The organism is Sodalis sp. RH20, assembly GCF_047324205.1.
Lineage (GTDB): Bacteria > Pseudomonadota > Gammaproteobacteria > Enterobacterales > Enterobacteriaceae > Acerihabitans.
Genome location: NZ_CP178733.1, coordinates 4,493,311 through 5,416,056 on the forward strand (window position 1 = coordinate 4,493,311; position 922,746 = coordinate 5,416,056).

The 922,746-nt window shown below is 57.9% G+C and carries 815 protein-coding genes, 16 tRNA genes, 9 rRNA genes, 1 other RNA gene, 5 pseudogenes and 2 riboswitches (2 of these 848 cut by a window edge); of the genes and pseudogenes, 471 read left to right on the forward strand and 375 right to left on the reverse strand.

Annotated elements, in window-relative coordinates; translation table 11 throughout:
* Together purH and purD are read left to right on the forward strand one after the other, a co-directional pair.
* A protein-coding gene (gene purH, locus ACL2XM_RS20485) for a bifunctional phosphoribosylaminoimidazolecarboxamide formyltransferase/IMP cyclohydrolase (RefSeq protein WP_413731523.1) crosses the window boundary here: on the forward strand, positions 1-55 show its final stretch. It extends 1,532 nt beyond the left edge of the window; only the last 55 of its 1,587 coding nucleotides appear in the window; its start codon lies off the left edge, out of view; the stop codon is at positions 53-55.
* Between the two features lie 15 nt (positions 56-70).
* Complete coding sequence (purD, locus tag ACL2XM_RS20490; protein WP_413731524.1) at positions 71-1,354, forward strand: phosphoribosylamine--glycine ligase; 1,284 nt, start codon at positions 71-73, stop codon at positions 1,352-1,354.
* A gap of 81 nt (positions 1,355-1,435) precedes the next feature.
* Here purD and ACL2XM_RS20495 read toward each other — a convergent pair whose 3' ends face one another.
* The 6 genes from ACL2XM_RS20495 to nudC form a co-directional block, all read right to left on the reverse strand.
* Positions 1,436-2,107: a DUF1481 domain-containing protein gene (locus ACL2XM_RS20495; RefSeq protein ID WP_410012655.1), complete on the reverse strand. Its 672-nt coding sequence runs from the start codon at positions 2,105-2,107 to the stop codon at positions 1,436-1,438.
* Positions 2,108-2,147: 40 nt separating this feature from the next.
* The gene (gene hupA, locus ACL2XM_RS20500) at positions 2,148-2,420 is read right to left on the reverse strand and encodes a nucleoid-associated protein HU-alpha (RefSeq protein WP_162368642.1); all 273 of its coding nucleotides are present in this window, start codon (positions 2,418-2,420) and stop codon (positions 2,148-2,150) included.
* Between the two features lie 190 nt (positions 2,421-2,610).
* The gene (locus ACL2XM_RS20505; RefSeq protein ID WP_413727390.1) at positions 2,611-3,201 is read right to left on the reverse strand and encodes a YjaG family protein; all 591 of its coding nucleotides are present in this window, start codon (positions 3,199-3,201) and stop codon (positions 2,611-2,613) included.
* A gap of 58 nt (positions 3,202-3,259) precedes the next feature.
* Entirely contained in the window at positions 3,260-3,955 is a 696-nt protein-coding gene (nfi, locus tag ACL2XM_RS20510; protein ID WP_410012657.1) for a deoxyribonuclease V, read from the reverse strand.
* Between the two features lie 26 nt (positions 3,956-3,981).
* A complete protein-coding gene (gene hemE, locus ACL2XM_RS20515; protein ID WP_410012658.1) occupies positions 3,982-5,046 on the reverse strand; it encodes a uroporphyrinogen decarboxylase in 1,065 nt (354 codons plus the stop codon).
* Between the two features lie 17 nt (positions 5,047-5,063).
* Entirely contained in the window at positions 5,064-5,867 is an 804-nt protein-coding gene (nudC, locus tag ACL2XM_RS20520; protein WP_410012659.1) for an NAD(+) diphosphatase, read from the reverse strand.
* A 92-nt stretch (positions 5,868-5,959) separates the two neighbouring features.
* On the opposite strand from nudC, the gene rsd reads away from it, so the two are divergent.
* The 7 genes from rsd (at position 5,960) to thiH (ending at position 12,189) form a co-directional block, all read left to right on the forward strand.
* Entirely contained in the window at positions 5,960-6,481 is a 522-nt protein-coding gene (rsd, locus tag ACL2XM_RS20525; protein WP_410012660.1) for a sigma D regulator, read from the forward strand.
* Positions 6,482-6,525: 44 nt separating this feature from the next.
* Positions 6,526-6,639: riboswitch (TPP riboswitch) on the forward strand.
* Positions 6,640-6,738: 99 nt separating this feature from the next.
* Positions 6,739-8,661, forward strand: coding sequence for a phosphomethylpyrimidine synthase ThiC (gene thiC / locus ACL2XM_RS20530; RefSeq protein ID WP_410012661.1), 1,923 nt, complete (start codon positions 6,739-6,741; stop codon positions 8,659-8,661).
* Positions 8,658-9,308, forward strand: coding sequence for a thiamine phosphate synthase (gene thiE / locus ACL2XM_RS20535; RefSeq protein WP_413721821.1), 651 nt, complete (start codon positions 8,658-8,660; stop codon positions 9,306-9,308). The genes thiC and thiE overlap by 4 nt, the downstream gene beginning before the upstream one ends.
* Positions 9,301-10,068, forward strand: coding sequence for a HesA/MoeB/ThiF family protein (locus tag ACL2XM_RS20540; protein WP_413727391.1), 768 nt, complete (start codon positions 9,301-9,303; stop codon positions 10,066-10,068). The genes thiE and ACL2XM_RS20540 overlap by 8 nt, the downstream gene beginning before the upstream one ends.
* Positions 10,065-10,265 (forward strand): sulfur carrier protein ThiS, encoded by a 201-nt coding sequence (thiS, locus tag ACL2XM_RS20545; protein WP_410012664.1) that lies wholly within the window; start codon positions 10,065-10,067, stop codon positions 10,263-10,265. Before ACL2XM_RS20540 ends, thiS begins: the two co-directional genes overlap by 4 nt.
* A gap of 2 nt (positions 10,266-10,267) precedes the next feature.
* Positions 10,268-11,053 (forward strand): thiazole synthase, encoded by a 786-nt coding sequence (locus ACL2XM_RS20550; protein WP_410012665.1) that lies wholly within the window; start codon positions 10,268-10,270, stop codon positions 11,051-11,053.
* Positions 11,053-12,189 (forward strand): 2-iminoacetate synthase ThiH, encoded by a 1,137-nt coding sequence (gene thiH / locus ACL2XM_RS20555; RefSeq protein ID WP_410012666.1) that lies wholly within the window; start codon positions 11,053-11,055, stop codon positions 12,187-12,189. The genes ACL2XM_RS20550 and thiH overlap by 1 nt, the downstream gene beginning before the upstream one ends.
* A gap of 118 nt (positions 12,190-12,307) precedes the next feature.
* Here the strand turns inward: thiH and ACL2XM_RS20560 are convergent, their stop codons facing one another.
* The 15 genes from ACL2XM_RS20560 to ACL2XM_RS20630 all read right to left on the reverse strand — a co-directional run bounded on the left by ACL2XM_RS20560 (position 12,308) and on the right by ACL2XM_RS20630 (position 30,850).
* Positions 12,308-15,760 (reverse strand): inverse autotransporter beta domain-containing protein, encoded by a 3,453-nt coding sequence (locus tag ACL2XM_RS20560; protein WP_413731527.1) that lies wholly within the window; start codon positions 15,758-15,760, stop codon positions 12,308-12,310.
* Positions 15,761-16,352: 592 nt separating this feature from the next.
* On the reverse strand, positions 16,353-20,576 hold the full coding sequence (rpoC, locus tag ACL2XM_RS20565) for a DNA-directed RNA polymerase subunit beta' (protein ID WP_410012668.1): 4,224 nt from the start codon (positions 20,574-20,576) through the stop codon (positions 16,353-16,355).
* 140 nt (positions 20,577-20,716) lie between these two features.
* Entirely contained in the window at positions 20,717-24,745 is a 4,029-nt protein-coding gene (gene rpoB, locus ACL2XM_RS20570; RefSeq protein WP_410012669.1) for a DNA-directed RNA polymerase subunit beta, read from the reverse strand.
* A 323-nt stretch (positions 24,746-25,068) separates the two neighbouring features.
* Positions 25,069-25,434, reverse strand: coding sequence for a 50S ribosomal protein L7/L12 (rplL, locus tag ACL2XM_RS20575; RefSeq protein WP_410012670.1), 366 nt, complete (start codon positions 25,432-25,434; stop codon positions 25,069-25,071).
* Between the two features lie 66 nt (positions 25,435-25,500).
* Positions 25,501-25,998 (reverse strand): 50S ribosomal protein L10, encoded by a 498-nt coding sequence (rplJ, locus tag ACL2XM_RS20580; RefSeq protein ID WP_162368656.1) that lies wholly within the window; start codon positions 25,996-25,998, stop codon positions 25,501-25,503.
* A gap of 429 nt (positions 25,999-26,427) precedes the next feature.
* Positions 26,428-27,132 carry a 50S ribosomal protein L1 gene (gene rplA, locus ACL2XM_RS20585; protein WP_162368657.1) on the reverse strand — a complete coding sequence of 235 codons (705 nt, stop codon included), beginning with the start codon at positions 27,130-27,132 and terminating at the stop codon, positions 26,428-26,430.
* Positions 27,133-27,135: 3 nt separating this feature from the next.
* Positions 27,136-27,564 (reverse strand): 50S ribosomal protein L11, encoded by a 429-nt coding sequence (gene rplK, locus ACL2XM_RS20590; RefSeq protein WP_162368658.1) that lies wholly within the window; start codon positions 27,562-27,564, stop codon positions 27,136-27,138.
* 154 nt (positions 27,565-27,718) lie between these two features.
* Positions 27,719-28,264 carry a transcription termination/antitermination protein NusG gene (gene nusG / locus ACL2XM_RS20595; protein WP_410012671.1) on the reverse strand — a complete coding sequence of 182 codons (546 nt, stop codon included), beginning with the start codon at positions 28,262-28,264 and terminating at the stop codon, positions 27,719-27,721.
* A 1-nt stretch (position 28,265) separates the two neighbouring features.
* Positions 28,266-28,649 (reverse strand): preprotein translocase subunit SecE, encoded by a 384-nt coding sequence (secE, locus tag ACL2XM_RS20600; RefSeq protein WP_410012672.1) that lies wholly within the window; start codon positions 28,647-28,649, stop codon positions 28,266-28,268.
* Between the two features lie 267 nt (positions 28,650-28,916).
* Positions 28,917-30,101, reverse strand: a complete 1,185-nt coding sequence (tuf, locus tag ACL2XM_RS20605) for an elongation factor Tu (protein WP_410012673.1) — start codon at positions 30,099-30,101, stop codon at positions 28,917-28,919.
* Positions 30,102-30,211: 110 nt separating this feature from the next.
* Positions 30,212-30,287 (reverse strand) — tRNA-Thr (locus tag ACL2XM_RS20610).
* 5 nt (positions 30,288-30,292) lie between these two features.
* Positions 30,293-30,367 (reverse strand) — tRNA-Gly (locus tag ACL2XM_RS20615).
* Positions 30,368-30,509: 142 nt separating this feature from the next.
* Positions 30,510-30,637, reverse strand: a non-coding RNA gene (locus ACL2XM_RS20620) — RtT sRNA.
* A gap of 42 nt (positions 30,638-30,679) precedes the next feature.
* Positions 30,680-30,764, reverse strand: a tRNA-Tyr gene (locus tag ACL2XM_RS20625).
* Between the two features lie 10 nt (positions 30,765-30,774).
* A tRNA-Thr gene (locus tag ACL2XM_RS20630) sits at positions 30,775-30,850 on the reverse strand.
* A gap of 312 nt (positions 30,851-31,162) precedes the next feature.
* Here ACL2XM_RS20630 and ACL2XM_RS20635 point away from each other — a divergent pair.
* Complete coding sequence (locus ACL2XM_RS20635; RefSeq protein WP_413731529.1) at positions 31,163-31,711, forward strand: GNAT family N-acetyltransferase; 549 nt, start codon at positions 31,163-31,165, stop codon at positions 31,709-31,711.
* A 204-nt stretch (positions 31,712-31,915) separates the two neighbouring features.
* Positions 31,916-32,866, forward strand: coding sequence for a type I pantothenate kinase (gene coaA / locus ACL2XM_RS20640; protein WP_410012675.1), 951 nt, complete (start codon positions 31,916-31,918; stop codon positions 32,864-32,866).
* A gap of 123 nt (positions 32,867-32,989) precedes the next feature.
* Here the strand turns inward: coaA and birA are convergent, their stop codons facing one another.
* The 10 genes from birA to btuB form a co-directional block, all read right to left on the reverse strand.
* On the reverse strand, positions 32,990-33,949 hold the full coding sequence (gene birA, locus ACL2XM_RS20645) for a bifunctional biotin--[acetyl-CoA-carboxylase] ligase/biotin operon repressor BirA (RefSeq protein ID WP_413721817.1): 960 nt from the start codon (positions 33,947-33,949) through the stop codon (positions 32,990-32,992).
* Entirely contained in the window at positions 33,946-34,983 is a 1,038-nt protein-coding gene (gene murB, locus ACL2XM_RS20650; RefSeq protein ID WP_410012677.1) for a UDP-N-acetylmuramate dehydrogenase, read from the reverse strand. The genes birA and murB overlap by 4 nt, the downstream gene beginning before the upstream one ends.
* Positions 34,984-35,200: 217 nt before the next feature.
* Positions 35,201-36,124: a hypothetical protein gene (locus ACL2XM_RS20655; protein ID WP_413731531.1), complete on the reverse strand. Its 924-nt coding sequence runs from the start codon at positions 36,122-36,124 to the stop codon at positions 35,201-35,203.
* Positions 36,125-36,513: 389 nt separating this feature from the next.
* Positions 36,514-36,629: ribosomal RNA gene (gene rrf, locus ACL2XM_RS20660) — 5S ribosomal RNA — on the reverse strand.
* Between the two features lie 125 nt (positions 36,630-36,754).
* Positions 36,755-39,668: ribosomal RNA gene (locus ACL2XM_RS20665) — 23S ribosomal RNA — on the reverse strand.
* Positions 39,669-40,057: 389 nt separating this feature from the next.
* A tRNA-Ala gene (locus tag ACL2XM_RS20670) sits at positions 40,058-40,133 on the reverse strand.
* A 207-nt stretch (positions 40,134-40,340) separates the two neighbouring features.
* Positions 40,341-40,417 (reverse strand) — tRNA-Ile (locus ACL2XM_RS20675).
* A 74-nt stretch (positions 40,418-40,491) separates the two neighbouring features.
* Positions 40,492-42,034: ribosomal RNA gene (locus ACL2XM_RS20680) — 16S ribosomal RNA — on the reverse strand.
* A gap of 351 nt (positions 42,035-42,385) precedes the next feature.
* Positions 42,386-43,264 carry a glutamate racemase gene (gene murI / locus ACL2XM_RS20685; protein WP_410012679.1) on the reverse strand — a complete coding sequence of 293 codons (879 nt, stop codon included), beginning with the start codon at positions 43,262-43,264 and terminating at the stop codon, positions 42,386-42,388.
* Positions 43,209-45,086 carry a TonB-dependent vitamin B12 receptor BtuB gene (gene btuB / locus ACL2XM_RS20690; protein WP_410012680.1) on the reverse strand — a complete coding sequence of 626 codons (1,878 nt, stop codon included), beginning with the start codon at positions 45,084-45,086 and terminating at the stop codon, positions 43,209-43,211. The genes murI and btuB overlap by 56 nt, the downstream gene beginning before the upstream one ends.
* Positions 45,087-45,155: 69 nt before the next feature.
* Positions 45,156-45,345, reverse strand: a riboswitch (cobalamin riboswitch).
* Positions 45,346-45,477: 132 nt separating this feature from the next.
* On the opposite strand from btuB, the gene trmA reads away from it, so the two are divergent.
* On the forward strand, positions 45,478-46,587 hold the full coding sequence (trmA, locus tag ACL2XM_RS20695; protein ID WP_410012681.1) for a tRNA (uridine(54)-C5)-methyltransferase TrmA: 1,110 nt from the start codon (positions 45,478-45,480) through the stop codon (positions 46,585-46,587).
* Between the two features lie 159 nt (positions 46,588-46,746).
* Here the strand turns inward: trmA and ACL2XM_RS20700 are convergent, their stop codons facing one another.
* From ACL2XM_RS20700 to fabR, 5 genes are all read right to left on the reverse strand, one after another.
* Complete coding sequence (locus ACL2XM_RS20700; RefSeq protein ID WP_410012682.1) at positions 46,747-47,376, reverse strand: hypothetical protein; 630 nt, start codon at positions 47,374-47,376, stop codon at positions 46,747-46,749.
* A 204-nt stretch (positions 47,377-47,580) separates the two neighbouring features.
* Positions 47,581-48,096: a hypothetical protein gene (locus tag ACL2XM_RS20705; protein ID WP_410012683.1), complete on the reverse strand. Its 516-nt coding sequence runs from the start codon at positions 48,094-48,096 to the stop codon at positions 47,581-47,583.
* A gap of 119 nt (positions 48,097-48,215) precedes the next feature.
* Positions 48,216-48,734, reverse strand: a complete 519-nt coding sequence (locus ACL2XM_RS20710) for a hypothetical protein (protein WP_413731532.1) — start codon at positions 48,732-48,734, stop codon at positions 48,216-48,218.
* 300 nt (positions 48,735-49,034) lie between these two features.
* Complete coding sequence (locus ACL2XM_RS20715) at positions 49,035-49,400, reverse strand: YijD family membrane protein (protein WP_413729104.1); 366 nt, start codon at positions 49,398-49,400, stop codon at positions 49,035-49,037.
* Positions 49,401-49,405: 5 nt separating this feature from the next.
* Positions 49,406-50,050: an HTH-type transcriptional repressor FabR gene (fabR, locus tag ACL2XM_RS20720; RefSeq protein ID WP_410012686.1), complete on the reverse strand. Its 645-nt coding sequence runs from the start codon at positions 50,048-50,050 to the stop codon at positions 49,406-49,408.
* Positions 50,051-50,260: 210 nt separating this feature from the next.
* Here fabR and sthA point away from each other — a divergent pair, with 210 nt between their 5' ends.
* The gene (sthA, locus tag ACL2XM_RS20725) at positions 50,261-51,661 is read left to right on the forward strand and encodes a Si-specific NAD(P)(+) transhydrogenase (RefSeq protein ID WP_410012687.1); all 1,401 of its coding nucleotides are present in this window, start codon (positions 50,261-50,263) and stop codon (positions 51,659-51,661) included.
* Here sthA and oxyR read toward each other — a convergent pair.
* Positions 51,644-52,561 carry a DNA-binding transcriptional regulator OxyR gene (gene oxyR / locus ACL2XM_RS20730; protein WP_162367587.1) on the reverse strand — a complete coding sequence of 306 codons (918 nt, stop codon included), beginning with the start codon at positions 52,559-52,561 and terminating at the stop codon, positions 51,644-51,646. The genes sthA and oxyR overlap by 18 nt on opposite strands.
* Before the next feature lie 149 nt (positions 52,562-52,710).
* Here oxyR and ACL2XM_RS20735 point away from each other — a divergent pair, with 149 nt between their 5' ends.
* A complete protein-coding gene (locus ACL2XM_RS20735) occupies positions 52,711-53,448 on the forward strand; it encodes a glutathione peroxidase (RefSeq protein ID WP_410012688.1) in 738 nt (245 codons plus the stop codon).
* Positions 53,449-53,451: 3 nt separating this feature from the next.
* On the opposite strand, the gene argH (ACL2XM_RS20740) is transcribed toward ACL2XM_RS20735, so the two are convergent.
* From argH (ACL2XM_RS20740) to argC, 3 genes are all read right to left on the reverse strand, one after another.
* Positions 53,452-54,825, reverse strand: a complete 1,374-nt coding sequence (gene argH, locus ACL2XM_RS20740) for an argininosuccinate lyase (RefSeq protein WP_413721813.1) — start codon at positions 54,823-54,825, stop codon at positions 53,452-53,454.
* A gap of 177 nt (positions 54,826-55,002) precedes the next feature.
* Positions 55,003-55,779: an acetylglutamate kinase gene (gene argB / locus ACL2XM_RS20745; RefSeq protein WP_413723526.1), complete on the reverse strand. Its 777-nt coding sequence runs from the start codon at positions 55,777-55,779 to the stop codon at positions 55,003-55,005.
* A gap of 23 nt (positions 55,780-55,802) precedes the next feature.
* Positions 55,803-56,807 (reverse strand): N-acetyl-gamma-glutamyl-phosphate reductase, encoded by a 1,005-nt coding sequence (gene argC, locus ACL2XM_RS20750; protein ID WP_413721812.1) that lies wholly within the window; start codon positions 56,805-56,807, stop codon positions 55,803-55,805.
* 220 nt (positions 56,808-57,027) lie between these two features.
* On the opposite strand from argC, the gene argE reads away from it, so the two are divergent.
* Both argE and ppc read left to right on the forward strand, forming a co-directional pair.
* Positions 57,028-58,179, forward strand: coding sequence for an acetylornithine deacetylase (gene argE / locus ACL2XM_RS20755; RefSeq protein ID WP_410012692.1), 1,152 nt, complete (start codon positions 57,028-57,030; stop codon positions 58,177-58,179).
* A 256-nt stretch (positions 58,180-58,435) separates the two neighbouring features.
* Positions 58,436-61,075, forward strand: a complete 2,640-nt coding sequence (ppc, locus tag ACL2XM_RS20760) for a phosphoenolpyruvate carboxylase (RefSeq protein ID WP_410012693.1) — start codon at positions 58,436-58,438, stop codon at positions 61,073-61,075.
* Between the two features lie 80 nt (positions 61,076-61,155).
* On the opposite strand, the gene metF is transcribed toward ppc, so the two are convergent.
* The 4 genes from metF to metB all read right to left on the reverse strand — a co-directional run bounded on the left by metF (position 61,156) and on the right by metB (position 67,271).
* A complete protein-coding gene (gene metF, locus ACL2XM_RS20765) occupies positions 61,156-62,067 on the reverse strand; it encodes a methylenetetrahydrofolate reductase (RefSeq protein WP_413731534.1) in 912 nt (303 codons plus the stop codon).
* Positions 62,068-62,257: 190 nt separating this feature from the next.
* Entirely contained in the window at positions 62,258-63,445 is a 1,188-nt protein-coding gene (locus ACL2XM_RS20770) for an ankyrin repeat domain-containing protein (protein ID WP_413731535.1), read from the reverse strand.
* 227 nt (positions 63,446-63,672) lie between these two features.
* The gene (locus tag ACL2XM_RS20775) at positions 63,673-66,108 is read right to left on the reverse strand and encodes a bifunctional aspartate kinase/homoserine dehydrogenase II (RefSeq protein WP_410012696.1); all 2,436 of its coding nucleotides are present in this window, start codon (positions 66,106-66,108) and stop codon (positions 63,673-63,675) included.
* 2 nt (positions 66,109-66,110) lie between these two features.
* Positions 66,111-67,271: a cystathionine gamma-synthase gene (metB, locus tag ACL2XM_RS20780; RefSeq protein ID WP_410012697.1), complete on the reverse strand. Its 1,161-nt coding sequence runs from the start codon at positions 67,269-67,271 to the stop codon at positions 66,111-66,113.
* A 324-nt stretch (positions 67,272-67,595) separates the two neighbouring features.
* On the opposite strand from metB, the gene metJ reads away from it, so the two are divergent.
* Positions 67,596-67,913, forward strand: coding sequence for a met regulon transcriptional regulator MetJ (gene metJ / locus ACL2XM_RS20785; RefSeq protein ID WP_410012698.1), 318 nt, complete (start codon positions 67,596-67,598; stop codon positions 67,911-67,913).
* Positions 67,914-68,571: 658 nt separating this feature from the next.
* Positions 68,572-69,729: an ankyrin repeat domain-containing protein gene (locus ACL2XM_RS20790; protein WP_413731537.1), complete on the forward strand. Its 1,158-nt coding sequence runs from the start codon at positions 68,572-68,574 to the stop codon at positions 69,727-69,729.
* A gap of 171 nt (positions 69,730-69,900) precedes the next feature.
* On the opposite strand, the gene rpmE is transcribed toward ACL2XM_RS20790, so the two are convergent.
* The gene (gene rpmE / locus ACL2XM_RS20795) at positions 69,901-70,116 is read right to left on the reverse strand and encodes a 50S ribosomal protein L31 (RefSeq protein WP_162367573.1); all 216 of its coding nucleotides are present in this window, start codon (positions 70,114-70,116) and stop codon (positions 69,901-69,903) included.
* A gap of 202 nt (positions 70,117-70,318) precedes the next feature.
* On the opposite strand from rpmE, the gene priA reads away from it, so the two are divergent.
* The 7 genes from priA to rraA all read left to right on the forward strand — a co-directional run bounded on the left by priA (position 70,319) and on the right by rraA (position 78,582).
* Complete coding sequence (priA, locus tag ACL2XM_RS20800) at positions 70,319-72,514, forward strand: primosomal protein N' (RefSeq protein WP_413731538.1); 2,196 nt, start codon at positions 70,319-70,321, stop codon at positions 72,512-72,514.
* Between the two features lie 252 nt (positions 72,515-72,766).
* Complete coding sequence (cytR, locus tag ACL2XM_RS20805; protein ID WP_413729111.1) at positions 72,767-73,810, forward strand: DNA-binding transcriptional regulator CytR; 1,044 nt, start codon at positions 72,767-72,769, stop codon at positions 73,808-73,810.
* Between the two features lie 79 nt (positions 73,811-73,889).
* Positions 73,890-75,026: a cell division protein FtsN gene (gene ftsN / locus ACL2XM_RS20810; RefSeq protein WP_413729112.1), complete on the forward strand. Its 1,137-nt coding sequence runs from the start codon at positions 73,890-73,892 to the stop codon at positions 75,024-75,026.
* Positions 75,027-75,114: 88 nt separating this feature from the next.
* A complete protein-coding gene (hslV, locus tag ACL2XM_RS20815; RefSeq protein ID WP_410012703.1) occupies positions 75,115-75,663 on the forward strand; it encodes an ATP-dependent protease subunit HslV in 549 nt (182 codons plus the stop codon).
* Positions 75,656-76,987: an HslU--HslV peptidase ATPase subunit gene (gene hslU / locus ACL2XM_RS20820; RefSeq protein ID WP_413727403.1), complete on the forward strand. Its 1,332-nt coding sequence runs from the start codon at positions 75,656-75,658 to the stop codon at positions 76,985-76,987. The genes hslV and hslU overlap by 8 nt, the downstream gene beginning before the upstream one ends.
* A gap of 91 nt (positions 76,988-77,078) precedes the next feature.
* Positions 77,079-77,996, forward strand: coding sequence for a 1,4-dihydroxy-2-naphthoate polyprenyltransferase (locus tag ACL2XM_RS20825; RefSeq protein WP_410012705.1), 918 nt, complete (start codon positions 77,079-77,081; stop codon positions 77,994-77,996).
* Between the two features lie 100 nt (positions 77,997-78,096).
* A complete protein-coding gene (rraA, locus tag ACL2XM_RS20830) occupies positions 78,097-78,582 on the forward strand; it encodes a ribonuclease E activity regulator RraA (RefSeq protein ID WP_162367566.1) in 486 nt (161 codons plus the stop codon).
* A 61-nt stretch (positions 78,583-78,643) separates the two neighbouring features.
* Here rraA and zapB read toward each other — a convergent pair whose 3' ends face one another.
* Positions 78,644-78,883 (reverse strand): cell division protein ZapB, encoded by a 240-nt coding sequence (zapB, locus tag ACL2XM_RS20835; protein WP_410012706.1) that lies wholly within the window; start codon positions 78,881-78,883, stop codon positions 78,644-78,646.
* A gap of 504 nt (positions 78,884-79,387) precedes the next feature.
* Between zapB and ACL2XM_RS20840 the strand changes: the two genes are divergently transcribed.
* The 6 genes from ACL2XM_RS20840 to tpiA all read left to right on the forward strand — a co-directional run bounded on the left by ACL2XM_RS20840 (position 79,388) and on the right by tpiA (position 85,454).
* Entirely contained in the window at positions 79,388-80,245 is an 858-nt protein-coding gene (locus tag ACL2XM_RS20840; protein ID WP_410012707.1) for an MIP/aquaporin family protein, read from the forward strand.
* A gap of 39 nt (positions 80,246-80,284) precedes the next feature.
* Entirely contained in the window at positions 80,285-81,799 is a 1,515-nt protein-coding gene (gene glpK / locus ACL2XM_RS20845; protein ID WP_410012708.1) for a glycerol kinase GlpK, read from the forward strand.
* Between the two features lie 124 nt (positions 81,800-81,923).
* Positions 81,924-82,934 carry a class II fructose-bisphosphatase gene (glpX, locus tag ACL2XM_RS20850; protein ID WP_410012709.1) on the forward strand — a complete coding sequence of 337 codons (1,011 nt, stop codon included), beginning with the start codon at positions 81,924-81,926 and terminating at the stop codon, positions 82,932-82,934.
* A gap of 240 nt (positions 82,935-83,174) precedes the next feature.
* Positions 83,175-83,921, forward strand: a complete 747-nt coding sequence (fpr, locus tag ACL2XM_RS20855) for a ferredoxin--NADP(+) reductase (RefSeq protein WP_410012710.1) — start codon at positions 83,175-83,177, stop codon at positions 83,919-83,921.
* Between the two features lie 46 nt (positions 83,922-83,967).
* Positions 83,968-84,561: a DUF1454 family protein gene (locus tag ACL2XM_RS20860; protein WP_410012711.1), complete on the forward strand. Its 594-nt coding sequence runs from the start codon at positions 83,968-83,970 to the stop codon at positions 84,559-84,561.
* Between the two features lie 125 nt (positions 84,562-84,686).
* The gene (gene tpiA, locus ACL2XM_RS20865) at positions 84,687-85,454 is read left to right on the forward strand and encodes a triose-phosphate isomerase (protein WP_410012712.1); all 768 of its coding nucleotides are present in this window, start codon (positions 84,687-84,689) and stop codon (positions 85,452-85,454) included.
* A gap of 133 nt (positions 85,455-85,587) precedes the next feature.
* Here tpiA and rbsR read toward each other — a convergent pair whose 3' ends face one another.
* The 10 genes from rbsR to cpxP form a co-directional block, all read right to left on the reverse strand.
* Positions 85,588-86,589 (reverse strand): ribose operon transcriptional repressor RbsR, encoded by a 1,002-nt coding sequence (rbsR, locus tag ACL2XM_RS20870; protein WP_413721808.1) that lies wholly within the window; start codon positions 86,587-86,589, stop codon positions 85,588-85,590.
* An 8-nt stretch (positions 86,590-86,597) separates the two neighbouring features.
* Positions 86,598-87,518: a ribokinase gene (rbsK, locus tag ACL2XM_RS20875; RefSeq protein WP_413721807.1), complete on the reverse strand. Its 921-nt coding sequence runs from the start codon at positions 87,516-87,518 to the stop codon at positions 86,598-86,600.
* A gap of 77 nt (positions 87,519-87,595) precedes the next feature.
* Positions 87,596-88,483 (reverse strand): ribose ABC transporter substrate-binding protein RbsB, encoded by an 888-nt coding sequence (gene rbsB / locus ACL2XM_RS20880; protein WP_410012715.1) that lies wholly within the window; start codon positions 88,481-88,483, stop codon positions 87,596-87,598.
* A 23-nt stretch (positions 88,484-88,506) separates the two neighbouring features.
* Positions 88,507-89,475, reverse strand: a complete 969-nt coding sequence (gene rbsC, locus ACL2XM_RS20885; RefSeq protein ID WP_410012716.1) for a ribose ABC transporter permease — start codon at positions 89,473-89,475, stop codon at positions 88,507-88,509.
* Positions 89,475-90,986 (reverse strand): ribose ABC transporter ATP-binding protein RbsA, encoded by a 1,512-nt coding sequence (rbsA, locus tag ACL2XM_RS20890; protein WP_413729116.1) that lies wholly within the window; start codon positions 90,984-90,986, stop codon positions 89,475-89,477. Before rbsA ends, rbsC begins: the two co-directional genes overlap by 1 nt.
* A gap of 7 nt (positions 90,987-90,993) precedes the next feature.
* On the reverse strand, positions 90,994-91,413 hold the full coding sequence (gene rbsD / locus ACL2XM_RS20895) for a D-ribose pyranase (protein ID WP_413721806.1): 420 nt from the start codon (positions 91,411-91,413) through the stop codon (positions 90,994-90,996).
* Between the two features lie 197 nt (positions 91,414-91,610).
* Entirely contained in the window at positions 91,611-94,388 is a 2,778-nt protein-coding gene (locus tag ACL2XM_RS20900; protein ID WP_413731540.1) for a hypothetical protein, read from the reverse strand.
* A gap of 334 nt (positions 94,389-94,722) precedes the next feature.
* The gene (locus ACL2XM_RS20905; protein WP_410012720.1) at positions 94,723-95,712 is read right to left on the reverse strand and encodes a sulfate ABC transporter substrate-binding protein; all 990 of its coding nucleotides are present in this window, start codon (positions 95,710-95,712) and stop codon (positions 94,723-94,725) included.
* A gap of 338 nt (positions 95,713-96,050) precedes the next feature.
* Complete coding sequence (gene pfkA / locus ACL2XM_RS20910; RefSeq protein ID WP_410012721.1) at positions 96,051-97,013, reverse strand: 6-phosphofructokinase; 963 nt, start codon at positions 97,011-97,013, stop codon at positions 96,051-96,053.
* Between the two features lie 523 nt (positions 97,014-97,536).
* Entirely contained in the window at positions 97,537-98,028 is a 492-nt protein-coding gene (gene cpxP / locus ACL2XM_RS20915; protein WP_410012722.1) for a cell-envelope stress modulator CpxP, read from the reverse strand.
* Between the two features lie 148 nt (positions 98,029-98,176).
* On the opposite strand from cpxP, the gene cpxR reads away from it, so the two are divergent.
* From cpxR to trmL, 3 genes are all read left to right on the forward strand, one after another.
* Positions 98,177-98,875 carry an envelope stress response regulator transcription factor CpxR gene (cpxR, locus tag ACL2XM_RS20920; RefSeq protein WP_413729119.1) on the forward strand — a complete coding sequence of 233 codons (699 nt, stop codon included), beginning with the start codon at positions 98,177-98,179 and terminating at the stop codon, positions 98,873-98,875.
* A complete protein-coding gene (cpxA, locus tag ACL2XM_RS20925; RefSeq protein ID WP_410012724.1) occupies positions 98,872-100,281 on the forward strand; it encodes an envelope stress sensor histidine kinase CpxA in 1,410 nt (469 codons plus the stop codon). Before cpxR ends, cpxA begins: the two co-directional genes overlap by 4 nt.
* Positions 100,282-100,356: 75 nt before the next feature.
* Positions 100,357-100,824: a tRNA (uridine(34)/cytosine(34)/5-carboxymethylaminomethyluridine(34)-2'-O)-methyltransferase TrmL gene (gene trmL, locus ACL2XM_RS20930; protein WP_410012725.1), complete on the forward strand. Its 468-nt coding sequence runs from the start codon at positions 100,357-100,359 to the stop codon at positions 100,822-100,824.
* Between the two features lie 13 nt (positions 100,825-100,837).
* On the opposite strand, the gene cysE is transcribed toward trmL, so the two are convergent.
* The 5 genes from cysE to ACL2XM_RS20955 are packed head-to-tail and all read right to left on the reverse strand — an operon-like array spanning position 100,838 to position 103,950.
* Entirely contained in the window at positions 100,838-101,653 is an 816-nt protein-coding gene (gene cysE / locus ACL2XM_RS20935) for a serine O-acetyltransferase (RefSeq protein ID WP_410012726.1), read from the reverse strand.
* Between the two features lie 43 nt (positions 101,654-101,696).
* On the reverse strand, positions 101,697-102,713 hold the full coding sequence (gene gpsA, locus ACL2XM_RS20940) for an NAD(P)H-dependent glycerol-3-phosphate dehydrogenase (RefSeq protein WP_410012727.1): 1,017 nt from the start codon (positions 102,711-102,713) through the stop codon (positions 101,697-101,699).
* Positions 102,714-102,715: 2 nt separating this feature from the next.
* A complete protein-coding gene (gene secB / locus ACL2XM_RS20945) occupies positions 102,716-103,186 on the reverse strand; it encodes a protein-export chaperone SecB (protein WP_410012728.1) in 471 nt (156 codons plus the stop codon).
* 57 nt (positions 103,187-103,243) lie between these two features.
* Positions 103,244-103,495 carry a glutaredoxin 3 gene (gene grxC / locus ACL2XM_RS20950; RefSeq protein ID WP_331122111.1) on the reverse strand — a complete coding sequence of 84 codons (252 nt, stop codon included), beginning with the start codon at positions 103,493-103,495 and terminating at the stop codon, positions 103,244-103,246.
* 23 nt (positions 103,496-103,518) lie between these two features.
* Positions 103,519-103,950 carry a rhodanese-like domain-containing protein gene (locus ACL2XM_RS20955; RefSeq protein WP_410012729.1) on the reverse strand — a complete coding sequence of 144 codons (432 nt, stop codon included), beginning with the start codon at positions 103,948-103,950 and terminating at the stop codon, positions 103,519-103,521.
* A 240-nt stretch (positions 103,951-104,190) separates the two neighbouring features.
* Here ACL2XM_RS20955 and envC point away from each other — a divergent pair, with 240 nt between their 5' ends.
* The 16 genes from envC (at position 104,191) to coaD (ending at position 121,231) form a co-directional block, all read left to right on the forward strand.
* On the forward strand, positions 104,191-105,489 hold the full coding sequence (gene envC / locus ACL2XM_RS20960; protein WP_410012730.1) for a murein hydrolase activator EnvC: 1,299 nt from the start codon (positions 104,191-104,193) through the stop codon (positions 105,487-105,489).
* 1 nt (position 105,490) lies between these two features.
* Positions 105,491-106,423: a divergent polysaccharide deacetylase family protein gene (locus tag ACL2XM_RS20965; RefSeq protein WP_410012731.1), complete on the forward strand. Its 933-nt coding sequence runs from the start codon at positions 105,491-105,493 to the stop codon at positions 106,421-106,423.
* Positions 106,424-106,518: 95 nt separating this feature from the next.
* Entirely contained in the window at positions 106,519-107,736 is a 1,218-nt protein-coding gene (locus ACL2XM_RS20970) for a glycosyltransferase (protein ID WP_410016661.1), read from the forward strand.
* 7 nt (positions 107,737-107,743) lie between these two features.
* On the forward strand, positions 107,744-108,661 hold the full coding sequence (locus ACL2XM_RS20975) for a hypothetical protein (protein WP_413727406.1): 918 nt from the start codon (positions 107,744-107,746) through the stop codon (positions 108,659-108,661).
* Between the two features lie 142 nt (positions 108,662-108,803).
* The gene (gene rfaD, locus ACL2XM_RS20980) at positions 108,804-109,736 is read left to right on the forward strand and encodes an ADP-glyceromanno-heptose 6-epimerase (RefSeq protein WP_410012733.1); all 933 of its coding nucleotides are present in this window, start codon (positions 108,804-108,806) and stop codon (positions 109,734-109,736) included.
* 27 nt (positions 109,737-109,763) lie between these two features.
* Positions 109,764-110,813, forward strand: a complete 1,050-nt coding sequence (gene rfaF, locus ACL2XM_RS20985) for an ADP-heptose--LPS heptosyltransferase RfaF (RefSeq protein WP_413721804.1) — start codon at positions 109,764-109,766, stop codon at positions 110,811-110,813.
* The gene (gene rfaC / locus ACL2XM_RS20990) at positions 110,813-111,808 is read left to right on the forward strand and encodes a lipopolysaccharide heptosyltransferase RfaC (protein ID WP_410012735.1); all 996 of its coding nucleotides are present in this window, start codon (positions 110,813-110,815) and stop codon (positions 111,806-111,808) included. Before rfaF ends, rfaC begins: the two co-directional genes overlap by 1 nt.
* Positions 111,808-112,899: a glycosyltransferase family 9 protein gene (locus tag ACL2XM_RS20995; protein ID WP_413721803.1), complete on the forward strand. Its 1,092-nt coding sequence runs from the start codon at positions 111,808-111,810 to the stop codon at positions 112,897-112,899. The genes rfaC and ACL2XM_RS20995 overlap by 1 nt, the downstream gene beginning before the upstream one ends.
* Positions 112,892-113,899, forward strand: coding sequence for a glycosyltransferase family 8 protein (locus tag ACL2XM_RS21000; protein ID WP_410012737.1), 1,008 nt, complete (start codon positions 112,892-112,894; stop codon positions 113,897-113,899). Before ACL2XM_RS20995 ends, ACL2XM_RS21000 begins: the two co-directional genes overlap by 8 nt.
* Positions 113,896-115,218, forward strand: coding sequence for an O-antigen ligase family protein (locus ACL2XM_RS21005; protein ID WP_413721802.1), 1,323 nt, complete (start codon positions 113,896-113,898; stop codon positions 115,216-115,218). Before ACL2XM_RS21000 ends, ACL2XM_RS21005 begins: the two co-directional genes overlap by 4 nt.
* A gap of 66 nt (positions 115,219-115,284) precedes the next feature.
* Positions 115,285-116,289, forward strand: a complete 1,005-nt coding sequence (locus ACL2XM_RS21010) for a glycosyltransferase (protein WP_410012739.1) — start codon at positions 115,285-115,287, stop codon at positions 116,287-116,289.
* 56 nt (positions 116,290-116,345) lie between these two features.
* On the forward strand, positions 116,346-117,431 hold the full coding sequence (rfaQ, locus tag ACL2XM_RS21015; protein ID WP_410012740.1) for a putative lipopolysaccharide heptosyltransferase III: 1,086 nt from the start codon (positions 116,346-116,348) through the stop codon (positions 117,429-117,431).
* Positions 117,432-117,441: 10 nt separating this feature from the next.
* Positions 117,442-118,572, forward strand: coding sequence for a glycosyltransferase family 4 protein (locus ACL2XM_RS21020; RefSeq protein WP_413723525.1), 1,131 nt, complete (start codon positions 117,442-117,444; stop codon positions 118,570-118,572).
* Positions 118,573-118,700: 128 nt separating this feature from the next.
* Positions 118,701-119,969: a lipid IV(A) 3-deoxy-D-manno-octulosonic acid transferase gene (gene waaA, locus ACL2XM_RS21025; RefSeq protein ID WP_413721801.1), complete on the forward strand. Its 1,269-nt coding sequence runs from the start codon at positions 118,701-118,703 to the stop codon at positions 119,967-119,969.
* Positions 119,970-120,749 (forward strand): glycosyltransferase family 2 protein, encoded by a 780-nt coding sequence (locus ACL2XM_RS21030; RefSeq protein WP_413721800.1) that lies wholly within the window; start codon positions 119,970-119,972, stop codon positions 120,747-120,749.
* Entirely contained in the window at positions 120,749-121,231 is a 483-nt protein-coding gene (gene coaD, locus ACL2XM_RS21035; protein ID WP_410012743.1) for a pantetheine-phosphate adenylyltransferase, read from the forward strand. The genes ACL2XM_RS21030 and coaD overlap by 1 nt, the downstream gene beginning before the upstream one ends.
* Position 121,232: 1 nt before the next feature.
* Here the strand turns inward: coaD and mutM are convergent, their stop codons facing one another.
* The 4 genes from mutM to radC (ACL2XM_RS21055) form a co-directional block, all read right to left on the reverse strand.
* Complete coding sequence (gene mutM, locus ACL2XM_RS21040) at positions 121,233-122,042, reverse strand: bifunctional DNA-formamidopyrimidine glycosylase/DNA-(apurinic or apyrimidinic site) lyase (protein WP_410012744.1); 810 nt, start codon at positions 122,040-122,042, stop codon at positions 121,233-121,235.
* A 163-nt stretch (positions 122,043-122,205) separates the two neighbouring features.
* Positions 122,206-122,373: a 50S ribosomal protein L33 gene (gene rpmG, locus ACL2XM_RS21045; protein WP_012882902.1), complete on the reverse strand. Its 168-nt coding sequence runs from the start codon at positions 122,371-122,373 to the stop codon at positions 122,206-122,208.
* 11 nt (positions 122,374-122,384) lie between these two features.
* Positions 122,385-122,621 carry a 50S ribosomal protein L28 gene (rpmB, locus tag ACL2XM_RS21050; protein WP_132924257.1) on the reverse strand — a complete coding sequence of 79 codons (237 nt, stop codon included), beginning with the start codon at positions 122,619-122,621 and terminating at the stop codon, positions 122,385-122,387.
* Between the two features lie 240 nt (positions 122,622-122,861).
* Positions 122,862-123,548, reverse strand: coding sequence for a RadC family protein (gene radC / locus ACL2XM_RS21055; RefSeq protein WP_410012745.1), 687 nt, complete (start codon positions 123,546-123,548; stop codon positions 122,862-122,864).
* A 186-nt stretch (positions 123,549-123,734) separates the two neighbouring features.
* On the opposite strand from radC (ACL2XM_RS21055), the gene coaBC reads away from it, so the two are divergent.
* From coaBC to slmA, 3 genes are all read left to right on the forward strand, one after another.
* Positions 123,735-124,949, forward strand: coding sequence for a bifunctional phosphopantothenoylcysteine decarboxylase/phosphopantothenate--cysteine ligase CoaBC (coaBC, locus tag ACL2XM_RS21060; protein WP_413721799.1), 1,215 nt, complete (start codon positions 123,735-123,737; stop codon positions 124,947-124,949).
* Positions 124,927-125,385, forward strand: a complete 459-nt coding sequence (gene dut / locus ACL2XM_RS21065; RefSeq protein ID WP_410012747.1) for a dUTP diphosphatase — start codon at positions 124,927-124,929, stop codon at positions 125,383-125,385. The genes coaBC and dut overlap by 23 nt, the downstream gene beginning before the upstream one ends.
* Positions 125,386-125,512: 127 nt before the next feature.
* Positions 125,513-126,109: a nucleoid occlusion factor SlmA gene (gene slmA, locus ACL2XM_RS21070; protein ID WP_410012748.1), complete on the forward strand. Its 597-nt coding sequence runs from the start codon at positions 125,513-125,515 to the stop codon at positions 126,107-126,109.
* Positions 126,110-126,202: 93 nt separating this feature from the next.
* Here the strand turns inward: slmA and pyrE are convergent, their stop codons facing one another.
* Positions 126,203-126,844 (reverse strand): orotate phosphoribosyltransferase, encoded by a 642-nt coding sequence (gene pyrE / locus ACL2XM_RS21075; protein WP_413731541.1) that lies wholly within the window; start codon positions 126,842-126,844, stop codon positions 126,203-126,205.
* A 52-nt stretch (positions 126,845-126,896) separates the two neighbouring features.
* On the reverse strand, positions 126,897-127,613 hold the full coding sequence (rph, locus tag ACL2XM_RS21080; protein WP_413731542.1) for a ribonuclease PH: 717 nt from the start codon (positions 127,611-127,613) through the stop codon (positions 126,897-126,899).
* 127 nt (positions 127,614-127,740) lie between these two features.
* Between rph and ACL2XM_RS21085 the strand changes: the two genes are divergently transcribed.
* The 4 genes from ACL2XM_RS21085 to ACL2XM_RS21100 all read left to right on the forward strand — a co-directional run bounded on the left by ACL2XM_RS21085 (position 127,741) and on the right by ACL2XM_RS21100 (position 135,623).
* On the forward strand, positions 127,741-128,604 hold the full coding sequence (locus tag ACL2XM_RS21085) for a YicC/YloC family endoribonuclease (protein WP_413721797.1): 864 nt from the start codon (positions 127,741-127,743) through the stop codon (positions 128,602-128,604).
* A 437-nt stretch (positions 128,605-129,041) separates the two neighbouring features.
* Positions 129,042-131,555: an NACHT domain-containing protein gene (locus tag ACL2XM_RS21090; protein WP_413731543.1), complete on the forward strand. Its 2,514-nt coding sequence runs from the start codon at positions 129,042-129,044 to the stop codon at positions 131,553-131,555.
* A protein-coding gene (locus tag ACL2XM_RS21095; protein WP_413730138.1) for an IS3 family transposase occupies positions 131,512-133,076 on the forward strand; the annotation gives its coding sequence in 2 pieces (ribosomal slippage) (positions 131,512-131,968 and positions 131,968-133,076; 1,566 coding nt in all). The genes ACL2XM_RS21090 and ACL2XM_RS21095 overlap by 44 nt, the downstream gene beginning before the upstream one ends.
* A gap of 81 nt (positions 133,077-133,157) precedes the next feature.
* Complete coding sequence (locus ACL2XM_RS21100; RefSeq protein WP_413731545.1) at positions 133,158-135,623, forward strand: hypothetical protein; 2,466 nt, start codon at positions 133,158-133,160, stop codon at positions 135,621-135,623.
* A 245-nt stretch (positions 135,624-135,868) separates the two neighbouring features.
* Here ACL2XM_RS21100 and ACL2XM_RS21105 read toward each other — a convergent pair whose 3' ends face one another.
* Positions 135,869-136,213 carry a hypothetical protein gene (locus tag ACL2XM_RS21105; protein WP_413731547.1) on the reverse strand — a complete coding sequence of 115 codons (345 nt, stop codon included), beginning with the start codon at positions 136,211-136,213 and terminating at the stop codon, positions 135,869-135,871.
* 106 nt (positions 136,214-136,319) lie between these two features.
* Positions 136,320-136,499: a hypothetical protein gene (locus ACL2XM_RS21110; RefSeq protein ID WP_413731548.1), complete on the reverse strand. Its 180-nt coding sequence runs from the start codon at positions 136,497-136,499 to the stop codon at positions 136,320-136,322.
* A 138-nt stretch (positions 136,500-136,637) separates the two neighbouring features.
* Between ACL2XM_RS21110 and ACL2XM_RS21115 the strand changes: the two genes are divergently transcribed.
* Positions 136,638-137,471 carry a GIY-YIG nuclease family protein gene (locus ACL2XM_RS21115; RefSeq protein ID WP_413731550.1) on the forward strand — a complete coding sequence of 278 codons (834 nt, stop codon included), beginning with the start codon at positions 136,638-136,640 and terminating at the stop codon, positions 137,469-137,471.
* A 157-nt stretch (positions 137,472-137,628) separates the two neighbouring features.
* On the opposite strand, the gene ACL2XM_RS21120 is transcribed toward ACL2XM_RS21115, so the two are convergent.
* Both ACL2XM_RS21120 and ACL2XM_RS21125 read right to left on the reverse strand, forming a co-directional pair.
* Positions 137,629-139,193, reverse strand: a protein-coding gene (locus tag ACL2XM_RS21120) for an IS3 family transposase (RefSeq protein ID WP_413730138.1) whose coding sequence is annotated in 2 segments (ribosomal slippage) — positions 137,629-138,737 and positions 138,737-139,193 — 1,566 coding nt in all. Because the reading frame shifts where the segments join, the coding sequence is not laid out codon by codon here.
* 204 nt (positions 139,194-139,397) lie between these two features.
* On the reverse strand, positions 139,398-139,586 hold the full coding sequence (locus tag ACL2XM_RS21125) for a hypothetical protein (protein WP_413721796.1): 189 nt from the start codon (positions 139,584-139,586) through the stop codon (positions 139,398-139,400).
* A 143-nt stretch (positions 139,587-139,729) separates the two neighbouring features.
* On the opposite strand from ACL2XM_RS21125, the gene ACL2XM_RS21130 reads away from it, so the two are divergent.
* From ACL2XM_RS21130 to ACL2XM_RS21145, 4 genes and pseudogenes are all read left to right on the forward strand, one after another.
* The gene (locus ACL2XM_RS21130) at positions 139,730-139,966 is read left to right on the forward strand and encodes a hypothetical protein (protein WP_413731552.1); all 237 of its coding nucleotides are present in this window, start codon (positions 139,730-139,732) and stop codon (positions 139,964-139,966) included.
* A 191-nt stretch (positions 139,967-140,157) separates the two neighbouring features.
* Positions 140,158-140,760 (forward strand): annotated as a pseudogene (locus tag ACL2XM_RS21135) (site-specific integrase).
* 424 nt (positions 140,761-141,184) lie between these two features.
* The gene (locus ACL2XM_RS21140) at positions 141,185-142,267 is read left to right on the forward strand and encodes a mechanosensitive ion channel family protein (protein ID WP_413721793.1); all 1,083 of its coding nucleotides are present in this window, start codon (positions 141,185-141,187) and stop codon (positions 142,265-142,267) included.
* 452 nt (positions 142,268-142,719) lie between these two features.
* A complete protein-coding gene (locus ACL2XM_RS21145) occupies positions 142,720-143,337 on the forward strand; it encodes a LysE family translocator (protein WP_413731553.1) in 618 nt (205 codons plus the stop codon).
* Between the two features lie 238 nt (positions 143,338-143,575).
* On the opposite strand, the gene ACL2XM_RS21150 is transcribed toward ACL2XM_RS21145, so the two are convergent.
* The 6 genes from ACL2XM_RS21150 to ACL2XM_RS21175 all read right to left on the reverse strand — a co-directional run bounded on the left by ACL2XM_RS21150 (position 143,576) and on the right by ACL2XM_RS21175 (position 149,026).
* Positions 143,576-143,914 (reverse strand): YebG family protein, encoded by a 339-nt coding sequence (locus ACL2XM_RS21150; RefSeq protein ID WP_413731555.1) that lies wholly within the window; start codon positions 143,912-143,914, stop codon positions 143,576-143,578.
* Positions 143,915-144,265: 351 nt separating this feature from the next.
* Positions 144,266-144,700 (reverse strand): GlcG/HbpS family heme-binding protein, encoded by a 435-nt coding sequence (locus ACL2XM_RS21155; RefSeq protein ID WP_410012759.1) that lies wholly within the window; start codon positions 144,698-144,700, stop codon positions 144,266-144,268.
* Positions 144,690-145,601 carry a dihydrodipicolinate synthase family protein gene (locus ACL2XM_RS21160; protein WP_413731556.1) on the reverse strand — a complete coding sequence of 304 codons (912 nt, stop codon included), beginning with the start codon at positions 145,599-145,601 and terminating at the stop codon, positions 144,690-144,692. Before ACL2XM_RS21160 ends, ACL2XM_RS21155 begins: the two co-directional genes overlap by 11 nt.
* Positions 145,595-146,422, reverse strand: a complete 828-nt coding sequence (locus ACL2XM_RS21165; RefSeq protein WP_410012761.1) for an SDR family oxidoreductase — start codon at positions 146,420-146,422, stop codon at positions 145,595-145,597. The genes ACL2XM_RS21160 and ACL2XM_RS21165 overlap by 7 nt, the downstream gene beginning before the upstream one ends.
* 28 nt (positions 146,423-146,450) lie before the next feature.
* Positions 146,451-147,554 (reverse strand): mandelate racemase/muconate lactonizing enzyme family protein, encoded by a 1,104-nt coding sequence (locus ACL2XM_RS21170; RefSeq protein ID WP_410012762.1) that lies wholly within the window; start codon positions 147,552-147,554, stop codon positions 146,451-146,453.
* Between the two features lie 2 nt (positions 147,555-147,556).
* Entirely contained in the window at positions 147,557-149,026 is a 1,470-nt protein-coding gene (locus tag ACL2XM_RS21175) for an MFS transporter (RefSeq protein WP_413721789.1), read from the reverse strand.
* Between the two features lie 1,297 nt (positions 149,027-150,323).
* Between ACL2XM_RS21175 and ACL2XM_RS21180 the strand changes: the two genes are divergently transcribed.
* On the forward strand, positions 150,324-150,890 hold the full coding sequence (locus ACL2XM_RS21180; RefSeq protein ID WP_413721788.1) for an AAA family ATPase: 567 nt from the start codon (positions 150,324-150,326) through the stop codon (positions 150,888-150,890).
* 105 nt (positions 150,891-150,995) lie between these two features.
* Here ACL2XM_RS21180 and ACL2XM_RS21185 read toward each other — a convergent pair whose 3' ends face one another.
* On the reverse strand, positions 150,996-151,913 hold the full coding sequence (locus tag ACL2XM_RS21185; RefSeq protein ID WP_413731558.1) for a LysR substrate-binding domain-containing protein: 918 nt from the start codon (positions 151,911-151,913) through the stop codon (positions 150,996-150,998).
* A gap of 107 nt (positions 151,914-152,020) precedes the next feature.
* On the opposite strand from ACL2XM_RS21185, the gene ACL2XM_RS21190 reads away from it, so the two are divergent.
* The 5 genes from ACL2XM_RS21190 (at position 152,021) to idnR (ending at position 157,442) form a co-directional block, all read left to right on the forward strand.
* Positions 152,021-152,740, forward strand: a complete 720-nt coding sequence (locus ACL2XM_RS21190; RefSeq protein ID WP_410016663.1) for a sulfite exporter TauE/SafE family protein — start codon at positions 152,021-152,023, stop codon at positions 152,738-152,740.
* Positions 152,741-153,147: 407 nt separating this feature from the next.
* Positions 153,148-154,179: an L-idonate 5-dehydrogenase gene (gene idnD, locus ACL2XM_RS21195; protein ID WP_413721786.1), complete on the forward strand. Its 1,032-nt coding sequence runs from the start codon at positions 153,148-153,150 to the stop codon at positions 154,177-154,179.
* A 15-nt stretch (positions 154,180-154,194) separates the two neighbouring features.
* A complete protein-coding gene (idnO, locus tag ACL2XM_RS21200; RefSeq protein ID WP_410012767.1) occupies positions 154,195-154,959 on the forward strand; it encodes a gluconate 5-dehydrogenase in 765 nt (254 codons plus the stop codon).
* An 81-nt stretch (positions 154,960-155,040) separates the two neighbouring features.
* A complete protein-coding gene (locus ACL2XM_RS21205) occupies positions 155,041-156,360 on the forward strand; it encodes a gluconate:H+ symporter (RefSeq protein ID WP_410012768.1) in 1,320 nt (439 codons plus the stop codon).
* Positions 156,361-156,449: 89 nt separating this feature from the next.
* Positions 156,450-157,442, forward strand: a complete 993-nt coding sequence (idnR, locus tag ACL2XM_RS21210) for a DNA-binding transcriptional regulator IdnR (RefSeq protein WP_410012769.1) — start codon at positions 156,450-156,452, stop codon at positions 157,440-157,442.
* A 76-nt stretch (positions 157,443-157,518) separates the two neighbouring features.
* On the opposite strand, the gene fhuE is transcribed toward idnR, so the two are convergent.
* Together fhuE and ACL2XM_RS21220 are read right to left on the reverse strand one after the other, a co-directional pair.
* Positions 157,519-159,684, reverse strand: a complete 2,166-nt coding sequence (gene fhuE / locus ACL2XM_RS21215) for a ferric-rhodotorulic acid/ferric-coprogen receptor FhuE (protein WP_413723524.1) — start codon at positions 159,682-159,684, stop codon at positions 157,519-157,521.
* 305 nt (positions 159,685-159,989) lie between these two features.
* Complete coding sequence (locus tag ACL2XM_RS21220) at positions 159,990-160,973, reverse strand: LysR family transcriptional regulator (protein WP_410012771.1); 984 nt, start codon at positions 160,971-160,973, stop codon at positions 159,990-159,992.
* A 166-nt stretch (positions 160,974-161,139) separates the two neighbouring features.
* Here ACL2XM_RS21220 and argH (ACL2XM_RS21225) point away from each other — a divergent pair, with 166 nt between their 5' ends.
* From argH (ACL2XM_RS21225) to ACL2XM_RS21270, 10 genes are all read left to right on the forward strand, one after another.
* Complete coding sequence (argH, locus tag ACL2XM_RS21225; RefSeq protein ID WP_410012772.1) at positions 161,140-162,579, forward strand: argininosuccinate lyase; 1,440 nt, start codon at positions 161,140-161,142, stop codon at positions 162,577-162,579.
* Between the two features lie 15 nt (positions 162,580-162,594).
* Entirely contained in the window at positions 162,595-163,461 is an 867-nt protein-coding gene (locus ACL2XM_RS21230; protein WP_410012773.1) for an amino acid ABC transporter permease, read from the forward strand.
* An 11-nt stretch (positions 163,462-163,472) separates the two neighbouring features.
* Positions 163,473-164,237: an amino acid ABC transporter ATP-binding protein gene (locus tag ACL2XM_RS21235; protein ID WP_413721784.1), complete on the forward strand. Its 765-nt coding sequence runs from the start codon at positions 163,473-163,475 to the stop codon at positions 164,235-164,237.
* 27 nt (positions 164,238-164,264) lie between these two features.
* On the forward strand, positions 164,265-165,092 hold the full coding sequence (locus ACL2XM_RS21240) for an ABC transporter substrate-binding protein (RefSeq protein ID WP_413721783.1): 828 nt from the start codon (positions 164,265-164,267) through the stop codon (positions 165,090-165,092).
* Positions 165,093-165,160: 68 nt separating this feature from the next.
* A complete protein-coding gene (locus ACL2XM_RS21245) occupies positions 165,161-166,006 on the forward strand; it encodes a polysaccharide deacetylase family protein (RefSeq protein ID WP_413721782.1) in 846 nt (281 codons plus the stop codon).
* Complete coding sequence (locus ACL2XM_RS21250) at positions 165,999-166,973, forward strand: polysaccharide deacetylase family protein (RefSeq protein ID WP_413721781.1); 975 nt, start codon at positions 165,999-166,001, stop codon at positions 166,971-166,973. The genes ACL2XM_RS21245 and ACL2XM_RS21250 overlap by 8 nt, the downstream gene beginning before the upstream one ends.
* Positions 166,966-168,378, forward strand: coding sequence for an MmgE/PrpD family protein (locus ACL2XM_RS21255; protein WP_413721780.1), 1,413 nt, complete (start codon positions 166,966-166,968; stop codon positions 168,376-168,378). The genes ACL2XM_RS21250 and ACL2XM_RS21255 overlap by 8 nt, the downstream gene beginning before the upstream one ends.
* 174 nt (positions 168,379-168,552) lie before the next feature.
* The gene (locus ACL2XM_RS21260) at positions 168,553-169,656 is read left to right on the forward strand and encodes an iron-containing alcohol dehydrogenase family protein (RefSeq protein ID WP_413733245.1); all 1,104 of its coding nucleotides are present in this window, start codon (positions 168,553-168,555) and stop codon (positions 169,654-169,656) included.
* A 91-nt stretch (positions 169,657-169,747) separates the two neighbouring features.
* Positions 169,748-170,287 (forward strand): TetR/AcrR family transcriptional regulator, encoded by a 540-nt coding sequence (locus ACL2XM_RS21265; RefSeq protein WP_413721779.1) that lies wholly within the window; start codon positions 169,748-169,750, stop codon positions 170,285-170,287.
* Positions 170,284-171,441, forward strand: coding sequence for an MFS transporter (locus tag ACL2XM_RS21270; protein ID WP_413731560.1), 1,158 nt, complete (start codon positions 170,284-170,286; stop codon positions 171,439-171,441). Before ACL2XM_RS21265 ends, ACL2XM_RS21270 begins: the two co-directional genes overlap by 4 nt.
* Here the strand turns inward: ACL2XM_RS21270 and ACL2XM_RS21275 are convergent.
* Positions 171,438-172,124 carry a DUF2268 domain-containing putative Zn-dependent protease gene (locus ACL2XM_RS21275; RefSeq protein WP_410012781.1) on the reverse strand — a complete coding sequence of 229 codons (687 nt, stop codon included), beginning with the start codon at positions 172,122-172,124 and terminating at the stop codon, positions 171,438-171,440. The two genes, ACL2XM_RS21270 and ACL2XM_RS21275, sit on opposite strands and share 4 nt — an antisense overlap.
* 38 nt (positions 172,125-172,162) lie before the next feature.
* A complete protein-coding gene (locus ACL2XM_RS21280; protein WP_410012782.1) occupies positions 172,163-173,536 on the reverse strand; it encodes a DHA2 family efflux MFS transporter permease subunit in 1,374 nt (457 codons plus the stop codon).
* Between the two features lie 108 nt (positions 173,537-173,644).
* On the opposite strand from ACL2XM_RS21280, the gene ACL2XM_RS21285 reads away from it, so the two are divergent.
* Positions 173,645-174,553, forward strand: a complete 909-nt coding sequence (locus tag ACL2XM_RS21285; protein ID WP_413731562.1) for a LysR family transcriptional regulator — start codon at positions 173,645-173,647, stop codon at positions 174,551-174,553.
* A gap of 165 nt (positions 174,554-174,718) precedes the next feature.
* Here ACL2XM_RS21285 and ACL2XM_RS21290 read toward each other — a convergent pair whose 3' ends face one another.
* Positions 174,719-175,624, reverse strand: coding sequence for a LysR substrate-binding domain-containing protein (locus tag ACL2XM_RS21290; RefSeq protein WP_410012784.1), 906 nt, complete (start codon positions 175,622-175,624; stop codon positions 174,719-174,721).
* Between the two features lie 104 nt (positions 175,625-175,728).
* On the opposite strand from ACL2XM_RS21290, the gene ACL2XM_RS21295 reads away from it, so the two are divergent.
* On the forward strand, positions 175,729-176,751 hold the full coding sequence (locus ACL2XM_RS21295) for a zinc-dependent alcohol dehydrogenase family protein (RefSeq protein WP_413727427.1): 1,023 nt from the start codon (positions 175,729-175,731) through the stop codon (positions 176,749-176,751).
* Between the two features lie 96 nt (positions 176,752-176,847).
* Here ACL2XM_RS21295 and ACL2XM_RS21300 read toward each other — a convergent pair whose 3' ends face one another.
* The 4 genes from ACL2XM_RS21300 to ACL2XM_RS21315 all read right to left on the reverse strand — a co-directional run bounded on the left by ACL2XM_RS21300 (position 176,848) and on the right by ACL2XM_RS21315 (position 179,938).
* Positions 176,848-177,594 carry an amino acid ABC transporter ATP-binding protein gene (locus ACL2XM_RS21300; protein ID WP_413733246.1) on the reverse strand — a complete coding sequence of 249 codons (747 nt, stop codon included), beginning with the start codon at positions 177,592-177,594 and terminating at the stop codon, positions 176,848-176,850.
* Between the two features lie 26 nt (positions 177,595-177,620).
* Positions 177,621-178,295 carry an amino acid ABC transporter permease gene (locus ACL2XM_RS21305; protein WP_410012786.1) on the reverse strand — a complete coding sequence of 225 codons (675 nt, stop codon included), beginning with the start codon at positions 178,293-178,295 and terminating at the stop codon, positions 177,621-177,623.
* Between the two features lie 90 nt (positions 178,296-178,385).
* Positions 178,386-179,138: a transporter substrate-binding domain-containing protein gene (locus ACL2XM_RS21310; RefSeq protein ID WP_410012787.1), complete on the reverse strand. Its 753-nt coding sequence runs from the start codon at positions 179,136-179,138 to the stop codon at positions 178,386-178,388.
* Positions 179,139-179,173: 35 nt separating this feature from the next.
* Positions 179,174-179,938 carry an IclR family transcriptional regulator gene (locus ACL2XM_RS21315; RefSeq protein ID WP_413731563.1) on the reverse strand — a complete coding sequence of 255 codons (765 nt, stop codon included), beginning with the start codon at positions 179,936-179,938 and terminating at the stop codon, positions 179,174-179,176.
* A 354-nt stretch (positions 179,939-180,292) separates the two neighbouring features.
* Here ACL2XM_RS21315 and ACL2XM_RS21320 point away from each other — a divergent pair, with 354 nt between their 5' ends.
* From ACL2XM_RS21320 to ACL2XM_RS21340, 5 genes are all read left to right on the forward strand, one after another.
* Entirely contained in the window at positions 180,293-181,438 is a 1,146-nt protein-coding gene (locus ACL2XM_RS21320) for a winged helix-turn-helix domain-containing protein (RefSeq protein WP_413731564.1), read from the forward strand.
* 728 nt (positions 181,439-182,166) lie between these two features.
* On the forward strand, positions 182,167-183,141 hold the full coding sequence (locus ACL2XM_RS21325) for a hypothetical protein (protein ID WP_410012790.1): 975 nt from the start codon (positions 182,167-182,169) through the stop codon (positions 183,139-183,141).
* Positions 183,142-183,164: 23 nt separating this feature from the next.
* Complete coding sequence (locus ACL2XM_RS21330) at positions 183,165-184,157, forward strand: iron-containing redox enzyme family protein (RefSeq protein ID WP_413721774.1); 993 nt, start codon at positions 183,165-183,167, stop codon at positions 184,155-184,157.
* Between the two features lie 164 nt (positions 184,158-184,321).
* Positions 184,322-185,356, forward strand: coding sequence for a hypothetical protein (locus ACL2XM_RS21335; RefSeq protein ID WP_410012792.1), 1,035 nt, complete (start codon positions 184,322-184,324; stop codon positions 185,354-185,356).
* Positions 185,357-185,966: 610 nt separating this feature from the next.
* Positions 185,967-187,010, forward strand: coding sequence for a type III polyketide synthase (locus ACL2XM_RS21340; protein ID WP_410012793.1), 1,044 nt, complete (start codon positions 185,967-185,969; stop codon positions 187,008-187,010).
* Between the two features lie 99 nt (positions 187,011-187,109).
* Here the strand turns inward: ACL2XM_RS21340 and ACL2XM_RS21345 are convergent, their stop codons facing one another.
* Entirely contained in the window at positions 187,110-187,568 is a 459-nt protein-coding gene (locus ACL2XM_RS21345) for a GNAT family N-acetyltransferase (protein ID WP_410012794.1), read from the reverse strand.
* Between the two features lie 337 nt (positions 187,569-187,905).
* Between ACL2XM_RS21345 and ACL2XM_RS21350 the strand changes: the two genes are divergently transcribed.
* Positions 187,906-189,909, forward strand: a complete 2,004-nt coding sequence (locus tag ACL2XM_RS21350) for a CocE/NonD family hydrolase (RefSeq protein ID WP_413731565.1) — start codon at positions 187,906-187,908, stop codon at positions 189,907-189,909.
* The gene (locus ACL2XM_RS21355) at positions 189,906-190,676 is read left to right on the forward strand and encodes a nitrilase-related carbon-nitrogen hydrolase (protein ID WP_413727433.1); all 771 of its coding nucleotides are present in this window, start codon (positions 189,906-189,908) and stop codon (positions 190,674-190,676) included. The genes ACL2XM_RS21350 and ACL2XM_RS21355 overlap by 4 nt, the downstream gene beginning before the upstream one ends.
* Positions 190,677-190,784: 108 nt before the next feature.
* Here ACL2XM_RS21355 and ACL2XM_RS21360 read toward each other — a convergent pair whose 3' ends face one another.
* The 9 genes from ACL2XM_RS21360 to ACL2XM_RS21400 all read right to left on the reverse strand — a co-directional run bounded on the left by ACL2XM_RS21360 (position 190,785) and on the right by ACL2XM_RS21400 (position 201,223).
* Positions 190,785-191,753: a GlxA family transcriptional regulator gene (locus ACL2XM_RS21360; protein WP_410012797.1), complete on the reverse strand. Its 969-nt coding sequence runs from the start codon at positions 191,751-191,753 to the stop codon at positions 190,785-190,787.
* A gap of 56 nt (positions 191,754-191,809) precedes the next feature.
* Positions 191,810-193,807 carry a CocE/NonD family hydrolase gene (locus ACL2XM_RS21365; protein ID WP_413731567.1) on the reverse strand — a complete coding sequence of 666 codons (1,998 nt, stop codon included), beginning with the start codon at positions 193,805-193,807 and terminating at the stop codon, positions 191,810-191,812.
* A 38-nt stretch (positions 193,808-193,845) separates the two neighbouring features.
* Entirely contained in the window at positions 193,846-195,099 is a 1,254-nt protein-coding gene (locus tag ACL2XM_RS21370) for an MFS transporter (RefSeq protein WP_413731568.1), read from the reverse strand.
* 106 nt (positions 195,100-195,205) lie between these two features.
* Complete coding sequence (locus ACL2XM_RS21375) at positions 195,206-196,768, reverse strand: ABC transporter substrate-binding protein (RefSeq protein WP_410012800.1); 1,563 nt, start codon at positions 196,766-196,768, stop codon at positions 195,206-195,208.
* 11 nt (positions 196,769-196,779) lie between these two features.
* Positions 196,780-197,790 (reverse strand): oligopeptide/dipeptide ABC transporter ATP-binding protein, encoded by a 1,011-nt coding sequence (locus ACL2XM_RS21380; protein WP_413721770.1) that lies wholly within the window; start codon positions 197,788-197,790, stop codon positions 196,780-196,782.
* Positions 197,783-198,751 (reverse strand): ABC transporter ATP-binding protein, encoded by a 969-nt coding sequence (locus ACL2XM_RS21385; RefSeq protein WP_410012802.1) that lies wholly within the window; start codon positions 198,749-198,751, stop codon positions 197,783-197,785. Before ACL2XM_RS21385 ends, ACL2XM_RS21380 begins: the two co-directional genes overlap by 8 nt.
* On the reverse strand, positions 198,751-199,668 hold the full coding sequence (locus ACL2XM_RS21390) for an ABC transporter permease (RefSeq protein ID WP_410012803.1): 918 nt from the start codon (positions 199,666-199,668) through the stop codon (positions 198,751-198,753). Before ACL2XM_RS21390 ends, ACL2XM_RS21385 begins: the two co-directional genes overlap by 1 nt.
* A gap of 2 nt (positions 199,669-199,670) precedes the next feature.
* Complete coding sequence (locus tag ACL2XM_RS21395; RefSeq protein WP_410012804.1) at positions 199,671-200,615, reverse strand: ABC transporter permease; 945 nt, start codon at positions 200,613-200,615, stop codon at positions 199,671-199,673.
* A gap of 203 nt (positions 200,616-200,818) precedes the next feature.
* Positions 200,819-201,223 carry a VOC family protein gene (locus tag ACL2XM_RS21400; RefSeq protein ID WP_410012805.1) on the reverse strand — a complete coding sequence of 135 codons (405 nt, stop codon included), beginning with the start codon at positions 201,221-201,223 and terminating at the stop codon, positions 200,819-200,821.
* A gap of 788 nt (positions 201,224-202,011) precedes the next feature.
* Here ACL2XM_RS21400 and ACL2XM_RS21405 point away from each other — a divergent pair.
* From ACL2XM_RS21405 to ACL2XM_RS21435, 7 genes are all read left to right on the forward strand, one after another.
* Positions 202,012-202,437 (forward strand): MarR family winged helix-turn-helix transcriptional regulator, encoded by a 426-nt coding sequence (locus ACL2XM_RS21405; protein ID WP_410012806.1) that lies wholly within the window; start codon positions 202,012-202,014, stop codon positions 202,435-202,437.
* A gap of 553 nt (positions 202,438-202,990) precedes the next feature.
* Positions 202,991-203,614 carry a guanylate kinase gene (gmk, locus tag ACL2XM_RS21410; protein ID WP_410012807.1) on the forward strand — a complete coding sequence of 208 codons (624 nt, stop codon included), beginning with the start codon at positions 202,991-202,993 and terminating at the stop codon, positions 203,612-203,614.
* A gap of 54 nt (positions 203,615-203,668) precedes the next feature.
* A complete protein-coding gene (gene rpoZ / locus ACL2XM_RS21415; protein ID WP_132924177.1) occupies positions 203,669-203,944 on the forward strand; it encodes a DNA-directed RNA polymerase subunit omega in 276 nt (91 codons plus the stop codon).
* Between the two features lie 20 nt (positions 203,945-203,964).
* Complete coding sequence (gene spoT / locus ACL2XM_RS21420) at positions 203,965-206,082, forward strand: bifunctional GTP diphosphokinase/guanosine-3',5'-bis pyrophosphate 3'-pyrophosphohydrolase (RefSeq protein WP_410012808.1); 2,118 nt, start codon at positions 203,965-203,967, stop codon at positions 206,080-206,082.
* 79 nt (positions 206,083-206,161) lie between these two features.
* Positions 206,162-208,243 carry an ATP-dependent DNA helicase RecG gene (gene recG, locus ACL2XM_RS21425; RefSeq protein WP_410016666.1) on the forward strand — a complete coding sequence of 694 codons (2,082 nt, stop codon included), beginning with the start codon at positions 206,162-206,164 and terminating at the stop codon, positions 208,241-208,243.
* A gap of 184 nt (positions 208,244-208,427) precedes the next feature.
* Positions 208,428-209,807: a nucleobase:cation symporter-2 family protein gene (locus ACL2XM_RS21430; RefSeq protein WP_410016667.1), complete on the forward strand. Its 1,380-nt coding sequence runs from the start codon at positions 208,428-208,430 to the stop codon at positions 209,805-209,807.
* Between the two features lie 137 nt (positions 209,808-209,944).
* Positions 209,945-211,633 carry an AsmA family protein gene (locus ACL2XM_RS21435; protein WP_410012809.1) on the forward strand — a complete coding sequence of 563 codons (1,689 nt, stop codon included), beginning with the start codon at positions 209,945-209,947 and terminating at the stop codon, positions 211,631-211,633.
* A 39-nt stretch (positions 211,634-211,672) separates the two neighbouring features.
* Here ACL2XM_RS21435 and fabY read toward each other — a convergent pair whose 3' ends face one another.
* The 7 genes from fabY to rbsK (ACL2XM_RS21470) all read right to left on the reverse strand — a co-directional run bounded on the left by fabY (position 211,673) and on the right by rbsK (ACL2XM_RS21470) (position 217,998).
* Positions 211,673-212,614, reverse strand: a complete 942-nt coding sequence (gene fabY / locus ACL2XM_RS21440) for a fatty acid biosynthesis protein FabY (protein ID WP_413731569.1) — start codon at positions 212,612-212,614, stop codon at positions 211,673-211,675.
* Positions 212,615-212,646: 32 nt separating this feature from the next.
* Complete coding sequence (gene dtd, locus ACL2XM_RS21445) at positions 212,647-213,084, reverse strand: D-aminoacyl-tRNA deacylase (protein ID WP_410012811.1); 438 nt, start codon at positions 213,082-213,084, stop codon at positions 212,647-212,649.
* On the reverse strand, positions 213,081-213,935 hold the full coding sequence (locus ACL2XM_RS21450; protein ID WP_410012812.1) for a virulence factor BrkB family protein: 855 nt from the start codon (positions 213,933-213,935) through the stop codon (positions 213,081-213,083). The genes dtd and ACL2XM_RS21450 overlap by 4 nt, the downstream gene beginning before the upstream one ends.
* A gap of 29 nt (positions 213,936-213,964) precedes the next feature.
* The gene (yihX, locus tag ACL2XM_RS21455; protein WP_410012813.1) at positions 213,965-214,552 is read right to left on the reverse strand and encodes a glucose-1-phosphatase; all 588 of its coding nucleotides are present in this window, start codon (positions 214,550-214,552) and stop codon (positions 213,965-213,967) included.
* A gap of 141 nt (positions 214,553-214,693) precedes the next feature.
* Positions 214,694-215,713, reverse strand: coding sequence for an aldose 1-epimerase family protein (locus tag ACL2XM_RS21460; protein ID WP_410012814.1), 1,020 nt, complete (start codon positions 215,711-215,713; stop codon positions 214,694-214,696).
* A 16-nt stretch (positions 215,714-215,729) separates the two neighbouring features.
* A complete protein-coding gene (gene fucP, locus ACL2XM_RS21465; RefSeq protein WP_413727437.1) occupies positions 215,730-217,067 on the reverse strand; it encodes an L-fucose:H+ symporter permease in 1,338 nt (445 codons plus the stop codon).
* Positions 217,068-217,071: 4 nt separating this feature from the next.
* Positions 217,072-217,998 carry a ribokinase gene (gene rbsK, locus ACL2XM_RS21470; RefSeq protein ID WP_413731570.1) on the reverse strand — a complete coding sequence of 309 codons (927 nt, stop codon included), beginning with the start codon at positions 217,996-217,998 and terminating at the stop codon, positions 217,072-217,074.
* 193 nt (positions 217,999-218,191) lie between these two features.
* Between rbsK (ACL2XM_RS21470) and deoC the strand changes: the two genes are divergently transcribed.
* On the forward strand, positions 218,192-218,869 hold the full coding sequence (gene deoC / locus ACL2XM_RS21475; RefSeq protein WP_413731571.1) for a deoxyribose-phosphate aldolase: 678 nt from the start codon (positions 218,192-218,194) through the stop codon (positions 218,867-218,869).
* Positions 218,870-218,916: 47 nt separating this feature from the next.
* Positions 218,917-219,690: a DNA-binding transcriptional repressor DeoR gene (gene deoR / locus ACL2XM_RS21480; protein ID WP_410012818.1), complete on the forward strand. Its 774-nt coding sequence runs from the start codon at positions 218,917-218,919 to the stop codon at positions 219,688-219,690.
* A gap of 78 nt (positions 219,691-219,768) precedes the next feature.
* Here the strand turns inward: deoR and typA are convergent, their stop codons facing one another.
* Positions 219,769-221,592, reverse strand: a complete 1,824-nt coding sequence (gene typA, locus ACL2XM_RS21485; RefSeq protein ID WP_410012819.1) for a translational GTPase TypA — start codon at positions 221,590-221,592, stop codon at positions 219,769-219,771.
* 396 nt (positions 221,593-221,988) lie between these two features.
* Here typA and glnA point away from each other — a divergent pair, with 396 nt between their 5' ends.
* The 4 genes from glnA to ACL2XM_RS21505 all read left to right on the forward strand — a co-directional run bounded on the left by glnA (position 221,989) and on the right by ACL2XM_RS21505 (position 226,259).
* Positions 221,989-223,398 carry a glutamate--ammonia ligase gene (gene glnA / locus ACL2XM_RS21490; protein WP_410012820.1) on the forward strand — a complete coding sequence of 470 codons (1,410 nt, stop codon included), beginning with the start codon at positions 221,989-221,991 and terminating at the stop codon, positions 223,396-223,398.
* 137 nt (positions 223,399-223,535) lie between these two features.
* Entirely contained in the window at positions 223,536-224,585 is a 1,050-nt protein-coding gene (gene glnL, locus ACL2XM_RS21495; protein WP_410012821.1) for a nitrogen regulation protein NR(II), read from the forward strand.
* Positions 224,586-224,592: 7 nt separating this feature from the next.
* A complete protein-coding gene (gene glnG / locus ACL2XM_RS21500; protein ID WP_410012822.1) occupies positions 224,593-226,005 on the forward strand; it encodes a nitrogen regulation protein NR(I) in 1,413 nt (470 codons plus the stop codon).
* Positions 226,006-226,136: 131 nt separating this feature from the next.
* Positions 226,137-226,259 (forward strand): YshB family small membrane protein, encoded by a 123-nt coding sequence (locus ACL2XM_RS21505; protein ID WP_410012823.1) that lies wholly within the window; start codon positions 226,137-226,139, stop codon positions 226,257-226,259.
* On the opposite strand, the gene hemN is transcribed toward ACL2XM_RS21505, so the two are convergent.
* Together hemN and yihI are read right to left on the reverse strand one after the other, a co-directional pair.
* Entirely contained in the window at positions 226,260-227,633 is a 1,374-nt protein-coding gene (gene hemN / locus ACL2XM_RS21510) for an oxygen-independent coproporphyrinogen III oxidase (protein ID WP_413721768.1), read from the reverse strand. It lies immediately after the preceding gene.
* Between the two features lie 186 nt (positions 227,634-227,819).
* Positions 227,820-228,353 (reverse strand): Der GTPase-activating protein YihI, encoded by a 534-nt coding sequence (gene yihI, locus ACL2XM_RS21515; protein WP_410012825.1) that lies wholly within the window; start codon positions 228,351-228,353, stop codon positions 227,820-227,822.
* A 705-nt stretch (positions 228,354-229,058) separates the two neighbouring features.
* Here yihI and yihA point away from each other — a divergent pair.
* Positions 229,059-229,676, forward strand: coding sequence for a ribosome biogenesis GTP-binding protein YihA/YsxC (gene yihA, locus ACL2XM_RS21520; protein WP_413733247.1), 618 nt, complete (start codon positions 229,059-229,061; stop codon positions 229,674-229,676).
* Between the two features lie 278 nt (positions 229,677-229,954).
* On the opposite strand, the gene polA is transcribed toward yihA, so the two are convergent.
* The 4 genes from polA to ACL2XM_RS21540 all read right to left on the reverse strand — a co-directional run bounded on the left by polA (position 229,955) and on the right by ACL2XM_RS21540 (position 235,135).
* Complete coding sequence (gene polA, locus ACL2XM_RS21525) at positions 229,955-232,750, reverse strand: DNA polymerase I (protein WP_410012826.1); 2,796 nt, start codon at positions 232,748-232,750, stop codon at positions 229,955-229,957.
* A 457-nt stretch (positions 232,751-233,207) separates the two neighbouring features.
* The gene (dsbA, locus tag ACL2XM_RS21530; protein ID WP_410012827.1) at positions 233,208-233,834 is read right to left on the reverse strand and encodes a thiol:disulfide interchange protein DsbA; all 627 of its coding nucleotides are present in this window, start codon (positions 233,832-233,834) and stop codon (positions 233,208-233,210) included.
* A 19-nt stretch (positions 233,835-233,853) separates the two neighbouring features.
* The gene (locus ACL2XM_RS21535) at positions 233,854-234,840 is read right to left on the reverse strand and encodes a serine/threonine protein kinase (RefSeq protein ID WP_410016669.1); all 987 of its coding nucleotides are present in this window, start codon (positions 234,838-234,840) and stop codon (positions 233,854-233,856) included.
* A gap of 25 nt (positions 234,841-234,865) precedes the next feature.
* Complete coding sequence (locus tag ACL2XM_RS21540) at positions 234,866-235,135, reverse strand: YihD family protein (RefSeq protein ID WP_410016670.1); 270 nt, start codon at positions 235,133-235,135, stop codon at positions 234,866-234,868.
* A gap of 145 nt (positions 235,136-235,280) precedes the next feature.
* Here ACL2XM_RS21540 and mobA point away from each other — a divergent pair, with 145 nt between their 5' ends.
* From mobA to ACL2XM_RS21555, 3 genes are all read left to right on the forward strand, one after another.
* Positions 235,281-235,856: a molybdenum cofactor guanylyltransferase MobA gene (gene mobA / locus ACL2XM_RS21545; protein WP_410016671.1), complete on the forward strand. Its 576-nt coding sequence runs from the start codon at positions 235,281-235,283 to the stop codon at positions 235,854-235,856.
* Between the two features lie 10 nt (positions 235,857-235,866).
* A complete protein-coding gene (gene mobB, locus ACL2XM_RS21550) occupies positions 235,867-236,400 on the forward strand; it encodes a molybdopterin-guanine dinucleotide biosynthesis protein MobB (protein WP_410012828.1) in 534 nt (177 codons plus the stop codon).
* Positions 236,401-236,925: 525 nt separating this feature from the next.
* The gene (locus tag ACL2XM_RS21555) at positions 236,926-239,172 is read left to right on the forward strand and encodes an inverse autotransporter beta domain-containing protein (protein WP_413721767.1); all 2,247 of its coding nucleotides are present in this window, start codon (positions 236,926-236,928) and stop codon (positions 239,170-239,172) included.
* Positions 239,173-239,959: 787 nt separating this feature from the next.
* Here the strand turns inward: ACL2XM_RS21555 and rrf (ACL2XM_RS21560) are convergent.
* Together rrf (ACL2XM_RS21560) and ACL2XM_RS21565 are read right to left on the reverse strand one after the other, a co-directional pair.
* A 5S ribosomal RNA gene (gene rrf / locus ACL2XM_RS21560) occupies positions 239,960-240,075 on the reverse strand.
* A 126-nt stretch (positions 240,076-240,201) separates the two neighbouring features.
* Positions 240,202-243,194: ribosomal RNA gene (locus ACL2XM_RS21565) — 23S ribosomal RNA — on the reverse strand.
* A 66-nt stretch (positions 243,195-243,260) separates the two neighbouring features.
* Here ACL2XM_RS21565 and ACL2XM_RS21570 point away from each other — a divergent pair.
* The gene (locus tag ACL2XM_RS21570; protein WP_413731572.1) at positions 243,261-243,479 is read left to right on the forward strand and encodes a hypothetical protein; all 219 of its coding nucleotides are present in this window, start codon (positions 243,261-243,263) and stop codon (positions 243,477-243,479) included.
* 61 nt (positions 243,480-243,540) lie between these two features.
* On the opposite strand, the gene ACL2XM_RS21575 is transcribed toward ACL2XM_RS21570, so the two are convergent.
* The 3 genes from ACL2XM_RS21575 to ACL2XM_RS21585 all read right to left on the reverse strand — a co-directional run bounded on the left by ACL2XM_RS21575 (position 243,541) and on the right by ACL2XM_RS21585 (position 245,500).
* A tRNA-Ala gene (locus ACL2XM_RS21575) sits at positions 243,541-243,616 on the reverse strand.
* 190 nt (positions 243,617-243,806) lie between these two features.
* Positions 243,807-243,883, reverse strand: a tRNA-Ile gene (locus ACL2XM_RS21580).
* A gap of 74 nt (positions 243,884-243,957) precedes the next feature.
* Positions 243,958-245,500 (reverse strand): 16S ribosomal RNA (locus tag ACL2XM_RS21585).
* Between the two features lie 467 nt (positions 245,501-245,967).
* On the opposite strand from ACL2XM_RS21585, the gene ACL2XM_RS21590 reads away from it, so the two are divergent.
* Positions 245,968-246,657 carry a FadR/GntR family transcriptional regulator gene (locus tag ACL2XM_RS21590; RefSeq protein ID WP_410012830.1) on the forward strand — a complete coding sequence of 230 codons (690 nt, stop codon included), beginning with the start codon at positions 245,968-245,970 and terminating at the stop codon, positions 246,655-246,657.
* A gap of 91 nt (positions 246,658-246,748) precedes the next feature.
* Here the strand turns inward: ACL2XM_RS21590 and kup are convergent, their stop codons facing one another.
* Positions 246,749-248,617 carry a low affinity potassium transporter Kup gene (gene kup, locus ACL2XM_RS21595; RefSeq protein WP_410012831.1) on the reverse strand — a complete coding sequence of 623 codons (1,869 nt, stop codon included), beginning with the start codon at positions 248,615-248,617 and terminating at the stop codon, positions 246,749-246,751.
* A gap of 240 nt (positions 248,618-248,857) precedes the next feature.
* Here kup and ravA point away from each other — a divergent pair, with 240 nt between their 5' ends.
* The 26 genes from ravA (at position 248,858) to phoU (ending at position 277,526) form a co-directional block, all read left to right on the forward strand.
* Positions 248,858-250,357: an ATPase RavA gene (ravA, locus tag ACL2XM_RS21600; RefSeq protein ID WP_413721766.1), complete on the forward strand. Its 1,500-nt coding sequence runs from the start codon at positions 248,858-248,860 to the stop codon at positions 250,355-250,357.
* Between the two features lie 6 nt (positions 250,358-250,363).
* Positions 250,364-251,815, forward strand: coding sequence for an ATPase RavA stimulator ViaA (gene viaA, locus ACL2XM_RS21605; protein ID WP_413731574.1), 1,452 nt, complete (start codon positions 250,364-250,366; stop codon positions 251,813-251,815).
* 43 nt (positions 251,816-251,858) lie between these two features.
* Positions 251,859-252,320 carry a transcriptional regulator AsnC gene (gene asnC, locus ACL2XM_RS21610; protein ID WP_410012834.1) on the forward strand — a complete coding sequence of 154 codons (462 nt, stop codon included), beginning with the start codon at positions 251,859-251,861 and terminating at the stop codon, positions 252,318-252,320.
* An 89-nt stretch (positions 252,321-252,409) separates the two neighbouring features.
* Positions 252,410-252,868: an FMN-binding protein MioC gene (gene mioC / locus ACL2XM_RS21615; protein ID WP_413721764.1), complete on the forward strand. Its 459-nt coding sequence runs from the start codon at positions 252,410-252,412 to the stop codon at positions 252,866-252,868.
* Positions 252,869-253,242: 374 nt separating this feature from the next.
* Entirely contained in the window at positions 253,243-255,132 is a 1,890-nt protein-coding gene (gene mnmG / locus ACL2XM_RS21620; RefSeq protein ID WP_410012836.1) for a tRNA uridine-5-carboxymethylaminomethyl(34) synthesis enzyme MnmG, read from the forward strand.
* 42 nt (positions 255,133-255,174) lie between these two features.
* Positions 255,175-255,795: a 16S rRNA (guanine(527)-N(7))-methyltransferase RsmG gene (gene rsmG, locus ACL2XM_RS21625; RefSeq protein WP_413723521.1), complete on the forward strand. Its 621-nt coding sequence runs from the start codon at positions 255,175-255,177 to the stop codon at positions 255,793-255,795.
* A 634-nt stretch (positions 255,796-256,429) separates the two neighbouring features.
* Positions 256,430-256,810 (forward strand): F0F1 ATP synthase subunit I, encoded by a 381-nt coding sequence (gene atpI, locus ACL2XM_RS21630; protein ID WP_410012837.1) that lies wholly within the window; start codon positions 256,430-256,432, stop codon positions 256,808-256,810.
* A gap of 8 nt (positions 256,811-256,818) precedes the next feature.
* Entirely contained in the window at positions 256,819-257,640 is an 822-nt protein-coding gene (gene atpB, locus ACL2XM_RS21635) for a F0F1 ATP synthase subunit A (RefSeq protein ID WP_410012838.1), read from the forward strand.
* Between the two features lie 49 nt (positions 257,641-257,689).
* Positions 257,690-257,929, forward strand: a complete 240-nt coding sequence (gene atpE / locus ACL2XM_RS21640) for a F0F1 ATP synthase subunit C (protein WP_132924133.1) — start codon at positions 257,690-257,692, stop codon at positions 257,927-257,929.
* Between the two features lie 63 nt (positions 257,930-257,992).
* Entirely contained in the window at positions 257,993-258,463 is a 471-nt protein-coding gene (atpF, locus tag ACL2XM_RS21645; RefSeq protein ID WP_410012839.1) for a F0F1 ATP synthase subunit B, read from the forward strand.
* Between the two features lie 14 nt (positions 258,464-258,477).
* Positions 258,478-259,011, forward strand: coding sequence for a F0F1 ATP synthase subunit delta (gene atpH, locus ACL2XM_RS21650; RefSeq protein WP_410012840.1), 534 nt, complete (start codon positions 258,478-258,480; stop codon positions 259,009-259,011).
* A 12-nt stretch (positions 259,012-259,023) separates the two neighbouring features.
* The gene (gene atpA, locus ACL2XM_RS21655) at positions 259,024-260,565 is read left to right on the forward strand and encodes a F0F1 ATP synthase subunit alpha (protein WP_410012841.1); all 1,542 of its coding nucleotides are present in this window, start codon (positions 259,024-259,026) and stop codon (positions 260,563-260,565) included.
* Positions 260,566-260,615: 50 nt separating this feature from the next.
* Positions 260,616-261,482 carry a F0F1 ATP synthase subunit gamma gene (atpG, locus tag ACL2XM_RS21660; RefSeq protein WP_410012842.1) on the forward strand — a complete coding sequence of 289 codons (867 nt, stop codon included), beginning with the start codon at positions 260,616-260,618 and terminating at the stop codon, positions 261,480-261,482.
* Between the two features lie 33 nt (positions 261,483-261,515).
* Positions 261,516-262,898 (forward strand): F0F1 ATP synthase subunit beta, encoded by a 1,383-nt coding sequence (gene atpD / locus ACL2XM_RS21665; protein ID WP_410012843.1) that lies wholly within the window; start codon positions 261,516-261,518, stop codon positions 262,896-262,898.
* 20 nt (positions 262,899-262,918) lie between these two features.
* Entirely contained in the window at positions 262,919-263,341 is a 423-nt protein-coding gene (locus ACL2XM_RS21670) for a F0F1 ATP synthase subunit epsilon (RefSeq protein WP_410012844.1), read from the forward strand.
* A 338-nt stretch (positions 263,342-263,679) separates the two neighbouring features.
* The gene (gene glmU, locus ACL2XM_RS21675; protein ID WP_413721763.1) at positions 263,680-265,059 is read left to right on the forward strand and encodes a bifunctional UDP-N-acetylglucosamine diphosphorylase/glucosamine-1-phosphate N-acetyltransferase GlmU; all 1,380 of its coding nucleotides are present in this window, start codon (positions 263,680-263,682) and stop codon (positions 265,057-265,059) included.
* A gap of 277 nt (positions 265,060-265,336) precedes the next feature.
* Positions 265,337-267,169: a glutamine--fructose-6-phosphate transaminase (isomerizing) gene (glmS, locus tag ACL2XM_RS21680; protein WP_413721762.1), complete on the forward strand. Its 1,833-nt coding sequence runs from the start codon at positions 265,337-265,339 to the stop codon at positions 267,167-267,169.
* Between the two features lie 557 nt (positions 267,170-267,726).
* On the forward strand, positions 267,727-269,418 hold the full coding sequence (locus tag ACL2XM_RS21685; protein WP_413727445.1) for a solute:sodium symporter family transporter: 1,692 nt from the start codon (positions 267,727-267,729) through the stop codon (positions 269,416-269,418).
* Positions 269,415-270,929: a sulfatase-like hydrolase/transferase gene (locus tag ACL2XM_RS21690; protein ID WP_413728841.1), complete on the forward strand. Its 1,515-nt coding sequence runs from the start codon at positions 269,415-269,417 to the stop codon at positions 270,927-270,929. The genes ACL2XM_RS21685 and ACL2XM_RS21690 overlap by 4 nt, the downstream gene beginning before the upstream one ends.
* Entirely contained in the window at positions 270,904-271,521 is a 618-nt protein-coding gene (locus ACL2XM_RS21695; RefSeq protein ID WP_410012848.1) for a Crp/Fnr family transcriptional regulator, read from the forward strand. Before ACL2XM_RS21690 ends, ACL2XM_RS21695 begins: the two co-directional genes overlap by 26 nt.
* Positions 271,522-271,581: 60 nt before the next feature.
* Positions 271,582-272,814, forward strand: a complete 1,233-nt coding sequence (locus tag ACL2XM_RS21700) for an anaerobic sulfatase maturase (RefSeq protein WP_413727446.1) — start codon at positions 271,582-271,584, stop codon at positions 272,812-272,814.
* 156 nt (positions 272,815-272,970) lie between these two features.
* Positions 272,971-274,011, forward strand: a complete 1,041-nt coding sequence (pstS, locus tag ACL2XM_RS21705; protein ID WP_410012850.1) for a phosphate ABC transporter substrate-binding protein PstS — start codon at positions 272,971-272,973, stop codon at positions 274,009-274,011.
* A gap of 62 nt (positions 274,012-274,073) precedes the next feature.
* On the forward strand, positions 274,074-275,033 hold the full coding sequence (gene pstC / locus ACL2XM_RS21710) for a phosphate ABC transporter permease PstC (RefSeq protein WP_410012851.1): 960 nt from the start codon (positions 274,074-274,076) through the stop codon (positions 275,031-275,033).
* Positions 275,033-275,926 carry a phosphate ABC transporter permease PstA gene (gene pstA / locus ACL2XM_RS21715; protein ID WP_410012852.1) on the forward strand — a complete coding sequence of 298 codons (894 nt, stop codon included), beginning with the start codon at positions 275,033-275,035 and terminating at the stop codon, positions 275,924-275,926. Before pstC ends, pstA begins: the two co-directional genes overlap by 1 nt.
* 44 nt (positions 275,927-275,970) lie before the next feature.
* Positions 275,971-276,747, forward strand: a complete 777-nt coding sequence (gene pstB, locus ACL2XM_RS21720) for a phosphate ABC transporter ATP-binding protein PstB (protein WP_410012853.1) — start codon at positions 275,971-275,973, stop codon at positions 276,745-276,747.
* Positions 276,748-276,761: 14 nt separating this feature from the next.
* Entirely contained in the window at positions 276,762-277,526 is a 765-nt protein-coding gene (gene phoU, locus ACL2XM_RS21725) for a phosphate signaling complex protein PhoU (protein ID WP_410012854.1), read from the forward strand.
* Positions 277,527-277,539: 13 nt separating this feature from the next.
* Here the strand turns inward: phoU and yieH are convergent, their stop codons facing one another.
* On the reverse strand, positions 277,540-278,223 hold the full coding sequence (yieH, locus tag ACL2XM_RS21730) for a 6-phosphogluconate phosphatase (protein WP_413721760.1): 684 nt from the start codon (positions 278,221-278,223) through the stop codon (positions 277,540-277,542).
* Between the two features lie 337 nt (positions 278,224-278,560).
* On the opposite strand from yieH, the gene ACL2XM_RS21735 reads away from it, so the two are divergent.
* From ACL2XM_RS21735 to ACL2XM_RS21755, 5 genes are all read left to right on the forward strand, one after another.
* Positions 278,561-278,842, forward strand: a complete 282-nt coding sequence (locus ACL2XM_RS21735; RefSeq protein ID WP_410012856.1) for a PTS sugar transporter subunit IIB — start codon at positions 278,561-278,563, stop codon at positions 278,840-278,842.
* 4 nt (positions 278,843-278,846) lie between these two features.
* The gene (locus ACL2XM_RS21740) at positions 278,847-280,220 is read left to right on the forward strand and encodes a PTS galactitol transporter subunit IIC (RefSeq protein WP_410012857.1); all 1,374 of its coding nucleotides are present in this window, start codon (positions 278,847-278,849) and stop codon (positions 280,218-280,220) included.
* Between the two features lie 2 nt (positions 280,221-280,222).
* Entirely contained in the window at positions 280,223-280,678 is a 456-nt protein-coding gene (locus ACL2XM_RS21745) for a PTS sugar transporter subunit IIA (RefSeq protein WP_410012858.1), read from the forward strand.
* 57 nt (positions 280,679-280,735) lie between these two features.
* A complete protein-coding gene (locus tag ACL2XM_RS21750) occupies positions 280,736-281,020 on the forward strand; it encodes a DNA-binding protein (protein ID WP_413721759.1) in 285 nt (94 codons plus the stop codon).
* 165 nt (positions 281,021-281,185) lie between these two features.
* Positions 281,186-281,956, forward strand: coding sequence for a hypothetical protein (locus tag ACL2XM_RS21755; protein WP_413729171.1), 771 nt, complete (start codon positions 281,186-281,188; stop codon positions 281,954-281,956).
* On the opposite strand, the gene ACL2XM_RS21760 is transcribed toward ACL2XM_RS21755, so the two are convergent.
* From ACL2XM_RS21760 to ACL2XM_RS21860, 21 genes are all read right to left on the reverse strand, one after another.
* Entirely contained in the window at positions 281,937-283,169 is a 1,233-nt protein-coding gene (locus ACL2XM_RS21760; protein ID WP_413731576.1) for a beta-ketoacyl-ACP synthase, read from the reverse strand. The genes ACL2XM_RS21755 and ACL2XM_RS21760 overlap by 20 nt on opposite strands.
* Positions 283,166-283,897, reverse strand: a complete 732-nt coding sequence (locus ACL2XM_RS21765) for a 3-ketoacyl-ACP reductase FabG2 (protein WP_413731578.1) — start codon at positions 283,895-283,897, stop codon at positions 283,166-283,168. The genes ACL2XM_RS21760 and ACL2XM_RS21765 overlap by 4 nt, the downstream gene beginning before the upstream one ends.
* Positions 283,898-283,901: 4 nt before the next feature.
* Positions 283,902-284,363: a 3-hydroxy-fatty acyl-ACP dehydratase gene (locus ACL2XM_RS21770; protein WP_410016674.1), complete on the reverse strand. Its 462-nt coding sequence runs from the start codon at positions 284,361-284,363 to the stop codon at positions 283,902-283,904.
* Positions 284,364-284,373: 10 nt separating this feature from the next.
* Entirely contained in the window at positions 284,374-285,558 is a 1,185-nt protein-coding gene (locus ACL2XM_RS21775) for a beta-ketoacyl-[acyl-carrier-protein] synthase family protein (RefSeq protein WP_413729173.1), read from the reverse strand.
* Between the two features lie 3 nt (positions 285,559-285,561).
* Entirely contained in the window at positions 285,562-286,128 is a 567-nt protein-coding gene (locus ACL2XM_RS21780) for a DUF3261 domain-containing protein (RefSeq protein ID WP_413731579.1), read from the reverse strand.
* Positions 286,128-288,458: an MMPL family transporter gene (locus ACL2XM_RS21785; RefSeq protein ID WP_413731581.1), complete on the reverse strand. Its 2,331-nt coding sequence runs from the start codon at positions 288,456-288,458 to the stop codon at positions 286,128-286,130. Before ACL2XM_RS21785 ends, ACL2XM_RS21780 begins: the two co-directional genes overlap by 1 nt.
* Positions 288,430-289,041: a LolA family protein gene (locus tag ACL2XM_RS21790; protein WP_410016675.1), complete on the reverse strand. Its 612-nt coding sequence runs from the start codon at positions 289,039-289,041 to the stop codon at positions 288,430-288,432. Before ACL2XM_RS21790 ends, ACL2XM_RS21785 begins: the two co-directional genes overlap by 29 nt.
* Entirely contained in the window at positions 289,041-289,460 is a 420-nt protein-coding gene (locus ACL2XM_RS21795; RefSeq protein WP_410016676.1) for an acyl-CoA thioesterase, read from the reverse strand. The genes ACL2XM_RS21790 and ACL2XM_RS21795 overlap by 1 nt, the downstream gene beginning before the upstream one ends.
* A 4-nt stretch (positions 289,461-289,464) precedes the next feature.
* Positions 289,465-291,204, reverse strand: a complete 1,740-nt coding sequence (locus tag ACL2XM_RS21800) for a glycosyltransferase family 2 protein (RefSeq protein ID WP_413731582.1) — start codon at positions 291,202-291,204, stop codon at positions 289,465-289,467.
* Positions 291,195-292,985 (reverse strand): AMP-binding protein, encoded by a 1,791-nt coding sequence (locus ACL2XM_RS21805; RefSeq protein ID WP_413731584.1) that lies wholly within the window; start codon positions 292,983-292,985, stop codon positions 291,195-291,197. The genes ACL2XM_RS21800 and ACL2XM_RS21805 overlap by 10 nt, the downstream gene beginning before the upstream one ends.
* Positions 292,952-293,548 (reverse strand): hypothetical protein, encoded by a 597-nt coding sequence (locus ACL2XM_RS21810; RefSeq protein ID WP_410012868.1) that lies wholly within the window; start codon positions 293,546-293,548, stop codon positions 292,952-292,954. Before ACL2XM_RS21810 ends, ACL2XM_RS21805 begins: the two co-directional genes overlap by 34 nt.
* A 4-nt stretch (positions 293,549-293,552) precedes the next feature.
* Positions 293,553-293,798: an acyl carrier protein gene (locus ACL2XM_RS21815; RefSeq protein ID WP_410012869.1), complete on the reverse strand. Its 246-nt coding sequence runs from the start codon at positions 293,796-293,798 to the stop codon at positions 293,553-293,555.
* A 39-nt stretch (positions 293,799-293,837) separates the two neighbouring features.
* The gene (locus tag ACL2XM_RS21820) at positions 293,838-294,101 is read right to left on the reverse strand and encodes a phosphopantetheine-binding protein (protein ID WP_413731585.1); all 264 of its coding nucleotides are present in this window, start codon (positions 294,099-294,101) and stop codon (positions 293,838-293,840) included.
* Positions 294,102-294,119: 18 nt separating this feature from the next.
* A complete protein-coding gene (locus ACL2XM_RS21825) occupies positions 294,120-294,923 on the reverse strand; it encodes a lysophospholipid acyltransferase family protein (protein ID WP_413727451.1) in 804 nt (267 codons plus the stop codon).
* A complete protein-coding gene (locus ACL2XM_RS21830; protein WP_413721750.1) occupies positions 294,923-295,645 on the reverse strand; it encodes a beta-ketoacyl synthase chain length factor in 723 nt (240 codons plus the stop codon). The genes ACL2XM_RS21825 and ACL2XM_RS21830 overlap by 1 nt, the downstream gene beginning before the upstream one ends.
* 272 nt (positions 295,646-295,917) lie before the next feature.
* Complete coding sequence (locus tag ACL2XM_RS21835) at positions 295,918-296,307, reverse strand: hypothetical protein (protein WP_413727453.1); 390 nt, start codon at positions 296,305-296,307, stop codon at positions 295,918-295,920.
* Positions 296,308-296,604: 297 nt separating this feature from the next.
* The gene (locus ACL2XM_RS21840; RefSeq protein WP_410012874.1) at positions 296,605-297,534 is read right to left on the reverse strand and encodes a LacI family DNA-binding transcriptional regulator; all 930 of its coding nucleotides are present in this window, start codon (positions 297,532-297,534) and stop codon (positions 296,605-296,607) included.
* Positions 297,518-297,853 carry a PTS lactose/cellobiose transporter subunit IIA gene (locus ACL2XM_RS21845; RefSeq protein ID WP_410012875.1) on the reverse strand — a complete coding sequence of 112 codons (336 nt, stop codon included), beginning with the start codon at positions 297,851-297,853 and terminating at the stop codon, positions 297,518-297,520. The genes ACL2XM_RS21840 and ACL2XM_RS21845 overlap by 17 nt, the downstream gene beginning before the upstream one ends.
* Positions 297,850-299,244: a glycoside hydrolase family 1 protein gene (locus ACL2XM_RS21850; protein ID WP_413731587.1), complete on the reverse strand. Its 1,395-nt coding sequence runs from the start codon at positions 299,242-299,244 to the stop codon at positions 297,850-297,852. The genes ACL2XM_RS21845 and ACL2XM_RS21850 overlap by 4 nt, the downstream gene beginning before the upstream one ends.
* A 92-nt stretch (positions 299,245-299,336) precedes the next feature.
* Positions 299,337-300,656, reverse strand: a complete 1,320-nt coding sequence (locus tag ACL2XM_RS21855) for a PTS sugar transporter subunit IIC (RefSeq protein WP_413721747.1) — start codon at positions 300,654-300,656, stop codon at positions 299,337-299,339.
* Positions 300,657-300,684: 28 nt separating this feature from the next.
* Positions 300,685-300,990: a PTS sugar transporter subunit IIB gene (locus tag ACL2XM_RS21860; RefSeq protein WP_410012878.1), complete on the reverse strand. Its 306-nt coding sequence runs from the start codon at positions 300,988-300,990 to the stop codon at positions 300,685-300,687.
* 293 nt (positions 300,991-301,283) lie between these two features.
* Here ACL2XM_RS21860 and ACL2XM_RS21865 point away from each other — a divergent pair, with 293 nt between their 5' ends.
* From ACL2XM_RS21865 to ACL2XM_RS21885, 5 genes are all read left to right on the forward strand, one after another.
* Positions 301,284-301,883 (forward strand): DUF3313 family protein, encoded by a 600-nt coding sequence (locus tag ACL2XM_RS21865; RefSeq protein ID WP_413729183.1) that lies wholly within the window; start codon positions 301,284-301,286, stop codon positions 301,881-301,883.
* Between the two features lie 198 nt (positions 301,884-302,081).
* Entirely contained in the window at positions 302,082-302,963 is an 882-nt protein-coding gene (gene rfbA, locus ACL2XM_RS21870) for a glucose-1-phosphate thymidylyltransferase RfbA (RefSeq protein WP_410012880.1), read from the forward strand.
* Positions 302,960-303,523: a dTDP-4-dehydrorhamnose 3,5-epimerase gene (gene rfbC / locus ACL2XM_RS21875; protein ID WP_410012881.1), complete on the forward strand. Its 564-nt coding sequence runs from the start codon at positions 302,960-302,962 to the stop codon at positions 303,521-303,523. Before rfbA ends, rfbC begins: the two co-directional genes overlap by 4 nt.
* A 4-nt stretch (positions 303,524-303,527) precedes the next feature.
* On the forward strand, positions 303,528-304,394 hold the full coding sequence (locus ACL2XM_RS21880; protein ID WP_413721745.1) for an SDR family oxidoreductase: 867 nt from the start codon (positions 303,528-303,530) through the stop codon (positions 304,392-304,394).
* 6 nt (positions 304,395-304,400) lie between these two features.
* The gene (locus ACL2XM_RS21885; RefSeq protein ID WP_413731589.1) at positions 304,401-305,681 is read left to right on the forward strand and encodes a glycosyltransferase; all 1,281 of its coding nucleotides are present in this window, start codon (positions 304,401-304,403) and stop codon (positions 305,679-305,681) included.
* Between the two features lie 48 nt (positions 305,682-305,729).
* Here the strand turns inward: ACL2XM_RS21885 and ACL2XM_RS21890 are convergent, their stop codons facing one another.
* From ACL2XM_RS21890 to ACL2XM_RS21900, 3 genes are read right to left on the reverse strand one after another with little or no spacing between them, the layout of a single operon-like run.
* Entirely contained in the window at positions 305,730-306,668 is a 939-nt protein-coding gene (locus ACL2XM_RS21890) for a glycosyltransferase family 2 protein (RefSeq protein ID WP_413731590.1), read from the reverse strand.
* 45 nt (positions 306,669-306,713) lie between these two features.
* Positions 306,714-307,772: a dTDP-glucose 4,6-dehydratase gene (rfbB, locus tag ACL2XM_RS21895; protein ID WP_413721743.1), complete on the reverse strand. Its 1,059-nt coding sequence runs from the start codon at positions 307,770-307,772 to the stop codon at positions 306,714-306,716.
* 4 nt (positions 307,773-307,776) lie between these two features.
* Positions 307,777-308,724 carry a glycosyltransferase family 2 protein gene (locus ACL2XM_RS21900; protein WP_413721742.1) on the reverse strand — a complete coding sequence of 316 codons (948 nt, stop codon included), beginning with the start codon at positions 308,722-308,724 and terminating at the stop codon, positions 307,777-307,779.
* Between the two features lie 277 nt (positions 308,725-309,001).
* Between ACL2XM_RS21900 and ACL2XM_RS21905 the strand changes: the two genes are divergently transcribed.
* The gene (locus ACL2XM_RS21905) at positions 309,002-309,781 is read left to right on the forward strand and encodes an ABC transporter permease (RefSeq protein ID WP_410012887.1); all 780 of its coding nucleotides are present in this window, start codon (positions 309,002-309,004) and stop codon (positions 309,779-309,781) included.
* Between the two features lie 31 nt (positions 309,782-309,812).
* The gene (locus ACL2XM_RS21910; protein WP_413731592.1) at positions 309,813-310,532 is read left to right on the forward strand and encodes an ABC transporter ATP-binding protein; all 720 of its coding nucleotides are present in this window, start codon (positions 309,813-309,815) and stop codon (positions 310,530-310,532) included.
* Between the two features lie 15 nt (positions 310,533-310,547).
* On the opposite strand, the gene ACL2XM_RS21915 is transcribed toward ACL2XM_RS21910, so the two are convergent.
* The gene (locus ACL2XM_RS21915) at positions 310,548-311,336 is read right to left on the reverse strand and encodes a sulfite exporter TauE/SafE family protein (RefSeq protein WP_413731593.1); all 789 of its coding nucleotides are present in this window, start codon (positions 311,334-311,336) and stop codon (positions 310,548-310,550) included.
* Positions 311,337-311,517: 181 nt separating this feature from the next.
* Between ACL2XM_RS21915 and ACL2XM_RS21920 the strand changes: the two genes are divergently transcribed.
* Entirely contained in the window at positions 311,518-312,309 is a 792-nt protein-coding gene (locus tag ACL2XM_RS21920) for an AraC family transcriptional regulator (RefSeq protein ID WP_413731595.1), read from the forward strand.
* Positions 312,310-312,320: 11 nt separating this feature from the next.
* On the opposite strand, the gene ACL2XM_RS21925 is transcribed toward ACL2XM_RS21920, so the two are convergent.
* From ACL2XM_RS21925 to ACL2XM_RS21945, 5 genes are all read right to left on the reverse strand, one after another.
* Positions 312,321-312,746, reverse strand: coding sequence for an ExbD/TolR family protein (locus ACL2XM_RS21925; RefSeq protein ID WP_413729188.1), 426 nt, complete (start codon positions 312,744-312,746; stop codon positions 312,321-312,323).
* A 21-nt stretch (positions 312,747-312,767) separates the two neighbouring features.
* A complete protein-coding gene (locus ACL2XM_RS21930) occupies positions 312,768-313,523 on the reverse strand; it encodes a MotA/TolQ/ExbB proton channel family protein (protein ID WP_413721739.1) in 756 nt (251 codons plus the stop codon).
* 59 nt (positions 313,524-313,582) lie between these two features.
* The gene (locus tag ACL2XM_RS21935; RefSeq protein WP_413731597.1) at positions 313,583-314,434 is read right to left on the reverse strand and encodes a TonB family protein; all 852 of its coding nucleotides are present in this window, start codon (positions 314,432-314,434) and stop codon (positions 313,583-313,585) included.
* 135 nt (positions 314,435-314,569) lie between these two features.
* On the reverse strand, positions 314,570-315,529 hold the full coding sequence (locus ACL2XM_RS21940; RefSeq protein WP_410016677.1) for a FecR family protein: 960 nt from the start codon (positions 315,527-315,529) through the stop codon (positions 314,570-314,572).
* Between the two features lie 18 nt (positions 315,530-315,547).
* Complete coding sequence (locus tag ACL2XM_RS21945; protein WP_410012894.1) at positions 315,548-316,066, reverse strand: sigma-70 family RNA polymerase sigma factor; 519 nt, start codon at positions 316,064-316,066, stop codon at positions 315,548-315,550.
* A gap of 574 nt (positions 316,067-316,640) precedes the next feature.
* Between ACL2XM_RS21945 and ACL2XM_RS21950 the strand changes: the two genes are divergently transcribed.
* Genes ACL2XM_RS21950 through tldD form a run of 5 tightly spaced genes read left to right on the forward strand, consistent with a single transcriptional unit; the run spans position 316,641 to position 324,937 of the window.
* Positions 316,641-319,085: a TonB-dependent siderophore receptor gene (locus tag ACL2XM_RS21950; protein ID WP_413731599.1), complete on the forward strand. Its 2,445-nt coding sequence runs from the start codon at positions 316,641-316,643 to the stop codon at positions 319,083-319,085.
* Between the two features lie 12 nt (positions 319,086-319,097).
* Positions 319,098-320,813, forward strand: coding sequence for an ABC transporter ATP-binding protein/permease (locus tag ACL2XM_RS21955; protein WP_413727461.1), 1,716 nt, complete (start codon positions 319,098-319,100; stop codon positions 320,811-320,813).
* 18 nt (positions 320,814-320,831) lie between these two features.
* Positions 320,832-322,085: a thioredoxin family protein gene (locus tag ACL2XM_RS21960; RefSeq protein WP_413727462.1), complete on the forward strand. Its 1,254-nt coding sequence runs from the start codon at positions 320,832-320,834 to the stop codon at positions 322,083-322,085.
* A 27-nt stretch (positions 322,086-322,112) separates the two neighbouring features.
* Positions 322,113-323,462 carry a TldD/PmbA family protein gene (locus tag ACL2XM_RS21965; RefSeq protein ID WP_413731600.1) on the forward strand — a complete coding sequence of 450 codons (1,350 nt, stop codon included), beginning with the start codon at positions 322,113-322,115 and terminating at the stop codon, positions 323,460-323,462.
* A gap of 17 nt (positions 323,463-323,479) precedes the next feature.
* The gene (gene tldD, locus ACL2XM_RS21970; RefSeq protein ID WP_413731602.1) at positions 323,480-324,937 is read left to right on the forward strand and encodes a metalloprotease TldD; all 1,458 of its coding nucleotides are present in this window, start codon (positions 323,480-323,482) and stop codon (positions 324,935-324,937) included.
* Positions 324,938-325,097: 160 nt separating this feature from the next.
* On the opposite strand, the gene ACL2XM_RS21975 is transcribed toward tldD, so the two are convergent.
* From ACL2XM_RS21975 to ACL2XM_RS21990, 4 genes are read right to left on the reverse strand one after another with little or no spacing between them, the layout of a single operon-like run.
* Positions 325,098-325,877 carry a heme ABC transporter ATP-binding protein gene (locus tag ACL2XM_RS21975; RefSeq protein ID WP_413731603.1) on the reverse strand — a complete coding sequence of 260 codons (780 nt, stop codon included), beginning with the start codon at positions 325,875-325,877 and terminating at the stop codon, positions 325,098-325,100.
* Positions 325,870-326,871 carry a FecCD family ABC transporter permease gene (locus tag ACL2XM_RS21980; RefSeq protein WP_410016678.1) on the reverse strand — a complete coding sequence of 334 codons (1,002 nt, stop codon included), beginning with the start codon at positions 326,869-326,871 and terminating at the stop codon, positions 325,870-325,872. Before ACL2XM_RS21980 ends, ACL2XM_RS21975 begins: the two co-directional genes overlap by 8 nt.
* Positions 326,871-327,686 carry a heme/hemin ABC transporter substrate-binding protein gene (locus ACL2XM_RS21985; protein WP_413731605.1) on the reverse strand — a complete coding sequence of 272 codons (816 nt, stop codon included), beginning with the start codon at positions 327,684-327,686 and terminating at the stop codon, positions 326,871-326,873. Before ACL2XM_RS21985 ends, ACL2XM_RS21980 begins: the two co-directional genes overlap by 1 nt.
* Positions 327,683-328,717, reverse strand: a complete 1,035-nt coding sequence (locus tag ACL2XM_RS21990; RefSeq protein WP_413721731.1) for a hemin-degrading factor — start codon at positions 328,715-328,717, stop codon at positions 327,683-327,685. Before ACL2XM_RS21990 ends, ACL2XM_RS21985 begins: the two co-directional genes overlap by 4 nt.
* A gap of 470 nt (positions 328,718-329,187) precedes the next feature.
* Between ACL2XM_RS21990 and ACL2XM_RS21995 the strand changes: the two genes are divergently transcribed.
* Positions 329,188-331,581: a TonB-dependent receptor domain-containing protein gene (locus ACL2XM_RS21995; protein ID WP_413731606.1), complete on the forward strand. Its 2,394-nt coding sequence runs from the start codon at positions 329,188-329,190 to the stop codon at positions 331,579-331,581.
* Positions 331,582-331,698: 117 nt separating this feature from the next.
* On the opposite strand, the gene ACL2XM_RS22000 is transcribed toward ACL2XM_RS21995, so the two are convergent.
* Together ACL2XM_RS22000 and ACL2XM_RS22005 are read right to left on the reverse strand one after the other, a co-directional pair.
* On the reverse strand, positions 331,699-331,911 hold the full coding sequence (locus tag ACL2XM_RS22000) for a DUF378 domain-containing protein (protein ID WP_413731608.1): 213 nt from the start codon (positions 331,909-331,911) through the stop codon (positions 331,699-331,701).
* Between the two features lie 212 nt (positions 331,912-332,123).
* Positions 332,124-333,017, reverse strand: coding sequence for a LysR family transcriptional regulator (locus ACL2XM_RS22005; protein WP_410012904.1), 894 nt, complete (start codon positions 333,015-333,017; stop codon positions 332,124-332,126).
* Positions 333,018-333,102: 85 nt separating this feature from the next.
* On the opposite strand from ACL2XM_RS22005, the gene ACL2XM_RS22010 reads away from it, so the two are divergent.
* Positions 333,103-333,915, forward strand: coding sequence for an NAD(P)H-dependent oxidoreductase (locus tag ACL2XM_RS22010; RefSeq protein WP_413731610.1), 813 nt, complete (start codon positions 333,103-333,105; stop codon positions 333,913-333,915).
* Between the two features lie 18 nt (positions 333,916-333,933).
* Here the strand turns inward: ACL2XM_RS22010 and ACL2XM_RS22015 are convergent, their stop codons facing one another.
* Positions 333,934-334,836: a LysR family transcriptional regulator gene (locus ACL2XM_RS22015; protein WP_413727468.1), complete on the reverse strand. Its 903-nt coding sequence runs from the start codon at positions 334,834-334,836 to the stop codon at positions 333,934-333,936.
* Positions 334,837-334,971: 135 nt separating this feature from the next.
* Between ACL2XM_RS22015 and ACL2XM_RS22020 the strand changes: the two genes are divergently transcribed.
* Positions 334,972-336,165 (forward strand): MFS transporter, encoded by a 1,194-nt coding sequence (locus ACL2XM_RS22020; protein ID WP_413731611.1) that lies wholly within the window; start codon positions 334,972-334,974, stop codon positions 336,163-336,165.
* 57 nt (positions 336,166-336,222) lie between these two features.
* On the opposite strand, the gene ACL2XM_RS22025 is transcribed toward ACL2XM_RS22020, so the two are convergent.
* Positions 336,223-336,873 carry an NUDIX hydrolase gene (locus tag ACL2XM_RS22025; protein WP_413731612.1) on the reverse strand — a complete coding sequence of 217 codons (651 nt, stop codon included), beginning with the start codon at positions 336,871-336,873 and terminating at the stop codon, positions 336,223-336,225.
* 62 nt (positions 336,874-336,935) lie between these two features.
* Positions 336,936-337,850, reverse strand: coding sequence for a LysR family transcriptional regulator (locus ACL2XM_RS22030; RefSeq protein ID WP_410012909.1), 915 nt, complete (start codon positions 337,848-337,850; stop codon positions 336,936-336,938).
* Positions 337,851-337,952: 102 nt separating this feature from the next.
* Between ACL2XM_RS22030 and ACL2XM_RS22035 the strand changes: the two genes are divergently transcribed.
* Both ACL2XM_RS22035 and ACL2XM_RS22040 read left to right on the forward strand, forming a co-directional pair.
* On the forward strand, positions 337,953-338,408 hold the full coding sequence (locus ACL2XM_RS22035; protein ID WP_410012910.1) for an ester cyclase: 456 nt from the start codon (positions 337,953-337,955) through the stop codon (positions 338,406-338,408).
* Positions 338,409-338,570: 162 nt separating this feature from the next.
* Positions 338,571-339,095 (forward strand): GNAT family N-acetyltransferase, encoded by a 525-nt coding sequence (locus tag ACL2XM_RS22040; RefSeq protein WP_413721724.1) that lies wholly within the window; start codon positions 338,571-338,573, stop codon positions 339,093-339,095.
* Between the two features lie 13 nt (positions 339,096-339,108).
* On the opposite strand, the gene ACL2XM_RS22045 is transcribed toward ACL2XM_RS22040, so the two are convergent.
* Positions 339,109-340,524 (reverse strand): PLP-dependent aminotransferase family protein, encoded by a 1,416-nt coding sequence (locus ACL2XM_RS22045; protein ID WP_413723518.1) that lies wholly within the window; start codon positions 340,522-340,524, stop codon positions 339,109-339,111.
* Between the two features lie 193 nt (positions 340,525-340,717).
* Between ACL2XM_RS22045 and ACL2XM_RS22050 the strand changes: the two genes are divergently transcribed.
* Positions 340,718-340,939, forward strand: a complete 222-nt coding sequence (locus ACL2XM_RS22050) for a DUF1127 domain-containing protein (protein ID WP_410012912.1) — start codon at positions 340,718-340,720, stop codon at positions 340,937-340,939.
* Here ACL2XM_RS22050 and ACL2XM_RS22055 read toward each other — a convergent pair.
* From ACL2XM_RS22055 to ACL2XM_RS22090, 8 genes are all read right to left on the reverse strand, one after another.
* Positions 340,928-341,734: a phosphate/phosphite/phosphonate ABC transporter substrate-binding protein gene (locus tag ACL2XM_RS22055; protein ID WP_410012913.1), complete on the reverse strand. Its 807-nt coding sequence runs from the start codon at positions 341,732-341,734 to the stop codon at positions 340,928-340,930. The two genes, ACL2XM_RS22050 and ACL2XM_RS22055, sit on opposite strands and share 12 nt — an antisense overlap.
* Positions 341,731-342,735: an ornithine cyclodeaminase family protein gene (locus tag ACL2XM_RS22060; protein ID WP_413721723.1), complete on the reverse strand. Its 1,005-nt coding sequence runs from the start codon at positions 342,733-342,735 to the stop codon at positions 341,731-341,733. The genes ACL2XM_RS22055 and ACL2XM_RS22060 overlap by 4 nt, the downstream gene beginning before the upstream one ends.
* 21 nt (positions 342,736-342,756) lie before the next feature.
* Complete coding sequence (locus ACL2XM_RS22065; protein WP_410012915.1) at positions 342,757-343,707, reverse strand: ABC transporter ATP-binding protein; 951 nt, start codon at positions 343,705-343,707, stop codon at positions 342,757-342,759.
* 5 nt (positions 343,708-343,712) lie between these two features.
* A complete protein-coding gene (locus ACL2XM_RS22070; protein ID WP_410012916.1) occupies positions 343,713-344,357 on the reverse strand; it encodes an ABC transporter permease in 645 nt (214 codons plus the stop codon).
* Positions 344,354-345,001 (reverse strand): ABC transporter permease, encoded by a 648-nt coding sequence (locus ACL2XM_RS22075; RefSeq protein ID WP_410012917.1) that lies wholly within the window; start codon positions 344,999-345,001, stop codon positions 344,354-344,356. Before ACL2XM_RS22075 ends, ACL2XM_RS22070 begins: the two co-directional genes overlap by 4 nt.
* Positions 344,976-346,550, reverse strand: coding sequence for an HAL/PAL/TAL family ammonia-lyase (locus ACL2XM_RS22080; RefSeq protein ID WP_413731614.1), 1,575 nt, complete (start codon positions 346,548-346,550; stop codon positions 344,976-344,978). Before ACL2XM_RS22080 ends, ACL2XM_RS22075 begins: the two co-directional genes overlap by 26 nt.
* Before the next feature lie 19 nt (positions 346,551-346,569).
* The gene (locus ACL2XM_RS22085) at positions 346,570-347,460 is read right to left on the reverse strand and encodes a glycine betaine ABC transporter substrate-binding protein (RefSeq protein WP_410012919.1); all 891 of its coding nucleotides are present in this window, start codon (positions 347,458-347,460) and stop codon (positions 346,570-346,572) included.
* A gap of 264 nt (positions 347,461-347,724) precedes the next feature.
* The gene (locus ACL2XM_RS22090) at positions 347,725-348,111 is read right to left on the reverse strand and encodes a MerR family transcriptional regulator (protein WP_413729198.1); all 387 of its coding nucleotides are present in this window, start codon (positions 348,109-348,111) and stop codon (positions 347,725-347,727) included.
* An 89-nt stretch (positions 348,112-348,200) separates the two neighbouring features.
* Here ACL2XM_RS22090 and ACL2XM_RS22095 point away from each other — a divergent pair, with 89 nt between their 5' ends.
* Together ACL2XM_RS22095 and ACL2XM_RS22100 are read left to right on the forward strand one after the other, a co-directional pair.
* Positions 348,201-349,109, forward strand: a complete 909-nt coding sequence (locus ACL2XM_RS22095) for an alpha/beta fold hydrolase (protein ID WP_413731616.1) — start codon at positions 348,201-348,203, stop codon at positions 349,107-349,109.
* 473 nt (positions 349,110-349,582) lie between these two features.
* A complete protein-coding gene (locus ACL2XM_RS22100; RefSeq protein WP_413731617.1) occupies positions 349,583-350,902 on the forward strand; it encodes a ferric reductase-like transmembrane domain-containing protein in 1,320 nt (439 codons plus the stop codon).
* A 209-nt stretch (positions 350,903-351,111) separates the two neighbouring features.
* On the opposite strand, the gene ACL2XM_RS22105 is transcribed toward ACL2XM_RS22100, so the two are convergent.
* Together ACL2XM_RS22105 and ACL2XM_RS22110 are read right to left on the reverse strand one after the other, a co-directional pair.
* Positions 351,112-353,838, reverse strand: coding sequence for a cation-transporting P-type ATPase (locus tag ACL2XM_RS22105; protein WP_413731618.1), 2,727 nt, complete (start codon positions 353,836-353,838; stop codon positions 351,112-351,114).
* Between the two features lie 400 nt (positions 353,839-354,238).
* Positions 354,239-355,132, reverse strand: a complete 894-nt coding sequence (locus tag ACL2XM_RS22110; RefSeq protein WP_413731619.1) for a LysR family transcriptional regulator — start codon at positions 355,130-355,132, stop codon at positions 354,239-354,241.
* Positions 355,133-355,228: 96 nt separating this feature from the next.
* Between ACL2XM_RS22110 and ACL2XM_RS22115 the strand changes: the two genes are divergently transcribed.
* A complete protein-coding gene (locus ACL2XM_RS22115) occupies positions 355,229-356,089 on the forward strand; it encodes an aldo/keto reductase family oxidoreductase (protein ID WP_413731620.1) in 861 nt (286 codons plus the stop codon).
* 148 nt (positions 356,090-356,237) lie between these two features.
* On the opposite strand, the gene ACL2XM_RS22120 is transcribed toward ACL2XM_RS22115, so the two are convergent.
* Together ACL2XM_RS22120 and ACL2XM_RS22125 are read right to left on the reverse strand one after the other, a co-directional pair.
* Positions 356,238-357,143, reverse strand: coding sequence for an Rpn family recombination-promoting nuclease/putative transposase (locus tag ACL2XM_RS22120; protein WP_413729202.1), 906 nt, complete (start codon positions 357,141-357,143; stop codon positions 356,238-356,240).
* 294 nt (positions 357,144-357,437) lie between these two features.
* A complete protein-coding gene (locus tag ACL2XM_RS22125; RefSeq protein WP_410012928.1) occupies positions 357,438-358,037 on the reverse strand; it encodes a LysE family translocator in 600 nt (199 codons plus the stop codon).
* 108 nt (positions 358,038-358,145) lie between these two features.
* On the opposite strand from ACL2XM_RS22125, the gene ACL2XM_RS22130 reads away from it, so the two are divergent.
* Complete coding sequence (locus ACL2XM_RS22130; protein WP_410012929.1) at positions 358,146-359,012, forward strand: LysR substrate-binding domain-containing protein; 867 nt, start codon at positions 358,146-358,148, stop codon at positions 359,010-359,012.
* Between the two features lie 59 nt (positions 359,013-359,071).
* On the opposite strand, the gene ACL2XM_RS22135 is transcribed toward ACL2XM_RS22130, so the two are convergent.
* The 6 genes from ACL2XM_RS22135 to rpmH form a co-directional block, all read right to left on the reverse strand.
* The gene (locus ACL2XM_RS22135) at positions 359,072-359,356 is read right to left on the reverse strand and encodes a CopG family transcriptional regulator (RefSeq protein WP_413729203.1); all 285 of its coding nucleotides are present in this window, start codon (positions 359,354-359,356) and stop codon (positions 359,072-359,074) included.
* 16 nt (positions 359,357-359,372) lie between these two features.
* The gene (mnmE, locus tag ACL2XM_RS22140; protein WP_413721714.1) at positions 359,373-360,737 is read right to left on the reverse strand and encodes a tRNA uridine-5-carboxymethylaminomethyl(34) synthesis GTPase MnmE; all 1,365 of its coding nucleotides are present in this window, start codon (positions 360,735-360,737) and stop codon (positions 359,373-359,375) included.
* 95 nt (positions 360,738-360,832) lie between these two features.
* Positions 360,833-362,479 (reverse strand): membrane protein insertase YidC, encoded by a 1,647-nt coding sequence (yidC, locus tag ACL2XM_RS22145; RefSeq protein ID WP_410012932.1) that lies wholly within the window; start codon positions 362,477-362,479, stop codon positions 360,833-360,835.
* A 2-nt stretch (positions 362,480-362,481) separates the two neighbouring features.
* Positions 362,482-362,739 (reverse strand): membrane protein insertion efficiency factor YidD, encoded by a 258-nt coding sequence (gene yidD, locus ACL2XM_RS22150; RefSeq protein WP_410012933.1) that lies wholly within the window; start codon positions 362,737-362,739, stop codon positions 362,482-362,484.
* Complete coding sequence (rnpA, locus tag ACL2XM_RS22155) at positions 362,703-363,062, reverse strand: ribonuclease P protein component (protein ID WP_162368594.1); 360 nt, start codon at positions 363,060-363,062, stop codon at positions 362,703-362,705. The genes yidD and rnpA overlap by 37 nt, the downstream gene beginning before the upstream one ends.
* Positions 363,063-363,079: 17 nt before the next feature.
* Positions 363,080-363,223, reverse strand: a complete 144-nt coding sequence (gene rpmH / locus ACL2XM_RS22160; RefSeq protein WP_162368595.1) for a 50S ribosomal protein L34 — start codon at positions 363,221-363,223, stop codon at positions 363,080-363,082.
* Between the two features lie 644 nt (positions 363,224-363,867).
* Between rpmH and dnaA the strand changes: the two genes are divergently transcribed.
* The 6 genes from dnaA to yidA all read left to right on the forward strand — a co-directional run bounded on the left by dnaA (position 363,868) and on the right by yidA (position 372,884).
* Positions 363,868-365,262, forward strand: a complete 1,395-nt coding sequence (gene dnaA, locus ACL2XM_RS22165) for a chromosomal replication initiator protein DnaA (RefSeq protein ID WP_410012934.1) — start codon at positions 363,868-363,870, stop codon at positions 365,260-365,262.
* A 3-nt stretch (positions 365,263-365,265) separates the two neighbouring features.
* A complete protein-coding gene (gene dnaN / locus ACL2XM_RS22170) occupies positions 365,266-366,366 on the forward strand; it encodes a DNA polymerase III subunit beta (RefSeq protein WP_410012935.1) in 1,101 nt (366 codons plus the stop codon).
* A gap of 24 nt (positions 366,367-366,390) precedes the next feature.
* Positions 366,391-367,485: a DNA replication/repair protein RecF gene (gene recF, locus ACL2XM_RS22175; protein ID WP_410012936.1), complete on the forward strand. Its 1,095-nt coding sequence runs from the start codon at positions 366,391-366,393 to the stop codon at positions 367,483-367,485.
* Between the two features lie 18 nt (positions 367,486-367,503).
* Positions 367,504-369,918: a DNA topoisomerase (ATP-hydrolyzing) subunit B gene (gyrB, locus tag ACL2XM_RS22180; protein ID WP_410012937.1), complete on the forward strand. Its 2,415-nt coding sequence runs from the start codon at positions 367,504-367,506 to the stop codon at positions 369,916-369,918.
* Positions 369,919-370,216: 298 nt separating this feature from the next.
* A complete protein-coding gene (locus ACL2XM_RS22185) occupies positions 370,217-371,905 on the forward strand; it encodes an ankyrin repeat domain-containing protein (protein WP_413731622.1) in 1,689 nt (562 codons plus the stop codon).
* Positions 371,906-372,068: 163 nt separating this feature from the next.
* A complete protein-coding gene (gene yidA, locus ACL2XM_RS22190; protein ID WP_413730992.1) occupies positions 372,069-372,884 on the forward strand; it encodes a sugar-phosphatase in 816 nt (271 codons plus the stop codon).
* A gap of 64 nt (positions 372,885-372,948) precedes the next feature.
* On the opposite strand, the gene uxuA is transcribed toward yidA, so the two are convergent.
* Together uxuA and ACL2XM_RS22200 are read right to left on the reverse strand one after the other, a co-directional pair.
* The gene (gene uxuA / locus ACL2XM_RS22195; protein WP_413721711.1) at positions 372,949-374,133 is read right to left on the reverse strand and encodes a mannonate dehydratase; all 1,185 of its coding nucleotides are present in this window, start codon (positions 374,131-374,133) and stop codon (positions 372,949-372,951) included.
* 58 nt (positions 374,134-374,191) lie between these two features.
* Positions 374,192-375,499, reverse strand: a complete 1,308-nt coding sequence (locus tag ACL2XM_RS22200; protein WP_410012941.1) for an MFS transporter — start codon at positions 375,497-375,499, stop codon at positions 374,192-374,194.
* A gap of 283 nt (positions 375,500-375,782) precedes the next feature.
* On the opposite strand from ACL2XM_RS22200, the gene ACL2XM_RS22205 reads away from it, so the two are divergent.
* The 15 genes from ACL2XM_RS22205 to ACL2XM_RS22275 all read left to right on the forward strand — a co-directional run bounded on the left by ACL2XM_RS22205 (position 375,783) and on the right by ACL2XM_RS22275 (position 392,910).
* Positions 375,783-376,475 (forward strand): FadR/GntR family transcriptional regulator, encoded by a 693-nt coding sequence (locus ACL2XM_RS22205; protein ID WP_410012942.1) that lies wholly within the window; start codon positions 375,783-375,785, stop codon positions 376,473-376,475.
* A 249-nt stretch (positions 376,476-376,724) separates the two neighbouring features.
* The gene (locus tag ACL2XM_RS22210; RefSeq protein ID WP_410012943.1) at positions 376,725-377,423 is read left to right on the forward strand and encodes a FadR/GntR family transcriptional regulator; all 699 of its coding nucleotides are present in this window, start codon (positions 376,725-376,727) and stop codon (positions 377,421-377,423) included.
* Positions 377,420-378,316 (forward strand): 2-dehydro-3-deoxygalactonokinase, encoded by an 897-nt coding sequence (locus tag ACL2XM_RS22215; protein ID WP_410012944.1) that lies wholly within the window; start codon positions 377,420-377,422, stop codon positions 378,314-378,316. The genes ACL2XM_RS22210 and ACL2XM_RS22215 overlap by 4 nt, the downstream gene beginning before the upstream one ends.
* Entirely contained in the window at positions 378,300-378,923 is a 624-nt protein-coding gene (locus ACL2XM_RS22220; protein ID WP_413731624.1) for a 2-dehydro-3-deoxy-6-phosphogalactonate aldolase, read from the forward strand. Before ACL2XM_RS22215 ends, ACL2XM_RS22220 begins: the two co-directional genes overlap by 17 nt.
* A gap of 99 nt (positions 378,924-379,022) precedes the next feature.
* Entirely contained in the window at positions 379,023-379,790 is a 768-nt protein-coding gene (locus ACL2XM_RS22225) for an SDR family oxidoreductase (protein ID WP_413731625.1), read from the forward strand.
* 268 nt (positions 379,791-380,058) lie between these two features.
* Entirely contained in the window at positions 380,059-381,207 is a 1,149-nt protein-coding gene (dgoD, locus tag ACL2XM_RS22230) for a galactonate dehydratase (RefSeq protein WP_410012947.1), read from the forward strand.
* 127 nt (positions 381,208-381,334) lie between these two features.
* A complete protein-coding gene (locus tag ACL2XM_RS22235) occupies positions 381,335-382,648 on the forward strand; it encodes an MFS transporter (protein ID WP_410012948.1) in 1,314 nt (437 codons plus the stop codon).
* A gap of 15 nt (positions 382,649-382,663) precedes the next feature.
* The gene (locus tag ACL2XM_RS22240) at positions 382,664-383,602 is read left to right on the forward strand and encodes a 2-hydroxyacid dehydrogenase (protein ID WP_410012949.1); all 939 of its coding nucleotides are present in this window, start codon (positions 382,664-382,666) and stop codon (positions 383,600-383,602) included.
* A gap of 524 nt (positions 383,603-384,126) precedes the next feature.
* Complete coding sequence (locus ACL2XM_RS22245; protein ID WP_413727481.1) at positions 384,127-385,716, forward strand: FGGY-family carbohydrate kinase; 1,590 nt, start codon at positions 384,127-384,129, stop codon at positions 385,714-385,716.
* A 25-nt stretch (positions 385,717-385,741) separates the two neighbouring features.
* Positions 385,742-387,403, forward strand: a complete 1,662-nt coding sequence (locus ACL2XM_RS22250; protein ID WP_413731627.1) for a signal transduction protein — start codon at positions 385,742-385,744, stop codon at positions 387,401-387,403.
* A complete protein-coding gene (locus ACL2XM_RS22255; RefSeq protein ID WP_410012952.1) occupies positions 387,400-388,344 on the forward strand; it encodes a dihydrodipicolinate synthase family protein in 945 nt (314 codons plus the stop codon). Before ACL2XM_RS22250 ends, ACL2XM_RS22255 begins: the two co-directional genes overlap by 4 nt.
* A 123-nt stretch (positions 388,345-388,467) precedes the next feature.
* The gene (locus ACL2XM_RS22260; RefSeq protein ID WP_413731629.1) at positions 388,468-389,817 is read left to right on the forward strand and encodes an MFS transporter; all 1,350 of its coding nucleotides are present in this window, start codon (positions 388,468-388,470) and stop codon (positions 389,815-389,817) included.
* 377 nt (positions 389,818-390,194) lie between these two features.
* The gene (locus tag ACL2XM_RS22265; RefSeq protein ID WP_410012954.1) at positions 390,195-391,541 is read left to right on the forward strand and encodes an MFS transporter; all 1,347 of its coding nucleotides are present in this window, start codon (positions 390,195-390,197) and stop codon (positions 391,539-391,541) included.
* A gap of 11 nt (positions 391,542-391,552) precedes the next feature.
* Positions 391,553-391,708 carry a hypothetical protein gene (locus ACL2XM_RS22270; protein WP_413731630.1) on the forward strand — a complete coding sequence of 52 codons (156 nt, stop codon included), beginning with the start codon at positions 391,553-391,555 and terminating at the stop codon, positions 391,706-391,708.
* A gap of 152 nt (positions 391,709-391,860) precedes the next feature.
* The gene (locus ACL2XM_RS22275) at positions 391,861-392,910 is read left to right on the forward strand and encodes a LacI family DNA-binding transcriptional regulator (RefSeq protein WP_413731632.1); all 1,050 of its coding nucleotides are present in this window, start codon (positions 391,861-391,863) and stop codon (positions 392,908-392,910) included.
* A gap of 26 nt (positions 392,911-392,936) precedes the next feature.
* On the opposite strand, the gene ACL2XM_RS22280 is transcribed toward ACL2XM_RS22275, so the two are convergent.
* Positions 392,937-393,287, reverse strand: coding sequence for a YceK/YidQ family lipoprotein (locus ACL2XM_RS22280; protein WP_413721704.1), 351 nt, complete (start codon positions 393,285-393,287; stop codon positions 392,937-392,939).
* Between the two features lie 288 nt (positions 393,288-393,575).
* Here ACL2XM_RS22280 and ibpA point away from each other — a divergent pair, with 288 nt between their 5' ends.
* Positions 393,576-393,989: a small heat shock chaperone IbpA gene (ibpA, locus tag ACL2XM_RS22285; protein ID WP_410012957.1), complete on the forward strand. Its 414-nt coding sequence runs from the start codon at positions 393,576-393,578 to the stop codon at positions 393,987-393,989.
* A gap of 114 nt (positions 393,990-394,103) precedes the next feature.
* A complete protein-coding gene (ibpB, locus tag ACL2XM_RS22290) occupies positions 394,104-394,565 on the forward strand; it encodes a small heat shock chaperone IbpB (protein ID WP_410012958.1) in 462 nt (153 codons plus the stop codon).
* A 77-nt stretch (positions 394,566-394,642) separates the two neighbouring features.
* Here the strand turns inward: ibpB and ACL2XM_RS22295 are convergent, their stop codons facing one another.
* From ACL2XM_RS22295 to ACL2XM_RS22325, 7 genes are all read right to left on the reverse strand, one after another.
* Complete coding sequence (locus tag ACL2XM_RS22295) at positions 394,643-395,911, reverse strand: valine--pyruvate transaminase (protein WP_410012959.1); 1,269 nt, start codon at positions 395,909-395,911, stop codon at positions 394,643-394,645.
* An 88-nt stretch (positions 395,912-395,999) separates the two neighbouring features.
* Positions 396,000-396,998, reverse strand: coding sequence for an AI-2E family transporter (locus ACL2XM_RS22300; RefSeq protein ID WP_410012963.1), 999 nt, complete (start codon positions 396,996-396,998; stop codon positions 396,000-396,002).
* A gap of 158 nt (positions 396,999-397,156) precedes the next feature.
* The gene (gene ghrB, locus ACL2XM_RS22305) at positions 397,157-398,131 is read right to left on the reverse strand and encodes a glyoxylate/hydroxypyruvate reductase GhrB (RefSeq protein WP_410016684.1); all 975 of its coding nucleotides are present in this window, start codon (positions 398,129-398,131) and stop codon (positions 397,157-397,159) included.
* Between the two features lie 86 nt (positions 398,132-398,217).
* Complete coding sequence (locus ACL2XM_RS22310) at positions 398,218-399,483, reverse strand: MFS transporter (RefSeq protein ID WP_410012964.1); 1,266 nt, start codon at positions 399,481-399,483, stop codon at positions 398,218-398,220.
* A 295-nt stretch (positions 399,484-399,778) separates the two neighbouring features.
* Positions 399,779-400,522, reverse strand: coding sequence for a sugar phosphate isomerase/epimerase family protein (locus ACL2XM_RS22315; RefSeq protein WP_413731634.1), 744 nt, complete (start codon positions 400,520-400,522; stop codon positions 399,779-399,781).
* A 236-nt stretch (positions 400,523-400,758) separates the two neighbouring features.
* Positions 400,759-401,793, reverse strand: coding sequence for a LacI family DNA-binding transcriptional regulator (locus ACL2XM_RS22320; protein WP_410012966.1), 1,035 nt, complete (start codon positions 401,791-401,793; stop codon positions 400,759-400,761).
* Between the two features lie 236 nt (positions 401,794-402,029).
* Entirely contained in the window at positions 402,030-402,461 is a 432-nt protein-coding gene (locus ACL2XM_RS22325; protein WP_413731636.1) for an N-acetyltransferase, read from the reverse strand.
* Positions 402,462-402,554: 93 nt separating this feature from the next.
* On the opposite strand from ACL2XM_RS22325, the gene glyQ reads away from it, so the two are divergent.
* The 8 genes from glyQ to ACL2XM_RS22365 all read left to right on the forward strand — a co-directional run bounded on the left by glyQ (position 402,555) and on the right by ACL2XM_RS22365 (position 417,965).
* Positions 402,555-403,469: a glycine--tRNA ligase subunit alpha gene (gene glyQ, locus ACL2XM_RS22330; RefSeq protein WP_410012968.1), complete on the forward strand. Its 915-nt coding sequence runs from the start codon at positions 402,555-402,557 to the stop codon at positions 403,467-403,469.
* Between the two features lie 10 nt (positions 403,470-403,479).
* Positions 403,480-405,549, forward strand: coding sequence for a glycine--tRNA ligase subunit beta (gene glyS, locus ACL2XM_RS22335; protein ID WP_413731637.1), 2,070 nt, complete (start codon positions 403,480-403,482; stop codon positions 405,547-405,549).
* A gap of 584 nt (positions 405,550-406,133) precedes the next feature.
* Positions 406,134-407,462 (forward strand): hypothetical protein, encoded by a 1,329-nt coding sequence (locus tag ACL2XM_RS22340; protein ID WP_413731638.1) that lies wholly within the window; start codon positions 406,134-406,136, stop codon positions 407,460-407,462.
* Positions 407,463-407,832: 370 nt separating this feature from the next.
* Complete coding sequence (locus ACL2XM_RS22345; protein ID WP_413731640.1) at positions 407,833-412,392, forward strand: RHS repeat-associated core domain-containing protein; 4,560 nt, start codon at positions 407,833-407,835, stop codon at positions 412,390-412,392.
* Positions 412,393-412,959: 567 nt separating this feature from the next.
* Entirely contained in the window at positions 412,960-413,676 is a 717-nt protein-coding gene (locus tag ACL2XM_RS22350) for a DUF3053 domain-containing protein (RefSeq protein ID WP_410016685.1), read from the forward strand.
* Between the two features lie 524 nt (positions 413,677-414,200).
* Complete coding sequence (locus ACL2XM_RS22355) at positions 414,201-416,123, forward strand: PTS mannitol transporter subunit IICBA (protein WP_413721697.1); 1,923 nt, start codon at positions 414,201-414,203, stop codon at positions 416,121-416,123.
* 86 nt (positions 416,124-416,209) lie between these two features.
* Positions 416,210-417,358, forward strand: a complete 1,149-nt coding sequence (locus tag ACL2XM_RS22360) for a mannitol-1-phosphate 5-dehydrogenase (RefSeq protein ID WP_413721696.1) — start codon at positions 416,210-416,212, stop codon at positions 417,356-417,358.
* A gap of 58 nt (positions 417,359-417,416) precedes the next feature.
* A complete protein-coding gene (locus ACL2XM_RS22365) occupies positions 417,417-417,965 on the forward strand; it encodes an MltR family transcriptional regulator (RefSeq protein ID WP_410012975.1) in 549 nt (182 codons plus the stop codon).
* Positions 417,966-418,080: 115 nt separating this feature from the next.
* Here the strand turns inward: ACL2XM_RS22365 and sodA are convergent, their stop codons facing one another.
* Complete coding sequence (sodA, locus tag ACL2XM_RS22370) at positions 418,081-418,701, reverse strand: superoxide dismutase [Mn] (protein WP_413721695.1); 621 nt, start codon at positions 418,699-418,701, stop codon at positions 418,081-418,083.
* A gap of 125 nt (positions 418,702-418,826) precedes the next feature.
* A complete protein-coding gene (gene fdhD / locus ACL2XM_RS22375; protein ID WP_413733248.1) occupies positions 418,827-419,612 on the reverse strand; it encodes a formate dehydrogenase accessory sulfurtransferase FdhD in 786 nt (261 codons plus the stop codon).
* Between the two features lie 237 nt (positions 419,613-419,849).
* On the opposite strand from fdhD, the gene ACL2XM_RS22380 reads away from it, so the two are divergent.
* The 3 genes from ACL2XM_RS22380 (at position 419,850) to ACL2XM_RS22390 (ending at position 422,844) form a co-directional block, all read left to right on the forward strand.
* Positions 419,850-420,452: a hypothetical protein gene (locus ACL2XM_RS22380; RefSeq protein ID WP_410012977.1), complete on the forward strand. Its 603-nt coding sequence runs from the start codon at positions 419,850-419,852 to the stop codon at positions 420,450-420,452.
* A gap of 77 nt (positions 420,453-420,529) precedes the next feature.
* Positions 420,530-421,165: a glutathione S-transferase gene (locus tag ACL2XM_RS22385; RefSeq protein ID WP_413721693.1), complete on the forward strand. Its 636-nt coding sequence runs from the start codon at positions 420,530-420,532 to the stop codon at positions 421,163-421,165.
* 140 nt (positions 421,166-421,305) lie between these two features.
* The gene (locus ACL2XM_RS22390; RefSeq protein WP_413731641.1) at positions 421,306-422,844 is read left to right on the forward strand and encodes an aldehyde dehydrogenase family protein; all 1,539 of its coding nucleotides are present in this window, start codon (positions 421,306-421,308) and stop codon (positions 422,842-422,844) included.
* Between the two features lie 49 nt (positions 422,845-422,893).
* Here ACL2XM_RS22390 and ACL2XM_RS22395 read toward each other — a convergent pair whose 3' ends face one another.
* Positions 422,894-424,138, reverse strand: coding sequence for an MFS transporter (locus ACL2XM_RS22395; RefSeq protein ID WP_410012980.1), 1,245 nt, complete (start codon positions 424,136-424,138; stop codon positions 422,894-422,896).
* Positions 424,139-424,367: 229 nt separating this feature from the next.
* On the opposite strand from ACL2XM_RS22395, the gene ACL2XM_RS22400 reads away from it, so the two are divergent.
* Positions 424,368-425,369, forward strand: a complete 1,002-nt coding sequence (locus ACL2XM_RS22400) for an acyltransferase (protein ID WP_410012981.1) — start codon at positions 424,368-424,370, stop codon at positions 425,367-425,369.
* A 35-nt stretch (positions 425,370-425,404) separates the two neighbouring features.
* Here ACL2XM_RS22400 and ACL2XM_RS22405 read toward each other — a convergent pair whose 3' ends face one another.
* The 6 genes from ACL2XM_RS22405 to ACL2XM_RS22430 all read right to left on the reverse strand — a co-directional run bounded on the left by ACL2XM_RS22405 (position 425,405) and on the right by ACL2XM_RS22430 (position 429,054).
* Positions 425,405-426,322 (reverse strand): GlxA family transcriptional regulator, encoded by a 918-nt coding sequence (locus ACL2XM_RS22405; RefSeq protein WP_410012982.1) that lies wholly within the window; start codon positions 426,320-426,322, stop codon positions 425,405-425,407.
* Positions 426,319-426,867, reverse strand: coding sequence for an isochorismatase family protein (locus ACL2XM_RS22410; RefSeq protein ID WP_410012983.1), 549 nt, complete (start codon positions 426,865-426,867; stop codon positions 426,319-426,321). Before ACL2XM_RS22410 ends, ACL2XM_RS22405 begins: the two co-directional genes overlap by 4 nt.
* A gap of 82 nt (positions 426,868-426,949) precedes the next feature.
* Entirely contained in the window at positions 426,950-427,549 is a 600-nt protein-coding gene (locus ACL2XM_RS22415) for a DJ-1/PfpI family protein (RefSeq protein ID WP_410012984.1), read from the reverse strand.
* A gap of 117 nt (positions 427,550-427,666) precedes the next feature.
* Positions 427,667-428,023, reverse strand: a complete 357-nt coding sequence (locus ACL2XM_RS22420; RefSeq protein ID WP_410012985.1) for a VOC family protein — start codon at positions 428,021-428,023, stop codon at positions 427,667-427,669.
* Between the two features lie 86 nt (positions 428,024-428,109).
* Positions 428,110-428,511 carry a VOC family protein gene (locus tag ACL2XM_RS22425; RefSeq protein ID WP_413721690.1) on the reverse strand — a complete coding sequence of 134 codons (402 nt, stop codon included), beginning with the start codon at positions 428,509-428,511 and terminating at the stop codon, positions 428,110-428,112.
* Positions 428,512-428,535: 24 nt separating this feature from the next.
* Positions 428,536-429,054 (reverse strand): cupin, encoded by a 519-nt coding sequence (locus ACL2XM_RS22430; protein ID WP_413721689.1) that lies wholly within the window; start codon positions 429,052-429,054, stop codon positions 428,536-428,538.
* Between the two features lie 194 nt (positions 429,055-429,248).
* On the opposite strand from ACL2XM_RS22430, the gene ACL2XM_RS22435 reads away from it, so the two are divergent.
* On the forward strand, positions 429,249-429,848 hold the full coding sequence (locus ACL2XM_RS22435; RefSeq protein WP_410012988.1) for a nitroreductase family protein: 600 nt from the start codon (positions 429,249-429,251) through the stop codon (positions 429,846-429,848).
* A gap of 324 nt (positions 429,849-430,172) precedes the next feature.
* Here the strand turns inward: ACL2XM_RS22435 and ACL2XM_RS22440 are convergent, their stop codons facing one another.
* Positions 430,173-431,369, reverse strand: coding sequence for a multidrug efflux MFS transporter (locus tag ACL2XM_RS22440; RefSeq protein WP_410012989.1), 1,197 nt, complete (start codon positions 431,367-431,369; stop codon positions 430,173-430,175).
* A 195-nt stretch (positions 431,370-431,564) separates the two neighbouring features.
* Between ACL2XM_RS22440 and ACL2XM_RS22445 the strand changes: the two genes are divergently transcribed.
* The 5 genes from ACL2XM_RS22445 (at position 431,565) to ACL2XM_RS22465 (ending at position 435,761) form a co-directional block, all read left to right on the forward strand.
* On the forward strand, positions 431,565-432,026 hold the full coding sequence (locus ACL2XM_RS22445; protein WP_410012990.1) for a MarR family winged helix-turn-helix transcriptional regulator: 462 nt from the start codon (positions 431,565-431,567) through the stop codon (positions 432,024-432,026).
* Positions 432,027-432,186: 160 nt separating this feature from the next.
* Positions 432,187-432,615 (forward strand): organic hydroperoxide resistance protein, encoded by a 429-nt coding sequence (locus ACL2XM_RS22450; RefSeq protein WP_410012991.1) that lies wholly within the window; start codon positions 432,187-432,189, stop codon positions 432,613-432,615.
* A 291-nt stretch (positions 432,616-432,906) separates the two neighbouring features.
* A complete protein-coding gene (eptB, locus tag ACL2XM_RS22455) occupies positions 432,907-434,595 on the forward strand; it encodes a kdo(2)-lipid A phosphoethanolamine 7''-transferase (protein WP_413723514.1) in 1,689 nt (562 codons plus the stop codon).
* A 100-nt stretch (positions 434,596-434,695) separates the two neighbouring features.
* A tRNA-Pro gene (locus ACL2XM_RS22460) sits at positions 434,696-434,772 on the forward strand.
* A 704-nt stretch (positions 434,773-435,476) separates the two neighbouring features.
* The gene (locus ACL2XM_RS22465) at positions 435,477-435,761 is read left to right on the forward strand and encodes a hypothetical protein (protein ID WP_410012992.1); all 285 of its coding nucleotides are present in this window, start codon (positions 435,477-435,479) and stop codon (positions 435,759-435,761) included.
* 135 nt (positions 435,762-435,896) lie between these two features.
* On the opposite strand, the gene ACL2XM_RS22470 is transcribed toward ACL2XM_RS22465, so the two are convergent.
* The 5 genes from ACL2XM_RS22470 to ACL2XM_RS22490 are packed head-to-tail and all read right to left on the reverse strand — an operon-like array spanning position 435,897 to position 441,140.
* Positions 435,897-436,874, reverse strand: coding sequence for a spore coat protein U domain-containing protein (locus tag ACL2XM_RS22470; protein WP_413721688.1), 978 nt, complete (start codon positions 436,872-436,874; stop codon positions 435,897-435,899).
* Between the two features lie 10 nt (positions 436,875-436,884).
* A complete protein-coding gene (locus ACL2XM_RS22475) occupies positions 436,885-439,275 on the reverse strand; it encodes a fimbria/pilus outer membrane usher protein (RefSeq protein ID WP_413721687.1) in 2,391 nt (796 codons plus the stop codon).
* A 3-nt stretch (positions 439,276-439,278) separates the two neighbouring features.
* Entirely contained in the window at positions 439,279-440,004 is a 726-nt protein-coding gene (locus tag ACL2XM_RS22480; RefSeq protein WP_413721686.1) for a molecular chaperone, read from the reverse strand.
* A gap of 20 nt (positions 440,005-440,024) precedes the next feature.
* Positions 440,025-440,555: a spore coat U domain-containing protein gene (locus ACL2XM_RS22485; protein WP_410012996.1), complete on the reverse strand. Its 531-nt coding sequence runs from the start codon at positions 440,553-440,555 to the stop codon at positions 440,025-440,027.
* Between the two features lie 18 nt (positions 440,556-440,573).
* On the reverse strand, positions 440,574-441,140 hold the full coding sequence (locus tag ACL2XM_RS22490) for a spore coat U domain-containing protein (protein WP_410012997.1): 567 nt from the start codon (positions 441,138-441,140) through the stop codon (positions 440,574-440,576).
* Between the two features lie 428 nt (positions 441,141-441,568).
* Between ACL2XM_RS22490 and ACL2XM_RS22495 the strand changes: the two genes are divergently transcribed.
* Positions 441,569-442,024, forward strand: coding sequence for a TOBE domain-containing protein (locus ACL2XM_RS22495; RefSeq protein ID WP_413721685.1), 456 nt, complete (start codon positions 441,569-441,571; stop codon positions 442,022-442,024).
* 47 nt (positions 442,025-442,071) lie between these two features.
* Here ACL2XM_RS22495 and modD read toward each other — a convergent pair whose 3' ends face one another.
* Positions 442,072-442,920, reverse strand: coding sequence for a ModD protein (modD, locus tag ACL2XM_RS22500; protein WP_410012999.1), 849 nt, complete (start codon positions 442,918-442,920; stop codon positions 442,072-442,074).
* Positions 442,921-443,341: 421 nt separating this feature from the next.
* Between modD and nifH the strand changes: the two genes are divergently transcribed.
* From nifH to anfO, 7 genes are all read left to right on the forward strand, one after another.
* Positions 443,342-444,169: a nitrogenase iron protein gene (gene nifH, locus ACL2XM_RS22505; RefSeq protein ID WP_410013000.1), complete on the forward strand. Its 828-nt coding sequence runs from the start codon at positions 443,342-443,344 to the stop codon at positions 444,167-444,169.
* A gap of 78 nt (positions 444,170-444,247) precedes the next feature.
* On the forward strand, positions 444,248-445,813 hold the full coding sequence (gene anfD / locus ACL2XM_RS22510; protein ID WP_413731642.1) for a nitrogenase iron-iron protein, alpha chain: 1,566 nt from the start codon (positions 444,248-444,250) through the stop codon (positions 445,811-445,813).
* A 12-nt stretch (positions 445,814-445,825) separates the two neighbouring features.
* Positions 445,826-446,176, forward strand: coding sequence for a Fe-only nitrogenase subunit delta (gene anfG, locus ACL2XM_RS22515; protein ID WP_410013002.1), 351 nt, complete (start codon positions 445,826-445,828; stop codon positions 446,174-446,176).
* An 11-nt stretch (positions 446,177-446,187) separates the two neighbouring features.
* Positions 446,188-447,576, forward strand: a complete 1,389-nt coding sequence (gene anfK / locus ACL2XM_RS22520; protein ID WP_410013003.1) for a Fe-only nitrogenase subunit beta — start codon at positions 446,188-446,190, stop codon at positions 447,574-447,576.
* A gap of 35 nt (positions 447,577-447,611) precedes the next feature.
* The gene (locus ACL2XM_RS22525; protein ID WP_410013004.1) at positions 447,612-448,031 is read left to right on the forward strand and encodes a hypothetical protein; all 420 of its coding nucleotides are present in this window, start codon (positions 447,612-447,614) and stop codon (positions 448,029-448,031) included.
* A gap of 15 nt (positions 448,032-448,046) precedes the next feature.
* Positions 448,047-448,553 carry a pyridoxamine 5'-phosphate oxidase family protein gene (locus tag ACL2XM_RS22530; protein ID WP_410013005.1) on the forward strand — a complete coding sequence of 169 codons (507 nt, stop codon included), beginning with the start codon at positions 448,047-448,049 and terminating at the stop codon, positions 448,551-448,553.
* Between the two features lie 10 nt (positions 448,554-448,563).
* Positions 448,564-449,184, forward strand: coding sequence for a Fe-only nitrogenase accessory protein AnfO (gene anfO / locus ACL2XM_RS22535; RefSeq protein WP_413721682.1), 621 nt, complete (start codon positions 448,564-448,566; stop codon positions 449,182-449,184).
* Positions 449,185-449,397: 213 nt separating this feature from the next.
* Here the strand turns inward: anfO and ACL2XM_RS22540 are convergent, their stop codons facing one another.
* The 3 genes from ACL2XM_RS22540 to ACL2XM_RS22550 all read right to left on the reverse strand — a co-directional run bounded on the left by ACL2XM_RS22540 (position 449,398) and on the right by ACL2XM_RS22550 (position 451,132).
* Positions 449,398-449,598 (reverse strand): hypothetical protein, encoded by a 201-nt coding sequence (locus tag ACL2XM_RS22540; RefSeq protein ID WP_413723513.1) that lies wholly within the window; start codon positions 449,596-449,598, stop codon positions 449,398-449,400.
* Positions 449,599-450,124: 526 nt separating this feature from the next.
* Positions 450,125-450,502 carry a hypothetical protein gene (locus tag ACL2XM_RS22545; protein ID WP_413721681.1) on the reverse strand — a complete coding sequence of 126 codons (378 nt, stop codon included), beginning with the start codon at positions 450,500-450,502 and terminating at the stop codon, positions 450,125-450,127.
* Positions 450,503-450,508: 6 nt separating this feature from the next.
* Entirely contained in the window at positions 450,509-451,132 is a 624-nt protein-coding gene (locus tag ACL2XM_RS22550; protein WP_413721680.1) for a hypothetical protein, read from the reverse strand.
* 195 nt (positions 451,133-451,327) lie between these two features.
* Between ACL2XM_RS22550 and ACL2XM_RS22555 the strand changes: the two genes are divergently transcribed.
* A complete protein-coding gene (locus ACL2XM_RS22555; protein ID WP_413721679.1) occupies positions 451,328-451,684 on the forward strand; it encodes a Fe-only nitrogenase accessory AnfO family protein in 357 nt (118 codons plus the stop codon).
* Positions 451,685-451,871: 187 nt separating this feature from the next.
* On the opposite strand, the gene ACL2XM_RS22560 is transcribed toward ACL2XM_RS22555, so the two are convergent.
* Both ACL2XM_RS22560 and ACL2XM_RS22565 read right to left on the reverse strand, forming a co-directional pair.
* Positions 451,872-452,372 carry an immunity 42 family protein gene (locus tag ACL2XM_RS22560; protein ID WP_413721678.1) on the reverse strand — a complete coding sequence of 167 codons (501 nt, stop codon included), beginning with the start codon at positions 452,370-452,372 and terminating at the stop codon, positions 451,872-451,874.
* A complete protein-coding gene (locus ACL2XM_RS22565; protein ID WP_413721677.1) occupies positions 452,369-454,312 on the reverse strand; it encodes a hypothetical protein in 1,944 nt (647 codons plus the stop codon). Before ACL2XM_RS22565 ends, ACL2XM_RS22560 begins: the two co-directional genes overlap by 4 nt.
* Before the next feature lie 1,039 nt (positions 454,313-455,351).
* On the opposite strand from ACL2XM_RS22565, the gene ACL2XM_RS22570 reads away from it, so the two are divergent.
* From ACL2XM_RS22570 to ACL2XM_RS22605, 8 genes are all read left to right on the forward strand, one after another.
* On the forward strand, positions 455,352-456,965 hold the full coding sequence (locus ACL2XM_RS22570) for a sigma 54-interacting transcriptional regulator (RefSeq protein WP_410013009.1): 1,614 nt from the start codon (positions 455,352-455,354) through the stop codon (positions 456,963-456,965).
* Between the two features lies 1 nt (position 456,966).
* Complete coding sequence (locus ACL2XM_RS22575) at positions 456,967-458,124, forward strand: sigma 54-interacting transcriptional regulator (protein ID WP_413721676.1); 1,158 nt, start codon at positions 456,967-456,969, stop codon at positions 458,122-458,124.
* A gap of 897 nt (positions 458,125-459,021) precedes the next feature.
* The gene (gene dppA / locus ACL2XM_RS22580) at positions 459,022-460,629 is read left to right on the forward strand and encodes a dipeptide ABC transporter periplasmic-binding protein DppA (protein ID WP_410016688.1); all 1,608 of its coding nucleotides are present in this window, start codon (positions 459,022-459,024) and stop codon (positions 460,627-460,629) included.
* A 195-nt stretch (positions 460,630-460,824) separates the two neighbouring features.
* Entirely contained in the window at positions 460,825-461,844 is a 1,020-nt protein-coding gene (gene dppB, locus ACL2XM_RS22585) for a dipeptide ABC transporter permease DppB (RefSeq protein WP_410013011.1), read from the forward strand.
* 11 nt (positions 461,845-461,855) lie between these two features.
* Positions 461,856-462,758: a dipeptide ABC transporter permease DppC gene (gene dppC, locus ACL2XM_RS22590; RefSeq protein ID WP_410013012.1), complete on the forward strand. Its 903-nt coding sequence runs from the start codon at positions 461,856-461,858 to the stop codon at positions 462,756-462,758.
* A gap of 10 nt (positions 462,759-462,768) precedes the next feature.
* Positions 462,769-463,749: a dipeptide ABC transporter ATP-binding protein gene (dppD, locus tag ACL2XM_RS22595; protein ID WP_410013013.1), complete on the forward strand. Its 981-nt coding sequence runs from the start codon at positions 462,769-462,771 to the stop codon at positions 463,747-463,749.
* Complete coding sequence (gene dppF, locus ACL2XM_RS22600; protein WP_410013014.1) at positions 463,746-464,756, forward strand: dipeptide ABC transporter ATP-binding subunit DppF; 1,011 nt, start codon at positions 463,746-463,748, stop codon at positions 464,754-464,756. The genes dppD and dppF overlap by 4 nt, the downstream gene beginning before the upstream one ends.
* Positions 464,757-465,163: 407 nt before the next feature.
* Positions 465,164-465,880 carry a VUT family protein gene (locus ACL2XM_RS22605; protein ID WP_413731643.1) on the forward strand — a complete coding sequence of 239 codons (717 nt, stop codon included), beginning with the start codon at positions 465,164-465,166 and terminating at the stop codon, positions 465,878-465,880.
* Positions 465,881-465,941: 61 nt separating this feature from the next.
* On the opposite strand, the gene ACL2XM_RS22610 is transcribed toward ACL2XM_RS22605, so the two are convergent.
* Genes ACL2XM_RS22610 through ACL2XM_RS22640 form a run of 7 tightly spaced genes read right to left on the reverse strand, consistent with a single transcriptional unit; the run spans position 465,942 to position 477,727 of the window.
* Positions 465,942-466,943 (reverse strand): glycosyl hydrolase family 8, encoded by a 1,002-nt coding sequence (locus ACL2XM_RS22610; protein ID WP_410013019.1) that lies wholly within the window; start codon positions 466,941-466,943, stop codon positions 465,942-465,944.
* Positions 466,944-466,957: 14 nt separating this feature from the next.
* The gene (gene bcsD, locus ACL2XM_RS22615) at positions 466,958-467,437 is read right to left on the reverse strand and encodes a cellulose biosynthesis protein BcsD (protein ID WP_410013020.1); all 480 of its coding nucleotides are present in this window, start codon (positions 467,435-467,437) and stop codon (positions 466,958-466,960) included.
* 2 nt (positions 467,438-467,439) lie between these two features.
* The gene (locus ACL2XM_RS22620) at positions 467,440-471,375 is read right to left on the reverse strand and encodes a cellulose synthase subunit BcsC-related outer membrane protein (protein WP_413731645.1); all 3,936 of its coding nucleotides are present in this window, start codon (positions 471,373-471,375) and stop codon (positions 467,440-467,442) included.
* A gap of 49 nt (positions 471,376-471,424) precedes the next feature.
* Positions 471,425-473,953 (reverse strand): cellulose biosynthesis cyclic di-GMP-binding regulatory protein BcsB, encoded by a 2,529-nt coding sequence (bcsB, locus tag ACL2XM_RS22625; protein ID WP_413731646.1) that lies wholly within the window; start codon positions 473,951-473,953, stop codon positions 471,425-471,427.
* A gap of 20 nt (positions 473,954-473,973) precedes the next feature.
* Positions 473,974-476,073 carry a UDP-forming cellulose synthase catalytic subunit gene (gene bcsA, locus ACL2XM_RS22630; RefSeq protein ID WP_410013023.1) on the reverse strand — a complete coding sequence of 700 codons (2,100 nt, stop codon included), beginning with the start codon at positions 476,071-476,073 and terminating at the stop codon, positions 473,974-473,976.
* A 17-nt stretch (positions 476,074-476,090) separates the two neighbouring features.
* Entirely contained in the window at positions 476,091-476,894 is an 804-nt protein-coding gene (gene bcsQ, locus ACL2XM_RS22635; protein ID WP_410013024.1) for a cellulose biosynthesis protein BcsQ, read from the reverse strand.
* On the reverse strand, positions 476,885-477,727 hold the full coding sequence (locus tag ACL2XM_RS22640) for a hypothetical protein (RefSeq protein WP_413731647.1): 843 nt from the start codon (positions 477,725-477,727) through the stop codon (positions 476,885-476,887). Before ACL2XM_RS22640 ends, bcsQ (ACL2XM_RS22635) begins: the two co-directional genes overlap by 10 nt.
* An 805-nt stretch (positions 477,728-478,532) precedes the next feature.
* Here ACL2XM_RS22640 and hmsP point away from each other — a divergent pair.
* The 3 genes from hmsP to ACL2XM_RS22655 all read left to right on the forward strand — a co-directional run bounded on the left by hmsP (position 478,533) and on the right by ACL2XM_RS22655 (position 483,792).
* On the forward strand, positions 478,533-480,539 hold the full coding sequence (hmsP, locus tag ACL2XM_RS22645) for a biofilm formation regulator HmsP (RefSeq protein WP_410013026.1): 2,007 nt from the start codon (positions 478,533-478,535) through the stop codon (positions 480,537-480,539).
* 220 nt (positions 480,540-480,759) lie between these two features.
* Positions 480,760-482,034, forward strand: coding sequence for a dicarboxylate/amino acid:cation symporter (locus ACL2XM_RS22650; protein ID WP_410013027.1), 1,275 nt, complete (start codon positions 480,760-480,762; stop codon positions 482,032-482,034).
* A gap of 273 nt (positions 482,035-482,307) precedes the next feature.
* Positions 482,308-483,792 carry a M16 family metallopeptidase gene (locus tag ACL2XM_RS22655; RefSeq protein WP_413731648.1) on the forward strand — a complete coding sequence of 495 codons (1,485 nt, stop codon included), beginning with the start codon at positions 482,308-482,310 and terminating at the stop codon, positions 483,790-483,792.
* Between the two features lie 95 nt (positions 483,793-483,887).
* On the opposite strand, the gene ACL2XM_RS22660 is transcribed toward ACL2XM_RS22655, so the two are convergent.
* On the reverse strand, positions 483,888-484,829 hold the full coding sequence (locus tag ACL2XM_RS22660) for a sugar kinase (RefSeq protein WP_413721671.1): 942 nt from the start codon (positions 484,827-484,829) through the stop codon (positions 483,888-483,890).
* A gap of 252 nt (positions 484,830-485,081) precedes the next feature.
* Between ACL2XM_RS22660 and ACL2XM_RS22665 the strand changes: the two genes are divergently transcribed.
* Positions 485,082-487,535: an AsmA family protein gene (locus ACL2XM_RS22665; protein ID WP_413731649.1), complete on the forward strand. Its 2,454-nt coding sequence runs from the start codon at positions 485,082-485,084 to the stop codon at positions 487,533-487,535.
* 1,825 nt (positions 487,536-489,360) lie between these two features.
* Here the strand turns inward: ACL2XM_RS22665 and ACL2XM_RS22670 are convergent.
* The 4 genes from ACL2XM_RS22670 to mak all read right to left on the reverse strand — a co-directional run bounded on the left by ACL2XM_RS22670 (position 489,361) and on the right by mak (position 494,018).
* On the reverse strand, positions 489,361-490,119 hold the full coding sequence (locus ACL2XM_RS22670) for a CDP-diacylglycerol diphosphatase (protein WP_410016689.1): 759 nt from the start codon (positions 490,117-490,119) through the stop codon (positions 489,361-489,363).
* Positions 490,120-490,245: 126 nt separating this feature from the next.
* Complete coding sequence (locus ACL2XM_RS22675; protein ID WP_410013031.1) at positions 490,246-491,568, reverse strand: MFS transporter; 1,323 nt, start codon at positions 491,566-491,568, stop codon at positions 490,246-490,248.
* A gap of 267 nt (positions 491,569-491,835) precedes the next feature.
* Positions 491,836-493,032, reverse strand: a complete 1,197-nt coding sequence (yhjD, locus tag ACL2XM_RS22680) for an inner membrane protein YhjD (protein WP_413721669.1) — start codon at positions 493,030-493,032, stop codon at positions 491,836-491,838.
* Positions 493,033-493,112: 80 nt separating this feature from the next.
* The gene (gene mak, locus ACL2XM_RS22685) at positions 493,113-494,018 is read right to left on the reverse strand and encodes a fructokinase (protein WP_410013032.1); all 906 of its coding nucleotides are present in this window, start codon (positions 494,016-494,018) and stop codon (positions 493,113-493,115) included.
* Between the two features lie 148 nt (positions 494,019-494,166).
* Here mak and ACL2XM_RS22690 point away from each other — a divergent pair, with 148 nt between their 5' ends.
* The gene (locus ACL2XM_RS22690) at positions 494,167-494,913 is read left to right on the forward strand and encodes a response regulator (RefSeq protein ID WP_410013033.1); all 747 of its coding nucleotides are present in this window, start codon (positions 494,167-494,169) and stop codon (positions 494,911-494,913) included.
* A gap of 5 nt (positions 494,914-494,918) precedes the next feature.
* On the opposite strand, the gene ACL2XM_RS22695 is transcribed toward ACL2XM_RS22690, so the two are convergent.
* From ACL2XM_RS22695 to ACL2XM_RS22710, 4 genes are all read right to left on the reverse strand, one after another.
* Entirely contained in the window at positions 494,919-495,605 is a 687-nt protein-coding gene (locus ACL2XM_RS22695) for a D-lyxose/D-mannose family sugar isomerase (RefSeq protein WP_410013034.1), read from the reverse strand.
* A 108-nt stretch (positions 495,606-495,713) separates the two neighbouring features.
* On the reverse strand, positions 495,714-496,655 hold the full coding sequence (locus ACL2XM_RS22700; RefSeq protein ID WP_413731650.1) for an ABC transporter substrate-binding protein: 942 nt from the start codon (positions 496,653-496,655) through the stop codon (positions 495,714-495,716).
* Positions 496,656-496,674: 19 nt separating this feature from the next.
* Positions 496,675-497,664: an ABC transporter permease subunit gene (locus ACL2XM_RS22705; protein WP_410013036.1), complete on the reverse strand. Its 990-nt coding sequence runs from the start codon at positions 497,662-497,664 to the stop codon at positions 496,675-496,677.
* A 9-nt stretch (positions 497,665-497,673) separates the two neighbouring features.
* Positions 497,674-499,185, reverse strand: a complete 1,512-nt coding sequence (locus tag ACL2XM_RS22710) for a sugar ABC transporter ATP-binding protein (RefSeq protein WP_410013037.1) — start codon at positions 499,183-499,185, stop codon at positions 497,674-497,676.
* A gap of 152 nt (positions 499,186-499,337) precedes the next feature.
* Between ACL2XM_RS22710 and ACL2XM_RS22715 the strand changes: the two genes are divergently transcribed.
* The 4 genes from ACL2XM_RS22715 (at position 499,338) to ACL2XM_RS22730 (ending at position 507,376) form a co-directional block, all read left to right on the forward strand.
* On the forward strand, positions 499,338-501,953 hold the full coding sequence (locus tag ACL2XM_RS22715) for an ATP-binding protein (RefSeq protein WP_413733249.1): 2,616 nt from the start codon (positions 499,338-499,340) through the stop codon (positions 501,951-501,953).
* Positions 501,954-502,450: 497 nt separating this feature from the next.
* Complete coding sequence (locus ACL2XM_RS22720) at positions 502,451-503,959, forward strand: amino acid permease (RefSeq protein WP_413727517.1); 1,509 nt, start codon at positions 502,451-502,453, stop codon at positions 503,957-503,959.
* A 15-nt stretch (positions 503,960-503,974) separates the two neighbouring features.
* On the forward strand, positions 503,975-505,243 hold the full coding sequence (locus ACL2XM_RS22725) for an arginine deiminase (protein ID WP_410013039.1): 1,269 nt from the start codon (positions 503,975-503,977) through the stop codon (positions 505,241-505,243).
* A gap of 300 nt (positions 505,244-505,543) precedes the next feature.
* A complete protein-coding gene (locus ACL2XM_RS22730; protein ID WP_413733250.1) occupies positions 505,544-507,376 on the forward strand; it encodes an ABC transporter ATP-binding protein in 1,833 nt (610 codons plus the stop codon).
* 51 nt (positions 507,377-507,427) lie between these two features.
* Here the strand turns inward: ACL2XM_RS22730 and ACL2XM_RS22735 are convergent, their stop codons facing one another.
* Positions 507,428-508,549, reverse strand: coding sequence for a GNAT family N-acetyltransferase (locus tag ACL2XM_RS22735; RefSeq protein ID WP_413733251.1), 1,122 nt, complete (start codon positions 508,547-508,549; stop codon positions 507,428-507,430).
* A gap of 235 nt (positions 508,550-508,784) precedes the next feature.
* Here ACL2XM_RS22735 and ACL2XM_RS22740 point away from each other — a divergent pair, with 235 nt between their 5' ends.
* Positions 508,785-510,158 (forward strand): cation:proton antiporter, encoded by a 1,374-nt coding sequence (locus ACL2XM_RS22740; protein WP_413731651.1) that lies wholly within the window; start codon positions 508,785-508,787, stop codon positions 510,156-510,158.
* 27 nt (positions 510,159-510,185) lie between these two features.
* Here ACL2XM_RS22740 and ACL2XM_RS22745 read toward each other — a convergent pair whose 3' ends face one another.
* Complete coding sequence (locus tag ACL2XM_RS22745; protein WP_413731652.1) at positions 510,186-511,583, reverse strand: DHA2 family efflux MFS transporter permease subunit; 1,398 nt, start codon at positions 511,581-511,583, stop codon at positions 510,186-510,188.
* Positions 511,580-512,008, reverse strand: coding sequence for a MarR family winged helix-turn-helix transcriptional regulator (locus tag ACL2XM_RS22750; RefSeq protein WP_410013042.1), 429 nt, complete (start codon positions 512,006-512,008; stop codon positions 511,580-511,582). The genes ACL2XM_RS22745 and ACL2XM_RS22750 overlap by 4 nt, the downstream gene beginning before the upstream one ends.
* 213 nt (positions 512,009-512,221) lie before the next feature.
* Between ACL2XM_RS22750 and ACL2XM_RS22755 the strand changes: the two genes are divergently transcribed.
* A complete protein-coding gene (locus tag ACL2XM_RS22755) occupies positions 512,222-512,542 on the forward strand; it encodes a hypothetical protein (RefSeq protein WP_410013043.1) in 321 nt (106 codons plus the stop codon).
* Between the two features lie 81 nt (positions 512,543-512,623).
* Here the strand turns inward: ACL2XM_RS22755 and gorA are convergent, their stop codons facing one another.
* From gorA to ACL2XM_RS22775, 4 genes are all read right to left on the reverse strand, one after another.
* A complete protein-coding gene (gorA, locus tag ACL2XM_RS22760; protein ID WP_413727520.1) occupies positions 512,624-513,976 on the reverse strand; it encodes a glutathione-disulfide reductase in 1,353 nt (450 codons plus the stop codon).
* Positions 513,977-514,168: 192 nt separating this feature from the next.
* Complete coding sequence (locus ACL2XM_RS22765; RefSeq protein ID WP_410013045.1) at positions 514,169-515,011, reverse strand: 23S rRNA (adenine(2030)-N(6))-methyltransferase RlmJ; 843 nt, start codon at positions 515,009-515,011, stop codon at positions 514,169-514,171.
* A 306-nt stretch (positions 515,012-515,317) separates the two neighbouring features.
* Positions 515,318-515,770: an RcnB family protein gene (locus ACL2XM_RS22770; RefSeq protein ID WP_410013046.1), complete on the reverse strand. Its 453-nt coding sequence runs from the start codon at positions 515,768-515,770 to the stop codon at positions 515,318-515,320.
* A gap of 264 nt (positions 515,771-516,034) precedes the next feature.
* The gene (locus ACL2XM_RS22775) at positions 516,035-518,251 is read right to left on the reverse strand and encodes a glycoside hydrolase (RefSeq protein WP_413731654.1); all 2,217 of its coding nucleotides are present in this window, start codon (positions 518,249-518,251) and stop codon (positions 516,035-516,037) included.
* A 196-nt stretch (positions 518,252-518,447) separates the two neighbouring features.
* Between ACL2XM_RS22775 and ACL2XM_RS22780 the strand changes: the two genes are divergently transcribed.
* Positions 518,448-518,852, forward strand: a complete 405-nt coding sequence (locus ACL2XM_RS22780; protein ID WP_413731655.1) for an ASCH domain-containing protein — start codon at positions 518,448-518,450, stop codon at positions 518,850-518,852.
* Between the two features lie 105 nt (positions 518,853-518,957).
* On the opposite strand, the gene ACL2XM_RS22785 is transcribed toward ACL2XM_RS22780, so the two are convergent.
* Positions 518,958-519,380 (reverse strand): DoxX family protein, encoded by a 423-nt coding sequence (locus ACL2XM_RS22785; RefSeq protein WP_410013049.1) that lies wholly within the window; start codon positions 519,378-519,380, stop codon positions 518,958-518,960.
* Positions 519,381-519,722: 342 nt separating this feature from the next.
* On the opposite strand from ACL2XM_RS22785, the gene prlC reads away from it, so the two are divergent.
* Together prlC and rsmJ are read left to right on the forward strand one after the other, a co-directional pair.
* Entirely contained in the window at positions 519,723-521,765 is a 2,043-nt protein-coding gene (prlC, locus tag ACL2XM_RS22790; protein WP_410013050.1) for an oligopeptidase A, read from the forward strand.
* Complete coding sequence (rsmJ, locus tag ACL2XM_RS22795) at positions 521,765-522,553, forward strand: 16S rRNA (guanine(1516)-N(2))-methyltransferase RsmJ (protein WP_410013051.1); 789 nt, start codon at positions 521,765-521,767, stop codon at positions 522,551-522,553. Before prlC ends, rsmJ begins: the two co-directional genes overlap by 1 nt.
* Positions 522,554-522,640: 87 nt before the next feature.
* Here the strand turns inward: rsmJ and uspA are convergent, their stop codons facing one another.
* Entirely contained in the window at positions 522,641-523,084 is a 444-nt protein-coding gene (uspA, locus tag ACL2XM_RS22800; protein WP_162367300.1) for a universal stress protein UspA, read from the reverse strand.
* A 583-nt stretch (positions 523,085-523,667) separates the two neighbouring features.
* Here uspA and uspB point away from each other — a divergent pair.
* Positions 523,668-524,003: a universal stress protein UspB gene (gene uspB, locus ACL2XM_RS22805; protein ID WP_410013052.1), complete on the forward strand. Its 336-nt coding sequence runs from the start codon at positions 523,668-523,670 to the stop codon at positions 524,001-524,003.
* An 82-nt stretch (positions 524,004-524,085) separates the two neighbouring features.
* On the opposite strand, the gene pitA is transcribed toward uspB, so the two are convergent.
* On the reverse strand, positions 524,086-525,591 hold the full coding sequence (gene pitA / locus ACL2XM_RS22810; protein WP_410013053.1) for an inorganic phosphate transporter PitA: 1,506 nt from the start codon (positions 525,589-525,591) through the stop codon (positions 524,086-524,088).
* Between the two features lie 288 nt (positions 525,592-525,879).
* On the opposite strand from pitA, the gene ACL2XM_RS22815 reads away from it, so the two are divergent.
* Positions 525,880-527,091 (forward strand): NAD(P)/FAD-dependent oxidoreductase, encoded by a 1,212-nt coding sequence (locus tag ACL2XM_RS22815; RefSeq protein WP_413733252.1) that lies wholly within the window; start codon positions 525,880-525,882, stop codon positions 527,089-527,091.
* 15 nt (positions 527,092-527,106) lie between these two features.
* Here the strand turns inward: ACL2XM_RS22815 and ACL2XM_RS22820 are convergent, their stop codons facing one another.
* The 9 genes from ACL2XM_RS22820 to aegA all read right to left on the reverse strand — a co-directional run bounded on the left by ACL2XM_RS22820 (position 527,107) and on the right by aegA (position 538,568).
* Positions 527,107-528,258: a hypothetical protein gene (locus tag ACL2XM_RS22820; RefSeq protein WP_413731657.1), complete on the reverse strand. Its 1,152-nt coding sequence runs from the start codon at positions 528,256-528,258 to the stop codon at positions 527,107-527,109.
* A 182-nt stretch (positions 528,259-528,440) separates the two neighbouring features.
* On the reverse strand, positions 528,441-529,580 hold the full coding sequence (locus ACL2XM_RS22825) for a hypothetical protein (protein ID WP_410013055.1): 1,140 nt from the start codon (positions 529,578-529,580) through the stop codon (positions 528,441-528,443).
* 254 nt (positions 529,581-529,834) lie between these two features.
* Positions 529,835-530,452: a TetR/AcrR family transcriptional regulator gene (locus ACL2XM_RS22830; protein WP_410013056.1), complete on the reverse strand. Its 618-nt coding sequence runs from the start codon at positions 530,450-530,452 to the stop codon at positions 529,835-529,837.
* A 44-nt stretch (positions 530,453-530,496) separates the two neighbouring features.
* Complete coding sequence (locus ACL2XM_RS22835) at positions 530,497-531,693, reverse strand: MFS transporter (RefSeq protein WP_413731659.1); 1,197 nt, start codon at positions 531,691-531,693, stop codon at positions 530,497-530,499.
* 103 nt (positions 531,694-531,796) lie between these two features.
* On the reverse strand, positions 531,797-532,726 hold the full coding sequence (locus tag ACL2XM_RS22840; protein ID WP_410013058.1) for a LysR family transcriptional regulator: 930 nt from the start codon (positions 532,724-532,726) through the stop codon (positions 531,797-531,799).
* Positions 532,727-532,822: 96 nt separating this feature from the next.
* The gene (gene proP / locus ACL2XM_RS22845) at positions 532,823-534,325 is read right to left on the reverse strand and encodes a glycine betaine/L-proline transporter ProP (protein ID WP_410013059.1); all 1,503 of its coding nucleotides are present in this window, start codon (positions 534,323-534,325) and stop codon (positions 532,823-532,825) included.
* Between the two features lie 239 nt (positions 534,326-534,564).
* Positions 534,565-535,848, reverse strand: coding sequence for an acid phosphatase (locus ACL2XM_RS22850; protein WP_413731660.1), 1,284 nt, complete (start codon positions 535,846-535,848; stop codon positions 534,565-534,567).
* 161 nt (positions 535,849-536,009) lie between these two features.
* The gene (locus ACL2XM_RS22855; RefSeq protein ID WP_410013061.1) at positions 536,010-536,537 is read right to left on the reverse strand and encodes a 4Fe-4S dicluster domain-containing protein; all 528 of its coding nucleotides are present in this window, start codon (positions 536,535-536,537) and stop codon (positions 536,010-536,012) included.
* A gap of 18 nt (positions 536,538-536,555) precedes the next feature.
* A complete protein-coding gene (gene aegA, locus ACL2XM_RS22860) occupies positions 536,556-538,568 on the reverse strand; it encodes a formate-dependent uric acid utilization protein AegA (protein ID WP_410013062.1) in 2,013 nt (670 codons plus the stop codon).
* 409 nt (positions 538,569-538,977) lie between these two features.
* On the opposite strand from aegA, the gene ACL2XM_RS22865 reads away from it, so the two are divergent.
* Positions 538,978-540,192, forward strand: coding sequence for an MFS transporter (locus ACL2XM_RS22865; RefSeq protein WP_413733253.1), 1,215 nt, complete (start codon positions 538,978-538,980; stop codon positions 540,190-540,192).
* Between the two features lie 25 nt (positions 540,193-540,217).
* On the opposite strand, the gene ACL2XM_RS22870 is transcribed toward ACL2XM_RS22865, so the two are convergent.
* The 3 genes from ACL2XM_RS22870 to ACL2XM_RS22880 form a co-directional block, all read right to left on the reverse strand.
* Complete coding sequence (locus tag ACL2XM_RS22870; RefSeq protein WP_410013063.1) at positions 540,218-540,775, reverse strand: DcrB family lipoprotein; 558 nt, start codon at positions 540,773-540,775, stop codon at positions 540,218-540,220.
* An 81-nt stretch (positions 540,776-540,856) separates the two neighbouring features.
* The gene (locus ACL2XM_RS22875) at positions 540,857-541,291 is read right to left on the reverse strand and encodes a GNAT family N-acetyltransferase (RefSeq protein ID WP_410013064.1); all 435 of its coding nucleotides are present in this window, start codon (positions 541,289-541,291) and stop codon (positions 540,857-540,859) included.
* Positions 541,292-541,338: 47 nt separating this feature from the next.
* On the reverse strand, positions 541,339-542,004 hold the full coding sequence (locus ACL2XM_RS22880) for a 7-cyano-7-deazaguanine/7-aminomethyl-7-deazaguanine transporter (RefSeq protein ID WP_410013065.1): 666 nt from the start codon (positions 542,002-542,004) through the stop codon (positions 541,339-541,341).
* Positions 542,005-542,185: 181 nt separating this feature from the next.
* Between ACL2XM_RS22880 and tusA the strand changes: the two genes are divergently transcribed.
* Positions 542,186-542,428, forward strand: coding sequence for a sulfurtransferase TusA (tusA, locus tag ACL2XM_RS22885; protein WP_410013066.1), 243 nt, complete (start codon positions 542,186-542,188; stop codon positions 542,426-542,428).
* Here tusA and ACL2XM_RS22890 read toward each other — a convergent pair whose 3' ends face one another.
* Positions 542,429-543,055 (reverse strand): lysoplasmalogenase, encoded by a 627-nt coding sequence (locus ACL2XM_RS22890; RefSeq protein WP_413727528.1) that lies wholly within the window; start codon positions 543,053-543,055, stop codon positions 542,429-542,431.
* A gap of 225 nt (positions 543,056-543,280) precedes the next feature.
* Between ACL2XM_RS22890 and ACL2XM_RS22895 the strand changes: the two genes are divergently transcribed.
* Complete coding sequence (locus ACL2XM_RS22895) at positions 543,281-543,604, forward strand: DUF1820 family protein (RefSeq protein WP_410013068.1); 324 nt, start codon at positions 543,281-543,283, stop codon at positions 543,602-543,604.
* A 16-nt stretch (positions 543,605-543,620) separates the two neighbouring features.
* Here ACL2XM_RS22895 and ACL2XM_RS22900 read toward each other — a convergent pair whose 3' ends face one another.
* Together ACL2XM_RS22900 and rsmD are read right to left on the reverse strand one after the other, a co-directional pair.
* Entirely contained in the window at positions 543,621-543,908 is a 288-nt protein-coding gene (locus ACL2XM_RS22900; protein ID WP_410016695.1) for a DUF1145 family protein, read from the reverse strand.
* Complete coding sequence (gene rsmD / locus ACL2XM_RS22905) at positions 543,898-544,506, reverse strand: 16S rRNA (guanine(966)-N(2))-methyltransferase (RefSeq protein WP_410013069.1); 609 nt, start codon at positions 544,504-544,506, stop codon at positions 543,898-543,900. The genes ACL2XM_RS22900 and rsmD overlap by 11 nt, the downstream gene beginning before the upstream one ends.
* Before the next feature lie 227 nt (positions 544,507-544,733).
* Here rsmD and ftsY point away from each other — a divergent pair, with 227 nt between their 5' ends.
* The 5 genes from ftsY (at position 544,734) to ACL2XM_RS22930 (ending at position 549,776) form a co-directional block, all read left to right on the forward strand.
* The gene (gene ftsY / locus ACL2XM_RS22910) at positions 544,734-546,155 is read left to right on the forward strand and encodes a signal recognition particle-docking protein FtsY (RefSeq protein WP_413731662.1); all 1,422 of its coding nucleotides are present in this window, start codon (positions 544,734-544,736) and stop codon (positions 546,153-546,155) included.
* A gap of 45 nt (positions 546,156-546,200) precedes the next feature.
* Positions 546,201-546,869, forward strand: coding sequence for a cell division ATP-binding protein FtsE (gene ftsE, locus ACL2XM_RS22915; RefSeq protein ID WP_410013071.1), 669 nt, complete (start codon positions 546,201-546,203; stop codon positions 546,867-546,869).
* Positions 546,859-547,845 (forward strand): permease-like cell division protein FtsX, encoded by a 987-nt coding sequence (gene ftsX, locus ACL2XM_RS22920; protein WP_410013072.1) that lies wholly within the window; start codon positions 546,859-546,861, stop codon positions 547,843-547,845. Before ftsE ends, ftsX begins: the two co-directional genes overlap by 11 nt.
* A gap of 212 nt (positions 547,846-548,057) precedes the next feature.
* The gene (rpoH, locus tag ACL2XM_RS22925; RefSeq protein ID WP_410013073.1) at positions 548,058-548,915 is read left to right on the forward strand and encodes an RNA polymerase sigma factor RpoH; all 858 of its coding nucleotides are present in this window, start codon (positions 548,058-548,060) and stop codon (positions 548,913-548,915) included.
* 357 nt (positions 548,916-549,272) lie between these two features.
* Entirely contained in the window at positions 549,273-549,776 is a 504-nt protein-coding gene (locus ACL2XM_RS22930; protein ID WP_413729254.1) for a hypothetical protein, read from the forward strand.
* An 84-nt stretch (positions 549,777-549,860) separates the two neighbouring features.
* Here the strand turns inward: ACL2XM_RS22930 and panM are convergent, their stop codons facing one another.
* Positions 549,861-550,262 carry an aspartate 1-decarboxylase autocleavage activator PanM gene (panM, locus tag ACL2XM_RS22935; protein ID WP_410013075.1) on the reverse strand — a complete coding sequence of 134 codons (402 nt, stop codon included), beginning with the start codon at positions 550,260-550,262 and terminating at the stop codon, positions 549,861-549,863.
* Between the two features lie 399 nt (positions 550,263-550,661).
* Here panM and ACL2XM_RS22940 point away from each other — a divergent pair, with 399 nt between their 5' ends.
* The 10 genes from ACL2XM_RS22940 (at position 550,662) to ugpQ (ending at position 561,859) form a co-directional block, all read left to right on the forward strand.
* Positions 550,662-551,771, forward strand: coding sequence for a branched-chain amino acid ABC transporter substrate-binding protein (locus tag ACL2XM_RS22940; protein WP_410013076.1), 1,110 nt, complete (start codon positions 550,662-550,664; stop codon positions 551,769-551,771).
* Between the two features lie 81 nt (positions 551,772-551,852).
* Positions 551,853-552,779 carry a high-affinity branched-chain amino acid ABC transporter permease LivH gene (gene livH, locus ACL2XM_RS22945; protein ID WP_331120756.1) on the forward strand — a complete coding sequence of 309 codons (927 nt, stop codon included), beginning with the start codon at positions 551,853-551,855 and terminating at the stop codon, positions 552,777-552,779.
* Positions 552,776-554,047 carry a high-affinity branched-chain amino acid ABC transporter permease LivM gene (locus ACL2XM_RS22950; protein ID WP_410013077.1) on the forward strand — a complete coding sequence of 424 codons (1,272 nt, stop codon included), beginning with the start codon at positions 552,776-552,778 and terminating at the stop codon, positions 554,045-554,047. Before livH ends, ACL2XM_RS22950 begins: the two co-directional genes overlap by 4 nt.
* Positions 554,044-554,823, forward strand: coding sequence for a high-affinity branched-chain amino acid ABC transporter ATP-binding protein LivG (gene livG, locus ACL2XM_RS22955; protein ID WP_410013078.1), 780 nt, complete (start codon positions 554,044-554,046; stop codon positions 554,821-554,823). Before ACL2XM_RS22950 ends, livG begins: the two co-directional genes overlap by 4 nt.
* Positions 554,823-555,542, forward strand: coding sequence for a high-affinity branched-chain amino acid ABC transporter ATP-binding protein LivF (livF, locus tag ACL2XM_RS22960; protein ID WP_410013079.1), 720 nt, complete (start codon positions 554,823-554,825; stop codon positions 555,540-555,542). Before livG ends, livF begins: the two co-directional genes overlap by 1 nt.
* 1,370 nt (positions 555,543-556,912) lie before the next feature.
* Complete coding sequence (gene ugpB, locus ACL2XM_RS22965) at positions 556,913-558,232, forward strand: sn-glycerol-3-phosphate ABC transporter substrate-binding protein UgpB (protein ID WP_413731663.1); 1,320 nt, start codon at positions 556,913-556,915, stop codon at positions 558,230-558,232.
* 65 nt (positions 558,233-558,297) lie between these two features.
* On the forward strand, positions 558,298-559,188 hold the full coding sequence (gene ugpA, locus ACL2XM_RS22970; protein ID WP_413731664.1) for a sn-glycerol-3-phosphate ABC transporter permease UgpA: 891 nt from the start codon (positions 558,298-558,300) through the stop codon (positions 559,186-559,188).
* Entirely contained in the window at positions 559,185-560,030 is an 846-nt protein-coding gene (gene ugpE, locus ACL2XM_RS22975; protein ID WP_410013082.1) for a sn-glycerol-3-phosphate ABC transporter permease UgpE, read from the forward strand. Before ugpA ends, ugpE begins: the two co-directional genes overlap by 4 nt.
* 6 nt (positions 560,031-560,036) lie before the next feature.
* Positions 560,037-561,113 (forward strand): sn-glycerol-3-phosphate import ATP-binding protein UgpC, encoded by a 1,077-nt coding sequence (locus ACL2XM_RS22980; protein ID WP_413731666.1) that lies wholly within the window; start codon positions 560,037-560,039, stop codon positions 561,111-561,113.
* Positions 561,110-561,859: a glycerophosphodiester phosphodiesterase gene (ugpQ, locus tag ACL2XM_RS22985; protein ID WP_410013084.1), complete on the forward strand. Its 750-nt coding sequence runs from the start codon at positions 561,110-561,112 to the stop codon at positions 561,857-561,859. The genes ACL2XM_RS22980 and ugpQ overlap by 4 nt, the downstream gene beginning before the upstream one ends.
* 167 nt (positions 561,860-562,026) lie before the next feature.
* Here the strand turns inward: ugpQ and ACL2XM_RS22990 are convergent, their stop codons facing one another.
* Positions 562,027-562,320 carry a DUF2756 domain-containing protein gene (locus ACL2XM_RS22990; protein ID WP_410013085.1) on the reverse strand — a complete coding sequence of 98 codons (294 nt, stop codon included), beginning with the start codon at positions 562,318-562,320 and terminating at the stop codon, positions 562,027-562,029.
* A 215-nt stretch (positions 562,321-562,535) separates the two neighbouring features.
* Here ACL2XM_RS22990 and ggt point away from each other — a divergent pair, with 215 nt between their 5' ends.
* Complete coding sequence (gene ggt, locus ACL2XM_RS22995) at positions 562,536-564,212, forward strand: gamma-glutamyltransferase (RefSeq protein WP_413733254.1); 1,677 nt, start codon at positions 562,536-562,538, stop codon at positions 564,210-564,212.
* Positions 564,213-564,356: 144 nt separating this feature from the next.
* The gene (locus ACL2XM_RS23000) at positions 564,357-565,256 is read left to right on the forward strand and encodes a carboxylate/amino acid/amine transporter (RefSeq protein ID WP_410013086.1); all 900 of its coding nucleotides are present in this window, start codon (positions 564,357-564,359) and stop codon (positions 565,254-565,256) included.
* Here ACL2XM_RS23000 and metR read toward each other — a convergent pair.
* Positions 565,162-566,097 carry an HTH-type transcriptional regulator MetR gene (gene metR / locus ACL2XM_RS23005; RefSeq protein ID WP_410013087.1) on the reverse strand — a complete coding sequence of 312 codons (936 nt, stop codon included), beginning with the start codon at positions 566,095-566,097 and terminating at the stop codon, positions 565,162-565,164. The genes ACL2XM_RS23000 and metR overlap by 95 nt on opposite strands.
* 102 nt (positions 566,098-566,199) lie before the next feature.
* On the opposite strand from metR, the gene metE reads away from it, so the two are divergent.
* Positions 566,200-568,476, forward strand: a complete 2,277-nt coding sequence (metE, locus tag ACL2XM_RS23010; RefSeq protein WP_410013088.1) for a 5-methyltetrahydropteroyltriglutamate--homocysteine S-methyltransferase — start codon at positions 566,200-566,202, stop codon at positions 568,474-568,476.
* Between the two features lie 32 nt (positions 568,477-568,508).
* Here the strand turns inward: metE and ACL2XM_RS23015 are convergent, their stop codons facing one another.
* Entirely contained in the window at positions 568,509-569,336 is an 828-nt protein-coding gene (locus ACL2XM_RS23015) for a dienelactone hydrolase family protein (protein WP_410013089.1), read from the reverse strand.
* 251 nt (positions 569,337-569,587) lie between these two features.
* Here ACL2XM_RS23015 and ACL2XM_RS23020 point away from each other — a divergent pair, with 251 nt between their 5' ends.
* The 13 genes from ACL2XM_RS23020 to hemB all read left to right on the forward strand — a co-directional run bounded on the left by ACL2XM_RS23020 (position 569,588) and on the right by hemB (position 581,184).
* Positions 569,588-570,370 carry a hypothetical protein gene (locus ACL2XM_RS23020; RefSeq protein ID WP_413731668.1) on the forward strand — a complete coding sequence of 261 codons (783 nt, stop codon included), beginning with the start codon at positions 569,588-569,590 and terminating at the stop codon, positions 570,368-570,370.
* Positions 570,371-570,491: 121 nt separating this feature from the next.
* Entirely contained in the window at positions 570,492-571,001 is a 510-nt protein-coding gene (locus ACL2XM_RS23025) for a hypothetical protein (RefSeq protein WP_413721643.1), read from the forward strand.
* A 342-nt stretch (positions 571,002-571,343) separates the two neighbouring features.
* The gene (locus ACL2XM_RS23030; protein WP_413727533.1) at positions 571,344-571,853 is read left to right on the forward strand and encodes a hypothetical protein; all 510 of its coding nucleotides are present in this window, start codon (positions 571,344-571,346) and stop codon (positions 571,851-571,853) included.
* 103 nt (positions 571,854-571,956) lie between these two features.
* Positions 571,957-572,721 (forward strand): uridine phosphorylase, encoded by a 765-nt coding sequence (udp, locus tag ACL2XM_RS23035; protein WP_410013093.1) that lies wholly within the window; start codon positions 571,957-571,959, stop codon positions 572,719-572,721.
* 140 nt (positions 572,722-572,861) lie between these two features.
* Positions 572,862-573,392: a DedA family protein gene (locus ACL2XM_RS23040; RefSeq protein WP_410013094.1), complete on the forward strand. Its 531-nt coding sequence runs from the start codon at positions 572,862-572,864 to the stop codon at positions 573,390-573,392.
* Positions 573,393-573,462: 70 nt separating this feature from the next.
* Positions 573,463-575,100 carry a DNA recombination protein RmuC gene (rmuC, locus tag ACL2XM_RS23045; protein WP_413731670.1) on the forward strand — a complete coding sequence of 546 codons (1,638 nt, stop codon included), beginning with the start codon at positions 573,463-573,465 and terminating at the stop codon, positions 575,098-575,100.
* A 74-nt stretch (positions 575,101-575,174) separates the two neighbouring features.
* Complete coding sequence (ubiE, locus tag ACL2XM_RS23050) at positions 575,175-575,933, forward strand: bifunctional demethylmenaquinone methyltransferase/2-methoxy-6-polyprenyl-1,4-benzoquinol methylase UbiE (protein WP_331120775.1); 759 nt, start codon at positions 575,175-575,177, stop codon at positions 575,931-575,933.
* Between the two features lie 12 nt (positions 575,934-575,945).
* Positions 575,946-576,551, forward strand: coding sequence for a ubiquinone biosynthesis protein UbiJ (ubiJ, locus tag ACL2XM_RS23055; protein ID WP_413731671.1), 606 nt, complete (start codon positions 575,946-575,948; stop codon positions 576,549-576,551).
* Positions 576,548-578,185 (forward strand): ubiquinone biosynthesis regulatory protein kinase UbiB, encoded by a 1,638-nt coding sequence (gene ubiB / locus ACL2XM_RS23060; protein ID WP_410013097.1) that lies wholly within the window; start codon positions 576,548-576,550, stop codon positions 578,183-578,185. The genes ubiJ and ubiB overlap by 4 nt, the downstream gene beginning before the upstream one ends.
* Before the next feature lie 59 nt (positions 578,186-578,244).
* Complete coding sequence (gene tatA, locus ACL2XM_RS23065; protein ID WP_413731672.1) at positions 578,245-578,580, forward strand: Sec-independent protein translocase subunit TatA; 336 nt, start codon at positions 578,245-578,247, stop codon at positions 578,578-578,580.
* Positions 578,581-578,583: 3 nt separating this feature from the next.
* Positions 578,584-579,279 carry a Sec-independent protein translocase protein TatB gene (gene tatB / locus ACL2XM_RS23070; protein ID WP_413731673.1) on the forward strand — a complete coding sequence of 232 codons (696 nt, stop codon included), beginning with the start codon at positions 578,584-578,586 and terminating at the stop codon, positions 579,277-579,279.
* A complete protein-coding gene (gene tatC / locus ACL2XM_RS23075) occupies positions 579,279-580,058 on the forward strand; it encodes a Sec-independent protein translocase subunit TatC (protein ID WP_410013099.1) in 780 nt (259 codons plus the stop codon). The genes tatB and tatC overlap by 1 nt, the downstream gene beginning before the upstream one ends.
* A 106-nt stretch (positions 580,059-580,164) precedes the next feature.
* Positions 580,165-581,184, forward strand: a complete 1,020-nt coding sequence (hemB, locus tag ACL2XM_RS23080) for a porphobilinogen synthase (RefSeq protein WP_410013100.1) — start codon at positions 580,165-580,167, stop codon at positions 581,182-581,184.
* Positions 581,185-581,260: 76 nt separating this feature from the next.
* On the opposite strand, the gene rfaH is transcribed toward hemB, so the two are convergent.
* Positions 581,261-581,752: a transcription/translation regulatory transformer protein RfaH gene (rfaH, locus tag ACL2XM_RS23085; RefSeq protein WP_410016697.1), complete on the reverse strand. Its 492-nt coding sequence runs from the start codon at positions 581,750-581,752 to the stop codon at positions 581,261-581,263.
* A gap of 192 nt (positions 581,753-581,944) precedes the next feature.
* On the opposite strand from rfaH, the gene ubiD reads away from it, so the two are divergent.
* The 8 genes from ubiD to ACL2XM_RS23125 all read left to right on the forward strand — a co-directional run bounded on the left by ubiD (position 581,945) and on the right by ACL2XM_RS23125 (position 590,375).
* Entirely contained in the window at positions 581,945-583,432 is a 1,488-nt protein-coding gene (ubiD, locus tag ACL2XM_RS23090) for a 4-hydroxy-3-polyprenylbenzoate decarboxylase (RefSeq protein ID WP_410013101.1), read from the forward strand.
* 51 nt (positions 583,433-583,483) lie between these two features.
* Positions 583,484-584,185 carry an NAD(P)H-flavin reductase gene (fre, locus tag ACL2XM_RS23095; protein ID WP_410013102.1) on the forward strand — a complete coding sequence of 234 codons (702 nt, stop codon included), beginning with the start codon at positions 583,484-583,486 and terminating at the stop codon, positions 584,183-584,185.
* A 78-nt stretch (positions 584,186-584,263) separates the two neighbouring features.
* Positions 584,264-585,595 carry a Xaa-Pro dipeptidase gene (gene pepQ, locus ACL2XM_RS23100; protein ID WP_410013103.1) on the forward strand — a complete coding sequence of 444 codons (1,332 nt, stop codon included), beginning with the start codon at positions 584,264-584,266 and terminating at the stop codon, positions 585,593-585,595.
* On the forward strand, positions 585,595-586,209 hold the full coding sequence (locus ACL2XM_RS23105) for an IMPACT family protein (RefSeq protein WP_410013104.1): 615 nt from the start codon (positions 585,595-585,597) through the stop codon (positions 586,207-586,209). The genes pepQ and ACL2XM_RS23105 overlap by 1 nt, the downstream gene beginning before the upstream one ends.
* Positions 586,210-586,256: 47 nt before the next feature.
* Positions 586,257-587,708, forward strand: a complete 1,452-nt coding sequence (gene trkH, locus ACL2XM_RS23110) for a Trk system potassium transporter TrkH (protein ID WP_410013105.1) — start codon at positions 586,257-586,259, stop codon at positions 587,706-587,708.
* 13 nt (positions 587,709-587,721) lie between these two features.
* Complete coding sequence (gene hemG, locus ACL2XM_RS23115; protein WP_413729264.1) at positions 587,722-588,297, forward strand: menaquinone-dependent protoporphyrinogen IX dehydrogenase; 576 nt, start codon at positions 587,722-587,724, stop codon at positions 588,295-588,297.
* A 348-nt stretch (positions 588,298-588,645) separates the two neighbouring features.
* A 16S ribosomal RNA gene (locus tag ACL2XM_RS23120) occupies positions 588,646-590,188 on the forward strand.
* Between the two features lie 111 nt (positions 590,189-590,299).
* Positions 590,300-590,375: transfer RNA gene (locus ACL2XM_RS23125), tRNA-Glu, on the forward strand.
* Between the two features lie 29 nt (positions 590,376-590,404).
* Here ACL2XM_RS23125 and ACL2XM_RS23130 read toward each other — a convergent pair.
* A complete protein-coding gene (locus tag ACL2XM_RS23130; protein WP_413731572.1) occupies positions 590,405-590,623 on the reverse strand; it encodes a hypothetical protein in 219 nt (72 codons plus the stop codon).
* Positions 590,624-590,689: 66 nt separating this feature from the next.
* On the opposite strand from ACL2XM_RS23130, the gene ACL2XM_RS23135 reads away from it, so the two are divergent.
* The 8 genes and pseudogenes from ACL2XM_RS23135 to yjfF form a co-directional block, all read left to right on the forward strand.
* Positions 590,690-593,682: ribosomal RNA gene (locus tag ACL2XM_RS23135) — 23S ribosomal RNA — on the forward strand.
* 126 nt (positions 593,683-593,808) lie between these two features.
* Positions 593,809-593,924 (forward strand): 5S ribosomal RNA (gene rrf / locus ACL2XM_RS23140).
* 274 nt (positions 593,925-594,198) lie between these two features.
* Positions 594,199-594,275 (forward strand) — tRNA-Asp (locus tag ACL2XM_RS23145).
* Between the two features lie 8 nt (positions 594,276-594,283).
* A tRNA-Trp gene (locus ACL2XM_RS23150) sits at positions 594,284-594,359 on the forward strand.
* Positions 594,360-595,140: 781 nt separating this feature from the next.
* Positions 595,141-596,097 (forward strand): galactofuranose ABC transporter, galactofuranose-binding protein YtfQ, encoded by a 957-nt coding sequence (gene ytfQ, locus ACL2XM_RS23155; RefSeq protein WP_410013108.1) that lies wholly within the window; start codon positions 595,141-595,143, stop codon positions 596,095-596,097.
* A 322-nt stretch (positions 596,098-596,419) separates the two neighbouring features.
* Positions 596,420-597,922: a galactofuranose ABC transporter, ATP-binding protein YtfR gene (ytfR, locus tag ACL2XM_RS23160; RefSeq protein ID WP_410016698.1), complete on the forward strand. Its 1,503-nt coding sequence runs from the start codon at positions 596,420-596,422 to the stop codon at positions 597,920-597,922.
* 14 nt (positions 597,923-597,936) lie between these two features.
* Positions 597,937-598,953, forward strand: a complete 1,017-nt coding sequence (gene ytfT, locus ACL2XM_RS23165) for a galactofuranose ABC transporter, ATP-binding protein YtfT (RefSeq protein ID WP_410013109.1) — start codon at positions 597,937-597,939, stop codon at positions 598,951-598,953.
* Positions 598,946-599,923: pseudogene (gene yjfF, locus ACL2XM_RS23170) on the forward strand (galactofuranose ABC transporter, permease protein YjfF); the annotation flags it as partial. The gene ytfT and the pseudogene yjfF, both read left to right, overlap by 8 nt.
* A gap of 116 nt (positions 599,924-600,039) precedes the next feature.
* Here the strand turns inward: yjfF and hdfR are convergent.
* A complete protein-coding gene (gene hdfR, locus ACL2XM_RS23175; RefSeq protein WP_410013111.1) occupies positions 600,040-600,858 on the reverse strand; it encodes an HTH-type transcriptional regulator HdfR in 819 nt (272 codons plus the stop codon).
* 120 nt (positions 600,859-600,978) lie between these two features.
* Between hdfR and ACL2XM_RS23180 the strand changes: the two genes are divergently transcribed.
* Positions 600,979-601,317 (forward strand): DUF413 domain-containing protein, encoded by a 339-nt coding sequence (locus tag ACL2XM_RS23180; protein ID WP_410013112.1) that lies wholly within the window; start codon positions 600,979-600,981, stop codon positions 601,315-601,317.
* Between the two features lie 26 nt (positions 601,318-601,343).
* Here the strand turns inward: ACL2XM_RS23180 and ACL2XM_RS23185 are convergent, their stop codons facing one another.
* Positions 601,344-602,867: a YifB family Mg chelatase-like AAA ATPase gene (locus ACL2XM_RS23185; protein ID WP_413721635.1), complete on the reverse strand. Its 1,524-nt coding sequence runs from the start codon at positions 602,865-602,867 to the stop codon at positions 601,344-601,346.
* A gap of 382 nt (positions 602,868-603,249) precedes the next feature.
* Between ACL2XM_RS23185 and ilvL the strand changes: the two genes are divergently transcribed.
* The 6 genes from ilvL (at position 603,250) to ilvA (ending at position 609,824) form a co-directional block, all read left to right on the forward strand.
* On the forward strand, positions 603,250-603,351 hold the full coding sequence (gene ilvL, locus ACL2XM_RS23190; protein WP_162367070.1) for an ilv operon leader peptide: 102 nt from the start codon (positions 603,250-603,252) through the stop codon (positions 603,349-603,351).
* Between the two features lie 156 nt (positions 603,352-603,507).
* Positions 603,508-605,154 (forward strand): acetolactate synthase 2 catalytic subunit, encoded by a 1,647-nt coding sequence (ilvG, locus tag ACL2XM_RS23195; protein WP_410013114.1) that lies wholly within the window; start codon positions 603,508-603,510, stop codon positions 605,152-605,154.
* Positions 605,151-605,408, forward strand: coding sequence for an acetolactate synthase 2 small subunit (ilvM, locus tag ACL2XM_RS23200; RefSeq protein WP_410013115.1), 258 nt, complete (start codon positions 605,151-605,153; stop codon positions 605,406-605,408). Before ilvG ends, ilvM begins: the two co-directional genes overlap by 4 nt.
* Positions 605,409-605,429: 21 nt before the next feature.
* A complete protein-coding gene (ilvE, locus tag ACL2XM_RS23205) occupies positions 605,430-606,359 on the forward strand; it encodes a branched-chain-amino-acid transaminase (protein ID WP_410013116.1) in 930 nt (309 codons plus the stop codon).
* 64 nt (positions 606,360-606,423) lie between these two features.
* Positions 606,424-608,274 (forward strand): dihydroxy-acid dehydratase, encoded by a 1,851-nt coding sequence (ilvD, locus tag ACL2XM_RS23210; protein ID WP_410013117.1) that lies wholly within the window; start codon positions 606,424-606,426, stop codon positions 608,272-608,274.
* A gap of 5 nt (positions 608,275-608,279) precedes the next feature.
* Entirely contained in the window at positions 608,280-609,824 is a 1,545-nt protein-coding gene (gene ilvA / locus ACL2XM_RS23215; protein WP_413731676.1) for a threonine ammonia-lyase, biosynthetic, read from the forward strand.
* Positions 609,825-610,030: 206 nt separating this feature from the next.
* Here ilvA and ilvY read toward each other — a convergent pair whose 3' ends face one another.
* On the reverse strand, positions 610,031-610,918 hold the full coding sequence (gene ilvY / locus ACL2XM_RS23220) for an HTH-type transcriptional activator IlvY (protein WP_413729269.1): 888 nt from the start codon (positions 610,916-610,918) through the stop codon (positions 610,031-610,033).
* A 183-nt stretch (positions 610,919-611,101) separates the two neighbouring features.
* Here ilvY and ilvC point away from each other — a divergent pair, with 183 nt between their 5' ends.
* Both ilvC and ACL2XM_RS23230 read left to right on the forward strand, forming a co-directional pair.
* Positions 611,102-612,580 carry a ketol-acid reductoisomerase gene (gene ilvC / locus ACL2XM_RS23225; RefSeq protein WP_410013120.1) on the forward strand — a complete coding sequence of 493 codons (1,479 nt, stop codon included), beginning with the start codon at positions 611,102-611,104 and terminating at the stop codon, positions 612,578-612,580.
* A gap of 476 nt (positions 612,581-613,056) precedes the next feature.
* Positions 613,057-613,539: a hypothetical protein gene (locus tag ACL2XM_RS23230; RefSeq protein ID WP_413731677.1), complete on the forward strand. Its 483-nt coding sequence runs from the start codon at positions 613,057-613,059 to the stop codon at positions 613,537-613,539.
* Positions 613,540-613,668: 129 nt separating this feature from the next.
* Here ACL2XM_RS23230 and ACL2XM_RS23235 read toward each other — a convergent pair whose 3' ends face one another.
* Positions 613,669-614,889, reverse strand: a complete 1,221-nt coding sequence (locus ACL2XM_RS23235; protein ID WP_410013123.1) for a type II toxin-antitoxin system HipA family toxin — start codon at positions 614,887-614,889, stop codon at positions 613,669-613,671.
* Positions 614,886-615,188, reverse strand: coding sequence for a helix-turn-helix transcriptional regulator (locus ACL2XM_RS23240; protein WP_410013124.1), 303 nt, complete (start codon positions 615,186-615,188; stop codon positions 614,886-614,888). The genes ACL2XM_RS23235 and ACL2XM_RS23240 overlap by 4 nt, the downstream gene beginning before the upstream one ends.
* Before the next feature lie 53 nt (positions 615,189-615,241).
* Here ACL2XM_RS23240 and ACL2XM_RS23245 point away from each other — a divergent pair, with 53 nt between their 5' ends.
* The 7 genes from ACL2XM_RS23245 to rep all read left to right on the forward strand — a co-directional run bounded on the left by ACL2XM_RS23245 (position 615,242) and on the right by rep (position 635,220).
* Complete coding sequence (locus tag ACL2XM_RS23245; protein ID WP_410013125.1) at positions 615,242-615,439, forward strand: hypothetical protein; 198 nt, start codon at positions 615,242-615,244, stop codon at positions 615,437-615,439.
* Between the two features lie 331 nt (positions 615,440-615,770).
* Complete coding sequence (locus tag ACL2XM_RS23250) at positions 615,771-616,520, forward strand: SDR family oxidoreductase (RefSeq protein WP_410013126.1); 750 nt, start codon at positions 615,771-615,773, stop codon at positions 616,518-616,520.
* A gap of 503 nt (positions 616,521-617,023) precedes the next feature.
* On the forward strand, positions 617,024-618,748 hold the full coding sequence (locus ACL2XM_RS23255) for a ShlB/FhaC/HecB family hemolysin secretion/activation protein (protein ID WP_413729274.1): 1,725 nt from the start codon (positions 617,024-617,026) through the stop codon (positions 618,746-618,748).
* 75 nt (positions 618,749-618,823) lie between these two features.
* A complete protein-coding gene (locus tag ACL2XM_RS23260; RefSeq protein WP_413731680.1) occupies positions 618,824-630,187 on the forward strand; it encodes a hemagglutinin repeat-containing protein in 11,364 nt (3,787 codons plus the stop codon).
* 792 nt (positions 630,188-630,979) lie between these two features.
* Positions 630,980-631,327, forward strand: a complete 348-nt coding sequence (gene tnpB, locus ACL2XM_RS23265; protein WP_413731681.1) for an IS66 family insertion sequence element accessory protein TnpB — start codon at positions 630,980-630,982, stop codon at positions 631,325-631,327.
* A 30-nt stretch (positions 631,328-631,357) separates the two neighbouring features.
* The gene (tnpC, locus tag ACL2XM_RS23270; protein ID WP_413731683.1) at positions 631,358-632,926 is read left to right on the forward strand and encodes an IS66 family transposase; all 1,569 of its coding nucleotides are present in this window, start codon (positions 631,358-631,360) and stop codon (positions 632,924-632,926) included.
* Between the two features lie 266 nt (positions 632,927-633,192).
* Positions 633,193-635,220, forward strand: a complete 2,028-nt coding sequence (gene rep, locus ACL2XM_RS23275) for a DNA helicase Rep (protein WP_410013130.1) — start codon at positions 633,193-633,195, stop codon at positions 635,218-635,220.
* 104 nt (positions 635,221-635,324) lie between these two features.
* Here the strand turns inward: rep and gppA are convergent, their stop codons facing one another.
* Positions 635,325-636,824 (reverse strand): guanosine-5'-triphosphate,3'-diphosphate diphosphatase, encoded by a 1,500-nt coding sequence (gene gppA, locus ACL2XM_RS23280; RefSeq protein WP_413731685.1) that lies wholly within the window; start codon positions 636,822-636,824, stop codon positions 635,325-635,327.
* A gap of 5 nt (positions 636,825-636,829) precedes the next feature.
* Complete coding sequence (rhlB, locus tag ACL2XM_RS23285; RefSeq protein ID WP_410013132.1) at positions 636,830-638,125, reverse strand: ATP-dependent RNA helicase RhlB; 1,296 nt, start codon at positions 638,123-638,125, stop codon at positions 636,830-636,832.
* 118 nt (positions 638,126-638,243) lie between these two features.
* Between rhlB and trxA the strand changes: the two genes are divergently transcribed.
* From trxA to ACL2XM_RS23365, 16 genes are all read left to right on the forward strand, one after another.
* On the forward strand, positions 638,244-638,570 hold the full coding sequence (gene trxA / locus ACL2XM_RS23290; protein WP_162367082.1) for a thioredoxin TrxA: 327 nt from the start codon (positions 638,244-638,246) through the stop codon (positions 638,568-638,570).
* Positions 638,571-639,005: 435 nt separating this feature from the next.
* Positions 639,006-640,265, forward strand: coding sequence for a transcription termination factor Rho (gene rho, locus ACL2XM_RS23295; protein WP_162367083.1), 1,260 nt, complete (start codon positions 639,006-639,008; stop codon positions 640,263-640,265).
* 274 nt (positions 640,266-640,539) lie between these two features.
* Complete coding sequence (wecA, locus tag ACL2XM_RS23300; protein WP_413721625.1) at positions 640,540-641,652, forward strand: UDP-N-acetylglucosamine--undecaprenyl-phosphate N-acetylglucosaminephosphotransferase; 1,113 nt, start codon at positions 640,540-640,542, stop codon at positions 641,650-641,652.
* Positions 641,649-642,695 (forward strand): ECA polysaccharide chain length modulation protein, encoded by a 1,047-nt coding sequence (wzzE, locus tag ACL2XM_RS23305; protein WP_413731687.1) that lies wholly within the window; start codon positions 641,649-641,651, stop codon positions 642,693-642,695. Before wecA ends, wzzE begins: the two co-directional genes overlap by 4 nt.
* Before the next feature lie 106 nt (positions 642,696-642,801).
* Positions 642,802-643,932 (forward strand): non-hydrolyzing UDP-N-acetylglucosamine 2-epimerase, encoded by a 1,131-nt coding sequence (gene wecB, locus ACL2XM_RS23310; RefSeq protein ID WP_410013135.1) that lies wholly within the window; start codon positions 642,802-642,804, stop codon positions 643,930-643,932.
* Entirely contained in the window at positions 643,929-645,191 is a 1,263-nt protein-coding gene (gene wecC / locus ACL2XM_RS23315) for a UDP-N-acetyl-D-mannosamine dehydrogenase (protein ID WP_410013136.1), read from the forward strand. Before wecB ends, wecC begins: the two co-directional genes overlap by 4 nt.
* A gap of 42 nt (positions 645,192-645,233) precedes the next feature.
* Positions 645,234-645,998, forward strand: coding sequence for a dTDP-4-amino-4,6-dideoxy-D-galactose acyltransferase (gene rffC / locus ACL2XM_RS23320; protein ID WP_410013137.1), 765 nt, complete (start codon positions 645,234-645,236; stop codon positions 645,996-645,998).
* Positions 645,999-646,002: 4 nt separating this feature from the next.
* Positions 646,003-647,133, forward strand: coding sequence for a dTDP-4-amino-4,6-dideoxygalactose transaminase (gene rffA, locus ACL2XM_RS23325; RefSeq protein WP_410013138.1), 1,131 nt, complete (start codon positions 646,003-646,005; stop codon positions 647,131-647,133).
* Between the two features lies 1 nt (position 647,134).
* Complete coding sequence (gene wzxE / locus ACL2XM_RS23330) at positions 647,135-648,385, forward strand: lipid III flippase WzxE (protein WP_413731689.1); 1,251 nt, start codon at positions 647,135-647,137, stop codon at positions 648,383-648,385.
* Positions 648,382-649,464: a TDP-N-acetylfucosamine:lipid II N-acetylfucosaminyltransferase gene (locus ACL2XM_RS23335; RefSeq protein ID WP_413731691.1), complete on the forward strand. Its 1,083-nt coding sequence runs from the start codon at positions 648,382-648,384 to the stop codon at positions 649,462-649,464. The genes wzxE and ACL2XM_RS23335 overlap by 4 nt, the downstream gene beginning before the upstream one ends.
* Positions 649,461-650,807, forward strand: a complete 1,347-nt coding sequence (wzyE, locus tag ACL2XM_RS23340) for an ECA oligosaccharide polymerase (RefSeq protein ID WP_413721619.1) — start codon at positions 649,461-649,463, stop codon at positions 650,805-650,807. The genes ACL2XM_RS23335 and wzyE overlap by 4 nt, the downstream gene beginning before the upstream one ends.
* 27 nt (positions 650,808-650,834) lie before the next feature.
* Positions 650,835-651,575, forward strand: coding sequence for a lipopolysaccharide N-acetylmannosaminouronosyltransferase (gene wecG / locus ACL2XM_RS23345; protein WP_413731692.1), 741 nt, complete (start codon positions 650,835-650,837; stop codon positions 651,573-651,575).
* A gap of 183 nt (positions 651,576-651,758) precedes the next feature.
* A tRNA-Arg gene (locus ACL2XM_RS23350) sits at positions 651,759-651,835 on the forward strand.
* Between the two features lie 63 nt (positions 651,836-651,898).
* Positions 651,899-651,974 (forward strand) — tRNA-His (locus ACL2XM_RS23355).
* A gap of 14 nt (positions 651,975-651,988) precedes the next feature.
* A tRNA-Leu gene (locus tag ACL2XM_RS23360) sits at positions 651,989-652,075 on the forward strand.
* A 35-nt stretch (positions 652,076-652,110) separates the two neighbouring features.
* Positions 652,111-652,187: transfer RNA gene (locus ACL2XM_RS23365), tRNA-Pro, on the forward strand.
* Positions 652,188-652,280: 93 nt separating this feature from the next.
* On the opposite strand, the gene ACL2XM_RS23370 is transcribed toward ACL2XM_RS23365, so the two are convergent.
* On the reverse strand, positions 652,281-652,982 hold the full coding sequence (locus ACL2XM_RS23370; protein WP_413729286.1) for a DsbA family oxidoreductase: 702 nt from the start codon (positions 652,980-652,982) through the stop codon (positions 652,281-652,283).
* A 104-nt stretch (positions 652,983-653,086) separates the two neighbouring features.
* Here ACL2XM_RS23370 and ACL2XM_RS23375 point away from each other — a divergent pair, with 104 nt between their 5' ends.
* From ACL2XM_RS23375 to ACL2XM_RS23385, 3 genes are all read left to right on the forward strand, one after another.
* Positions 653,087-654,016, forward strand: a complete 930-nt coding sequence (locus ACL2XM_RS23375; protein WP_413731694.1) for a LysR substrate-binding domain-containing protein — start codon at positions 653,087-653,089, stop codon at positions 654,014-654,016.
* A gap of 119 nt (positions 654,017-654,135) precedes the next feature.
* Entirely contained in the window at positions 654,136-655,299 is a 1,164-nt protein-coding gene (locus tag ACL2XM_RS23380; RefSeq protein ID WP_413729288.1) for an FAD binding domain-containing protein, read from the forward strand.
* Positions 655,300-655,520: 221 nt separating this feature from the next.
* Positions 655,521-656,354 (forward strand): YdcF family protein, encoded by an 834-nt coding sequence (locus tag ACL2XM_RS23385; protein ID WP_413729289.1) that lies wholly within the window; start codon positions 655,521-655,523, stop codon positions 656,352-656,354.
* A gap of 16 nt (positions 656,355-656,370) precedes the next feature.
* Here ACL2XM_RS23385 and ACL2XM_RS23390 read toward each other — a convergent pair whose 3' ends face one another.
* The 6 genes from ACL2XM_RS23390 to kdpF are packed head-to-tail and all read right to left on the reverse strand — an operon-like array spanning position 656,371 to position 664,444.
* Complete coding sequence (locus ACL2XM_RS23390; protein WP_413731695.1) at positions 656,371-657,294, reverse strand: nucleoside hydrolase; 924 nt, start codon at positions 657,292-657,294, stop codon at positions 656,371-656,373.
* A 28-nt stretch (positions 657,295-657,322) separates the two neighbouring features.
* Positions 657,323-660,013, reverse strand: coding sequence for a two-component system sensor histidine kinase KdpD (gene kdpD, locus ACL2XM_RS23395; RefSeq protein ID WP_413731697.1), 2,691 nt, complete (start codon positions 660,011-660,013; stop codon positions 657,323-657,325).
* Between the two features lie 8 nt (positions 660,014-660,021).
* Positions 660,022-660,597: a potassium-transporting ATPase subunit KdpC gene (gene kdpC, locus ACL2XM_RS23400; protein WP_413721615.1), complete on the reverse strand. Its 576-nt coding sequence runs from the start codon at positions 660,595-660,597 to the stop codon at positions 660,022-660,024.
* A gap of 11 nt (positions 660,598-660,608) precedes the next feature.
* Entirely contained in the window at positions 660,609-662,657 is a 2,049-nt protein-coding gene (kdpB, locus tag ACL2XM_RS23405) for a potassium-transporting ATPase subunit KdpB (protein ID WP_410013147.1), read from the reverse strand.
* Positions 662,658-662,675: 18 nt separating this feature from the next.
* Positions 662,676-664,361 (reverse strand): potassium-transporting ATPase subunit KdpA, encoded by a 1,686-nt coding sequence (gene kdpA, locus ACL2XM_RS23410; protein WP_413727560.1) that lies wholly within the window; start codon positions 664,359-664,361, stop codon positions 662,676-662,678.
* Complete coding sequence (gene kdpF, locus ACL2XM_RS23415) at positions 664,361-664,444, reverse strand: K(+)-transporting ATPase subunit F (RefSeq protein WP_410016701.1); 84 nt, start codon at positions 664,442-664,444, stop codon at positions 664,361-664,363. The genes kdpA and kdpF overlap by 1 nt, the downstream gene beginning before the upstream one ends.
* Before the next feature lie 352 nt (positions 664,445-664,796).
* Between kdpF and ACL2XM_RS23420 the strand changes: the two genes are divergently transcribed.
* Complete coding sequence (locus ACL2XM_RS23420) at positions 664,797-665,036, forward strand: hypothetical protein (protein WP_410013149.1); 240 nt, start codon at positions 664,797-664,799, stop codon at positions 665,034-665,036.
* A 73-nt stretch (positions 665,037-665,109) separates the two neighbouring features.
* Here ACL2XM_RS23420 and bcsG read toward each other — a convergent pair whose 3' ends face one another.
* Genes bcsG through bcsE form a run of 3 tightly spaced genes read right to left on the reverse strand, consistent with a single transcriptional unit; the run spans position 665,110 to position 668,697 of the window.
* Entirely contained in the window at positions 665,110-666,762 is a 1,653-nt protein-coding gene (bcsG, locus tag ACL2XM_RS23425; RefSeq protein ID WP_413733255.1) for a cellulose biosynthesis protein BcsG, read from the reverse strand.
* On the reverse strand, positions 666,755-666,979 hold the full coding sequence (bcsF, locus tag ACL2XM_RS23430) for a cellulose biosynthesis protein BcsF (RefSeq protein ID WP_413727561.1): 225 nt from the start codon (positions 666,977-666,979) through the stop codon (positions 666,755-666,757). The genes bcsG and bcsF overlap by 8 nt, the downstream gene beginning before the upstream one ends.
* A complete protein-coding gene (gene bcsE, locus ACL2XM_RS23435; RefSeq protein WP_413727562.1) occupies positions 666,976-668,697 on the reverse strand; it encodes a cellulose biosynthesis protein BcsE in 1,722 nt (573 codons plus the stop codon). Before bcsE ends, bcsF begins: the two co-directional genes overlap by 4 nt.
* A 109-nt stretch (positions 668,698-668,806) precedes the next feature.
* On the opposite strand from bcsE, the gene bcsR reads away from it, so the two are divergent.
* The 5 genes from bcsR (at position 668,807) to ACL2XM_RS23460 (ending at position 678,110) form a co-directional block, all read left to right on the forward strand.
* Positions 668,807-669,013 (forward strand): cellulose biosynthesis protein BcsR, encoded by a 207-nt coding sequence (gene bcsR, locus ACL2XM_RS23440; RefSeq protein ID WP_410016703.1) that lies wholly within the window; start codon positions 668,807-668,809, stop codon positions 669,011-669,013.
* 43 nt (positions 669,014-669,056) lie between these two features.
* Positions 669,057-669,776 carry a cellulose biosynthesis protein BcsQ gene (gene bcsQ, locus ACL2XM_RS23445; RefSeq protein ID WP_410013152.1) on the forward strand — a complete coding sequence of 240 codons (720 nt, stop codon included), beginning with the start codon at positions 669,057-669,059 and terminating at the stop codon, positions 669,774-669,776.
* Positions 669,773-672,385 (forward strand): UDP-forming cellulose synthase catalytic subunit, encoded by a 2,613-nt coding sequence (gene bcsA, locus ACL2XM_RS23450; protein WP_410013153.1) that lies wholly within the window; start codon positions 669,773-669,775, stop codon positions 672,383-672,385. Before bcsQ (ACL2XM_RS23445) ends, bcsA (ACL2XM_RS23450) begins: the two co-directional genes overlap by 4 nt.
* Positions 672,386-672,395: 10 nt before the next feature.
* Positions 672,396-674,744: a cellulose biosynthesis cyclic di-GMP-binding regulatory protein BcsB gene (gene bcsB / locus ACL2XM_RS23455; protein WP_410013154.1), complete on the forward strand. Its 2,349-nt coding sequence runs from the start codon at positions 672,396-672,398 to the stop codon at positions 674,742-674,744.
* Between the two features lie 99 nt (positions 674,745-674,843).
* On the forward strand, positions 674,844-678,110 hold the full coding sequence (locus ACL2XM_RS23460) for a cellulose synthase subunit BcsC-related outer membrane protein (protein WP_413733256.1): 3,267 nt from the start codon (positions 674,844-674,846) through the stop codon (positions 678,108-678,110).
* Positions 678,111-678,188: 78 nt separating this feature from the next.
* Here ACL2XM_RS23460 and ACL2XM_RS23465 read toward each other — a convergent pair whose 3' ends face one another.
* Positions 678,189-679,361 carry an AAA family ATPase gene (locus ACL2XM_RS23465; protein WP_413727564.1) on the reverse strand — a complete coding sequence of 391 codons (1,173 nt, stop codon included), beginning with the start codon at positions 679,359-679,361 and terminating at the stop codon, positions 678,189-678,191.
* Positions 679,362-679,615: 254 nt separating this feature from the next.
* Between ACL2XM_RS23465 and ACL2XM_RS23470 the strand changes: the two genes are divergently transcribed.
* The 10 genes and pseudogenes from ACL2XM_RS23470 to ACL2XM_RS23515 all read left to right on the forward strand — a co-directional run bounded on the left by ACL2XM_RS23470 (position 679,616) and on the right by ACL2XM_RS23515 (position 690,651).
* Positions 679,616-680,008 carry a DUF4150 domain-containing protein gene (locus ACL2XM_RS23470; protein WP_410013156.1) on the forward strand — a complete coding sequence of 131 codons (393 nt, stop codon included), beginning with the start codon at positions 679,616-679,618 and terminating at the stop codon, positions 680,006-680,008.
* A gap of 26 nt (positions 680,009-680,034) precedes the next feature.
* Positions 680,035-680,547: a type VI secretion system lipoprotein TssJ gene (gene tssJ / locus ACL2XM_RS23475; RefSeq protein ID WP_413731699.1), complete on the forward strand. Its 513-nt coding sequence runs from the start codon at positions 680,035-680,037 to the stop codon at positions 680,545-680,547.
* Positions 680,537-681,886, forward strand: coding sequence for a type VI secretion system baseplate subunit TssK (gene tssK, locus ACL2XM_RS23480; protein ID WP_413731701.1), 1,350 nt, complete (start codon positions 680,537-680,539; stop codon positions 681,884-681,886). Before tssJ ends, tssK begins: the two co-directional genes overlap by 11 nt.
* Positions 681,883-683,061 carry a type IVB secretion system protein IcmH/DotU gene (icmH, locus tag ACL2XM_RS23485; RefSeq protein WP_413731702.1) on the forward strand — a complete coding sequence of 393 codons (1,179 nt, stop codon included), beginning with the start codon at positions 681,883-681,885 and terminating at the stop codon, positions 683,059-683,061. The genes tssK and icmH overlap by 4 nt, the downstream gene beginning before the upstream one ends.
* A gap of 16 nt (positions 683,062-683,077) precedes the next feature.
* Positions 683,078-686,632, forward strand: coding sequence for a type VI secretion system membrane subunit TssM (tssM, locus tag ACL2XM_RS23490; protein ID WP_413731703.1), 3,555 nt, complete (start codon positions 683,078-683,080; stop codon positions 686,630-686,632).
* Complete coding sequence (gene tssA, locus ACL2XM_RS23495; RefSeq protein WP_413731704.1) at positions 686,629-687,645, forward strand: type VI secretion system protein TssA; 1,017 nt, start codon at positions 686,629-686,631, stop codon at positions 687,643-687,645. Before tssM ends, tssA begins: the two co-directional genes overlap by 4 nt.
* A gap of 5 nt (positions 687,646-687,650) precedes the next feature.
* Positions 687,651-688,118 (forward strand): annotated as a pseudogene (tssB, locus tag ACL2XM_RS23500) (type VI secretion system contractile sheath small subunit); the annotation flags it as partial.
* Between the two features lie 60 nt (positions 688,119-688,178).
* Positions 688,179-689,657, forward strand: a complete 1,479-nt coding sequence (gene tssC / locus ACL2XM_RS23505) for a type VI secretion system contractile sheath large subunit (protein WP_410016705.1) — start codon at positions 688,179-688,181, stop codon at positions 689,655-689,657.
* A 36-nt stretch (positions 689,658-689,693) separates the two neighbouring features.
* Positions 689,694-690,221, forward strand: coding sequence for an Hcp family type VI secretion system effector (locus tag ACL2XM_RS23510; RefSeq protein ID WP_410013162.1), 528 nt, complete (start codon positions 689,694-689,696; stop codon positions 690,219-690,221).
* Positions 690,222-690,228: 7 nt separating this feature from the next.
* Positions 690,229-690,651 carry a hypothetical protein gene (locus ACL2XM_RS23515; protein ID WP_413731706.1) on the forward strand — a complete coding sequence of 141 codons (423 nt, stop codon included), beginning with the start codon at positions 690,229-690,231 and terminating at the stop codon, positions 690,649-690,651.
* 2 nt (positions 690,652-690,653) lie between these two features.
* Here the strand turns inward: ACL2XM_RS23515 and tssG are convergent, their stop codons facing one another.
* From tssG to ACL2XM_RS23555, 8 genes are all read right to left on the reverse strand, one after another.
* A complete protein-coding gene (tssG, locus tag ACL2XM_RS23520) occupies positions 690,654-691,760 on the reverse strand; it encodes a type VI secretion system baseplate subunit TssG (protein ID WP_413731708.1) in 1,107 nt (368 codons plus the stop codon).
* Positions 691,757-693,616 (reverse strand): type VI secretion system baseplate subunit TssF, encoded by a 1,860-nt coding sequence (gene tssF, locus ACL2XM_RS23525; RefSeq protein ID WP_413731709.1) that lies wholly within the window; start codon positions 693,614-693,616, stop codon positions 691,757-691,759. The genes tssG and tssF overlap by 4 nt, the downstream gene beginning before the upstream one ends.
* A gap of 3 nt (positions 693,617-693,619) precedes the next feature.
* Positions 693,620-694,171 (reverse strand): type VI secretion system baseplate subunit TssE, encoded by a 552-nt coding sequence (gene tssE / locus ACL2XM_RS23530; RefSeq protein ID WP_413731711.1) that lies wholly within the window; start codon positions 694,169-694,171, stop codon positions 693,620-693,622.
* Positions 694,172-694,210: 39 nt separating this feature from the next.
* Positions 694,211-694,843 (reverse strand): DUF3540 domain-containing protein, encoded by a 633-nt coding sequence (locus tag ACL2XM_RS23535; RefSeq protein WP_413731712.1) that lies wholly within the window; start codon positions 694,841-694,843, stop codon positions 694,211-694,213.
* A gap of 23 nt (positions 694,844-694,866) precedes the next feature.
* Positions 694,867-695,946: a pentapeptide repeat-containing protein gene (locus ACL2XM_RS23540; RefSeq protein ID WP_413731713.1), complete on the reverse strand. Its 1,080-nt coding sequence runs from the start codon at positions 695,944-695,946 to the stop codon at positions 694,867-694,869.
* A complete protein-coding gene (locus tag ACL2XM_RS23545; RefSeq protein WP_413731714.1) occupies positions 695,943-698,618 on the reverse strand; it encodes a DUF2169 domain-containing protein in 2,676 nt (891 codons plus the stop codon). The genes ACL2XM_RS23540 and ACL2XM_RS23545 overlap by 4 nt, the downstream gene beginning before the upstream one ends.
* Positions 698,619-698,628: 10 nt before the next feature.
* Positions 698,629-701,109: a type VI secretion system Vgr family protein gene (locus ACL2XM_RS23550; protein ID WP_413731716.1), complete on the reverse strand. Its 2,481-nt coding sequence runs from the start codon at positions 701,107-701,109 to the stop codon at positions 698,629-698,631.
* Positions 701,110-701,273: 164 nt separating this feature from the next.
* Positions 701,274-701,912 carry a two component system response regulator gene (locus ACL2XM_RS23555; RefSeq protein ID WP_410013171.1) on the reverse strand — a complete coding sequence of 213 codons (639 nt, stop codon included), beginning with the start codon at positions 701,910-701,912 and terminating at the stop codon, positions 701,274-701,276.
* Positions 701,913-702,412: 500 nt separating this feature from the next.
* On the opposite strand from ACL2XM_RS23555, the gene ACL2XM_RS23560 reads away from it, so the two are divergent.
* Together ACL2XM_RS23560 and lpxL are read left to right on the forward strand one after the other, a co-directional pair.
* Positions 702,413-703,258, forward strand: coding sequence for a fumarylacetoacetate hydrolase family protein (locus tag ACL2XM_RS23560; protein WP_410013172.1), 846 nt, complete (start codon positions 702,413-702,415; stop codon positions 703,256-703,258).
* A gap of 476 nt (positions 703,259-703,734) precedes the next feature.
* Positions 703,735-704,658 carry an LpxL/LpxP family Kdo(2)-lipid IV(A) lauroyl/palmitoleoyl acyltransferase gene (gene lpxL / locus ACL2XM_RS23565; protein WP_410013173.1) on the forward strand — a complete coding sequence of 308 codons (924 nt, stop codon included), beginning with the start codon at positions 703,735-703,737 and terminating at the stop codon, positions 704,656-704,658.
* Between the two features lie 609 nt (positions 704,659-705,267).
* Here lpxL and hemY read toward each other — a convergent pair.
* Genes hemY through hemC form a run of 4 tightly spaced genes read right to left on the reverse strand, consistent with a single transcriptional unit; the run spans position 705,268 to position 709,435 of the window.
* Complete coding sequence (gene hemY / locus ACL2XM_RS23570) at positions 705,268-706,506, reverse strand: protoheme IX biogenesis protein HemY (protein ID WP_410013174.1); 1,239 nt, start codon at positions 706,504-706,506, stop codon at positions 705,268-705,270.
* 3 nt (positions 706,507-706,509) lie between these two features.
* Positions 706,510-707,724, reverse strand: coding sequence for a uroporphyrinogen-III C-methyltransferase (hemX, locus tag ACL2XM_RS23575; protein WP_410013175.1), 1,215 nt, complete (start codon positions 707,722-707,724; stop codon positions 706,510-706,512).
* A 23-nt stretch (positions 707,725-707,747) separates the two neighbouring features.
* The gene (gene hemD / locus ACL2XM_RS23580; RefSeq protein WP_410013176.1) at positions 707,748-708,488 is read right to left on the reverse strand and encodes a uroporphyrinogen-III synthase; all 741 of its coding nucleotides are present in this window, start codon (positions 708,486-708,488) and stop codon (positions 707,748-707,750) included.
* Positions 708,485-709,435 carry a hydroxymethylbilane synthase gene (gene hemC, locus ACL2XM_RS23585; RefSeq protein WP_410013177.1) on the reverse strand — a complete coding sequence of 317 codons (951 nt, stop codon included), beginning with the start codon at positions 709,433-709,435 and terminating at the stop codon, positions 708,485-708,487. The genes hemD and hemC overlap by 4 nt, the downstream gene beginning before the upstream one ends.
* Positions 709,436-709,730: 295 nt before the next feature.
* Between hemC and ACL2XM_RS23590 the strand changes: the two genes are divergently transcribed.
* The 9 genes from ACL2XM_RS23590 (at position 709,731) to ACL2XM_RS23630 (ending at position 720,568) form a co-directional block, all read left to right on the forward strand.
* Positions 709,731-712,283 carry a class I adenylate cyclase gene (locus tag ACL2XM_RS23590; protein ID WP_413731717.1) on the forward strand — a complete coding sequence of 851 codons (2,553 nt, stop codon included), beginning with the start codon at positions 709,731-709,733 and terminating at the stop codon, positions 712,281-712,283.
* Positions 712,284-712,424: 141 nt separating this feature from the next.
* On the forward strand, positions 712,425-712,616 hold the full coding sequence (gene lptM, locus ACL2XM_RS23595; RefSeq protein WP_410013179.1) for an LPS translocon maturation chaperone LptM: 192 nt from the start codon (positions 712,425-712,427) through the stop codon (positions 712,614-712,616).
* A 69-nt stretch (positions 712,617-712,685) separates the two neighbouring features.
* A complete protein-coding gene (gene dapF / locus ACL2XM_RS23600; protein ID WP_410013180.1) occupies positions 712,686-713,510 on the forward strand; it encodes a diaminopimelate epimerase in 825 nt (274 codons plus the stop codon).
* Complete coding sequence (locus tag ACL2XM_RS23605; RefSeq protein WP_410013181.1) at positions 713,507-714,211, forward strand: DUF484 domain-containing protein; 705 nt, start codon at positions 713,507-713,509, stop codon at positions 714,209-714,211. Before dapF ends, ACL2XM_RS23605 begins: the two co-directional genes overlap by 4 nt.
* Positions 714,208-715,119, forward strand: a complete 912-nt coding sequence (gene xerC / locus ACL2XM_RS23610; protein ID WP_410013182.1) for a tyrosine recombinase XerC — start codon at positions 714,208-714,210, stop codon at positions 715,117-715,119. The genes ACL2XM_RS23605 and xerC overlap by 4 nt, the downstream gene beginning before the upstream one ends.
* Positions 715,119-715,835, forward strand: coding sequence for a 5-amino-6-(5-phospho-D-ribitylamino)uracil phosphatase YigB (gene yigB / locus ACL2XM_RS23615; RefSeq protein WP_413731718.1), 717 nt, complete (start codon positions 715,119-715,121; stop codon positions 715,833-715,835). Before xerC ends, yigB begins: the two co-directional genes overlap by 1 nt.
* A 58-nt stretch (positions 715,836-715,893) precedes the next feature.
* Positions 715,894-718,056 (forward strand): DNA helicase II, encoded by a 2,163-nt coding sequence (uvrD, locus tag ACL2XM_RS23620; RefSeq protein WP_410013184.1) that lies wholly within the window; start codon positions 715,894-715,896, stop codon positions 718,054-718,056.
* A 378-nt stretch (positions 718,057-718,434) separates the two neighbouring features.
* Positions 718,435-719,385, forward strand: coding sequence for a magnesium/cobalt transporter CorA (gene corA, locus ACL2XM_RS23625; protein WP_410013185.1), 951 nt, complete (start codon positions 718,435-718,437; stop codon positions 719,383-719,385).
* Between the two features lie 127 nt (positions 719,386-719,512).
* Entirely contained in the window at positions 719,513-720,568 is a 1,056-nt protein-coding gene (locus tag ACL2XM_RS23630; RefSeq protein ID WP_410013186.1) for an AbrB family transcriptional regulator, read from the forward strand.
* Here the strand turns inward: ACL2XM_RS23630 and rarD are convergent.
* Positions 720,506-721,444 (reverse strand): EamA family transporter RarD, encoded by a 939-nt coding sequence (gene rarD, locus ACL2XM_RS23635; protein ID WP_413731719.1) that lies wholly within the window; start codon positions 721,442-721,444, stop codon positions 720,506-720,508. The two genes, ACL2XM_RS23630 and rarD, sit on opposite strands and share 63 nt — an antisense overlap.
* A 268-nt stretch (positions 721,445-721,712) precedes the next feature.
* On the opposite strand from rarD, the gene pldA reads away from it, so the two are divergent.
* The 3 genes from pldA to rhtC all read left to right on the forward strand — a co-directional run bounded on the left by pldA (position 721,713) and on the right by rhtC (position 725,244).
* A complete protein-coding gene (gene pldA, locus ACL2XM_RS23640; RefSeq protein ID WP_410013188.1) occupies positions 721,713-722,582 on the forward strand; it encodes a phospholipase A in 870 nt (289 codons plus the stop codon).
* 64 nt (positions 722,583-722,646) lie between these two features.
* Positions 722,647-724,479 (forward strand): ATP-dependent DNA helicase RecQ, encoded by a 1,833-nt coding sequence (recQ, locus tag ACL2XM_RS23645; RefSeq protein WP_410013189.1) that lies wholly within the window; start codon positions 722,647-722,649, stop codon positions 724,477-724,479.
* Positions 724,480-724,620: 141 nt separating this feature from the next.
* Entirely contained in the window at positions 724,621-725,244 is a 624-nt protein-coding gene (gene rhtC, locus ACL2XM_RS23650; protein WP_410013190.1) for a threonine export protein RhtC, read from the forward strand.
* Here the strand turns inward: rhtC and rhtB are convergent.
* Positions 725,231-725,848, reverse strand: a complete 618-nt coding sequence (rhtB, locus tag ACL2XM_RS23655; RefSeq protein ID WP_413731721.1) for a homoserine/homoserine lactone efflux protein — start codon at positions 725,846-725,848, stop codon at positions 725,231-725,233. The genes rhtC and rhtB overlap by 14 nt on opposite strands.
* A gap of 149 nt (positions 725,849-725,997) precedes the next feature.
* Here rhtB and pldB point away from each other — a divergent pair, with 149 nt between their 5' ends.
* The 5 genes from pldB (at position 725,998) to gntT (ending at position 731,654) form a co-directional block, all read left to right on the forward strand.
* Positions 725,998-727,032 (forward strand): lysophospholipase L2, encoded by a 1,035-nt coding sequence (gene pldB / locus ACL2XM_RS23660; protein WP_413733257.1) that lies wholly within the window; start codon positions 725,998-726,000, stop codon positions 727,030-727,032.
* A 9-nt stretch (positions 727,033-727,041) separates the two neighbouring features.
* Complete coding sequence (yigL, locus tag ACL2XM_RS23665; protein ID WP_413721589.1) at positions 727,042-727,839, forward strand: sugar/pyridoxal phosphate phosphatase YigL; 798 nt, start codon at positions 727,042-727,044, stop codon at positions 727,837-727,839.
* A gap of 198 nt (positions 727,840-728,037) precedes the next feature.
* The gene (locus ACL2XM_RS23670; protein ID WP_410013194.1) at positions 728,038-728,733 is read left to right on the forward strand and encodes a pirin family protein; all 696 of its coding nucleotides are present in this window, start codon (positions 728,038-728,040) and stop codon (positions 728,731-728,733) included.
* Positions 728,734-729,053: 320 nt separating this feature from the next.
* On the forward strand, positions 729,054-730,049 hold the full coding sequence (gntR, locus tag ACL2XM_RS23675) for a gluconate operon transcriptional repressor GntR (RefSeq protein WP_410016706.1): 996 nt from the start codon (positions 729,054-729,056) through the stop codon (positions 730,047-730,049).
* Positions 730,050-730,334: 285 nt separating this feature from the next.
* Positions 730,335-731,654, forward strand: a complete 1,320-nt coding sequence (gntT, locus tag ACL2XM_RS23680; RefSeq protein ID WP_410013195.1) for a gluconate transporter — start codon at positions 730,335-730,337, stop codon at positions 731,652-731,654.
* 91 nt (positions 731,655-731,745) lie between these two features.
* On the opposite strand, the gene ACL2XM_RS23685 is transcribed toward gntT, so the two are convergent.
* Both ACL2XM_RS23685 and ACL2XM_RS23690 read right to left on the reverse strand, forming a co-directional pair.
* The gene (locus ACL2XM_RS23685) at positions 731,746-732,339 is read right to left on the reverse strand and encodes a YhgN family NAAT transporter (RefSeq protein ID WP_410013196.1); all 594 of its coding nucleotides are present in this window, start codon (positions 732,337-732,339) and stop codon (positions 731,746-731,748) included.
* A complete protein-coding gene (locus ACL2XM_RS23690; RefSeq protein ID WP_410013197.1) occupies positions 732,336-732,473 on the reverse strand; it encodes a hypothetical protein in 138 nt (45 codons plus the stop codon). Before ACL2XM_RS23690 ends, ACL2XM_RS23685 begins: the two co-directional genes overlap by 4 nt.
* Before the next feature lie 74 nt (positions 732,474-732,547).
* Between ACL2XM_RS23690 and asd the strand changes: the two genes are divergently transcribed.
* The 6 genes from asd to glgP all read left to right on the forward strand — a co-directional run bounded on the left by asd (position 732,548) and on the right by glgP (position 743,541).
* Positions 732,548-733,651 carry an aspartate-semialdehyde dehydrogenase gene (gene asd / locus ACL2XM_RS23695; protein WP_413729315.1) on the forward strand — a complete coding sequence of 368 codons (1,104 nt, stop codon included), beginning with the start codon at positions 732,548-732,550 and terminating at the stop codon, positions 733,649-733,651.
* A gap of 465 nt (positions 733,652-734,116) precedes the next feature.
* On the forward strand, positions 734,117-736,300 hold the full coding sequence (gene glgB / locus ACL2XM_RS23700; protein ID WP_413731723.1) for a 1,4-alpha-glucan branching enzyme: 2,184 nt from the start codon (positions 734,117-734,119) through the stop codon (positions 736,298-736,300).
* Positions 736,300-738,285, forward strand: coding sequence for a glycogen debranching protein GlgX (glgX, locus tag ACL2XM_RS23705; RefSeq protein WP_413721586.1), 1,986 nt, complete (start codon positions 736,300-736,302; stop codon positions 738,283-738,285). The genes glgB and glgX overlap by 1 nt, the downstream gene beginning before the upstream one ends.
* 13 nt (positions 738,286-738,298) lie before the next feature.
* Complete coding sequence (gene glgC, locus ACL2XM_RS23710; RefSeq protein WP_410013201.1) at positions 738,299-739,585, forward strand: glucose-1-phosphate adenylyltransferase; 1,287 nt, start codon at positions 738,299-738,301, stop codon at positions 739,583-739,585.
* Between the two features lie 51 nt (positions 739,586-739,636).
* Positions 739,637-741,067, forward strand: coding sequence for a glycogen synthase GlgA (gene glgA, locus ACL2XM_RS23715; RefSeq protein WP_413731724.1), 1,431 nt, complete (start codon positions 739,637-739,639; stop codon positions 741,065-741,067).
* A gap of 26 nt (positions 741,068-741,093) precedes the next feature.
* Positions 741,094-743,541, forward strand: coding sequence for a glycogen phosphorylase (glgP, locus tag ACL2XM_RS23720; RefSeq protein WP_410013203.1), 2,448 nt, complete (start codon positions 741,094-741,096; stop codon positions 743,539-743,541).
* Between the two features lie 181 nt (positions 743,542-743,722).
* Here glgP and glpD read toward each other — a convergent pair whose 3' ends face one another.
* Positions 743,723-745,234: a glycerol-3-phosphate dehydrogenase gene (glpD, locus tag ACL2XM_RS23725; RefSeq protein ID WP_410013204.1), complete on the reverse strand. Its 1,512-nt coding sequence runs from the start codon at positions 745,232-745,234 to the stop codon at positions 743,723-743,725.
* Between the two features lie 179 nt (positions 745,235-745,413).
* Between glpD and glpE the strand changes: the two genes are divergently transcribed.
* From glpE to malQ, 5 genes are all read left to right on the forward strand, one after another.
* On the forward strand, positions 745,414-745,746 hold the full coding sequence (gene glpE, locus ACL2XM_RS23730) for a thiosulfate sulfurtransferase GlpE (protein ID WP_410016707.1): 333 nt from the start codon (positions 745,414-745,416) through the stop codon (positions 745,744-745,746).
* A gap of 325 nt (positions 745,747-746,071) precedes the next feature.
* Complete coding sequence (glpG, locus tag ACL2XM_RS23735; RefSeq protein ID WP_410013205.1) at positions 746,072-746,911, forward strand: rhomboid family intramembrane serine protease GlpG; 840 nt, start codon at positions 746,072-746,074, stop codon at positions 746,909-746,911.
* A 24-nt stretch (positions 746,912-746,935) separates the two neighbouring features.
* Positions 746,936-747,694, forward strand: a complete 759-nt coding sequence (locus ACL2XM_RS23740; RefSeq protein ID WP_410013206.1) for a DeoR/GlpR family transcriptional regulator — start codon at positions 746,936-746,938, stop codon at positions 747,692-747,694.
* Positions 747,695-748,031: 337 nt separating this feature from the next.
* Positions 748,032-750,437 (forward strand): maltodextrin phosphorylase, encoded by a 2,406-nt coding sequence (malP, locus tag ACL2XM_RS23745; RefSeq protein WP_413731725.1) that lies wholly within the window; start codon positions 748,032-748,034, stop codon positions 750,435-750,437.
* Positions 750,438-750,446: 9 nt separating this feature from the next.
* The gene (gene malQ / locus ACL2XM_RS23750; RefSeq protein WP_410013208.1) at positions 750,447-752,549 is read left to right on the forward strand and encodes a 4-alpha-glucanotransferase; all 2,103 of its coding nucleotides are present in this window, start codon (positions 750,447-750,449) and stop codon (positions 752,547-752,549) included.
* A gap of 121 nt (positions 752,550-752,670) precedes the next feature.
* Here the strand turns inward: malQ and nfuA are convergent, their stop codons facing one another.
* Together nfuA and gntX are read right to left on the reverse strand one after the other, a co-directional pair.
* Positions 752,671-753,246 carry a Fe-S biogenesis protein NfuA gene (nfuA, locus tag ACL2XM_RS23755; RefSeq protein WP_410013209.1) on the reverse strand — a complete coding sequence of 192 codons (576 nt, stop codon included), beginning with the start codon at positions 753,244-753,246 and terminating at the stop codon, positions 752,671-752,673.
* A 59-nt stretch (positions 753,247-753,305) separates the two neighbouring features.
* Entirely contained in the window at positions 753,306-753,992 is a 687-nt protein-coding gene (gene gntX / locus ACL2XM_RS23760; RefSeq protein ID WP_413727583.1) for a DNA utilization protein GntX, read from the reverse strand.
* Positions 753,993-754,032: 40 nt separating this feature from the next.
* Here gntX and bioH point away from each other — a divergent pair, with 40 nt between their 5' ends.
* From bioH to mdcH, 10 genes are all read left to right on the forward strand, one after another.
* The gene (gene bioH, locus ACL2XM_RS23765; protein ID WP_413727584.1) at positions 754,033-754,821 is read left to right on the forward strand and encodes a pimeloyl-ACP methyl ester esterase BioH; all 789 of its coding nucleotides are present in this window, start codon (positions 754,033-754,035) and stop codon (positions 754,819-754,821) included.
* Positions 754,822-754,890: 69 nt separating this feature from the next.
* Positions 754,891-755,160: a DUF1471 domain-containing protein gene (locus tag ACL2XM_RS23770; RefSeq protein ID WP_410013212.1), complete on the forward strand. Its 270-nt coding sequence runs from the start codon at positions 754,891-754,893 to the stop codon at positions 755,158-755,160.
* 245 nt (positions 755,161-755,405) lie between these two features.
* Entirely contained in the window at positions 755,406-757,067 is a 1,662-nt protein-coding gene (gene mdcA / locus ACL2XM_RS23775; RefSeq protein WP_410013213.1) for a malonate decarboxylase subunit alpha, read from the forward strand.
* Positions 757,067-757,918, forward strand: coding sequence for a triphosphoribosyl-dephospho-CoA synthase (locus ACL2XM_RS23780; protein ID WP_410013214.1), 852 nt, complete (start codon positions 757,067-757,069; stop codon positions 757,916-757,918). The genes mdcA and ACL2XM_RS23780 overlap by 1 nt, the downstream gene beginning before the upstream one ends.
* Before the next feature lie 25 nt (positions 757,919-757,943).
* Positions 757,944-758,243, forward strand: coding sequence for a malonate decarboxylase acyl carrier protein (gene mdcC / locus ACL2XM_RS23785; RefSeq protein WP_410013215.1), 300 nt, complete (start codon positions 757,944-757,946; stop codon positions 758,241-758,243).
* Positions 758,236-759,072 carry a biotin-independent malonate decarboxylase subunit beta gene (locus ACL2XM_RS23790; RefSeq protein ID WP_410013216.1) on the forward strand — a complete coding sequence of 279 codons (837 nt, stop codon included), beginning with the start codon at positions 758,236-758,238 and terminating at the stop codon, positions 759,070-759,072. Before mdcC ends, ACL2XM_RS23790 begins: the two co-directional genes overlap by 8 nt.
* Positions 759,069-759,875, forward strand: coding sequence for a biotin-independent malonate decarboxylase subunit gamma (mdcE, locus tag ACL2XM_RS23795; protein WP_413731727.1), 807 nt, complete (start codon positions 759,069-759,071; stop codon positions 759,873-759,875). The genes ACL2XM_RS23790 and mdcE overlap by 4 nt, the downstream gene beginning before the upstream one ends.
* Before the next feature lie 171 nt (positions 759,876-760,046).
* The gene (locus ACL2XM_RS23800; RefSeq protein WP_413731728.1) at positions 760,047-761,006 is read left to right on the forward strand and encodes an AEC family transporter; all 960 of its coding nucleotides are present in this window, start codon (positions 760,047-760,049) and stop codon (positions 761,004-761,006) included.
* Between the two features lie 17 nt (positions 761,007-761,023).
* A complete protein-coding gene (locus ACL2XM_RS23805; protein ID WP_413731730.1) occupies positions 761,024-761,668 on the forward strand; it encodes a malonate decarboxylase holo-ACP synthase in 645 nt (214 codons plus the stop codon).
* 6 nt (positions 761,669-761,674) lie between these two features.
* Positions 761,675-762,604: a malonate decarboxylase subunit epsilon gene (gene mdcH / locus ACL2XM_RS23810; protein WP_413731731.1), complete on the forward strand. Its 930-nt coding sequence runs from the start codon at positions 761,675-761,677 to the stop codon at positions 762,602-762,604.
* On the opposite strand, the gene ACL2XM_RS23815 is transcribed toward mdcH, so the two are convergent.
* The 6 genes from ACL2XM_RS23815 to ACL2XM_RS23840 form a co-directional block, all read right to left on the reverse strand.
* Complete coding sequence (locus tag ACL2XM_RS23815; protein WP_410013221.1) at positions 762,570-763,535, reverse strand: LysR family transcriptional regulator; 966 nt, start codon at positions 763,533-763,535, stop codon at positions 762,570-762,572. The genes mdcH and ACL2XM_RS23815 overlap by 35 nt on opposite strands.
* 66 nt (positions 763,536-763,601) lie before the next feature.
* Entirely contained in the window at positions 763,602-765,287 is a 1,686-nt protein-coding gene (locus tag ACL2XM_RS23820; RefSeq protein ID WP_413731003.1) for an alpha-amylase family glycosyl hydrolase, read from the reverse strand.
* A gap of 276 nt (positions 765,288-765,563) precedes the next feature.
* On the reverse strand, positions 765,564-765,812 hold the full coding sequence (locus ACL2XM_RS23825; RefSeq protein WP_410013222.1) for a FeoC-like transcriptional regulator: 249 nt from the start codon (positions 765,810-765,812) through the stop codon (positions 765,564-765,566).
* A 12-nt stretch (positions 765,813-765,824) separates the two neighbouring features.
* A complete protein-coding gene (feoB, locus tag ACL2XM_RS23830) occupies positions 765,825-768,131 on the reverse strand; it encodes a Fe(2+) transporter permease subunit FeoB (RefSeq protein WP_410013223.1) in 2,307 nt (768 codons plus the stop codon).
* A gap of 84 nt (positions 768,132-768,215) precedes the next feature.
* Positions 768,216-768,440 carry a ferrous iron transporter A gene (gene feoA / locus ACL2XM_RS23835; protein ID WP_413721579.1) on the reverse strand — a complete coding sequence of 75 codons (225 nt, stop codon included), beginning with the start codon at positions 768,438-768,440 and terminating at the stop codon, positions 768,216-768,218.
* 398 nt (positions 768,441-768,838) lie between these two features.
* On the reverse strand, positions 768,839-771,163 hold the full coding sequence (locus ACL2XM_RS23840) for a Tex family protein (protein ID WP_410016709.1): 2,325 nt from the start codon (positions 771,161-771,163) through the stop codon (positions 768,839-768,841).
* Between the two features lie 237 nt (positions 771,164-771,400).
* Here ACL2XM_RS23840 and greB point away from each other — a divergent pair, with 237 nt between their 5' ends.
* The 3 genes from greB to envZ all read left to right on the forward strand — a co-directional run bounded on the left by greB (position 771,401) and on the right by envZ (position 774,263).
* A complete protein-coding gene (greB, locus tag ACL2XM_RS23845) occupies positions 771,401-771,886 on the forward strand; it encodes a transcription elongation factor GreB (RefSeq protein WP_410013225.1) in 486 nt (161 codons plus the stop codon).
* A 293-nt stretch (positions 771,887-772,179) separates the two neighbouring features.
* Complete coding sequence (gene ompR, locus ACL2XM_RS23850) at positions 772,180-772,899, forward strand: two-component system response regulator OmpR (RefSeq protein ID WP_003853014.1); 720 nt, start codon at positions 772,180-772,182, stop codon at positions 772,897-772,899.
* A complete protein-coding gene (gene envZ / locus ACL2XM_RS23855) occupies positions 772,896-774,263 on the forward strand; it encodes a two-component system sensor histidine kinase EnvZ (protein ID WP_410013226.1) in 1,368 nt (455 codons plus the stop codon). The genes ompR and envZ overlap by 4 nt, the downstream gene beginning before the upstream one ends.
* Positions 774,264-774,612: 349 nt before the next feature.
* Here the strand turns inward: envZ and pckA are convergent, their stop codons facing one another.
* From pckA to ACL2XM_RS23875, 4 genes are all read right to left on the reverse strand, one after another.
* Positions 774,613-776,232: a phosphoenolpyruvate carboxykinase (ATP) gene (gene pckA, locus ACL2XM_RS23860; RefSeq protein ID WP_413721578.1), complete on the reverse strand. Its 1,620-nt coding sequence runs from the start codon at positions 776,230-776,232 to the stop codon at positions 774,613-774,615.
* Between the two features lie 192 nt (positions 776,233-776,424).
* On the reverse strand, positions 776,425-777,303 hold the full coding sequence (hslO, locus tag ACL2XM_RS23865) for an Hsp33 family molecular chaperone HslO (RefSeq protein ID WP_410013228.1): 879 nt from the start codon (positions 777,301-777,303) through the stop codon (positions 776,425-776,427).
* A gap of 29 nt (positions 777,304-777,332) precedes the next feature.
* Complete coding sequence (gene hslR / locus ACL2XM_RS23870) at positions 777,333-777,755, reverse strand: ribosome-associated heat shock protein Hsp15 (protein WP_410013229.1); 423 nt, start codon at positions 777,753-777,755, stop codon at positions 777,333-777,335.
* A 176-nt stretch (positions 777,756-777,931) separates the two neighbouring features.
* Complete coding sequence (locus ACL2XM_RS23875; RefSeq protein ID WP_413731733.1) at positions 777,932-780,067, reverse strand: IgaA/UmoB family intracellular growth attenuator; 2,136 nt, start codon at positions 780,065-780,067, stop codon at positions 777,932-777,934.
* Positions 780,068-780,488: 421 nt separating this feature from the next.
* On the opposite strand from ACL2XM_RS23875, the gene nudE reads away from it, so the two are divergent.
* On the forward strand, positions 780,489-781,040 hold the full coding sequence (gene nudE, locus ACL2XM_RS23880; RefSeq protein ID WP_410013231.1) for an ADP compounds hydrolase NudE: 552 nt from the start codon (positions 780,489-780,491) through the stop codon (positions 781,038-781,040).
* 715 nt (positions 781,041-781,755) lie between these two features.
* Here nudE and mrcA read toward each other — a convergent pair.
* Positions 781,756-784,317 (reverse strand): peptidoglycan glycosyltransferase/peptidoglycan DD-transpeptidase MrcA, encoded by a 2,562-nt coding sequence (gene mrcA, locus ACL2XM_RS23885; RefSeq protein ID WP_410013232.1) that lies wholly within the window; start codon positions 784,315-784,317, stop codon positions 781,756-781,758.
* A 129-nt stretch (positions 784,318-784,446) separates the two neighbouring features.
* On the opposite strand from mrcA, the gene pilM reads away from it, so the two are divergent.
* From pilM to ACL2XM_RS23945, 12 genes are all read left to right on the forward strand, one after another.
* Complete coding sequence (gene pilM, locus ACL2XM_RS23890) at positions 784,447-785,283, forward strand: pilus assembly protein PilM (RefSeq protein ID WP_413731735.1); 837 nt, start codon at positions 784,447-784,449, stop codon at positions 785,281-785,283.
* Entirely contained in the window at positions 785,283-785,837 is a 555-nt protein-coding gene (locus tag ACL2XM_RS23895; RefSeq protein ID WP_413731737.1) for a PilN domain-containing protein, read from the forward strand. Before pilM ends, ACL2XM_RS23895 begins: the two co-directional genes overlap by 1 nt.
* Complete coding sequence (locus ACL2XM_RS23900) at positions 785,824-786,768, forward strand: hypothetical protein (protein ID WP_413731739.1); 945 nt, start codon at positions 785,824-785,826, stop codon at positions 786,766-786,768. The genes ACL2XM_RS23895 and ACL2XM_RS23900 overlap by 14 nt, the downstream gene beginning before the upstream one ends.
* Positions 786,769-786,783: 15 nt before the next feature.
* Positions 786,784-788,028 (forward strand): type IV pilus secretin PilQ, encoded by a 1,245-nt coding sequence (gene pilQ, locus ACL2XM_RS23905; protein ID WP_413721574.1) that lies wholly within the window; start codon positions 786,784-786,786, stop codon positions 788,026-788,028.
* A gap of 335 nt (positions 788,029-788,363) precedes the next feature.
* Positions 788,364-788,885 carry a shikimate kinase AroK gene (gene aroK, locus ACL2XM_RS23910; protein ID WP_131866394.1) on the forward strand — a complete coding sequence of 174 codons (522 nt, stop codon included), beginning with the start codon at positions 788,364-788,366 and terminating at the stop codon, positions 788,883-788,885.
* Positions 788,886-788,926: 41 nt separating this feature from the next.
* Positions 788,927-790,012, forward strand: a complete 1,086-nt coding sequence (aroB, locus tag ACL2XM_RS23915; protein ID WP_413727591.1) for a 3-dehydroquinate synthase — start codon at positions 788,927-788,929, stop codon at positions 790,010-790,012.
* Between the two features lie 217 nt (positions 790,013-790,229).
* Complete coding sequence (locus ACL2XM_RS23920; RefSeq protein ID WP_410013238.1) at positions 790,230-791,336, forward strand: SPOR domain-containing protein; 1,107 nt, start codon at positions 790,230-790,232, stop codon at positions 791,334-791,336.
* A gap of 83 nt (positions 791,337-791,419) precedes the next feature.
* On the forward strand, positions 791,420-792,259 hold the full coding sequence (dam, locus tag ACL2XM_RS23925; RefSeq protein ID WP_410013239.1) for an adenine-specific DNA-methyltransferase: 840 nt from the start codon (positions 791,420-791,422) through the stop codon (positions 792,257-792,259).
* Positions 792,260-792,281: 22 nt separating this feature from the next.
* On the forward strand, positions 792,282-793,013 hold the full coding sequence (rpe, locus tag ACL2XM_RS23930) for a ribulose-phosphate 3-epimerase (protein ID WP_410013240.1): 732 nt from the start codon (positions 792,282-792,284) through the stop codon (positions 793,011-793,013).
* Positions 793,006-793,704, forward strand: coding sequence for a phosphoglycolate phosphatase (locus tag ACL2XM_RS23935; RefSeq protein WP_410016710.1), 699 nt, complete (start codon positions 793,006-793,008; stop codon positions 793,702-793,704). The genes rpe and ACL2XM_RS23935 overlap by 8 nt, the downstream gene beginning before the upstream one ends.
* A 1-nt stretch (position 793,705) precedes the next feature.
* The gene (gene trpS / locus ACL2XM_RS23940) at positions 793,706-794,710 is read left to right on the forward strand and encodes a tryptophan--tRNA ligase (protein ID WP_410013241.1); all 1,005 of its coding nucleotides are present in this window, start codon (positions 793,706-793,708) and stop codon (positions 794,708-794,710) included.
* 165 nt (positions 794,711-794,875) lie between these two features.
* Complete coding sequence (locus ACL2XM_RS23945) at positions 794,876-796,159, forward strand: cytosine deaminase (RefSeq protein ID WP_410013247.1); 1,284 nt, start codon at positions 794,876-794,878, stop codon at positions 796,157-796,159.
* A gap of 10 nt (positions 796,160-796,169) precedes the next feature.
* Here the strand turns inward: ACL2XM_RS23945 and ACL2XM_RS23950 are convergent, their stop codons facing one another.
* Positions 796,170-797,594: a PLP-dependent aminotransferase family protein gene (locus ACL2XM_RS23950; RefSeq protein WP_413727595.1), complete on the reverse strand. Its 1,425-nt coding sequence runs from the start codon at positions 797,592-797,594 to the stop codon at positions 796,170-796,172.
* Between the two features lie 176 nt (positions 797,595-797,770).
* Here ACL2XM_RS23950 and ACL2XM_RS23955 point away from each other — a divergent pair, with 176 nt between their 5' ends.
* Entirely contained in the window at positions 797,771-797,986 is a 216-nt protein-coding gene (locus tag ACL2XM_RS23955; RefSeq protein ID WP_413721568.1) for a DUF1127 domain-containing protein, read from the forward strand.
* A 41-nt stretch (positions 797,987-798,027) separates the two neighbouring features.
* Positions 798,028-798,633, forward strand: coding sequence for a LysE family translocator (locus ACL2XM_RS23960; RefSeq protein ID WP_410013250.1), 606 nt, complete (start codon positions 798,028-798,030; stop codon positions 798,631-798,633).
* A 36-nt stretch (positions 798,634-798,669) separates the two neighbouring features.
* Here ACL2XM_RS23960 and tsgA read toward each other — a convergent pair whose 3' ends face one another.
* The gene (gene tsgA / locus ACL2XM_RS23965; RefSeq protein WP_413723505.1) at positions 798,670-799,863 is read right to left on the reverse strand and encodes an MFS transporter TsgA; all 1,194 of its coding nucleotides are present in this window, start codon (positions 799,861-799,863) and stop codon (positions 798,670-798,672) included.
* 317 nt (positions 799,864-800,180) lie between these two features.
* Between tsgA and ppiA the strand changes: the two genes are divergently transcribed.
* The 3 genes from ppiA (at position 800,181) to ACL2XM_RS23980 (ending at position 801,662) form a co-directional block, all read left to right on the forward strand.
* Positions 800,181-800,753, forward strand: coding sequence for a peptidylprolyl isomerase A (gene ppiA / locus ACL2XM_RS23970; RefSeq protein WP_413721567.1), 573 nt, complete (start codon positions 800,181-800,183; stop codon positions 800,751-800,753).
* A 149-nt stretch (positions 800,754-800,902) separates the two neighbouring features.
* On the forward strand, positions 800,903-801,070 hold the full coding sequence (locus tag ACL2XM_RS23975) for a YhfG family protein (protein ID WP_410013252.1): 168 nt from the start codon (positions 800,903-800,905) through the stop codon (positions 801,068-801,070).
* Positions 801,060-801,662, forward strand: a complete 603-nt coding sequence (locus tag ACL2XM_RS23980; protein ID WP_410013253.1) for a putative adenosine monophosphate-protein transferase Fic — start codon at positions 801,060-801,062, stop codon at positions 801,660-801,662. Before ACL2XM_RS23975 ends, ACL2XM_RS23980 begins: the two co-directional genes overlap by 11 nt.
* A 20-nt stretch (positions 801,663-801,682) precedes the next feature.
* Here ACL2XM_RS23980 and ACL2XM_RS23985 read toward each other — a convergent pair whose 3' ends face one another.
* Complete coding sequence (locus ACL2XM_RS23985) at positions 801,683-802,066, reverse strand: DUF427 domain-containing protein (protein ID WP_413721566.1); 384 nt, start codon at positions 802,064-802,066, stop codon at positions 801,683-801,685.
* Positions 802,067-802,307: 241 nt separating this feature from the next.
* Entirely contained in the window at positions 802,308-804,083 is a 1,776-nt protein-coding gene (locus ACL2XM_RS23990; protein ID WP_413729333.1) for an ABCB family ABC transporter ATP-binding protein/permease, read from the reverse strand.
* A 385-nt stretch (positions 804,084-804,468) separates the two neighbouring features.
* Here ACL2XM_RS23990 and ACL2XM_RS23995 point away from each other — a divergent pair, with 385 nt between their 5' ends.
* Positions 804,469-805,737: a tyrosine-type recombinase/integrase gene (locus ACL2XM_RS23995; protein WP_413731742.1), complete on the forward strand. Its 1,269-nt coding sequence runs from the start codon at positions 804,469-804,471 to the stop codon at positions 805,735-805,737.
* 6 nt (positions 805,738-805,743) lie between these two features.
* Here the strand turns inward: ACL2XM_RS23995 and ACL2XM_RS24000 are convergent, their stop codons facing one another.
* Positions 805,744-806,370 (reverse strand): substrate-binding domain-containing protein, encoded by a 627-nt coding sequence (locus tag ACL2XM_RS24000; RefSeq protein WP_413731744.1) that lies wholly within the window; start codon positions 806,368-806,370, stop codon positions 805,744-805,746.
* Between the two features lie 94 nt (positions 806,371-806,464).
* On the opposite strand from ACL2XM_RS24000, the gene ACL2XM_RS24005 reads away from it, so the two are divergent.
* Positions 806,465-806,770 (forward strand): helix-turn-helix domain-containing protein, encoded by a 306-nt coding sequence (locus tag ACL2XM_RS24005; RefSeq protein WP_413731745.1) that lies wholly within the window; start codon positions 806,465-806,467, stop codon positions 806,768-806,770.
* A gap of 18 nt (positions 806,771-806,788) precedes the next feature.
* Here ACL2XM_RS24005 and mobH read toward each other — a convergent pair whose 3' ends face one another.
* Complete coding sequence (gene mobH, locus ACL2XM_RS24010; protein WP_413731747.1) at positions 806,789-808,633, reverse strand: MobH family relaxase; 1,845 nt, start codon at positions 808,631-808,633, stop codon at positions 806,789-806,791.
* A gap of 352 nt (positions 808,634-808,985) precedes the next feature.
* On the opposite strand from mobH, the gene ACL2XM_RS24015 reads away from it, so the two are divergent.
* Genes ACL2XM_RS24015 through ACL2XM_RS24025 form a run of 3 tightly spaced genes read left to right on the forward strand, consistent with a single transcriptional unit; the run spans position 808,986 to position 810,151 of the window.
* On the forward strand, positions 808,986-809,303 hold the full coding sequence (locus ACL2XM_RS24015) for a type II toxin-antitoxin system PrlF family antitoxin (protein ID WP_413733258.1): 318 nt from the start codon (positions 808,986-808,988) through the stop codon (positions 809,301-809,303).
* On the forward strand, positions 809,303-809,767 hold the full coding sequence (locus ACL2XM_RS24020; RefSeq protein WP_413733259.1) for a type II toxin-antitoxin system YhaV family toxin: 465 nt from the start codon (positions 809,303-809,305) through the stop codon (positions 809,765-809,767). Before ACL2XM_RS24015 ends, ACL2XM_RS24020 begins: the two co-directional genes overlap by 1 nt.
* 24 nt (positions 809,768-809,791) lie before the next feature.
* Positions 809,792-810,151, forward strand: coding sequence for a DUF3742 family protein (locus tag ACL2XM_RS24025; RefSeq protein ID WP_413731749.1), 360 nt, complete (start codon positions 809,792-809,794; stop codon positions 810,149-810,151).
* Positions 810,152-810,182: 31 nt separating this feature from the next.
* Here the strand turns inward: ACL2XM_RS24025 and ACL2XM_RS24030 are convergent, their stop codons facing one another.
* From ACL2XM_RS24030 to ACL2XM_RS24155, 26 genes are all read right to left on the reverse strand, one after another.
* Positions 810,183-811,703: a conjugal transfer protein TraG N-terminal domain-containing protein gene (locus ACL2XM_RS24030; protein ID WP_413731750.1), complete on the reverse strand. Its 1,521-nt coding sequence runs from the start codon at positions 811,701-811,703 to the stop codon at positions 810,183-810,185.
* A gap of 18 nt (positions 811,704-811,721) precedes the next feature.
* Positions 811,722-812,066: a hypothetical protein gene (locus ACL2XM_RS24035; protein ID WP_413731751.1), complete on the reverse strand. Its 345-nt coding sequence runs from the start codon at positions 812,064-812,066 to the stop codon at positions 811,722-811,724.
* Positions 812,063-813,475: an integrating conjugative element protein gene (locus tag ACL2XM_RS24040; protein ID WP_413731752.1), complete on the reverse strand. Its 1,413-nt coding sequence runs from the start codon at positions 813,473-813,475 to the stop codon at positions 812,063-812,065. Before ACL2XM_RS24040 ends, ACL2XM_RS24035 begins: the two co-directional genes overlap by 4 nt.
* A gap of 10 nt (positions 813,476-813,485) precedes the next feature.
* Positions 813,486-814,424, reverse strand: a complete 939-nt coding sequence (locus ACL2XM_RS24045; protein ID WP_413731754.1) for a TIGR03756 family integrating conjugative element protein — start codon at positions 814,422-814,424, stop codon at positions 813,486-813,488.
* The gene (locus ACL2XM_RS24050) at positions 814,421-814,798 is read right to left on the reverse strand and encodes a TIGR03757 family integrating conjugative element protein (RefSeq protein WP_413733260.1); all 378 of its coding nucleotides are present in this window, start codon (positions 814,796-814,798) and stop codon (positions 814,421-814,423) included. The genes ACL2XM_RS24045 and ACL2XM_RS24050 overlap by 4 nt, the downstream gene beginning before the upstream one ends.
* A 263-nt stretch (positions 814,799-815,061) precedes the next feature.
* Positions 815,062-816,423, reverse strand: coding sequence for a chromate efflux transporter (gene chrA, locus ACL2XM_RS24055; RefSeq protein WP_413731756.1), 1,362 nt, complete (start codon positions 816,421-816,423; stop codon positions 815,062-815,064).
* Entirely contained in the window at positions 816,420-817,358 is a 939-nt protein-coding gene (locus ACL2XM_RS24060) for a chromate resistance protein ChrB domain-containing protein (protein WP_413731758.1), read from the reverse strand. The genes chrA and ACL2XM_RS24060 overlap by 4 nt, the downstream gene beginning before the upstream one ends.
* Before the next feature lie 126 nt (positions 817,359-817,484).
* Positions 817,485-817,979, reverse strand: a complete 495-nt coding sequence (gene radC, locus ACL2XM_RS24065) for a RadC family protein (protein ID WP_413731759.1) — start codon at positions 817,977-817,979, stop codon at positions 817,485-817,487.
* 204 nt (positions 817,980-818,183) lie between these two features.
* The gene (locus ACL2XM_RS24070; protein ID WP_413733261.1) at positions 818,184-818,882 is read right to left on the reverse strand and encodes a DsbA family protein; all 699 of its coding nucleotides are present in this window, start codon (positions 818,880-818,882) and stop codon (positions 818,184-818,186) included.
* A 64-nt stretch (positions 818,883-818,946) separates the two neighbouring features.
* A complete protein-coding gene (locus ACL2XM_RS24075) occupies positions 818,947-821,829 on the reverse strand; it encodes a conjugative transfer ATPase (RefSeq protein ID WP_413731761.1) in 2,883 nt (960 codons plus the stop codon).
* Positions 821,830-822,264, reverse strand: coding sequence for a TIGR03751 family conjugal transfer lipoprotein (locus ACL2XM_RS24080; protein WP_413731763.1), 435 nt, complete (start codon positions 822,262-822,264; stop codon positions 821,830-821,832).
* Positions 822,245-823,663 (reverse strand): TIGR03752 family integrating conjugative element protein, encoded by a 1,419-nt coding sequence (locus tag ACL2XM_RS24085; protein WP_413731765.1) that lies wholly within the window; start codon positions 823,661-823,663, stop codon positions 822,245-822,247. Before ACL2XM_RS24085 ends, ACL2XM_RS24080 begins: the two co-directional genes overlap by 20 nt.
* Positions 823,653-824,540, reverse strand: coding sequence for a TIGR03749 family integrating conjugative element protein (locus tag ACL2XM_RS24090; protein WP_413731766.1), 888 nt, complete (start codon positions 824,538-824,540; stop codon positions 823,653-823,655). The genes ACL2XM_RS24085 and ACL2XM_RS24090 overlap by 11 nt, the downstream gene beginning before the upstream one ends.
* An 11-nt stretch (positions 824,541-824,551) precedes the next feature.
* The gene (locus ACL2XM_RS24095) at positions 824,552-825,220 is read right to left on the reverse strand and encodes a PFL_4703 family integrating conjugative element protein (RefSeq protein ID WP_413731767.1); all 669 of its coding nucleotides are present in this window, start codon (positions 825,218-825,220) and stop codon (positions 824,552-824,554) included.
* Complete coding sequence (locus ACL2XM_RS24100; protein WP_121721609.1) at positions 825,217-825,615, reverse strand: TIGR03750 family conjugal transfer protein; 399 nt, start codon at positions 825,613-825,615, stop codon at positions 825,217-825,219. The genes ACL2XM_RS24095 and ACL2XM_RS24100 overlap by 4 nt, the downstream gene beginning before the upstream one ends.
* Before the next feature lie 13 nt (positions 825,616-825,628).
* A complete protein-coding gene (locus ACL2XM_RS24105) occupies positions 825,629-825,997 on the reverse strand; it encodes a TIGR03745 family integrating conjugative element membrane protein (RefSeq protein WP_121721610.1) in 369 nt (122 codons plus the stop codon).
* An 18-nt stretch (positions 825,998-826,015) separates the two neighbouring features.
* On the reverse strand, positions 826,016-826,249 hold the full coding sequence (locus ACL2XM_RS24110) for a TIGR03758 family integrating conjugative element protein (RefSeq protein ID WP_012639388.1): 234 nt from the start codon (positions 826,247-826,249) through the stop codon (positions 826,016-826,018).
* A complete protein-coding gene (locus tag ACL2XM_RS24115) occupies positions 826,246-826,596 on the reverse strand; it encodes an RAQPRD family integrative conjugative element protein (protein WP_413731769.1) in 351 nt (116 codons plus the stop codon). The genes ACL2XM_RS24110 and ACL2XM_RS24115 overlap by 4 nt, the downstream gene beginning before the upstream one ends.
* Positions 826,597-826,711: 115 nt before the next feature.
* Entirely contained in the window at positions 826,712-827,461 is a 750-nt protein-coding gene (locus ACL2XM_RS24120) for a TIGR03747 family integrating conjugative element membrane protein (protein WP_413731770.1), read from the reverse strand.
* Positions 827,458-829,623 (reverse strand): type IV conjugative transfer system coupling protein TraD, encoded by a 2,166-nt coding sequence (gene traD, locus ACL2XM_RS24125; RefSeq protein ID WP_413731772.1) that lies wholly within the window; start codon positions 829,621-829,623, stop codon positions 827,458-827,460. The genes ACL2XM_RS24120 and traD overlap by 4 nt, the downstream gene beginning before the upstream one ends.
* A gap of 1 nt (position 829,624) precedes the next feature.
* Entirely contained in the window at positions 829,625-830,158 is a 534-nt protein-coding gene (locus ACL2XM_RS24130) for an integrating conjugative element protein (RefSeq protein ID WP_413731773.1), read from the reverse strand.
* On the reverse strand, positions 830,155-830,739 hold the full coding sequence (locus ACL2XM_RS24135; protein WP_413731775.1) for a transglycosylase SLT domain-containing protein: 585 nt from the start codon (positions 830,737-830,739) through the stop codon (positions 830,155-830,157). Before ACL2XM_RS24135 ends, ACL2XM_RS24130 begins: the two co-directional genes overlap by 4 nt.
* Positions 830,724-831,407 (reverse strand): TIGR03759 family integrating conjugative element protein, encoded by a 684-nt coding sequence (locus ACL2XM_RS24140; protein ID WP_413733262.1) that lies wholly within the window; start codon positions 831,405-831,407, stop codon positions 830,724-830,726. The genes ACL2XM_RS24135 and ACL2XM_RS24140 overlap by 16 nt, the downstream gene beginning before the upstream one ends.
* Before the next feature lie 57 nt (positions 831,408-831,464).
* Positions 831,465-832,124: a hypothetical protein gene (locus ACL2XM_RS24145; RefSeq protein WP_413731776.1), complete on the reverse strand. Its 660-nt coding sequence runs from the start codon at positions 832,122-832,124 to the stop codon at positions 831,465-831,467.
* Entirely contained in the window at positions 832,121-832,627 is a 507-nt protein-coding gene (locus ACL2XM_RS24150) for a PilL N-terminal domain-containing protein (RefSeq protein WP_413731778.1), read from the reverse strand. The genes ACL2XM_RS24145 and ACL2XM_RS24150 overlap by 4 nt, the downstream gene beginning before the upstream one ends.
* 178 nt (positions 832,628-832,805) lie before the next feature.
* The gene (locus ACL2XM_RS24155; RefSeq protein WP_413731780.1) at positions 832,806-835,211 is read right to left on the reverse strand and encodes a heavy metal translocating P-type ATPase; all 2,406 of its coding nucleotides are present in this window, start codon (positions 835,209-835,211) and stop codon (positions 832,806-832,808) included.
* An 88-nt stretch (positions 835,212-835,299) separates the two neighbouring features.
* Here ACL2XM_RS24155 and cadR point away from each other — a divergent pair, with 88 nt between their 5' ends.
* Positions 835,300-835,701, forward strand: coding sequence for a Cd(II)/Pb(II)-responsive transcriptional regulator (gene cadR, locus ACL2XM_RS24160; protein ID WP_413731781.1), 402 nt, complete (start codon positions 835,300-835,302; stop codon positions 835,699-835,701).
* Between the two features lie 55 nt (positions 835,702-835,756).
* On the opposite strand, the gene ACL2XM_RS24165 is transcribed toward cadR, so the two are convergent.
* From ACL2XM_RS24165 to ACL2XM_RS24205, 9 genes are all read right to left on the reverse strand, one after another.
* The gene (locus ACL2XM_RS24165) at positions 835,757-838,027 is read right to left on the reverse strand and encodes a helicase-related protein (protein ID WP_413731783.1); all 2,271 of its coding nucleotides are present in this window, start codon (positions 838,025-838,027) and stop codon (positions 835,757-835,759) included.
* A gap of 104 nt (positions 838,028-838,131) precedes the next feature.
* Positions 838,132-838,428 (reverse strand): hypothetical protein, encoded by a 297-nt coding sequence (locus ACL2XM_RS24170; RefSeq protein ID WP_413731785.1) that lies wholly within the window; start codon positions 838,426-838,428, stop codon positions 838,132-838,134.
* Between the two features lie 100 nt (positions 838,429-838,528).
* Positions 838,529-839,638 (reverse strand): DUF6094 domain-containing protein, encoded by a 1,110-nt coding sequence (locus ACL2XM_RS24175; RefSeq protein ID WP_413731787.1) that lies wholly within the window; start codon positions 839,636-839,638, stop codon positions 838,529-838,531.
* A 67-nt stretch (positions 839,639-839,705) separates the two neighbouring features.
* Positions 839,706-840,356 (reverse strand): hypothetical protein, encoded by a 651-nt coding sequence (locus ACL2XM_RS24180; RefSeq protein WP_413731789.1) that lies wholly within the window; start codon positions 840,354-840,356, stop codon positions 839,706-839,708.
* Positions 840,357-840,676: 320 nt separating this feature from the next.
* Positions 840,677-841,504 carry a DUF932 domain-containing protein gene (locus ACL2XM_RS24185; protein ID WP_413731791.1) on the reverse strand — a complete coding sequence of 276 codons (828 nt, stop codon included), beginning with the start codon at positions 841,502-841,504 and terminating at the stop codon, positions 840,677-840,679.
* A gap of 150 nt (positions 841,505-841,654) precedes the next feature.
* The gene (locus tag ACL2XM_RS24190; protein ID WP_413731792.1) at positions 841,655-841,915 is read right to left on the reverse strand and encodes a hypothetical protein; all 261 of its coding nucleotides are present in this window, start codon (positions 841,913-841,915) and stop codon (positions 841,655-841,657) included.
* Between the two features lie 16 nt (positions 841,916-841,931).
* Positions 841,932-842,312, reverse strand: coding sequence for a hypothetical protein (locus ACL2XM_RS24195; RefSeq protein ID WP_413731793.1), 381 nt, complete (start codon positions 842,310-842,312; stop codon positions 841,932-841,934).
* A gap of 90 nt (positions 842,313-842,402) precedes the next feature.
* Positions 842,403-843,014, reverse strand: coding sequence for a DUF3275 family protein (locus ACL2XM_RS24200; RefSeq protein WP_413731794.1), 612 nt, complete (start codon positions 843,012-843,014; stop codon positions 842,403-842,405).
* 105 nt (positions 843,015-843,119) lie between these two features.
* The gene (locus ACL2XM_RS24205; RefSeq protein WP_413731795.1) at positions 843,120-843,650 is read right to left on the reverse strand and encodes an STY4534 family ICE replication protein; all 531 of its coding nucleotides are present in this window, start codon (positions 843,648-843,650) and stop codon (positions 843,120-843,122) included.
* 401 nt (positions 843,651-844,051) lie between these two features.
* Between ACL2XM_RS24205 and ACL2XM_RS24210 the strand changes: the two genes are divergently transcribed.
* From ACL2XM_RS24210 to ACL2XM_RS24250, 9 genes and pseudogenes are all read left to right on the forward strand, one after another.
* Positions 844,052-844,378 carry an ArsR/SmtB family transcription factor gene (locus ACL2XM_RS24210; protein WP_413731797.1) on the forward strand — a complete coding sequence of 109 codons (327 nt, stop codon included), beginning with the start codon at positions 844,052-844,054 and terminating at the stop codon, positions 844,376-844,378.
* Positions 844,379-844,392: 14 nt separating this feature from the next.
* Entirely contained in the window at positions 844,393-844,875 is a 483-nt protein-coding gene (locus ACL2XM_RS24215) for an ArsI/CadI family heavy metal resistance metalloenzyme (protein ID WP_413731798.1), read from the forward strand.
* Between the two features lie 14 nt (positions 844,876-844,889).
* Positions 844,890-845,387 (forward strand): arsenate reductase ArsC, encoded by a 498-nt coding sequence (locus ACL2XM_RS24220; protein WP_413731800.1) that lies wholly within the window; start codon positions 844,890-844,892, stop codon positions 845,385-845,387.
* A 36-nt stretch (positions 845,388-845,423) separates the two neighbouring features.
* A pseudogene (gene arsC, locus ACL2XM_RS24225) lies at positions 845,424-845,807 on the forward strand (arsenate reductase (glutaredoxin)); the annotation flags it as partial.
* A 57-nt stretch (positions 845,808-845,864) separates the two neighbouring features.
* A complete protein-coding gene (locus ACL2XM_RS24230; RefSeq protein WP_413733263.1) occupies positions 845,865-846,248 on the forward strand; it encodes a GNAT family N-acetyltransferase in 384 nt (127 codons plus the stop codon).
* Positions 846,249-846,292: 44 nt separating this feature from the next.
* A complete protein-coding gene (arsB, locus tag ACL2XM_RS24235) occupies positions 846,293-847,360 on the forward strand; it encodes an ACR3 family arsenite efflux transporter (protein WP_413731801.1) in 1,068 nt (355 codons plus the stop codon).
* Positions 847,361-847,426: 66 nt separating this feature from the next.
* Positions 847,427-847,807 carry a PadR family transcriptional regulator gene (locus ACL2XM_RS24240; RefSeq protein ID WP_413731802.1) on the forward strand — a complete coding sequence of 127 codons (381 nt, stop codon included), beginning with the start codon at positions 847,427-847,429 and terminating at the stop codon, positions 847,805-847,807.
* 117 nt (positions 847,808-847,924) lie between these two features.
* Complete coding sequence (gene arsH, locus ACL2XM_RS24245; RefSeq protein ID WP_413733264.1) at positions 847,925-848,677, forward strand: arsenical resistance protein ArsH; 753 nt, start codon at positions 847,925-847,927, stop codon at positions 848,675-848,677.
* 72 nt (positions 848,678-848,749) lie between these two features.
* A complete protein-coding gene (locus tag ACL2XM_RS24250; RefSeq protein ID WP_413731803.1) occupies positions 848,750-849,922 on the forward strand; it encodes an MFS transporter in 1,173 nt (390 codons plus the stop codon).
* A 68-nt stretch (positions 849,923-849,990) separates the two neighbouring features.
* On the opposite strand, the gene ACL2XM_RS24255 is transcribed toward ACL2XM_RS24250, so the two are convergent.
* The 19 genes from ACL2XM_RS24255 to ACL2XM_RS24345 all read right to left on the reverse strand — a co-directional run bounded on the left by ACL2XM_RS24255 (position 849,991) and on the right by ACL2XM_RS24345 (position 865,939).
* Positions 849,991-850,716 carry an ABC transporter substrate-binding protein gene (locus ACL2XM_RS24255; protein ID WP_413731805.1) on the reverse strand — a complete coding sequence of 242 codons (726 nt, stop codon included), beginning with the start codon at positions 850,714-850,716 and terminating at the stop codon, positions 849,991-849,993.
* 106 nt (positions 850,717-850,822) lie between these two features.
* Positions 850,823-851,215, reverse strand: a complete 393-nt coding sequence (locus tag ACL2XM_RS24260) for a hypothetical protein (protein WP_413731806.1) — start codon at positions 851,213-851,215, stop codon at positions 850,823-850,825.
* Positions 851,216-851,245: 30 nt separating this feature from the next.
* Positions 851,246-851,476, reverse strand: a complete 231-nt coding sequence (locus ACL2XM_RS24265; RefSeq protein WP_413731807.1) for a hypothetical protein — start codon at positions 851,474-851,476, stop codon at positions 851,246-851,248.
* A 788-nt stretch (positions 851,477-852,264) separates the two neighbouring features.
* Positions 852,265-854,280, reverse strand: coding sequence for a DNA topoisomerase III (locus ACL2XM_RS24270; RefSeq protein ID WP_413731809.1), 2,016 nt, complete (start codon positions 854,278-854,280; stop codon positions 852,265-852,267).
* Positions 854,281-854,528: 248 nt separating this feature from the next.
* Positions 854,529-854,927, reverse strand: coding sequence for a single-stranded DNA-binding protein (locus ACL2XM_RS24275; RefSeq protein WP_413731811.1), 399 nt, complete (start codon positions 854,925-854,927; stop codon positions 854,529-854,531).
* On the reverse strand, positions 854,924-855,472 hold the full coding sequence (locus ACL2XM_RS24280; protein WP_413731812.1) for a DUF3158 family protein: 549 nt from the start codon (positions 855,470-855,472) through the stop codon (positions 854,924-854,926). Before ACL2XM_RS24280 ends, ACL2XM_RS24275 begins: the two co-directional genes overlap by 4 nt.
* Positions 855,469-856,257 (reverse strand): PFL_4669 family integrating conjugative element protein, encoded by a 789-nt coding sequence (locus ACL2XM_RS24285; RefSeq protein ID WP_413731814.1) that lies wholly within the window; start codon positions 856,255-856,257, stop codon positions 855,469-855,471. The genes ACL2XM_RS24280 and ACL2XM_RS24285 overlap by 4 nt, the downstream gene beginning before the upstream one ends.
* Before the next feature lie 145 nt (positions 856,258-856,402).
* The gene (locus tag ACL2XM_RS24290; RefSeq protein ID WP_413731816.1) at positions 856,403-857,608 is read right to left on the reverse strand and encodes an STY4528 family pathogenicity island replication protein; all 1,206 of its coding nucleotides are present in this window, start codon (positions 857,606-857,608) and stop codon (positions 856,403-856,405) included.
* A gap of 3 nt (positions 857,609-857,611) precedes the next feature.
* A complete protein-coding gene (locus ACL2XM_RS24295) occupies positions 857,612-858,172 on the reverse strand; it encodes a DUF2857 domain-containing protein (RefSeq protein ID WP_413731817.1) in 561 nt (186 codons plus the stop codon).
* A gap of 18 nt (positions 858,173-858,190) precedes the next feature.
* On the reverse strand, positions 858,191-859,912 hold the full coding sequence (locus ACL2XM_RS24300) for a ParB family protein (RefSeq protein ID WP_413731819.1): 1,722 nt from the start codon (positions 859,910-859,912) through the stop codon (positions 858,191-858,193).
* Positions 859,905-860,162, reverse strand: coding sequence for a type II toxin-antitoxin system HicA family toxin (locus ACL2XM_RS24305; RefSeq protein WP_413731820.1), 258 nt, complete (start codon positions 860,160-860,162; stop codon positions 859,905-859,907). Before ACL2XM_RS24305 ends, ACL2XM_RS24300 begins: the two co-directional genes overlap by 8 nt.
* A complete protein-coding gene (locus tag ACL2XM_RS24310; protein WP_413731822.1) occupies positions 860,159-861,010 on the reverse strand; it encodes a ParA family protein in 852 nt (283 codons plus the stop codon). The genes ACL2XM_RS24305 and ACL2XM_RS24310 overlap by 4 nt, the downstream gene beginning before the upstream one ends.
* 45 nt (positions 861,011-861,055) lie before the next feature.
* Positions 861,056-861,274, reverse strand: coding sequence for an AlpA family transcriptional regulator (locus ACL2XM_RS24315; protein ID WP_413731824.1), 219 nt, complete (start codon positions 861,272-861,274; stop codon positions 861,056-861,058).
* A gap of 109 nt (positions 861,275-861,383) precedes the next feature.
* Entirely contained in the window at positions 861,384-862,145 is a 762-nt protein-coding gene (locus ACL2XM_RS24320; protein WP_159558689.1) for a hypothetical protein, read from the reverse strand.
* 661 nt (positions 862,146-862,806) lie between these two features.
* Positions 862,807-863,691 carry a LysR family transcriptional regulator gene (locus tag ACL2XM_RS24325; RefSeq protein WP_413731826.1) on the reverse strand — a complete coding sequence of 295 codons (885 nt, stop codon included), beginning with the start codon at positions 863,689-863,691 and terminating at the stop codon, positions 862,807-862,809.
* 74 nt (positions 863,692-863,765) lie between these two features.
* Entirely contained in the window at positions 863,766-864,710 is a 945-nt protein-coding gene (gene copD / locus ACL2XM_RS24330; protein ID WP_413731827.1) for a copper homeostasis membrane protein CopD, read from the reverse strand.
* Positions 864,711-864,725: 15 nt separating this feature from the next.
* On the reverse strand, positions 864,726-865,112 hold the full coding sequence (gene copC, locus ACL2XM_RS24335; RefSeq protein ID WP_413731828.1) for a copper homeostasis periplasmic binding protein CopC: 387 nt from the start codon (positions 865,110-865,112) through the stop codon (positions 864,726-864,728).
* 23 nt (positions 865,113-865,135) lie between these two features.
* Positions 865,136-865,411, reverse strand: a complete 276-nt coding sequence (locus ACL2XM_RS24340) for a heavy-metal-associated domain-containing protein (RefSeq protein ID WP_413731830.1) — start codon at positions 865,409-865,411, stop codon at positions 865,136-865,138.
* 60 nt (positions 865,412-865,471) lie between these two features.
* On the reverse strand, positions 865,472-865,939 hold the full coding sequence (locus tag ACL2XM_RS24345) for a DUF411 domain-containing protein (protein WP_413731832.1): 468 nt from the start codon (positions 865,937-865,939) through the stop codon (positions 865,472-865,474).
* Positions 865,940-866,419: 480 nt separating this feature from the next.
* Here ACL2XM_RS24345 and ACL2XM_RS24350 point away from each other — a divergent pair, with 480 nt between their 5' ends.
* The 8 genes and pseudogenes from ACL2XM_RS24350 to ACL2XM_RS24385 form a co-directional block, all read left to right on the forward strand.
* Positions 866,420-868,228, forward strand: coding sequence for a copper resistance system multicopper oxidase (locus ACL2XM_RS24350; protein ID WP_413731833.1), 1,809 nt, complete (start codon positions 866,420-866,422; stop codon positions 868,226-868,228).
* Positions 868,225-869,268 (forward strand): copper resistance protein B, encoded by a 1,044-nt coding sequence (locus ACL2XM_RS24355; RefSeq protein WP_413731834.1) that lies wholly within the window; start codon positions 868,225-868,227, stop codon positions 869,266-869,268. The genes ACL2XM_RS24350 and ACL2XM_RS24355 overlap by 4 nt, the downstream gene beginning before the upstream one ends.
* A 13-nt stretch (positions 869,269-869,281) precedes the next feature.
* The gene (locus tag ACL2XM_RS24360) at positions 869,282-870,055 is read left to right on the forward strand and encodes a glutaredoxin family protein (RefSeq protein ID WP_413731836.1); all 774 of its coding nucleotides are present in this window, start codon (positions 869,282-869,284) and stop codon (positions 870,053-870,055) included.
* Between the two features lie 361 nt (positions 870,056-870,416).
* The gene (locus ACL2XM_RS24365) at positions 870,417-871,721 is read left to right on the forward strand and encodes a TolC family protein (RefSeq protein ID WP_413731838.1); all 1,305 of its coding nucleotides are present in this window, start codon (positions 870,417-870,419) and stop codon (positions 871,719-871,721) included.
* Positions 871,718-872,983, forward strand: a complete 1,266-nt coding sequence (locus ACL2XM_RS24370; RefSeq protein ID WP_413731840.1) for an efflux RND transporter periplasmic adaptor subunit — start codon at positions 871,718-871,720, stop codon at positions 872,981-872,983. Before ACL2XM_RS24365 ends, ACL2XM_RS24370 begins: the two co-directional genes overlap by 4 nt.
* On the forward strand, positions 872,980-876,132 hold the full coding sequence (locus ACL2XM_RS24375; RefSeq protein ID WP_413731841.1) for an efflux RND transporter permease subunit: 3,153 nt from the start codon (positions 872,980-872,982) through the stop codon (positions 876,130-876,132). Before ACL2XM_RS24370 ends, ACL2XM_RS24375 begins: the two co-directional genes overlap by 4 nt.
* 109 nt (positions 876,133-876,241) lie before the next feature.
* Positions 876,242-876,616 (forward strand): copper-binding protein, encoded by a 375-nt coding sequence (locus ACL2XM_RS24380; RefSeq protein ID WP_201305607.1) that lies wholly within the window; start codon positions 876,242-876,244, stop codon positions 876,614-876,616.
* Between the two features lie 410 nt (positions 876,617-877,026).
* Positions 877,027-877,230, forward strand: a pseudogene (locus ACL2XM_RS24385) (Tn3 family transposase); the annotation flags it as partial.
* A gap of 36 nt (positions 877,231-877,266) precedes the next feature.
* Here ACL2XM_RS24385 and merA read toward each other — a convergent pair.
* Genes merA through merT form a run of 3 tightly spaced genes read right to left on the reverse strand, consistent with a single transcriptional unit; the run spans position 877,267 to position 879,613 of the window.
* On the reverse strand, positions 877,267-878,961 hold the full coding sequence (gene merA / locus ACL2XM_RS24390) for a mercury(II) reductase (protein WP_159558711.1): 1,695 nt from the start codon (positions 878,959-878,961) through the stop codon (positions 877,267-877,269).
* Between the two features lie 10 nt (positions 878,962-878,971).
* The gene (gene merP / locus ACL2XM_RS24395; protein ID WP_413731844.1) at positions 878,972-879,250 is read right to left on the reverse strand and encodes a mercury resistance system periplasmic binding protein MerP; all 279 of its coding nucleotides are present in this window, start codon (positions 879,248-879,250) and stop codon (positions 878,972-878,974) included.
* A 12-nt stretch (positions 879,251-879,262) separates the two neighbouring features.
* The gene (merT, locus tag ACL2XM_RS24400) at positions 879,263-879,613 is read right to left on the reverse strand and encodes a mercuric ion transporter MerT (RefSeq protein WP_159558713.1); all 351 of its coding nucleotides are present in this window, start codon (positions 879,611-879,613) and stop codon (positions 879,263-879,265) included.
* A 73-nt stretch (positions 879,614-879,686) separates the two neighbouring features.
* On the opposite strand from merT, the gene merR reads away from it, so the two are divergent.
* From merR to argD, 5 genes are all read left to right on the forward strand, one after another.
* Complete coding sequence (gene merR, locus ACL2XM_RS24405; protein ID WP_159558714.1) at positions 879,687-880,094, forward strand: Hg(II)-responsive transcriptional regulator; 408 nt, start codon at positions 879,687-879,689, stop codon at positions 880,092-880,094.
* Positions 880,095-880,314: 220 nt separating this feature from the next.
* Positions 880,315-880,998 carry a heavy metal response regulator transcription factor gene (locus ACL2XM_RS24410; protein ID WP_159558715.1) on the forward strand — a complete coding sequence of 228 codons (684 nt, stop codon included), beginning with the start codon at positions 880,315-880,317 and terminating at the stop codon, positions 880,996-880,998.
* Positions 880,988-882,415 (forward strand): Cu(+)/Ag(+) sensor histidine kinase, encoded by a 1,428-nt coding sequence (locus ACL2XM_RS24415; protein ID WP_159558716.1) that lies wholly within the window; start codon positions 880,988-880,990, stop codon positions 882,413-882,415. Before ACL2XM_RS24410 ends, ACL2XM_RS24415 begins: the two co-directional genes overlap by 11 nt.
* A gap of 836 nt (positions 882,416-883,251) precedes the next feature.
* Positions 883,252-883,827 (forward strand): aminodeoxychorismate synthase component II, encoded by a 576-nt coding sequence (locus ACL2XM_RS24420; protein WP_413731847.1) that lies wholly within the window; start codon positions 883,252-883,254, stop codon positions 883,825-883,827.
* Between the two features lie 158 nt (positions 883,828-883,985).
* Complete coding sequence (argD, locus tag ACL2XM_RS24425; RefSeq protein WP_410013257.1) at positions 883,986-885,212, forward strand: bifunctional acetylornithine/succinyldiaminopimelate transaminase; 1,227 nt, start codon at positions 883,986-883,988, stop codon at positions 885,210-885,212.
* A gap of 16 nt (positions 885,213-885,228) precedes the next feature.
* Here argD and ACL2XM_RS24430 read toward each other — a convergent pair whose 3' ends face one another.
* From ACL2XM_RS24430 to ACL2XM_RS24440, 3 genes are all read right to left on the reverse strand, one after another.
* Complete coding sequence (locus ACL2XM_RS24430) at positions 885,229-887,301, reverse strand: YccS/YhfK family putative transporter (RefSeq protein ID WP_413727599.1); 2,073 nt, start codon at positions 887,299-887,301, stop codon at positions 885,229-885,231.
* Between the two features lie 53 nt (positions 887,302-887,354).
* Positions 887,355-887,987 (reverse strand): cAMP-activated global transcriptional regulator CRP, encoded by a 633-nt coding sequence (crp, locus tag ACL2XM_RS24435; protein ID WP_034895576.1) that lies wholly within the window; start codon positions 887,985-887,987, stop codon positions 887,355-887,357.
* A gap of 167 nt (positions 887,988-888,154) precedes the next feature.
* Positions 888,155-888,343, reverse strand: coding sequence for a hypothetical protein (locus tag ACL2XM_RS24440; protein ID WP_410016823.1), 189 nt, complete (start codon positions 888,341-888,343; stop codon positions 888,155-888,157).
* Here ACL2XM_RS24440 and ACL2XM_RS24445 point away from each other — a divergent pair.
* Positions 888,303-888,725, forward strand: a complete 423-nt coding sequence (locus tag ACL2XM_RS24445) for an OsmC family protein (protein ID WP_410013259.1) — start codon at positions 888,303-888,305, stop codon at positions 888,723-888,725. The genes ACL2XM_RS24440 and ACL2XM_RS24445 overlap by 41 nt on opposite strands.
* Before the next feature lie 632 nt (positions 888,726-889,357).
* On the opposite strand, the gene ACL2XM_RS24450 is transcribed toward ACL2XM_RS24445, so the two are convergent.
* Entirely contained in the window at positions 889,358-890,227 is an 870-nt protein-coding gene (locus ACL2XM_RS24450) for a phosphoribulokinase (RefSeq protein WP_410013260.1), read from the reverse strand.
* A gap of 104 nt (positions 890,228-890,331) precedes the next feature.
* Positions 890,332-890,574: a YheU family protein gene (locus ACL2XM_RS24455; RefSeq protein WP_410013261.1), complete on the reverse strand. Its 243-nt coding sequence runs from the start codon at positions 890,572-890,574 to the stop codon at positions 890,332-890,334.
* A gap of 121 nt (positions 890,575-890,695) precedes the next feature.
* Between ACL2XM_RS24455 and ACL2XM_RS24460 the strand changes: the two genes are divergently transcribed.
* A complete protein-coding gene (locus tag ACL2XM_RS24460; protein ID WP_413731848.1) occupies positions 890,696-891,298 on the forward strand; it encodes a LysE family translocator in 603 nt (200 codons plus the stop codon).
* 5 nt (positions 891,299-891,303) lie between these two features.
* Here the strand turns inward: ACL2XM_RS24460 and ACL2XM_RS24465 are convergent, their stop codons facing one another.
* Positions 891,304-893,229, reverse strand: coding sequence for an ABC transporter ATP-binding protein (locus ACL2XM_RS24465; protein WP_413729339.1), 1,926 nt, complete (start codon positions 893,227-893,229; stop codon positions 891,304-891,306).
* A gap of 132 nt (positions 893,230-893,361) precedes the next feature.
* Here ACL2XM_RS24465 and kefG point away from each other — a divergent pair, with 132 nt between their 5' ends.
* The 4 genes from kefG to slyD all read left to right on the forward strand — a co-directional run bounded on the left by kefG (position 893,362) and on the right by slyD (position 896,628).
* Positions 893,362-893,922 carry a glutathione-regulated potassium-efflux system ancillary protein KefG gene (gene kefG / locus ACL2XM_RS24470; RefSeq protein WP_410016712.1) on the forward strand — a complete coding sequence of 187 codons (561 nt, stop codon included), beginning with the start codon at positions 893,362-893,364 and terminating at the stop codon, positions 893,920-893,922.
* On the forward strand, positions 893,915-895,759 hold the full coding sequence (kefB, locus tag ACL2XM_RS24475) for a glutathione-regulated potassium-efflux system protein KefB (RefSeq protein ID WP_410013264.1): 1,845 nt from the start codon (positions 893,915-893,917) through the stop codon (positions 895,757-895,759). Before kefG ends, kefB begins: the two co-directional genes overlap by 8 nt.
* Complete coding sequence (locus ACL2XM_RS24480; protein WP_410013265.1) at positions 895,743-895,946, forward strand: YheV family putative zinc ribbon protein; 204 nt, start codon at positions 895,743-895,745, stop codon at positions 895,944-895,946. Before kefB ends, ACL2XM_RS24480 begins: the two co-directional genes overlap by 17 nt.
* A gap of 94 nt (positions 895,947-896,040) precedes the next feature.
* On the forward strand, positions 896,041-896,628 hold the full coding sequence (slyD, locus tag ACL2XM_RS24485; protein WP_410013266.1) for a peptidylprolyl isomerase: 588 nt from the start codon (positions 896,041-896,043) through the stop codon (positions 896,626-896,628).
* A gap of 82 nt (positions 896,629-896,710) precedes the next feature.
* Here the strand turns inward: slyD and ACL2XM_RS24490 are convergent, their stop codons facing one another.
* Positions 896,711-896,929 (reverse strand): protein SlyX, encoded by a 219-nt coding sequence (locus ACL2XM_RS24490; RefSeq protein ID WP_162367218.1) that lies wholly within the window; start codon positions 896,927-896,929, stop codon positions 896,711-896,713.
* Positions 896,930-897,256: 327 nt separating this feature from the next.
* On the opposite strand from ACL2XM_RS24490, the gene fkpA reads away from it, so the two are divergent.
* The 11 genes from fkpA to bfr all read left to right on the forward strand — a co-directional run bounded on the left by fkpA (position 897,257) and on the right by bfr (position 905,771).
* Entirely contained in the window at positions 897,257-898,126 is an 870-nt protein-coding gene (gene fkpA / locus ACL2XM_RS24495; protein ID WP_410013267.1) for an FKBP-type peptidyl-prolyl cis-trans isomerase, read from the forward strand.
* Positions 898,127-898,408: 282 nt separating this feature from the next.
* Positions 898,409-899,131, forward strand: coding sequence for a transcriptional regulator (locus ACL2XM_RS24500; RefSeq protein ID WP_410013268.1), 723 nt, complete (start codon positions 898,409-898,411; stop codon positions 899,129-899,131).
* A 2-nt stretch (positions 899,132-899,133) separates the two neighbouring features.
* Positions 899,134-899,520, forward strand: coding sequence for a sulfurtransferase complex subunit TusD (tusD, locus tag ACL2XM_RS24505; protein WP_410016713.1), 387 nt, complete (start codon positions 899,134-899,136; stop codon positions 899,518-899,520).
* Between the two features lie 9 nt (positions 899,521-899,529).
* Positions 899,530-899,889: a sulfurtransferase complex subunit TusC gene (gene tusC / locus ACL2XM_RS24510; RefSeq protein WP_410013269.1), complete on the forward strand. Its 360-nt coding sequence runs from the start codon at positions 899,530-899,532 to the stop codon at positions 899,887-899,889.
* Between the two features lie 14 nt (positions 899,890-899,903).
* Positions 899,904-900,191 carry a sulfurtransferase complex subunit TusB gene (tusB, locus tag ACL2XM_RS24515; protein ID WP_413731850.1) on the forward strand — a complete coding sequence of 96 codons (288 nt, stop codon included), beginning with the start codon at positions 899,904-899,906 and terminating at the stop codon, positions 900,189-900,191.
* A 257-nt stretch (positions 900,192-900,448) separates the two neighbouring features.
* Positions 900,449-900,823 carry a 30S ribosomal protein S12 gene (gene rpsL / locus ACL2XM_RS24520; RefSeq protein WP_162367223.1) on the forward strand — a complete coding sequence of 125 codons (375 nt, stop codon included), beginning with the start codon at positions 900,449-900,451 and terminating at the stop codon, positions 900,821-900,823.
* Positions 900,824-900,917: 94 nt separating this feature from the next.
* Positions 900,918-901,388, forward strand: coding sequence for a 30S ribosomal protein S7 (gene rpsG / locus ACL2XM_RS24525; RefSeq protein ID WP_011412093.1), 471 nt, complete (start codon positions 900,918-900,920; stop codon positions 901,386-901,388).
* Positions 901,389-901,484: 96 nt separating this feature from the next.
* Positions 901,485-903,593, forward strand: a complete 2,109-nt coding sequence (fusA, locus tag ACL2XM_RS24530) for an elongation factor G (RefSeq protein WP_410013271.1) — start codon at positions 901,485-901,487, stop codon at positions 903,591-903,593.
* Between the two features lie 71 nt (positions 903,594-903,664).
* Positions 903,665-904,849, forward strand: a complete 1,185-nt coding sequence (tuf, locus tag ACL2XM_RS24535; protein ID WP_410013272.1) for an elongation factor Tu — start codon at positions 903,665-903,667, stop codon at positions 904,847-904,849.
* Between the two features lie 174 nt (positions 904,850-905,023).
* Entirely contained in the window at positions 905,024-905,218 is a 195-nt protein-coding gene (gene bfd / locus ACL2XM_RS24540) for a bacterioferritin-associated ferredoxin (RefSeq protein ID WP_410013273.1), read from the forward strand.
* Between the two features lie 73 nt (positions 905,219-905,291).
* Positions 905,292-905,771: a bacterioferritin gene (bfr, locus tag ACL2XM_RS24545; protein WP_410013274.1), complete on the forward strand. Its 480-nt coding sequence runs from the start codon at positions 905,292-905,294 to the stop codon at positions 905,769-905,771.
* Positions 905,772-905,912: 141 nt separating this feature from the next.
* Here the strand turns inward: bfr and ACL2XM_RS24550 are convergent, their stop codons facing one another.
* Complete coding sequence (locus tag ACL2XM_RS24550; protein ID WP_413731852.1) at positions 905,913-906,656, reverse strand: prepilin peptidase; 744 nt, start codon at positions 906,654-906,656, stop codon at positions 905,913-905,915.
* A gap of 346 nt (positions 906,657-907,002) precedes the next feature.
* Here ACL2XM_RS24550 and rpsJ point away from each other — a divergent pair, with 346 nt between their 5' ends.
* From rpsJ to ACL2XM_RS24700, 30 genes are all read left to right on the forward strand, one after another.
* Positions 907,003-907,314 carry a 30S ribosomal protein S10 gene (rpsJ, locus tag ACL2XM_RS24555; protein WP_001181005.1) on the forward strand — a complete coding sequence of 104 codons (312 nt, stop codon included), beginning with the start codon at positions 907,003-907,005 and terminating at the stop codon, positions 907,312-907,314.
* Between the two features lie 32 nt (positions 907,315-907,346).
* Entirely contained in the window at positions 907,347-907,976 is a 630-nt protein-coding gene (gene rplC / locus ACL2XM_RS24560) for a 50S ribosomal protein L3 (protein WP_410013276.1), read from the forward strand.
* A 16-nt stretch (positions 907,977-907,992) separates the two neighbouring features.
* Complete coding sequence (rplD, locus tag ACL2XM_RS24565) at positions 907,993-908,598, forward strand: 50S ribosomal protein L4 (protein WP_410013277.1); 606 nt, start codon at positions 907,993-907,995, stop codon at positions 908,596-908,598.
* The gene (gene rplW, locus ACL2XM_RS24570) at positions 908,595-908,897 is read left to right on the forward strand and encodes a 50S ribosomal protein L23 (RefSeq protein WP_162368692.1); all 303 of its coding nucleotides are present in this window, start codon (positions 908,595-908,597) and stop codon (positions 908,895-908,897) included. The genes rplD and rplW overlap by 4 nt, the downstream gene beginning before the upstream one ends.
* 17 nt (positions 908,898-908,914) lie before the next feature.
* Positions 908,915-909,739, forward strand: coding sequence for a 50S ribosomal protein L2 (rplB, locus tag ACL2XM_RS24575; RefSeq protein WP_410013278.1), 825 nt, complete (start codon positions 908,915-908,917; stop codon positions 909,737-909,739).
* Between the two features lie 14 nt (positions 909,740-909,753).
* Positions 909,754-910,032 carry a 30S ribosomal protein S19 gene (gene rpsS / locus ACL2XM_RS24580; RefSeq protein ID WP_132923660.1) on the forward strand — a complete coding sequence of 93 codons (279 nt, stop codon included), beginning with the start codon at positions 909,754-909,756 and terminating at the stop codon, positions 910,030-910,032.
* Positions 910,033-910,046: 14 nt separating this feature from the next.
* A complete protein-coding gene (gene rplV / locus ACL2XM_RS24585; protein ID WP_011412083.1) occupies positions 910,047-910,379 on the forward strand; it encodes a 50S ribosomal protein L22 in 333 nt (110 codons plus the stop codon).
* Between the two features lie 17 nt (positions 910,380-910,396).
* Positions 910,397-911,098 carry a 30S ribosomal protein S3 gene (gene rpsC / locus ACL2XM_RS24590; protein ID WP_162368689.1) on the forward strand — a complete coding sequence of 234 codons (702 nt, stop codon included), beginning with the start codon at positions 910,397-910,399 and terminating at the stop codon, positions 911,096-911,098.
* Between the two features lie 12 nt (positions 911,099-911,110).
* Entirely contained in the window at positions 911,111-911,521 is a 411-nt protein-coding gene (gene rplP, locus ACL2XM_RS24595; protein ID WP_162368688.1) for a 50S ribosomal protein L16, read from the forward strand.
* Positions 911,521-911,715 carry a 50S ribosomal protein L29 gene (gene rpmC / locus ACL2XM_RS24600; protein WP_410013279.1) on the forward strand — a complete coding sequence of 65 codons (195 nt, stop codon included), beginning with the start codon at positions 911,521-911,523 and terminating at the stop codon, positions 911,713-911,715. Before rplP ends, rpmC begins: the two co-directional genes overlap by 1 nt.
* The gene (gene rpsQ, locus ACL2XM_RS24605) at positions 911,712-911,966 is read left to right on the forward strand and encodes a 30S ribosomal protein S17 (RefSeq protein WP_410013280.1); all 255 of its coding nucleotides are present in this window, start codon (positions 911,712-911,714) and stop codon (positions 911,964-911,966) included. The genes rpmC and rpsQ overlap by 4 nt, the downstream gene beginning before the upstream one ends.
* A gap of 169 nt (positions 911,967-912,135) precedes the next feature.
* Entirely contained in the window at positions 912,136-912,507 is a 372-nt protein-coding gene (gene rplN / locus ACL2XM_RS24610; RefSeq protein WP_132923655.1) for a 50S ribosomal protein L14, read from the forward strand.
* 10 nt (positions 912,508-912,517) lie between these two features.
* On the forward strand, positions 912,518-912,832 hold the full coding sequence (gene rplX / locus ACL2XM_RS24615) for a 50S ribosomal protein L24 (RefSeq protein WP_162368685.1): 315 nt from the start codon (positions 912,518-912,520) through the stop codon (positions 912,830-912,832).
* A 14-nt stretch (positions 912,833-912,846) separates the two neighbouring features.
* Positions 912,847-913,386 (forward strand): 50S ribosomal protein L5, encoded by a 540-nt coding sequence (gene rplE / locus ACL2XM_RS24620; RefSeq protein WP_162368684.1) that lies wholly within the window; start codon positions 912,847-912,849, stop codon positions 913,384-913,386.
* Between the two features lie 12 nt (positions 913,387-913,398).
* Positions 913,399-913,704 carry a 30S ribosomal protein S14 gene (rpsN, locus tag ACL2XM_RS24625; RefSeq protein WP_410013281.1) on the forward strand — a complete coding sequence of 102 codons (306 nt, stop codon included), beginning with the start codon at positions 913,399-913,401 and terminating at the stop codon, positions 913,702-913,704.
* A 33-nt stretch (positions 913,705-913,737) separates the two neighbouring features.
* Positions 913,738-914,130 (forward strand): 30S ribosomal protein S8, encoded by a 393-nt coding sequence (gene rpsH / locus ACL2XM_RS24630; RefSeq protein WP_410013282.1) that lies wholly within the window; start codon positions 913,738-913,740, stop codon positions 914,128-914,130.
* 13 nt (positions 914,131-914,143) lie between these two features.
* Complete coding sequence (rplF, locus tag ACL2XM_RS24635) at positions 914,144-914,677, forward strand: 50S ribosomal protein L6 (protein WP_410013283.1); 534 nt, start codon at positions 914,144-914,146, stop codon at positions 914,675-914,677.
* Positions 914,678-914,686: 9 nt separating this feature from the next.
* Positions 914,687-915,040 (forward strand): 50S ribosomal protein L18, encoded by a 354-nt coding sequence (gene rplR, locus ACL2XM_RS24640; protein WP_162368680.1) that lies wholly within the window; start codon positions 914,687-914,689, stop codon positions 915,038-915,040.
* 14 nt (positions 915,041-915,054) lie between these two features.
* Positions 915,055-915,555, forward strand: coding sequence for a 30S ribosomal protein S5 (gene rpsE / locus ACL2XM_RS24645; protein ID WP_162368679.1), 501 nt, complete (start codon positions 915,055-915,057; stop codon positions 915,553-915,555).
* A 6-nt stretch (positions 915,556-915,561) separates the two neighbouring features.
* Positions 915,562-915,741, forward strand: a complete 180-nt coding sequence (gene rpmD / locus ACL2XM_RS24650; RefSeq protein WP_162368678.1) for a 50S ribosomal protein L30 — start codon at positions 915,562-915,564, stop codon at positions 915,739-915,741.
* Positions 915,742-915,744: 3 nt separating this feature from the next.
* Positions 915,745-916,179, forward strand: a complete 435-nt coding sequence (rplO, locus tag ACL2XM_RS24655) for a 50S ribosomal protein L15 (RefSeq protein ID WP_162368677.1) — start codon at positions 915,745-915,747, stop codon at positions 916,177-916,179.
* A 7-nt stretch (positions 916,180-916,186) separates the two neighbouring features.
* Positions 916,187-917,518 carry a preprotein translocase subunit SecY gene (secY, locus tag ACL2XM_RS24660; protein WP_162368676.1) on the forward strand — a complete coding sequence of 444 codons (1,332 nt, stop codon included), beginning with the start codon at positions 916,187-916,189 and terminating at the stop codon, positions 917,516-917,518.
* A 33-nt stretch (positions 917,519-917,551) separates the two neighbouring features.
* Positions 917,552-917,665 carry a 50S ribosomal protein L36 gene (gene rpmJ / locus ACL2XM_RS24665; RefSeq protein WP_132923644.1) on the forward strand — a complete coding sequence of 38 codons (114 nt, stop codon included), beginning with the start codon at positions 917,552-917,554 and terminating at the stop codon, positions 917,663-917,665.
* A gap of 147 nt (positions 917,666-917,812) precedes the next feature.
* A complete protein-coding gene (rpsM, locus tag ACL2XM_RS24670) occupies positions 917,813-918,169 on the forward strand; it encodes a 30S ribosomal protein S13 (protein ID WP_162368675.1) in 357 nt (118 codons plus the stop codon).
* A 16-nt stretch (positions 918,170-918,185) separates the two neighbouring features.
* A complete protein-coding gene (gene rpsK / locus ACL2XM_RS24675; protein ID WP_131867908.1) occupies positions 918,186-918,575 on the forward strand; it encodes a 30S ribosomal protein S11 in 390 nt (129 codons plus the stop codon).
* A gap of 30 nt (positions 918,576-918,605) precedes the next feature.
* The gene (rpsD, locus tag ACL2XM_RS24680) at positions 918,606-919,226 is read left to right on the forward strand and encodes a 30S ribosomal protein S4 (protein WP_011412065.1); all 621 of its coding nucleotides are present in this window, start codon (positions 918,606-918,608) and stop codon (positions 919,224-919,226) included.
* 25 nt (positions 919,227-919,251) lie between these two features.
* Positions 919,252-920,241 carry a DNA-directed RNA polymerase subunit alpha gene (locus ACL2XM_RS24685; RefSeq protein ID WP_162368674.1) on the forward strand — a complete coding sequence of 330 codons (990 nt, stop codon included), beginning with the start codon at positions 919,252-919,254 and terminating at the stop codon, positions 920,239-920,241.
* Between the two features lie 40 nt (positions 920,242-920,281).
* On the forward strand, positions 920,282-920,677 hold the full coding sequence (rplQ, locus tag ACL2XM_RS24690; RefSeq protein ID WP_132923640.1) for a 50S ribosomal protein L17: 396 nt from the start codon (positions 920,282-920,284) through the stop codon (positions 920,675-920,677).
* Between the two features lie 175 nt (positions 920,678-920,852).
* Positions 920,853-921,230 (forward strand): DUF1992 domain-containing protein, encoded by a 378-nt coding sequence (locus ACL2XM_RS24695; RefSeq protein ID WP_410013284.1) that lies wholly within the window; start codon positions 920,853-920,855, stop codon positions 921,228-921,230.
* 148 nt (positions 921,231-921,378) lie between these two features.
* The gene (locus ACL2XM_RS24700) at positions 921,379-921,633 is read left to right on the forward strand and encodes an alternative ribosome-rescue factor A (RefSeq protein ID WP_410016714.1); all 255 of its coding nucleotides are present in this window, start codon (positions 921,379-921,381) and stop codon (positions 921,631-921,633) included.
* A 65-nt stretch (positions 921,634-921,698) separates the two neighbouring features.
* Here ACL2XM_RS24700 and mscL read toward each other — a convergent pair whose 3' ends face one another.
* On the reverse strand, positions 921,699-922,157 hold the full coding sequence (gene mscL, locus ACL2XM_RS24705; RefSeq protein WP_413721558.1) for a large-conductance mechanosensitive channel protein MscL: 459 nt from the start codon (positions 922,155-922,157) through the stop codon (positions 921,699-921,701).
* Positions 922,158-922,265: 108 nt separating this feature from the next.
* A protein-coding gene (gene trkA, locus ACL2XM_RS24710; RefSeq protein ID WP_413721557.1) for a Trk system potassium transporter TrkA crosses the window boundary here: on the reverse strand, positions 922,266-922,746 show its final stretch. 896 nt of this gene lie beyond the right edge of the window; 481 of the gene's 1,377 nt are visible here — the last part of the coding sequence; its start codon lies beyond the right edge, outside the window — the gene reads right to left on this strand; its stop codon occupies positions 922,266-922,268.

The following is a 922,746-nucleotide window of genomic DNA, read 5'->3' on the forward strand; positions in this document are numbered from 1 at the left end:
CAACGAACATGGCATCGCCATGATCTTTACCGGTATGCGTCATTTCCGCCACTAAGCCCAGGAGCGACCAATGAATATCTTAATTATCGGGAACGGCGGCCGCGAGCATGCCCTGGCCTGGAAAGCCGCCCAATCGCCGCTGGCGGATAAAGTCTACGTGGCGCCCGGCAATGCCGGCACCGCCCTCGAACCGGCGCTTGAAAACGTCGACATCGGCCCGACCGATATCCCGGCGCTGGTCGCCTTCGCCCAAAGCCACGCCATCGGCCTGACCATCGTCGGCCCCGAAGCGCCGCTGGTGATGGGCGTGGTGGATGCGTTCCGCTCAGCCGGCCTGCCGGTATTCGGCCCGACCAAAGCGGCGGCGCAGTTGGAAGGCTCGAAGGCGTTTACCAAGGATTTCCTGGCCCGCCACCATATCCCCAGCGCGGAATACGGTAACTTTACCGATATCGACCAGGCGCTGGCCTACGTGCGCAGCAAAGGCGCGCCCATTGTTATCAAAGCGGACGGCCTGGCCGCCGGCAAAGGCGTGATCGTGGCTATGACGCTTGCGCAAGCGGAAGCGGCCATTGAGGATATGCTGGCCGGTAACGCCTTCGGCGATGCCGGGCACCGCATCGTGGTGGAGGAATTCCTGGAAGGCGAGGAAGCCAGCTTTATCGTGATGGTGGACGGCGATCATGTCGTGCCGATGGCCACCAGCCAGGACCATAAACGGGTCGGCGACGGCGATACCGGTCCCAACACGGGCGGCATGGGGGCATATTCCCCCGCCCCGGTGGTTACGGATGAAATCCACCAGCGTGTTATGGATCAGGTTATCTGGCCGACGGTGCGCGGCATGGCGTCGGAAGGGAATATCTATACCGGCTTTTTATATGCCGGACTGATGATCAACGCCGATGGCCAGCCAAAGGTGATTGAATTTAACTGCCGCTTCGGCGATCCGGAAACCCAGCCCATCATGCTGCGCATGCGTTCCGATCTGGTGGCGCTGTGCCTGGCGGCCACCGAAGGGCATCTGGATCGGGAAAGCTCGTTATGGGATGAGCGACCGGCCCTGGGTGTGGTCCTGGCCGCCGGCGGCTATCCGGGGGACTACCGCACCGGGGACGAAATCAGCGGCCTGCCGACGGCTGAGACAGCAGGCGAAAAAGTCTTTCATGCCGGCACCTGTCTGGCGGACGGTAAGGTACTGACGCAGGGAGGGCGGGTTTTGTGCGTTACCGCGCTGGGCGAAACGGTGGCGGATGCTCAGGCCAGGGCCTATCACGCGGCGAAGTCTATTCGCTGGCAGGACAGTTTCTGCCGGTCGGATATCGGCTATCGCGCGATCCAACGCGAGCAATAATCCTGTCATCATCTGGTGTCGCGCATTCATGACGTTGGGCAATGCGCGGCGCCCTGTCGATGTTGGCTTGCAGGCGGGTGACTACAACTCGCTTTTTTTAGGTTGCCAGTGGCAGAAGTCTTCATTGGCGACCAGTAACAGCTGCGTCCCTTCCGGTGCCTCCAGCCAGGCGATGCCCAGTTGCCCGGTGGAATGTTGGGCGCGCGCCGCAATCCACGAGGCCGAGCGCTGGTCAAAATCAGGCCGCGCCGTCTTGCCGTCGCAGGTGGCTATCACGCCGTCGCGCCATATCCCCTGCATCAGCTTTACCTGTCCGGCACGTAGCGTGCTGCTGACATCCAGCAGTCGCCTGGCTTCAAACTGATACAACGCCAGTTCGTCATCACTGAGTTTTTCACGCAGCCCATCGCGCTGACGCTGCATATAGCTGGGATTACCCTGATCGTCAAAGCGGATTTGCACGGTTTGCGGATGTGCGCCGTTTTGCGTCCGGTTAATCTGGCGCACGTCGTCATGGAGGAATTGATAGCGGGTAATGATGGTATTTTCGCCCTGATAGGGGCTGTAGACGCTGACGATATTGACCGTTTGCTGTGCCGCGTCGTCTTTACGCCATAAACGCATGGCGCCCCGATCGGCGACATAACCGCTGGCGGTGAACGCAGGCGGCGCCTTGGAATGCGAACCGCATGCCGTGAGGAGACAGGCCAGCAGCCCGAGCCAACCGCACCGGCGCAAAAACAAAAGGGGCACGGTTGCCCCTATGCTTAATCTTTTCACCAACACACGGTGGTTACTTAACAGCGTCTTTCAGAGCCTTGCCAGAAACAAATGCCGGAACATTGGCCGCGGCGATTTTGATTTCTTTACCGGTCTGAGGATTACGGCCAGTGCGTTCGTTGCGATGATTAATTTTGAAAGTACCGAAACCAACCAATTGTACTGCATCACCCTCTTTAAGAGACTCGGTAATTGCTGCCAAAGTGGATTCCAGAGCCGACTTCGCCTGCGCCTTCGAAAGATCGGCCTTATCAGCAATTACATCAATCAGTTGAGTCTTGTTCATATGTTATCCTTACAGTGTGTTTATCGCTTGCTAAGCATCGAGTACGACGGATAAGCCGGAATACGGCACTCTCCTGCAAACACGCACCGATAGCCACTTTTTTTATGCCCCCCCAAATGTAGACCAGACGGGGTGCAGATGTGAAGTATTAAGACATGGCAAAACAGGTCTTAAATCACGTTTTATTGCCTTATTGCTGTAAAATTATTCCAATATTGCTAATTCCGGCTTCGCGCAGGTCTGCGCGCAGCCCTTTGATCAATTCTACGTCGCGGTTTTCACAATCAGCTAACAGGCGAAAAATTTCCCACTGAATGTCCCATTCCTCTTCAATCGAGGGCAGGGCATTCAGCTCCTCTTCGGTCATTTCCCGCTCCGCATGGGTCATTTCCAGCATGGCCACGGTGCGGATAGAGGTTTCGCTGACGGTGACGGCATGCTCCAGCGTTTCACCGCTCAGCCGCGAGTGCAATAATTCACTCAGGGCCACACAGGCATCAATCGCCGGATAAACGCCGTAAAAATCGTAATCATCCGCTGCGGGAATGCATTCTTCCAGCTTTTCCAATTGTAAATCAAAATTGACCTTAGCATCTTTAACAACCTGTGTCTCCCAAACCAGGTCGAGAATACGCCGGTAGACGGCAGGGTCGCCAAAGCCGGTCTGTACGCAGAACAGTTGATAATTGGGGTACATCCGTTCACACAGCGACGCCATAAAAATGACGTGCTGCCAGGCTTCCTGCTTTTCCAGACGTAAATGTATCGGGTTACGTAACATCGCGCTATTCCATTACTCTTAATCTGCGTCGCAGTGTACCTGAAATTAGCCGGTTACCCTATTCCAGGTCGAAAAAGTCCGGTTCGCCGCGCCCCTGCTCCCACTGTTTAAACGCGGTGCGATTAGAGGCCACCGCATCCGCCCAGCGGGTAGGCTCCGGCAAGCGGTAGCCGCGCATGCATTGTTGTACCCAATACAGGGCAGTGTCCATGCCGACGCGATGGCCGGTGGAGATGAATAAAGGATTGCAGCGGATCTTGCTGCGCCATACCCAGGCAAGCTGTTCACCTTTATCCATCAGCGGCGCCCTGGCGCCCGCCTCATCGCTCAAGGGCTCAAACCGGCCGCACAGCCGGCGCTTAGCCACGCCGATAGTCGGCTGGTCGACCAACAGGCCAAAATGGCTGGCGACGCCCAGACGGCGCGGGTGGGAAATACCATGGCCATCGACGAACAGCAAATCCGGCCGCTGATTCAGCTGTTCCCAGGCGGCCAGCAGGGCGGGATACTCGCGAAACGACAAAAAACCCGGAATATAAGGCATGGTGGTCGTTACACGGGCAATGCGGTATTCGAGAAGCTCCAGCGACGGAAAACGCAGCAGCGCGATAGCCGCGCGGGTAACGTCGCCCCCCTGTTCGAACCCCACATCGGCGCCGGCGATTATCGCGGGCGTGGAAAAAGCGAAATCGTCATGGCGTATGACCCTACTGGCGGTGGCGACCTGCTCGGCGCGCAATGCTGTTATATCCATGTTTTTTCCACCTTTTTCACCAGTCTTTACAGATGATAGGGGCGCGACAGGCGATGCACCGCCTCAACAAAAATGCCCGCATGTGCCGGCGGCACGTCCTGATGGATACCGTGCCCCAGATTGCAGACATGCCCCTCACCCCGGCCGAAACCGGCCAGAATGGACTCCACTTCCTGTTCAATACGCGCCGGCGGCGCGTACAACACCGAAGGATCCATATTGCCCTGCAGCGCGACCTTATCGCCCACGCGACGGCGCGCCGCCTGAATATCGGTGCTCCAGTCCAGGCCCAGCGCATCGCAACCGGTTTGCGCCATGGCTTCAAGCCATTGGCCTCCGCCTTTGGTAAACAGCGTTACCGGCACCCGGCGGCCTTCATGCTCCCGCTGCAGGCCGTCGATGATTTTTTGCATGTAATCAAGGGAAAACTCAAGATAGCCGCTGCCGGTCAGCACGCCGCCCCAGGTATCAAAGATCATCACCGACTGCGCCCCGGCGCGAATCTGGGCGTTCAGGTACAGCGTTACGCTCGCCGCCAGCTTATCGAGCAATAAATGCAGCGTCTGCGGCTCGGCGTACATCATTTGTTTGATTTTAGTGAAGACTTTGCTGGTGCCGCCTTCAACCATATAGGTGGCCAGGGTCCAGGGACTGCCGGAGAAGCCAATCAACGGCACTTCTCCGCGCAGGTTGCGCCGGATGGTGCGTACGGCGTCCATCACATACCCCAGCTCCACCTCCGGATCCGGTATCGGCAACTGCTCCACGTCGGCTTTACAGGTAATCGGACGGGCAAAGCACGGCCCCTCCCCCTGTTCAAAATACAATTCCAGTCCCATGGCGTCGGGAACCGTCAGGATATCCGAAAACAGGATCGCGGCATCAAGCGGAAAACGACGCAACGGCTGCAAGGTCACTTCACAGGCCAGTTCGGCATTCCTGCACAGTGACATAAAATCACCGGCCTCGGCGCGGGTGGCTTTATATTCCGGCAGATAACGCCCGGCCTGGCGCATCATCCATACGGGCGTGACATCAACAGGCTGGCGCAGCAGGGCGCGCAGATAGCGGTCGTTCTTCAGTTCATGCATACAGGATTCCCTTGCAGTTATGAATGGAGTGTAGCATGCGGGCCGTCATTTTCCCGATCGGCGCGGCAGAGCGCGACCGTGTCCTCAATTAAGCGCCTGGCCACGGTGCCGGGCGGCGGCAGCAGGGGCAGCGCGTCATAACGGTACCAGCCGGCATCAAGGATTTCATTATGATCGGGGGTGATTTCGCCGCCGGCGTACTCCGCCATAAACGCCATCATCAGCGAATGCGGGAAAGGCCAGGGCTGCGAGGTGACATAACGGACGTTTTTCACCTTAATCCGCGTCTCCTCCATGACCTCGCGGGCCACGGTCTGCTCCAGGGTTTCCCCCACCTCGGCAAAACCGGCCAGCACCGTGTAAATGCCGCCGCGATGGCGGGTATGCTGGGCCAGCAGGATATCGTCGCCGCGGCGGATCGCCACGATAATACAGGGCGCGATTTGCGGATAATACCGTTCATGGCAATGATCGCACAGGCAGGCCCATTCCCGGTTACTGACGCGCATCTCATGGCCGCAGTAGCCGCAATAGCGATGGGAACGATAAAACTCCGCCAGTTGCACGCCCCGGCCCGCCAGTTGGAACAAGCCTGGGTCGCTATCGATGATCTGGCGCACCGAGCCCATATCCCGGGGCATGGCGTGGCGTACCAGCCAGGCGGGCGACCCCTCCCATTCGCCGATAAGCGTCGCTGTCAATCCTTGAAGTGACCAGGCCGATGCCGTTCCAAATGGCAGTTCCCCCTTGGGTAACCACAATTTGCTGTCCTGGCTGACGATCCACCAGCCATTTTCGCTACCGTTGAGTTCTTGTTCCATTTTAGTTGCACTACCTCTTATTCACTGGCAAGCTAGAAATTAGCTTTAATTGATGAGTAACGCAGCGTTACTTTATTACATCGGAGTCAATCATGCTAAACCAGCTGGACATTCTGGCTCAACGCGTTGGCGGCAGTAACGAACTGATCGATCAGTGGATACTGGCCCGCAGGAAGTTGCTCATTGCGTATTACCATCTCATCGGTCTTAAGCCCAATAAAGAAAAGCATACTCCCCTGGACGAAAACGCGCTGGACGACTTTTGCCATAAACTGGTGGACTACCTTTCCGCCGGCCATTTCCATATCTACGATCGTATCGTTCAGGACGCGGACGATACCAGCAGCAGCAAAAGAATCATCAGTACCCAGTTGTATCCGGCGTTGCAGGAAAATACCAAACAAATCATGGCATTTTATGATAGCCAATTGGAAACGGCCATCGATCATGATAACTGTATGGAGTTCCAACAGGCGCTTTCCGGCGTGGGCGAGGCCCTGGCCACGCGTTTTGCCCTGGAGGACAAACTGATCCAGCAGGCGCTGGAATATAAAGCGGACTACCTGGCCTCGGTGCCGGCCGCCAATAATCCGGACGTATCGCGTCTGGCGTAATTTTGCGGTAAGCAGTAAGTCGTAACCGGTCCTTCACGGGCCGCTATATCTTGTCGGAGTGCCTAGCGCGTACATTACGCCAGGCTGAGACCGTTAATTCGGGATCCGCGGAACCTGATCGGGTTAATACCTGCGAAGGGAACAAGAGTAAAGCAACGCTTTGATTTATAGTCTATTTTGCTAAATTCAAAGCCCGGCCTCATTACTCCCGTAGCGCTCCTGACAAGCAATTTTCCCGTTTATTGTGAGGAATTGCTATGTCGTTATCCAAAACCACCCCTTCCCGCCGTGAGCAGCGCGCCCAGGCGCAGGAATTCATCCATCGTCTGAAAGGCGAAGCCTTCCCCAACTCCCGGCGTATTTATCTCCAGGGCAACAGCGCCGACATCCGGGTGCCGATGCGGGAGATCGCGCTTAGCCCCACGCTTATCGGCGGCAACGGCAAAACGCCGCGCTACGAAGAAAACGAGCCGGTGCCGGTATACGACACCGCCGGACCCTATGGCGATCCGGCGACAGAGATAGACGTGCGCGCCGGCCTTCACCGCCTGCGTTCTGGCTGGATTGAGCAGCGCGGGGACAGCGAGGCGTTGAACAGCCTAAGCTCGCGTTATACCGGCGAACGCCGGGCCGACGAGGGCCTGGATGAGGTTCGTTTCGCCCCCAGCCATACGCCGCGGCGCGCCAAATCCGGCCGGCGCGTCACGCAATTGCATTATGCCCGCGCTGGCGTCATTACGCCGGAAATGGAGTTTATCGCCCTGCGGGAAAATATGGGCCGTGAACGCATCCGCGGCGACGTATTGCTGCAACAGCATCCCGGCCAGAGCTTCGGCGCGCATTTGCCGCCGGATATTACCCCGGAGTTCGTGCGCCGGGAAGTGGCCGACGGTCGTGCCATTATCCCCGCCAATATCAACCATCCGGAGTCGGAGCCGATGATTATCGGCCGCAATTTCCTGGTCAAGGTCAACGCCAATATCGGCAACTCGGCCGTCAGTTCATCCATTGAGGAAGAGGTCGAGAAGCTGGTCTGGGCGACCCGTTGGGGAGCGGATACGGTGATGGACCTGTCCACCGGCCGCTATATCCATGAAACCCGCGAGTGGATCCTGCGCAACAGTCCGGTGCCCATCGGCACGGTGCCCATCTACCAGGCGCTGGAAAAAGTCAACGGCGTGGCGGAAAACCTGACCTGGGAATGCTTTCGCGACACCTTGCTCGAGCAGGCGGAACAGGGCGTGGACTATTTTACCATCCATGCCGGCGTGCTGTTGCGTTACGTGCCGATGACCGCCAAACGGTTGACCGGCATCGTGTCGCGCGGCGGATCCATTATGGCCAAATGGTGCCTGTCGCATCACCAGGAAAGCTTCCTGTACGAGCATTTTCGCGATATTTGCCAGATTTGCGCCGACTACGACGTCTCATTATCCCTCGGGGACGGCCTGCGTCCCGGCTCCATCCAGGATGCCAACGACGAAGCGCAGTTTGCCGAACTCTATACCCTGGGCGAATTGACCAAAGTTGCCTGGGAGTACGACGTGCAGGTGATGATCGAAGGCCCTGGCCATGTTCCCATGCAGATGATCCGGCGCAACATGACCGAACAGCTGGAGCATTGCCACGAAGCGCCGTTTTATACCCTGGGGCCGCTGACCACCGATATCGCGCCGGGTTACGACCATTTTACCTCCGGCATCGGCGCCGCGCTTATCGGCTGGTTCGGCTGTGCGATGCTGTGCTACGTCACGCCGAAAGAGCATCTGGGCCTGCCGAACAAAGAAGATGTTAAGCAGGGGCTTATTACCTATAAAATCGCCGCTCACGCCGCCGATCTGGCCAAAGGCCATCCCGGGGCGCAAATACGCGATAACGCCATGTCCAAGGCACGCTTTGAATTCCGTTGGGAGGACCAGTTTAATCTGGCCCTGGATCCGGCCACCGCCCGCGCCTATCACGATGAAACGCTGCCGCAGGAATCCGGCAAAGTAGCCCATTTTTGCTCCATGTGCGGTCCGAAATTCTGCTCGATGAAAATCTCCCAGGAGGTCAGGGATTATGCCGCCGCCCAGGCGATTGAGGTACGGGAAAGCGGCATGGCGGAGATGTCGTCGGCGTTTCGCGCCAGCGGCGGGGAAATCTATCTTGCGCCTGAGGATACGGGGGTGGCGAAATGATTGCGCCCGACGCGCCCTTTGCGGCGACCGAGCCCAGGCTCGGGCTCTATCCGGTAGTGGATTCGCTGGCATGGCTGGTCCGGCTGCTGGACGCCGGCGTCGCCACGCTGCAGTTGCGCATCAAGGACCAGCCGGAAGACCGGGTCGAACCGGATATCGAGGCCGCGATTTTGCTGGGACGGAAATACCGCGCCCGGATTTTCATCAACGATTATTGGCGGCTGGCGGTTAAACACGGCGCCTATGGCGTGCACCTGGGACAAGAGGATTTGGCTACGGCGGATTTGGCCGTCATCCAGCGCGCCGGATTGCGACTCGGTCTTTCCACCCACGACGATAGCGAACTGGCCCGCGCTTTGGCGCTACAGCCATCCTATATCGCGCTCGGCCATATCTTCCCTACCCAGACCAAAGCCATGCCGTCACAGCCGCAGGGCCTGGCGGAGCTGAAACGCCTGGTGGCCGGCATGCCCGGCATCTCCACCGTGGCCATCGGCGGTATTGGTATCGATCGGGTGGACGACGTGCTGCGCTGCGGCGTCGGCAGCATCGCGGTGGTCAGCGCCATCACCAAGGCCGCCGACTGGCGGCAGGCGACCGCCACGTTATTGCGGAAAATCGAAGGCCGGGAGGTGCGCAATGCTTAGCGACCAGGCTTTTTTGCGCTACAGCCGCCAATTGCTGCTGGAGGAGATAGGCCCCGGAGGCCAGGAGCATCTGAGCGCAGCAACCGTGCTGATCGCCGGACTGGGCGGCCTGGGCTCGCCGGCGGCGCTCTATCTTGCCGCCGCCGGGGTCGGCACGCTGCTGCTGGCCGACGACGATAACCTGGACGTGAGCAATCTCCAGCGCCAAATCCTTTATCGCACCGGGGATATCGCCCGGCCCAAGGCGGCGGCGGCGCTACGGCAGCTGCAGGCGCTTAATCCCCTGGGCCATTATGTCGCGCTGAGCCGGCGCCTGGCCGGGGATGACCTCGATCAGGCGGTGGCGCTGGCCGATATGGTACTGGACTGCAGTGATAATATGCAGACCCGTCACGACATCAATGCCGCCTGTATCCGCCGGGGGAAAACCCTGGTCAGCGCCAGCGCGGTGGGGTTCAGCGGTCAATTGCTGGTGCTGCGGCCGCCCTACCGGCACGGCTGTTATGCCTGCCTGTTTCCCGACGCCGTCGAGCCGCGGCGTAATTGCCGCACCGCGGGCGTGCTCGGGCCGTTGGTCGGCATCATGGGCGCCATGCAGGCCCTGGAGACGATCAAAATCCTGTGCGGCATGCCGTCTACGCTGGACGGCCAGCTGCGGCTGTTCGACGGCAAGTCGATGAACTGGCGCACCCTGCGCCTGTCCCGCGCGGCCGGCTGTCCGGTGTGCGCCGCGGCGGTTCAGCGGGAAGAGGCGCTATGAACATTACCCTTAACGATACCCCCGTCGCGCTTTCAGGCACGCCCTCGCTGCTGGACATGCTGGAGCTGCTCGGCCACCCGCCCGAGGGCAGCGCGCTGGCGGTCAATCAAACCATTATTCCCCGTAGCCGGTGGGCCCAACAGCCGGTAAACGAGGGCGACGATATCTTACTTTTCCAGGCCATTGCCGGAGGCTGACCATGTTAACCATTGCCGATACCACTTTTACGTCCCGGCTGTTTACCGGCACCGGTAAATTCGCCACCGCGGAATTAATGCGGCAAGCCATCGCCGCGTCCGGCAGCCAATTGGTCACCCTGGCGATGCGCCGGGTGGACCTGCGCGGCGGTAATGACGCCATCCTGCCCGCCCTGCGCCAGGCAGGGGTAAAGTTACTGCCCAATACCTCAGGCGCAAAAACCGCCGAGGAGGCGGTGTTCGCCGCCCGCCTGGCGCGCGAGGCGCTGGGCACCCGTTGGATAAAACTGGAAATCCATCCGGATATGAAATACCTGCTGCCCGATGCGGTCGAAACGTTGAAAGCGGCCGAACAGCTGGTGCGCGAAGGTTTTGTGGTCTTGCCCTACTGCGGCGCGGATCCGGTATTATGCCGCCGTCTGGAGGAGGCCGGCTGTGCGGCGGTGATGCCGCTAGGTTCGCCGATCGGCTCCAATCAGGGTTTGATCACCCGCGATTTCCTGCGCATTATCATTGAACAGTCGGGCGTGCCGGTGGTGGTGGACGCCGGTATCGGCGCCCCCAGCCAGGCCCTGGAAGCGCTGGAAATGGGCGCCGACGCGGTACTGGTCAATACCGCCATCGCCGTGGCCCGCAACCCGGTGGCCATGGCCGGCGCGTTCAGGCTGGCGCTGGAAGCCGGCGCCCTGGCGCGCGAGGCCGGGCTTGCCGCCACGCTAACCCAGGCCAGCGCCACCAGCCCGCTAACCGGATTTTTGCGCCATCCCCAGGAAGAGGGGGCCGCCTGATGACTTCTTTTCTTGACCACTGGCGCCGGCTCGGCTGGGACGACGCCGGACTGCAAATCCACGCCAAGACCGCGCGCGACGTGGAGCGGGCGCTGAATGCCCCGCGCCTGGACCGGCAGGATTTCATGGCGCTGCTGTCACCGGCGGCGCTGCCTTATCTTGAACCCATGGCGCAGCGTGCCCAGCAACTGACCCGCCAGCGTTTCGGCAATGTGGTGGGGTTTTATCTGCCGCTCTATCTTTCCAACCTGTGCGCCAATGATTGTACCTATTGCGGTTTTTCCATGAGCAATCACCTGAAACGCAAGACGCTGGATGAGCAGGAAATCATCCAGGAATGCGAGGCCATCCGGGCGATGGGTTTTGATAATCTGCTGCTGGTCACCGGCGAGCATAAGACCAAGGTGGGCATGGACTATTTCCGCCGTTACGTGCCGTTGATCCGCCGGTATTTCAGCGCGCTGATGATGGAAGTACAGCCATTATCCCAGGAAGATTACGCCGAGTTGAAAACCCTCGGCCTGGACGGGGTGATGGTTTATCAGGAAACCTACCATGAGCCAACCTATCAAAAACATCATCTGCGCGGGCAAAAAATGGATTTTGCCTGGCGGCTGGAAACGCCGGATCGGCTGGCGCGGGCCGGAATCGACAAGATTGGCCTGGGGGCGCTGATAGGATTGTCGGATAACTGGCGCACAGACTGCTATATGGTGGCCGAGCATTTGCTGTATCTGCAAAAGACCTACTGGCAAAGCCGCTATTCGCTTTCGTTCCCGCGCCTGCGCCCCTGCGCCGGAGGCATTACGCCTGCGTCCCTGATGAATGAATCACAGCTGTTGCAAGTGATGTGCGCCTTCCGGTTATTGGCCCCTGACGTAGAGCTGTCGTTGTCCACCCGGGAATCGCCCTGGTTTCGCGATCACGCGGTGCCCATCATGGTGAACAGCCTCAGCGCCGGGTCCAAGACCCAACCGGGCGGTTATGCCGGCGGCCGGCCGGAGCTGGAGCAGTTCGAGCCGCATGATAACCGCTCGCCGCAGGCCGTGGCGCGGATGGTAACAAAGGCCGGGTTGCAACCGGTATGGAAGGATTGGGACAATTATCTGGGCAGGTCGCCGACGCTGGTTAAATAAACGATGATGAGCACTTCGAGGATTTTAATCTGATTTATCGGCGGGACAATCATCAGTCCCGCCGATAAGTATGCCTTAATCAGCGCCAGCCTAGATTACTCCGGGCAGCGGAACATTTTTAATCGGCGCACACCACAAATCCCGCGTTCTCGCCTGATATCCCCATGAGCAATTTCAGTCCGTTCTGTTTGTTGAGAGCTTCGACGGCCGGGCCGGCTAAAACAATTGGGGATGCCGTACCAGACCAAATAAAGCCGCCGGGGGATAAGGGCCATCCACTCGTGCGCATTGTGCTATAGGCTGCCTGCAGAGAAGTAAAGGACGGCAATCTACAGTGTGAGCTTGCCAGTGAATAACTCGCCACTGCCCAATTTTCATGATTAAAACTCTCGCTGTAGCCGCCGGTGAGTTCTGAGGTAAGCCTGGGGCGCTGGATACCGCCGATGGACTCTACCATATGACCATAATAATTGGCGGCCGGAACGTTCGGGCTGGTGGCTACGGTAAAGATAACGTCTTGCGTCACACTTTTCCCCCCGGGTGCGACAACCTCAATAGTGGTTTTAACCCCCTTCCCCACGGGGTCGGTTAACGGAATGCTGATTTTACCCGTCGCCATCGCCACTCTGCCTTCATATTTTGGCGCATCGTTAATCAACAGCGTGGCACTTTCCGACCTGTTTTGCCGATTGACGGCGCCAAGGGAATGGATATTGATGAGCACATCGCCTGCCGGCGAACCGTCTCCCAAGGTCGCGTCCACCGTCAACATAATCTGCTCGCCGGCTTGCGCCTGCGCCTTGTCCACTGTGACTTTTAACTCAATGCTATCAGGAGTGAAATTCAGCTCTTTTACCATTTCGCTGATTTCGACGCCGTCCACTTTGGGCGCGACCCTGACTATGCCGGGTTTAGTACCCCGCACGGTGGCGGTATACGTGCCATCACTCTCGCTAAGAGGCGAGAGGGTCACGTTATCTCCCGGCGAAGCGCTGAAAGCAAGCCGGGCGCCCAATCCGGCTACTGCCCGGCCGCTCGTATCCCTGGCGCTAAAGGTCAGCGTAGCGGTCTCGGTGTTATCCGCCGTCAGCGTATCCTTATCGATTGCAAAGGCGGATTCGGCTGCATCCACCGCCACGGCGATCAGGGTGATGGGCTTACTCAGGCTCGCCATGCGATCGCCTCCAACCGACGGCGTTATCGTATAGTGTCCCGGTACGGAGCCGAACAATCGGGCGACATAGGCCCCCTCACCATCAAACCGCGCATTTTCTTGTCTGAAACCCGTTAACGATGAAGGATGAAAATCAATATTGCCTACTGTTTTGGTCAGGTTGCCATATTCATCCCGCGGTATCAGCTTAAGCTCTACGCTATCTTCATCATTGGCTTTAAGCGGGTCCCCGCTGATGCTGAATACGGAATGAAGCTCGCTGAACGGGCCTGGCGTCAAGGTTATCACTTTCACCAAGTTGCTTAATTGCTGGCCGTCGATTGACGGCGCGATATCGATACTGCCCGCCACGATACCGCTCAGCCGGGCGGTATAATGCCCGTCGGTTTCCACCATGTCTGAAATCGAGATCCCCGCTGACGGCAAAGCGATAAATTTCAAACGCTCGCCCAGCGCCGTGACAAGCTTGCCGTCCTTGTCCCTGGCGATAAAACGCAAGACAGTAAAGACATCGCCCACCGTAAGCGCCTCTTCATCCACGCTGAAATCAGAGTGGCCTTCGTATGCCTGGGCCGCGCGCAGGCTGACGGTTTTCGCCAAGGCGTCCCTATTCACGCCGTCCACAACCGGCGTAATGGTCACCGTCCCCGGTTGAGTGCCCTTTAAAGCGCTGCTATAGCTACCGTTATCTTCCTCTATCTCGGTCAAAACGGCGCCCTCTAACGCCGTCATAGCAAACACTAAGCGCGGACCGAGGCCGGTGAGGGCATTGCCGGCGCCATCCCTGGCGCTGAAGACGACCGTAGCCTGTTCGGCGCCGTCGGCAAGAATATTGTCGCGACTGATATCAAGCCCCGATCGGCTATGATCCAGATCCAACGACAGCAAGACAACGCTGATTGGCTGCAACGCTTGTCCGTGAATCATCGGCGTAATGACTGTCCGTCCGGTATCGCTGCCGGCGGCCAGGGTGGCCGAATAGACGCCGGCGGCGGTTTCACTGATATCACCCACCACCGGCGCGGCGCCGGTTACGCCGGCGCTTGCCGCGGCGAAAGCCTGGCCGTCCCCGCGTTCAAATGTGATATCCAACGTCAGCGCCTCCGCCATTCCACTCAACGGTTGATGGCTTTCATCCCTAAGACTGATTGATAGCAGGCTGGTTGAAACACCATCCGCCGGTAACCTGTCCGGCGTTGCCGTCGTGGACGTCGACGCCAGGCTGATGCCCAGACCGGTCACCGTAAGCTGGGTATAGGCGGGGCTTGAAGCGTTGCCTTTTTTATCATGGGCCGTTGCACCAATGGTATAACGATTTGTCGTGCCGGCGGGCAGATAGGACGGCAGGGTCACCGCCAGGATATGAGGCGCCGATTGCGTGATGGAACCGCCGGCGGCGATCAATTCCGCAGCATTCCACTCCACGCGGTCCAGGGCATGGGTAGCGGTAACCTGGGCGGTGATGGTGAGCTGTTGGCCGGAATTCCCGTTCAATCGCTCCGGCATCAGCAGGCGGATAGCATCCTGCTTTTGATAGTCCAGCACGATATGATTATTGCGCTCCACCAGATCATAACGGCTACCTGCCAGGGTTCGCCCGGCCGCAACGGCGGATGGGTCCACCTGGTCAAGCCACGAATCCCCCAGGCGGTAATTGATTTGCAGGTTGATACGGGAATCATGCTGCCCGCTCTTACCCTGGCGATGCTCACCGCCTAGGGTCAATAGCGGAAACGGCGTATAATTAAGCCCCAAGGTAAACGCATAGGGATCCCTTTGCCGATTGTTTTTGCCAAATAACGCCACCTCGTCGCCGCGATAGCTTTCATACATCAGCTTGCCGCCCAATTGCGGATGCGACGGCAGAAAAGCCTCGGCACGCAGGTCATAACCATTGGCCGGTCGTTCGTTATAATCCGCGAAATCCCGCGATTGGCGCCAACTGCTCAAGCGAAAATAGCTGTTGGCCGATAATTTCAGGTAATGGGTCCAGGCTTCCGCGCCGATCCCGGCCCGGCGATTTCTTCCGGTAAAGTCATTATCATAAAAAGTATTCACTCCGTACATCCAATCGCCGTAAAAAGTCCGCACGCCGCCGCCGATATTACCGGTATTACGGTGATCGTTATTGCGTATGCCCCCTTGGATGAATACCATAGCATCCTGGTTTTCATATAACGGCACCAAGAGATCGAGCGCGCTATTGTCCAGTTTGAATCGCTCATTGAGATTGAGCTGTAACCGCACGGTGCCGAATTGATCAAACCAGTCTTTGGCATAATGGCCCGCCCCGCTTACCAGCGCCGAACGCGCCATATTGAGCGCCGCTTTATCGCTTGGTTGTTCTGACAGCATATTCCCCGCCGACAGCGCATGGACGGCAATCTTATTCTCCACCGCGGCGGACTCCGGTTGTCCTAAGGCTGTCGCTGGAGCAGATGCTATACTGAGTGGGAACACGGCCTGCGCGGCAATGGCCACCCAGGCGACGGGCCGCCATAATGGGAAACGCCGGTTGTCGGCGGGTGTACGGGTGACTGAACATTTCTTAGGATCGGATGTAGGGTATGAGGGCTTTCCTGGCATGAATTTTTCCTATTAATCGTCAGGGCGCGCTATTACATGGATAGTTATTATTCAGATATGGCTTCACTAATTCCTTTTTAATTTATTTATAATAACGATGCATAATTCCCCTTATCTTATGTCGTTAATGCAGCTTAATATTTTTTGGAAAATTAATTATTTGAATTACATTATCTGCAGGAAAAATAAAAACATCTTGATGAGATTATGATGTATTTCAGGGGAATTATTAAGGCGGATATTTAAATTACCAGAAACTCGTATTCTGAAAGAGAACACTATTTAAGTTAGTCACCATTAATATAATTCATACCAATAACTTCAATCTATGACTCAAACCCAGGCAAAAAAAAACCGCCCGGTCAGGGCGGTTTTATAGGACGTCAGGGGGAAGGATTAACGATTATTTATCGTTATTGCCACCCAGACCGGCGTTAAGCAGTTCCGCCATGTTGGCGGACGCTTCATCAGCGGTGACCGACGGTACTACCGGCACTTCGCCCAAGGCGCGACGGCGCGCGCGATCCTGATGGTAGGCATAGCCGGTACCGGCTGGGATCAGCCGGCCGACGATGACGTTTTCCTTCAGGCCGCGCAGTTCATCGCGTTTCCCGGCAACGGCGGCTTCGGTAAGCACGCGCGTTGTCTCCTGGAACGAGGCCGCGGAGATAAAGGACTCCGTGGCCAACGAGGCTTTAGTGATACCCAGCAGATCGCGGCTAAACGTCATTTCAATCTTGCCGTCCGCATCCAGCTGGCGGTTGGCAATCTTGACGCGTGAGTATTCAGCCTGTTCGCCTTCCAGGAAGTCGGTGCCGCCGGCGTTAACGATGGTTGCTTTGCGCAGCATCTGACGAACGATAACTTCGATATGTTTATCGTTAATCTTAACGCCCTGCAGACGGTAAACATCCTGGACTTCGTTGACAATGTAACGGGTCACGGCATGGACACCACGCAGACGCAGGATGTCATGCGGTGATTCCGGTCCGTCGGAAATCACGTCGCCGCGTTCCACGCGTTCGCCTTCGAACACGTTGAGCTGGCGCCATTTCGGTATCATCTCCTCGTAGGCATCGCTGCCATCGATCGGCGAAATGACCAGGCGACGTTTGCCCTTGGTTTCTTTACCGAAAGAAACAATACCGCTGATTTCAGCCAGGATGGCCGGCTCTTTCGGACGACGGGCTTCGAACAGGTCGGCTACACGCGGCAGACCACCGGTGATATCCTTGGTACCGCTCGATTCCTGCGGCAAACGCGCCAGGGTGTCGCCGCCGGTGATAGCCAAGCCATCTTCCAGCTGGACGATGGTTTTACCCGGCAGGAAGTACTGCGCCGGCATATCGGTACCGGGGATCAGCACGTCATTGCCATTGGCATCGACGATTTTCAGCGCCGGGCGCAGGTCTTTACCGCCACCGGTACGTTCCGCCGTATCCAATACCACGATAGAAGACAAACCGGTAAGTTCGTCGGTCTGGCGGGTAATGGTCTGGCCGTCGATCATGTCGGTGAAGCGCATAAAGCCGCTCACTTCGGTGATCACAGGCATGGTATGCGGATCCCAGTTGGCAACCGTTTCGCCGCCCAGGACTTCGGAACCGTCGCCCTTGGCCATGACAGCACCGTAAGGCACTTTATAGCTTTCCTTGGTACGGCCGAATTCGTCGATCAGCTTCAGTTCGGTGTTACGCGACGTGATAACCAGTTTACCCACGCCATTGACAACGAACTTGGCGTTGTTCAAGCGGATGGTACCCTTGTTTTTCACCTGAATGCTGGATTCGGCGGCGTTACGCGAGGCGGCGCCACCGATATGGAACGTACGCATGGTCAGCTGGGTGCCCGGTTCGCCGATGGACTGCGCGGCGATAACGCCGATAGCCTCACCTTTGTTGACCAGATGCCCGCGGGCCAGATCGCGGCCGTAGCAGTTCGCGCACACGCCGAAGTCGGTTTCGCAGGTGACGACCGAACGCACCTTGATGATATCCACGGAATTTTCTTCCAGGATGTCACACCATTGTTCGTTCAGCAGCGTATTGCGCGGCATCAGAATGTCGGCGGTACCCGGCTTGAGAACGTCTTCAGCCGTAACACGGCCCAATACACGTTCACGCAGCGGTTCCTTAACATCGCCACCCTCGATGACCGGGGTCATGGTCACGCCGGCATGCGTACCGCAATCGTCTTCGGTCACCACCAGATCCTGCGCCACGTCGACCAGGCGACGGGTCAGGTAACCGGAGTTCGCGGTCTTCAACGCGGTATCCGCCAAGCCTTTACGAGCACCATGGGTCGAGATGAAGTACTGAAGCACGTTCAGGCCTTCACGGAAGTTCGCGGTGATCGGCGTTTCGATGATGGAGCCGTCAGGCTTGGCCATCAGGCCACGCATACCCGCCAGCTGGCGAATCTGCGCCGCCGAACCACGGGCGCCGGAGTCGGCCATCATAAAGATGCTGTTGAAGGAAACCTGGCGCTCTTCCACGCCGTCACGGTTAATCACCGCTTCGGTGGACAGGTTGTCCATCATCGCCTTGGCAACGCGTTCGTTGGCCGCGGCCCAGATATCGATCACCTTGTTGTAGCGTTCGCCCGCGGTCACCAAACCAGACTGGAACTGCTCCTGGATTTCGGCCACTTCGGCTTCGGCTTCTTCAATGATGCCCGCTTTCTTATCCGGGATAACCATATCGTCGATACCTACCGACGAGCCCGAACGGGCGGCGTAGGCAAAACCGGTATACATGATCTGGTCGGCAAAGATAACGGTCGGCTTCAGGCCCAGCACGCGGTAACAGGTATTAAGCATCTTGGAGATGGCTTTTTTACCCAGCGCCTGGTTAACCAGCGCAAACGGCAGGCCCTTGGGCACGATCATCCACAGAATGGCGCGACCGACGGTCGTATCCACGATGTGGGTGTTCTCTACCCATTCGCCTTCTTCGTTCTTGGCATGCTCGGTGATACGCACCTTAACGCGCGCATGCAGCTCGGCAATGCCGCCGCGATAGATGCGTTCGGCTTCCTTCGGCCCGGTCAATACCATGCCTTCGCCTTTACCGTTCACACGGTCGCGGGTCATGTAATACAGACCCAATACCACGTCCTGGGACGGAACGATGATAGGCTCGCCGTTGGCCGGCGACAGGATGTTATTGGTGGACATCATCAGCGCGCGCGCTTCGAGCTGTGCTTCCAGCGTCAGCGGCACGTGCACGGCCATCTGGTCACCGTCGAAGTCGGCATTGTATGCCGCGCAAACCAACGGATGCAGCTGGATGGCCTTACCTTCAATCAGTACCGGTTCAAACGCCTGGATACCCAAACGGTGCAGGGTTGGCGCACGGTTCAGCAGTACCGGGTGTTCGCGGATGACTTCATCCAGGATATCCCAAACAACGGCTTCCTCACGTTCAACCATCTTCTTGGCTGCTTTAATGGTGGTCGCGAGGCCACGCAGTTCCAGCTTGCCGTAAATGAAGGGTTTGAACAGTTCGAGCGCCATTTTTTTCGGCAGGCCGCACTGATGCAGACGCAGGTACGGGCCTACGGTAATCACGGAACGACCGGAGTAGTCCACGCGCTTGCCGAGCAGGTTCTGACGGAAACGACCCTGCTTGCCCTTGATCATGTCGGCCAGGGATTTCAGCGGACGCTTGTTGGAGCCGGTAATGGCCCGGCCGCGACGGCCGTTATCCAACAGCGCATCCACCGCTTCCTGCAGCATGCGTTTTTCATTACGCACGATGATATCCGGCGCGGCCAGATCCAGCAGACGTTTCAAACGGTTGTTACGGTTGATCACGCGGCGGTACAAATCGTTCAGATCGGAGGTCGCGAAACGACCGCCGTCCAACGGCACCAGCGGACGCAGGTCTGGCGGCAGTACCGGCAGCACCGTCAGGATCATCCACTCCGGCTTGTTGCCGGACTGGACAAAGGCTTCCAGCAGCTTGATACGCTTGGTCAGCTTTTTACGTTTGGTTTCGGAGTTGGTTTCATTCAACTCTTCACGCAGCGTTTCGCATTCCGCTTCCAGATCCATGTTTTTCAGCAAGGCCTGGATCGCTTCGGCGCCCATCTTGGCGTCGAATTCATCACCGAACTCTTCCAGCGCGTCCAGATACTGCTCTTCAGTCAGGATCTGACGACGCTCCAGATTGGTCATGCCGCCTTCGACCACCACATAGGATTCGAAGTACAGCACGCGTTCGATATCACGCAGCGGCATATCCAGCAGCAGGCCGATACGGGACGGCAGCGATTTCAGGAACCAGATATGCGCGGTCGGGGAGGCCAGCTCAATATGACCCATGCGTTCGCGACGCACTTTGGTCTGAGTGACTTCAACGCCGCATTTTTCACAGATAACGCCACGGTGTTTCAGGCGCTTGTACTTACCGCACAAGCACTCGTAATCTTTTACCGGCCCGAAGATTCGCGCGCAGAAAAGCCCGTCACGTTCAGGTTTAAACGTACGGTAGTTAATGGTTTCCGGCTTCTTGACTTCGCCGAACGACCAGGAACGGATCATATCTGGCGAGGCCAGAGCTATTTTGATCGCATCAAACTCTTCGGTCTTGGTTTGTGCTTTCAGAAACTTAAGCAAATCTTTCACGGATTGGCTCCTGTCGGAGTTAGACCTGTTAGGCGCCTGAAACGCTCAGGCGCCCTTATTACCGGTGCGAACGCACCCAAGCTGATCCCCCATCGTCTTTCAAGCCGCAGGTGCGCTGGCTGAAAGCCATAGGGGGTGAATTACTCTTCTTCCAGCTCGATGTTGATGCCCAGAGAGCGGATTTCCTTCAGCAACACGTTGAAGGACTCCGGCATGCCTGGCTCCATCGTATGATTGCCATCCACGATGTTTTTGTACATCTTGGTACGACCGTTAACATCATCCGACTTAACTGTCAGCATTTCCTGCAGGGTGTACGCGGCGCCATAGGCTTCCAGCGCCCACACTTCCATCTCACCGAAGCGTTGACCGCCGAACTGCGCCTTACCACCCAACGGCTGTTGGGTAACCAGGCTGTAGGAACCGGTGGAACGGGCATGCATCTTGTCATCAACCAAATGGTTGAGTTTCAGCATGTACATATAACCCACGGTAACCTGCCGTTCGAACTGTTCACCGGTACGGCCGTCAAACAAGGTGATCTGGCCGGAGGTCGGCAAGCCGCCCAACTGCAGCAGTTCCTTGATTTCTTTTTCCTTGGCGCCGTCAAACACCGGTGTCGCGATGGGCATGCCCTTCTTCAGGTTTTCAGCCAAACGGAACACTTCGTCATCCGTGAAGGTAGTCAAATCCACTTTCTGGCGCACATCATCACCCAGATCGTAGGCTTTCTGGATAAACTCGCGCAGCTTGGACACGTCTTCCTGGCGTTTAAGCATGGCGTTAATCTTGTCGCCGATGCCTTTGGCAGCCATGCCCAAATGGGTTTCCAGGATCTGGCCGATGTTCATACGCGACGGTACGCCCAGCGGGTTCAGAACGATATCCACGGGGACGCCGTTTTCATCGTAAGGCATATCCTCGATCGGGTTGATCTTGGAAATAACACCCTTGTTACCGTGACGGCCGGCCATCTTATCGCCCGGTTGGATCTGACGTTTCACCGCCAGGTAAACCTTAACGATTTTCAGCACGCCCGGCGCCAGATCATCGCCCTGGGTGATCTTGCGGCGTTTCGCTTCCAGCTTCTTCTCGAACACGGTTTTCAGTTCGTCGTACTGTTCCGCCAGTTGCTCAAGCTGATTCTGCTTGTCTTCATCGGTCAGACCCAGTTCCAGCCAGCGTTCGCGGGTCAGCTTGGACAGTTTTTCGTCTTCGATGCCGCCGGAAACCAGCACGTCATGGATACGGGCAAACAGGCCGGCTTCAAAAATCTGCAGCTCTTCGGTCAGGTCTTTCTTGACCTGCTTAAGCTGCATTTCTTCGATTTCCAGCGCGCGTTTGTCTTTTTCCACGCCGTCGCGGGTAAACACCTGCACATCGATAACCGTACCGGAAACGCCGTTAGGCACGCGCAGCGACGAATCTTTCACGTCGGAGGCTTTTTCGCCGAAGATGGCGCGCAGCAGTTTTTCTTCCGGAGTCAGCTGGGTCTCGCCCTTCGGCGTAACCTTACCCACCAGGATATCGCCGCCGGTCACTTCGGCACCGATATACACGATACCGGACTCATCCAGCTTGGAAAGCGCAGCTTCACCCACGTTCGGGATGTCGGCGGTGATTTCCTCAGGCCCCAGCTTGGTGTCGCGCGACACGCAGGCCAATTCCTGAATATGGATGGTGGTAAAGCGATCTTCCTGCACCACGCGTTCGGAGACCAAAATGGAGTCTTCGAAGTTGTAGCCGTTCCACGGCATGAACGCCACGCGCATATTCTGGCCCAATGCCAGTTCACCCAAATCGGTGGACGGGCCATCGGCCAGCACATCGCCGCGTTCTACCGGTTCGCCCAAGGACACGCACGGCATCTGGCTGATGCAGGTGTTCTGGTTGGAACGGGTATATTTAGTCAGGTTGTAGATATCGATACCCGCTTCGCCGGCCACCATTTCGTCCGGGTTAACGTTAATCACGATACGCGACGCATCAACATACTGGATGGTCCCGCCACGCTTGGCCACGGCGGTTACGCCGGAGTCAACGGCCACGGCGCGTTCCATGCCGGTGCCTACCAGTGGCTTGTCGGCGCGCAGGGTCGGCACGGCCTGGCGTTGCATGTTCGCACCCATCAGGGCGCGGTTGGCGTCATCGTGTTCCAGGAAGGGAATCAACGACGCGCCCACCGAGACGATCTGCTGGGTCGAGACGTCCATATAGTCGACCTGGTCGCGGGTGAACAGGCTCGATTCGCCTTTGCTGCGGCACGTGATCAAATCATCGACGAAATGGCCTTCTTCGTCGAGATTGGTATTGGCCTGGGCAATAACGAAGTTGCCTTCTTCAATCGCGGACAGGTAGTGGATCTCATCGGTGACCACATCTTCACGCACCCGGCGGTACGGCGTCTCAAGGAAGCCATATTCATTGGTCTGCGCATAGACGGACAGGGAGTTGATCAGACCGATGTTCGGGCCTTCCGGCGTTTCGATGGGACATACCCGGCCGTAATGGGTCGGATGCACGTCACGTACTTCGAAACCGGCGCGTTCACGGGTCAAGCCGCCTGGGCCCAACGCGGAAATACGGCGTTTATGGGTAATTTCCGACAGCGGGTTGTTCTGGTCCATAAATTGCGACAGTTGGCTGGAACCAAAGAACTCCTTCACCGCGGCCGAAATCGGCTTGGCGTTGATCATATCCTGCGGCATCAGCGTATCCAGATCGCCCAGGGACAGACGTTCTTTCACCGCACGCTCGACACGCACCAGGCCGACGCGGAATTGGTTTTCCGCCATTTCGCCCACGGAACGGATACGACGGTTGCCCAGGTGGTCGATATCATCGACTTCGCCTTTACCGTTACGGATGTCGATAAGCTTCTTCATCACTTCAATGATGTCGAGCTTGCTCAGGATGCCCGAGCCTTCGATTTCCTCACGCAGCAGCGACCGGTTGAACTTCATGCGGCCAACCGCGGACAGATCGTAACGATCTTCCGAGAAGAACAGGTTTTCGAACAGGTTTTCAGCCGCTTCGCGGGTCGGCGGCTCGCCGGGACGCATCATGCGGTAGATTTCAACCAGCGCGCTCAGGCGATCGCTGGTCGGGTCGACGCGCAGGGTCTCGGAGATATACGAGCCATGGTCCAGATCGTTGGTAAACAGCGTTTCGATACGCTTATGTCCCGCCTGGCTCAGTTTCGCCAGCAGGTCCAGCGTCAGTTCCATATTGGCCGGACAAATGATTTCACCGGTATTTTCGTCGATGTAATCCTTGACCACCACTTTACCGATAATGTACTCAACCGGTACCTGGATTTTATCGATGCCGTCTTTTTCCAGCAGGCGAATATGACGCGCGGTAATACGGCGGCCTTTTTCGACATAGACGGTACCGTTGGCTTCGATATCAAACGAAGCGGTTTCACCACGTAAACGCTCAGGAACCAGTTCCATCTGCAGTTTATTGTCGTGAATTTCATAAATGACTTTGTCAAAGAACGTATCGAGAATCTGCGCGGTGGTGAAGTTAAGCGCGCGCAGTACGATAGTCGCGGGCAGCTTGCGCCGACGGTCGATACGTACGAACAGGTTGTCTTTGGGATCGAATTCAAAATCCAGCCAGGAACCGCGGTAAGGGATGATACGTGCGTTATACAGCACTTTACCGGACGAATGCGTCTTGCCCTTATCGCTGTCAAAGAATACGCCGGGGCTACGATGCAACTGGGAGACGATAACACGCTCGGTCCCGTTGATAACAAACGTCCCGTTATCGGTCATGAGCGGAATTTCGCCCATGTAGACTTCTTGTTCCTTGATATCTTTAACCGTGCCTTCCGGTGCTTCACGCTCGTAAATCACGAGGCGCAGTTTTACACGCAGCGGTGCGGAGAAGGTGACTCCACGAATCTGGCACTCTTTGACATCAAATACAGGCTCGCCCAGACGGTAACTGACGTATTGCAGTTCCGAATTGCCGCTGTAGCTTTGGATGGGGAACACAGAACGGAATGCTGCTTCTAGTCCGTACTGCCCTTCCGGATCTTGCTCGATAAACTTCTGGAACGAGTCAAGCTGTATGGAAAGGAGATATGGGATGTCCAACACTTGGGGACGTTTCCCAAAATCCTTACGAATGCGTTTTTTTTCGGTATAGGAGTAAACCATAGGGTTCCTCAGCTCGCTGATCAGTGACCCACTCTGTCCGCCCAAGAAGGACAGGTCATGCAACACAATTTCTCTCGTTCGGAAAGAAAATTCCCCTTCCGCAATACCTGTTTCTATCACTCTTAAACCATTTCGTCGCACTTTGCTAAACCAGGGAGGCTCGACAGGAGGTGCAATATATTAAGTCGTCGATAGAGAAAGATATTGGGGTTGGCCAGTGGTTAAATCGTGTCAAACCCCACTGACGCCCTACAGCGCAAAAAGGCTGGTGACCAAAAAGTCACCAGCCATCAGCCTAGGTTCAGGCTGCAACCTGGGAGGTCTTACTTAACCTCAACAGAAGCACCAGCTTCTTCCAGGGCTTTCTTCAGTGCTTCGGCGTCGTCTTTGTTCACGCCTTCTTTCATGGTTGCCGGAGCAGATTCAACCAGATCCTTGGCTTCTTTCAGGCCCAGGCCGGTAGCAGCACGGACGGCTTTGATAACCGATACCTTGTTGCCGCCGATAGCGGTCAGGACAACGTCGAACTCGGTTTTTTCTTCAACGACTTCAGCCGGGCCGGCAGCAGCTGCAACAGCGGTAGCAGCGGAAACGCCGAATTTGGTTTCCATCATGGAGATCAGTTCAACGACGTCCATGACGGACATTTCTGCAACTGCGTCCAGAATTTGTTCTTTAGTGATAGACATAACAATAGTTCCTAAAATTCAGAAAGTGTTTATACGTTCGCAATAACAACCGAAAGGGTTGGCCAATTAAGCCGCTTCTTTCTGATCGCGCAGTGCAGCCAGTGTACGGACCAATTTGCCTGCAGAGGCTTCTTTCATGGCCGACATCAGGCGTGAGATTGCTTCATCGTAAGTCGGCAGAGTTGCCAGGCGATCGATATTGGCCGCCGTGATAACTTCGCCTTCAAAGGCTGCTGCTTTAACCTCAAATTTGGCATTTTCCTTGGCAAAAGCCTTGAACAGGCGAGCGGCAGCGCCCGGATGTTCGTGAGAAAATGCAATCAGGGTCGGACCGACAAACGTGTCTTTCAGGCATTCGAAAGGAGTGCCTTCTACGACGCGACGCAGCAAGGTGTTGCGAACAACACGCATGTATACGCCGGCTTCACGACCTGCTTTACGCAGTTCAGTCATTTTACCTACTGTAACGCCGCGAGAATCCGCAACGACAGCAGACAGCGCGCCTTTGGCTACTTCGCTGACTTCAGCAACAATCGCTTGTTTGTCTTGAAGGTTTAATGCCATTAGCTTGTGCTCCTGGATTTAGCCGGGGAAAAGCACCCGACACTCACTAGCTTAACGCCACAATGGCGATAAGCGGCTAAACACGGTGAGCAGAATCCAGCAAACGAATATGTTATTCAGCTTCTGTCACCGTCTACGCAGGACGATTAAGCATTTTACCCGCTCTATTTCATACTGCGAATGCCTTGGCTGCCCGCATTCACTCCAGCCCCTTACGTAAGTAAGCCACTGGCGATCGCTTGGTTGCCGCCTTCCTGCACCTCGAAATAGTTTAGGTAATATGCACCTGCGGTCTTGGACGGAGGCTTGGATAAGGCCAAGCTCCAACCGAAAATCTTGTTTTTTTTTCGTCCAGGCTAAACAACGGCCAATGACGAAACAATGGGCGTTAGATTCTAGACAAATCTTTCGCCCAAGTCAAAGGGGTAATTATGCAACAACCGTTGCCAGACCGCTTTGATCGATAGCCAGACCTGCGCCCATGGTGGTGGAGAGACTGATTTTCTTGATGTACACGCCTTTGGCCTGTGTCGGTTTGGCTTTTTTCAGCGCAACCAGCAGGGATTCCAGGTTTTCTCTCAATTTGTCAGTATCGAAGTCCACTTTACCGATGGTGGTGTGGATAATACCGTTTTTGTCGTTGCGATAACGAACCTGACCGGCTTTGGCGTTTTTAACCGCTTCGGCGACGTTCGGGGTAACGGTACCCACTTTCGGGTTAGGCATCAGGCCGCGCGGCCCGAGGATCTGGCCCAGCTGGCCCACGACGCGCATGGCATCCGGGGAAGCGATAACAACGTCAAAGTTGAATTCGCCTTTTTTGATCTGATCGGCCAGGTCATCCATACCGACCAGGTCCGCGCCGGCTGCCTTGGCAGCTTCGACGTTGGCGCCCTGGGTGAAGACGGCTACACGTACGGTACGGCCGGTGCCGTTAGGCAGGACGGTGGCGCCACGAACGTTTTGATCGGACTTACGGGCATCAATCCCGAGGTTTACGGCAACGTCGATGCTTTCAACGAACTTGGCGGTAGCCAGTTCCTTGAGCAGCGCAACGGCTTCGTTGATGTCATATTGCTTAGTGGAATCAACTTTGTCGCGGATTACACGCATGCGCTTGGTCAGTTTAGCCATTTCTTAATCCTCCACTACCAGGCCCATGGAACGAGCAGTACCTTCAATGGAGCGGGACATCGCTTCCACATCGGCACCCGTCATATCCGCCGCTTTGGTTTCCGCGATTTCGCGAACCTGGGCGTGCGTTACTTTACCGACTTTTTCTTTGTTCGGCTTACCAGAACCAGACTTCACGCCTGCGGCTTTCTTGAGCAGCACGGCAGCCGGCGGGGTTTTGGTAACGAAGGTGAAAGAGCGGTCGGAGTAAACGGTGATAACAACCGGGATTGGCAGACCTTTTTCAATGCTTTCAGTCTTGGCATTGAAGGCTTTACAGAATTCCATGATGTTAACGCCCTGCTGACCCAGCGCTGGGCCGACCGGCGGACTTGGATTCGCCATGCCTGCTGCAACCTGCAGTTTTACATAGGCTTGTACTTTCTTGGCCATTTGAATTTCCTCTAGCGGGTGATAGCGCCGGTTAAGGCTCCCCAGTGTATAAGCTATTACATGCCCGTGGGCACATAAAAACGAAAGGCGCGAAATTCTAGTTCAATTTCGCGCCTTGAGCAAGCATTAATCATTATCGATAGGGGGTCGGCTATCAGCCCTTCTCAACCTGGCCGAAGTCCAGCTCGACCGGAGTGGCGCGACCGAAAATCGACACCGACACTTTCAGGCGGCTTTTTTCGTAGTCGACTTCTTCCACCACGCCGTTGAAATCGGCAAACGGCCCGTCGTTGACGCGCACCAGTTCGCCGGGTTCGAACAGCGTCTTCGGCCGCGGCTTGTCACCCACTTGCTGGAGGCGATTCATGATCGCATCCACTTCTTTATCGCTGATAGGCGCCGGGCGATCGGAAGTGCCGCCGATAAACCCCATCACGCGGGGCACGCTGCGCACTAAATGCCAGCTGGCGTCATTCATCACCATTTGTACCAGCACATAGCCCGGGAAGAATTTGCGTTCGCTCTTGCGGCGCTGACCGCCGCGGATTTCGACGACTTCTTCCGTTGGCACCATGACTTCGCCAAACAGCTCTTCCATATTGTGCAATTTAATATGTTCGCGTAGAGACTGCGATACGCGACCTTCAAAACCGGAAAACGCCTGGACGACGTACCAACGTTTCTTCGGAGCTTCGGACATCTTAGAACCTCAGGCCAGTAATAAACGATACCAGACGGACCAGAATACCATCCAGTCCCCACAGGATCAGTGACATCACGGCGGTCACCGCGGCGACGATTAACGTGGTGTGCAACGTTTCCTGGCGGGTCGGCCATATCACTTTGCGTACTTCGGTACGCGCTTCACGGGCAAACGCGACGGTCGATTTGCCTTTCACTGTCATCAGGGCAATACCGCCTGCAATGGCGATAATCAGTACGACAGCCAGCGCTCGCAGGGGTAAGCTAAAATCACGATAATAATAATTACCGACGATCGCAACCACCAGCAGTACAGCGACCGCTGCCCACTTTACCACTTCCAGGCTACGCCCGCTTCCTTGAGCTTCGGTATTCGCACTCATAAAAAAAACCTGTCACGTAGGATTCACACAAACAACTTAGCCCCGCAGAGGGCGAGGCTACCAAGCGAAGAGTGCTCTTTAAAAGCAACAAAACTTCGAAGCTTCACGCCGCTGATGAAGAGCCCATCTCACCAATGATTATGACGTAAAATCGCTGATGAGATAGGTTCTCTGTCACAGCGTAGAAAAAAGGCATCAAATGATGCCCTTTTACTGCGCGCTACGTCAAATGTTATTCAACATCTTTCGAAGACTTATACGCCAGTCTTACGCGATAACCTTGGCAACCACGCCGGCGCCAACGGTACGGCCGCCTTCGCGGATAGCGAAACGCAGACCGTCGTCCATGGCGATCGGGGCAATCAGGTTAACAATCATCTTGATGTTGTCGCCAGGCATAACCATTTCCACGCCTTCCGGCAGTTCGATGGTACCGGTCACGTCAGTGGTACGGAAGTAGAACTGAGGACGGTAGCCTTTGAAGAACGGCGTATGACGGCCGCCTTCATCCTTGGATAGGATGTAGACTTCGGATTCGAACTGGGTATGCGGTTTAATGGAGCCCGGTTTAGCCAGTACCTGGCCGCGTTCCACGTCGTCACGCTTGGTGCCGCGCAGCAGAACGCCGACGTTTTCACCGGCACGGCCTTCGTCCAGCAGTTTGCGGAACATTTCAACGCCGGTACAGGTGGTCTTGACGGTATCCTTGATGCCGACGATTTCAACTTCTTCGCCCACTTTAACGATGCCGCGTTCCACACGACCGGTTACCACGGTGCCGCGGCCGGAGATGGAGAATACGTCTTCGATGGGCAGCAGGAACGGTTTGTCGATTGCGCGTTCCGGTTCCGGGATGTAGGAATCCAGGGCTTCGGCCAGTTCCAGGATTTTAGAGGTCCAGGCTTCGTCGCCTTCCAGCGCTTTGAGCGCGGAACCACGGATTACCGGGGTGTCGTCGCCTGGGAAGTCGTACTGGGACAGCAGTTCGCGCACTTCCATTTCAACCAGTTCCAGCAGCTCTTCGTCATCGACCATGTCGCATTTGTTCATGAAGACGATGATGTAAGGAACGCCTACCTGGCGGCCCAGCAGGATGTGTTCGCGGGTCTGCGGCATCGGGCCGTCGGTTGCGGCAACCACCAGGATGGCGCCATCCATCTGGGCGGCGCCGGTGATCATGTTTTTCACATAGTCGGCGTGTCCCGGGCAGTCTACGTGCGCGTAGTGGCGGGCCGGGGTGTCGTATTCAACGTGGGACGTGTTGATGGTGATACCACGGGCTTTTTCTTCCGGCGCGTTGTCGATCTGATCGAAAGCACGGGCGCTGCCGCCGTAAGCTTTGGCCAGCACGGTAGTGATGGCGGCGGTCAGGGTCGTTTTACCATGGTCAACGTGGCCGATAGTACCGACGTTAACGTGTGGTTTTGTACGTTGAAACTTTTCTTTAGACATCGATTGTCCCTCTAAGACACGAATAAATCGGTGGTATCACCACATTAACCAGACATAGGCCTGATAAATTTATTTTCTAACAGAAAGTGAATCAGGAGGGAGACTAGAAGTGGTGCTGATAGGCAGATTCGAACTGCCGACCTCACCCTTACCAAGGGTGCGCTCTACCAACTGAGCTATATCAGCACATTTGGAGCGGGCAGTGGGAATCGAACCCACGTCATCAGCTTGGAAGGCTGAGGTAATAGCCATTATACGATGCCCGCATCTTGGAACTCGGCTACCTGATATTTCTGTAGATTGTTGAAAGGTTCATATCATACAAACCTTGGTCGAAGGTTTTCAACCTTCCCCTGGCGCATGATGTTGCTTTGCATCAGGGATTGCCTTGGTTGCCCGCGGCGAATTTGGTGGTGGGGGAAGGATTATTCGTCACTTCGTTCCTCACCCTTCGGGCCGTCGCAAGCGACGTTGTCTCGCTTTGCTCGACTCGAACCTTAATCGAAGGTTCTCAACCTTCCCCCTGACGCATAATGTTGCTTTGCATCAGGGATTGCCTTGGTTGCCCGCGGCGAATTTGGTGGTGGGGGAAGGATTCGAACCTTCGAAGTCAGTGACGGCAGATTTACAGTCTGCTCCCTTTGGCCGCTCGGGAACCCCACCAGATTTTTGTTGGTGCCGGCAGAAGGAGTCGAACCCTCGACCTACTGATTACAAGTCAGTTGCTCTACCAACTGAGCTATGCCGGCATCAAGTGCAGCGCATTCTAGGTAGAGCCGGCGACCTATGCAACAAAAAAATCGCGTAAATCGCACTTTCGCTCATAAAATACCCAAAATTAGAAAATGTCTCACAAATTTGTTTGTTATTCATGCACCGAGAGAAGCGCCCCGGCCGGCCAGGGCGAGTCTGCACCACGATGGGCGTATTGCACCGCCGTGGCGCCCGGAACATCGCCGCTTCCCGCACGGTGCCTCTGTTGGCCATGATCGCCAGCTGGCACGCGTCTTGCTTTATTTATACCGTAGTATCTGTGATATCACCGGCCGGAGGATGACATCATGAAAATAGTACAGCTGAATGCCGCCACGCTTCCCGTTTACCGCAGCGAGCTCGCAGGCCTGCTGAGGGACGCCGTTGCGTACGGCGCCTCGGTAGGCTACACCAATCCCCTGACCCAGGATGAGGCGGAGGGCTATATCCACGGCCTGCGCTCCGCCATGGCTAAGAATGACTTATTGTTATGGATTGCACGTGACGAGCGGGGCATTGTCGGCAGTATCCAGCTGGAGTTATGCCGTAAGCCAAACGGGCAAAACCGGGCGGAAATACAAAAACTCCTGGTGCACAGCCGCGCCAGGCGCGAAGGGATTGGGAAATCGCTGATAGGCGCCCTTGAGCGCACCGCCCGCGATCTGCAGCGCGGCCTGCTCTACCTGGATACCCAATCCGGTTCCCCCGCGGAAGCCTTTTACCGCGCGCTCGGCTACCGCTGCCTGGGTGAAATTCCCGATTACGCCTGCACGCCGGACGGTTATTACCATCCCACGGTTATCTATTACAAACGCTTATTCGCCGTCAACCAGCAGCTAAACGCCATCGCCAGCTAAGCTCATAAGCGGCGGGTACGGATCTTTGTCCTGTGACCCAAGTGTCCCCGGGCCGTACCCTTCCGCCCATTGTCAAGATTCCATGGTTTAAGCAGAAAAAACACTCTACGATGTTAACGAAGCTGTCTATACTATGCAGCTTGTTTTCGTTCCGGGTGGGCTCGGCTGCCCCGATTGGACCTGCGCAACAGGCTGGCTAAGCTTATGATAAATCGTGATCAATCACTTACCACACCCTATCTTCAGTTCAACCGGCAGCAATGGGCCGCTTTGCGTGATACGGTTCCCCTGACGTTAACCCAGGAAGAAATAATAAAACTGAAAGGGATTAACGAAGATCTTTCCCTTGATGAAGTGGCGGAAATTTATCTGCCGCTCTCGCGTTTAATCAATTTCTACATCAGCTCCAATCTGCGCCGCCAGGCGGTATTGGAACAGTTCCTTGGCACCAACGGCCAGCACATCCCGTATGTTATCGGCATTGCCGGCAGCGTGGCGGTGGGTAAAAGCACCACCGCGCGCGTATTACAGGCGTTGCTGAGCCGTTGGCCTGAACACCGCTCGGTCGAGCTGGTCACCACCGATGGTTTTTTATATCCCAACCGCGTACTGAAAGAACGGGAATTAATGAAGAAAAAGGGATTCCCGCAATCCTACGATATGCGCAGCCTGGTTAATTTTGTTTCCGAAGTAAAATCAGGCGCCAGTGAAGTTACTGCTCCGGTATATTCCCATCTGATCTACGATATCGTGCCGGAAGATAATAAAGTCATCTCGCAACCCGATATATTAATTCTTGAAGGATTAAACGTGTTGCAGAGTGGCATGGATTATCAGCATGCCTCCCATCATGTTTTTGTTTCCGATTTCGTCGATTTTTCCATTTATGTGGATGCACCGGAAGATTTACTAAAAAGCTGGTATATCAACCGTTTCCTGCGTTTTCGGCAGGGTGCGTTTTCCAATCCGCATTCTTACTTTCATAATTATGCCAAGCTGACGGAAGAAGAAGCCGTACAAATTGCCAGCCAGCTTTGGGAAGAAATTAACGGATTAAACCTGAAAGAAAATATCCTGCCCACGCGTGAGCGCGCGAGTCTGATTTTATCCAAAAGCGCCAATCACGCAGTGGGGAATATCAGGCTGCGGAAATAGTCCATAACGTCCGGGCGCGCTGTAATCCATAAATAACAGGAAACGGCGCCCTATAAATCGTCAGTGATTGTCTGTTACGGCATTATTGGCCGTAGCCATATGACCCCGCGCGGGATGAACATGTCAAAGTCCCCGCAGCGAGATTTCACCACCGAGGTAGGCTTTTACCTTACCGTCTTGTTCCAGCAACAAGGCCCCCTGCGCATCGATGCCGCGTGAAATACCTTTGATTTCACGCTCGCCAATCAGCAGCTTAACCGGGCGATGATAAAAGTTATCCAGTGCCTGCCAACGCGTTACGAACGCGGCGAAGCCGTCCCGTTCAAAAATCGGCAATGCCAGCCTGAGCCCGTTGATAAGCTTCGCGGCCAGAGCGTTACGATCGATCTGGATACCCGCTTCCTGTAAATTAATCCAGCCCTGATTGATGACCGGCTCGGCCGCTTCCCTCATCGCCAGGTTAATTCCGGCGCCTATCACCAGATGCGCGGCATCGCCTGCCTTGCCGCTGATCTCCACCAGGATGCCGGCCAGCTTGCGATCGTGCAGATAGAGATCGTTAGGCCATTTTACCCGCACCTCGCGCGCGCCCAGTTCATGCAGCACTTCCGCCATGATGATGCCGATCACCAGGCTAAGGCCGATCGCCGCCGCCGGGCCTTGCTCCAGCCGCCAATACAGGGACAGATAGAGATTGGCGCCAAACGGCGAGACCCATTGCCGGCCGCGCCTCCCCCGTCCCGCCATCTGGTACTCTGCGACACAGGCGTCGCCGGAGCGCAGGACGGCGGTGCGCTCCATCAAGTACTGATTGGTGGAATCAATCACCGGCAGCACCGTGACCCCGCCCCGCGGCAGCAGCGACAGGATTTTCCCCTCATCCAAAAGTTGCAGCGGGGCATAGAGGCGATACCCTTTACCGGGAACGGTGAAAACATCAATACCCCACTCCCGCAGGGTCTGGATATGTTTATTGATGGCCGCGCGGCTCATGCCCAGCGAATCGCCGAACTGCTCGCCGGAGTGGAATTCCCCGTCGGCCAGCAGCCCGATTAATTTTAGCGGAACGGTGATATCTTTCATGACAGAGTATCCACCGCGTCTACTTCACCGCCGGCGGCGATAAACCGCACTTCTGGCTCCAGCCAGACGTTAAACCGTTCCGCTACGCTATTGCGCACCAGTTTCGCCAGCGCGACGATAGCCCGCCCATCAGCCTGGCCGTTATTGATCAATACCAGCGCCTGTTTGGCATGCACCGCGGCGGCGCCCAGCACATAGCCTTTCAGGTCGCACCGATCTATCAGCCATCCCGCCGCCAGTTTTACGCTACCGTCCGGCTGCGGATAGTGCGGCGCATCGGGATACCGTTGCAACAGGCGCCGTGCGTCCTCAGCGCCGACCAGTGGATTTTTAAAAAAGCTGCCGGCATTGCCGGTAATGGCGGGGTCGGGTAATTTGCTGCGGCGCATGGCGCAAACGGTATCAAAAACCTGGCGCGGGGTGACGGTCCGGCTATCCAGGCGGACAAGATCGCCGTAGGTAAGCACCGGGCGCCAGGTTTTGTCCAGGGTAAACCCCACCGCCACGATAGCGTAGCTGGCCCGATAACGGTGTTTAAACACACTGTCGCGATAACCGAACCGGCACTCCGCGGCGCTAAGGCGTATCTTCTCGCCGTTATTCAAATCAAGCAGATCGACGTATTCGCATACCGATTCCAGCTCCACGCCGTAGGCGCCGATATTCTGGATGGGCGCGGACCCGACACGGCCGGGGATTAACGCCAGGTTTTCCAGCCCCGCCATGTCCTGCGCCAACGCGAAGGACACCAGTCCATGCCAGTCCTCGCCGGCGCCGACATGCAGATGCCAGGCATGGTTGTCTTCGCTGACCTGTATTCCTTTAATGCGATTTAGCAATACGGTGCCGGCAAAATTTTCCAAAAAAAGGACATTACTGCCGCCGCCCAGCAGCAGTACCGCTCCAGGCCGCCGTTGGGCGTCGCGCCAAAGCGTCAACAATTCAGTTTCGGTATGGGCAGTGGCGATATGGGCGGCTACCGCGTCGATGGCAAAGGTATTCAGGTGTTTTAACGCCACACCATGCATTGTCATGGTAAAAACCTTTCTTAATCACTCTTGAGCCTAGTTTACCCGATCGGGACGGATTTCAGCGACTAACTTTAGCGCCTTCCCGATCTGGCGGGCAGGATTCCGTTACCCCTTAGGGTATGAGGCCGTTATGATAAGAAAAGTGTAAACATGACCAGACTATCTGCATTTTCCCCAACATTTCCTTTTATCACCGTTACGAAACGCTGGATTTGCCGTGCTACGCTATTTTAACCACCGATTGATAATGACCAGGAGTATTTAAGATTATAATCTCGCGTACAGGGCTATTATTATCCGCCTCATCGCCAGAGTACTCTCCTTCAGTAATGTAGTGATTACCGTCATCTACAATATTAGGAGAAATCAATTTAACCTTGATGTTTTCACCAAGAGCCTGATTGACTAAATTAACAATAAAAGTGGCGTCGCCGCTATTACTACCCGTGGAATTATTGTTATCAAAAAAGAGGCCTTGGTTTTCACTTCCTGGTTTTACTGCATCATAAAACATACGCAGCTCAAATGCTTTATGCCCGATAGAGTCGGTAATTCCTTTATCGTGGTAAATACACTGGACAATGGAATGAAATAAGCAATTGTTATTCTCACCACTACTATCCCGTATAACGTATCCCGTTTCAGATAGAAACTTTTCTAACGCCGGCATCGCGCTGAGATGGGCCATTGCCTGCGTTTCGAGCTGTACCGTATTCTTATTTGCCTCGGCTGCAGGCCCTGCCATGCCCACACGGCCATTTCCTACGGAAGTGGTGCTGGCCAAACTTGCTTCCATTGCTCGCCTGATCTCCTCATCTTCAAGGGCGCTTTGCTGGCTGGCAGCCAGTGCCCTTAGGAAATCATCATCCTTTTCACCGGAGGGCAGGTTAGCGGAGGACAAACTGGCGTCAATGGTTTGCCTGAATATAGCATCTTCTTTTAAACTCTTCAGACTCCGGGACCACACCTCTGATAAATCGAGGTCGTCATCGGTGCTTGCGCTAGCACCTATAATCAGTGGTAAGCTTACATTACTTACTTCTGACAATATCCGACCATTCGGAAGTTCCTTTAGAGAACAAAGTGGCTGATTATTCATCCCCAATACATATGGGTTGTTAATCTCTCTATGGTTATTGATCATTTCATAAAAATCCTGACTGATTTAATTGTGTCTCATAATATAGATCAGCCCATAAACAGTAATCAAACAACCATCCGGTCTATTATAAATACTCGCTTTGATGATAATATTAATCTTGAGTATTTAGTAAAATATCAGCAATTTTATTACATAAACTATTAAAAGATGATATTGGGATAAATATATTATATAAAGCGGCCATTTACTACTATCACACTATGGCCTATTTTATTATATGCCTGGCTGCGACAGCCGCCTTAGGGCCGTCGCCTGCGGCTCCGTTCCACCGGCGTTGCCGGTGGTCCTACTCTCTTACTCGAGTAGCGAACCGCCAGGGTCACGGACATGAAAAAGCCCTCTGTTCTCACAGAGGGCTTCGTCAATTGGATGCCTGGCAGTTCCCTACTCTCGCATGGGGAGACCCCACACTACCATCGGCGCTACGGCGTTTCACTGCTGAGTTCGGCATGGGGTCAGGTGGGACCACCGCGCTAGTGCCGCCAGGCAAATTCGTTACCAACCGTCATCCTGTTACTGATGACCATCGGCCTTTATCCGGAACTTCGCTGAAAATTCTCTCGCCGCCCCTCGGGGCAACGCTCTCTTCGCGTCAAACACTTTAGGTGTTGTAAGGTTAAGCCTCACGGGTCATTAGTATCGGTTAGCTCAACGCATCGCTGCGCTTACACACCCGACCTATCAACGTCATCGTCTTTAACGTCCCTTCAGGTGGCTTAAAGCCACAGGGAAGACTCATCTCGAGGCAAGTTTCCCGCTTAGATGCTTTCAGCGGTTATCTCTTCCGCACGTAGCTACCGGGCAATGCCATTGGCATGACAACCCGAACACCAGTGGTGCGTCCACTCCGGTCCTCTCGTACTAGGAGCAGCCCCTCTCAATCTTCCAACGCCCACGGCAGATAGGGACCGAACTGTCTCACGACGTTCTAAACCCAGCTCGCGTACCACTTTAAATGGCGAACAGCCATACCCTTGGGACCTACTTCAGCCCCAGGATGTGATGAGCCGACATCGAGGTGCCAAACACCGCCGTCGATATGAACTCTTGGGCGGTATCAGCCTGTTATCCCCGGAGTACCTTTTATCCGTTGAGCGATGGCCCTTCCATTCAGAACCACCGGATCACTAAGACCTGCTTTCGCACCTGCTCGAGCCGTCACTCTCGCAGTCAAGCTAGCTTATGCCTTTGCACTAACCTCACGATGTCCGACCGTGATTAGCTAACCTTCGTGCTCCTCCGTTACTCTTTAGGAGGAGACCGCCCCAGTCAAACTACCCACCAGACACTGTCCTCGACCCGGATTACGGGCCGGAGTTAGAACATCAAACATTAAAGGGTGGTATTTCAAGGTTGGCTCCATGCAGACTGGCGTCCACACTTCAAAGCCTCCCACCTATCCTACACATCAAGGCTCAATGTTCAGTGTCAAGCTATAGTAAAGGTTCACGGGGTCTTTCCGTCTTGCCGCGGGTACACTGCATCTTCACAGCGAGTTCAATTTCACTGAGTCTCGGGTGGAGACAGCCTGGCCATCATTACGCCATTCGTGCAGGTCGGAACTTACCCGACAAGGAATTTCGCTACCTTAGGACCGTTATAGTTACGGCCGCCGTTTACCGGGGCTTCGATCAAGAGCTTCTCCTTGCGGATAACCCCATCAATTAACCTTCCGGCACCGGGCAGGCGTCACACCGTATACGTCCACTTTCGTGTTTGCACAGTGCTGTGTTTTTAATAAACAGTTGCAGCCAGCTGGTATCTGCGACTGGCTTCAGCTCGGGGAGCAAGTCCCTCCACCTAATGCCAGCGTGCCTTCTCCCGAAGTTACGGCACCATTTTGCCTAGTTCCTTCACCCGAGTTCTCTCAAGCGCCTTGGTATTCTCTACCTGACCACCTGTGTCGGTTTGGGGTACGATTCGATGTGACCTGGAGCTTAGAGGCTTTTCCTGGAAGCGTAGCATCAATTCCTTCACCACCGTAGTGGCTCGTTATCACGCCTCAGTGTTGAATAAAAGAGCGGATTTACCTGCTCTTTCCACCTTCACGCTTAAACCGGGACAACCGTCGCCCGGCGAACCTAGCTTTCTCCGTCCCCCCTTCGCAGTCACACCCAGTACAGGAATATTAACCTGTTTCCCATCGACTACGCCTTTCGGCCTCGCCTTAGGGGTCGACTCACCCTGCCCCGATTAACGTTGGACAGGAACCCTTGGTCTTCCGGCGAGCGGGCTTTTCACCCGCTTTATCGTTACTTATGTCAGCATTCGCACTTCTGATACCTCCAGCAGCCCTCACAGGCCACCTTCGCAGGCTTACAGAACGCTCCCCTACCCAACAATACCCGAAGGTATCGCTGCCGCAGCTTCGGTGCATGGTTTAGCCCCGTTACATCTTCCGCGCAGGCCGACTCGACCAGTGAGCTATTACGCTTTCTTTAAATGATGGCTGCTTCTAAGCCAACATCCTGGCTGTCTATGCCTTCCCACATCGTTTCCCACTTAACCATGACTTTGGGACCTTAGCTGGCGGTCTGGGTTGTTTCCCTCTTCACGACGGACGTTAGCACCCGCCGTGTGTCTCCCGTGGTAACATTCTTCGGTATTCGCAGTTTGCATCGGGTTGGTAATCCGGGGTGGACCCCTAGCCGAAACAGTGCTCTACCCCCGAAGATGAATTCACGAGGCGCTACCTAAATAGCTTTCGGGGAGAACCAGCTATCTCCCGGTTTGATTGGCCTTTCACCCCCAGCCACAAGTCATCCGCTAATTTTTCAACATTAGTCGGTTCGGTCCTCCAGTTAGTGTTACCCAACCTTCAACCTGCCCATGGCTAGATCACCGGGTTTCGGGTCTATACCCTGCAACTTAACGCCCAGTTAAGACTCGGTTTCCCTACGGCTCCCCTAAACGGTTAACCTTGCTACAGAATATAAGTCGCTGACCCATTATACAAAAGGTACGCAGTCACCCTGATAAATCAAGGCTCCCACTGCTTGTACGTACACGGTTTCAGGTTCTATTTCACTCCCCTCGCCGGGGTTCTTTTCGCCTTTCCCTCACGGTACTGGTTCACTATCGGTCAGTCAGGAGTATTTAGCCTTGGAGGATGGTCCCCCCATCTTCAGACAGGATATCACGTGTCCCGCCCTACTCATCGAGCTCACAGCACTTGCACCTTCGGATACGGGGCTATCACCCTGTGTTGCCGGACTTTCCAGACCGTTCTCCTGATACAAATGCTGATGGTGACTCTGGGCTGTTCCCCGTTCGCTCGCCGCTACTAGGGGAATCTCGGTTGATTTCTTTTCCTCGGGGTACTGAGATGTTTCAGTTCCCCCGGTTCGCCTCAATACGCTATGGATTCACGTAATGATAGTGCAACGAATTGCACTGGGTTTCCCCATTCGGACATCGCCGGCTGATAGCGCTTCATATCAGCTCACCGGCGCATTTCGCGGATTAGCACGTCCTTCATCGCCTCTGACTGCCTAGGCATCCACCGTGTACGCTTATTCACTTAACCTCACAACCCTAAAGTGTCTGTGTTGCGACTGGCTGCACACCGCCATGGCATCGTTGCGCGGTGCTCGCCATGCTCATGGACATTGAGTCCACTCCGCTGGCTGCGCGCCGTGCGCCTTGCCCTGACACTGTTCGCACAGTCTCACCCTGGTGAGAGTAAACCCTCGCCTGGGCTACAGAGATTGCCATCGACACGGCAATCATTAGGTTTGCTTGCTTTGAGAGAATCGCATACTGATTTTGCTCAGCATGTTTTTTTCAAATTTTCAGCTTGTTCCGGATTGTTAAAGAGCATGTATTTCGCAGCATACTGATACGCGGTTGCATAACAATGTGCTCTGAAATAAATAAGAAAAACCAGACAATCTTACCACCCATCCCGTCAGGAAATGGTGGAGCTAAGCGGGATCGAACCGCTGACCCCCTGCGTGCAAAGCAGGTGCTCTCCCAGCTGAGCTATAGCCCCAAGTCGTTTAACCTTTTTATATCCACCGCATTCTTTTCCATGCGCTTATGACCGGGCACCGGTTAAGGATACTCAGCAATGTCACATCGGGGAGGATTTCGGTACGATAGCCAGTTCGCTTAGCCGCAGACAGTTTCGGCGCGAGTAACGCAGTGTGCGCAAGCACATGAGTCACGCAGCGGTGAAAATGACCAGGGTAAGTAGAACTGGTAGGCCTGAGTGGACTCGAACCACCGACCTCACCCTTATCAGGGGTGCGCTCTAACCACCTGAGCTACAAGCCTATAGAAGGTTTTTCTTGCTCGTTACAGTTATCAGACAATCTGTGTGGACACTACACAATTAGTATCTATTTCGGTAAGGAGGTGATCCAACCGCAGGTTCCCCTACGGTTACCTTGTTACGACTTCACCCCAGTCATGAATCACAAAGTGGTAAGCGCCCTCCCGAAGGTTAAGCTACCTACTTCTTTTGCAACCCACTCCCATGGTGTGACGGGCGGTGTGTACAAGGCCCGGGAACGTATTCACCGTGGCATTCTGATCCACGATTACTAGCGATTCCGACTTCATGGAGTCGAGTTGCAGACTCCAATCCGGACTACGACGCACTTTGTGAGGTCCGCTTACTCTCGCGAGTTCGCTTCTCTTTGTATGCGCCATTGTAGCACGTGTGTAGCCCTACTCGTAAGGGCCATGATGACTTGACGTCATCCCCACCTTCCTCCGGTTTGTCACCGGCAGTCTCCTTTGAGTTCCCACCATTACGTGCTGGCAACAAAGGATAAGGGTTGCGCTCGTTGCGGGACTTAACCCAACATTTCACAACACGAGCTGACGACAGCCATGCAGCACCTGTCTCAGAGTTCCCGAAGGCACATTCGCATCTCTGCAAACTTCTCTGGATGTCAAGAGTAGGTAAGGTTCTTCGCGTTGCATCGAATTAAACCACATGCTCCACCGCTTGTGCGGGCCCCCGTCAATTCATTTGAGTTTTAACCTTGCGGCCGTACTCCCCAGGCGGTCGATTTAACGCGTTAGCTCCGAAAGCCACGGCTCAAGGCCACAACCTTCAAATCGACATCGTTTACAGCGTGGACTACCAGGGTATCTAATCCTGTTTGCTCCCCACGCTTTCGTACCTGAGCGTCAGTCTTCGTCCAGGGGGCCGCCTTCGCCACCGGTATTCCTCCAGATCTCTACGCATTTCACCGCTACACCTGGAATTCTACCCCCCTCTACGAGACTCTAGCCTGCCAGTTTCAAATGCAGTTCCCGGGTTAAGCCCGGGGATTTCACATCTGACTTAACAGACCGCCTGCGTACGCTTTACGCCCAGTAATTCCGATTAACGCTCGCACCCTCCGTATTACCGCGGCTGCTGGCACGGAGTTAGCCGGTGCTTCTTCTGCGGGTAACGTCAATCAACAAGGTTATTAACCTTATCGCCTTCCTCCCCGCTGAAAGTGCTTTACAACCCGAAGGCCTTCTTCACACACGCGGCATGGCTGCATCAGGCTTGCGCCCATTGTGCAATATTCCCCACTGCTGCCTCCCGTAGGAGTCTGGACCGTGTCTCAGTTCCAGTGTGGCTGGTCATCCTCTCAGACCAGCTAGGGATCGTCGCCTAGGTGAGCCATTACCTCACCTACTAGCTAATCCCATCTGGGTTCATCCGATGGCGTGAGGCCCGAAGGTCCCCCACTTTGGTCTTGCGACGTTATGCGGTATTAGCTACCGTTTCCAGTAGTTATCCCCCACCATCAGGCAGATCCCCAGACATTACTCACCCGTCCGCCGCTCGCCGGCAAAGTAGCAAGCTACTTCCCGCTGCCGCTCGACTTGCATGTGTTAGGCCTGCCGCCAGCGTTCAATCTGAGCCATGATCAAACTCTTCAATTAAAAGCTTGATGCTCAAAGATTGTCATACTGTTAATCTTATGAATTAACTGTTTGTTCACTCTTCAAGACTTGGTATTTTGTGTTTCGATACGGTCTTGTGAGTGCCCACACAGATTGTCTGATAAATTGTTAAAGAGCATGGCCAGCGTGCATCAATCTCACCTGGCGCGGGTTGCGTATATTACGTTTTCCCGCTGAAGAGTCAAGCTTTTATTTGCCCGAACCGGGCGCTTTTCCCTTCCCGACCCGGCATCGCGTTAGCGTTTGTTCCCGGTCAGTGGAGGCGCATTATAGGGACTTTCCCCAGCCTGACAAGTACTTATTTCACATATTGCGCCGACCGCTGAATTATCACACAACCGCAGGCTGCATCGGCAATTTTTCCAGCGAAACGAAGCCATAGCGCTGTAATACCGGTACCAGCTCCATGGCCTGCGGTGAAGCCACCAGGCAATAGGCCTGGTTCGCTTCCGTCGAATAAGCACCGTCTATTTCATGGGCGATAAGCCAGGCCGCGCGTTTGGCGATCGCTGAACCGGAATCCACCAGCCGGGTACCGTCCGGCAACACCGCTTTAAGCTCGTCGCCTAATAATGGAAAATGGGTACAACCAAGGACCACAGTGTCGGGCGGCTCGGGAAGCCGCAACCAGGGGCGCAGGATTTTCTGCAGCACCGGCAGGGCGATGGTTTCGCCATGAAGCTTGGCTTCAGCAAGCTCCACCAGCTCGGCGGATCCAAGCGTAATGATATGGCAATCCGCGGCGAATTTAGCGATCAGCTCATGGGTATAGCTACGGTGCACGGTGGCGCGGGTAGCCAACAGCCCGACGATACCATTACGGGTTAGCTTGGCGGCGGGTTTTATCGCCGGCACTACGCCGACAATAGGGCACTCAAACCGCTCGCGCAGGGCCGGCAGGGAAATGGTGCTGGCGGTATTGCAGGCGACAATCACCATATCAAGCACGTGCAGGCGCTGCACCGCCGCAACGATATTCACGACCCGCTGGACAATAAAGTCTTCCGGCTTTTCGCCATACGGAAAAGCCTCATTGTCGAATACGTAGATATAATGCGGGTCCGGCAACAGTTGCCGCACTTCATCATAGATAGATAAACCGCCCACGCCAGAGTCGAAAATCAGGATCGTGGGCCGTTTGATGTTGCTACCGTCAGAAGGAATAAGTTCCGGTGAGATAAAATTCTCGCTCTGCGGTCTGGTAGCCATAAGCCGTCTCATAGTCTTTGTCGAACAGATTGGCTATTCTACCACGAACCGTCAGATGGGGGGTTAGCGGATAAGAGGCGGCGATGTCCCACAAACTGACGCCGCCCATTCGCACCCGGTCATTCGTGTTGTAGTTGGTATCGTAACGCTCGCCGAGATAACGGTAGTTAAGCGACCAGTCGATATCGGCCACCTGCCAATCCAGCTGATATTTCACCTGCTGCTTGGCGCGTCGCGCCAGCACCTGATTGGTGGTGGCGTCGCGGGGATCGAGGTACTCCAGCGTCAGTTGATGCTGCAGCGGGCCGGTATAGACCGAGCCGGTCCATTCCACACCTTTGATCCGCGCCTTGCCGATATTCTTATAAGTGTCGTCGTTGGTGTCATAATCAATCAGGTTGTCGATATCGTTGCGGTATGCCGAGACGCGCCAGGTCAGCGGGCCGGTCAGCCCTTCCATCCCGCCCTCCCACTGCTTGCTCTCCTCGGGTTTTAAATCTTCGTTGCCGCCAAAACCACTGTAAAGCTGACTCAGGTTGGGTGCCTTGTAGGCGGTGCCGTAAGACCCGATAAGCCGGTAGCCCTCAATGAACTCCCAGGCGGCGCTGGTTTGCCACGTGCCGTGCCAGCCGAACTGCGAATTATCATCACCGCGCACCGCGCCCTCGAGGGTAACCGGCCCGACAAGCTGCGAAGCGGTGGCGTAGATACCGGTATTGCGTTGCTCATAGCCGTCGGTAAGGTAACCGGTGCCTGGTTCGGTGGTCTGCTTTTGCCAGTCCACCCCAGCGCCTGCCGTGCCATGGCCTGTCTGCAGGGTATTGCTCCACTGCGCATTATACTGTTTGGAATCGTCAAGGGTGGCGGAGGCGGAATAGGGTCCATATTGAGGATCGTAGTTATAATCCTGAGTATGGTTATAGCTAAAGGACAGCTGCGACGCGTAGATCCCGTCCTGGTAACGCATGCCGGTATCGTAAGTACGGCTGTAGAGTTTACGGGTATCGGGCAGCGCGTCAAAATGATCAGGGTCGGTATAGGCGTAGCTGCCGTCATAGCCGCTGCGGTTGTCGTAGCCATAGGCGCGGGCAAAACCGCTGAACTGCTGGTTAAAGATATGATCAAGCGAGGCAAACAGCGTTTTGCTCATAAAACCATCGCGGTCGGGCTGCGCGGGATCGCCATAGGTATCCGGCAGGTTGGCGCGCACATCAAAACCATGGGTATAGGTATAGTTGCCCGCAACGGTGGCGGTGGTGTCCTCTCCAAGCTGTTGCTGGGTGGAGCCATCATAGGTTTGATAGCCATGGGACCCTATGCCGGTGCTGAGGGTGGTGCCCGGCTGCTCGCGTGTGGTAATGATATTCACCACGCCGCCGATGGCGTCCGACCCATAGACCGCGGAACGCGGGCCACGGATATATTCGATGCGCTGCACCAGGGACAGCGGAATCTGGCTAAGGTCGGAAGAACCTGAGATGCCGGCCTGGTTCAGCCTCACGCCGTCTATCAGCACCAGGGCATGGCTTGAATCGGTGCCGCGGATAAACAGTGAGCTTTGCTGCCCCAATCCGCCGGATTGGGCGATATCCACGCCCGGCAGACGGCTTAGCGCTTCGGCCACCGATTTGATCTGGCCGCGGTCGATATCGCTGCGGGTAACCACGCTGGTCGGTGCCAGTACGGTGGATATTGGCTGGGGAAAACGGTTGGCGGATACGACCATCATTTGCGCGGCCTGATCCTGGGCGCCGTCTTGCGCCCACCCGGAGAATGCCGTGACGCAGAGCGCCAGCAGCACGGTATTGTTAATCTTAGGCATTGCCATAGCATCCAAATGATAAAATAGGATGCCGCAGGTTCCATGTTTGATGGCTCGCGATAAACAGGGATATTGCGACAGAATACCGGCAGGTTTTCGGGCTTGGGATGCGTATAATACGCCAGGCGACGACTTCCCATCATAAAGACAGTGTCTGCTTGCGCGATCGCCCTGAAGTCCCCTTACCGCTGCGCGTCAGCTCCAGCTTTCCACTGGATTCCCTTTTAACTTACGAAAGACCGGACAATAATCCTACAATCAAAGAGATAAGCATGTCTATAGCACTAATAATCAAACTATTTATAAGCGCAACAACACTGGACATCACCGGTTTATCCCCTACAATCCCCCATAAAGTGGTACAAATAACGGATATTAGCGAGAGATCATCATGACCGACGAGACGTTACCCATTAGCGCGTATGAAACCCAACTGGCGGAAAAAGCCGCTCGACTGAACGCGATGATGGCGGCGTTTCAGGCGCCCGAGGCGGAAATATTCCGCTCGCAGCCCGAACATTACCGGATGCGTGCTGAATTCCGGGTCTGGCATGATGAGCAGGATTTGTATCATATAATGTTTGATCAGCAGACCAAGGACCGGATCCGCATCGATCACTTCGCCGCCGGCGGCGAACTGATGAACCGATTGATGGTCGCCATGATGGACGCATTGCGGCCATCGCCGATCCTGCGGCGCAAGCTGTTCCAGCTTGATTACCTGACGACCCTGAGCGGTGAAGCGGTGATTACCCTTATCTATCATCGTCCGTTAGACGACGAATGGCGCGAGCATGCGGGCGCGCTGCGCGATCATCTGAGGACGCAGGGTTTTGCGGTCAACCTGATTGGCCGCGCCACCAAAACCAAAATTTGCCTGGACCGTGATTATGTCGATGAGCGCTTGCCGGTGGCGGGACGGGAAATCATTTACCGTCAAATCGAAAATAGCTTTACCCAACCCAACGCCGCCGTGAATATCCAGATGCTTGAGTGGGCGCTCTCGGCCACTGAACCGGCACAAGGGGATCTGCTGGAGCTGTATTGCGGCAACGGCAATTTTTCCCTGGCGCTGGCGGGCAATTTTAACCGGGTGCTGGCCACGGAAATAGCCAAGCCTTCGGTGGAAGCGGCACAGTTTAATATCGCCGCCAATCGAATGACCAACGTGCAGATTATCCGCATGTCGGCTGAGGAGTTTACCCAAGCCATGCAAGGGGTGCGGGAGTTTACCCGCCTGAAGGACATCGACCTGGCAAGCTACCGCTGCGAAACCATATTTGTCGACCCGCCGCGCAGCGGGTTGGATGATGCCACCGTCAGGCTGGTGCAGGGGTATCCGCGCATCCTGTATATCTCATGTAACCCGGAATCGTTGTGCGGTAATTTGACAACGTTGGCGGAAACCCACCGTATCGAACGATTGGCGCTGTTTGATCAATTTCCTTATACCCGCCATATGGAATGCGGAGTGCTGTTAACCGCCAAAACGCAGCCATAGATCAATGGCACCTAAAATGAGGCTCTTATGCATGCTTCGTGCCCGCCTAGAGCCGCTGATTTTCCTTAAAGGATGTTTATTTGTCGCTCTCATAGTCAATGCTGGTGACATTTCAGCTTGACCGCCCGCTCCCGGGGTGCGGACAGCAAAGGCGCTGAACTAGCAATCGAAGCCTAAAGCGGTATCGTTTATCTTCATGAGACCGAGATAAAATAACGCACCCATAAAAAAACTGACCATGGACATCTTTAACATGCCAGGCTTATGATTAAACTGGTTATGGGCGGCTTGATAAACATAATCTATTACAAAGGCTGCAGCGCCGGCCATAAGTCCGGTCATGAAACAATTTACCAGCGTATTTTCAAATAGCTCGTGGCGCCACTGTTCTGTATCGCATCTCGTGCGGATTTCACTGCATATCTCCTTCAACTCTGCGCAAGACTTTTCCATCGCTAACGTTTTATCAATGTTAATCCTGCAATCTTGCAGCGGTTTCCAGCACCCTTCCAACTCAAGCTGGAAGTAGCATCGGTCGGCCCTTGCGGCTTTCAGGCTACCTAACAAATCATAAATTAACTTATTTGTTAATGATACGGTAAGCGGGATGGAAATCACCGATAAAGGATTAGAGCAACAAAACGCCGTGGCGGAATTGCAGGCACGTGCCAATTTCGTCATCAACTTAAAAAATTTGCTTGTCGTATTATTGTGATATTTATCGGCATGAGACACTTGGCTGACCATCCCGGCATTATTCTTTTCTCGATTATTAATTTCAGGGTTCATATAATGATTCCTCGGCAAGGGATTAAATGGCATAACGATGTAAAAAGACGAAAGCGCTGATAGACTATTTTCACAAATAAAGGTTAAACTCCCCGAAGCCGGTAATATTCCTAACAACCGCCCGGGTCGGTGCCTGCAAGCGGCAAAATTGATTCCGAAGTTAGCCGGTTCGCTTACAGTAGCCGCCTGACCAGATTAACTATCCTATTGGGTAATATTGTCCAGTTCAATGTCGATAAAGTTTGTATAAGCCACACCGGCTAAAGCGCCTACGATAAAACCAATTCCTACGGTATAAAAAACACTATCACGATGACGCAGCGGATCCGCACCACAAAATGATTTGCATGATTCTAGCGCACAGCCTGCGGCGAATCCCGCAGCGCCGCCGCCCAACATGCCGATGCTCAAACCCAGGCCCATGATTTTGCCTTTCCATTCCCTGACGTCCAGATGGGTAACGGGGGGCGGCTTGCTGATATTTTGGATTGAAACAGCGATAAGCCGTTGGGCGCCAAAGACGATACCTATTGCCGACGCGGCAGACAAAGTGACTACAGACAGGGTCTTGATAAAGGGTAAGGCGCTGTTGGCCGCGCCGCTAAATGATCTGGCAAAACGCGTAACGCCCTGACCGAAACCATTATCCCCCTGGCTAATCTCCTCTAAAGGGCAATGGGTTGTTGTGGTCGGCATTGTTGGGTCTGAGACAGGCATCATTAACTCCTATCAATACTAACTAATTTTCTATTACATAAAATCGATCCGAAGATAAACTGAAGGCTGATATTTCTACCTATCATCATAAGAATACCCCCCGCCATAGGCCTTTTTAAGAATCACAGATAATTAAGCGCACTTGAAAAGTGAGGGTACCATAACAAGCCTAGAGAGAAATAGAATAAGGCGACTATACAGTACATAGCTAATGGAACTCTAGCAATACGATTAAAATTAAATAACTTATTAATTAACGAGTTTATATTACCGAGCGTAAACCCAGCGACAAAACAAGCCGCCATGATACCCATACATAGCTTATAGTTGAAAATATTATACTGCGGATCATATATCTGCAAGCTGGTAGAACCCATAGGGGGTGCTTCATTTCGGTTGGTCACAATAGAAATTCCTCGGAAATAGCTATTTGCCGACAGCGCCGTGGACAGGGCAACCCCTGCTTTATAGCAAATTTTAGGTAGCGTCATTACAGCATTGTTGATCTGGACTAATGGCTGGGAAAACAGGGGGCGCGCAGAAAACTCATCGTCAGTCTCATCATCCGATGAAATATAAAAAAAATTGTCATGTATTATTGTATTACTAATATTTATGTTGGAGAAATTAGAATTACACATAATTAACACCCTATTTTACTTGAAGTAAAACTTCATTTGCTTATATTTTACAAGGCTAACCGCAGGAAAAAAACTTTACTATAAATACATAAAAAACAACAGGAGAGAATATCTTAATGAAAATTTTTGTATAGCATTCAAAAAAATTAACAATTATACTTTTCTCTTTGATAAATTAGCAACCTTTGAGCATAGCGGAGTTCATTTTGTAAAACGACGGATTATACGTCATTTAAAAATAGCAGATGCGGTCTTCGCGTTCAGTATTGGCTATTGTTTAATAATCCAGGCTCAAGAAATTTATGAATCCCGTTGGATTTTGTCTAGCCGTTTCAATTTGCGCCCAATCCAGAATACCAGGACCACCATCAGGATGGCTGGAATAAAATTTGAGCCGATAACCGGGTATTCCACCCGGATAATAGCACTGTACATCAACAGGCCCAGCAGGAAGCTTGCCGCCGCCAGGGAAGGATAACCCTCCGGCATGGCGCAGTCGCGATAATGATGGTGCAGGCAGTATACCGACAGCACCAGCGAAATCAGCGGGAAGATGGAAAAAGGCACAATAGTGCTGAACAGGGCCGCGAAGGAGCCGTTAATGGATAAACCGGCAATCAGCGCCAATAGGAGCGTGCCTTTTTCACCCAGGGGTCGTGTCGTCATATTATCTACCTGCTTGCGTCAAAAGAGAGGGCGGTCGACTTTTCCTGTTCCCGGCGATACCAGTAAAACGCGCCCTTCGAAATCATGCGCAACTGAAGGACCAGCCTCTCTTCCAGCAGCCTGCGCTGATTGACGTCCACATCCAGCGCTTCCGCGCCGGCGTTAAAGACAATGATAACCATGGCCTCGGCCTGGGCTTCGGTGAAGCTGCGCGGCATATGGTTTTCCAGCTCGAGGTAATCGGCCAACTCCGCGATAAAATGCTGTATTTCCCGGGCGACGGCGGCGCGAAACGCCGCCGAAGTGCCGGATCGCTCGCGTAGCAACAGGCGAAAGGCGTTAGGGTTATTGCCGATAAACTCCATAAACGTGGCCACCGACGTACGGATAACGCTGCCGCCTTTAGCGATACGCTGGCGCGCCTGGCGCATCAGTTGGCGCAGCATCAGGCCGCTTTCGTCCACCATGGTCAGGCCCAGTTCATCGACATCGCGAAAGTGGCGATAGAACGAGGTGGGCGCAATGCCGGCTTCACGGGCTACTTCGCGCAGGCTCAGGCTGGCAAAACTACGCTCGGCGCTTAACTGGCTAAAGGCCGCTTCGACAAGGGAACGACGGGTCCGCTCTTTTTGTTGCGCTCTGACGCCCATAGTCCTGACCTGCCCCACATTACCGGTAAAAATGCCACTATATCAAAATTTGTTGCAACAGCGTTGATACAAACTGCGAATTTTGACGTAATGTTGTTCGCCGTAGGCGCCGGTGCCATAGACCAAGAAAAAAGGCCGTTAAGATTGGGATCTCCCGTCTACAATGTTACATTGACGTTGTGATTTTGTATAAATATAGGCTAAGCCGGTATGCAACCACAGTACGATTACGATGCCATTATCATTGGTTCAGGCCCGGGTGGGGAAGGCGCCGCCATGGGACTGACGAAACAGGGCGCCCGCGTCGCGGTTATCGAACGCTATAACAGCGTCGGCGGCGGCTGTACCCATTGGGGGACCATTCCCTCCAAGGCGCTGCGCCAGGCGGTTAGCCGGATTATCGAATTTAACCAGAATCCGCTGTATAACGGTAGTCAACATCTGCCGCGCGCCAGCTTCGCCGATATCCTGCATCACGCCGATAGCGTGATAAAACAGCAGATCCGGATGCGCCAGGGATTTTATGAACGTAATCAGTGCCGGATTATTACCGGCGACGCAACTTTTGTGGATGCCCATACCGTCAAGGTCCAGTATCCGGATAATACCGCCGAGCATTTCAGCGCGGCGCATATCGTTATCGCCTGTGGTTCCCGTCCGTATCATCCCAACGATGTCGATTTCACCCATCCGCGCATTTATGACAGCGATTCCATCCTGGATTTAAAGCACGATCCGCAGCATGTGATTATTTATGGCGCCGGCGTGATCGGCTGTGAATATGCATCAATCTTTCGCGGCATGAACGTCAAGGTGGATCTGATCAATACGCGCGACAGGCTGTTGGCCTTTCTCGACCAGGAAATGTCGGACGCGCTGTCATACCATTTTTGGGAAAACGGCGTGGTTATCCGCCATAACGAAGAATATGAAAAAATCGAAGGCACCGAGAATGGCGTGGAAGTCCACTTCCGTTCCGGCAAAAGGATGCGCGCGGACTGCCTGCTGTATGCCAATGGGCGCACCGGCAATACCGATTCGCTGTCCCTTGGCAACGTGGGACTGGAGGCGGACAGCCGGGGGCTGATTAAAGTCAACAGCATGTACCAGACCGCCCTGACGCATATTTACGCCGTCGGCGATGTTATCGGCTACCCAAGCCTTGCCTCGGCCGCTTATGACCAGGGGCGAATCGCCGCACAGGTGATCATCAAGGGCCAGGCCAATGTGCAGCTGATTGAAAATATACCCACCGGTATCTATACCATTCCCGAAATCAGCTCGGTGGGTAAAACCGAACAGGAATTAACGCTGCTGAAGGTGCCGTACGAAGTGGGACGGGCGCAGTTCAAGCATCTGGCGCGCGCGCAGATTGTCGGCATGAATGTCGGCAGCCTGAAAATCCTTTTTCACCGTGATACCCGGCAGATACTCGGCATCCACTGCTTTGGCGAGCGCGCCGCGGAGATCATCCATATCGGCCAGGCCATCATGGAGCAAAAAGGCGAAGGCAATACTATCGATTATTTCGTTAATACCACCTTCAACTATCCCACCATGGCGGAAGCCTTCCGTGTGGCGGCGCTGAACGGCTTAAACCGCCTCTTTTAAGTCGGTACCCATATAGGCCTGCATATGGGTGCGTATCGACTCGGCCAACTGCTCATAGCGGGCGCGCAGCGGTGAGCCGGGCCGGTAGACCAACGCCACGGTGCGTTTCGGCTCGGGTTTATAGCATTTCATATAACAGACGCCGTCACGCTTACGCTCATTAGGCACCGCCAATGCGGGCAGCAAGGTAATGCCGCTGCCGGCCGCCACCATGTTGCGCAGGGTTTCCAGGCTGGTGGCGCGAAAATGCGTATCCTCGTCGGCGCCGGCCTGGAAGCAGAAGCCCAGCGCCTGATCGCGCAGGCAATGGCCGTCTTCCAGCATCAACAGCTTCTCCCCCGATAAATCCGACATCGGCACACGTTCACGGTCCGCCCAGGGATGATCGGCATAAACAGCCAGTTGCATTGGTTCATCGAATAACGGGATTTCGATAAAAGCTTCGCTCTCTTTTACCAAGGCCAGGATGGCGCAATCGAGTTTGCCGCTGTCCAGTTGCAGCAGCAGTTGACTGGTCTGGGCCTCGTGCAGGTACATTTCCAGCTTCGGGTAGGTCTCATGCAGGGTGGGGATAATATGCGGCAGTAAATAGGGGCCGACGGTAGGGATCAGGCCGATATGCAATGGGCCGGACATGGACTCCCCCTGCTGGCTGGCCATCTCGCGCAGTATTTTCACTTCGCGCAGGACCGTGCGGGCCTGATCCACCAGCAGCAGCCCGGCCTGGGTGAACAGGACCTTACGGCTGGTGCGCTCCAGCAGCATCACGCCCAGTTCGTCTTCCAGCTTACGAATCTGGCCGCTTAGGGTGGGCTGGCTGACATGACTGGCATCGGCCGCCCGTCGGAAATGACGGTGCTCGGCCAGGGCCACCAAATACTCAAGATCGCGAATATTCATTAACATCCTCCGTGCCGCGATAGTTCGCGTCGATAGATAGGATAGCAATCAACGATTATCCCTATCAATAGTTAATCTTAATAATAATTCCCGCGCAGTATGACAAGCTGTTAAAGTCACTTTTTTCTTTTCTGTTAAGAGGTTCTTCAATGTTTAGTAGTCATGAAGGCAAGAAAGTCCCATCGGTTACTTTCCACACCCGTAAGGATGACAACTGGGTCGATATCTCTTCCGACGAACTGTTCAAGCATAAAACGGTTATCGTATTTTCACTGCCGGGCGCCTTTACGCCTACCTGCTCCTCCAGCCATTTACCGCGCTACAATGAGCTGGCCGGGTTATTCCACAAGCACGGCGTGGACAGCATCGTCTGTATTTCGGTTAACGATACGTTTGTCATGAACGCCTGGCAAGCCGACCAAAACGCCGAACATATTACCTTTATCCCCGACGGCAACGGTGAATTTACCCAGGGCATGGGCATGCTGGTGGAAAAAGCCGAGCTGGGATTCGGCCCGCGCTCATGGCGTTATTCGATGCTGGTACGCGACGGCGTGGTGGAAAAAATGTTTGTTGAACCGAACAAACCGGGCGACCCGTTCGAAGTTTCCGACGCCGATACCATGCTGTGTTACCTGGCGCCGGAATGCAAAGTCCAGGAGTCCGTTTCGCTGTTTACCAAACCAGGCTGTCCGTTCTGCGCCAAAGCCAAGCAGATGCTGCGCGACAACGGAATCCAGTATGAAGAAATCTCATTGGGTAAAGACGCCACCACCGTCAGTCTGCGCGCGGTAACCGGCCGTTCCACCGTGCCGCAGGTGTTTATCGGCGGGCGCCATATCGGCGGCAGCGAAGAGCTGGAAGCGTTTTTACTGCAACCGGCCTGACAGCTACGCCAAACGGTTTTTCGCCTCGGCAATGGCGGCCGCCACCTGCTGCGGCGACACGCCGCCTTTTGCCGAGCGTTTGTCCAGGCACGATTGCAGCGACAGGGCCGGATAAACATCCTCGCCAATAACCGGGCTGAACGCCTGCAATTCAGCCAGCTCCAGCGCTTCCAGGGCTTTGCCCTGGCCGATGGCCTCGACTACCGCCTCGCCGACGATATGATGCGCCTCGCGAAACGGGATGCCCTTGGCGACCAGGTAATCGGCCAGTTCGGTGGCATTGGCATAGCCCTGCTGCGCCGCCTCGCGGCAACGCGCACGCTTCACCTGTAGCCCTTCCAGCACCAGCGCGGCCATATGCAGGCAATCCAGCCAGGTATCCAGCGCATCGAACAGGCCCTCCTTGTCTTCCTGCATATCCTTGTTATACGCCAGCGGCAGCCCTTTCAGGGTCACCATCATGCCGGTAAGCGCCCCCTGGACCCGGCCGCACTTGCCGCGGATAAGCTCCAGCGCATCGGGATTTTTCTTTTGCGGCATCAGGGACGAGCCGGAAGTGACCCGATCGGACAATTCGATAAACGCCGCCTCGCCGCTGTTGAACAGAATCAGGTCTTCGGCAAAACGCGAGAGATGGACCATGCTGATGGCGGCATTGGACAGCAACTCCAGCACATGGTCACGATCGGACACGCTATCAAGGCTATTTCGCGTTGCCGTGGCAAAACCCAGCCAGCCGGCCAACTGGTCGCGATCGATGGCGTAAGCGGTGCCGGCCAGCGCCCCGGAACCCAGCGGGCTGACGTCAAGACGTTTTAGGGTGTCCCGCAGGCGGCTTTCATCGCGCGCCAGCATTTCGCCATAGGCCAGGCACCAATGGGCAAAGGTGACCGGCTGGGCGCGCTGCAAATGCGTATAACCAGGCATCACCGCGTCCTGGTTGACCTCGGCGGTGGCGACCAGCGCGGTTTGCAACTGGCGCACGGCGGCCAGCAGCTCGGACAGTTGCATCTTGCACCACAGCTTCAGATCGGTGGCCACCTGATCGTTGCGGCTGCGGCCGGTATGCAGTTTTTTGCCCAGGTCGCCGACTTTTTCAATCAGGCGCTGCTCCACCCAGCTATGAATATCCTCGGCGTCGCTGGCAAGGATGGACTCGGGCGCGGCACTCACTTCCTCCAGAAGAAAAGACAGGGCTTCCTCCAGGCGCAGCTGTTCCTCCGCCGTCAGCACACCGACGGTAACCAGCGCTTTCGACCAGGCCACCGAGCCGATAATATCCTGCTCCGCCAGCCGGTAATCAAAGCGCAGCGAGTCGTTAAATGATTTAAACCGCTGATCCGCCGCCTGGCTGAACCGTCCGCCCCAAAGTGCCATAACCGTGCTCCATTATTTTTTTTGCCGGCGCGCTCGCCGCCGCGCGCCCATGCCGAATGATGAGGGGACGCCGGAAACGGCGCTCCCATGGAAATGCTGCTGAACCTGCGCCAGGCCCCCCGGATAGCCATGCGGCCGCGCATGTTATCTTACCCAGCCGGTATCCCGCCGGCAACGTCAGGCCAGGATGCGCGTGCCGATGGGCTCGCCGTTAAACAACGCCGGCAGTTGCTCCGCATGCCGCCAGCCGGCGATGTCCACCGGACGGCCCAGCGTGCGGGCCGCATCCAGCGCCGCGTTGACTTTTACAATCATGCCGTCGGTAATGATCCCCTGCGCTATCAGCTGCTCCGCTTTATGGGCGGTCATTTCGGCAATGCGCTGGCCTTTGCCGTCGAGAATGCCGCTGACATCGGACAATAAGATCAGATCGGCCCCCAGGGTGGCGGCCAGCGCGGTGGCGGCCTGGTCCGCATTGACGTTCATCAGCCGGCCGTCGGCGGTAATGCCGATAGAGCTGATAACCGGCAGGTAACCGGCGCCAAGCAAGGTATTTAACAACGCCGGCGAACCCGGCTGCGCCTTGCCGACATGGCCGAGTTTCTCATCAAGCGTTGTAACATCGACGCTATTGCCGTCGCCCAGGCATAACCCGACCGCCGGGATGGCATGTTTTTTTGACCAGGCCAGCAGGGTCTTATTGGCCGTGCCGGCCAGCGCGCCGGTGATGATATCAATCTGGTCCGCCGGCGTAACCCGCAGGCCGTTGACCTTGGTCACCGGCAGCGCCAGTTTTTTCATCAGCTCGTCCACCAGGCAACCGCCGCCATGGACAATCAGCAACGGGCGTTGATGCTGCGCGCGATAGCTGTCCAGCGCCGAAAATAAACGCTCCAGCGCCTCTTCGCTATCGAGTAACACGCCACCCAGTTTTATAATTAACGGATTCATTATTTTTATTACCTCGTCGCCAGCCGTTACAGCAGCGCCTGCGTTTGTGCAAAACCAAAGCGGATATTAGCGCATTGTACTGCCTGCGCGGCCGCTCCTTTTAATAAATTATCTTCGGTGGCCACCACGATTAAATGCTCGCCCTGCACCGCGAAGCCAATATCGCAAAACGGCAGTCCCACTACCGCCTTCAGCGCCGGCACGCCTTTCTCATACAACCGTACCAGGGGTTTATCGTGATAGGCGTTATGATAGGATTCGGCCACATCGCCCGCCGTCACGCCCGCGTTTAAGCGGCAGGTGATGGTGGCCAGGATACCGCGGGCAAAATTGCCTAAATGGGGGGTAAATATCACCGGGATGCCAAGATGGGCGGCGATTTCCGGCTGGTGGCGATGGGTAAATATGCCGTAGGGTTGCAGACTGACCTCGCAGACGCTGGTGGCAAGCGACGCTTTCCGGCCAGCGCCGCTGACGCCGCTGACGGCGTTGATCACCGGCCACTGGGCGCCGTTAAGCAGACCGCCGTCGACCAGCGGCTTGAGCGCCAGCTGGGACGCGGTGGGATAGCAGCCCGGCACGGCAATCAGCTGGGCCTGCTGCAACGCCTCGCCCTGCCATTCCGCCAGGCCGTAGACCGCCTTCGCCAGCCAGTCGGCATGCTGGTGTTCAAAACCATAATACTGGCTGTAGAACGATGCCTGATTGACGCGGAACGCGCCGGAGAGGTCGAACACCACGCAGCCGGCGGCCAGGAATACCGGCGCTAGATCGTGGCTGACCTCATGGGCGGTGGCGAGAAACACCACATCCACCGTTTTCGCCAGTTCAGCGGCGTCGGTCAGGGGCAGCAGTGGTAAATCGACCACTCCCTTAAGCTGGGGATGCAGTTCGGACAGTAATTTCCCGGCATCCGCACTTTGCGCTGAAACCGCCAAAGCGGTTATGTTCATATGCGGGTGACGGTTGAGATAGGCCGCAAGCTCAGCTCCGGCGTATCCGCTGGCACCAACAATCAGCGTATTCAGCATGACTTTTGTTCACCTTCTTGATTTGCTATCACGACGAGAAGGGATCTCCAGCAACTCTTTGTCGCCTAAGTCGTCGCTTAAGCAACTATTCGCTGTTCACCCGCGAGGTCAAGCGTAGTAGTCTGGTAAGTATCCGTTTACTTTACGCTCAACGTTAGTGTATTTTTATTCACTATTATTGCATGAATATTGATACTATCCAAACTAAAGGCTGTCAACAGTGAAGACAAAATTACCCCCGTTTATGGAGTTGTACCGCGCCCTGATCGCCACGCCGTCCATCAGTGCCACCGACAGCGCCCTGGATCAAAGTAATCAGACCTTAATCAATTTGCTGGCGGGGTGGTTCACGACGCTGGGTTTCCAGGTCGAAATCCAGCCGGTGCCGGGCACGCGCAACAAATATAATATGCTGGCCCGTATCGGCAGCGGCGCCGGCGGCCTGCTGCTGACGGGGCACACCGATACCGTCCCGTTTGACGACGGACGCTGGACACGCGATCCCTTTACCCTGACCGAAGACAATAATAAGCTGTATGGCCTGGGCACCGCCGATATGAAAGGCTTTTTTGCCTTTATCCTCGACACGCTGCGCGATATCGATACCAGCAAGCTGCAAAAGCCATTATATATCCTCGCCACCGCCGATGAGGAAACCAGTATGGCGGGAGCCAGCTATTTCGCCCAGTCCAGCGAGCTGCGCCCGGATTGCGCCATTATCGGCGAACCGACCTCGCTGCAGCCGGTGCGCGCCCATAAAGGCCATATTTCCAATGCGGTGCGTATCCAGGGCCAATCAGGCCACTCCAGCGACCCGAGCCTGGGCGTTAACGCTATCGAACTGATGCACGAGGCCATTTCCCACCTGATGATACTACGCAATACGTTGCAGGAACGTTACCATCACCCGGCCTTCGACATCCCCTACCCCACCATGAATTTCGGCCACATCCACGGCGGTGATTCCGCCAATCGCATTTGCGGCTGCTGCGAGCTGCATATGGATATCCGCCCGTTGCCCGGCCTGACGCTCGGCGACCTGGACGGGTTATTGACCGAGGCCCTGGCGCCGGTAAGCGCGCGCTGGCCGGGACGGTTAACCATTACCGCCCTGCATCCGCCCATCCCCGGTTATGAATGCCCGGCGGACCATCGTCTGGTGGCAGTGGTGGAGACGTTGCTGGGCGTCAAAACCGATGTGGTCAATTATTGTACCGAAGCGCCGTTTATCCAGCAGCTGTGCCCCACTCTCGTCTTGGGCCCGGGATCGATAAAACAGGCGCATCAGCCCGACGAATATATTGATACCGCCTTTATTAAACCGACGCGGGAATTAATTTCCCAAGTGATACGACATTTCTGCCTGCAATGATCATCGCTGACTTTTTGTCCTTTGCCCCAGACTTCGCGCGCCTGGCCCCGTATGAAAGGCGCGGCCAGGTTTATGGCGATAAGTATTTCTTATAATCATTACATGTTGTTAACTTTCAAGAATTGACGCGATTTTAATGTTATATGGCGTGAATTGATGTCATTTGACGAATGAATGGATACATGGCTAGATAACGGTGGGTGATTTACGTCATTCGGGTGAAATAAATTTTCAGGTGAGTTGGATCAGGGTCCTTATGAACGAACAATATTCGGCAATGCGAAGCAACGTTAGTATGCTCGGGAAACTTCTGGGCGACACCATAAAAGATGCGATGGGCGAGAATATCCTGGATAAGGTAGAGACCATCCGCAAGCTGTCAAAGTCCTCCCGTGCGGGTAGCGAAACCCATCGCCAGGAACTGCTTTCCACTTTACAGAACTTATCCAATGACGAGTTGCTGCCCGTGGCACGCGCCTTCAGTCAGTTTTTGAACCTGACCAATACCGCGGAACAGTTCCACGTCATTTCCCCCCACGGCGAGGCGGCGAATAACCCGGAAGGCCTGGGTAAGGTCTTTGCCCGTCTGAAAGAGAATAACGCGCTGGATGATAAAGATATTCGCGCCGCGGTGGAGTCACTGTCAATCGAACTGGTATTAACCGCCCATCCCACCGAAATTGCCCGCCGCACCCTGATCCATATGATGGTTGAAGTCAACAGCTGCCTGAAACAGCTGGATCACAGCGATCTGGCGGACTATGAGCGTAAACAGATTATGCGGCGTCTGCGCCAGCTGGTGTCGCAATACTGGCATACGGACGAGATACGCAAAAACCGTCCATCGCCGGTGGACGAGGCAAAATGGGGTTTCGCCAATGTGGAAAACAGCCTGTGGGAAGGCGTGCCGCAGTATTTGCGCGAACTGAACGAACAGCTGGAAACGGTGTTCGGTTATAAACTGCCGGTGGAGAACGTGCCGGTGCGATTTACCTCCTGGATGGGCGGCGATCGGGACGGCAACCCCAACGTCACCGCCGATATCACCCGGCGCGTGTTGTTGTTAAGCCGCTGGAAAGCCGCCGATCTGTTTATCCGCGACATTCAGGTACTGGTCTCCGAGCTGTCGATGACGGAATGCACGCCGGAGCTACGGGCATTGGCCGGCGGCGACGAAATCCAGGAACCTTATCGGGTCATCATGAAGCGGTTGCGCGCCCAATTGATCGGCACCCAGAACTGGCTGTCGGCGAAACTCAGGGGCGAGCTGGTGCTGCCGCCGGAAGATCTGCTGGAGCACAACGATCAGCTTTGGGCGCCCTTGTTTGCCTGTTACGAATCGCTGAAAGCCTGCGGCATGGGCATTATTGCCAGCGGCCAGTTGCTGGATACCCTACGGCGTATCAAGTGCTTCGGCATCCAGCTGGTGCGTATCGACGTGCGCCAGGAAAGCACGCGTCACACGGAAGCGTTAAGCGAAGTCACCCGCTACCTGGGGCTGGGGGATTACGAAAGCTGGTCTGAAAGCGATAAACAGGCGTTTCTGATCCGCGAATTGAACTCCAAACGCCCGCTGTTGCCCCGTCATTACCAGCTCAGCGACGAAACCCGCGAGGTGCTCGATACCTGCCGGGTGATCGCCGACGCGCCGGAAGGCTCCATTGCCGCCTATGTCATCTCCATGGCCAAGACGCCCTCCGATGTGCTGGCGGTACATTTGCTGCTTAAGGAAGCCGGCTGCCAGTTTATCCTGCCGGTGGCGCCGCTGTTTGAAACCCTGGACGATTTGAATAATGCCGATGAGGTGATGAGCCAGCTGCTCAGCATTGACTGGTACCGCGGCATTATCCAGGGCAAACAGATGGTCATGATTGGCTATTCGGATTCGGCCAAGGATGCGGGGGTCATGGCGGCCTCATGGGCGCAATACCGCGCGCAGGACGCGTTAATCAAAACCTGCGAAAAAGTGGGCATCGCCCTGACGCTGTTCCACGGCCGCGGCGGTTCTATTGGCCGTGGCGGCGCGCCGGCCCACGCGGCCCTGCTGTCGCAACCCCCGGGCAGCCTGAAGGGCGGCCTGCGGGTGACCGAACAAGGCGAAATGATCCGCTTTAAATTCGGCCTGCCGGAAGTGGCCATCAGCAGCCTGGCGCTGTACACCGGTGCGATCCTCGAAGCCAACCTGCTGCCGCCGCCGGAACCGAAGCAGGAATGGCGCGCCCTGATGGACGACCTTTCAACCACCTCATGCAATATGTATCGCGGCTACGTGCGTGAAAACCCCGATTTTGTACCTTACTTCCGTTCGGCTACGCCGGAGCAGGAACTGGGTAAACTGCCCCTGGGCTCGCGTCCTGCCAAACGGCGTCCCTCCGGCGGCGTTGAGAGCCTGCGCGCCATTCCGTGGATTTTTGCCTGGACGCAAAATCGCCTGATGCTGCCCGCGTGGCTGGGCGCCGGCGCGGCGCTGCAAAAAGCGGTGGAAGAAGGCAAACAAGATCAGCTGGAAGCCATGTGCAGCGATTGGCCGTTTTTCTCCACCCGCATCGGCATGCTGGAAATGGTGTTCGCCAAGGCCGACCTGTGGCTGGCGGAATATTACGATCAGCGCCTGGTGGAAGAAAAGCTCTGGCCGCTGGGTAAACAGCTGCGCAAGCAATTGGCGGACGACATTAACGTGGTGCTGACCATTGCCAACGACGATCATTTAATGGCCGATCTGCCGTGGATTGCGGAGTCCATCGCGCTGCGCAATGTTTATACCGACCCGCTGAATGTACTGCAGGCTGAATTGTTGCATCGCTCGCGCCAGCAGGAACACCCCGACCCACGGGTCGAGCAGGCGCTGATGGTGACCATTGCCGGCGTGGCGGCGGGAATGCGTAATACCGGTTAATGTGAAACCTTGATCTCTATACCCTGAAGCCGGACCTGTTATGGTCCGGTTTTTTTATGATTGCCGGGTGAAGATGCTTTTTAACGCGCGGACGGGGCGGTGGCTATCTGCGGCCGCACACCCAGGGTATGGCAGATGGCATAGGTTAAATCGGCGCGATTGAGGGTATAAAAATGAAAATCCTTCACCCCTTCCCGGCTGAGGATTTTCACCATGTCCATGGCAATGGACGCGCCGACCATTTTGCGCGTCTCGGCATCGTCGTCCAGTCCTTCGAACATACTGGTCATCCAGTTAGGGACCTTGACATTGGTCATGGCGGCAAAACGCTGCAACTGCTTAAAATTGGAGACCGGCAGGATACCGGGCACAATTTCGGTATCAATCCCGGTCGCCACGCAGCGATCGCGAAAGCGCAGGTAACTTTCCACATCAAAAAAGAATTGGGTAATCGCCCGGTTGGCGCCCGCGTCCACTTTCTTTTTCAGGTTAATCAAATCCGATTGCGCGCTTTTCGCTTCCGGGTGTACTTCTGGATACGCGGCCACGGAGATATCAAAATCGCCGACTTTTTTCAGCAATGTCACCAGATCGGCGGCATACATGGCTGGCGCCCCGCTGCCGGGGGGTAAATCCCCGCGCAGCGCCACGATATGACGGATACCGCTATGCCAGTAATCCTCGGCGATTTTTTTCAGCTCGTCCGGGGTGGCGTCGATACAGGTCAGGTGGGGCGCGGCCTCCAGGCCGGTGCGCTCCTTGATATCCTTGATAATGCTATGGGTGCGGTCGCGCTCGCCGGAATTGGCGCCGTAGGTCACCGAGACAAAGGTGGGCTTGAGGGCGCTTAGCCGGTCGATGGAATGCCACAGGGTTTGCTCCATATCACTGGTGCGCGGAGGGAAAAACTCAAACGAGACATTAATGCTGCCCTGTAATTCAGCCAGGTTTTGGTTCAGGGCTTCCCGCTGATTGGCGTGAAAAAAACTCATACCTTTTCCTCTTAACGCGTGTGATGGTTCACTAACACTCTACGCCGGTGGTGGTCCGTTGCGATCGGTTGTTTTATGCGTCTATACGTTTAGACGGCTAAATAGAATTTGACTGAAATCGTTAGTGGAGTCAACAAAATCATTTGGCAGGATGGGGAGTAATCTTCACGCATTATGAAAAAAATTCACTTTATCCGCCGCTGTGATGTTCAACCGATTCTGATGTCCGAGGCCGCCGGTCGCGCAGTCGTCTTTGTTCTAATAAACGTACAATATCGGCAAATCCTCCGGAATGCGCTATTTGTTGCGGTGTCCACAGTCCGCGGTTGCGGGCATCAATATTTATCTTTGACGCAGTAAGTAATCTGTCGACTGTTTCTTTGGCGCCTTTTATCACCGCAATATGCAAAGCGGTGTCGCCCCGACGGTCCTCAATATTTACATCGGCCAGGGTTTCCAGCAGATCCGGCAAGATATCATCATTGCCGCCCAGCACGGCGGTATGCAGCAATTCGCGACACCGTTGGTCTTGCTGGCACAGAATAATATCATTTCTTTTTAACAACCGGCGAACCATTTCATTTTGTTTCTTGAAAATTGCTTTCATTAAAGCAGTGTTACCGTTCTGGTCAACAATATTGACATCCGTGTTTTCATTTTTACATATAGCGTCGAACACCTCAACATTACCGGCATCGACGGCAAAATGGAGAGCGGTGGCGCCTGAATTATATTTATGCGAGAGGGCGAATACAAAATCATATTCTCCAAAACCATAAATACCTCTATCACTGATATCATAACTAATATTCATGTTAATGCCAGGCGCATTGATCAGCTTATTAACCGCAACAATATCTTCCTTTTTTACCGCCATCAGCAATGGCGTGAATCCTGTAAGATTTTTGGTATTAACATCTATCGTTCCTGGCTCTAAAAGGGCTTCCATTACTGTAGGTTGATTAGCATTCACCGCTTCATGCAATAGCGTATTACCCGTTTCATGATCAATGCTATGGTCGAGGTTCTGGCCCAGCTTGATAAGAGTACGCAAGGCACTATCATCGCCACTGGCGACCAATTGAAAATAAATTTCCGATTTAGACTTTTCCTGTAATAAATTCAGAATACGTTGAGATTCCGCCTCGAAATCTGGCGTCGTCTGTGACAATCGGATCAAGTCCGGCACCGGTAGCCTACCCAAAATATCGCCGATAATCTCCTTGGGCAATCTATCAAAATAGAGCGCGATGCAGTTATTTTTTATGCTAACACATGATTTCAGCCCCGGGATACAGTCGTTCTGTTGCTGTAGAGGTTTGAGATTAGTCTTGATGATACTAAGGGATTCGGCCTGCAATTGATGGCATCCATTCATCCTTTGACAACTCCTTTTATTATCTACTGACGATGGGTATTACCCGCTATATTTACGGCAATAAGTAAAATACACAATATGATAAATTTCAGAAGCAGACAAAAAATTAATGAATTTTCAAAGCTAAGGTTATACTTCGTTTAATTAAGCAGATACCGAATTCTGCTCAATAGAGGGGGAGATAAACACAGGTAGCAGCGGGCGGATTTCTCCGCCCGTGAATGGCATTATAATAATTGCGCCAGCCGGTTCAAATCCGACTGGATGGCGCCGGCGGTAACATCCCGGCCCGCGCCCGGCCCACGGATGACCAACGGGTTATCGCGGTACCAGCGGCTTTCGATGGCGAACACGTTATCGCAAGGCAGCAACGACGCCAGCGGGTGCTCGGGACGTACCGCCTCCACCCCGACCCGCGCCTTGCCGTTGGCGTCAAAACGCGCCACATAGCGCAGCACCAGGCCCATCTCATTCGCCGCCTCCAGACGTTGGACCATTTGTTCATTAAGGGCATGGCCGTCCTCAAAAAACTGATCCACCGACCCGAGCACGCTGTCGGGCGATACCAGCGATTCCACCCGCACGTGGTTCGGCTCGATTTCATAACCCGCTTCGCGCGCCAGGATCACCAGCTTGCGCATCACGTCCTGGCCGGATAAATCCACCCGCGGATCGGGTTCGGTCAGCCCCTGCTGCCAGGCCTGTTCCACCAAATCGGTAAAAGGCACCGTGCCGTCGAATTGCAGAAAAAGCCAGGAAAGGGTACCGGAGAAAATGCCGCTTATGGACAAGATGCTGTCGCCGCTGTCGCGCAGATCGCGCACCGTATGGTTAACCGGCAGGCCGGCGCCCACGGTGGCGTTGTATAACCAATGACGACCGGTTTTGGCAAAGGCGTCGCGGATTTGGCGGTAGTTGTCACCGCTGGAGGCGCCCGCCAGCTTATTGGCGCTGATAACGTGAAAACCATAGCTGGCGAAATCCAGATATTGTCCGGCCAGCGCTTCGCTGGCGGTGACATCGAGCACCACCAAATCATCATAGGGATGGGCGCGCATCCATAAAAACAGGTCTTCCGGCTCCTGCTCGACGGCCTCATCATGAAAGAAAGCCAGCGCCCGGCTGGCGTTCAGCCCGTCATAGCTGAGCAGGCTGCGCCGGCTGTCCACCACGCCGCTGAGGATAAACTCAAAACCAGTGCGCGCCGACAGGCTTTCCTGCTCGCGGGCGAACAACTCCAGCCAGCGCGAGCCGATATTGCCTTTGCCGAACAGGATCAGGCCGATGCGCTTTTCGGCGCGGAACAACGAGGTGTGCAATCCCTGCACCACATGTTCGGTGGGACCGACGCGCAATACCGCCACCAGGCTGATGCCGTCCTCCGCCTGCCAGAAAAATTCCACCGGCTGATATTTTAACTGTTGGTAAAAACGATGGCAGTGCAGCGGGTTTTTAGTAACCCCCGCGCCGACCATCGCCACCAGCGCCAGTCCTGCGCGCAGCTTAAGCTCTCCCGGCAGCTCCGCCTGCTGCAGGGTCTGGAACACGCTATGGACCAGTTCGGAGGTATAGCACAGCTGCAACAGCCGCCGATCGCGATGGACGCCTACCGCCAGCGGCTTGATTTGCGCGCGCTTTAACGCCTGGTCGAGTTCTTTCTGCGCCAGGGAAAAGTCGTGCTGCGGCGCAATGGTCAGCTCGATCAGGCAGACATCGTCGTGGCTGGTGACGATTTTCGCCCCGGTGCCGGAAGCCAGTACCCGCTCGATACGTGTAGACCCCTGTTCCGGCTGATAGCTGCAGCGCAATAACAGATCGATATCGCTGCCGGATACCGGCTGCAGGGTGCGGGTATGCAATACCGGCGCCGCCAGGCGCGCCAGCTCGCTGGCTTCGTCCAATCGCAGTAGGGGCAGCAGGCAGGCGTCTTTCACCTTGCGCGGATCGGCGCTATAGACTCCGGCCACGTCGCTCCAGATGGTCACCCTGGCCACACCGGCCAGCGCGCCGATTTGGGTGGCGGAATAGTCGCTGCCGTTACGCCCAAGCAATACTGTTTCCCCGGCCTGATTGCGGCAGATAAAGCCGGTGACCACCAGACGTTGGCTGGGGTATTGGGTCAATAGCTGCTGTAATAAGGGCCATGAACGCCCTTCGTCTACCTGCGGCTGGGCGGCATATTCAGCGCGCAGGAAATCCCGCGCGTCCAGCCAGACCGCCTCGATATCCTGGCAGTTGAGTACCGCCGCCATAAGACGCGCCGACCAGATTTCACCGTGGCCGACCACTTCCGCATACACGCTATCGGTCACCGCGCCGTCCAGCAATACCGCCAAACGCTCCAGATCGCGGATAAATTCCGTCATCATCGCATCCGCCAGGTCGGGCGGCAGCAGGCCGGCGAACAGTTGCTGCTGGTAGCGGCGCAGGGTCTGCTGGACCTGATGCGCGGAAAGGCGATCGGTTTGGCTCAGCTTAAGCCAGCTGATCAGCTGGTTGGTGGTGGAGCCCGCCGCGGAGACCACCATTAAATCACCGGGTTGGCTGTAATCGGCCATAATGCCCGCGACCCGTTGGTAACACTTCACATCGGCCAGACTACTGCCGCCAAACTTGTGCAGTTGCCTGCCGGCCAAGCGTACCGTCGTTCCCAGAGCACTCATAACTACCTCTTCGCCGCCGCCTGGAAAGCCTGTTCCAGATCGGCAATTAAATCTTCGCTGTCTTCAATGCCGACGGACACCCGCAATAATGTTTCCGATATACCGGCCGCAGCGCGTGCCGCAGGCGCCATACCCGCGTGGGTCATGGTGGCGGCATGGGAAATCAGGCTCTCTACGCCGCCAAGGGATTCCGCCAGGGTAAATAATTCCAGGCTGGCTAAAAAGCGGCGCAGCACGGATTCATCGCCGTTCACTTCAAAGCTGAGCATGGCGCCGAACCCTTTTTGCTGGCGACAGGCGATTTCATGACCGGCATTGTCCGGCAGGCCGGGGTAATATAATTTTTTCACCAGCGGCTGCTGTTGCAAATAGGCAACGATATCCAGGGCATTGCTTTGCTGCTGGCGTATGCGCGGCGCCAGGGTTCGGATGCCGCGCAACAAAAGATAGCTATCGAAGGCGGCGCCGGTCACGCCGATGTTATTGGCCCACCAGGCAAGCTCGGTGGCAAGCGCGTCGTCCTTGGCTATCACCGTGCCGGCCACCACGTCGGAGTGCCCGTTAAGGTATTTGGTACAGGAGTGCACCACCAGATCGGCCCCCAGGGCCAGCGGCTGCTGCAGGGCCGGGCTCATAAAGGTATTATCCACCACGCACAGGGCGCCCGCCCGATGGGCGGCCTGGCATATAGCGGTGATGTCCACCACCCGCAGCAGCGGGTTGCTGGGCGTTTCGATCAGTACCAGCTTGGGTTTTTCGTCAAGCGCCGCCTGCAACGCCCCCGCATCCCCCTGATCGACAAATTTGACCCGGTACGCGCCGCGTTTGCTCAGACTGTCGAACAGGCGATAGCTGCCGCCGTAGCAATCATGCGGCGCCACCAGCAGATCGCCGGGTTGCAGGAATACGGTACAGACAAGATGTATCGCCGACATGCCGCTGCTGGTCATCACCGCGCCCGCGCCGCCCTCCAGTTCCGCCAACGCGCGCTGCACCACATCCCGGGTCGGGTTACCGCGCCTCGAGTAATCATGCACGCGCGGTTGATTGAAGTCGGTAAAGTTATAGGTGCTGGAAAGGGTGATGGGGGGAACGACGCAGCCGAACTGTTCATCATTATTTAACCCGCTGCGAACTGCGATGGTGGCCTGCTTACGCGTCATGTACTCGCATCCTGACTGTGTGCGTGAGAGTGAAGGTCAAAGAGTAAACCGCCCGGCGATAGACGTCAATACATCTGGACATCTAAACTTCTTTGCGTATAGATTGAGCAATGCATTAATAACAGCTAAAATTATGCGGGTTTTAAGTGTTAAAATCTAACTGACTTTTTACCGCAGCCGCCAGGCCAGGTCGAGGGCGGGGTGATAGGAAAAGTTGATAAATCGCAAAATAAGCGGGCATACGGTAGTGAGAGACAGACAGTTACGGCATAATCTGCCCGTTTTTAGCATATTATATTCATTTGATGAGAGTTAAGGTATCCCATGGCGGAATGGAAAGGTGAGTATGTCAGCCCTTATGCTGAACATGGTAAAAAAAGCGAGCAGGTAAAAAAAATTACGGTATCCATTCCGCTGAAGGTTCTCAAAATCCTGACCGACGAAAGAACCCGGCGCCAGGTCAATAACCTGCGGCATGCCACCAATAGCGAACTGCTTTGCGAGGCGTTCCTGCATGCGTTTACCGGCCAGCCGCTGCCAGACGATAACGACCTGCGTAAAGAACGTAGCGACGAAATTCCCGAAGCCGCCAAGGAGCTGATGCGCGAAATGGGCATCAATCCCGACACGTGGGAATACTAACCCCGTCCAGGTAAAGATAGCGCGTGGCGAAGGCTTCGCGCTAGCGCCATCCGCGCGCGGGCAATCGTTGCCGGCGTCCCCCGTTGCCTGGCATAAATGCCTGTGCCGTTGCACGCTGCTGGTCGTTAACTGACGGGCATTAACATTATAAGCGGCTCCCTTTACCCTCCGCCCAACTCTAGCCGGCCGCAATAATGAAAAAAAGCCCTTCAAAATCAGAAAAATAAATTCACCCCATCCCTGCGTGCCTGTCGGGGGACGCCGCCATCGTCGCATAGCCGCGATAAAATAAGCTGATTTCCCTGTTGTAACCATTATCATAAAAATCCTTGTATCCTATAGGCTTAACATTATGCATCCTTTTTGTTTACCTATTTCCGGGGCCCCTGCGCCAATCTGCTTATTTTCGACGCAACGCCGTTTGCCATATTCTCAGGAGATATCGTTGCCTCAACGCTTCCTCAAAAAAATACAATCGGTAACGTCATGGCCGGAAACACTGTCTCGCCCCGGCGGCCGGGTGAAGAAAAAGGCGCAAGCCCTCGCCGGGCGCGCGATCGTGCATAGCCAAGGCGTGGACATGGCCCGGGCATTTGCTGCGCGCCCTATCCTCCAGATAAAAAATGTCGTTCCGCCTTCCGGGCCGGATTTCGCCGCCATGCCATCCGAAATAAAGGCCGCTATTTTCCGCAACCTGGACTTGGGTGATTTGCTTAATGTGATGAGATTGGGCGGTATCGACCGGGACGAGGCGCTTTTTGCGTTTCGGCGCATTGAAAAAACTGCGCTGGCGCAGCAAATATTTGCCCAAGTTTGCCAGGGAAATACGCGAATAGTGCCGTTTTGCCAAGCCATGGCCTTGGATATCGCCACGCTCACTAAAGCAGAAAATGACAGGACGCTGTTAATGGAGGCGATCCGGCATCATCATCCCGTTATCGTCAGACAACTGCTTGCGCTGCCGAAAATAGACGTCAATGCCGCCGATCGGAATAGACTCAGCGCCCTGCATTTTGTCGCCCTGAACAATGATGACGCTATCAGCGCGCAACTGCTGGCCCAGCCCGGCGTTAATATCCACGCCGTTAACCATCTCGGTTCAACGGCGCTGCATTGCGCCGCCGCGTTCGGTCATGTCGCCGTGCTGGAGTTACTGCTGGCAAGGCGGGAGATTAACGTTAACGCCGGCGATCATATCGGTGCCACCCCTCTGCACTATGCCGCCATGACTCTCGGTCCGGCGGATGTTGCAAAGGACATGCTTGTCGGGAAAATAACGGCGATACAACAATTACTGGCCACCCCTGGCATTGATGTGAACCGTTGTGATAACGACGGCTGTACCCCCTTGCAACTCGCGGCCAAGGACGGCCTTGATCCCATCGTTCACCGGCTGCTGTCCGCGCCCGGGATTAATGCTGATTGCGCCGACAGCCTCGGCTACACGGCGTTGCTAAGCGCGCTGGCCCTGTTGCGCACCGATATCGCTATCCGCTTGATTGCATTGCCGGACATCGATATCAATTCCGCCCAGGCTGAAGGCTGGACAGCGCTGCATTATGCCGCGGCCCAAGGCAATACCGTTTTGGTGGACCTTCTGTTGCGCAAACCCAATATCCAGATCAACAGGCGCCAGAATGACGGATGGACCCCGTTGCATTGCGCCGTCCTCAATGGTCATACCAAGGCGATAAGACGTTTGCTTGACGAGCCGGATATCGATATTAAAGCCACGGATAATTATGGCTGCAACGCATTATTCTATGCGTTAATCCGGCGCGAAGGCGGCATTACCAGGCTGCTGAAAGAAAGGTAACGACCAGCGCGGCACTTTTCTGCGGGGGGCTTGAACATCAAGGGCGATCAACACAGCGGGGCGGGCGCGTTCTTTTCCTGCCGTTAAAAAACGAAGCCCCAGCCTTGCGGCCGGGGCTTCGTTAAACAGCAAAAGTCACACTGGGTGATTTTTGTGCTGTCGGTCAGGCAATTATTTTTTACTGACCGGAACGCTGAAACGTTTGTTAAAGCGATCAACACGTCCGCCGGTATCAACAACACGTTGTTTACCGGTGTAGAACGGATGGCAGGCGCCGCAAACGTCCAGGGTCAAATCGTGGCCCAGGGTGGAGTGGGTCTTGATAACGTTACCGCAAGAACAGGTTGCAGTAATTTCTACGTATTTCGGATGGATATCTTTTTTCATGGAAAACCTCGTCGTAAGGCCGCGTCGCTATCCAGTCTTCTTCCGCCGGACACCACGCGAAGGGAGTTGAGTTTCTCTAATGCCGGATGGCACCAAAGGCGGCGAATCATACAGAATGCCGCCGGGCTTTGCAAACACATCCGTGCATTGAAGGCGACACAGTGTACACTATCAGCGCAATTTTTCCACCCTGGATGAGTCGATGCCTGTTGTTCACGTTGCGCTACCGGTGCCATTGGCACGCACGTTCGATTATCTTTTGCCCGGCCATCTGCGCCCCGCGGTGGGTGGGCGCGTCCGCGTTCCCTTTGGACAACGCCACGCCATCGGCATCGTCACCGGCATCAGCGAAGAAAGCGAACTGCCGCTGGATAAACTCAAAAGCATCACCGACGTGCTTGATGAACATTCCCTATTCCCGCAAAGTCTGTGGCGGATTCTGAACTGGGCCATCGGTTATTATCATTACCCGGTCGGGGAAGTGCTGTTCCACGCGTTGCCGGTATTGATTCGCCAGGGCAAAGCGGCGGAAACGGCGCCGTTATGGCAATGGTTCGCCACCGAGCAGGGACGCGCTACGGCGCTTGACACCCTGAAACGGGCGCCGAAACAGCAGCAGGCGCTGGCCGCCCTGTTGCAAGGCCCTGTCTACCGGCATCAGGTTGGGGAACTCATGCTGGCCGACAGCGCGCTGCAGGCCCTGCGCGCCAAGGGGTTGAGTGATTTACGTTCCAGCCCCGCCGCCGTCGGCGACTGGCGCGAGAGTTATCGGGTCGAGGGGGAACGACTGCGGCTTAATACCGAACAGGCCACCGCCGTCGGCGCCATCCGCAGCGAAGACGATCGGTTCGCCGCCTGGCTGCTGGCCGGGGTTACCGGCTCGGGCAAGACAGAAGTCTATTTGACGGTGCTGGAAAATATCCTGGCCAAAGGCAAGCAGGCACTGATCCTGGTGCCGGAAATAGGCCTGACCCCGCAGACGATTGCCCGCTTTCGTGAACGCTTTCACGCGCCGGTGGAGGTGCTGCATTCCGGTTTAAACGACAGTGAACGCATGGCGGTCTGGCTGAACGCGCGCAGCGGCGAAACGGCGATTGTCATCGGCACCCGATCGGCGCTGTTTACGCCCTTTGCCCGCCTGGGCATTATCGTTATCGACGAAGAGCATGACAGCTCTTATAAACAACACGAGGGCTGGCGTTATCATGCCCGCGACCTGGCGGTATTCCGCGCGCGCGAAGAAAACATTCCCATTGTGCTGGGGTCGGCGACGCCCGCGCTGGAAACGCTGTATAACGTCCAACTGAAAAAATACCGCAGCCTGACGCTTGGCAAACGCGCAGGAAACGCCAGGCCCGCCACGCAGCAGTTGCAGGATCTGAAGGGACTGGCGCTGACCAACGGCATGTCGCAGCCGCTGTTGAAAAAAATGCGTACCCATCTTGATGCCGGCAACCAGGTGATGCTGTTCCTGAACCGGCGCGGCTTCGCCCCGGCGCTGTTATGCCACGAATGCGGCTGGATCGCCGAATGCCAGCGCTGCGATCATTATTATACCCTTCACCAGCAGCAGCGCCTGATGCGTTGCCATCATTGCGACAGCCAGCGACCGATCCCCAATCAATGCCCGCAGTGCGGTTCAACCCAGTTGGTGCCGGTCGGCCTCGGTACCGAGCAGCTTGAAGAAACGCTGACGGCATTATTCCCCACCACCCCCATTACCCGTGTCGATCGCGACACCACGTCGCGCAAAGGCGCGTTGGAACACCATTTGGCCGAAGTGCATAAAGGCGGCGCCCGTATTTTAATCGGCACCCAGATGCTGGCGAAAGGGCACCATTTCCCGGACGTCACGCTGGTGTCGCTGCTGGATGTGGACGGCGCGCTGTTTTCGGCCGATTTCCGCTCGGCGGAGCGGTTCGCGCAGCTCTATACCCAGGTTTCGGGACGCGCGGGGCGCGCCGGTAAACCGGGCGAAGTGTTCTTGCAAACGCATCATCCCGATCATCCGTTATTGCAGGTATTACTGCATGAAGGGTATATGGCTTTTGCGCTACAGGCGCTGGCCGAACGCCAGACGGTGCTGTTGCCGCCCTTTACCAGCCATATTCTGTTTCGGGCGGAAGACCACGATAACCAACAGGCCAGGCAGTTCCTGGAGCGACTGCGCCAGTTGCTGGATGCCAGCCCGTTACGCGATGAGTCCCTGTGGCTGATGGGACCTATCCCGGCGCTGCAGCCCAAACGCGGCGGACGTTTTCGCTGGCAACTGCTGCTGCAGCACCCTTCGCGCGCGCAATTGCAACGACTGGTCGCCGCCAGCCTGCCGCTGGTGGGCACCATGACCCAGGCGCGCAAGGTAAAGTGGTCGCTGGATGTGGATCCGGTGGATATTTAATCCTGACGGGGTTATCAGTATTTTGCGCATCACATTCGGATAATATTCAAAGTTTGTACCGGAACGATCTTTTTAGTCACTCAAGTAACGCACTATCTGATAGAAAAGACGGGCCAGGGGACACTGGGATCGTCCCGTGCCGCCACGCGCGGCCGGCATCTTTCCGGGCGCTGGTGTTGAGGGTCGCACCGGAACACCGTATGGAACATGCGCGATAAAACGTGCCTATTGCGCTGACATCAGGAGAAAGATGTGGAATCTAAAAAGTTTGCCGGCCTGGCGACCATGAAGGATGTGGCGGAAAAAGCCGGCGTGTCGACAGCCACGGTTTCCAGGGCGCTCATGAATCCGGAGAAAGTCTCCGTCACCACGCGTAGAAAAGTCCAGCTCGCCGTAAGCGATGTCGGCTATTCCCCGCAGCCTCTCGGCCGCCAGGTAAAACGAAATGAAACCTGCAACCTGCTGGCCCTGGTGCCGGATATCTGCGATCCCTTTTTCTCTGAAATCCTGCGCGGCATTGAGGAAACCGCCGATGAAAACGGCTATCTGGTCCTGATTGCCGACTACGCCCACCAGCGCCCACATAAAAAAAGCTTCAGTGATTTGATCATTGCCAGGCAGATAGATGGTATGTTGCTGCTCGGGTCCGAGCCGCCATTTGCCATTGATATCGCAGAGCAGCAAAACCTGCCGCCGATGGTGATGGTCAATGAGTTTGTTCCGGAGCTTGCATTGCCCACGGTGCATATCGATAATCTTACCGCGGCCTATGAGGCGGTGGATTATCTGTTCAGCCTTGGCCACCAGCGTATCGCCTGCATTAGCGGCCCGGAGCATCTGACGCTTTGTCATTATCGGGTACAGGGGTATATTCAGGCGCTGCGACGTCATGGCATCCCGCCCGAAGATCATATTGTCATCCAGGGCGACGTGAGTTACGAGGCAGGCGCGGCGGGACTTAATGCATTAATTTCGCGAACGTATCCGCCTACTGCTATCTTTTGTCACAGTGATATCATAGCGTTTGGCGTTTTATCCCAGGCGAAGAAAATTGGGCTGGACGTGCCGGGGGATTTGTCCCTGGTCGGCTTCGACGATATAACGCTTGCGAAATTCTGCGACCCACCGTTGACTACCGTGGCCCAGCCGAGCTACCAGCTTGGCCGAGAGGCGTTATTGTTACTCTTGCAGCAGCTCAGGCAACAGGCGGTAGCGAATACCTCCCTGCTATTGGATAGCAAACTGATCGTCCGGGGCAGTACCGCCATGCCCCGCATAAAACGAAATGCGCTTTAGGACTACAGGCGCTGGTCAAATATTATTGCCTTCAGTAACATGACGGGCTGGTTACTTTCTCAAACTTAGCGAAACGACAGTGGCACAAAGAGACTATGTAGGCCGTGGAAGGACAAACACGCGGCGCAAAAAAACCAACAGTCGAAAAAAACGCACCTCTTCCGGCATCTCAAAGACCATGATCGCATTGGCCGTTGCCGTATTGATTACGTTTATTGGCGGTCTCTACTTTATTGCCCACAATAAGACGGAGGAGGCAGTCATTCTGCCGAGCCACGGCAACCATACCAGCAACGGCCTGCCGCCTAAACCGGAAGAGCGTTGGCGTTATATTAAAGAGCTGGAAAATCGCCAGATAGGGGTGCAAACGCCTACCGAGCCCACCGCGGGCGGCGAGGTGCAAACACCCGCCCAGTTGACCGACGAGCAGCGCCAGTTGCTTGAGCAGATGCAAGCGGACATGCGCCAGCAGCCGACCCACCTCAACGAAGTGCCTTATAACGACCAGGTGAAATCGTCGGCGGCAAATCACGCCCGTAACCAGCAGAACCAGCAATCATTCCAGACGACGCCTGCGCCGCGTCCAACGCCTGCCGCCACGCCGGTACAACCGCGCCAGGTTTTCTCCGCGCCGGTTGAGCAACAGCCGCCGCGCCAGGCGCCGGCCGTACAGCAGGTGCAACAGCCGCCGCGCCAGGCGCCGGCCGTACAGCAGGTGCAACAGCCGCCGCGCCAGGCGCCGGCCGTACAGCAGGTGCAACAGCCGCCGCGCCAGGCGCCGGCCGCACAGCAGGTGCAACAGCCGCCGCGCCAGGCGCCGGCCGCACAGCAGGTGCAACAGCCGCCGCGCCAGGCGCCGGCCGCACAGCAGGTGCAACAGCCTCATCAGGCGCCGGTGACCGCCATACAACCGGCGCCCCAGACGAAAACGGAAGCCCGCGCCGAACCCAAGGCCGAAGCGAAGGCGGAAAAAGAACCGGCGGAAAAAGCCCAACGCTGGCTGATCCAGTGTGGTTCGTTTAAAGCGATGGATCAGGCCGAGTCTATCCGCGCCCAGCTCGCCTTCGGCGGCATTGAAAGCCGGATCACCAGCAATGGCGGCTGGAACCGCGTCATGTTGGGCCCCTATTCCACCCGCGCCGGCGCCGATAAGTCGCTGCAAAATTTACGCGCGTCCGGGGTGTCAAATTGCATTCCCATTGCCAGTGGGGGTTGAAAACCCTTAATCCCACCCCATCTATAAATTCAATATGTCTCATACTCATTATGAGACGCTTGAATCTATAGTTACCGGAGGGTTGCACGTGACAACAATCGTAAGCGTACGCCGCAATGGCCGTGTGGCCATCGGCGGCGACGGCCAGGCTACCCTGGGTAATACCGTGATGAAAGGGAATGTGCGCAAAGTCCGTACGCTTTACCATGATCAAGTGATAGCGGGTTTTGCCGGCGGCACCGCGGATGCCTTTACCTTATTCGAACTGTTCGAGCGTAAGCTGGAACTGCATCAAGGCCATCTGACCAAGGCGGCCGTGGAGTTGGCTAAGGACTGGCGTACGGATCGCATGTTACGCAAGCTGGAGGCCATACTGGCGGTGGCGGATGAACAGACGTCGCTTATCATTACCGGCAATGGCGATGTTATCCAGCCGGAAGACGATCTGATCGCCATTGGTTCCGGCGGGCCGTATGCCCAGGCCGCCGCGCGCGCCTTGCTTGATAACACCGAGCTTGGCGCGCGGGATATCGTGGAGAAAGCATTGACGATCGCGGGAGACATCTGCATTTACACCAATCAATTCCACACGATTAAAGAAATCACCTCCAAAGTGAAGGAGCCTGAAAATGTCTGAGATGACTCCACGCGAAATCGTCAGCGAACTCGACGACTATATTATCGGACAGCATAATGCAAAACGCGCGGTTGCCATCGCGCTGCGCAATCGCTGGCGCCGCATGCAGCTGGACGAAGCATTGCGTCATGAAGTGACGCCAAAAAATATCCTGATGATCGGCCCGACCGGCGTCGGTAAAACAGAAATCGCCCGCCGTCTGGCAAAACTGGCCAACGCGCCGTTTATCAAGGTGGAAGCCACTAAATTTACCGAAGTCGGTTACGTCGGCAAAGAAGTGGATTCAATCATCCGCGATCTCACCGACGCGGCGGTAAAAATGGTGCGCCTGCAATCCATGGATAAAAACCGCCAGCGCGCTGAAGAGTTAGCGGAAGAACGCGTGCTGGATGTGCTGATCCCGCCGCCGAAAAATAATTGGGGCCAGCCGGAGGAGACCGCCGAACCGTCGGCGGCGCGTCAGAATTTCCGTAAAAAGCTGCGCGAAGGCCAGCTGGACGATAAAGAGATCGAGATAAACCTGGCCGCCGCGCCGATGGGCGTCGAGATTATGGCGCCGCCGGGAATGGAGGAGATGACCAATCAGCTGCAATCGATGTTCAAAAACCTGGCCGGGCAAAAACAAAAACCACGCAAGATTAAAATCAAGGAAGCGCTGAAGCTGCTGGTCGAGGAAGAGGCGGCAAAGCTGGTCAATCCGGAAGAGCTGAAAGAGCTGGCTATCGAAGCCGTCGAACAGCACGGCATCGTATTTATCGATGAAATTGATAAAATCTGCAAACGCGGCGAAACGTCCGGCCCGGATGTCTCCCGCGAGGGCGTGCAACGGGATTTACTGCCGTTGGTGGAAGGCTGTACCGTCTCGACGAAACACGGCATGGTAAAAACCGACCATATCCTGTTTATCGCCTCCGGCGCGTTCCAGGTGTCCAGCCCGTCCGATTTGATTCCGGAGCTGCAAGGCCGGCTGCCGATCCGAGTCGCGCTTGAAGCCCTGACGACCAACGATTTCGAGCGTATCCTGACCGAACCCAGCGCTTCCCTGACGATTCAGTACAAAGCGCTGATGGCCACCGAAGGCGTCAGCATCGAATTTACCGCCGACGGCATCCGACGCATCGCCGAGGCCGCCTGGCAGGTCAACGAACGCACCGAGAATATCGGCGCCCGTCGCCTGCATACCGTGCTTGAGCGCCTGATGGAAGATATTTCCTATGACGCCAGCGAATGGGATGGTAAAACAATTTCAATTGATGCAGATTATGTTCGTAGCCATCTGGATGAGCTAATATCTGACGAAGATTTGAGCCGATTTATCCTGTAAGCGCCAAGGGGTAAACGACATCCGCAATGGGAGGCTCCGGCCTCCCGTTTTTTTTGCCAAAACCGGGTATTACACATAAGATTCGTTAATTATGAGCGAAACCGTCACCATCAGCCCGACCAAAGCCTGGATGGTCAGCCTGCGCCTGCGCACGCTGCCGCTGGCGCTGGCCTCTATCGTCACCGGCTCGGCGATTGCCGGCTGGCAAGGCCATTTTAAACCCGGCGTCGCGCTGCTGGCGCTGCTTACCGCCGCGCTGCTGCAAATCCTGTCCAATCTGGCCAACGATTATGGCGATTCAGTGAAAGGCAGCGACGATCACGGCCGCATCGGGCCGCTGCGCGGTATGCAGATGGGCGTTATCTCCCGCGGGCAGATGAAACTGGCGTTGATTATCGCCATCGCCCTGTCGCTGATTTCCGGCGCAACGCTTATTGCCGTGGCCTGCGAAAAACCCGCCGATATCCTGGGTTTCCTGGCCCTCGGCGTACTGTCGATTATCGCCGCCATTACTTATACCATGGGTACGCGCCCCTACGGTTATATGGGCTTGGGCGATCTGTCGGTGCTGATTTTTTTCGGCTGGCTCAGCGTCGGCGGCAGCTATTATCTGCAAACCGGCGCCTTCCATACCATCGTGATGCTACCGGCTACCGCCTGTGGGCTATTGGCGGCCGCCGTGTTGAATATCAATAATCTGCGGGATATCGAAACCGATCGCCTGACCGGGAAGAACACGCTCGCGGTGCGTCTCGGGCCGCTGCGGGCGCGTTATTATCATGCGGGCCTGCTGGCGTGCGCGGTGTTGTGCCTGGCCGTTTTCACCCTGCTTGAGTTGCGCAACCTGGTAGGCTGGCTGTTCGCCCTGGCCGTGCCGGCGCTGTATATGCAGGCGCGTTATGTCCTGCACGAGCCAGACCCGTCAGGCATCCGTCCCATGCTGGAAAAAACCGTAAAATGCGCGCTGCTGATCAATATCCTGTTTGCCGTGGGGCTGCTGTTTAGCTAAACGTTTTCTGACGCGCATCAAGTTAACAATTGATGGTTTTGGCAACTGGCGCGAGAACGCGATATACTTTCCGCTCCAGCGGCAAACCGACGTAAATCCTATGAAATACGATACTTCAGAACTATGCGACATTTATCATGAAGACGTGAATGTTGTCGAACCTCTCTTCAGCAATTTCGGCGGGAGGACATCGTTTGGCGGGCAAATCGTTACCGTGAAATGCTTCGAGGATAATGGTTTGCTTTATGACGTGCTTGAAGAAAACGGCCTTGGCCGCGTGTTGGTCGTTGATGGCGGCGGGTCGGTCAGGCGCGCGCTGATTAATGCCGAGCTGGGCACGCTTGCGGTGCAAAACGAGTGGGAAGGTATCGTGGTTTACGGCGCGGTGCGCCAGGTGGACGATCTTGAAGAGCTTGACCTAGGCATCCAGGCCATGGCCGCCACGCCTGCCGGCGCCGCGAGCGAAGGCATAGGCGAGAGCGATATCCGGGTCAATTTTGGCGGGGTAACCTTCTTTTCCGGCGATCATCTTTACGCCGACAATACCGGTATTATCCTGTCGGAAGACGCGCTAGATCTCGAGTAATTGGCGGCAACGCGCAAAAGGGCGATCTGGCATCGCCCTTGTTGTTGCCCGCAAGCCGGCGTTACACTTCCTCCATCTTACTGAGCAATGCGCGTAAACGCTCTTGCCACACGCCCTGCTCCTGCTTCAACTGCTCATTTTCGTTAACCAGCGACTCGCGGTTGCTGGACGCTTGCTGAATTTCCTGAGCCAGACTGTTATTCTTCTCTTTCAATTCTTCAATTTCCATTTGCAACAGCGTGATGGTATCTATCGCCTGCTGTACCTTCGCTTCTAATTTTTCAAATACTTCAAAAGCCATTTCAGCCCCCTTAAGCCTACAAGGTGTAATCATGAATGGGAGCTACACGCCGGCGTGTAGCCCTTAAATCGTCTTGGCGTCAGCACCGCTACAGGCGCGTATCACATTGCCCCGGGTACAGCCTGGAGAGGGGATTTTATGTAGCGCCTCCCCCAGTGTCCAGCCGCAATCGTCTAAACGGCCGAATGAGTCGGTTATTGTACGCTATGAACCCAACGTGCAGCGGAAAGTTTTGCCGGCGATGAGATGCTCGTTTTAGCAATTAACACATTTTGTTAAAAAAGGTGATAGCCAGCACACAGAAATTTTGCCCATAACAGCCTAAATTAAGCGAATACGCTCATTTTTATGACGTACTGCACACAATTTGATTTCGATATTTCTCGTTTCTGCTCGTTAACGATAAATTTACAACATACCTACATGCCTTACTAGGTAAGATTTGATTCGGTAAGCAGACATGTCCACCACTGCTACCCCACTTTTCGCCAGCAGGAAAAGATTATGAGCCAACAAAAAACTCCAACACTGAAAGGCCAATGTATCGCTGAATTTCTGGGCACCGCCTTGCTGATTTTCTTCGGCGCCGGCTGCGTTGCCGCACTGAAGCTGGCCGGCGCCAGCTTTGGCCAATGGGAAATCAGTATCATCTGGGGCTTTGGCGTCGCCATGGCGGTTTATCTTACCGCCGCCGTTTCCGGCGCGCATCTCAGCCCCGCGGTGTCCATCGCGCTATGGCTGTTCGCCAATTTCGAGCGCCGCAAGGTGGTGCCCTACATCGTTGCGCAAATGCTCGGCGCCTTCTGCGGCGCAGCGGTGGTCTACGGTCTTTACTACAACCTGTTCATCGACTTCGAGCAGGCAAACCATATGGTCCGCGGCAGCGTGGAAAGCCTCCAGCTGGCCGGGGTATTCTCAACCTATCCTAACCCGCATATTTCCGTGATCCAGGCGTTTTTAGTGGAAACGGTGATTACCGCCATTCTGTTATGCCTGATCCTGGCCTTGACCGACGACGGCAATGGCATTCCCCGCGGCCCGCTGGCGCCGCTGCTGATCGGTATCCTTATCGCGGTCATCGGCGCATCCATGGGGCCGTTGACCGGGTTCGCCCTTAACCCCGCCCGTGATTTCGGTCCCAAGGTATTCGCCTACCTGATGGGCTGGGGCAAGGTAGCCTTTACCGGCGGCCGTGAAATTCCCTACTTCCTGGTGCCGCTGATTGCACCGATCATCGGCGGCTGCCTTGGCGCCTTTATCTATCGCTCGCTGATCAGCCCTTACCTTCCTTCTAATATTATCGAGGATGGTTTGGAAGAGACCCGCTCGGCAAACACAGCAAAATCCGAACGCAAAGCGTAATGCTTACTGTGCCAATGTTAACTTTTGCAGGAATCTATTATGTCATCAGATAAAAAATATATTGTGGCTCTCGATCAGGGAACGACCAGCTCACGCGCCATTGTCATGGATCATGACGCCAATATCGTCAGCGTTTCGCAGCGCGAATTCACCCAGATTTATCCCAAACCAGGCTGGGTAGAGCACGACCCGATGGAAATTTGGGCATCGCAAAGCTCGACACTGGTGGAAGTGCTGGCTAAAGCCGACATCCGCTCCGACCAGATCGCGGGCATCGGCATTACCAACCAGCGTGAAACGGCGGTGGTCTGGGATAAGGAATCCGGCAAGCCTGTTTACAACGCCATCGTCTGGCAGTGCCGCCGTACTTCGGATATGTGTGAGAAGCTTAAACGCGACGGCCATGAGGAGTACGTACGCAAAACCACCGGGCTGGTTATCGATCCCTATTTCTCGGGCACCAAGGTGAAATGGATCCTGGATAATGTCGAGGGCGCCCGGGAACGCGCCAAACGCGGCGAACTGCTGTTCGGCACCATAGATACGTGGCTTATCTGGCGCATGACCCAGGGTCGCGTGCACGTTACCGACTATACCAACGCCTCCCGTACCATGCTGTATGACATCCATAACCTGCAATGGGACGACAAGCTGCTGGAAATCCTGGATATTCCCCGCTCCATGCTGCCCGAGGTCCGTCCCTCGTCCGAAGTGTACGGCCAGACCAATATCGGCGGTAAAGGCGGGACCCGTATTCCCATCGCCGGTATTGCCGGCGATCAGCAAGCCGCGCTGTTCGGACAACTGTGCGTCCAGCCGGGTATGGCCAAGAATACCTACGGCACCGGCTGCTTCCTGCTGATGAATACCGGCACCAAGGCGGTGCAATCGAAACACGGCCTGCTGACCACCATCGCCTGCGGACCGCGTGGGGAAGTCAATTACGCCCTGGAGGGCGCGGTGTTTGTTGCCGGCGCCGCCATCCAGTGGCTGCGCGACGAAATGAAACTGATAAGCGACGCCACCGATTCGGAGTATTTCGCCAGCAAGGTGAAGGATACCAACGGGGTGTACGTGGTGCCGGCGTTCACCGGCCTGGGCGCGCCGTATTGGGATCCCTATGCGCGCGGCGCGATATTCGGTTTGACCCGCGGCGTTAATGCGAATCATATTATTCGCGCCACGTTGGAATCCATCGCCTTCCAGACCCGCGATCTTCTTGACGCCATGCAGGCCGATTCCGGCGCCCGCCTGCAGTCCCTGCGGGTTGACGGCGGCGCCGTGGCCAATAATTTCCTGATGCAGTTCCAGTCCGATATCCTCGGCACCCGCGTCGAGCGTCCCGAAGTACGGGAAGTGACCGCACTGGGCGCGGCGTATCTGGCCGGCCTGGCGGTAGGCTTCTGGAGCGATTTGGAGGAGGTCAGGAGCAAGGCGATTATCGAGCGAGAATTCCGCCCAAGCATTGAAACGGTGGAACGCAACGTTCGCTATAGCGGCTGGCAAAAAGCGGTTGAGCGCGCCCGCTCATGGGAAGAACGCTCGGACGAATAATACCCCGGCCGGCACGTTTTTTTACCCTGGCCGCATTGCGCCGCGGTCCCCGCGCCCGGAATGCGCGCCAGGTGTGATAAACTTTGCGATAAACTTCTCTTAAGTGGATACGCAAGGTTTAAGCATGAAACGTGAATTAGCCATCGAATTCTCCCGGGTGACCGAAGCCGCCGCGCTGGCGGGCTATAGCTGGCTGGGCCGCGGCGATAAGAACGCGGCCGACAATGCGGCGGTTCAGGCCATGCGCATTATGCTCAACCAGGTGCAGATCGACGGCCGGATTGTGATTGGCGAAGGCGAAATTGACGAAGCGCCGATGCTTTTCATCGGCGAAGCCGTCGGCACCGGCCAGGGAGACGCGGTGGATATCGCGGTGGACCCTATCGAAGGCACCCGTATGACGGCCATGGGCCAGGCAAATGCGCTGGCGGTATTGGCGGTGGGTGAAAAAGGCGCTTTTCTGCATGCGCCTGATATGTATATGGAAAAGCTGGTGGTCGGCCCGGATGCCAAAGGCGCCATTAACCTTAGCCTGCCCCTGGACGAAAACCTGCGTAATATTGCCCATACGCTGAATAAGCCGCTTTCGCAGCTGACCGTGGCCATTCTGGCCAAACCCCGTCATGACGACTGTATTGCCGCTTTGCAGCGGCTTGGCGTGCGCGTATTTACCATTCCCGACGGCGATGTGGCCGCCTCCCTGCTTACCTGCATGCCGGATAGCGAAGTGGACGTGATGTACGGTATAGGCGGCGCGCCTGAAGGGGTTATCTCGGCGGCGGCCATCCGCGCGATGGATGGCGATATGCAGGGCCGGCTGTTGCCCCGCCATCAGGTCAAAGGCGACACCGCGGCCAACCGCCTGATAGGCGACGATGAGCTGGCGCGCTGCGCCGCCATGGGCATCAGCGCCAATACCGTGCTGACGCTTAACGATATGGCGCGCAATGACAACGTGGTCTTTTCCGCCACCGGCATTACCAAAGGGGATCTGTTAAACGGCATCACCCGCAAAGGCAACCTGGCCACCACTGAAACCTTGTTGATCCGCGGCAACAGCCGCACCATCAGGCGTATCGCCTCAACCCATTACCTTGATCGCAAGGATGCCGCCCTGCACCCCTTTATTCTTTAACCCGCGGATTTCGCGCCATGGCATCAATTGCAAAACGTATTGTTAACAATTACAGTCGTCCCGCTGGATGCCAAGGCTGAATTAGCCGATAATGACGCGTTCGCGGCGTAACAAAAAAGGTAGCGCAGGCAACCATGCCGGCGCTTACCGGATCCGCTATCATCACCAGCCGCTGTGACAGAGTGGAGAATCGTTAGCCGGTCCGGGTACCGGCCGGAAAGACCAAGGGGAAAGTGAGTTATGGCAGAATGGGTGACCGGGAAAATCATACATGTGGAACACTGGACGGAGAGCCTGTTTAGCTTAACCGTTAACGCTCCCGTCGATCCTTTTACCGCCGGACAGTTTGCCAAACTCGGCCTGGAGATCAACGGCGAGCGTGTCCAGCGCGCGTATTCCTACGTCAACGCGCCGCACAGCGATAACCTGGAATTCTACCTGGTGACGGTGCCGGAGGGTAAGCTTAGCCCGCCGCTCCACGCCTTGCAGCCTGGGGATTCGTTAATGATCACCAAAGAGGCCGCCGGCTTTTTTGTCCTTGATGAAATCCCGGAATGTGAAACGCTATGGATGCTGGCGACCGGCACGGCGCTGGGGCCTTTTCTGTCCATCCTGCAGCAGGGGGAGGGACTGGAGCGCTTTAAGGATATCGTGCTGGTACACGCCGCGCGTTTTGCCCGTGACCTCAGCTACCTGCCCCTGATGCTGGAACTGCAGCAGCGTTTTAACGGCAAGCTGCATGTGCAGACGGTGGTCAGCCGCGAGGAGGTTCCCGGCTCGCTGACCGGCCGCGTTCCCGCCCTGATAGCCGACGGGTCCCTGGAAGCCGCGGTTGGGCTGCCGTTAAATGCCCAAACCGGCCATGTGATGTTATGCGGTAATCCGCAAATGGTCAGGGACACCCAGCAGATATTAAAAGATACCCGCGAAATGCGTAAACATCTGCGGCGCAAGCCGGGCCATATTACCAGCGAGCACTACTGGTAAGCGCCATGCGAATTTACTGGTTAAGATCACTGGGAATCTACGCACTGTGAACAGCAAAATCCGCTTCGTTATCCCGGCCCTGTTGCTGGCATTGCTGTTCCCGGCGGCGATGGGCGCGGCGGCGGAAAACCCCGCCGACACGCCCGCCCCCGCGCCTTATTTGCTGGCCGGCGCCCCCACCTTTGATCTGACGGTGGTGACATTCCGCGAGCAGTTTAATGCGCACAATCCCGCGCTGCAGATAGGCGAGTTCCGGGCTATCGACAGCCGTGGCGACGGCATGAATCTCACGCGCGCCGCCAGTAAAATCAACGGCACCCTGTATGCGTCCACCGCCCTGGAAAAGGGCAGCGGCAAGATCAAGACCTTGCAACTGACCTATCTGGCGGTGGAAGGCGGCAGCGAAAAAGCGGCGCGCGCCGTGGCCGTGAGTTATATGGCCGCGCTGCTGCGGGAGTTCGAGCCGGCATTGACGGCGGCGCAAAGTAACGCCCGGGTGGCCGACCTGCTGGCCAAAGGGAAAGGCTCGCGCTTTTTCCAGCAGTCCTGGGGAGCCTTGCGTTATGTGGTGGCCGATAATGGTGATAAAGGTCTCACTTTTGCCATAGAGCCGGTTAAGCTCGCCTTATCCGAACCCTGAGCGGCCGCGGTTTCATGACAAAAAACAAAGCCACCGCGGCGCTTTCTCTCTATACTGGGGACAGGTAATGCTGTCCCCGGGACAGTCAATTTTTTTATTTCGCGTTCCCTATTGGAGATTTTAAAATGCGATATCCGTTAGTGATGGGTAACTGGAAGCTGAACGGCAGCAAGCGTTTGGTTAACGATCTGATCGCCGCGCTGCGCACGGAATTAAACGGCGTGACCGGCTGTGGCGTGGCTATTGCGCCGCCGGTCGTCTATCTGGAGCAGGCTAAGCGCCAGCTTGCCGGCAGCCAACTGGCGCTGGGCGCCCAAAACGTCGATACCAATCTCTCCGGCGCGTTTACCGGTGAAGTGTCCGCCGAGATGCTAAAGGATATTGGCGCCAAATATATCATCATCGGCCACTCCGAGCGCCGCACCTATCATAAAGAAAGCGACGAACTTATCGCCGAGAAATTCGCAGTTCTGAAAGAAGCGGGCCTGATCCCGGTATTGTGTATCGGCGAAAGCGAAGCCGAAAACGAAGCCGGTGAGACCGAAGCGGTCTGTGCCCGCCAGTTGGACGCGGTATTAAACGCCATGGGCGCCAAGGCCTTTGACAACGCGGTTATCGCCTACGAACCTATCTGGGCCATCGGTACCGGCAAATCGGCCACCCCGGCGCAGGCGCAGGCGGTTCATAAATTTATCCGCGGCCATATCGCCAAACACGACGCCGCGGTGGCTGAACAGGTTATTATTCAGTACGGCGGCTCGGTGAATGCCGGCAACGCGGCGGAACTGTTTACCCAGCCGGATATCGACGGCGCGCTGGTAGGCGGCGCCTCGCTGAAAGCCGACGCCTTTGCGGTGATCGTCAAAGCGGCGGCGCAGGCCAAACAGGCCTGAGATAACGCCACGGGCGGGTTCACGACGCGTTAACCGTCCCGCCCCCTCGTTATCGTCGCCCTGAACCGTAAACCGGGTCTCATCCCCCGTGTTTGCGGTTTTTTTTTCGCCATGATTAAACCCACGGCACAACTCAGCGACGGCCGACCGACGCCCGCTCCACCAGCTCGGGGGTCAGCACCAGCACCTGGGGTTCGGTATCGGGATGTTCCAACCGGTAAAGCAGGGTGTCGATCGCCAATTGGCCAAGCGAGTCTTTCGGCTGGTTAATCGTGGTCAGCGGCGGGGTAAGGTATTTTGCCAGCTCGATATCATCATAACCGATGACCGCCATATCTCCCGGCACCGACAGCCCGGCCTGGTACAGCGCCTGGTAGACGCCCACCGCAACCGCATCGTTGCCGGTAAATACCGCATGGGGCGGCTCGCTGAGGGACAGCAGTTGTTGCATCGCGCTTACGCCGCCGCCAAATTCGAAATCGCTGAAAACCTCATAACCGGCCGGCACCGCCAGCCCGGCGCGCGCCATGGCGAGGCGATACCCCTGCAGGCGATGGCGGGCGGTGGTTTTATCCTGCGGGCCGGATATACAGGCGATTTTGCTGTAGCCGCGCGCAATCAGATAGTCGGTAGCCAGGCACCCGCCCAATAACGAGTTATCCTGGATAATATCCAGCGCGTCCTCAAACGGCGTCCAATCCATCATGACAATCGGCAGCGAGGGGTAGCGGCGCAGCGCCAGACGGGAAGGCCGGTTATTTTCGGTACACATGATAAGCAGCCCGTCGACGCGTTTTTGCAGCAGCGTCTCCATACTACGGCTCATGCGATCGGCATCCTCTTCGGTATTACACAGGATCAGGCTGTAGCCCCGCTCGTAGCAACTGCGTTCGACGCCGTGCACCACCTCCGCGTAAAACGGGTTATTACTGGAGGTAATCAGCATGCCGATAGTGCGCGTCTGGTTGATCTTTAAACTGCGGGCCAGGGCCGACGGCGCGTAGTTGAGCTGTTCCACCACCGCCATCACTTTAGCGCGCACCCGATCGCTGACAAACCGGTTGTTATTGATCACGTGCGATACGGTGGACGTGGAAACGCCCGCCAGACGGGCAACATCCTTCATGGTGGCCAAATAAGCTCCTAACCCTGCAGAAAAGCGTCGATTTCATCACGCCAGGGAATTGACGGCTGCGCCCCCGGACGGGTTACCGCCAACGCGGCGGCGGCATGGGCGAACCTGACGGCGTTATCCAGGTCCTGGTCTTCGAGCAGCGCGGTCATCAGCGCGCCGTTAAACGTATCGCCCGCCGCGATGGTATCCACCGCCTTGACCTTGAATCCGGGAACCCGCTTGCCATTGCCACGTTCGCTCAGCCACACACCGCGGCGGCCAAGGGTAATGATAACCGTAGCGATGCCCTTATCATGCAAAATCCGCGCGGCGCGGGCGGCGCTGGCGTCATCGGTGACGGCGACGCCGGTCAGTTGCTCCGCCTCGGTTTCATTGGGCGTAATAATGTCTACCAAGGCCAGCAATTCGTCCGGCAGCTGACGCGCCGGGGCCGGGTTTAATATCACCTGGGTCTGGTGATCGCGCGCCAGGCGGGCGGCGGCGATCACGGTATCAAGGGGGGATTCCAACTGCATCAGTAATGCCGCGGCATGGATGACCAACTGCTCATAGCGGGCCAGGTAGGCCGGCGTTACCGCGGCGTTAGCGCCGGGATGGATGCCGATGACATTTTCACCCTCCGCGTTGACAAAAATCAGCGCGACGCCGGTGCTGGCGCCAGGGCTGGGTTCCACGGGCAGAATATCAATGTTGTCCGCCTGCAGCTGCCGGCGAATCTGCGCGCCGATGGCATCCTCGCCCACGCAGGCGATAAAGGCGATATCGGCGCCGCTGCGGCCGGCGGCCACCGCCTGATTAGCGCCTTTGCCGCCGAACGCCACCTGATAGCTGCCGCCAATTACCGTTTCACCGGGACGGGGAAACTGTTGTAGATTAAGTATATGATCCGCGTTAATGCTGCCGAGAACCACCAGCTTTTTTATTGCCATAGCCTGTATCCTGGTTAGAAGCGTTATCGCCGGCGCGCGGCGATAACGCAAGGCGCTGCTGTCGAGGTTTTACGGGCTTATTTGGTGACCAGCTTCAGGGCAACCGGGATCACCGCATCCACTTTTTCGCCTTTCAGAACCTTGTCTGCGGTTTCCACGCCGATTATACCGATCTGGTCGGGCTGCTGCGCCACGGTGGCGGCAAGTTTACCACTTTGCACCGCTTTGATGCCGTCGGCGGTGCCGTCAAAACCCACCACCAGCACATCGGTTTTATTCACGGTTTGCAGGGCGCGCATGGCGCCCAGGGCCATTTCGTCGTTCTGCGCGAATACCGCCTGCACCGCCGGATGCGCGGTCAGCAGGTTCTGCATCACGTTAAGCCCTTTGGTGCGATCGAAATCGGCGGGCTGGCTGGCCAGCATAGTAAATTTATACTGATCGGCCGATTGTTTAAACCCTTCGCCGCGCTCACGCGCAACAGACGTGCCGGCGATACCTTCCAGCTGGATAACCTTGGCGTTCTGGCCCAGTTTTTCACCGATAAAATCACCGGCCATTTTGCCGCCGACCCGGTTGTCGGAGGCGATATGGCTGACGACGGCCCCTTTGCTGGCCTTACGATCGAGGGTGATCACCGGGATCTTGGCCTGGTTGGCAATAATGACCGCGTTGCCCACCGCGTCGGAATCGCTTGGGTTGATAAGCAAAAGCTTAACGCCGCGCACCGTCAGATCCTGCACATTGGCCAGTTCCTTGGCCGGATTGTTTTGCGAATCGAGCACCACCAGCTGATAACCCAATTTATCCGCTTCCTGCTGGGCGCCGTCTTTCATGGAAACGAAGAACGGATTATTCAGCGTGGACACCACCAGCGCGATGCTGTCTTTCGCCAGGGCATTGGCGCTGAGAGTGGCGCTTAACGCCACGGCGGACATCAAAAAAGCTAATTTTTTCATTTTCATCTTTATCATTCCTGCGGGAGAGGTTATTTACTGCTTTTGTTATCTACCAGCACCGCCAACAAAATCACCACGGCTTTAACAATCATCTGGTAGTAGGAGGAAACGCTCAATAAATTCAGTCCGTTATTAAGAAAGCCCAGGATCAGCGCGCCGACCAGCGTCCCCATGATGCGCCCTTTCCCGCCGGACAGGCTGGTACCGCCCAGCACCACCGCGGCGATGGCGTCCAGCTCATAGCCGGTACCCGCCGTGGGCTGCGCCGAGGACAGGCGCGCCACTTCGATAACGCCCGCCAACGCCGCGAGCAACCCGCACAGCGCGTAGACGATGACCTTGACCCGATCGACGCTAATGCCGGACAGCCGGGTGGCGGCTTCATTACCGCCCAGCGCATAGATATAACGGCCCAGGCGGGTGTGATGCAGCATGTACCAGGCGGCAAGAAACACCACGGCCATGATCCATACCGGCGTGGGCACGCCAAGGGGACGACCGATGCCAAACCAGCCAAACGCGTCGGCCGTATCGCTGAAACCGGTGTTTACCGGACTGCCGTTGGTATACACCATGGTGATACCGCGCAGCAGCAGCATCATGACCAGGGTGGCGATAAAGGCCTGTACCCTGCCCTTCGCCACAATCAGGCCGGTGATGGCGCCGATGGCCGCGCCCAGCGCCAGGGAGGCGCCCACCGCCACCATGACATTCATTTCCAGCCCCACCACCGAGGCGGCTACCGCGCCGGTCAGCGCCAGCAGGGACCCGACGGACAAGTCAATGCCTGCGGTGAGGATCACCAGCGTCATACCCACCGCCATGATGGCGTTGACCGAGGTCTGCTGGAGAATATTGAACAGATTGTTGAGGCTGAAAAAATTGGCGCTCATTGAAGAAACCACGGCGATCAGCACCAGCAGCGCAATCAACGATTTTTGCTCCAGCAGCCAGGCTTTGCTGATGCCGCGTTTAACGGGGATAGTCCGGGAATTCATTACTGATTCTCCTGCTGGGTACGATAAAGCTTGCCGACGGCCGCGGCCATCAGCACTTCCTGGGTGGCCTGTTCGATGGGGAATATGCCGCTTAAGCGGCCTTCATGCATCACCATGACGCGATCGCTCATGCCAAGGACCTCCGGCATCTCGGAGGACACCAGGATGATGGAGAGCCCTTCCTGTTTAAACTGGTTGATCAACTGGTAAATCTCTTTCTTGGCGCCCACGTCGACGCCCCGGGTCGGCTCATCCAGGATCAGCACCTTAGGGCGTGTCATCAGGCCGCGCGCAATGGCGACTTTTTGCTGGTTGCCACCGGACAGCAGGCCGATAGGCTGCTCCATCGACGGCGTTTTGATATTAAATAAACGGATAAAATCCCCGACAGCCACCCGCTCGTCGGCGTGTTTCAGCCAACCGGCCTGATGGCTAAAGTAGCGCAGGGCGGTTAAAGTCATGTTTTCCTTTACCGACATGCCCAGCACCAGTCCGTCGCGCTTGCGATCCTCGGAAATATAGACAATGCCGTTGGCAAGCCCGTCCTGGGGCGACCTGGCGACCACGGCACGTCCGTCGAGCGTCACGCTGCCGCCGGTGCGCCTGGCGGCGCCATAGAGGGTTTTCATCAGTTCGGTACGGCCGGCGCCCATCAGCCCGGCGCAGCCCAGGATTTCCCCCTGGCGTAGGGAGAAACTGACGTCATGCACCCCGGGGCCCGACAGGTGGCTGACCAGCAGGCGCTCCTCGCCCGGACGCTGTGTGACGCGCGGATACTGTTCCTCCAGGCGGCGGCCCACCATCATTTCAATCAGCCTGTCTTCCTGCAGCTCGTTTACCGGCCGTTCGGCAATAAACTGCCCGTCGCGCATCACCGTGACATCGTCGCAGATCTCGAAAATTTCCTTTAGCCGATGGGAGATATAGACAATGCCGCACCCCTGCTGCTTCAGTTCGTTTATCACACTGAACAGCGATGCCGTTTCCGTATCGGTTAACGCATCGGTGGGCTCGTCCATGATGATCACCTGCGACTTAAAGCTGATTACCTTGGCGATTTCCACCATCTGCTGATCGCCAATCGATAATTCCCCCACCAACCGGTGGCTGCTATAGCCCAGGTTCAGGCGGCCCAGGAGTCGGTCCGCTTCGCGATACATCCGCTTCCAGTCGATGCCGCCGATACGGTTAAGGAATTCGCGCCCCAGGAAGATATTTTCGGCGATCGTCAGTTCAGGGATCAGGTTAAGTTCCTGATGGATGATACCGATACCGGCCTCCTGCGACGCCTTGGGGCCGCTGAAGGCAACTTCCTTTCCCATAAATATGAGCGTACCGGCATCCTTGCTGTAAATCCCGGTCAACACCTTCATCATGGTGGATTTACCGGCGCCGTTCTCCCCCACCAGCGCCATCACGCGGCCGGGATACACGGTCAGCGCCGCGCCGGAAAGCGCTTTGACGCCCGGAAACGACTTGTCTATCCCGCTCAGTTGCAGTAAGGGTTGCATAAATGCCTCAGAAGGTGACGCCGGAGCAGAGGATAACGTTGGCGAAGGGCGAGCACTCCCCGCTGCGAATAACGGCCCGGCTGTGGGCGGTCTGCGCTTTGAATGCCTGATGGCTGATATAGTCGATGACGATGGTATTGCCCTGCGCTTGCTCCAGCTGGGACAGCCCGGCCAGCAACGCCTGGTGCAGCGCGGGATTATGGGCGGCCATTTCGCTGGCGATTATCGCCCTTTCCACCTGCATCTCACTGGCCACGACGTCGAACACCTGTAAAAAGCCCGGCACGCCCTGGGTCAACGCCAGATCGATCCTGGCGGCTGTCGCGGGTATGGGCAACCCGGCATCGGCAATGACGATTTCATCGGTATGCCCCAAGCGGGAAATCAACGCGGAAACCTCGGCGTTGAGCAGTAATCCTTTTTTCATTGGCAGATCCTCCCAGCGAAACGTTTCGCTGGGCTGAAAATAATCACAAACGGGCCAAGCCACAAGCGGGAAACATCAAAAATGTGATCGCCATCGAAACGTTTCGCTGGACCAGGCGGCACGGCGGCGGCTGGCGTGACCACCGGCGCGTTGTTCATTATCGCCGGATAAAGAGCGGCCGCATCCTTGCCATGGCCTCAGGGCGCCATCTTTTGTTTGATCTCATAAATCACATCGTCCCATCTTTCTTCGCCACGCATGTTTAGACTGTGTTTATAGTCGTTGCCGCTGCGAAAAAAATCTTTTTTAATATCAATGATATCAATGGGGAAAAACATTTCACTTTCTGCATCCCACAACATATTCGCCCCATGGAGATCAGCGTGTATCATATTGACATTATTTAGTTTTTCCAGCATATCGACAAAGCGTTCAACTGCATCGTGCGGCAGGGAGCCCTCGGGAAGTGAATCTAACGTTATGCCGGGAATTTTGTACATTCTGTTATAAAAATTACCATCATTATCAGCAAATACCTTTGCCGATTCCGGGCCATAATATAAACGAAAGCTTTCAGCCTCCTTTTCCGCCAACATTTCAATATCTATATCGGCGTCGCCATCCGGATGTGGGCGCATCATCTTGATATACCAATTGGGATCCTGGCCATCCTGGAAAACGATACCGTAATCACCTTCACCAATCTGCGTACCGAGCAGGAGTTCAAGGTTAACGGATTCGTCATCGGGATCAAACACAGGCACTTTCCGCCCTTGCGCCGGCGCCACATTGACGGCGCTTTCATCAATTTTAAACCGTTTTGCCCAGGGAGGAATTTCACTAAACTGTTCAATATGCAAGGCAAACGAATATTCGTTAAACAGTCCCTCCTGGGGGAAATGGTATTGAGACAGCAGTGTTTTGGCCTGTTCAAGGTCGAACCCATCCAGGTCCTTGAGAATATCCACAGCATGCTTACGCGGCCTGAGTCCCCCCCGGCCGCTCATGCCAATCTTAAGGAGATCGTTAATCCTTTCCCTAAAATTTTCGACATGAAATTTATTTTTCTTGAAGCGAAGGTTGATTTTTCGATGATTATTCATCAGAAAAAACTTGTATGCGGTTTGCGGATATCTTTTCACTTTAAAATATTTATTTTTAATTTTCAGATATGAATTATTATTTATATCCCAGCGCAGGCCAAGCTTATCAGGCGTGGACAAATCGAACGCGTTGACGCTCTCCCCGACAATATCCTTGGCAATGGCGCGTCGCAGCGTTTTGGCGACATGGATTGACGTCGGCGCTTCAAACAACCAGCGGCGACCGTCAAACTCGACGGGATGGCCGCGCCGGCCAGGCATAGCCCGATTAAAAATTTCATATTTAAGGCCTCTTTTGGGCACTACCGCCGCGCGCACAGGCACTAATTCTCCCTTCAGCTCAACCACCCTCATTATGACATTATCACCCATAGCCATTGTGTCTTTTGACCTGACTTCAATAATTTTACCGGCACCATAGTGTTTGGGATTAAGGTTATCAACCTGAATATATTCATAGGCGCCGTCAAACCTCACCTTGAACGACTTAATTCTTTTCTCTTGTCTAAACGTGAAGGCAGGTTTGTTATTGTGTGTGCCAAGATGCCAAGAATGGCTGATTTTTTCATGATATACCGGAATCCGGGATTCCGTTCCGTCATGGTTCCGCAATTTCACTTCGTGCGTTCTTTTCCCCGCGCTATACTTAAGTTCATAATTCTCGCCATATAATTTAATAAATTTCTTACCGTTTTGTACTGTATAATCAACTCCCTGCCCTTCAGGCACATCTCCGTCGATATGGATCTTATCATTTATCGCGTCATAAAAAACTTTCCGGCCAGTTTTAGCGTTATTACCCTGCTGCCCAGTTGGAATAATGTATTCACCCGCTTCTGTTTGCCGAACACGCTGGATGGCGCCATCCAGGTCAACGGCAAGATGTTTGACAGTATTGATACCGGTCGGATATTTTTCGTGAACAAATACCCCGTCTGGATCAAAGGCATTAGCCTTTTGCAATTCCCGTGGTTTGTGATGTAACAGTGGATTTGAAAAAGCCCTGCGGTCGGTAATGCCAACCTCGGTATTGAACAGCAGATTGGCCATTTCCTCAGCCGAAAATTCGTTCCTGACGCAGTTGCTGTCACCATTGATGGAATGGCCTGATACAGACAAGGCTTTTGCCGAAGTATATTTTATAATCGGGTACGCGCCAATAGTGTAAATCCCGAAAATGATGTCATGACCAAGATTGACAACTTCAAACAGTATGGCTCCTATTTCAGAAAGTTCACCATTACCCCAGATCCACTCCTTAAGTTTTTCGGCGAAACCACGAACGGGATTCCTGATATATTCGCCGGTGACAAGCAGACTATCCCCCAATACTTTCCCTTGGTTGGTTTTGGTCCTGATATGGCAATTCTTTTCAATATAATCCCGGTAATCCTGTTCTTGCAGACCGACTGAGATATCTAAAGATATTCGCTTCTGTCTAAAAGACTTATCCTTTTTTGACGAAATATACATAAACGCAATCGCGTCTTGACCGATGCCATGCTCCGCATAGCCTTGTCCCGCGCTTAACATGTTAAACAGTAGCCGTTGTGGTGCCTTGCCCTTCATTTCATGGATGCTGTTTGCGGGTGGTGGCGCCGCCGGGCCTGCGGGCGCGGCCTGGCGAGAAAGCAACGGAGAAACGGCGCGCCCGGATGGCCGCACGGCTGCCGGCGCCAGGCTCACTGATATATTGGTGGCCAGCGTGAGCGCCTGAAGCATGAGATGCGCCCTGGCGCCCACGACCCCATCGCCTGGCGACGCGGCCATGCCGTTCAATTTTTGCTGGATTTTTTTATTACTGACATAATCGTGAGTCTGGCTGTGGTAGCGTCCGATATGTTCCCTGTGCTGAATAGCGGATGATGGCATAATGTGAATCCCTTCCCTCCCTCTATCATGATGTTATTCAAGTCGCAATGACCTTTGCCAAGGCAAAAAACCCTTAATCATGACAAGCCGGGTGTTCATTAATTGAGAATTTGGTGCTGTTATCCATATGTTGCATAAAAAATTAGCGGGAGATAATTAAAATATGGAATACAGTGGGTTAACGATAGATTAACGAAGCGGCCAGCCCTTGTGCCGGCGGCAGACCGCGCTGCGGGATATTTTAAACGGCTGTCATACAAATCATAAAAATGCCGTACGGTGTCGCCGCACGGCATTTTTTTAAGATAAAACTTCGTATTGAGTTAATTTATAATTAACGCTGGCTGATTTGATCGTAACTGCCACCGGTGGAGAAATGGACTTTTTGCACTTTCTGCCAGTCGCCGAAGTCATCCTTAAGGGTAAATAATTTAATCTGCGGAAACTCCTTGGCGAACTCTTTGGCGATTGCCGGATCGCGCGGGCGATAATAATTCTTGGCGGCGATACGTTGACCTTCGGTTGAATAAAGATACTTCAGATATTCGGTCGCGATGTCACGCGTGCCCCGCTTGTCGACCACCTTGTCAACCACCGATACGGTAGGCTCAGCCAGGATGGATTCACTTGGCGCCACGATATCGAATTTATCTTTGCCGACTTCATTGACGGCCAGCAGCGCTTCGTTTTCCCAGGCGATCAGCACATCACCGATGCCGCGTTCCACAAACGTATTGGTAGAGGCACGCGCGCCGGAATCCTGTACTTCGACGTTTTTAAACAGGGCCTTGACAAAGTCCTGGGCCTTCGCCTGATCGTTATTATTATGATGCAGGGCGTAACCCCAGGCAGCCAGGTAATTCCAGCGCGCGCCGCCGGAGGTTTTCGGGTTTGGCGTAATGACCGAAATACCCGGTTTAATCAGATCCGGCCAGTCATGGATCTGTTTAGGATTACCTTTACGCACCAGGAAGACAATGGTGGAGGTGTAGGGGGCGGAGTTATCGGGCAGGCGGGTTATCCAGTTTTTATCGATGCTGCCGCGCTCGGCAATCGCATCCACATCGTATGCCAGCGCCAGGGTTACGACATCCGCGTCGAGTCCGTTGATAACCGAAGTGGCCTGTTTGCCGGAGCCGCCGTGCGACTGGCGCACCGTCACCTTATCTCCGGTCTTGTCCTGCCAATACTTACTGAAAGCCACGTTATAATCCTGGTATAACTCACGCGTCGGGTCATAGGATACGTTTAATAATTGAACATCCTTTGCCAGTGCGCTTCCAGATAACAGCATCAACAACAGCCCTGCTTGCCATTTCGACATCGTTCCACTCCCCAAGAGAATTTTTTGTCATGTGAATAGTGCTTAACCAGAGAGTGTCAGAAATCGCTGCGTGTTTTAAAGAATAAAAACGTAATTTATATAATCAAAAGAGATAACCAGTGAATGTGCCGCAACGGCACGGCAAAGGAACGGCGGCGTAACGGGCGTGCTCTGGGATTGGCGTCTACGAGAGGTTGGGCGGAGTAAAGGCGGGTGAGGCAAGAAAGGCCGGGTATTATTCTAAGGGTGCCGGGAAACGCCGCAATGGCGTTCTCATCCGTGAGAACCAGGGCCTTGTCCTTTGGCGGCGCCGTGGCCATCGGCTTGCGGCGCGGATATCAATACAGTTTTTTAGCGCATTCCAGCAAATCGCTTTTAAATGGTCGCTTCATATTTTCTATGGCATCGACGATGTCATGGTGAACCAGTTTTTCGTTTTGCACCCCGACGCAACGCCCGCCGTAGCCTTGCAGCAGCAGCTCAATCGAAAACGCGCCCATGCGCGAGGCGAGGATGCGATCGTAGGCCACGGGGCTGCCGCCGCGCTGGATATGCCCTAAAACCGTGGCGCGGGTCTCGCGGCCGGTCTCTTTTTCGATATATTGCGCCAGCTCGGCAACATTACAGATATGTTCGGTAATGGCGACGATGGCGTGTTTTTTACCTTTGGCGATCCCGGCTTTGATTTCATACACCAGATCGTCTGGTTTGAATTCCACTTCCGGCAGCACGATGAATTCACAGCCGCCGGCGATAGCCGCGGACATAGTCAGGTCGCCGCAATAGCGCCCCATAACTTCGACGATGGAGATGCGCTGGTGCGAGGAGGACGTATCGCGCAGCCTGTCTATCGCCTCGACCACCGTTTCAAGCGCGGTGAAATAGCCGATGGTATAATCGGTGCCGGCGACGTCGTTATCGATGGTGCCGGGCAGGCCAATACAGGGGAAACCCATTTCGGTAAGGCGTTTCGCCCCCATATAGGAACCGTCGCCGCCGATGACCACCAGGGCGTCAAGGTCGCGCTTTTTCATATTTTCTATGGCTATCGCGCGGGTACCCTCTTCCCGGAATTCTGGAAAGCGGGCGGAGCCGAGGAAGGTGCCGCCACGGTTAATCATATCCGACACGCTATAACGGTCCAGCTTCTTCATCCGATCCTGAAACAAGCCGAGGTAGCCGTCATAGACGCCGTACACTTCCAATCCCTCGGACAGGCCGGCGCGCACCACGCCCCGGATCGCTGCATTCATGCCTGGTGAATCACCGCCGCTTGTCAGTACACCGATTTTCTTAATCATGACTACCTCTGAACTTTAAATATAATTGTAGAATACACTATGCCGGCTGAATATCGGGTCCCATTTGCACTAAGGCCCTTGGCTTATGGTAAAAATAGTATCTCAAATCCGATTTGCTGAATTGATTCAGGTCAGGCAACATCCGACTATCTGCTGGTTTTAAGCCATATGATAATGCATTGCATTTCCGCTTGCCCGCGCTTTTTTTCGCCACAAAAAGGATATGGGGTGCCGATAAACGCAGCCGCGTAATACCATAATGCCGCCGCCGGATGAATGCAGCATTGCAGTTGATAACAGATGTTACCGTCTTGCTGTAGGCCTCCGATGCCATATGGCCGACGCCCGGTTTTTCCGAGCGGGTCGCATCCAGGATCTTCAGGCAAAAAAAACCCCACCTTTCGGTGGGGAAGACAGGGATGGTGTCTATGGCAAGGAAAAATGGGAATGCACTATTTACTTACTTACGCGTTACGGTACTCATCACAACTTTTCACATCTCACATCACTACACTGGGCGTTGCTACTCGTTACTCAACGCTGGCTTCTGGGACGAAGTTTGGGTCATTTCCGCCATCTGCAGCTGGATCTCGGCGATACGCTGCTGATGTTTTTGATTCAAAATTTGTCTTTGCTCCGGGGTCAGCAGGTTGTACATTTGGTTGCGTACTTTGGCCATTTCAACCTGACGGATCACCTGCTGCTGCGCCATTTTTTCCGTTTGGGCCCGCACTGCCGGTTCGTCAAAATTTTCCGCCGTCACCAATGTATGCAGCCGTTCCATTTCGCTAATATTAAAGCGAGGAGTGGCAAGCAGGGCCTGACTCATTAAATCACGCATTTGTTGCCGCTGTTGTTCGGTGAGCCTGACGCCGTCAAACATGCTGTAATGGCTATCGCTTAGCCGACTGGCGATATCATCGTGATGCCAACTTTCCGTAGCGGTCTGCTCGCCGGCCAGGGTGCTTCCTGTTACCAGGGCGGCGGCGATGACCAATACGTTAAGCTTGTGCATCCTTAACCCCTTGACTCTTTCTTTGTTGCTTAACCATGAAGTCATTCTACTGAGGCCGCTGCAAACATGCGTCAGGGGATGTAAAGCTACGTAAAGTCATGGATTGGTAGTGATTGTTGACGTATTTTGCATCATGAGGTGAATAAAAATGAATAAAATCCTTTTGGTTGATGACGATCGCGAATTAACAGCATTATTAAAAGAATTGCTCGAGATGGAAGGCTTTGAAGTCCTGGTCGCCTATGACGGCGAGCAGGCGCTGAACATGCTGGACAGCTCGGTGGATTTGTTATTGCTTGATGTGATGATGCCGCGTAAAAACGGTATCGATACGCTTAAGGAGCTGCGCCAGCAGCATCAAACGCCGGTGATTATGCTGACCGCGCGCGGCAGCGAACTGGATCGGGTGCTGGGGCTTGAGCTGGGCGCGGATGACTATCTGCCCAAACCGTTCAACGATCGCGAGCTGGTGGCGCGTATCCGGGCCATTTTACGCCGTTCGCACTGGACCGAGCAGCAGCAGGCCGGCGATGCCGGCACGCCCGCGCTGGAGGTGGATTTTCTGCGCCTGAATCCGGGGCGTCAGGAAGCCACCTTCGACGGCGTTGCGCTGGAGCTGACCGGTACCGAGTTTACGCTGCTTTACCTGCTGGCCCAGCATCTTGGCCAAGTGGTCTCCCGCGAACACCTGAGCCAGGAGGTGCTGGGCAAACGCCTGACGCCGTTCGACCGGGCGATCGATATGCATATCTCCAACCTGCGGCGTAAACTGCCGGAACGCAGGGACGGGCATCCGTGGTTTAAAACCCTGCGGGGACGAGGCTACCTGATGGTATCCGCCGCATGATAAACAGTTTAACCGCCAGGATCTTCGCCATTTTCTGGCTGACCCTGGCGTTGGTGCTGATGCTGGTGCTGATGGTGCCCAAGCTGGACTCCCGTCAGTTGACGCCGCTGCTCGACAGCGAACAGCGTCAGGGCATTATGCTGCAACAGCATGTGGAAGCGGAGCTGGCGGGAGATCCAGCCAACGACCTGATGTGGTGGCGGCGGCTGTTCCGTTCCATCGATAAATGGGCGCCTCCCGGGCAGCGGCTAATTCTGGTCACCAGCGAAGGGCGGGTCATCGGCGCCCAGCGTAATGAAATGCAGGTTATCCGTAATTTTATCGGCCAGTCCGACAACTCCGATCATCCGCAAAAGAAAAAATATGGCCGCGTGGAATTGGTGGGGCCGTTCCCGGTGCGGGACGGCGAGGATAACTATCAGCTGTATCAAATCCGCCCCGCCGGCAATTCACAGTCGGACTTCATCAGCCTGATGTTCGACCGGCCGCTGCTGCTGTTGATTGTCACCATGCTTATCAGCATCCCGCTGCTGCTCTGGCTGGCCTGGAGCCTGGCGAAACCGGCGCGTAAACTCAAGCATGCCGCCGATGAGGTGGCCCGGGGCAATTTGCGCCAGCATCCCGAGCTGGAAGCCGGTCCACAAGAATTTCTGGCCACCGGCGTCAGCTTCAACCAGATGGTCAGCGCCCTGGAAAGAATGGTTAATGCCCAGCAACGCCTGCTGTCCGATATTTCCCACGAACTGCGCACCCCCCTGACGCGTTTACAGCTGGCCACCGCCCTGATGCGGCGTAAACATGGCGAGGGCCATGAACTGGCCCGTATCGAGACCGAGGCGCAGCGTCTGGACTCGATGATTAATGATTTGCTGGTGCTGTCGCGCAATCAGCATAAGAACGAATTGACCCGCGAATACGTCACGGCCGGCGATTTGTGGAACGATGTGCTGGACGATGCCAAATTCGAAGCCGAACAGATGGGCAAAACCCTGCGCATCGCCTCGCCTCCCGGCAATTGGATGCTGGTCTGCAATCCCGCCGCGCTCGACAGCGCGCTGGAAAATGTGGTGCGCAACGCCCTGCGTTACTCGAATCAGCAAATTTCGGTGACGTTTACCGCCGATCAGCAGGGGGTCACCATTATCGTCGATGACGACGGGCCGGGCGTCAGCGCTGAAGATCGCGAACAGATTTTTCGCCCGTTCTATCGCACCGATGAAGCGCGCGATCGCGCATCCGGCGGCTCGGGACTGGGCCTGGCCATTGTCGAAAAAGCGGTGGAGCAGCATCACGGCTGGGTTAAAGCGCAAGACAGCCCGCTTGGCGGGCTGCGGCTGGTCATGTGGCTGCCGTTGCATCACCGGCGCCCGGCGGCGGGCACGGAGAACAAAGCCGAGAGCAAATAAGACGCGGCCGGAAGTGGGCAATTGCGGCATGGCGGCGTTTTATTTGCTATCCTTCGCCCTCGTCAAGGGGGCACCATGCTACACATCGTTTTATTCGAGCCGGAAATCCCGCCAAATACCGGCAATATCATACGCCTGTGCGCTAATACCGGGTTTCAGCTGCATCTGATCGAGCCGTTGGGGTTTACCTGGGATGATAAGCGCCTGCGCCGCGCCGGGCTGGATTACCATGAGTTCGCCGATATCAGGCGTCACCATGATTATGGCGCCTTCCTGGCCGCGCAGGCGCCGCGGCGGCTGTTTGCCCTGACCACCAAGGGCAGTCCCGCCCACAGCGCGGTGAGCTATCAGCCGGGAGATTATTTGCTGTTCGGTCCGGAAACGCGCGGCTTACCGCCCGCCATTCTCGATACCCTGCCCGGGGATCATAAAATCCGCATTCCAATGCAACCCGGCAGCCGCAGCATGAATCTGTCCAATGCCGTCGCAGTGGTGGTTTATGAAGCCTGGCGCCAATTAGGGTATGAAAGCGCGCGCCCGTAGCCGTTAACGCCGGTCAAATGCCGTCGCCATATTCAAAACCATGGCCGCCGAAGAACTGGTCCATATCCATGGAGGGCTTATCGCTATCCGGCCGGCCGACAATCCTTGCGGGCACGCCGGCGGCGGTGGTATGGGGCGGCACCGATTGCAGCACCACGGAACCCGCGCCGATTTTGGCGCCCCGCCCGACCTCGATATTGCCAAGGATAGTTGCGCCGGCGCCAATCATTACGCCTTCGCGGATCTTGGGGTGGCGATCGCCGCTGGTTTTTCCGGTCCCGCCGAGCGTGACCGACTGGAGGATGGAGACATCGTTTTCCACAACGGCCGTTTCACCGATAACGATACCGGTGGCATGATCGAGCATAATGCCGCAGCCGATATTGGCGGCCGGATGGATATCGACGCCGAAGGAAACCGAAATCTGGTTTTGGAAATAGATCGCCATCGCCTTGCGATCCTGGCGCCACAACCAGTGGCCGATGCGATAGGCCTGCAGGGCGTGGAACCCCTTGAGATACAGCAGCGGGGTGGAAAATTTATCCACCGCCGGATCGCGCAGGCGCACCGCGTGGATATCGCGCGCGGCCGAAATAATCATCTGCAGATCGGCGCTGTAGGCCTCTTCGACGATTTCCCGGATGGCGATGGCCGGCATAATCGGGTTGGCGAGCTTATTGGCCAGCATATAGCTGAGCGCGCTGCCGAGGTTTTCATGTTTGAGCAGGGTCGCATGAAAAAAACTGGCCAGCATGGGTTCACAATCCGCCAGCAAACGTGCTTCAGCTTTAATGTTATTCCAGACTAATTCCAATTCTTCAGTGGACATACTCACTACCTTCCGCGGATGGCTATCTTCTGACATACCGGCGTCAGCCGCCGGTTTTCTCATCTTTCTGCGCCCGGCCCAGCAAGGTCAGGGCGGCTTCCCGGGCATTTTTATCCCGGTAGAGCACCTGGTAGATTTGCTCGGTGATCGGCATTTCCACCCCTGCGCGCCCGGCCAGCGCCAGTACTTCCTTGGTGTTACGGTAACCTTCCACCACCTGGCCGATGGTATCCTGCGCGGACTGCACATCGATGCCCTGGCCCAGGAGCATGCCGAAACGCCGGTTACGGGATTGATTGTCGGTACAGGTCAATACCAGGTCGCCCAAACCGGCCATGCCCATGAACGTGCTCGGATCGGCGCCCAGCGCCGTGCCGAGGCGGGTCATTTCAGCCAGTCCGCGGGTAATCAGGGCGGTACGGGCGTTGGCGCCGAAACCGATGCCGTCGGACATGCCGGCGCCGATGGCAATGACATTTTTAACCGCGCCGCCGAGCTGGACGCCGATAAAATCAGGGTTGCCATAGACCCGGAAACTTTTGCCGCAGTGGAGTAAATTCTGTAAATCCGCCGAAAAAACGGCGTCGGTGGCGGCCAGGGCGATAGCGGTGGGCAGGCCCGCCGCCAGTTCCTTGGCAAAGGTCGGTCCGGAGATGACCGCCAGGGGAATAGCGTCACCCAGCACGTCGCGCGCGACATCCGCCAGCAACCGTCCGGTTTCCGTCTCCAGGCCCTTGGTCGCCCAGACCACCCGCGCATCCGGCCGCAGGTGCGGCTTAAGCTGCGTCAGGACGCTGCCGAACACGTGGCTGGGGACTACGATCAACACATCGCGGCCGGCGGCGAGCGCCAGCGATAAATCGCTCTCCAGGCGCAGCGAGGGCGGGAAAGGCACATCGGGCAAGAACGCCTGGTTGCACCGCGCCGCCTGCAGCGCCTGGATATGTTGCGGATCGTGCCCCCACAGCACCACCTCATGACCGTTGCGTGCCAGGGTAATAGCCAGGGCCGTACCGTAGGAACCGGCACCGATAACAATCATTGAGGCGTTAGCGTGCATTATCAGGCTTCCTGCGCCGGTTGGCTTCCTTCGCTTTCCGACTGCTGTTGCAGGTAGTTCATGAACAAGGCGTCAAAGTTTACCGGCGCCAGGTTCAACTGCGGGAACGTGCCGCGCGAAACCTGGCTGGTGATGCATTCACGGGCATACGGGAACAGGATATTCGGGCAGTACGCGCCCAGGCAATGGGCCATTTGCGTGCCGTCGATGCCGGAGATGGTGAAAATCCCCGCCTGCTGGACTTCACATAAAAACGCGGTTTCCTCGCCCAGCGAGGCAGTGACGGTAACCCGCAGCACCACTTCATAGATGCCTTCCGCCAGCTGGCTGGAAGCGGTATCCAGATCCAGTTTGATTTCCGGCTGCCATTCCAGCTGGAAAACCTTCGGCGCGTTCGGCGCTTCAAACGAGACGTCTTTGGTGTAGATACGCTGGATCTGAAACGCCATCTCGGTACTATTTTGTTCTGACATTAAAAAAACCCTATGGTTAATTTGCTGCATGCGCCCGCGCACGTCAGCCGGCCCCGTCTATTTCAGCAGGGGATCCAGGCCGCCGCGCGCATCAAGCGCGTGTAAATCATCACAGCCACCCACGTGCTGTCCGTCGATGAAAATTTGTGGAACCGTGGTGCGCCCGCTGCGTTTAATCATTTCTTCCCGTTTATCCGCGTCCCCGTCAATGGGTATTTCCTGGAACACGGCGTTCTTGCGGGTGAGTAAAGCCTTGGCGCGATGGCAATATGGACACGTTGATTTAGTGTAGATTTCTATATTGGCCATGGTTCCCCCTCTCAGGTAATAATTTATTTACCCCGGACCAGCGGTAAATTTTCTCCGCTCCAGCCGGATATGCCTTCTTTCAGAACATAAACCCGATCAAAGCCTGCTTTATTCAGGTTTTCGGCCGGTTCGCGAGACGTGCTGCCGGTAGCGCAAACGACAATAACCGGTTTGGTCTTGGCCTTGTCAAGCTCGCCCAGGCTGCCGCTTTTTATCTCGGCCGACGTCAGGTTAAGCGCGTTGGCGATATGCCCTTTACGGTAATCATCCCGGGTACGCAGATCAACGATCACTGCGTCTTCCTTGTTGATCAAGCGGATGGCTTCGCCGCGGGAAATTTCATTAACCTTGGAAAAACGATTTTTGAACGTTGTTACGATGACGGCGATCAATAAAGCGACCCACGCCAAACATAGCATAGGGTGATCGCTGACAAACTGCGTAATTTCTTGCATGGGGTGTAAAAGCTCCCGTTAGTTGTGGCCACGCTTTAAAGCCTTCGAGTATACCCTCGCATTACGGCAAATTCAGCCAATATACATGACCGGAAAGAAGAAACTACCTGCAATGCGCGTCATGTCGCTAAAAACCGGGCGGTTTATCAACCGTTTCCTCCGGTCCGCGCGCGCCGCCGCCGCGGTATTGCCGCAAGAGATGACTGGTAAGCGGCTGGTCAACGTGGAATAATCCAGACAATGAGGGGAAAGGCATCGTTGAACAGATTGAGTCACAGGGAAAACGGCCCGCAGCGCCGTCCTTCCGCGCGAAAACTTACCATGTACGCCAGCATTATCTTCGCTGGCGTTATGTTATTGCCTGCCAGCAGCCATGCCGAGGATAACAAGGAACAGCTCAAAACCCTGCAGCAAAGCATTGCCGAAAAAGAAAAAAACGTGCATTTGCAACAGCAGCAGCGCGGCAAACTGCTCGGACAGTTGAAACAGCAGGAAATCGCCGTTTCCCAATCCAGCCGCATCCTGCACGAAACGCAGACCACGCTTGCGGCGCTGGACAAGGCTATCGCCCGGCTGAACCAGTCCATCAAACAATTGGAAGCGCGTTTGGCCGAGCAGCAAAAACTGCTGGCACAACAGCTTGACGCCGCGTTCCGCCAAGGCCGCAATGCGGGCATGCAGCTGATTCTGAGCGGTGAGCAGAGCCAGCGTAACGAGCGTATCTTCGCTTATTACAGCTACCTGAATGAAGCGCGGGAAAAATCCATCCGCGACCTGGGCGCGACCCGGCAGGCGCTGGCGGACCAGAAAAAAGACCTGCAGCAAAAGCAGCAGCAGCAAACCGCCCTGTTGCAACAGCAGCACGCGCAGCAAGATGCGCTGGAAAAAGCCCGCGCGGCCAGGCGTAAAACCCTCTCCGGTCTCGACTCGTCTATCGCGCAGGATCAGCAAACACTGAACGAACTGCGCCAGAACGAATCGCGACTGCGGGATAATATCGCCCGGGCGGAGCGGGAAGCGCGGGCGCGGGCCGAGCGTGAAGCGCGGGAGGCGCAGCAGGTGCGCGAACGTCAGGAACAGGCCAAACGCAAAGGCGATACGTATAAACCTTCGCCCAGCGAACGCGCCCTGGTATCCCGCACCGGCGGCCTGGGCCAGCCGGCGGGCCAGGATCTGTGGCCGGTCCGGGGACGTACGCTGCATCGGTTTGGTGAATCCCTGCAGGGTGAACTACGCTGGAAGGGCATGGTCATCGCCGCGGCCGAAGGCAGCGAAGTCAGGGCCATCGCCGACGGACGCGTCCTGATGGCCGACTGGCTGCAGGGATATGGGCTGGTGGTGGTGGTTGAACATGGCAAAGGCGATATGAGCCTTTACGGTTATAACCAGAGCGCGCTGGTCAGCGTAGGCGCCCAGGTCCGATCCGGCCAGCCTATTGCGCTGGTGGGCAGCAGCGGCGGCCAGGGCACTCCTGCGCTTTATTTTGAAATTCGTCGCCAGGGCCAGGCGGTGAATCCGTTACCCTGGTTAGGAAGATAGTTTGCTAAGGAAAAACCTTCATCGCATTTTAGTCTGCACGCTGCTCGCCGCCTCCACCGGTGTGGACGCCGGCAAACTGGCCATCGTCATTGATGACTTCGGCTATCAGCCGCATAACGAGTATCAGGTACTCGCCATGCCGACGGCGGTTTCGATTGCGGTGCTGCCGAATGCACCCTACGCGCGGGAAATGGCCACCAGGGCGCATCAGCAGGGGCGCGAAGTGCTGATCCACCTGCCGATGGCGCCCCTGAGCAAGCAACCCCTGGAACGCGATACCCTGCGCCCCGAGATGAGCCGCGATGAAATAACGCGCATCGTGCGCGACGCGGTCGGCAAGGTGCCCTTCGCCGTGGGGGTCAACAACCATATGGGCAGCGCCATGACCTCAAGCCTTGGCGGCATGCAGAATGTCATGCAGGTGCTGAAACAATACCCCTTTTATTTTCTCGATAGCATGACCATCGGCAACAGCCAGTCGCGCCAGGCGGCGGCGGGCACCGGCATCAGCGTCATCAGGCGCAACGTTTTTTTGGACGATACCAGCAACGAAGCGGACATTCGCCAGCAGTTCAACCGCGCCGTGGCCCTGGCCCGGCGTAACGGTTCAGCCATCGCCATCGGTCACCCCCACCCCAATACCGTCAGGGTCTTGGCGCAAATGTTGCCCACGCTGCCCGCGGATATTGTGCTGGTGCGCCCGAGCATGTTATTGAATGAACGTTACGCCCCGGCCCCCGCGCCGGAACCGAAGCCCGTCAGGCCGCGCAATCCGTTCCACGGTATCCCGCAATGTACCGTGAAACAGGCGCCGCCGCCGGTGTACGCCGACGCCATGTTCAAGGCCATATTCTCTAGCCTGGATGAGACGCGGCGGGTTATGCTCGGGGAGCATGGCAAACCGCTCCCGGCGCCGCTGCGCCCGGAAAAATAGCGGATCCCGGCAATAAATAACGGAATAGTGACGGGGCGGTGCCCGCGTTAATGTACCTTAAATGATAATCATTCAAATATTGGGAATGCATGACGATGCCACAAAGCCGGATGAAAATTCTTCTCTTGGACAGCGGCAAGGAATGGGGCGGCGGCACCAACAGCATGCTGGAATTGCTTAAACGCATCGACCGCGAAAAATTCGACATCAGCTGCTGTTTTTACAATAATTATGCCCGCGATAATAACGAAACGGTCAGCGAGGTCCTGGCTGCGCTGGGGATTCAGGTGTTCTTCATTCCCCAGACCCGGCAACCTGCCTGGGCCAAATGGGGCAAGGAAATCCTGCGCACCCTGCTTTTCTTCAATAAAAAGGTTCGTCTCGCCGCGATTTACGCCATCGACAAAATCTGGCGAATTGATCCCAATATCAATAAAATCAGTTCATTACTGGAAATGGGCCAATATGATATTTTATATATGAACAACCAGCCCAGCTCCAATGTCGAGGGGTACTACGCCACCATGGGCTTATCGACCACCGTGGTGCAACATTGCCGTATCGAACCCGTGATGAGCCGCCAGATAGTCAGAATGGTCAATACCCTGTGCCATGCCATTATCTCGGTATCCTCCGGGGTGCAGGACAAGCTGATCCAAAGCGGCGTGCAGCCGGAGATCTGTTATACGGTGTTTAACGGTATCGACATCGATCAGCCCCTGCCGGACGGACTCCCGCTGCGCCACACCCTTGGCGCCGACGATCACACCTTTATCTTCGGCAGCATAGGCTCGCTTATCCCGCGCAAGGCCCATCACCATACCCTGCAAGCCCTGCATTTATTCAACCAGGCCTACCCCGAGGCACGCTGGAAAATGGTGATCGTCGGCGCGGGTCCCGAGCATCAGCGATTGGTCCGGATGGCCGCCGGCTTTCGTCTGCTGGATAAGGTGATTTTTACCGGTTTCAAAAGCAACGCCATGGAATACCTGGCCGCCTTTGATACCTTCATCCTGGCGTCGCGCAGCGAAGGACTGCCGCGCGTGATCCTTGAAGCCATGCTGCTGAATACGGTGGTCATCGGTTCCGATGTCACCGGCACCATGGAATTGATTAAACATCAGGAAACCGGACTGCTATTCCCCTACGGCGATACCCAGGCCCTGTTCAAACAGTTGAAAACGGTTTACCTGGACGCCCAATACCGCCGCACGCTGGCCCAGCAGGCCAACCATATGGTAAAGACCCACTTCACCATTGATAAATATGTCCTGGGTGTCGAAGCCGTGCTCGGCAGCATAAAAACGCTTTGAGGTAGATATGTTCGAATTTCTTAACGCCAAATATCGCCATATCGTCCGTCGTCATAATATCGCTTATGACGAAAAAATAGACGCTTCCCTGCCTTGGGTGCCGGTAACGTCCGTCGTGATCCCCTCGGTGGGCGAGGATTATATTGAGGAAGCGATGCTGAGCGCCACCTTTGCGCAGCGTTATGCGCAGGAGGTGCGTGAAATCGTGATTGTCACCGACCAGCCGGCGCATAAATTTCCGCCGCTGCCCGAAAAGGTCAGGATAGTTACCCTGGCGCTGGAAACCCGTGACGGCGATTATCGCTATAAACAAATCTATCTCAGCCGCCTGGTCAAGCTGCAGGCGCCTCTGCAGGCCCGCACCGAGGGTATATTGATGATCGATTCCGATTTGAACCTGCTGCGGATGCCCGTTATCCGCCTGGTGGACGATCATATTTACTCCAGTTTCCGGCAGGGGAAAATGACGGCTAAACTCAGCCGCGCCGCGCCGGAACGCATCCCGGCATATTATCGCGATGCCGTGCGGCCGGGCCTGCTGGATCATGTTAACGGCGCTTTTCTTGCGGCTACGGCCAGCACCTGGCGGCGGATGTGTCCCATATGGACGGCTTTTTTCATCGATACCTGGACGCAGTTGGGCGATGATCAGCCGCCGACCGACCAATTGCCTCTGGCCGCCATGCTCGATACGCTTGATATCCGCACCATCAACCTGGGCGACTGGATGAATTGGCCGGTGTCGAAAAAAATCGGCGGCACGCCCTCGGTGATTCCAGCGCAGGTAGTGGGGGCGCATGGGGGTTTTCCGCTGGCGGAGTGGCAAAAATATCTGGCGTCCCCCGATGGCGAACTGCTGTTCAAATCACAGGATTATACCCGAAAAGTGCGCTATCTCACTGATAATGAAAAGCAATCATTATGACTGCATGTATTCCTCATGGCATGGCGATAACCCGGCGGCATTTTACCGCACGGATACTAAGGTCACAGAGGAAATGGTATCATAGTGGACATAAAGGAGCAGACACAGTGCCAGCTCCGCGTAAGCTCAACAAGGGTATCCCATGATAGTCGTCACAGGTGGGGCCGGATTTATCGGCAGTAATATTGTTAAGTCGCTGAACAACCTCGGGCACAGCGATATCCTGGTGGTGGATAACCTCAAGGACGGCACAAAATTCATTAATCTGGTAGAGGCGAATATCACCGATTATATGGATAAGGAAGATTTTATCGCCAGCATCATGGCCGGCGATGATTTTGGCGATATCGAAGCCGTATTCCATGAGGGCGCCTGTTCCTCCACCACCGAATGGGACGGCAAGTATATGATGGATAACAACTATCAATACTCCAAGGAGCTGCTGCATTATTGCCTTGAGCGTTCGATTCCCTTTCTGTACGCCTCCTCCGCCGCCACCTACGGCGGCAGGACGGAACATTTTATCGAACAACGGCAGTACGAGCAGCCGCTGAATGTGTACGGCTACTCAAAATTCCTGTTCGATCAGTATGTTCGCGCTATATTGCCGGAAGCCGAGTCCCAGATTTGCGGTTTTCGCTACTTTAACGTGTATGGTCCGCATGAAGGTCATAAAGGCAGCATGGCCAGCGTCGCGTTCCATTTGAATAACCAGATCAATGCCGGTGAAAACCCCAAATTATTTTCCGGCAGCGAAGGCTTTAAACGTGATTTCATCTACGTCGGCGATGTGGCCGAGGTGAATTTATGGTTTTGGCAAAAAGGGGTTTCCGGTATTTTCAACTGCGGCACCGGACGGGCGGAGTCCTTCCAGGCGGTAGCGGACGCGGTGCTGGATTTCCATAAAAAAGGCCAGATTGAGTATATCGATTTCCCCGAGAAACTCAGGGGGCGTTACCAGGCTTACACCCAGGCCGATCTGACCCAGCTGCGGGCCGCGGGCTACACTAAGTCGTTCAAAACCGTGGCCGAAGGCGTGGGCGAATATTTAGCATGGTTAAATCGCAACCATTAATGCACAGGCAAGGATGATATCAGCGGTATGAAAATACTGGTTATCGGGCCGTCGTGGGTTGGCGATATGATGATGTCGCAAAGCCTGTACCGTACCCTGCTGAGCCTTCATCCCGGCGCGGAAATAGAGGTGATGGCGCCCGATTGGTGCCGTCCGTTGCTAAACCGTATGCCGGAGGTGAAGCAGGCGCTGTCGATGCCGCTTGGCCATGGCGCGTTGGCGTTGGCGCAGCGGCGGCGGCTTGGCCTCAGCCTGAAAAAGCAGCATTATCAGCAGGCCATCGTACTGCCCAACTCCTTCAAATCCGCCCTGGTGCCTTTTTTTGCCGGCATCGCCAGGCGCACCGGCTGGCGCGGTGAAATGCGCTACGGCCTGTTAAACGATCTGCGCGTGCTGGATAAAACCGCGTTTCCCCTCATGGTGCAGCGCTATGTGGCGCTGGCATATGATAAAGCGGATATCCGCAGCGCGGAGGATTTACCGCAGCCATTGCTCTGGCCGCGCCTTGAGGTCCGGCGGGATGAAATCCTGGCTGCCCGCGCCGCCTTTTCCCTCACCACGGAACGGCCGGCCATCGGTTTTTGTCCCGGCGCGGAATTCGGGCCGGCCAAGCGCTGGCCCCATTATCATTACGCCGCGCTGGCAGGCACGCTTATCGCCCGCGGCTATCAGGTCCTGCTGTTCGGCTCGGCGAAAGATCGCGCCACCGGCGACGAGATAACCGGCATGCTGGAGGCGTCCGCGGGCGAACACTGCCGCAATCTGGCGGGGCAAACATCCCTTGAACAGGCGGTGGCCCTGCTGGCCGGTTGTCGGGCGGTGGTCAGCAACGATTCCGGCTTGATGCATATCGCCGCCGCGCTGGAGAGACCCCTGGTGGCGCTTTACGGCCCCAGCAGTCCCGATTTTACCCCGCCGCTGGCCCGGCATGCCAAAGTGATCCGTTTAATCAGCGGTTATCAGCGCATCCGTAAAGGGAGCGACGCACAAGGCTATCATCAAAGCCTGATGGATATCCAGCCCGAGCGGGTGGCGGCAGAGCTGGACACACTGCTCGCTGCGGATGAGGGGCGCTGATGCAGGTGCTGATTGTCAAAACCTCCTCCATGGGCGACGTGCTGCATACGCTGCCCGCCCTGACCGACGCCATGCATGCGTTGCCGGGCATTCGTTTTGATTGGGTGGTGGAAGAAGGTTTTGCGCAGATCCCCTCATGGCACCCGGCGGTCGACCGGGTGATACCGGTGGCAATCAGGCGTTGGCGCAAAAACTGGTTTGGCGCGGCAACCCGCCAGGAACGCTGCGACTTTAAGCGCCAGCTGCAGCTAAAACGCTACGATCGGGTGATCGATGCGCAGGGATTGATAAAAAGCGCCGCGCTGGTGACCCGGGTTGCCCGGGGGGAAAAACATGGACTGGATGGCAAAAGCGCGCGTGAACCTTTTGCGAGCTGGTTTTATAATCATCGCCATCACATCGATCGCCAGCAGCACGCCGTTGAGCGCATTCGCCAGCTGTTTGCCGTCAGCCTCGGTTATGACGTGCCGGCGGGACCCGGGGATTATGCCATTGCCGGACATTTTACCGGCGCCGCCGCCCGGCATGATCCTGTCGCGCCTTATCTGGTTTTTTTGCATGCCACCACCCGGAAAGAAAAACATTGGCCGGAAACGCATTGGCGCGAGCTGATAGAATTGTTATCGCCCAGCGGTTTTGACATCAGGCTGCCCTGGGGCACCGCGTCGGAATATGAACGCGCCCTGCGTCTTTCGGACAATTTCCCTTCAGTTGTGGTGCTTCCCAGGCTTAATCTGGCGGGAGTGGCCGACGTGCTGGCCGGCGCGACGGCGGTGGTCTCGGTTGACACCGGCTTAAGCCATCTTGCCGCCGCGCTCGATCGGCCGAATATTACGCTATACGGTCCCACCGATCCCGGGCTTATTGGTGGTTACGGCAATAATCAGCATGCATTGCAGTCAGAGGATAACCGGCTGGAGAATCTCCCGGCAACGCGTGTTTACGCCGAGTTGGCTGCCCTGTTATCGCGTGAGGCAAGCGGACGAATTAACTAATGAGCTATGTGTTTCTGTTTATTTTATTGCTACCAATAAAGTTAGCGCTAAAGCCATTCCAAAAGCACACTGGTAGAAATTTAATTATCCAAACCGCCAAGATTGGCGATTTTGTCAATATCACGCCGCTGCTGCAGCAGCTTGGCCGATCGGACGCGCTGCTTAGCCGGACGGTGGCGCCGCTCGCCTCCCGCGACAGCACGCTGGCGGACTACTTTTTTATTGAAGAATACAAATCCGGCTTGTTAAAAAAAATGCGTTTGGCGCTGAAGCTGCTTAACCGCTATAGCAATGTCTACCTGCTGCAACCCAATAGCACCAACCTGTTTTACGCCGCCGTCTGCAATGCGCCCAATAAACAGTTTCTTACCGTCTACACGCGCAAATGGTACCACGGCATTTTTTATCTGACGGCCTCAGGCTGCGTTGAACACCGCCGCGACACGCTGACGCTTGAGAACTACCTGAAGCTTGCCGACCGCTCTCTGACCTGGCGCAGCCAGCCCAAACATGCCACGTTTCCGCTCTGGCAACCGCCGCGGGCATTGCCGATACCTGACGCGCCGGGGAAAATAAAAATCGGCATCAGCATCTCCGCCGGCAATAAAGCCAAAACCATTCCCGCCGCCGTCTGGGGGCAAATCCTGGCCACCCTTGCGCCCCTGCCCTGTGTTTTTTATGTTTTCGGGCCACAGGATGAACAGCGCTACCTGGACGAGTTTTACCAGGTTAACGGCGACGCCGGCAATGTGGTTAGCCTGGTCGGACAGTTGCGGCTTGAGGAAATTCCCTGCGCCATAGCGCGCATGGATTGCTACATAGCATCGGATTCGGGCAACGTGTATATCGCCGACGCGCAGCGGGTACCGGTAATCTGCCTGGCGGGCCCATGCTGTATGGCCGAACAGCGGCCTTTGGGCCAGGTGCTTATCATCGCGCCGGCGGATATTGCGCCATCATCGTTTGTATTTTCCGCGCCTTACCGCTTTGAACACTCGCCGCTCAGATTATTTGCGCTAACGCCGGCTAATCGCGACGATATTTTCGCCTTTGTTGCTAGACTTAGTCATAAGGAAGTGATCAATGGATAGCAAAGTCGTGACAAACATGATTGAGCATCAAGAGATGCTCATTGATACGTTGCCGGCCGCCTCCCAACCTGTCTGTCATATTGCGTTTGGCGTTGATAACCAGTATGCGCGCGGTATGGGTGTAACGTTGTTTTCTTTGCTGGAAAATAATCCGGATAGCTATTTTCATATCCATATTTTCAGCAACGGCTTGGCCGATGACGTCAAAAAGAAGCTGCTTACCCTGGTGGCGGGGCGCGCGCTTGCCATGACATTATACAAATACCATAGCGGCTGTTTTGATGACATGCCCTGTATCGGCCGGTATGCCAAAACGATTTACTACCGTATTTTTATTCCGTTAATACTTAAGGACAGGGTGTCGCGGGTGATCTATCTGGACGCGGATACGTTGTGCATTGGTAGCATCAAGCCCTTGATTGATCTCTCTTTTGATAATTACACCCTCTGCGCGGTCAACGATAATAAACGCGCGCGCGCTACGCTTTGCCCGGAGCTGAGCCTGGCCTCGGGAAATTATTTTAATTCGGGGTTTCTGTATATCAATGTCCCGCTATGGCTGGAGCGTAACACCACCGCGCGCTTGCTGAAGGTACTGAACGAAAAGGGCGATTATTTCCGTTTTCCCGACCAGGATGCGCTTAACCTGGTGTTGGAAAAAGAAGTCCTGCTATTGCCTAAAAAATATAACTACATCTATGATATTATTGCCAATAAGGTCAATCATCGGCCCAAACTCCCCGCCGATACCGTGCTGATCCACTACACCGGCAAATGTAAACCCTGGCATTTATGGGGCTCGGGGCCGTTGGCCGATCTCTACAGTACGTATTATCTGCGTACGCCCTGGCAATCCGAACCCTTGGATATCCCGGTCAAACATAAGGAAATGAAGCGCTACGCTTATGTGCTTTGGTTTCAAAAGCGTTATTCTGATAGCCTGATGTGGCTGATAAGATACATAAAAAATAAATATTTCCATGCTGGAACCGCTAAATGATTGCTTTGAATAATGCTTATCGCTGGCGCAATGTTGATCACGTTCTTTCGCTGACCTACTTTTTTCTCATCAGTATTTCCATCGCTTTTTTTTTGTTTTCAGGACCGGTGAGCCGCAATGCGTTTTACATCCTGACCTATATCAGCGTCATACATTTCCTCATCCTGGTTTTCAAAGTCGATAAAAAAATTCATTTTTACGTTTTTCCGACCTTGTTTTTCCTGTTGGGCCTGAGCAAATTAGTGTGGCTGTCGTTAACCAGCAGTCCCGATTTCCCCTTGGTTGCCTACCATTATCAAATTAGCGGTAAGCGTATGGTTCTGGGGGCTTTTGTGCTTTACTGCATCGAACGCAACAGGACAACCTGGCATTTCAGCTTCCGCGCCGCCAACCTCGCCGGCTACCTGATGTTTGCGCTGCTGGCGCTCATCGCTATTACCGATACGCTGCAATACCTGAAGACCGGCGTGCGGATAAAAATCAACGCCGATGCCGCCACCTCGGGCGCCTATATGCTGGTGCTGTTTTCAATGATCGCCGTCTACTGCCTGCGCCGATTTGCGCCGCATCTCTACCGTCCGCTCTGCCTGCTGGCCATCGGCCTGACCCTGGTGACATTGTTGGCCACCGAGACCCGTTCGGCCTTGGTGTTTTATGGGATATTCGTGATCTTTTGCCTGGGGCATGAATTGTTTTACGGCAAAAAAAACCATAAACGCATTTTTGCCACCGCCATTGTGATTTTAGGCGTCTGCGCCCTGCTCTACGGCAAATCCTATTATCACCCGGCGTTGGACCGCCTGGACGGTATCCAGCAAGAGGCGGAGCTCTATATGCAAGGTCAAAACAGCACCTCGCTGGGAGCGCGCCTTAGCTTATGGAAATCCGCCTGGCACAGTTTTGGCGAGCACCCGTTCGGACAATCGGTGGACAGCCGCAATGCGCTGGCAACGCGCTATATTCAGCAGCACGAAGCGGGAAACCAGGAAGCATTGAATAACGTACAATATCACATGCATAACGATCTGCTGGATACGCTCTCATTACAGGGTATCTTTGGCGCGCTTTTGATGCTGGCGGTGTTTGTGGCGCTGCTGGTTTACCCGTTTGTCCTGTTTTCGGGCGCGGGGGCATTTTTACTGCTGTCGCTGCCGGTGGTTATCTTTAGCCAGGTCGACTGTCAATTTTATAATCGCGAATCGCCCTACTTTATCATGATGGTTTTGGGTTATCTGCTGCTGTTGCGCCAGGTCGCCCCGGCCCCCGAAACGGTAAAAAGCCGGGTAGACAGCGCTGATAAGACCACCAATGCCGTTTAACCATGCAAGCCTATCGGCCGATACGGCCCGGGGGTATAGCGTCACTTTGGCCGGAAAGTTTATTGTATGACTGCTAACATGCCGTCCGTAGCCCCCGTTAAGCTGAGCGTCATTATCCCCCTGTATAACGCGGGCGAAAAGTTTGCCGCTTTTATGGATTCGCTGCTCGCCCAGACGCTGCATGACATTGAGATCATTATCGTCAACGACGGTTCCACCGACGGTTCGCAAACCCTGGCCCAAAAATATGCGCAAGACTACGGGCATATTACCGTTATCAACCAGCCCAACGGCGGCGTATCGCGCGCGCGCAATGCCGGCCTGGCCATTGCCCGCGGCGCTTATGTCACCTTCCCCGATGCCGACGATCTGCTGTATCCCGCGCTGTACCAGACGCTCATGGACATGGCCGAGGGGGATGACCTTGACGTCGCCCAATGTAACGGCGAGCGTTTTTTCCTTGGCTCGAAGCGCATTAAAACGTTAATACCGCCGGAGCGCCTGACATCCACCGGGGTGCTGGACGGACCGACCTGGCTGCGCAAGGCCCTGGCGACCAGACGCTATCTGCATGTGGTATGGCTTGGCATCTATCGCCTGGCGTTGATAAGACAGCTCAACCTCAGCTTTGAGCCGGGATTGCATCATCAGGATATTCCCTGGACCACGGAGCTGATGTTTAACGCCCGCCGGGTGCGCTATACCCAAGAGGTGCTGTACCGCTATTACATCCATGATCAGTCCATCAGCAATCAAAAAAGAACCGGCATGAAAAACGTTGAGTACCAGCGCCATTACATCCGCATTGCGCAACGCCTGGAAGAAATAAACCAACGCTATCGCGGCAAGATAACAATGTATCCCGAATTCGCCTTCCAGGTGACGCATGAAGCATTATCCGTTTGTCATTCCCTGCGCCGCGAACCTGACCCGGCGGCCAGGCAAATCATGATTAATGATATCTTTGCCAGCGGAACCCATAAGCGTATGATCCGCAATGCCCGCGGCATTAAGCAGTGGTACCAGCTATTGCTGTGGCTGCGCAGGATCTATGCGTGGCGCGAGCGCTGAATTTTAGCGTAATTCCATGGTCTGAGTTATCAGAATATCAATAGGTCTGCGCCAACATGTCCATTCGCCATGCCGTTCCATCCGCCCCGGTAAAAAGAATTCTGTTAATCAAACTACGCCATCACGGCGATATGCTGTTGACCACGCCGGTTATCAATACCCTGCGCGGGCACTATCCTGATTGCGAAATCGATGTTCTGCTCTACAAAGAAACCGAAGCCATACTCCGCTACCATCCGGCAATAGCGGTTATCCATGCCATCGATCGTTCCTGGAAAAAACAAGGCATCCGCTATCAGCTTAAACAGGAGCTGGCGCTGCTGAAAAGCATTCGCGCCCGCCATTTCGACCTGGTGATCAACCTGGCCGATCAGTGGCGCAGCGCCGCCATCACGTTATTAAGCGGGGCGCCGGTGCGCATCGGCTTCAATTATCAAAAACGGCAGTCGTTTATCTGGCGCAGGGCGCATACCTGCCTGGTCGCCACCGACAACCATGGCGCGCTGCATACCGTTGAGCAAAACCTCAGTATCCTGGCGCCGCTGAATATCGCGATTACCGACCGCCGCGCCTCGATGCACTACTCCCCCGACGACGAGGCCAGCCGGCGGCGCCTGCTGGCCGAACGCGCCGTCACCGGCGAATATATCGTTATCCAGCCCACGTCGCGCTGGACCTACAAATGCTGGGACGACGCCAAGATGGCGCAGTTAATCGACGCCCTGCAATCCCAGGGATTAGCCATTATCCTCACCGCCGGGCCGGATAAAAAAGAGCGCGACATGATCGCGCATATCCAGTCCCTTTGCCATAATCCCCAGGTCGTCTCCCTGGCGGGGGAGCTGACGCTGACCCAGCTGGCGGCGCTTATCGATCATGCCAGGCTGTTTATCGGCGTCGATTCGGCGCCGATGCATATGGCCGCGGCGCTCAATACCCCCTGCGTGGCCTTGTTCGGCCCGACCAAACTGCAGCACTGGCGGCCGTGGAGCGATAACAGCACCGTGATCTGGGCCGGCGATTTTGCCGAGATCCCGCGGCCCGACGCCATAGATACCCGGACACGGGAGCGTTATCTCGACGCCATTCCCGTTGAGACGGTATTGGACGCCGCGCGGTATTATTTATCAACAGCACCGTAAGCAGGGCATGATGAAAAAAACCAGGCTGGCGATAGTCCGGCAAAAGTACCGCCCCGACGGCGGCGCGGAGCGTTTTATTACCCGGGCGCTGGATGCCCTGGATAATTCCGGGCTGGAACTGAATATCCTGACACGGCAATGGTCGGGCGAACCCCGGCCCGACTGGCATGTGCATATCTGCAACCCGGCCAAATGGGGCCGGGTGTCCCGTGAGCGCGGTTTTGCCCGGGCCGCCCGGCGTTGCTGGCAACATGAGCATTTCGATTTAGTGCAAAGCCATGAGCGTATCGCCGGCTGCGATGTTTTCCGCGCCGGCGACGGCGTGCACCGGGTCTGGCTTGAGCAGCGGGCGCGTATTATCCCGGCGCACCAGCGGTGGCTGACCTCGTTAAGCGGCTATCACCGTTATGTGCTGGCGGCGGAAGAGGCGATGTTTCACGCGCCCGAGTTAAAAAAGATCATTTGCAATTCCCTGATGGTGAAAAACGACATTATCCGTTGCTATCAAGTGCCGGAAGAGAAATTTTCCCTGATTTACAACGCCATCGATTCGACCCGCTTTTATCCCGCCGCGCCGGAACAGCGCAGGCGCGTCAGGGAGCACATGGTTATCCCGGAGCAGGCCTGCGCCCTGATCTATGTCGGTTCCGGATTTGAACGCAAAGGGTTGAAAGCGGCCATCGCCGCCATCGCCGCCACCGATCGCTACCTGATCGTGGTGGGCCAGGATAAGCAGCAGGATAAATATCGCGCTTTCGCCCAGGGATTAGGCTGCCTGCAGCGCATTCGTTTTGTCGGGGTACAAACGGACGTACTCCCCTTTTATCATGGGGCCGACGGTTTGATTTTACCCACCCTCTACGATCCGTTCCCAAACGTAATACTGGAAGCCATGGCCTGCGGCCTGCCGGTGATTACCAGCGAGCGCTGCGGCGGCGCGGAGTTTATCGAGGCCGGGAGAGAAGGATTTGTCTGCGATGCGCTGGATATCAAAACGCTGACGGAGTGCGCCAACGCCATACCTTCACGCCAGCGCCAGCCCGGGATGGGCCTGGCCGCCCGCGAACGGGTGAAAGACTGTACTCCCGCGCGTCTTTCCCAGCAATTGACCGGGCTATACACCCAATTGTTATCCGTATAAAAACACTTGATATAATGTGGGAAAGCGACTTATCTGTTAGCATGGACGCGCTTAAAATGCGCTTTTAATAATTTGGTTAAACATTAACTCTGCACACCAGCCGCGGTGCCTTACTATAGCTAACTATAATGATCTATAACATACTCATCTATCTTATCCAGCCGCTGATATGGATTCGGTTATTATGGCGCAGCCGTAAGGCGCCGGCATATCGCCGCCGCTGGGCTGAACGCTACGGATATTGCCAGGGCAAGGTAAAACCCGGCGGCATTATGCTGCATTCGGTATCGGTCGGCGAGACCCTGGCGGCGATACCTTTGGTACGCGCACTGCGCCACCGTTACCCATTTTTGCCCATTACCGTCACCACCATGACGCCCACCGGCTCGGAGCGGGTCCAGTCCGCCTTCGGCAAGGATGTGCACCATGTTTATTTGCCCTACGATCTGCCGGGGGCCATGAACCGTTTCCTGAACCAGGTGAATCCCAAGCTGGTTATCGTGATGGAAACCGAACTTTGGCCTAACCTGATCAAAGCCCTGCACAAACGTAAAATCCCCCTGGTGGTCGCCAACGCGCGTTTATCCGCCCGCTCCGCCGCCGGTTACAAAAAATTCAGCACGTTTATCGCCCGGATCATGGAGCGGATTACGCTTATCGCCGCGCAAACCCAGGAAGACGGCGACCGCTTTCTGCAACTGGGGCTGAAACGAAACCAGCTGGCCGTCACCGGCAGCCTGAAATTCGATATATCAGTCACCCCGGAACTGGCGGCGCGGGCGCTGACGCTGCGGCGCCAGTGGGCGTCGCGCCGCCCGGTATGGATTGCCACCAGCACCCACGAAGGTGAGGAAACCCTTCTCCTGCAGGCCCATCGCCAGCTGCTGGCCGCCTTTCCCGATCTGCTGCTGATCCTGGTGCCGCGCCATCCGGAACGCTTCCCGGTGGCGCGGGAAATGACGCAAAAGGCCGGTTTAACCTCGATATTACGCAGCTCCGGCGATATTCCCGCTCATGATACGCAGGTGGTGATCGGCGACACCATGGGCGAGCTGATGCTGCTGTACGGTATTGCCGATCTGGCCTTTGTCGGCGGCAGCCTGGTCGAGCGCGGCGGCCATAATCCGCTGGAGGCCGCGGCCCATGCCATCCCGGTGCTGATGGGCCCCCATACCATCAATTTCAAGGACATCTGCGGCAAGCTTGCCGAAGCCGGGGGATTGATTACCGTGACCGACGTCCCGACGCTGGTCAAGGAAATCACTACCCTGTTGACCGACGAAGATTATCGCCTGTATTACGGCCGTCACGCGGTGGAAGTGTTGCACCAAAACCAGGGCGCCCTGCAGCGGCTGCTACACTTGCTGGAGCCATACCTGCCACAGCGGAGTCAATAAATGCCGTCGCAAACGCGTCTGTCGGTGGTGCTCATTACCCATAACGAAGCCGGGCTGCTGCCGGACTGCCTGGCATCGGTGCAATGGGCGGACGAAATCGTGGTGCTGGACTCATCCAGCACCGACTCGACGCGCCACATCGCCCTGCAGGCCGGCGCCCGGGTTTTTGAAGCCGAAGGGTGGCCGGGCTTCGGTAAACAGCGCCAGCGCGCGCAGGGGTACGCCACCGGGGATTTTATCCTGATGCTCGACGCCGATGAACGGGTAACACCCGGCCTCAAGCGCGCCATTGAACAGATAATCCGCCTGCCCCCCCAACCTGATACCGTTTACAGCTGCGCGCGCTCCAACCTGTTTCTCGGCCGCTTTATGCGCCACAGCGGCTGGTATCCGGATCGGGTGGTACGGCTGTATGCCCGCGAACACTTTCGCTACAACGATAATCCGGTGCATGAATCCCTGGATATCGGCAGCGCGCGGGTCGTCAAACTTGAAGGTTGCCTGCAACATCTTACCTGCCGCGATCTGATGGCCTTCCAGCGCAAACAGCTGCAATATGCCGAGGCCTGGGCGCTTGAGCGCCACCGGCAAAATAAAAAATGTGGTTTTTTCGCCATCATCGGACATACGCTCGGCGCGTTTATCAAGACCTGGCTGCTCCGCGCCGGTTTTCTGGACGGCAAGCAGGGTTTGTTGCTGGCAATAGTGAACGCGCAGTATACATTTAATAAGTATGCCGCCCTGTGGGCGCTTGGCCGCACTATCAAGAGAGAAGCCTGATGACAACCAAAGCCATTTATCCGGGCACCTTTGATCCGCTCACCAATGGCCATCTCGATTTGGTGACCCGCGCCGCGAAGATGTTCGACCACGTGATCTTGGCCATTGCCTACAGTCCGAGCAAAAAGCCGCTGTTTTCCCTTGAGGAACGCGTCGACCTGGCCCGGCAGGTTACCGGCCATTTGCCCAACGTCGAGGTTATTGGTTTTAGCGATCTGATGGCCAACTTTGCCCGCCAGCAGCAGGCCAATATCCTGGTGCGCGGACTGCGGGCGGTATCGGATTTCGAATATGAAATGCAGCTGGCCAAGATGAACCAGCACCTGATGCCGGAACTGGAAAGCGTGTTCCTGATGCCGGCCCAGGCGTGGTCTTATATCTCATCGACGCTGGTCAAAGAGGTCGCCCTGCACGGCGGCAACGTCGATCATTTCCTGCCGGACCCTATCGCCCGGGAAGTTAACGCGCGCCTGCAGCCCTGACTCAATGCTGGCAGTGGGGGCAAAAGAAGGTGCTGCGCTGGCCGTGCTTCGCCGTCTGGATCGGTGTCCCGCATACCCGGCAGCTTTCTCCCCCGCGCCCATAGACCTGCAGTTCCTGCACAAAATAGCCGGGCTTGCCGTCCGTTTGCATAAAATCGCGCAGCGTGGTGCCGCCCTGCGCTATAGAACGCAGCAATACCGCCTTGATGGTTTCCGCCAGCAGCCCGGACTCGGCCTCGGTCAGCGAACCGGCGGGGCGCCCGGGCAGGATGCCCGCCACAAACAGCGACTCGCTGGCATAGATATTGCCCACGCCCACCACCAGTTTATTATCCATCAGCCAGGGTTTGACCGGCGTGCGCTTATTGCGTGATTTGCCGAACAGCCAGCGGCCGTTAAATTCATCGCTCAGCGGCTCCGGCCCCAGATGCGCGAGCACGCGGCTGGTGGCCAGATCGGCGCTCCACAGCCAGGCGCCGAAACGCCTGGGGTCGGTATAGCGGATGGTGCAGCCGTTGCTCATCAGCAGATCCACATGGTCATGTTTTTCCGGCGCCGCCGGCTGAGGCAAGACACGCAGGCTGCCGGACATACCCAGGTGGATAATGATCCAGCCGTCGCCAAGCTCCAGCAGCAGATATTTGGCCCGCCGCTGCACGCTGATGACCAGACGGTCGCGCAGGGCGATGATTTCGTCGGACACCGGCCAGCGCAGGCGCGCGTTGCGCACCACCGCCCGGACAATATGCTGACCGGCGACCCAAGGCTCTATGCCGCGCCGGCTGGTTTCCACCTCGGGTAGTTCTGGCATATACCACCTGTTGTTTTTTTAATGCCGCGCAGGCACATGTTGCTCAGGTAAAATAACATGATGATAAAGAGCGCGAAGCACAATGGCCCTTTTCAACAAAACGCCTGCAAAACACGTCATAAAAAAACCCGGCCGGGGCCGGGTTTTTTGCAATCCGCTAAAATTATTTGATTTTAGCTTCTTTGTAAAGTACGTGCTGGCGTACAACCGGATCGAATTTTTTCAATTCCAACTTTTCCGGTTTGGTACGTTTATTCTTCGTAGTGGTATAGTAGTGACCAGTACCAGCAGAAGAAACCAGCTTGATCTTCTCGCGAACACCTTTAGCCATGATTCAGTTCCTTAATACTTTTCACCGCGGGCACGCAAATCGGTCAAGACCGTTTCGATGCCCTTCTTATCAATCACACGCATACCTTTAGCAGATACACGCAGCGTAACAAAGCGTTTTTCGCTCTCAACCCAAAAACGGTGAGAGTGCAGGTTAGGCAGAAAACGGCGTTTGGTCGCATTCATTGCGTGGGAGCGGTTGTTGCCGCTCACCGGGCGCTTGCCGGTAACTTGGCAGACTCGGGACATGTCTATTCTCCAAAAATCTAATCAGCTCGAGCTTCGTAAAAAGGTGTTAGCCGCCTCGTCAGGCTTTAGAGCCCATCTCAGCACATTCACTGAGGAGAGACTTTCAACAGATTTAAATCTGCTGAGATAGGCTCTCAACGCTACACCCAGGATTCTCAAAGGTGGCGTAGTATACGCTTTGAAGCGCAAGTGCTCAAGTCCCGCGCAACTAAAGATCCCGGAGGATCGCAGGAAAGCGTCTCACAACCACCCTTTTTCGGCAAAAGAGACGTATTCTCCCGCCCCAATGACCAAATGATCGAGTACCCGGATATCCAGGAACAAGCACGCTTTGACCACCAGATCGGTTACATCCCGATCGGCGCGGCTGGGTTCGGCTTTTCCCGACGGATGATTGTGCGCTAAAATTATCGCCGCCGCATTGACTTTAAGCGCCTCGCGCAGGATTTCACGCGGATGCACCTCAACGCTGTTCACCGTGCCCTGGAACATCTCCTGATGGCTAATCAGGCGGTGCTGGTTATCCAGGAACATGACCACGAAGACTTCGCGCTCCCGGCGCGCCAGTAATAATTGCAGGTAGCCGCGGGTGATCTCCGGGCTGGTCATGGCGTTTTCGCGCATCAGATGGGAGCAATAAAAACGATGCGCCATCTCGCCAATGGCCTGCAACTGGGCGTATTTAGAATTGCCCAGTCCCTTGACGGCGCAAAGGGTCTGCCGGTCCGCCGTGATGAGTTTATGGACGGAGCCGAACCGCGCCAGCAGGCTTTCGGCATATTGCATAACGTGCATGCCCGGCACGCCGGTACGCAGGAACAGCGCCAGCAGCTCCGCATCGCTGAGCATTGCCGGGCCGAACAACAGTAATTTCTCGCGCGGCGCCAGTTTATCGCGCCATCCTTTCACCTTATGCTGCTCTTCCATCCGCCCGCCTCCATTCATCCGCCCGCCTATCATGCCACCATGCGCGGCCCGGCTCGACGCGATAAGAGAGAAGTTGCGGCCGGCGCTGCAATTTAACACTGGGTGCTTCTTGACGAGAGAGATGCCTGTTCTCGGAAGGGTTATGATAAAATGTTTTTTACTTAAGCTTACAAGCGGACAACCGAAATGACGGAACTTGCCGGCAAGCATATTGTGCTGGGTGTGAGCGGTGGCATCGCAGCCTATAAAAGCCCTGAACTCGTGCGCCGTCTGCGCGACAGGGGAGCGGATGTGCGGGTGGTCATGACGCCCGCGGCCAAAGCGTTTATTACTCCGCTGACAATGCAGGCGGTATCGGGCCATACTGTTTCCGACGATCTGCTCGACCCCGCCGCCGAAGCGGCCATGGGCCATATCGAGCTGGGCAAATGGGCGGATCTGGTCCTGATTGCCCCCGCCAGCGCCGATCTGATGGCCCGTATCGCCGCGGGCATGGCCAACGATTTGCTCACTACCGTTTGCCTGGCCACCGCCGCCAGGATCGCCATAGCGCCGGCCATGAACCAGCAAATGTACCGGGCGCCGGCTACCCAGGCCAACCTGCGCACCCTGGAGTCCCGCGGCGTATTGCTCTGGGGCCCGGATATCGGCAGCCAGGCCTGCGGCGATATCGGCCCGGGCAGGATGCTCGATCCCACGGATCTGGTCGATCTGGCGCGCCGGCATTTTACCGTCGATCGCTCGTTGGAACATCTCAATATCATGGTGACCGCCGGCCCCACCCGCGAAGCCCTCGATCCGGTGCGCTATATCAGCAACCATAGCTCCGGCAAGATGGGTTACGCCATTGCCATGGCGGCGGCCCGGAAAGGCGCCCACGTCACGCTGGTGACCGGCCCGGTGAATTTACCCACGCCGGCCGGCGTCTGGCGCGTCAATGTCACCACCGCGCAGGAAATGCAGGATGCGGTGATGAAAGACATCGGCAATCAGCACATCTTTATCGGCTGCGCCGCCGTGGCGGATTACCGCGCGGCCGAGCCGGCGGAGGAAAAAATCAAAACCCGGGGTGAGGAAATCACCATCAGGATGATCAAGAACCCGGATATCGTGGCAAGCGTCGGCGCGCTAACGCAACATCGTCCCTATGTGGTCGGATTTGCCGCTGAAACCCAGAATATGGAAGAATACGCCCGGCGCAAACGCGCGGCGAAAAATATGGATTTGATTTGCGCCAATGATGTTTCCCAGCCGGGACAGGGTTTTAACAGCGAGACCAACGCGCTGCATCTGTTTTGGCAAGACGGGGATACCCGGTTACCGCTAAGCGATAAGTCCCTGCTTGGTCAACGTTTAATTGACGAGATTGTCAGCCGTTATGATGAAAAAAATCGACCTTAAGATCCTCGATAGCCGCATAGGCGATCGTTTCCCCTTGCCCGCCTATGCCACGACGGGCTCCGCCGGGCTGGATTTACGCGCCTGTATCGACGACGCCGTGGTGCTGGCGCCCGGTGAAACCACCCTTATCCCCACCGGCCTGGCGGTACATATCGCCGATACCGGCCTGGCGGCAGTGGTGCTGCCCCGTTCAGGGCTGGGCCATAAGCACGGCATCGTGCTGGGCAATCTGGTGGGGCTCATCGATTCGGATTACCAGGGACCGCTGATGGTGTCCGTCTGGAATCGCGGCCAGCATGTGTTCACCATCGAACCGGGAGAACGCCTGGCGCAAATGGTGTTTGTACCCATCGTCCAGGTGGAATTCAACGTCGTCGACGAGTTTACCGCCAGCTCCCGCGGGGAAGGCGGTTTCGGCCATTCCGGCCGCCAGTAGGCGTTAACGGGCGGATCTTCCCCGGCATCGACAATTCACTCTTTTAACGCCGTAACACATCATGCTGTTACGGCCGATGCCTGATGTTAATTCATTATTGATGTTGTTACTCAGGGACCTATTCGGCATGGTAGAAAAAAAGAATACGAAACGTAATCGCCGCGAGGAGATTCTTCAGGCATTGGCGCAAATGCTTGAATCCGGCGACGGTAGCCAACGTATCACCACCGCCAAGCTGGCGGCCACCGTCGGCGTTTCGGAAGCGGCGCTGTATCGCCACTTTCCCAGCAAAACGCGGATGTTCGACAGCCTGATTGAGTTTATCGAAGATAGCCTGATTTCCCGTATCAACCTGATCCTGCAAGATGAAAAGGACACCCTTAATCGTCTGCGCCTGATTCTGCAGCTGATCCTGGGTTTTGCCGAACGCAACCCGGGGCTGACCCGCATCATGACCGGTCATGCGCTGATGTTTGAGCAGGACCGGTTGCAGGGCCGGATTAACCAGCTGTATGAGCGTATCGAAGTGCAGCTGCGCCAGGTGCTGCGCGAGCGGAAATTGCGGGAAGGACAGGCGTTTGAACTGGATGAGGCCCTGCTGGCCAGCCAGCTGCTGGCGTACTGCGAGGGCATGCTATCGCGTTTCGTGCGTACTGAGTTCCGCTATTCGCCGATGCATGAGTTCGACGTGCGCTGGCCGCTGTTGGTGGCCCAGCTGCGCTGAGCGGGTCCAGCCGCGCTTTTCGGCGCTGAGCCCTTAGCGCGCGGCATGGTCCGGCGGCAGCCGATTGATAACTATTCTGCCCGCCGGGTTAACTTAGACACCATATTGACGCTGATAGGCGCGCACCGCCGCCAGGTGGTCGGCCATTTCGCTTTTCTCTTCCAGGTAATCGATAAGATCGCGCAGCGTGACGATAGCGATCACCCGGCAATGGTAATCGCGTTCCACTTCCTGTATCGCCGAGATCTCGGCCCGGCCTTTTTCCTGCCGGTCGAGAGAGATCAGCACGCCGGCCAGCTGCGCCTTATGGGCCTCGATAATCGCCATGGATTCGCGGATGGCGGTGCCGGCGGTGATAACGTCGTCCACCAGCATAATCTTGCCCTGCAGCGGGCTGCCGACCAGGCTGCCGCCTTCGCCGTGGTTCTTGGCTTCCTTGCGGTTGAAGCAGTAGGGCACGTCGCGCTCAAAGTGTTCCGCCAGCGCCACGACCGTGGTGGTGGCGATGGGGATGCCTTTATAGGCCGGACCGAACACCAAATCAAAATCGATGCCGGAATCCATCAGCGCGGCGGCGTAAAAACGCCCGAGCAGCGCCAGGTCGCGACCGGTATTAAACAGTCCGGCGTTAAAAAAATAAGGACTTATCCGGCCCGACTTCAGCGTAAATTCGCCGAATTTCAAGACCTGTTTATTTAAAGCAAACTCGATAAACTCACGCTGATACGCTTTCACGGCTACCACTCCTCACAACGGGGCGACTAACGCCGCCCGATATTACCGGCCTTTACCCGGCCAGGGCGGCCTTTTGCGCCTGGATTAACGTTTCTATGCCGCCGCGGGCCAGCTCCAGCAGGGTGATGAGCTCTTCCTGGCTGAAGGGTTCGCCTTCGGCGGTGCCCTGCACTTCAATCATGCGGCCGTCTTCCATCATCACCACATTCATGTCGGTTTCGGCGATCGAGTCTTCCACATATTCCAGATCGCAGCGCGCTTCTCCCGCCACGATGCCGACGGAGATAGCCGCGACAAATCCCTTAAACGGGCTGGTCTTGAGCTGGCCCTTTTTCTGCATTACCGCCAGGGCGTCGGCCAGCGCCACGCAGGCGCCGGTAATGGACGCGGTGCGGGTGCCGCCGTCGGCCTGCAACACATCGCAGTCGAGGGTAATGGTATATTCGCCAAGCTTCTTCAAGTCCACCGCGGCGCGCAGCGAGCGCGCAATCAGGCGCTGGATTTCCAGGGTGCGGCCGCCCTGCTTGCCGCGGGACGCCTCGCGGGCGTTACGGGTATGGGTGGCGCGCGGCAGCATGCCGTACTCGGCGGTGATCCAGCCCTGGCCCTGGCCTTTCAGAAAACGCGGCACGCCCTCCTCCACCGTGGCGGTGCACAGCACCCGGGTCTCGCCGAATTCAATCAGCACCGAACCTTCGGCGTGCTTGGTAAAATGGCGGGTAATGGTGACGGGACGGACTTGCTGAATGTTTCTGCCTGCTGGACGCATGGCTCTCTCCGGGCTGGTATTTCGTGTATTGGCTGCGCATTATACGGTCTTCGGGACCATATGCCTATCATGCCCGGCCATGCGACGGTATAATCCCCCCAACTTTTTTATCGAGACGGGTACGCATATGATCCGCAGTATGACCGCATTCGCACGGCGCGAAGTTAAAGGTGATTGGGGCAACGCCGCCTGGGAGCTGCGCTCCGTTAATCAACGCTATCTGGAAACCTATATTCGTTTACCGGAGCAGTTTCGCGGCCTGGAGCCTGCCATCAGGGAACGCACCCGCACCCGCCTCACCCGCGGCAAGATTGAATGCAACCTGCGTTTCGAGGTCAATCCCAATACGCAAAGCGCGCTGATTTTAAACCAGCCGCTGGCCAAGCAGCTGGTGGAAGCGGCCCAATGGGTCAAGATGCAAAGCGACGAAGGCGAAATCGACCCGATGGAAATCCTGCGCTGGCCCGGCGTGATGGCGGCCGAAGAGCAGGATCTGGACGCCATCGGCGCGGAGCTGCTGGCCGCCCTGGATGCCGCCCTCGATGACTTTATCCTCGCCCGCGAATCCGAAGGCGCGGCGATTAAAATCATGATTGAGCAACGCCTGGCCGGCGTCAGCGCCGAAGTGGCCAAAGTGCGCCAGCAGATGCCCGATATCCTGGTATGGCAGCGCGAGCGCCTGCTGGCCAAAATGGAAGACGCGCAGGTACAGCTGGAAAACAACCGCCTGGAGCAGGAGCTGGTGCTGCTGGCCCAGCGGGTGGACGTCTCCGAGGAGCTGGACCGCCTGGATGCCCATGTCAAGGAAACCTATAATATCCTGACCAAGCAAGAAGCCGTCGGCCGCCGCCTGGACTTTATGATGCAGGAATTTAACCGCGAGTCGAATACGCTGGGCTCGAAGTCGATTAATGCCAGCGTGACGACGTCGGCGATTGAACTGAAGGTGCTGATTGAACAGATGCGGGAGCAGATACAGAATATCGAATAATTTCTGCTGACATCCTCTGAATGCCGCAATGCCCTGTTTTCAGGGCATTTTTATTGCCACTAACGTCCAGTTCGCTTTTGATCTGCGCCCCGGGTACTGGACAATCTCATCTGAACTGATGGTCGGCTATGTGCCAAGAGCAGACGTTGAGTGTATCCTGCCATGTTGATCAGGTCGAAGGGAAAATGCTAATTGCTTATTGCTATACAAATGCACAAGATAAGAATTTTTACGAGTCCAACTGCGTTAAACATTCTGCATAGATATCCACCAAGTTTAGTAAATACACATTTGACTAAAAGGCGCTGCATTTATTAGCAAGAATCCCGCCATGGCCTTCGACGGCAGTTAACCAATTCGTTATTATATAAACCCAACGGCATTGTCTGCCGGATGTTCGAAATCCCCAAACCGTTTAACATGAAAAGCAGGTGAACATGGAATTGGATGAAATAACAGAAACGGCGATGACTTCACCTGCGAATCACGTACCAGATTTTGTGGCCGTACGTTCTGTTACGATGACGTTGCCTTTTGCTGAGCTGACTTGGGAAAACTTCGAAAAACTCTGCTATCGGTTAGCGGGGAAGGATGCGGATGTTGAGTCACACAGCCTGTATGGCAGAACAGGCCAGGCCCAGCAGGGAATCGATATCTTCGCGAGGAAGCGCAACGGGCGATACAACACCTGGCAAGCAAAACGCTATAAAAAATACACGCATAACGATCTTAACAGTGCTTGTGCGACATTTCTGTCAGGCGGATGGGCGGGCAAAACGGACATCTTTTATATTGCCGTACAATGTCCTGTTGATGATGTAAACCTTCAAGACGCCATTGAAAAACAGGCTGAGAACTTTCATGCGCGGAATATTGTGTTAAAAGTTCTGGGCGGGCATGACTTGTGCACCGACCTGCGTGACCATACGGATATCGTTCTGGAATTTTTTGGACGAGAATGCGCAAAACAATTTTTTGGCGATACTGTCAGTCAGGATCTTCTTAATAAGCTTGATGGCGGGGAAATCCAGAAAGTCAGATCGCAACTGCTGAGGGTCTACCAAGCGGGATTTGAGCTACTTGATAAAATCCCGGTCAATGCCCCAACGCCTTTTTCCGACCAGACGATTGAACCCATTTCTTTACTCGAACGTTTCTCCGCTCCCGATGTTTTATTGAGAGAAAACGTCAAGAATCATGCACCCGAAAAAAAACCTGCCGAAAAGAAAGTTCTCGCGCATGATCAGCAGTCGATTGAACCGCATCCGCAATCCCGGAGTGAAGAAAGCCGTCAGGCTGAACAATACCGACGAACCCCCATTCTGAGCTGGCTAGCGGAATCTGATCAGATTGCTGTTATTGGTCATGCCGGCACAGGAAAGAGCACAGTGCTGCGCTGTCTGGCGCTTGATCTGCTTGGGGAGCAGAATCATTTCACGCACGTGGCAAAAAAATGGGGACGCCATCTTCCCCTATTCATCTCATTCGCAAAATGGGTACGTCTGACGGAAGCGAATGGCGGTGTCGTGAGCATTAAAGCGTTAATCCGGGAAACGTGGCAGCAGCAGTTGACGGCAGATCTGGTTGCTTTGATCGATAAGGCGATTGATGAAAGCCGTGTGGTACTTTTTGTGGATGGCCTTGACGAGTGGGCTAACGAGCAGGCTGCACGTACCACGCTTCAGGCGATGCTGACTGTGGTTTCTGCACATCGCATTCCCATTCTGGTCAGTGCTCGCCCTGGGGGGCTGACAACCATTGGGGGCATTCCAGATAACTGGGCCGTGGGCGTACTTGCGCCTTTATCGAAAAGGCAGCAAACACAAATTGCCACCATCTGGTTTTCAAGAAACGTAGATCAACATCGCGATCCGGTTCAAAGCGCAGAGTCCGTACTCTGGCAGACAAACCGCTTTTTTGATGAGTTAAACAAGGGCCGTGGGCTGTCCACCCTGGCTGAAACACCACTACTGCTGTTGGGACTTATTGCTCTTGCTATCCGCCAGCTGGTTCTGCCTATTAACAAAGTTCAGGCTCTGAGTCAGCTCACTGAACTTCTATTAGAACGCCATCCTCACAGCCGTGCAACCGCTGCGGGAGATGTCGTTCCGCGCTTTTCACCTGCAGCTTCAAATGATGTGCGACGGGAAGCACTTGCCGCACTCGCTTTTAAAATCCGCTTTGAGGGTGGCGATGCCGGGTATCCCATTCATCTGGCCCGAAAATGCATTCAAACGTTTCTGACGGATCCTGAGGGGTTCAGCTATACGCAACGAGAAGCAATGGAAGTTGCCAATGAGATCCTGGCTGTGAACTCAGAAACCATGGGACTGCTGGTCGAAAAAGGACGTGCAGAAGTCGGATTTGTACATGCAAGTTTGGAAGAATATCTGGCATCGGTTCACATCCACGGCTGGCCCATTGAGCGTATTTTAGAGTTTGTCCGGGCCAATGCTAGCCACTTTCGCTGGAGAAGTGTTTTTGGCGATTTGATTGCAAGAAATAACCGGCGTTCCGAGGCAGAGAATATCGTCAGGGTTATTGCCGAACCTGAGAGTGATGCTGTCGGTGCATTGCAGCGCCGTTTACTGCTGGCTAATGTCGCGTTTGGCGGCGCTGAGATCAACAAGCCAACCGCCATCAGGCTTGCTGAGCAAAGTTTCAATATCATAACAGGTTCGGGCTGGATAGGGGAAAGGCGTGCGCATCTTGCCGCCACCTTTGAGGGGGTTTATAACACAACTCTCAGAGAAAAAGCCTCAACAGCTATCAGTAGCTGGGGCACCAAAAGCGCCGATTACCTGCATAACTTCTATCACACCTTATCAGCATCCCCCTGTGTCAGAGTAGTTGAGAAGATCCCTTTTTCGGGATTTCATTCTCAATCCAGGGGGCCGGAGCATCACCATGTCGCGTTTACCTCAGGCTCGCAAGGACGCCATTTTAAGTAAAATGCTTGCCCCTCATCCGCCGACCATCCGTGAATTGGCACAAAGAGAAGGGATTTCAGAAGCTACACTGTACAATTGGCGTAATCAGCTTCGCAAAGAAGGTCGCCCTGTGCCCGAACATGATCGCAGCAGTGAGAATTGGTCTGCGCAAACTAAATTCGCCGTCGTCGTCGAAACCTCGTCGATGTCGGAGATCGAGTTGAGCGAGTATTGCCGAGCCAAAGGTCTTTTCCCAGAGCAGGTTAAGCAGTGGCGCGAAATATCGATCCAGGCCCATGCAGAGCCAGGCGGTTTTAATGATGCGGCCAGCGCACAGCAGAATAAGGCCCAGCGTAAGCAAATTAAACGTCTTGAGCGCGAAGTCCTGCGTAAAGATAAAGCACTGGCGGAGGCAGCGGCATTACTGATCCTGCAAAAAAAAGTTCGCGCCCTTTGGGGCGACAACGAGGACGATTAACTCCTCTGGCGTACCGGGAACAGATCACCGCCTGGGTTCAGCAGGCGTGCAATGATGGCGCATCGTTGTACCGTTCTTGCGAGGGGGTAGGGATCTCTGTTCACAGTTGGTATCGGTGGCAACAGGATGGTGCTGTTATTGCGGATCAGCGTCCATTGATTGACCGCCCTGAGCCGGCCAACAAACTGAGCTCAACGGAACGCCAGTCGGTGTTGGCGGTATGCAATAGCGCGCGTTTCGACAGCGTTCCGCCGAGTCAGATCGTACCGATTCTGGCAGACGAGGGTTGCTACATGGCCTCTGAATCGACGATGTATCGGGTATTAAGAGAGGCGGGTCAAGTGCAGCATCGTGGACGTGCCGCCAAGGCTGTGCGCGTGGCAAAACCGACCAGCTTTACCGCCACCGCCCCTAACCAGGTCTGGATGTGGGACGTGACCTGGTTGCCGAGTAGTGTTAAGGGGCTGTATTATAAGCTGTATTTATTTGAAGACCTATTCAGTCGCTACCCGGTGGGTTGGGAAGTCCATGATGAAGAGACCGGCGAGCTGGCGGCAGATCTGCTACAACGATGTGTCCTGGGGCAGCGCTGTGCTATGCAACCCTTGGTACTGCACTCGGATAACGGTGCGCCGATGAAAAGTTATACGCTGAAGGCCAAGATGGAAGCCCTGGGTATAACGTCATCCTTTAGTCGGCCGCGGGTATCCAATGACAATCCGTACGCAGAATCAATCTTTCGTACATTGAAATATTGGCCGTCCTGGCCGCGCAAAGGATTTACCTCGATTGATGCTGCACGGCAGTGGGTGAAGCGCTTCATTGATTGGTATTGCCACGTCCACCGCCACAGCGGGATCAAATTCGTGACGCCGGCGCAGCGCCATCAGGGCAAGGATAAAGCCTTGCTGTTAAAGCGTCACCAAGTCTATCAAGCCGCCCGCGCTGCGTGCCCGGAACGGTGGCGAGGTGAGACAAGAAATTGGGGTTGGGACAAGGAAGTTCAACTCAATCCAGATCGGCCGTTGACACAAGAAAACGCCGAGAATTTACAGGCTGCATAAATCGCAATTTTATCTCAACATCTTTGACAAACACCGGCATGGCCGCATTCAGATGAAACGCTGAATATCCTTAAGCACGGTATGAAGGACGAAAGCTTCTACAATGCACGGCCTGCTGCTCATGTTCTTGCTTTAAAATACGCCGGAGATGCCGGGGTAGAGGAATGGTTACTGTCATTCTTTCGGGGTGATTCAGAATTAATGATCGTGGGGATAGCGTTAGAGACACTTGTGCTTGGATGGCCGAAAAATGGTGCATTACCTGCGCTGATTTCTTCTGCGGCAGCCTCAAAAGACCCACACCTGCGGCTCAGTGCGATTTTTTGCAAAGTGAAACTATCCATACATGATGATCAAGACCTGGATGCATTGTTGGATTTGCTTTGCTGGTATAGCCGCATCGATTATCACTGCAGAGATCTCGCTGGACAATGCCTAATATTGGGTTGGAAGGATAATGAGTCAGTCATTAAGAAATGCCTAGATTCGTTTAATAATACGTTTAGGAGAGGCGAAGGGATTGAAAAAGACATAGCGCAGCTATACCTCACAAACTGCAACGCGAAAAATACCGACGTCATTGCCTGGATTTTACGCGAACTGGAATCAAAACATCCCTTCGTGGCCCATTTCGGGCGGAGCTGGGAATGGTTGTTACGGTTTACTGAGGCAAATGAAGAGATCCGTGAAAAAGTCATTTCCACCATGTTGTCTGAAAGGATGGAGCACATAGAATATGTGTTGAATCCTGTCCTTAGTGAAATTGAAGATCCACGAATCAAACAGCACCTAATAAATAAGGTAAAAACTGCTAAAGGATTTAGAATTTTCTGGTTTTTAAGCCCCTTACTTCACAAGCGAAAGGCCGGCGACCACGAAGTGGATTCTCTTGTTAACGAAATTCTGCAATGGCCAGATGAAAGAAAGCGGCATATTGTCAGTTTATTCCCCCAAATGCTGGACAGGGAGGAATGCATTGAAGCTTTGATTAGGATTACCAAGACCACGGATGGCGTCAGGACAGACCTGCTCATGTCTGCTTTTACGCAACTTGATGTTGGTTCAGATACTGACATCACTGGCTTCCTGGTTACCCACTTTTTAACTGAGCCAGACAATAGGTACTCAGGCCTCAACAATTTGCTGTTGATCTGTCCGGATGAGCCAAGGTTAAAAGAATACGCGCTTTCAAAACTTGAAGATCGTAATCCGCCCCTTGCAATGATTGCCTCTACTTATCACAAACTGCCTGAAGTCCGTTTACAAATAGCGAAACATGTAGGGTCTCTTTCCGTTGCCATGCGCCATCAAATTATGGACGCTGCAGCCAGTGAATTCGATAGAAATGAGACTGCAGAAAAAATACTCAGCCGATATGACGATGAGGTTGACAGTCAGTTAAAAATCGAAGGTGCAATAAAATACCATCAGGCATTATTACCCGCAAACGTGGAGCGTCAAACGATTATTGACCGTTTGATATCAGATGCTCAGGTTGCAGCACCGGATTTTGAAGAGCGCCATGCAGCTGCTTTTGCGGGACTGGTGGCTTACGGCGCCGTAAACGAGTTTGTTCGCCTCGAATGGAATAATAAGCCATTAACTGTTTCACTGGGGCCATACAGCAGAGAATCTAAAGCCCTTTTAAGATTAGTTGCTGAGCACTGGGATGAAATTGATGTGTGTTTCGATAAAACATTTATGTCTCGAATTAGCGAAATAAATTCAGAAGACCATTTCTGGTCTCTCATATCCCCATATGTTGGTAGGAGTGCATCTTTACGAGAAAAGTTCATCGCTTACTGTGAAAATTCATCCCATGTTCTGGATACCCAGACTTTACAGTCACTCGCAAAGGAATTTCCAAAAAGTGATTTGCTTCAGAGGCACTGCATATCAGCCATTCGAGCGTTGGAAAAAGTAAAAACCAATGACACATGGTCGCTATACCAAAGCTACATCGAAGCTTCCTATATATTACGTGACCAATTTCCTGGCACGTCTGAGCTGACAGTTCAAATACTAAAAGTACTCCAGGATACTGATTATAGTCATGGCATTGCTGCTATGGCGATTTATGATCCTCACCATTCCAGCCTTGATAATCTTGTCGAAAAGGTTTTTCAAGAGGCAGAGTCTCAATTACAGTTTGTGACACCTATCATTCTTGGCTCAGCAAGATCTGACAGCCAGCAACTCGGTGTTATCGTCAAAAAAATGATAAACCGCCATGATCATGATCTGTGGGATTTTCAGGACAGAATTAACCAAGCACTCAAATTCAGGATGGGAAACGACGCGCATTTTGTCACATTGATGGGAGAATGGCTGGCATCGACCCCCACTGAAAGTGAAATTTCGAGTTTTTCTCGTTATCTGGCGTCCTCAGGAAAACTTGTCGAAGATACTCAGAAATTATGCCAGCATTATCTCAACGAGAGATATATCACTTCAGGAATCCCGGCTCATGGTTACGATGCCCTCTCTGACCTCATAAGACCTGTCACGCACTCCTTACTTGATGTGTTGGCAGGACCTATACACTAAAAACATGGAATGTGAGAGGCATAGAAATGATAGGAGTTTCTTTCACTTCAGCTGATTAACCGACTCATAATTTTTAAATCGCACTGATTTGCTATTCGTAGATTAACAGCAATGTTAGGAATGTCTTCATTAGTTGGAAGAACAACTGCGAACTCCCGCTGTTCGCTCATAGCAGCCGTCTAGATACGGCATCAAATCAACGTTCGATGGACAGAAACACCTGAAGATCCATACCGTTGCACAAATTACCAAATGCGGTAGTAAGTGTTTTGTTGGCGAGGCTTTTCACCCAAAATATTTTGATGTGACATGAATTCAGCTGTTTTGGCCTGCCGTTTTGCCCGTTCTTTCACATCATCTTCGTCAACTTCGGAAAATTTACCGTCAACTCGTTCAACTGTTTGACAGAATTTTTTAGCTTCAAACCATTCTAAGCTCTTACTGATGTCTTTTGGACAGTTATAAATTTCATTGCCGTGATAACTTTTGCTTTGAAGCCAAGCTACAACAGTATTACCAATCCAAACAAGCGCGACCATAAGCAAGATCACAAGCAAAGAGTTGATGAGATAAATGGTTGATTTTGGCATTTTGTCACTTCCTAAGGCATCAGTATTCAAAGATTAATCTTACCGCAGCCAGACAGAATCATGCACTATGGGCAGAAATGCCTGACTGTCCCAGTTGAAAGAATGATTACGTCACAGCGGCGATTTTCCAGTAGGTCTGCAAGTGAACCGGCGGACAGAATGCGAGTTTTGCCAGCATCTTTGCTACTGGCCGCGCTGCTGCTGCTTGTTGAATGCCAGCAATGGATAGAATTAACTGAGTGTCCAGGCTGACAGTTGTTGCGCCACAACCGTGATGATTTTTCATATCTTTTGTGTGCCAAGAGCGGACGTTGATGGCATCGAACTATATAATTTTATGGGCAATAGTTTAGCGTAATGCGGGCGTGTAAAGTAAAGTCACGGCAAAGAGTCAAAAGACTCAACTTATCATTAAGGAGCAGTTTTGAAGCTTTTTGATTATTTGAAGATGGAGTTTCCGGATCTGACACCTGAAACCACCAAAGTCCATCTTGCGCAAATGAATGATTACAAAGAGGATCCGCTGGTTAAATTCCGGGAAGAGACTTTCGACGACTGGCAGTGTTGGCAGAAGAAGCTGGATTTTACACGCAGGTATGTCGTTTCACTGATTAAGATCCCAGGGACTGAAACCTGGATGTTTGCGGGAGCCTTTCAACAAACAGGCAATGCAGGAAAGAAAACCTACCCTAACCGTAAGGAACTTTATTATCAGTACTATCTTCATAAAATCCTTGAGACTGAAGAATACGCGGGGCGGATGTATATCAGCTTTAAAAATCCGGCCCGCAACTTCATCCGTCTGGGCGAAAGTATTCAGAACAAATTGATAATAAACTCTATCTCCCCGGTACGTCAGAGCTTCGGCGAGTTTCCCGGTTACCGTAACATTGTGCTAGACCGTAACAGCATAGGAGCGATCCTCAGGCTTAATTTGCAATCTTGGCGCACCGCACTATCTGTTGTTAAAGGTATTTATGTATTAACTGATCGTGATGGCGGAAAGCTCTATGTGGGAAAAGCCGATGGAATAGAGGGAATATGGGGTAGATGGGAATATTATTTTGGCTCCGGACATGGTGGGAATGTAGGGCTTAAGGAAGCTTTCGGTACTGGCGATGAAAACAGGCTGCAGAATATCACTTTTTCGATCCTCGAAGTTATGGACTCCAATGCCGAGGACGGAGAGATTGACCGCCGCGAAAGCCACTGGAAACAAATACTGCTCTCACGGGAGTTTGGCCATAACCGAAACTAATAAAGCCTGTGAAAACACTCTGGCATGTTCTCCATTGATTAGCACACATGATCCACTGTGGGAGCAATTACGAGCTTCCGCTTTTCGCTCACAGCAGACCTTCAGCTCAGTTAACTCATCCCGGTGTTTGTCAAAGATGTTGAGATAAAATTGCGATTTATGCAGCCTGTAAATTCTCGGCGTTTTCTTGTGTCAACGGCCGATCTGGATTGAGTTGAACTTCCTTGTCCCAACCCCAATTTCTTGTCTCACCTCGCCACCGTTCCGGGCACGCAGCGCGGGCGGCTTGATAGACTTGGTGACGCTTTAACAGCAAGGCTTTATCCTTGCCCTGATGGCGCTGCGCCGGCGTCACGAATTTGATCCCGCTGTGGCGGTGGACGTGGCAATACCAATCAATGAAGCGCTTCACCCACTGCCGTGCAGCATCAATCGAGGTAAATCCTTTGCGCGGCCAGGACGGCCAATATTTCAATGTACGAAAGATTGATTCTGCGTACGGATTGTCATTGGATACCCGCGGCCGACTAAAGGATGACGTTATACCCAGGGCTTCCATCTTGGCCTTCAGCGTATAACTTTTCATCGGCGCACCGTTATCCGAGTGCAGTACCAAGGGTTGCATAGCACAGCGCTGCCCCAGGACACATCGTTGTAGCAGATCTGCCGCCAGCTCGCCGGTCTCTTCATCATGGACTTCCCAACCCACCGGGTAGCGACTGAATAGGTCTTCAAATAAATACAGCTTATAATACAGCCCCTTAACACTACTCGGCAACCAGGTCACGTCCCACATCCAGACCTGGTTAGGGGCGGTGGCGGTAAAGCTGGTCGGTTTTGCCACGCGCACAGCCTTGGCGGCACGTCCACGATGCTGCACTTGACCCGCCTCTCTTAATACCCGATACATCGTCGATTCAGAGGCCATGTAGCAACCCTCGTCTGCCAGAATCGGTACGATCTGACTCGGCGGAACGCTGTCGAAACGCGCGCTATTGCATACCGCCAACACCGACTGGCGTTCCGTTGAGCTCAGTTTGTTGGCCGGCTCAGGGCGGTCAATCAATGGACGCTGATCCGCAATAACAGCACCATCCTGTTGCCACCGATACCAACTGTGAACAGAGATCCCTACCCCCTCGCAAGAACGGTACAACGATGCGCCATCATTGCACGCCTGCTGAACCCAGGCGGTGATCTGTTCCCGGTACGCCAGAGGAGTTAATCGTCCTCGTTGTCGCCCCAAAGGGCGCGAACTTTTTTTTGCAGGATCAGTAATGCCGCTGCCTCCGCCAGTGCTTTATCTTTACGCAGGACTTCGCGCTCAAGACGTTTAATTTGCTTACGCTGGGCCTTATTCTGCTGTGCGCTGGCCGCATCATTAAAACCGCCTGGCTCTGCATGGGCCTGGATCGATATTTCGCGCCACTGCTTAACCTGCTCTGGGAAAAGACCTTTGGCTCGGCAATACTCGCTCAACTCGATCTCCGACATCGACGAGGTTTCGACGACGACGGCGAATTTAGTTTGCGCAGACCAATTCTCACTGCTGCGATCATGTTCGGGCACAGGGCGACCTTCTTTGCGAAGCTGATTACGCCAATTGTACAGTGTAGCTTCTGAAATCCCTTCTCTTTGTGCCAATTCACGGATGGTCGGCGGATGAGGGGCAAGCATTTTACTTAAAATGGCGTCCTTGCGAGCCTGAGGTAAACGCGACATGGTGATGCTCCGGCCCCCTGGATTGAGAATGAAATCCCGAAAAAGGGATCTTCTCAACTACTCTGACACAGGGGGATCCGCTTCGAGTCAGAAGCGGAAGTAGTTAATACTGTCCACGTTCAGATTTCAGTAATGTAAAAAAGACCGCCAAGAAAATCTAATCCTTTAGCGGCCTCTTTAGCAAAACATTATTATGCGAACAGATTATTTTTTCTCTAATCCTTTAATACTATGTATTAACTTAGCAACATCGCCGTGTTTCGTGTTTGCTGGTAGATTATCTTTAATTAACTCTCTATTAGCTGCCGTTTCTCTGTAACCGTGCTTGCTTAGAAGGTCGTTAAGTTCATAATCTTGTGAGGTATTTACATAGTCCCAATCTGACTTAGGCATTTATTTTCTTCCTCTCTTGTTGTACATAGATAAACAGTAATCCTTGGGTAAAAACAAGCAAGCAGTCCTTGATGCTTTTGTTAATTAATTGATTTTGATCAACTAAATATGAGTTGTTAATGTAAGAGTTTTCGCTATATATTGTGAGTTATGATTTGGTTAAAAATAAAAATTATTCAAAAATTTTTGATGAGCTAAAAAGACTTGGTGCTCGGCGCATGCTCGAGTCTAACTGGTGTTTAACTCGATCTGCTTCCGGTGAATCAAAAAATTTACGAGGTAACTTTCAAAATTTTATTGATAGTGACGATCGCCTAGTGGTATCCGAGGTAACTGATTGGGCGGGTTTGAGAATGATGAAAAATCCGAATAATCTATGATAATCAAATATATGGTTGGTAGATACCATTCACATGAAGTAAAAATCTGACTTAATATTTACTTCATGTGGGATATGCCCTCAGCCATTAATAGCCAAACAACTTTTTCTATGAAGACAAGCAGCAACATCCGCTCCTCGCTCTTGAGGGACAACCATACTCAAATCTCCCACATTGCATGAGATTTGAGTATGAACACATCACCGTGGAACAAAGACCGTATCATCGGCCAGAAAAGACCACTTCAGATATCTCATATCTGGGGGATTAGAATCAGGCTTGAACTGGAGGGTAGAACACGCGATCTGGCTCTGTTCAACATGGCTTTGGACAGCAAACTGCGTGGCTGTGATCTGGTTAAACTAAAAGTGTCAGATGTTTCATATGGTAATTCTGTTTCAAGCAGAGCGACGGTGTTGCAACAGAAGACCGGTAGCCCTGTACAGTTCGAGTTAACTAAGGGGACGAGAGAATCTGTCGCCGAGTTGATAAAACTTGGCAAGCTGCACAGTAAAGACTATTTGTTCCAATCCCGCGTCGGTTCTTGCCAACATATATCAACTCGGCAATACAACCGAATTTTTCATGGCTGGGTCGCAAAGCTTGGTCTCGAAGTTTCGCTGTACGGCACACATTCCATGAGAAGAACAAAACCTTACCTGATATACAAGAAAACCAAGAATCTCAGGGTGATCTAACTTCTGTTGGGTCATAAGAAACTGGAAAGCACGGTTCGTTACCTAGGCATTGAAGTCGATGATGCGTTGGAGATCTCTGAGTCGATTGAAGTATGAGGTCGTCAGGGCTGCTACAGCAGCCTTGTGCCAGAAGCTGACCCTGGCGCTTTGGGTGACCAACGCGCAAAAGATCGTACTCAGGTGCGGCATGGATATCTGTAACCTGTGCTATTAGCATGAACACATCACTAGGGGCGGGTACAGGCAGATGACACGAGAGCGGTTTGAGCGCGGACATCCTGCTAGCGGATTGAGTAAATTAAACGTCATCATTAATTTCAGTGAGTTGCATTTATGCTACGCTTGTATTATCGGTTTCTTTTCGAGGTTTTTTTATGTTAAAAAAGTCAGTTAACAACATTTCTCATCAACTCATGTGCGTTCACCATTTACTCCGCAGATAACCGTTAAGACAACGGTTACTGAATTTTTATTACTGATCTGACAACCAGAGGTTGTTGACTTGATATAAGGGAAAAGAATGCTAATGATATTCGATGAGTTATCTGGTGCTCCAATTTGGGTGCCTGCGGTATTGCTCGTCATTCTCTCACTCGCACTGGGGTTCCTGGCCCGATTTATACTTCTCAGGTTCATCCGCTACTGGCAGAATCGTGACCGAAAGCTCTTCAAATCACTTGAAAAACATCTTCGTGGCTCAATGTTTCTTTTCATTCCCTTACTGTTGATAAATGTAGGGGTTAATTATATTAACATTCAGCCAAACTCCCTTGATTTTATTACATCCACCCTTAATATCTTTATTATATTATCATTTTGCTCCATTTTAATTCGATTAGTTAATGTTGCGCAAGATATGCTTTTTATCCGCTATGACATTAATCTTTCGAATAATCTTCGTGCCCGTAAAATTCGCACTCAAATAATGTATGTAAAAAAAGTCGCTATTGTATTGCTCGTGTCATTCTGCCTTACTCTGATACTTCTCAGTTTTCCCGGTTTCCGAAAATTCGGCACGACAATCTTAGCCGGCGCGGGGGTTGCCGGAATAATCATTGGGTTTGCCCTTCAGAAGTCGCTTGTCAACTTGTTTGCCGGAATTCAGATAGCTTTTACGCAACCTATAAAAATTGATGATGCTGTAGTCGTCGAAAATGAATGGGGCTGGATAGAGGAGATAAATCTGACTTATGTCGTTGTGCGTATCTGGGACCTGCGCCGACTGGTCCTGCCCATTACATACTTTACAGAAAATCCTTTCCAGAACTGGACGCGTAATAACGCACAGATATTAGGCTCTGTTTTTCTTTACCTCGATTATTCCATGCCATTAGATCCTCTCCGTAAGCATTTTGAAAAAGTCCTCAGTGAAACAAAACTCTGGGATCAACAGACTCAGGTGCTCCAGGTAACCGAAACTACTGACAAAACCATGACCATCAGATTATTGATGACTGCACAGAATTCCCCCATCGCCTGGGATTTACGCTGCCACGTGCGGGAAAAAATGATTGAGTTTATTCAGCAAAATTATCCGCAGAGCCTTCCTCACGTGAGGGCTACACTGACCGATTCGGTGTGTGATCGTCCGAAAGATCAGTAGTTAATCGTTTTCATTTTTTCTGTATACCGTGGAACGTACAGATACTTTAAGCGTGCTGCGTGAGCACCAGGACAACTGAGCTTCCGCTCCTCGCTCAAAGCAGCTGGTCAACTTCGCTTTATTCCCTGCTTAATGAGGCTTTGCGGCTGACCTGCAGGCTATGTGAGGCGAACCGCAGGACCCATTAAACGGCCTGCGCCAATATCCGGACATCTTTCGCCGTTCGCTGTAGAGTGATAATCGCATGTGTCTGGGCAGCTATATGGATGGCCGCTGAAGACAATGAGCTACCCAAAGCGGTGAAAATAGCCAGGAGACGGCCCGTTCTCAGCTTGTTTGATGGATTAATACAAAGTTATCGAACTGCTGGCCTGCTCCAGGCATAATGGGAAGCCAATGATTTATTGGTGAGTTTAAACTGATTTAACGTCAGCGAGTTATAAGGAAATCACATGATCGATACACATGCGGTTCTTACCGTGCTGTTGATTTATCTCGCTGGCGTGGTGATACCCGGGCCAAACTTTGTCGCCGTGGTGCATAAAGCGGTCGCTTCCACGCGCTCGGCCGCCCTTGCGCTGGTTGCTGGCATTGTGGTGGTCAACCTATTATGGGCAAGTTGCGCTATCGGCGGAATCGGTTTGCTATTTGCCGCATTCCCTTGGGTTGCGCTGATTGTGAAAATAGTAGGGGCAGGATATCTGCTGTGGTTTGGCTTACGCCTTATCCTCAATGCGGGAAGCCAACCCGTTGCGAACGAAAATGCCGTATTGCCAGGTCATTTCCGCCAATCCTTTATTCAGGGCGTGATGACTAATATCGGTAATCCGAAATCCATGGCTTTTTACGCCGCTATATTCTCTACTGCCGCTCCGGCGCATGTTTCTGCGGGCACCTTTATCGCCATGCTCAGCGTTGTCGGCATCATTGCATCACTCTGGTACGGAGCGGTTGCCATCACCCTTTCTCAACCTCGCATTTCTTCCGCCTATCAGCGGGCCAAAAAAGTCATTGATAGGCTTTGCGGCGGGTTGATCATACTGTTAGGGATCAGGCAGATTATTAATTAATCAGCCAAAATTATCCCTGCAGCAGCTTAACCAGTAAAGCAACGTTATAAAATGCATCTTTAACCAGAGCGGCACCGGGCATGGCCCTACCCCAATATTCTGCTCCACCCAGAACTGGAAATCCGGCATGATAAATCCATGCCGTTGACGGAGGTGAGGCCGATGAAAAAATCCCGCTACACCGCAAGGCGTTATCACTCACGGCGCTGTTCTGTATTGGGGTACTTCCCGCAGGGGATCAGGCTGCTTTTACCGCTCTGATTTTTTTTGTGCCGGCATCAGCATTGTTATCGGTTTCCATGCTTTCCGATTCATCTGCGGGCGCCTGAGCGCCGATGGCTTCCGGCAATTTACTGGTGCGCAGTATATGCTGGACGTCGTCTTTATGCTCGGCCAAATAAAGACCCAGCTTTTCAGCCTGCGGTTCATCCAACGGCATCCCGCTGGTCAACAACCAGTCGCTGAATGCTTCAGCCATATCGAGCATCTTGTCGTAGGCCTCCGCTTCTTTCTTACTGGCAAATGTCATTTTCTCTTCACCCTTTCTGACGACCACATATTTTGTTTCAATAGCCATAACCGCCTCCAATACTGTGATTATAGCCAGTATATCAGCAAGTGTCGCTCATCGTCCACCACACATTCAACGGCTGTATGTGCTGTAATCCATTCCCATTAAACAAGTCTTGCTGGTCTCATGCCGGGAGCCATGCAAGCCGCTATGCGATTCATCTGCCGCTGGGATACTAAACCAGCAGCAACTTACGCGCATCTTTGCGCAATAACGGCAACTGCTGCTCCCGGGCAGGTGAAACGGCGAAACCGTAACGCTGGTGGAAACGTGCTGCTTTATTATCCCGGTTTTGAGCGCGATGTCTTGCTGGGTCAGGTACATAGCCTTGCGTGCCGTCTTGACATCCGCGCCGTATCAACCGAACTGCCGCGCCCAGTGGTCCGCCAGCGCGATATCCTTTTCCGCCGGCAAACCGCTTATGCCGATTGCGCCCACCAGGGCGCCGTTTATCACGATCGGCACGCCGCCGGGCATTGGCAATAAGGCGGCGTCATTGAGCATGCGCATATCCAGGGAACCGTTTTTCACCTCCTCCGACACCAGACGGGTACTGCGCCTGAGCATCAGCGCAGTATAGGCTTTACGTTGCGCCAACAGCCGCGGCAAAGGCGGACAGGAGTGATGGGCGCCGAAGGCCGCCAATTCGCCGTGAACGCCCACCACGGCCACCGCCAGCCCAGTGGTGGCGGGATCCAGCGAAGCCGAGGCGATGATTTCGGCGACTTTACCGATAGCCACCTTATCCTGCAGGATATAACGCGCGGCAAGGCCGGCAGGTTCATTGGCCATGCGCGATACCCTCCCGGATAGTGTCATTGAGCACGCCCAGCTCGTGTTTTTGCCGGTCCGTCAAGGGAACGAACGGCTCCCGCACCGGCCCGAGGTCCTCCAGGCCAAGGCCCGTCATATACTTCGCCGACTGAAAGATCCCCCGCGCCACCATAAATTCGACGGCATTGTTAATCTGCAGCTGGATTTCCCGCGCCCGGCTGAGCTCGCCCCGCCGGAATAAGTCGCGAATGGCCAAAAATCGCTCGGGCTGCAGATTGACCGTGGTGCCGATGGTGGCGGTCGCGCCGGCCGATAGCGCCGACAGGTAGATCTCATCAAAGCCGTTGAAAAAAACCTTGCCGGGATATTTTGCCGCCATGCGCTCCAGCGAATAGAGGTTGTGCGAGGTATGCTTCACCCCCAGCACCTGTTCATCGGTTAATAGCGCGTCGGCGGTTTCTTCGTCAAGTTCAACCGAGGTGAATTGCGGGATATTATAAACAATCACCGGCAGCGATATGGCCGCAAGCACCCGCCGGTAATACGCGATGATCTCTTTTTTGGAGAATTTGTAATAATAAGGAGGCACCAGCGATACCGCGTCGGCGCCATCCTGCTCCGCCTGCCGGGCCAGAGAGACCGCGTCAGCGGTCCTCACCGTACCGACATGGGAGATCACCGGCACCCGGCCTTTCACCTGCGCCGCCAGAACGCGCAGCAGCTGTGCCCGCTCCTCCATGCCCAGAAGCGGGCCCTCACCGGAAGATCCGCAGCAATAAAATCCCTCCACTCCGCGCGCGAGCTGATGTTCCACCACCTTCGCCAGCACATCGTAATTGACGGATTCATCCTCATGCATCGGTGTGACCAGCGCTGAAATGACCCCCCGATACTTATCCCATCCTCCGTTCTTTACCATGCCGTCCATCCTCCGTCCACCACCACATTGGCGCCGGTCATATACACTGATGCGTCGGAAAGGAGAAACACGATAGTGCCGTTATATTCATCTTCATTGGCCATGCGGCCGATGGGCATGCGGGCGATATAATTTTTCTGGAACCGCGGATCCTGATCCGGCCGCGCCACGCCGGAGATGGTCAGCGTATTGACCCGGATACCGTCCCGGCCCCAGTAGGTGGCGCAATAACGGGTAAAATTGTACAGTCCCGATTTGGCCGCGGAATAGGCGACCGGCTTGATGAAGGGCACGCCGGTATCCTCTTTTTTGTAGCTGTAGATATCCTGCACCGGCGATACCACGCCGTAGATCGATCCGACATTGATGATGGATCCCTTTTTCCCCGCCGCTTTCATCCTGGCGCCTACCTGCTGGGTCGCCAGAAATGTGCCCACCAGGTTGACCTCCACCACTTTACGGAAGACGTCCACGGGGAACTGCTCAAAGGGGCCGGAGACCTCCGGCGGCGCGCTGGGCTGGGTATCGATGCCGGCATTATTCACCAGCCCGTCTGGTACGCCCCATTGCCGCTCGATATCATCCAGCGCACGATTGATACTGCCGCTGTCGGTGATATCAACCTGATAAAACGCCAGGCGCGGGGATTCCCGCTGCTCGCCGAACACCTTCAGCAGCCGTTCTTCAGCGATGTTCTGCGCGAAAACCGCCACCCTGGCCTGCCGTTTATGCAGCTCCTTGACATATTGGGCGCCCAGTTGCCCCAGGCCGCCGGTCACGACGATAATCTTATCTTTGACGGAAAATAAGGTATCTTCCATATGCATCTCCTGCTATCGAGTGATGACGTTATATTTTGTGGGCATGCAAATAGTCTCTGTCCAAAATGATGCCGTGACCGGCCCGCTCGCTGGGAACGTAGTACCCGTCCACCTCCTCGCCGGCGGATAATACGATGCGCAGATCTTTCCAGCGTCCGCCGTCGGTGACTTCCGCATAGGACACATTGGGCACCGCGGCCAGCAGGCTGGCGCTCAGTTCCAGGACGAAATGCGGCGTCATCGGCAGGTTATGCGCGCGGGCGACCGTCGCGACATCCAGGTATCCGGTGATACCGCCGACGCGCCCCAGGTCGGCCTGGACAAAATCCACGGAACCGTTGTCGATATATTGGCTGAACTGGCTGAGATTATAGACATTCTCGCCCAGGGCAATCGGCGTGCTGGTCCTCTCGCGCAGCTGTTTATGACCGGCGATATTGTCCGACGGCAGCGGCTCCTCAATCCACAGCAGGTTCAACGGATCAAACAGCTTGAATGCCCGCAGGGCCTGGGGGAAATTCCATCCCTGATTGGCATCCACCGCCAGAGGGAATCCCGGCACGGCTTCCTGGATTTTGATTAAGCGCTCGACATCCTCTTCCAGGTCGGGTTTACCCACCTTGACCTTGGCCGCGAGGTACCCCTTCGATTTCCAGCGGCGCACCTGTTCGATCACCTCCTCCACCGACATGTGCAGGTTGATGCCGCTGCCATACAACGGCACGCGATCGCGCACCCGTCCGAGCAAGTCGATGAGAGGCACATTCAGCGTTTTGCCCAGCAAATCCCAGTAGGCGATATCCAGGGCGGAAAGCGCATGGGTGGTGACGCCGGCGCCGCCGACATCGTGAATATATTTGTAACTGCGATCCCAGAGCGCGCGCGGCGACAAGCGCTGTCCGATAACATCCGGGATGATTTCCTTGATCAAGGCCGAAATGGTGGCGCCGCACCAGCCGGAAGTGTGGCTGAAGCCGGTGCCCACCAGTCCGTTGGAGCCATGCACATCGACGATTGCCACCTCAATATCGGTGACGTGGTGGATCTGGTCGCCCCAGGGTCCTTCCGGCAGCGGTACGCGCGCCGTCATCAGTTCGATATTTTCAATTACCGGCATTTTGGTGATAGTCATGATCAGTCCTCTTTCTTTAGTCCGTTCAACAATTCCGGATGCGTGAATCCCGACATCCCGTGGGAAGTGTCTTGCACATCATTTTCATATTCATTGTCGCCGGCGACATGGCCGAAGACTTCGGGCAGCAGGAATGTCGCGGCCAGAAAAGCCAGGAACGGCGCGATGGCGATAAGCGATGAGGCCAGCGGCACGCCCAGGGTGTCAAACAGCGGCGGGAAGACCAGGGTGGTCAGGAACGCGGTGATTTTTACGATGGTATAGCCGATGCCGGATGCCACGCCGCGGTATTTCGGTTTGGCCACCAGCGATACCACGGTCATGCCGCTTTCCGAATCCCAGTAATGGCCCCACAGCATCAGGGCGGCGCCGCTGGTGATCATCAGATAATTCAGTTTGAATACACCGTAGGCGGCTAACAATATGCCGAAAGTCACCAGCAGGAAGCCGAGCTGGCTTAAGCCGCGATGTCCCAGCCGTTTGAGCAACAGCGGTCCGACAAAGGCCGAAAGCGCCGCCACGCAGTTCACCGCCAGCAGCGCCAGGTTGTTCTGGATCTGGCCGGAAATGCCGATGGTCACCAGGATCAGGGGCAGGTAAAAGGAAAAAGCGTAGTTTTCAAACGACTGGACCGCGCAGGAAATCCAGCCGAACAGCGTGGTGCGGCGCGAAAATTTGCGACTGAACAAATCTTTTAGCGCTTCGCCCATGCTCGGCTGTTGGATAGTGACATCGTGTTCAGGCAGCAGATCGTCCAGCAGTTGTCCATCGCGATCGCCATAGTACTGGCGCGCTGCCTTGCGGGCGTCGACAAACCGGCCCCGTTCCACAAACCAGGCGGGGGTTTCGGGCAGTTCACGGCGCAGCATCAGCAGTATAAAGGCGGGGATGGCGGGTACCGCCAGGACGATGCGCCAAACATGATCGCTATGCACGCCAAGGGCGACCAACAGAGTGACCAGGGAAATCGCCGCGAGGATGCCGAGGGCGAACATAAACTGCCATCGGTTGGCCATCACCTCCCGTTTGCCTTTCGGCATCACCTCCATGATGTAGGTGAAGCCGTTGGCGACATCGGCGCCCACCGGAATGCCGGCGAAGCAGCGGATAATCGCCAGCCAGTAGATATTCGGCGCCAGCCCCTGCAGTATGGCGAACAGCGCAAACATCAGCATTGAGCCGAGGAAGATTTTACGCCTGCCCACCTTGTCCGTTAGCCAGCCGCCCAACATGGCGCCGATAATGGCGCCGAACTGGGTGCCGGCGGCGGTGAATCCCAGCAGCCAGCTGCTCGGATGATAGATATCTTTGAGAGCGTAGATAATAAACGCCATCGAATAGATATCCCATGACTCGATAAGCAGGGCGGTGATCATCAGCCATCCTGCTTTGGTGGATCCGGGAGCCTCCTGCAAATCCAGCCGTTTCTTGGCCATCAGGATCAGCTTGTCGATATTCATATTCTGGTGCATATATACTCCCATTTACCTTGCTTATTGAGGTACACGAGTATTTCGCCGTTCTGTCTGTCCTACTCATCCTTCGTTGATGCCGGCGCTTCCTGTTGGCCGCGCCAGACGCAGCGGCCGGCAACAGGGTCACGCGTTGCTAGGTTTCACCGCATCGCCGGCGATAAAGACCCGTCTATATTGCGTCAGCGCCCGGGCGCCAAATGCCATGACGTGTATCCAATGACATTTAACAGGCTGCTTCGAGTTAGCTTTGGCGACAAAAAAAATACAGGGGAAACAATGCTTAAGCTCACAGGCGCGGCATTGCGCGTTATCCGCCCACCGGCGGCTCTGCCTCACAACCCGCCCCATGGGCCGTCAATACGGGTCCGCCGCCATCGCCGCCGGGTGAAGACGAAACCTCACCCGTCCCGTTACATCATTAAGCATTTTCAAAACAATGCGTTAACATGCTTGCCTGTATAAAATGAGCACAGGCTTTGCCGCCGGCACGTTTTTTCAGGTAAAGATATTCTTGCTAATTCGAGTTAGCATTTTTACCGAAGATTTTTACCCCGGCAATAATGCCCTGTAAGATTTGTGATAACGTTCACGACAATTTGATTAAGAAACTGAAAAATAATTAATACATATTTTAGCCTGGGTAGCTTTATGTCATTAAAAATAATCACGTTTTCCGCCACCCGCAAAGGCGGCCGAAATATCTGCGCGGGATTCGGATGCCTGGCGGCCGCCCCGGAATTGCGGCTGGATAAGGGTGGGTGAGGAGATCGCATTGAGAGAAGTGAAGTGCACGTTGTATTGGGGCGAATGATCCTCAATCCGCTTTTGCAGGCGCGCCGGCGGCAAACGCGCTATGCCGGGCGAGACGTCGTCCTATGGCCTCACTACGCTGATTTGGCAAGATTAGGAACAGTTAGGGAACCATTAAGATTCGTTCTGCCACTATACAGTCTCATTCAAGCTTTGGTTCTGTGAGCTATGGGCGGGTTGCATTGGTAGGCTAATGTTGCTGGCCGGGCTTTCGGGCCCGGCGATTTTTACACCCTGCCGGATCCATTTTTGCTCCAATACCCTCATCTATTGACTGAGTGCCGATAATTTAAGCAAGGGGATCCCGGCCGTTAAGGCGATGCCATGCTTTCTGACCGCGGGTGGGCAAGCCTTCCCCCGCGCGCGTCTCTTTCTAAGCCCATACCGGTCATCAATAGCGGGGATCATCAAAGACGTTAACAGGCCAGGATGGCCTTTACCCATGGTGGCTCAACGTTCAAACCTGGCATAATTCTATCGTGGCATGCATATCCAGCAGGCACAGGAAAACATGAATCGACTTGTCGTTATTTCCGGCTGTTCCGGTGGTGGGAAATCCACGTTACTCGCCGAGCTGAAGCGACGCGGCTATACCGTTGTCGAAGAACCCGGCCGGCGCGTCGTGAGCGAAGAGTTGAAACGAGGCGGCCAGGCATTACCCTGGATTGATATGGCGGCGTTCTTACGCAACGTTATCCAACTGTCCATAACCGATTGGACCAGGGCCGGCACCGCAAACGAATGGATATTTTTCGATCGCGGGGTGGTGGACGCGGCGGCCAACCTTGAGCACATCACGGGTAAGCCTTATTTAAAGCGCTATGGCATTTCTTTGCGCTATCATCACAAGGTTTTTTTAACGCCGCCCTGGGCCGAAATTTATGCCGAAGATCCAGAACGGCGGCATTCTTTTGACGCGGCTTTGGCTGAATACGGCCTGCTGGTCACCGCCTACCCGGCATTGGATTATGACATTTTGGCAATACCAAAAACCAACGTAGCGGATCGGGCCACGTTTGTTCTTGATGCTCTGTCCGGCAACGGAGAATAATACCACCGCCGCACCGCACGCCGCCGGTGAAGTAAACGTTGCCAGCGCCCCGACTATTCCATTGCTGCCGGCATTCCTGACCCCCGTATCCGGCACGGCATTCGCTCAGACTGTTGTGTTTGCGTCGTTATCGCCATCGGCATTTAGCGCTTTCCCCTGCACCACCAGCCACTGCTCAAACGCTTGGTGCAATACGGTTTTTTGCACGCTCACCGGCGTTAAGGCCTGGTATTGACAGGGGGCAACGGTAAATTGCGGAAACAGCGGGACAAGACGGCCATGCATTATCTCCGCCGACAGCGTGTTGACCGGCCCCAATCCCACCCCGATCCCTTCCAGCATCGCCTGCAGGGAAACGTGGAAATGGTCGTAACGGCGAAATAAGCTCGCGGGTGTTTTTCGCAGGCCGGCCGCCGCCAGCCACAGATTCCACTGCTCAGGCCTTGTCAGGGTTTCAATGCGGGGACAGGCGAGGACATCCGCGGGCAGGCGGAGCGGATAACGCTTAAGCAGCGCGGGGGAGGCCATCAGGCAATGCTGATCTTGCAAAAACGCGATCGCGGAATACTCCGCTACGCTGATATCACGCCGGATCAACAGGTCATAGTGCCCGATAATGTGCAATTGCTCGGTATTGGCCGTGGAAATCTGCAAATTTGCCTGGGGAAAGCGCGTATAAAAATCATCGAGGCGGGGCAGCAGCCATTTCAGGCACAGTGTGGTCGGCACGCTGACATTAAAGACATTATTACGTCCACCGTTGCCGTAGCGCAGGGCGATGTCGGACAGGTTATCAAACGCGCTCCCCAGCTCCCGGGCCAGCGTCAGGGCGTAAGGCGTCGGCACGCGTCGCTGGCCTTCCCGGCTGAATAAATTAACGCCGAACCATTTTTCAACCACCTGCATATGGCGGCTGACCGCCCCATGGGTAATACATAATTCTTTGGCGGCGGCGGTATAGCTGCCGGCATGGCATGCAACCAAAAATGCCCGTAATGCCGCCAGGGGTGGGAGTGAATGCATAACCAGTCCTTTTTTATCACTATTGCGTGATATTTTATCACGAGCCATTCCATTTCTGATCGCTATCATCATGGTTACTACCCCCTGAAAAAGGACGTGCCGGCGTGATGTATCTGATCATTGTCATTATTGGAATAGCGGCCGGCATCATCAGCGGCATGGTGGGCACAGGCGCTTCCATCATGCTGTTGCCGGCGCTGGCGTATACCTTTGGTCCCAAGGCCGCGGTTCCCATCATGGCCATCGCCGCCATTATGGGTAATGTTTCGCGTGTGCTTATGTGGCGCAGGGACATCAATATCAGGGCCTTTCTGTGGTATTCCCTGCCGGGTATCCCCGCCGCCGTCCTGGGCGCCAATACGCTGTGGCTGATGCCTGCGCCCCTCTCCAACTTCTGCATCGGCCTGTTTTTCTTCCTGCTGATCCCGGCGCGCCACTGGGCCAATGCCCGGGCAATAACGCTCAACCCCATGCAACTGGCGCTGGCGGGCGCACTGGTCGGTTACCTCACCGGGGTGGTTTTCTCCACGGGCCCGCTGACCATCCCCCTTTTTGCCGGGTATGGGCTGACAAAAGGCGCGCTGCTGTCGACGGAAGCGGCCGCCTCCTTTGCTATCTACCTTGCCAAGGCATCGGCGTTCGGGGCCATCGGCGCCCTGCCGCGGTCCGTCGTTATCAGTGGCCTGATGGTAGGCGGTACGCTGGTTGCCGGCATGTACATCGGTAAAATATTCTTGGTGAAAATGGCTGAAAAAACCTTTAACCGCCTGATTGACGCCATGATGCTGGTGGCGGGCGCCTCAATGATTTGGGACGCGCTTAATTGATAAATGATTCCCTGCGGAATATAACGCGCTATAAAATCCATAAAAATAAAAAATAGAACCCAATGGCCAAGCATACATAAAGCCAGCACCGGCAACCGACAATGCCTGGACAGGCGGCGGCGGTAACTATCGCCTGTTTATCAGAGGCGTACTCTCGCGATCCGTAATAATGAGGGATAGCAAATACCTAATAACATAATTAGCATCTATTTAGCGGCCAATTTACCATACCGGGTTATTCACATTATTTCTTGTTCATTTTGAACGGAGGTTGCTTTTTATTAAGTCAATCACGTTATGCGTTACATCATTTTCGTTACATCATTTTTAAGTGACATCCATCACAGTTTTGCACATCCATAGCCGTTTAACTGCACCTCAACGACATTACCGTTGAGGAAATAAAAATGAACGTTGATACCCAGTCTTGCGTGGTTACCGGAAAAAAAGCCGTTGCCGTGGTGGCGCAAAACGTAGAATATTCCGGCCAGGGGACCTTGGTTAAAATATCCCGCGGCGGGATTTGCGGATCCGATCTGCATTATTACCAGGAGGGTGCGGTCGGAAATTTCAAAGTGCGCCAGCCCATGATTCTGGGGCACGAAGTTATCGGCCATGTGGTAAAAAGCGATGCCCCGGGGTTATCCGTTAACCAGAGCGTGGCCATTAACCCCAGCAAGCCCTGTAAACAGTGTAAATATTGCCTGTCCGGTGAGGAAAATCAATGTATTAATATGCGCTTTTTCGGCAGCGCCATGTATTTCCCGCATGTGGATGGCGGATTCACGCAATTTAAAGTCGTGGATACGGAACAATGCATCCCCTTTAACAATGCCCTCGATGAACGCGTCATGGCTTTTGCCGAACCGCTGGCGGTGGCCATTCACGCCGTGAATCAGGCCGGGGACGTTAAGGGTAAAACCGTTTTTGTCTCCGGCGTCGGGCCTATCGGCAGCTTGCTGGTGGCGGCCGCCAAGGCCTCGGGCGCGCGGGAAATCATCTGCGCCGACCTGAGCCAGCGTTGCCTGGATATCGCCGCCCAAATGGGCGCCACCAAAACCCTGCATGCGGCGGCCGGTGATTTCTCCGCGTATGCCGATCAAAAAGGCTACTTCGATATCGCGTTCGAAGCCTCGGGCCATCCCCAGTCCATTACGCGCTGCCTGGAATTAACCCGGGCCAGGGGTACCTTAGTCCAGGTCGGCATGGGCGGCGTGACGCCGGAGTTCCCCATGATGATGGTCATAGCCAAGGAAATCAGGCTGGTGGGGAGTTTTCGTTTCACCACCGAATTTAATACCGCCGTGGCCTGGCTGGGCAACGGCACCATCGACCCGCTGCCGTTGTTATCCGGTGAATATCCGCAGGCCGAACTTGAACAGGCGTTGATCTTCGCGGCGGACAAATCGTTAGCGTCAAAAGTACAGTTGGTTTTTTGAAAATAGGGATCCAAAATGAACGATATTTTTTCATTAAAAAATAAAAAAGCGCTGATTACCGGCTCCGCCCAAGGCATTGGTTTTTTATTGGCCAACGGACTGGCGCAATCGGGTGCGGAAATCATCATCAATGATATTACCGCCGCCCGCGCGGAAAAAGCGGCGCAGCAGTTACGGGACCAAGGGTATACCGCTTATTCTGTCGCATTTGATGTGACGAAAAGCCAGGCCGTTAATAGCGCTATTGAGCAAATTGAGTCCGATATCGGCCCTATTGATATTTTGATTAACAATGCCGGCATCCAGCGACGCCATCCGTTTACCGAATTTCCTGAGAAAGACTGGAACGATATTATCGCGGTAAATCAAACGGCGGTATTTTTGGTTTCACAAGCGGTTGCCCGTAACATGATCAAACGCAACCGGGGTAAAATCATCAATATTTGCTCCATGCAAAGCGAACTCGGCCGTGACACCATTACCCCCTATGCGGCGTCAAAGGGCGCGGTTAAAATGCTGACCCGCGGCATGTGTGTGGAACTGGCCCGTTATAATATTCAGGTTAACGGCATCGCCCCCGGCTATTTTAATACCGAAATGACCAAGGCCCTGGTCGATAACCAGGAATTTACCGCCTGGCTGACCAAACGCACCCCGGCCGCCCGCTGGGGAGACCCGCAGGAACTTATCGGCGCCGCGGTATTCCTGGCGGCGAAAGCCTCTGATTTTGTCAACGGTCACCTGATCTTTGTTGACGGCGGTATGTTGGCGGCAGTCTGAAAGTAAAAAAAATAACGAATAATAAATAAATGACGGGAGCCGCCCGCGGGCGACTTTTCGTCATTAGCATGGGGATTGGATATGCCGATTATAATTATTGCATTAGGGGTAATATTACTCCTGATATTGATGATCAAATTTAAAGTCAATGGTTTTATCGCCCTGGTGTTTGTGGCGGCGGTGGTGGGTATCGCCGAGGGCATGAAACCGCTGGCGGTCATGCACTCGATTCAAAACGGTATTGGCGGCACCTTGGGTGGTTTGGCGATGATCCTGGGATTCGGCGCTATGCTCGGACGCCTGATCTCCGATACCGGCGCCGCCCAGCGCATCGCCACGACGCTGATACAGTTTTTTGGCAAACAACGCATCCAGTGGGCGCTGGTGATAACCGGGCTGGTGGTCGGCCTGGCAATGTTCTATGAAGTCGGTTTCGTCCTCTTGTTGCCGTTGGTATTTACCATTGTGGCCGCCTCGGGGCTGCCTTTGCTGTATGTGGGCATTCCGATGGTTGCCGCCCTGTCGGTGACCCACTGCTTTTTGCCGCCGCATCCCGGCCCTACCGCTATCGCCATCATTTTTAACGCCAACCTGGGCACCACGCTGATTTATGGCCTGATCATCGCTATTCCGACCGTTATTATCGCCGGCCCCCTTTTTTCCAAACTGCTGAAAAAATTTGAAAAAGAACCGCCGGCGGGATTATTCAACCCGAAAATTTTTACCGAACAGGAAATGCCCGGTTTTGCCGTCAGTGTGACCGTGGCCATTATCCCGGTCATTCTGATGGCATTGGCTGCGATCGCCGATATGACCATGGCGAAAGACGACGGCGTGCGTCTGTTGCTGGAATTTATCGGTAATCCCGCCGTGGCGCTGTTTGCCGCCATCGTACTGGGTATTTTTACTCTCGGCCTGCGCAGCGGGCGCCAGATCGGCCAGGTGATGGATATCCTGGGCGATTCCATTGCCGCCATCGCCATGATCATCTTTATTATCGCCGGCGGCGGCGCCTTTAAACAGGTACTGGTGGACAGCGGCGTCGGTGATTTTATCGCCAATATCATGCGCGGCACGTCGCTGTCGCCGCTTGTCATGTGCTGGTGCGTCGCGGCGTTATTGCGCATCGCGCTGGGGTCGGCCACCGTGGCGGCGATCACCACCTCGGGCATTGTTTTACCGATTATCGCCGTCACCCATGCCGATCCGGCGCTTATGGTGCTGGCGACCGGCGCGGGCAGCGTGATCGCATCCCATGTCAACGACCCGGGCTTTTGGCTGTTTAAGGGTTATTTTAACCTGAGCGTGGCTGAAACCTTGAAAACCTGGACGGTCATGGAAACACTGATCTCGTTTATCGGATTAGCCGGTGTACTATTGCTCAATATGATTATCCATTAGTTGGCACAGATTTTTTGGAGCGTAACGCGAAAGGATATTCCCGGTCTGCCGGCCATGGCTGCCGGACCGGGATCATCAGAGAGGGTGGAATGAAAAAATACCGGGTCAGCATGCAAGACATCGCCACCTTTGCCGGCGTCACCAAAACCACGGTCAGCCGTTATCTGCGCACGCCGGAAAAAGTTGCCAAGGCGACCGGGACCAAAATAGCCGGTATTATCGAAGAGTTGAATTATATTCCAAACAGGGCGCCGGAGATGATGCTGAATTCCATCAGCCACTCCATCGGCATCCTGGTGCCGTCGTTTAATAATCAGGTATTTTCCGACGTGCTGGCCGGTATCGAGTCCGTAACCTCGGTTAATAATTACCAGACATTAATCGCCAATTATAATTACAGCAAGGAAACGGAAGAGCAGCAGATTGTTAATCTGCTTTCCTACAGCATCGACGGCATTATTTTGATGGAAAAAGAACATACCCTGCGCAGTATAAAAAGCCTGCTGGCCGCTAAAATCCCCGTTGTTGAAGTGATGGATACCCGTGAGGAATTTATGGATATCCAGGTGGGCTATGATAACCAGGAAGCGGCTTTCGATATGATGTCGACCATGCTGGCCAGCGGCAAACGCCGGGTTGTCTATCTTGGTTCGCGGGATGATCTGCGCGACCGCCAGCGCTACCAGGGGTATGCCCAGGCGATGAAGTCTTACGATTTAACCCCGCTGATGCTCACCGCCAATGAAATATCCTCGTTTTCCCTCGGCGCCGATATTTTTAACCAGGCGCTAAAACGCTTCCCCGATCTGGACGGTCTGTTTTGCACCAATGACGACATCGCCGTGGGCGCGCTGCTGGAATGCCTGCGGCAAAATATCCCCGTCCCCGGCGATATCGCCATCGCCGGTTTCCATGGGCTGGATATCGGCCGGGCCATAACCCCCCGCCTGGCAAGCGTCATTACCCCGCGCATCGGCATGGGAAAATGCGCGGCGGAAATGGTGCTGAAAAAAATCCGCCATGAAGATGTCAATTACTCTATTGACCTAGGCTACCAGATTTTTAAAGGAGGAACGATTTGACGCCGCTGTTAAAACCGCGGTTTAACGGGTATGGATGCCAGAAGACAAGGCGGGATATCTCCCGCCCTGTCTATGATCAGAAGGTGTAACCCACCGTTACCGACATATTGCGCGGCGCGCCATATACCGCGTAAGGACCGAGGTAGTCATAGTACTCTTTGTCGAACAGGTTGTTGATATTGGCCTGCACCGAAAGCTGGCGGGTAACCTGGTAGCGACTGAACAGGCTGACCAGCGCGTAGCTGCCCTGATCGGCGCGCATCGTACCCTGCGGGCCGGCGGCATCCTGCCAGGTATGGTTCTGCCAGTTTACGCCGCCGCCCACCGCCAGATCGGGCAGCATCGGCAGTTGATAACGGGTAAACAATTTCAGCGAGGTGCGCGGCAGTTCGGCGTTGATGGCGTTGCCGTCCTGATCGTCGGCCACATAACGCGCGCCGCCAAAAGTGACTTGCCAGTTGTCGGTTACCGCGCCGTTAAGTTCGAACTCGACGCCTTTGCTGACGGTGCCGTCGACGCCGCGATAGGCCATTTCCGTCGTACCGGGAATATAGGTGCCTTCGCTTTGCGCCACATTATCCTGCTCGATACGGAAAATCGCCAAAGACGCGGTCAGGCGGCTGTTGTACCAGTCGCCTTTCAGGCCGGCTTCATAGTTTTTACCCGTCGTCGGGTCCAGATAGTTTTTACTGGCGTCCCGGTAGGTCTGCGGCTGGAAGATGGCGGTATAGCTGGCATAAGCGGACCAGGTGTCGTTGATATCATAAATCAGGCCGGCGTAGGGCGTGACGTCGTCTTTATCGCTGGTGGCGGTCGAACCATTGGCGCGCCAGTCGGTGTAGCGCGCGCCGACGATCAGGTGCAGCGGATCGGCCAGCGAAAAACGGGCCGCGGTATAGACCGATTTTTGCCGGATGGTGTCGTTGGAATAATCAACCCATGGACTCCAGTCCGCATCGGCGATATGGCCGTTCCAGTTGTTATAATTGCCGATATCGGACTCGGTGATGGTGGCCTGGGAGTTAAAAAAATGATTATTTTGTTTGCTGTAGCTGGCGCCGGCCACCAGCTCATGCTGTCGGCCCAGCAGCTCAAAGGGTCCCGTGGCGTAGGTATCGACGGAATCCAGCTTACGTTTGCCTTTATTCCAGCCGCCGTAGGCGGAAACGCCCTCGCCGGTGTCCTTATCCGGGAAACCGTCGGCATACATCAGCTTGGAGTCGAAATCGGTTTCGGCATGGGTGCCGTTGACGCGCAGCTGCCAGCCGTTGGCAAAACGCTGGGTCAGATCGGCAAAGACTTTTTTCGACTCATGACTGGAGTAGCTCCAGTCCGGCGCCGGATTAAAGCTGCGGTCAAAATGCGTGCGGCTGCCGTCGCTGTACCAGGTCGGCAACCCGCCCCAGGTGGGATTGCTGGTATCGCTTTCCTGATAATCATAGCCCAGTGATAGCGTGGTGGAATCCGTCAGGTCGGCGTCAATAACGCCATAAATGAATTTTTTGCGGTTATGATAGCGATCAAGCCAGGTATCGTTATCCTGGTAGCCGGCAATAACGCGGCCGCGCACATTGCCTGATTCCGTCAGCGGCGCGGAAAGATCGGCTACCATCCGTTGCTTATCCCACGTGCCGTAAGTGCCGGAAACAGAGCCTTGGAATTCGCGGCTATCGGCACGTTTGCGCACCATATTGATAGCGGCGGAGGGATTGCCCGATCCGGTCAGGAGCCCCGTTGCGCCGCGCACCACTTCGATACGATCATAAATGGCGGTATCCGAACCGGCGTCGCCGAAGTTCCAAACGTCGCTCAGGGTGGTGGGAATATCATCATAAAGAAAATTGTTGATGAAAAAACCGCGGGAATAATACGTTGAACGATCGGAGTCGATATTATTGGCGGTTATGCCCGTGGTATTGGTCAGCACCTCGCCCACGGTTTGCAGGTCTTGATCCTGCATGCGCTGTTTGCTGATAATGCTGACGGACTGAGGAATATCACGCGGCACCAGCAGCATTTTTGTTCCGGCGCGGGTGACCGGCACACTGTAATCCTGCCGGGCGGCATCGGTTGCGCCGCTTGCCTGGGCATTGACCACCATCGTTTCATCAGAAGACGCTTTTTCGCCGGCCGGCTCATCCGCCCATGCCGGATTGACAAAGGATGAAATCAACGTGGCAATAAGGGACAAAGAGCATGTCCAGCCTGAATGAGTTACCCGTTGCCCCGCGCTGCGTTTCATTACCCCTGGCACTGCCGACATTCTCTTTCTCCACAAGACCGTTATTGTTTTAAATCAATGATTTAACCGCTACTTTTATGATTCTTGCCCGCCCCGCGCAGCCTGATGAGTCTGGCATAGAAGGGCGCGCAAAGAAGATAATGAGAATACTACTCATTAGCTTTACATATGTAAATAAATTTAACCAATGTCAGTTCGGCGGGCGGAATCGGTAAGGTGACTGGCGCTGCGGGATATTTTCCAAGTGGGTGATAAATCTTTTAAGCGATTGCCCAGGGGTGGTGCAATGCCGCGGGGCCGGTGCATTATTCTGCCCCGGTATGATCCGCCGGGGCGATGGCGGCATTTTTAAGCGCATCACGAAATAACTTCACCACGGAATTTAACGCCGCGCCTCTTTTTACCACCAGATTAAACGGCGTGGTCACCGAGATATTCTCCGGTTTGAGCGCTTTGATTTTTCCTTCGCGCTCATAGCGGCTGATATAATGTGCGGGCAAAAATCCGACATAATTACCGGTAAGGATAAGCATGGTAACCGCTTCGACCTGTACCGCCACGGCGTTGGAAGAGGAAAAATGAAGCCCGGGATTTTGATGGCCATGATTGGTGTAGAAATGCCTGATTAAACTGGCGCTGGCAATACGCTCATTGGTTAATGCGTTAGGCGCCAAAGAAAACAGCTCATGCCGGTTTGAACAGCAAAGATAGGCTATTTCATGATAAAGGAAGAAATAATCAAAATCGGGTTTTTCCTGGTAGACGGGTATTATGCCACAGGTGAAACGGCCGTCGATAACGCCGCGCTCGATTTCCTCAAGCTGGGTGGCATGGAGACGCACGCTGACCTTGGGCGCCTGGCGGTGTATCTCGCTTAGCGCCCCCACCACCGGTGACTGCGCGTCGGTGATGGTATTATCGATAATGCCGATATTTAATTCACCGAATATTTCATGGCGGGCATGATTTAACGTATCCCGGAACTGATTTATCGATGAGAACAAATCAAGACACGCCAGATAAGCCACTTTACCATGCTCGGTAAGATAAAATCCTTCACGTCCCCGGGTGCACAGTTTCATGCCGAAACGGATTTCAAGATCGGATATTTGTTTACTTATCGCCGCCAGTCCGATATTTAATTCATTGCAGGCCGCGGTAAACCCTCCGGCCTCAACTACCGTTTTGAATACCCGCAAAAGCTTTAAATCGGCAACGCCAATGTTCTGCTGATTAATATCACTTTTGACTGGCGACGTGTTTCCAAATTTGGAAAGTGGACTTTCCATAATAACTATTTACCCCCACGCCCTCGTTCTCCATTATCAATTTAACAGCCTCTTTTATCTCATTTCGCCATGGCCAGCGGATGTTTGTCCTCTTTTCTTCCGGTCTTCATCACCGACCGCGGATAAAGCAAAGATTGCAACATCCATGCCATGAAAGGAGCATGCCATGCCACAACCGGTAGAACGTTTATGGGGAGCACGCTTCAAAAGCGGCCCCGCCGCCGCGCTCAGCGCGCTGTCGCGCAGCCCCGACGCCTATTTTGCCCTCACCGCCTACGACCTGGAAGGCTGCCGCGCCCATGCTTACGAATTGCAGCGCGCCGGGCTGCTGGACGCGCGGGAAACCGACCTGATGGTGGCGGCCATCGGGCAATTGGCCGATGACCACCGCCAGGGCCGTATCCAGCCCAGTATTGATGATGAGGATGTGCATACCTTTATTGAGCGCATGCTGACCGAGCGGCTGGGGGAACTGGGCGGTAAACTGCGCGCCGGCCGGTCCCGCAATGACCAGACCGCCAACGATTTGCGCCTTTACCTGCGCGATAACGCGCGGAAAATCGTCCTCGCCCTGCTGGGATTGCAAACGGCGCTGGTGCAGCAGGCGCAGCAGCATATCAACAGCATCGCCCCCGGCTTTACCCACCTGCAGCAGGCCCAGCCCATCGTGTTCGGTCATCAGCTCCTGGCCCATGCCCAATCGTTTGCCCGCGACGTCGAGCGCTTGCAGGACTGGGATAAACGTTGCGCGCTGTCCCCCCTGGGCGCCGCCGCCATGGCCGGTTCGGCGATTGCCATGCACCCCGAGCTGTCGGCGCGGGATCTGGGTTACGACGGCCCCTGCGAAAATTCCATCGACGCGGTGGCCAGCCGCGATCATGTGGCGGAATTTCTGTTTGCCGGCGGCATGCTCGGCGTCAATCTCTCCAGGCTGTGCGAAGAGGTCTGCCTGTGGGCCTCGCGCCAGTTCCGCTGGGTATCGCTGCATGATGCGTACGCCACCGGCAGTTCCATTATGCCGCAGAAAAAAAACCCCGATATCGCCGAGCTGACCCGCGGCAAAAGCGGGCGCTTAATCGGCAACGTGACGGCGATGCTGGCCACCATGAAAAGCCTGCCGCTGTCCTATAACCGCGATCTGATCGAAGACAAGCGCAATGCCATGGATACGGTTGAACAGCTGTTATTGGTTCTGCCGGCCATGGCCGGCATGATCGAGACCCTGGTCGTCGACCGCGAACGACTTCTGCAGCAGGCGCCGGAGGGCTTTACCCTGGCCACCGAGGTGGCGGACTGGCTGTCCCGCCGGGGTGTGCCGTTTAAAGAAGCCCATGAAATCACCGGCCGGCTGGTACAGCTGTGCGAACAGCAACAACTGGCGTTGCACCAGCTCAGCGACGATCAGCTGGCCGGGGTGGATGCCCGCCTGACCGGCGAGGTGCGCCAGTGCCTGACCCTGGAGGCGGCTATCAACGCGCGTTGCGCCTGGGGCGGAACCGCGCCGGTCCGCGTAGCCGAACAAATCGCCCGGCTACGCCTGAAACTGGCGGCCCAGGCCGCCTGGGTGACCAGCTATGCCGGTCTGACGTTAACCTCTGTTGAATAACCGGCGGGAGTGGCTATGAACGAACAGCGCTATCCTGGCGGCGACCCGTCCGCCAGGATCGATCTCAGCGAATATCAGCACGTGCCGCAGCGCTATTATGGCCGGATTTTCTCCTCGGTGATTATTCTGGCGCTGCTGGCGTTGCTGATCAATGCCTTCGCCCACGGCAACATCGAGTGGCGCTTCGTCGGCCAGTTCCTGACCGCCAAAGCCATTCTGTTCGGCCTGGGCAATACTATCGTGATGTCTGTCCTGGCGATGCTGCTGGGCGTCATCTTCGGCGTCGTTATCGCGGTGATGCGCATGTCGCAAAACCCGGTACTGCGCGCCGTTGCTATCGGCTACACCTGGATTTTCCGCGGTACCCCATTGATATTGCAATTACTGCTGTGGTTCAACCTGGCGCTGATCTTCCCGGTCATGGGCATTCCCGGGCTATTCAGCGTTCACACCGTCGATATCATGACGCCGTTTATGGCCGCGCTGCTCGGCCTGAGCATCAATCAGGGCGCCTATACCTCGGAAGTGGTGCGCGCCGGCCTGCTGTCGGTGGACCAGGGCCAGTATGAAGCCGCTAAAACCATTGGCATGACCCGCCTGCATGCCCTGCGGCGCATTATTTTACCCCAGGCGATGCGGGTGATTATCCCCCCCATCGGCAACGAATTTATCAGCATGGTGAAGACCACCAGCCTGGCCAGCATGATCCAGTATTCCGAGCTGCTGTATAACGCCCAGACCATCTATTTCGCCAACGCCCGGGTAATGGAACTGCTGTTTGTCGCCGGCATTTGGTATCTGGTGGCGGTGACTCTGCTGTCGCTTGGACAGGTGCGTCTGGAACGGTATTTCGGCCGTGGCACCCGGCGCCGCGATCGCTAACGGGAGGACCGATGAAAAACATCATCAACGCCGTCAATGTGAATAAGTATTTCGACCAATTTCAGGCCCTTAAGAACATTAACCTGTCTGTAGACCACGGCGAGGTCATGTGCGTTATCGGCCCTTCCGGCTCGGGGAAAAGCACGTTTTTACGCTGTATCAACCAGCTGGAGCGCATCGACAGCGGCGGCATCTGGGTGGATGACGAGCTGGTGGGCTACCGCATCGTGGGTAAAAAGCTCTATCCGCTCAATGACCGTCAGGTGGCCCGCCAGCGCCTGAAGACCGGCATGGTATTCCAGCGCTTTAACCTGTTTCCCGATAAAACCGCCCTGGAAAATATTATCGAGGGGCCGACGCAGGTGCTGCTGCGGCCGGCAAAAGAAGCCACCGAGGAAGCCATGGCGCTGCTGGACAGGGTGGGGCTGGCCCACAAGCGCGACGCCTATCCGCTGGAACTGTCCGGCGGACAGCAGCAGCGGGTGGCGATTGCCCGCGCGCTGGCCATGAAACCCAAGCTGATGCTGTTTGACGAACCCACCTCCGCGCTGGATCCGGAGATGGTGGGCGAGGTGCTGGCGGTGATGCGCGGCCTCGCCGCCGAGGGAATGACGATGATCGTGGTCACCCATGAGTTGGGTTTTGCCCGGGAAGTCGCCAACCGCGTGGTCTTTATGGATGAAGGCGGGATCATTGAGAGTGGTAATCCGGAAGATGTTTTGCTCCATCCCCAGAATCCGCGGACCCAGAATTTTATCTCTGCCGTCCTGATTTAAACATCATTACATAATGAGAACCTGATCATGAAAAAAACGCTGTTGTCCTTGTTAACCGCCGGCGTGTTGCTCAATACGGCGGCCGGCATCACGACTGCCGGTGCCGCGGAACTGACGCAAAAAGACGAAATCAAAGTGGCCATGATGCCTAACTATCCGCCGCTGGAATTCAAGGATCCCGCCACCGGCGAGCTGACCGGCATGGATTACGATCTGGGCATGGAGATCGGCAAACGCCTGAACCGCAAAATCAACTGGCAGGAAATCGGCTTTGAACAAATGGTCAATGCGGTGGCGACCAAGCGCATCGATATGATCCTCTCCGGCATGACCGATACCAAAGCCCGCCAGCCCATAGCGACCTTCGTGGATTATTACCACAGCGGGCCGCAGTTCTACACCACCGTCGCCCACAGTGAAATAAACCAGATGCTGGATCTGTGCGGCAAGAAGGTCGGCACCAGCCGGCGCACCACCTTCCCAGCGGAAATTGCCGCCTGGAGCCAGGCCAACTGCGAGGCCGCCGGTAAACCAGCCATCGTGGTGGTGGGCGCGGAAGGCACTGCCGATGCCCGTACCCAGCTGCGCCAGGGCCGCATCGACGGCGTGGTGCAGGGCAGCGAAACCCTGCCGTATATCATGAACCTGGAGAAAAATACCTATAAACCGCTGGGCAAGGCGTTTGCCTACCAGGTCACCGGCATGGGCATCGCCAAGGACGACAGCGCCCTTATCGACGGCGTGAAATCGGCCCTGACCGCGATGATTGCCGACGGCACCTACATGAAAATACTGACGAAATGGGGCATGCAGGACGGCGCGGTAACCGAGGTCACCATCAACGACGGCAAATAACCGGTCGTGGTTTTACCGCGTGGACGGTTTGCGGCCGCGCGGCCTGTTAGCGGAGAAAGCGCGTAATCATGTCTTCTACTTCCACCCGCTGGCCCGGGGGTAAAACGGGCTGTATGGCGCTGGCGTTCGATGTCGACGGCCCTACCGGCGATGCCATGCTGGACGGCAGCATTTGGCGCAAAGCGGATTATTTTACCTTCGGCGGCTACGGTCCTTTCCGCGCGCTGGGGCGCATCCTCGATCTGCTCAAGGCGCACCAGCTGCCCGCCACGTTTTTTGTGCCGGCCTGGGTCGTGGAGAACTGGCCGGCACAGTGCCGGGCCATTGTGGAGCAGGGTCACGAGGTGGCCTACCACGGCTACCGGCATGAGTCGTTCTATGCCCTGAGTCCTGAACAGCAGCGTTGGGTGATGGACACATCCCGGGATATTTTCCAGCAGGTATTGGGCGTTCGCGCCGAGGGCTTTCGTACGCCGTCCGGCGACTGGCACCAGGAAACCCCGGCGATGCTGCTCAACGCGGGCGTAACCTATTCCAGCAGCATGCGCGGTGATGACCGGCCTTATCTGATACGGGTGCCGGGACAGCCGCGGCCGCTGGTGGAAATCCCCGGACGCTGGGAGATGGACGATTATTCCTCCCTGGCCTATACCCGCGAGCCGAACTTTCCCTCGGGCCTGGATCGCACCGCCGGTTATGCGCTGACGCTGGATAACTGGTGCCGCGAATTTGACGGCGCGATGGACGAAGGCCTGAGCCTGACCACATTATTCCATCCGAAGATTTCCGGTAAACCGGGCCGCATTATGCTGCTCGACCGGTTTTTTGACCATTTGCGCCGGCGCGACGACGTGTGGTTCGCCCGCTGCCGCGATGTGGCGCGCTGGTGGCTACAGGAGCATGGCAATGAATAATGACGCGGGTTTATCCCCGGGACGCTGGCCCGGCGGCAAACGCTGCGCCGTGGCGGTGACGGTTGATTTTAATGATATCCACGGCATCCTGAGCCAGGTGCCGGCGGTGGCCGGCCGGGAAAAAACGCTGTCGGTATGGCGCTACGGCACCCTGCGCGGCATCGATCGTTTACTGGCGCTGCTGGCGGCAAAAAACGTCCCCGCCAGTTGGTGCGTGCCGGGCGTGGTGGCGGAAGAACATCCCGACCGGATAAGGCAAATCCGGCAGGGCGGCCATGAGCTTGCCGGCCGCGGCTATCGGTTTGAATCGTTTGACGCCCTGACGCTGGCGGAGCAGATAAAAAGCGTGCGGCGCGGCAACGCCGCCATCGCCAATATAACCGGCGCCGCGCCGCGGGGTTTTCGCCTGCCGGCGGGCAATTGGGCCGACGGCCTGCCCGATGCCCTGGTGGCTGAAGGCCTATGCTGGACCTCGGGCTGGCGCGGCGACGATCTGCCTTTTTTTATTCCCTTACACTCGCCTGCGGATGCGGTACCCGCGCCCCGGCTGGTGGAACTGCCGCTGCACTATGAGCTGGAAGACGAACCCTATTTTGCCTTTAACCTCAGCCCGGCGGTGCCGCCGGCGCAGTCGCGCATCGCGTCCTATAGCCAGACCCTGGGCAATATGAAGATGGATTTCGACGGATTTTACCGCTTCGGCCTGTGCTATGTCCTGCGTTTGCATCCCGAGGTGATCGGCACCGCCGGCCGCATCGGCGTACTGGGCGAACTGCTTGATTATATTGCCGCGCATTCCGACGTCTGGGTCGCCACCGCCGGCGACGTTGCCGACTGGTGGCGGCGCAGCCAGCCGGATAACGATCCCGCGCATCCGGCCGAAGTCTGGCGGCGCCATCGCGGGCGGGAAAATCCTGCCGGCCCCTTCCCCGCAGGGGAGTTACCGAAGAGGATGCCCCATGACTGACGCACCACTGCAGAACACCGGCGCGCCCGTCGCGGCCAATCCCCAGCAGGCGCTGGTGGATTTTATCGCTAATACCTCCTTCGATCGGCTGCCGCCGGCGCTGGTGGCGCGCTGTAAACGGCATATTCTTGATACCCTGGGGGCGGGCCTGGCGGGCGCGGGCAGCCAGGTGGCGCAGGAGATGACCCGGCTGCTGGCGGAGGAAGGCGCCGCGCCGCAGGCGGTAGTCTGGGGCACCTCACTGGCAACCTCGGCCCGCAACGCGGCGTTGCTCAATGGCGTGGCCGCCCATGCGCTGGAGCTTGACGATACCGGCGGCTGCGACCATTCCGGCGCGGTAGTGATCCCCGCCCTGCTGGCGGTGTTGCCGCTGTGCCCGCAGCCGGTCAGCGGCAAGGCCTTGATCCTGGCGACCGTCATAGGCTATGACATTGCCCGCCGGGTACTGGAAGCCTGCGGCGGTTATGCCGCCCATAACGGCGCCGGATGGCATTCCACCGCCACCTGCGGCGTGTTCGGCGCGGCGGCGGCGGCGGCCAGCCTGCTGCGGCTGGACGCCGCGCAGGCCAGCTCCGCGCTGGGTATTGCCGGCAGCTTCAGCGGCGGACTGTGGGGATTTATTCACGACGGCTCGCAAAGTAAAAAACTGCATGCCGGCCGCGCCGCCGAGGGCGGCGTACTGGCGGCGCTCAGCGCGCGCCGGGGTATCACCGGTCCCGGGGCGCTGTTTGACGATCGCTGGGGCGGTTTCCTGTCCACCTTCGCCGCCGCCGGCGCCGCTCCCGGGGCGCTAACACATGAGCTGGCGCGGATATGGAAGCTGGAGCGCTGCTCGATAAAACCCTATGCCTCCTGTCGCGGCACCCATGCGGCGATTGACGCCGCCGGTTTGTTGCTCGGCAGGCTTAATGCCGGCTATCAGGAAATTGAAAAAATCGAGGTCCGTCTCTGCCCGTTTCTTAACGATATGTGCGGCAATATGCATCTGCAGACGCTGGCGGCCGCGCAGATGAGCCTGCCCTATGCGGTGGCGGCGCGGCTGGTATTGGGTCACGCGGGCCTGGACGCCTATGGGGAACAGCAGCGTCGGGACCCCCGGCTGCTGGCCATGATGTCCCGCATTGAATTACGGGTGGATCCGGCGCTAAGCGCGGACGGCGAACCGGAAATTACCCTGCATACCCGCGAGGGCGATCGCCTGACGCTGCGGGTGGACATCGCGCTCGGCAATCCGGCCAATCCCGTCAGCGACCGGCAGCTGCGGGATAAATTTTTATCCCTGGCGGCTCATGCGTTGCCGGCCACCCAGGCGCAGACGTTGTGGGCCAGGGGAATGGATCTGGAGCATGAAACGGATATCGGCGCGCTGGCCAGACTGCTGATCCCCAGTCATGATGTTATCTGAGCGCCGCCAAGAACCCCCGGGCAGAGCGTGGGAATATCAGGATCACGCGCATCACCCCGGACGCGCACAGGGCCGGCCGCAGGCGCAAGCAGCCGGACGATCCGGCTTATGCATGACATGCCGGTTAACTTATTAGCCTTTATTGAGAACAACATGTCATCGGAGATAGGACATATGCAGGCACAATCCATTATTTTCCCGGCGCAGATCCTGCGCGGTCCCGGCACCCTGTCCCGGCTGGGTGAGGTGTGCGGCAAACTCGGGCGGCGCGCGCTGCTTATAGGTGGCCACCAGGCGCTGGCGGCGGTGGACGCGGCCGTTAAAACACAGCTGGCCGCCGGCCCGGTGACGCTGGTCGACAGCGCATGGTTCGGCGGCGAATGCAGCGCAACGCACATCCACCGGTTAACGCAAAGGGTGACTGAGCTGGGTATCGATTTGATCATTGGCGCCGGCGGCGGCAAGGCGCTGGATACCTGTAAAGCGGTGGGCGTGGCCGCCGCCGTGCCGGTGGTCGCCGTCCCCACTATCGCCGCCACCTGCGCGGCGGTTACACCGCTGTCGATACGCTATTTTGATGACGGCCGGTTCCAGGATCTTTATCCGCTGCCGCAGGCGCCGGCGGCGGTGATTATCGACAGTGATTTGCTGGCACGCGCGCCGATGCGCTGGCTGGCGGCCGGCCTTGGCGATACGCTGGCGAAATGGTACGAATTCCGCGCCATCAGCGCGCAACAGACCCGGTTGATAGGGATCCAGCGCTCGTCCCAGGCCAATAGTTTAATTTGTTACGACCTGATTGCCGCCTACGGGCCGGCGGCTTGCCAGGCGGTGCGTGACGGCCGGGCCAATGCGGAGCTGGATCAGGTGCTGGACGCCATTTTTATGTTCGCGGGCCTGACGTCGCTGATGAGCAACGGCGCCCATGCCGCCGCCGCCCACGCCATTTACGAAGGCTTTACCGTCTGCCATAAAACCCGTGATTTCGGCCACGGCCTGCTGGTGGGGTTCGGCAATCTTTGCCTGCTGGCGTTGGAAAACCGTTGCGACGACGAACTGCGCGCGGCCATCACGCTGGCGCAAGCCTGCGCGGTGCCGCTGCGGTTAAACGAGATAGCGGAATTGACCGCTGAAGAGCTGGACAGCATTGTGCGGGCGTCGGTACATGCGCCGGATATGGCAAATATGCCGGGGAAGGTTACGGCGGCGGATCTGTATGCGGCCATCAGGCGTGTGGAGGCGATGGCGGAGACGATTGGCAAGCCCGGAGGGTTATAGTCAATCCCGAAAACACCCGCTTATCGCCCAACGCGGTAAATGTTTGCGGTAATCATTGCAAAAGTAAAACGATCGGTTTACTTTTGCGGTTATGCACAAAAAACAAGACATCATCCAGGCCGCGGAGCGGCTGTTTTATACCAACGGTTTCCACGCCACCAGTACGGACCGGATCTGCAGCGAGGCGGGCGTATCAACGCGCACCCTGTATCGTTATTTTCCTTCACGCGAGGCATTGACGGCGGCGGTGATGCACGATCGTAAAAACCGGTTTTTTTCGGCGCTGTATCCTGCGCGGCATCCGGAGGCGGTCAGCAGGCTTTTCGCGGTGCTCGGGCAGTGGATGCGGGACTACGGCACATCGGGATGCTTCTTCCTGAAGGCCTGGGGCGAATATGCGCAGCAGGATATCAGGCTGGCGGCGCAGGCTCTTGACTATCGCTATGCGATGCGGGACTACATCGCGACCTGTAGCGGGAATTCGCCCTGCGCGGCCGGCGCCGCCCTTTCCGACGCCATATGGATGCTGTTTGAAGGCGCCATCACGTCGGCGCTGATTATCGGTCCCGAAGCCGCGACCCGCGCGGGGGAAGCCGCCGCGCTGCTTATCGCCGGCGGGGAACGGCGATGAAAGCGTCCGTGGCGCTCGGAATCACCGGTTTCTCGCTGATCGCCGTCACCTACGGCATGGCCAGGTTCTCATGGGGACTGATGCTGCCCGCCATCATGAGCGATATTCCCTTCAGCCCCCGGGTGGCCGGCATCATTTCCGCCTGCAGCTTTGCGGCTTATTGTCTGTCCACCCTATGCGCATCGGTACTGGCCGCACGTTTTGGCCCGCGCTTGCCGGCGGCGGCGGCGGCCTGTTGCGCCGCCGCCGGCCTGATGCTGCTTGCCCTCGCTTTTTCTCCTGTTATGCTCGCGGCCGGGCTTTTTATTGCCGGCCTGGGTTCAGGCCTGGCCTCGCCATCCCTTGCCGCCGCGGTCAGCCGGGTTATTTCCGTCACACAACAGCCGCTGGTGAATACCGTCATCAACGCCGGTTCCGGGGCGGGCATTATCCTGTCCGTGCCGGTGTTGCTCTATCTGCCGGGCGGATGGCGCGCAGCCTGCACGGTATTCGGCATCGTGGCGCTGGCCAGCCTGGCGCCGGTGATATGCTGCCTGCCCGGCGGTCGCCTCAATATCCGTCTGGGGGAAAAAAACCGGCGCGAAACGCTTCTGCGGCGTCCGGTAGCGCGGCTGGTCATCATCGCCTTCGCCAGCGGAATGGCCAGCGCGGCCTGGTGGAGTTTTGGGCCGGACGTGCTGCGCCATCATTCCGGCGTGGATGAAAATACCGCGAGTATGCTCTGGCTGGTCAGCGGCGGCGCGGGCATACTCGGCGCAATGACCGGCCCCATGGCCACGTATGCCGGTCTTAATCAGGTTTACCGTATTTCACAGCTGTTTATGGCGGCGCCGCTTCTGCTGCTGGCGTTCAGCCACGGGTTCTCATGGTGGTTCTTTCCGGCGGTTGCGCTGTGCGGCGCCGGCTATGTCACGCTGACCGGCGTATTGCTGGTCTGCGGGACCTCAGCGGCGCAAGACGCCCCGGCCTCAGGCGCAGGAGCGGTGTTTTTCATGCTGGCGGCGGGGCAGGTCGCGGGGTCGGTGGTCTTTGGTATGCTCTATACCGAAACGGGAGCCGCCTTCGCCCTTACGATGTTTGCCGTTCTCTCCGTGCTGATGACGTTTTATACCCCGCAGAAAAGGTACGTTGACAACGAGATACCGGCCCGTTAAATAACGCTTTGTCCACACGACGGAAACCCGGCGTCACGCAAGACATCTTTGGCCGGCGCGTTGATCCTGGCCTCCATTGGCGGTCGTTCAGTGCGGCCAAGCCATTGTCCGGCAAGCTCATAACCCAGGGTATAACCAAGCCAAAGCGGATAACGGCCGGTACCGAAAAACCATTCCGCATGGTTATAGCCGGTCGCTTCCAATTGTGTTTGGTCCGGCAACCAGCGGCCAAGGGAGGCCACGGGCAATGCCGCTTCCCATAATTCCGGCGGCGTGCCCAGCAGATAGGAGACAAATTGCCCGGCCAGGCCCTCGCTGACCAGCGCCTCACCGAGCGTATAACCGTAGCCGGGGCCGGCCATGCGCATACAGTGATGAATTTCGTGCAGCAGTTGACGTGTAAACGCGCCGTTATCCAGGCTGACGGCCAGGTTGGGGTTATCGGGATCGACATACAGAGAAAACAGCGCCGGCTCCCAAGCCCGTCCGCATAAACCCAATTGCGCTATGACCTGTGTGGTTGAACGGTGAAAAAGAATATCCAGCGGCGGCGGGGACATTTGCCCGGATAACACGTCGAAGGCGCGCTGGCATTCCCGTACAAATGCATGTTGGTGAGCCTGCAGGCTGCCCCGCGCCGCAAGCCAGTGCAGATGCCATAGGCCGCCGATAATATCCGTCATACGCCATTCCTCCGATGCCAGGCGACATCACAAACATATCATTTTAGCGGCAAGCCCCGCCAGACCACCAGTGCCAGAAAAAGATGGCTAAGCATCGACACCAGCATCAGCGTAGCCAGAGGCGAGGAGATAAGCGTAAAGGCCAGCCCAGCCAGCGCAACGCCCATTAGCGAGCCTAGTTGGCGTAGCGTAGTGTGCACCGCCGAGGCGGTGGCCGCCATGGATAAAGGTGCGCTATGCAGCACGGCGGCAGTCATCGGCGGCACCACAAAAGCGGCGCCGCCGGCCAATACCGCCATCGCGGCGATTACCAGGGGGGTAATATGATCCTGTAAACATGCCATGCCAAAATAACCGCAGGCGCTTAGCACTAGTCCGATAATCATCTGCTTTTTTATTCCCCAACGCGCCATGAGCCTGCCAGAGAGTATATTGCCGATCATCAGGAAAACCGCCAGCGGCAGCAGCGCTATCCCCGTGCGCAAAGGGGAAAAACGCAAATGTTGCTGCAGGACCAGGCTGAGCGCGTAGATGCCACCAAAATAGCACACGTTAATTATCATGCCGGTAAGATTGGCGATGTTAAACGTGCGCTGCATAAACAGGGACTGCGGGATCAGCGGCGAGACGGCGCGCCGTTCAGCCAGGATAAAACCCGCCGCACCCGCCAGCGCAACACCCGCGCTAAGTTGGATTAAGCCATTGGTCCATCCCCGCGTAGGCAGCTCAATCAGTAGATAACTTATCCCAGCGCACGTTGCGATACCAAGACCCTGTCCCGCCGGATCAAAGCCACGCCCGTGACCGCCGGTTACCACCGGTAACAAACGAAACGCCGCCAGCAGTCCGCACAGGCCGATGGGGATGTTTATCAAGAAGACGCTGCGCCAGCTGAAAAAGCCGACCAGGAAACCGCCCAGTACCGGTCCCGCCGCGGCAGCAAGGGAAACGATGCCGCCAAACAGGCCGATCGCGCGCTGCCTGGCCGCGTTAATAGGCCAGATAAGCGGCATCAGCGCAAACGACGCGGGGATAAATAATGCCGCACCCATACCCTGGGCCAACCGCAGCACAATCAATTGAACGATTGAATGGCTCAGACCGCATCCCAATGACGCGCCGGTAAACAACAACAGGCCCAGCATCCATATACGACGGGCGCCATGGCGATCGGCCAGCGCCCCGGCGGACAGCATCAGGCCGGTCAGCGCCAGATTGTAGGCATCCACCGCCCAGGTCATACCCGCAACCGTCGTCCGGAATTCCGACTGTATGCTGACGATGGCAATATTCATCACATTCACATCCAGTATCGCCATGAACATACCGGCACAGAGCACCAGCAACACGGCAAATTGCCCTATGTGTCCGGAAATGGCACCGTCGCTCGTTACCAGCCTGGTTTCAGGCATGATGAATTCCTTCTATTTATGCATAAGCAGTGAGTGTAAAAGGAAATCCAAAGTCTTAAAATGCAGCAGGAATAACACCAGGTGCGGCAAAATTGCCGTGGGGAGAGCATGAACTGGGATAACACGCGTTATTTCTTGGCAATCGCCCGTACCGGCAGTTTACGCGCGGCAGCCCTCAGCCTCGGCGTCGATCAGGCCACCGTCGCCCGCCGCCTGCGTACCCTGGAACGGGAGTTAATAACCAGCCTGTTTACCCGTCATCCCGAGGGCTATAGACTGACGGCGGCAGGAAAATTATTGGTGCCGGAAGCGGAAATGATGGAAGCCGCAGCCGCGGCAATACGGCGCAAAACCGTCGGTTTGGATAGCTCGCTCGCCGGCACGGTACATATCGCCTCGACGGAAGCGCTGGCGCGTTGTTTTTTATTACCGGCCCTGCGCGGACTGCGCCGGTCCCATCCCAATATTACCGTGACGCTCTCCACCGCTCCTGCGCTATTGGACATCAAACGAGGCGAGGCCGATCTGGCGGTGCGCAGTGCACGTCCGACGGACGGCAGTTTAATCATACGTCGCCTGGCCACTGTCCATATGGGGTTGTACGCCTCGGCGGACTATGTGTCACGGCATGGCCTGCCGTTGGCCGGCAGCGCCTTTGCGGGGCATGATCTGGTAATGTTCCCCCGCGAGGTGTTGCCACAGTACTGGCAGGAGTTGTGTGGCGAGCCCCTGACCAACGGCACTGTCGTGATGGAAACCGCCTCGCAGTTATTGCTGATGGATGCCGTTAGGGAAGGGATGGGTATCAGCATGATGGCGCGCGAAATAGTGCAACGATGCTGCCCGGAACTGATTAACGTGATGCCGTCGCGCATCGACTCCGCCGATATTTGGCTGGTGGTCAATCCTGATGTTTGGACTTCTGGGCGAGTGAGAGTGGTGACAGCGGCGATTAATGACGCGTTTGCCTGCTCCCCGGTGGTTAAAACGCCTGTATGTCGAGACAATAAGCCATGACTTCATTCCGGCAGCTCGGTTTTTTCTGCTGGTTAATGTCATGATACGTTAAGCTCATCTTCGACTATGTCCACCCGATCGGGCCGGTTTTTATCTTCTATTATCGGTTTTGCTTGGCGCCCATCAGGTTTCCTGACTACTGCAAGAGATCAGTATCATCACCCCCTACAAACTCATACTGGTCGCCAATCTCTCCGCCAGACGGTCCACCGCCAGCCGGACCTTCAGCGGCAGGTGAGTGGTCTTGGGCCATACGGCATAGGACTGAAAAAAAACGCCCGCGTATTCCGCCAGTACCTGGACCAATTCACCTTGCTGCAATCGTTGCCGTACCAGCCAGCAGGGCAGCCAGGCAATACCGAAGCCGGCGGCGGCGGTATCCGCGATCGCCTGTAAATCATCCATTAACAGACGCGTTTTTGGCACCACTTCTTCCACCGTGCCGTCGGGCAGACTAACCTGCCAATGCTGTAACATTCCCGCGCGCAAATAAGCCACCGTCTCAAGGCGGGCCAGTGACGCAAGGGTATGCGGCGTGCCGGCCCGTGCCAGGTAACCGGGCGAGGCGCAGAAGGTCATGCGGTGATCGCCGATACGGCGCGCCACCAGCCGGGCGCTGTCGGGTAAAGGCCCGTTGCGGATAGCCAAATCGTAGCCGTCCTCGATCAAATCCACGATACGATCGCTGAACGAAAGCTCCAGCTCCAGCCCGGGATGCTCCCGTGTCAGCTCGATCAACAGCGGCGCGGCGCACAGACGGCCGAACAGCACCGGCATTGATACCCGTAAGCGACCGCTGACCTGCTGTTTACCGGTTTCCAGCAAGGTTTCGGCGGTGTGGATCTCCTCCAGCGCCCGCTGGCAGCGTTCGTAAAATAACGCGCCGTCAGCGGTCAGGCTTTGGCTGCGGGTGGTGCGCTGGAACAAACGTACGCCGAGGCGCTGCTCAAGCCGGGCTATGGTCTTGCCCACCGCCGAACGGGAGAGATGCAGCCGGCTGGCCGCCAGGGCAAAACTGCCCGCTTCGACCGAGGTGACAAACACCGAAATACCTTTCAGCCGATCCGTCATAGGTTGTCGCCTTTTTGGAAACAATAATTGGAAATATTATCGCCACTGGCGACGTGATATCAACGCTATCCTGACGTAACACATTTTATTATCAGGAGGACATCATGGCCGACACCATGCAACGCTGGACGATGGACGCTATTGGGCGTGGAAATCTTAAGCTGACCGAGATCGCCGTCCCGCAGCCGGGACCCCGTGAAATCCGGGTAAAAGTGAACGCCGTTTCCCTCAATTACCGCGATAAGCTGGCTATCGAAACCGGCATGGGGCTGGATCTGCCGCTGCCGTTTACCCCGGCGTCGGATATGGCCGGCGTGATTGATGCCACCGGCGCGGGCACCACCCGGTTCAAGGCCGGCGATCGGGTGATATCGAATTTTACGCCCGGCTGGATCGACGGGAAGCCAGGGGGTAATGCCCGCACGCCGCCCTATATTACCCTGGGCGGCGCCCTGCAAGGCGTACTGGCGGAATATGTGATTTTGCATGAAGACTGGGTATCCGCCTCCCCCGCCACGCTTGACGACGCGCAGGCCAGTACCCTGCCTTGCGCCGGTCTGACCGCCTGGTTCGCCCTGGTGGAACGCGGCCGCCTGCGCGCCGGGGACTCGGTGCTGGTGCAGGGCACCGGCGGCGTGGCGCTGCTGGCCCTGCAGATTGCCAAAGCGCACGGCGCAACGGTGTACGTCACCTCCGGCAGCGATGAAAAGCTGGCCCGCGCCAAGGCCCTGGGCGCCGATTACGGCATCAACCGCCTGAACGGCGATTGGGTGGAATCGGTTTATAGCCTGACGCAGGACCGGGGCATCGACCATATTATCGATACCGTGGGCGGCCCCAACCTGGCGAATTCGATTCGCGCCGTGGCCGTCCACGGTACTATTTCAGCGATCGGCGTGTTTGAGGGATTTGACATCAACGGCCCCGGCGGCCCATTGCTGCTGAAATCGCCGGTCATCCAGGGCATTGGCGTCGGCCACCGACGCGCGCTGGAAGATCTGGTGCGCGCCGTGGATGCTATCGGCCTGAAGCCGGTGATCGACCGGCAATACGGATTCGATCAACTGCCCGATGCCTTGGATCATCTCGATCGCGGCCCGTTCGGAAAAATAGTGCTGACGTGCTGAATACGCCCTTGCGCAGCGCGGAAGCAGGCGGCGGCACATCAGGTCGGGAGCGCTCATGGCAGACCGCCGGCCGATGGCGCAGCGGCGCCGGGGCTGTCATGCGCGGGACAGTACGCTTTGCAGGAAGGTCCTGGTCCGCGCTTCCCTCGGCGCGCCGAAAATAGCGGCGGGCGGGCCCGCCTCGATTATCACCCCGCCGTCCATGACCACCACCACATCGGCCACTTCCTGGGCGAAGGCCATTTCATGCGTCACCACAATCATGGTCATGCCGTCCTGGGCTAACATTTTCATGACCCGCAGCACCTCGCCCACCAGTTCGGGATCCAACGCGGACGTCGGCTCGTCGAACAGCATCACCAGCGGCTCCATCGCCAGCGCGCGGGCAATGGCGACCCGCTGTTTTTGACCGCCGGACAGGCTGTTGGGCATGGCATCCGCTTTGGCGGCCAAACCGACTTTGCCCAACAGTTTAATCGCCTGCGCCCGGGCGTCGGTTTTTTTAAGGTTACGCAGCATCTGGGGGGCGACGCAAATATTGTCCAGTACGCTCAGATGAGGAAATAAATTAAACGACTGGAAAACCATGCCGACGTTTTTGCGCAGTTCGTTAAGCTCAACGTCAGGCAACATTTTCCCCTGTTTTATCAGGGTGCTGCCGCAAATCTCAATGTCGCCTTCTTCCGCTTGCTCAAGCCCGTTGCAGCAGCGCAGGAAAGTGCTTTTGCCCGACCCGCTGGGCCCGATAATCACGACAACCTGGCCGGGGAAGACCTCAAAATCGATACCGTTAAGTACCCGGTTGGCGCCAAAGCGTTTGCCGAGACGGCGGATCCTGATAATGGGATTGCCCATAGCGCGTGATTCTGTCATTGCAGCGCCCCCTTCGATTTGAGCCGTTGTTCACAATAACGCAACGCCAGCACCGAGATTCCGGTCAGGAAAAAATACACGGCGGCTATCACCAGATAGGTTTCCAGATCCCGGTAAGAGTTACTGATAATCGTCGAGCCCGCCTGCATCACATCCTGTATGGTGATAAGCGACACCAGCGCCGAGTTCTTGATTAACGCGATAAACTCATTGCCGAGCGGCGGTATCATCCGGATAACCGCCTGCGGCAGGATAATCTTATACATTGCCTGGCCGCCGGACATACCCAGCGATCGCGCCGCTTCATTCTGCCCTTTTTCGATGGACTGGATCGCGCCGCGCACCACTTCCGCCACGTAGGCGCTCGAATACAATCCCAGGCCGATAACACCGCAGAAAAACGACGGCAGCACCAGGCCAAGCCGGGGAAGGCCGTAATACCAAATAAACAGCTGCACCAGAAGCGGCGTGCCCCTGATCAACGCGACGTAGGCGCTGCAAAGGGCATAGATAACGCGCCGTTCGGGATTGAGACGGCCGATGCCTAACAGCAATCCAAGCGTACAACTCAACAGCAATGCGCAAAGCGTGATTTCAACGGTCACTATCGTGCCTTGAAGCAACAGTCCGGCCCCGGCAAAGACGGGTGAAAAGTTCAGGTCTAGGGTCATAGTATTTCCGTCGATTGTGCCTCGGATACAAAGTGTTACATCAAAGCGTAACAGCCGAAAACAGGATGCCAATGCCTCATCGCGCCATGCTTACTTGGCCGCGGTAGGGAACCATTTTTGCACCAGGGCGGCATAAGTACCGTTGGCCTTGAGCTGGTCAAGCGCCCCGTTGATCTCCGCCGTAAGCTTTGGCTGGTTCTTCTGTACGGCAATACCATATTCTTCGGATGTCAGCTGATCGGCCAATATCCGGACGCCGCCTTTGGTGCGCGCATATTGGAACGCCGCCGGTTTGCCGGTGACCGCGGCATCGACACGTCCGATATCCACCAGGCTGAACATCTGCTGGTTTTTCTCCACCTCGACCAATTGGGCCGACGGAATATTGTCGTGCAGCCATTGCACCGATTTGGTCCCCACCTGGACGCTTATTTTTTTGCCTTTCAGGTCATCCAGGGTTTTGATCGTCGTGTTGTCCTCTTTGACCATCGCCACCAGGCCGCCGCTCAGGTAAGCGTGGGTAAAGTCGACGACTTCCGCGCGCGCCGGGGTGATATAGATAGCGGAGACGGCGATATCGGCCCGGTTGGCGGTCACGCTGGGCACCAGTCCTTTAAAATCCACATTGGTCCAGGCGATGGGCCGGTTAAGTACCTTGCCAATCGCCTCGACCAGCTCGATATCAAACCCGGCAAACTTTCCGTTTTCCATATATTCCATGGGCGGGAAAGTGGCGTCTGTTACCGCTTTAATCGGTTCGGCGGCCTGGGTAAAAGACGTTGCGGACAGGCATAACATGCCGGCGACAAACAGGCGGGTTAATACGGGACGGATAATGGACATGGTTCTTTCCTTTTGAATGAATAAAAGAGTAAAAATCAGCTTGCCCGCAGGCGCTTATTGATACGTCCCGCGGCCTCGATGGCGAGGCCTATCAATTGCGACTGCCGATCAACGGCCCGTTGCCAAGGCGCCATCAGCGATAACACGCCCAGCACAAACGCGCCGGAGGCAAACAAGGGTGCGCTAATCCCCCAGACGCCGTCGTCAACCTCACCCTGGCTGCAGGCATAACCTTGGGTACGGATGTCCTGTAATTGCGCCAGCCTGTCGTTTCTCTCGGCCGGATCGGGAAATTCCGCCTGCAGGATAGATTGCTGTTGCAGGTCAGGCAGGTGGGCCAACAGACATTTAGCGGTGGCGCCATCCCTTAACGGCAGGCTGCGTCCTTTTTCGAAAGAGCAGCGCAGAGACTGGGGCGCCTCGATCATATCGACGCAGACCGCCTGGGCATCCACGGCAACCGTGATGGCCACCGTTTCACGTGCAAGATCCGAGAGCCATTGCATTTCCGGCCGGCCATGGTGCGTCAGCAGCGACACGGTGTTAAAGCCCAGGGCGAGCTGCAGGCTGACCGGGCCGGGGGCATATAAATTGCCTGATTCAAAAACAAACCCCCAACGCTTCAACATCACCAACTGGCGGTAAAGCGTACTCTTGGCCAGGCCGGTCGCCTTCATTAACTCCGCCGCGTTGACCGGACGGCCAAATTGCGCCAGCACTTTTAAAATCATTAAAACACGTTCATGGGAGGAAATATTTTCCCGACCCTGGACCGGCATGGATGCTGAGTTAATGGACATCGGCGGCTTCGTATTAAGCAAAGGACGTAACCTTGGCAAGCAGGATCCATGCCACAGTATGGGAACAGAATCCCATTACACGGGAATGCTGGTTTTTACCTGGGCACCCTCGGGTTATTAACCTCTTTAAAACGCGCGACAAAAGGGATGTCTGCACTAAAAAGGGACGGACGCACCACCGTGGTGAAAAGCGCGGAGGGTGCAGACAAGCGTAAAATAGGCCAGTAATATACCGTCATACAGTCGGCGAAATAAAACCGCCTGATGCTGACCCGCATAACCTGTTTAACCCGTCAATCACGCTCAGGTGAACCATGCCCGGCATTTTTCCCATCATGGTGAAAAGCTAACATTATGACCCTATCTTCTATCCCGGTAACCGCACGGCAGGCCCGCGCGATCTGGCTGCGGGCGCAGCGGCTCGATATCCCCGCCCCTTTCGGCGAAGGGCCTGACGCCGTACGTTTAGCCACCGAACATCTCGGGTATGTGCAGATCGATACCATCAACGTCATCGAGCGCAGCCACCATCATATTCTCCATACCCGTATTCCCACCTATCGACGCGCCGACCTTGAGCAGTCCCAGTCGGAGGCTAAATCGGTCTTTGAATACTGGACACATGCCCTGGCCTACGTGCCGACGTCGGATTACCGCATGTACCTGCCGGCCATGAATCAGTTTCGCGCCAGGCCTCATGCGTCGTATGCCGACATGGATGCACAGCATTACGCCGCGCTGCTAAAACGCATCCGTGACGACGGGGCGCTGTCGATCCGGGATATCAACGATGACGTGCTGGTTGAGAAGACGCATCCGTGGGGCAGCCGCAAGCCGTCACGGCGCGCGCTGCGTTATGGCTTTTTCAGCGGCGACCTGACGGTGAGCAAACGCACCGGCATGCTAAAAAGCTATGATTTATCCGCCCGCCATTTCGCTTGGCCCCGCCGGCCCCGCCCGGCAACCGCCCAGCAGTTCGCCCACTATCTTTTGGCGCGCGCCGTGCGTTCCCAGGGCATGGTCAGCCTGGATTCCATTTGTTTCGGCAATGCCGGGGCCAAGGCGGCGGTGCGTACGCTGATTGACGCGGCGGTAAAGAAAAAGCAATTGGTGCCGGTCCATATCGAGAACCACGCGAAAAGCCAGCATTGGGTCGTCCCGGCGGCGCTGGAAAATAGCATTGAACCGTTAGTGACTCCCCGTACCGCCATTCTGTCACCCTTCGATCCCCTGATCATCCAGCGCAAGCGGCTACACCTGTTTTTTGGGTATGAACATCGGTTCGAGGCCTATGTGCCCGCCGATAAAAGGGTACTGGGTTATTTTGCGCTGCCGGTGCTGGTAGGGGATGAGATCGTGGCCGCGCTCGATCTCAAGATGGATCGTCCGGCGGGCAGGCTAATGGTACAAAAGTGGACCTGGTTCACGGAGCCGCGGCCGGATCTGCGCATTGCCATCGACGAGGCCTTGGGCCGGTTCGAACTGTTCCAAAAAGGGTAGATAGCCGGCGGGTGGCGCGCAAAAACCTTCATACGGTGAAATGCCGCCCGCGGCGTGCCCACGACAAGGCCATGGCAGCAGCTGATGGGTTGTTTATCGTGCATAAGTACAGGCAGCGTAACAAGCGTACCACACAGTGAATAATGAGATGATTCATCTCGCGCTGCAAGAAAATTAATCCGGCCTGCAACAGCACTCTATTCAATTAGCAAATTATATAATCACATAAATTATTTTTCACTTGATTTGAGAATACTCGCGGAAGAAAGGGTAAAAATTAACACTTCCTCTATCAGAGCAGTTAATTTAATTTTGATATTGCAATCTTCATTCCTATGATTTAGGGTAAAGTCATTGGCCACATTTAAGGGTTATCCATCATAAGTCATTACAAAAGCAAAGTTTATTACAATAAAATAAATACTATCATTATTACTTATTTATTATTATCTTTATAAATAACTGTGTATTTTTACGCGCATATTGACTTCAATAATAATTTAAATAGATATTTTACCACTTTACATTGCAAAATAAATTAAATATCACGTGCGTGTTGATAGCCGGCACGCATTTTAACCCAAAGGAGAAGCAATCATGAATATGACTAAACGCAAAATTATCATTGTGGCTAAAAAAACCCGTCCTGTCCTGATGCCATCGCACCTATGATAACCCAAACCAATAAGGCATCTCCATGAGATGCCTTTCTTCATGGAGTCATTGTCATGAGCGACTTAAACTACTGTCCCCATTTAAATTGTACGCTTTCATTGTCTAACAATCATTTATTGGCGATCACTGATGAAGATGAGTTCACCATTAACGTATTACCGGTGACGCCAAACGAAGCCTATGAATTCTTGTTATTATTAGATGGAAAAACATCCATTCCTGACATCATTAAGAAAAACAAAACCCACCTGACCTGTGAAGACGCCACCTTGCTGATAGAATGCCTGTCTGAATCTGGGTTGCTCACCAGAAACATTCCAACAGAGTTTATCACCGGAAAACAGGCCATACTCGAAATAGAAGATCTCCAAAATCGTCTGATGGATAAATCATTATATAACAACATATTCTGGCAAAAATGTAATGAACCCGATGACGTGCCGGAAAATGTCTTTATCGGTATGGCGATTGAAAATTATCATTTGCTTGCCCGTGGCAGCTCGTTCGATGCCCATGCCCTTTATTTCCACGGATGCAGGAAGACCCGGCAGGCAATGAACGCCGTCTTTTGCAGCGAGCATGGCCATGCTGAGATTATCCTTTCAGCGTTGGCATTACTCGGTATTGACGAAAACAATATCATCGCGTCGGTCCCGCTGCCGGAAACGCTGGGGCTGGCCAATTCCCTCGCCTATTGGTCGGCCAGCGATCCGCTGTTCTTCTTTAGCACCATGGAAGTACTGGAGGGTAAAGACTGCGCGGTAGACAGCTATGTCATTGCCATGGAAAAATCCGGCAAGATGGATGCCCAATTTATCGAAAAAATAAAATCTCATTCGCTGATAAATATTGAACATAACCATGCCAGCTTTGGCCGACAATTACTATCAACCATCCCCGTAGTATCTAGAGAAAATTTGATCAGGATGAAAAGGCAAACCCACCTTTTTGTAGAATTATACGACGCCTATTATCGTGCCATTTGGGAGCATTATTCTGATGCCACCAGCCTTGTGCGATCGATATAACCCAGCAAGGGAGGATATCTCTTATGAACAATTTTTTCTGTTTACCACGGCTCAGGAAAGGGGTCGCCATTACGGTTATTGATAGCGGGATTTCGTTGCACTACCATGAGCAGGGTTGCGACATTACCGTAGAAACGCAGGCCAAAAACAGCCTGCTTGCCTTTCTGAAAACCTTAGCCAAAGGTAAATACAATATCTTGCAATTGATAGAAAAATTCCCTGAAGAAGAAAGTTTCAGCTGCAATGACGTTATCAAACACCTCGACCAACTGGGGCTGATAGACGACGGTATGCAAACACAACCCTCCGGAGCGCTCAGCGGGGATGATTTTTATTACTCTCGCCTGATACCCGTCATCAGAAAGTGGCAATACAATGCTGGTGATTCACCATTTTATAGCAGAATGCTTTCTGGTAAAATTACCAATAATGAAATAATAGGTTTTGCCATGGAGTACTATCATCTGGTACACATGTCCCCGGCGATTATTGCGCCCGCCTTAAGCCATAACGTCAATAACCCTATCCGCAGCCGGCTGTTAAACCTGTTTGTCGAGGAATATGATCATGATAAAATGCTAATAGCCTGCCTTGATACGGTTGGCATTGATGAATCGGTTTTATCAGCCCGCCAGCCGTTACCTGCTACTTTTATGGCCAATGCCAGCCTTGGCGTCTATGCCAGGCAGCATTTATTAAGCTTCATTTGTGCGCTGTTGTTGTTTGAAACGCCAAGCCATATTTTTAATGAAGCATTCATTAACGCTTGCATTAAAAATGGCCTTCCGGAAAATTTCTATACGCCAATAATAAAACATTCTGATATCAATGAAGAAGGAGAGCATGGCCTTATCACGCTGAACCTGCTGAAGGAGATCCCAGTCATCTCCGCTGAAGAGCAGAATGTGATATTAGTACATATTTGCAGCCTCATTGAAATGCTCAATGAGGAGGATAGGCAGATAGTCGATTTTTATAGCCAAAAAAACGACCTGAGAAGAGTGTATAATTACTGATGTTAAACTTATTAAACAAAGGAAATGTTGCCGGAAAAAATGAAAGGGCCATCAGGCTTGCGGGATACCGTTTGTTTAATTTGCTATCCGCGCATTTTCTAGAACGCCTGCTCTTTCTCGGCGTCGCGATTGTTTTACCGTTGAAAATGACAGGCGCCGGACAAATGAGTATTGCACAAACGGGATTATTTTACTCATTTCTCCTATTTATGTACCGCTGCACGCCGCTACTGTTCAGTTACCTGAGCCGGTTTATCCGGCGGGAACTGATCTTTATCACTGGGATAATAATTGAATCGGCATCCTTACTGTTTATGGCCTACGTCCAGGTTCCGCATTGGTCATATGGCTTCGCGCTGCTGGCGGGCATTGGCGGCGGGGCCGCCGCCACGATGATGGTGAGCTTGATTGAATCAGCCGATCGGGATGCCAAAATGCTGGCGGGGAATAGCGTCAATCATGATATTTTCAATATTCACTTAATGCTGATAAATGCGTCGGCATTTATTAGTCCATTTTTCGCTTTTTTTCCCACCCGATTCTACCAAGGCATGATGACGGTTATTCTATTAATTTTAATGATGTTTATTGGTAATTTTTTCCGTCTCGGCCAGGTTGGCTCACAGGAGCATCGCATCATGGGATGCGATAAGCTGCCAAGTTTTGATAAAAGGTTTTTCCTTATTTGGGTCGCGGTGCTTTCCGTATGGGCGGCCTGTTCTGTTGTTTATATCATTTTGCCCTCGCTTGATGCACATTTCCTGGGGCGGGACGGTGTAAATATCTGGCTATCGTTTGATGCCGTCGTCGTTGTGGCGCTGTTCTTCCTGCTCAAACATATCAATCTATTCCAGCATAACACGACGTTTAATGCCGGTATCGGCTTGATGGCGATTCTGGCGGCATTGCTGTTATTCGTACTGTGTCAGCATAATTTTTATATTCTGCTGTTTGCGCTGTCGGTCTTGGCCTTCGGCGGCTATCTCGCCTTCGGGCAGTTGTACGGTCTGGCCATGCGGACCCGATTTACCCAGCGCAAGACATTTTACCTCGGATTATTATCATTTTCCGGCGCGCTGGGTGAAGGCGGCACTCAGGCTATTTTTTGGCTGACCCGCAATGCCGACGCCAGCCTGGCCATTACGTTTACCATCGTCCTGATGGGCCTGATCGCGCTGCTTCGCCTGGGTAACGATTAAGCCACCGCCATCCGCCTTTGTTGGCGTGTTGGCGTGTTGGCGTGTTGGCGTGTTGGCGGTGGTGGTTTCACCCTTTTTCAGGCAACGGTAGCGGGTTTCACACCATGACATATTAATAATTAATTAACTTATCATGAAAATATCAATATATATTTTTTATAATATCTCCACACCATGCACGCCATTTCTCGCTTAACAGAGCCTATATTTTACCCTATTTTTCATATCGGCAATGGTATATTCGACTGGTTAACCTCTGTTATTATTGCCAATATCATTGCTAATGAGTTTATTTAACACATAATGCCGATATATAAAAATAAGGCATATTCCATAAGAAAATATTATGTGCAAAGAATTATTTCTGACGAGTTAAGCCGATATTTATTCCCGATCCTTAATCAGCTCTCTCCTGAAAAAACAGGTCAACACAACTCATTTAATAAAAATTGTGCCATTTTTAAAATAACATTTTTTCCATCTGCAATGGATTATCAGGATTGACAAACTGATTGCGGACAACCAATCTTAAAGCGGTTAATTTTTATTAATTAGAGATGTCATTCAGCGCATTAACTTATTATAAAGATATTATGGAGCCATACAAAAAATGCCTACACTGCACAAACCAGCCATTTACCTTCCGGAATATGTTATTACCTTGGAAGATACGATTGAATTAGCGAAAAGGGAATTCAAGGACAGTCCCAACCTGGACAAGGCAATCGAACTCATCACCCACACCGGAGTTAAAAAAAGACATATCATTCAACCCATTGAGCTTGCATCCCTTCATCCTGGCTTTGGTTACAGGAATGCGATTTTTGAATATCAATCAAAACGGCTTGTTCCGGGTGTGATTGAAGAAGCCCTGAGCCATGCGGATATTTCCGCCAGGGATGTTTCAGCGATAATTTATGTTTCCTGCTCGGGCTTTTTGATGCCGTCCTTGACCGCATGGCTTATCAATAAAATGGGCATGCCGCTTGATACCGTGCAAATCCCTATATCACAAATGGGCTGTGCCGCGGGCGGCGCTGCGATAAACCGGGCGCTTGATTTTATCAGCGCGCATCCCGGCAGCAATGTGTTGATCGTCAGCTGCGAATTCTGTTCGCTAAGCTACCAGCCTACCGACGATGATATCGGCAGTCTTCTTTCCGACGGCCTGTTTGGCGATGCGATAACCGCGGCGGCGGTCACCTCCCATTCCGGCCACGGGCTGGAGCTACAGCGCAACTGCAGTTATCTCATTGCGCAGACCGATGAATGGATCCGCTACGCCGTAAAAGATACCGGCTTCCATTTCCGGCTGGATAAACGCGTGCCGGGTACGATGAAACCCCTGGCGCCGGTGATGACAGAGTTTGCCCAGAAGCATGGCTGGGAGATCGACAAGCTTGATTATTATATTATCCATGCGGGCGGACCAAGAATACTGGATGATTTGTGTAAATATCTGGGCGTACAAAGGGAGCAATTTTCATTTAGCCGCGACACGCTGGTGAATTGCGGCAATATCGCCAGTTCCGTGGTCTTCGAAGCCTACCGGCGAATGCATGAATCCAGCGTATTCAGCGCAGGGGGCAAAGCAATAATCGCGGGTTTCGGGCCGGGCATCGTCGCTGAAATGAGCTTATCGCAATGGGAATAATGCCGATATATTTATCCCGGGCCGGCGGCGCGGCCCGACGATGATAAGGCTGTCATCGAGAAGCCTGCGCCGCGGGCTGCTGGTTTAGCGGGACCCTGCTTACGCTGACGGCGGCCGGTAATTATCCATGCCGATATGGGGTATGCCGTCTTCGTCATACACCTCCGTTACCGCGCGGAAACCTAACCGGGCATAAAACGGCTGCAAATGCGCCTGGGCGGACAGATGAACGGTCCGTTCAGGCCAATGCGCCGCGCATGCCGACAGCGCACGCGCCATCAACTGCAGGCCCAGGTTCATGCCGCGGGCCTTGGCCGCCACGATGACGCGGCCGATGGCCAATTGGTCACCCTCATCCAGAATACGGGCATACGCGCTAAGCTCACCGTCCAGATAACCCGCCACATGGCGGTTGTCGCCCACCAGATCCCGGCCGTCCACATCCTGGTAAATGCAATTTTGCTCGATAATAAACACCGCGTTACGCAAGGCCAGGATGTCATACAGTCTCTGTGGCGTCAGTTCGCTTTGGTGCCAGTCATACCAGTCCAGGTTCATCGGATTCCTACAGCAAGGGTCGGGCTTGAAGAGATGCCGGCGCGGTGTCATTAACGCCGGCGCTGTTTGAGATGGCCGCAAATCCGGCGCGCACTCGCTTGGCAGGGCATGCCGTCCCTAAGGCGCGATGCGTCCCGCCGAATATAGTACGTCAATTTCCCGCGGGACAATAGGGTATGCTTACCAGGCCGCGCACGCGGCAGGGACGACCTCCCCCCCGGCCCGGCCCCGGCTGGAAAATGTGTCGTATTTATGGCAAATCTTGTCGTATTCATCATGGCCCGCGCCTGCCGCTGTGTAAAGATAGAACCATGACGACCAGCGCGGAAAAATGCCCATGCGGATAGAGGAAACGGTATGGATTACCCTGGCGGACGGCTGCCGGCTGGCGGCGCGCCTCTGGCTGCCTGACAGCCCGGAACCGGTGCCGGCGATACTGGAATACCTGCCCTACCGGCGGCGGGATCGCCATCGCGGCGACGATGCCATCCTGCATCCGGCGCTGGCCGGCGCCGGTTATGCCGCGATCAGGGTCGATATGCGCGGCGCGGGCGATTCCGACGGCCTGATGAACGACGAATATACGGCGCAGGAATGGGCGGATGCCTGTGAAGTGATTGCCTGGATTGCCGCGCAGCCTTGGTGCGCGGGCGCGGTGGGCATGATAGGCATTTCCTGGAGCGGCTTTAACGCGCTGCAAATCGCCGCCCTGCGCCCGCCTGCGCTGAAGGCAATTGTCACCGCCTGCTCGACCGATGACCGCTATGCCGACGATATGCATTATATGGGCGGCGTGCTGCTTAACGATAACCTGCAATACGGCGCCACGCTGTTTACCTGGACGCCGACACCGCCCGATCCCGCCATCGTCGGTGAACGCTGGCGGGAGATGTGGCTGGAACGGCTCCAGGCCATGGACCCGCCGCCCGCCGCGCGCTGGATGCGACATGCGGTGCGTGATGACTATTGGCGCAGCGGATCGGTGTGCGAGGACTATTCCGCTATCCAGATACCGGTACTGGCGATCGGCGGCTGGGCGGACGGCTATACCAATACCGTACTGCGCCTGCTGGAAAACCTGTCCGGACCGCGTAAAGGGCTGATCGGCCCCTGGGGACACGCCTTCCCCCATATCGCCACGCCGGGGCCGCAAATTGATTTTATCGGTTATGTCACCCGCTGGTTCGATCACTGGCTCGGCAATAAACCGACCGGCATCATGGACGAACCGATGCTGACCTACTGGCTGCAGGAGGCGGAACCTCCCCGCGCCCGTTATACCGTGCGGCGCGGCCGGTGGGCCGCCGAGCGTCAATGGCCCGCCGGCGCTACAGTCCCGCGGCGCTTGCACCTCTCTCCCGGGGGGTTGCGCGAGGACGCGCCGGAGCCGTTTGCCGTCAGCGTCTGCTCGCCGGCCACCACCGGTATCGCCTCGGGCGAATGGTGCCCCTATGGGTGGGGCCCGGATATGCCCGGCGACCAGCGCGGGGATGATGCCGGCTCCGCCTGTTTTGACGGCCCGGCAACGGCGGCGGCGCTGCAAATCGTGGGCCGGCCGGTCATCAATATTCAGTTGGCCGCCGATCGCCGGCAGGCCATGATAGCGGTACGCCTGAACGCGGTGGGCCCGGACGGCGTCTCTATCCGTATCACCTACGGTCTGCTTAACCTGACCCAGCGTAACGGCCACGATCGCTGCGAGCCGCTGGTGCCCGGCGAGCGTTATACCGTCCGGCTGCCGCTTAAGGCCGTCGCGTTTGAGCTGCCCGCCGGCTTTCGCCTGCGCGTGGCCGTTTCCACCGCCTACTGGCCGCTGGCCGCGCCTCTCCCGGCGCGCGCGGTCCTGACGCTGCACGGCGGCGCTATTGACCTGCCGCTGCGCGGCGGGGACACGGCCCCCTGCGCCGCGCCGGATTTGGGCGCGCCCTGGTCGCCGCCGGCCGTGCCCGCACGGGTTCTGGTGCCGCCGCAGCGGGGGCGCCTGCGCCTGATCCGGGATATGGATGACGGCGACACTACCCTGGAAGTGGTGCGCAACCTGGGGGCGCTGCTGCTGGAAGAAACCGGCCTGCGCCTGGATGCCCTGGGCCGGGAAACCTATAAAGTGAATGCCCTCGACCCGTTATCCGCCACCTCGCAGGCGGTGCGCAGCGCCGGTTTCCAGCGCGGCGACTGGCATGCCAGGCTGGAGGTGGCCCACCGCCTGAGCGCGGATAACGACGGATGGCGGCTCGAATCCAGCCTGGACGCGTTTGATCATGACCGCCCCTTCTTTTCGCGCCGCTGGGATGAGTATTTCCCCTTTTTCCCCGCCGCCCTTCCTGACGGAGAGACGCCATGAACATCGGTATCGCCCAGGTCGCCGGCGCGCCCGGCGGGCGGGAGGAGATCGTGGCCTGGGTACGCGCGGCGATGGAGGCCCTGCCGCAGGCCGATCTGGTGATGCTGCCGGAGCTGGCCCTGTGCGGTTATGACGAACCCGGACGCATCCGCAGTATGGCGTTGGCGCAGGGCGACGCCATACTGCGGGCGCTGGCGGAGCTGGCCCGGGAAAAACGGCAGGCATTGGCCTTCGGTTATGCCGAGCAGGGCGCCGACGGGCTGTACAATGCGCTGCGCCTGATCGATCGCCATGGCCGGGTGCTGGCGAATTACCGTAAGGTCCATCTGTGGTCCGGTTATGAAACCACGCTGTTCCGTCCCGGCGGACGCCTGGTCAACGTGGTGCTTGAGGGGGTGAACTTTGGTTTGCTTATCTGCTACGACCTGGATTTTCCCGAAGCGGCGCGTTTTCTGGCGGCAAACGGCATGGATTGCCTGCTGTGCGTCAGCGCCACCAGCGTCGGTTATGACGTGGTGCCGCGCCATACGGTGCCCGCCCGCGCCTATGAAAACGGCTGTTTTGTCGCGTTTGCCAATCGCGGCGACGACAGCGGCGCGTTCCCCTGCGTCGGGCAAAGCCGCGTAGCCGGCCCGGACGGCGCCATTATCGCGACGGCGTCCTCCGGCGCAGCGGCGTTTATCACGGCGCAAATCAGCCTGGAAACGTTAAAAGCCTGGCGGCGCGACCATCCTTATCTGGCGGACCGCAGGGCCGATCTTTATTAAATCCGTCCGGATTTGACTTTCGATATGACCGGCCGAGCGCCGGCCAAGCGTTGCCGCGGGATGCGGGCTGGCGCCACAGCGGCAGGTCCGCCGCGGTATTGAGCGGCATCAGCGGTTTCGGGCATGCCTGGCGCGCCGCATATCCGACGGCAGGACGCCGAACGCGCGCCTGAAGCCGCCGGCGAAGTGCGATGTGGAACTGAAGCCGACGGATACCGCGATATCGATAATCGACAGGTCGGAATAGATCAGCATTTCCCGCGCCTGCTCCAGGCGCAGTTCCAGATAATAACGCTGCGGCGTCCTGGCGAAATAGCGGGCGAAGAGCCGTTCCAGCTGGCGGCTGCCGATACCCACCCGTGCCGAGATATCCGGCAGCGGCAGGGGGTCTTCGATATGGGTCTGCATAATGGCGATGGCCGATGCGAGCGTCGCCGGGATCGGTCCCTGGGTGGGGCGGCCGCCCCGCTGATCGTCGGCGGCGCTGCGGATGCGTTCATGATGGAACTGATTGGCGACGGCGGTGGCGCGATCGTCGCCATAACGCTCGGCAATCAGGGTCAGCATCATATCCATCGCCGCCGTTCCGCCGGAGCAGGTCAGCCGGTTGCGATCGATCTCGAAGATTTTACGGGTACAGTTAATCTCCGGATAACTTTCCCCGAACGCCGTGCGGCTTTCCCAATGAATAGTACAGCGATATCCCTTCAGCAGGCCGCATTTGGCCAACAGAAAGGTGCCGGTGGACAGCGAGCCGATAAACAGTCCGGCCCGGGCCGCCTGCCGCACCGCCTTAAGGTAGCCGCGCTCGAACCTGGGCGCCACCACGCGTTCGCCGCCGCAGATAAACAGATAGTGGGACACCGGCAGCACATCGTTAACCGGCACGGTAGGAAAGGGAATGCCGTTGGCCGCCTCGACCGGCTCCCCGGCCAGGCTGGCCAGGTGCCAGGCGAAGGTTTTCGCCTCGTAGAGCCGGTTATAGGAGCGCAGCGGCTCGATAGCCGATGCCAGGCTCATCATGGAAAAATCATGACCCAGCAGGAAAGTGAACACGATGGGGTCGTTTGACTGCATATTACTGAATCCGGTTACGCACCAATAAGCCCGTCATGTTCACCATAGTAACGTAATCAGCCGCGTTTGCCGCTAATTCTGGCGGCGAAGTGTTGTTCCCACCGCCGCTCGAACACCACCTGCCCGTTTTCCTGCGCCTCATAAGCCGAGGTCAGGATCAGGCCGCCGTCCTTCCAGGCCAGGGAGGTTTCGCTGCGTAGCGCGATATGCCAGCCGGGCCGGGTGTAACGCTGCATCCGCACCGCCTCCCAGCGGGCGCTTTCAGGGGTGGCGCCAATGACGTAAGACTCATGGCCCTCGCCGTCAAAACTCAGCTCGCCGATACGGGTTTGCTGTCGCTGGGCATCCATGGTCAGGCGGTGCGTGCCGCTGGCCGCGTCCCACAGCGCCTGGCGCGACGTGATTTCCGGGGCCAGCACTTCATGCGCAAGCGCGGGTGCCGAGCGGGCGGGGCCAAACGGCCGCGCGCGATCCACTACGCCGGCAGGCCGGGACGGCAGGCGCAACACCGCGCCGTGCGGCCACAGCGTAACCGGCCCCTGCCCCGGTTCCGCCCAGGCCATCGGCCAATAGGTGGTGGAGAGCGCCAGACGTATCCGGCAACCGGCGGAGAAACGGTAGGCCACGCCTTTCAACGGCAAGACCACCCGGAAAGCCTGCCCCGCCGGCACATCGGGGCGCACCAGCCGGTGAATGCCAAAGGTAATGCGGGCTGAGCGGCCGTCGGCCGCCACCTCGTTAAGGCGCAATATCAGCATGGCGGAGGGGCTGTCAAAGGCGATATCCACCTCCAGCCCGGCTTTGCCGCACAGGGTAAGCGGCTCGCCGAGGACCGGCGTATCAAAACAGACCGACAGGCCGTCGTCCTGACGCTGATCGGCCTGGAATTCAGGGGCATTGCCGCCGCCGTCCAGCGGGCACCATTCGCCGCCCATCAGGCCGCAGTGCATGGGCGTGGCTATCACCCGCGGTGAGGCGGGCGCGGGCGCGCTGTCGGCTAGCCCGCCGCCGGACAGGTAGAAATCCCGGGTTTGCGATCCCACCGGCCAGCCCGGCGCGCTGATCCAATGACCGTCCAGGGTCAGCGACGACGGTTCGGAACGCAGGTTTTCCCCCTGCCAGAGATCCAGCATCGGCTCGTCCATGATGCCGGTCTCCTCCCCCAGCAGCCATTGCCGCCAGAAGCGCAGGCAAACGCCGAGGAAGTCGATAGCCGGCCCCGGCGTGCCCCAGTTGGGATAGATATGGGTCCAGGGACCGATTAGCCCTTTGCGCGGCACCTTCAGATTAGCCATCAGGCGCAGAATGGCGTCTGAATAACCGTCGGTCCAGCCGCCCACCGCATAGACCGCGCATTGGATATCATCGTAGTTTTCGCACACCGAACCATGCCGCCAGAAATCGTCGCGCTCCATATGCGCCAGCCACCGGCCAAGCGGCGGCTCCATGCCGTTAAGGCGTTCCAGCCACAGGCTGCGCCAGCTTTCGCCCACATGGGCCGGGTCCAGCGGCCGTCCCAGTTGGGTAAACAAGCCGCTGCCCCATTGCAGCCCGTCGGTCAGCAGCGCCCCGCCCATAAAATGCACGTCGTCGGCATAACGATCGTCGGTGGAGCAGCAGGTAATAATGGCCTTCAACGCCGGCGGGCGGCGGGCGGCGATTTGCAGCGCGGCAAAACCGCCCCAGGAGATGCCGATCATGCCGACGCTGCCGTTGCTCCATTCCTGGGCGGCAATCCAGGCGATGACTTCCACCGCGTCGTCCTGCTCCCGGGCCAGATACTCGTCTTGCAGCAGCCCGGTGGAGTTGCCGCTGCCGCGCAGGTCGATACGCATGGCGGCCATGCCGTGGGCGGCGAAAAAACCATGGATCATCGCATCCCCCACCGCCGTATTATCGGACTGGCGGTACGGGATCCATTCCAGCACCAGGGGGACCCGCGCCGCGCCTTCCGGCAGCCATAGCCGGGCGGCGAGCTGCACGCCATCCGACAGCGGAATAACGATTTGGCGATATGGCGGTACCACGAGTGATGGTTCAACAATGTCAGACATGCGGGTGCCTCCCGGCGATAAGGGCTGAAAAGGGGAAATCATGCGTTGCGCCGGGCGCCGAAATGGTCCCAGCCGGCAATGGCGGCGACTCCCGCCAGGCATGCCAGGCCGCCGATGATCATGGTCAGCGGCAGGCCGAGCAGTTCGGCCGCGCCGCCGCAGATGATGGCGCCGATGGGCACGGTGCCTATCAGCATCATGGAATAAAACGACATCAGCCGGCCGCGCAGGGCGTCGGGCACCCGGTGCTGGAGCAGCGAGTTCGAGCTGAGGTTCTGGGTCAATATGGCATAGCCTATCGGCGCGGCTATCAGGGCGCTGAGCCAGAACAGATGCGACAGGCCCAGGCATATCTGCGAGATGCCCAGCATCAGCGCCGCCCACATCGGCCAGGGGCGCATCTTGCCGATATCGCTGCTCCATGCCAGGCGCAGGGCGGCCATAAGCGCGCCAACGCCGGTAATGCTCATTAAAATGCCCGACCCGGCGGGGCCCCCTTGCAACACCGTATCCGCCAGCATGGGCAGAAAGGAAAAATAGGGCACGCTGGTCAGGCTGCACAGCCCGACCAGCAGCAGGATGCGCAGGGCGTCGGGATCCTGGCGCAGAAAGGCCAACCCTTCCGCCATTTCCGTCAGCAGGTTGCCGTCGCGCGTTACCGGTGGACGCTGAGGAATACGCATGGTGGATAAAAACAGAATCAGCGGCACATAAGAGGCGGCGATAAAGGCGAAACACCACCCTTCCCCGACGGTATCCACCAGCACGCCGCCCAGCGCCGGTCCAATCAGGCGGGCGCCGTTAAAAATAACCGAGTTCAGCGCCAGCGCGTTGCCCAGGTCGTTATATTCCACCAGGTCGACCACCAGTGACTGCCGGCCCGGCAGATCAAACGCGCTGATAAGGCCCAGGCCGAGGGCGATGACAATAGCGATTTCCCCGGTAATCCAATGGCTTAACGTCAGTATCGACAGCAGCGCCACCAGCAGCGTCAGGCCGATTTGCGTGGCCAGCACCAGACGGCGCCGATCGCAGCGATCGACGATAACGCCGGTAAACAAACCAAACAGCAGAATGGGTCCCTGGCTGCAAAACGCCAGCAGCCCGAGCATCACCGGCGACGACACGCCCAGCCGCCAAATCAGCCAGCCCAGGGCGATGGTATGAATCCAGCTGCCAATCACCGATAACAGCTGACCGCCGAAAAACCGTCGGTAGTTGGGATGTCTCAGTGCGCTGGCGGCGGTGCGTACGCTTTTTTTCGGGGCGAGGGGAATACGGGCAGTAGTCAAGGAAGCTCCCACATCCGGCGCCGGGCGCACTCAACAGCCCGGGCCGATATTCTTTTTTTCAGTGATAAAGCCCGGCGCTACCCGCCCGGGCGGTAAAACCGGCCGATCAGACGCTTTTGATTTCGCGGAACAACGGCCACTGGCCGTCGGGCGTCCAGGCGCCATGGATAGCGGCGGGTGTCACCCAGGCGTTACTGCCGTGATATAAAAAGACATAGGCGCCGGTCTCTTCCAGCTGATCCTGCAGCTTGACGTACATGGCGGCCCGTTTAGCCTGATCCAGCTCATTGGCCGCCTCAAGATTCAACTGATCCCATGCCTTGTCGCAGGTGCGCTGGGTGTTCCAGATGCCCACCTGGCTGCAGGTAAACCACGCGGTAACCCAGCTGGCGTCCGGCGCGGTGGTGAATGTGGTCATGCGCAGCTGCGCGTCCTTCCAGGCGGTGCCTTCGGATTCCTGGCCCGCGGCGACAAAAGCGGCGCCATCCATCTGATTGATTTTAAGCGTGATGCCCACTTCGGCCAGCTGCGCCTGGATCACCTGCGCCACGGTGCCGCCGTCGGTGGAGGTGGTTAAGTCCAGCCGCAGTTGCAGATTGGACACGCCCGCTTCCTTGAGCAGCTTTTTGGCGGCCTCCGGGGAGTACGGATAGATATTTTTGCCGCGCGCGCCGGGCAGCGGCGGCGGCACCAGGCCAAACGCCGGTTTTACCGCGCCGCCGAAGGCGGCATCCAGGATGGACGGCACGTCGATCGCCTGCTGGATGGCCCGGCGCACCCGCAGGTCTTTCAGCAGCGGATGATCAACGTTCATGCCGAGCCAGGTATAGGCCAGCGCCGGCCGCACGGTAAGCGTGGTGCCTTCAACGCCGCCCTGGTACTTGGGTATGGCGCTGATGTTGATTTTGGTCATATCCAGATCGCCGGCTTCAAAGGCGATTTCCGCCGTGTTCAAATCGCCAATCGGCACCAGTTGGATCTGATCATAAAAACTGTGCGGGCCGCTCCATTTTTCATTGCGCACCAGGGTCAGCCGCTCGCGCGGCAGCCATTCGCCAATCTTATACGGGCCGGAAGACGCCAGCGGATCGGTGGCGATTTTTTTGTCCTTGGCGGCTTCCACCGCTTTTTTACAGACGATCAGGCCTGAGGCGTGCGGCAGAGTGCTGGTGAACAACGGCGCAAACGGGTGCTTGAGATGGATAACGCCCTCATAGGTGCCCTTGATTTCCACGTGATCCAACGCCTCCCAGTCGGAGGCATAGATGGCGGACAGTTTTGGGTCAAGGAAACGTTCATAAGAGTATTTAACATCCTCCGCCGTCATCTCGCCGAAGTCGCCGGTCCATTTTATGCCCGGCTTCAGCTTGAAATGCACCGTCAGCGGGTCCACCTGCTCCAGCGATTCAGCCGCATCCAACTGCCAGCCCCACTCGGTGCCCGCCTTGTACTGGCACAGGCCGGAGTACACCGCGAACATCACCATTTCGTCATACCAGCCGCTGCGGTTGGCCGGATCGAGGTTGGTAATATCCAGGTCGTTTTGCACCCGCAGGATCTTATTTTTATTATCCGCGGCAAAGGCCAGCCTCTGGCCGCCGATCATCAGCGAGCTGGAAGCCCCCGCGGCGAGAATCGCCATCGTCTTGAGAAGGGAACGTCTGTTCATCGAGGGGCCTTTCATGGATGCATCTCCTTAACTATGATGCGGCTGGGCTGAGCCTGTTGGGGTTGCGCGTTAATCAAAGGGGTATGACAGGAAACCTGGTGCTCCCCGCTGAGGGGACGTAATACGGGTGCGGCGGTCCGGCACAGCAGGGTCGCCAGGGGACAACGGGTATGGAATTCACAGCCGGAAGGCCGGCGCGCCAGGGTGGGCACCTCGCCGGTCAGCACGCCGGCATTGGGCGGATTATGTTTGCTTTTCGCGCTCAGCAGCGCCCGGGTATAGGGATGGGCCGGCTGGCGGAACACCACGTCGGTCGGACCGGTTTCCACGATGCGCCCTAGATACATAATGGCGATACGGTCGGTAACGTGGCGGGTGATGGCCAGGTTATGGGTAATGATCAGGTAACTCATGCCCAGCTCGCGCTGCAGGGCGGTCAACAGGTTCAGCAACTCGCCCTGCACCGACAGATCCAGCCCCGCCGTGGGTTCGTCGGCGATGATAAGCTTCGGACGCAGTGCCAGCGCCCGCGCCACCGCCACCCGCCGCGCCTGGCCGCCGGACAGCTGATGGGGATAGCGGTCGAGGAACAGCGACGGCAACCCCACCAGGTCGAGCAGCCGGGAGGCCTCCACCCGGCGTTTAATCTCCCGGCCGTTGACGGTAAACGGCTCAGTAACCAGATGTTCGACGGTCATGCGCGGGTCGAGCGCGGCCATCGGGTCCTGGAATATCAGCCCGGTTTCCCGTCGAATGGCGCGCCAGGACAAATCGCTGGCGTCATGCGGTTCGCGGCCGTTGACCTGAATGCTGCCGCGCGCCGTAGGCGCCAGGCCGATAACCGCGCGGCCGAGGGTGGTTTTGCCGCTGCCGCTTTCACCGATAAGGCCCAACGTCTTGCCCGGCGGCACATGCAGGCTGACGCCCGCCAACACATCGACATGGCGGACCGCGCCGGGCCGCAGGCGGCTCAGCAGGGTGCCCGTCTTGTAGCGGACGACTAAATCCCGGATCTCAAGCATGGGCATTCACCTTATGGCAACGAACCACCCAACCGTCGGCGTCAAGCAGGGTGTCGGGCGGGTTTTGCACGCCGCACGGAGCAAAGGCCACACCGCAGCGGGGCTGGAAAGGACAGCCGACGCGATTGATGCTGGGCATGGGCACCGAGCCGGCGATAAACGGCAGTTCCCGCGTCGCCACCTCGATACGTTCAGGATCACAGGCCAGCAACGCCTGGGTATACGGATGGGACGGCGCGGAAAAAATCTGCTTTATCGGCCCGGCTTCGACAATTTCCCCGGCGTACATCACCGCCACCTTGTCGCACAGGGCGCTGACCAGATGTAAATCGTGGGTGACAAAAATAATGGCGCCGTCCACCAGCTTCCGGCTGGCCCTGAGCACCTCCACCACCTGCATTTCGGTGGTGGCGTCCAGCGCGGTGGTGGGTTCGTCGGCGATCAGCAGTTCCGGTTCGGTCAGCAGGGCAGCGGCGATGGCGATGCGCTGGCGAATGCCGCCGCTCAGCTCATGCGGGTATTGCTTTAACCGCCCTTTGGGGTCGGAAATTCCGACGCGCTCAAGCATTACCAGGGCGCGCGCCAGCTTTTCCGCTTTAGATCCCGATTTATGGTGCTGAAACGCCAGCAGTTGCCTGCCGATGGTAATCACCGGATTCAGGGCCGTAAACGGGTCCTGGGAAACCGTGGCGATGCCGTTGCCGCGCAGCCGTCGCTTGGCGTATTCCGGCAGGTCGAGCAGGTTTTGGTCCTTGTAGCGCAGTTGACCGCTCGCATGGGCGTTGGCCGGCAGCAGGGTCAGCATGGCGCCGACCAGCGTCGATTTGCCCGAGCCGCTCTCCCCCACCAATCCCAATACCTCGCCCTTGTCCACGGACAGGGAAATATTACGCACCGCTTTCAGCGGACCTTTGGCCGAGTCATAGGTGACCGACAGATCGTGGATGTCCAGCAGGGCCATCAGCTCTCTCCTCTGGATTGCCGGGCGGTGCGCGGGTCAAGCGCGTCGCGCAGCGCCTCGCCAAGAAAGGTGAACCCCAGGGTGGCCAGGATAATGGGGATGCCGGCGGCGATAACGATATGCGGCGCCTGGCGGATATAGGAATAACCGTCGTTGAGCACCGTGCCCCAGCTGGCGTCGGGAGGCTGCACGCCCTGGCCGAGGAAACTCAGGCCGGATTCGATGGCGATCACCGCCGGGATATCCATGGCCACCAGTACCAGCAAGGTACCCACCAGATTGGGGATCAGGTGGCGGAATACCACGCTCAGGGGAGAGGCGCCCATGGCGCGGGCGGCGACAATATATTCCATACGTTTCAGCACCCGCGTCTGGCTGCGCACGACCCGGAAATACCCCGGCACCATAAAGGTGACGATGATCATGATGATGGTGACGACGCTTGAGCCGATAAGCGTCACCACCGCCAGCGCGAATAAAATCATCGGAATCGACATCAGCGCGTCGCAAAACAACATCAGCAGCGTATCGACTTGCCGTGGGCCATACCCGGCCAGCAGCCCCAGCATGGACCCGATCAACAGCGCGCCGCCGGTGCCGATAAACGCCACCGTCATGGCGATACGGCTGCCATAAATCAGGCGCGAGAGAATATCGCGCCCCAGCTGATCGTTGCCCAGCCAATATTCCATGCTTGGCCCCTTCAGCCTGAGCGCCGCCTTGATGGCAATGGGATCGTGCGGGGCCAGCCACGGGGCGAAAACGGCACAGGCCAGCAGCGCGGCGACGCAGATCAGGGCAAAACGGCCCATCCCGCCCGACCAGACCTGGCGCAGCACGCGAAAGGCGCCGGGACGCGGCGCGGCGGCGGAAACCGGGGTGGCCGCGACCGGGGTATTGGTGGTGATAAGAGCCATGGTCAAAGCTCCTGCCGCACGCGCGGATCGAGAAAAGTGTTAATCAAATCGGCAATCAGGTTGGCCAGCACATAAAAGCCGGAGGTCACCACCACCGTGCCCATCACCACCGGAAAATTACGTGAAATCACCGAATCAAAGGCCAGCTTGCCCAGGCCGGGACGGGCAAAAACGATTTCAGTCAGCACCGCGCCGGATAACAGCGAGCCGATGCCGACCCCCAGCACAGATACCACCGGCACTACCGCAATCGGCAGCGCATAACGCATGGCGATAAGCCGCTCGCCGATGCCGAACGCCCGATAGGTGCGGATATGGTTCTCCTTAAGCACTTCCAACATGGACGCCCGCACCAGCCGCGATAGATAACCGATCCAGCTCAGGCCCACCGTCAGCGACGGCAGTACCAGGGCATTCAGCTGGGAAACGGGATCGTCCCGCTGTCCCGCGCCAATGGCGGGAAACCATTTCAGGGTGACCGCGAAAATCAGCAGGGCATAGATAGCCACCACAAAGGCCGGCAGGGCGATAACGCTGGTGGACATCAGGCCGATAAGGCGGTCGGCCAGGCTGTTCTGGCGCAGCGCCGCCCAGCAGCCCAGCGGGATGCCCAGGAGAACGGCCCAGGCGATGGCCGACAGCGCCAGAATCAGGGTATTGGGCAGGGCGCGGGCAATCAATTGGGCCACCGGCCGGTGGGTGAGGACGTCTTCGCCCAGATCGCCGGTGGCCACGTTAGCGATAAAGCGGGCGATCTGCACGACGGCCGGCCGGTCCAGCCCCATATGTTCGCGCAGCGCCTGTTTTTGCGCTTCGCTGGCGCGCGGCCCCAGCGCCACCGACGCCGGATCGCCCGGCACCAGGAACACCAGGCAAAAAAGTAACGAGATGGCGAGCAACATCACTGACGCCGCCAGCATAAGCCGCCGAAGCAGGTAAAAAAACATAAGCCCAGCCTGTTTAAGTTTTCGCTAAGGAACATCCGCCGGCACACCGGTAAGGCCGCGGTGGACAGGCCGGATTCTGCTTGATGGCAGCAGGAAACGTAAGCAAGCTTGCCAGTGTTTACACCCATTGAACGTCGTTATTACGACGCGTTTTAGCAAAAAAACGACATATAAGAACGCCGTATGCCTCGCCGCGCTTCCCGCTAGGGATTTACCCCGCCGGCATGGACGAAGCAGAGTTTATTGCCTTCGGGATCGCGGCAGTAGGCGGCGTAAAAATCATCGGCATAGATGGCGCGGACACCGGGCTCGCCCTCGTCGATTCCACCCTGGCTGAGGGCCACCGACCAGGCTGAGGCCACCGCGTCCTGCGATGGCGCGGCAAAACTCACCTGGCAACCGTTGCCCCAGGTGGCGGGCAGGCCGTTGATGGGACGCCGGACCACAAACTGCGGCCAGCGCTGACCGGCTTTGCTCCAGATAATGCCGGCGGGGCAGTCCAGCTCCTGCGGCGTCATCCTTACTAAGTCCAGCTCGGCGAGAACGCGATCATAAAAGGCAATCATGCGCGGCAGCTCCCGTGCGCCCAGTTGGATATGGCTAAACATCGGCTATCCTCCGAAATGAACAGATACGTATTGATTATAGGTGTCCCGGCCCTACCCACCCCTATTCGCGGCGCGACAATAGATTTATCCCCGACGCATTTACAGCCTGGCGCTGGAGTATAAAATAATAACGCCTTGATACTTCACGGTTATTCGTCGACGTCTTAGCCGGGTTTTGGTAAAACGAAAAAATTATGATTATAAATCAGTTATTTAAATGAAAATTTCCCGGAAATTATTCCGCGGTGATGTTTTTGTGAGGAATTTATTTAAATTAATTTTTTTAAATCTTTATTATTTTATTACTTAACAATATAAGTGAGTCACTTTTTTAATTGATGTTATTTGTAAAATACCTATATATATCATGAAGTTATTATTTTTTACTTTTTGTAAAAATATAAAGATAGCAGGCTATAAAGTTAATATAAAAGTAATAAAATAAAATAAAATATCACTGCCGTGATATTTCAATATTACATGCGTATTTTTCTATTAGCCATGTTTCAAAATAGAAAATATTCATATAAACTGCACTGGCTTTAACAATCAATATTGTAAATGGCTCTTCTTAGGGAAGGGCAATTCATGATTCTTGTAGCGCTTTGCGCGAACTATATTGACGGTTTCTTTGCTACCGGTGGATTGCGGGTAGAACGTTATTGCTGTGCAAGGCGTTTTTCACTAACTCAATGCCGGAGGGATAAATTAATCCCTGTATCAATATAACAGCTTTTAACCTGCCATCGCGGCGAGTAAATCGTCTTAATTTACAGAGAGGAACGACAATGGACAAAAAAATAGACATGTCAGTTACCGTAGAATCTTTATCTCGCATCTATCATCGCCTGAGAAAAGAAGTGAACGGCCAATTGGTCAATGAAGGACTTTCATTGTCCAAAATGAAGATCCTGCAATTGATTACCCATGGCAAGACCAGCGCCACGGATATCAAAAATTATATGGGATTTTCTTCCCGTACGGTAGTGACGGTGCTGGACGCCCTGGAGAAAGACGAAATGCTGCAGCGCCAGCAAAGCCCGACCGACCGCCGGGTTAAACATGTTTATATTACAGAAAAAGGACGCGATAAACTGGAAATTGCTCAGCAGACTCATCGTACTATCCTTGAGCGTATTCTGGCGCCTTTATCTGAAGCGCAATTGGAAAAATTCGGTGAAATTTGCAATACCCTCGAAGCAGGCCAGCGTTAATTGTCGGTTTAGACCGCTGCATATCCTATTTAATGGGCGGCATAAACCATGCCGCTCTAAAATATAAGCAGTATCAAATTTCCCTCATCCACAGGGCGTTATTTGTCGATGAGGGAACGCCTTCGGGTAGCAAAAGTATAAGCAATTCTTGATAAATGCATGTCTATTGCTTTTTCGGCCACACCGGGTTGAATGGAAAACTGGCCGTTAATAAAGCCCAACCTCGCTGGATATATGCGACTACTATCGGGGCAACGTTGACCATGACATCCCATCCCCCTATGATTCTGAAATAGTTAGCGGCTCATCACTTAAGTTTCCTTTATGTAATAATCGAAAAAGCGTAAACCACATCCATTATTTGAGCGCCCGCTATGCTTGCCGCCGCCGTCACCCTGGCGCCAAGGGCGCAAAAGCCCGGCGCTAAACAGCAAGGGAAGCTGCAACCTGCATCAATGCCGTGTATAATGTGAGACGATATCGTCTTCACGCGTCGATTCATCAACGACGGTTATCCACTAAAGACATCAACTACAGCCGAAAAATTCCCACTATGGTTCATGGTACGCTTTACATTGTTTCCGCTCCCAGCGGCGCGGGAAAATCAAGCCTGATCCAGGCGTTGCTTAAAACACAACCGCTTTACGACACCCAGGTATCGATCTCCCACACCACGCGGCCCATACGTCCGGGGGAAAAAGACGGGGAACATTATTTTTTTATTTCGGAGGCTGAGTTCAAGCGCATGATCGGGGAGGAGTGCTTCCTCGAATACGCCAACGTCTTCGGCAATTATTACGGCACGTCACGCGAGGCCATCGAACAGGTGTTGTCCACCGGCGTGGACGTGTTTTTGGATATCGACTGGCAGGGCGCGCAGCAAATTCGCGAGCGCATGCCCCAGGCCCGCAGCATCTTTGTGCTGCCGCCGTCCAGGGAAGAGCTGGATCGGCGCCTGCGCGGCCGCGGGCAGGATAGCGAAGAGGTCATTGCCCGCCGTATGGCGCAGGCGGTGGCGGAAATGTCGCATTATGCCGAGTATGATTACCTGATTGTGAATGACGAGTTCAATACGGCCCTGATGGATTTAAAAACCATTATTCGTGCCGAACGTCTGCGTCTGGGCCGGCAAAAATTACGGCATGACGCTTTAATCACCAAACTGTTGGCGGACTGAAACAACTTTCAGTATGATGCCCAGTCATTTCTCTATTTGCGGAGTAGCTCACATATGGCACGCGTAACTGTACAAGACGCCGTTGAAAAAATTGGTAATCGTTTTGACCTGGTGCTGGTCGCTGCCCGTCGCGCTCGCCAACTTCAGGTCGGCGGTAAAGATCCCCTGGTGGCGGAAGAAAACGACAAATTCACCGTTATCGCCCTGCGTGAAATAGAAGAAGGCCTGATTACCAATCAGATCCTCGACTTGCGGGATCGCCAGGAACAGCAGGAGCAGGAAGCCGCGGAAATCCAGGCGGTAACCGCTATTGCTGAAGGTCGTCGCTAAATTCGGACAACGGTTCACAATTGTATCTGTTTGAAAGCCTGAATCTGCTGATTCAACGATACCTGCCCGAGGATCAGATTAAACTCCTCCGGCAGGCATACCTTGTCGCCCGTGATGCTCACGAGGGACAGTCACGCTCCAGCGGCGAGCCTTATATCACCCATCCGGTGGCCGTGGCCTGTATTCTGGCCGAAATGCGTCTTGACCATGAGACGCTGATGGCGGCGCTGCTGCATGATGTGATTGAGGATACCCCGGCCACCTACCAGGACATGGAGCAGTTGTTCGGTAAAACCGTGGCCGAGTTGGTCGAAGGCGTGTCGAAACTCGATAAGCTTAAGTTTCGCGACAAAAAAGAAGCCCAGGCGGAAAATTTCCGCAAAATGATCATGGCCATGGTGCAGGATATCCGGGTGGTGCTGATAAAGCTGGCCGACCGGACCCACAATATGCGCACCCTTGGCGCGCTGCGTCCTGATAAACGCCGCCGCATCGCCCGCGAAACCCTGGAAATCTATAGCCCGCTGGCCCACCGGCTGGGTATCCATCACCTTAAGACCGAACTTGAGGAACTGGGCTTCGAGGCGCTGTATCCCAACCGCTACCGGGTGATCAAGGAAGTGGTCAAGTCGGCGCGCGGCAACCGCAAAGAGATGATCCAGAAAATCCTGGCGGAAATTGAAGGACGGCTGACCGAAGCGGGCATTCCCTGTCGCGTCAGCGGACGCGAAAAACATCTGTACTCCATTTATTGCAAAATGCATCTCAAAGAGCAGCGCTTTCACTCCATTATGGATATCTACGCCTTCCGGGTCATCGTCGGCGAAGTGGATACCTGCTACCGGGTACTGGGACAGATGCACAGCCTGTATAAACCGCGTCCGGGACGGGTGAAGGACTATATCGCCATTCCCAAGGCCAATGGCTATCAATCCCTGCATACCTCGATGATCGGCCCCCACGGCGTACCGGTGGAAGTACAAATCCGCACCGAGGACATGGACCAGATGGCGGAAATGGGCGTGGCGGCGCACTGGGCTTATAAAGAACAGGGTGAAACCGGCACCACGGCGCAGATCCGCGCGCAGCGCTGGATGCAAAGCCTGCTGGAGCTGCAGCAAAGCGCCGGCAGCTCGTTTGAATTTATTGAAAGCGTTAAGTCCGATCTGTTTCCGGACGAAATTTACGTCTTTACCCCGGAAGGACGCATCGTCGAACTGCCGGCGGGCGCCACGCCGGTGGACTTTGCCTACGCGGTGCATACCGATATCGGCCATGCCTGCGTCGGCGCCAGGGTCGATCGCCAGCCTTACCCCTTGTCCCAGGCCCTGACCAGCGGACAGGCGGTGGAAATTATTACCGCCCCCGGCGCCCGTCCCAACGCCGCCTGGCTGAATTTTGTCGTCAGTTCCAAGGCGCGGGCCAAAATTCGCCAGATGCTGAAAAACCTCAAACGCGACGATTCCGTCAGTTTGGGCCGGCGTTTATTGAACCACGCCCTTGGCGGCAGCCGTAAACTGGCCGAGGTGCCGCCGGAAAATATCCAGCATGAACTGGACCGGATGAAACTGGCCTCCCTGGACGATCTGCTGGCGGAAATCGGCCTGGGCAACGCCATGAGCGTGGTGATTGCCCGTAATCTGCAGGGCGACCAGTCCAATATGGCGCCGTCCGGCGCCTCCGTTTCCGGTCCCAAAACCCTGCCGATCAAAGGCGCGGAAGGCGTGCTTATCACCTTTGCCAAATGCTGCCGCCCTATTCCCGGCGATCCGATTATCGCCCATGTCAGCCCGGGTAAAGGGCTGGTGGTTCATCATGAATCCTGCCGCAATATCCGCGGCTACCAGAAAGAAGCGGAAAAATTCATGGCGGTGGAATGGGATCTGGATACCGAGCAGGAGTTTATCGCCGAGATTAAAGCGGATATGTTTAATCACCAGGGCGCGCTGGCCAACCTGACCGCGGCTATCAATGCCGCCGATTCCAATATCCAAAGCCTGAACACCGAAGAGAAAGACGGGCGGGTCTATAGCGCGTTTATCCGCCTGACCGTGCGCGACCGTGTCCATCTGGCGAATATTATGCGTAAAATACGCGTTATGCCGGATGTCATCCGGGTCACCCGTAACCGCAACTAACAACCTGGCCGCCAACCGGCGCGACATCATGGCCGTTCCGCCATTGCGGGCCAGTTTACCTGCCACGGAGTGCTGAATGATGGAAGGCCGTCTGCTGAATGCCATACCGCTGAGTTCGCTTTCAGGGGTCGGCCCCGCCCAGTCGGCAAGGCTTGCGCGGCTTGGCCTGGAAAACCTGCAGGACCTGCTGCTGCATCTGCCCTCGCGCTACGAGGATCGCACCCGTCTCTACCCCATTGGCGATGCGCTGCCCGGCATGTTTGTCACCGTGCAGGGCGAGGTGCTGGCCTGCGATATCAGCTTTGGCCGGCGGCGCATGTTGACCTGCCGCATGCGCGACGACAGCGGCATGATGACCCTGCGGTTTTTCAACTTTAACGCCGCGATGAAAAATAGCCTGGCTCCCGGCCGGCGCGTTACCGCCTATGGCGAAATCCGCCGCGGCCAGCAGGGCGCCGAAATTATCCATCCTGAATATCATGTGCTCGGCGATCATGACGACGTCACCCTCGCGCCGTCGTTAACTCCCGTCTATCCCACCACCGAAGGCGTGCGCCAGGCGACGTTGCGCAGCCTGACAGACCAGGCGCTGACCCTGCTTGATACCTGCCCGATTGCCGAGCTGCTGCCGCCGGAGCTGAGCCGGGGCCTGATAAGCCTGCCCGACGCCCTGCGCACTCTGCACCGTCCGGCGCCGGACATTTCGCTCGCCGATCTGGAGCTGGGCAAACACCCGGCGCAACGGCGGCTGATCCTGGAGGAGCTGCTAGCCCATAATCTCAGTATGCTGGCGGTGCGGGCTGGGGTACGCAAGGAGCTGGCGCTGGCGCTGACCGCCGATCATCATCTCAAGCAGCAATTCCTTGGCCGGCTGCCCTTCGCGCCCACCGGCGCCCAGCAACGGGTGGCGACGGAAATCGAGAGCGACCTGGCTCTACCCGTGCCGATGATGCGTCTGGTGCAGGGCGACGTCGGCTCGGGTAAAACCCTGGTGGCGGCCCTGGCGGCGCTGCGAGCCATTGCCCAGGGCAAGCAGGTGGCCTTGATGGCGCCCACCGAACTGCTGGCCGAGCAGCATGCGCAAACGTTTCGCAACTGGTTTGAGCCATTGGGCATTGAGGTGGGCTGGCTGGCCGGCAAACAAAAAGGCAAGGCGCGCATTGCCCAGCAAGATGCCATCGCCGCCGGCAGGGTGGCGATGGTGGTGGGTACCCATGCCATTTTCCAGGAACAGGTGCAATTCTCGGGGCTGGCGCTGGTGATTATCGACGAGCAGCACCGCTTTGGCGTGCATCAGCGCCTGGCATTATGGGAGAAGGGCCTGGCGCAGGGGTTCCATCCCCACCAGCTCATCATGACCGCCACTCCCATCCCGCGCACGCTCGCCATGACCGCCTACGCCGATCTGGATACCTCGGTTATCGATGAGCTGCCCCCCGGCCGCACGCCCGTGACCACGGTGGCCATTCCCGACACCCGGCGCGAAGATGTCATCCAGCGGGTGCGCCAAGCCTGCTTACAGGAGCAGCGCCAGGCCTATTGGGTCTGCACCATCATCGAGGAATCCGATCTGCTGGAAGCCCAGGCGGCGCAGGCCACCTGGGAGGGGCTCGCCGCCGCCCTGCCGGAACTGACCGTCGGGATGGTGCATGGGCGCATGAAATCACAGGAAAAACAGCAGATTATGCAGGCATTCAAGGCCGGTGAGGTTCACTTGCTGGTGGCGACCACCGTTATCGAGGTCGGCGTCGATGTGCCCAACGCCAGCCTGATGATTATCGAAAACCCGGAACGCCTGGGACTGGCGCAGCTGCATCAGCTGCGCGGCCGCGTGGGGCGCGGCGCGGTGGCCTCGCACTGCGTGCTGCTCTATAAATCGCCCCTGAGCAAAACCGCGCAGCGGCGTCTACAGGTGCTGCGGGATACCAACGACGGTTTTATCATCGCGCAACAAGATCTGGAGATCCGCGGCCCCGGGGAATTGCTGGGCACGCGCCAGACCGGCAACGCGGAATTCAAAGTGGCCGATCTGCTGCGCGACCAGGCCATGATCCCGGAAGTCCAGCGGCTGGCGCGCCATATCCACCAACACTATCCCGCCGCCGCCCAGGCGCTGATTGAGCGCTGGATGCCGGAGCGCGTGCGCTATACCAACGCCTGAGCCATAAGTATTCCCTCTTGTTCCCTCCCGCCGGCATCGGCACCCGGGGCGCCGGCCTGAAATCTGCGCCGGCATTGACCTATATCAACCGGCGCGGGCGCAGGTCGCGAGCAATCGTTTGCTTTTAAAAACAGGATGATTAAAATGCCTCCTTTGCCGCCCAGGAATGTTTCCCCCCATGACCATGCCAGCCACTGACGTTGATGACGCGCCGATTCCCGTTGCCAAAAGCGAGCTGATTTATCACCTCGACGATCGTCCGCCGCTGGCGGAAACCCTGTTTGCCGCCTGCCAGCATCTGCTGGCCATGTTTGTCGCCGTGATTACGCCCGGCCTGTTAATCTGCCAGGCGCTGGGGCTCCCGGCGCAGGACACGCAGCATATTATCAGCATGTCGCTGTTTGCCTCCGGCCTGGCCTCACTGCTGCAAATCAAGACCTGGGGACCGGTGGGATCGGGCCTGCTGTCCATCCAGGGCACCAGCTTTAACTTTGTCACGCCGCTTATCATGGGCGGCCTGGCGCTGAAAAACGGCGGCGCCGATGTGCCCACGATGATGGCGGCCCTGTTCGGCACGCTGATGGTGGCGTCCTGCACGGAAATTTTATTATCCCGCGTGCTGCACCTGGCCCGGCGCATCATTACGCCGCTGGTATCGGGTATCGTGGTGATGATTATCGGCATTTCCCTGATCCAGGTCGGCCTGACTTCCATCGGCGGCGGTTTCGCCGCCATGGGCGATCATACCTTCGGCGCGCCGAAAAACCTGATGCTGGCGGGCGTGGTGCTGCTGGTCATCATCCTGCTCAATCGTCAGCGCAATCCCTATCTGCGGGTCGCCTCGCTGGTGATCGCCATGGCGGTGGGCTATCTGGCGGCCTGGATGATGGGCATGTTGCCGCAGACCGCTCCCGCGCCGGCGCAATCCATAATCATGGTGCCGACCCCGCTGTATTACGGCCTGGGTTTTGACTGGGATCTGCTTATCCCGCTGATGCTGGTATTTATGGTCACTTCGCTGGAGACCATCGGCGATATTACCGCCACCTCCGACGTCTCGGAACAGCCGGTACGCGGCCCCATCTATATGCGGCGCCTGAAAGGCGGCGTGCTGGCCAACGGCCTGAATTCAATGCTGTCGGCCGTGTTCAACACTTTCCCAAACTCCTGTTTCGGTCAAAATAACGGCGTCATCCAACTGACCGGCGTCGCCAGCCGCTATGTCGGCTTTGTGGTGTCGCTGATGCTGATTGCGCTGGGGCTGTTTCCGGTGGTCAGCGGCTTTGTACAGCATATTCCCGAGCCGGTGCTGGGCGGCGCGACCATCGTCATGTTCGGCACCATCGCCGCGTCCGGCGTACGTATCGTATCCCGTGAACGGCTTAATCGCCGCGCCATTATGATTATCGCCCTATCGTTGGCGGTAGGGCTGGGCGTGTCGCAGCAGCCGCTGATTTTGCAGTTCGCGCCGCAGTGGCTGAAGACCCTGATGTCCTCCGGAATTGCCGCCGGCGGCATTACCGCCATCATCTTGAATTTATTGTTCCCGCCGGAACATAATTAATTAGTTAGCTATCATTTTTTTGCGGTCGCCGTATCAATACGGCGGCTTTTTTTTGTCTGAAGCACATTGGCTATTGAGAAGCCCCGTTAATTACGGCATAAACTGGGTAACCTTTATGACAGCGATGGATTTGAGCAATGAAATTTATTGGGAAACTCTTATTATCAATACTTTTGATAGTGCTATTGATAATTATCCTGATCTACGTGTTGCTGCAAACCACCTGGGGCGCCGGCTGGGTTAGCCGGTTAGTCACCCAGCATACCGGCTACCAATTATCGTTTAATAAGATCACCCACAACTGGTCCGATCCGGGCGACATTTATTTCGACAACATCTCTTTCGGGCAAAAAGAACGCCGGGCTACGCTTGTGGCCAAACGGCTGGTGGCCGGATTCAGCATCCGCCAATTCACCGATCCCTATCACTTCTACCGCATCCAGCTGCAGGACGGCACCCTAAACCTGGACCCCGCCTCGCTGGCATTCCCGCTGCAGGCGGATGTGCTGCAGCTCAATGGCATGGCCATCCAGTCCCCTTACGGCGGCTGGGAGCTGAACGGTCAAAACGTCAATGCCGGCATCACTCCCTGGCAACCGCAGACCGGCTTTCCCTTGGGGCGTAACGCCCGTTTCCAGATCAGCGCCCGTTCCCTCACCCTTAACGGCATCCCGGCGGAAAACGTCCTGGTGCAGGGCGAAATCAATAATAACCAGCTGCGGCTGGATAATCTGGGCGCCGATTTATCCCAGGGGGAATTAACCGGCAATGCGCGGCGCGACGAAGACGGCGCCTGGCAGGTGGATAACCTGCGCCTGAGCAATGTACGCATGCAGACCACGCAAAGCCTGGATGAGTTTCTGCGCCAGCTATCGGAGGTGCCTAAAATCACCATCCATCGCTTCGATTTGATTGATGCGCGTATGGAAGGCAAGAACTGGGCCTTTAGCGATCTTGATTTAACCCTGCGCAATATTACCTTTCAGGATGGCGACTGGTCGTCGGATGACGGTAGCCTGTCGTTTAACGCCAGCGACCTGATTAACGGCGCCGTGCATTTAAACGATCCCATAGCCAATATGACCCTGTCGCCGCAGGGCATCGAAATACGCCAGTTCAGCGGGCGCTGGCAGGGGGGACTGATGCGCACCTCGGGTCGCTGGCTGCGGGACGGCCAGCGTCTTGAATTGGACGAATTCATGGTGGCTGGGCTGGAATATACCTTGCCCGGGCAATGGCTGGACAGTTGGCTGCAACCCCTGCCCTCGTGGCTGGCCGACGTGCAGGTGAACAAATTTACCGCCAACCGCAATCTGCTGATAGATATTAATCCCGCGTTTCCATTTCAAATCACCGCGCTGGACGGCTATGGCAAAAACCTGGTATTGGCGCGGGATCATCAATGGGGCATCTGGTCCGGCAGCCTGACCCTTAACGGCAGCGACGCCACCTTTAACAAAATCGATGTCCGGCGCCCGTCGCTGGCGTTAACCGCCGACCAGGGCAGGATCGCCGTCACCGAACTGAGCGCCTTTGCCGGCGAGGGGCTGTTTGAGGCCACGGCGGTGATCAACCAGCAGGGCGAACGGGGATTTACCCTGAATCTTAACGGACGGGCGGTGCCGTTAAACATACTGCAGCGCTGGGGCTGGCCCGTGGCGCCCTTGCCGGGCAACGGCAATACGCAGCTCACGCTGGCCGGGAAAATGCCCGCCAACGCGCCGTTTAAACCCACCCTGAACGGCAGGCTGCATGCGCTGAACGTACAGGGCCAAACGGTGGATCAAACCATGGTCAACGGAGAACTGGCGCCGGCGGCGCCGTAAACGGCATGACTTGTCCCTCATGCCCACTTTTTGCCCATATTAGCCGGCCTGGGAGCCGCCGCGCTCCAGCGGCTTGTCCGGCGTTGGCGGCAATACCAGGTAAACGCCTTTGAATATGGCGCCTTTATCTTCATTGCCGAACAACTCGACCTCAAGCTGTACCCGCGCCTTGCGTCCGCGCGCCAGGCGATCGAGATCGCCGCTCAGCGAACCCAGATCCGCCACGGCGCAGGGCCGGCCGGTCACCGGGGTGAGATAGCGGATATGGGCATCGGCCAGGATAATAGTGCCGCCCAATTGGCGCTCACGCAGCAATAGCCATATCAGCCCCCAGCCGGTCAGGGTCGCCAGCGAAAACAGGCTGCCGGCGAACAGGGTATGGTGGGGATTCTGGTTCCCGGTTTCAGGCATGGTGGTCATAAACTTCTGGCCGGTGTACTGGCTGATGCGCACGCCCATCTTTTCGCTGAGCGGAATATGCTGGTACCAGGCCTGCTGCAATTGGCCGCACCAGTCCGGCCGGTGCAAAATATCATCCAGGGTCACGATGGGCTTGATCATTAAAAAATGGCGTATCGGCGTGGTGGACGGCACCGTGATTTCGCCCTGGTTGATAAACCCCAGCTTGGCGAAGAAGTCCACCGCGTCCTCGCGCGCGCTGCAGACCACCCGTTTGACCCCTTCCTGGCGCGCCACGGACTCCAGCGTCATGGCCACCAGCGTGCCCAGGCCTTTATCCTGTACCTGAGGGTCGACCGCCAGGAACCGGATGGAGGCTTCATTGTCGGCATTGATGTACAGCCGGCCGATGGCCACCGGCTTGCCGTTTTCGTCGACCACCATCTGGTGATGCGCCGTCGCGTCATAGGCGTCCCTTTCGGAACCTTGCGGCTGATGCAACGGCTTGCGTAGCATTTCCCAGCGGAACTGATAGTAGTCGCTGAGTTCTTGTTCGGTGTGTGGAACGCGCAGGTGATACATGCCATGTTCTCTCTATAAAGGGCTTTAACGTCTTATACCTGAAGCCAGAAGGTCACCGGGCCGTCATTCACCAGCGAGACCTGCATATCAGCGCCGAAGCGGCCGGTCTCGGTCCTGATATCCTTCTTACGGCAGCAGTCGTTAAAATACTCATACAGTTCTTCGGCCAGGGCGGGCGGCGCGGCGTGCGAAAAGCCGGGGCGCAGCCCCTTATCGGTTTGCGCCGCCAGCGTGAACTGGGAAACTACCAGCACGTCGCCGCCGGCCTGGCGGACATTAAGATTCATTTTACCCTGCCCGTCGCCGAAGATGCGGTAGGCCAAAACGCGCTCGCATAACGTTGCCGCCTTTTGCCTGTCGTCATCCCGTTCGACGCCGAGCAGGATCAGCAAACCGGGACCGATGGCGCCCACGCTTAAGCCCCCGATGGCGACATCCGCGCGCAACACCCGTTGTATCAAGGCAATCATCGCGATAACCGCTCCTCTTGCCGCAACCGCCGGTGCTCCGTCAGCGAGGCGGTGATCTCCGCCCCCAGTAATACAATACACCAGCTCCAATAGACCCAAAGAAATAAGATGGGTATCACCGCCAGCACGCCGTAAATCAGCTGATACGATGGGAACATGGTGACATATAAGCCGAAGGCCTTTTTACCCAGTTCGAACAGCGCGCCCGCCACCACCGCGCCGATCAGGGCATCCCGGCCGGGAACGCGCACCGTGGGCACGACGCAATACAATAACCAGAATGAGGCGCAGGAAAGCACCAACGGGAATATCCGCAGCACCAGGGTGACGAATGTCGTGGTGCCGGTATTGTTAAGCCAGGTCAGGGAGATTAAATATGAGCTTATCACCATACTGGCGCCGGTCAGTATCGGCCCCAGCGTCAACACCATCCAGTAAACCGCGAAAGAGAAAATGATCGGCCGCTTGTTTTTGCTGCGCCAGATGGTGTTCAGCACCGTATCGACCGAATAAATCAGCAACAGCGCGGTCACGATAAGCCCGCAGGTTCCCACCGCCGTCATCTGGCTGGTATTAAGGATAAACTGCTCGAGATAGCGCTGGATAACGTCGCCGGTGGCCGGCATGAAGTTATGGAAGATAAACGACTTCAGCTGGACGCTGGCGCCGGAAAAGACCGGAAAAGCGGCGATAAGCGCAAATACGACGGTAACCAGCGGCACCAGCGAAAGCAGGGATACATAGGCCAGATGGCCGGCCAGCACCGTCATCCCGTCATGGTCGATACGTTTATATAACAGGGAACAGAACGAGAAAAAACGGATAAATTTTTTCCGATAAGCAGCTCTCATCGCCACAGCCTCCCCGATGAATACGCCACTTACGCAAAATAAGCGGGTATTACGCCCGGATCCGTTACATGAACCGACTGTAAGCCAATGCTTTGCGCGCCCTTGATATTCTCGGCGTTATCATCGAAGAAAACCGCGTCCTGGGCGCTTACCCCTTCCTGCTCGAGCACGGCGCGATAAATCGCCGGGTCGGGTTTGCGCATGCCCAGGTCCTGCGATAAATAGAGCTTATCCACGCACTGCTGGATCTCGGGATACTGGCTCGGCCAATAGTCGCAGTGCAAACGGTTGGTATTGGACAATATCACTACCCGGTGGCCCTGTTCGCGCAGGCGATGGATGATGTCGATAACCTCGGGACGCACGCCGACGAACACCGCCTGCCAGCCGGCGGTAAACTGCTCAAAACTCAGGGCGATGCCCAATTCATTGCAGATCAGGGCGGCAAACGCCTCATCGGTAATATCGCCCCTTTCGTGCTGCTCGAAAGCATCGCCCATGACGAACTGTTTCTTCAGACGGGCCAGGGGCACACCGCTGAGATTACTCCATACACCCAAAACGCGGTTAAAATCGATATCTATCACGACATTACCTAAATCAAAGATATAAAGCATGGCTCCCTCCCGATCTTTACTCATGTTCCCACTGTAGCGGGAAAAGGGCCAACTGAACAGCCATGAACACGCATTCGGATGCTTTCGCCGGCCGGCCGTTGACCTCAGCCATGCTGATTCGGTTGTGCCGCGTCCTGAAGGCTAACCGGCCAGTCCGGTCTCCACGCTGAATTCCCGCGTCGCGCCCGGCTCCAGCGCAATCAGTGTGCCGGCCCGGCTGGCGGCGATATGGCCTTCGGGACGGCAGGTGGCCGGCAGGATAAACGCCGCCACTTTTTGATCGCCGTTATGGAGTATCCAGCGCGTGGCATGGTTAAACTGCGCCGTATCGAAACGGGTGACAAAGCGCGGCCCCGTCCCCGGCGCCTGCATAACACATTCCACCCGATCGGTATAGGTTGCCAGGTTGTCGGCAAAAAAGACAATTTCCGGATCGTAGAACTGCGGTTGGTCCAGCGCCTTAAGCGCCGACGGATCGCGGGCCAGCCCGGCGGTATATTCCAGCCATTGCGGCGTGGGGTGCACATGGCCTGGAATCGAGGTACGCAGCGCAAACGCCGCGGCAGGAATATTCTGGCTGAAGGTCGCCAGGGGAACATAGGCGTAGTTCATATGGCACATATACTGGAGCGGCATCGGCACGCTGGCCAGATTGGTGACCCGCATGGCGATGGTCATCAGTGTCGCGCCGGCGCCCAGCCTGACCGAGGGCGACGCCAGGTAATGATCACCAAAGCCTTTAACATATTCATAGCCGCCGCCCAGGGTTACGCTGTCGCCATCCACCAGCAGGAAAGCGCTATCCATACGTGCGCAGGGCATTTCGCCATGCAGGGGATGGGTATCTTCCGGCGCCGGGCAGCCGTTGCTCAGCAGGCCGGAGTGGAACGCAAAGCAGCCATAGGTATCCACCACCGACTCGCCCCATTTGGGTTCGCTAAAGGGGTTCTCCATGCGCAGGCTATGGCCGTCGAACTGCGCGTCCCATACCATCTGCCCGTAAAAGGGCAGCAGGGTGATAAACCCCCGGCTATTGCGCAGGGTCACGGCTTCGATACCCGAAGGATAGGTAAATAACGTGACGCTAAGTTCACCATTCTCCACCAGACGAAACGGCTGTCCGGTGAATTGCTGGCGCGTAAGATGAATAACAGCGGCCATAATATCGACTCCTTGCTTAAAGTTGGTTATCCATCATCGATTCCGCGGTCGCGATTCGCGGTTGTTTATTGCGCAGTTCGCCCCAGAAATAGTAACCGACATAGGCAAAGCACAATAATGACACGCCGAACGCCTGTTTCATCGACCCGAGATGATCGGAGACATACCCCTGGATTGCCGGCACCACGGCGGCGCCGACGATGGCCATAACGATCACCGCGCCGGCCACTTCGGTATATTTATTATCCACCGTATCGAGCGTGCCGGCATAAATGGTGGCCCAGCAGGGTCCGAACAGTACGCTGACAAATACCGCGGCATAGACGGCGGTGAAGTTCGGCACCAGCACCACATAGGCCAACGTCGCCACGCCCAGGATAGAATAGGCGATAAGGACTTTTTGCGGGTTAAAGCGCGTCATCAGGAAATTGGCGACAAATTTACCGATAAAAAAACAAATAAAGCTGTAAATCATAAAGTTGGACGCGTCACGCTCATTTACCGCCCCCAGGTTCAGCGCCAAACGGATGGTAAACGACCATACGGCCACCTGCATGCCCACATAGAGAAACTGCGCCGCGATGCCCTTGCGAAAGCGCGCATTGCCGGCAAGATAACGCAGCGTTTCGCCCATGCCGGGCGCGGCGCGGCGGTTTTGCTTATCGGGCTGCGGTTTGCAGTGGGGATACCGGGTGAGCATAAACAGCACCATCACCACCACCAGCACCATAATCAGGTATTTATAGGGTTCCAGGGTCAGTTCCAGCATATTGAGACGGAACTGATGCACCTGCTCCGGCGTCATGGCGGCCATTTGGCTGCTTAAACTGCCGCCTTCCTGAAACACCAGGTATTTCCCCAGCACAATACCCATCAGCGCGCCGATGGGATAAAACGTCTGGCTGATGTTCAGCCGCAGGGTCGCGTAATCGCGATGACCGATCATCGAGCTGTAGGTATTGGCCGCGGTCTCAAGAAAGCTTAAGCCGATGGCGATGGCAAAAATGGCCGCCAGGAACATGGTATAGGTGGCCATATGGGAGGCGGGATAGAACAGTACGCAGCCGATGATATACAGCGACAGGCCGATCATAATGGCCATTTTGTAGCTGCTTTTGCGGATAACCATCGACGCCGGGATGGCAATCAGGAAATAACCGCCGTAAAAGGCGCTTTGCACCAGGGCGCTGGCAAAATCGCTCAATGCGAACACCGTTTTGAACTGGGTGATCAGGATATCGTTAAGGCTGGCGGCGCAGCCCCATAGCGGAAACAGGCAGGACAGCAGGATAAATTGAAACAACGGTGTTTTGTTTAAATAGCCGTCAGGCATTTGTACCGTATTGTGGCGCATGATGTTATTCCTGATGAAGGGTGGCAAGGAAATCATGGAACTGGGAAGCCTCGGCATAGGAACGCTGGGTGCCTTTACCCCGGACGCTGTAGGCGGCATAGGCGGACGCGTAGCGCATGGCCTGTTTGATATCGCCGCGCGCGACAAAATAATGCGCAAAACAGCCGATAAACGCATCGCCGGCGCCGCTGGTATCCACGGCGTCGACCGGTACCGGATCGACCCGGTACACCTCGTTGCCGCTTAGCCACATCGAGCCGCGATGCCCCATGGTAATAATCAGGTTCTTCAATCCTTTGGCCAGCAGCGAACGGCCGGCCAGCAGGATATGCTCCTCGCTGTCCACCGGCATGCCGGTCAGAATTTCCAGCTCTGTCTCGTTAGGCATAAAAAAGTCGCACCGGCAGGCATACGCGATATCCAGTTCCCGGGTGGCGGGCGCCGGATTAAGGATTACGGGAACCTGATGCCGGGCGGCAAAATCAATGGCGTGATAGACGGTGGCGAGCGGAATTTCCAGCTGCAGGATAATCAGCCGGCAGCCCTTGAGCTGTTCCGACGCCCGATCGATGTCCTGCGCGCCGAGGTGATCGTTGGCGCCTTTGATAATCAGGATGCGATTATGTGAATCTGGATCGACAAAAATCGGCGCTACGCCGCTGGATACGCCCGCCACCGTTTCCACATAGCGGGTATCGACCCCATGGCGCACCAGGTTGTTAACGGTATTGTCCGCAAAGAGATCCTCGCCGACTTTACTGACCATCATCACCTCCGCCCCTAGCTTGGCGGCGGCTACCGCCTGATTGGCGCCCTTGCCGCCGCAGCCGATTTCAAAACCGGGGGCTTCCAGCGTTTCCCCGGTTTTAGGCATCTCTTTGATATAGGTGATTAAATCCACCATGTTGGAACCGATAACTGCGATATCCATAATTATTAGCCCTCATATTTTTAACCTTATTCAATGTTATTTTATTAACACTAACAAGACAAAAATGTTAGTAACATGACAATGATCACATCGTTTAATGAAAATTAAATTGCCACATGCCTATTGTAAGAGGCTTCTGTAATGTTATTATTCTCACATTATTATCGTGATAATCCACATAAAGGACATTAACATGACTTCCCCTGAAATCGATTTTGCCCCTTACATCGACCATACCCTGCTGGCGCAGGATGCCACCGAAGCGCAGATCACCACGTTATGCGGCGAGGCTAAACAGTGCGGATTTTATGCGGTCTGCGTCAATTCCGGGTATGTGCCGCTTGCCGCGCGCTTGCTGTGCGACAGCCCGGTAAAGGTCTGCTCGGTGATCGGTTTTCCGTTGGGCGCCAGCCTGACCTCCGCCAAGGCGTTCGAGGCGCAGGCGGCGATTGCGGCGGGTGCGCAGGAAATAGATATGGTGATTAACGTCGGTTGGCTCAAAAGCGGCAATATTGACGCGGTAACCGCCGATATCCGCGCGGTCCGCGAGGTTTGCGCGGCTATTCCGTTGAAGGTAATATTGGAAACCTGTTTGTTGAGTTCACCACAAATTGTCGCGGTTTGCCGGATATGCCGCGAACTGAAGGTGGCGTTTGTGAAAACATCCACCGGCTTCAGCACCGGCGGCGCAAAAGAAGAACATGTCAGGCTGATGCGCGAAACCGTCGGCGGGGAGCTGGGCGTAAAGGCCTCCGGCGCCGTACGCGATCGCCAGACCGCCACCGCCATGATCCTGGCCGGCGCCACCCGAATCGGCACCAGTTCAGGTGTCGCGATCGTATCGGGCAAGGCGTCCGCCAGCGACTATTAATTTCTGAGAACCCGGCGGAAATCGGGTCTGATAACGCAGGATGTCATATGGAAACGCGGCGCGAAGAAAGGATTAATAAACTGATACTCGCCCTGAAGCGGGAAGATAAGCTTCATTTGAAAGATGCCGCCGTCCTGCTGGGCGTCTCGGAGATGACCATCCGCCGCGATCTCAGCGCCGAACCCGCGCAGGTCGTACTGCTGGGCGGTTACGTGGTTAACGATCCGCGCAATAATAACGTTACCCACTATTTTGTTTCGGATCAAAAAGCCAAGCACGTTGAGGAAAAAACCCTTACCGGCCGCCTGGCGGCGGCGCTGATCGAGCCGGACGACACGGTTTTTTTCGACTGCGGCACCACCACCCCGTTTATCATCGATGCGATTGACGATGACCTGGCGTTTACCGCCGTCTGCTATTCCCTGAATACTTTCCTGGCGTTACAAGATCATCCTAATTGCAAAGTTATCTTATGCGGCGGCGAGTTCCATCCCGCCAACTGCATCTTTACGCCGCTGACCCAATATTCCATCCTGGATAATATCCGCCCCGATAAAGCGTTTATCTCCGCGGCGGGTATTGATATAGGTTTCGGCGCCACCTGCTTTAACTTTGACGAACTCACCATGAAGCATCGCGCGTTGTCCATGTCGCAGCAGGCAATCCTGGTGGCCGATCACAGTAAATTCGACAACATCAAACCCGCCTTTATCGGTGCTTTATCCTTGTTCCATACCCTGATAACCGATCAATCGCCGCCGCCGAAATTTCATGAGTATTGCCAACAGCATGACATCAGGCTGCTTTATCGCCGGGAATAGCTGAACCGTGGGCAAAAAAATGCCGGGCTGCTTACGCAGACCGGCATTGTTACGTTATCGCCGCCTGGGCCGACGGGTTTAAGCTTCTTTACCCGAACGGTTAGCGCGTTTACGGTCATTTTCGGTCAAATGACGTTTACGTAAACGCACGGACAGCGGTGTCACTTCCACCAGTTCATCATCATCGATAAACTCCAGGGCCTGTTCCAGCGACATCTTGATCGGTGTCACCAGCGTCGTGGCCTCATCGGTGCCGGAAGCACGCATGTTGGTCAGTTTTTTACCTGTCAGGCAGTTTACCGTCAGGTCGTTGGAACGGGTGTGAATGCCGATAATCTGGCCTTCGTACACTTCCGCGCCGTGGCCCAGGAACAAACGGCCGCGATCCTGCAGGCTGTACAAGGCATAGGCTACCGCTTTGCCCTGGCCGTTGGAAATCATCACGCCGTTCTGGCGTTGGCCGATTTCACCCGGACGGACATCGTCATAATGACTGAACGACGAATACAGCAGGCCGGTGCCGGACGTCATGGTTAAAAAGTCGGTACGAAAACCAATCAAGCCGCGGCTGGGGATGATGTAATCAAGACGGATGCGTCCTTTGCCATCCGGCAGCATATCGCGCATTTCACCTTTACGGATGCCCATGGCTTCCATAACCGGGCCCTGGTTCTGTTCTTCGATATCCAGGGTAACCTGTTCGAACGGCTCTTGTTTCTTGCCGTCGACGGTACGATAGATAACTTTCGGGCGCGATACGGCGATTTCAAAACCTTCACGCCGCATGTTTTCGATCAGCACCGACAAATGCAGCTCGCCGCGGCCCGAGACCAGGAAGGTGTCCGGATCGACGGTTTCTTCCACGCGCAGGGCCACGTTGTGCACCAGCTCTTTGTTCAGGCGCTCAAGGATCTGGCGGGAGGTGACGTATTTGCCTTCCTTGCCGCAGAACGGCGAGGTGTTGACGCCGAACGACATGGAAACGGTAGGTTCGTCCACCGTCAGCGGCGGCAACGCTTCGACCAGGGCCTGATCGCAAATGGTATCGGAGATATTCAGCTCGCCAAGGCCGGTAACGGCGATGATATCACCCGCTTCCGCCAGCTTGGACTCGATGCGCAGCAGGCCCATATGGCCCAGCACCTGGCCCACTTTGCCGTTGCGACGCTTACCTTCATGGTCGATGATGGTAACAGACTGGTTCGGTTTAACCGAGCCGCGTTTGATGCGGCCGATACCGATGACGCCAACATAGCTGTTGTAGTCAAGCTGCGAAATCTGCATCTGGAACGCGCCGTCGCTGTCGACGTTCGGCGCTTCGACGTTCTTGACGATGGATTCAAACAGCGGGGTCATGTCGCTGGCCATGTTCTCGTGCTCATAGCCCGCAACACCGTTTAACGCGGAGGCATATATGATCGGAAAATCCAGTTGCTCATCGGTTGCGCCGAGGTTGACAAATAAATCAAACACCTGGTCCACTACCCAATCAGGGCGGGCGCCGGGACGGTCGACTTTATTGATGACCACAATGGGTTTGAGACCGTAAGCAAAGGCTTTCTGGGTCACGAACCGGGTTTGCGGCATGGGTCCGTCCATGGCGTCGACCAGCAGCAATACCGAGTCAACCATGGACATCACGCGCTCAACCTCGCCGCCGAAATCGGCATGTCCGGGGGTATCAACGATGTTGATACGGTAGTCGTGCCAGTTAATAGCGGTATTTTTAGCGAGGATGGTAATCCCGCGCTCTTTCTCCAAATCGTTGGAGTCCATGACGCGCTCGGTGGCGTCGTTGCGGTCACCCAATGTTCCGGATTGTTGCAACAGCTTATCGACCAGGGTAGTTTTACCATGGTCGACGTGCGCGATGATGGCGATGTTACGCAAATTTTCGATCACAACTTTGCCTCAGGCATTAGAAATAGCGCGTTATTGTACACGTAATAAGCGAGGGACTAAACAAGATCGCGACGATCTCTGCATTTGCGTCATTTTTGACGCTTCGTCATCCCTTTCTCAGTGCATTATTTCACCTCGCCCCATTTATTGCACCAAAATAGTGCCCACTTACTGCCCAAATGCACTAATATAGCGCTATCCCACCAATCTGGTGCAGGCGGACTTTGGTTAATAAGGCCGGAAACGCGGCCCTTCTCATCATTTTGGCAATGTTGGCACACTTTTAGCTACTGTTTATACCAGTCCAGTTTAGCCTAGCCCAGCTAAGTTAAATAAAATTCGATCCATACGATTTCGTTCCACGACGACAATGGCACATCCGGGAGAATACAAGTTATGTCCGCTGAACACGTTTTGACGATGCTTAACGAGCACGAAGTAAAATTCGTCGACCTGCGTTTCACTGATACGAAAGGTAAAGAACAGCACGTCACTATACCAGCCCATCAGGTAGATGCCGACTTCTTTGAAGATGGAAAAATGTTTGACGGCTCCTCCATTGGCGGCTGGAAAGGCATTAACGAGTCCGACATGGTGCTGATGCCCGATGCCAGCACGGCGATGCTCGACCCCTTCTATGAAGAAACCACCCTGATTATCCGTTGCGACATCCTTGAGCCTGCCACCATGCAAGGCTACGATCGCGACCCGCGTTCCATCGCCAAACGCGCCGAAGAGTTTCTGAAAACCTCCGGCATTGCCGATACCGTGCTGTTTGGGCCGGAACCTGAATTTTTCCTGTTTGACGATATCCGCTTTGGTTCGTCCATTTCCGGTTCCCATGTCGCTATTGACGACGTTGAAGCCGCATGGAATACCGATAAAGTTTACGAAGGCGGCAATAAAGGCCATCGTCCCGGCATCAAAGGCGGTTATTTCCCGGTTCCCCCGGTGGATTCATCACAGGATCTGCGTTCCGCCATGTGTTTGACCCTGGAAGAAATGGGCCTGGTGGTTGAAGCTCATCACCATGAAGTCGCCACCGCCGGCCAGAACGAAATCGCCACCCGCTTCAACAGCCTGACGAAAAAAGCCGACGAGATCCAAATTTATAAATATGTCGTGCATAACGTTGCCCATGCCTTCGGCAAAACGGCGACCTTTATGCCGAAACCGATGTTCGGCGATAACGGCTCGGGCATGCACTGCCATATGTCGTTGACCAAAGACGGCAATAACCTGTTCTCCGGCGACAAGTACGGCGGCCTGTCCGAAACCGCCTTGTTCTACATTGGCGGCGTCATCAAACATGCCAAGGCCATCAACGCCCTGACCAACCCGACCACCAACTCCTACAAGCGTCTGGTCCCGGGATATGAAGCGCCGGTTATGCTGGCCTACTCCGCCCGCAACCGCTCAGCCTCCATCCGTATCCCGGTGGTCGCCAGCCCGAAAGCCCGTCGTATCGAAGTGCGCTTCCCGGACCCGGCCGCCAACCCATACCTGGCGTTTGCCGCCCTGCTGATGGCCGGTCTGGACGGGGTTATCAACAAAATCCATCCTGGCGATGCCATGGACAAAAACCTCTACGATCTGCCGCCGGAAGAAGCGAAAGAAATCCCACAGGTGGCCGGTTCGCTGGAAGAAGCCCTTAAGGCGCTGGACGCGGATCGCGAGTTCCTGACCCGTGGCGGTGTTTTCACCGACGACTCCATCGACGCCTATATCACTTTACGCACGGAAGAAGTAGACCGTATTCGCATGACGCCGCATCCGGTGGAATTCGAGCTGTATTACAGCGTATAACTTGACGTTTTTTTGTTGCCGTGGAAACTTTCAGCCCATCTTCGGATGGGCTTTTTTCTCCAGCAAAGCTTGCGCGCAGCCATGCGCATGACGACATAACGGACTAAATGCACTGGTAGAGTGCGGGAGACTGCTTTATGGCTACAGGCTCATTGCCCGATGCTGGGCAGATCCTTAATTCCCTGATCAACAGCATATTGCTGCTGGATAATGACCTTGCCGTTCATTACGCCAATCCGGCGGCGCAACAACTTTTAGCGCAAAGCTCGCGCAAGCTTTTTGGCACGCCGTTGCCTGAGCTGCTGGGCTATTTTTCGCTCAACGTCGAACTGATGCGCGAAAGCCTTAACGCCGGCCAGGGGTTTACCGATAACGAGGTCACGTTGGTGGTTGACGGGCGGGCGCATATCCTTTCCCTTACCGTGCAACGCCTGCCCGAGGATTTTTTCCTGATGGAGCTGGCGCCGATGGATAATCAGCGCCGCCTCAGCCAGGAACAGATTCAGCATGCCCAGCAGGTGGCGGCACGGGATCTGGTGCGCGGCCTGGCCCATGAAATCAAAAACCCGCTGGGCGGTCTGCGCGGCGCGGCGCAACTGCTGGCCAAAGCATTGCCCGATCCCTCGCTGCTGGAATACACCAAGGTGATCATTGAACAGGCCGACCGCCTGCGCAACCTGGTCGACCGATTGCTCGGGCCGCAGCAGCCCGGCATGCACGTTACGCAAAGCATTCACCAGGTGGCCGAGCGGGTTTTCCAACTGGTCTCGCTGGAAAAGCCGGATAACGTCACTCTCCTGCGGGATTACGATCCCAGCCTGCCTGAACTGGCTCACGATCCCGATCAAATGGAACAGGTATTGCTGAATATTACCCGTAATTCGCTGCAGGCGCTGGGTGAAGACGGTGGCACGATCACGATACGCACCCGTACCGCGTTCCAGTTAACGTTGCACGGCGTTCGTTATCGTTTGGTAGCGCGAATTGATATAGAAGACGACGGCCCGGGCGTACCGGCGCAATTACAGGATACGCTGTTCTACCCCATGGTCAGCGGCCGTGAGGGCGGGACCGGTTTAGGGTTATCCATTGCCCGCAGTCTTATCGATCAAAATTCGGGTAAAATTGAATTCAACAGTTGGCCGGGGCATACCGAATTTTCGGTGTTCCTGCCTATTCGCCAGTGAGGTCACTATGCAACGAGGGATAGTCTGGATCGTCGACGACGATAGCTCCATCCGCTGGGTGCTTGAACGCGCCCTCACTGGAGCCGGACTGACTTGCGCCACTTTTGAAGGCGGCAATGAAGTGCTGGAAGCGCTCTCCACCCAAACTCCGGACGTATTGTTATCAGATATCCGCATGCCAGGCATGGACGGCCTGGCATTACTTAAACAGATTAAACAGCGCCATCCGATGCTGCCGGTCATCATCATGACCGCACACTCCGATTTGGACGCCGCGGTCAGCGCTTACCAGCAGGGCGCGTTTGATTACCTGCCCAAGCCGTTCGATATCGATGAGGCGGTGGCGCTGGTTGAGCGCGCGGTCAGCCACTATCTGGAACAGCAGCAGCCGGCGCGCGCGCAGCCGCCTAATGGCCCGACTACCGATATCATTGGCGAGGCGCCGGCCATGCAGGACGTCTTCCGCATTATCGGACGCCTGTCCCGCTCCTCCATCAGCGTCTTGATTAACGGTGAATCCGGTACCGGTAAGGAACTGGTTGCCCATGCCCTGCACCGCCATAGCCCGCGCGCCAAGGCATCGTTCATCGCGCTGAATATGGCGGCAATCCCGAAGGATTTGATTGAATCGGAACTGTTCGGCCATGAGAAAGGCGCCTTTACCGGCGCCAATCAGGTACGCCAGGGACGTTTTGAGCAAGCGGACGGCGGTACCCTGTTCCTGGACGAAATCGGCGATATGCCGCTGGATGTCCAGACCCGCCTGCTGCGCGTATTGGCGGACGGCCAGTTTTACCGGGTCGGCGGTTATGCGCCGGTCAAAGTCGACGTCAGGATTATCGCCGCCACCCATCAGAATCTGGAGGTACGGGTGCAAGAGGGCAAATTCCGCGAGGATTTGTTCCATCGCCTGAACGTTATCCGGGTGCATTTACCGCCGCTGCGGGAACGGCGGGAGGATATTCCCCGCCTGGCGCGCTATTTCCTGCAGGTGGCGGCCAAGGAGCTGGGCGTTGAACCGAAAAACCTGCATCCGGAAACCGAAACCGCGCTGACCCGCCTGCCATGGCAAGGCAATGTCCGTCAGTTGGAAAATACCTGCCGCTGGCTAACCGTCATGGCCGCCGGCCAGGAAGTGTTGATCCAGGATCTGCCGCCGGAATTATTTGAAAGCACGGCACCGGACGCCACGGTTCAATCATTGCCGGACAGTTGGGCCACCCTGCTGGCGCAATGGGCGGACCGCGCCCTGCGTTCCGGTCACCAGAACCTGCTTTCCGAAGCCCAGCCGGAGATGGAAAGAACCCTGCTGACCACCGCCCTGCGCCACACCCAAGGTCATAAACAGGAAGCGGCCAGGCTGCTGGGCTGGGGCCGCAATACCCTGACGCGTAAGCTAAAAGAGCTGGGCATGGAATAAAAGTCCAGGTTTTATAACCTGGCGGAATAGCGGCGTAGAAAAAAGCAAAATAACGTGCAAAACGGCGTTATTTTGCCCTTTACATCCCGATTGCAGACAGTATGATCTTGTCGCTGACCGGGAGGAAGACCATGTTAGATTCATTAATCAATTTGCTGTCCCAGGGCGCGGATATGACCGCCGCGGTGGGCCATGCACCGCAAACCGCGCTGGCCGCCATCCTTTGCGCCGCGCTGCTTAACTTTTTCAGCTGATCAAATCACCCGCGAGAACTGGTGCTGGCGCGATTTAGTGCGCAGGTAAGCGTCAAAGCACATGCAAATGTTGCGGATCAGCAGGCGACCTTTGGCCGTGACCGTAATCGCTCGGTCGGCCACAGCCACCAGCCCGTCGCGCTCCAGGGGCCGCAGCAGGGCGATGTCATCGGCGAAATACTCGTTAAAAACGATGCCATAGCGGCTTTCCAGCACATTAAAATCGATATAAAACTGACAAATCAACGCCTTGATCACATCACGCCGCAGACAGTCGTCTTCCGACAGCGCCACGCCGCGCCATAAGCCGTTGCCCTGGCGCGCAACGCTTGCCACGTAGCTTTTCATCTCTTTCTGGTTCTGCGCATAACTATCCCCGATCATACTTATCGCCGAGATACCCAGCCCCAACAAATCACAGTCGCCCTGGGTGGTATAGCCCTGGAAATTGCGATGCAGCTTGCCGGCGCGCTGCGCCAGGGCTAATTCGTCGTCGGGGCGCGCAAAGTGATCCATGCCGATAAACTGGTAGCCCGCGTCGCATAGCGCAGCAATGGAATACTGTAAAATGTCCATTTTCTGCGCGGCATCGGGTAAATCAGCGGTGTTGATTTTTCGCTGGGCGGCAAACAGCGCCGGCATATGCGCATAATTGAATACGCTCAGGCGCTGGGGGTTAAGCGCTATCACCCGTTCCAGGGTGTGCCGGAAGCTTGCCAGCGTTTGGCGCGGCAACCCGTAAATCAGGTCGATATTGGTGGAAAGGAAACCCAGCGCCTTGGCGCGGCCGATCAGGTCGAAAATCAGCTGCTCGTCCTGCTCACGGTTAACCAGCCGCTGGACCTCAGGGTTAAAATCCTGCACACCCATGCTGATGCGGTTAAACCCTTCGCCATGCAGATGATCCATCATGTCCAGCGCGATATCGCGCGGGTCGATTTCAATGGACATTTCCGCGCCGGGGGCAAAGCGGAATTGCGCGCGCACCACCGCCACCAGGCGCGATATTTGCGCCGGCGACAAAAAGGTAGGCGTGCCGCCGCCCCAGTGCATCTGGGTAACCAGCCGGTCCTGGAACAACGGCGCCCGGCGCCGGATTTCCTGCTCGAGCACATCCAGGTAACGATCGACTTTTTCCGGCTGGCGGGTCACGATTTTATTACAGCCGCAGAAGTAACAGATCTTATGGCAAAAAGGCAGATGCAGATACAGCGACAGCGGCCGGGCGGGATAGCGCGCCACCGCCTGGAGGAAAGCCGGCTCGCCATACCCTTCGCTAAACTCCAGGGCAGTGGGGTAGGACGTGTAGCGCGGCCCGGATTGGTTATATTTTTGAATGAGGGCCGAATCCCATTCTATCGCTGGCACTGACATGGCTGCTTACTCCTTACCAAATTTACGCCGTCCCCGCCGTTTTACGGGCGCGGCCGGTTTTCGCCTGGCGACCCGGGCCAAACGTAACCGTTCTTTACGTCGCGAGAGCCGCCATAGTTTACTCAATAACCACACTAAATAACATGTCAACGGCGTCGCGATCAGCAGCAGCAGCGGGTTCAAAGATTAAAAGGAATCTTTCTGGCCGCGCTTGAGCAATTGCAGCATATCTTCATTTTTGGCGTCGTCGTCTTCATCATCTTCGATCTCAATGCCCAGTTGGGTCATCAGCTCATCGATGCGATCCAGCGTCTTATCCACATAGGCCTGTTCGGGCGCCGACAGTTCTTTGCCTTGCTCCAAACGTTGCAATAATTCATCCAGGCGTTCGTCGTTTTCCAGATTCTCCAGCTCCACTTCCGGCAGGATAGCGGTGGTGACGGGAATAACGATGTCCGGCGCCACCGGTTTTTTTACCGTGGGGCCGTCGGCGAGAAGCGGCACGGGTTTTTTGCTGCCGATGCGGCGATCGGGGGCGTGCGCCTGAGTATTACGGCTCCCGCTTTTATTACCTTCCTGCGCCCGCGAGCCGGAAGCCAGGCCGCGCCGTTTTTTCTGACGCTGGCGGGCGCGCCCTTCGGTATTCAACTCTTCGCGGCTTTTGCGCTTGTTCTTGGCGACGACGGGTTTACCGCGCCCGCCTTTTGCTGATGGATTCATGTTGTCTGCTCTGTCGTAAGTGTCATTAAGTATGGAATTGCGGCGAAATCTATCAGAAACCCTGCCAATAAAAAAGGTGGCAGTTAATCTGCCACCATAAAGTAAAGGTGCTTCGCGAGAAAAACAGTCCCCACGGCAATGAACCTGACGGTCCACATCCTGTGTATCGGGTCGTCGCTGCGATGATGTTTTATTCTACGCTATACGAAGCGGATTGGTTAGGGTGTATTCCCTTACGCGCTCATCCTGAGCAGAATTCATCCCTGGGAAAGGTAGGAAAAGGGCTTTGTGCCGGGCTAAAGCGGAGCACTGGGCCAAGTATGGCGCTTTGCGCGCTGCAAAGTGCCACTTTCAGGCGCTCCATGCCTTGTCTGCTAATGTAGCCTAATGAGCTTTACCCGCAATACGCTCCGCGCGCGCCAACGGGCTCTTGTTAACGCGATGATTATTTAACGTTATGATTTATAATTAATTAATTCTAATTTAAACGAGAATGCTTAGTGAGTAGCGAGCCGATCTCTTACAAAGACAAAATGCCGATTACTCACGTGAACCGGCCTGGTTGTTCACATCAGGCCATAACAATGGCGGCGGCGCGGTTGCGGATAAAGATAAAAACCGCTTTTTAGCGTTTACCCCGTATAATTGGCGGCAATAAGTCATCCCGAGGGAGAGGAAAATTTGATCACCTCATACAACTACCATATGGCGCATTTTGTCATGAGCGCTCCCGATATCCGCCATTTGCCCGCGGATACCGGCATCGAAGTCGCGTTTGCCGGGCGCTCCAACGCCGGCAAGTCCAGCGCCCTGAATACCCTGACCAATCAAAAAAGCCTGGCCAGGACCAGTAAAACGCCCGGACGCACACAGCTCATCAATCTGTTCGAGGTCGAGCCGGAAATACGCCTGGTGGATCTGCCGGGCTATGGCTACGCCGAAGTGCCTGAAGAAATGAAACGTAAGTGGCAGCGCGCCCTGGGCGAATACCTGCAAAAACGTCATAGTTTAAAAGGGTTGGTGGTACTGATGGATATCCGCCATCCGATGAAAGACCTGGATCAGCAAATGGTGCAGTGGGCCGTTGGGGTGGATATCCCGGTCCTGGTGCTGCTGACCAAATCCGATAAACTGGCTTCCGGCGCGTGCAAAGCCCAGTTGAACCTGGTGCGGGAAGCCGCGGCGGCTTTTGAGGGAGATATACAGGTGGAAGCGTTTTCGTCGCTGAAAAAAACCGGCGTCGACAAGCTGCGCCTTAAGCTGGACACCTGGTTCAGTGAAACCCCGCCGGCGACGGATGAAGAACCGCCGTATACGGAATAACCCGCGGCGCCGGTATGGCGCACAATAAAAAACGCCCCAGCCAATAATGACTGGGGCGGCTAATATTTAGCCAAATCCGATTACGTGAAGTAAAAGGTCTGAAAGATAGAACATCTTACCTCTGTACCCTACATCTGTAACTTTACATCAAATTATCGCTGTGCAAAAGAATTTTTTGTAGTTTAATTTCACTTTTTTGGTGTTCCCAGCGCCATAATCCCAGCCCAAATCACCTTTTTATGTAGCTTAATTACGAAAAATGCTTAGTGTATCGCCACTTAGTGCGCTTGATCCCAATTTTCCCCCATACCCACATCGACCCGCAACGGCACATCCAGGGCGAAACAGCCTTCCATCAGGGATTTGATGCGCGGCGTGGCCGACTCCACGGCGTCACGCCGCACCTCGAACACCAGTTCATCGTGGACCTGCATAATCATGCGCACCTCCGGCCGGTCTTTTTGCAGCCAGGCGTCAATGGCGATCATCGCGCGTTTGATGATATCGGCGGCGGTGCCCTGCATGGGGGCGTTTATCGCCGCGCGCTCGGCGGCTTTTTTGCGCGTCCCGTTACGGGAATGGATATCGGGCAGATACAGCCGGCGGCCGTCGAGGGTGGACACATAGCCCTGCTCCTCTGCCTGCCTGCGGGTACGCTCCATATATTCCAGCACGCCCGGATACCGCTCGAAGTAAAGGTTCATATAGCGCTGCGCCTCCGCGCGGCCAACCGAAAGCTGGCGCGCCAGACCAAACGCGCTCATGCCGTAAATCAGGCCGAAGTTAATCGCCTTGGCGCTGCGGCGCTGCTCATTAGACACCTTCTCAAGCGCCAGGCCGAAGACTTCGGCGGCGGTGGCCCGATGTATATCCTTGCCCTCGGCGAAGGCCTTGAGCAGGCCCTGGTCGCGCGAGAGATGCGCCATGATGCGCAGTTCGATTTGCGAATAGTCCGCCGCCACGATAACGGCATCTTTCGGCGCGATAAATGCCTGCCTGATCCGCCGTCCTTCCTCATTGCGCACCGGGATATTTTGCAGGTTCGGATCGGTTGAGGACAGCCGGCCGGTGGCGGTAACCGCCTGCTGATAAGACGTATGCACGCGTTTTGAGTGCGGGTTAATCATCAGCGGCAATTTATCGGTATAGGTCGATTTCAGCTTGGCCAGGCCGCGATATTCGAGAAGAAGCTTCGGCAGCGGGTAATCCAGCGCCAGCTCCGCCAGCACCTCCTCGTTGGTCGACGGCGCGCCGCCCGGCGTTTTTTTCAGGATCGGCAGTTTCTGCTTATCATATAAAATCGCCTGCAACTGCTTGGTGGAGGAGAGATTAAAGGCTTCCCCCGCCAGTTCATGCGCCTCGGTTTCCAGCTCGCCCAACCGTTTCGTCAGCTCAACCGAATGTGCAGCCAGGATCTTCTCGTCGATCAATACCCCGGTACGCTCAATGCGCGACAGCACCGGCACCAGCGGCATTTCGATTTCCTCGAAGACCTTTTTCAGGCCGTCCTCGCGCTCAATCTGCGGCCAGAGTTTTTCATGCAGCCGCAGCGTCACGTCCACATCCTCAGCGGCATAGGGTCCCGCCTGCTCCAGAGCGATTTGATTGAAGGTCAGCTGGTTTTTGCCTTTGCCGGCAATGTCTTCAAAGGTCACCGTGGTGTGTTTCAGGAAACGATCGGCCATGCTATCCATATCATGACGGCCCGACACGCTGTTAAGCACATAGGATTCAAGCATGGTGTCAAAGGCGATGCCGGCCAGTTCGATATCATAACGTTGCAACACGCCGCGATCGAATTTCAGGTTCTGGCCGATTTTGCGAATGGCCGGGTCTTCAAGCACCGGTTTCAGCAGCCTGAGCACGTCGTCGCGATTTAGCTGGTCCGGCGCGTCGAGATAATCGTGGCCCACCGGCAAATAAGCGGCGTCGCCGGGGACAATGGCGAAAGAAAGCCCGATCAGGTTGGCGCTCAGGGTATCCAGACTGTCGGTTTCGGTATCGAAGGTGAACTGCCCCGCCTGTTTTATCCGCTCTATCCAGCTGTTGAGGTCCGCCAGCGCGTAGATGACCTGGTAACCCTCCTGGGAAAGCTGCACCGCCTCCTCAACATCCTCATCGGCCTGGGCCGGCGGGGCATTAAACGGGGTGCGCGCGACGGGAGCCGAGCTGATGCGGCCTTGCAGCCATTTGCCCGCTTCCAAATCCGCCAGCCAGCGTTTGAATTCGTATTTCTTGAACAGCAGCAGCAATGCCGCCGCGTCGGGTTCGGTCACGATGAGCTTATCGAAAGGCAAATCAAGCGGCACATCGGTCTTAATCGTCGCCAATTGATAAGATAAATACGCCAGCTCTTTATTTTGTTCCAGCTTTGGCGCCAACGTCTTGGCGCCGCGAAATGGCAACCCGCCCACGCTTGCCAGGTCGCTGTAAATATTATCCAGGCTACCCAGTCCCTGCAGCAGCGCCTGGGCGGTTTTCTCGCCTACGCCCGGCACACCCGGAATGTTATCCGAACTGTCGCCCATTAACGCCAGGTAATCAATTATCAGTTCCGGTGGAACACCGAATTTTTCCCGCACTTCCTCCGGCCCGAGAATGGTGTTGGACATAGTATTGATAAGCGTAATCGTCGGCGATACCAGCTGCGCCATATCTTTATCGCCGGTGCTGATCAGAACTTCGCGGCCGGTACGCGCCGCCTCGAGCGCCAGCGTGCCAATCACATCGTCCGCCTCGACGCCGGATACCGCCAGCAAGGGTAATCCCATCGCCTTGACCATGCTGTGCAGCGGCTCGATTTGGCTGCGCAAATCATCCGGCATCGAGGGGCGGTGAGCTTTGTAGTGTTCGAACAATTCGTCGCGAAAAGTTTTACCCTTGGCGTCGAACACCACCGCCACATGACTGGGCTTATACTGCGTGAGCAGGCTTTTCAGCATATTCAACACGCCGTACATGGCGCCGGTCGGTTCTCCCGCGCTATTGGTTAACGGCGGAAAGGCGTGGTAGGCACGATAGAGATAGGAGGAACCATCAACCAGGATTAACGGATTGTCTGCAATATGAGCCATAGCGTAATTCGATCTTTTTAGTCAGCCATCATAGGGGGTAGCATGCCACAGCTGGCCGCCTGAGACGAATGTTTGCGTAGCAAAAGGACGATAAAAAAACTGGCGATTGGACTTGATCCGCGCGATCGTGCTGTGGATAACTTTGTGAGTAAAAAAAACCGCTAATATGTTTATATCTTTAATAACGTTGAGATTTACAAAAAAACCTTTCTTTATCAGTGCGTTATGGGTATTTTTTCACTAATCCCATATTTATCAGTAGCATTTCGCGTTTGTGGATATAACCCGCCGCTTAAAGTCCTGCATAAAATGATAAGCGCTTTTGGCTAAAAAAGGATATACACAAAACCTCCAGACCGACAGGCGCAACGCGGGAAATAACTTAGTGAGGCAGGTTAATCAATTGCATAAAAAACGCCGGACATGGCCGGCGTTTTGAAGTAATACATTAAAGTATTTAATTCTGCGTTAGCAGGAATTTTACCACGTCGGCAAATTGTTTGACGTAGACATCCTTTGACGACATATCCAGACCATCGTTCTTGACCATATATTTGCCATTCACGAACATGGCTGGAACACCGCGTAATTGCAAATCGGACGCGGCTTTTTCCTGCTGTACCACCAGGGATTTGACCACAAAGCTATTCCAGGCGCCGTCATATTCCTCGCCGCTCACACCGGCCTGGATAAAGACATTACGCAGATCGGCGGGTGTTTGCACCGTCTGAGTTTTTTGAATACCGTCAAACAACAGCGGACTGACTTTGTCCTCCACGCCCAACGCCATGGCAACGGCCCAGGCCTGGGTAACCTGCTTGCCCATATCGCCGCCCAGGAAATCCACATGATATTTGATCATTTTGGTTCCTGCGGGCAAAGCCTGTTTTACGGTACTGGAAACATGGAAGTTTTGTTCAAATTCATAGCAGTGCGGGCAATAAAACGAGAAAAATTCCAATACCTGCGGCTCACCGGTCGCTGGCTTATCAAGTTGGATATATTGCTGCCCTTCGGTAAATTGCGCGGCCGAAACGCTAAACGCCAACGCGAGCCCCATAAGCGCCAACCAAATCTTCTTCATTAAGTTATTCTCCAAATGTTTAATACGTAGGCATAAGCTGTAAAGGTGGTTCATGCAATAGCTTCACCTGCTCTGTAAAGATGAGTGTTTGCTGTGACCAGAACTCAGCTTCCACCATCCAGGGGAAACTATAGGGAAATGCGGGATCGCCCCACCGCCGACTAATCCAGGCCAGGTAATAGATCATCCGCATCGCGCGTAATGGTTCTATCAACGCCAATTCGCGCGGATTAAAATCCATGAATTCACTATAAGCCTCAAGCAAAAGCGACAGCTGATATTGCTGTTCGATACGATCGCCATTAAGCAGCATCCAAAGATCCTGAACCGCGGGTCCGTTTCTGGCATCATCCAGGTCAACAAACATCGGACCGTCCCGCCACATAATATTACCCGCATGCAGATCGCCATGCAGACGCAGCGGACGCCATTGCGTCGTCCAACATAACTTAACTTCGGCTATTAGGGTGTCAACGGATTGTAAAAAAGCGGTTTTTTGTTTGCCCGCGATAAGCGTGCTGCGTTCAAATTCACGCCTTGGCTCATACAGATACTCATCCAGGCCGATAGTCGGACGGGTAGTGAAGCATTTATCGCCGTTATTGCGATGGATACGTCCGATAAAACGCCCCACCCATTCAAGCTGTTCGTCATTATCCTGTTCAAATTGCCTGCCGCCGACGCTTGGAAATACGGCAAAATGAAAGCCTTCATGCTGCAAAAGCGTGGATCCATTGATAAGCATCGGCGGCACCACCGGGATTTCCGCCTCGTTCAATCCCAATGAAAGCTCATGTTCCTCAAGGATCTGCTCAACCGACCAGCGCTCAGGTCGATAAAATTTCACCACGTAGCGTTTTCTGTCTTCATCCAGGAATTGGTAAACGCGGTTTTCGTAGCTATTGAGGGCGGTAAGCCCAGAATCTATGCGTAAACCGACGTTTTCCAGGGCATCCATTATAAGCTCCGGCATCAACGTCTTGAAATTAAATGCGGTTATATTCATAAAACGCTCATTTCGTCGCCCTTGCCTAGTCTTTAATGATGCCGCGCGCCCGCAGAATCGCGGTTTTGAAATCCTCTTCATAATCCTTTTGCAGACCCGGGATAGCTTGCGTTTTGTCGGCACCGCGCATTTTTAAGTGATAAATTAACGTATCATCCGACAAAGCGGTTAAATCACCGTCATAACCGGCCTCTTGCGCCAATTTATGCAGGAATTGCAGCAAATTCAAATCCGGCTCTTTTTGCCATGCCGGATGCAGCAGTTCGATAAGCTCATTAAGGCGGTGATATTTCATAACGCAATCCCTCTCTATAGGTCCCAGTGTTAATGTATCAAGATCCACCAGGCAGGATAAACATGATTGTTCTGTAACATGTGAAACATTGTATCTTAATATGTGAGCCTGCCTATCAATGATTAGGCTTTGGAGGAGAGTTATTATAAAAGCGGACATCACAGGCGTAATCCTGGCCGGCGGCCAAGCAACACGTATGGCCGGCAAAGACAAAGGGTTGGTTATGGTCAATCAAATCCCCCTTTATCGCTATGTCCTGGACGGCCTGGCGCCCCAGGTCGGTACCGTGCTGCTTAACGCCAACCGCAATATCGCTCTCTACCGGCAAAGCGGGTTGCGGGTTGTGAGCGATAGCATGCCCGGTTATCCCGGACCGCTTGCCGGCATGCTGGCGGGGTTACAAGCAGCGCCGACCCAATGGGTGGTGTTCGCCCCTTGCGATGTGCCGGTTTTCCCGGGGGATTTAGTGCAACGGTTATGGGATGGTAAGCGGGAAGCTCTTGCCGCCTTTGCCAGCGCAGGAGGGCGGGAACATCCGGCTTTTGCGCTGCTCCACCGGGTATTGATTTCTCAGCTGGAGGCCTTCCTGGCGCAGGGAGAACGCAAGGTAATGTTGTTTTTTAACCGCATCGCCGCCGAAAGAGTGATATTCCCGGTGAAAAACCCGAATTTCCATAATCTCAATACCCCCCTTGACGTGCAGAACTGGGTAAAAACCTAAGGACTATTTTATGTCGCATGCCGTTCCCCCTTTGTTGGCGTTTACCGCCTTCAGCGGCACTGGAAAGACCACCTTGCTGACCCAGCTCATTCCCCGGCTTAACCAGGCCGGCATACGCGTGGGCATCATCAAGCACACCCATCATAACGTGGATGTCGATACACCCGGGAAAGACAGCTATGAACTGCGTAAGGCAGGCGCGAGGCAAACCATGGTGGCAAGCGAGGCGCGCTGGGCGTTGATGACCGAAACACCGGACCTGGCGATGCCGACATTACCCTGGCTGGCCGGTCAAATGGACAGCGGGCTTATCGATGTGATCCTGGTCGAAGGGTTCAAAGACGAGCCGGTGCCTAAAATCGCCCTGTTTCGCCAGGATACCGGCAAAGAGTGGCGGCCATTGATTGACGGCCATGTCATTGCCGTGGCCTGCGACGTGCAGATTGACGTCAACCTGCCGCTGCTGGATATCAACCAACCCGATGCTATCGCGATTTTTATCGCCAACTGGCTGCGTGTACAGCAGCAGTCCGGCGTAGGTTGATTGGGCAACGCCGGCGCGAACGGCGCGCGAACGGCGATCCCGGACGCAGACGGATGGGGCATTGAAATCCCTTTTAAATAAGTTTTAAGAGTGGATTGGATTTTCATCACTTGCCTAAAAAAGATATTTCTTCAAATAAGTTATCAACTGTTTATATAGATTAAATTACAATCATCAGGTCAAGACGAGAATTATCATCGTTTCATTCAGATAAATCGTATTTTAAAAAATCCCAAGATGGCTTTATAACAGGCCATCGAGGGATGAGTTTATTTTTATTTATTATACTGGTCCCGGCATGCCGATGGGGGCATTTCCTTGATCGTGCCTGTTTTGCTGCTAAGCGGCCCTGAAAGGAGCGAACCTGTGTTTTAATCATAGATTAAATAATCATTAAACATGCAGTGAAGCCTGCCAGAGAAAACTGATTATTCATTCTCTTTTAATTTATAACTTCCTGCATATAAATATAATCATGTGGCAGTATTGGCAACTGCTTGAAATATTTACTTTACGGCATTATATATGATTTATACAAAATGGCACGTTACCGTTATTAGTATAGCGGCCTTGTTGGCCGGCTGTTTTTCAACTGACAAAAAAAAGGAACTTAAAAAAACCAGCACCCATAAAGGCGAAGATATTACCATCAGGGAAAAATTACCCCAACCCAATTTTAACGACCATACATTACATGAATCTTTACTATCAATCCCTTCGCTCAATGAAAATGCCCTTTCCTCCAAGGACAACACGACAGCCCCGCGCGTTAAACACGGAACGCCGTCTGGCACCTCGGCAGTCAATTTGCCAATAAAACACAATTTATTGACTGGCGCCTCATTTGATTTCCTGGTGCCCTTGACAAACAGGGACGAGCGGATGCTCTTCAGCCAGCTCGGTATAAGACGGCATAATGCCAAAAGTATCATCAATATTGGTGTGGGGCAGCGTCATTTTTTCGAGAGCTGGATGCTGGGATATAACGCCTTTTACGACGCGCAAATCTCAGGCAATCATCATCAACGGGCAGGTATCGGATTTGAAGTCTGGGGAGATAATATTAAGCTTGCGGCTAACGGCTATTATCGCCTGTCGGATTGGAAAACGTCTTCATTACTCACAGGTACCAAGGAACGCGCCGCGAATGGTTTTGATCTTGTAGCGGAGACGTTTTTACCGGCATACCCCCAGGTGGGCGCCAAAGTAAAATATGAGCGCTATTTCGGCGCTGAGGTCGTAACCCTCAGCCGCAATGAACGGTATCGAAACCCCTCGGCGCTTACCGCGGGCTTGACCTATTCTCCGGTACCGCTGATTACATTTGGCGCGGATCATGCGCGTTGGAATAATGGCAAAACAGAGGGTAAAGCCAATCTTTCATTAAATTATCATTTTAATGTACCTTTAGCAAAACAGCTGGATCCGCATTATACGCCGCTGCGGCGCAGCCTGGCCGGCAGCCGATTGGATGTTGTGGCGCGTAATAATAATATTGTGCTTGAGTATCAGCGCAGGGAACAAATTCATTTCCAGCTACCCACGGAGCTGAGCGGGGTTGAAGGCGAACGAAAACACATTAATTTTAGGGTCTCGGCTAAACATGATATTAGCCGTATTGAATGGGACGACAGCGCGCTGAAGCCTGCAGGGGGTCAAGTCGTTACCCTCAACAATAATGCTTACCAGGTACAATTTCCGGACTTCAGCAGCCATGGTACCAACCAGTATGTCGTCTCAGCCGTTGCGTATGATAAGCGGGGAAATGCGTCAAATCGCAGTGAGATGACCATAAACACCGAGCCCTACCCGTGGCGTCAGCTTAACGAACAAAATACCGCAGATGAGAGCAAGATGGTTATATCAACGCAGGATAATATAAATCAACCTGAGATTATCCAGCCTATAGTTAATCCGGGCGGAAATGAAAAAAAGGATGTGAAGTCAGTGTCTTCACAGACAGATGATGATGGCATCCCCGATGACACTAGCGATATTAATAGTGATATGAGCGACAGAGGAAAAAAGAATTCTAAGTCAGTGTCTTCACAGACAGATGATGATGGCATCCCCACTGACACTAGCGATATTAATAGTGATATGAGCGACAGAGGAAAAAATAATTCTAAGTCAGTGTCTTCACAGACAGATGATGATGGCATCCCCACTGACGCTAGCGATATTAATAGTGATATGAGCGACAGAGGAAAAAATAATTCTAAGTCAGTGTCTTCACAGACAGAAGATAATGGAATCGCCACTGACACTAGCGGTACCAATGGTTCGCCGCCACCGCCGCCGCCGCCACCACCGCCGCCTTTCAATAGTGAATCCAAGGAAAGGCGAATTCTCAAAAAAAGCTCTGGGCAACAGCCACCGCACCGGCCGGAGATAACATTGGATGTTATTCAGAAAGCGCGGGAGGGGTTAAGAAAAGTATCGGGGCAGCCCAGTAATTTCTCGAATGAACATCATGACCAATTGGGGCGGCAACCGTCTGAGCATGATTTACTTTCTAAAATTAAAGCCTCAGTGCCCCAGGTGCTTAAAAAGGATATTCCATCAAATGAGTCAAAAGATCCTTCTCACTCCGCAAAAAAACTTGATGAAAGTCTTATTGAAACACTTGCTCGCCGTCGAGGACATGTAATTGGTGATAAAAATGAAGATATTGATGATAAACATAATGGTGATGAAGTTAGTACTGAGGTTATTTCCGCGACGCAGGTGGACGCTAATAAACCAATATTTGTTCAACCGATAATAGTATAAAATACGTCAGGCCAGCCAGATGCTATTTTATTACCAATGGGTACCCTTTTGCCCTGCTGGCTTGCCTGTTTTATCGCTATGAAAAAGCCCTCTGTTTGCACAGAGGGCTTCGTCAATGGGATGCCTGACAGTTGATGCCTGACTGCGCCAGGCACCCTGCGGGCCGTCGCCTGCGGCTCCGTTCCACCGGCGTTGCCGGGGGTCCTACTCTCTTACTCGAGTAGCGAACCGCCAGGGTTACGGACATGAAAAAGCCCTCTGTTTTCTTTGAGGGCTTCGTCAATGGGATGCCTGGCAGTTGATGTCCGCCTGCGGCGGCCACCCTGCGGGCCGCCGCAAGCGGCGTTCAACAGGCTCCGCCTGTTGTCCTGCTCTCTGACTCGAGTAGCGAACTGCCAGGGTTACGCACATGAAAAAGCCCTCTGTTTTCTTTGAGGGCTTCGTCAATGGGATGCCTGGCAGTGGATGCCTGACTGCGTCAGGCACCCTGCGGGCCGTCGCCTGCGGCTCCGTTCCACCGGCGTTGCCGGTGGTCCTACTCTCTTACTCGAGTAGCGAACTGCCAGGGTTACGCACATGAAAAAGCCCTCTGTTTTCTTTGAGGGCTTCGTCAATGGGATGCCTGGCAGTGGATGCCTGACTGCGTCAGGCACCCTGCGGGCCGTCGCCTGCGGCTCCGTTCCACCGGCGTTGCCGGTGGTCCTACTCTCTTACTCGAGTAGCGAACCGCCAGGGTTACGGACATGAAAAAGCCCTCTGTTCTCACAGAGGGCTTCGTCAATTGGATGCCTGGCAGTTCCCTACTCTCGCATGGGGAGACCCCACACTACCATCGGCGCTACGGCGTTTCACTGCTGAGTTCGGCATGGGGTCAGGTGGGACCACCGCGCTAGTGCCGCCAGGCAAATTCGTTTACCAACCGTCATCCTGTTACTGATGACCATCGGCCTTTATCCGGAACTTCGCTGAAAATTCTCTCGCCACCCCTCGGGGCAACGCTCTCTTCGCGTCAAACACTTTAGGTGTTGTAAGGTTAAGCCTCACGGGTCATTAGTATCGGTTAGCTCAACGCATCGCTGCGCTTACACACCCGACCTATCAACGTCATCGTCTTTAACGTCCCTTCAGGTGGCTTAAAGCCACAGGGAAGACTCATCTCGAGGCAAGTTTCCCGCTTAGATGCTTTCAGCGGTTATCTCTTCCGCACGTAGCTACCGGGCAATGCCATTGGCATGACAACCCGAACACCAGTGGTGCGTCCACTCCGGTCCTCTCGTACTAGGAGCAGCCCCTCTCAATCTTCCAACGCCCACGGCAGATAGGGACCGAACTGTCTCACGACGTTCTAAACCCAGCTCGCGTACCACTTTAAATGGCGAACAGCCATACCCTTGGGACCTACTTCAGCCCCAGGATGTGATGAGCCGACATCGAGGTGCCAAACACCGCCGTCGATATGAACTCTTGGGCGGTATCAGCCTGTTATCCCCGGAGTACCTTTTATCCGTTGAGCGATGGCCCTTCCATTCAGAACCACCGGATCACTAAGACCTGCTTTCGCACCTGCTCGAGCCGTCACTCTCGCAGTCAAGCTAGCTTATGCCTTTGCACTAACCTCACGATGTCCGACCGTGATTAGCTAACCTTCGTGCTCCTCCGTTACTCTTTAGGAGGAGACCGCCCCAGTCAAACTACCCACCAGACACTGTCCTCGACCCGGATTACGGGCCGGAGTTAGAACATCAAACATTAAAGGGTGGTATTTCAAGGTTGGCTCCATGCAGACTGGCGTCCACACTTCAAAGCCTCCCACCTATCCTACACATCAAGGCTCAATGTTCAGTGTCAAGCTATAGTAAAGGTTCACGGGGTCTTTCCGTCTTGCCGCGGGTACACTGCATCTTCACAGCGAGTTCAATTTCACTGAGTCTCGGGTGGAGACAGCCTGGCCATCATTACGCCATTCGTGCAGGTCGGAACTTACCCGACAAGGAATTTCGCTACCTTAGGACCGTTATAGTTACGGCCGCCGTTTACCGGGGCTTCGATCAAGAGCTTCTCCTTGCGGATAACCCCATCAATTAACCTTCCGGCACCGGGCAGGCGTCACACCGTATACGTCCACTTTCGTGTTTGCACAGTGCTGTGTTTTTAATAAACAGTTGCAGCCAGCTGGTATCTGCGACTGGCTTCAGCTCGGGGAGCAAGTCCCTCCACCTAATGCCAGCGTGCCTTCTCCCGAAGTTACGGCACCATTTTGCCTAGTTCCTTCACCCGAGTTCTCTCAAGCGCCTTGGTATTCTCTACCTGACCACCTGTGTCGGTTTGGGGTACGATTCGATGTGACCTGGAGCTTAGAGGCTTTTCCTGGAAGCGTAGCATCAATTCCTTCACCACCGTAGTGGCTCGTTATCACGCCTCAGTGTTGAATGAAAGAGCGGATTTACCTGCTCTTTCCACCTTCACGCTTAAACCGGGACAACCGTCGCCCGGCGAACCTAGCTTTCTCCGTCCCCCCTTCGCAGTCACACCCAGTACAGGAATATTAACCTGTTTCCCATCGACTACGCCTTTCGGCCTCGCCTTAGGGGTCGACTCACCCTGCCCCGATTAACGTTGGACAGGAACCCTTGGTCTTCCGGCGAGCGGGCTTTTCACCCGCTTTATCGTTACTTATGTCAGCATTCGCACTTCTGATACCTCCAGCAACCCTCACAGGCCACCTTCGCAGGCTTACAGAACGCTCCCCTACCCAACGGACATATCCTTAAGCCAACTCGACGTGATGAACGCATTGACGTCGCTGCGCTCCGTCAATCGTTTTCCGTACAATTGTCTTAAGTGATATGTCCGCTGCCGCAGCTTCGGTGCATGGTTTAGCCCCGTTACATCTTCCGCGCAGGCCGACTCGACCAGTGAGCTATTACGCTTTCTTTAAATGATGGCTGCTTCTAAGCCAACATCCTGGCTGTCTGTGCCTTCCCACATCGTTTCCCACTTAACCATGACTTTGGGACCTTAGCTGGCGGTCTGGGTTGTTTCCCTCTTCACGACGGACGTTAGCACCCGCCGTGTGTCTCCCGTGGTAACATTCTTCGGTATTCGCAGTTTGCATCGGGTTGGTAATCCGGGGTGGACCCCTAGCCGAAACAGTGCTCTACCCCCGAAGATGAATTCACGAGGCGCTACCTAAATAGCTTTCGGGGAGAACCAGCTATCTCCCGGTTTGATTGGCCTTTCACCCCCAGCCACAAGTCATCCGCTAATTTTTCAACATTAGTCGGTTCGGTCCTCCAGTTAGTGTTACCCAACCTTCAACCTGCCCATGGCTAGATCACCGGGTTTCGGGTCTATACCCTGCAACTTAACGCCCAGTTAAGACTCGGTTTCCCTACGGCTCCCCTATTCGGTTAACCTTGCTACAGAATATAAGTCGCTGACCCATTATACAAAAGGTACGCAGTCACCCTGATAAATCAAGGCTCCCACTGCTTGTACGTACACGGTTTCAGGTTCTATTTCACTCCCCTCGCCGGGGTTCTTTTCGCCTTTCCCTCACGGTACTGGTTCACTATCGGTCAGTCAGGAGTATTTAGCCTTGGAGGATGGTCCCCCCATCTTCAGACAGGATATCACGTGTCCCGCCCTACTCATCGAGCTCACAGCACTTGCACCTTCGGATACGGGGCTATCACCCTGTGTTGCCGGACTTTCCAGACCGTTCTCCTGATGCAGGCGCTGATGGTGACTCTGGGCTGTTCCCCGTTCGCTCGCCGCTACTAGGGGAATCTCGGTTGATTTCTTTTCCTCGGGGTACTGAGATGTTTCAGTTCCCCCGGTTCGCCTCAATACGCTATGGATTCACGTAATGATAGTGCAACGAATTGCACTGGGTTTCCCCATTCGGACATCGCCGGCTGATAGCGCTTCATATCAGCTCACCGGCGCATTTCGCGGATTAGCACGTCCTTCATCGCCTCTGACTGCCTAGGCATCCACCGTGTACGCTTATTCACTTAACCTCACAACCCTAAAGTGTCTTCGGAATGGCTGCGAAAGGTCCCTGCCGGTGTTGCGCGGTGCTCGCCATGCTCATGGACATACAGTCCACTCCGCTGGCTGCGCGCCGTGCGCCTTGGCCGGGACTTTCTCGCTCATTCCTCAACAAGGGCGCCATCGACACGGCGACCTTATTAGGTTTGCTTGCTTTGAGAGAATCGCATACTGATTTTGCTCAGCATGTTTTTTTCAAATTTTCAGCTTGTTCCGGATTGTTAAAGAGCATGTATTTCGCAGCATACTCATAAGAGTGTGCTCTGAAATAAATAAGAAAAACCAGACAATCTTACCACCCATCCCATCAGGAAATGGTGGAGCTAAGCGGGATCGAACCGCTGACCCCCTGCGTGCAAAGCAGGTGCTCTCCCAGCTGAGCTATAGCCCCAAGTCGTTTAACCTTTTAACATCAACCAGACTCTTTCCCGCACTGAAATTGCTGTGCATCAATTAAGCTACAAAGCAATGGCATTTAGAAAGGAGAACAACTTGATAGCCCATTCGTTTCCAGGCAAGGCGTGGGGTCACGAAGTTTATTGAAATAAACGAGTGGCGCCGCAACGCAGCATGGGAAGGAATGGTAGGCCTGAGTGGACTCGAACCACCGACCTCACCCTTATCAGGGGTGCGCTCTAACCACCTGAGCTACAAGCCTATAGAAGGTTTTTCTTGCTCGTTACAGTTATCAGACAATCTGTGTGGACACTACACAATTAGTATCTATTTCGGTAAGGAGGTGATCCAACCGCAGGTTCCCCTACGGTTACCTTGTTACGACTTCACCCCAGTCATGAATCACAAAGTGGTAAGCGCCCTCCCGAAGGTTAAGCTACCTACTTCTTTTGCAACCCACTCCCATGGTGTGACGGGCGGTGTGTACAAGGCCCGGGAACGTATTCACCGTGGCATTCTGATCCACGATTACTAGCGATTCCGACTTCATGGAGTCGAGTTGCAGACTCCAATCCGGACTACGACGCACTTTGTGAGGTCCGCTTACTCTCGCGAGTTCGCTTCTCTTTGTATGCGCCATTGTAGCACGTGTGTAGCCCTACTCGTAAGGGCCATGATGACTTGACGTCATCCCCACCTTCCTCCGGTTTGTCACCGGCAGTCTCCTTTGAGTTCCCGACATTACTCGCTGGCAACAAAGGATAAGGGTTGCGCTCGTTGCGGGACTTAACCCAACATTTCACAACACGAGCTGACGACAGCCATGCAGCACCTGTCTCAGAGTTCCCGAAGGCACATTCGCATCTCTGCAAACTTCTCTGGATGTCAAGAGTAGGTAAGGTTCTTCGCGTTGCATCGAATTAAACCACATGCTCCACCGCTTGTGCGGGCCCCCGTCAATTCATTTGAGTTTTAACCTTGCGGCCGTACTCCCCAGGCGGTCGATTTAACGCGTTAGCTCCGAAAGCCACGGCTCAAGGCCACAACCTTCAAATCGACATCGTTTACAGCGTGGACTACCAGGGTATCTAATCCTGTTTGCTCCCCACGCTTTCGTACCTGAGCGTCAGTCTTCGTCCAGGGGGCCGCCTTCGCCACCGGTATTCCTCCAGATCTCTACGCATTTCACCGCTACACCTGGAATTCTACCCCCCTCTACGAGACTCTAGCCTGCCAGTTTCAAATGCAGTTCCCGGGTTAAGCCCGGGGATTTCACATCTGACTTAACAGACCGCCTGCGTACGCTTTACGCCCAGTAATTCCGATTAACGCTCGCACCCTCCGTATTACCGCGGCTGCTGGCACGGAGTTAGCCGGTGCTTCTTCTGCGGGTAACGTCAATCGACAAGGTTATTAACCTTGTCGCCTTCCTCCCCGCTGAAAGTGCTTTACAACCCGAAGGCCTTCTTCACACACGCGGCATGGCTGCATCAGGCTTGCGCCCATTGTGCAATATTCCCCACTGCTGCCTCCCGTAGGAGTCTGGACCGTGTCTCAGTTCCAGTGTGGCTGGTCATCCTCTCAGACCAGCTAGGGATCGTCGCCTAGGTGAGCCATTACCTCACCTACTAGCTAATCCCATCTGGGTTCATCCGATGGCGTGAGGCCCGAAGGTCCCCCACTTTGGTCTTGCGACGTTATGCGGTATTAGCTACCGTTTCCAGTAGTTATCCCCCACCATCAGGCAGATCCCCAGACATTACTCACCCGTCCGCCGCTCGCCGGCAAAGTAGCAAGCTACTTCCCGCTGCCGCTCGACTTGCATGTGTTAGGCCTGCCGCCAGCGTTCAATCTGAGCCATGATCAAACTCTTCAATTAAAAGCTTGATGCTCAAAGATTGTCATACTGTTAATCTTATGAATTAACTGTTTGTTCACTCTTCAAGACTTGGTATTTTGTGTTTCGATACGGTCTTGTGAGTGCCCACACAGATTGTCTGATAAATTGTTAAAGAGCATGGCCAGCGTGCATTAATCTCACCTGGCGCGGGTTGCGTATATTACGTTTTCCCGCTGAAGAGTCAAGCTTTTATTTGCCCGTACCGGGCGCTTTTCCCTTCCCGACCCGGCATCGCGTTAGCGTTTGTTCCCGGTCAGTGGAGGCGCATTATAGGGACTTTCCCCAGCCTGACAAGGGTTAATTGGTAAAAATAAGCCAATCGGTTTATTTTTCAGCAAATCTTGGATAAATTCAGGGATCGGGACTGCATTTACGACATTTACCCCGCCATATGCCCGTGCGCAGGCATAATATAGAGTCAATTAAAACACATGGGACGGGACGCGATGCATTTGACACCGCAACAACAAGCCGCACAACGAAACCTTTCCTATATTCTGGCCGAGAAGCTGGGACAACGCATCCTGGCGGGAGAATATGCCGCCGGCGACATTTTGCCGGGTGAAATTGAGCTGGGCGATCTGTTTGGCGTCAGCCGTACCGCGGTCAGGGAGGCGGTGAAAATATTGGCGGCAAAAGGCATGCTCTTGCCCCGGCCGCGTATCGGCACGCGCGTCTTACCGCGCCACCAGTGGAATTTTCTGGATCAGGAATTACTAGGGTGGTGGGTCACCCGCGAGAATTTTGACGGCGTGATGGATCACTTCCTGGTCATGCGCACCAGCCTTGAGCCGCAGGCCTGCGCGCTGGCGGCGGTGAATGCCACCGATGAGGAAAAAAACAGGCTGGTGATGCTGATGGAGGAGATGCAGTTGCTGCATGCGCATTTTGACCGTGAACGCTGGATACACGTCGATGCCCAGTTCCACCGGCATATCTATGAAATCAGCGGCAATCCATTCCTTTCATCTTTTGCCAATCTGTTCAGTTCCATCTATCAGAACTATTTTCGCGCCATCGTCAGCGATGAAAACGTGAAGGCCGACCCGCACCAGGCTATCGTGGATGCCATTCTGGCCGGCGATTCGCGGGAGGCGATGGCGGCCTGCCAGCGGCTGCTGGCAGGAAACGATTAGTCAGCGGCGCAAGACGGCAAGCGGCCCCCGCGCCGCCGTTAACAAACGGCCTGCCGGGCTGGCTCGCCTGGAGTACAGATCAGCCGGCGACTTAGATTTCCACCTGGGTGCCCAGCTCGATAACCCGGTTAGGTGGAATCAGGTATTGATCGGGCGCACGCAGGGCGTTGCGGCTTAAGGCGATGAACAGCTTGCCCCTCACCAGCAGATACCAGGGGCGTTTACCCAGGATCAGCGATTCGTGGGACATAAAGAAAGAGGTCTCCATCATCCGGCACGACAGCCCTTCCAGGCCGCAGCGATGGAAAATTTCCTCCATATCCGGCGTTTCTTTAAAGCCGTAGCTCGCAACCACCCGCCAGAAGGTCGGCGAAAGCTGCTCGATGGTGACGCGCCGCACATTGTGTACAAATGGCGCGTCTTCGGTGCGCAGCGTCAACAGCACCACGCGTTCGTGCAGCACCTTGTTGTGCTTGAGATTGTGCAGTAGCGCAAAAGGAATGACGTTCATCGCCCGCGACATAAATACCGCCGTGCCCGCTACCCTGACCGGCGGCGATTTTTCCAGCGAGGCGATCAGCGCCTCCAGGGAATTGCCGTGCTCATGCATCCTGCGCAACAGCCGGAAGCGTTCGCTCTTCCAGGTGGTCATGACGATAAACATCAGGAAACCCAGCAGCAGCGGCAGCCAGCCGCCGGAGAAAATCTTCAGGGCGTTGGCGGCGAACATGGGAATATCCATGCCCAGCAGCAATATCAGCAATACCAACACCAGCAAACGGTTCCAATGCCAGTTTTTTATGGCGACGGTGCAGGACAGGATGCTGGTCAGCACCATGGTGCCGGTAACCGCGATACCGTACGCCGCCGCCAGATTGCTGGAATGCTCGAAGCTCATGATCACCAGCACCACGGCAACATACAGCAGCCAGTTAATAAAGGGGATATAGATCTGGCCGGATTCCATCTCGGAAGTATGGACGATGCGCATCGGCGGCAGGTAACCCAGGCGCACCGCCTGTCGGGTGAGGGAAAAGACGCCGGATATCACCGCCTGGGAGGCAATCACCGTGGCGAGGGTGGCCAATATCAATAAGGGAATCAGCGCCCAGTCCGGCGCCAGCAAAAAGAAAGGGTTCTTGATGGCGGCGGGGTATTTCAGCAATAACGCGCCCTGGCCGAAATAGTTTAATACCAGCGAGGGCAGAACCGCGCTGAACCAGGCGATACGGATCGGCAGCTTGCCGAAATGGCCCATATCGGCATACAGCGCTTCCACGCCGGTAATCGACAACACCACCGCGCCAAGGGCAAAAAACGAAATGGTTTTATATTGAATAAAAAAGCTTACCGCCCATTTGGGATTGAGGGCGTACAGCACTTCGGGATTGTCCATGATGCCGCGCGCGCCCAACACCGCCAGGGCCAGAAACCACACCACCATGACCGGCGCGAACAATTTGCCTATGCCGCCGGTGCCTTTTTTCTGGATAAGGAACAGCAGCGTCAGGACAGCTACGGATAAGGGGACGATATAGGCATCAAGCGACGGCGCGGCGATTTGCAGCCCTTCAATGGCCGACAACACCGAGATGGCCGGCGTAATCACAACCTCGCCGTAAAAGAAACTGCCGCCGATAAGCCCCATGATAACCAGCACCGAGGTCATGCGCGCCGACGTATTCCTGCCGGCCAGCGACATCAGGGTTAAAATACCGCCTTCCCCGGCGTTATCCGCCCGCATGACGAAAGACAGGTATTTGAAGGAAACAATAAGGATCAGCAGCCAGAAGATGAGCGACAGGAAACCAAGCACCGCGCCCCGTTCAACGCCGAAACCATAGTGCCCTGCCAGGCATTCTCTGAGGGTATATAGAGGACTTGTGCCGATATCTCCATAAACCACGCCGATAGCGGCCAATGTTACCGCCGATAGGGATTGCTTATTCTCTCTACTCATAACCTCTTTCGCGCTGTAATGTATCCGTAGCGTTTGGTGGGCTTAATCCATAGCTCATCAAAAAGCGCACAGTATGCATGAAACTAGCAGAATACCTAATCTAATATCATCTTTCTTCGCATCGATATCAGCCCGTCGGGAAGAAATGACCCTGCCTCCCGCCTGTTTTCAGTCCTATCATTATAAAAAGCGGTAGTTTATTGTTGCGTCATCATAATTACTCGGGATCAGACATTTATTATGGCTCATTCATCCCCGCTGGTTGAGAGAATTTATCGCCTGAGCAGCGCGCTGGAAAGCGGGCTGTACGAACGGCAGCATACCGTGCGCCTGTGCCTGCTGGCGGCGTTATGCGGCGAAAGCGTGTTTTTATTGGGTCCGCCCGGCATCGCCAAAAGTCTTATCGCGCGCCGTCTTAAACTGGCGTTCAGCCATGCGCGGGCCTTTGATTATCTGATGACGCGCTTTTCCACACCGGAAGAAGTGTTCGGCCCCCTGTCCATCCAGGCCCTGAAAGAAGACGGGCGTTACCATCGCCTGACCAAAGGCTACCTGCCGGAGGCGGAAATTGTCTTTCTTGATGAAATATGGAAAGCCGGACCGGCCATTTTGAATACCCTGCTGACGGCCATTAACGAGCGGCGTTTTCGCAACGGCGATACCGAGCAGGTATTGCCGATGCGGCTGCTGATAACCGCGTCCAATGAACTCCCGGATAATGACAGCGGCCTGGAAGCCCTGTATGACCGTATGCTGATCCGTTTGTGGCTGCATAAGGTCAAAGAGAAAGCCAATTTCCACGCGTTGCTGATTCACACGGCTGATAGCGGGGAGCAGGCTTTACCCGACGGCCTGGGCGTTACCGACGAAGAATATCTGGCATGGCAGCCGAAAATAGATCTCATCAGCCTGCCGGCGGAATGTTTTGAATTGATTTACCTGCTGCGCCAGCGCCTGGATGCCGTGACTCAGGCGCCTTATGTCTCCGACCGGCGGTGGAAAAAAGCGTTGCGCCTGCTGCGGGCAAGCGCGTTTTTCAGCGACCGGCAGGCCATCGCCCCGATAGACATCATCTTGTTAAAGGATTGCCTGTGGCACGATCCGGACAGTCTGCAACTGGTGGAACGCCAGGTTGAATTGTTGCTTATCGAGCAAGGCTATCAACAGCAAACCATGCTGTTGAAAATCCAGGATATACAGCGGGAAAGCCTGGCGCACCGTCGCCGGCAAAACCAACGGCAGGCCCTGGCGTTCGAGTCGCGCAAAGGATTGATAAATCGTAAACCGGTCTATTCCCTGCCCGCAGCGATAACCGACGGCACCCTGCGGCTGGTATTGCAAACACCGCTGGTATTGCATGACGTCAACGTGACCCATATCGCCGTCGAGCGTGAGGCGCTGCGACAGTGGCTGCTTAAAGATACGGTTTTAAAAGGGCGGCTCAATAATATCGGCTTTGCCCAGCCCCTGGAGGTACGCATCAACGCCGAGCGACAGCTGGAAATATTGGATATCAGCCGGCAAGCCTCGCTATTGGCGCTGGAGGAGCAACTCCCGCCGGCGGCACCGCCGCAAGCGCTGCAAGAGGCGTTGGCCTTGGTGGAGAGGCAGTATCGCCAGCAGCGCGCCCGGTTCAGCGAACAGCAAGCCTGTCTGTTCATCCCGCGCGATTGGGTGGCTAAAATAGAAGATAGCCTGCTGGAAGTGTCCCGCCAGCTCGCGCAAGCCGGACAAGGTTAACCCATCATGCTGGCCTTGAGCACTCTGGATTTATTTTTATCCATCAACGAAGGCGAGCTGCTGGACGATTTTATCCTGACGCTGCTTGCCAGCCCGCAGTTAGCCGTGTTCATGGAAAAATACCCGCTGTTCAAAACCGTTTTGCTCAAGCGCATGCCGGTTATCCGGCAACGTTTGGCACGGGTATTGATGGAAACCCGGGTTTCATCCGAACTGGCCACGGAGTTTTACCACTTCCAACACTGCCAACTGCTATCGCCAGGCGAGTTCAGGGACGCGCTTACCCCCACCCTGGAACTGCTGCAGCGGCTTTCCTCGCCTTTTTATCCGGAGGCCGCAAGCCTGGCCGCGGCGGCGACCTTTGCCCGGGCGCGCCCGCAGGAAAGCTTTCATCCCCTGTTTTTACAGCGCTGGCGCATCGACCTGACGCTGAGGGCGGTCACCCTGCACCATCAGTTGCTGGATACGGAACGCGAGCTGCTGCTTGACGAGCTCGCGCAGCAGCTGGCGCCCCTGATGGCGGAAAACGAAGCCGCGGCCGGACGTTTGTGGGACATGGCCGCCGCGCAAAGGCAGCAGCAGGATTACCGCCAGTTGGTCCATTACGGCGAGTTTTTACGTCGGCAACCGGAATTACGCCGGCTGGCCGAAAGCTTGGGACGCAGCCGGGAAGCCCACGCCGCCGCCGCTCCCGAGGCGCCGCAGCAATGGATGCGGCTGCGGGTGCGCGAACCCATGGTACAACCCGAGGAAGTCGGCGGTATTCACCAAAGCGACGATCTGTTGCGGTTGCTGCCCACCGAGCTGGCAACACTGGGTATTGATGAATTGGAGTATGAATTCTACCGGCGGTTGCTGGAGAAACGCTTGCTGACCTATCGCCTGCAGGGCGAGGGCTGGCGGGAGCGGGTGGTAAAACAGTCGGCGCAGGGCGAGCAGCGGCAACCGCAGCCGCGGGGGCCGTTTATCGTCTGCGTCGATACGTCCGGTTCGATGGGCGGATTTAACGAGCAATGCGCAAAGGCGTTCTGCCTGGCGCTGATGCGTATTGCGCTGGCGGATAACCGGCGCTGCTATATTACGCTGTTCTCCACCGGCATGGTCAGCTATGAGCTTAGCGCCCTATCCGGGCTGGAACAGGCGATCCGTTTTCTCGGCCAGCGCTTTAGCGGCGGCACCGACTTGACCGCCTGCATCGCCGCCCTGGCCGATCGGCTGGATACGCCCGAGTGGCGGGACGCGGACGCGGTAGTGATCTCCGATTTTATCGCCCAGCGTTTGCCGGACAACCTGGCCGCCAGGATAAAACAGCAGCGGCAGCGGCAGCTTCAGCGGTTTCATGCCGTTGCGCTGTCGTCCCTGGGAAAACCGGGTATCCTGAAGATATTCGATCATATCTGGCGCTTCGATACCGGCCTGAAAAACCGTTTGCTACGACGCTGGCGCCGTCAGGACTGACCGCCGGCAGCAGGGGTCGCCTGTTGTCACCAAAGAGGAAATAATGCCGGAAAATTATCAGATAGATGCGCTCGATCGCGCCATTTTGCAGGCGCTGATGGCCAATGCCCGTACCGCCTATGCCGAGCTTGCCAAGCAATTAGCGGTCAGCGCCGGCACCATTCATGTGCGGGTGGAGAAAATGAAGCAGGCGGGTATTATTACCGGCGCCCGGGTAGACGTCAGCGCCAAGCACCTGGGTTATGACGTCTGCTGCTTTATCGGCATCATTCTCAAGAGCGCCAAGGACTACCCGTCGGCGCTGAAAAAACTCGATGCGCTGGAGGAAGTGGTGGAAGCCTATTACACCACGGGGCATTACAGCATTTTTATCAAAGTCATGTGCCGCTCCATCGATGCCTTGCAGGAAGTACTTATCAACAAGATCCAGACCATTGATGAAATCCAATCCACGGAAACGCTGATCTCGCTGCAAAACCCCATCAGCCGTACGATCGTCCCCTGACGGCAAATTGTTATACCCCTATTGTCCACAGGTAGATCCCAGGCGATACACAGCGTACAATATCGGCTCTTTGATCAGACGGAAAGAATATGGCCGATATAACGATCGTCAGTGGCAGCACCCTGGGCAGCGCCGAATACGTGGCGGAACACCTTGCCGGTATTCTTGAAAATCAGGGATTTACCGCCACTGTGCTGCACGGTCCCGAATTGGAAGAGATGGCTCTGGAAGGCCTGTGGCTGATCGTATCCTCGACCCACGGCGCCGGGGATCTGCCGGATAATTTGCAGCCGCTGTTTGAACAACTGGAAACCGAGCAGCCGTCGCTGGCCAATGTTAGATATGGCGCGGTCGGCATCGGCAGCAGTGAATACGATACCTTTTGCGGGGCGATCGATGCTATCGATCGTCACATGATCGCGCGCGGCGCGGTGCGCATCGGCGAAATATTAAAGATCGATATCACGCAACATGAAATTCCCGAGGATCCGGCGGAAGAATGGGCGGAAAGCTGGATCGACTTAATAAAAACTAAAAAAGATCGCTGATTTTTTGTGTATAAGTATGCTTAAAACCCGCCTATAACCGGTATTTATCCACTGTATAACCCTTGTGCGTTTTTCAATCAGTGGATAAGTACCGATCTTGATCCCAGCTTATACCGTTTGGGATCACCGATCATTCACAGCAAACGATCGTCGACAACGATCTGATATTGCGGCTGTTTAAAGGCTTATCCACAGAGGATCGCGATCATAGTAGTAGACATAATAAAGAGATCTTTAAATAAAAAGATCTTTCTTTAATTACCTGCGGATCCCCAGGGCTTGTATCACCCGCAAAGTTGAGTAGAATCCACTTTCCCAACCGCCCTTGACGATCGTTCGCCCCAGGCGATGGCCCCATGCGAGGAAGAGTTATCATGTTTTATCCCGATCAATTTGACGTCATCATCATCGGTGGCGGCCATGCCGGCACCGAAGCTGCCATGGCGGCGGCCAGGATGGGCCGCAAGACCCTGCTGTTGACGCATAATATTGATACGCTTGGACAAATGTCCTGTAATCCGGCAATCGGCGGGATAGGCAAAGGCCATTTGGTCAAGGAAATCGACGCCATGGGCGGCCTGATGGCCAAGGCGATCGACCTGGCGGGGATACAGTTTAGGATACTAAACGCCAGCAAAGGGCCGGCGGTGCGCGCCACCCGTGCCCAGGCGGATCGGCTGCTGTATCGCCTGGCGATCCGAACCGCATTGGAGAACCAGCCCAACCTGATGATCTTCCAGCAGGCGGTGGAAGATCTTATCGTCGAAAACGATCGCGTGGTCGGGGCGGTGACCCAGATGGGCCTGAAATTCAGGGCCAGGGCGGTGGTACTGACCGTCGGGACTTTCCTGGACGGCAAGATCCACATCGGCATGGATCATTACAGCGGTGGCCGGGCGGGCGATCCGCCGTCGATCTCATTGTCCAAACGTCTGCGTGAGCTGCCGTTCCGGGTAAAACGCCTGAAAACCGGCACCCCGCCGCGCCTGGACGCCAGAACCATCGACTTCAGCCAGCTGGCGACCCAGCAGGGCGATGTGCCGTTACCGGTATTCTCGTTTATGGGCTCGGTTGAACAGCATCCGCGCCAGGTGCCTTGTTATATTACCTACACCAATGAGAACACCCATGAGGTGATCCGGCAGAACCTGGATCGCAGCCCGATGTACGCCGGCGTCATCGAAGGCGTGGGACCGCGCTATTGTCCTTCCATCGAAGACAAGGTCATGCGTTTTGCCGATCGCGACTCCCATCAGATTTTCCTTGAACCTGAAGGGCTGACCAGCAATGAAGTTTATCCCAACGGTATTTCCACCAGCCTGCCGTTTGATGTGCAGATGAAAATCGTGCATTCGATGAAAGGACTGGAAAACGCCGCCATCGTTCGGCCCGGCTATGCCATCGAGTATGATTTTTTTGATCCGCGCGATTTGAAGCAGACGCTTGAGAGCAAATACATTGCCGGATTATTCTTCGCCGGGCAGATCAACGGCACCACCGGCTACGAAGAAGCCGCCGCCCAGGGCATGCTGGCGGGCATCAACGCCGGCCGCCTGGCCAATGACCAGGAAGGGTGGTTCCCACGCCGCGATCAGGCCTATCTGGGCGTGCTGGTGGATGATCTTTGCACCCTGGGCACCAAGGAACCCTATCGTATGTTTACCTCGCGCGCTGAATACCGGCTGCTGCTGCGCGAGGATAACGCGGATTTACGCCTGACCGAAACCGGCCGGCAGCTGGGGCTGGTGGACGATGAGCGTTGGGCGCGCTTTAGCGAGAAACTGGACAATATCGAGCGGGAGCGCCAGCGCCTGCGCGACGTCTGGGTTAATCCCCGCACCGCCGAGGTTGAACAGATCAACCTGCTGCTTAAGGCGCCTTTGTCACGCGAAGCCAGCGGCGAAGAACTACTCAGGCGTCCGGAGATGACTTACGGCGTCCTGACCGGGCTACCGATGTTTTCGCCCGCGCTTACCGATCCGCAGGCGGCGGAGCAGGTGGAAATCCAGATTAAATATGCGGGTTACATCACCCGTCAGCAGGAAGAGATCGACCGCCAGCTGCGTAATGAAAATACCCTGCTGCCGGCGGAGCTGGATTACCGGCAGGTATCAGGCTTGTCCAATGAAGCGATCGCCAAGCTTAACGATCACAAACCCAATTCCATTGGGCAGGCCTCACGCATTTCCGGCATCACCCCGGCGGCGATTTCCATTTTGCTGGTATGGCTGAAAAAGCAGGGCATGCTGCGCCGCAGCGCCTGAGATGACATGTCCGCCACCCCGCTTATTTTTAAGGATCCCGCCATGCTGGCCAAACTGGAAGTCTTACTCAACGCCGCCGGCATTGCGCTGCCCGATGGGCAAAAGCGGCAGCTGGTACGCTACGTTGAACTGCTGGATAAATGGAACAAGGCGTATAACCTGACGTCAGTGCGCGATCCAGCGCAAATGCTGATCCGCCATATTCTGGATAGCATCGTGGTCGATCCGCATCTGCGCGGCCGGCATTTTATCGATGTGGGCACCGGCGCCGGCTTGCCCGGCATTCCGCTGGCCATCGTCCGCCCCGATTCCCGCTTTACCCTGCTCGATAGCCTGGGCAAGCGCATTCGCTTCCTGCGCCAGGTGCAACACGAACTGCGGCTGGACAATATCGAACCGGTGCAGAGCCGGGTGGAGGACTATGCGCCGGTCATGGGTTTTGACGGCGTTATCAGCCGCGCCTTTGCTTCGGTGGGCGATATGCTGGCCTGGTGTCATCATTTGCCCGCCGTGCCGGCAGGCCGTTTTTATGCGCTGAAAGGGCAGGTGCCGGCGGAGGAATTGTCCGCGTTGCCGGAAAAATACGTGCTGGAATCAGTGATTACGCTGTCCGTGCCGCAATTGCAGGGCGAGCGGCATTTAGTGGTGATCGGGGTGCGTTAAATTTGTTTTTTATCAATAAAAGATTGAATAGAATTATCGCGGTTTTTGCCGGACGGCCGCATTTCCCGGCGGTGTAATTTCAAATCTCGGTTACTTAAATTTTACATTATTTTATCATATTGTATTGTCGCTCATTTAGTTCTAAGGCTAATAGTCACTGTGTAAAATATATGTGTCCAAAAATGTCAGTGATATTACCGCCGGCTTTGGCGGAGAATAAGCCGCCTCATCACACTCCGGCGCGATTGTGATGATATAAGGCTTTTTAAGGACACGTTAATATATAACTGTTTGAAAATTAATGTGTTTTTATAGTTATTTTAATCAGAGGCAAAAAAAGCCCGCCGACGAGCCATAAAAATTAGCGAACTATAACGTGATCAGACGCACAGTTTCAGAAGCAATAATTGCCCAAGCAGTATAAAGTTATGCATGGTATCATTCCCGCGCTTTAGCGGGGAAAACGGGTAAAACGAAGGAATTTAAATTATTGTTCACCTTTTCGCTACTTATGCATTGAATTCGTAGTGTCTACCCGTATAATTTGCACGTTTTTCGCTACTTGACTCATCGCGCTAAAGGCAGTTTTATACACCTTCAGCCTGACCGGAACAGGTATGGGGGAAGTGAAATAATGTCCTTTTCCCTCTACAGTGGGAAAGTTGCTGGAAAAGTGTTGTTTATCCAGTTATTGACGTTGGGCCTGCTGGGCGCGTTGTTCGCCTTGCGCAGCCCGCAGTGGGCCGCATCCGCCCTGGGCGGAGGATTGGCGGCCTGGCTGCCGAACGTGTTGTTTGTACTCTTTACCTGGCGCCATCAGGTGAAAGTTCCGGCCGCGGGGCGTGTTGCCTGGTCTTTTGCCATCGGAGAGGCGCTCAAGGTCGTCGCTACCATAGCTTTGCTTATCGTAGCGCTTGGGATGTTCAGGGCCGCGTTTGTTCCATTGGGCCTGACCTATTTATCGGTGCTGATTGTGCAGATATTGGCACCGGCCGTAATTAACAACAAAGGGTAAGAGGCATCATGTCTGCATCAGGAGAAATCTCTACTCCACAGGAATACATAGGCCACCACCTGAACAACCTTCAGTTGGACCTGCGTACTTTTGAACTGGTTAATCCCCATAACGGCCCGGCAACATTCTGGACGCTGAACATTGACTCCATGTTCTTTTCCGTTCTGCTCGGCGTGATTTTTATTACGATTTTCTCGCGCGTCGCCAGAAGGGCTACCAGCGGCGTTCCCGGTAAACTGCAGACGGCGGTTGAACTGATTATCGGGTTTGTCGACGGCAGCGTGCGGGATATGTTCCACGGTAAAAGCAAACTTATCGCGCCGCTGGCGCTGACCATCTTCGTCTGGGTTTTCCTGATGAACCTGATGGATTTGCTGCCTATCGATCTGCTGCCGACCATCGCCGAGCGTTATATGGGACTACCGGCGCTGCGCGTGGTGCCTTCCGCCGACGTGAATATCACCATATCCATGGCGCTGGGGGTCTTTATCCTCATTCTCATCTATAGCGTGCGGATGAAAGGGATCGGTGGTTTTGTCAAAGAACTCACCATGCAGCCGTTTAACCATTGGGCGTTTATACCCATCAACCTGATTCTCGAAGGCGTGAGCTTACTGTCCAAACCAGTTTCCTTAGGCCTTCGGTTGTTCGGCAATATGTATGCGGGTGAGTTGATCTTCATTCTGATTGCCGGTCTGTTACCGTGGTGGTCGCAGTGGATCCTGAATGTGCCCTGGGCCATTTTCCACATACTGATCATTACGTTGCAAGCCTTTATCTTTATGGTGCTGACGATTGTCTATCTAGCGATGGCGTCCGAAGAACACTGATATTTTTACAATACTGTTGCGTTTAATCTGAAACAAACTGGAGACTGTCATGGAAAACCTGAATCTCGATCTGCTGTACATGGCTGCCGCTGTGATGATGGGTCTGGCGGCAATCGGTGCTGCGATCGGTATCGGCATCCTGGGTGGTAAATTTTTGGAAGGTGCAGCGCGTCAGCCGGATCTGATCCCTCTGCTGCGTACTCAGTTCTTTATCGTTATGGGTCTGGTCGACGCCATCCCGATGATTGCCGTGGGTCTGGGACTGTACGTGATGTTTGCCGTAGCGTAGTGTGTAGCATTGCGTGAAATTAATACAACATCAAACCGTTAACTTTATAAGAGGCATTGTGCTGTGAATCTTAACGCAACAATCCTCGGCCAGGCCATCGCGTTCATCCTGTTTGTCCTGTTCTGCATGAAATACATATGGCCGCCGCTTATCGCAGCCATAGAGAAGCGTCAGAAAGAAATTGCTGATGGCCTCGCTTCTGCGGATCTGGCGAAAAAAGAGGTGGATATCGCGCAAGCCAATGCGACCGATCAACTGAAGAAGGCCAGAGCCGAAGCCCAGGCAATCATCGAGCAAGCCAACAAGCGCAAAGCTCAGATTATGGACGAAGCGAAAGCGGAAGCGGAAGACGAACGTAACAGAATCGTAGCGCAGGCTCAGGCAGAAATTCAGGCCGAAACCAAACGGGCTCGTGAAGAGCTGCGGAAACAGGTCGCGCTGCTGGCTTTAGCGGGTGCCGAGAAGATCATCGAACGTTCCGTGGATGAAGCTGCCAACAGCGACATCGTAGATAAACTGGTCGCTGAACTGTAGGGAGGGAGGGGCTGATGTCTGAATTAGTAACGGTAGCTCGCCCCTACGCCAAAGCAGCTTTTGACTTTGCCGTCGAGCATCAAAGCGTTGAACAGTGGCAGGCTATGCTGTCGTTTACCGCCGAGGTTAGCCGCAACGATCAGATGGCTGAACTGTTATCCGGTGCGGTTGCACCAGAAACACTGTCGGAAACGTTTATCGCGGTATGCGGCGATCAACTCGACCAGGCGGGCCAGAATCTTATCAAGGTCATGGCCGAAAACGGACGATTAGCAGTTTTGCCGGATGTGCTGGAACAGTTTATGGAGATGCGCGCCGCGCACGAATCGACTGTGGAAGTGGACGTCATTTCCGTAAGCCATCTAAAAGACGAGCAACTGGCGAAAATTACTGCCGCGATGGAACAACGTCTGTCACGCAAAGTTAAGCTGAATTGCAAAATTGATAAGTCTGTCATTGCCGGCGTGATTATTCGCGCGGGCGATATGGTGATAGACGGCAGCGTACGCGGTCGTCTCGAACGACTGGCAGACGTATTGCAGTCTTAAGGGGACTGGAGCATGCAACTGAATTCCACCGAAATCAGCGAACTGATCAAGCAGCGCATTGCTCAGTTCAATGTGGTGAGCGAAGCTCACAATGAAGGTACTATCGTTTCCGTGAGTGACGGGATTATCCGTATTCACGGCCTGGCCGAAGTCATGCAGGGTGAAATGATCGCCCTGCCGGGCAACCGCTTCGCTATCGCCCTGAACCTGGAACGCGACTCCGTCGGCGCCGTGGTGATGGGACCCTATGAAGATCTGGCCGAAGGCATGAAGGTCAAGTGCACCGGCCGCATTCTGGAAGTGCCGGTTGGCCGTGGCCTGCTGGGCCGCGTGGTCAACACGCTGGGCGCGCCCATCGATGGCAAGGGTCCGGTAGAGAACGACGGTTTTTCCGCCGTCGAGGCTATTGCGCCGGGCGTTATTGAACGCCAATCCGTGGATGAGCCGGTACAGACCGGTTATAAATCCGTGGATGCCATGATTCCCATCGGCCGCGGCCAGCGCGAGCTGATCATCGGCGACCGCCAGACCGGTAAATCGGCTCTGGCGATCGATGCGATTATCAATCAGCGCGAATCCGGCATCAAGTGCGTCTATGTCGCCATCGGCCAGAAAGCCTCCACCGTGGCGAACGTCGTGCGCAAGCTGGAAGAGCACGGCGCCCTGGCCAATACCATTGTCGTGGTTGCCACCGCGTCCGAATCCGCCGCCCTGCAATACCTGGCGCCGTATTCAGGCTGCGCCATGGGCGAGTATTTCCGCGATCGCGGCGAAGATGCGCTGATCATCTATGATGATTTGTCCAAACAAGCCGTGGCTTACCGTCAGATTTCCCTGTTGCTCCGTCGTCCGCCTGGACGTGAAGCCTATCCCGGGGACGTATTCTATCTTCACTCCCGTCTTCTGGAACGTGCGTCGCGCGTCAACGCCGAATACGTAGAAGCCTTTACCAAGGGTGAAGTGAAGGGCAAGACCGGCTCGCTGACCGCATTACCGATCATCGAAACCCAGGCGGGCGACGTTTCCGCGTTTGTTCCGACCAACGTGATTTCCATCACCGATGGCCAGATCTTCCTGGAATCAAGCCTGTTCAACGCCGGTATTCGTCCCGCCGTTAACCCCGGTATTTCCGTATCCCGTGTGGGCGGCGCAGCCCAGACGAAGATTATGAAAAAACTGTCGGGCGGTATTCGTACGGCTTTGGCTCAGTACCGTGAGCTGGCCGCGTTCTCCCAGTTTGCTTCCGATCTGGATGAAGCAACGCGTAAGCAGCTGAATCATGGACAAAAAGTGACCGAACTGTTGAAGCAGAAACAATATGCTCCCATGTCGGTATCGCAGCAGTCCCTGGTGTTGTTCGCCGCTGAACGTGGTTACCTGGAAGACATCGAACTGGCAAAGGTCGGCGACTTCGAGGCCGCGCTGCTGGCCTACGTAGACCGCGAGCAAGGCGATTTGATGCAACAAATCAACCAGACCGGCGCTTATAACGATGAAATCGAAGGCAAGCTGAAAGGCATCCTCGATAACTTCAAGGCAACCCAGTCCTGGTAACGCGCTATGGCCTGTTTCGGCAGGCCATGACGCCATGAGGAGAAGCAGAGATGGCCAGCGCCAAAGAAATACGTACTAAGATCGCCAGCGTGCAAAACACGCAGAAGATCACCAAAGCGATGGAGATGGTTGCCGCATCCAAAATGCGCAAATCGCAGGAGCGTATGGCGGCCAGCCGTCCTTATGCAGAAACTATGCGTAATGTGATTGGTCACCTTGCTTTGGGAAATCTGGAATATAAACATCCTTACCTGGAAGAGCGCGACGTCAAGCGCGTCGGGTATCTGGTGGTGGCCACCGACCGTGGTCTGGCCGGCGGCCTGAACATTAACCTGTTCAAAAAAGTGCTGACGGACATGAAAGCCTGGAGTGAAAAGGGCGTTGATGCGGAACTGGCGCTGATCGGCTCCAAGGCGGTGTCGTTCTTTAACGCCGTCGGCAGCAACGTGGTTGCCCAGGTCACCGGCATGGGGGATAACCCCACGCTGTCTGAACTGATTGGGCCGGTTAAAGTCATGCTGCAGGCGTATGACGAAGGCCGCCTGGATAAGCTCTATATTGTCAGCAACAAATTCGTTAATACCATGTCCCAGGTACCGCAACTGCTTCAGGTCCTGCCCTTGCCGCCCGCGGAAGATGGGGAAGAGCTGAAGAAGAAAACCTGGGATTACCTGTATGAACCCGATCCCAAGGCGCTGCTGGATACATTGTTGCGCCGTTATGTGGAATCGCAGGTTTATCAGGGCGTCGTTGAAAACCTGGCCAGCGAACAGGCCGCGCGAATGGTAGCGATGAAAGCCGCAACGGATAACGGTGGCAACCTGATCAAAGAGTTGCAACTTGTTTACAATAAGGCTCGTCAATTCAGCATCACTCAGGAACTCACCGAGATCGTTTCGGGAGCCGCCGCGGTTTAGGTTTAGGGTTACGAATTACGTAGAGGATTCAAGATGGCTACTGGAAATGTTATCCAGGTTATCGGCGCCGTGGTTGACGTCGAGTTCCCGCAGGATGCTGTACCTAAGGTGTACAACGCCCTTGAAGTGGAAAACGGCGCCGCCAAATTGGTGCTGGAAGTAGAACAGCAGTTAGGCGGCGGCGTTGTCCGTTGCATCGCCATGGGCTCGTCCGACGGTCTGCGTCGCGGCCTGAAAGTGACCAACCTGGAACGTTCGATCGAAGTGCCGGTGGGTAAAGCCACGCTGGGCCGCATCATGAACGTGCTGGGCGAACCGGTCGATATGAAAGGCGAGATCGGCGAGGAAGAACGTTGGTCCATCCATCGTCCGGCGCCGAGCTATGAAGATTTGTCCAGTTCGCAGGAACTGCTGGAAACCGGCATCAAGGTTATCGACCTGATGTGCCCGTTTGCCAAAGGCGGTAAAGTCGGCCTGTTCGGCGGCGCCGGCGTGGGTAAAACCGTCAACATGATGGAGCTTATCCGTAATATCGCCATCGAGCATTCCGGTTATTCGGTGTTTGCCGGCGTGGGCGAACGTACCCGCGAAGGGAACGACTTCTACCACGAAATGACCGATTCGAACGTTATCGACAAAGTATCCCTGGTGTACGGCCAGATGAACGAGCCGCCGGGAAACCGTCTGCGCGTGGCGCTGACCGGGCTGACCATGGCGGAAAAATTCCGTGATGAAGGCCGCGACGTCCTGCTGTTTATCGATAACATTTATCGTTATACCCTGGCCGGGACCGAAGTATCCGCGCTGCTGGGCCGTATGCCTTCAGCGGTAGGCTACCAGCCGACGCTGGCGGAAGAAATGGGCGTGCTGCAAGAACGCATCACCTCCACCAAAACCGGTTCCATCACCTCGGTACAGGCGGTATATGTGCCTGCGGATGACTTAACCGACCCGTCGCCGGCGACCACCTTCGCCCACCTTGACGCCACCGTGGTATTGAGCCGTCAAATCGCCTCACTGGGTATCTACCCGGCGGTTGACCCGCTCGACTCCACCAGCCGTCAGCTGGATCCGTTGGTTGTCGGCCAGGAACACTACGACGTGGCCCGTGGCGTGCAGTCCATCCTTCAGCGTTATCAGGAGCTGAAAGATATTATCGCCATCCTGGGTATGGACGAACTGTCAGAAGATGACAAACTGGTGGTGTCCCGCGCACGTAAGATCCAGCGTTTCTTGTCGCAACCGTTCTTCGTCGCCGAAGTGTTCACCGGTTCGCCGGGTAAATATGTTTCCCTGAAAGACACTATCCGCGGCTTTAAAGGCATCATGGACGGTGAATACGATCACCTGCCCGAGCAGGCGTTCTATATGGTCGGTTCCATTGATGAAGCAGTGGAAAAAGGCAAGAAACTGTAACGCTGTGATAGGAGGGTGATATGGCTGCAAATACTTACCATCTGGATGTCGTCAGCGCGGAACAGAAAATGTTTTCCGGGCTGGTGGAAAAAATCCAGGTGACGGGAAGCGAAGGCGAACTGGGGATTTTTCCCGGCCATGCCCCGCTGCTCACTGCCATTAAGCCCGGTATGGTGCGTATCGTCAAAGAACATAACGAAGAAGAGTATATCTACCTGTCGGGGGGCATCCTCGAGGTGCAACCGGACATCGTTACCGTTTTGGCCGATACCGCCATTCGTGGCAAAGATCTTGATGAAGCGCGCGCAATGGAATCCAAGCGCATGGCGGAAGAGCATATCAATAATTCACATGGTGACGTGGATTATGCTCAGGCCTCGGCCGAACTGTCCAGGGCCATCGCCAAGCTGCGGGTCATTGAATTGACCAGAAAAGCAATGTAATCAAGCTAGTGTGATTAAAAAGCCAGTCCTTTGTGACTGGCTTTTTTATTGGAATTCATTCTCTTCCACGCATAGAGTGTCACAACTTGACGCTCTTATTTTTCGATCTGAAATAAGTTTCACCTTCTTCGCCTACCTAAACCGCTAATTCCAGCCTGTACCTGCGGTAATTGGCCCCGAAACGCCCACTATTTCCGCATTGCGTCCTAAACCGGGTAAAATGATCCCGGCTTACGTCATTATGCGGCCATAATGTGTTTTTCGGCCCAAAATATGTGGTAATCCCTTCTCTGAACGGGTTTACTTTCGTCTATTGAATCAGGTTCATCAGGATGGTTATGTCGAATCGATTGATGAGCGTAGTGATCCTTGCCGCCGGCAAGGGCACCCGCATGTATTCCGATCTGCCCAAGGTCTTGCATCCGTTGGCTGGCAAACCGCTTGTCAGGCATGTTATTGACGCCGCCGCCGCCCTGGGCGCGGCGCGTATCCATTTGGTTTACGGCCACGGCGGCGAGCGACTGCGGCAGGCGTTGGCCGGCCCTGGTCCGGAACTGAGCTGGGTATTGCAGGCCGAACAGCGCGGCACCGGCCATGCCATGCAGCAGGCGGCGCCGTTTTTCCAGGATGATGAAGATATCCTGATGCTGTACGGCGATGTGCCGTTGATAGCGCCGTCAACCCTTGAGCGCCTGGTGGCCGCCAAGCCCGAGGGCGGTATCGGCCTGCTGACCGTTACCCTGGACGATCCTACCGGCTATGGCCGCATCGTGCGGGAAAACGGCAATGTATGCGGTATCGTCGAGCACAAAGACGCCGACGAGGCGCAGCGGGGCATCCGCGAAATCAATACCGGCATCCTGGTGGCCAATGGCGCCGACCTGAAGCGCTGGTTAAGCCGGCTGACCACCAATAACGCCCAGGGAGAGTATTACCTTACCGATATTATCGCCCTGGCCTGGGGCGAGGGCCGGCGTATCAATACCGTTAACCCCGATCGCCTAAGCGAAGTGGAGGGCGTGAATAATCGTTTGCAGCTGGCAACCCTTGAGCGGGTTTATCAGCGCCAGCAGGCCGAAAATCTGCTGTTGGCCGGGGTCATGCTGCTCGACCCGGCGCGTTTTGATTTGCGCGGCGAGCTGACGCACGGCCGTGATGTGACCATTGACACCAATGTCATTATTGAGGGCCGGGTATCCTTGGGCAACAATGTGGTTATCGGTACCGGCTGCGTATTAAAAGACTGCGACATTGGCGATAACGTGGTGGTCAGCCCCTACACGGTCATAGATCAAGCCCGGCTGCGTGCGGACTGTACCGTCGGGCCGTTCGCCCGCCTGCGGCCCGGTGCGGAGCTGGAAGAGGGCGCCCATGTCGGCAATTTTGTCGAGATGAAAAAAGCGCGCCTGGGGCGCGGATCCAAGGCCGGGCACCTGAGCTATCTGGGTGATGCGGAAATTGGCGCCGGTGTGAATATCGGCGCCGGCACCATTACCTGCAATTATGACGGCGCCAATAAACACCAGACCGTGATCGGCGATGATGTCTTTGTCGGCTCGGATACCCAACTGGTGGCGCCGGTTACCATAGGCAACGGCGCCACCATCGGCGCCGGCACCACAGTTACGCGCAGCGTGGGGGAAAACGAACTGGTGCTTAGCCGGGTGCGGCAGGTGCATATCACCGGCTGGCAACGGCCGGTTAAGAAGCATCGTTAATGGTATTACGCGCAGTTTGTCAAATCTGGGCATGAGTTTGCCGCGGGTATGATGCGCAATGAGAGTAAAGCCTGGCGCCGGGAAGAGAGATAGGGCGTCTTTACCATCTTGCCCATCATGCCCGTTATCATGGTTTTGTCAGCCATTTTCACGAGAGTGGCTGACAAAACATAATAATCCCCAGTTCTACAGGCTCGGGGAAACCGGAAAAACCGGTCTCTGTCAGGTCAAAGACATCGATACGGCGGAGCATGCCGTTCATTTAGGAATAACACTGATGTGTGGAATAGTAGGCGCGGTTGCGCAGCGTGATATTGCCGAAATCCTGTTAGAGGGATTACGCCGGCTAGAGTATCGTGGGTATGATTCCGCCGGCCTGGCGGTGGTGGATAACGAGGGGCATTTGCAACGGCTGCGCCGGGTCGGCAAGGTTGCCGCGTTGTCGCAGGCGGCGGCGGAGCATCCGCTGACCGGCGGCACGGGCATCGCCCATACCCGTTGGGCCACCCACGGGGAACCCTCGGAAAATAATGCCCATCCCCATGTCTCCGGGCATATCGTGGTGGTGCATAACGGTATCATTGAAAACCATGAACCGCTGCGTAAACTGCTGGTGGAGCGCGGCTATGTATTCGCGTCCGAAACCGATACCGAGGTTATCGCCCACCTGGTGCATTGGGAACAGCGCCAGGGCGGCGGCACGCTGGCTGAAGTGATCCTGCGCGTGATCCCGCAGCTGCGCGGCGCCTATGGCACAGTTATCATGGACAGCAAGGACCCAAGCGTGCTGGTGGCGGCGCGATCCGGTAGTCCGCTGGTGATTGGCCTGGGCGTGGGCGAAAACTTCCTGGCGTCCGATCAGCTGGCGCTGCTGCCGGTCACCCGCCGGTTTATGTTCCTGGAAGAGGGCGATATCGCCGAAATTACCCGCCGCACGGTGCGCGTATGGGATACGCGCGGCAACCCGGTGCAACGGGCGGAGATTGAGTCCCAGGTAAAATACGACGCCGGCGATAAGGGCATCTATCGCCACTACATGCAAAAAGAGATTTTTGAACAGCCGCAGGCGATTAAAAACACCCTGGCGGGCCGTTTTTTACACGGCCAGATCACGTTATCCGAACTGGGCGAGGCCGGCGATCGTTTGCTGGAGCAGGTACAGCATGTGCAAATCATCGCCTGCGGCACCTCGTACCATTCGGCCATGGTATCGAAATACTGGTTCGAGGCGCTGGCCGGCGTGCCCTGCGATGTGGAAATCGCCTCCGAGTTCCGCTATCGCAAATCCGCCGTGCGGCCGGGCAGCCTGATCATTACCCTGTCGCAATCCGGCGAAACCGCCGATACCCTGGCGGCCCTGCGCCTGACCAAAACCCTGGGCTACCTCGGCTCGCTGGCGGTGTGTAACGTGGCCGGCTCCTCGCTGGTGCGCGAATCCGATCTGGCGCTGATGACCCGCGCCGGGACGGAAATCGGCGTGGCTTCCACCAAGGCCTTCACCACCCAGTTAACGGTATTGCTGATGCTGGTGGCGCGCCTGGGCCGCCTGAAGGGCATGGATAGCCAGGTCGAGCAGCAGATTGTGCATGCGCTGCAGGCCCTGCCGGCCCGTATCGAGCAAATGCTGGCGCTGGATAAGCCGATTGAACAGCTGGCGGAAGGGTTCTCTGATAAACATCACGCCCTGTTTCTCGGGCGCGGCGAGCTTTACCCCATCGCCATGGAAGGCGCGCTGAAGCTCAAGGAAATTTCGTATATCCACGCCGAAGCCTATGCGGCGGGCGAGCTGAAACACGGCCCGCTGGCGCTGATCGACGCCGATATGCCGGTAATCGTTATTGCCCCCAATAATGAATTGCTGGAAAAACTCAAGTCGAACATCGAGGAAGTGCGCGCCCGCGGCGGCCTGTTATATGTCTTTGCCGAAGAGAACGCCGGTTTTACCGACAGCGAAAATATGAAAATCATCCCGCTGCCGCACGTAGAAGAGATTGTGGCGCCGATATTCTACACGGTGCCGTTGCAGCTGCTGGCGTATCATATTGCGCTGATCAAAGGCACGGATGTCGACCAGCCGCGTAATCTGGCAAAATCGGTGACGGTGGAGTAACCCCGCGTCTGCGGCGGCACCTAAGCCGCCGCTTGCAAAGTGATCGCAAAAACCGACACAGCGTTAATCGGATCCGGTGGGGATGGCAAAGCCCCAGCGGATTTTTTTTTGCCCGATCACACCCCAATAAATCCTTTTCCTTATATTGATATTGCAAATGCGTAATTCAAATAAGCTTAATTAATTTACGCATGGTTATTTACGAGAAACTTCTTGTTCCCACCCGGAATATAACAATAATGATTATGTGAGCGGGGTCATGCCGGCTTATGACAACGGTCATAAAAATAGGGTGCTGAAAAGTGTAAAACATCTGTCATGTCAACAATACACTATTACCGGCTTGTCTGGCCTGCGACGACTTTCTCCTGGGTTTTTACCGCGGGAAATGCCGCCTGACGTGCGGCATGGTTCCGCTCGCCGCTTGCCTGTACCGAACGGAATAATCGTAACGGCTTAAGCTGCGCATTTCTCTCATTAATCGACCGCCCACTATTCTGATTTTATTGGAAGGGTCACATCTATGCTGATATTTTTATAACTAAAAGGTGCGATTTATGAATAGCCTACAGATATTTTCTTTTGTATTTTTTACGTGCCTTGTCGCTATTGTTACCTGGTGGAAAGTAAGGAAAAACGATACCCATACCCAGCAGGGCTATTTCCTGGCCGGTCGTTCCCTTAAAGCGCCAATAATTGCCGCATCGCTGATGCTGACCAATCTTTCAACGGAACAATTGGTCGGCCTGAGCGGACAGGCCTATAAATTCGGCATGTCGGTGATGGCATGGGAGGTGATTTCAGCTATTCCCCTGGTCCTGCTGGCGCTGGTGTTTTTACCGCGTTATTTGCAGCGGGGCATTATTACCATTCCGGATTTTATCGAAGAACGCTACGACAAAACCACGCGTATTATGGTGGACTGCTGTTTTTTAATCGCCACCGGCGTCTGTTTTCTGCCCATAGTACTCTACTCCGGCTCGCTGGCGCTCAACAGCCTGTTTCATTTCAGCGACCTTACCGGGCTGAGCCAGGGCAGCGCGACGATAGTCATGGTGATAGCCCTTGGCGCGATAGGCACCCTGTACGCGGTTATCGGCGGACTGCGCGCGATTGCCGTCGCCGATGTCGTCAATGGCATCGGCCTGGTGATTGGCGGGCTGATGGTGCCGTTTTTCGGGCTGATGGCGCTTGGCGGCGGCAGTGTTATCGCCGGCCTGAATACACTGACGGCGGATCATGCCGAGCGCCTCAACTCCATCGGTGGCGCCCATGACCCGGTGCCCATCGGCGCCGCCTTGACCGGCCTGGTGCTGGTGAATACCTTTTACTGGTGTACCAACCAGGGCATCGTCCAGCGTACCCTGGCCGCCAAGAACCTGGCCGAAGGGCAAAAAGGCGCGCTGCTGACGGCGCTGCTGAAAATGCTCGACCCGATAATCCTGGTCCTGCCCGGCGTTATCGCCTATCACCTGTATCAAGGGCTGCCCAAGGCGGATATGGCCTACCCGGTGCTGGTCAACCAGATCCTGCCCGCGCCCCTGGTCGGTTTTTTCGGCGCCGTGCTGTTCGGCGCCATTATCAGCGTGTTCAACGGGTTTTTAAACAGCGCCAGCACCTTATTCAGCATGGGTATCTACAGCCGTATTATCAATCCTGACGCCACGTCCAAAAAACAGGTGTTGGTGGGGCGTTATTTCGCCCTGATCCTGGCGCTGGTGTCGGTGGTGGTGGCCCCCGGCATTGCCAATGCCCCCGAAGGATTATACAGCTGGATGAAGCAGCTTAACGGGGTGTACAACGTTCCCCTGGTCACCATTATCATCATGGGGTTCTTTTTCCCGCGTATCCCGGCCATGGCGGCTAAGCTGGCGCTGCTGTTAGGTATCGTCAGCTATATCCTGATCAATTACGTTTTCCATTTCCCTATTCATTTCCTGTATGTGCTGGCGATAACGTTTTGCCTGAACGCGTTGGTGATGCTGGTTATCGGTAAACTTGCGCCGCGCGCCACCCCGTTTGTCTTCCATGATTCCCTGGCGGTGGATATGTCGCCGTGGCGGTCGGTAAAAATCGCCTCCGTCGGCGTTATTGCGGCGATGATATTTATTTATGCCTTTCTCGCCCGCTTCGGTGGCTGGCACAGCCTCTGGTTATGCTGGATCGCGGGCATAACCGTTGTCGCCATTTCCGGCTGGCTGATATTCGCCGGTTTGAGAAAAACCAAAACCCGGGAGGAAATCGCCTGATGCAACCTAATATTATTTTTATCATGACCGATACGCAGGCCACCAATATGGTCGGGTGCTATACCGGCCTTCCCCTGCATACCGAGCATATCGATGCGCTGGCCGGGCGCGGGGCCAAATTCAATTCGGCATTTACCACCGCGCCGCTGTGCACCCCGGCGCGCGCGGGCCTGTTCACCGGCCTGTATTCCAACCAAAGCGGTCCCTGGACCAATAATCTGGCGCCGGGTAAGAATATGCGCACCCTGGGCAACTATTTTCAGGATGCCGGCTGGCAAACCGCCTATATCGGTAAATGGCATCTTGATGGCCACGACTATTTCGGCACCGGCATCTGTCCGCCGGAATGGGCGGCGGAATATTGGTACGATGGCGCTAATTACCTGCATGACCTGCCGGAAGAAAAAATCAGCTTATGGCGCAACGGGCTGAATTCAAAGGAAGAACTTGAACAACATCAGATTGATGATGAATTTACCTGGGGCTATCGCATCAGCCAGCGCGCGATACATTTTATCGATAAGCAGCGCCTGCGGCGCGAGAAACCGTTCCTGCTGGTGCTTTCTTACGATGAGCCGCATCATCCCTTTACCTGCCCGCCGCGTTATCTCGACCGTTTTGCCGATTTCCATTACCCGCTGGGCGCAAAAGGAACCGATGATCTCAGCGATAAACCGATGCACCAGCGTTTGTGGGCCAGGGCGATGCCGTCGCCGGTAACGGATGGCGCCACCTATCATCATCCGATTTATTTTGCCTGCAATGATTTTGTCGACGACCAGATAGGACGCGTGCTGAACCACCTTACCCCCGACGAATGGGAAAATACCTGGATAGTGTATACCTCCGATCACGGTGAAATGATGGGAGCGCATCAACTTATCAGCAAAGGCTCGGCAGGCTATGACGACATCTGCCGCATTCCCTTTATCATCCACGGGCCCGGCCTGCCGGCGCGGGAGATTGATACACCGGTGAGCCATATCGACCTGTTGCCGACGTTATTATCGATTGCCGGTATCCCGGTGCCGCCGTCGCTGCACGGCGAAAGCCTGCTGCCTATGCTGTCGTCGGCGGAGCGGGAACGGGAGCGGTCGGTCATGGTGGAATTTAACCGTTATGAAATAGAACATGACAGCTTCGGCGGTTTTATCCCGATGCGCGCCTGGGTCACCAATGATTTAAAACTGGTGATTAATCTGTTTGACGATGATGAACTCTATGACCGGCGCAACGATCCCGAGGAACTGATAAACCTGATTGGCCGGGACGACTATGCGGAACGGCGTAATGCATTGCATGATAGCTTAGTAGACTATATGGATAGTATTCGCGATCCGTTTCGCAGCTATCGCTGGGCCATGCGCCCGTGGCGGCCCGACAGGCATGAGCAATGGCTGGGCGCGTTTCGTCCTAAACCGGATGATTACGTCTCGCCGGTGGTCAGGGATTATGATACCGGCCTGCCGACCAAGGGAGTAAAAATTGAGGAAAAAAGACAAAAATTCTGAGGATGGGGACGAGGGCCGCGCCGTATTCGCAGAATTGTCCGGCAGCGAACACGCCATGTTTACCCGGCTGGATCAGTTGCCGAAGCAAACGCGCATTTATCCCCAGGAGGATGAGGCCCTCTCTTTTTATTACCTGCACAGTGGATTGGTGGGGCTGTACCATATGCTGGAGAACGGTAAGGTGTGCCTGATCCGCCTGTTTGGCCCCGGTGATTTTTTCGGCTACCGCAGCCTGTTCGGTAATACGTTTTACCACTGTTCCTCGCGCGTGCAGCGCACCGCTACGGTAACGCGCATTACCCCCTATCAGCCGCAGCGGTTTTTATGCCGCTATCCGCGCCTGAATGTCTATTTGTTCATGCGGCTGGCGCGTGATCTGGGCGAGGCGGAAAAAAGGCTGGCCAGCATGGCCTACGATAAATCCCAGCAACGGGTATTACTGGGCATTCACTATTTATACCGGCAATGGCCGGGCTATGAATGGACCTGGCGTGAAATTGCCGAATACGCGGGTTGCGAAACGGAAACCGCCATCCGCCATGGCAGTGAGCTCAAGCTACAGGGACTGTTGCCGGATGAATTTACCGGTTAACTGCCGCCGCTGCCGGTGCGGCATGGTATTTGACGCGCAATATTGTTTGGAGTCGCGGTTATGAAACGCCCGTTTTCCCTGATGGCGAAACCCACCAGTTATCAATGCAATATTCACTGCGATTATTGTTTTTATGTGGACAAAAAAAATACCCTGTTACCCGCCGGAGCATCGGCGTCGAAGCATATGGCCGACGATGTGCTCAGGGAATTTATTAAGCAGTATATTGACGCCAGCGCTGGCGACGAGGTCATGTTTGCCTGGCAGGGCGGCGAGCCGACCCTGGCCGGAATTGACTTTTATGCCGCCGCGCTGCGCTATCAGCAGCGTTACGCACGGGGAAAAAGGATTACCAACAGCATGCAAACCAACGGCGTATTGATAAACGATCAATGGGGCCGTTTTCTTGCCGATAATCATTTCCTGCTGGGTATTTCCGTGGACGGCACCGCCAGGCTGCATAATCATTATCGCCATACCGCCAGCGGCCGGCCGGTATTTGACAGCGTGATCAACGCCATCCGGATATTTAAGGAATATCATATAGATTACAACGTATTGAGCGTGGTGAACGATAAAACCGCCCAGGCGCCGCTGGAAATATATCTTTTTATCACGCAAGAGCTGGGCGCGCAGTATGTGCAATTTATCCCGGCCGTGGAACAAAGGTTGTCCGGAGCCGCGCGGGGGGAATTGATTTATCCCCGGTCGACGGCGGATAAAACGCTGACGCCATGGTCGGTGAGCGGCGAAGCCTACGGCACGTTTATCAATACCCTGTTTGACTACTGGGTACGGCATGATGTCGGCACGGTGTTTGTGCAGCTATTCGATAATGCGCTGGCCGCCTGGTGCGGCGTGATGCCAAGCCTGTGCGTGATGCAGCCCACCTGCGGCCAGGGCCTGGTCGTCGAGCAGAACGGCGATATCTATAGCTGCGATCATTTCGTCTACCCTGAGCATAGACTGGGCAATCTGATGACAGGGAACCTGGCCGCCATGGCCGGTGGGAAAAAACAGCGCCAGTTCGGCCAGCTAAAAGCCAATGTGGCGACGCCGTGTTTGTCATGCGACTATCGGTTTGCCTGTCACGGCGGCTGTCCTAAGCACCGTATTCACCGCATCGGGGGCCAGTGGCATAATCATCTTTGCCCCGGCTATAAAGCTATTTTTTCCCATATCGCGCCCTATATGGCGTATATGGCCGGCGAACTGGCGCACCATCGGCCGGCCGCCGGCATTATGCGCGATATTGATCGGATTGCGGAGGCGGGGATTGAAAAAAAAGGCTAATATGCCATTAAAATAGGTACCCATCCCGGTGTCATAAAAATGTCATATTACCGACATGTATCTGTAACCTAATTGTCCTATTTTCCCTCCTGCAGCAATTATAATAATTGAAGAAAACGGCCATGGGCCGATTTTAAATATCCCACAGGAGGGATTATGAGACTGATGCATACCACCGTTGCCAGTGTTGTAGCAGCTACGTTCGCCCTGGCGAGTATTTCTTCGTTCGCTGCCGCCAACCTGACAGGTGCCGGCGGCACATTCCCCGCCCCGGTTTATGCTAAATGGGCTGATACCTATCAAAAAGAAACCGGCGTAAAGGTTAACTACCAGGGCATCGGTTCTTCCGGCGGCATTAAACAGATTATCGCCAATACCGTTGATTTCGGCGCGTCCGATGCTCCTTTAAGCGATGGCGACCTGAAGAAAGAAGGTTTATTCCAATTTCCGACCGTGATTGGCGGCGTGGTGCTGGCCATCAACGTACCGGGAATCAAAAGCGGCGAACTGACCCTGGACGGCCATACCCTGGGTGAAATTTACCTGGGCAACATCAAAAAATGGAACGACCCGGCCATCACCAAGCTGAACCCGGGCCTGAAGCTGCCTGATCAGAATATCGCCGTGGTACGCCGCGCCGATGGTTCCGGCACGTCGTTTGTCTTCACCAGCTATCTGTCCAAGGTGAATGCGACCTGGAAAGAAAAAATCGGCGCCGGTTCCACGGTTAACTGGCCGGTCGGACTGGGCGGCAAGGGCAATGACGGCATCGCCGCCTTTGTCCAGCGTTTGCCGGGTTCCATCGGTTATGTGGAGTACGCCTACGCTAAGCAGAACAACCTGGCCTACACCAAGCTGATTTCCGCCGACGGCAAGCCGGTAATGCCGACGCAGGATAACTTCAGCGCGGCGGCGAAAGGCGTCAACTGGCAGCAATCTTTTGCCCAGGATCTGACTAACCAGAAGGGCAACAATGCCTGGCCGATCACCTCCACCACGTTTATTATGTTGCATACTACCCAAACCAAGCCTGAGCAGGGCCGCGAAACCCTGAAATTCTTCGATTGGGCCTACAACAAGGGTGCCGACCAGGCTAACGCCCTTGACTACGCCACCTTGCCAAAGGACGTGGTCGAACAGATCCGCGCCGCCTGGAAGGCCAATATCAAAGACAGTAACGGTAAAGCGCTCTACTAAGTCCTTGTGTTTCGTCCCTTCCCTTACGGGAAGGGATTACGAACCAACAAAAAGAGTACTCTATGGCTGACAATACGCCGGCACGGCATGCCCCCGGTAAACAAGGCGACCTGATATTCGGTACGTTGGTCAGGTTGGCCGCATTGATTACCTTATTGATGTTGGGCGGAATTATCGTTTCGCTGATTGTCGCTTCGTGGCCGAGCATGGAAAAGTTCGGCTTCGCGTTCCTGTGGACCAAGGAGTGGGATCCGCCCGGTGAAAAATTCGGCGCGCTGGTTCCTATCTACGGCACCCTGGTGACCTCTTTTATCGCGTTGCTGATTGCCGTTCCGGTCAGCTTCGGCATCGCCCTGTTCCTTACCGAGCTTGCCCCCAACTGGTTGAAGCGTCCCCTTGGCGTCGCCATTGAGCTGTTGGCGGCCATCCCAAGCATTGTCTACGGCATGTGGGGGTTGTTTGTTTTTGCTCCCCTGTTCGCCCAGTATTTTCAACAGCCCCTGGGCGATGTGATGTCGACCATCCCTTTTATCGGCGTCCTGTTTTCGGGGCCGGCGTTTGGTATCGGCATCCTGGCCGCCGGTATTATCCTGGCTATCATGATCATCCCGTATATTGCCGCCGTGATGCGCGATGTGTTTGAGCAAACGCCGGTGTTGATGAAGGAGTCGGCCTACGGTATCGGCTGCACCACCTGGGAAGTGATCTGGCGTATCGTGCTGCCCTTCACCAAAAACGGCGTGATCGGCGGCGTGATGCTGGGCCTGGGACGGGCGCTGGGCGAAACCATGGCGGTGACCTTTATCATCGGCAATACCAACCAGCTGGACAGCATTTCCCTGTTTAGCCCGGGCAACAGCATTACCTCGGCGCTGGCCAATGAGTTCGCCGAAGCCCAGGCGGGTCTGCATACCGCCGCGCTGATGGAGCTGGGGTTAATCCTGTTTGTGATTACCTTTATCGTGCTGGCCTGCTCCAAATTCATGATAATGCGCCTGGCGAAAAACGAGGGGGTCAAATAATGGCGACCGTCGAGCACCAAATGACCCATACCGCGCCACAAATGGAAGCGCGGCGTAAAATGCAGTCCTGGCGGCGGCAGAAGAACCGTCTGGCGCTGTTATTATCCATGATCACCATGGCCTTCGGCCTGTTCTGGTTATGCTGGATCTTGCTGACCACGGTAAGCCGGGGTTTTGACGGTATGTCGCTGGCGTTGTTTACCGAAATGACGCCGCCGCCCAATACCGCCGGCGGAGGGCTGGCCAATGCCCTGGCCGGCAGCGGATTGCTGATTCTCTGGGCCACTGTTTTCGGCACGCCCCTGGGCATCATGGCGGGGATTTACCTGGCGGAATACGGGCGTAAGTCCGCGCTGGCGGAAGTGATCCGTTTTATTAACGATATCCTGCTGTCCGCGCCGTCCATCGTTATCGGTTTGTTTGTCTATACGCTGGTGGTGGCGAAAATGGAGCATTTCTCCGGCTGGGCCGGGGTGATCGCCCTGGCGCTGCTGCAGGTGCCGATTGTTATCCGTACCACGGAAAACATGATGCGGCTGGTGCCCGATACGCTGCGTGAGGCTGCCTATGCGTTGGGTACGCCGAAATGGAAAATGATTTCCGCCATCACGCTTAAGGCCTCGGTTTCCGGCATCATCACCGGCGTATTGCTGGCGGTGGCGCGCATTGCCGGCGAAACGGCGCCGCTGCTGTTTACCTCGCTCTCCAACCAGTTCTGGAGTACCGATCTCATGCAGCCCATCGCCAACCTGCCGGTGACGATTTTCAAATTCGCCATGAGCCCGTTTGCCGAATGGCAACAGCTGGCCTGGGCCGGCGTGCTGCTGATTACCCTGTGCGTGCTGTTGCTGAACATTATCGCGCGGATTATTTTCGCCAAAAAAACCTATTAAGCGTCAGGCGCCGACGCGTCTTTGATCGAAAGAGAGAGTGTTGCATGAGCGGGATCAACAACGCCAACGACAGCAAAGTACAGGTTCGCGATCTGAATTTTTATTACGGTAAATTTCATGCGCTGAAAAATATCAGCCTGGACATTGCCCGTAACCAGGTGACGGCTTTTATCGGCCCGTCCGGCTGCGGTAAATCCACGCTGTTGCGTTGCTTTAATAAAATGTACCAGCTTTATCCGGAGCAGCGCGCCGAAGGGGAGATCCTGCTGGACGGGGACAATATCCTCACCGATAAGCGCGATGTTTCCCTGCTGCGCGCCCGGGTCGGCATGGTGTTCCAGAAGCCGACCCCCTTTCCGATGTCTATTTATGACAATATCGCGTTCGGCGTGCGCCTGTTTGAGAAACTGTCGCGCAGCGAGATGGAGGAGCGCGTGCAGTGGTCGCTGACCAAAGCGGCGCTGTGGAACGAAACCAAGGACAAATTGCACCAGAGCGGTTATAGCCTGTCCGGCGGCCAGCAGCAGCGTTTATGTATCGCGCGCGGCATTGCCATTCGCCCCGATGTGCTGTTGCTCGATGAGCCCTGTTCAGCCCTGGATCCGATCTCGACCGGACGTATCGAAGAGCTGATTTCAGAATTGAAAGCGGATTATACCGTGGTGATAGTGACGCATAATATGCAGCAGGCGGCGCGTTGCTCCGATCACACGGCATTTATGTATCTCGGCGAGTTAATTGAATTCAACGATACGGATAGCATTTTCACCGCACCGAAGAACAAACAAACCGAAGATTATATTACTGGCCGCTATGGTTAATAACGGGATATATCATGGAAAACCTGAATCTCAATAAGCATATTTCCGGCCAGTTTAACGCCGAACTGGAACACATACGCACCCAGGTGATGGCGATGGGCGGCCTGGTGGAGCAACAGCTTACCGACGCCATCAGCGCGATGCACAGCCAGGATGAAGAATTGGCCAAACGGGTCATCGCCGGGGACGTCAAGGTGAATGCGATGGAGGTGGCCATTGATGAGGCCTGTGTGCGTATTATTGCCAAGCGCCAGCCTACCGCCAGCGATTTACGCCTGGTGATATCGATCATCAAAACCATATCCGAACTGGAGCGTATCGGCGACGGCGCGGATAAAATCTGCCGTACCGCGCTGGAAAAATACTCCCAGCAGCATTTGCAGATGCTGGTCAGCCTGGAGTCGCTTGGACGCCATACGGTGCAGATGCTTCATGACGTGCTGGACGCCTTTGCGCGCATGGATTTGGATGAGGCGATCCGGATTTATCGCGAGGATAAAAAAGTCGACCAGGAATACGAGGGTATCGTCCGTCAGCTGATGACCTATATGATGGAAGATCCCCGCACTATTCCCAGCGTGCTGACGGCGCTGTTTTGCGCCCGCTCCATCGAGCGTATCGGCGATCGCTGCCAGAATATCTGCGAATATATTTTCTATTTTGTTAAGGGACAGGACTTCCGCCATGTGGGCGGCGACGCGCTGGAAACGCTGCTGACGGGCACGGGTAAAGATAAGGCCGCGGATGCCGGCGGCGAGGCCAGTCCGCCGAAGGAATAATAATCCTGGCCGATCATACCAATACTTCCGGTGCGCCGGTCAACGCCCATCCCCGCGCGCGCCATAACGCCGGCAGCTGACCCATATCATCAAAGCGGGTGACCAGCGGGTGGTCAATCGGCGGATTATGCGCATCGGCGCAATAGTAAAATACCGGCATGCCGGCGGCGATGCCCGCCTGGACGCCGGACACCGAATCCTCGACTAAAATGCATTGCGCCACCGGTACCCCCAGCTGGGCGGCGGCATGATGGATCACCGCCGGGTCGGGCTTCCAGCGCTGCACATCGTAACCGCTGAACAGACGTTGCGCAAAAAACGGCAGCAGCGACGTCAGGCCAAGCGAGTGCTCCATTTTACTGACCGGACCGTTGGACACCACCGCCATCGGTACGACGATCCGCTGCAAAAGCTCGCGCACGCCCTCGATGGCAACCAGCCGCTCATCAAACAGCCGGGCTACATGCGCGCGGTACTCGGCTTCCAGGATATCCGCCCGCTGGCGCAGGCCGTGCTGTTCCCTCATACGATCGAAGATGTCATTGAGTTTTACGCCTTTGAAATCCCTGATGGCATCGGTAAGCGTCAGCGCAATGCCGTATTGGGCGAACAGGAGCACATAGGCCTCGCAACACAAGATCTCGCTGTCCACCAGCGTGCCGTCACAATCAAATAATACGCATGTTTTGTCCGTCATTAACCCTGTCCTTATACCGTTGCCGGGAATATCCGCTCTTACTTTACCCGATCAGGGCGGACAAGCGATCGCTTAACCCGTTGCCGCGCCTGTTTTTTGGCCCCGGCCGCGGGCAGCGGTGGATACCCGCTTAACCCGGCTGGTGGGTGTTACACAGTGGAACACACGGCCATAATGTTTTTTATAATATAAACAATTATATATCAACAACATATATAAGGATAATAGTGTAGTTAAAAATATATTGTCATCTCAGTGTGTAAAATTACACATCGATCACATTTAGCGATTCATTAACATGTTTTAATCATCCCACTTCTTCGACTGGGAACTGACTATGAAACATATGATGATTTGCTGCGGCGCCGGCGTTGCCACCAGCACCGTGGCGCTGAAAAAACTGGAAGCTTACCTGCAGGGGGAAAACTTGCTGGATAAGGTGCGCATATCACAGGGTACCGTGGCGGAAGCCGCCACCCGCGACGATGTGGACTTTATCGTTTCCACCTCGCCGGTGAAAGTGTCCGTACCGGTCATTAACGCTTTGCCCCTGTTGACCGGCATGGGGACCGACAAAGTATTCAGCAGCGTTAAAGAATTGATTCTCGCCGAGGGTTAATACCATGTTTGTTATCGATTATATCGTGAGCATGGGGGCCTCGGTCATGATGCCCCTGATCTTCATTCTGCTGGGATTGCTGCTGCGTTTATCCATCGCCAAATCGATTAAAGCCGGGCTGATGGTGGGGATCGGTTTTATCGGATTAAGCATTACCGTTAACCTGATGATTGATTCGTTAACGCCCGTCAGCCATGCCATTGTCGAGCGGTTCGGCCTGAACCTGACGGTATTGGACATGGGATGGCCCGCCGCCGCCGCCGTGGCCATGGGTACCCGGGTCGGCGCGCTGGTGATCCCGGTGTGCGTCGCCATCAATGTCCTGATGCTCTATACCAAGACCACCCGTATCCTGAACGTGGATATCTGGAACCTGTGGCATCACGCGTTTACCGGCTCGCTGGTGGCCATTATCACCGGTAACCTCTGGCTGGGGGTGCTGGCCGCCGGGCTGAACTGTATCGTCACCATGGTGATAGCCGATCGCACCACCGCCGATGTGGAAAAATACCTCAATTTGCCGGGTATCTCGGTGCCGCATGGTTTTTCCGCGTCGTTTGTGCCCGCCGCCTGGCTGGTTAACGCGATAGTCGATCGTATCCCCGGCGTGCGCGATATTAAAATCGATACCGATGTGATTCAAAAGCGCTTATCGATATTAGGCGATCCCGCCTGCCTGGGCGCGATTATCGGCGCCATCCTGGCCGTTATCGCCGGGGTTGATGTGAAGGCCATCCTGCAAACCGCCATCACCATGGCCGCGGTGATGACCATTATCCCCCGCATGGCCAAGATGTTGATGGAAGGGGTCTATCCCATCAGCGAGCGTATCCAGGAAATTGCGCAGTCCCGGGCCGGTTCGTTCGGCAAAATTTCCATCGGGCTGGATTCCGCCGTCAGCGTCGGCCATCCGGTTACCCTGTCGGTGTCGATGCTGATGATCCCGATTATGCTGGTGCTGGCGGCGATTATCCCCGGTAATCAGTTTCTGCCGTTCGCCTCGCTGACGGGCCTGCCGTTTGCCTTTGTGCTGGTGACCGCCGTATGCCGGGGCGATATGTTCCGCACCCTGCTCACCGGCCTGCTTACCCTGAGCCTGGCGCTGTTAATCGGCACCAGCCTGGCGCCGCTGGTGACCAGTACCGCCGTCAGCACCGGGTTCTCGTTACCCCATGGCGCAACCAGTATCAGCAGCGTTGATTATGCCGGCGCAATGCTGCCCTGGGTCATTATCCAGGGGTTCTATTTCAAGGCCATCGGCGTCGGCGTGCTGATCCTCTTGGCGCTGCTGCTGGCGCTATGGAACCGCAAAAAAATCCTCCGTGAGGACCGGTTGGCGGCGCAAACGGGCGCCGCCGGCACAGAGATGGGAGAATAATCATGATGTTCAGCGCCGAGCGCGTCTTCACCATTACCCAGCCGATAAGCCGTGATGAACTGCTGACCCTGATGGCGGACAGCCTGTACGCGGACGGCTTGGTCAAAGCAAGCTTTCGCCAGGGCGTGCTTGATCGGGAAGCGGTTTATCCCACCGGCATCGATATGGAGACGCACAGTATCGCCATACCCCATACCGAGTTTGAACATGTGCTCGCCACCGGCTTTGCCGTCGCGGTAAACCAGGCGGGGGTGGAGTTCCATCGCACCGATGAGCCACAAGCGGTGGTAAAACCGGCCGTCGTGGTGTTAATGGCCATCGATCCGTCGTGCGAAAAAGTGGCCATTATCCAATCCCTGTTTGCATTGCTGGGGGATATTGAGCAGGTTAACAAAATCGGCGGAAACTCGCCGGAGGGCATCGCGAAACTGTTCACTGAATCCATCACTACCCGTTAGAATGAAGCCGGAATCTCCCTACGCCTTCAGAGAAATGCGATGTTAAGAATAAGCCAGGTGATTGAGATAGCAATGGTCAGCCGCAAGACGGTTTATAACGCCATCAACAGCGGCCGCCTGAAATATCAGATGGTTAACCTGGATAACCGTCAGGTGCGCATGTTTCATGAACATGACGTGCTTGACGCGTTTCCCAAAGCCAACCGCACTTCGCTCGAAGTGCGGGCGCTGCAGCAGGAGATCGCCTCCCTGAAATTCGCCCTGGCGGAGCTGCAAAAGGCGGTGGAGGCCATGGATCCTTCCGTTCAGGTGGAGATGATCGCGGCAAAACCTAAAAAATAGGCGTCCGGTGTTCGCTTGCTGTCCCGGTTTGTTTGGTTTAAGCAATATTAAGCAAGGATCGTCAAATTATCATTGCATAAAAGTACATGTACAACCGCGTTGGTTTATCATTAAATGGGCCGGGAAAAGGTGCTTATATTTAATTTATCGTTACCAAGGAAGGTTATGTGGTATTTTTCGGCAACCAATATACGGCATGATATAAATAATGATTACCTTGATTATGCTGAGGAGGCCAATCAACCGCTTATATCCGAGGTAAACTCGATCAGTAATAGTCAAATATCTATAAATGCTAGCGCTACTAATATGCCCGTTCACAAGCCTTTTTTCCGGCGCGTAATGCAGCGCATGGCCGATATGCTGGCTTATGTCGGCAATTATTTTCATCATGGCGACCAACAGTGGTCTTTTGGCGCCACAAACAGTTCTCACCCCAAGATGGGCGCTATCGTACCATTACTTGATGAGCCGTCAATGGCAAGAGCTACCCTTATCATTAACGACCTTATGGTCCCTTTGCCGTCCCTGGGAGATAAACAACAGACAGTTGAAGAAAAGGTTTATTTTATCGGGATTGCCGTTATACGGCTGGCTGAATCGAAAGCGCAGAACTTAATTCATGGCCGCGCAAAGAAAAAGGCATGTGAAATAATAAATAAGGGTGATGACCATCCGGGCATCGGTATGCTGAGGCATATAGATAGCAGCTGCAAAGGGCAGAAAAGTTTTGCCGTGTCGCTGCTCGTTCTGGCCATGGAAATAGGCCGTATGGATTTGTCGTGTTCCGGTTCTAAAGAATATGGCGATTCACTGCATGCCATGGCCGTGTTATGGGGCTATATTCTTGCCAATGCCGCGACCGGCGGCACCAATGGAACGGGCATCGGCTTGGTGGATGAGCGCGCGGGCGGCGTCAGTGTGCCCAGCGTTTAATAATCAGTGAAGTATTAATACCGCCGAAGGCAAAGTTATTGGACTGGATATAACCGGTGTCGATGAGCCTGGGCTGGCCGGTGATATAGTCCAAATCGCCGCATTCCGGGTCCGGCTGGCGCAGGTTAAGCGTTGGGGCAAACCAGCCCTCGCGCATCATTTCCAGGCTCATCCAGGCTTCCAGCGCGCCGCAGGCGCCCAGCGTGTGGCCGAAATAGCTCTTCAGCGAGGATATCGGCGTGGTATTACCGAATAGCGCGGCGGTGGCGCGGCTCTCGGCAATGTCGCCGCGTTCCGTGGCGGTGCCGTGCGCGCTGATATAGCCGATGTCCCCGCTGGACACGCCGGCGTTTTGCAGCGCCTGCGCCATACAGATTTGCATGGTGGACTGCTGCGGCTGGGTAATATGGCTGGCATCGCAGTTGGTGGCGAACCCCACCAGCTCGCCATAAATAGTGGCGCCCCTGGCCCGGGCAAAATCCAGCGCTTCCAATACCAGCGTGCCCGCACCTTCGCCAATGACCAGTCCGTCCCGGTTGACATCAAAGGGGGCGGGTGTGAGCTTCGGCGCGTCGTTAAGCTGGCTGGTGGCAAACAGCGTATCGAAGGCCGCCGCCTCGGAAGGACAGAGTTCCTCGGCGCCGCCGGCCACCATGACCGTTTGGTAGCCATGCTTGATGGCTTCATAGGCATACCCGATGGCCTGGCTGCCGGAGGTGCAGGCGCTGGAGGTGGGGATTACCCGGCCGCGCAGGCCGAAGAACAATCCGGCATTGACCGCCGTGGTATGCGGCATCATCTGCACATAGGTGGTGCCGGTGATATTGTGGGTGTGTTTCTCCGTCAGCATGGTGGCGAAATCGCTGATGGGTTTGGTGCTGCCGGTGGACGAGCCGTAGGCAATGCCTGTTTCGCCGCCGGTCAGGATGGCATCATTCAGCAGCCCCGCCTGTTCCAGCGCCAGTTCGGTGGCCCGGGTCGCCAGCAGCGCTACCCGGCCCATGGAGCGGATGCGCTTGCGGGTATAATGTTCGGGCAGCGCAAAGGCGGGCAGCGGGGCGGCCAGCAGGGTATTCAACCCGTCGAACTCGCGCCACTGCGGCATGGCGACCACGGCGTTTTCCAGGCGCTTAAGGCCTTGCGCCACCGCCTGCCAGCTTTCGCCAAAGGCGGTGACGCCGCCCATGCCGGTAATCACCACGCGGCGGTTCATAGCATGCCTCCGTTAATGGAGATGACCTGGCGTGTGATATAACCGGCTATGTCCGACATCAGGTAGCCGGCAAGTCCCGCCACTTCATCCGCCTGCCCCATGCGTTTCATCGGGATAAGGCCCATGGCCTGGTCCAGGGCGCGCGCGTCCAGGTCGATCATGCCGGTATCAATCAGCCCCGGCGCAATGCAGTTAACGGTGATATGCCGTTTCGCCAGCTCAACCGCCAGCGCCTTGGTGGCGCCGATAATGCCGGCCTTGGCCGCGCTGTAGTTGACCTGTCCCCGGTTGCCGATGAGACCGGATACCGAGGACAGGGTGATGATGCGCCCGCCGTCGCGCAGGCCGATCATCCGCATGATGCAGGGATGCAACACGTTATAGAAACTGTCGAGATTGGTATGCATTACACTGTCCCAATCCTCGCCGTCCAGCGCCGGGAAGGCGCCGTCGCGGGTCATGCCGGCATTGCTGACCACGCCGTAATACGCGCCGTGCTGGTCGATATCCGCCGTTATCGCCTGACGGCATGCGTCGCGGTCGGCGACATCAAAGGCGATAATCCGTCCCCGGCCGCCCTGCGCCGTTATCCGCAGCAGCGTTTCCTCCGCCCCTGCCCGGTCATGATGATAGTGAACGATTGCCGTAAAGCCGTCCCGCGCCAGCTGGCAGGCTATCGCGCGTCCTATTCCCTTACTGGCTCCCGTCACCAATACCGAGCGTGTCATCGTCTTATTCCTGTAATAATGGGTTAATTTCATTTTCATCGGGCTGATAAGTATTCAGCCGCCCGGAAGCAAGGGTGTCGCCGGCGCACTCTATCCGGCATTCAAAGCTGCCGATACGCTCATCCCGCAGCAACAGGCTGATACTGATATCCAGCTCGCTGCCATGGGGGAATACCGGCCGGGCGCAGTGTAAGGCGCGCGCGCCCAATAGCAGTCCGGGACGGGGCGGCTCGCCGCGCTGCCGCCCATGCCAGCCGGACCAGACGCCGATGGTTTGCGCCATCATCTCCAGTGCGTACCAGGCGGGCAAATCGCCGTGCATATTCAGAAAGGGACCCAGCACGCCTTCGCGGCCGACGGCGACCCGGCAGCGGGCATGCAGATCGTCGATAGCGCAGACGTGTTCGATCAGCACCATCGGCGTGTCGTGCGGCAGATAGTGCGCGGCGGGCAAGGCATCGGGCATGACGGGTGTTTCAGGCAACATGGCTTACCTCGTTATCGCCCAGAATAAGGCAGGTATTATTGCCGCCGAAGGCGAACGAGTTGGACATGATATAACGCCGGGCCAGGCGGGCGGGCGCGGTCAGCAGGCCGAACTCCGCCAGGCCGGGATCGAGGGTGGCGGCGGAGAAATCCTGCGGCGGCAGCGGCAGGGAGTCGGTCAGCAATAACCAGCCGAGCGCCGCCTCGATTGCCCCGGCGGCGCCCAGCGTATGGCCGGTCAGGTGTTTGGTTGAACTGCAGGGAACCTGTTGACCGAACAGACGGTGAATCACCAGCGCTTCGATGCGGTCGTTCAGCGGGGTGGCGGTACCGTGTAGATTAATGTAACCGATATCCGACGCCGCGAGATTGGCGTCCGCCAGGGCCATTTCAATGGCGCGGATCGCGCCGCTGCCTTCGGGATGGGGCGCTGACATATGCCAGGCGTCGGAGGATTCGCCGATGCCCCGCAGGGCAACGGCGCCCGGCGCCCGGGTCAGCAGCAGCAGCGCCGCGCCTTCGCCGATGCTGATGCCGTCGCGTTCGGCGCTGAACGGCCGGCAGCGTTCCGCGGATAACGATTCCAGGCTGTCGAACCCGTTGATCGGCATCCGGCTCAGGCTATCGGCGCCGCCGACGATGGCCGCGTCCGCCATGCCGGTTTCAATCAGCCGGCGTCCGCTGATAATCGCCCGCGCGCTGGAAGAGCAGGCGGTGGATAAGGTATAGGCCGGGCCCTCCAATTGCAGGAACGCGGCGAGAAAACGCGCCGGATCCCCTAATTCCTGCATCTGATAATAATATCCTGGCGATGTTTCCCCGCGCGCGGCGGCGGTAACCTGCCGATCGCATTCATCCAGGCCCGAGGTGCTGGTGCCCAGCACGATGGCCACGCGCTCCGCGCCGAAGGCGGCCACGGCGTCGTCCACCTGGGCGCGGATTTGCGCCAGCGCCCCCAGCAGCAGGCGATTATTACGGCTATCGTGGCGCTGAAGCCGGGCGGGTATCCGCGGCAGAGGGCCGGTAACCGCTCCCAGCCAGCAGGGACGCCCCCGCAATAGCCAGTCATGGCTCAGTTTCATCCCCGGCGCCACGCCGCGCGTAAGATTGGCGGCGATCTCCGCCATATCGTTACCCAGGGCATTTAGCATGCCGACCGCTGAAATTGAAATCATCGTTTAGTCGTCCAGATGTTGAATGGCGATCTGGTAATGGAAAACCAGGTTATGCAGCTCGACCGGCTGACGCCGGCCCGCAATTAACCCATAGCGTATCTCGGTTACGCTATGGCCGCCGGGATCCGCCAGCACCCGCCGGTCGGCCTGGTCCACCAGCGTCCAGCCTGGCGGCAGCACCTCGCCCCAGGCCGCGGCCGGCCAATAGCTTAGCATGATATCCGCCAAAACCTGGCTCGCCGGCGGCAGCTGCGGCAGCACCACCGATTGCTCGGTATGGATCCCCTGCCGGTCGTAGGCGACTTTAAACAGGCGGATACCGAGCGATGACAGCCCCACCAGGGTTAACCGCTGCCCATCGGCATTCAGCAGCACCAGCAGGGATTGCGCCCCGTGTCCCGGTACTGTGGCGGTCAGTAACTGCTGTTCGCTGATGGCCGGTGTTATGCCGGGCTGCGGCAGCCTTACGGACACCCCGGGTTTTAGCCAGGCCGACGGCGCTTTCGGTCCGGCGGCGCAGGCGGCAAGCAGCAGGGCCGGCAGCAGCACCAGTGCGGATAATGCTTTCATCAATAATCCCCCCGCCCGGGCGGCAAAGCCAGCGGCGACAATAAAAAGGCGGTGAAAATACCGCTGCAGAGAACGATGCCGAAGCTGGCGATGGCCTGGGTATGGCTGAACACCAGCATGCCCAGGGTCAGGGAAGTGGTCATCACCGCCAGGGTCACCGCCAGCATCGACGTGGAGGGTGTGCCGCGCGGATTGGCGAAAAACAGCTGATAGTTGATGCCGATGCCCAGCACCAATACCAGCGCCAGCATGGAAAATAAATTCAGCGTATGGCCGCTTAACGCCAGCACCGACAGGCCCGCCCCCAGGGATAATAGCGTCGGGATCAGGCTTAGCAGGCCCTGCCGCCAGCCCTGGCGCGCGATAAAGCTCGCGGCAATCACCCCAATCGAGGCCAGCAGCAGCCAGCCGAGCTTATGCCGGTAGGCGGCGAACATCGCATCGAAGTCCGCCTTGCGATCCACCCAGCTGACGCCGGGCCGGGATTGGGCAAGGTGTCGCAGCGCCGCACTGTCGGTCACGCCGCTTACCGGGATCAGTACCGCGCTTTGCCCGTCGGCCAGGCTAAGCCATAACAGGCGCCAGCCTTCGCTGACCACGCTCGCCAGCCAGTCCGTGGGCGATACCGGCATCGGACTGAGATCGGGCGCCGCGGCGCCCACCCCGATTTGCCCCAGGCGCTCGACCGCCGCCGGCGCCGCCCGGGTCAGCAAGGCCAGATCCTCGCGCTGGCGCCGCTGCGACGACAACGGCGGCATCCGGTAGCCCGCCAGAATGCCCCGGCTTTGCGCCTGCGCCAGGGCCGGCGCCAGTTGCTCCATGCGCTGCAGCGTCTGCTCCGCGCTGGCGCCGGTAACCACCAACCATTTTTGATCCTGTTCCTGACCGGAGAGCCGGGCGATGTCTTCTTCCTGCTGATGAATCTGCTGCGGCAGCGCCTGCAATTGGGCGATATCATCGTCAATCCGCAGTTGCAGCAGCCCGGCCAGGGTAAATACGGCCAGCGCCAGCGGCAGGCCGACGCGCAGGACCTTACGATGCCGCCAGGCGGACAGCCAGGCGCGGATAAGCGGCAACGCCGGGGTGGGCCGCACCGGCAAACGCCTGGTGAGCAGCGGGTACCAGCAGATCACCGTCAGGCAGGCGGCGCTCAGCCCGGCGGCGGCGAACACCGCCAGCTGACGCAGGCCGGGGAAGGGGGCCAGCACCATGATAAGGTAGGCCGCCACCGTGGTCGCCAGCGCCGCCGACAGCGCCGGCAGTACCTTGCGCAGGCTGGCCATCGGTGTATTTTGCCGGCCGTGTACCAGGCGCTCGGTCAGGTAGTAGAGCGTGTAGTCGGCGGAAATGCCGACGATGCTGATGCTCATCATCAGCGTCATGACATGCAGCTCGCCAAAGAGCAGCAGGCAGGCCACGGTGCCCGCCAGCGCGCCGACGGCCACCGACAGGGCGCAGCATAGCAGGGGCAGCGGCGAACGGAATACCAGCCCGATCAGCAGCAGCACGCCGATGACCGTCGCCAGTCCCAGGGTGGAAATATCATGCCTGGCCTGCTGGCTGGCGTAGTCGCTGTAAAACAGCGTGCCGCGGGATAACAGCCGCGCGCCCGGCCAGCGCGTTTCCAATTGCTGGCGCAGTTGCGCCAGCCGCAGGGCCACCTGATGGGACGACTGCATATCATAGGAGGAGGCGGCCAGCTCTGCGTGGATCAGATACCATGCGGCGCCCTGCGGGTCCCGGCTCATCAGCCAGCCCTGGTCAAGGGTCAGGCGGCCGGCGGACTGTTGCAGCGCCAGCTGGGACCCGCGCACCAGCAGCAGCGGGTCGTGCTGCAGTTCCTGGCCGCCGACCCCGGCAAACGCGGAGTAAAGCTGGCCGGCAATCCAATCGGCCTGCGCGCCGCCGCCCTGTTGCAGCCGCGCGCGGGTCTGGTCGTCAATCATGGCGTTACGATGCTGGAAATAAAACCGGCCCCATTGCTGCTGCTGCTGTTCGGTCATCGGGCCTTTCACCGCGCCCATGCCGGGCAGGGCAGCCACCTGTTGCGCCCACCATTGCACCGGCGCCAATCCCTGCCCGTCGGCGGGACTGACCATCCAGACCAGCTGGCGGTCGAGGCGTTGCATAAAACCGTCGTACACCGCCGGCGGCAACGGGCCCATGGCCTGGCGCGGCAGCAACGCCAATACGCTGCTGTTAATCTGGCTGCGCGGCAGCAGCAGCGCCAACGCCAGCAACAGCCCCAGGCAGATCAGCAGCCAGGCCGCCGCCGCGCGCAGGTAGAATTTACTGAAGGATTCACTGCTCAAAGCGCTGCTGCTCGTCATGGCTCAGTACCCCGGGCTGCGTGCGCTGCCGGCTGAAGGTAATGGCGGTGCTGTCTCCCTGCTTATCCTCCAGCAGGATATGATCAAGATAGGTTTGGCCGGTAAGCGTGATGGCCGTGAAGAGCTTATCCAGCGGTGAAGTCTTTGGCACCAGCACCAGTTGCCAGTTTTCCTGGCCTTTATCGGTGAATTGCAGGGTAAAGTTTTGCTCCAGCACCGCGCGGTCGGCCTGGAACAGGGCGCGCAGCAGATGATTAAAGCGGAACATCTGCGGATTACCGGCGGCGGTGACCACCTCAGGCGGCTGGTTGCCGGTGATTTGCACCATTTTGCTGTCGTTGAGGATCAGGGTTAGCAGAAACGGCTGCTGCTGCTGCCACCACAGACCGTTTTGCCGGGCGATAAGCAGCTCGCCCGATGAGCGCAGCGGGCGGGCGATGCCGCTGATGCTGCGCTGCTGATCAAAATGCGCGCGCACCACCGGCTGCCCGGCGAAACGCTGCTGCAGCGCATCAAGCGTAACCGCCCGGGCGTTGACGGCGGCAAGGCAGCAAAGCAGCAGGCCCGGCAACAGCTTTTTCATCATACTATCCCCATGCGTTGCAACAGTGCCTGCGGGCTGACAAAACAGAGCTCGCGGCTGTGGCGCTCCACCGCCACCTGGATGGTGTAGCCGGTGGTGGTTTTATTACCGCTCGGCCGGTCGAAAATGCTGTAGCCGATGCGCAGGCGGTTCTCGTATTCCTCAATGCGCGCCTGAACGCGGATGGATTGCTCAAAGGTCAGCGGCGCGCGGTATTTGACGCGCGCATCCACTACCGGCCACAGATAACCGGAAGCTTCCATCTGCCGGTAGCCGTAATCGAACTGATTAAGCAGCGCCTCGCGCGCGATCTCCATATACCGCAAATAGTGGCCGTGCCAAACGACGCCCATGGCGTCGACATCATGAAACGGAACGGTTATCTCTATTTCCGCGCTAAACCGCGGATCGGTTAACAGCATATCAGGCCTCGGGTGGCTGCGGCGCCTGCTCGTCGGGCAGGCGCCAGAAATCAAAAAAATTAAACCAGTCGAGCGGCGAGCGCAGGCAGTAGTGCTGCAACCGCCCCGCATACCTGTCGACGGTTTGCTGCAGCGCCTGCTGCCGCTGCTGGCGCGGCAGTTCGAGCCGGTCGGCGAAATGTTCGTAATAAATACGTAGCTTGCCCTGCTCTTTCAGGGCAAACATTAGGGCTACAGGGCAGCGCAGGGCCGCCGCCAGCACAAACGGGCCTTGGGGGAACGGCGCGGGCCGGCCGAGGAATTCACTCCATATTACCCGGCGTCCGGCGCCCCGTTGCTGCGCCTGTACCGGCGTGCGATCGCCGACGATGGCCACCCATTCCCCCAGATCCAGCTTCTCGCGCAGCAGGATGGCGGTTTCCGGCCCGATATCCGTCACCGGGATCAGGTTGATGCCCGCATCCGGGTTGATCTGTTCCAGCAGCCTCCTGAAACGCTGCGCGTGGGCGCTGAATACCAGCGCGTTGATCCTGACCCGGCCGCCGCCCTGCGCCAGGGCGCGGCAGACTTCAATATCGCCCAGGTGGGAGGCCAGGATCAGCAGGCCGCGCTGGCGGTCGATATCCGGCTGCGCCGGGGACTGTTCGGCAAAATCAATCTGCTCCCCGAGCCTGATATCGCCTTGCCAGCCGGCCAGCTTATCCAGCATCGCGTCGCCGAAGCGCATAAAATGGCGAAAACTGGACAAGCGGCCCGGCAGCTCAATACCCTGGAGGGCGGCGGTCTGTCTCAGCCGGTGCAAATACTGCCCGGACGCGCGGCGCTGGGCCCGGCCGGTGAGCCAAAAATAACCGATAACCGGATAGAGCAAGGCGTTAAATAGCCTGCGGCCGCCGCAACGGTAGGCGGCCAGCATAAAACGCATACCCATGGCGCCGTGCCGCTCGGCCATGCCGGACCAATGCAGGGACGGCGGGCGCCGCCGCCAGTTGCGCCGCAACAGCGCGGGAATACGCGGCAACATGCCGAAAAACAGCCGGGTATGCATCCAGGAAATGCGGCAGTTATCGCGCAGCCCGTCAAAATGGGATAATCCGTCCACGGGGTAGATGACCCGGGTCGGCACAAACAGGCTCTCGTTGCCCTGCCAATAAAGGCGGACCATCACCTCGGTATCGAAGTCCATGCGCGCGCCAAGCGTAACCCGCCGGCCAAGCGACAGGGTGGCGGCGATGGGATAGACGCGAAAGCCGCACATGCTGTCTTGCAGCGACAGCGACAGCGTTTCGATCCATACCCAGACATGGGTAATATAGCGGCCATACAGCCTGGCGCGCGGCACCGAATCATCGTATACCGGCCGGCCGGAAATCAGCTTATCCGGCGCGGCGGCGGCGGCGCGCAGCAGCAGGGGGATGTCCTCCAACTGATGCTGGCCGTCGGCGTCCACCTGCAGCGCATGGGTATAACCGGCCGCCGCCGCGGCGGCAAGTCCCGTCATTACCGCCCGGCCCTTACCCTGGTTTGCTGCCAGGCGCAGCAGGGTGATGCCGTCTTGCCCGGCGCAAAGCCGCTCAAGAATGTTCCGGGTAGGGGCGCCGCTGCCGTCGTCGATAATAAAGCAGTGCAGGCCGTAGGGCCGCAGGCGCGTCAGTACCCCGGTCAGCATGGGACCATGGTTGAAACAGGGGATGATGACACAGGTCGTCGGCTCCGCGGCGCGGGCATCGGTCAGGGACATAGCATTATTTTCCCGCTGCTGACCGTGGGCCCGTCCTTGAGATCGGCATCGCAAAGCGTATAGCGAAAGCGTAATAACCGGTGCGGCGCCTGCCACTCCAGATGCAGGCGCAGCGTTTGGCCCGGTTTAACCGGAAGCTGGAACTTAACGTTCTCAATGCCGCTGAACTGAACGGCGGGCGCCGGCTGATCGCCGCCCGGCGCTTCACGCGCCAGCAGCTCCCGGAAATAGTGCAGCGCCCAATCTACCTGCGCCACCCCCGGTAATATCGGCCGTGCGGGAAAATGGCCGCGAAACCAGAACAGAGCCGGATCCAGCCGCAGCAGCAGTTCGGCCCGGTTCCAGTCCGGCGTCAGGCGGGAAATCTCAGTGGGAAGCATAATAAAAAACAACTCCTTGAGCCGATCCCAGTCGTATTTGCCTCGCGCCGTACGCGGCAGCGCGCCGGCCACGCGCCAGTAACGCGGCACGGCCACCGGTTCGAGCCAGGCGCCGAGCGCGCGCCGGTATTGCCGCACCAGCGCCGGCAGGGAGCCTGCGGCCAGGCGTTCTTTTCCCGCCGGCGACAGCACTATCACCGCGCCGAGGGTGTGGCGGCCGTGCCTGGTCAGCGGCAGCGCCACCGCCTCGGCGATATCCGGCAGCGCGTTCAGGCGCTGCTCGATGTCGGCCAGCGACAGCCGCTTTTCTTCGATATTGACCACCCGATCGTCGCGTCCCGCCAGGGAAAACTGACGGCCATCTTCGCCGAATACCAGCCGATCGTCCAGTAATTGCCCTTCAGGCCCGGCTATCAGCGCCGAAGTCGCTCTGATCCCGCCCGCGGCGGCATGAAATTCAACGCCGTCGAACGGTTGCCATAAATCAGTCTCGCCAAAGCGGCGCCGCCAGGCCAGAATTCCGGTTTCGGTGGCGCCGTAAATATCGGTCACCGCGGCCGACAGCCATTGACCGGCGGCCCGTGCGTCGGGCCAGGACAGCGGCCCGCCGGCGGAAAATAGCGCAATACAGCGCGGCGCGGGCAGCCGGGGGTCGATGCGCGCCAGAAAGGCCGGACTGCTGATAAACAGCACCGGGTGCCCGGCGCACTGGCGGATAAATTGTTCCGGATAACGCGCGATTTCCAGGGTAAAGGGCAGGCCCAGGCTCATCGGTAGAAAAAGGGCGAAGGTCAGTCCGTATAAATGCTGATGGGTAACGCTTGAGATCACCCGGCACCCGGCAAGCGTATCCCCCCCCGCCTGGTCGCGCGTCAGCGCCGCCAGCCAGCGGGATTCGGTTTCCATGGCGCGCAGCGTTTTGGTCACCTCTTTCGGCCGGCCGGTGGAGCCGGAGGTGAACAGTACCAGACGGGCGTCTTCCGCCAGCGGCGGCAGGGGCAGGGCGGCGGGCTGTTGATGCTGCCGGGGGTCAAGCAGCGGGCAGTCCAGGGCCAGCGGCAGGGTGCTGATGACGCCGTCGAATAAATGCCGTTGCTCCGCCAGCAGCGCCTGCCGGTTATGGCCGGGAATGACCGGCGTTTTGCCGCTATGCCAAAGCGCGAGCAGCGCCACCAGGAAGCCGTAGGCATCGTCGAAGCACAGCGCCCACCGAGTGCCGCCGGCATCGGCCAGGGCATGCCATAATACCGTGACGTCATGGCGCAATTGCCCCAGGTCGAGGCATCGATCGCCCTGCCAGGCGACAGGCGTGGCATCGGGGCGCTCCCGGCTCAGCCAGCGCGCGGGAGGGAAAAATGGCAAAGGCGCTAGCCGGCTTGTGTCCGTTTCCTGATTATCCATTCCGTTCCCATCAGCAGCCCCATCAGCAGATAACTGATGACGCCGTTATACAGCGCCCATAAGGACATATTCCCGTACAGGCAGGTAAACAGCGCCACGCCGCCGTTAATCATAAAAAACAGGCACCAGGCCTGGGTCACCCGCCGTGTATAGGCTATCGCCCGCGGCGGCAGACGGGGTCGCCGCAGCCGGGCCAGACGTTCCACCACGCTGGCCCGGCTGAGCAGCGATGCGCCAAACAGCAGCAGCATCAATAGGTTCATCATCACCGGATACCAGAGCAGTAAATGATGGCTTCGCAGCAGCCAACTGGCCGCGCACAGCAGAATGCCGAACAGCGCCAGCGCTTTGGCCAGCCAGTCCAGCGCCGGCAGCAGGCCCCGCAGCACCAGCAGACGCAGCAGGAAAACGGCGGCCAGCGCCAGCGCCGTCAGGCCGGGTCGCCCATGGGCGCTGCCGTACCACACGGCGAACGGATACAGTATCATCCCCCCCAGGCTGAACAGGCGGGCCGCCCCGAGCGCCAGGAAGCGGGCCGGGACAGCCGCGCAACGGGCAGTCACGGCGTTATTCCGCCAGCAGTATGGCCACCGCATCCACCACATCCTGCACCGTGCGTACGGATTTAAATGCCTCGGGCTTGATTTTCCTGCCGGTTTTTTTCTGCAAATGCACCACCATATCCACGGCGTCGATGCTGTCGAGATCCAAATCCTCATACAGGCGCGCCTGTGGCGTGATAAGTGCCGGGTCGATTTCAAATAATGCGATCAGCAGTTGCGTCACGTCTTGGTAAATTGCGTGTTTATCCATCTTTGGACCTGTTTTTATAAGCACTGCTTTGAAGAATACTTATCCGGCGGCGCGTTGCGACTGAATAAACGCCGCCAAGGTAGCCACCGAAAAAAAGTGCCTGCGTATTTCCTGGTTTTCCGCCGAAAGTACGACGTTATAACGGTTTTTTACCGCCAGCCCCAATTCCAGGGCGTCGATAGAGTCCAAGCCCAGCCCATCGCCAAACAGCGGTGCGTCGGTGTCGATGTCGTCCCTGCCGATCCCTTCCAGATTCAGGGTGTCGATTATCAACTGTTTAATTTCCTGGTTAAGCTGTTCCATGATGTTATCTCAAAAAATTTAGCTATGTTCCGGTGCCAGGATCCCGGCCAAATGCCGGGTCAGACGCCGCGCCGCCAGCGCGGGCGACGGGTCCCCACCGGCAAAAAAATCACCGGCGGAAAACCGCGTCTTGACCTCAACGGTGAACAGCGGCTTGGTCCGCGGGATCTGGTACCACTTGCTGCCCTTGCTGAGAAACAGCTGGCTGCAGTGGATATGGACAATACGGATATCGCATGCGCTGCGCACCGCCAGGTTCGCCGCCCCGCGGTGCAGCTTCATCGGTACGCCGGGGCGCGATCGCGTTCCTTCCGGAAAAATCAGCAGGCTGCTCCCCGCGTGCAGCCGTTTACTGCTTTCCATGAGCAGCAGCTCCGCCTGCGTATTAATCAGGTAATCCGCCGCCCTGATGGCCCCGCGGACATAAATGTTATCCAATAGCGCCCGCTTGACGATGCAATCGCATTGCGGCATGACCGAGGCCAGCAGTACGTAATCAAGCAGCGTCGGATGATTCGCCAGTACCAGGTTACCGCTATCTTCGCGCAACAGATGCGCGCCGTGGATATGGTAATCCAGAACGCCCAGCCGTCGCGTGACCCCGAGGAATAACCGGAAGCTGCCGGAAATGACCGCGCGCGCGCGGCGGGTGCGCGCATGCGGATCTTTTTGCCGCAGGCACAGGATATGAAACCACGCCGTCAGCAGCAATCCGCCGATTCCGAATAAAGCGAAGCAACAGCCGGTCATCAGCATGCGCCAGACAAACTTCAGTTGATTATCGGGCCGGCGGACGGCGGGTGTGGCCACGCGGGTGCTCATTAACAACTCCAGTGCCAGCTCAGGCGCTCGCTGGTCAGGGTAAACGCCGGCGCGCCGCTTAACCAGCCGTGCAGGAAAGCCAGGCTTTGCGGCAGCATGCCGGGAGAAACGGGCTTATCCAGGCGCTGCGATCGGCAGCGCAGCGTAGCGCCCGGCGTCAGCAACAGCGCCACTGCATAAGGATAATCCGGGGTCTGTTCCGCCAGGTACGGGCGGTAGAATGCCGGGATGGTATTATCGAAATCCACCAGCAGCACCCGCTGATAACCGCTGTGCAAAAATAGCTGCGCTTCAACCAGGCCCTGCTGGAAACTGTCTTCCCCGGCGGAAAGAGAGGCGGATGCCAGCGGCGCCTTCGCCACTATCGTCAGGCTGCCGACGGCGGCATTGTGTACCGACATGGCGAAATCGGTGGGAGACGGCGGCGTGAGCCCCGCCAGCGCCTCGAGTATACGCTGGTTGCGCTCCAGCTCGCCGTGACGGCTGGAAAAAATTACCGCATCGGGCTGATGGCGCTGCAACAACGCCAGGCCGTTGTCTACCGCCAGCCGGCTGCCCGCGCTCAGGCGCCGGGCCGTCATCATCGGCAGGTGAGGGCAGTCCGGCAGCGGCGCATCGCGGGCGATAAGCGGCGCGGCAACGCTCCAGCGCCGCCAGTCGTCCCGCCCGGACAAGCCGGGCGCCGAGGCCTGCCAGTCAAGGATGTTTAACGATATTTGCATATAATCTCACTGGCATCACCCTTTCAGGTCTCTTATCTATCATAGCCGATACGTTGATGCCACGTTTACATTTGTTTACAATGCATAAATGCGCCGTTGGCCGCCAACCCGCGCATGCCGACGGCAGGATAGCATGGCTGTTTGGCGCAATCCGGCCGCTCCGGCGAGAATTAGCCGGACTGTCGGGCAGCTTGCCGTGATGAGAAACCAGGAAAGGTCAAGGCCTGCAAAAATGGCCGGTTATAGACCGGCCCTGAAATCACTGGCTTGACTTATTGCGCGGTTGCGGACAATTTTAACTGGATATCCTTATCGAGGTTATTTATCCAGTTATTATAATTGCGGTGAATATGGCCTTTGCCGTCTGCCAACAGATTTTTACTGGCAATATAATTGATCTTATAACCCGTAGCGCTGTAGACGATTTGAATATCGGCCTGATGGCCGCGCAGGTCAAGCCGGCCGTTAATGATACCGGGCTGGACCGGGGTCATTTTCCATTGCCGCGCCAGGCCCGCTTGTAAAATAGCGTTTTTTACCCGATCGTCGGAATAGTGGGCCGCCAGCGGGGTAGTGACGTTGGCGATGGCGGCGGTGCGGGCGCAGCCGGCCAGGGAGATAATACATACCAAAAAAACAACAGCCGGTTTTAAAAGATTCATTTTCTACATTTCCCTGTAAATGATTTAAGTATTAATGGTGTCGGTAAAGTTTCTTTAGGTCAGTTTAATAGACTAATAAAAAAATTAACGTGCTGATGGAAAGCCGCTAAAGAAATAGTTTTATCCTGATGATGTCCGCTGCGGCGTAAACATCATAAACAACCGGGCCGGGGATGTAAATATCGCTATGCAGGGGTGAAGGGCCGCCCGCAATTAACAGTTATCATTTACAGGTACGGGTATGTTTAATAACGAGGTGATAACAGATGCAGGCCCGCCGCCGCCGGCGCGGGCGTTTTATCCGGCCACCAGATCGCCGCGGATCACCAGCGGGCCGCGGCCGTCGGCATCGGTTATCATCGCCAGCGCCTGTTCCGCCAGTTTTTCCAGGGGGTATTCAATGGCCGGCAGCGGCCGCAGGGATCCGGGCAGGGGCGTGGCGCCATCCAGGCTGATGATGGCCAATTGCTCCGGTACGTCGCGCCGGTAGGCGTGCAGTACCGAGATGGCCTCCTGGGCGTCGGCCTGGTTCATGACGACCAGCCCGTTGAAAGGGGTACCGCTGTTGATCAGCGCCTGGAGCGCCGCGCGTGGCGAGGGCGCGCGGCAGGCGACCAGTCGGCGGTTATAGGGCACCAGATGGTATTCGAGCCCCTGGCGGTAGCCGTGCAGTACGTTTTCCGCGGTTTCGCCGTCGGGGTAGTTCAGCAGCGCCAGCTGGCGGCGGCCGTGGCTTATCAGGTACTGGCAGGCGGTTTCGGCGGCAAAGGCGTGATCGAAGCTGATGCTGAGCGCGCCCGGCGCGTTCAGGCAGTCGATTAGCACCACGCTGCCGTCCAATGGCGGCAGTTCGAAACGCGCGCCGATAACAATCATGGCATCGCATAACCCCCGTCCCAGCGACGATACGGCGCTCTCGACGCCGGCGGCGCTGTCGGCAAAGCGCAGCAGCAGATGCTTGTTATGGCGGCGGAACTGTTTTTCCAGCGCCGGCAGGTAATTCACCGCATGCTGCATGGACTCCATCGCGCAGATGACCCCCACGCAACCGGTGGACTGGGCGCTTAGGGACTGGGCAATCAGGTTGGGCTGGTAGTTCAGCGCCTGGGCGGCCTTCAGCACCGCCTGGCGGCTCTCTTCCCTGACGCCGCGATTACCGCTGAGCACACGGGATACCGTGGCTTTTGATACCCGCGCCAAACGGGAAACATCATTTATGGTCGCCATAATCCTGCTGTGCTTGTTGCCGTTGATAAAGTATCACCATCTCATTAATCAATTCCCGCGCCAAGATGGCATTCATTAAATGATCCTGCGCATGCACCAAAATCAGGGTCATGGGGATTTTGCCTTCGCCCTGGTCCGCGCCGATAAGGCCGGTCTGGAGGCGATGGGCGGCTTTGATAAAGTTATCCGCGTCCGCCAGCAGCATCCCGGCGCGGTCGACATCGCCGTCGCGGGCGCAGGCCAGCGCCGTCATGCACAGGCTGCGGGCTTCGCCGGCGTTGACCAGCAGGGTCATTATCGTGGTTTCCATATCTATCATGTACTTTCTCCGTCAAAGCCGTGATTGCGCGCCACGCCGGCAAACCAGCGGCCGCTTTTTTTCACCGTGCGCCGCTGCGTGGCGAGGTCGAGCTGCACCAGGCCGTAACGGTTTTTATAGGCGTTGCTCCAGGACCAGTTATCGATAAAGGTCCACATATGATAACCGAGGCAGCGGCTGCCCTCCGCCAGCGCGCGGTGTACCCAGATAAGATGTTCGCGTACGAAATCGATGCGATAGTCATCCTCGATCCTGCCGTTTTGCATAAAACGCAGTTCATCCTCTACGCCCATGCCGTTTTCGGAAATAAAACAGCGCGGGTTATGATAGTTTTCCCGCAGGTTGGTGAGAATATCGTAGACGCCGCGCTCGTAGATTTCCCAGCCGCGCCAGGGATTCATTTTACGCCCGGGCATCTGGTAATGATCGAACAGCCATTCGGGCATAAACGGGCTGTCGGGGTTGACCTGGTTCATCCGGCACTGCACCCGGCGCGGCTGGTAATAATTGATGCCGAGCAGGTCCACGATGCCCGCGGCCAGCAGTTCGTCGTCGCCGTGACGGCAGGCCGGCAGTTGATCGTAACGCGTCAGCAGCGCGATCAGCTCCTGCGGATAATGCCCGCGCAGCGCCGGGTCGAGGAAGCTGCGGTTAAACAGCAGATCGGCGTTATTCGCCGCCGCCAGATCCGCCGGGTGCTGCGAGCGGGGATAGGAGGGGGTCAGGTTGAGGATAATGCCGATGTCGCCGTCCCGGCCGTCCTGGCGAAAACGCCGTACCGCCGCGGCGTGCGCCAGCATGGTGTGATAGGCCACGGTGGCGGCGCGTTTGAAATCCACCACGTTGGGATAGTGGAAATCATATAAATACCCCCCTTCCACCGGCACGATCGGTTCGTTAAAGGTAAACCAGTGCCTGACCCGATCGCCGAACAGGGCAAAACACCGGGCGGCATAATCGGCATAGGCGTCCACCACCTGGCGGTTTTCAAAGCCGCCCAGCGCCTGCATGCTCATCGGCATATCGAAATGGAACAGGTTAATAAAAGGCGTAATGCCCTGCGCCAACAGTTCGTCGATAACCTGGTTATAAAACGCCACCGCCTGCGGATTGCAGTCGCCCCGGCCGTCCGGGATCAGCCGCGCCCAGGATATCGAGGTGCGAAAGCTGTTATGGCCGGTTTGTTTGAGCAGGGCGATATCGTCGCGCCAGTGGCGGTAAAAGGTCGAGGTATCCCCCGGCCCGACCCGTTGGAAAAAACGTTCGGGCTGCAAGGCGTACCAGTGATCCCAGACGGTGGCGGCTTTGCCGTGGCCCAGGCTCTCGCCCTCGGTTTGCGGCGCCGAGCTGGCGCTGCCCCACCAAAAATCAGCCGGAAATTGATACTGCATAAAATGATCTCCATGTCATGCCGGCGGCATCGGGCGTCTTGCCTGCTCCCTTCCCGCCGGCTGGATCTGCCGGGGTTTATGGCGTCACGCCGTCACGAATCCAGCGCCATGCGCGCGTCCGCGGCCAGGCTCTCGTCCTGTTTTCTCAGCAGCGCGCGTTCGTAGGCTTTCAGGAACGGGTAGTACATTACCGCCGACATCACCATACAAAACAGGCACATGATCACCGGGCTCAGGGTCCAGTTGGCGGCCCAGGACGCGCCGATGGGCGCCGGGGTCGTCCAGGGGGTCAGCTGTACCACCTGCGCGACCCAGCCCAGTCTGGTGGCGGTCCAGGCGAAGGTGGCGTTAATCATCGGCACCAGGGTAAACGGGAGGAACATCACCGGGTTCATGATAATCGGCGTGCCGAACAAAATGGGTTCGTTGATATTAAAGAAGCTCGGCACCACGCCCATGCGTCCGATGGTGCGCAGATGGACCGAACGGCTGACCAGCAGCAGGAACGCCAGCGGCAGGGTGGACCCGACGCCGCCTATCAGCAGGTAATGATCCCAGAACCCCTGCAGGTAGATATGCGGCAAGGGGGTTCCCGCGGCCAGGGCGCTTTGGTTCAGCGCCAGGTTGGTCATCCAGAAGGGATTCATGATGCCGGTGACGATCAGCGCGCCGTGGATACCGGCAAACCACAGGATCTGGCATACCAGCACCGACAGCAGCATGGCGGGCAGCGAGTCCGACGCGGACACCAGCGGCGCCAGCAGCTGCATAATGGCTTCGGGAATGATCATGCCGGTGAAATGCGCCACCAGCAGGTTCAGCGGATGCAGGGTGGCGACGATGACCACCACCGGGATCAGGATTTCAAACGAGCGCGCCACGCCGGTCGGCACCTCTTTCGGCAGCCGGATGGTGACATGGCGGCGTTTTAGCCAGGCGTACATTTCGCTGGCGTAGATGGCGGCAAGAATGGCGGTAAAAATGCCCTGGCCGGAGAAATAGGCCACCGAAATCTGTTTGTCGTGATAGGGAGCGGCCACCAGAAGGAAGGCCATAAAAGACAGCAGGCCGGTCATGATGGGGTCAAGCTTATCATGCTTGCCGAGACTGGCGCCGATGCCCACCGAGATAAAAAACGTCATCACGCCCATGCTGAGATTAAACGGCAGCATCAGCTGGTCGCGATAGCGCACGGAAAAATCCAGCCAGCCGCGGGCGAAACGCCACTGGGTATCGGGTGAAAACGGCGGAAAAATAAACACCAGCATAAACGAGCCGATAATCATAAACGGCAGCGCGGCCAGAAAGCCGTCGCGGATGGCGATAATGTGTTTTTGCTGGCCGACGCGACCGGCCATGGGGGTGATATAACGCTCAATGACCTCGACCATAGCTTGGTAAAGAGTACTCATGGTGTCGTCCTGTTTTGATTATGCGCGGTTATTTAATCAGGGAAAGGGCGAAATCCAGCACCTTGTCGCCGCGCTGCATGCCGTAATCCATCATATCGATGGCGGCCACCGGGATATCCTGCGCCGCCGTTTTGGCCGAAAGCGAAGCCAACATATATTTGACCTGCGGACCCAGCAGCACCACCTGGTAGCGGGCGAACTGCCCGTCGAATTCGCTCACGCCGTAGGCGTCGATTTTCACATCCAGCCCGCGTTTTTCAGCCTCGGCCTGCATTTTTCTCACCAGCATGCTGGTGGACATCCCGGCGGAACAGCACAACATAATGCTTTTCATTTTCAGCCTCTGGGGAAAGGGAAGTTACGAGCGCAATTGGACACAAAACGGAAACCGGTTTCCATTCATTTGCGCCGCTTTTGTGAGGCCACTCAAGTAAACGGGGCGGGGCGGGTGGGAATGTGTGAAACAGCTCACGCGGCCAATGCCTGGCGGGTGCCAGGGGTTGGCCGGACGCGCCCCATGGCGGTAATTCGCCGGCGCCGGCGGCCGGGGTCGCTTTCTCCGGCGGCGGATGATAATTTGGTGGGCATCGGCGCGGCAAGCGGCCAGGCATTATCACCGGAGTCAATATGCGTTATCAGCGTCAGCGGACATTAAGCCTGGCAGCGGCGGTCCTGCTGTTATCGGCCTGCAGCACCACCATGCCGACCAAAGCCAGTGGGTTTCTCGGTTCCTACGATCGCCTGGCGCCATCGCCCGACGGCAGCCAACGCAGGCTGCGCACGCCGTATGCGCTGGATCCGGCGCATACGGTTATCGCCACGGTGGAATGGCGGGTAAAGAAGGGCGATTCGCTGTCCCCGCTCGAGCGCGCCAGGCTGCTCAACGAACTGCGCGCGGGACTCCAGGCGCAGATCAACCGCCTGCCGGCGGCGGCTGACGGCCGCCCGGCGGAAATCCGCGCCGCGATCACCGATATCGCCACCGTATCCCCCTCGTTAAACGTGCTGAGCGTGGCGATGTTTGCCGCGCCCCTGGACCGGGGCGGGGCGTCGGTGGAAATCGAGGCGCTGGATCCCGGCTCCCGTCAGCAGCTGGCGGCCATCAGCATCGGCTATTTTGCCCCGCTTAGCGATCTCAAGGCGCGGTTCAGCGCCCTCGCCCCGGCATCCATTGCGCTGAATAAGGCGGCCGCGGAATTCGGTCCGTTATTACGTCCGGCCGATTGAGATAATAATAAGTTTCCGGCGCGCGGGTATTTATTCTCGCCAAATACGCTATATTAAGGGAATTGCACCGCAACCAATTAAATTGTATTTAAAGAAAATAGGTAACGAATAGTTAATCATCAATTTTTTGCAATATTTCCGTAAACTCTATCCCCATATCCTGGGCAGGGTGCGCTCCGAGCGTTGAGGACTATTTAAATGGAACGGAAAGGAATCATTCTCGCCGGCGGTGCGGGCACACGCCTGCATCCTGCCACCTTGGCCATCTCTAAACAGCTTTTGCCTGTATTCGATAAACCGATGATATATTATCCGCTAAGCACCCTGATGCTTGCCGGTATAAAAAATATATTAATTATCTCCACCGAGCAGGATACGCCGCGCTTCCAACAATTGTTAGGCAGCGGGGAACAATGGGGAATCAATCTGAATTACCAGGTACAGCCCTCCCCCGATGGCCTCGCGCAGGCGTTTATCCTGGCGGAATCATTTTTGAATGGCCACCCCTGCGCGCTGATCCTGGGGGATAATATCTTTCACGGTCATGATTTGCCAAAACTACTGAATACAGCCATGGGTTGCGATAAGGGGGCCTGCGCCTTCGCTTATCACGTCCATGACCCGCAACGCTACGGTATCGTAAAATTCGGCCCGGGAGGAAAAGTCGTCAGTCTCGAGGAAAAACCGATCAATCCTAATTCCACCTGCGCGGTAACCGGACTGTATTTTTACGATGAGGAGGTCTGTGAATTAACTAAAACGTTAACACCTTCACCGCGCGGTGAATTGGAAATTACCGATTTAAACCGGCTCTATCTGGAAAAAGAGGCGCTGACGGTGCACGTCATGGGCCGGGGATACACCTGGCTGGACGCGGGCACTCATACGGCGTTATTGGAGGCGGGGCAATTTATCGCCACGCTTGAAAGCCGGCAGGGATTAAAAGTGTCTTGCCCGGAGGAAATTGCTTACAAACAGCGGTGGATCGACGAACGGCAGCTTGCCGCGCTGGCCCGGCCGTTAATGAAAAATAGTTATGGACAATATCTGAAATTTTTACTGGAAGAAAATACGCCATGAAATTCACCCCCCAGTCTATTTCCGACGTCGTGTTAATTGAACCCACGTTATTTGCAGATGGACGCGGTTATTTTTATGAAAGTTTTAATTTGGAGAAATTCCAATGGGCCGTTAAGCGCGACCTGTGTTTTGTCCAGAACAATGAATCTTTTTCCGGGCAGCATGTGATTCGCGGCTTGCATTATCAAATTCACCGGCCGCAGGGCAAACTGGTGCGCGTGGTGGCGGGAGAGGTGTTTGATGTGGCGGTGGATTTGCGCCGCCAGTCACCGACTTTCGGCCGCTGGACGGGAGCGCTGCTGTCCGCGGACAATCACCACCAGCTGTGGATCCCGCAGGGGTTTGCCCACGGATTCCAGGTCATGTCCGCCACGGCCAAACTGCAATATATGGTGACCGATTACTGGTGTCCGCAATACGACCGCTGCATCCGTTTCGACGATCCCGATATCCGGGTGACATGGCGGGAGATCACGGCGCCCGACGGCGGACCCGTTGAACCGACATTATCCGCCAAGGACCAGCGCGGCAACCTGCTGGCCGATGCCGAGGTATTTTAACGTTATGGAAAAAATATTCCTTACCGGCGGTACCGGCATGCTCGGTAGCTATGTCACCGTCACGCTTAACGATCGCGGCTACGAGATTATCGTTGCCGATCGCCGCCATTTCGATTTAGCCAATCACAAGGCCATCTATGACTACGTAAAAGAGATCGCGCCGGATGTGGTCCTGCATTTTGCCGCCGAAACCGATGTGGATCTCTGTGAGCGCGAACCGGCGCGGGCCGGCATCTGCAATCACCTGGCAACGGAACAAATCGCCAGGGCGGCCCAGGCCTGCGGTGCCTGGATGTTATATATTTCCTCGTCGAACGTTTTTGGCGCCGAGGGCAAGATAAGCTATAACGAACTGGATATCCCCCTGCCGACCAATTATTACGGACGCTCGAAACTTAACGGCGAAGAGGCGGTCAGGTCCAACTGTCCGGATAATCACCTGATATTGCGCGCCGGCTGGATGATAGGTGGCGGTCCGGGGAAGGATCATAAATTTGTCGGCAAGATTGTCCGGCAAATCAAGGACGGCGCTACCGAACTTAAAGCGGTCAGCGATCGTCTGGGCAGTATTACCTCCGCCGGTCAGTTGAGCGCTTTTATTATGAATGCGATGGCCCATCGCCAGACGGGAACCTTTCATTTTGCCAGCCACGGTACCATCAGTCGTTTTGATATCGCGCGCGCCATCGGCGATATATTAAAGTTCCAGGGCGATATCGTGCCGGTGGAGTCGTCCCGATTCCCTTTGTCCGCGCCGCGTCCCTTTTCCGAGGGCATCCAATCCATTTATCTTCCGTCGTTGGATACTGCGTGCGCACCGGGTTATTGGAAGGATGATCTGGCAAGCTATGTTGCCTCATTTCAGGGATGAAACGGCATGATAAAAAGTAAAATGCACTATTTTTTTCACTATGCCCGTGAATTTGGCTATGGCAACGCGCTGATATTTTCGTTATTCAAGCTCTGTCCCCGCTTTTTTGTTTTATTGCATCAAAAAGTCAATGCCGGCACGAATACGGTGTGGCCGGAAATGGCGACGGTGGACCCTGTCGTTTCTGCTAACGCCGTGCTGGATTATATCCCCTGGACCGCCTATGGCGGCGCGCCGGTTGCCGCCCGCAGTAAAGAGGAACGGCCGGCCTTTATCTGGTTTGTCCCGGATTGGTCTAATGTCTGGGGCGGGGGCCATTATACCTTATTTCGTTTTGCCAACCATTTTGCTAAATATGATACCCGGAATATTATATTTATTTATAACAATGAACGCCACGCTTCTCCGGCGCAATTACAGGAGGAGTTAATGCAAGCCTTGCCCGGCTGTTTATTGGAAGTGATTACCGACCCCACCCTGCTTCCCGCGTGCGCCGGCGCTATCGCCACCACCTGGCAATCCGCATACCAGGTGCGGGCATTCCCGTTCGCGCGCCAGAAATTCTATTTTATGCAGGATTATGAAAGCCTGTTTTATGCCTATGGCACGGCGTCCATGCAGGCCAACGCCACCTATGGTTTTGGTTTTACCGGTATTACCGGCGGGGGCTGGCTTAAGCAATGTTACGAGTCCCATGGCGGCCGCGCGCGGAACTATGTGTTTGCCGCCGATCGCAACATCTTTTATCCGGCGGCGGGCGAACCGAGGGTGCGCAAGACGGTATCTAGGCTGTTCTTTTACGGCCGGCCGTCTACGGAGCGCCGCTGCTTCGATTTGGGCATGGCGTCGCTGAAGAAAATCGCCCGCCATTTCCCCGATGTCGACATCGTGATTGCCGGCCTGGACTTAAAAGCCCGCCCGCCGTTCCCGGCCACCCTGCTGGGCAATATGACGCTTAAAGACACCGGGGATCTGTATCGCACCTGCGATCTGGGCATGGCGTTCTCCGGTACTAATCTGTCGTACCTGCCGGTGGAGTTAATGGCCTGCGGCGTGCCGGTTATTTCCAATAATGGACCGCAGGTGGAGTGGTTTTGCCGCCACGGCGTCAACGCCTGGCTGGCGGATCCCACCCCGCAGGCCATGCTGGAGGCGTTTACCGCGCTCTATCACGATCGCATGCTGCGGCAAACCCTGGCGGACGGCGGTTTGGCCGCCATGGCGCCGCTGGACTGGGAAGGGCAGATGACGGACATCTATGAGTACGTCGCGGCTAATAGCGGATGACATAGCCTGTTTTCCCACCCGGCTTGGCGCGGGACAACCGCGCCGGGCCTATTCGCCCGGCGTAATCTTGCCGCGGTCAATCATGCCCTCCACCCCCATTACGCCGTCCCGGATGCCGCGCAGCATCATGCGCAGGCGCCGCGCCCGACGCTTGCCGGCAAGCAGGAAGAAGACCAGGAACAGCGCCAGGCGATAAAGATGGGCGAGACGCCAGGTCATGCTCATCGGCGTGCGGCGTACCATAACAAGGGTATTGCGGAAGAGATAATAATTTCTCAGCGGGTTATGTTGCGGCACCTCGCGCCAGCGGCCGCACCAGATTTTGACTACCCCGTGGCCTAACGTATGGCGCAGAACCGCCTGCTGCGCGCCAAACAGGCGGTAGCCGCGGTGAGCGGCGCGAAAGCACCATTCGGTATCGACGTGATCGATAAAAAAGCCGCTGTTCATCAGGCCAATCTCCCGCAGCGCCGTGGCGCGGATCAGCATGCCGGAGGAGATAAGGAAATCTGTTTCCGCGTAGCCCCCGCGGCGGGGATAGCGGCGGCGAATAAACAGGCTTTGTTTGCGCACGAAGCCTGAACGGGTGGCGGTGCGTCTGTCCACTTGGGTCGGACCGACCGCGCCGACCTGGATATTGTCGGCTAAGAGCCGGGTTTCCAGCAGCAACAGCTGCGCCACCATATCGGCGGCCGGGATACTGTCGTGATCCAGCAGCAACACATGGGTGCAATGCAGGTCCAGCGCCCGCCTGATGCCACGGTTCTGGGCGGCGGCGATGCCGAGATTGCCGGGCTGGGGCAGGATATGCCGGCGCGGCGAGCCGTGGGCGAATGCCAGCAGGCCCGCTACGCATGCGGCGGCGGATCCGTTATCGACGATCACCACTTCCTGTACCTGCCCGTCGACGGCGGCGAGCAGTTCGGACAGCACGTCCGGGTCGGGATGATAGGTGACGATTACCGCGCCAACACAAGGCGAAGCCATTTTTCTATACGTCCCGACGCGTATCCACGGACATCAGGGGCAACATCATAAATACTGTTTCTCCACCCAGCGGGTATACGCGCCGTTGACGACGTTGCCGACCCAGTCCTGATGGTCCAGATACCATTGTACGGTCTTGCGGATGCCGGTCTCGAAGGTTTCCGCCGGCCGCCAGCCCAGTTCGGCCTCGATCTTCGTGGCGTCGATGGCATAACGGCGATCGTGCCCCGGCCGGTCTTTGATAAAGCGGATTTGCCCGGCGTAAGGCTTGCCGTCCGCCCTTGGCCGCAGCGTATCAAGCAGGAAGCAGATTTTAGTTATTACATCGATATTGCTATGCTCGTTCCATCCGCCGATGTTATAGGTTTCCCCCACCCGGCCGGAGGCCAGGACGCAGCGAATGGCCGCGCAGTGATCCTTCACGTATAGCCAGTCCCTGATTTGCCGTCCGTCGCCGTAGACCGGCAGGGGGTTGCCTGCCAGCGCCTGGTGGATTACCAGCGGGATCAGCTTTTCCGGAAAATGATACGGGCCATAGTTGTTCGAACAATGGGTGGTAATCGCCGGCAGGCCGTAGGTATGGCAATAGGCCCGCACCAAAAGATCGCTTGCCGCCTTGCTGGCGGAATAGGGGCTATTGGGCAGATAGTTATCGGTTTCACGAAAGGCCGGCGCGCCGGCGTCCAGGGTGCCGTAGACTTCGTCGGTGGACACGTGAATAAAACGAAAACCGGTCCTGACGGCGCTATCGGCGCAGTCCAGGTATAACCGCACGCTGTCGAGTAAATTGAAGGTGCCGACCACATTGGTCTGGATAAACTCGCCGGGGTTGAGAATGGAGCGATCGACGTGGCTTTCGGCGGCAAAATGGACCACGCACCGGGGCTGATAGATTTTCAGCAGACTGTCGACCACATCGCGATCGCCAATATCGCCACGGATAAAGATATAGCGCGGATCGTCGGCCAGCCCCGCCAGGTTTTGCCGGTTGCCGGCATAGGTCAGCTTGTCGAGGTTGATTACCCGTTCGTCATGCTGCGCCAACCAATCCAGGACAAAGTTCGCGCCGATAAATCCCGCCCCGCCCGTTACCAATATACTCATAGCCTCAAATCTTCCTGAAAATCACGGCGAAAAATAACCCTATGTTTCCCAATAGAGTCTGACGATAGATGCCGGTCTGCTTTAACACTTTCAACCTGGCGAACAAGGGCACATCACGGCCGCGGATAAAGGTATGCAGCAGCCCGATGTTTTCCCGCTTTAATTGATTTTTGGCTAGCAGCAGCGCCATGATATTGCGATCGACCCACTGGCGGAATTCGCCGCGCCATAACATCTTGAGGCGGCGTATTTTGTTGTTAACGCCTTTATTGGTGCCCACCAGATTATTGGCATGCTGGCGATAGCGTACCGACGGATAGTCGTCATAAATCACGCAGCCGCCGCAGCCGGTGACCAGCAGATAGGTCCACCAGTCATGGGAGACAATATTGACCCGCCCGGCTTCCAGCAGCAGGCCGCGCGCCGCGTGGTTAAATATCATGGTATTGCCGCCGCCCAGGCTTTGCGTCAGCGCGTTGGCAAAACTCGGCGGCTTGCGAAATAACGGCGAAAAACCGATTTCACGGTTGCATTCATCCACCAGCCGGGTTCTGGAGCAGTACATGGCAGGCTCCGTCTGTCCTTTGGGCGCGAGAATAGCCAGCGCCCGCGCCAGTTTATCCGGCTCCCAGATATCGTCCTGATCGGCGTAAGCATAATAATCCGCCTTGATTGCCGGGTTACATATCAGCGACAGGAAATTACCGGCGAAGCCCTGGCGCGGACCTGCCAGCAGGGTAAGCCTGCGCGCGCCGCAGCGTTGCGCGAAGGTGGAAATTATCGCCAGGCTTGCGTCCTGCGAGCCGTCGTCGGAAATCCATAACGACCAATCATTGCAGGTTTGCCGCGCAATGGATTCCAATTGCATAGCAAGAAATTCCTGGGCGTTGTAGGTGCCCATCACTATTGCGACCTTATTCCTGTCGGCGTTCTGCGGCTGCAAGGTATCCAAACGAGTCCCTCTCCCTCTCCGGCAAATAATGGCCTCGATACGGCGATGAGGCAGGCATCCATTGCGGAAATGCTAGTACAGGAATGGTCGCCGGCGCAGGGAATAGAGTGTTTACCCGGGTGAAAAAGATATTGCGGCTGTAGCAATTGGTGGCGTGCCGGTAAATCACTACACTGGGTGCCACGGAGGCGGGACCTGATGACGCCCCCGGGTCCGGGCAATGCCGGATGTGAACTTTTATCCTTTCTACCACCGCGCTTTAGGATGAGCCGCCGCAATGGACTTTGCTTTTAACGACTTGCTTAACAGTCTGCGCCACCTGCCGCTGATCGGCCATTTGGCCTACAGCGACACCAAAGCGCGGTATAAGCGCAGCATGCTGGGGCCGCTGTGGCTCACGCTTGGCGCGGCCATCGGCGTGGTCGGCCTGGGCCTGGTCTGGAGCCAGCTGCTCAACCAGGAGCGCAGCCAGCTTATCCCTTCGCTGACCGTGGGATTGCTGTTATGGCAATTCATCTCAGGCTGCGTGACGGAAAGCACCTCGGTGTTTGTGCGCCAGGCGCAGATTATCCGCAACCTGCAATTGCCTTTTTTTATCCATCCCATCCAGCTGATGGCGCGCCAGTCCATTACGCTGCTGCATAACCTGATAGTGCTGGTCCTGGTGCTGCTGGTCTATCCCCAGCCGGCGGGATGGGTCACGTTGCTCTGCCTGCCCGGCCTGGCGCTGGTGCTGGTTAACCTGCTGTGGATGTCGGTGCTGCTGGGGTTAATCGGCGCCCGGTTCCGCGACGTGGAGCAAATCGTGCAGTCGCTGATGCCGATAGTCTTTTTCCTGACGCCGGTTATCTATAAGGCGGGCCATGCCGGCGTGAACCAGGCGATTATCTGGATGAATCCTTTTACCTATTTTATCGCCCTGGTGCGTGAACCTCTTTTCGGCGCGGCGCCGGGGGCCTTTGTCTACCTGACGGCGGGGGCCATGGCCGTGCTGGGCTGGACGGCGACGCTGATACTGTTTAACCGCCGCGCTCCGCGTCTGGCATTTTGGATTTAACCGCGCGGTTCTTTGGGGTGGAACTCTTCTTATGGCTTCTCTTGTCTTTGATAATGTCACGGTCGCGTATCCGATTTACAACGCCCATGCGCAATCCCTGCGTAATCAGCTGGTCAGGATCGGCACCGGCGGCCGCATCGGCAAGGGCGCCGGCGCCATCGTCACGGTGACCGCGCTGGATCGGGTGAGTTTTCGCTTGCAGAGCGGCGATGCCGTGGGGTTGATTGGACATAACGGCGCAGGCAAGAGCACCCTGCTGCGAACCATGGCCGGCATTTACAGCGCTACCGCCGGCGTGGTGACGCGCACGGGGTCGGTGGCGACGGTGTTCGAGCTGGGCGCAGGCATGGACCCCGAATTGTCCGGTTATGAAAATATCATGCGCATGCTGCTGTTGATGGGGCATTCCCGGGCACAGGCCAGGGCCGCCGTGGCGGATATCGAGGATTTTAGCGAACTGGGCAACTTTCTGGCCCTGCCGGTGCGCACCTATTCATCGGGGATGACCATGCGGCTGATGTTTGCCGTGGCCACCTCGGTGCGGCCCGATATCCTGCTGATTGACGAAATGTTCGGCACGGGCGACGCCGCTTTTCGGCAAAAGGCCGAGACGCGCATGCAGGACTGGATTGCCGGGACCGATATTTTTGTTTTTGCCTCCCATGACCTGGGATTGGTCAAACGGTTGTGCAATCGCCTTTTCCGCCTGGAGCACGGCGCTATCCATGAGGAGGATATCCAGGCGCTCTGACGGTCGCCGCGCATCCTAGAGCGCGATGGCCAGCAGCACCGCCGCCAGTAAACCGACGTATATCCCGGCATGTAGCGCGTCGTTTACCGGCGGGATACACTTTTTCGCCAGCCAGATGCCGCTAAAACCCGCGATAATCAGCAAACCCAGGATCTTGAGATTGATAAAACCGATATAATCCAGGCCCCAGTCGCGGCCCCACGCCGCAACGGCGTATATCGCCGAACCCGCCAGCGCCACCGGCAGGGATAAAGGATTGGCGGCGCTGACGCAATGCTTCATCGCGTAGCCGTGCCGGCGCAGTAAAGGCACCGTCATAACGCTGCCGCCCACCCCCAGCATGGCGGCAACGGCGCCGATGGCGAGACCCGCTCCCGCCGAGACGGTGCCTGACAAGCGTTTTTCCGCCGGACGGTCGAGAAAACCGCGGCGAAAAACACAATCCATTAGGGTCAGCAGCATATAGAGAATAAACAATACCCGGATGATCCGATCCGTTAATATTAAGGATAATAGCGCGCCGCCCAGCGCACCCGCGGCAATAAAATAGATCATGGGCAATACGGTTTCTTTTAGCAGGCCCCCCGCGCGCCATTGCATGATAGTGGCATAACCTGAATTCACCACCATCACCGCCGTCGAGGTGGCGACCGCGATATGCATAGCCTCATGAGATAGCCCGGGCGTGGCCGATACCAGATGATAAACGAAGGGCACCACCACAAAACCGCCGCCGAAGCCGAACATAATGGTGGTAATACCGGTGAGCAAGCCGGCGGCGAGTATGATGATGATTTCGTTCATATCCTATTTCCTGCGGTTAATGATGCCTGATAGCCCTGGCGGTGAATAAGCAAGGCTTGGGGTTATTCCGGGCGGGTTTATACGGGGCAGGGGGATAATAGGCGTCCGTGGCGGCGTTTACTTGATATTACCAATCAACTATCATCGAGATTCGGTCATTTCACGTCATGCCGGGCGGTGAATGTACAATATTGCCATAAACGATGTCGATCATGTGGCGCGTCCGGTCGTCGCCATCGGCACTGATTATCCGCGGGGGTTTTTCCTGCCCGCCCACCGGCACCGGCGCGCGCAGCTGCTGTACGGCGCGTCGGGCGTGATGCATGTCCGCACCCGTACCGGCAGTTGGATCGTGCCCCCGCAGCATGCGGTCTGGGTGCCGCCGGAGATGGAGCACAGCGTACGTTTCGAGGGGGTTTCTACCCGCAGCCTGTATATCGAACCGGAATCGGTCCGGCCGCTGTTTGCCATAGACCGTTGCCGTATCGTCACGGTATCCCCCTTGCTGCGCCAGCTGCTTATCGAGGCGGTGGCCGTAACGCCGCTGTATGATCCGGCGGGGCGCGACGGACAGTTGATTAACCTGTTGCTGCATGAGCTGGCGCTAATGCCCGGCGTACCGTTTGATATTCCCTTGCCGGAGGATGCGCGCCTGCTGGCGCTGTGCCGGCAGTTCCTCGAACACCCGACCATACACCAGCCGCCGGAAGAATGGGCGGCGCGGTTTTTTATGAGCATCAGCACCTTCAGGCGTTTTTTCCGCCAGCAAACCGGCATGGCTTGCGCGCAATGGCGCCGCAGGGCATGTGTCGTACTGGCGCTGGCCCGGCTCGCCGACGGCGAACCGGTCACCGCCATCGCCTTCGATCTCGGTTACGAAAGCAGCGCCGCGTTCGCCACCATGTTCAGACGCGAACTGGGTCATGCGCCGTCGATCTACTTCCCGCAGCGGATGGGGTTGGCGCAAAGCTGACGGCGGCGAGCTCAGGCACCGTGTTTATCGACGATAAAATCAAACTTGGTCAGACCGACGCTCTGTGCGCTGGTCATGATAAATGAGACGCGGCCATATTCCGACGCTTTATCGGCGTAAATGCGCAGGTGGGGAAGTTGCGGCAGTTTTGCCGTCTCTTCCAGCCGGATTTTAAAGGTGGCGTCATCCACCGCCTGCTTATCCCAGGCGATACTGCCGTCGGCCATGACCGAGATATCAACGGATTTAACGTCTTTATCCACCACGCTGGCATTGGCTTTGGGCAGATTTACCTTTACCGAGTGATTGATCACCGGCAGGGTGATCATAAATACAATCAGTAGCACCAGCATGACATCGATAAACGGCGTCATATTGATATCGTTGACCAGGGGCTCTTCGTCTATCTCGAATTGTGAATTACCGGATATGCTCATTTTTACTCCTCTCACTTGCCTTTACATCGACTGACCGGCGCGAAACGGCTGGACACGATTACCGGCCGTGGCGTCGCCGGCCCGCAGTTCGGTGACATCGCCGGTGGTAATACGCGAGCCGGTGAGATAGTAGGCATGCAGATCGTGGGCGAAGCGGGCGATGGCATGCTGCAGGCCGCGGTTGCGCCGGCTGATGGTGTTGAATCCCAGCACCGCCGGAATAGCGACGAACAGGCCGAACGCCGTCATGATCAACGCTTCGCCCACCGGGCCGGCGACGTGGGCCAGATCCGGCTGATCCGCCAGGCTGATGGACTGCAGCGCATGATAGATGCCCCAGACGGTACCTAATAGCCCGACAAACGGCGCGGTGCTGCCGATGGAGGCAAGGATGCCAAGGCCCGCTTGCAGACGCGCGCTGCTGTCGTCGATACTGTTTTTCAGGCCGCGCGCCAGCCAGTCGCTGATATCCAGATTATTACTGATACTGGTCTCTACATTGTATTGGTGAGACATCGCGGCATGGCCGGCGATCGCCAGTTCGCGAAACGGATTGTTGCCGCCGTCGCCCAATGAATCAATGGCGGACGGTAAATTCTTTTCGCTCCAAAACCGGTTTTTAGTGCGCTGGGCGATTTTACGCAGTCCCGCTCCCTGGATGCATTTAATCACAATCACCGACCAGGACATTACGGACATGACCAGCAGCACCAGGGCCACCGCGCGGGTGATTATGTCGCCCTGCTGCCAAACGTGCTCAATGCCAAACTCATTCATTTTGCTACCTCGATTATCAAAAAAGGCTATCGGTAATATTCATGCGCCGCCCGTGAGAGCTAGCGGGTTAATTTAAACGTAATGGGCTGCACCGTCATAACAGCGATCGCCTGGCCGTTTTCCACATAGGGGTTGCAGCGTATCCGGGATACTGCCGCCATTGCCGCCTGATCCAGGTCGTCATAACCGCTGCTGCGCGCAACGTCGCTGCGGCCCAGGGTGCCGTTGGCGTTGATCACCAGCCGGATCAGTACCTCGCCTTCCTCCTGCAGCCGTTTTGCCTTGCGCGGATAGTCTGGCGCCGGTACCTGGCAGCCGACGGTGGAAACCGTCTTCGGCACGGCATTGGGCACGCTTTTCAGCATTTCACCCTGAGAGGTCGCCGGCAGGGCCGCCTGGTCGGCGACCTTGGCATTTTGTAGCGGTGACGGCTTTGCCTGTGCTTGCGAACGAGATATCACCGGCCCAGGCTTGGGTTTTACGATGATTTTGGGTTTCGGCTTGAGCTGCGGTTTTGGCGGCGGCGGTGTTTCCGGCTTGATTTCCGGCGCAGCCACAACCGGAGCCGCCTCGGTTTGCGCCACGTCGCGTTCGCCGTTATCCGCGGTCAGCACCGGCGGCGTTTCAGTAACCTGGGGCACCGGCGGCGCCTCGGGCTGCGGCGCTTCGACCATGGTCACCTCGACGCTGGTCTGCTCGGCGGGATTGATGATGTCCAGCGGTCGATATTGCGTGGTATGGGTAATCGCCACGGCAATCAGCGCCAAATGCGCCAGCACCACGGCGGCAATGGTTAATTTAGGCTGATGATTTTTTTTCGGCGCCGAGGCGAGCGCGGACAACAGCGTCGCCGTCGCCGTCAGTGCAGGCACTTCGATTTTATCTTTCAACATCCGGTGCTGTGCTTTCACCCCTACCTCGTGATAAATCCTGACTGCCCGCAAATATGTATTACCAGCAATCTCTGGAAGACTTATTTTCTATGTGCAACGAGGAATAAAAAGTGACACCGGCGTTGGCAAAAAAAAGCGCAGAATTGAAAAAAATCATGCGTCGGCCGCGGTGATGCGGATCCAATAGCCGGTGGTGCGGGTAATGGCAATCGGCATGGTCTGAGCCAAGGCGTCGAGCGCATAGGGTACATCGTCCAGCGGGAAGTTGCCGCTGACGCGCAGATTGGCTATCGCCGGATCCAGGCGGATAACCGCCGGGCTGTAATTTTTCAGCGCAGCGATCACCGAGCTTAACGGCGTATCCCTCACTTCCAGCCTGCCCTGGGTCCAGGCTATTTCCGCGTAAGGGGAAATGCCCACCGGCATCAACGTATGCTGATTAAACCACAGGCCGTGGCCGGCCCCGACTTGTTGGCTGCCGCCGCGCCGGTTCGTCACCTTTACCACCGACTCCAGCACCGCCAGATGAATACCCCCGGATTCCTGGCGTACGTGAAAAAGTCCCTCCCCGGCCAGGATTTGTCCCATGGCGGTATTGACGCTAAACGGGCGATTGCCGTCGCCCACCACGCGGGCAATAATGCCGCCGGTGCGTAACTCAACGCTGCGCACGGTCTCGCTGAGGGAAATATTCAGCGCCGTGCGGGCGTTCAAATCCAGGGTGCTGCCGTCATCGAGCTCAATACGCCGCCGTTGGCCGGTGTCGGTATGCACATCGGTCAACAGATAGGGCAAAGGGTATTTTTGGTTTACCACCGTCCCGCCGACCATGGCAATAGCGGCCACGCCCAGCGCGTTTTGCAGGAATTTACGCCGGCTGGAAGGCGCCAGCAGAGTCTGGCGCACGTTTTCCGGCGGCATGGCGTGCGTCAGGAACTGGATTTTACCCAGGGTGGTTTCAATTTTGGCGCAGGCGGCGTCATGGCTGGCATCGGCATAACGCCAGCGTTCATATTCCCTGAAATCCTCCTCCGTGGCTTCGCCGGAACGCAGCAGCACCATCCATTCAATGGCGTGCTGGGCGGCGGCGTCGGGATGCTGGGTTAATTTTATCATGCGTTGTTCAACCGGTTATTCATGTTGGCCAGCGGTTATCAGATAACAGCTGGTGAGCGCTTTCGCCACATACTTGCGCACCATACTGGTGGAGACGCCCAGCTCTTGTGCTATTTCCGCATAGGTCATGCCGTCAAGCTGATTAAACAAGAACGCCTTGCGGGCATTAATGGATAAACCGTCCAGCGCCCGGTCAATGGCCAGTAAAGACTCAATTACCAGTTCCTGTTCTTCCGGCGAAGGATGACAGAGCTGCGGGTTGCCCGCTAACGCTTTCAGATAGGCCTGCTCCAGGTCGCGGCGCCGCCAGTTTTCATACAACACCCGCTGGGCGAGCGTGGTGAGCATGGCCCGCGGCTCGCGGATATTGAGCAGTTCAGGAATTGCCGCCAGCCGTACAAACGCCTCGGACGCAATATCCTCCGCGCCGGTGCCATGGCTGATACGCCGTCTTAATTTGTCAGTGAGCCAACGGTAATCACTGCGAAAAATAAACGTTAATACATCTGAACGGTTGGTAAATTCGCCAGGCATCGTCTTGTCCGTCTTGCTAAATCTAACGTAAATACCTTTCTCAGGCTTTCAAATAAGGACCGTTACGGCCAATCCTCAGTTTTGCCGCTCTTTCCTGCGTTGCGTGTCAGCGCGGGGGGAGTGGAATGAGCATTCAAGCCTGGCCAGCAATAAGCGAGCCAATAATTTTTACATCTAGGTTATATCCATAGAGTATAAGTATATTTTTTTATTAACTAAGGCCGCTTTTGTTATAAGGCCGTAACTGCAAGCCGTTTTGTACAACAAACGAAAACCAACGTGCACTGTTGTCGATCAATGCACGTTTTTTTGCACCAATTCAGTACCGCAGAAGCCATTTTACCCTCAGCTTTTGAGCGTTAACCGAAAGTCTACGCGCAACAACTGTATCCGTTAAAATAAAAACAGTAATGTAATTAATAAATTAAGTTAAAAATCCCGATAAGTCGCAAAAAAATAAATATAACCCGGTGACACATTTTTTCCCTCATTGCACATACCCACTGAGATGAAACGCAGACCCCTACCAAACTGGCGTCGCTTAACCTTTGCCTTTTCTCCGGGAGCCGTAACAATGAATGCAGTACTGCAACGCGCAAGGAAAACTCGTTTTACCCCAGGCCGGCTGGCGTTGGCGATTGATTTAACATTTGCCGTGGCGGGTATGGCGCTGATATTGCCGCAAACGGCTTATGCCGCGCCGGCGGCTTTAGCACATTATTCAGTACCGGCGGGTTCCCTGGAGCAAGGGCTATTAACCATAGCGCGGCAAAGCCAACAGACCATCTCATTTGATCCTAAACTGGTGGCCCCTTACCAGGCTAAACCCGTTGACGGCCGCTATACCCTGGAACAGGTCATTTTACAACAGTTGCAGGGTACGCCGCTGTCTGTCACCACCACTGCCAACGGCACCCTGACCATTGATGCCGTCACCACGGCCAAGCCGCTCACCGCCTCATCGGATTTACAGGCGGCGCAGGACAGCGGCCAGACGCTGCCGACTATTACCGTCAGCGGCGGCGCCGAGCAAAGCGAAGACGCCACGGTCTATAATCCTTCAATGTCCAGTTCCGCCACCCGCACTAATTTATCATTGCAGGATACCGCGCAATCGGTGCAGGTGGTCAGCCGCAAACTGATCGAAGACCGCCAGGCGGTCTCGGTGGAGGATGCGTTGCGCAACGCCGGCGGCGTCACGATGCAGGGCGGTAATCGCGGTATTAATTCGATAAATATTCGTGGATTTAACGTCACCTCCGGCTCTACGGACGGCGTTTCCAACCCCAACAGCACCATGAACGGCAGCGCCACCGGCTATTCCAATATCGACGGTATCGAGCGTGTCGAGGTACTGAAAGGGCCACAGGCGGTGCTGGCGGGCAACAGTTCTCCCGCCGGTTCGGTCAACATAGTGCGTAAAGCCCCCACGGCCGATCCGCTGCATACGCTAAAATTCGAGGTCGCCAAGTATGGCGAAGTGAAAACCGCCATCGATCTCGGCGGCCCGATAAACGATGACAAAACCTTTCAATACCGTTTTAACGCTTCCACTATGCGGGCAGATAACAGCTTTCCTGATTTTAACGGCAAGCGCGCCGATTATGTCGCGCCGGTGCTGGCCTGGGTAACGGATAAAACCAAATTTAAAGTAGGCGCGGAATTCAGTACCGGCAGAACCTCAGGACCTGCGGCGACCCTGTATAACAACGGCCGTATTCAGCGCCTGCCGGAATATCGTCTGGGGGATAAAGATAATCATTTTGCGGGCAATGCGAAAACCGCCTATTATGAATTCAACCAGAATTTAAGCGACAACTGGTCTTTTAACAGTAAAGCCACCTATCTTGATAATACCCTTAATTATCGCATTCATGAGACTTACGTGGCGTACCCCAACGGCTCGTTGGTCACTCATGAGCTGGGCAATAAGCAGGATTTAAATTCATTAAGCCTGCAAAACGATATTCGCGGCAAGATTGATATGGGCCCGTTAACCCATAATATCTTGGTCGGCTACGACTATCAGCATTCAAAAACCACCAGCTGGGATTTATCTGACGGCAGGATTTTCACCACCGCCAACTACAACGATCCCGACAGCCTGTCGTTTCCCGATATCCCCGACCCCACCTTTAAATCCTATAAAAACACCCAGGATCAAAGGGGGCTGATATTGCAAGACCAGATCGATTTCTGGAAAAAATTGCATCTCCAGCTTTCCGCTAAGCGGGCTGAATGGACGATGCAAAGCACGGCGAATTACTCCGCCACCCGTCATGTGACCTCGTTTTCAGATGAGACCAAATGGATACCCAGCTATGGCATCAGCTATGATATCACGCCGGAAGTGACGGTCTATGCCAACCTGCTTAATAGCTTCGAAACCGTCGGCACGATCAATACCCTTACCGGTAAACCGTTGGCGCCGTCGACCGGTAAATCCAAGGAGGCTGGGTTTAAATTTAACCTGCTGGACGATAACCTGACCATTACCACAGCGGTATTCCATATCGTGCAGGACAATGTGGTGGTCTACAATATCGCCGGCGACGCGGTCGGCGCGCAGGGGCGGGAAACCAAAGGCTTCGATTTTGATTTAAACGGCCAGATTTTATCGGGATGGAATATCACCACCAGCTACACCTTTGCCCAGCCTAAGGATCCGGATACCACCGATCTTACCGGCTATAAAACCAAGGTTACCGCACAGCCCAAACACTCCGGTAGCCTCTGGACTACCTACGAACTACAGCAGGGGAGTTTGCAAGGCCTGGGCGCCGGCGTAGGCGTAGAGGCGGCCAGCAACACGGTCAACGGCTATACGGGTAATTACTTCAAAATGGGTGGCTGGGCCCAGACCGACGCCTCTATTTTTTACCATCAGCCGAAATATACCGTCACCCTGGGCGTGAAAAATATCTTTGACCGCGATCTGTATTATTACTCGACCACACCAACGTATATCGGCGTCAAGCCAGGCCGTACCGCCAGGTTATCGGTGACCTATTCGTTCTAAGTAATGGACATTATGACGGCTCAAAAGTTTACAAAAGAAATACCCAATGATGGTAATCGACCGGGGATATGGCAATTAATCCGTCCTTTCTGGGTATCGCCGGAAAAGTGGCTGGCCATATTATTAATTGCCGTCATCCTGACCATTAATTTCACCACCACCTATGCGTTTGTGGCTTTAAATAAACTGCAGGGGCAGTTAACCGACGCATTGGTGGCGCTGAATTGGAGCCTCATCAGCGCTACGATGGTAAGAAGCCTGGCCATTGGCACTATAACGGTATTATTGCCGCTGGTGAGCGTGTTGGCGATTAATTACTTGACGCTGCGCTGGCGTACCTGGATGACCGCCCGCTTTGTAGAACGCTGGACCCGTCATCCAGCGTATTACCAACTGGAGCGCGACAATTTAATCAGCAACGGCGATCAGCGTATCGCCGAGGATATCAATCTCTTTACCGATGTGACGATTAACCTGTCCACCAATATTATCAACGTCGTGGTCAGCGTCATCACTTTCACTATTATGCTTTGGGGACTCTCCGGCACGTTGTCGTTTCCCCTTGGCGGCAGGACCTGGTCTATCCCCGGCTATATGGTGTTTGCCGTGTACCTTTATTCATTTGCCCATCTCGCCCTGGCCCACTGGCTGGGTAAGGTGCTGATCGGCGTGAATATGAATAAACAAACCGTAGAAGCCGATTTTCGTTTTCTCGGCATGCAGGTGCGGGAAAACGCCGAACAAATCGCTTTTTTTTGCGGCGGCGAGCGCGAGGGAGAAAGATTACTGTCCCGTTTTATACGGGTACGGAATAATACCCTGTTGATGATGCGTAAAACCTTTAAGCTGAATTTCTTCCAGAGCATTTTCTCCCAGATATTTTCCCCGCTACCTACCCTGCTGGCGCTGCCGTTACTGCTGTCGGGGAAAATTACCCTCGGCGGCCTGACCCAGATCACCATGGCTTACGGCACGCTATTGAGCACCCTGGCCTTTTTCCCGCAGGCTTACCAATCCTTTACTAACTGGGTGGCGCTGGCCAATCGGCTGCGGGATATGCTGTGGGCGTTAAACAAAGCCCGCGACCAGCCTCATGGCATTCAGCTAATGCGCCAGGGCACAGCGCTTTGCTGCGATGCGTTAACCCTGCGGCGTCCGGACGGCGCGGCATTATGCCAAGTAGCGCGCTGGCAGGTCGAGGCCGGCGAACGCTGGGTGATTCGCGGTCAGTCCGGCAGCGGCAAAAGCACCTTGCTGCGGGCCTGCGCGGGGTTATGGCCTTTTGGTGAAGGCAGCATCACCCGGCCGGATACGGCGCGTAGTCTATTTATACCGCAAAAAAGCTATATCCCGGTAGGCACATTAAAAAGCGCGCTGGCCTATCCAGACGAGCCGGAGGCTTTTACCGATCGGCAGTACCGCCAGGCGCTGACGGACTGTTGCCTGGCGGAACGGGCCGATTCGCTTACCCAGTCCGACCGCTGGCAGCAGGTGTTGTCCGGCGGCGAGCAGCAGCGGCTGGCCATGGCGCGGGTACTGCTGCATCGCCCGGAGGTTCTCTTCCTTGACGAGGCGACCAGCGCCCTGGACCCGGAAACAGAACGCCGTTTATACCAGGCGCTGATCGATCAATTGCCCGGCAGCACCATTATCAGCGTGGCCCATCGCAAAGAGCTGGAACACTTCCACCAGCATGTCCTAACCCTGACACCCGATCAGGGTCGCTAACATTTTATAGGAACCTATATGTCGCTCAAACCCAACGAGTTAACCGATAGCAATTTTGATAACTACCTGGCGGGCGCGCGACTGCCGGTGCTGGTGGATCTCTGGGCGCCCTGGTGCGTACCTTGCCGCGCCATGGCGCCCGTTATCGATAAGCTGGCCAATAATACCAAAGGCAAGTTAGTGGTCGCCAAGATTGATGTGGAAAAATACCCGGCCATCATGGAGCGCTATGGCGTGCGCGGCATTCCCACCCTGTTGCTGTTCAGAGGCGAGGCGGAACCGGTACGCCAGGTGGGTGCCCAATCCCTGGGCCAGTTGAATGCCTGGCTGGCGGCTCATGAGGTGGACGTCGTTTCGCAACCGCCGGTACGTCAGACGGAGGCGCTGGAGTGGAGCAGTTTTTACGGCGATGAGGGCTTGCATGGTTTTATCGCGCAACGCACCCTCGGACATGCTAAGGCCGGGGATATTACTGTTGCCCCCGGGAGCTTTTGGCTTGACGGCAAAGGCACTACTATGGCGGCCATGATTCATCAGCCGGATAGCGTTGCCTTTGAACGTATTACCGGGTTACCGATTGCTCTGGGTAGGCTGCTGGACCGCTGCGGCTACCTGACCCCGGAGCAGATCGGCGGTTTGTTCGCCGCGTTACGCCCAGGCAAGGATTACCGGCTGGTGCCGCAGCGATTTATGCACTGGTGGCTGAGTGAGGAATCGGCGCCATGGGCTGATTACCTGCGCGATCCTAGGCTGGGGCAATTGCTCATGCGCTGGCTGGCATTGAGCGCCGGGCGGCTCGCGGGGCGTGAGACGGCACCGGGCGACTGGTCGGCCATCAAGGCGCAGGCGGATCTGCTGCTGCATGATTACCAGCAGCCGGAACGCCAGCTGGAAAAAATCATCGCCACGCTTTTGCAGCACCTCTCGTCGTTGCCCGCCGCCGGCGATGACGAAAAATGGGGCAACATAGCCCTTGGCGTAAGCTGGGCCCAGTTCCAGCAATTGCAGATCCTAGCAGGGTGGAGCGACGATGATCGCGCCACGCCCGATATACGTTTCGCCTGGTTTACCGAAAAAGAGCGTTTGTCCCCGGCCGGCAAGCTTAGCCAGGAGGAAATCACTTTGTTAAGAGAGGAGTGGCTGGCGCAAAATCCGGCGTTTATCGCCAAAGAAAAGGCCTTTCATCAAAATTACAACCAGCTCAGCGAACCAATAAATACCCAGATCCAGCGGGCGTTGAACCGGCTGCTGGCCGAGGCGCCGGACTTTTAAACCATGACCTTTGACCAGGAGGCATCCATGCCGAATACTTTTGCGCACAACCAGCAGCAATTGGCTGAACTGGCCGATAGCGTCATAGCGCAGGCTGTCCGGGAAGGCGCATCCGATGCGCAGGTGATATTTTCCGAAAGCAACGGCTTGCTGATTGAAATGCGCCAGGGCCGGCTGCGGGCGCGCACCCGCGATGCGCAGTCCAGCATGTCGCTCACCGTCTATCGCGGACAGCATCAGGGCACCACCGGCTCCACCGATTTTTCACCCGCGCGCCTGCGCGAAACGGTGCAGGCGGCATGTCGTATCGCCGGTTATACCGGCGAGGATGAATTTACCGGCCTGCCACCGGAGCAGTTGTTATGTCGGGAGCCGCGACAGCTCGATTTATGGCATCCCTGGGATCTGGACGAGCCCGGTGCGCAAGCGCTGGCTCATCGTATCGAGTCCGGTATTTCATCAGCGGGCAAGGGCGCGATGAGTGACGGTGTTTGGGTACGTTCCGGTCAGTCCCATTGGTTTTTGATGAACAGCCGTGGTTTCGCCCAGGGCCAGCGGCAAACCGACCATGTGATGAGCGCCAAGGCGCTGGCCAAAAATCAGGGCCACAGCCAACTGGATTTCTGTAATTCCCATTCCCATCTTGCTTCGATGATGATGACGCCGGAAGCTATTGGGCGCCGGGCCGCGAGCGGTGCGCTGGCCGCCCTGGATAGCGCGCCGCTGGCCGGTAGTCGACGCTGTCCGGTGTTGTTCGATCCCCTTTGCGCCCTCACGCTGCTTGATCATTTGGTGCAGGCCGCCGGCGGCGCGGCGTTGTATCGCCGTAACAGTTTTCTCGCCGGACGGCTTGGCCAGGCGATCTTTAGCGGGCATATCACCGTTGAGGAAAATCCCTTTATCCCGCAGGGGCTCGCCAGCCGGGCGTTCGATAGCGACGGTATCGGCGGTGCGGTGCGGCGGGTGGTGGACGACGGACACCTTACAGGCTTTTTTCTGTCGGCCTATGCGGCGCGGCGCCTCGGAATGACGCCCACCGGCAACGGTTGGGGACCGGGCAATTTGACGCTGCGCAGCAGCCTGACCCAGCCTGGCGATGACTTTGCCGCCATGGTGAAAAAACTGCATACAGGTCTTCTGATTACCGGATTTAGCGGCGGCGGAGCGCGTTTGATAACCGGTGATTACTCCCGCAGCCTGCGTGGCTTTTGGGTCGAGGGCGGTGAAATCCGCCATGCCGTTGACGGAGTGACCGTGGCGGGCAACCTGGCGGATATATTCCGGGGTATTGCCGCTGTCGGCACCGATAATTTCACCCAGGGCGCCTTTACCAGCGGTTCCGTGTTAATCAACAGCCTGCAGGTGGCAGGACGCTAAGCCAGAGGAATTTTATCATGATTGAAACAGTAGCCACCTCCCATCTGGCGCCGGCTAAACAGCAGTTGCTGGAATCGCATGGCATATCCGATGGGCACCTACAGGAGGTGATGGATCAGGTGCTGTCGCACCGGGTGGATTACGCCGATCTTTTTGTCCAGAGTCTGAGGCGTGAAAGCTGGGCCATGGAGAACGGCGTGGTGAATTTCGGCTCTTTTGACGTCGATCAGGGCTTCGGCCTGCGTGCGGTCGAACATGACCAGACCGCGTTCGCTTATTCTCAGCATATTGATCTTAAGCATTTGCGAGAGGCCGCCCGCTCGGTAAAAAGCATCGCGGTGCCGGGCCGGCTCTCTTTGCCAGCGCCTGCGGCTTACCCCCCGGCACGGCTGCGTTTTATCGACGATGACCCGCTGCTGGCGTGCGACGCGGCGCAGAAAATCGGCTTGCTGCAAAAAATTAACCGCATGACCAGGGCTCTCGATCCGCGGGTCGTCCAGGTTACCGCCAGCCTGGAATTAACCCATTCTGTCAATTATATTCTGCGTCATGATTTCCATCAGGCAGCGGATATCAGGCCGATGCTGGTGTTGCATGTCGGCGTGGTGGTCGAGCAGCGCGGCAATAAGGAATCGGCCGGTACCGGCATAGGCGGGCGCGGGGATTTCGGCATGTTCAATGACGTCGCGCTGCAGGTCTCATTGCGCGCTATGGTTGAAAAGGCATTGATTAACCTGGAGGCGGTAGCGGCACCATCCGGCAGCATGCCGGTGGTGATAGCAGCCGGCTGGCCCGGCATGTTGCTGCATGAAGCCATGGGGCACGGCTTTGAGGGCGATTTTAACCGATTGGGTACCTCGGTTTATTCCGGGCGCATCGGCGAACGGGTGGCGCAGCCGGGGGTCAATATCGTCGACGATGGCACGGTGGCGGGACGACGCGGGTCGCTGAATGTGGACGACGAGGGACAGCCGACACAGTGCACGTCCCTTATCGAAGATGGCGTCTTACAAGGCTATATGCACGACAATCTTAGCGCGCGCCTGATGAAGCTGCCGCCCACAGGCAACGGCCGCCGCCAGTCCTATGCGCATTTGCCGATGCCGCGCATGACCAATACCTTTATGCGCAGCGGGCAATATGATCCCGGTGAGATTATCGCCTCGGTCAAACGCGGATTATATCTGGCTGATTTGGGCAGCGGGCAGGTGGATATCGTCAGCGGGCAATACAGTTTCCAGACCGCCCTGGCGTACCTGATTGAGGATGGCAAAATCACCGCGCCGGTCAAGGGCGCCACCCTGACCGGTAATGGCCCGGAAACCCTGCAACAAATCAGCATGGTCGGCAACGACCTGGCGCTGGATCGCGGCACCGCCGTGTGCGGCAAGGCGGGGCAAAACGTGCCGGTATGCGTGGGACAGCCGACGCTTAAGGTGGATAACCTGGTGGTGGGCGGCACCCGCCAGGGCTGACGATAGGCGACGGCTATAATGTCCAGACTAACGCTCCGGCATCGCGGCTGGTCGCCACAGCTTTCATAACGCAGCGTTTGCAGGAGAAAATATCGTAGAGGACAGGGCGCAGCATCTGTGCGCGAGTCATGACTGGTCACAGATGCCAGAGCGTTCTTATTTACCGTTTCAGCGAAACCTGCGGCACCCCATACTCCGCATGGGGCCGCACCACCAGATCCGCCTGATACCACCGCGTTAGCCGCGCTTCGGTCAGGACATCGCCCGGCGCGCCGCTTGCCGCCAGCCTGCCTTCATGCAACAGCAAAATCCGATCGGACCACAGCGCCGCCAGGTTCAGATCGTGCAGTACGCAGCAGACCGTCAGGCGGCCGGTCTGCGTAAGCCGGCGCAGCAGGCGCAGGATATGCTGCTGATGATATAAGTCCAGCGCGGAGGTGGGTTCATCCAGAAACAGCCAGCCGGCCGGGCCGTCGTCCTGCCACAGCTGCGCCAAGGTGCGGGCCAGCTGCACCCGCTGCTGCTCGCCGCCGGACAGACGACGGAAATCGCGCCCCGCCAGGGCATCGCAGCCGGTAAACGCCATGATTTCCGCCACGCGGTCGCGGTTTGGCTGCGTTGGCCAGGGCGCGCGGCCCATGGCCACCACTTCGGCCACGGTAAACGGAAAGGAGAGACTGCTTTGCTGGCGCATGACCGCCCGCTGCCGTGCCAGTTCCTGCGCCGGCCATTGGCGCAGGGGGCGGCCCAGCAGGCGGCATTCCCCAACGCCTGGCGTCAGGTAACCGGTCAACAGGCGCAGCAGGGTGGATTTTCCGGCGCCGTTGGGGCCTATCAGCGCAACCAGCTCGCCGGGGGCCAGCGATAACGAGATATCCTCTAATAACGTCCGGTTGGATACGCGATAGCCCACGCCTTCGGCGGTTAAGCCCTTATTCATTTTCGCCTCCGCGCCGGCGCAGGATAAGCCACAAAAACCAGGGGCCGCCCAGCAGGCTGGTGAGCAATCCCACCGGCATTTCCGCCGGCGCCACCGCCGTGCGGGCGAGGGTATCGGCCAGCAGCAGCAGGGCGGCGCCGGCCAGTGTGGCGCCCGGCAACAGCCAGCGATGGTCGGCCCCCAGGCACATGCGCACCAGATGCGGGATTACCAGGCCGATAAAGCCGATAATGCCGCTGACCGCCACCGACGCCGCCACCAGCAGCGCGCTGAGCATCAGCAACAGCCGCTGGGTGCGTTTCACGTCCACGCCAAGATAATGAGCTTCCTCGTCGCCCAGTTGCAGCAGGTTTAACCGCGCCGCCTGACGCTGCACCAGCAGGGCGGCGGGCAGCACCAGGGAGGCGCAGGCCAGTACCGTCGGCCATTGCGCCTGCCCCAGGCTGCCCATGCCCCATAACGACAACTGCCGCAGCTGCCGGTCGTCGCTTATCCAGGACAAGACGCCGATGGCCGCGCCGCACAGGGTGTTAATGGCAATGCCCAGCAGCAGCAGGCGCGACAAAGAGCGATGACCGGGACGTCCGAGGGAAAAAATAATAAGCGTCACCGCCAGGCTGCCGATAAAAGCCGCCAGCATGGGAGAATAAAGCGCCAGCAGCGGCGGCAGCGTCACGGACAGGACCACCGACAGGGCCACCGCCAGCGCCGCGCCGCTGCTGATGCCCAGCAGGCCCGGGTCGGCCAGCGGATTGCGGAATAGCCCCTGCATCACGCCGCCGGACAGCGCCAGCGCCGCGCCGATGATCACCGCCAGCAGGATGCGCGGTAGCCGGATATGCCACCAGATATGCCAGAGCGCCGCGTCAAAAGGCCGGCGCCAGAGGCTAACCAGCGACAAATGCATCGCGCCGACATTTACCGCCAGCGCCGCCATGGCCAGCAGCACCAGTGCCAGCAACAGTAAAAACCGTCCCGGTCGGGCTTGGCGCATCATGGCAGCGTTTCAGCGGTCTGGCGCAGGCGGGCAATGGCCGCCGGCGTTTCAAGGCCGAACCCCAGCAGCGCCATATCGTCCAGAACCAGCAGCCGTCGCGCCTTGCCCGCCGGCGTCAATGCCAGCCCCGGCAGCGCCCAGACCTTCTCCTCGCCGCCCAGGGTTTTTACCCCGTCGGTGGTAATCAGCACCAGATCCGGCGCGCTGCCGATGACGCCTTCCTGCGACAGCGGCTGGTAATGTTTAAATCCCTGCATGGCATTTTGCAGGCCGGCGGCGCGAATGGCCGCATCGGCCGCCGTTTCCTGGCCGGCGGCCATGGTGGTCATGCCGCTATGGTTGAAAATAAACAGGACTTTTACCGGCAGCGGCGTGGCGGGGATGGCCGCCATCTGGCGGCGGATATCCGCGCGCAGCGTCTCGCCCTGCGTTTGCCGGCCCAGCGCCGAGGCGATGCGGGCGATTTTACTGTCGATGACGGCGATATCGGGCGTACCGGGCACCGTAACCACCGTGACGCCGTTATCGGCTACCTGTTGCAGCGCCACCGACGGTTTGGCCTGATCGCTGGCCAATACCATCCCGGGGTGCATGGCCAGGATGCCCTCGGCGTTGAGCATGCGCATATAACCCACGTCGGGCAAGGCGACGGCCGCGGCGGGATGCTGGCTGGTGCTGTCGCGCGCCACCAGCTCGTCGCCCGCGCCGAGGGCATAGATGATTTCCGTTACATCGCCGCCGATGCTGACCACCCGCGTTTGCGCCAGCGCCGCCATCGGCAGGGCCAGCAAAACGATAAGCCATTTTTTCATGCCGGTAGGCCTTTTTGCGTCAGCAGGGCCATTTGTCCGCGCCAGGCGATCTGCTCGGGTTGCCCTTCGCTGCGCTGACCGAACAATTGGGCGATTTGCGTGCCGTCGGCGGCAAACAGTTCCAGGCTGGTGACCATGCCGTCCCGGGTCGGTTTGCGCGTTACCCAGGTTTCGGCAATGGCGTCTTCCACCAGATGCAGCGTAAACCGGCGGTTAAAGATATTGATCCACTTTTCCATCGGCACCACTTTCTCTATGGCGCCGGTAAATATCTGCACGCAGCCGCGGTTACCAACAAACACCATGATTTCGTTGGCATCCGCAAGCGCCGCTTGCAATACCCGGCTCAGCGCCCGGTTATCCACACGTATGGCCAGGTCGTCGCCCACCGCGCGAAACGCCTGCTGCCGGGTAATGTTGTGGCGTTTAAGCAAGGGGAAAAACTGATGCACATCGGTCATGGCGCGCCAGTCCAGTTCGATGCGCCGGTTATCCGGACTGTCGTTGTGCGCCGGTTTATCCGCCGCCGCCGCCAGCGCCAGCGCCGCATTATCTTCACTGACGAAACGCGCGATAAGCTGTTCCCAGGCATGGCGATCGGTTTGCTCCGTGGCATAGATTTTCAGTACCGCGTCGCCCTGATGATCAAAAATCTGCAGGCTTTGGCGCTCGCCGCGCGGACCCGATTCGATAAGTGCAAAGGCGCAGTTCCACTGGCCGACGAACAGGCGCAGATCCAACGCCCGCGGGTTTAAGACCAGGCCGCCGTGCTCGCCGAGACGCAGGTTGTCGTAATGGCCGATCTGTTCATGTACCGCATATTCATTACGGGTAATGGATTTTGTCTCGCCCACGGCGGCTAGCGCCTGCAATAGCGCCGGCATATCGCCGTCCAGGCGCCGCGCGTCATGCCCGACCCTGGCCCAGGCCAGCTCCGCTTCGCTGATATTCAGCAACTGCGCCAATTCCCGGGCATATTTTTTCGGATGCTGCTGTTTTAGCTCAAGGTAATGCTGATAACGCTGGTTCATTCATGGTTCCTTTTTGTGCCGGCGAAAGCGGATGTTAGCGGGATACGGCTGCGAATGGGCCTGCTTAATGGGCGTGTAAATCATTCGCAGTGAAACTGTTGCAAATATAACTTAAAAATGTATAAAGATGATAATGATTTCTGTTATCGTAAAGATTATCGTTATCAATTGTGAATATGCCTTCGGCTCACCACTTTTTATTAGGGATATAACACCACGCCAGCAAGCGTCAACGCCTGAAGCCGTCAGATAACCGTAATTAAAATAATGTTATCGTCAGCGAATAGGAAAGCAAAAACCTGACTTTTATAACGGGTAGCCAGACTAATACTGCTTATTTCCGTAGGGTTTTTACGTCATTAAATGCAGTGCGTTTTAGCAATAATAATAATTGGGATAGCTATTCCCTTACTAATACTCCGGCAATGGTTGAGCATTAACTTATAATTTGACCGCTTTGAGGCTCTATTATGTTCACTGAAAAAAGGCGAAACAGGCCTTTTAACGCCCTTATTTCGGCGATGCTATTTACCCTGCCGGCCTGGCATGCAAGCGCCGTGGAAAACAAAGTGCCGCCGGCCGCTTCGGATAATGACGCCAAGGGGCAGCCGGCAAAAGAACCGGCCGCCGTTGAGGATGTCATGAAGGTCAATGCGCCCCGCCTGGTGAAACAGGCCGGCACCGCTACGCGCATCAGCGCGGAGGATATGCAACGCCACGGCGGCAATGATTTCGGCACCATCATGCGCTACCAGCCGTTAATCAGCGCCACCGGTTCAAGCGCCGGTTCGTCGTCGGGTAAAAGCGGCTTCGATCGCAGCGGTTATACCGGCTATAACATCCGCGGACTGGAAAGCAACCGCGTCGCCATCGACGTGGACGGCATCCCCTTGCCCAACGCCACCGGCCGCGCCTACGCCAGCCGCGCCGGCTTGGGAACCTTCGGCATCGGCCGCGACTATATCGACCCCTATATGTACGGCCAGGTGGATATCGCCTCCGGCGCCACGCCCACCGAGCGCGCCAACACCGCCATCGGCGGCGCGGTATCCTTTCTGCCCAAGTCGCCTGACGATTACCTGAGCTATAAAAAGAACACCTATTTTGGTTATCAAAGCGATTATGATTCGGCCAACCGCGCCTGGCACAACGGCATTACCGCCGCGGCGGGCGATGAGGAGCTGCGGGGCCTGGTGGTGATAAGCCGCCGGGACGGACAGGAGACGCGGACCAATAGCGACAGCGCCGACGCCTTCCCGGCCAACTGGCATTCCACCGCCATCATGACCAGCGGCATCTGGCAACCCAACGAAGAGCATCAGTTCACCGGGACGGCGGAATATTACGATAAGACCAACCATACCCACTTTGATACCTGGAACAGCGCGGGCAGCAGCGTGATCGGCACGTCCCGGCAGCAAAGCGATACCCGCCGCTGGAGCCTGAGCGTGAAGGATCGCTGGACGCCGATTGACCTGGGCTGGGTAGACCAGCTGGATACGCAGCTCTATTACCAGAACGCCGAGGCCCACGACAACACCGACATGCCGCTGACCGCCGCCACGCGCGAGCGGGTGCAGTCGGATTACAATGTCGATACCTGGGGCTTTGATAGCCGTTGGCTGAAAACCGTCGGCATTCATGCGCTGAGCGCCGGCCTTAATGCGCGTCAATCAGAAACGGAGCGGCCGTTCGCGCAATTCCCGGCCCCGAGCATCTATACCGCCATTATGCAGCCCGAGGCCGACAGCCGCACCTACACCCTGGGCGGTTTTGTTCAGGACCGCATCAGCCTTGACCTGGCCGGGCACGGCTTTGCCATTGTGCCCGGGGCGCGGGCGGTCTACCAGAACAGTAAACCCACCAACCTGTCCAGCCTGGCCTCGGGCAGCGCGGTGCTCACTCCGGGCGAGGTGGAATCCCTGTACGGCAAGACCAACAGCGATACCCAGATACTGCCGTCCCTGAGTTTCCTGTACGATCTCACCCCGGCCATGACCACCTACCTGCAATATAAACGCGGCGCGCAATTCCCCGACGCCAGCCAGTTATATGGGTCGTGGAATCTCGGCTCGAGCTATGCCGGCAGCCAGCAATATGCCCTGATTGGCAATAGCGATCTGAAAACGGAGACCAGTAATAACTTTGAATGGGGCCTGAAAGGCGATATTACTCCCGGCGTGACCTTTAACGGCGCGCTGTTCTACAACACCTATAAAAACTTTATTGCCAATACCCGCTATACCCGCAGCGCCAATCCGGGGGAATTTACCCGCGTTCCGGGTAATATTTTTGTCGCTTATAAAGCTGAGAACCGCGACAAAGCCTATATCTACGGCGGAGAATTCAGCAGCAAATTTAATTTCGGCACCTGGTTTGAATCGGTCAATGGCTTAAGCGCCACCGTCGCGTTCGGTTATAATAAGGGCAAGTCCAAATCCAGCTATATGGGCGACGACTATGTCGATTTAGACAGCGTCGCGCCGATGAAAGCCATTGTGGGACTGGCCTGGGACGATCCGGGCCGGCGCTACGGCACCGCCCTTACCTCGACATTCCAGAAGGGGAAAAAGGCCACCGCCACCAACCGCCAAAGCTATACCAATAGCGGTGGCGCATTAACCGACGCCACCACGGACTATATGCGTATTCCCGGTTACGGCCTGGTGGATCTTACCGCCTATTGGCAGGTGGCGAAAAACGTCAAACTCAGCGGCGGCATTTATAACCTGACCGATCGCAAATACTGGGATTATCTGAGCAGCCGCCAGTTAACCAATGTCACCCGGCAGGATTTCGCCAACCAGGCGCTGGCCGTCGAGCCGGGACGCTCGTTCCAAGTGGGGGTCAACGTCGATTTTTAAATCGTGATAATAATATCCCCGGCCCGGAATGGGCGGGGGTATTTATCGGTTTTTCCATCCTGCGCGGCGGGAGAGTCATTATTGTTCCCGTCCCGCCGCGGACGGGAGGCGGTGTTGTTATGCGTGGTGGCAGGCGGTGCGCAGTTTCGGCAACAGCGCGATCGTGTAAATAGCGCATAGCCCCACCAGCGCATAAATAATCCGTGATACGACGGCGGCCTGTCCGCCGAACAGGGCGGCGACAAGATCATATTGAAACAGTCCGACCAGTAGCCAGTTCAATCCGCCAATGATTAACAGGACCAGCACAACAGTGGTTAATATTTTCATCATTCCTCCGCAAAAAAGTAAATACTGTGGCTAATACAAATTTTTATAAATAAACGGCTGGATAGGGTTGGTTCAATAAAATATCTATATTTAATAGATTATATTTACAGTATACATTCTTTAACCATCGCCATAATAACCTTTGCGACAGATCACTTTTCAGCGGGATATAAACCCCCTAAACATCCGGCCGGATGAGACGAGGCCCTTGTTTACACCGACGCCGCGATATGGCCGCGCAGCCATTGATGCGCCGGGTCGTGATGGGCGCGATCGTGCCATAGCATGGCCAGTTCGAATCCTTCGACCTCCACCGGCGGTTCGGTCACCCGCAGCGCGGTGGCGTCGCGCACCAGGCGCGAAGGCAGCATGGCCACCAGATCGGTGCGGGCCAGCACCGCCATCACCAGCAGGAAATGGGGCACTGACAGCACCACCCGGCGCGCCAGCCCCAGATCGGCAAGCGTTTTGTCTGTAATGCCGTAAAATCCCCCGCCGTCCGGCGATACGATCACCTGATCGAGTTCGCAGAACTGCGCCAGGGTCGGCGGTTTTTTCAAGCGCGGATGACCGGCGCGGCCGACCAGTACATAGCGCTCCGCGAACAGCACCCGGCGATGCAGGCCGGGCGGCGATCCTTCGCTGGTATGAAAGGCCAGGTCAATTTCACCCTGTTCCGCTTGCCGGGCGATAAGCGACGGCACCGGCGCGAGCACCGCCAGCCTGCTGCCGGGGGACATCAGGCGTAATCCCGGCAGCGCGGGCAGCAGCGCCGTCGATTCGCTGTAGTCGGAGGCGGCGACGCGCCAGGTATGGCTGGATGTGGCGGGGTCAAAGGGCGCGCCGGGCGACATCGCATGCGAAAGCGCGTCAAGCGCTTGCCGTAACGGCGCGCGCAGCTCCTCGGCCCTTGGCGTGGGGATCATGCCCCTGGGTCCCGGCAGCAGCAGGGGATCGCCAAAGGTTTCCCTTAATTTGGCGAGATGGACGCTGACCGAGGGCTGCGACAGGTTCAGCCGCCGCGCCGCGCGCGTAACGTTATGTTCCGCGAGCAGCACATCCAGCGTCACCAGCAGGTTAAGATCCAGCCGTTGGAGATTAATCATCGCTATACCCGGAATAGAATAAATTAATTTCTACTATACCTGAATACGGCCTATTCTGCCTTTTTGCCATCACCAAGGTCCTGCTATGAATATCCTGATCGTCTATGCCCATCCCGAGCCTCAATCCTTAAACGGCGCGCTGAAAAATTTCGCGGTTACCCATTTAGAACAGGCGGGCCACCGGGTCCAGGTATCGGACCTCTATGCCATGAAGTGGAAAGCCGCGCTTGATGCCAACGATAGCCTGGACGGACCGGCCGGCGCGCGCTTCGATCCCTCGCTGGATTCCAGGCTCGCCTTCGAAAACGGCCGGCAAAGCGCGGATATCGCCCAGGAGCAGGACAAGTTGCGCTGGGCGGATGCGGTGATTTTGCAGTTTCCGCTGTGGTGGTTCTCGATGCCGGCCATCCTGAAGGGCTGGGTGGAGCGCGTTTATGCGTATGGCTTCGCTTACGGTGTGGGAGAACACTCCGACGCGCGCTGGGGCGATCGCTACGGGGAAGGCGCCATGGCGGGAAAACGGGCGATGCTGATCGTGACCACGGGGGGATGGGAGCCGCATTATAGCCCGCGCGGCATCAATGGCCCGATGGAGGATATTTTGTTCCCGATCCAACACGGGATCCTCTATTATCCCGGGTTCGACGTCTTGCCGCCCTTCCTGGTCTATCGCACCGGCCGCATGGACGAGGCGCGGTTTTCGGCTATCAGCGACACGCTCGCGCAACGCCTGGACAACCTGTGGCGCACCCCGCCCCTCTCTTTTCGTCCGCAGAATGCCGGCGAGTATAGTATTCCCGAACTGACGCTGCGGCCTGAGATTGCGCCGGGGCAGTCCGGTTTTGCCGCGCACCGGCGTCCGACCGTGGCGGGTGATTCCGAGCCCGGCGCGGCCTGAGCCTGGCGCATCACAGCGCTATCCGCCGGCAAGGTTCGCGCCGGGCTGGAAACACCCGGCCAGATAATCGATAAAAACCCGGGTCTTTAACGGCAGGTACGGCCCGGAAGGCCATAACAGCCATAACGGCTCCGCCCTGACGGCATACTCATCCAGTACGCTGACCAGGGCGCCCTCATCCAGCGCGGGGCGGACAATATAATCCGGCAGCCATGCCAGCCCCGCGCCGCGCCGGGCAAAGCTCAGCCGTCCCTGAGTGTTATTGCACACCATGGCGACAGGCAGCGGGTTGGCCGATGCCGGATCCACGCCCAGCAATTGCCAGGATTCAAGTTTACCGCTGTGGGGGAAACGGTAATGCAGGCAGGCATGGCGCTGTAAATCATCCGGATGCAGAGGAATGCCGGCCCTGGCAAGATAAGCGGGCGAGGCGACCACTTTTGAACTGAAGACCGCCAGTTTTTTGGCCATCAATTGGGAATCACGGATAGCGCCGCTGCGCACCACCACGTCGAAGCCTTCCGCGATAACATTCACCATGCGATCGGAAAAATCCAGTTCCAGCTCTATCGCCGGCCAGGCCAGGGCAAAGTCGGCCAGGCGTGGCAATACCATGCTTTCATCCGCCAGGCTGACCTTAAGCTTGCCCCGGGGATATTCCTTTATCTGGGTCAGCTCATTTTCCGCGGTTTCAACAGCGCGCAGGATAGTCTGGCTGCTGTCGTAAAAGCGGGCGCCTTCCGCCGTCAGGGCGACGCTGCGGGTGCTTCGGTTCAGCAAACGGACGCTTAAACGCGCCTCCAGCCGGGCGATGCCTTTGCTCACCGCCGAGGGCGACAGGCCGCAAAGACGGGCCGCCTCGACAAAACTGCCCGCTCTGACCACCTGGACAAAAAGTTCCAGGCCGTTTAAAGAGCCCATGCTCCCTCCATTCATGACGTAAATGTCATCTGAGAAGTGAATAGTATCGTATTTTTCTTTAATCCTTTAGCGGTTATGGTTAACGCCATCTGTCGGTCTTTACGCACCTCCCGTTCATTACTGGATATCCAAAAGATGATACGTGCGTTGCTGGTATTGATGTTGGGCGCGTTTGTTTCCCAAACCACCGAGTACCTGCCTATTGGACTGCTGTCGCGCATTGCCGCGGATCTGCGGGTTTCCCACGCCGCGGTCGGCTCGCTGGTGACGGGGTATGCCTGGATCATTACCCTGACGGTAATCCCCCTGACGCTCTCGACCAACCGCATTGATCGCCGGCCGCTATTTTTGGTCCTGCTGGGGATTATTACCCTGTGCAACGGCCTGGCCCTGATAACCCATTCCTGGGGACAGCTGATGGGACTGCGGATCGTGGCGGCATTGGGGCATGGCGTCTTCTGGTCCAGCCTGGCGTCCTACGCGGTCAGAATTGCGCCGAGCATGGCGGCCAGCCGCGCCACCGCCTGGGTGTTCTCGGGGATTTCCCTGGCCATCGTGGCCGGCGTGCCGTTATCAACCGCCCTGGGGCAGGCTTTTGACTGGCAGCAGGGCTTCGCGATCTTCGGCGCGTTCGGGCTGATAATCCTTATCATGGGCTATTTCTGGCTGCCGCCGATGGCCGTGGCGGCGCGCGGCGAGGGCGCGGGGTTTCCCCATCGCAACTGGCCGCTCTACGGGGCCGCTGCGGTAACGCTGTTGATAATTACCGCCCATTTTAACGGCTATACCTATATCACCCCGCTGGTGACCGAGACCCTGGGGATGCGCGGCGCGCGCCTGCCGTTGGCGTTACTGGTCTTCGGCCTGGCGGGTGCCGCGGGTACGCTGCTGGCCGGCTGGCTGGGACCGCGGCCGATGCGCCTGGCGGTGGTTTCCGCCATCGGTATTGTTATCAGCCAACTGCTGATGCTGTGCTTCGCCGGGCTGCCGGGTATTTCCTGGCTGGTGATGGCGCTATGGGGCGCATCCATCGCCATGCTGATTATCGGCCTGCAGAGCTGGGTAATAGTGCTGGCGCCCGGGCAGGCGGAGGCGGCGTCGGCGCTGTACGTGATGACCTTTAATATCGGCATCGGCGCCGGCGCCATGTCGGGCGGAATCTGGATGGATCACTACGGCGCCCAAACATTATTGCTGGCGGGGGCGGGGCTGGGCATTATTGCCGTGGCCAGCTTTCTGCTACCGCCTTATTGGCAGAAGACGGGCCGGAAACCGGCGGGTGAAATATCGCAACGCAAAGCCGGGAATACCGCTGAAAATAGGGAATAATATCCCGCCGGAAGAAATCCGTGGCGATGTTTACCCGCGGATATTCTTCCCCTGGCGCTAATCAAACCAGGTGCTTTTATTGTTTTTTATAATCTCCAGGCTGGTTGCAATTTCTACCGGCACGATGCGGGTTAACGATAACGGCGGCAGGTCGAGGGGGTCGAAAAAATCAACGTCCAGCGAGTCCTCGCTTAAGCGGATTTCACCGCCCAGTTCCCGGCAATGAAATATCAGCTTATAGACATGCCAGGGATAAGGCGGATGGCCATGCTGATTACGGTCCCATACGCCCAGCAAGCGCTCCACGCTGGCGGTAAGGCCGGTTTCTTCCCAGACCTCACGACACACCGCGCCGGACGGGCTATCGCCGACATCGGCCCAGCCGCCGGGCAGGCTCCACAGCCGATCATCGGCCTCTTTCACCAGCAGTATTTTACCCTGGCGCAGAATTACCGCCCTGGTGTCGACCTTTGGCGTGGCATACCCTTCCTGTTGTTTGAACATGTCCAATACCGGCGGCTTATCTAACGCCAATACGTCGGCTGTCAGTTGCGCGGCGATATTCCGTAGCTCCAGGTAACGCTCGATATCATAACGATCTTTGGTATAGGTCAGCCCGGTTTGCGCCAAAGCCTGTAATTTTTGCGCCAGGGCGATGGCCGATAAGGAAGCGGGGTTGTCGTTTTCACTGTTTTTTGCCGTCATCATGTCCTCGCGGGAAAAATAATCGCTGAATTACCGTAACGCCGGTTTGCCCGCCAGGCAAATGGTTATTGCAACGCTAAAGCATGTGACGCGATCAGTTCCCTGAACCAGCGCTGGGCCGGGTGCTGATCGCTTTTCCGGTGCCAGATCAGGTGGAATTCTATCGGCGGCAATACCACCGGCGGCGCAAACAAGGCCAGTTCGTGCCGGACGGGCGAATTCAGCACGACCCGCCGCAGCAGGGTTGCCGTCAATGCGGTCCGCGCCACGACGCCGGGCACCGCGAACATCTGGGGCAGCGTCAGCGCCAGGATACGCTGCCTGCCCATCTGCGCCAGCGCCTGGTCCACCAGGCCGTGCCGGTCGTCCTCCGGGGACGCGAGGACATGGCGCAGGGCCAGGAAGCGTTCCAATGTCATCGCGTCTTCCACCGCCGCGCCGGCGCGGCGGGTAATGGTGACAAACTCGTCCCGCAGGATGGGCCGGGTCATTATCCGGGTCTCCGGACGGGTGGGCATGACCCCGACCGCGACGTCGATAGTGCCCGCGTCCAGCAGATCGACGGCGCTATCCCGGCCGGTAAAGGCGCGCACGTTTAACGACACGCCCGGCGCCTGCTTTTCCAGCGCCGTGACCAGGGCCGCCAGCAGCACAAAGGCCGGATAGTCGGGCACCCCGAGGGTAAAGGCCAGCGACGCCTTCGCCGGCATGAACGCCGGTTTGGCCACCAGGGCCGCTTCTATCTGCCGCAGCGCCTGAGCGATGGGTTGCGCGATATCCCTGGCGCGCGGCGTGGGCAGCAGCCCCTCGGCGCTGCGCAGGAACAACGGATCGCCAAATAACGCGCGCAGACGCGACAGCGCCGCGCTCATCGCCGGCTGGCTTACCCCTACGCGCGCCGCCGCGCGGGTGACGTTCCGCTCGTCCATCAGCGCGTCAAAGGCGGCCAGCAAATTCAGATCGATACCGTGGAAATCCATAAATCAAATACTCATTCATATCTTATATCTGTTGGACAAATAATAGCGGATTCATCAGACTCCAACCTTATATTTCCACTTATCAGAAAGGAACGGCCGCAAATGACATCCTCTACCGCGCTCGCTGAAACAGAACAACTGCGTGTTGAACGGCAAACGGTCGACATGCTCTACCGTGCGTTTAACGACCAGAACCCGGATTTGCTGGATATCGCCGTCACCGCCGACTGGGACGATATTCCCCTGGCGCCCGGCCAGGGTCCCGGCCCCGATGGTCTTAAGCCGATTATCCGCGCCTTTATCGCGGCGATGCCCGACGTCAAAATCACTATCCTCGATGTCATCCAGACGGCCGGGCGCATGGGGGTGCGGGCGGAGATTACCGGCACCCATCTAGGGCCTTTGTTCGGCATTCCGGCGACGGGCAAACAGGTCGGTTTTGCTATCCATGAATTCCACGAATTCGAAGGGGCGCGCATTAAGAGGACCTGGCATCTCGAGGACTGGTTCGGTTTGTTTCAGCAGTTGGGCCGGTTTCCCACGCCTGAACAGCCGTAAGTCAGGCGACAATGCGCAAAACCGCGCGCCTGCGCTGATGTGACCGCCTAGGGGGCGTCATACCGGGTGGGCGCGCCGTCATGACGGCCTCTGCTTATTGACGGGCCGGTGATAATGCGGCTTTAATAAGCACTGGGAAATGGCCAGAAAGCAGAGGAAAACATGGAGCTATCCATCGCAGGGGCACAAGAACTGGACGGCGTGGCGGAACTGGTTAACCAGGCCTACAGAGGCCTCTCGGCGCCGGATTGGACCACTGAAGTCGGGCTGATCGACGGGCCGCGCACCAGCCGGCGCGACCTGGCCGACATGATAGAGAATGGCGCGTCGATCATTCTTCTGGCGGTGGAGCCCGCTCGCGGCGAATTATGCGGGTGCGTGGCGCTCACGCCCTTGGATCAAGGCGAATGGTATCTCTCGATGCTGGCCGTAAGCCCGCATGCGCAAAGCGCCGGTCTCGGCAAAAGCATCATGGCGGGCGCGGAGAAATTTGCCCGCGACGCGGGTGCCGGGAGCCTCAAGATTTCCGTTATCAATGTGCGGGATAAGCTGATTGCGTGGTACGAACGGCGCGGTTTTGCCAAAACCGGTGATACGGAGCCCTTTCCCTATAATGATCCCAACGTGGGCGTGCCTTTACGCGACGATCTGGCGCTTATCACGCTGACTAAATCATTGGCTGTTTAAGGTCCGGACGAAATCAGGGTTGCTCCAGCAACTGCTGAACCTTCATACCGATCTGCCGTATGGCCTGCTTTATCTCGTCTGAAAGCGGGCGCGCGTAATTTATCCGCAGGCAGTTGTCATATTTACCGGCGGCGGAAAACACCGCGCCGATGGCTATGGAAACCGCCTGGTCTGATAATGCCTGGTTCAGTCGCTGGGCATCGATACGGCGATCCAGCTCAATCCATAATAAAAAGCCCCCCTGCGGGCGGCTTACCCGCGTACCGCAGGGAAAATAATCCGTCACCCATCCGGTTATCACATCCCGATTATGCTGGTACTGACCACGCATACGCCTGACATGCTTGAGGTAATGCCCCTGCCTGATAAAATCGGCGATGGCCAGCTGCGGCAGGCTGGCGGTGGGGCCGGTGCCGATATATTTCATATGGACGGCGCGGTTCATATAGCTGCCGGGGGCAAGCCAGCCGACCCTTAAGCCCGGCGCAAGGGTTTTGGAAAAGGAGCTGCATAACAGCACATTGCCGGAAAAATCCATTGACGTAATCGTGGCCGGCCGGGGATAGGGATAAGACAGCTCGCCGTAGACATCGTCTTCAACGATGGCCACATCATGTCCCTGAGCCAGCTCCAGCAGCGCCTTGCGGCGCGCGATCGGCATATGGCAGCCCAGCGGGTTTTGCCCCGTGGGCGTGACCAGGATGGCTTTTACCGGCCATTGCTCCAGCGCCAGTTCCAGCGCCTCGACGCTGATGCCCGTTACCGGGTCGGTGGGGATTTCCAGGATATGCATGCCCAGTCCGTGCAACAGTTGCAAACCGGCCGGGAAACAGGGTTTTTCCACCGCCACCAGATCCCCTGGCTTGCAGACGCAGCGAATCGCAATCGACAGCGCTTCCCGGCCGCCGTCGGTAATCAGGATGTTGCCGGCATCCATGCGGCTGCCGCCGTCAATCATCAGCCGGGCGATTTGCCCGCGCAGCTCAACGCTACCCCGGATATCCTCGTCATCGAACGTCCGCAGGTGTTGCCGCTGGCTCACATGGCTCAACGCCCGGGTTAACGGCTTGAGGCTACTGGCGGTAACGTCGGGCGCGGCGGTCCCAAAGGCCGTCTCGCCCGCCTGCGCCGGGCCGGCCATGCCAAGCACCAGGTCCCACTGCGGGATGGCCAGCGAGCATTGGGTCATATCACAACCGGCGGGCAGGCCGGGGCGCAGTTTGCGGTGAGCGACAAAATAGCCGGATTTAGCCCGTGCCTCGACCAGCTGTTGTTCTTCAAGCTCGCGGTAAGCCTGCTGTACGGTGGTGATGCTGACCCCGTGCTCTTTGCTGAGCACCCTGATAGAGGGCAGGCGAACACCGATGGGATATAAACCTTGTTCAATACGCTGGCCCAGCAGGGCAGCCAGATTGTGGTAGCGGGTCATAGCCATATGCGTGTCGTCAATTAACCCATGTTGGTAGCGGTCAGCCAGGAAAAGGATACAGATGGCCTCTATAAATAACATAATGTGTCATGGTGACGCCATCTGTCTATGACAAACCATTAATCGGTTGAATCTACTCGTTTTTAGGCAAAGGATTCATGCTGTTGCCATCAATTGCGGATGGACGACAGCCATGAAGAATCTTATTACGGCGGACCCTGATAACGCGCCTGAGCGCATCGCTTGCGGCAATACCGGCTGGTGGCGGCGGTTATATGGCCGGTATCAACAGTGGCGGCGACACTCCCGCAGCCGCAAGGCGCTGAGGTCGCTTAATGACGCGCAATTGCGGGACATCGGCCTTACCCGTGATGACCTGCCGTATAAAGATGAGCGCGGCCCGTCAGCGCAGTAGCCGGTATCCCGCCTGTTCAGCGGCGGCTGCCCGCCGCGCCAGCAACTGATAGTCGCGTGGGTCGGGGATCTTAAATCCTTGCAGCTGCAGGGCCGCCAGCAGCGCGGAGCCGTTACTGTCCTGGGCTAAGGCGATAAACGCGCGTTGCAGGGCGGCAAGCGCGGCCGGCGGCAGTGAAGCCGACGCCACCAGCAGGGGCATCGGAGCCGGCGCGGTGTGATCTATCACCCGTACTTTTTCTATCAGCGCCGGCTCGTCGCGCGCCAGCAGTTCATAGGCATAGCTGTCCACCGGGCCGATATCGGCGTCGCCGCCGGCGACGGCCTCCACGACCCGGCGCGGGGTCACCAGCGGGCCGGTGGTTTCGCGATACAATGTGGTTTGCCCGGGGCGCAGGAACGGCAGCAGGTGAAAGCGCAGGGCGCTGTAGCCGGAGTGCGATTCCGGGTTGGTAAACGCCAGGCGCCCGCCGAAGGTATCCCGCAATTGCCGGTAGGGCGCATCGCGGGCGACGATCAGGCGGCTGCGGTAGCTGCCGGGGCCATCGGGCAGCGAATGCAGCGGAACCGGCGCGGCAATGGCCACGACGGGAAACAGCCCGAGCGAAAACGGCAGGCCGCACATAAATACCCCGGCCAGATCCGGACGTTGCCATAGCGCTTCCAGCGGGGCAGGGGCCGGATAATCAATCACTTCCCCAGAGATGCCGGCGCGCCGGTAGACCGCCTGCAGCAGCGTTTTCCAGCCCGCCGCCGCCGCCGCGGTGACCGAATACATACGTCCGTTGGCGATCATGCGTAGCGTAACTCCTGTCCGATACCAAGCCTGCGCGCCTTTTCCAGCATCGCATGACCCAGGGCAATATCGCTGAGCGACAGACCGCGATGCCAGAACAGGATAGTTTCATCGTCGTTCTCGCGTCCGCTTTTAACACCGGCGACGATCTGGCCCAATTCGCCATGCAGCGTTTCCCCGCTAAGCTTGCCGGCTTCAACGTGCGCCCGCAGGGAGCCAAACATGCCGCCTTTGCACTGGCCCCAATCATCCACCACCAGTTTATCCATGATGTCGGTCAGCGACAGCTCAACCGCGCTCATCGTGCCGTAGGGCACGACCAATGCGCCGGGTTTGATCCAGGCGGTTTTCAGCATGGGCGCCGGCTTTTCCAGCCGTGACGCCTCGACCACGATATCCGCATCGCGCACACAGCTTTCCCAATCGGCGGTGACGATAATCTTTTTGCCCAAATCCTGTTCCAGGCGCTGCGCGAAGGCGTTGCGACTTTCCGGACGGCGGGAGTGAACGCGGATTTCATCGAAGTCATACAGACTGTCCAGCAGGCGTACATTCCAGTAAGCGGTGCCGCGCGCGCCGATATGCCCGAGTATTTTGCTGTTTTTACGCGCCAGATGGCGGGCGCCCAGCGCGGTAATCGCTCCGGTGCGCATATCGGTAATGGCCGATGCGTCCATGATGGCCACCGGCATGCCGGTGCGCGGGTTAAATAGATTGAGCATCGCCATCTCGGACGGCAGGCCCAGTTGGTAGTTATTCACGTAGTCGCCCACCACCTTCACGCCCGCCAGGTTAAGCGGCGCGATATAGCCGCGCAGTACGTTGAAATGGCCGTTAAACGCCGGATCGGGGATCAGGTGCATGCGGGGCTCGATGACCGTTTGGTTTTGCCCCTGCGCCAGCAGTCCGGCTTCGACGGCGGCGAGGATTTCGCTGTCGGTCATCGCCAGTTGCTGGATGTCCGGGCCATTGAGGTAACTGATATTGACGTGTGCAGTCATTTAATTCCCTTAGTCCGGCGCTCAGGCCGCAAGCAATGTTTGCTGATAATGAAAAAGCTGCTGACGGTTTAATTCCCCCAGCACCTGGTGTTGGTCATCGGTAATGCGCACGCCTGGCGCATCCTGGGCCAGCATCAGGGCCAGCACGTCTTTCAGGCTCGCCCGGGCGTTGACCGAGAGGGTATAGCCGCTTTGGGCGCCGGGCGTCATCGCATGACCGACCGGCGTCAGCGCCAGCAGTTTTAACGACGCGTCGCTGCCGATAAACGCGGCGACAAAGTCATCGGCCGGTTTGCTGAGGATAGCCGCGGGCGTGTCGTACTGACAGAGTTTACCGTCGCGCATAATGGCGATGCGATCGCCCATCTTGATGGCTTCGTCGAGATCGTGGGTCACAATTACCACGGTTTTCTTAACCCGCTGCAGGATTTGCTTAAATTCGTTTTGCAACCGGCCGCGTACCAGCGGATCGATGGCCCCGAAGGGCTCATCCATCAGCATGACCGGCGGGTCGGCCGCCAGCGCCCTGGCCACCCCGACGCGCTGGCGCTGTCCGCCCGACAGTTCCGCCGGATAGCGGCCGCGATCGACGGGATCGAGACCGACCAGATGCAGCAACTCATCGACACGCGCGTCGGTTTTGCGGCGATCCCAGCCCAGTAGACGCGGCACGGTGGCGATATTGTCCGCGATGTTCATATGCGGAAACAGGCCGACGTTCTGGATAACATACCCGATCTGGCGGCGCAGTTGCACGGGATCGACGGCGGTCACATCTTCGCCATTAACGAAGACGCGTCCCCGGGTGGCGTCCTCCAGCCGGTTAATCAGCCGCATGGTGGTGGTTTTTCCGCAGCCGGAGGGGCCAATCAGCGCGGTGGTGGAACCTTCCGGAATCTCAAGCGTCAGGTCAAATACCGCTTTTGCCGTTGTCCCGGGATAAATCTTGGTAATATTTTCCAGTCTGATCATGGGGTTTACCCTTTAGGGACGTGTTTGAACCCGATTTTTTCAACGGCGCCGAACAGCAGTTCGGCGCCGATGGCCAACAGGATGATGGGGATGGCGCCCACCAGCAGGCGCGACATATCCATAATGGCGATGCCGGTGGTGACAAAATCACCCAGCCCGCCGCCGCCGATAAAGGAGGCCAGCGCCGCGCCGCCGATCACCTGCACGGCGGCCGTGCGCACGCCCGCCAGAATGCCGGGCGCCGCCAGCGGCAGAATGACCCGGCGCGTTGTTTGCGCGCGCGTCAGCCCCATTCCCTTGGCGGCGGAGAGCGTGTCGTTATCCACCGCCTGAATGCTGGTGCAGGTATTCAGCAGGATCGGCGGCAGGGCGAGAATCACCAGCGCCACCACCGACGGCAGCAGCCCGATGCCCAAAAACGGCAGCGCCGCCGCCAGGATCGCCAGGCTGGGAATGGTTCTCAGGGTGCTGGCGATATTGGTGGCGATAAACGTGGCGCGCGGCGAGGCCGCCACTTTCACCCCAATCGGAATAGCCAGCAGCAGCGAAAACAACAGCGCCAGCCCGCACATCACCAGGTGTTGGCGCAGGGCGTCGAGGAACTGATCCGGATTAGCCGCAATCCAGCGCCACGCATCCAAAAAAATCATGCGTTTGCCTCCACGCGAACGACGGCATGGACGCGTCGCGCCAGGCGCCGTTGCAGCAGCAGGAACAGCGCGTCGACACCGATGGCCAGCAAAGAGGTCAGGCCGCCGCCCACCAGGATTTTTTCCGGATAACGCTGGTCCAGCCCGGCGAAAATAATGGTGCCCAGACCGCCCGCGTTAATATAGGCGGCCACCGTGGCGATGCCGATAAGAGTGGTGGTGGCGATGCGCAGCCCGGTGATAATAAACGGCAGCGCCAGCGGCAGCTCAATCTCCCACAGCATGCGCCAGTAGCCATAACCCATACCGCGCGCCGCATTCAGCACGTCGGGCGCAATGGCGTGAAAGCCGGTAGCGATATTACGCACCATGATCATCAGCGCGTAGGCGGTGAGGCCGACAATCGCCGGCAGCAGGCCAATTCCCAGCCATGGAATAAACAGCGCGAACAGCGCCAGGCTGGGAATGGAAAACAGCATGCCGGTGAAGGTCAGCACCAGCGCATAGGTTTTGGGCCGGCGGGCGCTCCAGATGCCTAATATCATGGCGATGATGAAGGCGCCGCTTATCGATATGCCCACCAGGTAAAGATGTTGCCATAAGGCCAGGCCGATATCATCAAGGTGTTTGGGAGCCCAACGCATGGCACTCAGTCTCCAGAAGCTGTTCGCCGGCGTTCAGCCAGCCGGGGGCGGTAATGGCCTTAGCCAGATTTTCAATATCGCGGGCGGTGGAGCGATCCTGATCCAATACGGCGACCCGTCCGCGCACGCGGGCATAAACGGCCGCGCTGCCCTGGCCAAGCCGCGCCTGTGGGTCCTGGCGCAAATCGACGGCCTGCGCCGCCACCATCAATTCAATGGCTACCAGATAGCGCAGGCTTTCCACCAGGCGCGCCGTTTTACTGATGACGGCCATGGCCTGCGAGGCGTAGTCCTCCACCCGATCGGCCACCGGTATGGTGATAGCGGACAGCGGATTGGCCTGATGCACAATATCGCCGGTCAGCGCGGAAATGGTTTTTTGCAGCGTGGCAAACCCCGTCTGCCCGCGGTGCGGCGTCAGGAAGCGCGGCAGCCCGCTGGCCCCCTCGGACATCAGTTTCATCATGCGTTCAGCGGCGCAGCTGGCCTGGCGCGCCAGCGCCAAACCCAGGGCTTCAAATGCCAGCGCCAAATGCGTGGCGTCAAAATTGGCGTTGGCCAACACTATCCCGGCCTCGGCTATCAGGGCCGGATTATCATCAGCGCTGTTCAGCTCAAGTTCAGTCGCCTGCCGGGCCAGGTTGAAGGCCTGATAGACGCTTGCCAGCACCGACGCCGCGCAACGGAAGCTCAGCGGGTCTTGCAGCAGACGCGCGCCGCCGGGCTGGCATAAAACACCGCCGGCCAGCAGCGACAGCAGATGGGACGCGCATTCCGCTCCTCCCGGCAGCCGGCGGATACGGCTGGCCCATGACGACAGCGGGGAGATGTTGGCGCGGAACGCTTCGAACGACAGGGCAATGGCGCCGGCCTGGACGTTAACCAGTTGGGCAATATCGGCCAGCAGCAAGGCGGCCAGGCCGACGCTTGCCGCATTGGAGGAAACCAGCGCCAGTCCATCCTTGCCGGTCAGAGCCGGCAGGGTGAAACCCAGGGTGCGCGCCAGCGCGCGGATATCGGTGACCTGTCCCCGGTATTCCGCCTCTCCGTCGCCCGCCAGCGCGCAGCCGATATGCGCCAGCGGCGCCAGATCGGCTTCGCCGATCGAACCCAGCAATGGCACCTGCGGATGCACGCCAAGATTTAATAAATTAAGTAAGGCCTGCGCGCTCGGCAATGAGATGCCGGAATACCCTTCGGCAATGCCGGCAAGCCGCGCCAGCATCATTGCCCTGACCTGTACGCTATCGGCAAGCGGGCCGACGCCTACCGCGCGCGCCAGTGGAATACGCTGCTGGATGGCGTGCAGGCGCGCGCTATCCTGGCGCCCGTCGGCGCCATTGAGCACCGCGGTATCCACGCCGGCGCCCAGGCCGGTGGTCACGCCGTAGATCCGATCGCCGGCGTCTATGCGCTGGTAAAGAAAAGAAAAGCCGTTTTTTATGCGCTCAAGCGCCGCCGGACTAAACGCCACCGGCTGATTTTCCCGCGCTATGCGCGCAAGCGTTGCCACGGTTAAAGCACTGTCGCCACCGAGATGAAACGTCATGATCACTTTTGCCCGGTTGTCAGGGTTTCACAATGCCTTTTTCACGCAGAAACGCTTGCGCGACGTCGGCCGGTTCTTCTTTGTCTTTTTCCACCGCGGCGTTAAGTTTTTGCATGGTGGCGTTATCAAGCAGCGCGCTGACCTTATTAAGCGCCGCTTCCGCGTTGGGATAGGCCTTTAGCGCCTGGTCGCGGACCACCGGGGCGACGAAATACGGTGGGAAGAGATGCTTATCGTCCGCAAGCGAGACATATTGTCCGTCGGCGATTTGCCAGTCGGTGGCGAAACCGTTGGCGACATCGATCTGTCCGGCGGCCAGTGCATCATAGCGCAGGCCGACTTTAGCGAACTGGCGGAAGGATTTGAATTTAATGCCGTAAACCTGCTCCAGTCCTTTCAGGCCGTCCTGGCGATCGCCGAACTCCGCCCCCGCGCCGATGGTCAGTTGCGGCGCCACCTTGGCGAGATCGGAGAGGGTTTTTAAGCGATATTTATCGGCGGTGGCTTTACTGACCAGCAGAGCATAGCCATTGTTCAGCCTGGCCGGGGCCAGCCAGGTAAGCTGATATCTCTCGGCGTAGGCGGTTTTGACCTGCTGGTAGACTTTGTCCGGGTCGGATGATAATTCACCTTTCACCACCGCGCTCAGGGCGGTACCGGTGTATTCGGGATACATATCGATATCGCCTTTTACCAGCGCCGCCTGCGCTATCAGCGTGCCGCCCAGGTTAATTTTGCGTTCAACCGGAATGCCCGCCTGCTCCAATGCCGAGGCATAGATTTCCGCCAGAATATACTGTTCGGTAAAGCTCTTGCTGCCGACGATAAAATCCGCTGCCTGGGCCGCTGACGCTAAGGCGCTTAATCCGGCAATGAAAAATACCATCTGCTTAAGGGGGGTTATGCGCATTTTTTTCCAGAGTAGAATGAGTTGTGTGAATAGACAGGTATATACAATTTCTATGCCAACAATATAAAACATCAATACTCATTGGCTTAGGCCCATCAGCCGCTATTGTCGCGGAGTAAACACGCGCAATTGCACCAGCATATGAGAACGGCCCTTCGAAAGTAGCGCATAAACACCGCGCGGGTGAAATTCGTTTTCGCCATAAGTTATAGCGTTAGTAGCAAAGACAGATCGGATCGGTCGGGATGACCAGCCGCAAGAAAATCAGTCCAGGGGAGGGATAACGCCCTCGGCCAGCGTCTTGAGCAGGCGCGCGCGGCGGCGCTCGAGGTCGGCTATCTGGCGCTCGATGGAATCCAGGCGCTTGCGCTGGACCTCGGTGGTCTGGGGGCAGGCGCTCGCCCCTTCGATCATCCGCATGCAGTCGGGGAACGCGCGGATCTCCGCCAGGCTAAAGCCGGTGGCGATCATGCGCTGGATCTGCCTGACCTGAGCCACCGCCGCCGGGGGAAATGACCGGTAGCCGTTACAGGTGCGGATGGACGTGAGCAACCCCTGCTCATCGTAGTGGCGGATAGAGCGGACGCTGGCGCCGGTTGCGCGCGCGAGCTGGCCAACGGTCAGCGAGTCTGGCGTAATCGTTTTATTCATGGCAACAGCATAGCACATTTTTACCTTGACCCTGACATCAGTGTGAGGGTTGAGTCTGTGGGCTCTTGTCCAACCGAAGAGCATTGCTTATGTCCACATTTACGTTTAGCCGCATCTTGTCCGCGCTGGTGGTGACCGCCACGCTGTTCACTTTTTCCCCGGCAGCGCTTGCCGACACGAAAAACTACACTATTACCGCGCCGGACGGCGTAAAAATAGCCGTCCAGGAAGCGGGCAATCCCGACGGCGCCGCCATTATTTTTATCCATGGCCTGCTTGGCAGCCATCTTAACTGGGAGGGGCAAATCAACAGCCCGCAGCTTGCGCGCTATCGTCTGATTACCTACGATATGCGCGGCCACGGCCTGTCCGGTAAGCCCACCGACGCCGCGTCTTACACCGACGGACGGCGCTGGGCGGAAGATCTCGCCGCGGTCATCAAAACGTCGCATGCGCGAAAACCGGTGCTGGTGGGGTGGTCGCTGGGCGGGGTCGTTATCTCCAATTATCTGGAAGAGTACGGCGATAGTCCTATCGCCGGCGCGGTTTATGTTGACGGCGTGATTGAACTTAAGCCCGATCAGCTACCGCCGCATCCTGCGGTCTATCGCGATTTGAATGCGCCTGATTTAAAGGCCCACCTCGACGCCGTACGTGATTTCCTCAGCCTGTGCTTCTATACCCAGCCGGACGCGGCCACTTTCGGGCGTCTATACGCCAATGCCGCCATGGCCTCATGGGATATGCAGCGAGCCGTGATGTCGATAACAGTCGATGCGGCCAGGGCCCTGGGCAAGGTCCGGGTGCCGGTGCTGCTGATTTATGGCGCCCGGGACGCGCTAGTGCGGCCAACGACGACCATGGCCCGCGCGCAGGCGCTGAATCCGGCGATACAAAAGAAGCTTTACGCCAATTCGGGCCATGCGCCTTTTATCGAGGAGCCGGAGCGCTTTAACCGCGATCTGTCCGCCTTTACCGATAAGACGTTGCCGCGCTAAGCCCGTTTGACGGGATGGCCGCAAGAACAACGCGCGGGTGATTACGTTCTGCCATGCCGCGGGGCTAAAATGCCCGGCGGCATGTATTAGTTTCTGGCTCAGCGGCAAGTATCTTCGTTATTTACCAGCGGGTAACGGCGCTGACCGGGGACGTCTGACGCCATCATTGCGACCGGCGGTAATATTATAAAAATGCGTTATGCCACCCGGATAAACGATAAAAAAAGCTTATAAATAAAATGATCAATGGAATATTAATAACAAGGTTATTTATTTAACTCTCTCTGCCATTGGAATATTAAGAATAATTACTCTTATTCCGTACCGCGATCACAATTTAATTTTTACTCGAGATGAACTCTATTTTTTAATAGAGATTATTTACAAACGGAGAGCTGACGCAATTTTTGCCAGGTTAAACAGGCTTATACTGACCGAAATCTGATAATAATGATCTGTGCGGGGAGTTAACCATGCTTACCTTTGCGCTGCGTAATAGCCTGTGGCTGCTGGTTTATCTGTTCTTTATTTCGGCTCCGCTGTTTGTCCTGCTGTTAGGCTCGCTGCCGCCCGCACGTGATTTCTGGACCGAGTTATCCATGGCCCTGGGATATTCGGGATTAGCGATCATGGGGCTGCAATTCGGCCTGACGGCGCGCTTTCGCTGGGTAACCAAACCCTGGGGCGAGGATGTTATCTATCATTTCCACCGGCGCATCTCGTTAATCGCCCTTGGCCTGGTGCTGGCCCATCCGCTGATTTTGTTTATTATCCGCCCGGAGCTGCTCGCGCTGCTTAATTTTTTCGCGGCCCCCTGGCGCGCCAGGCTGGCGGCGATATCCACCTATTCGCTGATTGCCCTGATCGTCATGACGCTATGGCGGGTGAAACTCAGGCTCAGCTATGAGGTGTGGCACCTCACCCATATCATCCTGGCTGTGGCGGCCGTGGCGGCGGGACTTTTGCATATGGCCGCATGGGGCTTTTATCTTAATGACCCGGTAAAAAAAGCGTTGTGGTGCGGGCTGATGCTGTTCTGGCTGGCGTTGCTGCTGTATGTCCGCCTGGTAAAACCTCTTTTTATGCTACGCCGGCCCTACCGGGTAACGCAGGTGAAAGCCGAACGCGGCGCCACCACCACCTTGGTGATGATGCCGGAGGGACATAAGGGGTTTGGTTTTACGCCGGGCCAGTTCGGCTGGCTGACGCTGTGGAAGGGTCCGTTTAATATTACTGGCCATCCCTTCTCGTTCTCCTCCAGCGCGGAGGCGGAAGGCGGACGCGTAGAGATGTCGATCCGCAACTTGGGCGATTTCACCGCTAAAATCGCCCGGGTTACCGCCGGACAACGGGTGTATCTCGACGGTCCGTACGGAGCATTCACCATCGGCAACCCGGCCGACATGCATGTGCTGATTGCCGGGGGCGTGGGTATTACCCCCATGATGAGCATGTTGCGCACCCTGGCCGATCGTGGCGATAAACGCCCGGTGGTACTGATATACGGCAGCAAGGACTGGGAATCCATTACTTTTCGCGAGGAGCTGGACGCCTTGCGGGCACGGCTTGATCTGACGCTGGTGCATGTTCTGTCCCACCCCCATGAGGGCTGGACGGGAGAGACCGGCTTTATTAACGCCGCCTTGTTCAGGCGTCACCTGCCGCCGCCGTATAATTTGCATGAATACTTTATTTGCGGGCCGAACGTGATGATGGATGCCATTGAACACGCCTTGTCCGAGATGGATGTGCCGATGGCCAAATACCATACCGAACGCTATAACTTCGCTTGAGGAACATAGATTATGCAACGACGTGTCGCCGAACAGTTGGCTTTGATCAGCGGGCTTATTATCGTGATGCTGGCGCTACTGTTCGCCTGTTTACGGGTCTATGGATGATTGCCCGGCACGCCCCTTTTACAGTGACGGCCGGGACGAAAAGATCCGGTTAATCCTGTGTTTGGTATGCCAGCCCGGCGCCGATGGCCGGGCCTTTGGACTTAGGCCGCGTTAGCCGTGGTTCTTAACCGGGCAAACACCCATTTTTCAATTTCAACAATAATGAATATACCGATGCTGACCAGCAGGGTAACGCCCCAGTAAAAAGCCGGCAGCGGCTCGGTGCCGAACGCCCGATTCATAAACGGCAGGTAGATAATGGCCAGTTGCAGCACTATCAGCACGCCGGTGACCAGCCATAATCCCCGGTTGAGGAATATTTCCCGGTTCAATGGGAAGCGGTCCATTACCCGGCAATTGAACATATAAATCCATTGCGCGGTGACCAGCGTTTGCATGACCAGCGTGCGGATAAATTCGCCGCTGTAGCCGCGCGGCAGCAGCAATGATTCCAGCCAAAAGGCGCTGCAGGCGATAAGCGTGCCGACAAAAGCGATACGCCAGATGGCATGGCCGTCCAGCACATGCCGGGCGGGATCGCGCGGTGGGCGCAGCATCACGCCTTTTTCCGCCGGTTCAAAGGCCAGGCCGAACGACAGCGTGGTGGACGTGGCCATATTCACCCACAATATTTGCAGGGCGGTCAGGGGGATCACCGCGCCGGCCAGGATGGCGAAGATAATCAACAGCCCTTGCGCCAGGTTGGTGGGCAAAATAAACAGGATGGTTTTTTTCAGGTTGTCGTAAACGCGTCGCCCTTCTTTAACCGCGTTGGCGATAGTGGCGAAATTATCATCGGTTAATACCATGTCCGCCGCTTCCTTGGTGACCTCGGTACCCTTAATTCCCATGGCGATACCCACATCGGCCTGTTTCAGCGCCGGTGCATCGTTAACGCCGTCGCCGGTCATGCCGACCACCCCGCCTTTGTCCTGCAGCGCTTTGACCAACCGCAGCTTATGCTCCGGGCTGGTGCGGGCAAAAATATCATAATGCATCGCGGCGCCGGCCAGCTGGTTGTCATCCATATGCTCCAGCTGGCTGCCGGTAATGGATTCAACCCCATTGCCGATCCCAAGCATGGCGCCGATGGCCATGGCGGTTTCCTGATGGTCGCCGGTAATCATTTTCACGCGGATGCCGGCACGCTGGCACAGGGCGATGGCTTCGATGGCCTCGGGACGCGGCGGATCCATCATGCCGGCGATGCCGGCAAATACCATGCCCCGCTGGATATCCGCATGCTCCAGGCCCGTCTCTCCTGGTATGGGGTGTTTAAAGGCGGCGGCCACCATCCGCAATCCCTGCCTGGCATAGCGCGCCATTTCCTCTTCCCAGAAATCACGGCGAAACGGGCGTAATCCCTCTTGCGCCAGTTCCTGGTGACAGAAGGTAAACAGCACGTCCGGCGCGCCGGTAAGGAAAACCAGGGTCTCATCGCCGATCTGATGGCGGGTCGCCATGTATTTATACGCGGAGTCAAAGGGGATTTTATCCAGCAGGCTGACCTCGCCAAGCCGCAGGCCGGACTTAGCGGCCAGTACCTTCAGCGCGCCCTCCGTCGGCCCGCCGGTAATGCCCCACAGGCCCCGTTCGTCCTGCCGGATTTGGCTGTCATTACACAATTCCACCGCGGTAATAAAGCGCGCCAGGGCGGCATCCTCGCTCAGTGCCACCGCCTGCTCGCTTTCCTGCGGGTAAATTTTACCCACCGGCTCATAACTTTCCCCGGCCACCCGATAGCTGCGATCCGCCACCACCACCGCTTTTACCGTCATTTCATTCATCGTCAGCGTGCCGGTTTTATCGGAGCAGACCACGGTCATGGCTCCCAGGGTTTCCACCGTCGGCAGCTTGCGGATAATCGCCCGCGCCCGCGCCATGGACTGTACGCCCAGCGACAGGATAATGGAGATGATCGCCGGCAATCCTTCGGGCACCGCGGCGACGGCAAGGCTTATCAGCGCCAGCAGCAGGTCGGTGAACGGCATATCGCGCAGGAAAAAAGCAAAGATAAACAACAGCCCCATCATCACCAGGATCAGCATGAAAATGCCTTTGCCCAGGCGATCCATTTGCGTCAACAGCGGTGTGCGGTGCGGATCGATGGCGGCCATCATCTGGTTAATATGGCCTAACTCGGTATCGCCGCCGCTGGCTATCACCACGCCTTTGGCCGTGCCCGCGCTGATGGTGGTGCCGGAAAACAGCAAATTAACGCGATCGCCAATCGTCACCTCCCGATCAATCGCGCCGATATGTTTGGCCACCACCGTCGATTCACCGGTTAGAATGGCCTCTTCCACCAGCAGGTTATGGGCCTCCAACAACCGCAGGTCGGCCGGGATTTTGTCGCCCGGGCGCAGGGTGACGATATCACCGGGCACCAAATCCCGGGCTGCAATGGTTTGGGTAATCCCCGCGCGAATCACCACCGCCGTGCTGGACAGCATGCCCTGAATGCTTTTCAGCGATTTTTCAGCGTTGCTTTCCTGCACAAAACCAATCAGCGCATTAATCACCGCCACCGCCAGGATAATGACCATATCGACCCACTGCGCCATAATCCCTTTTAATACCGCCGCAATCAGCAGTATATAAATCAGCACATCATTAAAGTGCGCCAGGAATTGTAATAACGGATGCCGGGTTTTGCGCGCGGGCAGTTCATTGGCGCCATGGCGGCGCAGCCGTTCGGCGGCCTCGTGCGCGCTTAATCCGGCATCGGTGGTGTCAAGCTGGCGCAACGTTTCCTTCGTATCCAGCCTGTACCAGGCTTGGTCCGGGTTCGTTGGTGAAACAGATGGTTTTACCGGTGCGGTAGCCATGTAATGACCTCCAAAGGGCAAACAAATAATAGATTATGTTTACAAGACAATGACGCGTTGTTTTATTCCGCAGCGAAATAACATTGACCCGCCGCGTGGCCACACCCGGCCGACGGCGGCGTTTGGGTAGTAAAAAGGCGATGAAAAGTAACCTAATAATAACAGCCTCATGCCGTTATCAATGAGAGATCGGTCAGCTTATTAACAGGAGTGTAATAATTAATTAGCCGGATATTTTTCGGTGAGCCTGGTTGAACGGGGACGGTGCTTGCCGGTAAAAGCACAATTAATATTAAACGGGCGGCTGTTTATTAAATAAATTTATTCTTTAGTCTCTTAAATATCAATTTTTATTAATGAATGGTCTGACTTATTATGTCGCTATATAGAGTTACTGTTGCTACTCGCGAATAAAATCAATAAAGGCGCGCAGCGGCGCCGGCACCAGCCGCCGGTCCGGGTAATACAGATAAGGACCGGAAAAATCCGTCCACCAGGATTCCAGTATCGGCTCCAGCGCGCCGCTGGCGAGATGGGGACGCAGCCACTCTTCGAACAGCTGGATCACCCCGATGCCCGCCACCGCCGCTTCCACCGCCAGATCCACCGCCGCCCCTACGCTTACGATAAGCGGTCCCGAGGGCTGCACCCTGACCCTCTCGCCATCTTTGGCAAATTCCCATTCCGGCATGATGCCGCTGGCATATTTACCGCGCAGGCACGCGTGGCGCAGCAGGTCCCGGGGATGCACCGGCCGGCCCCGGCGGTCAAGGTAGCCGGGCGCCGCGGCGACGGCAAAACGCTGTCGCCTGGGGCCGATGGGGACGGCAATCATATCCTGCTCCAGCTTTTCGTCGTAGCGTATGCCCGCGTCGCAGCCGGCGGAAAAGATATCCACCACATTGCTGTCTGCCATTATTTCGAGCTGTATTTCAGGATATCGGGCCAGAAACGCCGGGATGATGCCGGGTAAGACCAAACGCACCGCACTGACGGGCACATTCAGCCGCAGGGTGCCGCTGGGGGTATCGCGAAAGGCGTTGACGGCATCAAGCGCCGATTCCACTTCGTTCATTGCCGGCAGCAACCGATCCAATAACATCTTTCCGGCGGCGGTCAGCGCCACGGAACGGGTGGTGCGATTAAACAACCGCACGCCGAGCTGCTGCTCGGCGCGGCGCACGGCATCGCTCAGGCGCGAGGGATTGCTGTTGATGGCCCGGGCCGCTTCCCGGAAACCGCCGGCTTTGGCCACTGCCATTACCGCGTTCAGCAGCCCAAGATCGATTTGCATTGTCCAGAATCCCGCACAGCCCGTCTCTATTTAACCCTATAGTCGCACAGGACCGCAGCGCCTACAATGGTGGATATATTGCACAGGAGAGCCACTATGACAAACAACAACACCGCCGCCGGCACTTATCAACTCGGCCACCGCCAGGTCAACCGTATCGGCTATGGGGCCATGCAACTGGCGGGGCCGGGCGTATTCGGCCCACCCAAGGATCCCGCCATGTGCCTGCGTGTGCTGCAAGACGCGGTGGCCGCCGGCGTCAACCATATTGATACCTCCGATTTTTATGGGCCGCACATCACCAACCGGCTGATCAAAGACGCGCTCCACCCCTATGCCGCCGATCTGTGTATTGTGACCAAGGTAGGCGCGCGCCGGGATGACAAGGGGGGTTGGCACCCGGTCTCTTCAAAGGAAGAGCTCACTCAAGCGGTCGAAGATAACCTGCGTCATCTGGGGCTGGATGTGATCGAGGTGGTCAACCTGCGCAGTATGCTGGATATTCAGCATCCGGTGGAAGGCTCCCTGGAAGCGCCGCTTACCGCGCTGGCCGAGTTAAAGCAGCGCGGCCTGATTCGCCATATCGGCCTGAGTAACGTCACGCCAACGCAGATAGACGATGCCCGGAAGATCACCCCCATCGCCTGTGTACAGAATTTCTATAATCTCGCTAATCGCCAGGACGACGCCCTCATTGATACGCTTGCCGCCCAGGGTATTCCCCTGGTGCCGTTTTTCCCGCTGGGCGGATTTTCGCCGCTGCAATCCGGGGCGCTCAATGATGTCGCGCGCCGGCTGAATGCCACCCCCATGCAGGTGGCTTTGGCCTGGCTGTTGCAGCGCTCGCCGAATATTTTGCTTATCCCCGGCACGTCGTCGCCGGCGCATCTGCGGGAAAATCTGGCGGCAGCCGAAGTGCGGCTATCGGCGGAAGATGTCGCGCTGCTGGAGCAGTAGGGCGGTCGGCGGCTAAACGCGGCTTGTGCTTATCTTACTACTGGATAGGTCGTGGGGCGTTTTCACGTTATTGAGCCACCATGATAAGTTGTATCAAGAGGCAGCGGCAGACTGCTGGCGGCATGTTCCCAGGGCGGAAATGTCGCTTTTATGCCCCGGCGTCCGCCAGGGCATCAAGCTCCGCGTCGCCCAGGCCGGTAACCTGTGATACCGTGGCCCGCTCCAGGCCCATGGCCAGCATGTTACGGGCGATTTCTTTATCTCGCTCGCTGCGTCCTTCATTTCGTCCTTCCTGTCGTCCTTTCAATACCCAGTGCTCTGCGATGGTCATCATCTCCTCCTTGTAGCGTGGCGTATCTCTTCCCAGATTACGGAAAAAAATCTCCGGGTCAAGGCTATTTGCTTCTTGCGCCAGGTAGTGCATCAGGCATACCACCAGCTCTTTGCCGGGAGGCGCCAACTCCAGCAATAAGGCGATATCCCGCAGCCGAAGGTTAATATCCCTGTCCCGGATATGCTTTTGTACATACTCCAGCAACGCCGCTTTACGGTGGGTTTTGATTTCATCGTCGGGGATAACCGTCACATCCACCAGGGGAAACGGCTGACAATACAGCGCCTGCGCCAACGCCGGGTCGTGAAAGCCGTCCAGCCAGCGGGTGCTGTAGGGATAGGGGCTGCGGGTCCCGTGGTAGAACAACAGCGGTATCACCAGCGGCAGCGTGTTATTGCCCTGGGCAAGGTGGCGGTGCATCGCCGCCACGCTATAGCGCAGAAGGCGAAACGCCATCATCTCATCGGCGCTGGACTGATGCTCAATCAGGCAATAGATATACCCCGCTCCCGCCGTGGTACGCAGGCTGTAAAGGATATCGCAGCACTGTGTGCTCATGTCGTCCTCGATAAAGGTGCCGGAGGTGATGGCCAGCGTCCCTAAGTCGCACATTTCCCGCAGCGCCGGGGGCAAATGTATGTGCAGGAAATCGGTTACGACGCCGATATCGCTAAAAAATTGCCTGAATAACGAATCATGGGGTGTGGGGAATGTTTTCATCGGCGTACTGTAGCGGCGTTATGGTATACAGGATATAAACGCCATTGCGGGGGGAGGGAGGCCGATATCAATTTGGGGGGAGGTGCGCATTTTAATGAAACGTCTATGCACGCGCCCCTTTATGTTTGATAATTATTTTTTAAATTAATGCGATAATGCCATTATTTAATAGCTGACTTTCGCTGTTCGATCGGCTTTTTGTAATTTTCGTGGATTTTCTCTTTCTTCATCGATAACACCGACAGTGTTATTCCGCTCGTGTTTTGCCGCGCCGCTCAAGGCGAAGAGTATTATTCATTCTAGCCACATCGGAATAATGGACACAGCGAGCAGAATGCCCAATAAAGCGTTGAGCGCATGCCATTGCGTATCTGTCCGAAGCAGGCGGGCGAGTAGCAAGCCGGCGATGCACCAAAGGGACAGGGAAAGGATCGCCGCCAGCCCGAACGAACCTCCGAGGGTGAGGGCGAGATGAATTGGCCCGGCCGCCAGCGAGGCGAAGGAGGCGGCGGCGCCTAAGGTCATCGCCCAGCCTTTCGGGTTGTGCCAGACCAGCCAGACCGCGCCGAAGAATCCCGTGGGCCTGGCAATGTTCGAATGCAGGTGTGGCGGGCCGCTGCGCGCCATTTTCCATGCGAGCCATAACAGGTAAAGGGTGCCGACGAGCTTCATGGCAAGCTGGAGAGATGGAAACGCCAAAATAACGCTTCCTAGTCCGGCAGCGGCACCGGCGGCCATGGCGGCAAGACCCACCGCGATTCCGCACATCAATGGCAAGGAGCGGCGATAGCCAAAATGGGCGCCGGACGCGGTAGCTAACGTCGTGGCGCCGCCCGGCGTTATCGTCGAGACCATGACAAACAGAACCAATGGCAAAAACTCAGCGATGGACATGCAATTCTCCCCACGCATCTCAAACGTATTGGGGAACTCTATCGCGGCGCCATGCATAATTGAATCTCATATTGTGCATGGCATGCATTACAAGTCATAATGCATGCCATGGCTCGCAATCTCGATATCGTTCTACTTCGCACCTTCGTCGCCGTCGCCGATCACGCCAGCATGACAGCGGCCGGTAATGCTTTGCATCTTACGCAGAGCGCGGTCAGCCAGCAGATTGCCCGGCTGGAGGACTTATCCGGCGCATTATTTATACGTCAGAACAGAGCTCTTCGCCTGACCTCAAACGGAGAGCGGTTCCTGGCAAAGGCAAGGCGCCTTATCACTTTGAATGACGAGCTGTGGGCCGAGATGGCGGAAGGACCCATAGATGGCCTCGTCCGCCTTGGCGCGCCTTATGATCTGGTCGGAACCTGGCTACCTCCGATCCTGAAGGCTTTTTCGCAAGCGTATCCGCAGGTGGATATCAAACTTGTTTGTCTTGCTTCCCCTGAACTGTTGACCGCCATTACTGATGGCGCAATAGATCTCGCCCTGATCGAGGAGCCGGTCGGGACGTCGGGGGGAGAATGCCTGGCGGTGGATCGTCTGGTCTGGGTCGGCGCGAAGGGCGGCGCGGCGTATCTGAAGAACCCGCTTCCGGTTTCCATGGTCGCGGAAACCTGCGCTTTTCGCCCCGTTGTTTTGCAGGCGCTCAGCGCATGCGATCTTGCCTGGCGAACGATGTTCGAGAGCGGCAGCATTGATGCGACACGGGCCACGGTTCAGGCTGATTTGGCGGTAACGGTGTGGCTGGCCTCGACCGTTCCGAACGATCTCAGCATCCTGCCCTTTGGCGAGAACCTGCCCAAACTTCCCCCGTTCGCCATCAATCTTTACCACGCGAAAGGACAGCTTCCACGTGCAGTGAGCGAACTCGCGCAGCAAATACGCCATAGCGTGGGCGTCCCCTCTTACAGAAGCTAAAAATGTATATGCAATTGATTTAAAAGTTTATTTTCGGGTAATAAACTCACGGCGGCGAATTAACGGGGTTGCGGTTCGCTCTGAGATGATGAGTTGTGGCATTCAGGACTATCCTTGCCCGCTTCTGTTCCCCAATCACGCAGCCAGGCGTAGATTTCATCACCGGTCAGATGCAAACCGCTCTCCTGGTAGTGATGCCAAGAGTCGATGGCTTCCCGCTTAAAACTCTCGCGTGCATCCGCCCACTCTTTGACACGCGTTTTAAGCCTGTCGTCGATTTTGAGAGGGATAGCGGGTGTTGACATGATGGCGTCCAACAAAGCAAAAGATGTTATTTTTTCCAAGATTACCTTTCCGTTCTCACTTCCCGATACAAAAACTCGAAAATATCCTCCCCAGCAAATCATCCGAGCTGAATTCCCCGGTAATTTCGCTGAGCGCCTGCTGCGCCAGCCGCAGTTCCTCCGCCAGCAACTCCCCCGCGTAAGCACTTACTAACTGTTCTTTACCCTGTACCAGATGCGCGCCAGCGATATCCAGCGCCTGTAAATGCCGCCGCCTGGCCAGGAACCCGCCCTCAAGGCTGCCGTTAAAGCCCACGCTCTGCTGTAAATGCGCGCGCAGCAGATCAACGCCATCGCCGGACTGGGCGGAAAGGGTAATAAGTGAGTGGCCATTTACTTCGGTGATACCCGGTGCTTCACCGGTCAGGTCGGCCTTATTGCGGATTACCGTCAGCGGCATGGCCGGCGGAAGGCGGGCAATCAGTTCCGGCCACAGCTGGTCTGGGTCGTTAACGGCGGTGCGGGCGCCGTCCACCATCAGCAATACGTGGTCGGCCTGCTCGATTTCCCGCCAGGCGCGTTCAATGCCGATGCGCTCCACTTCGTCGCCGGCTTCGCGCAGGCCGGCGGTGTCGATAATATGCAGCGGCATGCCGTTGAGCAGGATATGTTCGCGCAGCACGTCGCGGGTAGTGCCGGCGATGGCGGTGACGATAGCCGCCTCGCGCCCGGCCAGGGCGTTCAGCAGGCTGGATTTGCCGGCGTTGGGCCGCCCCGCGATGACGACCTTCATGCCCTCGCGCAGCAGGCTGCCCTGGCGGGCCTCTGAGCGTACCTGGCGCAGGTCGTCCATGACGCGGTTAAGGCTGCCTTCGATTTTGCCATCGGAAAGGAAATCAATTTCCTCATCCGGGAAGTCGATGGCCGCTTCGACATAGATGCGCAAGTTAGTAAGTGCTTCCACCAAATGATGTACGCGCTGGGAAAATACGCCCTGTAATGAGTTTACCGCCGAACGGGCCGCCTGCTCGGAGCTGGCGTCGATTAAGTCGGCAATGGCCTCGGCCTGGGCCAGATCCAGCTTATCATTGAGAAACGCGCGCTCGGAGAACTCTCCCGGACGGGCGATACGCAGCCCTGGCAGGGCCAGGATGCGTTTTAACAGCATATCCAGTATTACCGGGCCGCCGTGGCCCTGCAGCTCCAGCACGTCCTCGCCGGTGAAGGAATGGGGGCCGGGAAAAAACAGTGCGATGCCCTGGTCCAGCGTGGTGCCGTCTACCGCGCGAAACGGCAGGTAATCGGCATAACGGGGCTTGGGCAACGTGCCGAGCACCTGGCGCGCCACCTCCGCGGCCATGGGCCCGGAAACGCGCAGCATGCCTACCCCGCCGCGTCCGGGCGGCGTCGCTTGGGCAACGATGGTATCCATTTGGCTCATACTGTTCTCTCTTCGCGCCGCTGGCGCGCTTAAAAAAACCAAGGCGGTCAGATGACCGCCTTGGCAGGGTTTAGCGTCCGGAAAACCGACTGGGGTTATTTCTTTTTGTCCCGGCTGTGCAGGCCGCGTTTTTCCAGGCCGCGATAAATCAGCTGCTGCTGGATAATGGTCACCATGTTGCTGACGATATAGTACAGCACCAGGCCGGAGGGGAACCACAGGAAGAACACCGTAAAGATGACCGGCATGAAGGTCATCACTTTCTGCTGCATCGGATCGGCGACGGTGGTCGGCGACATCTTCTGAATGAAGAACATCGTGATGCCCATCAGGATCGGCAGGATATAGTACGGGTCTTGGGCGGACAGGTCTTGTATCCACAGGATAAACGGCGCGCCGCGCAGCTCGATGGAGCCCATCAGCATATAGTACAGCGCCAGGAATATCGGCATCTGCACCACCAGCGGCAGGCAGCCGCCCAGCGGATTGACCTTCTCGGATTTATACAGCGCCATCATTTCCTGGCTCATGCGCTGCTTATCGTCGCCGATTTTCTCGCGCATGGCCGCCAGCTTCGGCTGCAACATGCGCATCTTCGCCATGGAGGTGTACTGCGCCTTGGTCAGCGGGTACATAATGCCACGGACGATAAAGGTGATGACGATGATCGAGAAGCCCCAGTTACCCACATAGCTGTGGATAAACTTCAGCAGCTTAAACAGCGGCTGGCTGATAAACCACAGCCAGCCGTAGTCCACGGTCAAATCCAGATGCGGGGCGATGGCCGCCATCTTGTCCTGGATTTCGGGGCCGACCCATAACGTGGCGTCCAGGGTGCTTTCACCGCCCGGGGCAACGGTGACCGGCGAGGATTTAAACCCCACCGCGGCCTGGCCGTTATCCATATGGGTGGTAAAAAACGTATTGGTGCCCTGGGTGCCCGGGATCCAGGCGGTGGCGAAATATTGTTGCAGCATGGCTACCCAGCCGCCCTGGGTATTGATGCTCAGCGGCCCGTCTTTAATATCGCTGAAGCTGTATTTCTTATATTTGGTGTCGCTGGACGAGTAGGCCGCGCCGCGATAGGTGTGCAGGGCAAAGTTGCTGCTGCCGGTATCGCGATGCTTGGGTAAATCGACGGATTGCTTCAGCTGGCCGAACAGGGCCAGTTCAAGCGGCTTATCGCCGGTGTTCTTAACAGCGTACTCGACGCCCACCGCGTAGTCGCCCCGTTTCAGGATAAAGGTCTTGGTGTACACCACGCCGTCGGCGCCGGTGTAGGTCAGCGGCACGCGCAGCTCGCCCTGGTTATCGGCCAGCACATAGGTGTCCTGGTTGATGTTATACAGCGGGCGCTCGCCGTTGGCCGGGTTGTCCGGGCCGTTTTTGCCGGTCAGGCCGCTTTGCGCCTGGTAGACAAACTCGGGGGAGGTTTCCAGCAGGTGGAACGGCTGATCGGAACCCAGTTTATCCGGATAAGTCAGCAGATGGGCCTGCTCGATATCGCCGCCGCGGGTATTGATGGTCAGTGAAAGCACATCGGTTTTCACGTTGATCAGTTGCCCCTGCCCGCTGGCGGGTAGTCCCTGAGTTACTGCTGCGTCACCGGTTGCCGTGTTCGCTGTCTGTTGCGTTGTCGTGACGGCCTGCTGCTGCGGATTGTGGTCCGTCTGCCAGGTCTGCCAGATCATGAAAGACACGAACAGCAGAGCGATGACAAGAAGATTGCGTTGCGAATCCATCTTTAATGTTCTCTGTTATCGTTGGTTTTCGGCGGCACGGGGTCATCGCCACCTGGGTTCAAAGGATGGCATTTTAATACGCGTTTCAATGTCAACCAACTGCCTTTTAACATTCCGAACCGGCGTATCGCCTCAATACCGTACTGCGAGCAACTGGGCTGGAACCGGCAGTGAGATCCCAGCAACGGGCTGATAAACAGTTGATACCCGCGTATCAACCCGATTAACAACCAGGAGACTGGCGACAATGGCGGCGCCATAATTTTTCCAACGCTTCCGTCAAGGCATGGTTATCCAAATCCTGCACCCCTTTCTTGGCGATGACGACAAAATCCATGGCGGGCAGGGCGTGCTGGTGCGTCCGGAAACTTTCGCGGGTAAGCCGCTTGATCCGGTTGCGTTCATGGGCCCGTTTGACATGTTTTTTGGCGACCGTCAGACCGACGCGGGGATGCCCCAGCGTATTCAGGCGGCCGAGGATGGTGATTTGCGGCGTGCCGGCCCGTTGTGGCTGCTGGAAGACGAAAGTAAAATGATTGGGAGTTAACAACCGTAACTCCCTGGGAAATGCTAGCTTAACCACCGGGGGGGTTAGCTTTATTACTTAGAAGATACGGACAGACGTGTACGGCCTTTAGCACGACGACGTGCCAAAACCAGACGACCATTCTTCGTTGCCATACGAGTACGGAAACCGTGGGTACGGTTGCGTTTCAAGACGGACGGTTGGAAAGTGCGTTTCATAGCGATTTATACCTAACAAATGTGTGACTTCACAGTAAACGCGTTTGGCTACTCGGCGTGAAAAAGACCGACGCCTCAATCGCATCAAAGGACAAAGAGGCGGGGATTGTAATAATTGTACAGTCCTGAGTCAATTCTCATCACGTTTTACCCACCTGGATACCCGTGTCCATCCCGGCAACCCCGTCTGAAAATCAAACTTAACCAGACAAGCTGACCAGGTGTCACGCGTAGGGCTGAGAATTATACGGGTTCCGGGGCAAAGCGCAAGGATCTGCCGGGATCAAGCGCATTATTATTAGGATCCCGCGGCGGCGGGCAGTGGTCGAAAATCAGACTATGCTTAATTTCACTGATATAAGAGTTACATTTTATCCAGCGAATGGAGAATCGGTTACACTCTTTCGCGCCCCTGGGAGCCTGTGGATAAAAAGGATCAAAACTGTGTAGAAGAGGAGGATCTTGGACGCGCTTTGCGTTATGATCCGCAGTCCCTGACGGGGATCCTCCGGGGATTTCGTCGCGGTAAACCGTTAAAGGCGGTTCGCGGGCTGCCATCGCGGTAGCCGGTGTCAAAAAGATGATCCTGAATCATACAGTTGTGTTTCTTTTCTTTTGTTGATCTTGTTCGATTGGAGTCCGCCGTGTCACTTTCGCTTTGGCAGCAATGCCTTGCCCGACTACAGGATGAATTACCTGCCACAGAATTCAGTATGTGGATTCGCCCTTTGCAGGCGGAGCTCAACGACAACACGCTGGCGCTATATGCTCCGAATCGTTTTGTCCTGGATTGGGTGCGCGATAAATATCTGAATAATATCAATGGGTTGTTAAACGATTTTTGCGGCACCGATGCGCCTTTGCTGCGTTTTGAAGTCGGCAGCAAGCCGCCGTTATCGGTGGTGGTGGCCCATCAGCAGCCGGTCAGCCATGCCAGCGAGGCGCCGGTGCAGGCGTCCCGTCCCAGGCCCGCGCGGCCAAGCTGGGACAGCTCGCCGGTGCAGCCTGAATTGTCCTACCGTTCAAATTTAAATCCGAAACATAATTTTGATAATTTCGTCGAGGGTAAATCCAACCAGCTGGCGCGCGCGGCGGCGCGGCAGGTGGCGGACAATCCCGGCGGCGCGTATAACCCGCTGTTTTTGTACGGCGGTACCGGCCTGGGCAAGACCCATCTGCTGCAGGCGGTGGGCAACGGCATCATGGCGCGTAAGGCCAATGCCCGGGTGGTGTATATGCATTCCGAGCGTTTTGTGCAGGATATGGTGAAGGCCCTGCAGAACAACGCCATTGAAGAATTTAAACGCTACTATCGCTCCGTCGATGCCCTGCTGATCGATGATATCCAGTTTTTCGCCAATAAAGAGCGTTCGCAGGAAGAGTTTTTCCATACCTTTAATGCGCTTTTGGAAGGTAATCAGCAAATCATCCTGACCTCCGATCGTTATCCCAAGGAGATCAACGGGGTGGAGGATCGTCTGAAATCACGTTTCGGTTGGGGTCTGACGGTCGCGATCGAACCGCCGGAGCTGGAGACCCGCGTGGCGATCCTGATGAAAAAAGCCGACGAGAACGATATCCGCCTGCCGGGGGAAGTGGCTTTTTTTATCGCCAAACGGCTACGCTCCAATGTGCGTGAGCTGGAGGGCGCGCTGAACCGGGTGATCGCCAACGCCAACTTTACCGGCCGCGCCATTACCATCGATTTTGTGCGCGAGGCGTTGCGCGATCTGCTGGCGCTGCAGGAAAAACTGGTCACCATCGATAATATCCAGAAAACCGTGGCGGAATATTATAAAATCAAGGTGGCCGATCTGCTGTCGAAGCGGCGATCCCGCTCCGTGGCGCGTCCGCGGCAGATGGCGATGGCGCTGTCGAAAGAACTGACCAACCATAGCCTGCCGGAAATCGGCGACGCGTTCGGCGGACGCGATCATACGACGGTGCTGCATGCCTGCCGGAAAATCGAGCAGCTGCGTGAAGAGAGCCACGATATCAAAGAAGATTACTCCAACTTAATCAGAACATTATCTTCCTAAACTATGAAATTTATCGTTGAACGAGAGCATCTGCTTAAACCACTGCAACAGGTCAGCAGCCCGCTGGGCGGCCGTCCCACCCTGCCGATCCTGGGCAATTTGTTATTGCAGGTCGCCGAAGACAGCCTGTTGCTGACCGGCACCGACCTGGAAATGGAGATGGTGGCGAAAGTGGCCCTGTCCCAGCCCCATGAGCCGGGGGCGACCACCGTGCCGGCACGGAAATTTTTTGATATCTGCCGCGGCTTGCCCGATGGGGCGGAGATCACGGTGATATTGGAAAGCGATCGCATGTTGATCCGCTCCGGGCGCAGCCGTTTTTCGCTGTCGACCCTGCCGGCGACCGATTTTCCCAATCTGGACGACTGGCAGAGCGATGTCGAATTCACCCTGCCCCAGTCCACGCTTAAGCGCCTGATTGAATCGACCCAGTTTTCCATGGCCCATCAGGATGTGCGCTATTACCTCAACGGCATGCTGTTTGAAACCGAAGGCGAAGAGTTGCGTACCGTGGCCACCGACGGCCATCGCCTGGCGGTGTGTTCGATGCCGGTGGGCCAGCAGTTGCCCACCCATTCGGTGATCGTGCCGCGTAAAGGGGTCATGGAGCTGGTCAGGATGCTGGACGGCGGCGAGACGCCGCTGAAACTGCAGATAGGCACCAACAATATTCGCGCCAGCGTCGGTGATTATATCTTTACCTCCAAGCTGGTCGACGGACGTTTCCCGGATTATCGCCGCGTATTGCCGAAAAATCCCGACAAAACCCTGGAAGCGGGCTGCGATGTGCTTAAGCAGGCCTTCGCCCGCGCCGCCATTCTCTCCAACGAAAAATTCCGCGGCGTGCGGCTGTACCTCAGCACCGATCAACTGAAGATTACCGCCAACAATCCCGAACAGGAAGAAGCCGAGGAAATCCTGGACGTTGTTTACCAGGGAACCGAGATGGAAATTGGTTTTAACGTCAGCTACGTACTGGATGTGCTTAACGCCCTGAAAAGCGAAAACGTCCGTTTATTGCTTACCGATGGGGTGTCCAGCGTGCAGATCGAAGACTGCGCCAGCCAGGCGGCAGCGTATGTTGTTATGCCGATGCGTCTCTAGAGATGTGGTAAGGTAGTGTGTTAAATGGCCTTGTCCCGCCTGCTTATCCGTGATTTTCGTAATATCGAGTCCGCCGATCTGGCCCTGGCGGCCGATTTTAATTTTCTGGTCGGCGCCAACGGCAGCGGGAAGACCAGCGTGCTGGAAGCCATTTACACCCTCGGGCACGGCCGGGCGTTCCGCAGTTTGCAGATTGGGCGCGTTATCCGCCATGAGCAGCCGGAATTTACCCTCCATGGCCGCATTGACGGCAATACGGCGGACGACCGCCAATCCTCGGTGGGCTTAAGTAAAAGCCGCCAGGGCGACAGCCGGGTGCGCATCGACGGCAGCGACGGCCATAAAATCGCCGAACTGGCCCAACTGCTGCCGATGCAGCTGATTACTCCCGAAGGATTCACCCTGCTTAACGGGGGGCCGAAATACCGTCGCGCCTTTATGGACTGGGGGTGCTTTCATCACGATCCCGATTTTTTCAATGCCTGGAGCAACCTCAAGCGCCTGCTCCGGCAGCGGAATGCGGCGCTGCGCCAGGTCAGCCGGTACGCGCAGCTGCGCGCCTGGGATCAGGAACTGGTACCCCTGACCGCCAGGATTAGCCAATGGCGCGCCGACTACAGCGCGGCGATAGCGGTGGATATCACCGCCACCTGCGCCCAGTTTTTGCCGGAGTTCCAGCTGGATTTCAGCTTCCAGCGCGGATGGGATCGCGAGAGCGATTACGGCGAGCTGCTGGAGCGCCAGTTTGAGCGCGATCGGGCCTTGACCTATACTGCATCCGGCCCGCATAAAGCGGACTTTCGCATTCGCGCCGACGGGGTGCCGGTGGAGGATATCCTCTCGCGCGGGCAGCTTAAATTATTGATGTGCGCCCTGCGTTTGGCGCAGGGCGAATTTCTCACCCGCCAGAGCGGGCGGCGGTGTCTCTACCTGATAGACGACTTCGCTTCCGAGCTGGATACCGGCCGGCGCCGGTTACTGGCGGAGCGCCTGAAAGCCACCCGGGCACAGGTGTTTGTCAGCGCGCTGAGCGCTGAACAAATCCGTGATATTACGGACGAAAAGGGCAGGATGTTCCAGGTGGAACAAGGTAAAATACGTATTCAATCCGAAGTTTAAAATGAGCGAGAAACGTTGATGTCGAATTCTTATGACTCCTCAAGTATCAAAGTACTCAAAGGACTGGACGCGGTGCGTAAACGCCCAGGGATGTACATCGGTGATACGGATGACGGCACCGGTCTGCACCATATGGTATTCGAGGTTGTGGATAACTCAATTGACGAAGCCCTCGCCGGCCATTGTAAAGAAATCGTGGTTACAATCCACGAAGATAACTCCGTATCGGTCCAGGATGACGGGCGTGGGATCCCCACCGGCATCCATGAAGAAGAAGGCATTTCCGCCGCAGAAGTGATCATGACCGTACTGCATGCCGGCGGTAAGTTCGATGATAACTCGTATAAAGTGTCGGGTGGATTGCACGGCGTGGGTATTTCCGTCGTCAATGCCCTGTCGGAAAAGCTGGAACTGGTGGTCCGGCGCGAAGGCCGCGTCCATGAGCAGACCTACCTGGGCGGGATTCCGCAGGCGCCGCTGGCGGTGGTCGGTGAAACCGACCAGACCGGCACCACCATCCGCTTCTGGCCGAGCTTCGCTACCTTTACCAATAACGTAGAATTTCAATATGAAATCCTGGCCAAGCGCCTGCGCGAGCTGTCCTTCCTGAACTCCGGCGTGTCCATCCGCCTGAAGGACAAGCGTAACGATAAAGAAGATCACTTCCACTACCAGGGCGGCATCAAGGCGTTTGTGGAATACCTGAGCAAGAATAAAAACCCGATCCATCCCACCGTGTTTTATTTCTCCACGGAAAAAGACGGTATCGGCGTGGAAATCGCGCTGCAGTGGAACGATGGTTTCCAGGAAAACATTTATTGCTTTACCAACAATATCCCGCAGCGTGACGGCGGTACCCATCTGGTCGGCTTTCGCGCCGCCATGACCCGTACCCTGAATTCGTACATGGATAAAGAAGGCTACAGCAAAAAGGCCAAGGTCAGCGCCACCGGCGACGACGCCCGCGAAGGCCTGATTGCCGTGGTATCGGTGAAAGTGCCCGATCCTAAGTTCTCTTCCCAGACCAAGGACAAACTGGTGTCGTCGGAAGTGAAAACCGCGGTGGAAACCCAGATGAACGAGCGTCTGGTGGCCTATTTGCTGGAAAACCCCACCGACGCCAAAATCGTGGTGGGCAAGATCATCGACGCCGCGCGCGCCCGTGAAGCAGCCCGCAAAGCGCGTGAAATGACCCGCCGCAAAGGCGCGCTTGACCTGGCGGGCCTGCCGGGCAAGCTGGCGGATTGCCAGGAACGCGATCCGGCCTTATCAGAACTGTACCTGGTGGAAGGGGACTCGGCCGGCGGATCCGCCAAGCAGGGCCGTAACCGTAAAAACCAGGCGATTTTGCCGCTGAAGGGCAAGATCCTCAACGTCGAGAAAGCGCGCTTTGACAAAATGCTCTCCTCCCAGGAGGTGGCCACGCTGATTACCGCGCTGGGCTGCGGCATCGGCCGGGATGAATATAATCCCGATAAACTGCGCTATCACAATATCATCATCATGACCGATGCCGACGTCGACGGTTCCCATATCCGTACCCTGCTGCTGACGTTCTTCTATCGTCAGATGCCGGAAATCATCGAGCGCGGCCATGTGTTCATTGCCCAGCCGCCGTTGTATAAGGTGAAAAAAGGCAAGCAGGAACAGTACATCAAGGACGATGACGCCATGGACCAATACCAGATTGCCCTAGCGATGGACGGCGCGGCCCTGCATACCAACGAGCACGCTCCGTCGCTGGCCGGCGCGCCGCTGGAAAGCCTGGTGGCCGAACACTATGCGGTACAGAAAATGATTGGCCGCATGGAACGCCGCTACCCGCGCGCGCTGCTCAATCACCTGATTTACCAGCCTTCGCTCAATGAAGCGGATCTGGCCGACCGGGACCGCGTGACCGCCTGGATTGCCGCGCTGGTGGCGGATTTGAACCAGAACGAAAAGCACGGCAGCAACTACAGTTTTGAAGTTCGTGAAAACCGCGAGCGTCAGCAGTATGAGGCGGTGCTGCGCATCCGTACCCATGGCGTCGATACCGACTATGTGCTTGATTTTGAATTTGTCCATGGCGGCGAATACCGCAAGCTCTGCACCCTGGGTGAAAAACTGCGCGGCCTGGTGGAAGAAGACGCCTTTGTGGAACGCGGCGAACGCCGTTTGACGGTGACCACCTTTGAGCAGGCGCTGGAGTGGCTGGTGAAGGAATCCCGTCGCGGGCTGGCTATCCAGCGCTATAAAGGCCTGGGGGAAATGAACCCGGAGCAATTGTGGGAGACCACCATGGACCCGGAAAGCCGCCGTATGCTGCGTGTCACGGTCAAGGACGCCATTGCCGCCGACCTGCTGTTTACCACGCTGATGGGCGACGCGGTGGAACCACGCCGCGCCTTTATTGAAGAGAATGCCCTGAAGGCGGCCAATATCGATATCTGATATTATGCTAAAGATAAAATGCCCGTGCGCCTTTGGCTGCACGGGTTTTTTTTTGGCATCCGTTATATGCTGCGGTTGTTTTTTGTCTGGGCATTAAAGAATAAATAATATAACAACAACCTTAAAAGAAACAATCTGGGGTTCTATCACATCTTGTATTTACTATTAGTAACGCACATCATAATGAAACGGGTAAGATCTGCGTTTATCTCCAACCAGTCTAACCGTGTCAAATTAATTAAAAATGCATCATTTGTTTCGTTTCCGTTTAATTTAAAATGTCTCATCAGGAGAGCTTATGCAGGTTATAACAGCGTCTGTTTATTACCCCCCTTCCGCCTCTGAACACTCAGCCATGGAACAGAATCACCCGATGGAAAGAATAATTTATACGGCGGAAAAATACGGCAGTTATGAGAATTTTGAAAAGAGCGACGCGTTCAAACACTATATTAAGCAAACAGAGAATGATTTAATCGCTATTGCGGAACTTCTGGAGTGCCATGATCAATTCCGTACAGATATCATCAGTTTTTGCGAAAAATTAAATCATTATGAAAATTTCAGTGCTGAATCAAAAAGGCTTCTGTACATCAATCTTAACCAATGTTTGCATAGTTTTAGACAGTTAAATTCCAATTGTTTTTCTATTGCAAACGTTCATATTAAAGACTCGTTTGGCGATATTTTCAAAAGTTTGAAAAAAAACGTAGGGGAAGTTTTGACCGCCATCTTACTTGCGGATTCGGCGATTGATGGCTTTAAAGCGGTTAGCGGGCATGTATACACCAGAAGGTGCGACATCATTAACGCCATGCTGGCACAACATGTCGCATGCCATCATCAATATTTTGATGATGGCAAAAGGAAGCAATACATTAATGCGTACAAAGGTCATTTGACAAAAGCTAATTGGTTATATCAATATTTATATAAAAATAACACTGTCGGCAAGTATATACTATCCGAGACGGAGCCTTATTTCTTGCCTTTGCTTGAACAACTTAACCGGGCAGTAGATATTGTCAGTGTTATTAAAGACATTGGCAACATGATACGCCATAGGATAGAGAAGATCCTTAATGAGCCGGGGCATCACCTGGACATTGAAGGGATGCGGTATTTTAGCGAGCGCGGTCATCAGGCGGTGGAAAAATTTGCGCAATTATCGAGCCCGCCGGTCGATCTCAACACTGTCCTGGCGCGCAATGTGGATAACAATCGGCCCTTCTTACTTAAGGATGCCGATGCTATTTATGGCGCTTTAGCGGAAGCATTGGCGGCGGAAAATAATAAAGAGATTGTATTTCATATTAAGCATGTTCTTATTTTTGGTAGAATTATTGTAAAATCATTTAATGGTTTTTTTTGGGTGGAGTACGAAAGTGTCTTTAGAGGGCCGTTAACCCTGGTGGCATTGTGTTCGGAAAAGGTTCAAGGCGTTTTAGACGACGATCTACTCCGCTTTGCTATTATCAATACACCGTCGGAATTGCTGCTCAATAATTTTTGTTTAGACTGGTGCGGCGATCGTTACAGTGTTTTAAATGATTTTATGGAAGAAAATATTTTTGCGTTGTATAAATGGTATTTCATTAATGGAAAGGTAAATCCTCTTAATAAAGATAAAAATGGCAATACCTTTCTTCATGCCGCCGTCTGCCATAATGACGATAATGCGTACGATTATGTGAAGGATAAACTTGATGTTATTATAAATTGTAAAAATAACTTCGGCGTTACCGCCCTGATGCAGGCTGTGGTTAAGGGAGAAACAAAAATGGTGTTGAATTTATTAGACTGTGAGGAAATTGATATACATATCGCCGAAAAAAATGGCTTTACAGCCTTAGGGTTGGCGGTAAAAAACCAACGCAAAGATATCGAGGTAATATTAAAAAGCCATTCTGTCGCAATGAATAGCCGCAAATGGGCGTTAGGATATGCGAGCAATCAAAAATCCACGGCAATGAACCCCCGAATATAGATGCCACGCGCCGGAGAATTCTTTAACCCGCAGCATTCGGCGTGATAAATTGCTATTTTTATAACATCAAATTGAGCTATTATTATATCGTTAGCGCGCTAATCTGAAAGCGGTACGCCACGGCGGTGTTCAGGTCGTGATGATATTATATAACGAGGATAAGATGGCGATAAAACTGATAGCAATTGATATGGACGGGACGCTGCTGAACCCGCAGCATGAGATCACCCCGGCGGTCAGGCAGGCCATAGACGCGGCGCGAAAGAAAGGCGTTTATGTGGCGCTGGCCACCGGCCGGCCTTTTATCGGGGTGCAGCGCTATCTGCTGGAGTTGAATCTGCTTGGCGAAGGACAATACTGCATCACCAATAACGGCGCCCTGGTGCAGAAAACGGTAAACGGTGAATGCATATCGCAGACCACGCTCGATATCAACGATTACCGCTATCTGGAGGCGCTGTCGCGACAACTGAACGTCCATTTTCACGCGCTGGACTTCGATACCCTCTATACCGCTAATCGGGATATCAGCCCTTATACCGTTCATGAAGCCTATCTAACCGGTATGCCGTTTAAATTCCGCCGCGTGGATGAAATGGACCCCACCATGCGCTTTCCGAAGGTGATGATGATTGACCCGCCGGCCATCCTGGACCGTGCGATTAGCCACATTCCCGCGCAGGCTTATGAGCGCTACACCATTATGAAAAGCGCCGAATACTATCTGGAATTGCTGAATAAACAGGCTAATAAAGGCGAGGGCGTTAAAGCGCTGGCGGAACATCTGCACCTGACGGCGGACGAGGTCATGACCATTGGCGATCAGGCCAACGACCTGGCGATGATTAACTACGCCGGCACCGGCGTCGCCATGGGCAATGCCATCGACGAGATCAAGGCGGCCAGCCAGTTTGTCACTAAAACCAATTGGGAAGACGGCGTGGCGGTGGCCATTCGCCAGCTCGTGCTGGACGCGTGAGGCGTGTGGAACGGAGAGCGCCCGCCCCCGGTCGGGAACGGGCGGCATTCAGCGGTGATACGCCTTAGTCGTTAAAAAAAGTCTGCTTAAGCGCCAGCTCGACGCCACGCACTTCCGCCAATCCGCGCAGCCGTCCGATAGCCGAATAACCGGGATTGGTTTTTTTCTTTAAATCATCCAGCATCTGGTGGCCATGGTCCGGGCGCATGGGAATGGCGCGGGTATTGCCCTGTTTGCGCCGGCGCTGCTCTTCGGCCAGGATGACTTTAACCACGCCTACCATATCCACGTCGCCGTCCAGGTGATCGGCCTCGTGGAAGCTTTTCGGGTTTTCCTCCCGGCGGGTGGCGCGCAGGTGGGCAAAATGGATGCGGTCGGCAAAGGTTTCGGCCATCTTAACCAGATCGTTATCGGCGCGCACGCCGTAGGAACCGGTGCACATGCAAAAGCCGTTATTGATGCTGTCGACGGTCTCTTTCAGCCATTGCATATCCTCGATGGTGGAGACAATGCGCGGCAGGCCGAGGATCGGACGCGGCGGATCGTCCGGGTGTACCGCCATCACGATGCCGGATTCCTGCGCCGCCGGCACGATGGCCTTGAGGAATTCGGCCATATGTTCGCGCAGTTTGGCTTTATCGATGCCGTCGTAGCGCGCCAGCTGCGCCAGGAACTGTTCCAGCGTGTAGCCTTCCTCGGCGCCCGGCAGGCCGGCGATGATATTGGCGGTCAGCTGGTCGATTTGTTCCTGGCTCATGGCGGCAAAATACTCCGCCGCCTGGCGCTGCTCATCGGCGTTATAGTCCTCTTTGGCGCCCGGACGCTTGAGGATATGCAGTTCAAATGCCGCGAAGGCGATAGCGTCGAAGCGCAGCGCCCGGGATCCGTCGGGCATCGGGTAGGCCAGATCGGTGCGGGTCCAGTCCAGTATCGGCATAAAGTTGTAGCAAACGGTGTCGATGCCGCAGGCGCCCAGGTTGCGCAGGGACTGCTGGTAATTGGCGATATACTGGCGGTAATTGCCGGTGTGGGTCTTGATATCCTCATGCACCGGGACGCTTTCCACCACCGACCATACCAGTCCTTTTTCCGCCAGGATGGCCTGGCGTTTCTTGATTTCCTCGACGGTCCAGATTTCGCCGTTGGGAATATGGTGCAGGGCGGTAACGATACCGGTGGCTCCCGCCTGGCGGGCGTCGTCCAGCGATACCGGATCGTTAGGGCCGTACCAGCGCCATGTATGTTCCATAATTCACTCCTTGCTGTTTAACGTAGCGGTGCGTAGCCGGGCTTTGAGCCGCAAAGGGCTACGCAGCGGATTGTTCTTCAATCGGATTTTTGACGATAAAGAAATAAGATAACGCGCCGGCGAAAGTGACGCATGAACAAATAATCAAGGCCAGATTAAACGAGTGGGTGGTATCTACCACCCAGCCGGTCACAATTGGCGCAAAAGAGGCGCAGATAAAGCTGCCGAAGTTCTGGATGCTGCTTACCGACGCCACCATGCGCGAGGGCGCCATGACCTGCACCAGCCCCCAGGCGGAGGTACCGGCGAAATGGATAAAAAACAGCGCCAGGCTGATAAAGGCCACCGCCATGGTGGTGGACGTGGATTGTACCACCAGCAGGGTGCAGGCGGCGGAGCACACCAGGCCAAAGCAGATCAGCGTCTTGCGGCTTTTAATCAGGGAATAGCCTTTCTTGGCCAGCCGGTCGGCCACCACGCCGTTGACCAGCATGCCGATGGAGCCGAACAGGAAGGGGATTGCCGCCACCCAGCCGGTATTGGCCAGGCTTAGCCCGCGTTCGGCCTGCAGGTAGCCCGGCAGCCAGGACAAATACAGCCAGCCGGTATAGTTCACGCCGCTGAAACCCAGGATCATGCCCCATACCGTGCGGCGTTTAAACAGCGCGCCCCATTCGCCGAAGGACAGGCGGGTGACGTTGCGCGGCGTGGCGGAAGCATCCAGGTATTGCTGCTCCTCGGCGGTAAGCGGAAAGCGCTCACGGTTGCGATACCAGACGCACCAGCATAACGCGATGACAATGCCGGCGACCCCAATCATCACAAACATGGTGCGCCAGCCGAACGCCAGCAGGAGCGCAACCAGGATCGGCGGGGCAAAAGCTTGCCCGAGGGTGGTGGAGGAATTGAATATGCCCACCGGCACGCCGCGTTCCCTGGGATGGAACCAGTCGCCGATCACCTTTACACCGCTGGGCATAAACGGCGCTTCGCCGATGCCAAGGCCGATGCGCAGCATAATAAAATGGGAAAATGAATTCACCGAACCGGCCAGCGCCTGCATCAGCGACCAGAAGAACAGGCCGCCGCCAAGCACGATGCGCGGGCCAAAGCGGTCGAGCAGGATACCGCTGGGCAATTGGGCTATGCCGTAGGATAACGAAAAGGCCGACAGCAAGACGCCGAATTCGGTGGCGGATAATCCCAGATCGCCGCGGATCGCCTGGTTGGCGACGGACAGCGAGCCGCGATCGAGAAAGTTAATGATCCCGGCGATAAATAATAAAATCAGCGAGACCGTTTGGATCTTTTTGATCCGGGCCGTTTTTTGCAGCGGCTGCAATTGATCAAGGGCAATGGTGGGCATACAAGGATCCTCACAGCGATTTTTTTGTTGTCTTATTGACCCTGTAAGAGAATCACTTCACGATGGTTACAGGGAAAAGGACTGAAGGTCTGGTGGTCAGGCCACTGGACCTGGCTACTATTCCTTAACATTTGGTTGATTTCCGTGATGCAGATCTCATTAATCGTCTTAAGCGCAGAGATCCGCGGCGATTAATTTTTTTTGCCGTCCCGGCCGCTGTGTTAAGCTCTCGCCAATTTAACGGCTGACGTGCCGGCGATACGGGTTTTGCGCTGGAGGCAATATGGAATTACCTACGCTTAAAGTTGAACGTCTTTACCGGCAGATTTCCAATTTACTGATCGGGTGTATCAATACCGGTCAGTTCAAGCCAGGCGAAATGATTCCCGCCGAGCGGGAACTGGCGAAACAGCTCGGCGTCAGCCGTTCTTCCATCCGCGAGGCGCTGATTGCGCTGGAAATTACCGGCTGGGTGGAAATCCGCACCGGCAACGGCGTTTTTGTCGCCGATCCCTTGCCCAAACTCTCCCAGCCCCACGCCGATGAAGAGTTCAGCCTGAAATCCCTGATCAAGGCGCGGCAAATCTTCGAGTCAACGATGGCGGAACTGGCCGCGCGCAACGGCACCGATGACCAACGCGCCGAATTGCGGGAAGTGACCCACGATTTAACCCAGCTGCATGTCAACGATGAAAAATTCCTGCGCGAGGATAAGCGTTTTCATGTGCTGATCAGTGAAATGACCGGCAATGAAGTGCTGCGCGATATGATGGAATATCTGTGGAACAAACGTAAAAGCTCGCGTTTTGTCCGGCTGGAAAGCCATTATGCCGATAACGATTTTCCGTTGTCCATGAATCGCGATCACAATGATATCGCCCAGGCGATTATCGAGCGCGACGCCGCGCGTGCCAGGCTGTGCATGGAATTGCATCTGCAGCATGTCTACGATCGCCTGTTCGACGACGGGAAGTAGCCCGCGCGGCATTGGCGGTTTACCGTAGCAGTGTATCCTCCCCGCTTTTCCATCTTCCGGCCATGCGCGTGGCGTTCGCCGCCCATGGCATGTCTAAAACGTGATCCAGATTGTAGTACAATATAAAAATATGGTGCTACAATAGTTCACAGGTTCTTAGCGCTTAAAGCAAAATTGTGCAGCAGTGCCGCGACATAAAACCATTAAATGATAAAGTGGCCTTATTTTTATCACTTTGTGGGAAATGTTATGGACCGTCAGGCTCTCAGCAAAACCGATCGCATCATCCATGAAATGGGCCAGCAGATCGTCAGCGGTAAGTATATCCCCGGAACGGGACTGCCGTCGGAAGCGGATTTGTGCGAGGAGTTCGAAACCTCGCGCAATATCATACGTGAAGTGCTGCGCGCCCTGATGGCCAAGAATTTAATCGAGATTATTCGTTATCGCGGCGCCTTCGTTTGCGCGCGCAATAAGTGGAATTACCTGGATACCGATGTCTTGCAGTGGGTGCTGGCGCTGGATTATGACCCGCGGTTAATCGCCTCGCTGACCGAGGTGCGCCATCTGGTGGAACCGACCATCGCGCGGTGGGCGGCCGAGCGGGCCACCTCCGGCGAACTGGCGGTTATCGAGACGGCGCTGAACGAGATGATTGCCAACAGTCACGATCGTGATGCCTTTAATGAGGCGGATATCCGTTACCACCAGGCGGTGCTGAGCGCGGTGCATAATCCGGTGTTGCAACAGCTGGGCGTGGCCATCAGCTCGTTGCAACGCGCGGTGTTCGAGCGCACCTATATGGCGGACGAAGGCAATATGCCGCGCACGCTGCAAGAGCATAAAAACTTATACGACGCCATCAGGCATCAGGATTGCGAGGCGGCGGAGCAGGCGGCGGTCACCATGATTGCCAGCTCGACCAAAAGGCTGAAGGACATAACATGAGCAACAGTTATATCGCCATAGATTGGGGATCGACAAACTTACGCGCCTGGCTGTACCTGGACGGCGAACTGGCCGGCAGCCAGCAGTCCGAGGCCGGGGTCACCCGTTTGGGCTCGCGCACGGCGGAGCAGGTATTCCATGAGGTGCTGGCGCCCTGGCGGCAGCACGATGTGCCGGTGGTGATGGCCGGCATGGTGGGCAGCAATGCCGGCTGGGTGCCGGTGCCCTACCTGCCGTGCCCCACGCGGCTGGGCGACCTGGCCGGACGGCTGACCCTGGTGGCGCAGGCCGCGCCGCGGAAGGCCTGGATTATTCCCGGCATCAGCATTATCGGCGACGGCAACTGCAACGTGATGCGCGGCGAGGAGACCCAGCTTCTCGGGGCCTACTGTTCCCAGCCCGGCGCCCTGTACCTGATGCCCGGCACCCACAGTAAATGGGTGCGCGTCAATGACGGCGTGATCGATGATTTCCGCACGGTGATGACCGGAGAACTGCACCATTTATTGATGAAGCAGTCGCTGGTGGGCGTCGGCGTCGGCGAACAGCGGCCGAACCCGGATATTTTCCGCCAGGGAATGGAGCAGGGCTTTCGTGAAAGCCATATTCTGCGGTGCCTGTTCGAAACCCGCGCCGCCCACGTGCTGGGCCAGCTGGATACCAGCGCGGTGAGCGAATGGCTCTCCGGCCTGTTGATTGGCAATGAAGTGGCGCAGATGCAGCGCGGCTGGGCCATCGGCGGCGGTGAAACCATTACCATTATCGGCAATCCGTCGCTTGCGGCCCGCTATCGGCAGGCGCTGCAATATGCGGGTCTTAACGACCGGTTACTGGATGGCGATGCGTCATTCCAGGCCGGCATAAGGAGCATAGTCAATGAACTGGAACGATAAACTACCCCTGATCGCCATCCTGCGCGGTATTACGCCCGGCGAAGTGCTGGAGCATGTCGAGGCGCTGCTGGCGGCGGGATTTGACGCGGTGGAAATCCCCTTGAACTCGCCGAACTGGCAGGAAAGTATCGGCAAAACGGTGCAGGCGTTTGGCGACCGCGCGCTGATCGGCGGCGGCACGGTGCTGAAGCCCGCGCAGGTGGACGAGCTGGCATGGCTGGGCGGCAAGCTGCTGGTCACGCCCAATATCCAGCCTGACGTGATCCGCCGCGGCGTAAGCCACGGCATGACGGTATGTCCCGGGTGCGCCACCGCCACCGAGGCTTTTATCGCTCTGGACGCCGGCGCGCAGGCGCTGAAAATTTTCCCGTCGGTGTCGTTCGGTCCGGATTATATTAAAGCGCTGAAAGCGGTACTGCCGCCGGAAATACCGGTATTCGCCGTCGGCGGCATTACGCCGGAAAATCTGCATCTCTACCTGAAGGCCGGATGTATCGGCGCGGGCCTGGGTAGCGATCTTTACCGCGCCGGCCAGCCGGTCGGCCGCACGCGGGAGCAGGCCGCGGCTTTTGTCGCCGCTTACCGGGCCGCGGCGCAGGCACGCTAGTCCCGCCGGCCGGCGCGCGCGGCAAGCCGCGTGATGCCCTTCCGTGCGCCCGGCGAGGCGACCAAGGCTGTGTTACGCTTAACGGAAAGGGGGAATACCATGACGGGTTTATTTGATTTGTCCGGCCGCACAGCGCTGGTCACCGGATCGGCGCGCGGCCTGGGTTTTGCCTATGCCAAGGGCCTGGCGGGGGCCGGGGCCGCCGTGATCCTTAACGGCCGGCATGAGGATACCCTGGCGGCGGCGGTGGCCGAGCTCCGCGGGCAAGGGCTGGCCGTGCGCGGTATGGCGTTTGACGTCACCGATGAGCAGCAGGTGGCGGCGGTATTCGCCCGGCTGGATGACGAGGGCGCGCACGTGGATATCCTGATAAACAATGCCGGTATCCAGCATCGCCAGCCGCTGGTCGACCTGAAGCTTGCCGACTGGCGGCGGGTGATCGACACCAACCTGACCAGCGCGTTTATCGTATCCCGCGAGGCGGCATCCAGGATGATCGCCAAAGGCGACGGCGGTAAAATTATCAATATCTGTTCATTGACCAGCGAGGCCGCGCGCGCAACCGTTGCGCCCTATACGGCGGCGAAAGGCGGCATCAAGATGCTGACCCGCGCCATGGCGGCGGAGTGGGCCGGGTATAATATCCAGGCCAACGGCATTGGCCCGGGCTATTTTATTACCGAAATGAATACCGATCTGGTGAACAACGCGGAATTTGACGCCTGGGTTAAAAGCAGCAATCCGTCCAAACGCTGGGGTAAACCGGAAGAGCTGATCGGCACCGCCATATACCTGGCCTCTTCGGCGTCCGACTATGTCAGCGGGCAGATCATCTACGTCGACGGCGGATGGCTTTCAGTGCTGTAGCGCGCCTGGGTGCCGGGCAGGGTTTCACCCGGCCCGCAAACCTTTTTCGTCCCGCCGGTCAGAATATGACCGGCTTTTTTATGCCTGGCGTCCAGAATACGCCGTTGTCAGTCCCGGGCGCCGGCGTTTTCCCGCCGTTGGATTGCCTAAAGTGTGATCCAGATTGTAGTACAATATAAAATGATGGTGCTACAATCATGGGCATGATAGCGCTGCTTCACACCGCAGGCTGGAGTCATTAAAGTCAGGCTTGAGAGGAAAACAGAGTATGAAAGTCACCAAACTCACCACCTACCGGCTGCCGCCGCGCTGGATGTTCCTGAAAATCGAAACAGACGAGGGCATCGTCGGCTGGGGCGAGCCGGTAATTGAAGGCCGTGCCAAGAGCGTCGAGGCCGCGGTGCATGAACTGGCGGATTATGTCATCGGCCAGGATCCGGCGCGCATCAACGATATTTGGCAGACGATGTACCGCGCCGGTTTTTACCGCGGCGGGCCAATTTTGATGAGCGCCATCGCCGGCATCGATCAGGCGTTGTGGGATATCAAGGGCAAGGCGCTGGGCGTACCGGTATATCAACTGCTGGGCGGCCTGGTGCGCGATCGCATCAAGGCCTATAGCTGGGTCGGCGGCGATCGCCCGGCCGATGTGATCGCGGGCATGAAAAAACTCACCGCGATTGGCTTTGATACCTTTAAGCTGAACGGCTGCGAAGAGATGGGCCTGCTCGACAATTCACGCAAGGTGGATGCGGCGGTGGCGGTGGCGGCCCAGGTGCGTGAAGCCATGGGTAATGATATCGAGTTCGGCCTCGACTTCCATGGGCGGGTTAACGCCCCGATGGCGAAGCTGCTGATCAAGGAGCTGGAGCCCTACCGGCCGCTGTTTATCGAAGAACCAGTGCTGGCGGAACAGGCGGAGTACTATCCGCGCCTGGCGGCGCAAACCTCGATCCCCATCGCCGCCGGCGAGCGTATGTTCTCGCGCTTTGAATTTAAACGCGTGCTGGCGGCCGGCGGCCTGGCGATTGCCCAGCCCGACCTGTCCCATGCGGGCGGCATTACCGAATGCCTGAAAATCGCGTCAATGGCGGAGGCTTACGATGTCACGCTGGCGCCGCATTGCCCGTTAGGCCCTATTGCCCTGGCGTCCTGTCTGGCGGTGGACTTTGTTTCCTATAACGCGGTTTTGCAGGAACAAAGCATGGGTATTCATTATAACCAGGGTGCGGAACTGCTGGATTATGTGATTAATAAAGATGACTTTAAAATGACTGACGGTTATTTTTATCCATTAAATAAACCGGGTCTGGGCGTGGAAATTAATGAGGAACTGGTGATTGAGCGCAGTAAAAACGCCGGTGAATGGCGTAATCCGGTATGGCGTTATCCTGACGGTGCGGTGGCGGAGTGGTAATTACCCGCTATAGATGAGTGCCATTATAGTAATGCCATAATATTAAGCAGTACCATCCCGCGTTGCTTCACCACGCCCAGTCAGGAGTCCTGTGCTCCCAGGCCGGGCGTGGCCTAAAGGTGATGATATGAATATCGATTTAAGTACCTCTACCCTGGCCAAGCTGAATTTAAAAATAATCCCGTTTATTATCTTGTGCTATTTTATTTCCAACCTGGATAAAACCAATATTTCCGTGGCGGCGTTGCAAATGAACGCCGACCTGGGATTGACCACCAGCATGTATGGGCTGGGCGTGGGCATGTTTTATATTTCCTACATTCTCTTCGAAGTGCCCAGCAATATTTTAATGACGAAGGTCGGCGCCAAATTATGGATTGCGCGCATCATGATAACCTGGGGGCTGGTCAGCACCGGCATGGGCTTTATCCATACCCCGACCCAGCTGTATGTCATGCGTTTCTTGTTGGGGATGGCGGAGGCGGGTTTTGCTCCCGGTATTATTTATTATATTTCCTGCTGGTTCCCGAAAAGCAACCGGGCCAGGGCCATGTCGTTTTTTTATATGGGTTCGGTGCTGGCGTCGATTATCGGCCTGCCGGTTTCCGGCAGTCTCCTGGGTCTGCATGGCCTGGGCGGTATCGAGGGATGGCGCTGGCTGTTCTTTATTGAAGGCATCCCCGCGGTTGTGATGGGCGTGATGGTGTTGTTTTACCTTTCCGACAGCCCGGATAAAGCCCACTGGCTGAGTGCGGAGCAAAAAAGCTGGCTGAAGGCGACCCTGGCGGCGGATAACGCCGACGCGGTCGTGGGCCAGGACCATTCCTGGGGCAGCGCGCTGAAAAATAAAGTGGTGTGGCTGTTGAGCCTGGTGTGGTTCCTGCAAGCGTTTTGCTCCATCGGCATTACCTTATTCCTGCCCTTGATATTAAAAAGCATGGTGGCGGACAAGAGCAATTTTGTTATCAGCGTGCTGGCGGCGGTGCCCTTTGTCTTCGCCTGCCTGTTTATGTATCTCAACGGCCGTCATTCGGACAAAACCAAAGAGCGCGCGCTGCATTTGGGCGTGCCGCTGATCATCTCCGGGCTGCTGCTGGGCATCTCCATTTTTACCGCCAACCTGTGGCTGGCCTATATTCTGCTGGTATTGACGGTGGGCTTTAACTTTGCCCTGACGCCGATATTCTGGGCGGTGACCACCGAGAAACTGACCGGGGTGGCGGCGGCGGCCTCCATTGCCTTTATCAATGCCATCGCCAATTTCGCCGGCCTGGGCCTGCCGCCGCTGCTGGGGAAAATCAAGGATTTGACCAATAGCTATCATTACGGGCTGATGATTATCGCCGTCGCGCTGGTGATTGGCGGCGTGGTGGGCATCTTTGTCGGCCGGACCCGGACGCCTGCGGTAAAGCCAGGCGCCGTTTCACCGTTATCACATTAATCGCAGGGATTATTTATGACTTATTCCGTTATCAAGGCCGCCATGTTACCCGACGCGCTGACGCGCCGCCTGGAAGAGCAATTCCATATGGTGGATTATTCCTCGCTGCCGGAGCCGGAACGGTTGCCGGCCGCGCAGCAGGCCAGGGTGCTGGTGGTGAACGGCGAATCCACCGTCACCGAGGCGTTTATCGCGCAATTCCCGCAGCTTGAGCTGATTGCCGATTTCGGCGTGGGTTATGACGGTATTGACGTGGCCGCGGCCACGCGTCGGGGCATTGCGGTGTGCAATACGCCTGACGTGCTGACCGAGGACGTGGCGGATATGGCGATGGGGCTGTTGTTGGCGACCTCGCGGCAGATCGTGGGCGCGCAGCGGTTTATCGAGCGGGGCGGCTGGCGGGACGGGGGGTATCCCTGGACCAAAAAAGTATCCGGCGGGCGGCTGGGGATTATCGGCATGGGGCGTATCGGCCAGGCGATTGCCAGGCGGGCCGCGGCCTTTGATATGGCGATTTCATATCATGATTATCGTCAGTTGCCTGACAGTCCCTGGCCGTTTTATACCTCGGTAGTGGAACTGGCGGCCGCCAGCGATTTCCTGGTGGTGTGCGTTAACGGTGGGGAGAAAACCCGTTCGCTGGTGAACGCGCCGGTATTGGCCGCCCTCGGCGCCCAGGGGATCTTGATTAATATCGCCCGGGGTACGGTAGTGGATGAGGGTGATTTGATCGAGGCGGTTGAGCGGGGGATTATCGGCGGCGCGGGGCTGGATGTGTTCAGCCACGAGCCGGAGGTGCCCGCGGCGTTGTTTAACCGGCCGAATGTGGTGATTACGCCGCATATGGCCAGCGCAACCCATGATACGCGGCGCGCGATGTCGGATCTGGTGTTTGATAATATCGCGGCGTTTTTGGCGGGCAAGCCGCTGTTGACGCCGGTGGCGCCGTACTAATCCGCTTGGCGCGCTATGGGCTGATGTGGCCTGGCAATATGGGGTGCCCGCGAAGATGAATGCCGCCACGTTTATGTCGCTTCGGCGCGGGTTTCGCTTGCCATATGCCGGGCGGAGAGATGAACTGCCCGGCGCGGGCAAGTGACCAGGGGAGCCGTATGCAGGGTCCCCCTGGCCGCTCATAAAACACCTTAACGCACGGCAAGCGAAGCCCACACCGCGGCAACATAAGCCCCCGCAAGCTCAAGAGAAACCCCTGCCAAGGCTGGCTGCCCCGCATTTAAATGCGGGAGAAAGGTTCGGCTATCAATGTTATGGCGTGCTGCTTGGCCTGCCCGGCGGGGCCGGTGCGCAGAGGGCCTGCCGCGCCCGGCGGTAAAGAAAGATCAGGCCGTTATAATTTTTTGATTATCATCGCCTTACGTCTCGCTTCCCGATCCAGCTCACAAATCCCATAAAATTCATTTGTCACCGCCAATACCTTTGCTTAAATTGCTAACTCGACTTAGCAAAGGGGTGCGAGCATGAAAAACCAGTGCTTTATCGGTGTGGACGTGGGGTCGGCCAGCGTCCGGGCCGGCGTGTTTGATAAGCAAGGCGCCCGGCTGGGCTTTGCCGTGCGCCCCATCAGTCAGTTCCATCCCCGGCCGGATGTGGTCGAACAATCGTCACAGGAAATCTGGTCGCAGGCCTGCGCGGCGATTCAAGAGGCGGTGGCCACCGCAGGCGTGGCGCCTGAATCGGTGGTTTCCCTGGCCTTTGACGCGACCTGTTCGCTGGTGGCGGTGGATAGCGCCGGCGAGGGGGTTTCGCTGGCCGAGGATAACGCCGCCGGGCACGATATTATTATGTGGATGGATCATCGGGCGGTGCGGGAAGCCCAGGATATCAACGCCACAGGCGATCGGGCGCTGGACTATGTCGGCGGCGAGGTGAGCGTGGAAATGGAATTGCCGAAAGTCCTGTGGCTGAAGCGTCATTTTCCCGAGCGTTACCAACGGGCCTGGCGACTGTTTGATCTGGCGGATTTCCTGGTCTGGCGCGCCACGGGCGTGGATGCCGCCAGCACCTGCACGCTGACCTGTAAGTGGAATTACCTGGCCCATGAAAACCAGTTCAGCGCCCCGCTGCTGCGGGCGATTGACCTGGAAGACCTGCTGGAGAAGGTGCCGCCGGCGATCCTGGAACTGGGCCGGCCCGCGGGGCAACTCAGCGACCGGGCGGCGCGGGAGTGCGGCCTGACCACCGCCGTGACCGTGGCAGGCGGCATTATCGACGCCCATGCGGGCGGACTGGCGCTGGTGGCAACCCAACCCGAGGGCGCCCTGGCCATTATCAGCGGTACGTCGAATTGCCATATGCTGGTTAACCGGCGTGAGATTCATGTCCCGGGCGTTTGGGGACCCTATTGGGGCGCGATGCTGCCGGACTGGTGGCTGAGCGAGGGCGGCCAGAGCGCCGCCGGCGCGCTGGTGGAATGGACGCTGCGGGGGCATGCCGCCTGGCCGTTGCTGCAACAGCAGGCCCGTGAGCGGCAGTGCAGCGACTATGAGCTGCTTAATGCCTGGGTGGACGCCCTTGAACGGCGCGATCCGTTCCCCACCCGCCATCTGCATGTGCTGGCGGATCATCATGGCAACCGTTCGCCCCGCGCCAATCCGCTCGCCCGCGGCGCGGTGATAGGCCTGACGCTGGAGCAGGGACCGGATGCGCTGGCCCGGCTCTACCTGGCTACCCTGCAGGCCATTGCCTACGGCACCCGCCATATTATCGACGCCATGAACCAGGCCGGTCATCATATTACCCGGCTGCTGATCTGCGGCGGCGCCACCAAAAACCCCCTCTGGCTGCGCGAATACGCCAACGTCACCGGCTGCGATATCGAGCTGTCGGCCGAGGATGACGCCGTCACTCTCGGCGCGGCCTTGTTGGGCGCGGTGGCGGCCGGTGTCTTTCCCACCCTGACCGACGCGGCGCGCGCGTTGGTGCGTCCCGGCGAGGTTATCCGCGCCGATGCGGGCAGCGCGGCATTCCATCAGGCGAAATACCAGGTTTACCTGCGGCTTTATGACGATGCGCAGCGGGCCGAAAACGACATGCGCGTTTGGCGCTGACCTTATTATTTACCAGGAGCAAACCATGTTGAAATTTACCCTTCCGCCTTCACCGGCGATGATCCAGGCAGGCAATCGGGAAGTGTTGCTGGTCGCCAATGCCGATTTGCGTGAACCGGCTAATGTCACCTGTTGGCCGACCCAGCAGGATTATGAACAAAAGCTGCAGGCGGCGCTGGAAAAGCTGGGATACCGCATCAAGCGCGCCCATCCGGTCCATGCCGATCGCGGCCATGGCTTTATCAGCAGCCAGAAAGAAGGCGGCGATTTGTTCGCCGCCATTGACCCCGACGCGCCGGTTATCGTGCTGCTGACCGCGTGGCAGTATTCCCATCATATCGCGCCGTCGCTGGCGCATCATCGCGGCCCGGTATTACTGCTGGCCAATTTCGACGGCACTTGGCCGGGCCTGGTGGGTATGCTTTGCATGGCGGGTACCCTGACCAGCCTGGGCACCGCCTATTCCCGCCTGTGGTCGGAAAATTTTGACGACGAGTTGTTCTACCAGGGATTAAGCACCTGGCTGCGCGACGGCGCGTTGAGCCATAAGACCGGCTATTTGCGCGATATCGCGCCCACCCATGCGCTGATGGCAAGCCCGGCCGGGCAAATCGGCCGGGCGGCGGGGGAATACATCCTGCGTCATAAGGCGATTATCGGCCTGTTCGATACCTTTTGCATGGGCATGATTAATGGGGTCTTTCCGCAGCAGGCGCTGGTAAACGCGGGCATCCCGCTGGAATCCCTGTCGCAATCGGCGCTGTTGGTGGAAATGGCCAAGGTGCCGGCGTCATTGCGCGAGGAGTGCCTCGCCTGGTATGAGCAGCGCGGCATGACATTTGACTTCGGCACGGACGGCGCCCAGTCGCTGACGCGTGAGCAGGTATTGGAACAGTGCGCGATGATGATTGCCATGGCGCGTTTCGTGCAGCGTTTCGGTCTGGCGGCGGTGGGGGTGCAATATCAGCAGGGCCTGAAGGATTGCTGCGCCGCGTCCGATTTTGCCGAAGGCGCTATCGGCAACGCCGAGCGGTTTCCCATTCCGGATGAGCAGGGCGGGATTATCTGGCCGGGCAAGGCCATTCCCTGCATCAATGAAGTGGATATGGGCAGCGCCATCCCGCAGGTGATGATGTGGCGCCTGCTGGATGGCCTGGGCCTGCCCGCCGAGACCACCCTGCACGATATCCGCTGGGGCAGCGACTACCAGGGTACGTTTTATTGGGATCTGGAAATCTCCGGCGCGGTGCCGTTTGCCCACCTGAAGGGCGGTATCGCCGGGGCCACCGGTTATCGTCAGCCGGCGATGTTTTTCCCCTACGGCGGCTCCACCATCGCCGGGCAGGGCAAAGCCGGGCGTTTTATCTGGGCGCGCGCCCATTACGAAGGCACGCAGGTGGTCATGCATATGGGCACCGGCACCGCCGTTGAGCTGCCGCCGGAGGAATTCGAGCACCGCCGCCGCGCCACCAACTATGAATGGCCGCTGCTGAATGCGGTGCTGGACGGCATCGGGCGCGACGATCTGATGGCGGGCCATCAAAGCAACCATTTGACGCTGGCCTATGTGGATCAGGATCTGCTGGGCGAGGTCTATCAAGCGTTTGTCGCCCAGGCCTTGACGCTCGGCGTGCGGGTACGGGCGGCGGGCAGCGCGGTTGATCTGCTGGCGGGGCCACGGGCATGACGCAATCGGCGCGGGATGGGCAAAAATACGCCGGCATTTGGCCGGTGATGTTAACGCCCTTTGACGAACGGGGCGAGATTGACTGGGCGTCGCTGGAAAAGCTGGTGGAGTGGTATCTGGCGGCCGGGGTGCACGGCCTGTTCGCCGACTGCCAGTCGAGCGAGATGTTTTTCCTCAGTGATAAAGAATCACGCGAACTGGTCGGGCGCATCGTCGCCCAGGTGGACGGACGCGTGCCGGTCGTGGCGTCGGGACACACCGCCAGCGGGCTGAGCCAGCAGGTGGAACAGCTCGGCGCCATGGCGCAGACCGGCATTGACGCTTTGATCCTGATAAGCAACCGTCTGGCGCTGCAAGGCGAGAGCGATGAAAAAACGCTGGCTACCCTGCAACGACTGACGCAACAGCTGCCGGCGACGCTGGATTTAGGTATTTACGAATGTCCCTGGCCGTATAAACGCCTGCTGTCGGATGAGATTATCCGCTGGTGCGCGTTAAGCGATCGCTACACCTTTATCAAGGACACCAGTTGCCATTTGCCCACCATGCGGCGCCGGCTGGCGCTGACGCAGGGTTCCCGGCTGCACCTGGCCAACGCCAACAGCCAAACCCTGCTGGCATCCTGGCAGGCGGGTTGCCACGCCTACAGCGGCGTGATGGCCAATTTCCATCCGCAGCTCTATGTCTGGCTCTATGAAAACTGGCATGGCCAGCCGCAACAGGCGCGGCGGGTGGCTGATTATCTCGCCACCGCCGCCCTGATCGAGAGCTTGGATTATCCCGCCTGCGCTAAATACTGGCAGCGGGAACTGGGCAACTTCACTACCATGCAGTGCCGGGTGCGCGGCATCGGCGCGTTCAACGACAGCTTTTTCCCGGCGGCGGTGGACAGCATGGCGCGCCTGGGCGACGAAATACGGCAACTGGTGCTCCCGCAGTAAACCCGACGCCGGCCACAAGAGTTTTAAGACGATCTTTGCCCTACGCCCGTGGCGCGCGGCTGCGCGCCACAACCTATAACCTGTCCGGCCCAGGCGGGACAGATAAGAAATAATGAGGAACCCATGTCTATTTCTCTTGATATAACCCAAGACCGCAAACTGCTCGACAGGTCGAATATTCGCCGGGTGGTGATCTCCAGCTGGATTGGCAATACCATCGAATTTTATGACTTCCTGCTGTACGGGCTGGCCAGCGCCCTGGTGTTCGGCAAAATATTTTTCCCGACCATCAGCCCGCTGGCGGCGATGTTGGCGTCGTTCGCCACCTTCGGCGTCGGGTTTATCGCCCGGCCGCTGGGCGGTATTTTTTTCGGCCATATGGGCGATACCCTGGGCCGTAAATACACGCTGATGATTACCCTGGGCGGCATGGGGGTGGCAACGTTCCTGGTCGGCTGCCTGCCTACCTGGGCGCAAATCGGCGTCTGGGCGCCCATTCTGCTCGTCGTGCTGCGCTTTACCCAGGGTTTCCTGGTCGGCGGCGAGTGGGGCGGCGCCATGCTGATGGTGGTGGAAAGCGCGCCGGCCAACCGGCGCGGCCTGTTGGGGTCCATCCCGCAAACCGGCGGCTTTTCCGGCCAGCTGCTGGCCACCGGGATTTTTGCGCTCATCACGTTGTTGCCGGAAGATCAGCTGTTGTCGTGGGGCTGGCGTATTCCCTTTATGCTGAGCTTCGCCCTGGTGCTGGTCGGCCTGTATATGCGCCGCCGCCTGGAAGAAACGCCGGTATTTCAAGCGGTGCAACGACGCGAGCGGCAAAATCCCACCACCGCGCCCGGCGAAAAAGCCAGCAGCCCGGTGGTGGAGGTGGTGCGTCACCAATGGCGCAGCATTCTGCTGATCATGGTGTTGCGCTTTGCCGAAAGCGTGCCGTTCTTTCTGGCCACGGTATTTGCCGTTTCGTACGCCACCTCGCAGTTGGGGGTGGATAAGCAAACCATGCTCAATGTGGTGATGACCACCTGCGTGCTGGCGTTTCCGATGCATGCGTTCTTCGGCATGCTGTCCGACAGGGTCGGCCGTCGTCCTATCTATATCTTCGGCGCGCTGTTCGCCGCCGCCATGGCGTTTCCGTTTTTCTGGCTGCTCGAAAGCGGCTCGTTTGTCCTGATGGTGTTGGGGTATATCCTGCTGATCAATATCGCCCATAATTCCATTAACGCCGTACAGCCGGCCTTCTTTACCGAACTGTTCGGCCCCAAGGTGCGCTACAGCGGCGCGTCCATCGGCGCGCAGCTGGGCGCGATCGTCGCCGGCGGGTTTACTCCTTTTATCGCCAAGGGACTGACCGCGCTGGATCATGACGACTGGACCTATGTGGCGACGTACGTGGTGGTTGCCGCGCTGGTGGCTGCCTACGCCGCCTGGCGCGCGCCGGAGACCTCGCGTCGCGACCTGACGCTCGATCACTGATTGCCGGGGCGGTGCAACGGATCTTCCCCTGCCAGGGGGTTTGCCCGCCGTTTAATTTTCCGTCCGTCGTTCGTCGTTTTTTCCGGCGGCCGGCGGCGTTGCCCCTGGCTGTATCGTAACGTCATCATGGCGTTAACACTTTCGCCTCGATCCTGCTCACACTTCATAACAAAACCCTTTGCCAGCCCATCTGCCGTTAGCTAAATTGCTAACTCGACTTAGCAAGAAATGAGACGTTGACGCCGTCCGCAGGAATATCACGGCGCCATTATCTTCCTGGCGCCCGATGCTTCCTTTTATATGACGGGCTGCAGCCTGAACGTCGATGGCGGCGGGTCCGTCTGGTAATGATTCCCTCTATCCATAAGGAATGAGTTATGTCTATCTTAACTGATTCAACATTGGCCGACGCCGGCACCAGCGCAGAGGCAAAAAAGGCGCAGAATAAAAAATTGATGACGGTGCTCGGTTCGGGGCTGAGCGGCACCACCATCGAATTTTATGATTTTTTTATTTACGGCACCGCCGCCGCGCTGGTGTTCCCGAAATTATTCTTTCCCAATCTCACGCCGTTTATGGGTCTGATCGTTTCTTTTCTTACCCTGTCGATTACCTTTGTCAGCCGGCCTATCGGCGCCATCGTTTTTGGTCATTACGGCGATAAAATCGGCCGTAAAAAATCGCTGGTGCTGTCGCTGATGATCATGGGCGCCTCGACATTCTGTATCGGCCTGGTGCCCAGCTACGCCGCCATCGGCAATCTGGCGCCGCTGCTGCTGATTTTCCTGCGCTTGTGCCAGGGATTCGCCATCGGCGGCGAGTGGGGCGGCGCCACCACGCTGGTCACGGAATACGCGCCGGTGCACCGGCGCGGTTTTTTCGGCACCTTTGTCCAGTTGGGCAATGTGCTGGGGCTGTTTATCGCCACGGCGGTGTTTGCCATCGTCGCCTGGCTGCCGGAACCGCAGCTGATGAGCTGGGGATGGCGCATTCCGTTCCTGCTCAGCGTCGCCCTGTTGTTTGTCGGCCTGTATATCCGCTCGAAAATTGAAGAAACGCCGGTATTTACCGAAGGCAAAGCCACCGGCCAAAAACATGATTTCCCGATTATCGCGGTACTGAAATACCATTGGCGTGCGGTGCTGACCGCCATGGGCATGCGCATGGGCGAAATCGTGCTCGGCTGGCTGACCGTGGCGTTTTTTATGTCCTATGTCACCCGACAATTAAACTTCAGCCGCGAAACCGCCCTCAACGGCTTATTGCTGGCCAGTTTTGTCGGTATTTTTACCTTCCCGTTTTTCGGTTATCTGTCGGATAAAATCGGCCGGCGGCCGGTGTATCTGGCCGGCGCGGCTATTACGCTGATTTTTGCGTTTCCGTTGTTTTGGATGATCGATACCGGCTCGGTGAAAATGTTCTATTTCGCCACCACCTTTTGTTATTCCGTCGGCCTGGGCATGATGTTTAGCGTGCAGCCGGCCTTTTTTTCCGAATTATTCGATACCAATGTGCGTTATACCGGCGTGTCGCTGGGGTTCCAATTGGCCAATATTGTCGGCGGCCTGACGCCGATGATCGGTACCCTGCTGATTGCCTGGTCCGGCGGCGATTCCTGGCCGGTATCGCTATTCTTAGCCGTGATGGCGACGATTACCATTTGCTGCGTGTGTATTACCAAGGAGAGCTATCGGGCGGATCTGTCCGCGATAAAAGAGCGCTGAACCTGATCAACATGACGAAAATAACCCAGCGGCGCTATTTTCATTACGCCACCGGCGAGTCGCTATTGCAAAGCAGCGCTGAGGGTGAGGCGATCTTGACATTCGTTGCCGGGCCCATTGCCCGGCAACGGACGCAGAAAGCGCGGCAACAGGGCGTGACACTCTGACCGGAATGGACGCATCCGCGCCGTCAGGAGGGGAAAAACCACTTTTTATTGAGCAAGGCGTGAGTATTTGGCGTAATTATCCGCTGATTCGAGTTAGCCAGTCCGTTATACTGCGTTATCTACAGAATTCGATAACAGGATTAACCGATAAGATGGCCAAGACCGTAGAGCAGATAGCTAAAGCGCTGGGTATTTCAATCACCACCGTTCGCCTGGTGCTTAACGGTAAAGCCGGGCAATATCGTATCAGCGCCAAAACGCAAAGCAGGATTGCCAGCTATGTGGGCGAATACGGTTATACCATTAATCATGCCGCCCGCAGCCTGAAGCTGAACAAAACCGATACCCTTGGGCTCATTATTCCCAGGTTATCCAATCTGTTTTTCTCCACCCTGGCGGAAAAACTGGAAATCCGCTGCCGCGAGGCGGGCTATCAACTGACCACCAGCTGTACCTATAGCGATACCGAGCGCGAAAATACCCTGGTGGAAACCATGCAGCAGCGCAATGTCGACGGGTTGTTCGTGGTGCCCTCGTCATTGCCGGCGCAAAATCACCATATCAAGCGTTTTACCAAACCCCTGGTCTTTCTCGATCGCGATTTCAGCGACAGCGCGGTGTCGCTGGTGGTCAGCGATAACGTCAACGGCAGCGCGGCGTTAACCCATGCCATCATTGATGCCGGGACATTGCCGCTGTTTTTTATGGCCGGCGATATGCAACAGCCGACCATAAAACAGCGCTTACAGGGTTTTACCGAGACCCTGGCCGCCCATGGCATCAGCGAAAACGCGGACTGGGTACTGACCGCCCAGCATAACCGGCGCGAAGACGGCCAGCTGTTGATGCAGCGTTTTTTCGAATTGCACCAGGACGCGCCGCCGGCCTTTATCGCCTCGTCGCTGCCGGTACTGGAAGGCGCGCTTAACGTCTTGCGCGAACATTATGGCTATATTCCCGCCGAGATGAATATCGGCACTTTCGATGAGCATCCCATGTTGGGTTTTTTACCCAATAACACCTGGTCGATGCGCCAGGACGAGGATGCCTGGGTCGAGCATGCGTTCCAGGCGATGACGCGGGCCATGGAGGGCGAAACGGCGCCGGTCAAGTCGGTCATTCCCATGACGCTTAAGCACCGCCGGCGGGCGGCGTTCTGTCAACAGGCCCAGGGCAAGGCCGATCCGGCCGGGCAAGCTTAAACGCCCCCGGTTGCCGGCGTGGCGGCTTATAGGGTATGGGCGCCGCCGGCCTTGTTTTTATGCCGGGAACCGCCGGGGCTGTTGGCGCCGCTGTGCAGCATACGTTCGCGCGGTGAATCGGCGGATTTATCGCTATCCTTGCGCAGATAATCATACGGCAACAGCAGGGTATCCAGCACCGCCGAGAACGGCAGATCGATAAGCGCCAGCGGCACCATGGCCCAACTGGTATCCTCATCCCGGATGACATTCACACTGGCGCGGGTACCCGGATAATAACCCTGGTCGGGCCCGGTGTGGCTCATCACGCTTGAGCACCCGTTGCTGGCCAGCAACGCGCAGCCTGTTGTCAGAATGAATAATACTTGTTTCAACATGATTCCTATACATCCATTAGGGTGGTAATTTTACTAACGCTATGCATTCCGCCCGGTATTGCGGTAAGTATTCCCTACTGCCGTTATCAGTGTAATGGATATTCAGCCCGTGACTTGCAGTTTTTGCTAAATGGAGGAGATTTTTTTCTTATTGACGCTTGAAAATGCCGCGGCCGGCTCCATTTTATTAATGTGACCCCAGATAAGTACGCCGTAAGGGTATTTAGGTCACTGACCTGTCCATCCGGAAGGTTGTTTGTCACCTCGCTGAATGTTGGAGGCTGTTGTATGCGTAATTTTGATCTGTCACCCCTGTACCGTTCCGCTATTGGCTTTGATCGGCTGGTAAATCTGCTTGAATCAGGACAAAGTCAGGGCAATGGCGGTTATCCTCCCTACAATGTTGAACTGGTTAATGAAAACCAGTACCGCATTGCCATCGCCGTAGCCGGTTTCGCCGAACATGAGCTGGATATTACCGCCCATGATAATTTATTAACGGTTAAAGGCGCTCATGCGCAAGAACCCGCCGAGCGGAACTATTTATACCAGGGGATTGCCGAACGCAATTTCGAGCGTAAATTCCAATTGGCCGAGCATATCCAAATTAAAGGCGCCAATCTGGAAAACGGCTTGCTCTATATTGATTTAGAACGTGTCGTGCCGGAAACACTAAAGCCGCGGCGTATCGAAATCAATTAAACCGATCGCGGCCGATCGCCGCGATAATGTAATAACATCCGCCTGCCGTAACCGGGGGCTAACCCAGCCGCGGGCTGGGGAAAATAATCTCGCTTCATAGAAGGAGTTAATACCATGCGTAATTACGATCTGTCACCTTTACTGCGTCAGTGGATCGGTTTCGATAAATTAGCCAGCACCATGCAGGGCAATCAGGAAGCCTTTAGCTTCCCGCCGTATAATATTGAAAAAAGCGATGATAACCATTATCGCATCACCCTGGCGCTGGCGGGCTTTAAGCAAGAAGAGCTCACGCTTGAAGTGGAAGGGCCGCGCCTGACCATTGCCGGCAAGCCCACCCCGCCCGAACGCGAGGTTGAATATTTGCATCAGGGGCTGGTCTGCAAAGAATTCTCCCTGAGCTTCACCCTGGCGGAACATATGACGGTAACGCAGGCGGAGTTCGTTAACGGGCTGCTGCATATTGCGCTGGAACGCCATGTGCCGGAATCTTTGCAGCCGCGCAAGATCGCCATCGGCGACGCCCAGCCCCAGGTGCTTGAGCATCAGGCTGAAGCCCCGGCGGCCGGCCAGTAATAACACCGGTCTTGATCGTGAAAACGCCGCGCGGAGTTACCGCGCGGCGTTTTCGCTCATTAAAAACCGCGGCCAGGTTATTGGCCAGCGCTGCCCGCCGTTTCCCGAAACGCCCGCTCCACCTCTTGCGCCAATATCGCGATGCCCCGCTCGATTTTATCGGCGTCGGGCACATAATTCATACGCATACACTGCTGCGCATGCGGCCACTCGGTTTCCAGCCCGGGGAAAAAATAATGCCCCGGCACCATCAGCACGCCGCGCTGTTTAAGCCGCTGGTAGAGGGTCTCGGTGGTAATCGGCAGGTTCTGGAACCACAGCCAGAGGAAAATCGCCCCTTCCGGCGTGTGGATAAGGCAACGCTCCGGCGGCAGGTAGCGGCGCAGGATGGCTATGGTTTCCCGCACCCGTTGTTGATAGAACGGGCGGATCACCGTTTGCGACAGGCGCATTAAATCGCCGCGCCGGATCATCTCGGCGGCCAGCGCCGGGCCGAGCCCGCCCGGCGCCAGGCTGATAATGCCGTTCATATTGCTGACGGCGTCGATAACCTCTTCATTGGCAATGATAATACCGCAGCGCGCCCCCGGCAGGCCCAGCTTGGACAGGCTCATGCACAGGATAATATTGGGATTCCACAACGGCGCGGCCTGGCTGAAGATAATGCCGGGAAACGGCAGGCCGTAGGCATTATCAATCAGCAGGGGCACCTGATGCTGGCGGGCCAGCGCGTCAAGGCGCAGCAGCTCCTGGTCGGTAATCACGTTGCCGGTGGGGTTGGTCGGTCTGGAAACACAAATCAGCCCGATATCCCCGCCCACTTTTAAATGTTCGAAATCCACATGGTATTTGAACTGGCCGTCCGGCAACTGCGCAATGGTCGGCTTGGCGGCGACAAACATATCCTCCTCCAGCCCGGCATCGGCATAACCCAGGTATTCCGGCGCCAGGGGAAACAGCACCCGACGCAGGCCGCCGTCCGCGCCGCGCCCGGCAAACAGGTTGAAGAGGTAGAAAAAAGCGCTTTGGCTGCCGTTGGTCAGCGCGATATTGCGCGTGGTCACCGGCCAGCCCAGCTCCTGGCGCAGCATGGCCGCCAACGCGGTCAGCAGCGCGTTTTTGCCCTGGGGGCCGTCGTAGTTGCACAGAGCTTCGCCCAGGGTGCCGTCGGCCAGCATGGACTGGCACAGCGCGTGAAAATAACGCTCCATTTCGGGGATGGCGGCGGGGTTGCCGCCGCCGAGCATAATGGCGTCCGGTGCGCGCAGGCCATCGTTCATATCGGCCATCAGCTGGGTGATGCCGGAATGGCGGGTGAATTTTTTACCGAAAAGCGAGTAGGTCATAAAATGGGTTCGGATAATATTAACGTAAGCCTGAGTGTTACCATACCGTTTGCGTCACGCCAGGCAACCGCTATTTTGCGACGGCGCTTCAGATAAGATCCAGACCGCGCAATTCGGTCTTCAGGTAGGCGTAATAGATGGGGGCGGCCACCAGCCCTTCCAGTCCAAACGCCGCTTCAAACACCAGCATGGCCAGCAGCAGCTCCCAGGATTTGGCCTGGATGCGATTGCCGACAATCTCGGCGTTGAGGAAATATTCCAGCTTATGGATCAGCATCAAATATACCAGCACCACGCCCGCTATCGGCAGCGAGACGGAGAGCGCCGAGATAATCATCAGGAAATTGGATATCAGGTTGCCGATAATCGGCAGCAGGCCAAAGATAAAGGTGGCCACCACCAGCGTCTTGGATAACGGCAGATGCACCTTGAACAGCGGAAAAATCACCAGCAGCAGGATAGAGGTCAGGATGGTATTGACCAGCGAAATCTTGATCTGGGCAAACACGATATTACGAAAAGAGCTGGATAAATTCTGTACGCGCTGCAGCATTTGCTCGCGAAAATAGGTGGTGCGTCCCGATGGCTTATTCAATGAGATAATCGCGCCGATAATCAGCCCGATAAGGATGGTGATTAAGCCGTGCAAAAAACTGCGTCCCATATTGCGGATGGTAATGAGGTTTTTTTCCACCACGGCGAAAACCTGGTTTTTCAGCTCTTCCGCGCTGTCCGGCAGGTAGGCTGGCAATATATCGGGCAGACGATTTTTGACGCCGGAGAAAATGCGGTTGGTTTCGGCGGTTAAATCAATGCCGCGCTGGATATTCGAGGTCAGGAAACTGACCAGGCTGACAATGGATAACGTCATGACAATCACTACCACGGCGGCGATGATGCTGACCACGACCCAGCGCGCCCGGCCGCCGATGATGCGCTCAAACCAGGGCGTAAGGGCGAAAATGATTTCATAGGCCAGGAACCCCGCGACAAAACAGGGAAATAAGTGCAAAGGGATAATGATCGCAATAAACAGCAACATCAACACAAAGGTGCTGATTTTGATGTGAGTATGACTAATAGTCATTATTGTTCCTTTCCATACCGCTTGATTCCATTTTATCGCATACCATAAAAAAGCATAGCGTAGCGCTGATGCCGGCAACGTTTATTTTAGCGGCCATGATACGCTTTTCCCGCCCGGGTGGACGGGGAATCGTTATGTAAAGGCGATGGGAGCAAGGGTTATTTGATGACCTGGGGATTAACGCAGTTTTCCCTAATCCGGCCGGTAAGGGCGTTGATCAGATTATCCACCGCGGTGGCGGCCATTTGATAGCGGGTTTCATCGGTGGCGGAGCCCACATGCGGCATGGCCACCACGTTCGGCAGGCGCAGCAGCGGCGAATCCACCGGCAGCGGTTCCTGCTCGTAGACATCCAGGCCGGCGCCGCGGATGGTACGGTTTTCCAGCGCCTCGATAAGCGCCGCTTCGTCCACTACCGGACCGCGTCCGGCATTGATAAGGATAGCGCCGGGTTTCATAAGGGCCAGCTTCTCGCGGCCGATCAGATGATGGGTTTCATCCGTCAGCGGCAGGATGATACAGACAAAATCAGACCGGGCCAGCAGGGTATCCAGATCGCAATACTCGGCGTCAAAACGGCTTTCCGCCTCGGCGTGCTGACGACGGGCGTTATAGAGCACCGGCATGGAAAACCCCAGGTTCGCACGCTGCGCCAGCGCCAGGCCGATACGTCCCATGCCGACCACGCCCAGGGTTTTATGATGCACGTCGGTGCCAAACCAGGTGCTGTCGACGCTCTCACGCCATTCGCCCGCCTTGGTCCTCTCCGCCAGTTCCACCAGGCGCCGCGCGGTGGCCAGCACCAGCCCCATCAGCAGGTCGGCCACGGTTTCCGTCAGGGCGTGGGGAGTATGCATCAGCGCAATGCCGCGCGCGCTCATCTCGTCGACGTCGAACTGATCGTAGCCGGCGGAAATGGTGGAGGCGGCCCTGAGGTTGGGCAGCGCGTCGAGCATTGTTTTATCGAATTTACCGCCGGAGCCGATGATACCCTGAGCCTGTTGCAATATGTCCGCATGCCTGCGCACATTTTCTGCGCCCACATCCCCGATTTCGGTCACGTCAAAATGCTCATCCAGACGTTGGCGCAGGTCGTCGGGCAACGATTTGTACAATACTACGGCAGGTTTCATCATGATCTCCGTTGGTCGGTTATGTCATTTGGCGATAAAGACCAGCATACCATTTTTGCCTGTTAACGGAACAGGCGGCGCCGGCTTTAGGCCATGCGCGGCACGGCGTTTTCCGCCGGTTTGACAATTAACGTCAACCACACCGATACCAGCAGCGCCACCGCCATAAAGACATAGGACGCCGAGGGCGAACCGGTGGCGCCGTTAAGGTAGCCGACCACCCACGAGCCGACGAAGGAACCGAGGGCGCCCATGCTGTTAATCAGCGCCATCGCCCCGCCGGCGACGTTGCGCGGCAGCATTTCCGGCACTATGGCGAAGAACGGTCCATAAGGCGCATACATGGCGGCGCCGGCGATAACCAGCAGCGCATAGGAACCCCAGAAATGGTGGGCGCCCAGCAGGTAGGAACCGATAAAGGCCAGGGCGCCAATCAGCAGCAGCGGCCAGACGAATATTTTGCGTTTCTGTAGCTTGTCCGATGCCCAGGAGACGATGATCATGGCAATGGTGGCCGCCAGGTAAGGCACCGCGGATAACCAGCCGGCCTGCACCATGCCCATTTCCATGCCGTTGCGCAGAATGGACGGCAGCCATAATACAAACCCGTAAACGCCGATGCTCCAGGCGAAATACTGGATGCACAGAATAATCACATTACGCGAACGGAACGCCTCGGCGTAATTATGCACCGCTTTAATGCCTTCCTGTTCCTTGGCCAATTGCCGTTGCAGCGCCTGCTTTTCTTCCTCCGACAGCCATTTTGCCTGGGCGGGTTTATCGTTAACCAACACCCACCAGCAAAAAGCCCAGATAACCGCCGGGATGCCTTCGAAGATAAACATTTCCCGCCAGCCGAAGGCGTTGATCAAATACCCCGAAACCACCGACATCCACAGTACCGTCACCGGGTTGCCGAGGATCAGGAACGTATTGGCACGTGAGCGTTCGGCTTTGGTAAACCAGTTGCTGATATAAATCAGCAACGCCGGCATCACCGCCGCCTCCACCACGCCCAGCGCAAACCGGATCGCCATCAGCATGGGAATATTACTGACGATGCCGGTGAGCGCGGCGAAACCGCCCCATAAGACCAGGCACCAGAAAATCAGCGTCTTGACGCTGCGGCGTTCGGCATAAATAGCGCCCGGTATCTGAAAAAAGAAATAACCGAGAAAGAACAGCGCGCCCAATAATGACGATACCCCTTTGGTTATTCCCAGGTCATCGTTAATACCGGCGGCGGAGGCAAAACTGAAGTTGGCCCGGTCGAGATATGCCAGACTGTAGCTGATAAATACAATCGGCATAATATACCACCAACGTTTTGGTGCTAATTTCGCTAAGCTCATAGATGTATTCCTTCATTGATATCGCTGCTGTCTCAACCGCCGCAGGGTAGGGCCGGGGCGGGTGTTCCGATGTCGTTGTTATTGTTTCGACGCGGTGCGTCAATAGCCTGCCCGGCCATCCGCCGCCGCGCGCGCTGGCATCATCATGTTCTTTGGTATCGGTTCCATCCCTATGTCGAATAAATTACCCCGGCGCCCGGGCGCACACCGCGGGGGCGGGGCCGTCGTGACGCCGGCGGCCGGACCCGGCTACCGCCGGAAAGAGGCCCGGTCATAAGCCGGCCAGGCGGCGCGCTTATTGCAATAGCGCGATGAACCGGCGGGTTACCGCCGCCAGATCGTCCCCTTCCAGCGGAAACTCAATGGCGCGCGGCACATCGTCCGGCAGGCTTGCCAGCAACCGCCGCCAGTCCTGCCCGTCGGATAACGGCGCCGTGGCGCGCCAGCCGTTATCCGACGGGAGCGCGACCTTGATATGGATATAGCTGACAAAAGAGGCCAGCTCCGCGGCCGCCGCCTGCGGATCTTCCCCGACCCAGCGCCAGTTGCCCATATCAAACGTCATGCCGACCGGCAGCCGCGCATCCCGCGCCCGGCGCAAAAACGCGCTGATGGGGGCCAGCGCGCCGCATTCGGTCTGGTCGTTCTCCACCATTAACAGCACGCGCCGGGATGTCAGCAGCGCGTCCAGGCCGGCCATATCCCCGGTGGCGGAATAATGGCCTAGGGATAATTTTAGCCGCTCGGCGCCAAGGCGTTCGGCTTCGTCGAACAGCTGCGGCAACAACGGGTTGGGCGCGCCGTCCCGGGTAAATAAGGCCTCCGGCGCGGAATAGAAGCAGCGCAGCCCCAGGCCGGCTATCTCCCGGGCCAGTTCCGGCAGGCGGGCCAGGTCGGTTTCCGTCAGCAGCTCGCGGCGCATTTCCACCCCGGCGGCGCCCGCCCCGGCGATGGTCGGCAGCAGTTTTTGCTGCCCGCCCATGGCGAGGACATTGTCATTGCCGTACGCGGCGGTAACCACAAACACATCATGTTTCATCTTGGACTCCCATGCGGAGACATTTTCCGCGGTGATGGTTTTACGGTAGATGGTACCGGTTCCATTGAGAAGTCCGTTATGTCAGATTTATGATCGCTGTCACTAATTTAGCCAACTGGCATCCGGGGCGGGGCGGGGAGGTGCGCGGCGATTAACGGCGCGTGGTCGCCGCAGGGAGGAAACTATTATCTGACTTTTCCGTTTCCTAAGGGTGCCTTACGGTCTTATCCACTTCGCTAACGGGTAGTGGACCCCCGCACGATCAGCTCGCCGCTGAACGCTTGTTCGCTGACCGGTTCGTCGGCCCCCTGGATGCGCTTTAACAATTGTTCCAGCGCGGCGTAGCCGATTTGGTAGGTCGGCTGCTTAAAGGTGGTAATGCCCACGCCCGCCAGCTCCGCCCACTCCAGTTCGTCAAATCCCAGCAGGCCGATATCGCTGCCCCAGTTCAGGCCCTGGCGCCGCAGTACGCGTGCGATGTGCAGCGTCAGCGCGCCGTTGGCCGACAGAATGGCCTTGCGCATGCCGCGGTGGCGGCGGTTAAAGTCCTGGATAACGGCGGCCAGGGTGTCGGTATCGTTCAGCGCGCACTCCGCCTCTTCCGCCGCCAGATCCGGATGGGCCGCCAGGCAGGCGCGAAAGGCCTGCAGCCGTTCGATGCGGGTATTCACCGTGCCCAGGGGCTCGCTGAGGAACATAATGGCTTCAAATCCCTGCGCGATCAGGTGCCCGGTGGCGCGGGTCGCCGCCTCGCGGTTGTCCAGGCCCACCATGTCGCAGGCGAAACCGGGAATTTTGCGGTCAATCAGCACCATCGGCAGCAAGGACTGCTGCAACATGGCAAGCGCATCTTCATGCATGCCCACCGCGTTGACCACGATCCCTTCCACCTGATAGCCGTTAAGCAGCTGAAGATAGTGGCGTTCCTGGTTCACTTCGTTGTTGGTGTTGCATACCAGCAGGGTGAAGCCGTGCCGGCGGCAGGCGGCCTCGATGCCGCGCATCACGTCAACGGAATAGGGATTGGTAATATCGGCGATAATCAGGCCTATCAGCCTGGTCTGTCCCCCCTTCAGGCTGCGGGCCATCTGGCTGGGGCGGTAATTGAGCTGCACGATGGCCGCTTCGATGCGCGCCTTAAGGTCGTCGGAAAGCAGGTGCAGCTCGCCGTTCAAATAGCGCGACACGCTGGTCTTGCCGCTGTTGGCGGCTCTGGCCACATCGCTGATGGTGGCGCGTCCCGATGCGCGGGTCCCTTTTTGCTGGCTCACGGCGTACCTCTCCTGATAGAAATTCATGCACCTGAGCGGCTGATAAATTTATCCGCGCCCCGGCGGCGCGTATTATTAAACCATTGAACAACGTGCATGTGCGGATTATGTGCCTGCGTCCCGGCGGCATTGGTTTGCTTGCCGCGCCAGCGCATGCATGGGCAACGTTTCGCCCCGGGTAAATAACCTGCTGACCAGCGTTAGCATAGCCAATCCTGAAGCGGTAACAACCGCTTTTAACCGGCGCGCCATTGCAGGGTCAGCAGCATATGGCCGGTTTCGGCGTTAAACGCCTTGCCGATTTCGCGGAAATCCTGGCGGTAGTAAAAATGACAGGCGGCGCGGTTTAACTGGTAGACCTCAAGGGTCAACACCGGGTAGCGCTGTTTTACCCGCGCCATCAGCGCCTGGCCGATGCCCTGGCGATGGTAGCGGGGCGCGACAAAAACCGCGCCGACAAACTGCGCCATCATCACGCTGATAAAGCCGGTGATGACGCCGTCGCGCTCAGCCACCCAGCTCCGGGCTTGCGGCAGGTAGTCGTCGCGCACCAACGGCAGGCTCTCAAGCCAGTAGCCGGCGCGGATAAAGGGATGGGCGCGGGTGGTGCTGTCCAGCCACAGCGCCAGCAGCGCGGGCATATCGCCCGGCACAAACGGGCGGATCATCGCCTTACTCCTTAATTGGGCTGTATATCTTACCGCCAGAGGGTATACTGGCGCATTCTTAATATATCCACTTTTATCGCGTGCGAATTCAACATGCAAAAGTTTGATCCCAAGACCTTTCAGGGCCTGATCCTGACCTTACAGGACTACTGGGCGCGCCAAGGCTGCACCATTGTCCAACCGCTGGATATGGAAGTCGGCGCGGGCACCTCCCATCCCATGACCTGCCTGCGGGCGCTGGGACCGGAGCCGATTGCCGCCGCCTACGTGCAGCCGTCGCGTCGTCCCACCGACGGCCGGTACGGCGAAAATCCCAACCGCCTGCAGCACTACTATCAGTTTCAGGTCATCATCAAGCCTTCCCCGGACAATATCCAGGAATTATACCTCGGCTCGCTGAAAGAAGTCGGGCTGGATCCGACCATTAACGATATCCGTTTTGTCGAGGACAACTGGGAAAACCCGACGCTTGGCGCCTGGGGCCTCGGCTGGGAAGTGTGGCTCAACGGCATGGAAGTGACGCAGTTTACCTACTTCCAGCAGGTGGGCGGGCTGGAATGCCGCCCGGTGACCGGCGAAATCACCTATGGCCTGGAACGCCTGGCCATGTACCTGCAGGGCGTGGACAGCGTCTATGACCTGACCTGGAGCGACGGCCCGCTGGGCAAAACCACCTACGGCGATGTATTCCATCAAAACGAAGTGGAGCAATCCACCTATAACTTCGAATACGCCGACGTCGACTTCCTGTTTGTTTGTTTCGATCAGTACGAAAAAGAAGCGCAGACGCTGCTGGCGCTGGAAAAACCCCTGCCGCTGCCGGCGTATGAACGTATTCTCAAGGCGGCGCACAGCTTTAATTTATTGGATGCCCGCAAGGCCATCTCGGTTACCGAACGTCAGCGTTATATTCTGCGGATCCGCACCCTGACCAAAGCGGTCGCCGAAGCCTACTACGCTTCCCGGGAAGCCCTGGGTTTTCCGATGTGCAAAAAGAACGAGAAATAAGAGGCCGGCCATGACGCAACACACTTTCCTGGTGGAAATCGGCACGGAAGAGCTGCCGCCAAAAGCGCTTCGCCAACTGGCGCAGTCGTTCGCCACCCTGTTTACCGCCGAACTCGACGGCGCCAACCTGCCCCACGGCGAGGTGCAATGGTTCGCCTCGCCCCGCCGCCTGGCGCTTAAGGTGCTAAACCTTGGCGCCGCCCAGGCCGACAGCAACATTGAAAAACGCGGTCCCGCCGTTGCCCAGGCGTTTGACGCCGAGGGCAAACCCACCAAGGCGGCCGAGGGCTGGGCGCGCGGCTGCGGCATCACCGTCGAGCAGGCGGAACGCCAGGTGACCGACAAGGGCGAATGGCTGCTCTACCGGGCGTCGGTTAAAGGCAAGCGCGCGCAGGAACTGCTGCCGGGCATGGTCACCACCGCGCTGGCTAAACTGCCGATCCCGCGCATGATGCGCTGGGGCGACAGCGACACGCAGTTTATCCGTCCGGTGCATACCGTCGTCCTGCTGCTGGGCGACGAGCTGATTCCGGGGCGTATCTTGGGCATAGACTCCGCCCGCGCCGTGCGCGGCCACCGTTTTATGGGCGAGTCCGAACTGACGCTGGACAACGCGGACCAATACCCGGCCCTGCTGCTGGAACGTGGCAAGGTGATGGCCGATTACGAGCTGCGCAAGGCCCAGATCAAGCGCGACGCCGAGGCGGCGGCCAGGGAAATCGGCGGTACTGCCGATTTGACCGACAGTTTGCTGGAAGAAGTGACCTCGCTGGTGGAATGGCCGGTGGTGCTCACCGCGCGGTTTGAGGAAAAATTCCTCGCCGTACCGGCCGAGGCCCTGGTCTACACCATGAAGGGCGATCAAAAATACTTCCCGGTGTACGACGCCCAGGGCAAGCTGCTGCCGCACTTTATCTTTGTTTCCAATATCGCCTCCAAAGACCCAAGCCAGGTGATATCCGGCAATGAAAAAGTCGTGCGCCCACGTTTGGCCGACGCCGAATTTTTCTATAACACCGATTTGAAAACACGCCTGGAAGACCGGCTGCCCCGGCTGGATACCGTATTATTCCAGCAGCAGCTGGGCACCGTGCGCGATAAAAGCGATCGTATCGAGTCGCTTGCCGGCTGGATTGCCGGCCGGATTGGCGCCGACGTGCAGCATGCCGCCCGCGCCGGGCTGCTGTCCAAGTGCGACCTGGTGACCAATATGGTGTTTGAGTTTACCGACACCCAGGGCGTGATGGGCATGCACTACGCCCGCCACGACGGCGAGCCGGAAGACGTGGCGCTGGCGCTAAAAGAACAGTACCAGCCGCGTTTCTCCGGCGATGCCCTGCCGTCCACGCCGGTATCCTCGGCGGTGGCCATCGCCGAGAAAATGGATACCCTGGCCGGTATTTTCGGCATCGGCCAGCATCCGAAAGGGGATAAAGATCCGTTTGCCCTCAGGCGCGCCGCCCTGGGCGTGCTGCGCATTATCGTCGAGAACAACCTGCCGCTGGATTTATCGGCCCTGGCCGCCGAAGCCGCGCGCCTGTACGGTGAAAAACTCACCAATGCCAGGGTGGTGGACGATGTGGTCGACTTTATGCTCGGCCGCTTCCGCGCCTGGTACCAGGAAGCGGGCCACAGCGTCGACACCATCCAGGCGGTGCTGGCGCGCCGGCCTACCCGACCGGCGGATTTCGACGCCCGCATGCGCGCGGTCACCTATTTCCGCACCCTGGACGCCGCCGCCGCGTTGGCGGCCGCCAACAAGCGCGTGTCCAATATCCTGGCCAAGGCCACCGACACCCTGAACGGCGACGTGCGCGCCGCGGTGCTGAAAGACGCGGCGGAGATCCAGCTGGCGACGCATCTTACGGTGTTGCGCGATAAGCTGGAGCCGCTGTTTGCCGCGGGCCGCTACCAGGAAGCGCTGGCGGAACTGGCCACCCTGCGCGAGCCGGTGGACGCGTTTTTCGATAAAGTGATGGTGATGGACGACAACGCCGAGGTGCGGGTTAACCGCCTGACGCTGCTCAGCCAGCTGCAACAGCTGTTTTTGCGGGTGGCGGATATTTCGCTGCTGCAATAGCATTTCGGACGTAACCGCGTAGCGGGTAACAGAACCGGTCAGTGAATACTGGCCGGTTTTTTTTTAGCAAAGAGCTTAATCCAGCAAATGGTTTTTCTCTGACGCCTCGTTATCGATCATATTGATGAAACTTATTGATATGACATTTTTTAACTTTTACTCGACATAAATTAAAATATTAATGCCCGATGGCAATTTACTGCTGGTACTATTGTTATATAGCGAGTGAGCGAAAAATTTATAACAGCAATGTGATCTGTTTTTATCTTAGAATAAAGTTTTTTAATGTATGCACCTCTCTCTTATTTATTCTTTAAATGATTGAAAAAAAAGAATTTTGTAGCGTTTATGAATTCCATTTATTGACATCCTTTTGAATTACTTTTCCTTTAACAATAATTAAGGAGTTTTAATGAAAATAAATACATATTGTTTTATATAGGAAAAAATATAAAAATAATGTTAATGAAAAAATCTTCTCTCGTTTCAGTTAATGAAATTCAGTAATTGGAATTTGAATTTTACAAAAATAATTTTAGCTTCTTGAGTATCGATTGTGATTTTATAATGATAGGAGGTAAAAAATGGCTTGGTCTGATATCAAATCTATTGAATCCTTGCAGGTTTCATTTACTACAACTAACCGTGTTGCATATATCTATGGAAATGGTTTCAACACCGTAGAAGTTATCATTTATATAAAAGCATTGGATGAATTCGGCCAGGAATTCACGGATTATTCATTGGACGAGTTTCGACGTAATGTAAATCTAATAGAGGTTATTAGGACAGCGCATCTAAGCCAGAATCCTAACAACAGTACTTGGTTTGTTGTTTATGGTTCCCTTGGGTTCGATATTCTCCCTCCGGCACCATCATTTGCGCCAGTCCAGGATACACCGTCTACGTACATACTGCCTGACAATACTGAGACAAATGCAGATGCCCATCAGACTACATTTGAAAAAGATCATATGTTGGAAAACAGCTATTCATCAACGGGATATTACCAAGGTGATATCAATGAGATGAACATGTCCGAAAGGTTCAGGGAAACCGAAACTCAAATGGTGCCTGTGGATGGACTTATCGAGACAAGTGGCAGAACGTTTAGTTATTTCGTAGAACGTGGGGCAGCTAGTCCTTCCAGAACCATTGAAATCGCGGTGCAACTAACCTTGACCCATCCGGCCGCTTCGCCAAAGGTGATAAGTACAGGTTTATACGGTACCCCCGGATTTTTCAGTTCTGTTACAATTAATGCCTTGGACCCCATTGATTATTCTGACGCGAGAAACGTTACTCTCAGTCAACGATCGAGAGAAACTTTACGGGATAATATTTATTGGGAGTCCCATAGACTAGTTACCTATTATCATTATAATGGAACGCTCGATTGTGTAACTATCAATCTTTATCCAAAAATAGGAGGAACTTTTTTATTAGCAGAACCTATGGATATTATTTCGGACGCCGATTTGAATTTAGGTAATGACCCTTGGGGGGGGGCAGGATTTACAGGAATTGCTCAAGGCTCTAGTTACCTTTATAGTCGGCCTTTTTCTGTGATGGAGCGTGGCTGGGGCCGCTCTTATTATCAAGTGAATTTTTGGTATGTAAAGCCATTTAATCCAGAAGTTCAAGGCCATTTCTTGGGGTATGCTTCTGGTTTCGCGTTTAAATTATTTACCTCTTTAAATGCCGGTGACGTAGATAATAATATTACGAATCCGGCAACGTTGGTCATGTATCAGTTTTCTATATGGGGTGAGACTGACATTGTGGCTCATTATTGGAGTAGCGGCCAAGCGAGCACGCGTGTTATTAGTCTCACTGATAAATACGGTAATAAAGGCAATCTCACACTGTATTTTAATACCAATGATTACTTCGATGTGCCTCAGTTACGATGATTGTATAAACGAAAAAAGTAAATAAACTCGCAAGGATTGATCTATGAGCAATTTATTTTCTTCCCAGGCCTCAAATTCTATCGAGGGTCTGCAGGGCGGAGTCGATCCCCGCACGGGCCTGTTTGTAATCGCGCTTCCCATTGCCAATTTGGTGGGTAACGGCGGTGTTGGCCCGGCATTTGACGCCAGGTTGACATATTCACCGCTTAGCACTGGAAATGATGGTTACGGAATAGGTATCTCACTGGGTTATTCCTATTATGACTTCGCGAATCGGCTATTAGTGCTTAATACCGGCGAGCGATATAATATTATTGAAACCGGAGATCAACCGATCATTGTTCAGCATAAGCTGGACAGCTTTCGCTTTATGCGGACCAGTACCAATTATTTTATTATCTGGAAAAACGGCACCGTGGAAGTGCTGACCGGCCCACAGGACGCGCGGTCGATGAAAGTCCCGGAATATATTCATGCACCCACCGGTCAGTGGCTTAAGTTTGATTGGAACATCCTCGGCTCTCTGACGCGCCTGGAAAGAATTACCGATAGCACCGGCAAACTGTTGCTGTCGGCGGTCTACTCCGGCACTAACGCCTCCACGTTTACCCTTTGGCCGGGGAGCAGCGAAAGTTATGTCCTGACGATGATTTACCGTAATAATAATCTGTACCAGTTGACGAATAACGCGGTGACGCCGCCCTTGACCTGGACGTTTGACTATACAACGGTCGGGTCTTGGTATCCGATTACCGGTATTCACTATCCCACCGGGCTCAGGGAGCAGGTCTGGTATCAAAACGCCCGGATGTTGTTTCCGACCAGTGCGGGCCTGCCGGCCCTGCCGGCGGTATCAAGGCATTTAAAATCTCCCGGCGCCGGTCAGGAGGGGATTGACACTACTTATACCTACTCCAACTCGAATTACCTCGGCTACGGCACCGCCGGCAGTTGGTCGCCGGACCGCGATAACCTTTTCGGCGTTCTCAACGCCTATACCTATTGGTCGCGCAGAACAGTGACCAGCGGCGGCGTCTCGCGGGCGACGATCTGCACATACAATAACTTCCATCTGCAAATCGAAGAGGAAACGCAAAGCCTGGGTGCCAGCACTCGTACCATTACCGAGTATTATGCCTTGCCGGGCACGGTTTTTGACAATCAGCCCCCGCAGTTTCAGCTGCCGCGCAGCCGGACTGTTATATGGCGCTATCTCTCCGGTACGCCGCGTAGCGAAATTACCCTGACGGAATTCGATGCCTCAGGCAATCCCACCCGCACGCAAACCCCGGACGGTATGGTTACCGAGCTGTTTTATTATTCGCCCGCCGGGGAACCCGGCTGCCCGCCCGACCCATGGGGATTTACACGCTTTATACGGCGGAAAAATACAATCCCGGCCCCCTCGGCGTTCTCCACCCCCGCGCGCGACGAGAACTACAACTATATTTCCCTGCCCGCCATGGCCGGCGCCCCCGCCCCTTATAGCGTGCTGATGGAAGACCGCTTTGACGCCAGCGGCGCAACCCGGATACTGCATACCCAGCAGTTCTACCTTAACCAGCGCGCCAGCCCGACGATGCATGGGCGACCTGCGCGCACGGTGCGCTGGTTTTATGACCTCAACAACAGTAGTCTGAGTTATCCGAATTTCCTCGAACAACTTTATACGTTAAACGCAAATGTGCTGACCACCAGCGAGCGGGTCACCGGTCACGATAAGCTAACGCTCACTACCAGCCGGGAAGTATCGATATTAAGTGGGCGGGTGCTGGCCGAGACCGATGAGCAGGGCAACCGCACGGTAAATGTCTATGATAATCTCGGTCGCCCTACCCGCTCCACCCGCAATGCCGGCAGCGCGTTCCAGCAGGTGACCACGCTTACCTATGCAACCCAGCCGGTAACCGGCGGCACCGCTATTTACACCGCCACCACCGATCCGCTCGGCAATATCACGCGCAGCTGGTTTGACGGCCTGGGGCGGGTGACGCGCCAGGAAGTTAGCGATCCGGATACAAACGGTCAGTGGTTTGAGGCGCAAACCGCCGCCTATAATGCTTTTGGCGAGCGGGTCGCCGAAAGCGTGTTTGACTATCCCCGCAGCGGCCAGGTCGCCCGTATGGCGCGTACGGCGGCGATCACGTATGACATTTGGGGGAACCTATTGCGTACCGCGTTCAACGACGGAACCACGTTGATAACCCAAAGCGACCCGATTGCACTGACCCAGGCTGAGACCCGCGAGGGCTTCGCCAATAATCAGACGCTGTATGCCGGCTGGACCCTGACCACTCTGGACGTCCGCGGGCTGCCGCTGACCATTGTCCGGCGCGATCGGTCGGGCGTGACGCTGGGGCAGGTCACCCGCCGTTATGATGGCCTGGGTCGTTTGCGTCAGGAAACCGATGAAATGGGCCGCACCACCGATTACCAGTATGATGCCTTCGATCGGGTAGTAGGCCAACGTCTGCCCGACGGTAGCGTGGTGAGTAAAATGTACGTGCCGTTTAGCGACCAGCTATGGGCTACCGCCATCCGTGTTACTAATTCCGCTGCGCGTATTTTTCAGTTGGGCTCCCAGGTATATGACAGCAGTGGGCGCATCATGCAAAGTACCAGCGGCGGTCGCCTGACCCGTTTTGGCTGGACTGGCGCCAGCCCGCTGCCGTCCACTGTGACCACGCCGATGGGCGAAGTGCTGCGCTATGAATATATTCCCCAATTGGATAATGCCGTCAGGAGCGTGACCAGCGGCACCCTGCGCCAGGATTTTACCTGGGACCCCCTGAGCGGCAGAATGACGCGAGCCACGGGCGATAATGGCGTGGTTACCACGCGCGCGTTTACCCGCTCCGGCCAGTTGCAGGGAGAAACCTTTACCGTGCCGGGCCAGCCGTTGCGTGGGGTAAACCACGCCTGGAGCCTGATGGGCAGCCAGACGCAGTATACCGATGTCACCGGCACGCAGACCCAATATCAGTATAATGCGGTGGGGCAACTGGTTCGGGTCAGCGATGCGGATATGGTTATAACACTGACCTACGATGCGCTGGGCAGACTGGAAACGCGGCACACCGCCGACCCACGCGGTCTGCATGGCTGCACCATCAGGCTGGGCTACGATCAGTTTGACCGCGAGATTGCCCGCTCGGTCACAGCGGCCAATAACGAAACGCTGACCATAAGCCAGACCTGGTATGCCAACGACCAGCGGCGCAGCAGCGAAACACGGCACAATAATGTAATACTGCGCCAGGAAGCCTGGTTTTACGACAGCCGCAACCGGCTGGAACGCTATACCTGCGCCGGCGCCGCGCCGCCGGTAGACCCCTACGGCAAGTCTATCTCGTTACAGACCTTTGTCTATGACGCCATCGACAACATTACCCAATGCGGCACCACGTTTCCCGGCGGCGTGGACAATGCGCTGTTTCAATTTAATAACCCCAGCGATCCCACTCAGCTCAGCCGGGTGCAGCACAGCCATCCGGATTATCCCGCCGTGATAGCGCTGACGTATGACGCCAACGGCCAGATGACGCTGGACGAGGCCGGACGCCGGCTTGCTTATGACCCGCTGGGCCGTTTGATTTCGGTGACGGGCGGCCCCGCTCCGGGCGGCGGTTATGGCTATGACGCCCTCAATCGATTGGTCGGACAATCGGTAACCGGGCGCGGCGCGCATGCGCTTTATTACCGCAGTGATGAGAGGGTCAACGAGCAGCAACCCGGCGCGTTGCGGCCGGTGCGGCTAGCCAAACTGGGCGGCGCCACTGCAGCGGTGCATGACGGTACTAACTTGCGACTGACGGCCACCAATGATCAGAACAGCCTGCTGTGGTCACGGGCCGAAAATCAGACCTCGGAGCTGGTCCGTTATACCCCCTGGGGCTTTAGTCCTGCCTTCCGCCCGTCGTTGCCCGGTTTTACCGGCGAGCGTCCCGATCCGGTGAGCGGCGCTTATCACCTGGGCAACGGCTATCGCGCTTATAACCCGGTGCTGATGCGTTTTAATACGCCGGATTCGTTAAGTCCGTTCGGCGCGGGCGGTATCAATGCCTATGTCTATTGCGCCGGCGACCCGGTCAATAACGCCGATCCGAGCGGCCATATCAGCTGGCAGGGCATTCTGGGTATCGTTTTGGCTGTCGTAGGCTTTGCCTTGAGCATCCCCACCGGCGGCGCCTCACTATCATTGGTCGCGGGCGTCTTGATTACCCTTGAAGCGGCGGCGGCGGCGACAGGCATTGCCTCCATCGCGCTGGAGGAAAAGAATCCGCAGGCCTCGGCGGCGCTGGGATGGGCATCGCTGGCTCTGGGATTAGGCGCGGGGGCGGGGGCGGGCGTCGGCAAATTGGCGGCCAGACGCGCTAACACCGCCAGGGGAGGAGGTCTTGAAGATATCGCGCTTGGCAACAGGATAGAGTTGGGCGACGATCTGTATTTATTTAAAGGGTCTGAAAATTCAGAACGCCTTATTATTTCGTCCCATGGAAAATATCACCAAGAGGCGGGTTTTTTCACGCCGCCGCAAGGGACTCAAGTGAGGTATGGTATAAAAGAGGGAAGAAGGCTAAGGTTGGGATTGCGGCAAGCAGCCGACAATAGCTTTACGCCCGCAGAGGTCACTCGCCGTGATTTTCAGCACAATTACCGGTTAGAGCGATTCCCTAAGGATGACGATCTTTTTGCGTCCCGCCTTGCAAGTGAGTATAAAGTGGATATTATCACCGTGCGTTCTCATGCCTCGCAAGATTTTGAAATGGTTACAATACGTACCTTGTTAAAAAACTTGGAGGACAAAGGATTGCGTTATAAAACTATTGACGGTATTTTTTGCCGCGTATGGGAGTGGGACGCCCCGAATACCTTCGTAATCAAAGATCCCATGCGCTTTCACTTGACCAAGAAATTCAGTCTTAAATAAAGCGACGGAATATCTGAATCAAGTCATCGTTTATATACAGTAATAATTGTGTGCGCGGCATGACTATAAATGTGGTGTTTTATTAGCATGTTTTCATCTTGATAAAACCTAAGAAAATCCGCGTTAATGATTTAAGTATCATAAAAGAGCTGCTGTCGTGCCATTTCATTTCGTTAAAATGATCACATGATAGAGGTAAGTGACCTGATGCAATAAAGTAATCTTATTGATTTTATTATCGAGACCGATGTTTACGATGCGTCTGCCGGCCCCTCGCCGGCTGGTGATAACGTTTGGGGCTTCAGTCTGACCGGCAACGGCTTTATTCCTCCGGCCTTGCCGTTGCGGTTGACGGACCGCTATGGCAATAGCGGATGTGCCTCCCTTACCCTTGATGCCGTGGATGGGTTCGATGCGCCGCGGGTTTTGTAAAAAAATGAGACCATCGGTAGGGCTTTGAGCATATTTATTCCTCGCAAAGTGGACTATCCTTACTCTGCAAACAGGACGCGTTAATTGGGTAACCAGGGAAAGGGGTGAGCTATTTTACAGGAGTAGTTGGTCATGATGTTAAGGGACAGACTGGCGCAGTTGCGCTATGCGCTGATGATTCCAGTGCTATTGATGCTGGCGCTGCAGATTACCGCCTGCGGCGACAAGGAGCCGGAGCAGCGCAAGGCGTTTATGGCGTTTTTACAAACCACCGTGCTGCCGGGCGGCGAGCGCCTGCCGACGCTGACCGACGATCAGAAAAAACAGTTCGGCACCTATGTGGCCGACTACCAGATCCTGCTGACCTTTACCCAGCAATATACCCAGGCGGTCAATGCCAGCCTGCTGCCGGTGCTGGATCAGGTCAGCCAGATCCGCGTGCCGCAGGATTATCTTACCCACCGGGTGGATTTGCAGCAGTCCGCAGGGGCACTGAATCTGCTGGGGCCGCAGATAGAACGCCTGAAAAAACAGGCGGATGACTCCCGCGCCGCGCTAAAGCAGCCCGACGACCTGAAGGCGGTATACGAACAGGCCTATACCAAGCTGGTGATTCAGCCGGCACAGCAGGTGACGCCGGTGGTGACCAGCGCGGCGCAGCTTGCGGAAACCCTGATCCAGGTGGGCAATTTCCTGAATATGCAGGGCAGCCAGGTGACCTACAGCCCCACGTCGGTGGCCTTTCCCACCCGGCTGCAGGCGACGCAATATAATGAGCTGATGGCCGGCCTGCAAAGCCAGCACCAGCAGCTGATGCAGGCGCAGACCGCCGCAGGGACGGCCCTGCGCTAATGACGCGCCGCGTTACACCAAGGTGGCCCGCCGGGTCACCTTTTTGTAACATATCCGCGTCATGATGGCTGTCGTGCGTGCGAGAAAACGCAGGTATTACAGCGGTAATTTTCTTACAGCTTTAGCTACGCAATTCCGCCTTTTAGCGTCTAAATCAGCCGCTATCGCCCTCTCTTCGCCGATGCCCGGCTGGGATGATAAATAATTTGTGATACAAATCACATTTATCAAACAAATACCCAGCAAGCAAGAGTGATCTCTATCACAATTTACCCGCCGTTAACTCCCTGAAGTTATAATTGTGGTTTTTTTTCATACGGAATTTGTGATGAATATCACCGATATAGGGGATAAACAGGGGGTGACATGGTGATATTCGTCACAGTTACGCCGCTGAGTACGCATTCGGCACGCAGCGTGGTAGAGTCCCGCTGCTTATAGAACTACCGACAGAGAATGCAACACTGTCGCAACAATTTTCACGCGCCCTTATTGTCCGGCGCGTATCAATAGGGGTGTTTTTTATGTCTTCTTCGGATATCAAGGTCAGAGTACAAAATTTTGGCCGTTTCCTGAGCAATATGGTGATGCCGAATATCGGCGCCTTTATTGCCTGGGGGATTATCACCGCGCTGTTCATCCCCACCGGGTGGACACCCAACGCGACGCTGGCTAAATTAGTCGGCCCGATGATCACCTACCTGCTGCCGTTGCTGATCGGTTATACCGGCGGACGGCTGGCCGGCGGCGAACGCGGCGGCGTGGTGGGCGCCATTACCACCATGGGCGTGATTGCCGGGGCGGATATGCCGATGTTCCTCGGCGCCATGCTGGCCGGTCCGTTGGGCGGCTGGGCGATTAAACGTTTTGACCGTATGGTGGACGGCAAGATCAAAAGCGGCTTCGAGATGTTGGTCAACAACTTCTCCGCCGGCATCATCGGCATGATCCTGGCGATTATCGCCTTCCTGGCCATCGGGCCGCTGGTTGAAATCCTGTCCCATATCCTGGCGGCGGGCGTGAACCTGATGGTACGCCACGATTTATTGCCGCTGGCCTCGATCTTTGTCGAACCGGCAAAAATCCTGTTCCTGAATAACGCCATCAACCACGGCATCTTCTCGCCGTTGGGCATCCAGCAGGCTACCGCCACCGGCAAATCAATTTTCTTCCTGATTGAAGCCAACCCGGGTCCGGGCATGGGCGTGCTGATTGCCTACATGATTTTCGGTCGCGGCAACGCCAAACAGTCCGCCGGCGGCGCGGCCATCATCCATTTCCTGGGTGGTATCCACGAAATCTATTTCCCTTACGTGCTGATGAACCCGCGTCTGCTGATAGCGGTAATCCTCGGCGGCATGACCGGCGTGTTTACCCTGAGCGTGCTGCACGGCGGCCTGGTTTCCCCCGCGTCGCCGGGTTCCATCCTGGCGGTGCTGGCCATGACGCCTAAAGGCGCCTATTTTGCCAATATTACCGCGGTAGTCGCGGCGTTTGCCGTGTCCTTCGTTATCGCCTCGATCCTGCTGAAAAGCATGAAGGCCAAGGAAGGGGACGACCTTGAAGACGCCACCCGTCGTATAAAAGATATGAAAGCGCAGTCCAAAGGCATGGCCGCGCCGGTTACCGCCGGCGCCACCGGCGACCTGGCTTCGGTACGTAAAATCATCGTGGCCTGCGATGCCGGCATGGGCTCCAGCGCCATGGGCGCCGGGGTACTGCGTAAAAAAGTCAAGGAAGCCGGGCTGACCAATATCAGCGTGACCAACACGGCCATCAACAGCCTGCCTGAGGATGTTGACCTGGTGATCACCCACCGCGACCTGACCGAGCGGGCCATGCGCCACGCCCCGCAGGCGCAGCATATCTCGCTGACCAACTTCCTGGACAGCGGGCTGTATACCGATCTGGTGGCGCGTCTGGTTGCGGTGCAAAAGACCGAAACCAATCAGAATAAAGTCATCACCACCCTGGACGACAGCTTCGAAGACAGCGAGCAGAACCTGTTCCGCCTGACCGCGGCCAATATCTTCCTCGGACGTCAGGCCGACAATAAGGAACAGGCAATCCGTTTTGCCGGTGAGCAACTGGTCAACGGCGGTTACGTGCTGCCGGAGTATGTGGAAGCGATGCTGGATCGTGAAAAGCTGACCTCCACCTACCTGGGCGAGTCCATTGCGGTTCCCCATGGCACCATCGAGGCCAAGGATAAGGTGCTGCGCACCGGCGTGGTATTCTGCCAGTATCCGGCGGGCGTGCGTTTCGGTGATGAGGAAGACGATATTGCCCGTCTGGTGATTGGTATCGCCGCGCGCAATAACGAGCACATCCAGGTCATTACCAGCCTGACCAACGCGCTGGACGACGATGCGGTTATCCAACGCCTGATCAACACCACCGACGTAGATGAAGTGCTTGAGCTGCTCAAAGGCGGCAAAACGGCCTAACCACAGCGCGGGCGATGGAAACGGTTGTATTTGAGAGGGGGCCTGCGTTGGCCCCTTTTTAACTAAGAGAATCCAAGGTTAAATCTATGAAAGCATTACATTTCGGAGCAGGTAATATCGGACGCGGCTTTATCGGTAAATTATTGGCCGATGCCGGGGTGGACGTGGTGTTTGCCGACGTTAACCAAACGGTGCTTGACGCCTTGAACGCCAGGCATGAATACGAGGTCCATGTCGTGGGCGAGCAGTCCCATGTGGAAAGGGTCCGGGGCGTCAGCGCCGTTAACAGCACCGGCGCGGAAGTGGTGGCATTGATAGCCGACGTTGATTTGGTAACCACCGCCGTAGGGCCGCAGATCCTGGAACGCATCGCCGGTACCGTCGCCAAAGGGTTGATCGCGCGCCATGACGCGGGCAATACCCGGCCGCTGAATATTATCGCCTGTGAAAATATGGTGCGCGGCACCAGCCAGTTGAAACAGCATGTCTTAAAGGCACTGCCCGAGCAGTATCACGCCTGGGTGGCGCAGCACGTCGGTTTCGTCGATTCCGCGGTGGATCGCATCGTACCCCCGGCCGAAGCCGGAACCCAGGATCCGCTGGCGGTGACGGTGGAAACCTTTAGCGAATGGATTGTGGATAAAACCCAGTTCATCGGCGAGCCGCCGGCTATCGCCGGCATGGAGCTGACCGATAACCTGATGGCGTTTGTCGAACGTAAGCTGTTTACGCTTAACACCGGCCATGCCATCACCGCCTATCTGGGCCAGCATGCCGGGCATAAGACCATCCGCGACGCGATCCTCGACCCCGACATCCGCCAGGTGGTGAAAGGCGCCATGGAAGAAAGCGGCGCGGTGCTGATTAACCGTTACGGTTTTGAAGCCGCGAAACACGCCGCCTATATCAATAAGATCCTGCAGCGCTTTGAGAATCCCTATTTACATGACGACGTAGAGCGCGTCGGCCGCCAGCCGCTGCGTAAGCTCAGCGCCGGCGACCGGTTGATCAAACCGCTGCGCGGCACCATGGAATACGGCCTGCGCCACGACAACCTGCTTAAGGGCATCGCCGCCGCCATGCATTATCATAGCGAGCAGGATCCCCAGGCGCAGGAATGGGCGGCATTGCTGGAAAAATCAGGCCCCGGAGCGGCGCTGGCGCAGGTCTCCGGTCTTGAGGAAGACGGCGAGGTGGTAGCGCAGGTGGTGGATCTTTATAACGCCATGCAATGATGATGAAGATCCGGAGGCGGGCAATATCCCGCCTCCGGGGGTTACATGGTGTTCGGTGATGACGGAAAATACTCAACTGTACGAAAACCAGGTCCTCGAACAACTGAACGCCGGCACAACGGTCAGGGATTTGATGGGCGCGGCGGTGGAATTATTGGCCGAGGCGGTCAATATTCTGGTGCTGCAAATCTTTCGCAAGGATGATTACGCGGTAAAATATGCCGTGGAGCCGCTACTGATTGGCGCCGGTCCGCTGGGCGAACTACCGGTGCGCCTGAAGCTGGTATACGCCCTGGGCGTTATCAGCCGACAGGAGTATGAGGACGCCGAGCTGCTGATGGCCTTGCACGAGGCCTTGCAGGACGATCCCAAGGAATACCGGTTTACCGACGATGAAATCCTCGGCCCGTTCAGCGAACTGCACTGCGTCGCGGCGTTCCCGCCGTTGCCGGAATTTTCCCGCGTACCGGCGGATGACGCGCTGGTGCGTATGCAGCAGCAGCGCTACCAGCAGATTGTCCGTTCCACCATGGTGCTGTCGACCACCGAGTATTTAGTCCGCATCAGCGCGAAAAAAGCCTTCACTGACAAGTTGTTACTGAAATAAGCCTGCTTCAGGGAGCAACGGTACCTGAAATGCAAACGTCCCGGCCGTAAGGCCGGGACGTTTGCGATCAACCGAACCATCCCGCGGGATGGTTTTTACATTTAACGGACGCCGGTTATTTGGCTTCGCCGAAACGTTTGGCCGCTTCGTCCCAGTTCACCACGTTCCAGAAGGCCTTGATATAGTCCGGGCGACGGTTTTGATATTTCAGGTAGTAGGCATGTTCCCACACGTCCAGGCCCAGGATCGGGTAGCCGGAGGTGCCGGCGATGGCTTCGCCCATCAGCGGGTTGTCCTGGTTGGCGGTGGAGACCACGGCCAGTTTACCGTCTTTCAATACCAGCCAGGCCCAGCCGGAACCAAAACGGGTGGCGGCGGCTTTTTCAAACGCTTCCTTGAACGCGTCGACGGAACCCAGATCGCGCTCAATGGCGGTTTTCAGATCGCCCGAAAGGGTGGTGCCCAGCTTCAGGCCTTTCCAGAATAGGCTGTGGTTGGCGTGACCGCCGGCGTTGTTGCGCAGTACGGTTTTTTTGTCCGCCGGCACCTGATCGAGTTTTTGGATCAGTTCGTCAACCGGCAGGCTGGCGAGTTCAGGCAGGCTTTCGAGCGCGGCGTTGGCATTGTTGACATAGGTTTGATGATGCTTGGTGTGATGGATTTCCATCGTTTGTTTGTCGAAATGCGGTTCCAGGGCGTCATAAGCATAAGGCAAGGATGGCAGAGTATAGCTCATATTTATCTTCTCCATTTTAGGTGAGCGGCACCCTGAATGAATGTTAGTGCCGCGTAAGCAATCCGATCATTATAGTTAATTAAACGTTTATTAAAACGTTTATCAGTCCCTTTTAAAGAACATGTTTAGCTTTTGCTGTCAACGATTCGGCAGGGATGCGTATAAACCGCGGCCCGCCCCGGCTTGCTGAATCCCACCAGCGTCAGCCCGCAGCGTTCGGCCACGTCTACCGCCAGGGCGGTGGCGGCCGAGACGGCGAACAGGATTTCCACGCCGCACATGGCGGATTTCTGCACCATTTCATAACTAGCCCGGCTGGAGACCAGCACCGCGCCGGGCGCGGCGCCCTGGCGCGCCCGGCAGCCGAGCAGCTTGTCCAGCGCCACGTGGCGGCCGACGTCTTCGCAGCCCAGCGTCAGTTCGCCTTCGGGGGTGATCCAGGCCGCCGCGTGGGTACAACCGGTCAGCCTGCCGATGGGCTGCACGCTTTTCAACTGCGCCAGCGCATGGTCCAGCCGCGCCAGCGGCCAGGTTTGGGTAAAGGGCAGGGGAGCGATGGGTTTGCCTATCTCCTCAAGCTGCTCGACGCCGCAGACACCGCAGCCGGTGCGTCCGGTCATGGCGCGCCGATGCTCTTTCAGCGCCATAAAACGGCGGCTGGACAGTTCGATATGCACCTCCAGGCCGTTGCAGGCCGTCACCACGTCCATACCGTAAATCTCGCCCGGCGCGCTGATAATGCCTTCGGACAGCGAGAAGCCCAGGGCAAATTGCTCCAGCTCTTTCGGCGAGGCCATCATGACCACATGGGAAATGCCGTTGTAGACCAGCGCCACCGGCACTTCCTCGGCCAGCCAGTCGGGTAGCTCCCGGTCGAGCTGCCCCCGTTTGCGAACGCCGAGCCGGCTTATCCCGGCAAGGGTGGTGGGGTCGGTATCCTGTATGGGAAGAGGGTCGGTCACGATGGTTTACTCGCCGTTGTGCTGGTGGGCCTGATGTCCCTAGTCTACTCCACCGGCGGCGCGGTAACAAAATGCGCATGTGGCGCGCCGCTGCGCTTAAAAAGGGGCTATGCTTTTGCTTAACGATGTTTTCACAGCAGGCTGCCGTTGGCGGCCACTCCGTTGATTGCGAGAAGGATGTTTGACATGGCAAGGCGTATTATCAGGATTATGACCGCGATCGCCCTGGCGGGCGTATCGGTGCTGGGCGTTACGGCGGCATCGGCGCCGGCGGCGTCCTCTTCCGCCGCCGCGCCGGCGCCGGAACTGAAAAACAGTGTCCGGGTCGCGTTGCTCGACGGCAAGATAACCTTACAACTGCCGCCGGATTTTGTTAACCAGACGCGGGAGGACGCCAACGCGCAAAATACCGGCGTGGTGGTCCAGCTGTTCGCCAACCGGGCGCATTCGCAGGCGGTGGGCATCAGCGAGGTGCGCACGGTCAACGGCGATGCCAACGACACCAGCGACGCGGCATTTAATAAAATGGCGCAGGGCGCGCTGTCGGGCCTGAAAACCCAGTTCAAGAATGTCAGGAAAACCGGCCAGGTCCCGGTAATGGTGGATAAGCATAAATTCCTGCGCATCGACTCCCAACAAGAAATGCAGGGCAAAGCCATGCTGGGCACCTTGTTGATAACGCCTTACCTGGATCGCGTCATCACCATCCAGGTATTGACGCCGACCTCCGGCGCAGCCGTTCATGACGACCTGGTAGGCAACATCTTGGGCACGTTGTCATTCCATTAAATACGGCTTCTCTAACTTAAACTTCTGTGTCATGAGCCATACTGATTTGTGCGACCACGGCCACCGGAGGCGAACCAATGAAACTGTTAGGCAGCTATACCAGTCCTTACGTGCGGAAAATCTCAGTTATCCTGCTGGAAAAGGATATTGCCTTTGAATTGGTCAGCGCCTCTCCTAACGGTCGTGATGCCTGCGTCACGGCGGTGAACCCGTTGGGCAAGGTGCCGGTACTGCTTAACGAGCGGGGCGAGGGTATCTTTGATTCGCCCATCATCGCGGAATATCTGGAGTTGGCCCATCCCGAACCGCCGCTGCTGCCGGCCGATCGCCTGGAAGCGCTGCGGGTGAGGCAAATTGAAGCGCTGGCCGACGGCGTGACGGATGCGGCCATGGCCATCGTCCGCGAATGCGGGCGCGGCGGCGGCCCCGATGAAAACGTGCTGTTGAACCAGCGCGCAAAAATCTGCCGCGGCCTGGACGCGCTGGAGGAACATGCCCACGAGGGCAGGCGGCTTAACGGCCCCACCCTGACGCTTGCCGATATTGCCGTGGCCTGCACGCTGGGGTTTATCAATTATCGCCGCGTGATGCCCAACTGGTGCGTGAATCGGCCTATGCTGGTGGCGCTGGCGGAACGGCTGTTTGCGCGCACCAGTTTTGCCCGTACTGCGCCGCCAGTAGCAGCGGCACTGTATGGCACTGAAATGTTATGACACAAACTGTGAACCCTCTCGAATAGTTAAAATTCATTCCCTCCTTACCTGTCTCGTGGTGTCCGCTGCGGCTAACGTTAAAGGATAGCGTTTATCAGCCCAGCCCACTCTTGGTAAAGTCACAGTGTCTAGGAGAAAACATGGCTTACAATCCCCCCTCAAGCCGGTTAATACCCGGCGAATATGGTTATCCGCTCGAACTTAAACCCCGTTACGACAACTTTATCGGCGGTGCTTGGGTCGCGCCGGTAAAAGGTGATTATTTTGTCAACCTGACGCCGGTAACCGGCCTGCCGCTGTGCGAAATCGCCAGTTCCAGCTCTGACGACGTCGACCTTGCGCTGGATGCCGCCCATAAGGCGAAAGCGGAGTGGGGCGCGATGTCGGTACAGACCCGCGCCAATATCATGCTGCGTATCGCCGATCGCCTGGAGCAAAACGTCGAGCTGCTGGCGGCGGTGGAAACCTGGGACAACGGCAAGCCGATTCGTGAGACCAGCGCCGCCGACGTGCCCCTGGCTATCGACCATTTTCGTTATTTCGCCTCCTGCGCGCGCGCCCAGGAAGGGGGCATCAGTGAAATCGACGGCGATACGGTCGCCTACCATTTTCATGAACCGCTGGGCGTGGTGGCGCAAATTATTCCTTGGAATTTCCCGCTGCTGATGGCCTGCTGGAAAATGGCCCCGGCGCTGGCCGCCGGCAACTGTATCGTCCTTAAGCCGGCCAAGCTGACCCCGCTTTCCGTCCTGGTGATGATGGAGCTGATTCAGGATTTGCTGCCGGCGGGGGTGATTAACGTGGTCAACGGGGCGGGCGCCGAAATCGGCGAATACCTCGCCACCTCAAAGCGCGTGGCCAAAGTGGCCTTTACCGGCTCCACGGAAGTAGGCCAGCGCATCATGAGCTATGCGGCGCAAAACATCATTCCCGTCACGCTGGAACTGGGCGGCAAATCGCCGAATATCTTTTTTGCCGACGTCATGAACCAGGAAGATGCGTTTTTTGATAAGGCGCTGGAAGGGTTTGCCCTGTTTGCCTTTAACCAGGGCGAAGTCTGCACCTGCCCAAGCCGGGCGCTGGTGCAGGAATCGATTTACGAGCGGTTTATGGAGCGGGCGGTAAAACGCGTCGAGGCCATCCGCAGCGGCAATCCCCTTGATGCCCGGACCCAGCTGGGGGCGCAGGTATCCTCGGGGCAAATGGACACCATTCTCAACTATATTGATATCGGCAAAAAAGAAGGCGCCGAGATCCTCACCGGCGGGCGGCGCAAACAGATGGAGGGGCAACTGTCCGAGGGCTACTACCTGGAGCCGACCATTTTGTTCGGCAAAAACAGTATGCGCGTCTTCCAGGAGGAAATCTTCGGTCCGGTGCTGGCGGTAACCACCTTTAAGGATATGGATGAGGCGCTGGCGCTGGCCAACGATACGGATTACGGCTTGGGCGCCGGGGTCTGGAGCCGCGACGGCAACGTGGCCTATAAAATGGGCCGCGGCATCCAGGCCGGCCGGGTATGGACCAATTGCTACCATGCCTATCCCGCCCATGCCGCCTTCGGCGGTTATAAGCAGTCCGGTATCGGGCGCGAAACCCATAAGATGATGCTCGAGCATTACCAGCAGACCAAATGCCTGCTGGTCAGCTACTCCGATCAGCCGATGGGGCTGTTTTAACCCCAGGGTGACAAAGGCCGGCCTTTGCCGGCCTTTCTCTTGCTGACGCTTATAGCGCGGGCGTGGGAATGGACGTCAGCGTGGATGCGCGGCGGCGGATAAACAGCCGCACCAGCGTATACCAGCCCAGCACGCTTATCAGGTTAAACAGGTTGAACAGGCCGCTGCCACCCTGGGCGTACAGCGTTTTTGCCAGTTCGATGCCCAGGGTATAGACCATAATGTTCAGCATGCCCAGCGCGGCGGACACGGTGCCCTTGCTCATGGCGCAGGAAAACAGCGTCAGCCGGTACAGGCCGGCGTTGGCGACGCCGATGCCGTAGGCGTACAGGCTCATGCCGGCGGTCATCCACAGATAGGCGTGGGGCGAGAACAGGGTGGCCGCGGTGGCCAGCACCAGCCCGCCGATGATCGGCGCGGCGCCGAGCTTGATCAGCCGATCCACGGTACGCCGGCCGCTTAATCGCGCCAGGGTGATGTTGCCCAGGATCAGCGCGCCGAACACCGGCATCTGCAGCAAGCCGTATTCCATCGGCGTCATCCCCCCGTCGCCCATCAGGATCACCGGCGACTGGGCCAGCCAGGACAGCAACGGCAGGCAGGCCAGTCCGATGGCCATGGCGCCGTACAGGAACTGGCGGTTGGTCAGCACCACCTTATAGTCGCGCCACAGGCCGCCCGGAGAAAACGACTCCCCCAGGCGCGAGGCGGTTTCGGGCATGGCGCGCCACAAGCCCGCCAGCGCGATGGCCGAGAGGCCGGCAAACAGCACGAACATGACCTGCCAGGAAGCCAGCTGGATAATAATGGAGCCGGCCAGCGGGCCTAATAACGGGGCAATCAGCGCGACGTTGGCCATCAGCGCGGTAATTTTGATGCAGGTGGCTTCATCGAACGACTCCTGGATGGTGGCATAGCCCACCGCGCCGATAAAACACAGTCCGAACCCTTGTAAAAAACGCAGCGCCATAAATTGCTCAATGGTTTGCGCCAGCAGAATGCCGAGGCAGGCGGCAATAAAAAACATCACCCCGGCCAGCATTACCGGGCGCCGGCCACGGCGATCCGACAATGGCCCCAGCAGCCATTGCAGCACCATGCCGCCGCCCAGGTAGGCGGTCATGGAGGTCGGAACCCATTCCCGGCCCGCATTAAAGGATGCGACCACCGCCATCATGCCCGGCTGGATCATGTCGTTGCCGATATAGACGGCAAATTCGAACAGCACCAGGCATAACGGAAATAGCAACGCCCTCCGGCCTAAACGAACGGAGGGAGATAATGAGCTTTGCATATTATAACCAGCTGAAATATAGAGTTAAAAACAAAATAATCCGTCAATGTTTTTAACATTGGCCGGCTATTTTGCATTTATTTTAAATCCCACGCAACCCCGGCCGAAATTATCCTTCATCCGGATAATTCATTTTTTACTTTGCTTCCTCATTTGTAGATATATAGCCTATTTTTAAGATATTGAAGATTAAGCGTATGCATACAAAATGCGGATAGGGATGAAGTGAGTGGACGAAGATAAAAGAATTGACTGGATAGATAATCTGCGTGCGCTGGCCTGCATGATGGTGATAATGATCCACACCACCTCGTTTTATGTTACCCATGGCCTGGACATCGGTGAGCACAACTGGCTGCTGGCCAATGTGCTTAACTCCGCGTCGCGGGTTGCCGTTCCGCTATTTTTTATGATATCGGGCTTTCTTTTTTTCGGCGCCAGGCGCGCCGGCGCCAGACATTTCCTGCGCATGGGGCTATGCCTGCTGTTTTACAGCCTGATCGGGCTGCTGTATATGGCGCTTTTTACCCCCATCAACGCGGCGCGGGCGCTGGAAGGGGCTTTGCAGAAGCCGGTTTTCTACCATCTTTGGTTTTTCTACGCGGTGATGGTCATTTATCTGCTGTCGCCGCTGATCGAAATCAAACCGGTGTCCGCCGGTTTTCTGGCGACGATAATAGTGCTGCTGGCGGTGATGGCCAATCCCAACACCGTAACGTTCAATCGCGGCCATATAACCTTGCTGCCGGTAAACCTGTTTATCAGCGGCGATACGTTTTATTACATCTTGTATGCGGTGCTGGGCCGGGCCGTGGGTATGCTTGATCTGCGCGGTAAAAAAATCCCCGTGATCGCCGCGGCGCTGTTTATTATCAGTGTCGTGCTGGTGGCGGTGGGCACGAAAAAGCAGCTGATCGTTAATGGCGACTTCGCCGATACCTATTACCTTTATTGCGGCCCCCTGGTATGTATTGGCGCCGTCAGCCTGTTTGTATTTTTTAAACAGGCCTGCCGGCGGCAATGGTGGCCGCCGCTACGCCTGATCTCGCGCTATTCGCTGGCTATTTATGGCTTTCATGCGTTTATCATTCATTTTATCCGCACCCATGGCCTGGATTTTAAAGCGGCGCCGCCGCTGGATATCATGTATGTGTTTATCGCCACGCTGTTGGTGAGCCTGCTGCTGGCGGCGGGGCTACGGCGCGTTGATGTGCGCCGCTGGGTCAGCTGAAATCCCGGATCCGGGGTTGATATGCCGGCAGGGCGTTATTCCTGCCAGCGCTGCTGCGCCCGGCGCAACTGGCGGCTGGAGGAAAAACCGGCGGCCAGCGCCGATTTCTCGATGCCCTGGCCCTGCTGTAAACGCTGCTGCGCCACCGCCAGTCGCAGCTGTTCGTGATATTCCCTGACGCTAAGCCCTAGATGTTCCCGGAACAGCCGGGTCAAATGGCGGCTGCTCATAAATACCTGCCGCGCCAGCGCGTCAAGGCGCCATTCCGCCTCCGGCTCATGGGCCAGGATGTCCTGGGCGCGGTGTACCGCCGGGTGCAGGTGATTACGGTGGCGCAGCCAGGGCGAAAGCTGCGGGTCGTCGCCGCCGCGGCGGAAATAAACCACCATTTCCCGGGCAGTGGCCATGGCCTGCTGCGGCCCGACATACAGGCTGACCAGGTACAGGGCCAGGTCAATACCGGCGGTAATGCCGGCGCTGGTAAATACCCCCCGATCCTCGACAAAAATCCGGTTGTCCTTGACCAGGGCCGCGGGAGCCTGCTGGCGCAGGCGCTCCATCACGTCATGGTGGGTGGTGCAGCGATACCCGTCCAGCAGGCCGGCCCGCCCGGCCAGCAGCGACCCGGAGCAAACGCACACCAGCGTCCATGTTCGATCCTGAAAGGATGATCGGCGCTCACGCAGCCACCGCTGCGCCTCCAGCGCCGGCGCGCTGTCCAGCTGCTGGCGGGAGTCGGCGACACCCGCCAGCACCACGATGCTGTCCGGCGGCAGGGAGGCCGGCAGCGGCGCAATCCGGCTGACGGTCATGCCGATGGAGGTGGTAATCTCCTCCTGTGGGCCGATGTAGTGCAGCCTGAAGGCGCCGGACAGCGCCAGCACCTCCGCCGGGCCGGTGAGATCCAGCGCCATGACCTGGGGCAATACCAGGAAATAAACATCACGCATCACGCTTGCTCCAGTTCCTCCAGGCAGCCGGCCACGGTGCGGATAGCGGCGAAACGGTCGATAAGCACCGTTTCGGTGTGGTGCTTGAGATCCGCGCTGCTCAGGGTCCGGCCGTCATGGGTCATGGGAAACGTCAGCGTCGCCTCGGTCACGAAAGTGACGCGATACCCCAGGTCCGACGCCACCCGGGCCGTGGTTTCGCAACACTGCTCGGTGCGGATGCCGGCGATGATCACGTGCTTGATGTCCCGCTCATCCAGCCATGCGCGCAGGCCGGATTCGGTCAGGGCGTTATGGACATGTTTGTGGAACGTGGCGTCGGCGGTATGGGTCAGGAACGGCAGCGGTTTTACCAGGCCGGACTGCGGGCTAAAGGGGCCGTCGCCGCTGTTATGGAAAATATCCACCAGCGCCGCGCCGCGCTGCCGGCACCCGGCGATAAGGGACAGCAGCGCCTGTTGAAAGGCGGGCACGTCGTCTTCCGACCAGAAGGGACGCTGCAGGAAAGATTGCTGGACATCGATAATCAATAACGCGCTTTGTGCCATTTCCGGACTCCGTGATAATGCTGTAGCACTATAGTGCCCATGGGTAGGGCACATAAACAGGCTAAATCCGGCCATGATCGGGCTAATTCGGGACAATACCGCCTAACGGCGCTGACGTGCGCCAGTAATCGTAATAGATATGCTCAACCTGGAAGTCGGTCTTTTGTTGATCGCCGGTGAGGCGATAGGCCAGGGAAAAGGCAAAATCAAAGGCGACGCCCAGTCCTTTACCGCTGAGCAGGTTGCCGTCCTCGACCACTTTCTCATCAATAAAGCGGCCGTCGCTGACTCCCCGGTGCAGATCGCCGGAGCACACATAGCGGCGTCCCTTGAGTAAATCGTTGCCGCCCAGCACCCGGGCCGCGGCCGAGCATAACGGACAAATCCATTTGCCAGCCTCATCGTGGCGGCGGATAAAATCCGTTACCAGCGGATTGGCGGCCAGGTTGACCGTACCCTCAAGGCCGCCGGGGATCACCACCGCGTCATAGAGCGTCTCCCGGCGATGCTCAAGCAGGGCGTCGGCGAACATCCGGATCTGGTGATAGCTCACCAGCTCAAGCCTATCCTGACATGAGAGGGTTTCAACCTTGATATCCAAGCGGCGCAGCACATCAATTACGATGATGGCTTCCGCTTCCTCAAAACCCTTCGCCAGCAATACGGCGACTGTCTTGGACATAATTCCTCCTGTTATCCTATGAAGTCATGACCTGATGCCATAGGGTAGCATGACGGCGTCGCAAAAATAGAACGCTGTTTTATTTTTGACAGGAGGATCGCAGATTTTCCGCGCCGGCTAATCTTCCGTCCAAACGCCTAATATGTAGCCGTCGGGATCCTTGAAATGAAAGCGTTGCCCGCCGGGGAAGGCGAATATCGGCTTGACGATTTCCGCGCCGGCGGCTTCCAGCTTTTTCAGCGTGCCGGGCAGATCGCTGGCGTAGAAAATGACCAGCGGGCCGCCGCCCGGGGTAATCGCCTCGGTGGAGGTAAAGCCGCCGGTAATCCTGCCATCGTAGAATTCGGTATAGGTCGGGCCGTAATCCGTAAACGCCCAACCGAACGCCGAACCATAGAACTGTTTGGCACGCTGGATATCGCTGACGTTGAACTCAACGTAATCCACCTGGCCGTTTGCGCCGATCTCTTTCATCAGGAATTTCTCCTTGTGAGTGGGGGTCACCTAAGTATGGCCCAGGTTCCGCTATATGACAGGCGGGTCCATTGCCCGGCCGCGTATTACTCCTGTTTGCCGTAATGCATGCCTTCCAGCTTCAGGCCGTCGGGATCGAGGAAAAAGACCGCATAATAGTCCGCATAATATTCGCCGGCCGGGTCGACGATGCTGGCGCCGTTGTGTTCCAGCCATGCCTGCAGCTCATCGACGTCCCGCCGGCTGTTCAGCGACCAGGCATAATGGTGGAATCCCACGTCGCCTTTACGATAAGGATGCTTTTTACCCTGCTCGTCCGCCTGGTAAATCCAAAAGCGCGTCGTGCCGTTGCTCCAGCCCATCGCCGCGGGCATTTCGTCCATCACGTCAAAACCCAGGAACGTAAACAATCCGCTGTAGAATTTCTTGGAAACGGCAATATCGCTAACGCTGATAACCAAATGATCGACTGCCTGGACTCGAGACATAGTTTCCTCCTGTTCTGCGCCGGCTTATGCTTGTTCCGGATTATGCCATAGCGTGGTAATGCCGCCCCGATCGCCGCTGATCGGATCGGTGGCCGGTAACGGCACCTGCCCGATATGCTGTTGCACCGAGGCCAGCCTGGCGGGATCGTCGCGGCATAAATCGGCGTTCATGCCGTTGGGATAAGCGCCGACCACCATAAAATCCTCGCTTGATTGCAGCGCTTTATGGCCGACGCCGGCTGGGATCAGCACCACATCGCCTAGGGACAAAGTGACGACCGGCCCGCTTTCACCGCCGAACTGCACCTGGGATTCGCCGGCGTAAACACCTAGCAGCTCGTGGCAATTGGAATGGAAATGGGTGAAGTTATAGATAATATACCGCCACTGGGCCGGCCAATCATTGGCGGCAAAATGACGTTCCAGCCAGGCCGCCGGATCGGGCGTTTGCGCTGGTATCACGCGGCGATAGATGACCAGGGGCAGCGGACTGTTGGGAACGCCGCCCACCGCTTCATTTAACTCGAGGGTTTCTATGGTCATAAGATCATCGCTCCTGCTCGTCTGGTAGGTCATGGGCTAATGCCATGAAGATCCGCAATAAGTCTTATCAGCATAGTTAATCGAGAGAATGATGCGAATGATTTACAGATTACACCGACAAGGCATAAGCTAGCCGGTGCGATGAACCGCATGTAGCCGCCGTTCATTAATTTCCCTTTAACAGGAGTAGATCTATGAGCAATGCATTTCTGGACGTCATCAAAGCCCGCCGGTCAATTTACGCCATCGGCAGGAATGTCGCGCTATCGGAAGACCAGATCGCCTCGCTGGTGAAAGACGCGGTCAAACATAGCCCCTCGTCCTTTAATTCTCAAAGCTCCCGTGTTGTCGTGCTCTTTGGTGAACAGCATGAAAAATTATGGAATATCATTAAAGAAACGCTGAGGAAGATTGTGCCCGCGCAATCCTTCGCCGCCACTGAAACCAAACTGGCCTCATTTGCCGCAGGCAAAGGGACGGTGCTGTTTTTTGAAGACACCAAGGTCATTGATGTTTTGCAAAAGCAATTTGCCGCCTATGCCGATAACTTCCCCATCTGGTCGGAACATTCCACCGGCATTGCGCAATTTTCAGTATGGACGGCCCTGGCTCAGGAGCGTATCGGCGCGACCTTGCAGCATTATAATCCCCTGATTGACGATGAGGTTAAACGCACCTGGGAATTGCCGGACAGCTGGAAACTGCGCGCGCAAATGCCGTTTGGCTCCATTGAGCAGGCGGCGGGCGAAAAAACATTTATCGACGATGAAGAACGTTTCCGCATTTTTAAATAACATCCCGGGCATGTTGTGCTTGGGCTAAGACGGGTCTGATGGCAAAACCCGGCTTGCGGGAGTGGCGGACATGCGTCCATCGCTCCCGCCTCCAGCTTGTTTGCATGTCTGCCGGCACGGGCACGGGATGGCGAACGTTTTTTTTTGCACAGATGTTTTTCAGGTTCGGCCGGCGCGGCTATAGTATAACAGGGCTGGTCAAAAAACAGGCAATCTATTGATAAGGAGCGAAGCGATGACCCGAATTCTGCTGGTATTTTTATTCTTTGTGGCAATCTGCGCCGGTATCATGGTGGTACAAATGGGCGGCCGTTATCCCTGGATTTAACTGTTCCTGGCGGGGATCTTGCGAAAGCCCGACCAGAGCTGCACCGTATTGATCAGCACCATCAAGGCCGTGAATAAAAACACCCAGCGAAAGCCCAGTACCGCCGAGACGCTGGAGCCGATGAGCGGCCCTACCACATTCCCCATATACATAAACGACTGGTTATAACCGAAGATACGGCCGGTGACTTTATCGCTGGAATATTTTACCAGCAGCGTCTGGACGGCGGGCATCAGCGCGCCGTCGGTGAACCCGAGCAAGAAGCGCAACACGCCCAGTTGCAAGGGCGTCTTCACCAGGGCCATGCAACAAAACAGCGCTATGCTTGCCATCATCGCCGCCATCAAGATACGCGAGGTGCCGATGCGGTCGCCCAACTGGCCCAGGCGCGGCGCGGCCAGCAGCGCCGACACGCCCGGCACGGCGGCGATCACGCCGCTGATAAACGCCAGATTGCCGGTATCGTTGTAGATATCTTTGATAAACAAAGTCAGAATAGGGCTTATCGAGCTGTTGGTCAGCTGGATCATCATGGTGGTAATAAACAGGCTGAAAATCAGGCCTGGATAGGGCAATGAATGAAAGATTGCCCGGCCCTTGAGCTGATCGGCTTTTTTGATGTTAACCGTTTTCTCTTTAATCAAGAACAGCGTCACCAGAAAGCTGGTAAACATCAGTGCCGACGTCACCAGGAATACCACCCGCAGACCCAGGTGATCGGCCATAAAGCCGCCGAGCAGCGGGCCGACAATCACGCCGGCCACCTGGCCGGTGGAAAGGGTGCCGAGCGCCCAACCGCTTTTCTCGCGCGGCACCTGCGATGCCACCAGCGCCATGGCGTTGGGAATATAACCTGATGTCAGGCCCATCAGCGCCCGCAGCAGGAATAACTGATAGACATTACTGGCAAAACCCTGCAGCGCAATCACCACCGCCATGCCAAGCGACGCGCGCAACAGCATCAGCTTGCGCCCCCGCCGGTCCGCCAGGCTGCCCCACAGCGGCGCCACTACCGCGGAAACCAGGAACGTCGCGCTGAATACCAATCCCGACCAGATGCTGAGCGCCTCATGGGATCGCACGCCAAGTTGCTCAACGTACAGCGGCAAAAAAGGCAGGATTTGGCTCATGGCCAGGCCGGTGAAAAAACAGCCTAACCAAACGGAAAAGATATTGATCTTCCAGGCTTCCATGGGTCACACGCAGTAGGTAAGGATTAATAGCAAGTTTGCTAATGATATCATCGATGTGAAAAGTTACGGTAACGACTTACCGATAAAAAGTGTAGCAAAAACGCACGGTATGTTTTCCGCGCCGCCAGTCCAGACGGGGGAAGGTGGGCAAAAAAATAACTTGCGATTCTATCGCGCGCTATTTATAATAACACCATGAAAACGAAACATGATGACCCAAAAGCGACGGCTACGCCTTTAGCCCTTGACCAGCAGTTCTGCTTTGCCCTGTACTCGGCGAACCTGGCCTTGAACAAGGTCTATCGCAAATTATTGGTCAAGCTGGATCTCACTTACCCGCAATATCTGGTTATGCTGGTACTGTGGGAGCGTGACGAGGTAATGGTATCGGATATCGGCGAACGGCTGTATCTCGATTCCGCCACGCTGACCCCGCTGCTCAAGCGCCTGGAAACCGCCGGCCTGCTCGGACGCTTTCGCTCCGCGGCGGACGAACGCCAGGTGATTATCCGTCTGACCGACAAGGGCCGGGCATTACGGGAAACCGCGCGCACTGTGCCGGACGATATCCTGTGCGCCACGGCCTGCAGTGAAGAAAAGCTTAACGACTTAAAACGGCAGTTGCAAACCCTGCGCGCCCAGCTGGCGCAGTGGTAACCGCCCTGGGGGCCTGAGCGGCGACCAGGCTACCGCGATGGGCTATACTGGATAAAGCCCCTGCTTTTAAGTTGCAAGCGATTTAATCGCTTGCAATATATCTTCGTCCGGCACTCGGTCCGGCGAAGGCATCATCCAACAACGTAAGAGGGAAATAACCATGTCTATTGAAAAAGTTGTGTACCGCGCAAAAGCCAAAGCCACCGGCGGGCGTGATGGCCGGGCCACCTCATCCGACGGCGTGCTGGATGTCAAACTGGGCGTGCCGAAAGAAATGGGCGGCCCGGGCGGGGAATTCACCAACCCGGAGCAACTGTTCGCCGCCGGCTATTCCGCCTGCTTTCTGGGTGCGTTAAAACATGTCGCCGCGCAGGAGAAAGTGAAGCTGCCGGCGGACGCGTTTATCGAAGGCACGGTCGGCATCGGCGCGGTGCCGACCGGTTTTGCCATTGAAGCCCAGCTGGATATTCATTTAGCCGGCATGGATCGCGGCCTGGCCGAGTCGTTAGTGCAGAAAGCGCATGTGGTCTGCCCGTATTCCAACGCGACCCGCAATAACATTGATGTTAAACTTAACGTCATTAATTAGTTTTCAGCGTTAAACCGGTGCCGCCGCTCAGCGCGGCTGCCGGTGAAACCGGTTGGATAACGCCGCGAGCCTTTGCTTGCGGCGTTTTTTTTTGCCCGGCGCGTCCGCCGCAGGATAAACCGTTACTACCCAAAACTTTTTAATATGAAATTTGTCAAAATGGTTTCGCACATTAAAGGTATGCTTATCCATTCGTTGTTAGCCATGGCGGCATAAGTCGGGTGCGAATCCGCTAGCCAAATCGCCGGCAGCGAGACCTTAATTTATTGATTATCATGGACTATTGCCTTGATTAAATTAGTCAAACAGCTGTCGCAGCAAAAACTATCGATAATAATCGCTGTTTATGTGGGTTTTTTTCTTAACCTGTCGGTTTTTATCCGGCGTTTCGATGTGCTTCATCCGGTTACCACCGTCGGCCACATGGTTATCGCCCTTACCGAAATTATGGTGACGGTGCTATCCACCTTCTTTTTGCTGCGGCTGATTTCGCTGGGCGGGCGTCATTTCTACCGTACTGTGGCTACAGTATTGTTGTTAATCTCGGTTGCCGCCAGTTATTACATGACCTATTTTAATGTCGTTATTGGCTACGGCATTATTGCCTCTGTCATGACCACGGATATTGATTTATCAAAAGAGGTGGTCGGGTTTTATTTTGTCCTGTGGATGGTGGCGGTCAGCGCCTTGCCGTTGTTTTTGATCTGGAAACACTCGGTGAGCGGTACCCTGATCCAGCAGATGAAGACCCCCGGCCAGCGCATTAAGCCTCTGTTGATCCTACTGGTTACGTTGGCGCTGATCTGGCTGCCGGTGCGCTATCAGGATAAGGCGCAGAACGTGCGCGAAAAAATCACCAATATCGATCTGCCCAGCTACGGCGGCGTTATCGCGCATTCCTACCTGCCGGTTAACTGGATGGCGGCCCTTGGCCTGTTCGCCTACACCCATTTCGACGAAAACCAGGACAATGACACGCTGTTCGATCCCGCCAAGCAGTTTACCTATGTGACTCCGGCCGGTATCGATGATACCTATGTGGTTTTTATCATCGGCGAAACCACCCGCTGGGACCATATGGGGCTGCTGGGCTATCACCGCGATACCACGCCCAAATTATCCCGCGAGAAAAACCTGGTGGCGTTTCGCGGGCAATCCTGCGATACCTCCACCAAACTCTCCCTGCGCTGCATGTTCGTGCGCGAGGGCGGGACAGCGGATAACCAGCAGCGGACGTTAAAAGAGCAGAATATCTTTGCGGTAATGCGTTCGCTCGGCTTTACCTCGGAGCTGTTCGCCATGCAGAGCGAGGTGTGGTTTTATAAAAATACCTATGCCAATAACTTCTCGTTTCGCGAGATGATCGCCGCGGAAAAACGCAACGACGGCAAATCCGTGGATGATATGCTGCTGGTGGATGAGATGAGCGAATCGCTTAAACGCTACCCCAAAGGCAAGCACCTGATGGTGTTGCATACCAAAGGCTCGCATTACCTCTATTCGCAGCGTTATCCGCGGGATTTTGCCCGCTACCAGCCTGAATGCATGGGCGTGGATCATGCCTGCTCCAAAGCGCAGCTTATCAATGCCTTCGATAACAGCGTGTTGTATACCGATAGTTTTATCGCAAGCGTCATCGACAGGATGCGCAATAAAAAAGCCCTGGTGTTCTACGCCTCCGACCATGGCGAGTCCATTGATGAAAACTACCATTTACACGGCACGCCGCGCGATATGGCGCCGCCGGAACAGTTCCGCGTACCGATGATGGTCTGGGCGTCGGATGCGTTCCTGGCCGACCAGCCCCATCGGGAGGCGTTCGACCGCCTGCAGGCCCAGCAGCGTATCGGCGCCACCCATCGCCATGAAGAGCTGTTTGATACCATTCTCGGCTGCCTGGGCTATACGTCGCCGAACGGCGGCATCAACCCGCGGAACAACTGGTGCGCCAAGCCTGCGGCCAAGGGGATGGCCCTGTAAGCGACAGGTACCGCCGGCGGCGCTTTTGTAAACAGTCGGCAGTATTTCTTGAAAAAGGGATTGACGCAAAAAGACGGCCGCAGTAAGATGCGCCCGCATTCGGTGAGTGGCGCAGCCTGGTAGCGCAATACGTTCGGGACGTATGGGTCGGAGGTTCAAATCCTCTCTCACCGACCAACCTCTTCAAGGTCTTGTCTCCAGCAGTCCAGACAAGGCAGAAAAAAAGCACGTCTTAGGACGTGCTTTTTTTTTTGCAGCAAACCTCGTCCCTGACCAGCGCGCCCGTTTTGGGAAAAACACTTCAGCCCCGCCAGCCGATATTATCGGGAACAGGTGATTTCCTGTGTAAAAATAACCGCGGCACGACGGCCGGCAAGGATTTGAGGCCCGGGTGGGGATAAGCAAATCCATCATTCGTTTTACAAAATATATTAATTATAAAAATTTACCTGACTGGCATTTGAGATTATATGTTTATCTGCGGGTGAAAATATAAAAAGCACGCGGCGGGCTAAAATACACTTCTATAAAAGGCAATCAATTGGCATCGATAAATCATGCCCGTAAATTCTCTTGTCGCTAACGCATTATCTTAAGTGGCAAAGCTGCATTTTTTCTTAAGCATTGCTGATGAATTGCTGAACAACTCTTTGAATAAATTTACCTTTACAACAGGAAATTAGCATTGGTATTGCCTGGATATGTCAAATAAATGTTAAAAAAGCTTGTATCTGCCGGCTTGACGGCGCATGTTATAAATTAGTCTGGATATTGTTTTGCTGTCGGCATTGGATGCTATTTTAGGGAGACGATGAATTCGTATAATAAAGTCAGGCCCTGGGGGCATTTTTAAACGATATAACAAGCGATGCGGGGATGATATGAAAGTTGATTTCTTTTTGATTGAAAATGACAGGAAAACGTCTATTTATCATGATGAATTCAGGCTTGGACGTATTCTGGTCATGCCAAAAACAACGCTTCAGCTGATGTCTCGCAGGACAAAGCGGAGAAAAGAAACCTCTGGTAAAAGCTACGATACTGTTGTGCATATCAGTTCAGGGGGACAAAGGTATGCCGTCGCCTTTTCCGGCGAGGCTATTCCGGCGTTCGAAACGGATGAATTGATCAGGAAGTCGGTGCCAAAACCCACGCCTCTGGCGTAGCGTCCGCTAACGCCCGCCCAGGGTGCCGCAAAAATCCACTCTTTAAAAAACGTCAATGGATTGGTTATTGATAATAGCGATATTCGTGAAATTAAGCCCTTTCCACTCTTTATTGTTTAACGCCTGCCGCACGGCCTAGAACGACAGATCGATAACCACATTATCGGTATAATTGCCCGGCGGCGGCGTAGGCTGGTTTGGCAAAATCCGCGCGACATAATTGTAGGTACGCAGGGTGCCGTCGCTGCTGACGCTATTGGATAGCGCGCTGGACCAACGGTCATTGCCGTTGTCACGCCAGGACTCGGCGCCGTTGGATTTAGAGATCTCATAGCCGAGCAGACTGCCGCCGCTGGCCATGTGCCTGACGTTGCCGACCGCATGATTGCCGTTATTCATCCCCACCGTATACGTGCTGCCTTTGGTACAGACGATGCCGATCGTCTGCGATACCGGATTAAAACCGCTCACCAGCGGCGCGGCGCCAAAGCTGATGTCGGGGGCGGTAATAGTGACGCAGTCGTTGGTGATGACCAGGTTAACCGTCAGCGGCACCATGGCGGAACCCATCTGGCTGCTGCCCGGCATACATTGTCCCAGCGCGCCTATACCGGTGCAGATAGCGTAGTTCACCAGGATATTCAGGGTGACGGTATAGGTTCCCGCCGCCACGTTCTGGCCCGTCATGGTGTGCAGATACAGCGGGATACTGAAGTTCGCCCCCCCCATCAGCCCGACCAGGTTTACCAGCTCGGCGGAATGGTATCTCACCGGGGCGCCGTTAAGCGCCAGTTGCGTGGCGCAGTTGGCGGCGGTGCATACCTGGATGGGGATAACATCGCCGCCGTCGATGGCTTTCAGCGCCGCCTGTCCGCTGCTGGTGGCATTGGCGGAATAGAGCTGCAGATCAATATGGTCGGTGCTCAGCAGGGCAAGCGTGCTGCCGGCGCCGCAGTTAACCTCGATACTGTTGCTGGACGTGCTGACGGTGCTGTTAATGCTGAAAGAGCTTGCCTTGCCAAAGGCGACGGTACGGCCGGGCAAGGCGCAGGCGGCAAGGGCGGACTGGCATAATAATGCGAGCAACAGCAATCCCGGGGAAAGGGTTTTCATCAAGCGTTCCTTAAGGTGTCGCGGACAGCGGGCATGGCAACGGCCCGTAGGTATGTAAAGCCCGGGGCCTGCCGTCCGGCAGCGTCAGGCGGGCGGCGCAGCGCCGTCCGTCCGGGGTGACGGCGCGCAGCCGGTTGTCGGTTGCCAGGTTTTCCAGCCAGGCAAGGCCTTCCCAGCCCACATAATCATCGGGCAGCCCGTCGCGCACGACCCGGGTGCCTACGGGCAGCGGCCGGCCCTGGCCGTCATGCAGGATGATGCTGGCCGCGCGCAGCGGCTCGATAGGGAAATGGAGCAGGTAGCCGCTCTGGCGGGGCACCGAGAAACGTTGCTCGATAGCGGGCGCCGTCAAATCAGCGGGGATATTTAAGATATCGATGCCGTATTTAGCCGGGTAGTAGGCGATAACATTGGGAATCAGCAGGTAGCCCGCTTGGTCGGTCACGCCCGCCGGCTGGTTTTCATAACGCACCAGCACTTGCGGCTGCCCGGTTTTTATCAGCACAAACGCATTATTTAACTGGTTTGCCGCCAGCAGCCGCCCATCCATCGTCACCAGCGCGCCGCTGATATCCGCCCATTGCACGTCGCTGCCGCTGACGCCGTAAAAGCCGCCGGAGGCGTCGACATAACGGTTACGCCAGTCGAGCGTGGCCTGGCGATAATCTTTGTCTCTTTGCTGGCGGGCATAGGAGGCGTCCCAGCTGAAACCGCCGTCGGAGGGCATGGCGCGGGACACCGTCAGGCGCTGGGCGTCGCCGCCGGGCCTGTCGCGCTCCAGGCCGACGCTGGCGCTGGCCAGGCCGCCAAAGGGCATGATCAACGAGAGGGCGCCGGAATAGTCCCGCTGTTGCCGATCGAAACCCGCGGTCGCAAACAGGCTGGCGTCGCCCCACAGATTCCTGCTCCATGACAGATTCCATAAGCGGGTACGATCGCCCCTCCGGCCGCGGATATCGATCATTGCCGCGCCGAGGCTGCCATAACGATGCAGCGTGACGCCGGCGTTATATTGCGCGCTGGCCCGGCTTAACGTCGAGGCGGTGCGCGGCCGATGACGGGCGCCGGCATCATAGAGCGCCAGATGGGCAAAGTGACTGCTGCGCCAGGTATGCTGCGTGCCGATGCTGGCGACCCGGTTACTGTATTGATAACCGCAGCCATATTGTTCTCCGGTCCATCCGCCAAAACGGCTGTGGGTCCAGGAGCCGTTGATCACTCCCGCGCGTCCCACCCGCAACAGGCTGCCCGCGCCGGCCAGGGCCAGGTTTTGCGCGCCCTCGGCATGGCCTTCCAGCGTCAGCCAGTCCGTTGTTCCCCGGCGGTAGGAACCGCTGGCCACCGGCGGGCCGTAATCGGCGTTTTTTACGCCATACGCGCGGCGCAGCGCGCCGGCGCCCACGGAATAATCGGATAAGCCGGGTTTGAGCAGGGTACTGGACACATAGAACGGCAGGGTAGTGATCACCTGGCGGCCTACCGCGTCCGTGGTGACGATAACCGCCTCGCCGGCGCCGTTGATAAAAGGCATATTGTTGAGCGAGTAAGGACCTGGCTGGAGGTTGTTGCTGCTGGTTTTATAACCGTTGATAAACATATCGACGGTGGTGGGCACCGCCGCCTGTCCCGCGAACGAAGGCAGAGGATAGGTCACGATATCCGGGCGTACCGAAAAATCACGTGCGAGCTGGATGCCGCCGATACGCACGCTGCTGCTCCACGATAGCGCGTCGGTGATCACATCGCCCGCCGCCCAGCGCAGGGCATGCTCCTCGTTCTGGCTGGCCCAATAGGTATCGTAGCGCATATAGCCGCCGCCGCCGGGCGCGCCGGTTATCTGGCGCTGCGCCACGCCGTCAATGGAAAAGTGGCCGGCATCGCCAAAGGTACGCAATTCATGCCATACGGCTAAGCGCACGTCGCCGCTGATGCGACTGCCATAAATATCATAGTTGAACAACGCGCCGGGGCTGACGCGTGCAGGATGGCGCCGGCCGCCCGGCTCCAGGCTTATCGATTGTTCCGGCAGCCAACTGGCTGGCACCGCCAGCAACAGCCGCTGCCGCGGCCGGTCATAAGTCGCCGTTACGCCGGGCAGGGCGGTGACATCCGTTTGCTGCGCGTTTAGCCGATCGGCCGGCAGCCCGGCTTGCACCAGATCGGCGGTGGGCACGGTATAATGCCCGTCGCGAAACGCCACCGGCACGATCCGGCCGACGGCGGATTCATTCACCACCAGCTCCAGCATATATTGACGCTGCGCCTGCCCGGGCGCCATCCCCGGCGGCGGCGGCAGCGAAGAGAACGTTTCCGCGTTGCCGTCCATGGAAAACCCGCAAGCCCAATAACTTAACAGGGTAACGGCGCAACGGCGGAGAAAGGTCGGCGCAGGACGGTCCATTATCTAGCGCGCGGAAGACGTGCCGCGCCATACCTTGTTGCGGTTATCGACCCGGGTCTCCAGCACCGCGTGAGCGTCAACGCCGGCGTTAAGCGGCCAGCGATGGCGGGCGTTGGCCAGTACGTAACCGAACAATCCGTCGGTGAGCTGATATTTCCCCAGCCGCGTTTTGCTGAGCCGGGCGTGTACCGGTCCTTGGTTGCGGATCTCCAGATAAGGCTCGCCCCGTACCTGGACCAGACGCCAGCTTAACAGCGGCATGCCGCTGTCCGGCGACGATTGGCCGCCGTAGACAAACAGCGGAATGGAGTAACGCATCTGGAACATCAGCGAATTGGCGGGATCGTCGGCCCGGTCGTTAGGGGTGGGAATTTCGTCGAGCAGGATGCGAAAGGCTTGTTCCGGGCCGGAAGCCGGCGGCGCTTGCCTGATAATGCGGATCAGCTGTTTTTGTCCGGCATCCAGCCTGAGCATGGGCGGGCTGGCGATAATATCCTGTTGCGTATGAAAGCGCTCCCCGCCCTCCGTCTGATCCCAGGAAAAGATCCGCACCTGCAGCAAGGTGGCGGCGGCGCCCTTGTTTTCCACCCACAGCTCGGTGGCTTTTTGCGTGCCGGCCAAAAAGGGATCCACCGGCCAGATCAGGACGGCGTGCCCCGCCCAGGCGATGGGCAGCCACAGGCCCAGCAGCAGCGACAACAGAAAGCGCCCGACGGCGAGAATGGTCATATTCAGATCCTTCTAAATCGTTACCAGGACAGGGTTACCGTAATGCTATCGGTATAGGTTCCTGCCGGGTGAAAGCCATCCAACTGCAGCTGTCCGTAAACCGGCAGCTGGATGTGGTCGCCATCGCCGTGGCTGATGGCGATATCCTGGTTAACCGGAATTTCACTGGCCGGCGATAAACTGGCGCTGGTGAAAAGGCGGTAGGCAATCAGATCGGTATTATTCAATCGCTGAAGATGACGCGTTGTGGTGAAATGATTACCGCCGCCCAGATTCATGGTTAAGGTCGTGCCCGGGGTGCAGGCGATGGCAAACGAGGCGCTTTGCACCAGCGCGGCATTGGCGGCCCGGGTATCGATACCGGACAAGGTACCGAAATCCAGCGTCCCGAGCACACCGCCGCCCTGGATCTGGCAGCCCGACACCACCGACGCCGATATCTGAAAATTTTGCGTCGGCAAGGCGGACAGCGGTCCTGGATACAGCGCCAGCAGCGACCCGAGCGCCACGCCCAGGCAATGAGGCCGTTGCCGTCGGTTGAGTACTGACATCCCTTAAGCATTCCGCTATCAATAAATGACCTGGACATTAATCACGTCGCTATAAGTACCCGCCGGCACGCTGGTATTATTCCCGCCCTGGGTGACCCGACCATATACCGGATAAATATTGCCGTTTACCGGATCCGGGACACCGGTAGCCCTCAGGCCGGTATTGTTGGCAATAGGCGTGGTAAACGCGGCGTCGTTATACAGCGTATACGCAATGCCCTGTGATGCGTCGCTGCCGAGCACCAGATAACGCGGGCTGGCGGTTTCCGCGCCATACACATTCACCGGCGCGGGGTTGCTGCCGGTTATCTGCACGCTAAAGGTTGCCCCGGTGGTACAACGAACACGGATGCCGTCGCCGGTGGCGCCGCTCAGTGTCGCGCTCAGCTCCTCGAAAGTGGCGGGATGGGTACCGAAATCGAGCGTGCCGAAGTTAACATTGCTGGTGGCCGGGTCGCCGTTGATCAGGCAACCGTTGGTTAAGGTCAGCGAGGCGTTAATGGCTCCGGTGGTGGTTACCGCCCGGGCAACACCCGCCAGGCCACAGCCCAGCCAGCACGCCAGGAAAAAAAACTTCTTATTCATATCCTTACCTCAAAGGAATCTTAGAGAATACTCAACGGGATATTTATTAAAATTAAAACATTATTTTTTGAAAAATATATTGAATAATAATTAAAGGTTCGATGAATCAATGTTAATAAGCCATGGCTAGATGGCCGATGTTTTATAGTAGTCATAAATAAATCCGGCGACGGATAATAACTTTTTCCTTCCCTTGGCGAGCACATTGCGAAACGTCGGGTATCCCCAGAAGCGCAAGGGGGTTGTTAAGATGAACGGCGGGCCTTTATCAGGTATCCTGGGGAAACAGGCCGCGCCGGCCCGGTCATTTTCCTGGTGAGTCATAACTTAAATAAACGCCGTCCGGGATATATGGCATAAAAGTTGCTGCGTATTGGCAGGGATAGTGACTTTTTGCCCAGGCTTCCTTTTACCTTCTGGAGAAGACTATGCTGACATCCGCAAGAAACCATCTTACCGGCACCGTAACGGCCATTGTCGCCGGCGCGGTCAATGATGAAATAGAAATCACCCTGGCGGGCGGCAAGAAGCTGGTCGCCACCATTACCCATAGCAGCGTGCACTATCTCGACCTGCGCCTTGGCGGCGAAGCCAGCGCGTTTATCAAAGCGCCCTGGGTGATCCTGACGACCGCCGGCACCGGCCTGCGTTTTTCGGCGCGCAATCAATTTACCGGCAGCATCACCAACATCGTCAAAGGCGCCATCAACAGCGAAGTCACGGTCGCCGTCGATGCCAGCATGTCATTGGTTTCGGTCATTACCAATGAGAGCGTCGCCGGCATGCGCCTCAAGGACGGTGATGAAGTGATTGCCCTGGTCAAGGCGTCCAGCATTGTGCTGGCGACCCACGACTCACCGCCAATAACGGCCGGAAATCCCTAATACCTTACGGCGTGCGCTGTTGAGACGCGAAGCGGATGACGGCGGTATCACTTGGCGGGATACAGCCGGACGCCGATATCGGCGGGCGGACTGTAGTAAGGCATCGAGGTGATTGCCAGCTCAATGCCGGTGCGGGCGTATTCCCCGATATTGCCGGAATGGATCCCGCCCGCCGCCGCCAGCCGGCAACCGGTAGCCTGGCTGTTGGCATAGGCCAGCGCCCGGCTTACCGCGGCGGGACTGAATTTATCCAGTTGCACCAGGTCCGGGCCGGCGTCTATAGCCGCCATGGCTTCGGTTTCATTATCCGCTTCCACCACGATTAACCGGTCCGGCGCCGCGCCGCGCAGTGTGGCCACATGCTGGCGCCAATCCGCCGGATCGGCGCAGAAATGACGGTGGTTGGCGAACAACAGTACCGTATCCGCGGTTCCGCAGCGATGCAGGATGCCGCCGCCGTCAATCACCGCGCCCAGCGCCAGCGTTTTGGTGCCGGGAATGGTTTTGCGGGTGCAGGCGATGCGCATCCTGGGGTTTACCGCTTGCGCCATGGCGACCATCTCATGAGTGGCCTGGGCGACGCCGCTGCACCATTCCAAGAGGTTTTGCGCCACTTTCCAGCCCTGGTGTAATCTTTCGGCCGGCCCGGCTGCGGTTAACAGCACATCGCCGGCCTGCGCCATCTGCCCGTCGGCCATCGCCATCACCACGCTGAGCCCCAGCCGTTGCAGGACCCTTGCTGCGGCGTCCAGCCCGCTGACTTTCCCGGCGGTGCGCCGGCTAAAGCTCATGACGCCCTGACGGTTGCCGATGCCCAGGGCGCGGGTAGTCAGGTCGCCGTAGCGGATATCTTCCTGCAGTAGCGAATCCAGTTCCTGATCGGAAAGATAAAGCATGATCGTGCCTCGTCGTGTTGAGAGAGATGATGTAAATGCGCCGTCGCCACTTCCTGATATATCACCAATAACACAACCGGCGCTAAAACGTGAATGATACGGATCAAGCGCCGGGCCGGTCGGGTCCTCCCACCGGATAAAACACCGTCGTGAACTTTTATTTTTAATAATGTTCGCGAATGTACTAAATGCGCGGATATGCATTTTCCCGTCAGCAACCGGCGGTATGTAAAATACGATTTCGCCGCATGGTGATATTGCCAATAAATACAGGCGGTAACGTATTCCCGCTACAAAAAAATACGCATTATTATCGCGGCCGTACGGACTGTTTTACGCCTTGGCATGGGGATTGCTCTATTCATGCTGTCTTTACTATTTTTTATTCATTATACATTATTCATCAGAGGAGTTCTTTATTGTGACTCGCAAACTGGCAATCTATGGCAAGGGTGGTATTGGTAAATCGACCACCACACAAAATACCGCCGCCGCATTAGCCTATTATCATGGTCAAAAAGTGTTTATTCATGGCTGTGATCCGAAGGCGGATTCCACGCGGCTGATATTAGGCGGCATGCATCAGGAAACCCTGATGGACGTGCTGCGCGATCGGGGCGCCGAAAAGATCACCAATGACATGGTGGTCAAAACCGGCGTGTTCGGCATCAGCTGCGTTGAGTCCGGCGGCCCTGAGCCGGGCGTAGGCTGCGCCGGACGAGGCGTCATCACCGCCATCGACCTGATGGAAAATAATCGCGCCTACTCCGAGGATCTGGATTTTATCTTCTTTGACGTTTTGGGCGACGTGGTCTGCGGCGGATTCGCCATGCCGATCCGCGAAGGCAAGGCCCAGGAAGTCTATATTGTCGCCTCGGGGGAAATGATGGCGATCTATGCCGCCAATAATATTTGCAAAGGCTTGGTGAAATATGCCAAGCAAAGCGGTGTCCGTCTCGGCGGTATTATTTGTAATAGCCGCAAGGTTGACGGGGAGCGGGAATTTGTTGAGGAGTTCACCGCGGCCATCGGCACGCAATTACTGCATTTTGTACCGCGGGATAATATCGTGCAGAAAGCGGAATTCAATAAAAAAACCGTTACTGAATTTGATCCGGAATCTAACCAGGCCCATGAATACAGCGAGCTGGGACGTAAGATTATTGAAAATAAAAACCTGGTTATCCCTAAACCCATGACCATGGAAGCGCTGGAAGCCATGGTGGTCAAATACGGTCTGGCCGATTGATTGAACAGCGCCAAGGGCTAAAGGACCGGATCGCCGCCGGCCGGCAAGATGACCAGTTACTTAATCGGGGAATGAACCATGCCACATCATGAGTTTGAGGTTAGCAAGTGTATACCGGAGCGGAAACTCCATGCCGTAGTCAAAGGCGCCGGGGAGGACTTAACCTCGGTGCTGCCCCTGGGCTATCTGAATACCATCCCGGGAACATTGTCCGAACGCGGCTGCGTCTATTGCGGCGCCAAGCATGTTATCGGCACGCCGATGAAGGATGTCATCCATATCAGCCACGGACCGGTGGGATGTACTTACGATACCTGGCAAACCAAACGCTACATCAGCGATAACGACAACTTCCAGCTGAAATATACCTTTGCCACCGATATGAAGGAAAAACATATCGTGTTCGGCGCGGAAGGGGTGCTGAAGCAGAATATCCTGGAGGCGTTTAAGGCCCAGCCCACCATTAAGCGCATGACCATTTACCAAACCTGCGCGTCGGCGCTGATCGGCGACGATATCGCCGCCGTGGCGCAGGACGTGATGGACGAATTGCCGGATGTGGATATTTTTGTCTGCAATTCGCCGGGTTTCGCCGGCCCCAGCCAGTCCGGCGGCCATCATAAAATCAATATCGCCTGGATTAACCAGAAGGTCGGCACCGTCGAGCCGAAAATCACCAGCGATCATGTCATCAACTATGTGGGCGAATACAATATCCAGGGCGATCAGGAAGTGATGGTGGATTACTTTAAGCGCATGGGTATCCAGGTGCTGTCCACCTTTACCGGCAACGGCTCCTACGATGATTTGCGCGGCATGCATAAAGCCCACCTTAATGTGCTGGAATGCGCGCGCTCGGCGGAATATATCGCCAATGAACTGCGGGTGCGCTACGGCATTCCGCGCCTGGATATCGACGGTTTTGGTTTTGGCCCCTTATCGGATTCCCTGCGCAAGATCGGACTGTTTTTTGGTATCGAAGACCGCGCGCAGGCCATTATCGACGAGGAAACCGCCCGCTGGAAACCGGAGCTTGACTGGTATATGGCGCGCCTGAAAGGCAAAAAAGTCTGCTTATGGCCGGGCGGTTCCAAACTCTGGCACTGGGCGCACGTGATCCATGCGGAAATGGGCGTGGAAGTGGTGTCGGTCTATACCAAATTCGGCCATCAGGGCGATATGGAAAAAGGCATTGCCCGCTGCGAGGCCGGCGCCATGGCCATCGACGATCCCAATGAACTGGAAACCCTGGAAGCGATGTACCAGCTCAAGCCGGATGTCATCTTTACCGGCAAGCGCCCGGGCGAAGTGGCGAAAAAAATCCGCGTCCCCTACCTGAACGCCCATGCGTACCATAACGGTCCCTATAAGGGGTACGAAGGCTGGGTGCGTTTTGCGCGCGATATCTATAACGCCATTTATTCACCCATCCATCAGCTGGCCCTGCTGGATATCAGCAAGGATGCCATCCCCACCGACCGGGGTTTCGCCACACAGAAAATGCTCGCTGCCGCAGGCCTTGACGATCAGACCCTGGCGTCCACCACCCTGCGCCAGTATAGCGGCGGTTATGACAGCGTTTCCAGGCTGCGTGAGCGCGTTTACCCCACCTTTCCCGGCCAGACGGTCATTCCGGCGGAATAAGGAGAACCATCGATGGCAAACCAGATTGAAGACCGTATCGAGCCGCTGGTGGATTACATCATGAAAAATTGCCTCTGGCAGTTTCATTCCCGCGTCTGGGACCGGGAAAAGCAGAATGAAGGCATTTTGCATATCGTCGCGCAATTGCTGTGTGACGAACCGGTGGATCTCAGTACCCCGGCCAATCGCTGCTACTGGGCCGACGCCGTGGTACTGGTGGAGGCGTATAAAACGCGCTTTTCCTGGCTGGGCATGATGGGTAAGGCGGAGATCGCCGCGCTTATCACCGCGCTCCATGAACGGCTGAACTACCTGACGATTACCGGATCGCTAAACGCGGAATTAACCGATCGGCGCTATTAGAGGGCACTAGCATGTCGTGTGAATTAAGAAAGAAAGATCGTACCGGCGTTATCAATCCGATATTCACCTGCCAGCCGGCGGGGGCGCAATATGTCAGCATCGGCGTCAAGGATTGTATCGGCATCGTGCACGGCGGCCAGGGCTGCGTGATGTTCGTGCGTTTGCTGATTTCCCAGCATTTAAAGGAGAGCTTTGAAATCGCCTCTTCCTCGGTGCATGAGGACGGCGCGGTATTCGGCGCGCTCGATCGCGTGGAGCAGGCGGTGGACGTGCTGCTGATGCGCTATCCCCATGTCAGGGTGGTGCCGATTATCACCACCTGCTCCACCGAGGTGATCGGCGACGACGTGGACGGCGTGGTGCGCAAGCTTAACGATGGGCTGTTGAAAGAGAAATTTCCCGGCCGCGAGGTCTATCTGATCCCGATCCATACCCCGAGTTTTGTCGGCAGCATGATAAGCGGCTACGATGTGACGGTGCGGGATTTCATCAAATATTTTGCCAAGAAAAGCGAACCCAACGGCAAGATTAACCTGTTCACCGGCTGGGTTAACCCCGGCGACGTGACGGCGCTGAAACATCTGCTGGCGGAAATGCGCATCGATGCCACCGTGCTGTTTGAAATTGAAAATTTCGACTCCCCGGTGATGCCCAGCGGCAACACTGTTTCCCACGGCAATACCACCGTCGAGGACCTGGTGGGAACGGCCAACGCCCTGGGCACCCTCGCGCTGAACCGTTATGAAGGACGCAAGGCGGCGGATTACCTGGCGGAACAATTCGCCATCCCCACCATTATCGGGCCTACGCCCATTGGTATCCGTAATACCGACACGTTCCTGCAAAACCTGCGGCAGCTGACCGGCAAGGCAATTCCGGAATCGCTGGTGCGCGAGCGCGGCATCGCCATCGACGCCTTGACCGATCTGGTGCATATGTTCCTGGCCGATAAGCGGGTGGCGATTTACGGCAATCCCGATCTGGTCATCGGCCTGGCCGAGTTTTGCCTGGATCTGGAAATGAAGCCGGTACTGCTGCTGCTGGGCGACGATAATGCGTTTTATGATACCGATCCCCGCATTATCGCCCTACAGGAGCAGGTGGATCACGGCATGGAGATCATTACCAATGCCGACCTGTGGGAACTGGAAAACCGCATTACCCACCAAGGGCTGGAACTGGATTTGATCCTCGGCCATTCCAAAGGGCGCTTTACCGCCATCGACAATCAGATCCCCATGGTCCGGGTTGGGTTTCCCACCTATGACCGCGCCGGATTATGGCGCCATCCGGTGGTGGGCTATGCGGGGGCCATCTGGCTGGCGGAGCAGTTTGCCAACGCGCTGTTCACCGATATGGAATACAAGAAAAACAAAGAGTGGATCCTTAACGTCTGGTAATGGGTATCGGCCTGTCATTCATAAGGATAAAACCAATGTCAAAACTGTTATTTGAATCCGATCGGCAAAAGTTTATCCGGCTTTCCCATGATGCCGAAGGCTATCACCGGCGGGCGGAACTGTTCGCCGAACAGGCGCAGTCGCCCGGTCTGGTTTTCAACGTGGCGTCCATTGCCGTGGAGTGTTATCTCATCGCACTCTGCGCCTGGTACGGCAGCATGCCGTATAACCACAACTATGGCAGTCTCATGGATACGGCGGAGGAGGTTATTCTCTTTTCGCCGGCATTAAGCGGCAAAATCCGCGCGCTGGATGACATCTTTGGTCTCTGTTCGCTGGAAAACTACCACCACGGCACCCCAACCCTGGCGGATTCGGTCGGCATTATCGCCATTTGCCGGGAATTATCGGGGATTTTAACCGCTTTGGGCACCCAGGGTTCCCAGGCGCGATAAAGGAGGGCACGACCTATGCAGTCGACAGAACCGCGCGCGGCCCCGGGACATCCGCACGGCGCCATGCGTCGCGATGAACGGGAAATAACGCAACCGGCCGAAATAGCGGCGATCCTGGACTCCGCCAGGGTGATGTATATCGCCCTGGCGCAGGACAATATCCCTTTTATGGTACCGGTATTTTACGCCTGGGACGGCACGTCGCTTTATTTCCATTCCGCCAGGGCCGGCACAAAAATAGCGATGCTGAAAAAAAACAGCACCCTGTGTTTTGCGGTTTCCACCGAACAGGGCGTGGTGGAAGACGAGGTGATCTGTAATTTCGAGGCCAGGCACCGTACGGTCATCGGTCTGGGCAACGCGGTGTTTATCCGGGACGAGGCGGAAAAGATCGCCGCGCTTAACCTGATTGTCGCCCGCTTCAGCGACAAAGCCTGGACCTTTCCCGCCGCCAATGTGCGCGCCACCCTGGTGCTGCGTATTGATATCATTTCAATGAAGGGTAAACAGCACGGATTTTAGGGAGTGGAAAATGAAGATAGCGGTATTTATCGATGCCGGCGGCCGGGCCGCCTCGCTGTACCAGCCAGGCGCGGTGCGGGTGTATGAATCAACCGCCGACGGTTGGCGGCCGGTTGCGGATATTCCGTTTACCCTGCGCCCGCAAATGGGATTAAGCGAAATCAGAACCCGCACCCTGGAGATGCTGACGTCCCTCGACGGCTGCCGCCATTTTGTCGCCGCCGCTATTCACGGCGCGCTGCTGTCCTATTTTGACGGCATGGGCATCACTATGTGGCGGCTGACCGGGGAACCCGCCGGTTTCCTGACGCGTATCCGGCAGTTTGTGGAAGAAAACGCACCGCGGGAGCAGGCAGCGGCGGCCCAAAGCGTTATCAAGCCCGGCCAGGGCGCGGGGGAATATTGCCTTAACCTTATCGACGCGCTGAAAAGCGATGGCGCCTTAACCTCGAAACAGGTGCTGCTGCCATTTTTCCGCGCGGGAGCCTTTAAACAAATCGACATTACCTGCGATCATGTGCCGAAATGGTTTAAACATGAACTGCCGGCATTAAAGCTGGCGCTTACGGTGGCGCAACAACCGGACGGGCGTTGCCGGGCGTTGGTGCTCAATATCGCAGGCAACGCTTGAGTTGCCTGCTTGGGCGTTTAAAAAGTCAAGCCCGCTTCTGGCGCAAATTCTGGGCACTTGACCTGCCTGTGGCTCGGCAATCAATCAGGTGTCCTCGACCTCCGTTCCTTGCGCCGTCATTGTCCAGGGGATGATTTTCCGCAGGTATCGCCCATGCTAAATGCCTATTTGGGTGCTGGTGATAACCCCGGCAGTAGTCGGGGTAAGCTGCCTCTAATCATTCCATTTGATACTGTAATCGGTTAATTGATTATCAAGATATTCTCTTTTTTCAAACCAATAATCAAAGACCACCTTATCACTGTTCTGAAATATTAAATAATAGCCACCAGTATCACCCAGGGTATCATCTACAACCTGTATTTCCCATCCATTATACTCTCCACTAACTATGGTTCCATTTTTCATAATCATCATCTTTCCTTAATCTTCGTAAGGAACATGGTTATTCGAACTATACTTACCCGTTACCGGGTCTTTTACACTAAAATGAACATGCGGAATACCGGGAGCATGCATGCCGCTTATAGAACCTGAATCTATTCTAAATTCTTTTGTTCCGTCTGCACTATGGTAGACCCCTGAACCAGTCTTGCCAATTTCCTTGTAATTTGAGCCTAAAAACTTCAAACCCGCAGCTAATGCTTTGTCAGTAGTTAACGTCGTCGAGCTGGTGAAGTTTTTTTTACCCGATAATGTTTCAGTGATGACGTTTTCAATTTTACTGTTAGATTATTGAGAAAGGTAAACCAGATCTCTCATAGTAAGAGGATCCGCACCAGGATTTGCAAAAATATTTCCGCCCCTTACCGGTTTACCGCCTATGTTGCCGGTATGCCTAGAACCTTGCTCACGGCGTTGATCAGGCGATATCAGTGCCGTTTTACCGTCCTGGCTCGAGGGAGAACCCCGGTGCTAGGCCGGGGTTTTAATCAAAAAATTACTCACTGGAGATCACCGGTGGAACTAACGATAGTACATCTATCACATCTTCAATTGTAACTATTGAATAGTGAACAACACCTTCTTTCGCATGGATATCAGCACTCTGTTCATTAAACCACTTCAAATATGGTGAATGTAAAATAGTATAAATGCCAGCGACCATTTCACCTTTTTGTTCTTCTTGCATTTTCAATAAATCACCCTCGTCAATAACGCGGAAACAATAAATCCAATCAAAGGCAATTTTTATTTTTTTATTGTTTGCAAGTAAAGATAAAAAAAGCGCCCCAGAAGCATAGTTACAATTAATCAATTGGCTACCAACCAGCGTGGAGCATTCATCATATGCAAGTTTAACTAATTTTTCCTTCATATATAATCACTCCTCATATCTGAATTTTATTCTATTCCTGCCAGATTGTATCTCTAATGTAGGTCTGCCGTCAGTACTACGTTCGCGGATAATGACTGTCCGTCCATCAGACAATGAACCGACCCTGCCACCGGGAATTTGTTTAACATTATCAGGCGCTAAGGCATCAAATTCTTTATTAGCTGCGTTTTTTCCACCTGCTCGTTCAAAAAGCTTTGATCTGCCTAAAGTTTCTTGCCCCCTTGAGGAGGTGGACCTCAGCTCTTCAACAGTAATAACTTTTCGGTCATTATTTCTGGCTTTCTCTTCGTCTTCCGGCCCCCAACCTCCCGGTGTTCCCGATCCCACTCCGCCCAGCTCGGCTTTTTGCGCATCGGCGGCTTTGGCTATGTCTTTGCCCAGATTCGGTTTAGCCTCGCCGCCCTCTTCGTTGCGACTTTCCATCCGTCCCGGCCCGCGCGTTCCATCACGTACCGAACACTGTTCGCGCGTGCCTTCACAGATGTCTCCACCCATATCGAAGCCGTCGTCATCGTTCGACTCCGACTGGCTGCCATGACCTACTGCTCCCGCTATCGCTGCACTTTCCGCCGCACCACCTACGATCGCGCCCAGCAGGTTATTCTCCACAGCGTTACCTGCGGAAAAGCTGATCCCTGGCGCAGACGCCGGTCCAGACGGAGCCGCTGGAGCAGATGAAAAGCGTTGCGCCAGGTCGCGCCCCGGCACTTTATCGCTGCCTTCGCCCACGTTGCCGCTGTAGGCTAACAGCCCCACCCCCAGGCCGAGGGGATGTTTTGCCAGCCCGAGCGCGGCCGCGCCTAATTGTGGCGGCTGACCGGGGAACCCGCCGGTTTCCTGACGCGTATCCGGCAGTTTGTGGAAGAGAACGCGCCGCGGGAGCAGGCAGCGGCGGCCCAAAGCGTTATCAAGCCCGGCCAGGGCGCGGGGGAATATTGCCTTAACCTTATCGACGCGCTGAAAAGCGATGGCGCCTTAACCTCGAAACAGGTGCTGCTGCCATTTTTCCGCGCGGGAGCCTTTAAACAAATCGACATTACCTGCGATCATGTGCCGAAATGGTTTAAACATGAACTGCCGGCATTAAAGCTGGCGCTTACGGTGGCGCAACAACCGGACGGGCGTTGCCGGGCGCGGGTACTCAACATAGGTAAGAGTTGAACGGGTTCTTGTTCAATCCACTTTTTTAACTGCTGCTATCCAGTTTTCCCATACCGCTGGATCGGCAGGTTTGGATGAATCACGCCATATCGTCCAATCCATTGAGCCAAGTAACGCTCCTAAATCATCGGATACGGACTGGCATATAAGTTAAAAATACCGGCGTAGGTGCCGGAATTTTAGTCAACTATATAGCATCTTTGATTGGGAGTTGTGCGAACACATTACTGATAGTACCTTTCTTAAATATGGCTTTTTTAGCTGTATTACCGTAATCCGCTGTGTATATCAAGTATTCTTCATCTTCATCTTTAGGATAATAAAACAAATAAAAGCCAACGTCTGATACTTCAAGTGGGCTTAAAAAAACGCCTAACGGCTTTGCGTCAGGCAATTCCAAATCTTGAGGATCACTATCAAGAAGCATTCCATGCGAATGTGCCAGTTTTCTTAACAGTTCTAAATCGCTGTCGGGAAAAAGGAGCTCATTATTTTTGCAATTAGTTATTTCAGGCTCACAATCCTTTAGATAATCAATAGCCATTGACAATGTATAATTAGATCCCTTTGCTGGATATATTTCGTCCTCAATAAAAAAACTAAAAAGTCCATATTTCCAGTAATTGTCCTCTGTTTTTTCCAGTAATTCGTAAAAAACAGCAAATACAAAAGGTTGTCCGAAAATCATTTTTTATCCTTCAGCTCTTTGATTTCTCTGTTAAAGTTCCCCAATTCCCTGTTACCTAAAGCATTTTTTTCATCTCCCGAGCTGCCACTCCAGTGAAAATTGCCCTTTCCATCTTTGCTAGTGTTGAAGAACCGATGAATATTCCCATTATTATCAATGGCTAGCCTTATCTTCGGATCTTTCGTAGCAATAGAATGGTCAAATAGTTCTAAAGAATTTCTCGGCTCCACCCCGGCATTAGGCCTAGATCCTTGTGCTCCAGGTGTATGTTTAGCATTAGATTCAACTTTCAATCCATTATTTGCCACCGTAGGTTCTGAAATGGGTAATCTATTATCTTTGCCATTAGACAGATAAATGAATTTATCTTTACTATGTTCCGGTATCGGCGTTACCGTCGTACTCTCATCCGTATACGGTTTGCGTTCGATATTGCCGGTGTGACGGAATCTCTGATCTCCTCGCTGATCCGGTGAGATAAATACGTTCTTATTATCCTGATTTGACGATGGGTTTTCAAGTTTACCGCCCGTCAAATCATCCGCAACAGGCACAGTTTCCGTTGTACTACCGCTTTGTCCAGTCAGGATAAGTTTCGCCACACACAGCAGGCTGTCGCGACAAACAGCGGCCTGAACCTCGGTTGCAGCCTTACCAAGCGCCAGCGCTGCGTCTTTTTTGCCTTCTTTGGCAGCATCGCAAGCAGCTCCGGCCACCGGTGCGCTTTCCACTGCAGCCCCGGCGACAGCGCCCAGCAGGTTATTTTTTACAGCGTTACCTGCGGCACAGCTGACCCCTGGCGCAGACGCCAGTTCAGACGGATCTAACGGAGCAGTGGCGAAGCGTTGCGCCAGGTCGCGCCCCGGCACCTTGTCGCTACCTTCGCCCACGTTGCCGCTGTAGGCTAACAACCCCACCCCCAGGCCAAGGGGATGTTTTGCCAGCCCGAGCGTGGCCGCGCCTAATTCGCTTATCGCGGTGCGTAGCGCGAGACCATTAACCCCGCCGGCGGCGGCGTTTGCCATACCGCCATTTACGCCGGCGGCGACCGGCGCCAGCGCCATCCTGGGCGATGGGGCCACTGCCATACCGGATAACGCTATGGCGCGCCGCGCGTTAACCTGCGCCATGGAGGGCATTACCGATGTGGGAATGGCATTACGGTCCACCATGGACGGCGATACCGATGCGGGAATAGCAGTATTGCCCACCATGGAGGGCGTTGCCGATGCGGGTATAGCACTTTTATCCGCCAAGGGTTCGCTACGGGAGTTTGCGGCGTTTTCAGCGTTGACAACAGCTTTCCGCGCTTCAGGGGGAGCTCCCGCAGCCTTTTGTTCTGCAATAGAGTTTCTTATTGCCGCTAAAATTTGCCCGGTTTCATTTTTCCGTTTGAGCGCGTTATCCACCTGTCCAGCCCTTGCCCGGGCGGCATGGTCAAGATTATTCCGTTTGGTCTTTTCTAGATTGAGCTGATGTTCTTGCCGTAAATAGCGTTCCCGAACAGACGTACTCGGGTTAGTGCTTAGTTCTTTATGTAATGCGATAACGCCGGTACTGAGATGGCAAAGGCGGTCGTTAATCTCACTCAGCGCTTGGTAGGCGGATTGCTTTTTATGCTGGGCGGAAAACACCTGCGCCCGCATATCATTGTCCAGCGCCTCCGCCGCCGCCAATGTGGCAGGCCTTGGCTGGGAGTGATAGCCATCATGATCTTCCTGGCATTCCGCCAGGGCTTTATCCAACACTTCTTTTGATAAATTAATGTGATATTGAAATTGTTCCGTAAGTGCTTGAAAATCCCTTCTTCTCGCCGTCTCTAATTGCTGTGTATTATTAAAACCTCCGCTCCCGCTGGTATTACCGCCGTTGCCGCCGCCATGCAGACGAAAATGATGATTAGCGGAGTGGTGTCTGCCAGGGGTGGCGGTTACGGTCATGACATCTTCATTTCTCGACGAGGTGACCCGGCCGGCATAATCACCGCCACCCCCGCCGCTGTTCGTCGCGCATGCTCCACGGGAATTGCCGCCGCCACAGCCCCTGGATGAGCTGCCGCATCTGTTGCCCGATGAACTGCCACAGCCGCCGATATTCATTTATTCCCTTATTTGAATGATAATAAATTATTCCCGATTAATTTGGTTCATCACATAAGACGCGGATAGGGGTGTGCTAATAGGGCAAGTAAAGCATGAAAAAGTTAACAAAGAGTTAAACGGCAATATCAAAGAGAAACCTTTTTAAAACCGGCATTGTTGTCCATGGGTGAAAATATTATTAATTGAAAGTCAATTGAAAGCTATATTGCCGCAATATTTTTTGGGTTGCTGGCGACAGGTTATTGTCTATGAATGTATTTGTTGAATAACAAATTCAGCGGCACGGATGATATTATTTTTTTAATTTCCTAAATCATTATCTTTGCTTAAATAAGATAAACGAGTTAGCCAGCATTTTGGCATATTTATTTTTTTATTAAAAATTTTAACCTTCCTGATTAGCATTATTCCTGTGTGAGCAGTAAAAAATACTGCGTATTCTCTAAGATGCTGAAGGCGGATGGTCTAATAATAATGTGTTAAAACGCGTGCCGGCACCACCTATCGGGATAATCAGCCTGCTATCCCATTATCGCTGCGGTTTGTCCACAGCGCGGTATGAGTGTCCCCATCCCGGTTTTTATCAACATGATGATGCGGACTCAGGCTGCTGCAGGGCGCGCCGCTTCAGCCGGGCGCCTGACTCCGGCGTGAAACGTACATTGTTGATTATCCGTTGTCACATACAAGACAAAAAAGCCACTGGCGTCAATGCGCCAATGGGAAAACGACGTCAAATCATATCGTTATATATTTAATTATATAACGATAGATGGCCGGCAACTTGCACCACTCTCACTCGGGCCGGAAAACCTATGCCGGCACATCGGTTTTTTGACCTTCACCGCCCATTGGGCGCCAAAGGGAGGCGCGCTTTATGCCACCGGCCATGCTTAATGACACCGCATCCGCCCATCCGACGCTGGCGGATTCGTTATCCTTTACCTGCCAACTGGGCGAGTGCCGCTCCGAACTGCTGCCCCTGCTGTCCGAGGTCAGCAAGGTGGTCAGCAGGGAAGGCTCTTTATCCAAGACGCTCAAGCTGGTGCTGGAGCTGATGCAAAAACATTTGCAGGTTACCCGGGCGATGATCTCGCTCTACGATGCCAGCTGCGACCAGATTTTTATCCATGAAAGCTACGGTTTATCCAAGGATGAAATCGAAAAGGGCGTCTATTATCCCGGCGAGGGCATCACCGGCAGGGTGGTGGAAACCCGCCAGCCCATTATTGTCCCGATCATTGCCGAAGAGCCGTTGTTTCTCAATCGCACCGGCAGTTGGGATAAAACGGTCGATGGCCATCTTTCCTTTATTTGCGTGCCCATCATGCGCGGCATGAAAGTGATGGGCACCATTGGGGTGGAACGTTTATACAATAACCGGCAACTGTTAAATCTGGATTTGGAGGTGCTGGCCATTATCGCCACCACTATTGCCCAGGCGGTGGAGCTGCATCTGCTGGAGCGCGCCCATAAGCAGGTATTGCAGGCTCAAAGCGCCCGGCTGGATAAAGAGCTGAAGGAAAAATTCAAGCCGGCGAATATCATCGGCAACTCCAGGGCGATGCAGTCGGTTTACCTGATGATTGACAAAGTCAGCCACGCCCGCACCACGGTGCTGATCCTCGGTGAAAGCGGGGTCGGCAAGGAACGGGTCGCCAGCGCCATCCACTATAACAGCAGCTGCGGCAGCGGGCCGTTTGTCAAATTCAACTGCGCCTCGCTGCCGGAAAGCGTCATCGAAAGTGAGCTGTTCGGCCATGAAAAAGGCGCCTTTACCGGTGCCGTCGCGCGCCGGGCCGGAAGGTTCGAGGAGGCGGATGGCGGCACGATTTTCCTGGATGAAGTGGGCGAATTATCTCTTTCGGCCCAGGCCAAGCTATTGCGGGTGATCCAGGAACGGTGCTTTGAACGCCTGGGCAGCAACGAGTCAATTAAGGTCAACGTGCGCATCCTGGCGGCGACGCACTGCGATTTAACCGCCATGGTCACCAACGGCACCTTTCGCGAGGATCTGTACTATCGTCTGAATGTCTTCCCTATTACTATTCCAGCGCTGCGTGAGCGGGGCAACGATATCCTGATCCTGGCCGAACATTTCAACGCCTGGTTTGCCCGGGAACAGGGGGTTGATGTCCCTGCCATTTCCACGCCCGCGCTGAATTTAATGCTCAACTACGACTGGCCGGGCAACGTGCGGGAGCTGGAAAATATGATGGAGCGTGCGGTATTGCTGGCGGAAGAGGGGGTGGTCCACAGCTATCATCTGCCCGCCGCCCTGCAACCGGCCGTGCTGGGCACGCTTGGCGAACAGTCGGGCCTGGAGGCCCGTTTATCCATGATGGAGTATGAACTGATCGTCGAGGCGCTGGCCCGCTTCCAGGGCAATATGTCCAGGGCGGCGGCGCAGCTGGGCCTGACCCGGCGCATGCTCGGCCTGCGCATGGCGAAATATCAGCTGAACTATAAAGATTACCGGAGCGGAGACTGATATGGCCGGCACCGGGGATCTCGCCGCGGGGCGGTTAGCCATTCCGCGCTGCGCCATCGACCTTTGCGGGCCGGCGGGAAAAGCGCGCTCACGTAAAGGACGCGGCGGCCATGCGGTCGATCAGATCATTGCCCATTCCCATGCCATGAAACGCACCCTGGCGGCGGTGGCAAACATTGCGCCCACCCGCTCAGCGGTATTATTGCGCGGCGAGCCGGGTACCGGTAAGGATGTTATCGCCCGGGCGATTCACCTCCAGTCGCAACATCGCGCCGGTCCGTTTATTAAAGTGTGCTGCGATTACCTTGCCAGCGACGATATCATGCGCGAATTGTTCGGTTGTGAAGCGGGCTTTTCCGGCAGCGTCGCCGGCTATCCCGGCGATATTGCCCTGGCGGCGGGCGGAACGCTGTTTATCAGCGAAATCGGCCATTTTTCCCTGTTATTGCAAAAGCGGCTGCTGCGCATTTTACAAGAACAGCGGTATAAGCCGCTCGGCGGCTCCCGCACCCTGGCCTGCGATGTGCGCATAATTTGCGCCACCGAGAAAAACCTGGAGCAGAGGATGGCGCAGGGGACCTTTTTAGCCGAACTCTATTATCGCATCCATATCGCCACCATTGCCCTGCCGGCCCTGCGCGAGCGTAAAGAAGACATTCCCGGCCTGGTTAACTATTTTTTCGAACGTTATAACCGCGATAATCACAGGACGCTCACGCTGACCGAGGCGGCCCAGGCGCCACTCTATCTGTGCCATTGGCCGGGGAATGTGCGCGATATCGAGAATTGCCTTGAGCATGCCGCCATCCAGGCCCGGGATGGCGTTATCCAGCAATTGCCCTGCCTGTCCGGGCGCTGCCTGCGCCAGCGTTTGAACCAGGAAATCAGCCGGCAGCAGGAGACGGTGCCGCAGGAGGCGGGCCACGAGGCGGGGTATGGCCCGGCTACGCCGCTATGGCCGGCGGAAATAATGATGAGCGCCATGACCGCGACGGCCGGCGCCCCTGACGACGCCGATGAGGAGCTGCGCTATCGCCTGGTCGCCGCCCTGGAAAAAAGCGGCGGGGTCAAAGCCAAAGCCGCCCGTTTGCTCCATATCACCCCCCGGCAGCTTTATTATGCCTTGAAAAAACTGCACATTGAGGTAAAGAAATTTTAACTGCGCCGTCATGGTACCGATTTCCCGGCAAGCGCATATTCTCTCTAAGGTTAATAACTTATTTATTTTATGGCAGCAAATAGTTAATTTATTTATTTTGTTTTTATCAGGGAAAATATGACGCCGTTATTTGATCTTATCGCGATTTATAGCCGATAAAGCGGTTTGTTGCATTGCGCCTCATTTTATTACGCCCCCCGATAAAACGTCCTGCGGAGTCAATACTGCAGAGAGCGATTAGCGTTAAAAATAAGCATAATTATCAGTATATTACAAAGTTATCCTTATTTTCGGCATCAATAAACAAGGTTTTCTTATGGTCGGTCATAACCTTTGTTTATGGCTGATGGATAGCGCGCAGATAGTATGGCAGACTGGACGGAAAGGTTGTCGATATGGTCATCAAGGCGAACCAATGTCAGCATTTTTACCTGCTTTCATCCGGAAATTCTGAAATAACAGTTCATATATTCGCCACACGATCAAATTTTTTTTTAGTTTTTAAATAGTATGTATGACTGCTTACTCATTGTCATAAAGTGAATTACTTCACAGTTTAGCTATATTGACTGGCGATCGTGCTTCATTTTTGGCCAAACACCTGTGGATTGTTTTCGTTTGCTGCGTCTCACAAAATGTGTAAATCCCTACGGGTTATATTGACGTATTGGCAAACAGTTGCCAAATTGGGAGCCTCGGAATTCAGGAGGGGCAATGGATTGTTTGAATGGTCCCACGCATTCAACGCGTCGGGGGGTGCTGCCTCATGGGCATCCCGGCATATATTCCCTTCTTTGGTTCTGATGCCGCAAGGCGCACTGCACAGACCGCAGCATTAAAAAAAACAGCGTCTGGCCGTACAACACACAACATCACATCACACAATGGAGCAGAATGATGACAATTTCCTTGACCAAATCAGGGATACTGAAGGTCGGCATTAGCCTGGCGGCATTAGCCGTGGCGGCCAGCGTTCAGGCAAAGACTCTGGTATATTGTTCAGAGGGCTCGCCTGAAGGGTTCAACCCGCAGTTATTCACGTCCGGCACCAGTTTTGATGCCAGTTCCGTGCCGATCTACAATCGTCTGGTCGATTTCAAGCTGGGCACCACGGAAGTGATTCCGAGCCTGGCCGAAAAGTGGGAAGTCAGCGCCGACGGCAAAACCTATACTTTCCATCTGCGTAAAGGCGTGAAGTGGCAGGAAAGCAAGGATTTCAAACCGACCCGCGATTTCAACGCAGACGACGTGATCTTCTCCTTTATGCGGCAGAAAGACGCCAACCATCCTTACCATAAAGTCTCCGGCGGCAATTACGAGTACTTTGACGGCATGGGCATGGGCGATTTGATCGCCAGCGTGGAAAAAGTCGACGACTACACCGTGCGCTTCAACCTGACCCGTGAGGAATCGCCATTCCTGGCCGACCTGGCCATGGACTTCGCCTCCATCATGTCCGCCCAGTATGCCGATCTGATGCAAAAAGCGGGCACGCCGGAAAAAATCGATCTCAACCCGATCGGTACCGGCCCCTTCCAACTGCTGCAGTACCAGAAAGATTCCCGCATCCTGTACAAAGCGTTTGAAAACTATTGGGGCACCAAGCCGAAAATCGACCGCCTGGTGTTCTCCATTACGCCGGACGCGTCCGTACGTTATGCCAAGCTGCAGAAAAACGAATGCCAGATCATGCCGTATCCTAATCCGGCCGACATCGCGCGCATGAAAGAAGACAAAACCATCAACCTGATGGAACAGCCGGGCCTGAACGTGGGCTACCTGGCGTTTAACGTCGAGAAAAAACCGCTGGATAACCTGAAGGTTCGCCAGGCGCTGATCACCGCGGTAAACAAATCCGCCATCATCGACGCGGTATACCAGGGCGCGGGCCAGCCGGCGAAAAACCTGATTCCGCCGACCATGTGGAGCTATAACGACGCGGTGCAGGATTACGCTTACGATCCGGCCAAAGCGAAAGAACTGCTGAAGGAAGCGGGCTTGCCGGAGGGTTTCTCCATCGATTTGTGGGCTATGCCGGTACAGCGTCCCTACAACCCGAACGCCAGGCGCATGGCGGAAATGATTCAGTCCGACTGGGCTAAAATCGGCGTTAAGGCCAAGATCGTCAGCTACGAATGGGGCGAATACCTCAAACGCGCCAAGGCCGGCGAGCATCAGTCTGTTATGATGGGCTGGACCGGGGACAATGGGGATCCGGATAACTTCTTCGCCACCCTGTTCAGCTGCGATGCGGCAAAAGACGGCTCCAACTACTCAAGGTGGTGCTACAAGCCGTTTGAAGACCTGATCCAGCCGGCGCGCAGCACGTCCGATCATGCGAAACGCGTGGATCTGTACAAACAGGCCCAGGTGGTCATGCACGATCAGGCGCCGGCGCTTATCGTTGCCCATTCCACGGTATACGAGCCTGTGCGTAAGGAAGTGAAAGGGTATGTGGTCGATCCACTGGGTAAACATCATTTCGAGAACGTATCTTTAGACTAAAGGTCAATTAACCCCCCATATCCCTAAAGGGAGCTTCCCCCACCCATGCGGGGAAGCGGGAGTGTTCCCCGGTGCCGCACCGGGGAAGGAATCGCGCCAGCGAGGCCAGGGGGGAATCCTGAAGATGTGAGCTTTGATAACCCGGGCGCGTAATGCGCCCGGGTAAACTATCTACAGAAACAGAGAGTTCGGAATATGTTGCAGTTCATACTCCGACGTTTGGGACTCGTAATCCCGACGTTTATTGGTATTACCTTGCTGACGTTTGCGTTTGTCCATTTGATTCCCGGCGATCCGGTGCTGATCATGGCGGGTGAACGCGGAATGTCCCCCGAGCGCCACGCAGAGATGATGGCGGCGCTGGGCCTGGATAAACCCTTATTTCAGCAATATGTTCATTATGTCGTCGGCATTATGCACGGTGACCTGGGCATTTCGCTTAAAAGCCGCATCCCCGTTTGGCAGGAATTCGTGCCGCGTTTCCAGGCAACCCTGGAACTGGGTGTTTGCGCAATGATTTTTGCCGTGCTGGTCGGTATCCCGGCCGGGGTGCTGGCGGCGGTCAAACGCGGTTCGCTGTTTGATCATACCGCCGTCAGTATTTCGCTGGCCGGCTATTCGATGCCTATTTTCTGGTGGGGCATGATGCTCATCATGCTGGTGTCGGTGCACTTTAACCTCACCCCGGTGTCCGGGAGGGTGGGCGACACGGTCTTCCTGGACGACAGCATGCCGCTTACCGGCTTTATGCTGATCGATACCCTGATTTGGGGCCAGCCGGGGGATTTTAAAGACGCCGTGATGCATATGGTGCTGCCGGCCATCGTGCTCGGCACTATCCCGCTGGCGGTGATTGTGCGCATGACCCGTTCGGCGATGCTGGAAGTGCTGAGCGAAGATTATATCCGCACCGCCCGCGCCAAAGGCCTGAGCCGCATGCGCGTCATTATTGTCCATGCCCTTCGCAACGCCCTGTTGCCGGTGGTGACGGTTATCGGGCTGCAGGTCGGCACCCTGTTGGCGGGCGCTATCCTGACGGAAACGATTTTCTCCTGGCCGGGCCTGGGCCGCTGGCTGGTCGAGGCCTTGCAGCGCCGTGATTATCCGGTGGTACAGGGCGGGGTGTTATTGGTGGCGATCCTGATTATTGTGGTGAACCTGCTGGTGGACGTGCTGTATGGCGTGGTTAACCCGCGTATTCGCCACAAGAAATAGGGGAATGGAAAATGACTGAAATCTCTGAGCCGGTAATAACCGGCGCACCGAAGCCCATGACCCCGCTCCAGGAGTTCTGGCACTATTTTAAACGCAACAAGGGCGCGGTCATCGGCCTGGGCTATATCGTCCTGATGTTCGTCGTCGCCATCGGCGCCGGGGTCATCGCGCCCCATGGCCCGGCGGAGCAATTCCGCGAGGCCTTGCTGCGCCCGCCGGTATGGATGGAGGGCGGTAGCTGGCAGTTTATCCTGGGCACCGATGACGTCGGGCGCGATATCATGACCCGCCTGATGTACGGCGCGCGCCTTTCGCTACTGGTCGGTTGCCTGGTGGTGGTCCTGTCGCTGATATTCGGCGTGATATTCGGGCTGTTGTCCGGTTATATCGGCGGATTGGTGGACGTGGTCATCATGCGCGTGGTGGATATCATGCTGGCGCTGCCCAGCCTGCTGCTGGCGCTGGTGCTGGTGGCCATCTTCGGCCCCTCCATCGTCAACGCCTCGCTGGCGCTGACGTTCGTCGCCCTGCCGCATTACGTGCGCCTGACGCGCGCGGCGGTGCTGGGCGAGGTGAACCGCGACTATGTGACCGCCTCGGGCGTGGCCGGCGCCGGACCCCTGCGCCAGATGTTTATCAACATCCTTCCCAACTGCCTGGCACCCTTGATCGTGCAGGCGTCGCTGGGCTTCTCCAATGCCATCCTTGACATGGCCGCGTTGGGCTTCCTGGGCATGGGCGCGCAGCCGCCGACACCGGAGTGGGGCACCATGCTCTCCGATGTGCTGCAGTTTGCGCAGAGTGCCTGGTGGGTGGTGACCTTCCCGGGGGTCATTATCCTGCTCACCGTGTTAGCCTTTAATTTGATGGGGGACGGACTGCGTGACGCGCTCGACCCCAAACTCAAGCAGTAACGAGGAAGCAATGGCGTTATTAACCATAGATAAATTATCGGTACATTTCGGTGATGAAGGAACACCGTTTCGTGCCGTCGACCGCATCAGCTACCAGGTGGAACAGGGCCAGGTCGTGGGCATCGTCGGTGAGTCCGGCTCCGGCAAGTCCGTCAGCTCGCTGGCCATTATGGGCCTGATTGATTTTCCCGGCCGCGTCATGGCGGAAAACCTGGTATTCAACGGCCGGGATTTGCAGAAAATCTCCAACAGCGAGCGCCGTCAGCTGATTGGCGCCGACATCGCCATGATTTTCCAGGACCCGATGACCAGCCTTAACCCTTGCTACACCGTAGGCTACCAGATTATGGAAGCCATCAAGGTGCACCAGGGCGGCAACCGCAGGACCCGGCGCCAGCGCGCCATCGATCTGCTGACCCTGGTGGGCATTCCCGCGCCGGCATCCAGGCTGGATGTCTATCCGCACCAGCTGTCCGGCGGCATGAGCCAGCGCGTGATGATCGCCATGGCGATTGCCTGCCGTCCCAAGCTGCTGATTGCCGATGAGCCCACCACCGCGCTGGATGTGACCATCCAGGCGCAGATCATCGAGCTGCTGCTGGATTTGCAGCAGCGGGAAAATATGGCGCTGGTGCTGATTACCCATGACCTGGCGCTGGTGGCGGAAGCCGCGCATCATATTATCGTCATGTACGCCGGCCAGGTGGTGGAAACCGGCAAGGCGACGGAAATCTTCCGCGCGCCGCGCCACCCCTATACCCAGGCGCTGCTGCGCTCCCTGCCGGAATTTGCCACCGACAAGGCCAGGCTGGCCTCGCTGCCGGGCATGGTGCCAGGCAAATACGATCGCCCCACCGGCTGCCTGCTGAACCCGCGCTGTCCCTATGCCACCGATTATTGCCGCCAGGTAGAGCCGGAGCTGCGGGATTTGCCGGATCGTCAGTCTAAATGTCACTATCCGCTGGATGATGCGGGGAGACCCACCCGATGAGCGAGACTATTTACGATCCGCAGGCAACCGCCTTGCTGCACGCGGTGGATTTAAAGAAATACTACCCGGTGAAAAAAGGGTTGTTCGGCAAGGAGGTCATGGTCAAGGCCCTGGACGGGGTATCCTTTACCCTGGAGCGCGGCAAGACGCTGGCGGTGGTCGGCGAATCCGGCTGCGGCAAGTCCACCCTCGGCCGTCTGCTGACCATGATTGAAACGCCCACGGGCGGGCAGTTGCATTACCTGGGCCAGGATCTGCTGAAACCTGATGTGACCGCCGCGCACCTGCGGCGCCAGAAGATCCAGATCGTGTTCCAGAACCCCTACGGCTCGCTGAACCCGCGCAAGAAGGTGGGGCAAATCCTCGAGGAGCCGCTGCAAATCAATACCTCGCTCAACCGCGCCGAACGGCGTGAGAAAGCGCTGGCGATGATGGCGAAGGTGGGGCTGCGTACCGAATACTATGATCGTTATCCGCATATGTTTTCCGGCGGCCAGCGCCAGCGTATCGCCATTGCCCGCGGGCTGATGCTCGACCCCGACGTGGTCATCGCCGATGAGCCGGTATCGGCCCTGGACGTATCGGTGCGCGCCCAGGTACTGAACCTGATGATGGACCTGCAGCAGGATATGGGGTTGTCGTATGTGTTTATTTCCCATGACCTGTCGGTGGTGGAACACATTGCCGACGAAGTGATGGTGATGTACCTGGGCCGTTGCGTGGAGAAGGGCAGCAAAGAGGCGATTTTCAGTAATCCGCGCCATCCCTATACCCAGGCGCTGCTGTCGGCCACACCCAGGCTGAACCCGGATCTGCGCCGCGAACGCATCAAGCTGACCGGCGAGCTGCCAAGCCCGCTGAACCCGCCCCCGGGATGCGCCTTCAGCGCCCGCTGCCGCCGCCGTTTCGGTACCTGTACCGAACTGCAGCCGCAGCTTAAGCGCTACGGCGACCAGCTGGTGGCCTGTTTTGCCGTCGATCAGGACGAGGCGCAGGGCATTCGCTGAGAGTCCAGCGGATAGTGCCGATAGCCGGACGTTAAAAAGGGCCGGGGATAATTCCCCGGCCCTTTTTTATTCACTGCCGGGCCAGGGGAATTTGCGCCGTTGTCCATGTCGACGATAATAAGCGCCATCTGAAATATAAATATCTTTGCGTGTATATTCAAATTATTATATTTTAAAACTCAATGGATTTATATTATGAAATATTGAATGCAATTATGGCGTAATGATGGTTGTTATATGGCGTGTAGTGTTTTATTTTTAAAAATAAATAAAAATGGCTTTGGAAAAATAACGCATTCATGATATCAATTTATCCTTCTTGCACGTCCCAAGTAATATGTATTTTAGTATAGTGATATTTTATCGATTAAATATAGACATTATTAAATATTTAGACAGGGAGCTATATGAACACAGATTACAAGTTATATGGTCTATTTGTCGGGTTAACCGTGACTATCATGGTCATGTGCGATACCTTGATGTTTAAGGTGTTCAATTTAGGTGATTTCAGAATCACCGCCAGTGGCATTGTGTTTTCTTTATTCTATCTATTATCAACTATTTCCACGGAAGTTTATGGTTATAAATTAGGGGGGCGTACGGTTTGGATTGTGGTTTTATGCCAAACAATATATGTTTTTTTAATAAATATATGTGCAGTTATTCAAGTTGATTCGAATGCCTATTCCCAGCACTATTATGGCCTCTACAATGACTTTTGGCGGGTAACCGTTGCGACCTGGGTCTCGATGCCGGCATCTTATTTTTGCAATAGCTTTTTAATATCCAAGCTTAAAGTGTATTTCAACGGCCGCTTTTTCATCATCCGCTATACCTTATCCGCCATGATGGCCCAGGCGGTATTGCTGATTACCGATTATCCAATCAGTTTATCATCTAAATATTCATTTTATGAATTAGTTAATATCATATCTACTACGTGGTGCTATAAAGTGGTTATGTCAATTATACTTTTACCCGTTGGCATTTACATCGTACACAAAATTAAAAAGATTGAAAAAACGGACTATTACGACTGGGGAATCTCTTATAATCCGTTAACTGTATTCAAGGGGACCAATGATGATGTTAAGAGGAATAAATTCGATGATAAAGGGTAACATTTTTTATGCATGTGGCCCTGTCGAGGGCCGCACGCGACTGCACTTGTAGTTCGGGTAATTATTTCAGCGACCAGTACGTCAGCATCCGCAGGCTGGCGGAATAGTAGTCTTCCTGCGGCTGGATATTGTCATTGACCTGCGCGCCGTTGCCCATGATGGCGTCACGAATGGCCAGCATGCCCGGCGATAGCATGAAATCGGCCTTGGCGCCGGTCAGCACATCGACCCAGGCGGGAGTGGCCAGCCGGTCGAACTGGCGCCAGTAGGCGACGTACGGCCCAAGCGCCAGGCTGTTGCGCTGCGCCCAGTTGATATACAGCGGTATGCGCACCGCGTCAAAGCTAAAGCGCGACGGCCAGCGATCGGAAGGCGTCAAGGAGCCATCCGCCCGCAGGGTGACCCAATCGGTGGGCAGCCGGGGGTCGCCAAAGCGCATCAGCCCCAGGATTTTAAGGGAATCGGCGGTTAAATCGTTCCAGATCTTCAAATGGCCGGCCTGGTAAAACGCCTGCCAGGCGGGGAAGATAAAGTATGACGGATTGAGCGTCACCGAGCTGGTCTGGTTAAAGCCCGACGCCCCCGGCAACAGCAGGTTGAAGCCGGCGAACTTAATCACATTGTGTTTGATTATCGCCGCCTGCAGCGCGTTCGACGCCGCGGTATAGTTCGGCAGTTTCCACTTGTCCCCGGCCTGGAGCAGCGCCCAGGCGATCAGGGTGTCGCCGTCGGAGGCATTGTTGATGTCGGCCACCGGCGGGGTAGCGGCGGGATCGTAGCGCCAGGAGTACAGGCCGATGTCTTTACGGTACAGATGCTGGTTGGTCCAATTCAACAGGGTATCGAAGGCGGCGCGGTCGTTATAGTTTACCGCCAGCAGCATGGCGTAGCCCTGCCCCTCGGTATGGCTGACATTGTGGTTGCCGGTATCGATAATGCGGCCTTCCGGCAGCATATAGCGGCTTTTATAATGTTGCCAGCCGGCGCTGTCGGCCTGCGCCGCGCCCGTCAGCAGGGCGAAAAACATAGCGAGCAGCAGCGGCAAATGGCGGGCAAATTTCATAACGCTTCAATCCCTTAAATAGTGTTTTGATAACTAAAAGTCATTATGCCTTCCGCGCTGTCCTGCTGCCAACGCAGCGCGACATGAGGCTGTCCGCCCTGGGCTAATATCCATTCAGCATAGGCGCCTTCCAGGATCGCCGCCAGCCCGGCGGTCCACTCCTCCGGCTCAGCGCCCGTAGCCGCGGGAGGAACGGCATGATGTATCAACGTGAGATGGGTTTCACCCGGCTGCAGCCGCACAAAGCCCCAATTGAATTCCGACCAGAGCCGGTTAAAGCCATCTTCCAGATCCCCGACCGTTTCGGCATGGGGTAAAGGAAAGCGCCCGGCCAGTTGGCTACCCATCAGGTTAAGGAACTGGCGGCGATCTTCGTCGCCGGCATTGGCGGCGATGCCGGAGATCATGATATCAAGCAGATCCTGCCAGCCGGGCTGATATTGCCGCCGGCGGAAGTAAACCAGCTCGGACGTTGCGTCAGATATATCCTGCATACTTATTTACCACCCAATAAATATTTAAAGTACACCAGCGCGGTGCTCTCGGAGTAGTCGCCAAAGGTGTCGTAGCCCACCTGCCCGCCCACGGACATATTGGGATTGATTTTATAGCTGCCGTTGGCGTGCACATTATAGCTGACGCCGTTTTCATTACGGGCGTCGTAATAGGCCGAATCGACATATCCGCCGGCCACTAGTGATTCCAGGGCGGTTTGCAGCGCCGGATTATTCGGATAGTAGGCGCTTTTATCCTGTGAATAGGACTGATAGCCCACCGAGCCGCCCAGCGTCAGGTCCCAGTCGTCATATTTTTGGGTGTAATCCACCGGCAGCGAGACGCTGATATAGTTTTGCGGACTGAAATAGCCTCCCTGGCCGTAGCTGTAATAGCTGAGGTTTTTATCATAATCCATAAAGGTAATGTTAATACCGGTCTTCACCTCGCTATGGTCCTCGCGTAGCGGGCGGACATAAAATCCCGCCGATGAGGTGATGCCGGTATTGCCGGGAATATTGTCGCCCTGGTAACTGTAACCACCGACGCCGGCATACAGGCCCGCGTCGCCGTCGTCGTAGGAGTACTGGACGCCGCCGCCGTTTTTGGTGACCTGCCCCCATTTTTTACCGCTAATCTTATCCCGCGTGCCCACGTAGGAAAGCAGGCTGTCGGTGACCGCGCGTCGTTCGGCGGTAAAGATAAGCTTACTGAAGGTGGTCAGGCTGGGGGACCATTGAAGACCGCCCACCAGCGAGCTCAGATCCTCGCCCAGAGGCGTGGTGCCGACATCGGCCTTGTAGCTGTCGCCGCTGAGCGCCAGGTTGACCTCCACGCCGGAGGCCTGCTGCGAACCGGAGGAATCGGCGGCGTAATCGCCGGGATTGACGGTGGAGGCGGCATCCGCGGTGGAGGACGTGGTGGTGGTGGTGCTGCTCTGGGTGCCGTCGGAATTGGTGGTGGTGGACGTGGTGGTGGTCGACGTGGTGGCGCCGGCGGCGGCGGTGGCGTTATTGGTGGCGTTTTCCACCATGCGTCCCTGCTGCAGCGCGCCGGTGCCGAAACGGTTGCTGACCGTGCCGCTGGTGGAGCCGGAATTTAACGAAACCGGCGTGACCGATAGTTTCAGCCGCGAGCTGTCGAACGGCACGCCGGAGAGCACCAGCGGCGCCTTGATTTCCGTCAGGCCGCTCAGGCCGCTTTCGCCGTCGCGGCTGCGGATCCCCACATCGCCTTCCACCCAGGTGGCGGTTTTTTGCTGTTCCTGATCAAGCAACTGATTGATTTGTTTAAGCGTACGGTCTTCCGGCGTTTCGGCGCTGGCGGTTGCCAGCGTCAAGCCGGTCAGCGGCAGCGGCGCCGGGCTATCGGAGCGCTGCCACGGCAATATGGTGCCGTAGGCGGAAGCGGTGCGCGGCGCGGCCGCGGCCACGGTTTTATTAACGAAGGGATTGTCGGCGGTTTCCAGCCCACCGACAACCGGCGCGCCGCCGGGGCCGGCGGTATTCAGGCCGATGACCCGGCCTTTGGCGGAGCGCAGCAGGGCGATGGCCTGCTCATGATCCCCTGCCGCTTCCGCAATGCGCGCCTCGAGCACCATGCGATCTACCGAACGCGGTCCCTGCATGCCGGCCACCAGCCGTTTGGCGCGGGCGATATCGCCCTGGGCCAGGGCCGCGTTGGCGGCGCCTTCGCGGGCGCCTTCGTTTTGCGGTTCGCGCACCAGCACATAATCATAGACCCGCGCCGCCTGTTCGTTCATTTTGCCGGACTGGTAAAGACGCGCCATGGCCAGCATCAGATCGACGTTTTGCGGATCGCTTTGCATCGCCACGATGAGCTTATCGTAGGCCGCCGCGTATTGTCCACGTTCGCGCAGTTCATCCGCCTGGTTAATCACCGAGCCCTGGCGAATGCGGCTCAGTTCGGCCGGCGTGCTGCTGGCCACGATGCGCGGATTATTCATCCAGGCCTCCGCCTCCGCGGTCAGGCCGGCCTGGTTGAGCACGCCGACCTGGGCCGCATAATCACCGGCATTGCCGTTAACGCCGGCGCGCATATTATTACGTACCAGCGCCACCGCGGCGGCGCTGTCGCCCAGGGTCATCAGATCCTGCGCCAGTTTGCCCACATCTGCCGGCGCGGCGGGTGGCGTTTGCGCCAGGGCGCGCAGGGTGTTTAACGCCGCCGTGCGGTTGCCCTCCTGGATATAACGTTCGGCGCCCGCCATCTGCTGGTTAAAGTTTACCCGCGCGGCCAGATCGCGCATGGCGCGGTTGCGCCGGCTGTCGGGAATATAGGCCAGCAGCTGCGCCGCCGCGGCCCAGCGCTGAGTTTCGCTGGCGAACAGGGCGGCGGCGTAAAGGTTGTCCGCCGGCGCGCCGCGCTGGCCGGCGGCGGCCATCATGGCCTGGGCCTGCGCGCTGTCTCCCTGCTTTTGCAGGATGCGCGCCATATCCAGGCGCACCCAGATATTGGACGGTTGTTTTTCCAGCGCCTGCTGCAGCAAATTCAACGCCCGCTGCGGATCGTTGGCTTGCATTGCCTGCGCGGCCTGGCGGCGCAACGGCTCGACGTTGACGCCGCCCGCCGCCACCTGCGGGCGCTTATCCGCCGGTATTGTTTCCAGCACCTGCTGCGCGTCGGCGGTCTTATTGGCCTGGCGCAGGGTATAGTAGAGTCCCAGCTTGGTATCGGTATTCTGCGGATCGCTCGACAGCGCGGTGCGATAGGCCTGCTCCGCGCCGGCCAGGTCGCCCCTGCGGCGCAAGACGTCGGCGCGGAATAGCTCCGCCGAGACGCCTTTGCTGCCTTCCGCCTGCGCCAGCGGCTCGCTGAGCGCCAGCGCCGCGTTCAGGTCGCCGGACGAGACGGCGCCTTTGGCTTTGTTCAGTTCGCCGTAAAAATGCGCGTCCTTGGCCAGCGCCGCCCATTGGGCGCTGTTCGGGCCGCCTTGCTTCATTGCCTGGTTAAGGTAGTTTTCCGCCGCGCTGAAATCACCGCCGCGCATAGCGATATAACCCAGCCCGGCCAAGGCGTCGCCGTCGTTGGGGTTGGTGGTCAGCACCGCCTCGAACCGGCTGCGCGCCGCCGTAAGATCGCCGCTGTTCAGGGCTGTGTAGCCCTGTCCCTTTTCAGCGCCGCCCACGCTTTCCTGAAAATGGCGTAATACCGCGCCGTCGCTGGGGTGGCGTTGCATATAATCGTCATAGGCGGTTTTATCCCCGGGCTGCGGCGCCATCCAGATCAGCGCCTGGCGCAGGGCGTTGTCCGCCGCCTTGTTATTGGCCGCCATCGGCGCCAGCAGCCCGACGCCTTCGCGACGGGTGTTTTCGTCATAGGTCAGGATCCTGCCCAGCGCCATCCTGGCGGCCGTATCGGACGGCTGCTGGCTGACGCGGCTGCGCAGGCCGGCGATAGCGTCCGGGCGCGAGGCCGGAACCCCGGCCAGGGTTTCGTAATACTCTACCGCCAGGCTGTCCAGCGGCTGGTTGCCCTGGAACAGGGTGCGGTAGCTTTCGATGGCGCGCGCCGTGTTGCCCTGCGCCGCCAGTTGGCGCGCATTGGCTAATTGGGTCGGCGAGATGGTTTGCAGTACGCTGGCGCTGTCGAGATTCTGCAGGCGCGCGTCGCCTGGCGAGGCCTTGACCAGCCGCTGGCGCCATTTTTGGGCCTCGGCCTTTTGTCCGTCGCGTAACGCGTAGAGCGAGAGCAGATACAGGGCATCGGCGTTATTTTCATCCACCGCCAGGATTTTCTGTAACGATTCCTGGGCCAAATCGTTATGGGCTTTTTCGTGCCAATAGGCTGCCTGCTGCAGCAACGCGTTAATGGCCGGGCTATTATCCGCTGCCTGCGCCAGGGCGGAAAACAGCGACAGGCCCGCCAGGCCGGCGACATACAGCGTTTTTAAGTCTTTTTTTATTTGCCGTTTCATTTTCTTTTACCCATATGGCCCAGTCAGGCAACGCATCTTATCGATACGGTTATTTGTTCGCGCTATTGGCCAGGCGTTTAGCCGCATGCCGCGCCAGCAGAACGTAAATACAACTTCCTATCAGTACCGCGAACACCAGGCCGCTTAAGGAAAGGAAAATAATATGCTGATTGGCGTACCAGATTATCATCATGTACCAGGGCATCTCCCCGCTGGGGAACTGGCTGCCCACGGTAAAACTTTTTACGCCGTTTTCCGCATTGATCACCGCTATATCGCCGCGAACGCCGGCATTAATGGCCGGTACCTGTAAATCAGCGTTAATATGCGACAACTGATCGCTGTCGGTGGCCGTGGCCAGTACCACTACCCGTTTGCCGGCCCAGGGCGAGGCGAAACTCAGGAATCCCCGCCAGGCGTCGGTGGAGGCCAGATAACGGTCCGCTTCCACGCCCTGACGGAAAAAACGCCCGGTAAAATAGCCTTTCAGGCGGGCGGTAAGCGTCTCTTCCTTGACCGACAGCAGGCCGTTGCGCATTTCATACGGCGAACCGGCCAGCAAATCGCGCACCAGATCGGTCTGCTTAAGCGAGGCGAAGGCGAGAATATCCTTATCCGCCAGGGGAATGCCGCCGGCGGCATGGTCTTGCAGGCCCAGGCGTACATCCACATGATTGAGGGCGATGCCGGTGGCATTGCCGGCGCGGGCGGCCATCGCCAGCAGCGTGGCGATTTCACCGGCCTCCGGTTTGGCGGGCAGCAGCATCACCGTTTGGGAGAAATCCGCCAGCCGGCTAAAGGGAAATGACGCGCCGACGTAATAGGACAGGTTGGGCAATAGCGTAAAATGGTGAGTCCGGCTCAGGTCGATGGTTGAGTCCGGGTCGATGCGGCTTTTGATATTATTGCTGGTCAGCAGGCTGCAGGGCGCGTCGGCCTTAGGCTTCAGGGCGAAATAAAATTCCATTTGGTTATCGCCGTAAATCAGATAAGGCGCCAGCTGCAGGGTAAAGGTTTCCTGGCGGGTATCGCCGCCCAGCTTGCGCCAGGCGGTTTCCACCAGCCCGTGCTTATTGACCGGTAAACTGTGCAGGAAGGTGCCGTTAAGCGTAATGCTCAATTGCGACGAATCTTCGTCTATCCAGTTTTCGGTCGGAAAGCGGTAATCAATTTTTACCGGGATGAAATCGCCATCCCACATAAACAGATCCGGGGCGGCGCGAAAGCCGATGCGTATGCCGTCGTGATACAGGCCGTTGGCGGTCAGCGATTCCGGGTTTTGCGCCAGATCCTTCAGATAGACCGGCTTGGTGGTGTCAATCCAGCGCGGCGCGTCGTAGGGCTGGCGTAACGGGATAGTCTGGTTCTGCACCTGGATGACATCCTGCCTGGCCGGCAGCGGCGACGAAATCAGGCGATAGGCGGCCTGGCGCATTTCATTACCGTTGCGCCCCACCACCAGCAACAGCTTATACACCGGATTGAGCGGATTATCGATCATCTGCAGCGTGGGGCCGGTTACCTGCGGCAGGGTGATATCGGCGATTTTATCGCCGGGCTGGCCGAACAGGATGCCGTTTTGCGCCGGCAGCTCGTTCAGGTGCACCGGGAATTCCATATTACGGTAGCTGGACAGCAGGCCAAAATAGGACGCCAGCATGCTGGCGGCCGCCACCGCGTCGGATTTGACCGTCTGGCCGAAGATAAACGCCACCGACGAGCCCTTCATCGACAGCGGATCGTAAAACGGGCGCGGGAAATGGCTTAAGTCGCGGCCGATATCCAGTATCTGGCTGCTCAACTGCAAATGGCTGGTGGGCAGGACGGTCACCCAATATTTATCCGACAGATCCCGCTCGCACGTCAGGGTATTGTCGTCATTCACGCTAAAGCTAAGGTTGTTGTTACTGACAATCATCGCCGCCGGAATATCCAGCTCATAGACATTATCCGTGGCGCTGGCCTGGCTAAGCGCCACATTGCCCAGTTCCTGGCCGTTGAGCATCAGGCGCAGGCTGGTGTCCCGCGCGGCCAGGGCCGGGGAGACTTTCAGCGCCAGGTATAGCCGGGCGGTGGTCGCCACCTGATCGCGGGGCAGGGTAAACACAATGCCGGACTGGAGCTGGCCGCCGCTCAGCGTGAGGCCGTTCGGCTGGCCCATGCCGGCAACACTGATAGTGTCATCGTTGAGGGGGGTCACCTGCGCCAGTTGGCTATCCACGCCCTGGCCCGGCGCGGCGGCCTGCGGCGCCACGCTTATTACCGGCGGGGGAAAATCCATCGGCAGGCCGCCGGCAGGTGTGCCGACGGCGCTTGCGGTTGGTGGCGCGCTGCCATCGGCCGCCGCGCCGGCACCGGTTGCCGCCGGGTCGGCGGCCGGGGATTGGCGCGTATCGTCAGCGGACTGGGCGCCCGCGCCGCCAGTATCCTGCGCCGCCGGAAGCGGCGGCAGGTGATAAACCGGCGCGGCCTGCGGATCGGCGGCAAAGGCCGCCCCGACGCATGCCGTGGCGCCGAGGCCGCCCAAGGCGGCGATCAGTAATACACAATGGGCTATCTTCCTGATACGAAATGGCATGCAATTTTTTCCGCGTGAGCTTAGGTCGCTTCGCCAGGTCCTGCGGACTTGGCATTCTTTCTTTTTTGGCCGCGCTCTTTCCAGGTGTTGTAAAAGAGCTCGAAGACGCAGCGGACAATGCTGGCAAATGAGTGCAGCGGCCGATCTTTCGGATAGGGCGGCACAATCCAGGCATCCGCGCGTGCCAGCACCACGCGCACCAGCTCACGTCGTTTTTCCAGCGGCATCGCTTCGAACATCAGGCGAATAACGCTGGCGTCGGCACCAATCAGGCTTACCGGGATACAGACCGCGCCGGACTGCAGCCGCAGTTCCACTTCCTCGATGCGATCGGTTTGATAGCGGTCGTCGGGGGTTACCAGCTTCATCCCGCCCATGGAGAGGTCCAGGGTTTCGGTGCGCACCGAAATACCGCTGGCGTAGTGGATAATGGCCGGGATGCTGACATCGATACGGATGGTCTTGCGGATCTGGCGCGTTTCCTTGGCCACCGCAATCGCCGCCAGCAAAATGATGACGCTCAGGGACGCCCAGACGATATTGAGCAAAATCACCCGGGGATCGACGTTAAAATAGTCATGCATGACCGCGCGCACCACCCCGGCGGCAATACCCATGCCCAGAAGCACCGCCACGATCAGATGGGGTTTGACGATATGGAAATCAAAGAAGCCGACATCCAGTAACCCGCCTTTATCGGTGACGTTAAACTTACCGTGCCGGGGGGAAATCAGGGTCAGCAGGGTGGGGATAATCAAATGGAACGCCATGGTCGTTTCGTAAATTTCACCCCAGAAGGTATAGCGGAAACGCCCGTTCATGCGGGAATTGATATAGATGGCCAGGAACAAATGCGGCAAAACATAGGCAAATATGGCGCTGGCGGAAGAGGCGATAATATTTTGGTTAAACAATAAATACGCCAGCGGCGCGGTCAGGAACGCCACGCGCGGCAGGCCGTATTGGAAATGCAGCATGGCGTTGAGATAACACAAACGCTGTTGCCACTTGAGGCCGCGGCCGAATAACGGATTGTCCAGACGAAAAATCTGGGTCATGCCCCGCGCCCAGCGGGTACGCTGGATAACATGCAGCCCCAGGCGCTCGGTGGCAAGACCCGCCGCCAGCGGAATGGACAGAAAGGCGGAGTTCCAGCCCAGCCGCTGCAGCTTCAGCGCGGTATGGGCGTCCTCGGTGACGGTTTCCACCGCGAATCCGCCGATTTCTTCCAGCGCGCTGCGCCGGATCACCGCACAGGACCCGCAAAAAAAGGTGGCGTTCCAGTTATCGTTGCCTTGCTGCACCGGCCCGTAGAACAGCGCGCCTTCGTTGGGGATATCGCGCGCCGCCGACAGGTTGCGCTCGAACGGATCGGGAGAATAGAAGTGGTGGGGCGTTTGGATCAGCGCCAGGCGATCGTCAATCAAAAAGCTGCCCACGGTGGCCTGCAGGAAACCACGGGTGGCGACATGATCGCAGTCGAATACGCAGATAAACTCGCCTTTGGTCACGGTCATCGCATGGTTAAGGTTGCCGGCCTTGGCATGCTTATTATCGTTACGGGTGATATAACCCACCCCGGCATCGGCGGCAAACACCGCGAATTCATTGCGTTTACCGTCGTCCAGAATATAGATTTTCATCTTGTCGCGCGGGTAGTCGATACACTGCGCCGCAAGGACGGTATCACGCACCACGTCCAGGCTCTCGTTATAGGACGGGACGTAGACATCCACCGTCGGCCAGGTGGCCGGGTCGTCCGGCATAGGTTCAATTTTGCGCTTTAACGGCCAGGTGGTTTGCAGGTAACCCAGCACCAGGATAACCCAGGCATACATTTCGGCAATAAACAGGCCGATCCCCAATACCGCTTCAATCACCGAATTAAAGTGCAGCGTTTCGGTAGCGCGCCAATAGATATAGCGGGTGGACATCAAAAAAGACATCACTATCATGATGACGCTGATTAAATGGCTTTTACTTACGCCCAGCAGCAACATCAGTCCGATACTGAACAGGCCGAAGATGTATTGTTTGTCGCTGTCCATCGGCGTGATGATGATAAGCACGGCAACAGGCAGTAACAGTAAAAGCAGTATAGAAAATAGAAACTTATTCATGCCTGTTCCTGTGCTTATTATTTGATGCCGTGATTAGGCATGGCATAAAACTCGCCATCGCCCACTTTCACGCCGACAATGGCGGCGACTTTTTTGCTGATGAGTTCTATATCGAACGCGGCGGCGGACACCGGGCTGAATTCAATGATTGAACGCTGCGACGCGTTGGCTTCGGGTACGCACTCATCGCGGTGTATGGTGCCTAATAACCGGTCGCCCAGACGCTGTTCAAAAAACTGCGATACGTCGCGGCTTAAGTTGCGGCGCATATCGCTTTGATTAACCACATAATATTCCCCAAGGCGGTTATTCATCGGCGCGCCGAGGAATTTGTGGTTTTCCATTTGCGGTAATAAGGAAAGCGAGGCGGTATCCGCCAGCATGACCACAATGTGCATATCCGCGAAGGGTTGCACGGCTTTTAACGCCGCCACCGGGCCGGGAGGAAAATCGGCGATGACCACCAGGCCGGGGTAATTTAATACCGTGTTTAATCCGCGCAGCAGGAAATGCGGATCGCGGCTGATGGCGTTTTCAAACGCCAGACGCTGTTCTTCCTCCACCTCGCCATAGGGCAGGACAAACAGATTGGCGTCGGCTTTCAGGATAAACTGACTCCAGTCCACGGCGGTGGTGGCCTGTGCCACGTAGCCGCGGGTATCGGAAATCGGTACGCCGAAATGCAGCCGCAGCGCGTTTTGCACATCGAAATCGATAACCAGCACCTTGCTGCCGCTGCGGGCCAGGGCGTAGGCAAGATTGGCGCTGACGGTTGTTTTACCCACGCCGCCCTTCGGCGAACAGACACAGACTAACGGCATAACGCAATATTCTCTAAAAGAAGTGAAAGGGGCGTATCCCGACCCGACGGCATTGCCGATGACTGGGATTTCCGGTTAAACAGACCATTAAAGCGCATGGTACCGGCGGCATTGGCCGGCGCCCGGACCGATGACGCCGCCGTAGAAGACGTCCGGGCGGGTTGGTCATGCCGCGCTGCGTCAAAGAGCGATGCCGCGGCGGGGCGGCCGTGTTGCCCGGCGTCGAAAAGCGATGCCGCGGCGGGGCGGCCGTGTTGCCCGGCGTCGAAAGGCGATGCCGCGGCGGGGCGGCCATGTTGCCCGGCGTCGAAGGGCGATGCCGCGGCGGGTTCCTGTGACCGCGTGGGCACGGCGGCGGGCGGAGCGGCAAATTCCTGCTGTATGGCGTTAAGAAACGCGGCGCCCGCGGGCGCATTGCCGTCCTGGGGCGTGGCGACGGGCGCCACGGGGCCTATCGCCGGCAGCGCCTTGCCGACCGCGCTCATCAGGGGGGAAGCAAAAGACTCCGCCGCTGTTGAGGCCTGCGGCTGATAGTGGGCGTTTATGGCGCCAATGTCCCGATTAATATTTCCGCCCGCGCGCGGCTGCTGGGCCGCCAGCGGTTGCCCCAGCGGCGATGCGCTGAATTCTTTATCCGAGACGGGAGCGGGGGTGGGCTGTGTGGGGCGCCCCTGCTCCAGGGGATGAAAAGGTTCATCGGCCGTGGCCACTTGTTTTATAATCGCCCAGTTATGCGCGGTAATATTAGGATTGCTTTCAGCGATTTCTTTATAATCAATGCCTTCCATATTGAGTTTTTCTTTAAACCGCTTAATATCATCGTAATTATTCATTCCTACCTCACCGGATAAATTTGCGCGACCACTCTGCGGACCGCATTATCTTATGAACAAGACGGCGCCCGCGGGTTATGTTAGGGATGGTAATGGGCCTCGAGCCTGGCACAATGAAATGAATGAGAAGGTCCTCAAGACAAACTAATACAAGTTTCAATTTTTTACAAAGTTAAATCAAATGAAACACATTGAGCTGCGGTAAAATTATAGTCCCGTCTTGAGTGCCGAAGCAGTGAAAATGTAAATCTTCAACGCCGGCATGGGGCGGCTATGAATAAAAGCGATAGCCTGGGAAATGCCATTATCCTCTGCTCATGCTATCCCATTCGTGATGCCTGCGAAAAATTATAAAGAAAACGTAATGTCTTGTTAAAATAATGGCATTTCAAACTGCAACAAAACTGATGTAAGGCGCTGATTGCATTTTACACAGCTGTTGTTCTTCACGCCAGCGCCGCAACGTCAGGGATGCGCGGGGATTAATGCCCTATCTACCCCACCGGCGCGCGCCAGGACCGCCATGAATCAGAATATTCCTAGGTAAAACGTCGTCATTATAACCGAGTGTCGCCGATAAGCGTTAAAGAGACGAAATGCCTGTTTTAAAAAATAAAACCCGGCGTGAGATAGTATATATTAGTATGCACAAAATCGCTCTGCGGCCCGCCCGGCAACTTTTGCTGCCCGAATCGCGAAAATATGCGCTGTCCTTCGTCATGGCCGGGGCCGGGGTGAGCCGGGTAACCGTCCGCCGGGTTAGGGAGCGTAACGGGTCGAGCTGAAAAACGCCTTGGAGAACAGTTTGCGGATCAGACGTTCATTAACGATTAAACAAATGGCTACGGTGTCAGGCGTGGCGCTGGTGACTATTTGCATTTTCATTGTGATCCAGCTGTTCCATTTTGTGCAGCAGCGCCGTGAGGATTACGCCCAGCAGCTGCAAAATATAGCCATGTCGGTGCGTCAGCCTTTATCCAGCGCGGTATTAAAGGGAGACGTGCCGCAGGCCGAGCGGATTCTCGCCACCCTGAAGCCGGTGGGCATCCTGAGCCGGGCGGATGTGGTGCTGCCGGATGATTTCCAGGTGCTGCACGCGGATTTTCCGCCGGAGCGGCCGGTGCCGGCGCTGATAGAGCGCCTGTTCCGGCTGCCAGTGGAAATCTCGGTGCCGCTGTACGCGCTTCCGCGGCCTTCGCATCCACGGGCCCTGGCGTCGCTGGTATTGCAAGCCGACTCCTACCGGTTGTACCAGTTTATCGCCAGCGCGTTTTCCACCATGATGTCCACCTATCTCCTGCTGGCGCTGGTGCTGACGATTGCGATCACCTGGTGTATTAACCGCCTGATGGTCCATCCCCTGCGTGAAATCGCCCGCAGTCTGGAAACGCTGCCGGCGCAGGACATTCCCCGCCACCAGCTTTCGCTGCCGGATATGCACCGCGACGACGAGCTTGGCGTGCTGGTGCGCAGCTATAATCGCAACCAGCAGATACTGGCCGGCATGTTCGACGATCTTAACCGGCTGTCGACCCGCCATGCCGAGACCGCGCTGCCGAATAAAAACCTGTTTACCGCCATGCTGGATTCGCGCATGGCCCTGTGCCGGGATATGCAGCAATATTGCCTGCTGGTCATCAGTATCAGCACGCTACAGGAAGCCACCGGCATTCTTACCGAGGCGCAACGGGGCATCCTGCTGATGACGCTGACCCGGCAGCTTAAGCGGCACCTTAACGATCATCGTTTTCTCGGCCAGCTCAATCACAATGAATTCGCGTTGTTCGATCACGGAATCCAGAACGCTTACGAAGGAATGCAGCTGGCGCAGGGCATCATGAAAAGCATTAATGCCCCCCTGGCCATCGGTAGCCTGTCGCTGCGTCCCGCCGCCAGCATCGGCATTGCCCTGAGACTGCGCAACGACGAGTCCGCGCATCAACTGCTGCGGCGCGCCACGTCCGCCATGATGCTGGCCCATGACAACGGCAAAAACCAGATCTTATTCTTCGAGCCCAAGCTCACCGCCATGGTTCACCGGCGCATGACGCTGGAAAGCACCATCCTGGAAGGCATAGAGCAGGAACGCTGCGCACTGTTCTTCCAGCCGCAGGTGGATATTCGCGACCGGCGGCTGATTGGCGCGGAGGTCTTGCTGCGCTGGCGCCAGGATGACGGCAGTTACTCGCTGCCGTCGGATTTCATCAGCGGCGCCGAAGAAATCGGCGCGATGGTGCCGCTGGGCAACTGGGTCTTGGAAGCCTCCTGCCGCATTCTGGCGCAATGGCGTAAACGCGGTATCCATCTCCAGCTGGCGGTGAACCTCTCGGCCAAACAACTGCAGGAATCCAATCTGGTGCCGTTTCTCAAAGTGCTGCTGGCCCGCTACGAGATCGCGCCCGCACAACTGGTGCTGGAAATCACCGAGACCGCGCGCATTACTGAATTCGAGCACTCCCTCGGCCTGCTGCGGCAAATGCGCGAGCTGGGGATTTTGATTGCGCTGGATGACTTCGGCATGGGCTACTCCAGCCTTTATTATCTGGACCGGTTGCGCAACCTGCCCATTGATTTGCTGAAAATCGACCGGAGTTTTATCGAAAAACTGCCGGAGGATTTGGTGATGCTGCGTATTGTCAGCGCCATTGCCGAGGTGCTGTCGCTGCCGGTTATCGCTGAAGGCGTGGAAACCCAGGCGCAGCTGCAATGCCTGCTGGATCATAACATCAGCTGGGGACAGGGCTACCTGTTTTCCGAGCCTCTGCCCCAGGAGGATTTCGAGCAGCGTTTCCTGCATCTCGCCGCCGTTTGATCGCCGGTGCGGCCGTGTGCCGCTTCCCATGGCCGGTTACTATAGTTTCTAAAGTCCAACTGAAGCGTTTCAATTCTAATTTCTCTCCGTTGCCTGCCGACAACCCCCGCGCGGTGGTGTATTGGTATTTCGAGATATGTAATTCATTATCAAATCATTAATATCCTTGCTACATATTCAACCCACTTAAACGCGTATAACTAATGAATAAGGTTGGCGTATGACATTCAACCCGTTTAAAAGCCTTTATCTTCAGGTCCTGGTGGCCATTGCGGCAGGGATCCTGCTCGGGCATTTCTATCCGGAACTGGGCGCGGACATGAAACCCCTGGGCGATGGTTTTGTTAAATTAATCAAGATGATCATTGCACCGGTTATCTTTTGTACCGTGGTCACCGGTATCGCGGGCATGGAAAGCCTGAAAGAGGTGGGCCGCACCGGGGCGGTGGCGCTGCTGTATTTTGAGATCGTCAGCACCATAGCGCTGATTATCGGCCTGATTATCGTTAACGTGGTGCAACCGGGCGCTGGCATGAATATCGATCCGGCCACCCTGGATGCCAAGGCGGTGGCGATCTATGCGCAGCAGGCCGAGCAGCAGGGACTGGTGGCGTTTCTGATGGATATCATCCCGGCGAGCGTAATCGGCGCTTTCGCCAGCGGCAATATCCTGCAGGTGCTTCTGTTCGCGGTGTTGTTCGGTTTCGCCCTCCACCGCCTGGGCGAAAAGGGCCAGGTGATTTTTAACGTTATCGACAGCTTCGCCAAGGTGATTTTCGGCATTATCAATATGATCATGCGCCTGGCGCCGATAGGCGCATTCGGGGCCATGGCCTTTACCATCGGCAAGTATGGCCTGGGGTCGCTGATACAGCTGGGGCAGCTTATCGCCTGTTTCTATCTGACCTGCATCCTGTTCGTGGTGGTGGTGCTGGGGCTGATTGCGCGGGTCACCGGCTTTAATATCTTCCGTTTTATCAACTATATCAAAGAAGAACTGCTGATTGTGCTCGGCACCTCTTCTTCCGAGTCGGCGCTGCCGCGCATGCTTGATAAAATGGAGCGCGCCGGCTGCGAAAAATCGGTGGTGGGCCTGGTGATCCCCACCGGCTATTCCTTTAACCTCGATGGCACGTCCATCTACCTGACCATGGCGGCGGTGTTTATCGCCCAGGCCACCAATAGCCATATGGACATCATCCATCAGGTGACCCTGCTGGTGGTATTGCTGCTGTCAAGCAAGGGGGCGGCGGGCGTCACCGGCAGCGGCTTTATCGTCCTGGCCGCGACCCTGTCGGCGGTCGGGCACCTGCCGGTGGCCGGGCTGGCGCTTATCCTCGGCATTGACCGGTTTATGTCCGAGGCCCGCGCGCTGACCAACCTGGTGGGCAATGGCGTCGCCACTATCGTCGTGGCCAAGTGGTGTGATCAACTGGATGAAAAACAGCTGAACGCGGTGCTTAAACCCACGAAAACGGCCGCCTCCGGAACCTGATCATTTCCTGCTGTTTTTGCCCCCCTTTTACCGGCCGATGCATGGCGATACGGCCGGTAATGCCCTGTTACGCCTATTTTTATCTCGTTTATACCCCAGGCGGTACTATTTTATGCCGTGCCGTGACATCCGCAAAGGTCTGCGGTCTAACAACATGGTACACTTTGCGCCACGCTTTTTTCCGACGGAAAAAGTACTAATCGATGGAACGCACGGTAAACCGTCTGAGTGAGATTACATATTTTAATAGGCAGTTATTGAGTAGGGGTTCACATGCAGGGCACCGGAATTCGTCTTTTCATGAGTGGAGTGTTACTGGCGACGGTGGGTGGCAATGTTCAGGCAGAAGCATTACAACCCGATCCCGCCTGGCAACAGGGTAAACTCAGTAATGGCTTCTCCTGGCAAGTGTTGGCAACACCGCAACGGCCGAACGATCGTATTGAATTACGCTTAATGGTGAATACCGGTTCGCTGGCTGAAAACGCGCAGCAGACCGGTTTTGCGCGCCTGCTTCCGCGCCTGGCGTTGACACACAGTGAAAACTTTTCCTCCGCGCAGCTGAAATCACTCTGGCAACAGGGCGTGGACCGCGAACGTCCGCAGCCTCCGGCCGTCATCTCCTACGATTACACGCTTTACAGCCTGAGCCTGCCCAACGGCCGCCCCGAGCTGTTGAAAGAGGCGCTGAAATGGATGATGAACACCGGCGGCCATTTAACCATTAATCCCACCACGCTGCATGCCGCCCTGGAAGGGGCCGATCCGGTGGCGACCGCCCCCGCCAATGCCGGCAGCCCCTGGTGGCATTACCGCCTTAAAGGGTCGGTCTTGCTGGCCCACGATCCGAGCCGGCAGGCGGCCGCGCCGGTGAGCGGCCAGCAGTTGCAGCAATTCTATCAGCGCTGGTATACGCCGGACGCCATGACGCTGTATGTGGTGGGCAACGTCGACAATCGCGGGCTGAACGAGCAGATCGTCAAAACGTTCTCATCGCTGAAGGGCAAGCGCGATACGCCTTCCACGCTGCCGGCGTTGTCGCCGCTGGTGGCACAGCCGGTCAGCCTGATGAGCGAGGACGCCAAAGAAGATAGCCTGAAGCTGGTATGGGATACTCCCTGGCAGCCTATCCGCGATTCGCGCTCCCTGGATCGCTACTGGCGCAGCGATCTGGCCCGCGAGGCGCTGTTCTTGCATGTCCAGCAGGCCATGCAAGACAGCAACCTGAAGCAGACCAACCTGCGTTTCGATTGTAATGTGCATTACCAGCGCTCCCAGTGCGCCGTGCATATGGACACCGCCATGGACAACCTGGCGGCCGCGTTGACCTTCGTTTCCCATGAGCTGGCGAACCTGCGCAATAACGGCCTGAGCAAGGCGGAGTTCGACGCGCTTATGGCGCGCAAGACCGGCGAGCTGGGCACGCTGTTCGCCACTTACGCCCGTACCGATACCGACATATTAATGAGCCAGCGTCTGCGTTCACAGCAAAATGACGTGGTGGATATCGCGCCGGAGCAGTACCAGAAGCTGCGCAACGCGTTTTTGTCTAAGCTGACGCTGCAGATGCTTAATGAAGAGTTGCGCTCGCAGCTATCGCAAAACGCCACGCTGGTGCTGATGCAGCCCAAGGGCGAGCCGGAAATGAATATGAAGGCGCTGCAGGAAACCTACGAGCATATCATGGCGCCGGGACCGCAGCCGGCAGCCGTCGATGAGAGCAAACCGGAAGTCACGGATATCCCGCCGCCGTCTTGATGCGGGCTGGGCGGGGCTGGTTTCAACGCAATAACGGCGGGCATGATGGCGGCGATAGCCAGGAAAGGGCATTCGCCGCCTCACGCATCATGGGCTTATGCAGGTATTGCGGGCATTGCGTCGCGTGGAATGATGGCGCCGCGATATTGGATCACCGTGCTGGCGGTCAGGTGGCCGCATTTGGCCGCAGAGACCGCGTCGCCGCCGGTCAGGCGCACCGCCAGATAGCCGGCGCTGAACGAGTCGCCCGCGGCGGTGGTATCGACCACCTTGTCCTTCGGCAGTTTGATCGCCGGCACGTCCAGCAGTTCCCCTTCCCGGGTCGTTACCAGACAGGACTCGGCGCCGCGTTTGATGACAATTTCCTGCACGCCCCAGCCGCGGGTGCGCTTAATGACCTCGTCCACCGGCTGTTTGCCCCACAGCATATCTTCATCGTCCAGGGTCAGGAAGGCGATATCGGTGTGGGTGAGGATATCCCGATATGCGCTTTGGGTTTCTTCCCTGCTCGCCCACAGGCGCGGACGATAGTTATTGTCAAAGATGACCTTGCCGCCGTTATCCCGGCAGGTTTTCAGCAGCGCCAGCAGGCGCTGGCGGCTTTCGGCGCTGAGGATGGCGATGCTGATGCCGCTCAAATAAAGATAATCAAAACCCGCCAGCTCCCGGCAGATACGCTCTGAATCCGCGCTTTCCAGCCAGTAGCGCGCGGCGGCTTCATTACGCCAGTAATAGAAGGTGCGCTCGCCGGTGGCGTCGGTCTCGATATAATATAAGCCCGGCAAACGGTTATCCAGGCGCTGGATAAGATCGGTTTTCACCCCTTCCTGCCGCCATGCGCCGATCATGTCTTCACTGAAGGTGTCGGTGCCGAGCGCGGTGACGTAATGTACGTCCAGCTCGCCCGAGGTGACCAGCCGCGCAATATACACCGAGGTATTGAGGGTATCGCCGCCAAACCCGCGTTTAACATCGGTGCCTTTTTCGGACAGTTCAATCATGCATTCGCCGATAACGGCAATGTTTTTGGTTGTCATTTACTGCGAGCCTGTATGAATAAAGTGAATAGAAAGGGGTTAACGCACTTAGTCTCACTAGATTGGTCGCCGCCGTCAATAGCACTGAAACGTTGTTTTAATTTTTCATGACTTAGATCGCGCCCTGCGGGGGCCCTTGTGCAGGGATAATCACTATTTTCAGTAACAAATTCAATCATTATCCTGCCTCAGGTCCGAAATCCTCAACTATGATTAATGACATAAGGCCGTTTAATGAGGAATGTTATCACCATGACCCGGACGAAAAAGGCGATCTTAGGCATTGTATTATTTTTAGTGGTGGTATTGATTGCCATCGTTATTTTTATCGCCACCTACGATCTGAATCGCCTGAAGCCCACGATCAATGAAAAGGTTACCGCCGAGCTGCACCGGCCCTTCGCCATTAACGGCGACCTGGGCGTACAGTGGTCGCGCCAGCGGGACGAGGCGGGATGGCGGGCATGGATCCCCTGGCCGCATCTGCATGCGGAAGACGTGGTACTCGGCAACCCGCCCGACGTGCCCGGGGATTATACCGCCCGGCTGAAACGGGTGGAGGCCAGTCTGTCGCCGCTGGCGTTGCTGCATAAGGAGATCTACCTCCCGCGCATTACTCTTTTCAGCCCCGACGCCGCGTTAAAGCGTTTGGCCAACGGTAAGAACAACTGGACCTTTAACCTGGCCAACAGCGATCAGCCGCAGCAGGACACGCCGCCTTCCGCCTGGTCATTCAAGGTGGACGATATTGCCTTTGACCAGGGGAAAATTGACTTTCTCGACCCGATAACCAAGGCCGACATTCATATGACGGTCAATCCGCTGGGCAAGCCTATCCCTTACGCGGAGCTGGCCGGCGCCAGCACCAAGGATAATACCACCCGGGGCGACGCCTCCAGCGCGGGCGGCGACAAAACGGCCAAGGCCGATGATACCTCGGCCAAATCTGGCGGCGATGATAAAACGGCCAAGGCCGATACCGCCGCCAAGTCCAGTGGTGATGAAAAAACGGCCAAGGCCGATACCGCGGCCAAGTCCAGTGGTGATGATAAAACGGCCAAGGCCGATACCGCCGCCAAGTCCAGTGGTGATGAAAAAACGGCCAAGGCCGATACCGCGGCCAAGTCCAGTGGTGATGAAAAAACGGCCAAGGCCGATACCGCGGCCAAGTCCAGTGGTGATGAAAAAACGGCCAAGGCCGATACCGCGGCCAAGTCCGGCGGCGATGAAAAAACGGCCAAGGACGATACCGCCGTCAATCCGGATGGCAGCGGCGCGGCGCGGCGTACCGACGACTATATCTTCGGCTGGAAGGTGACGGGGAAATATAACAACGAGCCCCTGAGCGGCGACGGTAAAATCGGCGGCATGCTGGCGCTGCGCAGCGCCAGCCGGCCCTTCCCTTTGCAGGCGGACGTGCGCTCCGGCGCGACCCGGGTCGCTATCCAGGGGACGCTGGAAGATCCGATGAACCTGGGCGGCCTGGATTTGCGGCTGCGGCTGGCGGGCGATAACCTGGGGGATCTGCATGCCCTGACCGGTGTCGTATTGCCGGATTCACCGCCGTATTCAACGGACGGGCACCTGATTGCCCATTTCCAGGGCAAGGAGGCCGGGCATTATCGCTATGAGAAATTTAACGGCAAAATCGGCTCAAGCGATATCCACGGCACGCTGGAGTTCGTGCAGGGTAAACCGCGACCTTCCCTGACCGGGGAAGTGGTGTCGAATGAACTGCGCTTTGCCGATTTGGGGCCGCTTATCGGCGCAGATTCCGGCACGGAAAGCGGTAAGCAGAAAGCCAAAACCCAGTCGGTACAGCCGGCGGATAAGGTGCTGCCCTACGATAAATTCGATACCGCCAAGTGGGATACCATGGACGCGGATGTGAAATTCACCGGCAAGCGCATCGAACACGGCAAAAATCTGCCAATCAGCGATCTTTATACCCACGTTAAGCTAGATGACGGCGTGCTGCTGCTTGACCCGCTGCGTTTTGGCATGGCGCGCGGCAACCTGAATTCCACTATTAAGCTTGAGGGCAACAAGACGCCGATGCGGGGCCGGGCGGATTTGCACGCGCGCGGACTGCAGCTTAAGGCGTTGTTCCCCGACGTGGAAGCCATGCGCAGCAGCATGGGGCAGTTGAACGGCGATGCGCAGTTTACCGGCACCGGTAATTCCGTGGCCGCGCTGTTGGGCAGCGCCAATGGCGATGTGCGTATTCTGATGAACGACGGCGTTATCAGCCGTAATCTGATGGAAATCGCCGGCCTGAACGTGGGTAACTATGTGGTCGGCAAACTGTTTGGCGACGAACAGGTGAAGATTAACTGCGCGGCGGCGGACCTGGGGGTGCGTAACGGGTTGGCTACGCCGCGCTTGTTTGTGTTTGATACGGAGAATGCGGTCATTAATATTGCCGGCACGACTAATTTTTCCAGCGAACGGCTGGATTTATCCATCAATCCGGACAGTAAAGGGATGCGTATCGTGACATTGCGCTCGCCGTTGTATGTGCGCGGCACCTTTAAGAACCCGGACGCCGGGGTAAAACCCGGCCCGCTGATTGCGCGCGGGGCGGCGGCGGTGGCGCTTGGCGCGGTTCTGGCGCCGGCGGCGGCGCTGCTGGCGTTGATTTCGCCCAGCGGCGGTGAAGAGAATCAGTGCGGTCCGATTTTGCAGGAAATGAAAAACAAAAAATAACAGGGCGGCACGCTCTCCCTTTAATATGCCGAGTGGAGATTTTGCGATCGCGGTCCTGATGCGTGATGGGGCTGATGCGGTCCGGCAATATTGGCCGCCCCGGGAAGTAAATGTCGCGCTGTTTATGTCGCCTCGTTAGGGGCTTCGTTTGCGGCTGGCGGGGCGATTTATGTCGCCGCGGTGTGAGTTTCGCTTGTCGTGTGCGGGGCGATTTATGTCGCCGTGGCGGAGGTTTCGCTTGTCGTGTGCGGGGCGATTTATGTCGCCGTGGCGGAGGTTTCGCTTGTCGTGTGCGGGGCGATTTATGTCGCCGTGGCGGAGGTTTCGCTTGTCGTGTGCGGGGCGATTTATGTCGCCGTGGCGGAGGTTTCGCTTGTCGTGTGCGGGGCGATTTATGTCGCCATGGCGAAGGTTTCGCTTGTCGTGTGCGGGGCGATTTATGTCGCCATGGCGAAGGTTTCGCTTGTCGTGTGCGGGGCGATTTATGTCGCCGTGGTGGAGGTTTCGCTTGTCGTGTGCGGGGCGATTTATGTCGCCGTGGCGAGGTTTCGCTTGTCGTGTGCGGGGCGATTTATGTCGCCGTGGCGGAGGTTTCGCTTGTCGTGTGCGGGGCGATTTATGTCGCCGTGGCGAGGTTTCGCTTGTCGTGTGCGGGGCGATTTATGTCGCCGTGGCGGAGGTTTCGCTTGTCGTGTGCGGGGCGATTTATGTCGCCATGGCGGAGGTTTCGCTTGTCGTGTGCGGGGCGATTTATGTCGCCGTGGCGGAGGTTTCGCTTGCCATGCGTCGGGTTGCTTTATGTATTGCCGGGTGCCGGCAAGCGACAAAGAGGCCGTAGCGCGACGGCCTCCTTGACCTCCGCGCGCCCGGCAGGTCGCGCGTCGCTGCGCGATGCCTTCCGCCGCCCATGCCCCCGTGATGCACCGGCCCGGTTAGCGCTCCCGGCGCTACCGGGCCTTTCGCCGCTCCCGGCGGCTCATGCCGGGGTCACAGGCGCCGTCAGCGCGCTTTATGCCGGTCCCTATGTCGCGGTTCGCACCGCATATTATGAAACAACAGCGGCGCTGATGCTTGGGATAAGGTCTGGCGCCGGGATACGGTTAACCATTACAGAATGCAACGGGTCTGGAATGCCGCTGACATAGCGAAAAGCAGGCATACCGAAAGAGACTTATCAGTCATGCCATATGACATTCATCATTCAATTTTGAGTTTTAACATTAAGCATTACGCTTTCAGCCATTAGCCATCAGCCTGTAAACATTAGCGCAAAATGAATACTGAGACCTTTCCCGGTAAGCGCATACCGCTAAGAACCCCAAAACGCTGTTTTGCTGGCAGGCGATGGTGTTGACGTGGTGCCGGCATAGAGTGCGCCGGCAGTGCGCATCTTGGCTGGATGAGCCGCCGGGAGCGGCGAAAGCCCGGGCTGCGCCGGGAGCGCATGCCGGGCGGTCCAAAAGCCGGGATGGGTGATGCCGGGCACCGCGCAGCGGCGCACGATCTGCCGGACGCGCGGAGGTCAAGGAGGCCGTCGCGGTACGGCCTCTTTGTCGCTTGCCGGCGCCCGGCACTGCATAAAACAACCTAACGCATGGCAAGCGAAACCCTCGCCGCGGCAACATAAACCTCACCCGCAAGCCGTACGCGAAAACCCTCGCCGCGGCAACATAAACCCCACCCGCAAGCCGTACGCGAAAATCCCGCCGCGGCAACATAAACCCCACCCGCAAGCATCAGCGAAACCCTCGCCGCGGCAACATAAACCTCACCCGCAAGCCGTACGCGAAAATCCCGCCAGGGGACACGACCCGGACATGTCCGCTTAGCGCAGGATGGCGCAGTTGTGATCCTGGATCTCCTCGCTGGAAGCCAGATTACCGCGCAGCAGGTTGCGCTCGCCGGCCAGCAGCGCGAAGCCGCCGTCGGCCAGCGGCACCAGGGCCAGCGTAAAATGCCCCATGTTATCCGCCGCGTCCGGCACGCCGCGCGCCAGCATCAGAAACGGGCTCTGCGCCGCCAGTTCGGCGGCGGTAACGTGCATTGCCAGGTACGGATGCCCCATCAGCGGTTCGCCCAGGGGGCGCCAGGCATTGCCGAGGGCGGCGGCTTCGCTGTCAAGCCGGCGCCGCACATCGGGACGCAGGCAGGAGATATGGATATGCAACTGGTTCTGCGTGCGGCCCGAGGCGGAATTAATCGCCAGGGAGAGGGCGCTGTCCGGGATTGGCGCGCCGCGTTTTTCGGCGAGATAGTGCCGCGCCCGCCAGGCGTCATAAAAGAAGTTGGGGGTCTGGGGCTGTAACAACTGCGGGCTTTCCATACCGGTTATTTTTTCGGTCGGCATCAACAAATACTGCAGGGGGCCGTTCAGGTCCTTAAGTATCACGTACCCCGCCGCCAGGTTGACTTGCGCACAAGGCGCCGGCTGTCCGGTTTTTTGCTGTCCGGGTACGCATTTCTGGCTGACGATCTTCCACAGCGCATCGGGGTTGCCGCCGGGCAAGCGGCTGTAATAGACGCCGGCGCCAAGGGCCGCGATAACCAGCAACAGTATCGGCAGGAAATATCGGTTACGCCGCATATTCATTACAGCCCTCATTATTTTCGCATAATCAAAAAAAACGGGCCGCACCACTGGGGATCCGGCCCGTCATTCTCCAGCCGGCCGGGGGATGGCCCCTGACTGCCGGCGCGCTTATTTTAACAGCTACAATGACCGATGCCGAGTCTCGTGCGTGGCCAGCAGCGCCAGCAGCGTCAGGGTCGCCATTGAGGCCAGGTAGATGCCGACATAGAACAGACCATAATTGGCGGTCAGCCAGGTGGCGATATAGGGCGCGACCGAAGCCCCGATAATCGAGGAAACGTTATAGGAGAACGACGCGCCAGTATAACGCACCTCGGTGGGGAACAGCTCGGGCAGCAGCGCGCCCATGGGCCCGAAGGTGAGGCCCATAACGGTAAAACCGCACAGCAGGAACGCCATTACCAGCCAGATATTGCCCGAGCCAAGCATGGACGGGAAAACCAGCGCGAACAGAATGATAATCAGGGTTACGGTGATCATGGTCCGCCGGCGGCCGAAGCTGTCGGCCAGCTGGCCCGACACCGGCACCAGCAGCCCGAAACCGATGACCCCGACCATCAGCATCAGCAGAAAATCATTGCGGGGGATCCCCAGGCCAATCGGCTTGGGGGTCGTGCCGTAGGTCAGTGAATAGACGGTCATGATATAAAACAGCGTATAGGTCGCCACCATGATAAAGGTGCCGAGCACGGTGGCTTTCAGATGCTTGCTAAACAGCGTGCCGATGGGCATGCGCACCTGCGCCTTGGCCAGGGCTATCTTGGCGAATACCGGCGTTTCGTGCAGCGAGACGCGCACATACAGGCCGATCAGCACCAGTACCGCCGACAGGATAAAAGGCACGCGCCAGCCCCAGCTCAGGAACTGCTCGTCGGTCAGCAGCCAGGACAGGGCTAAAAACATGGCGTTGGCGAAAAAGAAGCCGATGGGCGCCCCCAGTTGCGGGAACGAGCCGTACAGCGCGCGCTTATGCGCCGGCGCGTTTTCCGTGGCCAGCAGCGCCGCGCCGCCCCATTCGCCGCCCAGCCCCAGGCCCTGGCCGAAACGGGCCACCGCCAGCAGTATCGGCGCCGCGATGCCGATGGTTTGGTAACCCGGCAGCAGGCCGATGAGCACGGTGGAAATACCCATGGTCAGCAGCGAGGCCACCAGCGTCACCTTGCGTCCGACGCGATCGCCAAAATGCCCGAACAGGGCGGAGCCGATGGGCCGGGCGACGAAGGCCAGCGCGAACGTCGCCAGCGATTGCAGCGTGGCGGCGGTAGCATCGCCCTGCGGAAAGAAAATATGCGGGAAAACGATGACCGCCGCGGTAGCGTAAATATAGAAGTCGAAAAATTCGATGGCGGTACCGATTAACGACGCCACAATCACTTTACCCCGGGAGTTTACCGGGACGGATGGCGCATTGGGTTCGATGGCTGGTGCGATGGAGGCTGGCATGTTGTTTCTTATTGATCAAATGCGTAAAAGAAAGGCATCTTAGACATAGAAAAAAGCATTTTCAATGGCGTATTTTTGACCACCCGGCGACTTTGCCTGCCAAAAAGCAGATTATGTGACGCAGGCGCTTGTTTGCAGAGAGAACACCGTGATAAGCGCCAACCGGCAGAGTTTAACCCTGCCCCGGGGGCAAATAAAAGGACGGGGTAAGTGTTATATGCTGGTTTATGGTTATATTTTTGTTAAAAGCAGCAACATTAACTGCCTTTAGCGCATTTTATTGAAATAATACACTGCTATACCGGCGGTAAGCACCATTAGATAGGGCAATAGGCGGTCCTGTCCCGATGCCGCCTGGGCGGCGCAGAGGCGCCGGGCCGCCGGCGGTTTTCCAGGCGCGCCGTAAGATATGCCGGCGCCGGTATTGTCCCGGCCGCGATTCGCCGCGGGAGGCGCTTTCGTCCCCGGCGGCGTGGGGGTGTCGTCGTCGCGGTATTTTGCCGTGGCTATCCAGGCGGCGCAAAACAACGTCAGGCGGGCAAAAAAGTAGAAAAACGCCATCAGCCCGATCACCGAGCCAAACGCCGCCCCCGAAGGCGAGGTGGCCAGCTTGGGCAGCGTCAGGGTCATGATAATTTTGATGATTTCAAAACCCACCGCCGCCAGGAGCGCCCCGCGGAACATGGCTTTGCTGTGCGGCTTATGGCGGGGGATGACCCAGTAGATCCACAAAAACAGCAGGTAATTGGCCAGCACCGAGACTATCAGCGTGACCACTGTCATGACCGGCCGCAGCCATTCAACGGTGTCCAGCCCCAGGGCTTTGACGATACTTTCCTGGGCGGCGCCGGCGATGGAGGTCAGGGACAGGGTGACAATCAGCGCCACGATAAGTCCAATCAGCGAAATCAGATCGCGCAGGTATTTAAGATAGAATTTTTCCTCATCCTGGGGATTGCGCTCCCATTCGTCGCGCAGCTGGGCGCGGATGGCCTCGCGCAGGTTGCCCATCCAGTTCAGGCCGGAATACAGCGCTATCAGCAGCCCGGTAATACCCACCGTGGTACGCTGTGCGATGGCGGTCTTGACCGTGGTTTTCAGCGTATCCGCCAGGGTCCGGTCGCTGATGCTGTCGGCAATCTTGTTAATCAGGTTGGTCAGGATATCCGGATTGGACGCCAGGAAAAACCCCACCCCGGCGAAGGACACCATTAAAATGGGTATCAGGGACAGGAAGGAAAAATAGGTGATCGCCGCGCCGAACTGGCTGCCCATACGGTCGTTAAAACGCTCCACGGCGCGGATCACGTGCGCCACAGCCGGATAGGCGCTGACTTTCCCGATCAGGCGGCCGGAACGTAACGCCACCTTATCAATCTTTTCGTTGCCGGTATGGATATTGCCGAACAGCGAACTGCCGGATTGCCCGGGGGACGGGGTTGATGTCGTCGATTTTTCAGCCATGATCCTCTCATCTCTATCGCGATATTAGTTCGCCATGCAATTGATTATAGATAAGGATCGCTAAAAACGGCACGGGCGGATCAATCCGGCCACAGCCAGGCGGCGCCGCGCACCCCGCTGGAATCGCCGTGGGCCGCCTTGCGCACCGGCGTTTCGCACTCGCCGCCGAACGTCCAGCCTTTAATCAACGCCGGCAGGGTACGGTATAAGCGGTCGACGTTGCTCATGCCGCCGCCCAGCACCACCACGTCGGGGTCGAGGATATTGATCACATGGGCCAGCGACTTGGCCAGCCGCTGCTCATAGCGGCTGACGGCCATGCCGGCCAGCGCGTCCCCCGCTGCCGCCCGCTGCATAATCTCCGCGCCGGTGGACGGCGGCCCGCCCAGGCGGGTGTAGTCGCCGGCAAAACCGGTGCCGGACACAAAGGTCTCGATACAGCCCGTTTTGCCGCAGTAGCAGGGTACTTCCCGGGCATGGCGCTGTTCGTCCCCGTCCTGCCAGGGCAGGGGATTATGGCCCCACTCTCCGGCGATGCCGTTGCCGCCGGCATGAACCCGGCCGTTGATCGCAAGCCCCGCGCCGCAGCCGGTGCCGATAATCACCGCAAACACGGTGGCGGCGCCGGCGGCCGCGCCGTCGGTGGCCTCGGATACCGCCAGGCAATTGGCGTCGTTGGCGATGCGTACCGGTCGTCCCAGCAGCGCCGTTAAATCCTTATCGATCTCCCGGCCGTTGAGCCAGACCGAATTGGCATTTTTCACCCGTTGGGTATACGGCGACAGGGTGCCCGGGATGCCGATGCCGACGCTGCCCTGCCGGCCGGCGGCCTGTTCGGCGCCGGCCACCAGCGAGGCGATGGCGCGTAGGGTCTGGTCATAATCGTCGCGCGGCGTGGGGATACGCTGGCGATATATCGCCTGTCCGTCCTCGCCCAGCGCCACCACTTCTGTTTTGGTCCCGCCCAGATCTATGCCAATACGCATTGTCACCTCCTCCATTTAATCCGCCGCCGGCCATCGCGTCCCCGATGCGGCATGAGAGACGTCTCACACATCCACATCCTGAACCATGCTATCGATTTGGCTTAATGTACACTCTATTATCATTCCCGTAACACAGCGAAGACGGCATATGAAACCCAGTATTCTTGTCGTGGACGACGACCCCGCCATCTGTGAACTGTTAAACGACATGCTCAGCGAGCATGTATTTACCGTGCACGTCCGCCATCAGGGCCGGTCGGCGCTGGCGCTGCTTGAGCAATCGCCGGAGATTGCGCTGGTGCTGCTGGACCTGATGCTGCCGGATACCAACGGCCTGCTGGTATTGCAGCAGATCCAGCGCCTGCGGCCGCATTTGCCGGTGGTGATGCTCACCGGCATGGGATCGGAATCCGATATCATCGTCGGTCTGGAAATGGGCGCCGATGATTATATCGTCAAACCCTTTCATCCGCGCGTGGTGATTGCGCGCATCAAGGCGGTGCTGCGCCGCGGCGGTTCGCCGTCCATGGCGCCGCCGGCCGCCGGCCGTCACAACGGCTGGCTGTTTAACGGCTGGCGGCTCGACAGCGACAGCTGCACGCTGTTTAATCCCGGCGGGGACCCGGTGGTCCTGACGCAGGGCGAATACAGCCTGCTGCTGGCGCTGATTGCGCACGCCCGTAAAGTGCTTACCCGCGATCAACTGCTGGAGCTGACCCACAGCGAAACCCTGGACGTCTTCGATCGCACCGTCGACGTGCTGATCATGCGGCTGCGCCGTAAGATAGAATCCAATCCCCACCAGCCGACGCTTATCCGCACCATCCGCCGGCTGGGATATGTGTTTGCGGCCGATGTGGTGCGCGCCGATACCGCCATCGCCCAGACCGCCTGAGCGCGTCAGGCCGGTAAGAGGGGGTAGTCGTTGCATAGCAGCCAACGCGGCGCCTCGTCTTCGGTTATCGGGCTAAAACGCGCCTGTCCCCGCAGGAAACGGTTATCATGCTGGTCGTCATTGGTCATGGAGACTTCGCCCACCAGCACATCGCCATAACCCTCCTCCCCCCAGAAACTGTGGTAAATACCGGGCGTGAGGCAAATGCTTTCCCCGGGCGCCAGCCGCACCCGGGAGCCGGCGGCGTGGGTTTGCCGGCAACCGTCGATGACGACCGTCACTTTCGAGGCGGCGAGCTGTTCCCCCTCATCGCTGTTATACATTTCCACCATCAGGTTGCCGCCGCCCCGGTTGATAATATCCTCGCGCTTATGCCAATGAAAATGCAGCGGCGTGATTTGTGCTTCCCGACAATGGATGGCTTTTTCGGCATAGGTTTTGGCATAAGGCGCGCCGTCGGGGGAGCCGTTGCGCAAGGTGAACAGCGTCAGGCCGGTATGGCTAAAATCATCGCCGCCGAAATCGGTGACATCCCAGCCCAGGCGCAGATCAAACACCTCGCGCCAGTGCCGGCGCTCCAGGGCCAGCCAGTCCGGGGGGGAAAAACGGGCAAACGGCGGCAGATGCATGCCGTTGCGGGCAAAAAATTGCTGGGTCTGCTGCAGGATACTGTTGACCTGAGAGCGTTTCATATCGCCTCCGCTGTCATCGGGAGCGGGCGGCGCGATACCTCGCCGCCCATAGGAGGATGATGGCGGGCCGGCGCGGAGTCGACCGCGCCGGCCCGCCGGCGCTGTGGATTATTTCACCGTCCAGCCCTTGTAGCTGCCGACATTGTTGCGATCGATCATTTTCACCGGGATCAGCACCGGGTCCTTGGGTGCCGGCTTGCCTTGTAAAATGTCATAACCGATTTCCACCGCCTTGGCGGCCATGACCTGCGGATCCTGGGCCGGCGTGGCGACAAACAGCGAGTTTTCGCGTTTCAGCGCTTCCTCGCCGTCCGGCGAGCCGTCGACGCCGACGATAAAGAACTCTTTACGCTGGGCCTGCTTGGCGGCCAGATCGGCGCCGATGGCCGTCGGGTCGTTAATGGCGAAGACCGCGTCGATATGCGGGTTGGCCGCCAGCAGCGAAGTCATCACTTCCAATCCTCCCTCGCGGCTGCCCTTGGCATTCTGGTTATAGGACAGCAGTTTGATATCCGGGTGTTTTTTCAGCTCGTTCATGCAGCCTTCCACCCGGTTTTGCACCGCGGACACCGGCGGGCCGTTAACAATCACCACCTGGCCTTTGCCTTTCAGCTTATCGGTAATGTATTGGCAGGCCAGTTCCCCGGCCTGGGTATTGTTGGAGGTGATGGTGGCGTCGGCCCCCTCGGCCGCCACATCGACCGCCACCACCACGATGCCCGCGGCCTGGGCGCGTTTCACCGCCGGACCTATGCCTTTGGAATCCGCCGCGTTCAGGATAATCATATCGACCTTGGCGGCGATGAAATTATCGATTTGCCCCACCTGCTGGCCCAGATCGTAGCCGCTGGACACCAGCGTCACGTTAACTTTATCGCCGGCCAGTTCCCGGGCTTTCATTTCCGCCCCTTTGGTTATCTGGACAAAAAACGGGTTGGCGAGATCGCCCACCGTTACGCCGATGGCCTTCAGATCCTTGGCCTGCGCCAGGGGGGCGGCGGTCAGCATGGCCGCCGTCAGCAACGCGGTATAAACAGGATTAAATCGCATGGTTTCTCTCCGGTATGGGTTATGCCTGATGATGTCGGGTACGGTATTTGTCAATCAGCACCGCTATGATGATCACCGCCCCTTTGATCACCAGCTGCCAGAAATAGGAGACGCCCATCAGCGTCATGCCGTTGTTAAGCGTGGCGATAATCAGCGCCCCCACCAGCGTGCCGGTGATGGTGCCGATGCCGCCGACAAAGCTGGTGCCGCCGAGGATCACCGCGGCAATGGCGTCCAGCTCGTACCCCATGCCCAGGTTGCCGTTGGCGCTGTAGAGCCTGGAGGCGCTCATCAATCCGCCCAGGCCGGAAAGCAGGCCGCTGGCGGCATAGACGAACAGCAGCACGAAGCTGACCCGGATGCCGGTCAGGCGCGCCGCCTGCATATTGCCGCCCACCGCGTAGATATGCACGCCGAGGGTGGTGCGCCTGAGGATAAACCAGCACACCGCAATCACCGCCAGGGCAATGATAATCAGCCAGGGCACCGGCCCCAGGTAGGAATTGCCGATCCATTCGAAATTGATATAGGAATTGATCACCGTGGTGCCGTCCGCCAGCAGGTAGGCGGCGCCGCGCAGCGCGGTATAGGTGCCGAGGGTGACGATAAACGGCGGCAGGCCGGCGTAGGCCACCAGGATGCCGTTGAACAGCCCCATGCCCAGCCCCGCCAGCAGCGCCAGCGGAATCGACAGCCAGGCCAGCGCCGGATTGAGCGAGACCACCATGGCCACCACCGCCGTGGCGCCAAGCATCGACCCCACCGACAGATCGATGCCGCCGGTCAGGATAATAAAGGTCATCCCGGCCGCCAGGACGATGTTTATGGAAGCCTGGCGGGCGATATTCAGCAGGTTGCTGTCGGTGAAGAAATTGGGCGCGACAAAGCCGAAAATCGCCACGATCAGCACCAGTATCGGCAGGATGCCGACAGTTTGCATCAGGTCGTTCAGCCAGGGCCGTTTGGCGGCGGCCGGCGTGGCGTCGGGGGTAGCGGAATTGGTGGCCATGGCGGCTCCTTAAACGGACGACGGTGTCAGTGCGACGCCGGTGGCCAGCGTCATGATATTTTCCTGCGAAATCTCGCCGCGGCTGAGCTCCCCTGCCAGTCGGCCCTCACACATCACGTATACGCGATCGCTCATCCCGACCACCTCAGGCAGTTCGCTGGAGATCATTAAAATGGCCACGCCCTGCTGCGCCATTTGTCCCATCATGCGATAGATCTCGCTTTTGGCGCCCACGTCCACCCCGCGCGTCGGCTCGTCAAGGATCAGGATGCGCGGATGGATCGCCACCCAGCGCGACACCAGCAGCTTTTGCTGGTTGCCGCCGGACAGCCCGCCGGCGCGCACCTGAGCGTGGGGCACGCGGATATTGAGCGCGCGGATGGCCTCGGACGAAATCGACAGTCCCTTGCGTCGGTTAAGCAGGCCGAAGCGCGCGTCGCGCTCCAGGATCGGCATAACGATATTTTCATGGGCGGCCATATCCAGGAACAGCCCCTGTTCCTTACGGTTCTCGGGCAAAAAGCCGATGCCCAGCGCAATGGCGTCGCGCGGCGAGCGGATGGCGACGGGATTGCCGTCCACACGCACGACGCCGCCGGTGGGTTTATGGACGCCGAACACCAGCTGCGCCAGCTCGGATCGGCCGGCGCCCACCAGTCCAGACAGCGCGACGATCTCGCCGGAACGCACCGTCAGGCTGACGGGCTTGACTTTTTTACCGTCGGTAAGGTCCCGCAGCTCCAGGCGCACATCGCCGACCGGGATATGGACGTCCTTATTAAACAGATCGCTTAGCGGCCGCCCGACCATCATGCGCACCAGCTCGGCGGCGGAAAGCTGCTCGCGCGTCAGGCTGCCGACATACTGGCCGTCGCGCAGCACGCTGACCCGATCGGAGAGTTCATAGACTTCCGCCATGCGATGGCTGATATAGATAATGGCCATCCCTTCCTGGCGCAGCCGTTTTATCAGCTCGAACAGGCGCTGCGTTTCGCGGGACGAGAGCGCGGCGGTGGGTTCGTCCATTACCAGGATGCGGCTGTTGCGGTGCAGCGCGCGGCCGATTTCCACCTGCTGCTGTTCGGCGATGGTCAGCGACATGACCAGGTCGGTGGCGTGAAACTGGGCGCCCAGGCGATCGATAACCTGCTGGGCCTCCTGGACCATTTTGCCGCGCTGCACCAGGCCGCCGCGCGCCAGCTCACTGCCGAGGAAGATGTTTTCCGCCACCGTCAGGTTGGGCGCCAGATTCATTTCCTGGTAGATAAGCGTAATGCCCGCCGCCAGGGCGTCTTTCGGGCTTTTAATCGGCCTGGGCTCGCCGTCGATGACGATCTCGCCGCTGGTGGCTGTGTAAGCGCCGGCCAGGATTTTCATCAGGGTGCTTTTGCCCGCGCCGTTTTCCCCCATCAAGGCATGGATTTCGCCCAGCCAGACTTTGAGGTTGACCGACTTCAGGGCATGGAAATGGCCGAAACGTTTGCCGATATCGCGCATTTCGAGAATCGGGGTAGCTGTCATCCGGTTGGCGCCTTCGTTAAGCCGTCATAGGCGCAGTAAAGCAGGCGCAGATAAATGCAAAATGTCAGCGGTCGTTCATGTTTGTCATAATTAGCCACGGCATGGGTTTTATACTGGCGCCCTGCCCGTCGCGGAGCCCTGATATGACGTCGTTGTTCTCCCCAAGGCCGATCCTGGCAGGCGCCCGGGGCCGCCTGCTGATGTTTAACCTGCTGGTGGTGGCGGTGACGCTGATGGTCAGCGTGGTGGCGATCGTGGGGTTCCGCCATGCCGGCAACCTGCAGGAACAAATGCAGGCCCGTACCCTCAGTGAAATGACCGGCAGCATGGAGCTGGGACGCGATACCGCCAACGTGGCCATTGCCGCCATCCGCCTGTCCCAGGTGGTGGGCGCGCTGGAATACCAGAGCGAGGCTATGCGACTGGCGCAAACGCAGCTGGCGCTGCAATCTTCCCTGCGCCGGTTGGCGCAATCGCCGCTGGCCAGGAGCGAACCGGCGCTGGTGGAGCGCATCACCGGGCGCAGCGGCGCCCTGGAAGCCAGCGTCACCCGCCTGCTTGAGCTGGGCCATCAGCGGCATATGCAGCGCAACCAGCTGCTGAGCGAGCTGTACCAGTGCCAAATGTACCTGCGCCAGATTGATACCATCGCGGCCCGTGAACACCAGTTGGCGCCGACAGTCGCCCTCAGGGGCGAAATCGACCGCCTGCTGGATATCGCCATTCACACTACCAGCCCCCGGTCGGCGCTAATCCAACTGGATCAGGTGATGGCCGGCTGGCCGCCGGCCGGCGACGCCAGCGCCCTGCTGGGCGATAAAATCCGGTTATTTATGCTGAGCCAGCACAGTCTCGGCCCCCTGGGCCGCGAGCTGTCTGGCAGCGATCTGGCCATCGCCTATTACACCTATCATATCAAGGCGCTGGTCGGCATGCTGAACGGCGATATCAACCTGTATGTGCAAAAAGTGGCGGGGGAGTCGCGGGAGCGGATGCGCCAGACGCATAACGAACTGGCGTCAATCATCTATTTCATCGGCCTGTTTGCCCTGCTGTCGCTGGTCATCACCCTGTTCGCCGGCTGGTATATCTATCGCAACCTGGGGTCCAACCTGTCGGTTATCGCCGACGCCATGTCCCGTCTGGCCAGGGGCGAGCGCCAGGTCAGCGTGCCGGGACTGCACCGGCGCGACGAACTGGGCGATCTGGCGCGGGCCTTTAACGTCTTTGCCGGCAATACCGCGTCTTTGGAGCATACCTCGCGTCTGCTGAAAGAAAAAAGCACCCAGCTGGAAAATACCTTCCTGGCCATGCGCGACGGGTTTGCCCTGTTCGATCGGCGCGGCCACCTGGTGGTGTGGAACCCGCAATACCCGCTGCTGCTGGGGCTGCCGGCAACGCTGCTGTTTCGTGGCCAGCATTACCGGGAATTGCTGGCGTTCCTCGGCCGCAACCAGGCAAAGGCGCCCGGTTATCGCGACTGGCGCGAGGTGGCGGCCCACCTGCGCGCGCTTCAACCCCGCGCGCTGGAAATACACCTGGGAAACGGCCCTATCCTCGAGCTGCGTTTCAGCCCGGTGCCGCGCCACGGCATGGTCAATGTGGTCTTGGACCGCTCGGAGCGCAAGGCGCTGGAGCAGGCGCTGGTCCATAGCCAGAAAATGAAGGCGGTGGGACAGCTGACCGGCGGCCTGGCCCATGACTTCAATAACCTGCTGGCGGTGATTATCGGCAGCCTTGAGCTGTGCGCAAACGGCGACGGCCGCGACGGCGAGCGCATCGATCGCGCCCTGAAAGCCGCCGGGCGCGGCGCCCAGCTGACGCAGCGCCTGCTGGCCTTTTCCCGCAAACAGGCGCTGCATCCCCAGGCGGTGCAGTTGGCCGGACTGGTGGATAACCTGAGCGAACTGCTGCGCCAAACGCTTGCGGTCAACCTCGCGCTGAAGCTTGAGCCTCAACTGCCCGGCTGGTTTGCCTGGATCGATGTCAACCAGTTGGAAAACGCCATCATGAACCTGGTGGTCAACGCCCGCGACGCCATGGAGGGACGCGGCGGCGAAATTATTATCCGTACCTATAACCAGCGGGTGGTGCGCGCCGGCGGCAGGAAGCAGGATATGGTGACGCTGGAGGTCGCCGACAGCGGCTGCGGCATGTCGGCCGAGGTGCAATCGCAGGTATTCGAGCCCTTTTTCACCACCAAAACGGTCGGCAGCGGCAGCGGCCTGGGGCTGTCGATGGTCTATGGCTTTATCCGCCAGTCCGGCGGCCGGGTGCAGATTGAATCGTCACCGGGCGCCGGCACGCTGGTGCGCCTGCAACTGCCGCGCGCGCCGGCCGCGACCCCGGCCCCGGCGCCGCCGGCCGAACCCGCTCCCGAGGCGCGCGAGGACTTGCTGGTGCTGATCCTTGACGATCAGGACGATGTGCGCGAAACCCTGCGCGAACAGCTGCATCAGTTGGGATACCTGACGCTCGCCACCGGCGACAGCGCCGAGGCCCTGATGCTGCTCGGGCGCACGCCGGATATCGCCCTGCTGATTAGCGATTTAATGCTGCCCGGCGCGCACAGCGGCGCCGATGTTATTCGCCTGGCCCGCCGGACGAATCCGGCGCTGGCTACCCTGCTTATCAGCGGTCAGGATATGCGCCGCGACGGCTGCGGATTGCCCGACGCCGTCACGCTGCTGCGCAAGCCGTTTAGCCTGGCGCAATTGGCCCAGGCGCTGCGGCAGGCCTTAGGCGCAAGGCTAAACGGCCATGGGTGATGCTTAACGGTTACCCATCGATTAGACGTTTCGATCAATAAAAAAAACTGTTTGGTCCGACGATAACGCGCCGGATGATACCGGCAAATCCCCTCGCGTGGAAAACAGAAAAACCACGGCCCCGGTCAAGCGCCCATGCCGCCGCGTAGCGGACCCGGCATGATAAAAAACGGCATAATGGTCTTCGCGGCATATTTAAAGGCGCAGCGGTGCGAGAAATAATAACTATGATATCGGCGGATATTCCACCGCGTTTTTTTAATGTTGTTAGGTAATATGTAATAAATATAATTAATATGATTTCCTTCTAAAATTAACTTTCGTATTAAAAATAATTCATCATTTAGTTTCTATGGATATAGAAATCATGGCGACAGGCATGCCGCCAAAGGCATGGAATGGATATATTGCAAAAATCTAAAATCACGAAAAGATCACAATACATTGCGTAAAAAATGAGTTAATTTATGATTTACCGCAAGACATTGAGAATATATATGACAAACTCAGCAGACGCGAAATTGTCTCTATGGTCGCTTACGGCTTTGGTGGTGGGGTCGATGATCGGCGCCGGTATATTTTCCCTGCCGGCCACCTTCGGTCGCGCCACCGGCGGCTTCGGCGCCCTGATCGCCTGGTGTATCGCGGGCGGCGGTATGCTGATGCTGGCTTTTGTCTTCCAGACGCTGGCCCAGCGCAAGCCTGAACTCAATTCCGGGGTATTTATTTATGCCAAGGAAGGATTCGGCGATTATTTAGGTTTTGCCTCCGCCCTGGGATTCTGGGCGGGCACCTGTATAGGCAACGTTTCTTATTATATTTTAATAAAATCCACGCTTGGCGCCTTTTTTCCGATATTCGGCAATGGCGATACCGTGCCGGCGGTATTGGTGGCTTCGGTTATTCTCTGGGCATTCCATGTGCTGTTGTTGCGTGGCGTAAAAGGCGCCGCGTCAATCAATACCATCGCCACCTTCGCCAAAGTTATTCCGATATTCTGTTTTGTCATTGTCTTGATTTTCGCCTTCAAAGGCGATTTTTTTGCCGCCAATTTCTGGGGCGTCCCGGATTTGGCGCGCGGCGGCGACGTATCGCACCTCAACGACTACGGCTATGCCGGCCATGCCGCCCTGGCGATGGCGCCGGCGGCGCAGCCCGAATCGCTGTTTTCCCAGGTACGGAGCACCATGCTGGTGACGGTATTTGTCTTTTTAGGAATCGAGGGCGCCAGCGTCTATTCCCGCTATGCCCGGCAGCGCAGCCATATCGGCATTGCCACGGTGCTGGGTTTTATCGGCGTGCTGTGCCTGATGATCCTGGTGACCATGCTGTCCTACGGCGTATTGCTGCGCCCGGACCTGGCCGCCTTGCGCCAGCCGTCCATGGCCGGCGTGCTGGAAGCGGTGGTGGGCCGCTGGGGTGCGGTGTTTATCAGCGCGGGGCTGATTATTTCGGTGCTCGGCGCATATCTCTCCTGGTCGCTGCTGGCGGCGGAAGTGCTGTTCTGCGCCGCCAAAAGCCAAAGCATGCCGAAGATATTCGCCACGGAAAATAGCCGGGCGGTCCCCTCCGCCGCCGTATGGCTGACCAATATCACCATCCAGGTTTTCCTGGTCCTGACGTTGTTTAGTGATTATGCCTTTCAGCTGGCGCTTGAATTGACCAGCTCGCTGACGCTTATCCCTTATTTATTGGTCGGCGCCTACGCCTTAAAGCTGGCCTGGACCGGCGAAACCTATGAAACCGATTGGCGGGGGCATAAAAAAGACCTGCTTTTTGCGGCAATCGCTACCTTTTACGCGTTGCTGATGATTTATGCCGGCGGATTAAAGTATCTGCTGTTGTCCGCCGTGATCTACGGACCCGGCACCGTGCTGTTTATTCTCGCAAAACGTGAACAGAAGGCGGAATTATTCACCGCGGCGGAACGGACAGTCTTTATCGTCGTGATGCTGGCGGCCATTGCGGCGCTGTGGAGTCTCGCCACCGGGGTTATCACCATCTAAATGACGGGAGCTGATATGACAGAGAAGCAAAAACCTGCGGAGTATGGCGTTTATTCGGAAGTGGGACGACTGCGCAAGGTCTTGGTGTGCGCGCCGGGGAGGGCGCATAATCGCCTGACGCCCAGTAACTGTGATGAACTGTTATTTGACGACGTGCTGTGGGTGGAGCGCGCCAAACGCGATCATTTCGACTTTATGACCAAAATGCGCGAGCAGGGCGTCGAGGTGGTGGAAATGCATAACCTGCTGGCGACGACCCTGGAAAATCCGTTGGCCAGGAGCTGGCTGCTGGATCAGCAAATCGTGCCCGATGAGGTAACGCTTGGGATATTAAGCGAAACCCGCAGTTTCCTCGATGGCCTGCCGCCGCGGATCCTGGCCGAAGTGCTGATAGGCGGCCTCTCCACCACCGAACTGGCCGCGCAGGGATATGCCGATCATGAGGAACTGACGCTGATCCGTGAAGCGGTGGGCATTACCGAGTACCTGCTGCCGCCGTTGCCCAATACCCTGTATACCCGCGACACGACCTGCTGGATCTACGGCGGCGTCACGCTTAACCCGCTTTACTGGCCGGCCCGCCATGAGGAAACATTGCTGATGGCGGCTATCTATAAATTCCATCCGGATTTTGCCCATGCCCATTTCGATGTCTGGTATGGCGATCCGACGGTTCACCACGGCACCGCCACCCTGGAAGGCGGCGATGTGATGCCTATCGGCAATAAAACGGTGCTCATCGGCATGAGCGAACGTACCTCGCACCAGGCCATTACCCAACTGGCGGCGTCGCTGTTCGCTAAAAAACAGTCCGGGGTGGAACGGGTAATGATTGCCGCCATGCCGAAACTGCGCGCGGCGATGCATCTGGATACGGTATTCACCTTCTGCGATCGGGATGTGGTGACGCTGTATCCGGCCATCGTCAATCAAATCAAAACGTTTTCCCTGCGTCCGGACGACGGCCCGACCGGCATGAAGCTCAGCCGCGACCCGGGCTCCTTTGTCGAGGCGGTGGCCGCGGCGTTAAACCTGGATACGCTGCGCGTGGTCGAAACCGAGGGCAATGATTACGATACCGAACGCCAGCAGTGGGACAGCGGCAATAACATGGTGGCGCTGTCTCCCGGCAAGGTCATGGCCTATGATCGCAATACCAAAACCAATACCCGGCTGCGTAAAGAAGGGGTGGAGGTCATTGAAATCGTGGGCAGCGAGCTGGGCCGCGGACGCGGCGGCGGTCATTGCATGACCTGTCCGCTGATTCGCGACGCGGTTGAGTGATCCCGCGCGCCAAGGGACAAGGCCGTCGGGATTGCGCCGATAACATCCGCCCGTTCACGCGGCGGCATCAACAAGAGAAGCAGTGGAACGGCGCGCTCTGCATAACGCCTGCCGGCGGCAACCTGACGGCGGGCGCCGGGGAGCGCGCCGTTTTTTACGTCATGAGCCCCGCCGCGTTTCCTCGCCGCCATAAGATACTGTGGCTTAATGAGCGGTGAATTGAGTCAAAAATCCGGCGCAAAATGCACTACTCTTCTTTATCCCGGGTACGCCCAGCTTAAACGAGATGAGAGGATTGTGATGCTGTACCGCCGTTTCGAAAAATTTATCGACGTTTTCCAGGAAGCGCCGACGAAGGCGCCACCCGGCCGGGTATGGCCTTTCTATTGGTATTATCTGCGCCAGGTCTGGCCGAGCTTTGCCGCGCTGCTGGTGGTGGGTTTGGTCGGCGCGCTTATCGAGGTGGCGATGTTCAGCTACCTGAGCCGGATTATCGACCTGGTCAACGGCACGCCCGGCACGCGTTTTTTCAGCGAGCACGGCGGCGAACTGCTGTGGATGACGGTGGTGATCCTGTTGCTGCGTCCGGTGTTCATCGGCCTGCACGACCTGCTGGTGCACCAGACCATCAGCCCGGGTATGACCAGCCTGATCCGCTGGCAAAATCATAACTACGTGCTGCGCCAGAGCCTGAATTTTTTCCAGAATGATTTTGCCGGCCGCATCGCCCAGCGCATTATGCAAACCGGCAATTCACTGCGCGACTCGCTGGTGCAGGCGGTGGACGCCCTGTGGCATGTGCTGATTTACGCCATCACCACGCTGGTGCTGTTTGCCGAGGCGGATTGGCGTCTGGTGATCCCCCTGGTGGCCTGGATTTTCGGCTACCTGGTCTGCCTGTATTATTTCGTGCCCAGGGTCAAAGCCCGCTCGGTGGCGTCTTCAGAGGCGCGTTCCAAGCTGATGGGCTGTATTGTCGACGGCTATACCAATATCACCACCCTGAAACTGTTCGCGCATACGGCGCTGGAGCAGCAGTATGCCCGCGAGGCTATCAGCGAGCAGACGTATAAAACCCAGCTGGCAAGCCGTGTGGTCACCAGTATGGACGTGGCGATCACCACGCTCAACGGCCTGCTGATCGTCGGCACCACCGGGCTGGCGCTGTGGTTATGGACCCAGTCGCTGTTAAGCGTGGGCGCCATTGCGCTGGCCACCGGCCTGGTGATCCGCATCGTCAATATGTCGGGCTGGATCATGTGGGTGGTTAACGGCATTTTTGAAAATATCGGCATGGTGCAGGACGGCCTGGAAACCATCGCCCAACCGGTCAGCGTCACCGACCGGCCGCGGGCGCAGCGGCTGGTGGTCGACCGCGGCGCCATTCGGTTTGATCATGTTGATTTTAACTACGGCCGGGAGCGGCCGGTGATAAACGGGTTGGATCTGTTTATCCAACCCGGCGAAAAAATCGGTCTGATCGGCCCCTCCGGAGCCGGCAAGTCGACGCTGGTGAACCTGCTGCTGCGCCTGTACGACCTGGACGGCGGCCGGATTCTTATCGACGGGCAGGATATCGCCCACGTCAGCCAGGAAAGCCTGCGGGCGCAGATCGGCATGATCACCCAGGATACCTCCCTGCTGCACCGTTCTATCCGCGATAACCTGCTGTATGGCAAACCCGGTGCCAGCGACGAGCAACTGTGGGATGCCATTCGCCGCGCCCGCGCCGACGAGTTTATCCCGCTGCTGTCCGACCCGCAGGGCCGTACCGGCCTGGATGCCCATGTCGGCGAGCGCGGCGTGAAGCTCTCCGGCGGGCAGCGCCAGCGTATCGCCATCGCCCGGGTATTGCTGAAGGACGCGCCGATCCTGATTATGGACGAGGCGACCTCGGCGCTGGATTCGGAGGTGGAGGCGGCCATCCAGGAAAGCCTGGAGCTGCTGATGCGCGGCAAGACGGTCATTGCCATCGCCCACCGGCTGTCGACCATTATCAAGATGGATCGGCTGGTGGTGCTGGATAATGGGCGCATCGCCGAGGTCGGCAGCCATAACGAACTGCTGGCCCGCCAGGGGTTGTATGCCCGGTTATGGCAATACCAGACCGGCGGATTTGTCGGGGCGGAGTAATCAGGGCGGCGGCATGGCGCTTGGTCGGTGCCGGTTATCGCCACGTTTTGCTCAGTCCTGGCGGTAGGGTAGCGACTGCCTGGCGTCCTGCGCCCAGGCGCGCACGGCCTGTTGTTCTTGCGTCAGGAAATCGGCCACCGCCTCGCGCAGGCCGGGGTGGCGCAGGTAGTGCCATGAGTCGGTCAGCACCGGCTCGAAACCGCGGATAAGCTTATGCTCGCCCTGGGCGCCGGCGTCAAAACGCGCCAGCCCATGGGCAATGGCATAATCAATGCCCTGGTAAAAACAGGTTTCGAAATGCAGCCGATCGAATTCCGCCAGGCAGCCCCAATAGCGCCCGTAAAACGTATCGCCGTCCACCAGGCTGAAGGCCATGGCCACCGGGCGGCCCCGTTGGCTGGCCAGCACCACCCGGACGGCGTCGGGCATCCGTGCGGCCAGCAGGCTAAAAAAGTCCCGTGCCAGGTAGGGCGTGCGGCCGCGCACCTCATAGGTATTGGCGTAGCAGGCGTAAATAAAGTCCCACTGTGCCTCGCTCACCTGCCCGCCCGCAAGCCAGGCGAACTCAATGCCCTGCGCCAGGACCTGCCCGCGTTCCTTGCGCATTTGCTTGCGTTTGCGCGAGGTCAGGGCATCAAGAAAATCCTGGAAATCCCGGTAGCCGCGATTAAACCAATGGTACTGGCAGCCCAGGCGCCTGAGCCAGTCCGGCTCGGCCGCCAGCAGACCGTTGGCGTGGGAATCGGTAAAGTTGATATGCGCGCCCGAGAGGCCGTGGCGGGCCAGATGCCCCGGCAGCGCCGCCAGCAGCCGGGCGCCGGGCGCCGGGTCGCCGAGCAGCCTGGCGCCGGTTACCGGACTGAAGGGCACGGCGCCCAGCCATTTGGGATAATACTGAATACCGGCGCGTTCGCAGGCTTCCGCCCAGCCCTGATCGAAAACATATTCGCCATAGGAGTGGTGTTTCCGGTAGCCGGGCATGGCGGCAAGGGTACGGCCGTCCTCCACCCATAACAGATGGTCGGCTTGCCAGCCCGAACGCGGATCAAGGCTGCCGCTGTCCTCAAGCGACGACAGAAAAGCGTGGCGCAGAAAGGGTTGTCCGGCCGGGACCAGGGCATCCCACTCGCCGGCGGGAATATCGCGCAGGCGCGCCAGGGACGTTAAAGACATCACAATATGCTCCGGTGAAGTGCCGACAATCAGAAAGAACAGTAGCCAGTTGCCGCGCGATACGCAAGGGCGGGGGCACGCAGTGGCAAAGGCGCGGTATCTCAAGGCGGGTTAGTTTTCCAGCGTGAAGCGATGTGCCGTGCCGGGGTGCCGATAGTCCGTCCACACATAATCAGAGCGAATAAAAAAAATAGATCATACTTAGAGGGGAATAACGACATTATCAGGGGAACGCATGGGTTTTACGGGATGGACAGCGGCCGTGGGCGGCTTGTTATTAGTCATGTCGCTGGCGTCCGGCTGGATCCATCGCGGGCCCGTCACCTCATTCGGCGTATATCTGTTGGCGGGCATCGTCTGCGGTCCCTGGGTGCTGAACCTGCTGCGGGTGGATGTGGCCGCCCACGCGATGTTAATCGCGCATGTCACCGAAATTGCCATGGCCGCCTCGCTGTTTATTACCGGCCTCAAGCTGCGATTGCCGTTCCAGGACCAGGGCTGGCGCATGGGACTGCGCCTGGCTTTCCCGGCGATGATCCTGACGGTCGGCGGCGTGACGCTGGCCGCCCACTGGCTGACCGGATTCTCCTGGCCGCTATCCCTGGCCTTCGGCGCGATAGTGGCGCCGACCGATCCGGTGCTGGCCAGCCTGATTTCGGTTAACGACGCCCGCGACGACGATAGCCTGCGGGTCTCCCTGTCCAGCGAAGCGGGCATGAACGACGGCACGGCGCTGCCGATTTTGATGTTGGCCATGCTGCTGCTGACCACCCATGAGCCGCTGTCGTTCGGCATGCTGGGCCACTGGGCGCTGCGCGATGTCGCCTGGGCGCTGCTGGGCGGGCTGGGCATCGGTTTTGGCATGGGCCGGCTGATTGGCCATCTGGCCACGCACCTGAAAAGTACCCGGAACGACACCGCGCCCAATGATTTCCTGGCCCTGGCGCTGGTGGCCTTAAGCTACGCCGCGGCGCAAAGCCTGGACGCGTCGGGCTTTTTAGCCACGTTTGCCGCCGGCGTCGGGCTCAGGCGCACCGAGCTGGGCATCTTTTCCCGGCATTCGCCGGACCATTTGCCGGAGGACGCGCGCGGCGGCACGGCGGAATCCCTGGTCAATCCCAACCAGCGCCATGAGTCCGGTGCGTCGGGGCCGCTGCGCTCCGTCGGCCTGGTGGTCAGCGACGCGCTCTCCTTTGGCGATACCATGGAACGGTTGTTTGCCGCCGGTATCGTTATCGTGTTGGGCGTCACCCTGGCGCTGCATTGGGATCCCATGGGATTGGTGCTGGCGGCAATCGTATTTTTGCTGGTTCGCCCGCTCGCAGTGTATGCGGCGACCATCGGCAGCGGCACGCCGCGCCTGCACCGGGTCTTGATCGGCTGGCTGGGTATCCGCGGCATCGGCAGCATCAACTATATTACCTGGGCCTATATCCACGGCCTGTCCGGCCCTGATGCCGAGCGCATGGCCAATATGGCGTTTACGCTGATTGTGGCAAGCGTTATCGTGCACGGTATCTCGGTCTCGCCGCTGCTCAACTGGCGGCAGGACAAAATGGCGGCGGCCGCGCAACGCCGGGACAGGCCCGACTCTTCCGGGGATGGCTGAACCGGTTGCCGCGCCGGTGTTTTTGGCTCAGGCCGCGCGCGATATGCGCAACGGCAGGAGCATCGCCGCCGCCAACGCCAACAGGTGCAGGCCCGAAAGCAGCGCAAAGGCCAGCAAGAATTGCCGCGGTTGGGCATGGCCGGGATGAACCTGGGTTAACGAGACGGCCATGACCAGGAGCGTGGTCGCCACCGGCCCGCCGATCCGTTGTGCGATATTCAGCGCGGTGTTCGCCACGGCAAGCCTCGCTTTCGGTAGCGACGCATACGCGGCCGATATGGACGGTATGCTGATGGTTCCCTGGCCCACGCCGGCGAGAAACAGGCTTCCCATGGCCCAGGCGGGGGAGAACAGATGGCTTGCCATCCACAGGAACGCCAGGGTGCTCAGGAACGCCAGCAACGCGCCGCCCGCCGAGACCGCGCGGCAGCCGTACCTGTCTGTCAACGCCCCCAGCAACGCAAACGAGCACATCATGCCCATCCCCGTCGCGGCGATAAGCCAGCCCGCGTGCGCGGCGGATAACCCACAGCCGGCTATCAGGTACAGCGGGACGATCAGCTGCCGGCCGTACATGATGCCGCTGGCGAAAAATTGTGTGATCGCGGCGACAGAGAAGGTCCGGTGCGAGAAAATCCGTACGTCGATCAGGGCTGAATCCCCCTTGCGCAAGGAATAGCGTACGAACCCGGCCAGAACCACGACGGCCGCAAGCAGCAGCCATCGTCCCCCGGCGTGCGCCGCATTTTGCAGCCCGTAAATCAACGCCACGAGGCCGGGGGAAATCAGCGCGAAACCGGGAAAATCGAACGGCCGCGATGGCAAGGTGACGGCATCGCCCGGCAGCAGTAACGCCGCCAGTGCGACACCTGCCACCCCCACCGGTACGTTAAGGTAGAACAACCAGGACCAGGTGGCCTGCGTCAGGATCGTCCCGGCCACCACCGGACCGAGAATGGGTGCGAGCAGGATAGGCAGCGTGGCGTAGCCCATCACCCGCGCCATGTTTTTCCCCGCCGCGCGCGCAATCATCATCTGCGTCATGGGCGCCAGCACGCCGCCCACCAGACCCTGGAACACCCGGGCGGCGATCAATCCGCCCATCGTTTGCGACGCGCCGCACAGAACGGACGCCAGGATAAAGACCGCGAAACAGATAAGATAAAGCCGCTTTGCGCCGATACGATCCACGAGCCAGCCGTTGAGCGGCAGCATCAGGGTCATCGCCAGCAGATAGCCGCTGACGATCCACTGCGCCGTCGCAATCGATGAGCCGAGCGTATGGCTGATGGTCGGGAGTGAAACGTTGACCACGGTCGAATCGAGCTGCGTCATAAACGACCCGATCAAGACGACGACGGCCACTTTCCACACGGATGAGCCGATTTCGCCGGGCGCGTTGCCGCGCTTCGTTCCCGGGTTCATTTTTCGGCCAGTCGTTTGATGATCCCGCCGGCCTTGAAAAGCATGGCGCGTTCTTCCACGTCAAGTTCCGCGATCGCCTGCGATAACCACAGCCGTTTCGCCTCGCGGTTTTTCTTGCGTAGCTCAACCCCGCGCGCCGTCAGCTCGATAAGCACCTGGCGGCCGTCGGTGGCATGCGGCGTACGCCTGACGATGCCCATGTCTTCAAGCGCGGCAATGGTCGCGCCCATAGACTGCGGCTTCATCCTTTCGGCACGCGCCAGCGCCGCCGTGGTGGCGGGGCCGTCGTTAGCCAGCCGCGACATGACGACAGACTCGGTCATTGAAAGTTCTCCCGCCCCGGATTCATTGCGGGTACGCCGGATAAGCATCCCTATCGCCTGCATAAAATCGAAAACGTCTTGCTCCGGGGTATTGGCTGACATGACCTGGTCACCATAATGGGTAAATGATAGGGAAAGCATGAATGTTGCCAGTCAAACTTGCAAGATAAACTTGCAAGTTTGACTGTTAAGTGCAAATCTCATTCCTGGCGCCGCGCACCTGGCGCCGTCAACCCGCGCCGCCGGGCGAAGCCATCGGCCGCTGCGCGGCAAGCGGCGGGCAACACACTGATATGGCCATTGGAGGATCCCCGCATGCCGTGGTATCACTACCTGTCGTATTTCTTGGGCGGAGCCGTTGTCGCCAACGCGATTCCACATTTGGTCAGCGGAATGATGGGGCGGTCTTTCCAAAGTCCCTTTGCCACGCCGCCGGGCCAGGGGCTGTCATCGGCAACCGTTAATGTGTTGTGGGGGGCATTCAATGTGGCGCTGGCCTATTTTTTGATTTACCAGGTGGGATCTTTCACTCTACGCGCTATGGCGGACGCGGGCGCCGCCGGCCTGGGCGCGCTGTTAATGGCGCTGGTGTGCGCCCGCGCGTTCGGGCGTTTCCATGGCGGTGCCGGAAAATGACACTGGCGGTAGATCAGGGGATCTATCGCCAGTGAACGCGTTTTCCGGATTTTTACCGGGATGGGACGATGGGGTATAGCCTTATCGCATGGTGACCAATTCTTCCGCCGCGGTGGGATGAATCGCCACGGTATTATCAAAATCACGCTTGGTGGCGCCCATCTTCATGGCCACGGCAAAGCCCTGAAGGATCTCATCCATGCCCAGGCCGATGCCGTGCAGGCCGATAATTTTTTCCTCCGGCCCCAGGCACACCAGCTTCATCCTGCATGGCTGGCGATGGCTTGTCACGGCGGTGTACATGGAGGTAAACGCTGTTTTGTATATCTTGATCTGTTTTTCACCGTATTTGGCGATCGCTTCCGGCTCGGTCAGGCCGATGGTGCCGATGGGCGGATGGCTGAACACGACGGTTGGGATGAGATTGTAATCCAGATGTTCTTCCGGCTTGCCGTTAAACAAGCGTTCCGACAGGCGGCGACCCGCGGCCACCGCCACCGGGGTCAGTTCCACCGCGCCGGTATTGTCGCCGACGGCGTAGATGCCCTGGACATTGGTATTCTGGTATTTATCCACCCGGATATAGCCGTTGCTGTCGGTTTCCACCCCGGCCGCGGCCAGGTTGAGGTTATCAGTGGACGGCTCGCGCCCGATGGCCCAAATCAGCGCGTCGACGGTAAATACCTGGCCGTTTTCCAGCGTCAGCGTCAGGCTGCCGTCCTGGTTTTTCACAATGGTTTCGGGAATTGAGCCGGTATGCAGGTTCGGGCCTTCCGCCTGCATGATTTCCACCAGCGTCTCCACCACCAGCGGATCGAAGGTGCGCAGCGGCGCGTGCTTACGCACAAACAAATGGGTCTGCGCGCCCAGCGCATTCACCACCCCGGCAAGCTCCACCGCGATATAACCGGCGCCGACCACCGCCACGCGCTGCGGCATGGCGTCCAGCGCGAAAAAACCGTCGGAATCGATACCGTATTCGGCGCCGGGGATATCGATATGGCTGGGGCGTCCGCCGGTCGCGATCAGAATATGATCGGCGGTGATGTGTTCGCCGTTGACTGCTACGGTATGCGCGTCAACAAAGGTGGCGAAACCCTCGATAACATCGACGTTGTTATTGCCCAGCACCCGTTCGTAGGACTGATGGATGCGGTCGATATAGGCGCTGCGGCTCTTGACCAGGGTCTGCCAGTCAAAATGGTTAATGGTGGTGTCGAAACCATAATCCGGACCGTAGAGCTTGATCGCCTCGGCGATTTGCGCCGCGTGCCACATGATTTTTTTCGGGACGCAACCGACATTGACGCAGGTGCCGCCAAGATATTTGGCCTCGATCAGCGCGCACTTCCGGCCGTACGATGCGGCACGGTTAATCGAGGCGATACCGCCGCTGCCGCCGCCAATAGCAAGATAGTCGTAATGTCTGGTCATCAGGATTCCCTTTTGGTCTTTTGATGGGCACAAGTTTAACGCGCAAAACGCATTTGTCGCAAAGTTTGCATCAATCCCTCCGATAGGCGCAGAGCGGGGCGCCGTGGCAATGCGCCGGCCTGGGCGTTGGCCCGGCGCTGCCCGATCTGTCGGCGTTGGCCGCCGCCCGGGCGCCGCCGGATTCGCCCGCGGTTATTCCGGCACCACCCAGCGCACCAGCGTATGGCCGTGTCCGGTGGGCACCAGCGCCTGGTGCAGCCAGGGCAACAGCTCGGTCATCTGTTGCTCCAGCATCCACGGCGGATTGATCACAATCATGCCCGAGCCGGTCATGCCGCGCTGGTCGCTGTCCGGCCTGACCGCCAGTTCGATTTGCAGGATGCGGCGGATGCCGGTTTTCTCAAGCGATGCCAGGATTTTTTTCACATGCTGGCGCAGCACTACCGGATACCACAGAGCGTAAATGCCGGTGGCAAAACGCTTGTAGCCCTCCTCAATGCCGGACACTACGTCGGGATAATCGGATTTCAGCTCATAGGACGGGTCCATCAGGATCATCCCGCGCCGGCTCTGCGGCGGCAGTTGGGATTTCAACTGGGCATAACCGTCGGCGCGCAATACTTCGGCGCGCGCGTCTTTCTGGAACTCATTACGCAGCAGCGGATAATCGCTGGTATGCAGTTCCGTCAGGTGCAGCTTGTCCTGCGCGCGCAGCATCTGGCGCGCAATCAGCGGCGAGCCGGGGTAATAACGCAGGGTACCGCTGCGGTTATAATGACGGATTACCGTCAGGTAGGGGTCCAGCAGCGCCGGACAATCGTCCCGCTGCCAGATCTTGCCGATGCCATCCAGGTATTCCCCGGTGCGTTCGGCGCGCTCGCTGCTGAGCAAATAGCGCCCGGCACCCGCATGGGTATCAAGATAAAGGAAAGGTTTTTCTTTTTCCTTCATGGCCGTCAGGATCAGACTCTGGACGGTGTGTTTCAGCACATCGGCGTGATTACCGGCATGAAAACTGTGGCGATAACTTAACATAGTGTTTTGCGCTTTCAGATGATGTTGTTATTTACAGTATAATCAGTGCGTTACCGAAAGTGACTACTGTGCGTCGTTGCGGTGCTGAAGATTTACGGCCCTAACGGCAAGACAGGTACGGGGCGCGCTACAGGGCACAGCATATCATGGGCGCTAGTATAAACCGCCTTGGGGATAAAAAGGGAAAAGCATTGCCCGCGACCTGCGGGCTTTTTTATGCCTGGATAGCGCCAGGGCGGGGGAAAACGAGGGGGAAAACCAGGTAAAGCCTGCCGATGGGCGTTAACCCATCGGCAGGAAAAGGCGTTAGTTATGCAGCATGCTGCCGACGATAATGGACGTTATCACTCCGGTCGCCACCGCCATCAGTACATAATTACCGTCGATATAGGCCCATTGCTCGCCTCTGGGCGGCTCGTACAGGCCACGGCTACGCCAGTCATCAACGCGGTAATGTTCGCGGTAATAGCGCGGTACCGGATGTCCGCGCCTGAAATCATGGCCGTTCCAGGCGAAATGGTCGCGTTCACGGCCGCGCGGGCCGCCCCGGTCGCCATGGCCCCGGTTATCATGGCCGCCCCGGTTGTCATGGCCGCCTTGTCCGCCCGGGCCGCCATTACCGTGATGGTCGCCGCCCCCGTTGCGGGGCTGCCAATCCTGGCCGTCGTGTCCGCCGGGACCGTCGGCGTATGACGCTGTCGGGAGGCAGGCGCTTGCTGAAATTAATGTGATTACCATTAGCAGCGTAGATTTTTTCATTTTTTGTCACCCTCAATTAAGCGACTGCTTCGCCAAGCCAGTAAGCACACTATCAGCGAGATCAGACGGGACGACATCAGGAAATATCTTAAAAAAATGCCCTACTGACAATGATTTACCGCCCTTATCGCATTCCTTACATATGTGAAGGTAATGCGGGCGCCCCCCGGCTATCAGCCATGGTTAAACGCGCGCGGCATAGTGTCCGGCCCCGGTGGTGATGCCGCGGGAAGGAACCGGCTTCCTTAGGCGTTACGCATGACGCTATCCTTTAAAATCCAGTATCCGGCCGTCGGCCAGGGTTGCGCGCAGGCCTTGGGCGGGAATATCCGCAAAGGCGCTTTGGCTGAAGTTGGCGACAATCACCGACCCGTCGCTAAACGTGGTTTGCTGCACCCAGCCGGCGTCGTCCAGCCAGCGGAAACCCGTCAGCGCTTGATTCCACAGTGCGGTATGCAGCGGGCGGAAGACAGCATCCGTTTTGAGTATTTCCGGTAGTCTGGCGGCGAGCGTGGCGCGATTAAGATGATACATCGGTGCCGTGTTATACAGCCCGCTAAGCAAGGTCCGGGTCGTTTTCACCTCGCTTAACTTGAGGTTGTCGGTGTGCCAGTGATGGCTGCTGATAAGGGCATCGTGAAAAACGGCCTGATAAAGCGGGATACGATTGCGCGGGTCGAATACAACGCTGCGATAAGGCTCCTTCACCTTTGCCGGGGCAAAAAAGAATGCCGGCTGGGCATCCGGCCACCAGGCGCCGAGATACCAGGGGGAACGGCGATCCTGATACATATCCTTGCGGCCCCAGCCAAATCCCCAGGTCTGGGTGCCATGCGCAAACATCAGCTGACCGGCATTGGCCGCGTTGCCGTCCTCTGATCCCAAGGGCAGTTTAAAGGTGGTATTAAACCAGGCCATGCGGGCATTGCGGGCGGCAATGGTGTGCTGCGCGCCGCTCGGGTGGACCGGATGATAGTCATCCGCGGCCATGCCGGTGCCGTCGACATCCAGGAACAGGCTGTTCAGATTCCCCAGATGCATCAGTTCGCTTATTCTTCGCTGCGAAAAGGACAGCATACAGCTGGGGTTAAGATAATACCCTTTTTGGCCAAAACCGGGCTTTTTGCCGCCATGCGCTTCCACGATGGCGCAGTTTTCGCGCAGCGCCGCGGGTATCTGCGCGCTTAACCAGCTGTCATTAACGCCGCGCGGGATAGCCGTATCGTATGAATCATAGGTGGCGATCAGATAGCCTGATTTTTTTGCCAGCGCCACCGCCCGCGCCGCCATAAAATTAGCGGTCCACTTTTCCGTTGCCAGCCATAACCGCGGCAGCCCCGCCTGATGCAATGCGGTTATCAATGGCGTGCTTAACCCCTGGCCCCAGGCTGCGGCAGGGGCAAGAAAGGGGCCCAGGCGCTGTTCGGCAAGCCGGCGTATGGCGTTGGCCTGTGCCTGCTGCGCCGGCAGGAAATCAGGATCATCGGGCGTGGCGTTAACAGGAACGCTGTCGATTAAGGCTGCATTCAGCGCGGCGGTCAGCGAGGCTTGCTGCCATGGCTGCGGAATCCGGGTTTTAACGGTCTCAAGGGTTTGCCTGCCCTCTTTATCGATTTTATCCCACAGGGATAATCCCCCTGGCGATTGCAGATACAGCGCCAGTCCGGGCCAGTCAATAACATCGGACACATCGAGCGGGCCGTTGCCCCATAGATAAACATGGGTGGCCCCGATCAGTTTTTCGCCCTCCGGCGCCAGGCGGATTTTATCCTGTAATGATGTGAACTGACCGGTTTGCTGCAGATATTGCCGATAGCGCAAGGCGCCGGAAAGCTCTGAACGCCCCGCATAAAGCAGGACCTGCAAAGGCTGATGTTGATTAAATCGATTGAATTCATGCGCGGCGACCATCTTCACCGCGGTTTCTGCGCCGGAAAATGCCACCTCATTATGCATCGGCGTGAGTAAGAGCCAACTGACGACCTGGCCGCCCTGCAACTGGCTCCATAACGGCAGTTTTAAATCCATATTGGTATTGAGCGATGACATCTCGCCCAACAGATACTGTTGCCAGTGCGGATCCTTAAGTGACACCCGGCTGCCTTCGGCCAGCGGCAACAGCAGTGTTTTCACCGGCTCGGGCAGGGAAAACCAGATAAAGCGCTGCGGCTTGGCGGTCGTGAAATCAAGATATAACTCGTTATCCCCCAGCCGCAGGGCGACGTTCATTGCCCGCTGCGGCCAGTACCAGTTAGCCTGGGTGGGGCCGTGGCTCAATGCAGTGACTTTCTGCGGCGCCTGCGGCTGATTTACTGGCATATTGCCGATACGGATGGCAAGCGTGGACGGGTCGACGGTAAAGATCATGTCATCGCGTTGCAAGGTTAACGCGCTGGCCGATCCCGCCAGCAGTAACAGGCCGCAGGTCACGCTTTTGGCCAGGCAATGCCATTGCCCGGCGAGGCGGGGCGTCTTGTTCATGATGTCACCTCGGGATACCGCGTTACTATTTTATATTTATAGGGGGAATGCTTGCTGTTGCTTCAGCCGGATTTGGCGATGTCGTGAACCCTAGCATGGCGGCGTGGCAATGCCATTTACTTTACTCAATACGGCTTTTCTGTTAATGGATCGTTTAGATTTTTTCCAGGTAATTTATTGAAAGGGTGGGGTTATCATGCGGATTGTTCTTGCGGACCGTTATCCCGGCGCCCAATTCTGGGCTTTTGGCGACAGCGCCGAGATGGCCGATACTCTGCTGGCCCTGGTCCTGCGCGGCGAAAAAACCGCGTCCTGCTGTTCTTATACCGCTTTCCGGCAGGACGGGGCCCCGGCTGTCGGCGGTTATCATGTGATACTGGACGGCACCGACAATCCCGCCTGCGTCATCCGCACCGTGGCGCAACGGTTGGTGCGTTATTGCGACGTGACCGCCGACATGGCCGCCCTGGAAGGCGAGGGAGATAAGAGCCTGGACTACTGGCGGGCGGCGCATCGGGATTTTTTTCAGCGCGAGGGCGGCTTTTCACCGGAGATGCTGCTGGTATTCGAGCAATTCACGCTGATAGAAAGACTTCAATGAAAAACGGCGTATCGCCCGCAGCCGCCGTCCCCGGGCCGGGATGGCGGGGTATTTCCCGCACGGCGCCATGCCTTGCCGGCCATCCAAGCCGGCGGGGGCGGGCGTTTAACGCAGGTTAGGATTGCTCATCACGCTATACCGGCCGCAGCCCAACAGCGCTATGGCGATGCCGGCGAACAGGTAAACGGCGATAACCTCAAAACCCCAGCCGCCCACTTTGTCCAGGGTCAATATCATGCCCGGATTGGTAATCAGCCAGGCAAAGAGCATGGTAAAACAAAATACCAGCGCGGCGGGGCGTACCAGGATGCCGAGGATAAACAGCACCGGCACCACTATCTCGCCGAGAAACACACCGTAGGCAACAAACGCCGGCATGCCGTGCCGCTCCACCATGCCGACGATACCGTCAATACCATAGATCGCTTTATGGATGCCATGAAGCATCATCATGCCGCCAAAAGCGACGCGCAGCACTAATCTTCCTAAATCCGGTTTATCCAGCATACGGTTAAAAGCAGCAATCATTTTACACCATCCCATTTGCAATAAATTTGAATGATTATCGTTGTAACCATTATTACTCTTTTCAGCGACAAAAGCCCACCGCTTAAATGAGCCAGATCAACCAAATAGCAGCAATAACGAAAATAAATTTCCCCTACGGCCGCGGGGCATATTGGCATCCCTCAGCCTGGGGTGTGGGGCGGCAACCGCGCTGTTCTCTCCCCGCGCCGCCGCTATTTTCCACGGGCCGTTAGCCGTCGGCGGCGTTAACGGCATAACACATTCCGTTGCCCGCCATTGATTTTCGCTATAGTTAGCCTCATGTTACTTTCATATCTTTTAAACAATGATCAGGGCCGCGCTATGACAAATCCGTTGTTGACTCCATTTTCCTTGCCGCCGTTTTCCGCCATTCTTCCTGAGCATATCGTCCCGGCGGTAAAATCCGCCCTTGCCGACTGCCGACAGACCGTTGAGCGCATCGTTGCGCTATCGGGTCCGTATACCTGGGACACCTTGTGCCAGCCGCTTGCGGAAGCGGACGATCGCCTGGGCCGCATCTGGTCGCCGGTCGGCCATCTGAACGCGGTGCAGAACAGCCCGGAGCTGCGCGAAGCCTATGAGCAAAGCCTGCCGTTATTGTCGGAATACAGTACCTGGGTGGGCCAGAACAAGGGGTTGTACGACGCGTATCGCGATTTGCGCAACGGCGAATACTACGATGAGCTGAGCGTGGCGCAAAAAAAAGCGGTTGATAACGCCCTGCGCGACTTCGAGCTGTCGGGGATCGGCCTTTCACCCGAGAAACAAAAGCGCTATGGCGAGATTGCCGCGCGCCTGTCGGAGCTGGGTTCGGCCTATAGCAATAATGTGCTGGACGCCACCATGGGGTGGAGCAAGCTGATTACCGACGAAGGCGAACTCGGCGGCATGCCGGAAAGCGCGCTGGCCGCGGCCCGCGCCCAGGCGGAGGCGAAGGGGCAGGAAGGCTGGCTGATTACCCTTGATATCCCCAGCTATCTGCCGGTGATGACGTATTGCGATAACGCCGCCCTGCGTGAAGAACTGTACCGCGCCTATGTCACCCGCGCCTCCGACCAGGGTCCCAATGCCGGCAAATGGGACAACGGCCCGATCATGGAGGAAATCCTGGCGCTGCGGCACGAATTCGCCCAACTGCTGGGTTTCGCCAGCTATGCTGATAAGTCCCTGGCGACCAAAATGGCGCAAAATCCGCAGCAGGTGCTGGATTTTCTCACCGATCTGGCCCGGCGCGCCCGTCCGCAGGGCGAGCAGGAACTGGAGCAGCTGCGCGCCTTCGCGGCCAAACACCACGGCCGCGATGCGTTAAATCCCTGGGATATTACCTACTATAGCGAAAAGCAAAAACAACATCTTTACGCCATCAGCGATGAGCAGCTGCGGCCTTATTTCCCCGAGCAGCGGGTGGTAAACGGCCTGTTTGAGGTGGTGAACCGCATCTATGGCATCACCGCCGAGGAGCGTACGGATGTGGATACCTGGCATCCCGAGGTGCGTTTTTTCGATTTGTTCGACGAACAGGGCGAGCTGCGCGGTAGTTTCTACCTGGATTTATATGCCCGCGACAATAAGCGCGGCGGCGCCTGGATGGACGATTGCGTCGGCATGCTGCGCAAAGCCGACGGCAGCCTGCAAAAGCCGGTGGCCTACCTGACCTGCAATTTTAACCGCCCGGTCAGCGGCAAGCCGGCGCTGTTTACCCACGACGAGGTCACCACCCTGTTCCACGAATTCGGCCACGGCCTGCATCATATGCTGACCCGCATCGACACTCCCGGGGTTGCCGGCATCAGCGGTGTGCCCTGGGACGCGGTGGAACTGCCCAGCCAGTTTATGGAAAACTTCTGCTGGCGGCCCGAGGCGCTGGCCTTTATCTCCGGCCATTATGAAACCCACGAGCCGTTGCCCAAAGCCATGCTGGATAAGCTGCTGGCGGCGAAAAATTACCAGGCGGCCCTGTTTATCCTGCGCCAGCTGGAATTCGGCCTGTTTGATTTCCGCATGCATTTCGAATACAGCCAGGAACAGGGCGCGCGCATCCTGCAAACGCTGGCGGAGGTGAAACAGCAGGTGGCGGTCATGCCGGCGGTGGAATGGAGCCGTTTCCCCCATGCGTTCAGCCATATATTCGCCGGCGGTTACGCGGCGGGCTACTACAGCTATCTCTGGGCCGACGTGCTGGCGGCGGACGCCTGGTCGCGCTTTGAGGAAGAGGGGATCTTCAATCGGCAAACCGGCCAGTCGTTCCTGGACAATATTCTCTCGCGCGGCGGTTCCGAGGAGCCGATGGCGCTGTTTGTCCGTTTCCGCGGCCGTGAACCCGAGCTGGACGCCATGCTGCATCATTACGGTATCCGCGGATAATGCCGCTGGAGCCGCTGGCGCTGCGTTGTGAACCGGGCGTGGACAAGGCGCGTTTAGCGGCCCTGGCTGAACGCTGGGGCCTGCTGCACGATGCGTCGGCGGTGATGGAACTGGTGCTGACGCCGGAGCGCCTTGAGCTGCGCAAGCGCGATGAGCCGAAGCTCGGCGCCATCTTCGTCGATTTTACCGGCGGGGTAATGGCACATCGCCGCCGCTTCGGCGGCGGACGCGGCGAAGCCATCGCCCGGGCGGTGGGTGTAAAGGGTAAAACGCTGCCGGACGTGGTGGACGCGACGGCGGGCCTGGGGCGCGATGCGTTTGTCCTGGCGTCCCTCGGCTGCCGTGTGCGCATGTTCGAGCGCCATCCCGTGGTGGCGGCGCTGCTGGACGACGGGCTGCAACGGGCCTATGACGACCCGGAGGTGGGGACATGGCTGCGTGAGCGCCTGACGCTGGTGCACGGCTCCAGCCTGATCGGGTTAACCGGGCTGCGGCCGCGTCCGGATGCGGTTTATCTTGATCCGATGTTTCCGCACCGGCAGAAAAGCGCGCTGGTTAAAAAAGAGATGCGGGTGTTTCAATCGCTGGTGGGCGCCGACGAGGACGCCGACGAACTGCTTTTACCCGCGCGCGCGCTGGCGACCCGGCGGGTGGTGGTCAAACGCCCGGACTATGCTCCGCCGCTGGCGGGCATTGCCGCCCAGGCCCATATCACCACAAAAAATCATCGTTTCGATATCTATACCCCGCAAGCAATCCCCGCAGAGCAACAGGTTACGGCGGATTAAACCCGCCGGAGAGGCGCAATGTCGGGGTGAAACCATGCATGCGCCGGCCCCCGCCCCGCAGGGCGGAGGCTGTGCGCATCAACACGCTTAATCCTCGTAGACTTCTTCGTCGTTCAACGGCACGATCAGCATATCCACATGGACGGTGTTGATCAGCTGGCGGGCCGACGACATCAGCTTGCTCCAGAAATCCTGATGATGTCCGCACAGGACCAGATCGACATCGTACTTATTGATGGCATCCACCAGCACCTGGCCTAAATCGCCGCTGCCGCTGAGGATTTCGGCAATCGGATAATGGGCGTTCTGCGACAGCTGCGTCATCGCATTTTGGGTTTCCTCGGAGATGCGTTTTTGCATATCCCCGAGATTGACGTCGATAAGTCCGGTATAGAGATCGGAATAATTGACGTCAACATGGATCAACGAAATCTTCGCGTTGTACGGTCTGGCCATCGATACTGCTTTTTCCACCAACACATTGCTTTCCGGTGAAAGGTCAACGGCGATAAGGATGTGTTTATAAGACATAATCAGACTCCTTGCAAAATGTCACTCGTTAACTCCGCGCGACGTGGGTACTCATCCGGCATGTCTGTGACGCCTTAAGTTTAACACTCGGCGGCGTTCCAGAAGTGATGCCGTGATCACACCTATCCGTATGATATTTATCAACCCGCCCAGCATTTTCGGCTGGGGCGATACTCCGGCGGTAAAACCTTAACAGCAATAACTAACATAATTGAATTATAATTATTAATTTTTCAACGCACTAAATTTAGTATAGCTTTTATTAGAAAGGGCATCGCGCATTATCCGGGGAGGATGCGACGTAGCCCGTATGCCGGGGTGACCCGGCAAGGCGCGGTCGCGTTGCTGAAAAAAAACCGGCTAAAAGAACAATTTTTGTCGCTTCGATTGCTTTCTTTAGACAAACTTTTCTACACTCAATATTGCAAGGTCCGGCAGTATTTTTACTGCGTATATCCATTCTCGGTTATATCAATTTTTGGGGTGGGCTTCTTCAGCTCTGTGGTTAGTTGCTATCGCGCGTAAACCGCTGCCGGCCCGGATGTCGGAAGGTTGTGTGGAGTCGCGTTGCCGGGGGGGATTTATGATCAACACCGTTGCGCTTTTCTGGGCTTTATGTGTCGTCTGTGTCGTTAATATGGCGCGTTATTACTCATCGTTGCGGGCATTATTGGTGGTACTGCGGGGGTGCGATCCGCTGCTCTACCAGTACGTGGACGGCGGCGGGTTTTTCACCGCGCACGGACAGCCCAGCAAGCAGCTCAGGCTGGTACGCTACATCATTGCCCAGCGGTATCTCGATCATCACGATCCGGAATTTATCCGCCGCTGCGAGCGGGTGCGCCGGCAATTTATGCTGACCAGCGCGCTGTGCGGATTCATCGTCGTCAGCCTGATTGCCCTGGCTATCTGGCACTGAGACGTAAAGAAACCGTGCTGGGAATCAAACAATTAAAAAGGCGACCCGCAGGCCGCCCTTTTCACTACGCCTGCCGGATGCGTTAAATCAGCTTCAATGCCAGCCAGTAAAGACTACCCGAGAGCACGATAGCCACCGGCAGGGTGAGTACCCATGCCAGCAGGATATTTTGTACGGTCTTACCCTGGACGCCGCCGCCGTCCACCAGCATGGTGCCCGCCACCGCGGAGGACAATACATGGGTGGTGGAAACCGGCATGCCGGTATAGCTGGCGGCGCCGATGGACACGGCGGCGGTCATCTGCGCCGACAGTCCCTGCGCGTAGGTCATGCCCTTCTTGCCGATCTTTTCGCCGATGGTGGTGGCAACGCGCCGCCAGCCAATCATGGTGCCCAGCGACAAGGCCAGCGCCACGGCAACGATAATCCACAGCGGCGCGTACTCCACGGTTGCCAGCAGATCCTTACGCAAATTATTCAGGAAGCGTTTATCTTCGCCGGTGGTTTGCGGCAGCTTGGCGGTCCGGTCCGCGGTATCGGCGACGCACATCAACAGGCGGCGCACATGCGCGCGCTCGAAGGGCGTGATCTTATCGTAGCTCTGCAAATTATCCAGCAGCGCCATGGCGCGGGTGATGGCCAGCAGCGCCCGGGAACTGTCGCAGTGAAACTCGGCCGGCGTGGACGGCAGGGCGTTGACATCCGGCGTCGGAATCGCCGGCGGTTCGGCGTTAACCACCTGCGGCAGGGCGCCTTGATGCTGCAGGTAAAATTGCTGCAGGTTGCCGACCGCGTCGCGGGTGCGGGCGATATCATAGCCGGTGGAATTCATATTCACCACGAACCCGGCCGGCGCGACGCCTATCAATACCAGCATGATCAGGCCGATACCTTTCTGTCCGTCATTGGCGCCGTGGGCAAAACTCACCCCGGCGGCCGACAGGATAAGCGCAGTGCGGGTCCAGAACGGCGGTTTGCGTTTGCCGTCTTTCTTCTCCCGTTCCGCCGGCGTCAAATGAATGCGGCGCCGTTTCGGGGTGCTGCTCCAGTAACGGCGCAGCGCGAAGACCATGATACCGGCCACCACCAGCCCGACGATGGGCGAAATGATCAGCGACAGGAAGATCTCGATAAGCTTCGGGATATTCAGCGCGTCCAGCACCGACGAGTCGGTTACCATGGCGTTGGTCAGGCCGATGCCGATAATGGCGCCAATCAAGGTATGCGAGCTGGAGGCCGGCAAACCGAAGTACCAGGTTCCCAGGTTCCAGATAATGGCCGCCAACAGCATGGAAAACATCATTGCCAGGCCGTGGGTGGAGCTGACGTTTAACAACAGGTCGACCGGCAGCAGATGCACGATGGCATACGCCACGCTCAGGCCGCCGAGCAGTACGCCGAGAAAATTGAAGATTCCCGACATGCCCACGGCCAGCTGCGAGCGCAGGGCACGTGTGTAGATTACGGTTGCTACCGCATTGGCGGTATCATGAAACCCGTTGATGGCTTCATATACCAGGACAAAAATCAATGCGAGCACCAGCATAAGACCGGTATGAAACTCCAGGCCGGTAAATAGATGTAGCATAGGGTTACGCCATAGATTGGACATGAACGGGGCGCATTATCTGCGACAACAGGGGCCGTGGAAAAGAGAAATATGACCTTTTTATGACATTTCTGTCGGCACTGCGCGGGCTTGTCCGCACTTTACTCTGTAAAATCATGAGGATAACTATGCTTACTGATTTTATCATCCTGTTACGTTGGCATAAGGCCACCGGGGACATTACAATCGACCCCCGCGTGGAACGCACAATAGCCGGACGGACGCCCTTTTTCATGATTAAGCAGGCATAAGCAGAGAGCAAGTATGGTGGAACAGTTTGACGTAGTGGTGATCGGCGCCGGCGCCGCGGGCATGTTTTGCGCCGCGCAGGCCGGCCGGCTGGGCCGCAGGGTATTGCTGCTGGATAACGGCAAAAAGCCGGGACGGAAAATTCTCATGTCCGGCGGCGGCCGCTGTAATTTCACCAATTTGTATGTCGAGCCGGCGGCGTTCCTCTCGCAAAATCCGCATTTCTGCAAGTCCGCCCTGTCGCGTTATACCCAGTGGGACTTTATTGCCCTGATGCAGCAATACGGCATCGCCTGGCATGAAAAAACCCTCGGCCAGCTTTTTTGCGACGACTCGGCGCAGCAGGTGGTGGATTTGCTGCTCAAGGAGTGCGAATTGGGCCAGGTGACGCTGCGCTGCCGCAGCGAGGTAGGGGCCGTGGAAAAACGCGGCGATGATTTTTTCCTGACCCTGCCGGGCGGCGCCATCAAAACCGCCCGCCTGGTGATCGCGACAGGCGGCCTGTCCATGCCCGGCCTGGGCGCCACGCCCTTCGGTTATAAAATTGCCCAACAGTTCGGACTGCCGGTCATCCCCACCCGCGCCGCGCTGGTGCCTTTTACCCTGCATAAGCCCCTGCTGGAACAGTTAAGCGTGCTGTCCGGCATCGGCGTGCCCGCGGTGGTCGTTGCTGAAAACGGCGTCTCGTTCCGGGAAAACCTGCTGTTTACCCATCGTGGACTGTCGGGACCCGCCATATTGCAGATTTCCAGCTTCTGGCAAAGCGGCGAGTACCTGACGCTTAACCTGCTGCCTGATACCGATTTAGCCACGTTCCTGGCGGCAGAATTGCGCGAACACCCCAACCAAAGCCTGAAAAACACCCTGGCAAAACTGTTGCCGCGTCGTTTTGTCGAGATGTGGTTCGCCCTGCTGGCCATTCCGGAATGCACGCTAAAACAGCTCACCCACCGCCAGCAGGCCGATTGGATTCTGGCCCTGCAGCAGTGGCGGCTGCAGCCGAACGGCACCGAGGGCTATCGCACCGCCGAGGTCACCCAGGGCGGCGTGGATACCCGCTATCTCTCGTCCAAAACCATGGAAAGCCGGCAGGTGCCGGGACTGTATTTTATCGGCGAGGTGGTGGATGTGATAGGCTGGCTGGGCGGCTATAACTTCCAATGGGCCTGGAGCTCGGCGTGGGCCTGCGCGCAGGCGCTGGGGGCCGCGGAACGCCCTAACCCTGCCTGAGGGTCACGCGGTGACTTAACGCAGCCGCCTGATCTCATGATCCCGGTACTTGTAGTTACAACGCAGTTCCACGCCTGCGGGGATATCAGCCAGCGTGAACACCGCGATAACCGATACCGTGCGCTTATTCGCCAGAATCGCCGGAAACCGGGCCATTTCCACATTATAGCCGGATCGGGCCTGGCGGCAGGGACGGCCATGCTCGTCATATTCAACCAGGGTGTTTATTTTGGATATGATGCCGTCGCCGTCAAGAATGATCTCCTCTTCCTGATCATCGGCCGCTATGGATATCAGATAGTCATGATCGAAAACGGTTTTGTCGCACACCCCTTCCGGTACCAGGACACCGGCGTAGATTCCCACGCACGTCCCTTTCGCCAACGGCCTGGCGGCCATCACCCCCCATTGGCCGATAAGGGATTTTTCCCGCTCCGGCACATCGTTCCTGGTGAGCTTACGGCACTGCAACAAGCCTGCATAAAGCGCGGCCCGATCGGCGCCGCTCACATCTCCGCTGGCAAAGGGCACTACCTGGTCATTGGCATAGCGGTTATTGGCGGTGGTCGCCAGCGAAAAACGGTTGAGATGGATGATCGTCACGGCATTGCCGTCCACGTCCCGATAGGGCGGCAGGGCATCGAGACCGGTGTGATAACTTCTGTTCCTGGCAATGATGGTGCTGCGGATCTCGCTTTTCATAAAGTGGGTCAGCACGCCGTTCATAAACACCCGGGCAATCAAATGCGTCGCCGCGCATTCTTCTTCACTGGCCTGGTCGGGCGGTTGCCCGGCCCGGCCATCCACTAATTTAAGCGCGTGCAACCGCGCACTCCAATTCAAACCATGGCGGCGGTTAACGTGTATGCTCATTCCTGCAAGCGCGGCATGGTCTTGCGGCGTCATCAATTTGTCAGCCAATGCCCGGACACACTGCAGCCCGATAATGACCGCGCGATAGGGGTGCTTTTCCTTTTCACCCGCCTTACGCAAGGTACTTTCCAGAATGGCATGCCACTGGCGCCAAACCGGGCGGCACCGGTCACAGCAGTTCTCCGCCACCTTCAGGTGACTGGTTAGCCTGGACAGCCCGCCTGGCCGACGGACCTTGCCCGCCGGGAGGGAATGTATGGCGGGTGGGCCGCCGGGGGAATGAATATTGTACATACTAAGTGGACCTCCCTATCATCATTGCTGCGCGTCGCTTCTCTGCTTTACAGCCGGTAAGCCATGGACGTGGCTTTCATACGGAGCTTATCGGGAGGGGATACGCGGCACAACAAGGCCGGCTGACATAAGATTTTTCCCCGCGCCGGGTTCGCGGCTTCGCGTTTAGCCGCTATTGTTCATCAGGTTCTGTTATCGGCAGTGGTGTTATATTCCGGCGGCGTCAGGGAATAAATACGCAGTTCCTCACCGGCGGCGATGTTCCTTAAGGCAAATATCGCCAATACATAAATTTTCCTGCCATCCGCCAGTTCCGCCAAAAATTTGGCCGCCTCGACATTGCAGCTTTCCGCTGCGGGCTTATGCGCAGCCCTGGGATCGTCGTAAGCGAAACCGGCCCTTATTTTCGCCAAAATGCCATCACTGTCCAGATAAGTGTCAGGCCCGCCACACACTGAAATATCGACGATATATTCCATATTGAAAAACTGCCGGTGCGCCATAAGATATTCATCGACCAGCGTCCCTGACAGCACGCCTACGCAGGTATCCTTAGCGATCGGGCTGCGCGCCATCACCCTCCACTGTGGCGCCGCCTCCGCCTCCGGTCGCGACGGTTTATCCAATGCTGCATGGCGCAACATAACCTGCGCATATAATTTCAATCTCGCCAAGGGCGCCGTTGTCGAGGTTATAAACGGTTTAACCCCATCATTGGCGTAAACTTTGCCTGAAACGACTTTTTTTGAGTCGGCGCTGATGCTTTTTATTTTCAATATCGTGTCGTCCGAGCGACGAAACGGATAAAGGCCGTTCAGGAGGGGCTCGTAGCAGCGGCTTCGTTCCAATTGTGCCTGGTGGAACTTGGCGTGCAAAAATTCATCAAGCAAGCCTCTCATCAGTAGTTTGGCGAACAGATGAGTCGCTGCGCGTTCTTCCGGTTTTTGTTCATGCTGTTTTTTTCTGCCCGCAAGCGCAAAGATATGGTCGAGAAGCTGTTTTTCGTGCAGGTCGGTTACTAACAGGCTGACGCCAAGTATATTCTCGTCCGCCGCGCTCACCAGCCGTTCGGCAATGTCATATCTGGCCTGCATGCTATGCAGCATCCTTGCCGGTGGATGCGGCGCGGTCAGCATGCCGTCCTCCATTTTAGCGACTTCCTGATTCCATCTTTCCCAGAGGGTCGCGCATCTTTCACAGCAATTTTGTATCCGGGCAAAATGGCTCGCGATCCGGGTTAACGCCTTTGCGGGTTGCGGTGCCGACAGGCTGCGCAAGGTGATAAATTCCTTGAGATAGGGCGAAGCGATTTGGTCCATCATCCGTTCCTGTTTTTATCGTCATAAGGTGGGGCTAAAGCTAAACGGCTAAAACAGGGCTGGCAAGCAGTCTGGCGGGAGAGAGTTTTTTGCCAGGCGGCAAGAAAGGGAGAGCGCTGAGGCTACGTGAGCTGCGGGCATCAGGCCACAGACGCCGCCGGGCATCGCACGGCGCTGCGATGACAGCTTGGCGGCCTGGAACAATACTCTGATCTCTTACGGCAACTGCAGGGGTTGTCGGCGGCGGTCCGGTATTTTTAATCCAGGATTTTTAACGCCAGCGCCACCAGCTCCGCCATGTCGTCAAGCGAGCGGCCGGTTTTCCCCACCACCCGCATCCCAAGCAGGATGGTTAACATCATCCTGGCGGCGGCCGCGCTGTTAACGCCGGGTTTAATTGAACCGTCGGCCTTGCCCTGATCAATCAGCGCCGCCAGCAGGTTTTCATTGCCTCGCAGCGTCCCGGCGACAGCCTCCGCCAGTGCCGGATCAAAGGTATCCAGCCCGATGGCGCTGCCGACGACCAGGCAGCCGCGTTGTCCTTCAATATCATGGGATGATTCGGCGTAAAACCGCAGCACCGTGCGCAGGCGCTCGCGGCCGGTGGCGACGGCGGCGAGCCGGTCGGCCAAATCCGCGTTACGCAGGGACGTATAACGATCGAATGCCGCCAGGAACAGGGTGCGCTTATCGCTGAAGGCTTTGTAAATACTGCCGGCCGACAACCCCATCGCCTGGGCCAGATCGCTGATGGAGGCGGCGGTGTAGCCTTTGGATCTGAAGATCAGGATGGCCTGATCAAGCGCCAGGTCCATCGCGAACCCGCGCGGTCGCCCGGGGCTGCGGGCGTGGTGGGGAACAGTGTCTGTATTCATTGTGCCATTATAAGGAAATGGTCGTTTCCCAAACAAGGGTTATTTTACACCCTATGGCGCGGCGTAGCCGCCATAAAGACGCCGGCCAGGATTGCCAGCGTGATGGCAAAATAGCCCACGCCATGCCAGCCGACCCGTTCCCAGGCCATCATCGCGCCCATGGAGCCCAGGGTGCCGCCGAGGAACATGCCGCCCATAAACAGGGTGTTTACCCGTCCCTTGGCTTCTTCCCGCAGACCGTAGATGACATGCTGGTTGGCGACCAGCGCGCTCTGTACGCCGAGGTCGAGCAAAATCACACCGACCGTCAGGCCGATAAGCGACGTCCAGCCCATAAATACCAGCCAGGCAATCAGCGTCAGCGCGGCGCCCATGATAATCACGGGGCGTCCGCCGAGGCGATCGGCCATCCTGCCGGCGGCCGGAGCGGCAAATACGCCCACCGCGCCCACGACCCCGAACAATCCGGCAATACCGGATCCCAGATGGTAGGCCGAATGATCCAGATAAATAGCCAGGATAGTCCAGAAGGCGCTAAAAGAGGCAAACAGCGCGGCTTGGGTCAGGGTCGCCTGGCGCAGGCGCGGCTCTTCGCGCCATAAGTGGATCAGGGAAGCCATCAGCGCCGGATAGCTCAGGGCGGCGCGCGCCGTCGCGGTCGTTTTAGGCAGCATGCGGTACATCAGCAGCGCGCCGAGCAGCGCCAGCGGCACGCCCAGCAGGAACATGGCGCGCCAGCCGGCATATTCGGCCACCAGGCCGGCCAGGGTGCGGCTCAGCAGAATACCGCTTAACAACCCGCTCATCACGCTGCCCACCACCGCGCCGCGCCGGGCGGGAGAGGCCAGGGTCGCCGCCACCGGCACGATCTGCTGCGCCGCCGTGGCGCCAATGCCCAGCAATAGCGACGCGCCCAGCAGCGTCCAGCCCGTAGGCGCGAACGCCGCCAGCAGCGAGGCTAGCGCCAGCATCAGGAACTGCAGCACAATCAGCCGGCGCCGTTCAAACAAATCGCCCAGCGGCACCAGCAGCAGCAGCCCGGCCGCGTAGCCCAGCTGGGTGATGGTCGGTATAAGGCCGGGGGCAGACTGACCGGGAAAACTCGCCGCGATCACCACCATCATCGGCTGGTTGTAATAAATATTCGCCACGGCGATGCCGCTGGCCGCCGCCATGGCGAAAATCAACAGTTGGCTGATGACGCCGGTTTGCCTCTGGGAGGCATTGGTTACAATAGACATGATTTTTTCCGTCAAGTGAAATGCCGTCGCCACCGCGACGACCGTTGACGTTAAGACTACCGGTCGGCGGAGTGCGCCGGTAGACCGTGGAAATCGATAGCTTTTATTCCGCTGGGGAATAGGTGGCGTTCAGCGCGGCGGCGGGGCCCGGCCCGAGGATAGCGGCAAAATACTCGACGAATGCGCGCGCCTTGGCGCTGGCCAGACGGCCGGTGGGAAATACCGCCCACAAATCCATCATCGGCAGGTGCCAGTCGTCGAGCACCGTAATCACTTCGCCGCGCGCCTGCTCCGGGGCGAACATCCAAAGCGATGCCATGGCCAGGCCAACGCCCGAACGCACCAGGGTGCGAATACCCTCTGCGGCCGAGACCTGTATCCGTCCCTGGGCATTAATGGTGCGCGTCTCTTCGCCACGGGTAAAAACCCATCGCGCGCCGCCGCCCCGGCTTTGGGTGTAGACCACCGCCTGGTGGCCGAGGAGATCCTCCGGTTTCAGGGGCATGCCGCAGCGGGCAAAATACGCCGGCGTGCCGACAATCTGCAGCGGCGCCGAGCTGAGCTTGCGCGCAATCAGGCTGGAGTCGCTGAGCGCGCCCAGGCGCAGCGCCACGTCGATCCCCTCGGCAATCAGGTCGATATTGCGGTCATCAAGCACGACGTCGACGTGCAGTTCGGGATGACGGGACAAAAAAAGACCGAGGTGCGGCAAGACATTCATCCGGGCAAAGGTCACCGGCGCGCAGATCCGCAACCGGCCGGTCAAACCATGGCCCGCGCCGCGCGCCGACGCATCGGCGTCATTGATGTCGTCGATGGCCCGTTTGGCGCGCTGGTAATACTCTTCGCCCGCCGCGGTGGGGGTCAGGCCGCGGGTCGAGCGCAACAGCAGCCTGACGCCGAGCCGCTCCTCCAGTTGCGCGATGGTCTTGGATACCGCCGGCTGGCCGATGGCAAGCCGGCGGGCGGCGGCGGAAAAAGAGCCGGTTTCCACGACATAGACCAAAGCTTCCATCGCCGCTAATCGATCCACGCTATTCCTCCGGGGAATGGGATATCACTGCCCGCAGTTTACCCGTCTTAAGCCGTAATCCGCCAGTGCCGGGTGAGGTGCGCCCCGGGGGCATCGCTAATCAATTTGGGGGTGCTGAACCGCCAGCGCCTGCCGTTTGATTTCCAGCTCCTTGATTTGACTATCGATATCCTCGATACGTTGCTCGATATTATCGTATTGTTCCTGCAACAGTTCCTTGGCTTCCGTTTTGTCCGAGGCCGCCGGCGCGGCGCCCTTCAGGGGCAGGTTGGCGGTTTCTTTCATATACAGCCCCGTCAGCAGGCCGATAACGGCGACCAGCATCAGGTAATAGGCGGGCATATACAGATTCCGCGTCTCCTCGACAATCCAGGCGATAAGCGTAGGCGTCAGGCCCGCCACCAGAATCGAGATATTGAACGAAATGGCCAGCGCGCTATAGCGGATATGCGTCGGGAACATGGCCGGCAAGGTAGAGGCCATCACGCCGGTAAACGCGTTCAGCAATACCGCCAGGATCAAGAGTCCCAGGAAAATTAGCCCGATAATCCCGCTGTTGATCATGATAAAGCAGGGAATAGCGCAAATAAACAACCCGATGCTGCCGCCAATCACAAAAGGTTTGCGTCCATACCTATCGCTCATCAGGCCGATAAGGGGTTGCACAAACAGCATGCCCACCATAATGGCGATAATAATCAGTACGCCGCGGTTTTCCGAATAATGCAGGCTATGGGACAGATAGCTCGGCATATAGGTCAGCAGCATGTAATAGGTGACATTCGTGGCAATAACCAGGCCTACGCAGCTCAGCAGGCTTTTCCATTGGGTGGTGGCTATCTCGCGAAAGGACACCTTGGGCGGCGCCTGGAGGGTGGTTTTGGCGTCTTTATCGATGCTATCGATATGCTGCTGAAAGGTGGGCGTCTCCTCCAGGGCATTACGCAGATAGATGCCGATAAGCCCCAGTGGCGCGGCCAGGTAAAACGGAATCCGCCAGCCCCAACTGATAAAATTGTCTTCTCCCACCATGCTGGAAATAAACACCACGCAACCCGCCCCCAACACGAAGCCGGCAATGGAGCCGAAATCAAGCCAACTGCCGAGGAAACCACGCTTCCTATCGGGAGAATATTCGGCGACAAAGATGGCTGCGCCGGAATATTCGCCGCCTACCGAGAACCCCTGCGCCAGTTTGGCCGTCAGCAATAGGATCGGCGCCCAGATGCCAATCGAGGCGTAAGAAGGGATAAGACCGATACAAAACGTACTGGCCGACATAATAATGATGGTTACCGACAGCACTTTCTGCCGTCCAAACTTATCGCCCAGCCCGCCAAAAAACAGGCCGCCCAGGGGCCTGACCAAAAACGGCACCGAAAAGGTCGCCAGCGCCGCGATCATCTGCACGCCGGCATTGGCGCCGGGAAAGAATACCTGTCCCAGCGCGTAGGCGACAAAACCATATACGCCAAAATCGAACCATTCCATGGCGTTGCCCAGCGCGGCCGCGGTAATGGCCTTTTTGAGCTTCACGTCGTCGATGATCGTGATGTCTTGTATTCGCATGGGTTTCATGCGTTTTTTTCTTAATAGCATTGCTCGGTTCCTCGGTCCATAAGCGCTCTCCCGACAGCCTGGACAGTCACTATGCCATGATGCCGGTAGGACTAAATTCGCGAGGAGTATAGTGTGAAATGACCAGGCTGGCAGAATATATCGTTCATTTCGTCAATTTAGCGGCCTGGTTGGCGCCAATGGCGGCATTTTTGGCGTTTTATTCCGCAGGTTTGATCCGCCGCCGGATTGCCGCAATGGGGCGGAGGCCGCGCCGGCCTTTATCGACGGGCCGCTGTGCCGATCGCCGCGTCATGTAAATCAAGGCGTTGCCAAAAATTCTGCTCGCCGTTGCCCCCGGACAGGGGGTAGCCGTCCGCCAGGGCGGTTTTTACCAGCAACGCGCGGCGCTGCGCGCCAGAAAGGCCAGGCAGCGGCGCTTCCAGCAGCACCTCCGCGCCCGCGGGCACGCTGACGGGCCTGGCGGCGGTTTTCTGCGCCGGCAGGCCGTAGGTCATGGTATAGCGATAAAACGCCGTCATGGCGCTATCGCGATAGGGGTCGCTCCCGGCGTCGCTTTGGGCGCAAGCCGCCAGCGCCATGCCGCATTCTTTTTCCAGCGCGCCGCGCAGTTGGCTTTTGGCCTGCTCGAACAGCGCGCGGTATGGCGCGTCATTCAGGAAATGCGCCACGTTGCGCTCGGCAACCATCCGCGAACCAATGATATCCAATGGATAATGTACGCCCAGCACGATACGGGAATAGCCGTAGCGGGCGCCGCGATCGAGAAGCGGCACAAACCGCTCGGGCAGCATCTCCGCCAGCAGCAGGGCATCGGTATAACCGGTATTGGTATGGCCGCTGGGAAAAGCGCCGGCGGTGGCGGTATAAGGATGGCCGTCTTTTACCACGCTGTCGTCCGGCACCAGATGGATTTGATTGGCCGGACGTAAAAAGGGCCGGTCATAATTAAAATGATCCTTGGCGGCCGAGGTACTGATTTCCGAGTTTTTGATTAATGCGGCGGCCTTGGCGATTTCGCCTTTTTCATAGGCGTCGAGAAAGGCTTTGCCCAGCCGTGGGCCCAACGCGTCGGCGAGGAAAAACAGGTAATTCTGCCCTTCGGCGTCCACCAGCGCCTGCCGGCGCTGTCCCTGGGTGGCGTCGCGGTTAATCTGGGTGACCGTGGCCAGGCTTTGCGCCTGTACCGCCGGCGATAACCGCGTGAATTCCTCCAGCAGCGCGATGTCGGCCTGCTGGTTCTGCTTGACGGCAAAATCATAACCGCTGGCGGCCAGCCACTGTTTATCCGCTTGTTTTGGCGTTTGTTTGGCTTTGTCCAATTGGGACCGGGCCAGCGTGGCGGCGCCGCCTTGCAGGGCCTGGCGCAAGTCCTGCTGGATACGCTGCTCAAGGGCGACAAATTGCGGATCCTGGCTGGCCGGCGTGGTGGCGTCGACGATGGCGACGATGCGGTGCGGATCCAGGGTCGTGGACTGCGCCAGGGCCGGGCCGATAAATAATATCGCCGTGGAGGCGATAACCAGGGAAGTGAGAGAGCGCATGGCGAATCCTTCTGTTTTATTTCGTGGGGGAAAAGCAATTAACATCACGAAATAAAACTAGGCCGGATTTATGACAGTTTAATGTCAGCGGGGCACCGGCGATAAAAGGCGGTTTGCCGCCATGGCGCGGGCATCAGTTCAACCCGGCCGCGGCCGCGATATTATCCACCGAGGCCGGGCAGCGCGCCGTTGGCCGCATCCCGCTGCCTTTGCCGCAGCCGGCGTGCCAATTCGTCCGCGCGCATCAGTTCCAGCGCGCCGGTGGGACAGGCTTCGACACAGGCCGGTCCCCGCGCCCGCCCGCTGCAGATATCGCATTTGTGCGCCGTGGCCCGATACGACGCCGGCCGGGTCGCGGTTGCGGCCACGGAGACGGCGCTAACGGAAATCATGCCGTAGGGGCAGGCCAGCGCGCAGGATTTGCAGCCGACGCATAACGACTGCAACACCTGGACGCTATTGTCGAGATAACGAATGGCGCCGGTGGGGCAGGCGTTGGCGCAAGGGGCGTTTTCGCACTGGCGGCAAAGCACCGGCGTGGTGATGCGGGAGGTTTTGACCACCTTGAGGCGCGGCGCAAAATTCTGCGGACTGATGCCGCGTTCACCGCCGTGCGCCGTGGCGCAGGCGATCTCGCAGGTGCGGCAGCCGATGCACTGGCTGCTGTCGGCGATAATAAACTGGTTCATCGTTCGCTCCCGCCGCCCTTAGCGCACATGCAAATAACAGCTGATGCTTTCGGCGGCCTTGCGCCCTTCGGCGATGGCGGTCACGATCAGATCCGCGCCGCGCACGATGTCGCCGCCGGCAAAAATCTTGGCATTGCTGGTCTGGTAGGGATAGCCGGAGACCGTGGGCGCCACGACCCGTCCCTGCTTATCCAGCACCACGTTATGATCCGCCAGCCAGTTCATGCGGTGCGGCTTGAACCCAAACGCCATGATCACCGCGTCGGCGGCGATCAAATGCTCGGAGCCGGCCACCGGCACCGCCTGGCGCCGGCCGTTTTCATCCGGTTCGCCCATGGCGGTGGTTACCATGGTGACGCCGGTAACCCGGCCCGCCCCGTCGACTTCAATGCGCAGCGGCTGCTGGTTGAACATAAATTCCGCCCCTTCCTCACGGGCGTTTTTTACCTCGCGCTTAGAGCCGGGCATATTTTTTTCATCCCGGCGATAGGCACAGATCACCTGGCGCGCGTCGTGGCGCAGCGACGTCCGCACGCAGTCCATGGCGGTATCGCCGCCGCCCAGCACCAGCACGGTTTTACCCTCCAGGCTGATATAGGTATGCTCGTCGGTATCGGGATATCCCATCAGGTGGCGGGTATTGGCGATCAGGAAAGGCAGGGCGTCGAGCACGCCTTCGGCCTGCTCGTTGTCAAGCCCGGAACGCATCGACTGGTACGTGCCGACGCCCAGGAACAGCGCATCGAACTCGCTTAACAGTTGCTCCATGGTGATATCCCGGCCAATTTCCGTATTGAGCCGGAATTCGACGCCCATGGCGCTGAAAATCTCGCGCCGGCGGCTCATAACGCTTTTTTCCAGCTTAAAGGCCGGGATGCCGAACGTCAGCAGCCCGCCGATTTCCGGGTACCGGTCGAATACCACCGGCGTAATGCCGTTGCGTACCAGGATATCGGCGCAGCCAAGGCCGGCCGGTCCGGCGCCGATGACCGCCACCCGTTTGCCGCTGGGTATCACCTGCGACATATCCGGCCGCCAGCCCATAGTGAACGCCGTTTCGGTAATATAACGCTCGATATGGCCGATGGTCACCGCTCCCTGGCGGTCGTTTAAGGTACAGGACTGCTCGCACAGGCGATCCTGTGGACAGACGCGGCCGCAGACTTCAGGCAGGCTGCTGGTCTTGTGGCTCAGTTCGGCCGCTTCCAGGATCCGTCCCTGATGGGCCAGCTTAATCCACTGTGGAATCGCGTTATGCAGCGGGCAGGTCCACTGGCAAATGGTGCGTTCGCCGCAGTTAAGGCAGCGCTCGGACTGTTCGCCAATCTGCGTTTCGTTAAACGGCTGGTAGATTTCGGCGAAACTGGTTTTGCGCTGTTCAAGCGGGATTTTGGCCGCTTCCAGCCTGGGCGTGCGCGGCATATCAAGCAGGTTAACCCTTGGATGCCGGCTGCGCGCCTGGCTTGCGGGCGGCGAGCTGACCGGGCGTGCGCCGGCCAGCAGGTAGCTGGCGGGATCTTTTAACGCGGCGGCGAAGCGCTTTTGCTGCTGACGCACGGCGATCTCCTGCTCATCCACCAATGTCAGTGCCTGTGTCGGGCAGGCGCCGACACAGGCGGGCGTGTAATTTTCCGCCGCGCACAAATCGCATTTTTGCGCCTCGGTTCTTTCATAGGCCTCGGCCAGACGCTGGCTGGCGGGCTGTACGGTCTCGGTCACCACCGTCATCATGCCGAACGGGCAGGCGATAACGCAGCTTTTGCAGCCGATGCATTTTTCCTGCAATACCTGGATGGAATCATGGCTGCGCACTATGGCGTCGTTGGGACAGGCGCTGGCGCAGGGGGCGTCTTCGCAATGATGGCAGGAAACCGCGATACTGGCTTTTGTGCCCTTGATGACCCTAAGCCGCGGCGTAAAGTATTCGCGTTTGCTGGGGAACTGGCCGCCATGATGGGCAACAACACAGGCCACTTCGCAACTGCGGCAGCCGATACAGGTTTCTGACTCTGCCACGATAAATCGGTTCATACGTCTTTCCTGCCGCGGTAGGCCCCACGGCGCAGCGTTATAGGTATTTTGCCCGTGCCGGTACGGGCGTGCCGCCAAAATAATAGCCCTATCTTTATAATGGTTACTGTTTCTTTAATGCAATCTTTTTTCTCGGTGAAAGGCGAAAGTTCGCTGCTTTTGCTACCTGGATGCAGCCGTTTTGTGCAGGTCGTGAAATAAACCGGCGGTCGTTGGGGTAAATGCCCAAGGCGGGAGGGCGCGGATTTTCAGGTATCGCCCGGTCGGCAAAAGATGCTTTTTTGGGCAAATGTCTGGAAATTTAGGCATCGCCACCATGATCGCCCGGGGACATTTCGTTATACTTGTTAATTATTTGTTCACCGGGCGGGTCCCGGTACAGCCGCCCTTTGCCGTGAGTATGATGTCGATGCCTGGTTCTTCACCTCAGCAGGCCGCCAGCGGATGGCGTCTTAATCTGAATATTCTCTCCATCGTTGTCTTCAACTTCGTGAATTATTTATCCATTGGCCTGCCGCTGGCGGTATTGCCCGGTTATGTGCATAACCATATGGGCTACAGTGCGTTTTGGGCCGGCCTGGTGATCAGCCTGCAATATCTCGCTACCCTTCTGAGCCGTCCCTGGGCCGGGCGTTATGCCGACCGGGTCGGGCCGAAACGCATCGTGGTGCTGGGCTTGTTCGGCTGCCTGCTGAGCGGGGTATTTTACCTGTTGTCATTGCTGGGCGACGCCCTGCCGGTCGCGGCGTTAATCCTGTTATGCGCCGGACGGGTGATACTGGGCATCGGGCAAAGTTTTGTCGGCACCGGCGCCACCCTGTGGGGGGTGGGCGCGGTCGGCTCGCTGCATATCGGCCGCGTGATCTCCTGGAACGGCGTGGCAAGCTACGGCGCCCTGGCCGTAGGCGCGCCGCTGGGGGTATGGTTGTACTATCTGGGCGGCTTGGGATTAATGGCGGCGGCGATCATTGTGGTTTGCGCCATGGCGATTATGGCGGCGGTGCGCAAACCGCCGGTGAAGACCGCCACCGGTAAGCAGATGCCCTTTAGCGCGGTGGTGGGGCTTATCTGGCGTTACGGGCTGGTGCTGGCGTTCGCGTCCTGCGGGTTTGGCGTGATCGCCACCTTCATTACCCTGTTTTATGGCGATAAAGGCTGGGACGGCGCCGCTTTCGCCCTGACGCTGTTCAGCGTTGCGTTTGTCGGCACCCGGCTATTTTTTCCCAACAGTATTAACCGCTATGGCGGATTACGGGTTTCCATGGCCTGTTTTAGCGTGGAAGCCGCCGGCCTGCTGCTGGTGTGGCTCTCAGGCTCGCCCTGGATGGCGGAGGTGGGCGCGTTCCTGACGGGCGCCGGTTTCTCGTTGGTTTTCCCTGCGCTGGGGGTGGTGGCGATGAAGGAAGTGCCGCCGCAGAACCAGGGCAGCGCGCTGGCCACCTTTACCGCGTTTATGGATTTATCGCTGGGTATCGTCGGACCGCTGGCGGGCGTGTTGATGGCCCATGCAGGCGTTTCGTCGATTTATCTTTCAGCCGCCCTGCTGGTGCTGCTGGCACTGTTGATGACGCTGTCGCTCAGGCGGCGGGTGCTGCGCAACCACGCGTCCGGCCAGGCGCGTTAGAGCCGGCCCGCGGGGGCCGGACGGTTTATTTTACCACCAGGGTATTGAGGATAGACTCAGCCGCGGTTTGCGCCGTTTGCTGGTTTTCGGCGGGGAGGGTGATTTGCATGGTCAGCAGATGATTATCCACCCGGCCGATGACCACCGACGAATAGGCCGGTTTGCCGCCGCTGGAGACGATGCTGTCCAGCTGCTGAAACGTTTGGCCATTGACGGTAACGGCTTTATTGGTGACGACCTGCAGGTCCGGGTCGCGCGAGCGCTGCTGATCTTCCAGCCGCTGGGCCAGTACATCCAGCCCTTCGGTGGTATTATCGCCGAGGATGACGATCACCGCCTTGTGGCCCGTTTCATCGGCATAGACGTGCATATTATTGGCCTGGGTGCCCACCTTGCCGCTCTGATCGCTCATATCCCCGGGCAGGGCGAAGGTGAGCTTGCCGTCAAGCAGGCTGACTTTGGTTTGTGCCTGGCTATGCGCCGCGCCGTTGTCGACCGTGGCGTTGCGATCGTTTTTATTGTCACAGGCCGCCAGCCCGAAAACCAGTAAACCGATGCCGAGATACTTCGCTGCTTTCTGCATAAATTTCCTTAATGACTCCATTTATTCAGCCGTTCAGCTGTTTATAATCCGATGCGCTTGGGAAAGGCAACCAACTGATTGTCATAACTTTTTCTCAAGCCAAACCTGATTTTCCCCTTCATCATCCTGCGTTCCGTTCCGCGTCGGCAGGTAATGATTTGATATAAGAAACAATAGCATCCCCTGGAAGCTGCTGCGCGTATTTACGTTAATGGTGTGATATCCCTGCGCTTTTGCCCATGTTTCCTGCGCGGCCAGCAGCGCCCGCGCCACTCCCTGACGGCGGAAATCGGGCAAAACGCCCGCCAGCCACAGGTGAAATTCGCCGGCATTAAGGGCATATCCCGCAATAAAGCCTACGGGGCGGCCGTTGATCTCGGCGATAAGCAATTGATGCGGCCGGTGCTGCAGCCGCATTTCGATATCCATCAGGGAGTGGTGCGCATTCAGCTCCGGCAACTGAGCATACAATAGATGGATCTCTTTCGCGCTGGCGGTACGGTGGTTAATTATCATGGCAATCTCCCAAAAGCGAGTAAGCCAAGAATAACGCAATATGGAGGTTAACTCAGTTGGAGAAATCCGTTATTGCCCGGCCGTGCCATCCGTTTAAGCAGCATATTCAGCAAGATACCGTACATCGGCAGAAAAAACACCATGCTTATCAGTAGCTTGAAGCTATAATCCACCAAGGCGATCTCCACCCAATGCGCGGCCATAAACGGATCGGTGCTTTTATAAAACGCGATAAAAAAGAACGCCAGCGTATCGCTGATATTCCCAAGCAGCGTGGAGGCCGTCGGCGCCACCCACCACGGAAAACCGCGGCGCAGCCGGTTAAAGACATGGACATCCAGGATCTGGCCCAGGGCGTAGGCCATAAAACTGGCGCAGGCGATGCGGGCGACAAACAGATTAAGCTGCGCGAGTACGGCCATACCCTGCCATTCCCCCTGGTAAAACAGCGATGAAACGATATAGGAGATCACTAGCGCCGGCACCATTACAGCCAGGATAATCCTGCGGGCCAGCGGCGCGCCGAATATCCGTACCGTCAGGTCGGTTGCCAGGAAGATAAAAGGAAAAGTAAAGGCGCCCCAGGTGGTTTTGAAGCCGAAAACAGCAATCGGCAACTGCACCAGATAATTGCTTGAGGTGATAATGATAATGTGGAACAGTGCCAGCCAGAGCAGCGCATGCAGCCGCTGGCGCGGGGTAAATTTGAACATATATGGCCTTTTTTTGATAAATGGGGTGAGGGAACCCAGAACAAGAGATGCGCCGTTCAGCTATTAATTAACCACTTATGGGCGCGGCGCGCATAATACCTGCTTGTATTTAAAATGCAACCGTTGAGTTTATCATCAAATTCAGCCAAGCTTGTACAGACTCACGAACGCTGGAAATGTTATGTCTGACTGCTTTGCCGATGCCGACCTCACCCTTGATGCCCAGGGCTTGCGCTGCCCTGAGCCGGTTATGATGGTGCGTAAAACCGTCCGCCAGATGCAAACCGGCCAAACGCTGCTGGTCATCGCCGACGATCCGGCCACAACCCGCGACATTCCCGGCTTTTGCCGGTACATGGAACATGCCCTGCTGGCGCAGTCGACCGGGGAATTACCCTACCGTTATCTGTTGCGCAAAGGCTAATCAAAAATACAGGGACCGCACAATCAGGAAGTGGCCGGCGAAATAACTGGCCGCAATCACCGCTTTCGCCGCCCCGAAAGGGTAACGGAAATGGCTGATAAGCCACAGCACGGTGGTCAGCAGCAGCAGGCTCGCGCCCGCCAGCAGTGAAAAACTGTGATCGGTGCTGCGGGCAAAGTACTGTTCACCGGCGATCCATACCATCAGCAGGGTCATGCCGATATACGTACAAATCGCCCAGCGCAGCTCCGCCAGGCGCGACCACAGCACGGCTATCAGCGCCGCGCCGATAATCAGCAGCACCACGGGCAGCGGCCAGAAGACGGTAAAGGTCATCTGGCTGGCGAACCCTATGGTATAGAGCAGGTACGATAAGAAATAGGCGCCGATAACGTACATCATGCGTTCATTGGTCAGCAGCAGCAGCGCATCGCCCACCATGGTCGCCACCAGGCCGAGGATAATCAGGTAACCGGCGACGGTCAGCACCGGCGCCTGCGCCGCCAGGGCCAGGAGCAGCAGCAGGGTAACCGGCTTGAATAACCAGCGTTGCCATACCGGGCCTCGATAGGTGGCGTCGACAAACAACCAACCTGAAAAAACGACAGCGATAAATGACCAGAGCATAGTGTTTTTATCCTTATGTGCAGTGAGGGGGCGTTCCCTGATGTCTCATTTGGTACGATTAGCGCAGAGAAATTATGACGATCGTAAATTCAGTGTAGGGGATCGATATGGGTTTAACCCAGATTTAGGGACTGAGTGTGTTGTTACGGCGCTTTATGCTATGTTAGCGCCAGAATTTTTCCATGCAAATGACAATTACCCAGAAATGTGGGAGATAGCCGGGTTATGAGCAGCGAACTGCCCTTATATCGGATTCAATTTATCAATAACGGCAAAAACTATCAGCTTTATGTGCGCGAACTCAGCCAAAGCCCTATGTTCGGCTTTATCGAAATCGGCGAGTTTGTGTTTTACAGCCAAAGCGCCGTGTTGGTCGACCCGTCCGAAGAAAAACTGAAAACCGAATTTGCCGGCGTCAGCCGCAGCTATATTCCGCTGCACGCGGTGATCCGTATTGATGTCGTGACGGAAAAAGGCAGCGCGCGTATTTCCGATCTTGGCGATAATGTCACCACGTTCCCCTATTTTCCCGGCAAAAAACCCTCTTAAGCGCTCGTCCCGCGCGCTATTTATCCAGGCCGGCCGGCTTTTGCGCGCGTTGTTTCTTTTGCCAGGCCAGCATTTCAAATACGCCGAATAAAAACATGCGCGCCTGGAAAAGACGGCTGAGCTTGGGTTCGTCGCGGGTCAGGGTGGCTTTGAGCAGCGTGAGCTGTAACCCGTGCATAATCACCATAAAAATCATGGCGATATCAAGGAAATATTTTAACGGGCGCGGAAAGGGATGGATCAGGTTAAACACCAGGAATCCCCAGATAAGCAACATCAGTAAACGGCCCAGATTAATCCACATCATGTCGCTCCTGAAAGGGGCCATCTTGACGAATGTACAACCGGCAGGCCACCTGGCCGGCGACTTTTTCGCGGTGCAGGCGCCAGTGCGCGGGCGTCGCGACGTCGTGGTTTTCCGTTTCGGTCTCAAGATAAATCCAGGCGCCGGGCGCCAGCCAGTGATGCTGTTCCAGTAATTGCACCGTCTGGCCGATAAGCCCGCGGCGAAAAGGGGGATCGAGAAAGACCAGATCGTGCGGGGTACCCGGCTGCGCCAGCCAGCGCAGGCTGTCGGTCACGACAACCCGGCCGTTGGCGGCGCCCAGCAACTGCATGTTTTTATCCAACTGGGCGGCTACGGATCGGTCTTGTTCCAGCAGCGTGGCGGCGCCGGCGTGACGGGACAGCGCCTCCAGGCCCAGCGCGCCGCTGCCGGCAAAACAATCCAGGCAGCGCGCGCCCTGGATCATCGGCGCCAGCCAGTTGAACAGCGTTTCCCGCACCCGGTCGGTGGTAGGGCGCAGCCCCGGGCTATCCGGCACCGGCAGTTTACGCCCGCGCCATTGACCGCCGATAATGCGGATTTGCCCGGCGGGACGCGAAGGGATTTTTTTTGCCATAGATGTCTTATTGTTCGCCAAATCAGTCAAAAAACCGGGTCAGGGTCTGTTGCCGGCTATTCTACCGGGCCGGCGACGCTTGGGGAATGTTATTTCGCTCTTGTTCGCCGACGGCGGGGAAAAGCCAACGCCAGGCGTGTTGAGCGGCCGCGAAGGTGATAAACTATCAGGTTTATCAGTCACGTTATTCATCCGCCATGATTCTTCGGCGAGGAGTGTAGTCGCAAATGGCAAAAGAGAAAAAACGCGGTTTCCTTTCCTGGTTAGGCATTAAGCGTCAGGATGACGAACCGGAACAGGAAAAACCGGTTGACCAGGATGCGCCGATCGCGGCCGAGGATGCCGCCGCGTCATCGCCCCCGGCCGGCGAGGCGGCGGCTCGCGATACGGCACGGGATATCGTCGATATCACCGAACAGGTATCGGCGCGACAAACGGAGGGCGACCACGCCGGGCGTGATGACGCGAGTCTGGCCCTTGCCGAAGATGTCCGTCCTGAAGATACGCAACCGCCGGCGCAGGACGATATCGCCGTGGCCGACGGGGATCGCGCCGGATATGGCGAATCAGGCCTGGCCCTCGCAGAAGACGTCCGTCCCGGCGAAGGGGCGTTGGCGGCCGCGGAAGATCTCGCCTGGCGCGACGAGGATAGCGTCGGCGTTCCGGAGATCGACGGGGCCGGCGGCGTGCCCCTGACCGAGCAGCAACGCCCGACCCGGGAAGGTTTTTTCGCCCGCCTGAAGCGGGGGCTGCTTAAGACCAAACAAAACCTCGGATCCGGATTTATCGGATTGTTTACCGGTAAGAAAATAGACGATGATCTGTTTGAACAGCTTGAAGAACAATTGCTGATTGCCGACGTGGGGGTGGAAACCACCCGCAAGATTATCGCCGGCCTTATCGAGCATGCCGACCGCCGGCACCTGAAGGACGCGGACTCGCTTTACGTCAAATTAAAAGAAGAAATGGGCGCCATCCTCGCCAGGGTCGATCGGCCGCTGGACGTGGGCGGCAAGACGCCGTTTGTCATTTTGATGGTCGGCGTCAACGGCGTCGGCAAGACCACCACCATCGGTAAATTGGCGCGCCAGTACCAGGCGCAGGGCAAAACCGTGATGCTGGCGGCCGGCGACACCTTCCGCGCGGCGGCGGTGGAGCAGCTGCAGGTCTGGGGCCAGCGTAACCGGATCCCGGTTATCGCCCAGCACACCGGCGCCGATTCCGCATCGGTCATCTTTGATGCCATCCAGGCGGCCAAGGCCCGCGGCGTTGATGTCCTTATCGCCGATACCGCCGGGCGCCTGCAGAACAAAAGCCATTTGATGGATGAACTGAAGAAAATCGTGCGGGTCATGAAAAAGCTGGACGACGACGCCCCCCATGAGGTTATGCTGACCCTGGACGCCAGCACCGGCCAGAACGCCGTCAGCCAGGCGCGGTTATTTAACGAAACGGTGCCGCTCACCGGCATTACCCTGACTAAACTGGACGGTACCGCCAAAGGCGGCGTGATCTTCGCGGTGGCCGACCAGTTCGGTATCCCGATCCGTTATATCGGCGTGGGCGAGGGCATTGAGGATTTGCGGCCGTTTAACGCCCCGGATTTTATTGAGGCGCTATTTTCACGGGATGTTACACAAGAACATTGATTGGTTGCCCAACAGGGTCCATTTTGCCCGAGAGGATTAATTAGGATGATTCGCTTTGAACAGGTCAGCAAAGCGTATCTTGGCGGACGACAGGCGCTGCAAAGCGTCAATTTTCATCTTCGTCCCGCCGAGATGGCCTTTCTGACCGGCCATTCAGGCGCGGGGAAAAGTACCCTGCTGAAACTGATATGCGGTATTGAACGGCCTAGCGCGGGTCATATATTTTTCGGCGGCCACGACATCAGTCGCCTGAAAAATGGCGAGGTGCCCTTTTTACGCCGCCAGATCGGCATGATCTTTCAGGATCATCATTTGCTGCTCGATCGCACCGTCTATGACAATGTGGCGATGCCGCTGATTATCGCCGGCGCCAGCGTCGAGGATATCAGGCGTCGCGTTTCGGCGGCCCTGGACAAGGTCGGCCTGCTGGATAAGGCGCGTAATTTCCCCATCCAGCTGTCGGGCGGCGAACAGCAGCGGGTCGGCATTGCCCGGGCGGTGGTGAATAAACCCGCGGTGCTGCTGGCGGACGAGCCTACCGGTAATCTGGATGACGCCTTGTCGGAGGAGATTTTACGCTTGTTTGAGGAATTTAACCGGGCCGGCGTGACGGTATTGATGGCCACCCATGACCTGAGCCTGATTGCCCGGCGGCGCTATCGCATCATGTCCCTTAGCCAGGGCAGGTTAGACGGGGGCCAGGATGGTGAATAAGCTTAACCGGCCCAAGGGCGCGCGCAGCGCCAAGCCGTTAAAAAACAAAAGTAAGGCGCTGCAAAGCGGCTGGCGCGAGCAATGGGGCTATGCCTGGAAAAGCGCGCTGGCGGATTTGCGCCTGCAGCCCCTGGCGACCTTATTAACTATTGCGGTAATTGCCATTTCGTTAACCTTGCCCAGCGTATGTTATCTGGTATGGAAAAATGTCAGCCAGGCGGCGGAGCAATGGTATCCCGCGCCGCAGTTGACCGTCTACCTGGACAAGGCCCTGGACGACGACGCGGCGCTTAAGGTGCTGGGAAGGCTTAAGCAGGAAGCCGGCGTGGAAAAGGTCAACTATCTGTCCCGCGAGGAGGCGATGGGGGAATTCCGTAACTGGTCGGGCTTCGGCGGCGCGCTTGATATGCTGGAGGAAAATCCGTTGCCCGCGGTGGCCATTATTACGCCTAAGCTGGATTTTCAGAGCGCCGACACCCTCAAGACCCTGCGCGACCGGGTCGCGGCGGTGCCGGGAGTGGATGAAGTCCGCATGGACGACAGCTGGTTTGCTCGCCTGGCGGCGTTAACCGGGCTGGTGGGGCAGGTTGCCGCCACCATTGGTCTGCTGATGATTATCGCGGTGTTCCTGGTTATCGGCAACAGCATCAGGCTGAGTATTTTCAGCCGCCGCGAAACCATTAATGTAATGAAGCTGCTGGGCGCCACCGACGGCTTTATCCTGCGGCCGTTTCTTAACGGCGGCGCGCTGCTGGGCCTGGGGGGCGCGATTTTGTCGCTGATCCTTTCGGAAACACTGGTCTGGCGGCTGGAGTCGGTGGTGGCGAAGGTCGCCGCGGTATTCGGCACCTCCTTTGCGCTGCACGGACTGGACTGGGAAGAGACGCTGCTGCTGCTGCTGATTTCCGCCATGATAGGCTGGGTGGCCGCCTGGATGGCGACGGTGCAACATTTACGTCATTTTACACCCCAATAACGTTTTTTTGTTATAATAGGGCATCGGATGTTGCGACCGCACGAGCTGATCCCCGTAGATAATGGTTATGAACTAAAATCGCTGTGAGCTAAAAATGGCAATGAACTAAGGTGTTCATCCCCGGTCTCATTAATGGCTAGCTGATTAATGAGGCCCATCAACCGGGCGCGCCATAAGGCAGCAGCATCAGAACATATTACGAGAGGACTTGAATGATTAAAGATATGCAAGCTTTAGCCCTGATTCCCCAAGGCAGTCTGGAAGCCTATATCCGGGCAGCCAACGCCTATCCTATGCTTACAGCGGAGGAAGAGCGGTCATTGGCTGAACAGCTGCATTATCAGGGCGACCTGGAGGCGGCCAAGCGGCTAATCCTGTCACACCTGCGCTTTGTCGTTCATATTGCGCGTAATTATTCCGGCTACGGCCTGCCGCAGGCCGACCTGATCCAGGAAGGCAACATCGGGCTGATGAAGGCGGTCCGCCGCTTTAACCCCGAAGTCGGGGTGCGCCTGGTTTCCTTTGCCGTCCATTGGATCAAGGCCGAAATCCACGAATATGTATTGCGCAATTGGCGCATCGTGAAGGTGGCCACCACCAAGGCGCAGCGCAAGCTGTTCTTCAACCTGCGCAAGAGCAAGCAGCGCCTGGGGTGGTTTAACCAGGACGAAGTGGAGATGGTGGCCAAAACCCTGGGCGTGACCAGCAAGGACGTGCGGGAAATGGAATCGCGCATGGCGGCGCAGGATATGACCTTCGATCCAACGCCGGATGAAGAAGCCCGTGACGGGCAAGCGATGTCCCCCATGCTGTACCTGCAGGACAAGTCCTCCGACTTTGCCGACGGTATCGAGGAGGATAACTGGGACGATCATGCGGCGGATAAGCTCAGCGTGGCGCTGGAAGGGTTGGATGAACGCAGCCAGCACATCATCCGCGCGCGCTGGCTTGACGATGACAACAAATCCACGCTGCAGGAGCTGGCGGATAAATATGGCGTCTCGGCGGAACGCGTGCGCCAGCTGGAAAAAAACGCCATGAAAAAGATGCGTCTGGCGATAGAATCCTGACGGGTTTTTCAATCAAATCATAATTCCAAACGGCCGGTATATATACCGGCCGTTCTCATTTTGAGCTCCCGCCCGCTCATCAATAAGTGACGTATTAAATATTTATTTAGTTAAATAACTCTGCAATAAATTATGAATGTAATGGAATATTTTTTTGTACTTAATGATGAATATTATTTTTACTAAAAATAGGCAGGGAATAACAATTTTCTGATTGATGTAGTCATCGTTATTTTATTATTGAACAAGTCTGCCTTTATCATCCCTATTGAAGTCGATAAACTTAACGGGTAAAGTTATACATAATCCGCTTATAATATTCTGCTATAGAGAAATAAAATAGTAACAGGAGATAATATGGAAAAGGTTAATGGGAATATTCCCACTGACAATGGAGTGATCGCATTTACGCCCCCACCTGCCGACAGCATGGTCGCACATAATACGATACTGGCCGGAAGACTACGCAACGCCGGAAACGCGCCCGGTTGCACAGCACTGAATCAGTGTCATCACCCCATGGGCCATTATCCAATGCCAACGGCCATCTATCTCCCCGTTTATCCCGTCTATATGGGATGTTATACGCCGGGATATGTTTATCCGCCCCGGGCTATGGTGCATAACCAAATAAACCTGTCTGTCTGCACTTCGCCTGAAATAGCCGCTTATCCGCAAGAGAGCCGGCAGCAAGCCGTTGGTAAAGAAAGACTCCCGGTTTTTCCCAGCCGGTTCCAAGGTACCTATCGCGGCCCGCTACGCAGCAAGAAAGATATCGCTAAGCCGTCCATGCCTAATCCTGTTGACTCAGCTATTGATACCGGCTCATTAAATGAAAATAAGAAATTCATATTAAAGTGAGCGGAATAATATAAATAGCCATAGTGGTATGTGATCATGCTGCCGCTTTACCCGCCCTAATGCATTCCCGGAAGCCGGCTGGAATCAACGGCGTTTGTGCCAGCCGTCCGGCTCCTGGCAAAAACCGCAGGCATCCATAAACTGCGCCATCACCGCCAGGTCTTCGAAGTATTGGTTATTGCCTAGCCACCAATGATTGATTTCCGGCAGCAGCCGCTGCACTTCCGTCATAAGATAGAGCCCTACGCCGCGGCGGCGGGTTACCGCGCGCACCTGCGGCGCCACCAGGCGGCCTTCGTTCCATTCGTTATCAATGATCACCTGCACCGCGCCTAATAACCTGTCGTTAAAACGGGCGGCGAACACCGCGTGCGAGCCGGAAAGGCGGGCGTTGAGCAACGCGATATCGGTATTTGGCCAAATTTTCGCCAAATCAATCATATCCTGCGGGGTAAAACGGGATAACTGCTCAATAGTCAATTTCATACGTGTAATCACTTAAGACATAAAAAAATAATGTAGCGAATTTGTTGACAAAAGATTGTCTAAATCTTGCGATGATTAAAATAGCAATAAGTGATGCCCATCACAATAATTCCGGGTAAACGATCTCCCTGAATAGCCTAACCTAGCACGACCCGCTAGAAGATGATGAAAATACCGATAATAATATCATTATTTTGTGCTGTCCATGCAGGTTATTTCTGAAAGTATAAGTTGATTTACAGCATAATATTTCTGTTTAATAATATGAAAAATAAAGCTTATTAGAGAATCTTCGCAATCTGTAGGCTAAAGCATTATTACATATAATAAAAATACCAAATAGCGGTGAAAAACCGGCCAAAAAACAGGCAGCAAACACAACAAAACGGAGAACAGTGGATGAAATTCAACAAAGGCAACGCTTTGCTGGCCGGCTGTATGGCCATGGCAATGAGCCATTCCGTCTGGGCACAAGATATCAAGGTCGCCGTGGTCGGCGCAATGTCCGGTCCGGTTGCCCAATATGGCGACATGGAATTTACCGGGGCGCGCCAGGCCATTGCCGATATTAACGCCAAGGGCGGGGTAAAGGGCAACAAACTGGTGGGCGTCGAATATGATGACGCCTGCGATCCAAAGCAGGCGGTGGCGGTGGCCAATAAAGTCATCAACGATGGCATAAAGTATGTCATCGGCCATCTTTGCTCCTCCTCCACCCAGCCGGCGTCCGATATCTATGAAGACGAGGGCGTCATCATGATCACCCCGGCGGCCACCAATGCCGACCTGACCACGCGCGGCTATAAGATGATTATGCGTACCACCGGCCTGGACTCCGATCAGGGGCCGACCGCCGCGAAATACATCCTTGACGCGGTCAAACCTAAACGCATCGCCGTGGTTCACGACAAACAGCAGTACGGCGAGGGTCTGGCGCGTTCGGTACAGGACAGCCTGAAGAAAAATGGCGGCAACGTGGTGCTGTTCGAAGGGATTACCGCCGGTGATAAGGATTTCTCAACCCTGGTGGCGCGCCTGAAGAAAGAGAACGTTGATTTCGTTTATTTCGGCGGGTATTACCCGGAAATGGGGCAAATCCTGCGCCAGGCTAAACAGGCCGGACTGACCACCAAATTCATGGGGCCGGAAGGGGTAGGCAATTCCTCGTTATCCAACATCGCCGGCGCCGCCTCCGAAGGCATGCTGGTGACCCTGCCGAAGCGTTATGATCAGGTACCGTCCAACCAGCCGATAGTCGCCGCGCTGAAGGCGAAAAAGCTCGATCCCACCGGTCCGTTCGTCTGGACTACCTATGCGGCGGTACAGTCCCTGGCGGCCGGTATGGAAAGCGCCGGCATGGAACCGGCCGATATCGTCAAGGACCTGAAAGCCAGGACCGTGGAAACCGTTATGGGTCCATTGAGCTGGGATGAGAAGGGCGATCTGAAAGGATTTGAGTTCGGCGTATTTACATGGCACGCAGACGGTACTTCCACACCGATTAAATAATCTGCCGTTCCTCCCTGGTTAAAAAAATATCGCCGCTCCCGTTGGCCTCGCGTCACCGGGAGCGGCTTCGAAGGTTAAGGTATGTCCGAGCAGTTCCTTTATTTTATGCAGCAGTTGTTCAACGGCCTGACGTTGGGCAGCACCTATGCATTGATTGCCATTGGCTACACCATGGTTTACGGCATTATCGGCATGATTAACTTCGCCCACGGCGAAGTCTATATGATCGGCAGTTATGTCTCCTTTATTGTTATTGCCGCGCTGATGATGATGGGCATCGACGCCGGCTGGCTGCTGATCGGCGCCGGGTTTATCGCCGCCATCGTGATTTCCAGCGCCTACGGCTGGAGCATAGAACGGGTGGCCTATAAGCCGGTACGCTCCTCCAAGCGCCTGATTGCCCTGATTTCAGCCATCGGCATGTCTATTTTCCTGCAAAACTACGTTAGCCTGACGCAGGGTTCGCGGGATCTGGCGCTGCCGAGCCTGGCCAGCGGCCAATGGGTGCTGGGCGAAAGCAATGGTTTTGTCACCAGCATCAGCACCATGCAATTTACCATCTGGGCGGTGACCTTTGTCGCCATGCTGGCCCTGACGTTGTTTATTCGTTATTCACGCATGGGCCGCGCCTGTCGCGCCTGCGCGGAAGATTTGAAAATGGCCAGCCTGCTCGGCATCAGCACCGACCGGGTTATTTCACTGACCTTTGTGATTGGCGCGGCGATGGCGGCGGTGGCCGGCGTGCTGCTGGGCCAGTTTTATGGCGTCATCAACCCCTATATCGGCTTCATGGCCGGCATGAAGGCGTTTACCGCCGCGGTGCTGGGCGGTATCGGCAGCATTCCCGGCGCGATGCTGGGCGGGTTGATCCTGGGGGTAGCAGAGGCGCTGACCTCGGCCTACCTGAGCAGCGAATATAAAGACGTGGTCTCGTTCGCGTTGCTTATCGTGGTGTTGCTGGTGCTGCCCACCGGCATCCTGGGCCGTCCGGAGGTTGAGAAGGTATGAAGATCAACCATTTATTAAACGCGCTGTTCTGCGCGTTTATGCTGCTGGTGCTGGCCGCCTTTATGATGGGTATGCGCCTGAGCCTGGACGGTACCCACCTGGTGGTGCATAACGCCGGTGCGGTACGCTGGTATTGGATCGGTGCCGGCTGCGCGGTGGTGTTCGTGTTCCAGCTGTTGCGGCCGGTTTTCCAGCATAGCCTGAAAAAAATCAGCGGGCCGTCCTGGGTATTGCCGAGCTTTGACGGCTCCACGCCGCGCCAGAAATGGCTCGCGCTGGTAATGATCCTGGCCGCCATCGCCTGGCCGTTCCTGGTATCGCGCGGCACGGTGGATATCGCCACCCTGACGCTTATCTATGTGATGCTGGGCCTGGGGTTGAACGTGGTGGTGGGATTATCCGGCCTGCTGGTACTGGGCTACGGTGGATTCTATGCCATCGGCGCCTACACCTATGCGTTGCTGAATCATTACTGCGGCCTGGGTTTTTGGGAAAGCCTGCCCCTGGCGGGGCTGGTCGCCGCCGGTTTTGGCCTGTTGCTGGGTTTTCCTGTGCTGCGCCTGCGCGGCGATTATCTGGCCATCGTTACCCTGGGATTTGGCGAGATCGTCCGTATCCTGCTGCTTAACAATACCGAGATAACCGGCGGGCCGAACGGGATCAGCCAGATCCCGAAACCCACCTTTTTTGGCCTGGAGTTTAACCGCAGCCCGCGCGACGGCGGTTGGGACACCTTCCATAACTTTTTTGGCCTGACCTACGACCCCAGCGACCGGATTATCTTTTTATATATGGTGGCGCTGCTGTTGGTGATTTTAACCTTGTTTGTGATAAACCGTCTGCTGCGCATGCCGCTGGGCCGGGCCTGGGAGGCGCTGCGCGAGGATGAAATCGCCTGTCGTTCGCTGGGCCTGAGCCCGACCCGTATCAAACTGACCGCCTTTACCATCAGCGCGGCGTTCGCCGGTTTTGCCGGGACGCTGTTTGCCGCGCGCCAGGGTTTTGTCAGCCCGGAGTCGTTTACCTTCGTCGAATCCGCCTTTGTGCTGGCCATTGTGGTGTTGGGCGGTATGGGGTCGCAGTTCGCGGTGATCCTGGCGGCCATCCTGCTGGTGGTGTCCCGCGAGCTGATGCGTGACCTGAACCAGTACAGCATGCTGCTGCTGGGCGCCTTGATGGTGCTGATGATGATCTGGCGACCGCAGGGCCTGTTGCCGATGAAACGTCCGCAGATGAAAATGAAGACCGGTAAAGGAGCGCAGGCATGACGTCCACGGCATTGCAGCCCCTGTTATCCGTTAAGGCGTTGACCATGCGTTTTGGCGGTCTGCTGGCGGTTAACCAGGTTGAACTGGAATTATTCCCCGGCGAAATCGTGTCGCTGATTGGCCCCAACGGCGCCGGTAAAACGACGGTGTTTAACTGCCTGACCGGGTTTTATCGTCCCACCGGCGGCACTATCATGCTGCGCGATCAGCATCTGGAAGGGCTTCCGGGCCAAACCATCGCCCGTATGGGGGTGGTGCGTACCTTCCAGCATGTGCGCTTATTCCGGGAAATGACGGTAATCGAAAACCTGCTGGTGGCGCAGCATCAGCATCTTAAAAGCGGCGTATTTGCCGGCTTGCTGAAAACCCGCGCCTTCCGCCAGGCGGAAGCCGAGGCGCAGGATTATGCCGGCGCCTGGCTTGACCGCGTGGGTTTACTGGAGTTGGCTAACCGTCAGGCGGGTAACCTGGCCTATGGCCAGCAGCGCCGGCTGGAGATTGCCCGGTGCATGGTGACGCGCCCGTCGCTGCTGATGCTTGATGAACCGGCCGCCGGCCTGAACCCGAACGAGACCGCCGAGCTGAACCTGCTGATTGCCGAACTGCGGTCACAGCATAATGTATCGGTGTTATTGATTGAGCATGATATGAAGTTGGTGATGGGTATTTCCGATCGCATTTATGTGGTTAACCAGGGCATGCCGTTGGCAAAGGGTACGCCCGCCGAGATTCGCAGTAACCCGGACGTGATTCGGGCCTATTTGGGAGAGGCCTGATGACTCAGGATACCGCTATGCTGTCATTGCACCGGGTGTCGGCGCATTACGGTAAAATCCAGGCGTTGCATGAGGTGAGCCTGCATATTAATCCGGGCGAGATCGTGACGCTTATCGGCGCCAACGGCGCCGGCAAAACCACGTTGTTGGGTACGCTGTGTGGTGATCCGCGCGCCTCCAAGGGCCGGATTATGTTTGAGGGCGGCGATATTACCGATTGGCCGACGGCGCGGATCATGCGTGCCTCGATTGCCATCGTGCCGGAAGGGCGGCGGGTGTTTTCGCGGATGACGGTGGAAGAGAACCTGGCGATGGGGGGGTTCTTTGCCGACCGTCCGCAGTATCAGCAGCGGATTAAGCGGGTGTTCGAGCTTTTCCCGCGTTTGTATGAGCGTCGTGTGCAGCGCGCGGGCACCATGTCCGGGGGCGAGCAGCAGATGCTGGCCATTGGGCGGGCGTTGATGAGCCAGCCGCGATTGCTGCTGCTGGATGAGCCTTCGCTGGGACTGGCGCCGATTATTATCCAGCAGATATTCGATACCATCGAGCAGTTGCGTCAGGAGGGGATGACCATTTTCCTGGTGGAGCAGAATGCGAACCAGGCGCTGAAACTGGCTGACCGCGGCTATGTGTTGGAAAACGGCCATGTGGTGCTGGAGGATAGCGGCGAGGCGTTGCTGGCGAACGAGGCGGTGCGCAGCGCTTATCTGGGCGGGTGAGGTTATGTTGCCGCGGCGAGGGTTTGGCTGATGCTTGCGGGGAGGTTTATGTTGCCGCGGCTGGGGTTTCGCTGACACTTGCGGGTGAGGTTTATGTTGCCGCGGCGAGGGCTTCGCTTGCCATGCGTTCGGTTGTTTTATGTCGTGCCGGGCGCCGGCAAGCGACAAAGAGGCCGTACCGCGACGGCCTCCTTGACCTCCGCGCGTCCGGCAGATCGTGCGCCGCTGCGCGGTGCCCGGCATCACCCATCCCGGCTTGTGGACCGCCCGGCATGCGTTCCAGACGCAAGCCGGGCTTTCGCCGCTCCCGGCGGCTCATCCAGCCGTGATGTGCGCCGCCGGCGCACTCTATGCCGGCACCACGTCAACACCATCGCCTGCCAGCAAAACAGCGTTTTGGGGTCCTTAGCGGTATGCGCTTACCGGGAAAGGTCTCAGTATTCCTTTTGCGCTAATGTTTACAGGCTGATGGCTGATGGCTGATGGCTAATGGCTAATGGCTGAAAGCGTAATGCTTAATGTTAAAACTCAAAACTCAAAACTCAAAATTGAATGATGAATGTCATATGGCATAACTGCATGACTGCATGACTGCATGACTGATAAGTCTCTTTCGGTATGCCTGCTTTTCGCTATGTCAGCGGCATTCCAGACCCGTTGCATTCTGTAATGGTTAACCGTATCCCGGCGCCAGACCTTATCCCAAGCATCAGCGCCGCTGTTGTTTCATAATATGCGGTGCGAACCGCGAAATAGGGACCGGCATAAAGCGCGCTGACGGCGCCTGTGACCCCGGCATGAGCCGCCGGGAGCGGCGAAAGGCCCGGTAGCGCCGGGAGCGCATACCGGGCCGGTGCATCACGGGGGCATGGGCGGCGGAAGGCATCGCGCAGCGACGCGCGACCTGCCGGGCGCGCGGAGGTCAAGGAGGCCGTCGCGGTACGGCCTCTTTGTCGCTTGCCGGCACCCGGCATTCCATATAACCGCCGAACGCACGGCAAGCGAAACCTTCGCCGCGGCAACATAAACCTCCCCGCCGCCCGCCACCAGTCGCAAGCCGCCAGCAGCCAGCAGATTAATTGTGATGCTTGCCGGCCCGCCTGTAAGCTCAAAGCGCCTGCCGCGCCGGGGTGCGCTCCGGTGAACTGAGACTGCCGCTTCGCCCCCATCGGCAGGCTTTCCCGCTGGGAATTAAGGGCGTTAAGCCGACTCGCCGGTTGATTCCGACACCGTCAGGCCCGCCTGGCGACGCGCTGGGCGGAGAATTCGCCGCGCGCTGTCACCCCGCTGTCATAAGGGTGTTATTTTTCTGTCATTTCAGCATGTCATGTTACAGGCCGATGAACTTTTCCGGCATTCAGGAGCATGGCATGTTGAAGCACTCAATTCGTATCGCCGCCTTAAGCGTGGCGTTGACGCTGGCCGTGAGCACCAGCGCCCAGGCAGTGACCGAAATTCCTTTCTGGCATTCAATGGATAGCGTGCTGGGCACCGAGGTGGATTCCCTGGCCGCGCGCTTTAACCAGACGCATCCTGATTATCATGTCGTGCCGGTGTACAAGGGGAATTACGAGCAGGGCCTGACGGCGGGCATCGCGGCATTCCGTACCGGCACCGCGCCGGCGATTTTGCAGGTGTATGAAGTCGGCACCGCCACCATGATGGCCAGCAAGGCCTATAAGCCGGTGTACCAGGTGTTTGAACAGGCCGGCATCAAGAATGACGAGTCGGCGTTTGTACCCACCGTTTCCGGCTACTACAGCGACAGTAAGACCGGGCATCTGTTGTCCCAACCCTTCAACAGCTCGACCCCGGTATTGTATTACAACAAGGACGCCTTTAAAAAAGCCGGACTGGATCCGGAACATGCCCCGCAAACCTGGCAGGAACTGGCCGCGGCGGCCGCTAAACTGCGCGCCAGCGGTATGGCATGCGGTTATGCCAGCGGCTGGCAGGGTTGGATCCAAATCGAGAACTTCAGCGCCTGGCATGGCCTGCCGGTGGCGACCAAGGATAACGGCTTTGCCGGCAACGACGCGGAGCTGATTTTTAATAAGCCCGAGCAGGTGAAGCATATCCAATTGCTGTCGGACATGAACAAGAAAGGGGATTTCAGCTATTTCGGCCGTAAGGACGAGTCCACCGAGAAGTTTTACAACGGCTCATGCGGCATGACCACCGCCTCGTCAGGCTCCCTGGCCGCGATTCGCCAGTATGCCAAGTTTAATTACGGCGTGGGTATGATGCCGTATGACGCCGACGTGAAGAACGCGCCGCAAAACGCCATTATCGGCGGCGCCAGCCTGTGGGTGATGAGCGGTAAGGATGACGCGACCTATAAAGGGGTGGCGGAGTTCCTGCAGTTCCTTGCCCAGCCTGATATCGCCGCCGAGTGGCATCAGAAAACCGGTTACCTGCCCATCACCACCGCCGCGTATGAGCTGACCCGAACCCAGGGTTTTTATGACAAAAACCCCGGCGCCGATATCGCCACCCGCCAGATGCTGAATAAACCGCCGTTGCCGTTCACCAAAGGCATGCGGTTGGGCAATATGCAGCAAATCCGCACCGTGGTGGACGAAGAGCTGGAACGCGTCTGGACCGGCAAGGCCACGCCTCAGGAGGCCCTGGACAGCGCGGTTAAACGCGGCAACCAGTTGCTGCGCCGGTTTGAACAATCGCTGAAGTAAACCTCAGTTGGCGACCCGCCGCGCCGTGCGGCGGGTACATTTTTGCATTGCGGGTTGGGTTGTTTATGGCTATCGCGCCCCATCGCGGATTCAAACAACGCTGGCTGGCCTATCTTCTGGTGCTGCCGCAGTTGGTGATTACCGCGATTTTTTTTCTTTGGCCGGCGGGGACCGCGCTGTGGTATTCGGTGCAGCGGGTGGACCCGTTCGGAATAGAGAATACCTTTGTCGGCCTGGATAATTTTGTCCAGCTGACAGAGGATGAATATTATCTGGATTCCCTGGTCACGACGCTTATCTTCAGCGGCCTGGTGACCGGCATCGGCCTGCTGGTGGCGCTGTTGCTGGCGGCGCTGGTGGATTATGTGCTGCGCGGCAAACGTATTTACCAGACGCTGCTGCTATTGCCCTACGCGGTGGCGCCGGCGGTGGCTGCGGTATTATGGATGTTCCTGTTCAGCCCCGGGCTGGGGCTTATCGCCTATCTGCTTAATAATCTGGGGTATCACTGGAATCATGCGCAAAACAGCGGGCAGGCGATGTTCCTGGTGGTGCTGATCTCCATCTGGCAGCAGGTAAGCTATAACTTTTTGTTTTTCCTCGCCGCGCTGCAATCCATTCCGCGTTCACTGGTGGAGGCCGCAGCCATCGACGGCGCCGGCCCGGTACGGCGATTTATCGATTTATCGCTGCCGCTTATCACGCCGGTGAGCTTTTTCCTGCTGGTCATCAACCTGGTGTACGCTTTTTTCGATACCTTTCCGGTCATCGACGCGGCAACCGCCGGCGGGCCGGTGCAGGCCACCACTACCCTGATTTACAAAATCTACCGCGAGGGTTTTGCCGGCCTGGATCTCTCCAGTTCCGCCGCGCAGTCGGTGGTGCTGATGATGGTGGTGATTGTGCTGACGGTCATCCAGTTTCGTTTTGTCGAGCGTAAGGTGCGATATCAATGATAGAACATCGCCGCGGACTGGATATCTTCAGCCATTTAATACTGATACTAAGCGTTGCCGTTATTCTGCTGCCGTTATATATCGCGCTGGTGGCGGCCACCATGGACAACCGCCAGGTGTTCCAGGTGCCGTTGAGCCTGGTGCCGGGCAGCCATCTGTGGGAAAACATCCGCCATGTCTGGCAAGAGGGCGTGGGCAGCCAGGCGGTGCCGTTCAGCCGGCTGCTGTTCAATAGCTTGGTCATGGCGCTGGGAATCACCCTGGGCAAGATCAGCGTGTCGATGTTATCCGCCTACGCCATCGTTTATTTTCGCTTTCCATTGCGCAACCTGTTTTTCTGGCTGATCTTCATGACGCTGATGCTGCCGGTGGAAGTGCGTATTTTTCCCACCGTCGATGTGATAGCCAATCTGCATTTGCTTGATAGCTATACCGGCCTGACGTTGCCGTTGATGGCATCCGCCACCGCAACATTCCTGTTCCGCCAGTTCTTTATGACCATTCCCCATGAACTGCTGGAGGCGGCGCGCATCGACGGCGCCGGGCCGCTGCGGTTTTTGTGGGATATCCTGCTGCCGCTGTCGAAAACCAATCTGGCGGCGCTGTTTGTGATCATCTTTATCTACGGCTGGAACCAGTATCTGTGGCCGATCCTGATTATCAACAACAGCGCGATGGGCACCGCGGTGGCGGGCATCCGCAGCATGATCGCCAGCGGCGACAGCGCCACGCAATGGAATTATGTGATGGCGGCGATGCTGCTGACCATGATCCCGCCCCTGGCAATCGTATTGCTGATGCAGCGCTGGTTTGTGCGCGGCCTGGTTGATAGCGAGAAATAAAACATTATGGCGAGTTTGATTTTACAAGCGGTCGAAAAGACCTATGACGGCAAGACGTCGGTGATAGCGCCCTTAAACCTGGACGTGGCCGACGGGGAGTTTATCGTAATGGTCGGGCCTTCCGGCTGCGGCAAATCGACCCTGCTGCGCATGGTCGCGGGGCTGGAGAGCGTCAGCAGCGGCGATATTTATATTGATGGCGAACGGGTGACGGAGCGTGAACCCAAGGATCGCGGCATTGCCATGGTGTTTCAGAATTATGCGCTCTACCCCCATATGAGCGTCTATGACAATATGGCCTACGGCCTGAAAATTCGCGGTTTCGGCAAACAGCATATCCAACGGCTGGTGGAGCGCGTGGCGCAGATATTGGAACTTGGGGAACTGCTGAAACGCAAGCCGCGCGAACTGTCCGGCGGGCAGCGCCAGCGCGTGGCGATGGGGCGAGCGCTGGTGCGGGAGCCGGCGGTATTCCTGTTTGATGAGCCGTTATCCAATCTTGACGCCAAATTACGCACCCAGATGCGGCTGGAACTGCAAATACTGCATCGGCGGCTGAGGACCACCAGTCTGTATGTGACCCACGATCAGGTAGAGGCCATGACGCTGGCGGAGCGGGTGATCGTAATGAATAAGGGGCGGGTGGAGCAAATCGGCACCCCGACGGAGATTTATCGCCGCCCGGCATCGCTGTTTGTCGCCGGTTTTATGGGGTCTCCCGCCATGAATTTGCTGCCGGGACGCGTAAGCGAGGATGGCGGCAGCTTCCAGGTCAGCGGCGGCCCGTCGCTGCCCTTGCCCGCCGTCGGCGCGCAATGGCGCGGGCGCGAGTTGACCGCGGGTATCCGTCCGGAGCATATTGAACAGTCAGGGCGCGCAACTGACGGCCCGGCGCTGGAAATTATTTCACTTGAGCAACTGGGTGCGGATAACCTGGTCCATGGGCGCTGGGGTGGGCGTTCCATGGTGATACGACTGCCGCATGATGAGCAGCCCGCCATTGGGACGATACTTTATTTACGGTGTCCTGCCCATGCATGGCACTTTTTTGATCCCTTAAGCGGATCCCGGGTGGACTTATGACAAAAAACTGGCCTTATCCGACCATCGTCGCGCATCGCGGCGGCGGCTCGCTGGCACCTGAAAACACCCTGGCGGCCATTGATACCGGCGCACGCTATGGCCATAAAATGATTGAGCTGGATGCGAAGCTTTCAGCCGACGGACAGATTTTTTTATTGCATGACGATACGCTGGATCGTACCAGCAACGGCCATGGCATCGCCGGCCACTTTGCCTGGGACGATCTGGCGCTGCTGGATGCCGGGGCCTGGTTCAACGATAAGTTCCGCGGCGAACCCTTGCCGCTGCTGGCGGACGTTGCCGCCCGCTGCGAGCGGCATGGCCTGGCGGTGAATATCGAAATCAAACCCACCACCGGCACCGATATCGGCACCGGTCGCGCCGTGGCGCAGGCGGCGGTTCAGCTGTGGCAAGAGTGCGACGTACCGCCGCTGTTGTCCTCGTTTTCCGTCGACGCGCTGGCGGCCGCTTTGCAGGTTGCTCCCCAACTGCCGCGCGGGTTGTTGCTGCACTTTTGGGATGATAATTGGCCGCGGCTCGCCCAGGAACTCCAGTGCAGCGCGCTGCACCTGAATCATGAAGTGCTGACTGAAGAGCGGGTGGCGAAAATCACCGATGCCGGCCTGCATATCCTGGCTTATACCGTGAATAGCCCTTATAGAGCGCGCGCCCTGCTGAGCTGGGGGGTTGATACCCTGTGTACTGACCGGATTGATTTGATCGGGCCCAATTTTGCCAATAGCTAGCGCCACCTTTTAGCTATGCGGGCGCGCTGACGCCTGGCATGCTGACATCCTATATCCTGCGAACCGCCAGGCCGCCACCGGTAGGGTCCGCGGCATAAACCCGCACCAACCCGGGCTCCTCGCCTGACGACAGGCACCGCGAATTTCGCGCCGGGTTGACCCCTGGCTCAGGGATTTTGCTGCGGCTGTTTTAGCGGCGTGTTCTGCTGCGCCCGCTGACGATCGTTGTTAAGCTGCGATTGCAGCTGGCTGCGCTGCTGTTGCTGCTGGGCTTGCTGCTGTTGCTGCAAGCGGAGCTGCTGCTGCTGCGCGCTGGATTGCATCTGCTGTTTCAACTGTTGCTGGGCCGGGCTTTGCGCAAACGGATCGTTGCGCTGCGCGGGCGTGAGGGGTTTAACCGCCGCCGTAACCGCAAACGACGCCAGCATGACCGGCAGCAATAGCCAAAAATAGGTTTTCATGAGTGGCTCCGTGATGATGACTTTATCATTTTAACCGTTAAACGCGCCAAACGCAGGGTGAAGCGTGCGTATTTGCGTGCGGCGTCCCAGGTAAATATTGAAACTGCCGTTAAATTGGTTAATAAGTAAATAAATAAAACCATCAGGAAGAAAACCTTATGCCTATTCTTTCCTCCGGTCGCTTGTTGTCGCTGGTCCTTGCCCTGTTGCTGATCATGCCGCCTGCCGGCGCCGCGCCGTTGTCCTACGGCATTGAAAATGATATCCAGCATCCGGTGTATGCCCGGCACGGCATGGTTTCCACGGTAGACGAGACGGCAACGGGGGTGGGGTTGGATATCCTGCGCGCGGGCGGCAACGCGGTGGATGCGGCGGTGGCGGTAGGGTACGCGCTGGCGGTAACCCACCCGCAGGCGGGCAACCTGGGCGGCGGCGGTTTTATGCTGGTGCGCACGCGACAGGGCGAAACGGTGGCGATTGATTTTCGTGAAATGGCGCCGGCCGGGGCCACGCGCGATATGTTTATCGGCCCGGACGGCAACGCCGACAGCAAACGTTCGCTGACCAGTCCGCTGGCCTCCGGTACGCCGGGTACCGTCGCGGGTATGTCGCTGGCGCTGGACCGTTTCGGCACCCTGCCGCTGGCCCGGGTGATGCAGCCGGCCATTAAGCTGGCCCGGGAGGGGTTTAGCGTTGATAAGGCCCTGGCCGACGACCTGGCCTCTTATGGCAGAGAAGCGCTTATCAACCATCCGAACAGCAAGGCGGTATTTTTTAAAGCCGACGGCCAGCCCTATGCCGAGGGGGAGAGACTCAGCCAGCCGCAGCTGGCCCACAGCCTTACGCTTATCGCCGAGCAGGGGCCGCAGGCGTTTTATCAGGGCGTCATCGCTGACGAAATCGCCGCCGAGATGCAGCGTGACGGCGGGCTTATCGGCAAGGCCGATCTCGCCGCCTACCGGGCGGTGGCGCGCCAGCCGGTATCCGGCAGCTATCGGGGATATCAGGTCTTTTCCATGCCGCCGCCTTCCTCCGGCGGCATCCATATTATCCAGATCCTGAATATCCTGGAGAATTTTGACCTGGCGCATATGGGCGCCGGCAGCGCTGACGCCATCCAGGTGATGGCGGAGGCAATGAAATTCGCCTATGCCGATCGCTCGGAATATCTCGGCGATCCGGACTTCGTCAAGGTTCCGGTCCAGGCGCTGACCAGCAAGGCCTATGCCAAAACCCTGGCGCAGCGCATCGATGTCAACCGGGCCAATCCGTCGGTCACCATCAAGCCTGGCCAGTTGCAGCCCTACGAGAGCGATCAGACCACCCATTACTCGGTGGTGGATGGGCAGGGCAACGCGGTGGCGGTAACGTATACCCTCAACACGTATTTCGGCAGCGGCATCATGGCCGGCGACAGCGGCATTCTGCTCAATAACGAAATGGATGATTTTTCCGCCAAACCCGGCGTGCCGAATATGTATGGGCTGGTGGGCGGGGACGCCAACGCCGTCCAGGCCGGTAAGCGGCCGTTGTCCTCCATGTCGCCCACCATCGTGGTAAAGGACGGCAAGACCTGGCTGGTTACCGGCAGCCCCGGCGGCAGCCGCATTATCACCACCGTGCTGCAAATGCTGGTCAATACCATCGATTTTCAGATGAATGTCGCCGAGGCGAGCGCCGCGCCGCGGTTTCATCAGCAGTGGACCCCGGACGAGCTCCGGGTGGAAAAAGGCTTTAGCCCCGATACCCTCAAGCTGCTGGGCGAACGGGGACAGCACATCAAGGTCTTGCCGGTAATGGGCAGTACGCAGAGCATCATGGTGATGCCCGACGGCACATTTACCGGCGCCTCGGACCCGCGCACCATTGATGACCTGACCGCCGGTTATTAACGCCGCCTTGGGGCGGCACAGGCTGGGGCCGGCGGCCGGTCTCCGCCTGTGTGCTCATTAAACATCCATCTGTAAACCCGATTAATCAAAATTATCTGAACGAATCCGCTAGAATAGCGCTTTGGTTTTACAGGATAACCCAACGTGCCGCTGCTTATCATCACCACCATTTTATGGGCGTTTTCATTCAGCCTGATCGGCGTATACCTGGCCGGACAGGTCGACAGCTATTTTTCGGTGCTGGTGCGTCTTACGCTTGCGGCGCTGGTTTTCCTGCCGTTCTTGCGCTGGCGCGGCTACCGCGTCAAGCCGCTGCTGCTGTATATGGCGATCGGCGCCTGCCAGTTGGGCATCATGTATATGATTAGCTACCGGGCCTATCTCTATCTGTCGGTGCCGGAATTTTTACTGTTTACCGTCATGACGCCCTTATACGTGACGCTGGTATACGACCTGCTGCGCCGTCGCCGGCTGCGCTGGGGATATGTGCTCAGCGCCATGCTGGCGGTGGCCGGCGCGGCTATCATCCGCTACGACGGCGTCAGTGCGCATTATTGGCACGGCCTGCTGCTGGTGCAGGCGGCCAATTTGATGTTCGCTATCGGCCAGGTGGGCTACAAACGGCTGATGGAGGTATACCCGATGCCGCAGCATACGGCGTTTTCCTGGTTTTACCTCGGTTCGTTTATCGTGGCGCTGGCGGGCTGGTGTCTGTTCGGCAATGCGCAGCAGTTGCCCGCCACCTCATTGCAATGGGGCGTGCTGATCTGGCTGGGGGTCGGCGCTTCGGCGCTGGGGTATTTTATGTGGAACTACGGCGCCACCCAGGTGGATGCGGGTACGCTCGGTATTATGAATAATTTTCATGTTCCCGCCGGCCTGCTGGTCAATTTCGCCATCTGGCAACAACAGCCGCACTGGCCGAGTTTTATCGTCGGCGCGTTGGTGATCATGGCGTCGCTGTGGGTTCACCGCCGCTGGATCGTTGGGCATCCCGCACATACGGCAAATGCGCGCAGGCATGCTGACGAGACGAGCGAATAAAGGCCTCGATGACGGGCTGGCGCTGCTCGCCGTCCCTGACCGCGGCGTAAAGCCGGCTCCACAGCCCTTTACCCAGGGTCTTGGTCACAATCAGTCCCTGGCGCTCAAAACTTTCCACCACCCAATGTGGCAGCGCGGCGATGCCCATGCGCGCCGACACCATCTGTATCAGCAGTAGGGTATTGTCCACGCTCTTGAGTACCGGACTTATGCCCGCCGGCTGCAGGAAATGCCGCCAGATATCCATACGCTGGCGCTGAACCGGGTAAATCATCAGCACTTCCTCGCTTAAATCCGCGGGCGCTATCCGCTCTTTTAACGCCAGCGGATGATCGGGCGCCAGCACCAGCCGCACCTCATAATCAAACATCGGCACATAAAACAGCCCGCTGCGCGGCAGGATATCCGAGGTCAGCACCAGGTCCAGCTCGCCCTGCTGCAGGGCGGGCTGCGGATCGAAGGTTACGCCCGAGCGAAAATCCACCAGTACCTGCGGCCATAGCTCGCGAAATTCGGTAAGCGCGGGCGTTAGCCATTGAATACAGCTATGGCACTCAATGGCCAGGCGCAGCGTGGTCTGGCGCGGCTCCAGGCAGTTTTGCAGCGCCTGCTGCACCTGGGGCAGGATTTGTTCGGCCAGCTGCAGCAGGATCTCGCCCTGAGGGGTAAAACGCAGCGGCTGGCTTTTGCGCACGAACAACCGGAAGCCCAGCCGCTGCTCCAGATCGCTGAACTGATGCGAGAGCGCGGATTGCGTCTGGTGAAGCTGCGCCGACGCGGCGGCCAGCGAGCCGCTGTTACGCAGCGCCTGCAGCGTGCGCAGATGTTTAAGTTCGATCATGAGGGTGTTTCACCTGGAAGTGAATAATTTGCGCTTGTGGATAATACAGTACATGGTGAATATGGATGTGTAAACATCCGGACGTCTAAATGGGAGAGAGCAATGGCAATTTTAAGTCACACACTGGGTTTTCCGCGCGTGGGCTTGCACCGCGAACTGAAAAAAGCGCAGGAAAGCTATTGGGCAGGGAAATCGTCGCAGCAGGACTTGCTGGCCGTGGGCCGCGAACTGCGCGCGCGCCACTGGCAACAGCAGAAAGATGCCGGCGTGGACCTGCTGCCGGTGGGCGATTTTGCCTGGTATGATCATGTTCTGACCACCAGCCTGATGTTGGATAATGTGCCGGCGCGCCATCGCGACGGCGCCAATGCGTCCGATCTTGATACCCTGTTTCGCATCGGCCGCGGCCGGGCGCCTACCGGTGAACCCGCCGCCGCCGCGGAAATGACCAAATGGTTTAATACTAATTATCACTATATGGTGCCGGAGTTTTCCCGCGGCCAATCTTTCCGCCTGGGCTGGACGCAACTGCTGGACGAAGTGGACGAAGCCCTGGCGCTGGGCCATAACGTCAAGCCGGTGCTGCTGGGGCCTGTCAGCTATCTGTGGCTGGGTAAGGTAAAGGGTGAAGCCTTCGACCGCCTGTCGCTGCTGACCGGAATATTGCCGGTGTATCGCCAGGTACTGGCGGAGCTGGCTAAACGCGGTATCGAATGGGTGCAAATCGACGAGCCGGCGCTGGTATTGGAACTGCCGCAGGCCTGGCGTGACGCCTATCAAACCGCCTATCAGGATTTGCAGGGATCGGTCAAGCTGCTGCTGACCACCTATTTCGACAGTATCGGCCACCATCTGGACCAGATTCGCGCGTTGCCGGTCCAGGGCCTGCATGTAGACCTGGTGGCGGGCAAGGATAATCTTGCTGTACTGCACGCGCAGTTGCCGGCGGACTGGCTGCTGTCGCTGGGCATCATCAACGGCCGCAACGTCTGGCGCGCCGACCTTGCCGCCTGCCTTGAGCGCATCCAGCCGCTGGCCGGCCAGCGCCCGCTATGGGTGGCAACCTCTTGTTCGCTGTTGCACAGCCCCATAGATTTAAGCGTCGAGACCCGTCTGGACGACGAGGTGAAAAGCTGGTTCGCCTTTGCCCTGCAAAAATGCGCCGAGCTGGGACTGCTGCGGGCGGCGCTGGCGCAGCCCGATGACGCGCATCTGCGGGAACTGGCGCAATACAGCCAGCCTATCCGCAATCGCCGTCATTCCAGCCGGGTCAATAATCAGCAGGTCAGCGCCCGCCTGGAAAAAATCACCGCGCAGGACAGCCGGCGCCAACAGCCTTATACGCAGCGCGCCCAGGTGCAGCGCCGGCGTTTTGACCTGCCGGCATGGCCGACCACTACCATAGGTTCATTCCCGCAAACCGCCGATATCCGCGGCCTGCGCCTGGACTTCAAACGCGGGCGCCTGGATAAAGCGCGTTACCGCACCGGGATTGGCGAGCATATTAAACACGCCATCGCCGAACAGGAACGCCTGGGGCTTGATGTGCTGGTGCACGGCGAGGCCGAGCGCAACGATATGGTGGAGTACTTCGGCGAACATCTGGACGGCTTTGTCTTTACGCAAAACGGCTGGGTGCAAAGCTACGGCTCCCGCTGTGTAAAACCGCCGATTATCATCGGCGATATCAGCCGCCCGTCGCCCATCACCGTGGAATGGGCGCAATATGCCCAGTCGCTGACCGACAAGCCGGTGAAAGGCATGCTTACCGGTCCGGTGACCATCCTGTGCTGGTCGTTCCCGCGCGAGGATGTCAGCCGTAAGACGATTGCGCGCCAGATAGCTTTGGCGCTGCGCGATGAAGTGGCGGATTTGGAGCAGGCGGGCATCGGCATTATCCAGATCGACGAACCGGCGCTGCGTGAAGGGCTGCCGCTGCGGCAAAGCGAGTGGCCGGCCTACCTGGCATGGGCGGTGGAGGCCTTTCGTTTGAACGCCGCGGTGGCGCGCGACGACACCCAGATCCATACCCATATGTGCTACTGCGAGTTTAACGACATCATGGATGCCATTGCGGCGCTGGACGCCGATGTGATCACCATCGAAACTTCGCGTTCGGATATGGAGCTGCTGGAAAGCTTTAAGGAATTTGATTATCCCAATGAAATCGGACCCGGCGTTTATGATATCCATTCCCCGAACGTGCCGAGCGAGGAGTGGATCGTCACGCTGCTGCGCAAGGCCGCCGAGCGTATTCCGGCGGAACGCCTGTGGGTCAATCCGGATTGCGGACTTAAAACCCGCGCCTGGCCGGAAACCCGCCAGTCACTGGCGAATATGGTCAGCGCCGCGAAACGACTGCGCGCCGAACAAAGATAAGCCAATTAAGAGGCGCCTTCCGGCGCCTTAATTTATTTCACGCCGTACTTATCAAACCATGCCAGCATACGCCGCCAGCCGTCGATGGCCGACGGCGCATGGTAACTGGCGCGGTAATCGGCATTAAACGCATGTCCCGCATCGGGGTAGACCATAATCTCCGCAACCGCGTTGGCGGCGCTGACCGCCTGGCGCATGGCATCAATACTCGCCTGCGGAATACTGGTATCCTGCCCGCCGTACAAACCCAGCACCGGCGCGGTGAGCTCCGCGGCGACATCCACCGGATGGCGTGGCGTAGTCAGGGTTTTGTCACCCACCAGTTTGCCATACCAGGCCGTCGCCGCCTTGAGCTGCGGATTATGGGCGGCATACAGCCACGCGATTCGCCCTCCCCAGCAAAAACCGGTGATCGCCAGGCGCCGGCTGTCGCCGCCATGGCGCGCCGCCCAATGCGCGGTATGATCCAAATCGGCCATCACCTGAGAATCCGGTACCTTGCTGACCAACTGTTGGAATAATGTAGGAATATCATCATAAGCGCTCGGATCGCCCTGGCGGAAATAAAGCTCCGGGGCCACGGCCAGATAGCCCTGTTTTGCCAGGCGGCGGCACAGGTCGCGGATATGCTCATGCACGCCAAAAATTTCCTGGACGACCAGCACTATCGGAAAGCGTTCGCCATCCCCGGCGGGACGCGCCATATAGGCCGGCATTTCCTTACCCTGGGTGGTAATCGTCGTCATGGCCGCAATCAGCCCGATGTCGTCGGTATGGATCGCAGAGGAAGCCGGTGTACCGGCGGCCGGCGCAAATCCGGCGCGGGAGGTTACCGAAGCGATGGTGTCGTCAGGAGTCATTGGGATACCTTGGTTATCCAGTGATTGCAGCCCTTATTATAGTCAAGTCGGCGGGTTATTGAACCGTCGAGAACGGCCATTTTTTTGCATGGAAAAGCTTTCTAAATAGGTGATAAATATCACGTCACCGGCGAAAAGAGCTTTTTTTTAAAGTTTTTATGGTTTTTGTTAGTTAAGGTCAGCTTGGTTTAACAGATAAGAATATTTTAAGTATTTAGTTTATCTATTGCTTCTGACAGGAATATTTCAATATGGTTAATATGGACACTGTATATATAAATCACCACCCCCCCGCCTTGGCGGATGGCTTTCTTCACCTCCGTGGATCACATTGCCTTGATAGATTAAAAAACAGCCTAAAAGAGATTGTGAATAGCGTAATAAGCATGGCCAATTCATTTTATTATATAAGCCAGATCGCCTTCGCTGCCGAACATTTATGTGAGCGAATGTATTTCCGTAAAATGTCAACTCTTATGAAATACGTAGGAAATGTGACTCATTTTTGCGCTAACGGGGGCCTTTTTATGCAGAAAATGCCGGCAATAGGCGGGTTCGCCCTAAATGCAACCGAGCATTATCCGGGCCATGGCCCTAGAAATCAGGATATGCCCCTTGTCGGCATGATTAAATTTATCACCCATAGCCATTTACCTGATCTTATTAATAGAATAGTAAACCCCGAACATGAGAAAGCATTTTGCGTCCCGTTGAGTATGGCCGAACTGGTGAGCAAGAGCACACATGATATTATCAATCTCGTTGAGAAAGAAAAAAACGACTATGAAAAAGGTCTGTTTTTTTTAAAAGCATTGCAGAAATCAGTGGCTTTTTTTATTCAAGTGAAAAATTTAATAGATAATATAGTGGCCGCATTCAAATTCCTAAGCGGTAAGATAAATACAGCTATTGAGCGTGCAGTTTTGACGATAAAAGATCTTATCATCAATCCTTTTTTTGATGCGCTGAAAAATATGACGCAAAAGATATTCCTCTTGCTCAGCCACCTTTTTATGCAGCCATCGAGGCAATGAAGATAATTTTGACGTGGTAATAATAACGCAACAAGTGAGTAGTTTATTTATATTCACGTACTAAAGTTTGCAGGATGAGACAAATTCTGCCGGGTGTTTTTACAATTTTAAAGGTTTTTTCATGACGATATCCATTGCCCATCTACCCCCACCGGTGGCGATCGGCGTAAACGCCGCCGCCGATAACGCCCCCAGCGGTTTGGCGGGTATGCTGAAAATGGTCAGGAACGGTGTCGACACCCTGTCCACCATTGCGCCACAACTGGTCACACTCATGCAAGGCGCGGCGCTCGGTTGCGCCGTTATCGGGCTCGGGTCCAGTCCCCTGGCCGCTTCATTCGCGGGAGCCGGGAGGGCATTCGTGATTGCGGGAACGGTAAGCGGTTCGATGGCTATCCTGGCCAAAGTCTATGATTATCTTGCCGACGCGGTGCAAAAAGGCGCATCGCCCCTACTGGAGGAAATAACCTCTTTCTCCCGGGAAACGTTATACCCTATGCTGCAAACCTGCCTTGATAAAGTGAGCGAGATGATGAATGTCGGCGCGGGAGTCGTTCGTGAGTACTTAGCGGCATGTATTAGTGAACATCCCATAATCAACTATCTGCTGATAACCTTCTCTATGTCCTAACGTGTTTGGGGAGGGGGATATAGAGCTGATTTCCCCGGCCGGTGAGCCTCCTTTCGGGGAATGGCTCTCTCTATAAATATCTCGGCCGGTTTGGGCGCCATTAATCTTACTTATATAGCGCCCAATAAAAATAGCATTAAATGAAAATTGTCTTTGACGAAAATGCAACGTTCATTCAAAGTGCTGCGCTTGAATTATATTCCGTATTCTCATTTTTTGCATTTCACTACCCAGAAAAAGGATATTTCCTTTTATGATAGCCAAGAAACTATTATCAGGAGTAATTAATAGCTATGTTAAAAGGGCAGGCCTTATCAAATTCCATGTCACGGGAGAATTGTCATGTATATCTCTGCCAGTCATTCCATGCCAGACAGTACTGTAGTCCCAAAAACCACTGAACAAAACAGCGGTCCGGGCAAAAAGATATTAGCCAAACGTGTTTTCGGGGTTAAAAACGCTCCGGAGGCCTCCGCCACCTCGCCCTTTACGGCCGTCGCCCGCTTCGCGCAAAAAATAGTTAACGCCAGCGGGCTGACGAAACTGGTCTCGGGGCTTGCCGGCGTCGGCAACGCGGTGGGGCGCCTGTTCGGTATCGGCCGCGAGGTCTCGTCAGTCGCGTCTTTGTTTGCTACAGGAATAAAAGTTGCGCAATACGGCGTCCAGAAACTGCTGTATGAGGTGATGTCCCTGATGAAAGAGCAGGCGTGGACCATAATCGGTACCTGGCTGAGGGGAATCATCGACGATGGGGGGCATATGACGCCTTATGAGGTCTTCGCCAGCCTGATTACGGCCATTCGGGACAATGAGAAAATGAAGCTATTGTTCCATGAGGTGGCGACGGCTTAGCCTGTCTCAGTGAATGTGACATGCCACCGGACAATGGCGGATAAAAAATGGATAATGTCGATATTATCTGCGTGCTAACATTTTATTCTCAGAGGTATCTGCCATGTCCGCTTCCGATGTCTTTCATCTTGGCCTGACGCATGCCGATCTGCGCGGCGCCACCCTGGCCATCATTCCCGGCGATCCGCAGCGGGTGGAGAAAATCGCCCGTTTGATGGACGATCCCGAGCCGCTGGCCAGCCACCGCGAATTCACCTCCTGGCGCGCGGGTCTTGCCGGTCAGACGGTGATTGTCTGTTCCACCGGCATCGGCGGCCCGTCCACCTCCATCGCCGTCGAGGAATTGGCGCAATTGGGCATCCGGACATTTTTGCGGGTGGGCACCACCGGCGCCATACAGCCGCAAATCCCGGTAGGGGATGTGCTGGTGACCACCGCCGCGGTGCGACTCGACGGCGCCAGCCTGCATTTCGCGCCCATGGAATATCCCGCGGTGGCCGATTTCGACTGTACCACCGCGCTGGTGACGGCGGCCCGGCGACTCGGGGCCGGGGTCCATATCGGCGTTACCGCCTCGTCGGATACTTTTTATCCGGGGCAGGAAAGGTATGACACCTTTTCGGGACGGGTGGTCAGCCGCTTCAAGGGGTCCATGCGCGAATGGCAGGAAATGGGGGTGATGAATTATGAAATGGAATCCGCTACCTTATTGACCATGTGCTCCACCCAGGGGTTACGCGCCGGCATGGTGGCGGGGGTGATCGTCAACCGCACCCAGCAGGAAATCCCCGACGCGTTGACGATGCAGCAAACGGAAAGCGCGGCGGTAAGCATTGTGGTCGAGGCCGCCCGGCTGCTGCTTGCCTGAGCCTTTTTCGCGGCCGGGATAAAGTTCCCGGTCGTTTGCCCCCGGTTTAATCTACCCGCGCTTTGTCATGGCATCATAGGATACAAACTCCCCCTACCGGTCTTCCCGGTACTTTACCGCCCTGCGCCAAGGGAGCCGCCTTGTCATTGGATGAAATCATTGCCCATACCACCGAATTTGTCCGCCAGCAGCAATTCTGGGCCATTCCGCTCGTGTTTATTCTCGCTTTTGGCGAATCCCTGGCGTTTTTATCGCTGCTGCTGCCCGCCACCGTCATTTTGCTGGCGCTGGGCGCGCTTATCGGCGAGGCCGGCATTGCTTTCTGGCCGGTCTATGCCGCGGCGGTGGCCGGGGGTTTTTTTGGCGACTGGCTCTCCTATTGGCTGGGATATCATTACCAGGAGCGGCTGGAGCATCTCTGGCCGTTTTCCCGGCATCCCCATATGCTGGCGCGCGGGCAGGCCTTTTTCGACCGCTGGGGTATCGCCGGCGCCTTTTTCGGGCGTTTTTTCGGCCCGCTGCGCGCGGTGGTGCCGTTGGTAGCCGGCATTTGCGGCATGCCCAGATTCTATTTCCAACTGGCCAATCTCGGCTCGGCCGCGGTCTGGGCTTTCGGCCTGCTGGCGCCCGGGGCGTTTGGCATCCAATGGCTTAGCCGCTTCATCGGCTGATAAAACCCGCTGGACATCTATACAGTTCGCCCTTAACGTGGCAGTCAGTATTGTTTTAGGCGGAGGTAACATGGATTTCAGCCTGTTTTACGGCCTGGGCGGCTTGGCAATCGGGGTGCTGGCCGGTCTGCTTATCGCCGCGACCCGTTATCAGCGGCAGCAGGGGCGCGCTGAGGCGGAGCTGCGCCTGCGCACGCAATCTCTGGCGACGGCGCAGCAGGAGGTGGAACGTGCGCAAGCCGCTTATCGCCAGTGCGAGCAGCAGCTGCGCGCCGCTGAGCGGGAGATGCGCGACCTGTACGGGCGTCTCGCCACCGCCGAGGAACGGCTGGCGCCGTTGGCGCACTGGCGCGGCGAATGCGAGCAACTGAACCAGGAACTGCGGGCGCAGCGCGAGGTGAACAGCGCGCAGGAAGCGGAACTGCGCGAAGTCACCATTCGCCTGGAGGAAACCCGTCTGGCCGCCGAGGAAAAACAGCGCCTGCTGGTCAACAGCGAGCAGCGGCTGGCGGCGCAGTTTGAAAACCTGGCCAACCGGATCTTCGAACAAAGCGGGCGTAAAGTGGATGAACTCAATCGGCAAAGCCTGGATTTGCTGCTTATCCCCCTGCGCGAGCAGTTGGACGGCTTTCGCCGGCAGGTCCAGGACAGTTTCGGGCAGGAGGCGCGCGAGCGCCATACCCTCACCCATGAAATCCGCAGCCTGCAGCAGCTTAACGCCGAAATGGCGCGGGAAGCGGTTAACCTTACCCGCGCGTTGAAAGGCGATAACAAAACCCAGGGCAATTGGGGCGAGGTGGTATTGAGCCGGGTGCTGGAAGCCTCGGGACTGCGGGAAGGGTATGAATACCAGACCCAGGTGAATATCCAGGTCGATGCTGTCCACCGCATGCAGCCCGACGTGATCGTGCGCCTGCCGCAGGGCAAGGATGTGGTCATCGACGCCAAAATGTCCCTGGTGGCGTATGAACGTTTTTTCAACAGCGATGACGACCTGGAGCGCCAGGCCGCGCTGCTGGAGCATATCAATTCGCTGCGCGGGCACATGCGTTTGCTCGGCAGAAAAGATTACCAACAATTGCCTGGTTTACGCTCGCTGGATTATGTGTTGATGTTTATCCCCGTCGAACCGGCCTTTATGCTGGCTATAGATAAGCAGCCGGAGCTGATTGGCGAGGCGCTGAAGCAGAATATCATGCTCGTCAGCCCGACCACGCTGCTGGTGGCGCTGCGCACCATTAATAACCTGTGGCGCTATGAGCACCAGAGTCGCAACGCGCAGCATATTGCCGAGCGGGCGGCGCGGCTGTACGACAAAATGCGGCTGTTCGTCGACGATATGACCGCCGTCGGCCAAAGCCTGGACAAAGCGCAGGCAGTCTATCGCCAGGCCATGAATAAACTGGCGCAGGGGCGTGGTAATCTCATCAGCCAGGCTGAAGGATTCAGGGCGCTCGGCGTTGAAATCAAACGTCCGATCAATCCGGTCCTGGCGGAGGAATCCGGGCGCCAACCCTATACCGACCCGCCGGGGGAAGGGGCGGTCTCAGGGCTGTATGACGATGACGGCGCGCTGTCCGCGGACGAAGCGGGCGCGCGCGGCGGCGATCTGAAACCCGGCGGGGATGAATTAACGCCGCCGGTTGACGGGGACGCCCCGGCGGCGGAGACTTCGCACCGGGAGCAGGAAGAATACCCGCTCAGGTAGGGGGTGTCGGAGTGGGGCTTTCAGCCCGCTTCTGTTACACTTCTCTGATAACTGATCAAGCAGGGCATAAAAACATGGCAGATGAAGACCAGCGTGAAACGACCCATTTCGGCTTCCGCACCGTTGCTAAGGACGAGAAGGCGGTCATGGTGGCGGATGTCTTTCATTCCGTTGCGGCAAAATATGATTTGATGAATGACCTGATGTCGTTTGGCATCCACCGTCTGTGGAAACGTTTCGCCATTCATTGCAGCGGCGTGCGCCGCGGGCAGAAGGTTCTGGATCTGGCCGGCGGCACCGGCGATCTGACCGCCAAGTTTTCCCGCCTGGTGGGCGAGGAGGGCGAAGTGGTGCTGGCCGATATCAATGATTCCATGTTAAAGGTGGGCCGCGAAAAGCTGCGTAATAAAGGCATCATCGGCAACGTGCGTTATGTGCAGGCCAATGCCGAGGCATTGCCGTTCCCGGACGACACCTTCGATTGCATCACCATCTCGTTCGGATTGCGTAACGTGACCGAAAAAGAGCAGGCGCTGCGCTCCATGTACCGGGTGCTTAAGCCGGGCGGACGCCTGCTGATCCTGGAATTCTCCACGCCATTGTTCAAGCCGTTGAACAAGGCCTACGACCTCTACTCCTTCCATGTCTTGCCGCGCATCGGCGAGATGGTGGCGCGCGACGCCGGCAGCTACCGTTACCTGGCCGAATCCATCCGCATGCATCCGGACCAGGAAACGCTGAAAGCCATGATGCTGGACGCCGGTTTTGACAGCGCCGAATATTTTAATATGACCGGAGGTATCGTTGCCCTGCACCGCGGTTACAAATTCTGATCGGGAAATGACATGCTGATGTTATTGGTTACCGCAACGCTTGAAACCGCGCTGAAACGCCTGCTGTATAAAGATGGGTTTTTGAAGCCGGCGCGCCAGCGCCTGAAGGGCAAGGTGCTGCGCTTTGAGCTGGCCGAACTGGACAGCCCGGTTATCCTGGTGTTCGGCGAGAGCCAGGTGGATGTATTGGCCGCCTGGGACGGACCGGCCGACTGTACCGTCAGAACGCACTTCTCCGCCCTGCCGGCCCTGCGCCGGCGCCAGCAGTTGCCGTTATTAATCAAACAAGGCTCACTGGACGTAGACGGGGATTTGCAGGTGGTGCAGCAGTTTGTCGCGCTGCTGGACATGGCCGAGGTAGACCCGGCGGAGCTACTGGCGCCTTATGTGGGCGATATCGTCGCCGAAGGCTTGACACAAAAATTACGCGCCCATGCCTGCGGGCTGCGACGGCGCCTGGGCGAACAGCAAACCCGGCTGGGCCAGGCGGTAACCGAGGAGTGGCGCTTATCGCCTTCCTCCCTGGAGCTGGCGTGGTTCAGTGACGAAGTCGATGCGATAGACCGCGCTGGGGCCGCCTTAACGGCCCGCCTGGCAAAACTGGAGTCCGGCCGATGATTGTGGGAGAACTGCGTCGCCTTTATTTTATCGTGCGGGTGCTGCTCAGTTACGGGCTGGACGAGCTGATTCCCAAAATACGCCTCACCCTGCCGCTGCGCCTGGGACGCCGGCTGATATTCTGGCTTCCCAATGAGCATCTTGATGAGCCGTTGGGGGTCCGGTTGCGCCTGGCGCTTCAGGAACTGGGGCCGGTTTGGATCAAGTTCGGCCAGATGTTGTCGACCCGGCGTGATTTGTTTCCCCCGGTGATTGCCGATCAGCTGGCCATGCTGCAGGATCGGGTCAAGCCTTTCGACGGCGCGCTGGCGCGCCAGCATATTGAAAAAGCCATGGGACAGCCGCTGGAGGCCTGGTTCGATGATTTCGATCAGGTCGCCCTGGCATCGGCTTCTATTGCCCAGGTGCATACCGCGCGTTTAAAAGAAAACGGCAAAGAGGTGGTGATCAAAGTGATCCGCCCGGATATCATGCCGATGATCAAGGCCGATATGCGCCTGATGTACCGCCTGGCCAGCTGGCTGCCCCGGCTGTTGCCGGACGGCCGCCGCCTGCGGCCGGTGGAAGTGGTGCTGGAATATGAAAAAACCCTGCTTGATGAACTGAACCTGCTGCGCGAAACCGCCAACTGCATCCAGCTGCGGCGCAACTTCGAGAACAGTCCGATGCTGTATATCCCCGAGGTTTACCCGGATTATTGCAGTGAAACCATGATGGTGATGGAGCGCATCTACGGTGTGCCGGTTTCCGACGTGGCGGCGCTGGAAAAACAGGGAACCAATATGAAATTATTGGCGGAACGCGGCGTGCAGCTCTTCTTTACGCAGGTGTTTCGTGATAGTTTTTTTCATGCGGACATGCATCCCGGCAATATTTTCGTCAGTTTTGAACATCCGGACGACCCGCAGTATATCGGGATAGATTGCGGCATCGTCGGCTCGCTGAATAAAGAAGATAAGCGCTATCTGGCTGAGAATTTTATCGCTTTTTTCAATCGCGATTACCGTAAGGTGGCGGAACTCCATGTAGATTCGGGCTGGGTGCCGCCCGATACCAACGTGGAGGATTTTGAGTTTGCCATCCGTACCGTGTGTGAGCCCATATTCGAAAAACCCCTGGCGGATATTTCCTTCGGCCACGTCTTGCTGAATCTGTTCAACACCGCCCGGCGGTTTAATATGGAAGTGCAGCCGCAGCTGGTATTGCTGCAAAAAACGCTGCTCTACATTGAGGGTATCGGCCGCCAGCTTTATCCGCAGCTGGATTTATGGAAAACGGCCAAACCCTTCCTGGAAACCTGGATCAAGGATCAGGTGGGTATCCCGGCTATTTTGCGGGCGATGAAGGAAAAGGCGCCGTTCTGGGCGGAAAAACTGCCCGAACTGCCGGAACTGATTTATGAAGGATTCAAGCATCATAGATCGCTGCAAAAGAGCGTCGACAAGCTGACCGTCGAGCTAAAAGGACAGCACGTCCGGCAGGGGCAGGCGCGGTTTTTATTCGGTATCGGCGCCACGCTGCTGCTGTGCGGTACTTTTTTATTATCATTGGGTAACGAGATGTCATCGTTTCCCGCCTGGTTAATGGCTGCCGGCATAGTAAGCTGGATCGTTGGCTGGAAACGCACTGCGTAAATTTTGCGGGTCCGGCAAAATCCGGTAACTCGAATTAACCCCTAAACAGAGGTAATATCATGGGCGGCATCAGTATTTGGCAATTATTAATTATCGCGGTCATCGTGGTGCTGCTATTCGGCACCAACAAGCTGCGCGGCATGGGCGCGGATTTGGGCGCGTCCATCAAGGGCTTCAAAAAGGCCATGAACGATGATGACAAACCTGCTCCGCGGGACACGGATAAAACCGACCAGGATGCTGACTTTGCGGCGAAGACCATCGCACAACCGCAGCAGCCTCAACCCCAGCAATCCCAGCCGCAGCCGCAGCAATCCCAGCCGCCGCAGCAACCCCTTCAGCCGCAGCCGCCGCGGCCGGACGAAACGGTAAACAAAGACAACAAGCAGGTATAAGCTGTGTTTGACATTGGATTTGGTGAACTGGCCCTGGTGTTCGTGATTGGGCTTGTGGTTCTCGGCCCCGAGCGTTTGCCCGTGGCCGTGCGTACCGTGGTCGGTTGGGTCAGGGCGCTACGCTCGCTGGCCTCCACGGTACAAAACGAATTGAGCCAAGAGCTTAAGCTGCAGGAATTGCAGGACAGCCTGAAAAAAGTCGAGCAGGCCAGCAAGGATAACCTGTCGCCGGAACTGAAAGCCTCAATGGAAGAGCTGCGCGAAGCGGCCGATTCCATGAAAAAAAGCTTTCACAGCAAAATGGTTCCCGATAACGAGACCACGCCCCAGACGATCCATAACCCGTTGATAACCGATCCGGAAGCGATTCATGACGGCGTGACGCCGGCGGAAGGCGCAACCCAGGCAGAAGCGCCGCCGATGGCGCCGGCGGCGACGCCCGGACCGATAACGGCCGAAGCGCCGGCAACGTCCCAGCCGGCCCAGGCCGAAGCACCGCCGGCGACGCCCAAGCCGGCCCAGGCCGAAGCACCGCCTGCGACGCCCAAGCCCGCTCAGGCCGAAGCACCGCCGGCGACGCCCACGCCGGCCAATAACGGCCCGTTCCCACATGATGCTACCCTGCTCCGGCACGGACAGGCTCCGGCGCCGGACAGCGCGGCCGCCCCCACACCCCTTAAAAATAATGATCGCGAATAATGGCCGTTGAAGATACCCAACCGCTTATCAGCCATTTAATCGAGCTGCGTAAGCGTTTACTGTACTGCATTCTCAGTGTGCTGGCGGTGTTCCTGGCGCTGGTCTATTTCGCCAATGATATCTATCAGATCGTTTCGGCACCTTTGATCAAACATTTGCCGGCCGGCGCCAGTATGATCGCAACCGATGTGGCGTCGCCGTTTTTTACGCCTATCAAGCTGACGATTATCGTTTCGGTATTTGCTTCCGCGCCCCTGCTGCTGTACCAGGTCTGGGCCTTTATCGCGCCGGCGTTATATAAGCATGAACGGCGTCTGATGATGCCGCTGCTGTTCTCCAGCACGCTGTTGTTTTATGCGGGCATGGCCTTTGCTTATTTTATCGTCTTTCCACTGGCCTTCAGCTTCTTTGCCCAAACCGCGCCGCGCGGGGTGTTGATCGCCACCGACATCAATAATTACCTCGATTTTGTCATGGCGCTGTTTATGGCCTTCGGCGTGTCGTTCCAGGTGCCGATAGCCATAGTGCTGTTATGCTGGACCGGCGTGGTCACACCCGACGATCTGAAGAAAAAACGGCCTTATGTACTGGTCGGCGCCTTTGTGGTCGGTATGCTCTTGACGCCGCCGGACGTTTTTTCCCAAACGCTGCTGGCGATCCCGATGTACCTGCTGTTTGAAATCGGCCTTTTTTGCGCCCGGTTTTACGTCGGCAAAGGACGGCGCGGCCAGGAGGGCACATCGGACGACAATACCGAAGATCCCCAGGATGGGGACTAAGCGTCGTTTGTCAGCTTCTGAACCGCCCTTTCGGGCGGTTCTGGTTTTAAACAGAATAATCTAAACGTCGCCAGCGTCACGGACGGCGTTATTCAGGAGAAAGACTATGAGCACTGTATTTGGCAACTTCCCCCATCGCCGCCTGCGCAGGGTGAGACGCTATGATTTCAGCCGCCGCCTGGTGGCGGAAAACCATCTGTCCGTCAATGATCTGATTTATCCGGTATTTGTCATGGAAGGCAAACAGCGCCAGCAGGAAGTGCCGTCCATGCCGGGAGTGTATCGCATGACGCTTGATCTGCTGATCAAGGAAGCGGAAGCGGTGGCCAAGCTGGGTGTGCCGGTGCTGTCGTTGTTTCCGGTTATTGAAGCGCCCTACAAATCGCTGCTGGCGGAAGAAGCCTATAATCCCGAGGGCCTGATTCCGCGCACTATCCGCGCGCTGAAAGACGCGGTACCGGAATTGGGGCTGCTGACCGATGTCGCGCTGGATCCCTACACGACCCATGGCCAGGACGGCATCATCGACGACCAGGGTTATGTGATTAACGACATCACCAAGGAAATCCTGGTGCGCCAGGCGCTGTGTCACGCCGAAGCGGGCGCGGAAATCGTCGCGCCCAGCGATATGATGGATGGGCGCATCGGCGCGATACGCGAAAAATTCGAGCAGCAGGGATTGGTCAACAATCAGATCATGGCGTATTCGGCGAAATATGCGTCTTGCTATTACGGCCCGTTTCGCGATGCGGTAGGCTCAAGCGCCAACCTGAAGGGCGGCGATAAAAAAACCTATCAAATGGATCCGGCCAATAGCGACGAAGCGTTGCAGGAAGTGGCGCAGGACCTGCAGGAAGGCGCCGATATGGTGATGGTGAAACCGGGCATGCCTTATCTGGATATGATCCATCGGGTGAAGGAAACCTTCGGCGTGCCGACCTTTGCCTATCAGGTGTCCGGCGAGTATGCCATGCATATGGCGGCGATCCAGAACGGCTGGCTGCAGGAAAAGCCGGCCATCATGGAATCGCTGCTGTGCTTCAAGCGCGCCGGCGCCGACGGTATCCTGACCTACTTCTCCAAACGCGTCGCCCAATGGCTGCATGACGATCACCTGAGGCGCTGAATAAACAAGCCGCTCCTTCGCAACGCGTCAGCGGGCGGCTTAGTCCTCAGGGGCTAATTCCCGGCGGTTTATCAGGCTACAAAATCTTTTGAAACTGTTTGTTGTCTATGCTTTGACAGACCTGTTTGTTGAGGAAATTGAGCAGCAGCATGGAGCGCGCTTCGCCGTCGGGCTCGCTATAAATCGCCTGGAGCCCTTCGAAGACGCCGTCGGTAATCACGACCAGATCGCCGACATACGGCGTTTGCGGGTCGGTCACCCCTTCGTAGGCATGATCGCGCAGCTCCTCGATAACCTCGGCCGCAATGGTCACCGGCAGGTTGCCGAAACGCACGAAATGGCTCACGCCGCGGGTGGCGCTGATGGTGGTGGTATGAATACGTTCCGGATCAAACTCAATAAACAGATAGTTGGGAAACAACGGTTCGTTGACGGTCGTGCGTTTGCCGCGGACGATTTTTTCCAGGGTGACCATTGGACTCATACACGCCACCGCCTGTCTTTCCAAATGCTCTTTCGCCCTCATCATCTGGCCGCGTTTACAATACAATAAATACCATGCTTCCATAATCTGATGCACCCCTATCTCCGGTGGCCCAGCATAACAAAGGCCTCCCTAAATAAATAGCGTGACATTATTATAGGCCGCAGCGCGCGGCGCATAAAAAAACAGCATATTTACCATCAATTTTGACAAAAGGGCGGCATGGCTGTTAAACAGACTTTATAATGCAAATATAACCCGGCATCCGATGACGCTATGAAATACCGAGACTTGCGCGATTTTTTATCCTTGCTGGAACAGCGGGGAGAATTGAAACGAATCACCCTGCCCATTGATCCCTATTTGGAAATGACGGAAATCGCCGACCGTACTCTACGCGCGGGCGGGCCGGCGCTGCTGTTTGAACACCCCAAAGGCTATGCCATGCCGGTGCTGTGCAATCTGTTCGGCACGCCGGAACGGGTGGCGCTGGGCATGGGCCAGGAGAGCGTGGCGGCGCTCAGGGAGGTGGGGGAACTCCTGGCCTTCCTGAAAGAACCGGAGCCGCCAAAAGGCTTTCGCGATCTGCTGGATAAGGCGCCGAAATTCCGCCAGGTGCTGAATATGCCGACCAAACGGCTTAGCTCCGCGCCGTGCCAGGAGCAAATCTGGCAGGGCCAGGATGTCGATCTCGGCCGTATTCCCATTATGCACTGCTGGCCGGGCGACGTGGCGCCGCTTATCACCTGGGGCCTGACGGTCACCCGCGGACCGCACAAGGAACGCCAGAACCTGGGCATTTACCGCCAGCAGGTGCTGGGTAAAAACAAAGTCATCATGCGCTGGCTGTCGCATCGCGGCGGCGCGCTGGACTTCCAGGAATGGCGCGCGGCCCATCCGGGCGAACGCTTTCCGGTGGCGGTGGCGCTGGGCGCCGATCCGGCCACCATCCTGGCCGCCGTCACGCCGGTGCCCGACAGCCTGTCCGAATATGCGTTCGCCGGCCTGCTGCGCGGCTATAAGACCGAGGTGGTAAAGTGCATCTCCTGCGATCTCGAGGTGCCCGCCAGCGCCGAAATCGTGCTGGAAGGATATCTTGAACCGGGTGAAACGGCTCCCGAAGGCCCTTATGGCGATCACACCGGCTATTATAACGAAGTGGATGAGTTCCCGGTATTCACCATTACCCATATCACCCAGCGGCGGAACGCCATTTATCATTCCACCTACACCGGCCGGCCGCCGGATGAACCGGCGGTCATGGGCGTGGCGCTTAACGAAGTCTTCGTTCCCATTTTACAAAAACAGTTTCCGGAAATCGTCGATTTTTACCTGCCGCCCGAAGGCTGTTCCTACCGCCTGGCGGTAGTAACCATCAAGAAACAATATGCGGGCCATGCCAAACGGGTCATGATGGGGGTGTGGTCGTTTCTGCGTCAATTCATGTATACCAAATTTGTCATCGTATGCGATGATGATATCAACGCGCGTAACTGGCAGGATGTTATCTGGGCCATCACGACCCGGATGGACCCCGCGCGCGATACGGTGTTAATGGAAAATACGCCGATAGATTACCTGGATTTTGCCTCGCCGGTTTCCGGATTGGGTTCAAAAATGGGAATGGACGCCACCAACAAATGGCCGGGGGAAACTTCGCGCGAGTGGGGCACCCCGATTCGCATGGACGACGGGGTTCGCGCCCGCGTTGATGCGTTGTGGGACGAACTGGCCATATTAAAAGACAGTGGTAAAGGGCGATGATAGTTACAGCCCTCCATTCCATTTTGCTTATTAGCCCGACAGAGGGAATGCATGACAACATTGACCTGTAAGGTCACTTCCGTGGATGCCATCACCGATACGGTATATCGGGTATGCCTGGTCCCGGAAGCGGCTTTTAGTTTTCGCGCCGGTCAGTATCTGATGGTAGTGATGGATGAACGCGACAAACGCCCCTTTTCCCTGGCGTCGACGCCCATGGAGAACGCGATAATCGAGCTGCATATCGGGGCTTCCGAACTGAATCTGTATGCGATGGCCGTTATGGATCGCATCTTGAAAGATCGTGAAATTACCGTCGATATCCCGCATGGCGAGGCTTGGCTGCGTGACGATACCGAGCGGCCCATGGTCCTTATCGCCGGCGGCACCGGTTTTTCTTATGCCCGCTCAATCCTCCTGACCGTGCTCGCCAATCAACCTGAGCGGGAAGTGGCTATTTATTGGGGCGGCAGGGAGTTACAGCATCTCTACGATCTGGGCGAACTGGAAGCGCTGACCCTGCTGCATCCGCGCCTGAAAGTGGTGCCGGTGGTCGAACAGCCGGACGAAAACTGGCAGGGCCGGACCGGAACGGTGCTCAGCGCGGTGCTGCAGGACTACGGTTCCCTGGCGGCGCACGATATCTATATCGCCGGCCGTTTCGAAATGGCTAAAATCGCCCGCGAGCGTTTTTGCGCGGAACGCGACGCCATTCCCGGCCGGATCTTCGGCGATGCGTTTGCCTTTATCTGATCGCTGCGGCGGGAGGGTTCATCCGCCGGGACGCTATGCTAAGATGGCGGCAATTGCGCGGTAAAATAAGGTCAGACCATGGAATCTTTTTCTACTCTTTACCAGGACCATCTCGCGACGCTGCAAAAACGCACGCGCGAGGTGCTGGCCCTGCATAACCTGGATGCGCTGCTGATCCATTCCGGCGAACCGATCACGGCGTTCCTCGACGACCATGATTATCCTTTTAAGGTCAATCCACAGTTCAAGGCCTGGCTGCCGGTCACCGGCGTGCCGCATTGCTGGCTCTGGGTCGACGGCGTCAATAAGCCCAAACTTTGGTTCTATGCGCCGGTCGATTATTGGTACAGCGTCGAGCCGTTGCCTGAGAGTTTCTGGACCCCTTTCATCGATATCATCCCGATTGCGAATCCCGACGATATCGGTTCATTGCTGCCGTCCGGGCGTGGCAACGCGGCCTATATTGGCTCGTCGCCGCAAAGGGCGTCGTCCCTGGGCCTGAAAGCCGACCAGCTTAACCCCCAACCGGTACTGGATTATTTTCACTACCACCGCGCCTATAAGACCGATTACGAGCTGGCCTGTATGCGCGAGGCGCAAAAGACCGCGGTCATAGGGCATCGGGCGGCGCATGAGGCCTTTCAGGCCGGCATGAGCGAGTTCGATATCAATATTGCTTACCTGTCGGCAACCGGCCATCGTGATATCGATGTACCCTATGGCAACATCATTGCCCTGAATGAGCACGCCGCGGTATTGCACTACACTAAACTCGATCAGCGCCTGCCCGAGCGGGTACACAGCTTCCTGATTGACGCCGGTACCGAATACAATGGCTATGCGGCCGACCTGACCCGTACCTACGCGGCGCAAAAAGATTCCGAGTTCGCTCAGTTGGTCGCCGCCATGAATACCGAGCAGCAGGCCCTTATCGGTACCATGGAGGCGGGCGTCAATTACATTGAATATCATATCCAGATGCACCGGCGCATCGCCCGTCTGCTGGCCCGGTTTGATCTCGTGACCGGTCTTGATGAAGAGACCATGGTGAGCGAAGGCATCACCGGCCCGTTCCTTCCCCACGGGCTGGGACATCCGCTTGGGCTGCAGGTGCATGACGCCGGCGGCTTTTTGCAGGACGATCGCGGCACCCGCCTGGCGGCGCCGGCCCTGTACCCTTATCTACGCTGTACCCGCGTTATGGAACCGCGCATGGTGATGACCATCGAACCGGGTTTCTATTTTATTGAATCACTGCTTGCCCCGTGGCGCGCGGGCAGCTTTAGCCGGCATTTCAACTGGCGGCGCATCGAACTGTTTAAACCCTATGGCGGTATCCGTATCGAGGATAATATCGTTATCATGGATAAGCAGATCGAAAATATGACACGCAATCTGAAACTGGCATAATGCACGCCTATTTTGTTCCCGCGGCGCCGGTAACGGCGTCTATGGAGATCAAAAAAAGCCGCTTTATCACCCTCCTTGCCCCCACCCCGGGCATCGAGGCCGCCAGGGAGCTGATCCGGCAAAGCCGCTGCGAGCATCCCGGGGCGGCCCATCATTGCTGGGCGTATATCGCCGGGCCTCCGCAGGATTCGCAACAGCTTGGTTTTTCCGATGACGGCGAGCCGTCGGGAACCGCCGGCAAACCTATGCTGGCGCAACTGATGGGGTCGGGACTCGGCGAGATTACCGCGGTGGTGGTGCGTTACTATGGCGGCATCAGGCTTGGCACCGGCGGGCTGGTGAAGGCCTACGGCGGCGGCGTGCGGGAGGCGTTACAACGCATGGCCCGCACGCAGAGGGTTCCCCAGGCCGAGTTTATGGTGTCATGTCGTTATGAGCAGCAGGCCTGGATTGACGCGGTGGTCAACCAGACCGGGGGACGCGTCGTCCAGTGCGATTATGGCGAATCCATTATACTCAGGGTAGCCATTCCTATCGCCCGGGTCGCAATGGCCGAGGAAAAGCTGCGCGATCTCAGCCGGGGGGCATTGCAATTAGCGCCCGTTGCGCAATAGCTCCATACCCGGCCACAGTTAAATAAAATATTAAGGATCGTGCTGAAATGCATTTTCGCGCCATAACCCGTATTGTCGGCCTACTGGTCATGCTCTTCTCGGGAACGATGATTGTTCCCGGCCTGGTGGCGCTGATCTACCGTGACGGCGCCGGCAGCGCTTTTACGCAAACCTTTTTTTTCGCCCTATTGATTGGATTGGTATTATGGTTGCCCAATCGTCAGCAGAAACATGAGCTGAAATCACGGGAGGGGTTTCTGATAGTCGTCCTGTTCTGGACCGTATTAGGCAGCGTAGGGGCCTTGCCGTTCTTGTTTGCCGAACATCCCGATTTGTCGGTAACCGATGCGTTTTTTGAGTCGTTTTCCGCCCTGACCACCACCGGCGCCACCTCCCTGGTGGGGCTTGACGGCCTGCCCAAGGCCATCCTGTTCTACCGCCAGATGCTGCAGTGGTTCGGCGGCATGGGTATCATCGTACTGGCGGTGGCGATCCTGCCGATTCTCGGCGTCGGCGGCATGCAGCTTTACCGCGCCGAAATGCCCGGCCCGCTGAAAGATAACAAAATGCGACCGCGGATCGCCGAAACCGCCAAAACGTTATGGCTTATCTATATCACCCTGACCATCGCCTGCGCGCTGGCGCTGTGGGGCGCGGGCATGTCGGTTTTCGATGCCATCAGCCATAGCTTTTCCACCATTGCGCTGGGGGGCTTTTCCACCCACGATGCCAGTATCGGCTATTACAACAGTCCGATGATCAACACCATCGTAGCGGTGTTCCTGCTGATTTCCGGCTGCAACTACGGTCTGCATTTCGCCGTGCTGAGCGGCCATAACCTGCGGGTCTACTGGCGCGATCCGGAATTCAGGATGTTTATCAGCGTGCAGTTTATCCTGGTCATGGTGTGTACGCTTATCCTCTGGCGCTACGATGTTTACCAAAGCGGCTTGCAAACCCTCAACCAAGCCTTTTTCCAGGTGGTTTCCATGGCGACCACTGCCGGCTTTACTACCGACAGCATCGCCCGCTGGCCGTTGTTCCTGCCTATTTTGTTGCTTTGCTCGGCATTTATCGGCGGCTGCGCCGGTTCGACGGGCGGCGGTTTGAAAGTAATCCGTATCCTGCTGCTGTACCTGCAGGGTTCGCGGGAACTGAAGCGATTGGTCCATCCCAACGCCGTCTATACTATCAAGCTCGGCAACCGTGCGCTGCCGGAGCGTATCCTGGAAGCAGTCTGGGGGTTCTTTTCCGCGTATGTATTAGTCTTTATCGTCAGCATGCTGGCGATTATCGCCACCGGCGTTGATAATTTTTCCGCCTTTGCCGCCGTGACCGCGACGCTGAACAACCTGGGTCCCGGCCTGGGGGTGGTGGCGGAAAATTTCTCCTCCATGAACGCGGTGGCGAAATGGATTCTGATCCTGACCATGCTGTTCGGCCGCCTGGAGGTCTTTACCTTGCTGGTATTGTTTACCCCGACGTTCTGGCGCGAATAACCGAGGATTTGTTATGTACACTCTGATTCTGTATTCCACCCGGGATGGGCAGACGCTGAAAATCGCCCGGTTTATCGCCGAACGCCTTATCGCGGATAATCACGCCTGCGATGTTGTCGACCTGGGCCTGGCTGGGCAATGCGATTTGCAACGTTACGATCGGGTGCTGATCGGGGCCGCGATCCGCTACGGACATTTTGCCGCCGAGCTGCATGATTTTATCAAACAGCACCTGGATTGGCTTAACCGGTTGCCCAGCGCGTTTTTTGCCGTCAACCTGACCGCCCGCAAAGCGGATAAACGCACGCCGCAAACCAATGCCTATACACGCAAATTTCTCGCGGCTACGCCCTGGCGACCGGATAGTTGCGCGGTTTTCGCCGGTGCGCTGCGCTATCCGCATTACCGCTGGTTCGATCGTGTCATGATCCAGCTGATCATGCGCATGACCGGCGGCGAAACCGACAGCACAAAAGAAGTGGAATATACCGACTGGCAACAGGTGGGCGATTTTGCCCGCGGTTTTGCCGGGTTAACCGGTAAAAACGGGCTCAAGTCACGAGAAACGCATCAGTTTGTCGAAAATTAAACCAATCAACTTAAAATAAGCAATTAGCGCTTGTCACGCTGCGGGAATTCCCTATAATGCGCCTCCACTGACCGGGAACAAACGCTAACGCGACGCCGGGTCGGGAAGGGAAAAGCGCCCGGTACGGGCAAATAAAAGCTTGACTCTTCAACGGGAAAGCGTAATATACGCAACCCGCGCCGGGTGAGTTTTGTTATCACGCTGGCCATGCTCTTTAACAATTTATCAGACAATCTGTGTGGGCACTCACAAGACCGTATCGAAACACAAAAATACCAAGTCTTGAAGAGTGAACAAACAGTTAATTCATAAGATTAACAGTATGACAATCTTTGAGCATCAAGCTTTTAATTGAAGAGTTTGATCATGGCTCAGATTGAACGCTGGCGGCAGGCCTAACACATGCAAGTCGAGCGGCAGCGGGAAGTAGCTTGCTACTTTGCCGGCGAGCGGCGGACGGGTGAGTAATGTCTGGGGATCTGCCTGATGGTGGGGGATAACTACTGGAAACGGTAGCTAATACCGCATAACGTCGCAAGACCAAAGTGGGGGACCTTCGGGCCTCACGCCATCGGATGAACCCAGATGGGATTAGCTAGTAGGTGAGGTAATGGCTCACCTAGGCGACGATCCCTAGCTGGTCTGAGAGGATGACCAGCCACACTGGAACTGAGACACGGTCCAGACTCCTACGGGAGGCAGCAGTGGGGAATATTGCACAATGGGCGCAAGCCTGATGCAGCCATGCCGCGTGTGTGAAGAAGGCCTTCGGGTTGTAAAGCACTTTCAGCGGGGAGGAAGGCGATAAGGTTAATAACCTTGTTGATTGACGTTACCCGCAGAAGAAGCACCGGCTAACTCCGTGCCAGCAGCCGCGGTAATACGGAGGGTGCGAGCGTTAATCGGAATTACTGGGCGTAAAGCGTACGCAGGCGGTCTGTTAAGTCAGATGTGAAATCCCCGGGCTTAACCCGGGAACTGCATTTGAAACTGGCAGGCTAGAGTCTCGTAGAGGGGGGTAGAATTCCAGGTGTAGCGGTGAAATGCGTAGAGATCTGGAGGAATACCGGTGGCGAAGGCGGCCCCCTGGACGAAGACTGACGCTCAGGTACGAAAGCGTGGGGAGCAAACAGGATTAGATACCCTGGTAGTCCACGCTGTAAACGATGTCGATTTGAAGGTTGTGGCCTTGAGCCGTGGCTTTCGGAGCTAACGCGTTAAATCGACCGCCTGGGGAGTACGGCCGCAAGGTTAAAACTCAAATGAATTGACGGGGGCCCGCACAAGCGGTGGAGCATGTGGTTTAATTCGATGCAACGCGAAGAACCTTACCTACTCTTGACATCCAGAGAAGACTTCAGAGATGAGGTTGTGCCTTCGGGAACTCTGAGACAGGTGCTGCATGGCTGTCGTCAGCTCGTGTTGTGAAATGTTGGGTTAAGTCCCGCAACGAGCGCAACCCTTATCCTTTGTTGCCAGCGAGTAATGTCGGGAACTCAAAGGAGACTGCCGGTGACAAACCGGAGGAAGGTGGGGATGACGTCAAGTCATCATGGCCCTTACGAGTAGGGCTACACACGTGCTACAATGGCGCATACAAAGAGAAGCGAACTCGCGAGAGTAAGCGGACCTCACAAAGTGCGTCGTAGTCCGGATTGGAGTCTGCAACTCGACTCCATGAAGTCGGAATCGCTAGTAATCGTGGATCAGAATGCCACGGTGAATACGTTCCCGGGCCTTGTACACACCGCCCGTCACACCATGGGAGTGGGTTGCAAAAGAAGTAGGTAGCTTAACCTTCGGGAGGGCGCTTACCACTTTGTGATTCATGACTGGGGTGAAGTCGTAACAAGGTAACCGTAGGGGAACCTGCGGTTGGATCACCTCCTTACCGAAAGATACGTAATGTGAAGTGTCCACACAGATTGTCTGATAACTGTAATGAGCAAACAGCTCGTATGGTTTTTTTTGCGAAGCAGCACTGCTTCGTGATCCTATCTTTGTCCCCTTCGTCTAGTGGCCTAGGACACTGCCCTTTCACGGCGGTAACAGGGGTTCGAACCCCCTAGGGGACGCCATATCCCGCTGTCTATTTCAGAGCACACTCTTATGAGTATGCTGCGAAATACATGCTCTTTAACAATCCGGAACAAGCTGAAAATTTGAAAAAAACATGCTGAGCAAAATCAGTATGCGATTCTCTCAAAGCAAGCAAACCTAATAAGGTCGCCGTGTCGATGGCGCCCTTGTTGAGGAATGAGCGAGAAAGTCCCGGCCAAGGCGCACGGCGCGCAGCCAGCGGAGTGGACTGTATGTCCATGAGCATGGCGAGCACCGCGCAACACCGGCAGGGACCTTTCGCAGCCATTCCGAAGACACTTTAGGGTTGTGAGGTTAAGTGAATAAGCGTACACGGTGGATGCCTAGGCAGTCAGAGGCGATGAAGGACGTGCTAATCCGCGAAATGCGCCGGTGAGCTGATATGAAGCGCTATCAGCCGGCGATGTCCGAATGGGGAAACCCAGTGCAATTCGTTGCACTATCATTACGTGAATCCATAGCGTATTGAGGCGAACCGGGGGAACTGAAACATCTCAGTACCCCGAGGAAAAGAAATCAACCGAGATTCCCCTAGTAGCGGCGAGCGAACGGGGAACAGCCCAGAGTCACCATCAGCGTTTGTATCAGGAGAACGGTCTGGAAAGTCCGGCAACACAGGGTGATAGCCCCGTATCCGAAGGTACAAGTGCTGTGAGCTCGATGAGTAGGGCGGGACACGTGATATCCTGTCTGAAGATGGGGGGACCATCCTCCAAGGCTAAATACTCCTGACTGACCGATAGTGAACCAGTACCGTGAGGGAAAGGCGAAAAGAACCCCGGCGAGGGGAGTGAAATAGAACCTGAAACCGTGTACGTACAAGCAGTGGGAGCCTTGATTTATCAGGGTGACTGCGTACCTTTTGTATAATGGGTCAGCGACTTATATTCTGTAGCAAGGTTAACCGAATAGGGGAGCCGTAGGGAAACCGAGTCTTAACTGGGCGTTAAGTTGCAGGGTATAGACCCGAAACCCGGTGATCTAGCCATGGGCAGGTTGAAGGTTGGGTAACACTAACTGGAGGACCGAACCGACTAATGTTGAAAAATTAGCGGATGACTTGTGGCTGGGGGTGAAAGGCCAATCAAACCGGGAGATAGCTGGTTCTCCCCGAAAGCTATTTAGGTAGCGCCTCGTGAATTCATCTTCGGGGGTAGAGCACTGTTTCGGCTAGGGGTCCACCCCGGATTACCAACCCGATGCAAACTGCGAATACCGAAGAATGTTACCACGGGAGACACACGGCGGGTGCTAACGTCCGTCGTGAAGAGGGAAACAACCCAGACCGCCAGCTAAGGTCCCAAAGTCATGGTTAAGTGGGAAACGATGTGGGAAGGCACAGACAGCCAGGATGTTGGCTTAGAAGCAGCCATCATTTAAAGAAAGCGTAATAGCTCACTGGTCGAGTCGGCCTGCGCGGAAGATGTAACGGGGCTAAACCATGCACCGAAGCTGCGGCAGCGGACATATCACTTAAGACAATTGTACGGAAAACGATTGACGGAGCGCAGCGACGTCAATGCGTTCATCACGTCGAGTTGACTTAAGGATATGTCCGTTGGGTAGGGGAGCGTTCTGTAAGCCTGCGAAGGTGGCCTGTGAGGGCTGCTGGAGGTATCAGAAGTGCGAATGCTGACATAAGTAACGATAAAGCGGGTGAAAAGCCCGCTCGCCGGAAGACCAAGGGTTCCTGTCCAACGTTAATCGGGGCAGGGTGAGTCGACCCCTAAGGCGAGGCCGAAAGGCGTAGTCGATGGGAAACAGGTTAATATTCCTGTACTGGGTGTGACTGCGAAGGGGGGACGGAGAAAGCTAGGTTCGCCGGGCGACGGTTGTCCCGGTTTAAGCGTGAAGGTGGAAAGAGCAGGTAAATCCGCTTTTTCATTCAACACTGAGGCGTGATAACGAGCCACTACGGTGGTGAAGGAATTGATGCTACGCTTCCAGGAAAAGCCTCTAAGCTCCAGGTCACATCGAATCGTACCCCAAACCGACACAGGTGGTCAGGTAGAGAATACCAAGGCGCTTGAGAGAACTCGGGTGAAGGAACTAGGCAAAATGGTGCCGTAACTTCGGGAGAAGGCACGCTGGCATTAGGTGGAGGGACTTGCTCCCCGAGCTGAAGCCAGTCGCAGATACCAGCTGGCTGCAACTGTTTATTAAAAACACAGCACTGTGCAAACACGAAAGTGGACGTATACGGTGTGACGCCTGCCCGGTGCCGGAAGGTTAATTGATGGGGTTATCCGCAAGGAGAAGCTCTTGATCGAAGCCCCGGTAAACGGCGGCCGTAACTATAACGGTCCTAAGGTAGCGAAATTCCTTGTCGGGTAAGTTCCGACCTGCACGAATGGCGTAATGATGGCCAGGCTGTCTCCACCCGAGACTCAGTGAAATTGAACTCGCTGTGAAGATGCAGTGTACCCGCGGCAAGACGGAAAGACCCCGTGAACCTTTACTATAGCTTGACACTGAACATTGAGCCTTGATGTGTAGGATAGGTGGGAGGCTTTGAAGTGTGGACGCCAGTCTGCATGGAGCCAACCTTGAAATACCACCCTTTAATGTTTGATGTTCTAACTCCGGCCCGTAATCCGGGTCGAGGACAGTGTCTGGTGGGTAGTTTGACTGGGGCGGTCTCCTCCTAAAGAGTAACGGAGGAGCACGAAGGTTAGCTAATCACGGTCGGACATCGTGAGGTTAGTGCAAAGGCATAAGCTAGCTTGACTGCGAGAGTGACGGCTCGAGCAGGTGCGAAAGCAGGTCTTAGTGATCCGGTGGTTCTGAATGGAAGGGCCATCGCTCAACGGATAAAAGGTACTCCGGGGATAACAGGCTGATACCGCCCAAGAGTTCATATCGACGGCGGTGTTTGGCACCTCGATGTCGGCTCATCACATCCTGGGGCTGAAGTAGGTCCCAAGGGTATGGCTGTTCGCCATTTAAAGTGGTACGCGAGCTGGGTTTAGAACGTCGTGAGACAGTTCGGTCCCTATCTGCCGTGGGCGTTGGAAGATTGAGAGGGGCTGCTCCTAGTACGAGAGGACCGGAGTGGACGCACCACTGGTGTTCGGGTTGTCATGCCAATGGCATTGCCCGGTAGCTACGTGCGGAAGAGATAACCGCTGAAAGCATCTAAGCGGGAAACTTGCCTCGAGATGAGTCTTCCCTGTGGCTTTAAGTCACCTGAAGGGACGTTAAAGACGATGACGTTGATAGGTCGGGTGTGTAAGCGCAGCGATGCGTTGAGCTAACCGATACTAATGACCCGTGAGGCTTAACCTTACAACACCTAAAGTGTTTGACGCGAAGAGAGCGTCGCCCCAAGGGGCGGCGAGAGAATTTTCAGCGAAGTTCCGGATAAAGGCCGATGGTCATCAGTAGCAGGATGACGGTTGGTAAACGAATTTGCCTGGCGGCACTAGCGCGGTGGTCCCACCTGACCCCATGCCGAACTCAGCAGTGAAACGCCGTAGCGCCGATGGTAGTGTGGGGTCTCCCCATGCGAGAGTAGGGAACTGCCAGGCATCCATTAAGACCAATACCTTGAGCGAAGCGAAAGGCGTTGTGAAGTAACCCTGGCAGTTCGCTACTCGAGTCAGAGAGCAGGACAACAGGCGGAGCCTGTTGAACGCCGCTTGCGGCGGCCCGAAGGGGGCCTGACGCAGTCAGGCATCAACTGCCAGGCATCCATTAAGACCAATACCTTGAGCGAAGCGAGGGGCGTTGGTCAAGCACCGCAAACGGTTTTAACAGGCGTTGACCCCGCAAATGTTATGTTTGGGTGTAGTACCGAATCGTGGTGCGGTAGTTCAGTCGGTTAGAATACCGGCCTGTCACGCCGGGGGTCGCGGGTTCGAGTCCCGTCCGCACCGCCACCCTATTTAGGGGCGTAGTTCAATTGGTAGAGCACCGGTCTCCAAAACCGGGTGTTGGGAGTTCGAGTCTCTCCGCCCCTGCCAGATACAAAAAAAGCCCTTCGCTTACGCGAGGGGCTTTTTTTCGTCTGCATTACTGTAAACGCAACGCAGTCCATCCCCTGGCGTTGGGACTATTGGGCGTTAAAACGCGCTTTATTTGCTCGCTTTCACTCAATAACGCAATCTTCGATTATATTTCCCGGCCGTTTTTTTGACGACCGGCAGTGTGCGGTGACTCATTACAGAAATGGGCTTCATTATCCTAATAAATATTGGGGATAAATAATCCTGCCAGCATTTTTATCCGGGTATTTATTAAATAACTGTTGGCCGGTTTAACGCCATCCTGCCCACAATTTTTCTCGTTGCCCGCTGGGAATAGCTGCACCGCGCGGTTGAAAGACAAAAGCAAAATTATCCATATAAAAAAATTGATTCAGCTATGGTAATTCTAGTTATCGGAAAAATGCCACAATCCCACCCTGCGCACCATCGTTAAATACACCCTCTCTCTTCTGATGAAGACATAAAAAACACCAGCTGATTTATACATAGCCGCGCCCATGTTACGGGTAAAGCAAAAAAAACAGATGGCGTGTAATTGCTTATTAATAAAGCAATTATGTCGTCATACTCTCTGGGGCTGGACAAAAATATATCCATAAGCTACAGATTTAAATAAAGAAGTTGCTGTTAGATCCGGCTCTTATTTATCAAAAGTGTGATGCGCCCCGATATAAAAAAGCGGTTTTTTGTTTAGTTTTATTATTGCTATCAAACTAATGATACCAGCACATTTTATGATTATAAGAGGATGATGACTATGTGGAAGCGTTTACTTTTAGTGTCCGCCATTTCTGTCGCCATGTCTTCAGTGGCTTTTGCCGAGTCGTTGACCGTCGGTTTTTCGCAAGTGGGTTCTGAATCGGGCTGGCGCGCGGCGGAAACGTCGGTGGCGAAAAGTGAAGCCCAGAAGCGCGGCATTACCTTAAAAATTGCCGACGGGCAGCAAAAACAAGAAAACCAGATTAAGGCGGTCCGTTCATTTATTGCCCAAGGCGTCGATGCCATCTTTATCGCGCCGGTAGTTCAGACGGGTTGGGAGCCGGTACTGCAGGAAGCCAAGAGCGCCAAGATCCCGGTATTCCTGCTCGACCGGGCCATTAAAGTGAAAGATGATTCTCTCTATTTAACGGTGGTTACCGCCGATAACGTGCTTGAAGGCCAATTGATTGGCGACTGGCTGGTCAAGACCGTGGGCGATAAACCCTGTAATGTGGTGGAATTGCAGGGAACCGTGGGTGCAAGCGTCGCCATCGACCGTAAGAAAGGTTTTGCCGACGCCATTGCCAAGGCGCATAACATCAAAATCATTCGTTCCCAGTCCGGTGACTTTACCCGCAGCAAAGGGAAAGAGGTCATGGAAAGCTTTATCAAGGCCGAAAACAACGGCAAAAATATCTGTATGGTCTTTGCCCATAACGACGATATGGCGATCGGCGCCATCCAGGCCATTAAAGAAGCCGGCCTGAAACCGGGTAAAGATATTCTTACCGGCTCCATCGACGGCGTTCCGGATATCTATAAAGCCATGCTTGCGGGCGAGGCCAACGCCAATGTGGAGTTAACGCCGAATATGGCCGGACCGGCGTTTGACGCCCTGGCGAAATACAAAAAAGACGGTACCAAGCCCACCAAAATCATCAAGACGGAAAGCAAACTGTTCCTGCCGGCCGATGCCCAGGCCCAATTGGATAAGAAAAGCGGCATGGGTTACTAAAACTCAGGGGATCCTGCCGGCAGCGATGGGGATTAAGCCTGCGTCCGCGTAGCCAGGGAGCGACCTGGATCGGCGCAAAAAGAAATACGTTGTAAACGCGTCCCTGGGATTGGGGTTTTGGCGCCAAGACCCCAGCCGCCAGGGCGCATATCTACCCTGTTGTTTGCATGCACTCCAGGCGCATTGGTAGCTGGCGAATAGCATCCATTTCTTTTACCCCAATAATGACCGTTAACCTTCAATACCGGGGCACAGGGTCGGGGTGTAACGGTACTGATAGCGTGTTTATCCGGCTACGTCTTTAGGAGGATTTACCGTGGGTATTATCGATAGTCATGATGATGTATTACTCAACATTACCGGCCTAAGCAAAACCTTTCCCGGCGTAAAAGCGTTAAACAACGTGTCGTTAACTCTCAATCGCGGCGAAATCATGGGATTGCTCGGCGAGAATGGTGCGGGGAAATCAACCCTTATCAAAGCGTTAACCGGTGTTTACCAACGTGACGGCGGTACGATTAACCTGGATGGACAAGATATTCATCCCAAGAATACCGCCCATGCGCAAGAGCTTGGCATCGGCACCGTGTACCAGGAAGTCAATCTGCTGCCGAATCTTTCGGTGGCGGATAATTTATTTATCGGTCGCGAACCGCGACGGTTTGGTTTTATCGATCGTAAAGAGGTTAATCGCCGCGCGGAAATCTTACTGGCGGGTTATGGTTTTGCGCTGGACGTAACGGAGCCGTTGGGGCATTTTTCCGTGGCGATGCAGCAGATCGTGGCCATTTGCCGGGCGGTGGATCTGTCGGCCAAGGTGCTGATCCTGGATGAGCCGACCGCCAGCCTGGACGCCAACGAAGTCGAGATGCTGTTTACCATTATGCGCCAGCTGCGCGACCGGGGTATCAGCCTGATCTTTGTGACCCACTTTCTCGACCAGGTCTATAAAATTACCGATCGCATCACCGTGCTGCGCAACGGCGAGTTTGTCGGCACGCGTTATACCCGCGAATTGCCCCATATTGAATTGATCAAGATGATGCTGGGTCGTGAACTGGATGAGCATGCCTTGCAGCGCGCCGGCCGTACCCTGCATAGCGAAAAGCCGGTGGCGGCCTTTGCCGGTTATGGCAAGAAAGGCACGATCGCTCCCTTTGATCTGGAGGTCAGACCGGGCGAGATCGTCGGGCTTGCCGGATTGCTGGGGTCGGGGCGTACCGAAACCGCCGAAGTGATTTTCGGCATTCGCCCGGCGGATTCGGGCACCGCCTGGATCAAGGGCACCGAGCGGGTGATCCGTTCGCCCAACCAGGCGGGAAAGCTGGGACTGGGCTTCTGTCCGGAAGATCGTAAAACAGACGGCATTATCGCCGCCGCCTCGGTGCGGGAAAATATTATCCTGGCCCTGCAGGTACAGCGCGGATGGCTGCGGCCCATCCCGCGCAAGGAACAAAATAACATTGCCGAGCGTTTTATCCGCCAACTGGATATCCGCACGCCCAGCGCCGAGCAGCCGATTGAGTTCCTGTCCGGCGGCAATCAGCAAAAGGTGCTGCTGTCGCGCTGGCTGCTGACCAAACCGCAGTTCCTGATCCTGGACGAACCGACACGGGGCATTGATGTGGGCGCCCATGCCGAAATCATCCGTTTAATCGAATCCTTGTGCGCCGATGGGCTGGCCCTGCTGGTTATCTCCTCAGAGCTTGAAGAACTGGTGGGTTATGCCGACCGGGTTGTTATTCTGCGCGACCGGAAACATATCGCGGATATTCCGCTCGATAAGCTATCGGTGAGCGCCATTATGAATGCCATTGCCGCCTAAGGAGCGTGACTGTTATGTCTGGTTCAATGTCATCCGATACTAAAGTCGTTGTCGCCAAACGCTGGCCGGTGGGAATGCCGCAGCTGGCCGCGTTGGTGGTTGTGTTAGTGGTTGACAGTATTGTCGCCAATAATTTTTTCTCCATCCATATCCAGGATGGACGGTTGTTCGGCAGTCTCATTGATATCTTAAATCGCTGTGCGCCGGTCGCCCTGCTGTCCATCGGCATGACGCTGGTTATCGCCACCGGGGGTATCGATCTGTCGGTGGGCGCCGTCATGGCCATTGCCGGCGCGGTGACCGCGACGTTAACCGTACAGGGCTATAGCCTGACGGTTATCATCCTGGCGACCCTGGGCGTGGGCGTGCTGTCGGGTTTATGGAACGGCGTCCTGGTGGCGCTGCTGAAAATACAGCCCTTCGTGGCAACGCTTATCCTGATGGTGGCCGGGCGCGGCGTGGCGCAGCTGGTGACCGAAGGCCAGATCATTACTTTCAATAATCCGTCGCTGTCCTGGATCGGCAGCGGCTCGCTGTTCTATTTTCCCGTGCCGGTGTTTATTACCCTGATTACCCTGGTACTGGCCTGGCTGCTGACGCGCAAAACCGCCCTGGGATTGTTTATCGAGGCGGTGGGCATCAATATCCGCGCGGCCAAGAATGCGGGGGTGAAGACACGGGTTATCGTCATGTCCACTTACATCTTGAGCGGCTTATGCGCCGCGGTCGCCGGACTGATCGTCACCGCCGACATTCGCGGCGCGGATGCCAACAATGCCGGCCTGTGGCTGGAACTGGACGCTATTCTGGCGGTGGTGATCGGCGGGGCCTCGCTGATGGGCGGGCGTTTTAACCTGTTGCTGTCAATCCTGGGGGCGCTGATTATCCAGGGGATGAATACCGGCATTTTGCTGTCGGGCTTCCAGCCGGAGCTTAACCAGGTGGTGAAAGCCGTGGTGGTGCTTTGCGTGCTGGTCATGCAGTCCTCCAGCTTTATCGCTTTTATTCGCAGGAGCCGTCGCCATGCTTAAACGTAACCTTCCCCTGGTCATTACCATCGCGGTATTTATTGTCGGTTATTTGTTTTGCCTGAGCCGTTTTCCCGGTTTCGCCTCCACCAGGGTTATCTGCAATATCCTGACGGATAACGCGTTCTTGGGCATTATCGCCGTCGGCATGACTTTTGTGATTATTTCCGGCGGCATCGATCTTTCCGTGGGGTCGGTTATCGCGTTTACCGGCGTCTTCCTGGCGCGCGTGATCGGCGATTATCATCTGTCGCCGCTGCTCGCGTTTCCGCTGATCTTGATCATGGGCTGCGGATTCGGCGCGTTTATGGGCTGGCTTATCGATACATTAAAAATCCCGGCGTTTATCATTACCCTGGCCGGCATGTTTTTCCTGCGCGGCGCCAGTTACCTGGTGTCGGAAGAGTCCCTGCCCATCGACCATCCGATCTATGAAACCCTCTCGGGCCTCGCCTGGCAAATGCCCGGCGGCGGACGTCTTAGCGCCATGGGGGTGCTGATGCTGCTGGTGATGGTGTTCGGCATCCTGCTGGCGCGGTATACGCAGTTCGGCAATCAGGTGTACGCCATCGGCGGCAATGCGACGGCCGCCAACCTGATGGGGGTATCGACCCGCAGCACCACGATTCGTATTTATATGCTGTCCACGGGGCTGGCGACGCTTGCGGGCATTGTGTTTTCGATTTACACCTCGGCCGGCTACGCGTTGGCCGGCATGGGCGTGGAACTCGACGCCATCGCCTCGGTGGTGATCGGCGGCACGCTGTTGAGCGGCGGCATCGGCACGGTGTTCGGCACCTTGTTCGGCGTCATGATCCAGGGGCTTATCCAGACCTATATCAACTTTGACGGCACCCTGAGTTCCTGGTGGACCAAAATCGTCATCGGCATCCTGCTGTTTGCGTTTATCGCCTTGCAACGGCTGCTGAACTCGCTGTGGGAGAATAAGCAAAATGCCAAGGTCACCAGTATTCCCCGCACCGGCATCCCGGCGGAAAGCCAACAGCAGGCTCATAAGGCACCCGCGGCCGGCTACCCGGGGGATGGCTCGTCCTGATGGCCGCCAGGGACGTGACGGGCTTCACAGGCTTAAATGACCGGTGTTTTCAACAGCTGCCGTATCTGGGTGCGCTGATCGCTGTTTTGCAGCCATACGGCATAGAGCGGCCTGACCAGGGGAGGGATATCGGCGATGGCAGCCAGGTCGGGATATAACTCGCCCCAATGGCTGGGTAAAAATACGCATGCCCCGGTGGTCGGCAGCAGGCTGCGGGCCAGCAGGGCCGAGGTGGTGCTCATGACCGGCAGGGGGTTATTCACCAGCAGCCGGCTTTCATGGGTATGGAAATCGGCCCCCCATTCCAGACGGATATAAGGCCGATCCCCCGTTTCGGGAGGTGCCGAGGCGGTAAACAGCGACAACGAAAAATTCCCCAGCAACTGACAGGTCAGCTCCTCCATCTTCGGCGCTTCGGTGCTGATCAGCAAATCCAGCTGGCGCTCATGCAGCTGGCTTATCAGCGCGTGGCGCTGCGCTATGCGGGCTTCTATCTGCAGGGTGGGGCGCTGCTGGTATAACACGTGCAGCCATTGCCCCAACCAGGCCTCCCACAGCGAGGCGGTGGCGCCGATGGATAACAGGCTATGCTGCAGCGATCGGGTCACCTCTTTTTTGGCCAGTTGCCAGGTGGACATCAGGTTTTCCGCATAAGGCAACAGGCTTTCTCCCGCAGGCGTCAGACGGATATTATTGCGGTGCCGGGTAAATAAACTGACGCCCAATTGCGTTTCCAATTGACGAATGCGGAAGCTCACCGCCGACTGCGTCAAATAAAGCGCTTCCGCGGCGCGACCAAAGTGGCGGGTCCTGCTAACTTCCAAAAAGGTTTTCAGTAATTCCGTATCCACGCCCATCTCCAGAAATTTTTATCGTAACGATTTAAATGTTTTGTTTTACAGAAAGTCAAGCCTATCTAATACTCCGCGCCATAAACAGTACGGCTTATGAAAGGATGGGGAGCGCTTAAGATGGCGGACAGCTTTTCTAGTACCAATCGTTATTTTGATAACAAAAATTACCCGCGTGGCTTTTCCCGGCATGGTCATTTCACCATTCGGGAAGCCCAGCTGCTGGAGCGCTATGGGCATGCCTACAACGATCTGGACAGCGGCAAGCGCGAACCGGTTACCGATGAAGAGACGCAATTTGTCGCGGTATGCCAGGGCCAGCGCGAGCCTTCCACCGAGCACGAAAAAGTGTGGTTCAAGTATATCGAGCACATTCGTCGTCCCAAGCGCTTCCATACCTTATCCGGCGGCAAGCCGCAGATGGACGTGGTGGAAGACTATACCGACAGCGAAGATTAATCCTGGCATGGGGCTGCGGCCCCATGTTATTCCATGTGCCGCCAAAGCTGTTGCAGCAGACGATCAATGGTGCGATAGCTGACGGCCTCCGCCAGATGATCGCGCTGTATTTCGGCCGCGCCCGCCAAATCCGCCAGCGTTCGGGCAACCTTGAGCGTCCGGTGCCAGGCGCGTACCGACAAACCCAGCGTTTCCATCACCTCTTCCAGGAAAACCGCGTCCTCTTCAGCAAGCCGGCAATATAATGCAACTTCCTGGTTATTGAGATACGCATTGATTTTCCGGCCGCGCCGCAGCTGGATGTCGCGCGCCGCTTGCACCCTGGCGCGCACCATCGCGCTGGTCTCGCCCGCCGGGTTCTGCCGGCGCAGCATTCCCGGCGGCAGCAGCGGCACCTCGATGGACAGGTCAAAACGATCCAGGAAGGGGCCGGATAACCGGTTCAGGTAACGCAGGGTCTGCGCGAGGCCGCTGCGGCCGTGGACGCCCTGGTAATCGCCGGACGGACTGGGGTTCATGGCGCCCACCAGTTGGAAACGCGCCGGGTATTGTACCTTGGCCTGGGCGCGGGAGATAACGATTTCACCCGCTTCCAGCGGTTCGCGCAGCGCGTCCAGCACCCGGCGCTGGAACTCCGGCAGCTCATCTAGGAATAACACCCCGTTATGGGCCAGGGATATCTCGCCGGGCCGGGGTAGGGAACCGCCGCCGACCAGGGCCGCCATCGAGGCGCTGTGATGCGGGGCGCGAAACGGTCTTTGGCGCCAATGCCGGCGGGCGGCCCCGGCGCTCATCAGACTGATCAGCGCGGCGGTCTCTACGGCCTCCGCATCGCTTAAGGGGGGCATCAACCCCGGCAGCCGGCTGGCCAGCATGGTCTTGCCGGTGCCCGGCGGACCGATAAGCAGCAGGTTATGCCCGCCGGCGGCGGCGATTTCCAGGGCGCGTTTGGCCTGCGGCTGGCCGGTGATGTCGCTGAGATCGGCGCCGTCGTATGCCGGCGGCGTCGGGTCCTGGCCCGGCACGGCATTGAGTTCGGCGCCGCCCTGCAGGAAGGCGCATACATCGCGCAGATGCCCGGCGACCAGCACGCGGCTATCCGGTATCAGGGCCGCCTCGCCGCTGTTATGGCTGGACAGGATCAGACGCCGCCCGGCCTGTTGTGCCGCCAGCGCCGCCGGAATGGCGCCCTGCACCGGCCGCAGTTCGCCGGACAGCGCCAGTTCGCCGAGAAATTCATGGCAAGCGAGCTTATCGGCGGCAATTTGTTCCGACGCGGCCAGGATCGCCAGCGCAATAGGCAAATCATAGCGCCCGCCTTCCTTGGGCAGATCGGCCGGCGCCAGGCTGACGGTTATCCGCCGGGCGGGAAAATCGAAACCGTTGTTCAGCAGCGCGCTGCGTACCCGATCGCGCGCCCCTTTTATCGTCGCGTCAGGCAACCCCACCAGGGTAAAGCCGGGCAGACCTTTGCTGATATGGGCCTCCACTGAAATCAACGGCGCCTGGACGCCGATCGACGCCCGGGTATAAATTAACGCAAGGGACATGCCCATCCTCCATCACTATCCTGGATGCCGCACCCGCGATGACGGCATCGGCCCTTATCATGCCCGCTTTGCGCCTGCAGCCCAGGGGCAGGCTCCCGCCCTGCGGAACGGCCCGTAAAAAAATTTCGGCGTTTGCCGTGCTTCGCAGCCGTGCGCGGCGGCGCCCCAAGGTTAATCCTGTGCAGAGAAGAGAGCGTGGCGGGGGAGATGGCCGCCGAAGATGAAAAATATTCATGACTCATCAAATTATTGAAAAACGGTCTATTTAGAATTTTCGCCGCCGCGCGATCCCAGCGAAAATAATAAAAAAGATTGTCATAACCCCATTTACTGTGATAACTCTGTAGGTATTCATTCGACCAGAAGTGATGAAACCCTATTTATGAAAGCCTTTGTCCAAGTGATAAGCCTAGTCGTGATTAGCGTGGTGGTGATTATTATCCCACCGTGCGGGGCTGCACTTGGACGAAGAAAAGCTTATTAAACAAGCTTAAATCTCAAGAAAACCCCCGCACCGAAAGGACGGGGGTTTTTTTTTGGCACTTTTTTATGGCCACCAAGATATATTATGAATAAGGAACAGAAAAATGATTAACAGCATAAAATCCTGTTCCCAGCGCAGACAGGCGGGGAACTAACTATGAACGGTGCTCAGTGGGTAGTGTCAGCGTTGCGCGCACAGGGTGTGGATATGGTTTTCGGTTATCCCGGCGGCGCCATCATGCCGGTATACGATGCGCTCTTTGACGGCGGGGTGGAACATCTCCTATGCCGGCATGAACAGGGAGCGGCCATGGCGGCGATTGGCTATGCGCGAGCTACCGGTAAAGTCGGCGTCTGTATCGCCACCTCCGGCCCCGGGGCGACCAATCTCATCACCGGCCTGGCCGATGCCCTGCTGGACTCCGTGCCGCTGGTGGCCATTACCGGCCAGGTTGGCTCGGCGCTTATCGGCACCGACGCGTTCCAGGAAATCGACGTGCTCGGGCTGTCCCTGGCCTGCACCAAACACAGTTTCCTGGTGGAAAGCCTGGACGAACTGCCGGCCATCATGGCCGAGGCCTTCGCCGTCGCCACCAGCGGGCGTCCGGGGCCGGTATTGATCGATATCCCCAAGGATATCCAGCTGGCCACCGGCGAACTCAGCCCGCATCTGGTCGCCATGGACAGTCAGGACGGGGCCGTCCAGGGGGACGTGGCGGCGGCCCGCGACCTGCTGCGCCTGGCGCGCAAACCCATGCTGTATGTGGGCGGCGGCGTCGGCATGGCGCGCGCGGTGCCGGCCTTGCGTGATTTCATTCATCGCACCGGCATCCCGAGCGTGGCGACCCTGAAAGGCCTGGGCGCGCCTGACCGTGAAGATCCCTGTTACCTGGGCATGCTGGGCATGCACGGCAACCAGGCGGCCAACCTGGCGGTGCAGTCCTGCGATTTGCTTATGGCGGTCGGCGCCCGTTTTGACGACCGGGTTACCGGCCGGCTGAATTCCTTTGCGCCCCACGCCAAAGTGATCCATCTGGATATCGACCCGGCGGAACTGGGTAAACTGCGTCAGCCCCACGTGGCGTTGCAGGGTGATTTAAACCAGCTGTTTCCCGCCCTGGCGCAGGCGCTGTCGATTGACGATTGGCGTCGTGAAACCCAGGCGCTGAAATCGGAATACCGCTGGCGTTACGATCATCCGGGCGAGGCTATTTACGCGCCGGCATTGCTGAACGCGCTTTCCCGGCGGGTACCGGATAATACCGTGATCACCACCGACGTCGGACAGCACCAGATGTGGGCCGCCCAGCATATGAGCTTCACCCGTCCGGAGAACTTCATCACCTCCAGCGGCCTGGGCACCATGGGTTTCGGCGTGCCGGCCGCGGTCGGCGCCCAAGTGGCGCGTCCCGATGACACCGTGGTCTGTGTCTCCGGCGACGGCTCGTTTATGATGAATGTCCAGGAATTGACCACCATCAAGCGAAAACGGCTGCCGCTGAAAATCGTCTTGATCGACAATCAGCGATTAGGCATGGTCCGACAGTGGCAACAACTGTTTTTCGACGGACGCTATAGCGAGACCACCCTGACAGATAACCCCGATTTTCTCATCCTGGCCAGCGCGTTTGATATCCCCGGCCAACGAATTACCCGAAAAGACCAGATCGATGCCGCCTTTGACGCCATGTTTTCCCACCAGGGCCCCTACCTGCTGCATGTCTCCATCGACGAAAACGAAAATGTCTGGCCACTGGTGCCGCCCGGCGCCGGCAATGAAACCATGCTGGAGAAATTATCATGATGCAACATCAGCTTTCCATCGAGGCGCGTTCCCGTCCGGAAATCCTGGAACGCGTCCTGCGCGTGGTGCGCCACCGCGGATTCCGGGTTTGCGCATTAAATATGACGCCGCAGATCAATCCGGAATGTATAAATATTCAATTGACGGTTGCAAGCATTCGCCCGGTCGATTTACTGTCTTCACAATTAAGTAAACTTATGGATGTCGCCTGTGTCGAGATCCAGCAATTGACATCACAACAAATACGCGCCTAAGGCACGAGTAAGGAAAAGAAAATGACGACGAAGAAAGCTGATTTTATTTGGTTCAACGGCGAGATGGTTCCATGGGCGGAGGCCAAGGTCCATGTGATGTCCCATGCGCTGCATTATGGATCGTCAGTCTTCGAAGGTGTCCGTTGCTACGACTCGCATAAAGGGCCGGTGGTGTTCCGCCATCGTGAACATATGCAACGCCTGCATGATTCGGCCAAGATCTACCGTATGCCGGTAAGCCACAGTGTTGATGACCTGATGGAAGCCTGCCGTTCCGTGCTGCGCAAGAATAAGCTGGTCAGCGCCTATATCCGTCCGCTGGTGTTTGTCGGCGACGTGGGCATGGGCGTTAACCCGCCGGCCGGTTATACCACCGATGTGATTATCGCCGCGTTCCCCTGGGGCGCCTACCTGGGCGAAGACGCGCTGGACCAGGGCATCGACGCCATGGTGTCGTCATGGAACCGCGTGGCGGCCAATACCATCCCGACCGCGGCCAAGGCCGGCGGTAACTATCTTTCTTCCATGCTGGTGGGCAGCGAAGCCCGCCGCCACGGCTATCAGGAAGGCATCGCGCTGGATGTCCACGGTTATGTTTCCGAAGGCGCGGGGGAAAACCTGTTTGAAGTGAAGGAAGGCATCCTGTTTACGCCGCCGTTCACCTCTTCCGCCCTGCCGGGCATTACCCGCGACGCCATCATCAAATTGGCGAAAGATCGCGGTCTCGAAGTGCGCGAGCAAGTGCTTTCCCGTGAATCGCTTTATCTGGCCGACGAAGTGTTTATGTCCGGCACCGCGGCGGAAATCACCCCGGTGCGCAGCGTTGACGGCATCCAGGTGGGCATCGGCCGCTGCGGTCCGGTGACCAAACAGCTGCAACAGGCGTTTTTCGGCCTGTTCACCGGCGAGACCGAAGATAAATGGGGCTGGCTGGACCCGGTCAATAACTAAAACTATAGGTTTTTAACAGCAGGCGGGTTAACCGCCTGCCAAAAGATTAACTGGAGTATTGAGCATGCCAAAGTATCGTTCCGCTACCACCACCCACGGCCGCAATATGGCCGGCGCCCGTGCCTTATGGCGCGCCACCGGCATGACCGATGATGATTTCGACAAGCCGATTATCGCCGTGGTCAACTCCTTTACCCAATTTGTGCCGGGCCATGTGCACCTGCGCGATTTGGGTAAACTGGTTGCCGAGCAGATTGAAGCCTCCGGCGGCGTGGCGAAAGAATTCAATACCATCGCGGTGGACGACGGCATCGCCATGGGTCACGGCGGCATGCTGTATTCCCTGCCGTCGCGCGAGCTGATTGCCGATTCGGTGGAGTATATGGTCAACGCCCACTGCGCCGACGCCATGGTCTGTATTTCCAACTGCGATAAAATCACCCCGGGGATGCTGATGGCGGCGCTGCGCCTGAATATCCCGGTGATATTTGTCTCCGGCGGCCCGATGGAGGCCGGCAAGACCAAGCTGTCCGATAAAATTATCAAGCTCGATTTGATTGACGCTATGATCCAGGGCGCCAATCCGAACGTGTCCGATGCCGACAGCAACCAGATCGAACGTTCCGCCTGTCCCACCTGCGGCTCCTGTTCCGGCATGTTTACCGCCAACTCCATGAACTGCCTGACCGAAGCCCTGGGCCTGTCCCAGCCTGGCAATGGTTCGCTGCTTGCCACCCATGCCGACCGGCGTCAGCTGTTTCTCAATGCCGGCAAGCGCATCGTCGAACTGACCAAGCGCTATTATGAACAGGATGATGAAAGCGCGCTGCCGCGCAGCATTGCCTGTAAAGCGTCGTTTGAAAACGCCATGACGCTGGATATCGCCATGGGCGGCTCCACCAATACCGTACTGCATCTGCTGGCGGCGGCGCAGGAAGGGGACGTGGATTTCACCATGGCCGATATCGACCGTTTATCGCGCCGGGTGCCGCATTTGTGCAAGGTGGCGCCAAGCACACAGAAATACCATATGGAAGACGTCCACCGCGCCGGCGGCGTCTGGGGCATCCTGGGCGAACTGGACCGCGCGGGCCTGCTGAACCGCGAGGTCGGCAATATCCTCGGGCTGACGCTGCCGGAAACGCTGCAACAGTATGATGTGATGCTGACCGAAGACGCGGAAGTGAAAAGCATGTATTCCGCCGGCCCTGCCGGCATCCGCACCACCAAGGCGTTCTCGCAGGACTGCCGCTGGCCGTCCCTGGATACCGACCGTCAGGAAGGCTGTATCCGCTCCCGCGAGTTCGCCTATAGCCAGGACGGCGGGCTGGCGACGCTGTACGGCAATATCGCCGAAGACGGCTGTATCGTCAAAACCGCCGGCGTGGATAAGGGCAGCCTGATCTTCAGCGGCCCGGCTAAAGTGTATGAAAGCCAGGAAGCCGCCACCGAGGCCATCCTGGGCGGCAAAGTGGTGGCCGGCGACGTGGTGGTCATCCGTTACGAAGGACCCAAAGGCGGGCCGGGCATGCAGGAAATGCTGTATCCCACCACCTACCTGAAATCCATGGGGTTGGGCAAGCAGTGCGCGCTGATTACCGACGGCCGTTTTTCCGGCGGCACCTCCGGCCTGTCCATCGGCCATGTTTCGCCTGAAGCCGCCAGCGGCGGCCTGATCGGACTGGTACAGGACGGCGATATTATCGACATCAACATCCATGAGCGCAGCATCGCGCTGGCCGTGGCGGACAGCGAACTGGCCGCCCGGCGGGAAAGACAGACGGCACGCGGCGCGGACGCCTGGAAACCGGTGGATCGCCAGCGTCAGGTGTCCTTTGCCCTGCGGGCCTACGCCTTGCTCGCCACCAGCGCCGATAAGGGCGCAGTGCGCGATAAAAGCAAGCTGGGAGGCTAACGGTCATGGCCGACTCCCTACCGTTGCCCGCCGCGCCCTGCGCGGCGGAATACCTGCGCGCCACGCTGCGTTCGCCGGTATACGAGGTGGCCCAGGTCACCCCGTTGCAAGTCATGGAAAAACTCTCCGCGCGCCTGGACAATACCGTCCTGGTAAAGCGGGAAGACCGGCAGCCGGTGCACAGCTTTAAGCTGCGCGGCGCCTATGCGATGATTTCCGGCCTCAATGAAGAGCAAAAAGCCCATGGCGTGGTGACCGCCTCGGCGGGCAATCATGCCCAGGGCGTGGCGCTCTCCGCGACCAGGCTTGGCATCAAGTCGCTGATCGTGATGCCGGTTGCCACGGCGGATATCAAGGTGGACGCCGTGCGCAGTTTCGGCGGCGAAGCCTTTCTCTATGGCGCCAATTTCGACGAGGCCAAGGCCAAGGCTATCGAGCTGGCGCGCGAGTGTCATTACACCTTCGTGCCGCCGTTCGACCATCCGGCGGTGATCGCCGGCCAGGGTACGCTGGCGATGGAACTGCTGCAGCAGGACGCGCATCTGGACCGGATTTTTGTACCGGTGGGCGGCGGCGGCCTGGCCGCGGGCGTAGCGGTGCTGATCAAGCACCTGATGCCGCAGATTCAGGTGATCGGCGTGGAGGCCGAGGAATCCGCCTGCCTGTGCGCGGCGCTCAAGGCCGGCGAACCGGTGGACCTCCCCCGGGTCGGTATGTTCGCCGAAGGCGTGGCGGTCAGGCGTATCGGCGACGAAACGTTCCGCTTATGCCGCGAGTACCTGGATGACGTAATTACCGTGGACAGCGACGCCATCTGCGCGGCAATCAAGGATCTGTTCGAGGACGTGCGGGCGATAGCGGAACCCGCGGGCGCGCTGGCGCTGGCGGGCATGAAAAAATATATTCAGCTGCATAATATCCGGGGCGAACGATTGGCCCATGTGCTGTCCGGCGCCAACGTCAATTTCCACGGCCTGCGTTATGTTTCCGAGCGCTGCGAGCTTGGCGAGCAGCGCGAAGCGCTGATGGCGGTTACCATTCCCGAGCAGAAGGGCAGTTTCCTGAAATTTTGCCAGCTGCTGGGCGGCCGCGCGGTAACCGAGTTTAACTATCGCTACGCCGACGCGGATAACGCCTGCATTTTTGTCGGCGTGCGCCTGACCCGGGGACGCGTGGAGCGCGATGAGATCTTAAGCGAGCTGACCGCCGGCGGCTACCAGGTGGTGGATCTGTCCGACGACGAGATGGCCAAGCTGCACGTGCGTTATATGGTGGGCGGACGCCCGTCGAAACCGCTGCGCGAACGCCTGTACAGTTTTGAATTCCCGGAATCGCCGGGCGCGCTGTTGAAATTCCTGCATACTTTGGGGACGCATTGGAATATTTCCCTGTTCCATTACCGCAGCCACGGCACCGATTACGGTCGCGTCATGGCGGGTTTCGAGCTGGGCGAGCAGGAGCCGGAGTTTGACCGCCACCTGTCCGCGCTGGGTTATGAATGCCACGACGAAACCCAAAATCCGGCTTTCCGCTTCTTTCTGCAAGGATAACCGGGCATCCCGGCCTGGCCGGCAACCAGGATAACGGGCATGCTTCCCGGCGCCGGGATGGGTAGCGTCCCGTCCCGGCGTTCCGGGCCGCTATAGCGCAACGATCTTAAGCGGCTCCTGCCGGAAGGGCGCGACCGTCGAAAAAAATTCAGCAATGGCGCTTCGCCGCCATTAACCAGGCCATTGCACCCTGGCTGCGTTGCCCCTTAACGTTCCAGCAGTTGCCAGAACGCTTCAATCAACGGTTCCTGCAAGCGTTTGCGCTGTACGCATACCCCTAATTCCAGCGGTTCTACCGGCGTACCGTGCTCGACAATCTGCACGCGGTTGCGCACCGGTTCGGGGCTGTTGTCTACTACTACCGAGGGGATCAGCGCAATGCCGCAGCCGAGCGCCACCATGGAAACAATGGCCTCGTGCCCGGCGACGGTGGCGTAAATCTGCGGATTGGCGAGGCGGTTGTCGCGAAACCAGTGATCGATACGGCGGCGCGCCGGACCGTGCTCCGGTAAGATAAAGGGGATATGCGACCAGTCCGGCGTGGCGACCAGCGCCTGCGCGCGTACCGGGCAGGGCAGGGCCGGGGCTATCAGGATCATCGGTATTGCGCCGATCGGAGTAAAATCAATGCTGGCCGGCAGGATTTCGGGATGGCCGGCAATGCCTAAATCGGCGTCGCCGGACTGCACTTTTTCCACGGCGTCGGCGGGGTCGCCGGTGGTCAGTTTTATTTCCACCAACGGGTGCCGGGCGCGGAAATGGTCGAGGATCGGCGGCAGGTGGCTATAGGCGGCGGTAACAGAGCAGAACAGCCGCAGCTCGCCGCTAAGCGACGGACCGTGCTGGCCCAGGCGATGGGACAGCTGCTGGTACTGCAGCAGCGTCTGCTGGGCAAAAATCTTCAACTGCTCGCCGGCGTCGGTAAGCTGTACCGTGCGGTTGTCGCGCAGGAACAAGACCCGTCCCACGTCTTCCTCCAGACGCTGGATCTGGCGCGACAGCGTCGACGGGCTAACGTGGGTCGCTTTCGCGGTGCGGCCGAAATGGCGGCTTTCCGCGAGGTGAAGGAACAATTTAAGATCGCGCAGATCCATAGGGGCAGCACCTTTAAACCGCTTTTTCCATGCGCAGCGCGCACGTTGCACAATATGCAATATCAGATTGTTAATATATCAATTTAAGCAACACGATTCCTGCTTTATAGTGGCAAACATCCTATTCCCGTCCGGCGGGAACCCTTATACCAGAAGTACCATACCCTATTACGGAGTAGCACCATGGCTAACTATTTTAACACCCTGAACCTGCGCCAGCAGCTGGAGCAGCTGGGTAAATGCCGCTTTATGGCCCGGGATGAATTCGCCGATGAAGCGGGCTACCTGAAAGGTAAAAAAGTGGTCATTATCGGCTGCGGGGCGCAGGGGCTGAACCAGGGCCTGAACATGCGTGATTCCGGACTTGATATTTCCTACGCGCTGCGCAAGGCGGCCATTGACGAGAAGCGCCCGTCCTGGCGCAAGGCCACCGAAAACGGCTTTAAGGTCGGTACCTATGAAGAACTGATCCCGCAGGCCGATCTGGTGGTCAACCTGACGCCGGACAAACAGCATTCGGTCGTGGTGCAGGCCGTGCAGCCGCTGATGAAAAAAGGCGCAGCGCTGGGCTACTCCCATGGGTTTAACATCGTCGAGGTGGGCGAGCAAATCCGTAAAGACATCACTGTTATCATGGTGGCGCCCAAATGCCCCGGCACCGAAGTGCGCGAAGAGTACAAACGCGGTTTCGGCGTGCCGACCCTGATTGCGGTACATCCGGAAAACGACCCGCAGGGTGAAGGCATGGCGCTGGCCAAGGCCTGGGCGGCCGCTACCGGCGGCCATCGCGCCGGCGTCCTGGCGTCATCGTTTGTCGCCGAGGTAAAATCCGACCTGATGGGCGAACAAACCATCCTGTGCGGCATGCTGCAGGCCGGCTCGCTGCTGTGCTTCGATAAAATGGTCGCGGACGGCATCGACCCGGCCTACGCCGGGAAACTGGTGCAGTTCGGCTGGGAAACCACCACCGAAGCGCTTAAGCAAGGCGGCATTACGCTGATGATGGACCGTTTGTCCAATAGCGCCAAGCTGCGCGCCTTTGCCTTGTCCGAGCAGTTAAAAGCCCTGATGCAGCCCTTGTTCGAAAAACATATGGACGACATCATCACCGGCGCCTTCTCCAGCGGCATGATGGAAGACTGGGCTAATGACGACGTGAAATTGCTGACCTGGCGCGAAGAGACTGGCGCCTCGGCGTTTGAAAACGCTCCGCAGTTTGAAGGCAAAATCAGCGAGCAGGAATATTTCGACCACGGCGTGCTGATGATAGCCATGGCCAAGGCCGGCGTGGAGCTGGCGTTTGAAACCATGACCCGCTCCGGTATCATCGCCGAATCGGCTTACTACGAATCGCTGCATGAGCTGCCGCTGATCGCCAATACCGTGGCGCGCAAGCGCCTGTATGAAATGAATGTGGTGATTTCCGATACCGCCGAATACGGCAACTACCTGTTCGCCAACGCCGCCGTGCCGCTGCTGAAAGCCAACTTTATGGACAGCCTGCAGCCGGGCGATATCGGCAAGGCCGCGCCTGCCGCCGAGATTGATAATGCGCAGCTGCGCGATGTCAACGAAGCCATCCGCCACCATCCGATTGAAATTATCGGCGCCACCCTGCGCGGGTATATGAAAGATATGAAGCGCATTGCGGTTGCCGGCTGATTCTTCCACCGGCGACAGTCGCTGATATTTCACAAGGCCCCGCGCTGATGCGCGGGGCTTTTTTTTCAGCGCGTGAGATTGCCGACAACGGCCTGACACCGTAGACAGGACGCTGATCCCATCGGGATAGTCTTTATACGTTACGACCGCAATCTGCGCCGATGCGGCAGGCTATGAATAATGTATAACCCATGATTCATTAAACGTAATAACGTGCAATATAGCGTTCAATTTCGAGACGGCCCTCGACGATAATGATACTCACGGCGAAAGGCATGGCGGATAGTCGCCCGCCATTATATCGTGCTTTTGCGCCTGCAAATCAGGCGCTGGGATTGGTCTCCCTGATACAAAACTTAGTGGCGGCATTTGACGCTTATGCGTATTTTGATGTCGTGAATTCAGCTCACCCTGAAACTACGTAATTCAGGCAATTCGGTGGTGGTTTATGAATATCACTTAGTGGAGGCTGCCTTATGGCTACGATCCCAACCCAAACTCATGCATTACTTTCTGTCCCCTTCCGTTCAACCACGGATTTCACCGTGCTCGCCGGGCATTGCGAACAGTTCGCTGAAACCCTGCGTGAAAGTAGCGATACCACACGCCGGCAGGCGCTTAGCGCACGGCTTGCCGAATGCCTTGCCCAGTTGCAACCCACGCTGAACGACCCAATCCCGCCTCACTTGATTGTAAGCCTGACCGTGGATGATTTCCCGGTGACCTCGCCCCGCTTTGAACCTGACGCCGAGCTGCTTTGCGAATATTGCCAGGCGCTGGCGCGAATTCTGATGGACCGGGCTCTATTTCCGGAAATGGAGCACACCCTCACCGGATTGCTGTTTGAACTGGTCAGTTATTTTGCCGATGAGTTGAGAGCGCTGCGCTGGATACGTACCGCCCATGGGGTGAAATTTATCGCGGAGGTGGAGAGGGCTGGGGAAAGCGGAATATCCTGAATAAAGGAACACGCCCTTACCGCGTGTTAATCTTGTAGAAAAAGTCCTGAGCCCTAGGCCAGGACTTAGATTGCACAGGGAAAGGCTAGAAATAGCGGCATACAAAAGCGCCTGGGACGTTCAATACTGTCACCGTGAGGGCAAATAACGCAACAATCGCTCTGTATCGTCATGTTCAAACGACCTTTCCATTCGCATAATTTCCTCGCCTCGCAGACCATTGCCTTTCGCTATATTTCGCCATTGTGAAACTGCTTGGGCAATCTTGGTCAACGCTGCGTTAACTTCAGCTTTCCCAGCATCGAAAAATTCAGCTAGCGCCAGACAGGTGTCCAGAGAGGGTTTGGAGCGGTCACCATCGAATGACAAGTTATGATTACGGCGCGCAAAATGTTCCGTTGTCGGATTGATATCGTAAGCTGGAGAAAGCCGCCAACCTTGTGGTTCGCGTAAAAAACCATGATTACGCAGATGGTCATCAATGTTGCCCGTCATGGCATTAAAGATCATACGGCTAAACAGTTCCAGCCGGTCTGCCCCGGGTCGCGATGAGTAATGGGTGAGAGCATCCGCAATTTCAATATAGCTGGCGCCTTCTTTATTATTTTCGTTACGTTCCAGTAACGTCATGGCGGAAATAAAGGGGATGCGTTTACCGTCCAGGCGGTCAAAACGCTCCACCAGAAGCACTGGTCTGTCACCACCGGCATTCAAAACCCGGTGATGTGCGGTGCGAATACCCGCTTTTCTTGCGAGACCCAGCATGGTGGCTTCCCAGAGTGATACGCGTTCTGTGTCGGTATTGCTTTGAAACTTCGCCAGCCACAGCTTATGCTTGTCTTCCACCGAGGCTTTGGGATGAGCGCCCCCCAGAGAAGAACCGGGTTGCGCAATCATAGCCAGATCTGACGCGCTTTCCCGCCCGGCTTCAAAGCGGTGAACGGCGGCTTCCAGTTCCCGCAAATTGACCAGTTTTGGCACGTCATGGTTATCCGCTAAAAAAACGTCTGGCTGTGCGGCATCGCTGAGGCGTAACGCCCCCATTCTCATATAATCGCTGACGCCAAGGAGAAAATCGCACTCGGACAGATGGCGGTTGTTGACCCTGGTCTGGACTAGGCGCCCCCATCTATCAGGAGAAATATCCTGGAATGCGCCCCACAGCTTATTATCTACATAAGGTGTTCTGGGGATAAGCTCCAGCGCCGGATCAATGGCGAATCCGTTCCTGGCCCAGTCTGCCGCATAGGTAAATTGATAACGTTCCGTGCCTCTGGCGACATACACGTCCAGTTGGCCGACAAGTCGCGCGTTATCTTGCCAGTCAATGGTGACGTTAATGCTCTTCATTCTGTTCTCCGTGTGCGGATACGGACGGGCAACTCATCATCCATCAAATCCAGCCCGAGTGGATCCTGAGTCCGGTCTATGATGTTTTCCAACTGATCCAACTTACCAAGCACATACAGCGCTATTGCATAACTCCCCATTGACACTTTTGCATCGCCGGCCTCAAGCCTGCTGAGCGTGGCGCGGGTGATACCGATTCGCTCAGCCATCAGCGAGGTACTTATGCGGCGGCGTTTGCGCGCATCCTGTATATCGCGGCCCAGTTTCTTCAATGCCTGCTCTACCCGGAATACTCTCATTTTGCATACTCCGTGATACACTAAAGTTTATATTGCTAAATATAGCATACAGAATGACGACATTTCATAAAGAAATAGAGACAGCGGTCGAGAATTCAGGTTGTTTGTTTACCACCGTTAAAATAGAGCACATCCTCACAGGGCTGCTGTTCGACGTGGTGAGCTATCTTGCCGATGAACTGAAAGCGCCGTGCTGGATATGTATCGCCGAAGTGATAAAGTTTATAATAGAAGTGGAGATGGCAGGATAAAGATACGTGCCACGTTATCAAAATCCGTCATCAGGGCGGATTTCTTCATTGTGGTGTCGGACTCAATGAGAGAAAACTTTTTGAAAGCGCGATAGCAATCGTTTTCCCCGCTGGAAGCGTGACATCAATACCCCGATCTCAGCCAGACGCTATCACATAACATTTTAATATTGACGGCTGAGCCATCGCCATCAGGGCCACATTGGCTTGTTTACTGCCCATTGCTTTCAGCTGTTCAGTCTGATAAATGTTGGGTGCTTACCTGACCGGACACCCCCCTTGGCGCGGAAACGCTATTGTGACGCTTCACTTACGACCGGATACACAGCATATGAAAAATAAAATTACCCTGATAACCGGCGGCGATCGCGGCATCGGCCGGGCTACGGCATTATGCCTCGCCAGTAAAGGACACCAGGTTTGTATTGGCTATCATACCCGTGAAGCCAGTGCGCAAGCGGTTATCGATGACATTCGCCATGGCGGCGGGAATGCCATTGCGGTTCAGGTAGATATCGCCCAGGAAGAACAGGTGGTGGAACTGTTCAGGCAAATAGATAAACAGCTTGGCCCCATTACCGGGTTGGTCAATAACGCGGCAATGCTGATGCCTCAAGCCTCTATCGAACAGTTGGATGCAACACGGCTTGCCACCCTGTTTGCCACCAATGTCAGCGGCAGCTTTATCTGCGCCCGGGAAGCGGTTAAACGGATGGCGCATCGCCATGGCGGCCAGGGGGGAGCCATCGTTAACGTATCCTCGGCGGCATCACGGCTCGGTTCACCCCATGAATATGTGGATTATGCCGCTTCGAAAGGCGCCATTGATACGTTAACCATTGGCCTGTCCCTGGAGGTCGCGGCCCAGGGAATTCGCGTTAACGCCGTGCGCCCCGGCTTTATTTACACCGAAATGCACGCCGATGGCGGCGAGCCAAAACGGGTGGATCGTGTTAAAGGTAATTTGCCGATGCAACGCGGCGGCCAGCCAGAAGAAGTGGCTCAGGCTATCGCATGGTTATTGTCTGATGAGGCTTCCTATGTCACAGGCAGTTTCCTTGATCTTGCGGGAGGAAAATAGTTCGCATAATAAAAGAACAAAAAATATTGCGGGGCTCATCACTGATCTGACACTATTTCTCAATTACTGGCGTCCTTTGCGCTTACCATTATTTCGCTGATGAACTTAATGAATATCAACCTCATCAGTCAGCCTTATCATATATATTATTCATGCTGGATCTTTGGTGGTTGTTTTATTATTTTCCGCGGAATAGATTAATAATTTCACTTTTCTTTCATCAGGCCGACTTTTCGGCGATATATAGCTTAGCCCGTGAAATTATAATTCCCCAGCAGTGGCTTGCTTCAACTCAAGGTTTAATAATGGTTTAATAATGTTGCCGATTTTGAATTGATTTTTTTCTGGGCTCATACGCATAATGCCACTATCTCAAAACGGATATTCACCCTGCGTTATATCTTGATGCAAATGACTCACTTTATCGGGTGAGAACCATTGTCCTGCGATATTTGAGTAATGGACAAGATGTCCATTGATTGACATTGAATAAGGAGCCATGGATGGGCCATGATTACGCCGGCAGTATACCGCTGCTAACCCGATGGGCATTTCTTTTGCTGTCCATCTTCATCTCTGCTCCGCTGATTGCCGGCCCCTTTTCTGGGGGAGCCGCACAAAGCGCGTCGGCTATTGACGCCCAGGAACAGTTTAGACAGCAGGAACGTGCGCGCGCGTTACAAAAGCAAAATGCCCCTGTTTCAGACATCCACCTTGACCGTCCCGGCATAACTCTGCCTGATTATCCTGTCGATGAACATCCCTGTTTTACTATTAATACTCTTCAATTGGATGGCGATTCCGCCAGCAATTTCCAGTGGGCGCTGGAAGCCGCCGGCGACGCCAAAGGCCGCTGCCTGGGGAGTCAGGGGATAACGCTGGTCATCAATAAAGTCCAGAATGCCATCCTGAAAAAAGGCTATGTCACCACCCGCGTGATGGCCCGGGAGCAAGATCTGACGACAGGCGTGCTGACGCTGACGCTTCAGCCCGGACGCATTGGCAGCATCCGCTTTGATGGGCCGGTTTCCTGGCGCGCCAGATTATGGAATGCCATGCCGGCGGCATCAGGCGACATTCTTAATCTGCGCGATATCGAGCAGGCGCTGGAGAACTTGAAACGGGCGCCCAGCGTTGCGGTCGATATCAAGATTATGCCCGGTGAGCAAGAGGCCACCAGCGATCTCGTCGTGAGCTGGAAAGAAGGCCGCCCGGTTCGTCTCAGTTTAGGGCTGGATGACAGCGGCGCCAAAAGCACCGGCCGTTATCTGAGATCCGCGACCCTGGCGATTGACGCGCCTTTAGCTCATAACGATCTGTTTTATATCAATATGGGCAGTGATGTGTTTCAGCGCGGGCCGTTTGGTAACCGCTCCCGTACCCTTAATTATGCAATTCCAATCGGGTACTGGGGGTTTTCCGCCAACTACAACGATTACACCTATCATCAGAATATCGCCAACGCCAACCAGCTACTGACCTACAGCGGCAAGAGCGAGAACATGCAGTTGACGGTGTCCCGGCTGCTGTTTCGCAATCAGTCGCATAAAACCACTCTCAACGTGCGTGCCCATCGTCGGCATTCCACCAATGCCGTGAACGGTCAAGATATGGATACTCAGCATCGCCGTACCGCTGCCTGGGAGCTGGGGCTTAACCAGCGCAGCTATCTCGGCAAGGCCACGCTGGATGCAAACATTAACTGGCGTCGAGGGACGGGAGCGTTTGGCGCCCGGTCGGCGCCCGAAGAGGCCACGCACCGCGGCAGCGCCCGCACGGGCTTCGCCGTGGGGGATATCAGCCTGAATTATCCATTCGCCTGTGTTGCGCAGCCCTGGCGCTATTACACCAGCCTGCGCGGTCAGTGGAGCAAGCATCCACTGACGCCGCAAGACCGCATGGCCATTGCCGGGCGTTATACCGTGCGCGGGTTTGACGGCGAGCAAATGCTAGCGGGTGAAAAAGGCCTGCTTTGGCGTAATCAACTGGCCTGGAATGTGATGTCGCGCGGTCATGAGCTTTACTGGGCTGTGGACTTTGGACGTGTCGGCGGGCCGGCTGCCCACAAGTTGGCCGGACGCCAACTGGCGGGCGGCGCTCTAGGGCTGAGCGGCGCGTTCTGGGGGCGGTTCAGCTACGACGTGTTTGCCGGAATGCCCCTTTATAAACCGGAAGGCTTTCATACCTCAGGCGTTACCAGCGGTTTTAACCTCAACCTGCAAATTTAATGTCAACCGGCATGTTTGTCCGTGTCAGATCAACACTTTTGCTGCTTGGGCTGTATTTTCACAGGGACGGAACCCATGAACAAACATTGCTATCGTCTTATCTTTAGCCGCAGCCAGGGTGAATTACGGGTGGTGTCCGAGCTGGCGCGCGGTTGCAGCATCTGGCCCGGTCAAAGGCGCGGAACCGGCGCCTCGCGTCTTTGGGTGACGGTGCGCCGGGCCGAGTGGCTGCTGGGGCTGGCCCTGTTTGCCGGGCCGGCGCTGGCGCATGGCATTGTTGCTGATGGGCGCGTGGCGCATGAGTTGCGTCCGGAAGTGATATCCACGCGGAATGGCCTGCCGCAGGTGAATATCACAGCACCTAATCAGGCCGGGTTGTCACATAATCATTTTCAGCAGTTCGATGTTGGCCCTCAGGGCGCCATCCTTAACAATTCGGCGGAGATGATCACGACCCAGATGGCAGGGATTATTCAGGGCAATCCCAACCTTAATCCGAATGCCGCGCCGGCACGGGTCATTCTTAATGAAGTTAACAGTGACAATCCCAGCCAACTGCGGGGTTTTCTGGAAGTGGCGGGCGGCATGGCGCAGGTGATTGTGGCCAACCCGTCGGGGATTGTGTGTGACGGCTGCGGCACCATTAATGCCGGACGCATGACCCTTACCACCGGGAGGCCGCAGTTAAACGCCGACGGTAGTCTGGCAGGATACCAGGTCGAACGGGGCCTGGTACGAGTCGAGGGCGGCGGACTTAACAACGATGCGCGGCATGATACCCGGTATGTCGATATTCTGGCGCGCGCGGTGAAATTGAATGCCTCCGTCAGGGCCGAAAATGAAATCTTAGTGGTGGCGGGCCGCAACCATATCAGTGCGAACGGTCAGGCGGTGACGCCCCTGGCCTCTGACAGCACGGCACCCGAGCTGGCGATAGATATGGGACAACTGGGAGGCATGTATAGCGGTCAGATCCGCATGATAGGCACCGAAGCGGGTGTTGGCGTGCGCGGCCAGGGCGGACACCTGCGCGCGGGCGCGACCCTGGCTGTGAGCAGCGAAGGCCGCCTTAGCTGGCAATCAGGCGCGGTGGAGATGGTTACCCAGGCCGGAGGCGATATCACTCTTGCCGCCAGAGGCACTATCGAACATCACGGCAAACTCCACAGCGGAGGGCGGCTGGTGGTGCAAAGCCGCGAGGGGGTTATTCGCCAGTCGGGCACCCTGGCGGCGACGGGTGACGTCCGGCTGGACGCTGCCAGGGGCATTCAAGGCAGCGGGCATATGCTGGCGGGGAGCAATGAGAATAGTGCGCTGATACGTGGGGCGGACTTGACGTTGCATAGTCAGGACGACATTCGGGTCAGCGGCAGCCTGTTGAGCCAGAAAGATGTCAATATAACCGGGCGCCGAATAGATATCGGTCAAGGTCGCCTGGCGGCCGAACGCGCCGTCTTTGTGGCACAAGCTGGCGGAGTCGTCCTGCAGCAGGCAACGGTCGACAGCGGTCAGCTCACGATCAACACGACGGGCAATATTGATGCGCAGAAGGCCCAAGTGCGCGCCGGCCATTGGGATATTAATGCCGATAGTCTGTTTACTCCGGGAGGCGTCTGGTCGCAGGTCGGCCCTGGCGGTAGCCGACTCATCCTAACCGGCTCACTGGATAATACCGATGGCGACATCGATGCCCGGCAACTCACCCTGGATGTGGCATCCGTTAATAACCGGCATGGCCGCCTGGCCGCGTTAGACGAGATAGCGCAGCATTGGCGGGTGCGAGGCCGGCTGAGCAACCACGAGGGCGTGGTAGGATGCCATGGCAATCTGACGCTTGAGCTAGGGGACCTGGATAACCAGGATGGCACGGTGAAAAGTCAGTCCGAGCTTAGCATCAAGGTGCAGGAAAATATCCATAGCCTGGGTGGTAAGCTGCTGGCCGGTCAGAAACTGACGCTGAATACTTTGGGAACAGTCGACAACCGGTCCGGAAGGGTGCAGGGCGGGCATCTGCAACTTAGGGCACAAGGTCTGAATAATGCGCATGGGCACTTGGTCAGCGGGGGACACCTGCATCTGAGTGCACGTCAGTCTGTTGACAATCAACACGGCCTTATCGATGCCGGTCACGCGCTTGATGTCAGTACCGATGGCGACTGGAGTAATCAGGGTGGCAAACTGGTGAGCAAAGGAGACTTGCACCTCAATGCACACCAGTCGGTGGATAACCGAAACGGCCTTATCGAAGCGGCCGAGACGCTGGATATGCGCACCGGCGGCGGCTGGGACAACCGCGAAGGTACGGCGCTTGGCGCTGGCCAGGTCAGCGTTGTGGCCAGGGATCTTGATAACACCGCCGGCAAGGTGCGTTCGGGGGGCGGCATGATGCTCGGCACCGCCGGCAACCTCATCAATCAGGCCGGAACCCTGTCGGCAACGCAGGAGTTAAGCTGGCAGGGCGGCACGGACAGCCTGCTGGAGAACGATGCGGGCACATTGCTCAGCGGCGCGCAGATGTCACTGCGGGGCGGGCATCTGCACAACCGGCAGAAGGGAACCATACAAAGCCAGCAGGCGGTGACGCTGGACCTGGATGGCGTTTGGGATAATCAGGGCGGAGAATTGGTCAGCGAGGGACACCTGCACCTCAATGCGCATCAGTCGGTGGATAACCGAAACGGTCTTATTGAAGCGGCTGGGACTCTGGATATGCGCACCGACGGCGGCTGGAACAACCGCGAAGGTACAGCGTTAGGCGCCGGCCAGGTCAACGTTGTGGCCAGGGATCTCAATAACGCCGCCGGCAAGGTGCGTTCGGGGGGCGGCATGATGCTCAGCACCGCCGGCAACCTCATCAATCAGGCCGGAACCCTGTCGGCAACGCAGGGGTTAAGCTGGCAGGGCGGCACGGACAGCCTGCTGGAGAACGATGCGGGCACATTGCTCAGCGGCGCGCAGATGTCGCTGCGGGGCGGGCATCTGTACAACCGGCAGAAGGGAACCATACAAAGCCAGCAGGCGGTGACGTTGGACCTGGAGGGGGTTTGGGATAATCAGGGCGGAGAATTGGTCAGCGAGGGGAGCCTGCACCTCAATGCGCATCAGGCGGTGGATAACCGAAACGGGCTTATCGAAGCGGCTGGGACTCTGGATATGCGCACCGGCGGCGGCTGGGACAACCGCGAAGGTACAGCGTTAGGCGCCGGCCAGGTCAACGTTGTGGCCAGGGATCTCAATAACGCCGCCGGCAAGGTGCGTTCGGGGGGCGGCATGATGCTCAGCACCGCCGGCAACCTCATCAATCAGGCCGGAACCCTGTCGGCAACGCAGGGGTTAAGCTGGCAGGGCGGCACGGACAGCCTGCTGGAGAACGATGCGGGCACATTGCTCAGCGGCGCGCAGATGTCGCTGCGGGGCGGGCATCTGCACAACCGGCAGAAGGGAACCATACAAAGCCAGCAGGCGGTGACGTTGGATCTGGATGGCGTTTGGGATAATCAGGGCGGCAAACTGATTAGCATGGATCACGGCGCGATACGCGCCCTCAGCCTCCTTAACGCAATGGGTGATATCCAGGCGTTCGACGCACTGGATGTGCATCTCATTCGCACGCTTGATAATAGTAATGGCCTCGTCTCCAGCCAGGGCTCTCAGTCCCTGAGGGCGGAAAACATTCTCAACGCGGGGGGGGAAATGGGCAGCCAGGGCGGTTGGTTCGCAGTCACCCGGCGGTTTGACAATAGCGAGGGCAGCGTACTGAGCATGCAGGATGCGGCGCTTACCGTCACCGGCCTGGATAATCGGCAGGGCTTGCTGCAGTCGAAGGGTTCGCTGATGTTGCGAGCAGTGCAGGACATCCGCAACGAACTGGGAAAAATCAGCGCCCAGGCGCGCCTGGATGTGCAAGGTGTCACCGACGGGGCGGCAGGGGGTAAGCTGCGTAACGCCGGCGGCCAATTGACGTCTGGTGACGCTCTCAATGTGACGGCGCAGAGCGTGGATAATCAACAAAACGGCTTAATCTATAGTCAGAAGCAGATGAGGTTGGCTTTGACCGATGCCCTGGATAACCGTCAGGGTAAACTGGTAAGCGGTGAGGGAGTACAGATTAGCGCCCGGTCGCTGCTGAATACGCAGGGAACGCTGAAAAGCAGCGGTGACCAGCAAATTTCAGCGGACCGGGTAGACAACCTGCAGGGGGGGGTATTGTGCAGTTTGGATGCGCTGACGCTTGCCGCGCGGACGCTGTCCAATCTGGGCGGTATGCTTATCAGCCGGAGCGCAGGCGTATACCGTATTGATGTGCTTAATAATCAGGAGGGAAAAATCCACAGTGACGGTACGCTGACTTTGAACGGCGATCAAATCAACAACCCGGCGGGGGATTTGGCATCGACCGGGACGCTGACGCTTGTCAGCGCGCAGCTGGATAACAGCGGCCAGGGTAAAATTACCAGCCGGGATGCGCTGGACGTGGGGGTAAACCGGCTGAACAACCGCGATGGCGGACTGCTGTTGGGTACAACACACACTGATATAACGGCCCATGAGCTGGAAAACAGCGCGGGGTGGGTACAAAGTGTCGGTACGCTGACCTTGTCGCAAATGACGCGATTGGATAACCGACAGGGGCATCTTCTGGCCAACGGTACGTTGAGTATCAATGCCACCGATCCTAACGCGCTAGTGCTGTTCAATCAGGGCGGCAACATCAAGAGCGGAGATAGAACCGTTGTCAACACACAAACTCTGAATAACCAGGGTGGAACAATATTTAGCCAGCAGGCATTGACGGCAACCGTGCAACAGGACTACACCCACCAGGTCGGCGATACGATTAATAGTAATGGTGAGACAATATTATCTGTCGGCGGCGTGCTGATTAATCTTGCCGACTGGCTACTATCCGGTGACCTAACCGTCAACAGCGCCCATTTCACCAATTTGGGCTCCCTGGTCGGGAAAACGCTGAACTTGACAACCGGCGCGTTAATCAATCAAGGCCGCATTGAAGCCGACAGTGTGACACTTATCAGCGACACCACGAATAACCGCGCGACCCTAGTTGGCGGTGACGTGAATGTGCGCAGCAGGATTATCGACAACGACGGACGCGATGTGGTGATGGCCGCCACGGAGAGTCTCAACCTTACGGCCGGCGAGCGCCTGACCAACCGGGATGGTGGCCTGATCTACAGCGCCAACACACTGCAGCTTGTTAGTGATGACAACATTGAGAATCGTGCAAGCAGAATCGAGGCCGATGGAGATGTTTTGGTCGATGCCCAGCGACTGGATAATCTGCGTGAAGGACTGGATATCGAACACGATGCGGAAAAAAGCAACTATAAATGGCGCCGTGCCAACCTCTACTGGCGTTCTTACGGCTCAAAGGTTAATCCCGATAAAAGCACTATCGCGCCCACCACCCAGCGACTGACGTTCAACGATGACGATGCGGCGGCAAACAGCCGTTACGGTACCCTGCTGGAAATAGATGCCGCCGGCAAAAAGGCGCAGCTTTATGTTAAGGATAATAAGGGGAAGATGCGCAGTGTGTGGGTGGATTACCTGGAGCTGACGCCAGGAAGCGACGGTGGCTACGACATGACGTTCTATGAGACGCGGGGTTTTCGGCAGAAAGGGGTTCCGACGCCTTACCATAATACGTTCTGGCGTGAACACGACCGCGGCCGGATTGATACGTGGGATCCTGACCGATACATCGACGTTGCCGAGGCTCCTTTTGTAACCGACTACAGCAATTTCCGTGAGCGGACGGTCACAGGTAGTTCGTCCACGGACAAGCTGGTATCAGCGGGCTCCGGCGCCCACATTCTGGCGGGCGGCAACATGGTGTTGCGCATTGCCGGTCAGTTATTCAATGACGCCAGTACGCTGAGCGCCAACCGCGACCTGTCGGTTGAGGGCGACGGCAAGCTGATCAACCAGGGGTATTCGGTAAATAGACGCGATCAGGAGTATATCGTCGATCATTATGACAAGGACACAATACATTGGTATCCAACGTTCAATCGCGACGAGACCACGGCGCTGGCCACAATTGACAGCATATTAACCGGCCACGGCAATGTCGCCATCAAAGGTACTCATATTGAGAATACCACGGTCAACCCGGCGCAAATCAGCACGGTGCAGGCAGCACAGAAAGCAGCAGAAGCCGAGCGCGCAGAATGGCAACACAATCCGCTGGCGTTCGCGGTTGATAAAGCCAAATGGAGCACGACCCATTTCCAGCTGACGCCCCGTAGCCGGCCGCTCACACAGTCAGAACTTGAGCTCATCCCGGCCGGAAGAAGGCTCGCGCCGGGAGAATGGGCTCTTACGTCGGCGCAACGAAATCTCCCGACGGCTAACCTGACGCTTACGCCGGGCAGTAGGCCGCTCACGCCGGCTGAAATTACCCTGACCCACCAGCAGCACCTTGGCAGAGTGGCGACGTCTATTCCCAATAATGGACTGTTCCGTCAGCAGCCCGACGCGGGAAGCGCCTATTTGGTGGTGACAGACCGCCGATTCACCGATCGAGGCAAATTCATCAGCAGTGATTACTTATTGCAGCGTATAGGATATGACCCCGCAAAAGTCCATAAGCGCCTGAGCGATGGCTACTATGAACAGCGTCTGGTGCGCGAGCAATTGCTGCAGTTGACCGGTCGTCCCTCCGTGCGCGGCGAAAATGCAATGGCACAATATCAGTCATTGATGAACAACGGGAGCCGCGTGGCTTCAGACTTTCAGCTGGTACCGGGAATAGCGCTGACGCCGGCGCAAATTGCCGCGTTGCAACAGGATATCGTCTGGCTGGTGAGCGAAACGGTCGACACTGCTGAAGGGCCACAAACGGTTTGGGTGCCGAAGGTATACCTGGCCGGGAACACATTACGTTTGACGGGGGAGGGCGCATTGATTGGCGGGGGCAATCTGTCTGTGTCGACCCGAAGCCTTGACAATGCCGGCAACCTGTTTGCCGATGAGGCGCTCAAAATAGACACCAGTCACTTCCTGCAAGAGGGTGGTGAAGTCCGTGCTGATGCCATCAGCATCCATGCCGACAGCCTTACCCTGAGTACCCGTCTGCAGGATGCGCTGCGCCAGGCGACAATGACCGCGCGTGAACTCAGTCTCACCAGTGGGGATATCCTCCTGCGGGGGGCCAGACTGAAGGCGGCACAGAACCTCAGCCTGAACGCGCGCAATAATCTTGATATCACCACGGCCAAAAACAGCACGGAGGCGGATCTTAGGGTATTAACCGGAACGATAGGTAACCGGGCCGGTGATTCTTTAAGAGAGGACGGAAATCGTCTGGCACAGGTCAGCGGCGAGTGGCAACAGGCCCTGGGTAGTGAGCTAAGCGCGGGTGGCAATCTCAGCCTTAAGGCGGGTCAGAATCTCTCCCTGCTAGGCAGTCAGGCCCAAGCCGGAGGCAACACACATGTACGGGCCGGCGGGGACGTGAAGCTATTGGCGGATACTACCACCAACACTACCCACCTCAGCGCGGGCAGCCGTACATCGTCGGTGAGTAACCGCCGTGAGGAGGATAGGCTGCATCTCAGCACCCTGAGTGGAGATAAGGGCTTAACTGTTCAGGCGGGAACAACCCTTTTGGCCAAAGGGGCACAAATCGACAGTACCTCCGGCAGTATTGGCCTGAGCGCGCGGCAGGTCACGATCGGGGAAGCGCGTCAGCGTGTCTCGGATCGGGACAGCGAGCGCAAACGCGATGGCAAAACGCAAAGCCGGCGGGATATGGTAACGACGAGTGATAGCGCCGTGAGCAGCACTCTCACCGCCCGTGACGAGATGATGATCGTGGCTCGTGACGGTGATATATCGGTAACGGGCAGTACGCTGCACAGCGAACAAGGGGGGCTGGTTGTGCAGGCGAGCAAGGATATTCATCTTAATAGCGCCACTGAAAGCCAGTACCAATTCTCGGATGAACGCTCGGAGAAAAAGGGATACCTGTCGAAGAGCAGCAGCCACAGGGTTAAGGAAGATCACGTCACCCGCGAAACAGGCACTCTGCTGAGCGGTAATACGGTATTGCTCTCCGCTGGCAACGACCTGACTGTGACCGGGTCGGCGGTGGTGGGCGACAATGATGTCACCCTGCAGGCGGGAAACAATATCGCCATTACTGCCGCCACTGAAACGCAATACCACTATTTACTGGAAGAGCAGAAAAAAAGCGGGTTGATGGGCAGCGGAGGCATCGGTTTTACCGTGGGCAGTAAGTCATCTCGCCACCAGGTCAAGGAAGATGGGGCCACGCAAAGCCAAAGCGTCAGCACGCTGGGCAGCAGCAAGGGCAACCTGAATCTTACGGCCGGCAACCGAATGTATATCGGCGGAGCCGATCTGGTTGCCGGACAGGACCTGACGATCACCGGCGACAGCGTGCAAATTGATCCGGGGTATGACAAACGCACCCGTAAAGAGACGTTTGAGTCAAAACAAAGCGGCCTGAGTCTGGCGCTATCGGGAACGGTGGGCGGCGCGCTTAATACCGCCGTCAGCACGGCGCAGCAGGCAAACAAAGAGAGCGACGGCCGCCTGAGGGCCCTGCAGGGCACCAAGGCAGCGCTTTCGGGTACCCAGGCGGCACTGGCGTATGGGCAAGATAACGCCCTGACGGAGGCGGCGGATGCTAAAAACGCCGCCGCCGGGCTCAAGGCAGGCGACGAAGGTGCACAGCAAGGAGCCACCAACACGGTTGGCATTAGCCTGTCCTATGGTAGCCAGTCATCCCGGAGCGAAACGCGTACGGAAAGCGCACGGTCACACGGAAGTACGCTCAATGCAGGCAAAGACCTGACGATTACGGCCACCGGAAACGGTGCGGACGGTCGGGGAAATATCAGCGTTCAGGGTAGCCAACTGAAAGCGGGCGCGGATATTGCGCTTGCCGCCACACAGGATATCACCCTGCTGTCTGCACAGAATACCGAACGCATCGACAGTAAAAACAGCAGTAAGGGCGGCAGCGTTGGTGTCGGCATCGGCGTCGGAGCCGGCGGTTACGGCGTCAGCGTATCGGCGAGCGTCAATGCCGGCAAAGGGCATGAGAAAGGCCGCAGCCTGACCCATTCGGTAACCACCCTTGATGCGGGACAATCTCTCTCCCTCACCAGCGGTCGCGATACTACCCTGAAAGGGGCGCAGGTCAGCGGAGAGATGATCAGCGCTAATGTCGGCCGCAATCTAACCCTAACCTCCGAGCAGGACAGCGATCGCTATGATAGTCAGCAGCAGAACGCCAGCGCCGGCGGCAGCTTTACCTTTGGATCGATGACCGGTTCTGCCAGCGTGAACGTCAGCCGGAATACGCTGCACAGCAACTATGACTCGGTTACGGAACAGACCGGGCTGTTTGCGGGAAAAGGCGGCTATGATATCAAGGTTAAAGATCACACCCAACTGGACGGAGCGGTTATCGCTGCCACGGCAACGCCGGACAAAAACACGCTGGACACCGGCACGCTGGGCTGGACGGACATTGATAACCAGGCCGACTATAAGTCTGAACATCAGAGCGCGGGCTTTAACAGCGGCGGACCGGTTGGCGGTAATGTGCTAAGTAACGTCAGCGCGCTGCCGCTGGCGGGCACGAACCATGAGAATCATGCTTCCGGCACGACGAAAGCGGCGGTATCGGCAGGCAGTCTGATCGTTCGGGATCAGGTGAATCAGCAACAGGATATCAGCCAGCTCAGCCGGGATCCAGACCATGCCAACGACGGCAGCATCAGCCCCACCTTTGATAAAGAAAAAGAGCAGAAACGGCTGCAAAAGACACAACTTATTAGTGATATTGGCACGCAGGTGCTTGATATCTATAATACCCATGCGGAGACGAAAGCCACCCGCGAGGCCACGGCTGTGATGTCCGATAATGCGGCCCTTTCCCAACTTAAGGCGCAGGCGAAAATGGAGCTCGATACGGTGAAGCGTGCCAACCCCGCAGTTGAGAATGGCCCGCAGGCAGTAAGGGATAAGGCCTGGCAGATGGCTTACGACAATGCCCTCTCAGCACAAAGCGCCGGAATGGGCGGCAGTGTCAGGATGGGGGTCAATGCCGTGGTGGGCGCGCTGCAGGGACTGGCCGGCGGGGATATCAAGGCGGCGCTGGCGCAGGGTGCGGCGCCCTACCTGGCGGACAAGGTCAAGACTAATACCACGCAGGGCAAGCCGCATAGCGAACTGAGCGATGAGGAGAAGCGGAATAACGTGGTGGCGCATGCCATCCTGGGCGGGGTAATAGCCGAGTTGAGCGGCGCCAATGCCGTAGCGGGAGCGACCGGTGCGGCAAGCGGCGAAATGGCCGCGCCGGCGATAGCACTGGCATTATACGGCACGGCGGACAGCGATAAATTGACATCGCAACAAAAGGAGAACCTGGGCGCGCTGTCGACGCTGGCGTCGGGGATCGCGGCGGGAGTCAGCAGCGGCAGCATATCAGGTGCGACTGCGGGGGCGCAGGCTGGCAAAAACGCGGTGGAGAATAACTTCCTGAATGGTGATGAAGCCCGTGCGTTTGAGAAAGAGTGGACGGAATGCAAGGCTACGGGCGGTGACTGTGGCGCAGTTCGGGACAAATACGCAGCGATAAATGCCCGACGCAACGAAGAACTCCAGCAAATATGTACCGACAGCCCCCTCACCTGTGCGAGCTATCAAAAACAGCTGGTTGATACCGGTATCGATGCGGCCACACGCCCCACATGGATGCCAGACTGGTTCGGTGCGCCAATACGAGATGATGAGATCCGTGGCGTGGTACAGACGGAAAATGCCAAGGCGTTGGAGTATATCCATAAAAACACCGATAACTGGGACCGACTGGGATCGTTTGTGGCGGAGCCGGAAAATGTCCTAGGACTTGCCGGAACAGCGAAGTCATTCGTGGCCTCATCCGCGACCACAACAGCGAAAGCCACGGGTGCCGCCATGAGTCTGGGGGCAAATGCCGGTGTACAGGTGTTAGAGGGGAAAACAGGCGAAAAATTTGATTACACCAGTTTCTTCACGTCAGGTGTGAGTGGAACCGCCGGGGTAGGGAAATCGCTTAACTCTAATGTCAGGTTGAATGTAGGGGGAGCCTATTTTAGCAGCCATGTAACGGGCGAAAACTCAGAGGCTGCAATGATGGGGGCGGCGGGTGGAACTGCTATTGGTTTTGGCTTGGGTACAACGATCACGCGCCCATGGGAAGCTAAACTTATCAAAGAACATTTTGGCATGGAAGCGAGTAAAAATGCCCTTAAATATTCCGAGACAACATTCGGGCCAGGTTATTTATTCAAAGAAGTAAAACTAAGCCCTATACCTGGGATTGCAGGCAGTACAAGTGCAGCTACAGTGCAGGAAGCGACAAGTACCCTAATACAAAAGGATGGTATTGAAAATTGAAGAGGCCGTATTTATCGTTAATTGTAATCATGGCCTATTTTTCAGCAGGATTCAGTGTTGGAATACCACTTGCTATTTGGCTTTCATTGAAAAACATCACTGAAATCAATTTTTCTGATTATGCCATTCTAGGAGCATGTTATGGTGCTATTTGTGGACTTGCTATATGGCTGCTATATAGATTTAATTTACATTAATAGGTGTTAACAACTTTTAAGCTTTATATATCCCGGCCCCTGCGCCGGGATTTTATCTTACAGACCCGCTTGTTATTCCGTAAGCGATGAGATGCTCTTCCCCCTTCTTCACGACAGCATCCATTTCCGCCATGATGGATAAACTTTAATCAGAAGAAAAAGTAAGAGGGATACCCTGTCTGAAATGAAAATTACCGGTATCGATCTGGCTAAAACGAACTTTTATCTCTTCAGCGCCTCGCCAGTTCTACTCTCCAGAACTGAAGTTAAAACTGGCTCAGCTTGCGCTACAACCAGGCGCATCCGTTGACGAGAACGTGAATGACAATGTCCTGTTCAAATGGATACGCTTGTTCGAGTGTGGAGGACGGGTTACCCGCCGTCAGCCCAAAGCCGGCCACACCCCGCCAGCCACCACGCTTTTACCTATCCATATCACCGGGAATCCCGCGACGCCTGCGGCCCCGCAGAGATCTCAGCTGGAGCACCCCTGTTCCTGTGAAATCACATTTCCCCGGGGACGGATGATGTTGACGTCACCTTCGGCCGCGTTGCTGACCGTCCTGGTTCGTGAGCTCATGCAAGGCCCGCAATCATGATCGGCTTACCGGCGGGCACCCGTATCTGGCTGGTCGCCGGTCAGACTGACATGCGAAAGGGCTTCCAGGGCCTGGCCGGCCAGGTCGTATCCGCCCTCCAGCAAGACCCGCTGTCCGGCCATGTCTTCGTCTTCCGGGAAAAACGCGGCAACCTGACAAAGGTGTTTTGGTCGACCGGGGACGGCCTGTGCCTGCCGGCAAAACGCCTTGGGCGCGGCCGCTTGGTCTGGCCGCAATCCCGGGAGGGAAAAGTCTTCCTGACGCCAGCCCGGTTATCGATGCTGTTTAAAGACATAAATTGGAAACAACCGGAACGCACTTCGTTTAACCTGGCGATATTGTAATAACCCGATAGCTTCCCTTAACATCCTGGCATGAAACGAAAAAATCATGCCTTGCCCACTGATGTGCCCGCGCTGCAAGCGCTGGTACTGCAACAACAAACGCTGGTCGCGCAACAACAGGCGACCATCGCATCCCTGCACAATGACCTTAACGCACGCAAAGCAGAAATCGACCGCCTGCTGGCGCAACTGGCGAAACTGCGGCGCCTGTACTTCGGCCGCAGCTCGGAAAAGGCCGGGCGACAGATAGTCCAACTGGAGCATCGCCTGGAAGCGCTACTGACGAAAGAGACGTCCCAGTCTGCGCGTGTCGAGGACCCGGCGGTGCCGCCGGCCTTACGCCCCTCACCGGTACGTCGGCCTTTACCGTCACACCTGCCGCGTGAAGAGTGCTGCCTGGAGCCGCACGAGCCGGCCTGTCCCGCCTGCGGCGGCGATCTTAAGCCGCTGGGCGAAAATGTCAGCGAACAGCTTGAGCTGATTAAAAGCGCGTTCAAGGTGATAAAAACCCGGCGTAAGAAGAAGGCCTGCGCCCGCTGCGATGTCATCGTCCAGGTGCCGGCGCCGTCGCACCCCATCGAACGTGGCATCGCCGGTCCGGGCCTGCTGGCGCGCGTGATGACGGCGAAATACGCCGAGCACTCGCCGCTATATCGACAATCGGAAATCTTTGCCCGTCAGGGCGTCACACTGAGCCGGGCCACCATGGCCGGCTGGGTGGGGTTGTGCAGTAATCTGCTGGCGCCGCTGGCCGACGCGGTATGCGACTATGTTATGGACACCGGCAAGGTGCACGTCGACGACACGCCGGTGGACGTGCTGCAACCCGGCAAAGGTAAACCGAAAACCGGCCGGCTGTGGGTCTATGTGCGTGACGACCGCAATGCCGGTTCGCGACTTCCACCCGCGGTGTGGTTCACCTACAGCCCGGACCGCAAGGGGATTCATCCGCCAACGCATCTGGCCGGGTTCAGCGGACTGTTGCAGGCGGATGCGTACGCGGGCTTCAACCCGCTATACGAAGAAGGCCCTATCCGCGAGGTCGGCTGCATGGCCCACGCCCGGCGTAAAATCCATGATATCCATGTTCGCCATCCGTCGCCAACCACCACCGAAGCCCTGCAGAGGATCGGCGAGCTGTATGCGATCGAAGCCGACATCCGGGGGCGCCCGGCCGAAGAACGACAACAGGTGCGCGAAGCGCGATCCCAGCCGTTACTGATGGGCCTGGAGAGCTGCATCAGGGAAAAACTCACCACATTGCCGCGACAGGCCGATACGGCAAAGGCGTTCAACTATCTGATGAACCACTGGCCGGCGTTGTGTTACTACGCCGGCGATGGCTGGGCGGAGATCGATAACAATATCGCGGAAAACGCGCTGCGGATGGTGAGCCTGGGCCGGAAAAATGATCTCTTCATGGGGTCGGACAGCGGCGGCGAACGCGCCGCGCTGATGTATACGCTGATCGTCAGTTGCAAACTGAACGGGGTGGAGCCCGAAGCGTATCTGCGCCATGTGCTCGCCATTATCGGGGATCATCCCATCAATAAGATCAAAGAGCTCCTGCCATGGAATCTCAATATTCCTGCTGAATAACTGTCAATACGGCGCTGGGCGTGCGCTTACTCTGCCGTGGACTTCCGGTAGGCTAATGTTGCCAACCGGGCTGTAGGGGCCCGGATATTTTAACGACCAGGCCGGTTCCGTTTGTGGTGTCCTTTAATCCGCGCCCGGAGAAAATCCCGCGCATAATCTGGTTGGATACTATGCGGGCATCGTCCTGCGTTAGGTATCAACCTCGTCCCGCCTTTCTGCTACAATCCCAGGCCGTCGTTTATCATTATCAATCCCAGGAAATCACCATGCGCCTGAACCCCAGCCAGCAGCACGCCGTCGAATTTGTTACCGGGCCTTGCCTGGTGCTGGCCGGCGCCGGATCGGGCAAGACGCGCGTCATTACCAATAAAATCGCCCACCTTATCCGCCAGTGCGGCTATCAGGCGCGGCATATCGCAGCGGTGACCTTTACCAACAAAGCCTCGCGGGAAATGAGGGAGCGCGTGGCGCAGACCCTGGGACGGCAGGAGGCGCGCGGTTTAACCATCGCCACCTTCCATACCCTGGGCCTGGAGATTATCAAGCGGGAATACAAAGCGCTGGGCATGAAGGCGAAGTTCTCGCTGTTTGACGAGCACGATCAATCGGCTTTGTTAAAAGATCTGACGGAACAGTGGCTGGAAGGGGATAAGGATCTGCTCAAGCAACTGGCGTCGGCGATCGGCAACTGGAAAAACGATCTGCTCGATCCTGTCCAGGCGCAGGCTGCGGCGCGTACCGAACGCGACAAACTGTTCGCCCATTGCTATGCGCTCTATGACGCCCATCTGCGCGCCTGCAACGTGCTGGATTTCGACGATCTGATCCTGCGGCCAACCCTGTTGCTGCAACGCGACGCCGAGGCGCGCGAGCGCTGGCAGAACCGCCTGCGCTATTTGCTGGTGGATGAGTATCAGGATACCAATACCAGCCAGTATGAACTGGTGAAGATGCTGGTGGGCAGCCGCGCGCGTTTTACCGTGGTGGGGGATGACGACCAGTCCATTTACTCCTGGCGCGGCGCGCGCCCGCAAAACCTGGAACTGCTGCAGCGCGATTTTCCAGCGCTTGCGGTGATCAAGCTGGAACAAAATTACCGCTCCACGGAGCGTATTTTGAAAGCCGCCAATATCCTGATCGCCAATAACCCGCACCTGTTTGAAAAAAAGCTTTTTTCCCAACTGGGCTACGGCGAGGCGCTGAAGGTGATCACCGCCAATAATGAGGATCACGAGGCGGAGCGGGTGGTGGGGGAGCTGATCGCCCACCATTTTATCCGTAAAACCCGTTATCGCGATTACGCTATTCTCTACCGGGGCAACCATCAGTCGCGGCTGTTTGAAAAAATGCTGATGCAAAACCGCATTCCCTATAAAATTTCCGGCGGCACCTCGTTTTTTTCCCGGCCGGAGATCAAGGACCTGCTGTGTTACCTGCGCGTTCTGACCAATCAGGATGACGACAGCGCCTTTTTGCGCGTGGTGAATACGCCGCGGCGGGAAATCGGTCCGGCCACCCTGCAAAAGCTGGGGGAATGGGCTTCGGCACGCAATAAAAGCCTGTTTGACGCCAGTTTTGACCTGGGTTTAAGCCAGACGCTGAGCGGGCGCGGGCTGGAATCCCTGCAACGTTTTACCCATTGGATGGCCGGCATTGCCCGGCTGGCGGAGCAGGAGCCGGTGCCGGCGGTGCGCGATTTGATCCACGGTATGGAATATGAAAGCTGGCTGCATGAAACCTCGCCCAGCCCCAAGGCCGCTGAAATGCGCATGAAAAACGTCAACCAGCTGTTCAGCTGGATGACCGAGATGCTGGAGGGGTCGGATCTTAACGAGCCGATGACCCTCGATCAGGTGGTAACCCGTTTTACCCTGCGCGAAATGATGGAGCGGGGCGAGAACGATGAAGAACTGGATCAGGTACAGCTGATGACCCTGCATGCGTCCAAGGGGCTGGAGTTTCCCTACGTGTTCCTGGTGGGGATGGAAGAGGGCCTGTTGCCCCATCAAAGCAGCATTGATGAAAATAACATTGATGAAGAGCGGCGGCTGGCGTATGTGGGCATCACCCGGGCGCAAAAAGAGCTTACCTTCACGTTATGCCGCGAGCGCCGTCAGTACGGCGAGACTATCCGGCCGGAGCCGAGCCGTTTCCTGCTGGAGCTACCGCAGGACGATCTGGCTTGGGAAAGCGTGCGCAAAGTGGTCAGCCCGGAGGATCGCATGTCACGGGGACAAAGCCATCTGGCCAGCATCAAGGCGCAATTGGCGAAAGCCAAGGGACAGGAACACTGACCGCCCGGCACCGCAGCGGATAGCGGTGCCGGCCGATTGGGTTGCGCACCGTGCCGGGGAACCGGCGCATAACCCCGCGCAGTGCGGGGTTACGGCAGTTTGTGCTAAAGCGGATCCATTTCCTCAAGCAGCATCGGCCAGTGGACATAACTTTGCCACTGGCTTTCCTGCTCCAGGTATTCGGCGCGCAGCGGATGCTGCGCCAGCCATGCGTGGGGTAACAGCACGTGCAGGGTATCGTCCAGGGCCCGCAGCTTCACCTCCGGCACCGTTTCGTCCCGACGGCGACTGGCGAAGATAATCGCCAGGCGCATCAACCGGCACAGCCGCTGCGCCATGCGCGGCGGCAGGCTGTTTTGCTGGCTGAGCTGCGCCACATCGATCTGATGGCTCTGGTTTTGCAACAGGGTGGCGATAAGCTTTTGCTGGGCCGGGGTAAAACCCGGTAAATCGGTATGGCGCACCAAATAGGCGGCGTGCTGCGGGGCGTTTTTAATATCGATGCTCAGTCCAATCTCATGAATCATGGTCGCACAGTGCAGGATGGCAAAACATCGTTCGTCCAGCTGCCACGCCTTGGCCACCTGCAGGGCGAAATCCGCCGCCAGGGAACTGACCCGCTGCGCCTGCTCGGTATCCAGCAGGTAGCGGCGCTGCATATTCTGCAGCGTGCGTTCGCGAATATCCTCGCACACCGGTAAATCCAGCATACCGTACATAATGCCTTCGCGCAGCGCGCCGCCGGCGAGCGTCATGGTCTTGATGCCCAGCTCATGGAATACCGCCAGCAGGATTGACAGGCCGCTGGGGAAAACCAGCGCCCGATCGAGGGTCAGGCCTTCGATTTCCAGCTCTTCGAGCTTACCGCACTGGATAGCCCGCTGTTTGAGCTGCAACAGCTTGCTCAGGGTTATCTGTTCGTCCATGCCCTGGGCGACCATGATTTCCTGCAACGCCTGCACCGTGCCCGAGGCGCCCACGCAGACCTGCCAGCCGCAGGCCAGGAGTTTCGACACCACCGGGCGGATCATGGCGCGCGCCGCCTGTTCCGCCTGATCAAAATTTTCCCTGGTCAGGCTGCGATCGCTGAACCAGCGATCGAGCCAGGTGACGCAGCCCATTTCCAGGCTGAACAGCTCAAGCGCCTGCGCGCCGCGTCCCACCACCAGTTCCGTGCTGCCGCCGCCGATATCCACCACCAGGCGCTCATCCGACCCGCCGGTGGTATGGGCCACGCCCTGATAAATCAGCCGGGCCTCCTCTTCGCCGCTAATCACCTGGACATCGCAACCCAGGATTTCCCGCGCGGTCACCAGGAACGTCTCGGCGTTGGTGGCGATGCGCAGGGTGGCGGTGGCGACCACGCGGATATGCGCCGCGGGAATGTCCTGCAGATGTTCGGCGAACAGCCGCAGGCATTGCCAGCCGCGCTGCATGGCCTCGGGAGTCAGCGCCTTGCCGGCATTGAGCCCGGAGGCCAGGCGCACCTTGCGCTTGATGCGCGCCAGCGTCTGGACGGTGCCGGCCACCTCGCGCACCACCAACATATGAAAACTATTGGAACCTAAGTCAATGGCGGCATAGAGCGAGGTGCAACTTAGCATGGTGTTCAGCCCGGACGTTTACGGTTATGACGTGGCGCCCCGCCCGCACCGCTGCGGCGGGATGCCGAGTGGCGGCGCGGACCCGTGCCCGGCCGTGCGCGGGTCAGGCGTTTCGGCGCCGGCAGGTCGGTCATCAGCGCGTCGCTGTTATACTTACTGACAGGGATCTGATGGCCAATATAGCTTTCAATCGCCGTCAGGTTCAACGCATATTCCTCACATGCCAGGCTGATGGAGCTGCCGCTTTCGCCGGCACGTCCCGTGCGGCCGATGCGGTGCACGTAATCCTCGCAGTCATCGGGCAAATCATAGTTGAATACATGCGTGACCAAAGGGATGTGCAGGCCGCGCGCCGCCACGTCGGTGGCTACCAGGATGTCCAGCGTGCCCTGGGTAAAATCCTCCAGGATGCGCAGGCGCCTTTTTTGCGATACGTCGCCGGTCAATAACCCGACCCGATGGCCGTCGGCGGCCAGATGGCCCCAGATATCCTCGCACCGGTGCTTGGTGTTGGCGAAAATAATGCAGCGATCCGGCCACTCTTCTTCAATCAGCGTCTGTAACAGGCGCATCTTTTCTTCATTGGAAGGATAAAAAAGCTCTTCCTGGATACGATAGCCGGTTTTTTGCAGCGGCTCGATCTCCACATACTCAGCGTTGTTCATATGTTCAAACGCCAGCTCACGTACACGATATGAAAGGGTGGCGGAGAACAGCATATTCAAACGTTGTTCAACGGCGGGCATACGACGGAACAACCAGCGGATGTCCTTGATAAAGCCCAGATCGAACATACGATCGGCTTCGTCGAGCACCACCACCTGGATAGCGCCCATATCAATATAATTCTGCTTGGTATAATCGATCAGGCGGCCGGTGGTGCCAACCAGGATATCCACCCCGGATTCGAGCACTTTCAGCTGCTTGTCGTAACCATCGCCACCGTAGGCCAGACCCATTTTCAGGCCGGTGGCCTGGGCTAAGAGTTCAGCATCGGAGTGGATTTGCACCGCCAGTTCGCGGGTTGGCGCCATGATCAGCGCCCTTGGCTGATTGGTCTGGCGCTGCTCGCTGGCAGGCTGGGTGAGTAGATGATGAAACGTGGCGGCGAGGAATGCCAACGTTTTTCCGGTACCGGTTTGCGCTTGTCCCGCGACATCTTTCCCGTCAAGGGTGATGGGTAATGTCAGCGCCTGAATAGGCGTACAATTATTAAACCCTTGTTTTTCAAGAGATTCAACAATCAGCGGGTGCAGGGCGAAGTCGGAAAACTTCTTTTCGGTTAAGTGTGTTTTGCTCATAGTGTGGTAGAATAACAGTTAACTATTGCATTACGAAAGCGTATCCAGTGAAATAAAGTCAACCCGTCGTTGGTTAACCTTAAACCAGCCGGGTAATGATAATCCTGTGGAGTAGAACATGAGCGATAAAATTATTCACGTAAGTGACGACAGCTTCGAAAAGGACGTGTTGCAGGCAAAGGGACTGTTCCTGGTGGATTTCTGGGCGGAATGGTGCGGCCCCTGTAAGATGATCGCGCCCATCCTGGCGGAAGTCGCTGATGAATTCGAAGGTAAATTGACTATCGCCAAGCTGAACATCGACGAAAATCCGGCCACCGCGCCCAAATACGGCATCCGCGGCATTCCCACCCTGCTGTTGTTCAAAGACGGCGAAGTGGTGGCGACTAAAGTCGGCGCGCTGTCCCGCAGCCAGTTGAAAGAGTTCCTGAATAAAAACCTGTAATCGGCAAAAAACGGTTATCTCAACGGGCCCTGACGTTCACTATGTTTTCTCGTATTGACCGCTAGACGCCCGCCAAGAACCGTGCTAAGTTTATGTCCACTGCATTTAGATCTTACCTGTAGTTTGAATCTGAGCTTTACTCTTTGTCCGAGTCCTGTTGTTGAACAGTTGGTCGAACCGTTTGTTGAACCATAAACGGCTGATAAACGGCACAGGCGTTACAAGCAAGGTGTTCAAGCCACCTGGATTTGAATTGATCCGTTTTTAGGCGCTCTCAATCTTCAGTCTTCTTGTACTCATTTTGCATGAATTGCTGTTCATCAGCCCAAACGGGATGCGCTGGGATTAAATGCCGTTAGACAGGCACGATTTTACGCTGCCATACCATTCACAAAAACAGTTCGAGAAATACCCCGAGTTTAAGAACCCACCATTATGAACCTTACCGAATTAAAAAATACGCCGGTTTCTGAGCTAATTACTCTCGGCGAAAACATGGGGCTGGAAAACCTGGCCCGTATGCGCAAGCAGGACATCATCTTCGCCATTTTAAAGCAGCACGCGAAAAGTGGAGAGGATATCTTTGGCGACGGCGTGTTGGAAATATTGCAGGATGGATTCGGTTTCCTCCGCTCCGGCGACAGCTCATACCTGGCCGGCCCTGATGATATCTATGTTTCCCCCAGCCAGATCCGCCGCTTCAACCTTCGCACCGGCGATACCATTTCCGGCAAGATTCGTCCGCCGAAAGAGGGCGAGCGTTACTTTGCGCTGCTGAAGGTGAATGAAGTCAACTACGACAAACCGGAAAATGCCCGTAACAAAATCCTGTTTGAAAACTTAACCCCGCTGCATGCCAACTCCAGGTTGCGCATGGAACGAGGCAACGGGTCCACCGAAGATCTGACGGCGCGCGTGCTGGACTTGGCCGCGCCTATCGGTCGCGGCCAGCGCGGCCTGATCGTGGCGCCGCCGAAGGCCGGTAAGACCATGCTGTTGCAGAATATCGCGCAGAGCATCGCCTACAACCATCCGGATTGCGTCCTGATGGTCCTGCTGATCGATGAGCGGCCGGAAGAAGTGACCGAAATGCAGCGACTGGTCAAAGGCGAAGTGATTGCGTCAACGTTCGATGAGCCGGCGTCCCGCCACGTTCAGGTCGCCGAAATGGTGATTGAAAAAGCCAAGCGTCTGGTCGAACATAAAAAAGACGTCATCATCCTGCTCGACTCCATTACCCGTCTGGCCCGCGCTTACAACACCGTGGTCCCCGCCTCGGGTAAAGTGCTGACCGGTGGTGTGGACGCCAACGCCCTGCACCGGCCAAAACGCTTCTTCGGCGCGGCGCGTAATATGGAAGAGGGCGGCAGCCTGACTATCATCGCCACGGCGTTGATTGACACCGGCTCGAAGATGGATGAAGTGATTTACGAAGAATTTAAAGGTACCGGTAATATGGAACTGCACCTCTCGCGCAAAATCGCCGAGAAACGTGTCTTCCCGGCGATTGACTATAACCGCTCCGGTACCCGTAAGGAAGAGTTGCTGACTACCCAGGAAGAGCTGCAGAAAATGTGGATCCTGCGCAAGATCATCCACCCGATGGGCGAAACCGACGCCATGGAATTCCTGATGAATAAATTAGCGATGACCAAAACCAATGACGAGTTTTTCGATATGATGAAACGCTCGTAATTCACAAAAACTCGGGTAACGCCACGTCAAGACGTGGCGTTTTTTGTTTCTGATGCTAGGATAGTGAGTTCTTACTTGCCGCTGCCTGACGAATAGAGGTTTAGCCAAGCGGCCTTTTGCTTCAGTTCACCCGACGGAGATTCGGGTGTGACGAAAAAAATGACAAATCAATATTTCAGTGTCACCTAACCCAGTGACGATTGAGGCAGAGAGTGGGGGGCGTCTACATCGGTGGCGCTTCTAACAGCCTGATGGATGCAGAGAGCTTTCTATTGTGAACCTACTCAATATGAGTACTGATTTTTTCGCTATTTTTTTATTTTCAATGGTTTTTTTGTTTTTCTCCCGCAAGGTTGCGCAAAAGATCGGCCTGGTTGATAAACCCAATTACCGCAAACGACACCATGGGCAAATCCCGTTGGTGGGCGGTATCTCCATTTATGCCGGCATCTGTTTCACGTTCATTTATACCGATCACTTCGTGCCGCATATTGGCCTGTATCTGCTATGCTCCGGCGTCCTGGTGCTGACCGGGGCGCTCGACGATCGTTTTGATATCAGCGTCAAGTCCCGCGCCACCATCCAGGCGCTGGTCGCCGTCACCATGATGTACTTCGGCGGCTTATATATTAATAGCCTGGGATATGTGTTCGGCCCTTGGGAAATGGTGCTCGGACCTTATTTTGGTTATCCGGTCACGCTGTTCGCCGTGTGGGCGGCAATCAACGCGTTTAACATGGTGGACGGCATCGACGGGCTGCTCGGCGGGTTATCCTGCGTCTCGCTCGGCGCCATGGGCATCCTGATGTTCAAGGACAACAATCCCAGCCTCGGCTTGTGGTGTTTTGCCCTGATTGCCGCCATTTTGCCGTATATCCTGCTGAATCTCGGCCTGTTCGGCCGCCACTATAAAGTGTTTATGGGCGACGCCGGCAGCACCATGATCGGCTTCAGCATTATCTGGATTATCCTGCAAAGCACCCAGGGCACCGGGCATCCCATGAACCCGGTCACCGGCCTGTGGATTATCGCCATCCCCCTGATGGATATGATTGCCATCATGTACCGCCGCATGCGTAAAGGCATGAGCCCCTTTTCTCCCGATCGGCAGCATATCCACCACCTTATCATGCGCGCCGGCTTCAGTTCACGGCAAGCCTTTGTTATTATTACCGTTACCGCCGCCATCCTGGCCGCGTTCGGCGTGGCGGGCGAACAGTGGTTCATCTGGCCCGATTGGCTGATGTTTATGTTGTTCATCCTGGTTTTTTTACTCTACGGCTATTTGCTGAAATGCGCCTGGCGGGTGGCGCGCTTCGTTAAACGCACCAAGCGGCGGTTCGGCGCCAAACAGAGACCCACTAACCGTAATGCGGGACAAAAATGAGATCAGAAACCCAACCGACGGCCCGCGATGCGGCGCTGGATAACGAGCTGGATATCCGGGGGCTTTTTTGCGCCCTGTGGCGCGGCAAGCGCTGGATTATCGGCACCGCCCTGGTGTTTGCGGTTCTTGCCCTGGTCTATTCTTATCTGGTAAAGCAGGAATGGACCGCGGCGGCGGTCACCGATAAACCGACGGTGAACATGCTCGGCAGCTATTTTTCCCAGCAGCAGTTCCTGCGTAACCTGGATGTTAAAAATACCGCCTTGCCCACCTCGGATATGCCGGGCATCGGCGACGAGGCGTACCAGGAATTTATCCGCCAGCTGTCCTCCTATGACACCCGCCGCGATTTCTGGCTGGCAGCCGATTACTATACCTCGCGCAAACAGGGCGACGCCCATGCCGATGCGGTCTTGCTGGATGAAATGATCGGCAATATCCAGTTTTCGCCGAGGGATGATGCCAAAAAATTGCCGGATCAGGTGACCCTCACCGCCGAAACGGCGGCGGACGCCAGTCTGCTGCTGCGTCGTTATGTGGCGTTTGCCAGCCAGCGCGCCGCCGGTCATCTGAATGAAGATATCATCGGCGCCTGGACGGCGCGCACCATCTCACTCAAGGCGCAGGTCAAGCGCCAGGAGGCGGTGGCCAATGCCGTTTATGATCGCGACCTTAGCGCGCTGCGCCATGCCCTGGATATTGCCAAGCGGCAGGGCATCAGTCATAGTCAGATCACGGTCCCCGAGGAGCAATTGCCGCAGTCGGGGTTGTTCCTGTTGGGAGAACAAGTGCTGCAGGCGCGGCTGGAAGCCCTGCAGGCGGCCGGTCCCGGTTTTGATGTGGAATACGATCAGAATCGGGCCATGCTGGCCACGCTTAATGTCGGCCCGACGCTGCAGAATACATTCCAGACTTACCGTTATTTAAGGACGCCCGAGGAACCGGTTAAACGCGATAAACCGCGCCGGATTTTCCTGCTCATTCTCTGGGGCGCTATGGGCGGCCTGGTCGGGGCCGGCGTTGCGCTGGGCCGCCGCCGCTAAGGGCAAAGCCCCGGGACTGCCATTAATCCGAATGGGTGCGCCGCCACTACGCGGCAGAATAGAGAAGCCACGCGTAAGGCTTATTTGAGACGGAAAGGAATTTGCTGTGAAAGTGTTGACAGTCTTCGGCACAAGGCCGGAAGCCATAAAAATGGCGCCGCTTATCCTGGCCCTGGCCAAGGACCCGGCCTTTGAATCCAGGATTTGCGTCACGGCCCAACACCGGGAAATGCTCGATCAGGTGTTACGTTTGTTTGAAATCGTACCTGATTATGATTTAGATATCATGCGTCCGGATCAGGGCCTGACGGAAATCACCAGTCGTATCCTCACCGGCATGAAACCGGTGCTGGCGTCATTTCGTCCGGATGTGGTGCTGGTACACGGCGACACCACCACGACACTGGCCGCCAGCCTGGCGGCATTTTACCAGCAAATCCCGGTCGGCCACGTGGAGGCCGGATTGCGCACCGGCAATCTTTATTCGCCCTGGCCGGAGGAAGCCAACCGTAAATTAACCGGCCATCTGGCGATGTATCACTTTTCGCCCACCGAGAACGCGCGGCAAAACCTGCTGCGCGAAGGACTGGCGGGGGAACGGATATTCGTTACCGGCAATACGGTTATCGATGCGCTGTTTTGGGTTCGCGATAGCATTTTAAATGACGCCGGGTTGCGCGCCGGGCTTGAGACGCGCTACGATTTTCTCGACCCGCAGAAAAAGATGATCCTGGTCACCGGCCACCGGCGCGAAAGCTTCGGCGACGGCTTCGAGCGCATTTGCAGCGCGCTGGCGCATATTGCCCGCCATCATCCCGAGGTGCAGGTGGTCTACCCGGTCCATCTCAATCCCAATGTCGGCGAGCCGGTTAACCGCATTTTAAGCGGTATCCCCAATATTAAACTTATCGATCCGCAGGACTACCTGCCGTTTGTTTACCTGATGGACCGGGCCTATATGATCCTGACGGATTCCGGCGGCATCCAGGAGGAGGCGCCGTCCCTCGGTAAACCGGTGCTGGTGATGCGCGACGCCACCGAGCGCCCGGAAGCGGTGGCGGCGGGTACCGTGAGATTGGTGGGTACCGATCCCAAAACCATCCAGGCGGCGGTCTCCCGTTTATTGACCGACGCCGATGAATATCTGGCCATGAGCCGGGCGCATAATCCCTATGGGGATGGGCAGGCCTGCCAGCGAATTATCGACGCGTTAAAGAATAATCAGGTGACAGTATGAGTTTTGACCAGATCTCCGTTATCGGCCTGGGTTATATCGGCCTGCCCACTGCCGCCGCCTTTGCTTCGCGCGGCAAAAAAGTGGTGGGTGTGGACGTGAACCAGCGTGCGGTGGAGACCATTAACCGCGGCGAAATTCACATTGTCGAGCCGGACCTGGCCGACGTGGTGCAACGCGCCGTCGAAGAGGGACATCTTACGGCGGTAACCCGGCCGGTGGCGGCCGACGCGTTTCTGATTGCGGTGCCGACACCGTTTATGGACGGGCATGAACCCGACCTTAACTATGTGCGCGCGGCGGCGCTTTCGCTGGCTCCGGTCCTTAAAGCCGGGGATCTGGTTATCCTGGAGTCCACCTCGCCGGTGGGCACCACCGAGCAGATGGCGCGATGGCTGGCCGAGGCGCGCCCCGACCTGCGTTTTCCGCAGACGGCGGGCGAGGAGGCGGATATCAATATCGCCTATTGCCCCGAGCGCGTGCTGCCCGGCAAAATCATGGCCGAGCTGATCAAAAACGATCGGGTGATCGGCGGCATGACCGCGCGCTGTTCGGCGCGCGCCAGCGAGCTCTACCGGATTTTCCTGCAAGGTGAGTGTGTGGTCACTAACTCCCGTACCGCCGAGATGTGCAAGCTGACCGAAAACAGCTTTCGGGATGTCAATATCGCCTTCGCCAATGAGCTGTCGCTGATTTGCGCCGATCAGGATATTAATGTCTGGGAACTGATCCGCCTGGCCAACCGCCATCCGCGGGTTAATATCCTGCAGCCGGGTCCCGGCGTCGGCGGGCATTGCATCGCGGTCGACCCCTGGTTTATCGTCGCGCAGAATCCAGGCCAGGCCCGCCTTATCCGTACCGCCCGCCTGGTCAACGACGGCAAGCCGCTCTGGGTGGTGGACCGGGTCAAGGCGGCGGTGGCTGATTGCCTGGCGCACAGCGGCAAACGCGCCCATGAGCTGACCATCGCCTGCTTCGGCCTGGCGTTTAAGCCGGATATCGACGATCTGCGCGAAAGCCCCGCGGTCGCCATTACCCGGCTGATAGCCCAATGGCATGTGGGCAAGACCCTGGCGGTGGAGCCGAACGTGACGCAACTGCCCGCGTCGCTCGCGGGTCTCGCCACCCTGGCGGGGCTGGACAGCGCGCTGGATAGCGCGGATATACTGGTAATGCTGGTGGATCACCGTCAATTCAGGGCGCGCCCCCCGGCCGATATTACGCAACGCTGGATTATCGATACCAAAGGTGTCTGGCGCTAAGCTGCAACCCCGGCTTCGGCCGCTAGCCATCGGGTGGACCCTATGTCCGTGCATGCCACTATCGAACCGCTGGAGTGGGAAAGTGATTTTTTCACCTTAACCAGCGGCAAACTCAATTTTGATCCCGCCGCCGCGCCGCTGACCCTTTCCGCCCTGGATGCGTTCCAGGTGGTACAGGCCAAGGTGGCGGCCGACAGCCTGGCGCTGGCGGATGCGCTGGCTGTGCTGGGCTTCCGGCTGGTGGAAGGCGAAATTGATTGCTGCCTGCGGGTGCCGAAACGGGACGGCGGCGGTGATGCCCAGGATGTCATTAACGGCGCGACCACCGGCGCGGCGCGAAACCGCGCCCAAAGCGGGCGCAGCGGCGCGCTGCGCATGGCCGGCCGCGACGACATGGCGGCCGTCGGCCTGCTGGCGTCGGCGGCGTTCAGGCTAAGCCGGTTTCGCGAACCCTGGTACCGCGGCGCGGACTGCCGTCGTTTCTATGCCGTTTGGGCACAAAATGCCATCCTGGGCGCTTTTGACGATCTCTGCCTGGTCAAGGGCCGGCCCGGGGCCGTCGAAGGCATGGTGACGCTCCGGCGACTCGGCACGGATGAGGCGCGTATCGGCCTGCTGGCGGTGGACCCGGCGCTTACCGGCCGGGGCATCGGGCGCATCCTATGCGCCGGCGCGCTGGCATGGTGCCGCCTGCAGGGGATATCGCGCCTGCGTGTCGCCACCCAGGCCGGCAATATCGCCGCGCTACGACTCTACATCGCATGCGGTGCCAACGTTGACAGCACCGCCTACTGGTTATACAGGTGACAACATGATCCCGTTTAATTCCCCACCGGTGGTGGGCACTGAAATCGACTTTATCCGCACGGCGATGGGCAGCGGCAAGCTGTGTGGCGACGGCGATTTTACCAAGCGTTGCCAGCGGTGGCTGGAGCAGCGTTTTGGCAGCCCCAAGGCACTCCTGACGCCTTCCTGCACCGCGTCGCTTGAGATGGCGGCCATATTGTTGAATATCCGGCCGGGCGATGAAGTGATCATGCCCAGCTATACCTTTGTCTCCACCGCCAACGCGTTTGTCCTGCGCGGCGCGACCATTGTGTTCGTCGATATCCGACCCGACACCATGAACATGGATGAAACGCTTATCGAGGCGGCCATCACCGCGAAAACCCGCGCTATCGTGCCGGTGCATTATGCCGGCATCGCCTGCGAAATGGACGCCATCATGGCGCTGGCGGCGAAATACCGCCTGGCGGTCATCGAGGATGCCGCCCAGGGCGTGATGTCCGCCTATCGCGGGAAACCGCTCGGTACCCTGGGACATATCGGCTGTTTCAGTTTCCATGAAACCAAAAACTACACCGCCGGCGGCGAGGGCGGCGCCACGCTCATCAACGACGCCACCCTGGTTGACCGGGCCGAGATCGTGCGTGAAAAAGGCACCAATCGCAGCCAGTTCTTTCGCGGCCAGGCGGATAAATACACCTGGCGCGATATCGGCTCCAGCTACCTGATGGCCGATTTGCAGGCCGCCTATCTCTGGGGGCAACTGGATGCCGCCGATATCATTAACCGCCGCCGCCTGGAACTGTGGAACCGCTATCGCGACGCGCTGCTCCCGCTGGCGGAACGGGGGCGTATCGAACTGCCGACGGTGCCGGAAGGCTGCCGGCAAAATGCCCATATGTTTTATATAAAGCTGCGGGATATCGCCGATCGCTCGGCGTTTATCGCGCATATGAAAACGGCGGATATCCTGACGGTATTTCATTATATTCCGCTGCATGACAGCCCGGCCGGGCTGCGATTCGGCCGTTTCAGCGGCGAGGATCGTTATACCACCCTGGAGAGCCAGCGCCTGGTGCGGCTGCCGTTGTTCTACAACTTAACCGACGAGCATCAATCCCAGGTCATCGGCGCGATTAACCGGTATTTCGCCTGATATGTCGCTGGCCCGCGCCTCGTTATGGACTGCCGGTTCGACGCTTGTCAAGATTGGCGTCGGCCTGCTGGTGGTCAAACTGCTGGCGGTGTCTTTCGGGCCGTCCGGCGTCGGCCAGGCGGGCAACTTCCGGCAGCTGGTGACCGTGCTCGGCGTGCTGTCCGGCGCGGGTATTTTTAACGGCATTACCAAATATGTGGCGCAGTACCAGCACCAGCCGCAACAATTGCGCGCCGTGCTGGGCACCGGGTCGGCCATGGTGCTGGGGTTTTCCACGCTGCTGGCGGTGATTTTTTTAACGGCCGCCGAATCCATCAGCCGCGGGCTGTTCGGCCATGGCGACTATGCCGGCGTGGTGCGTGCGGTGGCCTTTATCCAGTTGGGTATCGCCTATGCCAACCTGATGCTGGCTATTCTGAAAGGTTTTCGCGACGCCGCCGGCAACGCCCTGGCCGTCAGCTGCGGCAGCGTGCTGGGCGCGGGCGCTTTTTTCCTCTGCTATAGGCTGGGCGGTTACCCCGGGGCGCTGGCCGGACTGGCGCTGGTGCCGGCCGTGACGCTGCTGCCCGCGGCCCTGGTGGTGGCCCGGCGGCGGCGGATTAGCCCGGGCGATTTGCGTCCGTCATGGGATAGGCAGCTTGCCGGCCAATTGGGCAAATTTACCCTGATGGCGCTGATGACATCGTTCACCCTGCCGCTGGCCTATATTCTGATGCGTAATCTCCTGGCCCAGCGCTATAGCTGGGAAGAGGTGGGTATCTGGCAGGGGGTCAGCAGTATCTCCGACGCTTATCTGCAGTTTATTACCGCCTCGTTTACCGTTTACCTGCTGCCGACCCTGTCGCGTTTAAGCGATAAGCGCGCCGTCGCCCGGGAAATCGGGCGGTCGCTGCTGTTTGTGATGCCCGCGGTGGCGGTGGTTAGCCTGGTCTTGTGGCTGTTAAGGGATGTGGCTATCCGCCTGCTGTTTTCCGCCGAGTTCGAGGCGATGCGCGACCTGTTCGCCTGGCAGCTGGTAGGCGACGTATTGAAAGTGGGCGCTTACGTATTCGGTTATCTGGTCATAGCCCGGGCCTCGCTGCGTTTTTACCTGCTGACGGAAATCAGCCAGTTCGCGTTGTTGACCGGTTTTTCGCACTGGCTGATTCCCCTGCATGGCGCGCTTGGCGCGACGCAGGCTTATATGGCAACCTATATAGTGTATTTTTTACTTTGTAGCGGCGTATTTCTTCTTTATTGCAGGGAAAAATGATCCCATTAACCCATGTGCTTGGCGCGGATATCCCGCATCATAACCTGACGGTGCTGCGTTTTTTCAACGATCGGCTGGCGGGCGATCTCCCCGAGGGACAACCCCATCATTTTATGGTGGCCGCCGCCGACAGCGCACCGTTCGCGCCCTTTACGCGGCTTATTATCGCTACCTACGCGGATAAACGGGCGCTGGCGCGGGCGGTGGTGCGTTTAGCCGCCGCCGAACCGGCGAGGCGTTTCTTCCTGCACGGGCAGTTCAACCCGCGGCTCTGGCTGGCCCTGCTGCTGGGGACCTTGCCCGCCGCCCGGGTCAGCTGGCATATCTGGGGCGCCGATCTCTATGAAGAATCCCAGAGCGTAAAACACCGTTTGTTTTATTTGTTGCGCCGCCGCGCCCAGGGGCGGGTCGGCCATGTGTTCGCCACTCTCGGCGATTTGTCGGTCTATCGCCCGCGCTATCCCCAGGTGCCGGCGGCGCCGCTGTATTTTCCCACCCGCATGGACCCGGCGCTGGGTTTTGACCGGCCGCCGCCGGTGGGTAAAACCCTCACTGTGCTGGTGGGAAACTCCGGCGATGCCGCCAATCGCCACCTGGAGGCGCTGGAAGCGATTCACCGCCAGTTCGGCGCCGACGTGCGGGTGATTGTGCCGCTGGGGTATCCGGCCAATAACGAGGCCTATATCGCCCGGGTGCGGGCGCAAGGGGAGAAACTGTTTCCGGCGGACCGGCTGGAGCTGCTGACGCGCCCGGTGGCGTTTGACGCTTACCTGACGCTGTTGCGCCAGTGCGATGTGGGGTATTTCCTGTTTAACCGCCAGCAGGGCATCGGCACGCTCTGCCTGCTGATCCAGTTCGGCGTGCCGTTTGTCCTGAGTCGGCGCAACCCGTTTTGGCAGGATTTGGCCGCGGAACAGGTGCCGGTGCTTTTTCACGGCGACAGGCTCGACCGATCGGTGGTGCGCGCGGCGCAACGGCAACTGGCCGGCGTGGATAAAAGCCGTATCGCCTTTTTTTATCCCAATTATCTGCAGGGATGGCGCCGGGCGCTGGCCGTCGCCGCGGGGACAAGCTCATGACCCTTGGCCAGTTCGGCGGATTGCTGGTGGTCTATGTGCTCTCGGTGCTGCTGGTGCTGACCCTGACCTATCGGGAATTTCGCCGGATACGCTTTAATTTCAACGTCTTTTTTTCACTGCTTTATTTATTGACCTTCTATCTGGGTTTTCCGCTGACCTGCATTCTCGCGTTTCGCTTTAATGTCCAGGTGGCGCCGGTGGAAAACCTGCTGGAAGCGCTGCTGGCCGCCACCGCTTTTTACGGGATTTATTATGTCAGTTATAAAACCCGCTGGTTTTCTTCTTCCCGGTCCGCCGCCGGGCCGGTATTGTCCCTGAACCGGGTGGAAACGCATTTGACCTGGATCCTGCTGGCGCTGACCGCCGTCGGCACGGTGGCGATATTCTTTATGCATAACGGGTTTTTATTATTCCGCCTGCAGTCCTACAGCCAGATATTTTCCCGCGATGTTACCGGGGTGGCGCTGAAGCGCTTTTTCTATTTTTTTATCCCGGCAATGTTAATTATTTATTTCCTTAACCCCACCCGGCGCAATTGGCTATTATTTTTATGCAGCACCGTGGCCTTCGGTATTTTCACCTATATGGTGGTCGGCGGGACCCGGGCCAATATCATTATCGCCTTCGCCTTGTTTTTGTTTATCGGCATCCAGCGCAACTGGATAAGCCTGTGGATGCTGGGCGCGTCCGGTCTGGTGGCCGTGGCCGCCATGTTCTGGCTGGCGTTAAAGCGCTACGGCCTGAACGTCAGCGGCGACGAGGGGTTTTATACGTTTTTGTATCTGACGCGCGACACCTTCTCCCCCTGGGAAAATCTGGCGCTGTTACTGCAAAACTACCCTAAGATAGCCTTCCAGGGCCTGGCGCCTGTGATTCGCGACTTTTATGTCTTTATCCCTGGCTGGTTATGGCCGGACCGCCCCAGCCTGGTGCTCAATACCGCCAATTATTTTACCTGGGAGGTTTTGGACAATCATTCCGGCCTGGCGATTTCGCCCACGCTTATCGGTTCGCTGCTGGTCATGGGCGGCGTGGTGTTTATTCCCTTAGGCGCCATCCTGGTGGGGCTTATCCTGAAAGGATTCGATACCCTGTATGAACGGGGCAAGGCGGCGTCGGACCGTTATCGTTCGGCGGTGCTGCAGGCATTTTGTTTTGGCGCCGTGTTTAATATGATAGTACTGGCCCGCGAGGGATTGGATGCCTTTACGTCGCGCGTGGTGTTTTTCGCCCTGGTATTCGGCATGTGCCTGTTGCTGGCAAAATTACTCTTTTGGCTGCTTAACCGCGCGGGGCTGATCCGTCCCAGGCGCGCGCGTGGGGCGACAGAGGCATCATCGTAAGCGCGTCAGCCTTTGTAAGGATAATAAATGGAAATTCAGGACGGAATCGCCCTATACCGTATTCGCGGTTTGGTTATCTGGGGTTTTCGCGATCAGCGGCAGTGCGTCGATTACCTGTTTGCCGGCGGACGGGTCAAGACCGGCACCCTGGTGGCCGTCAACGCGGAAAAGGTGCTGACCTCGGAGCGGGATGCCGCGCTTGCCCAACTGCTGGCGGAGGCGCAATACAAGTACGCCGACGGCATCAGCATCGTGCGGTCGATTCGCCGCAAATATCCCGCCGCCGAGGTGGCGCGCATCGCGGGCGCCGATCTGTGGGAGGGTATTATGGCGCGGGCGGGCAAGGAGGGCACGGCGGTTTTTCTTATCGGCGGCCGGCCGGATGTGCTCGGGCAGACGGCCGAGCGCCTGCGCGCGAAATGGAACGTTAACATCGTCGGGACGCAGGACGGCTTTTTTGCCCCGGCCGGGCAGGAATCGCTGTTCGCCCGGGTCCGGGCCAGCGGCGCCGCTATCGTTACCGTGGCGATGGGCTCGCCCAGGCAGGAAAAGTTGATGCGCGATTGCCGCGCCAGCTATCCCGACGCGCTCTATATGGGCGTGGGCGGCACCTACGATGTTTTTACCGGCCATGTAAAGCGCGCGCCCCTCCTCTGGCAACGCATGGGCCTGGAGTGGCTATACCGCCTGTTCAGCCAGCCCAGCCGTTTCCGGCGCCAACTGAAACTGTTACGCTTTATCGGCTATTATATCAGCGGACGTTTGTAGGCGCGCGGCCCCCCGCCGGGGGGTAAGTACCCGAAAAGAAGGGCTCATGGCGTTTTGACGGCGGGGAAAACGACCTAAGCGGGCAGGAAATGAGCAAAGGGTCATTAAACCCGGCAAAAGTAGTAAAAAGCACTAGACAGTCAGGCCGCGATTCCGTACTATCCCCACCCGCAACGGCGCTAAGCGCCCGTAGCTCAGCTGGATAGAGCGCTGCCCTCCGGAGGCAGAGGTCTCAGGTTCGAATCCTGTCGGGCGCACCATATTTAGTGCGCAAGTGCCGTGTCAGCAGTATCTTCACGTTGCGGTAAGCAGTATCAGTAATGGTGATTGTAGCTCAGTTGGTAGAGCCCTGGATTGTGATTCCAGTTGTCGTGGGTTCGAGCCCCATCAGTCACCCCAACATTAGTGGCCATGCGAAGGTGGCGGAATTGGTAGACGCGCTAGCTTCAGGTGTTAGTGTCTTAACGGACGTGAGGGTTCAAGTCCCTCTCTTCGCACCACAACCTTTAAGTACCCTTTTTAAGATGTTGCAGTACGGCGAGTAGCGCAGCTTGGTAGCGCAACTGGTTTGGGACCAGTGGGTCGGAGGTTCGAATCCTCTCTCGCCGACCACATTCCCGATGGTGTTGCCCAAGCGGTAGCGGGCAGGGCCAGAAAAAAGAAGAGCGGCAGGTCATCATGACCTGCCGTTTTTTTTTATGGAGTTTAGGTGGCGTCAGGTGGTGGCATCTGCGCCGTCGGCGCGTTGGACCCGTCGGCCGCACAACACGCTCCTGCCCGCTCAGCGGCCCGGAGAAGCACCTCGGTAAATACTTCGGCCGGTTGCGCCCCCGAAATCACCTCGCCATCGATGTCGACGCTGGGAACGCCGCGAATGCCGGCATCGTGCAAGGCCCGTTCAATGGCTCTGACAGCGTCGCTTTCTTCTTCACCGGCGAGGAAGGTGGCGACGGCATCCCGAGCGAGTCCCCGTTCAACGGCGATCTCCGCGAGTGTAGCCCGGTTGCCGATGTCGCGGCCCTGCTCGAAATAAGCTGAGAGCAAGGCGTTGCCGAGCGCATCGGCAACGCCGTGGCGCTGTGCAAATCGCATCAGTCGGTGGGCCTGGAAGGTGTTGGCGGTCCTTTCTATTGCATCATAATCAAATGCGACATCATCGCCGTGCGCGGCGGTGACGGTCTGGGCGTCGAGCTGGCGGCTGCGCTCCCAACTGCCAAACTTAAGCGCGCGATAGACTTTACGGTCCATGCCTTCGGCCGGCATGTCCGGGTTGAGCTCAAACGGTCGCCAGCTAACTTCGACGCAAACGCCCGCGGGAAGCGTACGAATTGCCCTGGCCAGACGGCGGTGGCCGATCAGGCACCAGGGGCAGATAAAGTCAGACGTAACAGTGACAGGAATGGACATGATGGATCTCCCGTAATGAAGTAAAATTATTGTCACTCATTACCCTTATGATGATAATCAGTGCAATATCGAAAAGTTCATTGCATAAAATGCAAAGGTGACGTATGGACAAATTCGCGGCGATCGGCGCCTTCGTGGCGGTGGTTGAACACGGGGGGTTCGCACCGGCGGCAAGACGGCTGGGGGTGGCGGCATCCTCGCTGACGCGGCAGGTAAATGGGTTGGAAGAAAGCCTTGGCACGCTGCTGATGAACCGTTCGACTCGTAGCGTGACGCTGACCGAGGCTGGACGACAATATTACGAGGATGGCCGCCGTATACTTGAAGATCTGGTGAACGCTGACCGATCGGCCGGCGAGCTGTCCGGGCCGCCTAGCGGCCTGCTCAAGGTGACGATGCCCGTTGCCTTCGGGCGGCTCCACGTTGCGCCGGCTCTCCTCGCTTTCCTGCAACTCTTTCCCCAAATCCATCTCGAACTCCATTTGAGCGACGCCATGGCCAATCTGGTCGAGGACCGGCTTGATATCGCCCTCAGGCTGGGCGTGCCCGGTCCATCGACGCTGATTGCACGCAAGCTGGCGCCCCATCATCGCGTTATCTGCGCCAGCCCTGATTATCTCGGTGAGCATGGCGCGCCGCGGGAGCCCGGCGATTTGACCGCGCACAACTGCCTGTTGTTCGACTACCAGGCAACCGGTAACCGGTGGACATTGAGCCGGGGCGGCAAACAGGAGAAGGTCGCCGTTTCCGGAAGCCTGCGCGCCAACAACTCGGAAATGCTGCGCGAAGCCGCCATTGGCGGCGCCGGCCTGTTGTTGATGCCGACCTGGCTGGTGGGAGGGGATATCGCCGCCGGCCGGCTCGTCCCCGTACTACGGGAATGGACCCCCTCTCCGGCCGCGGAAGAAGGCGCGGTCTGGGCCGTTTATCTGGCTAACCGGCGCGGGTCCAGTAAGATTGCCAGTTTCATTGATTTCCTCGCCGTCCATTTTGGTTCCCCACCCTATTGGGATAAGGCGTGCGACTGGCTGTGAACACCCGATGACGGTAGCGTTTATCTTTGCGTAATGCGCAAAGATGATAGTTAAAATGAGATAATTGTTGTCATAAATTAATGGGTGCATAGTGATTGCCATCAACCAGGAGGCACGCTATGCACACCATCACTACGCACCAGATAAAACGCAGGGCGCTGATTATAGGCGGTTCGCTCGGGGGGCTTTTTGCCGGCACCATGCTACGCGCCATCGGCTGGAACGTGGATATTTTCGAACGTTCGCCTCACGATCTCGACAGCCGTGGCGGCGGCATCGTTCTCCAGCCTGAGGTGAAAGAGGTATTCCGGCGCGGTGGCATTACCCTGGACAATGACAGGCTCGGCGTCCGTTCAGCCTATCGTACGGTCTTCCTGCCGGATGGCGCGATCCAATCCCGGCATTTAGCACCCCAGACCCAGACTTCATGGTCACTTATCTACACGACCCTCAAAACGGCGTTCGGTGAGTCGCACTATCATCGAGGCAAGCGCCTGGCGCGGATCGAACAGGATTTTTCAACCGCTACCGTTACGGCGTTATTTGAAGACGGAAGCCGTGAAAGCGGCGACCTGCTGATCGGGGCGGATGGCGGCGGCTCGACCGTGCGTTCGCTCTTTTGGCCGCAGGTACAGCCGCGCTATGCCGGCTACCTCGCCTGGCGCGGACTGGTACCGGAGGATGCCATGCCCGCTGCCGCGCGCGAGGCTCTGCACGGCGATTTCGGGTTCGCCAACAACAGCGGGTCGCATATTCTCGGCTACCTGATGCCTGGCGAAGACAATGATGTCAGGCCCGGCCATCGACTTTATAACTGGGTCTGGTACCGGGTGGCCGATGGCGGGCAGCTTGCACAAATAATGACCGATCGTGCCGGCCTTGAACGCCATTATTCCATTCCCGAGGGGATGCTGGCGGATCGATGGCGTGCCCATTTGCGTGACGATGCCCGTTCACTGCTGCCGCCGCCTTTCAGCGCGATTGTGGCGGCCACGGAGCATCCCTTCGCCCAGGCGATCCGCGATCTTGCCGCGGATGAAATGGTTTCAGGTCGTGTGGCGATATTGGGCGATGCAGCCTCGATCCCGCGGCCACATACCGCGGCGAGCACGGCCAAAGCTGCGGCCAATGCCCTGGCGCTCGCCGACGAGCTTGCCGCCTCTCCGGATGACATCGCCGCCGCGCTTGCCCGTTGGGAATTGCCGCAGGTGATGTACGGTAAGTACCTGGAAAAGCAGGGTACGCAAGCCGGTAATTATCTGATGTTCCCAAGCCGCTCGTGAGGCTTTCGCTTAAGCGCCGTTCACTGAGCGACGCTTAAGACTTTGGTCGCTTTCGCCAAAAGCCGAGTGCCTTAGGGCGCGGTGAGCCCCCTACGCGTTTCCAACCGCAGGGCGGCGGGCAATACAGCAAAATAACAGCGGCAGGTCGCCATGATCTGCCGTATTTTATTGGCTGTCATATTTTCCCTGCTATAGTGGAATCCAAAGGAGAAACATAAAATATGCATACCGACATGTGTCACGCGTCCGGGCTGCCGCCGCTTCCAGCCGATATTGTCTCCAAGCTCAACTTGATAGCGTCCTGGCTGGCGGTTGACGATTTTTCCGCCCGGCAGGACCATTTAAGCGCCGATGCCATCATCCTGGCGGGAAATGCAGTATTAGCCACCATTGACGGCGCGTGCGCACTGGCGCGGGCCCGCCATATTCCCCTGGTTATCTCCGGCGGCATCGGCCATTCCACCTCGTTTCTCATCGCGGCGGTGGCCCAACATCCCCGTTATCAGGCCATTGAAACCGCCGCCCGGCCTGAAGCCGCCATATTGCATGAGATTGCCTGCCGATTCTGGGAATTACCTGGAAAACAGGTCGTTATGGAAACCGCGTCGCGCAATTCCGGCGAAAATGCCGGCTTTACGCGCGCCCTGCTGGAAGAACGGGGATGTACGCCGCAAGATATTATTCTTATTCAGGATCCCTTGCTGCAGCGCCGGACCGACGCCACCTTTCGCCGCTGCTGGGTTGATTCTGCCCAAAGTCCGCATTTTATTAACTGGCCGACCTGTGTCCCGCAACTGGTGAGTGACATAAACGGGACCGGCTTTACCCATGATAGCGATGGCCTCTGGCCGGTAAACCGGTTTATATCCTTGTTACTGGGCGAAATTCCCCGTCTGCGGGATGATAAACAAGGCTATGGCCCGAAAGGGAAAGATTATATCTGCCATGTGGATATTCCGAACGAGATTGAAGACGCCTGGGAATATCTGATGCATAACCAGGGGATCCCGGGTGAATGGCGCGATCGTATTGAGATTCCAACGCTCAATGGATAAGCCACGACAATAGCCGCTATATTAAGGTCAAGGATTGCAGGAAATGCGCTTTTAGCGGCGCGGCCTCCACGCCCAGGCAGATTTTTTGCAATCCGCAGCCGGCAAAAGGATCAAAGCGCGTGGCGAGCGCGGTGGTACGGCGCAAGGTCTGGCCGCGCGACAGGCCTTCGGTCACTACCCTTATCGGCGAGGTCGACACCCTGAACCAGTCGGGATTGATCAAATAGGATAGGGTCAGGGTATCATGCAGCGCCATGCCCTCGAACCCCTCGCTTTGCAAGCTGTAGTCCAGGTAGCCGCGGGAAATGGCGGTCAATACCGGCTGCCCGGTTGCGCGAATTTCCTCTCCGGTAATTAATACTTCATGGGTAACGTCCAGCGGCAGCATCACCACCGGCAGGGCGGAGGAGAGAACCTGATCCGCAGCGTGGGGATCTTTCCAGATATTAAATTCGCAGTGGGGCGTCACGTTGCCGGCATGGCCGTGGGTGCCGAAGGCGCCGCCCATGATAACCACTTCCCTCACCAGGGGAACAATCTCCGGCGCCAGGTTGATGACGGTGGCGATATTGGTCAGCGGCCCGATGGCCACCAGGGTAATTTCGCCGGGATTGGCCTTTACGCTGTCGATAATAAAGCGGATGCCATCTTGCGCCGAGGCGTCATAGGGATTGTCAAACGCGTCACCCAATCCGTCTTTGCCGTGTATCTTGCCGCTAACAGGCGTGGGGTCAAGAGCCAGCGGACGCGAACAGCCGCGATAAATGTCGGCGCGGATCGCCATTTTGGCGCAGAATAGCCGGGCATTTTTAACCGCCTGATCCCGGGTAACATTGCCAAATACTGCGCAGACACCCAGGATTTCCATATGGCGGGCGGCGTAGGCAAGCGCAAAAGCGTCATCCACGCCAATATCGGTATCGATAATAATTTTACGCATAAACGACTCCGTCCTATGAAAAGGTGTTTTACTGTGTCTCTTCCGCATCTTCGGGTAGCGAAGGGGCCTGGGCTACCGGCAGGGAGATGTAAAAACAGGCGCCGCCTTCCGACCGGTTGCCGGCGCGAATCTGCCCTTCATGCATTTCTATAATCGCCTTGCAGATGGCCAGCCCCAGTCCAACGCCGGGCACGGCCGATTCCTTATTGCCGCGGGCGAATTTTTCAAAAATCTTTTGTTCCTGCCCCACCGGGATGCCCGGCCCGTTGTCCCACACCTCGATTTCCAGCCGATGACGTTGTTCATAGGCCCGGATGCCCAGTTGCGCGTTGTCGCCGGCATACTTTAACGCATTCTCCAACAGGTTGGTGAACACCCGCTCCAAGAGCGCGCCGTCGGCTTTGATCAATACCAGATGGTCGGGCAACTCCAGCCTGACCTGACGCTGGGCCAGCAGCGGTTTCATGATTTTCAGCGTGCTGCCGATCACCTCCTCCAGCGCCACCCATTCGGCGCGCAGGTTAAGTCCGCCAGACTGGATGCGCGCCATATCCAGCATATTGTTGACCAGCCGGATGGTGCTCAGGGTTTGTTGCCGGATCTGGCTAGCCTGCGGCGCGTATTTCGATCCTTCCGCCGCCAGGTCAAGGGTCAAAATTTCCGACTGGCCGAACAGCACCGTCAGCGGGGTGCGCAGATCGTGGGATAGGGCCGACAACAGGGCATTGCGCAGCTCCTCGCGCTCGGCGGCCAGGCGCGCGTGTTCTTCGCTGCGGGTCAGCGCCATGCGTTCCAGCGCGCCGGCGATAAGTACCGTAAAAGTTTCCAGCATACGCTGCTGTTCGGGGATCAGCAGATGGCGCAGGTTGGCGGGTTCAATCACCAGCAGCCCGAGTGATTTGCCGGTGGTTTTCAGCGGCAGTATCTGATAGGGCACGCCTGGCAGGGTATCGGTGCCGGCGCCGGCCGGCTGCCCTTTATCAAAACTCCAGCGGGAAATGGCGGCGTCTGGCAGGGTCGTCAGGTTGCCGGCGGCGCCAATGGCCTTCAGCTCGCCATTTTCCTGCGCCAGCAGCAGCTCGCTGCGTGCCTGTAGCGTACTGTCGATGACGCGCTGGCAGGTTTGGGCAATCTCGTCCATGCCGCGCGCGCCGCTCAGCGCCTTGGAAATTTCATAAAGATGGCGCACGCGCTGTTCCCGATAACGCGCCACGCGCGCCTGGTAACGTACCCCCGACGTCAGGTTGCCGATAATGATGCCGACGGTCAGCATCACGCCGAAGGTGAACAGGTATTGCACATCCGATACCGCCATGGTGCCGGTAGGCGCGATAAACACCATGTCGAAAATAACGATGTTCAGCACGGTCGCCACTACCGACGGCCAGCGGCCGTAGCGCAGGGCCACGATCACCACGCCGAGCAGATAGATCATCACCATATTGGTGGGATCCACGCCGGGCAGCAGCCAGTGGCCGCCGACGGTAATCAGGGCGCAGAGCGCCGCCGCCGCCAGGCAGCCGCGCAGCTGCACCCGCCATTTATCGGTAAAAGATCGGCTGTCCGCCAGCCTGCCGGGAGGATCGGCCGGCGGTTCATCCAGCGCCACGATGATCAGGTCCAGGTCGGGCCCAAGGCGGCCCAGCCGGTCGGCAAAGCTGTCCCTGCGCCAGGGTTTGGCCGGGCGGCGGCCGGTGATGATTTTTCCCAGGTTGTGCTCGCGGGCGTAGCGCAGCACCGCGTTGACCTCGCTGGGATCGGATAGGGTGGCCGTTTCCGCGCCCAATTCCTGGGCCAGCTGCAGGGTGCGCAGGATGCCGCGCCGGCGCGACTCGGCCAGGCGGTGCAGCGAGGGGGTTTCCACGTAGACGGCATGCCAGACGCTGCCGAGCTTGGCCGCCAGCCTGGCCGCCGTGCGCACCAGCTTTTCGCTGCCGGTGTTATTGCCGATGCACAGCAAGATGGCGTCGCGCGTATGCCACACCTTGTCCTCGCCGCCGCTGGCGTCGCGCCAGACCCGCATCTGGTCGTCCACCCGATCGGCGGTGCGGCGCAAGGCCAGTTCGCGCAGGGCGAATAGGTTGCCTTTGCGGAAAAAATTTTCTATGGCCCGTTCGGCGCGATCGCCGATATACACCTTGCCCTCTTTTAATCGCTGGCGCAGATCGTCGGGGGGCAGATCCACCAGCACCACTTCATCCGCCGAATCGAAAAACGGGTCCGGCACGGTTTCCCGTACCCGGATGCCGGTGACGCCGCTCACCACGTCGTTCAGGCTTTCCAGATGCTGGACATTGATGGTGGTCAGCACGTCGATGCCGGCATCCAGCAGCTCGTCGACATCCTGCCAGCGCTTGGGATGGCGCGAGCCGCGCGCGTTGGTATGCGCCAGCTCGTCCATCAGGATCACCGCCGGACGCCGGGCCAGCGCGGCGTCCAGATCAAACTCCTGATGCCGGTGCCGGCCGGTGGGGCGCCGGGGCAGCACGGTCAGCCCGTCCAGCAAGGCCTCGGTTTCAGCGCGGCCGTGCGTTTCCACCACCCCCACCAGCACATCGAGCCCCTGCGCCCGCAGGCGACGGGCTTCCGTAAGCATCGACCAGGTTTTTCCCACGCCGGCGCAGGCGCCGAAATAGATTTTCAGTTTGCCGCGTTGCTTATTGGCCGCCTGCAGCAATAACGCGTCCGGGTCGGGACGCTGGGGTTCATCGTCGCTCATGGCGGTCCTTAAGACTGGGGAAGTTTATCCAGCGCTACGTTAAGTTCCAGTACGTTTACCGTCGGTTCGCCGAGAAAAGCGAGCAACGGCCGCGACGTCTGTTGTTCAACCAATTGGCGCACCTGTTCCTGGGCCAGTCTACGCGCTGCCGCGACCCGAGGCACCTGCCAAAGGGCTGCCTGCGGCGAAATATGCGGATCCAGGCCGCTGCCCGATGCCGTCACCAGATCCACCGGGATGGGGCCGCCGGCCTGCGGGTTGGCCGCGCGCAGCGCCGCCACGCGTTGTTTTACCGCTTCGTCCAGCGCCGGATTGCTCGCGGCCAGATTGCTGCCCGACGAGGCCAGGGGGTTATTGGGCGTATCGCCGGTGGCCGACGGACGGCCCTGGAAATACTCGGGCCGGGTAAAATTCTGCCCGATAAGCGCGGAACCCCGCGTTTCGCCGCCGGCCTCCAGCAATGAGCCATTGGCCTGCGCGGGAAACCACCACTGCGCCAACTGGGTGGTCAATAAAGGATAAACAACGCCGGTGATAAGTGTCAGCAGCACCAGTAAAATCAAGGCGGGTCGTAATTGGCTCATGATGGTTCCTCTTAGCCCAGACCTAAAACGGTCAAAATCAAATCAATCAGCTTGATGCCGGCAAAGGGTATCAGCAGCCCGCCCATGCCGTAGATCCACAGGTTGCGGCGCAGCAGGGCGGCGGCGCCCATGGGACGGTAACTTACCCCATTCAGCGCCAGCGGGATCAGGAAGACGATCACCAGGGCGTTAAATATCACCGCCGACAAAATGGCGGAGCCGGGCGAGTGCAGATGCATTACGTTCAGCATATTTAATTGCGGATAGGTCACCGCAAAGGCGGCCGGGATGATGGCAAAATATTTGGCGACGTCGTTGGCGATACTGAACGTGGTCAGCGACCCGCGCGTCATCAGCATTTGCTTGCCGATATGCACCACTTCCAGCAGCTTGGTGGGGTTGGAGTCCAGGTCGACCATATTGCCCGCCTCTTTTGCCGCCTGGGTACCGGAATTCATCGCCACCGCCACATCCGCCTGCGCCAGCGCCGGCGCATCGTTGGTGCCGTCGCCGGTCATGGCCACCAGCCGTCCTTCGGCCTGGTATTGGCGAATCAAGGCCAGCTTGGCCTCGGGCGTCGCTTCGGAGAGGAAATCATCCACCCCGGCCTCGGCCGCGATGGCGGCGGCGGTCAGCGGATTATCGCCGGTCACCATCACGGTCTTGATGCCCATCTTGCGCAGTTCGGCAAAACGTTCTTTTATGCCGCCCTTAACAATGTCCTTCAGGGCCACAACACCCAGAACGCGCGCATCTTCCGCCACCACCAGCGGCGTGCCGCCGCTGCGCGCCACCTCTTCCACCAGGCTGCTGACCCCGGCGGGAAAACGGCCGCCGTTGCTTTCGATATGGCGGCGAATGGAATCCACCGCCCCTTTACGGATCATGCGCTGCTGGATATTGACGCCGCTCATGCGCGTCTGGGCCGAGAACGGGATAAAGGTGGCGTCAAGGCTCTGTAAATTGCGTTCGCGCAGATTAAATTTCTGCTTGGCGAGCACCACGATACTGCGGCCTTCCGGCGTTTCATCGGCAAGCGACGCCAGCTGGGCCGCGTCCGCCAGCGCTTCTTCGCTGACGCCGGGGGCGGGCATAAAGCGGGTGGCCTGACGGTTGCCAAGCGTAATGGTGCCGGTTTTATCCAGCAGCAGGACATCGATATCGCCGGCCGCCTCCACCGCGCGCCCACTGGTGGCGATAACGTTGGCCGCCAGCATCCGACTCATCCCGGCCACGCCGATGGCCGACAGCAGGCCGCCGATGGTGGTGGGGATCAGGCAGACCAGCAGGGCCACCAGCACCGTGATGCTCACCGGCGCGCCGCCCCAGGCCGAGAACGGATACAGCGTCGCCGTCGCCAGCAGGAACACAATGGTCAGCGCCACCAGCAGGATGGTCAGGGCGATTTCATTGGGGGTTTTACGCCGCTTGGCCCCCTCTACCATGGCAATCATGCGATCCAGGAAAGTTTCGCCGGGATTGGCGCTGCATGTTATCACCAGCCAGTCGGACAGAATGCGCGTCCCGCCGGTCACCGAGGCGAAGTCGCCGCCGGACTCGCGGATTACCGGCGCGGATTCACCGGTAATGGCGCTTTCATCCACGGACGCGCCCCCTTCAATCACTTCGCCGTCGCAGGGGATAATATCCCCGGCCTCGGCCAACACCACATCACCCTTGCGCAACGCGTCGGCGGCCACTTTGCTGGTGGCGGCGCCATAACGCGGCTCGGCGAGCTTTTTCGCCCAGCTGGTTTTTTTCACGCCTTTCAGGCTTTCCGCCTGGGCCTTGCTGCGCCCTTCCGCCAGCGCCTCGGCAAAATTGGCGAACAACACGGTAAACCACAGCCAGAGCGAAACATGGGCGGTAAAACCGACATTCCCTGCGGTCAGTCCCGCCGCCATGCCTGCCGCCAGCAGCAGCGTCAGGATACTGCCCAGGTACACGACAAACATCACCGGATTGCGAAACTGCACGCGCGGATCCAGCTTTTTAAACGCATCCGCAAGAGCGACGCGCATCAGCGCTCCGTCAAACAGCGCTTTTTGATTACGACTCATGGCTTCAAACTCCCGCGATTAATGACCAAGCAGTTGCAAATGTTCCGCCACCGGGCCAAGCGCCAGCGCGGGGATAAAGTTAAGCGCGCCGACCAACAGCACCGAGCCGATGACCAGGGAAATAAACAGCGGGCCGTGGGTGGGCAACGTGCCGCTGCCGACCGGCTGCACCTTCTTGATCGCCAGCGAGCCGGCAATCGCCATCACCGGCACAATCACCGCGAAACGGCCCAGCAGCATGGCGACCGCCAGCAGCAGGTTCCAGAACGGGGTGTTGGCGCTCAGGCCGGCGAAGGCGCTGCCGTTGTTATTCGCGGCGGAGGACACGGCGTAGAGCACCTCGCTAAAGCCGTGCGCGCCGGGATTGAACATGCCGGCGCGCCCGGCTTCGGTCATCATGGCCAGCGCGGTGCCCAGCAGCGACAGGGCGGGGGTAATAAGGATGGCGATGGCGGTCATTTTCATTTCCCACACTTCGATCTTTTTACCCAGGTATTCCGGAGTACGGCCGATCATCAACCCGGCGATAAACACCGCCAGCAGCACAAACAGCAGCATGCCGTACAGGCCCGAGCCGACGCCGCCGAATATCACCTCGCCGATTTGCATCAGCCACATCGGCATCATGCCGCCGAGCGCGGTAAAGGAATCGTGCATGGCGTTAACCGCCCCGCAGGAGGCCGATGTGGTGATCACCGCGAACAGGCTGGAATTAAGGATGCCGAAACGGCTTTCCTTGCCTTCCATGTTGATGGCGCTGTCCGCCCCGAATTGCAGGAAGTGCGGGTTGCCGTTCAGCTCCGCCCACATCACCACCGCTACCGCGGCGATAAACATCAGCGACATGGCCCAGAGCAAGGCATGGCCCTGGCGATGGTCGCGCACGACATTGCCGAAGGCAAAGCACAGCGCCGCCGGAATGAGGAAGATGGCAATCATCTGGATAAAATTAGTGATGTAATTCGGGTTTTCAAACGGATGGGCGGAGTTAACGTTAAAGAAGCCGCCGCCGTTGGTGCCGAGCATTTTTATCGCTTCCTGCGACGCTACCGGCCCCATCGGCAACGTTTGCTTGGCGCCCTCAAGCGTCGTCAGGCTGAGATAATCACTGAAATTTTGCAGGGTGCCCTGGCTGATGCTGATCAGGGCGATCAGCAGCGCCAGCGGCAGCAGGATATAAAGCGTGATGCGCGCCATATCACGCCAGGCGTTGCCGAGCGTGGCCACCGACCGGTTGGCAAACCCCCTGATCAGCGCAAACGCCACGGCGATGCCGGTGGCCGCCGACAGGAAGTTCTGCACGGTTAAACCCACCATCTGGCTAAAATAGCTCATGGTGCTTTCGCCGGCGTAGGACTGCCAGTTGGTATTAGTGACGAAGCTGATGGCGGTATTCAGCGCCAGATGCCAGGAGAGGGCCGGCAAATGCTGCGGGTTTAACGGCAAGCGATCCTGGAGCATTAACATCGCCAGCAATAGGATAATGCCGAGCACATTGAACAATAAAATGGCCAACAGGTAGCCGCGCCAGTTCATGTCCTGTTTATACACGCCGCACAATCGCCATAACCGGCGCTCGATGCCGGCGAAACCGGGCGCGGGCCGATCGTTAATGAATCTGCTTAGCCCTAGCCCCAAAGGGCGCGCCAGGATCAGCAGCACGGCCATGTAGCTGAAAATCAACAAAAACGCGCTGGAAGCCATCAGAATTCCTCCGCGTTAATCAGGGCATAAACCAAATAGCCCAACAGTAAAAACACCAGCACGATACCGGTTATCAAAGCCATACCCACAGTGCACCTCCAGAGGAAATTCTCAGGTGCTGCGAGTGTAAATTTTTGTCTGAAAAGTTAATGTAAAATTACTCCTGCCGGGTGTAAAAATTTTATAAAAATAGCGCAAATGCCGCGGCAGGTTTTGTAGATGGTTTAATTCCAGAAATGTATATAAAAAATTTATAGCCCGGCCCTTTATTTTTATAAAGGTTTTATAGTTGCTTGGTTATATTGGCTTTATCAGGAACGCGTAAGGCAAGACGAATAACCAGCTCAATAGATATTTGCCTGGTTAACGATATTCGACGGCGCGTCTATAACGTATTGAGAATATGTCCGGCAGCGGTAAGAGGTCGACAAGAAAATGAAATATATCGTCGTTAATATACTGTTGTTTTTAGCCTGCCTGCTGGCATCCGGTCTGCTATGGGCGGTGTCGCCGGTGCCCGCGCCGGCGCAGAGGCCGGCGAGCGGCGATTTTTCGCCGCAACAACAGGCGGAGATTGAACATATCGTGGAAAACTATTTAGTCGCCCATCCGGACATCCTGGCAAAAATGAACCCGCCGCCGGTCAGCCCGGGTGGCTGCCGGCCAGTGCGTTGAGCCGGCATGGTGGCGATGTGGGGCGCCGTCTACCCGCGCCGGGCGGCGGAGGCCATCGCCCGGGGATTATCCATTATTGCGGGTAGGGCACCCAGCCGCCGCCATTGAGGCGGATATACACTTTGCCCTGGTATTCCATCACCACCGCGTTTTCATTTTCCGCCACCTTGGGGGTGGTGGGCAGATTGGCGCCTAACGCCGGCCAATCCAGGAGGGACGTGGTGAAGACCTTGCCGTCCACCGAACGGGCCACCAGTTCGGAAATGGCCAGATAGCTGCTGGGGGCGGTGATGTTCAGCGCCTGGGCCGGATGCGGCGCGCGCGTGCCGAAGAATTTTACGCCGACCGGAATATGGGTAATGGCGGGGCTGGGAATATCGCGCAGGCCGGAGATCTGCATTTTATCGCCAACAAGCCCGGCGCCGTGTTCCGGCACCACGATCAGCATCACCCGGCGGCCGGATTTATCCAACTGGTCCATAAAGGCGTTGAGCTGGGAAAGCAGGGTTTGCGCGCGTGTACGGTAATCGGCGCCTTTGGCTGCGCCGACAAAACGATTGCCGTCGTGCAACGCGATCAGGTTAAAAAATGTCGCGCTGCGCCCGGTGGCCGCCCGGGACTGGTTTGCCAGCCAGCGGGCCATCAGTTGCCCATCGTCAAAAATAGGCTCGCCGTCGAAGGAGGCCAGTTCATGACCCAGGCCCGCCTGCGACATGATAGGCGCCTGCATATCAGCGTCCTGGCGCAGGTTGCCGATGTAATTACCGAAGACGCCGCTATGATCCATCGCCAGCTGTTCGCCAAAGCCCAGTTTCGCCAGGTTGTCGAACAGATAGCATTGCCGGGCGGCGGGTTGGTACAAATCATGATGGGATGTTTGACCACAGCTGGCGCGCAGCAGACGAATTGACGCCGGGCCGCTGTAGGCGGTGGCGGAGTTGAAGTCGGTGAACAGCAGGTCAAATCGCGACCACAGCGGGGACGCGGACAGCTGGGCGGCATCCAGATCCGACCAGGCCAGGGAACAGATATTGATCACCAGTAAATCAAACGGCTGGGCATCGGGGGGCAGCGTCTGCGGGAACGGCGTTTGCCTGGCCTGCTCGCGCTGATAAAATTGCTGCAGGTAGGCATCGAGATTGGCGTTGGTCGGTGGACCGCTGACCGTATTGGGCAGGTTTTGCGCCGGCGCCGTTTCCTGCGCGCGCTGGGCGACGGGCGCAGGCGTGGCGGCCGCGGGCGGCGCCTGGGTCAGCCCCGGGGGCAACAGCAGGCTCAGGTTGAGCCACAGCAGGCCCGCCACCGTGAAGGTGGTAATGCGCAGCCATTGCGCCACAAACAGATACCCTACCAATAGCACGAAGGCGACGCCAATCCATCGCCAGTTGATAAACCGATCGGTCAATTCCAGCAAATAGTCGATGCTAAAGCCGCTGACATCCGCGCCCTGATGGAGAATGGAACGCCAGCCCGGCAGCCAGGTATCATGGTAAAACAAGGCCAGGCCAAACGGCAGCGCCAGCCATTGGCGCCAGCGGTGCAGACGCGCCGTGGGCAGGGGAAACAGCAGACAGGAGGCGAAAAACAGGTTGGCCAGCGCGTCGACATGCAAATAGCCCAGCCAGAGCAGGATAAATTTCAGTAAAAAATAATAATTCCAGCCACCCAGTCCGCGCCAGGTCTGCCCGATCTGAAAAACGGAGGTGTTAACGCGCGGGTTATTCATCATGTGCCGGCTTATCCGCCGTTGACCGGTGGTTTATTTTCATCGCCAGGTGGGTTTTGACATGGCTTGCCCTGATCGGACGCAGATAGCGGGGGGATAAAAACCATGCATTAAAGCGATTACGCCACAGCGGCAAATATTTATGCGCCATAAACCCGAGCGGGATAAATATCACCGCCGCCAAGCAGAACATTTGCAGGATATCGACGATGTTCATTGTCCGTAGCCTTTATTATTGCGCGGGGGTGAAAACGAAGGCGGTAATGGCTTGCCGTCCAGTTGCACGATGAGGGGTACGGGTAGCCGGCGTCTTTTACCCGGCGGCGCGTCCCGGGACGGCTCGGCGGCGGCGGGCGGCGGCTCAGGCGGCACGGCCAGCCCCGACAGGCGGCGAACCTCCGCCTGGATAGCATTATCCTGATACCACAGGGTGCGGTTTTGGAACATGTCGGCGGCAGGCAGGCTGAATAAGAAATTAAGCACGCTATCCACATCGCTGGTCTGGCAGTTGGATAAAAACAAATACAGATGGCTGTCGGTGAGGGTAAGCACGTCGCCGTCGCGGCGCAGATGGCACAACGACATGGCCTGCTGCGGGCTGATGCCGCCGACCGGGCGCAGGGCAAGCAGTACGCCGCGGGTTTCTACCGCAAGGGTAGGCTGTCCCAGGATGGATTGCATCACCTCGCAAAATACCGGCAGCGGCAAAAAACCTTTGTGGCGGTCGGGCAGCCGCCCTTGCAGCAATAATTCAATATTTTCCGGTACATAGCGATTAAACGTGCCTTGCTGGATGTCGTCCAGCAGCGTCAGGAAGCTGGATAGCCTCGCCGCGTGCGGCACGATTAAATTAGCGCCGCAGGCCTGTAATAAGCGTTGATCGATATAGCGCAGGGCGGGGTACATTTCCCTGACGACAATTTTGAGCGCGTTGCCGCGCCGGATACGCAGGAGATGAATTTGCCGGGCCAGCGTTTCAATCTGGTCGTTGGCGCTGAGGGCAAAAATCAGCGTGGCGGCGCGTGCGCGCAGGCCACGGTCCACCAGGCGCTGGTTGTCGGCAAAAATAAACCACTTATCCGATAAGGGCGGCGCGCCTTCCAAAATACTGTTTTCCGCAAGATACATCCATTGATCGTCACTGTGGTTATTAATATGTTGCGCGGATGCCGGAGAGGCCGCTATTTCCCAGCCGGGACTGCGCGGCTGTAAAGCGTACGCGGTATTTGCTTCCACGCCGAATTGATTGTGCCACCAGGACATTACATATTGCGGTGGGTAATGGGCTGAATTTAGCGTAGCCAATCCATATAATACGCGGTTTTGGACATATAAACGCGGAATGAGGGCATGAATTCCCTTGCCATAACAGAGAATGAGCATAGCGCAATTCTGGCGCGCGCATTGGCTGGCAATTTCAAGCAGCCACTGGTTAAAATCATTTGGCGCCAGATCATTCCCTGCCGCGGCGGTCAACATAAATATCAACAGTTGATTTTTGATCTGCGGCAGGCGACTGATATCAACCGGCAAGCCGGTTAACGCTTTTTTCCCTGCCGCCTGATGATAATAATGGGTTTTATCCTCGGCTGATAATAAACGGACGATCAGGGCATGTTCAGGCGGCAATGTCGAGGTGCAGGGGAGGGACGTGGGGTTATCTTTCTGATATATAACTGAAATTATTACATCTGGCCGCTGTGCGTCCACCACTTGCCCGCACAGCTCATAGGCGGCCGGCTCGGTATCGGTATTGACCCAGTACAGCCCCCGGGGTTGCATTAAAGACGTATCATCCCAACAATTTTTTATGCCAAAAGGAAAAGACAGTGCCATTTTTATCTGCTTGCAGTAGGTGTAAAAGCAACGGGATTGAAAGTCTTTAAAGTGTGCTTGGGCCGGCATCGAATACTGGAGTATAATAAATATTACCATTCTGGAATGAAATGACCAGTTAATTAGCTACATCAGAACCCTATTTTACGCTGATTTAATTTTTGCTGGATTAATGCCAAACCCAGGTAATGGCACCGTATAAAGGAAAATAAAACTGGATAGCATAGACCCTGGCGCGGCAGCGCATGATGAGAGTGATGATTTTGCTGTGTTAAGTCACCTCTTTTCCCTGCCGGAATTAAATTATGTCGATATAACCCGGGCGGAAAAAATTCCGCTGATGATGTCGCGCTGGCCGCTATTGGCCGAATTGGCCGGCGTGGCGTATGACGCATCCCAGGCGGAAGCTTCATGAAGCCTGCCGTGGCCATGGTTTACCGTTCTTGCGGAGTCATATCATGCCGGTCATAGCCCTGCGGGGTATCCGGGGCGCGACGGGCACGACATCGGTGGCCGCCGGCCTGAGCTGGGCGCTGGCCCAATTGGGCGAGAACGTATTGGCAATTGATTTTTCACCGGATAACCTGTTGCGCCTGCATTTCGCCATGCCTTTTTCCGCCCCGCGCGGTTGGGCCAGCGCCGTGCAGGCCGGCGCCGGCTGGCAGCATGGCGCCATGCGCTATAGCCAACTGCTCGATTTTCTGCCCTTCGGCCGGCTGGCCGACGGGACGCAGGCGTTGGACTCATTGACCGACTGGCGGGAGAACATTGCCCAATTGAAATCCCTGTCGGCCTATCATTGGATCGTGCTGGACGTCCCCGCCGGCGAGTCTGCCCTGGCGACCCAGGCGGTATCCCTGGCCGACGGCGTGTTTACCCTCCTGCAGGCCGACGCCCAGTGCCATGTGCGCCTGCATCAGCAATCCTTGCCCCGGCATGCTCATTATGTGGTTAACCAATTTGTTCCCGCCAGCGCCTTGCAGCAGGACCTGCTGCTGCTCTGGCAGCAAAGCCTGCCGAACTTGCTGCCGGTGGTATTGCATCGCGACGAGGCGATGGCGGAGTCCCTGGCGGCGCTGCAACCGGTGGGCGCATTTATGCCGCACAGCAAAATCAGCCAGGAGCTGACTACTCTGGCCAATTGGTGCCTGATCCATTTGCGCAACGGTGAACAATGAATTCCCGGCGGCCCGGCGTCCTGTCGGTGTTCTTGCCGCCGCCGGTGCATTCGGCGCTGCGTGACCGCTACCGTGGCTACCGCCGGGCGGGCGCTTCCCGGCCGGCCGCGGCGCTGATGATGGTTTGCGTGATTGCCGGCTGGCTGTTGCTGCGGTTCGAAACGCCGGCCTGGCAACGCATCCGTCGCCAGCGCGGGCGCTGGTATCCCCATGTTTCCGCCGCGCGTCCCCGCCCGCTCGATCTGGTCCGCTATGTGCTGCAAACGCTGTGGCTATTGCTGATTATGCCCGCCGGGGGCGTGCGCCAGCGGGCGCTTTATGGCGATATTTCCCGGCGCTGGCGGGCGCGTTTGCGCCGCCGGCTGCGTACTGTGGCCGGGCGCCGGGCGCCTGCCGCGCGGATTGCCGCCGCGCCGGTTGCAAGCGCGCGTCTGCGCCGCCTGTTAAGCCGCGCGTTAATGATCCTGGCCGGGCTTGTCGCGGCGGTGCTGGCCGGTTTTTGCATTTCCCAGCCCTTCGGCTATCTGGCGCAGTTTGTGTTTGTGATGCTGTTGTGGGGCATCGCGATGATCGTGCGCGATATGGCGGGGCGCTTCCCGGCCCTGATGCTGATTGTTTTGTCGTTAACCGTGTCATGCCGGTATCTGTGGTGGCGCTATACCGCCACGCTGAACTGGAGCGATCCGGTGAGCCTGGTATGGGGGTTGCTGTTGCTTGGCGCGGAGACGTATTCCTGGACGGTGCTGGTGCTGGGCTATTTCCAGACCCTGTGGCCGCTTAATCGCCAGCCGACGCCCATGCCGGCGGATATCGCCAGCTGGCCGACCATTGATGTGCTGATCCCCACCTATAACGAAGCCCTCAGCGTGGTGAAACCCACGCTGTATTCGGCTCTCGGCATCGACTGGCCGAAAGAGAAAATCACCCTGTATCTGCTTGATGACGGTAACCGTGCGGAATTCGCCGAGTTTGCCCGGGAAATCGGCGTGGAATATATCGCCCGGCCTCGTCATGAACACGCCAAGGCGGGCAATATCAACTACGCGCTCCAACAGGCCAAAGGCGAGCTGGTGGCTATTTTTGACTGCGATCATGTGCCGACGCGCTCGTTCCTGCAACTGACCGTCGGCTGGTTTTTCAAGGACGCGCGCCTGGGCATGCTGCAAACGCCCCATCACTTTTTTTCGCCGGACCCTTTTGAGCGCAACCTGGGTCGTGTACGCCGCACGCCGCACGAGGGAAAGCTGTTTTACGGCCTGGTACAGGACGGCAACGACCTGTGGGACGCCAGTTTCTTCTGCGGCTCCTGCGCGGTATTGCGCCGCTCTGCGCTGGATGAGATCGGCGGTATTGCGGTGGAAACCGTCACCGAGGACGCCCATACGTCGCTGCGGATGCACCGGCATGGCTACAGTTCAGCCTACATCCGTATTCCGCAGGCCGCCGGCCTGGCAACCGAAAGCCTGTCGGCGCATATCAGCCAGCGCATTCGCTGGGCGCGGGGCATGGTGCAGATTTTCCGCATCGATAACCCGCTGCTCGGCAAAGGGCTGAAACTGGCGCAGCGTTTATGTTACGCCAACGCCATGCTGCATTTCCTAGCGGGCATCCCACGGCTGATATTCCTGACCGCGCCGCTGGCGTTTCTGCTGCTGCATGCCTATATCATCTACGCGCCGGCCGTCGCCATCGCCCTGTATGTTTTGCCCCATATGGTCCATGCCAGCCTGACGACCTCCCGGGTGCAGGGCAAGTACCGCCACTCGTTCTGGAGCGAGATCTACGAAACGGTGCTGGCCTGGTATATCGCGCGGCCGACCACCATGGCGCTGCTCAATCCCTACGCCGGCACGTTTAACGTCACCGCCAAGGGCCGCCTGAACGATCAATCCTATATCGACTGGACAATCACCCGTCCCTATCTGGTGCTGATGCTGCTGAACGTCGCCGGGCTGGCGGCCGGCGCCTGGCGCCTGACCTATAGCCGCGGCGACGAACTGCTGACCGTGGTGATAAGCCTTGCCTGGGTGCTGTACAACCTGATTATTCTTGGCGGCGCCATTGCCGTGGCCTTCGAGGCTAAACAGATTCGCGCGGCGCACCGGGTGGATACCGTGCTGCCGGCGGCGATCGCCACCCGGGACGGCCATGTGCACGGCTGCGTCATGCACAATTTTTCGGACAGCGGCGCGGGGCTTGAGATGCACACCTGCGATGTATTGCAGCCCGGTCAGGATATCACCCTGCTGCTCAGCCGCGGACGGCAGGAGTATGCCTTTCCCTGCCGCGTTAGCCGCGCGGGCGGCCGCCAGGCCGGCATCCAGCTGGCACCCCTGACGCTTCAGCAGCATGTGGATTTTATCCAGTGTACCTTTGCCCGCGCCGACAGCTGGGTGGTGCGCGGCGATAGCTTTCCGGAGGACAAGCCGCTGGAAAGCCTGGGCGAAGTGCTGGCCCTCGGCGCGCGCGGCTATCTGCGCATGCTGGATATCGCGCCGCCGGCGCTGCGTCCGCTAATCGTCCTTATTTTTAACGCCGGTGGCTGGATCGCTTCTTTCCTGCCACGCAATCCCCCGCGGCCCGTCCGCAGCGATGAAACCCCTCAATGATGACTAACCGATGAAAAACCTGATATGGACTTTGCTCACCGTCGCGCTATTCGCCAGCGCGGCGCCGGTATCCGGCGCCGGCGGCCCGGCAGAGGCGGCGCCCCCGGCGTTGACGTTAAACGGGGCCGCAACCGGGACGCGGGATGAGCAGGCGCCTGCGCCCGATGCGGCTTTCCGCGGGCCGGATGCGCCGATGCCAGGCGCCCCGGTGCGCGACATCACGCTGCCCTTTGCCGTCATCGCGCCGCCGCCCGGCACCATGACCCTGCGCGGCATCCAGCCTAACGGCCAGGTTGAATTCGGCGTGCGCGGCGATGAGGTGGTTACCCAGGCGATGCTGAATTTACACTATACGCCGTCGCCGTCGCTTATCCCGGTGCAGTCGCATCTGAAGGTTTATCTTAACGATCAGCTGATGGCGGTGCAGGCTATCGGTCAGCAGCAGTTGGGCAAGGAAAACCAGGTACAGGTACCCATCGATCCGCGCTATATCACCGATTTTAATCGTATCCGGCTGGAGTTTGTCGGCCACTACCAGAATATCTGCGAGAATCCGGCCAATACCACCCTGTGGCTGGAGATCGGCAAAGGCAGCTCGCTGGCGCTGCGCTATCAAACACTGCCGCTGAAGAATGATTTATCGCGTTTCCCCATGCCGTTTTTCGATGCGCGCGATACCGGGCCGCTGACGCTGCCGATGGTCTTTGCCGCCGCGCCGGATGCGGGCCAGCAGCAGGCCGCGGCGATGTTGGCCTCCTGGTTCGGCGTCAGGGCGCAATGGCGCGGCCAGACGTTCCCGGTGTTGTACAATCGCGAGCCCGATCGCCATGCGGTGGTGTTCGCCACCAACGCCGGCCGGCCGGATTTCCTGCGTGATATGCCGCCGGCCACCGGCCCGGCGGTGGCGATGGTCAGCCCGCGCGATAATCCTTTTATTAAACTGCTGCTGATAACCGGGCGCGATGATGCGGATCTGCTTACGGCGGTGAAAGGCATTGCGCAGGGCAACATGCTGTTTCGCGGGCAGGCGGTGGCGGTGGAAAGCGTGGAGCAGCTTCAGCCGCGCCAGCCCTATGACGCGCCCAACTGGGTCCGCACCGACCGGCCGATGAATTTTGGCGAGCTTAAGCAGTACCCCGAACAGCTGCAGGCGGACGGGATCGTGCCCACGCCCATTAGCCTGAATATGAACCTGCCGCCCGATCTGTTTTTGATCAACAGCCAGGGTATCGATATGCGTTTGCGCTACCGCTACACCTCGCCCCAGCTGAAAAATACCTCGCGGCTGAGCGTCAGCCTGAATAATCAGTTTGTGCAGGACTTTATCCTGCTGCCCGGCCATGACGACGGTCCGCAGCTGCTGCACCTGTCGCTGTTGCGGGGCCTGCTGGCCGATCACCGGGACTTGATGATTCCGGCGCTGAAGCTTGGCGCGGTTAACCAGATCCGTTTTGCTTTCGACTATACCTCGCTATTGGCCGGCGGCGCGGAGGGGCGTTGTGAAACCTACACCACGGTGCCCAATCATGTGGTGATCGACGACAGTTCGACTATCGATTTTTCCGGCTACCGGCATTTTATGGCGATGCCGGATCTGCGCGCTTTCGCCAACGCGGGTTATCCCTTCAGCCGCCTGGCCGATCTGTCGCAGACGCTGGTGCTGGTGCCGCCGAAACCGCAGCCGCTACAGTTGACCACCCTGCTGAACACGCTGGGTAATATCGGCGCGCTAACCGGTTATCCGGCCCTGGGCATGCGCCTGAGCGAGGACGGGTCGCAGGTGAGCGCCGTCGATGCCGATATTTTGCTGATAGGTGATCTGCCCGCGGTCTTGCGAAACGACGGCATGCGCGACGGCAAAAAAGCCCAGTTGCTGCTGGCCGCCACCCGCGATTGGATCAACCAGCCGGTGCGCCAGGCGGCGCTGCCGGACAATACCACGCCGGACGTGGACGCCCTGGCCGATACCAGTACCCAGATCGCCGCGCAGGGATCCATCGCCGCCGTGGTCGGCCTGCAGTCGCCTTACTTCAATCAGCGCAGCATCGTGGCGCTGCTGGCGAAGGGACCGGACGGCAACGCCCTGCTTAACAATGCCATGGCGGATAATCTGCAAAAGGCGCGGGTTTTCGGTTCGGTGGCGCTTATCCGCGATTCCGGCGTCAACAGCCTGAAGGTGGGCGATACCTATTACGTCGGTCATTTGCCCTGGTGGGAACGTGTCTGGAATGCCCTGGCCCATCATCCGGTAATACTGGCGCTGATGGCGGTGATCGCCGTGGTGCTGGCCGCCATGGTGCTCTGGTGTGGTTTACGCGCCCTCAGCCGCCGTCGTTTATCCGCGGGCGACGGGGAATAACGCATGCCCACCGTTCGTTTTATCGCGCCATGGGGCGCCGGGGGCAGCCTTCCGGCCGCCATACGCCGCCCCGCACAAGGGCCGGTGGGCAAGGCGCTGATGATGGTGTTGGGCGTGGCCTTGTCGCTAGCCGTTATGCCGCCCGTACGCGCCGGGCAGCCGCCGGCCATAGCGCCGGAGCAGTGGCTGCTGGCGCAGGTCAGACTGGGCGAGGCTAATCATCAGGACCCGCTGGTGCGCCAGTCACTGGACCGTTTAGCGTTAATCGCGCCCGATAGTCCGCAAGTGCTGGCGGCCCAGCTGCGTCTGGATCTGCGTGAAGGCAACCAGGACCAGGCGCGGGAGCGGCTGGAAAAAATCCAGCGGCTGGCGCCGGATTCAACGGAATTTCGCCAGGCGCGGCTCAGCCTGGAGCTGGCGCGGCCGGAAACACAGCAGCGGCTGCAGCAGGCGCGCCTGCTGGCCACGGCGGGCCGGCTGGCGGAGGCCCGCGCCTTGTACGACCAGGTGTTCGGCGGCCAGCCGCCGCCGGTGGAGCTGGCGCTGGAATATTGGCAACTGGTGGCCCGCGTACCCGGCCACCAAGACGAGGCCGAACGTCAATTGGCCGACCTTGACCGGCAGTATCCGGGCAATGTCGCCCTGCGCCTGCAACTGGCCCAATACGCCTTTGCCGCCGGCCGGAGCGAACAGGCTATCGACTGGCTGCGGCAGGTGGCGAATACCCCGGCGGGCCGGCAGCCCGCCGCCGAAATGTGGCTGGCGCGGATAAAGGCAGCGCCGGTGGACGCGCAAAGCGTGTCGGCCCTGCAATTTTACCTTAGGGTATTCAACGACGGCGCGTCTGCCGACGCCGCGCAGCAGGAACTGCGGCGGCGGCAGGCGCTGCTGGCCGACCCGCGCTATCAGGCCAGGATGGTGGGTTTGGCAAAAATTGAACAGGGCGCCTCCTCCGGCGCCATTGCGCCGTTAACCGAGGCTTTGGCCGCCACGCCGGACGATGCCCAAGTGCTGGGCGCCATGGGGCTGGCCTATGCGCGCTCCGGCCAACGCCTGCGGGCGCTGGACTATTTTACGCGGGCGCAGCAGGCTGAACAAAATGGCTTTAATGGCGCAAAATGGCGGGGCCTGATTCAAACCAACCGTTACTGGTGGGCGTTGGAGCAGGGCGATCGCGCGCTTAAGTCCGGGCATCTCGCTGAGGCGGATGGCTATTACCGGCAGGCGCGCGGTATTGACGATCGGGACGCCTGGGCTTGGGTCGGCCTGGGCGATGTGGCGGTGGCGCGCGATAATGACTCGGCGGCCGAATATGCTTATCGCCGCGCGCTGGCCCTTGAGCACGACAACGGCAGCGCCCAGCGCGGGCTGGTCAATCTTTACCAGCGCCGCTCGCCGCAGCTGGCGCTGGATTATCTCGGGCAGCTTCCCCCGGGCCAGCGGCAAGAGCTGCGGGATAAGCAGCTCGCTATCCAATTGACATTACTCACGGACCAGGGCGGGCGCGACGCCGGCGCGGGACACTGGGCGCAGGCGGCGCAGCGTTACCGGCAGGCGCTGGACCTGGAGCCGGGCGCTATCTGGACCGCGTATCATTATGCCCAGGCGCTGCGCCATACGGCCCGGGTGTCAGAGGCTGACACCCTGATGGCCGCGCTGGCGCGGCGCTATCCCGGCGATCCCGCACAGGTGTACGCTTATGCGCTGTATCTGGCGGGCAGCGGGCGGGACGATGCGGCGCTGACCCATCTGCGCGGGCTGCCGTCCGGTCAGTGGAGCGAAGGGATGCGCCAGCTGGCGCAGCGGCTGGAGCGGGAGAAACGCGCGGAAGACATAGACCGCCGGCTTGACGTCATCGAGCGGAGGCTTGCCGACGGCGACCCGGCAGGAGCGCGCGGGGCGTTGCAATACCTGCGATCGACGACCGATGGACTGAGCCTGTATCAGCAGCGGCGCATCGCCATGGCCTGGCTGGACGCCGGCGATGCGGCGCAGGCGGCGGCCGGGCTGCGGCAACTGAAAAAACGGGTACAAACAGCGCCGAACGGGCAGGATAAAACGCTGATTTATCGTGATTTAGCGCGTGTCGAGCAACGGGGCGGCCAGCCGGAAGCAGCGCGCGCGGACTATCAATCCGCCATGCAGGCCGCGGGCCTCAGCGCCGGCGTCCCAGCGAATAACGATGAGTATACCCGCCTGACGCGTCATAACCCCGGCGACGACTGGCTGCGCCGCGGTATCCGCGCCGACGCCGGCGGGCTGTATCGTCAACAGGACGTTAACTTTACCCTGGACCATGATTTCTGGAGCGATGGCGGAACCCCCGGCAAATCGGATCTGAGCGCTAATACCACCATGCTGCAGGCGGATATGCCCTGGGATCAGGGGCGGGCTTTTGGCCGCGCCGATATTGTGCGTATGGACGCGGGAACGCTGGCTAATGATTACGGCGGCACCTTCGGCACGTGCGCCGATTTGCCCTGTCACGGCAATCGCCGCCAAACGGCGACCGGCGTTAGCCTGGGCGCCGGCTGGGAAAATGACCAATGGAAAACCGATATCGGCACCACGCCGCTGGGTTTTCCGGTGGTCGACTGGGTGGGCGGTGTCGCTTATCGCGGCGATTGGCGCAGTCTCGGCTGGACCGCCACCGCCTCGCGCCGGCCGGTTTCCAGCTCGCTGCTGTCCTTTGCCGGCGCTCGCGATCCCGGCACCGGCATGACCTGGGGCGGCGTGCGCGCCACCGGCGGCGGCCTGGGCCTGAGTTATGATCAGGGTAACGCCAACGGCCTGTGGGGCGATCTGAGCGCGCATCAGCTGACCGGTAAAAACGTGGCCGACAATAGCCGCGAACGGCTGATGGGCGGGTATTATTATAAGGTGATTAACGAAGAGGATCGGCGGGCCACCGTGGGGCTGAATTCGATGCTGTGGCATTATCGCCGGGATTTGAGCGGCTATACGCTGGGGCAGGGCGGGTATTATAGCCCGCAGCGCTATTTTTCCCTGGCCGTGCCGGTAAATTATCGCGCGCGCGCGGAAAATGTCGCCTGGCAGCTCGGCGCCTCGTTATCCTGGTCGCACGCCTCGACGGAAGAGCGGCGGCGTTATCCCCTGGCGGGGGTGGGCGCCGCCGACATCCTATCGTCGGGCGGCGACAGTTCCGGGTTTGGCTATACCGTCCAGGCGTTAATCGAACGGCGCCTGTCGTCGCACTGGACTCTTGGCGCCGGTATCGATATCCAGCAGGCCAAGGACTACACGCCCAGCCATATCCTTGCTTACCTGCGCTATTCGATGGCGGGCTGGCAGGGCGACCTCGCAATGCCGCCGCAGCCGCTGAACCCCTATGCGGATTTTAAATAACCCGGCCGGAAAATCCCCTCCGGTGTCGTCATCCCCGGCGCGCCTGGTTGAACGGTTTTCCGCCGTTGAGGAAAAGAATCAGCGCGCCGGCCAATGCCATAATGGCCCGTCGTCGTCCACCACCAGCGTTTCCCCCAGCCGTTTTTGCAGCACAATGGCCGTGATTGACGATGCCGCGCGCAGTGCGTCCACCAGGGCCGCCGCATGGGAAACAATCACGATCTGCGTTCTGCGCCCGGCGGCGGTAATCAAGCGCGCCAGCGCCGGCAGCAGCTCAGGATGCAGGCTGGTTTCCGGCTCATTGAGAATCATCAGCTCAGGGGGACGAGGCGAATGCAGCGCCGCCGCCAGCAGCAAAAAGCGCAGCGTGCCGTCCGACAGTTCCGCGGCCTTCAGGGGGCGCAGCAGCCCGTGTTGCGTCATGCGCAGCTCCAGGTAACCGTCGTTTTGCGCGACGCGCAGCGCCGCGCCGGGGAATGCGTCGTCGATGGTCTCGTCCAAATCCTCGGCAAAGCCGATGTCATAAATGGTCTGGATGGCGGCGGCCAGGTCGGCGCCGTCCCCAGACAGCACCGGCGTATAGGTGCCAATCTGCGGCCGGCGCGCCGGGGCGTCGCGGTCGGTACGCAGATGATCGTAAAAGCGCCAGCCGCGCATGGTCTCCCGCAGCATCAGCAGCTCCGGCGCATTAAGCGGATCGATACAGTGTGTCATCATACTGTCGAAGACCGCCAGGTGCTGGAACGGCGTTTGCCACACGCCGCGTTCATCGCGTATCCGCACGGCGGGCCCATGGCGATCCGCAAGCGTCGCGCTTTTGCTGTACAGCGGACCATGCCAGACCACTTCTGTTTTAATGTGGGGATCGCGGTTAAACATCGCTTTGCCGGGGGGCATGTCGCGTTTCTCAGGCAAACCCAAATCAATGGCATAACCAAAGGTATCGCCGGAAAATCCCAGCTTCAGGCTGACAGGCGCCTGCCGGGACTGGGTCCCCTGCACGGGAAGCGTGCCGTTGATCATCGCGCGCGAAAACGTTTCCGGGCCGGCCCATAGGGTGGAATGCAGCCCTCCGTCCGCGGCCAGCGACTGCACTATGCGGTCCTGGGCAATGTCGGCCAGGAGATTCAGCGCGCGGTAGATACTGGATTTGCCCGCGCCGTTCGGCCCGGTTATCACGGTAATTTGCCCGATTTCCAGCGTCAGATCACGCAGGGAACGGTAGCCGGAAACGGCAAGCAGGTTAATCAGCGGGGCACGGCTCCATGGCTGACGCGACGGCTAAACCATACCACAGAAAAATAACCCTGGGTCGCGGTTTTCCAACGGCTATCCACCGCCAACGGCCTCCCCGCCGGTAATGTTAGCGGGTTGCGGGCCACGCCGGCAACGCAATGGTTGAGCATAAAATCAGGTAAACGCCGTAGCGGTTTTTTCCCCGTTGTTTGATAGCGTGGTCACCACTGTTTTTGGCCTGGCGCCGCTGGCGAAAAGGGAATAGGGGTATGTTTGCGAATTGTCAATTATTCGGCATGGATTTGGCGTTTCCCGACGTCTGCCTGACGCCGGCGCCGGTGCCCGTACCGGTGCCTTACCCCAATATGGCGCTGGGCTGCACGGCGACGCCGCATACCTATACCATCCTGTTCGGCGGGCTGCCCGCGCATAATATGGCCACCCTGACCTATGCCAGCTTCGGCGACAATGCCGGCATTAGCCTGGGAGTGATGTCGGGTACGGTAATGGGGACCTCGCGCCATTTAACCGGCGCGTTCACCACCCTGATCAAAGGTTCTCCCGCCACCCGCATGACCAGCCTGAGCCTGCAGAACGGTACCAATATGGTGGGCATGCGGCTGCTTCCCAGCCAGCTGAAAATCATGATGCTTGGAATGTGACCCCCGCCGGTAACAGGATTCTTTATATGTCTTCACTGTTTTTTCGGCTTCGTTTTCCCGGCCTCCTGGCGCTGACGGCGTTTATCAGCGCCTGCGCGCCGGCGGAAATAACCCCGCAAGACAGTGGCGGCGGCGACCGCCTGGCGTTGAACGCCCGCGGCCGGCTGAATAATGGATCACCGCTAAAAATAACCATATTGCAGCTTACCGATCCCTCCCGCTTTTTGTCGGCCGGCTATGAGGACCTGCAACGTGACGCGCATAAGACGCTGCGCGGGCAGGTGCGCGCCGGAGAAGAAATTTTCCTGCTGCCCGACGATAAGTGCCGGGTCCTGCCGCTGCCAACGGCGGACGATGTTCATTACCTGGGCATCTTTGCCGAGTACCAGGATCTCGCCCATAAACGCTGGCGGCTGCTATTGCCTCTGCCGCCGCGGCCTGCGGCCTCGGTATGGACGATGCTCCGGCCGCCTCCGCCCGTTTTGCGCCGGGTTACCGTGACCCCGGACGGTTTGCAGGGAAATGATAATGAAAAATAACCATAAAGTGCTGTGGGTGGAGGGGATGTTCCTGCGTCCTCATCATTTCCAGCAGGCCGAGGAGTATCTGGAGCAGCGCCAATGGCACCTGCGGGATGGCCGCTATCCCTGGGGATTTTCCATCCTGCGGGTGGATGAAAGCCTGCTGGCGCTGGGCAAGGTGGCGCTGGCCGCCGGCGCCGGCATCCTGCCGGACGGTACGCTGTTCGACTTCACCGATCCCTGCGATGCGCCGGCGGCGCTGGATATCCGCGCCGGCTGCGGCGGAGTGACCATCGTTCTGGCATTGCCGGTCCGGCGCGCGGGACGGGAAACGGTCATTTTTACCGAAGCGGCGGATTCGCTGGCCCGTCACATGGCGTTTGAAAAAGAGGTTGCCGACACCAACGCGTTGTCCTCGGGCGGCGCGAAGATCCAGTGCGGCAGGCTGCGTCTGCGGCTGCTGCCGGAACATGAACTTAACGGCGAATGGATAGCCATGGGCGCGGTACGGGTGCTGGCGAAGGATCGGGACGGCGGCGTGTTGCTGGATCCCGGTTATCTTCCTCCCCTGCTGGACAGCCGCGCCAGCCCGGCGCTGCAGGAATATGTCCGGGAGCTGGCGGGCTTGCTGCAACAGCGACGCCAGCGGCTGGGCCGCCAGCTGCAACAGCGGGACGAAGGGCACAATAGGGCGGCGGACCTGATGCTGCAGGCGCTTATCCACCGGTTCAGCGCCAGGGTAGATCATCTGCTGCACGCCCCGCGGGTACATCCGGAGCGCCTGTTCTCCGCATGGCTGCCGTTTGCGCTGGAGCTGGCGGTGTACCGGGCGCCGCATGTCTTTACCGGCGACATCCCGGTGTATGATCATGCGGATATCGGCGGCTGCTTTGGCCTCTTGATGTCGCTGCTGCGCCAGGGATTGTTTATCGCGCTTGAAGACAGCGCCATCCCCCTGCCGCTGACCGAGAAGATGCCGGGCTTGAGCGTGGCTACCCTGCCGGATAAAGAGATGCCGGACCGGTTTGACTTTGTCTTAAGGGTGGCGGAACTCGAGGGCGGGGCGCAAACGAGCGCGTTTCTGGCGCAAATCAAGATTGCGCCGGCGTGCTGCATCCGCGACGTGGTGCAACTGCAATTGCCGGGTATCCCCTTGCGGCCCCTAGCGCAGGCGCCGCGCCAGCTGCCTTCCCGAACGGGCGCCAGCTGCTTTGCCCTGGAAAATAGCGGCGCATTATGGCCGCAGTTGGCCAAAACCGGGGCCTTCGCCCTGTACCTTACCGACGAATTCGCCCGGCTGGACATTCAATTATGGGCCATAAGGCGTCAATCCCCGCCGGGTGGACCACCGCCATGACAGACCACGCTCGCATGCAGCACGCGCAGCCCAACCGGCTGCTGGCGGCGGCCGGTCCGCTGCTGAACGCCGTGGCGCATTTACGTTACGCGCAGCCGCCCGAGGATGCCGGGGCGCTGCGCCTGCGGATGATCGATGAAATGCGCCGTTTCGAGCAGGTTTGCCAGGAAGCGGCGCTGGGCTATAACGTGATTATCGGCGCGCGCTATTGCCTGTGTACCGCCCTGGACGAGGCGGTGGCGCTGACCTCCTGGGGGCAAAGCAGCATTTGGGCGGGCAACGGCCTGCTGGTGGCTTTTCATAATGAAACCAACGGCGGCGAGAAATTTTTCCAACTGATGGCGACATTGTTGCAACAGCCCGGGCAGCATATCGATCTGCTGGAGCTGCTCTATTTTTGTTTGTTATTGGGTTTCGGCGGCCGCTACCGGGTCATGGAAAACGGCATTTACCGGCTGGAAATCCTGACCCAGCGGCTGGCGCGGCAGATTCGCAGCATCAGGGGTGAATACGCCCGTCCCCTGGGTGAACCGCGCGCGCAACACCCCGCCCCCCGGCGGACCTCCAGGGCGCGGCTGGCGCCGCCGCTATGCGTCTTGTTGGGCGGGATGCTGCTTGGCTTGCTGTATATCGTCCTTAATAACCGGCTGGACGTCGCTGCCACCGGGGTGCAAAACAGGCTGTTCAGCCTGCAACTGCCCAAGGCGCCCCCGTCGGTGGCCGGGATGTCGCTGCCGGAGCTGATGCAGGCCCTGGCGGCGGATATTGCCGCTAACCGCGTGGCGGTGTCCCTGCGGGATGAGCAGGGGGTTATCACGCTGCGCGGCGGCGACGTATTCGCGTCGGCCTCCGCGACGCTCCACCCATCGTATCAAGACGTTATCTTCCTGATTGCCCGGCATCTGGCGCAGACCACCGGCGTGGTAACGGTGCGCGGGCATAGCGATAACCAGCCGATCCATGGCGCCGCTTTTACTTCTAATGACGCGCTGGCGCTGGCGCGCGCCGAAACCGTCGCCCTGATGCTGCGCCAGGCGCTGGATCAGCCGGGACGGGTGGTGGCGCAAAGCGCCGCCGGCAAGACGCCGCTGGTGCCGAATACCACGGCGGAAAATCGCGCCCTTAACCGACGCATCGATATTGCCTTTAACCTGGCCGGCGGCGACACAGAATGAGGCGGGGAGCACGAACATGTTAAAAATGATGGGGGCGCTGTACGGCGGCGGAATCTGGCGTGGCGTTTGCGCGGCGGCGGGAGTTGGCCTGGCCGTCTGGTTTGTGGGCCCCCGGCTTGACGTCGGCGGGGTGCATCCCCTGGCGTCTGACGCTGTCCGTTATCAGGTTATCGGCGCGGTGGCGGCGTTTTGGCTGCTGTCGCGATCCCTCTCCTCAATGCGTCAGACCCGTTTCCGGCGCAGTGTGCGACGGCAACTGCTGACGGCGGAGCGGACGCCGTCAGCGAGGGAGGAAACCCCGCTTGCCGCAGGGTTTAAACTGGCGGCCAGGATCCTCAAGCGGCATCATGGTTATGGCGCCGGGCTGAAAAAGGAGGGACTGCCGGTCTTCGGGCGCGCGTATTTGTATCGGCTGCCGTGGTACCTGATGCTGGGCGCCGGCGGCAGCGGCAAGTCCAGGGCCCTGCAAAACGCTGAGCTCGATTTTCTCGAACCCCAGGCCCCGGACGCCGGCGCGGCGGACGGGCCGGGCCGTTGCGACTGGTATTTTACCTCCCTGGGCGTGGTGATCAGTCCCTGCGGCAGCTTTCTGGCCGACGGCGACAGCCGTTGGCAACAGATGCTGGCATTGCTCAAGCGCCATCGCGCCCGCCGGCCGCTTAACGGGGTGGTGCTGACAATAAGCGCGCAGGATCTGCTGCAGCCCTCGCGGGAAGAGCACTGCCGGCAGGCCGGATTGTTGCGCCGACGCCTGCTGGAGCTGGGGCGGCAGCTTAAAATTGTCCTGCCGGTGTATATCATGATCACCAAGACCGATTGCCTGGCGGGGTTTAGCCAGTATTTCAGCCGCTTCGACGGTCCTGAATTGGCGCAGCCCTGGGGCATGGATTTTCCTTGGCGGGGCGGGTCCGAAGATGGGTTCTCGCTGCCAGAAGCCTTTGCGCAGGCCTTCGACCGGTTGCAGCGGCGGTTAGATGACGCCTTGGCGGATACGCTGCTGGCGGAGCCCGATGCCAGGCAGCGCGGCAAATGCCTGGCCCTGCCCCAGGCCTTTGCCGCGCTGCGCCAGCCGCTGCTGCGTTACCTGGAGATTATCTTTGCCTCCTTTCCCGAGGGGGCCGCGCCCGCGCCACGGGGCGTCTGGTTTACCAGCGCCAACCAGAAAACCGGACCGGCCGCCGGCGCGTTAACGGCCCGCCAGGACGATTTGTTCGATTACCGCTTCACGCCGGCGGATATGGCCACGGCCAATGTGGCCGCGCCGACGCCGCAAAGCTATTTCCTCAAGACGCTGTTTCGGGACATTATCCTGGCCGAAGGCGACCTGGCGGGCACCCGCCGCTGGGCCATATGCCGTCGCCGGTTGGGTTACCTCGCGGGCTACGGCCTGTTATCGGCGCTGCTGCTGGCGGCGGGGAGCCTGGGTATCGCCAGCTACCATAATAACCATCAGTACCTGGCACGGGTACAGGCGCGCACCCAGGCGCTGGAACAGCTTAGCGCCGCTATCTTGCGTGCGCCCGACCCCGGGCTGGCCCAGATAATGCCCTTCTTTAACGGACTGGGCGTCTGGGCCGAAACCGGGGTCTTTGATTATCGCCGCCCCCCGCTGGACCATCGTATGGGCCTGTACCGGGGCCGGATGCTGCACGGCGCCGGCGAACTGGTCTACCGGCACGCCCTGAAGCGCGTGCTGCTGCCGCTGGTGACGCAGCAGCTTGCCGCGGTGCTGGCCCGGGCGCATGGCGGCGAGACGGATTTCACTTATCAGGCGCTGAAAGCCTATCAAATGCTGTATGAGCCGCAGCATTACGACGGCGGGTTTTTACGCTCCTGGGTGCTGATGACCCTGCCGGCGATGCCGGGCGCGGCGCAGCTCGACAGCGCCGGGAATGAACAATTGCGCCGGCATCTCGCGCAACTGATAACCGACGCGCCGCTGCTGTCGCCCAACGACAAAGACCAGCGTCTGATCGAGACGGCTCAGTCTGCCATCCGTCAGCACCCGCTTGCCCAGCGCGTCTACCAGCGGCTGAAACCATTGCTTATTAACGACAGCCGGTTCAAGGCCATCAGCCTTATCGATCTGGCGGGCGCCGAGGCGGAGCAGGTACTGATACGCAACAGCGGCCTTCCGGCCACGGATACGCTCCCCGGTCTGTTTACCCCCGCAGGGTATTGGCTGGGCTTTCATCCCCGGGTCGCCGTCGCCCTGCGCCGGCTACAGGAGGAGGACCGCTGGGTGCTGAACCAGACCCTGGCGGCGGATGAGGACGAACTGGCCGCCAACGTACGGCATTGTTATATGAACGAATTTATTACCCGCTGGGATAACTTTCTCGGCGATATCGGCCTGATGCCCGCGCCGGACCTGAACCGGCGCATCGACAGCGCGCGTATCCTGTCCGGCGAACATTCGCCGCTGCGTTGCCTGGTGACGCGTATCGGCGACATCCTCGCCTTGTCGCCGCCGGGCGATGCGCAGGCGTCATCGCCGGACCTCGGGCGGCAGCTCGGCGCCGGCACCCGCGGGTTGCTGAACACACTGTTTCCCCAGCGGGGGAACCGGGAAGGTCAGGAAGGGCCCGAGCTGAAGGTAAGGCACCACTACCGGGATCTTATCGCGCTGTCCCGCCCGGGCGATGAAAACGGCGCCGCCATCGCCTTTGACGCTATTCTCACACAGCTGGGCTGCGTATACCGCTATCTGGTCGCGCTGCACAACAGCGGCGATACGGCGCCTGCGCCAGGAGAGACCCTCTCCCGGCTGCGGGCGGATGCCTTGCGTTTGCCGCAGCCGATGCGCCGCCTGATCCTTGAGCTTGCCGAGGGCGCCGGCCATGATACCCGGCGCCAAACGCAGCGGCGGCTGCGGCGGCTGTTCGATACCCAGATCGGCGCGTATTGCCGGCAGGTCGCCGATGGCCGTTATCCTTTATCGCCGCAGGGCGCGATCGATCTCAGTCCGGACGATATGGCGCGTCTGTTTGCGCCGGAAACGGGGCTGGCCGATCGTTTTTGGCGACAGCACCTGGCGGACAGCGTGGAAGCCTGCGCCAATCGCTGGCATTTTTTCCCCGGGATCAACGCCGGCGACGAGGCGGCCGGGGAGGCATTGCTGCACTTTTTCCGCGCCGCCCGTGCTATCGGCGATGCGTTCTTCCCGCCGGGCGCGACCCGCCCCGTCTTTTCCTTTACCCTGCGCCCCGTAAAGATGGACAACGGCATTCTCAGCCTGTCGCTTGATATCGACGGGCAGATGCTCAGCTATAACCACGGCCCGTCGATTGCCTATCACCTGAACTGGCCGGGCGCGCGGGGTACGGGCAAAGCGCGGCTGAGCGCCGGCCTGGCCGACGGCACCATCGCCACCCTGGAACGGGAGGGGCCGTGGGCGCTGAACCGGCTGCTCGACGGCGGCCAAAGCCGGCGGACGGGCAACGACGGCGCGCAGCATATCACCTTCACCCTGGCTGGCCGCAACGTGACGCTGGAAATTATCCCGGACAACGTGCGCAACCCCTTTACCCTGCCGCACTTCAGCTGTGCCGCGCAACCGGAACCGCTATGAACATCAACGCCCTGCTTACGCCGGTAAGCACCGACGCGCCCTGCGGCGAAAACCTGGAATACGACCTGGCCTTTATTCAGCTGCACCAGCTGGCGCGCGGTAAAGCGGAACAACAGTTCGGCGATATGCTGATCCCGGCGCTGGAACCGGACTGGCGCCGGGTGGAGCAACAAGCCCTCGGACTGCTGGCGCGCAGCAAGGATCTGCGCGTGATGCTGTTGCTGGCGCAATCCTGGACCGCCCTGCGCGGCGTGCCCGGTTACGCCGACGGCATTATGCTGATGGTCGAAGCGCTCGAGCGGTATTGGTCGACGCTGTTGCCGCCGCTGGCGCTGGAGGGCGAGTCCGATCCCCTGATGCGCATTAACGTGCTGCGCGAGCTGGGCGATGGCTTTGAGCTGGCGAAATTGCTGCGCCATAGCCTGTTTGTACGCGAAGCGGGCCACAGCCTGTCGTTTGCCGATGCCGCGGCCGCCCTCGACGGTATAAGGGCCGCGGAGCCTCCCGGCGAATCGGCGCGGCTGTCCGTCCTCATCCGGCGGGGGCTGGAGACGCACGCGCGCTATCTGCCGTTGATCTGTTCCGCCCTGGAGCGGCTTTTCAACCTGCTGCGCACGCATTTGGGCGAAACGGCGATCCCGGACATGCCCGGCGTGCTGGCTTCCCTGCGCGCCCTGTCCCAGCCGCTGATGGTCCACGATACCGCGCCGCCGCCTCCCGCGCCGGCGGAAGGTTCCTTATTTCCCCGCCGCACCCCGCCCGATAACGGCGCGGCGACCACACCGTCGTCCCGGCGCGAGGACGATATCCTCACCCGCGACGACGCCTACCAGGCGCTGGAACAGGTAAAGATCTATTTCCGGCGCTACGAGTCCAGCCATCCGGCGCCGTTGATGATTGCGCGTATCCAGCGGTTAATGAGCCAGGACTTTCTGGCGATAGTGCGCAACCTGGCGCCGGAGGCGGCAAGCCAGTTAGAGCATTTTTTCGGCTGCGAGAGCCTTAAGGAGTAAGAGAGATGAAAGAAGCACACAGCGGACAAAAATTGATCGCCCGCCATCGCGCGCCGCGCGTGCAAATCGAGTATGAGGTGGAATTATACGGCGCCGAACGCACGGTTCAACTGCCGTTTGTCATGGGCGTCATGGCGGATTTGAGCGGCGGGGCGCACGAACCGCCGGTACGGATCGATGACCGGAAATTCCTCGATATCGATAGTGATAATTTTAATGAACGGATGAAATCGTTCCAGCCGGGTATCGCCATCCGGGTGGAAAATACCCTGACCGGCGTCGACGACCTGCCGGTGTCGCTCGTCTTTAACGAGATGGACGACTTTTTGCCGGAGGCGATAGCGCACCAGGTCGAACCGCTGAACGCGCTGCTGGAGGCGCACATCCAGCTCTCCAACCTGCTTTCCTATATGGATGGCAAACATGGCGCCGAGGAACTGATGGCCTCGGTGCTGAATGATGACCAGCTGCTGCGGGGCCTGGCCGGCGCGTCGGCCGATACCGGCGGGCAGGATCTATTACCCTACTCGCCGATGTACGCCGCCGGGGGCGGCGGACGCATTTTGCCGCCGGCCATCGGCGCGGTGATCGAAGAGCAGTTCCGTACCAAGACCGACGAAGCGCGCGCCGCGCTGGAGTTGGCGGTTAGGGCCATGGCGCAGCAGGCGCTGGCCTACCGGGTGACATTATCCCGGGATGCCTTCAGCACCATTCAGGGCCTGATTGCGCTTATCGATCAAACCCTGTCGCGGCAAATCAACATCATCCTCCATCATCCCGAATTCCAGCGGCTGGAAGGGGCCTGGCGCGGGCTGCATTATCTGGTCGCCAATACCGCCAGCAGCGATATGCTGAAAATCCGCGTGATGAACCTGAGCAAAAAAGAACTGGGGCTCACGCTTAAACGCTATAAAGGCGCCAGCTGGGATCAAAGCCCGATCTTTAAACGCGTTTATGAAGAGGAGTACGGCCAGTTTGGCGGCGAGCCGCTGGGCTGTCTCGTCGGCGATTATTATTTTGATCACAGTCCGCAGGATGTGGAACTATTACGCGAGCTGTCGCTTATCGCCTCCGCCGCCCATTGCCCTTTTATCAGCGGCGCGTCGCCCGGGGTGATGCAGATGGAGTCGTGGCAGGAGCTGTCCAATCCCCGCGACTTGGGCAAGATCGTGCAGAATACCGAATACGCCGCCTGGCGCATGCTGCGGGAATCGGAAGACTCCCGCTATCTCGGGCTGGTATTGCCGCGCCTGCTGGCGCGTTTGCCTTATGGCCTGGCCGGCAATCCCGTCCACGCCTTTTTGTTTGAAGAGCAGACCGACGGCGCCACCCATGCCAATTTCACCTGGATGAACGCCGCGTACGCCATGGCGGTGAATATCAACCGTTCGTTCCAGGAATACGGCTGGTGTACTTCCATTCGCGGCGTGGAGTCGGGCGGCGCGGTGGATAATCTCTTATGCCATATGTTCCCCACCGACGACGGCGGCGTGGATCTAAAATGCCCGACCGAAATCGCCATCAGTGACAGGCGCGAGGCGGAGCTGGCCAAAAACGGTTTTATGCCGCTGGTGTACCGTAAAAACTCCGATTTCGCGGCGTTTATCGGCGCCCAGTCGCTGCAAAAACCCGCGGAATACAGCGATCCCGACGCCAGCGCCAACGCCAATCTGGCCGCGCGCCTGCCTTATCTTTTCGCCTGCTGCCGTTTCGCCCATTACCTGAAGTGCATCGTGCGCGACAAGGTGGGAACCTTCCAAACCCGCAGTGAAATGGAGCTATGGCTAAATAATTGGATAATAAATTATGTTGATGGAGATCCGGTTAACTCATCGCAGCAAACCAAAGCGCGCCGCCCGCTGGCGGCGGCCGAGGTGCAGGTGAGCGAGCTGGCGGACAATCCGGGTTATTACCAGGCGAAATTTTTCCTGCGCCCGCATTACCAACTGGAGGGCCTGACGGTGTCGCTACGCCTGGTGTCCAAGCTGCCGTCGCTGAAAGGTGGCAATTAACATCCCTTTTCCCGCGGTAAGAAAGGATTCCTGAGTATGAATAACAGTATTTATTTGCAGGTGGACAGCGTTAAAGGCGAAGCCAAGGACGAGGAACATAAGGACTGGATCGACGTGCAGCATTTCCGCTGGCAGATAGTCCAGCCCTCGGAGAACAGCGTGGGCGGCGGCGGCGGTATCGGCAAGGCGGTAGTGCGCGAGTTGGAGGTGCTGGCGCGGATTGATAAGGCCCTGCCCACCATGATGAAAAAATGCGTCGAGGGCACGCATCTGCCCGCGGTAACCCTGGGGCTGAGAAAGGCGGCCGAGTCCAGCGAGGATTACCTGCTGATTAAACTGCAGGAGGTGATGCTGAGCGCGGTGGAAATCGTGCCCCATACCGGCACCGGCGCGGGGGAAGGACACGCGGTGGCGCCCGGCGCCATGGCGGTGCTGTATCGCTTTTCACCCGCCGTGATGGGCGTGACCTGCGGAGAACAGTTAAGCACCGGCGCCCTGAGCGCGAAGGTTGAATTTGGTTGGGATGTGAAAAAAAATGCCGCTGCCCAAGTCAAGTTTAAATAATGACCCATTGATAGACGACCGCCGCCCGCAAGAGACCTGGGAAAACTTTCTCAATGAATTTCCGGGCGCGACGGTACGGGAAAATGATATCGATCGGGTATTGGGGGCGCTTTTCGACGCGCCCCCCGCGTCCGGCCGGATCGCGGCGGCGGAGGCGCCCGGCGGATCGCGGCTTTACGGCGCTGGGGAAACCGATCCGTTGCGGTTGTTCACGGCACGGGCGGATGATGCGTCCGCGGCGGAACATGGCCCGGGCGCGCTGCCGCCGGCGGATATCGCCACGGGCGGGGTGACTCCGGCGCAGCGGCGAGCGATGCTGGCGGCGCTGGGCGCCTGTCTCGGCACGCTGTCGCAAAACGATGCCGACGCCTTGTTTACCCAGACTTTTTTACCGGTCTATCAGCGGGAGATGACCCATAACGCCTGCTGAGTTTACCAACCCATCGGCTCATCGGGACGATAAACAAAATCGTCGCGGTGGGCCGACGGCAGGTTATATCCCAGCCAACTGCCTTGTCCCAGCGGCTGGCCGCCTCCCAGCGTACAGCCGCGATATTCCTCCCGCGCCAGGACCACTCTTAGCTCCCAGGAAAATTCCACCGCGGCGTAATGGCTCACCCACTTGCGCAACCGGTCAAGCGTGCCGGAATGCCCGGCGGGTAAAAAACGACGGTATTGCCGCCACGGCAGCGGACCGATATCGACGGCGAACCGGGACTGCCTGTCCGGAACGGCAAGGCCCAGGCAATGTGTGCCCCCCAGGCGGGCGCGGTGTTGACCGGCGTGCAGCCGTAGCCGGGCGCCGGCTGGCAGCGGCAGCCAATGGAACAGGTTTTCCCGCAGCCTGGCCGGCACGGCAAAAAAGTGACGTATCAGCGAGCGTAGCCCCTCGGCGCTGCGCGGGCCGCGGGTTAAATGCCCCGACATATAATAACGCGCCTGCGCGTCCGGCGCGCCAACGCGCGCGGCGGGCTGGCCTGTTCCCAACAGGCAGGCGGCATACCCATCGAAGCGCCGGCTGTCCGGCCGATCGAACGAGACGCAGTGCTGGGCGTCGGCCCAGGCGCGATAAAACAGTGTAATCAACCGGTGGTGAAACAGGTTGGCGAAGGCCGTCAGCGCCGGTTCCTGGCCGGGGCGCCGGCGTTGGTAAACCTCTTCGGTCAGATGCAGCGGCAGGGGACCGTTGGGGCCGAACAGCCCGAAGCCGTTAATATCCACCCGCCGCAACCGCGCGTCTGTCCCCGGCGCGATGGCGGCGATATTGGCGGCGGCGAAACCCAGCGCCGGCCGCTGGCCCAGGCGCAGCGGTTCGTCGCGCGGCAGCGGCGCGCGTCCCAGCGCGTAGCGCAGCCCGCCCTGCGCATCAACGCGGCGCAGCAGTTGAAACAGATCATACTCCCAGGGATGGCGCTCGCGCAGGGCCCAGCTATTGGTATCGCCATCAGCGGCTGGAGCGGATGGCGCAGTGACGCGGCGGCGTGAAACCGGAGATAAGCGGCGTTGGGCGGGGCAGGGACGGACGCGGTGAATTTTCATAAAGGTGTCGCCGCCCCGGGACGCGGCGGCCAATAGCCGATGGCGCCCCGCTGTATCGAGCTGAGCGTGGTTTCGGTAAAGCTGTTAATGGTGGCCAGACGCGTAAACAGCCGCGCCAGCACGCTGCCCAGCAGCCACGGGCTCAGGCCGGAAAATGCCTGTTCATCGACGCTTAGCCGCACGCTGATGCCGCGTACGGCAAGGGCCGGGGACGCCATGACGCGATGGCAGGGAAGGAGCTGGCACTGACGAATGCCGGCAATTTGCTGCCTGACGGTCATATCGGCCCTGCGGGCGTGGAAGTCTACTAGCTGGCGCAGGGCCGCGCCGCCGTCGTGGTTATCCATCAGGCTGAAGTAATTGAGGCGCAGCTGGTTAATCAGCGGCCAGCAGGACGCGCTTTCCGCCAGCGCCGGGCGGGGCTGGCTGGGTCCGTTGCGTAACACCACCCGTTGCACCGGCAGAGAGTCGCGCATCACGAATTGCCTATCTTGCTGCAACAACGTGAGCGGCAGGTCGCGATTGCAGCACAGCACCTCGGGGCTGAGATAGGCCAGTTCTCCATGCCAGGGCGGATGCCGTTCGTCTGCCAGGGAGACATAGGCCAGCGAACCGCTGTAGCCGGTATACGCCATCGACGGATCGGCGGCCGATGGCCAGTGGCGCTGCTCCCGGCGCAGGGAAAACCAGCCCGGGCCCTCAGGCCCCTCTTCATCGTGGCGATCGTAAACCGGCCTGAATAGCCGCCGGTAGCCGTTTTCGCCTTTGCTGCCGAAGCCGTGCAGCTGTATGACGGAGTGGACTTCATAATCCAGCGGATGCAGCGTATCCACGATAACCGGGTATTCAGTTTGGCGTTCATTGAGAACAATGCGTTCAGCGGTGCGGGGGAACAGATTGATGACCGGCGTGCAGTGCAGCGCCAGATGCTGCCGATCTACCTGGCGCTCCAGTTCGGGCGCGGCCTGATCCAGCAGCAGGATAATCTCCAGCTGTTGCTGTTTGCCGCCGCGGTCGAACAAGGGCTGCAATCCCTCCAGGCTGAAAAACTGTAGCCGGGCGGGAAAACAAAAATATTCCTGCAACAGGCGAAATGCGTCCAGGTTGCGCAGGTCCGGCGGCAGCATGGCCTGATCGGCGTCAAGTCCTTCATGGCGCAGCGCCTCCCGGCCCAGGTTCAGGCGCACGGACGCGCCGCCGCCGGTCTGCGCCAGCACCGTTTGCGTATGCTGCATGATCAGCTCCAGCAGTTGCCGGGCCGGGATATCGCCGCCGCTGAGATAAAACATCAGCCGATCGCAACGCATTTCACCAAGCGTAACCGGGCCGATACAGGAAAGCCTGATGCGCAGCGCGCAGGCGCAGCCCTCCAGACCCAGCGCGCCGGGCCGGATCTCCGCCGGAATCCCGCCCAACGCCACCTGCTCGATGCGTAACGGCTGGAGGTCGACGTCATGGGCGGTGCGAAAGCGGCAGGTGACGCCGCGGGACTTACGTTCCAGGCTGTCCATCACCGTGCCGCGCGGCACCCGGTAACCCTGGCTGATATCTCCCTTGGCGACATCCGGCCGCAGTTCCACGATGGCCATCGACGGCGTGGCGGCCAGATAATTAGGGTGCAGCATCTCCAGCAGTTGCCGGGAGAACTGCGGAAATTCCGCGTCCATTTTCAACTGGACGCGCGCGGTCAGGAAAGCAACGCCTTCCAGCAGCCGCTCGACATACGGATCGGCCGGTTCGGCGCTGTGTAAGCCCAGGCGCCCGGCGACCTTGGGATACTGTTCAGCGAACTCCGTGCCCATTTCCCGCAGCCAGGCCAATTCCCGGTTGTAGTAGTCCAATAGCCGGCTATCCATCAGTTATCCCTTATCACTCAGTTCAAAATGGCCGTTTTCCAGATCCACGCGGCTGGTAAACCTGAACTCCACCGGCGCCGGCGACCACCACAGGCGCCCCTGGATAATAAACGACAGCAGGTTATGCGACGCCAGCCCGGCATCGTCATCAATGCAATCAATACACAGCTCCGGGACGATGATGCGCGGCTCGAAGCAAGCGATCGCCCTGGCGATGGCGACTTCGATATCCTGCCAGGCGATCTCGGTGCGCACCTTGCCGGCCAGCGGCGGCAAGCCGAAGTTCAGCGTACTGGCGTAAATATGGGGCCAGCGCGCCAGCTCGCCGCGGGAGGCGAAACGCGTGCAGTTGAACAGCGCCTGCAGGTTGGTTAACACCGACTGTTTCAGCCTGTCGCGCAGGCACGCCATGTCCGGCGGCGAGTCGTCCGGATTTTCCGGATCGTCGTCCAGCAGCCGTTCCCATAACAAGGGCGCGGCGCGTTGCCGGCCGCCGGCCGAGATAGTCTGTCCGGCGGCGCGTTGCGCCGGGGGGTGGCTTATTTTTTTCGCCATTTCCGCTCCATTTTTACGGCAAATCCGGCGGCTGCCGCATCAGCCCATATGAATGTGTTCAGCATCGATCTTGGTGACGGCGTCGGCGGTGATCATGAGGTTCCGGCCGTGGAGGCGGGCATAATCGGCGGCCTGGTAATCCAGCTGGCCGACCCTGGCGTGCTCCGTTTGCGTCACTTTGCGCAGCCACCGGTGGCTGATATGCACCAGGGTGCGCCATACCGATTCCAGCCGCTTGCCGACGATACAGCCGACATCCACCCGGGCCGACAACGACTTGCCCTGGTAGCGCATCCGCCCGATACGGCATTCCCCGCGATCGGCGCCGATATCCAGCGCCGGGGCGCGCAACGCCAGCCGTTCGGCGCCATGCAGGCTTAACTCGCCCCGGGCGGCGATATGCAGGTCGCCGGCAACCGTCAGGGACCAGGGCGACAGCGTGTCCGCGCGATCCAGCACCGCCAGCAGCCACAGCTGCGCCCGGTTGCCGGCAACCAGCACCGTATCGCCCGGCTGCGGCGCCAGCAGGCAGCTGGCGGCCCGGCGGCACTGCCAGCCGCGCTGTTCATGGCGCACGATATAGCAGCCGTCCGGCAGCAGGTTGACCACCCGGCCTACGGCCTGGCCGGGCGGCGATACAATCTGGTCGCGCAATGCCTGTTGGTTCATCATAAGGTGTCTCAAATAAGGGATGGCTAAGGGTCCGGTGTCACATCTGGCCGCCGGCGGCTCCACTCTTCGGCGGCATGGAGCGCTGCATCCGCCTCCAGCAGCCCCTTGCGGCCGGAAAACAGCGCCGCCGTTTGCCGGGCGCGGTGCATGCTGGTGCGCATAAAGCGCGCGTGCCGCAGGTCGGCGTCCTGGAGATCGGCCTCGCGAAAATCCGCATACGCCAGGTTGCAGCCGGTAAATCGGCATTGTCCGGCCGCGGCGCGATGCAGCAGGGCCTGCTCCAGGCTGGCGTGGGAAAAATCCGCCTGTCGCAGGTCGGCGCCGATAAACTGCCCCTGGTCAAAATGGCCGCGGCGGCATTGCGCCCGCGCCAGGTTGCTGTCGATAAACAGCGCCTGGCCGCACCGGGCGTGATTGAAACGCGCCATGCCCAGCGAGGCGCCTTTAAAACAGCTGCGGGTCAGCGTGCCGTGGCTGAAATCGACGTTATCCATGGCATTACCGGTAAACTGGCAGGCGATAAAGGTCTGGCGGCGATAGTCGTTATGGCGGTGGTCGCATTCGGCAAAGATAACGCGGTCGAATTGGCTCTGGCTGAACGTGGTGGCGGTAAGGTCGATGCCGAACAATGTGGTCAGGACCGCCCGGCATTGATGCAGCCGGGCCTGGAGCAGCGGCGTTTTAAACAGTGTCACCTGCTCCAGCGAGCAGGTATCAAAGGTCGCGCCGGTCAGCGGGCACTCCAGGAACTGGGTTAATGTCAGGCCGCTGGCGCCAAATCGGCTGCCCATCAGCCGGCAATGATTAAATACTGTGCCGGTAATATCGCACCCGCTGAAATCGGCCGCGGGCAGCGCGCAGTGGTTAAACCGGCAGTCCTTGATATTCCCGCCGCAAAAGCTGGCCCGTTCCAGCCGGCAATGATCAAACAGCGTGTCTTCCAGCTGGCGCCGGCGAAAGTCCGCCCCGGTGAAATCCACGTTGCTGAATACCGCGCCGCGCAGCCGTACGCCGGCAAGCTGTTCCTCGCCCAGCGTCACCGAGTCAACCGCTTCCCCCCGGTCGATGCGGTGCTGTAATTCCCGCGCGGTGAGGTGAGTCATGACGAAGGCTCCTGCGCGCGCGGCAGGGTTTTGCATTGGTGCGTATAGGCGCCCTGCAGGCGGGTATGGCGGTCGATGGTCGCTAACGACAGATCGGCGCGAAACAGGTTGGCGGCGCGCAGGTCGGCGCCGGCGAGCCGGGATTTTTGCAACAGGGCGCCGATCAGGTCGGCGCGGGTCAGCGAGGCGTGGCTGAGGTCGGCGCGGATAAACAGGCAGCCGCCGGCGTTGATACCGTCCAGGCGCGCGCGCGTAAGCACGGCGCCGCTAAAGTCACAACTTTGCGCCTCGACCTGTGAAAAATCCGCCCGGTCTAGCGGCGTTTGCCGGAAGTTGCAGCTTGTTAGCCGGGCGCGCCGGAATGCCGCGCCTCCGGCATGGGTGCCGCCGGTAAAAACACAGCTGTCCAGGGCGGCCTCCTGAAACCGGATCTCATCCAACGCCAGGGTGATAAACGAGCAGCCGGACAACCGCGCGGCGTTAAAACAGGCCGCGTCCAGACGGCCCTGGTTGAACGTCACCTTTTCCAGGCGGCAATGGCTGAAATCCGGCGCCGTGGCGTCGGCATCAAGAAACGTGCAGTTCGTCAGGGCGGCATGGCTGAAGCGGCAGCGGTGGATGGCGGTGTGGTAAAACAGCAGCCCGCTGAGCTGCGCCCGATCAAAACAACAGTCTGCAAACGCCGCCCGGGTCACTGTCGTCCCGGACAGCTGCGCCCCGGAGAACAGCGTGTTGTGACAGCGGGCGCCGGTCAGGCAGGCTTCGGCAAGGCGCGCGTCGCGCAGCGAAGCGCCGGTCAACGAGGCGTGGGCCAGCATGGCGTCGCTGAGATCGGCGCCGTCCAGCAGGCAGTTATCCAGCCTGGCGCTTTCCAGCAGGGCCCGCTGCAGATTAACGCCGCGTAGATCCAGGCCGCGCAGATCGGCGCCGGTCAAATCCATGTCGCCGAGATCGCGCGTTTGCGCCAGCAGGGCCTGAAGGCGAGGGCGGCACTCCGCCGCCGCCTGCGGGGCCGCAGGGCGGGCAGCGGCGGCCAGCCGGTACATCTGGTGCAGGGCCAGGCGGGCTTCAGGCGTATCAATAGACGGCCCGGCGCCGGCGCTGTCCTCAGCCTCCCGCCGCAGCGCCGCCAGCATCCGGTGGTAGTGCGCCGGCCCGGCGCCGTCCACGGCATCCGTCATATCGGCGCCCAGGGCCGCGGCTTTTTCCAGCGCCCGTTGTTGCAGCGCCGCCGCCTGTCGTTCCACCCGCGCCATATACCGCGGCAGCTCGCCGGGCAGCGGCCCCGGCTCCTGCGCGCGGGCCACCAGGTTACCGGCGCTATCTCCTGCGTCCGTATCGCCGTCGCCTGCGCCCGTGTCGCCGTCGCGCAGGCTTATCCGCGCGTCAGCGGCGCCCTGGTGCCGGCCGGGGCTCCGGTCAGCCGGGGTTGCCTGCCCGGGTAAGGTCGTATGAACGCCGCTGTCCGGCAGGGGCTGTCCGCGCTTTTCCCGCAGGTCCGCTTCCCGGCGGGCCAGATTGGCCGCCAGCGGGCTTTCCGGCGGCCGGGGGGCGGTATCCAGCCATGGGCCGATCAGGCTTTCCGTGACCAAATCCTGTTCACACAGGGCATGGGCGGCGGCGGTAGCCTTTCGGCTGCGGGCCTGGAGAACGTCCCGGTAATGCGCCAGGGGCCGGCTCTCCCGTGCCGCTTCAAGGGCGACCAGCATATTGTCGACGTCCAGCGCATCGTCTTCCTGGATCCCGCAGCTGCCCTGCCAAATCAGCACCATCTGTTCCACATGAGGAAAAAACCACAAGGTGGTGGCGCGCAGGGTGATTTCTTCCAGCGCCGGCGGCGCGCAAGCGTGATGATCGTCGGGAACGGCGGCGCGCGTGATAAAACACCGGGCGCGCCAGTCGGGCAGCACGCCCTGCTGCAGCGGTTGCTCCGGGTGCATATTCCAGATACGCCAGGGCGCGCCCAGCGGTAATGACGGCGACCGCGGCCACCACTGATCGCGTCCGGCCCGGTTAAATACATGCCAGTCGATATCGCGGGCGAACCCGGGGTACTCCTGCTCCAGCCAGCGACGGTCGTAGCTTTTGCCGATACGGCTGAACTGCTCCGGCAGGCAAAAGTCCAGCGGGCCGAAACAGTCGGGTTTTATCCTGCGACGCGATGCGCCATAACCCGCCTCCGGTTCGATATGGGCCAGCGGATGGCATATGACGCCGTTACGCTCTACGGGGTGCGCGCCCAGGCCACGCGGGTTGCGGGTATCGTTTTCGCCGCCGAAGGCGTTTTGCCAGTCCAGGCGCAGCCGTGCAAACGGCAGCGCCTCGGTGGGGCGTCCGCTGACCCAGAAACGTTCCCCGAACACCATCAGGCTCTTTTCCAGCGCGTCCACCTGGATTTTAACCATACAGGCATTATTTTGCCGCTGATGGCGAGTATAGGCATAACCGGTGGCCAGGAATTCCGCGCAGGCTTTGGGAATGGCCAGGTCCAGCAAACCGCCGTCGCCGGCCAGTTCCCGCGCCGCCAGTTGCCACAGCTCCGGTTCGGGACGCAGCCGTGGCGCGGGCCCCATGTCAGCCAGGGCCAGCACGGACACGCCTAACTGGTTTTGGCCCAGCCAGCGCCAGGGGCGGTGCAGCACGCCCAGACGCAGGGGTTTGATGATGTTCATGGCGGCCGGCTCAGATAAAAAGGGTGATGGCGCTGGTGTGCAGGCTCAGCAGCGTGGTGCGGATATCCAACTGCCCCTGGCTGATATTGACGCCCACCGTTTCGACCCGCACCGCGGTCGTGGCCAGGTTCAGCCGGGTGCTGGACGTCAATACCTCATCGGTGGTTACCGCCATTTTTGTCATGGCAACGCGCATGTTATAGATGCTTTCCGCCGCGCCGGCGACGTGAAGCATATTGCCGGCATGGGTTTCGCTGCTTCCCTTGATTTTCAGCACCCGTTTTTTGGCTGTCACCTGAATCTCATTGCCGCCGTCAATGCTGATATCGCCGCCGGCGCGCACGGCCAGATCCCTGTCAACCTGCTCATCCAGCCTGCCGTGGATATGGCGGCGCGCGTCGCCCTTTATCTCCACGTGCCGATTGCCGGCGATGGATTGCCGATCCACGCCATTGATGGTGGTATCCACCCCTTTGGCATATTCCACCCGGGTGGGATCCGGGCGCTGGTATTGCCGCTCGGCCCGGCGGCGATCCGCCAGCTCCTGCGCGGTGGCGGGCCGGGCCTGCGCCAGGGCGGCCTGGGCCGGCCCTGGGGCATCCGCCGCCAGCACGCCGGGATAGCGCGTCCGGCCGAACACGATTTTATTGCCGGCGTCAAACATCAGATCATTCAGGGCATGGTGGCTGATAGTATCACCGGCATGCTGGGTCAGGCTGCCGCTGACAATCTGCGCCGCGTGCCCGGTCACCTGCCGGTATTCGCCGCCGGTAACGGCGTCTGCCCTGCCGCCGGCGGTAATCAGGCTGGTTTTGCCTAAGTGGAAGGTCTGTATATCGGGTTTAAATTTGAAGGTGGCGCAGGGACCTTGGTGGATAAAGCGGCTCTGGCCTTTTATCTCCTGCGCCAGATCGCCGTCGACGCTGATGCGTTGGTCATGTTCCACCGAGAGGGTCATATCCCGCTCGGCATGCAGGTTAAAGGACTCGCGTCCCGGCGCGTCCTCCATAAACCAGTAGCTGGCGTTGCCCGTGCCGCCATCCCTGCTGCGGCTCATAAATCCCATGCGGGCGGCGGCGGCCGGCAGTTCCCAGGGCGGCAGGGCGTCTTCGTTGTAGACCCGTCCGGTAATAATGGGACGATCGGGATCGCCGTTGATAAAATCCACGATCACCTCTTCGCCCACCCGCGGCACCTGTACGCCGCCATATTTCCACCCGGCCCAATGGCTGGATACCCGCACCCAGCAGGAATCGGTGTCGTCGCCCGCGCCGTGCCGGTCCCAGCGGAATTTTAGCTTTACGCGGCCATATTTATCGGTCCAAATGCTGTTGCCGGGCGGACCGGCCACCTCGGCGGTTTGCGGCCCCTGGGTTTTAGGCCAGGGGGTGGCGCGGGGCGGACGCCAGGTGACCTGGGCCGGTATAACGGTAAAAGCCACGCTGAACTCAGCCATGGCGGCGCCGGGTGCGGATTGAGCATCTGCGGCATGCCAGCGGTTATCCTGGATGCTGTAATCGACGCCGGTGACCAGATAAGATTGCTCATCCTGCGGGCGCGGACAGTGATGAACCCGGAAAGTGTAGCCGGGCGCCATGCCGCGCGCCGTTGCCAGTCCCGAGACGCGGCATTGCCGGGAGGCCAGCTCCTGCTGGCGGATTTGCGCCAGGAACTCCCCATGCCCATGATCGGCATACCCCCCCGGCCAGTCGTATATTTCGCTTTTGTTGGCGGCAAACGAGGCGCGGTTTTGGCACGTTTGCCCCAGATGGGCGCGCGGCTGCCGAAAGTCATAATCGTCCATGCTGCACAACCGGGGGGTGATTTCATGGGACAATGTCCAGCGGTGAATGGCTTCGCGATGTGCGTTAAGACCGGCGCCCGGCTGCCGGTAAACCAGATCCTCGTAGCCGGGGAAAGGCTGGTGCGCCTGGGGGGCGTCGGCCAGCACCAGCGTATGGCCCCGGTCATGGTGGCGGAAAAAATAATAAATGCCCTCATGCTCCATCAGACGGCTCAGGAAATCGAAGGTGCTTTCGCGATATTGCACGATGTAGGGGTAGCGATGATAGGCGCTGGTCAGCCGATTTTCACAGTCAATATTATAGTCGGCCAGGACATGGGTAATAATATCCGGCAGGGTTTTCTCCTGCCAGACGCGGCAATCGCGATTTTGCGTCAGATACCACAGGGCGGGATGCAGGGTGAAGGTATACAGCTTATATTTTTCATGCAGCAGATCGTAGCCGTTGAAATCAATGCGGGTGATATGGCCATGCAAAAAACGGCGCTCGCCATTAATGAGCTTTATTTCAATGGTGATATCCTTTCCTAATAATGCATTCATATCTAAATCGTTATGAGTGCTAAGAAATTCCGCGTTGAACCGGTATAAGGCCGAAAAGGATTCCCGGCCGGTCAGCCGTTTAAATATCAGCTCACTTTCGGCGGTGCCGCTTAACGGCGTATGAACATTAATCCAGTCGGGCATGCTGTTCCCCAATACGCGAGATCGTCGGTAATAAGCCGAATTATTTTTTACAACGTCTCTATTTTATTCTGCTAACTATTGGCTTTATAAGACTATTGCCATCATAGGCGGCGAATGAAGATGAAACATCAGGTAATTCCCTGACATCCTTCCTGAATTTTTGTCTAACGGTATTCCACCAATCCCAACCGGAACGACCAATGCACCAGGTCAATGGCTTTATGCACGTCAAGTTTACGCATAATATTCAAACGATGGGTCTCGACTGTTTTAGGGCTGATGGATAAGTTACCGGCGATGGCGTGGTTGCCCGCGCCCTCGGCGATTTGCTTTAATACCTGGCGCTCCCTCAGCGTCAGGGACAAAGGGTGATGGCCGCTTTCGTTCATCAGCTGGAACACGCGAAAATGATCCAGCGCCGGATCAAGGTAACGCTTGCGGTTAAAAACGTACTGCAGCGCGGTCAGCAGGCAATGCTGCGGGCTGCTTTTCAGCACAAAGCCCAGGGCGCCCAGGCGCAGCACCCCGGCGGCATAATGCTCTCCCCGCCTGGAGGTAAGCACGATAATGCGCAGGGCGGGCCAGCGCTTAAGCAATTGCGCGATCACATCCTGCCCATCCATGCCGGGCAATCCCAAATCCAATATCACGATATCCGGGTGGGTCTCGCCGCACAGGCGATAGACCTCAAGTCCATTGTCCACCTGGCCCGCTATCTGATAACGCGGATAGGGGGTAAGCAATGCTTTAATGCCGTTGATGATCAGTTCATGATCGTCAACCAGCACGAGTTTTATGTTCATAAAACGATTCCCTGGAAAATACATGAAGAGTATTTATTGGCATATTGTTGAAATAAAAAACGCACAGAACCGCCGGCCGCTACTATTATCGCGGACAGCGCTAAAGACAATAACGGATACAGGCTTAAAAGCTGGCAATTACACATTCGGGAAATGATTTTAAATAAAATATTCTACGTTATCATCTGGATAATGAAACGCCACGAGCATAATGGAACCCTGAAATAAATCAAGGACGAGACAGGAAAAAATAAGGCTATATTCAGCATATTTCAATGCGGTTTAGGCGCTGTGCTTAATTAGCGCTTCCTGTTAAAGAAATGGCAGCAGCGAACGTTCATGGTTGCGGCGCGTTACTCATTCATCGCACCTTGATGGGCAACCCGCCTGAAAGTGATCTTCTTCAAGTATTTGATGTCTGTCCGGTGGTTTTGATGGCCGGCAGCGGTTACGGGGCATATATTTTCACCCGTTGTCATTTTAAAAAAACGGAGTACGTCATGAAATTATTGCGCTATGGCCCGCCCGGCGAGGAACGCCCAGGCATTCTGGATAACGAGGGACGCATACGGAGCCTGGCCGGTCATATCGCCGATATCGGCGGGGACGCCCTGCTGCCCGCCGCGCTCGCCACATTACGCGCCCTGGATATCGCCCAGCTGCCGCTGGTGGCCGGCCAGCCCAGGCTGGGGCCCTGCGTCGGCCAGGTAGGCAAGTTTGTCTGTATCGGCCTCAACTACGCCGACCATGCGGCGGAAACCGGGGCGGCCATTCCCACCGAGCCTATCGTGTTTAATAAATGGGTCAGCGCCATCAACGGCCCCAATGACGATGTGCAGATTCCCCGCCAGTCGCGTAAGACCGATTGGGAAGTGGAGCTGGGCGTGGTCATCGGCCAGGGCGGGCGTTACATCGACGAGGGGGAAGCCATGGACCATGTGGCCGGTTATTGCGTGGTGAACGATATTTCCGAGCGGGAGTGGCAAATAGAACGCGGCGGCACCTGGGATAAAGGAAAAGGCTGCGATACCTTCGGTCCCATTGGCCCCTGGCTGGTCACGGCGGATGAAATAGCCGACCCGCAGGCGCTGAACCTTTGGCTGGAGGTGGACGGCACGCGTTACCAGAATGGGAATACCGCCACCATGATTTTTGGCGTCAGGCATATTATCAGCTACCTGAGCCGTTTTATGAGCCTGCGGCCCGGGGATATTATCGCCACCGGCACGCCGCCGGGAGTGGGTATGGGACATAAGCCGGAAGCCATTTTCCTGCGCGCCGGGCAGACCCTGCGTTTGGGCGTAGAGGGCCTGGGCGAGCAGCTTGCGCGCACGGTCTCGGCCTGATCGCGGGATGGCAGGGGCCTCTCTCTGGCGGGGCGGCCCCGCTTGCCCCAGGCCGGATTTTGGGCCGCGGGGCGCGCGGCATTGTTTTGCCGCAATGCTTTTACTTTATTTTTTTCACCGTTTTCTGGGCGGATGGATTAACGCGGTTAATGAATTAAGTTTCACCGCCGGTGTCTGAATAAGTTAAGGTCAGAGGAAATTACGATACCTGCCTCTCCCCGGGCTGTTTAAACGTGCCGGTCCGTGCTAGGTTGTCTTTTTTCTGTAAAATAAAACGGCTAGTATTATTCGGTTCTATTTTTCTTTTGACGCTTGGTGAACGGCCGGAAAAGCCTGTTTTTTTATAATTGAATATCTTTTAATGCACCCATGCGGCGAGAGTCAGTGTCCTCGTTAAGCTCATCGTAGTAAGTAATAACCCAGGTTATTACCTATGCCGAATTATTGACGCCGTCCCGTGCTGCGGAACCATCCCTATGATCCAACGTTGGCTATTGCCGTTAAGTTATATGCACCCCAGGTATTGGTTACTTTGGCTGGGGCTTGGCCTGTTGTTTTTATTAGTGCAGCTGCCTTATCCGCTGCTACTGCGCCTGGGCGGGGGTATGGGGTTGTTATCCATGCGCTTTTTAAAAAGGCGCGTTGCCATCGCCAAACGTAATCTTGAGCTCAGTTTCCCTACTCTCGAGCCGGAACAAATCAAAATAAAATTGGCCGATAACTTTTCTTCCCTGGGCATGGGCCTGATGGAAACCGGAATGGCGTGGTTTTGGTCCGACCAGCGTATAAAAAAATGGTTCGATGTGGTCGGCCTGGAAAACCTGGATTCCCCCATAGGGGAGAAAAATGGGGTTATCGTTATCGGCGTGCATTTTATGACGCTGGAGCTGCATTTTCGTATTTTAGGCCACTGCAAACCCATGACCGTCATGTATCGTCCCCATAACAGCAAAATTATGGAACTGGTGCAGAAGTGGGGCCGTTCCCGCTCGGGGAATTCCCTGGTCAGCCGTAAAAAACTGGTTTGCATGGTACACACGTTAAAACGCGGCGGCGTGGTCTGGTTTGCCCCGGATCAGGATAACGGCCCGAAGGGCAGCGTATTTGTGCCGTTTTTCGGCGTCAATCAAACCGCTACCACCAACGGCACCTTTACCATCGCCAAGCTGGCCCGGCCGAAGCTGGTCAGCGCCGTGGTCATCCGCAAACCCGACCGCCTGGGCTACCAGTTAATTATTTCGCCGGAGCTGCAAAACTACCCTTACGACGACAGCCTGGCGGCCGCCAACTATGTCAACCGGGTGATAGAGACTGAAATCATGAAAGCCCCCGGCCAATATCTATGGCTGCACCGGCGGTTTAAAACCCGGCCGCTGGGGGAGAAGTCATTATATATTTAGCGCGGGCGGCGTTGCGTATACTCTAGGGGTATATGTCTCGATATGGAGACATATAACCATTTGAATTAAATATAAATAATTATTTCAGCCTATTTGTGTCTCTCACAGGTAACAGGTTCCGCCGGCGGCGTCCGCGCAATAAGCGCGGCCTGTCTGTTATCGTCTGTCCGGCAGGCGGCAATGATTTGCACGGCGATGGCGGGGTAAAGTCCGGCGAAATCAATTTAAGTTATTGCTTATCAATATGTTGATATTGTTATTCGCAGCCATGATGCGGAAAGAATGAGGCCGGCCGTACCCTTATTGATGCGCTTCAGCCGCGGGTAAAAAAATATCCCGCGGCAAAACCTGTCCTGGCACGCAAACTGCACTACCCTTGTTGTAGATGCTCATTCCACCCTCTTATGTTCGCGTTTACGCCTCATAAACCCCGGAATGACGCAGAGCCAAACTTGTGGCGCCTATTGTCCAGCTCCATGATGAGTCCCTCATCAGAACCTTCGGACAAAACGTTGAGTGAGGCGCCAAACTGTTGTCTTATGACCTGACCTTGTTAAACACTTGCCGTGATGGCAAGTGTTTTTTTTAATCCAAACCGGGGCGGGTTACCTATGGCAAAGGTTTCAGCGCCGGGTCTGGCTGCGGGACGGGCTGCGCCTGCTGCGGGGCTTGCAGCGATAGGTTGATGGATTCCTGGCGCATTTGCGTGGCCTCTTCCGGCAGACGCAGGCGATCGAGCACATCGGCCAGCCAGGCGTAGTCATGGGCGTCCGGACGCTGGGCAAGCGCGGCGCGGAACGCGTCGGCGGCGGCCTGCCATTCGCCGCGCTTCATCAAGAGCTGGCCCATGGTGCTGTTAAGCAATGGGGACGCGCCCTGCTGCTTGATCTGCTGGCGCAGTACTTTTTCCAGCTGCTCCGGATCGCCGGTTTTCAGGCGCGGCACCAGCAACAGCAGCTGTTCGTTGTAATGGTCCTTCAATCCCTTGACGATAATAGCCTGGGCGGTTTCATGATCGTTGCAGACGATCAGATGTTCCGCCAGCGCGATCTGTAGTTGGGGATCGTTGCGGGTGCGGCGGCTTTGATTGCGCCACCAGCTATTCAGGCCCTCGCTGCCCTCGTTCTCCATGATCTGGTCCATCAATCCGCTGTAGGCCTGGTGCTCCAGCGACTGGATTTTACTCTCTTCATAGACCCGCACTTTGCGCATGGCCGGCAGGATATCCAGCAGCGCCTGCCAGGCGCGGGTACGGATAAACGCCTGCTCGGCGAGGCGCAGCACCTCCGGATGACGCGGAGCGATCTCCAGCAAACGGTCGGCGCCGTGACGGGCGGCATGGTTTTCATTGCGCGCCAACTGGATGCGCACCCGGGTGATATCCACCGGCAGCTGATCGTTATCCGCCGCCTCCATGGCCCGCTCCAGATGCTGGTTGGCGCGAATATCGTCGCCCCGTTGCTGCGCCGCCTCGGCGGCCAGCAGGTAATTGACCACTGGCTGATCGGCGTGGTCGGCGTTGCGGGTCAGCAATTTTTCCACCTGCCGGTAATCGCCTTCCGCCAGTTTCATCAGCGCGGCTTTGGTATGTTTGCGGGCGCGGTGGTTTTTACGCACCAGGAACCAGCGGCGGGTACGCGCGCCGGTACGGAAAACGCGCCGCAACACCCACTCCACGATAAACAGCGCCACCAGCGCCACGATCAGGATAATCACCAGACCGGTCACGCTGGTCTCGATATTGTAGTTATCGGTCTGGATCAGTACATAACCCTGATGGCCGGCGATAATCGGCCCGATCACAATCCCGGCAATCAGCAGGATGAACAGCAACAATACGCGTAGCATCGTTTATTCTCCCTGAGCGGCGGCGGCGGGGGCATTAGCAACCGCGGCCGACGGCTGCGCCAGCAGGTTGCGCACGCGCGTCTGCACCAGTTTCTCCAGCAGCGGCTGGCTGCTTAACTGTGCCGGCACATCCATGGTGATATTCTGCTGGCTCAGGTCGTCCAGTTCGCTGAGAAAGGCGCGGGTATTGGCATCATCGGCGTCGAAATAGGCGCGTACCCAGGTAGAGACGCTTTCCAGGGATTGCCGGTAGATTTCATTTTGGTGGCGCGGCACCGCTTGCGCCGCAATCAGCAGGCGCGAGCGGATATTTTCACGCAGGTAGATATCCTGGTTTGGCGCCAGCAGCGGCTCGGCGCTGGTATCGCGACGGCGGATGGTAATAAAGTCATTCATAAAGTTGTGCCAGCTTTTGCTGAGGTTTTGCCGCCATTCACGCACCGAGCTTGACAGCTCGCTGCCGCCGTCGCTGTCCATGGGGGATTCATCGCTGTCGTTGTCGGCCAGACGCAGGTTGTCCACCTGGTTTGACAACTGATTCACTTTCAGAATAATCCCGTCAAAATCCACCTGGCTGACGCCTGAGAGGGCGGCAATATCCTCGGTTATGGCGCGACGCACGTTCATCAGGCTGGGATCGTTCATATCCGCCAGGCTGGCATCGGCGCTCTTGAGCAGCGCGCCGGCGGTGACGATATCCTGATCGCTCCAGAGCTTGCGGCCGGCCTGCTTGACCAGGAAATCCGCCTGGGCCAATAGCCAGGTATTGGCATCGGAGCCGGAGATGGTGGCGACTTTATCACGCAATTCGCTTAACTGCCTGTCCTGGACGGCCGCCTGCTGCTGGGCGGCGCCAAGCTGCCGGCCCTGCTGCTGCAACGCCGCCTGGGATTGCTGCTGCTGCTGTTGCTGCGCCTGCTGCAATGCCTCGATGCGGGATTGCAGCTGTTGATTCAGCGCGTTTTGCGTTTTTGCCTGCCGGACGCCGTACATATAGAGCGCGGCGGCCAGCAGCAGGGACAGGATAATGGCGATAGCCGCCAGGATGACGCCTAGGGGCTTTTTGCCGCTCTTGGGGGCCTTCGTCCCGCCGACCGGAGGATTGGCCTTGGCGGTACCCGCCGCCGTATCGCCGGGCGCGAATGACGAGGGCTTAGGCGTATCCGCCGCCCGGGTTGCATCTTCCTGCGGAGTCGTTGGAGTAGTGTGTTCCGTCATATTGGCCTATCCCATGATTAGATTTAGAGCAGCACACGCATAAGCGCATCGTTGTCTGCCGCGTTTGCTACGACGATGTCCGTCCAGCCCAATTGGCGGGCTAAAGCCCCGATTCGTTCACTCACCACGACCAGCCGGCATTGCAACAGCCATGAGACGCGATAGTACTCAGGAATTAAAGTATAGAATTGTTGTAACATTTCGCCGCTGGTAATGATCAAAGTATTGATGCCCAGTTGCTGACAGCGCCGGCTTTGCTGCTCGCCGTCGTAATGCACCGGGCTGCGCTGATAGCATTCACAATACGCGACCTCGGCGCCACGTTGCCGCAACGTCTCCTCCAGTACTTCCCGCCCGCCGTTGCCGCGCAGGATCAGCGCCCGCAATCCGGCGACGCGCTGTAGCGACGGCAGGCGCAGCAGATGTTCGCTGCTTTCGCCGTCGTGGGGGTAATCCACCGGCAGGCCGGAGGCGGTGTGCATCAGCAGGCCGCTGGTGCGGCCGACCGCGAGGTATTGCAGCGTTTCCGGCCAGGACAGGCCCCGACGGGTCAGAAACGGGTGGGCATAATTGACCGCGTGTTTCGAGACGATAAACACCAGATCGCCCGGCCGCAGCGCGCCCAGGCGTTCGGGCAGCCGGGCCAGTTCGTCTCCGGGGGCAAAATCAATCAGCGGCAGGTGCCAGGCGGATCGGCCGCGCGCGCGCAAGCGGTTCACCAGCTCTTCGCCGGCGGGGGACGGGCGCGTGACCAGGATGCTCATTGCGGCGAATCCTGGTTTTCCGCCGCATAGACCTGATCGAGGATTTCCCGGGCGCCCTGCCTGAGCAACTCCTCCGCCAGGCGGATACCCAACGCTTCCGCTTCCTCCAGGGGGGCGCTGCTTTCGGCGCGGATAACCCTGCCGCCGTCGGGGCTGCCCACCAGCGCGCGTAGCCAGATCCGGTCGCCCTGGATTTCGGCGTAGCTGCCGATAGGCACCTGGCAACCGCCGTCAAGACGGGCGTTCATGGCGCGCTCCGCGCTGATGCGAGTGGCGGTGGCGCGGTGATGCAGCGGGGCCAGCAGCGCGCGGGTACGTCGGTCGTCCAGACGGCATTCCACGCCGACCGCCCCCTGGCCGACAGCGGGCAGGCACAGCTCGGGTTCCAGCGGCGTACGGATGCGATCCTGCAGATCCAGGCGCTTCAGTCCGGCCACCGCCAGGATGATCGCATCGTATTCGCCCCGATCCAGCCTGGCCAGGCGCGTGCCCACGTTGCCGCGCAGATCGCGGATCACCAGATCCGGACGGCGTTCCCGTACCTGGCACTGCCGGCGCAGGCTGGACGTGCCCACCACGGCGCCCGGCGGCAGCTCGTCCAGGCTGGCGTAGGCCGGGGAGACGAAGGCGTCGCGGGGATCCTCGCGCTCACAAATGGTCACCAGCCCCAGCCCGTCGGGGAATGAGACGGTCACGTCCTTCATGGAGTGCACGGCGATATCGGCGCGATCCTCAAGCAGGGCGCGCTCCAGCTCCTTGATAAAAAGCCCTTTGCCGCCCACCTTGGCCAGCGGCGTATCCAGCAAAATGTCGCCGCGGGTCACCATGGGTACCAGTTCCACCCGTAAATCGGGATGATGAAGCTGCAGCTGGCGCTGAACATACTGTGCTTGCCATAGCGCCAGCGGGCTCTGCCGGGTGGCGATGCGTATCAGGGTATCTTGCATTCTGGGTTACCGTTTCTCACATTCTTTAACCATTCTACCATCGATAGTAAAACGCTGTAAGTTATCAGGATCCGGTGATGGCGGCATGGGGTGAAGTGCCGATAATCGGGAATTAAAGGTTGCCGCGGGGAAAAGTGTTATAATTAACGGGTAGCTTAACTTTCTTTACGGTCAAACAGCAAGGTGTTAAATTGATCACGTTTCCAGCAATTACCGGCCGACCCATCTTCAAAACAACACTCCGGCCGGGTATGGAAATAGGCTCTTAGGCACCGGGATAACCAGGCGAGACGTCTTGTACTTCTACATCGAGACATTGAAACAGAGACTGGACGCGATCAACCAATTACGGGTGGATCGGGCGTTGGCGGCCATGGGGCCGGCCTTTCAGCAAGTCTACAGTCTGCTGCCAACCTTATTACATTATCATCATCCAATGCTTCCGGGTTACCTAGAAGGTAACGTTCCGTGCGGCGTTTGCTTCTACACGTGCGATGAAAGCCAGGCCGCCTGGATAGCCGATATCGAGCGCCAGTCCGGGCAGCCGATGGTGACGCCCGCCAGCGGGGAAAGGCCGATCACCGGGGTTTACTCCATGGGCAGCACCTCGTCCATCGGGCAGAACGCCAATTCCGACCTGGATATCTGGGTCTGCCATCAGTCCTGGCTGGATAACGAAGAACGTTATCAGTTGCAGCGCAAATGCGCCCTGCTGGAAAAATGGGCCGGCACCAAGGGCGTGGACGTCAACTTCTTCCTGATTGATGAAAACCGCTTCCGCCATAACGAAAGCGGCAGCCTGGGTGATGAAGACTGCGGTTCCACCCAGCATATCCTGTTGCTGGACGAATTCTACCGCACCGCGGTGCGCATGGCCGGCAAGCGCATTTTATGGAATATGGTGCCGGGCGACGAAGAAGAGCATTATGACGATTACGTCATGTCGCTTTATGCCCGCGGCGCGCTGACCCCCAATGAATGGCTCGATCTGGGCGGGCTGGGCACGCTGTCCGCCGAAGAATATTTCGGCGCCAGCCTGTGGCAACTGTATAAAAGCATCGATTCCCCGTACAAAGCGGTGCTCAAGACCCTGCTGCTGGAAGCCTATTCCTGGGAATATCCCCATACCCAGCTGCTGGCCATGAATATCAAGCAGCATTTGCACGACGGCGAGATAGTCTCCTACGGCCTCGATCCTTATTGCATGATGCTCGAGCGCGTGACCCACTACCTGACCCAGATTAACGACACCACCCGGCTGGACCTGGTGCGGCGCTGTTTCTACCTCAAGGTCTGCGAAAAGCTCTCGCTGACGCCTGAAAGCGTCGTCTGGCGCCGCGAGATCCTAAGCCAGCAGGTCAAGGAGTGGGGCTGGGACGAAGCGCGCCTGAGCATGCTCGACGACCGCGCCAACTGGAAAATCGGCCAGGTGCGTGAGGCGCATAACGAACTGCTCGACGCCATGATGCAAAGCTACCGTAACCTGATTCGCTTTGCGCGCCGCAATAACCTGAGCGTCAGCGCCAGCCCGCAGGATATCGGGGTGCTGACCCGTAAACTCTACGCGGCGTTTGAAGCGCTGCCGGGCAAGGTGACGCTGATTAACCCGCAGATCTCCCCCGATCTGTCCGAACCGAACCTCACGTTTATCCATGTGCCCCAGGGCCGGGCCAACCGGGCCGGCTGGTACCTGTATAACCAGTCGCCGGCGATGGAATCCATCATCAGCCACCAGCCGCTGGAATATAACCGCTACCTGAACAAGCTGGTGGCCTGGGCGTGGTTTAACGGCCTGCTGACCGAAAAGACCCAGTTGCATATCAAGGGCAGCGACCTGTGCGATCTGCCCCGGCTGCAGGAACTGGTGGCGGATGTGTCGCGCAATTTCCCGCTGCGGGTGCCGGCGCCGACGCCCAAGGCGCTCTACAGCCCCTGCGAAATCCGCCATCTGGCGATCATCGTCAACCTTGAACACGATCCGACCGCGGTTTTCCGCAACCAGGTGGTGCATTTTGATTTCCGCAAGCTGGACGTGTTCAGCTTCGGCCAACAGCAGGAGTGCCTGGTGGGCAGTATCGACCTGCTGTACCGCAATTCGTGGAATGAGGTGCGCACCCTGCATTTCAACGGCGAGCAGGCGGTACTGGAAGCGTTGAAAACCATCCTCGGCAAGATGCATCAGGACGCCGCGCCGCCTGATACGGTGGAAGTGTTCTGCTACAGCCAGCATTTGCGCGGACTTATCCGCACCCGGGTGCAGCAATTGGTGGCGGATTGCATCGAACTGCGTCTATCCAGCACCCGCCAGGATCCGGCGCGGTTTAAAGCGGTCCGGGTAGCCGGCCAGACCTGGGGATTGTTTTTTGAACGCCTGAGTGTCTCGGTGCAGAAACTGGAAAACGCCATTGAATTTTACGGCGCCATTTCCAACAATAAGCTGCATGGCCTGTCGATCCAGATGGAAACGGAAAAAATTCATTTACCGCCGGTGGTGGACGGTTTCGCCAGCGAAGGCATAATCCAGTTCTTTTTTGAAGACAGCGCCGACGACCAGGGCTTTAACATTTATATCCTGGACGAGACCAACCGGGTCGAGGCTTACCACCATTGCGAAGGCAGCAAGGAAGAGCTGGTGCGCGATGTGAGCCGTTTTTATTCGTCGTCCCACGACCGCTTCACCTACGGTTCCAGCTTTATCAACTTCAACCTGCCGCAGTTTTACCAGATTGTGCAGCTGGACGGCCGTATCCAGGTGGTGCCGTTTCGCAGCAGCGTACTGTCCCATTTGTGCGCGCCGGCCTATGAGCATGACGCGTCGTCACTGCCGCAGCAGGCACGGTTGAACTAGCCGTCCCGCCCGTGTGGCGCGCCTGTTTCCCCCCGCCGATGCCCGGCGCCCGGCGGCGCCGGCATTCGATTCCTATTGCTTTTCAGCATCTAACTGCGATGATAGTTAGCCTGAAAGTATGAATAACAGGTAGCTAAGCGCATGAAAAACCCGTTACGCCTTATTACCCTGGCGTTTTTAGTTCTGGGATTGAACGGATGTGGGCTGAAAGGTCCGCTATATTACCCGCCGGCCGAGAAAACCACCGCCAAACCGAAACCCGCCAGGACGGTTACGCCAACGCCTGTGCAAACCGCGAATCCCGGCGGCGCCTCGACGTCGGCGCAGCCGTAACCGCGATTCAGTCGCATCGGCTTTAGAGACGCGCTATGCTGCGCGTAAGGTTACTCAGCGGAGTGAATTATGCAGTTTTCCAAAATGCACGGTCTGGGAAACGACTTTATGGTCGTGGACGCCGTGACGCAAAATGTCTACTTTTCGCCGGAGCTGATCCGTCGCCTGGCGGACCGGCATTATGGCGTCGGGTTCGACCAACTGCTGGTAGTGGAGCCTCCCTACGACCCGGAACTGGATTTTCATTACCGTATTTTTAACGCCGACGGCAGCGAAGTGGCGCAATGCGGCAACGGCGCGCGGTGTTTTGCCCGTTTTGTCAGGATGAAAAGTTTAACCAACAAACGTGAAATACACGTCAGTACCCAAACCGGCCGTATGATATTAACCATTACCGATGATGAACTGGTAAGGGTCAATATGGGCGAACCCAATTTTGACCCGCAGATGGTGCCCTTCCGCGCCACCAAGGCGGAAAAGACCTATATCATGCGGGTGGCGGAGCAAACCGTGCTGTGCGGCGTGGTATCCATGGGCAATCCCCACTGCGTGATAACGGTGGAGGATATCGATACCGCGCCGGTGGAGACGCTGGGGCCGCTGCTTGAAAACCACGAGCGTTTCCCGGAGCGGGCGAACATCGGTTTTATGCAGGTGATAGACCCGCAGCACATCCGCCTGCGGGTTTACGAGCGCGGCGCCGGGGAAACACGCGCCTGCGGCAGCGGCGCCTGCGCGGCGGTGGCCATCGGCATCCAGCAGGCGCTGCTGGCGGAGCGCGTCAGCGTCGACCTGCCGGGCGGCACGCTGGACATCAGCTGGAAAGGACCGGGCAATCCGCTGTATATGACCGGGCCGGCAACCCATATCTACGACGGATTTATACATCTATGAAGCATGTCGGGGAACAACTGGAGACCGCGGCGCGGCTGGACGACAGCACGGTGGCGCAATTTCTGCTGGAAAACCCGGATTTTTTTATCCGCAACGCTTGCCAGGTCGAGCAGATGCGCGTGCCCCATGTCAACCGGGGCAGCGTTTCCCTGCTGGAGTGGCAGCTGGCCCGCCAGCGTAATCATATCCGCCAACTGGAGGAAGAGATTACCCTGTTGATGGAGCAGGCGAGCGCCAACGAACAGCTGTTTAACCGGCTGTTGCATCTGCAGTCCGATCTGGCGGCCGCCGACAGCCTGCTGGATATGCTTAACCGCCTGCAGCGCTGGGCGCGCGGCCTGGGCTTGTCCGGGGCGCATGTCAGGCTGTTCACCGATAAATGGTATATCGGCGCACCGTCGGATTTTACCCACCTGGGCATTTCCCGCACCGCGTTTGAGCCCCTGCGCATCCAGCGGCTGGGGCAGGGCAACCATTATCTGGGCGGCCTGAACGGCCCCGAACTGCTGCAGCTGTTGCCCCAGGCGCGGCAGGTCGGCTCGGTGGCGATTTCCCTGATGGGGGAAAAAGGCGACCTGGGCGTGCTGACCTTTACCAGCCGCGACAGCCAGCATTATCAGTCCGGCATGGGCACGGTGCTGTTACAGCAACTGGCCATCCTGCTGCCCGGCCTGCTGGCCCGCTGGGTCGGGCGTTCATGACCCTCCAGGTCTCGCCGCTGCGCCCGGAGGTGGATGCGTTTTTGCGCTACCTGCGGGTAGAGCGGCAGCTCAGTCCGCTGACGCAGTCCAGTTACGATCGCCAGTTAACCGCATTGATCGATATAGCCGGCGAGCTGGGCCTGACCGCCTGGCCCCAGCTCGACGTGACCCATGTCCGCGCGATGGCCACCCGCAGCAAACGCCGCGGTCTGCAGGCCGCCAGCCTGGCGCTGCGGCTCTCGGCGCTGCGCAGCTTTCTCGACTGGCTGGTCGGACGCGGCGAGTTGAAGGCCAATCCGGCCAAAGGCGTGCCGGCGCCGCGCAGCGGCCGCCACCTGCCGAAAAACATGGATGTGGACGAAGTGAACCGTCTGCTGGATATCAATACCGACGATCCGCTGGCGGTACGGGATCGTGCCATGCTGGAACTGATGTATGGCGACGGCCTGCGTTTGGCGGAGCTGGTCAACCTGGACCGCGGCCATATCGATTTGGCGGCGGGCGAAGTCTGGGTGGTGGGCAAGGGCAACAAAGAACGCAAGCTGCCGCTGGGCAAGACCGCCATCGTCTGGCTGGAGCACTGGCTGGCGCTGCGTGAGCGGTTCGCCCCGGTGGATAACGCGGTATTTGTCGCCAGGACCGGCAAGCGCATCTCCATGCGCAACGTGCAAAAGCGTTTTGCCGAGTGGGGCGTCAAACAGGGACTGGAGAGCCATGTCCATCCGCATAAGCTGCGCCATTCGTTCGCCACCCATATGCTGGAATCCAGCGGCAACCTGCGCGCGGTACAGGAATTGCTCGGCCACGCCAATGTATCCACCACCCAGATCTATACCCACCTTGATTTCCAGCACCTGGCATTGGTTTACGATGCGGCGCATCCACGAGCCAAACGAGGTAAAAGCTGATGCATTTTTATCGCCCCCTGCGCGAGATTCGCGCATTGACCTTCGATCTGGACGACACGCTGTATGATAACCGTCCGGTTATCGCCCGTACCGAGCGGGAATCGACGCTTTTCCTGCAACGGTACCATCCGGCGCTGAAAGATCTGGACGCCGGCCACTTCCAGCGCATCCGCGCCGAGCTGCGCCGGCGCGAGCCGGATATCTACCATGACGTCAGCCAGTGGCGCTGGCGCGCGGTCGAGCTGACCATGCGCAACCAGGGGCTGGACGCGCGCGCGGCCCGGGCCGGCGCGGACGCCTTTATGGCGAGTTTTGCCCGCTGGCGCAGCGACATCGATGTGCCGGCCGACACCCACCGGACCTTAAGCGCTTTGGGCGAACGCTGGCCGCTGGTGGCCATCACCAACGGCAACGCCTCCCCCGAGGCCTGCGGGCTGGGCGGCTATTTTGCTTTTGTGCTGCGCGCCGGCCCCGACGGACGCGCCAAACCGTACCGGGACATGTATCATATCGCGGCGCAAAGGCTGGGGCTGGCGCCGGAAAACATCCTGCACGTCGGTGATGATTTAACCGCCGATATCACCGGCGCCGTCGCTTCGGGCCTGCAGGCGTGCTGGGTAAACGATCGCGGCGGCAATTTTTTCCAGGCCGCGGATGCCCGTTTGTTGCCTCATATTGAAATTTCGCAGTTGGCTTCCCTGACAGCCTTGTTATAATCCTCACTATGTCTGTATAAATAACCAGTACCTTAACGCCGGATAAAGAAGGCCTTCTATGGACGTTTCCGATCTGCTCAACAGCCTGAACGACAAACAGCGCGAAGCCGTAGCGGCGCCGCGCGGCAATTTGCTGGTCCTGGCGGGCGCCGGCAGCGGCAAAACGCGGGTATTGGTGCATCGCATCGCCTGGCTGCTGTCGGTGGAGAACTGCTCGCCCTATTCTATCCTGTCGGTGACCTTTACCAACAAGGCGGCGGCGGAAATGCGCCATCGCATCGAACATCTGATCGGCACCGCCCAGGGCGGCATGTGGATCGGCACCTTCCATGGCCTGGCCCACCGCCTGCTGCGCGCCCATCATATGGACGCCAATCTGCCGCAGGATTTCCAGATCCTCGACAGCGAGGACCAGCTGCGGCTGCTCAGGCGCATTATCCGCGCGCTCAATATCGACGAGAAGCAATGGCCGCCGCGCCAGGCCATGTGGTATATCGGCGGCAAAAAAGACGAGGGCCTGCGCCCGCAGCATGTGGAGAGCTACGGCAACCCCGTGGAGGCCACCTGGCTGCGCATCTACCAGGCCTACCAGGAAGCCTGCGATCGCGCGGGGCTGGTGGATTTTGCCGAACTGCTGCTGCGCGCCCACGAGCTGTGGCTGAACAAACCCCATATTCTCAAGCACTACCGCGAACGCTTCAGTAATATCCTGGTGGACGAATTCCAGGACACCAACCGCATCCAGTATGCCTGGATAAGGCTCCTGGCCGGCGATAGCGGCAATGTCATGATTGTCGGCGACGACGATCAGTCAATCTACGGCTGGCGCGGCGCGCAGGTGGAGAATATCCAGCGCTTCCTGGATGATTTTCCCGGCGCCCACACCGTGCGCCTGGAGCAGAACTACCGCTCCACCAGCAATATCCTCAAAGCGGCCAATGCCCTCATCGCCCATAACGGCGGCCGGCTGGGGAAAAACCTTTGGACCGAGGACGCCGAGGGCGAGCCGATTTCGGTTTACTGCGCGTTCAACGAGCTGGACGAGGCGCGCTTTGTGGTCAACCGCATCCGCACCTGGCAGGAAACGGGCAATGCGCTTAGCGACAGCGCTATCCTCTATCGCAGCAACGCCCAGTCCCGGGTGCTGGAAGAGGCGCTGTTGCAAAACGCCATGCCTTACCGCATTTACGGCGGCCAGCGCTTTTTTGAACGCCAGGAAATCAAGGACGCGCTGGCCTACCTGCGCCTGATCGCCAACCGGAATGACGACGCGGCGTTCGAGCGCGTGGTCAACACCCCGACGCGCGGCATCGGCGACCGTACGCTGGACGTGGTGCGCCAGGCGGCCCGGGATCGGCAACTGACCCTCTGGCAGGCAACCCGCGAGTTATTGCGCGATCGGGTGCTGGCCGGGCGCGCCGCGTCGGCCATGCAGCGCTTTGTCGAACTGGTGGATGCCCTGGCGGAGGAAACGGTCGACCTGCCGCTGCATGTGCAAACGGACCGGGTGATCAGGAACTCGGGCCTGTGGATCATGTATGAGCAGGAAAAGGGCGAGAAGGGCCAGGCGCGCATCGAAAACCTGGAGGAACTGGTGACCGCCACGCGGCAGTACAGCTACCAGGATGAAGACCAGGATTTGATGCCGCTGCAGGCGTTTTTATCCCACGCCGCCCTGGAGGCGGGGGAAGGACAGGCCCATGCCAACCAGGACGCGGTGCAGCTGATGACCCTGCATTCCGCCAAGGGGCTGGAATTCCGCCAGGTGTTTATCGTCGGCATGGAGGAGGGCATGTTCCCAAGCCAAATGTCCCTGGACGAGGGTGGTCGGCTGGAGGAAGAGCGCCGCCTGGCCTATGTGGGCGTCACCCGCGCCATGGAAAAGCTGACCATCACCTACGCGGAAACCCGCCGGCTGTACGGCAAGGAGGCCTTTCACCGGCCCTCGCGATTTGTCGGCGAACTGCCCGAGGAATGTATCGAGGAGGTGCGGCTGCGCGCAAGCGTCACCCGGCCGGCCAACCATCAGCGCATGGGTACCCCGGTCAGTGAAAACGACAGCGGATTTACGCTGGGGCAGCGGGTGCGCCATCCCAAGTTCGGCGAAGGCACGGTGATAAACCTCGAGGGCACCGGCGAGCACAGCCGGTTGCAGATTGCTTTCCAGGGTCAGGGCATCAAGTGGCTGGTGGCGGCTTACGCCCGCCTGGAAACGGTATAATCCCCCTGGTTTCGGCTAACGGGTCCGTTCACGCGCGGTTACTGATTAAATCAGCCGATCGTACGCGAAATATACAGTTTTGCGCCGCTTGCGTATTGACAGTCTTTTTCATCTCGGCGTAACATGCGCGCACTATTATGATTAGAGGATTACGCCTTGGACGCCCCCAGTAGATACTGGCTCGTTAATCTGTTTATCAGGTACACCCACTAAGGCTATCCCTATTGCTGATGGCCTCAGTGGTTGTCAGCGACCCGCGTTTATGTGTCGCTCTGAGTCAGATCTGTGATGGTCTGAAACTTGCCGGTGACATTCTCACCCCCGGTTTCTGCTTTCTAATGCGTTTCCCGATTGTCACCGCTAAGGAAGCTATGGCGTATGCTTAACGCGTTTAAATTGGATCACAATCGCTTGTCCCGCCTTGAGCTGGATGAAGCCGACAGGTTAGCTGATTCCGTCTGGGTGGATCTGATTGAACCCGGCAACGATGAGCGGGACCGGGTGCAGGATGAGCTGGGCCAAAGCCTGGCGACCCGGCTGGACCTGGAGGATATCGAGGCGTCGGCGCGTTTTTTCGAAGACGAAGACGGGCTGCATATCCACTCCTTCTTTTTTTACGAGGACGCCGAAGACCACGCCGGCAACGCCACCGTGGCGTTCACCATCCGCGACGGGCGCCTCTATACCCTGCGCGAGCGGGAGCTGCCCGCATTCCGCCTCTACCGCATGCGCGCCCGCAGCCAGCGGCTTACCGACGGCAACGCCTACGAGCTGCTGCTGGATCTGTTTGAAACGAAAATCGAGCAGTTGGCCGACGAAATAGAAAATATCTACAGCGATCTGGAAGCTTTGAGCCTGGTTATTATGGAAGGGCACCAGGGCGACGAGTACGACGAGGCGCTTTCCACCCTGGCGGAGCTGGAAGACGTCGGCTGGAAGGTACGGCTGTGCCTTATGGATACCCAGCGCGCCCTCAACTTCCTGGTGCGCAAGGCGCGGCTGCCGTCGGGACAGCTGGAGCAGGCGCGGGAAATCCTGCGCGATATCGAGTCCCTGCTGCCCCACAACGAATCGCTGTTCCAGAAGGTGAACTTCCTGATGCAGGCGGCGATGGGGTTTATCAATATCGAGCAAAACCGCATCATCAAAATCTTCTCGGTGGTCTCGGTGGTGTTCCTGCCTCCCACCCTGGTGGCCTCCAGCTACGGCATGAATTTCACCTTTATGCCCGAGCTGAAATGGTCGTTTGGTTATCCCGGCGCCATCGGTCTGATGATCCTGGCGGGACTGGCGCCTTATCTCTACTTTAAGCGCAAGAACTGGCTATAGCGGCGGCGGTTCAACGGATATTATTGTACGATAAATGATTGCCCCGCCGGGCGAATATGATAAAACAGGATGGCCTGGCTAAAACATCCTGCTTTAGCGCACCTGATAAACGTTGCGAACGTTGCCGATGAAACATTTGCCGCTTACCGCCCAATGGGCCGTGTTACTGTTTTGCTCGCTGTCCCTGGGATTTACCCTGCAATATTTCCACTTCCCGGCCGCCCTGCTGATGGGACCGATGCTGGTGGGCGTGGTCATGGCGCTCTGCGGCGCCACCATTGATATTCCCCCGCGCATTTTTGTCGGCTGCCAGGCGGTTCTGGGCTGCATGATAGCCCTGACCCTCTCCCCCACGATCCTACATGTCCTCATTTCCGACTGGCTGCTGGTGCTGATTGTGCTGGCGCTGACCCTGTTGGCCAGCGGCCTGTCGGGCTGGCTTCTGGTGCGGTTTAGCAGCCTGCCTGGCCCTACCGGGGCCTGGGGCGCGTCTCCGGGCGGGGCGTCGGCCATGGTGGCCATGGCGGGGGAGTTCGGCGCGGATGTGCGGCTGGTGGCGTTCATGCAGTATCTGCGCGTGCTGTTTGTGGCGGCGGCGGCGGCCCTGGTGGCGCATATCAGCATGGGGGAACAGGGTGTCGCGGCGGCGGACGTAATATGGTTTCCGGCGCTCGATTACCGTTTTGCCGCCACCCTGGCCATTGCCGTCGCCGGCGCCTGGCTGGGGCGGAAACTGCATATTCCCGCCGGCGCGCTGCTGATTCCTATGCTGGCCGGCGCCGCCCTGCACATCACCGGCACGCTGACGATGCAGGTGCCGGAATGGCTGTTGGCGCTGGCCTATGCGTTTATCGGCTGGACCGTCGGGCTACGCTTTACCCCCGCCATTGTGATGCTGGCGTTAAAAACGCTGCCGCAGATGGTGGCGTCCATCGTGGGATTAATTCTGTTATGCGGGTTTATGGCCTGGGTGCTGACGCTGGTGCTGCCGGTGGATCTGCTCACCGCCTATCTCGCCACCAGCCCCGGCGGGCTGGATACCGTGGCGATTATCGCCGCGGGCAGCCACGCCGATATCGGTTTTGTCATGGCGATGCAAAGCCTGCGGCTGTTCTCGATTTTATTGATCGGCCCGGCCATGGCGCGCTTTATCTCCCGCCACGCCGTGCCGCCCATGACGTGATTTTTGCTGCGTGAGCGCCGCGTCAAAGATAAACACCGCCAGCGCCAGCCAGATAAATCCAAAGGCGAACAGCTTATCCTCCGTCATGGCTTCGCCGTAAAACACCACCGCCAGCAGGAACATCAGCGTCGGGCCGAGATACTGGAAAAAGCCCAGCGTCGAGAGGCGCAGATTGTTGGCGGCGGCGGCAAACAGCAGCAGCGGTATTGTGGTGATAATGCCCGCCGCCACCAGCAGCATATTGAGCTGCCACGGATTGGCGCTCAAATGGCTGGTGGGGCTGTCGGCGAAGATAAAGAGATACCAGGCGCCCGCCGGCAGCAGCCAGAGCGTTTCGATCAGCATGCCGGTCTGCGGGTCGACGCCCAGTTTTTTGCGCAGCAGGCCGTAAAACGCAAAGCTGAAGGCCAGGCCCAGGGCAATCCAGGGCAGCGAGCCGAATTTCCACAGCTGTATCAGCACGCCGCAGATGGCCAGGCCTACCGCCAGCCACTGCAATTTGCGAAAGCGCTCGCCGAGAAATACCATCCCCAGCAATATATTGACCAGCGGATTGATAAAATAGCCCAGGCTGGCTTCCAGCATATGGTGATGATTAACCGCCCAGATATACAGCAGCCAATTGCTGCCCACCAGCAATGACGTCACGCCCAGCAGCAGCGCCTTGGGTCGGCGGCATACCTCGCGCACCTGCCGCCATTTACGGCACAGGGTCAGCAACGCCAGCATAAAAAAAACCGACCAGATAATGCGGTGGGTAAGGATTTCCGTGGCGGGAACTTGTTGGATCAGTTTGAAATACGCCGGCGCCAACCCCCAGATAAGATACGCGCCCAGCGCGCATAGCACGCCCTGGCGCGTGGATGTTTCATTCATGGGTTAACCTGGTTAGCAAAAATAAGCTGGCCAGTATAAGCGAAAGTTATGACTTATTCACCTGCGGATCATCGCCGGCGCCTTCCCGCGGCGCAGGCGTTGATATGGCGCCGCAGGCGGCAGCCATAGGATTTTAAGTGCAAGCGATCGCTTACATGCATGTACGAATAGTGTGTAATTCGCTAAAAGAAATAGTTGATAGTGTGTAAAATGATCCGCTTGCATGGGTTTTATGCATTCTTACATTGCGCACTTCGGAGAAAAATATATGCGTAAGCTGTTGGGAGCCGCTGTTTTCTTTTTAGGATCAACGACGTTTGCGAATGCACAAGAAGCGACGGTGGTTAAAATCCACGACGCGCCGGCTGTCAGGGGCAGTATTATCGCTAATATGCTGCAGGAGCATGATAATGCTTTTGTGCTGTATCCGTATGAAAGCAATTTCGTCATGTACACCTATACCAGCGATATTAACAAAGAAGCCATTAAATCCTATGACTGGGCCGATGGCGCCCGCCGCGACGAACTGGACTTCCAGCTGAGCCTGGGCTTCCCGCTGTGGCGCGGCATCGCCGGGGATAATTCCGTATTGGGCGCGTCCTATACCCAGCATTCCTTTTGGCAGACGTCCAATACCGACGAATCGTCGCCGTTTCGTGAAACGAATTATGAACCCCAGCTGTTCCTCGGCTGGGCAACGGATTATGATTTTGCCGGCTGGACCCTGCGCGATATCGAAGTCGGCGTCAATCATCAGTCCAACGGCAGATCCGACCCCACCTCGCGCAGCTGGGACCGCGCCTACACCCGCCTGATGGCGCAAAACGGCAACTGGCAGGTGGAAGTGAAGCCCTGGTTTACCTTCGGTAGCACCGATGACAACCCTGATATCACCAAGTATTTGGGTTATTATCGGCTCAAGATAGGCTATGCGTGGGGTGAAAGCGTGTTCAGCGTTGAAAGCCACTACAACTGGAACAGCGGCTACGGCAGCGGCCAACTGGGCTGGAGTTATCCCATTTCCCGCCATGTGCGCTTTTATACCCAGGTATTCAGCGGGTACGGCGAGTCGCTCATCGATTATGATCACCGGCAAACCCGCGTCGGGGTCGGTTTTATGCTTAACGACTTTATGTAAGCCGGCAGGTATCCTTACAGGCGCCGGAATGTCCGGCGCATGAACGTAATAAATTGGGGAAGATGTGTCAACGGTGGCTGTAATAGATCGGGAAGCGCTGGCGGAGCAGATACTGCATGATACCTTCGGCTACCAGCAGTTCCGCCCGGGTCAGCAAGCGCTGATCAACGCCGTGATGAGCGGCAGGGATTGCCTGGCGGTCATGCCGACCGGCGGCGGCAAATCCTTGTGCTACCAGATTCCGGCGCTGGTGATGGACGGGTTGACTATCGTGGTGTCGCCCCTGATTTCCCTGATGAAGGATCAGGTGGATCAACTGCTGGCCTACGGCGTGGCCGCGGGATGCCTGAATTCAACGCAAACCCGCGAACAGCAGCATGAAGTGATGACCGGCTGCCGCGATGGCCGCATCAAGCTGCTCTATATCGCGCCGGAACGCCTGATGATGGACAATATGCTGGAGCAGCTGCTCACGTGGCATCCGGCGATGATTGCGGTGGACGAAGCGCACTGCATCTCGCAGTGGGGGCATGATTTTCGCCCGGAATACCGCACCCTGGGGCAAATCAAGCGGCATTTCCCCGGCCTGCCGTTTATCGCGCTCACCGCCACGGCCGACGAAACCACCCGTCTTGATATTGTGCGCCTGCTGGACCTGCGCGACCCGCTAATCCAAATCAGCAGTTTCGATCGCCCCAATATCCGCTATACCCTGGTGGAAAAATATAAACCCTTCGAGCAGCTTTGGCACTATGTGCAGGGCCAGCGCGGCAAGTGCGGCATTATCTATTGCAACAGCCGCGCCAAGGTGGAGGACGTCAGCGCGCGCCTGCAAAGCCGCGGGGTCAGCGCCGACGCTTATCATGCCGGCCTGAGCAATGACCGGCGCGGGCAGGTGCAGGAAGCATTCCAGCGCGACGATTTGCAGGTGGTGGTGGCGACCGTCGCCTTCGGCATGGGCATCAACAAGCCCAACGTGCGGTTTGTGCTGCATTTTGATATCCCGCGCAATATCGAGTCCTATTACCAGGAAACCGGCCGCGCCGGCCGCGACGGCTTGCCCGCCGAGGCCATTTTGTTTTACGATCCGGCGGATATGGCCTGGCTGCGCCGGTGCCTGGAAGAAAAGGCCCCCGGCGAGCAGCAGGATATCGAGCGCCATAAGCTTAACGCCATGGGCGCGTTCGCCGAGGCGCAGACCTGTCGCCGCCTGGTGTTGCTGAATTATTTTGGCGAGGGGCGCCAACAGCCCTGCGGCAACTGCGATATTTGCCTCGATCCTCCCAAGCGCTACGATGGGCTGGAGGAAGCGCGCAAGGCGTTGTCCTGTATTTATCGGGTGGGCCAGCGTTTCGGCATGGGGTATATCGTCGAAGTATTGCGCGGCGCCAATAGCCAGCGTATCCGCGACTACGCCCATGATAAACTGCCGGTGTACGGCATCGGCCGCGACCGCACCAACGAGCACTGGGTCAGCGTGCTGCGCCAGCTTATCCATCTTGGGCTGGTCAGCCAGAACATTACCCAGCATTCGGCGCTGCAGCTGACCGAGTCGGCGCGTCCGGTGTTACGCGGCGAAGTGCCGCTGATGCTGGCCGAGCCGCGGCTGCCCAACCTTAAGGCGCGCAGCACCGCGCCGAAAACCTACGGCGGCAATTATGACCGCCAGCTGTTCGCCAAGCTGCGCAAGCTGCGCAAATCCCTGGCGGATGAGGCCAACGTGCCGCCGTACGTGGTATTTAACGACGCGACGCTGCTGGAAATGGCCGAACAACTGCCGGTGACGCCCGGGGACATGCTGCGGGTGAACGGTGTCGGCAATCGTAAACTCGATCGCTTCGGTATGCCGTTCCTTACCATGATCCGCGAACACCTGGTTGATGACGACCCCCTATAGGGGCCGGCCGTGCACAGCCGTATGCCGTTATCCGCGTCCGGCGCGGCGGCCGGGGTGAAGCGGGACCAGCGTTAGCCAAGGATTTTATGCAAGCCGTGAACCGGTTGCCGGGGCGGCAACCGTTACCAGGAGCGTCCACCGATGTTAATTTTATTTGTTACCGTGGCCATGGTGCATTTGATTGCCCTGATGAGCCCGGGTCCGGATTTTTTCTTTATCTCCCAGACCGCGGCCAGCCGTTCGCGCCGCGACGCCATGATGGGCGTGCTGGGCATTAGCCTGGGCGTGGCGGTATGGGCCGCCGTGGCGCTGATGGGCCTGCACCTGCTGCTGATGAAGATGAAGTGGCTGCACAGCCTTATCACCGTCGGCGGCGGGCTTTACCTGTGCTGGATGGGGTGGCAGCTGCTGCGCGCGGCCCGGCGTCCGGCCGCGCCGCAGGCGGGCGGCCATCCGGCCGCCGCGTTACTACGTTCCGGCCGCACCTTTGTGCGCGGCCTGCTGACCAATCTGGCTAATCCCAAGGCGGTGATCTATTTCGGCAGCGTGTTCTCCCTGTTTGTCGGCGATGATGTGCCGGCCGGGGCGCGCTGGGGCTTATTTATCCTGATCATCGCCGAAACCCTGATGTGGTTCAGCATCGTGGCGGTGGTGTTTGCCTTACCGGCCATGCGCCGCGGCTACCAGCGCCTGGCGCGCTGGATTGACGGCGTGGCGGGCGTGTTTTTTGCCGGCTTCGGCATCAGCCTGATTATTTCGCGCTAGCCAGCAGCGCGCCGACCATGATAAACAGCGACCCAAAGGTGCGGTTAAGACGCCGCAGTTGGCGCGGCCCCTTAAGCCAATGCGCCAGGCGGGTCGCCAGGGTCGCGTAGCCAATCATCACGATAGTATCCACCGCCAGGGTGGTGACGCCGAGCACCAGGTACTGGGATGCCTGCGGTTGGTGCGGCAGCACGAACTGCGGGAACAGCGCGGCCAGGAAGACGATGCTTTTCGGGTTGGTCAGGTTAACGAAAACCGCCCGTTGAAATAACCGGCGTCTGGACAGCAGGGCGGCCCCCGACACGTCCAGGCTGAAACTGCCGGCGGCGCGCCATTGCTGGATGCCGAGCCAGACCAGGTAGGCCACCCCCAGCCATTTCAGGATTTCAAACGCCAACAGCGAATGGGCGAACAATGCCCCCAATCCGATGCCCACCAGCACGATATGCGTGGCCAGCCCGACCTGCAGGCCGGCGATGGACGCCGCCGCGCCGCGATAACCGTGGGTGATGCCGGTGCTCATGGTGTTAATCGCCCCTGAGCCGGGCGACAGGCTCAACAGGGTGGTCGTGAGCAGATAGGTCAGCCACCAGTCCCAGGTCATTAATTGCGCTCCCTGAAATGTTATTTTTATGTCACACTATGTCGATAGGGTAGAGTAGCCTTTTCCCCGCCAGGACGGCAATGATTTTCCAGCGCGCAGGACAGTCTCAACTGCCCCGTGTTTTGCCAGTGCCAGGAGTAGCGCAGGTGGTGTCGGTACATAAAAAAAAATGGTTAAACCGCGAACAACAGTTTGCCGCCTTTTCCACCGGTCCGTTACTGGATTTCTGGCATCAACGGGAAGAGGGCGAGTTTGTCGGGGCGCAGGGCATGCCGATTCGCTTTGTCCGTCTGCGCTCGCCCCGGCACGATAAGGTCATCGTCATCAGCACCGGGCGTATTGAAAGCTACGTCAAATACCCTGAGGTGGCCTACGATCTTTTTCACTGCGGCTACGACGTGATGATTATCGATCACCGCGGCCAGGGGCGTTCCGGCCGCCTGCTCGAAGATACCCACCGCGGGCATGTGCTGCAGTTTGGCGATTACGTCAGCGATTTTACCCAGTTCTGGCAGCAGTATGTGGCTCCCGGGCGCTATAAACGCCGTTTTGCCCTGGCGCATTCCATGGGCGGGGCGATTCTGGCCCTGTTTCTGGCGGCAATGCCGGACGCCTGCGACGCCGCGGTGCTCTGCGCGCCCATGTTCGGCATCCGCCTGCCGATGCCGCACTGGCTGGCCTGGCAAATCCTGGAGTGGACCGAGCAGCGCCCGGCCATGCGCGACTATTATGCCATCGGCACCGGTCAGTGGCGGCCTATGCCGTTTATGCTCAATATGCTGACGCACAGCGGCCAGCGCTACCGGCGCAGTTTGCGTTTTTACGCTGACGATCCTGAATTGCGGGTCGGCGGACCGACCTATCATTGGGTCAGGGAAGGGGTGTTGGCGGGTCATGACGTGCTGGCCAAGGCCGCCGCCATCACCACTCCGGTATTGCTGCTGCAGGCCGGGGAAGACCGGATTGTCGATAACCGCAGCCACGATATTTTTTGCCAGGCCATGGCGGCGGCGGGACATCCGTGCGCGGAAAATAAACCGGTCAGGATCGAAGGCGCCAGACATGAAATCCTGTTTGAAAAAGACAGCCTGCGCGCCGAGGCGCTGGAGAAAATTGTCGCGTTTTTTAGCTGCGATCACTTTATTCCCGGCGGTGATCAACCGCCGATAACACCAGAGGTTTAATAAAGGCTTATGTATTACGTTGTTGCTTCCGATCTTGACGGTACCCTGCTTGCGCCGGACCATACTCTCAAACCTTACACCAAGGAAACCTTGCAGCTGCTGACCGCCCGGGGCATCAACTTTGTCTTTGCCACCGGCCGTCATCATATTGATGTTTCCCAAATTCGCGACGGCCTCGGTATTTCAGCCTATATGATCACCTCCAACGGCGCGCGGGTACATAGTCCTGACGGCGAGATGATTTTTGCCCATGACGTGGACGAAGATATCGCCGCCGATCTGTTCGGCCTGGTGCACGACGATCCGGAAATCCTCACCAACGTCTATCGCCGCGATGACTGGTATATGAATCGTAACCGGTTAGATCAACAGGACTTTTTCCGCGAGTCCGAATTTAACTACCAACTGTTCGAACCGGGGATGCTGCCTACCGACGGTATCTGCAAGGTGTATTACACCAGCGACAACCATGAACGGCTGGTGGCGCTGGAAAATGCGTTGAATGCGCGCTGGGGAGATCGGGTCAACGTCAGTTTTTCGTTGCCGGTATGCCTGGAAGTGATGGCCGGCGGCGTCTCCAAGGGGCATGCGTTGGATCAGGTGGCGAAAACGCTGGGGTTTGCCTTATCCGACTGTATTTCGTTTGGCGACGGCATGAATGATAAAGAAATGCTTGCCATGGCCGGCAAGGGCTGCATCATGAAAAATTCGCAGCAGCGCCTGAAAGATCTTCTGCCGGAGCTGGAGATCATCGGCACCAATGCCGATGAGTCGGTGCCGCGCTTTCTGCGCAACATGTTTTTGTGAAAATTGCTTCCAGTCGTTTTTAAGCCGGCTCTGACGCCGGCTTTTTTATCTGTATTCCCGCCGTCCCCCCCATGCGCAAAACCGCTGAATGCGGCCAGACTCTATGTTCAGTTTTTTTGAACAGAGCGATGAGATTTTTACCCTTTTATATTCCCGGCGTAAGTCTAGACTAGAAAAAAACGTTGAGGAGAGTTGAACATGATTTACTTAAGAGCAGCAAACGATCGCGGTCATGCTAACCATGGGTGGCTCGACAGCTGGCATACCTTTTCTTTTGCCGACTATTATGACGCCAAATTCATGGGTTTTTCCGCGCTGCGGGTGATTAACGAAGACCGTATCGCGCAAGGCCAGGGTTTCGGTACCCATCCCCATAAGGATATGGAAATTCTGACCTATGTGCTGGACGGTACGGTGGAACATCAGGACAGCATGGGTAATAAAGAACAAATCCATGCCGGGGAATTCCAGATCATGAGCGCCGGCACCGGGATACGCCATTCCGAATATAACGGACGTGACGATAAGGCGCTGCATTTATACCAAATCTGGATTATCCCGCAGCAAACCGGCCTGACGCCGCGTTATGAGCAGCGCCGTTTTGATGCCCCGCAGGGCCGTCAGCTGGTGCTCTCGCCGGATGCGCGCGAGGGTTCGCTGAAGGTGTTCCAGGATATGACCCTGTCGCGCTGGGCGTTGCCCGCCGGCCAGCAGGAAACGCTGGACGTGGCGCCGGGACGGCGTGTCTGGATCCAGGTGGTGCGCGGTGAACTGGATATCAACGGCCAGCGGGCCGGCGCCAGCGATGCGCTCGCCGTTTGGGACGAAACCGTACTGACCCTCAAGGCGGGGCCGGACAGCGAAATCCTGGTATTCGACCTGCCGCCGGTGTGATAGCGCATGAGTGACAGCAAGCGGGCCACGGCCCGCTTGAATTGAATGACCAAACCTTGCCAGCGGGTATGCCGGACAAGCTCGTAACGACGCCGTAAATACGTCCATGTAGGCTCGGGCGCGTCATCCCTGGCGCGCTACGCGTTACTCTCCATGCCCAACATACCCGCTTCACGCTTATGGGTGAGTTTGTCGGCAGTCTGAAGCGGGCCACGGCCCGCTTTTTTATGCCTGGGGACTGCGCCGCCGGATAAACATACTCGCCGCGTCTTTTTTTTGCTAAACTCCGTCCATTCCAGGTAGGAGCTGTCATGTCGCCAATCAAGAAAAAAAGACCGGGACTTCAGGACGTTGCCGATAAAGTCGGCGTCACTAAAATGACGGTCAGCCGCTATTTGCGCAATCCGGCGCTGGTATCGGAGGCATTGCAGCTGAAAATAGCCCATTCCCTGGATGAATTGGGTTACATTCCCAACCGGGCGCCGGATATCCTTTCCAATGCCACCAGCCGGGCTATCGGCGTGCTGCTGCCTTCCCTGACCAACCAGGTATTCGCCGAAGTGCTGCGCGGCATCGAAACGGTCACCGACGCCCACGGCTACCAGACCATGCTGGCCCACTACGGCTACCAGCCCGAAACCGAAGAATTACGCCTGACCTCGCTGCTGAGCTATAACATCGACGGCCTGATCCTAGCCGAGCGCACCCACACGCCGCGCACCCTGAAGATGATCGAAGTGGCCGGCATCCCGGTGGTGGAAATCATGGACAGCGTTTCCCCTTGCCTGGATATCGCGGTGGGCTTCGATAACTTCGAGGCGGCGCGGCAAATGACCCTGCATATCATTGCGCGCGGGCACCGGCATGTGGTGTATTTCGGCGCGCGCCTCGATGAGCGCACCATCATTAAGCAGCGGGGTTATGAGCAGGCGATGGCGGAGCAGGGACTACGGGCCCACAGTGTCATGATTACCGAATCGTCCTCTTACTCCACCGGCGCCGAGCTGTTACGCCAGGCCCAGCGTGAATATCCCGTCATGGACAGTATCGTTTGCACCAACGATGACCTGGCCATCGGCGCGGTATTTGAATGCCAGCGCCAGGGGCTGCGTATCCCCGAGGATATGGCTATCGCCGGCTTCCACGGTCACGATGTCGGCCAGGCGATGCAGCCGCGGCTCGCCAGCGTGCTCACGCCCCGTGAGGAAATGGGCCGCCTGAGCGCCGAAAAGCTCCTGGCCCGCCTGCGCGGCGAAACGGTTGATCCGCTAAAAACGGACGTCGGTTTTACCTTATTGCCAGGGGACAGCATCTGAATTTCCGCCTTAACCTCTCCCCGCGCGCCGTGAAGTTCATCGTTACGTCATTTTATCTCATCATAATTATGATCTACCTCCCAAAACGTTAATTTTGTCCCGCAGGTGGATTCCTTATCGTGATGTTACCCGTATCATGATACCGGTAACATCACGATACACACTATGCTCTTACGGTTGGCCGGGGAATATCCCCGACTTGCACATCACTAACCCAAATGCATAACTACTCGAAGGCAAGGTATTCCAAATCCTTGCCGGGAAAAAAGCCATTGAGGACTTTTTATGCCGCTCTTTATCGTTGCTATCGGCGTGGCGTTGCTGCTGTTGCTGATGATTCGTTTTAAACTGAATGGTTTTATCGCTTTAATTCTGGTGGCGCTGATTGTCGGCGTGCTTGAGGGAATGCCGGTCAGCAAGGTATTGGTATCCATCAAGAACGGTGTCGGCGGCACCTTGGGCAGCCTGGCGCTGATTATCGGTTTTGGCGCCATGCTGGGTAAGCTGCTGGCGGATTGTGGCGGCGCGCAGCGTATCGCCACTACCCTTATCGATAAATTCGGCAAGCAGAATATCCAGTGGGCCGTGGTGGTCACCGGTTTTACCGTGGGTTTTGCCCTGTTTTATGAGATCGGCTTTGTCCTGATGCTGCCGCTGGTGTTCAGCCTGGCCGCGACGGCGCGCATTCCGCTGCTGTATGTCGGCGTACCGATGGCGGCCGCGCTATCGGTAACCCATGGTTTCCTGCCGCCGCATCCGGGGCCGACCGCCATCGCCACCATTTTCCATGCGGATATGGGCAAGACCCTGCTGTACGGCGCCATTCTGGCGGTGCCCACGGTGATCCTGGCCGGGCCGGTCTACAGCCGGTTCCTGAAAGGGATCGATAAGCCGGTGCCTGAAGGTCTGTACAATCCGAAAATCTTTACCGAACAGGAAATGCCGAGCTTCGCGGTCAGCGTCTGGACCGCGCTGGTCCCCGTGGTGCTGATGGCGCTGCGCGCCGTGGCTGAGATGGTGCTGCCCGCCGGGCATCCCATCCTGCCTTACGCCGAATTCTTTGGCGATCCGATCATGGCAACCCTGATTTCGGTGCTTATTGCCATCTTCACCTTCGGCATCAACCGTGGCCGCAGCGTGCAGCAGGTTATGGACACCATCAGCGATTCCATCAAGATTATCGCCATGATCCTGCTGATTATCGGCGGTGGCGGCGCATTCAAGCAGGTTCTGGTGGATAGCGGCGTCGGTACTTATATTGCCTCGCTGATGGAAGGCAGCACCATTTCGCCGTTACTGCTGGCCTGGAGCATCGCCGCCGTACTGCGTGTCGCCCTCGGCTCCGCCACGGTCGCCGCCATCACCGCCGGCGGCATCGCCGCGCCGCTGATCGCCACCACCGGCGCCAGCCCCGAACTGATGGTCATCGCCGTCGGGTCCGGCAGCGTCATTTTCTCCCACGTCAACGATCCGGGCTTCTGGCTGTTCAAGGAATATTTCAACCTGACCATTCTGGAAACCATCAAATCCTGGTCGGCGCTGGAAACCATTATTTCGGTCTGCGGCCTGATAGGTTGCCTGCTGATGAATATGGCCATTTCTTAACCCATACCGCCCGCGGCATGCCGCTGCGGGGGATATCAGCAATCGCAGGGGCGCATCACGCGCCCCTGTTTTTATGCTGACGGCCACGTCGTCAACTGCGCAAATAGACCCGCACGCCGTCCAGGAACATTTGCGTGGACAGCATCACCAGCAGCAGCCCCATCAATCTTTCCAATGCGTTGACGCCTTTGTCGCCCAGCAGCCGTATAAACAGCGACGATTGCATCAGGATAAACACCGACATGCCCCAGGCTATCAGCAATGCCACCACCAGATGATTAATCTGGTGCGGATACTGGTGGGATAACAGCATCAGGGTGGCCAGAATCGAGGGCCCGGCCACCAGCGGAATGGCAAGCGGCACCAGGAACGGCTCTTCGCCGGCCGGCAATCCGCTGCTGTTGCCCTCTTGCGACGGGAAAATCATTTTAATGGCAATCAGGAACATAATGATGCCGCCGGAGATAGACACGGTTTCCGAACGCAGGTTAAGAAAAGAGAGGATCTTTTCACCGGCAAACAAAAACAGCAGCATCAGCAATAATGCGATTAACAGCTCGCGGATCACGATCGCGCGGCGCCGTTTCGGTTCAAGGTGTTTTAATACCGACATAAAAATCGGTAAATTGCCCAGCGGATCCATTATTAAAAACAGCAATACGGTTGCCGAAATCATTTCAGTCATTTTTGCCTCTTTTTTTTCCGTTTTTTCCCCTGACTCCTCCAGCCGGGATGATTATTAGCGTCACTGCTGAAAAACTTTTCCTTATCGATTAATTTCGCTTGCAGCTGTTCGGCCACATTTTGTAAGGTGGTCATTGTATAGCCGGCGTGTTTTTGCCGCGGCTGACGCCAGAATATCCTTTGTCACCCTCCAAGGCAGGACAGTTAACATGAAAAACGTTGGTTTTATTGGCTGGCGCGGTATGGTCGGTTCGGTGCTCATGCAACGCATGAACGAAGAACGCGATTTTGACGCCATCCGTCCGGTATTCTTCTCAACTTCCCAGCCAGGCCAGGCCGCGCCGGTATTCGGCGGGCAGCAAGGGACGTTGCAGGATGCCTATTCCCTGGACGCCCTGAGCGCCCTGGATATTATCGTCACCTGCCAGGGCGGCGATTATACCAACGAAATCTACCCTAAGCTTAAGGAAATCGGCTGGCAGGGATACTGGATCGACGCGGCGTCCTCGCTGCGTATGCAGGATGACGCCATTATCATTCTTGACCCGGTAAACCAGGCGGTGATCCAGCAGGGCCTGAACGATGGCGTCAAGGCCTTTGTCGGCGGCAACTGCACCGTCAGTCTGATGTTGATGTCGCTTGGCGGCCTGTTCGCCCAGGATTTGGTGGACTGGGTGTCCGTCGCCACCTACCAGGCCGCTTCCGGCGGCGGGGCGCGCCATATGCGCGAGCTGCTGGCGCAAATGGGCCGGTTGTATAATGAAGTGGCGAAAGAGTTGCAGGATCCGGCCTCGGCCATTCTGGATATCGAGCGTAAAGTGACGACGCTAACCCGCAGCGGCACCCTGCCTGTCGATAACTTCGGCGTGCCGCTGGCCGGCAGCCTGATCCCCTGGATCGACAAACAGCTGGACAACGGCCAGAGCCGTGAAGAGTGGAAGGGCCAGGCTGAAACCAATAAGATCCTCAATACCCGCCGGGTCATTCCGGTGGATGGCCTGTGCGTGCGCGTCGGCGCGCTGCGCTGCCACAGCCAGGCGTTTACTATTAAGCTTAAACGCGATGTCGGCCTGCCGGAAATCGAGCAAATCCTTGCCACCCATAATGACTGGGTGCATGTGGTGCCCAACGATCGCGAGCTGTCGATGCGGGAATTAACGCCGGCCGCCGTCACCGGCACCCTGAAAACGCCGGTCGGGCGGTTGCGTAAACTGAACATGGGGCCGGAATATCTGTCGGCGTTTACCGTGGGCGATCAATTGTTATGGGGTGCGGCGGAACCATTGCGGCGCATGCTGCGCTTACTGGCCTGACCTGATATCACCCTGCCGACAAAGCCCGTCCGTTTCGCGACGGATGGGCCGCGATTGCCTCCCCTATTTCCTTGCGCCGCTTGAGCAAAGTTAAAAATAAGTGAGCGACAAAATTTCACTTTTTTAACTTTTGTGCAAAGACACTATTTCATATTTCTCTGATTAATATAAGAATCTTTTTTTCTAACTCAAAGTATTTCAATAGCTTATTAGATAATTAAAATTTTCATCAGCTAAGGTTATTCTTTCTTTTAAACCTTTGTCTATGCTTATTATTGTGAGATCTATGATTGCGCATAAGATGTAATCAATACTACCCCGAATCTCTGCACCGTTTTATGCACCCGCGCCGGTCCCGCCGTCGCGGGCGCCCGTGCCTTAGGGAAACCATGGGGGTGGTGTAAGCATCGGATAATTTTTTGGAAATATTGTTTTATTTCATGGAGTAATGAAAGGAATAACACCATGTCAGGATTTCCCGACCATGAGGTCATTACAGCTTTGGTTTCCGGCCGGTATGCCGATCCGTTTTCATTATTAGGCATGCATCAGACCAGCGAAGGGCTGGTGGTGCGCGCGTTATTACCGGATGCCAGCGCGGTAACGCTTATTGATAAAAAAAATGGGCGCAAGATCACAGAATTAACCTGTGAAGACGACCGCGGTTTGTTTATGGCGCAATTAGGCCGGCGTAAAAAACCTTTTACCTATCAATTGGCCGTCACCTGGCATGAGCATACTTATATCATTGAGGACCCGTACCGTTTCGGACCGCTCTTGCAGGATATCGACAGCTGGCTACTGGCGGAAGGCACCCATTTACGTCCTTATGAACGTCTCGGCGCCCACCCGGACGAGCTGGACGGGGTGGCGGGCATGCGTTTTGCCGTTTGGGCGCCCAATGCCCAGCGGGTATCGGTGGTGGGCGAGTTTAATTATTGGGACGGCCGCCGGCATCCTATGCGCCAGCGGCGCGAAAACGGCATTTGGGAACTGTTCCTGCCCTCCGTCACCGTCGGCCAACTGTATAAATACGAAATCATCGACTGTCACGGACAAACGCGCCTGAAAGCCGACCCCTATGCCTTCGAGGCGCAAATGCGCCCGGAAACCGCGTCCCTGACCCGGGGATTGCCGCCGGTGATAGCGCCGGACGCGGCCAGGAGCGCGGCCAATACGTTCAACCAGCCGATTGCCATTTATGAAGTGCATTTGGGATCCTGGCGGCGCCACGCCGACAATAATTTCTGGCTCAGCTACCTGGAACTCGCGGAGCAACTGGTCGATTACGTCAAATATATGGGATTTACCCATATCGAGCTGCTGCCGATTAACGAGCACCCTTTTGACGGCAGCTGGGGCTACCAGCCGCTCGGCATCTATGCGCCCACCCGCCGGTTCGGCACCCCCGAGGATTTCCGGGTACTGATTGACGCCGCCCACCGGGCGGGCATCAACGTGTTGCTCGATTGGGTGCCCGGCCATTTCCCCGGCGACGAGTTCGGCCTGGCGAAATTCGACGGCACGTCGCTGTATGAGTACGCCGACCCGCGCGAGGGGCTGCACCAGGACTGGAATACGCTGATCTACAACTACGGCCGCAACGAAGTACGCAACTTCCTGGCGGGCAATGCGCTATTTTGGCTGGAAAGATACGGTATCGACGGTTTACGCGTCGATGCGGTGGCCTCGATGATCTATCGCGACTACAGCCGTCCTGCGGGGCAATGGGTGCCTAACCATTATGGCGGCAACGAGAACCTCGAGGCGATAGCCTTCCTGCGCTATACCAACCATACCGTGGGCACCCAGCGCGACGGCGCCATTACCGTGGCCGAGGAATCCACCTCATTTTCCGGCGTGACCGCGCCGCCGGAAAACGGCGGTCTCGGTTTCCATTACAAATGGAATATGGGCTGGATGAACGACACGCTGAAATATATGCAGCTCGATCCGGTTCACCGCAAATACCATCATCACCAGATGACGTTCAGCATGGTATACGCCTACAGCGAAAATTTCGTGCTGCCGCTGTCCCATGATGAAGTCGTGCACGGCAAACACTCCATCCTGAACCGCATGCCCGGCGATATGTGGCAAAAATTCGCCAACGTGCGCGCCTACTACGGTTTTATGTGGGGACACCCCGGTAAAAAACTGCTGTTTATGGGCAACGAGTTCGCGCAGCTGCGTGAATGGAACCACGACATGAGTCTCGACTGGCACCTGCTGGACGACCCGGACGGCATGCACAGCGGCGTGCAGCGGCTGGTGCGCGACTTAAACCAGTGCTATCGCACCCATGCGCCGTTGTATGAATTGGATTATCGCTATAACGGTTTTGAATGGCTGGTGGCGGACGACAGCGAAAACTCGGTATTCGCTTTTCTGCGCCGCGACGCCAGCGGCGGCGAAATGATCGTGGTCAGCAACTTTACCCCGGTGCCGCGCCCCGGCTATCGCATCGGCATCCCGTCCCCCGGACGTTGGCGCGAGGTGCTGAATACCGACTCCCATTATTATAACGGCAGCAATATGGGCAATAGCGGCGAGCTGTACAGCGAACCTGTTTCCAGTCATCACCGGGAGCATTCGCTGCTACTGACCGTACCACCGCTGGCGACGATTTTCCTGGTACGGGAGAATTAATGGAGACGCTGTCCGCAGGTTCAGCCAGCCCCATGGGAGCCCGATTTGACGGCAAAGGCGTCAACTTCAGCCTGTATTCGGCCCATGCCGAGCGCGTGCTGTTGTGCCTGTTCGACGACAAAGGCGATGAACGGCAAATCGCATTGACGGCGCGCAGCGGGAATATCTGGCACGGCTACCTGCCGGGCGCCGGCCCCGGCCAGCGTTATGGCTATCGGGTACAGGGCCCGTTTGAGCCGCGAAAGGGACTGCGCTTTAATCCGGCCAAGCTGTTGATCGATCCCTGCGCCCGCGCGCTTGACGGCGCGGTCGGCGACCATCCGTCGCTGTATGACCCGGGCGACACGCCGGACGGGGCCGACAGCGCCGCGGCGGCGCCGAAAAGCGTGGTGGTGGATGAGCGCTATGATTGGCGTGACGATACGCCGCCCGCGACGCCCTGGGGCGAGACGGTAATTTATGAAGCCCATGTGCGCGGACTGACCCGGCTGCATCCCGGGATCCCGCAGGGGCTGCGCGGCACTTATGCCGGCCTGGCCCATCCGCTGATGACGGGGTATTTGCGGCAACTGGGCATTACCGCAGTCGAGCTGCTGCCGGTGCAGCAGCACGTGGACGAACCGCGTTTGCAACGCCTGGGGCTGCGCAATTACTGGGGATACAACGTGCTGGCGCCCTATGCGGTCGAGCCGGGCTATGCCTGCGGCCATCAGGATCTGTCGGCGCTGGACGAGTTTCGCGCCATGGTGCGCGCCCTGCACCAGGCCGGTATCGAAGTCATCCTCGACGTGGTGTTCAACCACAGCGCCGAGCTGGATTTGACCGGTCCCGTGCTGTCGCTGCGCGGCATCGACAACCCCGGCTGGTATTGGCTGGACGAACGCGGGGATTATCAAAACTGGACCGGCTGCGGCAATACGCTGCGCCTCGATAATCCCGATGTTACCGCCTGGGTGCTGGACTGCCTGCGCTTCTGGCGCGAGACGTGCCATGTCGACGGCTTTCGTTTTGATTTAGGCACGGTGCTGGGGCGCACGCCGGAATTCAGCGCCAGCGCGCGGCTATTCGCCGCGCTGCAGGAGCATCCGGCGCTTAACGGCTGCAAACTGATCGCCGAACCTTGGGATATCGGACCCGGCGGTTATCAGGTCGGCGCTTTCCCGCCGCCGTTCGCGGAATGGAACGACCGTTTTCGCGACGATATGCGCCGCTTCTGGCTGCGCGGCGACCTGGCGCCGGGAGATTTTGCCCGCCGTTTTGCCGCGTCCAGCGACCTGTTCAACACGACCGGGCGCTTACCCTGCGCCACGGTCAATATGCTGACCGCCCATGATGGCTTTACCCTGCAGGACCTGGTCAGCTTCAGCGAAAAACACAACCAGGCCAACGGCGAGGATAACCGCGACGGCGCCTGGGATAACCTTAGCGACAACCACGGCGTCGAGGGCCCCGACGCCGGACAGGATATCCGGGAACGCCGCCGCCGCAGCCAGCAGGCGCTGCTGGCGACGCTGCTGCTGTCGCAGGGCACGCCGATGCTCCTGGCGGGGGACGAGTTCGGCCATAGCCAGCAGGGCAACAATAACGCCTATTGCCAGGATAATGAACTGACCTGGCTGGACTGGCCGCGCGCGGATGCCGGCCTGATAGGTTATACCGCCGACCTTATCAGCCTGCGCCGGCGTATTCCCGCCCTGATGCAGAACCGCTGGTGGCGTGAAAGCGACCCGCAAACGGTCGAATGGCTGAACGAGCATGGCGAGGCGCTGAGCGCCGGGGAGTGGGAGCGGGGAGAACATCGATTGCAGATCCGTCTGTCACGAGATTACCTGTTTGTGATCAATGCCACTACAAAAGCCTGCGAAATGACCTTACCTGAAGGGACATGGGCGCTGGCGGCACCGTTTCAGCGCCCAGGGCAACCGGATCCGGAGCGCCGCTTACCGCTGGCGGCCCGTACGGTTAATGTGCTGGTAAAACAATAATAAGGAGTCGGCGATGGTTAGGTATGAAGGTAGTGACCCGGTGATGCTGGCCAGACAATTGCCGATCCAAAGCGTCGCGCTGATCCTGGCGGGCGGACGCGGTTCGCGGTTAAAAGATTTGACGGCCAAGCGTGCCAAGCCCGCGGTTCATTTCGGCGGTAAGTTCCGTATTATTGATTTTGCGCTCTCCAACTGCCTGAACTCCGGTATCCGCCGGATAGGCGTGATAACCCAGTACCAGTCGCATACCCTGGTGCAGCATATCCAGCGCGGCTGGTCTTTCCTCAACGAGGAGATGAACGAATTTGTCGATCTGCTGCCGGCGCAGCAGCGTTTTGCCACCGAACACTGGTATCGCGGCACGGCGGACGCGGTATCGCAAAACCTGGATATCATCCGCCGCTACCGCGCCAAATACATCGTCATCCTGGCGGGTGATCATATCTATAAAATGGATTACTCCCGCCTGCTTATCGATCATGTGGAAAAAGGCGCCAAATGCACCGTGGCCTGCCTGCCTGTGCCCCGCATGGAGGGCAGGGACTTCGGCGTTATGGCGGTCGATGATGAATACCGGGTGCTGGACTTTGTCGAAAAACCGCCGGAACCGCCGGCCATGCCCGGTTTCCCGGATCTGGCGCTGGCCAGCATGGGTATTTACGTCTTTGATGCCGATTATCTCTTTGCCCTGCTGGAAGAGGATATGCGCACCGAAGGCTCCAATCATGATTTCGGCAAGGACATTATCCCGAAAATCACCGCCCTGGGCGAAGCCTGGGCGCATCCGTTCACCCTGTCGTGCGTCTCTTCCGCCGACGATGACCAAACCCCGCCCTACTGGCGTGACGTGGGCACGCTGGACGCTTACTGGCGGGCGAATCTGGATCTGGCTTCGGTAACCCCGGAACTGGATATGTACGATCAAAACTGGCCGATACGCACGCATATGGAACCGCTGCCGCCGGCCAAATTTGTTCAGGATCGCGCCGGTAACCACGGCGTGACCCTGAACTCACTGGTTTCCGGCGGTTGCATCCTTTCCGGTGCGCATGTCACGCACTCTGTACTGTTTCCCCGCGTGCGCGTTAATTCGTTTTGCACGCTGGACGGCGCGGTAATTTTACCGGATGTGATCGTGGGACGCTCTTGCCGATTGCGGCGGTGCATTATCGATCGTGCCTGCGAAATACCGGAAGGCATGGTGATCGGTGAAAACGCCGCGGACGATGAACGACGATTCTATCGCTCTGAGGAAGGAATCGTGCTGGTAACACGTAAGATGCTGGCCAACGTCAATTAGGAAGATCTGTAGCCATCAGTCAAAAAATAATAGGCCTTAACAGGAGCGATAATGCAGGTTTTACATGTGTGTTCTGAACTGTTTCCCCTACTGAAAACCGGGGGACTGGCAGATGTGGTCGGGGCATTACCCGCGGCTCAGATTGTGGAAGGGGATGACGTGCGGGTTTTATTGCCGGCGTTTCCGGATTTGCGCAAAGGTATCCCGGATACCCGCGTGGTCAATGAATTCGACGCGTTTTCACGCCGCGTCAAACTGTTATATGGTCGTTTCAACGGCGTTGGCATCTATCTTATCGATGCCCCCGATCTTTACGATCGCCCCGGCAGCCCTTACCATGACCAGGATCAGTATGCCTATATGGATAACTATCTGCGGTTTGCGCTATTGGGCTGGGTCGGCGCCGAAATGGCCAGCGGACTGGACCGGGCCTGGCAACCGGATATCATCCAGGCCCATGACTGGCACGCCGGCCTGACCTGTGCTTACCTGGCGGCCAAGGGACGACCGGCGAAATCGGTGTTTACGGTGCATAACCTGGCTTACCAGGGATTGTTCAACGCCCGACACCTGCCGGAGCTGGGCCTGCCGGATGCGTTTTTCCACACCTACGGCATGGAGTTTTTCGGCCAGATCTCCTATCTGAAGGCCGGGCTGTTCTATGCCGATCACGTCACCACCGTCAGCCCTACCTACGCCCGGGAAATCACCCAGCCGGCCTACGGCTACGGTATGGAAGGGCTATTGGCGTCGCTGCAGTCCCAGGGACGGCTGACCGGCATCCTCAACGGCGTGGACGATGCCATCTGGAATCCGACCCATGACGCCATGCTGTCCACGCGCTATAACCGTGATGTGCTGGAGGCGAAAGTCAACAATAAGCGCCATCTGCAGACCGCCATGGGCCTGACGGTGGACGAAAAGGTCCCGCTGTTTGCCGTGGTCAGCCGCCTGACCAGCCAAAAGGGGCTGGATCTGGTGCTGGAAGTCCTGCCGGACCTGCTGGAGCAGGGCGGCCAGCTGACGCTGCTCGGCGCCGGCGACGCCAACCTGCAGCAGGGGTTCCTGGCGGCGGCGGCGGAATATCCCAGCCAGGTGGGGGTACAGTTAGGGTATCACGAGGCGTTTTCCCACCGCATTATCGGCGGCGCGGACGTGATTATGGTGCCGAGCCGGTTCGAGCCCTGCGGCCTGACGCAGCTCTACGGCCTGAAATACGGTACCCTGCCGCTGGTACGGCGCACCGGCGGGCTGGCGGACACGGTGACCGACAGCTCGCTTGAGAACCTCTCCGACGGCATCGCCAGCGGTTTTGTTTTCGAAGATGCCACCGCCAGCGCGTTGCAGCGGGCTATCCGCCGCGCTTTTGTGTTATGGTCAAGGCCTGCCCTGTGGCGTTATGTCCAGCGTCAGGCGATGGGTTTAGATTTCAGTTGGCATGTCGCCGCCCGGGCTTATCAGTCTCTTTATCAACGCTTGTAGATATTCACTGATTGGGAATGAATGCCATGAACTCTCCGTTTATTTATGCTTCACCCACCCTCAGCGTGGAAGCGCTGAAACATTCGATTGCCTATAAGCTGATGTTTACCATCGGTAAAGATCCTTCCGCCGCCAATAAGCATGAGTGGCTGAACGCCACGCTGCTGGCGGTACGGGATCGTATGGTGGAGCGGTGGTTGCGCTCCAATCGCGCCCAACTGTCGCAGGACGTGCGCCAGGTCTATTACCTGTCGATGGAGTTTCTGCTCGGCCGGACCTTGTCCAACGCGCTGCTGGCGATGGGGATTTACGACGATACCAAGGCCGCCCTGGAGGATATGGGGTTCGAGCTGGACGATCTGCTGGAGGAAGAGAACGACCCGGGGTTAGGCAACGGCGGGCTGGGGAGGCTGGCGGCCTGTTTCCTCGATTCCATGGCGACGCTGGCGCTGCCGGGACGGGGTTACGGCATTCGTTATGAATACGGTATGTTCAAGCAGAATATTATCAACGGGCAGCAGGCGGAATCGCCGGATTACTGGCTTGAATACGGCAATCCCTGGGAGTTTCCCCGCCACTCCACCCGCTATAAGGTCCGCTTCGGCGGCCGCGTGCAGCAGGAGGGGGCGAAAACCCGCTGGGTGGAGACCGAGGAAGTGCTGGCCTGCGCCTATGACCAGATTATTCCCGGCTTTGATACCGACGCCACCAACACCTTAAGGCTGTGGAGCGCCCAGGCCAGCAATGAAATCAACCTGGGCAAATTCAACCAGGGCGATTATTTCGCCGCCGTGGAAGATAAAAACTATTCTGAAAACGTTTCCCGGGTGCTCTATCCGGATGATTCCACCTATTCAGGCCGCGAATTGCGCCTGCGCCAGGAATACTTTTTAGTCTCCGCCACCATGCAGGATATTCTCACCCGTCACTGGATGATGCATCAGACCTTCGACAACCTGGCGGATAAAATCGCGGTGCATCTCAACGATACCCACCCGGTGCTGTCGATTCCCGAGCTGATGCGGCTTTTGATCGACGAACATAAATTTACCTGGCAGCAGGCATGGGACGTGGTGGGCAAGGTATTCTCCTATACCAACCATACCCTGATGAGCGAAGCGCTGGAAAGGTGGCCGGTGGACATGCTGGGCAAGATCCTGCCGCGCCAACTGCAGATTATCTTTGAAATCAACGATCATTTTTTAACCGGCGTACAGGAACAGTTTCCCGGCGACAGCGCCCTGCTGTCACGCGTGTCGATCGTTGATGAACATGACGGGCGGATGATACGCATGGCCTGGCTGGCGGTGATTGCCAGCCATAAGGTCAACGGGGTATCGGAACTGCATTCCGACCTGATGGTGCAATCGCTGTTTGCCGATTTCGCGCGCATCTATCCCGACAAGTTTTGCAATAAAACCAACGGCGTCACGCCACGCCGCTGGCTGGCGCTGGCGAACCGGCCGCTGTCGGCGGTGCTGGACGACGCCATCGGCCAGATGTGGCGTACCGATTTGAGCCAACTGGAGGAAATCAAATCCCATATCGATTTCCCGGCGTTTATCCAGGATGTGCAAAAGGCCAAGCTGGAAAATAAAAAGGCGCTGGCTCTCTATATGGCCAAAGAGCTTAATGTGGTGGCCGACCCGGCGGCGTTATTTGATGTGCAAATCAAGCGTATCCATGAATATAAGCGCCAGTTGATGAATGTGCTGCACATTATTACCCGCTATAACCGGATTAAACAGGATCCCGATGCCGACTGGGTGCCGCGGGTGAATATCTTTGCCGGCAAAGCGGCCTCGGCCTATCATATGGCCAAGCAGATTATCCATTTAATCAACGATGTGGCCACGGTGATTAACAGCGATCCGCAGGTGAAGAACCGCTTGAAGGTGGTATTTATTCCCAACTATAGCGTCAGCCTGGCGCAGCTGATTATCCCGGCGGCGGATTTATCGGAACAGATCTCCTTGGCGGGCACCGAAGCTTCCGGCACCAGTAATATGAAGTTCGCGCTTAACGGCGCGCTGACCATCGGCACCCTGGACGGCGCCAATATCGAGATGAGCAGCCGCATGGGCGAGGAAAACATCTTTATCTTCGGCAATACCGCCGAGCAGGTGGAAGCGCTGCGTCGCGACGGTTACAACCCGCGCCAGTTCTATGAGCAGGATGCGGAGCTTAACCAGGCCCTGACCCAGATCGCCACCGGCGTATTCAGTCCGGGCGAGGCCAATCGCTACCGTAATCTGTTCGATACACTGGTGAATTTCGGCGATTATTACCAGTTGCTGGCGGATTATCGCAGTTATGTCGATACCCAGGATCGGGTGGACCAGCTTTATCAGCAGCCGGAGGAGTGGACAAGGCGGGCGGTAATGAATATTGCCAGTATGGGCTATTTCTCGTCGGACCGGACCATCCAGGAATATGCCGATGAGATATGGCATGTGAAGCCGATCCGGCTGTAGCGGAGCAAGCGACAGGCTGTCACCGTATTGACGTCTACAGGGACACGCGGAGCTGGCGTGTTTATGGCCTGGCGGCGCTGATCATTTCTCTATAAACAGCGCTCCAGGGCGATCAAACAAGGCCGCGTCGTTACGCGGCCTTGTTGCTTAAAATGCGCTGGCCGAATCCGGCCGCCCTTGCCTAGGAGGCCAGCGACAGCTTCCTCCCGCCGCGCGCATGATGGGCCAGCCATTCGCTCACATGCTGTTTTTCGCCGTCATCAAGCCACATGCCGAGTTTGGTGCGGCGCCAGATGGCGTCTTCAAGGGTAACCACCCATTCTTTTTCCACCAGGTAATGCAGCTCCGCCTCGTACAATTCGTGGCCGAAATGCTCGCCAAGGTCGGCGAACGTGGCCGCGCCTTTCAGGATCTGCTCGCTTTGGGTGCCGTAGGTGCGGCTGTAGCGGCGTGCCAGGCTTTCGGTCAGGAAGGCGTATTTGCGCCGCAGCTGGGCGGCATAATCGTCGCGGCTGCCGTTAAAATCGCCGCCCGGCAATACCGCCCCTTTGGTCCAGGCGCCGTAGGCGTCAGGATAATATTTATGCAGCTTTTCCAAAGCGTGTTCAGCCAGTTTGCGGTAGGTGGTCAGCTTGCCGCCGAACACCGATAGCAGCGGGGCCTTGCCGTGGTCGTCGGTGACCGCGAGGGTATAGTCGCGGGTCACCGCCTGCGGCGAGTCGGACTCGTCATCGCACAGAGGACGCACGCCGGAATAGGACCAGACGATGTCCGCGCGGCTGAGCGGCTTCTTGAAATGCGCGTTATAGACGTTAAGCAGGTAATCCGTCTCGCCGTCGTCGATATGCACGGCTTTCGGATCGCCGTGGTATTCCACGTCGGTGGTGCCGATGATGGAGAACTCGTCCAGCCAGGGAATGACAAACACGATGCGGTGGTCTTCATTTTGCAGGATATAGGCGTGCTGGCCGTTATGCACGCGCGGCACCACGATATGGCTGCCTTTGATTAAGCGTATACCGTACTGGGAGGGCAGCTTCAGGCTGTCGTCGATAAATTCCTTTACCCATGGGCCGGTGGCGTTGGCCAGGCCCTTGGCCTGCCAGGTCAGGGTCTGGCCGGTAATCACATCCTGCGCTTCCACCGTCCACAGGCCGTTCTCGCGCCAGGCGCGGGTTACTTTGGTGCGGGTGCGCACTTCGCCGCCCTTGGCGACCACCTCCTGCGCGTTCAGTACCACCAGCCGGGCATCGTCCACCCAGCAGTCGGAGTATTCAAAACCGCGCACGATGGAAGGCTTGAGGATGGAATCCGCGCCGAAACGCAACCCTTTACTGGCCGGCAGGCTGGTGCGTTTGCCCAGATGATCGTACATAAACAGTCCGATGCGGATCATCCAGGCCGGCCGCAGATGCGGCCGGTGCGGCAGACGAAAGCGCATGGGGAAGGCGATATGCGGCGCCATCTTTAATAGCACCTCGCGTTCCGCCAGCGCTTCGCTGACCAGGCGGAACTCATAATGCTCGAGATAGCGCAGGCCGCCGTGAATCAGTTTTGAACTGGCGGAAGAGGTCGCGCAGGCCAGGTCATCCGCCTCAAGCAGCAGCACGGATAAGCCGCGCCCCGCTGCGTCTGCCGCGATGCCGGCGCCGTTAATGCCGCCGCCGATCACGATCAAGTCTTTGGTTTCCACGTTACCTTCCTCCAGGTGCTCGTTACAGTTCTTTTATTTTCGTTTTCGCTCATAATTGTAATCGAAAACCAACATCAGCGCCAAGGCCCATGCTGAAAAAAACGTCTATGCGTGACGCAGGTAACAGTTTATGTTTACACTATGTGGAAAAAACGTTAACAAGCGAGGCGACGCAGGCGATGGAACACTTCGAGGCAATAAGCGTGGAACAGGCGTATGAACGCTGGCGGCAGGGCGACGCGATTCTGGTGGATATCCGCGATCCGCAGAGTTTTGCCGTCGGCCATGCGCCGGGGGCGGTTCACCTTACCAACGAAACCCTGGGCGCGTTTATGCAGCAGACGGACTTTACCCGTCCGGTGATGGTGATGTGCTATCACGGCAACAGCAGCAAGGGCGCTGCGCAGTATCTTCTGCAACAGGGGTTTAACGCCGCCTATAGCATAGACGGTGGTTTCGATGCCTGGCAGAAAGCGTTTCCCTCCGACGTCGCCACCCCGACGGCAGGCTGACCCGCGCCAGGCGCCGGCGTTTCCCTGCGCGGGCGCCGCTTTTTTCAGCGGGCGATAATCACCGGTGCGTCGATTGTGACGCGCTCGCGATTATCCCTGCCCGCAAGCGGATACTGTTCCCCTTCTTATCAAAACCGTTCATTTTCCCCCGTAAGCAAAAAACCCTGCGGCCGTTGATGCCATGATGGGGGATGCCGCAGGGAACATGTTATGATAGTAATCAGCTGATTATCGCGCCGCGGGCGCTATGCCAGCGCTATGCCAGCACGATATCGCCGGTCTTGCCGGCGCCCGAACATCATGATTAAAGGACTCGCCCCACGCTATGATTCGTGTAACGACCCTGTCCAATGCCCGCCTTGCCCAGGCTTTTATCGACTATATGAAAACCCAGGGCGTGACGATTGAAATGCAGCAGCAAGGCAGGATAGCCGAGCTATGGCTTGCAGATGACGCGGAGCTGGCCCGGGTAGAGGCCGCGCTGGAAATCTTTCTGCTGGACCCGACGCACCCACGTTACCAGGCGGCCAGCTGGCGCACGGGCAGCGCCGAGCGCGGGCAGTTTCATTATCAGCGCACCGCCTGGCTGCCGGCGCTGCGCAGCCAGGCGGGGCCGCTGACCCTCGGCGTGTTGTTATGCTGCGTCCTGGTGTTTATTTTAATGAACGTCCTGGGCGATGATGTCGTTATGTACTGGCTGGCGTTTCCCGCCGGTCCGTCGCGCTACCTGCAGGTATGGCGCTGGGTAAGCCATATTTTGTTGCATTTTTCGTTACTGCATTTATTGTTCAATATAGTGTGGTGGTGGTATCTCGCCAGCGCGGTGGAAAAATATCGCGGCGTGACGACCCTGGCGATATTGACCCTGGTCTCGGCGGTGGTCAGCGGCCTGGTGCAATCCCATTTCAGCGGCGCCCTGTTCGGCGGTCTTTCCGGCGTGGTGTATGCCTTGATGGGGTATGTCTGGTGGTATGGCGAGAAAAACCCCAACGGCCCGCTGATGATGCCTCGCGGTGTCATTGTGTTTGCCCTGCTATGGCTTATCGCCGGTTATTTCGATATTTTCGGCATTGCCGTGGCTAATGCCGCCCATGTGGCGGGGCTGGTTATCGGATTATTAATGGCTTTCTGGGATACGCGCCATGCGATTGGTCGCCGGCGATAGGGTCCAGGCAGCAGAGGATTTAACGTGAAGCAAACGCAGCGGCATGATGCCATTATTGAATTGGTACGGCGGCAGGGTTATGTCAGTACCGAAGAGTTGGTGGAGCATTTCTCGGTCAGCCCGCAAACCATCCGGCGCGATCTGAACGATTTGGCCGAGCACAATAAGATTCATCGTCATCATGGCGGCGCGGCGTTGCCGTCCAGTTCGGTGAATACGGCCTACCAGGATCGCAAGATCATGTGGTCGGCGGAAAAAGCGCGCATCGCCCAGCGGGTAGCCAGTCAGATACCGGACGGTGCCACGCTGTTTATCGATATCGGCACCACCCCCGAGGCGGTGGCCCATGCCTTGCTGAACCATAAGAACCTGCGGGTGGTCACCAATAACCTCAATGTCGCCACGCTGCTGACCGCCAAAGAGGATTTCCGCCTGATCCTGGCCGGCGGCGAGGTGCGCACCCGCGACGGCGGCATTATGGGCGAAGCCACGCTGGATTTTATTTCCCAGTTCCGCCTGGATTTCGGCATCCTCGGCATCAGCGGCATCGATATGGACGGATCGCTGCTGGAGTTCGATTATCACGAAATGCGCACCAAGCGGGCGATTATCGACAACTCCCGCTGCGTTATGCTGGTCACCGACCATTCCAAATTCGGCCGCAACGCCATGGTCAACCTGGGCAAAATGTCCCTGGTGGATTTTCTGTTTACCGACGAGCTGCCGCCGCCGAGCGTAATGAGCATTATCGAACAGTCCGAGGTTAAGCTGGAGCTGTGCTGAGGGCAGGATGCCCCGTTCCGCCAGGCCGCGCCATCGTGGGCGCGGGCCGCTTGCCGGCCCCGGCGCGCCGGTCGTTTTAACCGGCCGCGCGCCCCGGTAGATTATTTTTTCGCTAATTAATTAAAATTTTTTGCCAGCGCCCCTCTTTTTAACGCCCTTGACTATTCTTTGATCATAAACGAACAAACCCCGTTGTTTTACGATAACTTATAACATGGGTCCGTCGCTCCCGCGACGGCCGCCCGGTAGAGATATCCCGTGAATATGACAGTCCGCGCAGGCTGTCGGCCCGTTTCCGGCGTTGACCCACTTTTATCAACAGGATAGAGACGCTTTTATGCCAAAAATGAAGCTTGATAAAGTCGCCTTTCAATCGGCCCTGGACCGCCAGTGGCAACGTTTAGGCCTGCAGGAAGCGCAGGAAATGACCGCCTATCAATGGTGGCACGCGGTCAGCGCGGCGGTGAATGAATTAATCTCCCGGCAGCCGGCGCGTCAGCAGGACCAAAAAAATCCAAGGCACGTCAACTATCTCTCCATGGAATTCCTGATTGGCCGCTTGACCGGCAACAACCTGATTAACCTGGGCTGGTACGATACGGTGAAAAAGGTGCTGGGGGGCTACGGCATCGAGCTTGCCGACCTGCTGGAGCAGGAGATCGACCCGGCCCTGGGCAACGGCGGACTGGGGCGTCTGGCGGCCTGTTACCTGGATTCCATGGCGACGGTGGGGCAAGATGCCACCGGCTACGGCCTGGATTATCAGTACGGCCTGTTCCGCCAGCATTTTGCCGCGGGCAGGCAATGCGAAACGCCGGATGACTGGCAGCGGGAACAGTATCCCTGGTTCAGGCACAACCCGGCGCTGACGGTGCGGGTGGGGCTGGGCGGCAAACTGGTGAAAAATGAGCAAGGCGGCGTGAACTGGGAACCGGCGTTTACCCTCAACGGCGAAGCCTGGGACCTGCCGGTGGTCGGCTATGAAAACGGCATCATCCTGCCGCTGCGCCTGTGGCAAGCCACCCATCCCCATCCCTTTGACCTGGGGCTGTTTAACGACGGCAAGTTCCTGAAAGCGGAGCAGGCCGGCATCGACGCCGCCAAGCTGACCAAGGTGCTGTATCCTAACGATAATCACCTGGAAGGCAAACAGCTGCGCCTGATGCAGCAATATTTCCAGTGCGCCTGCGCGGTAGCCGATATCCTGCGCCGCCACCATCTGGCGGGCCGGACGATCCAGAGCTTGCCTGATTACGAAGTCATCCAGCTCAACGATACCCATCCCACCATCGCCATCCCTGAAATGCTGCGCGTGCTGCTTGATGAACATCAGCTTTCCTGGCAGGACGCCTGGGCGATTACCTCGCGCACTTTCGCGTATACCAACCATACCCTGATGCCGGAGGCGCTGGAGCGCTGGGACGAAAAGCTGGTACGCGCCCTGCTGCCGCGCCATTTCGACATTATCAGGCAGATAGACCGCGAATTTAAGAAAGTGGTGCGGCAGCGCTGGCCGGATGATAAAGAGATATGGCCGAAGGTGGCGGTGAACTATGACAAACAGGTGCGCATGGCCAATCTGTGCGTGGTGTGCGGTTTTGCGGTTAACGGCGTAGCCGCCCTGCATTCCGATCTGGTGAAAACCGACCTGTTCCCGGAATACTTCACGCTCTGGCCGGAAAAATTCCATAATGTCACCAACGGCATTACGCCGCGCCGCTGGCTGAAGGCGTGCAATCCCGCGCTTGCGAAGCTTATCGATGCCACCATCGGCAAGGGCTGGGTGACCCGGCTGGAAAAACTCAGGGAGCTGGAACCCTATGCGGACCAGACGGAGTTCCGCCAGCGCTTCCAGCAGATCAAGCGCGACAATAAGCACTACCTGGCGGCGAAAATCAGGCAATTGACCGATATCACCGTCAACCCGGAAGCGCTGTTCGACGTGCAAATCAAACGGCTGCATGAATATAAACGCCAGCATCTTAACCTGCTGCATATCCTGTCGCTTTATCGCCAGCTGCGCGATAACCCGGCGCTTGATATCGTGCCGCGCGTGTTTTTGTTCGGCGCCAAGGCCGCGCCGGGCTATGCCCTGGCCAAGAATATTATTTATGCCATCAATCAGGTGGCGGAGAAGATCAACAACGATCGTAAGATAAACGATCGGCTTAAAGTGATCTTCCTGCCCGATTACCGGGTATCGGTGGCGGAGTGGATGATCCCGGCGGCGGACCTGTCGGAACAGATTTCCACCGCCGGCAAGGAGGCGTCCGGCACCGGTAACATGAAGCTGGCGCTTAACGGCGCGCTGACCATCGGCACCCTGGACGGCGCCAATGTGGAAATTGCCGAACAGGTCGGCGAGGAGAATATATTCATCTTCGGCCTGACCGACCCGGAGGTCAAAGCGCTGCTGGCCGGGGGGTATAAACCGGCTCAGTACCTGAAAAAGGATAAAGCGCTGAAAGGCCTGCTGACCGAGCTGGGCAGCGGTGTTTTCAGCCATAAGCATAAACATGCGTTCGAACCGCTGCTGCACAGCCTGCAGGAGGGCGGCGATCCCTACCTGGTGCTGGCGGATTTCGCCGCGTATTGCGAGGCGCAGCGGCGGGTGGATGCCCTGTTCCGCCGTCCGGACGACTGGACGCGCAGCGCGGTGCTCAATACCGCCCGGGTAGGGTTCTTCAGTTCGGACCGTTCGATACGCGATTATCAGCAACGCATCTGGCAAGCAAAACGTTAAGGAGTTTTGATGGATCCCAAGGTATTGGAGCGGTCCGCCGGACGGGCGGGAATTATTCCGGAATATGTGGATGCCTGGGGACAGCGCAAAATCATCAGCGAGGAGACCAAGCGGCAGCTGCTGGCCGCCATGGCGGGGTTAAGCGACGATGCCGATCGAACGGCGGCGCTGCCGCCGGTGTGGGTGGTCAGGACCGGCCAAGAACGACCGCTGCCGGTGACGCTTGCGCAGCCGGCCGGCTGGGAGCTTATCGAGGAATCGGGCCGCCGCCATCAGGGCGGGACGGTGGATGGCCACGTGGCGTTGCCTGCCGCGCTGCCGCCCGGCTATCACCGGCTCACCCTGCGCGCCGGCGACAGCCAATGGTCCTGCCAGATTATCGTGGCGCCGCCGCGCTGTTATGAACCGCCGGCGCTGCTGGCGGGGCATAAGCTCTGGGGCGCCTGCGTGCAGCTGTATACCCTGCGTTCGCGCCATAACTGGGGCATCGGCGATTTCGGCGATTTGGCCTTGATGATCGAGGGCACCGCGCGCCACGGCGGCGCCTTTGTCGGCCTGAATCCTATCCATGCGCTGTATCCCGCCGCGCCCGGCTGGGCCAGCCCCTATAGTCCGTCCTCCCGGCGCTGGCTCAATATCCTGTATATCGATGTCGGCGCGCTGGAGGACTTCCAGCAAAGCCCGGCGGCGCAAGAGTGGCTGGCATCGCCGCGGACCCAGCAGCGCCTTGCCGCCCTGCGCGCCGATGAGCTGGTGGATTATCCGCAGGTGACGGAATGCAAGCTGGCGGCGCTGACCCACGCTTATGCGCAGTTCAACACCCGCGCGCCCGATGATCCCGAGCGGCGGGCATTTAGCGGGTTTATCCACGACGGCGGCGACAGCCTGCGCCAGCAGGCCACCTTCGATGCGCTCCACCGTTACCTGACCCGCGAGGGCCATCCCTCGGCGGGCTGGCAGCAGTGGCCGCCGGAGTATCAGCAGGCTGACGGCGCCGCGGTGCGGGAATTCTGTCAACGGCACGAAAACGAAATCCTGTTTTTCAGCTGGCTGCAATGGCAGGCCGCGCGCCAGTTCGACGCCTGCTTTCGCCTGAGCCGGCGTCTGGAAATGCCCATCGGCCTGTATCGCGATCTGGCGGTCGGCGTGAGTGAAGGGGGCATGGAGACCTGGAGCGATCGCACGTTGTATTGCCTGGCGGCCTCGGTCGGCGCACCGCCGGACAAGCTGGGACCGCAGGGCCAGAACTGGTGCCTGCCGCCGCAGGACCCGAACGTGCTCATCGCCCGGGCCTATGAGCCGTTTATCGCGATGCTGCGTGCCAATATGCGCCACTGCGGCGCGTTGCGTATCGATCATGTCATGTCGCTCCTGCGGCTGTGGTGGATACCGCGCGGGCAGACGGCGCAGCACGGCGCTTACGTGCAATATCCGGTGGATGATTTGCTGGCGGTGCTGGCGCTGGAAAGCCACCGGCAGCAGTGCATGGTTATCGGCGAGGACCTGGGTACCGTGCCGCGCGAAATCACCGGTAAACTGCAGGCCGCCGGCGTGTACTCCTACAAGGTATTGCTGTTCGAGCGTACCGACGCCACCCATTTCCGCCCGCCCGATGAATATATGGCGCAGGCCATGGCCACCCTGACCACACACGATCTCGCCACCCTGCGCGGCTTTTGGCAGCAGGAGGATCTGCGGCTGGGACGGGAACTGAAAATCTACCCCTCGCAGGAGGTGTATCAGCTTTTGCTGGACGATAGGCAGAAAGCGCGTCAGGCGCTGCTGGCGGCCCTGCACGCCTGGAAATGCGTACCGGCAAAGATGAGCGCCAATGCGGACCGGGTGATGATGTCGCCATTGCTGAACCGCGGGCTGCACCGCTACGTGGCGCGCAGCAATTCGGCGCTGTTGGGGCTACAGCCTGAGGATTGGCTGGATATGGCGCTGCCGGTCAATGTGCCGGGCACCACCGATCAATATCCGAACTGGCGGCGTAAGCTGACGCGGGAGGTGGACGAAATGTTTGACGACCCCACCTTGATGCGCCTGCTCAGGGAAGTAGATCGCCTGCGCAAGGCAGCGATAGGCAATACGCCGACGGGTGAGCGGTAAACGCAGGTTATACAGTGGCGCTCAGGCGCCGTGCGGCGGGTAAAAAGGGGCTTGGGCAGGGATGCGCCGGCCCGTCGCAGCGGACCGGTAATTCACGGTAAGGCCGACGGCCGCGCCGCCGTTAATAGAACGAGTGCTCGCCGCGCTGGTGCTCGGTCAGATCGCGCACGCCTTTTAGCTCGGGGAATTTTTCCAGCAGCTCTTTTTCAATGCCTTCCTTCAGGGTGTAATCGACCATGGAACAGCCGTTGCAACCGCCGCCGAACTGCAGGATAGCCAGGTTATCGTCGGTGATTTCCATCAGCGAAACCTGGCCGCCGTGGCCTGCCAGCTGCGGGTTGATTTGCGATTGCAACACATATTCCACCCGTTCAATCAGCGGCGCGTCGTCGGAGACTTTACGCATCTTGGCGTTTGGCGCTTTCAGGGTGAGCTGCGAACCGAGCTTGTCGGTAACAAAATCGATTTCCGCATCCACAAGATAAGGCGCGCTGAGCTCATCGACATACGCATTGATTTTCTCGAACTTCAGCTCGGTATCGGTGGCTTCAACCGCGTCGGGAGGACAATATGACACGCCGCATTCCGCATTCGGCGTGCCTGGATTAATGACAAATACACGAATCTGGGTGCCAGCTTCCTGATTGGCCAGTAATTTAGCAAAATGTTCCTGGGCAGCATCGGTAATCCGGATCATATCATTCACTCAATAGTTGACTAATCTAGTCGGTTATAATACTCCCATTAACCTGAGCACTACAAGGTCCGGCAAACTGACCAGACCTGCACCGCCCTGGCCTGTCGGGCCAGCAGGAGATGGGTAATTTCGTCCATGGTGCTGCCGGTGGTGACCACGTCATCCACCAGCGCCACGGTCTTGCCGGCCACATCGGCATGGCAGGCAAAGGCGCCGCGCAGGTTGCGCCTGCGGGCGCCGGCATGCAGCGTTTGCTGCGGCGCCACGGCGCGGGTGCGCTCCAGTCCCTGGCTGAGGTATTCCACGCCCAGCCAGCGCGCCAGCGGCCGGGCGAGAAGATCTGTTTGATTATAGCCCCTGCGCCAGTGGCGGTAAGTATGCAAAGGCACGTTTAGTACAAGATCCGGCTTATCGCGCCCGTACAAATGGCGTTCTTCCTGCCAGCGCAACACCAGCAGGCGGGCGAGCACGCGCGCAAGCCCGGTGCCGCCCTGGTATTTGAGTTTTTTTACCAGCCGGCTCAGCGGCGGCCGGTAATCAGCGACATACAGCAATGATTGCCACGGCGGCGATTTCAGCACACAGCGTCCGCAGCAAAGCCTGCGGCTTCCGGCCGGCAGCCCGCAGCGCGGGCAGCAGGTCTCGCGCCGGTTAAGCAGGTGGCCGGCGCAGCACCGGCAAATTCCCTGGTGGCTAAACCATAATGGCTGTTGGCATAGCCAACAAAGGGCGTTGATTGTTAGCATGGGAGGTCCTCCATAACCTGGGTACCGGGAACTATAACTGATGACATCTCTCTATTGGCATACCCTCGGCAGCGGTTCCGTTGATCTTGTGCTGCTGCATGGCTGGGGCCTGAACGCCGGCGTCTGGTCTTGCATCGAAGCGCGGCTGTCGCCGCATTTTCGCCTGCATCTGGTGGATCTGCCGGGCTACGGCCGCAGCCAGGGTTATGGGCCGTTGTCCTTGCAGCAGATGGCGCAGGAAGTGGCCGCCGGAGCGCCGGAGGGCGCGTGGTGGCTGGGCTGGTCGCTGGGCGGCCTGGTGGCGGCGCAGGCGGCGCTGGCGCGCCCGGATCGAGTCGCCGGCCTGATTACCGTCGCCTCGTCGCCCAGGTTCAGCGCCGGCGACCAATGGCCGGGCATCAAACCCGAGGTGCTGGCGGGTTTTGCGCAGCAGCTGAGCCAGGATTTTCACCGCACGGTGGAACGTTTCCTGGCCCTGCAAACCCTCGGCACCGACACCGCCCGCCAGGATGCCCGCCGGTTAAAGCAGGTGGTGCTTGAGCACCCGCTGCCGCCGGTGGCGGTATTAACCGGCGGGCTGGAGATCCTGCGCACCGCGGATTTGCGCGCGCAGCTTGACGCGCTCGATCTGCCGCTGCTGCGTCTGTACGGCTATCTGGACGGACTGGTGCCGCGCAAGGTGGCCGCGCTGCTGGACGCGCGCTGGCCTCATAGCCGCGGCGTGGTGATCCCCAAAGCCGCCCACGCGCCCTTTATTTCCCATCCCGATTTGTTTTGCCAATACATTATCGACTTTGCCGGCGGGAAAACACTTCCTGACGCCAGGTGAAAAGGATTAAACAAAAACTCTTCTATAGTTAGTGGCACGTTCCACCGTAAAAGAGATGAAGGAATACCGATGAAGACGATAACCTTTATGGCAATGACACTGGCCGGCACGCTATTTACCCTAAGCGCCCTGGCGGCGGAAGAAATTACCCCGCAGGAGGCCAAGGAAAAAGGCTACGAGAAAATTGCCACCGTGCATACCACCGCCAAGACGACCTCGCCGATGGATGCCAAGGCCATACTCTCCAAACGGGCGGATGAAAAAGGCGGTAAATATTATGTCATTATCGCCGGCCGCCAGCATGGCAGGTTCAGCGCTACCGCCGATGTCTATAAATAAAGACTGACGCCCCGGGCCGGACGCGGCCAATAAATTCCATCCTGATCCGGTAGCGGTCTTCACGCTGATACCGGTTTTTTTTTGTCTTTTTCCGCCGCGGGGCGGCACAACGCATTCGTTACCCTTACGCTAACGATTGACCGCCGGGGTTAATTGATGAGCCCATCTTGACCGCCTTACACTCCCTCTACCGTTTATGACCACTGTCCCATGTTGCGACAGTTTATGAACCGAGGAGGTCAATAATGCCGCTTCATCAAGCGTCCCCCAGAGTCTGGGATACCCGCCGCACTGAAAAGAAACGCCGGCTGGAGCAGGTTCGCGCTATAGCCGACGGCAAGGTGTTGCCCACCGACGCCATTACCGCCGTGCTCGAAGCGCTGATCCTGCCCGGCGATCGGGTGGTGCTGGAAGGCAATAACCAGAAGCAGGCTGATTTTTTATCGCGCATGCTGGCGAAAGTCAGCCCGCAAAAAATCCACGATTTGCATATGATCATGCCCAGCGTCAGCCTGCCGGAGCATTTGGATCTGTTTGAGCAGGGCATTGCCCGCAAATTGGATTTTGCCTTTTCCGGCTCGCAAAGCCTGCGCATTTCTCAATTGCTGGAAGACGGGCAGTTGGAAATCGGCGCTATTCACACCTATATCGAGCTTTATGCCCGCCTGTTTGTCGATTTAGTGCCTAATGTCGCGCTGATTGCCGGTTTCAAGGCCGACCGCAAAGGCAACCTTTATACCGGCGCCAGCACCGAGGATACCCCGGCGCTGGTGGAAGCGACGGCGTTTAAGGACGGCATCGTTATCGCCCAGGTGAATGAACTGGTGGATGACGAAAATGATTTGCCGCGCGTCGATATTCCCGGCTCCTGGGTTGATTTTGTGGTGGTGGCGGACCGGCCGTTCTTTATCGAACCGTTGTTTACCCGCGATCCGCGTTTAATCAAGCCGGTACATGTGCTGATGGCGATGATGGCGATCAAAGGCATCTACGCCAAACACCAGGTGCAGTCCCTTAACCACGGCATCGGGTTTAATACCGCAGCCATTGAGCTATTGCTGCCGACTTACGGCGAGCAGTTGGGCCTGAAAGGCAAAATCTGCCGGCACTGGACCCTGAATCCCCATCCGACGCTGATCCCGGCCATTGAAAGCGGCTGGGTGGAAACGGTGCACTGTTTTGGCGGCGAATTAGGCATGGAAGAATATATCCGCGCCCGTCCGGACGTCTTTTTTACCGGCGCCGACGGTTCGATGCGCTCCAACCGCGCCTTCTGCCAGCTGGCCGGTCAATATGCCGTGGATATGTTTATCGGCTCCACCCTGCAGATCGACGGACTTGCCAATTCTTCCACCGTAACCCGAGGTCGGCTGTCCGGTTTCGGCGGCGCGCCGAATATGGGCCATGATCCTCACGGCCGGCGCCACGCCACCCCGGCCTGGCTGGATATGATCGAAGAGCCTGACCCGATGCTGCCCGGCCGCAAGCTGGTGGTGCAAATGGTGGAAACCTATCAGGCCGGCGCTAAACCGTCCTTTGTGGAAAAACTCGAGGCGGTGGAGGTCGGCAAAGGCGCCGGCATGCCGCTGGCGCCGGTAATGATTTACGGCCAGGACGTCACCCATGTGCTGACCGAGGAAGGCATCGCCTATCTCTACCGCGCGCGTTCGATGGAGGAACGCCGGGCCATGGTGGCGGCGGTGGCGGGCATCACCGATATCGGCCTGGGCGTCGATGCCAAACGGGTGGACGATCTGCGCCGCCGCGAGCTGGTGGTTTATCCGGAAGATATGGGCATCCGTCGTTCCGACGCCAGCCGTTCCTTATTGGCCGCCGGCAGCATTGCCGATCTGGTCGAGTGGTCCGGCGGCTTATATCAGCCCCCGGCTAAATTCCGGAGCTGGTAATGAACGCCTTGCCCTTAGGCCAGCCGTACGATGCCGAGGCGCGGGCCGCCGCCCTCGCGGCGCTTGCCGTAACGGCGTTGATCGAGGAAGCGCGCCTTAGCCCGAAACCGGGCCTGGTGGACAGCCGCGGTCCCGGGGCGCATCAGGATTTGAGCCTGGCGCTGATGGAGCGCTCGGCGCATAGCCTGCGGCCGACGTTTTACCGCCTGGCGCTGCACAGCTGGCAACGCCCGCCCGATATGGCGCTGCGCCAGGAAATCGGCCGGCTGGGGCGGATGGGCGAGCGGCATATGATGAGCGCCACCGGCGGCGTCAATACCCATCGCGGCGCGATCTGGGCCTTGGGATTACTGGTCAGCGCCAGCGCCATGCTGGGGGGCCGGGGGACGGCGGCGGACATCGCCGCCCACGCGGCGCGGCTGGCCGTACTGCCCGACGCCGCGCAGCCGAAAAGCTTCAGCAAGGGGCAGCGGGCCACGCAGCGCTATCAGGTTCCCGGCGCGCGCGAAGAGGCCATCGGCGGATTTCCCCATATCACCGACCGGGCGTTGCCGCAGCTGCGGCGCAGCCGGCTGGCGGGCGCCGGTGAGCCGCAGGCCCGGCTGGACGCGTTAATGGCCATTATGACCACCCTGACCGATACCTGCGTGCTGAGCCGGGGCGGCATGGCGGCGCTTGCCGCCATGCACCGGGGCGCGGCGGCGGTATTGGCGGCGGGCGGCACCGGCAGTCCGGCCGGACGCGCGGCGCTGGCCGCGCTCGAGCGGCGCATGCTGGCGGATAACGCCTCGCCGGGCGGCGCGGCCGACCTGCTGGCGGCCACGTTTTTCCTCGATTGGGTTAGCGCCTGATCATCTACATCATCAAGAGGATGTTATGGAACGAATCGAACTGCATTTTCCCGCCGGCGACGCCTTGCCCGCCAAGGCCTTGGCCGGCGTGGTGGGCTCCGGCGATCTGGAGGCGATATACCAACCGGCCCCGGGCCGGTCGCTGCGCGTGATTATTACCTCGTCGGTGGAGGGCGGCGGACAGCGCTGGCAACATCTGTTCGAACGGGTCGGCAATGCGCGCGCCTTGCCGGGCGGACGCCTGGATATCAATGATTTTGGCGCCACGCCGGGCGTGGCCCGTCTTAGGATCGAACAGGTTTTCGAGGAGGCCAGCCATGTCTGAACGCACCAGTTTTATTGAATTGGGCGCCCGGCAGCGCGCCCGCGCCATGCTTGACGAAGGCAGTTTCCGCGAACTGCTGGGCCCTTATGAGCACATCACCTCGCCGTGGCTTGAACCGCAGGGCATCGTCCCGCAGGCGGACGACGGCATGGTGGTGGCCCGTGGAACCATCGAGGGCAAGCCCGCCGTGGCGGTCGCCATCGAGGGCGCTTTCCAGGGCGGCAGCATGGGCGAGGTGTCCGGCGCTAAAATGGCCGCGGCCCTGGAGCTGGCGGCGGAAGACAACCGCAACGGCATTCCCACCCAGGCGGTGCTGATGCTGGAAACCGGCGGGGTGCGCCTGCAGGAGGCCAACCTGGGCCTGGCCGCCATCGCCGATATCCATGCCGCGATTGTCGATTTGCGGCGCTATACGCCGGTTATCGGTATCGTGGCGGGCACCGTGGGCTGCTTCGGCGGCATGTCCATTGCCGCCGCGCTGTGCAGCCGGCTGATCGTCACCCGCGAAGCGCGCCTGGGGCTGAACGGCCCGCAGGTGATTGAGCAGGAGGCGGGCATCGAGGAATACGATTCCCGCGATCGGCCGTTTATCTGGAGCCTCACCGGCGGCGAAACGCGTTACCAGTCCGGGTTTGTCGACGCGCTGGTGGCGGATTCAGTGGCGGACGTGAAGCAGGCCGCGCTGGCCTTCCTGCGCCAGGGCGTGCCCGCCCGGCTGCGTACCGACGACTACCGCGCCTACCTGGATCGCCTCAATCAATTCGATACCCGTAAACAAGTGGATAAGCAGCAGGTACTGGCGCTGTTTACCCGGGAGGATCGCCTATGAACAGCACCTATCTGAGCCGGGGAGATTATTGGTTCTCCCTGCTGGCCGACGGCGCACGCCAACGCCAGGGCCAATGCGCCTCGGTAAAAGTCGCCGACGGCACCCTTAACGATCGGCCGGCGCGCTACGTCGCCGTGGTGCCGGATGCCGGCAATCATTATCCGCGCGCGGCGCGCGGCGAAGTGGGTCTACTGGAGGGCTGGACGCTGGGGGAAGTGGTGGCGGAGGCCATAGCACAGGATCGGGATAACGCGGTTAAACGCGCCATCGTGGCGGTGGTGGATGTGCCGAGCCAGGCCTACGGCCGCCGCGAGGAAGCCTTTGGCATCCACCAGGCGCTGGCGGGGGCCGCCGCGGCCTATGCCCAGGCGCGTCTGGCCGGTCACCCGGTGATTGCGCTGATTGTCGGTAAAGCCATGTCCGGCGCGTTCCTGGCCCACGGGTATCAGGCCAATGCGCTGATCGCCTTTAACGACCCGGCGGTGATGGTCCATGCCATGGGCAAAGAATCCGCCGCGCGCATTACCCTGCGCTCGGTGGACGCGCTGGAAAAACTGGCCAAGACCATTCCGCCGATGGCCTACGACATCAACAATTACGCCACGCTCGGCCTGCTGGCGCAGCTGATGGATATCCGCGATCCCGATCGGGCCGGCGATGACGATCTGGCCCGGGTGCGCGCCGCGCTCTCACAGGCCATTGACCAGGCGCTGAAGCAGGGCACCGGCCTGGCCAACCGGCTGGGCGCGGAAAACCGGCGCAGCTCTGCGCTTGTCAGGGAACGCATGCGCCAGGAATGGTAGCCACGAACCAGCACCGGTAACACATCTGCCGTCCCCCCGGCGGCCGGCGTAAGCGGGGATAGCGTTAGCGCTATCCTGGTCCGCCGCGCGCCGCCGGCGGGGAACGTATCATAAAAAACACATCGCGCCGGTGCTGGCCATTTATTTTATTGCTTAATTTCAGGCGGTTATATGACCTATATTATTATTCATGCCCTGGCGCCAATCTTTGTGATTATGCTGCTGGGCTATTATGCCGGCAAGGCGAAAATGGTGGTGAACTCCAACGTTTCATTGCTTAACGTTTTTGTTATGGACTTCGCGCTGCCCGCGGCCCTGTTCAGCGCCACGGTGCAAACGTCCTGGCACGGCATTATCTCGCAGTCGCCGTTGATCCTGCTGCTGGTGCTGTCCATGTGGATTGCGTATGCCGCGCTGTATTTTATCTGCACCCTGGGCTTTAAGAAATCCCCCCAGGACGCCGCGGTGTTAACCCTGACGGTGGCCTTGCCGAACTATGCCGCCCTGGGCCTGCCGATTTTAGGCAGCGTGCTGGGTGAAACCCCGGGAACCTCTTTATCGGTGGCGGTCTCAATCGCCTGCGGTTCGGTGCTGATGACGCCGTTCTGCCTGCTGATCCTGGAACGTGAAAAGGCGCGCGCCGGCGGTGAAAACCAAAAATCCACGCTGATGCTGCTGCCGGTGCTGATGTGGCGCTCGGTGACCAAACCCATCGTCTGGGGACCGCTGCTGGGGGTGTTGCTCTCGGCCATTGGGATCAAAATGCCGGATATCGTGCTGGCGTCGATCAAGCCCCTGGGCCTGGCCGCCACCGCTTCGGCGCTGTTTTTGACCGGGGTGATCCTCTCCGCGCGCCAGTTGAAGATTAACGCGCCGGTGCTGCTCTCGTGCGTAGCGAAAAACCTGGTGCAGCCGTTTATTACCTGGGGACTGCTGTACCTGTTCGGCATCACCGGCACGGTGGCGATTACCGCGGTGCTGATGGTGGCGCTGTCGGCGGGCTTTTTTGGCATCGTGTTCGGCAACCGTTTCGGCGTGCAGTCGCCGGATGCCGAGGCGACGTTATTGATAAGCTCCGTGCTCTGTATCCTGACCCTGCCGCTGTTTATCTCACTGACCGCCGGCCTGTAGCCGGCAGGAGCAAGACCATGCCAATGCCCCGGCCGCACGATCTGTTATGGATTGATAATCCGCAGCGGCTTATCTGGCGCCAGGCCGCGCCCGCCTGGGCGGCGGCGCCGGGGCTGGCGGCGCTGCCGCTGGTCGTGCGGCGCGACAGCGATCCCAGCGGGGAACGGGTGCCGGTCGGCCTGCGCGGGGCGTTGCGCTCGCAGCGCGCCGCGGCCTGGGTGCCGGGGGACGCCGTTACCCGTGTCGTGACCCCCGAGATGCTGATCGCGCGGTTATTATTCGCCGCCACCCCCGATGCCCAGGCCTTGCCGGTAATGCGTGCGCTGCGCCTGCTGGCGGCGAAGCACTGGCCGTGGCCGTGGGGCGTCACCGGCAGCTGCGGTTATATGCTGGCCACCGGTTTACCGGTCAGCCGGCCGGACAGCGATCTGGATTTGCTGATTCGTTGCCCGCATCCGGCGGCGCCCGGGGACTTTACCCCATTGCTGAATCTGTTGCCGTCGTTGCCCTGCCGGACCGATATTCAGCTGGAAACGCCGCAGGGCGGCTGCGCGCTGACGGAATGGCTGCGCGGCGGCAGGGTGATGGTAAAGACCGCGCGCGGTCCCATCCTGACGGACAATCCCTGGGATAGCGACCATTCGCACCCTACTGGAAAATAACGCCCTATGAAAATGTTACTGACCTTTCCCGGCCAGGGGCCGCAGGTCCCCGGCATGCTGCACCAGCTACCCGACGATGGCGACACCCGCCGCCTGCTGGAACGCGCGTCGGCCATCCTGGGCGAGCCGGTGCTTGATCTCGATAGCGACGACGCGCTGCGCGCCACGCGCGCCGTGCAGATATGCCTGTTTATCGCGGGGGTGGTCTATGCCCGGCAAATCCTGCGCGCCGGCGTACAGGTGGATTATACCAGCGGATTATCCATCGGCGCCTTTCCGGCGGCGGTCATCGCCGGGGCGCTGGAGTTCGAGGCGGGGCTGCGGCTGGTGGCCCTGCGCGGCGAGCTGATGGAGCAGGCCTATCCTGACGGCTACGGCCTGTCGGCCATCAGCGGCCTGCTCCAGCCGCAGCTTGAGCGTATTATCGCCCGGGTGCATCGGCCGGATAATCCGGTATACCTGGCCAATCTTAACGCCGAGGATCAGTTTGTCATCGCGGGCAGCGAGGCGGCGATGGCGCAAACCTGCGCGCTGTGCCGTGAACAGGGCGCGGGGCGCACCCAGCGCCTGGCGGTCAGCGTGCCGTCGCACTGCGAATTACTCAGCGAACCGGCGCGTCGACTGGCCGCCGCCATGGCCGGGGTCGCGCTCAGGCGTCCGGACATCGGGTACCTGAGCGGCAGCACCGGCCGCGTTTTATGGCAGCCGGACCGCATCGCCGAGGATCTGGCGCTGAATATGGCGCGGCCGGTGCACTGGCGCGACGCCATGATCAGCGCCTATGAGCGCGACGTGCGCCTGGCGGTGGAAATGCCGCCGGGCGCGGTACTCACCGGCCTGACCAAGCGCGTGATGGCGCAGGGCGAGGCCATTGCCTTCAGCCAGAATCCGCTGTCGCTGATTACGGCGCTGGCCGGGCGGTTGACGCGGCGTTAAGCGGCCCGCCGCCGATGTCGCCGTGATCGCGCGCGTACATGCGGCCTTCCGCCACCAACGCCAGCATATCGGGGTCATGCTCGCGGCTGCGGGCAAATACCAGGGCGATGGTCTGGCGCATTTGATACGGGGCGGACAGCGTCATCAGGCGCACCGAATGTTCATAAATACGCTTCATGCGGCCCGGCAGCAGGGTATAACCCACTCCCGCCTGCACCAGGTTGATCATCGAGAAAATATCATTGACCCGGGTAACGATCTGCGGCTCGAATCCGGCGATATGGAACGCTTCCTGGAAACCATGATACGTGGCGAATCCTTCGGTGAGCGAAACAAATTTTTCGTGTTTGAAATCGCGCAGATCCGCCGGTCCCGTGGCATACAGCCGGGACGAGGCCGGCGCGGCGAGGTAAATGTCATCAATAAACAGCGGCAGGGTCTCGAAGCGGGCGGGATCGATCTGCGTATCGCTGATGGAAATCAGGATAGCGTCCAACTGCTGATCCTCAAGCTTCACCAGCAGATCCTGATTGGATCCCATCAGCAGCTCCAGCTCCAGCTCCGGGCGCCGCAGTTTTAAGCCCATAATCAGCCGCGGGATGGTATCAAGGGTCAGGGAGTACATGGTGCCCAGTTTCAGCCGGCCCTGGCCGATACCGCCGCATTTGCGGGTTTCCTCAATGCCCTTGCGCATCAGGTCCGAGACCTCGCGGGCATACTCGGCCAGGGTCTCGGCGGCCGGCAGCGGTGAAAGATTACGTCCCTGGTGGATAAACAGCGGGCAGCGTACGCCTTCTTCCAGGGTGTGCAGGGCGCGATGGACGCTGACGGTGCTGAGCCCCAGCAGATCGGCGGTGCGGCTGATGTTGCGCTTATCCATAAATGCCAGGAAAATCTCAAGCTTACGGAAAGTGATATCGTTATCGATCATAACAGGGGTCCCATCCCGACGGGAAAAGTGTTCGGCACGGGCGGCCCCGAAACCGGTCGCGTGGAGTCAGGCGAGGGTTTCCAGCCAGAAGAATTGATACGGCGCCAGGCTCAGCGGGGTATCGCCCGTCAATAACCGATAATTTACCACGTCCCGGTAGCGTCCCGGCGGTAAAGTGCAGGTCATGGTTTTGGCGCTGAGGTTAAAAACGCACAAAATGGCCTGCCGGGCGGCGCGGCGGTAAAAAGCAAACAGCGCGTTATCCCATTCCAGCACCTCCATGGCGGCATCCGGATGAAAGGCCGGCTGTCCGCGGCGCCGTTGGATCACATCGCTGAGATGATGAAATACCCGCGAGCGCAGCGAGGTTTCGTCCGCGAGCGCCGCTTCGATAGCCTTCAGCGGATATTTTTCCCGGTTCACCGCGCGGTTGTAGCCGGCGGCCTTTACCCCCTCGTAATCATTGCGCGAGCCGAGGATGCTTTGGATATACACCGCCGGTACGCCGGGAAACGCCAGCAGAATGGCGTGCGCCAGCAAAAAACGCGCCAGGCGCGTATCGTCGGTGTCCTGGCGCCGGTTAAGGGCATCAAGAAAGGTGACGTTGATTTCATAAGGACTGGTGGTGCCGTCGGTATTTTGTTTATAGGACACCAGCGCCCCCTCGGATTCCAGATCGCGCACCAGGCTGTTGATTTCCACTTCAGGCAGGATGCCGCGCAGCGGGTTCATGCCGATGCCGTCGTGGGAGGCGAGGAAATTGAAAAAGGTGATGTGGGGATTGCCGGTGTCAAGGGTTGCCGCCCACTGGCGCAGGGCGCGGCTGCTGCCGTTATGGATGGCGTGCAGCACCAGGGGCGGCAGCGGGAACTGATAGACCATTTGCGCCTCGTCCCGCCCATTGCCGAAATAGCTGATGTTATCTTTATGCGGCACGTTGGTTTCGGTAATGATCACCGTGCCGGGCGCCACTTCGTCAACGATGGCGCGCATCAGCTTGACCAGCAGATGGGTCTTGGGCAGGTGGATGCAGCGCGTGCCGATTTCCTTCCACAGATAGCCCACCGCGTCGAGGCGGATGTAATCCGCCCCCTGCGTCAGGTAATGCAGCAAGACCCCGATAATGCTTATCAGCACGTGGGGATCGGCAAAGTTAAGATCAACCTGATCGGCGCTGAAGGTGGTCCACAGATAGCGGGTTTCCCCCTCCTTCATGGTAAAGGGCGTCAACAGCGGCGAGGTGCGCGGGCGGGTCACGGTGCTTAAATCAGTGGCGGGCGGCACGTTGATAAAAAAGTTTTCAAACCCCGTCTGCTGTTCCCGGTAGCCCGCCAGCCATTTGCTGTGCGCGGAAATATGATTGCAGACGAAATCGAACATCAGCCGGGTGGATTGATTCAGCCGGCTGATATGCTGCCAACTGCCGACGATGGGATTGACCTGATGGTAGTCGATGACCGAAAAACCGTCGTCCGACGAATAGGGATAAAACGGCAACAGGTGCACCAGGTTAAACGTGTCCTGGAGCCGCTGTTCAAAAAAGGTGGTCAGGGTCGCCAGGGTGGGTTGTTCCGCTTCCATAAACTGATCGGCATAGGTAATCAGCACGACGTCCTGCTCATCCCAGTGTAATTTGCGTGGCTGCTGTTGCGTCGATTTGGCAAAGCTGATTTTACTCTTGATGGTGTCCAGCTGCGCCTGGGTCAGGGATGAGGCGTAAATCTCTTCAAGTAAATGGGTAATGGCTTCCATCATGGCACCTTGTAAAAGTGACGACGTCCTGAAACAGCATGACCGTGGCGTTGACGCCATGTTGTCAATGTAGCCATTCGCAAGAAAAGCGCAAACCCTCTTATTTCTTCTTATGACGCCCCCGCCGGCGATATTGGCCGCGCCGGATCGATAAATAACCCGATTAACAGCGGGTTAGGGTCTTGGCGGTCCGTGCGCCGCCGGAGAGGGGGAAACACATTTGCGGAGCAGTCCGATACGCTGCGGCGCGGAGCGGGGGGGGCGGCGCCGGGAAGGTTAATCCCGCCGTGGCGTCAGCCGGTAAACCGGCGTTCGGCAACCGCCGCCCTGGGGACAGTGCCGGCACCCGGCGGGCAGGTCGGCTCCCGCCGCGACGCGCAGGCGTTCAGCCTTGCCCATCATCACCAGTTGTTCAAGCATGGCCTGCGTCATGGCGGCGGACAGATTGAGCTGCGCGCTTAACTGGCGAGCGTCGGCCTGGCCCCGGAGCGCCAGGGCATCGCGTAATCGCAACAGATCGGCCATCGGCGGCGCGCCTTAATGACAACCGCCGCCGGTTGGCGTGGCGCAGCGCGCGCATCCTCCGTCCGGCGGCAGGGAAACGTCAAATCGGCGGCGCATCAGGTAAAGCGTTGCGATAAACACCATGTTGAACAGCAGGACCACGCCAATACAAAGGGCGCTATAGGCCGGGTGCGCGGTGAATGTCGCCGCCTGGTAAAACAGGGTGGCCAGGGAATAAGCGACGTTAACGCCCCAGACGATGGACAGCGTCATCCAGCCCCGGCTGCTTTCACGGGCGATGGCGCCCATCACCGACACGCAAGGAACATACAGCAGCACAAAAATCAGGTAACTGTAGGCGGCAACGGCGTTGCCGAATTTTCCGGCCATCACGCCCATGGAGCGCCCGTTCATCTCGCCGTCGCCTTTGCTGGCCTCAATCGGATTGGCCAGCACGCTGAGGCTGAAGGTGTCTTTCAGGTTGCGCCACGTTTCGGCCAGCGCACCGGTCAATTCCGCCGCCAGATCAAAACGCTGCGGGTCGAAGGGCGAGGCGGCGATATGTTCGGCGGTGTATAGGGTATTCAACGTGCCGACCACCACTTCCTTGGCCATGGCGCCGGTCACCAGGCCCACCGTCGCCTGCCAGTTATCCGCGTGAACGCCCATCGGCGCCAGCAGCGGCGTCAGCACTTTGCTGACCGACGCCAGCGCCGAGTCGTTAATATCATCCACCGCCGCGCCGCGCAGCGAAAAACTGTTGAGCGCGCCGATAAACATACTGGCGACGATAATCACTTTGCCCGCGCGCAGTACAAATCCCTGGAGCTTTTGCCAGGTTTGCAACAGCAGGCTTTTGAGATGCGGCACGTGGTACACCGGCAGCTCCATGATAAACGGCATGGCCTCGCCACGCATGATGGTGTGCTTGAGCATCAGTCCGGTCAGCACCGCGACGACAATGCCGAGCAGATAGAGCGAAAAGACCACCGTCGCCCCCTCCTGGCCGAAAAACGCCGCGGCAAACACCGCGAAAATCGCCAGCCGGGCACCGCAGGACATAAAGGGCGCCATCATGATGGTCATCAGGCGTTCGCGGTGTGCATCCAGCGTGCGCGCCCCCATCACCGCGGGGACGTTGCAGCCGAAGCCGACAATCAGCGGCACGAAGGATTTGCCCGGCAGCCCGAGCGCTTGCATCATCCGGTCCATGACAAACGCCGCGCGCGCCATGTAGCCGGAATCCTCGAGGAAAGAGAGAAACAGATACATCATGCCGATTTGCGGAATCAGCGGCAGCACCGTATTAATGCCGCCGCCAACGCCCTGGGCCAGGAACACCGTCAGCCAGCGCGGAAACGCCAGCGTATGCCCGAGCCATTGGGCGCCGTCGACAAACAGGGCGGCGGATCCGATGTCAAACAGCGGCTGCAGCGCGCCGCCGACATTGATGGCCAGCAGGAACATCAGGTACATGACAAAAAAGAAGATGGGCACCCCGAGCCAGCGGTTAAGCACCACGGCGTCAAGCCTGGCGGTCATGGCGTTTGCCGCCGTCAGATGGCCGTTGCTGGCCGCCGTGCAGATCGCGGCGATGCCGCGATAACGGGCATCGGCGATCAGCAGCGACGGATCGTCCGCCAGGGTGGCCGTCATCCGGTCTAGCTGACCGGCCGCGGCGCTGAAGCGGGCGCGGGCGTAAACATCCCCCTCCAGCAGTTGCAGCGCCAGCCAGCGGCGCTGGACCCTGGGCAGTTCGGCCGGCAGCATGGGCAGTAAATGCCGCACCGCCCGCAGGATATCCGCCGGATAGGGCGCCTGGAATGGTTCCCTCGGCCGCGCTCCCAGGGTTATCGCCTGTTTTAACGCGCCGATGCCCCTGGCGCGGGTGGAGACCAGCGGCACCACCGGGCAACCGAGCCGCCGTGACAGCATGGGGATATCAATGACCACCCGCTGATTTTCGGCGATATCCAGCATGTTCAACGCCAGGATGCAAGGAATGCCCAGCTCGAGGATCTGCAGGGTCAGGTACAGGTTGCGCTCAAGATTGGAGGCGTCGACCACATTCACCAGCACGTCGGCTTCCCCGCTGAATATAAAACGACAGGCTATTTGCTCGTCAAGCGAGGATTGCGGCGACAGGGTGGTTAATGAATAAGTGCCCGGTAAATCAATTACCGCCACCTGATGGCCAGCGCTGACAAAAAAGCCCTCTTTACGTTCAACCGTGACGCCGGCCCAATTGCCGACCCGCTGGTGCGCGCCGGTTAATTGATTAAATAACGTGGTTTTGCCGGCGTTCGGATTACCGATTAAACCAATGCTGAGCTTTTTCATAGCCTGTAAATATCCATAAACAGAAATGATCCCTATATCGGGCGAACCGCGTTCGGCGTCAGGACCAGGGGACGGCTGGCCGGGTCAGGCCTGGACGGCCAGTCTCAGCTGGGAGAGATCCTTCCTGCGCACCGCCAGCTGCATCCGGCGTGTCTCTATCTGGATCGGATCGCCCAGCGGCGCCACGCGGATGACCTGGAAAGAGGCGCCGGGCAGCATGCCCAGCGACAATAGCTTTTGCCGGTATGCCGGGCTTATCTCTGCGGCATAGCCGATAATTTCATAATGGTGGTGGGGTAACAGCTGCATATAACCTTCTTAAACAATTCACGTACTGCTCTTTGAATAAAGCCTGCGCCCAATAAAAAACGCTTTTTTTGATTTTATTTCCCTGTTTTAACATCAATGGCTCGCATTGGCAAATGAAACTTATTCGTAAATAGATTCGCGCAGGCAGGAATACATTAATTGAAATAATAATTATTATTTCAAAATAATATTAATGCATTATTAATATAATATATTTGTTGAGTGTTTTTTTGGCGGTCACGTTATTATAAGCGGGATTAACGTTATGAATGTTGATGTGATGAAATAAGAATGTTAAACCGGAGCTTCATTAATAGCGGCGCGATGTTTTGCGCCGCACGCCGGTAATCAGCGCCGGCATTGACTCGCGCGCCGGCACCGCGGGGAGAGTGATGACCTCAGCGTTTTTTGCCGAGCGCGGCCGCCAGTGCATCGCCTAGCACGCTGTTGCCGGCGGCGGACGGGCTGCCGGGGCGGGGTTTGGCCGCCGGACGCGCAGGCGCGTCGCGCCGTTTATCGCCGCCGCCGTCGCGACGGCTTGAGGTTTCGCCGGGCTGCTCGTCCAGGCGCATGGTCAGGGCGATACGCTTGCGCGGCAAATCCACGTCCATCACTTTCACCTTGACGATATCCCCGGCCTTGACCACTTTATGCGGGTCCTCGACAAAGCTCGCCGACAGGGAGGAGATATGCACCAACCCGTCCTGATGCACGCCGATATCCACGAACGCGCCGAAGTTGGTGACATTGGTGACGGTGCCTTCCAGTATCATGCCCAGGGTTAAATCCTGCAGGGTTTCCACACCCTCGGCGAACGTAGCGGTCTTGAATTCCGGCCGCGGATCGCGTCCCGGTTTTTCCAGTTCCCGGATAATATCGGTCACCGTGGGCAGGCCGACGCGCTCATCGGTAAAGCGAACCGGGTCGATGCCGCGCAGCGCGCCCGCGTTGCCCAGCAGCTTGTCAAGGGTAAGCTCGGTGGCCTTGAGGATGCGCTCTACCACCGGATAGCTTTCCGGATGCACGGTGGAGGCGTCCAGCGGATTGTCGCCATGGTTGATGCGCAGGAACCCGGCGCATTGTTCAAAGGCTTTCGGCCCGAGCCGGCCCACTTTCAGCAACTGGCTGCGATCGCGGAAACGGCCGTTTTCGTCGCGCCAGTTCACGATATTCTGCGCCATCATGCGCGTCAGTCCCGCCACCCGGGTCAACAGCGGCACCGAGGCGGTATTCAGATCCACGCCGACGGCGTTCACGCAGTCCTCCACCACTGTATCGAGCTTTTTCGCCAGCAGGCTTTGGCTGACGTCATGCTGATACTGGCCGACGCCGATGGATTTCGGGTCGATCTTGACCAGTTCCGCCAGCGGATCCTGCAACCGGCGGGCGATGGACACCGCGCCGCGCAGCGAGACGTCCAGGTCGGGGAATTCCAGCGCCGCCAGCTCCGAGGCGGAATAGACCGATGCCCCGGCCTCGCTGACAATCACCTTCTGCGCGGTGACCTTGGGGAACTGTTCCTTGACCAGGGCGAAAAAGCGTTCGGTTTCCCGGGACGCGGTGCCGTTGCCGATGGCCACCAGTTCCACCTGATGCTTCAGGCACAGGGCCGCCACCGCCGCCACGGCTTTTGCCGTCTGGCCGGTGTGAGGATAGATGGTATCGGTGGCCACCAGCTTGCCGGTGGCGTCCACCACCGCCACCTTGACGCCGGTGCGCAGCCCCGGATCCAGTCCCATGGTCGGACGCAGGCCCGCCGGCGCGGCCATCATCAGGTCGTGCATATTGCGGGCAAAGACCTGGATGGCCTCTTCCTCGGCTTTTTCGCGGATGCTGCCCATCAGTTCGGTTTCCAGGTGCAGCAGGATCTTGATGCGCCAGGTCCAGTTAATCACCGCCCGGCGCCAGGCGTCGCCCGGGGCCTGATTGAGGCGCACCTGCAAGTGATCGATAATCATCTGCTCGCAGTGGCTTTCACGCGGCGGCTCGTCCGAATGCGGATCGGCATTCAGCGAAAGTTGCAAAATACCCTCGTTACGGCCGCGGAACATAGCCAGGGCACGGTGGGAGGGCACCTGCGCCAGCGGCTCGTGATGGGCAAAATAATCGCGGAACTTGGCGCCTTCCTCTTCTTTGCCGGCAATCACGCTGGCCACGAGATGGGCGTTTTTCCATAGGTAATGGCGGATTTTCGCCAGCAGCGCCGCGTCTTCGGCAAAACGCTCCATCAGGATATAACGCGCGCCGTCCAGCGCCGCCTTGACATCGGCCACGCCTTTTTCGGCGTCGACATACGCCGCGGCCACGTCTTCCGGCTGCCGGCTGGCATCCCGCCATAGGGTCTCGGCCAGGGGTTCGAGGCCGGCCTCAAGGGCGATTTGCCCGCGCGTGCGGCGTTTGAGCTTGTAGGGCAGGTAGAGATCCTCGAGTTCGGTTTTGCTCAGCGTGCCGTTGATAGCCGTCGCCAGCTGTTCGGTCAGCTTGCCCTGATCGTCTATGGCTTTCAGAATTGTCTGGCGCCGTTCCTCAAGCTCGCGCAGGTAACCAAGGCGGGTTTCCAGCTGGCGCAACTGGGTATCGTCCAGGCCGCCGGTGACCTCTTTACGATAGCGCGAGATAAAAGGCACGGTATTGCCTTCGTCCAGCAGGCGGATAGCGGCGTCGACCTGCTCCGGGCGGGCCTTCAGCTCGGCGGCAATGAGGCGATTCAAAGGATCATTCATCATTCTGTTTTGTTCGTCATCACGTTATGGGTTACTTATGCAGTGGACAGTTATACGTATTGCGCCGCCAAAATGCCAGTCATCTGATGGATGCGGGCGCGGTAAGCGGCGAAAATTGCGCGATTGTTCAAGAAGCCGCGGCTGGGGCGCGGGGATGGGCGCCGGCGCAGCGCCGCGAGGCGGCGGTCTATGGTATATTTCCCGGGTACGGCTTCTCACATTTGCTAAACGGTCACGATGAAAACCAATCTAATTACCCGTCAGGGCTATCGGGAACTCCAGGAAGAGTTAGATCACCTCTGGAAGCACTATCGTCCCGAAATTACCGAAAAGGTGTCCTGGGCCGCCAGTCTTGGCGATCGCAGCGAAAACGCCGATTATCATTACAACAAAAAGATCCTGCGTGAAATCGATCGCCGGGTGCGCTATTTGCGCCGGGTACTAAAAGAAGCGCGGGTCGTGGATTATTCGCCGCAGCAGGAAGGCCGGGTATTTTTCGGCGCCTGGGTGGAGGTGGAAAATGATCAGGGTGAGCGGCTCCGCTTCCGCATTGCCGGGCCGGATGAAATCTTCAAGCACAAATCTTATATTTCCATTGATTCCCCCATGGCGCGGGCTTTAATCAAAAAAGCGGTGGACGATGAAGCGGTGGTCGCCACGCCCACCGGTTTAAAAACCTGGTATGTGAATAAAATTTCTTATCAGGAACCGTTGGGAGAATAAATGAAATATGCGAAATATAAGGCCGCTAAGGTTTACTTTGCCAGGGGTAAAGTGAACAATCATCCTACCCGGTCGGTTTAATTATCGTCATGCCGGCATTTGTGGATAAATACCGGTAAAGACCGGCGATGATCGTCATAAAGCGCTTTTTTTTGCCGAATATGTGGATAACTACGTATTTCCATATGCTTTGTAACAATTTTGCTTAGAATATACACCTGAAACCGCTGTCAGTGCCTTACAGGTTTCTGAACAATACGCTTACGGGCGTATCGCCTTTGGGAGAGAGAACAATGCAAGAGAATTACAAGATTCTGGTCGTGGACGATGATATGCGTTTAAGGGCCCTGCTGGAGCGTTATTTAACCGAACAGGGATTCCAGGTGCGCAGCGTCGCCAATGCCGAGCAGATGGATCGCCTGCTGACGCGCGAGTCCTTCCATCTGATGGTGCTGGACCTGATGCTGCCGGGCGAGGATGGCCTGTCCATTTGCCGCCGGCTGCGCAGCCAGAGCAATCCGATGCCGATCATTATGGTCACGGCCAAAGGCGAAGAGGTGGATCGGATCGTCGGTCTGGAAATCGGCGCTGACGACTATATTCCCAAGCCCTTTAATCCCCGCGAGCTACTGGCGCGCATCCGCGCGGTGCTCAGGCGCCAGGCCAATGAGCTGCCGGGCGCGCCTTCGCAGGAAGAGGCGATTATCGCCTTCGGTAAATTCAAGCTGAATCTCGGCACCCGCGAGATGTTCCGCGAGGATGAGCCCATGCCGTTGACCAGCGGCGAATTCGCGGTACTTAAGGCGCTGGTAAGCCATCCCCGCGAGCCGTTATCGCGCGATAAGCTGATGAACCTGGCCCGTGGCCGGGAGTACAGCGCCATGGAGCGCTCCATAGACGTGCAGATTTCCCGCCTGCGCCGTATGGTCGAGGAAGACCCCGCCCACCCGCGCTATATCCAGACCGTTTGGGGTTTGGGATACGTATTCGTGCCGGACGGCAGTAAAGCATGAGGCGATGGCGCTTCTCTCCGCGCAGTTCTTTTGCACGGAGTCTGTTGTTAATCGTTACCCTGCTGTTCGTCAGCCTGGTGACGACCTATCTTGTGGTACTGAATTTCGCGATATTACCCAGCCTGCAGCAGTTCAATAAAGTGCTGGCGTACGAAGTGCGCATGCTGATGACCGACCGTCTGCAGCTTGAGGACGGTACGCTGCTTGAAGTCCCGCCGGCGTTCCGGCGCGAGATTTACCGGGAGTTGGGCATTTCCCTTTATACCAATGCAGCGGCCGAGGACAGCGGGCTGCGGTGGGCTCAGCATTATGAGTTCCTCAGCCAGCAGATGGCGCAGCAGCTCGGCGGCCCCACCGATGTGCGGGTGGAGGTCACCAAGAATTCGCCGGTGGTCTGGCTGAAGACCTGGCTGTCGCCGGATATCTGGGTGCGCATTCCGTTAACAGAAATCCATCAGGGCGATTTTTCGCCTTTATTCCGCTATACCCTGGCCATTATGCTGCTGGCAATAGGCGGCGCCTGGTTGTTTATCCGGATGCAGAACCGTCCGCTGGTGGACCTGGAGCACGCCGCGCTGCAGGTGGGCAAAGGCATTATACCGCCGCCGCTGCGGGAATACGGCGCCTCGGAGGTGCGTTCGGTCACCCGGGCGTTTAACCAGATGACCTCCGGCGTCAAGATGCTGGCCGACGATCGGACCCTGCTGATGGCCGGCGTCAGCCACGATTTGCGCACGCCGTTGACGCGTATCCGCCTGGCCACCGAGATGATGAACGCCGAGGATGGCTATCTGGCCGAGTCGATCAATAAGGATATTGAAGAGTGTAACGCCATTATCGAGCAATTTATCGATTATCTGCGTACCGGGCAGGAGATGCAGACCGAGATGGCGGATCTGAACGGCATCCTGGCGGAAGTGGTGGCGGCTGAAAGCGGTTATGAACGTATTATCGAAACCGCGCTGTTCGATGATGAGCTGATTGTTAACGTGAATCCGTTGTCGATTAAACGGGCGGCGGTGAATATGGTGGTTAACGCAGCCCGTTACGGTAACGGCTGGATCCGCGTGAACAGCGGGCGGGACGCGCACCGGGTTTGGTTTGAGGTGGAGGACGATGGGCCGGGCATCGAACCTTCGCAGCTGAAATATCTGTTCCAGCCCTTCGTGCGCGGGGACAGCGCGCGCAGCACCAGCGGCACCGGGCTGGGGCTGGCTATTGTGCAGCGTATTGTCGACGCCCACGACGGTACGCTGGATATCGGCAGCAGCGAGCGCGGCGGCCTGCGTATTCGCGCGTACCTGCCGTTGCCTGTGAATGCGCATGACGTTCCCGTCGTGACCTCGGTAAAGAAAACGGCGTAATCCCGCCGCGGCAACGACCGCGGGGCAAAAAAAAGCCTCCGTTACGCGGAGGCATGATGTGGACTGGCAAGCGCCGGATTTAAGCCCGGTGTCAGCGGGCCTAGCATGCCATGGGGCACTCTGGCGGCCAGGAAAACCATGGCCGCTTCGACCCCATTGGCACGCTCTCCCTTGAACACGTCTGCTTTAGGTTCGGCGTTGGCGGGCCTAGCATGCCATGGGGCGCTCTGGCGGCCAGGAAAACCATGGCCGCTTCGACCCCATTGGCACGCTCTGCCTTTAACACGCCGGATTTACGTCCGGTGTCAGTGGGCTTACCGCGCCGGGGTTTAGCCCGGCGCCGGGGTGCTTAAAGCTTCGGTCCCGCTTTAACCAGCGCCTTGCCTGCCGGCGTGTCGGTGTATTTATCAAAATTGGTGATAAACCGTTTCGCCAGGTCGTCGGCCTTTTCCTGCCACAGACCGGGTTCGGCGTAGGTATGGCGCGGGTCGAGAATCTGGCTGTCGACGCCGGCCAGCGTCATCGGCACCGCCAGGTTGAATACCGGTAGCGTGAGGGTTTCCGCATCGTCGATAGCGCCGCTCAGGATCGCGTCGATAATGGCGCGGGTATTTTTGATGGAAATGCGTTTACCGGTGCCGTTCCAGCCGGTATTCACCAGATAGGCCTTGGCGCCGGCGGCGTTCATGCGTTTGGCCAGTACCTCCGCGTACTGGGTCGGGTGCAGCGACAGGAACGCCGCGCCGAAGCAGGCCGAGAAAGTGGGGGTCGGCGCGGTGATGCCGCGTTCGGTGCCGGCAAGCTTGGCGGTAAAGCCGGACAGGAAGTGATATTGCGCCTGTTCCACCGTCAGTCTGGCCACCGGCGGCAGTACCCCGAAGGCGTCGGCGGTCAGGAAGATGACCCTGGACGCATGGCCCGCTTTCGATACCGGTTTGACGATATTCTCGATATGGTAGATAGGGTATGAGACGCGGGTATTTTCGGTTTTGCTGCCGTCGTCAAAGTCTACGCTGCCGTCGGCCCGGACAACCACGTTTTCCAGCAGGGCGTCGCGGCGGATGGCGTGGAAAATTTCCGGCTCGGCTTCCTCCGACAGATGGATGGTCTTGGCGTAGCAGCCGCCCTCGAAGTTAAAGACGCCGTCGTCGTCCCAGCCGTGCTCATCGTCGCCGATAAGCCGGCGGTGCGGATCGGTGGACAGCGTGGTTTTGCCGGTGCCCGACAGGCCAAAGAAAATGGCGACATCTTCGGCGGCGCCGACATTGGCCGAGCAGTGCATCGAGGCGATGCCTTTTAACGGCAGCAGGTAGTTCATGATCGAGAACATGCCTTTTTTCATTTCGCCGCCGTACCAGGTGCCGCCAATCAGCTGCATCCGTTCCGTCAGGTTAAAGGCGATAAAGTTTTCCGAGTGCATGCCCTGCTGTTGCCAGTCCGGATTGGTGCATTTGGCCCCGTTCATGACCACGAAATCAGGTTTGAAGTCCCGCAGTTCCTCTTCATCGGGGCGGATAAACATGTTTTTGACGAAGTGCGCCTGCCAGGCCACCTCGGTGATAAAGCGTACCTTTAACCGGCTGTTTTCATTGGCGCCGCAAAACGCATCCACGATAAACAGGCGTTTGCCCGACAGCTGGTTGCCGACGAGTTGTTTCAGGTGGCTCCAGGTCTCCTGACTGAGCGGATGATTGTCGTTGTTGCCTTTACCCTGATCCGACCACCAGACGGTATCGCGCGTTACGTCGTCGCGCACCAGGTATTTGTCCTTCGGCGAGCGGCCGGTAAAGATACCGGTATCGACGGCCACGGCGCCGGTGCTGGTGACGGTGCCGCGCTCAAATCCTTGCAGTGAATCGGCGGTTTCTTCCTGGAACAATAAGGCAAAATCCGGGTTGTAAATCACCTCGCTACAGTTAGTAATGCCATAGCCGACCAGGTCTTGCGCGTTGATACCATGACTTGCCATATGACGACTCCTTAGCTTTAAATTATTACCTGTAGCGATTGTAAGGGTTACCCAGTGGATCACCGAGAGGTAGGTCATGAAATAACCGACGTCAGCAAGTTTTACACTGTATTGGGAGCTGACGCATAAATAAAGCTTCAGCATGCGCTACCATAGGCAAGTCTATCTGTCCTGTGCCCGCCGGCGCCTATCTCAGTGTAATTGTGTCTCAGGGCCCGTGCGGTCTGACTTTATCGCCGCGACATCCCCGGCGGTAAAGACATAATGACTACCGCAGAAATCACAATGCATGTCGATGGTTTCGTCCTGATCGAGCATTTCATCAAGCTCATGCTCCGGCAGCGTCAGCAGCGCGTCAGCACAACGCTGCCGGGAGCAGGTGCAAAGAAAACGGACGTCCTGGGCGGGGTAAAGCGATACCTTATCCTGATGATAGAGGCGATATAATACGTCATCGGCCGGCAGGGTGAACAGCTCTTCCGCCTTGACTGTGGCGGTCAACTGCGCCAGGCGGTCAAAGTCGTCGTGGCTGGCATCGCGCGCGGGCAGCACCTGTAGCAGCATACCGGCGGCCGCGACCTGGCCGTTGGCTTCGCCGGTGCGGATAAACAGGCGGGTCAGCAGCTGTTCAGACTGCAGGAAGTAGTTTTCCAGGCAATCGGCCAGGTGTTCTCCTTCCAGGCCCACCACGCCCTGGTAACGCTCGCCCTCATCCGGGGTGAGCGTAATGACCAGGTAGCCGTTGCCGACCATTTGTCTGAGCGTGCTGTTTTCGGCGATGTCGCCGTCGATGCGCGCCACGCCGCGCATATTCTGCTGGTGATCGCCGTTAATGACCACCAGGCGCAGCGGCCCGTCGCCCTGCAGTTGCACGGTAATCTCGCCGCTGAATTTCAGCGTAGCGGTCAGCAGGCTGGTGACCACCAGCATTTCCCCCAGCAGGTTTTTGACGCTGGGCGGGTAATCATGCTGGCCAAGGACCTGCCGGTAGGTATCATGCAATGAAACCAGTTCACCGCGCACGGCATAATCTTCAAATAAATAACGGTGTAGCTGGTCGTGAATGGCCATAATTCTCTCTCTTGCCGGTGGCGGCGGGCTTATTCCCCCGACTCGCCATATTTAAATTTAATCAGGTTGCGGCGCTCTTTTTTATCCGGCCGCCGGTCCGGGTGGGTCACGTTCTGGGCATTGATTTTGCGCGCGGCGGCCAGCTTTTCGCGTTTGGCCACGCTTTGCGCCGTTTCCTGGTAGAACAGTTGCGCTTCGCTGGCGGGCCGGCGCTGTACCGTTAGGGTAAGCGCCACCACGGTGCGCTCGTCATCACCCTGGCGCAGGGTGATCTCCGCGCCGCTCTCCATGATTTTGCCGGGTTTGGTGCGCTGTCCGTTGTAATGGACTTTGCCGCCTTCCACCATTTCCCGGGCGATGGCGCGGGTTTTGTAAAATCGTGCCGCCCAAAGCCATTTATCAAGGCGGACGGCCTCTTCCTGTCCGCCTTTGTCCTTATCCTGGTTTTTCATCGTGCCTCCTGTGTGCTGGCCGGGAACGGGCGCTTTTTCAGTACCCGGTCCGCCGGGTGGATGCCGCGCTGGTGTGCCGCCGGTATCAGGATACATTAGGGTATTATACCAGTCGTTGGCGGATGACATGCAAATTCCGTGCGCATGACGCGCCGGGCAAACCGGGGCGCCGCGGGTTAACGCAGCGTTTTTAATGCCACGGTGGGCAGGTGGGTATTAAAACAGCTTTCATAATAACGCTGAATATCCTGGGCGCGATGCCGGCTTTTGCCCAGGCGGCGGATCAGCAGTACGGCGTTGACCAATGCGATGATAATCAACAGGAAAAGCAGTACGCTGGTGCCAAGGTAGCGCCAGACGGTGATGACATCGGGTTCGCTGTGCAGCGAAATATGGCGGGTGCCGTTGGCGTCGACGGTGATATTGGTAATGACGCCCTGGGCGCGGAACGGCGTGTGCAGCAGCATGGCGGAGAGGCGCTGCAGTTCATTCCATTGCGCCAGCCCGGTGTAATCATATAAGGAACTGGCCGGCAATGGATGATCCACCAGTAATTTTCCCTCGTCGCTGTGGATCAGGAATCCGCCCGGCGGGGGACTGTTGAGGGCATTGGTCGCCTGGCGGGTCTCTCCGGTGAAAATGGACGAGGTGGCGCTGGTCACCAGGTTTTGCAGCGTTTCCGCGCTGACCGGGCGCAGCAGGACGTTGACGCCTTTGAGCGTGCCATTGCGCGCCCGCTTCACAAGCGAGGGCCAATCCCGGCCGTTGGCCAGGTTGACCAGCGCGGTTTTCAGCCGGCCGCAGGCGCTGTCGTCATGGCAAAGGTCCTGCGTTTTCAGCACGATGTCCGCAAAATCATCCAGCAGTATCATGCCCGATTTCTGGATGGCGGTCGCCAGGCCTGGATTGATCTTGGGATCGTTATCCAACTGGGGGTGCAGTTGGGTATTGACGGTATTGAGCAATAATACCGCCTTATCCACCGTGTCGGACTCCGGCAAAGGCAGCGGTTCGGCGTTATTCCAATAAATGCTGGAACAGTCGAAAGGGACAAACGGTTCCCGGGCATCCGCGGGTAGGGCGGTATTGATATAGCACATGCCTGAGCCCTGGGCGTGCAGCGTATCGCCGATGCGCAGCTGCGCCTGCGCCAGCGTATTGACATCCACCGCCTGGATATTCTGCGCGCCTTTTAACCAGGCGGTGCTCAGCGTCAGCGGCAAGGTCAGCGGCACGTAGATCAGCAGCAGGCACAGGATTAGGGCCGAGCTGCACAGCAATACCAGGTTGCCGCCAAAGCGCTGGAGCGGGAAATGCCTCATTTCGTCGTGCAGGGACAGATATTTCCCCTGGCGCACCACCTGGCGGTTGACGTAGATATCGACATCGGTCTTTTTGCCCATATCATGGCCGATAAAAGGCAGCCAGTGGGGCGGGTAGTTCAGGTCGATAATGCCGAACGAGATGGTGCTGATGCGGCTTTGGTCAGATTCCCCGAACAGGCCCCAGCGCTTGGGCGTGCCGCGCAGGCAGTGCACATCCCGCAGCGCGCTCTCGGCCGGCCGGCGCAACAGCCGCCAGCCGCCCCAGCCCATCAGCACGCCGGCGACGGCCACCAGCCATGGCACGGCCAGCACCGGCGCCAGCAGGCTGACAAACAGCAATAATAGCGCCACGCTCAGCAAGGCGGCCTCATAGATGCCCTTTGGCCGGCTGAGCGCATATTCCTCGGGGGTTTCCTTGCGGATGTTAAGCAATTCGACCTGCTCGGTTTCCTGCTCGCGCATGGACGAGTTCGGTACTAACTGCGGCGGGCTGGGCGCTTGCGGGTCGGCGGACATGTAATCCACCAGCGAGTGGCCGTTGAGCGCAATCACCAGGGGGATCCCGGCGGTTTTTATCAGTTCGACATGATTTTCGTCGGCAATATACTGTTCCCAGAGCGGGGGGAGATGCACTTCGGTACTGTCGAGGAAATAGCGCCACTTATGGGGCGCGTCGGTGGCCAAACCATAACGGGTGATGGCGTGGGTGACCGCATAGATATTCTCGCTTTGCGGGGTTAACGCCAGGGTCTCCGCCACCGGCGCGGGGGGCGAGGCCAGGGGCAAGCTATACTGGAGGTGTTTATTCAGCTGGAAATAGTGTTCGATGGCCTCGCGTTCCTGCGGGGCCAGTTTGCGGGGCAAGGGTTGCAGCGACGGCATGCGCTTTATCGGCGCGGGGATGTGGCGCCGGCGGTAGGCCCGGTAAGCGGATAACGCGATCGCACAGGTCAACAGTAAGGCCAATACAATGACTATTGTGCTCATGCCATCCCCATCGAAACACGAAAAAACGACGATACATCGATAATATGATACGCATCCGGCAAGCGGCGTGACGCCACGCTCGTCATAGAGAAACGAACACTCGATTGTTTAATTGACAGCCGCGCGGGAAAAAAACGTGACAACTATCAACGCTAATCTCAGGGTAGCAATCCATTCTTTAGCGACATATCGGTATTTTCCTATTTTAATCCCAATTCTTTTCTTTTACTTGCCATGCTATAACTAATTGCATCCGTTTTACCCGGCCTCGCGTTGGCGGAATGGCAGGTAAAGATCGGGTTAGCCGGCGCGGAAACGGCGCCGCTGGCGGGCGGGGGATTTAACGTGGATGCCCTGATCCTGTTGTTTGCGCGCATAGGCGGTTATGCTGTGACATGTATTTTGTCTGCTCGGGACCATTATGGATAAGCATCTGCAAAAACCAAAAATTCATAAAGTTGAAACCGTGGCGCGCTCCCGATTGTTTAATGTAGAAACCGTCGACCTCGAGTTCAGCAATGGGGCGCGGCGGATTTATGAAAGGATGCAGCCGTCCGATCGGGAGGCGGTGATGATCGTACCGATAATCGATGATCATCTGGTGTTGATCCGTGAGTATGCGGTGGGCATTGAGGATTATGAGCTGGGGTTTCCCAAGGGGCTGATTGATCCCGGCGAGGAGATCCTGGAAGCGGCGAACCGGGAACTGATGGAAGAGGTGGGTTTCGGCGCGCGGCGCATGGATATTTTAACCAAGCTGACCATGGCGCCGTCCTATTTTTCCAGCAAAATGAATATCGTGGTGGCGCGGGATCTGTATGCGCAGCAGCGCGAGGGCGATGAGCCCGAACCGTTGCCGCAGGTGCGCTGGCCCATCGATCGCATGATGGAGTTGCTTAATGAGCCGGATTTTCGCGAGGCGCGTAACGTCAGCGCGCTGTTTCTGGCCCATGCGTGGCTGGTGCGGAAATAAAACAACCGGAGTCCGGTTATCCCTTTGGATGCCTGCTTTGAGTGCGGAGTTGGCGGGCATACCGCGCCATGGGGCGCTCGGTCGGGCGGGAAAACCACGCCCGATTCGACCCCATTGGCACGCTCTCCCTTAACACGTCTGCTTTGAGTGCGGTGTTGGCGGGCATACCGCGCCATGGGGCGCTCGGTCGGGCGGGAAAACCACGCCCGATTCGACCCCATTGGCACGCTCTCCCTTAACACGTCTGCTTTGAGTGCGGTGTTGGCGGGCATACCGCGCCATGGGGCGCTCGGTCGGGCGGGAAAACCACGCCCGATTCGACCCCATTGGCACGCTCTCCCTTGACACGTCTGCTTTGGGCGCGGTGTTGGCGGGCCTGCCGTGCCATGGGGCGCTCGGTCGGGCGGGAAAACCACGCCCGATTCGACCCCATTGGCACGCTCTCCCTTGACATGTCTGCTTTGAGTGCGGTGTTGGCGGGCATACCGCGCCATGGGGCGCTCGGTCGGGCGGGAAAACCACGCCCGATTCGACCCCATTGGCACGCTCTCCCTTAACACGTCTGCTTTGGGCGCGGTGTTGGCGGGCCTGCCGTGCCATGAGGCGCTCGGTCGGGCGGGAAAACCACGCCCGATTCGACCCCATTGGCACGCTCTCCCTTGACATGTCTGCTTTGAGTGCGGTGTTGGCGGGCCTGCCGTGGCAGGCCGCCGCATTAGAACAGTTCGTGCGATTCGCCGCCGTTATCCGTCACCACGGTACCCACCTCGTGCACCACCCGGTCCCTCGGCTGCGTACCGTCGATAAAGTATTCCTCGCGACTGTTGCCGCCGCCGTCGGAGAGTTTGCCGCTGCTCTTATCGATGCTGACGGTGACGATGCCCGGCGGGGGCGTGACTTTTTGCTCCGGTATTCCTTCCAGCGCGACCTTCATAAAATCATCCCAGGCCGGCTGGGCGCTTTTGGCACCGCCTTCGCCGCCGGAAATCTGATCGCTGATGGCGCCGGACGCCGTGGCCCGGCCCAGGTTGCGGCGATGATCGTCGAAGCCAATCCATACGGTGGTGACGGTTTGCGGGCCGTAGCCTGAGAACCAGGCATCCTTGGAATCGTTGGTGGTACCGGTCTTGCCGCCGATATCATGGCGCTTCAAGTCCTTGCCCGCGCGCCAGCCGGTGCCCATCCAGCCGGGTTCGCCAAAGATGTTGCTGTTAAGCGCGTCGTGGATCAGGAACGCCAGCGGCGTACTGATGACGTGCGGCGCATAAAGCTGGCTGCCGTCAGCGGCCTGTTGCGCCGGGGAAACGGTTTCCAGGCGGGGCATCGGCACGGCGGCGTTATTATCGGGTTGGCGCGACACGGCGACGTTTTCCATGCTGTCATCGGACAGGACGGCGGATTTGTTGGTGTCGCCGTAGATTACCGGCAGGTTGCAGGTGTCGCAGACCACTTTGGGCTTGGCTGCAAACAGAACATGGCCGGCTTCGTCCTCGATGCGGGTAATCAGGTAGGGGTCGACCAGATAACCGCCGTTGGAGAGCACCGAGTACCCGCGCACCATCTGCAGCGGAGTAAACGACGCCGAGCCTAGCGCCAGCGATTCGGTATGCACGATATTCTGCGCGGGAAAACCAAAGCGCAGCAGGTATTCCGCGGCATAATCCACGCCCATGGCGCGCATGGCGCGCACCATCATCACGTTTTTCGATTGCCCCAGCCCCTGGCGCAGGCGGATGGGGCCGTCATAGGTCGGAGGCGAGTTTTTCGGCCGCCAGTCGGCGCCGGCGCCGGCGTCCCAACGGGAAATGGGCACGTCGTTAAGGATGGTGGCCAGGGTCAGCCCTTTATCCATGGCGGCGGTATACAGGAACGGCTTGATATTCGACCCGACCTGCCGCAGCGATTGGGTGACGCGGTTGAATTTGCTCTGGTTGAAATCGAACCCTCCCACCAACGCCTTGACCGCGCCGTCCTGCGGATTGAGGGACACCAGCGCCGAGTTGACGTCGGGCACCTGCGCCAGCCACCAGATATCGCCGACCTTGCGCACCCAAATTTGCTCGCCCGGCTTGACGACGTCCGAAACCTTGCGCGGCAGAGGGCCTTGCAGCGTATCGGTTTTAAACGCTCGCGCCCAACGCACCCCTGCCATCGGCAGGGCGACGCTGCTGCCGTCCGCCATTACGGCGGTGGCCTGTTCGGCGTCGGCCTGCGTTACCACCGCCGGGAACAGCGGTCCGTAAACCGGCAGCGTTTTTAAAGTATCGACGATATGCTTCTGGTCCCAGGCCATTTCACCCACCTTCCACAGCACGTTGCTCGGTCCGCGGTAGCCGTGGCGGATATCGTAATCGAGCACGTTGTTGCGCACGGCGTCCTGCGCCGCCAGCTGTAGTTTTTTGGTGATGGTGGTGTAGACCTTATAACCATCGGTATAGGCATTTTCCCCGTAGCGTTTCATCATGTCCTGACGCACCATTTCAGAGACATAAGGCGCCGAAAACGCCATTTGCGGCACGTGATAATTCGCCACCAGATCGCTGTTGCGGGCCTGTTCGAACTGTTCGCGCGTAATGAAGTTTTCATCCAGCATGCGCGACAGCACGAAATTACGCCGCGCCAGCGCCCGATCGTGGGAATAAAGCGGATTGAAGGTCGAGGGCGCTTTCGGCAGGCCGGCAATGACCGCCATCTCGCTCAGGGTCAGCTGGTCGACATTCTTGCCAAAATACACCTGCGCCGCCGCGCCGACGCCATAGGCGCGGTAACCCAGATAAATCTTGTTGAGATACAGCTCGATGATTTCATCTTTCGTCAGCAGCTGCTCGATACGGATGGCCAGGAAAGCTTCTTTGATTTTGCGAATCAACGTCCGCTCTGGGCTGAGGAAGAAATTGCGCGCCAGCTGCTGCGTGATGGTGCTGGCGCCCTGGGACGCATGGCCGGACATCAGCGCGATGGAGGCGGCGCGCATGATGCCCACCGGGTCAACCCCATGGTGCTCATAGAAGCGGCTGTCTTCCGTGGCCACGAACGCGTGGACCAGTTCCGGCGGTATTTGCTGCAGCTTCAGGGGGATACGGCGTTTTTCCCCAAACTGCGCTATCAGCTCACCGTCCGCGCTATAGACCTGCATCGGGGTCTGCAGCCGAATGTCTTTCAGGGTGGCGACGTCAGGCAACTGCGGCTCGATATATTTGTACATGCCAAATATCGAGGCGGCTCCCAACAGAATGCAACACACTGCAAAGATTAAAAAATATTTTACGAACTTCACCTGAGATTTCCCATTTCATGTCATTTGGGCAGTTTATAAACAACCGCGCGCTAGTATAAAGGTAAGCCAGCACGTTGGATACGTACTTTTAATGACGGACGATAACGAATGAGAAGGAGCTCGGCAAACATGGAATTTTGCACCTGGCAAGTGGGATTGGCGTTTGAAAACGGCACCGCGCGGGCGCTGGCGGTGCAGCGGCGGCGCCAGGGCTGGCAGCTTCGCCATTGGTGGCAGCAGCCCATGCCGGAGGGGGCTGAGGGCACGCCGTCCGCCGCCCTGGAGCAACTGTTGGCGGTGTGGCGCAGGCAACTGCCCGGACGCATTTCGTTACGAGTTTGTTTGCCGTCAACCGAGTTTCTGCACCGGCGCATGGCCGCGCCGGACCATCGCCTCGGCGAGCCGGAACGGGAGTGGTATATCACCGCGCAGGCCCGCCGCCATTTCCCCGCCGGCCGTGAAAAGCTGCTGCTCGATTACCGTGACGATCCGCAGGCGCCCGGCACGCTGCTGGTGACCGCAGCCCGGCAGGAGGCCGTGGCGCGGTGGCTATCCTGTCTGGAGCGCGCCGGTCTGGCTCCGCAAGTGCTGGATATCGCGCCCAGCGCCCTGCGCTGCATGGCAAGCGCCGCGGGCCTGGCGCGGGACCGGCTGCTGATCCACGCTGCGCGCACGGGATGGCACTGGGTCTCGCCGCTGGCGCGTCCCCTGGAATTCGGCGTTATCGCCACCGGCGAGGCCGCGGCGCTGCCGGCGGCGCGCGGACTCATCCACCAGCGCTATCCTGATGCCTGCGGCAGGGGCGAGCCGGTCTATATCAGCAGCGACGCCATCTGCCCGCCGCAGACGGATGCCCTGCAATGGTCGCCATTTGCCGCCCTGTGGCAGGCGCATCCCCCGCTACCGGCGTGGCCGGCGGCATTCGCCATCGCGGGCGGGCTGGCCGTGCGCCGCGGCGATGAATAATGTATCAGGTCAACTTGCTGCCGTGGCGGCGCCAACGCCGGCGGCGGCGCGCAAGAATCATGTCCCTGGCGCTGGCGGTCGAACTGCTGCTGGCCTCCGGTCTGCTGGGCCTGCAGGCGCGGCGCGGCCATGAACAGCTCGCCGAGCTTGGCGCACTGCTCTCACAGTGGCAACAGCGCGAAAAACAAATCCGCGGGCAGCGGCAGCGGATGGAGCGTCTGCTGGAACGGCGGCAAGAGCTGGAAAACAAGCTGCGCGGCCGGCGCCGGGCCAACGCCGGCAACCAGCGCTACCGGCAGCTGTGGGATCAACTGCCGGGCCTGCTGCCGCCGGGATTGTGGTTAACCCGGCTGCGGCTGTGCGGCACAGAAGTACATATAAGCGGCTGCAGCGAGCGCTATGTGCATATCCGCACGGCGGACCGCCTGCTTTCCCGGCATCCTCGGTTCGCTTCCATACGCTGGCGACGAATCGAACAACAGGAAAACGGCCGCTTCAGCTTTGAGTTACAGGCGGCGTGGCCCGCCGGGGCGGCGGACGATGCCGGACGCTGAGGGCGGGTTCGGCCGCTGGATGGAGCGCCCCTGGCGCGCGCTGGCCCTGGCGCAGATCATCGTGGGCGTTTACGTCGCGCTGGGGATTTTGCTGGTCGTGCGCCCTGGACAGGACGCGGCGGAGTTGCTGCGCCAGGATATCGGCCATTGCAAAACCGTGGTGGCTGGGCAGGAACGGGCGCAGGCCGGCTTACCCGCTCCGGAACGCCTGAAAGCCGATATCCTGCGCTTACGCCGCCCCGTCGACGCCGGCGAAAAAATGCGCGGGGATCCGGCCGCCTTGGCCGCCGTTATCCCTCCGGGCCGGGGGAAGAACCTCACCTGGCGGGCGCTTGGCGCCGCCGGCGACCGGCAGCACGTTTTCGAACGCTGGCAACTGGTGGTAACCACGGACTATGCGCAACTGCGGCGCATGCTGCGCCATCTCTGCGACCTGCGGGGGGCACTCCCCCTGGAAACCCTTACCGTCAGGCGCCGGGGCGGGTTGCTGGAGGCGGAGCTTATCCTGTCTGCCGCGCCCGGGACGGAAACGAAAAACGGGCGGCGGGAAAAGGCGCCGGGGGAGGCGGGGGACGATGACGAGGAGGCCGGTAACGACGGGGCCACGGCGGTAGATTACCGGGAGACGGCGTCCAGCCCGGGTTTGGCGGCGGAGGACCAGGAGAGGAGAGAGGCAACGGACGATGAACGGCCGCAGGAGCGCGATCCTTTTCAACCGGCGCCGCACGTTCAGCCGGGTCACGCCGGTCGGCCTGCCGCGGACGGCCGGATCGATCGGATAAAAGGGAAGGTGGGCGCGGGAGAGCGCTGGTTATTCTGGACCGTTGACGATCAGGGGCGCTGGCGCCGGTGCGGAACAACACGCACTGCGGCCAGGAAAGATCAGGAAGATCAGAAAGATCAGGAGGATCATAATGGAGTCACCCGATAAAAAGGACGAGGCACAATGAAAGGACACGCGCGGATGGTGGGGTTGATCTTGTGTTTGCTGACGGTTGGATGGCGGGACGTCGCGCTGGCCGGACGGACGGCGGGCGGCGACGGCAAACCGGTGACGCTGGTATTTGACGACGCGCCGATACCGCAGGTGCTGCGCGCCCTGGCGGAACATCAGCGCCTGAATCTGGTTATTGCCCCGGACATCAAAGGCAATATCAGCCTTAATCTGCACAATGTGTCCTGGCTACAGGCGGTGGATCTGATCGCGCGCACCGGCCGCCTGCGCCTGGAGCGCCAGGATGACGCGCTGATGGTGTTCCCCGCGCGGCGGGGCGAGGCGGACGGGCCGCCGGGTGAAACTCCTTTGCGCAACCAGTTGGTGACGCTGGAGCACGCCGATGCCGGCGAGGTGGCGAAAAGCATCGGCTCGATGCGCGGCGCCCTGATGTCCCCGCGTGGCAGCGTGATGCTGGATAAACGCACTAATTCCCTGGTGCTGCGCGATACCGACGCGGCATTATCTGCGCTTACCGGCTGGATAAAAATCTGGGATCTGCCGCTGGAGCAAGTGATGATCACCGCCCATATCGTTACCATCAGCCGGGATAACCTGCGGGAAATCGGGGTAAAGTGGCAGCAAGGCGGCGGCACATCGCCTTGCGCCACGCGCCTGGGGGTCGATCTGCCCCTGAGTGAGCATTACGCCAGCATGGGGTTTCGCCTGGCGCGCCTCAGCGGCCGGCTGCTTGAACTGGAACTGACCGCGCTGGAGCAGGAAAACAAAGTGGATATCCTGGCCAGCCCCCGCCTCTATACCGCGCATCAGCAAACCGCCAGCATCAAGCAGGGCACCGAGATTCCGTACCAGGTGGCGAACGGTAAAAATAAATCACCGGCCATTCAGTTCAAAGAGGCGGTACTGAGCATGGAAGTCACCCCTAAAATACTGCGCAACGGCAAAGTAACCCTCAATTTGCGCCTGAGCCAGAACGTGCCGGGGCGGGTAATCAAACAAGGGGAAAATGAGAGTGTTTCCATCGATATGGAGGAAATCAAGACCCAGGTGACCATTGCTGACGGCGAAACCATTGTTTTAGGAGGTATTTTTCAACATCAAAAACATCAAACCCATGATAGGGTACCGCTTTTAGCGGAGATTCCGCTGCTCGGCCAGCTGTTCAAACGCCAGCGTGCGCACTATAAACAGCGTGAACTGGTTATTTTTATTACGCCGACCCGCATAACGGGGTAAACTTGATTGCCTCAATTTGGGCAAAATTGCGGTTTTAGCAACAAATTATGCGTTTTTTTCGCGTTCGATTTGACGCTGTGCACAATTTCGCTTACAAGGGTAACCCATTGAGCATCGCTGTTTTTGCGTCACCTGTAATTACGATAGAGATATCGGAATTCCTCCTTGCGGTGTGAGCATCGATTTAATCGGTTGCCAAACTACCCCGAGTGTTGAGATAATTTTTCGTCTGATTCTCGCACTATCGCTCATGAGGTTTCAGTTTAGGTCCCGCCGCTGATTTGATTGGCGGGGCGGGTTGTCATTAACGAATAATCTTAGTAATACCGAAAAACATGGCAGAGAAACGCAATATCTTTCTGGTTGGGCCTATGGGTGCCGGCAAAAGCACTATTGGGCGTCAGTTGGCTCAACAACTTAATATGGAGTTTTTCGATTCTGATCAAGAGATTGAGCGACGCACCGGAGCTGATGTAGGCTGGGTATTCGACGTGGAAGGCGAAGACGGCTTCCGCGATCGTGAAGAAAAAGTCATTAACGAACTTACCGAGAAACAAGGGATCGTATTGGCTACAGGTGGTGGTTCAGTAAAGTCACGTGAAACACGTAACCGCCTTTCTGCCCGTGGTGTGGTCGTTTATCTTGAGACCACCATTGAAAAACAGCTGGCCAGAACCCAGCGTGATAAAAAACGACCCTTGCTACAGGTTGAAGCCCCGCCGCGTGAAGTACTGGAAGCGCTGGCCCGGGAACGCAACCCTTTGTATGAAGAAATTGCGGATGTCACCATCCGTACCGACGAACAAAGTGCTAAAGTTGTCGCCAACCAGATTATCAATATGCTGGAAAGCAACTGATTTAGTGTGTAACGAGATGCCGAAAAGGTCTTAAGCACCCCATGGAGAGGATTACGGTAACATTAGGGGAGCGCAGCTACCCGATTACGATAGCGGCCGGGTTATTCAACGACCCGGCTTCTTTCATGCCGCTTAAAAGCGGCGATCACGTGATGGTGGTGACCAACGAAACGCTGGCGCCGCTTTACCTGCACTCTGTCCGCACGGTGCTGGAAAGCGCCGGGGTCATCGTCGACCAGGTCATTCTGCCCGACGGCGAGCAATACAAATCCCTGGCCGTATTGGATCAGGTTTTCACCGCGCTGCTGAAAAAACCCCATGGCCGCGATACCACGCTTATTGCGCTTGGCGGCGGCGTCATCGGCGATCTGACCGGCTTTGCCGCCGCCAGTTATCAGCGCGGCGTGCGCTTTATCCAGGTTCCCACTACGCTGCTTTCCCAGGTCGATTCATCGGTGGGCGGTAAAACGGCGGTTAACCACCCTCTCGGTAAGAACATGATCGGCGCGTTTTACCAGCCGGCATCCGTAGTTATCGATCTCGACTGCCTTAAAACCCTGCCGGCGCGCGAATTGTCCTCAGGACTGGCCGAAGTCATCAAATACGGCATCATTCTGGACGAGGCTTTTTTTGGCTGGCTGGAAAATCATCTTGACGACGTGCTGGCGCTTGAGCCCGACGCGTTGTCCTATTGCCTGCGGCGCTGCTGCGAACTGAAAGCGGCGGTGGTCGCCGCGGATGAACGTGAAAATGGTCAGCGGGCTTTGCTCAATTTAGGCCATACTTATGGGCATGCCATCGAAACCCATATGGGCTACGGCGTCTGGCTGCACGGCGAGGCCGTGTCGGCGGGCATCATGATGGCGGCGCATACCGCCCGTCGTTTAGGGCAGTTCAGTATGGATGAGATTGATCGCGTGCAGGCGTTGTTGACGCGCGCGGGCTTGCCGGTGGCCGGACCGAAAGAAATGGCCCCGGCGGATTACCTGCCCCATATGATGCGGGATAAAAAAGTGGTTTCCGGTCAATTACGGTTAGTGCTGCCGCGCTCAATAGGCCAGGCGGAAGTGCGTACCGGTGTAGCAAATGATATCGTATTGGCATCAATCGCCGATTGCCAGGCTTGAGTCAGGGCCGTTCCCCTTATCCCGCGAGCGGGAAAGGGGGGATGAGTTTGATTTAATCGCATTAACCCTCCCCACGACCCCCGGGCCGTGCGGAAATTATCTCTCAGTTGGAGAGTTTTAGATGGATGAGTTCAAGTCGGAAGACGAACTGAGACCCGATAGCAGCGATCGCCGCCCACCCCGTCAACGGAAAGGTCCTTCAGTTCCCAAAGTGGCCATGTCCAAACAGCATCTGATGATAGGCATTGGCATCCTGGTGCTGCTGCTATTGGTTATTGCCATCGGTTCGGCGTTAAAGGCGCCTACCCAGATGGACGCTAACCAGCAAAATCCGAACGTGGCGGAAAAGAGCATCGAACTGCCCGGTACGGCAAATACCGCGACCAACGATCTCAAACCCGTGCCGGACAGCGCCAACCCCGACGTCAATAGCCCAGGCAGTACGCCCGCGGCCAACGGCACCGTAAACGGCGGCAACGGCAATACCGCCGGTACGGTGAACGGCAGCAACGGCACCGCCCAGCAGCCGCAGACGCTCAACGCGCCGCCGGTTGCCGCCGCGCCGACCCAGGCGCCGCCGTCAGCCGACGGCAATCCGCAGCACCGCATCGATCTGCCGGGCAATATGGCGGACGCGCTGTCACAGCAAGGGGATCGGGTTAACGGCGTGACCCAGCAAGTCAACGGCGACCAGCCGGCCTCGACGCTGCCGACCGCACCGGCCACGGTGGCCCCGGCGGGCAGGGAACCTGCCGCCAAGGCGACCAAACCCGCGTCCGCCGCGCATAAAGCGCCGAAGACGACCGCCATGGTCCCCAGCGCCAAAAATTCGGCGCCAACGCATAACGCCAAGGCGCCCGCCGCCGTCCAGCGTGCGCCGGCCGTGGCCGCGCCGCAGCCCACGGCAGCACCCACCCGCCATACCATGGTGATTGAACCCGCCACGCGCGCTCCCGCCGCCGCCGCGCAGCGCGCGCCGGCAGCTACAGCGGCACCGGTAGCCACGTCGGCACCAGCCGCCGCGGCCGCCCCCGCCAGTGCCGGTGGTTCAATCCAAACCGCCCCGGCGGGGTATTACACCGTGCAAATCAGCAGCGCTTCCCAGGCCACTACGCTTAACGCCTATGCCAAGAAGCAGCAGTTGGGCCAGTATTGGGTGTATGAGACCCGCCGTGACGGCAAGCCCTGGTATGTGCTGGTGAGCGGGGTCTACCCGACATCAGCCCAGGCCAAAAGCGCGGTGGCGCAATTACCGGCCGATATTCAGGCTAAAAAACCGTGGGCCAGGGAAATTGGCCAGGTCAAGCAGGATCAAAACAAATAAGTTCCTGAATTTAACCTGATGTATGGGTCCTAAACAGAGTACAATCCGCGGCTCTTGAGAGTGTGTGAGTAACAATCGACGGCATGAAGAAGAACCGCGCGTTTTTGAAATGGGCTGGCGGTAAATATCCGCTAATAGAAGATATCCGCCGCCATTTACCCGCGGGGGATTGCCTGATCGAGCCCTTTGTCGGCGCGGGGTCGGTATTTTTGAATACCGACTACGAGAAGTACATCCTTGCTGATATCAATAGCGATCTCATCAATCTGTACAACATCGTCAAAGAACGCACCAGTGAATTTATCGGCGACGCCCGGCTGATGTTTAACGCCGAGACCAATACGTCGCAGGTGTATTATCTGCTGCGCAGCGAATTTAACCTCTGTACCGATGCTTATCGGCGGGCGGTGCTGTTTCTTTATCTCAATCGCCATTGTTATAACGGCCTGTGCCGTTATAACCTGAGCGGCGAGTTCAACGTGCCTTTCGGCCGCTACAAAAAACCCTATTTCCCGGAAAACGAACTCAACTGGTTTGCAGAGAAAGCCCAGCAGGCGGTTTTTGTCTGTGAACATTATCAGCAGACCCTGCATAAAGCGGCGCCGGGATCTGTGGTGTACTGCGATCCGCCGTATGTGCCGTTGTCGACCACGGCCAATTTTACGGCGTACCATACGAATAGTTTCAATAACCTTGAGCAGCAGAACCTGGCGCGGATAGCCTACCGGCTGGCCAGCGAAGCGCAGGTGCCGGTACTGATTTCCAACCATGACACTCTGCTGACGCGGGAGTGGTATTGCGACGCGGTGCTGCATGTGGTGAAAGGCCGGCGCACCATCAGCCGCAATATCCTTGGCCGCATCAAGGTGAACGAGCTGCTGGCGCTGTATGATTATGCTGACCGCTCCGGCGCCATTGACTGACCATTAATGATTGGAGACGCGGATGAAAAATTTTTTAATCGCCCCATCCATCCTTTCGGCGGATTTTGCCCGTCTGGGCGAAGACACCGCCCGGGTATTGGCCGCCGGCGGCGATGTGGTTCACTTCGATGTGATGGATAACCACTACGTACCCAACCTCACCATGGGGCCGATGGTTCTCAAGGCCCTGCGCGACTTCGGCATCACCGCCCCCATCGACGTCCATTTGATGGTCAAGCCCGTCGATCGCCTGATTCCCGATTTTGCCGCCGCAGGCGCCAGTTACATCACTTTTCATCCCGAAGCCTCGGAACATGTCCACCGCTCGCTGCAGCTGATCAAATCCCACGGCTGCAAGGCCGGCCTGGTGCTTAACCCGGCAACGCCGCTCAGTTACCTGGATTATGTCATGGACCAGCTCGATATTATCCTGCTGATGTCGGTTAATCCCGGTTTCGGCGGCCAGTCGTTTATTCCCGGCACTCTCGACAAGCTGCGCCAGGTGCGCCGGCTGATTGACGACAGCGGTCGCGATATTCGCCTGGAAGTGGATGGCGGCGTCAAAGTCGATAATATCGGCGCCATCGCCGCCGCCGGCGCGGATATGTTTGTCGCCGGCTCGGCGATCTTCGGCCATCCCGACTACCGGGCCATTATCGACGCCATGCGTCGCGAGCTGGGCGCCAGCCGTCCTGAGCCGGATAACACCAGACCCGGGGATAGCCGCCTTGAGCGAAAAAACAGCCATGAGTAAGCTTTGCAACATCCGCGGACTGGCCTTCGACCTTGATGGCACCTTAACCGATACCGCCCCGGGGCTCAGCAGCGCGCTCGATCAGGCTCTCCAGGCACAGGGACTTCCGCCCGCGGGGCAGACGCTGATTTCCACCTGGATAGGCAATGGCGCCGACGTTTTAGTCGAACGCGCCCTGATTTGGGCCGGCGCCTCGCCCGAACCCGCGCTGTGCCGCGAGACGCGCGTGCTGTTCGACCAGTTTTACGCCCAGACCGTTGAGCAGGGCAGCCGGCTGTTCCCGCAGGTAAAAGACACGCTGGCCCGTCTGGCCGCCCACGGCCTGCCCATGGCGGTGGTGACCAACAAACCCACGCCTTTTGTCGCGCCGCTGCTGGCATCGCTGGGTATCGACAGCTATTTTTCTCTGCTGATCGGCGGGGATGACGTGGCGGCGAAAAAACCGCACCCGGCGCCCATCTACCTGGTATTGGGCAAACTGGGACTCTATGTTGAGGAACTGCTGTTTGTCGGCGATTCGCGCAATGATATCATTGCGGCCAAAGCCGCCGGCTGCCCCTGCGTCGGCATGACGTACGGTTATAACTATGGCGAAACGATCGAAACGAGCCATCCGGATTATGTCCTGGACCGTTTTGCCGATCTCCTGCCCATCCTTGGGTTGTCATCTACAGATAATCAGGAAGCGTAAAATGAGTAAACCCATCGTATTCAGCGGCGCGCAGCCCTCAGGCGAATTGACCATTGGCAATTATATGGGTGCGCTGCGTCAGTGGGTTACCATGCAGGATGATTACGACTGTATTTATTGCATCGTCGATCTGCATGCCATCACCGCGCGCCAGGATGCGCAGAAACTACGCAACGCCACCCTGGATCTGTTGGCGATGTACCTGGCCTGCGGCATCGACCCGGAAAAAAGCACCATCTTTGTGCAGTCCCATGTGCCGGAACACACGCAACTGGGCTGGCTGCTCAACTGCTACACCTATTTCGGCGAGCTGAGCCGCATGACCCAGTTCAAGGACAAATCGGCCCGTTACGCCGATAACATTAACGCCGGCCTGTTCGATTATCCGGTGCTGATGGCGGCTGATATCCTGCTCTACCAGACCAACCAGGTGCCGGTGGGCGACGATCAGAAGCAGCATCTGGAGCTGACGCGGGATATCGTCCAGCGTTTTAACGCGCTCTATGGGCCTATCTTTACCTTGCCCGACCCCTTTATTCCCAAATCCGGCGCCCGGGTGATGTCGCTGCTCGATCCGAGCAAAAAAATGTCCAAGTCGGATGACAATCGCAACAACGTGATTACGCTGCTCGAAGATCCAAAATCGGCGGCGAAGAAACTGAAACGCGCCCTGACCGATTCGGAAGAGCCGCCGGTGGTGCGCTACGACCCCGTAGCCAAACCCGGGGTGTCGAACCTGCTCGATATCCTCGCGGGCGTCACCGGCAAATCCATTATTGCCCTGGAACATGAATTCGAGGGCCAGATGTACGGCCACCTGAAAGGGGCGGTGGCGGACGCCGTGTCCGGCATGCTCACCGATCTGCAGGCGCGTTATCGCCATTTTCGCGCGGATGATGCCCTGCTTAACCAGATTATGCGTGACGGCGCGGCCAAGGCGAGCGCGCGCGCGCAGCAGACCCTGCGCCAGGTGTACCAGGCCGTGGGTTTTGTCGCCCGCCCGTAGTTGAGCATTGCTCGCGCCGGCTAAAAACAGCGGCGCTTGGCTAGGCTTGGGCCTTGCGGTGGCTATCAAAGGAAGCTGCGGACAAGGGACGGCGGTTGCGTTAAGCTTGCCGGATGAATCCTTGCGTCCCGTCCTGTAACGAGGTGAACCGTGCCGGAGTGTCCCTTGCAATACATCATCAATGCCCGCCTGCCCCAGCGGGAAGGCCTGTGGCGCATTAGCGTCGAGCAGGGGCGTTTCGCGCGGATCACCGCCGCGCCGGAGACGCCGCCCGCCGACGCCGGGGAGGCGCCGGGAACGCTGGACGCCGGAGGCGGCCTGGTTATTCCGCCCTTTGTCGAGCCGCATATTCATCTCGATACCACCCAGACCGCCGGCGACCCCCACTGGAACCAGTCCGGCACGCTGTTCGAGGGCATTGAACGCTGGGCGGAGCGTAAAGCGCAGCTGACCCACGAGGACGTAAAACGGCGCGCCTGGCAAACGCTTAAATGGCAAATCGCCAACGGCATTCAACACGTGCGTACCCATATCGACGTTTCCGATCCCACGCTGACGGCGCTCAGGGCGATGCTTGAGGTCAAGCGCGAGGCGGCGCCCTGGGTGGACTTGCAACTGGTGGCGTTTCCGCAGGAAGGCATTTTGTCTTATCCGCGCGGCGGGGAACTGCTGGAGGAGGCGTTGCGTCTGGGCGCCGATGTGGTGGGCGCTATCCCGCATTTCGAGTTTACCCGCGAGTACGGCGTGGAGTCGCTGCATACAGCGTTCGCCCTGGCGCTGAAATACGACCGGCTGGTGGACGTGCACTGCGATGAAATCGACGATGAGCAGTCGCGCTTCGTGGAAACCGTCGCGGCGCTGGCGCACCGCGACGGCATGGGCGCGCGCGTAACCGCCAGCCATACCACGGCGATGCATTCCTATAACGGCGCCTATACCGCGCGCCTGTTCCGGCTGCTGAAGCTTTCAGGCATCAATTTTGTCGCCAACCCGCTGGTGAATATCCATTTGCAGGGCCGGTTTGACGATTATCCCAAACGGCGGGGGGTCACGCGGGTCAAGGAGCTGATGGCGGCGGGCATCAATGTCTGTTTCGGCCACGACGATGTGTTTGATCCCTGGTATCCGCTCGGTACCGGCAATATGCTGCAGGTGCTGCATATGGGCCTGCATATCTGCCAGCTGATGGGGTATGAGCAAATTAACCGGGGCCTGGAGCTGATTACCGTTAACAGCGCCCGCGCTATGCACCTTGATGATTACGGTATCCAGGAAGGCAACAGCGCCAATCTGGTGATCCTGCCGGCGGAAAACGGTTTTGACGCGGTGCGCCGGCAAACCGCGCCGCGCTACGTGATCCGCCGGGGCAGGGTGATTGCCCAGACGCTGCCGTCGCAGGCGACGCTGTTTCTCGACGGCCCCGCGGAAAAGGTCGATTTCACGCGGTGACGCTGCTGGTTCAAGCCGTCACGTCGGCCAACTGCCGTTTAATCGTCTCGCCGATTTTTTTGATCGCCGCCTCGATTTCCGCCGTGAGCTGGGTGGCGTAGGTGAGGCGAAAACAATGGCGGTATTTGCCGGAGGCCGAGAAAATCGGTCCTACGGCAATTTGTATTCCCCCTTTTTCCAACTGTCGGTTCAGCCTGAGGGAATCAAAGTGCTCCGGCAGTTCGATCCACATTAAAAATCCTCCCTGGGGCCGGCTGACGCGGGTCTCCGGCGGAAAATAGGTCTTGACCCAGTCGGTCATGATATCGCAGTTAAGCTGGTAGCGGGCGCGCATGCGCCGCAGATGCTTTTGGTAATCGCCCTGGCGCACAAACTCGGCCACCGCCAGCTGGGGTTGCAACGCGGTGGCGCCGGTGCCGATATACTTCATATGAATCACTTTTTCCATATAGCGGCCGGGCACGATCCAGCCGACCCGCAGGCCCGGCGCCAGGGTTTTGGAAAATGAGCTGCACAACAGCACGCGGCCGTCGTCGTCAAAGGATTTAATGGTGTGCGGACGCGGATAACGGTAGGCCAGGTCGCCATAGACATCGTCCTCGATAATCGGCGTATCGTAGCGCGCCGCCAGATTCAGCAGCGCCTGCTTGTGCGCGTCCGGCATAATATAACCCAGTGGATTATTGCAATTGGGCGTGACCTGGATGGCCTTGATCGGCCATTGTTCCAGCGCCAGTTCCAGCGCGTCAAGACTGATGCCGGTCACCGGGTCGGTGGGGATTTCCAGCGCTTTGATGCCGAAGGCCTTCAGCGTCTGGGTCACGCCATGGAAACTGGGCGAATCCACCGCCACGATATCCCCGGGCTGGCATAACGCGTGAATGGCGATCGACAGCGCCTCGTGGCAGCCGGTGGTGATCATGATATCGTCGGGCAGCGCCAGGCAACCGCTGTCCACCAGCAGCCGGGCGATTTGCTCGCGCAGCGCCGGGGCGCCGCTGATATCGCCGTAGGTCATGCCGCGCAGGTCCGGATGCAGGGCGATGCGGCTTAACTGTCTGGTCAGCGGTCTTAACGTGGGCGAACTGATATCCGGCATACCCGGCCCCAGATGCACCATGCCGTCAACCGGATCGGATCGCAGCAGCTTAAGCACCAGATCCCATTGGGATATTTCCACCGGCCGCTGCGCCGGGCGGCACATGGCCGGCAGCGCGGCCGGCTCATGCTGCTGGCTGACAAAATAACCTGATTTCGGCCGCGCCTCGATCAGCCGCCGTTCCTCCAATACCCGGTACGCCTGTTGCACGGTGCTGATACTTACCTCATGCTCCAGGCTCAGGGCGCGCACCGAGGGCAACCGCTGACCGCAGGTATATAGCCCCTGCTCAATACGTTCGCCGATGATACCGGCCAGGTTGTCATAACGCGTCATATCGCCCTCATACAGGTTAAATTTTCTAAGTAAAAAGCAATACAGAATGGACGAAATCTAAGCATTACAGCGCTGATTATTATTATTTGTATGGTGAAAATACCGGATTTCTGAATCTGTACGGTATCAGCATACCGTTGCATGATAGTTCCATCAACCGACGAGGAGGAACCATCATGAAAAACACGTTAAAAATAGGCCGGACCCTTCCCCTGGACGTAAAGCCGCGCCACGCCGTCGGTCAGAATCCGCTGCTTGCGTTCTACCACCGGTTCACCGACTGGCAGCGGCGGCGGCGCAACCGCCTGATCTTAAGCGCCCTGAGTGACGATCAGCTGAAGGATATCGGACTTTCACGCAGCGAAGTCGCGTATCGGGACGAAAAAAAATAAGTTATTGATAAAGGATTTCTATCACAAGGACTGAATGAACCATGACCAATACCATTGCCGAACTAAGCGCCTTTTGCCTGTACGCGTTTGTCACGTCCATCACCCCCGGACCCAATAATGCCATGTTGGCCAGTTCCGGGGTGAATTTCGGTTTTTACCGTACCTTGCCCCATATTTTCGGCGTTAGCTGCGGGCTGTGCTTGATGATACTGGCCATCGGCCTGGGACTGGAGCGGTTGTTCCAGCTCTATCCCATGCTGTTTCCCCTGGTCAGGGTGAGCGGCGCCTGTTACCTGGTCTATCTCGCGTGGCGCATCGCCAACGCCGTGGCGCCGTCGGGCGGCCTGAGCGGCGCGGCCGTGCCGTTGGGCTACTGGGGCGCGGTGGTTTTTCAATGGCTGAATCCCAAAACCTGGCTGATGGCGATAGGCGCCGTCACCGCCTATGCCCCGCTGCAATATCATTTTCGCGATATTGTGCTGATCGCCCTGATTTTTACCCTGATCAACGCTCCCTGCGTCAGCGCCTGGGCGGCCTTCGGCAGCATGTTGAAAAACAGGCTCGGCCAGTCGCACCGGCAGATGATGTTCAATCGCCTGATGGCCGCGACGCTGGTCTTGTCGCTCTATCCACTGCTGGTGCGCTAGTCCCTGCCCGGGCCAGGCATGCGCGTGGCCAGCCGGTTATTCGCCCGCGTGTCCGTGCAGCCTATGGCGGGTGACGAAACCCAGCGACAGGCACAAGACGAACACGGCGAGATACAACGCATTGGCGGTTATGAGCGCGAATTTTACCCCCAGATGCGCGACGATAGGGCCGGTAACCACAAATGTCAGCATGGTGCCGATGGTGCCGCAGGTGAGAATGGTGTTCACCAGTTTGGGAGAGGTCACCCGGGTTTGCTGCGAGCCAAGGGTGATAATGGTGGTATAAATGGCGCTGGAAACAAACCCCAGCCCCAGCAGGTAATAATGCAGATGTTCCCCATGGCCGGAGGTGATAAACAGATACATCAGGACGGCGGACAGCGCGGCCAGCAGGGTAACGATGCGCTGTAAATCCACATGGCGCAGTACCGCGCTGAAAAACCACATGCCGACCATATACGCCGTCCAGAAATTACCCACCAGCCCGCCGGCCTGCTCGATATCCATGCCGAAGCTGTGGGTCGCGTATTCAGGCACCCAGGCGATAAAACCCAGCTGCCCCAGGATATAACACAGCGCGGCGGCCGACAGCAGCAGTACCCCTGCGCCCCATTTTTCCCGGGCCGGCGGCACGGCCAGCGGATCCCCCGCGCGGTCTTTCTTGCCCAGCACCGGAAATTCGCTCAGCAGCGTCAGGACAAAAATGGCCACGTACAGCAGGCCGATACAGGCGTACACCCAATACCAGGTAATATGGCGCGCCAGCAGCACGCCGGCCAGGATGGGGAATACCGCCCCGGCCATACTGAAAAACGAGTCGGTAAACAGCAGGCGCGAACCCCTCTGCCGTCCCGTGTAAAGGTAAGCGATGAGATAAGTGCCGATGGACATGGTAATGCCGCTCACCACGCCCAGGACAAACATCGACAGCGAAAACAGCGCCAGGGTATGCCCGCTCATCAGGCCGGCGATGGCGAGCACCATCAGCGCGAAGCCGAAAATCAGCTGGCGCTTGAGCGGGATAATCTCCATCAGCCAGGCGTTCAGGAAAATCGCCAGCAAAATACCGGAGTTGAGAAAAGTGAAGGTGGCGCTCATGGCCGAAACGGGGACCTGAAAATACGCGGCAATATTGCTTAACACCACGCCGGTGACAATCACCAACGCGCCGGTCAATCCGTACGAAAAAAAACTAATCCACGTTAGCAGCAGTCGATTTTTGTTATTCATCATTGGCCTGTTAAATGTCGACGCCCGACCGGCTTGCCGCCCGCCGGCATCATTGTTGCCTTACTGTCACCGATAGGGCACAAATACTATCATGGCGATTTATGCCGTGGACATAAAAGTCGCCCCGCCGGACTTTTTCAGCGATTTTTGCAATATCTGTTTAACGGCGGTAGACCCATCCCGCCCGCGCGGGAGGTCCTTCCCGGCGACGATATAAAACCTGTTACGTAAAAAACGGTAAATGGGTAGCGTAAGCGCGGTCCGCTCTTTAGAATCAGAGCCCTTCCTGTTGCCCATGTATTAAAAAGGAACCCTTCATGCTGAAACGAAACCTGGCCACCGCCGCACTGGTTTTCTCCCTGGCGGCGGCTTCTTGCCCGGTGTTCGCCGCCGGTCAGGACACCCATGTACTGCTGACGACCTCGGCGGGGAATATTGAGCTGGCGCTGGATAATCAAAAAGCGCCGGTGGCGGTGAAAAACTTTGTCGATTATGTGAACAGCGGCTTTTACAACAACACCATCTTCCATCGCGTCATCCCCGGTTTTATGGTCCAGGGCGGCGGTTTCAACCAGGATCTGACGCAAAAGGCCACCCAGGCGCCGATAAAAAACGAAGCGGATAACGGCCTGCGCAACCTGCGCGGCACCGTCGCCATGGCCCGCACCAACGACAAGGACAGCGCCACCAGCCAGTTCTTTATCAACGTTGCCGATAATGCGTTCCTCGATCATGGCCAGCGTGATTTCGGTTATGCCGTGTTCGGCAAAGTGGTCAAGGGGATGGATGTGGCCGATAAAATTGCCCAGGTGCCGACCAAAAACGTCGGGCCTTACCAGAATGTGCCGGTAAAACCGGTGACCATCCTGTCCGCTAAAATTATGCCATAATCCCCGCCGCGGCCAGCTTAACGGGAAAGGTCGCCATGGCCTTTCCCCGGCGGCCCGTCGCCGTCGTCCGCGCCTCGCTTCCCGGCGAACCCGCCAATGCCGGTTATACTTCATGTTATTACCTCAAGGTCGCAGCCAGGAGGCATGACATGAAAAAAATGACTGAAAAACAAAAAGCCAGGTTGTTCCAGCAACGCCGCAATGAGAATTTCCACGCCAGCAACCGCCTCGAAGGTTTTACCGCCGAACCGGTTACCCTGACGGCGCAAGAGGCCTTGCTGCGCATTGACGAGCTCAGGAGGCACTATGAACGATAAATTCGGCGACGGACGCGATCCCTATTTTTATCCCGGCCTCCCGGTATTGGCCAACCGGCTTAATATTCATGAGTCCGCCGGCCTGCGCGAGGCCGAACTGGCGCTAACCGGGCTGCGCGCCGCGACGATAGAACTGGGGCCGCCAAAGAGGGGACTGCCCTGGCTATGCGCCCTGCATCGCCAGTTGTTCCAGGATGTTTACGACTGGGCCGGGCAGTTGCGCACGGTGGATATCTATCAAAATGAAACCCGCTATTGCCATTTTGCCTACCTGGAAAAGGAGGGCAACGCGGTGATGCAGCGTTTGGAGGATGAAGACTATCTGCGCGGGTTGTCCCTGGACGCAATCGTGCCGCGCCTGGCGCAATATTATGCCGATATCAATATGCTGCACCCGTTCCGGGAAGGCAACGGACGGGCGCAGCGGGTCTTCTTTGAGCAGTTGATTATCCATGCCGGTTACGACGTGCGCTGGCGGCCCATCGAACGGGAGGAGTGGCTGGCGGCCAATGAAGCCGGCGCCTTTGGCGACACGGGACCCCTGGCCGCCCTGTTTGCCCGCGTGGTCGCCGAACCGGGCGAGCCCGATTAAGCCTGCCGGCGCCGCGTTGATTATCCGCCGGGACGCAGGTCGATGCTGTCGACGCGATCGGGATAAAACGCCACGTAATCCTTAATGGCGGTGACGGCCTCATGGGGCGATTCGTAGCTCCATACGGCATTGCGCGAGCGCAGTCCGCCCGGCGTTATGCTGTAGTACGCGCAATCGCCTTTATACGGGCAATAGGTGGCATGGTCGGTCCTTTCCAGCAGCGTCATGTCCACATCGGCGCGCGGGATATAATGCACCGGCGGATAGTCCGCTTCGCGCAGGGTCAGCGACTTTCGGCTGTCGGCGACGGTATGGCCGCCGACGGACACCACGATGCGCTGCGGGTTGGGCTCGATGGTGATCGGATGATCGGGACCTGGTATTTTAACGGGTTTGGTATTCATAACGGTATTACCTCGGTGCGTTATCGTGACGTCCGGGGGACCCGCCGCAATAAACCGCGGCGGGGGTATCCGGCCTGTGACCGGCCATGGCGTACTATCGCAGCCTACGCCTTTGCGCGTGCGGCGTGTTACCGCCAGTGCTCCCTAGCCTTTACTCTCCCGGCAAGCAGGCTGCGGCCTCGGCCACCGGCAGGATGCACGCAAGCCACGTGAAGCCGCGCTGCCGCCCCGAAGGCGTTGTTTACGCCGTCTGTTGATCCTGTTCCTCGCGGCGCTGATGCTGCCACATCGCCGCGTAGCGGCCGTTTTGCGCCAGCAGCTCGCCATGGCGTCCGCGCTCGGCGATGGCGCCGTCCTCCAGCACGAGAATCTCATCGGCATCGATGATAGTGGACAGCCGGTGGGCGATGATAAGGGTGGTATGATCGCGGCTGACCTCGCGCAGATGCGTTTGGATCTCGCGTTCGGTCTGGGTATCAAGTGCGCTGGTGGCTTCGTCGTAGACCAGGATGGCGGGATTTTTCAGCACCGTGCGGGCGATGGCCACCCGCTGCTTTTCACCGCCGGACAGTTTTAGGCCCCGTTCGCCGACGCGGGTCTCGTAGCCGTCGGGCAGGCTGACAATAAAATCATGGATATGCGCCAGCCTGGCGGCCCGCTCGATTTCGGCAAACGTGGCGTCGGTATTGCCATAGCCGATGTTATAGCGCAGGGTATCGTTAAACAGCACGGTATCCTGCGGCACGATGCCGATGGCACGGTGCAGGCTCGCCTGGGTAACGTCGCGGATATCCTGCCCGTCCACGGTGATGGCGCCGGCATCGACATCATAAAAACGAAACAGCAGGCGCGACAGCGTGGATTTGCCCGCGCCCGACGCGCCGACCACCGCCACGGTTTTCCCCGCCGGAATGGTAAATGTGATATTGCCCAGGATGGGGCGGCGCGCGTCATATCCGAAACCGACGGCGTTGAACGCCACTTCCCCACGGGTAACGCGCAGCGGCGCGGCGCCAGGGCGATCTTCAATTTCTCTTTCCAGCGTGAGCAGATCAAACATATTATCCATATCGATCAGCGCCTGGCGTATTTCCGCATAAATAAAACCAAAAAAATTCAGCGGCTGATACAACTGCAGCAGATAAGCGTTAACCAGTACAAAGTCGCCCAGGGTCATGGTGCCCTGGGTAATGCCGCGCGCCGCCATGGCCATCATCGTGACCAAACCGACGGAAATCACCGCCGTCTGGCCAATGCTCAGCACCGTAAAGCTGAATTGGTTTTTAATGGCGGCGCGCTCATACAGCCGACGCGAGCTGTCAAAGCGCTGGCACTCGAACGCCTCATTGCCGAAATATTTCACGGTCTCGTAATTAAGCAGGCTGTCGAGGGATTTATTACTGGCGTCGGCATTGGCCTGGTTTAATTCGCGGCGAAAGCGGGTACGCCATCCCACCGCCGTAATGGTAAACAGGATATACGCGCCGACGGTGGCCATAATCGCCACCGCGAACCAGATGTTCAGCAGCCGCCACATAATGGCCGCCACCAGGCTGATTTCAAATAAGATGGGCACGATGGAGAACAGTACGCGCGACAGCACCGTCGAGACCGCCTGGGTTCCCCGCTCGATGGACAGGGACAACCCGCCGGTGCGCCGTTCCAGATGAAAACGCAGGCTTAGGGCATGCAGCTGGCGGAAAACGCGCAGGCCCAGCAGCCGGGTGGCGTTTTGGCTGACATAGATAAACATCACGTTGCGCAGTTCATCAAATAACGATGCGCAGACCCGCGCCAGGCCGTAGGCGAGGATAAGCCCGATGGGCACGGCCAGCAGCCGCGCCTGGTCGCCGCCCAGCCGGTCGACGATGGCTTTATAGGCCAGCGGCACCAGCGACGTGCCGACCTTGGCCACGATCATAAACAGCAGCGCCGCCACCAGATAGTAGCGCAGCTTAGGGTTATTCTTGGGCCACAGGTAAGGCAGCAGTATTTTCAGCGGCTTATAACGGTACATGCGTTGTTTTTTTATCCCTGACGATATGACAATATGGCCGGTAGCCTGCGGGCGGGCGTCGGGTGAATATCACACAGGTCCTGATCTCCTGTCCAGGCAAAGGACGCTATCCTGTGTAGCTTGCGGGGCACGGGCCGCTATCTAAAATGCATCCTGTTGTTATTCAATAAAAATCTATTTACCAGTAGGATATACCGGCGATGTTGCTGCTTATCGACAACTACGATTAGCATCCATCAAGCTCCACCGTGTTCCATGGAGAAGGTGTAAGTTGTTGATTTGTATTGATGTGACTTCCTTGATGGTCTGGTGAAGGCTAGACCAATCTGCTGCAAGTGTGTATATTTCTGTGTATATAGGGCCTCAAGAGAGGTGATATACACACATGGCCATGAACCTGCTCTCGGCCAGGAAGGTCGAGACCATTCCTTCCCAAAAAGAACCGTACTGGCTCAAGGACGGGGGCAGTCTATTTCTGTACGTCACGCCTAGCGGAAGCAAGTTGTGGCGCTACCGCTATCGGCTTGGCGGAAAGCCTGCCATCTACGCGATCGGCAAGTACCCCCAGGTCTCACTGGAGGCGGCGCGGACCGAGCGGGATCGCGCGCGGGAACTCGTCAAGAAGGGCGTACACCCCGTGGTGGAGAAGAGAGTCAACATCTCCACTCAGCTTGAAAAGAACGAGAACACCTTTGAGCCAGTGGCTCGCAGATGGATGGCGAGCAACGTGCAGTGGAGCGAGGGCTACGCCGATCAAGTCAAGCGCACTTTGGAGAACGATGTTTTTCCCAAAGTGGGCAAGCTGCCGGTCAGCTCAATCCGGACTGCTCACTTGCGCCCCGTCATTAAGGATGTTGCGGAGCGCGGCGCCCCTACCGTTGCGATCCTGATCAGACAACTATGCAGCCAACTCTTCGCATACGCGGCGGGTGAAGAGCTTTGCGACAGCGATCCGACGGCGCTGCTGAAACGGTCGGTCAAGCGCCCCCGAGTTCGACACCATCCACCGCTACCGTGGCAAGAGATCCCGAAGTTCTTGAGTCGTGTGGATGATGCAGGTTACCGGGTCACTGTCATTGCACTGCGACTGATGGCCCTCACTTACGTCCGCACGGCCGAACTGCGCAAGGCGCACTGGTCCGAGTTCGATCTGGACAGTGCGATGTGGACGGTTCCTGCGGGGCGCATGAAGATGCGCGATCCTCACATCGTTCCGCTCTCGAAGCAGGCCATCGTGCTGCTGAAAGAACTGCACACGCTGACAGGCGGAGGTAAGGTGCTGTTTCCCGGCTTTCGGAAGCCGGGAACGGTGATGTCGGCTACGACGCTCAACAAGGTGTTGGAGCGTATGGGCTACGGTGGGCAGTTTTCTTCGCACGGCTTTCGCTCAACAGCGACCACGTTGCTCGGCTTGTTGAGCTACCCCGAGAACCGGGTTGACCTGCAACTGGCGCACTCGAAGCGGAAGAAGGATTCGTCGCGCGCACCCTACGACCATACCAAGTACATCTCATCGCGGAAGATCATCATGCAGGATTGGGCGGACATCCTCGATGCGCTGGCCCGTGGCGATTCGATGAACGAGGTCATGGAAACCTTCGGGCCGCTGTCGAGGCGACGCCGGGCTTTGCTGAAGGTCATTGAGCGGGAGTGAGGCTGCTCAAGACATTGAGCGGGCGCGTCGAAGAAAGCTCTCTTGAGGCGCCGTCAGGGAAGCATCAGGTCGAATCAGGTAGGCGGTCACGATCATCGGTGCGCTCGCCAACGGCCGCAGAGCGATGCCCTGGCATTGATACCCGGCAAGTCTCTTGGATGGGGCCACAGCAATTCCGTACCCCGCTGCGACCATTGTCATGGCGACCTCGAATGTACTGACGGCTTCTTCTCGGTCCCACAGTTCGTTCTCGAATGCGCTCTGTGCGGCCGTGCGCCAAGATGCTTCGTCCGTTGATCGTGCATAGATCAGCGGCTGCTTGAGCGCTTCTTGGCAGGGTACTTCGTGGTAGGCCAGCAAGTGGGATCGCTTTGCCACGGCGACGGCCAGGGTGTCGTGCCACAGCGGTTCGCAAACCCAACCTGGCCACTCCTGATGTGCGGCGGACAACGCGAAGTCGAAGCTGTCGTCAGGTCGTTCCTGTTGTTGTCCGGTGGCCGCTGTGCCGATCAGAACGGCTATGGTTTCCGGTTCTTCGGCGCGCTGTATGGCGAGCACGTCGGCGAGTTGGGGAGGAACCCAATCGCCGAGGACTGCCAGACGGATTTCAGTGGAGACGTCGATCGATCTCACGTGCAACTTCCGAAGGCGCTAAAGCATGGAAACTTAATCGAATGAGTTAAGTTTAACGTGGTTTATATCGTGGCGCTGATCGACGCTTTTGGCAATGCAAAAGCGATCGATTCAACGCGGCCGACCAGCCGGGACAACTACATACGAAGCGGAACCAGCGATCGCGTTTGGGGCAGTGGTGCGGGAGGAAAGAACGAACCAGGGGGTTGCCCAGGAAACGCTGGCCCACCTGGCCGGGATCGAGCGGTCGCACATGGGCAAGATCGAACGGGGCGAGCACGTACCCACGCTTCCCCTGATCCTCAAGATCGCCCGCGCCCTGAAATGCAGCTCTGCCCACTTGATGGCCGCGATGGAAGCCAAGCTGGCCGAACTCGACCCGCCGCAACGCGGCAACTGAGGGCGCGGTCATCGCCTCCTATTCCTGTTCGCCATCGTTCTTGGCCTGAAGCGCCGAGTCGTCGCGCTGTGCCTCGGTGTTGGCGAGGCGCAGGTAGGGATTGTCCGGGGGTGTTTCCTGGAACAGCGAATCGGCGCTGGTCAGGAGGTATCCGTGCAGCCGCCTGGACTTGCGCGGCCCCGTCACTTCGCAGTTCCAGATGTTCAGCCCGCTGGCCTGCTTGCGGTGCAGGCCCAGCTTCTCGAACTTTTTCTGCGCCCACTGCCATTCCGGCAACTTGTCCTGCTTGGCCAGCCGGCTGATCTGCGGGTGTTCCTGCGCGTAGCGCTGAAACACACCGGGACTGACGAGATACGCCGTGCCGGCCACGGTATGCACCAGTGCCTTGGCGTCGTTGATGATGAGCTTGCGGGTCTGGATGCCCTGATGCAGCCATGCGAGGAAATGAGCACCGGATGGATCGGCGCCGCTTTGGTGTACCGCTTGGACCGGCGTGGCGTCGGCAGGTCTGTCGTCCGGCAACGATGCGGGTTCGGGTTCCGCGAGAGGTTGAAGCGGTGTAGCCGGGGCGGTGGATGCGGGAGACGAATCGAGCAACTCCAGCAGTTCCTCGACGCTGCTGTCCGCAGACGCTGGTGCGGCGGGTTTGGTGGCCGCCAGGACGGATTCCCCTCTTTCCACGTCGATGGCCTCGGATGCTGGTGCGTGCGCTGCCGATTCTTCCGACTCCACCTGCACGGTGCCTGCGAAGGCCGCCGGGCGGTCGGCTGCTTCCCAGATCATCGCCGGGGACAGTTTCAGGAAGGTGAAGCTATGCGACCAGCCGGCATCGCTCGTGATCGTAGCTTTCCAGATCGCCTTGCCGTCCGGCGTGGCCAGGGCGATGCCGTGGTCCTGCAGCACGTTGAACACTGCCGTGTTGCTGGCCGGGATGCCATCGATCCCCTGGGACAGTAGATGTGCGCGCAGCTTGTCGGAGACAGTCTTGCTCACCAGCCAGAGTGCGTCCTGAGTCAGCCAGCCGTCCGATGCCTGGGGCTGGTTCAGCTTGAACTCCTCCTTGAGCAGATAGCGCAAGCCGTCAAGCAGCTTGCGTTGCAGCGCGTGTTTGGGTGCGGTCAGCGCCTTGTTCGGGTCGCCGCCGAGTTCGTGGGCGACCGAAGCCTGGTCGGCCTGCACGACCAACTCGCCAAGCGTGCCGGCATGCTCATACTGGCCGGCCAAGACGTACAGCAGTGAAGTCCACAGGTCGGTGAAGCTGCTGAGCCAGTCGAGAATCTCACGGTCCAGCAGCCGGGTGTACAGCAGTCCGGTGGCGGCACCGTGCAGCCGATACTCGCGGTCCTTGCGGTAGCGAAAGCGATACGGCCGCTGCAATGGGCCATGCCAGGGATGCCAGAGAGTGCCGTCGGCATATTCGACATGTAGATCGACGGCGATCTTGCCGATGTCGTGCAGCAGGGCCGCGTAGGCGGTGCCTGCGGTCCAGGCTTCGGCCTGGGCCGCCTGCGCTTCCGGCGTGACGCCGGCGGGCAGCAGATGCGACTGCCGCAGTTTGAGCGCATAGGCGACGATCTCCAGGCCATGGTCGAGCATGCCCCCCGGATAAGCGTGATGATGGCTCTCGGAGGCGGGGAACTGCTGCACCAGTTCGGCGTAGCGTTCCAGGGGTGCCAAGTACAGCGAGGCGAACTGCCGGCGCGACAGCGAGGTCCGCTGCCAGATGTGCTCCAGCAGTTTTTGCCGGCGCGGCGTCGCCAGCAATGACGCGGCCGATTCCGGCCGCGTCAGCCCTTTGGACGTCCCGATGGACGATGTGCCGGCGGCTGGCGGCACTCTTTTGCGCTGGAACAGCGAGAGCATGGCGTAACCCGGATGACGGACCGGCAGGGGAGCCTTTTGGCCTTTTCGGGTTTTTCGGGTAGAGCCTTTCCCCTTGCACCCATTCCATTGCCCCTTCGCAGCCCTTTGGCCCTTAGTGAGCCTTTGGATATAGGGCAACCCGTGGGCTTCCAGCCACAGACAAACGGGTTCTGGCCCGTGCCGCATTGAAGGCGGAAGGCCGCCTGTGCCCTGGATACGATGGCCCTTTCCCCAGCAGGCCGGACAGATCATGGGCGTACAGCGACACGGCGCACCCGAGGGTGCATGGATTGACAAGGTAAGGAAAATTCCTTACCATGCAGGCATGAAGGTCAAAGACAGGAGCCCGACCATGCCCGGCATCCACGAACTTGCCACACTCACGTCCAAGGGACAGATCACGTTGCCCAAGTCCATCCGGCAGGCGCTGGGTGTGACCACTGGCGGCAAGGTGGCCTTCGAGCTGCGCGGCGGCGAAGTCGTCGTCACCCGCGCCGAGGCCGAGCACGAAGATCCGGCGATCAGTGCGTTCCTGGGCCTGCTGGAAGCGGACATCCGCAGCGGAAGGAATGTCGGAGCGCTGCCGGCGGAACTCGCCCAGGCCATGCTCGCCAACGTGGGCCACGTCTCAGACCTCGATGAAAACATCGAGGGAGAAGTGGCGCTTTGATGCAGCGTCACGGATGGGTGCTGCTGTTCCATGAGTGCATCGTGGAGCAGCTTCAGAAGCTGCACGCGGCGGCCGCACGCGCCGAGCGCAACGATCCGAGAGGCTTCGAGCGCAACGCCAACGTCAAGCTGTTTCGTGCGTTGAGCCAGTTGATCCTGGAGACGGTGCCGAGCGATCCGGCACGGGACGAATACCGCCAGGGCAATACCCTGGGGCCAGACTATCGGCATTGGCGACGAGCGAAGGTCGGACGGCGGTTCCGCCTGTTCTTTCGCTACGACTCCAAGGCCAAGACCATCGTGTTCGCCTGGGTCAACGATGAGCAGACGCTGCGGGCGGCGGGCAGCAAGTCCGATCCCTACGCGATGTTCGAGAAGATGCTCGAACGAGGGAATCCGCCGGACGATTGGGACAGCCTGGTTGCCGCGAGCCGGTCTGATTGGTCTACACAGGAGAAGCGATAAGTCCTCCGCATAGAGGTAACAGCAATGAACGCAACGCCCCGTACCACGAAAGCAGAGCGCGCCGGCAGATGGCTCGGCCGTGCGTGGCGTGGCCTTGCACGGTGGGAGGCACGTGCCACCCAGTGGCTGGCGGGCAAGGGGCTGCCGGCTGGCGGAGCACGGCTGCTGTTCTGGATCGTGAAGCTCGTCGTGTTCGGCGTGCTGCTGTACGCGGCGTTCTGGCTGGCCTTGCTGCTCGCGTTCGCGCTGATCGCAGCCTGGCTTGTGCGCAACGCCGACCTGGATGAAGAAAAACAGCCTGAACTCAGAGATGGCCACTCGGGCATTGGCTGGTACAACAAAGATGACTTGCGGATCGACATGGGTGATCCAGACGATCCGTAGCGCTCCCGCACTTCGCACCAGCACGCTCCTTCTACTTCGCGGCTCCCTTAGTTGCAGCCGCCATCGCGATACGTGAGCCGCTACCACCGGCCGACTTCGCATCCATGGAGCCGGTGGCCAGTCCGCCAACAATACCGCCCGTTTTGATTCCTGCCCAAGTCAAGGCGATTACCCAAAATCCGGGCAGGATGATGAACATCATCGCCATCACGAAGTTAAGCAACATATCGCCGAAGGCGTTGTTCAACCCCATCAGCGGATTGAAATTGCTGTGCGGGGAATGCCAGCCGTAGAGCGCGTTGAGGATCGTGCTGTCTATCCAGCGGGCGAGCTGGAACCAGAAATCGACGAAGAACAGCGCGAACTGCACGGCGGTCACCGTGACCACAGTCCGCAAATCGTAGGTGCCGAAGATCAGCACCAGCGGAATGCAGATGACCATCGCCATCTTCAGGAACGACAGGATCATGGGCAGCGCCTGGCGCACCACGTCCATGGCCGGAAACATCCCGATCGATCCTACCGTCAGCCCCAAGTCCGACACGGCGCGGGTCGCGATGTTGGGCAGCGTCATGCCGATCTGCCCACCGTAGTCGGTGTAGACGTGCCCCTGGTTCATGACCTGGTGCCGTGGCGAGGCAATGGCGCGGATCACAGAGTCATCGGCCTGGGTCTGGCTCAGGAAACCGGCCCACTGGCCGAGCCGGGACAGCAGGCTCGGATCGACCTGGGCCAGCAGCCGGTCACGCAGTCCGTCGCCGCTGTCCATCCACCATTGCCGACAACTCGGATAACCGCCGCCGCTAGATACTTCGGCGAGGCCGGCGTCGCGCGCATCGTCATAGGGCCAGGCGTCGCGTGGTGCGCGCGAGCGATACGTGTCGTAGAAGCCGGCCGTGTCCAGGAAGAAGCGCGAACCGATCCAGGTCACGTCGTTCATCTGCTCGTCGCTGAGCGTCGGCCGGCTCATGAACAGCTTGGCGCGGGCCGGGCCGTAGCAGTCGTGCGTGAAGTCGGCGACTTCCTGGGCCAGCACCGGGTCGGCGATGCGCGTGCTGTCGATCTCCATGCGCATCTGCCGCAGGTCCGTGCCGCAGGGGATCGCCGCAACGGCGGCGCCGGTGACGGCCTTGGACAGCGAGTGCATGAAGAACCACCAGACCGGCACATGGGCGCTCTGGTTGTTGAGCGTCGTGAACGACGCCGACCAATTGGTCTCTGATGGCAGCGGTACGTTGACCTGGCACTGCGTCGAGCGCGTGCGGTCGAACTGGATCGTGCTCAGGTCGACCGGAATGACAGGAATGCCGACGAACATGATGACCACGATCGCCACCCATACACGGTTCTCGATGCGCATGGATGAGAGCACGCCCTTGTTCCCTTCGTCTGCGCCTTCCGCCCGAGCCTTGAGCCATTCCTGTACGACGATGGCGAGAAACGGCAACGCGAAGATGCCCGTCGCGACCAATACGTTCCAGATGCCGTTGTTGATGATCCAGGCAACCAGTGTCAGGTAATACTCAAGATAGTCCGTGGTGTAGAGGGTCATGATCGTCGTCCCGCATTGCTACGGTTGTCGCAGCAGCACGCTGATTTCGAGCAGCACGATGGTGGCGACGGCGCCGACCTCCGCGCGCAGCAAGCGCTGATGCGCTTCGCGGGATGTGTCGCGCTCCCGGAGGCGGCGACGCATCCATAGCCACCCGTAGGCCGTGGCGCCATACAGGCACAACCGCCAGACGAGGAAGTAACCGGCATGCTCGTCCAGCCACCGGCGCCAGGTGTTCGCGTCACCGACGAGGCGAATGCCGACGAGGTTGACGGCCACGGCGACGAACACGATCAGCGCAATCCATCCCAGCGTGTGTCCGAGTTGCCGGTTGAACAGCCACTTCGGCAGTCCGATCCTCATGGCGGATTGCCGGGGTTCTGCGGCCGCTGGATGGCGTCGAGGCGATCGCGCTCGGTGTCGCCCTGGTAGATGCCGCGCGAGCCGGCGCTGCGCGTACCGTGCCGCTGGATGATCGCCATCGGCGAATTCGCCGCCAGTTCGCGCCGCAGGTCCAGTTCGGTCTTGAGGTTATTGATCTCCTGTTCCAGCAAGCTGCTTTCGTGGGCGATGGCGTCCTGGGCGAGCTGGTTGGCAGCGACGTTGGGTTCCTTGCGACCGGCAAGCAGCGTCCGCTGCAACAGCAGAGCCTTCTCCAGCACGCTGGACAGCGCGACCTCGGAGGCCAGGCGCCGTGCGAGCACATCCTGGTCCGGTTCGTCGCGCAGCGCCTCGATGACACCGCGCGTAATCGGCAGTGAAGCGCTGCCAGCCGCTTCCAGGTTCTCGAACGTGGTCGCGCTGGCACCCGTCACCAGATCCCGCAGCGCCTCCAGCCTGGTCTCGTACTCTTCTTGGATCAGCGGCGTCAGGCCGACGCCGGCGGTGGCCTGGGTCTTGAGGCAGCCATCGCAGGTCCGATGCTCCTGCTCGCCCAGCACGCGGGTCGCCCATTCGGTGGCGGCTTCGGGAGAAGGCCAGGTCTGGCAGCTCAGGCGATTGCCGCAGGTGATGCCGTCGATGGGCGACGTATCGGTTGCGCCGCGGCCATTGAGCAGGTTGTAGCCGGCGCGGGTCACGTCGCTGACCACGCGGATGGGGTTTTGTCCTGCACCGCCGGCGTTGCTGCCGCCGACCCAGGGCACGCCGTCGTTGCCGCGACTGGTCTCGGCCTGTTCGATCGCCGATACGGCGTCGGTGCTGGCCACGGCCTGCTTGAGCGCCATGCCCTCGGCCAACTGATCCCAACCGAGCTGACCGCCCGCTGCGTCGGCCATGCGGTTGGCGATCGCGCGGCAGGTGAGCTTGCTGCGGTCGAAATCGAGGCGTGCTTGCAGGATGCCGTTGGTCAACAAATTGTACAGACCGGGGTCAGCACGCTGGATGATGAGCGCCGGCAGCGACGCCACGGCCGCCGTGGCGTTCTGGATCACCTGGCTCATGATGGTCTGGAAGCCGTTGGTGATGCCGTTGAGCTGGTTCTGCAGCGTGGTGGTGATGCTCATGTCGCCGCAGATCAAGTTGCTGTTCCAGCCGATGCCGACACCGAGGTGCTGCATCTGGCCGACTGGCCCCATCGACACCGCCCGGCCGCCGCCGATGCTATACAGCACGTCATCGCCGATGACGCTGCCGCGATGATGCACACCATAGTCATTGATGCTGGTCTGCGCCCACAGTGGGTTGCTCATCGCGGCCAGGACGCCGGCAAACAGGATGCTGCGCGCCAGCCGCGTCGTGGCAAAGGGATGTGAGAGCGTGAGCATTTTCATGGTCCGCACCTCAATTGAAATCCGTGCTGCCCAGGAACACCTGTCCGCGCCGCTGGCAGCAGGAGTACGGGCGCCACAGTGCCCAGGCGTAGTCGCCTTGCTGCGCCTGGATGCGGACGTTGTTGTGCGGGAAGACCGCGCAGGAGGACGACAGCCGAGGCGTCAGTTCCTGCCACTTTCCCGTGGAGGCATCGCTTTCCACCAAGGCACCTGCGGGCCAGTAGCCCGCGCTCGCGTTGGCAAGCAGCGGCTGATAGACATGGACCTGGCCGCGCCGGGTCACGATGTCGCCGGCACGCTGCGCGACGACGGCGGCCGCCTTGTAGTCGTCCACGTGATGCAGGAAACCACCGCGCGGATAGACGTTGCCCCAGAGATTCAGGCCGGTGCGCGTGCCGATCTCGCGCATCCCAGGGATCAGTGCCTCGGGATAGACGGATTCGGGGATGTTGTAGCGCCAGGCCACGGTATCGAGCGTGCTCAGCAGGTACGGCATGAACGCCGTGCCCGCACCGGCGCAGGAGTAACCCAACTGGCTGACGAATTCGCTGAAGATGGTAGCGCCTGGGTGCCCGATCACGTCGGCGTTCTTGAACTTCGCGAGGTTGTTCTCGTGCTCTTCGTTCGTCGTGCCGTCACCGCCACCTTGAGCGGTGGGATTCGGCATGCTCATCGCCCGCACTTCCACCCAGGGGTTCTCGCCGGTGTTCGAGTAGCTCGACACGACGGCATCGGGAACGTAGTGCTGCACCTTGACCGAGGTGCGCACCGTGCAGCCGGTGAGCGTGCAGTACAGCCAATAGCAAATGCCTTGCACGCGATACGACAGGCAATCGGGCGACAGCACCGAGCCGGTGATAGTGGCGGTGTTGAGCGCGAAGGCGGAAGCGGCGGTGCCCAGCAGGACGGATGCCATGCAGGTGCGCCATGCGCGGCGGGATAGCTTCATGGTTGCGTCCTCCGGTATTCCTCGATGCGCGCGAGGGCGCGCGACACGTTGGTCTCGCCGTAGACGACGTAGCGCCGATCGACCACCACGGCGGGAATCCTGGTGATGCCCAGGCTCCAGGCGTCGGTCACGCCCTGGTAGGCATCAGCCAGGCGTTGTTGGAGTGGTGTGCCGCCATCCTGCAACCGCTGCCGGACGATCACGGCCGCCTGTGCCGGATCGGCGGGGAGGTTTACGGCCAGCTCCGCTTCGATGCGGGCCGGTGCGTCCAGCTTGACGACGTGGATACCGGCGGGGGCCTCGATGGCGTGATGCCGGTCGGTGAACACTCGGACGTCCGCCGCTGCGGCGTGGGCCATCATGGTCAACGCCATGACCAGCGCATACGAGGCATTCGCCGAGCGGCGCCGAGTCCGGCAATGCAGCGCTTCGGCGCGTTGAAGGTGTGGGGACATAGCATGGCTCCCGTAGGGTCGATACTCACAAGTAGTCGAACCGATAGACGGGATTCCTGCCATCAACAAAGCGAGATGCTGCGTGCCCCCTTTTATTCGGGTTTGGTCTCAGAGAGCGGAAAGCAAAGGCGCCGAACTGATAGGAGTCTTGAACTTTCCGCCCCGACCCTGGAGCGGTGGCCTTACAGGGTCAAGGTTCTCAGGATCAGTCCCACGACAGCGCAGGCAGCGATGACCTGGATGACGCTGCGTTTGAAGCGGAACAGTGCCACTGCCGCTCCCAGCGCGATCAGCGCAGACATCCAGTCGAAGCGTCCGGCCAGGCCCTCGGGCCACAACACGTGGTAGGCGAAGAACACCGCCAGGTTGAGGATCACACCGACCACCGCCGCCGTGATCGCGGTCAGCGGCGCCGTGAAGTGCAGCTTGTCATGGGTCGATTCCACGAGCGGGCCACCGGCTAGAATGAAAATGAAAGACGGCAGGAAGGTGAACCAAGTCACCAGCGCCGCCGCGACCGCACCGGCGACGAACAGCATGTCCGGGCCGAACAGTGCCTGCACGTAGGCTCCGACGAAAGCCACGAAGGCGACCACCATGATCAGCGGCCCCGGATTGGCCTCTCCCAGCGCCAGGCCGTCGATCATCTGCGTCGGGGTCAGCCAGGCGTAGTGACCGACCGCGCCCTGATAGATGTAGGGCAGCACTGCATAGGCGCCACCGAAGGTCAGCAGGGCCGCCTTGGTGAAAAACCAGCCCATCTGCGTCAGGGTGTGATTCCAGCCATAGCCCGCCGTGAGCAGTGCCATTGGAATCAACCACAGCAGAACTCCAGCGATGGCCACGCGCAGCAGGCCGGTCCAGCGGAATCGGGCGTGTTCGGGCGTTGGCGTATCGTCATCGATCAGCGCCGGGCCATAGGATTTATCTGCCGAAGACGAATGGCCGCCACCAGTTCTGAACTTGTCCGGTGTGATGCGCCCGCCGATATAGCCGGTCAGGGCGGCGGCAGCGACGATATACGGGAATGGCACGTTCAGCGCGAAGATGGCCACGAAGGCCGCTGCGGCAATGGCCCACATCACGCCGCCCTTGAGCGCGCGCGAGCCGATGCGATGCACGGCCTGCACGACAACCGCCGTGATGGCGGGCTTGATGCCGTAAAACAGCCCGGCCACCAGCGCCGTGTCGCCGTAGGCGATGTAGAGCCACGACAGCAGAATCAGGAAGCCCAGCCCAGGCAGCAGGAACAAGGTGCCCGCCACGATGCCTCCCCAGGTGCGGTGCATGAGCCAGCCCATGTAGGTGGCCAGTTGCTGCGCCTCTGGACCCGGCAGCAGCATGCAGTAGTTGAGCGCATGCAGGAAGCGCCGTTCGCTGATCCATCGGCGTTGCTCGACCAGCTCCCGGTGCATGAGGGCGATCTGTCCGGCGGGGCCGCCGAAGCCGATGAAACCGAGTTTCAGCCAGAGGCGAAAGGCTTCCCAAAAACCGACCGGGGGTGGAGCCGCCAGTACGACGTCCTCCGTCAGACTTTTTGTCACGTTGTGGTTGCTCCTTTGTCGAAGCTGGCGAGCAACCCGTCGAAGACAGCGGATGCAGCAGTCAGCAGTGAATCGTCTTGGGTGAGGGTTTCACGCAGCCCGGCGAGCACGCACTCGATGCCGACCGCTTCGGGTGGCTGGATGCCACCCACATCGAGGCAATGCACCAGCAGGCCGAGCCGCGCAATGGCGGCCTGTTCCAGTCCGAAACTGGCTGCCAGTACCTCGAAGGTGACGCGGCCACCGACGTGGCTGAAGGTGGCGCCATCGAAGTCAAAGCCCAGCGCGTCGGGCGGGCAATCGCCAGGACTGTCCAGCCAGAGAATCCGCGCCTGTGGGTCGATGAAGCGGCGGATCAGCCAGGCGCTGGCCAAGCGATCTACCCACGGACGGCGCCGTGTTGCCCAGGTACGGCCCTGATAGTCGGACAGGTCCAGGCGCTCGATCACGCCGTCCACTGCCTGCGGTTCGTCCGGGGACAAGGCCCGCGCACAGGCCAGCTCCAGTTCACGGAGGGCGCTATCCGTCTGCCGCTGCGCTTCGCCAGGGAAGAAGTCGATTTCGGCCAGATTGGCGAAGACCTTGCGCAGCTTGCGCACCTGCTTGAGCGTGTCCTGAACGGTCTCGGTGGTCAGCGCCTCCCGTACTCGCGCCACCTCGGCAAGCAAGGCGGTGAAATCATCGCCGCGATCGAACAGAGCGACGAAGTTCGCGCCCTCCGGTTCTTCGATGTGCAGTACGTGGGCGCTTCCTCCTCCCTCGCGCACCTCTGCGGCCAGCCCATCCAGGGTGGCACGGCAGTCTTCGCGTTCCGGCATCAGGTAGACGCCATCGCGCAGCACGGCGGCGCCGGATGCCTTGAGGGCACGCCAGACCCGCTGCCGGGCTGTGGCGTTCTCGGTGGGCAAGGACAGAACCAGGGTGATCATCTTCATGATGTAGAGATTAAATCATTTATGAATTAATCTCTACAAAAATGTAGATGGGTTGCTTTCAGGCACTCGTGTTCCAGGTGATTCCATGAGGGCAGAAAAAAGGCGCCCCATGGGACGCCTCAAGGACTACAGCAAGCCGGCTTCCGCAAAGGAGAAGGGTCTGCCTTTACCGACGATGAAATGGTCCAGAACGCGAACATCCACCAGTTCCAGAACCGATCGCAGACGGCTCGTGATCTCCTTGTCGGAGTAGCTCGGTTTGGTCGCACCCGAGGGGTGGTTGTGCGCCAATATGACCGCCGAGCAGTTGTGCTCGATCGCGCGTTTGAGAACCGCTCGGGGATACACGCTGGCGCCGTCGATGGTGCCGTGGAACATTGGCTCGTAGGCAATGACGTGATGCTTCGTGTCGAGGAACAGGACGGCGAAAACTTCAAGCGCTTCGCTCGCGAGTTTCAGGCGCAGGTAATCTCGCGCACCGTCGGGACCGGACAGCTTGGCGCTGCGCTTGAAGATGCGTTTCTCCAGCAGGCGGATGGCCTCGCGGATCAACGGGTCGTCCTGAATGCTCGCGTACTGCGCGAGCGCTGTGGTATCGGCAACCTTGTTGGATGCACTCATGGGATAGCCTCCTTGATGGATGAACGGAGGCTCCCGTCCCTGTCGGGGGTGAGACCCCCGTGGGACGTGATGACGAAAGCCCGAAAATCGGGCTTGGATGATTGGCATCCTCCATCGAACACGATGGACGTTCGCGCGAGGGATGCGGAGCGAACTGGATCGATCAACGCGATCGGAACCGCGCCGTAGCCTTGAGGATCGCGGCTACCTGGGCATGTCGCTGAGGTCGTCAGCAGGCATCTCGGGGGTCTCGGACAGGGCTTCGGTCATCGTCGATTCTTCGCTCGATGACGCCAGCAGATCGACGGCCGACAGCAAGGCGTCGCCTTCGACGGCGCCCGCCAGCAACAGTGCCCGGCCGGTGTGGTTGTCGATCACGCGCAGCATCGGGGTCGCGCTGATGCCGGCCAGCGTGGCTTCCTCGGCCTGTGCCCGGATCACGGCGTCGGGCCGTGCGCTCGTCAGGCACTCGCGCAGTTCGGGCGTCGTAACGGGCGGCTGGATGCCGGGCGGCAGTCCACGGCCACCGCCGTGGGTGTGCTGGTAAATCCAGGCGACGGTGTTCCAGAACGCCGCCTGCCCGCCGGCTTCTCCCGCGCATTCCGCCAGACGTGCCGAGTGCGTGGCGGCCGGTTCGTGCATCGGCAGCGGCAGATGATGCCATTGCCAGTTCACCTCGGGATTGGCGTCGATCCAGCGCTTCAGCACGGGGAAATAGGCTTGGCAGTACGGGCATTCCAGATCGGCGTACTCGATCAAGGTGAACCGCGCATCGATGCGGCCGTAGCGCCACGGCGGGCCTGCCGACGCAGCAGCCTCGGCGGACGCCGGATCGTCAGTGTGCGGGCTGCGTCCAAGCGACCAGGCCAGCAGCACGAGCAGCACCGCGATCCCGGCCAGCATCGGCCCCAGGTAGCGCCGTAGCGTGTGCGAATGCTGGTCCGACATGCGCATGATTTTTCTCCCCTCAACCGAAGGCGTCGAGCGGCAATGGCTCGATGCCGCGTGCGCGGTCGATCTTCTCGGCGACTTTGAAGGCGGCTTCCAATTCGCCGATGCCGTGTTCCCGCATCAACTGGTAGCGCTCGGCCTTCTCCTCGGGTTCGGTCATCGCCATGGCCAGGTAGAGACTCGGCGGCACGGCGCGGAACAGGACTTCCATCGACTTCGACAAGATCACGCCTTCGCTGAACTTACCGGACTCCTTGCGCGCCGACAGCATCAACGCCTTCTGCGCGGGGTTGAGTTCGCGGAAGCGTGCGACCTTCTCCACTTCGTCGGGCGGCATCGACAGGCAGATCCACCACTCGATCATCGACAGCATCGGTTCGGCGGCCTTGGGCAGATCGTCCAGGTTCTGTGTCGCCAGCCAGAACCAGGCGCCGAGCTTGCGCCACATCTTGGTGATCTTGACGACGTAAGGGGCAAGCAATGGATTGCGGGTGATGATGTGACCCTCGTCGGTGACGTTGACGATGGGGCGCCCCAGGAATTGATCCCTTTCGGCGATGTTGTTGACGGTGTTGATGAGCGAGATGTAGGCGATGGAAAGCTGCGCGTTGTAGCCCTCGCGCGCGAAGGTCGCCAGATCGACGATGGTGATGTCGGCCTCCGGCCATGGCGTGCCGGGACGGTTGAACATTTCGCCATCCAGTCCCTGGCAGAACATATCCATCGCGTCCGCCATTTCCAGCAGGCGAGCGCGCCGGGCTTCCGGCAGCGCGGAATCGCTGGCGCGATCGCGCAGGGCGTCGCGCACGTCCTCGGTCAGCACCGTGCGCTTCCCCGGCGCACAGCGATGCGCCGCGTCGAGAATGCACTGGCGAATCAGGCTGCGGTCGGCACGGGTCATACGCGCCTCTTCCTTGTCCTCGCCGCCGGTGATCATCAGGCGGGCAGTGATCTCCAATTCACCGAGCACGTCGCGCTGTTCGTCGCTTTCGGTCGAGGCGTCCGCAGCGTCCTGTTCTTCGTCCAGGGCATCGGCATCCAGCGTGCGCACTTGGCCGGGCGTATCGACCAGACGCCATGCATCGGCGAAGGGCGCGAGACTCACGCCGGCGCCGGGTGCCAGTTTCACCCGATGCACCGTCAGGCCAAGGCGCTGGGCGAATTCGCCAAACAGGCCGAACGAATTGCCCGCCTCGACGATGAACAGCCGGGGGCGGTAGATCGCGACGAGCTGGTTGAGGATGTTGTTGAGCGTGGCCGACTTGCCCGAGCCGGTCGGGCCGAACAGGAACAGATGGGCATTCATTTGCCGGTCGCGACGGTTGAGCGGGTCGAACGTCACGGTGCCGCCGCCGCGATTGAAGAAGGTGATGCCGGGGTGTCCGGTGCCCTGATTGCGCCCCCACACGGGCGCGAGGTTCGCCGCGTGCTGCGCGAACATGAGCTGGGTGTACCACTGGCGCCGGTCCTTTGCCGGGTCATAGAGGCAGGGAAGCCAACGCAAATAGCTGTTGAGCGGCGCGACTTCATCCTCCTCGCGCACAGGTTGCAGGCCGGCGTTGAGCATGACGTTGGCGAGTTGCAGGCCGCGCGCGTCGAGTTCGGCCATGTCGCGCCCGCGCAGGTAGAAGGCCAGCGCGCCGCGATAGAGCTTGTGCGAACTGCCGATCAACGAACGCGCCTGCTGCACATCCTGGCGGGCCTGCTCGGACGCCAGCGTTTCGCCGACTGCTTTCTTGCCCAGGTAGTTCAGATGCGCTTCCAGCGCGTCCTGTGGCGTGGCGACCAGGGTCAGGCACATTACGGTGTCCTCGGGCATCTGGTCGAACAGCGCGTTGCACGCATCGCCGCCTTTGCGCGTTTCCCCGGTGAGATGTCCGGTTGCCGGCGGCGTGCGCAGCCGGTCGAGCACCATGACCCGATGCGGCATGTTGTCGAAAAACCAGATGCCGTTCGCCACGTCGGAGCGTGGCTGGCCGAAGAACAGCCGTTGCGAGAAGTCCGTGCCGCTGGCGAGTTCGACGTCGCCTTCGTTCGCTTCTTCGGGGTAGGCGGCCAACTGGTAGAAGCGCTCACGATCGGCAGCCGTCGCGCCCAGCAAGCTCGGGTTCGGGTTGAACCAGCGCAGCAACCAGGCGTGGATGTCCGCTGCGCCCAGGCGCCGCGCCTTGACCCCGGCATTGGCGAGACCGCCGGCCAGCCGGTCGCATACCGTTGCCAGGGCCTGTCCGGGTGATTGGCCGCGACGGTGTGAAGCGCCCGGCGCGCGACGATAGACCACCATGCGCACGCGCCGCGTCTGGCCGCGCCACGGCAGGCGAGTCACGGTGGTGTCGTCGAACAGGCCGCCCGGCTTGGTGATGGCTCGCAGGTGATGTGCGAAGAACCGCAGGTAGAAGTCGCTGAACGCGCTGCCCTGCGCGCGCGGCTGGATGTAGTCCCGCAAGACATTCAGATAGCCCGTCCAGTCGGCTTCGTCCTGGGCATAGAGCTGTACCACCCAGGGTTGCTCGTCGAGTTCGTCGAAGCTGTCTTGCAGGGCGTTCTCCAGCGCGTCTCGGGCCTGCCACAGCCAGTCGCTTTCGCGTCCTTCGGTGCCGATCGGTGTCAGCTCGAAGAACGACGCCACCGATTCACCGTCCTCCAGCAACAGGCTCTTGGCGTCGGCCAGATATTCCACCCACGGCAACAGGTCCACGAAGGAAGACGGCACGTCGTAGAGAGCCTGTTCGTCCGCCTGAGTGGCGGGCCGGTGTTTCGGATCGAGGCGGGTGCCGGGCTCGGGAATGCCATGCGCTTTCAGGTCGGCCACATGGCGTTCCCAGGCGTCGGCCTGCTGTGCTTCGGATTCCTCGGATGCCGGCACAGGTTTGCGCGGCCACGGCAGCGACCACGCCATTCAATAGTCCTCCACGCGCTCGCCCGGCAGGGCGTACTGCACGCGCTGATAAAACGGGAACACCGTGCTGTAGCCGGGCACCGGCACCGGATCGGTACCGGCCAGGTGCGGGAACACGTACATCACCAGGTCCGGGTTGGGGAGGCGGTGGAACTGCCGGTAAATCTCGTTCTGCGCCGTGCGGGTGTAACGGGTCTGCACGCTGAGCGCGGCCTGCACGTCCGTGTCGGTGAGCGGCCGGCGCAGGGTCTGCCGGGCGTGCAGCAGCTCGCGCGATGCGCGGCCGCCGCCCGCCGGTCCGCCCGTTTCCTGATTCCAGATGTCGAGCATGGTCTGGTCGCCGTGGGTCATCAGCTTCTCCTTGCTGGTCGCGCAGCCGGCCAGTGCGACGACCGCGAGCACGACGGCAAGCCGTTCAATCCAGATCCGGGACATGGGAACCTCCGAGACGGTGATCGACCCGGCGCCCCTTGGCGTCGTAGTCGATGGTGAGTGGCTGCTCGATATGCACGGCGACCTTGGCGCCCGGCTCGACGTAGACGGCGGCGAAGGCCTGGCCGTAGAGCTTGTTCACCCACTGCGACATCTCCTGCACCCCGCCGGCCAGGATGCGGCCCATGGCCTCGTTGGCGGTGATCCCGACCGTCCCGATCGAGCCGTCACTGCCGACGTAGGACACCCGGCCGCTGTCCGAGTCGATCAGCGAGGCCGCGCCCGCGCCGGCGGCCGTGATCAGGGCCTGGGTGCCGAGGTACTGCTGGGCGTTGCTGCGCCGCTCACCGCTGACACAAGGGATGCCGTAGGGATCGCTGATCCAGCCGAGACCGCCCTGGGTGCCGGTGTCGCTCCGGTTGCTGCCGCTGCGACCGGACTCTTCCGGCAGCGTGCGGATGGTGCCGTCCTCGAACACAAAGGTGATGGAGCGGATTTGCCCGCGCACGCAGGAAAGCGTCCAGTCCCCCGAGGCCGTGCCGCTGACCACCGCGCCGGCCACATCCGGGATGTCGATGCCGTTGGCCGTGAGGTTGTCGGGGCCGATGACGACCTTGAACGGATAGGGATCGTTCACCGTGCCGTCGATGGGCACGCGCCCGATGAGCGCCGTCATCGCGATCGATCCCATCAGGGTCGAGTTCGACGGCACCGTGTAGACCGCCTCAAGCGACGACGTGCCGACGGCACCGCCGGTGGCGCGGCCGAGGGTCTCGGATGCGGCGTCCAGAGTTTCCCCGACCGGGCTGAAATCGTTGGGGAAGCTGAAGCCGCTGCGACTGCCGCTGCGGCCTTCGGCGGGCCTGGCGTCGTCCGGCTCGATCCAGCGCACGCCATCGCGGCCGAAGTGCTGGCCGTCGCCGTCCTCCAGCCCGAGACCGATCGGCAGGTCGGTGTGGCCGGCCCTGCCCCCCAGGCCTTCAAACTGGCGTTGCAAGTCCTGCAACAACCCTTGGGCCTGTTGCCGTTCGCTGGCCGTCTGTTCGCGATCCTGACGCAGTTGGGCGCGTTCGGTGTCCAGGACATTCTGGATACGCTGCTCGATCGACCGCTCGCGCTGACGCAGGCGGTCGTTCTCCGCCCGCTGGTTGCGGTTGTCGGACAGTGCGGTCTGCAATTCGGTGCGCAACTGCCGTACCTGGGCCACCAGCGTGGCGACCGTATCGTGCGGCGTGTCGCCTTCGATGCCGAGCGCCCGCATCTCGTCCGCCGTCAGTTGGCCGCCGGCATCGCCGGGGAGCGGCGATGCGTCACGGTCGCCAGAAAATAGCTTGATGCCGATGAAGACCAGCAACAGCGCCATCGGCAGCATCAACCACTTGAGCAAACCGTTACTGCGCATCGCCGGCTCCTTCCGCGCTGCCGGCCGCTGCGGAAGCCGGCAAGTTGTGCGAAGCGTCGATGGGACTGATGGTCGGCAGCAGCGATTGCGCCAGGCCCTGGCTGCGCGTCACCAGGTACACCACGCTGGTGTCGCGCGAATCGCCCGCCGGCCCCAGGTCGGGGTGCTGGAACGTCGCGGCGACGAAATCGCCCTGCAAGGCGCGCGGGTCCAGGTCGATCCACCGGGCGGACGTGTTGGTCAGCCGGATCGCCGTCACCCATTGATCTTCCAGCCGCCACGCGGCCAGCGCCCTGGCGCGCACCGGCAGCGTCGGCAGCAGTGTGTCGAGCGCCAGGTCGCGGCGCAGGTTCACGCGCACGACGCCGTTCACCGGCTCCACCGTGCGCAGGGGCGCGTACAGGCTCTGTGCGGCGTAGCGCGTCAGCACCACGGGAATCGGCGTCTCCCGTGCGGGGAGTCGCGCCGCATCGACGGCCGGCTGCTGGCCGGCATCGCCGTAGCGCTTCGCGTGCGATTCGCCTTCGACGATGCGCACAGGTTCCAGCGGTGCCTCGCCAGGCTCGGCGGAAATGTCGAGCAGGATCAGGATGCCCGTGTTGGCATCCTGCAATTGCAGACGGGTCGGCTCGATCGGTTCGCTGGCAAATAGATAGAGGGCGCCACCGGCGCTTTGCACACGCAGGCGGTCGCCCAGCGAGGCGGGCACGCCGACACGCACATTGCGGTCGATGAAGATCACGCGCTCGTGGCCGACCACTAGAGGCACGGCCAGCGGCAACCGCTCCCAGCGCAGAATCTCCAGCGCCAGAGCGCTCGGGATCAGGCCCAAGGTCAAGGTGGCGGTTGTCAGGAAGCTGAGGACAAGACGTTTCATCGCGGGACTCCCTACGGACCACCGGGACCATCGACGGCGGAGGCGGCTGCCGCCTGCGGCGCGATGCGTTGCGGGGTGCTGCTGTAACAGTCCAGTGCCAGGCCGAAGGGATTGCGCTCCGGGTCGATGTCCAGACGCACCACTTTCAGCGGATACCTCACCAGGGCGCGCTTGACCTGCTCGGCGCCGTGGTATTCGTCGGCCGTTATGTCCAGCGTGACGATCCAGTCGCGGTCGGACACCACACGGACGCGCGCCGTCGGGTCGTCGCCGAAGCCGCGACCGGGAATCTCGTAGATGCCCCGCACGCGCTGACGCAGTTCGCCCGTGCTGCGGCGCTGTTCGTAGTCGCGCCGCAGGAAGATCTGACAGCCGGGTGTCAGGTAGGCCGACAGCGCGTGAATGTTGCGCGCGTAGTCGTCCTCGCCGTTCGTCGGCCAGCGGTTGAGCTGCTGGAAGACATAGAAGGTGAAGGCGTAGACCGACTCCGGCGGCACTTCCCACCACTTGCGCACGCTGCCCGAACGCAGGTCCGGCGGCACGTGGATGGTCAGATCGCGGGGCGCGCTCCACCAGCCGAAGCCCAGCACCAGGGCGACGACGAACAGCGCGCCGGCTCCCATGCGCAAGGTCTTGATGTGCGCCTGCAGGTGCGTGATCTCGTTCTTGAAGCGACTCATGGCGCACTCCTGCGCGCCGTCCAGTAGCCCGACCGCGTGACCAGCGACCTGCCGCCCGTGTAGGGCGCGAGGGCGGGATGGCGCAGCGCGATCCACCACTGAAGGTGCCGGTACAGCCAGGTATCGGGACGCCCCCGCTTGTGGCGTCGCAACGCGCCGCCGCCAACGAACACGCCCATGCCGATGGCCGCCACGATCAGGGTCGGCACCATCGCGAGCGTGGACGCCAGCCACGCCAGCGGAATGCCAAGCACCAGGCCGACTGTGGCGGAGAGCCCCACGCAGACCCACAGCTCGTCGGCCGTCAGCCCGCGCACCACCACGGGTTGGCGGTTCAGACGATGCGGCAGGAACGTCACCGTGCCGTCGTGCAGGCTGTCCTGGCTCCCCGACATCGCCCCGACCTCCTTACAGGACGCCGGTGGCTTCGGTGAGCAGCCAGATGCCCACGACCAGCAGGATCGCGCCGATCGCGACCGTCAAACCGAACTGGCCCCAAGTCTTGCGCCCGGTGTGAATCTCCGAATAGGTGCTGTAGGCGTGGTAGCAGACGCCGACGAACATCGAGGCGACCACGAGCAGCGCGACCAGCATCACGATGTCGTAACCGTAATTGCGCAGCGTCTCCATGATGCCGCTGCCGGTGCCCCGCGACGGGTCTTCGATGGTCGGCAGGCCCTGGGCCTGCACGATCGGCGACAGGCTCGCGGAGATCACGGCGACGGCGGGCATGCCGGCCAGGCGGGCGAAGCGAGTGGAGATGGAACGGAAAGTCATGGCGGAATCCTCTTTGCGTCAAGAGAGAAGGAAAAACGTCAGCACGACGTACATCGCGACGAATCGCACCGCGACGCCGAGGAACTGGCGCTGGGAGATGCTGTTTTCGGCCCAGCCGACATAGGCTGTGCGCAGTGCCCAGACGCCCCACAGCAACAGCACGACGAACACGCCGCCGACCAGGACGACGGAAACATCCGAAGGGCCGAAACCGCTGTTGGCCTGAAAGGCGGTGACCTGATCGCCCGTCATGGCGCGTCCTCCGCCTCTTGGCGGTAATCGCCGATCAGCGTTGTGGGGTCGCGCGGCTGTGCGCGCTGCGGCGTCAGGTAGTCGCGGATGCCGCTGCGGACACGCTCGATGTCCTCGCGCAGCCGCGCGTAGTCGAAGTGGTAGCGGGAGGCGTCCTGCTTCGGCAGGCGCTCGCTGTGCTCGGCCAGCCGGTCGAGCATGTCGAGCTGACGCACGAGCGCCGCGAGCTGCGCATGCTCGGAAGCGGTATCAGTGGCGAACGCGCTTTGCGTGACCAGCAGCAGGCAGGCCAGGGCTGGAGCCAGCGCGCGCCACCGGATGAATGCTGTGTTGGCCGTCGTGCCCATCGCGCGATCCGAAAGTTGTATGGATGGCGTGATGCTGCGGCGAGAAGAGATGCGTTTCCGCAATCAATAAGAACGGCCGATCCACCGCATTTCTTGGGCGCACCGCACGCGAACGCTAGAGGTACTTCTTGAAGCTCCCGGCGGCCACGTCCACGGCCACGCCCAGCAGAACGGCGCTGGGCAGCAGGATCAAGATCGGACTCACGCTGATCGGCAACGCGAGGTAGACCGCCCACGGCAGTACCACCAGGGGCATCAAGGCCGCCTTGGCGCGGTGATAGACGAAGCCGGATTCGCGCCCCGCGCCGAAGCGGCGGATGTCCCGGCGTACCAGGCCGTCCACGAGGCCCGTGAATGCCGCCATGAGGAACAGCGGCAGCATCAGGCACAGCACCAGCAGGCGCACGAGGAACACCAGCACCGTGTACGCCGCCGCGATCAGATAGCTTTCCAGGTAGACGTAGACTTGACTCAGGTAGTAGCGGAAATCCCTGGTCTGACCGTGGCTGCCGGCGCTGGCCTGCGCGGAGGCGTTCTGCACCCACTCCAGCAGCCCGGTCTTGAGGAAGATCCATTCATACGCCCACTCGACAACCCGATGGGCGGTGCGCCCCGGTTCCTGCACCACCACGCTGCGCGTGAAGTAGGTCGATAGCTGGTCCAGCTCGTAGGCCACCATGTCTTGCGCGTGGCGCCATCCCTGTTCCGGCCAGAACAGGTGCATGCCGATCCACTCGACCAGGATGCACAGCAGCAGCGACCCGCACAGCACGCCGAAGAAGCGAAACGGCAAGGTGACAAGGCTGGCGAGAAAACCTCTCTGGCGTACCTGTTGGCGTTGCGCCGCGACGGCTGGATCGCTCATGCCCTTCCATCCTCGGCAGTATCGGCGAAGGCCATTTGCTTGAAGTCGTCGAGCAGGTCTGCCGGCAGCGCCTCGTGCTGCAACGCCGGCAGGCCCTGGCTTTCCCACCAGTCGCCGGCATCGACATAGTGCTGACGCATGTAGCCGGCCAGCTCCTGCAAATCCTTGGGCATGGCCTCGTCGGCGTCGGGCGCAGGCAAGGGCATGCGGATCTTCCACAGGTTGCCGCCTTCGAGCAGTGCGAAGGCCTGCCCCTTCGGCAGATTGACCACGTGCGCCGGTTCGATCAGCGGCACGCTGGTGGTGGTGATGCGGTCCTGCGTGTTGGACGTGAACGCGGTGTGCCCCTGGGGATCGGAGGTATCCGTCGCGCCACTGACGATCGAGGTGGTGTACACCTCGACCTTGGGCAACTGCCGGGTCAGCAGCTCGGCGGTGATTGTCTCCCGCACGCGCAACATGAACAGGTTGTTGAAGTTGCCGATGACCTGGCCGGCCTTGGCGCGGTTGCCGATGCGCGCCTCGATGTCGCTGAGTGTTTGCGTGTACGCCGTGACCTGCATACCGGCGCCGCCGCCCTTGTTCACCATGGGGATGAATTCATCGCCCATCAATTCGTTGAACTCGTCGGCATGCACGTTGATCGGCACCTTGGTGCCGGTCGAGGCGCCGGGCAGGCCATCGTCGATGCCGAACTTGTAGATGTGCCCGGCGACCGAAACCAAATCGCTGAACATCGAATTGCCCACGGCCGCCGCGACCTCGGCGTCCGACAGCGCATCCAGGCCGACGTAGACCACGGCGCGTTTGCGGATGATCTGCATCCAGTCGAAGATCGGTCGCGGATCATCGAGATCGGCATAGTTCGGCGCCAGGAGTTGCGCGATCTTGCCGGTGGTGAGCTTTTCCAGCAGCGGCAGCAGCGAGGCGACGATCTTGTCGAAGTAGGTGCGGTCGTAGCGCACCGCCGAACGCAGGCCGTCGAGCACCGGGTCGTAGACGCGCACCTGCGACAGATACTGCTCGATCGCCACCACGCGCTTTTCCCGTCCGATCATGTGGCGGGGAATGTTCTTGTCGTTCAGCCTGCCTTCGAGCTGGACGATGACCTCCCAGGCCTTCGGTTCGGCCTTGGCGAAGAAGTGCTGCGCGTACTCGATGAACAGCGCATCGATGTTGATGACGTGGCGCTGGATCAGCAGGTAGTCGGGGCGTCGTCCCAACTCCACCAGGGCGCGCGCGATGATGTTTACGAATCGCCAGGCGAACTCACGAAACGCGGCGCTGTTGCCTTCGCCGGAGAGCTGGCCGGCGATGCGCGTGGCGACTTCCGAAATCCGCCCAAAGCGGCCCACCGCGTTGTAGCGCGCTGAGATGTCCGGCCAGCCGAGATGAAAGCAATAGAACTCCCCTGCGCGCCCGGCGCGCTGGGCCTCCACGTACATGCGCTTGAGCAGGTCCGCATCGCCCTTGGGATCGAAGACGATCACGACTTCGTGTTCGCCGTTGACCTTGCGGCGGATGTCCTGGGTGATGAACAACTCCGCGAGCCGTGTCTTGCCGACGCGGGTGGTTCCCAGGACCAAACTGTGACCCACTCGCTCACCGAGCGGCAGCGACACATCGACCTCATGCGGTTCGATGCCGTGCAACCGTGGCAGACCGCCGACCGGCGGCAGCGGCCGCACCGGGTTCAGCGGGTTGTCCCAGGTGGTCAGGCGGGCCAGACGCGATAGCGGGAAAGGTGCGAACTCCAGGCGCTCTTCCAGCCGCCGCGCGGAGCGGTAGAGCGGTGTCGGTTCGACGTAGCGGCGAAACTCCGGCCGGTAGGTCTGCATCAGCCTGTGGATGTGGCGCTGATCCCAACGAAAGCCCCGCCCCACGAACAGGCGCTGCTGGCTCACCGGCACGTCGCGGCTCGCCATCACGTAGCGCGGTATGCGGCGGATGTTGCGGCGATAGCGCAGGATTGCCCAGGCTTCGTAGAAGCGGATGGTGCCGAAGGTCAGAAAGGCCAGCGCGCCGGCCAGGCCCAGCAGCGGGCTCAGTGCCAGCGACCAGGGCGCGGCGAGGCAGAGAACGGCGGCACCGAGGCAGACCGCGACGGTGTACAGCTCGACCGCTGGCCGCAGCAGGACTTCCACCGAATGCGGCTGGGCCATGTCACTGCTCGATCCCCGTGGCGGTGATGAGCACGGGGTAGTGGCGGATGCCGAGCCGTCGGGCCAGGTCGTCGGCGGAGACCGGGGACAAGGTGAGTTCCGGCGCAAGGCGCCGCAGGGCATCCAGTGCGTCCTGGGATTCGACGTTGACCACGAGGCCGACCGCGCCGAGTTCGCGCAAGGTGTCCGCGCGCTGGCGCAGCCACTGGTGCGAGCGCTCGTCGTCGCCCAGCAGGAACAGCGGCCTCAATCCGGGGGCCTCGATCACCCGGCGCTCGATCGCACCCGGCGTCAGCGACGGGGAACGCACCGGCAGCATGTCGGCTTCGCCAAGGCGCTCCCCCTGTGGCGGCAGCTCGATGCGCGGCGGCGGGCGTTCCCGGCGGGAGGCTTGAGGCTGGAGATCCAGCGCCTGGTAGTAGGGCAGCGCGGAAGTACCACCCCGATCCTCGACGACGACAAGGGGCTGGTCGGTGGCATGAGCGGTGAGGGCCAGCAGACCCAGCAGAGGCAACACACGCAGGCGGATGTTCATGGTCGAAGGCTCCTCGATGCGATGGTCGGAACCGGGCTGCCCTGTACGCGCGCCAGATGCTGCTGAACGCTGTGGCGGTAGCGGGCTGCCGGCGCGCCACCGGCGGGACGGTGGTAGCGGCCGATGGCGAGCAGCCAGTCATCGCCGGGCCTGTGGTGCTCGCGCAGGATCGTGGCGGCGAGTGCGAGATTCCGGTACGGGTCCAGCAGCTCGCAGGGGTGATCGAAGCGGTGTGCCTGGTAGCCGGCGTTGATCTGTCCCAGCCCGACGTCGATGCGCGTGGCCGGCACTTCCCGCAGCGCGCGCCGCAGGTTCGCGCAGGCGGCCTCGCGGGTCTGGAATCGGCGTGCCTGGCCGGCGACATTCAAGGTCCACGGCCAGGGCGTTCGCCGTCCGCGCAGCTCGATGCCGCTTTCCTGCAAGGCCACGGCGTACAGCACGGCGGAGGGAATGCCGGCGTCGTGCGCGGCCAGTTGATAGGCCGGCGGCGGAATCTCCCGTGCCTGGGCGGGCGTGATCCAGACGGCGAAGAAAAGCAGGCAGAGCGCGCTCGCGCGGTACAGGCTCATTGACGCTGCCATTGCCCGTTGACCTCGCGCACGACGGCCGGCAGCTCGCCCGGCACACCGATCGACAGCCACCGGCCCGCGTCGTGATTCAGGGTGATGGTCCGCGCGCGGACCTTGGCCGGCTCGATGCCCGCCCTGGCGGCCCATTGCCGGATGCGCGCATCGTCCTGGCGGCTGCCGACCATGTAGAGATCGAAAGCCGTTCCCGCTGCCTGCAACTGCTTCACACGCTGCTCGCAGGGCGGGCAGTCGTCCTTGATGAAGACCGCCAGCCTGCCGAGGGCGCCGGACGTGGCGGGGGCAGCGCCGGCATCGGTCAGGACAACGGGCTGAAGCGCGGGATGGAGCCGCTGCCAGGCGTCGTCGTAGGCGCGCTGGTACGCCAGCAGCTTCTCGACGCGGCGGGCCTCGGCCTGGACCTGAAGCTCCGCGTAACGTCGGCGTTCCTCGTCCGTGCGCGCTTCGATGCCCAGGGCGGTGAAGGGATCGAGGCCGGGCGAATACACGCCCAGCGGTCCCTGCATCAACTGCCGGTAGCGCGCCCACTCTTCGGTTTGCAGTCCCCAATCCCGCGCCAGGCGTTCGTCGAGATCGGCGTCGATGGCGGCCCTGTCCCGGCTCTGGACGATGCGGGAATCGGCGGCAGGCGCGTTCTGCGCGACGGCGACCGCCGAAGCCATCGAAGTGACGGCGAACGCCAGAACGAAACGAACGAACCACGGCTTCACGAAGACCTCCTACGGCACGCTCAAACGCCGCGCCTGCCCGTTGAACAGAAAGGTCGCGGTGCGCCCTTCGAGGGATTCGAGCCGCCAGCCGCTCTCGGTCTCGCCGAGACGCAGCACGCGCACCGACGCGAGCGAACGGGAATCGGCGGGCGCGATGGACAGGAAGCGCTCGCCGGCACGCAGTTCGATGTCCAGCAGGCGGAATGGCGGCTCGACGGTCGTGGGTCGCGCGGCCTCGGCCGGGGGCGGGCGACGTGGCGGCGCGGCGGCGGGTGCCGGCGTCTGGCGGACTTCCTTCAGACGCGCTTCGAGCTGTTCCACACGGCTTTGCAGGTGCGCGATGTCGGTGGCAACGTCCTGCGCGGGGTCCGCCTGTTCAAGCCGGGCAAGCCGTTCCTCCAGGGCCTGGCGAACCGCGTCGAGGCTGGCCTGGGTCAGCGGTTCGGGCTGGTATCCGATGCTATCCGTGCGCGACTCCAGTTCGGTGAGGCGGCCATCCAGCAGCGCGACCTCGATGGCCGGTGCGCTGGCTCGCACCTCCTCGGCGAGACGGGACAGGGACACGTGATTGACGACGACGGCCGCGCTGACGAGCAGCAGCCAGGTCGCTGCGGCGACGCGCAGCAGGCGGGTGCGGGATGTCGGATGGAAATCGGGAGGCAGGGTCATGGCAGCGGCTCCTGTTCCTGGGTGAAGCACACGCGCCGCGCCACGTCATCGACCTGAAGCTCCCAGGCCGGCCCCGCCAACGTCAGCAGGGCGTCGCGCAGGAACAGCGGCCCAAGCCGCAGGTGCGCCGCCGGCAAGGGAAGATGGTGGAGCGCTGCGGCGTCGGGATCGGCTTCGCAAAGGGTGTAGCCGGAACGCAGCAGCACGTAGCGCAGCGCCTCGCCGACCGTCGCGGGCAAGGTCGCCGGCATCGACACGTCGATGACCTGCAGCAGCAGGTCTTGCTGGGCGGTCTCCGGGACCAGCTCCACCAGGGTGTAGCGGCCATACCGGACGATGGGAATCCAGCCGTCCGGCACGGGCTGCGCGCGTGCTTCGGGCTCCGGCTCGATGACGGGTGGCGCGACGGAGGACGTGGCGCATCCGGTGGTCAGGGCGACGGCAATCAGGCCGGCGGCAAGCGCGGTGTGTCCGGCCAGGTGTTGGCGGCGAATGGGTGGCATGCGGCGGCTCCCAAGGGCATCGTGGTGCCACCATCGCAGGGGAAGGCCGTCGCATCAGCGAACAAAGGGAACTGCGGACCGCCCGATTTCTTGGCTAGTGAACTCGAATGATGATTCCTATTGAAAGTCGCTTATCGGCTGTAGATCGACAGTCAGCTTGAAGCAGGTGTACTTCCGACTAGCTTCTTAGAAGCCGTAGTCCGTTGAAGACCACCAGTAGGCTCGCACCCATGTCAGCGAACACCGCCATCCACATGGTCGCCTGTCCAGTAAAAGTGAGCACCAGAAAAACAGCCTTGATGCCGAGTGCTAGAACGATGTTCTGCATCAGCACTCTGGCAGTCGCTTGGGAGAGGCGAACAAAGGTCGGTATCTTGCGCAGGTCGTCGTCCATTAACGCTACATCCGCCGTCTCAATGGCGGTGTCGGTGCCGGCGGCACCCATGGCGAAACCGATGTCCGCTCGTGCCAACGCTGGTGCGTCGTTGATCCCATCACCAACCATGCCAACCTTGCCATCAAGCGCCAACCGTTCGACTTCGCGCAGCTTGTCCTCTGGAAGCAGGTTGCCTTGGGCATCATCAATCCCTGCCTGCCGGGCGATTGCCTGGGCAGTGTGAGGATTGTCTCCGGTGAGCATCAGAGTCTTTACGCCCAGCGCGTGCAGATCAGTTATGGCATCCCGGCTGCTGCTCCTTATCGTGTCGGCGACTGCGAACAAGGCCTGCACGCCATCGTCTCCGACCAACATCACTACCGTTTTGCCATCGGTTTCCAGCGATGACAGGCGCGCCTCCAACTCCGGTGAGCATTTCCCAAGTTCTTCGACCATTCGATGGTTGCCCAGGAAATATGTCGAGTCACCAATGCGGCCGCTAATTCCCCGACCAGGTAGGGCGTTGAAGTCAACCACTTCTCTTACTGTTATTCCGTCCGTTTCAGCGGCCAATGCCACAGCTTTCGAGACTGGATGATCGGAACGTGCCGCCAAGCTGGCGGCAAGTACGTGGGCACTATCAGGATCGGCGTCGCGCCAAGTGATGAAATCGGTCTGCGCCGGTTTGCCATGGGTGACTGTTCCGGTTTTGTCGAGCGCCAACCATTTCAGTTTTCGACCCTCTTCCAGATAGACGCCGCCCTTCACAAGAATGCCGTGCCGCGTTGCGGCAGCCAGGCCGCTGACAATGCTGACGGGGGTGGAAATGACCAGCGCGCACGGGCAGGCGATCACAAGTAGAACCAGTGCGCGGTAGACCCAATCGAGCCATGCCAGACCGAGAAACAGCGGCGGAAAGACGGCAACAGCAAGCGCTACCACGAATACAATGGGCGTATACCAGCGAGCGAATTGATCGACGAAACGTTGAGTCGGCGCACGGCTGCCTTGGGCGGCTTCCACAGCATGAATGATGCGCGCCAGGGTGGAGTTGCTGGCGGCAGCGGTGACGCTATATACGAAAGAGCCAGACTCGTTGATGGTCCCAGCAAAGACCTGATCGCCGGGCGCTTTTTCGATCGGGATGCTTTCGCCGGTGATTGGAGCCTGGTTGACGGTGGAGCGGCCTTCCACAACCTCGCCGTCGAGCGCAATGCGTTCTCCTGGTTTGACCCGAACCTGGCTGCCGATAGCAATCTGCTTAGCCTCTACTTCGCTCCAGGTTCCGTCTGGCTGTCGCACCGTGGCCCGCTCGGGTGTGAGGTCCATGAGGCCGCGTATCGCGTTGCGGGCGCGATCCAAGGACTTTGCTTCGATCACTTCAGCCAGCGCGAACAGGACCATGACCATGGCCGCTTCAGGCCAGTGCCCGATGATCATGGCGCCAGTAACCGCAATCGACATCAACGCATTCATGTTGAGGTTGCGGTTCTTGATCGCTATCCAACCCTTCTTGTAGGTGGGCAAACCTCCCGTAAGGATGGCGACCAGCGCCAGCGCCATAACCGACCAATGGTTGCCGTCATGGAGCCAGTACATGATCTCGGCTGCGATGGCCGTCACGCCCGAAATCGCCAGCGGCCACCACTTCGTTTGTGCTGGCTCCGGGACGCCGGATGTTTCTGCCGGCTCGACTACACGCGCATCAAAGTCAATGGTCTTGAGTGCGGCAAGCACATTTGGCAGAACGCCCGATGCGTGGCGGACCGTGAGCGTGCGCTGCACCAGATTGAAGTCGAGGTCCGAGACGCCAGGCACATCAACGAGCTTTGCGCGGATGAGTGCTTCTTCCGTAGGGCAGTCCATCCTCTGGATGGATAGCTTCGTGGCTTGCTCGGTCGCCGTATCGTTCGTCCGGACCGCTTGCATGCCCACTGCTGCAAGAGCCTGTTCCACGGGCGCCAACGATGGCAGCTCATGATGCACGCTCAGCGTGCGTTGCATGAGATTGAAGTCCAGCTTGGCAACACCCTGCATGCCGGTGAGCTTGCTGCGAATCAGTGCTTCCTCGGTGGGGCAATCCATATTGTCGATGCGGTAGATCGCCAGCGTGGAACCCAGGTCGGCATCCGCTTTCATCTCACGCTGTTGTGCAGGTGTGGGCCTCGACGAATTACCGCCGCAGCCCTTTGAGTCGCATGTGCTCATGGCAAACCTTCTTGCAGGTCTCGTTTACGTTGAGCATTTAATCATCTATAGTTACTATAGAGTCAAGCTGTGCCGTGAGGATTTGCCTATGAGCATCAAGATTGGTGATCTCGCCAAACGGACCGGGTGTGAGGTCGTGACCATCCGTTACTACGAGAAGGAGGGGCTGATGCCGGAGCCTCCGCGCAGCGAGGGGAACTTCCGGCTGTACGGCGACACGCACATCGAACGGTTGCAGTTCATACGGAACTGCCGTTCTCTCGACATGACGCTGGAGGAAGTGCGGACTCTGCTGGAGCTGAGGGATGCGCCCGTTGAGGAGTGCGGTGAGGTCAACGCACTCATAGATGAGCACATCCGCGAGGTGGAAGTCCGGGTTGAGACCTTGTTGCGATTGAAGCAACACCTGATGTCATTACGGGAAAAATGCTCCGGCACCTGGCCTACTACTTCGTGTCCTATCTTGAAGGGCTTGTCCGCCTCTGGTTGATGTTTCGCTGCCAAAAGAACGGCCCCCGAAGGGGCCGCCAAAGATCGAGCGATGCTCAATGCACCAACTGCCGTGCCAGCGCCACTTCCACCGAGTCGCCGTCCTGATTCAGAACGTCGAGCCCGGATTCCGGCACGTCTCCCGACGTGCTCTGTGACACCGTGATCTTCTTGGCCATCAGCCCCAGGCAAGTCATCTGCGAGGTGGCCGCGTAGCCCAGGTAGATCACCGTGACCGGCTGCTTCTGGCCGATGCGCCAGGAACGGCGCGCGGCCTGCTGCAACGAGTACACGTTGTAGCCCGACTGCATGAACACGATCGTCGGGAACTCCAACAAATCCAGGCCGGTTTTCACCAACTCGGGATTGGTGATGAGCACGTCGATGCCGCGATCAAGCTGCTCGGCGATCCAGTCCTCGCGGCGGGAGGCATCCACGCTCGCGCGCAGCACCGCCACCTTGAAGCCTTCCTGCTCCAGCAGCCCCTTCAGCCGCGACGTGGTATCGCGGGTTCCGGTGTAGACGCTGTAGACCAGCACCTTGCGGCCCGCCGCTTTTTCCTCGCGGCAGATGTCGATCAGTTCCCGCTCCTTCGGCATGACCTCCAGATCGGTGAACAGCGACGGCGTGAACGCCAACAGATTGCGGGTGCGCGGATGCTTGACCGTCTCCGACCGAAAGCACGTGTCCGGCCAGGCCAGCAGCACGTTGAGGACCACACCCAGCAGCGTCGTATCTCGACGCGCCAGCGCCTGCTTCAGCTCGGCGGTCAGTTGCCCCGCCAGGCGTCCGTAGGCCTGCGCCTGCTCCGCGTTCATCGCCACTTCGCGGAACTCCTCGTCGTAGGGCGGCAGCACGTTGCCGCCGATGTCCTTCAACTTGAGGAAGACCGTGAACGGCAATACACAGCGGAGCACGCCCTTGGGACCGAAGCCGGGAGCCTTCACGGTTCGCACCGTGATCTTGCTGCCCTTGGAGGTCTTGTGGGCCGAGCCGTTGCTCTCGGAGTAGATGTCCTTGAGCACGCCGTGGTCGCGCATGAACGCCATCGCAGCCGGCGTCAGACTGCCTTGCTTGCTCGGCCGGTAGCCGTCTTCGATCATTCGCCCAGGCAGGGCGCGGAACAGCAGGTAGAACAAATCGTCGCCGTAACCGCCCATCAAGGTGCCGGTCAGCAGCAGCGTCTTGCGCGCCTTGGAGGCCAAGACCCCCATTGCCTGCCCCTGGGCGGAGCCCGCGTTCTTGTACTCGTGCGCCTCGTCGGCGATGAGCAGGTCGAACGTGCCTTGTGGCAGGTAGCGTTTGACGTATTCCGAAGGCTGATAACCACCTTCGCCGAAGCCGAACTCCATCGAGGCCATCGCACGTTCCATGCGCTGGGCCTGCCGGTCGGAAAACACCAGCTCGCCGTTGTCGTCCATGAGGTTGATGAACTCGTACAGGTTGTCGCCCAGCATCGAAGCCAGGAACGACTCGCCGAACTTCTTCATCAGCCGCTGCGCGGTGACTTCGCCGATCGTGGGAATACGCTTCAGGGCCTTGAGCACGGCTTGCGACTGGTCGTTGGCCGACAGGCGCCGGGGACGGATCAGCGTCCACAGCGTCGAGGCGCAGTGTCCGCACTTGCGGCGGGTTTCCTCCGCTTCGAGTTCCACCGGGTTGATCGGCTCGCCGTCCAGGTCGGTGATGACCTGGCCGCAATGCGGGCACGCCCCCACGTCGCCGTGAAGGGTGCGCCAGCGCACGAACGCCGGTTTCCAGTGAAAGCCCATGCGCATGCGCACACGGCCGAGAACGAAGAACTCCTGCCCCTGGGGCGGCACGCCCAACTGCTCACGCAGTTTCAGCAGCTTGACCAGCGTGTCCGGGCCGTTGAGCACCCAGACCTTGGCGCCGGCCACCGTCTCCTGGATTTCGCGCCGCCACTTGTAGACCAAGTGGGGTGGCGAGAGCACCAAGGTGCGACGGTAGCCTTCGGTATTGAGCACCGCGGCCGTGGCGATGCCGACGGTCGTCTTGCCGCAGCCCATTTCGCCGTTGACGATCGCGGCGCGTTCGCCACGATCGACCAGCAGCTCGGTGACGGCATGGACGACCTCGGCCTGGGCGGCAAACAACTTCCGCTTCAGGCCGGCCAGGATGTCCTGGCGATGCGCCCGCGCCTGTCCGGCATAGACGGGCGGATTGGCGCGATTGAGAGAATCCAGCAGCTCGTCGCCGAACTCGGTGACGAAATCCTGCAAGCTGATGGTGAGTGGAGAAGCTGCCGCTTCCAGCAGGTCGCCCTGCGCGGCGGTGTCGGGACGGGTTTCGAGATCGAGGGACATGGTGATGCTCCAAAGAAAATGGGGCATGCACCTCCCCCGTGGGGCGGTGACATGCCCCAGGGTTGGGAAGAAACGCGACGCTCACACGTCGCGGAGAAAGCGGATCAATACTCTTCAGGCAACAGCAACGTGGTCACGCTGCGATCCCATTCGGTGATGATCCAAAGTTTCAGGTCGGGCGTGACCTGGTAGGACGAGAACAACCGATCCTCGCCGGACTTCAACGCGGCATCGTTTTGCCGCCGGTCTTCGTCGCAGAGATCGCCCCAGTCGCCATCGAGATGGCGTCGGAGATAGGGGCCGGGATTGAATACACCCCGTTGAACCAGGTCGTTCACGCCTGCGGTCATGACCGTGTGGCCGGCCGGAAAGCGTGGTTGAGACAGAAGTGCGAGTGCCATGGTGATTACCTCTCAAAGAAAAGGGGCCACGGCACCCCACGGGGGCGACTGGACCCCTGTGGGTGGATGAAAGCGACGGCGAACCGTCGAGGGATGACGATCAGCGAATGGTGAGCACCTGCCCCCGAGTCGGGGAGCCGGGTGTCATGTCCCACGCGCGGATCACGGGTACGAAGCGATCGGTGAGGATGCGTGTCTCGGCGACCGAGCCGTCATCCCGTTCCGTGTACTCCGTGGCCAAGGATTTCTCCTTGTGGGTGTCGCCCTTGACCACCAGCACCTTGCCGGTCTCGGAAGTCACGACGCCCGATATCGCGCCGGCCGCGAGGGCCAGGGCGAGATGCCAGTGCGACAGGGCGCGCGCCGGGGGCCGTGGCAATTGCTGCGCGGCGCCCAGGTGCGTGTCGATCGACGGCCACAGCCCTTGCAGGCGCTGTACCTCGTCGGCGAACTGCTCGGGTTCGAGCGTGATGCGATAGAAGTGCTCCGGTTCGACGGGAGACGCCGGAACCGTGTAAGGCTGGAACGGCCATTCGCAGGGCAATTCCTCGGCTTCGATGTCGCCTTGCCCGACTTGCAGCAACAGGCTGCGCGCCGTCTTGGCGTCGTCCGACACCTGCTCACGCTGACGCACGCGCCGGCCGAAGATCACCACCTGCTTGAACTGCACGTCCACCGCACGGTAGATGCGCAGGTCGGCGAAGTGGCGGGTCAGCCAGCCGACGAACTCGGCATCGAGCACATAGGCCGGAATGATGAGCACCAGCACGCCGTCGTATTGCAACAGCGGCAGACTGCGTTGATAGAACAGCTTTTCCAGCCGTGCGCGGCCCTGACCCTGGTAGCCGATGTTGCCATCGACGCCCCGCGTCAGATCGCCATAGGGCGGATTGAGCCACAGCAGTCCGAAGGACTGGCGGGAAATCAGCGCGTCCATCAGATCGCCGTGCAGACAACGATCGACGAGTCTGCGCGCGTGGGTGGCGCGCTCCGCGTCGTACTCGACCGCAAATGCCTTCACCTGTTCGCGCCCGAGGGCATGAGCGGCTTCGGCGATCGCGACGCCTTCGCCGGCGCAGGGATCGAGGATGCACATGGCACCGGAAGACGGCACCAGCGCGGTCAAGGTTCTTTCCAGCGTGGGTTCGTCCGTTGGGAAGTAGCCGTTCTTGATGAAGTTGCGCGCAAGGCGCGGGAACATGAGAGCCATGAGAATCTCCTGTGAAGAAGTGGGATGAAAGCGGGCATGCGCGACGCACATGCCCGATATGGAGGCGTCAGGCCGCGCGCCGAAGCGGCTTGCCCGAGGCCAGTTCGTACTGCGAAACGCCCAGCGTGCCGCTGCGGATCAGATCGCCCAGCGCCGTGGTCAGCGCCGGAACATCCAGGGCCAGCCGATGGCCTTCCAGCGGCCCGAGGGCGAACGGAAGGCGGGTCAGCATGTCCCGCGACTGCAACAGCGCCAGCACGGCATCGCGCCAGTGGTCGAGTAACGGCAACGGGCAGGTCTCCTGCACCAGCGCCCACAGGCGTTCGGTGTGGTCGGTGACTGCCCTGGGCAGTAGTGCCAATGCGCTGGCGTTGGCCTTGTCGGGCTTCACGCAGCGCTTGTCGAACAGCCACAGATGGGCCATGGAACCGAACAGCGTGCGCCGGAAGGCGCGCGTGGTGCGCTTCTCCAGGTTGTCGGTGTTGCCGACGAACACCGGGATCGACGCTCCCTGATCGGTGACGAGATGGAACTGGTCCAGCCCCTGCTCGGATCGACCGAGGGTGAGGCGGGCCAGGAACTCCTGGACGGCGGTGTCGCGTGCCCAGACGGACAGAAAGACCAGGTTGCCGTGCTCGTCGCCGATGCAGCCGTCGGCCATGAGGTCGGGGCATTCGTCGATGCGATAGAGCACACTGGATGATGTGGATGCAGGCATGGTGATGTCCTCGAAGTAAAGAGAGGCAGCACCACCCGCGAGGGCAGTCACTGCCCCAGGGGGATGGAAGGAAACGCCGTAGGCGTCTTGGCAAAGGGAACGACCTGTGCGTCGCAACGCACCGTAGCCTTGAAGGTCTCGGCTACCTGGGCATGTTGTCGGCAACGCCGACGGACATGGGGGTAGCCTGCTTCAAGAGGCCGATGAGCGGGAGCGAAAAACCGTCACGCGACACAACCCTGTTTGCCGGGTATGTCCCAGGGACTTCCGCTGAAAGAAAAAAGCGGACCATGCCGTCATGGGCATGATCCGCTTGATGGTCAGGCTTTCAACTGACGCAGACCTTCCGCCAGCAGCCAGAGCGCCCGGTTCAGCCGGACGTTCTGGTCGATGCCTTGAACGGGCCGCGTGCGTTGCTGGCGCCCGTTCGCGGTACGGCCGGCCAGGCCGCCTTTGACGAGGTTCTCCTGCACTCGGTTGAAGGTGGACCAGAGGTCCAAACGGTTGTCGTCGAAACGACGTGGCCGCAGAACCTGACTCTCCGTGATCGGCAAGGTTTTGCCGGGATCGTCGTACTTGAGGGCCAACGCCGATCTGGCGAAGACTTCCGCCTCACCCTCTTCGAGTGCGATGGCACGCATGGCGTCGCGCGAGTGTTGCACTCGCTCGAAACCCTGCAAGACCTCATAGGCGCCTTCGATGACGTGATCGGTGACGTTGCCCTTGTGAGGAACGCGGACGTCGGCGAACGTGTCGCCGCACACCAGGCCGTTCTGGCAGACGAAGCGGAACATGCCTGCCAGCATCTGATAGCTGCTGGTGCCATCGTGCGAGTTGAGCAGGATGATCTCGTTCGCCTCGGTGCCGTTGATCTGGCTCTCGTGGCGAAGCCGCAGCATGTGCTTGGTGTAGTCACGGCGATCTTCGTGGCGCACACGTGTCTGGCACACCATGAACGGTTGGAACCCCTCATTGCGCAGCTCCGTCAACACCGCCGCAGTCGGGATGTAGCTGTAGCGCTGGGAACGGCTTTCGTGCGGGGTCTCCGCGAAGATGGATGGGGCGACGGTGCGGATCTGATCATCCGACAGCGGATGATCCGAGCGCAGCACCGGAGAACGATGGGCAAAACGGGATGAGAGTTGCATGACTATCTCCTTGAGGATTGGAGCAATCGGCATCGAGAGGCCAGAAGCCGGATTCGCGCGATTGCATGGGACAAAGAAAAGCCCTGCGGAGCAGGGCCTGGATGGGTCAGGTAAAGAGGAGTGCAGCCCCGTGAAGAAAGGGCCTGCGGATCATTCCGGCTCGAATTGCCGGCTGTAGGGGTTGAAGCGAAGCGCCTCGTTCCCCTTGAGGATCGGTGTGAAACCGTCCAGGTAGATGTTGACGAGGTACTGGTCGCGGTAGGTCAGCGCCTGCCGTGCCTGTTCCTCGGTGAGACCTTCGCTGACGAAGTGATCGAGCAGTTCCTCGTCGGAGGAGACTTCGTTGTTGGACAACTGATCTTCGACGAGGCCCAGCAACGATGCCGGAAGGGAGGCCAGGATCGAGTCCATGACGTACCTCCCGTGCTCAGGCCGCCGACGCCGGCATGCGCCGACGTGCGTGATGGGCGAGCACTCCTTCGCGCCACTCGGGGGATTGCACCGGCGCCATGTCGAGATAGCGCAAGGGGCACGAGTAGTAGTAGGGGTGCATGGATTCATCCAGGGGCTTGTGGCCCCATTCGCCACCCGAGCCTTGCAGCAGGTCGCAGCGGATGACGTTGATGGAATCGCCGGCAGCGAGCTTCATGAATCCCGCCTGCTTGGCAGTGATGCGCACCACGGACCACAGCACGTTGCCGCGCAGGGCGTGGGCGATGACCTCCGAGCGAGCGTTTTCGGCTTCCTGCGGTTCGATCAGTTTGTGGATCAGTTGGTCGCGGGTTTGCCGCGAGAAATACCAGCCCATGGGAGTTCTCCTGTGAAAAAACCGGAGCACTCCCCCGACGGGGAAGTACCCCGGCGGGTGGTTGAAACGTCGCGGGAAGCGACGGGTGGATCAGGCGGAGGCGAGATGCCAGTCCTGGGACAGCGGTGCGAACTCGTAGCCCAAGGCGCCGAGACGGTCGCGTTGCTGACGCAACAGGCGACGATCGACGGTGGCATCGAGCTTGACGATCTCGCTGAGCGGCCAGAGCGCGCCGAACAGCGTGGCGTCGTCGTCCTGCGTCACCGGCTTGGAAGCCGGCTTGGCTGGAACGTCCACACCGAACGGCGTGGTATCGACCAGGGGATCGTCGGACGTTGCCGCCTTCGCTTCGACAGGTGCCGAAGTGGAGGAGACAGACGTTTGCGCTTCCTCGTCGATCGGATCGACTTCCTGCGGACTCAGCCGGTTGGCTTCATCGCGGCTCAGGGGATCGATGTTCGATAAGGTCATGCCGCCCAAATGGGCGCGAAGCTCGATGACCATGCGGCCGCTCGTGTAGTACATCGAAGGGCGGATTTCGGTGATGACGAAATCGCCCTCGTACTTGCCTTCGCGGTACTGGTCCAGCTCGGCATTCTTGATGACGAACTCGCAGACGGACGTAGCAAGGCGGCCGACGTTGAAGTCGCCGTTCCTGCCGTGGATGGTCTTGATGGCCAATTGGCCGGGAAGCGTAATCATGAGGCAGCTCCTTACGATGATGAAAAGCCGCGAGACACCGACCTCGGAAGATCGGCGGCTCGATGGCGGGAAGGAAAGCAAGGCCCCGGAGAGGGGCCTTGTGGGTCAGAACGACTCGGCCAGCGCCGGGGTGTCGGCGGTGTCGGTCTCGGGAATCGCTTCCTCGGATGCGGGTGCATCCTGGGTCGCGGTCTCGCTCGAAACGGCGGGCGTTTCGTCGCGAGGCGTTTCCTCGGAGGCTTTGGGTTCGGCCTTGTAGACGAACTGGCCATCGACCTTGATCCAGCTCACGAAGAGCAGGCGGGCCTTCAGGCTGACGCCCGGTTTACCTTCATTCTTCCCCTTGGTGTAGGTGAAGATGTCGGTCCACAGGTCGCCCAGGCGGAACCCGATCAGCACCTTGCGTTCAGCCTCGACGGCGGGGACGCAACGGCGGATCAGATGCTGCGCTTCGCTGCCCGAAACACGCACGTCGAAACGGCGGTATTCCGGGGCATCGCTCGGACCATTGAGCGCCGCAATGTCGCAGGCCAGGAAGGCATCGCCTTTCTTGGGCTTCACTTCGCGGATGCGATTGAGATACCCGAGGCCGGTGATGTGGAGGTCGAAGTAGGACTTTTCGGATGAAGTGGTCATGGTGAATCTCCAGACTTGAGGGACAAGAAGGCGGAGACACACCCACCCTGGCGGGGAGGCATAACCCCCGCGCGGGTTGATGGATCGAACGATCCAGGTACTGCTTGTGCATCCTTCGCCCTGGGAGGGGCGAACGTTCGCGCATGGGATGCTGGTGCGAACTGGATTGGTCACGCGGTCGGAACCGCGCCGTAGCCTCGAAGACCGTGGCTACCTGGGCATGTCGCTGACGGATCAGCGGAACATGGCGGGAAGCATGGAGGAGCCGGGCGGGGGGTGTCGCGCCGCAATGCGTTCTTGCGCGCTCCCCCTTTGTCGATCAAGGCACTGACGGCGCAGCCGCCTCGGTGAGTCGGGATAGTTTCTTGCCAATAGTTCTACAATCGTTGTATCATCGAAGCATGAACGAAGATCAAGCCGTTACAGCGCTCAGCGCATTGGCCCACACCCAGAGACTGCGCGTGTTCCGCGCCCTCGTGGTGGCGGGGCCGGCGGGCCTGACGCCCAGCGTCCTGGCCGACCAGCTCGACGTGGCCCGCAACACGCTCTCCTTCCATCTGAAGGAGCTGGCCCACGCCGGGCTGGTCACGGTCGAGCAGCAGGGGCGCAACCTGATCTATCGCGCCGATTTCGCGCAGATGAATGGCCTGCTCGGCTACATGACCGAGCACTGCTGCCAGGGCGCTGCCTGCGAAGTCTCCGATTCGGACCCCTGTGCGTCCTGCTGAAAGGAGAAGTATTCATGAAACGCTTCCATGTTCACCTGAACGTCGATGACCTGAGCCGCAGCATCGGCTTCTACTCGCAACTCTTCGCCGCGCAACCGGCGCGTGTCGAGTCCGATTACGCGAAGTGGATGCTCGAAGACCCGCCGGTCAACTTTGCGATCTCCACGCGCGGCGACAAGCCGGGCATCGACCATCTCGGCATTCAGACCGATTCCACCGAAGAACTCGCCGCCCTGAAGGCGCGTGCGCAGGCGGCCGACATGGCGCTGCTCGACGACGGCGAGACGACGTGCTGCTACGCGCGCAGCGAGAAGCATTGGGTCACCGATCCTCAAGGCGTGGCTTGGGAGCACTTCCACACCCTGGGGAATATCCCGGTGTTTCATGAAGGCGCGGAACCAGCGGCTGCTCCGGCTGCTGGCTCGTGTTGTGCGCCTGCCGGAGTAAGTGACCGGCCTGCCGGCATCGCCGTGCAAGCCAAGTCTTCCTGCTGCTGATTCGAGAAATTTCTATGACTACCGAAAGAATCTACAACGTCCTGTTCATCTGCACAGGCAATTCGGCACGCTCCATCATCGCCGAAGGACTCCTCAACCACCTCGGCAAAGGCAAGTTCCTCGGCTATTCGGCCGGCAGCATGCCCAAGGGCGAAGTGCATCCGATTGCGCTGGCGACCCTGGAGAAGCTGGAACTGCCTACCACGGGATATCGCAGCAAGAATTGGGATGAGTTCACGCTGCCCGACGCGCCGCTGCTGGATTTCATCATCACGGTCTGCGATAACGCCGCTGGCGAGGTCTGCCCGGTCTGGCCGGGGCAGCCCGTCACCGCCCATTGGGGTGTGCCGGACCCGGCCGCAGTGGAAGGCAGCGAGGTCGAGAAGCATCTGGCCTTCGCGGACACCGCCCGTGTCTTCCGGCGTCGTATCGAACTGTTCTTGTCCCTGCCTCTGCGAAGCCTGGACAGCATGTCCTTGCAGAACAAGGTGCGCGACATCGGCAAGCAATAAGTGTGGTTGAAGATGTCCTCGTCACAGGAAGCCTGAATGCGCGAATTCACGATCTACCACAACCCCGACTGCGGCACTTCGCGCAACGTACTGGCGATGCTTCGCCAGAGCGGCATAGAGCCGGTTGTCATCGAGTACCTGAAGACGCCGCCGGACCGCGCCACCCTGGCTTCGCTGATCGCCAGCATGGGCATGACCGCGCGCGGCCTGCTGCGCGTCAAAGGAACGCCTTACGGCGAACTGGGCCTAGACGATCCGAAGTGGAGCGACGATGAACTCGTCGGCGTCATGGTCGAGCATCCGATCCTGATCAACCGGCCCATCGTGGTGGCTCCGAAGGGCGTGCGACTGTGCCGGCCTTCCGACCTGGTGCTGGAACTGCTGTCCGATCCGCAACTGGCCTTCACCAAGGAAGAAGGCGTATCCGCCTTGCTGTCGGAGCCGGCCAGCGCGGACGACGCTCCGCGAGCGGCCCTGGTGGCCGCCGGGCTACCCGTCGATGACCTGGACGACCCGAACCTCGCGCTGCTGCGATTTCGGTTGCCGACTGGCGACACCGTGGGATACGGCGGCTTCGAGCGCCATGGTGACGCCGCACTGCTGCGCTCGATCGTCGTGCTGCCGGCCTATCACGGTTCCGGCATTGGCCGCAATCTCATGCTGCTGCTGATGCGCCGTGCGTTCGATGCCGGCGCGCAGCAAGGCTATGCGCTGACGACGAATGCGGACGACTGGTTGGAAAAGCTCGGCTTCACGCGCCTCGATCGCGGACAGGTGCCCGAAGAAATCTTGCAGACCCGTCAGGCCACACAACTTTGCCCAAGCAATGCGCGCATCTGGAGCCGTTCCCTGCGGCCCTGAATTGACGCCGGCTTAGGCCGTACCGAATCCAAGGAGATTACCTGATGGCATCACCCCAACCGGCATCCCGCCTGTCCTTTCTAGACCGCTACCTCACGCTCTGGATCTTCGCCGCCATGGCGCTGGGCGTCGTGCTGGGCATGATCTTCAAGGGCTTGCCCGACGCGCTGAACGCGATGTCGGTCGGCACCACCAACATCCCGATCGCCATCGGCTTGATCCTTATGATGTACCCGCCGCTGGCAAAGGTGCGCTACGAGGAACTGCATCGGGTGTTCGCCGACAAGCGCGTGCTCCTGCTCTCCCTGGTGCAGAACTGGCTGATCGGGCCGGTGCTGATGTTCGCGCTGGCGGTGATCTTCCTGCGCGACCACCCCGAGTACATGACCGGCCTGATCCTGATCGGCCTGGCCCGCTGCATTGCGATGGTGCTGGTCTGGAATCAGTTGGCGCGGGGCGACAACCAGTATGTCGCGGGCCTGGTCGCGTTCAATTCGATCTTCCAGATTCTGTTCTTCTCGACCTACGCCTGGTTCTTCCTGTCGGTGCTGCCGCCGCTGTTCGGCTTGCAGGGCAGCGTCATCGACGTCAGCTTCTGGACCATCACCGAGGCCGTGCTGATCTACCTGGGCATTCCGTTCCTGGCCGGCTACCTGACCCGCCGCATCCTGATCGGCAGAAAGGGCGCCGAGTGGTACGAGAAGGTTTTCCTGCCCAAGATAAGCCCGATCACGCTGGCGGCGCTGCTGTTCACCATCGTCGCCATGTTCAGCCTCAAGGGCGGCGACGTGGTGCGGCTGCCGATGGACGCGCTGTTGATCGCCGTGCCGCTGACCATCTACTTCGTCGTCCAGTTCCTCGTCAGCTTCTTCATGGGGAAGCTGATCGCGGTCGATTATCCGCGCACCACCGCGATCGCCTTCACGGCGGCCGGCAACAACTTCGAGCTGGCGATCGCGGTCGCCATTGCCACCTTCGGGCTCGCCTCCCCCGTCGCGTTCACGACCATCATCGGCCCTCTGGTGGAAGTGCCGGTGCTGATCATGATGGTGCATGTGGCCCTGCGGCTGGGCCGCAAGTGGTTCCCCGCCACGGCTCCCATGCGGCCATGATCGACTTTGCCGCATACCGCTGCCGTTCCCATTGCACGCTCAATTTCAGCATGAGCGGGTGAGTGGATGGAGGGTCACGCGAACGAGCTGGCGGAAACCGTCGGGCGAACGGTGGACTACACCGACCGGGTGTACTGGAGTGGCCTCATCAAGATGTCCCTGTCGAGGTTCTTCATCTTGAGCGTGCTGCGCGCTCGTCCGATGCACGGTTACGAAATCGCGCGGGCCGTGGAGTGCTCCACCCGAGGGTGCTGCACGCCCACGGAGGGCACCATCTATCCGGTGCTGCGCGAGTTCGAGCGCGGGGGCTACGTCACCGTGCATGCGGAAACCGTGTCGGGGCGAGGCCGCAAGGTCTACACCCTGACGGATCGCGGTCGCGAGGCGTTCAGTGTCGCGACCAAGGCGTGGATGGAAGTCGCCGAGCACATCCACTGCCCATCGTGATTTTTATTTGGGCCAATGCCTTACCCATCGATGTATCGAGGGAGAAGGTATTGATCAAGGCAACCGTTCCCGTTGCCGATCGATGGCCCGTTCCGATTTGTGAAACAGGAGTAAATGATGCCATTGCGTTCTCTTTCTGACCCGGATCACCTGCCCGCGCTGGACCCGCGCTTCCTGTACGAGCGGCCCGCAAACGGCCTGGGGCCGGACACACATCCGCCGCGCATTCTGCTGCTCTACGGCTCGCTGCGCGAGCGTTCCTACTCGCGCCTGGCCGTCGAGGAAGCGGCGCGCATCCTGCGGTACTTCGGTGCTGAGACGCGCATTTTCGATCCCCACGATTTGCCTTTGCCCGATCGCATCGGCAACGACGACCATCCTGCCGTTCGCGAGCTGCGTGAGCACTCGATGTGGTCCGAGGGCCAGGTCTGGTGCAGCCCCGAACGCCACGGCCAGATTACCAGCGTGATGAAAACGCAGATCGACCACCTGCCGTTGAACATGGGCGGCATGCGGCCGACCCAAGGGCGCACGCTCGCCGTCATGCAGGTCTCCGGCGGTTCGCAGAGCTTCAATGCCGTGAACACGCTGCGACTGCTCGGCCGCTGGATGCGCATGTTCACGATCCCCAATCAATCCAGCGTGGCCAAGGCATATCAGGAGTTCGATGAAAGCGGCCGGATGAAGCCTTCGAGCTACTACGACCGGATCGTCGATGTGATGGAGGAACTGGTCCGTTTCACCATTCTCACAAGGCCGCACGCCGCGCAGTTGGTGGATCGCTATTCGGAGCGCAAGGACGCCGGCAAGCCGATCGATGCCAGCGTGGACCTGTCGGCCATCGCCATCGGGCAGTCCGAGCCCGCGTGATCCGGCCCGAAAAGGGGCCTACGGGCGCTGGTTTCCTTCGATGCGGAAACAGGCCCTTTTGAGAGAACCAATGTGGAACGCTCTATCGGCAGGCCGCGCCTTGTGGTGCCGGTCCTCGGTGTTGTGCAGATCTTCGCCTGGGGCAGCTCGTACTACCTGCTGGCGGTGCTCGCGGAGCCCATCGCGAAGGACACGGGCTGGCCGATGGCCTGGGTCGTGGGTGCGCTTTCGCTGGGGTTGTTGACCGCAGGCGCGGTGTCTCCGCGCGTGGGCGACGCGATCGCGGAGCATGGCGGGCGTCCGGTCCTGACTTTCGCCTGCACGTCGCTGGCGGTTGGATTGGCGATCCTCGCCGTATCGTCATCCCTGCCGCTTTACCTGTTCGGATGGGTCATCCTGGGCGTCGGCATGGGTGCCGGTCTCTACGATGCCGCCTTTGCGTCGCTGGCAAAAATCTATGGCAGTGACGCGCGTTCCGCCATCACTGCGGTGACGCTGTGGGGCGGGTTCGCCAGCACCGCATGCTGGCCGCTCTCGGCGCTGCTGGTCGAGCATGTCGGATGGCGGGGTGCCTGCGTGACCTATGCCGCGATCCTCCTGGGCATTTGTGTGCCCCTGATCCTTTGGAAGCTGCCGAGCGTCCGCTTGCAGAATGTGGGCGATCATCTGGTCGGCAAGCCGGCGATCCACCTCACGGTACTGGAGCGACGGCAGTACCATCTGTTTGCCGCGATCCAGATCATCACCGGCATGTTCGTGACGATCGTCGCAGTGCATCTGCTGACGCTGTTGCAGGCACGTGGCCTTTCTCTGGCGGAAGCGGTCGCGTTCGGTGCCTTCATCGGGCCGGCGCAGGTTGCCGCCCGCGTCGGCGAGATGGCGGGCCGTGGACGCCATCATCCGCTCTGGACGTTGAGCGCGGCAGTCGGGTTGTGTGCCTCGGGACTGATCCTGCTTGCGATCGGATCATCGTTCGTCGGTCTCGCCCTGATCCTCTACGGCGCAGGAAACGGCATCTTCTCGATCGCCAAGGGGGCGCTGCCGCTGTCGTTCTTCGGGGCCGACCGCTACGGGCCGCTCATGGGGCGCCTGGCACGGCCGGGACTCATTGCCCAAGCCATTGCACCGCTGCTGGGGGCGGTGCTCATCTCCCTGGTTGGCGGCAACGTGTCCCTGTACGCGCTCGCCGCCCTGGCGGCGGCGAACATTGTTTTGCTGGCCTTGCTCTGGATGACGCATCGGTGACCGTAGTCGCGGCGTGATGCGGGCCGCACAAGGAAAGAGCCCCGTGAAGGGGCTCAAGGTGGAGGGGGTCATTCTTCGTAGACGGGCAGGCCGTCCAGTATCGCGGCGTTCGGATCGAAGATCAGTATGCGCACGTCCGCCATGGCGGCCAGGTGCAGCACGTTCAGCAGTGGTGAAGGAACGCACGCATCCGCCTGCTCGTTATGCAGGGCCTGGGCATCGCGGCCATCGACGATTTCGAGGTTGGCGTCGGTCCAGGGAGTGGCGATCAGTTTCACGCCCACGGCATCGCTGTCAGGAATCCTGAAGGCTTCAAACAACAGGCCGGTGAGCGTGGACGTATCCGCGAGGTCTTCGAGGTACTGCATCGTTTCCTCGGGAAGATGCCCGGAACTGATCTCCCAGCAGCGGCTGTAGTGGCCGGTGTCGAAACGCAGACGCCGTACCACGTCGCGTGCGGCTTCCTCGGAGTAGGTATCGCCAACATGCATCGGCGCCCCGGCGTCGTCCGCCATGACGGCATAGACCACCGTGCGTGCAACGCCGTGGCTGTGGCACTGTAGGGCCAGTTCGTCCGCCACGTTCTGTTCTTCTCTGACCAGTGCGAAGTCATCGCAGAAGATGCAGGCGAACAGAAGGATCTCATCGTCCCGTAAATGGGACTGCGAGGCGTGCAACGGAAGATAGGTCAGCGGGCAATCGTCATCGTAGGCGATGGCGATCATTCGCTGAATGGAAAGGCCGTTGTAGCCACGGACGAAGGGATTGGAAACGGGATTGGCATTGGGGTTCATGATGATTCTCCAGTAGAGGAAAGGCGGAGCCGATCCCCTGCCGGGGATCGACCCCAGAGGGATGAAGGAAGCGGTGGCCGTCACGGGTGACGGTCCGCAGGCGTTGTTACCAGCCGGTGTAGTTGAGGATCAGTGCGGCGATGATCTTGCGCCGCTCGATATCGAGGCCGCCCAGGTCGGCCAGACCATGGACGCCGACGCGCTTGAGCAACGCACCGCCGTCCTTGGAGTTATAGAAGCTCACCATCGCGGCGAGAAAAACCCTTTCGCCGGAACTCATGGCACCGATGGACTTCTTGATGTGGGCGACGTTCGGGCACAAGTCCCACTTGTCCACGGCCAGGTCCAGGCATTCCCGCGTGCCGTTGCCGAACAGGCCGGGGCCGACCAGCTCGACGCCGCGCTTCCAGGCGTGGAAAAAGGCTTGAGGTGCTTGCGAGAAATACAGATCGTTGCGCGCGATCTCGTCAAAGATCGCCTGCTCGTTCATCGTGTTCATGACGATTTTCTCCTGATGATAGGTGGATGGTCACGGGTACTGGCGCTGCGTCCATGCGCCGGTTTCCAGGGCATGGCGAGCGGCCTCGTGGCTCGGGAAATACTCGACGGACTCGCGGGAAACAGGACCGTCGTCGAAGGTGCCGATGTAGTGTCCGGCGGCACTGCGCAGCACTTGCAAGGGCAGGCTTTTGCCCACATACGCCAGCGCCAGCAGACCCGCAGGGGTCACGGGGTTGGTTGCGACTGAATCGAAGGACATGGTGCTCTCCTATGAAGGATGGGAAGCGCCACATCCCGACGGGACGGGGCGATTCCCGTGGGGTGGAACGAAGCATCGTCGCCAGGGCATGGCGATCGTCCGCAGGAGCGATGCGAAGCGGACTGGATCGGTCGGCGCGGAGAAACCGCACCGCAGCTTTGAAGACCGAAGCTGCCTGGGCATGGTGCTGACGGAGGTCAGCGCGCATGGGGTGTAGGTTCGGGGGCCTGGCGTGCATTGGCGAGCCGAAATCCGCTCGCGGTCGTCGCCCGATTGCCTGCCGAGCGTCGCGCATCGGCGCCGCGAAAGTGGGTGTGAAGGAAAAAGCGGCCGAAGGCGTGAGCCTTCGGCGGGGAAGAATCACCACCTGTGGGCTGTTGCAGGGCGTGGCCGTCGTCAAAGCCTGCCGCTGGTCCAGCAATCTCACCCGACCCGTTTCGTGGCTGGGGTCGGAAGCCTCTGGCACACATCCGCGCACAAAGGGAACCCGTTGTTTCGCCGGCGGGCACCGGCGCCGAGTACCGTGGACCCGAGGGGTCTCCTGACGATTCGCACAGCGGCAAATCGTCAGGAGACCCCTCGCGATCGACGGAAGGAACACTGATCAATGGAATGGCGACGAGCGCTATTCGTGGAGAAATGACCTTCTCGTCCCGTGGCCCTGTATCGGCCAGGCGGAACGCGCACACCGTTGCAGAAGGAGACGCGCGCTGGGGAGTCCCACGGGACGCGGGACGGTTTGCCTCGCCGTCAGTGAAATCCCGGCGCGGCAGAGGTGTTCATTGGCATCAGGACGCTTTGGGCGCAGCGCGCCGCTTGCGCGAGGCCCTGCGCTTGCCCGTCGAGGAATCGGCCGGCAGCGTGCCCTTGCAATCGGGATAGCGGCTACATGACCAGAAGGCGCCGTTCTTGCCGTTGCGCTGGCGCGTTGTCGCGCCGCACACCGGACAGGCTGGTCCTTCGGGCAGCTTGATCGACAGGACGGTGCCGCGATACTGCTGAACCAACTGTGCGACCCAGGCCGATTGCTTGTCGATGAAAGTGTCCAGCGTCATCTGGCCGGCCTCGATCATGTCCAGGGCCTGTTCCCAGATCGCCGTCGTACCGGGGTCGGTGATCGCCGCCGGCACCGTGTCGATGAGCGTGCAGGCCGCGTCCGATGCGCGGATGGCGCGTCCCTTCTTCACCAGATAGCCGCGAGCCAACAGGCCGTTGATGATGCCGGCGCGTGTGGCCTCGGTGCCGATGCCTGTCGTTTCCTTCAGCTTCTGTTTCAGCCGTGAATCGGTGACCAGCTTGGCGACACCCTTCATCGCCTTGACCAGCTCGCCCTGGGTGTAGGGCTTGGGGGGCAGCGTTTTCAGTGCCTTCAGTTCGACCTGCTGGACGCCGCAGCGTGCTCCGGTATCCAGTGGCGGCAGGATCTGGCTGCGCTGGGCCGGCTCGTCGTCCGCCGCATCCTGCCTCTTTCCGGGGAGCGCCAGGCGCCAGCCCGGCGCGATGACCTGCTTGCCCACGGCCTGTAGCGATTGCCCTGCGCAGTCGAGCATCGCCTGCGTGCGGTCGAATTCGTGATGCGGCAGGAACTGCGCCAGGTAGTGCGCCCGGATCAGCGCGTAGACCCCCAGCTCCTTCTCCGACATGGCCGAGAGTTTCGCAGGCTCCAGCGTGGGAATGATGCCGTGGTGCGCCGTTACCTTGCTGTCGTTCCAGGCGCGCGTGCGCTGTGTCCTGTCGAGCCGGTTGATCAATGGGCGCAGGCTGGGATCGGTGGCGAGCAGCGCGTCGAGCACGGTCGGCACTTCGGCCAGCATGCTCTCGGGCAGGTAGCCGGAGTCACTGCGCGGATAAGTCGTCGCCTTGTGCGTTTCGTACAAGGACTGCGCGATGTCCAGTGTCTCCTGTACGTCCAGACCAAACTGTCGCGAGCACACTTCCTGCAAGGTGCCCAGGTCGAACGGCAGCGGCGCGGCTTCGCGCACGCGCTCGATCTCCACCGACAGCACCTTCGCTTCACGGCCAGCACGTATCTGGTCAGCCGCCCGCTGCGCCACCGGCTGTTGCAGGCAGCGACCGGCTGCGTCCGTGGTGCCGCCGGGGGGCATCCAGCCTGCCGTGAAGGACTGGCCCGCGTGGGACAGCACGACGTCGATGGTCCAATACGGCACGGAGACGAAGCGCGCGATTTCGCGGTCGCGGTCCACCACCAGTTTCAGCGTCGGTGTCTGCACGCGACCGACTGAAAGCACGCCCGAGTAGCCTGCCCGGCGACCGAGTACGGTGAACAGGCGGCTCAGATTCATGCCGATCAGCCAGTCCGCCCGCGAGCGGGCGAGTGCCGAGTAGTACAGGGGCAGCGTCTCGGCCGATGGCTTGAGCGCGCCAAGCGCTTTGCGGATCGACGTATCGTTCAGCGCCGACAGCCACAGTCGCTGCACCGGCCCACGGTAGCCGCACAGATCGATGATTTCGCGGGCGATCATCTCGCCTTCGCGATCGGCGTCGGTGGCGATCACCAGTTCGCCGGCTTGTGCGACAAGCTGCTTCACGATCTTGAATTGCGTGGCGGTCTTGGCCTTGACCTCGATGCGCCAGCGCTCGGGAATAATGGGCAACTGCTCGATGGACCAGTGCTTGAACTGTTCGCCGTAGGCTTCCGGCGGTGCCGCTTCGACAAGGTGGCCGATGCACCAGGTCACTGTGATGTCCGAGCCGCTGTAGCAGCCATTGCCGCGCTGCCGGGCGCCCAACACCCTGGCGATGTCCTTGCCCTGCGAAGGCTTCTCGCACAGATAGACCCGCACGCTTGGCCTCCTTCGTCATGGCATGGCGTTTCCTGTGATGGGCTTCAGCATGGCGAGTCGGCGCAGTCGTGGCAGCAAACAAGCCGGAGCTGCCTCAGACCGGCTTTCGGTAGGCAGTGGAGCGCCGGGGCGATTGGAGCGCAGCGGAACGCGGCGGCGCTATGCCACTGGTATAACGAGCGCGCGACTGGCGCACAGTGAGCGGCTGAAAACTGGTCCAGCCGCTCACTCGGGATCGCGGAGCGGGGTTACTCGTCTTGGGATGGTTCGGCCGCCTGGCCCTTGGCGCTCAGGGTCACGGCTTCGATCCGATACGGCAGGATGCCCACGCTGCGCGCGTTGATCTGCCACGTCTCGCGGGGATTGTCGTCCTTGTCTTCCCAGGGCTCGCGTTCCATGCGTCCGCTGACCACGACGCGCATGCCCTTCTGGTACAGGCTGGCCCAGTGCTCTGCGTCCCGATGCCAGATGTTGACCGGCGCCCAGAAGCCGTTGCGATCTTCGTATTCACCGTCGCGCTTCGGGATCGGGTTGTCGAAGTACACGTTCAAGCGCAGTCGCCGGTTCGGCTCATCGTTGCCATTGGGAAACTCGCGGTATTCCGGCGCAGAGCCGATGTTGCCTTCGCCATAGAAGTGGGTGCTCATGGTGCCTCCTGTGGAGTGGTGGGGTGAGTCGTGATGCCGTGCCCATGGATGCGGCGCTGGTAGGCCGCCTCGGCCTGGGCCGCCTTGTTGGCGCATTCGAGGGCCTGGCGGGCGATGCTGTGCGTGAGGCTGATCTGCATGTTCAGCGCGATCCGCTGCAACTCCATCGCGTAAAGGTCATCGATCAGTGAAGCGGGCGTCGCGGGATCGGCCAGCAGCCCTTCCCACAAGGCGACGCCCATGCTGGAACGGTCGAAGTTGCGCCAGCGCAGAAAGGTCGTGCCTGCGCCAGTCGTCTGCTGGGCCAGTTGCACACCGAGCAGGCTGAAGGGATAGCCGCGCGCCTGGGGCAGTACCCGCCGTTGCGCCAGCACGATCAGGTCGTCACGCAATGCCGCGCACTGGTTGGCCCAGGTCTCCAGACCCTTACCCTTAAAAGGCGTTAAAAGGCCCTTTAGGTAGGCTGAGTGTTCCAGTCGCTGGAAGTCCGTCTGTTCCAGTGGCGTGAAGCGTGCCGGTGTGCCGGCGAGAGTGGATTCCGTCATGCTGGCTCATCCTCATCGGACGCGGCATCGTCATCCTTCGCGTCGTCGTCCGTGGCCTCGTCGGCTGGCGCAGCGCTCGGGTTTTCCACCTTCTCCGGCTTGACGTCCTGTGATGACCGGCGGTTGATCGGCGGTGCGAAGCGCGAGCGGCGCGTGCCTTCGAGCACGTCGGTCGGCAGTTCGCCGAACTTCTCCAGTGCCGCGCGCGCCGCTGCGTTCTTCGCCGCGAAGTCGTTGCGCGTCGTGCCGGAATAGCGGTACTGCTGAGCCAGGGAGAACAGGCTGCGCAGCGCATGCGCGCCATCGTTGAGCCAGCGCTCCAGGGTGCTGCGATCGATCAATGCTGTGTGATGCGCCAGGATCAGACGCCGCGCCAGATCGTCGTAGTCGGCCAGCAGGTAGACCGCCATGAACCCCAACTGCGAATTGACAAACAGCGGCAGCTTGACCGGCTGCACGTTGAGGTTCTCGCCCAGGCTGAGTGCGGGCGGCACGTCGGCCAGGGCCTGGTCAACCTGTTCGCGCAGCGTTTGCAGGCGCGTCTTGGTGTCGGCGATCTTTTCCTCCACGCGCAGCATCCACCAGTCCGAGTAGGGGTCGTCCTGTTCGGCGCCGCGCTTGAGCTTGTTCATGATGGAGATGAAACCGTTCAGGCCGATGATGCCGGGCCGGCCTTCGGCGGGCGTGCGACCGTGCCAGATACGTGAGGCGTGATGCGTGTGCAGCGTCAGCGCCATCGCGCTGCGCAGCGACCCGAGATTCAGTTGCAGGGGTTCGTTTGCCATAGGGGCGACTCGCTGTGAATGGACGAGTCGCCAGCATCGACAAGCGGCGGAAGGCTGTCAGTCAACAAACCGCATTGCGCCGCCGCCTGTTTGCCGGACCGGGAAGGCAGGCTGTTGCGCTATACCACTGGTATAGCCGCTGACTTCAAGGCTCCTTGAACAAATCGTGCAGGCGGGTCAGATGCTGCTGTGCGGCCTCGTGATCGATCGCTGGCGGAGACCAGTCGCGTTCGGGTGCGCGCAGTGATTCCAGAGACGAGGGTGAAATGACGGTTGGTGCATGTTCTGGCTGGCCGGCCCAGGCATGGAACTCGCCCTTGATCGCCTTCTGGATGAGCCCGAAGAGATAACCCGCCGGGTTGCGAATGCCGCCGGCCTGGCAGCGGGCCGCCCATTCGTCGAGCACCGCCTGTTGCAGCGTGTCGTCCACCCGCTGAAGCGCGACCAGCGCGCCTGACTGCTGTTCGTCCTTCATGACGAGAAAGCGCTGAGGCAGACGAAGGTTTTCTCGCGCGCGCGGTACTGTACGTATTTTATTATTTTTAATACTTTCTTTACGTACTGTACGGTCCTGCTTCGAATTCCGAAGAATGCCGTCTGACGGGGCTTTGCGACCCGCTTCGGATTCCGAAGACGGCTGTTCTCCGTGCCGAAGAAGGGCTTCCGGGCCTTCTTCGGTTTCGTGAAGCGTCTCGTCCTGTGGATAACTTTCGAGTGGGTTCCACTCCTGGCTCGCCAACCGCTGCGCCAGCACCTGCAGGCGCGTGGGCAGGGCGCAGCCGTTGAGCAGCGGGTCTTCGGCGATCTCCTTGAGCGTTTGGACGCCGATATGTCGCACGGCCTTGCTCGCATGCGTCAATGCCTGGTTTACCAGGTCCAGGTAGTCGGGATCGAGCTGCATGGCCTCGAAGGGCGTCAGCGGCTCATCGTGCAGCACGTACAGGTTGCCCTGGATGCGCCCGGTGCGCGGATCGCGCCTTCGCCGCACCAGGCTGAGCCAGCGCGTCAGGCGCAGTAGCGTGAGGGCGCGCGCCACCGTCTCGTGGGACGCCTTCGACGCGCACGGGGTCGAGGCCAGGTAGGGGCGGAGTTGTTCGTAGGTGGGAAAGGCGGTGATGCCGTCGTCGTCGAGCAGCAGCCGGAACACCTGCCAGGCGTTGCGTTCCAGCGGTGTGAGTCGATGATCGAAGAACAGCGCGCGCGGCACGCTCTCGTGACGGTTGCCGCTGAACAGGAATCCATCGGTGGCCATCGGCCCGGCCTGTCGTGGCGGCAAGCGCTGGGCGGCCTCGTCCAGCAGGGCAGAGAGCGAGACCGGACCGCCTCCACGATGAGGCTTGTCGATCTCCATGATCTACACCAGTCCCTGGTCGATCCAGCCCCGAATCGTCGCCCAGATGACGGAGGCCGGCAGGGCGAGTTCTTCGGCAAGATCGAGCGTGAGGTCGAGCATCGCCATGTCGTCGTCCAGCGCGATGCCGCGTCGTTCGACGGCGGGTTTCCAGCGCCCCCACAAGCCGGTGTCCTGTTCCTCGCTCAATACCGGATGGCGGCCCTTGCGTTTGGGCAGGCCGAGAACATCCCGGCGCAGCGCCACTTCCTGATGGGTCAGGCCGTAGAACTTGCTGACCATTTCCGTACTCGCGCCCAGGCGGAGCATGCGATCCACGGTGGCAATCTCCTTCTCGACGTCCCCCATCTGGTTCAACAGGCGTTGCAGTACCTCGCGGTTCACCTTCACCGAGCACCAGGACACCGTGGCGTTGACCAGCATGCTGACCAGCTCCGGGTGTTTGAGTGCATCCAGCTCCCGGTCGCCGAAGCCCATCGCCTTGCAGCGGCGCAACTGGCCGTTGCGCAGATCGTGCAGCGCCTGGGCGATCACGGCCTGGTTGAGCGGATGCGGTGCCGACATGGTGTGTCTCCCTCTGCCTTACGGTTCGGTGGAGACGGGCGTGCCCGATGCGATGCCGGATTCCAGTTCCAGCAGCCGGCGCGCGAGTCGCAGCAGGCGAAAGAGTTTGACCAGGCCGTTGTCGCTCAGGCGCGAAGCCTGAGCCTTGTCGCCATTCTTCCGACCCTGCAGCAGCGGACCGAGGGCATCGGTCAGACGCAGGTTGTCGAGGGTGGTGGGTGCTGCGGCCGCCGGCCGGTATCCCGCACTGAGGGCGTGCAGAAGGGTGAGCGTGGCGCGAGCGAGGAGCGACATCGCATGCGGGTCCGTCGAGAGGGCGCCTGTGTCGCAGATGAAGCCGATACCGTCATCGACGGCCTCGATGCGTTCGGCTTGTCCGGCTTCCTCGGCGATCTCGCGCGCGAACTGCACGATATGCACGCGCAGCCGGTCCGGCGCGTCCAGGCCCGGTTCGATGTACCAGACATCGGAAATCGGGTAGAGCCCGCCGGCTTGCACTGGAATTGCCTGCAAGACATTCGCCTCGAAGTCCGGCAACGCTTCGCCGGTCTGGTCGGCCACCAGGCGCTGGATCGCCTGCAAGCGCTCGGTGGTCGGCGCCGGTGACACGATATGGCCTCGCAGGCGTTCGTCGTGATCGTCGTCCGAAGGCTGCGAACTGTCGGGCGTTTCCGAGGGTGGGGACGCTGCCGGCGGCTCCGGTGCCTGTTGTGGCTTTGGCGATGAGGCTGGGGGCTGCGCAATGGGTGCTGGCGGCGCCGGGTCGGGTGAGTGCGGTGGCTGTAGTGTCACGGGCGCGGCCGTGGCGTTGCCGGACGGCGGCGCGTGGGGCGACGGATCGCTGGTCAGCGCACGTTGCCGGTTCTCGGTCTCGCCGATCTCCAGCGTCAAGCTGTCGTAGTCGGCCTCCAGCAACTCGGCCATCTGCCCGATCAGTTCATCCTGCACCCGCTTGATCGAGAAGCCGTCGGTGTCGCCGTCGAACACGGCGAGCACGTCGTTGAACAGCGAAGGAAAATCGACGGCCAGCCGTTTGCTCGCACCGCGTGCTTCCCATATCCGTGCGCTCGCCCTGCGCAGGGCTGTCAGCCGTTCCACCTGGGGGCGGCCCAGGCCGCCGTAGAGCACGGACGGGATCGCCGGCAACAGGTAGCGCACGGCGTCCTGCATACGGCTGATGTGTGGCTGGGCGATCGGATAGCCGTCGGCACTGAGGCGACGTGCCAGCTCGCTCTGCGTCAGCGTCTGGCCCGACTCCTGTTCGTAGAGTTCGCGGGCCTTCTCCACACCCAGGGCGCGCTCAATGAATGACAGGCCGCCGTGCAGTTCGTTCTCGGCCAGATGGCCGGTGAGCGCGATGATCTCGCCGCGCTCGGGCCAGGGCCGGAACAGGCAGGAGATGCGGAAGAAGCGCTCGTCCTTCGCTTCGCTCCACAGCTCGCGCAGGATGGCCAGCCGTGTGTTGCCGCCGTTGCGAATGATGTAGTGCGTCTCGCCGGGGCGGCGGGTGATGGCCGGCGGCGCATCGAGGCCGCGTTCCCGGATCGATGCCTTGATCTCGTCGTAGCGCGGGTTGCGCGTGACGCGCGGATTGAGGTCATACGGCTGGAGCTGGTCCAGCGTCACCGTCATGGGGGTATCGGCGATGGGATCGCTGAGCGCATCGGCGACCGGGCCGCTGCGCTCGAAGCGGTCGGCCAGCAACTTGGTCGCCATGTCTTGCGAGGTCAGCTCAGCCATCGGCGTCGCCCCCCTTTGCCGTCGTTTGCAGGTCGGTGGCGCGGTTGGTGCGGCGCAGTCGAGCGCGTGCGTTGAGGCCGGCGCGGCGGTCGCTGGGCGTCGAGCCGGTGTAGATCGGAGGCAGCCCCGGTTTGGTGAATTTCAAGTGTCCGCCAGACGTGCGAACGACCTCCCAGCCTTCCTTCAAGGCGAAGTCGATGAGTGGCTTCAGCCGTTTGTTTCCACGATGGAGGGATCGCGCGGTGGTCATACGCCGCCCCTCCGGTGCGCTCCCGCCTTCAGCCGAGTGAACGAGGGTTCCCAACTCGGCAGCAGTTCGCAGGCGAGTGCGCGCATCGTGTCGAAGGCGGCCGGTGTCGTCCGTCCTGTTGGACGTCGTTGTTCCACACGATGCACTGGCAGGGCCTGTGTCGATGCGCGTGGGTAGGCTTCGATGGCCGGGATGCTGGTATCGAGTACGGCGATGCCGGGCTCGGATTGGAACAGGTCGCGTAGCGCCTGCTGTATGAGGCGCGCGTTGCTGGACACCGGATGCACACGATTGATGAGCAGGCGTAGCGGCGGGGTCGTGATGCCGAGACGTTGGTATGGCGCGATGTCCCGCATCAGTTGCAGGGTGCCGCGCCGGAACTCGCGGGCGGCGAGGATCTCCGGCGTGACCGGCGACACCGCCAGATCGGAAGCCAGCACGGCCATTTCAAGCAGGACACTGCGCGCGCCCTGCGTATCGATCAGTATCAGGTCGTAGTGCGCACGGAAGGTGGGCAGCAGGTTGCGCAACCGGAGCCGTCCGTCCGGCGCATGCAGCAACAGGGTGTTCAACTGCCCCTTGTCGTCGTTGGAGAGCACCAGGTCCAGGCCAGCGATCGTGGTGCGCGACACCAGGCGCTCGATGTCCTGTTCGTTGAAGGCCAGCAGCTCGTAGATGCCGGCGGGCGCGCGTGCTCCCAGCTCGAAATAGCTCGACAGTGTGGGCTGCACGTCCAGGTCCAGCAGCAGCACGCTCAGCCCGGCATCGGCGGCGAAGCCGCCCAGGTTGGCCGCCGTGGTCGTCTTGCCTACGCCGCCCTTGGTCGAAATGATGGATACCACTTGCATGGGCTTCTCCTCACGGAATGGGACGAACCGGAAAAAGGAGAAGCGTCAGGCGCGCTCTTTGAGGCGATCAGCGATCCACTGGTCGATCTCGGCCGAATCCCAGCCCACGGCGCGCACGCCCAGGCGCAGCGCCTTGGGGAACTTGCCGTCTTTCATCAGGCTGTAGATGTGCGCACGCTTGAAGCCGGTCTTGGCTTCGACTTCGGCGCGGCGCAGGATGCGACGTTCAACCGGCATCGCCGGGGCGGTGATCTGCGAAGACATGGTGGGCACTCCTTGACGCTCGTCGGCGCTGTTCGGAAAGTGCCTCGTATTCAATAGCGCACAGGAACCGTTTGCACTGCAATTGCAGACGGTGTGACTGCAATTGCAGTCAGCGTGCGCTGGCGTCCAGATGCCGCTTTGCCTCGGCGAATTTCGCCCATAGGGTGCGTTCGCTGATTCCCGGTCGGCCTTCGTAGTGGGCGAGCAGTGCGCTGATGACGGAATCCATCGTCTCGAATGATGAATACGGCATGCCGCCCGGCGACTTGCCGAGCAGCAGCGTCAGCAGCCCGCCAACGATGTTGAGATAGGTAGTTTCGCTGCGGGGTGTGACCTCGCGACCTGCCGAGTCCCAGCTTTCGGCCTGCCTGCACAGGAGCTTATGTTGCTCATGCAGCGTGCTGAAGGATTGTTCGCGGTCCGCGAGGCGAATCTTGAGTGCTTCCTGTTCGGCCAGCAGCGTTTGAACGGTTTCGATGCTGACCGCCGGGTGGAGCCGGCGCTCTATCGCGTCGAAAAGAAAGGCAGGTCTCTGGTCGGGGTAGAAGCGCGACATCCATGTCTTGAGATCGACGTGCCGAACGGTGAGACCTGGATCATCGATCAGCGAAGCGTCGTCGCAGGTAATGCCGGCTTTGCCATACAGGAGGTCGCCATTCCTGATCGCGTCGAACATGCGCTCGGTGTTGAGACGAAGCATCGGCCATCTTGGAAAATCCCCGGCATCGGGAATTTGCCTGGTTCCCAAGGTGTCGAGAATGTGGGTTTCAAACCGGATCAGTCTGCTCCATCGGATGGCTGCCTCAATGGGTCGATAAAACACTTTGGAATGGTGAGGGGCGCTTGTCTTGCGCGTTTCTGTGCCAGCCATCCGTCTCCTCCGACAATGCTTCCGGGTTTCACTTGGACGGATATCGTCTTGCTGCTGTCGCCGCCTGAGTGCGATCCAGCAAAGGTAGGACTGGTGGTATGGCTAGTGCTATGAGGATATGTCAGGGCGCTGTATCCTCAACTTCTTCGATTCCTGCCATTTCGCAGACAGTCCTGATTTCATAGTGGCCAAGTGCTTCCGCCTCCCGGTTGGGGTTGGTTGGGGCGGATATTGGAGTCTTCTTGCTTGTAACGGCACCGTAAAGACCTGACAGGTCTTGATGGAATGTCGTCGTGCTACAGGCTTGGTTCAGACCCGGAAAGTCTCAAGGCTGACGCGCTTGGCGGCCTACAACGAATTCTTGGATCGGCGCCGTTTGGAGCGAGCGCGATGCTGGCTTACACCTATAAAGCCAGAGTGCATACGCATGTCGTGTTGGCAGCGGTCTGGCGGCGGAAAGCGCGGCGACACATACCGCACAGGTCTTGATGGAGACCTAAAAAGAAACGGCTTTGGGTCGCTGTGGCGCCCTAAATGTGGCATCAATCGCGTCGTCGGTGGATAGCGGGTTGCTCCAGCTCGCCGACATCCGTGGGCCGGTGAAGCCGCTCTGCAACCGGGGGTGCTGCCAAGATTTTGTTGCCATACAGGGGCGCCGGATTTACGTGGCGACCTTGCTTGCCCGGCGAATAAAGCTGCTCAACTGTTCGGACGGCTCGATATCGGGCCTCAACAAGTAGGTCGTGAGCATGATGGAATGTCCGGCCAGAGGGCGTGCGACCACATCCGTGGTTTTGCATGCTGAAATGTGTGCTGCGCTGGAGAACCCGATGCCATAGCCTGCCGCCACCAGCGCCAACATCAGATCATGCGTGGCCACGTGTTCGGCCACGGTCGGCTGCGCACCCGCTGTTTGCAGCAGGCGCTCCAACTGCTGACTGCAACCCTTGCAGACTTCGGGATGGCAAAGCACCAATGGATAGTTCAGTACCTCGTCCAGCGGCACGCGCTTATGTGCCAGCAAGGGATGCCTGGCCGGCACAGCCACGACCAGCGGATCACGCCAGACCGGCTCGGCGATGAGTCCTTCCTCGACTTCATCGGCGAGTGTGAAGCCGACATCGTACATATCGTTGCGTAGACCTTTCAGTTGCTGCGAGAACGGCATCTCCGACAGCCGGATCTCGACTTCCGGTTCTTCTTCTCTACACAGGGCGAGCAGCGTGCTTAAGCGGACTCGGGCGATACCGTCGGAAAGGGCGATGCGCAACGTACCGCGATAGCCAGTGGCCGCAGCCTTGGCATTTGCTTTGGCTTGTTCCAGGGACATAAGGACGCGACGAGCATCTTCCAGGAAGACCTGGCCGGCCCAGGTCAGGCGTGTGCCACGGGATGCGCGTTCGAGGAGGACGACGCCCAGGTCGGATTCGAGATTCTTGATGGTCCGCGACAGGGGAGATTGCTCAATGTGCAGGCGCTCGGCGGCCCGGCTGAAATGCAGCTCTTCGGCCACGGCAATAAAGCATCGAAGATGGCGTAACTCCATGAGATACTCTCCATTCGTGCGCAATATCCATGACGGCACTATTCAATTGATGCCCGCTACTTCTCGGGAGGAGTTCATCCATGCGGGCTGAGAGTGCCGAGTACCGCTACGCTTACCAGAATCAGGAGCGCGATCGTCGCCTCGATGGCCACACTCTGTCGCAGGTACTGTGCAGAGTGCGAGGAGGTGCCGGTATGGATGTCACGTTCGAGCCGGGGCACCAACCACCAGCGATGCAGGGCGGCGAGGCCCAGCATCGCAGCGAATAGCGCCAGCTTGAGCAGCATCAGGTTGCCGTGCCGGCTGTGAAACAGCGCTGCGATGGACCAGCCGACCAGGTCCCCATAGTGAAGGATGCCGGTCACCACCAGGACGCCGACGAAGACCGTGCCCGGCCGCGAAAAGGTGTGTAGTGCCCGCCACAGCATGCGTAAGCCCTCACCCGCGGCGGGTTTGCCGTGTCGAACGAGCAGAATCAGCAAGGCGAAGATGGCGCCGATCCAGCCGCCGGCAGCGAGCAGGTGCGCGATACCGGCCAGCAGCCGCACCGTGCCAGTTACCCCCTCGCCACCGGCAGCGTGTCCGTTCCAAGCCAGGCTGACTAGCGCCACACCGGCGAGTAGGGTTACCCGCCGAATGGGGAATGGGCGTTCGGCGCGCCGCGACTGCCAGCCAAGTACAGCAAGCAGCAGTACCAGCAGCAATGCTCGCGTCAGCCCGGCGCGCCCGGCGGCGGTGTCGAACAGATACCAGGCCACGTCGTCCCGCGCCAGCTCGGAAACCGCGACCCCCATGATGCCAGCAGCACTGCGGGCAATCTCAATGCCCACCAGCGCCAAGCCGAGCATCGCACAGATCAGGAGCCCGAGGCTCAAGAACCCTCTGGGCAGGGGGGAGCGTTGATCAGCGCTGATCGTTGAGATGGCCGGACCGTACCACGCGAACAGTGGTAATCCGAACAGCAGCATCAGGTTCAGATACTGCGCGAACCGAAGCGCGTAGTCGAGCAGGCTGGACATGACGTTGGCACCTGCTTATCGGATGGTGAAGCTGTATTCGCCCGTCATCGGATGATTGTCATCACCGACGGCGCGCCATTGCACGCGGTAGACGCCTGCTCCGAGGGGATGATGCGGCGTGGCGCGTAGCGTCTTGCCGTCGTTGATGAGGTCAACGTTAATGTGTTCGACTTTCTCTTTGACCCCGCCGTCACTTATGACGCTCAGCTCCAAGCGCGAGGCGCGAAGTACAAGCTGTTCACTGAAGACGAGATCGATCTGCTGCGGTGTCGTGACAACAGCATTGGCCGTCGGTGTGGATTTGACGAGGGAGATATGGGCCTGAGCGACCGATGTGATCAGCAAGCCGGTCGCAAGACAGGCACCAACAATCAGAGAGCGAAATTGAGTAGTACGGTTCATGTGCATTACACCTCTTCCTATGTTCAAGAATTTCGGCTGCAGCAACTTCGGCCGCCGCCTCCTGTTGATTGGCTGGACAGCCTGTCGCGGCCCGCCACAAGCGCGGGATACCCCGCCTGTTGCAACTTCGACAGCAGCGGATCGTTGCCTTGATCGAAGTTGCCCCGAACTCGAACATGACCGGTGGTCAAATGTACTTCCACGGCATCGACTCCCGGCAGCTCATTCAGTGCATCGGTGACTTTCGCGATACATGAGCCGCAGCTCATACCCTGCACGTCGAGATCCACTGTGTTCATGACTGCGTTCTCCTCTTGATCCCGAAGGTCACGGGGACATTGGTCGCTTTATCGCATCGATCAGCGATAGGCTTGATAGACGCTGGTGCTACCATCGACATGGATCAGCAGAACGTCGTAGGGGTCGTTGCGGTTGCCATAGAGTGGGCTGTCCATACCAGGTGACCCAATCGGCATTCCTGGCACGGCCAAGCCGATGGCGTCGGGCTTTTCTTCCAAGAGACGCTTGATATCGGCAGCCGGTACATGGCCTTCGATGGCATAGCCGCCGATTCTGGCGGTATGGCACGAGCCAAACTGCTTGGCAATGCCGAGCCGTTCACGTATGCCGGTGTTGCCGGTATTGGAACTACGCACCTGGATGCCCACTTCTTCAAGATGCTGGACCCATTCGTTGCAGCAGCCACAGTTGGGGTCTTTCCAGACTTCCGCGCTCAGCTCCGATGCGGTTGCCGCATTAGCACCGAGCATGGACGACAGAAACAGGCCCGCCAACCAGACGCGGTATTTGATAGTGACATTCATCATGCTCGGCTCCGGGACTCTTTATTGTCGGTAGAGGGGATTTGTGGTGCTCGGGCGTGATTCAGGGCCCGAGATACACCATCCGTCTTCCTACCGATGCTAGAGAGCGGGCGCTGTCAGACAAATGACCCGTGCGTTACATCTATGTCATTCATTTGTCATTTGCGCGAGCCATCTAAAAGTGACTATTGGATTACGTGAATGTAATGAACGAGTCATCCCCGCGACAGTGACCGTCACCTATGTTGAATGCTGTGAGTTCTACAGCATTGAGTTCTATGGCGGTGCGCGGTGCGCTATGTGATGCCTATTCCAGAAAGCCCCGGATACCGCAGCCGTTGTGGCTTGCCACTTCCGGCGGGGTCTGAATCGAGTCTTTCCACCATAGCGACTTCGGATGCAGCAGGTACCCGATGGCATGTGCCGCAGTGATGCGCGTGCTCTGCCACCGAGGTCAATCCATACCATCATTGGAGATCGTTCATGTCATCCAGATCTTTCGGCTCAGGTGCCGAAGAAAAACTCGCACTATCACGACGGCAGTTTGTCCAGGGGCTGGCCGCGGGTGGCGCAATGCTTGGCTTGGGGTTATGGCCCAAGCAGAGTTGGGCGTTGCGCTCACCGGGGCAAATCGAGGTTCTGGCGGGCACGCAGTTCGACCTGAGCATTGGGGAAACTATGGTGAACTACACGGGTAAAACGCGCCCGGCGATCACTATTAACGGGTCCGTGCCCGGACCGATACTGCGCTGGAAAGAAGGTACACGAGTGCAGCTTCGGGTCCGTAATGACCTGCCGCGTGGATCGATTCATGGCGACTCAACGTCAATCCATTGGCATGGCATTCTGCTGCCGGCCAACATGGACGGCGTGCCAGGCTTGAGCTTCGACGGCATCAATCGTGGCGAAAGCTACCTGTACGAGTTCGATGTTCGCCAAGGCGGCACCTACTGGTACCACAGTCATTCCGGATTTCAAGAGCAAGGAGGGATGTATGGGCCGCTGATCATCGATCCGATTGAGCCTGAACCATTCTCTTACGATCGGGATTACGTGGTGTTCTTATCGGACTGGACCGATATGGACCCGGCGCGGCTGTTCGACCGGCTGAAGAAGTTCTCTGAGTACGACAACTACTACCAGCGCACCGTGGCCGACTTCTTTCGCGACGCGCGCAGCAACGGTCTACGCGAAACCCTGCGCGACCGCGGGGAATGGGGGCGCATGCGGATGACCCCGACCGATCTGTCCGACGTCAATGCCCATACCTATACCTATCTGATGAACGGCACCACTTCGCTGGGCAACTGGACCGGTATTTTTCGCCCTGGCGAAAAGATCCGGTTGCGCTTTATCAACGGGTCGGCCATGACCTATTTTGATGTGCGTATCCCAGGTCTGAAAATGACGGTCGTCGAAGTCGATGGGCAATATGTGCACCCTTTGACAGTGGATGAGTTTCGAATCGCCACCGCCGAAACATTCGACGTGATCGTCGAGCCTTCCGGTCAGGATGCTTTCACGATCTTTGCCCAGGACAACGCCCGCACCGGCTATGTCAGCGGCACCCTGGCGGTGCGCGAGGGCCTGCGCGCGCCAGTACCTGCGGTGGACCCGCGGCCGCTTCTGACCATGGCCGACATGGGGCACGGCGATCACGGCGCCCATGGCGAACACGGTGCCGCAGCGGCCGCCGATCCGCATGCGGGACATGGAGCACCTGCCGCTCAGGACTCGCACGCAGGTCACGGCGGCAATGGCATGCAGATGCAGACGCATCCGGCCAGCGAAACCCGCAATCCGCTGGTCGACATGCAGACCATGACGCCTGAACCCAGACTAGCCGATCCGGGAATCGGGCTGCGTGATAATGGCCGCACGGTGGCTACTTATGCTGATCTGAAAAGTTTGTTCCCAGACCCCGATGGGCGTGAACCTAGCAGAACCGTGGAGCTGCACCTGACCGGACATATGGAGCGATTCTCGTGGTCGTTTGACGGAATCAGATTCAACGATGCCGAGCCGCTGCGTCTCAATTATGGCGAGCGCATGCGGATCGTGTTGGTAAACGACACCATGATGTCTCATCCGATTCATCTGCACGGGATGTGGAGCGATTTGGAGGATGAGCAGGGCAATTTCCACCTGCGCAAGCACACCGTGGATATGCCCCCCGGCACGAAACGCAGCTATCGGGTGAGAGCTGATGCGCTTGGGCGCTGGGCGTACCATTGCCATCTATTTTTCCATATGGAAGCCGGTATGTTCCGCGAAGTGAGGGTGGAAGAATGAGCACAAACAAACCCGCCTTGTGGGTAGCGATTGTCGCGGTCCTGTCCATGCCCGTTGCGGTCCAGGCACAGCACGCCGGGCATGAAGCGCAAGCCACGCCGCGTTCGGTTGCGTCGTTGAGTAGTACCGAGCAACAGGCGCATGACCAGCATGACGGCCACACTGAGGCGGGCGACGCGCAGCACGGCGACCGCCCGGCGATGGATCACGCGGATCACTCGCAGATGGATCATTCTCAGATGGATCATTCGCAGCACGGTGTTAGCGGCGATATGGATCACTCACGGATGGATCACGCGGGCCACTCGTCTGGAGACCCGAACCACGGTTTGCGCGAACCCATACCGCCGATCACCGACGCCGACCGCGCGGCAGCATTTCCGGAGCTTCAGCACCAACACAAACACGGCGCAAGCAGACATTCGTTCTGGCTTTTGGATCAATTAGAGGTGTCCGACACGAGTGATGGCACAGAGATCGGCTGGGAAGGCATCGGCTGGGTCGGCAGTGACCTCAACCGACTGTGGCTGCGGAGCGAGGGGGACCTCTTGGACGGCAGCGTCGAGACGGGTCAGATTGAAGCACTCTATGGAAGGCCTGTACTGCGTTGGTGGGATGTCGTCGCGGGTGTGCGTCAGGACTTTGGCAGCGGACCGTCGCGCACTTGGGCGGCATTCGGTGTTCAGGGCCTAGCGCCCTACTTTTTTGAGGTCGAGGCCACCGCGTATGTCGGCGAAAGTGGGCGAACTGCGTTGAGCGTCTCAGCCGAGTACGAAATGCTGTTGACCAACCGGCTGATTCTCACTTGGGAGGCCGAGGCCGATGCCTTCGGAAAGGCTGACCCCGAACAAGGGATCGGATCAGGTCTGAGCACTGTGGGACTCGGATTGCGCCTGCGCTACGAAATCACCCGCCAGTTCGCACCCTACATCGGCTTCGGGCGCGAATGGAGTTATGGAGAAACGGCAAACCTCCGCGCACTGACTAATGACGGAAGAACCGACAACCGCTGGGTCGCCGGCCTGCGGCTCTGGTTCTAAGAGGAGGATCTCCATGACAAAGCAGACTGTTCCGGGCCGGAGCGGCGGTACGACGGCATCGCTCTATCGCCTGGCAACGAGCGATCATTTGTGTCCGTACGGTTTGAAGACGAAGTCGTTCCTGGAACGACAGGGTTTCTCCGTCGAAGACCATCTGCTGACGACGCGGGAGGAAGCCGATCGCTTCATGCAGGAGCATGATGTCAAGACCACACCGCAAGTTTTCATCGGGGGTGAGCGGATCGGCGGCTATGACGATACGCGCAAACACTTCGGCAAACGACTGCGCGGGAAGGACGAGACGACCTACCAGCCAATTATTGCGCTGTTCACCGTTGCGCTCTTGATGGGGATTGCGGTGAGCTGGTTCGCCTCCGGAACCGTGTTCAGCATCCATGCCGTCGAAGCGTCAATTGCCGTCGCCATGTGCTTGCTCGGTGTGCAGAAACTCCAGAACGTCGAAAGTTTCTCGACCATGTTCCTCAACTACGATCTTCTGGCGCGCCGCTATGTGCCCTATGCGTATTTCTATGCCTTCGGCGAGACGCTGGCGGGAGTTCTGATGCTGGCCGGAGCCCTGATGTGGGTCGCATCGCCCCTGGCTCTGTTCATCGGCACGGTAGGCGCCGTCTCGGTATTCAAGGCGGTCTACATCGACAAGCGCAAGCTCAAATGCGCCTGCGTGGGCGGCAACAGCAATGTGCCACTGGGCTTCGTCTCCCTTACGGAGAATCTCATCATGATTGCAATGGCCATATGGATGCCGTTGCGCATGGGATGGGGATAGTCGGAAAAAAGTCATGCCCGCGAAGTTTTCTATGGCTGTCATCTTGAACATGCATCAACGATTGCCTGCTGTTCCTCATCGAATTTCGGGATGCACGTTTACTCGCCATCCAGTGCAGTACATCGTTGGCAGATCGTTTCATTCTCCTGACATTCGATGAGGCATGTGAGCGTTTTAGCAGTACCGCGACGCAGAGAGCTGTATTGATCAACAAGAGGCTCTTTGTGGACGTCGCGCAGCGACTGTCTGTGCCGCGCGGCACACGGTAGACGCTGTAGAAACCGCCGGCCAGGAGCGATATCGCGCCACGCTCGCTGCCGTGCAATGGCAGTGTGTTCGTTTCTGTGTGTTTGGGGGTCTTATGCCTATTTTGTTCCCGTTGTTCCATTTGCCCTACTGGCGATACTTTCGCTATTGGGCGGCGCTGCTACTCGCCTTCTCGTCCTTTATCCCTACCAGTGAGGCAGCCCCGACGAGGGCGGTGTCGTTTGACGAGACGCTACTTCTGGCCGTCGAGCGTGCTCCCAGCCTCAACGCCCGGCAATCGCAAACCCAGGCTGCCCGCGAAGAAGCCATTCGCGCAGCGGCCCTGCCCGATCCAAGGCTGACTTTCGGCCTCGACAACTGGCCGGTCACCGGCGCCCAAGCCTTCGATGGGCGCGCTGAGGACATGACCATGAAGCGAATCGGCCTGATGCAGGAATTTCCGGCGCGCGCCAAGCGACAGGCTCGCCAAGCCGTGGCGGATCGCGGTATCGAGCAAGCCGAGGCGCTGTCTACCACTGAGCAACTGGCAGTCCGCCAAGTCGCCGCCAGCGCTTGGATTGCCCTATGGGCCGCTGAGCGTGAGCAAGAGGTGCTGACGTCCCAGCGAGAGCAGTCGGCACTGGCCATTCGGCTGGCCGAGGCCCGTCTGGCCAGCGGTGTCGGCACCGCTGCCGAAGCTCTGGCTGTGCAAGCTGCCGGGCTCGATCTGGAGAATCGCATCGACGCAGCACGTGCCGAGGTGGAGGCGGCTCGCGGCACGCTCGCTCGTTGGTTAGGAACCGATCCGATGGAGGTCGGTACGGTCGGCGTGCCACCGGACCTGGCGACGCTACCCGTCGATGCCGCTAAGCTGCTCGCATCGGTTGATCGCCAGGGACCGTTGCTGCCCTGGCGTTCGCGTGAGGCGGTCGCCGAAGCCGAGTTGGAGCTGGCGGCAGCGGAGAAGCGTCCAGACTGGCGCCTTGCCGCATCTTACGGACAGCGCGACAGATCGCGCAGCGATCTGCTGATGCTGGAAATCTCTGTGGACTTGCCATTGTTCACAGCCAACCGGCAAGACCGTGGCATCGCAGCACGCCGCGCGGAACGGGATGCCGTAGTCGCTTCCCATGAAGAGGCGCGCCGCATGCAGGTCGAGGCTGTGCATCGTGCCCTGGCGGTGTGGAATGGGCTCAAGCGTCAGGTTGCACGCAGTGAACAAGAGCTTCTGCCTCTGGCTTACGATCGGGTGCAGGCGGCTATAGCGGGCTACGGCGGTGGTGGTGCGCTGCAACCCTGGTTAGAGGCGCGCCGTAACGAGATCGAACTCCATATCGAGCACACCCGTCACGTCGCCGAACTTGGTCGGGCCTGGGCCTGGCTCGCCTACCTGTTGCCCATCACGGAGACCCTGCCATGAATCGCATCATGATCCGGGCAGGACTCATCGCCTCGGCTCTGGGGTTGTTGACCATCGGCATCGGCGGCGGCTACTGGTGGGCGCAACGACATGCCGATGCCCACGCAGAAGTGTCGCAACCCGCCGTGCCCGCGCCACAGGAGCGCCAAGTACTGTACTGGTACGACCCGATGGTGCCGGACCAGCACTTCGACCAGCCAGGCAAGTCGCCATTCATGGACATGCAACTGGTGCCGAGGTATGCCGAACAGGCTGCCACTGCGGGCGTGCGAATTGATCCGGGCGTACAGCAGAACGTCGGTATCCGCACCGCTGTAGTCGAAGTTAGCCAACTGACAGACCCCCTTCGCGCAACGGCCACCCTGACATGGGATCTACGACGGGAGTCGGTGGTCAGTGCGCGTGTTGATGCGATCATCACCCAGCTACACGTCAAGGCGCCTTTCGAATCCGTGCGCCGCGGCCAACCGCTTGCGACCGTACTGGCCCCGGCCTGGAGTAGCGCGATCGCCGAGGCACAGACTCTGGAAGAGGCGGACTCGGCAGCGGCAAAAAGCCTGCACACGGCGGCCATGCAGCGACTGCGACTGCTGGGGCTGTCCGACACCCGCTTGGGCCGCGATGGCAGTGTGGTGCTGCTCGCACCGAGCGATGGTGTCGTCAGAGAAGTGCTGGTGCGCGAAGGTCAGGCTGTTGCGGCCGACATGCCACTGTTTCGCGTCAACGGTACGGCCACGGTGTGGCTGGAAGCGGCGATCCCACAGGCAAGCGTAGGCGGCATCGGCCCAGGGACAAAAGTCGAAGCTACCCTCAGCGCAATGCCTGGACGGCGCTTCGCGGGAGAAGTCGAAGCCCTGCTGCCGCAGATCGAGCCCACCAGTCGCACTCAATGGGCTCGCATTGTTCTGAACAACCCGGACGGGCGACTGGTGCCTGGCATGTTTGCCGAATTGACCCTGCAATCCGCCGGGGCCGAGCAGGTGCCGCTGATACCGGCCGCCGCGCTTATCGCCACAGGTGACGACAGCCGGGTAATCGTGATGCGTTCCGACGGCGGCTTCGAGCCGGTGCGCGTGCGGACCGGTCGCAGCGGCGGTGGCCGTATTGAAATCCTGGAAGGTCTCCAGGGCGGTGAGCACATTGTCACCTCAGGCCAGTTCCTGATTGATTCGGAAGCCAGTCTGTCGGGTGCGTTGCAGCGGTTGGGGGCTCCAACGCCCGCCGCATCCGCACCGCCCGATGCGACGGAGAACCGGCCATGATCGCCCGGATCATTCGCGGCGCTGTCGCCAACCGTGCGCTCGTGCTTATCGGTGCAGTGTCGCTTGCGATCGTGGGACTGTGGTCGGTGCAGCACACACCGCTGGACGCGCTGCCCGACCTATCCGATACCCAGGTCATCATCCGGACCGAGTGGAGCGGCCAAACGCCGCACATTATCGAGGATCAGGTGACCTACCCGCTGACGACCACCATGCTGTCGGTGCCGGGTGTACGAGCCGTGCGCGGCTTCTCCTTCTTCGGCGACTCATTCGTCTACGTGCTGTTCGACGACGACACCGACCTGTACTGGGCGCGTTCGCGGGTGCTGGAGTATCTAAGCCAAGTACGCGATCGCTTGCCGGAAGGCGTCAGCCCGGCATTGGGGCCTGATGCCACCGGCCTCGGCTGGATTTACCAGTACGCCCTGGTTGACCGAACCGGCCAACATGATCTGGGACAGTTGCGGGCAATACAGGACTGGTTCCTGCGCTATGAACTCAAGACCATCCCGGACGTCGCCGAGGTCGCCAGCATCGGCGGTATGGTCCGCGCCTGGCAGATCGTGCCCGACCCGCAGGCGTTGGCTGCGCGCGGACTGACGGTGGCCCGGCTGATCGATGCGGTCCAGGCCGCCAATGGCGCCACGGGCGGCTCGGTCATCGAACAGGGGGAGGCCGAGTTGATGGTGCGCAGCGAGGGCTATCTGCGCAGCCAGACGGCATTCGAGCAGGTTCCGATCATGACCGATGGCGTGCCGGTCCTGCTCGGCGAAGTCGCGACGGTTCGGCGTGGCCCGACCTTTCGCCGCGGCATCGCCGAACTGGATGGTCAAGGTGAAGTTGCTGGCGGCGTAGTAGTGCTGCGAACCGGCAAGGATGCGTTGCGGGCGATCGATGCGGTGAAGGCACGTCTGGAGCAGTTGAAGACCAGCCTGCCCGCTGGCGTCGAAATCGTCCCGGTTTACGACCGCTCCGAACTCATCCATGAAGCGGTGCGCAACCTCAGCTTCAAGCTGGGCCAGGAGTTCGTTGCCGTCGCGCTGATCTGCGTGCTTTTTCTCTGGCACCTGCGTTCAGCGCTGGTGGCGGTCATTACCTTGCCGTTAGGTATATTGGCGGCCTTCATCGTCATGCGCTACCAGGGAATCAGCGCCAATCTGCTGTCGCTGGGGGGTATCGCGATCGCCATCGGCGCGATGGTGGATGCCGCCGTGGTGATGATCGAGAACGCGCACAAGCACCTCGAACATTGGCAACGAGTGGAGGGGCGCGAACCCAAAGGTGAGGAGCGCTGGAAGCTGATCACCGAGTCCGCCATCGAAGTCGGTCCGGCGCTGTTCGTCAGCCTGCTCGTGATCACTCTTTCGTTCGTGCCGGTGTTTGCGCTGCAGGCACAGGAAGGCCGGTTATTCACGCCGTTGGCCTACACCAAGACCTATGCGATGGCGGCGGCCGCCGGCCTGTCGATCACGCTGATCCCAGTGCTGATGGGTTATCTGATCCGCGGACGAATCCGACCGGAGAGGGAAAACCCGCTGAATCGCGTTCTTATCGCCGGCTACAGACCGCTGGTGGACCGAGTGCTGCGCTTCCCGCGCCTGACCCTGGTCTTGGGTGGCCTGATGCTGATACTCACACTGATTCCACTGAGCCGCCTCGGCAGCGAGTTCATGCCACCGCTGGACGAGGGCACCCTGCTATACATGCCGACCGCGCTGCCCGGGTTGTCGGCAGGCAAGGCCGCGGAACTGCTCCAGCAGAGCGACCGAATGATCAAGACGGTGCCCGAGGTCGCGCACGTCTTCGGCAAGGCCGGACGCGCTGACACTGCGACTGATCCCGCTCCGATGGAGATGTTCGAGACCACCGTCACCTTCAAGCCGCGCGATCAATGGCGACCCGGCATGACGATGACCAAGTTGCGAGAGGAACTCGACGCGGCAGTGAATGTGCCGGGACTCACCAACCTGTGGGTGCCCCCGATCCGCAACCGTATCGACATGCTTGCCACCGGCATCAAGAGCCCGATCGGGATCAAGGTCTCCGGACCCGATACGAAAGTCATCGAGGAAATCAGCAACGAGGTCGAACGCGTCGCCAAGACGGTGCCGGGCGTAAGTTCGGCCTTGGCCGAACGCATCACTGGTGGGCGCTATATCGATGTCGGTATCCGGCCTGGTGCCGCCGCGCGGTACGGGTTGAGTCAAGCGGACCTGCAACGGCTGGTATCGACCATCGTGGGGGGCGATCCGATCGGCGAAACCATCGAAGGCCGTGAGCGCTACCCGATCGTAGTGCGCTATCCGCGCGTGCAACGCGATTCGCTGGCCGCCTTGGCACAGTTGCCGATCATCGCCGCCGACGGTGCGCAGGTGACCTTGGGTCAGGTAGCGGACCTGTCGCTGACTTCGGGGGCGCCCATGCTAAAGAGCGAGAACGGACGTTTGGTGGGCTATGTTTTCGTTGATGTCGTGGATCGCGACTTGGGTTCCGTGGTGGCCGATCTGCAGCAGCGCATGGCGCAGGAGGTCGAGCTGCCGCCCGGTTACGGGCTTGCATGGTCGGGCCAATACGAGTATCTGGAGCGCGCCTTGGAAAGGCTCAAATGGGTAGTGCCCGCCGCGCTGTCCGTCATCTTCCTGCTGATCTATCTGGTGTTCCGACGCTTTGGCGAAGCGGCCATCATCATGCTCAGCCTGCCGCTGGCCCTGGTCGGCGGCTTGTGGCTGATCTGGGTGCTGGGACATGCAGTATCCATCGCTACCTTGATCGGCTTCATCGCCCTGGCCGGCGTCGCGGCAGAGTTCGGCGTGATCATGCTCCTGTATCTGCGCCAGGCTTGGGAACGGCGTTTGGCGCAGGGCGAACCGGAAACGATCGCCACGCTGGACGCAGCTATCCGCGAAGGTGCGGTGCTCCGCGTGCGCCCCAAGGCCATGACCGTTGCGGTGATCCTTGCCGCACTCTTTCCCTTGTTCATCGGCAGCGGTGCCGGCTCGGAAGTTATGCAACGCATCGCTGCCCCGATGATCGGCGGCATGGTGACCGCGCCGCTGCTCTCGATGCTGATCATTCCGGCAGCCTATCGATTGCTGCACGGTCGCGCCCTGAAACGCCGTCAGATAAGGGAGGGCATCGCCGTGACGTGACACAGGGCATGGACGATCACTCATCACCTATTTCGTTATCGCTACTGCATGTCGGCTGCAATGCCGTAGCGAACGAATCCGCAGTTGAAGTCTTTTGGAGAACTACGTCATGAAAATTCACATACTCTTGTTGACCGCCACGTTGCTGGCGGGCTGCTCGAAGGCGCCCGACGAGGTTGCGGATACGGGGCAGCGCGGTGCCCAGCCGATGCAGATGGCTGATGGCGTCGGTGCCAGAGCGGATGACGCCGCAACGGCGACGAAAGCCTCGGCAACCGGGACTATCGAAGCCATCGACGCCTCTGCAGGAAAGATCACGATCGCCCATGAGCCGGTGCCATCACTGCAGTGGCCGGCGATGACCATGGGATTCCGGGCTACGCCAGAGCAGGTCGCCTCAGTACAGGTGGGGCAGACGGTGCGGTTTGACTTCGAATCTAAAGGAATGGATGCGACGATTACCCAGATCGTTCCTGTCGAATAGATCGTGATCGCGAAGCGACGGGAGGTCTACCGAGGATCTGCCCACTGAACCACCGACTTGCCTGCCACCTCGGACGGGATTCGAACCTAACTCTCGCCATCGGGAAATTGCCGAATCTTGATGGTGCCCAGCTCCCGGCCGCCCGCATCGGCCAAATGGCGGGCCAATGCCTCGTTGCTGGGCAGAGGCAGGATCAGCCGATCGCCTCGGACGGCTTGGTGGCAGAGCTGAAATCGCATCTACCCATCGAGCGGCAGGCTCGCGGGATCGGGGATCTCTCGCGCTTTGAACACCCGCGCGCACTCATGTCCTACCTTGGACTGGTCCATCTCTCGATCGCAATTCATTCTTTCGTAAAGTCGCGAGAGTGACTCGTAGCTCCGATTGAAAAAAATGCCATATCAGCATTCAACATGATCGTGCTCTGGAACACCGTCTACATGGAGGCCGCCTTGAATCAGCTCCGGCGAGACCGCTATCCAGACGACGTGGCCCGGCATTCGCCGCTGCTGCATGAGCACATCAACATGCTGGGACGCTATTCGTTCTCGGTGCCGGAGGCGGTCGCCAACGGCGAGCTGCGGCCCTTGCGCGATCCGGCCGATGGGGCATAAGTGCCGATCAACCGGGCCGCTGGCGGTCGGTGCCCGCTACCCGGCGCAGCAAGACAGCTGCTTCACGTCCTTGGTGAAGGTCTGCGCTGCGAGCTTCAGCCCCTCGACCATCGTCAAGTAGGGGAACAACTGGTCGGCCAGTTCTCGCACCGTCATGCGATTGCGAATCGCCAGTGCCGCAGTCTGGATCAGCTCGCCCGCCTCGGGGGCCACCGCTTGCACACCGATAAGGCGGCCGGTGCCGGCCTCGGCGACCAGCTTGATGAAGCCGCGCGTGTCGAAGTTGACCAGTGCTCGGGGCACGTTGTCGAGCGTCAGCGTGCGGCTGTCGGTCTCGATGCCGTCGTGGTGCGCTTCGGCTTCGCTGTAGCCCACCGTGGCCACCTGCGGATCGGTGAACACCACCGCCGGCATGGCCGTCAGGTCCAGCGTCGCGTCACCACCGGCCATGTTGATGGCCGCGCGGGTGCCGGCTGCCGCCGCGACATAGACGAACTGCGGCTGGTCGGTGCAGTCGCCGGCCGCGTAGACGTGAGGTGTGCTGGAGCGCATGGCGTGATCGATGACGATAGCCCCCTGCGCGTTGACTTCGACCCCCGCTGCTTCGAGGTTAAGAGCGCGGGTGCTCGGTGCGCGACCGGTGGCGACCAACAGCCGGTCGGCACGCAGTTCGCCGAGTTCGGTGGTGAGCACGAATTCCCCATCCGCATAGGCGACCTGGCTGGCCTGCGTGTGATCCAGCACCTCGATGCCCTCGGAGCGGAACGCGGCCGTCACAGCTTCGCCGATCACTGGGTCTTCGCGAAAGAACAGCGTGCTGCGCGCCAGGATGGTCACCTTGCTGCCCAGCCGGGCGAAGGCCTGCGCGAGTTCGACGGCCACTACCGATGAGCCGATCACGGCCAGCCGGTCGGGGATCGTGTCGCTGACCAGCGCTTCGGTCGACGTCCAGAAAGGCGTGTCTTTCAAGCCTGGGATCGGCGGAATCGCCGGACTGGCCCCGGTGGCGATGAGGCAGCGGTCGAAACTCACCTCGCGCATGCCGTCGTCAGCGGTCGCCACGGTCAGCGTGTGCGCGTCCTTGAATCGGGCGTCGCCGCGCAGTACGGTGATGGCCGGAGTGCTTGCCAAGATGCCTTCGTACTTGGCGTGGCGCAGTTCATCGACGCGCCCCTGCTGCTGAGCCAGCAATCGCTCACGCAGGATCTTCGGCGAGGCGGCGGCAATGCCGCCATCGAACGAGCTCTCGCGCCGCAGGTGAGCTATGTGGGCAGCACGGATCATGACCTTGGACGGCACGCAGCCAACATTGACGCAGGTGCCGCCGAGGGTGCTGCGCTCGATCAGCGTCACGCGCGCCCCTTGCTCGACGGCCTTCAACGCCGCCGCCATCGCCGCGCCGCCGCTGCCGATCACGGCCACGTGCAGTGCAGCCTCATCGTCCTCGCGCTTTGCTTCGCCACCCAGCCGCTCTTGTGCTTTGTTCAGCAGGTCGCTGGGCTGCTCCGGCGCATCGGCAAGTTGCGCTCGGTAGCCGAGGGCGGACACCGCCGCGACCAGCGAGCTCACGTCCGCGGCGGTACCCACATTGGCCTCGATCTCGGCCTGGCGCTGTGAGTAGGACACCGAGGCCGAACGCACACCGGGCACCTTTTCCAATGCCTGCTTGATGTGCTCAGTGCACGCCCCGCAGGTCATGCCGTCGATGTGCAGTGTGATCGCCTCGGTCATCAGCGTGCGCTCACTTCTTGACGGTGGAAGGATAGCCGGCGTTCTCGGTGGCCTTGGTCAAGGCGGCCGGCGTGGTCTTGGCATCGTCGTAGGTCACCACTGCCTCCTTAGGCTCCCAGGTCACCTTGGCCTCGATGACGCCTTCGACCTTGGACAGCGCCTTTTTGACCGTGATCGGACAGGTGGCGCAGGTCATGCTCGGCACCGACAGCGTGACGGTTTTGGTGGCGGCCCAAGCGGGAACGCTCAGGACAACGGTTAGGGCGAGCAGTGCGATGAGTTTCTTCATGGCGATTTCCTTTCAGTAGAACAGGGGCATGAGGTAGGGGAACACGAGGGCGATCAGCACCAGGGCGGCGGCGATCCAGAAGATGACCCTATAGGTCGTCCGCGCCTGGGGCATGGCGCACACGTCGCCCGGCGCGCAGGCGCGAGCCGGCCGGAAGATTCGGCGCCATGCGAAAAACAGTGCGACGAGCGCCGTGCCGATGAAGATCGGCCGGTACGGTTCCAGCGCGGTCAAGTTGCCGATCCAGGCACCGGAGAAACCCAGCGTGATCAACACCAGTGGACCGAGGCAGCAGATCGAGGCGAGGATGGCGGCGAGGCCGCCGGCGGCCAGTGCGCCTCGACCGTTGCTGGGGTCTGCCATGTGAGGATCTCCTTCCGGGACTTCGCGTAATGCGCTAACGTTACTTCCGTAGTCAAGTACGGAGTCAAGCACAATGATGAACGATCCACCAATCCTGACCATCGGCGCCTTCGCCAAGGCCGCCGAAGTCAACGTAGAGACCATCCGGTTCTATCAGCGCAAGGGGTTATTGCCAGAGCCAGATCGGCTCTATGGCCGCATCCGCCGCTACGGACCGGAGGACGTGGCGCGGGTGCGCTTCGTGAAATCTGCCCAGCGGCTGGGGTTCAACCTGGACGAAGTCAGCCAGCTCCTGCAGCTGGAGGACGGCACTCACTGCAGCGAAGCCGCCGAGTTGGCTGCGCTCCAGCTCACCGACGTACGCGCCAAGCTGGCGGACCTATCCCGGATCGAAGCGGTGCTGTCCCGGTTGGTCAACGAGTGCCATGCGCAGCGGGGCAATGTGTCGTGCCCGCTGATCGATTCTCTGCATGGTAGCTAGGCGAGCTGCTTAATCCGATTTTCCGTTCCACTGCGCCTCAACCCCAGTTTCAATGGTCATTCTATGGAACTGCCGCTGTCGTTCTGGTGACATGAGCATTACATTTTTGTAATCTCTGCGTCATCATCCTGGCAGGTCCGGCTAGATAGATTGCTAGTTGAAGCCACCTGCCCCGATTCGCCTGCCATGAGGGGCCGGGCGCCGCATGAGTAACGCAACGATGAAACTGCTGATTGTCGAAGACGAGAACAAGACGGCGGACTATGTTCGTCAGGGCCTTATGGAAGCAGGGTTTGTAGTCGACCTGGCGCGCAACGGGCTCGATGGTCACCACATGGCCATGACCGAAGCCTACGACCTGATCATTCTCGATGTCATGCTTCCAGATATAGACGGCTGGCGCATCCTGCAGTCGGTCAGAACTGCGGGCAATCAGGTTCCGGTGTTGTTCCTGACCGCACGTGGCCATGTGGATGATCGCGTGCAGGGGCTGGAGCTGGGTGCCGATGATTACCTGATTAAGCCATTCGTCTTTGCCGAGCTGCTCGCTCGAGTGCGTACTTTGCTGCGTCGCGGCGCCATACCTACCCATCACGACCGCATGCTGATCGTGGATCTTGAACTGGATCTGGCACGGCGACGTGCGATCCGTGGCGGACGGCGTATCAATCTGACCAACAAGGAGTTCGCGCTGCTTGAGTTGTTAGCGCGTCGTCAGGGTGAAGTGTTGCCGCGTTCGCTGATCGCGTCCCAGGTCTGGGACATGAACTTCGACAGCGACACCAATGTGATCGATGTCGCGATTCGTCGGCTGCGGGCAAAGATCGACGATGACTTCGAGCCCAAGCTCATTCATACCGTCCGGGGCATGGGCTATACGCTGGATATTCCGGATGACGAATAGATCTGCTATCGCCCGTCGTCCAGCGTCACTCGCGTCGCGGGTGACTTGGTTGGTCGGCCTCGCGATGCTGCTGGTATTCCTGATATTCAACTGGCTCAGTGTCAGATCGTTGGATCAGCACTTCGCCGAGATGGACGAAGAAGAATTGGGGGTGATAGCCAGTTCGGTGATCCGGGCGCTAGGTGAGGTGCATGACAACAGCGATGCGCAGGCCTTGCAGCGTGCAGTCCGCGGGCACCATGGCGTCTACTACTATGTAGCCAATGCTGCTGGAGAAACACTCTATGCTCCCAGGGGTGGTCCCGATCTGGCACGCTTTACCGCGAATGAGCGTCCTATCGATCTCGCAAGTGAGCAGGAGATGTCGGTATGGGAAGAAAACGGGACGCACTATCGCGGCGCCGTTTTACAGAGCGGCGGCGATGACACCCTGGGTGAGAGGTACACGATAGCCGTTGCGATGGATATCGGTCACCATCTCACATTCATCAGCAGTTTTAAACGCATCCAGTGGTGGACGGTCGGCGTCGTCATGTGCATTGCGATCTTGGTGGCCTGGGGTGCGGTTCGCTGGGGGCACAAGCCGATCCGCAGGGCCAACGAAAAGATTCGAGCGATCACTTCTTCCAAGTTGTACATGCGATTGGACCCGAAGGAAGTGCCGATTGAACTGGAAGAGACCATCTCCTCGTTCAACGCTATGCTCGGGCGTATCGAGGAGGGATACGCGCAACTGGCCAATGTTTCCGCCGACATCGCCCATGAACTGCGCACGCCAGTCACCAACTTGACCACGCAGACGGAAGTGGCGGTGGGTCAGGCCCGTTCCGCCAATGAGTACCGGGAAATTCTCTACTCGAACCTAGAGGAATTCGGGCGCCTGAACCGGATGATCAACGATATGCTGTTTCTCGCGCAGACCGAGAGCGCTCCGGCCGATCTCTATCTGGAGACCGTGAATCTCACCGAAACGATCCAGGGATTGTTCGAGTATTTCGAGGCCTGGATGGAAGATCAGGGCGTCTCGTCGCAGCTCAAGGGACGAGCAGCACCGATACGGGCCGATCAGGAGATGCTTCGCCGCGCACTCAGCAATCTTCTCTCCAACGCGATCCGCTACACGCCACGCGGGGAAACCATTACCGTGACGCTGTCCCAGAATGAGAAAACCACCACCATCAGCGTCGAGAATCCGGGCGAGAAGATTTCGGCGGAGGATCTGCCAAGGCTTTTCAATCGTTTCTATCGCGGCGACCCGTCTCGGCAACGCAAGGGTGATGGTGCCGGGCTGGGGCTTGCCATTGTCAAGTCAATTGTCGAGGCGCACAAAGGCAAGGTCAATGTCGCATCCGACGATGCGCTGACGCGACTCCTCATCGTGCTACCGCGCGCTTCACCGAAGACTGATCGCGAGTAAATATTGGCAGCGCTCAGCATCCGAAGAACCTGCATACCCGACCTGTGCCAGCCGGTGATCAACGCCGTCGTCTGCTAAGGTCCCGCCCGGAAGCCCGCGATCTGCTCCACCAGCGCCGAAGGTGTGGTCGCGCGGGCTCCTTGATCCTGCGGCGGTAGCCTCGCCTCATAGCCCACAACCATCAAGCTGCCCACCTGTTCCGTCGCCAAGGCTCTCCCCAAGCGAGCCTGCTTCGGGCGATTTTTCATGCTGCGGCGGGAGCATGCAGCGCACGTAGCTGTAGACGGCAAATAGGGGTACGTGTTACAATAGATCGGATATGAAGCTGCTGTGGGAGAGTTCGCTTCCGCATGTATCTTCCCCGGTTAACTGAACCTCGGTCTGCCATGACCCGTACCGCTTCGATCAACGTTGCTCAGTGGTGGCGCTTCCAGTAGGAAGCGGCACGTCGTTGCGGCCTCGATCCGCACCTTGCCGCCGTACCGGTAGGCAAGGTTCAGCAGATGGCTCTCCGGCACGGCGGCTCCAAAACTCAGGAGATTGCCCGATGCCATTAAATCCCCCCGCCATAGGTAGCGCCTCGCGTACCCCGTCCTCGTGGTGCTCAGTTGCGCACGTCGCTCACCGGCGTTCAGGCCCACAGCCTCGCAAGCAACCTCATCGAGGCCCCTTGCATGGAAGCACTGTGAGGCCGGCCTCTATGCTCGCCAACACCCTACAAGGACACTCTTCGGCGCTTGTTCTGCCGAAGTCTGGCGCGAGTGTGTATATATCTGTGTATATAAAGTTAGGGTCGATCATGAAAAATACAATGAAATCAACAGGATGAATCGCCTATGTTGCTGATGATCGATAACTATGACTCCTTTACCTACAACCTGTACCAATATTTTTGCGAGCTGGGCGCGCAGGTAGAGGTATGGCGCCACGACCGGTTGCAACTGGCCGATATCGAGCGCATGGCCCCGCGGCAACTGGTGATTTCCCCGGGTCCCGGCACCCCCGACGAGGCCGGCATTTCACTGGCGGCTATTCGTCATTTTGCCGGCAGGATACCTATACTCGGCGTCTGCCTGGGTCATCAGGCCATTGCGCAGGCTTTCGGCGCCCGCATCGTGCGCGCAAACCAGGTGATGCACGGCAAAACCTCCGCCATTACCCATGACGGCCGCGGCGTCTTCGCCGGGCTGGCCCTGCCGCTGACGGTCACCCGCTACCATTCCCTGGTGATCGACCGCGCCGGCTTGCCCGATTGCCTGGAGGCGACCGCCTGGAGTCTGCGCGACGGCGCGCGGGATGAAATCATGGGCATCCGTCATCGAACCCTGCCGCTTGAAGGTGTACAGTTTCATCCGGAAAGCGTGCTCAGCGAGCAGGGCCATCAACTCCTGGCGAACTTTCTTGCGTGTTAGCCGATCGGCATGTTGATATAGCATTAACGGACAAGACCACGGGCAGCGGCTTTTTTTCGCTCTAATGGTGATAAAACGATTGCACTGAAGTGATTTTTTATTCATATTTTATGACTATAATGTCACTTCTTATTTTGTTGCGGACCGGGTAATTACATATGAATACAGATAATAGCGCAGTAACGCGGGAAACTTTCGACCAGGTTATTCTGCCGGTTTATGCACCGGCGCAGTTTATTCCGGTCCGGGGCAAGGGTAGCCGGGTATGGGACCAGGACGGAAAGGAATATATTGATTTCTCCGGCGGCATTGCCGTCACTGCGCTGGGACATTGCCACCCGGCGCTGGTCGCGGCGCTGAAAGCCCAGGGCGAAACCCTATGGCACACCAGCAACGTCTTTACCAACGAACCGGCGCTGCGCCTGGCGCGCAAGCTGATTAACGCCACCTTTGCCGACCGGGTGTTTTTTGCCAACTCGGGCGGCGAGGCCAATGAAGCGGCGTTTAAGCTGGCGCGTCACTACGCCATTACCCGCCACAGCCCCTATAAAACCAAAATCATCGCTTTTCATAACGCGTTCCACGGCCGCACGCTGTTTACCGTTACCGTGGGCGGGCAACCGAAATATTCCGACGGCTTCGGGCCAAAACCGGCGGATATCGTCCATGTGCCTTTTAACGATCTGGCGGCCGTCAAGGCGGTGATGGATGATCATACCTGCGCCGTGGTGGTGGAGCCGATTCAGGGTGAAGGGGGCATTATGCCCGCCACGCCGGAATTCCTGCAGGGCCTGCGCGATCTGTGCGACCAGAATCAGGCGCTGCTGGTGATGGACGAAGTGCAGTGCGGCATGGGGCGCACCGGCAAGCTGTTTACCTATATGCACTATGGCGTAACGCCGGATATTCTGACCACCGCCAAGGCGCTGGGCGGCGGTTTCCCCATCAGCGCCATGCTGACTACGGAAGAGATCGCCTCGGTGATGAAAGTGGGCACCCATGGCACCACCTATGGCGGCAATCCCCTGGCCTGCGCGGTATCCGAGGCGGCGCTGGATGTGATTAACCAGCCGGAAGTCCTGGCGGGCATTAACGAAAGGCACGATCGTTTCGTCAGCGCGCTCCAGGCGATTGACGACAAATATCAGGTATTTTCGGATGTGCGTGGCATGGGCCTGCTGCTGGGCGCCGAACTGCGGCCGCAGTTCCATGGCCGGGCGCGCGAGTTCCTGCACGCCAGCGCCGCGCAGGGCCTGATGATCCTCAACGCCGGTCCGGACGTCATCCGTTTCGCGCCGTCGCTGGTGGTGGAGTTCGCCGATATCGAACAGGGCATGGCCCGGTTTGAACAGGCGGTGGCGCAGGTTATCGCCGCCAAACCCTAAGGCGCGCGGCGGGAGACTAATGGCTTAACCGGCGCGCCAGCCAGTTGCCGTGCTGCGGCCGCTGGCGCCAGGCTACCGATGAAATCGTATGCATCACGCCCAGATGGAACAGAATACGCCGCAGATGGCGTTCCATCAGGGTGCCGGGCAGCTCCGGCGTTTCGCCGGCGGCATCCATCACCGGGCTGTCTGAGCTTGGGCCGTCATATTCCAGCCGTTGCTGGCAGCGCTGCAGCGCCACCTCGCAAGAGGCCAGGTACTTTTGCGCCAGCGTCGGCGTCAGCATGTAGTGATCCCGCGCCAGGATGGTCATGGCATTGATGTGCTCGACGATGAACTGGCTATGGGTCACCCATAAACGCATATCGGTCAGATAGCGCGAATTAAACGCCGGTTCCCGCATCGCCTGGCTAAGCGACGTAAACAGCGCGTTGTGCGCCTGGTTGACCTTCATGCGCGCGTAGGCCAGCGCCGCCGGCTCGGGGGCGGGTTGCAGCAGCAGTCGCAGCGCGTCCTGGTCCCGCTCCAGCGCCAGATGGGCGTTTTTGCGCAGCATACCGCTTTGCCACTGCGGCCATAACCACAGCATGCCGCCGAACGCCAGCATACAGCCGATCAGCGTATCCACCAGCCTGGGCACCAGGAAATGCGCGCCGTTCAGCGACAGTAGCTGCAACGTATACACCGCGGTCACCGTCATGCCGATCATCGCCAGGCCGTAATTTTTGCGCAACACCAGGTAAGACGCCAGCGTCAGGAACAACATGCACAGCAATACCGTGCCGTCGCTCAGCCTGAATTGCAGCGTGCCGGCGGCAATCACCAACCCCGCCAACGTGCCCAGGGCCCGATGCTGGATCCGCACCCGGGTGGCGTTATAGCCGTTCTGGCTGACAAACATCACCGTCATTAAAATCCAGTAGGGTTTGGGGAGATCCAATACCAGCCCCAGGCTGCTGCCGATGGCCAGCATAATCCCAAGCCTTGCCGCGCTGCGCAGCGCCATGGATTTAAAGGAACAGTAGCTGACCAGCGCATGCCAAAACGACAGCCGCTGCTGGTTGTCGGCCATCAGGTCGCGGCGGTAAAGCGGGCGCTGGGTACGCAGCAGCCGGGCGATACGGCTGAAATGGTAATAACAAAACTGTCCGACCGGATTATCCGGATGCCGGTCGGCAATTTTTTCCAGGGCCGACAGCGCGGTGGCCATGTTAAAACGCCCCGGCTGCCGGTGATAGAGAATATCATCCGCCAGTACCCGCAACCGCGCGGCAATCAACCGGGCGTTATAGCGGATAACCGCCTCGGCGTGGCTTTGCGCCACCAGTTTTTGTACTTCGTCCGGCTGGTGCAGGCTGACGGCGATATGCTCCTGCAAATCCAGCGCCACCTGGAAAGAACGCAGCAGGCGTTTGTACTGCAGCTGATCATTGGCCGACAGCATATAAAGCTGCTGGTATACCTGGGCAATCAGATCAATCACCGCCTGCTGGCGGGCAAACAGCGGCGGCAGGGCGGTTTCCGGATCGGTATGCTGTGTCAGCAGGGTATATTTCGCCTCGATATAATCCGCCAGCTCCCGATACAGCAGGCTAAGAGATTCCCGCATCGGCTGCTCCTTCCACAACCGGAACCACAGGGCGTTGAACAGTCCGTACCAGGCGGTGCCGGCAATATACAGCAGCGGCGGCACGACGGGCGGCACATTGCCGGCCAGGCCCAGGGTAAAGATGGCGGCGATAAGCGCGGCGGGCAATAAACGGCCGTGCAGCGGGCTGATTTCACCGGTAACGCCGAACAGCAGCGCCAGGCCGAGCATCACCAAGGGCAACGGCACCGGCACGGCCAACAGCACCTGGATCAGCACGCTGCTCAGCGCGAACAGCGCACCGCCGACGGCCAGGCGCTTGAAAAACCGTTTATGCAGGGTATCGAGGCCGGCGATATTGCAGCAGGCAGGGACCAACGAAAACAGCAGGCCGTTTTGCAAGCTGCCGAATAACAGGCCGGCGGCCACCGGCAGGCATAGCACGATGGTTTGCCGCAGGGCATAGTTTACTTCAGGGTGGTAGATTAACCGGCGCCACATACTGTCAGCAAAAAAAGCGTGGTACGAAGCACCACGCCTGTATAACGGGGCTATCAGCGCGTGCCGTAAACAACAATGGTTTTACCGTGCGCGGATATAAGATTTTGATCTTCGAGCATTTTAAGAATACGTCCTACCGTCTCGCGGGAACAGCCGACAATCTGGCCGATTTCCTGACGGGTGATTTTTATCTGCATGCCGTCGGGGTGGGTCATGGCGTCGGGTTGTTTCGCCAGGTTCAACAGGGTTTGCGCTATGCGTCCGGTAACGTCCAGGAATGCCAGGTTGCCGACTTTTTCCGACGTTACCTGTAAACGACTGGCCATTTGCGCCGACAGGCGCATCAGGATATCCGGATTCACCTGAATCAGCTGCCGGAATTTTTTATACGAAATCTCGGCGACTTCACAGGCGGTTTTCGCCCGTACCCAGGCACTGCGTTCCTGACCTTCCTCGAATAGGCCGAGCTCACCGATGAAATCTCCCTGGTTAAGATAGGAGAGAATCATCTCTTTGCCTTCTTCATCCTTAATCAGCACCGCCACGGCGCCCTTAACGATGTAGTAAAGCGTTTCAGCCTTTTCACCCTGATGTATAAGTGTACTCTTCGATGGATACTTATGAATATGGCAATGAGACAGGAACCATTCGAGAGTCGGGTCTGTTTGCGGTTTGCCGAGAACCATTCGCTGTTATCCTCTTTTGTCATCGCTATCCCAGGTTCGGGACATCGTATTCCCTGTTACGGCGCTTGTATTATTCACTCTGACTCCGCGTTTAAACGGAGCGACGTAAGGGAACTTATTAGGGTCTGGTAATGTGATGTTCCGATCGATCTCTTGCCCTTTCATTATCATGAGGCCGATCCAGCCTTGTTTTTAGCATAGGTTTGAAGCAGTGTCTTCTGTTGTCTTGCTTCAGCATGAAGTATGTTCAGTAACATTGCCAGTTTTCCAACAAAAATGTAGTCTGCTGGAAAGCTTTTCATCAGGAGTATCATAATGCAGGCACGGGTCAAATGGGTAGAAGGGTTGTCTTTCATGGGCGAATCCGCCTCGGGCCACCAGGTTTTGATGGATGGGAACGCGGGCGAAAAAGCGCCCAGCCCAATGGAAATGGTATTGATGTCGGTCGGCGGCTGCAGCGCCATTGATGTGGTATCGATTTTACACAAAGCGCGGCAGGACGTCCGGGACTGCGAGGTCAAACTCACCTCCGAGCGCCGCGACGAGGCGCCGCGCCTGTTTACCCATATCAACCTGCATTTTATCGTCACCGGCGCCGGGCTGACCGACAAGGCGGTGGAGCGGGCGGTGACGCTATCGGCGGAAAAATACTGCTCGGTCTCACTGATGCTCGGCGCGTCGGTCAATATGACCCACAGCTTTGAAGTGCGCGACGAACACCACGCCCCCGCCGCCTAACCGTCCCGCCGTCACCGCACTCCAACCCGGCGTGTTCAAGGGAGAGCGCGCCAATGGGGTCGAATCGGGCATGGTTTCTCTGCCCGACCGAGCGCCCCATGGCACGGTATGCCCGCCAACACCGCGCTCAAACCCGGCGTGTTCAAGGGAGAGCGCGCCAATGGGGTCGAATCGGGCATGGTTTCTCTGCCCGACCGAGCGCCCCATGGCACGGTATGCCCGCCAACACCGCGCTCAAACCCGGCGTGTTCAAGGGAGAGCATGCCGATGGGGTCGAATCGGGCGTGGTGTTCCCGCCCGACCGAGCGCCCCACGGTATGCTAGGCCCGCCAACACCGCAGCGAATCCTGGCGTGTTCCAGGGAGAGCATGCCGATGGGGTCGAATCGGGCGTGGTGTTCCCGCCCGACCGAGCGCCCCACGGTATGCTAGGCCCGCCAACACCGCAGCGAATCCTGGCGTGTTTAAGGGAGAGCATGCCGATGGGGTCGAATCGGGCGTGGTGTTCCCGCCCGACCGAGCGCCCCAGGGTATGCTAGGCCCGCCAACACCGCAGCGAATCCTGGCGTGTTCAAGGGAAAGCATGCCGATGGGGCCGAATCGGGCGTGGTGTTCCCGCCCGATGCCTCGAGTTTACTTAATTTCCTTTCCTTCCAGCAACTGCTGTACCAGCGGCCCCATTATCAGCTCCATCGCCAGCCCCATCTTGCCCCCGGGCACCACCAGCGTATTAATATTGGAAATAAAGGAGCCTTGCAGCATCGCCAGCAGGTAAGGCAGGTCGATATGCGCCAGGCTACGGAAATGAATAACGACAAAACTTTCGTCAAGTGAGGGAATCGCCTTGGCGGCGAAAGGGTTCGACGTGTCGACGGTCGGCACCCGCTGGAAATTGATATGGGTGCGGGAAAACTGCGGCGTGATGTAGTTAATATAATCCTCCATCGACCTCACCACCGAATCCATCACCGCCTCGCGCGAATGCCCCCGCTCGCCGGTATCGCGCACCAGTTTCTGGATCCACTCCAGGTTGACGATGGGCACCACGCCCACCAGCAAATCCACGTGCTTCGCCACGTCATGGCTATCGGTTACCACGCCGCCGTGCAGCCCCTCGTAAAATAACACGTCCGTCGGTTCCGGCAACGCCTGCCAGGGCGTAAAGGTACCGGGGATCTGGTTATACGGCACCGCCTCGTCATACGTATGCAGATATTTACGCGACTGGCCGCGGCCGGTATCGCCATACTGATGAAACGTATGCTCCAACAGGCCAAAGTTATTCGCGTCCGGACCAAAGTAGCTGATATGGCGCCCTAAATCCCGCGCCTTGCGGATCGCCATATCCATTTCCGGCCGGGTAAAGTGATGAAAGCTGTCACCCTCCAGTTCGGCGGCGTGGATATTCAACTGCTGGAATATTTTACGAAACGCCAGGCTGGTGGTGGTGGTGCCCGCACCGCTGGAACCGGTAACGGCAATAATGGGGTGTTTTGTCGACATGGTAACCCTACGCTTGGTTGAATTGCGGCGTGAAGAAGTGCGCCCGGCATCAAGGCCCAGAAGTGAGTGTTAGCATATTTAGCGCTTAGGGGCCAGGGGCTTCGCTATTCGCCCGGCGTATCTCCGGCCTGGTCATTAAACCGGCCGCGCGGCATGATATTGATATTTTCATGCAATTCCGACCAGACCACCACCGCCTCGCCGCTTATCAACTGGCGTTTTACATCCTCGACCTTTTGCGCCAGTGATTTCTCCTGCTCGCCATAATCGGTGCCCTCACGCAGTACAAAGGACTCGATCAGGTTATAGAGCGTGTCAGGATCGATTTGTTCCCAGGGAATAATCACGATATTGTGTCCCGATAGTCAATAAATCAAGGTGTTGAGTAAATTTCACCTGTTATGCCTTGTGCATCCCCGTGCGCACTGGTAGCTTCATACGCGTTATTTTACGGGGAGCCGCCAAAACGTGGAACTGGGTCTTTTTCTGTCAATGCTGGGGTTTCTCTGGGTGGCCGCCATTACCCCTGGCCCTAATAATATGCTGCTTACCGCCTCGGGCGCCAATTTTGGCTTCTGGCGCTCAATGCCGCTGATGATCGGCATCATGCTCGGCATGCAATGTATCCTGCTGCTGGTGGCCTTCGGCATCGGCGGCCTGATCACGCTCTATCCGTCCCTGCATTTTATGCTGAAGGTGGCGGGCAGCCTTTACCTGCTGTGGCTGGCCTGGAAAATAGCCACCGCCGCCTATGAAAAACTGGAAACCGACGCGCCGCCCCCCCGGCCCATTCCCTTCTACCAGGGCGGCCTGCTGCAGTTTCTTAATCCCAAGGCATGGCTGATGGCGCTGGGCGCGGTGGCCAGCTTCAGCCTGAGCGGCAGCGCCTATATCACCTCCGTCGGCGCCATCAGCGTCGGCATCGTCAGCGTCAATATCGTCTCCGGCGTTATCTGGCTCGGCTTCGGCACCCTTATCGGCCGGCTGCTGCGCAGCAAACGCGCCTGGATCGCTTTTAACGTCGCCATGGGCCTGCTGACGGCGGCCTGCGTATTGCTGATCTGGCGCTGACGCGCTTATTGCGACTCGAACTCCCGGGTCAGGGTCTCCAACTGTTCCTGGGCGTCCAGCCACGCCATTTCCGCCTCTTCCAGCTGCGATTTAACCTTGGCCTGCTGCTGCAGGGCCAGGGCCAGGTCCGCTTTACGGCTGATATCATACAGCGCCGCGTCGGCCAGTCCGGCCTCGATGGCCGCCAGCTCCGCGCCACGTTTTTCCATTTGCTGTTCATAACGGGTAATGGCCTTGCGCAACGGCTGGGTCTGATTACGGAAATCCGCCTCGCGCCGCTTCTGGTCTTTCCTGGCCTGGGCATTATTGACCTGCGGCGCCGGGGTCTCGGTATCATTGCCGTCCTGCGCCGCCGCCTGGCGCTGCTGATCCACCAGCCACTGCTGGTAATCCTCCACATCGCCGTCAAACGACGCGACGCGCCCGTCATGCACCAGATAAAATTCATCGGTGGTGGAACGCAGTAAATGCCGGTCATGGGACACCACCACCAGCGCGCCGTCGAAATCTATCAGCGCTTCGGTCAGCGCCTGGCGCATATCCAGATCCAGATGGTTGGTCGGCTCATCGAGCAGCAGCAGGTTGGGACGCTGCCAGACAATCAGCGCCAGCACCAGCCGGGCCTTTTCGCCGCCGGAAAAACGCGCGGTCGGTTCGGTCACCTTATCGCCACGGAAACCAAACCCGCCCAGATAGTCGCGCAGCGCCTGCTCATACTCCTGCGGCGCCAGCCGGATCATATGCGCTAGCGGCGATTCGTCGGCGCGCAGGAACTCCAGCTGATGCTGGGCGAAATAACCCAGCTTGATGCCTTTCGCCAGGCCGATGGTGCCGGACTGCGGCTCAAGGGTGCCGGCCAGCAGCTTGATAAGCGTCGACTTGCCGGCGCCGTTGCGTCCGAGCAGGCCGATGCGCGAACCGGGCACCAGGTTAAGCTTGATGGAATTAAGGATGGTGCGCTCGCCATAACCGGCGCTGACTTTCTCCATGCTCAGCAGGGGGCTCGGCAGGCTTTCCGGAGTACGGAACTTGAACTGGAAGGGATTATCCACATGGGCCGGGGCGATCAGCTCCATCCGCTCAAGCATCTTGATCCGGCTTTGCGCCTGCTTGGCCTTGGTGGCCTGGGCACGGAAACGGTCGATATAATGCTGCAAATGGGCCACTTTTTCCTGCTGGTGCTGGAACAGCGACTGCTGTTGCGCCAGCTTGGTCACCCGCTGCTGCTCAAACGACGAGTAGTTGCCGGTATATTCGTTCAACGTCTGCTGTTCAATATGCAGGATTTTATTTACGATAGGATCGAGAAAATCCCGGTCATGGGAAATCAGAATCAGCGTACCGTCATAATTCTTCAGCCATTTTTCCAGCCAGATGACTGCATCCAGATCCAAGTGGTTGGTCGGTTCATCAAGCAACAGCAAATCGGAGCGGCAAATCAGCGCCTGCGCCAGGTTAAGGCGCATACGCCAGCCGCCGGAAAAATCCCGCACCGGCTGTTGCAATTGATCCTGGCTGAACCCCAGCCCGTGCAGCAGGCTCGAGGCGCGCGGCCGAATGGTCCATGCCTCGATAACGTCCAGCTTGCCGTGCACGGTGGCGATGGCGTGGCCGTCGTTTTTCTCGTTGGCGAGCTGGAGGTCGGCTTCCAGCTGGCGATACTCGCGATCGCCGTCGATAACATACTCCAGCGCCGGCACGTCAAGGGCCGGCGTCTCTTGGTTAACCCAGGCCATCGACCAGTTGGCGGGGAAGGTCACGCTGCCGGCGTCGCAGCCGAGTTCATGCTTCAGCAATGCCAATAATGTTGATTTGCCGCAGCCGTTCTTGCCGACGAGTCCGACCTTTTGCCCGGGATTCACCGTGGCGGTGGCGTTATCCAGCAGTACGTTGGTACCGCGGCGAATTTGCAGTGAGGAGAAGACAATCATAAAGCGCCATAGTTTGAGAGTATGTTAAATTAACATTATTGAATGCTATCCAGGATAACCTGTCCTGGTTTCAACTTTGCGAAGCATGGTAGCGGAAAAGCCGCGCCCTGACGACGCTTTGGAGGGGAATTGATCGCGCAGCCACCCAAAGTTTTGTTGTTGTATGCCCATCCGGAATCACAGGATTCGGTTGCCAACCGGATTTTGCTGCAGGCGGCATCGTCGCTCGAGCATGTCACCGTACATGATCTTTACGCCTTTTATCCGGATTTTTTTATTGATATTCACCACGAACAGCAATTATTGCGTGAACATCAGGTCATTGTGTTCCAGCACCCGCTTTATACTTACAGCTGCCCGGCATTATTGAAAGAGTGGCTCGACCGGGTGCTGGCGCGCGGATTTGCCAGCGGCATCGGCGGCGACGCCCTGGCGGGGAAATACTGGCGAACGGTTATCACCACCGGCGAACCGGAGGGCGCTTATCTTAACCGCGGCTACAGCCGCTACGGCATGGAGGATATTCTACGCCCGTTCGAATTGACCGCCACCATGTGCCGCATGCATTGGGTGCGCCCGCAGGTGATCTATTGGGCCAGAAGGCTGGATCCCGTCGTATTGGCGCGCCATGCCGGCGAATACGCCCAATGGCTGAAAGAGCCGCTTAACGAAAGGGGACAACGCATTGGATAGCAGTCCGTCGTTTTTGACCGCCGTGGTGCTGTTTTTATTCGCCGCCGTCGTTGCGGTGCCCATAGCCCAGCGCCTGGGCATAGGCGCGGTGATCGGCTACCTTGCGGCGGGTATCGCCATCGGCCCCTGGGGGCTGGGTTTTATCCGCGATGTGGATGAAATCCTGCACTTCTCCGAACTTGGGGTGGTGTTCCTGATGTTTATCATCGGCCTGGAGCTGAATCCGTCGAAGCTATGGGAACTGAGGCGATCGATCTTCGGCGTCGGCGCCGCGCAGCTTTTCTTTACCGCGTTGCTGCTGGGCGGGGCTCTTTACCTGACCCATGCCACCTGGCAATCGGCGCTGATTGGCGGCATCGGCCTGGCCATGTCGTCCACCGCCATCGCGCTGCAGCTGATGCGCGACAAAGGCATGAACCGCAATGAAGGCGGCCAGCTCGGCTTTTCCGTCCTGCTGTTCCAGGATATGGCGGTAATCCCCACGTTATCCCTCATCCCTATCCTGGCCGGCGGCGGCAGCGAACCGAGCGATTGGATGAAAATCGGCATGAAGGTGGCGGCGTTTTTTATCATGCTGGTGGGCGGGCGCTACCTGCTGCGGCCGCTGTTCCGTTATGTCGCCATGGCTAATGTGCGCGAGGTGTTTACCGCCGCCTCGCTCATGGTGGTGCTGGGCGCGGCGCTATTTATGGATATGCTCGGATTATCCATGGCGCTGGGCACCTTTATCGCCGGCGTGCTGCTGGCGGAGAGTGAATACCGCCATGAGCTGGAGATCGCCATCGAGCCGTTCAAGGGATTACTGCTCGGCCTGTTTTTCATCTCGGTGGGCATGGCGCTCAACCTGGGCATTTTATATGTCCACTTGCTGACCGTGGTGGCCGGCCTGGCGGTCCTGGTGCTGGTCAAAGGGACGGTATTGTATATCCTGGCGCGGATATCCGGTCTGCGCAGCTCGGTGCGGCTACAGTTCGCCGGCGTGCTAAGCCAGGGCGGGGAATTCGCCTTTGTCCTGTTTTCCGCCGCCGGCGCGCAAAAAATCCTCTCGCCCGATCAGCTGGCCCTGCTGCTGGTCACCGTGACGCTGTCGATGATTACCACCCCCTTATTAATGCAACTCATCGATCTTATCCTGGTCCGACGTTACAATGCCCAGGACGAGGAGGGTGAAAAACCCTTCGTCGACGATGACGAGCCGCAGGTGATCATCGTGGGTTTCGGCCGTTTCGGCCAGGTGATAGGCCGCCTGCTGATGGCCAATAAGATGCGGATTACGGTACTTGAGCGCGATATCAGTGCGGTAAGCCTGATGCGCAGCTATGGTTATAAGGTGTATTACGGCGATGCCACCGAGCTTGAGTTGCTGCGCGCCGCCGGGGCGGAGAAAGCAAAAGCCATCGTGGTCGCCGCCAATACGCCGGAAGACAACATGACCATCGTGCACCTGTGCCAGCAGCATTTCCCGCACCTGAAGATACTGGCGCGGGCGCGGGGCCGCGTCGAGGCCCATGAGCTGCTGCTGGCCGGGGTGAATCAGTTTTCGCGGGAAACTTTTTCCAGCGCGCTGGATCTGGGCCGCAAGGCGTTGTTGGAACTGGGGATGCATCCCCACCAGGCCTATCGCGCCCAGCAGCATTTCCGCCGCATCGATACCCGCATGCTGCGGGAGCTGATGCCGCAGCTGCAGGGGGATGTGGCGCAAATATCCCGCGTCAAGGAGGCCCGGCGCGAGCTGGAGGATATCTTCCAGCGCGAAATGCAGCATGAACGTCGCCAGCTTGACGGCTGGGAAGATAACCATCCGCAGGGAGATAAACACCATGACGGCAAAGCGTAAACGTTTTATTGCCGGCGCGGTATGCCCCGAGTGCCAGGCGAAGGATACCCTGGCGGTCTGGCAGGACCAGGGGACGGATAACGTCATTTGTGTAAAGTGCGGTTTTACTCAGCGCCAAACCGACCCGGCGGCTGCGGATAAAACGCCGGCAAAGGATCGCATTATCGGTATTTTTGATCCGGAGTAGCCTTATACCCTCAATTTTTTTAAGCTGAAGGATACATGCGCGTAAATTTTCGTTAGAATCTGCGCCAATTCAGTTTCCAACGGTAGGAGATATCATGAAAGTAGCAAAAGACCTGGTGGTCAGCCTGGCTTACCAGGTACGGACAGAAGATGGCGTGTTGGTCGATGAGTCTCCGGTGAGTGCGCCGTTGGACTATCTCCATGGGCATGGTTCTTTGATCTCGGGCCTGGAAAATGCCCTGGACGGCCACGATGAGGGTGATAGCTTTGATGTGCATATCGTTGCCGACGATGCCTACGGTCATTACGACGACAACCTGGTGCAGCGCGTCCCGAAAGAGGTGTTCATGGGCGTCGAGGAACTTGAGGTCGGCATGCGTTTCCTGGCCGAGACCGATCAAGGCCCGGTGCCGGTTGAAATTACCGAAGTCGACGGCGACCATGTGGTGGTGGACGGCAACCACATGCTGGCCGGCCAGGATTTGAACTTCCACGTCGAGGTGCTGGCTATTCGCGAAGCGACGGCGGAAGAACTGGCCCACGGCCATGTTCACGGCGAACACGATCACGAGCATGAAGGCCATGACCACGATCACGGCGGCGACTGCTGCGGCGGCCACGGCCATGACCACGAGCACAAAGGCGGCGGATGCGGCGGCAATGGCGGCTGCGGTTGCCACTAAACCCGGTTCGCTCGGACCCCGATAGCCGATGGGGCGGGTTTTTCCGCCCCGTTTTATTGGTTATTCAACGAATTAATTAAAATTAATAGTGCGGCGGCGGCGTCTCTTCCGATTGAGACGCGATAATCGAGGTTTGCTGCGTGCGCAGTTTCTCCGACAATAAGCGCAGTTGCTCCTGCAGCCTGCCGATATCCCGTTGATGCGCGACCACGGTCTGATTCAGTTCATCTATCGTGACTTCCTGGAACGCAAGCCGGCCTTCCAGCAAATCAAGACGTTGTTCCAATTGGGATAACTCCATAGTGTCCTCCTCTCAATACCGTTTATCATGGAATAGGGGCGATCGCGTCGGCCCGACCTCATACCCGGATTAAGCTGCGACAACAACCAGGTGTTATTCTATCGGTAAATGACGATAAATGCCCGCCGAAAGCCTATTATATGCCCGCGTCACCGAACCAGGCTTCAATGGCGCCGCTAAAAAAGAAACTTCTTGACGTAAAAAAAGTCTTAGAAAGACTCAATTCATCGGGATAGCGATTGTGTTGTGTTTACGCTCACGGCTATAGTATCGGCTTAACTTAGTTATCGACCTTGGGACAAGATAGCCCAGGCTATGGAGATATGGATGAAATCACTGTTTAAAGTCACGCTGTTGGCTACCACCATGGCGCTAGCCCTCAATGCTGCCCAGGTAATGGCCGCGGATAGCACCGCAGCGGCTGATGCCCCCGCCGCGGCTGGCACCACAGCGACCGCTCCGGCAACTGCTCCGGCCAACGCCACCTCGGACAAATTCAAAAGCAGCGAGGAACAGGCTGCTTACGCGTTAGGCGCCTCATTGGGTCGGTACATGGACAACTCCCTGAAGGAACAGGAAAAGTTAGGCATCAAGCTGGATAAAGATCAGCTGATCGCCGGTGTTCAGGACGCTTTTGGCAACAAGAGCAAGCTGACTGACGAAGAAATCGAGGCTACTCTCCAGAGCTTCGAGGCGCGCGTGAAAGAAGCCGCCCAGGCCAAAATGGAGCAGGAAGCCAAGGACAACGCCGAAAAAGGCGATAAATTCCGCGCCGACTACGCCAAGCAAAAAGGCGTGAAGAAAACGGCCAGCGGTGTTCTGTACAAAGTTGAAAAACCGGGTACCGGCAAAGCGCCGACCAATAGCGATACCGTGGTGGTCAACTACAAGGGTACGCTGGCCGACGGTACGGAATTCGACAACTCCTACAAACGCGGCGAACCTCTGTCATTCCGTCTTGACGGCGTCATCCCCGGCTGGACCGAAGGCCTGAAAGAGATCCACAAAGGCGGCAAGATCGAGTTGGTGATTCCGCCGGAACAGGCGTATGGCAAAACCGGCGTCCCGGGAATCCCAGCCAACTCCACCCTGATTTTCGACGTGGAACTGCTGGATATTAAACCGGCGGCTAAGGCTGCCGAAGGCGAAAAGCCGGCGGCTGAAGCACCGGCCGGCGCGGCTGAAACTACTAAATAACCACACTGCCGGCGCGTAAAACGCGTTGCCAGTGATGAAGGGCGGTGGCTGTCTCAACAGCCACCGCCCTTTTTTATTCACATTCTCCCGCCGGAAACCGGGCATGCCAACCCAAAAAAAGCGCGTTATAGCGCCTTTGTCGGCCAATAAGTTGTAAAAATCTGTCCAAACACAAGGACAGCGTTTTAAATCATTTGCTAGACTAGCGACCGGTAAATACAACTGACAGCCGAGTTTGTCCAGGGATGCGGGCAGGCTCGCTTTAACGGGTGGTGTCTGCATATGTCTACTTCTCTTCCGACCCCAGAATTCAACGAACTGGATGTTTTGGACGAACGGCCATTCAGCCCGGTTGATCATGAAATACTGGCATCCTACGAAGCCGTGGTGGATGGACTAGCGATGCTTATCGGCGAACACTGCGAAATCGTGCTGCATTCCCTGGAAGATTTGAAAAGCTCCGCCGTGCGCATCGCCAACGGCGAACACACCGGACGCAAAATCGGCTCGCCCATTTCCGACCTGGCCCTGCGCATGCTGCATGACATGGCGGGCGAGGACAGCAGCGTGTCGAAAGCCTACTTTACCCGGGCCAAAAGCGGCGTGCTGATGAAATCCGTCACCATCGCCATTCGCAACCGCGAACAACGGGTCATCGGCCTGCTGTGCATCAATATGAATCTTGACGTGCCCTTTTCCCAAATCATGCAAACCTTTGTCCCGCCGGAAGCCCAGGAAAACGCCACCTCGGTCAATTTCGCGTCTTCGGTGGACGACCTGGTGGCGCAAACCCTTGAGTTCACCATCGAGGAAGTCAATGCCGATCGCGGCGTGTCCAACAACGCCAAGAACCGCCAGATTGTGCTTAACCTGTATGAAAAGGGCATTTTCGATATCAAGGACGCCATCAACCAGGTGGCGGATCGGCTGAATATTTCCAAACATACGGTCTATTTGTATATCCGCCAGTTTAAAAGCGGTGATTTCCTGGGATTGGATCGGTGAGCCTGCGTTACTGCCTGATGGTCGGCGGGCCGGCCTACGGCACGCAGCAGTCCAGCAGCGCCCTGCAGTTTGCACGGGCCTTGCTGGCCGCAGGCCACCGGATCAACAGCATTTTTTTTTATCAGGACGGCGTCTATAACGCCAATCGCCATACGTCCCCGGCCGGCGACGAGGTGGATATCGTGCGCGCCTGGCAGCAGCTTGGCCTGGAGCATCAGGTGCCGTTGGATGTATGTGTCTCCGCGGCGTTGCGCCGGGGCGTGACGGACGGGGCGCAGGATGCGCCGCCGGCACCGGAGCAGGGCAACCTGCAGCCGGGTTTTACCCTGAGCGGCCTGGGCACGCTGGCGCAGGCCGTGCTTGAGTGCGATCGGTTTATCCAGTTTTAAGGTGCCCTGATGAAACGCCTTGCCTTTGTTTTTACCCATGGCCCCCACGGCGACGCGTCTGGACGGGAAGGACTGGATGCGCTGCTGGCCGCATCGGCGCTAACCGATGAGATCGGCGTGTTTTTTATTGGCGATGGCGTCCTGTTGCTATTGCCGCAGCAGCGGCCGGCGGAAATCCTGGCGCGCAATTTCATCCCCACCTTCGGCGTATTGCCGATTTACGATATCACGCGTTTTTACCTCTGCGCGGAGTCCCTGGCGGAGCGCGGGCTGGCCGGCGCCACGGGCTGGGTGCTCGACGCCGAGGTGTTGCCCGCCGCGCGCTGGCGCGAGCGCTTGTCCGCTTTTGATACTGTCTTGACCTTCTGAGCCGGGAAAACGCCATGCTTTATACCCTTAGCCGCTCCCCTTACGCCCGCGACCTGCCGGCGCTGCTGCTTACCGCCCGCAGGGGCGACGATCTGCTGCTGATACAGGACGGCGTGATAGCCGGGCTGGCGGGAACCGCCGCGCTGGAGCGGCTTATCGCCTCGCCGCTCGGGTTGTATGCCCTTGACGCCGACGTTGCCGCCCGCGGCCTGCTTGCTCATTTTTCGGACAAAATCACCCTGATAAGCTATACTGGGTTTGTCTCGCTGACGGTAAAACAATCGCAACAAATGGCATGGTAAGCAGGGCGCTACCCTCTGAATTGCGCCTTGCGGCAAGGCGGTCAAGGGAACGCATTGCGATCAGCGTACAGCGATAAGGGAGGGGGATAAACGAACGCAGCCAAGGCATCCGCAGCGCGAAAGATAGCGGGTATATTGTATATTTCTTGACACCCTCACCCGTCGGCCATAAAATTCTGCGTCCTCGTTCTTTGCCTTGCGGCTTAACGAGGCGATTTATTACGTGTTTACGAAGCAAAAACCAGGAGTTTTATCGAATGGCAACAATTAACCAGCTGGTACGCAAGCCACGCACCATGAAGGTTGCTAAAAGCAACGTTCCGGCGCTGGAAGCATGCCCGCAAAAACGTGGCGTATGTACCCGCGTATATACCACCACCCCGAAAAAACCGAACTCCGCGCTGCGTAAAGTATGCCGTGTTCGTCTGACTAACGGTTTTGAAGTCACTTCCTATATCGGCGGTGAAGGCCATAACCTGCAGGAACACTCCGTGATCCTGATCCGTGGCGGTCGTGTAAAAGACCTTCCCGGTGTGCGTTACCACACCGTTCGCGGTGCGCTCGACTGCTCAGGCGTTAAAGACCGTAAGCAGGGCCGCTCCAAATACGGCGTGAAGAAGCCCAAGTCTTAATGGTTCTCCGTTAAGTAAGGCCAAACATTTTATTATTAATGTCAAAGAACTCATTGAGTTTTGGACAATCCTGAATTAACAACGGAGTTATCCCATGCCACGTCGTCGCGTCATTGGTCAACGTAAAATCCTGCCGGATCCTAAGTTCGGATCCGAGCTGTTGGCAAAATTTGTCAATATCCTGATGGTAGATGGTAAAAAATCTACTGCCGAAGCAATTGTCTATACCGCGCTGGAGACCCTGGCTCAGCGTTCCGGTAAAGGACATCTGGAAGCTTTCGAAGTAGCTCTGGACAACGTGCGCCCGACTGTCGAAGTCAAGTCCCGTCGCGTTGGTGGTTCTACTTATCAGGTGCCAGTAGAAGTTCGTCCGGTCCGTCGTAATGCCCTGGCAATGCGTTGGATCGTTGAAGCTGCTCGTAAACGCGGTGATAAATCTATGGCCCTGCGCCTGGCGAACGAACTTTCCGATGCAGCAGAAAATAAAGGCACTGCTGTTAAGAAACGTGAAGACGTTCACCGTATGGCAGATGCCAACAAGGCGTTCGCCCACTACCGCTGGTAATTATGCCGCTGTAGTCATGCTAACCAGGTGGGCGTGCGGACAGCTCGCCCTGCCTGGGTTAGCTCGAATAGAACGCCCCAGTAATCGAGGATACAAATGGCTCGTATAACACCAATTGTGCGTTATCGTAATATCGGTATCAGTGCGCACATCGACGCCGGTAAAACCACCACCACTGAACGTATTCTGTTCTATACCGGTGTAAACCATAAAATCGGTGAAGTCCACGATGGCGCCGCCACCATGGACTGGATGGAACAGGAACAAGAGCGCGGAATTACCATTACGTCCGCGGCGACCACCTGTTTCTGGTCCGGTATGGCTAAACAGTTTGATGCCCATCGCATCAACATCATCGACACCCCGGGACACGTTGACTTCACCATCGAAGTAGAACGTTCCATGCGTGTGCTTGATGGCGCGGTCATGGTTTACTGTGCGGTAGGCGGTGTGCAACCTCAGTCCGAAACCGTGTGGCGCCAGGCCAACAAATATAAAGTTCCGCGTATCGCGTTCGTGAATAAAATGGACCGTATGGGCGCGAACTACCTGCGCGTTGTTGAACAGCTGAAAACCCGTCTGGCCGCTAACCCGGTTCCGATCCAGCTGGCCATCGGCGCCGAAGAAAAATTCACCGGTGTTGTCGATCTGGTGAAGATGAAAGCCATCAACTGGAGTGAGGCCGATCAGGGCATCAGCTTCGAATACGAAGAGATCCCGGCTGAACTGCAGGAACTGGCGCAGAAGTGGCATCAACATATGGTTGAATCCGCGGCTGAAGCCAATGACGAGCTGATGGATAAATACCTCGGCGGCGAAGAACTGACCGAAGCAGAAATCAAGATGGGTCTGCGTCAACGCGTGCTGAACAACGAAATCATCCTGGTTACCTGCGGTTCTGCGTTTAAGAACAAAGGCGTACAGGCGATGCTGGATGCGGTAATCGAATACCTGCCGGCACCGACCGACGTTCAGGCCATCAACGGCGTGCTGGAAGACGGCGAGACCCATGCCGAACGCCATTCAAGCGATGACGAACCCTTTTCGGCGCTGGCGTTTAAAATCGCCACCGACCCGTTCGTGGGCAACCTGACCTTCTTCCGCGTTTATTCCGGTGTGGTTAACTCCGGCGATACCGTGCTGAACTCCGTTAAAGACAAACGTGAGCGTTTTGGCCGTATCGTGCAGATGCACGCCAACAAACGTGAAGAAATCAAGGAAGTCCGCGCCGGCGATATCGCCGCTGCGATTGGCTTGAAAGATGTGACCACCGGCGATACGCTGTGCGATCAGAGCAAGCCGATCATCCTGGAACGCATGGAGTTCCCGGAACCGGTTATCTCTGTGGCTGTAGAACCGAAAACCAAGGCCGACCAGGAAAAAATGGGTCTGGCCCTGGGCCGTCTGGCGCAGGAAGATCCGTCTTTCCGCGTCTGGACCGATGAAGAGTCCGGTCAGACCATCATCGCAGGTATGGGCGAGCTGCATCTCGAAATACTCGTCGATCGTATGCGTCGCGAGTTCAACGTTGAAGCTAACGTCGGTAAACCGCAGGTAGCGTACCGCGAAACCATCCGCAATACTGTTGAGCAAGAAGGCAAGTTTGTTCGTCAGTCCGGTGGTCGCGGTCAGTTCGGTCACATCTGGTTGCGTATCGAACCGATGGAACCAGGTGGTAAAGGCTACGAATTCCTTAATGAAATCGTCGGCGGCGTGGTTCCAAAAGAATACGTGCCCGCGGTGGATAAAGGCGTCCAGGAACAGCTGAAAAACGGCGTTCTGGCCGGATATCCGATTGTGGACGTCCGTGTTGCGGCCTTCGATGGTTCATACCACGAAGTCGACTCCTCGGAAATGGCGTTTAAAATTGCCGGTTCCATGGCGTTTAAAGAAGGCTTCATGAAAGCGAAACCAGTTCTGCTGGAACCTATCATGAAAGTTGAAGTTGAAACGCCGGAAGACTACATGGGTGACGTTATCGGTGACTTGAACCGTCGTCGCGGCATGATCGACGGCATGGAAGATACTGCGACCGGCAAGACCGTTCGTGCGCAGGTCCCCTTGTCTGAAATGTTTGGATATGCTACAGATCTGCGTTCACAGACTCAGGGCCGTGCTTCTTACTCCATGGAGTTCCTGAAGTACAATGAAGCACCGAACAATGTTGCTCAGGCCATTATCGAAGCCCGTAAAGCCGGTAAATAAGCTTTAGGGTCTACAATTAATATCCCGTGCTCTCTCCAATGGGGGAGAGCATAAGAGTAAGGAATATAGCCGTGTCTAAAGAAAAGTTCCAACGTACAAAACCGCACGTTAACGTCGGCACCATCGGTCACGTCGACCATGGTAAAACCACCCTGACCGCCGCCATCACCACCGTGCTGGCCAAAGCTTACGGCGGCAGCGCCCGTGCCTTCGATCAGATCGACAACGCACCGGAAGAAAAAGCCCGTGGTATCACCATCAACACGTCCCACGTTGAATACGATACCCCGGCCCGCCACTACGCGCACGTAGACTGCCCGGGACACGCCGACTATGTGAAAAACATGATCACCGGCGCCGCCCAGATGGATGGCGCAATCCTGGTGGTTGCCGCAACCGACGGCCCGATGCCGCAGACCCGCGAACACATCCTGCTGGCTCGCCAGGTAGGCGTTCCTTACATCATCGTCTTCATGAACAAATGCGACATGGTCGATGACGAAGAACTGCTGGAACTGGTTGAAATGGAAGTGCGCGAACTGCTGTCCCAGTACGACTTCCCAGGCGACGACACCCCGGTAATCCGTGGTTCCGCGCTGAAAGCACTGGAAGGCGACGAAGCCTGGACCTCTAAAATCATCGAACTGGCCGAAGCCCTGGATACCTACATCCCGGAACCGGTACGTGCGATTGACAAGCCGTTCCTGCTGCCTATCGAAGACGTATTCTCCATCTCCGGCCGCGGCACCGTGGTAACCGGTCGTGTGGAACGCGGCATCGTTAAAGTGGGCGAAGAAGTTGAAATCGTCGGCATCAAAGCCACCATCAAGACCACTTGTACCGGCGTTGAAATGTTCCGTAAACTGCTGGACGAAGGCCGTGCCGGTGAAAACGTCGGCGTCCTGCTGCGCGGCACCAAGCGTGACGACGTGGAACGCGGCCAGGTACTGGCTAAACCGGGTTCAATCCACCCGCATACCCAGTTCGAATCCGAAGTCTACATCCTGTCCAAGGATGAAGGCGGCCGTCATACGCCGTTCTTCAAAGGCTACCGTCCTCAGTTCTACTTCCGTACCACTGACGTGACCGGTACCATCGAACTGCCGGAAGGCGTGGAAATGGTTATGCCTGGCGACAACATCAAAATGGTTGTTAACCTGATTGCCCCGATCGCCATGGACGACGGCCTGCGTTTCGCTATTCGCGAAGGCGGCCGTACCGTTGGCGCCGGCGTGGTTGCCAAGGTTATCGCGTAAGACATTTCCGTTTTATGCAAAAAAGGGCGCCTTGGCGCCCTTTTTTTATTTGCTGCAAAAAGAAGCGGTTATTTACCGGCGACGGATATTTACAAAACAAAAATAGTTCTGCTATTGAAATGACACTCGTTCTCATTTAAATTATGCCTAATTTGATTTTAATGAGTATGAAAAATGTACGTTTGTTTGTGTAATGCGGTAAGCGATACTGCCATACGCAAGGCGGTAAGAAACTACCAACCGAAGACGTTTCAAGAACTTAAAAGTGTCGTGCCGGTGGCGAATAAATGCGGTAAATGCGCATGCAAGGCCCGGTTGGTTATGGAAGACGAATTACAGCAGTTAGTGCCGTTTGAAAAAATTGCATAATTAGTAGGGTTATTACCTTGATTTACTCTGACGCGGTTATATTCTGTACATTACCGCAACGGAGGAGTGAATTATGAAAGGCGATGACCAAATTATCACCCATCTCAATACCCTGCTTGGCAACGAGCTGGTAGCCATCAATCAGTACTTCCTGCACGCCCGTATGTTTAAGAACTGGGGGCTGATGCGTCTGAACGACATTGAATACCACGAATCCATCGATGAAATGAAGCACGCCGATCGTTATATCGAGCGTATTCTTTTCCTGGAGGGACTGCCTAACCTGCAGGATCTGGGCACGCTTAACATCGGGCAAAATGTCGAGGAAATGCTGCGTTCGGATTTGAACCTGGAACTGCAGGGCGCGCAGGATCTGCGCGAAGGCATCTCTTATGCCGACAGCGTCCGGGATTATGTCACCCGCGATCTGCTGATCGAGATATTGGCGGACGAAGAGCACCATATCGATTTCCTGGAAACCGAACTGGATTTAATCAAACTGGTCGGCCTGCAGAACTATCTCCAGTCCCAGTTAAAAGATGCGGCGCAATAGGCGTCAGGCTGTTCCCCGCTAAATAATGATAAAGCAACGCCTGCGCATGATGCGACGGTTATGACCGATACGCATCGGCTCCTGGCTGCCGCGTTTCCGGCGTAACCTGGCCGCATTGTCATGTGCGGCCGGGCAGTGGCGCTAAGGGCCGAGGTATATCCACCAGCCTGCCAGCGCCAGGCAGGGACCAAAGGGAATGTCTTTATCCGCCGTCCGGCGCCGCAGCCACCACGCTATCCCGGTCAGCGCCGCGCTCGCGCATAACAGCGGCAACGCTTGCCATCCCAGCCAGGCCCCCAGCCCGCTCAGCAGCTTGATATCGCCGCCGCCCAGCCCCGCGTAGCCTCTCACCCGGTAAAACACCCCGTTCAGCAGCCACAGGCCGCCGCCGCCGCACAGCGCGCCCAGCAGGCCGACATAGAGCGATTGCGGTTCGCCAAGCGGGCTGAGCAGTCCGCACAGCAGGAAGGGCAGGGTAAGCCGGTCGGGCAGCAGCAGGGTATGATAGTCAATCCAGCTCAGCGTTAATAAAAACCAGCTGAACACCAGGCCGCTCACCAGGCGTTCCGCCGGCAGGGCGGCGAACGCCGCCAGGAACGCCAGCGCGCAGCTTGCCTCGCAGCGCCGTTTCCACATCTGGCGGGACAGCATTGTCCACGCGGCGCGGCGGGCCCCAGGCGCCGCGGAAGCCCGCTGGCCGGAGATCGCCGTAAGCCGGCCATATGCCAACCGTCCCCCGCCGGCGCAACCGCCGCCCGGCAGTGGCCCGCGCCGCGCCGCCGTGGCGCCTGGCAGCGCGCGGGCCCACCCGAGAATGCGCCGGGCGAGATGGCCCATGATGACGCCATACAAGAGCAGGCAGAAAACCGACAATACCGTTATCACGCGCGCCTTCCTTCCCTTTTTCCGGCATCCCAGCTGGCATAAGCCTGCCTGAAATCGGTGCCGCCGCCCATTCTGCCCCTGCGGAAATGGAATGAGCGCCGGTTTCCGGCGTTTTTTACCGTATCGTCGCTTGCTTCATGAGCAAATTAACGTATAATGCGCGGGCTTGTCTCATAGACATAAGAAACAAGCCGACTCAATGAGTCCGCGCTGGCCGCGAAGGCGGTAAGCCAGCACACAACATCCCCGATATGGGGATAATACTGAATGATTACACTCCCCCATCAATCGAAATGGGTGCGAGGAGTAATTTTCTACGTTTATAAATAATTGGAGCTCTGGTCTCATGCAGAACCAAAGAATCCGTATCCGTTTGAAAGCGTTTGATCATCGTTTGATCGATCAATCAACCGCGGAAATAGTCGAGACTGCCAAACGTACCGGTGCTCAGGTACGGGGTCCGATCCCGCTGCCGACCCGCAAAGAGCGCTTTACCGTTCTGATTTCTCCGCACGTCAATAAAGATGCGCGCGATCAGTATGAGATTCGCACTCATAAGCGTCTGGTTGACATCGTTGAGCCAACCGAAAAAACCGTTGATGCTCTGATGCGTCTGGATCTGGCTGCTGGTGTTGATGTGCAGATCAGCCTGGGTTAATCAGGTCACCAAACGATTGAGAGGTTGAAACAATGAAGGGTTTAGTCGGTCGTAAAGTGGGCATGACTCGCATCTTCACTGAAGATGGCGTTTCCATCCCAGTAACCGTTATTGAAATCGAAGCCAACCGCGTAACTCAGGTTAAAGACCTGGACAACGACGGTTACCGCGCTATTCAGGTCACCACCGGCACCAAAAAAGCCAATCGTGTGACTAAGCCTGAAGCCGGTCACTTCGCTAAGGCAGGCGTTGAAGCCGGCCGTGGCCTGTGGGAATTCCGCGTCGAAGACGTTGCAGAAATCACTGCGGGTCAAAGCATCAGCGTCGAACTGTTCGCCGATGTGAAAAAAGTTGACGTTACCGGTACGTCCAAAGGTAAAGGATTTGCAGGCACTGTAAAGCGCTGGAACTTCCGTACCCAGGATGCTACCCATGGTAACTCCTTGTCCCACCGTGGTCATGGTTCAATCGGTCAGAACCAGACTCCGGGTAAGGTATTCAAGGGCAAGAAAATGGCAGGCCAGATGGGTAACGAGCGTGTAACCGTTCTAAGCCTGGACGTAGTACGTGTTGACGTTGAGCGCAACCTGCTGCTGGTCAAAGGCGCTGTCCCGGGAGCAACCGGCGGCGACCTGATCGTTAAACCGGCTGTCAAGGCGTAACGTCGAGGAGATAGGAATGGAATTGGTATTGAAAGACGCGCAAAGCGCGCTGACTGTTTCCGAAACTACCTTCGGGCGTGACTTCAACGAAGCGCTGGTACACCAGGTTGTTGTTGCTTATGCAGCAGGTGCCCGTCAAGGTACTCGCGCTCAGAAGACCCGTGCTGAAGTTACTGGTTCCGGTAAGAAACCATGGCGTCAGAAGGGTACCGGTCGCGCGCGTTCAGGTACGGTGAAGAGCCCAATCTGGCGTTCAGGTGGCGTAACATTTGCCGCCAAGCCGCAGGATCACAGCCAGAAGGTAAATAAGAAGATGTACCGTGGGGCGCTGAAAAGCATCCTGTCCGAGCTGGTACGTCAAGAACGTCTGATCGTCGTTGAGTCTTTTTCTGTCGAAGCGCCTAAAACCAAGCTGCTGGTACAGAAACTGAAAGACATGTCGCTTGCAGATGTGCTGATCATTACGAGCGAACTGGATGAAAACCTGTTCCTGGCCGCGCGCAACCTCTACAAAGTAGACGTTCGCGATGTCGCAGGTATTGACCCGGTTAGCCTGATCGCCTTCGACAAAGTCGTCATGACGGCTGACGCTGTGAAGCAAGTTGAGGAGATGCTGGCATGATTCGTGAAGAACGTTTGCTGAAAGTTTTGCGCGCGCCGCACGTTTCTGAAAAAGCGTCTGCAGCGATGGAAAAGCATAACACCATCGTACTCAAAGTAGCTAAAGACGCGACCAAAGCAGAAATTAAAGCCGCTGTGCATAAACTGTTTGAAGTCGAAGTCAATGACGTTCGCACCCTGATCGTTAAAGGGAAAACGAAGCGTCATGGACAGCGTATCGGTCGTCGTAGCGACTGGAAAAAAGCTTACGTCACCCTGAAGGAAGGCCAGAACATGGACTTCATCGGCGGCGCAGAGTAAGTCGGAGGAGAAGAACAATGGCAATTGTTAAATGTAAACCGACATCTCCGGGTCGTCGCCACGTAGTTAAAGTGGTCAACCCTGAGCTGCACAAGGGCAAGCCTTATGGCCCGTTGCTGGAAAAACTCACTAAATCCGGTGGACGTAACAACAATGGCCGTATCACTACGCGCCATATCGGTGGTGGTCATAAACAACAATACCGTGTTGTCGATTTTAAACGCGACAAAGACGGTATCCCGGCAATCGTAGAGCGCCTGGAATATGATCCGAACCGTTCTGCCAACATCGCTTTAGTGCTGTACAAAGACGGCGAACGTCGTTACGTACTGGCGCCGAAAGGCCTGAAAGCAGGTGACCAGATTCAGTCTGGCGTCGACGCCGCCATCAAGGCCGGCAACACCCTGCCGATGCGCAATATTCCGGTTGGTTCCACCGTGCATAACGTGGAAATGAAACCGGGTAAAGGCGGTCAGCTGGCGCGTTCCGCCGGTGCTTACGTTCAGATTGTTGCCCGTGACGGCGCTTATGTCACTCTGCGTCTTCGCTCCGGCGAAATGCGTAAAGTGCAGTCTGAATGCCGCGCAACCATGGGTGAAGTCGGTAACGCCGAACACATGCTGCGTGTACTGGGCAAAGCCGGTGCAAGCCGCTGGCGTGGTATTCGTCCGACCGTCCGCGGTACGGCGATGAACCCGGTGGATCACCCGCATGGTGGTGGTGAAGGTCGTAACTTTGGTAAGCACCCGGTCAGTCCGTGGGGCCTGCAGACCAAAGGTAAGAAGACCCGTAGTAATAAGCGTACCGATAAGTTCATCGTACGTCGCCGTAGTAAAAAATAATTAGAGGATAAACCATGCCACGTTCTCTCAAGAAAGGTCCATTCATAGACCTGCACTTGCTGAAGAAGGTAGAGAAAGCGGTGGAAAGCGGTGACAAGAAGCCTATACGCACTTGGTCCCGTCGTTCAACGATCTTTCCAACAATGATCGGTTTGACCATCGCTGTCCATAATGGTCGTCAGCACGTACCGGTATTTGTTTCCGACGAAATGGTCGGTCACAAACTGGGTGAATTCGCGCCGACGCGTACTTATCGCGGCCATGCGGCCGACCGTAAGGCTAAAAAACGCTAAGGTAGGAGGAAGAGATGGAAACTATCGCTCAACATCGCCACGCTCGTTCTTCTGCTCAAAAGGTACGCCTGGTGGCTGACCTTATCCGCGGTAAGAAAGTGTCGCAAGCTCTGGAAGTTTTGACCTACACCAACAAGAAAGCTGCTGGTCTGGTTAAAAAAGTACTGGAGTCTGCCATTGCTAACGCTGAACACAACGATGGCGCAGATATCGATGATCTGAAAGTCGCGAAAATATTCGTCGACGCCGGCCCAAGCATGAAGCGCATTATGCCTCGTGCAAAAGGTCGGGCGGATCGCATCTTGAAGCGCACCAGCCACATCACTGTGGTTGTGTCCGATCGCTGAGACTCTGGAGACTAGCAATGGGTCAGAAAGTACATCCTAATGGTATTCGCCTGGGTATTGTCAAACCTTGGAACTCTACCTGGTACGCGAATACCAAAGAATTCGCTGACAACCTGGACAGCGACTTTAAAGTTCGTCAATTCCTGATCAAGGAACTGGCGAAGGCTTCCGTTTCTCGCATCGTTATCGAGCGTCCGGCCAAGAGCATCCGTGTGACTATTCACACCGCTCGTCCGGGCATCGTTATCGGCAAGAAAGGTGAAGACGTTGAAAAACTGCGTAAGGTCGTTGCGGATATCGCCGGCGTGCCTGCGCAGATCAATATTGCCGAAATCCGTAAACCGGAACTGGACGCGAAGCTGGTCGCTGACAGCATATCTTCACAGCTGGAACGTCGTGTTATGTTCCGTCGTGCTATGAAGCGTGCTGTACAGAACGCCATGCGTCTGGGCGCTAAGGGTATTAAAGTTGAAGTCAGTGGTCGTCTTGGCGGCGCTGAAATCGCACGTACCGAATGGTACCGCGAAGGTCGCGTTCCGCTGCATACGCTGCGTGCGGATATCGACTACAACACCTCCGAAGCGCGCACCACTTATGGTGTCATCGGCGTAAAAGTGTGGATCTTCAAAGGTGAGATTCTGGGTGGTATGGCTGCCGTTGAACAACCGGAAAAACCGGCTGCTCAACCTAAAAAGCAGCAGCGCAAAGGCCGCAAGTAAGGAGAGTCGCTGATGTTACAACCAAAGCGTACAAAATTCCGTAAAATGCATAAGGGCCGCAACCGCGGTCTGGCTGCGGGCACGGATATTAGCTTCGGTACTTTCGGTCTGAAAGCTGTTGGCCGTGGTCGTCTGACTGCTCGTCAAATCGAAGCTGCGCGTCGTGCAATGACGCGTGCAGTTAAGCGTCAAGGTAAGATCTGGATCCGTGTATTCCCGGACAAACCGATCACCGAGAAGCCGCTTGAAGTGCGTATGGGTAAAGGTAAGGGCAACGTGGAATATTGGGTTGCCTTGATTCAACCGGGCAAAGTCCTGTATGAAATGGACGGCGTTCCGGAAGAAGTTGCCCGCGAAGCCTTCAAGCTGGCAGCAGCGAAACTGCCGATTAAAACCACCTTTGTAACTAAGACGGTGATGTAATGAAAGCAAAAGAGCTGCGTGAAAAAAGCGTTGAAGAGCTGAACACCGAGCTGTTGAACCTGTTGCGCGAGCAGTTTAACCTGCGCATGCAGGCGGCCAGTGGCCAGCTGCAACAGACACACCTGTTGTTGCAAGTGCGTCGCAATGTTGCACGCGTTAAAACGTTATTGACTGAGAAGGCGGGTGCGCAATGAGTGACAATATCCGTACTCTGCAAGGTCGCGTGATCAGCGACAAAATGGAGAAATCCATTGTCGTTGCCATCGAACGTTTTGTGAAACACCCGATTTACGGCAAATTCATCAAGCGTACGACCAAGCTGCACGTACACGACGAGAGCAATGAAAGTGGTATCGGTGACGTCGTGGAAATCCGCGAATGCCGTCCGATCTCCAAGACTAAGTCCTGGACACTTGTTCGCGTTGTAGAGAAAGCGATTCTGTAATACAGTAAGCGCGCTCCAAACAAGATAAACGGCTCAAAGCACGAGCCGTTTATTTTTTCTACCCATATCCTGAGTGCGGTGTTATAATGCTGCGCCCTGTATTATGGGGTTTTTCTTAACGACCTAATATGGGTCCTAAAGTTGTAGTTGACATTAGCGGAGCACTAACATGATCCAAGAACAGACTATGCTGAACGTGGCCGACAACTCCGGCGCGCGTCGCGTAATGTGTATCAAGGTTCTAGGTGGCTCGCACCGTCGCTACGCAGGCGTCGGCGATATCATCAAGATCACCATCAAGGAAGCAATTCCGCGTGGCAAGGTCAAAAAAGGTGATGTCCTGAAGGCGGTAGTGGTGCGCACCAAGAAGGGTGTCCGTCGCCCTGACGGTTCTGTCGTTCGCTTCGATGGTAATGCTTGTGTTTTGTTGAATAACAATAGTGAGCAACCCATCGGTACGCGTATTTTTGGGCCGGTGACTCGTGAACTGCGTACCGAAAAGTTCATGAAAATCATTTCTCTGGCACCAGAAGTACTTTAAGGAGCGAATCATGGCAGCGAAAATCCGTCGTGATGACGAAGTTATCGTGCTAACCGGCAAAGATAAAGGTAAGCGCGGTAAAGTAAAGAATGTCCTGTCTACGGGCAAGGCCATTGTTGAAGGTATCAATCTGGTTAAGAAACACCAAAAACCAGTTCCGGCTACGAACCAGCCGGGCGGCATCGTTGAACAGGAAGCGGCAATTCAGCTTTCCAACCTTGCTATCTTCAACGGTGCCTCCAACAAGGCGGACCGTGTAGGCTTTAAGATTGAAGACGGAAAAAAAGTCCGTATCTTCAAATCTAACGGCGAAACAATCAAGTAACTTGGAGTAGTACGATGGCGAAACTGCATGATTACTACAAAGACGAACTAGTCGAAAAGTTAATGAAAGAATTCGGCTATCATTCTGTCATGCAAGTCCCTCGGGTCGAGAAGATCACCCTGAACATGGGTGTTGGTGAAGCGATTGCTGATAAAAAACTGCTGGATAATGCTGCGAACGATTTAGCGGCAATTTCCGGTCAAAAACCGCTTATCACCAAGGCACGCAGATCCGTTGCGGGCTTCAAAATCCGTCAGGGCTATCCGATCGGCTGTAAAGTAACCCTGCGTGGTGAACGCATGTGGGAGTTCTTTGAGCGACTGATATCCATTGCTGTACCGCGTATTCGTGACTTCCGTGGCTTGTCCACCAAGTCGTTCGATGGTCGTGGTAACTACAGCATGGGCGTACGTGAGCAGATCATCTTCCCGGAAATCGATTATGACAAAGTCGATCGCGTTCGTGGCTTGGATATTACCATCACCACTACTGCGAAATCCGATGATGAAGGTCGTGCACTGTTGGCCGCCTTTAACTTCCCATTCCGCAAGTAAGGCAGGGTACTAATGGCTAAACAATCCATGAAAGCACGCGAAGTCAAACGCGTGAAATTAGCTGAGAAATTCTTCGCAAAGCGCGCTGAACTTAAAACCATCATCTCAAGCGTAGGTTCTTCTGATGAAGAACGTTGGGATGCGGTTCTCAAGCTGCAGACTCTGCCGCGTGATTCCAGCCCGTCTCGTCAGCGTAACCGCTGCCGCCAAACTGGTCGTCCGCATGCTTTCCTGCGGAAATTCGGGTTGAGCCGTATCAAAGTCCGTGAAACTGCCATGCGCGGTGAAATCCCGGGTCTGAGAAAGGCTAGCTGGTAATTGTCACCAATTGAATCACGGGAGTAAAGACAGATGAGCATGCAAGATCCGATCGCGGATATGCTGACCCGTATCCGTAACGGTCAAACCGCGAACAAAACAGCGGTCTCCATGCCTTCCTCCAAGCTTAAAGTGGCCATCGCCAATTTGCTGAAAGAAGAAGGCTTTATTGAAGAATTCAAAATCGAAGGCGACACCAAGCCTACGCTGGAAATCGTACTGAAGTACTTCCAGGGTAAGCCGGTTGTGGAAACCATCCAGCGTATCAGCCGTCCTGGTCTGCGTATCTATAAGAAAAAAGATGCGTTGCCGAAAGTTATGGCCGGTTTAGGTATTGCTGTTGTTTCTACCTCTAAAGGTGTCATGACTGATCGTGCGGCTCGCCAGGCTGGTCTTGGTGGCGAGATTATCTGCTACGTAGCTTAATCGGGAGGAAAACATGTCTCGTGTTGCAAAAGCACATGTCGTAGTTCCTGCCGGCGTAGAGATAAAACTCAACGGTCAGGAAATTTCGATCAAAGGTAAAAACGGCGAGCTGAGTCGTACTATCCACGACGCTGTTCATGTTAACTATGCGGACAACAACCTGACGTTTGTGCCTCGTGAAGGCGAAGCGAATGGCTGGGCCCTGGCGGGTACGACCCGTGCACTGTTGCATGCAATGATTGTCGGTGTTACTGAAGGCTTCACCAAGAAGCTGCAGCTGGTAGGCGTAGGTTATCGTGCCGCGGTAAAAGGCAATGTGGTGAATTTGGCCCTTGGCTATTCACACCCCATCGACCATGTTTTACCGGCAGGCATCACCGCTGAATGCCCGACCCAGACTGAAATCGTGCTGAAAGGCGCTGATAAGCAGGCTGTTGGGCAGATTGCGGCTGATTTGCGAGCCTATCGTCGTCCTGAGCCTTACAAAGGCAAGGGTGTCCGTTACGCCGACGAAGTCGTGCGTACCAAAGAGGCTAAGAAAAAGTAAGGTAACACTATGGATAAGAAAGCAGCTCGTATCCGTCGTGCGACCCGCGCACGCCGCAAGCTCCAAGAACTGGGCGCAACCCGCCTGGTTATACATCGTACCCCGCGCCATATTTATGCGCAGGTCATTGCCCCGAATGGTTCTGAAGTTCTGGTAGCCGCTTCTACAGTAGAAAAAGCTATCGCGGAGCAATTAAAGGGTACCGGTAATAAAGATGCCGCGACTGCTGTAGGTAAAACTATTGCAGAACGCGCTCTGGAAAAAGGCATCAAGATTGTCGCTTTTGACCGTTCCGGATTCCAATATCATGGTCGAGTCCAGGCACTGGCAGATGCTGCCCGTGAAGCTGGCCTTCAGTTCTAAGGTAGAGGTGTAAGATGGCACACACTGAGAAACAAGCTGGCGAACTGCAGGAAAAGCTTATCGCGGTAAATCGCGTTTCCAAGACCGTTAAAGGTGGCCGTATTTTTAGTTTTACCGCACTGACTGTTGTTGGTGATGGTAACGGCCGCGTAGGTTTTGGCTACGGCAAAGCACGCGAAGTTCCGGCAGCGATCCAGAAGGCGATGGAAAAAGCCCGTCGCAATATGATGAATGTCGCGCTGAACAGCGGCACCCTGCAGCATCCTGTTAAAGGTGCTCATACGGGTTCCCGTGTGTTCATGATGCCGGCTTCCCAAGGTACCGGTATTATCGCCGGTGGTGCAATGCGCGCCGTCCTGGAAGTCGCAGGGGTCCACAACGTATTAGCAAAGACCTATGGTTCCACCAACCCGATTAACGTGGTTCGTGCAACTATCGATGCCCTTGCTAACATGAAGTCCCCCGAAATGGTCGCTGCCAAGCGTGGTAAATCCGTTGAAGAAATTCTGGGGTAATTGACCATGGCACAGATGATTAAAATAACTCAGACGCGCAGTTCCATCGGTCGTCTGCCGAGACACAAGGCAACTTTGGTTGGCTTGGGCCTGCGTCGCATTGGTCACACCGTAGAGCGCGAGGATACTCCTGCTGTACGCGGTATGGTCAATTTGGTTTCCTACATGGTCAAAGTTGAGGAGTAAGAGATGCGCTTAAATACTCTGTCTCCGGCTGAGGGCTCCAAGCACGCTCCTCGGCGTGTAGGTCGCGGTATCGGTTCCGGTCTCGGTAAAACCGCAGGTCGTGGTCACAAAGGTCAGAAGTCTCGTTCTGGCGGTGGCGTACGTCGTGGGTTTGAAGGTGGCCAGATGCCTTTATACCGTCGTCTGCCCAAATTCGGCTTCACCTCGCGCAAGGCTATGGTCACGGCGGAAGTTCGCCTGTCCGAGCTGGCGCAGGTGGAAGGCGAGGTTATCGATCTCAACACGCTTAAAGCCGCTAACATTGTTGGCACCCAGATTGAATTCGCGAAAGTCATGCTTTCCGGCGAAATCAATCGCGCAGTAACCCTGCGCGGTCTGCGTGTCACCAAAGGCGCTCGTGCTGCAATCGAAGCTGCTGGCGGTACAATTGAGGAATAAGTAGCAGATGGCCAAACAACCAGGATTAGACTTTCAAAGTGCTAAAGGCGGATTAGGCGAGCTGAAACGCAGACTTTTGTTTGTTGTTGGTGCCTTGATTGTCTTCCGTATCGGCTCTTTTATTCCGATTCCTGGTATCGATGCCACTGTGCTTGCGAAATTGCTCGAACAGCAGAGAGGCACCATCATTGAAATGTTCAACATGTTCTCTGGTGGTGCGCTCAGCCGTGCTTCGATCTTCGCCTTGGGGATCATGCCGTATATTTCGGCATCGATCATTATCCAGCTGCTGACGGTTGTTCACCCGGCGCTGGCGGAGATCAAGAAAGAGGGTGAGGCTGGCCGTCGCAAGATTAGCCAGTACACCCGCTACGGCACGTTGGTATTAGGTATATTCCAGTCGATCGGTATTGCTACCGGTTTGCCGAATATGCCGGGGATGCAGGGCCTGGTGTATAATCCGGGCTTTGCGTTTTACTTTACCGCGGTGGTGAGCCTGGTCACGGGGACAATGTTCCTGATGTGGTTAGGTGAACAGATTACTGAACGAGGTATCGGCAACGGTATTTCAATCATTATCTTCGCGGGTATCGTAGCGGGCTTACCGCCGGCTATCGCCCATACCATTGAGCAAGCTCGTCAAGGCGACCTGCACTTCCTCCTGTTGCTATTGGTTGTAGTACTCGTATTTGCAGTGACGTTTTTTGTTGTTTTCGTCGAGCGTGGCCAACGGCGTATTGTCGTTAACTATGCCAAGCGTCAGCAAGGGCGTCGTGTTTATGCGGCACAGAGCACACATTTGCCGTTGAAGGTGAACATGGCCGGCGTTATACCGGCAATTTTCGCCTCCAGCATCATTCTGTTTCCGGCCACGATTGCATCATGGTTCGGCGGCGGTACCGGTTGGGGATGGCTGACAGCGATTTCACTGTATTTACAGCCTGGACAACCGCTTTATGTGTTACTCTATGCGTCTGCAATCATATTCTTCTGTTTCTTTTACACGGCATTGGTGTTTAACCCGCGCGAAACAGCAGATAACCTGAAGAAGTCCGGTGCATTTGTACCAGGCATTCGTCCGGGAGAGCAAACGGCTAAATATATTGATAAAGTAATGACCCGTCTGACCCTGGTCGGTGCGATGTACATTACGTTTATCTGCCTTATCCCGGAGTTCATGCGTGACGCAATGAAAGTTCCCTTCTATTTTGGGGGCACATCTTTATTGATTGTCGTTGTGGTGATCATGGACTTTATGGCTCAAGTGCAGACTCTGATGATGTCTAGTCAATATGAGTCCGCATTGAAGAAAGCAAACCTGAAAGGCTATAACCGCTAATCCGGCCAGCTTGAGAAGTTACGGAGAGTAAAAATGAAAGTTCGTGCTTCCGTCAAGAAGTTATGTCGTAACTGCAAAATCGTTCGTCGCCATGGCGTCGTTCGCGTAATTTGCAGCGAGCCTAAGCATAAACAACGCCAAGGCTGATAAATTCGGCATTTTTTTCTTGCAAAGTTGGGTTGAGCTGGCTAGATTAGCCAGCCAATCTTTTGTAGGTCAACGCAACATTGTTTGAGTATCCTGAAAACGGGCTTTTCAGAATGGTGTTGCCGTTTAAATTTTTAGGAGTGCATAGTGGCCCGTATAGCAGGCATTAACATTCCTGATCAAAAACATACCGTGATCGCGTTAACTTCAATCTACGGTATCGGTAAGACCCGTTCACAAAAAATTTGTGAAACCGCGGGTATTGCTGAACATGTTAAGATCAGTGAGCTGTCTGAAGAGCAGATCGACACGCTGCGTGACGCAGTTGCTAAATTTGTGGTCGAAGGTGATCTGCGCCGTGAAGTAACCCTGAGTATCAAGCGTCTTATGGACCTTGGTACCTATCGTGGTTTGCGTCATCGTCGTGGTCTTCCGGTTCGCGGTCAGCGTACCAAGACCAATGCCCGTACCCGTAAGGGTCCGCGCAAACCGATCAAGAAATAATCGGGGTGAGTAAATAATGGCTAAGGCACCTGTTCGTGCACGTAAGCGTGTTAAAAAGCAAGTTTCAGATGGCGTGGCTCATATCCATGCGTCTTTCAACAATACCATCGTTACTATTACCGATCGTCAGGGTAATGCGTTGGGTTGGGCGACGGCCGGTGGTTCCGGTTTCCGTGGTTCTCGTAAATCCACTCCTTTCGCCGCGCAGGTTGCAGCAGAACGTTGCGCTGAAGCAGTGAAAGAGTATGGCATCAAGAATCTGGAAGTTATGGTTAAAGGACCTGGTCCGGGCCGTGAGTCTACCGTTCGCGCGTTAAACGCGGCTGGTTTTCGCATCACTAATATTACTGATGTGACTCCGATCCCCCATAACGGTTGTCGTCCGCCGAAAAAGCGCCGCGTATAACGCCGCTTCTAGGTTAGTTGGAGAAAGAAAATGGCAAGATATTTGGGTCCTAAGCTCAAGCTGAGCCGTCGTGAGGGCACCGACCTATTCCTGAAGTCTGGTGTTCGTGCGATCGATTCCAAGTGTAAAATTGAACAGCCTCCTGGACAGCATGGCGCGCGTAAACCGCGTCTGTCTGACTACGGGGTGCAGTTGCGTGAAAAGCAAAAAGTCCGTCGTATCTACGGCGTTCTGGAACGTCAGTTCCGCAACTACTACAAAGAAGCAGCGCGTCTTAAAGGCAATACCGGTGAAAACCTGTTGCAGTTGCTTGAAGGTCGTCTGGACAACGTTGTTTACCGTATGGGTTTTGGCGCTACTCGCGCTGAATCACGCCAATTGGTCAGCCACAAGGCGATCATGGTAAACGGCCGTGTTGTCAACATCGCTTCTTACCAGGTTACTCCGAATGACGTTGTAAGCATCCGTGAGAAAGCGAAAAAGCAATCCCGTGTTCGTGCCTCATTGGAACTGGCTGAACAGCGTGAAAAGCCGACCTGGCTTGAAGTTGACGCTGCTAAGATGGAAGGGGTGTTCAAACGTATTCCAGAACGTACCGATCTGTCTGCGGACATTAATGAACACCTGATAGTCGAGCTTTACTCTAAGTAAGGCTTAGTACCAAAGAGAGGACACAATGCAGGGTTCTGTGACAGAGTTTCTAAAACCGCGCCTGGTAGATATCGAGCAAGTCAGTTCGACGCACGCCAAGGTGACCCTTGAACCTTTAGAGCGTGGCTTCGGCCATACCCTAGGTAACGCACTGCGCCGTATTCTGCTTTCGTCGATGCCGGGTTGCGCGGTGACCGAGGTTGAGATTGATGGTGTACTGCACGAGTACAGCACCAAAGAAGGTGTACAGGAAGACATCCTGGAGATTCTGCTCAACCTGAAAGGGCTGGCGGTGAGAGTTCAAGGTAAAGATGACGTTATCCTTACTCTGAATAAATCTGGCATTGGCCCTGTAACCGCAGCCGACATCACCCATGATGGGGATGTCGAAATCGTCAAGCCGCAGCATGTGCTGTGTCACCTGACCGATGAAAACGCATCGATTAATATGCGTATCAAAGTTCAGCGTGGTCGTGGTTACGTGCCGGCTTCTGCCCGAATTCATTCGGAAGAAGATGAGCGCCCAATTGGTCGTTTGCTGGTCGACGCATGCTATAGCCCTGTAGAGCGTATCGCCTACAATGTTGAAGCTGCACGCGTTGAACAGCGTACCGACCTGGACAAGCTGGTCATCGAAATGGAAACCAATGGCACGATCGATCCTGAAGAGGCGATCCGCCGCGCGGCAACCATCCTGGCTGAACAACTTGAAGCTTTTGTTGATTTACGTGATGTACGTCAACCAGAAGTTAAAGAAGAAAAACCAGAATTCGACCCGATCCTGCTGCGCCCAGTTGACGATCTGGAATTGACTGTCCGCTCTGCTAACTGCCTTAAGGCAGAAGCCATCCACTACATCGGTGATCTGGTACAGCGTACCGAGGTTGAGCTCCTTAAAACGCCCAACCTTGGTAAAAAATCTCTTACCGAGATTAAAGACGTGTTGGCTTCCCGTGGGTTATCTCTGGGCATGCGCCTCGAGAACTGGCCTCCGGCAAGTATTGCTGATGAATAACCCGATCACAGGGTAAGGTTTTACTGAGAAGGATAAGGTCATGCGCCATCGTAAGAGTGGTCGTCAACTGAACCGTAACAGCAGCCATCGCCAGGCTATGTTCCGTAACATGGCCGGCTCTCTGGTTCGTCACGAGATAATCAAGACGACCCTGCCAAAAGCGAAAGAGCTGCGCCGTGTTGTTGAACCGCTGATTACACTTGCCAAGACCGACAGTGTTGCAAATCGTCGTCTGGCATTCGCCCGTACTCGTGATAACGAGATCGTGGCAAAACTGTTTAACGAACTTGGCCCGCGTTTCGCGAGCCGTGCCGGTGGTTACACTCGCATTTTGAAGTGTGGTTTCCGTGCAGGTGACAATGCGCCGATGGCTTATATTGAGCTGTTAGATCGTGCTGCAGAATCCCAAGTTCCAGCGGAAGCGGTCACAGAGTAATCTGCCCCGTGTACGCGTCCAAAACCCGGCTCCGGCCGGGTTTTTTATTGCCGGTACAAAGTGCCGGCCGCCGCTGCGATGCCGGGCGTTTGTGGCGGTGCGCCGCCGGCGCTTATCATCCGCACGGCAATGCGTTATGCTCATCAATGACCTGTCTGTAGAGGGAGCGGTTGTTATGTGGTTAGTGGATGAATTGGCGGAGCGGCATATCCAGCAGGCCCAGCAAAAGGGCGAGTTTGATAACCTGCCGGGATACGGCCAGCCCCTTACGCTTGATGACGACAGCGCCGTGCCCGAAGATTTGCGGGTAGGCTACCGGCTGCTGAAAAATGCCGGTTATCTGCCGGCGGAGCTACAGGATCGCAAGGATGCGCTGCGTTTAAGCGATCTGCTGCGGGGCATAGACGCGCAGGATGCCCGTCATGAGGAAATCAGCGCGCGGCTGCGACTGCTGGAAATCAAGCTGCGGCTGGCGGGAGTCAGCACCGATTTTTTGCATCAAGGCTATCATGACCAGCTGCGGCGGCGCTTTGGCGCTGCGGCCAAAGGCTAAACCAGCCGGCAACATATTTTATTTTTCCGCTCTCGCGTTTGGTACGGTTTGCTATAATATCGCCCACAGCTTACCGGCTGGGTTTATACCGGGGGTTGGCTCTTTGCTGGTATTACTGCCGGCAAACAAATCATTTAGCGAGGATATGATGACTGAGAAATACCGCCATACCAAAGGCACTATTAACGACAATGCCATCGCGGCGCTTTTGCACGATCCGCTGTTTCGCCAGCGCCGTGAGAAAAATGTGAAGGGTAAGGGCAGCTATTGTCGTAAAGGCAAAAACGCTAAGGCCCAAAACTGGGAGGCCAGTGGTAACGTCATCAAGCGTAACGTTACCACTGGCTTTCTGGTTTGCGGCGCATTCCTTATTGAACGTTGCCAGCACCGGAAGTCTGTCTAGCCTGACCCGCTATAACTCACCGCTTTGTTTTGCGCGCTTTAAACAGCACTGACTGGAATCACGTCCTAAAGCGTCGGCGGCTGCTGCGGTGGCAGCGAGGTGGAAGAGGCGGAGACCGACTGGTTCTGTTGCTTGAGCAGATCGCGGATTTCAGTCAACAGCGTTTCTTCAGCGCTCGGTTTCGGCGGCGCCGCCGGGGCTTCTTCATGCTTGCGATGCAGTCTGTTAATCAGCTTGATAACACAAAACACCGCCAGGGCGACGATCAGGAAATCGAAGACATTCTGCAGGAAAATACCGTATTGCAATACCACGGCCGGCGTATCGCCCTGCGCGGGTTTCAGCACCCACCCGAACGAGCGGAAATCCACCCCGCCAATCAATAAACCCAGCGGCGGCATTATGACGTTGGCCACCAGCGACGTGACGATTTTACCGAAGGCGGCACCAATTATTACCCCGACTGCCAGGTCCACAACATTGCCGCGCATGGCGAATTTTCTGAATTCCTGCAGGAAACTCATAGGCTTGCTCCTTCTTGGTTAATGACAAATTAAGTCTAACAAAGGATGCTGTTTTTACCAGAATCTTTAACAATTTGTGGCAATTGGGCGTGCCGGTGCGCCGGCATTTTATAAAAAGAACGGGCTGGGCTGGAATAAACGCTCGACGTCGGTAATGAATTTTTTATCGGTCAGGAACATAATTACATGGTCGCCCTGCTGGATACGGCAGTTTTTATTAGCGATGATGACATCGTCGCCCCGGACGATGGCGCCGATAATAGTGCCGGGCGGCAATTTGATGGCATCAATGGTGCGTCCCACCACTTTTGACGTGCTTTCATCACCATGGGCGATAGCCTCGATGGCCTCGGCGACGCCGCGGCGCAAGGAGGACACGCTGACGATATCCGCCTTGCGCACATGGCCCAGCAATGCCGATATGGTGGCCTGCTGCGGCGAAATAGCGATATCAATCACGCTGCCCTGCACCAGATCCACATAGGCGCGGCGTTGAATCAACACCAGGACCTTTTTAGCGCCCATGCGTTTGGCCAGCATCGCCGACATAATATTGGCTTCGTCATCGTTGGTAATGGCGATGAAGACA

Excerpts from the sequence above, each read along its gene's own strand:
- ACL2XM_RS21505 (WP_410012823.1), top strand. The coding sequence starts at position 226,137 with ATGTTAGATTCATTAATCAATTTGCTGTCCCAGGGCGCGGATATGACC.
- ACL2XM_RS22365 (WP_410012975.1), top strand. The coding sequence starts at position 417,417 with ATGACGGAAAATACTCAACTGTACGAAAACCAGGTCCTCGAACAACTG.
- rplE (WP_162368684.1), top strand. The coding sequence starts at position 912,847 with ATGGCGAAACTGCATGATTACTACAAAGACGAACTAGTCGAAAAGTTA.
- dnaN (WP_410012935.1), top strand. The coding sequence starts at position 365,266 with ATGAAATTTATCGTTGAACGAGAGCATCTGCTTAAACCACTGCAACAG.
- dppD (WP_410013013.1), top strand. The coding sequence starts at position 462,769 with ATGGCGTTATTAACCATAGATAAATTATCGGTACATTTCGGTGATGAA.
- gyrB (WP_410012937.1), top strand. The coding sequence starts at position 367,504 with ATGTCGAATTCTTATGACTCCTCAAGTATCAAAGTACTCAAAGGACTG.
- ACL2XM_RS22545 (WP_413721681.1), bottom strand. The coding sequence starts at position 450,502 with ATGAAGGAAAAATTAGTTAAACTTGCATATGATGAATGCTCCACGCTG.
- ACL2XM_RS21860 (WP_410012878.1), bottom strand. The coding sequence starts at position 300,990 with ATGAAAAGCATTATGTTGTGCTGTTCCGCCGGGATGTCCACCAGCATG.
- ACL2XM_RS23960 (WP_410013250.1), top strand. The coding sequence starts at position 798,028 with ATGACCAATACCATTGCCGAACTAAGCGCCTTTTGCCTGTACGCGTTT.
- tusC (WP_410013269.1), top strand. The coding sequence starts at position 899,530 with ATGAAACGCCTTGCCTTTGTTTTTACCCATGGCCCCCACGGCGACGCG.
- livF (WP_410013079.1), top strand. The coding sequence starts at position 554,823 with ATGACTCAGGATACCGCTATGCTGTCATTGCACCGGGTGTCGGCGCAT.
- fusA (WP_410013271.1), top strand. The coding sequence starts at position 901,485 with ATGGCTCGTATAACACCAATTGTGCGTTATCGTAATATCGGTATCAGT.
- rarD (WP_413731719.1), bottom strand. The coding sequence starts at position 721,444 with ATGAATGAAACATCCACGCGCCAGGGCGTGCTATGCGCGCTGGGCGCG.
- ACL2XM_RS22260 (WP_413731629.1), top strand. The coding sequence starts at position 388,468 with ATGTCTATTTCTCTTGATATAACCCAAGACCGCAAACTGCTCGACAGG.
- ACL2XM_RS24365 (WP_413731838.1), top strand. The coding sequence starts at position 870,417 with ATGCCTATTTTGTTCCCGTTGTTCCATTTGCCCTACTGGCGATACTTT.
- ACL2XM_RS21670 (WP_410012844.1), top strand. The coding sequence starts at position 262,919 with ATGGCTGCAAATACTTACCATCTGGATGTCGTCAGCGCGGAACAGAAA.
- ACL2XM_RS21235 (WP_413721784.1), top strand. The coding sequence starts at position 163,473 with ATGAAAAACATCATCAACGCCGTCAATGTGAATAAGTATTTCGACCAA.
- ACL2XM_RS23540 (WP_413731713.1), bottom strand. The coding sequence starts at position 695,946 with ATGACTCACCTCACCGCGCGGGAATTACAGCACCGCATCGACCGGGGG.
- ACL2XM_RS23800 (WP_413731728.1), top strand. The coding sequence starts at position 760,047 with ATGACCTATATTATTATTCATGCCCTGGCGCCAATCTTTGTGATTATG.
- greB (WP_410013225.1), top strand. The coding sequence starts at position 771,401 with ATGAAAACCAATCTAATTACCCGTCAGGGCTATCGGGAACTCCAGGAA.
- ACL2XM_RS24445 (WP_410013259.1), top strand. The coding sequence starts at position 888,303 with ATGCAGGCACGGGTCAAATGGGTAGAAGGGTTGTCTTTCATGGGCGAA.
- gpsA (WP_410012727.1), bottom strand. The coding sequence starts at position 102,713 with ATGCACGCTAACGCCTCAATGATTGTTATCGGTGCCGGTTCCTACGGT.
- secE (WP_410012672.1), bottom strand. The coding sequence starts at position 28,649 with ATGAGTGCGAATACCGAAGCTCAAGGAAGCGGGCGTAGCCTGGAAGTG.
- ACL2XM_RS24305 (WP_413731820.1), bottom strand. The coding sequence starts at position 860,162 with ATGACCACCGCGCGATCCCTCCATCGTGGAAACAAACGGCTGAAGCCA.
- livH (WP_331120756.1), top strand. The coding sequence starts at position 551,853 with ATGTCCGAGCAGTTCCTTTATTTTATGCAGCAGTTGTTCAACGGCCTG.
- ACL2XM_RS22780 (WP_413731655.1), top strand. The coding sequence starts at position 518,448 with ATGCGGATTGTTCTTGCGGACCGTTATCCCGGCGCCCAATTCTGGGCT.
- nfi (WP_410012657.1), bottom strand. The coding sequence starts at position 3,955 with ATGGATATAACAGCATTGCGCGCCGAGCAGGTCGCCACCGCCAGTAGG.
- atpD (WP_410012843.1), top strand. The coding sequence starts at position 261,516 with ATGGCTACTGGAAATGTTATCCAGGTTATCGGCGCCGTGGTTGACGTC.
- polA (WP_410012826.1), bottom strand. The coding sequence starts at position 232,750 with ATGGCTCATATTGCAGACAATCCGTTAATCCTGGTTGATGGTTCCTCC.
- ACL2XM_RS20710 (WP_413731532.1), bottom strand. The coding sequence starts at position 48,734 with ATGTGTAATTCTAATTTCTCCAACATAAATATTAGTAATACAATAATA.
- ACL2XM_RS24210 (WP_413731797.1), top strand. The coding sequence starts at position 844,052 with ATGAACGAAGATCAAGCCGTTACAGCGCTCAGCGCATTGGCCCACACC.
- ACL2XM_RS21280 (WP_410012782.1), bottom strand. The coding sequence starts at position 173,536 with ATGCCTGAAACCAGGCTGGTAACGAGCGACGGTGCCATTTCCGGACAC.
- ACL2XM_RS22870 (WP_410013063.1), bottom strand. The coding sequence starts at position 540,775 with ATGCAGAAAGCAGCGAAGTATCTCGGCATCGGTTTACTGGTTTTCGGG.
- ACL2XM_RS23470 (WP_410013156.1), top strand. The coding sequence starts at position 679,616 with ATGTTTGCGAATTGTCAATTATTCGGCATGGATTTGGCGTTTCCCGAC.
- argC (WP_413721812.1), bottom strand. The coding sequence starts at position 56,807 with ATGCTGAATACGCTGATTGTTGGTGCCAGCGGATACGCCGGAGCTGAG.
- ACL2XM_RS22245 (WP_413727481.1), top strand. The coding sequence starts at position 384,127 with ATGAAAAACCAGTGCTTTATCGGTGTGGACGTGGGGTCGGCCAGCGTC.
- ftsE (WP_410013071.1), top strand. The coding sequence starts at position 546,201 with ATGATTCGCTTTGAACAGGTCAGCAAAGCGTATCTTGGCGGACGACAG.
- yhjD (WP_413721669.1), bottom strand. The coding sequence starts at position 493,032 with ATGGCTGAAAAATCGACGACATCAACCCCGTCCCCCGGGCAATCCGGC.
- ACL2XM_RS22000 (WP_413731608.1), bottom strand. The coding sequence starts at position 331,911 with ATGAAAATATTAACCACTGTTGTGCTGGTCCTGTTAATCATTGGCGGA.
- murB (WP_410012677.1), bottom strand. The coding sequence starts at position 34,983 with ATGACAATGCATGGTGTGGCGTTAAAACACCTGAATACCTTTGCCATC.
- ACL2XM_RS24080 (WP_413731763.1), bottom strand. The coding sequence starts at position 822,264 with ATGTCCCGGATCTGGATTGAACGGCTTGCCGTCGTGCTCGCGGTCGTC.
- proP (WP_410013059.1), bottom strand. The coding sequence starts at position 534,325 with ATGCTATTAAGAAAAAAACGCATGAAACCCATGCGAATACAAGACATC.
- uvrD (WP_410013184.1), top strand. The coding sequence starts at position 715,894 with ATGGACGTTTCCGATCTGCTCAACAGCCTGAACGACAAACAGCGCGAA.
- fabR (WP_410012686.1), bottom strand. The coding sequence starts at position 50,050 with ATGGGCGTCAGAGCGCAACAAAAAGAGCGGACCCGTCGTTCCCTTGTC.
- birA (WP_413721817.1), bottom strand. The coding sequence starts at position 33,949 with ATGAAAGATATCACCGTTCCGCTAAAATTAATCGGGCTGCTGGCCGAC.
- ACL2XM_RS21980 (WP_410016678.1), bottom strand. The coding sequence starts at position 326,871 with ATGCGCCAAGCCCGACCGGGACGGTTTTTACTGTTGCTGGCACTGGTG.
- rpsS (WP_132923660.1), top strand. The coding sequence starts at position 909,754 with ATGCCACGTTCTCTCAAGAAAGGTCCATTCATAGACCTGCACTTGCTG.
- ACL2XM_RS23790 (WP_410013216.1), top strand. The coding sequence starts at position 758,236 with ATGTCTGAACGCACCAGTTTTATTGAATTGGGCGCCCGGCAGCGCGCC.
- ACL2XM_RS24070 (WP_413733261.1), bottom strand. The coding sequence starts at position 818,882 with ATGCTGGCCGGGATCGCGGTGCTGCTCGTGCTGCTGGCCTGGTCGCTT.
- ACL2XM_RS24695 (WP_410013284.1), top strand. The coding sequence starts at position 920,853 with ATGTGGTTAGTGGATGAATTGGCGGAGCGGCATATCCAGCAGGCCCAG.
- ACL2XM_RS22355 (WP_413721697.1), top strand. The coding sequence starts at position 414,201 with ATGTCTTCTTCGGATATCAAGGTCAGAGTACAAAATTTTGGCCGTTTC.
- ACL2XM_RS20700 (WP_410012682.1), bottom strand. The coding sequence starts at position 47,376 with ATGAACCCTGAAATTAATAATCGAGAAAAGAATAATGCCGGGATGGTC.
- ACL2XM_RS21175 (WP_413721789.1), bottom strand. The coding sequence starts at position 149,026 with ATGCACCAGAATATGAATATCGACAAGCTGATCCTGATGGCCAAGAAA.
- thiH (WP_410012666.1), top strand. The coding sequence starts at position 11,053 with ATGACTTCTTTTCTTGACCACTGGCGCCGGCTCGGCTGGGACGACGCC.
- ACL2XM_RS22070 (WP_410012916.1), bottom strand. The coding sequence starts at position 344,357 with ATGATTTTTTTGGATGCGTGGCGCTGGATTGCGGCTAATCCGGATCAG.
- ACL2XM_RS21090 (WP_413731543.1), top strand. The coding sequence starts at position 129,042 with ATGGAATTGGATGAAATAACAGAAACGGCGATGACTTCACCTGCGAAT.
- glgA (WP_413731724.1), top strand. The coding sequence starts at position 739,637 with ATGCAGGTTTTACATGTGTGTTCTGAACTGTTTCCCCTACTGAAAACC.
- ACL2XM_RS23420 (WP_410013149.1), top strand. The coding sequence starts at position 664,797 with ATGAAATATATCGTCGTTAATATACTGTTGTTTTTAGCCTGCCTGCTG.
- ACL2XM_RS21330 (WP_413721774.1), top strand. The coding sequence starts at position 183,165 with ATGAACAATTTTTTCTGTTTACCACGGCTCAGGAAAGGGGTCGCCATT.
- ACL2XM_RS22775 (WP_413731654.1), bottom strand. The coding sequence starts at position 518,251 with ATGAACAAGACGCCCCGCCTCGCCGGGCAATGGCATTGCCTGGCCAAA.
- bcsB (WP_410013154.1), top strand. The coding sequence starts at position 672,396 with ATGAAAAACCTGATATGGACTTTGCTCACCGTCGCGCTATTCGCCAGC.
- ACL2XM_RS24500 (WP_410013268.1), top strand. The coding sequence starts at position 898,409 with ATGTCTACTTCTCTTCCGACCCCAGAATTCAACGAACTGGATGTTTTG.
- idnD (WP_413721786.1), top strand. The coding sequence starts at position 153,148 with ATGAACGTTGATACCCAGTCTTGCGTGGTTACCGGAAAAAAAGCCGTT.
- cpxP (WP_410012722.1), bottom strand. The coding sequence starts at position 98,028 with ATGCACAAGCTTAACGTATTGGTCATCGCCGCCGCCCTGGTAACAGGA.
- rpsN (WP_410013281.1), top strand. The coding sequence starts at position 913,399 with ATGGCTAAACAATCCATGAAAGCACGCGAAGTCAAACGCGTGAAATTA.
- ACL2XM_RS21760 (WP_413731576.1), bottom strand. The coding sequence starts at position 283,169 with ATGAACCGCCGCGTGGTGATTACCGGCATGGGCGGCGTCACCGCCTTT.
- ACL2XM_RS21805 (WP_413731584.1), bottom strand. The coding sequence starts at position 292,985 with ATGGATAATCAGGAAACGGACACAAGCCGGCTAGCGCCTTTGCCATTT.
- atpE (WP_132924133.1), top strand. The coding sequence starts at position 257,690 with ATGGAAAACCTGAATCTCGATCTGCTGTACATGGCTGCCGCTGTGATG.
- rbsA (WP_413729116.1), bottom strand. The coding sequence starts at position 90,986 with ATGCAACCCTTACTGCAACTGAGCGGGATAGACAAGTCGTTTCCGGGC.
- ACL2XM_RS21285 (WP_413731562.1), top strand. The coding sequence starts at position 173,645 with ATGAACTGGGATAACACGCGTTATTTCTTGGCAATCGCCCGTACCGGC.
- ACL2XM_RS22390 (WP_413731641.1), top strand. The coding sequence starts at position 421,306 with ATGGCTTACAATCCCCCCTCAAGCCGGTTAATACCCGGCGAATATGGT.
- ACL2XM_RS24255 (WP_413731805.1), bottom strand. The coding sequence starts at position 850,716 with ATGAACCCCAATGCCAATCCCGTTTCCAATCCCTTCGTCCGTGGCTAC.
- ACL2XM_RS24115 (WP_413731769.1), bottom strand. The coding sequence starts at position 826,596 with ATGGGCACGACGGCCAACACAGCATTCATCCGGTGGCGCGCGCTGGCT.
- rbsK (WP_413721807.1), bottom strand. The coding sequence starts at position 87,518 with ATGGCAATAAAAAAGCTGGTGGTTCTCGGCAGCATTAACGCGGATCAT.
- ACL2XM_RS22220 (WP_413731624.1), top strand. The coding sequence starts at position 378,300 with ATGAACTGGAACGATAAACTACCCCTGATCGCCATCCTGCGCGGTATT.
- ACL2XM_RS24090 (WP_413731766.1), bottom strand. The coding sequence starts at position 824,540 with ATGAAACGTCTTGTCCTCAGCTTCCTGACAACCGCCACCTTGACCTTG.
- rplJ (WP_162368656.1), bottom strand. The coding sequence starts at position 25,998 with ATGGCATTAAACCTTCAAGACAAACAAGCGATTGTTGCTGAAGTCAGC.
- ACL2XM_RS22690 (WP_410013033.1), top strand. The coding sequence starts at position 494,167 with ATGAAACCCAGTATTCTTGTCGTGGACGACGACCCCGCCATCTGTGAA.
- metE (WP_410013088.1), top strand. The coding sequence starts at position 566,200 with ATGGCAATTTTAAGTCACACACTGGGTTTTCCGCGCGTGGGCTTGCAC.
- ACL2XM_RS24240 (WP_413731802.1), top strand. The coding sequence starts at position 847,427 with ATGGAGGGTCACGCGAACGAGCTGGCGGAAACCGTCGGGCGAACGGTG.
- yihI (WP_410012825.1), bottom strand. The coding sequence starts at position 228,353 with ATGAATCCATCAGCAAAAGGCGGGCGCGGTAAACCCGTCGTCGCCAAG.
- atpA (WP_410012841.1), top strand. The coding sequence starts at position 259,024 with ATGCAACTGAATTCCACCGAAATCAGCGAACTGATCAAGCAGCGCATT.
- ACL2XM_RS20635 (WP_413731529.1), top strand. The coding sequence starts at position 31,163 with ATGAAAATAGTACAGCTGAATGCCGCCACGCTTCCCGTTTACCGCAGC.
- rplV (WP_011412083.1), top strand. The coding sequence starts at position 910,047 with ATGGAAACTATCGCTCAACATCGCCACGCTCGTTCTTCTGCTCAAAAG.
- ACL2XM_RS22280 (WP_413721704.1), bottom strand. The coding sequence starts at position 393,287 with ATGTTGAAACAAGTATTATTCATTCTGACAACAGGCTGCGCGTTGCTG.
- ACL2XM_RS24025 (WP_413731749.1), top strand. The coding sequence starts at position 809,792 with ATGAACGCAACGCCCCGTACCACGAAAGCAGAGCGCGCCGGCAGATGG.
- ACL2XM_RS21765 (WP_413731578.1), bottom strand. The coding sequence starts at position 283,897 with ATGACACGCTCGGTATTGGTGACGGGAGCCAGTAAGGGAATAGGACGC.
- ACL2XM_RS22875 (WP_410013064.1), bottom strand. The coding sequence starts at position 541,291 with ATGATAATTAACCACCGTACCGCCAGCGCGAAAGAGATCCATCTATTG.
- ACL2XM_RS20790 (WP_413731537.1), top strand. The coding sequence starts at position 68,572 with ATGCCATCCGAAATAAAGGCCGCTATTTTCCGCAACCTGGACTTGGGT.
- wecC (WP_410013136.1), top strand. The coding sequence starts at position 643,929 with ATGAGTTTTGACCAGATCTCCGTTATCGGCCTGGGTTATATCGGCCTG.
- hslO (WP_410013228.1), bottom strand. The coding sequence starts at position 777,303 with ATGGCCATTCACGACCAGCTACACCGTTATTTATTTGAAGATTATGCC.
- ACL2XM_RS22060 (WP_413721723.1), bottom strand. The coding sequence starts at position 342,735 with ATGACTGCACACGTCAATATCAGTTACCTCAATGGCCCGGACATCCAG.
- ACL2XM_RS22315 (WP_413731634.1), bottom strand. The coding sequence starts at position 400,522 with ATGAAACATGATGTGTTTGTGGTTACCGCCGCGTACGGCAATGACAAT.
- prlC (WP_410013050.1), top strand. The coding sequence starts at position 519,723 with ATGACAAATCCGTTGTTGACTCCATTTTCCTTGCCGCCGTTTTCCGCC.
- hslR (WP_410013229.1), bottom strand. The coding sequence starts at position 777,755 with ATGAAAAACCAGGATAAGGACAAAGGCGGACAGGAAGAGGCCGTCCGC.
- ACL2XM_RS24035 (WP_413731751.1), bottom strand. The coding sequence starts at position 812,066 with ATGAGGATCGGACTGCCGAAGTGGCTGTTCAACCGGCAACTCGGACAC.
- wzxE (WP_413731689.1), top strand. The coding sequence starts at position 647,135 with ATGTCGCTGGCCCGCGCCTCGTTATGGACTGCCGGTTCGACGCTTGTC.
- secB (WP_410012728.1), bottom strand. The coding sequence starts at position 103,186 with ATGTCAGAACAAAATAGTACCGAGATGGCGTTTCAGATCCAGCGTATC.
- nudE (WP_410013231.1), top strand. The coding sequence starts at position 780,489 with ATGGATAAGCATCTGCAAAAACCAAAAATTCATAAAGTTGAAACCGTG.
- ACL2XM_RS22475 (WP_413721687.1), bottom strand. The coding sequence starts at position 439,275 with ATGGACCGTCCTGCGCCGACCTTTCTCCGCCGTTGCGCCGTTACCCTG.
- ACL2XM_RS22080 (WP_413731614.1), bottom strand. The coding sequence starts at position 346,550 with ATGACGTTTCATCTCGGTGGCGACAGTGCTTTAACCGTGGCAACGCTT.
- ACL2XM_RS22295 (WP_410012959.1), bottom strand. The coding sequence starts at position 395,911 with ATGACCTACTCGCTTTTCGGTAAAAAATTCACCCGCCATTCCGGCATC.
- thiE (WP_413721821.1), top strand. The coding sequence starts at position 8,658 with ATGATTGCGCCCGACGCGCCCTTTGCGGCGACCGAGCCCAGGCTCGGG.
- hemE (WP_410012658.1), bottom strand. The coding sequence starts at position 5,046 with ATGCATGAACTGAAGAACGACCGCTATCTGCGCGCCCTGCTGCGCCAG.
- rmuC (WP_413731670.1), top strand. The coding sequence starts at position 573,463 with ATGGATTTCAGCCTGTTTTACGGCCTGGGCGGCTTGGCAATCGGGGTG.
- ilvG (WP_410013114.1), top strand. The coding sequence starts at position 603,508 with ATGAACGGTGCTCAGTGGGTAGTGTCAGCGTTGCGCGCACAGGGTGTG.
- ACL2XM_RS22240 (WP_410012949.1), top strand. The coding sequence starts at position 382,664 with ATGACTTATTCCGTTATCAAGGCCGCCATGTTACCCGACGCGCTGACG.
- ACL2XM_RS24700 (WP_410016714.1), top strand. The coding sequence starts at position 921,379 with ATGACTGAGAAATACCGCCATACCAAAGGCACTATTAACGACAATGCC.
- ACL2XM_RS21085 (WP_413721797.1), top strand. The coding sequence starts at position 127,741 with ATGATCCGCAGTATGACCGCATTCGCACGGCGCGAAGTTAAAGGTGAT.
- ACL2XM_RS21100 (WP_413731545.1), top strand. The coding sequence starts at position 133,158 with ATGAAGGACGAAAGCTTCTACAATGCACGGCCTGCTGCTCATGTTCTT.
- ACL2XM_RS21965 (WP_413731600.1), top strand. The coding sequence starts at position 322,113 with ATGCCGAATACTTTTGCGCACAACCAGCAGCAATTGGCTGAACTGGCC.
- rffA (WP_410013138.1), top strand. The coding sequence starts at position 646,003 with ATGATCCCGTTTAATTCCCCACCGGTGGTGGGCACTGAAATCGACTTT.
- ACL2XM_RS20905 (WP_410012720.1), bottom strand. The coding sequence starts at position 95,712 with ATGTCGAAATGGCAAGCAGGGCTGTTGTTGATGCTGTTATCTGGAAGC.
- ACL2XM_RS21150 (WP_413731555.1), bottom strand. The coding sequence starts at position 143,914 with ATGGCTATTGAAACAAAATATGTGGTCGTCAGAAAGGGTGAAGAGAAA.
- merA (WP_159558711.1), bottom strand. The coding sequence starts at position 878,961 with ATGACCGAGGCGATCACACTGCACATCGACGGCATGACCTGCGGGGCG.
- ACL2XM_RS21270 (WP_413731560.1), top strand. The coding sequence starts at position 170,284 with ATGAAAGCGTCCGTGGCGCTCGGAATCACCGGTTTCTCGCTGATCGCC.
- rbsD (WP_413721806.1), bottom strand. The coding sequence starts at position 91,413 with ATGAAAAAAGGATTACTGCTCAACGCCGAGGTTTCCGCGTTGATTTCC.
- ACL2XM_RS21735 (WP_410012856.1), top strand. The coding sequence starts at position 278,561 with ATGAAACATATGATGATTTGCTGCGGCGCCGGCGTTGCCACCAGCACC.
- ACL2XM_RS22705 (WP_410013036.1), bottom strand. The coding sequence starts at position 497,664 with ATGGCCACCAATTCCGCTACCCCCGACGCCACGCCGGCCGCCGCCAAA.
- ACL2XM_RS23895 (WP_413731737.1), top strand. The coding sequence starts at position 785,283 with ATGTATCAGGTCAACTTGCTGCCGTGGCGGCGCCAACGCCGGCGGCGG.
- ACL2XM_RS21840 (WP_410012874.1), bottom strand. The coding sequence starts at position 297,534 with ATGGCGACCATAAATGATGTTTCCCGTTTGGCGCGGGTATCAAAAGCC.
- pilM (WP_413731735.1), top strand. The coding sequence starts at position 784,447 with ATGGAATTTTGCACCTGGCAAGTGGGATTGGCGTTTGAAAACGGCACC.
- ACL2XM_RS24300 (WP_413731819.1), bottom strand. The coding sequence starts at position 859,912 with ATGGCTGAGCTGACCTCGCAAGACATGGCGACCAAGTTGCTGGCCGAC.
- tuf (WP_410012673.1), bottom strand. The coding sequence starts at position 30,101 with ATGTCTAAAGAAAAGTTTCAACGTACAAAACCACACGTTAACGTCGGT.
- envC (WP_410012730.1), top strand. The coding sequence starts at position 104,191 with ATGAGGGGAAAGGCATCGTTGAACAGATTGAGTCACAGGGAAAACGGC.
- icmH (WP_413731702.1), top strand. The coding sequence starts at position 681,883 with ATGACAGACCACGCTCGCATGCAGCACGCGCAGCCCAACCGGCTGCTG.
- rsmD (WP_410013069.1), bottom strand. The coding sequence starts at position 544,506 with ATGGCAAAAAAAATCCCTTCGCGTCCCGCCGGGCAAATCCGCATTATC.
- ACL2XM_RS23335 (WP_413731691.1), top strand. The coding sequence starts at position 648,382 with ATGATCCCATTAACCCATGTGCTTGGCGCGGATATCCCGCATCATAAC.
- ACL2XM_RS22490 (WP_410012997.1), bottom strand. The coding sequence starts at position 441,140 with ATGAATAAGAAGTTTTTTTTCCTGGCGTGCTGGCTGGGCTGTGGCCTG.
- yidD (WP_410012933.1), bottom strand. The coding sequence starts at position 362,739 with ATGGCGCCGCCATTGTCGCCAGTCTCCTGGTTGTTAATCGGGTTGATA.
- trkH (WP_410013105.1), top strand. The coding sequence starts at position 586,257 with ATGCATTTTCGCGCCATAACCCGTATTGTCGGCCTACTGGTCATGCTC.
- ACL2XM_RS24135 (WP_413731775.1), bottom strand. The coding sequence starts at position 830,739 with ATGGCAGCGTCAATGAGCCTGTACCGCGCGAGCGCGCTCTGCCTGCTT.
- atpB (WP_410012838.1), top strand. The coding sequence starts at position 256,819 with ATGTCTGCATCAGGAGAAATCTCTACTCCACAGGAATACATAGGCCAC.
- rplP (WP_162368688.1), top strand. The coding sequence starts at position 911,111 with ATGTTACAACCAAAGCGTACAAAATTCCGTAAAATGCATAAGGGCCGC.
- tssC (WP_410016705.1), top strand. The coding sequence starts at position 688,179 with ATGTACGCCGCCGGGGGCGGCGGACGCATTTTGCCGCCGGCCATCGGC.
- ACL2XM_RS22360 (WP_413721696.1), top strand. The coding sequence starts at position 416,210 with ATGAAAGCATTACATTTCGGAGCAGGTAATATCGGACGCGGCTTTATC.
- ACL2XM_RS22235 (WP_410012948.1), top strand. The coding sequence starts at position 381,335 with ATGAATATCGATTTAAGTACCTCTACCCTGGCCAAGCTGAATTTAAAA.
- rplO (WP_162368677.1), top strand. The coding sequence starts at position 915,745 with ATGCGCTTAAATACTCTGTCTCCGGCTGAGGGCTCCAAGCACGCTCCT.
- mnmE (WP_413721714.1), bottom strand. The coding sequence starts at position 360,737 with ATGAGCCAAATGGATACCATCGTTGCCCAAGCGACGCCGCCCGGACGC.
- ACL2XM_RS23555 (WP_410013171.1), bottom strand. The coding sequence starts at position 701,912 with ATGAACATAAAACTCGTGCTGGTTGACGATCATGAACTGATCATCAAC.
- radC (WP_410012745.1), bottom strand. The coding sequence starts at position 123,548 with ATGGAAGAGCAGCATAAGGTGAAAGGATGGCGCGATAAACTGGCGCCG.
- aroB (WP_413727591.1), top strand. The coding sequence starts at position 788,927 with ATGGAGAGGATTACGGTAACATTAGGGGAGCGCAGCTACCCGATTACG.
- kdpB (WP_410013147.1), bottom strand. The coding sequence starts at position 662,657 with ATGAGTCGTAATCAAAAAGCGCTGTTTGACGGAGCGCTGATGCGCGTC.
- envZ (WP_410013226.1), top strand. The coding sequence starts at position 772,896 with ATGAGGCGATGGCGCTTCTCTCCGCGCAGTTCTTTTGCACGGAGTCTG.
- ACL2XM_RS21375 (WP_410012800.1), bottom strand. The coding sequence starts at position 196,768 with ATGAACAGACGTTCCCTTCTCAAGACGATGGCGATTCTCGCCGCGGGG.
- ACL2XM_RS22575 (WP_413721676.1), top strand. The coding sequence starts at position 456,967 with ATGGCCGGCACCGGGGATCTCGCCGCGGGGCGGTTAGCCATTCCGCGC.
- metJ (WP_410012698.1), top strand. The coding sequence starts at position 67,596 with ATGGCGGAATGGAAAGGTGAGTATGTCAGCCCTTATGCTGAACATGGT.
- rbsC (WP_410012716.1), bottom strand. The coding sequence starts at position 89,475 with ATGAATTCCCGGACTATCCCCGTTAAACGCGGCATCAGCAAAGCCTGG.
- ACL2XM_RS22725 (WP_410013039.1), top strand. The coding sequence starts at position 503,975 with ATGACAGAGAAGCAAAAACCTGCGGAGTATGGCGTTTATTCGGAAGTG.
- argD (WP_410013257.1), top strand. The coding sequence starts at position 883,986 with ATGAATACAGATAATAGCGCAGTAACGCGGGAAACTTTCGACCAGGTT.
- dppF (WP_410013014.1), top strand. The coding sequence starts at position 463,746 with ATGAGCGAGACTATTTACGATCCGCAGGCAACCGCCTTGCTGCACGCG.
- ACL2XM_RS22940 (WP_410013076.1), top strand. The coding sequence starts at position 550,662 with ATGAAATTCAACAAAGGCAACGCTTTGCTGGCCGGCTGTATGGCCATG.
- ACL2XM_RS22425 (WP_413721690.1), bottom strand. The coding sequence starts at position 428,511 with ATGTCTCGAGTCCAGGCAGTCGATCATTTGGTTATCAGCGTTAGCGAT.
- kup (WP_410012831.1), bottom strand. The coding sequence starts at position 248,617 with ATGAGTAGAGAGAATAAGCAATCCCTATCGGCGGTAACATTGGCCGCT.
- glyS (WP_413731637.1), top strand. The coding sequence starts at position 403,480 with ATGACGCAACACACTTTCCTGGTGGAAATCGGCACGGAAGAGCTGCCG.
- ACL2XM_RS21815 (WP_410012869.1), bottom strand. The coding sequence starts at position 293,798 with ATGGATAAACACGCAATTTACCAAGACGTGACGCAACTGCTGATCGCA.
- ACL2XM_RS24415 (WP_159558716.1), top strand. The coding sequence starts at position 880,988 with ATGACGAATAGATCTGCTATCGCCCGTCGTCCAGCGTCACTCGCGTCG.
- ACL2XM_RS22095 (WP_413731616.1), top strand. The coding sequence starts at position 348,201 with ATGTCCACATTTACGTTTAGCCGCATCTTGTCCGCGCTGGTGGTGACC.
- ACL2XM_RS21165 (WP_410012761.1), bottom strand. The coding sequence starts at position 146,422 with ATGGAAGATACCTTATTTTCCGTCAAAGATAAGATTATCGTCGTGACC.
- merT (WP_159558713.1), bottom strand. The coding sequence starts at position 879,613 with ATGGCAGACCCCAGCAACGGTCGAGGCGCACTGGCCGCCGGCGGCCTC.
- ACL2XM_RS24290 (WP_413731816.1), bottom strand. The coding sequence starts at position 857,608 with ATGGAGATCGACAAGCCTCATCGTGGAGGCGGTCCGGTCTCGCTCTCT.
- recF (WP_410012936.1), top strand. The coding sequence starts at position 366,391 with ATGGCCTTGTCCCGCCTGCTTATCCGTGATTTTCGTAATATCGAGTCC.
- mdcC (WP_410013215.1), top strand. The coding sequence starts at position 757,944 with ATGGAACGAATCGAACTGCATTTTCCCGCCGGCGACGCCTTGCCCGCC.
- ACL2XM_RS23980 (WP_410013253.1), top strand. The coding sequence starts at position 801,060 with ATGAACGATAAATTCGGCGACGGACGCGATCCCTATTTTTATCCCGGC.
- ACL2XM_RS21160 (WP_413731556.1), bottom strand. The coding sequence starts at position 145,601 with ATGGTAAAGAACGGAGGATGGGATAAGTATCGGGGGGTCATTTCAGCG.
- ACL2XM_RS22785 (WP_410013049.1), bottom strand. The coding sequence starts at position 519,380 with ATGATTGCTGCTTTTAACCGTATGCTGGATAAACCGGATTTAGGAAGA.
- oxyR (WP_162367587.1), bottom strand. The coding sequence starts at position 52,561 with ATGAATATTCGCGATCTTGAGTATTTGGTGGCCCTGGCCGAGCACCGT.
- glnA (WP_410012820.1), top strand. The coding sequence starts at position 221,989 with ATGTCCGCTGAACACGTTTTGACGATGCTTAACGAGCACGAAGTAAAA.
- ACL2XM_RS21010 (WP_410012739.1), top strand. The coding sequence starts at position 115,285 with ATGACTGCTAACATGCCGTCCGTAGCCCCCGTTAAGCTGAGCGTCATT.
- rplL (WP_410012670.1), bottom strand. The coding sequence starts at position 25,434 with ATGTCTATCACTAAAGAACAAATTCTGGACGCAGTTGCAGAAATGTCC.
- copC (WP_413731828.1), bottom strand. The coding sequence starts at position 865,112 with ATGAACCGTACTACTCAATTTCGCTCTCTGATTGTTGGTGCCTGTCTT.
- recG (WP_410016666.1), top strand. The coding sequence starts at position 206,162 with ATGGAAGGCCGTCTGCTGAATGCCATACCGCTGAGTTCGCTTTCAGGG.
- ACL2XM_RS22040 (WP_413721724.1), top strand. The coding sequence starts at position 338,571 with ATGGAGCTATCCATCGCAGGGGCACAAGAACTGGACGGCGTGGCGGAA.
- ACL2XM_RS24420 (WP_413731847.1), top strand. The coding sequence starts at position 883,252 with ATGTTGCTGATGATCGATAACTATGACTCCTTTACCTACAACCTGTAC.
- ACL2XM_RS22325 (WP_413731636.1), bottom strand. The coding sequence starts at position 402,461 with ATGATCCGCCCGTTTGTGCCGGGCGATATGCCCGCGCTGCTGGCGCTG.
- pepQ (WP_410013103.1), top strand. The coding sequence starts at position 584,264 with ATGGAATCTTTTTCTACTCTTTACCAGGACCATCTCGCGACGCTGCAA.
- tnpC (WP_413731683.1), top strand. The coding sequence starts at position 631,358 with ATGAAACGAAAAAATCATGCCTTGCCCACTGATGTGCCCGCGCTGCAA.
- rfbB (WP_413721743.1), bottom strand. The coding sequence starts at position 307,772 with ATGAGTATATTGGTAACGGGCGGGGCGGGATTTATCGGCGCGAACTTT.
- yidC (WP_410012932.1), bottom strand. The coding sequence starts at position 362,479 with ATGGATTCGCAACGCAATCTTCTTGTCATCGCTCTGCTGTTCGTGTCT.
- ugpQ (WP_410013084.1), top strand. The coding sequence starts at position 561,110 with ATGACAAAAAACTGGCCTTATCCGACCATCGTCGCGCATCGCGGCGGC.
- ACL2XM_RS22735 (WP_413733251.1), bottom strand. The coding sequence starts at position 508,549 with ATGTCTTTAACGTCCCTGGCGCGCCTGCGCGATATTCCCGCCGGCGAG.
- ravA (WP_413721766.1), top strand. The coding sequence starts at position 248,858 with ATGGCTCATTCATCCCCGCTGGTTGAGAGAATTTATCGCCTGAGCAGC.
- bcsD (WP_410013020.1), bottom strand. The coding sequence starts at position 467,437 with ATGCAGGATATATCTGACGCAACGTCCGAGCTGGTTTACTTCCGCCGG.
- tssJ (WP_413731699.1), top strand. The coding sequence starts at position 680,035 with ATGTCTTCACTGTTTTTTCGGCTTCGTTTTCCCGGCCTCCTGGCGCTG.
- rfaF (WP_413721804.1), top strand. The coding sequence starts at position 109,764 with ATGAAAATACTGGTTATCGGGCCGTCGTGGGTTGGCGATATGATGATG.
- ACL2XM_RS21250 (WP_413721781.1), top strand. The coding sequence starts at position 165,999 with ATGAATAATGACGCGGGTTTATCCCCGGGACGCTGGCCCGGCGGCAAA.
- ACL2XM_RS23550 (WP_413731716.1), bottom strand. The coding sequence starts at position 701,109 with ATGCCCGACTGGATTAATGTTCATACGCCGTTAAGCGGCACCGCCGAA.
- ACL2XM_RS20655 (WP_413731531.1), bottom strand. The coding sequence starts at position 36,124 with ATGATCAATAACCATAGAGAGATTAACAACCCATATGTATTGGGGATG.
- ACL2XM_RS23250 (WP_410013126.1), top strand. The coding sequence starts at position 615,771 with ATGAAAAATAAAATTACCCTGATAACCGGCGGCGATCGCGGCATCGGC.
- ACL2XM_RS22025 (WP_413731612.1), bottom strand. The coding sequence starts at position 336,873 with ATGATGACGGCAAAAAACAGTGAAAACGACAACCCCGCTTCCTTATCG.
- rpmE (WP_162367573.1), bottom strand. The coding sequence starts at position 70,116 with ATGAAAAAAGATATCCATCCGAAATACGTAGAAATTACTGCAACCTGT.
- ibpA (WP_410012957.1), top strand. The coding sequence starts at position 393,576 with ATGCGTAATTTTGATCTGTCACCCCTGTACCGTTCCGCTATTGGCTTT.
- ACL2XM_RS24205 (WP_413731795.1), bottom strand. The coding sequence starts at position 843,650 with ATGACCACTTCATCCGAAAAGTCCTACTTCGACCTCCACATCACCGGC.
- ACL2XM_RS22250 (WP_413731627.1), top strand. The coding sequence starts at position 385,742 with ATGTTGAAATTTACCCTTCCGCCTTCACCGGCGATGATCCAGGCAGGC.
- ACL2XM_RS23535 (WP_413731712.1), bottom strand. The coding sequence starts at position 694,843 with ATGATGAACCAACAGGCATTGCGCGACCAGATTGTATCGCCGCCCGGC.
- ACL2XM_RS22415 (WP_410012984.1), bottom strand. The coding sequence starts at position 427,549 with ATGTCCAAGACAGTCGCCGTATTGCTGGCGAAGGGTTTTGAGGAAGCG.
- ACL2XM_RS21360 (WP_410012797.1), bottom strand. The coding sequence starts at position 191,753 with ATGCAGTCAAACGACCCCATCGTGTTCACTTTCCTGCTGGGTCATGAT.
- bfd (WP_410013273.1), top strand. The coding sequence starts at position 905,024 with ATGTACGTTTGTTTGTGTAATGCGGTAAGCGATACTGCCATACGCAAG.
- ACL2XM_RS23375 (WP_413731694.1), top strand. The coding sequence starts at position 653,087 with ATGGACAAATTCGCGGCGATCGGCGCCTTCGTGGCGGTGGTTGAACAC.
- deoR (WP_410012818.1), top strand. The coding sequence starts at position 218,917 with ATGGAAACGCGGCGCGAAGAAAGGATTAATAAACTGATACTCGCCCTG.
- ACL2XM_RS21960 (WP_413727462.1), top strand. The coding sequence starts at position 320,832 with ATGTCGCTCAAACCCAACGAGTTAACCGATAGCAATTTTGATAACTAC.
- mdcA (WP_410013213.1), top strand. The coding sequence starts at position 755,406 with ATGCCGCTTCATCAAGCGTCCCCCAGAGTCTGGGATACCCGCCGCACT.
- rplR (WP_162368680.1), top strand. The coding sequence starts at position 914,687 with ATGGATAAGAAAGCAGCTCGTATCCGTCGTGCGACCCGCGCACGCCGC.
- malQ (WP_410013208.1), top strand. The coding sequence starts at position 750,447 with ATGGATCCCAAGGTATTGGAGCGGTCCGCCGGACGGGCGGGAATTATT.
- ACL2XM_RS21275 (WP_410012781.1), bottom strand. The coding sequence starts at position 172,124 with ATGACGGATATTATCGGCGGCCTATGGCATCTGCACTGGCTTGCGGCG.
- ACL2XM_RS21110 (WP_413731548.1), bottom strand. The coding sequence starts at position 136,499 with ATGAAAAATCATCACGGTTGTGGCGCAACAACTGTCAGCCTGGACACT.
- ACL2XM_RS20955 (WP_410012729.1), bottom strand. The coding sequence starts at position 103,950 with ATGCAAGAAATTACGCAGTTTGTCAGCGATCACCCTATGCTATGTTTG.
- phoU (WP_410012854.1), top strand. The coding sequence starts at position 276,762 with ATGGAAAACCTGAATCTCAATAAGCATATTTCCGGCCAGTTTAACGCC.
- dtd (WP_410012811.1), bottom strand. The coding sequence starts at position 213,084 with ATGATTGCCTTGATACAACGGGTGTTGCGCGCGGATGTCGCCATCGGG.
- uxuA (WP_413721711.1), bottom strand. The coding sequence starts at position 374,133 with ATGGAACATACATGGCGCTGGTACGGCCCTAACGATCCGGTATCGCTG.
- ACL2XM_RS21205 (WP_410012768.1), top strand. The coding sequence starts at position 155,041 with ATGCCGATTATAATTATTGCATTAGGGGTAATATTACTCCTGATATTG.
- ACL2XM_RS21995 (WP_413731606.1), top strand. The coding sequence starts at position 329,188 with ATGTTCACTGAAAAAAGGCGAAACAGGCCTTTTAACGCCCTTATTTCG.
- dppB (WP_410013011.1), top strand. The coding sequence starts at position 460,825 with ATGTTGCAGTTCATACTCCGACGTTTGGGACTCGTAATCCCGACGTTT.
- ACL2XM_RS21390 (WP_410012803.1), bottom strand. The coding sequence starts at position 199,668 with ATGGCTCTTATCACCACCAATACCCCGGTCGCGGCCACCCCGGTTTCC.
- ubiB (WP_410013097.1), top strand. The coding sequence starts at position 576,548 with ATGATTGTGGGAGAACTGCGTCGCCTTTATTTTATCGTGCGGGTGCTG.
- fpr (WP_410012710.1), top strand. The coding sequence starts at position 83,175 with ATGGCAGAATGGGTGACCGGGAAAATCATACATGTGGAACACTGGACG.
- ACL2XM_RS24165 (WP_413731783.1), bottom strand. The coding sequence starts at position 838,027 with ATGTCCCTCGATCTCGAAACCCGTCCCGACACCGCCGCGCAGGGCGAC.
- waaA (WP_413721801.1), top strand. The coding sequence starts at position 118,701 with ATGATCTATAACATACTCATCTATCTTATCCAGCCGCTGATATGGATT.
- ACL2XM_RS24280 (WP_413731812.1), bottom strand. The coding sequence starts at position 855,472 with ATGACGGAATCCACTCTCGCCGGCACACCGGCACGCTTCACGCCACTG.
- dgoD (WP_410012947.1), top strand. The coding sequence starts at position 380,059 with ATGAAAGTCACCAAACTCACCACCTACCGGCTGCCGCCGCGCTGGATG.
- ACL2XM_RS24150 (WP_413731778.1), bottom strand. The coding sequence starts at position 832,627 with ATGCCACCCATTCGCCGCCAACACCTGGCCGGACACACCGCGCTTGCC.
- mobH (WP_413731747.1), bottom strand. The coding sequence starts at position 808,633 with ATGCTCTCGCTGTTCCAGCGCAAAAGAGTGCCGCCAGCCGCCGGCACA.
- tssG (WP_413731708.1), bottom strand. The coding sequence starts at position 691,760 with ATGAAAATTCACCGCGTCCGTCCCTGCCCCGCCCAACGCCGCTTATCT.
- ggt (WP_413733254.1), top strand. The coding sequence starts at position 562,536 with ATGCCGCCTGCCGGCGCCGCGCCGTTGTCCTACGGCATTGAAAATGAT.
- ACL2XM_RS21555 (WP_413721767.1), top strand. The coding sequence starts at position 236,926 with ATGATTTATACAAAATGGCACGTTACCGTTATTAGTATAGCGGCCTTG.
- ACL2XM_RS22675 (WP_410013031.1), bottom strand. The coding sequence starts at position 491,568 with ATGCCAGCCTCCATCGCACCAGCCATCGAACCCAATGCGCCATCCGTC.
- metB (WP_410012697.1), bottom strand. The coding sequence starts at position 67,271 with ATGACGCGTAAGCAGGCCACCATCGCAGTTCGCAGCGGGTTAAATAAT.
- ACL2XM_RS21305 (WP_410012786.1), bottom strand. The coding sequence starts at position 178,295 with ATGACCCTAGACCTGAACTTTTCACCCGTCTTTGCCGGGGCCGGACTG.
- bioH (WP_413727584.1), top strand. The coding sequence starts at position 754,033 with ATGACATCTCTCTATTGGCATACCCTCGGCAGCGGTTCCGTTGATCTT.
- crp (WP_034895576.1), bottom strand. The coding sequence starts at position 887,987 with ATGGTTCTCGGCAAACCGCAAACAGACCCGACTCTCGAATGGTTCCTG.
- ACL2XM_RS22385 (WP_413721693.1), top strand. The coding sequence starts at position 420,530 with ATGAAACTGTTAGGCAGCTATACCAGTCCTTACGTGCGGAAAATCTCA.
- gmk (WP_410012807.1), top strand. The coding sequence starts at position 202,991 with ATGGTTCATGGTACGCTTTACATTGTTTCCGCTCCCAGCGGCGCGGGA.
- purD (WP_413731524.1), top strand. The coding sequence starts at position 71 with ATGAATATCTTAATTATCGGGAACGGCGGCCGCGAGCATGCCCTGGCC.
- ACL2XM_RS22310 (WP_410012964.1), bottom strand. The coding sequence starts at position 399,483 with ATGAGCTTAGCGAAATTAGCACCAAAACGTTGGTGGTATATTATGCCG.
- ACL2XM_RS20775 (WP_410012696.1), bottom strand. The coding sequence starts at position 66,108 with ATGAGTGCTCTGGGAACGACGGTACGCTTGGCCGGCAGGCAACTGCAC.
- ugpE (WP_410013082.1), top strand. The coding sequence starts at position 559,185 with ATGATAGAACATCGCCGCGGACTGGATATCTTCAGCCATTTAATACTG.
- ACL2XM_RS21400 (WP_410012805.1), bottom strand. The coding sequence starts at position 201,223 with ATGTTTAGCCATATCCAACTGGGCGCACGGGAGCTGCCGCGCATGATT.
- rph (WP_413731542.1), bottom strand. The coding sequence starts at position 127,613 with ATGCGTCCAGCAGGCAGAAACATTCAGCAAGTCCGTCCCGTCACCATT.
- ibpB (WP_410012958.1), top strand. The coding sequence starts at position 394,104 with ATGCGTAATTACGATCTGTCACCTTTACTGCGTCAGTGGATCGGTTTC.
- ACL2XM_RS21220 (WP_410012771.1), bottom strand. The coding sequence starts at position 160,973 with ATGGAAAGTCCACTTTCCAAATTTGGAAACACGTCGCCAGTCAAAAGT.
- rplD (WP_410013277.1), top strand. The coding sequence starts at position 907,993 with ATGGAATTGGTATTGAAAGACGCGCAAAGCGCGCTGACTGTTTCCGAA.
- ACL2XM_RS23030 (WP_413727533.1), top strand. The coding sequence starts at position 571,344 with ATGTATATCTCTGCCAGTCATTCCATGCCAGACAGTACTGTAGTCCCA.
- ACL2XM_RS21570 (WP_413731572.1), top strand. The coding sequence starts at position 243,261 with ATGCTCATGGACATACAGTCCACTCCGCTGGCTGCGCGCCGTGCGCCT.
- rplF (WP_410013283.1), top strand. The coding sequence starts at position 914,144 with ATGTCTCGTGTTGCAAAAGCACATGTCGTAGTTCCTGCCGGCGTAGAG.
- cpxR (WP_413729119.1), top strand. The coding sequence starts at position 98,177 with ATGAATAAAATCCTTTTGGTTGATGACGATCGCGAATTAACAGCATTA.
- ACL2XM_RS21380 (WP_413721770.1), bottom strand. The coding sequence starts at position 197,790 with ATGCTTGAGATCCGGGATTTAGTCGTCCGCTACAAGACGGGCACCCTG.
- dut (WP_410012747.1), top strand. The coding sequence starts at position 124,927 with ATGATGAAAAAAATCGACCTTAAGATCCTCGATAGCCGCATAGGCGAT.
- ACL2XM_RS24465 (WP_413729339.1), bottom strand. The coding sequence starts at position 893,229 with ATGATTGTCTTCTCCTCACTGCAAATTCGCCGCGGTACCAACGTACTG.
- ACL2XM_RS22525 (WP_410013004.1), top strand. The coding sequence starts at position 447,612 with ATGTCAAAACTGTTATTTGAATCCGATCGGCAAAAGTTTATCCGGCTT.
- anfO (WP_413721682.1), top strand. The coding sequence starts at position 448,564 with ATGAAGATAGCGGTATTTATCGATGCCGGCGGCCGGGCCGCCTCGCTG.
- ACL2XM_RS22950 (WP_410013077.1), top strand. The coding sequence starts at position 552,776 with ATGAAGATCAACCATTTATTAAACGCGCTGTTCTGCGCGTTTATGCTG.
- ACL2XM_RS22105 (WP_413731618.1), bottom strand. The coding sequence starts at position 353,838 with ATGGCTACCGCACCGGTAAAACCATCTGTTTCACCAACGAACCCGGAC.
- ACL2XM_RS22270 (WP_413731630.1), top strand. The coding sequence starts at position 391,553 with ATGACGAAAATAACCCAGCGGCGCTATTTTCATTACGCCACCGGCGAG.
- ACL2XM_RS22435 (WP_410012988.1), top strand. The coding sequence starts at position 429,249 with ATGAGCAATGCATTTCTGGACGTCATCAAAGCCCGCCGGTCAATTTAC.
- ACL2XM_RS24200 (WP_413731794.1), bottom strand. The coding sequence starts at position 843,014 with ATGATTACGCTTCCCGGCCAATTGGCCATCAAGACCATCCACGGCAGG.
- glyQ (WP_410012968.1), top strand. The coding sequence starts at position 402,555 with ATGCAAAAGTTTGATCCCAAGACCTTTCAGGGCCTGATCCTGACCTTA.
- nfuA (WP_410013209.1), bottom strand. The coding sequence starts at position 753,246 with ATGATCCGGATTACCGATGCTGCCCAGGAACATTTTGCTAAATTACTG.
- ppc (WP_410012693.1), top strand. The coding sequence starts at position 58,436 with ATGAACGAACAATATTCGGCAATGCGAAGCAACGTTAGTATGCTCGGG.
- glgC (WP_410013201.1), top strand. The coding sequence starts at position 738,299 with ATGGTTAGGTATGAAGGTAGTGACCCGGTGATGCTGGCCAGACAATTG.
- ACL2XM_RS24315 (WP_413731824.1), bottom strand. The coding sequence starts at position 861,274 with ATGTCTTCGCAGATCACCGCCCCGGCGATGCCGGTTGAACGTCGCATC.
- tssF (WP_413731709.1), bottom strand. The coding sequence starts at position 693,616 with ATGGATAGCCGGCTATTGGACTACTACAACCGGGAATTGGCCTGGCTG.
- tnpB (WP_413731681.1), top strand. The coding sequence starts at position 630,980 with ATGATCGGCTTACCGGCGGGCACCCGTATCTGGCTGGTCGCCGGTCAG.
- slmA (WP_410012748.1), top strand. The coding sequence starts at position 125,513 with ATGGTAGAAAAAAAGAATACGAAACGTAATCGCCGCGAGGAGATTCTT.
- ACL2XM_RS22540 (WP_413723513.1), bottom strand. The coding sequence starts at position 449,598 with ATGATTATGAAAAATGGAACCATAGTTAGTGGAGAGTATAATGGATGG.
- ACL2XM_RS23670 (WP_410013194.1), top strand. The coding sequence starts at position 728,038 with ATGATTTACTTAAGAGCAGCAAACGATCGCGGTCATGCTAACCATGGG.
- aegA (WP_410013062.1), bottom strand. The coding sequence starts at position 538,568 with ATGAACCGATTTATCGTGGCAGAGTCAGAAACCTGTATCGGCTGCCGC.
- asd (WP_413729315.1), top strand. The coding sequence starts at position 732,548 with ATGAAAAACGTTGGTTTTATTGGCTGGCGCGGTATGGTCGGTTCGGTG.
- ACL2XM_RS22085 (WP_410012919.1), bottom strand. The coding sequence starts at position 347,460 with ATGCGCATAACCCCCCTTAAGCAGATGGTATTTTTCATTGCCGGATTA.
- bcsE (WP_413727562.1), bottom strand. The coding sequence starts at position 668,697 with ATGGTAATATTTATTATACTCCAGTATTCGATGCCGGCCCAAGCACAC.
- ACL2XM_RS22255 (WP_410012952.1), top strand. The coding sequence starts at position 387,400 with ATGACGCAATCGGCGCGGGATGGGCAAAAATACGCCGGCATTTGGCCG.
- bcsF (WP_413727561.1), bottom strand. The coding sequence starts at position 666,979 with ATGAACATCGTCGATATCCTGCAAATGTTCTGCTTGGCGGCGGTGATA.
- rffC (WP_410013137.1), top strand. The coding sequence starts at position 645,234 with ATGTCCGTGCATGCCACTATCGAACCGCTGGAGTGGGAAAGTGATTTT.
- ACL2XM_RS24275 (WP_413731811.1), bottom strand. The coding sequence starts at position 854,927 with ATGAGCACCCACTTCTATGGCGAAGGCAACATCGGCTCTGCGCCGGAA.
- rfbC (WP_410012881.1), top strand. The coding sequence starts at position 302,960 with ATGAAATTCACCCCCCAGTCTATTTCCGACGTCGTGTTAATTGAACCC.
- rpsE (WP_162368679.1), top strand. The coding sequence starts at position 915,055 with ATGGCACACACTGAGAAACAAGCTGGCGAACTGCAGGAAAAGCTTATC.
- kdpD (WP_413731697.1), bottom strand. The coding sequence starts at position 660,013 with ATGAGCGACGATGAACCCCAGCGTCCCGACCCGGACGCGTTATTGCTG.
- ubiE (WP_331120775.1), top strand. The coding sequence starts at position 575,175 with ATGGCAGATGAAGACCAGCGTGAAACGACCCATTTCGGCTTCCGCACC.
- tldD (WP_413731602.1), top strand. The coding sequence starts at position 323,480 with ATGATTGAAACAGTAGCCACCTCCCATCTGGCGCCGGCTAAACAGCAG.
- thiS (WP_410012664.1), top strand. The coding sequence starts at position 10,065 with ATGAACATTACCCTTAACGATACCCCCGTCGCGCTTTCAGGCACGCCC.
- ACL2XM_RS23240 (WP_410013124.1), bottom strand. The coding sequence starts at position 615,188 with ATGAGAGTATTCCGGGTAGAGCAGGCATTGAAGAAACTGGGCCGCGAT.
- arsH (WP_413733264.1), top strand. The coding sequence starts at position 847,925 with ATGCCATTGCGTTCTCTTTCTGACCCGGATCACCTGCCCGCGCTGGAC.
- ACL2XM_RS22700 (WP_413731650.1), bottom strand. The coding sequence starts at position 496,655 with ATGCGATTTAATCCTGTTTATACCGCGTTGCTGACGGCGGCCATGCTG.
- ACL2XM_RS24105 (WP_121721610.1), bottom strand. The coding sequence starts at position 825,997 with ATGACTTTCCGTTCCATCTCCACTCGCTTCGCCCGCCTGGCCGGCATG.
- atpI (WP_410012837.1), top strand. The coding sequence starts at position 256,430 with ATGTCCTTTTCCCTCTACAGTGGGAAAGTTGCTGGAAAAGTGTTGTTT.
- ACL2XM_RS24140 (WP_413733262.1), bottom strand. The coding sequence starts at position 831,407 with ATGGCTTCGGCGGTCGCCGTCGCGCAGAACGCGCCTGCCGCCGATTCC.
- ACL2XM_RS23380 (WP_413729288.1), top strand. The coding sequence starts at position 654,136 with ATGCACACCATCACTACGCACCAGATAAAACGCAGGGCGCTGATTATA.
- ACL2XM_RS21955 (WP_413727461.1), top strand. The coding sequence starts at position 319,098 with ATGACGGCTCAAAAGTTTACAAAAGAAATACCCAATGATGGTAATCGA.
- ACL2XM_RS22300 (WP_410012963.1), bottom strand. The coding sequence starts at position 396,998 with ATGACTATTAGTCATACTCACATCAAAATCAGCACCTTTGTGTTGATG.
- ACL2XM_RS21435 (WP_410012809.1), top strand. The coding sequence starts at position 209,945 with ATGAAATTTATTGGGAAACTCTTATTATCAATACTTTTGATAGTGCTA.
- ACL2XM_RS22530 (WP_410013005.1), top strand. The coding sequence starts at position 448,047 with ATGCAGTCGACAGAACCGCGCGCGGCCCCGGGACATCCGCACGGCGCC.
- ACL2XM_RS21850 (WP_413731587.1), bottom strand. The coding sequence starts at position 299,244 with ATGCAGTATCAATTTCCGGCTGATTTTTGGTGGGGCAGCGCCAGCTCG.
- rpoB (WP_410012669.1), bottom strand. The coding sequence starts at position 24,745 with ATGGTTTACTCCTATACCGAAAAAAAACGCATTCGTAAGGATTTTGGG.
- ACL2XM_RS21385 (WP_410012802.1), bottom strand. The coding sequence starts at position 198,751 with ATGGCCCTGCTGGACATCCACGATCTGTCGGTCACCTATGACTCGGCC.
- rplX (WP_162368685.1), top strand. The coding sequence starts at position 912,518 with ATGGCAGCGAAAATCCGTCGTGATGACGAAGTTATCGTGCTAACCGGC.
- ACL2XM_RS20995 (WP_413721803.1), top strand. The coding sequence starts at position 111,808 with ATGAGCTATGTGTTTCTGTTTATTTTATTGCTACCAATAAAGTTAGCG.
- ACL2XM_RS22090 (WP_413729198.1), bottom strand. The coding sequence starts at position 348,111 with ATGAATAAAACGATTACGCCAGACTCGCTGACCGTTGGCCAGCTCGCG.
- tssM (WP_413731703.1), top strand. The coding sequence starts at position 683,078 with ATGTTAAAAATGATGGGGGCGCTGTACGGCGGCGGAATCTGGCGTGGC.
- ACL2XM_RS24220 (WP_413731800.1), top strand. The coding sequence starts at position 844,890 with ATGACTACCGAAAGAATCTACAACGTCCTGTTCATCTGCACAGGCAAT.
- ACL2XM_RS22610 (WP_410013019.1), bottom strand. The coding sequence starts at position 466,943 with ATGAAATTTGCCCGCCATTTGCCGCTGCTGCTCGCTATGTTTTTCGCC.
- ACL2XM_RS21590 (WP_410012830.1), top strand. The coding sequence starts at position 245,968 with ATGCATTTGACACCGCAACAACAAGCCGCACAACGAAACCTTTCCTAT.
- ACL2XM_RS22055 (WP_410012913.1), bottom strand. The coding sequence starts at position 341,734 with ATGATCGCCAACGGACGTATGTATTCGGTCACCGCGGCGGCGGCGGCG.
- ACL2XM_RS21880 (WP_413721745.1), top strand. The coding sequence starts at position 303,528 with ATGGAAAAAATATTCCTTACCGGCGGTACCGGCATGCTCGGTAGCTAT.
- ACL2XM_RS20705 (WP_410012683.1), bottom strand. The coding sequence starts at position 48,096 with ATGATGCCTGTCTCAGACCCAACAATGCCGACCACAACAACCCATTGC.
- arsB (WP_413731801.1), top strand. The coding sequence starts at position 846,293 with ATGGCATCACCCCAACCGGCATCCCGCCTGTCCTTTCTAGACCGCTAC.
- radC (WP_413731759.1), bottom strand. The coding sequence starts at position 817,979 with ATGAGTGCATCCAACAAGGTTGCCGATACCACAGCGCTCGCGCAGTAC.
- ACL2XM_RS23230 (WP_413731677.1), top strand. The coding sequence starts at position 613,057 with ATGGCTACGATCCCAACCCAAACTCATGCATTACTTTCTGTCCCCTTC.
- rsd (WP_410012660.1), top strand. The coding sequence starts at position 5,960 with ATGCTAAACCAGCTGGACATTCTGGCTCAACGCGTTGGCGGCAGTAAC.
- rpoZ (WP_132924177.1), top strand. The coding sequence starts at position 203,669 with ATGGCACGCGTAACTGTACAAGACGCCGTTGAAAAAATTGGTAATCGT.
- fhuE (WP_413723524.1), bottom strand. The coding sequence starts at position 159,684 with ATGAAACGCAGCGCGGGGCAACGGGTAACTCATTCAGGCTGGACATGC.
- pilQ (WP_413721574.1), top strand. The coding sequence starts at position 786,784 with ATGAAAGGACACGCGCGGATGGTGGGGTTGATCTTGTGTTTGCTGACG.
- ACL2XM_RS21885 (WP_413731589.1), top strand. The coding sequence starts at position 304,401 with ATGATAAAAAGTAAAATGCACTATTTTTTTCACTATGCCCGTGAATTT.
- ugpA (WP_413731664.1), top strand. The coding sequence starts at position 558,298 with ATGGCTATCGCGCCCCATCGCGGATTCAAACAACGCTGGCTGGCCTAT.
- sodA (WP_413721695.1), bottom strand. The coding sequence starts at position 418,701 with ATGAGCTATACTCTGCCATCCTTGCCTTATGCTTATGACGCCCTGGAA.
- ACL2XM_RS24180 (WP_413731789.1), bottom strand. The coding sequence starts at position 840,356 with ATGCCTGCATCCACATCATCCAGTGTGCTCTATCGCATCGACGAATGC.
- sthA (WP_410012687.1), top strand. The coding sequence starts at position 50,261 with ATGCAACCACAGTACGATTACGATGCCATTATCATTGGTTCAGGCCCG.
- anfD (WP_413731642.1), top strand. The coding sequence starts at position 444,248 with ATGCCACATCATGAGTTTGAGGTTAGCAAGTGTATACCGGAGCGGAAA.
- ACL2XM_RS21905 (WP_410012887.1), top strand. The coding sequence starts at position 309,002 with ATGGACTTTGCTTTTAACGACTTGCTTAACAGTCTGCGCCACCTGCCG.
- rhlB (WP_410013132.1), bottom strand. The coding sequence starts at position 638,125 with ATGAGCAAAACACACTTAACCGAAAAGAAGTTTTCCGACTTCGCCCTG.
- yihA (WP_413733247.1), top strand. The coding sequence starts at position 229,059 with ATGGCGCATTTTGTCATGAGCGCTCCCGATATCCGCCATTTGCCCGCG.
- ACL2XM_RS21295 (WP_413727427.1), top strand. The coding sequence starts at position 175,729 with ATGGCCGACACCATGCAACGCTGGACGATGGACGCTATTGGGCGTGGA.
- ACL2XM_RS22855 (WP_410013061.1), bottom strand. The coding sequence starts at position 536,537 with ATGAACCAGTTTATTATCGCCGACAGCAGCCAGTGCATCGGCTGCCGC.
- ACL2XM_RS24320 (WP_159558689.1), bottom strand. The coding sequence starts at position 862,145 with ATGGCTGGCACAGAAACGCGCAAGACAAGCGCCCCTCACCATTCCAAA.
- glnL (WP_410012821.1), top strand. The coding sequence starts at position 223,536 with ATGGCTACAGGCTCATTGCCCGATGCTGGGCAGATCCTTAATTCCCTG.
- gntX (WP_413727583.1), bottom strand. The coding sequence starts at position 753,992 with ATGCTAACAATCAACGCCCTTTGTTGGCTATGCCAACAGCCATTATGG.
- bcsQ (WP_410013152.1), top strand. The coding sequence starts at position 669,057 with ATGCCGGTCATAGCCCTGCGGGGTATCCGGGGCGCGACGGGCACGACA.
- ACL2XM_RS23370 (WP_413729286.1), bottom strand. The coding sequence starts at position 652,982 with ATGTCCATTCCTGTCACTGTTACGTCTGACTTTATCTGCCCCTGGTGC.
- ACL2XM_RS22265 (WP_410012954.1), top strand. The coding sequence starts at position 390,195 with ATGTCTATCTTAACTGATTCAACATTGGCCGACGCCGGCACCAGCGCA.
- ACL2XM_RS23015 (WP_410013089.1), bottom strand. The coding sequence starts at position 569,336 with ATGACTCCTGACGACACCATCGCTTCGGTAACCTCCCGCGCCGGATTT.
- rplW (WP_162368692.1), top strand. The coding sequence starts at position 908,595 with ATGATTCGTGAAGAACGTTTGCTGAAAGTTTTGCGCGCGCCGCACGTT.
- ACL2XM_RS24060 (WP_413731758.1), bottom strand. The coding sequence starts at position 817,358 with ATGAAGATGATCACCCTGGTTCTGTCCTTGCCCACCGAGAACGCCACA.
- ACL2XM_RS24075 (WP_413731761.1), bottom strand. The coding sequence starts at position 821,829 with ATGGCGTGGTCGCTGCCGTGGCCGCGCAAACCTGTGCCGGCATCCGAG.
- ACL2XM_RS23185 (WP_413721635.1), bottom strand. The coding sequence starts at position 602,867 with ATGTCCCTTGCGTTAATTTATACCCGGGCGTCGATCGGCGTCCAGGCG.
- ACL2XM_RS22620 (WP_413731645.1), bottom strand. The coding sequence starts at position 471,375 with ATGAAACGGCAAATAAAAAAAGACTTAAAAACGCTGTATGTCGCCGGC.
- mdcE (WP_413731727.1), top strand. The coding sequence starts at position 759,069 with ATGAACAGCACCTATCTGAGCCGGGGAGATTATTGGTTCTCCCTGCTG.
- ACL2XM_RS23935 (WP_410016710.1), top strand. The coding sequence starts at position 793,006 with ATGAGTAAGCTTTGCAACATCCGCGGACTGGCCTTCGACCTTGATGGC.
- ACL2XM_RS22445 (WP_410012990.1), top strand. The coding sequence starts at position 431,565 with ATGAAAACGAAACATGATGACCCAAAAGCGACGGCTACGCCTTTAGCC.
- hemB (WP_410013100.1), top strand. The coding sequence starts at position 580,165 with ATGAGCACTGTATTTGGCAACTTCCCCCATCGCCGCCTGCGCAGGGTG.
- rplB (WP_410013278.1), top strand. The coding sequence starts at position 908,915 with ATGGCAATTGTTAAATGTAAACCGACATCTCCGGGTCGTCGCCACGTA.
- ACL2XM_RS23975 (WP_410013252.1), top strand. The coding sequence starts at position 800,903 with ATGAAAAAAATGACTGAAAAACAAAAAGCCAGGTTGTTCCAGCAACGC.
- glpX (WP_410012709.1), top strand. The coding sequence starts at position 81,924 with ATGAAACGTGAATTAGCCATCGAATTCTCCCGGGTGACCGAAGCCGCC.
- mobB (WP_410012828.1), top strand. The coding sequence starts at position 235,867 with ATGTCGCATGCCGTTCCCCCTTTGTTGGCGTTTACCGCCTTCAGCGGC.
- ACL2XM_RS22030 (WP_410012909.1), bottom strand. The coding sequence starts at position 337,850 with ATGGATTTCCACGGTATCGATCTGAATTTGCTGGCCGCCTTTGACGCG.
- ACL2XM_RS21450 (WP_410012812.1), bottom strand. The coding sequence starts at position 213,935 with ATGAGAGCTGCTTATCGGAAAAAATTTATCCGTTTTTTCTCGTTCTGT.
- rfbA (WP_410012880.1), top strand. The coding sequence starts at position 302,082 with ATGGAACGGAAAGGAATCATTCTCGCCGGCGGTGCGGGCACACGCCTG.
- trmA (WP_410012681.1), top strand. The coding sequence starts at position 45,478 with ATGACCGACGAGACGTTACCCATTAGCGCGTATGAAACCCAACTGGCG.
- panM (WP_410013075.1), bottom strand. The coding sequence starts at position 550,262 with ATGAAATTGACTATTGAGCAGTTATCCCGTTTTACCCCGCAGGATATG.
- ACL2XM_RS24295 (WP_413731817.1), bottom strand. The coding sequence starts at position 858,172 with ATGTCGGCACCGCATCCGCTCAACCAGGCCGTGATCGCCCAGGCGCTG.
- ACL2XM_RS21930 (WP_413721739.1), bottom strand. The coding sequence starts at position 313,523 with ATGAATGAGTTTGGCATTGAGCACGTTTGGCAGCAGGGCGACATAATC.
- ACL2XM_RS22820 (WP_413731657.1), bottom strand. The coding sequence starts at position 528,258 with ATGTACAATATTCATTCCCCCGGCGGCCCACCCGCCATACATTCCCTC.
- ACL2XM_RS23990 (WP_413729333.1), bottom strand. The coding sequence starts at position 804,083 with ATGTACCGTTATAAGCCGCTGAAAATACTGCTGCCTTACCTGTGGCCC.
- ACL2XM_RS22740 (WP_413731651.1), top strand. The coding sequence starts at position 508,785 with ATGGGTTTTACGGGATGGACAGCGGCCGTGGGCGGCTTGTTATTAGTC.
- bcsG (WP_413733255.1), bottom strand. The coding sequence starts at position 666,762 with ATGAATAACCCGCGCGTTAACACCTCCGTTTTTCAGATCGGGCAGACC.
- ACL2XM_RS21825 (WP_413727451.1), bottom strand. The coding sequence starts at position 294,923 with ATGAGCACCCGCGTGGCCACACCCGCCGTCCGCCGGCCCGATAATCAA.
- ACL2XM_RS21320 (WP_413731564.1), top strand. The coding sequence starts at position 180,293 with ATGACCCTATCTTCTATCCCGGTAACCGCACGGCAGGCCCGCGCGATC.
- trxA (WP_162367082.1), top strand. The coding sequence starts at position 638,244 with ATGAGCGATAAAATTATTCACGTAAGTGACGACAGCTTCGAAAAGGAC.
- bcsB (WP_413731646.1), bottom strand. The coding sequence starts at position 473,953 with ATGCCATTTCGTATCAGGAAGATAGCCCATTGTGTATTACTGATCGCC.
- anfK (WP_410013003.1), top strand. The coding sequence starts at position 446,188 with ATGTCGTGTGAATTAAGAAAGAAAGATCGTACCGGCGTTATCAATCCG.
- ACL2XM_RS21260 (WP_413733245.1), top strand. The coding sequence starts at position 168,553 with ATGCAGGCACAATCCATTATTTTCCCGGCGCAGATCCTGCGCGGTCCC.
- cadR (WP_413731781.1), top strand. The coding sequence starts at position 835,300 with ATGAGCATCAAGATTGGTGATCTCGCCAAACGGACCGGGTGTGAGGTC.
- rfaD (WP_410012733.1), top strand. The coding sequence starts at position 108,804 with ATGATAGTCGTCACAGGTGGGGCCGGATTTATCGGCAGTAATATTGTT.
- ACL2XM_RS21310 (WP_410012787.1), bottom strand. The coding sequence starts at position 179,138 with ATGTCCATTATCCGTCCCGTATTAACCCGCCTGTTTGTCGCCGGCATG.
- ACL2XM_RS24265 (WP_413731807.1), bottom strand. The coding sequence starts at position 851,476 with ATGTCCTTCGATTCAGTCGCAACCAACCCCGTGACCCCTGCGGGTCTG.
- ACL2XM_RS21190 (WP_410016663.1), top strand. The coding sequence starts at position 152,021 with ATGTATCTGATCATTGTCATTATTGGAATAGCGGCCGGCATCATCAGC.
- ACL2XM_RS21740 (WP_410012857.1), top strand. The coding sequence starts at position 278,847 with ATGTTTGTTATCGATTATATCGTGAGCATGGGGGCCTCGGTCATGATG.
- ACL2XM_RS20540 (WP_413727391.1), top strand. The coding sequence starts at position 9,301 with ATGCTTAGCGACCAGGCTTTTTTGCGCTACAGCCGCCAATTGCTGCTG.
- ACL2XM_RS22835 (WP_413731659.1), bottom strand. The coding sequence starts at position 531,693 with ATGTCTATTGTAACCAATGCCTCCCAGAGGCAAACCGGCGTCATCAGC.
- ilvL (WP_162367070.1), top strand. The coding sequence starts at position 603,250 with ATGAAAGCCTTTGTCCAAGTGATAAGCCTAGTCGTGATTAGCGTGGTG.
- wecG (WP_413731692.1), top strand. The coding sequence starts at position 650,835 with ATGGAAATTCAGGACGGAATCGCCCTATACCGTATTCGCGGTTTGGTT.
- ACL2XM_RS23390 (WP_413731695.1), bottom strand. The coding sequence starts at position 657,294 with ATGCGTAAAATTATTATCGATACCGATATTGGCGTGGATGACGCTTTT.
- ACL2XM_RS23105 (WP_410013104.1), top strand. The coding sequence starts at position 585,595 with ATGCACGCCTATTTTGTTCCCGCGGCGCCGGTAACGGCGTCTATGGAG.
- ACL2XM_RS23690 (WP_410013197.1), bottom strand. The coding sequence starts at position 732,473 with ATGACCACCTTACAAAATGTGGCCGAACAGCTGCAAGCGAAATTAATC.
- argH (WP_410012772.1), top strand. The coding sequence starts at position 161,140 with ATGCCACAACCGGTAGAACGTTTATGGGGAGCACGCTTCAAAAGCGGC.
- copD (WP_413731827.1), bottom strand. The coding sequence starts at position 864,710 with ATGTCCAGCCTGCTCGACTACGCGCTTCGGTTCGCGCAGTATCTGAAC.
- ACL2XM_RS21820 (WP_413731585.1), bottom strand. The coding sequence starts at position 294,101 with ATGGAACAGCTTAACCAGGAAATTAAACAGTTGATAATCGACACCCTG.
- ACL2XM_RS23815 (WP_410013221.1), bottom strand. The coding sequence starts at position 763,535 with ATGATCGATAACGATATCACTTTCCGTAAGCTTGAGATTTTCCTGGCA.
- kdpC (WP_413721615.1), bottom strand. The coding sequence starts at position 660,597 with ATGAGCCAATTACGACCCGCCTTGATTTTACTGGTGCTGCTGACACTT.
- ACL2XM_RS22655 (WP_413731648.1), top strand. The coding sequence starts at position 482,308 with ATGCAGGGCACCGGAATTCGTCTTTTCATGAGTGGAGTGTTACTGGCG.
- mutM (WP_410012744.1), bottom strand. The coding sequence starts at position 122,042 with ATGCCAGAACTACCCGAGGTGGAAACCAGCCGGCGCGGCATAGAGCCT.
- rep (WP_410013130.1), top strand. The coding sequence starts at position 633,193 with ATGCGCCTGAACCCCAGCCAGCAGCACGCCGTCGAATTTGTTACCGGG.
- ACL2XM_RS23900 (WP_413731739.1), top strand. The coding sequence starts at position 785,824 with ATGCCGGACGCTGAGGGCGGGTTCGGCCGCTGGATGGAGCGCCCCTGG.
- asnC (WP_410012834.1), top strand. The coding sequence starts at position 251,859 with ATGCCGGAAAATTATCAGATAGATGCGCTCGATCGCGCCATTTTGCAG.
- ACL2XM_RS22565 (WP_413721677.1), bottom strand. The coding sequence starts at position 454,312 with ATGACCGTAACCGCCACCCCTGGCAGACACCACTCCGCTAATCATCAT.
- idnR (WP_410012769.1), top strand. The coding sequence starts at position 156,450 with ATGAAAAAATACCGGGTCAGCATGCAAGACATCGCCACCTTTGCCGGC.
- secY (WP_162368676.1), top strand. The coding sequence starts at position 916,187 with ATGGCCAAACAACCAGGATTAGACTTTCAAAGTGCTAAAGGCGGATTA.
- ACL2XM_RS21290 (WP_410012784.1), bottom strand. The coding sequence starts at position 175,624 with ATGACGGATCGGCTGAAAGGTATTTCGGTGTTTGTCACCTCGGTCGAA.
- yidA (WP_413730992.1), top strand. The coding sequence starts at position 372,069 with ATGGCGATAAAACTGATAGCAATTGATATGGACGGGACGCTGCTGAAC.
- zapB (WP_410012706.1), bottom strand. The coding sequence starts at position 78,883 with ATGGCTTTTGAAGTATTTGAAAAATTAGAAGCGAAGGTACAGCAGGCG.
- gntT (WP_410013195.1), top strand. The coding sequence starts at position 730,335 with ATGCCGCTCTTTATCGTTGCTATCGGCGTGGCGTTGCTGCTGTTGCTG.
- rbsK (WP_413731570.1), bottom strand. The coding sequence starts at position 217,998 with ATGGATATCGCAGTTATCGGTTCCAACATGGTGGATTTAATCACCTAT.
- ACL2XM_RS24285 (WP_413731814.1), bottom strand. The coding sequence starts at position 856,257 with ATGGCAAACGAACCCCTGCAACTGAATCTCGGGTCGCTGCGCAGCGCG.
- nusG (WP_410012671.1), bottom strand. The coding sequence starts at position 28,264 with ATGTCCGAAGCTCCGAAGAAACGTTGGTACGTCGTCCAGGCGTTTTCC.
- ACL2XM_RS22570 (WP_410013009.1), top strand. The coding sequence starts at position 455,352 with ATGCCACCGGCCATGCTTAATGACACCGCATCCGCCCATCCGACGCTG.
- ACL2XM_RS21030 (WP_413721800.1), top strand. The coding sequence starts at position 119,970 with ATGCCGTCGCAAACGCGTCTGTCGGTGGTGCTCATTACCCATAACGAA.
- ACL2XM_RS21105 (WP_413731547.1), bottom strand. The coding sequence starts at position 136,213 with ATGCCAAAATCAACCATTTATCTCATCAACTCTTTGCTTGTGATCTTG.
- ACL2XM_RS21350 (WP_413731565.1), top strand. The coding sequence starts at position 187,906 with ATGCGGATAGAGGAAACGGTATGGATTACCCTGGCGGACGGCTGCCGG.
- ACL2XM_RS22035 (WP_410012910.1), top strand. The coding sequence starts at position 337,953 with ATGACATCCTCTACCGCGCTCGCTGAAACAGAACAACTGCGTGTTGAA.
- ACL2XM_RS24490 (WP_162367218.1), bottom strand. The coding sequence starts at position 896,929 with ATGGAGTTATCCCAATTGGAACAACGTCTTGATTTGCTGGAAGGCCGG.
- ACL2XM_RS24190 (WP_413731792.1), bottom strand. The coding sequence starts at position 841,915 with ATGGACTCGATCCTGGCCTCCCTTCCGGCATCGTTGCTGGGCCTCGTC.
- hemY (WP_410013174.1), bottom strand. The coding sequence starts at position 706,506 with ATGCTACGCGTATTGTTGCTGTTCATCCTGCTGATTGCCGGGATTGTG.
- ACL2XM_RS22450 (WP_410012991.1), top strand. The coding sequence starts at position 432,187 with ATGTCTATTGAAAAAGTTGTGTACCGCGCAAAAGCCAAAGCCACCGGC.
- yigL (WP_413721589.1), top strand. The coding sequence starts at position 727,042 with ATGTATTACGTTGTTGCTTCCGATCTTGACGGTACCCTGCTTGCGCCG.
- ACL2XM_RS21460 (WP_410012814.1), bottom strand. The coding sequence starts at position 215,713 with ATGGCCGCTGTTATTCATCTTACGCGCCAGCAATTCACCGGACAGCCG.
- pitA (WP_410013053.1), bottom strand. The coding sequence starts at position 525,591 with ATGCTACATCTATTTACCGGCCTGGAGTTTCATACCGGTCTTATGCTG.
- ACL2XM_RS22770 (WP_410013046.1), bottom strand. The coding sequence starts at position 515,770 with ATGAAAAAATCTACGCTGCTAATGGTAATCACATTAATTTCAGCAAGC.
- ACL2XM_RS20770 (WP_413731535.1), bottom strand. The coding sequence starts at position 63,445 with ATGAATGGATGCCATCAATTGCAGGCCGAATCCCTTAGTATCATCAAG.
- ACL2XM_RS21755 (WP_413729171.1), top strand. The coding sequence starts at position 281,186 with ATGTGGTATTTTTCGGCAACCAATATACGGCATGATATAAATAATGAT.
- ACL2XM_RS22065 (WP_410012915.1), bottom strand. The coding sequence starts at position 343,707 with ATGATCAGACTGGAAAATATTACCAAGATTTATCCCGGGACAACGGCA.
- ytfQ (WP_410013108.1), top strand. The coding sequence starts at position 595,141 with ATGTGGAAGCGTTTACTTTTAGTGTCCGCCATTTCTGTCGCCATGTCT.
- rpmB (WP_132924257.1), bottom strand. The coding sequence starts at position 122,621 with ATGTCCCGAGTCTGCCAAGTTACCGGCAAGCGCCCGGTGAGCGGCAAC.
- ACL2XM_RS23020 (WP_413731668.1), top strand. The coding sequence starts at position 569,588 with ATGGTTAATATGGACACTGTATATATAAATCACCACCCCCCCGCCTTG.
- ACL2XM_RS21685 (WP_413727445.1), top strand. The coding sequence starts at position 267,727 with ATGAATAGCCTACAGATATTTTCTTTTGTATTTTTTACGTGCCTTGTC.
- coaD (WP_410012743.1), top strand. The coding sequence starts at position 120,749 with ATGACAACCAAAGCCATTTATCCGGGCACCTTTGATCCGCTCACCAAT.
- priA (WP_413731538.1), top strand. The coding sequence starts at position 70,319 with ATGCCTGTTGTTCACGTTGCGCTACCGGTGCCATTGGCACGCACGTTC.
- ACL2XM_RS21945 (WP_410012894.1), bottom strand. The coding sequence starts at position 316,066 with ATGCCTGGCGAATTTACCAACCGTTCAGATGTATTAACGTTTATTTTT.
- ACL2XM_RS22605 (WP_413731643.1), top strand. The coding sequence starts at position 465,164 with ATGAACACAGATTACAAGTTATATGGTCTATTTGTCGGGTTAACCGTG.
- dapF (WP_410013180.1), top strand. The coding sequence starts at position 712,686 with ATGCAGTTTTCCAAAATGCACGGTCTGGGAAACGACTTTATGGTCGTG.
- rpe (WP_410013240.1), top strand. The coding sequence starts at position 792,282 with ATGAAAAATTTTTTAATCGCCCCATCCATCCTTTCGGCGGATTTTGCC.
- ACL2XM_RS22185 (WP_413731622.1), top strand. The coding sequence starts at position 370,217 with ATGCAGGTTATAACAGCGTCTGTTTATTACCCCCCTTCCGCCTCTGAA.
- ACL2XM_RS24020 (WP_413733259.1), top strand. The coding sequence starts at position 809,303 with ATGCAGCGTCACGGATGGGTGCTGCTGTTCCATGAGTGCATCGTGGAG.
- murI (WP_410012679.1), bottom strand. The coding sequence starts at position 43,264 with ATGGCTACCAGACCGCAGAGCGAGAATTTTATCTCACCGGAACTTATT.
- rsmG (WP_413723521.1), top strand. The coding sequence starts at position 255,175 with ATGCTGGCCAAACTGGAAGTCTTACTCAACGCCGCCGGCATTGCGCTG.
- ACL2XM_RS22730 (WP_413733250.1), top strand. The coding sequence starts at position 505,544 with ATGCTGTACCGCCGTTTCGAAAAATTTATCGACGTTTTCCAGGAAGCG.
- dsbA (WP_410012827.1), bottom strand. The coding sequence starts at position 233,834 with ATGAAGAAGATTTGGTTGGCGCTTATGGGGCTCGCGTTGGCGTTTAGC.
- ACL2XM_RS23560 (WP_410013172.1), top strand. The coding sequence starts at position 702,413 with ATGAAATTATTGCGCTATGGCCCGCCCGGCGAGGAACGCCCAGGCATT.
- ACL2XM_RS20735 (WP_410012688.1), top strand. The coding sequence starts at position 52,711 with ATGTTTAGTAGTCATGAAGGCAAGAAAGTCCCATCGGTTACTTTCCAC.
- feoA (WP_413721579.1), bottom strand. The coding sequence starts at position 768,440 with ATGCAGCTGTTACCCCACCACCATTATGAAATTATCGGCTATGCCGCA.
- rbsB (WP_410012715.1), bottom strand. The coding sequence starts at position 88,483 with ATGAAAATGAAAAAATTAGCTTTTTTGATGTCCGCCGTGGCGTTAAGC.
- ACL2XM_RS21240 (WP_413721783.1), top strand. The coding sequence starts at position 164,265 with ATGAAAAAAACGCTGTTGTCCTTGTTAACCGCCGGCGTGTTGCTCAAT.
- ACL2XM_RS21000 (WP_410012737.1), top strand. The coding sequence starts at position 112,892 with ATGGATAGCAAAGTCGTGACAAACATGATTGAGCATCAAGAGATGCTC.
- merP (WP_413731844.1), bottom strand. The coding sequence starts at position 879,250 with ATGAAGAAACTCATCGCACTGCTCGCCCTAACCGTTGTCCTGAGCGTT.
- rfaQ (WP_410012740.1), top strand. The coding sequence starts at position 116,346 with ATGTCCATTCGCCATGCCGTTCCATCCGCCCCGGTAAAAAGAATTCTG.
- bcsA (WP_410013023.1), bottom strand. The coding sequence starts at position 476,073 with ATGAATAAGTTTCTATTTTCTATACTGCTTTTACTGTTACTGCCTGTT.
- glpK (WP_410012708.1), top strand. The coding sequence starts at position 80,285 with ATGTCATCAGATAAAAAATATATTGTGGCTCTCGATCAGGGAACGACC.
- mioC (WP_413721764.1), top strand. The coding sequence starts at position 252,410 with ATGGCCGATATAACGATCGTCAGTGGCAGCACCCTGGGCAGCGCCGAA.
- ACL2XM_RS23770 (WP_410013212.1), top strand. The coding sequence starts at position 754,891 with ATGAAGACGATAACCTTTATGGCAATGACACTGGCCGGCACGCTATTT.
- ACL2XM_RS24410 (WP_159558715.1), top strand. The coding sequence starts at position 880,315 with ATGAAACTGCTGATTGTCGAAGACGAGAACAAGACGGCGGACTATGTT.
- rpsJ (WP_001181005.1), top strand. The coding sequence starts at position 907,003 with ATGCAGAACCAAAGAATCCGTATCCGTTTGAAAGCGTTTGATCATCGT.
- ACL2XM_RS21535 (WP_410016669.1), bottom strand. The coding sequence starts at position 234,840 with ATGAATATAACCGCATTTAATTTCAAGACGTTGATGCCGGAGCTTATA.
- ACL2XM_RS21180 (WP_413721788.1), top strand. The coding sequence starts at position 150,324 with ATGCATATCCAGCAGGCACAGGAAAACATGAATCGACTTGTCGTTATT.
- ACL2XM_RS24030 (WP_413731750.1), bottom strand. The coding sequence starts at position 811,703 with ATGACCCTCTACACCACGGACTATCTTGAGTATTACCTGACACTGGTT.
- traD (WP_413731772.1), bottom strand. The coding sequence starts at position 829,623 with ATGGCCCAGCCGCATTCGGTGGAAGTCCTGCTGCGGCCAGCGGTCGAG.
- tssE (WP_413731711.1), bottom strand. The coding sequence starts at position 694,171 with ATGGCGAAAAAAATAAGCCACCCCCCGGCGCAACGCGCCGCCGGACAG.
- ACL2XM_RS24145 (WP_413731776.1), bottom strand. The coding sequence starts at position 832,124 with ATGACCCTGCCTCCCGATTTCCATCCGACATCCCGCACCCGCCTGCTG.
- ACL2XM_RS21155 (WP_410012759.1), bottom strand. The coding sequence starts at position 144,700 with ATGGCCAATGAACCTGCCGGCCTTGCCGCGCGTTATATCCTGCAGGAT.
- ACL2XM_RS22395 (WP_410012980.1), bottom strand. The coding sequence starts at position 424,138 with ATGCAAAGCTCATTATCTCCCTCCGTTCGTTTAGGCCGGAGGGCGTTG.
- ACL2XM_RS23545 (WP_413731714.1), bottom strand. The coding sequence starts at position 698,618 with ATGAACATCATCAAACCCCTGCGTCTGGGCGTGCTGCACCGCCCCTGG.
- ACL2XM_RS22115 (WP_413731620.1), top strand. The coding sequence starts at position 355,229 with ATGACAAACAACAACACCGCCGCCGGCACTTATCAACTCGGCCACCGC.
- ACL2XM_RS21395 (WP_410012804.1), bottom strand. The coding sequence starts at position 200,615 with ATGTTTTTTTACCTGCTTCGGCGGCTTATGCTGGCGGCGTCAGTGATG.
- tssA (WP_413731704.1), top strand. The coding sequence starts at position 686,629 with ATGAACATCAACGCCCTGCTTACGCCGGTAAGCACCGACGCGCCCTGC.
- glnG (WP_410012822.1), top strand. The coding sequence starts at position 224,593 with ATGCAACGAGGGATAGTCTGGATCGTCGACGACGATAGCTCCATCCGC.
- ACL2XM_RS21020 (WP_413723525.1), top strand. The coding sequence starts at position 117,442 with ATGAAAAAAACCAGGCTGGCGATAGTCCGGCAAAAGTACCGCCCCGAC.
- ACL2XM_RS22750 (WP_410013042.1), bottom strand. The coding sequence starts at position 512,008 with ATGTCAGCCAATACCCCGGAGCAAGACGTTTTCGATTTTATGCAGGCG.
- dppA (WP_410016688.1), top strand. The coding sequence starts at position 459,022 with ATGACAATTTCCTTGACCAAATCAGGGATACTGAAGGTCGGCATTAGC.
- ACL2XM_RS23245 (WP_410013125.1), top strand. The coding sequence starts at position 615,242 with ATGACGACATTTCATAAAGAAATAGAGACAGCGGTCGAGAATTCAGGT.
- ACL2XM_RS22670 (WP_410016689.1), bottom strand. The coding sequence starts at position 490,119 with ATGCGGCGTAACCGATATTTCCTGCCGATACTGTTGCTGGTTATCGCG.
- ACL2XM_RS22275 (WP_413731632.1), top strand. The coding sequence starts at position 391,861 with ATGGCCAAGACCGTAGAGCAGATAGCTAAAGCGCTGGGTATTTCAATC.
- ACL2XM_RS21140 (WP_413721793.1), top strand. The coding sequence starts at position 141,185 with ATGCTAATGATATTCGATGAGTTATCTGGTGCTCCAATTTGGGTGCCT.
- udp (WP_410013093.1), top strand. The coding sequence starts at position 571,957 with ATGTCCGCTTCCGATGTCTTTCATCTTGGCCTGACGCATGCCGATCTG.
- ACL2XM_RS22825 (WP_410013055.1), bottom strand. The coding sequence starts at position 529,580 with ATGATGGACCAAATCGCTTCGCCCTATCTCAAGGAATTTATCACCTTG.
- yieH (WP_413721760.1), bottom strand. The coding sequence starts at position 278,223 with ATGACGGACAAAACATGCGTATTATTTGATTGTGACGGCACGCTGGTG.
- ACL2XM_RS24170 (WP_413731785.1), bottom strand. The coding sequence starts at position 838,428 with ATGGCACTCGCACTTCTGTCTCAACCACGCTTTCCGGCCGGCCACACG.
- dppC (WP_410013012.1), top strand. The coding sequence starts at position 461,856 with ATGACTGAAATCTCTGAGCCGGTAATAACCGGCGCACCGAAGCCCATG.
- ACL2XM_RS21925 (WP_413729188.1), bottom strand. The coding sequence starts at position 312,746 with ATGAGCATATCCGGTAATTCACAATTCGAGATAGACGAAGAGCCCCTG.
- ACL2XM_RS24380 (WP_201305607.1), top strand. The coding sequence starts at position 876,242 with ATGAAAATTCACATACTCTTGTTGACCGCCACGTTGCTGGCGGGCTGC.
- rpsG (WP_011412093.1), top strand. The coding sequence starts at position 900,918 with ATGCCACGTCGTCGCGTCATTGGTCAACGTAAAATCCTGCCGGATCCT.
- ompR (WP_003853014.1), top strand. The coding sequence starts at position 772,180 with ATGCAAGAGAATTACAAGATTCTGGTCGTGGACGATGATATGCGTTTA.
- ACL2XM_RS21345 (WP_410012794.1), bottom strand. The coding sequence starts at position 187,568 with ATGAACCTGGACTGGTATGACTGGCACCAAAGCGAACTGACGCCACAG.
- cysE (WP_410012726.1), bottom strand. The coding sequence starts at position 101,653 with ATGTCCACTGAAGAATTGGAATTAGTCTGGAATAACATTAAAGCTGAA.
- wzzE (WP_413731687.1), top strand. The coding sequence starts at position 641,649 with ATGAGATCAGAAACCCAACCGACGGCCCGCGATGCGGCGCTGGATAAC.
- hemN (WP_413721768.1), bottom strand. The coding sequence starts at position 227,633 with ATGTCAGTGCCAGCGATAGAATGGGATTCGGCCCTCATTCAAAAATAT.
- tpiA (WP_410012712.1), top strand. The coding sequence starts at position 84,687 with ATGCGATATCCGTTAGTGATGGGTAACTGGAAGCTGAACGGCAGCAAG.
- fabY (WP_413731569.1), bottom strand. The coding sequence starts at position 212,614 with ATGTATCACCTGCGCGTTCCACACACCGAACAAGAACTCAGCGACTAC.
- ACL2XM_RS24085 (WP_413731765.1), bottom strand. The coding sequence starts at position 823,663 with ATGCGCAGTAACGGTTTGCTCAAGTGGTTGATGCTGCCGATGGCGCTG.
- rsmJ (WP_410013051.1), top strand. The coding sequence starts at position 521,765 with ATGCCGCTGGAGCCGCTGGCGCTGCGTTGTGAACCGGGCGTGGACAAG.
- ACL2XM_RS22205 (WP_410012942.1), top strand. The coding sequence starts at position 375,783 with ATGGAATTACCTACGCTTAAAGTTGAACGTCTTTACCGGCAGATTTCC.
- ACL2XM_RS22410 (WP_410012983.1), bottom strand. The coding sequence starts at position 426,867 with ATGGCACAAAGCGCGTTATTGATTATCGATGTCCAGCAATCTTTCCTG.
- ACL2XM_RS21790 (WP_410016675.1), bottom strand. The coding sequence starts at position 289,041 with ATGAAAAAGCTGTTGCCGGGCCTGCTGCTTTGCTGCCTTGCCGCCGTC.
- ppiA (WP_413721567.1), top strand. The coding sequence starts at position 800,181 with ATGCTGAAACGAAACCTGGCCACCGCCGCACTGGTTTTCTCCCTGGCG.
- ACL2XM_RS22890 (WP_413727528.1), bottom strand. The coding sequence starts at position 543,055 with ATGCTCTGGTCATTTATCGCTGTCGTTTTTTCAGGTTGGTTGTTTGTC.
- ACL2XM_RS24440 (WP_410016823.1), bottom strand. The coding sequence starts at position 888,343 with ATGAAAGACAACCCTTCTACCCATTTGACCCGTGCCTGCATTATGATA.
- bfr (WP_410013274.1), top strand. The coding sequence starts at position 905,292 with ATGAAAGGCGATGACCAAATTATCACCCATCTCAATACCCTGCTTGGC.
- ftsX (WP_410013072.1), top strand. The coding sequence starts at position 546,859 with ATGGTGAATAAGCTTAACCGGCCCAAGGGCGCGCGCAGCGCCAAGCCG.
- ghrB (WP_410016684.1), bottom strand. The coding sequence starts at position 398,131 with ATGAAACCTGCCGTAGTATTGTACAAATCGTTGCCCGACGACCTGCGC.
- ACL2XM_RS22015 (WP_413727468.1), bottom strand. The coding sequence starts at position 334,836 with ATGGGCTCTTTAAACGGCCTGGAACTTTTTGTCCAGGTGGTCAGAGCG.
- ACL2XM_RS21430 (WP_410016667.1), top strand. The coding sequence starts at position 208,428 with ATGCCAGCCACTGACGTTGATGACGCGCCGATTCCCGTTGCCAAAAGC.
- ACL2XM_RS22125 (WP_410012928.1), bottom strand. The coding sequence starts at position 358,037 with ATGTCCATCGCTGAGTTTTTGCCATTGGTTCTGTTTGTCATGGTCTCG.
- bcsA (WP_410013153.1), top strand. The coding sequence starts at position 669,773 with ATGAATTCCCGGCGGCCCGGCGTCCTGTCGGTGTTCTTGCCGCCGCCG.
- rfaC (WP_410012735.1), top strand. The coding sequence starts at position 110,813 with ATGCAGGTGCTGATTGTCAAAACCTCCTCCATGGGCGACGTGCTGCAT.
- ACL2XM_RS24345 (WP_413731832.1), bottom strand. The coding sequence starts at position 865,939 with ATGATGAATGTCACTATCAAATACCGCGTCTGGTTGGCGGGCCTGTTT.
- ACL2XM_RS21915 (WP_413731593.1), bottom strand. The coding sequence starts at position 311,336 with ATGAACGAAATCATCATCATACTCGCCGCCGGCTTGCTCACCGGTATT.
- ACL2XM_RS22225 (WP_413731625.1), top strand. The coding sequence starts at position 379,023 with ATGACGGGTTTATTTGATTTGTCCGGCCGCACAGCGCTGGTCACCGGA.
- pstA (WP_410012852.1), top strand. The coding sequence starts at position 275,033 with ATGGCGACCGTCGAGCACCAAATGACCCATACCGCGCCACAAATGGAA.
- rpsC (WP_162368689.1), top strand. The coding sequence starts at position 910,397 with ATGGGTCAGAAAGTACATCCTAATGGTATTCGCCTGGGTATTGTCAAA.
- ACL2XM_RS21265 (WP_413721779.1), top strand. The coding sequence starts at position 169,748 with ATGCACAAAAAACAAGACATCATCCAGGCCGCGGAGCGGCTGTTTTAT.
- yigB (WP_413731718.1), top strand. The coding sequence starts at position 715,119 with ATGCATTTTTATCGCCCCCTGCGCGAGATTCGCGCATTGACCTTCGAT.
- livG (WP_410013078.1), top strand. The coding sequence starts at position 554,044 with ATGACGTCCACGGCATTGCAGCCCCTGTTATCCGTTAAGGCGTTGACC.
- rpmC (WP_410013279.1), top strand. The coding sequence starts at position 911,521 with ATGAAAGCAAAAGAGCTGCGTGAAAAAAGCGTTGAAGAGCTGAACACC.
- ACL2XM_RS21770 (WP_410016674.1), bottom strand. The coding sequence starts at position 284,363 with ATGCCCGATGCCTTGCCCGCCGCGCACTATCTGCCGCACGACACGCCG.
- ACL2XM_RS23995 (WP_413731742.1), top strand. The coding sequence starts at position 804,469 with ATGGCCATGAACCTGCTCTCGGCCAGGAAGGTCGAGACCATTCCTTCC.
- ACL2XM_RS21365 (WP_413731567.1), bottom strand. The coding sequence starts at position 193,807 with ATGTCTGACATTGTTGAACCATCACTCGTGGTACCGCCATATCGCCAA.
- ACL2XM_RS23805 (WP_413731730.1), top strand. The coding sequence starts at position 761,024 with ATGCCAATGCCCCGGCCGCACGATCTGTTATGGATTGATAATCCGCAG.
- ACL2XM_RS24430 (WP_413727599.1), bottom strand. The coding sequence starts at position 887,301 with ATGTGGCGCCGGTTAATCTACCACCCTGAAGTAAACTATGCCCTGCGG.
- rpsQ (WP_410013280.1), top strand. The coding sequence starts at position 911,712 with ATGAGTGACAATATCCGTACTCTGCAAGGTCGCGTGATCAGCGACAAA.
- wzyE (WP_413721619.1), top strand. The coding sequence starts at position 649,461 with ATGACCCTTGGCCAGTTCGGCGGATTGCTGGTGGTCTATGTGCTCTCG.
- ACL2XM_RS24195 (WP_413731793.1), bottom strand. The coding sequence starts at position 842,312 with ATGGGCTGGTATTTCTCGCGGCAAACCCGCGACCAACTGATCCACAAA.
- ACL2XM_RS21185 (WP_413731558.1), bottom strand. The coding sequence starts at position 151,913 with ATGCATTCACTCCCACCCCTGGCGGCATTACGGGCATTTTTGGTTGCA.
- ACL2XM_RS22895 (WP_410013068.1), top strand. The coding sequence starts at position 543,281 with ATGAGCAGCGAACTGCCCTTATATCGGATTCAATTTATCAATAACGGC.
- ACL2XM_RS21775 (WP_413729173.1), bottom strand. The coding sequence starts at position 285,558 with ATGATTTCAATTTCAGCGGTCGGCATGCTAAATGCCCTGGGTAACGAT.
- ACL2XM_RS22710 (WP_410013037.1), bottom strand. The coding sequence starts at position 499,185 with ATGACAGCTACCCCGATTCTCGAAATGCGCGATATCGGCAAACGTTTC.
- hslU (WP_413727403.1), top strand. The coding sequence starts at position 75,656 with ATGTCTGAGATGACTCCACGCGAAATCGTCAGCGAACTCGACGACTAT.
- tssK (WP_413731701.1), top strand. The coding sequence starts at position 680,537 with ATGAAAAATAACCATAAAGTGCTGTGGGTGGAGGGGATGTTCCTGCGT.
- rpsH (WP_410013282.1), top strand. The coding sequence starts at position 913,738 with ATGAGCATGCAAGATCCGATCGCGGATATGCTGACCCGTATCCGTAAC.
- mscL (WP_413721558.1), bottom strand. The coding sequence starts at position 922,157 with ATGAGTTTCCTGCAGGAATTCAGAAAATTCGCCATGCGCGGCAATGTT.
- ACL2XM_RS20900 (WP_413731540.1), bottom strand. The coding sequence starts at position 94,388 with ATGCCATCATCCGCTATTCAGCACAGGGAACATATCGGACGCTACCAC.
- glgX (WP_413721586.1), top strand. The coding sequence starts at position 736,300 with ATGGAGACGCTGTCCGCAGGTTCAGCCAGCCCCATGGGAGCCCGATTT.
- dam (WP_410013239.1), top strand. The coding sequence starts at position 791,420 with ATGAAGAAGAACCGCGCGTTTTTGAAATGGGCTGGCGGTAAATATCCG.
- rfaH (WP_410016697.1), bottom strand. The coding sequence starts at position 581,752 with ATGGAAGCATGGTATTTATTGTATTGTAAACGCGGCCAGATGATGAGG.
- ytfT (WP_410013109.1), top strand. The coding sequence starts at position 597,937 with ATGTCTGGTTCAATGTCATCCGATACTAAAGTCGTTGTCGCCAAACGC.
- ACL2XM_RS24360 (WP_413731836.1), top strand. The coding sequence starts at position 869,282 with ATGACAAAGCAGACTGTTCCGGGCCGGAGCGGCGGTACGACGGCATCG.
- ACL2XM_RS21785 (WP_413731581.1), bottom strand. The coding sequence starts at position 288,458 with ATGACGAGCAGCAGCGCTTTGAGCAGTGAATCCTTCAGTAAATTCTAC.
- ACL2XM_RS22830 (WP_410013056.1), bottom strand. The coding sequence starts at position 530,452 with ATGAATACAGACACTGTTCCCCACCACGCCCGCAGCCCCGGGCGACCG.
- ACL2XM_RS23950 (WP_413727595.1), bottom strand. The coding sequence starts at position 797,594 with ATGACGCGTTATGACAACCTGGCCGGTATCATCGGCGAACGTATTGAG.
- ACL2XM_RS21700 (WP_413727446.1), top strand. The coding sequence starts at position 271,582 with ATGAAACGCCCGTTTTCCCTGATGGCGAAACCCACCAGTTATCAATGC.
- ACL2XM_RS23130 (WP_413731572.1), bottom strand. The coding sequence starts at position 590,623 with ATGCTCATGGACATACAGTCCACTCCGCTGGCTGCGCGCCGTGCGCCT.
- ACL2XM_RS21170 (WP_410012762.1), bottom strand. The coding sequence starts at position 147,554 with ATGACTATCACCAAAATGCCGGTAATTGAAAATATCGAACTGATGACG.
- ACL2XM_RS22470 (WP_413721688.1), bottom strand. The coding sequence starts at position 436,874 with ATGAAAACCCTTTCCCCGGGATTGCTGTTGCTCGCATTATTATGCCAG.
- ACL2XM_RS22650 (WP_410013027.1), top strand. The coding sequence starts at position 480,760 with ATGACATTCAACCCGTTTAAAAGCCTTTATCTTCAGGTCCTGGTGGCC.
- ACL2XM_RS21325 (WP_410012790.1), top strand. The coding sequence starts at position 182,167 with ATGAGCGACTTAAACTACTGTCCCCATTTAAATTGTACGCTTTCATTG.
- anfG (WP_410013002.1), top strand. The coding sequence starts at position 445,826 with ATGGCAAACCAGATTGAAGACCGTATCGAGCCGCTGGTGGATTACATC.
- ACL2XM_RS20505 (WP_413727390.1), bottom strand. The coding sequence starts at position 3,201 with ATGTTACGTAACCCGATACATTTACGTCTGGAAAAGCAGGAAGCCTGG.
- ACL2XM_RS22745 (WP_413731652.1), bottom strand. The coding sequence starts at position 511,583 with ATGAACCCGGGAACGAAGCGCGGCAACGCGCCCGGCGAAATCGGCTCA.
- pstS (WP_410012850.1), top strand. The coding sequence starts at position 272,971 with ATGAGACTGATGCATACCACCGTTGCCAGTGTTGTAGCAGCTACGTTC.
- ilvY (WP_413729269.1), bottom strand. The coding sequence starts at position 610,918 with ATGGATCTGCGCGATCTTAAATTGTTCCTTCACCTCGCGGAAAGCCGC.
- ACL2XM_RS21845 (WP_410012875.1), bottom strand. The coding sequence starts at position 297,853 with ATGATAGATATGGAAACCACGATAATGACCCTGCTGGTCAACGCCGGC.
- ACL2XM_RS22345 (WP_413731640.1), top strand. The coding sequence starts at position 407,833 with ATGCGGACCAGTACCAATTATTTTATTATCTGGAAAAACGGCACCGTG.
- ACL2XM_RS24340 (WP_413731830.1), bottom strand. The coding sequence starts at position 865,411 with ATGAACACAGTGGATCTCGACGTGCAGGGTATGAGCTGCGGCTCATGT.
- ACL2XM_RS22420 (WP_410012985.1), bottom strand. The coding sequence starts at position 428,023 with ATGAAAGAGATCGGCGCAAACGGCCAGGTGGATTACGTTGAGTTCAAC.
- rho (WP_162367083.1), top strand. The coding sequence starts at position 639,006 with ATGAACCTTACCGAATTAAAAAATACGCCGGTTTCTGAGCTAATTACT.
- ACL2XM_RS21910 (WP_413731592.1), top strand. The coding sequence starts at position 309,813 with ATGGCTTCTCTTGTCTTTGATAATGTCACGGTCGCGTATCCGATTTAC.
- ACL2XM_RS21315 (WP_413731563.1), bottom strand. The coding sequence starts at position 179,938 with ATGTCCATTAACTCAGCATCCATGCCGGTCCAGGGTCGGGAAAATATT.
- ilvA (WP_413731676.1), top strand. The coding sequence starts at position 608,280 with ATGGCCGACTCCCTACCGTTGCCCGCCGCGCCCTGCGCGGCGGAATAC.
- ACL2XM_RS24480 (WP_410013265.1), top strand. The coding sequence starts at position 895,743 with ATGACGGCAAAGCGTAAACGTTTTATTGCCGGCGCGGTATGCCCCGAG.
- malP (WP_413731725.1), top strand. The coding sequence starts at position 748,032 with ATGCCAAAAATGAAGCTTGATAAAGTCGCCTTTCAATCGGCCCTGGAC.
- ilvC (WP_410013120.1), top strand. The coding sequence starts at position 611,102 with ATGGCTAACTATTTTAACACCCTGAACCTGCGCCAGCAGCTGGAGCAG.
- ACL2XM_RS21230 (WP_410012773.1), top strand. The coding sequence starts at position 162,595 with ATGAACGAACAGCGCTATCCTGGCGGCGACCCGTCCGCCAGGATCGAT.
- bcsQ (WP_410013024.1), bottom strand. The coding sequence starts at position 476,894 with ATGCCGTTAGTCTGTGTCTGTTCGCCGAAGGGCGGCGTGGGTAAAACA.
- ilvM (WP_410013115.1), top strand. The coding sequence starts at position 605,151 with ATGATGCAACATCAGCTTTCCATCGAGGCGCGTTCCCGTCCGGAAATC.
- ACL2XM_RS23820 (WP_413731003.1), bottom strand. The coding sequence starts at position 765,287 with ATGGAAGCCATTACCCATTTACTTGAAGAGATTTACGCCTCATCCCTG.
- ACL2XM_RS24110 (WP_012639388.1), bottom strand. The coding sequence starts at position 826,249 with ATGACGGGCGATCAGGTCACCGCCTTTCAGGCCAACAGCGGTTTCGGC.
- ACL2XM_RS22495 (WP_413721685.1), top strand. The coding sequence starts at position 441,569 with ATGCTGACATCCGCAAGAAACCATCTTACCGGCACCGTAACGGCCATT.
- ACL2XM_RS20550 (WP_410012665.1), top strand. The coding sequence starts at position 10,268 with ATGTTAACCATTGCCGATACCACTTTTACGTCCCGGCTGTTTACCGGC.
- ACL2XM_RS21835 (WP_413727453.1), bottom strand. The coding sequence starts at position 296,307 with ATGAATCTTTTAAAACCGGCTGTTGTTTTTTTGGTATGTATTATCTCC.
- ACL2XM_RS23825 (WP_410013222.1), bottom strand. The coding sequence starts at position 765,812 with ATGGCCGATCTGTTGCGATTACGCGATGCCCTGGCGCTCCGGGGCCAG.
- ACL2XM_RS24045 (WP_413731754.1), bottom strand. The coding sequence starts at position 814,424 with ATGAAGCTATCCCGCCGCGCATGGCGCACCTGCATGGCATCCGTCCTG.
- coaBC (WP_413721799.1), top strand. The coding sequence starts at position 123,735 with ATGACGGAACTTGCCGGCAAGCATATTGTGCTGGGTGTGAGCGGTGGC.
- ACL2XM_RS21405 (WP_410012806.1), top strand. The coding sequence starts at position 202,012 with ATGGACAAAAAAATAGACATGTCAGTTACCGTAGAATCTTTATCTCGC.
- ACL2XM_RS22350 (WP_410016685.1), top strand. The coding sequence starts at position 412,960 with ATGTTAAGGGACAGACTGGCGCAGTTGCGCTATGCGCTGATGATTCCA.
- rpsL (WP_162367223.1), top strand. The coding sequence starts at position 900,449 with ATGGCAACAATTAACCAGCTGGTACGCAAGCCACGCACCATGAAGGTT.
- ACL2XM_RS21950 (WP_413731599.1), top strand. The coding sequence starts at position 316,641 with ATGAATGCAGTACTGCAACGCGCAAGGAAAACTCGTTTTACCCCAGGC.
- ACL2XM_RS24100 (WP_121721609.1), bottom strand. The coding sequence starts at position 825,615 with ATGTCGGGGAGCCAGGACAGCCTGCACGACGGCACGGTGACGTTCCTG.
- tatC (WP_410013099.1), top strand. The coding sequence starts at position 579,279 with ATGGCCGTTGAAGATACCCAACCGCTTATCAGCCATTTAATCGAGCTG.
- ACL2XM_RS24325 (WP_413731826.1), bottom strand. The coding sequence starts at position 863,691 with ATGGAGTTACGCCATCTTCGATGCTTTATTGCCGTGGCCGAAGAGCTG.
- ACL2XM_RS22665 (WP_413731649.1), top strand. The coding sequence starts at position 485,082 with ATGACCCGGACGAAAAAGGCGATCTTAGGCATTGTATTATTTTTAGTG.
- rpmH (WP_162368595.1), bottom strand. The coding sequence starts at position 363,223 with ATGAAACGCACTTTCCAACCGTCCGTCTTGAAACGCAACCGTACCCAC.
- ACL2XM_RS20825 (WP_410012705.1), top strand. The coding sequence starts at position 77,079 with ATGAGCGAAACCGTCACCATCAGCCCGACCAAAGCCTGGATGGTCAGC.
- ACL2XM_RS22340 (WP_413731638.1), top strand. The coding sequence starts at position 406,134 with ATGGCTTGGTCTGATATCAAATCTATTGAATCCTTGCAGGTTTCATTT.
- rpmG (WP_012882902.1), bottom strand. The coding sequence starts at position 122,373 with ATGGCTAAAGGTGTTCGCGAGAAGATCAAGCTGGTTTCTTCTGCTGGT.
- ACL2XM_RS22430 (WP_413721689.1), bottom strand. The coding sequence starts at position 429,054 with ATGACCATAGAAACCCTCGAGTTAAATGAAGCGGTGGGCGGCGTTCCC.
- glgB (WP_413731723.1), top strand. The coding sequence starts at position 734,117 with ATGTCAGGATTTCCCGACCATGAGGTCATTACAGCTTTGGTTTCCGGC.
- mak (WP_410013032.1), bottom strand. The coding sequence starts at position 494,018 with ATGCGTATTGGCATAGATCTGGGCGGGACCAAAACAGAAGTGGTGGCG.
- ACL2XM_RS21975 (WP_413731603.1), bottom strand. The coding sequence starts at position 325,877 with ATGAATAAGGGCTTAACCGCCGAAGGCGTGGGCTATCGCGTATCCAAC.
- ACL2XM_RS23955 (WP_413721568.1), top strand. The coding sequence starts at position 797,771 with ATGAAAAACACGTTAAAAATAGGCCGGACCCTTCCCCTGGACGTAAAG.
- ACL2XM_RS21890 (WP_413731590.1), bottom strand. The coding sequence starts at position 306,668 with ATGGCTTCGCCTTGTGTTGGCGCGGTAATCGTCACCTATCATCCCGAC.
- ACL2XM_RS22120 (WP_413729202.1), bottom strand. The coding sequence starts at position 357,143 with ATGAAAACATTCCCCACACCCCATGATTCGTTATTCAGGCAATTTTTT.
- ACL2XM_RS22990 (WP_410013085.1), bottom strand. The coding sequence starts at position 562,320 with ATGAAAACCTATTTTTGGCTATTGCTGCCGGTCATGCTGGCGTCGTTT.
- argH (WP_413721813.1), bottom strand. The coding sequence starts at position 54,825 with ATGGCACTTTGGGGCGGACGGTTCAGCCAGGCGGCGGATCAGCGGTTT.
- ACL2XM_RS23025 (WP_413721643.1), top strand. The coding sequence starts at position 570,492 with ATGACGATATCCATTGCCCATCTACCCCCACCGGTGGCGATCGGCGTA.
- rpmD (WP_162368678.1), top strand. The coding sequence starts at position 915,562 with ATGGCACAGATGATTAAAATAACTCAGACGCGCAGTTCCATCGGTCGT.
- ACL2XM_RS24120 (WP_413731770.1), bottom strand. The coding sequence starts at position 827,461 with ATGAGCGATCCAGCCGTCGCGGCGCAACGCCAACAGGTACGCCAGAGA.
- ACL2XM_RS22880 (WP_410013065.1), bottom strand. The coding sequence starts at position 542,004 with ATGTTCAAATTTACCCCGCGCCAGCGGCTGCATGCGCTGCTCTGGCTG.
- pstB (WP_410012853.1), top strand. The coding sequence starts at position 275,971 with ATGAGCGGGATCAACAACGCCAACGACAGCAAAGTACAGGTTCGCGAT.
- rpoH (WP_410013073.1), top strand. The coding sequence starts at position 548,058 with ATGATTAAAGATATGCAAGCTTTAGCCCTGATTCCCCAAGGCAGTCTG.
- ACL2XM_RS22900 (WP_410016695.1), bottom strand. The coding sequence starts at position 543,908 with ATGTGGATTAATCTGGGCCGTTTACTGATGTTGCTTATCTGGGGATTC.
- ACL2XM_RS21540 (WP_410016670.1), bottom strand. The coding sequence starts at position 235,135 with ATGAAATATCACCGCCTTAATGAGCTTATCGAACTGCTGCATCCGGCA.
- ACL2XM_RS22485 (WP_410012996.1), bottom strand. The coding sequence starts at position 440,555 with ATGTCAGTACTCAACCGACGGCAACGGCCTCATTGCCTGGGCGTGGCG.
- ACL2XM_RS23875 (WP_413731733.1), bottom strand. The coding sequence starts at position 780,067 with ATGAGCACAATAGTCATTGTATTGGCCTTACTGTTGACCTGTGCGATC.
- ACL2XM_RS23920 (WP_410013238.1), top strand. The coding sequence starts at position 790,230 with ATGTCCAAACAGCATCTGATGATAGGCATTGGCATCCTGGTGCTGCTG.
- ftsY (WP_413731662.1), top strand. The coding sequence starts at position 544,734 with ATGGCAAAAGAGAAAAAACGCGGTTTCCTTTCCTGGTTAGGCATTAAG.
- ACL2XM_RS23460 (WP_413733256.1), top strand. The coding sequence starts at position 674,844 with ATGATGGTGTTGGGCGTGGCCTTGTCGCTAGCCGTTATGCCGCCCGTA.
- ACL2XM_RS22720 (WP_413727517.1), top strand. The coding sequence starts at position 502,451 with ATGACAAACTCAGCAGACGCGAAATTGTCTCTATGGTCGCTTACGGCT.
- ACL2XM_RS22560 (WP_413721678.1), bottom strand. The coding sequence starts at position 452,372 with ATGATTTTCGGACAACCTTTTGTATTTGCTGTTTTTTACGAATTACTG.
- rpmJ (WP_132923644.1), top strand. The coding sequence starts at position 917,552 with ATGAAAGTTCGTGCTTCCGTCAAGAAGTTATGTCGTAACTGCAAAATC.
- rplK (WP_162368658.1), bottom strand. The coding sequence starts at position 27,564 with ATGGCCAAGAAAGTACAAGCCTATGTAAAACTGCAGGTTGCAGCAGGC.
- rplC (WP_410013276.1), top strand. The coding sequence starts at position 907,347 with ATGAAGGGTTTAGTCGGTCGTAAAGTGGGCATGACTCGCATCTTCACT.
- ACL2XM_RS22005 (WP_410012904.1), bottom strand. The coding sequence starts at position 333,017 with ATGATTAATCTCCAACGGCTGGATCTTAACCTGCTGGTGACGCTGGAT.
- ACL2XM_RS24215 (WP_413731798.1), top strand. The coding sequence starts at position 844,393 with ATGAAACGCTTCCATGTTCACCTGAACGTCGATGACCTGAGCCGCAGC.
- ACL2XM_RS24155 (WP_413731780.1), bottom strand. The coding sequence starts at position 835,211 with ATGAGCACATGCGACTCAAAGGGCTGCGGCGGTAATTCGTCGAGGCCC.
- ACL2XM_RS23255 (WP_413729274.1), top strand. The coding sequence starts at position 617,024 with ATGGGCCATGATTACGCCGGCAGTATACCGCTGCTAACCCGATGGGCA.
- ACL2XM_RS22480 (WP_413721686.1), bottom strand. The coding sequence starts at position 440,004 with ATGACCATTCTCGCCGTCGGGCGCTTTCTGTTGTCGCTGCTGCTGGGC.
- tusB (WP_413731850.1), top strand. The coding sequence starts at position 899,904 with ATGCTTTATACCCTTAGCCGCTCCCCTTACGCCCGCGACCTGCCGGCG.
- hemX (WP_410013175.1), bottom strand. The coding sequence starts at position 707,724 with ATGACGGAACACACTACTCCAACGACTCCGCAGGAAGATGCAACCCGG.
- ACL2XM_RS22695 (WP_410013034.1), bottom strand. The coding sequence starts at position 495,605 with ATGAAACGCTCTCAGGTCAACAGTATCCTGCAGCAGACCCAGCAATTT.
- ACL2XM_RS22045 (WP_413723518.1), bottom strand. The coding sequence starts at position 340,524 with ATGACCCGCTACCACAATCTGGCTGCCCTGCTGGGCCAGCGTATTGAA.
- ACL2XM_RS24310 (WP_413731822.1), bottom strand. The coding sequence starts at position 861,010 with ATGCAAGTGGTATCCATCATTTCGACCAAGGGCGGCGTAGGCAAGACG.
- ACL2XM_RS22380 (WP_410012977.1), top strand. The coding sequence starts at position 419,850 with ATGGCAAGGCGTATTATCAGGATTATGACCGCGATCGCCCTGGCGGGC.
- btuB (WP_410012680.1), bottom strand. The coding sequence starts at position 45,086 with ATGCCTAAGATTAACAATACCGTGCTGCTGGCGCTCTGCGTCACGGCA.
- ACL2XM_RS20970 (WP_410016661.1), top strand. The coding sequence starts at position 106,519 with ATGCCACAAAGCCGGATGAAAATTCTTCTCTTGGACAGCGGCAAGGAA.
- ACL2XM_RS21780 (WP_413731579.1), bottom strand. The coding sequence starts at position 286,128 with ATGAAAGCATTATCCGCACTGGTGCTGCTGCCGGCCCTGCTGCTTGCC.
- rhtB (WP_413731721.1), bottom strand. The coding sequence starts at position 725,848 with ATGACCTGGGACTGGTGGCTGACCTATCTGCTCACGACCACCCTGTTG.
- rpsD (WP_011412065.1), top strand. The coding sequence starts at position 918,606 with ATGGCAAGATATTTGGGTCCTAAGCTCAAGCTGAGCCGTCGTGAGGGC.
- pstC (WP_410012851.1), top strand. The coding sequence starts at position 274,074 with ATGGCTGACAATACGCCGGCACGGCATGCCCCCGGTAAACAAGGCGAC.
- ACL2XM_RS22660 (WP_413721671.1), bottom strand. The coding sequence starts at position 484,829 with ATGACAACCAAAAACATTGCCGTTATCGGCGAATGCATGATTGAACTG.
- merR (WP_159558714.1), top strand. The coding sequence starts at position 879,687 with ATGATGAACGATCCACCAATCCTGACCATCGGCGCCTTCGCCAAGGCC.
- hemG (WP_413729264.1), top strand. The coding sequence starts at position 587,722 with ATGTACACTCTGATTCTGTATTCCACCCGGGATGGGCAGACGCTGAAA.
- ACL2XM_RS22755 (WP_410013043.1), top strand. The coding sequence starts at position 512,222 with ATGCCGTGGTATCACTACCTGTCGTATTTCTTGGGCGGAGCCGTTGTC.
- aroK (WP_131866394.1), top strand. The coding sequence starts at position 788,364 with ATGGCAGAGAAACGCAATATCTTTCTGGTTGGGCCTATGGGTGCCGGC.
- glmS (WP_413721762.1), top strand. The coding sequence starts at position 265,337 with ATGTGTGGAATAGTAGGCGCGGTTGCGCAGCGTGATATTGCCGAAATC.
- ACL2XM_RS21800 (WP_413731582.1), bottom strand. The coding sequence starts at position 291,204 with ATGTCCCTGACCGATGCCCGCGCCGCGGAGCCGACGACCTGTGTCATC.
- hemD (WP_410013176.1), bottom strand. The coding sequence starts at position 708,488 with ATGAGCATCCTGGTCACGCGCCCGTCCCCCGCCGGCGAAGAGCTGGTG.
- ACL2XM_RS22440 (WP_410012989.1), bottom strand. The coding sequence starts at position 431,369 with ATGGAAGCCTGGAAGATCAATATCTTTTCCGTTTGGTTAGGCTGTTTT.
- fucP (WP_413727437.1), bottom strand. The coding sequence starts at position 217,067 with ATGCGCCACAATACGGTACAAATGCCTGACGGCTATTTAAACAAAACA.
- gorA (WP_413727520.1), bottom strand. The coding sequence starts at position 513,976 with ATGACCAGACATTACGACTATCTTGCTATTGGCGGCGGCAGCGGCGGT.
- kdpF (WP_410016701.1), bottom strand. The coding sequence starts at position 664,444 with ATGGCTTTGATAACCGGTATCGTGCTGGTGTTTTTACTGTTGGGCTAT.
- ACL2XM_RS20840 (WP_410012707.1), top strand. The coding sequence starts at position 79,388 with ATGAGCCAACAAAAAACTCCAACACTGAAAGGCCAATGTATCGCTGAA.
- ACL2XM_RS22010 (WP_413731610.1), top strand. The coding sequence starts at position 333,103 with ATGAATATCCTGATCGTCTATGCCCATCCCGAGCCTCAATCCTTAAAC.
- ACL2XM_RS21255 (WP_413721780.1), top strand. The coding sequence starts at position 166,966 with ATGACTGACGCACCACTGCAGAACACCGGCGCGCCCGTCGCGGCCAAT.
- slyD (WP_410013266.1), top strand. The coding sequence starts at position 896,041 with ATGAAAGTAGCAAAAGACCTGGTGGTCAGCCTGGCTTACCAGGTACGG.
- ACL2XM_RS21985 (WP_413731605.1), bottom strand. The coding sequence starts at position 327,686 with ATGAAAAAATGGCTTATCGTTTTGCTGGCCCTGCCGATGGCGGCGCTG.
- ACL2XM_RS22100 (WP_413731617.1), top strand. The coding sequence starts at position 349,583 with ATGCTTACCTTTGCGCTGCGTAATAGCCTGTGGCTGCTGGTTTATCTG.
- ACL2XM_RS21990 (WP_413721731.1), bottom strand. The coding sequence starts at position 328,717 with ATGAACCAGCGTTATCAGCATTACCTTGAGCTAAAACAGCAGCATCCG.
- ACL2XM_RS22130 (WP_410012929.1), top strand. The coding sequence starts at position 358,146 with ATGGCTCGCAATCTCGATATCGTTCTACTTCGCACCTTCGTCGCCGTC.
- fre (WP_410013102.1), top strand. The coding sequence starts at position 583,484 with ATGACAACATTGACCTGTAAGGTCACTTCCGTGGATGCCATCACCGAT.
- ACL2XM_RS21145 (WP_413731553.1), top strand. The coding sequence starts at position 142,720 with ATGATCGATACACATGCGGTTCTTACCGTGCTGTTGATTTATCTCGCT.
- ACL2XM_RS24095 (WP_413731767.1), bottom strand. The coding sequence starts at position 825,220 with ATGAGTCGCTTCAAGAACGAGATCACGCACCTGCAGGCGCACATCAAG.
- ACL2XM_RS22465 (WP_410012992.1), top strand. The coding sequence starts at position 435,477 with ATGAAAGTTGATTTCTTTTTGATTGAAAATGACAGGAAAACGTCTATT.
- kdpA (WP_413727560.1), bottom strand. The coding sequence starts at position 664,361 with ATGGCTTCCAGCGCGTTTTTGTTGATTTTCAGCTACATGGCCGTGCTG.
- nudC (WP_410012659.1), bottom strand. The coding sequence starts at position 5,867 with ATGGAACAAGAACTCAACGGTAGCGAAAATGGCTGGTGGATCGTCAGC.
- ACL2XM_RS24375 (WP_413731841.1), top strand. The coding sequence starts at position 872,980 with ATGATCGCCCGGATCATTCGCGGCGCTGTCGCCAACCGTGCGCTCGTG.
- rhtC (WP_410013190.1), top strand. The coding sequence starts at position 724,621 with ATGTTAATTTTATTTGTTACCGTGGCCATGGTGCATTTGATTGCCCTG.
- ACL2XM_RS22850 (WP_413731660.1), bottom strand. The coding sequence starts at position 535,848 with ATGCGCTCTCTCACTTCCCTGGTTATCGCCTCCACGGCGATATTATTT.
- ACL2XM_RS24260 (WP_413731806.1), bottom strand. The coding sequence starts at position 851,215 with ATGAACACGATGAACGAGCAGGCGATCTTTGACGAGATCGCGCGCAAC.
- corA (WP_410013185.1), top strand. The coding sequence starts at position 718,435 with ATGCTTAACGCGTTTAAATTGGATCACAATCGCTTGTCCCGCCTTGAG.
- glpE (WP_410016707.1), top strand. The coding sequence starts at position 745,414 with ATGGAACACTTCGAGGCAATAAGCGTGGAACAGGCGTATGAACGCTGG.
- ACL2XM_RS20715 (WP_413729104.1), bottom strand. The coding sequence starts at position 49,400 with ATGACGACACGACCCCTGGGTGAAAAAGGCACGCTCCTATTGGCGCTG.
- ACL2XM_RS24450 (WP_410013260.1), bottom strand. The coding sequence starts at position 890,227 with ATGTCGACAAAACACCCCATTATTGCCGTTACCGGTTCCAGCGGTGCG.
- ACL2XM_RS22110 (WP_413731619.1), bottom strand. The coding sequence starts at position 355,132 with ATGCAAATCGATCTTGGGCTGCTGAACGCGGTAATGGCAGTGGCCAAA.
- ACL2XM_RS23235 (WP_410013123.1), bottom strand. The coding sequence starts at position 614,889 with ATGAAGAGCATTAACGTCACCATTGACTGGCAAGATAACGCGCGACTT.
- hupA (WP_162368642.1), bottom strand. The coding sequence starts at position 2,420 with ATGAACAAGACTCAACTGATTGATGTAATTGCTGATAAGGCCGATCTT.
- ACL2XM_RS21855 (WP_413721747.1), bottom strand. The coding sequence starts at position 300,656 with ATGAGTACTCTTTACCAAGCTATGGTCGAGGTCATTGAGCGTTATATC.
- ACL2XM_RS23780 (WP_410013214.1), top strand. The coding sequence starts at position 757,067 with ATGAACGCCTTGCCCTTAGGCCAGCCGTACGATGCCGAGGCGCGGGCC.
- mnmG (WP_410012836.1), top strand. The coding sequence starts at position 253,243 with ATGTTTTATCCCGATCAATTTGACGTCATCATCATCGGTGGCGGCCAT.
- pfkA (WP_410012721.1), bottom strand. The coding sequence starts at position 97,013 with ATGATTAAGAAAATCGGTGTACTGACAAGCGGCGGTGATTCACCAGGC.
- ACL2XM_RS20975 (WP_413727406.1), top strand. The coding sequence starts at position 107,744 with ATGTTCGAATTTCTTAACGCCAAATATCGCCATATCGTCCGTCGTCAT.
- ACL2XM_RS22865 (WP_413733253.1), top strand. The coding sequence starts at position 538,978 with ATGCCTGGTTCTTCACCTCAGCAGGCCGCCAGCGGATGGCGTCTTAAT.
- ACL2XM_RS22980 (WP_413731666.1), top strand. The coding sequence starts at position 560,037 with ATGGCGAGTTTGATTTTACAAGCGGTCGAAAAGACCTATGACGGCAAG.
- ACL2XM_RS24685 (WP_162368674.1), top strand. The coding sequence starts at position 919,252 with ATGCAGGGTTCTGTGACAGAGTTTCTAAAACCGCGCCTGGTAGATATC.
- ACL2XM_RS21005 (WP_413721802.1), top strand. The coding sequence starts at position 113,896 with ATGATTGCTTTGAATAATGCTTATCGCTGGCGCAATGTTGATCACGTT.
- lptM (WP_410013179.1), top strand. The coding sequence starts at position 712,425 with ATGAAAAACCCGTTACGCCTTATTACCCTGGCGTTTTTAGTTCTGGGA.
- tatA (WP_413731672.1), top strand. The coding sequence starts at position 578,245 with ATGGGCGGCATCAGTATTTGGCAATTATTAATTATCGCGGTCATCGTG.
- ugpB (WP_413731663.1), top strand. The coding sequence starts at position 556,913 with ATGTTGAAGCACTCAATTCGTATCGCCGCCTTAAGCGTGGCGTTGACG.
- ilvE (WP_410013116.1), top strand. The coding sequence starts at position 605,430 with ATGACGACGAAGAAAGCTGATTTTATTTGGTTCAACGGCGAGATGGTT.
- yihX (WP_410012813.1), bottom strand. The coding sequence starts at position 214,552 with ATGCTTTATATCTTTGATTTAGGTAATGTCGTGATAGATATCGATTTT.
- ACL2XM_RS24370 (WP_413731840.1), top strand. The coding sequence starts at position 871,718 with ATGAATCGCATCATGATCCGGGCAGGACTCATCGCCTCGGCTCTGGGG.
- trmL (WP_410012725.1), top strand. The coding sequence starts at position 100,357 with ATGCTACACATCGTTTTATTCGAGCCGGAAATCCCGCCAAATACCGGC.
- trpS (WP_410013241.1), top strand. The coding sequence starts at position 793,706 with ATGAGTAAACCCATCGTATTCAGCGGCGCGCAGCCCTCAGGCGAATTG.
- ACL2XM_RS23840 (WP_410016709.1), bottom strand. The coding sequence starts at position 771,163 with ATGAATGATCCTTTGAATCGCCTCATTGCCGCCGAGCTGAAGGCCCGC.
- rraA (WP_162367566.1), top strand. The coding sequence starts at position 78,097 with ATGAAATACGATACTTCAGAACTATGCGACATTTATCATGAAGACGTG.
- glgP (WP_410013203.1), top strand. The coding sequence starts at position 741,094 with ATGAACTCTCCGTTTATTTATGCTTCACCCACCCTCAGCGTGGAAGCG.
- ACL2XM_RS22020 (WP_413731611.1), top strand. The coding sequence starts at position 334,972 with ATGATACGTGCGTTGCTGGTATTGATGTTGGGCGCGTTTGTTTCCCAA.
- ACL2XM_RS21745 (WP_410012858.1), top strand. The coding sequence starts at position 280,223 with ATGATGTTCAGCGCCGAGCGCGTCTTCACCATTACCCAGCCGATAAGC.
- ACL2XM_RS21865 (WP_413729183.1), top strand. The coding sequence starts at position 301,284 with ATGCGTTATCAGCGTCAGCGGACATTAAGCCTGGCAGCGGCGGTCCTG.
- ACL2XM_RS23985 (WP_413721566.1), bottom strand. The coding sequence starts at position 802,066 with ATGAATACCAAACCCGTTAAAATACCAGGTCCCGATCATCCGATCACC.
- gppA (WP_413731685.1), bottom strand. The coding sequence starts at position 636,824 with ATGCTAAGTTGCACCTCGCTCTATGCCGCCATTGACTTAGGTTCCAAT.
- ACL2XM_RS23510 (WP_410013162.1), top strand. The coding sequence starts at position 689,694 with ATGAATAACAGTATTTATTTGCAGGTGGACAGCGTTAAAGGCGAAGCC.
- ACL2XM_RS21245 (WP_413721782.1), top strand. The coding sequence starts at position 165,161 with ATGTCTTCTACTTCCACCCGCTGGCCCGGGGGTAAAACGGGCTGTATG.
- ACL2XM_RS24185 (WP_413731791.1), bottom strand. The coding sequence starts at position 841,504 with ATGCAACTCTCATCCCGTTTTGCCCATCGTTCTCCGGTGCTGCGCTCG.
- ACL2XM_RS23260 (WP_413731680.1), top strand. The coding sequence starts at position 618,824 with ATGAACAAACATTGCTATCGTCTTATCTTTAGCCGCAGCCAGGGTGAA.
- coaA (WP_410012675.1), top strand. The coding sequence starts at position 31,916 with ATGATAAATCGTGATCAATCACTTACCACACCCTATCTTCAGTTCAAC.
- metF (WP_413731534.1), bottom strand. The coding sequence starts at position 62,067 with ATGAGTTTTTTTCACGCCAATCAGCGGGAAGCCCTGAACCAAAACCTG.
- uspA (WP_162367300.1), bottom strand. The coding sequence starts at position 523,084 with ATGTCTTATAAACACATCCTTATCGCCGTTGACCTTTCACCGGAAAGC.
- rplQ (WP_132923640.1), top strand. The coding sequence starts at position 920,282 with ATGCGCCATCGTAAGAGTGGTCGTCAACTGAACCGTAACAGCAGCCAT.
- metR (WP_410013087.1), bottom strand. The coding sequence starts at position 566,097 with ATGATCGAACTTAAACATCTGCGCACGCTGCAGGCGCTGCGTAACAGC.
- grxC (WP_331122111.1), bottom strand. The coding sequence starts at position 103,495 with ATGGCCAATATAGAAATCTACACTAAATCAACGTGTCCATATTGCCAT.
- ACL2XM_RS24175 (WP_413731787.1), bottom strand. The coding sequence starts at position 839,638 with ATGGCTCTCATGTTCCCGCGCCTTGCGCGCAACTTCATCAAGAACGGC.
- ACL2XM_RS23685 (WP_410013196.1), bottom strand. The coding sequence starts at position 732,339 with ATGACTGAAATGATTTCGGCAACCGTATTGCTGTTTTTAATAATGGAT.
- ACL2XM_RS21125 (WP_413721796.1), bottom strand. The coding sequence starts at position 139,586 with ATGCCTAAGTCAGATTGGGACTATGTAAATACCTCACAAGATTATGAA.
- ACL2XM_RS23630 (WP_410013186.1), top strand. The coding sequence starts at position 719,513 with ATGAAACATTTGCCGCTTACCGCCCAATGGGCCGTGTTACTGTTTTGC.
- atpG (WP_410012842.1), top strand. The coding sequence starts at position 260,616 with ATGGCCAGCGCCAAAGAAATACGTACTAAGATCGCCAGCGTGCAAAAC.
- ACL2XM_RS22215 (WP_410012944.1), top strand. The coding sequence starts at position 377,420 with ATGAGCAACAGTTATATCGCCATAGATTGGGGATCGACAAACTTACGC.
- pckA (WP_413721578.1), bottom strand. The coding sequence starts at position 776,232 with ATGGCAAGTCATGGTATCAACGCGCAAGACCTGGTCGGCTATGGCATT.
- ubiJ (WP_413731671.1), top strand. The coding sequence starts at position 575,946 with ATGCTGATGTTATTGGTTACCGCAACGCTTGAAACCGCGCTGAAACGC.
- ACL2XM_RS22075 (WP_410012917.1), bottom strand. The coding sequence starts at position 345,001 with ATGCGTTGGGCTCCCAAACACCTTGATGATATCGGCCTGGCCTTATGG.
- ACL2XM_RS24040 (WP_413731752.1), bottom strand. The coding sequence starts at position 813,475 with ATGAAAATGCTCACGCTCTCACATCCCTTTGCCACGACGCGGCTGGCG.
- hemC (WP_410013177.1), bottom strand. The coding sequence starts at position 709,435 with ATGCAAGATACCCTGATACGCATCGCCACCCGGCAGAGCCCGCTGGCG.
- ACL2XM_RS22200 (WP_410012941.1), bottom strand. The coding sequence starts at position 375,499 with ATGCCCACCATTGCCCTTGATCAATTGCAGCCGCTGCAAAAAACGGCC.
- ACL2XM_RS24130 (WP_413731773.1), bottom strand. The coding sequence starts at position 830,158 with ATGAACATCCGCCTGCGTGTGTTGCCTCTGCTGGGTCTGCTGGCCCTC.
- rplN (WP_132923655.1), top strand. The coding sequence starts at position 912,136 with ATGATCCAAGAACAGACTATGCTGAACGTGGCCGACAACTCCGGCGCG.
- mdcH (WP_413731731.1), top strand. The coding sequence starts at position 761,675 with ATGAAAATGTTACTGACCTTTCCCGGCCAGGGGCCGCAGGTCCCCGGC.
- ACL2XM_RS24350 (WP_413731833.1), top strand. The coding sequence starts at position 866,420 with ATGTCATCCAGATCTTTCGGCTCAGGTGCCGAAGAAAAACTCGCACTA.
- ACL2XM_RS24355 (WP_413731834.1), top strand. The coding sequence starts at position 868,225 with ATGAGCACAAACAAACCCGCCTTGTGGGTAGCGATTGTCGCGGTCCTG.
- ubiD (WP_410013101.1), top strand. The coding sequence starts at position 581,945 with ATGAAATACCGAGACTTGCGCGATTTTTTATCCTTGCTGGAACAGCGG.
- ACL2XM_RS24050 (WP_413733260.1), bottom strand. The coding sequence starts at position 814,798 with ATGGCGTTGACCATGATGGCCCACGCCGCAGCGGCGGACGTCCGAGTG.
- ACL2XM_RS23385 (WP_413729289.1), top strand. The coding sequence starts at position 655,521 with ATGCATACCGACATGTGTCACGCGTCCGGGCTGCCGCCGCTTCCAGCC.
- glmU (WP_413721763.1), top strand. The coding sequence starts at position 263,680 with ATGTCGAATCGATTGATGAGCGTAGTGATCCTTGCCGCCGGCAAGGGC.
- ACL2XM_RS24015 (WP_413733258.1), top strand. The coding sequence starts at position 808,986 with ATGCCCGGCATCCACGAACTTGCCACACTCACGTCCAAGGGACAGATC.
- ACL2XM_RS22930 (WP_413729254.1), top strand. The coding sequence starts at position 549,273 with ATGGAAAAGGTTAATGGGAATATTCCCACTGACAATGGAGTGATCGCA.
- deoC (WP_413731571.1), top strand. The coding sequence starts at position 218,192 with ATGACTTCCCCTGAAATCGATTTTGCCCCTTACATCGACCATACCCTG.
- ACL2XM_RS21335 (WP_410012792.1), top strand. The coding sequence starts at position 184,322 with ATGAGTATTGCACAAACGGGATTATTTTACTCATTTCTCCTATTTATG.
- fkpA (WP_410013267.1), top strand. The coding sequence starts at position 897,257 with ATGAAATCACTGTTTAAAGTCACGCTGTTGGCTACCACCATGGCGCTA.
- ilvD (WP_410013117.1), top strand. The coding sequence starts at position 606,424 with ATGCCAAAGTATCGTTCCGCTACCACCACCCACGGCCGCAATATGGCC.
- rplA (WP_162368657.1), bottom strand. The coding sequence starts at position 27,132 with ATGGCTAAACTGACCAAGCGCATGCGTGTAATCCGCGACAAAGTTGAT.
- ACL2XM_RS22765 (WP_410013045.1), bottom strand. The coding sequence starts at position 515,011 with ATGTTAAGTTATCGCCACAGTTTTCATGCCGGTAATCACGCCGATGTG.
- uspB (WP_410013052.1), top strand. The coding sequence starts at position 523,668 with ATGATCAACACCGTTGCGCTTTTCTGGGCTTTATGTGTCGTCTGTGTC.
- ACL2XM_RS22640 (WP_413731647.1), bottom strand. The coding sequence starts at position 477,727 with ATGAATAATTACGATGATATTAAGCGGTTTAAAGAAAAACTCAATATG.
- xerC (WP_410013182.1), top strand. The coding sequence starts at position 714,208 with ATGACCCTCCAGGTCTCGCCGCTGCGCCCGGAGGTGGATGCGTTTTTG.
- ACL2XM_RS22050 (WP_410012912.1), top strand. The coding sequence starts at position 340,718 with ATGAAGAATCTTATTACGGCGGACCCTGATAACGCGCCTGAGCGCATC.
- ACL2XM_RS23180 (WP_410013112.1), top strand. The coding sequence starts at position 600,979 with ATGGCGGACAGCTTTTCTAGTACCAATCGTTATTTTGATAACAAAAAT.
- feoB (WP_410013223.1), bottom strand. The coding sequence starts at position 768,131 with ATGAAAAAGCTCAGCATTGGTTTAATCGGTAATCCGAACGCCGGCAAA.
- tusA (WP_410013066.1), top strand. The coding sequence starts at position 542,186 with ATGTCTGACTGCTTTGCCGATGCCGACCTCACCCTTGATGCCCAGGGC.
- ACL2XM_RS23605 (WP_410013181.1), top strand. The coding sequence starts at position 713,507 with ATGAAGCATGTCGGGGAACAACTGGAGACCGCGGCGCGGCTGGACGAC.
- pldA (WP_410013188.1), top strand. The coding sequence starts at position 721,713 with ATGCGTAAGCTGTTGGGAGCCGCTGTTTTCTTTTTAGGATCAACGACG.
- thiC (WP_410012661.1), top strand. The coding sequence starts at position 6,739 with ATGTCGTTATCCAAAACCACCCCTTCCCGCCGTGAGCAGCGCGCCCAG.
- tsgA (WP_413723505.1), bottom strand. The coding sequence starts at position 799,863 with ATGAATAACAAAAATCGACTGCTGCTAACGTGGATTAGTTTTTTTTCG.
- rpsK (WP_131867908.1), top strand. The coding sequence starts at position 918,186 with ATGGCTAAGGCACCTGTTCGTGCACGTAAGCGTGTTAAAAAGCAAGTT.
- modD (WP_410012999.1), bottom strand. The coding sequence starts at position 442,920 with ATGCTTTATCTTTCCGATCAGGAACTGGATTCGCTACTGCAGGAAGAT.
- ACL2XM_RS21355 (WP_413727433.1), top strand. The coding sequence starts at position 189,906 with ATGAACATCGGTATCGCCCAGGTCGCCGGCGCGCCCGGCGGGCGGGAG.
- ACL2XM_RS21830 (WP_413721750.1), bottom strand. The coding sequence starts at position 295,645 with ATGCAAATATCGTTAAACATCCTTGACTGGCAGGCCTCGGCGCCCGGC.
- ACL2XM_RS24005 (WP_413731745.1), top strand. The coding sequence starts at position 806,465 with ATGCAAAAGCGATCGATTCAACGCGGCCGACCAGCCGGGACAACTACA.
- viaA (WP_413731574.1), top strand. The coding sequence starts at position 250,364 with ATGCTGGCCTTGAGCACTCTGGATTTATTTTTATCCATCAACGAAGGC.
- ACL2XM_RS21920 (WP_413731595.1), top strand. The coding sequence starts at position 311,518 with ATGTACAATATTGCCATAAACGATGTCGATCATGTGGCGCGTCCGGTC.
- idnO (WP_410012767.1), top strand. The coding sequence starts at position 154,195 with ATGAACGATATTTTTTCATTAAAAAATAAAAAAGCGCTGATTACCGGC.
- glpG (WP_410013205.1), top strand. The coding sequence starts at position 746,072 with ATGATTCGTGTAACGACCCTGTCCAATGCCCGCCTTGCCCAGGCTTTT.
- lpxL (WP_410013173.1), top strand. The coding sequence starts at position 703,735 with ATGATCCAACGTTGGCTATTGCCGTTAAGTTATATGCACCCCAGGTAT.
- atpH (WP_410012840.1), top strand. The coding sequence starts at position 258,478 with ATGTCTGAATTAGTAACGGTAGCTCGCCCCTACGCCAAAGCAGCTTTT.
- ACL2XM_RS21340 (WP_410012793.1), top strand. The coding sequence starts at position 185,967 with ATGCCTACACTGCACAAACCAGCCATTTACCTTCCGGAATATGTTATT.
- cpxA (WP_410012724.1), top strand. The coding sequence starts at position 98,872 with ATGATAAACAGTTTAACCGCCAGGATCTTCGCCATTTTCTGGCTGACC.
- ACL2XM_RS22210 (WP_410012943.1), top strand. The coding sequence starts at position 376,725 with ATGGACCGTCAGGCTCTCAGCAAAACCGATCGCATCATCCATGAAATG.